General features: G+C 63.5%; 821 protein-coding genes, 13 tRNA genes, 1 other RNA gene, 2 pseudogenes and 1 riboswitch (2 of these 838 cut by a window edge). Of the genes and pseudogenes, 455 read left to right on the top strand and 382 right to left on the bottom strand.

The window, feature by feature from the left end; translation table 11 throughout:
• The 3 genes in view from KUV81_RS01585 to KUV81_RS01595 are tightly spaced (at most 9 nt apart) and all read left to right on the top strand, a layout consistent with a single transcriptional unit that may run on beyond the window.
• Positions 1–246, top strand: the end of a protein-coding gene (locus KUV81_RS01585) for an ROK family protein (protein ID WP_222542090.1). Its footprint begins 669 nt before the window's first position; 246 of the gene's 915 nt are visible here — the last part of the coding sequence; its start codon lies off the left edge, out of view; it ends in the stop codon at positions 244–246.
• Positions 246–977 (top strand): ElyC/SanA/YdcF family protein, encoded by a 732-nt coding sequence (locus KUV81_RS01590; RefSeq protein ID WP_222542091.1) that lies wholly within the window; start codon positions 246–248, stop codon positions 975–977. Before KUV81_RS01585 ends, KUV81_RS01590 begins: the two co-directional genes overlap by 1 nt.
• Positions 978–986: 9 nt before the next feature.
• Positions 987–1,850 (top strand): EamA family transporter, encoded by an 864-nt coding sequence (locus KUV81_RS01595; protein ID WP_222542092.1) that lies wholly within the window; start codon positions 987–989, stop codon positions 1,848–1,850.
• Here KUV81_RS01595 and KUV81_RS01600 read toward each other — a convergent pair.
• From KUV81_RS01600 to KUV81_RS01615, 4 genes are all read right to left on the bottom strand, one after another.
• The gene (locus tag KUV81_RS01600; RefSeq protein ID WP_222542093.1) at positions 1,777–2,454 is read right to left on the bottom strand and encodes a DUF2982 domain-containing protein; all 678 of its coding nucleotides are present in this window, start codon (positions 2,452–2,454) and stop codon (positions 1,777–1,779) included. The two genes, KUV81_RS01595 and KUV81_RS01600, sit on opposite strands and share 74 nt — an antisense overlap.
• Positions 2,455–2,471: 17 nt before the next feature.
• Positions 2,472–2,876 (bottom strand): polymer-forming cytoskeletal protein, encoded by a 405-nt coding sequence (locus KUV81_RS01605; RefSeq protein WP_222542094.1) that lies wholly within the window; start codon positions 2,874–2,876, stop codon positions 2,472–2,474.
• 245 nt (positions 2,877–3,121) lie between these two features.
• The gene (gene galU, locus KUV81_RS01610) at positions 3,122–4,018 is read right to left on the bottom strand and encodes a UTP--glucose-1-phosphate uridylyltransferase GalU (RefSeq protein WP_222542095.1); all 897 of its coding nucleotides are present in this window, start codon (positions 4,016–4,018) and stop codon (positions 3,122–3,124) included.
• A 111-nt stretch (positions 4,019–4,129) separates the two neighbouring features.
• Positions 4,130–4,414: a helix-hairpin-helix domain-containing protein gene (locus KUV81_RS01615; protein ID WP_222542096.1), complete on the bottom strand. Its 285-nt coding sequence runs from the start codon at positions 4,412–4,414 to the stop codon at positions 4,130–4,132.
• Positions 4,415–4,706: 292 nt separating this feature from the next.
• Between KUV81_RS01615 and KUV81_RS01620 the strand changes: the two genes are divergently transcribed.
• Positions 4,707–6,098 carry an SLC13 family permease gene (locus tag KUV81_RS01620; RefSeq protein WP_222542097.1) on the top strand — a complete coding sequence of 464 codons (1,392 nt, stop codon included), beginning with the start codon at positions 4,707–4,709 and terminating at the stop codon, positions 6,096–6,098.
• A gap of 119 nt (positions 6,099–6,217) precedes the next feature.
• An RNA gene (ffs, locus tag KUV81_RS01625) (signal recognition particle sRNA small type) lies at positions 6,218–6,314 on the top strand.
• Between the two features lie 79 nt (positions 6,315–6,393).
• Here the strand turns inward: ffs and KUV81_RS01630 are convergent.
• The 3 genes from KUV81_RS01630 to KUV81_RS01640 all read right to left on the bottom strand — a co-directional run bounded on the left by KUV81_RS01630 (position 6,394) and on the right by KUV81_RS01640 (position 7,746).
• Positions 6,394–6,972, bottom strand: a complete 579-nt coding sequence (locus tag KUV81_RS01630) for a DUF3365 domain-containing protein (RefSeq protein WP_222542098.1) — start codon at positions 6,970–6,972, stop codon at positions 6,394–6,396.
• A gap of 105 nt (positions 6,973–7,077) precedes the next feature.
• A complete protein-coding gene (locus KUV81_RS01635) occupies positions 7,078–7,419 on the bottom strand; it encodes a PilZ domain-containing protein (protein ID WP_222542099.1) in 342 nt (113 codons plus the stop codon).
• 3 nt (positions 7,420–7,422) lie between these two features.
• On the bottom strand, positions 7,423–7,746 hold the full coding sequence (locus tag KUV81_RS01640; protein ID WP_222542100.1) for a flagellar brake domain-containing protein: 324 nt from the start codon (positions 7,744–7,746) through the stop codon (positions 7,423–7,425).
• A gap of 349 nt (positions 7,747–8,095) precedes the next feature.
• On the opposite strand from KUV81_RS01640, the gene KUV81_RS01645 reads away from it, so the two are divergent.
• Positions 8,096–9,016: a LysR substrate-binding domain-containing protein gene (locus KUV81_RS01645; protein WP_222542101.1), complete on the top strand. Its 921-nt coding sequence runs from the start codon at positions 8,096–8,098 to the stop codon at positions 9,014–9,016.
• 52 nt (positions 9,017–9,068) lie between these two features.
• On the opposite strand, the gene KUV81_RS01650 is transcribed toward KUV81_RS01645, so the two are convergent.
• Together KUV81_RS01650 and KUV81_RS01655 are read right to left on the bottom strand one after the other, a co-directional pair.
• Complete coding sequence (locus KUV81_RS01650) at positions 9,069–10,346, bottom strand: NAD(P)/FAD-dependent oxidoreductase (RefSeq protein WP_222542102.1); 1,278 nt, start codon at positions 10,344–10,346, stop codon at positions 9,069–9,071.
• Between the two features lie 8 nt (positions 10,347–10,354).
• Positions 10,355–11,734 (bottom strand): glutamine synthetase family protein, encoded by a 1,380-nt coding sequence (locus KUV81_RS01655; RefSeq protein WP_222542103.1) that lies wholly within the window; start codon positions 11,732–11,734, stop codon positions 10,355–10,357.
• 277 nt (positions 11,735–12,011) lie between these two features.
• On the opposite strand from KUV81_RS01655, the gene KUV81_RS01660 reads away from it, so the two are divergent.
• The 6 genes from KUV81_RS01660 to KUV81_RS01685 all read left to right on the top strand — a co-directional run bounded on the left by KUV81_RS01660 (position 12,012) and on the right by KUV81_RS01685 (position 18,983).
• A complete protein-coding gene (locus KUV81_RS01660; protein ID WP_222542104.1) occupies positions 12,012–13,343 on the top strand; it encodes a glutamine synthetase family protein in 1,332 nt (443 codons plus the stop codon).
• A gap of 26 nt (positions 13,344–13,369) precedes the next feature.
• Entirely contained in the window at positions 13,370–14,743 is a 1,374-nt protein-coding gene (locus KUV81_RS01665; RefSeq protein WP_222542105.1) for an aspartate aminotransferase family protein, read from the top strand.
• Between the two features lie 38 nt (positions 14,744–14,781).
• On the top strand, positions 14,782–15,876 hold the full coding sequence (locus KUV81_RS01670; RefSeq protein WP_222542106.1) for a polyamine ABC transporter substrate-binding protein: 1,095 nt from the start codon (positions 14,782–14,784) through the stop codon (positions 15,874–15,876).
• A 214-nt stretch (positions 15,877–16,090) separates the two neighbouring features.
• Positions 16,091–17,224: a polyamine ABC transporter ATP-binding protein gene (potA, locus tag KUV81_RS01675; protein WP_222542107.1), complete on the top strand. Its 1,134-nt coding sequence runs from the start codon at positions 16,091–16,093 to the stop codon at positions 17,222–17,224.
• Positions 17,221–18,141 (top strand): putrescine ABC transporter permease PotH, encoded by a 921-nt coding sequence (potH, locus tag KUV81_RS01680; protein WP_222542108.1) that lies wholly within the window; start codon positions 17,221–17,223, stop codon positions 18,139–18,141. The genes potA (KUV81_RS01675) and potH overlap by 4 nt, the downstream gene beginning before the upstream one ends.
• Entirely contained in the window at positions 18,138–18,983 is an 846-nt protein-coding gene (locus KUV81_RS01685) for an ABC transporter permease subunit (RefSeq protein ID WP_222542109.1), read from the top strand. The genes potH and KUV81_RS01685 overlap by 4 nt, the downstream gene beginning before the upstream one ends.
• Here the strand turns inward: KUV81_RS01685 and KUV81_RS01690 are convergent.
• On the bottom strand, positions 18,980–19,843 hold the full coding sequence (locus tag KUV81_RS01690; protein ID WP_222542110.1) for a LysR family transcriptional regulator: 864 nt from the start codon (positions 19,841–19,843) through the stop codon (positions 18,980–18,982). The genes KUV81_RS01685 and KUV81_RS01690 overlap by 4 nt on opposite strands.
• 97 nt (positions 19,844–19,940) lie before the next feature.
• Between KUV81_RS01690 and KUV81_RS01695 the strand changes: the two genes are divergently transcribed.
• Together KUV81_RS01695 and KUV81_RS01700 are read left to right on the top strand one after the other, a co-directional pair.
• Complete coding sequence (locus tag KUV81_RS01695; protein WP_222542111.1) at positions 19,941–21,110, top strand: acyl-CoA dehydrogenase; 1,170 nt, start codon at positions 19,941–19,943, stop codon at positions 21,108–21,110.
• Positions 21,111–21,119: 9 nt separating this feature from the next.
• Positions 21,120–22,286, top strand: a complete 1,167-nt coding sequence (locus KUV81_RS01700; RefSeq protein ID WP_222542112.1) for a CaiB/BaiF CoA transferase family protein — start codon at positions 21,120–21,122, stop codon at positions 22,284–22,286.
• A 38-nt stretch (positions 22,287–22,324) separates the two neighbouring features.
• Here the strand turns inward: KUV81_RS01700 and KUV81_RS01705 are convergent, their stop codons facing one another.
• Positions 22,325–23,809 (bottom strand): aldehyde dehydrogenase, encoded by a 1,485-nt coding sequence (locus tag KUV81_RS01705; protein ID WP_222542113.1) that lies wholly within the window; start codon positions 23,807–23,809, stop codon positions 22,325–22,327.
• A gap of 93 nt (positions 23,810–23,902) precedes the next feature.
• Positions 23,903–24,445, bottom strand: coding sequence for a cupin domain-containing protein (locus tag KUV81_RS01710; protein ID WP_222542114.1), 543 nt, complete (start codon positions 24,443–24,445; stop codon positions 23,903–23,905).
• A 203-nt stretch (positions 24,446–24,648) separates the two neighbouring features.
• Between KUV81_RS01710 and KUV81_RS01715 the strand changes: the two genes are divergently transcribed.
• From KUV81_RS01715 to KUV81_RS01725, 3 genes are read left to right on the top strand one after another with little or no spacing between them, the layout of a single operon-like run.
• Positions 24,649–25,980, top strand: a complete 1,332-nt coding sequence (locus tag KUV81_RS01715) for an aspartate aminotransferase family protein (RefSeq protein ID WP_222542115.1) — start codon at positions 24,649–24,651, stop codon at positions 25,978–25,980.
• Between the two features lie 11 nt (positions 25,981–25,991).
• Positions 25,992–27,494, top strand: coding sequence for a CoA-acylating methylmalonate-semialdehyde dehydrogenase (locus KUV81_RS01720; protein WP_222542116.1), 1,503 nt, complete (start codon positions 25,992–25,994; stop codon positions 27,492–27,494).
• Between the two features lie 11 nt (positions 27,495–27,505).
• On the top strand, positions 27,506–28,210 hold the full coding sequence (locus tag KUV81_RS01725; protein WP_222542117.1) for a glutamine amidotransferase-related protein: 705 nt from the start codon (positions 27,506–27,508) through the stop codon (positions 28,208–28,210).
• Positions 28,211–28,271: 61 nt separating this feature from the next.
• Here KUV81_RS01725 and KUV81_RS01730 read toward each other — a convergent pair whose 3' ends face one another.
• From KUV81_RS01730 to dinG, 8 genes and pseudogenes are all read right to left on the bottom strand, one after another.
• Complete coding sequence (locus tag KUV81_RS01730; protein WP_222542118.1) at positions 28,272–28,742, bottom strand: DUF2919 domain-containing protein; 471 nt, start codon at positions 28,740–28,742, stop codon at positions 28,272–28,274.
• Positions 28,743–28,791: 49 nt separating this feature from the next.
• Positions 28,792–29,472, bottom strand: a complete 681-nt coding sequence (locus KUV81_RS01735) for a DUF3108 domain-containing protein (protein WP_222542119.1) — start codon at positions 29,470–29,472, stop codon at positions 28,792–28,794.
• A 49-nt stretch (positions 29,473–29,521) separates the two neighbouring features.
• Positions 29,522–29,785 carry a late competence development ComFB family protein gene (locus KUV81_RS01740; RefSeq protein ID WP_222542120.1) on the bottom strand — a complete coding sequence of 88 codons (264 nt, stop codon included), beginning with the start codon at positions 29,783–29,785 and terminating at the stop codon, positions 29,522–29,524.
• A 19-nt stretch (positions 29,786–29,804) separates the two neighbouring features.
• A pseudogene (locus tag KUV81_RS01745) lies at positions 29,805–30,603 on the bottom strand (histone deacetylase).
• A gap of 38 nt (positions 30,604–30,641) precedes the next feature.
• Positions 30,642–31,325: a DUF2057 domain-containing protein gene (locus KUV81_RS01750; protein WP_222542121.1), complete on the bottom strand. Its 684-nt coding sequence runs from the start codon at positions 31,323–31,325 to the stop codon at positions 30,642–30,644.
• 20 nt (positions 31,326–31,345) lie between these two features.
• A complete protein-coding gene (locus KUV81_RS01755; RefSeq protein ID WP_222542122.1) occupies positions 31,346–31,969 on the bottom strand; it encodes a primosomal replication protein in 624 nt (207 codons plus the stop codon).
• Positions 31,966–32,706, bottom strand: coding sequence for a TSUP family transporter (locus KUV81_RS01760; RefSeq protein WP_222543326.1), 741 nt, complete (start codon positions 32,704–32,706; stop codon positions 31,966–31,968). Before KUV81_RS01760 ends, KUV81_RS01755 begins: the two co-directional genes overlap by 4 nt.
• Positions 32,707–32,763: 57 nt before the next feature.
• The gene (gene dinG, locus KUV81_RS01765; protein WP_222542123.1) at positions 32,764–34,839 is read right to left on the bottom strand and encodes an ATP-dependent DNA helicase DinG; all 2,076 of its coding nucleotides are present in this window, start codon (positions 34,837–34,839) and stop codon (positions 32,764–32,766) included.
• Between the two features lie 151 nt (positions 34,840–34,990).
• On the opposite strand from dinG, the gene KUV81_RS01770 reads away from it, so the two are divergent.
• From KUV81_RS01770 to KUV81_RS01840, 15 genes are all read left to right on the top strand, one after another.
• The gene (locus KUV81_RS01770; protein ID WP_222542124.1) at positions 34,991–37,306 is read left to right on the top strand and encodes a DNA polymerase II; all 2,316 of its coding nucleotides are present in this window, start codon (positions 34,991–34,993) and stop codon (positions 37,304–37,306) included.
• 240 nt (positions 37,307–37,546) lie between these two features.
• Entirely contained in the window at positions 37,547–38,575 is a 1,029-nt protein-coding gene (locus tag KUV81_RS01775) for a porin (protein WP_222542125.1), read from the top strand.
• 129 nt (positions 38,576–38,704) lie between these two features.
• Entirely contained in the window at positions 38,705–39,859 is a 1,155-nt protein-coding gene (locus KUV81_RS01780) for a porin (RefSeq protein ID WP_222542126.1), read from the top strand.
• Positions 39,860–40,137: 278 nt separating this feature from the next.
• Positions 40,138–42,852, top strand: coding sequence for a TonB-dependent receptor (locus tag KUV81_RS01785; protein WP_222542127.1), 2,715 nt, complete (start codon positions 40,138–40,140; stop codon positions 42,850–42,852).
• A 92-nt stretch (positions 42,853–42,944) separates the two neighbouring features.
• Positions 42,945–44,732 carry a tetratricopeptide repeat protein gene (locus KUV81_RS01790; RefSeq protein ID WP_222542128.1) on the top strand — a complete coding sequence of 596 codons (1,788 nt, stop codon included), beginning with the start codon at positions 42,945–42,947 and terminating at the stop codon, positions 44,730–44,732.
• A gap of 548 nt (positions 44,733–45,280) precedes the next feature.
• Positions 45,281–46,015, top strand: a complete 735-nt coding sequence (locus KUV81_RS01795) for a DUF3450 domain-containing protein (protein WP_409995541.1) — start codon at positions 45,281–45,283, stop codon at positions 46,013–46,015.
• Positions 46,015–47,376 carry a MotA/TolQ/ExbB proton channel family protein gene (locus KUV81_RS01800; RefSeq protein ID WP_222542130.1) on the top strand — a complete coding sequence of 454 codons (1,362 nt, stop codon included), beginning with the start codon at positions 46,015–46,017 and terminating at the stop codon, positions 47,374–47,376. The genes KUV81_RS01795 and KUV81_RS01800 overlap by 1 nt, the downstream gene beginning before the upstream one ends.
• 2 nt (positions 47,377–47,378) lie before the next feature.
• The gene (locus KUV81_RS01805; RefSeq protein ID WP_222542131.1) at positions 47,379–47,903 is read left to right on the top strand and encodes a MotA/TolQ/ExbB proton channel family protein; all 525 of its coding nucleotides are present in this window, start codon (positions 47,379–47,381) and stop codon (positions 47,901–47,903) included.
• Positions 47,904–47,915: 12 nt separating this feature from the next.
• Entirely contained in the window at positions 47,916–48,320 is a 405-nt protein-coding gene (locus KUV81_RS01810) for an ExbD/TolR family protein (protein ID WP_222205769.1), read from the top strand.
• Position 48,321: 1 nt separating this feature from the next.
• The gene (locus KUV81_RS01815) at positions 48,322–48,939 is read left to right on the top strand and encodes an energy transducer TonB (protein ID WP_222542132.1); all 618 of its coding nucleotides are present in this window, start codon (positions 48,322–48,324) and stop codon (positions 48,937–48,939) included.
• A 14-nt stretch (positions 48,940–48,953) separates the two neighbouring features.
• Positions 48,954–50,210 carry a tetratricopeptide repeat protein gene (locus tag KUV81_RS01820; RefSeq protein ID WP_222542133.1) on the top strand — a complete coding sequence of 419 codons (1,257 nt, stop codon included), beginning with the start codon at positions 48,954–48,956 and terminating at the stop codon, positions 50,208–50,210.
• Between the two features lie 66 nt (positions 50,211–50,276).
• Positions 50,277–52,094, top strand: a complete 1,818-nt coding sequence (locus KUV81_RS01825) for a DUF885 domain-containing protein (RefSeq protein ID WP_222542134.1) — start codon at positions 50,277–50,279, stop codon at positions 52,092–52,094.
• Between the two features lie 382 nt (positions 52,095–52,476).
• The gene (locus KUV81_RS01830; RefSeq protein WP_222542135.1) at positions 52,477–55,098 is read left to right on the top strand and encodes a TonB-dependent receptor plug domain-containing protein; all 2,622 of its coding nucleotides are present in this window, start codon (positions 52,477–52,479) and stop codon (positions 55,096–55,098) included.
• Positions 55,099–55,549: 451 nt separating this feature from the next.
• Positions 55,550–58,189, top strand: coding sequence for a TonB-dependent receptor (locus KUV81_RS01835; protein WP_222542136.1), 2,640 nt, complete (start codon positions 55,550–55,552; stop codon positions 58,187–58,189).
• Between the two features lie 175 nt (positions 58,190–58,364).
• Positions 58,365–59,117 carry an META domain-containing protein gene (locus KUV81_RS01840; RefSeq protein ID WP_222542137.1) on the top strand — a complete coding sequence of 251 codons (753 nt, stop codon included), beginning with the start codon at positions 58,365–58,367 and terminating at the stop codon, positions 59,115–59,117.
• Between the two features lie 61 nt (positions 59,118–59,178).
• Here KUV81_RS01840 and dusC read toward each other — a convergent pair whose 3' ends face one another.
• Positions 59,179–60,111: a tRNA dihydrouridine(16) synthase DusC gene (gene dusC / locus KUV81_RS01845; protein ID WP_222542138.1), complete on the bottom strand. Its 933-nt coding sequence runs from the start codon at positions 60,109–60,111 to the stop codon at positions 59,179–59,181.
• A 221-nt stretch (positions 60,112–60,332) separates the two neighbouring features.
• Here dusC and KUV81_RS01850 point away from each other — a divergent pair, with 221 nt between their 5' ends.
• The 12 genes from KUV81_RS01850 to hemH all read left to right on the top strand — a co-directional run bounded on the left by KUV81_RS01850 (position 60,333) and on the right by hemH (position 72,744).
• Positions 60,333–60,707, top strand: a complete 375-nt coding sequence (locus KUV81_RS01850) for a hypothetical protein (protein ID WP_222542139.1) — start codon at positions 60,333–60,335, stop codon at positions 60,705–60,707.
• Between the two features lie 70 nt (positions 60,708–60,777).
• Positions 60,778–61,614, top strand: a complete 837-nt coding sequence (locus tag KUV81_RS01855; RefSeq protein ID WP_222542140.1) for a DUF692 domain-containing protein — start codon at positions 60,778–60,780, stop codon at positions 61,612–61,614.
• Positions 61,611–62,345 (top strand): DUF2063 domain-containing protein, encoded by a 735-nt coding sequence (locus KUV81_RS01860; RefSeq protein ID WP_222542141.1) that lies wholly within the window; start codon positions 61,611–61,613, stop codon positions 62,343–62,345. Before KUV81_RS01855 ends, KUV81_RS01860 begins: the two co-directional genes overlap by 4 nt.
• 463 nt (positions 62,346–62,808) lie before the next feature.
• Complete coding sequence (apt, locus tag KUV81_RS01865; protein WP_222542142.1) at positions 62,809–63,354, top strand: adenine phosphoribosyltransferase; 546 nt, start codon at positions 62,809–62,811, stop codon at positions 63,352–63,354.
• A 109-nt stretch (positions 63,355–63,463) separates the two neighbouring features.
• Positions 63,464–65,893: a DNA polymerase III subunit gamma/tau gene (gene dnaX / locus KUV81_RS01870; protein WP_222542143.1), complete on the top strand. Its 2,430-nt coding sequence runs from the start codon at positions 63,464–63,466 to the stop codon at positions 65,891–65,893.
• Between the two features lie 75 nt (positions 65,894–65,968).
• Positions 65,969–66,298, top strand: a complete 330-nt coding sequence (locus KUV81_RS01875; protein ID WP_222542144.1) for a YbaB/EbfC family nucleoid-associated protein — start codon at positions 65,969–65,971, stop codon at positions 66,296–66,298.
• Entirely contained in the window at positions 66,298–66,897 is a 600-nt protein-coding gene (recR, locus tag KUV81_RS01880; protein ID WP_222542145.1) for a recombination mediator RecR, read from the top strand. Before KUV81_RS01875 ends, recR begins: the two co-directional genes overlap by 1 nt.
• Before the next feature lie 188 nt (positions 66,898–67,085).
• Positions 67,086–67,937, top strand: coding sequence for a hypothetical protein (locus KUV81_RS01885; RefSeq protein ID WP_222542146.1), 852 nt, complete (start codon positions 67,086–67,088; stop codon positions 67,935–67,937).
• An 83-nt stretch (positions 67,938–68,020) separates the two neighbouring features.
• Complete coding sequence (htpG, locus tag KUV81_RS01890; RefSeq protein ID WP_222542147.1) at positions 68,021–69,928, top strand: molecular chaperone HtpG; 1,908 nt, start codon at positions 68,021–68,023, stop codon at positions 69,926–69,928.
• A gap of 56 nt (positions 69,929–69,984) precedes the next feature.
• Positions 69,985–70,833 (top strand): co-chaperone YbbN, encoded by an 849-nt coding sequence (locus KUV81_RS01895; protein WP_222542148.1) that lies wholly within the window; start codon positions 69,985–69,987, stop codon positions 70,831–70,833.
• Between the two features lie 121 nt (positions 70,834–70,954).
• Complete coding sequence (gene adk / locus KUV81_RS01900) at positions 70,955–71,599, top strand: adenylate kinase (protein ID WP_222542149.1); 645 nt, start codon at positions 70,955–70,957, stop codon at positions 71,597–71,599.
• Positions 71,600–71,751: 152 nt separating this feature from the next.
• Positions 71,752–72,744 carry a ferrochelatase gene (gene hemH, locus KUV81_RS01905; protein WP_222542150.1) on the top strand — a complete coding sequence of 331 codons (993 nt, stop codon included), beginning with the start codon at positions 71,752–71,754 and terminating at the stop codon, positions 72,742–72,744.
• A gap of 186 nt (positions 72,745–72,930) precedes the next feature.
• Here hemH and KUV81_RS01910 read toward each other — a convergent pair whose 3' ends face one another.
• The 14 genes from KUV81_RS01910 to pxpB all read right to left on the bottom strand — a co-directional run bounded on the left by KUV81_RS01910 (position 72,931) and on the right by pxpB (position 88,047).
• Positions 72,931–73,128, bottom strand: a complete 198-nt coding sequence (locus tag KUV81_RS01910) for a helix-turn-helix transcriptional regulator (protein ID WP_222542151.1) — start codon at positions 73,126–73,128, stop codon at positions 72,931–72,933.
• Complete coding sequence (locus tag KUV81_RS01915; protein WP_222542152.1) at positions 73,125–73,538, bottom strand: hypothetical protein; 414 nt, start codon at positions 73,536–73,538, stop codon at positions 73,125–73,127. Before KUV81_RS01915 ends, KUV81_RS01910 begins: the two co-directional genes overlap by 4 nt.
• A gap of 185 nt (positions 73,539–73,723) precedes the next feature.
• Positions 73,724–75,208: an efflux transporter outer membrane subunit gene (locus KUV81_RS01920; protein WP_222542153.1), complete on the bottom strand. Its 1,485-nt coding sequence runs from the start codon at positions 75,206–75,208 to the stop codon at positions 73,724–73,726.
• A complete protein-coding gene (locus KUV81_RS01925; RefSeq protein ID WP_222542154.1) occupies positions 75,201–78,254 on the bottom strand; it encodes an efflux RND transporter permease subunit in 3,054 nt (1,017 codons plus the stop codon). Before KUV81_RS01925 ends, KUV81_RS01920 begins: the two co-directional genes overlap by 8 nt.
• The gene (locus KUV81_RS01930; RefSeq protein WP_222542155.1) at positions 78,251–79,321 is read right to left on the bottom strand and encodes an efflux RND transporter periplasmic adaptor subunit; all 1,071 of its coding nucleotides are present in this window, start codon (positions 79,319–79,321) and stop codon (positions 78,251–78,253) included. The genes KUV81_RS01925 and KUV81_RS01930 overlap by 4 nt, the downstream gene beginning before the upstream one ends.
• Positions 79,322–79,573: 252 nt before the next feature.
• On the bottom strand, positions 79,574–80,464 hold the full coding sequence (locus KUV81_RS01935; RefSeq protein WP_222542156.1) for a LysR family transcriptional regulator: 891 nt from the start codon (positions 80,462–80,464) through the stop codon (positions 79,574–79,576).
• A 98-nt stretch (positions 80,465–80,562) separates the two neighbouring features.
• Entirely contained in the window at positions 80,563–81,600 is a 1,038-nt protein-coding gene (locus KUV81_RS01940) for an extracellular solute-binding protein (RefSeq protein ID WP_222542157.1), read from the bottom strand.
• Positions 81,587–82,366, bottom strand: coding sequence for a spermidine/putrescine ABC transporter permease PotC (potC, locus tag KUV81_RS01945; protein WP_222542158.1), 780 nt, complete (start codon positions 82,364–82,366; stop codon positions 81,587–81,589). The genes KUV81_RS01940 and potC overlap by 14 nt, the downstream gene beginning before the upstream one ends.
• Complete coding sequence (gene potB / locus KUV81_RS01950) at positions 82,350–83,219, bottom strand: spermidine/putrescine ABC transporter permease PotB (protein WP_222542159.1); 870 nt, start codon at positions 83,217–83,219, stop codon at positions 82,350–82,352. Before potB ends, potC begins: the two co-directional genes overlap by 17 nt.
• Positions 83,219–84,322, bottom strand: a complete 1,104-nt coding sequence (gene potA, locus KUV81_RS01955) for a spermidine/putrescine ABC transporter ATP-binding protein PotA (protein WP_222542160.1) — start codon at positions 84,320–84,322, stop codon at positions 83,219–83,221. The genes potB and potA (KUV81_RS01955) overlap by 1 nt, the downstream gene beginning before the upstream one ends.
• Before the next feature lie 129 nt (positions 84,323–84,451).
• Complete coding sequence (locus KUV81_RS01960) at positions 84,452–85,660, bottom strand: NRAMP family divalent metal transporter (protein WP_222542161.1); 1,209 nt, start codon at positions 85,658–85,660, stop codon at positions 84,452–84,454.
• A complete protein-coding gene (locus tag KUV81_RS01965) occupies positions 85,653–86,423 on the bottom strand; it encodes a 5-oxoprolinase subunit PxpA (RefSeq protein ID WP_222542162.1) in 771 nt (256 codons plus the stop codon). The genes KUV81_RS01960 and KUV81_RS01965 overlap by 8 nt, the downstream gene beginning before the upstream one ends.
• Positions 86,423–87,367, bottom strand: a complete 945-nt coding sequence (locus tag KUV81_RS01970; RefSeq protein ID WP_222542163.1) for a biotin-dependent carboxyltransferase family protein — start codon at positions 87,365–87,367, stop codon at positions 86,423–86,425. Before KUV81_RS01970 ends, KUV81_RS01965 begins: the two co-directional genes overlap by 1 nt.
• The gene (gene pxpB / locus KUV81_RS01975) at positions 87,352–88,047 is read right to left on the bottom strand and encodes a 5-oxoprolinase subunit PxpB (RefSeq protein ID WP_222542164.1); all 696 of its coding nucleotides are present in this window, start codon (positions 88,045–88,047) and stop codon (positions 87,352–87,354) included. The genes KUV81_RS01970 and pxpB overlap by 16 nt, the downstream gene beginning before the upstream one ends.
• Positions 88,048–88,355: 308 nt before the next feature.
• Here pxpB and KUV81_RS01980 point away from each other — a divergent pair, with 308 nt between their 5' ends.
• The 4 genes from KUV81_RS01980 to KUV81_RS01995 all read left to right on the top strand — a co-directional run bounded on the left by KUV81_RS01980 (position 88,356) and on the right by KUV81_RS01995 (position 93,826).
• Positions 88,356–89,657: an inosine/guanosine kinase gene (locus KUV81_RS01980; RefSeq protein ID WP_222542165.1), complete on the top strand. Its 1,302-nt coding sequence runs from the start codon at positions 88,356–88,358 to the stop codon at positions 89,655–89,657.
• A gap of 197 nt (positions 89,658–89,854) precedes the next feature.
• Entirely contained in the window at positions 89,855–91,153 is a 1,299-nt protein-coding gene (locus KUV81_RS01985; protein ID WP_222542166.1) for an inosine/guanosine kinase, read from the top strand.
• Between the two features lie 379 nt (positions 91,154–91,532).
• Positions 91,533–92,447: an FAD:protein FMN transferase gene (locus KUV81_RS01990; protein ID WP_222542167.1), complete on the top strand. Its 915-nt coding sequence runs from the start codon at positions 91,533–91,535 to the stop codon at positions 92,445–92,447.
• A gap of 110 nt (positions 92,448–92,557) precedes the next feature.
• Positions 92,558–93,826, top strand: coding sequence for a hypothetical protein (locus KUV81_RS01995; RefSeq protein WP_222542168.1), 1,269 nt, complete (start codon positions 92,558–92,560; stop codon positions 93,824–93,826).
• Between the two features lie 63 nt (positions 93,827–93,889).
• Here KUV81_RS01995 and KUV81_RS02000 read toward each other — a convergent pair whose 3' ends face one another.
• Both KUV81_RS02000 and KUV81_RS02005 read right to left on the bottom strand, forming a co-directional pair.
• Entirely contained in the window at positions 93,890–94,261 is a 372-nt protein-coding gene (locus KUV81_RS02000) for a DUF2750 domain-containing protein (protein WP_222542169.1), read from the bottom strand.
• 59 nt (positions 94,262–94,320) lie between these two features.
• Entirely contained in the window at positions 94,321–95,205 is an 885-nt protein-coding gene (locus tag KUV81_RS02005; RefSeq protein ID WP_222542170.1) for a LysR family transcriptional regulator, read from the bottom strand.
• Positions 95,206–95,303: 98 nt separating this feature from the next.
• Here KUV81_RS02005 and KUV81_RS02010 point away from each other — a divergent pair, with 98 nt between their 5' ends.
• The 13 genes from KUV81_RS02010 to KUV81_RS02070 all read left to right on the top strand — a co-directional run bounded on the left by KUV81_RS02010 (position 95,304) and on the right by KUV81_RS02070 (position 107,458).
• On the top strand, positions 95,304–96,764 hold the full coding sequence (locus KUV81_RS02010) for a 2-hydroxymuconic semialdehyde dehydrogenase (RefSeq protein WP_222542171.1): 1,461 nt from the start codon (positions 95,304–95,306) through the stop codon (positions 96,762–96,764).
• Positions 96,765–96,778: 14 nt separating this feature from the next.
• A complete protein-coding gene (locus tag KUV81_RS02015) occupies positions 96,779–97,216 on the top strand; it encodes a RidA family protein (protein WP_222542172.1) in 438 nt (145 codons plus the stop codon).
• Positions 97,213–97,776, top strand: a complete 564-nt coding sequence (locus KUV81_RS02020; RefSeq protein ID WP_222542173.1) for a 3-hydroxyanthranilate 3,4-dioxygenase — start codon at positions 97,213–97,215, stop codon at positions 97,774–97,776. The genes KUV81_RS02015 and KUV81_RS02020 overlap by 4 nt, the downstream gene beginning before the upstream one ends.
• On the top strand, positions 97,776–98,771 hold the full coding sequence (locus KUV81_RS02025) for an amidohydrolase family protein (protein WP_222542174.1): 996 nt from the start codon (positions 97,776–97,778) through the stop codon (positions 98,769–98,771). Before KUV81_RS02020 ends, KUV81_RS02025 begins: the two co-directional genes overlap by 1 nt.
• A 25-nt stretch (positions 98,772–98,796) precedes the next feature.
• On the top strand, positions 98,797–99,594 hold the full coding sequence (locus KUV81_RS02030) for a 2-keto-4-pentenoate hydratase (RefSeq protein ID WP_261389174.1): 798 nt from the start codon (positions 98,797–98,799) through the stop codon (positions 99,592–99,594).
• Positions 99,595–100,884 carry a kynureninase gene (gene kynU, locus KUV81_RS02035; protein WP_222542175.1) on the top strand — a complete coding sequence of 430 codons (1,290 nt, stop codon included), beginning with the start codon at positions 99,595–99,597 and terminating at the stop codon, positions 100,882–100,884.
• Positions 100,881–102,254, top strand: coding sequence for an FAD-dependent oxidoreductase (locus KUV81_RS02040; RefSeq protein ID WP_222542176.1), 1,374 nt, complete (start codon positions 100,881–100,883; stop codon positions 102,252–102,254). The genes kynU and KUV81_RS02040 overlap by 4 nt, the downstream gene beginning before the upstream one ends.
• A gap of 47 nt (positions 102,255–102,301) precedes the next feature.
• Positions 102,302–103,177 (top strand): alpha/beta hydrolase, encoded by an 876-nt coding sequence (locus KUV81_RS02045; RefSeq protein WP_222542177.1) that lies wholly within the window; start codon positions 102,302–102,304, stop codon positions 103,175–103,177.
• Positions 103,178–103,644: 467 nt separating this feature from the next.
• Positions 103,645–104,022: a hypothetical protein gene (locus KUV81_RS02050; protein WP_222542178.1), complete on the top strand. Its 378-nt coding sequence runs from the start codon at positions 103,645–103,647 to the stop codon at positions 104,020–104,022.
• A gap of 120 nt (positions 104,023–104,142) precedes the next feature.
• Positions 104,143–104,643 (top strand): hypothetical protein, encoded by a 501-nt coding sequence (locus KUV81_RS02055; protein WP_222542179.1) that lies wholly within the window; start codon positions 104,143–104,145, stop codon positions 104,641–104,643.
• A gap of 436 nt (positions 104,644–105,079) precedes the next feature.
• Complete coding sequence (locus KUV81_RS02060) at positions 105,080–105,736, top strand: hypothetical protein (protein WP_222542180.1); 657 nt, start codon at positions 105,080–105,082, stop codon at positions 105,734–105,736.
• Positions 105,737–105,839: 103 nt separating this feature from the next.
• Positions 105,840–106,325, top strand: a complete 486-nt coding sequence (locus tag KUV81_RS19890) for a zf-TFIIB domain-containing protein (RefSeq protein WP_409995554.1) — start codon at positions 105,840–105,842, stop codon at positions 106,323–106,325.
• Between the two features lie 185 nt (positions 106,326–106,510).
• Positions 106,511–107,458 carry a LysR family transcriptional regulator gene (locus KUV81_RS02070; RefSeq protein ID WP_222542182.1) on the top strand — a complete coding sequence of 316 codons (948 nt, stop codon included), beginning with the start codon at positions 106,511–106,513 and terminating at the stop codon, positions 107,456–107,458.
• A gap of 3 nt (positions 107,459–107,461) precedes the next feature.
• On the opposite strand, the gene KUV81_RS02075 is transcribed toward KUV81_RS02070, so the two are convergent.
• The 4 genes from KUV81_RS02075 to KUV81_RS02090 form a co-directional block, all read right to left on the bottom strand.
• On the bottom strand, positions 107,462–108,451 hold the full coding sequence (locus tag KUV81_RS02075; RefSeq protein ID WP_222542183.1) for a sterol desaturase family protein: 990 nt from the start codon (positions 108,449–108,451) through the stop codon (positions 107,462–107,464).
• Between the two features lie 63 nt (positions 108,452–108,514).
• On the bottom strand, positions 108,515–110,737 hold the full coding sequence (locus tag KUV81_RS02080) for a TonB-dependent receptor family protein (RefSeq protein WP_222542184.1): 2,223 nt from the start codon (positions 110,735–110,737) through the stop codon (positions 108,515–108,517).
• On the bottom strand, positions 110,737–111,972 hold the full coding sequence (locus tag KUV81_RS02085) for an imelysin family protein (RefSeq protein WP_222542185.1): 1,236 nt from the start codon (positions 111,970–111,972) through the stop codon (positions 110,737–110,739). The genes KUV81_RS02080 and KUV81_RS02085 overlap by 1 nt, the downstream gene beginning before the upstream one ends.
• 77 nt (positions 111,973–112,049) lie before the next feature.
• The gene (locus tag KUV81_RS02090) at positions 112,050–113,759 is read right to left on the bottom strand and encodes a DUF4856 domain-containing protein (protein WP_222542186.1); all 1,710 of its coding nucleotides are present in this window, start codon (positions 113,757–113,759) and stop codon (positions 112,050–112,052) included.
• Positions 113,760–113,920: 161 nt separating this feature from the next.
• Between KUV81_RS02090 and KUV81_RS02095 the strand changes: the two genes are divergently transcribed.
• Both KUV81_RS02095 and KUV81_RS02100 read left to right on the top strand, forming a co-directional pair.
• Positions 113,921–114,070: a hypothetical protein gene (locus KUV81_RS02095; protein WP_222542187.1), complete on the top strand. Its 150-nt coding sequence runs from the start codon at positions 113,921–113,923 to the stop codon at positions 114,068–114,070.
• Between the two features lie 32 nt (positions 114,071–114,102).
• Entirely contained in the window at positions 114,103–114,633 is a 531-nt protein-coding gene (locus KUV81_RS02100) for a cytochrome P460 family protein (RefSeq protein ID WP_261389175.1), read from the top strand.
• Here the strand turns inward: KUV81_RS02100 and KUV81_RS02105 are convergent.
• A complete protein-coding gene (locus KUV81_RS02105) occupies positions 114,630–115,679 on the bottom strand; it encodes an NADH:flavin oxidoreductase (RefSeq protein WP_222542188.1) in 1,050 nt (349 codons plus the stop codon). The two genes, KUV81_RS02100 and KUV81_RS02105, sit on opposite strands and share 4 nt — an antisense overlap.
• Positions 115,680–115,795: 116 nt before the next feature.
• Here KUV81_RS02105 and KUV81_RS02110 point away from each other — a divergent pair, with 116 nt between their 5' ends.
• Positions 115,796–116,653 carry a LysR family transcriptional regulator gene (locus tag KUV81_RS02110; protein ID WP_222542189.1) on the top strand — a complete coding sequence of 286 codons (858 nt, stop codon included), beginning with the start codon at positions 115,796–115,798 and terminating at the stop codon, positions 116,651–116,653.
• A 1-nt stretch (position 116,654) separates the two neighbouring features.
• Here the strand turns inward: KUV81_RS02110 and KUV81_RS02115 are convergent, their stop codons facing one another.
• The 3 genes from KUV81_RS02115 to KUV81_RS02125 all read right to left on the bottom strand — a co-directional run bounded on the left by KUV81_RS02115 (position 116,655) and on the right by KUV81_RS02125 (position 119,057).
• Positions 116,655–117,554, bottom strand: a complete 900-nt coding sequence (locus KUV81_RS02115; protein WP_222542190.1) for a hypothetical protein — start codon at positions 117,552–117,554, stop codon at positions 116,655–116,657.
• 216 nt (positions 117,555–117,770) lie between these two features.
• Positions 117,771–118,379 (bottom strand): LysE family translocator, encoded by a 609-nt coding sequence (locus KUV81_RS02120; RefSeq protein ID WP_222542191.1) that lies wholly within the window; start codon positions 118,377–118,379, stop codon positions 117,771–117,773.
• A 90-nt stretch (positions 118,380–118,469) separates the two neighbouring features.
• A complete protein-coding gene (locus KUV81_RS02125) occupies positions 118,470–119,057 on the bottom strand; it encodes a TetR/AcrR family transcriptional regulator (RefSeq protein ID WP_222542192.1) in 588 nt (195 codons plus the stop codon).
• 135 nt (positions 119,058–119,192) lie between these two features.
• Between KUV81_RS02125 and KUV81_RS02130 the strand changes: the two genes are divergently transcribed.
• Positions 119,193–120,236 carry an alkene reductase gene (locus KUV81_RS02130; RefSeq protein ID WP_222542193.1) on the top strand — a complete coding sequence of 348 codons (1,044 nt, stop codon included), beginning with the start codon at positions 119,193–119,195 and terminating at the stop codon, positions 120,234–120,236.
• A 75-nt stretch (positions 120,237–120,311) separates the two neighbouring features.
• Here the strand turns inward: KUV81_RS02130 and mog are convergent, their stop codons facing one another.
• A complete protein-coding gene (gene mog / locus KUV81_RS02135) occupies positions 120,312–120,845 on the bottom strand; it encodes a molybdopterin adenylyltransferase (RefSeq protein ID WP_222542194.1) in 534 nt (177 codons plus the stop codon).
• 229 nt (positions 120,846–121,074) lie between these two features.
• Between mog and KUV81_RS02140 the strand changes: the two genes are divergently transcribed.
• Positions 121,075–121,902: a hypothetical protein gene (locus KUV81_RS02140; RefSeq protein ID WP_222542195.1), complete on the top strand. Its 828-nt coding sequence runs from the start codon at positions 121,075–121,077 to the stop codon at positions 121,900–121,902.
• Positions 121,903–121,965: 63 nt separating this feature from the next.
• Here the strand turns inward: KUV81_RS02140 and KUV81_RS02145 are convergent, their stop codons facing one another.
• The 5 genes from KUV81_RS02145 to ltnD form a co-directional block, all read right to left on the bottom strand.
• Complete coding sequence (locus KUV81_RS02145) at positions 121,966–123,438, bottom strand: GntP family permease (protein ID WP_222542196.1); 1,473 nt, start codon at positions 123,436–123,438, stop codon at positions 121,966–121,968.
• 78 nt (positions 123,439–123,516) lie between these two features.
• Positions 123,517–124,296, bottom strand: a complete 780-nt coding sequence (gene otnI / locus KUV81_RS02150) for a 2-oxo-tetronate isomerase (RefSeq protein ID WP_222542197.1) — start codon at positions 124,294–124,296, stop codon at positions 123,517–123,519.
• Positions 124,289–124,942 carry an aldolase gene (locus KUV81_RS02155; protein ID WP_222542198.1) on the bottom strand — a complete coding sequence of 218 codons (654 nt, stop codon included), beginning with the start codon at positions 124,940–124,942 and terminating at the stop codon, positions 124,289–124,291. The genes otnI and KUV81_RS02155 overlap by 8 nt, the downstream gene beginning before the upstream one ends.
• Positions 124,939–126,207 carry a 3-oxo-tetronate kinase gene (gene otnK / locus KUV81_RS02160; protein ID WP_222542199.1) on the bottom strand — a complete coding sequence of 423 codons (1,269 nt, stop codon included), beginning with the start codon at positions 126,205–126,207 and terminating at the stop codon, positions 124,939–124,941. The genes KUV81_RS02155 and otnK overlap by 4 nt, the downstream gene beginning before the upstream one ends.
• Positions 126,204–127,118 carry an L-threonate dehydrogenase gene (ltnD, locus tag KUV81_RS02165; protein WP_222542200.1) on the bottom strand — a complete coding sequence of 305 codons (915 nt, stop codon included), beginning with the start codon at positions 127,116–127,118 and terminating at the stop codon, positions 126,204–126,206. Before ltnD ends, otnK begins: the two co-directional genes overlap by 4 nt.
• Positions 127,119–127,349: 231 nt before the next feature.
• Here ltnD and KUV81_RS02170 point away from each other — a divergent pair, with 231 nt between their 5' ends.
• A complete protein-coding gene (locus KUV81_RS02170) occupies positions 127,350–128,114 on the top strand; it encodes a DeoR/GlpR family DNA-binding transcription regulator (protein WP_222542201.1) in 765 nt (254 codons plus the stop codon).
• 62 nt (positions 128,115–128,176) lie between these two features.
• A complete protein-coding gene (gene ybaK, locus KUV81_RS02175; RefSeq protein ID WP_222542202.1) occupies positions 128,177–128,647 on the top strand; it encodes a Cys-tRNA(Pro) deacylase in 471 nt (156 codons plus the stop codon).
• Here ybaK and KUV81_RS19825 read toward each other — a convergent pair.
• The 3 genes from KUV81_RS19825 to KUV81_RS02190 all read right to left on the bottom strand — a co-directional run bounded on the left by KUV81_RS19825 (position 128,644) and on the right by KUV81_RS02190 (position 133,822).
• Entirely contained in the window at positions 128,644–130,131 is a 1,488-nt protein-coding gene (locus KUV81_RS19825) for an EAL domain-containing protein (RefSeq protein WP_222542203.1), read from the bottom strand. The genes ybaK and KUV81_RS19825 overlap by 4 nt on opposite strands.
• A 213-nt stretch (positions 130,132–130,344) precedes the next feature.
• Positions 130,345–132,009: an asparagine synthase B gene (gene asnB, locus KUV81_RS02185; RefSeq protein WP_222542204.1), complete on the bottom strand. Its 1,665-nt coding sequence runs from the start codon at positions 132,007–132,009 to the stop codon at positions 130,345–130,347.
• A 223-nt stretch (positions 132,010–132,232) separates the two neighbouring features.
• A complete protein-coding gene (locus KUV81_RS02190) occupies positions 132,233–133,822 on the bottom strand; it encodes a M28 family metallopeptidase (protein ID WP_222542205.1) in 1,590 nt (529 codons plus the stop codon).
• A 218-nt stretch (positions 133,823–134,040) separates the two neighbouring features.
• Here KUV81_RS02190 and KUV81_RS02195 point away from each other — a divergent pair, with 218 nt between their 5' ends.
• On the top strand, positions 134,041–134,694 hold the full coding sequence (locus KUV81_RS02195) for a cupin domain-containing protein (RefSeq protein WP_222542206.1): 654 nt from the start codon (positions 134,041–134,043) through the stop codon (positions 134,692–134,694).
• Between the two features lie 48 nt (positions 134,695–134,742).
• Here KUV81_RS02195 and KUV81_RS02200 read toward each other — a convergent pair whose 3' ends face one another.
• Positions 134,743–135,489 carry an HAD-IIA family hydrolase gene (locus tag KUV81_RS02200; protein ID WP_222542207.1) on the bottom strand — a complete coding sequence of 249 codons (747 nt, stop codon included), beginning with the start codon at positions 135,487–135,489 and terminating at the stop codon, positions 134,743–134,745.
• Positions 135,490–135,701: 212 nt separating this feature from the next.
• On the opposite strand from KUV81_RS02200, the gene KUV81_RS02205 reads away from it, so the two are divergent.
• Complete coding sequence (locus tag KUV81_RS02205; protein ID WP_222542208.1) at positions 135,702–136,658, top strand: questin oxidase family protein; 957 nt, start codon at positions 135,702–135,704, stop codon at positions 136,656–136,658.
• On the opposite strand, the gene KUV81_RS02210 is transcribed toward KUV81_RS02205, so the two are convergent.
• From KUV81_RS02210 to purM, 3 genes are all read right to left on the bottom strand, one after another.
• Positions 136,655–137,038 carry a PilZ domain-containing protein gene (locus KUV81_RS02210; protein ID WP_222542209.1) on the bottom strand — a complete coding sequence of 128 codons (384 nt, stop codon included), beginning with the start codon at positions 137,036–137,038 and terminating at the stop codon, positions 136,655–136,657. The genes KUV81_RS02205 and KUV81_RS02210 overlap by 4 nt on opposite strands.
• Before the next feature lie 202 nt (positions 137,039–137,240).
• Positions 137,241–137,888 carry a phosphoribosylglycinamide formyltransferase gene (gene purN, locus KUV81_RS02215; RefSeq protein ID WP_222542210.1) on the bottom strand — a complete coding sequence of 216 codons (648 nt, stop codon included), beginning with the start codon at positions 137,886–137,888 and terminating at the stop codon, positions 137,241–137,243.
• Between the two features lie 9 nt (positions 137,889–137,897).
• Positions 137,898–138,935 (bottom strand): phosphoribosylformylglycinamidine cyclo-ligase, encoded by a 1,038-nt coding sequence (gene purM, locus KUV81_RS02220; protein ID WP_222542211.1) that lies wholly within the window; start codon positions 138,933–138,935, stop codon positions 137,898–137,900.
• Between the two features lie 234 nt (positions 138,936–139,169).
• Between purM and upp the strand changes: the two genes are divergently transcribed.
• The 4 genes from upp to hda all read left to right on the top strand — a co-directional run bounded on the left by upp (position 139,170) and on the right by hda (position 143,073).
• Positions 139,170–139,796 (top strand): uracil phosphoribosyltransferase, encoded by a 627-nt coding sequence (gene upp, locus KUV81_RS02225; RefSeq protein WP_222542212.1) that lies wholly within the window; start codon positions 139,170–139,172, stop codon positions 139,794–139,796.
• 61 nt (positions 139,797–139,857) lie between these two features.
• Complete coding sequence (locus KUV81_RS02230) at positions 139,858–141,111, top strand: uracil-xanthine permease family protein (protein ID WP_222542213.1); 1,254 nt, start codon at positions 139,858–139,860, stop codon at positions 141,109–141,111.
• 128 nt (positions 141,112–141,239) lie between these two features.
• Complete coding sequence (locus KUV81_RS02235; RefSeq protein ID WP_222542214.1) at positions 141,240–142,307, top strand: DUF2066 domain-containing protein; 1,068 nt, start codon at positions 141,240–141,242, stop codon at positions 142,305–142,307.
• A gap of 58 nt (positions 142,308–142,365) precedes the next feature.
• On the top strand, positions 142,366–143,073 hold the full coding sequence (gene hda, locus KUV81_RS02240; protein ID WP_222542215.1) for a DnaA inactivator Hda: 708 nt from the start codon (positions 142,366–142,368) through the stop codon (positions 143,071–143,073).
• 4 nt (positions 143,074–143,077) lie between these two features.
• Here the strand turns inward: hda and KUV81_RS02245 are convergent, their stop codons facing one another.
• Positions 143,078–143,461 carry a protease inhibitor I42 family protein gene (locus tag KUV81_RS02245; protein WP_222542216.1) on the bottom strand — a complete coding sequence of 128 codons (384 nt, stop codon included), beginning with the start codon at positions 143,459–143,461 and terminating at the stop codon, positions 143,078–143,080.
• Between the two features lie 115 nt (positions 143,462–143,576).
• On the opposite strand from KUV81_RS02245, the gene KUV81_RS02250 reads away from it, so the two are divergent.
• Positions 143,577–145,103 (top strand): phospholipase D family protein, encoded by a 1,527-nt coding sequence (locus KUV81_RS02250; RefSeq protein ID WP_261389258.1) that lies wholly within the window; start codon positions 143,577–143,579, stop codon positions 145,101–145,103.
• Here KUV81_RS02250 and KUV81_RS02255 read toward each other — a convergent pair.
• The 6 genes from KUV81_RS02255 to KUV81_RS02280 all read right to left on the bottom strand — a co-directional run bounded on the left by KUV81_RS02255 (position 145,100) and on the right by KUV81_RS02280 (position 150,833).
• The gene (locus KUV81_RS02255; protein WP_222542218.1) at positions 145,100–145,666 is read right to left on the bottom strand and encodes a 2OG-Fe(II) oxygenase; all 567 of its coding nucleotides are present in this window, start codon (positions 145,664–145,666) and stop codon (positions 145,100–145,102) included. The two genes, KUV81_RS02250 and KUV81_RS02255, sit on opposite strands and share 4 nt — an antisense overlap.
• A gap of 55 nt (positions 145,667–145,721) precedes the next feature.
• Entirely contained in the window at positions 145,722–146,564 is an 843-nt protein-coding gene (locus tag KUV81_RS02260) for a DMT family transporter (protein WP_222542219.1), read from the bottom strand.
• Between the two features lie 73 nt (positions 146,565–146,637).
• A complete protein-coding gene (locus KUV81_RS02265; protein WP_222542220.1) occupies positions 146,638–148,572 on the bottom strand; it encodes a PKD domain-containing protein in 1,935 nt (644 codons plus the stop codon).
• A gap of 39 nt (positions 148,573–148,611) precedes the next feature.
• A complete protein-coding gene (locus KUV81_RS02270) occupies positions 148,612–148,995 on the bottom strand; it encodes a DUF2069 domain-containing protein (RefSeq protein ID WP_222543329.1) in 384 nt (127 codons plus the stop codon).
• 5 nt (positions 148,996–149,000) lie between these two features.
• Positions 149,001–149,354 (bottom strand): arsenate reductase (glutaredoxin), encoded by a 354-nt coding sequence (gene arsC, locus KUV81_RS02275; RefSeq protein WP_222542221.1) that lies wholly within the window; start codon positions 149,352–149,354, stop codon positions 149,001–149,003.
• A 24-nt stretch (positions 149,355–149,378) separates the two neighbouring features.
• The gene (locus KUV81_RS02280; RefSeq protein WP_222542222.1) at positions 149,379–150,833 is read right to left on the bottom strand and encodes a M48 family metalloprotease; all 1,455 of its coding nucleotides are present in this window, start codon (positions 150,831–150,833) and stop codon (positions 149,379–149,381) included.
• 118 nt (positions 150,834–150,951) lie between these two features.
• Between KUV81_RS02280 and KUV81_RS02285 the strand changes: the two genes are divergently transcribed.
• From KUV81_RS02285 to KUV81_RS02315, 7 genes are all read left to right on the top strand, one after another.
• A complete protein-coding gene (locus tag KUV81_RS02285) occupies positions 150,952–151,206 on the top strand; it encodes a sulfurtransferase TusA family protein (RefSeq protein ID WP_222542223.1) in 255 nt (84 codons plus the stop codon).
• 17 nt (positions 151,207–151,223) lie between these two features.
• Complete coding sequence (locus KUV81_RS02290; RefSeq protein ID WP_222542224.1) at positions 151,224–152,303, top strand: AI-2E family transporter; 1,080 nt, start codon at positions 151,224–151,226, stop codon at positions 152,301–152,303.
• Positions 152,304–152,308: 5 nt separating this feature from the next.
• Complete coding sequence (locus KUV81_RS02295) at positions 152,309–152,935, top strand: PolC-type DNA polymerase III (RefSeq protein ID WP_222543330.1); 627 nt, start codon at positions 152,309–152,311, stop codon at positions 152,933–152,935.
• A gap of 65 nt (positions 152,936–153,000) precedes the next feature.
• On the top strand, positions 153,001–153,816 hold the full coding sequence (locus tag KUV81_RS02300) for an ion transporter (protein ID WP_222542225.1): 816 nt from the start codon (positions 153,001–153,003) through the stop codon (positions 153,814–153,816).
• Between the two features lie 141 nt (positions 153,817–153,957).
• On the top strand, positions 153,958–154,827 hold the full coding sequence (locus tag KUV81_RS02305) for an alpha/beta hydrolase (RefSeq protein ID WP_222542226.1): 870 nt from the start codon (positions 153,958–153,960) through the stop codon (positions 154,825–154,827).
• Positions 154,824–155,426 (top strand): TetR/AcrR family transcriptional regulator, encoded by a 603-nt coding sequence (locus tag KUV81_RS02310; RefSeq protein ID WP_222542227.1) that lies wholly within the window; start codon positions 154,824–154,826, stop codon positions 155,424–155,426. The genes KUV81_RS02305 and KUV81_RS02310 overlap by 4 nt, the downstream gene beginning before the upstream one ends.
• A 63-nt stretch (positions 155,427–155,489) precedes the next feature.
• Entirely contained in the window at positions 155,490–156,254 is a 765-nt protein-coding gene (locus KUV81_RS02315; RefSeq protein WP_222542228.1) for a CPBP family intramembrane glutamic endopeptidase, read from the top strand.
• A 4-nt stretch (positions 156,255–156,258) separates the two neighbouring features.
• Here the strand turns inward: KUV81_RS02315 and KUV81_RS02320 are convergent, their stop codons facing one another.
• Complete coding sequence (locus tag KUV81_RS02320; RefSeq protein ID WP_222542229.1) at positions 156,259–157,176, bottom strand: M14 family metallocarboxypeptidase; 918 nt, start codon at positions 157,174–157,176, stop codon at positions 156,259–156,261.
• A 234-nt stretch (positions 157,177–157,410) separates the two neighbouring features.
• Between KUV81_RS02320 and KUV81_RS02325 the strand changes: the two genes are divergently transcribed.
• Positions 157,411–158,109 carry an NAD(P)H-dependent oxidoreductase gene (locus tag KUV81_RS02325; RefSeq protein WP_222542230.1) on the top strand — a complete coding sequence of 233 codons (699 nt, stop codon included), beginning with the start codon at positions 157,411–157,413 and terminating at the stop codon, positions 158,107–158,109.
• A gap of 60 nt (positions 158,110–158,169) precedes the next feature.
• Here the strand turns inward: KUV81_RS02325 and KUV81_RS02330 are convergent, their stop codons facing one another.
• Positions 158,170–158,568 carry a hypothetical protein gene (locus KUV81_RS02330; protein ID WP_222542231.1) on the bottom strand — a complete coding sequence of 133 codons (399 nt, stop codon included), beginning with the start codon at positions 158,566–158,568 and terminating at the stop codon, positions 158,170–158,172.
• A 624-nt stretch (positions 158,569–159,192) separates the two neighbouring features.
• Here KUV81_RS02330 and KUV81_RS02335 point away from each other — a divergent pair.
• Positions 159,193–160,893, top strand: coding sequence for an ammonia-forming cytochrome c nitrite reductase subunit c552 (locus tag KUV81_RS02335; RefSeq protein ID WP_222542232.1), 1,701 nt, complete (start codon positions 159,193–159,195; stop codon positions 160,891–160,893).
• 294 nt (positions 160,894–161,187) lie between these two features.
• A complete protein-coding gene (locus tag KUV81_RS02340; protein WP_222542233.1) occupies positions 161,188–161,751 on the top strand; it encodes a hypothetical protein in 564 nt (187 codons plus the stop codon).
• A gap of 127 nt (positions 161,752–161,878) precedes the next feature.
• Here the strand turns inward: KUV81_RS02340 and KUV81_RS02345 are convergent, their stop codons facing one another.
• From KUV81_RS02345 to KUV81_RS02375, 7 genes are read right to left on the bottom strand one after another with little or no spacing between them, the layout of a single operon-like run.
• Positions 161,879–162,391, bottom strand: coding sequence for a DUF3299 domain-containing protein (locus KUV81_RS02345; protein ID WP_222542234.1), 513 nt, complete (start codon positions 162,389–162,391; stop codon positions 161,879–161,881).
• A gap of 7 nt (positions 162,392–162,398) precedes the next feature.
• Positions 162,399–163,649: an ABC transporter permease gene (locus KUV81_RS02350; RefSeq protein WP_222542235.1), complete on the bottom strand. Its 1,251-nt coding sequence runs from the start codon at positions 163,647–163,649 to the stop codon at positions 162,399–162,401.
• The gene (locus tag KUV81_RS02355; protein ID WP_222542236.1) at positions 163,643–164,332 is read right to left on the bottom strand and encodes an ABC transporter ATP-binding protein; all 690 of its coding nucleotides are present in this window, start codon (positions 164,330–164,332) and stop codon (positions 163,643–163,645) included. Before KUV81_RS02355 ends, KUV81_RS02350 begins: the two co-directional genes overlap by 7 nt.
• Before the next feature lie 4 nt (positions 164,333–164,336).
• Entirely contained in the window at positions 164,337–165,068 is a 732-nt protein-coding gene (locus tag KUV81_RS02360) for a DUF2796 domain-containing protein (protein ID WP_222542237.1), read from the bottom strand.
• Between the two features lie 41 nt (positions 165,069–165,109).
• Complete coding sequence (locus KUV81_RS02365) at positions 165,110–165,406, bottom strand: hypothetical protein (protein ID WP_222542238.1); 297 nt, start codon at positions 165,404–165,406, stop codon at positions 165,110–165,112.
• Positions 165,399–165,860, bottom strand: coding sequence for a thioredoxin-dependent thiol peroxidase (gene bcp, locus KUV81_RS02370; protein ID WP_222542239.1), 462 nt, complete (start codon positions 165,858–165,860; stop codon positions 165,399–165,401). The genes KUV81_RS02365 and bcp overlap by 8 nt, the downstream gene beginning before the upstream one ends.
• A 17-nt stretch (positions 165,861–165,877) precedes the next feature.
• On the bottom strand, positions 165,878–166,417 hold the full coding sequence (locus KUV81_RS02375; RefSeq protein WP_222542240.1) for a glycine cleavage system protein R: 540 nt from the start codon (positions 166,415–166,417) through the stop codon (positions 165,878–165,880).
• A gap of 169 nt (positions 166,418–166,586) precedes the next feature.
• On the opposite strand from KUV81_RS02375, the gene dapA reads away from it, so the two are divergent.
• The 7 genes from dapA (at position 166,587) to KUV81_RS02410 (ending at position 176,180) form a co-directional block, all read left to right on the top strand.
• Positions 166,587–167,465 carry a 4-hydroxy-tetrahydrodipicolinate synthase gene (dapA, locus tag KUV81_RS02380; protein ID WP_222542241.1) on the top strand — a complete coding sequence of 293 codons (879 nt, stop codon included), beginning with the start codon at positions 166,587–166,589 and terminating at the stop codon, positions 167,463–167,465.
• 9 nt (positions 167,466–167,474) lie between these two features.
• Entirely contained in the window at positions 167,475–168,572 is a 1,098-nt protein-coding gene (bamC, locus tag KUV81_RS02385) for an outer membrane protein assembly factor BamC (RefSeq protein WP_222542242.1), read from the top strand.
• A 224-nt stretch (positions 168,573–168,796) separates the two neighbouring features.
• Positions 168,797–169,867, top strand: a complete 1,071-nt coding sequence (locus KUV81_RS02390; RefSeq protein WP_222542243.1) for an efflux RND transporter periplasmic adaptor subunit — start codon at positions 168,797–168,799, stop codon at positions 169,865–169,867.
• The gene (locus tag KUV81_RS02395) at positions 169,867–172,962 is read left to right on the top strand and encodes an efflux RND transporter permease subunit (protein ID WP_222542244.1); all 3,096 of its coding nucleotides are present in this window, start codon (positions 169,867–169,869) and stop codon (positions 172,960–172,962) included. Before KUV81_RS02390 ends, KUV81_RS02395 begins: the two co-directional genes overlap by 1 nt.
• Positions 172,963–173,117: 155 nt before the next feature.
• On the top strand, positions 173,118–174,305 hold the full coding sequence (locus KUV81_RS02400) for a sugar transporter (protein WP_222542245.1): 1,188 nt from the start codon (positions 173,118–173,120) through the stop codon (positions 174,303–174,305).
• A gap of 136 nt (positions 174,306–174,441) precedes the next feature.
• Entirely contained in the window at positions 174,442–175,329 is an 888-nt protein-coding gene (locus KUV81_RS02405) for a hypothetical protein (RefSeq protein ID WP_222542246.1), read from the top strand.
• A 17-nt stretch (positions 175,330–175,346) separates the two neighbouring features.
• On the top strand, positions 175,347–176,180 hold the full coding sequence (locus KUV81_RS02410; RefSeq protein ID WP_222542247.1) for a hypothetical protein: 834 nt from the start codon (positions 175,347–175,349) through the stop codon (positions 176,178–176,180).
• A gap of 4 nt (positions 176,181–176,184) precedes the next feature.
• Here the strand turns inward: KUV81_RS02410 and KUV81_RS02415 are convergent, their stop codons facing one another.
• Positions 176,185–178,398, bottom strand: coding sequence for a cation:dicarboxylate symporter family transporter (locus tag KUV81_RS02415; RefSeq protein WP_222542248.1), 2,214 nt, complete (start codon positions 178,396–178,398; stop codon positions 176,185–176,187).
• Positions 178,399–178,400: 2 nt separating this feature from the next.
• On the bottom strand, positions 178,401–179,546 hold the full coding sequence (gene bshA, locus KUV81_RS02420) for an N-acetyl-alpha-D-glucosaminyl L-malate synthase BshA (protein WP_222542249.1): 1,146 nt from the start codon (positions 179,544–179,546) through the stop codon (positions 178,401–178,403).
• Positions 179,547–179,882: 336 nt separating this feature from the next.
• On the opposite strand from bshA, the gene KUV81_RS02425 reads away from it, so the two are divergent.
• The 4 genes from KUV81_RS02425 (at position 179,883) to KUV81_RS02440 (ending at position 184,850) form a co-directional block, all read left to right on the top strand.
• On the top strand, positions 179,883–180,959 hold the full coding sequence (locus KUV81_RS02425; RefSeq protein WP_261389176.1) for an efflux RND transporter periplasmic adaptor subunit: 1,077 nt from the start codon (positions 179,883–179,885) through the stop codon (positions 180,957–180,959).
• Positions 180,959–184,090: an efflux RND transporter permease subunit gene (locus KUV81_RS02430; protein ID WP_222542251.1), complete on the top strand. Its 3,132-nt coding sequence runs from the start codon at positions 180,959–180,961 to the stop codon at positions 184,088–184,090. Before KUV81_RS02425 ends, KUV81_RS02430 begins: the two co-directional genes overlap by 1 nt.
• Before the next feature lie 125 nt (positions 184,091–184,215).
• The gene (locus KUV81_RS02435; RefSeq protein ID WP_222542252.1) at positions 184,216–184,536 is read left to right on the top strand and encodes a Bor family protein; all 321 of its coding nucleotides are present in this window, start codon (positions 184,216–184,218) and stop codon (positions 184,534–184,536) included.
• Complete coding sequence (locus tag KUV81_RS02440; RefSeq protein ID WP_222542253.1) at positions 184,533–184,850, top strand: Bor family protein; 318 nt, start codon at positions 184,533–184,535, stop codon at positions 184,848–184,850. The genes KUV81_RS02435 and KUV81_RS02440 overlap by 4 nt, the downstream gene beginning before the upstream one ends.
• A 55-nt stretch (positions 184,851–184,905) precedes the next feature.
• Here the strand turns inward: KUV81_RS02440 and KUV81_RS02445 are convergent, their stop codons facing one another.
• The 6 genes from KUV81_RS02445 to KUV81_RS02470 all read right to left on the bottom strand — a co-directional run bounded on the left by KUV81_RS02445 (position 184,906) and on the right by KUV81_RS02470 (position 188,314).
• Positions 184,906–185,106 carry a hypothetical protein gene (locus KUV81_RS02445; protein WP_222542254.1) on the bottom strand — a complete coding sequence of 67 codons (201 nt, stop codon included), beginning with the start codon at positions 185,104–185,106 and terminating at the stop codon, positions 184,906–184,908.
• A 224-nt stretch (positions 185,107–185,330) separates the two neighbouring features.
• Positions 185,331–185,870 carry an outer membrane beta-barrel protein gene (locus KUV81_RS02450; RefSeq protein WP_222542255.1) on the bottom strand — a complete coding sequence of 180 codons (540 nt, stop codon included), beginning with the start codon at positions 185,868–185,870 and terminating at the stop codon, positions 185,331–185,333.
• A gap of 315 nt (positions 185,871–186,185) precedes the next feature.
• The gene (locus tag KUV81_RS02455; RefSeq protein ID WP_222542256.1) at positions 186,186–186,680 is read right to left on the bottom strand and encodes a DUF2165 family protein; all 495 of its coding nucleotides are present in this window, start codon (positions 186,678–186,680) and stop codon (positions 186,186–186,188) included.
• 119 nt (positions 186,681–186,799) lie between these two features.
• Positions 186,800–187,195, bottom strand: a complete 396-nt coding sequence (locus KUV81_RS02460; protein ID WP_222542257.1) for a GFA family protein — start codon at positions 187,193–187,195, stop codon at positions 186,800–186,802.
• A gap of 310 nt (positions 187,196–187,505) precedes the next feature.
• The gene (locus KUV81_RS02465; RefSeq protein WP_222542258.1) at positions 187,506–187,733 is read right to left on the bottom strand and encodes a DUF2897 family protein; all 228 of its coding nucleotides are present in this window, start codon (positions 187,731–187,733) and stop codon (positions 187,506–187,508) included.
• A gap of 26 nt (positions 187,734–187,759) precedes the next feature.
• Positions 187,760–188,314 (bottom strand): cysteine hydrolase family protein, encoded by a 555-nt coding sequence (locus KUV81_RS02470; protein ID WP_222542259.1) that lies wholly within the window; start codon positions 188,312–188,314, stop codon positions 187,760–187,762.
• A 342-nt stretch (positions 188,315–188,656) separates the two neighbouring features.
• Here KUV81_RS02470 and recC point away from each other — a divergent pair, with 342 nt between their 5' ends.
• Genes recC through recD form a run of 3 tightly spaced genes read left to right on the top strand, consistent with a single transcriptional unit; the run spans position 188,657 to position 197,805 of the window.
• On the top strand, positions 188,657–192,142 hold the full coding sequence (gene recC, locus KUV81_RS02475; protein ID WP_222542260.1) for an exodeoxyribonuclease V subunit gamma: 3,486 nt from the start codon (positions 188,657–188,659) through the stop codon (positions 192,140–192,142).
• A complete protein-coding gene (gene recB / locus KUV81_RS02480) occupies positions 192,132–195,776 on the top strand; it encodes an exodeoxyribonuclease V subunit beta (RefSeq protein WP_222542261.1) in 3,645 nt (1,214 codons plus the stop codon). Before recC ends, recB begins: the two co-directional genes overlap by 11 nt.
• Positions 195,769–197,805, top strand: coding sequence for an exodeoxyribonuclease V subunit alpha (gene recD, locus KUV81_RS02485; protein WP_222542262.1), 2,037 nt, complete (start codon positions 195,769–195,771; stop codon positions 197,803–197,805). Before recB ends, recD begins: the two co-directional genes overlap by 8 nt.
• A 24-nt stretch (positions 197,806–197,829) precedes the next feature.
• Here the strand turns inward: recD and KUV81_RS02490 are convergent, their stop codons facing one another.
• The 7 genes from KUV81_RS02490 to KUV81_RS02520 all read right to left on the bottom strand — a co-directional run bounded on the left by KUV81_RS02490 (position 197,830) and on the right by KUV81_RS02520 (position 204,390).
• Positions 197,830–198,993: an iron-containing alcohol dehydrogenase gene (locus KUV81_RS02490; RefSeq protein ID WP_222542263.1), complete on the bottom strand. Its 1,164-nt coding sequence runs from the start codon at positions 198,991–198,993 to the stop codon at positions 197,830–197,832.
• A 5-nt stretch (positions 198,994–198,998) separates the two neighbouring features.
• Positions 198,999–200,393, bottom strand: a complete 1,395-nt coding sequence (locus KUV81_RS02495) for an aldehyde dehydrogenase family protein (RefSeq protein ID WP_222542264.1) — start codon at positions 200,391–200,393, stop codon at positions 198,999–199,001.
• A gap of 32 nt (positions 200,394–200,425) precedes the next feature.
• A complete protein-coding gene (locus KUV81_RS02500) occupies positions 200,426–201,805 on the bottom strand; it encodes a glutamine synthetase family protein (RefSeq protein ID WP_222542265.1) in 1,380 nt (459 codons plus the stop codon).
• 223 nt (positions 201,806–202,028) lie between these two features.
• A complete protein-coding gene (locus KUV81_RS02505) occupies positions 202,029–202,496 on the bottom strand; it encodes a hypothetical protein (protein WP_222542266.1) in 468 nt (155 codons plus the stop codon).
• A gap of 66 nt (positions 202,497–202,562) precedes the next feature.
• On the bottom strand, positions 202,563–202,946 hold the full coding sequence (locus KUV81_RS02510; protein WP_222542267.1) for a hypothetical protein: 384 nt from the start codon (positions 202,944–202,946) through the stop codon (positions 202,563–202,565).
• A gap of 38 nt (positions 202,947–202,984) precedes the next feature.
• Positions 202,985–203,623 carry a hypothetical protein gene (locus tag KUV81_RS02515; RefSeq protein WP_222542268.1) on the bottom strand — a complete coding sequence of 213 codons (639 nt, stop codon included), beginning with the start codon at positions 203,621–203,623 and terminating at the stop codon, positions 202,985–202,987.
• A complete protein-coding gene (locus KUV81_RS02520) occupies positions 203,620–204,390 on the bottom strand; it encodes an alpha/beta hydrolase (RefSeq protein WP_315900034.1) in 771 nt (256 codons plus the stop codon). The genes KUV81_RS02515 and KUV81_RS02520 overlap by 4 nt, the downstream gene beginning before the upstream one ends.
• 156 nt (positions 204,391–204,546) lie before the next feature.
• On the opposite strand from KUV81_RS02520, the gene KUV81_RS02525 reads away from it, so the two are divergent.
• Complete coding sequence (locus KUV81_RS02525) at positions 204,547–205,197, top strand: GOLPH3/VPS74 family protein (protein ID WP_222542269.1); 651 nt, start codon at positions 204,547–204,549, stop codon at positions 205,195–205,197.
• 10 nt (positions 205,198–205,207) lie between these two features.
• Here KUV81_RS02525 and yjjG read toward each other — a convergent pair whose 3' ends face one another.
• Together yjjG and KUV81_RS02535 are read right to left on the bottom strand one after the other, a co-directional pair.
• A complete protein-coding gene (gene yjjG, locus KUV81_RS02530; protein WP_222542270.1) occupies positions 205,208–205,879 on the bottom strand; it encodes a pyrimidine 5'-nucleotidase in 672 nt (223 codons plus the stop codon).
• A 72-nt stretch (positions 205,880–205,951) separates the two neighbouring features.
• Complete coding sequence (locus KUV81_RS02535; protein ID WP_222542271.1) at positions 205,952–206,305, bottom strand: VOC family protein; 354 nt, start codon at positions 206,303–206,305, stop codon at positions 205,952–205,954.
• A 254-nt stretch (positions 206,306–206,559) separates the two neighbouring features.
• On the opposite strand from KUV81_RS02535, the gene KUV81_RS02540 reads away from it, so the two are divergent.
• The 4 genes from KUV81_RS02540 to KUV81_RS02555 all read left to right on the top strand — a co-directional run bounded on the left by KUV81_RS02540 (position 206,560) and on the right by KUV81_RS02555 (position 210,412).
• A complete protein-coding gene (locus tag KUV81_RS02540) occupies positions 206,560–207,024 on the top strand; it encodes a hypothetical protein (protein WP_222542272.1) in 465 nt (154 codons plus the stop codon).
• Positions 207,025–207,123: 99 nt separating this feature from the next.
• Complete coding sequence (locus KUV81_RS02545) at positions 207,124–208,500, top strand: efflux RND transporter periplasmic adaptor subunit (protein ID WP_222542273.1); 1,377 nt, start codon at positions 207,124–207,126, stop codon at positions 208,498–208,500.
• Complete coding sequence (locus tag KUV81_RS02550) at positions 208,497–209,189, top strand: ABC transporter ATP-binding protein (protein WP_222542274.1); 693 nt, start codon at positions 208,497–208,499, stop codon at positions 209,187–209,189. The genes KUV81_RS02545 and KUV81_RS02550 overlap by 4 nt, the downstream gene beginning before the upstream one ends.
• Complete coding sequence (locus tag KUV81_RS02555; RefSeq protein ID WP_222542275.1) at positions 209,186–210,412, top strand: ABC transporter permease; 1,227 nt, start codon at positions 209,186–209,188, stop codon at positions 210,410–210,412. Before KUV81_RS02550 ends, KUV81_RS02555 begins: the two co-directional genes overlap by 4 nt.
• A gap of 304 nt (positions 210,413–210,716) precedes the next feature.
• Here the strand turns inward: KUV81_RS02555 and KUV81_RS02560 are convergent, their stop codons facing one another.
• Positions 210,717–210,956, bottom strand: coding sequence for a hypothetical protein (locus KUV81_RS02560; protein ID WP_222542276.1), 240 nt, complete (start codon positions 210,954–210,956; stop codon positions 210,717–210,719).
• Between the two features lie 94 nt (positions 210,957–211,050).
• Positions 211,051–211,428, bottom strand: a complete 378-nt coding sequence (locus tag KUV81_RS02565) for a hypothetical protein (RefSeq protein WP_222542277.1) — start codon at positions 211,426–211,428, stop codon at positions 211,051–211,053.
• 856 nt (positions 211,429–212,284) lie between these two features.
• On the opposite strand from KUV81_RS02565, the gene KUV81_RS02570 reads away from it, so the two are divergent.
• The 3 genes from KUV81_RS02570 (at position 212,285) to KUV81_RS02580 (ending at position 216,826) form a co-directional block, all read left to right on the top strand.
• Complete coding sequence (locus KUV81_RS02570) at positions 212,285–214,123, top strand: ATP-binding protein (protein WP_222542278.1); 1,839 nt, start codon at positions 212,285–212,287, stop codon at positions 214,121–214,123.
• Between the two features lie 97 nt (positions 214,124–214,220).
• Positions 214,221–216,248, top strand: coding sequence for a M3 family metallopeptidase (locus tag KUV81_RS02575; protein WP_222542279.1), 2,028 nt, complete (start codon positions 214,221–214,223; stop codon positions 216,246–216,248).
• 161 nt (positions 216,249–216,409) lie between these two features.
• Entirely contained in the window at positions 216,410–216,826 is a 417-nt protein-coding gene (locus tag KUV81_RS02580) for a hypothetical protein (protein WP_222542280.1), read from the top strand.
• Between the two features lie 37 nt (positions 216,827–216,863).
• Here the strand turns inward: KUV81_RS02580 and KUV81_RS02585 are convergent, their stop codons facing one another.
• Positions 216,864–217,223, bottom strand: a complete 360-nt coding sequence (locus KUV81_RS02585) for a DUF4870 family protein (RefSeq protein WP_222542281.1) — start codon at positions 217,221–217,223, stop codon at positions 216,864–216,866.
• 308 nt (positions 217,224–217,531) lie between these two features.
• On the opposite strand from KUV81_RS02585, the gene KUV81_RS02590 reads away from it, so the two are divergent.
• The 3 genes from KUV81_RS02590 to KUV81_RS02600 all read left to right on the top strand — a co-directional run bounded on the left by KUV81_RS02590 (position 217,532) and on the right by KUV81_RS02600 (position 220,576).
• A complete protein-coding gene (locus KUV81_RS02590) occupies positions 217,532–219,427 on the top strand; it encodes a BCCT family transporter (protein ID WP_222542282.1) in 1,896 nt (631 codons plus the stop codon).
• Between the two features lie 95 nt (positions 219,428–219,522).
• Positions 219,523–220,158 (top strand): DsbA family oxidoreductase, encoded by a 636-nt coding sequence (locus KUV81_RS02595; protein ID WP_222542283.1) that lies wholly within the window; start codon positions 219,523–219,525, stop codon positions 220,156–220,158.
• A gap of 43 nt (positions 220,159–220,201) precedes the next feature.
• Complete coding sequence (locus KUV81_RS02600) at positions 220,202–220,576, top strand: hypothetical protein (protein ID WP_222542284.1); 375 nt, start codon at positions 220,202–220,204, stop codon at positions 220,574–220,576.
• 6 nt (positions 220,577–220,582) lie between these two features.
• Here the strand turns inward: KUV81_RS02600 and KUV81_RS02605 are convergent, their stop codons facing one another.
• From KUV81_RS02605 to KUV81_RS02620, 4 genes are all read right to left on the bottom strand, one after another.
• Positions 220,583–220,972 (bottom strand): glycine zipper family protein, encoded by a 390-nt coding sequence (locus KUV81_RS02605; RefSeq protein ID WP_222542285.1) that lies wholly within the window; start codon positions 220,970–220,972, stop codon positions 220,583–220,585.
• 157 nt (positions 220,973–221,129) lie between these two features.
• Positions 221,130–222,185, bottom strand: a complete 1,056-nt coding sequence (locus KUV81_RS02610; protein ID WP_222542286.1) for a succinylglutamate desuccinylase/aspartoacylase family protein — start codon at positions 222,183–222,185, stop codon at positions 221,130–221,132.
• A gap of 19 nt (positions 222,186–222,204) precedes the next feature.
• On the bottom strand, positions 222,205–223,110 hold the full coding sequence (gene rimK / locus KUV81_RS02615; protein WP_222542287.1) for a 30S ribosomal protein S6--L-glutamate ligase: 906 nt from the start codon (positions 223,108–223,110) through the stop codon (positions 222,205–222,207).
• Complete coding sequence (locus KUV81_RS02620) at positions 223,082–223,567, bottom strand: ATP-dependent zinc protease (RefSeq protein WP_222542288.1); 486 nt, start codon at positions 223,565–223,567, stop codon at positions 223,082–223,084. Before KUV81_RS02620 ends, rimK begins: the two co-directional genes overlap by 29 nt.
• Before the next feature lie 94 nt (positions 223,568–223,661).
• Between KUV81_RS02620 and KUV81_RS02625 the strand changes: the two genes are divergently transcribed.
• The 6 genes from KUV81_RS02625 to KUV81_RS02650 all read left to right on the top strand — a co-directional run bounded on the left by KUV81_RS02625 (position 223,662) and on the right by KUV81_RS02650 (position 230,176).
• Entirely contained in the window at positions 223,662–225,044 is a 1,383-nt protein-coding gene (locus tag KUV81_RS02625) for a magnesium transporter (protein WP_222542289.1), read from the top strand.
• Between the two features lie 18 nt (positions 225,045–225,062).
• Positions 225,063–225,683: a glutathione S-transferase family protein gene (locus KUV81_RS02630; RefSeq protein ID WP_222542290.1), complete on the top strand. Its 621-nt coding sequence runs from the start codon at positions 225,063–225,065 to the stop codon at positions 225,681–225,683.
• An 84-nt stretch (positions 225,684–225,767) separates the two neighbouring features.
• Entirely contained in the window at positions 225,768–226,640 is an 873-nt protein-coding gene (locus KUV81_RS02635) for a DMT family transporter (protein WP_222542291.1), read from the top strand.
• Between the two features lie 77 nt (positions 226,641–226,717).
• Positions 226,718–227,377 (top strand): oxygen-insensitive NAD(P)H nitroreductase, encoded by a 660-nt coding sequence (gene nfsB, locus KUV81_RS02640; protein WP_222542292.1) that lies wholly within the window; start codon positions 226,718–226,720, stop codon positions 227,375–227,377.
• 230 nt (positions 227,378–227,607) lie between these two features.
• A complete protein-coding gene (gene rarD, locus KUV81_RS02645; RefSeq protein WP_222542293.1) occupies positions 227,608–228,501 on the top strand; it encodes an EamA family transporter RarD in 894 nt (297 codons plus the stop codon).
• 79 nt (positions 228,502–228,580) lie between these two features.
• Entirely contained in the window at positions 228,581–230,176 is a 1,596-nt protein-coding gene (locus tag KUV81_RS02650) for an ABC-F family ATPase (protein WP_222542294.1), read from the top strand.
• A 71-nt stretch (positions 230,177–230,247) separates the two neighbouring features.
• On the opposite strand, the gene KUV81_RS02655 is transcribed toward KUV81_RS02650, so the two are convergent.
• From KUV81_RS02655 to KUV81_RS02670, 4 genes are all read right to left on the bottom strand, one after another.
• A complete protein-coding gene (locus KUV81_RS02655) occupies positions 230,248–231,384 on the bottom strand; it encodes a YibE/F family protein (protein WP_222542295.1) in 1,137 nt (378 codons plus the stop codon).
• 73 nt (positions 231,385–231,457) lie between these two features.
• Complete coding sequence (locus KUV81_RS02660; RefSeq protein ID WP_222542296.1) at positions 231,458–233,698, bottom strand: bifunctional metallophosphatase/5'-nucleotidase; 2,241 nt, start codon at positions 233,696–233,698, stop codon at positions 231,458–231,460.
• A 420-nt stretch (positions 233,699–234,118) separates the two neighbouring features.
• Positions 234,119–234,787: a lysoplasmalogenase gene (locus KUV81_RS02665; RefSeq protein WP_222542297.1), complete on the bottom strand. Its 669-nt coding sequence runs from the start codon at positions 234,785–234,787 to the stop codon at positions 234,119–234,121.
• 1 nt (position 234,788) lies between these two features.
• Positions 234,789–236,366: an AMP-binding protein gene (locus KUV81_RS02670; protein WP_222542298.1), complete on the bottom strand. Its 1,578-nt coding sequence runs from the start codon at positions 236,364–236,366 to the stop codon at positions 234,789–234,791.
• A gap of 218 nt (positions 236,367–236,584) precedes the next feature.
• On the opposite strand from KUV81_RS02670, the gene KUV81_RS02675 reads away from it, so the two are divergent.
• Positions 236,585–238,327: a formate--tetrahydrofolate ligase gene (locus KUV81_RS02675; protein WP_222542299.1), complete on the top strand. Its 1,743-nt coding sequence runs from the start codon at positions 236,585–236,587 to the stop codon at positions 238,325–238,327.
• A 49-nt stretch (positions 238,328–238,376) separates the two neighbouring features.
• Here KUV81_RS02675 and KUV81_RS02680 read toward each other — a convergent pair whose 3' ends face one another.
• The 3 genes from KUV81_RS02680 to KUV81_RS02690 all read right to left on the bottom strand — a co-directional run bounded on the left by KUV81_RS02680 (position 238,377) and on the right by KUV81_RS02690 (position 242,052).
• Positions 238,377–240,596: a sialidase family protein gene (locus KUV81_RS02680; RefSeq protein ID WP_222542300.1), complete on the bottom strand. Its 2,220-nt coding sequence runs from the start codon at positions 240,594–240,596 to the stop codon at positions 238,377–238,379.
• Between the two features lie 182 nt (positions 240,597–240,778).
• Complete coding sequence (locus KUV81_RS02685) at positions 240,779–241,123, bottom strand: hypothetical protein (protein ID WP_222542301.1); 345 nt, start codon at positions 241,121–241,123, stop codon at positions 240,779–240,781.
• 101 nt (positions 241,124–241,224) lie between these two features.
• Positions 241,225–242,052, bottom strand: a complete 828-nt coding sequence (locus KUV81_RS02690) for a family 16 glycosylhydrolase (protein ID WP_222542302.1) — start codon at positions 242,050–242,052, stop codon at positions 241,225–241,227.
• Between the two features lie 258 nt (positions 242,053–242,310).
• Here KUV81_RS02690 and KUV81_RS02695 point away from each other — a divergent pair, with 258 nt between their 5' ends.
• From KUV81_RS02695 to KUV81_RS02730, 8 genes are all read left to right on the top strand, one after another.
• Complete coding sequence (locus tag KUV81_RS02695) at positions 242,311–243,972, top strand: NAD(P)H-dependent oxidoreductase subunit E (RefSeq protein ID WP_222542303.1); 1,662 nt, start codon at positions 242,311–242,313, stop codon at positions 243,970–243,972.
• Complete coding sequence (gene fdhF, locus KUV81_RS02700) at positions 243,972–246,701, top strand: formate dehydrogenase subunit alpha (protein ID WP_222542304.1); 2,730 nt, start codon at positions 243,972–243,974, stop codon at positions 246,699–246,701. The genes KUV81_RS02695 and fdhF (KUV81_RS02700) overlap by 1 nt, the downstream gene beginning before the upstream one ends.
• 74 nt (positions 246,702–246,775) lie before the next feature.
• A complete protein-coding gene (locus KUV81_RS02705) occupies positions 246,776–248,821 on the top strand; it encodes an alkyl/aryl-sulfatase (protein WP_222542305.1) in 2,046 nt (681 codons plus the stop codon).
• 9 nt (positions 248,822–248,830) lie between these two features.
• Positions 248,831–248,992 carry a hypothetical protein gene (locus KUV81_RS02710; RefSeq protein ID WP_222542306.1) on the top strand — a complete coding sequence of 54 codons (162 nt, stop codon included), beginning with the start codon at positions 248,831–248,833 and terminating at the stop codon, positions 248,990–248,992.
• The gene (locus KUV81_RS02715) at positions 248,992–249,462 is read left to right on the top strand and encodes a hypothetical protein (RefSeq protein ID WP_409995555.1); all 471 of its coding nucleotides are present in this window, start codon (positions 248,992–248,994) and stop codon (positions 249,460–249,462) included. Before KUV81_RS02710 ends, KUV81_RS02715 begins: the two co-directional genes overlap by 1 nt.
• Positions 249,463–249,548: 86 nt before the next feature.
• Positions 249,549–250,955 (top strand): MBL fold metallo-hydrolase RNA specificity domain-containing protein, encoded by a 1,407-nt coding sequence (locus KUV81_RS02720; protein ID WP_222542308.1) that lies wholly within the window; start codon positions 249,549–249,551, stop codon positions 250,953–250,955.
• A gap of 80 nt (positions 250,956–251,035) precedes the next feature.
• A complete protein-coding gene (locus tag KUV81_RS02725; protein ID WP_222542309.1) occupies positions 251,036–251,683 on the top strand; it encodes an MBL fold metallo-hydrolase in 648 nt (215 codons plus the stop codon).
• 8 nt (positions 251,684–251,691) lie between these two features.
• Positions 251,692–252,156: a hypothetical protein gene (locus tag KUV81_RS02730; protein ID WP_222542310.1), complete on the top strand. Its 465-nt coding sequence runs from the start codon at positions 251,692–251,694 to the stop codon at positions 252,154–252,156.
• A 65-nt stretch (positions 252,157–252,221) separates the two neighbouring features.
• Here KUV81_RS02730 and KUV81_RS02735 read toward each other — a convergent pair whose 3' ends face one another.
• From KUV81_RS02735 to KUV81_RS02785, 11 genes are all read right to left on the bottom strand, one after another.
• The gene (locus tag KUV81_RS02735) at positions 252,222–253,355 is read right to left on the bottom strand and encodes a glycerate kinase (RefSeq protein WP_222542311.1); all 1,134 of its coding nucleotides are present in this window, start codon (positions 253,353–253,355) and stop codon (positions 252,222–252,224) included.
• Between the two features lie 85 nt (positions 253,356–253,440).
• Positions 253,441–254,361: a LysR family transcriptional regulator gene (locus KUV81_RS02740; RefSeq protein ID WP_222542312.1), complete on the bottom strand. Its 921-nt coding sequence runs from the start codon at positions 254,359–254,361 to the stop codon at positions 253,441–253,443.
• A gap of 148 nt (positions 254,362–254,509) precedes the next feature.
• Entirely contained in the window at positions 254,510–256,498 is a 1,989-nt protein-coding gene (locus KUV81_RS02745; RefSeq protein ID WP_222542313.1) for an MtrB/PioB family decaheme-associated outer membrane protein, read from the bottom strand.
• A gap of 12 nt (positions 256,499–256,510) precedes the next feature.
• On the bottom strand, positions 256,511–257,461 hold the full coding sequence (locus tag KUV81_RS02750; protein ID WP_222542314.1) for a DmsE family decaheme c-type cytochrome: 951 nt from the start codon (positions 257,459–257,461) through the stop codon (positions 256,511–256,513).
• A 60-nt stretch (positions 257,462–257,521) separates the two neighbouring features.
• Positions 257,522–259,450 carry an OmcA/MtrC family decaheme c-type cytochrome gene (locus KUV81_RS02755; protein ID WP_222542315.1) on the bottom strand — a complete coding sequence of 643 codons (1,929 nt, stop codon included), beginning with the start codon at positions 259,448–259,450 and terminating at the stop codon, positions 257,522–257,524.
• Positions 259,451–259,738: 288 nt separating this feature from the next.
• Positions 259,739–261,949, bottom strand: coding sequence for a multiheme c-type cytochrome (locus tag KUV81_RS02760; RefSeq protein ID WP_222542316.1), 2,211 nt, complete (start codon positions 261,947–261,949; stop codon positions 259,739–259,741).
• 440 nt (positions 261,950–262,389) lie between these two features.
• Entirely contained in the window at positions 262,390–264,513 is a 2,124-nt protein-coding gene (locus KUV81_RS02765) for an OmcA/MtrC family decaheme c-type cytochrome (RefSeq protein ID WP_222542317.1), read from the bottom strand.
• A 317-nt stretch (positions 264,514–264,830) separates the two neighbouring features.
• Positions 264,831–267,284, bottom strand: coding sequence for an OmcA/MtrC family decaheme c-type cytochrome (locus tag KUV81_RS02770; protein WP_222542318.1), 2,454 nt, complete (start codon positions 267,282–267,284; stop codon positions 264,831–264,833).
• Between the two features lie 12 nt (positions 267,285–267,296).
• A complete protein-coding gene (locus KUV81_RS02775; protein ID WP_409995556.1) occupies positions 267,297–269,090 on the bottom strand; it encodes an OmcA/MtrC family decaheme c-type cytochrome in 1,794 nt (597 codons plus the stop codon).
• A gap of 205 nt (positions 269,091–269,295) precedes the next feature.
• Positions 269,296–271,368 (bottom strand): MtrB/PioB family decaheme-associated outer membrane protein, encoded by a 2,073-nt coding sequence (locus KUV81_RS02780; RefSeq protein ID WP_222542320.1) that lies wholly within the window; start codon positions 271,366–271,368, stop codon positions 269,296–269,298.
• Positions 271,369–271,380: 12 nt separating this feature from the next.
• Positions 271,381–272,346 (bottom strand): DmsE family decaheme c-type cytochrome, encoded by a 966-nt coding sequence (locus KUV81_RS02785; protein ID WP_222542321.1) that lies wholly within the window; start codon positions 272,344–272,346, stop codon positions 271,381–271,383.
• A 465-nt stretch (positions 272,347–272,811) separates the two neighbouring features.
• Between KUV81_RS02785 and KUV81_RS02790 the strand changes: the two genes are divergently transcribed.
• The 6 genes from KUV81_RS02790 to glnS all read left to right on the top strand — a co-directional run bounded on the left by KUV81_RS02790 (position 272,812) and on the right by glnS (position 279,133).
• Positions 272,812–273,375, top strand: a complete 564-nt coding sequence (locus KUV81_RS02790; protein ID WP_222542322.1) for a NapC/NirT family cytochrome c — start codon at positions 272,812–272,814, stop codon at positions 273,373–273,375.
• 273 nt (positions 273,376–273,648) lie between these two features.
• Complete coding sequence (locus KUV81_RS02795) at positions 273,649–273,885, top strand: ferrous iron transport protein A (protein WP_222542323.1); 237 nt, start codon at positions 273,649–273,651, stop codon at positions 273,883–273,885.
• Complete coding sequence (gene feoB, locus KUV81_RS02800; protein WP_222542324.1) at positions 273,882–276,056, top strand: ferrous iron transport protein B; 2,175 nt, start codon at positions 273,882–273,884, stop codon at positions 276,054–276,056. The genes KUV81_RS02795 and feoB overlap by 4 nt, the downstream gene beginning before the upstream one ends.
• 99 nt (positions 276,057–276,155) lie before the next feature.
• Positions 276,156–276,749: a NapC/NirT family cytochrome c gene (locus tag KUV81_RS02805; RefSeq protein WP_261389177.1), complete on the top strand. Its 594-nt coding sequence runs from the start codon at positions 276,156–276,158 to the stop codon at positions 276,747–276,749.
• Positions 276,750–276,752: 3 nt separating this feature from the next.
• Positions 276,753–277,337, top strand: a complete 585-nt coding sequence (locus KUV81_RS02810) for a NapC/NirT family cytochrome c (protein ID WP_222542325.1) — start codon at positions 276,753–276,755, stop codon at positions 277,335–277,337.
• Positions 277,338–277,459: 122 nt separating this feature from the next.
• Positions 277,460–279,133, top strand: coding sequence for a glutamine--tRNA ligase (glnS, locus tag KUV81_RS02815; RefSeq protein WP_222542326.1), 1,674 nt, complete (start codon positions 277,460–277,462; stop codon positions 279,131–279,133).
• An 80-nt stretch (positions 279,134–279,213) separates the two neighbouring features.
• Here glnS and fur read toward each other — a convergent pair whose 3' ends face one another.
• Positions 279,214–279,642: a ferric iron uptake transcriptional regulator gene (fur, locus tag KUV81_RS02820; protein ID WP_222542327.1), complete on the bottom strand. Its 429-nt coding sequence runs from the start codon at positions 279,640–279,642 to the stop codon at positions 279,214–279,216.
• Between the two features lie 168 nt (positions 279,643–279,810).
• On the opposite strand from fur, the gene cobB reads away from it, so the two are divergent.
• Positions 279,811–280,524: a Sir2 family NAD+-dependent deacetylase gene (gene cobB / locus KUV81_RS02825; RefSeq protein ID WP_222542328.1), complete on the top strand. Its 714-nt coding sequence runs from the start codon at positions 279,811–279,813 to the stop codon at positions 280,522–280,524.
• On the opposite strand, the gene bioA is transcribed toward cobB, so the two are convergent.
• The gene (gene bioA / locus KUV81_RS02830; protein ID WP_222542329.1) at positions 280,517–281,785 is read right to left on the bottom strand and encodes an adenosylmethionine--8-amino-7-oxononanoate transaminase; all 1,269 of its coding nucleotides are present in this window, start codon (positions 281,783–281,785) and stop codon (positions 280,517–280,519) included. The two genes, cobB and bioA, sit on opposite strands and share 8 nt — an antisense overlap.
• Before the next feature lie 108 nt (positions 281,786–281,893).
• Between bioA and bioB the strand changes: the two genes are divergently transcribed.
• The 4 genes from bioB to bioD are packed head-to-tail and all read left to right on the top strand — an operon-like array spanning position 281,894 to position 285,441.
• A complete protein-coding gene (gene bioB / locus KUV81_RS02835) occupies positions 281,894–282,919 on the top strand; it encodes a biotin synthase BioB (protein ID WP_222542330.1) in 1,026 nt (341 codons plus the stop codon).
• Positions 282,906–284,039: an aminotransferase class I/II-fold pyridoxal phosphate-dependent enzyme gene (locus KUV81_RS02840; RefSeq protein ID WP_222542331.1), complete on the top strand. Its 1,134-nt coding sequence runs from the start codon at positions 282,906–282,908 to the stop codon at positions 284,037–284,039. The genes bioB and KUV81_RS02840 overlap by 14 nt, the downstream gene beginning before the upstream one ends.
• The gene (locus KUV81_RS02845; RefSeq protein ID WP_222542332.1) at positions 284,036–284,764 is read left to right on the top strand and encodes a methyltransferase domain-containing protein; all 729 of its coding nucleotides are present in this window, start codon (positions 284,036–284,038) and stop codon (positions 284,762–284,764) included. Before KUV81_RS02840 ends, KUV81_RS02845 begins: the two co-directional genes overlap by 4 nt.
• Positions 284,764–285,441 (top strand): dethiobiotin synthase, encoded by a 678-nt coding sequence (bioD, locus tag KUV81_RS02850; protein WP_222543333.1) that lies wholly within the window; start codon positions 284,764–284,766, stop codon positions 285,439–285,441. Before KUV81_RS02845 ends, bioD begins: the two co-directional genes overlap by 1 nt.
• On the opposite strand, the gene pepE is transcribed toward bioD, so the two are convergent.
• Positions 285,425–286,132, bottom strand: coding sequence for a dipeptidase PepE (pepE, locus tag KUV81_RS02855; RefSeq protein ID WP_222542333.1), 708 nt, complete (start codon positions 286,130–286,132; stop codon positions 285,425–285,427). The genes bioD and pepE overlap by 17 nt on opposite strands.
• 397 nt (positions 286,133–286,529) lie before the next feature.
• Between pepE and htpX the strand changes: the two genes are divergently transcribed.
• From htpX to queE, 4 genes are all read left to right on the top strand, one after another.
• Positions 286,530–287,408, top strand: coding sequence for a protease HtpX (gene htpX / locus KUV81_RS02860; protein ID WP_222542334.1), 879 nt, complete (start codon positions 286,530–286,532; stop codon positions 287,406–287,408).
• Positions 287,409–287,659: 251 nt separating this feature from the next.
• Entirely contained in the window at positions 287,660–287,977 is a 318-nt protein-coding gene (locus KUV81_RS02865; RefSeq protein WP_222542335.1) for a cytochrome c3 family protein, read from the top strand.
• 236 nt (positions 287,978–288,213) lie between these two features.
• Positions 288,214–288,513: a cytochrome c3 family protein gene (locus tag KUV81_RS02870; RefSeq protein WP_222542336.1), complete on the top strand. Its 300-nt coding sequence runs from the start codon at positions 288,214–288,216 to the stop codon at positions 288,511–288,513.
• A 118-nt stretch (positions 288,514–288,631) separates the two neighbouring features.
• Positions 288,632–289,300, top strand: coding sequence for a 7-carboxy-7-deazaguanine synthase QueE (gene queE, locus KUV81_RS02875; RefSeq protein ID WP_222542337.1), 669 nt, complete (start codon positions 288,632–288,634; stop codon positions 289,298–289,300).
• Here the strand turns inward: queE and queD are convergent.
• Positions 289,297–289,668, bottom strand: a complete 372-nt coding sequence (queD, locus tag KUV81_RS02880) for a 6-carboxytetrahydropterin synthase QueD (protein WP_222542338.1) — start codon at positions 289,666–289,668, stop codon at positions 289,297–289,299. The two genes, queE and queD, sit on opposite strands and share 4 nt — an antisense overlap.
• Before the next feature lie 226 nt (positions 289,669–289,894).
• On the opposite strand from queD, the gene KUV81_RS02885 reads away from it, so the two are divergent.
• From KUV81_RS02885 to KUV81_RS02895, 3 genes are all read left to right on the top strand, one after another.
• Positions 289,895–290,104 (top strand): hypothetical protein, encoded by a 210-nt coding sequence (locus KUV81_RS02885; protein WP_222542339.1) that lies wholly within the window; start codon positions 289,895–289,897, stop codon positions 290,102–290,104.
• Between the two features lie 88 nt (positions 290,105–290,192).
• Positions 290,193–291,101, top strand: a complete 909-nt coding sequence (locus tag KUV81_RS02890; protein WP_222542340.1) for a bifunctional methionine sulfoxide reductase B/A protein — start codon at positions 290,193–290,195, stop codon at positions 291,099–291,101.
• Between the two features lie 74 nt (positions 291,102–291,175).
• Entirely contained in the window at positions 291,176–291,670 is a 495-nt protein-coding gene (locus KUV81_RS02895) for a low molecular weight protein-tyrosine-phosphatase (RefSeq protein ID WP_315900035.1), read from the top strand.
• Between the two features lie 42 nt (positions 291,671–291,712).
• Here the strand turns inward: KUV81_RS02895 and rne are convergent, their stop codons facing one another.
• On the bottom strand, positions 291,713–295,033 hold the full coding sequence (rne, locus tag KUV81_RS02900) for a ribonuclease E (protein ID WP_222542341.1): 3,321 nt from the start codon (positions 295,031–295,033) through the stop codon (positions 291,713–291,715).
• 556 nt (positions 295,034–295,589) lie between these two features.
• On the opposite strand from rne, the gene rluC reads away from it, so the two are divergent.
• On the top strand, positions 295,590–296,549 hold the full coding sequence (gene rluC / locus KUV81_RS02905; RefSeq protein WP_222542342.1) for a 23S rRNA pseudouridine(955/2504/2580) synthase RluC: 960 nt from the start codon (positions 295,590–295,592) through the stop codon (positions 296,547–296,549).
• Entirely contained in the window at positions 296,549–297,196 is a 648-nt protein-coding gene (locus KUV81_RS02910; RefSeq protein ID WP_222542343.1) for an HAD family hydrolase, read from the top strand. The genes rluC and KUV81_RS02910 overlap by 1 nt, the downstream gene beginning before the upstream one ends.
• Before the next feature lie 6 nt (positions 297,197–297,202).
• Here the strand turns inward: KUV81_RS02910 and KUV81_RS02915 are convergent, their stop codons facing one another.
• Both KUV81_RS02915 and KUV81_RS02920 read right to left on the bottom strand, forming a co-directional pair.
• On the bottom strand, positions 297,203–297,547 hold the full coding sequence (locus KUV81_RS02915; protein WP_222542344.1) for a DUF962 domain-containing protein: 345 nt from the start codon (positions 297,545–297,547) through the stop codon (positions 297,203–297,205).
• A 66-nt stretch (positions 297,548–297,613) separates the two neighbouring features.
• Positions 297,614–298,210 (bottom strand): Maf family protein, encoded by a 597-nt coding sequence (locus KUV81_RS02920; RefSeq protein WP_222543335.1) that lies wholly within the window; start codon positions 298,208–298,210, stop codon positions 297,614–297,616.
• Between the two features lie 196 nt (positions 298,211–298,406).
• Between KUV81_RS02920 and yceD the strand changes: the two genes are divergently transcribed.
• From yceD to KUV81_RS02965, 9 genes are all read left to right on the top strand, one after another.
• A complete protein-coding gene (gene yceD / locus KUV81_RS02925; RefSeq protein ID WP_222542345.1) occupies positions 298,407–298,940 on the top strand; it encodes a 23S rRNA accumulation protein YceD in 534 nt (177 codons plus the stop codon).
• 17 nt (positions 298,941–298,957) lie between these two features.
• Positions 298,958–299,128, top strand: a complete 171-nt coding sequence (gene rpmF, locus KUV81_RS02930; RefSeq protein WP_222542346.1) for a 50S ribosomal protein L32 — start codon at positions 298,958–298,960, stop codon at positions 299,126–299,128.
• 12 nt (positions 299,129–299,140) lie between these two features.
• Positions 299,141–300,166, top strand: coding sequence for a phosphate acyltransferase PlsX (gene plsX, locus KUV81_RS02935; RefSeq protein WP_222542347.1), 1,026 nt, complete (start codon positions 299,141–299,143; stop codon positions 300,164–300,166).
• Positions 300,167–300,174: 8 nt separating this feature from the next.
• Positions 300,175–301,143 carry a beta-ketoacyl-ACP synthase III gene (locus KUV81_RS02940; protein ID WP_222542348.1) on the top strand — a complete coding sequence of 323 codons (969 nt, stop codon included), beginning with the start codon at positions 300,175–300,177 and terminating at the stop codon, positions 301,141–301,143.
• A gap of 12 nt (positions 301,144–301,155) precedes the next feature.
• Positions 301,156–302,085 carry an ACP S-malonyltransferase gene (gene fabD / locus KUV81_RS02945; protein ID WP_222542349.1) on the top strand — a complete coding sequence of 310 codons (930 nt, stop codon included), beginning with the start codon at positions 301,156–301,158 and terminating at the stop codon, positions 302,083–302,085.
• Between the two features lie 17 nt (positions 302,086–302,102).
• Entirely contained in the window at positions 302,103–302,849 is a 747-nt protein-coding gene (fabG, locus tag KUV81_RS02950) for a 3-oxoacyl-ACP reductase FabG (RefSeq protein ID WP_222542350.1), read from the top strand.
• Between the two features lie 165 nt (positions 302,850–303,014).
• Positions 303,015–303,248: an acyl carrier protein gene (acpP, locus tag KUV81_RS02955; protein WP_067657665.1), complete on the top strand. Its 234-nt coding sequence runs from the start codon at positions 303,015–303,017 to the stop codon at positions 303,246–303,248.
• 65 nt (positions 303,249–303,313) lie between these two features.
• Entirely contained in the window at positions 303,314–304,552 is a 1,239-nt protein-coding gene (fabF, locus tag KUV81_RS02960; protein WP_222542351.1) for a beta-ketoacyl-ACP synthase II, read from the top strand.
• Positions 304,553–304,751: 199 nt separating this feature from the next.
• Positions 304,752–305,621: an NAD(P)-dependent oxidoreductase gene (locus tag KUV81_RS02965; RefSeq protein WP_222542352.1), complete on the top strand. Its 870-nt coding sequence runs from the start codon at positions 304,752–304,754 to the stop codon at positions 305,619–305,621.
• An 87-nt stretch (positions 305,622–305,708) separates the two neighbouring features.
• Here KUV81_RS02965 and cdd read toward each other — a convergent pair whose 3' ends face one another.
• The 3 genes from cdd to KUV81_RS02980 all read right to left on the bottom strand — a co-directional run bounded on the left by cdd (position 305,709) and on the right by KUV81_RS02980 (position 308,434).
• Positions 305,709–306,593, bottom strand: coding sequence for a cytidine deaminase (gene cdd / locus KUV81_RS02970; protein ID WP_222542353.1), 885 nt, complete (start codon positions 306,591–306,593; stop codon positions 305,709–305,711).
• A 103-nt stretch (positions 306,594–306,696) separates the two neighbouring features.
• Positions 306,697–308,109 carry an exodeoxyribonuclease I gene (gene sbcB, locus KUV81_RS02975; RefSeq protein ID WP_222542354.1) on the bottom strand — a complete coding sequence of 471 codons (1,413 nt, stop codon included), beginning with the start codon at positions 308,107–308,109 and terminating at the stop codon, positions 306,697–306,699.
• An 88-nt stretch (positions 308,110–308,197) separates the two neighbouring features.
• The gene (locus tag KUV81_RS02980) at positions 308,198–308,434 is read right to left on the bottom strand and encodes a YdcH family protein (protein ID WP_222542355.1); all 237 of its coding nucleotides are present in this window, start codon (positions 308,432–308,434) and stop codon (positions 308,198–308,200) included.
• Between the two features lie 199 nt (positions 308,435–308,633).
• Here KUV81_RS02980 and KUV81_RS02985 point away from each other — a divergent pair, with 199 nt between their 5' ends.
• On the top strand, positions 308,634–309,995 hold the full coding sequence (locus KUV81_RS02985; RefSeq protein WP_222542356.1) for a KamA family radical SAM protein: 1,362 nt from the start codon (positions 308,634–308,636) through the stop codon (positions 309,993–309,995).
• A gap of 45 nt (positions 309,996–310,040) precedes the next feature.
• On the opposite strand, the gene KUV81_RS02990 is transcribed toward KUV81_RS02985, so the two are convergent.
• Positions 310,041–310,949, bottom strand: coding sequence for a RimK family alpha-L-glutamate ligase (locus KUV81_RS02990; protein ID WP_222542357.1), 909 nt, complete (start codon positions 310,947–310,949; stop codon positions 310,041–310,043).
• A complete protein-coding gene (maoP, locus tag KUV81_RS02995) occupies positions 310,946–311,290 on the bottom strand; it encodes a DUF413 domain-containing protein (protein ID WP_222542358.1) in 345 nt (114 codons plus the stop codon). Before maoP ends, KUV81_RS02990 begins: the two co-directional genes overlap by 4 nt.
• Positions 311,291–311,463: 173 nt before the next feature.
• On the opposite strand from maoP, the gene KUV81_RS03000 reads away from it, so the two are divergent.
• Both KUV81_RS03000 and KUV81_RS03005 read left to right on the top strand, forming a co-directional pair.
• Positions 311,464–311,604, top strand: coding sequence for a hypothetical protein (locus KUV81_RS03000; RefSeq protein WP_222542359.1), 141 nt, complete (start codon positions 311,464–311,466; stop codon positions 311,602–311,604).
• Between the two features lie 330 nt (positions 311,605–311,934).
• Positions 311,935–313,017 (top strand): annotated as a pseudogene (locus KUV81_RS03005) (transglycosylase SLT domain-containing protein); the annotation flags it as partial.
• A gap of 158 nt (positions 313,018–313,175) precedes the next feature.
• Here KUV81_RS03005 and KUV81_RS03010 read toward each other — a convergent pair.
• The 8 genes from KUV81_RS03010 to KUV81_RS03045 form a co-directional block, all read right to left on the bottom strand.
• On the bottom strand, positions 313,176–315,185 hold the full coding sequence (locus KUV81_RS03010; protein WP_222542361.1) for a DUF3488 and DUF4129 domain-containing transglutaminase family protein: 2,010 nt from the start codon (positions 315,183–315,185) through the stop codon (positions 313,176–313,178).
• Positions 315,182–316,135 carry a DUF58 domain-containing protein gene (locus KUV81_RS03015; RefSeq protein ID WP_222542362.1) on the bottom strand — a complete coding sequence of 318 codons (954 nt, stop codon included), beginning with the start codon at positions 316,133–316,135 and terminating at the stop codon, positions 315,182–315,184. Before KUV81_RS03015 ends, KUV81_RS03010 begins: the two co-directional genes overlap by 4 nt.
• Positions 316,132–317,043 (bottom strand): AAA family ATPase, encoded by a 912-nt coding sequence (locus KUV81_RS03020; protein WP_222542363.1) that lies wholly within the window; start codon positions 317,041–317,043, stop codon positions 316,132–316,134. Before KUV81_RS03020 ends, KUV81_RS03015 begins: the two co-directional genes overlap by 4 nt.
• Before the next feature lie 39 nt (positions 317,044–317,082).
• On the bottom strand, positions 317,083–317,859 hold the full coding sequence (locus tag KUV81_RS03025; RefSeq protein ID WP_222542364.1) for a slipin family protein: 777 nt from the start codon (positions 317,857–317,859) through the stop codon (positions 317,083–317,085).
• Entirely contained in the window at positions 317,856–319,199 is a 1,344-nt protein-coding gene (locus KUV81_RS03030; RefSeq protein WP_222542365.1) for an NfeD family protein, read from the bottom strand. Before KUV81_RS03030 ends, KUV81_RS03025 begins: the two co-directional genes overlap by 4 nt.
• Positions 319,200–319,390: 191 nt before the next feature.
• On the bottom strand, positions 319,391–320,761 hold the full coding sequence (locus KUV81_RS03035; protein ID WP_222542366.1) for an FUSC family protein: 1,371 nt from the start codon (positions 320,759–320,761) through the stop codon (positions 319,391–319,393).
• Positions 320,762–320,778: 17 nt separating this feature from the next.
• Positions 320,779–321,642, bottom strand: coding sequence for an HlyD family secretion protein (locus tag KUV81_RS03040; protein ID WP_222542367.1), 864 nt, complete (start codon positions 321,640–321,642; stop codon positions 320,779–320,781).
• A gap of 8 nt (positions 321,643–321,650) precedes the next feature.
• Positions 321,651–321,854, bottom strand: coding sequence for a DUF1656 domain-containing protein (locus tag KUV81_RS03045; RefSeq protein ID WP_222542368.1), 204 nt, complete (start codon positions 321,852–321,854; stop codon positions 321,651–321,653).
• Positions 321,855–322,343: 489 nt separating this feature from the next.
• On the opposite strand from KUV81_RS03045, the gene KUV81_RS03050 reads away from it, so the two are divergent.
• Both KUV81_RS03050 and KUV81_RS03055 read left to right on the top strand, forming a co-directional pair.
• A complete protein-coding gene (locus KUV81_RS03050; protein WP_222542369.1) occupies positions 322,344–322,637 on the top strand; it encodes a hypothetical protein in 294 nt (97 codons plus the stop codon).
• Positions 322,638–322,907: 270 nt separating this feature from the next.
• Entirely contained in the window at positions 322,908–323,294 is a 387-nt protein-coding gene (locus KUV81_RS03055) for a hypothetical protein (protein WP_222542370.1), read from the top strand.
• A gap of 6 nt (positions 323,295–323,300) precedes the next feature.
• On the opposite strand, the gene KUV81_RS03060 is transcribed toward KUV81_RS03055, so the two are convergent.
• Together KUV81_RS03060 and rmuC are read right to left on the bottom strand one after the other, a co-directional pair.
• Complete coding sequence (locus KUV81_RS03060) at positions 323,301–325,220, bottom strand: transglycosylase SLT domain-containing protein (RefSeq protein ID WP_222542371.1); 1,920 nt, start codon at positions 325,218–325,220, stop codon at positions 323,301–323,303.
• A 65-nt stretch (positions 325,221–325,285) separates the two neighbouring features.
• A complete protein-coding gene (rmuC, locus tag KUV81_RS03065; RefSeq protein ID WP_261389180.1) occupies positions 325,286–326,584 on the bottom strand; it encodes a DNA recombination protein RmuC in 1,299 nt (432 codons plus the stop codon).
• Positions 326,585–326,833: 249 nt separating this feature from the next.
• Between rmuC and msrP the strand changes: the two genes are divergently transcribed.
• From msrP to KUV81_RS03090, 5 genes are read left to right on the top strand one after another with little or no spacing between them, the layout of a single operon-like run.
• A complete protein-coding gene (gene msrP, locus KUV81_RS03070; RefSeq protein ID WP_222542373.1) occupies positions 326,834–327,859 on the top strand; it encodes a protein-methionine-sulfoxide reductase catalytic subunit MsrP in 1,026 nt (341 codons plus the stop codon).
• Positions 327,859–328,482, top strand: a complete 624-nt coding sequence (msrQ, locus tag KUV81_RS03075) for a protein-methionine-sulfoxide reductase heme-binding subunit MsrQ (RefSeq protein WP_222542374.1) — start codon at positions 327,859–327,861, stop codon at positions 328,480–328,482. Before msrP ends, msrQ begins: the two co-directional genes overlap by 1 nt.
• Positions 328,483–328,531: 49 nt before the next feature.
• Positions 328,532–330,310 (top strand): DUF885 domain-containing protein, encoded by a 1,779-nt coding sequence (locus tag KUV81_RS03080; protein ID WP_222542375.1) that lies wholly within the window; start codon positions 328,532–328,534, stop codon positions 330,308–330,310.
• Between the two features lie 10 nt (positions 330,311–330,320).
• Positions 330,321–331,064 carry a type 1 glutamine amidotransferase gene (locus KUV81_RS03085; RefSeq protein ID WP_222542376.1) on the top strand — a complete coding sequence of 248 codons (744 nt, stop codon included), beginning with the start codon at positions 330,321–330,323 and terminating at the stop codon, positions 331,062–331,064.
• 53 nt (positions 331,065–331,117) lie between these two features.
• Positions 331,118–331,474 (top strand): hypothetical protein, encoded by a 357-nt coding sequence (locus tag KUV81_RS03090; protein ID WP_222542377.1) that lies wholly within the window; start codon positions 331,118–331,120, stop codon positions 331,472–331,474.
• Here KUV81_RS03090 and KUV81_RS03095 read toward each other — a convergent pair whose 3' ends face one another.
• Both KUV81_RS03095 and KUV81_RS03100 read right to left on the bottom strand, forming a co-directional pair.
• Positions 331,475–332,017, bottom strand: coding sequence for a porin family protein (locus KUV81_RS03095; RefSeq protein ID WP_222542378.1), 543 nt, complete (start codon positions 332,015–332,017; stop codon positions 331,475–331,477).
• Between the two features lie 85 nt (positions 332,018–332,102).
• Positions 332,103–332,384, bottom strand: a complete 282-nt coding sequence (locus KUV81_RS03100; protein WP_222542379.1) for an HU family DNA-binding protein — start codon at positions 332,382–332,384, stop codon at positions 332,103–332,105.
• A gap of 367 nt (positions 332,385–332,751) precedes the next feature.
• Between KUV81_RS03100 and KUV81_RS03105 the strand changes: the two genes are divergently transcribed.
• From KUV81_RS03105 to KUV81_RS03150, 10 genes are all read left to right on the top strand, one after another.
• On the top strand, positions 332,752–333,495 hold the full coding sequence (locus KUV81_RS03105) for a DUF3450 domain-containing protein (RefSeq protein ID WP_222542380.1): 744 nt from the start codon (positions 332,752–332,754) through the stop codon (positions 333,493–333,495).
• Positions 333,495–334,796, top strand: coding sequence for a MotA/TolQ/ExbB proton channel family protein (locus tag KUV81_RS03110; protein ID WP_222542381.1), 1,302 nt, complete (start codon positions 333,495–333,497; stop codon positions 334,794–334,796). The genes KUV81_RS03105 and KUV81_RS03110 overlap by 1 nt, the downstream gene beginning before the upstream one ends.
• Positions 334,793–335,311: a MotA/TolQ/ExbB proton channel family protein gene (locus tag KUV81_RS03115; protein WP_222542382.1), complete on the top strand. Its 519-nt coding sequence runs from the start codon at positions 334,793–334,795 to the stop codon at positions 335,309–335,311. The genes KUV81_RS03110 and KUV81_RS03115 overlap by 4 nt, the downstream gene beginning before the upstream one ends.
• Positions 335,312–335,313: 2 nt before the next feature.
• Entirely contained in the window at positions 335,314–335,721 is a 408-nt protein-coding gene (locus tag KUV81_RS03120) for an ExbD/TolR family protein (RefSeq protein WP_222542383.1), read from the top strand.
• Entirely contained in the window at positions 335,718–336,335 is a 618-nt protein-coding gene (locus KUV81_RS03125) for an energy transducer TonB (RefSeq protein ID WP_222542384.1), read from the top strand. The genes KUV81_RS03120 and KUV81_RS03125 overlap by 4 nt, the downstream gene beginning before the upstream one ends.
• Positions 336,332–337,489 carry a tetratricopeptide repeat protein gene (locus KUV81_RS03130; RefSeq protein ID WP_222542385.1) on the top strand — a complete coding sequence of 386 codons (1,158 nt, stop codon included), beginning with the start codon at positions 336,332–336,334 and terminating at the stop codon, positions 337,487–337,489. Before KUV81_RS03125 ends, KUV81_RS03130 begins: the two co-directional genes overlap by 4 nt.
• 269 nt (positions 337,490–337,758) lie before the next feature.
• Complete coding sequence (locus KUV81_RS03135) at positions 337,759–339,117, top strand: L,D-transpeptidase family protein (protein ID WP_222542386.1); 1,359 nt, start codon at positions 337,759–337,761, stop codon at positions 339,115–339,117.
• Between the two features lie 148 nt (positions 339,118–339,265).
• Positions 339,266–339,820, top strand: a complete 555-nt coding sequence (locus KUV81_RS03140) for a DUF882 domain-containing protein (RefSeq protein ID WP_222542387.1) — start codon at positions 339,266–339,268, stop codon at positions 339,818–339,820.
• Between the two features lie 124 nt (positions 339,821–339,944).
• Positions 339,945–340,232: a 50S ribosomal protein L25 gene (rplY, locus tag KUV81_RS03145; RefSeq protein WP_222542388.1), complete on the top strand. Its 288-nt coding sequence runs from the start codon at positions 339,945–339,947 to the stop codon at positions 340,230–340,232.
• A 95-nt stretch (positions 340,233–340,327) separates the two neighbouring features.
• Positions 340,328–340,777 (top strand): TerB family tellurite resistance protein, encoded by a 450-nt coding sequence (locus tag KUV81_RS03150; protein WP_222542389.1) that lies wholly within the window; start codon positions 340,328–340,330, stop codon positions 340,775–340,777.
• A gap of 52 nt (positions 340,778–340,829) precedes the next feature.
• Here the strand turns inward: KUV81_RS03150 and KUV81_RS03155 are convergent, their stop codons facing one another.
• The gene (locus KUV81_RS03155; protein WP_222542390.1) at positions 340,830–341,456 is read right to left on the bottom strand and encodes a UPF0149 family protein; all 627 of its coding nucleotides are present in this window, start codon (positions 341,454–341,456) and stop codon (positions 340,830–340,832) included.
• A gap of 182 nt (positions 341,457–341,638) precedes the next feature.
• On the opposite strand from KUV81_RS03155, the gene KUV81_RS03160 reads away from it, so the two are divergent.
• The 3 genes from KUV81_RS03160 (at position 341,639) to KUV81_RS03170 (ending at position 343,113) form a co-directional block, all read left to right on the top strand.
• The gene (locus KUV81_RS03160) at positions 341,639–342,199 is read left to right on the top strand and encodes a GNAT family N-acetyltransferase (protein ID WP_222542391.1); all 561 of its coding nucleotides are present in this window, start codon (positions 341,639–341,641) and stop codon (positions 342,197–342,199) included.
• Between the two features lie 69 nt (positions 342,200–342,268).
• Positions 342,269–342,649, top strand: a complete 381-nt coding sequence (locus KUV81_RS03165; RefSeq protein WP_222542392.1) for a hypothetical protein — start codon at positions 342,269–342,271, stop codon at positions 342,647–342,649.
• A gap of 71 nt (positions 342,650–342,720) precedes the next feature.
• Positions 342,721–343,113: an MAPEG family protein gene (locus KUV81_RS03170; protein WP_222542393.1), complete on the top strand. Its 393-nt coding sequence runs from the start codon at positions 342,721–342,723 to the stop codon at positions 343,111–343,113.
• Between the two features lie 12 nt (positions 343,114–343,125).
• On the opposite strand, the gene KUV81_RS19830 is transcribed toward KUV81_RS03170, so the two are convergent.
• On the bottom strand, positions 343,126–346,950 hold the full coding sequence (locus KUV81_RS19830; RefSeq protein ID WP_222542394.1) for a translocation/assembly module TamB domain-containing protein: 3,825 nt from the start codon (positions 346,948–346,950) through the stop codon (positions 343,126–343,128).
• Positions 346,947–349,043: an outer membrane protein assembly factor gene (locus KUV81_RS03180; RefSeq protein ID WP_222542395.1), complete on the bottom strand. Its 2,097-nt coding sequence runs from the start codon at positions 349,041–349,043 to the stop codon at positions 346,947–346,949. Before KUV81_RS03180 ends, KUV81_RS19830 begins: the two co-directional genes overlap by 4 nt.
• A 175-nt stretch (positions 349,044–349,218) precedes the next feature.
• Between KUV81_RS03180 and KUV81_RS03185 the strand changes: the two genes are divergently transcribed.
• From KUV81_RS03185 to KUV81_RS03225, 9 genes are all read left to right on the top strand, one after another.
• Positions 349,219–350,241 (top strand): isoaspartyl peptidase/L-asparaginase family protein, encoded by a 1,023-nt coding sequence (locus tag KUV81_RS03185; RefSeq protein ID WP_222542396.1) that lies wholly within the window; start codon positions 349,219–349,221, stop codon positions 350,239–350,241.
• A gap of 462 nt (positions 350,242–350,703) precedes the next feature.
• Positions 350,704–351,237, top strand: coding sequence for a TerB family tellurite resistance protein (locus KUV81_RS03190; RefSeq protein ID WP_222542397.1), 534 nt, complete (start codon positions 350,704–350,706; stop codon positions 351,235–351,237).
• Between the two features lie 86 nt (positions 351,238–351,323).
• Positions 351,324–351,719: a hypothetical protein gene (locus KUV81_RS03195; RefSeq protein ID WP_222542398.1), complete on the top strand. Its 396-nt coding sequence runs from the start codon at positions 351,324–351,326 to the stop codon at positions 351,717–351,719.
• A 122-nt stretch (positions 351,720–351,841) separates the two neighbouring features.
• Entirely contained in the window at positions 351,842–353,608 is a 1,767-nt protein-coding gene (locus KUV81_RS03200) for a choice-of-anchor I family protein (protein WP_222542399.1), read from the top strand.
• A gap of 177 nt (positions 353,609–353,785) precedes the next feature.
• Entirely contained in the window at positions 353,786–354,202 is a 417-nt protein-coding gene (locus tag KUV81_RS03205) for a CBS domain-containing protein (protein WP_222542400.1), read from the top strand.
• A 190-nt stretch (positions 354,203–354,392) separates the two neighbouring features.
• Positions 354,393–355,178: a serine O-acetyltransferase gene (gene cysE, locus KUV81_RS03210; protein WP_222542401.1), complete on the top strand. Its 786-nt coding sequence runs from the start codon at positions 354,393–354,395 to the stop codon at positions 355,176–355,178.
• A 146-nt stretch (positions 355,179–355,324) separates the two neighbouring features.
• Positions 355,325–356,803: a glutamate--cysteine ligase gene (locus KUV81_RS03215; protein ID WP_222542402.1), complete on the top strand. Its 1,479-nt coding sequence runs from the start codon at positions 355,325–355,327 to the stop codon at positions 356,801–356,803.
• On the top strand, positions 356,800–357,810 hold the full coding sequence (locus KUV81_RS03220; RefSeq protein ID WP_222542403.1) for a succinylglutamate desuccinylase/aspartoacylase family protein: 1,011 nt from the start codon (positions 356,800–356,802) through the stop codon (positions 357,808–357,810). The genes KUV81_RS03215 and KUV81_RS03220 overlap by 4 nt, the downstream gene beginning before the upstream one ends.
• A gap of 80 nt (positions 357,811–357,890) precedes the next feature.
• Positions 357,891–358,742: a virulence protein gene (locus tag KUV81_RS03225; protein ID WP_222542404.1), complete on the top strand. Its 852-nt coding sequence runs from the start codon at positions 357,891–357,893 to the stop codon at positions 358,740–358,742.
• Positions 358,743–358,802: 60 nt separating this feature from the next.
• On the opposite strand, the gene KUV81_RS03230 is transcribed toward KUV81_RS03225, so the two are convergent.
• A complete protein-coding gene (locus KUV81_RS03230) occupies positions 358,803–359,924 on the bottom strand; it encodes a succinylglutamate desuccinylase/aspartoacylase family protein (protein ID WP_409995557.1) in 1,122 nt (373 codons plus the stop codon).
• 327 nt (positions 359,925–360,251) lie between these two features.
• Between KUV81_RS03230 and KUV81_RS03235 the strand changes: the two genes are divergently transcribed.
• Together KUV81_RS03235 and KUV81_RS03240 are read left to right on the top strand one after the other, a co-directional pair.
• On the top strand, positions 360,252–360,713 hold the full coding sequence (locus KUV81_RS03235) for a hypothetical protein (protein ID WP_222542406.1): 462 nt from the start codon (positions 360,252–360,254) through the stop codon (positions 360,711–360,713).
• A gap of 92 nt (positions 360,714–360,805) precedes the next feature.
• Positions 360,806–361,294, top strand: a complete 489-nt coding sequence (locus KUV81_RS03240) for a hotdog fold domain-containing protein (protein ID WP_222542407.1) — start codon at positions 360,806–360,808, stop codon at positions 361,292–361,294.
• Here the strand turns inward: KUV81_RS03240 and KUV81_RS03245 are convergent.
• Entirely contained in the window at positions 361,291–362,193 is a 903-nt protein-coding gene (locus KUV81_RS03245; protein ID WP_222542408.1) for a LysR family transcriptional regulator, read from the bottom strand. The genes KUV81_RS03240 and KUV81_RS03245 overlap by 4 nt on opposite strands.
• A gap of 392 nt (positions 362,194–362,585) precedes the next feature.
• Between KUV81_RS03245 and KUV81_RS03250 the strand changes: the two genes are divergently transcribed.
• From KUV81_RS03250 to KUV81_RS03270, 5 genes are all read left to right on the top strand, one after another.
• The gene (locus KUV81_RS03250; protein ID WP_222542409.1) at positions 362,586–364,256 is read left to right on the top strand and encodes a hypothetical protein; all 1,671 of its coding nucleotides are present in this window, start codon (positions 362,586–362,588) and stop codon (positions 364,254–364,256) included.
• Positions 364,257–364,362: 106 nt separating this feature from the next.
• Positions 364,363–365,535, top strand: a complete 1,173-nt coding sequence (locus KUV81_RS03255; protein WP_222542410.1) for a BamA/TamA family outer membrane protein — start codon at positions 364,363–364,365, stop codon at positions 365,533–365,535.
• A gap of 175 nt (positions 365,536–365,710) precedes the next feature.
• Positions 365,711–367,339, top strand: a complete 1,629-nt coding sequence (locus KUV81_RS03260) for a PX domain-containing protein (RefSeq protein WP_222542411.1) — start codon at positions 365,711–365,713, stop codon at positions 367,337–367,339.
• 373 nt (positions 367,340–367,712) lie between these two features.
• Positions 367,713–368,855, top strand: a complete 1,143-nt coding sequence (locus KUV81_RS03265) for an Ig-like domain-containing protein (RefSeq protein ID WP_222542412.1) — start codon at positions 367,713–367,715, stop codon at positions 368,853–368,855.
• Between the two features lie 348 nt (positions 368,856–369,203).
• The gene (locus KUV81_RS03270; protein WP_222542413.1) at positions 369,204–370,541 is read left to right on the top strand and encodes a metal-dependent hydrolase family protein; all 1,338 of its coding nucleotides are present in this window, start codon (positions 369,204–369,206) and stop codon (positions 370,539–370,541) included.
• Between the two features lie 134 nt (positions 370,542–370,675).
• Here the strand turns inward: KUV81_RS03270 and KUV81_RS03275 are convergent, their stop codons facing one another.
• The 3 genes from KUV81_RS03275 to KUV81_RS03285 form a co-directional block, all read right to left on the bottom strand.
• Positions 370,676–371,458, bottom strand: a complete 783-nt coding sequence (locus KUV81_RS03275) for a hypothetical protein (RefSeq protein ID WP_222542414.1) — start codon at positions 371,456–371,458, stop codon at positions 370,676–370,678.
• A 300-nt stretch (positions 371,459–371,758) separates the two neighbouring features.
• Positions 371,759–373,384, bottom strand: coding sequence for a phosphoethanolamine transferase (locus KUV81_RS03280; RefSeq protein WP_261389181.1), 1,626 nt, complete (start codon positions 373,382–373,384; stop codon positions 371,759–371,761).
• Between the two features lie 235 nt (positions 373,385–373,619).
• Positions 373,620–375,071 (bottom strand): phospholipase D family protein, encoded by a 1,452-nt coding sequence (locus KUV81_RS03285; protein ID WP_222542416.1) that lies wholly within the window; start codon positions 375,069–375,071, stop codon positions 373,620–373,622.
• A gap of 682 nt (positions 375,072–375,753) precedes the next feature.
• Here KUV81_RS03285 and KUV81_RS03290 point away from each other — a divergent pair.
• The 5 genes from KUV81_RS03290 to KUV81_RS03310 all read left to right on the top strand — a co-directional run bounded on the left by KUV81_RS03290 (position 375,754) and on the right by KUV81_RS03310 (position 383,248).
• A complete protein-coding gene (locus KUV81_RS03290; RefSeq protein ID WP_222542417.1) occupies positions 375,754–376,851 on the top strand; it encodes an HlyD family secretion protein in 1,098 nt (365 codons plus the stop codon).
• On the top strand, positions 376,841–377,896 hold the full coding sequence (locus KUV81_RS03295; protein ID WP_222542418.1) for a DUF2955 domain-containing protein: 1,056 nt from the start codon (positions 376,841–376,843) through the stop codon (positions 377,894–377,896). The genes KUV81_RS03290 and KUV81_RS03295 overlap by 11 nt, the downstream gene beginning before the upstream one ends.
• A 987-nt stretch (positions 377,897–378,883) precedes the next feature.
• Positions 378,884–380,599, top strand: coding sequence for an aspartate-alanine antiporter (gene aspT, locus KUV81_RS03300; RefSeq protein WP_222542419.1), 1,716 nt, complete (start codon positions 378,884–378,886; stop codon positions 380,597–380,599).
• A gap of 113 nt (positions 380,600–380,712) precedes the next feature.
• Positions 380,713–382,305 carry a bifunctional aspartate transaminase/aspartate 4-decarboxylase gene (locus KUV81_RS03305; RefSeq protein WP_222542420.1) on the top strand — a complete coding sequence of 531 codons (1,593 nt, stop codon included), beginning with the start codon at positions 380,713–380,715 and terminating at the stop codon, positions 382,303–382,305.
• Positions 382,306–382,483: 178 nt separating this feature from the next.
• Positions 382,484–383,248 (top strand): formate/nitrite transporter family protein, encoded by a 765-nt coding sequence (locus KUV81_RS03310; protein ID WP_222542421.1) that lies wholly within the window; start codon positions 382,484–382,486, stop codon positions 383,246–383,248.
• On the opposite strand, the gene KUV81_RS03315 is transcribed toward KUV81_RS03310, so the two are convergent.
• On the bottom strand, positions 383,237–384,142 hold the full coding sequence (locus tag KUV81_RS03315; RefSeq protein ID WP_222542422.1) for a LysR substrate-binding domain-containing protein: 906 nt from the start codon (positions 384,140–384,142) through the stop codon (positions 383,237–383,239). The genes KUV81_RS03310 and KUV81_RS03315 overlap by 12 nt on opposite strands.
• Before the next feature lie 286 nt (positions 384,143–384,428).
• Between KUV81_RS03315 and focA the strand changes: the two genes are divergently transcribed.
• Positions 384,429–385,850 (top strand): formate transporter FocA, encoded by a 1,422-nt coding sequence (gene focA / locus KUV81_RS03320; protein WP_222542423.1) that lies wholly within the window; start codon positions 384,429–384,431, stop codon positions 385,848–385,850.
• Between the two features lie 110 nt (positions 385,851–385,960).
• Positions 385,961–386,413: a GNAT family N-acetyltransferase gene (locus tag KUV81_RS03325; protein WP_222542424.1), complete on the top strand. Its 453-nt coding sequence runs from the start codon at positions 385,961–385,963 to the stop codon at positions 386,411–386,413.
• A 35-nt stretch (positions 386,414–386,448) separates the two neighbouring features.
• Here the strand turns inward: KUV81_RS03325 and KUV81_RS03330 are convergent, their stop codons facing one another.
• Positions 386,449–387,768: an amidohydrolase gene (locus KUV81_RS03330; RefSeq protein ID WP_222542425.1), complete on the bottom strand. Its 1,320-nt coding sequence runs from the start codon at positions 387,766–387,768 to the stop codon at positions 386,449–386,451.
• 112 nt (positions 387,769–387,880) lie between these two features.
• Here KUV81_RS03330 and KUV81_RS03335 point away from each other — a divergent pair, with 112 nt between their 5' ends.
• Together KUV81_RS03335 and KUV81_RS03340 are read left to right on the top strand one after the other, a co-directional pair.
• Positions 387,881–388,780 carry a LysR family transcriptional regulator gene (locus KUV81_RS03335; protein ID WP_222542426.1) on the top strand — a complete coding sequence of 300 codons (900 nt, stop codon included), beginning with the start codon at positions 387,881–387,883 and terminating at the stop codon, positions 388,778–388,780.
• A 774-nt stretch (positions 388,781–389,554) separates the two neighbouring features.
• Positions 389,555–390,022 carry a hypothetical protein gene (locus KUV81_RS03340; RefSeq protein ID WP_222542427.1) on the top strand — a complete coding sequence of 156 codons (468 nt, stop codon included), beginning with the start codon at positions 389,555–389,557 and terminating at the stop codon, positions 390,020–390,022.
• A gap of 425 nt (positions 390,023–390,447) precedes the next feature.
• On the opposite strand, the gene KUV81_RS03345 is transcribed toward KUV81_RS03340, so the two are convergent.
• Both KUV81_RS03345 and KUV81_RS03350 read right to left on the bottom strand, forming a co-directional pair.
• Entirely contained in the window at positions 390,448–392,628 is a 2,181-nt protein-coding gene (locus KUV81_RS03345) for a TonB-dependent receptor family protein (protein WP_409995558.1), read from the bottom strand.
• Between the two features lie 425 nt (positions 392,629–393,053).
• The gene (locus KUV81_RS03350) at positions 393,054–394,214 is read right to left on the bottom strand and encodes an iron-containing alcohol dehydrogenase (protein WP_222542428.1); all 1,161 of its coding nucleotides are present in this window, start codon (positions 394,212–394,214) and stop codon (positions 393,054–393,056) included.
• Positions 394,215–394,382: 168 nt separating this feature from the next.
• On the opposite strand from KUV81_RS03350, the gene KUV81_RS03355 reads away from it, so the two are divergent.
• Positions 394,383–395,258 carry an AraC family transcriptional regulator gene (locus tag KUV81_RS03355; RefSeq protein WP_261389182.1) on the top strand — a complete coding sequence of 292 codons (876 nt, stop codon included), beginning with the start codon at positions 394,383–394,385 and terminating at the stop codon, positions 395,256–395,258.
• Positions 395,259–395,354: 96 nt separating this feature from the next.
• Positions 395,355–396,038, top strand: a complete 684-nt coding sequence (locus KUV81_RS03360; RefSeq protein ID WP_222542430.1) for a haloacid dehalogenase type II — start codon at positions 395,355–395,357, stop codon at positions 396,036–396,038.
• An 11-nt stretch (positions 396,039–396,049) separates the two neighbouring features.
• Here the strand turns inward: KUV81_RS03360 and KUV81_RS03365 are convergent, their stop codons facing one another.
• Positions 396,050–396,970, bottom strand: coding sequence for a LysR family transcriptional regulator (locus tag KUV81_RS03365; RefSeq protein ID WP_222542431.1), 921 nt, complete (start codon positions 396,968–396,970; stop codon positions 396,050–396,052).
• Positions 396,971–397,061: 91 nt separating this feature from the next.
• On the opposite strand from KUV81_RS03365, the gene KUV81_RS03370 reads away from it, so the two are divergent.
• The 3 genes from KUV81_RS03370 (at position 397,062) to KUV81_RS03380 (ending at position 399,021) form a co-directional block, all read left to right on the top strand.
• Positions 397,062–397,328: a DUF2798 domain-containing protein gene (locus KUV81_RS03370; RefSeq protein WP_222542432.1), complete on the top strand. Its 267-nt coding sequence runs from the start codon at positions 397,062–397,064 to the stop codon at positions 397,326–397,328.
• A 21-nt stretch (positions 397,329–397,349) separates the two neighbouring features.
• Positions 397,350–397,871, top strand: coding sequence for a hypothetical protein (locus KUV81_RS03375; protein ID WP_222542433.1), 522 nt, complete (start codon positions 397,350–397,352; stop codon positions 397,869–397,871).
• A gap of 130 nt (positions 397,872–398,001) precedes the next feature.
• Positions 398,002–399,021, top strand: coding sequence for a DUF2860 family protein (locus tag KUV81_RS03380; RefSeq protein ID WP_222542434.1), 1,020 nt, complete (start codon positions 398,002–398,004; stop codon positions 399,019–399,021).
• A gap of 59 nt (positions 399,022–399,080) precedes the next feature.
• On the opposite strand, the gene KUV81_RS03385 is transcribed toward KUV81_RS03380, so the two are convergent.
• Positions 399,081–399,836 carry a DsbA family protein gene (locus KUV81_RS03385; protein WP_222542435.1) on the bottom strand — a complete coding sequence of 252 codons (756 nt, stop codon included), beginning with the start codon at positions 399,834–399,836 and terminating at the stop codon, positions 399,081–399,083.
• A gap of 298 nt (positions 399,837–400,134) precedes the next feature.
• Here KUV81_RS03385 and KUV81_RS03390 point away from each other — a divergent pair, with 298 nt between their 5' ends.
• Positions 400,135–401,175, top strand: coding sequence for a helix-turn-helix transcriptional regulator (locus tag KUV81_RS03390; protein WP_222542436.1), 1,041 nt, complete (start codon positions 400,135–400,137; stop codon positions 401,173–401,175).
• Positions 401,176–401,402: 227 nt separating this feature from the next.
• Complete coding sequence (locus KUV81_RS03395) at positions 401,403–405,551, top strand: thrombospondin type 3 repeat-containing protein (RefSeq protein WP_222542437.1); 4,149 nt, start codon at positions 401,403–401,405, stop codon at positions 405,549–405,551.
• A 55-nt stretch (positions 405,552–405,606) separates the two neighbouring features.
• Here KUV81_RS03395 and yghU read toward each other — a convergent pair whose 3' ends face one another.
• The 5 genes from yghU to KUV81_RS03420 form a co-directional block, all read right to left on the bottom strand.
• Positions 405,607–406,464: a glutathione-dependent disulfide-bond oxidoreductase gene (yghU, locus tag KUV81_RS03400; protein ID WP_222542438.1), complete on the bottom strand. Its 858-nt coding sequence runs from the start codon at positions 406,462–406,464 to the stop codon at positions 405,607–405,609.
• Positions 406,465–406,644: 180 nt separating this feature from the next.
• Positions 406,645–407,196, bottom strand: coding sequence for a carboxymuconolactone decarboxylase family protein (locus KUV81_RS03405; protein WP_222542439.1), 552 nt, complete (start codon positions 407,194–407,196; stop codon positions 406,645–406,647).
• A 232-nt stretch (positions 407,197–407,428) separates the two neighbouring features.
• Positions 407,429–409,684, bottom strand: a complete 2,256-nt coding sequence (gene katG / locus KUV81_RS03410; protein ID WP_222542440.1) for a catalase/peroxidase HPI — start codon at positions 409,682–409,684, stop codon at positions 407,429–407,431.
• Between the two features lie 161 nt (positions 409,685–409,845).
• A complete protein-coding gene (locus tag KUV81_RS03415) occupies positions 409,846–410,988 on the bottom strand; it encodes an iron-containing alcohol dehydrogenase (RefSeq protein ID WP_222542441.1) in 1,143 nt (380 codons plus the stop codon).
• Positions 410,989–411,147: 159 nt separating this feature from the next.
• A complete protein-coding gene (locus KUV81_RS03420; protein WP_222542442.1) occupies positions 411,148–411,627 on the bottom strand; it encodes a DUF962 domain-containing protein in 480 nt (159 codons plus the stop codon).
• Positions 411,628–411,731: 104 nt separating this feature from the next.
• On the opposite strand from KUV81_RS03420, the gene KUV81_RS03425 reads away from it, so the two are divergent.
• On the top strand, positions 411,732–412,664 hold the full coding sequence (locus KUV81_RS03425; protein WP_222542443.1) for a LysR family transcriptional regulator: 933 nt from the start codon (positions 411,732–411,734) through the stop codon (positions 412,662–412,664).
• Positions 412,665–412,727: 63 nt separating this feature from the next.
• Here KUV81_RS03425 and KUV81_RS03430 read toward each other — a convergent pair whose 3' ends face one another.
• On the bottom strand, positions 412,728–413,912 hold the full coding sequence (locus tag KUV81_RS03430; protein WP_222542444.1) for an alginate export family protein: 1,185 nt from the start codon (positions 413,910–413,912) through the stop codon (positions 412,728–412,730).
• Positions 413,913–414,384: 472 nt separating this feature from the next.
• Here KUV81_RS03430 and adhE point away from each other — a divergent pair, with 472 nt between their 5' ends.
• From adhE to KUV81_RS03455, 5 genes are all read left to right on the top strand, one after another.
• A complete protein-coding gene (gene adhE, locus KUV81_RS03435; protein WP_409995543.1) occupies positions 414,385–416,994 on the top strand; it encodes a bifunctional acetaldehyde-CoA/alcohol dehydrogenase in 2,610 nt (869 codons plus the stop codon).
• Between the two features lie 141 nt (positions 416,995–417,135).
• Positions 417,136–417,483, top strand: coding sequence for a zinc ribbon domain-containing protein YjdM (locus KUV81_RS03440; protein WP_222542445.1), 348 nt, complete (start codon positions 417,136–417,138; stop codon positions 417,481–417,483).
• 201 nt (positions 417,484–417,684) lie between these two features.
• Complete coding sequence (locus KUV81_RS03445; RefSeq protein ID WP_222542446.1) at positions 417,685–418,533, top strand: hypothetical protein; 849 nt, start codon at positions 417,685–417,687, stop codon at positions 418,531–418,533.
• A 166-nt stretch (positions 418,534–418,699) separates the two neighbouring features.
• Entirely contained in the window at positions 418,700–419,311 is a 612-nt protein-coding gene (locus tag KUV81_RS03450; RefSeq protein ID WP_222542447.1) for an NUDIX hydrolase, read from the top strand.
• A 14-nt stretch (positions 419,312–419,325) separates the two neighbouring features.
• A complete protein-coding gene (locus KUV81_RS03455; RefSeq protein ID WP_222542448.1) occupies positions 419,326–419,613 on the top strand; it encodes a YciI family protein in 288 nt (95 codons plus the stop codon).
• 113 nt (positions 419,614–419,726) lie between these two features.
• Here KUV81_RS03455 and KUV81_RS03460 read toward each other — a convergent pair whose 3' ends face one another.
• Positions 419,727–420,161: a hypothetical protein gene (locus KUV81_RS03460; RefSeq protein WP_222542449.1), complete on the bottom strand. Its 435-nt coding sequence runs from the start codon at positions 420,159–420,161 to the stop codon at positions 419,727–419,729.
• Between the two features lie 258 nt (positions 420,162–420,419).
• Between KUV81_RS03460 and KUV81_RS03465 the strand changes: the two genes are divergently transcribed.
• Positions 420,420–420,878 (top strand): TetR family transcriptional regulator, encoded by a 459-nt coding sequence (locus KUV81_RS03465; protein ID WP_222542450.1) that lies wholly within the window; start codon positions 420,420–420,422, stop codon positions 420,876–420,878.
• Here the strand turns inward: KUV81_RS03465 and KUV81_RS03470 are convergent.
• The 3 genes from KUV81_RS03470 to KUV81_RS03480 form a co-directional block, all read right to left on the bottom strand.
• Positions 420,856–421,386 carry a GNAT family N-acetyltransferase gene (locus KUV81_RS03470; protein WP_222542451.1) on the bottom strand — a complete coding sequence of 177 codons (531 nt, stop codon included), beginning with the start codon at positions 421,384–421,386 and terminating at the stop codon, positions 420,856–420,858. The genes KUV81_RS03465 and KUV81_RS03470 overlap by 23 nt on opposite strands.
• Before the next feature lie 141 nt (positions 421,387–421,527).
• The gene (locus KUV81_RS03475) at positions 421,528–423,009 is read right to left on the bottom strand and encodes a Na+/H+ antiporter NhaC family protein (RefSeq protein WP_261389183.1); all 1,482 of its coding nucleotides are present in this window, start codon (positions 423,007–423,009) and stop codon (positions 421,528–421,530) included.
• A 23-nt stretch (positions 423,010–423,032) separates the two neighbouring features.
• Positions 423,033–424,328 (bottom strand): glutamine synthetase family protein, encoded by a 1,296-nt coding sequence (locus KUV81_RS03480; RefSeq protein WP_222542452.1) that lies wholly within the window; start codon positions 424,326–424,328, stop codon positions 423,033–423,035.
• A 349-nt stretch (positions 424,329–424,677) separates the two neighbouring features.
• On the opposite strand from KUV81_RS03480, the gene KUV81_RS03485 reads away from it, so the two are divergent.
• The 6 genes from KUV81_RS03485 to aguA are packed head-to-tail and all read left to right on the top strand — an operon-like array spanning position 424,678 to position 430,777.
• Positions 424,678–425,445 (top strand): gamma-glutamyl-gamma-aminobutyrate hydrolase family protein, encoded by a 768-nt coding sequence (locus KUV81_RS03485; RefSeq protein ID WP_222542453.1) that lies wholly within the window; start codon positions 424,678–424,680, stop codon positions 425,443–425,445.
• Positions 425,439–425,993 carry an HTH-type transcriptional regulator PuuR gene (puuR, locus tag KUV81_RS03490; protein ID WP_222542454.1) on the top strand — a complete coding sequence of 185 codons (555 nt, stop codon included), beginning with the start codon at positions 425,439–425,441 and terminating at the stop codon, positions 425,991–425,993. The genes KUV81_RS03485 and puuR overlap by 7 nt, the downstream gene beginning before the upstream one ends.
• A gap of 16 nt (positions 425,994–426,009) precedes the next feature.
• Positions 426,010–427,497: an aldehyde dehydrogenase gene (locus tag KUV81_RS03495; protein WP_222542455.1), complete on the top strand. Its 1,488-nt coding sequence runs from the start codon at positions 426,010–426,012 to the stop codon at positions 427,495–427,497.
• Positions 427,498–427,510: 13 nt separating this feature from the next.
• On the top strand, positions 427,511–428,791 hold the full coding sequence (locus KUV81_RS03500) for an NAD(P)/FAD-dependent oxidoreductase (protein ID WP_222542456.1): 1,281 nt from the start codon (positions 427,511–427,513) through the stop codon (positions 428,789–428,791).
• A 22-nt stretch (positions 428,792–428,813) separates the two neighbouring features.
• Positions 428,814–429,683: an N-carbamoylputrescine amidase gene (gene aguB / locus KUV81_RS03505; RefSeq protein ID WP_222542457.1), complete on the top strand. Its 870-nt coding sequence runs from the start codon at positions 428,814–428,816 to the stop codon at positions 429,681–429,683.
• 8 nt (positions 429,684–429,691) lie between these two features.
• Positions 429,692–430,777, top strand: coding sequence for an agmatine deiminase (gene aguA, locus KUV81_RS03510; protein ID WP_222542458.1), 1,086 nt, complete (start codon positions 429,692–429,694; stop codon positions 430,775–430,777).
• Here the strand turns inward: aguA and KUV81_RS03515 are convergent.
• Positions 430,774–431,334: a response regulator transcription factor gene (locus tag KUV81_RS03515; RefSeq protein ID WP_222542459.1), complete on the bottom strand. Its 561-nt coding sequence runs from the start codon at positions 431,332–431,334 to the stop codon at positions 430,774–430,776. The genes aguA and KUV81_RS03515 overlap by 4 nt on opposite strands.
• Positions 431,327–432,532 (bottom strand): ATP-binding protein, encoded by a 1,206-nt coding sequence (locus KUV81_RS03520; protein WP_222542460.1) that lies wholly within the window; start codon positions 432,530–432,532, stop codon positions 431,327–431,329. The genes KUV81_RS03515 and KUV81_RS03520 overlap by 8 nt, the downstream gene beginning before the upstream one ends.
• A gap of 204 nt (positions 432,533–432,736) precedes the next feature.
• Between KUV81_RS03520 and ggt the strand changes: the two genes are divergently transcribed.
• Both ggt and KUV81_RS03530 read left to right on the top strand, forming a co-directional pair.
• Positions 432,737–434,449: a gamma-glutamyltransferase gene (gene ggt / locus KUV81_RS03525; RefSeq protein ID WP_222542461.1), complete on the top strand. Its 1,713-nt coding sequence runs from the start codon at positions 432,737–432,739 to the stop codon at positions 434,447–434,449.
• A 36-nt stretch (positions 434,450–434,485) separates the two neighbouring features.
• Positions 434,486–434,656: a hypothetical protein gene (locus KUV81_RS03530; protein ID WP_222542462.1), complete on the top strand. Its 171-nt coding sequence runs from the start codon at positions 434,486–434,488 to the stop codon at positions 434,654–434,656.
• 4 nt (positions 434,657–434,660) lie between these two features.
• Here KUV81_RS03530 and KUV81_RS03535 read toward each other — a convergent pair whose 3' ends face one another.
• The 3 genes from KUV81_RS03535 to KUV81_RS03545 are packed head-to-tail and all read right to left on the bottom strand — an operon-like array spanning position 434,661 to position 435,991.
• A complete protein-coding gene (locus KUV81_RS03535; protein WP_222542463.1) occupies positions 434,661–434,885 on the bottom strand; it encodes a hypothetical protein in 225 nt (74 codons plus the stop codon).
• A gap of 16 nt (positions 434,886–434,901) precedes the next feature.
• Complete coding sequence (locus KUV81_RS03540) at positions 434,902–435,636, bottom strand: SDR family NAD(P)-dependent oxidoreductase (RefSeq protein ID WP_222542464.1); 735 nt, start codon at positions 435,634–435,636, stop codon at positions 434,902–434,904.
• The gene (locus KUV81_RS03545) at positions 435,599–435,991 is read right to left on the bottom strand and encodes a thiol-disulfide oxidoreductase DCC family protein (RefSeq protein ID WP_222542465.1); all 393 of its coding nucleotides are present in this window, start codon (positions 435,989–435,991) and stop codon (positions 435,599–435,601) included. The genes KUV81_RS03540 and KUV81_RS03545 overlap by 38 nt, the downstream gene beginning before the upstream one ends.
• A 131-nt stretch (positions 435,992–436,122) precedes the next feature.
• Between KUV81_RS03545 and folE the strand changes: the two genes are divergently transcribed.
• From folE to KUV81_RS03565, 4 genes are all read left to right on the top strand, one after another.
• Positions 436,123–436,761 carry a GTP cyclohydrolase I FolE gene (gene folE, locus KUV81_RS03550; protein WP_222542466.1) on the top strand — a complete coding sequence of 213 codons (639 nt, stop codon included), beginning with the start codon at positions 436,123–436,125 and terminating at the stop codon, positions 436,759–436,761.
• Positions 436,758–437,465, top strand: coding sequence for a dihydromonapterin reductase (gene folM / locus KUV81_RS03555; protein WP_222542467.1), 708 nt, complete (start codon positions 436,758–436,760; stop codon positions 437,463–437,465). Before folE ends, folM begins: the two co-directional genes overlap by 4 nt.
• 102 nt (positions 437,466–437,567) lie before the next feature.
• On the top strand, positions 437,568–438,548 hold the full coding sequence (locus KUV81_RS03560) for a zinc-binding dehydrogenase (RefSeq protein WP_222542468.1): 981 nt from the start codon (positions 437,568–437,570) through the stop codon (positions 438,546–438,548).
• A gap of 62 nt (positions 438,549–438,610) precedes the next feature.
• Positions 438,611–439,648, top strand: coding sequence for a DUF2157 domain-containing protein (locus KUV81_RS03565; protein ID WP_222542469.1), 1,038 nt, complete (start codon positions 438,611–438,613; stop codon positions 439,646–439,648).
• Here the strand turns inward: KUV81_RS03565 and KUV81_RS03570 are convergent.
• Positions 439,645–440,145: a GNAT family N-acetyltransferase gene (locus KUV81_RS03570; protein WP_222542470.1), complete on the bottom strand. Its 501-nt coding sequence runs from the start codon at positions 440,143–440,145 to the stop codon at positions 439,645–439,647. The genes KUV81_RS03565 and KUV81_RS03570 overlap by 4 nt on opposite strands.
• Positions 440,146–440,265: 120 nt before the next feature.
• On the opposite strand from KUV81_RS03570, the gene KUV81_RS03575 reads away from it, so the two are divergent.
• The 11 genes from KUV81_RS03575 (at position 440,266) to KUV81_RS03625 (ending at position 449,670) form a co-directional block, all read left to right on the top strand.
• Positions 440,266–440,646 carry a hypothetical protein gene (locus tag KUV81_RS03575; RefSeq protein WP_222542471.1) on the top strand — a complete coding sequence of 127 codons (381 nt, stop codon included), beginning with the start codon at positions 440,266–440,268 and terminating at the stop codon, positions 440,644–440,646.
• 86 nt (positions 440,647–440,732) lie between these two features.
• Positions 440,733–441,197 carry a Na+/H+ antiporter subunit E gene (locus tag KUV81_RS03580; protein WP_222542472.1) on the top strand — a complete coding sequence of 155 codons (465 nt, stop codon included), beginning with the start codon at positions 440,733–440,735 and terminating at the stop codon, positions 441,195–441,197.
• Positions 441,197–441,472, top strand: coding sequence for a monovalent cation/H+ antiporter complex subunit F (locus KUV81_RS03585; protein WP_222542473.1), 276 nt, complete (start codon positions 441,197–441,199; stop codon positions 441,470–441,472). Before KUV81_RS03580 ends, KUV81_RS03585 begins: the two co-directional genes overlap by 1 nt.
• Positions 441,469–441,777 (top strand): monovalent cation/H(+) antiporter subunit G, encoded by a 309-nt coding sequence (gene mnhG, locus KUV81_RS03590; RefSeq protein ID WP_222542474.1) that lies wholly within the window; start codon positions 441,469–441,471, stop codon positions 441,775–441,777. Before KUV81_RS03585 ends, mnhG begins: the two co-directional genes overlap by 4 nt.
• A 48-nt stretch (positions 441,778–441,825) precedes the next feature.
• Positions 441,826–442,776 (top strand): DUF4040 domain-containing protein, encoded by a 951-nt coding sequence (locus tag KUV81_RS03595; RefSeq protein WP_409995544.1) that lies wholly within the window; start codon positions 441,826–441,828, stop codon positions 442,774–442,776.
• Positions 442,776–443,141 carry a cation:proton antiporter subunit C gene (locus KUV81_RS03600; RefSeq protein ID WP_222542475.1) on the top strand — a complete coding sequence of 122 codons (366 nt, stop codon included), beginning with the start codon at positions 442,776–442,778 and terminating at the stop codon, positions 443,139–443,141. Before KUV81_RS03595 ends, KUV81_RS03600 begins: the two co-directional genes overlap by 1 nt.
• Positions 443,135–444,607 carry a monovalent cation/H+ antiporter subunit D family protein gene (locus tag KUV81_RS03605; RefSeq protein ID WP_222542476.1) on the top strand — a complete coding sequence of 491 codons (1,473 nt, stop codon included), beginning with the start codon at positions 443,135–443,137 and terminating at the stop codon, positions 444,605–444,607. The genes KUV81_RS03600 and KUV81_RS03605 overlap by 7 nt, the downstream gene beginning before the upstream one ends.
• A complete protein-coding gene (locus tag KUV81_RS03610) occupies positions 444,604–446,073 on the top strand; it encodes a proton-conducting transporter membrane subunit (RefSeq protein WP_222542477.1) in 1,470 nt (489 codons plus the stop codon). Before KUV81_RS03605 ends, KUV81_RS03610 begins: the two co-directional genes overlap by 4 nt.
• Positions 446,063–446,347, top strand: coding sequence for a hypothetical protein (locus KUV81_RS03615; RefSeq protein ID WP_222542478.1), 285 nt, complete (start codon positions 446,063–446,065; stop codon positions 446,345–446,347). The genes KUV81_RS03610 and KUV81_RS03615 overlap by 11 nt, the downstream gene beginning before the upstream one ends.
• A complete protein-coding gene (locus KUV81_RS03620) occupies positions 446,340–448,028 on the top strand; it encodes a Na(+)/H(+) antiporter subunit D (protein WP_222542479.1) in 1,689 nt (562 codons plus the stop codon). The genes KUV81_RS03615 and KUV81_RS03620 overlap by 8 nt, the downstream gene beginning before the upstream one ends.
• A 538-nt stretch (positions 448,029–448,566) precedes the next feature.
• A complete protein-coding gene (locus KUV81_RS03625; RefSeq protein WP_222542480.1) occupies positions 448,567–449,670 on the top strand; it encodes a hypothetical protein in 1,104 nt (367 codons plus the stop codon).
• Between the two features lie 452 nt (positions 449,671–450,122).
• On the opposite strand, the gene fusA is transcribed toward KUV81_RS03625, so the two are convergent.
• Positions 450,123–452,213, bottom strand: coding sequence for an elongation factor G (gene fusA, locus KUV81_RS03630; protein WP_222542481.1), 2,091 nt, complete (start codon positions 452,211–452,213; stop codon positions 450,123–450,125).
• A 528-nt stretch (positions 452,214–452,741) separates the two neighbouring features.
• On the opposite strand from fusA, the gene KUV81_RS03635 reads away from it, so the two are divergent.
• Positions 452,742–453,071 carry a DUF6665 family protein gene (locus tag KUV81_RS03635; protein WP_222542482.1) on the top strand — a complete coding sequence of 110 codons (330 nt, stop codon included), beginning with the start codon at positions 452,742–452,744 and terminating at the stop codon, positions 453,069–453,071.
• Positions 453,072–453,136: 65 nt separating this feature from the next.
• Here KUV81_RS03635 and KUV81_RS03640 read toward each other — a convergent pair whose 3' ends face one another.
• Positions 453,137–454,813, bottom strand: coding sequence for a cyanophycinase (locus tag KUV81_RS03640; protein WP_222542483.1), 1,677 nt, complete (start codon positions 454,811–454,813; stop codon positions 453,137–453,139).
• Positions 454,814–455,210: 397 nt separating this feature from the next.
• Between KUV81_RS03640 and KUV81_RS03645 the strand changes: the two genes are divergently transcribed.
• Genes KUV81_RS03645 through iadA form a run of 3 tightly spaced genes read left to right on the top strand, consistent with a single transcriptional unit; the run spans position 455,211 to position 460,711 of the window.
• Positions 455,211–458,033: a TonB-dependent receptor plug domain-containing protein gene (locus KUV81_RS03645; protein WP_222542484.1), complete on the top strand. Its 2,823-nt coding sequence runs from the start codon at positions 455,211–455,213 to the stop codon at positions 458,031–458,033.
• A 57-nt stretch (positions 458,034–458,090) separates the two neighbouring features.
• The gene (gene yfcC / locus KUV81_RS03650) at positions 458,091–459,545 is read left to right on the top strand and encodes a putative basic amino acid antiporter YfcC (protein ID WP_222542485.1); all 1,455 of its coding nucleotides are present in this window, start codon (positions 458,091–458,093) and stop codon (positions 459,543–459,545) included.
• Positions 459,545–460,711, top strand: a complete 1,167-nt coding sequence (iadA, locus tag KUV81_RS03655) for a beta-aspartyl-peptidase (RefSeq protein WP_222542486.1) — start codon at positions 459,545–459,547, stop codon at positions 460,709–460,711. The genes yfcC and iadA overlap by 1 nt, the downstream gene beginning before the upstream one ends.
• A gap of 4 nt (positions 460,712–460,715) precedes the next feature.
• On the opposite strand, the gene KUV81_RS03660 is transcribed toward iadA, so the two are convergent.
• Positions 460,716–461,804: an alcohol dehydrogenase family protein gene (locus tag KUV81_RS03660; RefSeq protein ID WP_222542487.1), complete on the bottom strand. Its 1,089-nt coding sequence runs from the start codon at positions 461,802–461,804 to the stop codon at positions 460,716–460,718.
• Positions 461,805–461,919: 115 nt separating this feature from the next.
• Between KUV81_RS03660 and KUV81_RS03665 the strand changes: the two genes are divergently transcribed.
• Positions 461,920–462,801: a LysR family transcriptional regulator gene (locus tag KUV81_RS03665; RefSeq protein WP_222542488.1), complete on the top strand. Its 882-nt coding sequence runs from the start codon at positions 461,920–461,922 to the stop codon at positions 462,799–462,801.
• A gap of 3 nt (positions 462,802–462,804) precedes the next feature.
• On the opposite strand, the gene KUV81_RS03670 is transcribed toward KUV81_RS03665, so the two are convergent.
• Together KUV81_RS03670 and KUV81_RS03675 are read right to left on the bottom strand one after the other, a co-directional pair.
• Positions 462,805–463,986 (bottom strand): carbohydrate porin, encoded by a 1,182-nt coding sequence (locus KUV81_RS03670; RefSeq protein ID WP_261389185.1) that lies wholly within the window; start codon positions 463,984–463,986, stop codon positions 462,805–462,807.
• Positions 463,983–465,755: a D-glutamate deacylase gene (locus KUV81_RS03675; RefSeq protein ID WP_222542489.1), complete on the bottom strand. Its 1,773-nt coding sequence runs from the start codon at positions 465,753–465,755 to the stop codon at positions 463,983–463,985. The genes KUV81_RS03670 and KUV81_RS03675 overlap by 4 nt, the downstream gene beginning before the upstream one ends.
• A gap of 133 nt (positions 465,756–465,888) precedes the next feature.
• On the opposite strand from KUV81_RS03675, the gene KUV81_RS03680 reads away from it, so the two are divergent.
• Positions 465,889–466,428 carry a carboxymuconolactone decarboxylase family protein gene (locus tag KUV81_RS03680; RefSeq protein WP_222542490.1) on the top strand — a complete coding sequence of 180 codons (540 nt, stop codon included), beginning with the start codon at positions 465,889–465,891 and terminating at the stop codon, positions 466,426–466,428.
• A 15-nt stretch (positions 466,429–466,443) separates the two neighbouring features.
• On the opposite strand, the gene KUV81_RS03685 is transcribed toward KUV81_RS03680, so the two are convergent.
• From KUV81_RS03685 to KUV81_RS03705, 5 genes are read right to left on the bottom strand one after another with little or no spacing between them, the layout of a single operon-like run.
• On the bottom strand, positions 466,444–467,613 hold the full coding sequence (locus KUV81_RS03685; RefSeq protein ID WP_222542491.1) for a hypothetical protein: 1,170 nt from the start codon (positions 467,611–467,613) through the stop codon (positions 466,444–466,446).
• Positions 467,610–468,293, bottom strand: a complete 684-nt coding sequence (locus KUV81_RS03690; RefSeq protein ID WP_222542492.1) for an ABC transporter ATP-binding protein — start codon at positions 468,291–468,293, stop codon at positions 467,610–467,612. Before KUV81_RS03690 ends, KUV81_RS03685 begins: the two co-directional genes overlap by 4 nt.
• Before the next feature lie 7 nt (positions 468,294–468,300).
• Positions 468,301–469,533, bottom strand: coding sequence for an ABC transporter permease (locus KUV81_RS03695; RefSeq protein ID WP_222542493.1), 1,233 nt, complete (start codon positions 469,531–469,533; stop codon positions 468,301–468,303).
• The gene (locus KUV81_RS03700; protein ID WP_222542494.1) at positions 469,523–470,749 is read right to left on the bottom strand and encodes an ABC transporter permease; all 1,227 of its coding nucleotides are present in this window, start codon (positions 470,747–470,749) and stop codon (positions 469,523–469,525) included. Before KUV81_RS03700 ends, KUV81_RS03695 begins: the two co-directional genes overlap by 11 nt.
• Positions 470,750–470,759: 10 nt before the next feature.
• The gene (locus tag KUV81_RS03705; protein ID WP_222542495.1) at positions 470,760–471,503 is read right to left on the bottom strand and encodes an outer membrane lipoprotein-sorting protein; all 744 of its coding nucleotides are present in this window, start codon (positions 471,501–471,503) and stop codon (positions 470,760–470,762) included.
• A gap of 249 nt (positions 471,504–471,752) precedes the next feature.
• Here KUV81_RS03705 and KUV81_RS03710 point away from each other — a divergent pair, with 249 nt between their 5' ends.
• The gene (locus tag KUV81_RS03710; RefSeq protein ID WP_222542496.1) at positions 471,753–472,250 is read left to right on the top strand and encodes an MgtC/SapB family protein; all 498 of its coding nucleotides are present in this window, start codon (positions 471,753–471,755) and stop codon (positions 472,248–472,250) included.
• A gap of 4 nt (positions 472,251–472,254) precedes the next feature.
• Here the strand turns inward: KUV81_RS03710 and KUV81_RS03715 are convergent, their stop codons facing one another.
• Positions 472,255–472,911, bottom strand: a complete 657-nt coding sequence (locus KUV81_RS03715; RefSeq protein ID WP_222542497.1) for a CAP domain-containing protein — start codon at positions 472,909–472,911, stop codon at positions 472,255–472,257.
• A gap of 68 nt (positions 472,912–472,979) precedes the next feature.
• Between KUV81_RS03715 and KUV81_RS03720 the strand changes: the two genes are divergently transcribed.
• From KUV81_RS03720 to KUV81_RS03735, 4 genes are all read left to right on the top strand, one after another.
• A complete protein-coding gene (locus KUV81_RS03720) occupies positions 472,980–473,771 on the top strand; it encodes a cyclase family protein (protein WP_261389186.1) in 792 nt (263 codons plus the stop codon).
• Positions 473,772–473,881: 110 nt separating this feature from the next.
• A complete protein-coding gene (gene hrpA / locus KUV81_RS03725) occupies positions 473,882–477,754 on the top strand; it encodes an ATP-dependent RNA helicase HrpA (RefSeq protein WP_222542498.1) in 3,873 nt (1,290 codons plus the stop codon).
• A 16-nt stretch (positions 477,755–477,770) separates the two neighbouring features.
• A complete protein-coding gene (locus KUV81_RS03730; RefSeq protein ID WP_222542499.1) occupies positions 477,771–478,466 on the top strand; it encodes an HAD family hydrolase in 696 nt (231 codons plus the stop codon).
• 77 nt (positions 478,467–478,543) lie between these two features.
• On the top strand, positions 478,544–480,010 hold the full coding sequence (locus KUV81_RS03735) for an FAD-dependent oxidoreductase (protein WP_222542500.1): 1,467 nt from the start codon (positions 478,544–478,546) through the stop codon (positions 480,008–480,010).
• Here KUV81_RS03735 and KUV81_RS03740 read toward each other — a convergent pair.
• The 7 genes from KUV81_RS03740 to KUV81_RS03770 all read right to left on the bottom strand — a co-directional run bounded on the left by KUV81_RS03740 (position 480,007) and on the right by KUV81_RS03770 (position 487,031).
• Positions 480,007–480,411, bottom strand: coding sequence for a hypothetical protein (locus KUV81_RS03740; RefSeq protein WP_222542501.1), 405 nt, complete (start codon positions 480,409–480,411; stop codon positions 480,007–480,009). The two genes, KUV81_RS03735 and KUV81_RS03740, sit on opposite strands and share 4 nt — an antisense overlap.
• A 124-nt stretch (positions 480,412–480,535) precedes the next feature.
• Positions 480,536–482,074, bottom strand: a complete 1,539-nt coding sequence (locus KUV81_RS03745) for an arylsulfatase (RefSeq protein WP_222542502.1) — start codon at positions 482,072–482,074, stop codon at positions 480,536–480,538.
• A gap of 114 nt (positions 482,075–482,188) precedes the next feature.
• Positions 482,189–483,649, bottom strand: coding sequence for a cardiolipin synthase (cls, locus tag KUV81_RS03750; protein ID WP_222542503.1), 1,461 nt, complete (start codon positions 483,647–483,649; stop codon positions 482,189–482,191).
• Positions 483,650–483,661: 12 nt separating this feature from the next.
• Positions 483,662–484,549 carry an endonuclease/exonuclease/phosphatase family protein gene (locus KUV81_RS03755; protein ID WP_222542504.1) on the bottom strand — a complete coding sequence of 296 codons (888 nt, stop codon included), beginning with the start codon at positions 484,547–484,549 and terminating at the stop codon, positions 483,662–483,664.
• Between the two features lie 43 nt (positions 484,550–484,592).
• Positions 484,593–485,576: a lyase gene (locus KUV81_RS03760; protein ID WP_222542505.1), complete on the bottom strand. Its 984-nt coding sequence runs from the start codon at positions 485,574–485,576 to the stop codon at positions 484,593–484,595.
• A gap of 134 nt (positions 485,577–485,710) precedes the next feature.
• Entirely contained in the window at positions 485,711–486,208 is a 498-nt protein-coding gene (locus KUV81_RS03765) for a hypothetical protein (RefSeq protein ID WP_222542506.1), read from the bottom strand.
• Between the two features lie 22 nt (positions 486,209–486,230).
• Positions 486,231–487,031, bottom strand: a complete 801-nt coding sequence (locus tag KUV81_RS03770) for a cytochrome C (RefSeq protein ID WP_409995545.1) — start codon at positions 487,029–487,031, stop codon at positions 486,231–486,233.
• Positions 487,032–487,470: 439 nt separating this feature from the next.
• On the opposite strand from KUV81_RS03770, the gene KUV81_RS03775 reads away from it, so the two are divergent.
• Both KUV81_RS03775 and KUV81_RS03780 read left to right on the top strand, forming a co-directional pair.
• Positions 487,471–488,220, top strand: coding sequence for a transcriptional regulator (locus tag KUV81_RS03775; RefSeq protein WP_222542508.1), 750 nt, complete (start codon positions 487,471–487,473; stop codon positions 488,218–488,220).
• Positions 488,213–488,764 carry a hypothetical protein gene (locus tag KUV81_RS03780; protein WP_222542509.1) on the top strand — a complete coding sequence of 184 codons (552 nt, stop codon included), beginning with the start codon at positions 488,213–488,215 and terminating at the stop codon, positions 488,762–488,764. The genes KUV81_RS03775 and KUV81_RS03780 overlap by 8 nt, the downstream gene beginning before the upstream one ends.
• Here KUV81_RS03780 and KUV81_RS03785 read toward each other — a convergent pair.
• The 4 genes from KUV81_RS03785 to KUV81_RS03800 form a co-directional block, all read right to left on the bottom strand.
• On the bottom strand, positions 488,761–489,387 hold the full coding sequence (locus KUV81_RS03785) for a hypothetical protein (RefSeq protein WP_222542510.1): 627 nt from the start codon (positions 489,385–489,387) through the stop codon (positions 488,761–488,763). The two genes, KUV81_RS03780 and KUV81_RS03785, sit on opposite strands and share 4 nt — an antisense overlap.
• Positions 489,388–489,449: 62 nt before the next feature.
• Entirely contained in the window at positions 489,450–490,727 is a 1,278-nt protein-coding gene (locus KUV81_RS03790) for a metal-dependent hydrolase family protein (protein WP_222542511.1), read from the bottom strand.
• Positions 490,728–490,785: 58 nt separating this feature from the next.
• Positions 490,786–492,846, bottom strand: coding sequence for a M13 family metallopeptidase (locus KUV81_RS03795; protein ID WP_222542512.1), 2,061 nt, complete (start codon positions 492,844–492,846; stop codon positions 490,786–490,788).
• 177 nt (positions 492,847–493,023) lie between these two features.
• Positions 493,024–493,398, bottom strand: a complete 375-nt coding sequence (locus tag KUV81_RS03800) for a hypothetical protein (RefSeq protein WP_222542513.1) — start codon at positions 493,396–493,398, stop codon at positions 493,024–493,026.
• Between the two features lie 111 nt (positions 493,399–493,509).
• Here KUV81_RS03800 and KUV81_RS03805 point away from each other — a divergent pair, with 111 nt between their 5' ends.
• Positions 493,510–493,893 (top strand): VOC family protein, encoded by a 384-nt coding sequence (locus tag KUV81_RS03805; RefSeq protein ID WP_222542514.1) that lies wholly within the window; start codon positions 493,510–493,512, stop codon positions 493,891–493,893.
• Here KUV81_RS03805 and KUV81_RS03810 read toward each other — a convergent pair.
• Entirely contained in the window at positions 493,881–494,711 is an 831-nt protein-coding gene (locus KUV81_RS03810) for a hypothetical protein (protein WP_222542515.1), read from the bottom strand. The genes KUV81_RS03805 and KUV81_RS03810 overlap by 13 nt on opposite strands.
• 34 nt (positions 494,712–494,745) lie before the next feature.
• Positions 494,746–495,645 (bottom strand): DMT family transporter, encoded by a 900-nt coding sequence (locus tag KUV81_RS03815; protein ID WP_315900037.1) that lies wholly within the window; start codon positions 495,643–495,645, stop codon positions 494,746–494,748.
• A 102-nt stretch (positions 495,646–495,747) separates the two neighbouring features.
• Between KUV81_RS03815 and KUV81_RS03820 the strand changes: the two genes are divergently transcribed.
• A complete protein-coding gene (locus tag KUV81_RS03820) occupies positions 495,748–496,551 on the top strand; it encodes an AraC family transcriptional regulator (protein WP_222542516.1) in 804 nt (267 codons plus the stop codon).
• A 33-nt stretch (positions 496,552–496,584) separates the two neighbouring features.
• Positions 496,585–497,223 carry a pyridoxamine 5'-phosphate oxidase gene (gene pdxH, locus KUV81_RS03825; protein ID WP_222542517.1) on the top strand — a complete coding sequence of 213 codons (639 nt, stop codon included), beginning with the start codon at positions 496,585–496,587 and terminating at the stop codon, positions 497,221–497,223.
• Here pdxH and KUV81_RS03830 read toward each other — a convergent pair.
• Positions 497,220–497,672: a GNAT family N-acetyltransferase gene (locus KUV81_RS03830; protein WP_222542518.1), complete on the bottom strand. Its 453-nt coding sequence runs from the start codon at positions 497,670–497,672 to the stop codon at positions 497,220–497,222. The two genes, pdxH and KUV81_RS03830, sit on opposite strands and share 4 nt — an antisense overlap.
• 160 nt (positions 497,673–497,832) lie before the next feature.
• Here KUV81_RS03830 and KUV81_RS03835 point away from each other — a divergent pair, with 160 nt between their 5' ends.
• The 3 genes from KUV81_RS03835 (at position 497,833) to KUV81_RS03845 (ending at position 501,318) form a co-directional block, all read left to right on the top strand.
• Complete coding sequence (locus KUV81_RS03835) at positions 497,833–500,031, top strand: diguanylate cyclase (RefSeq protein WP_222542519.1); 2,199 nt, start codon at positions 497,833–497,835, stop codon at positions 500,029–500,031.
• Between the two features lie 85 nt (positions 500,032–500,116).
• A complete protein-coding gene (gene can, locus KUV81_RS03840; RefSeq protein WP_222542520.1) occupies positions 500,117–500,770 on the top strand; it encodes a carbonate dehydratase in 654 nt (217 codons plus the stop codon).
• Between the two features lie 53 nt (positions 500,771–500,823).
• On the top strand, positions 500,824–501,318 hold the full coding sequence (locus KUV81_RS03845) for a hypothetical protein (RefSeq protein WP_222542521.1): 495 nt from the start codon (positions 500,824–500,826) through the stop codon (positions 501,316–501,318).
• Positions 501,319–501,367: 49 nt separating this feature from the next.
• Here the strand turns inward: KUV81_RS03845 and KUV81_RS03850 are convergent, their stop codons facing one another.
• Both KUV81_RS03850 and KUV81_RS03855 read right to left on the bottom strand, forming a co-directional pair.
• Entirely contained in the window at positions 501,368–501,553 is a 186-nt protein-coding gene (locus tag KUV81_RS03850) for a hypothetical protein (RefSeq protein ID WP_222542522.1), read from the bottom strand.
• Between the two features lie 67 nt (positions 501,554–501,620).
• Entirely contained in the window at positions 501,621–503,381 is a 1,761-nt protein-coding gene (locus tag KUV81_RS03855; RefSeq protein WP_222542523.1) for a M61 family metallopeptidase, read from the bottom strand.
• A 392-nt stretch (positions 503,382–503,773) separates the two neighbouring features.
• Between KUV81_RS03855 and hinT the strand changes: the two genes are divergently transcribed.
• The 13 genes from hinT (at position 503,774) to KUV81_RS03920 (ending at position 512,647) form a co-directional block, all read left to right on the top strand.
• Positions 503,774–504,124, top strand: coding sequence for a purine nucleoside phosphoramidase (gene hinT, locus KUV81_RS03860; protein WP_222542524.1), 351 nt, complete (start codon positions 503,774–503,776; stop codon positions 504,122–504,124).
• Complete coding sequence (locus KUV81_RS03865) at positions 504,121–504,618, top strand: PaaI family thioesterase (protein WP_222542525.1); 498 nt, start codon at positions 504,121–504,123, stop codon at positions 504,616–504,618. Before hinT ends, KUV81_RS03865 begins: the two co-directional genes overlap by 4 nt.
• Positions 504,618–505,049, top strand: coding sequence for a PaaI family thioesterase (locus tag KUV81_RS03870; protein WP_222542526.1), 432 nt, complete (start codon positions 504,618–504,620; stop codon positions 505,047–505,049). Before KUV81_RS03865 ends, KUV81_RS03870 begins: the two co-directional genes overlap by 1 nt.
• A gap of 9 nt (positions 505,050–505,058) precedes the next feature.
• Complete coding sequence (locus KUV81_RS03875; protein ID WP_222542527.1) at positions 505,059–505,445, top strand: YcfL family protein; 387 nt, start codon at positions 505,059–505,061, stop codon at positions 505,443–505,445.
• Between the two features lie 163 nt (positions 505,446–505,608).
• On the top strand, positions 505,609–505,767 hold the full coding sequence (locus tag KUV81_RS03880; protein WP_222542528.1) for a hypothetical protein: 159 nt from the start codon (positions 505,609–505,611) through the stop codon (positions 505,765–505,767).
• Between the two features lie 72 nt (positions 505,768–505,839).
• Positions 505,840–505,942: riboswitch (TPP riboswitch) on the top strand.
• Positions 505,943–505,993: 51 nt separating this feature from the next.
• The gene (locus KUV81_RS03885; protein ID WP_222542529.1) at positions 505,994–508,126 is read left to right on the top strand and encodes a TonB-dependent receptor; all 2,133 of its coding nucleotides are present in this window, start codon (positions 505,994–505,996) and stop codon (positions 508,124–508,126) included.
• Between the two features lie 10 nt (positions 508,127–508,136).
• A complete protein-coding gene (locus tag KUV81_RS03890) occupies positions 508,137–508,397 on the top strand; it encodes a hypothetical protein (protein ID WP_222542530.1) in 261 nt (86 codons plus the stop codon).
• Entirely contained in the window at positions 508,381–509,025 is a 645-nt protein-coding gene (gene pnuC, locus KUV81_RS03895) for a nicotinamide riboside transporter PnuC (RefSeq protein WP_261389187.1), read from the top strand. The genes KUV81_RS03890 and pnuC overlap by 17 nt, the downstream gene beginning before the upstream one ends.
• Entirely contained in the window at positions 508,994–509,845 is an 852-nt protein-coding gene (locus tag KUV81_RS03900) for a phosphotransferase family protein (RefSeq protein WP_222542531.1), read from the top strand. Before pnuC ends, KUV81_RS03900 begins: the two co-directional genes overlap by 32 nt.
• A gap of 38 nt (positions 509,846–509,883) precedes the next feature.
• Positions 509,884–510,783: a DUF6279 family lipoprotein gene (locus KUV81_RS03905; protein ID WP_222542532.1), complete on the top strand. Its 900-nt coding sequence runs from the start codon at positions 509,884–509,886 to the stop codon at positions 510,781–510,783.
• A 72-nt stretch (positions 510,784–510,855) separates the two neighbouring features.
• On the top strand, positions 510,856–511,449 hold the full coding sequence (locus KUV81_RS03910) for a DoxX family protein (RefSeq protein WP_222542533.1): 594 nt from the start codon (positions 510,856–510,858) through the stop codon (positions 511,447–511,449).
• A 115-nt stretch (positions 511,450–511,564) separates the two neighbouring features.
• Positions 511,565–512,038 carry a methylated-DNA--[protein]-cysteine S-methyltransferase gene (locus tag KUV81_RS03915; RefSeq protein ID WP_315900038.1) on the top strand — a complete coding sequence of 158 codons (474 nt, stop codon included), beginning with the start codon at positions 511,565–511,567 and terminating at the stop codon, positions 512,036–512,038.
• A gap of 60 nt (positions 512,039–512,098) precedes the next feature.
• The gene (locus KUV81_RS03920) at positions 512,099–512,647 is read left to right on the top strand and encodes an NAD(P)H nitroreductase (protein WP_222542535.1); all 549 of its coding nucleotides are present in this window, start codon (positions 512,099–512,101) and stop codon (positions 512,645–512,647) included.
• Between the two features lie 6 nt (positions 512,648–512,653).
• Here the strand turns inward: KUV81_RS03920 and KUV81_RS03925 are convergent, their stop codons facing one another.
• Positions 512,654–513,748: an SMP-30/gluconolactonase/LRE family protein gene (locus tag KUV81_RS03925; RefSeq protein ID WP_222542536.1), complete on the bottom strand. Its 1,095-nt coding sequence runs from the start codon at positions 513,746–513,748 to the stop codon at positions 512,654–512,656.
• A gap of 193 nt (positions 513,749–513,941) precedes the next feature.
• On the opposite strand from KUV81_RS03925, the gene KUV81_RS03930 reads away from it, so the two are divergent.
• On the top strand, positions 513,942–516,872 hold the full coding sequence (locus tag KUV81_RS03930) for a DUF748 domain-containing protein (RefSeq protein ID WP_222542537.1): 2,931 nt from the start codon (positions 513,942–513,944) through the stop codon (positions 516,870–516,872).
• A gap of 3 nt (positions 516,873–516,875) precedes the next feature.
• On the opposite strand, the gene KUV81_RS03935 is transcribed toward KUV81_RS03930, so the two are convergent.
• Positions 516,876–517,691 (bottom strand): universal stress protein, encoded by an 816-nt coding sequence (locus KUV81_RS03935; RefSeq protein WP_222542538.1) that lies wholly within the window; start codon positions 517,689–517,691, stop codon positions 516,876–516,878.
• A 142-nt stretch (positions 517,692–517,833) separates the two neighbouring features.
• Here KUV81_RS03935 and KUV81_RS03940 point away from each other — a divergent pair, with 142 nt between their 5' ends.
• Positions 517,834–520,476, top strand: a complete 2,643-nt coding sequence (locus KUV81_RS03940; protein ID WP_222542539.1) for a cation-translocating P-type ATPase — start codon at positions 517,834–517,836, stop codon at positions 520,474–520,476.
• Here KUV81_RS03940 and KUV81_RS03945 read toward each other — a convergent pair.
• The 5 genes from KUV81_RS03945 to KUV81_RS03965 all read right to left on the bottom strand — a co-directional run bounded on the left by KUV81_RS03945 (position 520,418) and on the right by KUV81_RS03965 (position 525,176).
• Positions 520,418–520,906, bottom strand: coding sequence for a DUF1097 domain-containing protein (locus KUV81_RS03945; protein ID WP_222542540.1), 489 nt, complete (start codon positions 520,904–520,906; stop codon positions 520,418–520,420). The genes KUV81_RS03940 and KUV81_RS03945 overlap by 59 nt on opposite strands.
• Before the next feature lie 236 nt (positions 520,907–521,142).
• Positions 521,143–521,445: a hypothetical protein gene (locus tag KUV81_RS03950; protein ID WP_222542541.1), complete on the bottom strand. Its 303-nt coding sequence runs from the start codon at positions 521,443–521,445 to the stop codon at positions 521,143–521,145.
• A gap of 863 nt (positions 521,446–522,308) precedes the next feature.
• Positions 522,309–522,385 (bottom strand) — tRNA-Pro (locus KUV81_RS03955).
• A gap of 103 nt (positions 522,386–522,488) precedes the next feature.
• Positions 522,489–522,815 carry a hypothetical protein gene (locus KUV81_RS03960; RefSeq protein WP_222542542.1) on the bottom strand — a complete coding sequence of 109 codons (327 nt, stop codon included), beginning with the start codon at positions 522,813–522,815 and terminating at the stop codon, positions 522,489–522,491.
• Positions 522,816–522,878: 63 nt separating this feature from the next.
• Positions 522,879–525,176 (bottom strand): penicillin acylase family protein, encoded by a 2,298-nt coding sequence (locus KUV81_RS03965; RefSeq protein WP_222542543.1) that lies wholly within the window; start codon positions 525,174–525,176, stop codon positions 522,879–522,881.
• A 329-nt stretch (positions 525,177–525,505) separates the two neighbouring features.
• On the opposite strand from KUV81_RS03965, the gene KUV81_RS03970 reads away from it, so the two are divergent.
• On the top strand, positions 525,506–528,007 hold the full coding sequence (locus KUV81_RS03970; RefSeq protein ID WP_222542544.1) for a M14 family zinc carboxypeptidase: 2,502 nt from the start codon (positions 525,506–525,508) through the stop codon (positions 528,005–528,007).
• A gap of 543 nt (positions 528,008–528,550) precedes the next feature.
• On the opposite strand, the gene KUV81_RS03975 is transcribed toward KUV81_RS03970, so the two are convergent.
• The 3 genes from KUV81_RS03975 to KUV81_RS03985 all read right to left on the bottom strand — a co-directional run bounded on the left by KUV81_RS03975 (position 528,551) and on the right by KUV81_RS03985 (position 530,809).
• Positions 528,551–528,627, bottom strand: a tRNA-Pro gene (locus KUV81_RS03975).
• An 83-nt stretch (positions 528,628–528,710) separates the two neighbouring features.
• Positions 528,711–530,504, bottom strand: a complete 1,794-nt coding sequence (locus KUV81_RS03980) for a DUF3413 domain-containing protein (protein WP_261389188.1) — start codon at positions 530,502–530,504, stop codon at positions 528,711–528,713.
• A gap of 77 nt (positions 530,505–530,581) precedes the next feature.
• Entirely contained in the window at positions 530,582–530,809 is a 228-nt protein-coding gene (locus KUV81_RS03985; protein ID WP_222542546.1) for a DUF1414 domain-containing protein, read from the bottom strand.
• A gap of 233 nt (positions 530,810–531,042) precedes the next feature.
• Between KUV81_RS03985 and yejK the strand changes: the two genes are divergently transcribed.
• The 5 genes from yejK to KUV81_RS04010 all read left to right on the top strand — a co-directional run bounded on the left by yejK (position 531,043) and on the right by KUV81_RS04010 (position 535,308).
• Positions 531,043–532,095: a nucleoid-associated protein YejK gene (gene yejK, locus KUV81_RS03990; protein ID WP_222542547.1), complete on the top strand. Its 1,053-nt coding sequence runs from the start codon at positions 531,043–531,045 to the stop codon at positions 532,093–532,095.
• Positions 532,096–532,366: 271 nt separating this feature from the next.
• Positions 532,367–533,683 (top strand): YjiH family protein, encoded by a 1,317-nt coding sequence (locus KUV81_RS03995; protein ID WP_222542548.1) that lies wholly within the window; start codon positions 532,367–532,369, stop codon positions 533,681–533,683.
• Positions 533,684–533,791: 108 nt separating this feature from the next.
• Positions 533,792–534,112: a YbjQ family protein gene (locus KUV81_RS04000; RefSeq protein ID WP_222542549.1), complete on the top strand. Its 321-nt coding sequence runs from the start codon at positions 533,792–533,794 to the stop codon at positions 534,110–534,112.
• A 4-nt stretch (positions 534,113–534,116) separates the two neighbouring features.
• The gene (locus KUV81_RS04005) at positions 534,117–534,575 is read left to right on the top strand and encodes a YbjQ family protein (RefSeq protein ID WP_222542550.1); all 459 of its coding nucleotides are present in this window, start codon (positions 534,117–534,119) and stop codon (positions 534,573–534,575) included.
• On the top strand, positions 534,562–535,308 hold the full coding sequence (locus KUV81_RS04010; RefSeq protein WP_222542551.1) for a M48 family metallopeptidase: 747 nt from the start codon (positions 534,562–534,564) through the stop codon (positions 535,306–535,308). The genes KUV81_RS04005 and KUV81_RS04010 overlap by 14 nt, the downstream gene beginning before the upstream one ends.
• Positions 535,309–535,430: 122 nt before the next feature.
• On the opposite strand, the gene KUV81_RS04015 is transcribed toward KUV81_RS04010, so the two are convergent.
• The gene (locus tag KUV81_RS04015) at positions 535,431–538,250 is read right to left on the bottom strand and encodes a TonB-dependent receptor domain-containing protein (RefSeq protein ID WP_222542552.1); all 2,820 of its coding nucleotides are present in this window, start codon (positions 538,248–538,250) and stop codon (positions 535,431–535,433) included.
• Between the two features lie 713 nt (positions 538,251–538,963).
• On the opposite strand from KUV81_RS04015, the gene KUV81_RS04020 reads away from it, so the two are divergent.
• On the top strand, positions 538,964–540,022 hold the full coding sequence (locus KUV81_RS04020; RefSeq protein WP_222542553.1) for a LytTR family DNA-binding domain-containing protein: 1,059 nt from the start codon (positions 538,964–538,966) through the stop codon (positions 540,020–540,022).
• Between the two features lie 30 nt (positions 540,023–540,052).
• Here the strand turns inward: KUV81_RS04020 and KUV81_RS04025 are convergent, their stop codons facing one another.
• Positions 540,053–541,399, bottom strand: coding sequence for a dihydroorotase (locus tag KUV81_RS04025; protein ID WP_222542554.1), 1,347 nt, complete (start codon positions 541,397–541,399; stop codon positions 540,053–540,055).
• Positions 541,400–541,483: 84 nt separating this feature from the next.
• Between KUV81_RS04025 and KUV81_RS04030 the strand changes: the two genes are divergently transcribed.
• The gene (locus KUV81_RS04030; RefSeq protein WP_222542555.1) at positions 541,484–542,317 is read left to right on the top strand and encodes a M23 family metallopeptidase; all 834 of its coding nucleotides are present in this window, start codon (positions 541,484–541,486) and stop codon (positions 542,315–542,317) included.
• On the opposite strand, the gene KUV81_RS04035 is transcribed toward KUV81_RS04030, so the two are convergent.
• A complete protein-coding gene (locus KUV81_RS04035) occupies positions 542,318–542,452 on the bottom strand; it encodes a DUF3149 domain-containing protein (protein WP_222542556.1) in 135 nt (44 codons plus the stop codon).
• 131 nt (positions 542,453–542,583) lie between these two features.
• Here KUV81_RS04035 and KUV81_RS04040 point away from each other — a divergent pair, with 131 nt between their 5' ends.
• Positions 542,584–543,717, top strand: coding sequence for a MalY/PatB family protein (locus KUV81_RS04040; protein WP_222542557.1), 1,134 nt, complete (start codon positions 542,584–542,586; stop codon positions 543,715–543,717).
• On the opposite strand, the gene KUV81_RS04045 is transcribed toward KUV81_RS04040, so the two are convergent.
• Both KUV81_RS04045 and yfcE read right to left on the bottom strand, forming a co-directional pair.
• A complete protein-coding gene (locus KUV81_RS04045; RefSeq protein ID WP_222542558.1) occupies positions 543,696–544,280 on the bottom strand; it encodes a VOC family protein in 585 nt (194 codons plus the stop codon). The two genes, KUV81_RS04040 and KUV81_RS04045, sit on opposite strands and share 22 nt — an antisense overlap.
• Positions 544,277–544,822 carry a phosphodiesterase gene (gene yfcE, locus KUV81_RS04050; protein ID WP_222542559.1) on the bottom strand — a complete coding sequence of 182 codons (546 nt, stop codon included), beginning with the start codon at positions 544,820–544,822 and terminating at the stop codon, positions 544,277–544,279. The genes KUV81_RS04045 and yfcE overlap by 4 nt, the downstream gene beginning before the upstream one ends.
• Positions 544,823–545,044: 222 nt before the next feature.
• Here yfcE and KUV81_RS04055 point away from each other — a divergent pair, with 222 nt between their 5' ends.
• Positions 545,045–545,386 carry a hypothetical protein gene (locus tag KUV81_RS04055; protein WP_222542560.1) on the top strand — a complete coding sequence of 114 codons (342 nt, stop codon included), beginning with the start codon at positions 545,045–545,047 and terminating at the stop codon, positions 545,384–545,386.
• 117 nt (positions 545,387–545,503) lie between these two features.
• Positions 545,504–545,995, top strand: coding sequence for a RimK/LysX family protein (locus tag KUV81_RS04060; RefSeq protein WP_222542561.1), 492 nt, complete (start codon positions 545,504–545,506; stop codon positions 545,993–545,995).
• A 70-nt stretch (positions 545,996–546,065) separates the two neighbouring features.
• Here the strand turns inward: KUV81_RS04060 and KUV81_RS04065 are convergent, their stop codons facing one another.
• Positions 546,066–546,275, bottom strand: coding sequence for a cold-shock protein (locus tag KUV81_RS04065; protein WP_222542562.1), 210 nt, complete (start codon positions 546,273–546,275; stop codon positions 546,066–546,068).
• Between the two features lie 256 nt (positions 546,276–546,531).
• Positions 546,532–547,722 (bottom strand): class I SAM-dependent methyltransferase, encoded by a 1,191-nt coding sequence (locus tag KUV81_RS04070; protein ID WP_222542563.1) that lies wholly within the window; start codon positions 547,720–547,722, stop codon positions 546,532–546,534.
• A gap of 162 nt (positions 547,723–547,884) precedes the next feature.
• On the opposite strand from KUV81_RS04070, the gene KUV81_RS04075 reads away from it, so the two are divergent.
• Together KUV81_RS04075 and KUV81_RS04080 are read left to right on the top strand one after the other, a co-directional pair.
• Positions 547,885–548,664 (top strand): methyltransferase domain-containing protein, encoded by a 780-nt coding sequence (locus KUV81_RS04075; protein WP_222542564.1) that lies wholly within the window; start codon positions 547,885–547,887, stop codon positions 548,662–548,664.
• A gap of 80 nt (positions 548,665–548,744) precedes the next feature.
• Positions 548,745–549,500: an MBL fold metallo-hydrolase gene (locus KUV81_RS04080; protein ID WP_222542565.1), complete on the top strand. Its 756-nt coding sequence runs from the start codon at positions 548,745–548,747 to the stop codon at positions 549,498–549,500.
• 13 nt (positions 549,501–549,513) lie between these two features.
• Here the strand turns inward: KUV81_RS04080 and KUV81_RS04085 are convergent, their stop codons facing one another.
• The 4 genes from KUV81_RS04085 to KUV81_RS04100 are packed head-to-tail and all read right to left on the bottom strand — an operon-like array spanning position 549,514 to position 555,928.
• A complete protein-coding gene (locus KUV81_RS04085) occupies positions 549,514–550,386 on the bottom strand; it encodes a hypothetical protein (RefSeq protein ID WP_222542566.1) in 873 nt (290 codons plus the stop codon).
• Between the two features lie 9 nt (positions 550,387–550,395).
• Positions 550,396–551,610: a phosphoenolpyruvate carboxylase gene (locus KUV81_RS04090; RefSeq protein WP_222542567.1), complete on the bottom strand. Its 1,215-nt coding sequence runs from the start codon at positions 551,608–551,610 to the stop codon at positions 550,396–550,398.
• Positions 551,607–552,239: a hypothetical protein gene (locus KUV81_RS04095; RefSeq protein WP_222542568.1), complete on the bottom strand. Its 633-nt coding sequence runs from the start codon at positions 552,237–552,239 to the stop codon at positions 551,607–551,609. Before KUV81_RS04095 ends, KUV81_RS04090 begins: the two co-directional genes overlap by 4 nt.
• Positions 552,236–555,928, bottom strand: a complete 3,693-nt coding sequence (locus KUV81_RS04100) for an ATP-binding protein (protein WP_222542569.1) — start codon at positions 555,926–555,928, stop codon at positions 552,236–552,238. Before KUV81_RS04100 ends, KUV81_RS04095 begins: the two co-directional genes overlap by 4 nt.
• 327 nt (positions 555,929–556,255) lie before the next feature.
• Between KUV81_RS04100 and KUV81_RS19835 the strand changes: the two genes are divergently transcribed.
• On the top strand, positions 556,256–558,079 hold the full coding sequence (locus tag KUV81_RS19835) for a peptidoglycan DD-metalloendopeptidase family protein (RefSeq protein ID WP_222542570.1): 1,824 nt from the start codon (positions 556,256–556,258) through the stop codon (positions 558,077–558,079).
• A gap of 86 nt (positions 558,080–558,165) precedes the next feature.
• On the top strand, positions 558,166–558,630 hold the full coding sequence (locus tag KUV81_RS04110; RefSeq protein WP_222542571.1) for a DUF2306 domain-containing protein: 465 nt from the start codon (positions 558,166–558,168) through the stop codon (positions 558,628–558,630).
• On the opposite strand, the gene KUV81_RS04115 is transcribed toward KUV81_RS04110, so the two are convergent.
• Both KUV81_RS04115 and acs read right to left on the bottom strand, forming a co-directional pair.
• A complete protein-coding gene (locus KUV81_RS04115) occupies positions 558,627–559,253 on the bottom strand; it encodes a GNAT family N-acetyltransferase (protein ID WP_222542572.1) in 627 nt (208 codons plus the stop codon). The two genes, KUV81_RS04110 and KUV81_RS04115, sit on opposite strands and share 4 nt — an antisense overlap.
• Positions 559,254–559,415: 162 nt before the next feature.
• Complete coding sequence (gene acs, locus KUV81_RS04120) at positions 559,416–561,374, bottom strand: acetate--CoA ligase (protein WP_222542573.1); 1,959 nt, start codon at positions 561,372–561,374, stop codon at positions 559,416–559,418.
• Between the two features lie 168 nt (positions 561,375–561,542).
• On the opposite strand from acs, the gene KUV81_RS04125 reads away from it, so the two are divergent.
• A complete protein-coding gene (locus tag KUV81_RS04125) occupies positions 561,543–564,944 on the top strand; it encodes a PAS domain-containing hybrid sensor histidine kinase/response regulator (protein WP_222542574.1) in 3,402 nt (1,133 codons plus the stop codon).
• Here the strand turns inward: KUV81_RS04125 and KUV81_RS04130 are convergent, their stop codons facing one another.
• On the bottom strand, positions 564,945–565,379 hold the full coding sequence (locus tag KUV81_RS04130; protein WP_222542575.1) for a hypothetical protein: 435 nt from the start codon (positions 565,377–565,379) through the stop codon (positions 564,945–564,947).
• A 204-nt stretch (positions 565,380–565,583) separates the two neighbouring features.
• Here KUV81_RS04130 and KUV81_RS04135 point away from each other — a divergent pair, with 204 nt between their 5' ends.
• The 4 genes from KUV81_RS04135 to KUV81_RS04150 all read left to right on the top strand — a co-directional run bounded on the left by KUV81_RS04135 (position 565,584) and on the right by KUV81_RS04150 (position 571,768).
• Entirely contained in the window at positions 565,584–565,919 is a 336-nt protein-coding gene (locus KUV81_RS04135) for a hypothetical protein (protein WP_222542576.1), read from the top strand.
• Positions 565,920–565,987: 68 nt separating this feature from the next.
• On the top strand, positions 565,988–567,328 hold the full coding sequence (locus KUV81_RS04140; protein ID WP_222542577.1) for a TolC family protein: 1,341 nt from the start codon (positions 565,988–565,990) through the stop codon (positions 567,326–567,328).
• Positions 567,328–568,587, top strand: a complete 1,260-nt coding sequence (locus tag KUV81_RS04145; protein WP_222542578.1) for an efflux RND transporter periplasmic adaptor subunit — start codon at positions 567,328–567,330, stop codon at positions 568,585–568,587. The genes KUV81_RS04140 and KUV81_RS04145 overlap by 1 nt, the downstream gene beginning before the upstream one ends.
• A 10-nt stretch (positions 568,588–568,597) precedes the next feature.
• On the top strand, positions 568,598–571,768 hold the full coding sequence (locus KUV81_RS04150) for an efflux RND transporter permease subunit (RefSeq protein ID WP_222542579.1): 3,171 nt from the start codon (positions 568,598–568,600) through the stop codon (positions 571,766–571,768).
• A 51-nt stretch (positions 571,769–571,819) separates the two neighbouring features.
• On the opposite strand, the gene KUV81_RS04155 is transcribed toward KUV81_RS04150, so the two are convergent.
• Positions 571,820–572,326, bottom strand: a complete 507-nt coding sequence (locus tag KUV81_RS04155) for a GNAT family N-acetyltransferase (protein WP_222542580.1) — start codon at positions 572,324–572,326, stop codon at positions 571,820–571,822.
• Positions 572,327–572,400: 74 nt separating this feature from the next.
• Positions 572,401–573,342 (bottom strand): NAD(P)H-dependent oxidoreductase, encoded by a 942-nt coding sequence (locus tag KUV81_RS04160; protein ID WP_222542581.1) that lies wholly within the window; start codon positions 573,340–573,342, stop codon positions 572,401–572,403.
• A gap of 140 nt (positions 573,343–573,482) precedes the next feature.
• Here KUV81_RS04160 and KUV81_RS04165 point away from each other — a divergent pair, with 140 nt between their 5' ends.
• Positions 573,483–574,385, top strand: coding sequence for a LysR family transcriptional regulator (locus KUV81_RS04165; RefSeq protein ID WP_222542582.1), 903 nt, complete (start codon positions 573,483–573,485; stop codon positions 574,383–574,385).
• A gap of 58 nt (positions 574,386–574,443) precedes the next feature.
• Here KUV81_RS04165 and KUV81_RS04170 read toward each other — a convergent pair whose 3' ends face one another.
• Positions 574,444–575,043, bottom strand: coding sequence for a short chain dehydrogenase (locus tag KUV81_RS04170; protein ID WP_222542583.1), 600 nt, complete (start codon positions 575,041–575,043; stop codon positions 574,444–574,446).
• A gap of 115 nt (positions 575,044–575,158) precedes the next feature.
• Here KUV81_RS04170 and KUV81_RS04175 point away from each other — a divergent pair, with 115 nt between their 5' ends.
• Positions 575,159–576,055 (top strand): LysR family transcriptional regulator, encoded by an 897-nt coding sequence (locus KUV81_RS04175; RefSeq protein ID WP_222542584.1) that lies wholly within the window; start codon positions 575,159–575,161, stop codon positions 576,053–576,055.
• Between the two features lie 135 nt (positions 576,056–576,190).
• Here KUV81_RS04175 and KUV81_RS04180 read toward each other — a convergent pair whose 3' ends face one another.
• Positions 576,191–576,511, bottom strand: coding sequence for a hypothetical protein (locus KUV81_RS04180; RefSeq protein WP_222542585.1), 321 nt, complete (start codon positions 576,509–576,511; stop codon positions 576,191–576,193).
• 481 nt (positions 576,512–576,992) lie between these two features.
• On the bottom strand, positions 576,993–577,820 hold the full coding sequence (locus KUV81_RS04185) for a MipA/OmpV family protein (protein ID WP_222542586.1): 828 nt from the start codon (positions 577,818–577,820) through the stop codon (positions 576,993–576,995).
• Positions 577,821–578,096: 276 nt separating this feature from the next.
• Here KUV81_RS04185 and KUV81_RS04190 point away from each other — a divergent pair, with 276 nt between their 5' ends.
• Positions 578,097–578,480: a hypothetical protein gene (locus tag KUV81_RS04190; RefSeq protein ID WP_222542587.1), complete on the top strand. Its 384-nt coding sequence runs from the start codon at positions 578,097–578,099 to the stop codon at positions 578,478–578,480.
• Positions 578,481–578,555: 75 nt separating this feature from the next.
• Here the strand turns inward: KUV81_RS04190 and KUV81_RS04195 are convergent, their stop codons facing one another.
• From KUV81_RS04195 to KUV81_RS04235, 9 genes are all read right to left on the bottom strand, one after another.
• Positions 578,556–579,518, bottom strand: coding sequence for a linear amide C-N hydrolase (locus KUV81_RS04195; protein ID WP_222542588.1), 963 nt, complete (start codon positions 579,516–579,518; stop codon positions 578,556–578,558).
• 175 nt (positions 579,519–579,693) lie between these two features.
• Positions 579,694–580,122 (bottom strand): CPCC family cysteine-rich protein, encoded by a 429-nt coding sequence (locus KUV81_RS04200; RefSeq protein WP_222542589.1) that lies wholly within the window; start codon positions 580,120–580,122, stop codon positions 579,694–579,696.
• Positions 580,119–581,066 (bottom strand): alpha/beta fold hydrolase, encoded by a 948-nt coding sequence (locus tag KUV81_RS04205; RefSeq protein WP_222542590.1) that lies wholly within the window; start codon positions 581,064–581,066, stop codon positions 580,119–580,121. Before KUV81_RS04205 ends, KUV81_RS04200 begins: the two co-directional genes overlap by 4 nt.
• Positions 581,066–581,404, bottom strand: a complete 339-nt coding sequence (locus KUV81_RS04210) for a hypothetical protein (RefSeq protein ID WP_222542591.1) — start codon at positions 581,402–581,404, stop codon at positions 581,066–581,068. The genes KUV81_RS04205 and KUV81_RS04210 overlap by 1 nt, the downstream gene beginning before the upstream one ends.
• Before the next feature lie 66 nt (positions 581,405–581,470).
• Positions 581,471–581,887, bottom strand: coding sequence for a hypothetical protein (locus KUV81_RS04215; RefSeq protein ID WP_222542592.1), 417 nt, complete (start codon positions 581,885–581,887; stop codon positions 581,471–581,473).
• 7 nt (positions 581,888–581,894) lie between these two features.
• Positions 581,895–582,098 (bottom strand): hypothetical protein, encoded by a 204-nt coding sequence (locus KUV81_RS04220; RefSeq protein ID WP_222542593.1) that lies wholly within the window; start codon positions 582,096–582,098, stop codon positions 581,895–581,897.
• A gap of 70 nt (positions 582,099–582,168) precedes the next feature.
• The gene (locus KUV81_RS04225) at positions 582,169–582,564 is read right to left on the bottom strand and encodes a GFA family protein (protein ID WP_222542594.1); all 396 of its coding nucleotides are present in this window, start codon (positions 582,562–582,564) and stop codon (positions 582,169–582,171) included.
• A gap of 11 nt (positions 582,565–582,575) precedes the next feature.
• On the bottom strand, positions 582,576–583,001 hold the full coding sequence (locus KUV81_RS04230) for a GFA family protein (RefSeq protein ID WP_222542595.1): 426 nt from the start codon (positions 582,999–583,001) through the stop codon (positions 582,576–582,578).
• 81 nt (positions 583,002–583,082) lie between these two features.
• Positions 583,083–583,442 (bottom strand): nuclear transport factor 2 family protein, encoded by a 360-nt coding sequence (locus KUV81_RS04235; RefSeq protein ID WP_222542596.1) that lies wholly within the window; start codon positions 583,440–583,442, stop codon positions 583,083–583,085.
• Between the two features lie 184 nt (positions 583,443–583,626).
• On the opposite strand from KUV81_RS04235, the gene KUV81_RS04240 reads away from it, so the two are divergent.
• Positions 583,627–584,451, top strand: coding sequence for a pirin family protein (locus KUV81_RS04240; RefSeq protein WP_222542597.1), 825 nt, complete (start codon positions 583,627–583,629; stop codon positions 584,449–584,451).
• Here KUV81_RS04240 and KUV81_RS04245 read toward each other — a convergent pair.
• Positions 584,440–585,324 (bottom strand): LysR family transcriptional regulator, encoded by an 885-nt coding sequence (locus KUV81_RS04245; protein ID WP_222542598.1) that lies wholly within the window; start codon positions 585,322–585,324, stop codon positions 584,440–584,442. The two genes, KUV81_RS04240 and KUV81_RS04245, sit on opposite strands and share 12 nt — an antisense overlap.
• 103 nt (positions 585,325–585,427) lie before the next feature.
• On the opposite strand from KUV81_RS04245, the gene KUV81_RS04250 reads away from it, so the two are divergent.
• Entirely contained in the window at positions 585,428–585,928 is a 501-nt protein-coding gene (locus KUV81_RS04250; RefSeq protein ID WP_222542599.1) for a lactoylglutathione lyase family protein, read from the top strand.
• Positions 585,929–585,973: 45 nt separating this feature from the next.
• Here the strand turns inward: KUV81_RS04250 and KUV81_RS04255 are convergent, their stop codons facing one another.
• Positions 585,974–586,234: a hypothetical protein gene (locus KUV81_RS04255; RefSeq protein ID WP_222542600.1), complete on the bottom strand. Its 261-nt coding sequence runs from the start codon at positions 586,232–586,234 to the stop codon at positions 585,974–585,976.
• Between the two features lie 273 nt (positions 586,235–586,507).
• Between KUV81_RS04255 and KUV81_RS04260 the strand changes: the two genes are divergently transcribed.
• The 3 genes from KUV81_RS04260 (at position 586,508) to KUV81_RS04270 (ending at position 590,574) form a co-directional block, all read left to right on the top strand.
• Positions 586,508–587,422: a ChaN family lipoprotein gene (locus KUV81_RS04260; RefSeq protein WP_222542601.1), complete on the top strand. Its 915-nt coding sequence runs from the start codon at positions 586,508–586,510 to the stop codon at positions 587,420–587,422.
• Positions 587,423–587,504: 82 nt separating this feature from the next.
• Complete coding sequence (locus KUV81_RS04265) at positions 587,505–589,463, top strand: DNA topoisomerase III (RefSeq protein ID WP_222542602.1); 1,959 nt, start codon at positions 587,505–587,507, stop codon at positions 589,461–589,463.
• Between the two features lie 562 nt (positions 589,464–590,025).
• The gene (locus KUV81_RS04270) at positions 590,026–590,574 is read left to right on the top strand and encodes a SixA phosphatase family protein (RefSeq protein WP_222542603.1); all 549 of its coding nucleotides are present in this window, start codon (positions 590,026–590,028) and stop codon (positions 590,572–590,574) included.
• Here KUV81_RS04270 and pdxY read toward each other — a convergent pair whose 3' ends face one another.
• On the bottom strand, positions 590,575–591,432 hold the full coding sequence (gene pdxY / locus KUV81_RS04275) for a pyridoxal kinase PdxY (protein WP_222542604.1): 858 nt from the start codon (positions 591,430–591,432) through the stop codon (positions 590,575–590,577).
• 167 nt (positions 591,433–591,599) lie between these two features.
• Between pdxY and KUV81_RS04280 the strand changes: the two genes are divergently transcribed.
• The 8 genes from KUV81_RS04280 (at position 591,600) to KUV81_RS04315 (ending at position 599,284) form a co-directional block, all read left to right on the top strand.
• Entirely contained in the window at positions 591,600–592,637 is a 1,038-nt protein-coding gene (locus KUV81_RS04280) for an endonuclease/exonuclease/phosphatase family protein (RefSeq protein ID WP_222542605.1), read from the top strand.
• A 166-nt stretch (positions 592,638–592,803) separates the two neighbouring features.
• Positions 592,804–594,057, top strand: a complete 1,254-nt coding sequence (locus KUV81_RS04285) for a transcriptional regulator (RefSeq protein WP_222542606.1) — start codon at positions 592,804–592,806, stop codon at positions 594,055–594,057.
• A gap of 224 nt (positions 594,058–594,281) precedes the next feature.
• A complete protein-coding gene (locus KUV81_RS04290) occupies positions 594,282–594,620 on the top strand; it encodes a YajD family HNH nuclease (protein ID WP_222542607.1) in 339 nt (112 codons plus the stop codon).
• A gap of 304 nt (positions 594,621–594,924) precedes the next feature.
• The gene (locus KUV81_RS04295) at positions 594,925–595,428 is read left to right on the top strand and encodes a hypothetical protein (protein WP_222542608.1); all 504 of its coding nucleotides are present in this window, start codon (positions 594,925–594,927) and stop codon (positions 595,426–595,428) included.
• Between the two features lie 65 nt (positions 595,429–595,493).
• Positions 595,494–596,429 carry a hypothetical protein gene (locus KUV81_RS04300; protein ID WP_222542609.1) on the top strand — a complete coding sequence of 312 codons (936 nt, stop codon included), beginning with the start codon at positions 595,494–595,496 and terminating at the stop codon, positions 596,427–596,429.
• A gap of 325 nt (positions 596,430–596,754) precedes the next feature.
• Entirely contained in the window at positions 596,755–596,934 is a 180-nt protein-coding gene (locus tag KUV81_RS19895; RefSeq protein ID WP_222542610.1) for an ankyrin repeat domain-containing protein, read from the top strand.
• 108 nt (positions 596,935–597,042) lie between these two features.
• Positions 597,043–597,543: a DUF3299 domain-containing protein gene (locus tag KUV81_RS04310; protein WP_222542611.1), complete on the top strand. Its 501-nt coding sequence runs from the start codon at positions 597,043–597,045 to the stop codon at positions 597,541–597,543.
• A 517-nt stretch (positions 597,544–598,060) separates the two neighbouring features.
• The gene (locus KUV81_RS04315; protein WP_222542612.1) at positions 598,061–599,284 is read left to right on the top strand and encodes a MalY/PatB family protein; all 1,224 of its coding nucleotides are present in this window, start codon (positions 598,061–598,063) and stop codon (positions 599,282–599,284) included.
• A gap of 67 nt (positions 599,285–599,351) precedes the next feature.
• On the opposite strand, the gene KUV81_RS04320 is transcribed toward KUV81_RS04315, so the two are convergent.
• Genes KUV81_RS04320 through KUV81_RS04330 form a run of 3 tightly spaced genes read right to left on the bottom strand, consistent with a single transcriptional unit; the run spans position 599,352 to position 602,197 of the window.
• Positions 599,352–599,945: a TlpA family protein disulfide reductase gene (locus tag KUV81_RS04320; RefSeq protein ID WP_222542613.1), complete on the bottom strand. Its 594-nt coding sequence runs from the start codon at positions 599,943–599,945 to the stop codon at positions 599,352–599,354.
• Positions 599,946–599,957: 12 nt separating this feature from the next.
• Positions 599,958–600,320 (bottom strand): cytochrome c-type biogenesis protein CcmH, encoded by a 363-nt coding sequence (locus tag KUV81_RS04325; protein ID WP_222542614.1) that lies wholly within the window; start codon positions 600,318–600,320, stop codon positions 599,958–599,960.
• Positions 600,320–602,197, bottom strand: a complete 1,878-nt coding sequence (locus tag KUV81_RS04330) for a heme lyase CcmF/NrfE family subunit (RefSeq protein WP_315900039.1) — start codon at positions 602,195–602,197, stop codon at positions 600,320–600,322. The genes KUV81_RS04325 and KUV81_RS04330 overlap by 1 nt, the downstream gene beginning before the upstream one ends.
• 507 nt (positions 602,198–602,704) lie before the next feature.
• Between KUV81_RS04330 and KUV81_RS04335 the strand changes: the two genes are divergently transcribed.
• The 22 genes from KUV81_RS04335 to KUV81_RS04440 all read left to right on the top strand — a co-directional run bounded on the left by KUV81_RS04335 (position 602,705) and on the right by KUV81_RS04440 (position 622,876).
• A complete protein-coding gene (locus tag KUV81_RS04335; protein WP_222542615.1) occupies positions 602,705–604,726 on the top strand; it encodes a cytochrome c3 family protein in 2,022 nt (673 codons plus the stop codon).
• Between the two features lie 48 nt (positions 604,727–604,774).
• Positions 604,775–605,197, top strand: a complete 423-nt coding sequence (locus KUV81_RS04340; protein WP_222542616.1) for a rhodanese-like domain-containing protein — start codon at positions 604,775–604,777, stop codon at positions 605,195–605,197.
• 28 nt (positions 605,198–605,225) lie between these two features.
• Positions 605,226–606,002: an FKBP-type peptidyl-prolyl cis-trans isomerase gene (locus KUV81_RS04345; protein ID WP_222542617.1), complete on the top strand. Its 777-nt coding sequence runs from the start codon at positions 605,226–605,228 to the stop codon at positions 606,000–606,002.
• 159 nt (positions 606,003–606,161) lie between these two features.
• Positions 606,162–606,704: a tetratricopeptide repeat protein gene (locus KUV81_RS04350; protein ID WP_261389189.1), complete on the top strand. Its 543-nt coding sequence runs from the start codon at positions 606,162–606,164 to the stop codon at positions 606,702–606,704.
• A 33-nt stretch (positions 606,705–606,737) separates the two neighbouring features.
• Positions 606,738–607,448: a 4Fe-4S dicluster domain-containing protein gene (locus KUV81_RS04355; RefSeq protein ID WP_222542619.1), complete on the top strand. Its 711-nt coding sequence runs from the start codon at positions 606,738–606,740 to the stop codon at positions 607,446–607,448.
• Between the two features lie 2 nt (positions 607,449–607,450).
• Positions 607,451–608,395 (top strand): NrfD/PsrC family molybdoenzyme membrane anchor subunit, encoded by a 945-nt coding sequence (gene nrfD / locus KUV81_RS04360; RefSeq protein WP_222542620.1) that lies wholly within the window; start codon positions 607,451–607,453, stop codon positions 608,393–608,395.
• 50 nt (positions 608,396–608,445) lie between these two features.
• Positions 608,446–608,958 (top strand): nitrous oxide reductase accessory protein NosL, encoded by a 513-nt coding sequence (locus KUV81_RS04365; RefSeq protein WP_222542621.1) that lies wholly within the window; start codon positions 608,446–608,448, stop codon positions 608,956–608,958.
• 2 nt (positions 608,959–608,960) lie between these two features.
• Complete coding sequence (nosD, locus tag KUV81_RS04370; protein WP_222542622.1) at positions 608,961–610,241, top strand: nitrous oxide reductase family maturation protein NosD; 1,281 nt, start codon at positions 608,961–608,963, stop codon at positions 610,239–610,241.
• Positions 610,238–611,137 (top strand): ABC transporter ATP-binding protein, encoded by a 900-nt coding sequence (locus KUV81_RS04375; RefSeq protein ID WP_222542623.1) that lies wholly within the window; start codon positions 610,238–610,240, stop codon positions 611,135–611,137. The genes nosD and KUV81_RS04375 overlap by 4 nt, the downstream gene beginning before the upstream one ends.
• Positions 611,134–611,952: an ABC transporter permease gene (locus tag KUV81_RS04380; RefSeq protein WP_222542624.1), complete on the top strand. Its 819-nt coding sequence runs from the start codon at positions 611,134–611,136 to the stop codon at positions 611,950–611,952. Before KUV81_RS04375 ends, KUV81_RS04380 begins: the two co-directional genes overlap by 4 nt.
• A gap of 129 nt (positions 611,953–612,081) precedes the next feature.
• Positions 612,082–612,612, top strand: coding sequence for a menaquinone-dependent protoporphyrinogen IX dehydrogenase (gene hemG, locus KUV81_RS04385; protein WP_222542625.1), 531 nt, complete (start codon positions 612,082–612,084; stop codon positions 612,610–612,612).
• Positions 612,609–613,115, top strand: a complete 507-nt coding sequence (locus KUV81_RS04390; RefSeq protein ID WP_222542626.1) for a cytochrome b/b6 domain-containing protein — start codon at positions 612,609–612,611, stop codon at positions 613,113–613,115. Before hemG ends, KUV81_RS04390 begins: the two co-directional genes overlap by 4 nt.
• 141 nt (positions 613,116–613,256) lie before the next feature.
• Positions 613,257–613,640 carry a cytochrome b562 gene (locus KUV81_RS04395; RefSeq protein ID WP_222542627.1) on the top strand — a complete coding sequence of 128 codons (384 nt, stop codon included), beginning with the start codon at positions 613,257–613,259 and terminating at the stop codon, positions 613,638–613,640.
• A 129-nt stretch (positions 613,641–613,769) separates the two neighbouring features.
• On the top strand, positions 613,770–614,222 hold the full coding sequence (locus KUV81_RS04400) for an FKBP-type peptidyl-prolyl cis-trans isomerase (RefSeq protein WP_409995559.1): 453 nt from the start codon (positions 613,770–613,772) through the stop codon (positions 614,220–614,222).
• A gap of 259 nt (positions 614,223–614,481) precedes the next feature.
• On the top strand, positions 614,482–615,435 hold the full coding sequence (locus KUV81_RS19840) for a helix-turn-helix domain-containing protein (protein ID WP_222542629.1): 954 nt from the start codon (positions 614,482–614,484) through the stop codon (positions 615,433–615,435).
• Positions 615,436–615,655: 220 nt separating this feature from the next.
• Complete coding sequence (locus tag KUV81_RS04410) at positions 615,656–617,281, top strand: amidohydrolase family protein (protein ID WP_222542630.1); 1,626 nt, start codon at positions 615,656–615,658, stop codon at positions 617,279–617,281.
• Positions 617,282–617,340: 59 nt separating this feature from the next.
• Positions 617,341–617,853, top strand: coding sequence for a DUF3299 domain-containing protein (locus KUV81_RS04415; RefSeq protein WP_222542631.1), 513 nt, complete (start codon positions 617,341–617,343; stop codon positions 617,851–617,853).
• Between the two features lie 138 nt (positions 617,854–617,991).
• Positions 617,992–619,533: an amidohydrolase family protein gene (locus KUV81_RS04420; RefSeq protein ID WP_261389190.1), complete on the top strand. Its 1,542-nt coding sequence runs from the start codon at positions 617,992–617,994 to the stop codon at positions 619,531–619,533.
• Positions 619,523–620,515, top strand: a complete 993-nt coding sequence (locus KUV81_RS04425; protein WP_222542633.1) for a CobW family GTP-binding protein — start codon at positions 619,523–619,525, stop codon at positions 620,513–620,515. Before KUV81_RS04420 ends, KUV81_RS04425 begins: the two co-directional genes overlap by 11 nt.
• A 94-nt stretch (positions 620,516–620,609) precedes the next feature.
• Complete coding sequence (locus KUV81_RS04430; RefSeq protein WP_222542634.1) at positions 620,610–621,902, top strand: threonine/serine exporter ThrE family protein; 1,293 nt, start codon at positions 620,610–620,612, stop codon at positions 621,900–621,902.
• A gap of 428 nt (positions 621,903–622,330) precedes the next feature.
• Positions 622,331–622,444, top strand: coding sequence for a biotin/lipoyl-binding protein (locus tag KUV81_RS19900; protein WP_409995560.1), 114 nt, complete (start codon positions 622,331–622,333; stop codon positions 622,442–622,444).
• Positions 622,445–622,642: 198 nt separating this feature from the next.
• On the top strand, positions 622,643–622,876 hold the full coding sequence (locus KUV81_RS04440) for a hypothetical protein (protein WP_222542635.1): 234 nt from the start codon (positions 622,643–622,645) through the stop codon (positions 622,874–622,876).
• Positions 622,877–622,904: 28 nt separating this feature from the next.
• Here KUV81_RS04440 and KUV81_RS04445 read toward each other — a convergent pair whose 3' ends face one another.
• Positions 622,905–623,807, bottom strand: a complete 903-nt coding sequence (locus tag KUV81_RS04445) for an AraC family transcriptional regulator (protein ID WP_222542636.1) — start codon at positions 623,805–623,807, stop codon at positions 622,905–622,907.
• 217 nt (positions 623,808–624,024) lie between these two features.
• Here KUV81_RS04445 and KUV81_RS04450 point away from each other — a divergent pair, with 217 nt between their 5' ends.
• Entirely contained in the window at positions 624,025–624,972 is a 948-nt protein-coding gene (locus KUV81_RS04450; protein ID WP_222542637.1) for an SDR family oxidoreductase, read from the top strand.
• Between the two features lie 125 nt (positions 624,973–625,097).
• Here the strand turns inward: KUV81_RS04450 and KUV81_RS04455 are convergent, their stop codons facing one another.
• On the bottom strand, positions 625,098–626,987 hold the full coding sequence (locus KUV81_RS04455; RefSeq protein ID WP_222542638.1) for a S8 family serine peptidase: 1,890 nt from the start codon (positions 626,985–626,987) through the stop codon (positions 625,098–625,100).
• Between the two features lie 35 nt (positions 626,988–627,022).
• Positions 627,023–628,993 carry an Ig-like domain-containing protein gene (locus tag KUV81_RS04460; protein ID WP_222542639.1) on the bottom strand — a complete coding sequence of 657 codons (1,971 nt, stop codon included), beginning with the start codon at positions 628,991–628,993 and terminating at the stop codon, positions 627,023–627,025.
• Positions 628,994–629,368: 375 nt separating this feature from the next.
• Here KUV81_RS04460 and KUV81_RS04465 point away from each other — a divergent pair, with 375 nt between their 5' ends.
• Both KUV81_RS04465 and KUV81_RS04470 read left to right on the top strand, forming a co-directional pair.
• On the top strand, positions 629,369–630,061 hold the full coding sequence (locus KUV81_RS04465; RefSeq protein WP_222542640.1) for an SDR family oxidoreductase: 693 nt from the start codon (positions 629,369–629,371) through the stop codon (positions 630,059–630,061).
• A gap of 61 nt (positions 630,062–630,122) precedes the next feature.
• Positions 630,123–631,208, top strand: a complete 1,086-nt coding sequence (locus KUV81_RS04470; protein WP_222542641.1) for an alkene reductase — start codon at positions 630,123–630,125, stop codon at positions 631,206–631,208.
• A 58-nt stretch (positions 631,209–631,266) separates the two neighbouring features.
• On the opposite strand, the gene KUV81_RS04475 is transcribed toward KUV81_RS04470, so the two are convergent.
• On the bottom strand, positions 631,267–633,840 hold the full coding sequence (locus KUV81_RS04475) for a beta-glucosidase H (RefSeq protein WP_222542642.1): 2,574 nt from the start codon (positions 633,838–633,840) through the stop codon (positions 631,267–631,269).
• Positions 633,841–634,105: 265 nt separating this feature from the next.
• Between KUV81_RS04475 and KUV81_RS04480 the strand changes: the two genes are divergently transcribed.
• Together KUV81_RS04480 and KUV81_RS04485 are read left to right on the top strand one after the other, a co-directional pair.
• Entirely contained in the window at positions 634,106–634,999 is an 894-nt protein-coding gene (locus KUV81_RS04480; protein WP_222542643.1) for a mechanosensitive ion channel family protein, read from the top strand.
• Between the two features lie 20 nt (positions 635,000–635,019).
• Entirely contained in the window at positions 635,020–636,003 is a 984-nt protein-coding gene (locus KUV81_RS04485; RefSeq protein WP_222542644.1) for a serine/threonine dehydratase, read from the top strand.
• Between the two features lie 36 nt (positions 636,004–636,039).
• Here the strand turns inward: KUV81_RS04485 and KUV81_RS04490 are convergent, their stop codons facing one another.
• The 3 genes from KUV81_RS04490 to KUV81_RS04500 form a co-directional block, all read right to left on the bottom strand.
• Positions 636,040–637,971, bottom strand: coding sequence for a monovalent cation:proton antiporter-2 (CPA2) family protein (locus KUV81_RS04490; protein WP_222542645.1), 1,932 nt, complete (start codon positions 637,969–637,971; stop codon positions 636,040–636,042).
• Positions 637,968–638,582 carry an NAD(P)H-dependent oxidoreductase gene (locus KUV81_RS04495; RefSeq protein ID WP_222542646.1) on the bottom strand — a complete coding sequence of 205 codons (615 nt, stop codon included), beginning with the start codon at positions 638,580–638,582 and terminating at the stop codon, positions 637,968–637,970. The genes KUV81_RS04490 and KUV81_RS04495 overlap by 4 nt, the downstream gene beginning before the upstream one ends.
• 123 nt (positions 638,583–638,705) lie before the next feature.
• Positions 638,706–639,149 carry a hypothetical protein gene (locus KUV81_RS04500; RefSeq protein WP_222542647.1) on the bottom strand — a complete coding sequence of 148 codons (444 nt, stop codon included), beginning with the start codon at positions 639,147–639,149 and terminating at the stop codon, positions 638,706–638,708.
• A gap of 131 nt (positions 639,150–639,280) precedes the next feature.
• Here KUV81_RS04500 and KUV81_RS04505 point away from each other — a divergent pair, with 131 nt between their 5' ends.
• The gene (locus KUV81_RS04505) at positions 639,281–641,047 is read left to right on the top strand and encodes a mechanosensitive ion channel family protein (RefSeq protein ID WP_261389191.1); all 1,767 of its coding nucleotides are present in this window, start codon (positions 639,281–639,283) and stop codon (positions 641,045–641,047) included.
• On the opposite strand, the gene KUV81_RS04510 is transcribed toward KUV81_RS04505, so the two are convergent.
• From KUV81_RS04510 to KUV81_RS04520, 3 genes are all read right to left on the bottom strand, one after another.
• A complete protein-coding gene (locus KUV81_RS04510) occupies positions 641,044–641,340 on the bottom strand; it encodes an antibiotic biosynthesis monooxygenase family protein (RefSeq protein WP_222542648.1) in 297 nt (98 codons plus the stop codon). The genes KUV81_RS04505 and KUV81_RS04510 overlap by 4 nt on opposite strands.
• Before the next feature lie 9 nt (positions 641,341–641,349).
• The gene (locus tag KUV81_RS04515; RefSeq protein WP_222542649.1) at positions 641,350–642,375 is read right to left on the bottom strand and encodes an acyltransferase; all 1,026 of its coding nucleotides are present in this window, start codon (positions 642,373–642,375) and stop codon (positions 641,350–641,352) included.
• A 541-nt stretch (positions 642,376–642,916) separates the two neighbouring features.
• The gene (locus KUV81_RS04520; protein WP_222542650.1) at positions 642,917–644,398 is read right to left on the bottom strand and encodes a methyl-accepting chemotaxis protein; all 1,482 of its coding nucleotides are present in this window, start codon (positions 644,396–644,398) and stop codon (positions 642,917–642,919) included.
• 137 nt (positions 644,399–644,535) lie between these two features.
• On the opposite strand from KUV81_RS04520, the gene KUV81_RS04525 reads away from it, so the two are divergent.
• The 4 genes from KUV81_RS04525 to KUV81_RS04540 all read left to right on the top strand — a co-directional run bounded on the left by KUV81_RS04525 (position 644,536) and on the right by KUV81_RS04540 (position 649,304).
• On the top strand, positions 644,536–645,480 hold the full coding sequence (locus KUV81_RS04525; RefSeq protein ID WP_222542651.1) for an NAD(P)H-quinone oxidoreductase: 945 nt from the start codon (positions 644,536–644,538) through the stop codon (positions 645,478–645,480).
• A gap of 131 nt (positions 645,481–645,611) precedes the next feature.
• Positions 645,612–646,595 (top strand): phenylalanine--tRNA ligase subunit alpha, encoded by a 984-nt coding sequence (gene pheS / locus KUV81_RS04530; RefSeq protein ID WP_222542652.1) that lies wholly within the window; start codon positions 645,612–645,614, stop codon positions 646,593–646,595.
• Between the two features lie 10 nt (positions 646,596–646,605).
• Positions 646,606–648,993: a phenylalanine--tRNA ligase subunit beta gene (gene pheT, locus KUV81_RS04535; protein WP_222542653.1), complete on the top strand. Its 2,388-nt coding sequence runs from the start codon at positions 646,606–646,608 to the stop codon at positions 648,991–648,993.
• 5 nt (positions 648,994–648,998) lie between these two features.
• The gene (locus KUV81_RS04540) at positions 648,999–649,304 is read left to right on the top strand and encodes an integration host factor subunit alpha (protein ID WP_222542654.1); all 306 of its coding nucleotides are present in this window, start codon (positions 648,999–649,001) and stop codon (positions 649,302–649,304) included.
• A 63-nt stretch (positions 649,305–649,367) separates the two neighbouring features.
• Here the strand turns inward: KUV81_RS04540 and KUV81_RS04545 are convergent, their stop codons facing one another.
• Positions 649,368–650,123: a hypothetical protein gene (locus KUV81_RS04545; RefSeq protein ID WP_222542655.1), complete on the bottom strand. Its 756-nt coding sequence runs from the start codon at positions 650,121–650,123 to the stop codon at positions 649,368–649,370.
• A 159-nt stretch (positions 650,124–650,282) separates the two neighbouring features.
• Between KUV81_RS04545 and KUV81_RS04550 the strand changes: the two genes are divergently transcribed.
• A complete protein-coding gene (locus KUV81_RS04550; protein WP_222542656.1) occupies positions 650,283–651,050 on the top strand; it encodes a hypothetical protein in 768 nt (255 codons plus the stop codon).
• A gap of 131 nt (positions 651,051–651,181) precedes the next feature.
• Positions 651,182–652,288 carry a M20/M25/M40 family metallo-hydrolase gene (locus tag KUV81_RS04555; RefSeq protein ID WP_222542657.1) on the top strand — a complete coding sequence of 369 codons (1,107 nt, stop codon included), beginning with the start codon at positions 651,182–651,184 and terminating at the stop codon, positions 652,286–652,288.
• 65 nt (positions 652,289–652,353) lie between these two features.
• On the opposite strand, the gene KUV81_RS04560 is transcribed toward KUV81_RS04555, so the two are convergent.
• Positions 652,354–652,659, bottom strand: a complete 306-nt coding sequence (locus KUV81_RS04560; RefSeq protein WP_222542658.1) for a DUF3861 domain-containing protein — start codon at positions 652,657–652,659, stop codon at positions 652,354–652,356.
• 39 nt (positions 652,660–652,698) lie between these two features.
• On the bottom strand, positions 652,699–653,190 hold the full coding sequence (locus KUV81_RS04565; protein WP_222542659.1) for a DUF2798 domain-containing protein: 492 nt from the start codon (positions 653,188–653,190) through the stop codon (positions 652,699–652,701).
• Between the two features lie 103 nt (positions 653,191–653,293).
• Here KUV81_RS04565 and KUV81_RS04570 point away from each other — a divergent pair, with 103 nt between their 5' ends.
• A complete protein-coding gene (locus KUV81_RS04570; RefSeq protein ID WP_222542660.1) occupies positions 653,294–653,728 on the top strand; it encodes a MarR family winged helix-turn-helix transcriptional regulator in 435 nt (144 codons plus the stop codon).
• Positions 653,729–653,756: 28 nt separating this feature from the next.
• Here the strand turns inward: KUV81_RS04570 and KUV81_RS04575 are convergent, their stop codons facing one another.
• The gene (locus KUV81_RS04575; RefSeq protein ID WP_222542661.1) at positions 653,757–654,371 is read right to left on the bottom strand and encodes a TetR/AcrR family transcriptional regulator; all 615 of its coding nucleotides are present in this window, start codon (positions 654,369–654,371) and stop codon (positions 653,757–653,759) included.
• Between the two features lie 87 nt (positions 654,372–654,458).
• Between KUV81_RS04575 and KUV81_RS04580 the strand changes: the two genes are divergently transcribed.
• Positions 654,459–655,868, top strand: coding sequence for an amidohydrolase family protein (locus KUV81_RS04580; protein ID WP_222542662.1), 1,410 nt, complete (start codon positions 654,459–654,461; stop codon positions 655,866–655,868).
• Between the two features lie 73 nt (positions 655,869–655,941).
• On the opposite strand, the gene hisIE is transcribed toward KUV81_RS04580, so the two are convergent.
• Genes hisIE through hisG form a run of 8 tightly spaced genes read right to left on the bottom strand, consistent with a single transcriptional unit; the run spans position 655,942 to position 663,026 of the window.
• A complete protein-coding gene (hisIE, locus tag KUV81_RS04585) occupies positions 655,942–656,547 on the bottom strand; it encodes a bifunctional phosphoribosyl-AMP cyclohydrolase/phosphoribosyl-ATP diphosphatase HisIE (RefSeq protein WP_222542663.1) in 606 nt (201 codons plus the stop codon).
• Positions 656,544–657,317 (bottom strand): imidazole glycerol phosphate synthase subunit HisF, encoded by a 774-nt coding sequence (gene hisF / locus KUV81_RS04590; protein ID WP_222542664.1) that lies wholly within the window; start codon positions 657,315–657,317, stop codon positions 656,544–656,546. Before hisF ends, hisIE begins: the two co-directional genes overlap by 4 nt.
• Entirely contained in the window at positions 657,299–658,036 is a 738-nt protein-coding gene (hisA, locus tag KUV81_RS04595; protein WP_222542665.1) for a 1-(5-phosphoribosyl)-5-[(5-phosphoribosylamino)methylideneamino]imidazole-4-carboxamide isomerase, read from the bottom strand. The genes hisF and hisA overlap by 19 nt, the downstream gene beginning before the upstream one ends.
• Positions 658,033–658,620, bottom strand: a complete 588-nt coding sequence (gene hisH, locus KUV81_RS04600; RefSeq protein ID WP_222542666.1) for an imidazole glycerol phosphate synthase subunit HisH — start codon at positions 658,618–658,620, stop codon at positions 658,033–658,035. Before hisH ends, hisA begins: the two co-directional genes overlap by 4 nt.
• Positions 658,621–658,633: 13 nt before the next feature.
• Positions 658,634–659,701, bottom strand: a complete 1,068-nt coding sequence (gene hisB / locus KUV81_RS04605) for a bifunctional histidinol-phosphatase/imidazoleglycerol-phosphate dehydratase HisB (RefSeq protein ID WP_222542667.1) — start codon at positions 659,699–659,701, stop codon at positions 658,634–658,636.
• Positions 659,698–660,831: a histidinol-phosphate transaminase gene (gene hisC / locus KUV81_RS04610; RefSeq protein ID WP_222542668.1), complete on the bottom strand. Its 1,134-nt coding sequence runs from the start codon at positions 660,829–660,831 to the stop codon at positions 659,698–659,700. Before hisC ends, hisB begins: the two co-directional genes overlap by 4 nt.
• An 8-nt stretch (positions 660,832–660,839) precedes the next feature.
• On the bottom strand, positions 660,840–662,120 hold the full coding sequence (gene hisD, locus KUV81_RS04615) for a histidinol dehydrogenase (protein ID WP_222542669.1): 1,281 nt from the start codon (positions 662,118–662,120) through the stop codon (positions 660,840–660,842).
• Positions 662,121–662,123: 3 nt separating this feature from the next.
• Entirely contained in the window at positions 662,124–663,026 is a 903-nt protein-coding gene (hisG, locus tag KUV81_RS04620) for an ATP phosphoribosyltransferase (RefSeq protein ID WP_222542670.1), read from the bottom strand.
• A 308-nt stretch (positions 663,027–663,334) separates the two neighbouring features.
• Here hisG and KUV81_RS04625 point away from each other — a divergent pair, with 308 nt between their 5' ends.
• The 9 genes from KUV81_RS04625 to fadD (KUV81_RS04665) all read left to right on the top strand — a co-directional run bounded on the left by KUV81_RS04625 (position 663,335) and on the right by fadD (KUV81_RS04665) (position 675,128).
• Positions 663,335–665,263, top strand: a complete 1,929-nt coding sequence (locus KUV81_RS04625; RefSeq protein WP_222542671.1) for an ATP-dependent DNA helicase — start codon at positions 663,335–663,337, stop codon at positions 665,261–665,263.
• A 108-nt stretch (positions 665,264–665,371) separates the two neighbouring features.
• Positions 665,372–666,061: a tRNA (adenosine(37)-N6)-threonylcarbamoyltransferase complex dimerization subunit type 1 TsaB gene (gene tsaB, locus KUV81_RS04630; RefSeq protein ID WP_222542672.1), complete on the top strand. Its 690-nt coding sequence runs from the start codon at positions 665,372–665,374 to the stop codon at positions 666,059–666,061.
• Positions 666,062–666,075: 14 nt separating this feature from the next.
• Positions 666,076–666,348: a hypothetical protein gene (locus KUV81_RS04635; protein WP_222542673.1), complete on the top strand. Its 273-nt coding sequence runs from the start codon at positions 666,076–666,078 to the stop codon at positions 666,346–666,348.
• Positions 666,349–666,405: 57 nt separating this feature from the next.
• On the top strand, positions 666,406–667,221 hold the full coding sequence (locus KUV81_RS04640; RefSeq protein WP_222542674.1) for a class I SAM-dependent methyltransferase: 816 nt from the start codon (positions 666,406–666,408) through the stop codon (positions 667,219–667,221).
• Between the two features lie 84 nt (positions 667,222–667,305).
• Positions 667,306–668,181, top strand: coding sequence for an alpha/beta hydrolase (locus tag KUV81_RS04645; protein ID WP_222542675.1), 876 nt, complete (start codon positions 667,306–667,308; stop codon positions 668,179–668,181).
• A 78-nt stretch (positions 668,182–668,259) separates the two neighbouring features.
• Positions 668,260–669,933, top strand: a complete 1,674-nt coding sequence (gene fadD, locus KUV81_RS04650) for a long-chain-fatty-acid--CoA ligase FadD (RefSeq protein ID WP_222542676.1) — start codon at positions 668,260–668,262, stop codon at positions 669,931–669,933.
• Entirely contained in the window at positions 669,933–671,057 is a 1,125-nt protein-coding gene (rnd, locus tag KUV81_RS04655; RefSeq protein WP_261389192.1) for a ribonuclease D, read from the top strand. The genes fadD (KUV81_RS04650) and rnd overlap by 1 nt, the downstream gene beginning before the upstream one ends.
• A gap of 147 nt (positions 671,058–671,204) precedes the next feature.
• Positions 671,205–673,238, top strand: a complete 2,034-nt coding sequence (locus KUV81_RS04660) for an acyltransferase family protein (RefSeq protein WP_222542677.1) — start codon at positions 671,205–671,207, stop codon at positions 673,236–673,238.
• A gap of 222 nt (positions 673,239–673,460) precedes the next feature.
• A complete protein-coding gene (gene fadD / locus KUV81_RS04665; protein ID WP_222542678.1) occupies positions 673,461–675,128 on the top strand; it encodes a long-chain-fatty-acid--CoA ligase FadD in 1,668 nt (555 codons plus the stop codon).
• Between the two features lie 45 nt (positions 675,129–675,173).
• On the opposite strand, the gene minE is transcribed toward fadD (KUV81_RS04665), so the two are convergent.
• Genes minE through minC form a run of 3 tightly spaced genes read right to left on the bottom strand, consistent with a single transcriptional unit; the run spans position 675,174 to position 676,943 of the window.
• Positions 675,174–675,422, bottom strand: a complete 249-nt coding sequence (gene minE / locus KUV81_RS04670) for a cell division topological specificity factor MinE (RefSeq protein ID WP_222542679.1) — start codon at positions 675,420–675,422, stop codon at positions 675,174–675,176.
• A 1-nt stretch (position 675,423) separates the two neighbouring features.
• Entirely contained in the window at positions 675,424–676,230 is an 807-nt protein-coding gene (gene minD, locus KUV81_RS04675) for a septum site-determining protein MinD (protein ID WP_222542680.1), read from the bottom strand.
• An 8-nt stretch (positions 676,231–676,238) separates the two neighbouring features.
• A complete protein-coding gene (minC, locus tag KUV81_RS04680; protein ID WP_222542681.1) occupies positions 676,239–676,943 on the bottom strand; it encodes a septum site-determining protein MinC in 705 nt (234 codons plus the stop codon).
• A gap of 78 nt (positions 676,944–677,021) precedes the next feature.
• Between minC and KUV81_RS04685 the strand changes: the two genes are divergently transcribed.
• The 4 genes from KUV81_RS04685 to KUV81_RS04700 all read left to right on the top strand — a co-directional run bounded on the left by KUV81_RS04685 (position 677,022) and on the right by KUV81_RS04700 (position 679,219).
• On the top strand, positions 677,022–677,306 hold the full coding sequence (locus tag KUV81_RS04685; RefSeq protein WP_222543348.1) for a YcgL domain-containing protein: 285 nt from the start codon (positions 677,022–677,024) through the stop codon (positions 677,304–677,306).
• A gap of 19 nt (positions 677,307–677,325) precedes the next feature.
• Positions 677,326–678,303 carry a lytic transglycosylase domain-containing protein gene (locus KUV81_RS04690; protein WP_222542682.1) on the top strand — a complete coding sequence of 326 codons (978 nt, stop codon included), beginning with the start codon at positions 677,326–677,328 and terminating at the stop codon, positions 678,301–678,303.
• Between the two features lie 59 nt (positions 678,304–678,362).
• Positions 678,363–678,824: a YcgN family cysteine cluster protein gene (locus KUV81_RS04695; protein ID WP_222542683.1), complete on the top strand. Its 462-nt coding sequence runs from the start codon at positions 678,363–678,365 to the stop codon at positions 678,822–678,824.
• 104 nt (positions 678,825–678,928) lie between these two features.
• Positions 678,929–679,219, top strand: a complete 291-nt coding sequence (locus KUV81_RS04700; RefSeq protein ID WP_222542684.1) for a hypothetical protein — start codon at positions 678,929–678,931, stop codon at positions 679,217–679,219.
• 9 nt (positions 679,220–679,228) lie between these two features.
• Here KUV81_RS04700 and dsbB read toward each other — a convergent pair whose 3' ends face one another.
• Together dsbB and nhaB are read right to left on the bottom strand one after the other, a co-directional pair.
• Positions 679,229–679,759 carry a disulfide bond formation protein DsbB gene (gene dsbB, locus KUV81_RS04705; RefSeq protein WP_222542685.1) on the bottom strand — a complete coding sequence of 177 codons (531 nt, stop codon included), beginning with the start codon at positions 679,757–679,759 and terminating at the stop codon, positions 679,229–679,231.
• 52 nt (positions 679,760–679,811) lie between these two features.
• Positions 679,812–681,389 (bottom strand): sodium/proton antiporter NhaB, encoded by a 1,578-nt coding sequence (nhaB, locus tag KUV81_RS04710; RefSeq protein ID WP_222542686.1) that lies wholly within the window; start codon positions 681,387–681,389, stop codon positions 679,812–679,814.
• Between the two features lie 274 nt (positions 681,390–681,663).
• Here nhaB and fadR point away from each other — a divergent pair, with 274 nt between their 5' ends.
• Complete coding sequence (fadR, locus tag KUV81_RS04715) at positions 681,664–682,383, top strand: fatty acid metabolism transcriptional regulator FadR (RefSeq protein ID WP_222542687.1); 720 nt, start codon at positions 681,664–681,666, stop codon at positions 682,381–682,383.
• Here the strand turns inward: fadR and KUV81_RS04720 are convergent, their stop codons facing one another.
• The 4 genes from KUV81_RS04720 to KUV81_RS04735 all read right to left on the bottom strand — a co-directional run bounded on the left by KUV81_RS04720 (position 682,384) and on the right by KUV81_RS04735 (position 688,042).
• Positions 682,384–683,892, bottom strand: coding sequence for a SpoVR family protein (locus KUV81_RS04720; RefSeq protein ID WP_222542688.1), 1,509 nt, complete (start codon positions 683,890–683,892; stop codon positions 682,384–682,386). It lies immediately after the preceding gene.
• An 18-nt stretch (positions 683,893–683,910) separates the two neighbouring features.
• Entirely contained in the window at positions 683,911–685,179 is a 1,269-nt protein-coding gene (locus tag KUV81_RS04725) for a YeaH/YhbH family protein (protein ID WP_222542689.1), read from the bottom strand.
• A 13-nt stretch (positions 685,180–685,192) separates the two neighbouring features.
• Positions 685,193–687,127 (bottom strand): PrkA family serine protein kinase, encoded by a 1,935-nt coding sequence (locus tag KUV81_RS04730; protein WP_222542690.1) that lies wholly within the window; start codon positions 687,125–687,127, stop codon positions 685,193–685,195.
• 333 nt (positions 687,128–687,460) lie between these two features.
• Positions 687,461–688,042, bottom strand: coding sequence for a Fe-Mn family superoxide dismutase (locus KUV81_RS04735; protein ID WP_222542691.1), 582 nt, complete (start codon positions 688,040–688,042; stop codon positions 687,461–687,463).
• Between the two features lie 203 nt (positions 688,043–688,245).
• Between KUV81_RS04735 and KUV81_RS04740 the strand changes: the two genes are divergently transcribed.
• Entirely contained in the window at positions 688,246–688,578 is a 333-nt protein-coding gene (locus KUV81_RS04740; RefSeq protein ID WP_222542692.1) for a Grx4 family monothiol glutaredoxin, read from the top strand.
• A gap of 60 nt (positions 688,579–688,638) precedes the next feature.
• Here the strand turns inward: KUV81_RS04740 and speB are convergent, their stop codons facing one another.
• The gene (gene speB, locus KUV81_RS04745; protein ID WP_222542693.1) at positions 688,639–689,568 is read right to left on the bottom strand and encodes an agmatinase; all 930 of its coding nucleotides are present in this window, start codon (positions 689,566–689,568) and stop codon (positions 688,639–688,641) included.
• Positions 689,569–689,750: 182 nt separating this feature from the next.
• Here speB and KUV81_RS04750 point away from each other — a divergent pair, with 182 nt between their 5' ends.
• A complete protein-coding gene (locus tag KUV81_RS04750) occupies positions 689,751–690,884 on the top strand; it encodes a hypothetical protein (protein ID WP_222542694.1) in 1,134 nt (377 codons plus the stop codon).
• A 58-nt stretch (positions 690,885–690,942) separates the two neighbouring features.
• Here the strand turns inward: KUV81_RS04750 and KUV81_RS04755 are convergent, their stop codons facing one another.
• On the bottom strand, positions 690,943–691,587 hold the full coding sequence (locus tag KUV81_RS04755) for a nitroreductase family protein (protein ID WP_222542695.1): 645 nt from the start codon (positions 691,585–691,587) through the stop codon (positions 690,943–690,945).
• A 156-nt stretch (positions 691,588–691,743) separates the two neighbouring features.
• Here KUV81_RS04755 and KUV81_RS04760 point away from each other — a divergent pair, with 156 nt between their 5' ends.
• Entirely contained in the window at positions 691,744–693,006 is a 1,263-nt protein-coding gene (locus KUV81_RS04760; RefSeq protein ID WP_222542696.1) for a hypothetical protein, read from the top strand.
• Positions 693,003–693,638: a COG3650 family protein gene (locus KUV81_RS04765; RefSeq protein WP_222542697.1), complete on the top strand. Its 636-nt coding sequence runs from the start codon at positions 693,003–693,005 to the stop codon at positions 693,636–693,638. The genes KUV81_RS04760 and KUV81_RS04765 overlap by 4 nt, the downstream gene beginning before the upstream one ends.
• 61 nt (positions 693,639–693,699) lie before the next feature.
• Here the strand turns inward: KUV81_RS04765 and asnS are convergent, their stop codons facing one another.
• The 3 genes from asnS to KUV81_RS04780 form a co-directional block, all read right to left on the bottom strand.
• A complete protein-coding gene (gene asnS / locus KUV81_RS04770) occupies positions 693,700–695,100 on the bottom strand; it encodes an asparagine--tRNA ligase (protein ID WP_222542698.1) in 1,401 nt (466 codons plus the stop codon).
• A 100-nt stretch (positions 695,101–695,200) separates the two neighbouring features.
• Positions 695,201–695,797, bottom strand: coding sequence for a CoA pyrophosphatase (locus tag KUV81_RS04775; RefSeq protein ID WP_222542699.1), 597 nt, complete (start codon positions 695,795–695,797; stop codon positions 695,201–695,203).
• A gap of 129 nt (positions 695,798–695,926) precedes the next feature.
• Positions 695,927–696,799, bottom strand: coding sequence for a radical SAM protein (locus tag KUV81_RS04780; RefSeq protein WP_222542700.1), 873 nt, complete (start codon positions 696,797–696,799; stop codon positions 695,927–695,929).
• Positions 696,800–697,054: 255 nt separating this feature from the next.
• On the opposite strand from KUV81_RS04780, the gene KUV81_RS04785 reads away from it, so the two are divergent.
• Positions 697,055–698,212, top strand: coding sequence for a glycosyltransferase (locus KUV81_RS04785; RefSeq protein WP_222542701.1), 1,158 nt, complete (start codon positions 697,055–697,057; stop codon positions 698,210–698,212).
• Positions 698,213–698,220: 8 nt separating this feature from the next.
• On the top strand, positions 698,221–698,850 hold the full coding sequence (locus tag KUV81_RS04790) for an START domain-containing protein (protein WP_222542702.1): 630 nt from the start codon (positions 698,221–698,223) through the stop codon (positions 698,848–698,850).
• A 5-nt stretch (positions 698,851–698,855) separates the two neighbouring features.
• Here the strand turns inward: KUV81_RS04790 and KUV81_RS04795 are convergent, their stop codons facing one another.
• Positions 698,856–699,215: a DUF5329 domain-containing protein gene (locus KUV81_RS04795; protein ID WP_222542703.1), complete on the bottom strand. Its 360-nt coding sequence runs from the start codon at positions 699,213–699,215 to the stop codon at positions 698,856–698,858.
• Positions 699,216–699,341: 126 nt separating this feature from the next.
• Between KUV81_RS04795 and KUV81_RS04800 the strand changes: the two genes are divergently transcribed.
• On the top strand, positions 699,342–699,623 hold the full coding sequence (locus KUV81_RS04800; protein WP_222542704.1) for a DUF406 family protein: 282 nt from the start codon (positions 699,342–699,344) through the stop codon (positions 699,621–699,623).
• On the opposite strand, the gene KUV81_RS04805 is transcribed toward KUV81_RS04800, so the two are convergent.
• The 22 genes from KUV81_RS04805 to KUV81_RS04910 all read right to left on the bottom strand — a co-directional run bounded on the left by KUV81_RS04805 (position 699,615) and on the right by KUV81_RS04910 (position 721,342).
• Positions 699,615–700,514 carry an FAD:protein FMN transferase gene (locus KUV81_RS04805; protein ID WP_261389193.1) on the bottom strand — a complete coding sequence of 300 codons (900 nt, stop codon included), beginning with the start codon at positions 700,512–700,514 and terminating at the stop codon, positions 699,615–699,617. The two genes, KUV81_RS04800 and KUV81_RS04805, sit on opposite strands and share 9 nt — an antisense overlap.
• Positions 700,514–701,800: a DUF3570 domain-containing protein gene (locus KUV81_RS04810; RefSeq protein WP_222542705.1), complete on the bottom strand. Its 1,287-nt coding sequence runs from the start codon at positions 701,798–701,800 to the stop codon at positions 700,514–700,516. Before KUV81_RS04810 ends, KUV81_RS04805 begins: the two co-directional genes overlap by 1 nt.
• A complete protein-coding gene (locus KUV81_RS04815; protein WP_222542706.1) occupies positions 701,791–702,009 on the bottom strand; it encodes a DUF4266 domain-containing protein in 219 nt (72 codons plus the stop codon). Before KUV81_RS04815 ends, KUV81_RS04810 begins: the two co-directional genes overlap by 10 nt.
• 15 nt (positions 702,010–702,024) lie before the next feature.
• Positions 702,025–702,507 carry a TlpA family protein disulfide reductase gene (locus KUV81_RS04820; protein WP_222542707.1) on the bottom strand — a complete coding sequence of 161 codons (483 nt, stop codon included), beginning with the start codon at positions 702,505–702,507 and terminating at the stop codon, positions 702,025–702,027.
• 88 nt (positions 702,508–702,595) lie between these two features.
• A complete protein-coding gene (gene pabB, locus KUV81_RS04825) occupies positions 702,596–703,996 on the bottom strand; it encodes an aminodeoxychorismate synthase component I (RefSeq protein WP_222542708.1) in 1,401 nt (466 codons plus the stop codon).
• A 101-nt stretch (positions 703,997–704,097) separates the two neighbouring features.
• Positions 704,098–705,234, bottom strand: a complete 1,137-nt coding sequence (locus KUV81_RS04830; protein ID WP_222542709.1) for an endonuclease/exonuclease/phosphatase family protein — start codon at positions 705,232–705,234, stop codon at positions 704,098–704,100.
• A 264-nt stretch (positions 705,235–705,498) separates the two neighbouring features.
• Entirely contained in the window at positions 705,499–707,187 is a 1,689-nt protein-coding gene (locus KUV81_RS04835; RefSeq protein WP_222542710.1) for an NAD-dependent malic enzyme, read from the bottom strand.
• A 239-nt stretch (positions 707,188–707,426) separates the two neighbouring features.
• Positions 707,427–708,800 carry a DEAD/DEAH box helicase gene (locus KUV81_RS04840; protein WP_222542711.1) on the bottom strand — a complete coding sequence of 458 codons (1,374 nt, stop codon included), beginning with the start codon at positions 708,798–708,800 and terminating at the stop codon, positions 707,427–707,429.
• Between the two features lie 83 nt (positions 708,801–708,883).
• Positions 708,884–709,402, bottom strand: a complete 519-nt coding sequence (locus KUV81_RS04845; protein WP_222542712.1) for a hypothetical protein — start codon at positions 709,400–709,402, stop codon at positions 708,884–708,886.
• Positions 709,403–709,405: 3 nt separating this feature from the next.
• On the bottom strand, positions 709,406–710,008 hold the full coding sequence (locus tag KUV81_RS04850) for a DUF3501 family protein (RefSeq protein ID WP_222542713.1): 603 nt from the start codon (positions 710,006–710,008) through the stop codon (positions 709,406–709,408).
• A gap of 10 nt (positions 710,009–710,018) precedes the next feature.
• Positions 710,019–711,359, bottom strand: a complete 1,341-nt coding sequence (locus tag KUV81_RS04855; protein WP_222542714.1) for a heterodisulfide reductase-related iron-sulfur binding cluster — start codon at positions 711,357–711,359, stop codon at positions 710,019–710,021.
• Between the two features lie 43 nt (positions 711,360–711,402).
• Positions 711,403–711,822: a rubrerythrin family protein gene (locus KUV81_RS04860; RefSeq protein WP_222542715.1), complete on the bottom strand. Its 420-nt coding sequence runs from the start codon at positions 711,820–711,822 to the stop codon at positions 711,403–711,405.
• Positions 711,823–712,052: 230 nt separating this feature from the next.
• Positions 712,053–712,373 carry a helix-turn-helix domain-containing protein gene (locus tag KUV81_RS04865; protein WP_222542716.1) on the bottom strand — a complete coding sequence of 107 codons (321 nt, stop codon included), beginning with the start codon at positions 712,371–712,373 and terminating at the stop codon, positions 712,053–712,055.
• Positions 712,374–712,502: 129 nt separating this feature from the next.
• Positions 712,503–712,811, bottom strand: coding sequence for a helix-turn-helix domain-containing protein (locus KUV81_RS04870; RefSeq protein ID WP_222542717.1), 309 nt, complete (start codon positions 712,809–712,811; stop codon positions 712,503–712,505).
• Between the two features lie 50 nt (positions 712,812–712,861).
• Entirely contained in the window at positions 712,862–715,900 is a 3,039-nt protein-coding gene (locus KUV81_RS04875) for an efflux RND transporter permease subunit (protein WP_222542718.1), read from the bottom strand.
• Between the two features lie 72 nt (positions 715,901–715,972).
• On the bottom strand, positions 715,973–717,019 hold the full coding sequence (locus tag KUV81_RS04880) for an efflux RND transporter periplasmic adaptor subunit (protein WP_222542719.1): 1,047 nt from the start codon (positions 717,017–717,019) through the stop codon (positions 715,973–715,975).
• A 253-nt stretch (positions 717,020–717,272) separates the two neighbouring features.
• Positions 717,273–718,493 (bottom strand): BamA/TamA family outer membrane protein, encoded by a 1,221-nt coding sequence (locus KUV81_RS04885; RefSeq protein WP_222542720.1) that lies wholly within the window; start codon positions 718,491–718,493, stop codon positions 717,273–717,275.
• Positions 718,494–718,870: 377 nt separating this feature from the next.
• Positions 718,871–719,818: a DUF2860 domain-containing protein gene (locus tag KUV81_RS04890; RefSeq protein ID WP_261389194.1), complete on the bottom strand. Its 948-nt coding sequence runs from the start codon at positions 719,816–719,818 to the stop codon at positions 718,871–718,873.
• Positions 719,819–720,521: 703 nt separating this feature from the next.
• Positions 720,522–720,740: a hypothetical protein gene (locus KUV81_RS04895; RefSeq protein WP_222542722.1), complete on the bottom strand. Its 219-nt coding sequence runs from the start codon at positions 720,738–720,740 to the stop codon at positions 720,522–720,524.
• Entirely contained in the window at positions 720,740–720,910 is a 171-nt protein-coding gene (locus KUV81_RS04900; protein WP_222542723.1) for a hypothetical protein, read from the bottom strand. Before KUV81_RS04900 ends, KUV81_RS04895 begins: the two co-directional genes overlap by 1 nt.
• Before the next feature lie 10 nt (positions 720,911–720,920).
• The gene (locus tag KUV81_RS04905) at positions 720,921–721,067 is read right to left on the bottom strand and encodes a hypothetical protein (RefSeq protein ID WP_222542724.1); all 147 of its coding nucleotides are present in this window, start codon (positions 721,065–721,067) and stop codon (positions 720,921–720,923) included.
• Positions 721,064–721,342 (bottom strand): hypothetical protein, encoded by a 279-nt coding sequence (locus tag KUV81_RS04910; protein ID WP_222542725.1) that lies wholly within the window; start codon positions 721,340–721,342, stop codon positions 721,064–721,066. The genes KUV81_RS04905 and KUV81_RS04910 overlap by 4 nt, the downstream gene beginning before the upstream one ends.
• Before the next feature lie 343 nt (positions 721,343–721,685).
• Here KUV81_RS04910 and KUV81_RS04915 point away from each other — a divergent pair, with 343 nt between their 5' ends.
• The 5 genes from KUV81_RS04915 to KUV81_RS04935 all read left to right on the top strand — a co-directional run bounded on the left by KUV81_RS04915 (position 721,686) and on the right by KUV81_RS04935 (position 729,036).
• Positions 721,686–723,014: an MFS transporter gene (locus KUV81_RS04915; protein ID WP_222542726.1), complete on the top strand. Its 1,329-nt coding sequence runs from the start codon at positions 721,686–721,688 to the stop codon at positions 723,012–723,014.
• A gap of 99 nt (positions 723,015–723,113) precedes the next feature.
• Positions 723,114–724,235 carry an efflux RND transporter periplasmic adaptor subunit gene (locus KUV81_RS04920; protein WP_261389195.1) on the top strand — a complete coding sequence of 374 codons (1,122 nt, stop codon included), beginning with the start codon at positions 723,114–723,116 and terminating at the stop codon, positions 724,233–724,235.
• 9 nt (positions 724,236–724,244) lie between these two features.
• Positions 724,245–727,373 carry an efflux RND transporter permease subunit gene (locus KUV81_RS04925; protein WP_222542728.1) on the top strand — a complete coding sequence of 1,043 codons (3,129 nt, stop codon included), beginning with the start codon at positions 724,245–724,247 and terminating at the stop codon, positions 727,371–727,373.
• Positions 727,370–728,782 (top strand): efflux transporter outer membrane subunit, encoded by a 1,413-nt coding sequence (locus KUV81_RS04930; protein WP_222542729.1) that lies wholly within the window; start codon positions 727,370–727,372, stop codon positions 728,780–728,782. Before KUV81_RS04925 ends, KUV81_RS04930 begins: the two co-directional genes overlap by 4 nt.
• 44 nt (positions 728,783–728,826) lie before the next feature.
• Positions 728,827–729,036 (top strand): acetyltransferase, encoded by a 210-nt coding sequence (locus KUV81_RS04935; protein WP_222542730.1) that lies wholly within the window; start codon positions 728,827–728,829, stop codon positions 729,034–729,036.
• A 61-nt stretch (positions 729,037–729,097) separates the two neighbouring features.
• Here KUV81_RS04935 and KUV81_RS04940 read toward each other — a convergent pair whose 3' ends face one another.
• The gene (locus KUV81_RS04940) at positions 729,098–729,517 is read right to left on the bottom strand and encodes a desulfoferrodoxin family protein (RefSeq protein WP_222542731.1); all 420 of its coding nucleotides are present in this window, start codon (positions 729,515–729,517) and stop codon (positions 729,098–729,100) included.
• 243 nt (positions 729,518–729,760) lie between these two features.
• Between KUV81_RS04940 and KUV81_RS04945 the strand changes: the two genes are divergently transcribed.
• From KUV81_RS04945 to KUV81_RS04955, 3 genes are all read left to right on the top strand, one after another.
• Positions 729,761–731,275, top strand: a complete 1,515-nt coding sequence (locus KUV81_RS04945) for a fumarate hydratase (protein ID WP_222542732.1) — start codon at positions 729,761–729,763, stop codon at positions 731,273–731,275.
• 95 nt (positions 731,276–731,370) lie between these two features.
• The gene (locus tag KUV81_RS04950; protein WP_222542733.1) at positions 731,371–732,588 is read left to right on the top strand and encodes a cation:proton antiporter; all 1,218 of its coding nucleotides are present in this window, start codon (positions 731,371–731,373) and stop codon (positions 732,586–732,588) included.
• Between the two features lie 133 nt (positions 732,589–732,721).
• On the top strand, positions 732,722–734,752 hold the full coding sequence (locus KUV81_RS04955; RefSeq protein WP_222542734.1) for an alpha/beta hydrolase family protein: 2,031 nt from the start codon (positions 732,722–732,724) through the stop codon (positions 734,750–734,752).
• A gap of 122 nt (positions 734,753–734,874) precedes the next feature.
• Here the strand turns inward: KUV81_RS04955 and KUV81_RS04960 are convergent, their stop codons facing one another.
• The 11 genes from KUV81_RS04960 to KUV81_RS05010 form a co-directional block, all read right to left on the bottom strand.
• Positions 734,875–736,347, bottom strand: a complete 1,473-nt coding sequence (locus tag KUV81_RS04960; protein WP_222542735.1) for a P-loop ATPase, Sll1717 family — start codon at positions 736,345–736,347, stop codon at positions 734,875–734,877.
• Positions 736,348–736,662: 315 nt separating this feature from the next.
• Positions 736,663–737,835, bottom strand: coding sequence for a MerR family transcriptional regulator (locus KUV81_RS04965; protein ID WP_222542736.1), 1,173 nt, complete (start codon positions 737,833–737,835; stop codon positions 736,663–736,665).
• Between the two features lie 141 nt (positions 737,836–737,976).
• Positions 737,977–738,831, bottom strand: coding sequence for a metal ABC transporter solute-binding protein, Zn/Mn family (locus tag KUV81_RS04970; protein ID WP_222542737.1), 855 nt, complete (start codon positions 738,829–738,831; stop codon positions 737,977–737,979).
• A gap of 5 nt (positions 738,832–738,836) precedes the next feature.
• Entirely contained in the window at positions 738,837–739,712 is an 876-nt protein-coding gene (locus tag KUV81_RS04975; protein WP_222542738.1) for a metal ABC transporter permease, read from the bottom strand.
• Positions 739,712–740,431, bottom strand: coding sequence for a metal ABC transporter ATP-binding protein (locus KUV81_RS04980; RefSeq protein WP_222542739.1), 720 nt, complete (start codon positions 740,429–740,431; stop codon positions 739,712–739,714). The genes KUV81_RS04975 and KUV81_RS04980 overlap by 1 nt, the downstream gene beginning before the upstream one ends.
• Positions 740,428–741,321, bottom strand: a complete 894-nt coding sequence (locus KUV81_RS04985; protein ID WP_222542740.1) for a metal ABC transporter solute-binding protein, Zn/Mn family — start codon at positions 741,319–741,321, stop codon at positions 740,428–740,430. The genes KUV81_RS04980 and KUV81_RS04985 overlap by 4 nt, the downstream gene beginning before the upstream one ends.
• Positions 741,321–741,848 carry a DUF6162 family protein gene (locus KUV81_RS04990; protein ID WP_222542741.1) on the bottom strand — a complete coding sequence of 176 codons (528 nt, stop codon included), beginning with the start codon at positions 741,846–741,848 and terminating at the stop codon, positions 741,321–741,323. Before KUV81_RS04990 ends, KUV81_RS04985 begins: the two co-directional genes overlap by 1 nt.
• A complete protein-coding gene (locus tag KUV81_RS04995; RefSeq protein ID WP_222542742.1) occupies positions 741,848–742,168 on the bottom strand; it encodes a hypothetical protein in 321 nt (106 codons plus the stop codon). Before KUV81_RS04995 ends, KUV81_RS04990 begins: the two co-directional genes overlap by 1 nt.
• A gap of 41 nt (positions 742,169–742,209) precedes the next feature.
• Positions 742,210–743,022, bottom strand: a complete 813-nt coding sequence (locus tag KUV81_RS05000) for a DUF4198 domain-containing protein (RefSeq protein ID WP_222542743.1) — start codon at positions 743,020–743,022, stop codon at positions 742,210–742,212.
• Positions 743,023–743,032: 10 nt separating this feature from the next.
• Complete coding sequence (locus tag KUV81_RS05005) at positions 743,033–743,536, bottom strand: DUF2271 domain-containing protein (RefSeq protein WP_222542744.1); 504 nt, start codon at positions 743,534–743,536, stop codon at positions 743,033–743,035.
• A gap of 10 nt (positions 743,537–743,546) precedes the next feature.
• Positions 743,547–744,167, bottom strand: a complete 621-nt coding sequence (locus KUV81_RS05010) for a PepSY-associated TM helix domain-containing protein (RefSeq protein WP_222542745.1) — start codon at positions 744,165–744,167, stop codon at positions 743,547–743,549.
• Positions 744,168–744,492: 325 nt separating this feature from the next.
• Here KUV81_RS05010 and KUV81_RS05015 point away from each other — a divergent pair, with 325 nt between their 5' ends.
• Positions 744,493–746,604, top strand: coding sequence for a TonB-dependent siderophore receptor (locus KUV81_RS05015; protein WP_222542746.1), 2,112 nt, complete (start codon positions 744,493–744,495; stop codon positions 746,602–746,604).
• A 61-nt stretch (positions 746,605–746,665) separates the two neighbouring features.
• Here KUV81_RS05015 and KUV81_RS05020 read toward each other — a convergent pair whose 3' ends face one another.
• The 5 genes from KUV81_RS05020 to lon form a co-directional block, all read right to left on the bottom strand.
• Positions 746,666–749,485 carry an FAD-binding and (Fe-S)-binding domain-containing protein gene (locus tag KUV81_RS05020; protein ID WP_222542747.1) on the bottom strand — a complete coding sequence of 940 codons (2,820 nt, stop codon included), beginning with the start codon at positions 749,483–749,485 and terminating at the stop codon, positions 746,666–746,668.
• A gap of 96 nt (positions 749,486–749,581) precedes the next feature.
• Positions 749,582–750,229 carry a transglycosylase SLT domain-containing protein gene (locus KUV81_RS05025; RefSeq protein WP_222542748.1) on the bottom strand — a complete coding sequence of 216 codons (648 nt, stop codon included), beginning with the start codon at positions 750,227–750,229 and terminating at the stop codon, positions 749,582–749,584.
• Positions 750,230–750,372: 143 nt separating this feature from the next.
• Positions 750,373–750,810, bottom strand: a complete 438-nt coding sequence (locus tag KUV81_RS05030; protein ID WP_222542749.1) for a hypothetical protein — start codon at positions 750,808–750,810, stop codon at positions 750,373–750,375.
• Positions 750,811–750,871: 61 nt separating this feature from the next.
• Positions 750,872–751,378 (bottom strand): YgjV family protein, encoded by a 507-nt coding sequence (locus KUV81_RS05035; protein ID WP_315900040.1) that lies wholly within the window; start codon positions 751,376–751,378, stop codon positions 750,872–750,874.
• 174 nt (positions 751,379–751,552) lie between these two features.
• Complete coding sequence (lon, locus tag KUV81_RS05040; protein WP_222542751.1) at positions 751,553–753,979, bottom strand: endopeptidase La; 2,427 nt, start codon at positions 753,977–753,979, stop codon at positions 751,553–751,555.
• Between the two features lie 283 nt (positions 753,980–754,262).
• Between lon and fdhF (KUV81_RS05045) the strand changes: the two genes are divergently transcribed.
• From fdhF (KUV81_RS05045) to KUV81_RS05055, 3 genes are all read left to right on the top strand, one after another.
• The gene (gene fdhF / locus KUV81_RS05045; protein ID WP_222542752.1) at positions 754,263–758,363 is read left to right on the top strand and encodes a formate dehydrogenase subunit alpha; all 4,101 of its coding nucleotides are present in this window, start codon (positions 754,263–754,265) and stop codon (positions 758,361–758,363) included.
• Between the two features lie 174 nt (positions 758,364–758,537).
• Entirely contained in the window at positions 758,538–759,746 is a 1,209-nt protein-coding gene (locus KUV81_RS05050; RefSeq protein WP_222542753.1) for a hypothetical protein, read from the top strand.
• A gap of 111 nt (positions 759,747–759,857) precedes the next feature.
• On the top strand, positions 759,858–760,304 hold the full coding sequence (locus tag KUV81_RS05055) for a hypothetical protein (RefSeq protein ID WP_222542754.1): 447 nt from the start codon (positions 759,858–759,860) through the stop codon (positions 760,302–760,304).
• Between the two features lie 60 nt (positions 760,305–760,364).
• On the opposite strand, the gene dkgB is transcribed toward KUV81_RS05055, so the two are convergent.
• Positions 760,365–761,168, bottom strand: a complete 804-nt coding sequence (gene dkgB, locus KUV81_RS05060) for a 2,5-didehydrogluconate reductase DkgB (RefSeq protein WP_222542755.1) — start codon at positions 761,166–761,168, stop codon at positions 760,365–760,367.
• 159 nt (positions 761,169–761,327) lie between these two features.
• On the opposite strand from dkgB, the gene KUV81_RS05065 reads away from it, so the two are divergent.
• The 3 genes from KUV81_RS05065 to KUV81_RS05075 all read left to right on the top strand — a co-directional run bounded on the left by KUV81_RS05065 (position 761,328) and on the right by KUV81_RS05075 (position 764,398).
• Positions 761,328–762,014, top strand: coding sequence for a rhomboid family intramembrane serine protease (locus tag KUV81_RS05065; protein ID WP_222542756.1), 687 nt, complete (start codon positions 761,328–761,330; stop codon positions 762,012–762,014).
• A gap of 191 nt (positions 762,015–762,205) precedes the next feature.
• Positions 762,206–762,499 carry a hypothetical protein gene (locus tag KUV81_RS05070; RefSeq protein ID WP_222542757.1) on the top strand — a complete coding sequence of 98 codons (294 nt, stop codon included), beginning with the start codon at positions 762,206–762,208 and terminating at the stop codon, positions 762,497–762,499.
• A 129-nt stretch (positions 762,500–762,628) separates the two neighbouring features.
• On the top strand, positions 762,629–764,398 hold the full coding sequence (locus KUV81_RS05075) for an alkaline phosphatase D family protein (protein WP_222542758.1): 1,770 nt from the start codon (positions 762,629–762,631) through the stop codon (positions 764,396–764,398).
• A 47-nt stretch (positions 764,399–764,445) separates the two neighbouring features.
• Here the strand turns inward: KUV81_RS05075 and KUV81_RS05080 are convergent, their stop codons facing one another.
• From KUV81_RS05080 to KUV81_RS05090, 3 genes are all read right to left on the bottom strand, one after another.
• On the bottom strand, positions 764,446–765,825 hold the full coding sequence (locus tag KUV81_RS05080) for a sigma-54-dependent transcriptional regulator (protein WP_222542759.1): 1,380 nt from the start codon (positions 765,823–765,825) through the stop codon (positions 764,446–764,448).
• Positions 765,822–767,798: an ATP-binding protein gene (locus KUV81_RS05085; RefSeq protein WP_222542760.1), complete on the bottom strand. Its 1,977-nt coding sequence runs from the start codon at positions 767,796–767,798 to the stop codon at positions 765,822–765,824. The genes KUV81_RS05080 and KUV81_RS05085 overlap by 4 nt, the downstream gene beginning before the upstream one ends.
• Before the next feature lie 101 nt (positions 767,799–767,899).
• Entirely contained in the window at positions 767,900–768,958 is a 1,059-nt protein-coding gene (locus KUV81_RS05090) for a porin (RefSeq protein ID WP_222542761.1), read from the bottom strand.
• 351 nt (positions 768,959–769,309) lie between these two features.
• Here KUV81_RS05090 and KUV81_RS05095 point away from each other — a divergent pair, with 351 nt between their 5' ends.
• A complete protein-coding gene (locus tag KUV81_RS05095) occupies positions 769,310–771,094 on the top strand; it encodes a flavocytochrome c (RefSeq protein ID WP_222542762.1) in 1,785 nt (594 codons plus the stop codon).
• 381 nt (positions 771,095–771,475) lie between these two features.
• On the opposite strand, the gene KUV81_RS05100 is transcribed toward KUV81_RS05095, so the two are convergent.
• Positions 771,476–772,240 carry an alpha/beta fold hydrolase gene (locus KUV81_RS05100; RefSeq protein ID WP_222542763.1) on the bottom strand — a complete coding sequence of 255 codons (765 nt, stop codon included), beginning with the start codon at positions 772,238–772,240 and terminating at the stop codon, positions 771,476–771,478.
• A gap of 75 nt (positions 772,241–772,315) precedes the next feature.
• The gene (locus KUV81_RS05105) at positions 772,316–772,894 is read right to left on the bottom strand and encodes a GNAT family N-acetyltransferase (protein WP_222542764.1); all 579 of its coding nucleotides are present in this window, start codon (positions 772,892–772,894) and stop codon (positions 772,316–772,318) included.
• 136 nt (positions 772,895–773,030) lie between these two features.
• On the opposite strand from KUV81_RS05105, the gene KUV81_RS05110 reads away from it, so the two are divergent.
• Positions 773,031–773,924 (top strand): L,D-transpeptidase family protein, encoded by an 894-nt coding sequence (locus tag KUV81_RS05110; RefSeq protein ID WP_315900041.1) that lies wholly within the window; start codon positions 773,031–773,033, stop codon positions 773,922–773,924.
• 61 nt (positions 773,925–773,985) lie between these two features.
• On the opposite strand, the gene KUV81_RS05115 is transcribed toward KUV81_RS05110, so the two are convergent.
• Complete coding sequence (locus KUV81_RS05115) at positions 773,986–774,246, bottom strand: Lpp/OprI family alanine-zipper lipoprotein (RefSeq protein WP_222542765.1); 261 nt, start codon at positions 774,244–774,246, stop codon at positions 773,986–773,988.
• Positions 774,247–774,469: 223 nt separating this feature from the next.
• Here KUV81_RS05115 and KUV81_RS05120 point away from each other — a divergent pair, with 223 nt between their 5' ends.
• A complete protein-coding gene (locus KUV81_RS05120) occupies positions 774,470–776,653 on the top strand; it encodes a DUF6351 family protein (RefSeq protein ID WP_261389196.1) in 2,184 nt (727 codons plus the stop codon).
• 6 nt (positions 776,654–776,659) lie between these two features.
• Here the strand turns inward: KUV81_RS05120 and trhA are convergent, their stop codons facing one another.
• From trhA to KUV81_RS05135, 3 genes are read right to left on the bottom strand one after another with little or no spacing between them, the layout of a single operon-like run.
• Positions 776,660–777,340: a PAQR family membrane homeostasis protein TrhA gene (gene trhA / locus KUV81_RS05125; protein WP_222542767.1), complete on the bottom strand. Its 681-nt coding sequence runs from the start codon at positions 777,338–777,340 to the stop codon at positions 776,660–776,662.
• A gap of 44 nt (positions 777,341–777,384) precedes the next feature.
• Positions 777,385–778,374, bottom strand: a complete 990-nt coding sequence (locus tag KUV81_RS05130; RefSeq protein ID WP_222542768.1) for an esterase-like activity of phytase family protein — start codon at positions 778,372–778,374, stop codon at positions 777,385–777,387.
• Positions 778,371–778,895 carry a GNAT family N-acetyltransferase gene (locus KUV81_RS05135; RefSeq protein ID WP_222542769.1) on the bottom strand — a complete coding sequence of 175 codons (525 nt, stop codon included), beginning with the start codon at positions 778,893–778,895 and terminating at the stop codon, positions 778,371–778,373. Before KUV81_RS05135 ends, KUV81_RS05130 begins: the two co-directional genes overlap by 4 nt.
• 91 nt (positions 778,896–778,986) lie before the next feature.
• Between KUV81_RS05135 and KUV81_RS05140 the strand changes: the two genes are divergently transcribed.
• Positions 778,987–779,385 (top strand): VanZ family protein, encoded by a 399-nt coding sequence (locus KUV81_RS05140; protein ID WP_222542770.1) that lies wholly within the window; start codon positions 778,987–778,989, stop codon positions 779,383–779,385.
• Here the strand turns inward: KUV81_RS05140 and KUV81_RS05145 are convergent.
• Together KUV81_RS05145 and KUV81_RS05150 are read right to left on the bottom strand one after the other, a co-directional pair.
• Positions 779,351–780,070, bottom strand: coding sequence for a metallophosphoesterase (locus KUV81_RS05145; protein ID WP_261389292.1), 720 nt, complete (start codon positions 780,068–780,070; stop codon positions 779,351–779,353). The two genes, KUV81_RS05140 and KUV81_RS05145, sit on opposite strands and share 35 nt — an antisense overlap.
• 88 nt (positions 780,071–780,158) lie before the next feature.
• Entirely contained in the window at positions 780,159–781,091 is a 933-nt protein-coding gene (locus tag KUV81_RS05150; RefSeq protein ID WP_222542772.1) for a lipid A deacylase LpxR family protein, read from the bottom strand.
• Positions 781,092–781,234: 143 nt separating this feature from the next.
• On the opposite strand from KUV81_RS05150, the gene KUV81_RS05155 reads away from it, so the two are divergent.
• Positions 781,235–782,554: an alkaline phosphatase gene (locus KUV81_RS05155; RefSeq protein WP_222542773.1), complete on the top strand. Its 1,320-nt coding sequence runs from the start codon at positions 781,235–781,237 to the stop codon at positions 782,552–782,554.
• Positions 782,555–782,599: 45 nt separating this feature from the next.
• Here the strand turns inward: KUV81_RS05155 and dmeF are convergent, their stop codons facing one another.
• Together dmeF and KUV81_RS05165 are read right to left on the bottom strand one after the other, a co-directional pair.
• Positions 782,600–783,625 (bottom strand): CDF family Co(II)/Ni(II) efflux transporter DmeF, encoded by a 1,026-nt coding sequence (gene dmeF / locus KUV81_RS05160; RefSeq protein ID WP_222542774.1) that lies wholly within the window; start codon positions 783,623–783,625, stop codon positions 782,600–782,602.
• Positions 783,626–783,675: 50 nt separating this feature from the next.
• Positions 783,676–784,512, bottom strand: coding sequence for a zinc-dependent peptidase (locus KUV81_RS05165; RefSeq protein ID WP_222542775.1), 837 nt, complete (start codon positions 784,510–784,512; stop codon positions 783,676–783,678).
• Between the two features lie 329 nt (positions 784,513–784,841).
• Between KUV81_RS05165 and nrdD the strand changes: the two genes are divergently transcribed.
• The 4 genes from nrdD to KUV81_RS05185 all read left to right on the top strand — a co-directional run bounded on the left by nrdD (position 784,842) and on the right by KUV81_RS05185 (position 790,362).
• Positions 784,842–786,962 carry an anaerobic ribonucleoside-triphosphate reductase gene (gene nrdD / locus KUV81_RS05170; protein WP_222542776.1) on the top strand — a complete coding sequence of 707 codons (2,121 nt, stop codon included), beginning with the start codon at positions 784,842–784,844 and terminating at the stop codon, positions 786,960–786,962.
• A gap of 47 nt (positions 786,963–787,009) precedes the next feature.
• Entirely contained in the window at positions 787,010–787,504 is a 495-nt protein-coding gene (gene nrdG / locus KUV81_RS05175) for an anaerobic ribonucleoside-triphosphate reductase-activating protein (protein ID WP_222542777.1), read from the top strand.
• Between the two features lie 94 nt (positions 787,505–787,598).
• On the top strand, positions 787,599–788,258 hold the full coding sequence (locus KUV81_RS05180; RefSeq protein ID WP_222542778.1) for an NAD-dependent epimerase/dehydratase family protein: 660 nt from the start codon (positions 787,599–787,601) through the stop codon (positions 788,256–788,258).
• Positions 788,259–788,352: 94 nt separating this feature from the next.
• Positions 788,353–790,362 carry an NERD domain-containing protein kinase family protein gene (locus KUV81_RS05185; RefSeq protein WP_222542779.1) on the top strand — a complete coding sequence of 670 codons (2,010 nt, stop codon included), beginning with the start codon at positions 788,353–788,355 and terminating at the stop codon, positions 790,360–790,362.
• A gap of 1 nt (position 790,363) precedes the next feature.
• On the opposite strand, the gene KUV81_RS05190 is transcribed toward KUV81_RS05185, so the two are convergent.
• The 5 genes from KUV81_RS05190 to KUV81_RS05210 are packed head-to-tail and all read right to left on the bottom strand — an operon-like array spanning position 790,364 to position 792,447.
• Entirely contained in the window at positions 790,364–790,690 is a 327-nt protein-coding gene (locus KUV81_RS05190; protein WP_222542780.1) for a TusE/DsrC/DsvC family sulfur relay protein, read from the bottom strand.
• A 2-nt stretch (positions 790,691–790,692) separates the two neighbouring features.
• Positions 790,693–790,980: a sulfurtransferase complex subunit TusB gene (gene tusB / locus KUV81_RS05195; RefSeq protein ID WP_222542781.1), complete on the bottom strand. Its 288-nt coding sequence runs from the start codon at positions 790,978–790,980 to the stop codon at positions 790,693–790,695.
• Positions 790,977–791,345, bottom strand: a complete 369-nt coding sequence (gene tusC, locus KUV81_RS05200; protein ID WP_222542782.1) for a sulfurtransferase complex subunit TusC — start codon at positions 791,343–791,345, stop codon at positions 790,977–790,979. The genes tusB and tusC overlap by 4 nt, the downstream gene beginning before the upstream one ends.
• 3 nt (positions 791,346–791,348) lie before the next feature.
• Positions 791,349–791,738, bottom strand: a complete 390-nt coding sequence (tusD, locus tag KUV81_RS05205) for a sulfurtransferase complex subunit TusD (RefSeq protein WP_222542783.1) — start codon at positions 791,736–791,738, stop codon at positions 791,349–791,351.
• Positions 791,739–791,790: 52 nt separating this feature from the next.
• Positions 791,791–792,447 (bottom strand): Bax inhibitor-1/YccA family protein, encoded by a 657-nt coding sequence (locus KUV81_RS05210; RefSeq protein ID WP_222542784.1) that lies wholly within the window; start codon positions 792,445–792,447, stop codon positions 791,791–791,793.
• A 356-nt stretch (positions 792,448–792,803) separates the two neighbouring features.
• On the opposite strand from KUV81_RS05210, the gene KUV81_RS05215 reads away from it, so the two are divergent.
• Positions 792,804–792,894, top strand: a tRNA-Ser gene (locus tag KUV81_RS05215).
• A 441-nt stretch (positions 792,895–793,335) separates the two neighbouring features.
• Here the strand turns inward: KUV81_RS05215 and KUV81_RS05220 are convergent.
• Positions 793,336–794,325 carry a hypothetical protein gene (locus tag KUV81_RS05220; RefSeq protein WP_222542785.1) on the bottom strand — a complete coding sequence of 330 codons (990 nt, stop codon included), beginning with the start codon at positions 794,323–794,325 and terminating at the stop codon, positions 793,336–793,338.
• 310 nt (positions 794,326–794,635) lie between these two features.
• Here KUV81_RS05220 and KUV81_RS05225 point away from each other — a divergent pair, with 310 nt between their 5' ends.
• From KUV81_RS05225 to KUV81_RS05250, 6 genes are all read left to right on the top strand, one after another.
• Complete coding sequence (locus KUV81_RS05225) at positions 794,636–796,429, top strand: ABCB family ABC transporter ATP-binding protein/permease (protein WP_222542786.1); 1,794 nt, start codon at positions 794,636–794,638, stop codon at positions 796,427–796,429.
• A 432-nt stretch (positions 796,430–796,861) separates the two neighbouring features.
• Positions 796,862–797,380, top strand: a complete 519-nt coding sequence (locus KUV81_RS05230; RefSeq protein WP_222542787.1) for an ECF-type sigma factor — start codon at positions 796,862–796,864, stop codon at positions 797,378–797,380.
• A gap of 27 nt (positions 797,381–797,407) precedes the next feature.
• A complete protein-coding gene (locus tag KUV81_RS05235; RefSeq protein ID WP_222542788.1) occupies positions 797,408–800,173 on the top strand; it encodes a serine/threonine-protein kinase in 2,766 nt (921 codons plus the stop codon).
• Between the two features lie 12 nt (positions 800,174–800,185).
• On the top strand, positions 800,186–800,689 hold the full coding sequence (locus KUV81_RS05240) for a hypothetical protein (protein WP_222542789.1): 504 nt from the start codon (positions 800,186–800,188) through the stop codon (positions 800,687–800,689).
• 141 nt (positions 800,690–800,830) lie between these two features.
• Positions 800,831–801,595 carry a LytTR family DNA-binding domain-containing protein gene (locus KUV81_RS05245; RefSeq protein WP_222542790.1) on the top strand — a complete coding sequence of 255 codons (765 nt, stop codon included), beginning with the start codon at positions 800,831–800,833 and terminating at the stop codon, positions 801,593–801,595.
• 89 nt (positions 801,596–801,684) lie between these two features.
• A tRNA-Ser gene (locus tag KUV81_RS05250) sits at positions 801,685–801,775 on the top strand.
• A gap of 392 nt (positions 801,776–802,167) precedes the next feature.
• On the opposite strand, the gene KUV81_RS05255 is transcribed toward KUV81_RS05250, so the two are convergent.
• The 3 genes from KUV81_RS05255 to KUV81_RS05265 form a co-directional block, all read right to left on the bottom strand.
• A complete protein-coding gene (locus KUV81_RS05255) occupies positions 802,168–802,758 on the bottom strand; it encodes a tetratricopeptide repeat protein (protein WP_222542791.1) in 591 nt (196 codons plus the stop codon).
• A 122-nt stretch (positions 802,759–802,880) separates the two neighbouring features.
• Positions 802,881–803,192 (bottom strand): hypothetical protein, encoded by a 312-nt coding sequence (locus tag KUV81_RS05260; protein WP_222542792.1) that lies wholly within the window; start codon positions 803,190–803,192, stop codon positions 802,881–802,883.
• 182 nt (positions 803,193–803,374) lie between these two features.
• The gene (locus KUV81_RS05265) at positions 803,375–803,731 is read right to left on the bottom strand and encodes a DUF2750 domain-containing protein (RefSeq protein WP_222542793.1); all 357 of its coding nucleotides are present in this window, start codon (positions 803,729–803,731) and stop codon (positions 803,375–803,377) included.
• 201 nt (positions 803,732–803,932) lie between these two features.
• On the opposite strand from KUV81_RS05265, the gene KUV81_RS05270 reads away from it, so the two are divergent.
• Complete coding sequence (locus tag KUV81_RS05270; protein WP_222542794.1) at positions 803,933–805,213, top strand: integrase arm-type DNA-binding domain-containing protein; 1,281 nt, start codon at positions 803,933–803,935, stop codon at positions 805,211–805,213.
• A gap of 339 nt (positions 805,214–805,552) precedes the next feature.
• Here the strand turns inward: KUV81_RS05270 and KUV81_RS05275 are convergent, their stop codons facing one another.
• Positions 805,553–805,948 carry a DUF3069 domain-containing protein gene (locus KUV81_RS05275; protein WP_222542795.1) on the bottom strand — a complete coding sequence of 132 codons (396 nt, stop codon included), beginning with the start codon at positions 805,946–805,948 and terminating at the stop codon, positions 805,553–805,555.
• 181 nt (positions 805,949–806,129) lie between these two features.
• On the opposite strand from KUV81_RS05275, the gene KUV81_RS05280 reads away from it, so the two are divergent.
• Positions 806,130–807,347: a hypothetical protein gene (locus KUV81_RS05280; RefSeq protein ID WP_222542796.1), complete on the top strand. Its 1,218-nt coding sequence runs from the start codon at positions 806,130–806,132 to the stop codon at positions 807,345–807,347.
• 39 nt (positions 807,348–807,386) lie between these two features.
• Here KUV81_RS05280 and KUV81_RS05285 read toward each other — a convergent pair.
• The 5 genes from KUV81_RS05285 to KUV81_RS05305 form a co-directional block, all read right to left on the bottom strand.
• Positions 807,387–807,463, bottom strand: a tRNA-Val gene (locus tag KUV81_RS05285).
• A 6-nt stretch (positions 807,464–807,469) separates the two neighbouring features.
• Positions 807,470–807,546: transfer RNA gene (locus KUV81_RS05290), tRNA-Val, on the bottom strand.
• Positions 807,547–807,553: 7 nt separating this feature from the next.
• Positions 807,554–807,630 (bottom strand) — tRNA-Val (locus KUV81_RS05295).
• Between the two features lie 113 nt (positions 807,631–807,743).
• The gene (locus tag KUV81_RS05300) at positions 807,744–808,739 is read right to left on the bottom strand and encodes a DUF3080 family protein (protein WP_222542797.1); all 996 of its coding nucleotides are present in this window, start codon (positions 808,737–808,739) and stop codon (positions 807,744–807,746) included.
• The gene (locus tag KUV81_RS05305) at positions 808,720–810,075 is read right to left on the bottom strand and encodes an MATE family efflux transporter (RefSeq protein WP_222542798.1); all 1,356 of its coding nucleotides are present in this window, start codon (positions 810,073–810,075) and stop codon (positions 808,720–808,722) included. The genes KUV81_RS05300 and KUV81_RS05305 overlap by 20 nt, the downstream gene beginning before the upstream one ends.
• A gap of 46 nt (positions 810,076–810,121) precedes the next feature.
• On the opposite strand from KUV81_RS05305, the gene KUV81_RS05310 reads away from it, so the two are divergent.
• Positions 810,122–810,742: a riboflavin synthase subunit alpha gene (locus KUV81_RS05310; RefSeq protein WP_222542799.1), complete on the top strand. Its 621-nt coding sequence runs from the start codon at positions 810,122–810,124 to the stop codon at positions 810,740–810,742.
• Here the strand turns inward: KUV81_RS05310 and KUV81_RS05315 are convergent.
• From KUV81_RS05315 to KUV81_RS05325, 3 genes are read right to left on the bottom strand one after another with little or no spacing between them, the layout of a single operon-like run.
• Positions 810,736–810,942 carry a CPXCG motif-containing cysteine-rich protein gene (locus KUV81_RS05315; RefSeq protein WP_222542800.1) on the bottom strand — a complete coding sequence of 69 codons (207 nt, stop codon included), beginning with the start codon at positions 810,940–810,942 and terminating at the stop codon, positions 810,736–810,738. The two genes, KUV81_RS05310 and KUV81_RS05315, sit on opposite strands and share 7 nt — an antisense overlap.
• 2 nt (positions 810,943–810,944) lie before the next feature.
• Positions 810,945–811,694, bottom strand: coding sequence for a pteridine reductase (locus KUV81_RS05320; RefSeq protein WP_222542801.1), 750 nt, complete (start codon positions 811,692–811,694; stop codon positions 810,945–810,947).
• Positions 811,687–812,550: a fructosamine kinase family protein gene (locus KUV81_RS05325; RefSeq protein ID WP_222542802.1), complete on the bottom strand. Its 864-nt coding sequence runs from the start codon at positions 812,548–812,550 to the stop codon at positions 811,687–811,689. Before KUV81_RS05325 ends, KUV81_RS05320 begins: the two co-directional genes overlap by 8 nt.
• 293 nt (positions 812,551–812,843) lie before the next feature.
• Between KUV81_RS05325 and thrS the strand changes: the two genes are divergently transcribed.
• The 4 genes from thrS to rplT all read left to right on the top strand — a co-directional run bounded on the left by thrS (position 812,844) and on the right by rplT (position 815,998).
• On the top strand, positions 812,844–814,778 hold the full coding sequence (gene thrS, locus KUV81_RS05330; protein WP_222542803.1) for a threonine--tRNA ligase: 1,935 nt from the start codon (positions 812,844–812,846) through the stop codon (positions 814,776–814,778).
• Between the two features lie 3 nt (positions 814,779–814,781).
• Entirely contained in the window at positions 814,782–815,327 is a 546-nt protein-coding gene (infC, locus tag KUV81_RS05335; RefSeq protein ID WP_222543351.1) for a translation initiation factor IF-3, read from the top strand.
• Between the two features lie 92 nt (positions 815,328–815,419).
• On the top strand, positions 815,420–815,617 hold the full coding sequence (rpmI, locus tag KUV81_RS05340; protein WP_013345357.1) for a 50S ribosomal protein L35: 198 nt from the start codon (positions 815,420–815,422) through the stop codon (positions 815,615–815,617).
• A gap of 21 nt (positions 815,618–815,638) precedes the next feature.
• Positions 815,639–815,998 (top strand): 50S ribosomal protein L20, encoded by a 360-nt coding sequence (rplT, locus tag KUV81_RS05345; protein WP_222542804.1) that lies wholly within the window; start codon positions 815,639–815,641, stop codon positions 815,996–815,998.
• 76 nt (positions 815,999–816,074) lie between these two features.
• On the opposite strand, the gene KUV81_RS05350 is transcribed toward rplT, so the two are convergent.
• On the bottom strand, positions 816,075–816,875 hold the full coding sequence (locus KUV81_RS05350; protein WP_222542805.1) for a DUF1853 family protein: 801 nt from the start codon (positions 816,873–816,875) through the stop codon (positions 816,075–816,077).
• A gap of 34 nt (positions 816,876–816,909) precedes the next feature.
• Positions 816,910–817,269 (bottom strand): hypothetical protein, encoded by a 360-nt coding sequence (locus KUV81_RS05355; RefSeq protein WP_222542806.1) that lies wholly within the window; start codon positions 817,267–817,269, stop codon positions 816,910–816,912.
• Between the two features lie 373 nt (positions 817,270–817,642).
• Here KUV81_RS05355 and KUV81_RS05360 point away from each other — a divergent pair, with 373 nt between their 5' ends.
• Positions 817,643–818,227 (top strand): hypothetical protein, encoded by a 585-nt coding sequence (locus KUV81_RS05360; protein WP_222542807.1) that lies wholly within the window; start codon positions 817,643–817,645, stop codon positions 818,225–818,227.
• Positions 818,228–818,246: 19 nt separating this feature from the next.
• On the opposite strand, the gene KUV81_RS05365 is transcribed toward KUV81_RS05360, so the two are convergent.
• Positions 818,247–819,002, bottom strand: coding sequence for a 7-cyano-7-deazaguanine synthase (locus tag KUV81_RS05365; protein ID WP_222542808.1), 756 nt, complete (start codon positions 819,000–819,002; stop codon positions 818,247–818,249).
• A gap of 292 nt (positions 819,003–819,294) precedes the next feature.
• On the opposite strand from KUV81_RS05365, the gene KUV81_RS05370 reads away from it, so the two are divergent.
• Both KUV81_RS05370 and KUV81_RS05375 read left to right on the top strand, forming a co-directional pair.
• On the top strand, positions 819,295–820,287 hold the full coding sequence (locus KUV81_RS05370; RefSeq protein ID WP_222542809.1) for a 2-hydroxyacid dehydrogenase: 993 nt from the start codon (positions 819,295–819,297) through the stop codon (positions 820,285–820,287).
• A gap of 18 nt (positions 820,288–820,305) precedes the next feature.
• Positions 820,306–821,061, top strand: coding sequence for a Nif3-like dinuclear metal center hexameric protein (locus tag KUV81_RS05375; RefSeq protein WP_222542810.1), 756 nt, complete (start codon positions 820,306–820,308; stop codon positions 821,059–821,061).
• Here KUV81_RS05375 and KUV81_RS05380 read toward each other — a convergent pair.
• The 3 genes from KUV81_RS05380 to metG form a co-directional block, all read right to left on the bottom strand.
• Positions 821,058–822,857, bottom strand: a complete 1,800-nt coding sequence (locus KUV81_RS05380; protein ID WP_222542811.1) for a cation:proton antiporter — start codon at positions 822,855–822,857, stop codon at positions 821,058–821,060. The genes KUV81_RS05375 and KUV81_RS05380 overlap by 4 nt on opposite strands.
• A 67-nt stretch (positions 822,858–822,924) precedes the next feature.
• Entirely contained in the window at positions 822,925–824,358 is a 1,434-nt protein-coding gene (locus KUV81_RS05385; protein WP_222542812.1) for a DUF4384 domain-containing protein, read from the bottom strand.
• A gap of 138 nt (positions 824,359–824,496) precedes the next feature.
• Positions 824,497–826,551 (bottom strand): methionine--tRNA ligase, encoded by a 2,055-nt coding sequence (gene metG, locus KUV81_RS05390; RefSeq protein ID WP_222542813.1) that lies wholly within the window; start codon positions 826,549–826,551, stop codon positions 824,497–824,499.
• Positions 826,552–826,709: 158 nt separating this feature from the next.
• Here metG and apbC point away from each other — a divergent pair, with 158 nt between their 5' ends.
• The 9 genes from apbC to KUV81_RS05435 are packed head-to-tail and all read left to right on the top strand — an operon-like array spanning position 826,710 to position 833,622.
• Positions 826,710–827,822: an iron-sulfur cluster carrier protein ApbC gene (gene apbC / locus KUV81_RS05395; RefSeq protein WP_222542814.1), complete on the top strand. Its 1,113-nt coding sequence runs from the start codon at positions 826,710–826,712 to the stop codon at positions 827,820–827,822.
• Positions 827,823–827,870: 48 nt separating this feature from the next.
• Entirely contained in the window at positions 827,871–828,515 is a 645-nt protein-coding gene (gene udk / locus KUV81_RS05400) for a uridine kinase (protein WP_222543352.1), read from the top strand.
• Between the two features lie 31 nt (positions 828,516–828,546).
• Entirely contained in the window at positions 828,547–829,131 is a 585-nt protein-coding gene (gene dcd, locus KUV81_RS05405) for a dCTP deaminase (protein WP_222542815.1), read from the top strand.
• Complete coding sequence (pabC, locus tag KUV81_RS05410) at positions 829,128–829,940, top strand: aminodeoxychorismate lyase (protein ID WP_222542816.1); 813 nt, start codon at positions 829,128–829,130, stop codon at positions 829,938–829,940. The genes dcd and pabC overlap by 4 nt, the downstream gene beginning before the upstream one ends.
• The gene (gene mltG, locus KUV81_RS05415) at positions 829,931–830,944 is read left to right on the top strand and encodes an endolytic transglycosylase MltG (protein WP_222542817.1); all 1,014 of its coding nucleotides are present in this window, start codon (positions 829,931–829,933) and stop codon (positions 830,942–830,944) included. The genes pabC and mltG overlap by 10 nt, the downstream gene beginning before the upstream one ends.
• A gap of 3 nt (positions 830,945–830,947) precedes the next feature.
• A complete protein-coding gene (gene tmk / locus KUV81_RS05420) occupies positions 830,948–831,571 on the top strand; it encodes a dTMP kinase (protein WP_222542818.1) in 624 nt (207 codons plus the stop codon).
• Positions 831,568–832,488 (top strand): DNA polymerase III subunit delta', encoded by a 921-nt coding sequence (gene holB, locus KUV81_RS05425; protein WP_222542819.1) that lies wholly within the window; start codon positions 831,568–831,570, stop codon positions 832,486–832,488. Before tmk ends, holB begins: the two co-directional genes overlap by 4 nt.
• Positions 832,481–832,807, top strand: coding sequence for a PilZ domain-containing protein (locus KUV81_RS05430; protein WP_222542820.1), 327 nt, complete (start codon positions 832,481–832,483; stop codon positions 832,805–832,807). Before holB ends, KUV81_RS05430 begins: the two co-directional genes overlap by 8 nt.
• A 41-nt stretch (positions 832,808–832,848) precedes the next feature.
• Positions 832,849–833,622, top strand: coding sequence for a TatD family hydrolase (locus KUV81_RS05435; protein WP_222542821.1), 774 nt, complete (start codon positions 832,849–832,851; stop codon positions 833,620–833,622).
• 196 nt (positions 833,623–833,818) lie between these two features.
• Here KUV81_RS05435 and rsmF read toward each other — a convergent pair whose 3' ends face one another.
• Entirely contained in the window at positions 833,819–835,231 is a 1,413-nt protein-coding gene (gene rsmF, locus KUV81_RS05440) for a 16S rRNA (cytosine(1407)-C(5))-methyltransferase RsmF (protein WP_222542822.1), read from the bottom strand.
• 64 nt (positions 835,232–835,295) lie between these two features.
• Here rsmF and KUV81_RS05445 point away from each other — a divergent pair, with 64 nt between their 5' ends.
• Entirely contained in the window at positions 835,296–836,522 is a 1,227-nt protein-coding gene (locus KUV81_RS05445; protein ID WP_222542823.1) for a nucleoside recognition domain-containing protein, read from the top strand.
• Here KUV81_RS05445 and KUV81_RS05450 read toward each other — a convergent pair.
• Genes KUV81_RS05450 through KUV81_RS05460 form a run of 3 tightly spaced genes read right to left on the bottom strand, consistent with a single transcriptional unit; the run spans position 836,519 to position 840,324 of the window.
• A complete protein-coding gene (locus tag KUV81_RS05450) occupies positions 836,519–839,116 on the bottom strand; it encodes an MlaD family protein (protein ID WP_222542824.1) in 2,598 nt (865 codons plus the stop codon). The genes KUV81_RS05445 and KUV81_RS05450 overlap by 4 nt on opposite strands.
• Positions 839,085–839,735: a paraquat-inducible protein A gene (locus tag KUV81_RS05455; RefSeq protein WP_222542825.1), complete on the bottom strand. Its 651-nt coding sequence runs from the start codon at positions 839,733–839,735 to the stop codon at positions 839,085–839,087. Before KUV81_RS05455 ends, KUV81_RS05450 begins: the two co-directional genes overlap by 32 nt.
• Positions 839,713–840,324 carry a paraquat-inducible protein A gene (locus tag KUV81_RS05460; RefSeq protein ID WP_222542826.1) on the bottom strand — a complete coding sequence of 204 codons (612 nt, stop codon included), beginning with the start codon at positions 840,322–840,324 and terminating at the stop codon, positions 839,713–839,715. Before KUV81_RS05460 ends, KUV81_RS05455 begins: the two co-directional genes overlap by 23 nt.
• A 177-nt stretch (positions 840,325–840,501) precedes the next feature.
• On the opposite strand from KUV81_RS05460, the gene KUV81_RS05465 reads away from it, so the two are divergent.
• The 12 genes from KUV81_RS05465 to KUV81_RS05520 all read left to right on the top strand — a co-directional run bounded on the left by KUV81_RS05465 (position 840,502) and on the right by KUV81_RS05520 (position 857,147).
• Complete coding sequence (locus KUV81_RS05465) at positions 840,502–840,981, top strand: GAF domain-containing protein (protein ID WP_222542827.1); 480 nt, start codon at positions 840,502–840,504, stop codon at positions 840,979–840,981.
• Entirely contained in the window at positions 840,978–841,277 is a 300-nt protein-coding gene (locus KUV81_RS05470) for a hypothetical protein (protein WP_222542828.1), read from the top strand. The genes KUV81_RS05465 and KUV81_RS05470 overlap by 4 nt, the downstream gene beginning before the upstream one ends.
• Positions 841,267–841,917 (top strand): RNA chaperone ProQ, encoded by a 651-nt coding sequence (gene proQ, locus KUV81_RS05475; protein ID WP_222542829.1) that lies wholly within the window; start codon positions 841,267–841,269, stop codon positions 841,915–841,917. Before KUV81_RS05470 ends, proQ begins: the two co-directional genes overlap by 11 nt.
• Before the next feature lie 29 nt (positions 841,918–841,946).
• The gene (gene prc, locus KUV81_RS05480; protein ID WP_222542830.1) at positions 841,947–843,992 is read left to right on the top strand and encodes a carboxy terminal-processing peptidase; all 2,046 of its coding nucleotides are present in this window, start codon (positions 841,947–841,949) and stop codon (positions 843,990–843,992) included.
• A gap of 133 nt (positions 843,993–844,125) precedes the next feature.
• On the top strand, positions 844,126–845,502 hold the full coding sequence (locus tag KUV81_RS05485; RefSeq protein ID WP_222542831.1) for a sodium-dependent transporter: 1,377 nt from the start codon (positions 844,126–844,128) through the stop codon (positions 845,500–845,502).
• Between the two features lie 68 nt (positions 845,503–845,570).
• Positions 845,571–847,028 carry a Na+/H+ antiporter NhaC gene (gene nhaC, locus KUV81_RS05490; RefSeq protein WP_222542832.1) on the top strand — a complete coding sequence of 486 codons (1,458 nt, stop codon included), beginning with the start codon at positions 845,571–845,573 and terminating at the stop codon, positions 847,026–847,028.
• A gap of 14 nt (positions 847,029–847,042) precedes the next feature.
• Entirely contained in the window at positions 847,043–849,655 is a 2,613-nt protein-coding gene (gene pepN / locus KUV81_RS05495) for an aminopeptidase N (RefSeq protein WP_222542833.1), read from the top strand.
• Positions 849,656–849,658: 3 nt separating this feature from the next.
• A complete protein-coding gene (locus KUV81_RS05500) occupies positions 849,659–849,880 on the top strand; it encodes a DUF2835 family protein (protein WP_222542834.1) in 222 nt (73 codons plus the stop codon).
• A 312-nt stretch (positions 849,881–850,192) separates the two neighbouring features.
• Positions 850,193–852,298 carry a DUF1302 domain-containing protein gene (locus tag KUV81_RS05505; RefSeq protein WP_222542835.1) on the top strand — a complete coding sequence of 702 codons (2,106 nt, stop codon included), beginning with the start codon at positions 850,193–850,195 and terminating at the stop codon, positions 852,296–852,298.
• 17 nt (positions 852,299–852,315) lie between these two features.
• Positions 852,316–853,680, top strand: a complete 1,365-nt coding sequence (locus KUV81_RS05510; protein ID WP_222542836.1) for a DUF1329 domain-containing protein — start codon at positions 852,316–852,318, stop codon at positions 853,678–853,680.
• A 50-nt stretch (positions 853,681–853,730) separates the two neighbouring features.
• Positions 853,731–854,744, top strand: coding sequence for a sialidase family protein (locus KUV81_RS05515; RefSeq protein WP_222542838.1), 1,014 nt, complete (start codon positions 853,731–853,733; stop codon positions 854,742–854,744).
• Between the two features lie 12 nt (positions 854,745–854,756).
• A complete protein-coding gene (locus KUV81_RS05520; RefSeq protein ID WP_222542839.1) occupies positions 854,757–857,147 on the top strand; it encodes an efflux RND transporter permease subunit in 2,391 nt (796 codons plus the stop codon).
• A gap of 45 nt (positions 857,148–857,192) precedes the next feature.
• Here the strand turns inward: KUV81_RS05520 and KUV81_RS05525 are convergent, their stop codons facing one another.
• Entirely contained in the window at positions 857,193–857,462 is a 270-nt protein-coding gene (locus KUV81_RS05525; RefSeq protein ID WP_222542840.1) for a hypothetical protein, read from the bottom strand.
• A 410-nt stretch (positions 857,463–857,872) separates the two neighbouring features.
• On the opposite strand from KUV81_RS05525, the gene KUV81_RS05530 reads away from it, so the two are divergent.
• The 3 genes from KUV81_RS05530 to KUV81_RS05540 all read left to right on the top strand — a co-directional run bounded on the left by KUV81_RS05530 (position 857,873) and on the right by KUV81_RS05540 (position 864,534).
• The gene (locus KUV81_RS05530) at positions 857,873–862,714 is read left to right on the top strand and encodes an NAD-glutamate dehydrogenase (RefSeq protein ID WP_222542841.1); all 4,842 of its coding nucleotides are present in this window, start codon (positions 857,873–857,875) and stop codon (positions 862,712–862,714) included.
• A 57-nt stretch (positions 862,715–862,771) separates the two neighbouring features.
• On the top strand, positions 862,772–863,797 hold the full coding sequence (pyrD, locus tag KUV81_RS05535) for a quinone-dependent dihydroorotate dehydrogenase (RefSeq protein ID WP_222542842.1): 1,026 nt from the start codon (positions 862,772–862,774) through the stop codon (positions 863,795–863,797).
• Between the two features lie 197 nt (positions 863,798–863,994).
• The gene (locus tag KUV81_RS05540) at positions 863,995–864,534 is read left to right on the top strand and encodes a cell division protein ZapC (RefSeq protein WP_261389198.1); all 540 of its coding nucleotides are present in this window, start codon (positions 863,995–863,997) and stop codon (positions 864,532–864,534) included.
• 712 nt (positions 864,535–865,246) lie between these two features.
• On the opposite strand, the gene KUV81_RS05545 is transcribed toward KUV81_RS05540, so the two are convergent.
• The 5 genes from KUV81_RS05545 to KUV81_RS05565 form a co-directional block, all read right to left on the bottom strand.
• A tRNA-Met gene (locus KUV81_RS05545) sits at positions 865,247–865,323 on the bottom strand.
• Positions 865,324–865,358: 35 nt separating this feature from the next.
• A tRNA-Met gene (locus KUV81_RS05550) sits at positions 865,359–865,435 on the bottom strand.
• A gap of 113 nt (positions 865,436–865,548) precedes the next feature.
• Positions 865,549–865,625: transfer RNA gene (locus tag KUV81_RS05555), tRNA-Met, on the bottom strand.
• A gap of 31 nt (positions 865,626–865,656) precedes the next feature.
• Positions 865,657–865,733: transfer RNA gene (locus KUV81_RS05560), tRNA-Met, on the bottom strand.
• Positions 865,734–865,760: 27 nt separating this feature from the next.
• A tRNA-Met gene (locus tag KUV81_RS05565) sits at positions 865,761–865,837 on the bottom strand.
• 176 nt (positions 865,838–866,013) lie between these two features.
• On the opposite strand from KUV81_RS05565, the gene rlmKL reads away from it, so the two are divergent.
• The 6 genes from rlmKL to KUV81_RS05595 all read left to right on the top strand — a co-directional run bounded on the left by rlmKL (position 866,014) and on the right by KUV81_RS05595 (position 873,268).
• Positions 866,014–868,119, top strand: a complete 2,106-nt coding sequence (gene rlmKL, locus KUV81_RS05570; protein ID WP_222542844.1) for a bifunctional 23S rRNA (guanine(2069)-N(7))-methyltransferase RlmK/23S rRNA (guanine(2445)-N(2))-methyltransferase RlmL — start codon at positions 866,014–866,016, stop codon at positions 868,117–868,119.
• Entirely contained in the window at positions 868,106–868,339 is a 234-nt protein-coding gene (locus tag KUV81_RS05575) for a glutaredoxin family protein (protein ID WP_222542845.1), read from the top strand. Before rlmKL ends, KUV81_RS05575 begins: the two co-directional genes overlap by 14 nt.
• Positions 868,339–870,261 (top strand): ABC transporter ATP-binding protein, encoded by a 1,923-nt coding sequence (locus KUV81_RS05580; protein WP_222542846.1) that lies wholly within the window; start codon positions 868,339–868,341, stop codon positions 870,259–870,261. The genes KUV81_RS05575 and KUV81_RS05580 overlap by 1 nt, the downstream gene beginning before the upstream one ends.
• A gap of 9 nt (positions 870,262–870,270) precedes the next feature.
• Positions 870,271–872,328, top strand: a complete 2,058-nt coding sequence (locus KUV81_RS05585; RefSeq protein WP_222542847.1) for a DUF3466 family protein — start codon at positions 870,271–870,273, stop codon at positions 872,326–872,328.
• Positions 872,329–872,528: 200 nt separating this feature from the next.
• Complete coding sequence (rmf, locus tag KUV81_RS05590; protein ID WP_222542848.1) at positions 872,529–872,705, top strand: ribosome modulation factor; 177 nt, start codon at positions 872,529–872,531, stop codon at positions 872,703–872,705.
• An 80-nt stretch (positions 872,706–872,785) separates the two neighbouring features.
• Entirely contained in the window at positions 872,786–873,268 is a 483-nt protein-coding gene (locus KUV81_RS05595; RefSeq protein WP_222542849.1) for a glutathione peroxidase, read from the top strand.
• Here the strand turns inward: KUV81_RS05595 and fabA are convergent.
• Both fabA and KUV81_RS05605 read right to left on the bottom strand, forming a co-directional pair.
• Entirely contained in the window at positions 873,265–873,804 is a 540-nt protein-coding gene (gene fabA, locus KUV81_RS05600; RefSeq protein WP_222542850.1) for a bifunctional 3-hydroxydecanoyl-ACP dehydratase/trans-2-decenoyl-ACP isomerase, read from the bottom strand. The genes KUV81_RS05595 and fabA overlap by 4 nt on opposite strands.
• 68 nt (positions 873,805–873,872) lie before the next feature.
• A complete protein-coding gene (locus KUV81_RS05605) occupies positions 873,873–875,633 on the bottom strand; it encodes a S16 family serine protease (protein WP_222542851.1) in 1,761 nt (586 codons plus the stop codon).
• A gap of 135 nt (positions 875,634–875,768) precedes the next feature.
• Here KUV81_RS05605 and KUV81_RS05610 point away from each other — a divergent pair, with 135 nt between their 5' ends.
• Complete coding sequence (locus tag KUV81_RS05610; RefSeq protein ID WP_409995561.1) at positions 875,769–877,070, top strand: tyrosine-type recombinase/integrase; 1,302 nt, start codon at positions 875,769–875,771, stop codon at positions 877,068–877,070.
• Here the strand turns inward: KUV81_RS05610 and KUV81_RS05615 are convergent.
• Both KUV81_RS05615 and KUV81_RS05620 read right to left on the bottom strand, forming a co-directional pair.
• Complete coding sequence (locus KUV81_RS05615; protein ID WP_222542853.1) at positions 877,064–878,107, bottom strand: tyrosine-type recombinase/integrase; 1,044 nt, start codon at positions 878,105–878,107, stop codon at positions 877,064–877,066. The genes KUV81_RS05610 and KUV81_RS05615 overlap by 7 nt on opposite strands.
• Before the next feature lie 134 nt (positions 878,108–878,241).
• The gene (locus tag KUV81_RS05620; RefSeq protein ID WP_222542854.1) at positions 878,242–878,649 is read right to left on the bottom strand and encodes a hypothetical protein; all 408 of its coding nucleotides are present in this window, start codon (positions 878,647–878,649) and stop codon (positions 878,242–878,244) included.
• Between the two features lie 140 nt (positions 878,650–878,789).
• Here KUV81_RS05620 and KUV81_RS05625 point away from each other — a divergent pair, with 140 nt between their 5' ends.
• The 5 genes from KUV81_RS05625 (at position 878,790) to KUV81_RS05645 (ending at position 883,357) form a co-directional block, all read left to right on the top strand.
• Complete coding sequence (locus tag KUV81_RS05625; protein ID WP_222542855.1) at positions 878,790–878,978, top strand: hypothetical protein; 189 nt, start codon at positions 878,790–878,792, stop codon at positions 878,976–878,978.
• A 304-nt stretch (positions 878,979–879,282) separates the two neighbouring features.
• Positions 879,283–880,515, top strand: a complete 1,233-nt coding sequence (locus KUV81_RS05630; protein ID WP_222542856.1) for a hypothetical protein — start codon at positions 879,283–879,285, stop codon at positions 880,513–880,515.
• 304 nt (positions 880,516–880,819) lie between these two features.
• Positions 880,820–881,665, top strand: coding sequence for an enoyl-CoA hydratase/isomerase family protein (locus KUV81_RS05635; RefSeq protein ID WP_222542857.1), 846 nt, complete (start codon positions 880,820–880,822; stop codon positions 881,663–881,665).
• A 78-nt stretch (positions 881,666–881,743) separates the two neighbouring features.
• Entirely contained in the window at positions 881,744–882,658 is a 915-nt protein-coding gene (locus KUV81_RS05640) for a LysR family transcriptional regulator (protein ID WP_222542858.1), read from the top strand.
• Between the two features lie 81 nt (positions 882,659–882,739).
• Positions 882,740–883,357 (top strand): hypothetical protein, encoded by a 618-nt coding sequence (locus KUV81_RS05645; protein WP_222542859.1) that lies wholly within the window; start codon positions 882,740–882,742, stop codon positions 883,355–883,357.
• A 150-nt stretch (positions 883,358–883,507) separates the two neighbouring features.
• Here KUV81_RS05645 and purU read toward each other — a convergent pair whose 3' ends face one another.
• The 3 genes from purU to KUV81_RS05660 all read right to left on the bottom strand — a co-directional run bounded on the left by purU (position 883,508) and on the right by KUV81_RS05660 (position 887,193).
• A complete protein-coding gene (purU, locus tag KUV81_RS05650; RefSeq protein WP_261389199.1) occupies positions 883,508–884,362 on the bottom strand; it encodes a formyltetrahydrofolate deformylase in 855 nt (284 codons plus the stop codon).
• A 90-nt stretch (positions 884,363–884,452) separates the two neighbouring features.
• Positions 884,453–886,648, bottom strand: a complete 2,196-nt coding sequence (locus tag KUV81_RS05655) for a multiheme c-type cytochrome (protein WP_222542860.1) — start codon at positions 886,646–886,648, stop codon at positions 884,453–884,455.
• A 116-nt stretch (positions 886,649–886,764) separates the two neighbouring features.
• A complete protein-coding gene (locus KUV81_RS05660; protein ID WP_222542861.1) occupies positions 886,765–887,193 on the bottom strand; it encodes a hypothetical protein in 429 nt (142 codons plus the stop codon).
• A gap of 463 nt (positions 887,194–887,656) precedes the next feature.
• Between KUV81_RS05660 and ccoN the strand changes: the two genes are divergently transcribed.
• The 11 genes from ccoN to ttcA all read left to right on the top strand — a co-directional run bounded on the left by ccoN (position 887,657) and on the right by ttcA (position 897,713).
• A complete protein-coding gene (gene ccoN, locus KUV81_RS05665; protein ID WP_222542862.1) occupies positions 887,657–889,087 on the top strand; it encodes a cytochrome-c oxidase, cbb3-type subunit I in 1,431 nt (476 codons plus the stop codon).
• Positions 889,088–889,099: 12 nt separating this feature from the next.
• Positions 889,100–889,711, top strand: coding sequence for a cytochrome-c oxidase, cbb3-type subunit II (gene ccoO, locus KUV81_RS05670; RefSeq protein ID WP_222542863.1), 612 nt, complete (start codon positions 889,100–889,102; stop codon positions 889,709–889,711).
• Between the two features lie 10 nt (positions 889,712–889,721).
• On the top strand, positions 889,722–889,886 hold the full coding sequence (locus tag KUV81_RS05675) for a cbb3-type cytochrome oxidase subunit 3 (protein ID WP_222542864.1): 165 nt from the start codon (positions 889,722–889,724) through the stop codon (positions 889,884–889,886).
• Positions 889,887–889,892: 6 nt separating this feature from the next.
• On the top strand, positions 889,893–890,855 hold the full coding sequence (gene ccoP, locus KUV81_RS05680) for a cytochrome-c oxidase, cbb3-type subunit III (protein WP_222542865.1): 963 nt from the start codon (positions 889,893–889,895) through the stop codon (positions 890,853–890,855).
• Positions 890,856–891,080: 225 nt separating this feature from the next.
• Positions 891,081–891,557 (top strand): FixH family protein, encoded by a 477-nt coding sequence (locus KUV81_RS05685; protein ID WP_261389200.1) that lies wholly within the window; start codon positions 891,081–891,083, stop codon positions 891,555–891,557.
• A 13-nt stretch (positions 891,558–891,570) separates the two neighbouring features.
• Complete coding sequence (locus KUV81_RS05690; RefSeq protein ID WP_222542867.1) at positions 891,571–893,946, top strand: heavy metal translocating P-type ATPase; 2,376 nt, start codon at positions 891,571–891,573, stop codon at positions 893,944–893,946.
• Complete coding sequence (ccoS, locus tag KUV81_RS05695; protein ID WP_222542868.1) at positions 893,943–894,101, top strand: cbb3-type cytochrome oxidase assembly protein CcoS; 159 nt, start codon at positions 893,943–893,945, stop codon at positions 894,099–894,101. Before KUV81_RS05690 ends, ccoS begins: the two co-directional genes overlap by 4 nt.
• Complete coding sequence (locus KUV81_RS05700; protein ID WP_222542869.1) at positions 894,098–894,784, top strand: sulfite exporter TauE/SafE family protein; 687 nt, start codon at positions 894,098–894,100, stop codon at positions 894,782–894,784. Before ccoS ends, KUV81_RS05700 begins: the two co-directional genes overlap by 4 nt.
• A 54-nt stretch (positions 894,785–894,838) precedes the next feature.
• Complete coding sequence (etrA, locus tag KUV81_RS05705; RefSeq protein ID WP_222542870.1) at positions 894,839–895,591, top strand: electron transport transcriptional regulator EtrA; 753 nt, start codon at positions 894,839–894,841, stop codon at positions 895,589–895,591.
• A 125-nt stretch (positions 895,592–895,716) separates the two neighbouring features.
• Complete coding sequence (gene uspE, locus KUV81_RS05710; RefSeq protein WP_222542871.1) at positions 895,717–896,649, top strand: universal stress protein UspE; 933 nt, start codon at positions 895,717–895,719, stop codon at positions 896,647–896,649.
• 125 nt (positions 896,650–896,774) lie between these two features.
• On the top strand, positions 896,775–897,713 hold the full coding sequence (gene ttcA / locus KUV81_RS05715) for a tRNA 2-thiocytidine(32) synthetase TtcA (RefSeq protein WP_222542872.1): 939 nt from the start codon (positions 896,775–896,777) through the stop codon (positions 897,711–897,713).
• 46 nt (positions 897,714–897,759) lie between these two features.
• On the opposite strand, the gene KUV81_RS05720 is transcribed toward ttcA, so the two are convergent.
• The 10 genes from KUV81_RS05720 to dmpG form a co-directional block, all read right to left on the bottom strand.
• Complete coding sequence (locus KUV81_RS05720) at positions 897,760–898,383, bottom strand: DUF2987 domain-containing protein (RefSeq protein WP_222542873.1); 624 nt, start codon at positions 898,381–898,383, stop codon at positions 897,760–897,762.
• Positions 898,380–899,174 (bottom strand): glucosaminidase domain-containing protein, encoded by a 795-nt coding sequence (locus KUV81_RS05725; RefSeq protein WP_222542874.1) that lies wholly within the window; start codon positions 899,172–899,174, stop codon positions 898,380–898,382. The genes KUV81_RS05720 and KUV81_RS05725 overlap by 4 nt, the downstream gene beginning before the upstream one ends.
• A gap of 3 nt (positions 899,175–899,177) precedes the next feature.
• Positions 899,178–899,891: a hypothetical protein gene (locus KUV81_RS05730; protein WP_222542875.1), complete on the bottom strand. Its 714-nt coding sequence runs from the start codon at positions 899,889–899,891 to the stop codon at positions 899,178–899,180.
• A 287-nt stretch (positions 899,892–900,178) separates the two neighbouring features.
• Positions 900,179–900,252: transfer RNA gene (locus KUV81_RS05735), tRNA-Cys, on the bottom strand.
• A 168-nt stretch (positions 900,253–900,420) separates the two neighbouring features.
• Positions 900,421–900,777 (bottom strand): Hpt domain-containing protein, encoded by a 357-nt coding sequence (locus KUV81_RS05740; protein ID WP_222542876.1) that lies wholly within the window; start codon positions 900,775–900,777, stop codon positions 900,421–900,423.
• A gap of 136 nt (positions 900,778–900,913) precedes the next feature.
• The gene (locus KUV81_RS05745) at positions 900,914–902,104 is read right to left on the bottom strand and encodes an aromatic amino acid transaminase (RefSeq protein ID WP_222542877.1); all 1,191 of its coding nucleotides are present in this window, start codon (positions 902,102–902,104) and stop codon (positions 900,914–900,916) included.
• Positions 902,105–902,176: 72 nt separating this feature from the next.
• Positions 902,177–903,241 (bottom strand): lipocalin-like domain-containing protein, encoded by a 1,065-nt coding sequence (locus tag KUV81_RS05750; RefSeq protein WP_222542878.1) that lies wholly within the window; start codon positions 903,239–903,241, stop codon positions 902,177–902,179.
• Complete coding sequence (locus KUV81_RS05755; protein ID WP_222542879.1) at positions 903,238–905,580, bottom strand: FtsX-like permease family protein; 2,343 nt, start codon at positions 905,578–905,580, stop codon at positions 903,238–903,240. Before KUV81_RS05755 ends, KUV81_RS05750 begins: the two co-directional genes overlap by 4 nt.
• Positions 905,577–906,245 (bottom strand): ABC transporter ATP-binding protein, encoded by a 669-nt coding sequence (locus KUV81_RS05760; RefSeq protein ID WP_222542880.1) that lies wholly within the window; start codon positions 906,243–906,245, stop codon positions 905,577–905,579. Before KUV81_RS05760 ends, KUV81_RS05755 begins: the two co-directional genes overlap by 4 nt.
• A gap of 56 nt (positions 906,246–906,301) precedes the next feature.
• Positions 906,302–906,681: the 3' end of a 4-hydroxy-2-oxovalerate aldolase gene (gene dmpG / locus KUV81_RS05765; RefSeq protein WP_261389201.1), read on the bottom strand. The gene runs 646 nt beyond the window's last position; the window shows 380 of its 1,026 coding nt (coding positions 647–1,026); the start codon falls outside the window, past its right edge — the gene reads right to left on this strand; its stop codon occupies positions 906,302–906,304.

Here is a 906,681-nt window from a genome sequence, read left to right on the forward strand (position 1 = left end):
GCCCAGGCGCTGTTTGAGCGTTACCTGGACCAGCTGGCCCGGGCCCTGGGGATGGTTGTCCAGTTGCTGGACCCGGACTGCATTGTGCTGGGCGGTGGCCTGTCCAACATCGACAGACTCTACCCGGCCCTGGCCGGGCGCCTGGGCGCGCACCTGGTGGGGGGCCGATGCGATACCCCGGTTTATCAAGCCCAGCACGGTGACGCCTCCGGCGTCCGCGGTGCCGCCTGGCTCTGGGGGCGTTGATGGGGTTTTGGCTGAAAAAGGGCATCACCGCGTTTCTGCTGCCGGTGCCGCTGGCCTGCCTGTGTGTCCTGCTGGGGCTATGGTGGTGGCGTCGCCGCCCACGCCTGGGGCAGGCTCTGGTGCTGGCTGGCCCCCTCTACCTGCTGCTGCTCTCCTTCTCCCCCATCAGCACTTACCTGGCCAACACCCTGGAAGCTCACCACGCCAGCTGGCAGGGGCAGGAGCGCGTGGAGTATGTCCTGGTGCTGGGCAACAGCCACACCAGCCGACCCGGCCGTCCGGCCCTGAGTGAACTGTCCGGCACCGCTTTGGCGCGCCTGATGGAGGGGGTGCGGGTCTGGCGCCAACATCCGGAGGCGACTCTGGTGGTCTCCGGCTACGAGGGGGCTGACCCCGTGCCCCACGCCCAGGTGCTGCGCCGGGCGGCGCTGGAGCTGGGGGTGCCCCAGGAACGCATCCACCTGTTTGACCAGGCTCGGGACACCGAGGAGGAGGCGCGGCTCAGCGCGCCTTTGGTGGGCAGCGCACCGGCGGTGCTGGTCACTTCCGCCTCCCATATGGACCGGGCCCTTCAGCTGTACCGCGGTCAGGGGATCCCGGTTACGCCGGCCCCCACCGACTTTATCGCCCAGCCCACCCGTCCCTGGTATTTCAGCGCCCGCAACCTCTGGACCAGTCAGCGGGTGATCCACGAATACCTGGGCCGGCTCTGGCTGGCCATCAAGGGGTAGGCGCTCGATATGCCGTTGTTGTGGTTGGTCACCGGGATTTGGGCCTTCTCCTTCTCCCTTATCGACGTCTACATTGCCGGTCAGGTGGACGCCTACTTTGCCGTCTGGTCGCGGATGCTGATGGCCACGGTGCTGTTTCTGCCATTGCTGTCCCGCCGGGTGCCCGGGGCACTGGCGCTGCGCCTGGTGGGGATCGGAGCGGTGCAGCTGGGGCTGATGTTCACCCTGCTGTACCACGCCTTTGCCTATCTGTCGGTGCCCGAGGTGCTGCTGTTCACCGTGATGACGCCGGTGTGGGTGATGGTGCTGGAGGACGCTCGACTGAAGCGCTTTCGACCCCGGGCATTGTGGCCGGCCCTGGCGGCGGTGGCCGGTGCAGCGCTGATCCGTTACCAGCCCCTGCAGAGCGATCTCTGGCTCGGCTTTGCCCTGGTTCAGGGGGCCAACTTCTGTTTTGCCTTTGGTCAGGTGGCCTACCGGGGGCTGGCTCACCAACTGCCCCGCCATCAGGCGTTTGGCTGGTTCTTTATCGGCGCACTGGCGTTGGCCTCGTTGAATGTGCTGCTGTTTGGCAACCTGGCGCGGCTGCCTCAGAGTACCCTGCAGTGGGGCGTCCTCTTGTGGCTGGGGTTTGTCTCCTCGGGGCTGGGGTATTTTCTCTGGAACCTGGGGGCCACCCGGGTTTCCGCCGCGCGCCTGGCGGTGATGAACAATGTCCTCATCCCCGCCGGGATCCTGGTTAACCTGCTGCTGTGGGCCGAACCGACAGATCTGTTGCGCCTGGCGTTGGGCGGTGGGGTTATTCTGCTGTCTCTGTGGTGGAGTCCGCCCCGGGACTCAGGCAGTCGGCCTGGTAGCGGCGCAGCAGGCTGACAAACTCTTGCGGTGAGCGGTCCAGGGCGCTGTGATGGAGAAAGAGATCGTAGCCCAGGGCGGCGCGCAGTCGGAGCTGATGTGCCGCATAGGCGGCCTGGACCCCCTCCAGGGGCTCTTGGGGCAAACCCTCGGCTTCGGGCAGCATCTCCTGGCACTGGCCGGTGGCACAGCGGGGATCGGCCAGTATGGAGAGGGGGCGCTGCTCGCGGATAAGAGCCAGGGCCAGGCGCGGGGCGATGCGGCGGTAAAACTGCGCCGGATCGCGAAGCCGGATCCCCACGTAGTCGAGACGCGTGCTCGAGTCCTCCGGCAGGCCCGGCTGATCGATGCGCAGCAGCTGCTGCCAGTCGAGCCGATAGCTGCCTCGCCGATGGCGGTAGTGCAATCCGTCGGGGTGGAGTTTGAGGGTGCAGTCCGGCTCCAGGCGTTTGCCGATGGCCAGCACCAGCACCACCAGGGTCACCAGGGAGAGGGGCAACAGCCAGAGCAGGGGCAGCCCATTGAACAGGGCCAGCAAAAAGGCGAGGCAGAGCAGCCCGGCCAGAACAGAGAAGGTCAGCCGGTTGCGCCGGGCAATCGGTTGAATCCTGATCACATCCATGTGATCAGCCTAGCAGATCAGGCGCTTTTGACGGCGCTCAGCTGAGCTTGCTCGTCGTCCTTGGGCTTTTCCAGGCGCAGCACGTCCTCTTTGAGACGGGTGCCGACAAACTGGCCGCCTTCGAAAATCTCGATCTTCTCGGAGAGCACTTCGCCGTCCACCATGCCGTTGGCGGTGATGGAGAGCTTGGTGCACTTGAGCTTGCCCTTAAAGTGACCGGAGACGCGCACCTCGGTGGCTTCCAGTTCCCCTTCGACACGACCCTGTTGCTCGATGATGACGCTGCCCTTGGCTTTCACAGTGCCTTCGATGGTGCCATCCACCATGCAGTCACTGTCCAGCACCAGGTCGCCCTTCAGTCGGCAATCGGTGGAGATGTAGGTCAGGTTGGAGCCGCTAGTTGTGGTTTTTTTTCCGAACATAGTGGTCTGTCTTTGTTTTCAATCGATGAAGTGGCAGTGGCCTGGTTTTGCCTCTAAGAAGCGGTTTTATCTGCTTCTTTTTGAGATCAATAAGTTAGGCAGAACCGCCGAGGGATACCCCAAAAAGGCGACCACTGGTTCACTCCACTTTACTGTATTTCAAGGACAGATCCGAACCCAGTTCGGAGGAAAAGGGCCTTTTTGAGAGGGGGCGCACCCCTCTCAGCCAGGCCTTTCGGATGGGATCACTTGTACCGCTGGGCCAGGTAGTCGCTCAGCGGCCCCTGCAATTGGGGATGGCGCAGGGCGTACTCCAGGTTGGCCACCATGTAGCCGAGCTTGCAGCCGCAGTCGTGGCTGTAGCCCTGCATGGCAAAGGCGTGCACCTCCTCCTCCTGCAGCAGCATCTCGATGGCGTCGGTAAGCTGGATCTCCGCGCCGGCCCCCGGCGGGGTTTGCGCCAGCTTGGGCCAGATCCCGCTACTGAGTACGTAACGGCCTACCACGGCCAGGTTGGAGGGGGCCTCATTGCGCGCCGGCTTCTCCACCAGGCGCTGGATGGGGGCGCCGTCACCGGGGCCGATGGCGTGACCGTTAATGTCCACCACCCCGTAGCTGGAGACCCGCTCCTCGGGCACCGGTTCGACCATGATCTGGCTGCGCTGGGTCCGGTCGTATTGGGCCACCATGGCCGCCAGGTTATCGCGGCTCAGATCGCTGGCCTGGTCGTCGATAAGCACATCCGGCAGCACCACGGCAAAAGGCGCGTCCCCCACCAGTGGACGGGCGCACAGGATGGCGTGGCCCAGACCCTTGGCCTCGTGCTGACGCACGCTCATGACGGTGACGTCGTCCGGGCAGATCGCCTGCACTTCGGCGAGCAACTGGCGCTTGACCCGCTTCTCCAGGGTGGCTTCGAGCTCGAAGGAGGTGTCGAAGTGGTTCTCGATGGAGTTCTTACTGGCGTGGGTGACCAGCACAATCTCCTTGATGCCGGCGGCAATGGTTTCGTTGACGACGTATTGGATCAGGGGCTTATCCACCACCGGCAGCATCTCTTTGGGTATGGCCTTGGTGGCGGGCAACATGCGGGTTCCCAGCCCTGCAACGGGGATCACCGCTTTTCGGACTCGCTGACTCATATCAACCCTCCTGCTCTGAGTCGGCACGACAATGGTTTGGACGCGTAATACGGGTGGCAGCTGGGGCACCTCCTGAAATAAAAAGGCGGGCCCTGGGGCCCGCCGGTGAGATCAGAGCTGGATCCGCTCGCGGTTTCTGGCTAGCAGTTCCTCGCCGATCCCGCGGACATGTAACAGCTCCTCAACGGCGTTAAACCGTCCATGTTGCTCCCGGTAGTCGACGATGGCTTCGGCCTTGCTGGGGCCAACACCGGTGAGGGCATCGGCCAGGGCCTGGGCATCCGCGGTGTTGATGTTCACCCGGGCCGATTGCTGCACCTCGTTGGTCTGAGGGTTGGCTAAGGCCCATACCGGGGTCAGTGCGATGGCGAAGGCCATCAGTGCCGCTTTCCACATAAACGCTCCTTGTTTTGTGGTGAATGAGTCATTAAGGGTAGAAGGAAATTTGGCACCTAGGATCAGCACCTTGGAAAGGGAGTGAACGGGTTTCACCGCAGGCGGTGTAAGGGTTTTGCCTATTTGACAATGAGATAGCTTGGGCTCTCACTCAACATGTCCATTAGCCCATTGTCTAATAAGGTTTTCTCTTTATAGCCATAAATTCTGTGTGGTTTAATTGCCTCCCCACCAGGCCCCCACGCTTGGTATGAAATGGAATAACAAAAGCATACATATAAGGAATTTGACTATGCAGACTCCGAGCGCCAGCGAAAATCCCGCGTCCTGGCTGAAGGCGTCCCCCTGGTCAGACAGCAAGGCGTTGATCCTCATCGCCGATATCCTGCTGTTCCTGGCGATGGTGAATTTTCTGCCCTTCGAGGACGCCGTTAACAAGGGCCTTGCGCTCTTAGTCTTCGTCGCCGTGCTCTGGCTGACCCAGGCGATTCACATCACCATCACCGCCATCCTGGTGCCGGTGATGGCGATCTTCCTGGGCCTGACGGACACCACCAAGGCCCTGGCCAACTTTTCCAACCCCATCATCTTCCTGTTCTTCGGCGGCTTTGCCCTGGCGGCTGCGCTGCACGTGCAGGGCATCGACAAGCGCATCGCCAGTCGGGTGATCAACCTCTCCGGCGGCAAGCTGGCCAACGCCTCGCTGATGCTCTTCGGGGTGACAGGCCTGTTGTCCATGTGGATAAGCAACACCGCCACTGCGGCGATGATGCTGCCGCTGGCCCTGGGGATGCTGGCCCAGCTGGACCCCACTGAGCATCGCCGCACTTATGTCTATGTGCTGCTGGGCTGTGCCTACAGCGCCAACATCGGTGGGATCGGCACCCTGGTGGGCAGCCCGCCGAACGCCATCGCTGCGGCCCAGGTGGGGCTGGATTTTGCCGGCTGGATGCAGTTTGGTCTGGTGGCCATGGCGGTGCTTTGGCCCCTGGTGATTCTGGCCATGTACCTGATGATCAAGCCCGACCTGTCCCAGCGCTTCGAGTTTCGCGCCGAGTCGGAGCCGATGAACGGCACCGCCAAGCTGACGTTGCTGGTGTTTGCCTTCACCGTGGCCTGCTGGATCTTCTCCAAGCCCCTGTCGGCGGCCCTGGGGGGGATCGCCAAGTTCGACACCTTCGTCGCCCTGGCGGCGGTGGTGGCCCTGGGGGCGCTGCGCCTGGTGAGCTGGCAGCAGGTGGAGCGTCAGACCGACTGGGGCGTGCTGCTGCTGTTCGGCGGTGGCCTGACCCTGTCCGGGGTGCTTAAGAGCACCGGCACCAGCGTCTTTCTCGCCAACCAGATCTTCGAGGTGTTTGGCAGCACCCACATGGCGCTGCTGACCCTGGTGATCATCCTGTTCGTGGTGATGTTGACCGAGTTTGCCAGCAACACCGCCAGCGCAGCCCTGCTGGTGCCGGTGTTTGCCTCCATCGCCGAGGTGCTCGGGGTGTCGCCGGTGATCCTGGCGGTGCTTATTGGGATCTCCGCCTCCTGCGCCTTTATGCTGCCGGTGGCCACGCCGCCCAACGCCATCATGTTCGGCTCCGGCCACATCAAGCAGACCGACATGATGCGGGCCGGGGTGGTGGTGAACGCGCTTTGTGTGGTCGTGCTCTTCCTGCTCAGTCAGATGCTGTGGTGATCGCACAGAAAGTGGTCGAACACCCGACACAGGCCGCCTTTCTGGCGGCCTTGTCTTGCAAGGCCCCCACTGGATGGGGATAATGCGACTGCGCTTTCGGGCGCACCTGTCTATGGTGCCCCCGGTCCTCTCGCAATGCTAAATCGTTGACCTGGTCAGGCCCGGAAGGGAGCAGCCAAGGCGGTGGACGCATGTGCCGGGATGCGGCTGGGGGCGCCACCCAATCTCCCCTCTGACTCTCTTTATCCGCTCCCTGGCCTTGTACCGGGCGTTTTACTGATCCTTATTCTTCGCCTCAAGGCTCCTTGGCTTGGGCTTTGTCACTCGATGCCGTTGTCGCCGGGTAGCGCACCCAGAACACCCCGCGCCACTGCCCCAGCTGATAACCGGTGGCCCTATCTTGTGGGTAGCGGTCCGCCAGGGCCTCTTGCACCGAGCTTTCGAGCGTTTCGCCGTGGCAGGTCAGGCAGGGGGGCGCGATATGGATGGGCTCGACGTAGCCCAGTTCGGTGGGGGAGAGGGCAACGGTGACCGGGGCGAGATCGCCGCGGGCGTATTGGGTCAGGATGGGCACCACCCAATCCGGTGGGCTGTTTTTCGGGTTGCGCAGCCGCTCACTGCTGCGGCCCATATGCACCCCGTCGACGGAGAGGCGCTCGGCGATGGCCGGTGCCTGGGCCTGGCACACCGCGATGGCCGCTTGGGGGCCGGCCGCAAGTCCCTCACTCAGGGCCGACTTCAGCGCCCCTTTGAAGGGCGCCAACAGGGCCGCCCCCCGCGCCTGGTCGGCCAAGACCGTCGCATCCACTTCCTGGGCAGCCAGCGGCATCACCACTGGGGCCATCAAAAGCATCACCAACGCCTGCCGTCGCATCCATCACCTCCTTGGCGGTTGTATCCAGCATAGGTACTCAGTCTATGTCTCCAGCATAGCGAGGATAACCAAAATATCAACATAAGCTAATTAAGCTGGCTCTTATTAATCGGTGGCTGAGGGGATGGGCTCCGGCATCAGCAGCTTCATCACCGCGTCCACCGAGCCGGTGAACTGCAGGCCGTAGCGGGTGCCGTCCGGTCCGGTGTGGCGGTTGCGCACCAGGGCGGGAATGCGCGTTGCGGCCTTTCCGGGCTCGGCCAGGGGCAGAACCAGGGTCAACGGACGGCCGTTCAGGGGCAGGGATTGGTCTGGGGCGGTGCGAAATTGGCAGCCGCTGGCGGAGATGTCGAGGATCAGCCCGTCGGTGCACTGCTCATCCGATTCCAGCTGGGCAAACAGCCGGGTGTCGAAGCGGGGATGCTGGCGCAGCCGGACGTTGGTCACCTGCTAGGGGTACTGGCAAAACACCAGTTTGTCCGGGCTGGTGGCGGTGGTGAGGATGCGACTCTTGCAGGCGTGGATCTGCCCGGCCACCAGGTAGCGCAGGATCACAAAGCTGCCGGGGTAGAGGCGGTGGAAAAGGGCATCCTGGGGGCGCAGCAGCAAGAAGCGCTCCGGGCGCCAACCCACCAGGGTAGCCCGTCCACGGTGCTGGTCCTTGAACTGGGACTCGATCTCCATGTCCACCGTCAGGCCCGGACTCAGTTCAGTGTCGCAAAACGGCTGCACCTGAGGGGTTTGGGCATCCTTGACCAGCGACGCGTCCAGCATCCTTGCTCTCCTTTGAGGGGGTATCTCTTTTTGAACTTCAGTCGCAAGTTAGAGTTTTTCATCGCTATTTTTAGGACAATGAGTGGGATGGGGTGTCATGGGGTGGCGTTATCGGCCGTACCGGAGGGCCGATAACGCCACCGGGTTATAAGCCCTGGCTGGGTTTGGTTGCCCAAAGATTATGCTTGTAGTGATGGTTGTGGTGGCTCGGTCACGGCGTTGTTGCCGGTCATGAGGGAAAATGCCACCCAATTGAGACGGCCAGGTGACTTGAATGCGCCGCATGGGCGCAACTTGGCCGGAGTCCCAGGGAGGGTTCACATCAACAACAAGACGCAAAAGGCACGCTATGAAAGGCAGTTGGCGGCGGGTGGACCTTAACCTGCTAACCGTTTTTAACATTCTGATGCAGGAGCAAAACCTGACTCACACCGCACGGGTGCTGTCGATGACTCAGCCGGCGGTGTCCCAGGCCCTGAACCGACTGCGCTCGCTGTACGACGACGCCTTGTTCGTCCGTTCCGGTCGGGGCATGGTGCCCACGGCCAAGGCCCACCAGATCTACCCCTTCGTGAAGCAGGCGCTGGCCCAAGTGGCGCTGACCCTGCCCAACGCCGGTGAGTTCGACGCTGAATCGGCGATGGAGATCTTCAACCTGAACGCCTTCAGCTACGTGGGCCAGGCCATGGTGCCGGAGCTGATGGCCCGGTTTCGGGAGCACGCGCCCCATTCTCAGTTGGCGCTCACCAACCGCTACGATCTCGATCCGGTGGAGCTGCTCTCCAGTCGCCAGGCGGACTTGCACCTGGACTACCTGCGCCTGGGGGACGCCAACCTGCACCAGGAGCGACTCTACTCCGAGCGACTGGTGATGGTGTGTCGTCAGGATCATCCGCGACTTCGTCAACCCGAGGACATCACTGAGGCAGCGTTCTTTGCCGAGCACCATGCAGTGATGCTGCCGCGGGACTCCAAGCGTTACCCCATGGAGGACGCATTGGCGATGCGGCTGAAGCACCGCAAGGTGGCCTTCTCCAGTGCGGACATCCTGAGCATCGTGATGGCCTGCGCGAACTCGGATCTGGTGGCGGGCGCGCCGGAGAGCCTGGCCCGGCGGGTGGCCGAGGTGCAGCCGTTGGCCTACTACCCCATGCCCTTCGAGCTCAGTCCGGTGGACGTCTATCTGTACTGGCACAACAGCACCGAGTCCTCCGCCGCCCACCGCTGGTTGCGCCAGTGGCTGATGGCCCAGTTCGACCGTTTCCGCTGAACCCAACAAAAAAGCAGCCGACAGGCTGCTTTTTTATTTCGGGCCTGCCGGTTCAGAGCAGATCGCGCATCCGATACCAGGCCATGGCCAGCACCAGGGCCGGGGTGCGGAACATGCGGCCGCCGGGAAAATCCATGTGGGGGATTTTGGCCACCAGGTCGAAGCGTTCGGCGGTGCCGGCCACCGCCTCTGCCATCAGGGTGCCCGCCATGCCGGTCAGGGCCACGCCGTGACCGGAGAAGCCCTGGGCGAAGAAGATGTTGTTGGCCAGGCGACCGAAGTGGGGGGCGCGGTTGACGGTGATCCCCACGTAGCCACCCCAGGTGTATTCCTGTTGGACGCCCTTAAGCTGGGGATACACCGCGTGCATGCGGGCGGCCATGGAGCCGGCCAGGTTGATGGGATCCAGTTTGGAGTAGCTGACCCGGCCGCCGAACAGCATGCGGTTATCTGCCGACAGGCGGAAGTAATCCAGCACGAAGTTGATGTCCGCCACCGCCATGTTGTTGCGAATGAGCTCCTGGGCCCGGGCTTCCCCCAGAGGCTCGGTGGCGGTGACGTAGGTGCCTACCGGCATGATCTTGGTTTCGATCTTGGGGGCCAGGCCTTCGAGGTAGGCGTTGCAGCACATCACCACGAACTTGGCCCGCACCTGGCCGTTGTCGGTGTGCAGGGTGACGGTGTCCCCCTGCTCGATGCGGGTGACCGGGCTCTGCTCGTAGATCTGGGCGCCGGCCTCGCTGGCGGCCCGGGCCAGTCCCAGGGTGTAGTTGAGCGGGTGCAGGTGGCCGGAGTTGGCGTCGTACAGCCCCCCCAGGTAGCGCTCGGTGGCCATCTGCTTTTCCAGCGTGCCCTTGTCCCACATCTCGACGCTGCGGTAGTCGTACTCCTCCACCAGTTCGTCGTACCAGCCCTTGAGCTCATCCATATGGCGGGGCTTGATGGCGGCGTGCAGGTGGCCCGGGGCCAGATCGCACTGGATGTTGTGCTCGTCGATGCGGCGCTTGGTCAGGGCCACGGCTTCATCGGCGATGGCCCACAGCTTATGGGCGTCCTGCTTGCCCACCAGCTTGGCCAGCTTGGCCTGCTCGGCGGCGTAGCCGAAGATCATCTGGCCGCCGTTGCGCCCGGAGGCGCCCCAGCCCACCTTGGCTCCCTCCAGCACCACCACCTTGTAGCCTTTCTTGGCCAGCTCCAGGGCGGCGGAGGTGCCGGTGATGCCGCTGCCCACGACGCAGACGTCCGCCTCCACCTGGCCGGCCAGGGCCGGGTAATCGGTGCGCTGGTTGGCGCTGGCGGCGTAATAGGAGTGTGTGTGCTGTCGGGTCATAACGGGTCCTAGATGGTGTCCTGGTACCACTGCATCTCCAGTGGCGTGATCTGTTGTTCGAAGCGCTGGATTTCCGACTCCTTCACGCTGGCGTAGATGTCGCAGAAGGTCTCCCCCAACTGCTGGCGCAGGGCCGAGGGCGCGCGGAAGCAATCCAGGGCGTCGTGCCAGCGGTGGGGCAGCAGCGGCAGTTCGAGGGCGTTGGCGTCCCCCTCCACCGGCGCCGGCGGCGTCAGTTTCTGCTCCATGCCGTGCAGGGCACCGGCCAGGATGGCGGCGGTGACCAGATAGGGGTTGGCGTCCGCCCCCGCCACACGGTGCTCGATGCGGGTGTCGCTGGCCGGGCCATTGGGAATGCGCAGGGCCACGGTGCGGTTGTCGTAACCCCAGGTGGGCGCCATGGGCACAAACATGTCCGGCTGCATCCGTCGGTAGCTGTTGGCGTGGGGGGCAAAGAGCAGCTGACTGGCGGGCATCACCTCCAGCAGGCCGGCGATGGCCTGCTTCAGCAGCGCCTCTTCCTGAGCAAAGCGGTTGTTGCCCTGCTTATCTTGCAGGCTGACGTGGATGTGCATGCCGGAGCCGCACTGGGTCTGGTGAGGCTTGGCCATAAAGGTGGCCTTGTGGCCGTGCTTCTGGGCCACCGCCCGGATCACCCGCTTGAGCTGCATCGCCTGATCGCAGGCGGTCACCGGATCCGGCAGGTGGTTAAGGTTGATCTCGAACTGGCCCGGGGCGTATTCGGCCACCGCGTTGCTGGCGGGGATGTGCTGCACCCGGCAGATGGCGTTCACCTCGTCGAGGAACTCGCTGTAGTGGTCGAGATCGTCCACCGAGTAGCACTGGGTGGCGGTGATGCGGTGCTGGCCGTCGGGCCCCATGGGGGGCTGGGCCATGCCGTCGATGTCGTGCTCCGGATCCACCAGGTAGAACTCCAGCTCCACCGCGACGCAGGGGGTCAGGCCCAACTCGGCAAACCGCGCCACCATGGCGGCCAGCACATTGCGCGGCTCAGCGGGGTAGGGCTGACCGTCGTTGTCCAGCATGGTGAGCAGGGCCTGGGCCATCGGCTTCTTATGCCAGGGCGCGGGACTCAAGGTGTGGTGGAGCAGGGCGCAGCGGCGATCGCCGTCGCCGGTGGAGAAGCCCAGGCCGGTTTTTTCCGAGGTTTCCCCGGTGATGTCCAGGCCAAACACCGAGGCCGGCAGGCAGACGCCATCTTTGAACACCTTTTCCAGCTGCTCCGGCTGAATGCGCTTGCCGCGAAACACCCCGTTGATGTCCGGCAGCAGCAGATCGATGGAGGCCAGATCCGGGTGCGCCTTGAGAAACTGCTTGGGGGACGGCCCGCTTCCTTGGGCAGCGACCAGGTTCAGATGTTTAACCATGCTGTACGCGTCCTTCCTGGATGAAATATTTGAGATCCTGTTCGAAAAGTAGACCATGCCGTTTAGTAATATGCAACACCTGGGTGTTCACCCTCACAGATACAGGGGGTTAGTCGAAATTTCTTTTACTTTAATAAACGGCCTGATGTTGACAAGCCATTGGGTGCGTGCCAAGAATGGCTATCGTTGCTCAGTCATTGACCGAGTCGGTATTTAATAAAATAAACGTTCAGCACAACAAGCAAGGAGCCCGGAGCGCACCGGGACTGAGGTGGATATGGAAAGGATCCGCGCCTGGATGGGCGATAACAGGATCACCGAGGTGGAGTGTCTTATCCCTGACTTTACCGGCAACGCCCGGGGGAAGATCCTCCCAGCTGACAAGTTCTTGAAAGACAGAGGCATGCGACTGCCCGAGACCATCTTTATCCAGACGGTCACCGGCGACTGGCCGGACGACGACGAGATGGTGGATCCCATCGAGCGGGACATGGTGCTGGTGCCCGACGGCAATACTCTGCGCTTCGTCCCCTGGGCCGCCGAGCCCACCGGCCAGGTGATCCACGACTGCTACAACACCGATGGCAGCCTGGTGGATATCGCCCCGCGCAGCGTCTTGCGCCGGGTGCTCAACCTCTATAAGGAGCAGGGCTGGACCCCTGTGGTGGCCCCGGAGCTGGAGTTTTTCCTGGTCAAGACCAACGAGGACTGGGACTACCCCCTGGAGCCGCCCATCGGCCGCAACGGCCGTCCCGAGACCGCCCGCCAATCCTTCTCCATCGATGCCGTCAACGAGTTCGACCCCATCTTCGAGGAGATGTACGACTTCTGTGAAGCCCAGGGGCTGGAGGTGGACACCCTGGTGCACGAGCAGGGCGCCGCCCAGATGGAGCTCAATTTCCTCCATGGCGACGCCATGGACCTGGCGGACCAGGTGTTCCTGTTCAAGCGCACCATGCGCGAGGCGGCCCTGCGCCACAAGATCTACGCCACCTTTATGGCCAAGCCCATGGAGGAGGAGCCCGGCAGCTCCATGCACATTCACCAGAGCGTGCTGGATGCCGACGGCAACAACATCTTCGCTGGCCAGAACGGTGGCTTCAGCGCCCAGTTCCACCGCTACATCGGCGGCATGCAGAAGCACGCCAAGGCGGCGCTGGCCTTCCAGGCCCCCAACGTCAACTCCTACCGCCGCCTGGCCTTCGGTGACAGTGCCCCCACCTCCATCCACTGGGGTGTGGACAACCGCACCGTGGGTTTGCGGGTGCCTCACAGCGACGGCGCCAACACCCGGGTGGAGAACCGCTTTGCCGGTGCCGACGCCAACCCCTATCTGGCCCTGGCGGTCACCCTGGCCTGCGGCTACCTGGGGATGATGAAAGGCTACGAGTGCACCGATGCCCTGACCACCTCCGCCTACGACCAGCCCTTTGGCCTGACCCGCACCCTGGAGGAGAGCCTGCAGGCGCTGGAGAAGGACGCGGATCTGGCCGAGGTGCTCGGCGAGCGCTTCGTCCGGGCCTACGTGGCGGTGAAGCGCAAGGAGTATGAGACCTACTCCAAGGTGATCAGCTCCTGGGAGCGGGAGTTTCTCCTGCTCAACGTGTAAGTGGCGAGATGAACAAGGAACATTCCATGACATTGAATCCCAAGCAGCAGACCCAGGCCTGGCAGAGCCTGGACGCCGCCCACCACCTGCACCCCTTTACCGACAACGGCGAGCTCAACCAGAAGGGCAGCCGGGTCATCAACCGGGCCGAGGGGGTCTACATCTACACCCCCGAGGGGCAGGAGATCCTCGACGGCATGGCGGGGCTGTGGTGCGTCAACATGGGCTATGGCCGCAAGGAGCTCATCGACGCGGCCACCGAGCAGCTCAACACGCTGCCCTACTACAATCTCTTCTTCCAGTGCACCCACCCGCCGGCCACCGAGCTGGCGGCCCGGCTCACCAGCTTGCTGCCTGAGCACCTGAACCGGGTGTTCTTCACCGGCTCCGGCTCCGAGTGCAACGACACCGTGGTGCGCATGGTGCGCCACTTCTGGGCCAGCCAGGGCCAGCCCCAGCGCAAGGCGATCATCAGTCGCCACAACGCCTACCACGGCTCCACCATGGCCGGCGCCAGCCTCGGCGGCATGAAGCCGATGCACGCCCAGGGCGGCCTGCCGCTGCCGGACATCCACCACATCGACCAGCCCTACCCCTTTGGTGAGGGCCAGGGGCAGGACCCGCAGGCGTTTGGCCTGGAGCGGGCCCGCCAGCTGGAAGCCAAAATTCTGGAGCTGGGGCCGGAGAACGTCGCTGCCTTTATCGGCGAGCCGGTGCAGGGCGCCGGCGGCGTCATCATCCCACCGGCCAGTTACTGGCCGGAGATCCAACGAATTTGCCGCCAGTACGACATCCTGCTGGTGAGCGACGAGGTGATCTGCGGCTTCGGTCGACTGGGCCACTGGCTCGGTTGCGAGCACTTCGGCGTCAAGCCGGACCTGGTCTGCATGGCCAAGGGGATCACCTCCGGTTACGTGCCCCTGGGCGCGGTGGCCGTGGGAGACCGGGTGGCAGAGGGGCTGCTCAAGGACGGCGGCGACTTTAACCACGGTTTCACCTACTCCGGTCACCCGGTGGCCTGCGCCGTGGCCAGCGCCAACCTGGCGCTGATGGAGCAGGAGGGGATCCTCGAGCGGATCCAGCAGCACACCAGTCCCTACTTGCAAAAGCGCTGGGCCGAGCTTGGGGATCACCCCCTGGTGGGCGAGGCCCGCGGCATCGGCATGGTGGGGGCATTGGAGCTGGTGGCGGACAAGGCCACCGGCGCACGTTTCGATGAGAAGGTCGGGGCGGGCACCCTGTGCCGGGACTTCTGCATCGAGTGCGGCCTGGTGATGCGGGCGGTGGGGGACACCATGATCATCTCCCCGCCGCTGGTCATTACCGAGTCGGAAATAGACGAGCTGGTGGCTCGCGCAAGGCGCAGTCTCGACCTGACGTGGCAGCACCTGAAGGGTTGAGCCTTGTGGATAATTACCCATCAACAAGGAGAGAGACGATGAACAACAAGCTACGCCTGATGGCGAGCGCGGGCCTGATGGCGACCATGAGCTTTTCCGTGGCCGCCGCCAACACCAAGCTGCACGTTTACAATTGGTCCGATTACATTGCCGAGGACACCATTGCCAACTTCGAGAAGGAGACCGGCATCGAGGTGGTGTACGACGTGTTCGATTCCAACGAGGTGCTGGAAGCCAAGCTGCTGACTGGCAACAGCGGTTTCGATCTGGTGGTGCCCTCCAGTGACTTCCTCGGTCGCCAGGCCCAGGCGGGCGCCTTCCAGGAGCTGGACCGCAGCAAGCTGAGCAACTACGGCAACCTGGATCCCAAACTGATGGCCATCCTGCAGGACAAGGATCCGGGCAACAAGTACGCCGTGCCCTACCTGTGGGGCACCACCGGCCTGGGTTACAACGCTGATGCGATCGCCAAGATCTTCGGTGAGGATTTCGAGGTCAACAGCTGGGATCTGGTGTTCAAGCCGGAGCTCATCTCCAAGCTGGACTGCGGCGTGGCCTTTTTGAACGCCCCTACCGAGATCATCCCCGCCGCCATGCACTACCTGGGGATGGACCCCAACTCCACCAACCCCAAGGACGTCAAGCCGGCGGAAGAGCTGTTGATGAAGGTGCGCCCCTACATCACCTACTTCCACTCCTCGCAGTTCATCAACGATCTGGCCAACGGCGACATCTGCGTTGCAGTGGGCTGGTCCGGGGACATCCTGCAGGCCGCCGACCGTGCTGACGAGGCGGACAACGGCATCACCGTGGAGTACGTGATCCCCGGCGAAGGCACCCTGGTGTGGTTTGACCTGATGGCGATCCCCCGGGACGCCCGCAACGTGGACGCCGCCCACCAGTTCATCGACTACCTGATGCGCCCCGACGTGATGGCGGAGATCTCCAACTACGTCTGGTACGCCAACGCCATCCCCTCCTCCAAAGAGGCGATCGACGAAGAGGTGACCACTCACCCGGGGATCTACCCGCCGGAAGAGGTTCAGGCCAAGCTGTGGGGCGCCAAGATCACCCCGCCGAAGATGAACCGGGCACTGACTTCGTCCTGGAACCGCATCAAGAAAGGTTTGTAATCCTTCACTAACTGGAACGTGATAGTGATGTAAGAGCAGTAGGGCGGCGGGCCGATTCGATGGACCTGGGGGGGTTACTGTGAACCAGCCCGCCGCCCGACCCACACCAATAAAACGGCGCCCTCTCGTCGTCTGAGAGGGCGGGCCGCCCGTCGGCCCAGTCAGGAGAGGCGACCGTTTTGATTGGCATAACAAGAACAGGGAGAGTACCCCAATGGCCGCTTTGGAACAGGCTGAACGCACGGCAACCGCATCGATCAAGACACCCAAACCCCTTCTGCAAATCAAAGGCATCAGCAAAGAGTTCGACGGCGTTACCGCCGTGGACGGCGTGGATCTGACCATCTACGAGGGGGAGATCTTCGCCCTGTTAGGGGCGTCCGGCTGCGGCAAGTCCACCCTGTTGCGGATGCTGGCGGGGTTCGAGTCCCCCAGTGCCGGCCAGATCCTGCTGGACGGTGAAGACATGGCCTCGGTGCTGCCCTACGAGCGCCCGGTCAACATGATGTTCCAATCCTATGCCCTGTTCCCGCACATGAGCGTGTGGGACAACATCGCCTTCGGCCTCAAGCAGGACAAGCTGCCCAAGGCGGAGATCAAGGAGCGGGTCAAAGAGATGCTCGAGATCGTCCATATGACCGAGTACGCCCGCCGCAAGCCCCACCAACTCTCCGGCGGCCAGCGCCAGCGCGTGGCCCTGGCCCGCAGCCTGGCCAAGCGGCCCAAGTTGCTGCTGCTGGACGAGCCCATGGGGGCCCTGGACAAGAAACTGCGCGAGCAGATGCAGCTGGAGGTGGTGGACATCCTCGAGCGGGTCGGCGTGACCTGCGTGATGGTGACCCACGACCAGGAGGAGGCGATGACCATGGCCTGGCGCATCGCCATCATGGATCGCGGTCGCCTGGTGCAGGTGGGCAAGCCCAAGGAGATCTACGAGTCCCCCAACTGCCGCATGAGCGCCGAGTTCATCGGCTCGGTCAACATCTTCGAGGGGGCCCTGATTGAGAAGGAGGGCAGCAGCATCCAGTGCGACCAGCTGCCCAGCCCCATCCAGGTGGAGCATCCGGTGTCCGCCAACGCCGGCATGGCGCTGATGGTGGCGGTGCGACCGGAGAAGATCACCCTGACCCGCCAGTGTCCGCCGGACGCCGACAACGCCTGCCAGGGCAAGGTGGAGGACATCGCCTACCTCGGTGGCCAGTCCATCTACCACGTTCGCCTGCCCTCGGGCATTAAGGTGATCGCCACCAAGCTCAACGAGGACCGACTGCGCAACGGCCAGCCGGTGTGGGAAGAAACCGTCTGGCTGAGCTGGCAGTCCGACGCCTGCGTGGTGCTGACCGTATGAAGCTGGCCGACAAACTGAAACGATCCTGGCGAAAACGCCGGTTCGGACGTTCGCTGGTGATCAGCGTTCCCTATGGCTGGTTGGCGCTGTTCTTCCTGGTGCCCTTCGCCATCGTCTTCAAGATCTCCCTGTCCGAGGCGCAGATCGCCATCCCGCCCTACAGCGACCTGGTGAGCTTCGTCGACGACAAGATCCAGATGGTGCTGAACATCAGCAACTACTACTACCTGGTGGAGGACGACCTCTATTTCGACAGCTACCTGCAGTCGCTGAAGATCGCCGCCCACTCCACTTTGTTCTGCATGCTGATGGGCCTGCCCATCGCCTGGGCCATCGTCCACTCCAGCCCCGCCAGCCGCAACCTGCTGCTGATGCTGATCATCCTGCCCAGCTGGACCTCTTTCCTGATCCGCATCTACGCCTGGATCGGGATCCTCAAGAACAACGGCCTGATGAACAACCTGCTGCTGTGGCTGGGGGTGATCGAGGAGCCGCTTAAGATCCTCCACACCCCCTGGGCGGTGTACATCGGCATCGTCTACGCCTACCTGCCCTTTATGATTCTGCCGCTCTACTCGGCGCTGATGCGGCTGGACTACTCCCTGGTGGAGGCCGCCCAGGACCTGGGCGCCCGTCAGTGGACCATCTTTGTCCAGGTGATCCTCCCCGCCATCAAGGGGGGTCTCATCGCCGGCTCCATGCTGGTGTTCATCCCCGCGGTGGGGGAGTTTGTGATCCCCGAACTGCTTGGCGGGCCCGACTCGCTGCTGATCGGCCGGGTGCTCTGGCAGGAGTTCTTCAATAACCGTGACTGGCCGGTGGCCTCCGCCGTGGCCATGGTGATGTTGCTGCTGCTGATGGTGCCCATCCTCTGGTTCCACCGTTACCAGACCAAAGAGTTGGAGGGCCGAGCATGACCCCGATCCCGGTAAGCCGTTCGCCGTTTCGCACATTGGTGCTGACCCTGGGGATGTTGTTCCTCTACGGCCCCATCCTGATTCTGGTGATCTACTCCTTTAACAGCTCCCGACTGGTGACCGTCTGGGCCGGCTTCTCCACCAAGTGGTACGGGGAGCTGTTCCAGGACAAGCTGATGATGAACGGGGTGATCCTAAGCCTCACCATCGCCTTTATGGCCGCCTGTGCCGCGGTGATCCTCGGCACCATTGCCGCCTTTGTGATGACCCGCATGGGGCGCTTTCGCGGCGAGACCCCCTTCGCCTTTATGATCACCGCACCGCTGGTGATGCCCGAGGTGATCACCGGGCTTTCCTTGCTGCTGCTGTTCGTGGCCATGGCCCAGGGGTTAGGCTGGCCCACCGAGCGGGGCTTTGTCACCATCTGGATCGCCCACACCACCTTCTGCTCCGCCTACGTGGCGGTGGTGGTGGCGGCCCGATTGCGGGAGCTGGATCTGTCGGTGGAGGAGGCGGCCCAGGATCTGGGGGCGCCGCCGCTTAAGGTGTTCTTCCTCATCACCTTGCCCTCCATCGCCCCGGCGCTGCTGGCCGGCTGGCTGCTGGCCTTCACCCTCTCCCTGGATGACCTGGTGATCGCCAGTTTCGTCTCCGGGCCCAGCGCCTCCACGCTGCCCATGGTGGTCTTCTCCTCGGTGCGTTTGGGGGTCAGCCCCAAGGTCAACGCCCTGGCGACCCTGATCATCGCCACGGTGGCCCTGGCGGCCTTTATCGGCTGGTTCCTGATGGCCCGCATGGAGAAGCGCCGCCAGGCGGAGGTGCGCCTGCAGGAGCAGGGTTAACTGCCCTTCAGGTGATTCACAAAGGCCTGGTTGGCCCGGCTTAAGGGCCGGTCCGCCCGCCAGGCCAGGGCCAGATCAAAGGGGTGCTCCTCCACCAGGGGCACCCCTTGAATGCCGGCCTCCCGCTCGGCCATCACCGACAGGCCCACCCCCAGTCCCACCCCTTCCCGGACCATCTGCACAATCAGCGGCAGGAAATTGGTCTCCAGCTTGATGTCCGGCACGACTCCTTGGGCCTGGCAGAGGCGATCCAGCCGTTGGCGCAGGTGATACTCCCGCTGGTACACCACCATGCTCTGTCCGGCCAGCGCTGTGGCCGATATCGCCTCTTCGCCTGCCCACCGGTGGCCATCCGGCACCAGCAGCACCATCCGGGCCCGGTGCAGCACCAGGCTGGCCAGCCCCTCGGGGGCCGGGCCGCTCACCACCCCCAGCTCGGTCTCCCCGGACAACACCGCCTCGGCGATGGCCTGGGTACCCGCCTGGTGCACCGAGGCGGTCAACCCCGGATGCTGGGCGAGAAAGGGCGCCAGCTGCCGGGGCAGCAGGGAGTTGGCCAGCATCGCGGGACAGCTCAGGGTCACGGTGCCGGTCAGCAGGCCCCGGGAGCGGCTCATCAGCTCAGTGAACTCGCTCATCTCCTTAAGTACCCGCTCGGCCTGGGCCAGGGCCAACCGACCCTCGGCGGTCAGCTGCACCCCTTTGCGGTCCCGGTGCAGCAGGGTGCAGTCCAGCTGGTGCTCCAGCTTCTGAATGGCGATGGTCACCGCCGGCTGGGCCATATGCAGGGCCCGAGCCGCGGCGCTCAGGCTGCCCAGGCGGGCGACGGTGGCGAAGATGGTCAGCTTGCGTATGTCCATATTAAAAAGATATCAAAAGCATAATTAACATATGTTTTATATATCTTTTGGGCCGCCCTATGCTAGGGGCATCACAATCAAACGCATGAGGCACCCCATGGCATGGAGCAAGATGGTGTGGCAGGACCCCTTCCTGCTGGAACAACAGTTGAACGAAGAGCAGCGACTGGTGCAGGACACTGCCCGGGCCTACGCCCAGGAGCGCCTGGCCCCCCGGGTGCGTCAGGCCTATCGGGAGGAGCACACCGACCCGGCCATCTTCCGCGAGATGGGGGAGCTGGGGCTGCTGGGCGCCACCCTGGCGGAGTACGGCGCCGGGGTGGATTACATCAGCTACGGCCTCATCGCCCGGGAGATCGAGCGGGTGGACTCCGGCTTTCGCTCCATGATGAGCGTGCAATCCTCGTTGGTGATGTACCCCATCCACGCCTTCGGCAGCGACGAGCAGAAGGCGCGCTACCTGCCCGGACTGGCCAGTGGCGAGCTGATTGGCGCCTTTGGCCTGACCGAGCCCAACCACGGCTCGGATCCCGGCGGCATGGCCACACGGGCCCGCAAGACCGACAACGGCTATCGGCTTAGCGGCAGCAAAACCTGGATCACCAACAGCCCCATCGCCGACGTGTTTGTGGTGTGGGCCAAGACCGACGATGACGCCATCCGCGGCTTTATTCTGGAGCGGGGCATGGCGGGCCTCTCCGCCCCCAAGATCGACGGCAAACTGGCCCTGCGCAGCTCGGTGACCGGCGAAATTGTAATGGATGAGGTGGCCGTGACCGAGGCGCAGATGCTGCCCAAGGTGGTCGGGCTCAAGGGGCCCTTCAGCTGCCTCAACAACGCCCGCTATGGCATCGCCTGGGGGGCCATGGGGGCGGCGGAGGCTTGCTGGCACACCGCCCGGGACTACGTCATGGAGCGCAGTCAGTTTGGGCGCCCCCTAGCCGCCACCCAATTGGTGCAAACCAAGCTGGCCAACATGCAGACCGAGATCGCCCTGGGGCTGCAGGGGGCGCTGCGGGCGGGCCAGATGTTCGATGGCGACGGCATCAGCCCGGATCTCATCTCCATGATGAAGCGCAACAACTGCGGCAAGGCGCTGGAGATCGCCCGAGTGGCCCGGGACATGCTCGGCGGCAACGGGATCTCCGACGAGTTTCCGGTGATGCGCCACCTGTGCAACCTGGAGGTGGTGAACACCTACGAGGGCACCTACGACATCCATGGGCTGATCCTGGGCCGGGCCCAGACCGGCCTGGCGGCGTTTTAAGGGGGCGCTATGGGGGCGTTAACCGGAATTCGGGTGCTGGATCTCTCCCGGGTGTTGGCGGGGCCCTGGGCCGGTCAACTGCTGGCGGATCTCGGCGCCGAGGTGATCAAGGTGGAGCGGCCGGGGCGGGGGGACGACACCCGCCAGTGGGGGCCCCCCTTTGTCACCGACCCGCAGGGGCAGCCCACCGACACCTCCGCCTACTTTGCCTGCGCCAACCGGGGCAAGCGTTCGGTGTGCCTGGATCTGAAGCGCGAGGCGGACCAGGCCCGCTGTCGTGAGCTGGCCCGGGAGTGCGACGTGGTGATCGAGAACTTCAAGGTGGGGGACGCGGCGCGACTGGGGCTGGATTACCCTCGGCTCAGTGCCGATAACCCTGGCCTTATCCACTGCGCCATCACCGGGTTCGGCCAGACCGGGCCCTATTGCCATCGCCCCGGTTACGACCTGTTGGTGCAGGCCATGGGGGGACTGATGAGCATCACCGGGGCGCCGGAGGGCGGCGCCCAGAAGGTGGGGGTGGCGCTGACCGACATCATGACCGGGCTCTATGCCACCGTGGGGATCCTGTCGGCGCTCCACGAGCGGGCCCACTCCGGTCTGGGGCAGAGCATCGATCTGGCACTGCTGGATGTGACCGTCGCGACCCTGGCCAACCAGGCCAGCAACGCCCTGGTGGGGGGGCTGAACCCGGGCCGCATGGGCAACGCCCACCCCAACATCGTCCCCTACCAGAGCTTTGTCTGTGCCGACGGCGAACTGGTGCTGGCGGTAGGCAACGACGCCCAGTTTGCCCGATTGTGCGAGGTGATGGGGCAGGGGGGCTGGGCGACGGACGGCCGCTTTGCCACCAACGCCGCCCGGGTGGCCCACCGGGACGAGCTGGTGCCGGCCCTGGCGCGATGCTTTCTCGACCACCCCCGGTCCCACTGGCTGGCCCGGCTGGCCGAGGTGGGGATCCCCGCCGGGCCCATCAACTCGGTGGCCGAGGCGCTGGCGGATCCCCAGGTCCTGGCCCGGGAGATGGTGGTGGCCCTGACCCAGGAGGGCGGGGCCCAGGTCAAGGTGGCGGGCAACCCCATCAAGCTCTCCCGCACCCCGGTCGAGTACCTGAGCGCGCCACCGGCCCTGGGGGCGGATCAGCAGCGGGTGCTGGGCACAAAAAAGCCCGCCTGAGGGCGGGCAAATACAACAAGGACACGTGACGAACCGGGTCAGAGCTCAATCCAGGTGCTTTTGAGCTCCGTGTACTTCTCCATGGCGTGCAGGGATTTGTCGCGGCCGTTACCGGATTGCTTGTAACCGCCGAAGGGCATGGTCATGTCGCCACCATCCCAGTTGTTGACGAACACGGTGCCGGCCCGCAGGGCCCGGCTGCCGCGGATGGCGTTGGCGATGTTGCCGGTCCACAGCCCGGCGGCCAGACCGTAATCGCTGTCGTTGGCGATGCGGATCGCCTCCTCCAGGCCGTCGAAGCCGATGACCGACAGCACCGGGCCGAAGATCTCCTCCCGGGCCAGGGTGTGCTCCGGGGTCATGTCCGACAGGATAGTGGGGGGGATAAAGAGGCCAGGGCCCTCACCCTTGGGCGGCCCGCCGGCCAGCAGGGTCGCCCCCTCGGACAGCCCCAGGTCGATGTATTGGCACACCCGGTCGTACTGCATCCGGTCCACCATGGCCCCCATGGGGGTGTCAGGGTGCAGCGGGTCGGAGGGCTGCCACTGGGCAAGCTGGGCCACCAGCTTATCGAGAAACGCCCCCTTGATGGCGTTGTCCACCAGCAGCCGGGAGCCGGCGGTGCACACCTCCCCCTGGTTGTAACAGATGGCGGCGGCGGCGGTGGCGGCGGCCTTGTCCAAGTCCTCGCAGTCGGCGCAGACGATGTGGGCGCTCTTGCCGCCGCACTCCATAAAGGCCCGCTTCATGTTGCTCTTGCCGGCGCACTCCAGCAGGTGTTTGCCCACCGCGGTGGAGCCGGTGAAGGTGATGCAGTCCACATCCATATGCATCGCCAGGGCCTCGCCGACGGTGTGGCCGAAGCCGGGCAGCACATTGAACACCCCGTCCGGCAGGCCAGCCTGTTTCGCCAGCTCCGCCAGCTTGAGGGCGGAGAGGGGGGATTTTTCCGAGGGTTTGAGGATGACGGAGTTGCCGGTGGCCAGGGCCGGGCCCAGTTTCCAGGCGGCCATCACCAGGGGGAAGTTCCAGGGCACGATGGCGGCCACCACCCCTAAAGGCTCCCGGGTGATCAGCGCCAGGGCGTCGTCGCCCACGGGGGCCACCTCGTCGTAGAGTTTGTCGACGGCCTCGGCGTGCCAGGCGATGGCCCGGGCGGTGGCCGGGGCGTCGTAGCTGAGCGCATCGCGAATGGGCTTGCCCATGTCCAGGCTCTCCAGCAGCGCCAGTTCGTCCCGGTGGGCCTCGATAAGCTCGGCAAATTTGAGCAGCACCGCCTTGCGCGCCGCCGGGGCCTGGCCGGCCCAGCGTCTGTCTTCGAAGGCGTTGCGGGCGGCGGCCACCGCCGCATCGGCATCGGCCACACCACAGCTGGCCACGGTGGTCAGCACATCGCCGGTGGCGGGGTTGATACTCTCAAAGGTTTCGCCGCTGGCGGCGTCGACAAAGCGGCCGTCGATAAAGGCCTGGCTCGGTAGGGTCAGGGACTGGGCACGCTGGTGCCAGAGGGTGGTGTCCGTCATGGGTTGGCTCCATGCCATTAGGGCTCAATGGTTTAAACATATTAAACATTGAGCCCCATATCAACGGAACTGGTCAATAAAATAAACGCCTGGTCAGAAGGTGGCGGGGGTGTTGGCCGACACCAGCACCAGGGGCTCGTCCCCCAGCACCCGGAAACGGTGGGGGCGCTGGCTGTCAAAGTAGTAACCGTCCCCGGGGCCCAGTTCGCTGACGTCGTTGCCCACGGTCAGCTCCAGTCGTCCGGAGATCACCACGCCGCACTCTTCGCCGTCGTGGGTCAGCATCTCGGCGCCGGTGTCGCTGCCTGGCTGCAGGGTTTCGTGCAGCATGCCGATGGCGCGATCGCGGATGCTGTGGCCCACCAGTTTGTAACGGATCCCCTCGGAGCCGATGTCCGGCATCTCGTCGGCGGTGAACACCACCTGGCGGGGCTGGCGCTCTTCGGTGTCGAAGAAGTTGGTCAGGGAGATGGGGATCCCTTCGAGGATCTTTTTCAGCGAGGCCACCGAGGGGCTGACGCTGTTTTTCTCCACTTGGGAGATAAAGCCGTTTGTCACTCCGGTGCGTTTGGCCAACTCACGCTGTGACAACCCGGCTTGGGTACGTAATTGGCGCAGTCGGCTTCCGATATCCATAGGTGGTGTGCTGCCTCTTGGTTTATTTCGCCCTTGGCAAGACGAAGTGTTTAGTATTATCCTGCGAATTGTTAAGTATCATATAACGGGTGGCGGTCGTTGAAAACCGTTACGCTCAAGACGCAGGAGGCGTCTTTTTTCACGCCAAGCCCGTTTAATATTTGCAACGCAGTGCGGTTAAGTTAAACGTCTCAGGAGGAGCCATGGCTCAGAACACCATTGCAAAGGGCCCCGGGGATCTCGCCCCGTTCTGGATGCCTTTCACCGCGAACAAGCAGTTCAAGGCCAACCCCCGGCTGCTGAAATCCGCCAAGGGGATGCATTACCAGAGCGTGGATGACCGCCCCATCCTGGACGGCACCGCCGGTCTGTGGTGCTGCAACGCCGGCCATGGAAGGACCAAGATCACCGAAGCGGTGCAGCGTCAGATCGAAGAGCTGGATTTTGCCCCAACTTTCCAGATGGGTCACCCCTTACCCTTTGAATTTGCCAAACGATTATCTGAAATGACCCCCCCGGGCCTCGACCGGGTGTTCTTCACCAACTCCGGCTCCGAGTCCGCCGACACCGCGCTGAAGATCGCCCTGCAGTACCACCGTCTGCGCGGCGAGGGGCAGCGCACCCGCTTTATCGGGCGCGAAAAGGGCTACCACGGGGTGGGTTTTGGCGGGATCTCCGTCGGTGGCCTGGGCAACAACCGCAAGGGCTTTGGCCCGCTGCTGCCGGGGGTGGATCATCTGCCGCACACCCTCAATATTGAGCGCAACGCCTTCACCCGGGGCCTGCCGGAGGCAGACATGAGCCTGGCTGACCGTCTGGAGGAGATCGTTGCCCTGCACGGGGCCGACACCATCGCCGCAGTGATCGTCGAGCCGATGGCGGGCAGCGCCGGGGTGATCCTGCCCCCCAAGGGCTATCTGCAGCGGCTGCGGGAGATCTGCACACGCCATGGGATCCTGCTGATCTTCGATGAGGTGATCACCGGCTTTGGCCGCCTGGGCAGCCCCTTCGCGTCCCAGGAGTTCGACGTCATTCCCGACATCCTCACCAGTGCCAAGGGCCTGACCAACGGCGCCATCCCCATGGGGGCGGTGTTTGTCCAGAACGCCATCTACGACCAGTTTATGGGGGCCGGTGGGCCGGCCATCGAGCTGTTCCACGGCTACACCTACTCCGGCCACCCGGTGGCCGCCGCCGCCGGCCTGGCCACCCTGGAGATCTACCAGTCCGAGGGGCTGCTGACCCGGGCCGCCGAGCTGGCCGGCCACTGGGAGGACGCCCTGCACAGCCTCAAGGAGCTCAACCACATCATCGACATCCGCAATTACGGCCTGGTGGGCGCCATCGAGCTGCAGTCGCGGCCGGGCGCGCCGGGAGCGCGGGCCTTCGACGTCTTCACCAAGGCGTTCGAGATGGGGGCCCTTATCCGGGTGACCGGCGACGTCATCGCCCTGTCACCGCCGCTCATCATCGAGCGGGATCAAATCGACCAACTGGTCCGCATCGTCGCGGACGCCATCAGCGCAACGGAATAGGGAGCAGCAGCGTGCAACGTATCGACAACTTCATCGCCGGTCAGAGTGTGGCCAGTCAAAGTGGACGCAGCAGCCGGGTGATGAACCCGGCCACCGGCGAGGCGATTGCCGAGGTGGGCCTCTCCACCGCCGCGGAGGTGAACGAGGCCGTGGCCATCGCCAAAAGCGCCCAGGAGGCCTGGGCGGCGGTGACGCCCCTGAATCGCGCCCGCATCCTGTTTCGCTTCAAGACGCTGGTGGAGGCTCATAAGGACGAGCTGGCGGCCCTCATCACCACCGAGCACGGCAAGGTCTACTCCGACGCCCACGGCGAGCTGGTGCGGGGGTTGGAAGTGGTGGAGTTTGCCTGCGGGATCCCCCACCTGCTTAAGGGGGAGCACAGCCAGAACGTCGGCACCTCGGTGGACAGCTTCTCGGTGATGCAGCCGGTGGGGGTGTGCACCGGGATCACCCCGTTCAACTTCCCCGCCATGGTGGCGATGTGGATGTTCCCGGTGGCCCTGGCCTGCGGCAACAGCTTTATCCTCAAGCCCTCGGAGAAGGATCCCAGCTTGTCCCTGCGCCTGGCGCAGCTACTTAAGGACGCGGGCCTGCCCGATGGGGTGTTCAACGTGGTGCAGGGGGACAAGACGTCGGTAGATGCACTCATCACCCACCCGGACGTGGCGGCGGTGAGCTTTGTCGGCTCCACCCCCATCGCTGAGTACATCTACAGCACCGCCAGTGCCAAGGGCAAACGGGTCCAGGCCCTGGGCGGGGCCAAGAACCACCTGCTGGTGATGCCCGATGCGGACCTGGATGGCGTCACCGGTGCCCTGATGGGCGCCGCCTACGGCGCCGCCGGGGAACGCTGTATGGCGATCTCCGTGGCGGTGGTGGTGGGCGATGACGCCGCCGATCGCCTGGTGGCGGAGCTGGCCCCCAAGGTGGCGGCCCTGCGGGTCGGCTCGGGCCTGGCGGCGCTGGATGGCGACGGACCGGAGAACGAGATGGGGCCGGTGATCAGCGAGGCGCACCGGGCCACCATCATCGACTATATCGACAGCGGCGTGGCCGCCGGTGCCGAGCTGGTGGTGGACGGCCGGGCGCTGGCCTCCCAGGGGCCGGGCTACTTCCTCGGCGGCAGCCTGTTTGACCGGGTGACCCCCCAGATGCGCATCTACCGGGAGGAGATCTTCGGTCCGGTGCTGGCGGTGGTGCGGGTGCCGGATTACGAGACCGGCTTGAAGCTCATCAACGAGCACGAGTATGGTAACGGGACGGCCATCTTTACCCAGAACGGGGAGGTGGCGCGGGACTTCGGTCACCGGGTGCAGGCCGGCATGGTGGGGGTCAATGTGCCCATTCCGGTACCCATGGCCTTCCACAGCTTCGGCGGCTGGAAACGCTCGGTGTTCGGCCCGCTGAACATGCACGGCCCGGACGGGGTGCGCTTCTACACCAAGATGAAGACCATCACCGCCCGCTGGCCGAAGAGTCACGGGGCCGAGTTTGTGATGCCCACCATGAAGTAAGGATGAGAGTGATGGTGATAGGGATCCTGGATTGCGACAAGGTCGATCCCGCGCTGGCGGTGGATTACGGCCAGTACGGCGAGATGTTTGAGGCGGGCTTTAACCGGGTGCGGCCCGGCACCACTTGCCGCCTCTATGACGCCCAGGGCGATGCCCTGCCTGAGGTGACCGAGTGCGACGCCTGGGTGATCTCCGGCAGCCGTCACAGCGCCTACGAGCCGCTCGAATGGATCCAGCGCCTGTCGGCCTGGGTGCCTCAGGCGATGGCGGCCGATCGGCCCATCGCCGGGATCTGCTTCGGTCACCAGTTGCTGGCCCAGGCCCTGGGGGGGCAGGTGGCCAAGGCGACCCAGGGGTGGGGCATGGGGCCCTACGAAACCCGGGTGGTGAGTCCGGCGCCCTGGTTCCCGGCGGGCATCGATCGCTGGTTCCTGCTCTCCTCCCACCAGGACCAGGTGCAGACCCTGCCGGCGGGGGCCACCCTGCTGGCGAGCAGCGACTTCTGTCCGAACTACAGCTTTGTCATTGAGGACAAGGTGTTCACCGTCCAGGGCCACCCGGAGTTCCCGGTGGGCTACAACCGGGCCCTGGCGGACAAGCGCCGGGCGCAGATCGGTGAGGCGGTGTACCGGCAGGCCCAGGCCGGTTTTGCCCGACCGGTGGACTCCGACCGCTTCCTGGCCAGCATCCTGGACTTTCTCCAGCGTCGCTACTGACCGAGCGTTGCCATAAAAAAGGCCCCAAGTGGGGCCTTTTTTGTTGGGTGTCTGGGGGCACTCAGGCGCCTGCCAGGGGCCCTGGCTCCGCGGTAAAGACGGTTTTGACGTGCCGACTGCGCAGCAGGTAGAGCCCCAGCCAGAAGCTGGCCAGCAGGGTGAGACCCGGGGCCCAGTGGAACTGACCCTGCACCCCGACCAGGGCTTTGAGTTGGAGTCCCAGTTGCAGTGCCCAACTGGCCAGAAGCAGGGGCCGTCCTCGATGCCACAGGGCCGGGCCCAGGCGGCCCTGGTGGCGGTGGCCGCTGGCCAGCAGCAGGGCCAGGGCCGGCAAGCCCAGCAGCAACCCCAGATAGAAATCCTGCCGGTCCGGGTAGAACAGGGCCAGCAGATCCGCGCCACTTTGCCGGCTGGCGGCACCCAAGGCAAACAGCAGCCAGGTCTTGGCGCACAGCAGCATGGTGAGCAGCAGCCAGGGGCCAGGCTTAAGCTGGCCGTGGCGATCGAAGTGATCGAAGGTGTACTGGGGCATGGTCGAGTCCATCCGGGGCGATGTTGTTCAGATGGGGACGCTAAGACCGCTATTCAACCTCGGCGGTGGGGCGGTAGTCGCGAATGCGCACCGTCAGCCAGGGGATCCCCAGACGGCTGGCCTCCAGGCGCACCAGCACGCCCCCCAGCTCCGGGGCAAACCAGAATTGGGCCACACGGGCTTCATTGGGGTGGTCCTGGATGAACTTGTGGGTGGTCAAGGTTCCCAGGGCTGTCTCCAGTGCCTCCTCACCCTGGTACTCGAACAGGTAATCCCGGGTCTCATCGCCCCAGGTGTAGGAGAGGCGCACATCCTCCCGGGCCTGGGCCAGGGTCATCAGCATCTGGGCCGGCTCCCACTGGGCGCGGGGAAAATCGTCGCTGTCCGGCAGGGTTTCGCCGTTCTGGATCACCACGTAGCGCTGGGCGGGACCGAGCTCGCCGGTCAGGTGGCGATCCTTGAACCAGCCGTCGAAGTGGGTCTGGTAGGGGCCGGGCTGCAGCTGGCCTTCCAGCCAGCTGAACTGGCTCTGGTGCTGGATGTTCTGGCCCAGCACGCAGATCTTGCCGCTGGCCCGATAGCGGTACTGGTCCGGTGCGCTCTGGCTGAGGCTCAGGCGGCCCGAGCCGCAGGGGATCCCACTGGTGTAGGCCTTGTAGCGGGCCTCGAAGGTCTCGGGGGCCGCCAGCAGGGGCGCGCTGAACAGCAGCGGGATCAGTAAGCGGTACATCGTCGGGCTCCAGGGAGTGGGGCGCTAAGCCTACCTCCTGGCCCGGGTCTCAGTCCACCCTGGGGTGCAGTTGCAGGTGGCTAAGAGCGGTATCGATGGCGCCCCGAACCTGCTGCTGCATCGCTTCGAGCTCGTCCGCCGAGGCGTAGCCGGTCATGTCCACCTGGAAGCGGATGTAGCGGGCGGGCAGCTGGTTGAGAGCCAGGCAGGCGAGATCCGTCAGCTGGTCTTCGTTCAGTTCGAAGTGCAGCTCGGCATCCAGGATGGCTTGGCGGACCAGGGTTTCGTAGTGGTTGCGAATGTCCAGTTCCATGGCAGTGTCCTTCCTCGGGTCAGTCGCTCTCTTCCAGGGCGTCGCGCGCCGCCAGAAACAGCTGCTGGTGGCGGGGCACCAAGTGCTGATGATCCTTAGCATAGCCGCCCCCGATCACCGCGGCTACCGGTATTTGCTGCGCACGGCAGTGAGCCATTACCGCTCTATCTCGCTGATAAATCCCCTGTTCTGATAGGTCCAGGTAGCCCAGGGCATCCGCCTGGTGGACATCCACTCCGGCATCATAGAGCACCAGATCCGGGCGGTAGAGGTTCAGCAGCCAGGGCAGCACGGAGTTGACCGTGGCCAGGTACTGGGCGTCGTCCAAGCGGTTCTCCAGGGGGATGTCCACGTCCGATTGGGCCTTGCGGGCGGGAAAGTTGCGCTCGCAATGCAGCGAGCAGCTGATCAGGGCATCGTCGTCCTGGCACAGGGTGGCGGTTCCGTCTCCCTGATGGACGTCGCAATCGAAGATCAGCACCCGGGAGACCGCGCCGCTGTCCAGCAGCGTCCGGCCGGCCAGCACCAGGTCATTGAACACGCAAAAACCGCTGCCAAAGTCGTAGTGAGCGTGGTGGTAGCCGCCGCTGGGCTTTGCCATCCAGGGTGCCTTCGGCGAAACGCGCCACGTAGTCGGGGCAGTGTACCCGGGCCACCTGGTCCAGGGTCAGTGCCTTGGGGGCATGGCAACGTTCGGGGGTGAGCAGGCCATCGGCCATCAGCCGCTGGTGCAGCAGACGGTACTTGTGGATGGGAAAGCGGTGGTTGGTCGGCAGGGGCAGGGCCGAGTAGATGGGGTGATAGACGCCGTGCAACATGATAAACGCCGGGCCGCCTGTCGGCGGCCCGGTCCGAGTTACAGCTGTTGGACCGCCCAGCTCATAAAGGCTTTGCGGGTCTGCTCGTCCGCCTGGTTCCACCAGTACTTGAGCATCTCCTCCGCCTGGCTGGCGCTTTGTCCCGCTGCCGGGGCGGCCTGGGGGGCAGCTTGGGCCGGCTCGGCGGCAGGGCTGGTCGGTGCGGCGGCCGCGGCCGCGGCGGTGCCGGTCGCGGTGGCCGCCAGGGCCGCCTCTTCGGCGCTGGGGGCGGTGGGGGCGTCACCCAGCAACTTGTCGACGATGGTGGACTCATCGGACTGGGTCAGCTGCACGCTGTAGCTGACCTGGCTACCGTCGCTGGCGCTGATCACCACCTTGGGGTCTTTGGCATAGGCCTCGGCGGTCTTGATGTCGAGAATGCGACGGTCAGGGTTCAGGCGGTAATCCACCCCGGGGGCCACCTGCAGGGTGACCACGAAGGGGGAGGAGGAGATGCGACGGTGGCCATCGCCCACGCTTTCCGGCACCAAATCTTTGTACTGCAGGGCGATCTTCCGCTGCCCCGGGGCCAGTTCCAGCTCAGACTTGTGGCTGAACAGGGAGCTGGACACCTTGGTGCCGTCCAGGGCGACAAACTCAAACTCCATGGGGATGGTCAGGTTTTCCGCCCAGGACAGGGGGCTGACCAATAGGGCGAGGCTCAGGGCCATGGCCTTTTTCATTGCGTTCTCCTCTAGCACAATCAGCGCCCCGGCTTCTCCAGCTGCGCGATGCGCTGCTCGATGTAGGACATTGCCTGGCGGCAACGACCTAACCGCTTGTGAGTTGCCAGGATCTCATTCTGCAGTGTGATTTTCTCGCTGCCGTGATGCAAGTCCAGGCGCTGTTCCAGTTCACGAATTTTCTGTTCCAGCCGCGACTCCCAGTTCTGATGCTTGCGCAGCTCTTCGTACAGCTGGTGGCTGGAGCGCATCACCGTCTGGGCGATCCAGTGGTACTCGCTCTTCCCCTGGGCCCGCTTGCGTCGGCGTACGCTGGCCTGCTGGCCCCGCTTGATGGTGGCGGTGTTGGTCAGCGCCTGGCTCAGGGCCGCAAAGCGGTTGGCAAAACGCTGACACACCAGCTCCAGGGCATCGGGGCGGGCCCCCAGCTGCTCCAGCTGGCCGATCTGGTTCAAGTCCTGGTGCAGCACCTTGAGGCAGCCGGCCAGGGTGGCACCTTGCTGTTCAAACAGCTGGTCGTGGAAATGGCTGGTGTTGGCCAGCCACTTCTTGTCGGAATCGCTCAGCCGGGCGTCGTGTTCGCGCACCAGGGCTTCGAGGCGGGCCAGCTGGCCCTGCAGGCGGGTCACCAGGGGAGAGCTCATAGCCAGGCCTTCCATGCCAGGTTGGCGGCGATGATCATCACCATGGTGATGAACACCGGCCGGATAAAGCGGCCGCCGAAGCGGATGGCGGAGTGGGCGCCGATCCAGGCGCCGGCCATCAGCGACAACCCCATGGCGATGCCGATGCCAAAATGCACGTGGCCCAGGCCGATAAAGAAGCCCAGGGAGGTGGCGTTGCTGACGAAGTTCATGCTGCGGGCGAGGCCGGAGGAGAGCAGGATGTTCATCCGGTAGAGCACCATGGAGGAGGCTGTCCAGAAGGCGCCGGTGCCCGGGCCGGCAAAGCCGTCGTAGAAACCGATGCTCAGCCCCTGGCTCCACTGGCGACGGTACAGGCTTTTGGAAACGGCCGGCAGCTGGTGCTGCTCCTCCTTGGGGGCATTACTCAGCAGCGAATGGACGGCGATGGCCAGGATCAGCAGAGGCAGGGCCCGCTCCAGCCAGGTGACGCTGATGGCGTCCACCGCCAGGGTGCCCACGGCGGCACCGATAAAGGTGCCCCAGAAACTGCGCTGCCAGAAGTTGGGATCAAACAGCTTCTTGCGATAGAAGGTCCAGCTGGCGGTGGCGGAGCCAAAGGTGGCCGCCAATTTGTTGGTGCCCAGGGTCAGGTGGGGCGGCAGGCCGGCGGTGAGCAGCGCCGGGATGGTCAACAGGCCCCCGCCGCCGGCAATGGCGTCCACAAAGCCGGCGACAAAGGCCACCGCGGCCAGCATCGCCAGCAGGTCGAGATCCAGCGCGAGCTCCAAGAGGGGTCTCCTTAGTGCGCCGCGTCAGTGTTCGATGTGGCGGCGATAGGGGGGCAGCGAGTTGAGCAGGGCGGTGCCGTACTGCTTGCTGACCAGGCGTCGGTCGAGGATGGTGATCCTGCCATAATCCTGTTCGTTGCGCAGCAGCCGGCCGCAGGCCTGGACCAGTTTTTTCGCCGCGTCCGGCACCGCCAGCTGCAGGAAGGGGTTGCCCCCCTTGGCCTTAATGTACTCGGCGTGGGCCTGGTCCACCGGCGAGGTGGGCACGGCGAAGGGCAGCCGGGTGATGATGAGGTTGGTCAGGTAGTCGCCGGGCAGGTCCAGTCCCTCGGAGAAGCTGCCGGTGCCGAACAGGATGGAGGGCTTGCCGGCGTCGACGCGGGCCTTGTGCTCGCGGATCAGCTCCTGGCGAGGGGCCTCCCCCTGCACCAGCACCGGCAGCCGCTTGAAGCGGCGTAGGGACTCGGCCACCGACTCCATCTGGCGATAGGAGGTGAACAGCACCAGGCTGGCCATCTCCTCCTCCAGCAGCTGGGGAATTTTCTGGTTGAGGGCGTCACCGAAGCCGTCGTGGGTCGGCTCCACCGGCATCTTGGGCAGGAACAGGGTGGCGTTGTCCTGGTAGTTGAAGGGGGAGGGCAGGTTGATAAAGCGGGTGCCGTCGTCGGCCCGCAGCCCCACCTGGTGACGGTAGTGGTCGAAGTTGCCCAGGGCCATCAGGGTGGCGGAGAGCAGGGCCACGCCGGCGGCCTTGGTCCACAGCATCTCCTCCAGCATAAAGCCGATCTCGATGGGGGAGGCGCTGAACAGGTAGTCCTCCCGCTTGCCCTCGAGCTTGTCCATCCAGCGGGCCTGGGGGGCGCCATTCTCCGGCACCGGCCGGGCCAGCATCTGCCACAGGGCGTTCTGGTTCTCCAGCCGCTGTAGGGCAAAACCCAGATCCGCCACCATGGGCTCCGCCTTGTGGCCCTTGAGATCCCCCTCCTTGATCGCCTCCATCAGCATCTGCTGCAGCTTGCTCAGGCGCTTGAGGGCGCCCTTGCTGGTGCCCCCCAGGTTCTCTGCCAGGGTGACCAGCACCGGGGGCAGCACGCCCCCCTCGAAGCGGTGGCGGCGGTCGGCGTTGTCGAACAAGAAGGCGTTGCTGTCGCAGAAGCTTTGCAGCTGACCGAGCTGTTCGCTCAGGGCGTCCACGTCCTCGGACAGCTCGGAGGCGGTGATGGCCGCCTTGTCGCTGGCCAGCTCCCGGGCCAGCTTGTGGGCCAGTTTCTCCAGCTTGCCCAAGGCCTCCACCGAGCCTTTGACGGTGGCGCTGGCGGCGGAGAAGTCCCGGGCCACCTGGGGCAGGTGGTGGGCCTCGTCCAGCACGTAGTACATGCTGTCCGGGTCCGGCAGGATCTTACCCCCGCCCAGCTCCAGATCCGCCAGCAGCAGGCTGTGGTTGACGATCAGCACATCCCAGCTGTCCATCTTCTCCCGGCTCTTATGGAAGGGGCAGTCACGATGGGCCGCCAGTTGGCGGTTGCAGCTGTGCTTGTCCGAGGCGATTTGGCTCCACAGGTGATCCGGCACCGGCTCCGGCACCGAGTCCACCTCGCCGTCCCACTGGCCCTCGTGGTAGGCCTGGTGCAGCCGCTTGAGCAGGGCCACATCCCCCTCGGCGGGCTTGCTCTCCCACAGCGCCTGCTGGTTGTCCGGCACCTCACCGGCCAGCAGCTCCAGCTTGGAGAGGCAGACGTAGCGTTGACGCCCCTTGGCCAGGCCGAAGCGAAACTCCAGCCCACTGTGGCGCTGCAGCAGGGGCAGATCCTTGTTCACCAGCTGCTCCTGAAGTGCCACGGTGGCGGTGGAGATGCACACCTTCTTGCCCTGGGCCAGGGCCAGGGGCAGGGCCCCCAGGGCGTAGGCCAGGGACTTGCCGGTGCCGGTACCGGCCTGCACCACCACGATGCGCCGCTGCTTGTTGTAGGTGCCCGCCAGGGTCTTGGCGATCTCCGCCACCAGGTAGTTCTGCTCTTTTCGACGTACGAAATTGGGGATCGCCTCGGCCAGGTTGTTGTAGGCCTTGCGGGTGGCGGTTTTGACTTTGTCGCTGAGCATAGAGGCGGGACGTTCCAAAGCTGGGCAGGAGAAATGGCTGTACAGAATACCAGTATCCACCGGGAAATGCGCCGACAATCCGACCGTTTTGCACCCCGCCGGAGCGGGGCCGTCTTGTGCTGACAGGGCGCCCTGCCCGACAATAAGGGCCATGGAAACTCCTCATATCTCCACCGGCTGGCTACTCAGCCGGGAGCAGCGTCCCAGCGAGGGCGGCGCCGAGCTGGTGTACTGGCTGTCCACCGACACCGGCCCCCAGTGCCTGGTGGTGCCGGCACAGCCCTACCAGGCGTTCATTCCCGACACCGAACAGGACCAGTGGCGACAGTGGCTGGGAAACCAGCGAGGCTGGCGTTTGGCGTCCGTTCCGGCCCGGGACTTTGCCCTGAGCCCGGTGCTGGCGCTCTATGTCACCGAGCACCGCCTGTGGCAGGCGGTAAAAAGCCAGGCGCAGCAGCCGGGCTGGACGCTGTTGGAGGGGGACATCCGTCCCTGCGACCGCTACCTGATGGAGCGCTTTGTCCGCGGGGCCCTGGCGGCCAAGGTCTCGGACCATCGCATCCTGGCGGCCAAGCCCGCCCAGCCATCTCATGCGCCCAGCCTGGTCTCCCTGGACATCGAGTGCAGCCGCCACGGCGTGCTCTATTCCATCGGACTTTACAGCGACCGGGACCGGCGGGTGTTTATGGTGGGGCCGCCCCAGGCGGGTCCGGATTACCTGACCTTTGTTGAGGATGAGACCGCCCTGTTGCGCGCCATGCTGGACTGGTTCGAACGGGTGGACCCGGATGTCATCATCGGCTGGTCGGTGATCCAGTTTGACCTGGCGCTGCTGCAGAAGCGGGCGCAGCACTGCGGCGTGCGCCTGGCCCTGGGGCGCGACGGCAGTGAGCCGCGTTGGCGGGAGCAGGCCGGTCCCGGGCGGGAGTGCGCCATCGCCGGTCGGGCGGTGCTGGATGGCATCGAGTGGCTGAGAGCGGCGTTTTACCACTTCGAGAGCTTTGCCCTGGATGCGGTGGCCCAGGCGCTTTTGGGGGAGGGCAAGGCCTGCGACGACGTCAAGGGGCGCCTGGCGGAGATTGAGCACAACTTCCAGCACGACAAGCCGGCGCTGGCCCACTACAACCTCAAGGATTGCGAACTGGTGTGGCGGATATTCGAGCACACCGAACTGTTGGAGTTTGCCCTGGCCCGCAGCCAGATGACCGGGTTGGAGCTGGACCGCACCGGCGGCTCGGTGGCGGCCTTCACCTTCCGCTATCTGCCACTTCTGCACCGCAACGGCTTTGTCGCGCCCAACCTGGACAGTCACGACATCCCCCCCAGCCCCGGTGGCTACGTGATGGACTCAGTGCCGGGGCTCTATCGCAATGTGCTGGTGCTCGATTTCAAAAGCCTCTACCCCTCCATCATCCGCTCCTACCTGATTGACCCCATGGGGATGGTGACCGGCATGGCGGAGGTCGACTCGGCATTGACGGTGGAGGGCTACCGCGGTGCCCGTTTCCATCGCCAGCATCATCGTCTGCCGGGGATCATCGCCGAGTTGGCGGCGCAGCGGGAGGAGGCCAAGCGGCAGAAGGACGCGCCCCTCTCCCAGGCGATAAAGATTCTGATGAACTCCTTTTACGGCGTGCTGGGGGCGGCGGGGTGTCGCTTCCACGACCCGCGTCTGGCCTCCTCCATTACCCTGCGGGGCCACGACATCATGAAGACCACCCGAAGCTGGATAGAGGACGCGGGCCACCGGGTGATCTACGGCGACACCGACTCCACCTTTGTTCACGTTGGGGATCACCTGAGTCATGCCCAGTGCGACGAGATTGGCCGTGCCCTGGTGACCATGGTGAATCGCCGCTGGCGGGACGCTTTGACGGCACTGGGGCTCGACAGTGCCCTGGAGCTGGAGTTTGAAACCCATTTTCACCACTTTTTTATGCCCACCATCCGTGGCTCCAGCGAAGGCTCCAAGAAACGCTACGTCGGGGCGGTGGAGGGGGAGGAGGGCCTGACGCTCACCTTTAAGGGGATGGAGACGGTGCGCAGTGACTGGACCCCTCTGGCCCGGGAGTTTCAACAGCGGCTCTACCAGGCCTGGTTCGAAGGGCGTCCGGTCAAGGGGCTGGTGCGGGACTGGATCACCCGCACCCGGTCCGGGGAGGTGGACGCACTGCTGGTGTACAGCAAGCGACTTCGTCGTGATCTGGACGATTATCACGCCAACGCCCCCCACGTTCAGGCCGCCCGGGAGGCGAATCGGTTACAAAGTGATACTCGTTACCGTAAAGGCAGCAGAATTCGCTACCTGATCGCAAAAAATGGGCCGGTTCCCGCTGGGATTGGCGACGTTTCCATCGACTATGAACATTATGTTGAGAAACAGCTAAGGCCCATCGCAGAGCCGGTTCTGGCCATGTTGAATCTGGAGTTCTCGGACCTGGACGGAACCCAAATGGGGCTCTTTTAAATGTTAAAAAATGGTGAAAAATATGCCAAAAAAGAGGATCTCAGGCGAATAAAGTGTGATTAAAGGTAAGTATTGGTCAGTAATGTTGCTCATTACCTGGAAAGTGTGATCTTGGTCTCTTTTGGCCTCTCGGGGCCTCTGCTACTGTCCTAGCCCGTCAGCGGACGAACTACAAAGTTCCCACGGAATGTATGGGGAACACCAAATGAATTTAAGACGCTTGATTGGTTAGGCAAATCCATGAAAAAGACTCTGCTTGCTGCTGCTATCCCGGCACTGATGTTCGCCAACAGTGCTTCCGCTGTTGAACTGTACAACGACGGCGTAAACTCCGTTTCCATGGGTGGTCACCTGACTGTCGAACTGACCGACAAGTCCGGTGAGACCCAGGTTGGTGCGAACTCCCCGCGCATCAACTTCTCCTTCAACCGCGACCTGGGCAACGGCTACAAGCTGGACAGCCGCATCGAGATGGGCATGAGCAACTTCGTCACCAGCGGCGAAAGCTTCTCCACTCGTCTGGGTTACATCGGTATCGGCCACGACGACTACGGTCGCATCTCTGCCGGTAAGCAGTGGTCCGTATACTTCGACGTGACTTCCGCCACCGACCAGCCGATCGCTTGGGGTTCCGACTCCCTGTTCACCTACGCCAACGGCACCGACGGTGGCAAGCTGGGCCTGGGCCGTGCTGACCAATCCGTTCAGTACCGCAACGGTTTCTCCCTGGGCAACGCTGGCGACCTGAACTTCGGCCTGCAGTGGCAGGGCACCACCGAGCAGTACGACGATCGCTACTCCGCGTCCGTAACTTACGGCATCGCTGGTGTTAAGCTGGGCTACGCCTACAGCGGCGGCGACGTAGACTACACCGCAACCGGTCAAGGCATCCTGGACGCCAACGTTCACGCCTTCTCCGCTTCCTACGGTAACTACGGCAAAGGCCTGTACCTGGCCGGTTCTTACGCCATGTCCGAGAACCTGCAGGAGTCCCAGAACGTTGGTGGCGCTGCTCTGATCGCTGAAGAAGCCAACGGTTACGAAGCCCTGGCCGCCTACGGCATGCAGAACGGTCTGAACCTGTACGTGCTGTACCAAGGTATCGAAGACGACACCAACAGCATCACCATCCAGGAGTACACCAACTTCGGTGCCGAGTACAACCTGACTCCGAACACCGTTGTATACGGCGCTTACAAGGTTGACCACGGTTCCGACATCCGTGACACCGACGACGCCTTCGCTGTAGGTGTTCGTATCTACCTGTAATCGATTCCTCGATTGCCCAAAAGCCACCGCATTGCGGTGGCTTTTTTGTTTTCCCTCCTGTCCGCGCGAGTTTCGATTCTTTGACTAGACTCAGGCCATATCCCACTGAGTTTTATGAAGGATCATCCTATGCGCCGCGCCCTTGCCCTGCCGATCATGTGCCTTGCACTGCCCGCCTCGGCCATCAGTCTGTACGACGACAACATCAACCGTTTCGACGTTGGGGGCCACCTGGGCGTCAACCTGGTGCAGATCGATGGCGACACCGAGCTGCTGGACAGCTCTTCACGAATTCGCTTTGCCTACCAGCGCGCCGTCACCCAGGAGTGGACTGCGGAAGCGCTGATGGAGTGGGGCTTTAACGCCATCGACTCCGGCAGCCAGCTGACCTTGAACGGCGACTCACTGCAATCGGCTCGCGAGGGCGACTTCCTGTTCAACCGCCTGGGCTTTTTGGCCTTTGGCCACGACACCTGGGGTCGGCTCTCCGCCGGTAAGCAGTGGTCGGTCTATTACGATGTGGCCGCCCCCACCGACAACTTCATCATGACCGGTGGCCTGGCGTCCGGAACCTACAATTTCGGCTCCGATGGCGGTCTTTCCGGCACCGGGCGGGCCGACAGCGCCCTGCAGTACCGCAACGAATGGGGTGGCTTCAAGCTGGGGCTGCAGTACCAGGCCCGCACCAAGGGACAGGTGGGGATCCTGGCACCGCCGGAGTGCGAGGAGGACGATCCGCCGCCGGAGTGCGTGATCTTCGAGGACGTGGACATCGAGTACGACGACAGTTTCGGCGGCTCATTGCGCTACCAGTGGCGTCAGCTGACCTTTGGCGCGGGCTACAACCGGGGGGACTTCGACTCGTCGTTCCGCCAACAGGAGCTGGTGAGCCAAAGGGACGAGGCGGTGATCCTGGGGATCACCTACGGCACCCTCTACCAGCCGGGCCTCTACCTGGCGGCCAACTACGCCCAGACCGAGAATCATGAGGTGGACAACCAGAACCGGGTGTTCGATGGCCAGGGTTATGAGGTCATGCTCAACTGGACCTTTGACAACGATTTGACCCTGGTGTCGGGACTCAACTGGCTCGAGTCCGATGACGCAAGTTACGAAAATGAAAACGGAATGTATCGAATGCGCCTCTATGTACTGGGTGCGCATTACGAGTGGGGCAATCTGCTTCGACTCTACTTCGAGGCCAAGTTGGATGACAGCAGCTTTGGCGCCTCTGGCGACAGTGGGGAGGATCTTTATGGTGTTGGTGCCCGATTCTTCTTCTGATCTCTGTTCAATGAAGATTTCCTGGCGATATGGACTGCCCGAACCGGGCTGAAAATGGCGGATCTGACCCCAGCGTTTCCCCTGAGTTTGGCGTGCGACTGTACAGAAAGTGTGCCGCCATAGTTATCAGTGTGTTAATTAAGGGTTGATTCGATGTTTTCGATCTGATTACATCAGTGCTGACAGATTGGGTTCCACCCAACAATAACCTTACTCCCGATGGATGTCGGGAGCAGGGAAAAACAATAAACACACTGATGTGTCCAGGGAGAAAACACATGCATAACAACAGCGTTGTGTCCAAAGCTGTTCGCTTTGCACTGATCGCCGGTGCTACCACTGCGGCCTACTCCGCGCCGGTAGCTTTTGCCGCCGAAGGTGACGAAGTCGAGCGTATTGAAGTAACCGGTTCTCGCATTAAGCGTACCGACCTTGAAACTGCCAGCCCCATCTCCGTCTTCTCCTCCGAAGACATCGCCAACTCTGGTGTGAGCACGCTGGAAGACTTCGTACAGACCATCCCGGCCATCAACGGTGGCGCGGAAGGTTCCTCTATCAACAACGGTAGCCGTGGTTACGCCACTGCTTCTCTGCGTGGTCTGGGTTCCGGTCGTACTCTGGTACTGATCAACGGCCGCCGCTTCGCTTCTGGCGACCTGAACTCCATCCCCACCGCTTACGTAGAGCGTGTGGAAGTGCTGCGTGACGGCGCCTCCACCATCTACGGCTCCGACGCCATCGCCGGGGTTATCAACTTCATCACCAAGAAAGACTTCGAAGGTGTGGAGTTCAACGCTCAGTACGACATCACCGGCGAAGGCGACGGCGACAAGACTCTGTTCTCTGTCACCACCGGTGCCTCCAACGACCGCGGTAACGTAGTACTGTCTCTGCAGTACACCGAGCGTAAAGCCATCTACCAGGGCGACCGTGAGTTCTCCGAGTGCCCCATCTTCGAGCGTGATGGCCAGAAGGTGTGTGGTGGTTCCGGTACCATCCCCTACGGTCAGTTCTTCGACCTGTCCGGCGGCCTGTCCGGCGGTCACGTTAAAGATCCCGAGACTGGCGAGATTCGTCCTTTCGACCAGGCCATCGACGGCTTTAACTACGCCACCACCTCCTACATGGTGACCCCGCAGGAAGTGTTCTCCATCAACGGTGCCGGTCGTTTCGACATCACCGACACCCTGAGCACCTTCATCGAAGGTGGTTTCACCAACCGTCAGTCCGACCAGCTGATGGCGCCGGAAGGCACCTTCTGGGGCCCGGTAATGCCCGCTTCCAACCCCTACAACGTAGTGGGTGAGGACCTGGTTGTTTACCGTCGTCTGCGTGAGACCGCCGGTCGTGCCTTTACCCAGGATTTCTCCGACTACCGTATGGTGTTCGGTTTTGACGGTGTGATTGCCGATCGCTGGGACTGGGACCTGTCCTACAACTTCGCTCGCTTCGTTGACAGCCGTCTGGACCTGGGCCGGGTTAACCCGACTCGCATCGAGACCCTGCTGGATCCCGATCTCTGTGCCGCCGATGGCGATTGCCCGGAAGTGTGGAACATCCTGGAAGCCGGTACTCTGACCGACGAGATGATCAACTACGCCTTCGTACCGAACTCCCCGGTAGTGCGCGGCGAAACCCGCCAGCTGATGGGTAACATCTCCGGTGACATGGGTCTGACCCTGCCTGGTGGTGACATCATGTGGGCCGCCGGCTTCGAGAAGCGCTGGGAAGAGTTCGAGAGCACTCCGGACGGCGCCGCCTCCATCGGCCAGATCTACTCCGTAGCGGGCGACCCGACTGCCGGTAAGTACTCCGTTGACGAAGTTTACGCCGAATTGGACTTCCCGATTCTGTCCGGCGTTTTCCTGGCTGAGTCCCTGCGCTTTACCGCTGCAGTACGTTACTCCGACTTCGACTTCCTGGACGACAGCTCCACCAACACCAAGTTTGGTCTGGAGTGGGCGCCCATCGACGGTCTGCTGCTGCGCTCCACCATTGCCGAAGGCTTCCGTGCCCCGGGCATTGGTGAGCTGTTCGCCCCGCAGGCGGAAACCAACCTGGCCTACAACGATCCCTGTGAAAACTGGGGCACCAACGCCAACGCTATCGTAGGCGCCAACTGTGCTTCCGAAGGGATCCCGGCTGACTTCGAACTGTCTTCTGACCAGTCCTCCACCATCATCGGTGGTAACCCGGACCTGGAGCCGGAAGAGTCCGACAGCTTCACCGTTGGTCTGGTGTACTCCACCGACTTCGGCTTCAGCATGAGCCTGGATTACTTCGACATTGAAATCGAGAACGGCATCGGTACTGCTGGTACCGACAACGTTGTGAACGGTTGTTACAACAGCGCCAACTTCTCCAGCGGTCTGTGTGACTTCATCCTGGGCCCCGACGCCCTGGGCGAAGCGGCCTGGCCGGAAGGTGACTTCCGTAACGCGCTGGGTAACGTTTCCGGTATCCTGCTGACCAACGCCAACCTGTCTACCTTCGAAACCTCTGGTCTCGACTTTGACTTCTCCTACACCTCCGAGCTGGGTGGTGGTGACTTCTCCGCAGTACTGAACGGTACTTACCTGGACAAGTACAACTACGTACCTTTCGAAGGCGCCGAGGAAGTTGAGCTGGCCGGTATGGTGGGTGCGGACCAGTGGGAAACCACTCTGGCCGTATTCGCCGAGTGGCGTGCCAACCTGACCCTGAACTACGCCATGGACAAGTGGGCCGTCTCCTGGCAGACCCGCTACCAGTCCGAGGGTGAGGATCTGTTCGCCTCTCCGGATAACCTGGACAACACCGCCGACTCCATCTTCTACCATGACGTGCAGGGCACCTACTTCGTGCTGGACAACACTGCTCTGACCGTTGGTGTGAAGAACCTGTTCGACGAAGAAGCGCCTTACATCTCCAACAACCAGGACATGAACACCATCCCGGCGTCTTACGACACCGCTGGTCAGTACTGGTACGCTCGTGTGAACGTGAAGTTCTAATCGAGAGAGATTGTCGAAAAAGGCCAGCCTAGTGCTGGCCTTTTTTTTGGCAGTCACAGTAGAGTAGAAAAAACGGATTTGGCGAGGGACGTATGCAAAGAGCACAAGCCAACCATCAGATGCAGCAAGGAATGCAGCTGTTTCAACGACGCCAGTTTGACCAGGCGGTCAATACCCTGACCCCCCTGCTGCGCCTGGCCCCCAACAACCCCAACCTGCTGTACGCCATCGCGGTTTCCCTGCGACACCTGGGCCGCCACGCCCAGAGCGAACGGCAGTTCGACACCCTCATCAAGGCGCAAAAACACCCGGCGTTTTACAACGCCTACGCGGGACTGCACGCCGATTTAAGACGCTATGACCAAGCCATCGCCCTGTTGCAACGGGCGCTGAAGTTGGACGCCGGATACTTCGATGCCCACTACAACCTGGGCCGCTACGCCCAGGCGGATGCACAGTATCAGCTGGGTCTGGACGGCTACGATGGCGCGCTGGCCCGTCAGCCAAACCACCCCGGGGCCCGCCTGGGTAAGGCCCAGTGTCTGCTGGCCCTCAAGCGCAATAACGAGGCCGAAGCCTTCCTTTTGGCATGCCTGGCCCAGCAGGGTGATGCGCTGAACCTGCGCTACCTGCTCGGCGAGCTTTACCGGCAAAGCGATCGTCTGGAGGCGGCCAAGACCGCGTTTGAGCGCTGCCTTGAGAAGGCGCCGAGTCACCGCCACAGCCTGTTGGGTCTGGCGGCGGTGGTGGGCCAGCAGGGGGAGCGGGCCCAGGCCCAAAAGCTCTACCGTCAGCTGATCTCAAAAGACGCTTTGGACATCGAAGCCCACGATGGCCTGTTTCAACTGGGCTGGCTCGGCGGGGAGGCGGATTATTTTACCGATTACGAGCGCGCCTGCAGCGCCCACCCCGACTCAATACTGGTGCTGCACTTTGCCAAGAAGCTCATTCGGGAGGGCCAACTGGCCGAGGCCCGGACGCGACTCAGCCGCTTCCTGCAAGCGCACCCGGATCATTCGGATGCCCGGGTGATGCTGGGCCACGCCGTGCGGGAGCTCGGGGAGTTTGACGCCGCGCTTGAAATTCTTGCCGGTGTCACCGACGCCCAGCATTGCGAGTATTTGTGGGAAAAGGCGGTGACCCTGCTCTGCCTGGAGCAGGCCAATCAAGCGCTCGAATGCGCCCAGACACTGGTGGATCGCTACCCGACCAAACAGGGGTACTGGGCGCTCTACGGCACCTGCCTCAAGCTGGCCGGCAAGGATGAGGCGTACCGCGCGCTGTACGATTTCGACGCCCTGGTGTGCTGCGTCCAGGTCAGCGACGATGCGGCGACGTTCAATGCTGGGCTGCTTGAGGAGCTGGACGCCATCCACCGCAGCGCCCGGGCCCCCATCGACCAGTCGCTGCGCACCGGCAGCCAGACCCAGGGCGAGCTGTTCGACACCCAGGGCCCTCAGGTTCAGGCGCTCAAAGCCCGAATTGACCCGCACATCCAGGGCTATTTCGATGCCCTGGCCCGTAAAGAGGGCCACCCCCTGATGGGGCAGACCCACCACCCCCACCAGTACACCGGCTCCTGGTCAGTCAAACTGGCCAGCGGCGGTCACCACGTCAATCACTTCCACAGCGAGGGCAGCATCAGTGCCTGTTACTACGTGGTGGTACCGGATGCGGCCAACCGTGAAGGGCAGGGGTGGTTCCAATTGGGGCAGCCCGAACTCAGTCGCTGGCTGAAACTGGAACCGGATTACTGCATCAAGCCCGCCCCGGGCACCATGGTGATCTTTCCCTCCTATATGTGGCATGGCACCCGGCCGGTTAAAGAAACGGCAGAACGCATTACCGTCGCCTTTGATGTGAGCTCCCGACTGCGCTAATCCAGTCGCAAGTGGAATAAGTTGGTCGCCCTCGGTGGTTATTAAATCGCCATCCGAGCGGCGGCCAAAATATATTCCTGTGGGGGGTTAATTGAACATATAAGCCCGTCTCATCCACCCCCGGAAAGAAAAATTTTATGCTGTTTAACGCCGCGAGCTCCGAAAGAAAAGCGCGGTGTTATGGGGATTTTGCGGGGTTGATTTTCTGTAAATCACGGATTGGGAAGGAGATGAGACTGAGGTCACCCTTCCGGAGGTGAATGTTCTTCGAACGTAGTGCAGCTGTGGCCTGTCGGTGCCGCCGGGAAAGGCCTTGGTAACAAGGTTGACACAACTTATCGCACTGTGGAAAGATGCCGGTGCATCCACCTATCGCGGTGATAGGTTGGAGTCTATGGATAACAACACTAATTAGACGGAACTGGCTTCGGCGCAACGCTGGGTGAACACAGTGGAAAGTGTTCGAAGCCGTAAACTCACAACAAGACTGGTTGGGAACTATGTCCGTGATGAAAAGAACCAAACTCGCCTCTGCGTTAGTCGGTGCGATGACACTGGCGGTTAGCGGTCTGGCCGTGGCGGCGGATCCGCTGGCTGCAATCCAGAATGCTGACAAGCAAATCCAAGATGATGCTGCTAAGTCTCAGCAAAAGATCAACAAGCTCTATGATCAGGCACAGGACATGCTCTTTGAGTACCGCCTGGTTGTGGACGAAACCGATACTCTGAAGTCCTACAACGACTACGTCGCCACCCTGGTGGCCGACCAGGAAGCCCGTATGGCGTCTCTGCAGCAGCAGATCAACGGCATCGAGCGCACCAAGCAGGGCGTTGTGCCCCTGATGACCCGCATGATCGACACCCTGGATCAGTTCGTTGCTCTGGATGTGCCTTTCCAGATCGAAGAGCGTCAGGGTCGTGTCAACCGCCTCAAAGAGGTGATGGGTGATTCCAACGTATCCACCGCGGAGAAATACCGCCTGGTACTGGACGCCTACCTGATCGAAAACGAATACGGCAACAAGATGAACGCTTACGAAGGTAAGCTGACCATCGATGGCAAAGAGCTGACCGTGGACTTCTTCCACCTGGGTCGTACTGTCTTCGTGGCCCAGTCTCTGGATCAGAAGAACGCCTGGGTATGGGACAACAATGCCCGTCAGTGGAACGCCCTGAGCGACGACATGCTGCGTCCGGTTTCCAACGCCATCAAGATGGCCCGTCGTCAAGCAGCGCCTGATCTGCTGAAATTGCCTGTTCAAGCCGCGGAGAGTGCAGAATAATGAAAAAGATTATCTCTACTGCCTTTGTTGCAGCCGCGCTGACTTTCTCAGCCGCCCCCATGGCCGCCGAGCAGACCCCGGCCCAGACCCTGGACCAACTGCTCAACCAGATCACACAGTCTCGCCAGTCCGAGGCTCGCATCAACAAACAGCGTGAAGCTGAGTTCGTGTCCGACCGTGCCGACAAGCAGCAGCTGCTGCGTGACGCCAAGGCCGCTCTGGCCGCGGAGAAGCAGCGCGGTGAAGACCTGTCCAACCGTTTCACCAGCAACGACCAGGAAATCGACCGCCTGAGCCGTGACCTGGCCACCGCCACCGGTGACCTGGGTGAGATGTTTGGTGTGGTTCGTCAGGTGTCCGGCGACATGTCCGGTCAGCTGAACGCCTCTTTGATCAGCGCCCAGTACCCGGGCCGTGACGAGTTCATGGCGGAACTGGCCTCTGCCAAAGAGCTGCCCACCATCAAGGAGCTGGAAGAGCTGTGGATCGCCCTGCAGACCGAGATGACTCAGTCTGGCAAGGTCGTCAGCTTCAACACTCCGGTGACCGATCCCAACGGTAACGTGGCCGATGCCACCGTAACCCGTGTGGGTAACTTCACCCTGCTCGACAACGACGAGTACCTGACCTACAACCCGGAAACCGGCACCATCCTGCGTCTGGCCAAGCAGCCGGAAGGGTTTAAGGTGCGCACCGTTTCCAGCTACGCCGGCACTGCCGCGGGTAGCACCGGTAACCTGTTCGTGGATCCCTCCCGCGGCGCCCTGCTGGCGGTATACACCCAGAAGGCCACCCTGGAAGAGCAGTTCCACCAGGGCGGTACCGTGGGTTACATCATTGCCGGCCTGCTGGGCCTGGGTGTCCTGATCTCCCTGTACAAGATCATCACCCTGACTCTGGAGTCCGCCAAGATCCGCGCCCAGGTTAAGAACGTCGACAACCCGGGCAACAACGCCCTGGGCCGCATCCTGAAGACTTACCAGGAGAACAAAGGCGTCGATGTTGAAACTCTGGAGCTGAAGATCGACGAAGCCATTCTCAAGGAAACTCCGCGCATTGAGTCCGGCGTTAACATGATCAAGGTGATGGCCGCCATCTCTCCGATGCTGGGTCTGCTGGGTACCGTGACCGGTATGATTGAGACCTTCCAGAACATCACCCTGTTCGGTACCGGTGACCCGAAAATCATGGCCGGCGGTATCTCCATGGCGCTGGTAACCACCGTACTGGGTCTGATTGCCGCTCTGCCGCTGTTGCTGATGCATGCTCTGGTAGCTGGCCGTGCCAAGTCTGTGGTTGAAGTAATCGAAGAACAAAGTGCGGGCATCATTGCGTCTCACGCTGAACAGCGAGGCAAGTAATTATGCTTTACCTGGTAGAACTCTGGGAATCTGTCAGGGACTTCATGGCCACCGGGGGCGACGTCCTCTGGCTGGTGGCAGGAGCATTGTTCCTGATGTGGGTATTGATGCTTGAGCGTTACTTCTTTGTCAGCTTCGTTTTCCCGAAGATGCGCAAAGAGATCATCGCCAAGTGGGATGCCCGTGCAGACACAACCTCCTGGTATGCCCATCGCATTCGTGAAGCGTGGATCTCCCAGGCCAAAGAACAATTAAATGCGCGTATGGGGTTGATCAATACCCTGGTCGCCATCTGCCCGATGCTGGGTCTGCTCGGTACCGTTACCGGCATGATCGCGGTGTTCGAAGTGATGGCGGTACAAGGTACCGGTAACCCCCGCTTGATGGCTGGCGGTATCTCCATGGCCACCATCCCGACCATGTCGGGCATGGTAGCGGCGCTCTCTGGCGTGTTCTTCAGCACCCGGCTCAATGCCAAGCTGAAGATGTCCCAGGAGCAACTGGTAGATAGTCTGCCTCATCACTAAAGAGAGTTTTCTATGGCACGTAAGAAGCATTACAGCGCCGCTGAAGAAGCCCAGGTCGATATGACCCCAATGCTGGACATCGTGTTCATCATGCTGATTTTCTTCATCGTAACGACCTCGTTCGTGAAGGAATCCGGCATCGAAGTGAACCGTCCTAAGGCTCAGCAGGCGAGCAAGAAACCGTCGGCGAACATCTTTATCGCCATTAACGAGGCAGGCATTGTCTACATGGAGAAGCGTGAAGTTGATATTCAACGTGTACGCGCTAACGTAGAACGTATGCTGGCCGAGTCTCCGGAAGCCCAGGTAATGATCCAGGCCGACCAGCAAGCCAAGCACGGCATCGTGGTCAAAGTGATGGATCAGGTGAAAGCTGCCGGTATCGACAAGATCTCGGTGTCTGCGGAGAACGATTAATATGTTGAGAGCACTGTTAGCCCTGTTAGTCGGTGCTGCGGTGACCTTCGCCTTGTTCTCTTTCATGGCATTTCTGGTTGGCGGTGGCGCGAAGCGCGCCGACAACCAGTTCAAGACGCCGCCGATTGAGATCGTCATGGAACGTCAGGATGCGAAAGCGCAAAACCGTGACCGACCTAAGCCGAAGCCGCCGAAGCCGCCCCAGCAGCCGCCGAAGCCGGTGGAGATGCAGCCGGACACCAACGACATGTCCGACAGCGTATCCATCAATGTGCCGAGCGTGGATCTGGGTGATATGAGCGCAGGTCTGGGTGACCCCAGTGGCGCAATGGCCCGTGACGGTGACGCGACCCCGATCGTTCGGATCGAGCCTCGTTACCCCATCAAGGCCGCACGTGACGGTAAAGAGGGATACGTTATCCTCAGCTTTACCATCAACGAACTGGGTGGTGTGGATGACGTGAAAGTCATCGAAGCGGAGCCTCGTCGTATCTTCGACCAGGAAGCCCGTCGCGCCCTGCGTAAGTGGAAGTACAAGCCGAAGATCGTTGACGGCAAGCCGGTGAAACAGCCCGGTCAAACCGTCCGTCTCGACTTTACTCTGGATAAAGCGAGCTAAGGCAGGAGGTCAAAATGCATAAAAATCGCAAATTGCTGCCTGCTTTGCTGCTGACCATCGCTGCTGGCGTGATTGCTGCGCCGGCACCGGTCTCTGCCGCTGAGAAGTGCGAGATCGACACCCGGAAGACCCGCGTGGTTTCCGAGCGGGTGGGTAAGCGCATCCAGAAAGCCTACGAGCTGTACAGCACCGATCAAACGGACCAGGCCCTCGAAGTCCTGCTGGAGATCAAGACCAGCAACGAGTTCGACAAAGCCTACGTGTCCCGCTTTATCGGTAACCTGTACGCGGGTAAAGACGGCCAAACGCCCACCGCAATGAAGTACCTGAAGGTTGCGATTGACATCAACCAACTGGGCGGTACCGATCACGCGGCAGCGATTCGTCTGATGGCGGACTTGAGCATCCAGGAGCGTAAGTTCGAACAGTCCCTGAAGTACTACCAGGACTGGATGGCGTTCACCTGTAAGGAAGACACCAACGTCTACCTGCGGATGGCCACCGCCAACTTCGAGCTGAAGCGTCACGACAAGGTGATCCCGCTGGCCGACCAGGCCATCGCCACCCAGAGCACCCCCAACAAAGGGCCCTACACCCTGAAGATGGGCTCCTACTACGAGACTAAGCAGTACAAGAAGGCTGCCCAAATCGTCGAGGAGATGGTGCGACTGTTCCCCGCCGACAAGCGTCTGTGGGTGCAGCTGGCCCAGATGTACATGCTGAGCGAAGACTACAAGCGCTCCCTGTACACCATGGACGTGGCGTACCGCAACGGCTACCTGGAGAAGGCCTCTGAGTACAAGATGCTGGCACAGCTCTACGCTCAGAACGAGATCCCGTTCCGTTCCGCCCAGATTCAGGAGAAATACCTGAAAGACGGGGTGGTCGAGAAGGACGAGAGCGCCCTCTCCATGCTGGCGAACACCTATCACCAGGCCAAGGAGATCAGCAAAGCCATCACTTACTACGGTGAAGTGGCCGAGCTGACCAACAAGGCGCGCTACTACATGCGCCAAGCCGGTCTGCTGATGGAGTCCGAGCGTTACCAGGAAGCCAAAGTGGCGGCCCGCAACGCGCTCAACGCTGACGGCCTGAAGAGCGCCGGTGAAGCACAGATGCTGCTGGCCCAAGCGCACTTCTACCTGGAAGAGTTCAAGCCCGCCTACCGTGCAGCGCAAGCGGCGGCCAAGGACCAGAAGACCGCCAACACCGCCAAGGGTTGGGTCTCCTACATCCAGGAAACCGCACAGCGTAAGAAAGTCGAACTGTAAGTCGACGGAAGAAAAGCCCTGTCTAGCCCCGCTGGTCGGGGCTTTTTTGTACCCAAAGGAACCCAGATGAAAACCACACTCTCCGCCCTGGCGGTGTTCGCAGCCCTAGGCCTGGCCGCCTGCTCTCCCCAGACACCGCCGGCCAAGCAAAGCGGTGAAACGGCCGTAGAGGCCCCCGCCAAAGCCAGCGCGTCCGAGCAATACCAGGCCCTGGCGGCGCAATACTTCGCGGATCTCATTGAGCTGAACCCGGTGATGGCCACCTTTGTCGGCGAGCGCCGCTACAACCACCGGCTGGCCAACAACCTGTCCGACGATTACCTTAAGGCCCGTCACCAGCTCAACAGCGGCTATTTGAAGCAGCTGCAGGGCATCGATATGGACCAGCTCAGCGACGCCGAACGGCTCAGTGCCCAGGTGCTGCGTTACGAGTTGGAGATGGCCCTGGTGGATGAGACCTATCCCAGCCGCTTCCTGCCGATGAACCAGTTCTACAGCCGGGTGATAAGCTTCGTGCAGCTGGGCAGTGGCGAGAGCGCCCAGCCCTTTGACACCGTCGAGGACTACGATAACTTTATCGGTCGCATCAACGATTTCGCCGTCTGGGTGGACAGCGCCATCGCGCGGATGGAGGAGGGCAGCGAGTCCACCGTGGTGCTGCCGCGGATCCTGGTGCAGCGCATTCTCCCCCAGTTGGAGACCCAGCTGAACACCCCGCTGGCGCAAAGCCCCTTCTACGGGCCCCTGAAGCAATTGCCCGAGGGGCTGAGCGAGACCGAGGCCGCGGCCCTGAGCAAGCGCTACCAGCAGGCCCTGAGCGACACCTTGCTTCCTGCGTTGGAACGCCTGCACAGCTACTTCCGCGACACCTACCTGCCCAAGAGCCGGGGCACCCATGGCTGGGCGGGTCTGCCCAATGGCAAAGCCTGGTACCAGCACCTGGCCAACAAGCACACCACCACCACCATGCCGGTGGCGGAGATCCACGAGCTGGGGCTTTCGGAAGTGGCCCGCATTCTCGAGGAGATGGACGGAGTGCGAGAGCGGGTCGGCTTCGATGGGGACCTGGCCGCCTTCTTTGAGCACCTGGGCAGCGACGACCAGTTCTTCTTTACCGACAAGCAGGGCCTCATTGACGGCTACATGGGGCTTAAGGACGACATCAACGCGGTGTTGCCCCAGTACTTCGATGTGATGCCCAAAGCAGACTATGTGGTCAAGGCGGTGGAACCCTTCCGCGAGCGCTCCGCAGCCGGGGCCAGCTACCAGTCCCCGGCGCCGGACGGCTCCCGCCCCGGGGTGTTCTACATCAACACCTACAACCTCAAAGCCCAGCCCAAGTGGGGGATGACCACCCTGTCCCTGCACGAGGCGGCCCCAGGTCATCACTTCCAGATCGCCATCAAGCAGGAGCTTGAGGGCGTGCCGGACTTCCAGCGCTTCGGCGGCTACACCGCCTTCGAGGAGGGCTGGGCGCTGTACGCCGAGTACCTGGGCATCGAGATGGGCCTGTTCGAAGATCCCTACCAGTACTTCGGCAAGCTCTCCGACGAGATGCTGCGGGCCATGCGCCTGGTGGTGGACACCGGACTGCACGCCAAGGGCTGGAGCCGGGAGCAGGCGATTCAGTACATGCTGGATAACAGCCCCATGGCCGAAACCGACGTCACCGCCGAAGTGGAGCGTTACATGGCGATCCCGGGCCAGGCCCTCTCCTACAAGGTGGGGCAGCTCACCATCCTGGCGCTGCGCGCCGAAGCGGAAGCGGCCCTGGGGGAGCGGTTTGACCTCAAGGCGTTCCACAACCAGGTGTTGACCTCCGGCTCACTGCCCATGGCGGTGTTGCAAGCCAAGATCCGCGGTTGGATAGCGGCACAGGGTTAACGAAAAGCGGGGAAAAAAGGGGCCAACCTGGCCCCTTTTCTTATGGAAAAACGTGATGCGCATCACACTTGAGAGGATTTTTGCTGTCCGGGTGTTAACGGAAAGGGCCAGAGAGAAATGCTGCTATTTCTGTCATTTGGCAGTGAGATCCCGCATTCAGTTTCGGTTTGGCTTGAGTTCAGATTGAGTCGTTTGGGGATTTAACTTCATCGCCAGATGGGGCTAACGAGTATGCAACATAGCTATAAATATATAGCCATTGACCATAAAAAGGCGATAACTCAGTATCCTAGCGGCATCACCCCGACAACACGGTGCCCGGATACGAGGCCCGGGGGGTGACCAGGAAGATTATAAAAACAAAGTTCTCGAGGGAGTTAGGATGAAGTACCCATCGACCGTCGCCAAAGCTGTCCGCGGCGCACTCGTCACCGGCACCTTGACCGGTGTCGCCTTTGCTACCCCTGCCATGGCCGAAGAGGTCACCGGTGCGCAGGATGTCGAACGCATCTCTGTCACTGGCTCCCGCATCAAGCGCGGTGATATGGAGACCGCCAGCCCGGTTAACGTGATTGGCGCCGATCAGATCGCCGCCGGCTCGTACACCTCCGTTGAGCAGATCCTGCAGGAAACCACCGCCTCCGCCGGTTCCGCCACCGGCGCCGCCACCAACAACGGTGGCCGCGGTGCCGCCCGTGTGGATCTGCGCGGCATGGGCCCGGAGCGTACCCTGGTTCTGGTGAACGGCCGCCGTATGGTGGTATCCGGTACCGGCGCCGACGCCTCTGTGGATCTCAACACCATCCCGGTGGCCATGATTGAGCGCATCGAAGTGCTCAAGGATGGCGCCTCCGCCGTGTACGGTTCCGACGCGGTAGCCGGGGTGATCAACATCATCACCAAGAAGGATTTCGAAGGCTTCCAGATCGACGGCCAGTACGGCATGTCCGATAAGGGCGACGGCGAAACCGGTGAGATCAACGTCCTGTGGGGCACCAACTTCGACCGCGGTAACCTGGTGCTGGGCGCCTCCTACGTCAACCGTGGCGACGTCTTCCAGGATGACCGCTTCTGGTCCAACTGTGGCCCGGTGGGCGACTGTGGCGGCTGGAGCTCCACCATCCCGGGTGGTTCCATCAACTGGGGCGACGGTTACTACACGCCGAACCCGGACGGCTCCTGGAGCGAGCAGGATGAGCTGTTCAACTACGTGCCCTACAGCTACCTGTCCACTCCGCAGGAGCGGGTGAGCCTCAGCGGTAACTTCAACTACGAAGTGCTGACCGACACCAACTTCTTCGTCGAGGGGATGTACACCCGCCGCGACTCCACCCAGCAGATGGCCCCGGCGCCGATCACCGGCCTCTACCTGGACACCGCGCAGCTGCCCTCCGGCCCCTGGGACGGCACCGACACCGTGGTGTACAAGCGCCGTATGAGCGAAGCCGGTCCCCGTGTGTTTGACCAGACCACCGACACCTACCGCATCGTGACCGGTTTCGAGGGTTACCTCGACATTGGCCGCGGTTTCGACTGGGACGTGTCCTACAACTTCGGTCGTAACGAAGCCACCAGCTACGCCCGCAACCTGGCGATCACCAGCCGCGTCGAGCAGTCCATCTACGACAACCCCGATGCCTGGCTGTCCGGTGAGCCCCTGAGCCAGGACATCCTGAACGACGTGATGTACGACGACCGCTCCGAGGGCGGTAACGAGATGCACGTCTTCGCCGCCAACCTGACCGGTGAGCTCATTGACGTTCCGGCCGGCAGCATCGCCTTCGCCGCGGGCGCCGAGTACCGCAAAGAGAAGGGCTGGTTCACCCCGGATGCGATCACCCAGGCGGGTGAGTCCTCCCAGTCCCAGCAGGATCCGACCGCCGGTGACTACGACACCACCCAGCTGTACGCGGAATTCTCCATCCCGCTGCTCTCCGGTCTGCGTTACGCCGATGAGCTGACCATGGAAGCCGCCATCCGCTGGTTCGACTACAGCACCTTTGGCTCCGACACCACCTGGAAGCTGGGCCTGACTTGGCGGGTGAACGACGAGTTGATGCTCCGTGGTGTGGCCTCTACCGCCTTCCGTGCCCCGAGCGTTTCCGAGCTGTACGGCGGTAACGTAGGCTCCTTCGACTACCTGAGCGATCCCTGCTCCGGCGTCAGCCACAGTGACAACACCACCCTGGCGCAACAGTGTCGCACCATCGGCTGGGCCGATCCGAACGACGCCAAGGAATACACCCAGGAGGACTCCCAGATCGAGGTGATCTGGACCACCGATGAGGACCTGCAGCCGGAGGAGGCCGACACCTTCACCGCGGGCTTCGTCTACAGCCCGTCCTACGCCGATGGCTTCTCCATGACCGTGGACTACTGGCGCTTCGAAGTGACCAACGCCATCACCCGTATCGACCGTCAGGCTTACCTGAACGCGTGTTACATGAACGGCGACATGGGCGCCTGTGACGCGCTGGACATCACCCGCAGCAGCGTGACCGGGGAGATCGAAACCTTCCACGCGCCGCTGGTGAACGCCGGCTTCCAGGAGACCGACGGTATTGACGCCAACTTCCAGTACAACTGGATGTACGGTGGCCACGACTGGAGCCTGAACTGGGATGTGACCCGCCTGCTGAACTTCAGCCAGGATGGCATCGACTACACCGGCACCATCTCCGGCATGAACGGGGGCTACGCCGAGTGGCGTCAGAACGTTCAGCTGATGGTGAACGCCGACAAGTGGACCTTCAACTACCAGCTGCGTCACATCGGTGAGATGACCGACCTGGAAGTGCCGGAGTTCGAAGTGGCCGCCGCCTGGTACCACAACGTCTCCTACATGTACCGCTTCGCTGACCGCTTCAACGTGACTCTGGGTGTCAACAACCTGTTTGACGAGACGCCCAAGTACCACCCGAGCTACAGCGACGTCTACACCACCCCCGAGGTGTACGACGTGATGGGACGCTACGTCTACACCAAGTTCAGCTATCAGTTCTGATAGACCCAACCAGAACGGAAAAAGGCAGCATTCGCTGCCTTTTTTTTTGTTTCCTGCTTTTTATTCTGTCTGCCTGTTCAATCCTGGTGAATTGCCGGTTATCCAGCCAATTTGTGAGCCAAACAACTTGTATTCGAAGGCGAAATTGAGCGGTAAAAAAAAGAATCAAAAATGTTGCACAAAAGTAAATCGATGATCGGATCGAAGATCCAGCCTGAACGGGGCCTTAACGCCGTTCATTAAAAAAGGAGTCAATAAAGACTCCTTTTTATTAACAAAAAAGAAACAAAATTAACATAGCAAAAACAATAACTTAGTTGACACAACTTTGGCGTAAAGGGAGTATCTGATTGTGAATGTCGCGTGGCATTCGGGGATAAAAAATAACGAAATGGTTACGGCCTGTTGATGCTTACCCCAGGTTAAGCAGGCTCCAAGGGAGAATAATATAATGGCTATGGAATCTTCTGTATCCAAAGCGGTTCGCAAAGGGTTGATCGCCACAACCCTCGGCTCCGTTGCCTTTGTCGGGTTTAATACCGCCATCGCTGAAGAAGCCAACGACGATGTGGAGCGCATTTCCGTTACCGGCTCTCGCATCAAGCAGGTAGATATCGAAACCTCCACCCCGGTTACCGTGATCACCGCCGCTGACATCCAGCTGTCCGGTGAAGCCACTGTGGCCGACGTACTGAACAACTCCTCCGTCAACAGCTTCGGCTCCTGGCGAGGCATCTCCGGTTACGGTTCCGGTGGTTCCGCCACCTCCACCGTGAACATGCGTGGTCTGGGCTCCGAGTACACCCTGGTGCTGCTGGACGGCCGTCGTCTGCCCGGTACCAGCTCCAGCGCCGGTGTGTCCGCCGATACCTCCAAGATCCCGATGGCCATCGTTGAGCGCATCGAGATCCTGCGTGACGGTGCTTCCGCGGTTTACGGCTCCGACGCCGTTGCCGGTGTGATCAACATCATCACCAAGAAAGACTACGAAGGTCTGAACTTCACCTACGACTACGAAGATCCGGATGTAGAGGGCGGTGCTCTGAACCGCTTCACCGTCACCACCGGTTACTCTTCCGACAAGGGCAACATCACCCTGGCGTACGAGTACTACACCACTGACGCCGTCTTCGACCGCGACATCTGGAAGCTGGACGATCCGACCTACGGTGCCTACTCCACCTACAGCTCCGTGCCTAACGCCATCGGCGCATCCGGCTGGGTTGATCAATCCGCGCTGTGTAGCGAGGCCGATAACGCCGTCCTGAATGGCGACGGTCGCTGCCTGTACAGCTACGGTGAGGTGACCAAGTTCTACGGTGACGTAACCCAGAACTCCATCCTGTCCAACTTCAACTATGAGTTGGCCGACAACCTGCAGTTCCGCGGTCGCGCCGCAGCGTCCATGTCCGAAACCGACAGCCGCTTCGCCGGTACCCCGGTTTCCACCAACCTGCCGAGCATGGCTGCCGACAACGCGCTGAACCCGGTGGGCGAGGACCTGACCCTGTACATGCGCTCCGCCAACCTGGGGCCCCGTGACACTCGCACCGAGATCAACACCATCGACTTCTTCGGTGGCCTGGTAGGCTACGTGGATGTGGGCAACGGCCTGGACTGGGAGCTGAACTACCAGCACAGCCGCTCCACCACCAACGCCTTCAACACCAATCTCATCAATGATGACATCATGCAGATTGAGATTGATAAGGGGATCTGGGACATCTTCAACACCACCGGCATGAGCTATGAAGCCTGGGACGCCCACATGGCCGACCTGTACTCCAAAGCGGCTCACACCGGTGTGTACCAGGCTCGTTACGTCAGCGACACCATCGACGGCAACCTGAGCACCACCCTGCTTGAGACCGGTGACTTCACCCTGGCCGGCCTGGTGGGCTTCGAATACGAAACCCTGAAGTTTGAGCAGTACAGCGATCCGCAGTCCGCCTCCGGCGTGGTCTCCGGTGGTTCCGGCGGCGACGACGTGAACGCCACCCGTGACCGCATGTCCGCCTTCGCGGAACTGCAAGCGGCCCTGCCGTACTCCATCGACATCAACGCCGCCGTGCGTTGGGACGACTACAGCCAGGACGGCGATGTGGGCGCCCAGGTGGTAGAAGGTTCCTTCGACAACGTCTCTCCCCAGGTGGGGATCTCCTGGCGTCCGGTGGACTCCCTGCTGCTGCGTGCCAACTGGGGTCAATCCTTCCGTGCACCGAGCATGAGCGAGATGTTCTCCAGCCAGGCCCTGAGCTTCGAGTCCGCCTACGACGCTTACTGGTGTGATGACCTGGGCAACGCTGACCAGGACGCCACCTACTGTAGCCCCAGCTGGCAGCACAAGACCTGGTTCGGTGGCAACCCGGACCTGAAGCCGGAAGAGGGTGAGTCCTACACCGCCGGTGCCGTCTGGAACGTCATGGACAACTGGTCCATGGAGCTGTCCTACTACGACGTGACTCTGGACAACAAGATTGCCGCCACCTCCGTTAACCGTCTGCTGGCTGTGGCCCGCGACAATCCGGGCGGTGTGTCTGACGCGGTAACTCGTAGTGCCGATGGCAAAATCGATGTGATGTACAGCTTCGACCAGAACCTGGCGAGCCTGGAAACCAGCGGTTTTGACTTCCAGACCAACTACAACATCGAGACCGGGTTTGGTGACTTCAACCTGCGCGCTGAAGCCTCCTACGTACTGGAGTACGTAGAGACTGAAGCCCCGGGTGAGCCGGGCGTCGACTACGCCGGTGCCCAGGACTACCCCGAGTGGCGTGCCAACGCGACCCTGAGCTACTTCTACAGCGACTGGACCGCGGCCTGGAGCACCTACTACGTAGGTAAGCAGGACAACGGCTTCGACATCTGGGGTGCCGACTACCTGGCCAACGTGCCGAGCTACACCAAGCACAACGTGCAGGTGTCCTACGCACACCCCTACAACGGTCGCATCACCCTGGGTCTGAACAACGTGTTCGATAAAGAAGCCCCGACCTGGTACGAAGGGTTCGTTGATTACCGTGACGCTTCCTGGTCACTGTACGACGTCACCGGTCGCACCATGTTCTTCCGCATCGAGCAGTCCTTCTAAGACCGCTTAACCCAATCAGTCAATGCAAAGCCCCGTCTCCCTGGCGGGGCTTTTTTATTGGCTTTTGTGATCCCCTTCACGGCGTCAGCCGAACTCCGACGAAACCATCGAGCCATTGCCAGGCTCTTACTGCTAGGCTAATTTCTTTAACCTTCTCAAAAGACAGGGAATCATCATGAAACCCATTGCTTTGGCCTCCCTGGCCCTGGTACTGACCGGCTGTGCGGCCACCGACACCGGCCCCTCACCCTACGAGGGACAATGGCGCATCGGTCAACTCAATGGCGAGGCCCTGATGCCCACTCCGGGCCCGGCCAAGCCCACCCTGACGGTGACCGGCGAACAGCTGAGCACCAGCTTTGGCTGCAACCAGGTCAACGGTGCCTGGCCCGCTCAGGGGCAGCCTTTTGGCCCCCAGATGAGCACCCGCATGGCCTGTCCGGCGCCGGTGGCGAAGATGGAGCAGGATTACGGGGCCCTGATGGCCAGTGCCGACGGCTACCGCATCGAGCACGGCCGCCTGCAGATCCTCTCCGGCGGCCAGGTGGTGCTTCAAGCCTACCGCGACGTGCCCGGCAGTCAGTTCGCCGCCTGGAGTGGTCAATGGTCCCTGGCCAAGATCGACGGCATCGACAGCATTCAGGGCCTCTACGACGGCCGTCCGCCCTACCTGGTGCTGGAGATGGAGGAGGGGCGCGCCAATGGCAACAGCGGCTGCAACCAGTTTTTCGCCTCCGTGGTGCCCGCCGGGGATGCCCTCTGGCTGCAACAGGCGGGGATGACCCTGGTGGCCTGTCCGGACAACCTGGCCCGTCAGGAGCAGGTGATGATGCAGCACTTTGCCGAGGCGGATCGCACCGTGGAGCAGGATGGCAAGCTGCAGTGGTGGAAAGGGGAGACCCTGCTGCTGGAGTTCGAACGCCAGTAAGCGCATCAAAAAGGCCCCGCACTTGCGGGGCCTTCCTTTTTAGAGCCGGGTGTTTCTTAGCTCAGGCCGCCTCCAGCAGGGCGATGATCTCCTCACTGCGCTTTAAGCGACGCAGCGGCCCGAACAGGGCGTCCGCCTCCGGATAGGCCTGGCGCAAAAAGCCAAACCACTGTTTGATGCGATTGGGAAAATAACGCTCCTTGTCGCCGCTGACCTCCAGCGCCACGTACTCCGTCAACACCCCTTGGATCGCACTCCAGCTCAGGGGAGCCACGTCGTTTTTCACCACCGCCGCCAGGTTGGGCACGCTCAAGGCACCCCGACCCAGCATGAGATCGGTGCAGCCGGAGGCCTGCTGGCAGCGCTGGCCCGCGGCGAAGTCGGTGATCTCACCGTTGGCGATCACCGGGATCGACAGTGCCTGGGCCACCGGGGCGATGGCGGCCCACTTGATCGCCTCGGCCCGGTAGCCGTCCGCCTTGGTGCGGGCGTGGATCGCCAGCTCGTTGGCACCGGCGGATTCGATGGCCTGGGCGATCTCCATGGTGCGGCTGTGGCAATCCCAGCCCAAGCGAATTTTGGCGCTGAGCACCTGATCCGAGGGCACCGCCTGGCGCATCGCCTGAACGATTCGGTAGATAAGCTCCGGTTCTTTGAGCAGCACGGCGCCGCCCTTGGAGCGGTTCACCGTCTTGGCCGGGCAGCCAAAGTTGATGTCCACCCCGGGGGAGCCCAGCTCGATGGCCCGGGCGGCATTGTGGGCCAGCCAGTCCGGATCCTGGCCCAGCAGCTGCACCCGCACCGGGGTGCCGTTGCGGGTCTTGCCGCCGCGTTTGAGCTCCGGGGCCAGGCGGTAGAACACCTTGTCGGAGACAGGCTGGCTCACCACCCGGACGAACTCGGTGACGCAGAGATCGTAGGGGTTGAGTTCGCTCAACAGCTGGCGCATCCGGTGGTCCAGTACGCCCTCCATCGGCGCCAAAATCACTCGCATAGTGGTGTGTCAGCTCCTGGCTGGGTCGGGGGGCGGCAAGTGTACCAGCTTCGTCGCCCTACACCATATCGGCGGTCAAAAAAAGAGCAAAAAGGTGGCGAGTAAAAAAAATGTTGTTATGGTGTGAAATGAAGACGCCGGGCGTGGGGTCTTCTTTGCTGAGCCAGGGTCAAACGGCCGCTGGAACGAACATTGGTTTCAACCGATTGAAGGAACACATGATGAAAACTGTTAAGAAAACCACTGTTGCCGCCGCGTTGGGTGCCCTGGTCGTTGGCGGAACCATGGCCGTGGGCAGCGCTCAAGCCAACCCCTTCTCCATCGACGATCTGCAGGCCGGTTACCAGATCACCGGCGACAAAGGCAGCGAAGGCAAGTGCGGTGAAGGCAAGTGCGGCGAAGGTAAAGGTAAGGAAGGCAAGTGCGGCGAAGGTAAGTGCGGCGAAGGCAAAGGCAAGGAAGGCAAGTGCGGCGAAGGCAAGTGCGGCGGCGAAGGTAAAGGCGGCGAAGGCAAGTGCGGCGAAGGGAAGTGCGGCGGCGAAGCCAAAGGTAAAGAAGGCAAGTGCGGCGAAGGGAAGTGTGGCGGCAGCGCCTAAACCCCGGTACGTTACTTGAAGTAAGGCTGGCTTCGGCCAGCCTTTTTGTTGCAACACGAAGGAGCAGTGTATGGCCGAGGTTCAGGGTGCCGGATTGGGATTGCGACGGGAGATGGTGGAGGGACTGGTCCGGGACGGGATCCCGGAGGCCATCGGCTTTATGGAGGTGGCCCCGGAGAACTGGATGCGGATCAATCCCCGCCTCAAGCGCCAGTTTCGCCAGCTGACCGAGCAGCGCCCCTTCGTCTGTCACGGCCTGTCACTCTCCATCGGTGCTCCGGCGCCGCTGGACACCGACTTCGTCAAGCAGGTCAAAACCTTCCTGGATGAGCACGACATCGCGCTCTACTCCGAGCACCTCTCCTACTGCTCCGGCAATGCCCACCTCTACGATTTGATGCCCATCCCCTTTACCGAGGCGGCGGTTCACCACGTGGCCCAGCGGGTGCGGGTGGTGCAGGAGATCCTGGAGCGGCCCCTGGTGCTGGAGAACGTCTCCTACTATGCCGCCCCGGGGGCGGAGCTGGACGAGCTGACCTTCCTCAAAGCGGTGCTGGAGGAGGCCGACTGCCAGCTGCTGCTCGACGTGAACAACATCTACGTCAACAGCGTCAACCACGGCTACGACGCCTCGGCTTTTCTGCGGGCCTTGCCCAGCGAACGGGTGCGCTACCTGCACGTGGCCGGCCACTACAACGAGGCGGAGGATCTTATCGTCGACACCCATGGGGCGGCGGTGATTGATCCGGTCTGGCAGTTGCTGGCCCAGGCCTACGAGGACCACGGGGTGCACCCCACCTTGCTGGAGCGGGATTTCAACCTGCCCCCGATGAGCGAGCTTCTGGAGGAGGTGGCCACCATCGCCGGTTACCAGAGGGCGGCCGAGCCGAGGAGGGCTTCGGCATGAGCGAGTTTACCCAGGTGCAGCAGGCCTTCATCGATTACATCCGTGCCCCCGAGGCGGGCACGCCCCCCAAGGGGACCGACGCTCGCCATATGGCGGTCTACCGGGAGCTGTTTTTCAACAACGTCTCCGGCTTCGTCAACAACGCCTTTCCGGTGCTCAAAAGTCTCCACGCCCCGGCCCGCTGGCAGCAGCGGTTGCGTCACTTCTTTGCCGAGCATGACTGCCACAGCCCGCTGTTTGTCGACATCGCCCGGGCCTTCCTGGAGTACCTGGAGGGGCTGGAGGAGGCGGACTGGCCCTTCGAGGCCGAGCTGGCCCAGTACGAGTACCTGGAGCTGTGGGTGGACACCCAGGAGGCGGTGACGGATCAGCCGACGCTGAGCGCCATAGCCGACGACACTCCCCTGTGCCTCTACCGCGCTTCGGCACTGGGCACCTACGACTACCCGGTGCAGTGCATCAGTCCAAGCCACCCCGAGCCCGAACCCGAGCCCACCTTCCTGCTGCTGTATCGCGATGAGGCAGAGGAGGTGCAGTTCAGTCAGCTTAATCCGCTCACCACCCAGCTGCTGATGCTGGTCTCCGAGCAGCCCGGGGTGACACCGGATCAACTGCGCCAGAGCATGGCGGCGATGCTGCCGCAGATGGACCCGGCGGCCCTGGCCGCGGGACTGTCCCAGATCCTTGAGCAGATGGCCCAACGGGGCATACTGCGCCTGGCGAAAAAATAAGCCCTACTCCCAGGGGGTGTTTGTGTGACCTGCGTCACGCTAGAATGCCCGCGCACATCAACCTGGGAGTATGACAGTCGTGGCTGATAACAATTTCAAAGAACCTTTCAACCTGTTCCATTTCCTGGGCCTGCTGGCGGTCCTGCTGATCCCGACCCTGCCGGCCACCCTGACCTGGCTGAAGATCCTCGGCTCCTAAGCCGCTTGGAAGCCGTCTTGAGGCGGCTTCCATCCCCCACCCTGTGATCCACCGCACCCCTTCGCCAGCAACGACTGAGTTACACTGACCCCTTGGTGGGCAGGTACACCGGAGAGAACGGCGCGGCCCGGACGCGGTTGCATCCCCCCGGCAAGCTGCTTAAGCTTAGCCCCCATATCGCTTCGGCGACGCAGTCCAGGAAGGCCGACGCCACTGGGCTTTTTTGTGTCGTGGCTGTGGCCACCCAAGAGACCCGATTACGCAATGAACCAAGCATCACTGGCGCTGATCAAAGACAGCATCAAAGCCATTCCCGATTACCCCAAGCCGGGGATCCTGTTCCGTGACGTCACCTCCCTGCTGGAGGACGCCGAGGCGTTTCGCCTGAGCATCGATCTGCTGGCGGAACACTACCGCGACCAGGGGTTCACCAAGGTGGTGGGCACCGAGGCCCGCGGCTTCCTGTTTGGCGCCCCCCTGGCCCACCAGCTGGGTCTGGGCTTCGTGCCGGTGCGCAAGCCCGGCAAGCTGCCCCGCGAGACCGTGGCGGAGTCCTACGAGCTGGAGTACGGCCAGGACACCCTGGAGATGCACATCGACGCCATCGAAGCCGGCGACAAGGTGCTGGTGGTGGATGACCTGCTGGCCACCGGCGGCACCATCGACGCCACCGTCAAGCTCATTCGCCGCCTGGGCGGCGAGGCCACCGACGCGGCCTTTATCATCAACCTGCCGGACCTGGGCGGCGAAACCCGCCTCAAGGCCCTGGGGCTGAACGTCGTCACCCTGTGTGAGTTCGAGGGCGAGTAAGTCCCTGCGCACAGGAAAAAGCCGGGCATCTGCCCGGCTTTTTCGTACTTGGCGGGCCCTGTGTTAGCATCCCAACATCAGCACCTTTGCCCTCACTTTGAGGAGAGACATGTCATATCAGGTACTGGCGCGCAAATGGCGCCCGGCCAGCTTTGATCAGGTGGTGGGCCAGGAGCACGTCCTCAAGGCCCTGACCCACGCCCTGGAGCAGAACCGCCTCCACCACGCCTACCTCTTTACCGGCACCCGCGGCGTGGGCAAAACCTCCATCGCCCGCCTGCTGGCCAAAGGCCTCAACTGCGAGACCGGCATCACCGCCACCCCCTGCGGCCAGTGCAGCCATTGCCAGGAGATCAGCGAGGGGCGGTTTGTCGATCTGCTGGAGATCGACGCGGCGTCGCGCACCAAGGTGGACGACACCCGGGAGATCCTGGACAACGTCCAGTACCAGCCGGTGCGGGGCCGCTTCAAGGTCTACCTGATCGACGAAGTGCACATGCTCTCCCGTCACAGCTTCAATGCCCTGCTCAAGACCCTGGAGGAGCCACCACCGCACGTGAAGTTCCTGCTGGCCACCACAGACCCGCAGAAACTGCCGGTCACCGTGCTCTCCCGCTGCCTGCAGTTCAACCTCAAAAGCGTCACTCCGGCGCGGATCAGCGCCCACCTGGCCAAGGTGTTGGCGGCAGACGGCATTGCCTGCGAGCCCGCGGCGCTGGATCTGCTGGCCCAGGCCGCCGATGGCAGTGTCCGGGACGGCATGAGCCTTACCGATCAGGCCATCGCCCACGGTGGTGGTGCGCTGAAGCTGGGGGCGGTTCAGGCGATGCTGGGCACCCTGGATACCGGTTACGCGTTGCGTCTGCTGAAGGCCCTGGCCCAGGGGCAGGCTGAAGCCCTGATGGCGGTGCTCGATGAGATCGACGCCTTCGCCCCGGATCACGATGATCTGCTTAAGCAGATGGCGGCCCTGCTGCACCAGGCGGCGCTGTGCCAGTTCAACCTGCGGGCGGCGGACCTGGGCGAGCAGGGGGCCGAGGTGCAGACCCTGGCCCAGGCACTGGACCGGGAGCAGGTGCAGCTGTGGTACCAGATGCTGACCCAGGGGCGTCAAGACCTGGCCCTGGCCCCGGACCCGCGCAGCGGTTTCGAGATGGTGCTGCTGCGGGCCCTGGCCTTTGCCCCTGTGGAGGCGGCGCCGCCCATGGCGGCGCGCCAGCCCCAACTGAACCACCCGGTATCCCCGGGCGCTGTGGCGCCCGTGGCCCAGCCGGTTGAGGCGAAGCCCGAAACCAAGCCCGAGCCCAAGCCCAAGCCGGAGCCCAAAGCCGAGCCGGCCCCAAGTGTGGCACCGAGCGAGGCTGCGGCGGCCGCCGCCGCGCAACAGCCTGAGAAGGTTGAACCCAAGGCCGAGGCGGTTCAGCCTCAGCAAGAGACGGCCCCTCAATCGGCTCCGGCCCAAGCGCCGGTGGTGCCGGACGAGGCCGCTGAGCTGGCCCAAGAGCAAAGCGCCATCCTATCCGCCGCCGAAGCGGGGCAGGGCAGGGTGGCCGACCCCATCCCGATGCCCCAGGAGGAGCTGGCGATGCTGGCGGAGCAGGAGATGATCCTGGCCCAGGCCGAAGCGGAACGCGGTGCCCCCATGGAGTCCCCCCTGCCGAATGAACCCCGCCCGGCCCCGGTGGCCGAGGCCGCCCCGTCTGCGGCGAGCGGTGCCGGGATCCAGGGGTTGCTCGAGCAGGCGCTGTCCAACCAGCGCAATATCCAGGCCCGGCTGAAAGCCGCGGAGCCCAACGACCCAAAGCCGGAGGCGGTGACGGTCGCGCCCAAACCGGTCACCGCGACCCCCAAGACCAAAACTGAGGCGCCGAGCCCGGCGGCCACGCCGGTCAATGACGAACTGGACCGGCCGCCCTGGGACACCGATGAACCGGTAACGAGCGCGGCTGCCGCGCCCAGTGAACCCGCGCCGAAGACGCCCGAGGCGCCGCAAGCGAAGACCGGCCAAGCACCTGCGCCGGCCGCTGAGGCCGCGCCGCAACAGCAAGCGCAGCCCAAAGCCGAGCCCGCCCCGGCCGCCTCGGTCCCGGCCACCCCGTCCGAGACCGCCGAGGAGCAGGCCCCCGGTGGGCGCCCGGTGGCGGCCAACGAAGCCGACGCCCTCTGGTACCAGACCATCAGCCAGCTGGGGATCGGGGCCCGCCCCCGGCAACTGGCGATCAACTCGCTGTTGGAGCGCGAGGGCGAGGCGGTGACCCTGCATCTGCGCAGCGAGCAGCGCCACCTCAACAGCGAGGCGGTGATCGGCCCGCTCAAGGAGGCGATGGAGCGGGTGTGGCAGCAAGGGATCACCCTGAAAATCGTGGACGCGACCCTTAAGGGGCGCGAGACGCCACTGGAGATCCGCCGGCGCCTGCACCAGGAGCGCCTGGCCCAGGCCAAGGCGGATCTGCTGCAGGATCCCGTGGTCCAGTGGCTACAATCGGAGTTTGACGCCCGGCTTATCGAAGAGTCGGTGAGTTATCAAAACCCCGGCTAGGGCCTTGTCCGGGCCGGCAGTTGCGGTAACATGTGCAGCCATTCTTGGCACTTATCCAGTTAGAGAGACCGATATATGTTTGGTAAAGGCGGTATGGGTAACCTGATGAAGCAGGCGCAGAAGATGCAAGAGCGCATGCAGCAGGTTCAAGAAGAGATTGCCACCATGGAAGTCACCGGCGAAGCCGGTGCCGGTATGGTCAAGGTCACCATGAACGGTGCCCACAACGTGCGTCGTGTTGAGATCGACGAGAGCCTGATGGAAGACGACAAAGAGATGCTCGAGGATCTCATTGCCGCCGCCATCAACGACGCGTCCCGTCGCATCGAAGAGGACCAGAAGACCAAAATGGCCGAGGTGACCGGCGGCATGAATCTGCCCCCGGGCATGAAGCTGCCCTTCTGATGAAATTCAGCCCCCTGGTCGATGACCTGATCAAGGCGCTGCAGTGTCTGCCCGGCGTGGGGCCCCGCTCCGCCCAGCGCATGACCTTCCAGCTGCTGGAGCGGGACCGGGTGGCCGGTGCCCGTCTGGGCGAGGCCCTGTCCGAGGCGATGCGGGACGTGGGCCACTGTCAGGACTGCCGCACCTTCACCGAGAAGCCCCGCTGCCCCATCTGCGACAACCCCCGTCGCGCCGAGAGCGGGCAGCTGTGCGTGGTGGAGTCCCCGGCGGACCTGCTGGCCATCGAATCCTCCGGCCAGTACGACGGGCGCTACTTCGTGCTGATGGGGCACCTCTCCCCCCTCGATGGCATCGGCCCCGATGACATCGGCCTGGATACCCTGGATCAGATGCTCCAGGGGGGCCAGTGGCAGGAGCTGATCCTGGCCACCAACCCCACGGTGGAGGGCGACGCCACCGCCCAGTACATCGCCGACATGGCCAAGGGGCTGGGGATCCGCGTCAGCCGCATCGCCCACGGCGTGCCGGTGGGCGGCGAGCTGGAGTACGTGGACGGCACCACGCTGGCGCTCTCATTTAGCGGTCGACGCGATCTCTAAATCATTGAAAAAAGGCACAGTTCTGTGCCTTTTTACTTTTCCATAACTTATCCACAGAAAATACCCAACCTTATCCGTTGCCCGCCCGGGACACTGGCGATAATTTGAGCCTTCTGCGTCGAAGCGGTGAAGTTTTTTCGACCGAGTTGCGAGTCAGCTGTTTCACTTTCCAGAACGAGGAGCGTGTGATGGGCGATGAGTGGTTAGGGCAGGTCATCGAAGGGGCGTACGACGCCGCGGTTGAAGGGGGATGGTACGACTGGCTGAACGGCCTGCGACGATCCCTGGGGGGCAGTGGGGCGGTTCTGGCCCTGCTGACCAAAGGTTCCGAAGCCTACCGGGCGCTGCCCATCGCCTGTGGCGATCCCAGCCTCTCCACCGGCCGGCTGCAACACTACTTGAGCCTCAGGCACAGCGATCCCTGGTACCAGCAGGCCCGTCGCCAGCGCAACCAGGTGGTGATCCTGGACGAAGCCCTGCGCCGCTGCCGCGCCGACACCGAGCTGTCCACGCTGTTCGGTGACATCGATTGCCACTACAGCGTCGGCTCCATCTTAAGCACCGATCACGGTCACCACCTGCTGGGCCTCTACCGCGGGGCGGAGCAGAGTGATTTCTGCCCCGGCCAGCTCAAGGCGATCGAACTGGTCAGCCGCCATCTACGCCAGGCCATGGCCCTCACCCCCTTTCTCCACGAACGCATCGCCTCACGCCTGGCGGACAGCCGGCTGAGCCACCCGGAGTGCCCCCAGGCGGTGGTGCGCGCCAATGGCACCCTGGCCTTTGCCAACGCCGCCATGGAGCACTACCTGTGCGACAGGCACACCCAGCTGAAGTTTCGTCGCGGCCGTCTCGGGGCCCGTCAGCCCCTGCTGCAGCGTTTGCTGGACCGGGCGCAGACCCAGGCCTGCCAAACCGAACTGACCCACTGCCAACAGGGACGACTGCCCCTGGGATCGGATACGGTGACCATCACCCCGGTGCCGCAAAGCGTGCTGCCCGGTGCGGCGCTGTGGCAAATTCAGCCGCCCGCCGGCTGATTTTGTGCTCCCCTCTTGAAAAGCGACAGGCCGGCCCCATCTTCAGGACAACGTGGTAATTTTCTGTTTTTCAGGAGACATGCATGTCCGCTCAACAAGAGACTCACGGCTTTCAAACCGAAGTATCCCAGCTACTGAAGCTGGTCACTCACTCCCTCTACTCCAACAAGGAGATCTTCCTGCGGGAGCTGGTGTCCAACGCCGCGGACGCCGCGGACAAGCTGAGGTACAAGGCGCTGGAGCAGGCCGATCTCTACGAGGGTGACGGCCAGCTGCGGGTGCGCCTGTCGGTGGACAAGGACGCCGGCACCCTGACCATCGCCGACAACGGCATCGGCATGACCCGGGACGAGGTGATCGAGCACCTGGGCACCATCGCCAAGTCCGGCACCGCCGATTTTTTCGCCCAGCTCTCCGGTGACGCCGCCAAGGATTCCCAGCTGATTGGCCAGTTCGGGGTGGGCTTCTACTCCGCCTTTATCGTTGCCGACAAGGTGACGGTGCGCAGCCGCGCCGCCGGCCATGACGCCGAGGCCGGCGTGGAGTGGACCTCCGCCGGTGAGGGGGACTTCACCGTGGCCAACATCCACCAGCCCCAGCGAGGCACCGAGATCGTCCTGCACCTGCGCGAGGAGGAGAAAGAGTTCCTCGACGACTGGCGCCTCAAGGAGATCATCACCAAGTATTCCGATCACATCGCCATCCCGGTGGAGATGTGGGAAGCGGGCACCCCGGAGCGCGAAGAGAACGGCGAGACGCTGCCCGCCACCGAGGGCCATTGGAGTGCCGTCAACAAGGCCACCGCCCTGTGGACCCTGTCCAAGTCCGAGATCAGCGATGAGGACTACCAGGCCTTCTATAAGCACGTGGCCCACGACTGGGACGATCCCCTGACCTGGGCCCACAACAAGGTGGAGGGCAAGCAGGAGTACACCAGCTTGCTCTACATCCCGGCCCGCGCCCCCTTCGACATGTGGAACCGGGACAACAAGCACGGCCTCAAGCTGTACGTCCAGCGGGTGTTCATCATGGACGAGGCGGAGCAGTTCCTGCCCCAGTACCTGCGCTTCGTGAAGGGCCTGGTGGACTCCAACGATCTGCCCCTGAACGTCTCCCGGGAGATCCTGCAGGACAACAAGGTGACCCAGTCCCTGCGCAGCGCTCTGACCAAGCGGGTGCTGGGGATGCTGGCCAAGCTGGCCAAGGACGAGGAGAAGTACCAGACCTTCTGGAGCCAGTTCGGCGCCGTGCTCAAAGAGGGCCCGGCGGAGGACATGGGCAACAAGGAGGCGATCGCCAAGCTGCTGCGCTTCGCCTCCACCCACAACGATGAGGCCACCGCCAACGTCAGCCTGGAGCAGTACCTCGAGCGGATGAAAGCCGGTCAGGACAAGATCTACTACATCGTTGCCGACAGCTTTAACGCCGCCAAGAACAGCCCCCACCTGGAGCTGCTGCGCAAGAAAGGCATTGAGGTGCTGCTGCTGTCCGAGCGCATCGACGAATGGCTGATGAGCCACCTGACCGAGTTCGACGGCAAGGCACTGGTGTCCGTGACCCGTGGCGACCTGGGCCTGGAGGACCTGTCCGACGAGGAGAAGGCGGAGCAGGAGAAGCAGGAAGAGGCTTCCAAGCCGCTGCTGGAGCGCTTTCAGGCCAGCCTTGGCGACCAGGTCAAGGAGGTGAAGGTCTCCCATCGTCTGACCGACACCCCGGCCTGCATCGTGGCGGACGAACACGACATGTCCAGCCAGATGATCAAGCTGATGCAGGCGGCCGGCCAGGCGGTACCCGAGGTCAAGCCGGTGTTCGAGCTGAACCTGGACCACCCCCTGGTGCAGAAGCTGGCGGACGAGTCCGACGAGGCGCGCTTCGGCACCTGGGCCCAGCTGCTGCTGTCCCAGGCCACCCTGGCGGAGCGGGGCAGCCTGGAGGATCCCTCCCAGTTCGTGGCCCAGCTCAACAGCCTGTGGCTCGAGCTGAGCCGCTAAACTAGATCAAGGACCCGCAGCCCCGCTTTGGCGGGGCTGCTGATAACGAGAGCCTCATGCAAGAATTCATTGTCGACGTCAACGCCCAGAACATCCAGCAGCTGGTGGAAGCCTCCATGCAGCGCCCGGTAGTGCTGAATTTTCACTCCACCCAGGTGCCGGAGTGCCAGGGGGTCAGCGATGCCCTGACCGCCCAGGCCCAGCAGCGCGTCGGCCAGTTCGTGCTGGCCAACGTCAATTGCGACACCGAGATGGAGCTGGCCCAGTACTTCCGCATCCAGGCGCTGCCCACGGTGCTGATCCTCTCCCAGGGTCAGCCGGTGGACGGCTTTGCCGGCCCCCAGCCGGCGGAGATGATCGCCCAGGTGCTGGAGAAGCACCTGCCGGCGGCCTGGCAGGTCAAGCTGCAGGAAGCCGCTCCGCTGCTGCAGAGCAAGGCCTTTGACCAGGCCCTGCCGCTGCTGCGCGAGGCGCTGGCGGAGGAGGCCAACGGCGAAACCCGCCTGGCCCTGGCCGAGGCCCTGCTGGGACTGAAAAAAGCCGAGGAAGCCGAAACCCTGCTGGCCCAGGTGGGCCTGGCGGACCAGGACAGCCGCTACCAGAGTCTGATGGCCCAGCTGGAGCTGCTCAAAGACTCCGCCGACACCCCGGAGATCCGCTCCCTGCAGGACCGTCTGGCGGCGGAGCCGGACAACCAGGCCCTGGTGGTGGAGCTGGCGGTGCAGCTGCACCAGGCCGGTCGCAACGAGGAAGCGCTGGAGGGGCTGCTGGCCCTGCTGCGTCAGCGGATGGACGCCGCCGACGGCGAGGCGCGCAAAACCTTCCTCGACATCGTCAAGGCCCTGGGCCCGACAGACCCGGTGGCGGCCCGCTTCCGGCGTCAATTCTATGGCTTGCTGTACTGATTTCGACGCAATCGACGGAAATTCCACCAAAGCCTAACGGGCGGGCCCTTCACATGGCCCGCCGGCTATGACAAGATCCCGGGAATTTCCTGATCAGACCGAATTCACAGAGGACAGTCGCATGCGCATTATCTTGTTGGGCGCCCCCGGGGCCGGCAAAGGCACCCAAGCCCAGTTCATCATGGAGAAATACGGGATCCCGCAGATCTCCACCGGTGACATGCTGCGCGCTGCCATCAAAGCGGGTACCCCCCTCGGACTGGAAGCCAAGAAAGTGATGGACGCCGGTCAGTTGGTGTCTGACGAGATCATCATTGGCCTGGTGAAAGAGCGCATCGCCCAGGACGACTGCAAGGGCGGCTTCCTGCTGGACGGCTTCCCCCGCACCATTCCCCAGGCCGACGCCATGACCGAGAACGGCATCGACGTGGACCACGTCATCGAGTTCGACGTGCCGGACGAGGAGATCGTCAAGCGCATGAGCGGCCGTCGGGTGCACCCGGGCTCCGGTCGTGTCTACCACGTGGTGTTCAATCCGCCGAAGGTGGAAGGCAAGGACGACGTTTCCGGTGAAGACCTGGTGATCCGCGCCGACGACGAAGAAGCCACCGTGCGCAAGCGCCTGGCGGTGTACCACGAGCAGACCAAGCCGCTGGTGGACTACTACACTGCGGCGGCCGATCGCGGCGCCAACCAGTACCACAAGCTGGACGGCACCCAGTCCGTTGAGGCCGTTTCCGGCCAGATCGGCGGCCTGCTGGGCTGAGCCGACACCTCGAAAAGGGCTTCCCGCGGGAAGCCTTTTTTGTGCCCGATTGACGGGATTGAGAAATCCGTGAGGCGCCGGGTTTTTTTGTTCCCTGATCCGGTGCTAGTCTTGCTGCGTAATCACCGACAAACAACAAGTTAGTAATCTACATGGACCAATCCCGATACGGCGTCCTGCTGGTCAACCTGGGCACGCCCTGCCAGCCCACGCCCAAGTGCGTGAAATGCTTTCTTTCTCAGTTCCTGTCGGACGAGCGGGTGGTGGACCTGCCCCGCTGGCAGTGGATGCCAATTCTGCACGGCATCATCCTCAACACCCGACCCAAGCGGGTGGCCAAGGCCTACCAGTCGATCTGGATGGAGGCCGGCTCGCCGCTGAAGTACTACAGCCTCAAGCAGCAGGAGGCCCTGGCCGAGCGCCTGCAACAGCGCCTGGGCGAGACGGTGCCGGTGGAGCTGGGGATGACCTACTGCAAGCCGGGCCTGAACGAGGGGCTGGAGAAGCTGGCTGACGCCGGGGTGGACAAGGTGGTGGTGCTGCCGCTGTTTCCCCAGTACTCCTGCTCCACCACCGGGGCGGTGGTGGACGCCCTGGCCGCGACCTTGAAGCAGAAGCGCGCGATGCCGGAGTACCGCCTGATCCGCGATTACCACCAGGATGCCGGCTACATCGCCGCCCTGGCCGCCACCGTGCGGGAGAGCTGGGCGGCCGAGGGCCGGGGCGACAAGCTGCTGATCTCCTTCCACGGCGTGCCCCAGCGCTACGTGGACGAGGGGGACCCCTACCGGGCCCACTGCGAGGCCACCGCCCATGCCCTGGCCGAGGCGCTGGAGTTGACCGAGTCGGAGTACCTGGTCTGCTTCCAGTCCCGCTTCGGCAAGGAGCCCTGGTTGGAGCCCTACTTCGATGAGACCCTGGAGGCGCTGCCCAAGCAGGGGGTCACCTCGGTGGATGTGATCTCCCCGGCCTTCTCGGTGGACTGCCTGGAGACCCTGGAGGAGCTGGCCATCGAGGGCAAGCAGGAGTTTCTGGAGGCCGGGGGCGAACGCTATCAGTTCATCCCCTGCCTGAACGACCGCGATGACCACATCGAGATGATGGCCAACCTGGTGATCCACAACGCCCAGGGCTGGGAGCGTTGAGCCAACTGAAATCGAAAAGGGCGCCGTAATTGGCGCCCTTTTTTATGGTTCTTCGTACTTTGGTCGCGTTCACGCTCACCAGCGCGACAACCCAAAACGGGAACGACAATACTCATTTAGATTACGGTGTTCACTCGGTACCAGAGCAAGCCTGGGCCCTTCCCCCCAAATCCGCGATGAACCTTTCTATTCCGGCTCGTCGGAGAAGATCGCCTCGATGGGCAGGGCAAACAGCCGGGCGGCCTTGAAGGCCAGAGTCAGGCTGGGATCGTATTTGCCCTTCTCGATGGCGTTGATGGTCTGGCGGGAGACCGACAGGCGCTGGGCCAGTTCCGCCTGGGTCCAGTCGCGCTCCGCCCGCAACACCTTCAGCCGGTTCTTCATGACAGTTTCCGCTGCCCCCAAAGGGTGGCGACCAAGTAGGTCAGGGCCATGATCACCACCAGGTGGCTGATCTGTGCCGGGCCGGTGATCAGGCCGCTGACTTCCAGGTTGCTGTAGGCCAGCCCCACCACCAGACCCACCCCCAGGGTGAGCGCCATTGCCTCCAGCTGCACTAGGCGCTGCATCTCATCCAGGCCCATCAGGTGGCGCTTGTTGGCCAGGATCATCCCCACCCCCACCAGCAGATTGAGGGCGATGGCCGCCCAGGTCCAAAGGCTGTGCGGGGCCCACCACAGCTGTGGGCCGAAGTTGGCCAGGGCCATGGTGAGCAGCCAAAGGCCGGTCCACAGGGCCAGGCGTTTGACGTTGTGCCTTTGGGTGGCGGCAAAATCGGAGGTGGATACGTTCATCACGCTTCCTCGCAATGGGTTGGTGATCAAAATATCGTCAAAGCTTGTCTTAATGTCAAGTATGCTTGTCATTATGATTTGTTGTTTTTACTTTTTGTCCGCAATTCTGAACACCGTGATGCCACAACGCCCCGGCCAATGGCCGGGGCGTTGTGGGGTGTTTCGCCGCTTGGCGCAGGGGCGCGTCAGGCCGGGTCCGGAACCACAGACCAGTCGCCGCCCAGGGCCTTGTGCAGGAACACCAGGTGGTTGGCGGTGTTGAGCCGGGCCACCAGGGCCGCGTCCTCCATCAGGTTGACCTGACGCTGGGCATCCAGCACCGCCAGGAAGTCCACCAGTCCGGCCCGGTAGAGGGAACGGGCCTTGTCGGCGGCCAGACGGGCCTGCTCGGCGGCGGTGTCAATCTGGCTCTGGTGGCCCTGCTGGTTGCCGTAGGCCATCAGCGCCGTCTCCACCTCGTTGAAGGCCTGGTTGACCTGATACTGGTAACTCAGCGCCGCCTGCTGGAAGCGGGCCTCCTGCATCTCCACCAGGGCCTGACCCCGACCGCCGTCGAACAGGGTCCACTGCACGCCCACGGAGGCCAGCCAGGCCTCGGAGCCGCTACTGAACAGGTCCTCAAAGTTCTCCGCCAGGCTGGCGGGGGAGCCGGTGAGGAACACCTTGGGGTAGCGGGCGGCGATGGCCACCCCCACCTCCTGGTTGACCGCCGCCATCTCCCGCTCCGCCAGGGCGATGTCGGGACGACGCTGCAGCAGCTCGGATTTGAGGCCCACCGGCACCCGCCCTTCGATGCGCGGCAGGGGGCGAGCGCTGAACCTTTGCTGGGTGTCGGATACCCCCTCGCCCAGCAGGGTGGCCAGGCGCCCCAGGTGGGCCTGTTCGGCGGTACGCAGCAGTGGCAGGCTGGCGCGGGTGGCGGCCAGCAGCGCTTCGGCCTGCACCCGGTCCAGCTCGGAGCCGTAACCGGCGGATTGCAGCCGCTCGACCAGGGCCACCATCACCTCCTGCTCCTCGACGTTGCGCTCGGCGATGGCCAGGCGGGCCTGTGCGCCGCGGTACTGCAGGTAGTTGTGCACCGCCTCGGTGGTCACCATGGTCAGGGTGCCCTGGCGCAGGATCTCGGCCTGCTCCAGGCGAATGCCGGCCAGCTGGTCCATGGCGTCCAGGCGGCCAAACAGATCCATCTCCCAGCTGACGTTGGCGCCCACCACAAAGGCGCCGTTGTCCCGATCCAGCAGGTTCAGATCCTGACCGGCAGGGGGCAGCACGGCACCCCCCTGGCCCAGATCCGGCATGGTGGCGGTGAGGGCGCCGCCGAGCAGGGGATCGTATTCGCTCAGTCGGGCGTGGTGGTAACCGGCGCCGACGCTGACGGTGGGGATCTTGGCGGTGGCCACGGCGCTGCGGTAAGCCCGGGCGCTCTGGATCCGCTGCTGGGCCAGCTGCAGCGAGATGTTCTGCTGCTGCACGCTGGCCACCAGGGCATCCAGCTCCGGGTCGTTAAAGCGGCGCCACCAGGCCTCATCCTCGATGGGCGCGCCGGCCACGCCGGCCACCGCCTGGTTGAGGTAGAGATCACCGGCCTCAGTGGTGGGGGCCTGGTACTCGGGGGTCACGGAACAGCCGGCCAGCGCCATGCTGATCAGGAGGACACTCAACTTACGCATGGGACAACTCCGGTTGGGTTTGGGGGGCGGGCTCGGCAAAGAGCAGCCGATAAAGGGCCGGCATGATCAGCAGCGACAGCAGGGAGGCCACGCAGAGGCCGCCGATGATGGCCGCCGCCATCTGGTCAAACAGCTGGTCGCTGAGCAGGGGGATCATCCCCAGGGCCGTGGTCAGTGCCGCCATGGAGATCGCCATGGTGCGGTTCAAGGTGGCGTCGACGATGGCCGGCTCCAGCGCTTTGCCGGCGCGGCGCTCCAGCTCAATCTGGTCCATCAGCACGATGCCGTTTTTGATGATCATGCCGGAGAGGGAGATCACCCCGACGATGGCCATAAAGCCGAAGGGCTTGCCGAACAGCAGCAATCCGCCGGCCACCCCCATCATCGCCAGGGGCACGGTGCCGAAGATGATGAGCGGTTGGCGGTAGGCGCTGAACATCCCCATCAGGATGATGAACATGATGAGCAGGGCCTTGGGGGTCTGGGCCAGGATGTCGTCCACCGCCCGCTTCTCATCGTAATACTCGCCGCCCCACTCGAAGCGGTAGCCCGGGGGCAGGGGGATCGCCTCGATCTGCTCCGCCACGGCGTTGCGCAGCTCCGCCGGGGTGGCGTCGGCGACGCCGGCCTGGGCGGTGATGGCCCGCACCCGGTCCCGGCGCCAGATGAGGCTCTGCTCGCCGCGCAGCTCAAACTCGTCCACCACCTGGCCCAGGGGCACACTGATGGGGCTCAAGGCGGAGCGCACCGGCAGATCGTGCAGCTGATCCAGGGAAGCGTTGGCGCTGCGCAGCTTGATGGGCAGCAGGTTGTCCCCCTGGCGCAGCTGGCCCAGCAGCTGACCGTCGGTGGCCCGTTGCAGGGCCTGGGCCACGTCGGTGCGGGTGATCCCCGCCAGGCGGGCCTGCTCCTGGTTGAGCACGGGCACCAGCACCGGGCTCTCCTGGCGCCAGTCGTTGCGCACGTAACGGGCGTTGGGGTGGGCGGCCAGGATCGCCTCGGCCTGGGCGGAGAGGGACTGGAGCACCTGCGGGTCCGGCCCCAGGAAGCGCGCCTCGACGCTGAACTTGTCCTTGGTGGCCAGTTTCAGGTCCCGAAAGCGCGGTTCGGCGTCGGGGAAGGTCTGGGCCAGCCAGGTGTCACCGGCGCGCACCAGGGGCGCGATGGCGTCGAAATCCCGGGTGTTGATCAGGATCTGCCCATAGGCGCCGTCCATCCCCTCCGGCTCCACGGTGACCGAGAAGCGCGGGGCCCCGGCACCGATAAAGCTGGCGAAGTTGGTCACCTCCGGCCGTTCGGCCAGCCAGGCTTCGATCTTGGCCATGTCGGCGGCGGTGTCCTCGATGCGCCCGCCGTTGGGGGCCCAGTAATCCAGGAACACCATGGCGCGGTCCGAGGTGGGGATGAAGTTCACCTGGATAAAGGGCAGCGCCGCCAGGGTCAGCAGCAGCATGGGCACCACGCTGGCCAGGGTTTTCTTCGGGTGGCGCACGCTTAAGCGCAGCAGGGTTTCGAAGCGCGCCGCCAGGGGGCCGGGCCGAGTGTCACCGGCCTTCGGCTCGGGCAGGAAGGCCCAGCACATCAGCGGGGTGATGGTCATGGCCACCAGCCAGGAGAGCAGCAAGGAGCTGGCGATCACCTGTACCACCGAGAGGGAGAACTCCGCCGCATCGGTCTGGGAGAACAGCACCGGCGCCGTGCCCATGATGGCGATGACGGTGGCCCCGAGCAGGGGCCAGGCCATCTCGCTGACCGACTCCTGGGCCGCCTGCAGCCGTTCCTGCCCGGCCTTCAGCTTGGCCTGGAAGAGATCCGTGATGACGATGGCGTTGTCCACCAGCATCCCCAGGGCCAGGATAAAGGCCCCCAGGGAGACCCGTTGCAGGTCCACCCCGGCCAGGTTCATGTAGATGAGGGTCAGCAGGATACTGAGCAGCAAACTGACGCCAACGATGCTGGCGCTGCGCCAGCCCATAAAGATCAGCAGCACCCCCACCACGATGGCCAGGCTCTGCAGCAGGTTGCTGACAAAGTCGTTGATGGACTTGTTCACCTCATCCGGCTGGAAGGCGATCACCTCCACCTGGGCCCCCAGGGGCAGGCCAGCGTCGAAGTCGGCCAGCACCCGGGTGAGCCCGTCCCCCAGGCTCACCACATTGACCCCTTCGGTGGGGCTGACCGCCAGGACGATGGCCTGCTCGCCGTTGTAGCGACTGCGGTTGAGCGCCGGGTTCTGTTCGGTCTGGCTGACGGTGGCGATGTCCCCCAGGCGGACTAGGCCGTGGCCCAGCTCCCCCAGGCTGCCCTTGAGCATCAGGTTTTCAATCTCGGCCACGCTGTCGAAGTGGCCCGCCTGGGCCACCCGCAGGCGGCGGTTGCCCAGATCGAAGGCACCGGCATCCACGGTCAGGTTGTGGCTGCCCAGCTGGGTCAGCACGTCGGCCAGGGTCAGGCCATTCTGGGCCAGGCGCTCCTGGGGGATCTCGATGCTGATCTCCTCCTCCACTACGCCGTGCAGCGCCACCTTCTTGATGCCGTCGATGGTGTTGAGCTGGCGCTGCAGATCCCGGGCGTGGTCCTTGAGCTCGGCCATGGAGAGATCCTCCCCCACCACGGCGAAGAGCATGCCGTAGACCTCGGAGAACTCGTCCATCACCACGGAAATTTGGGCCTGGGCCGGCAGCTCCAGTTTGACGTCGTTGACCTTGCGGCGCAGCAGGTCCCACTCCTGGGGCAGGGCCTCGGAGCTCACCGACTCTTTGAGATCCACCAGCACCGTGGAGATCCCCGGCTGGGAGAGGGAGCGCAGCTTCCACAGGTTGCCCATCTCCTGCAGCCGGGTCTCCACCTTGTCGGTCACCAGGCGCTCCACCTCCTGGGCGCTGGCCCCGGGGTAGAGGGTCACCACGGCGGCGCTTTTGACGGTGAAGGTGGGGTCTTCCAGCTTGCCCAGGTCGAAATAGGAGTAGAGCCCCACCAGGGTGCACAGTACGGTGAAGAACACCACGAAGGTGCGCTGGCGGATGGCGAAGGTGGCCAGGTTCATCGGCGCACCTCCCGCCAGGCGTCGATGGGATCGCCGGCCTTGAGGTAGTGGGCGCCTGCCACCACGATCCGGTCGCCGGCGTTAAGATCGCCCGTCACACAGACCCGCTCCGGCCCCTGCTCCAGCACCTCGACCGGCACCGGCTCGGCCTGGTGGTCGCTCAGACGCACCAGCTGACTTTGGCCTGCGCCGGTGGTCAGTGCCGAAGCGGGCACGCAGTGCTGGGCCGGGGCCTCGGTGTCCACCAGGCGCAGCTGCACCGCCTTGCCGGCAAACAGCGCCGCGGGGCGGTCATCCAGGGCGAAGGTCACGGCGTAGGTGCGCTTGATGGGGTGGGGCAGGCTGGCCACCTCGGTGGCCACGGCAGCAACCCGCTCGGGGCTGCCAAACCAGTGGATCTGGGCGGACTGGCCCTGGTGGAAGCGGGTCAGCTGGCTGTGGGGGACGTCGAGCACCACCTGAAGGGCATCCGGGGTGTGCAGTGACAGTATGGGCTGGCCGTCACTGACCAGCTCATGGGCCTCGACAAAGCGCTGGCCCACCTGGCCAGCAAAGGGCGCCCGCAGCTCGGTGTAGCGCACGCCATCCCGGGCTTTCTCCAGGTTGCGCTCCATCACCACCACCGCGGCCGCGGCCCGGGCTTCGCCGGTGCGGGCGCGGTCCAGATTGACGTCCGCCATGGCGTTGTCGGCGGTGGCCTGCTCCACCCGGGCCAGCTCATTGCGGGCCAAGCGCCAGGTGGCTTGGGCCTCGCTCAATCGCGCTTCCAACTCCTTGACCGTCAGGGTGTAGTCGTGGGACTCCAGGCGGGCCAGCAGCTGCCCCGCCTCGACCCGGTCACCGACCTGAACGACCATCGGCTCCAAACGGCCGGCCACTTTAAAGGCCAGGTCCGAGCGCTGTCGGGCCTCCAGCACGCCGCTGAACTGACGGTAAGCGGCTTCGCTGCCGTCCAGGGTGACCACGTTCACCAGGCGGCCGGGGGCGCCGGGGTTGGATTGAGGGGTGTCGTTGCTGCAGCCGGTCAGGCCCAGGGCCACCAACACGGCGAGGGTGCGCAGTTTCATCGAGAGGGATCTCCAGGTTCAGGATGGAGCGCATTCTATTGAACCTATAGGGCGAGAAAATCCCCCCGGGGCAAGACTTACTGTCTCAAAATATGAGACAAAAATGGCATCAGTCCGACGCAAGCAAACATAAGCCGTTAAGTGTCTGAACTGTAAAGGAAAGTGGCTTATTTGCATCAGGTTCATGCCAAGGGTTGAGCGAACCCCCTGGCAGAAAGGTATGAGAAACAGGGCATTATCAACAGGGCCGGTTCAGGCGGACTGGGTCAATTCGGGCACGTACTCCAGCAGCCACTCAAGCAACAGCCGGGCCCCCTGGGACAGGCTCAGGCGATCCCGGTAGACCAGCCACACCTCCTCCTGGGGGCTGACCAGCTCCGGCATCAGCAACTCAAGCTCACCGTTTTGCAGGTGCTGCATCGCCATCAGCTCCGGCAGGTGGCTGATCCCGGTGCCGTCCACCGTGGCCCGGCGCAGGTAGGTCATGCTGTTGCTGATGAGCGCCGCATTGACCGGCACCTGGGCCTGTTCAAACTGCCAATGGTGCTCCACCCGGCCATCGGGCCAGCGAAAGCCCAGCAGGCGATGGTGTGCCAGGGCCTCCAGGGTGGTGGGGCGGCCGTGGGTGGCCAGGTAGTCGGGGCTGGCGTAGAGACGCCGGCCAAAGCGGCCCAGGGGACGGGCGATGTGGCTGGAGTCCACCATGGGGCCGGCATGAAGGCAGAGATCCAGCCCCAGGTTCACGATGTCGTGGTAGCCGACGGTGCTGATCAGTACCTCCAGGCGCAGCTCGGGGTAGCGGCTCATAAACTGCTGCAGCAGTGGGTGGAGGATCACCTCCGCCTCCGGCAGCACCCCCAGGCGCACCTTGCCCACCGGCGACTGGCTCTGGTGGCGCACCGAGTCCAGGGCGGCGTCCAGCATGGGCATCAGCGACTCGAAGCGCTGGTAGAGCTCCTGGCCCACCGGGGTGAGGCTCAATTTCCGGGTGGTGCGGGTGAACAGGGTGCCCCCGAGCCGTTTTTCCAGCTCGCCGATGCGTCGGCTGACGTTGGCCCGGGGCAGGTCCCAGGCTTCGGCCACGGCGGAGAAGCTGCCCAGCTCCACCACCGCCATAAAGAGTTTGAGATCGTCTGTGCGCATCGAAAGGCCCCCAGGAGTTGCCTGGCATTATGGCGAAAAAAACAAAGCCCGTAACGCCTTGGGACGCTACGGGCTGGGATTGTGCGACTCGGCGCCCTTTATCGGCCGGTCTTAAGCTTCTCCCAGTACTGGATGTAGAGGGCCAGCGCCTCGTCCCCCACGTCCTCCTGGAACTCGCCCTGGGCGATCACCTCGTCCGGCGGGAAGATCACCGGGTTGGTGCGCAGTTCCTCATCCAGCATGCCGATGGCGGTCTCGTTGGGGGTGGTGTAACCCAGGTACTCGACCACCTGCACTGCCACGTCGGGGCGCAGCATGAAATCGATGAACTTGTGGGCGTTCTGCACGTTGGCCGCGCCGGCGGGGATGGCGAAGCTGTCCACCCACAGGGCCGCGCCCTCTTTGGGGTAGATGTACTGGATCGCCTCCTCCTCCTCCTGGGCCATCATCACCTCGCCGTTCCAGATCATGCCGAGGTTGACGTCCCCTGCCAGGTAGGGCTCGCGGGGGGCATCGGAGTTGAACACCAGCACGTTGGGCATCAGCTCTTTGAGCAGTTCGTAGGCCTGCTTGATCTCCTCTGGGTTGGTGCTGTTGGCGCTGTGACCGTTGATCCGCAGGGCCATGTGGAACACCTCGCGCACGTCGTTGGTCAGCAGCAGGCTGCGGCGCCACTTGGGATCCCAGAGATCCTTCCAGCTGGTGATCCCTTCCGCGTCCACCTCATCGACGTTGATGCCGATGCCGGTGCTGCCCCAGACGTAGGGCAGGCTGTACTGGTTCTTGGGATCGTAGGGCTGATCCAGGATGGCCGGGTCCAGGTGCTTGAGGTTGGACAGCTTGGTGTGGTCGATGGACTGCAGCAGACCCTCCTGAGCCATCTTGGAGACGAAGTAGGTGGAGGGGACGATGACGTCGTAGCCGGTGCCCTTTTGCAGCTTGAGCTTGGAGTACATCACCTCGTTGCTGTCGAAGGTGGCGTACTCCACCTGGATCCCGGTCTCCTTGGTGAACTGGGCCAGCAGGCCATCGGGCACGTACTCGGTCCAGTTGTAGACCACCACCTTTTCCTGGGCCTGGGCGGCGCCGGTCAGGGCCAGCAGGCCGGCGGCGCACAGCAGCTTAACGGCTTTCATTGTATTTTCTCCTGGTCAGCAGCGAGATAAGCAGAGTCATGATGAGCGAGATGCCCAGCAACAGCGTGGCGATGGCGTTGACCTCCGGGGAGACCCCCACCTTCACCATGGAAAACACCCGGATGGGCAGCACTTCGTAACTGGGGCCAGTGACGAAGGAGCTGATGATCACGTCATCCAGGGAGAGGGTAAAACTGAGCAGCCAGCTGGCGGCGATGGCGGAGCCGGCCATGGGCATGATGATGCGGGTGAACACCTGGCTTTCGCTGGCCCCCAGATCCCGGGCGGCGTCCACCAGGTTCTTGTCGAACCCCTTGAGGGCGGCGTACACGGTGATCACCACGAAGGGCAGGCAGAAGGTGATGTGGGAGAGCAGCAGACTCCAGAACCCCAGCTGCACCCCCATGGCCATAAAGATCACCAGGAAGGTGATGGCCAGGACGATGTCCGGCGACATCATCACCACGAACAGCATGCCGCTGGCGGCGGGCTTCAAACGGAAGCGGTAGCGGTGGATGGCGTGGGCCATCAGGGTGCCGATCACTGTCGCCGCGGTGGCGGCCAGCACTGCCACGGTCAGGGAGTGGGTGAAGGCCTGCATCAGGGCGTCGTTGTTGAACAGCCGCTCGTACCAGCGCCAGCTGAAGCCGTTCCACTTGTGGCCGTACTTGGACTTGTTGAAGGAGTTGACCACCAGTACCGCCATCGGCAGGTAGAGGTAGAAGAACACCAGGCCCACCAGCAGCCATTTAGAGATTCGAGTCATCGAGTCCCCCCTGGCGCTGCACCAGTCGATTGGCGTAGTAGTAGGCCGCCAGCATGATCCCCATCATGACGATGAGGGCGATGCTGATGGCGGCGCCGAAGGGCCAGTCCCTAAGCACCAGGAACTGGTTCTTGATGACGTTGCCCAGCAGCAGATTGGTGGCCCCGCCCAGCAGGTCGGCGACGTAGAACATCCCCATGGCCGGCAGGAACACCAGCAGGCAGCCGGCGACGATCCCCGGCATGGTCATCGGCAGTACGATGTGCCAGAAGCGGCGCACCGGGCCGGCCCCCAGGTCCTTGCCCGCCTCCAGCAGGCTCTGATCCAGGTTCTCGAAGCTGGAGATGAGCGGCAAAATCATGAAGGGCAGCAGGATGTAGACCAGGCCGAAGATCACCGCGAACTCGGTGTAGAGCAGGGGCAGGGGGCCGTCGATGAGGCCGATGGCCTCCAAAAAGCGGTTCACCAGCCCCTTGTTGCCCAGGATGATCTTGATGGCGTAGGTGCGAATGAGGCTGTTGGTCCAGAAGGGCACGATCATCAGAAACAGCACCAGCAGGCGCTGGGGCCGGGGCAGCTTGGCGACGATGTAGCCGAAGGGGTAGCCCACCAGAAGGCAGATCACCGTGGCGTAGAAGGAGAGCACCAGGCTGTCCCACAGTACCCCCAGGTAGAGGGGGTTCCACAGCTTGCGCAGGTTCTCCAGGGTGACAGGAAACACCGCCAGGTGCTCGCTGTCCGGGGTCAGGAAGCTGGTGATCAGCACCAGCAGGTGGGGAGCCAGCACGAAGACCCCGAGCCAGGTCAGGGTCAGAGTCACCACCAGGGGGCGGAAACGCAGATAGCGGGTCATCAGAGCTGGGACTCCGATTTGATGACGTGCTCCCAGCCGTGCACCCAGTCCACCCACACCTTCTGGCCCAGGCGGTAGTCGAAGTCCGGATCGTCCTCGTCGAAGAACTCGCTGGCGTGCACCCGCATGCCGTTGTTGAGCTCGATGATGGAGTCCAGGGTCTTGCCCTTGTAGTTGCGCTCCCGCACCTGGCCGATAAAGCCGGGCTTGTCCGGCGCGTCCTCGATGTACTCGATGCGCAGATCCTCCGGGCGCAGCAAAATCTTGATCTGATCGCCGACGTTGAACACCTGATCGGTGAGGATCTCCCGTTGGTGGTTGGCCATCTTGGCCACGTACTTGAGATCCTCCAGCTGCTCGATGATCTCGCCGTCAAAGACGTTGATCTCTCCGATGAAGGAGGCCACGAACAGGTTCTGGGGGGATTCGTAGATCTCTCGCGGGGTGCCCACCTGCTGGGCCACGCCACCGTCCATCACCAGGATGCGGTCGGACATGGACAGCGCCTCTTCCTGGTCGTGGGTGACGTAGATGAAGGTGATCCCCAGCTGGCGCTGCAGCATCTTCAGCTCCACCTGCATCTGCTGGCGCAGCTTGGCGTCCAGGGCGGAGAGGGACTCGTCCAGCAGCAGCACCTTGGGACGGTTGACCACCGCCCGGGCGATGGCCACCCGCTGCTTCTGGCCGCCGGAAAGCTGGTGGGGGCGCCGGTCGGCGTACTCCGCCAGGCGCACCATCGCCAGGGCGTCGTTCACCCGGGATGCGATCTCCGCCTTGTCCACCTTGGCCATATTGAGGCCGAAGGCCACGTTGTCGAACACCGACATGTGGGGAAACAGGGCGTAGCTTTGGAACACGGTGTTGACCGGACGGGCCTCTGGGGCCACCTGGGCGATGTCGGTGCCGTCCAGCTCGATGCGCCCCTCGTTGGGCAGCTCGAAGCCGGCACACAGACGCAGTACCGTGGTTTTACCGCAGCCGGAGGGCCCCAGGATCGTGAAGAACTCGCCGTTGGCGATCTCCAGGGAGAAATCGTTCAGCACCGTCTGATTGCCGTATCGTTTGACGATGCCGGACAGGGAGAGAATGGGTTGGTTTGACACGGGCGTATCTTTAAAGAGAAAGACCAACCCTAGATTTTAATGCCTTAGTGTTAATTCGCAATGATACCGGGATCCCGTTATCGCGCCTCAGGCGCAATTTTTAGACCGGATATCCATCACTTAGCGGGCTCAGCCCCCCAGCAGGCGCGTCGCTGCGTAGAGGCTCATCGCCCCCATGATGACCACCACCGCCCAGCCCAGCAGGCTCAGCACCCGCGGGTGGCGGTAGTCGCCGACGATGCTCTGGCGGTGGGCCGCCATCAGCATCAGCCCCAACCCCAGGGGCAGGATAAATCCGTTGAGGGTGCCCACCAGGATCAGCAGGGTCACCGGCTTGCCCACCAGGCAGAAGATCCCCGCGGAGCTGGCAATAAAGGCCACCACCAGGGCGTTGTGGTGGCGCTCCAGCGCCGGGTGCAGGGTGCGCAGGAAGGAGACCGAGGTGTAGGCGGCGCCGATCACCGAGGTGATGGCGGCGCTCCACATCACCAGGCCGAACACCCGGTAGCCCAGCTCCCCGCCGGCCAGGCGGAACACCGAGGCGGGGGGATTCTGACCGTCCACCGACAGCCCCATGCCCATCACCCCCAGCACCGCCAGAAACAGCATCACCCGGATGAGGGACGCCAGCACGATGGCGGAGGTGGCGCCGCGGTTAACCTGGGGCAGGGCCTCGACGCCGTGCACCCCGCCGTCGATAAGCCGGTGGGCCCCGGCGAAGGTGATGTAGCCCCCCACGGTGCCCCCCACCAAGGTAACGATGGCCACAGGATCGATGCGATCCGGCCACAGGGTCTGGCGGGCCGCCTCCGCCAGCGGCGGCTGACTGATGAGCAGCACATAACCCACCAGCACTAGCAGCACCGCCCCCATGGCCATGACGAAGCGGTCCATGCGGGCGCTGGCCCCCTTGAACAGGAACAACGCGATGGCCACCGCGGCGCTCACCGCCGCCCCCCACTCGGGGCTCACCCCCACCAGCACTTGGGCCCCCAGGCCGGTGCCCCCGAGGTTGCCGATGTTAAAGGCCAGCCCCCCGGCGGCCACCAGCGCGGCCAGCAGGTAGCCGGCCCCGGGCAGCACCGCGTTGGCCACCTCCTGGGCCCGGCGGCCGGAGACCACCAGCACCCGCCAGATGTTGAGCTGGGCGGCGATGTCCAGCAGCACCGACATCAGAATGACAAAGCCGAAGGCGGCCCCCAGCTCCAGGGTGAACACCGTGGTCTGGGTCAGAAAGCCCGGGCCTACGGCGGAGGTGGCCATCAGGGCGGCGGCCCCCAGCACCCGGCTGCGCAGCGCGGGCACCTTGGCGGTCAGGGAAAGGCTTTGGTCACTCATGGGGGTCCTTGTCGGTGTTCGGAGGCGTCAGGGGGATCCCCTGCTCGGTGAGAAACTGGTGGGCCTTCTGGGCAAAGGCCAGGGCGTGGGGGCCGTCTCCGTGCAGACAGAGGGTGTCGGCCCGCAGCAGCACCCGGTGGCCCTCCCGGGCGGTGACGCGGCCCTCCTGGGCCAGGGCCTGGATCTGCGCCAGGGCCTCGTCGTCCGTCTCAATCAGGGCGTCGGACTCGGTGCGGGGCACCAGGCGGCCGTTGGCCAGGTAGCGCCGGTCGGCAAACACCTCGTGGGCCACCGCCAGCCCCAGGTCGTGGCCGGCCTGGGGCAGGGCACTGCCGGAGAGGCCCACCAGCACCAGGCTGGGGTCAAAATCCCGCACCGCGGTGGCGATGGCCAGGGCCAGCTCGGCGTCGTCCGCCGCCTGGTTGTAGAGGGCGCCGTGGGGTTTGACGTGGTGCAGCCGCCCCCCCTGGACCCGGACGATCGCCTCCAGCGCCCCCAGCTGGTAGAGGATGAGCTCCCGCACCTGGGCGGCGCTCAGGGTCTGGGGCCGGCGCCCGAAATGGGCCCGGTCGTCGTAGCCGGGGTGAGCGCCGATGGCCACCCCGTGGGCCAGGGCCAACGCCACGGTGCGGGCCATCAGCTCGGGCCCGCCGGCGTGCAGGCCGCAGGCGATGTTGGCGGAGCTGATGAAGGGCATCAGCGCGGCGTCCTGGTTGGCCTCGCCGCTCAGCTCCCCCAAATCGCAGTTAAGATCCCAATGCATCACGGGTGCCTCCAGTGCCCGGCGGCCGAGAAGGCCAGCCGGTTGAGATGGTGTTGCCGGGTGCGCAGTGCCGACCGGGCGTCTTCGACACTCACCTGGACAAACGTCAGGGTGTCACCGGGCCGGGCCTGGGCCAGGCGGGGCAGGTCGACGCTGGCCACCACCGCCACCTTGGGGTAGCCGCCGGTGGGCTGGCCGTCGGCCATCAGGACGATGGGCTGGCCGTCCGGCGGCACCTGGATGGCGCCGGCCACGGTGCCTTCGGTCAGCCACTCCCGCTCATCCCGGCGGGTCAGTGGCGGGCCGCTCAGGCGACAACCCATGCGATCGCTTTGCTCGCTCAGCCGGTAGGGGTGGGCGCACAGGGCCGCCACGCCCCCCTCGAAGGCTTCGGCCTGGGGGCCGGGGATCACCCGGATGGGGGCGGGGTCCAGCAAGTGCAGTGTGGTGGAAATGCCGCCGGGCACCGGACCGTCGTAAGGGATCAGGGGCAGGGTGTCCCCGGTTTCCAGGGCGCGCCCCTCAACGCCCCCCAACCGGGCCCGTACCAGGGTGGCCCGGCTGCCCAAGGTGGCTGGCACTCCCAGCCCCCCCTTGAACGCCAGGTAGCCGCGACAGCCCCGTTTCAGGGGCCCGACGGTGAGCCTCTGGCCCGGCGACACCGCCACCGGGGCGGCGGTGGGCACCGGTTGGCCATCCAGTGTGGCACCCAGTTGCTGACCCACCAGGGCGATGACCGTCGGGGCATCGAAGCTCAGGGTGGGGCCGGAGAGGGTGAACTCCAGCAGCGCAGTGTCCCCGGCCTGATCCAGCAGGCGGTTGGCCACCTCGGCACCGAGCCGATCCATGGCCCCGGCGGTGGGCAGCCCCAGGTGGCGATAGCCGATGCGGCCGCCATCCTGCACCGTGGTGAAGGGGCCCGAGGCGATCACCCGGCAGGCCATGGGGCACGCTCCGTCATCTGCTCAAACTGCGCCAGGGAGATGGGTTCGAACTTGAGCCGGTCTCCCGGCTCCAGGGCCGTGGGGCGGGGCCGATCGAAATCCACCAGGGGGCAGGGGGTCTGGCCAATCAGCTGCCAGCCGCCGGGGCTGGCCAGGGGATAGACTCCGGTTTGCGCTCCGGCGATCCCCACGCTGCCGGCGGCCACCTGGGTGCGGGGGGTGGCCCGGCGGGGGGTGGCCAGGGCCGGATCCAGCCCCTCCAAAAAGGGAAAGCCGGGAGCAAAGCCGAGAAAGCGCACCCGATACTCCGGGGCGCTGTGGCGGGCCACCAGCGCCTCGACGCTGAGGCCACAGTGAGCGGCCACTTCGGCCAGGTCGGGGCCCAGGCTTGGGTGGTAGCACACCGGCAGGCGCACCAGACGACCCGGCGCCGGTGTGGGCGTCTTTTGCAGCGCCGCCAGGGCCCCGTCGATAAGCGGGGTGAAGTGGGCCTCGGGGTGGGGCAGGTCTAGAGGGTCGAAGTGCAGGGTCACCGTGGTGTAGGCGGGCACCGCATCCAGGCAGCCGGGCAGGGCGCACAGGGCCGCGGTGGCCGCCGCCAGTTCCGTTGCCGGTAGGGCCGCGTCGAGCTGCACCAACAGGGCGCTGTCCCCCAGGGGGCTGAGCCGATAATCGAGCACGGAAAGTCAGTCACTTCATTAACAAATCAGTCACCTCACTGTATCCCAAGGAGGGACCCGGGGGCCAGCGGCCGGGTTTCCACGGGCCACACAGTGGGTAAAGGGTCACTCACATGCGCCAGGGAGTGGAATTGGTCACTGGTGCCAGGTTGTGATTGTGTTAGAATCGCCCGCCTTACGGCGCGGTCGCACAGTCTTGAGCTTTGCCCCGGGCCATCGGACCACCGCAGGATGCGCGCCCGTTTTCCCGGGCAGGTGGCGGCTACAATGCAGGGATGTTGGTTTTGCAGCTGAAGTGATCCCCAGCGATGAAATTCCCCGGTCAACGCAAGTCCAAACACTATTTCCCCGTCGAGTCTCGGGACCCGCTCACCAACGAGCTCAACCCGGTGATCCAGCCTCGTCACACTCACATCACCGGCATCGACCAGACCCTGGTGGACATCGAGGCCCACGTGGACCAGGCCTTTATCGATCGTCATGGCCTGAAAAAGGGCAACTCCATGCTGATCGACGACGCCGCGGCCCACGCCCTGTACGACGAGCTCCAGCAGCGGGACCTCATCACCGAGGAGTTTGCCGGCGGCACCATCGGTAACACCCTGCACAACTACTCCACCCTGGCGGACGACCGCTCGGTGATGTTCGGCGTGATGAGCCGCAACATCCCCATCGGCAGCTACGCCTACCGCTACCTGTGCAACACCTCCTCCCGGGTGGATCTGAACCAGCTGCAGCCGGTGGAGGGCCCCATCGGCCGCTGCTTCACCCTGATCACCGACTGCGGTGAGCGCACCTTCGCCATCTCCAAGGGGGCGATGGACAAGCTGACCCCGGAGTACATCGACGAGCAGCTGGTGAAAACCGGCTCCGCGCTGGTGCTGACCGCCTACCTGATGCGTGCCGGCGGCGATCCCATCACTGACGCGGCCATGACCGCCATCCGCTATGCCCACCAGGCCGAGGTGCCCGTGGTGCTGACCCTGGGGACCCGCTTCCTTATCGATCAGGACCCGCAGTTTTGGCGCGACTTTATCGACGAGCACGTCACCGTGCTGGCGATGAACGAGGAGGAGGCGGAGGCCCTGACCGGTCACGCCGATCCCCTGCTGGCCTGCGATCAGGCCCTGGAGTGGTGCGATCTCATCCTCTGCACCGCCGGCCCCAGCGGCCTCTACATGGCCGGCTGGACCGACGAGGACACCAAGCGGGAAACCAGCCACATGCTGCTGCCCGGGGCGATCCCGGAGTTCAACGAGTTCGAGTTCTCCCGCCCCATGACCCGCAGCCAGTGTGACGCGCCGTTGAAGGTCTACTCCCACATCGCCCCCTTTATGGGCGGTCCGGAGAAGATCTCCAACACCAATGGCGCCGGCGATGGCGCCCTGTCGGCGCTGCTGCACGACATGGCCGCCAACGACTACCACAAGCTGAACCTGCCTCAGTCCAGCAAGCACCGGCTCGCCGGCCTGTGCTACTCCTCCTTCGCCCAGATCTGCAAATACGCCAACCGGGTGAGTTACGAGGTGCTGGCCCAGCACAGCCCCCGCCTCTCCCGCGGCCTGCCGGAGCGGGAGGACAGCCTGGAGGAGGCCTACTGGGAGCGCTGAGGCGCCCCGGTAAGACAGCGGGAAGGGGAGACCCTTCCCGTTTCTTGTGGGGCCAGGGCACGGGGCGGGCGGGCCTGGTGGCAAAGCTTCCGCCACGGTGGTAGACTCGCCCGCCTGTTTTTTGGCCCCTCCTGGGGCGGTGGGCCGTCGCGGCCGGGTTGCCCGGTGACGACGGCCGGCGATCAGCGGACTCTGAGATGAAATTTCCCGGTCAACGCAAACACAAGCATTACTTCCCGGTGGACAGCCAGGACCCCCGGCCCCTGGATCAACAGATCCAGCCCCAGCACACCCACATCTGCGGCATCGCCCAGACCCTGGTGGACATCGAGGCCCGGGTGGACGATGGGCTCATCCAGCGCCACGGCCTGGTGAAGGGCAACTCGGTGCTGATCGACGATGACGCCGCCCACGCCCTCTACCGGGAGCTCAAGACCCAGGGGTTGATCGTCGAAGAGCACGCCGGGGGCACCATCGGCAACACCCTGCACAACTTCGCCACCCTCTCCAACGAGCGGGCGGTGTTGTTCGCGGTGATGGAGCGGCAGATTGAGATCGGCTCCTACGCCTACAAGTACCTGAGCCACACCTCCTCCAAGGTGGACGTGGGCTACCTGCAGCCGGTGGAGGGCCCCATCGGCCGCTGCTTCACCCTGATCACCCCCTGCGGCGAGCGCAGCTTCGCCATCTCCAAGGGCGCCATGGACAAGCTGGAGCCCAGCGCCATCCGTCCGGAGCTGGTGCGCGAGGCCGGGGCGCTGGTGTTTGCCTCCTACCTGATGCGCTCCGCCGAGGGCGACAACATCGACCAGGCCGCCCTTAAGGCGATGGCCGAAGCCAAGGCCCACAAGGTGCCGGTGGTGCTGACTCTGGGCACCCGCTTCCTGATTGAGCAGGACCCCCAGTTCTGGCGCGACTTTATCGCCGAGCACGTCACCGTGCTGGCGATGAACGAGGAGGAGGCCGAAGCCCTGACCGGTTATCGTGACCCTCTTAAAGCCTGCGAGGCGGCCCTTCAGTGGTGCGATCTGGTGCTCTGCACCGCCGGGCCCGAGGGCCTCTACACCGCCGGCTACTGCGATAAGGCCCATCTGCGGGCCACGGAGCACCCGGTGCGCGACGGCGCCATTCCCGGGTTCAATCGGGACGAGTTTTCCCGGCCGATGCGCAAGGCGGACTGCGCCACCCCGGTTAAGGTCTACTCCCACATCGCCCCCTACCTGGGCGGGCCGATGCAGATCCTGAACACCAACGGCGCCGGGGATGGCGCCCTGGCGGCGTTGCTGCACGACATGGCGGCCAACCGCTATCACAAGCTCAATGTGCCCCAATCCGATAAGCATCAGTTTGAGGCGCTCAGCTACTCCTCCTTCGCCCAGATCTGCAAGTACGCCAACCGGGTGAGCTACGAGGTGCTGATTCAGCACAGCCCCCGCCTCTCCCGCGCCCTGCCGGAGCGGGAGGACAGCCTCGAAGAGAGCTACTGGGAACGATAATCAATAAAAAGCCCCGCCAATGAGCGGGGCTTTTTTATGGACTTCAAGTCGGATGAATTCGAAAAAAGTGCATTCGTGATCTGGTCCGACCTCAAATTTTAAATAAAAACATAAAGCTTCAGTTTAATTTCGAAGATTGAATGATGTTTCGAGATTCGTTAATGGGAATTAAGGAAATGTGAAAGGGATCCCGTTCTTTTTGACTTTGTTATTGATACATTCCCGATCAAATAACAACGCAACGAGCCCGGTTCGATTTATGGTGTTTAACCCATTACGGTCCCATATCTGCATTCTTCCCCTGTGCTCTGTTCTGCTGATCTTTCTTTCCGTTATCTCTCCGGTCCAGGCCAAACATCACCGTTTGACCGGCCACACCATGGGCAACGATTACCAACTTCAGTGGCAGGGCCCGGCCCTCAGCGCCGAGCAGATGTTTGCCCTGCACCGGGATATCGAAGCGCGCCTGGTGGAGCTCAACGCCGCCCTCTCTACCTGGCAGAGCGACTCCGAGCTCAGCCACTTCAATCGCGGCCCGGCACACCAGCCCAAGGCCCTCGATGGCCACCTGGGCACCGTGGTCACCGAAGCGCTGCGCCTGGGGCGTCTGAGCGATGGCGCCCTGGACGTCACCGTGGGCCCCCTGGTGGCCCTGTGGGGCTTTGGCGCCGAGGGTGAGGTCCGGCAGGTGCCCAGCGCCACCGAAGTGCGGGACACCCTGGCCTACACCGGGCTGGACCAGCTGGCGCTGACCGACGCCGGCCTGGTCAAGCGCGATGCCCGCACTCGGGTGGATCTCTCCGCCATCGCCAAGGGCTACGGGGTGGACCAGGTGGCGGCGGTGCTGGAGGCCCATGGGATCCGGGATTACCTGGTGGACATCGGCGGCGAGCTGCGGGTCCGGGGCGAGCGTCAGGCGGATCAGCCCTGGCGGGTAGGGGTGGACAAGCCCTACGCCTACAGCCAGGGGCAGGTGACCATAGTGCGCCCCGGGGACAACGCCCTGGCCACCTCCGGGGATTACCGCAACTACTTCGAACAGCTGGGCACCCGCTACTCCCACATCGTGGATCCGGCCACTGGCATGGCGGTGCAGCAGCGGGTGATCTCCGCCACCGTCATCGCCCCCAGTTGCATGACCGCCGATGGCCTGGCTACCGCCTTTATGGTGATGGGGGTGAAAGCCTCCCTCGCCCTGGCCGAAAAAGAAAAGATTCCTCTGATGTTATTAGAGGACAATTTTGGTCGAGTAAAAATACACTATAGCTCGGCCTTTCACCGGTATATTGAGTAACGCTTTTACTCATCCATACCATTTAATTGTTCAGGGACATTGAATGTCATCGGTAATGACCGAGGGATTCGCTCGCCTTGAATTTATTGACCTTGCAGGGAAATACCACAATGAAAAAAGTCTTCGTGATGAGTGTTGTGTGTGCTTCGGTATTGGCCGTCACCGGCTGTTCCGACGACACCGAATACGTCCAGGACCCGGCCCAACAGGAGCTGATCGACCAGCTGACGGCGCAAAACGCTCAGCTGGAGTCCGACAAGAGCGCTTTGGAGTCGGACAACGCCGCGCTGCAAACCAAGGCAGAGAGCTACATCAGCCGCTTCCCGGAGCAGTGCGCCGAGATTGGCGTGGCCTTTGATTACGTCGATCCCAACGCACCGGCGGAAGCCGCCAGCGTGGCCCTGGTGCGGGCCATGAGCAGCCAGATCCTGGATCCGACGCCGGGCAGCTGCGCCAGCTGTCACGGTTACGAGGGCGAAGATAACAGCGGCAAGGTGGGCGCTCCGGCCCCCCATGGCGCGTTCGGTAACGCCGAGACCAGCTGTGACACCTGCCACGCCACCGACGAACCGGACTCCCACTACGGCGATGCCTACCTGCTGGCTCACACCGATTACGATCCCGGCGGCCCGAGCGAGCCCATGGACCCCACGGATCCCACCTTCGACCAGCCCACCTTCGGCGGCAGCGTGGTGGACGGCAAGACCGGCGCCTCCGGCCCCTCCTACTACGGCAGCGGCTCCTACCTGAACGCCGACTACCTGGCCGAGCGGATCAACGGCAAGGTGTACAACGCCGAGTGGGCGCTGGCGGACAAGGAGGAGGGCGAAGAGGGGGTCACCACCCTGACGGCGGCCTGTCAGCTGGAAGGGCGGGAGAGCGTCCTGGCGATGTTCCCCGACGATGGTCAGGAGTACGTGCTGAACCAGTTTGGCAACCAGATCGGCACCAAGACCGTGGTCACCGTCAGCAAGTACACCGACGAGTTGACCGGCGAGGAGCACCAGGTGCCCAACGTGGCGGTGTTTGGCTATGGTCTGCGCAAGGAGGGGGACAGCTACTTCGCCTCCATGTCCATCAACCACAACAACACCTGCTACAACGCGGTGATGAACGGCGACGTGCGTCTGAACTACTACGAGTACGAGCCGATGAACTCCCTCAAGGTGGGGCCCAACGACGACGCCCGCAACCGCGGGGCGCGGATCCTCGGCACCGTGGATCTGGAGAAGACCCTGCTGGCCAACGCCTACTGGGACTTCGGTAACCCGGTGTACGGCGGCAGCGCCGGCGCCATCGATCCGAAAGCGGTGGACTGGACCACCGTGGGTTCCTGCTCGCTGGTGATCAAGGTCGACGGCATCATCCCTCTGGGCTGATCCCAGCCCGCAACGACAAACGGCCCCAATCGGGGCCGTTTTTTTGTGTCTGTGGCAGGGGGCTCAGGCCAGATCGGCGGCCAGCTCCTCGGCGCTGACCACGATGGCCTCGCCGGCCAGGCTCGGGGCCACGCCCACTTCGAAACCGTCCTTGGCCATGCCCGGGGCCCACTTCTCGACAAAGTCCGCCAGCGGAATGGCCATGGCGTGACAGTTGGCGTAGTCGTCCTTAAGCCAGTTCTCCACCAGGCTGGGGTGGTGCCACACCAGCAGGCACTGCTCCTTGCCGGTGTTGATCAGCACGCAGCCCTGTTCGTCGGCCAGGGTGTACAGTTCGCCGCTTGCCTTGGCGGCCTCCACCAGGTGGTCGTAACGGCCCTGGCTGTCCAGGCTGTAGAAGGCGTTGGTCTGATCTTGGGTAAGCGCGTCGGCCATGGGAGGTCCTCAATGTGAATGCCGGCGGGAGTATACCAGCCCCGGCGGCCCGGTGCCGCTTATTCCGACAGCCGTTCGGCCAGCAGGGCGGCGCAGGGGGCGATCCCGGGCTGGTCCTGGTGCCAGAGGTCCCAGTGCAGGGCCCGGGGCGCCGGACTTAAGGGCCGCACCGCCAGGCGCGGGTCCGGCCGGCTGGCCAGCAGCCAGTGGGAGAGGATGGAGACCCCCATCCCCTGGGCCACCATCTCCAGGATGACGTCCAGGTAGCCCACCTGGAGCACCCGTTTGGGGGCGCACTGGTTGGGCAGGAAATAGAGGGCGTGCTCCCGGTCCCGCTCCGGGATGGCGGCGTTGGTGATGTAGGGCAGGGCGGTGAAATCTTCCGGCACCAGGGCCGGCTTGTGGGCCAGGGGGTGGTCGGCGGGCACCACCGCCATCAGTTGGTCAGCAAACAGCCCCTGGTGACAGAGGCCGCCGTCGCTTTCCCGGGGCTGGGCACGCACCGTCAGGGCGATGTCCACCTCCCCCTGGCGCAGGGCCTGCAGCGGCTCCTGGCGCACCGGCACCACCTCCAGGGCCAGCTGCGGGCAGTCGGTGGCCATCCGCTGGTAGATGTCCGCCAGCCAGTGGCGCGGGGCCAGGTAGGGCAGCCCCAGGCGCACCACCTGCTGGCCCCCCTCGCTGAGCAGGCCGATGTCGTACTCCACCCGCTCCAGCTCCTTGAGCACCCGCTCGGCGCTGTGCAGCAGGCGCTTGCCGGCGCTGCTCATCACCAGCTTGCGCCCGTGGCGGACGAAGAGCGGGGTGCCCAGGCGTCGCTCCGCCTCCTTGATTCGGCTCGACAGCGCCGGCTGGCTGATGAACAGCTTGTCGGCGGCGGCCTTGACGGTGTCGCTGTGGGCCAGGGTGTGGATCATCTCCAGGTGCTTGAGATCGAGGTTCATTCAATCCATCCGATTTATCAAAACCGAAATTTCAATTGATTATTTTTATATCAAAGGAGGGCATACACTCAATAGATTCCGTGACATTGAGACAGAGTATGAACCGACGCTATCTGGCCTACATCGACGGCCAATTCAGGGAGAGCGACCAGTGGTTTGATGACCTCAGCCCGGTCAATGGCGAGTTGGTGGCCCGGGTGGCCCGCGCCAGCCAAGACCAGGTGGACGAGGCGGTGGGCGCCGCCCGGCGCGCCCTGTCCGGCCCCTGGGGCAGCCTGAGCCCCGCCCAGCGCGCGGCGCTGCTGCACAAGCTGGCGGATCGCATGGCCGAGCGGGAGGCGGAGTTTGTCGCCGCCGAGATCGCCGATACCGGCAAGTCCATGCCCCAGGTGCGCACCATCGACATCCCCCGGGGCACCGCCAATTTCCGCTTCTTCGCCGATCTCATCAAGAACGTGCCCAGCGAGGCCTGGCACACCACCACCCCCACTGGCCAGAAGGCGCTGCACTACACCGTCGACAAGCCCCTGGGCGTGGTGGCGGTGATCGCCCCCTGGAACCTGCCTCTGCTGCTGGCTACCTGGAAGATCGCCCCGGCCCTTATCTGCGGCAACACCGTGGTGGTCAAGCCCTCGGAGGAGACCCCGGGCTCCATGGCGCTGCTGGCCGAGTGCATCGACGAGGTGGGCTTCCCGCCGGGGGTGTTCAACCTGGTGCACGGCTTTGGCCCCGATTGCGTGGGCCAGTGGCTCACCGAGCATCCCGGCGTCGACGCCGTCACCTTTACCGGCGAGTCGAAAACCGGCGGCGCCATCATGAAGGCGGTGGCCGACGGGGTGAAGCCGGTCTCCTTCGAACTGGGGGGCAAAAACGCCGCCGTGGTGTTCGAAGACGCGGATCTGGACAAGGCGATCGCCGGGGTGGCCCGCGCCGCCTTCACCAACTGTGGCCAGGTGTGCCTGTGCACCGAGCGGGTCTACGTTCACCGCAGCCTGTACGAGCGCTTTGTCGCCGGCCTGGCCGAGGCGGCCAAGGGCTACGTGGTGGGCCGCCCGGAGGATACTGACACCGTGATGGGGCCGCTCATCTCCCGGCAACACCGGGACAAGGTGCTGGGTTACCTGGAGCGGGCCCGGGCCGATGGCGCCACCTTTGTCACCGGCGGCGAGGTGCCCCAGTTTGGCGACGACCGGGACCAGGGCGCCTTTGTCCTGCCGACGGTGATCACCGGCCTGGCGGACGACCACCCGGTCAACCGGGAGGAGATCTTCGGCCCGTTGTGCCACGTGGCGCCGTTCGACGACGAGGCGGAGGTGATCGCCCGGGCCAACGACTCCGACTACGGCCTGGCGGCGGCGATCTGGACCGAGAGCCTGACCCGGGCCCACCGGGTGGCGCCGCGCATCGAGGCGGGCCTGGTGTGGGTCAACACCTGGTACCTGCGGGATCTCAACACCCCCTTCGGCGGCGTCAAGCTCTCCGGCATCGGCCGCGAGGGGGGCCTGCACTCCCTGGGGTTCTACCGAGAGCCCAGCACCGTATGCATCGCACTGGATTAACAAGAGGGACCGACATGGAATCCAAGGTACTCGCGCACAAGGCCAAGCCCCGGGGGCGCTTCCCCCACGTGAAACGGGCAGGGGACTTCATCTACATCAGCGGCACCAGCTCCCGCCGGTCGGACAACAGCTTCGTCGGCGTCGAGGTGGACGAGATGGGCACCACGGCGCTGGACATCCGCGCCCAGACCCAGGCGGTGATCGACAACTTAAGCGACATCCTCGCCTCGGTGGACTGCCGGCTGTCGGATCTGGTGGAGATCACCAGCTTTTTGGTGAACATGAACGATTTTGGCGGCTACAACGCCGTTTATGCGGCGAACTTCGACGAAGAGGGCCCCACCCGAACCACGGTGGCGGTGCACCAGCTGCCCCATCCGCACCTGCTGATCGAGATGAAGGCGGTGGCCTACAAGCCCCTGCCCCGCGACGCCAAGGAGGCCCAGGGATGAGCCGACTCAAAGCCTTTAACTTCCAGGCCTGGATTGAGGCGCACCGACATCTGCTCAAGCCGCCGGTGGGCAACAAGCAGATCTGGGAAGACACCGACATGATGGTCACCGTCGTCGGCGGCCCCAACGAGCGCACCGACTTCCACGACGATCCGGTGGAGGAGTTCTTCTACCAACTGGAGGGGGACATGGTGCTCAAGGTGATCGAGGAGGGCCAGGTGCGGGACGTGCCCATCCGCGAGGGGGAGATCTTCTTCCTGCCCAAGCACGTGCGCCACTCGCCCCAGCGCCCCATGGCCGGCAGCGTCGGCCTGGTGATCGAGCCCAAGCGCCAGCTGGGGGAACTGGACGGGTTCGAATGGTACTGCTTCGACTGCGGCGCCCTGGTGCACCGGGTGGAGGTGCAGCTCAAGTCCATCGTCGATGACCTGCCGCCCCTCTACCAGGCCTTCTACCAGGATGAGGCCGCCCGAACCTGCCCGAACTGCGGGGTACTGCACCCGGGCAAGGCGCCGCCTAAGGGCTGGGTGACGCTGCCGGAGCCGGGGGAGGCCAACTGATGCAGGTGCTCGACATCCACAGCCACTTTTTCCCCAAGCAGTGGGAAGATCTCCAGGCCCGCTTCGGCGGCGACGACTGGCCCTGGCTCAAACACAACGGCGATGGCACCGCCATGGTGATGAAGGGCAACAGCCCCTTCCGCCCCATCTACCAGGCCTGCTGGGACCCGGACACCCGTCTGGCGGAGATGGACCGGGACGGCCTGTGCGGCCAGATCCTCTCCGCCACCCCGGTGCTGTTCGGCTACGACCGCCCGGCGGCGCAGGCCGAGTACCTGGCCAAGCTGTTCAACGACGCCGCCATGGAGATCTGCGCCCAGGGCAAGGGCCGCCTGTTCGCCATGGCCCAGGTGCCCCTGCAGGACATCGACGCCGCCTGCGCCGAGGCCAGCCGGGCCAAGGCCATTGGCCACGTGGGGGTGCAGATCGGCAGCCACGTCAACGGCCGCGGCATGGACGATACCGCCACATTGACCTTCCTGCAGCACTGCGCCGACGAGGAGATTCCGGTGTTTGTCCACCCCTGGGACATGATCGGCGCCGATCGCACCGCCAACTACATGATGGGCTGGACCGTGGGGATGCCCGCCGAGACCCAGCTCTCCATCGTCTCGCTGATCCTCGGTGGCGGCTTCGACCGCTTAAGCCCCAAACTCAAGATCGCCTTCGCCCACGGCGGCGGCAGTTTTGTCTTCCTGCTGGGCCGGCTGGACAACGCATGGCACCACAGGGACATCGCCCGGGGCCGCTCCGAGCACCCGCCGAGCCACTACCTGGACCGCTTCTACCTCGACTCCGCCGTGTTCGACGACGGCGCCCTGCGCCTGCTGGTGGACAAGATGGGGGACCAGCGGGTGATGTTCGGCACCGACTACCCCTTCCCCCTGGGGGAACAGACCATGGGAGCGCTCATTCGCAACACCGAAGGACTCGGTGAGCAGAGCAAGCGCCGATTGTTTGTCGACAACGCCCGGGAATTTTTCAACCTCCGCTAAGCCAAGCCGTAGAGCGAGACCGTCCATGAGCCACAACCACAACAAACACGAGAAGATGATGCTGGACCAATACGCCGCGGTGCTGGATGACGCCGCCAAGGACGCCCAGAGCGTCACCCAATTGACCGAGCAGGCGCCCATCAGCCTGGCCGACGCCTACGACATTCAGAAGCGCTCCATCGCCTGCCGTTACCACCGAGGCGAGCGGCGCACCGGCTTCAAGCTGGGGTTCACCAGCAAGGCCAAGCAGGAGCAGATGGGGGTCTCCGATCTCATCTGGGGCCGGCTGACCGACGCCATGATCATCGACGACGGCGGCGCCATCGACCTGGCCCACTATGTTCACCCCCGGGTGGAGCCGGAGATCGCCTTTGTCATCGGCAAGCCCTTGAGCGGCGAGATCACCGCCGAGCAGGCCCTGGACGCCATCGAGGCGGTGATGCCGGCACTGGAGGTGATCGACTCCCGCTACCGCAACTTCAAGTTCTCCCACATCGACGTGGTGGCGGACAACTGCTCCAGCACCGGCTACGTGCTGGGCCCGCGCCGGGAGAAAACCCGCGACCTGTCGGATCTTAAGATGGTGATGACGGTGGACGGGGTGCCGGTGGCCGAAGGCAGCAGCAGCGCCATCCTGGACCACCCCCTCAACTCCGTCATCGAGGCGGCCCGCTGCCTGGCCGAGTACGGCGAAACCCTGCAGCCGGGGGACATCCTGCTGGCCGGTGCCGCCACCGCGGCGGTGGCCCTGGCCCCGGGTCAGAGCGTGGCGGTGGAGGTGGCCGGCCTCGGCGGCTGCGGCTTTACGGTCAAGGAGGACTGAATGGACTACCAAAATACCCTGGCCTTCGCCCAGGCCCTGGACCGACAGGACCCGCTGGCCCGCTACCGCGAGCAATTCCATCACCCGGTCATCAATGGTCAGTCGGTGCTCTATTTCACCGGCAATTCGCTCGGTTTGCAGCCCAAAAGCGTTAAGGACCACGTCGGCCTCGAGCTGGAGGAGTGGGCCAACTGGGGGGTGGAAGGCCACTTCCACTCGAAAAACCCCTGGTACAGCTACCACGAGCTGCTGACCCCGGCCTCCGCCCGTCTGGTGGGGGCCGAGGAGCACGAAGTGGTGTGCATGAACAGCCTCACCACCAACCTCCACCTGCTGTTTGTCTCCTTCTACCAACCCAGTGCCCAGCGCTTCAAGATCCTCTGCGAGGGCAAGGCGTTCCCCTCCGACCGCTACCTGCTGGAAACCCAGGTGCAGTTCCACGGCTTCACGCCCGAGGAGGCGATCATCGAGGTGTTCCCCCGCGAGGGTGAGCACTGCCTGCGTGAGGAGGATATCGTGGCCGCCATCGCCGAGCACGGCGATGAGCTGGCGCTGGTGTTCTTCGGTGGCGTCAACTACTTCACCGGCCAGTTCTTTGACCTGGCGGGGCTGACCCGTGCGGCCCACGCCGTGGGGGCCCTGGCGGGGTTCGACCTGGCTCACGCCGTGGGCAACCTGCCCCTGGCCCTGCACGACTGGGAGGTCGATTTCGCCGCCTGGTGCACCTACAAGTACCTGAACGCCAGCGCGGGCAACGTCGGCGGCGTCTTTATCCACGAGCGCCACGGCCTTGACCCCGACACCTTCCGCTTCGGTGGCTGGTGGGGCCACGACAAGGCCAACCGCTTCAAGATGGAGTCCGGCTTTACGCCCATCCCGGGGGCCGAGGGCTGGCAGCTCTCCAACGCCCCGGTGCTGGGGATGGCGGCACTCAAGGCCTCGCTGGCGATCTTCGACGAGGTGGGGATCGCCCATCTGCGGGAGAAGAGCCTGCTGCTCACCGGCTTTTTGGAGCACGTGTTCAACGACGTGGTGGGCCGCTTCCCCGGCGTGAGTCTGGAGATCATCACTCCGCGGGACCCGGCCCGGCGCGGCTGTCAGCTGTCGGTCAAGCTTATTGGCACCGACAAGCGCTTCTTCGAGGCGCTGACCGAGGCCGGGGTGATCGCCGACTTCCGCGAGCCGGACGTGGTGCGCCTGGCGCCGGTACCGCTCTACAACGCCTTCGAAGACGTGTACCGCTTCGGTGAGGTGCTCCATCAACTGCTGGAAGGCTGGGAGGCGCGATGAACACCCCAGAACAGACCCACATCGCCATCGCCGGCGCCGGCCCCGTGGGGGCCCTGCTGGCGGTGGTGCTGGCCAAGCGCGGCTACCAGGTGAGCCTCTACGAGGGGCGCCCGGACTCGCGCACCACCAACCTCTACGAGGGGCGCTCCATCAACCTGGCGCTGTCCGAGCGCGGCTGGTTGGCGCTGGAGCGGGTGGGGCTGGCACAGGCCATCCGCGCCGAGGCGATCCCCATGCACCAGCGGGTGATGCACGCGGTGGACGGCAGCCTGACCCACCAGCCCTACGGCGCGCCGGGCCAGGCGATCTACTCCGTCTCCCGGGCCGGCATCAACCAGGCGCTGATCTCCCTGGCGGAGCGGGAGGACAACGTTCACCTCCACTTCCAGCACCGGCTGATCGACGTGGACTTCGACAGCGCCACCGCCCGCTTTGCCACCCCCAGCGGCCAGGCCACCGTCACCCCGGACTACCTGTTCGGCGCCGACGGGGCCAACTCCAAGGTGCGGCGCCTGATGCAGGAGCGGCCGCGGATGAGCTACGCCCTGGAAACCATGGACGTGGCCTACATCGAGCTGAACATCAGCGCCAACGCCGACGGCAGCCACAAGCTGGACACCGTGGAGGCGCTGCACATCTGGCCGCGGGACAACTTAATGCTGATTGCCCTGCCCAACACCGACGGCTCCTTCACCTGCACCCTGTTTATGGACCACGACGACTTCCTGGCCCTGGACAGTGAGGCCAAGGTGGGGGCCTTCTTTGCCGAGCAGTTCCCCGATGTGGTGGACGTGTTGGACACCCCGGTGGCCCACTTTATGGCGCGCAAGCCCAGCCCGCTGGCGCTGGTGGACGTCTGGCCCTGGAGCCAGAACGCCAAGGTGGGGCTGATTGGCGATGCCTGTCACGCCATCGTGCCCTTCTACGGCCAAGGGATGAACGCCGGGTTCGAGGACTGCCGGGTGCTGGATGAGCTGATTGGCCAGTACGACGGCGACTGGCAGGCCATCTTCCCCGCCTTCGAGCAGACCCGCAAAGCGGACGTGGCGGCCATCGCCACCCTGGCCAAGCGCAACTACCAGGAGATGAGCAGCCTCACCGGCAAGGCCGATTTCCTGCTGCGCAAGCGGATCGAGGCCAAGTTCAGCCAACGCCACCCGGAGCTGTGGGTGCCGCTCTACACCATGGTGACCTTCCGGCCCGACATCCCCTACTCGGTGGCACTGCGGGTGGGGGAGGAGCAGGCCGCACTGATGGACAGCGTGATGGCCATAGAGCAGATTGAAACCCGGTGGGACAGCGAAGCGGTGATGGACGTCATGCTGAGCCTGGCCCGGGCCCAATGGGGCGACAACCCCTTCAAGGACTGACCGGGCGGGGCTCGGGCGATGAACACACAACAGCAGGGAGGCTTAGGATGAGCCAAGGCTATCGGGGCTTTACCAAGGCGGAGCTGGAGCGGGAGTACTCCCCCAGCTCCTGCATCGAAGACATCGGCTATTACCTGGACCGCTACGCGACCCTCAGTGAGGGCGCGCGCAGTCAGGCCGAGGCGAACCCGGCGGTGCACTGCCACTGGGACTGCCCCTACGGCGAGAAGCCGGCCCAGAAGCTGGATCTTATGGTGCCCGAGGGCCCGGCCGAAGGCGCGCCGCTGCACCTCTACATCCACGGCGGTTACTGGCAGCAGCTGGACAAGCGCGACAGCGCCTTTGCCGCCCCCATGCTGAACGAGCACGGCATCGCCCTGGGGGTGCTGGGGTACACCCTGGCCCCCGAGGCGTCGCTGAGCGACATCGTCGAAGAGTGCCGCCAGGCCATCGCCTGGCTCTACCAACACGGCCCCGACTACGGCCTGGACCCCAGCCGCGTCACCCTCTCCGGCAGCTCCGCCGGCGGCCACCTGGTGGCCATGATGCTCTATACCGACTGGGCCCGATACCAGGTGCCGCAGAACGTCATCAAGGGGATCATCGCCGTCTCCGGCGTGTTTGAGCTGGCCCCGCTGCCGCTGACCTACATCGACGAGCCCCTGAAGCTGAGTGAGCGGGAGATCAGCCAACTGAGCCCCCTCAACGGCACCCAGCCCCATCCCTGCACCGTGGTGCTGGCCTATGGCGACAACGAAACCGCCGAGTTCAAACGTCAGAGCCTGGATTACCTGGTTTTGCTGGAGGAGCAGGGGGTGCCCGTCACCTGTGCCGAGGTGTCCGGACGCAACCATTTCGACGTGGTGTTGGATCTTAACGACGAGACCAGCTGGCTGGGACGACAACTGCTGCGCATGGCCTGAACCCCGGGCCGCTCCCGGCCCTTGTCACACATGAGCCAAAGGCGTAAGTTGCAGAAAAGTCGTGATTTATCAGCCATCAGCCGGGCAGGACGCCCGTGATGGTTTGAGGATGGCAGGGACGGATTCCTCCTCCTCCGGCGGGGCGCCAAGGGCGCACCGGCCCCCTCCTCATCTTATGGCCCAGGGACTCGGGCATCGGCACCACGCCACCGATCCCTGCGGTTTATTGCGCCTAATGGATGCGACCCAACCAACATCAAACCATTTTAATTCAATTGCTTAAAGGTAAGTGAGTGCTAGCAATGCTGGCTGGCTTTCGCCCCGCTGGCGCACTTTCGCGCATGACCTGGCAGGGGTTAACGGCGAGAAAGGCCTTTAAGTCAGGCCGTTGGGGGCGAGTTCAATAGGGTGTGGGCGGAAGGTTATTAAGAAATCCGATTAATATACTGTTATGTTGCTTGGTAGATATGAAATACGGTAACCGAAAAGAGCTCAGTTTTGAAATTGACCATCAGCCTTCAGAGTCACTATGTGAAGTGGATATCTGGATAGGAGGGATGCTGATTACGTACAGTGATAACGTCGCGTATCTACCAGGGTTTATTCACTCTCTCAAGCGAGAGGTAAAGAATTTGAAATCTGGTGTGATTGACGAAGAGTGCAGTTTTCTCAACCATGGGCCAACAACTGATGATGTATCTTGCAGGGCGGAGTTCATTGGGGAAAGCTTGATTCTAAAGGGGCAACTGGCTGAGGGGGAGGGGTTTGCAGTGAACTTGCCTCGGGAGTGGGTCATTTCGACTTATGAAGAGTGCATTGGTGCTCTAGATGTACTCGCCACATAACAAGGCGCTACAGGCGGATCGCAATCGTTCGGTTGGCTACTGCTCGTGCCTCGCAGAATTTAGCCAACCAAACTGCTTCCGCTGAGCGGGGCGTTAGCAGTACATGAAAAGGAGTTCAGTTTGAGTTCAATTTTAGAAATCATAAATGGGTATTCGTCATTTACTCAAAGTTTAATTGGCTCAGCCGTGTTTTTGTTTTCGTCTTGGCTATTTAGAGTCGTATTTAACAAAGCTAAAAGTAGTGGAAAAATATTGTTTGAGGAGCATTCAAAAATTGATGTTATCAAACGCACTCTGCATAAAGAATATATCAATACTTCCAATGTGCAGCTTTCAACTTTTGGTTCTGTAGTAGCCTTTCTTCATGCAAGTCGCTGGCTAGTTAGGGCTTTATTGATATTCATATTTTTTTCTGGTTTATCATCGATTCTTAAAGGTGATTGGTTATTTGTTGCTGCATATTGGTTTTGCTTTAATTGCGTTCTTGAAGCAAATGGGTGGGTAAAGGATACAAGTAGTGAAAAAAGCATTTCTCATGTTCCAGAAGACCTGAAGAAGGATATATACGAAAGGTTTAAGCCTCAACCAATTGAAGCTCCAGAAAATACTGATGACAAGTGATTAAAGCCGAGTTTAAATATCCTTGATTTTGTCACTTCTCTTAAGGGTTTAGCCAAGATGATTATTTGAACCTTAATTGGGTGTTATGCTCCAATCAAATTCAAGGCTATATGGAAAATTTTTCACTTGTGGATATGACAGATACAGAGTTGCGTATTGAATACTATGATCGTACGAAGCACTTCGAACTCCCTGAAAAGATCGAAGAAGCACTAGAAAATGACTATGTGATAAATAGAGATATATATACAGACGAAGTTATTAATTATATTCGATTTCTCCATTGTATAAATCCTAATTATAGCCCTATGGAAATGGTCCGTTTTGCGCATGAAATATACGAGCGAAACGCATAACAGGTGAAGTAAGTTGGACTGCTTAAATAGCAGTCCCTTCTTCAGGCGTTAGCTAATACGAGAAAACGAGAGAACAGTAAATGAAAGAAGTAATCTCTGAGCAATTAATAAACTTAGATTGGAAACTATTGGTTTCAATACTGGCATTGCTTTTGTCCTTAGGGACATTCTACACAAATATATATTTCCAAAAACTAAAAAAGGCATCTTTAAATGTGATAATAGGAGATCATAAATACGTAAATTATGGGCAAAAAGGGGAGCTGATAATGGGAGTTCCTTTAACAATGTACAATGAGGGTGCAAGATTGACCTCAGTGTTGAGCGTCAAGGGACAGATATACAATATAGAAAACTCAAATCAATCTTCCAAGCTAACTTGGAGACAGTTCTATGAATTTGAAAATATTGGGAGGTCTGGTGAGGTTTTTAAACCTCATCGGTCTTTCAAAAGCCATCCGACAACTATTATTTTAGAGGGCTATTCTGCTGCCGGTGAAAACATTAGCTTTAGAACTGAAAATGACTTCCACTTGACTCCTGGAACATATATGGTGGAGTTTGCATTCTATGATCATCATTTCAAGAAAATAGCTACGGCTTCTGAGAAACTTAATTTCACTAAAGAAAATGTAGAGTATCTAGATGAGTATTGCGTAATAAATGATAAGAGAGTATCCAGCGACTCGCTTCTATTTACTAAAAATATACAATATAGCTGGCGAACGAATCAATAGCCGCACACTTCGATCACTCTGTCACCAAAAGTTTCACTTTTGCTGCCTGTTATTGCGGCGTTATTGTAATGCCATTCGCCAGGGATTTGAGTCCGCTATGTCCATGAAATGCCCCCGTACAGGCCTGCCGTTAACGCCCCTCAAAGTGGGGGCTATCGCTGTTGAGGTGTCTCTAGACAGTGGCGGGGTGTTCTTGCCCGGGGGTCTAACAGGGTTTTTAGATCCCAATGGGATACGGGGCAGGGCATTGGCTGACTATTTGGCCCCGTTCTCAACATTGCTATTGGACGCTGACCATCGGCTGGCCTGTCCAAGATGCCCGGATATCGTGATGATTCGACGCCATTGTGAACCAACATCCGCGGTTGAGATCGACGAGTGCCCGAGGTGTGGCGGCATCTGGCTGGACAGCGGCGAGCTTGAACAGATCCATCGCAACCGGGAGTCAAAGAGCCCGATAGCTCACAGTGCGGCCAAGCCTCATGCGTACCGCCGCTTCGCCGAAGCTAAGCCTGAGCCCTCAAGTGCCCCCGTGGAGGTAGCCGACGAGATGATCGGCAGCCTCTTTGGCTGGCTTAGGTCACTGTAGCCATCCATCCCGATAGCCCGTAGTTGTCCCATTTGTCTCACTTCATCGGCACCTAGGCCGAAGCTTCCCTATCCCCTCGTTCATGTCCCAGCCGGCCCGTCGGTCTCCGGTGCGCCGCAGCGGGCCTTCCCCCATCCCTTCCCAGCCGTTACTGTTAGCTCATTCGCCCGCGATTTGAGTCCGTCATGTCCATCACCCATCAACTGAAGCTGTTCTACGACGTGGTGCAGCAGGGCTCCTTCACCAAGGCGGCCGCGCTGCATGAGATGGACAACTCGGCGTTGTCCAAGCAGGTCAAGAAGCTGGAGACGGCGCTGGGGGTGCAGCTGCTCAACCGCTCCACCCGCTCCTTCTCGCTCACCCCGGCGGGGGAGGAGATCCTCACCCAAACCGGCTTGCTGCTGCAGAACCTGGAGCAGATCCACAGCATCGCCGATGCCTACCAGTCAGAGCCCAAAGGCCGGCTTAGGATCACCGCACCGGTGTTCCTCGGCCAGCAGTACCTGCAGCCGGTGGTCACCGCCTTTATGCAGCGCTATCCCGAGGTGCAGATCACCCTCTCATTGGAAGACCGGCGCGCCGACATCATCGCCGACCGCTTCGATCTGGCCTTTCGGGTGGGCAAACTCAGCGAGTCCAGCCTGATCGCCCGCAAAATTGCCAAGACCAACTTTGCCTTGGTGGCCTCCGAGGGGTTTATCGCCCGGCACGGCATGCCGAGCACACCGGAGGCCTTGCTGGCGCTGCCGGCGGTGGTGTACGCCAATGGGGAGGTAACGCTGGATCACCTGGTGATCGGTGCCGAGCCCCACTCACAGACGATGCGCAGCCACCGGATGCGGGGTAACTTCAAGGTGAGTGATGTGCGGGCGATGATGGAAGCGGTGCAGGCGGGGCTGGGATACGCGCAGATCGACCTGTTCAACCTGGACAGGCCCATCAGCGAGTCCAAGCTGGTTCCGCTGCTGACCGACTACCGCCTCTCCACCCTGGAAACCGGCATTTACGCCCTCTATCCCCACCGCAAACAAACCCCGCTGGTGACGGAGTTCATCCGCTGCGTGCAAGCCCACCTGGGTGAGCCGCCCTTCTGGGAGCGGCACATCCCGGGTTACGAGGGGCTGTACCGCTGAGGGTTACTCCGCCTTGGCGCTGACGCGGCGGGGCTTGAGGCGGGCGAAGGCGTCCTTGAAGGGGGTGAGGTAGAGCCCGGCCAGGGTGTCGTGGCCCTCCACCTTGCCGCCGGCGCCGAACTTGAACTCGCCGGCCTCGGAAGCCTTGATGAGGGTGCCCCACAGGCGGTCCCAGATGGCCAGGGCAGAGCCCATGTTGGTGTCCCAGTGGCGGCGCTCCTCGCTGTGGTGCACCTGGTGCTGGGCCGGGCTGATGAACCAGTTCTCCAGTGTGTCCCCCCAACTGACCCAGATGTGGCTGTGGCGCAGGTTGGAGCCCATCAGGTTGAACAGAAAGACAAAGACGTTGGCGCCGAGGATGTCCTGCATGGTCAGGGTGGGGCCGAACAGGTAGTAGCCCAGGCCCACCACCAGGCCCTGGGTCAGGGCCATGCGGCAGGCGTAGAGGTAGCTCTCCACCGGGTGGCTGCGGTAGATGGTCATCGGCGTCAGCACCTCGGCGCTGTGGTGCACCTTGTGGAAGTCCCAGAGCAGGGGCACCCGGTGCAGCAGCCAGTGGAGGAAGAAGCGGGTGAAGTCGTCCGCGATGAACAACATCAGGGTAAAGAGGGCCGCCACCGTGGTGGCGGAGAGGGCGAGGTGCTGGAGGGGGCCGAAAGCCCACTCCAGCACCTCGGTGGTGCCCAGGGCGATGGGCACCATGGTGAGGATCACCGGGGCCAGCAGGCCCACCCGGATAAAGCGATTGACGATCCACAGCCCCAGGTCGTGGCGCACCGAGCGGTGGCGGTACACGGAGGCGGGAAACAGGAAGCCGGCCAGGCCCTTCAGGGTTTTCGGTGCCTGGCTGGCCCAGAATACCGGCAGGGCCAGTCCCAAAGCGCCAAGCAGGTAGACCCAGTAGATCCGCTTGTTGGCGTCCGTCAGGTAGCCGGCCAGTTGCCAGAGGTTCTGGCTAAGAACGTTGTCGGTGAGCGTTTCCCAAAACGACATAGGGGTCTCCGTCAATCGATGTTATAGCGGGGCACCGGGGTGCCCCTTATTGTGTGGCCGGGCTCAGAAGCCCAGCTTGTAACCCAGCACAAATTGCTGGGGCTTGTTGGGGCGGGCGCCGTAGGGACGGCGGCTGACGATCTCCGCCTCGTCCATCAGGTTGTCCACCTTGCCGTACACCTCGCCCCAGTCGCCGAAGTCGTAACTGGCGGCCAGATCCACGGTGGTGAAGGCGGCGGTTTCCACCCCGCTCAGGGTCACGCCCTCACCGGAGGCTTCCAGCATCTCGCTCTGGTAGCGCACCAGCAGGTTCACTTCCCACAGGTTGCCCGCCACGCCGAGGCCCAAGGTGGCCTGGTGCTCCGGCAGGTAGGGCAGGGAATCGCCCTTGCTGACGTTGCCCCACATGGTGAAGTCGGACTCGAAGTCGGTCTGGAACTCGCTGTCGGTGAAGGTGTACACCAGGGACAGGGGCCAATCGAGGCCACCGGCCCGCAGGGTGTGGCTGGCGCTGAATTCCAGGCCGTAGACGTCCACTTCGCCGGCGTTGTACTCCTGGTCAACGGTGTCGGAGCAGGACGCGGAAGCGGAGAAGGTGCAGCTCTCCTTCAGGTTGTCGAAGTCGTTGAAGAAGGCCACCGCCTCCACCTGGGTGTTGCCGTCGCCGTAACGCCCGCCCAGCTCGTAGTTGACGCTGCTTTCGTTGTCGATGGCCGGGTTCTGCTGCGGGCTGGTGGGGACGAAGCCCTCGTGCACGCCGAAGAACACGCCCAGGTCGTCGTTGACGTGGTAGAACACGCTGGCGCCGGGCAGCCAGACGTTGGTCTCCTTGCTCAGGTAATCCCCCTCGGCGCCGGGCTGGTCGTTCTGGTAGAACATGTCCAGAAACTCCCCCCGTACCCCCAAAGTCACCTGCAGCTTGTCCCACTCCAGAGTGTCCTGCACGTAGACGGACCAGGCCTCGGTCTGCTCGGTGTTCAGGGTGGCGGTGACGGTGGCGTCGCCGGTGGCCACCAGGCGGCCGGACTGCATCCGGTAGCTGTCTTCGGTGTGGTTACGCTGGATCTCATCCTCGTGGTAGCGCACCCCGGCGTGCAGGTTGTGCTTCAGGCTCAAGGCGTTGAAGGCGATGCGCAGGTCGGTCTGGATCCCCTGGGCGTAGTATTCGCGGTCGTTGTTGCCGAGGATCAGCGTCTCGAAGGCCTGCTCGCTGTCCTTGGCGCCGGTCAGCACGTCGTAGTAGATGGCGTTGATGCCGTCGTTCGGGTTTTGCAGGATGGTGGAGAGATCCCGGTCGGTGGCCGGGTTGTTCTGGGCGTCGAAGCCGTTGAGCTTCAGCCAGGCCCGCTCAAAGTCGTTGCGGTACACCCGGGTGGTGAGGTCGAAGTTGTCGCCGGCGATGAAGTGGTTGAACTGGAACTGGGTGTGCTCCCAGGTCATCTCATCTTCGGCACTGGCGGCGTAACGGCGGTTGGGGTTGGCGGCGAAGTCGTCGTCGGTAAGCCCCAGGTAGGTCTCGTTGGAGTCCTCGTCGGCGTACACCATCTTCAGCTCGAACACCTGGGAGAAGCGTTCGCTGTCCAGGTTGTAGCGCAGCTTGGCCATCACCTCGTTCTTGTCAAAGCCGGTGTCACCGCCGCCGTCCAGCTCCTTGAAGCCGTCGCTTTGGATGTGCACACCGTCCAGCAGGAAGCCGAAGTTGCCGATGGTGTCGCCGTAGTAGCCGTGGCCCTTGAAGTAGCCGTCGCTGCCGCCGGCCAGGTCAATCTGCCCCTCGCGAAACTCCGGTACTGCGCGGGTGGTCATGTTGAGTGCGCCGGCCACTGTGTAGGGGCCGTACTTGATGGCGGCGGGGCCCTTGAACACCTCCACCGCGGTCATCTTGCTCATTAGCGGGAAGTAGTAGGCGGCGGGGGCGGAGTAGGGGGCCGGGGCGATCAGCACACCATCCTCCATCAGGGTGATCTTCTTACTCCGCTCCGGAGTCACGCCCCGAAAGCCGATATTGGGGCGCAGGCCGTAGCCGTCCTCGGAGCGGATGTTCACCCCGGGCACCATGGCCAGGATCCGCTCGATGTCGTCGTACTTGAACTTCTCCAGCTCCATCTCGTCCAGCAGGGTGGCGGAGCCGGCTTCGGTGCGCAGGTTGTCCCGGCGGCCGATGATCTGCAGTGTCTCGTCGTAGCTGACTTTGGCCTCGTCGCCTTCGGCCTCCTCGGCCATGACCGGGGCGGCGAGGGCCAGGGCGATGCTGGCGGCCAGCAGGGTGGTTTGGGTGTGCAGCATCAGTCGTTGTCTCCTGCGGAGGTGGAGGGCAGCTCCAGCGCCAGGGCGCTGATGAAGTCCACCTTCATGGCGTCGGTGATCGCCTTGACCTCGGTGTGGGTCTGCTGAACCTGGTCCGGGTTGTCATTCAGGGTGGCCGCCAGGCTCTGCTCATAGCCGGCACTGGTGGTCAGGGCGGTGTCGATGTCGGCGGCCATCTGGTTGGCCAGCTCTTCGCTGCCCACCTCAATCAGGTAGTCGTCGAAGCCGGTACCGGGCTGCTCCCCCAGCTGGCCGGCGAACAGCGCCTTCAGGGCCCGCAGGTTGGCCTCGATGTTGTCGATGGAGTGACGGCTGTAGGGGGATTCCAGCAGGGCGTCGCAATCGGCGCCGTTGCAGGCCCCGGCGAACTGCTGCAGCGGTTTGTCCAGCTTGCCGTCCTTGGTCACCGAGTCGATGTAGAACATGGCATCGGACAGGTCGTTCACCGCGTCGTGGATGTCGGCGAAGGCGCTGCCGGGCTGGCCGGCGGCCTTGAGCAGCGGGCCGTAGCTGGCCCACTCGGTCACCAGGGTGTTGGCGTTGTTGTTCAGATCCCGGGCCACCTCGACGGCGAACTGGCAGCGGGCCAGGGCCCGCTCCGCCTCGGGGCGGTCGTTCCAGCCGGCGGGCGCGGTGGTGGCGCTGCAGCTGTGGTCCAGGTTGGGGTTGAACAGCAGGTAGTCCAGCGCATCCAGGCCCTTGCGGGTTTCGGTGCGCAGGGTGATGTCGTAAGGGGTGCCGTTGATGCTGCCGTTCTCGAAGTGCACCACGTCCTGATCCACGGCGCAGCGGTTGACCACCGGCCAGGAGTGGATGGCGTTACGCAGCTGGCTGGCGTTGGCCTTGAGCGGCCCAATCTGCATCACCTCGGCCTGCTGCCACACCGCCATGGTGTCACGCCAGGCACCCTGGGCACCGGCCAGCGACTCACTGACATCGCCAGCCTCGCCAACCACAGTGCAGTAGCCGGAGACGGCCTCGCTCAGGCTGACGGTGCGGGCGGCGAACTCGCCGAAGGTGGGAGTGATGACGTTGTCCACCAGGTTGGCCACCAGGGCGGCCTGGTCGAAGTTGTCCGGGGTCTGGCCGCCGCCATTGTCCGGGGTGCCGCCGTTGTAATCGGGGCCGGGGCTGGCGCTGCTGCTCTCGCCGCAGCCGGCCAGGGCCAGGCTGACGGCCAGGGCGGTGGTCAGGAGGGTCAGGTTCTTCTTCATGCTCACATTCCTTTTTGACGACAAAAGCCCGGGCCCTAAGGACCCAAGCTTTGTTCTCTCAACCGGGGCGATGGCCCTTACCAGTTGGCGGCGTTGTCGGCGTGGATGCCATAGGCCTCGGCCAGGAGGGCGCGGGCGGACAGCAGGTCGGCCTGGTAGCCGGCGATGTCACCGCTGGTGACCGGCATATCCCCCATCAGGGTGTGCAGTTGCTCAAACTGCGCGTCGGTCAGGGCGGCGTTGGGGTTGAACTGCAGGCCCAGGGCGAAGCCCTTCATCTCGGACCAGTGCTTGGCCAGGTCGGCGTAGCTGAACTCGGCGCTGGCCGCGGCCAGGTCCGCCAGGTCGGCGTGGGTGTCGTTGATGTAGTGCACCACGGTGGCGACGATGGCCATCTCCCAGGCTTCCACGGCGATGGCGGCCTGGTCTTTCAGGGCGGCCAGCTCGGCGTCGGTGAGGTTGCCCTCGGCGTCGGTGATGATCTGACGACCGGCCAGGAAGGCGTTGATGGCGCTGCTGCGGAAGTCGGTGGCCACGGTGGCGCCCAGGTCACGCTTGGCGGCGTTGATGGACTGGCCGAAGTTGTACTCGCTCATCAGGTCGATGGCGCCGTCACCGTTGGTGTCGTGCTGGCCCTGCCAGTCGTCACGACCGCCCTTGCCGGAGAGCTCTTCGAGGCTGTAGTCCAGGTAGTCCTGGGCGGCGCCGAAGTAACCGAAGCCCTCGTCGTAGGTGTGCTCCAGGGTGGTGTAGCCCTTGTCGTCCTTGTTGGTGACGTTGTCGGAGAGCAGGCCCTTGCCGTCCAGGTCGCTGTCCAGGTAGTCGTCGACGCCCTGGGAGTAGGCCACGGCCATCAGCAGGAACTTCTGCACTAACTGCTTGAGGTCACGGCCGTCCTCGGTGAGGTAGATGCTGGTGATGGGGTCGCCGTTGATGTCGGTGCGCACGCCGCCATCGATGTAGGCCTGGGCGTGATCCCCCAGCATGTCGAAGTAGGTGTAGACCAGCTGCTCCGGGGTGGTGCTGCCCTTGGCGCCCCAACCGGCGAACTCGCCGTCGTTCCACAGCTTGTGCTGACCGGTGGCGTCGTTACCGGCGATCTTGCCGGACAGATCCTTGTGGGAGGAGGAGATGGTGCGCAGCACGGTTTGCTCGGCGCCGTCGATGAAGGTCACCGGGAAGCTGTCGGCCACCAGATCGTACTCTTCGGCGGTCATGATGTAGAAGGACTTAAGCTTGGCGACCACGTCCGCCTTGCTGGTCAGCACGCCGGTCTCCACGTCGCTTTGCAGCTGGCCACCGATGTAGGCGTTGAGCTCGGCGATCAGCACGTGGCGAGCGGTCTGGCCGCTGTAGCTGACGCTGGAGCCGTCGTTGAAGCGGCTGTCGAACTGGTAGGTGTCCAGCAGGTCGTTGACGTTGATGGTCAGCAGCTTGGTGTAGCTGTTGCTGGCGCTGTCGGTCACGGTGACGGAGACCTGGGTGCTGCTGGTGGTTTCGTAGTTAAGGGCCAGACCCTCGGCCAGGGCCAGGCTGGTGCCGTCGATGACAAAGCGCTCGTCGCTGGTGGTGAAGGTGAAGCTTTCGCCGCTGTCGGCGTCGGTGGCGCTCAGTTGACCGATTGTGGCCCCGGCGCTGTTCTCATCCACGCTGGCGCTGCTCAGGGTGATGTCGGTGGGGGCGCTGTTGGTGGGGTTGGAGCCGGAGTCCGAGCCACTGCCGCCCCCACAAGCCGTCAGCATGGCGGAGAGGATTGCGGAGGCGATCAGCGTTTTTTTCAGTTCCATGGTCATTTATCCAAGCTATCCGAAACGATTACGTAACAAGTTGGGCACAAATGTTAGATGAATCCAAACAAGAATCAATATCATTTGCACTCACGTGATTAAATAATGTTCAGAAAATTTCTTGAATCCGGTTACTCCCATTGGGGTAGATGGATGTAAACGTGCTGTTAATTTCGCGATTTGTCGTCGATAAAGGCGCTTATGAATGGGTTTCAGGGGCGGAAGAAAAGTGGCAAAAACTTGATCTGCCTCAAGCTATTTCCGCCAGGGTGGCGAAAGTTTCACCAGGGCTTGGGGGCAACTACCCTTGAAGTCGGGCCGAGAATGACCGAGGGCAGTAGAGATGGCAGCATTGCAAGCCGGCGTGTGGGGAGTGGGGAGCCTGCTGTTGCTGAGCGCCGCGGCGATGGCCGCCGATGAGCCAGCGCAAGAGGCCTCAGAGTCGGCGCCGCCGAGCCTGCCTGAGCCGGCCAACGGCGTGGCCTACCCCCAGGGGTGGCAGGACTGGGCCCTGGTGTCGGTGTCCCACCGTACCGACAACGCCACCATGCGGGTGATCCTGGGCAACGACACCGCCATCGAGGCGATCCGGGCGGGGCAGACCAACCCCTGGCCGGAGGGCAGCGTGCTGGGCAAGGTGGTGTGGAAGGCGGTGAGCCTGGCGGACTGGTCCAGTGCCCAGGCCCCGGGCACCTTCGTCCACGCCGAGTTCATGTTCAAAGGCGAGGGGCAGGCGGACACCGGCTGGCGCTGGGCCCGCTGGGTGGGAGAGGCGCAGACCCCTTATCAGCTCAGTGAAACCGAGTGCGTGGCCTGCCACAGCCCGGTGAAGGGGCGGGACTGGGTGTTCACCACCCCGGCGCCCCTGCCTTAGAGGGCCAGCGCGGCCTCTGCCGGGGCGGCCGTTGTCGGGGCGGTATTGCCCGGCTGCATCTGGCCTTCACGAAAGGCGACGGGGTCTTTGAGGATGGCGCGGCCCACGGCGGCCAGGTCCAGCCAACGCTCCGCCAGGGCGGTTTCCATGTAGTCGGCGCTTTCGATGCCGCCCACCCCGATGACCGGCACCCCCAGCTGACCGCACAGGGCCCGGGACTCCGCCACCAGGTAGCCCTCCCCCCGGCGCGCTTTGGGGCGGTTCCAGCCGCCGATCCCCGAGGAGATGTCCAGCAGCAGGACGCCGGCCTCCACCAGCCACCCGGCTACGGTGCGCATGTCATCCTGGCTGAGCCCCTCAGGGTAACCGTCCTGACCCGGGATCCGTACTATGACCCCCAAGCGCGGCGCCGCCACCCGAATGCCTTCGATGATCTCCAGCAGCAGCCGGGCCCGGTTGCGCAGGCTGCCGCCGTAGCGGTCGGAACGCTGGTTGGTCAGCGGCGAGAGCCACTGGTTGATGCCGTAGCCGTGGGCGCAGTGGATCTCCACCAGATCGAAGCCGGCCTGATCGGCCCGTACGGCGGCGGCGACAAAATCCCGGTGCCAGGTGCGGATGTCGTCGCTGGTCATGGCTCGGGGGGCCTCCAGGGTGCGGTCGTAGGCGGGGACGGTGATGCCTGAAGGGCCCATCAGATCGCCGCAGACGTCCTGGCTGGCCTTGCCACCACAGTGGGTCAGCTGCAATCCGGTGACCACCCCGGCCCGGTGCAGCTCGCTGGCCAACAGAGTCAGGCCCGGCACGCAGGCCTCGTCGTGGGCACCGAGCTGGTTGGGCTCGCTGCGCCCGGTGAGGGCCACGTGGCTGTACTCCACCATCACCAACCCGGCACCGGAGCGGGCCAGCTGGCGGTAGTGGGCCAGGGTCTGCTCGGTGACCCGGCCGCTGCTGTCGGCAGTCTGGGAGGCCATGGGCGGCACCACCAGACGGTTATTGAGGATAAGGCCGTTGGCCAGGGCGAGGGGACGAAAGCGCAGCTTGGACATCTTGGTGTTCGGCGATGATAAGGATGGCGCCAGTGTACGGAATCGAGCCTTGAATTAAAGAAACGGTTTTTCTACATTCGTTTCCCTATCGGAAACTGATGGGAAGGGTGGGGATCGTGCGCCTGGAGGATTTGAAAGATTTCGTGGCGGTGGCCAGCCGTTCAGGGCTGCGTCAGGCGGCGCTGGAGCTGGGCCGGCAGCCGGGCACCCTGTCCAAGGCGCTGCGCCGGGTGGAGCAGCACTACCAGTGTGCCCTGTTTGACCGCCAGCCTGGGCAGTGGCAGCTCACCGACGCCGGTCGGCAGTTGTTGGCCCGCAGCGAAGAGCTGCTGGCGTTGCACCAGACCATCGAGCGGGAGCTGGGTCAGCCAAGGCGGCTTCATCTGAGACTCTCCGGCCCGGAAACCCTGCTGGGTCACCATCTGGCGGAGCTGCTGACCCCGCTGCAGGCGGCCTATGGCGAGATGAGCCTTCAGACCCACAACGACACCGGACTGACCAAGCTTTTGCGTCATCAGGTGGACCTGGCGCTGGTGTGCACCACCGGCGAGCCACCGCCGGTGGCGGGGCTTAAGGTGCGAAAACTGAGGGACAGCGAGTTTGTCATTGTGGCCGGACCCGGCCACCCGCTGCTATCTGAAGGCCGTCATCACCCCATCGAGCGGGTGCTGGACCACCCCTTTGTGGTGCCCAGCCAGCCGCTGTATGGCGATACCGGCAGCCGATTGTCCAGCGACGGCTGGCACGACGAGGCCTTTGCCCGGCGGATCGGCGCCCGGGTGGACAGCCTGCCGGCGCTGATGGCCCTGGTGCGCACCGGCAGCTGGCTGGCCTACCTGCCGGACTACCTGGCCAGTGCGCCGCAACTGACTCAACTGACCACCGAGGGCTGCCCCTACCACTGCCGCCAGAGCACCTGGCTGTGCACCCAGACGCCGCTGCGCAAGCATCATCTGGCGGCCTTGATGGAGTGAGTTACTGGCCCACCTTGCGGTTCATCTCGGAGATGGCGGTCAGGGATTCGATGGGCATGGGGCCGATCACCTGGGGTGGGGTGTAGAGGTTCACCTTATCCGCCACGGTATGGACGAAGGCGGTGGCGTCCCCCACGTCGTAGCCGTACTCCTCCAGCACAAACTTGTTGCGGTAACGCTTGGCGTTCTCGTACTCAATGGCCGAGACGGTCACCGCCAGGATGGACTGGTTCTCATCGCCGATGGCGGCGCGGAAGGCCGCCGAGGCCATGAATTCCGAGTTCAGGATGGCGCTGCCGTTGTCCAGGTAGGGGCCGCCGTACTCGGTCAGCTCCATCGGCAGGTAGAAGGACTGCATCAGCTTGGTGACCATGGGCTCGACCCCGGTGGGCAGATGACGCTGCACCGTGGCGTGGTAGGAGACCAGGTTGTCCGGCCAAAGGGTCTGCTCCGACTGCGGGGCAAAACCGGTGGGGATGAATTCGTCCAGTTGCAGCTCGCCGCTGTCCAGTCGGGTCAGGGCGACAAAGGTGACAAAACCGTGGCCCTGCAGATCGTCACCGGGCTGGGGCTCAATGGCGGAGAACAACACCAGATGGCGACGCTCCCCCACCTTCAGCGTGCCCTGCTGGTCTGACACATTGATGCAGCGCACGGCGCCGGTGCGGTCCAGGGAGTCCAGGCCCAGCTCGCCCAATACGGTGGGGCAGGGGGCGTCGGAGCCGTAGGCGTGGGCGAAGTGGTGGTAGTCGTAAAACTCTTTTCCGCCGTAGAAGAGGATGGTGATCCCCAGCAGGATGAACACCCATTGGGTGAGTTTGCCGATGACCTTAAATGGCCAGGTGATGATGGTGACGAAGTGCTGCTTCAGCCACGAAACCGCGGTGCTGAGTGCGTTCATATCCCAAACCTCAAACAGTCTCGAGTTGAGGGGGGGTCCACGCTCCCTGCCGGATCCAAGCCCCAGGATGTTGTTGTCCGCCAGACGGATACGGCTTGCCTCGGCAGGATCTCAAAAACTAGTTCAGATGCCCCGAATAGCAATGGCAAGACGCGGATTTATTGGGAAGTTCAAACAAAAACGGCGCCCGAAGGCGCCGTGGTGTGTGAACCGGGGTCAGATCACCACCCGGATCGCCAGAACCGTGAGCATCACGGCGGTGGCCCGGTCGAGCCAATGGGTGTTGCTCTTGAGCCAACCCATCAGGGGTGTGCGGGCCACGCCCAGGGCCACCAGGGCGTACCAGAGGGCGTCGATGCCGCCGGCGGTGGCCATCATGATGAGCTTGTCGCTCCAGGGGGCCCCCTCCTGAACAAACTGGCTGAACAGGGCCAGGAAGAAGATGGCGATCTTGGGGTTCAAAAAGGCCACCAGGAAGCCACCGACAAACCCCTGGTAGCGGCGGTAGGGATCGGCACCCGGCTCCCCCTCGGCTTCGGCGGGCTTGGGCTTGATGGCCCCCCAGGCCAGGTAGAGCAGAAACGCCGCGCCGGCGTAGCGGATCGCCTCGAACAGCGCCGGGGTCTGGGTGATCACCAGCCCCAGCCCCATGGCCACCAGCAGCGCGTAGAGGGCGATCCCCAGGCCGTGCCCCACGGCGGTGGCCACCCCGCGGCCCATGCCGCCCTGGACGGTATTTCGGATCACCAGCGCCAGTGAGGGGCCGGGGCTCATGGCCCCCAGGGTGCAGACGGCGGCCAGGGAGAGCCAGAGGGTGAAGGTCATGGGACGTCCTTGTTCGGGGTTGGGCCGGCTAGGATACCCCAGGCGCGAGCGGGAAAAAACGGGCGAAAACACCCGCCCGTGGATGGGGGCTCAGCCCCTTACGCTGTCGAACAGCTGACGGGCCAGTTCGGTCAGCAGTTGGGGGTCGGGCTCGCTCTGGGCGTAGGTGCGCAGCCCCAGCAGGCCCATGGCCAGGTACTGGCCGCGCTGCTCGGCGCTGCGTTCGGCGCTCACCTCCCCTTGCTCGATCGCCTGTTCAAACACGCGAACCAAAGCGGCTTTCCAGCGCTGGCTACTGGCTTTCAGCGCCGCTTCAATCTCCGGTTCGTTGTCCCCAAGCTCGCTCAGCGCCTTCTGGGACAGGCAGGCCTTGAGCCGGTGTTCGCCGCTGGAGGTGATGTCCTCGATGGTGCGGGCCAGGTAGTCCCAGAGCCCCTCCATTACCGTGTTGCTGTCGGCAAACAGGGCCTGAAACTCGGCACTCTTGTCCTTGTCGTACTGCTCAATGGCCGCCAGCATCAGCCCCTGCTTGTTGTCGAAGGCGCAGTAGAGGGAGCCCGGGTGCAGGCCGGTGGCGGCTTTGAGATCCTGCATGCTGGTCTTGGTGTAGCCCTTGCTGACAAAGGCGTGGATCGCGGCACGCAGCACCTGTTCTCGGTCAAATTCGGCGGTTCGCATGAGGCTCTCTTGGCGGATGGAATGATCGCAGTGTATCCATTTTTGAATGGTCACTCAAAAATTAGTTGAATGCCTGTTCAAGTAACGCTAGTGTTAATCCGTGATTTGAACAAGCATTCAAAAAAGTGAGGGGCCATGACCGCCACCCTGTTTCAACCCGTGAAGCTGAACGACACCCTGACCCTGGACAACCGCATTGTGATGGCGCCGCTGACCCGCTGCATGGCGGACAACGACCTGGTGCCCACCGACGAGATGGTGGCCTACTACGCCCGTCGGGCGGACAGTGGCCTCATCATCTCCGAAGCCACCATCATCCGCCCGGACGGCCAGGGCTACCCCAACACCCCGGGGATCTACAGCGAGGCGCAAATCGCCGGCTGGCGCCGGGTGACCGACGCGGTGCACGCCAAGGGGGGTAAGATCTTTGTTCAGCTGTGGCACACCGGCCGGGTGGCCCACCCCCACTTTTTCGGCGGCGGCGATGTGATGGCCCCCTCTGCCCAGCGCCTGGAGGGCACCGTGCCCCGCATGCGGGAGCTGGAGTACGTCACTCCCAAGGCGGCCAGTGCCGAGGAGATCCAGCAACTGGTGGCCGATTACGCCCAGGCAGCGGCCAACGCCATCGAGGCGGGCTTCGACGGGGTGGAGCTGCACGGGGCCAACGGCTACCTGATTGACCAGTTCCTGCACTTTGACACCAACCGACGCGACGACGAGTTCGGCGGCAATGCGCAGAACATGGCCCGCTTCCCCCTGGCGGTGGTAGACGCCGTGGTGGCGCGCATCGGCGCCGATCGCACCGCGCTTCGGCTCTCCCCGGGGGCCTACTTCAACATGGAGTCCGATCCGCGGGATCGCGAGGTGTTCGAGTACCTGCTGCCCAAGCTGGAGGCGTTCAACCTGGCCTACCTGCACCTGGGTCTGTTCGACGATGGGATGGAGTTTGCCCACCTGGACGGCTCCGCCACCGACTTTGTGCGCCAGCGCTACGGCAAGCTGCTGATGGGGGTGGGCGGCTTCACCCCGCAAAGCGGCAGCGCCGCCATCGAGCAGGGCCGATTCGACCTGCTGGCCATCGGCCGCCCCTTTATCGCTAACCCGGACTACGTGGCCAAGGTGCAGGCCGGCGATGCCCTCACCGAGTACCACGAGGGGATGCTGGCGGAGCTGGTGTGAGTTCTCGCCTCTCCTGACCCAAAAAGGGTGCCCAGTGGGCACCCTTTTTTGTGGTCGTCCGAAGGCGGTCAGCAGTCACTTCGCCTTGGGACGGAAGGGTTTGATCACCGCTTCGTCGCACTCCAGGAAGGGGCCTTCCATCAGATCGATGCAGTAGGGGATGGCGGGGAACACCGCATCCAGGCACTCGCGAATGGACTTGGGCTTACCCGGCAGGTTGACGATCAGGGTGTCGTCCCGCAGTCCCGCGGTCTGGCGGGAGAGGATGGCGGTGGGGACAAACTTCAGCGACTCGGCGCGCATCAGCTCGCCGAAGCCCGGCATCATTCGGTGGCACACCGCCTCGGTGGCCTCCGGGGTCACGTCCCGCTTGGCCGGGCCGGTGCCGCCGGTGGTGACCACCAAACAGCAGCCCTGCTCGTCGGCCATCTTTTTCAGGGTGGCTTCGATCACCGCCTGCTCGTCGGGGATCACCTCGTAGACGGGCTCCCATTCGGAGGTCAGGTACTGGTTCAGGGTCTCGATGATGGCTTTGCCCGAGATGTCTTCGTAGATGCCGGCGCTGGCGCGGTCACTGACGGTGACGATGCCGATTTTGGCGATGGTCATGAAGGGGTCCTTTTGAAGGGGTCGACAATGTCCCGCAGTGAAGCACATTGGCGAGCGGGAAAACAGGGGTTGGGTGGGATTATTGGGGTGGTGGCGCGCTGCAGATTGGCTGATGCCCAGTGGGCGATCTCCTACAGTCCTTGCCGACTGCGTCTGCTGGCCCTTTTTCCCAGGCCTGATAGCTTGACCCCATTAGGAGACCACCTCTTCACGGACGAGAGACCACACCATGGACCTGAAACGCCTCGGCGGGATCACCCTGCTTGGCAGCGCCCTGATGGGCTGCGGCTGGAGCCCCATCAGCTCGGACAGCGACATCATCCAACCGCCGGTTGAACTGCCGACCTTCACCCAGGTGAACGGGGGCCCTGCCAATTCTCCTTCGCCGGTGGTGGAGGAGGCTGAGCACGTCATCGACATTGATGGGCAATACAACCACTTTGTCTTCGACGCCGAGGCGGGGGACCGGGTGCTGATCACCGCGTTGCTGGCCAATGAGATAGACCCCCAGGGCTACCAGCGCTGTGGGCAAGGCGCGGACGATGCCTACCCGGGCATCGCCGTCGAGGGGCTGGGACGGGCCTGTGGCACGGTGCTGTTCAGAGAGGTGGCTCAGGCGGGCGCCTACCCCTTTCAGGTGGCCTACCCGGACGCCAACTATGGCGGGTTCAACATCCGGGTCTATCGGCAGGTTGAACCGGTGGCGTTCGACGGGCAGGGCGGGCCGCCGGATGCACCGCGTCACCTCGATCCTGAGGACGATGCCTGGCTCAGCGTGACCTTGATGCACAACTGGTTTGTGTACGACGGCCAAGCCGGCCAAACCCTGCACCTCCAGGCCTACTTGAACGCCTTGCCCGACGAGGCACTGCTGGCCCGCTGCGCAGAGGCCGACCGCGCCATCGAGGCCAAGGACAGCTTTGGCTTCCTTGTTGGCGATGGGCCCGTCAACTGCTCGGATCGCTTTGAGTACCACTTCGAGCGCGACCAGCGCCTCTACCTGGGCTTTAAACCTTTAAGGGCCCAGTCCGCGGTGCTCGATGCCTATGTGGAGTAGTCACGGACGCGGTACCACAAAAAAGCCCGGGCGATGCCCGGGCTTTTTCAATGCAGCGAAGACTTAGGCTTTGGCGGGGGCCACGTCGGCCTCCATGCCCTGCTTCTTGATGTAGACCAGCAGGCCGGCCAGAGTGGCGACCGGGATGATCACGTCGAACAGGGTGCCGGCGGAGCCGAACAGCAGGTTCAGTACGGTCACCATGGTGGCACCGATGGCCCAGGCGATCATGGCGGTCACACACCAGATCTCCATCTGAGCTTTGGTGTCGTCCACGCCCAGGGTGCGGGTCACAACGTGGAAGTAGGAGTCGTTGAAGTGGCTGAAGCCGATGGCGCCAACGGCACAGGCCAGGGCAACGAACACCGGCTCCAGACCCAGACCGGCCACCATGGGGGCGGTGATGGTGGCGGCGGTGATCATCGCCACGGTGGCAGAGCCCTGGGCCAGACGCAGCAGGGAGGCGATGGCCAGGGGCACCAGGATCGGCGGCAGGCCGGTGGCGGCGATGCCTTCGGCGATGACGTCACCGGCACCGGAGGCACGCAGTACGGCACCCATGGCACCACCGGCACCGGTCACCAGCAGGATGATACCGGTGGCGGATACGCCGGATTCCATGGACTGGATCACCTGCTCGCGGGGCATCTTGGCGGTCAGGCCGTACAGGGCGATCAGCAGGCCGATGCCCACGGCGATCACCGGGTGACCCACCAGGTCGATCACGTTGTGCATCAGGGTGGGGTCCTGGCCTTCCGCCGGGCCGCCCACCAGGGTGCGGATCAGGATCAGGGCGATGGGCAGCAGGATGGGGGCGAAGGAGAGGAAGTTGCTCGGCAGCTTGGCTTCCTCTTCGGCGCTCATCTCCTTGACGCCCTTGAACAGGGTCGGCTCGGTGATCCACTCGCCGTTCTCACCGGGGACGCGGTAGTACTTCTCACCCATGCGGCGGGTGTAGAAGATGGTGCCCAGCATCATGGGGATGGCCACCAGCAGGCCCCACACCATGTAGGAACCCAGGTCCACACCCAGCAGCGCGGCTACGCCCACCGGGCCCGGCGTCGGCGGCACCATGGCGTGGGTGATCAGCAGGCCGATGGCCAGGGTGGCACCCAGGCCCACCATGGACTTGCCGATGTTCTGGGAGATGGCGCGCACCAGGGACTGCAACAGCACGTAGGCGGAGTCACAGAACACCGGGATGGAAACCAGCACGCCGGTGAAGCCCAGGGCGATGTCCTCGCGGCCCTTACCGAAGATCTTGATGAAGGTGCGGGCCATGCGCTTGGCGGCGCCGGACACCTCGAAGCAGGCGCCCATCATCACACCGAAGCCGATGATAAGGCCGATGGAGGAGAGGGTGCCGCCGAAGCCGGACGTCAGTGCCGCGGTCAGGTCGTTCGGCTGCATGCCGGCGAACAGACCGATGATCAGCGCGGTGATGATCATGGCGGGGAAGATGTGGATGCGGGTTTTGAGCACCATGGCGAGCAGGGCGACAAGACCTGCGACGACGCCGATGATAGTGGTTTCCATGAAGGTACCTTTTTTCTCTTCGCTATTTAAGGTTGCGCCGGGCTGCAGTGCGCCCGGCGTCGTTTTTGCTTTTTTCGGTTATTTCGCCAGGTAGGGTTTGACCCAACCCAAGCCAAATGCGGTGGTGAAACGGGGCTTGTATTCGCAGCCGATGTAGCCGTCGTAGTGCTGGTCCAGCACCTCGAACAGGTGGGGGTAGTTGAGCTCCCCCTCGCTGGGCTCGTGGCGCTCGGGCACCGAGGCGATCTGCACGTGGCCAATGTGGCTGCCCATCTGGGCGATCAGCCGGGACAGGTCGCCGTCCATGATCTGAGCGTGGTAGAGGTCCAGCTGCACCTTGACGTTGGGGCGATCGATCGCCTCCACCAGCTCCACCGCTTCCATCTGGTGCGCCAGGAAGTAGCCGGGCACGTCGCGGTCGTTGAGCGGCTCGATCTGGATGCTGATGCCGTGCTCGGCGTAGCGGTCGGCGGCCCAGCGCAGGTTGGCGATGAAGGTGGCCCGGTGGGCGTCGTAGCTGTGGCGCTCGTCGATGAGGCCGGCCATGGCGTGCACCTTGGTGCAGCCCAGCGCCTGGGCGTAGCTCAGGGCGATCTCGGCGTTGGCACGAAACTCGGCTTCGCGGCCGGGGATGGCGGCCATGCCGCGCTCACCGGCGTCCCAGTTGCCCGGGGGCATGTTGAACAGGGCCTGCTCCAGGCGGTGGATCTTGAGCTGCTCGGCCAGCTCCTCCTGCTCGTAGTCGTAGGGGAAGAGGAACTCCACCGCTTCGAATCCGGCGTCGGCGGCGTGGGCGAAGCGCTCCATAAAGGGCACTTCGGTGAACAGCATGGTCAGGTTGGCGGCAAACTTAGCCATAACGGCGCTCCAGCTCGGCAATTTGGTCTTCGGTGAGGTAGCGGATGGGCTGGTTTTGCAGCATCAGCATCAGCTTGGCGGTCTCCTCCAGCTCCTCCATGTTGTCCACGGCGTTGACCAGGCTGGTGCCGGTCACCACCGGGCCGTGGTTGGCCAGCAGCATCGCCTTGTGGTCGGTGGAGAGGGCCGCCAGGTCGCGGGCGATCTCCGCCGCGCCCGGGGCGTAGTAGGGCACCAGGGGCAGCTTGCCCACCCGCATCACGTAGTAGGGGGTGAAGGGGCGGATCACGTTGGCCGGGTCCAGATCGGCGCGGCAGGAGAGGGCGGTCAGGTGGGTGCAGTGCAGGTGCACCACCGCCTCGAACTCGGCATTGGCGCGGTACATCGCCAGGTGGAACTGCACCTCCTTGGAGGGGCGGTCACCGGACAGGTGCTCCCCCTCGGCGGTCACCTTGGAGAGGCGGTCCGCTTCCAGGCGGCCCAGGGAGGCACCGGTGGGGGTGGCCAGGATGGTGCCGTCAGGCAGCTTTACCGACAGGTTGCCGGCGCCGCCGGTGGCGTAGCCGCGCTCGAACAGGGAGCGGCCCAGGGCCACCATCTGTTCCCGCAGGGTTTGTTCTTGCTGGTGCAGGGAAAAGGCGCTCATTGGGCCTCCGGGATCATCGCCTGGGCGTCGAAGAAGAAACGCTCGGCACCGAAGTTGCCGGACTTGAGGGTCAGGCTGATGGGCTGGGAGACGGCGCGCACCCAGGGCACCCCGGGGGCGATCTGGGGGCCGATGTGGAAGGCGTCCACGTCCAGGCACTGGGTGACGATGCCGGAGGTTTCACCGCCGGCCACGATGAAGTTGCTGACCCCCTGGGCCTTGAGGCGGGCGGCCAGGGCACCGAAGGTCTGCTCCACGGCGTGGGAGGCGCGCTCGGCACCGTATTGGGCCTGGATCGCCTTGAGTTTTTGCGGCTCGGCGGTGGCGAAGATCATCGGCGCCAGGGCGTTGTCCAGGCGCGGGGTCAGCCAGGCGAGCAGGGTCTCCACGTAGTCCTCATCGCTGAGGCAGGCTTCCACGTCCAGGGCCAGGGACTCGGCCTGGGCGCGGTAGGCGGCCACCTGGGCGTTGGTCATCACCGAGCAGGAGCCGGAGAGCACCACGGAACGACCCGTCTGGGGGCGGCCGGCGGCCTGGCTGTCGGCGGCGTTGACGCCGGGCTGGGCCAGGTTGCGGGCGATCCCCAGTGCCAGGCCGGAGCCGCCGGTGACCAGGGCCATCCCTTCGACGGACTGGCCGAGGGTTTCCAGGTGGCGCTCGGTCAGGGTGTCCACCACGGCATAGCGGTGGCCCTCGGCCTTGAGCTGGGCGTAGCGGGCCTTGACGGCGTCGGCACCGGCGTCGATGACGCTGGCGGGCACCAGGCCGGCGCTGCCCTGGGATTGGGCGTTCATCAGCCGCACCAGGGAGCTGTCGGTCATGGGGGTGACCGGGTGGTCCTTCATGCCGGAGTCGGACAGCAGCTGCTCACCCACGAACAGGTGGCCCATGTAGACGCTGCGGCCGTTGACCGGCAGGGCGGGGCAGAGGATGGTCAGCTCGGTGTCTAGGGCCGCCATCAGGGCGTCGGTCACTGGGCCGATGTTGCCCTCGGCGGTGCTGTCGAAGGTGGAGCAGTACTTGAAGTAGATCTGCTCGGCGCCCTGGGCCTTGAGCCACTTCAGGGCGGCCAGGGAGTCGGCCACGGCGTCGTCCACCGGGCAGGAGCGGGATTTGAGGCTGATGACCACCGCATCGGTGTCCAGGCTGACCTCGCCCTGGGGAATGCCGGAGAACTGAACGGCACGCAGGCCGTTGCTCACCAGGAAGCTGGCGATGTCGGTGGCGCCGGTAAAGTCGTCGGCGATGACGCCAATGCGAATCATGCGTTCACCTCCGGGGCCTGGTTGACCGGCAGCTCGATGCCCTGGAAGGTCTTGATCACCGCGGAGTCGTCCCACTGGCCGTAGCCGGCGTTGGAGGCGTTGGCGAACTGGTTGTAGGCGGTGGTGGCCAGGGGTAGCGGGAATTTCAGCGCCTTGGCGGTGTCCGCTACCAGGCCCAGATCCTTGACGAAGATGTCGACCATGGAGGTGGGGGTGTAGTCGCCGTCCACCACGTGCTTCATGCGGTTTTCAAACATCCAGCTGTTGCCGGCGGCGTTGGTCACCACCTCGTACATGGTGTCCAGAGGGATCCCGGCGCGGGCGGCCAGGGCCATGGCCTCGGCACCGGCGGCGATGTGCACCCCGGCCAGCAGCTGGTGGATGATCTTCACGGTGGCGCCCAGGCCAATCTCGGTGCCGATGTTGTAGACCTTGGCGGCGGTGGCATCCAGCACCGGCTGCAGCTTGGCGAAGGCCTCCTCGGCGCCGGAGGCCATGATGGTCATGGCGCCGGCGGCGGCCTTGGCGGCACCGCCGGAGACCGGGGCGTCCAGCATCAGCAGCTCTCGCTCGGCCAGTTTGGCGGCGATCGCCTTGGCGTCGTCGGCGGCGATGGTGGCGGAGACCATCACGGCGGTGCCCGGCTTGAGGGCATCGGCCAGGCCCAGGTCGAACAGGATGGTGTTCACCTGCTGGGCGTTGACCACCAGCATCAGCACGGCGTCCAGCTGGTCGGCAAAGGCCTTGGCGTCGGTGCCCACTTCGGCGGCGCCGTGTTGCTTCAGGGTCGCCAGGGCGGTGGGGTTCAGATCCACGCCATAGGTGGTTAGGCCGGCGTTGACGCAGGACTGGGCGGCGCCCATGCCCATGGAACCAAGACCGATAACAGCAACGGAGTAGGATGAGGTCATGCCTGTACCTGTGAAAAGTTGTGAAGGGCGGTGTCGAACCGGCTTCGTCGACAGCGCGCGGGAATTTGGGGCGGAATTATCACAGGGATTCACACGGCAATGCGGAAGAAAACACTGGCGACTGGGTTAATGTGATCTCGATCGCCCTTTTGTTCGGGGCCTGTGAAGGGGCTGGGCAGCACCCCAGCGTTAGAGTAAGATTTCACAACTTTTCACACACTCGGGCCCCCCATGATCCCCGCTGAGCGTCAACGCACCATCCTCGCCCTGCTGGATAAGCAGGAGATCCTCACTATTGCCGAGCTGACCGACCGTCTTGGGGTGTCCCACATGACGGTGCGTCGAGACATCGCCAAGCTGGAGGAGAAGGGCCAGGTGTTTTCCGTGGCCGGCGGGGTGCAGCGGATGCAGGCGGTGCGCGAGGAGGTGGGCCACCTGGTCAAGGCCAGCCAGAACCTGGCCATCAAACAGGCTCTGGGCCAGGCCTGCCGCGACCGGGTGCCGCCCCAGTCCACCGTCTACCTGGACGCCGGCACCACATTGCTGGAGGTGGCCAAGAGCCTGGCGGACCGGGACGATCTGATGATCATCACCAACGACTTCTTTATCGCCGGCTACCTGGCGGAGCACGGCCGTTGCGAGCTCTACCACACCGGCGGCCGGGTGGATCGGGACAACCACTCCTGCGTGGGCGAGCTCTCGGCCCGCTTCCTGCGGGATCTCAACATCGACATCGCCTTTATCTCCGCCTCCTGCTGGAACCCCCGGGGGATCTCCTCCCCCAGCCAGGATAAGGTGATGGTGAAGCGGGCCATCGCCCGAGTGGCGCGCCAGTCTCTGCTGGTGTGCGACAGCAGCAAGTTCGGTCGCACCGGCACCTTTATGGCGATGGAGACCGGCGAGTTCGACGCCATCATCAGCGATCCCGGCCTGCCTCTGGCCTACCAGGAGCGGCTGGCGGCGGAGGACGTCGAGTGGGTGGCTGTGGCCAGCTGAGCCTTGGGCTGCAGGCCGTGGCGGCGTATCATGCCGTCACACCCTCTGAGTAAGGCCCTGCCATGACCCCCGCTGTCAACGCCGCCAAGAAAGCCAAGATCCCCCACCGATTGCACCAGTACGACCACGATCCCGCGGCCGAGTCCTACGGCCTGGAAGCCGCCGAGGCACTGGGCCAGGATCCCGCCCGGGTGTTCAAGACCCTGCTGGCCGCCGATGAGGCGGGCAAATTGTACGTGGCGGTGGTGCCGGTGACCGGCCTGCTGGATCTCAAGGCCCTGGCCAAGGCGGTGAAGGCCAAGAAACTGGCGATGGCGAACCCGGCGGCGGCGGAGAAAGCCACCGGCTACGTGGTGGGGGGGATAAGCCCTTTGGGCCAGAAGCGGCGCCTGGCACTGGTGCTGGATAAAAGCGCCGAGCAGTTTGACACCATCTGCGTCTCCGGCGGCCGCCGGGGACTGGAGATTGAGCTGGCACCTGGGGATCTGCTGGCCCTGACCGGCGGGCAGCTGGCGGCGGTGGCGCGGGGTTAGGCCACCGGGTGGGGCTTGCCGTAGCGGTAGCCCTGCAGCAGATCCACCCCGCGACGGCACAGGTAGCGCTCCTGCTCCTCCGTCTCCACCCCTTCGATCACCAGCGGGATCCGCGCCTCCATCGCCATCTTGATGATCGCCTCCAGCATGGTGGCCTTGAGGCTGCCGGTGCCGATGGCGTGGGTGTAGCTCTTGTCCACCTTGATGAGATCCGGCTGGAAGCGGCCCAAAAAGCCCAGATCGTTATGGCCGGTGCCAAAGTCGTCCAGGGCCAGGCGGAAGCCGCGCTGCTGCAGACGGCGCAGCCGGTGCAAGGTGCGGTCGGCGTTGAGGGGCTCGCGCTCGGTGATCTCCAACACCACCTGGCTGGGGTTTAAGCCCTTGGCGCGCATCGCCGGCTCCAGCCAGCGTTCCAGATCGTCCCTGGCCAGCTGGTCCAGGGTCAGGTTGATGCTGACGTACTGGCCCGGCGCCAGGCTGGGCAGGGAGTGGTTGAGCAGGTGGGTGGTCAGCCCATCCAGGCGCTGATGACGCTCCAGCAAGGAAACGAAGAGATCCGGCGGCACCTTGCCCTGGGAGGGGTGGTCCCAGCGGGCCAGCTGCTCGTAGCCCACCACCGCCTTGCTGCGGGCGTCGACGATGGGCTGGTAGGCCGGGTAGATCTCGCCGCGCTTGTAACACAGCTCGATGTCATTGAGGTAGAGCCCCTTGAGGCTGCGCTTGCGCCGCCACAGCACGGGGATCGCCACGCAGAGCACAGCCCAGGGCAGGACCAACTTCTTCAGCCAACCGACAAAGCTGTCCCACAGCTCGTCGGCCGGCAGGATCATCTCCGCCTCCAGATCCCCCTTCTGCTGGCGGTAGCGGTGGTGGAACTGGCCCCCGGCGGGCGGGGCGTCCTGGCCAAAGGAGAGGATGGTGGCCTCGTGGTAGCGCAGCGCCCCCTGGCCGCCGAAGGGGCTGAGGTCCCAGGGCACCATGATGTCCAAGACGGTGCGCCGGTAGGTGTTGCCCACCAGGTAGTGGCCGGGTTTGAGTTCGATGGCGAACAGGAACAGCTCGCCGTGGAGGCTGGCCTTGCTCATCAGGTAGACGCCGTTGTACATCGGGTGGGTGAGCAGGGACTGGACGTCGAAGGGGGTGACGTCGTTGTTGTCCGCCACCCGGCAGAAGCCGGTGGCGTCGCTGACGTAGGCGTAGTCGTTGGCCAGGCTGGAGGTCTGGGCCCGTACCCTCAGTTTCTCCTTGAGCTCGGCATCGCAGCTGTCGAACCGCTCCGGCCACTGCTCAACGGTGCCCTCCAGACGGTTGATCAGGTACTGGGCCCGGTCCAGGGCGAAATCCAGGTACTGGCGGCTGCGGTAGCTGGTGTCCAGGGGGGCCAACATCGCCAGCAGCACCAGCCCCAGCAGCGCCAGCATCAGGCTGTCGCCGCTGCTGCGCCAGGCTTCGTGGTACAGGGATTGAAGGCGGTTGGGGTTCACGGGACGGGTCCGGCTCTCGGGAAGAGGGCGCAGGATAGAGTGCCGACTCACGTGGTGCAAGGACCTAGCGCTCACAATTTCGATTTGCGCAATAAACCGATGATTAAAGGGTATAAGTGGTTATTTTGTTTAAGTTTTATAGAGATATGGTCGGTGAGTGAGCGGTTGTAACTCGGGGGTGAAAGAGTGCGGCCCCGGAAGGGGCCGCAGGAGTCAGTAGCTGTCCTGGTGCACCGACTGCACCGAGCGGCCGGAGGGGTCGGTGATGGCGGCCAGGCTCTGATCCCAGGCCAGGGCCTCGGGGGTGGAGCAGGCCACCGACTTGCCCCCGGGGACGCACTCGGCGGCGCTGTCCAGCGGGAACTGCTCGGCAAACAGGCGCCGGTAGAGGTAGGCCTCCTTGGTGTCCGGGGTGTTGTGGCCGAAGCGGAAATGGGCGTTCTCCAACTCCTGATCGCTGACCTGCTCATTGGCGAAGGCCTTGAGCTGATCGATCCAGGAGTAGCCCACGCCGTCGCCGAACTGCTCCTTCTGACGCCAGGCCACGGACTCGGGCAGGTAGTGGGCGAAAGCCTCCCGCAGGATCTGCTTCTCGATGCGCCCCTCGGTGATGAGCTTGGCGTCCGGGTTCAGCCGCATCGCCACATCGATGAACTCCTTGTCGAGGAAGGGCACCCGCGCCTCCACCCCCCAGGCGGCCATCGCCTTGTTGGCCCGCAAGCAATCGAACAGGTGCAGTTTGTCCAGCTTGCGCACCGTCTCCTCGTGGAAGGCCTGGGCATTGGGGGCCTTGTGGAAGTAGAGGTAACCGCCGAACAGCTCGTCGGAGCCCTCGCCGGAGAGCACCATTTTGATCCCCATCGCCTTGATCATGCGCGCCATCAGGTACATGGGAGTGGCGGCGCGCACCGTGGTGACGTCGTAGGTCTCCAGGTGGTAGATGACGTCCCGCAGGGCGTCGATCCCCTCCTGGACGGTGAAGTGCAGCTCGTGGTGCACGGTGCCCAGGTGGGTGGCCACCTCGGCGGCGGCGGTGAGATCCGGTGCTCCTTCCAGGCCGATGGCGAAGCTGTGCAGCTGGGGCCACCAGGCGGGGCTGGTTTCATCCTCCTCGATGCGTCGGGCGGCGAACTTCTTGGCCAGGGCCGAGGTGATGGAGGAGTCCAGGCCGCCGGAGAGCAGCACCCCGTAGGGCACGTCGCACATCAGCTGGCGTTTCACCGCCGCCTCCAGGGCCTGGCGCAGTTCGTCGCGGCTGGCGGGGTTGGCGGCCACCTCCGGGTAGGTGCGCCACTCCCGCTGATAATACTGCACCGCTTCGCCCTGCTCGCTGTCGTAGTAGCGACCGGGCAGGAACTCCTCCACCTGGCTGCACACCGGCACCAGGGCCTTCATCTCAGAGGCGTAGTATCGGTTGCCGTGTTCGTCGAAGCCCAGGTAGAGGGGCACGATGCCGATGTGGTCGCGGCCCACCAGGTAGCGGCCCCGGGCCTTATCCCACAACACAAAGGCGAAGATCCCGTTGAGTTTGTCGAGAAAGTTGGTGCCGTATTTCTGGTACAGCGCCAGGATCACCTCGCAGTCGGAGCCGGTCTGGAAAGCGTACTCGACGCTCAGGGCTTCGCGCAGCTCCCGGTGGTTGTAGATCTCACCATTTACCGCCAGCACCAGGTTACCGTCCGGGCTGTAGAGCGGCTGGGCCCCGTTGTCGATGTCGACAATGGCCAGGCGTTCGTGGGCCAGGATGGCCTGTTCGTCGGCGTAGATCCCGGACCAGTCGGGGCCCCGGTGACGGAGGGTTTTGGCCAGGCGAAGGGCGTCCTGGCGCAGGGCTTGCGGATCGGTTTTCAGATCCAAAATGGCGAAGATCCCACACATACAGGTGACTCCTTGACCTTGTGGCGAAACGGCGGGGTGGCAAAAACAGCGCGAAATTTCACCATGCCACGGCCTTGGGGCCTTGCCAAGGGGCCACAACGAACCCTATTCCGAAAATTTATCGCCAGAAGTCATAAGGTTATCCCTCAAGTTTTTCCGGGACATAGCGAGGCGAAAAAACGCCGGCCCGATTGGGCCGGCGGGGTGGGGCGGGTTGCCGGGTTCAGATCACCGGGCGCAGGCGGTGGAACTCGCTGCCGGCCAGGAAGCCGGGCCAGTGGTCGTCCTCGGCCAGGGCGCGACCGGCCTGGTAGTACACCTCCAGATCCTGCATGGCGCCGCGCAGGTCCCATTGGGGGCGGTAGGTGTCGCAGTCGTTGTGGTAGCAGCCCTTCATCAGCGCCTTGATGGTCAGCCGGGAGGCCTCCACCTCGGGGCTGATTGCCTGGTTGCCGCCGCCGGCGAACAGGGCCGGCACCCCTTTCTGGGCGAAGCTGAAGTGATCGGAGCGGAAGTAACCGCCGGCACCGGGGTTGGATTCCCGGGACAGGTGGCGACCCTGGGCTTCCAGCGGCCCCTCCAGGTACTGCTCCAGGCTGGACTGGCCCAAGCCCACCACGGTGAAGTCCCGGGTCGGCCCGTAGATGTTGGTGCTGTCGGCGTTGAACACCCCGGCGGTCTGTTCCAGGGGGAACACCGGGTTGGCGGCGTAGTAGCGACTGCCCAGCAGCCCCTGCTCCTCACCGGTGACCGCCAGGAAGGTGACACTGCGCTTGGGCGCCGGGCCGGCGGCGAAGGCGCGGGCGATCTCCAGGATCCCCGCCAGGCCGGTGGCGTTGTCCATGGCGCCGTTGTAGATCTTGTCCCCCTGGGTGCCGATGTGGTCCCAGTGGGCGGTGTAGATCACCTGCTCTTCGGGCCGCTCGCTGCCCGGCAGGGTGGCCAGCACGTTGTAGCTGGTGGCGTGATCGATGCTTTGCTGGACACTGGCCTGGGCCTGCATCCCCAGTACCCGGTGCATGGGGCCCCGCTGGGCTTCGGCCGTCAGCGCAGCCAGGTTCAGCCCGGCGTCGGCCAGCAGGCGCTCGGCGGCGGCCTTCTTCAGCCAGCCCTCCATCACCGGATGGGGGTCTTCCACATCCGCCAGACCCAGTTGCGGGCCGGTCCAGCTGTTTTGCACCACCATCCAGGGGTAGGAGGCAGGCTTGGTGTCGTGGATGATGAGCGCGGCGGCGGCGCCCTGTCGGCCGGCCTCGGCGAACTTGTAGTCCCAGCGGCCGTAGTAGGTCATGGTGCTGCCCTTGAACAGGGCGGGATCGCCGGTGGCAAAACCGGGATCGTTGACCAGCATCACCACCGTCTTGCCGGCCACATCCAGGCCGGCGTAATCGTTCCAGTCGTACTCCGGGGCGTTGATGCCGTAGCCGACAAACACCACCTCGCTGTTCTGGATGTTGTGCTGCTCACCGGGTTTGAAGCTGTTGAGCACCATGTCGTAGAGGTAGCGGTAGCGCTCGCCCCCCAGGGTCAGGCGGGCGCTCTGGGTGGTGTGGCGCACCATGGGTACCGCCTGCAGGTAGCTGTCGCCGTTGCCGGGCTTGAGGCCCATGGCTCTGAACTGGCCCTCCAGGTAGGCCAGGGTCAGGGTTTCGCCCTCTGTGGTGGGCAGGCGGCCCTGGTAGCGATCCGAGGCCAGCTCCTGGATGTCCGCCCGGACCCGGGCTTCATCGAACTGGTGTGGGGTGGAGGAGGGGAACTGGCTGCAGGCCGTCAAGGCCAGCAAGGTGGCGCCCAGGGAAGCAAGTCGTATCATGATTACCGCTCGGTTATTGTTATCGACTGGTTGTCTTGTTGTTGTCGGCCCCTAGCATGCAGCAGCGAGCGAGTGCAGTCAAAACTGCACACTGAGGGGCCACGCCGAGGCTCGGCCATGCAACTGTTGCCCCCCTGTTGCGGTCTAAGGTCTTTGGTGCCCGCGCGTCGCCCGGCGTGCCGGGGCCGCCCATTAACCAAAACCAAAGGAAGATCAGGGTGAATACCACAGCGATGTCGGACGCCCCCCTGGTGATCGACGCCAACAAGATGGAGTGGCAATCCAGCCCCGCCGAGGGGGTGGTGCGCAAACGCCTGCGACACATCGGACCTGTCGAGTCCGGTCTGGTGACCTCGCTGGTGCGTTACCGGCCCGGTTCCCACTTTGCCCGCCACTACCACCCGGATGGCGAGGAGATCCTGGTGCTGGAGGGGGTGTTCTCCGACGAGTTCGGCGATTACCCGGCGGGCAGCTACCTGCTCAACCCCGACGGCAGCGGCCACCGACCCTTCTCCGAACCCGGCTGCCTGCTGCTGGTGAAACTCAAGCAGTACCCCGGCGAGGGGCGGGCACAGCTGGCCATCGACACCAGCACCGTGCCCTGGCAGGCCCAGGACCGCCCGGGGGTGTACCGCAAGGAGCTCTACCGCCAAAGTGGCTTCGAGGAGCGGATGAGCCTTATCCAGCTCAAGCCGGACACCCGGCTGTCGGATCTCTGCCACCCCCGCGGCGCAGAGATTTTCATTCTGGAGGGGGAGGTGGAGGATGAGCAGGGCCAGTACACCGAGGGCTGCTACCTGCGCCTGCCTCCGGGCCATCAGCACCGGCCCTACAGTCGAACCGGGTGCGTGCTCTACCTCAAGCAGGACTGACAAAAAAGCCGAAGCAACTGCTTCGGCTTTTTGATGGCAGGACTGGGCTCAGACCACGTCGATCTCCGCCACACAGGGGAAGATGTGGTTGGGACGGAAGGGGTACCTGTCCAGATCCTCCATGCGGGAGACGCCGGAGAGCACCATCACCGTCTCCAGGCCGGCCTGGAACCCCGCCAGGATGTCGGTGTTGAGGTTATCGCCGACGATGACGGTGTTGGTGGCGTGTGCCCCAAGGTGATTCAGGGCCGAGCGGATGATCCAGGCGCTGGGCTTGCCCACGTAGAAGGGTTTCTTGCCGGTGATCCGCTCAATGGGGGCACAGAGGGCACCGCAGGCGGGGCTGTGGTTGGGGCCGTGGGTGTCCGGGTTGGTGGCGATAAAGCGTGCGCCCTCGGCCACGAAACGGGCCGCCCGGTGCACCATGTCCCAGTTGTAGCTGCGGGTCTCCCCGACGATGACAAAATCCGGGTTGATGTCGGTGATGGTGAACCCCTGCTTGTAGAGCTCGTGGGTCAGGGCGCCCTCACCGATGACGTAGGCTTTCTTGCCCTGCTGGTGGCGCAGGAAATCCGCGGTGGCCATGGCGGAGGTGTAGACCTGATCTTCGGTCAGCTCGATGCCGGCGGCCCCCAAGCGGTTGACCAGATCCTTGGCGGTCTGGGCGGGGTAGTTGGTCAGCAGCACCAGGGGATTGCCCTGCTCCCGCAGACGCTGGATAAACTTGTCCGAGCCGGGGATCAGCTTGTTGTCGTGCAGCAGCACACCGTCGATATCGCAGATCACACTCTTCATTCGCGCTCCTTGTAACCACTTCAAAAGGCCTGGGATGGCTTTCACCATAACCTACTGACACCCACAGGCAACCGCTACAGTATGCACCCTCATTGCGCAATCCGTGTGACGCCGTATCCTCCCCCTTGAGTGACAAAATGTAAACTAAAGACTTTACAAACAGACTGGGACAGCCAAAGATAAGTCTATGAACGCCCAACAGGACCTCTGTGATGCTCAAGGACAACGCCGCCACGGCCACTCACTGGATAGAGGCCAGTCACCGCTTCGAGCCGGAGTACGGCCGGGGCCTGACCAATCACCTGCCCATGGTGTTGGGGGCCTTGAGTATGCTGGGGGCCCCTGAGTCCACTCTGAATGCCGCGTACCAACGGGGTTGCCGTCACCTGGTGGCGAAGGAGGAAGGCCGCGGAGCGGGGCACGACGAATACGGGGCCCAGGTGGCCCGCTTTACCCAGGTGATCGCCGAGCAGGGTACGGAGGCGGTGGTGCGCCGTCACTTGAACGATTGGCTGGCGGGGCTCTCCAGCGCCGCCTTCCACTGCCTGATTCGTCTGCACTTCGCCCTGTGTGCCAACAGCTCGGCGGAGGTGGCCCACGCCCTGGCCTACTGGGCGACCCGACATACTCCGCTACCGACGCCGCAGCCGTACCCGGAGGCCGATCTGGATGGGCAACTGCACTCGGCCCGGGTACTGGGCCAACGGTTGGGATTGCACGAAGCGGGTCTAATCTCGACGCGCATCGAGACCCTGGTGGCGCACCCACAGGGGGCGGCGCTGACCGGGGTGCCGGCCGAACTGACGCTGGAGACCATCCTGCCCCGGGTGCTCAGTTGGTTTGATGCCAGTGGCGATTTTACCCTGCTGCACGGGGTGACCGGGTTGCAGGCGCTGGTCGGCTTGATGCCGCTGATCGATGAGCCGGAGCGGGCCTTAGCCCACTATTGGCAGGCCTACGTGGCGGCGCTGGCGGTGGCGCCCGGTGCGGTGGTGCCAGAGGAGCCCCTGGCGGTGGTGGCGCCGGACTGGCGTCATTGGCAGGTTCAGACGCTTGGGCTGACCGACAGCCACGACATCAAGGTGATCTACAGCCTGATTCGGCTGTGGCAGGCGACGGCACACCCGGGGATCCCCGGGGTGATCGCCCGCCGATTGGCGGAGGGTTAGCCGCCTCGGGCCAGGCGGGTCACGGTGTCGCGGATCCGCCCGTCACTGTTGTCCAGGTAGCGCACCACATGGCAGCCCAGCAGGTAGCAGTTTTGCGCCTGGCGGCGGTAGTAGGCTACGGAGCAGTGCACCCGCACCGGGGCCTCGCCCTCGGCCAGCTGGAACTCCACGTCCAGACGCAGCTTGGCCCGGCGGTCGGGAAACTGGATGTCGGGGGCCAGGGATTCGTACAGGGATTGGGGGCAGGCCAGGCGCAGCCCGGACTGGGACAGGTTCACCAGGCTGGCGGGCACCGGCTCCCCCTGGTGTGTCACCTGGGCGGTGAAGTGGCAGTCGTAACGCGGCTCCTGGCGTTGCTCCTTGTGGGCAATCAAACTCACTCTCTTTCTCTCCAATGGCCGCGGCTGGGTGCAGCGTCAAGCCACCATCATAACCCGATGGTCCGCTATCGGGCACCCCGTACGTGGGCGCGCAGGCCCGTCGGCTAACACAAGCGACCAACTCATGGGCAATCTGAACACCATGGAGTGAGCAAACACAAAAAAGGGCGCCGCAAGGCGCCCTTTTTTAAGCGGGTGTGACTCAGTCGTCGGAGGCGTAGCCGGCCAGCGGCAGAGGCTCACCGTCCATCAGCGCCTTGCCGTCGGCCATGGCCAGGCGGCCCTGGGCAAACCACTTCACCACCAGGGGGTAGATGCGGTGCTCCTGAGTGTGCACCCGCTCGGCCAGCTCCTCGGCGTCGTCGTCCTCGAACACCGGCACCTTGGCCTGCAGCACAACGGGGCCGCCGTCCAGCTCCGGGGTGACGAAGTGCACCGAACAGCCGTGCTCCTCGTCGCCGGCGTCCAGCGCCCGCTGGTGGGTGTTCAGGCCGGTGTACTTGGGCAGCAGGGAGGGGTGGATGTTGAACATCTTGCCCGCGTAGCGGTTCACAAACCCCTCGGAGAGGATCCGCATAAAGCCAGCCAGCACCACCAGATCCGCGTCCAGCTTGGCCAGTTCGGCCTCCAGACGGGCGTCGTAGGCTTCCCGGGCTTCGCCCTTCTCGGCGGCCACCACCAGGCCGGGCACGCCGGCCTCGCTGGCGCGGGTCAGGCCGTAGACGTCGGCCTTGTTGGAGATCACCGCGACCACGTCGCCCTGGATCTCGTCACTCTGGCAGGCGTCGAGGATGGCCTGAAGGTTACTGCCGTTGCCGGAAATCAGCACGGCGATGCGGATCTTGTTCATCTCGGTTCCTTAGTTGATTTCCACCTGGCCTTCGTCGCCCTGGCGGTCGGCAATCTGGCCGATCACCCAGGCTTGCTCGCCTTCGGCGTTGAGCAGGGCCACGGCGGCGTCCGCCTGGTCGGCGGGCAGGGCGATCACCAGGCCCACGCCACAGTTGAAGGTGCGGTACATCTCGTGCTCGGCGATGTTGCCGGTCTCTTTGAGCCAGTGGAACACCGCCGGCCACTCCCAACTGTTGCCGTCCACCACTGCCTTGGCGTTGTCGGGCAGTACGCGGGGGATGTTCTCCCAGAAACCGCCACCGGTGATGTGGGAGATGGCGTGTACGTCGTGGGCCTTGAGCAGCTTGAGCACGGATTTGACGTAGATCTTGGTCGGCGCCATCAGGGCGTCCACCAGGGGCTGGTCGCCCAGGGTTACTTCGGCGGGGTTCTCAACCCGCTCCAGCACCTTGCGGATCAGGCTGTAGCCGTTGGAGTGGGGGCCGGAGGAGGCCAGGGCGATCAGGCTGTCGCCGGCGGCGACCTTGGTGCCGTCCAGCACCTCGTCCTCTTCCACCACGCCGACGCAGAAGCCGGCCATGTCGTAGTCGGCGCCTTCGTACATGCCGGGCATCTCGGCGGTCTCGCCGCCGATCAGGGCACAACCGGCCAGCTCACAGCCGTCGGCGATGCCGGTGACCACGGAGGTGGCCACGTCCACGTCCAGCTTGCCGGTGGCGTAGTAATCCAGGAAGAACAGCGGCTCGGCGCCCTGCACAATGAGGTCGTTGACGCACATGGCCACCAGATCGATGCCCACGGTGTCGTGGCGGTTGTGGTCGATGGCCAGGCGCAGCTTGGTGCCCACGCCGTCGGTGCCGGAGACCAGCAGCGGTTTCTTGTAGCCCTCGGGCAGACGGCACAGGGCGCCAAAGCCACCGAGGCCGCCCATCACTTCCGGACGACGGGTGCGCTTAACCGCGGATTTGATGTTGTCTACCAGGGCATTGCCGGCATCGATGTCGACGCCGGCGTCTTTGTAGCTCAGTTGATTTTCGGTAGTCACAGAGGTGGCCTCGTTGTGGATGTTCTTGGTTTTGGAGTAGGGGGTTCTTATTTTGGCGCGCATTCTACCAGTTGCGCGAGGGATCCCCAAGCCCGTAGGGCGGTTGCCCGGCGGGGCCCCGGGCACCTGCGCCAGATCACATTCCCGGCCCCGAACTCGACCGAGGATCTTCCGCAGGCGGAAGGAAACACGCTAAAATTCCGCTAATTTGTCTGGCGAAACCTGGAGATGACGATGAAGGTCACCGAAGTCAAGCACCCCCTCATTCAACACAAGCTCGGCCTGATGCGCGAAGCCGAGATCAGCACCAAGCGGTTCCGCGAGCTGGCCAAGGAAGTCGCCGCGCTGCTGACCTACGAGGCCACCGCCGACTTCGAAACCGAGAGCGTGACCATCGATGGCTGGAACGGCCCCATCCAGGTCAACAAGATCAAGGGCAAGAAGGTTACCGTGGTGCCGATCCTGCGGGCGGGCCTGGGCATGATGGACGGGGTGCTGGAGCACATCCCCTCCGCCAAGGTTTCCGTGGTGGGGATCTACCGAGACGAAGAGACCCTGGAGCCGGTGCCCTACTTTGAGAAGCTGGTGTCCAACATCGAGGAGCGCATCGCCCTGGTGGTGGATCCCATGCTGGCCACCGGGGGTTCCATGATCGCCACCCTGGACCTGCTGAAGAAGCGCGGCTGCACCCACATCAAGGTGCTGGTGCTGGTGGCGGCGCCGGAGGGGATCAAGGCCCTGGAAGCCGCCCACCCGGACATTGAACTGTTCGCCGCCTCGGTGGACGATCGCCTCAACGACAAGGGCTACATCCTGCCGGGCCTCGGCGATGCCGGAGACAAGATCTTCGGAACCAAGTAATTCCAGACAGCGGCGCCGGGAACGGCGCCCTTTTTTTGCCAATAACAACACGGAGAAACCCATGCAAGCGAACTCTTCTGCCTCCTCCGACGTGGGGGACAGCGTGCCGACCGCCACCTGGCGTCAGGCCCTGGCAGGCAGCCAGATGCTGTTTGTGGCGTTCGGGGCCCTGGTGCTGGTGCCCCTGCTGACCGGACTGAACGTCAGCGTCGCCCTCTTTACCGCCGGGATCGGCACCCTGATCTTCCAATTCGTCACCAAGGGCCAGGTGCCGGTGTTCCTGGCCTCCTCCTTCGCCTTTATCGCTCCCATCTCCTACGGCGTGGCCGAGTGGGGCATCGCCGACACCATGGGTGGCCTGATGGTGGCAGGCATGGTCTACATGCTGCTCTCTCAGGTGGCCCGGGTCGGGGGTGTCGAGGCGATCAACCGCGTGCTGCCGCCGGTGGTGGTGGGCCCGGTGATCATGGTGATTGGTCTCTCCCTGGCGCCGGTGGCGGTCTCCATGGCCCTGGGTTACCAGGGGGACACCCAGGTGGTGCCTACCGCCACCGCCCTGACCATCGCTCTGCCGACCCTGCTCACCGCGCTGCTGGTGGCGATCTGCGGTCGCGGCATGCTGCGCCTGCTGCCGATCCTCTGTGCCATCGTGGTGGGCTACAGCCTGTCGCTCGCGTTCGGCATCGTCGATTTCAACCCGGTGGTCAACGCCGCCTGGTTCGCCCTGCCGGACTTCACTGCCCCCAGCTTCAACTGGCAGGCGATCCTCTTCCTGCTGCCGGTGGCCATCGCTCCGGCGGTGGAGCACATCGGTGACATGGTGGCGATCTCCAACGTCACCGGCAAAAACTACGTCAAGAAGCCGGGCCTGCACCGCACCCTGATGGGCGACGGCCTGGCCACCAGTGCCGCCGCGGCCTTCGGTGGCCCGCCGAACACCACCTACTCCGAGGTGACCGGCGCGGTGATGCTGACCAAGAACTACGATCCCAAGGTGATGACCTGGGGCGCGCTGTTCGCCATCTCCCTGGCGATGATCGGCAAGTTCGGTGCCCTGCTGATGACGGTACCCACGGTGGTGATGGGCGGCATCATGATCCTGCTGTTCGGCTCCATCGCCGCGGTGGGGATGAACACCCTGGTCAAGCACCAGGTGGACATGACCGACTCCCGCAACCTGGTGATCGTGGCGGTCACCCTGGTGTTCGGCATCGGCGGCATGGCCTTCCCCTTCGGCGATTTTGTGCTCGAAGGGATCGCCCTGTGCGCCATCACCGCCATCCTGCTGAACCTGGTGCTGCCCAAGTCCCGCTAAGGGCATGACAGACCAGCACAAAGGGGAAGCCGACGGGGCTTCCCCTTTTTTGTGCCCGAGAGGGCAGCGCCGGGCGCCGGGGCAGCAAGTTAACCTTTGCCTATGATAGACTTGCCCGAGGATCCGATATGAGAAGACCAACCGTGCGAACGATTCTGATGCTGGCCCTCTGGCTGCCCCTGACGGCGATGGCCGCCCAGGTAGATAACCTCTATCGCGGTGAGGTGGAGGTGGCCTCCCGCAGCAACGGGGATCGCCAGAGTGCGACCCGGGATGCCCTGGCCCAGGTGCTGGTGCGGGTGACCGGTGATGCCGCCATCCTCGAGCGTCCTGAGGCCCAGTCCCTCACCCGTCAGGCCAACAACCTGCTGCTCAGCTACGGCTACCAGAGCGGGCCGCCGCTCAAGCTGGAGGTGCTGTTCGATCAAAACCGCATCGACGCCCAGTTGCAGCAGGCCCGCCTGCCCATCTGGGGGGCCCAGCGGCCCCAGACCCTGATCTGGCTGGCCACCGAGCAGGAGGGGGAGCGTCTGATGCTGAGCGATGGCACCGAGGCGGTCGAGCCGCTCACGGCGGACGCCCAGCGCCGCGGCCTGCCGCTGATGCTGCCCCTGATGGACCTGGAGGACACCATGGTGGTGAGCCTCAACGACGTCTGGGGCAACTTCGTCGGCCCCATCGCCCAGGCGTCCGAGCGCTACAGCCCCGATTTCTTTTTAAGCGGCCGGGTCAGCCCCGATGGCAACCAGTGGCGCTACCAGATGAGCCTGTTTAACCCCCAGGGGGAGTCCGAGTTCGGCATTCGCCGCGCCCTGGTGCGCCGGGACGGGGTGGCCGAGAGTCAGGACGCCGCGGTGTCGGCGATGCTGGCGGATCTGGCCCAGTACTACGCCCAGCGCTACGCTGCGGTGGCCGGGGATCAGGACAGCCAGAGTCAGCTGGTGTTTGAGCTGGCCGGGGGCATTGAGCAACTGGTGGCCCTGGAGCGCTACCTGCGCAGCCTGACTCCGGTGCGGGATCTGACCATTCACAGCGTGATGGGCCGGGAGATCACCTTCGATCTGGAGCTCATCGGTGGGATCCGCGAAGTGGAGCAGCTGCTGTCCCTGGAGCCCCGGGTGACCCTGGTGGAGGTGGAGCCGGGCTTTGCGCAAGATCTCGGCGATCAACCCCGCTACCTCTGGCAGGATCGCTGATCCCAGACCGGGTCGTGGTACACTGGCCCGGTTGATTTGACTGGAGTTCCTTCCACACGTGACATCCCGTGCCCCAATGCAGCTGTCCCTGGCCGTTCATCTGCCGGATGACGAAACCTTCCAGAGTTATTACCCGGCGGGCAACCAGCAGCTGATCGACTCACTGAGACAGGCCGCCTCCGGGGCCGGGGAAACCGTCACCTACCTGTGGGGCAGCGCCAAGTCTGGCCGTACCCACCTGCTGCACGCCGCCTGCGTCCACGCCGGCGAGCAGGAGCGCTCCGCCTTCTACCTGCCACTGGGGATCCACGCCTCCATGTCCCCCGCCATCCTCGATGGCCTGGAGGATCTCGCCCTGGTTTGCCTGGATGACATCGACGCGGTCAGCCGTCACCCCCTGTGGGAGGAGGCGCTGTTCAACTTCTACAACCGGGTGCTGGAGAAGGGCAGCTGCCGCCTGGTGGTCTCCGCCCGGGCCCCGGCCAACCAGGCCGGCTTCCTGCTGCCGGATCTGGTCTCCCGCCTCAACTGGGGGATCCACTACCAGCTGCACCCCCTCACCGACGACGCCAAGCTGGCGGCCCTGCAGCGCCGGGCCAAGATGCGTGGTTTGGAGCTGGAAGAGGAGGTGGGGCGCTTCCTGCTGACCCGCCTGGCGCGGGATCTGCGGACCCTGTTCGAAGTGCTCGACCGGCTCGACAAGGCCTCCATGGTGGCCCAGCGCCGCCTGACCATCCCCTTCGTCAAGGAAACTCTGCACCTCTGAGCCGCTACTCCACGGTCACCTGCAACGCGTAATGCTTGGCCGCCGGGAGGGTGGTCTCCCAGGGTCGGCCGTAGGTGAGCTTTAAGGTGACAGTCCCCGGCCGCCCGGCCACGAAGTGCAAGCGCTCCTCACCCGGCGCCCCAGCCAGTTCGGCGCCGCTGGCGGAGACAAATTCTGGCTCCCCCTCCATCGCCAGTACCGGCCCGATCTCCTCCGCCAGGTACCAGCCAAAACCGGTGCTGGGATTGGACTCCAGGGCCACCACCAGCGACTGCCCCGGGCTTAGGGTGATCACCCGGCCGTTATGGGCCTCATCGACCTCCACCACAGAGGCCTGGGTGCAGCCCGCCATCGCCAGTACCAGTACGCCAACCATTGCCCACTTCATTTCGGCCTCCGAGGTTTTTGACCGCCAGAGTATAGGCCAGGACTGTCGGGCAAAGCCTTGAGGGACTAATACTTACCTCTGCCAATCGCAAAAGGGGGAGGGGCCTGTGCGCGCGATGCTGCTGGGGATGGCCCTGCTGCTGGTCGGTTGTGCCGGGTTGCCGGACAACACCCAGCGCCAGGACAGCCGGATGATCCGGGATGTGGACGACACCCTGCTGGGGCGGTTGACGGCCTCCATGACCGAGTCCCGCCCCGGGCTGACCGGGATCTACGAGCTAGGGGAGCCGATCAACGCCTTTGTGGCACGCCTGGCGATGATCGAAACCGCCGAGAAGAGTCTCGACCTGCAGTACTACATCTGGCACGACGACATGACCGGCCGGCTGCTGCACAACCGCCTGCTGCAGGCGGCGGACCGGGGGGTGCGGGTACGCCTGCTGCTGGACGATCTGGACACCGCCGGTAAGGACACCATGCTGCACCTGCTGGACGCCCACCCCAACATTGAGATCCGCCTGTTCAACCCCTTCCCCCACCGCGGCAGTCGCCTGGTGGGCTTTGCCACCGACTTCGGCCGGCTCAACCGACGGATGCACAACAAGACCATCACCGCCGACAACAGCGTTACCGTACTCGGGGGGCGCAACATCGGTGACGAGTATTTCAATGCCGACGATGAGGTGGTGTTTGGCGATCTGGACGTGCTCTGTGTTGGGGTGGCGGTGGAGGAGGTCTCCATCCAGTTCGATCTCTATTGGAACAGCCCTTGGGCCTACCCAATGGCGCTGTTTCGAGAGGGGCCGCCCATCACCGAGGGTCAGCAGGCGGCCTTTCGGCGCCTCTCCGATGCGGAGCTTGAGGTGGCCCGGGAGAGCCGCTACGCCGACGCCTTGAAGCAGACGGAGATGGCCCGGGCCGATGCCCTGACGCAACTGGACCTGACCTGGGGCGTCGCCCGGGTGGTGTACGACGACCCCGGCAAGGTGGGGGGGCTCAGCTTGTCCACCGACACCCATCTGGCGCCGGAGCTGCTCAAGTCCATGGCCACCTCCGAGAACGACCTGCTGATCATCTCCCCCTACTTTGTCCCCGGGGATCGCATGGTGGCCTACTTCGATGACATGGTCCGTCGCGGGATCCGGGTGCGCATCGTCACCAACTCCCTGGCCGCCAACGACGTGCCCGTGGTGCACGCTGGCTACAGCCGCCGGCGCCAGGCCCTGGTGGCCAGCGGGGTGGAGCTGTATGAGTACAAGGTGGACCTGGACGCCGACGGCAATCGCCCCCGCAGCCGGGTGTGGCAGGGGGCTTCCCGGGGCAGCTTGCACGCCAAGACCCTCACCTTCGACCAGCGCTTTATGTTCGTCGGCTCCTTCAATCTGGACGCCCGCTCGGTGCTGCTCAACACCGAAATTGGCGTGTTGTTTGAGAGCCCCACCTACGCCCAGCGGCTGTCAGACAACGTCGAAGCCAATGGCCTCATCAAGGCTTACCGCCTGGAGCTGGAGGAGGATGAGCTGCGCTGGGTGACGCTGGAGGCGGACGAGCTGGTGCGCTACGACACCGAGCCGGACACCAGCTGGTGGGACCGCTTTTCCAACTCGGTGCTGCGCTGGTTTGTCCCGGAGAGCCAGCTCTAGCGCCAGCGGGGGCCGACGATCCAGGCCACCATGGAGTAGCGCACCCCGCGGGTGATGGGGGTGACTCGGTGCATCACGAAGCTGGGGAAGGCGACGATGGTGCCCCGCTCCCGAGGCGCCGGCTTGTTTTTGTTGGTGTAGAAAAACTCCAGCCCGCCCCCTTCGTACTGGGCCGGATCCGACAGCTGCACCGAGACGCTGATCTTGCGTCCCGAGGTCTTGGCGCCATTGTCCATGTGCCAGGTGTAGAACCCCTCATCGGACTCATGGTAGCGGGCCACCTGCAGCCGGCCCTCGAAGCGGTCGATGTCGAAATCGAAGTGCTGGCGGTTGAGCCGCTGCACCACCTGCCACAGCCGCTGATAGGCCCAGTCGAATGTCTGACGATCCAGCCAGTGCACCTTGGAGCGGCGGATGCTGTTGTCCCCCACTCGGCCGGCGATGGTGCCGTCCATCAGATCGGCGTTGGCGGCGGCGATGATGCGGTCCATCTCCTCGGCGCTGAAGCAGGGCTCCTGCACCACGTGACGATCGAAACCTTCGACGGGGGGCGTTTGCGTCATGGGCACACTCTTTGGGGAGGCATAACAAAAACCTAGACCAGCGATGGCGGGCTGACTAGGTGCGCCGGGCGTTGGCGCTGACCACCAGGGCGATCCCCCCCAGCACCAGCGCCGAGGCCAGTACCAGACGAGCGGTGACCAACTCCCCGGCCAGCAGCACCCCACCCAGGGCGGCCAACAACGGGGCGGCCAGTTGGACCACTGCGGCGGTGGTGGTGGAGAGCGCGGTCAGGGCCCGGTACCAGAGGGCGTAGCCCAGGGCCGAGGTAAGGGCGCCGGAGGCCACCGCCAGGGCCAGGCCGCGGCCACTGGGCCAGGACTCCGGCCAGGCCAGCAGGGCCAGGGGCAGCGCAAAGGGCAGGGTGCGCAGGAAGTGCCAGGCGGTCTGTTGCAGCGGCGCCGGGCTGCCCCGTCCGGCCAGGGTGTAGCCGGCCCAGGCGATGCCCGCCAGGGCCATCAGGGCCGCCGCACCCGGAGCCGGGGCGTGCAGGCCCGGGCTCAGCAGCACCACCAGACCCGCGAAGGCCAGCGCCAGGCCCAGCCACTGCCAGTGGCCCAGGGAACCCTGACGCAGGGCCGCCAGGATCATGGTGATCTGCACGGCACCGAACAGGATCAGCGCCCCGGTGCCGGTCTCCAGGGCCAGGTAGGCGTAGGAGAAGGCGATGGCGTAGACGAACAGGGTCAGGCCGCCCCACCAGGAGCCCCGGGCGTTGGCCACAGGCGCGCGTCCGACCAGCAGCAGCCAGAGGGTCAGCACCCCGCTGACCAGCCGCACCATGGTGAAGCTGGCCGCATCGATGCTGCCGTCCGCCAGGGCCAGGCGGCACAGTACCGAGTTGCCGGCAAAGGCGATCAGGGCCGCCAGGGTATAGAGGCTGGTGCTCAGGGGCGTCATGGCCGGTTCCGTTTAGGCAATCTACTGAGGTATAGGCGAAAAAAACCGGGGCGGGGCCCCGGTTTGGTTGTGCTCAGTGCAGCAGCGGCGGGCTGTAGCGATGTCGGCTGCCCTGGTGCCAACGCCCTTCCAGGGCCGGGCCCGGCAGGCTCAGGGCCTCGGGCTGGGCCAGGGCGGGGGCCGCCGCCGGGGCGGTCAGCTGCAGGTTGCCGCCCCAGGAATCGCCGGGGCGCATCGGCACCGGGGTGTCCAGGGTGGCAATCAGGTCGTTCACCTCCGGCAGGATGGCGTTCAGCACCAGCGACAGGCGGTTGGCCAGGTCACCCTCGCCGATGCGACCGCGCTGACCCCAGTCGACGATCAGGGTATCGGCGGTGAGCACCGGCGGCAGGTTGGTGACCGCCACATCCCGGTGGATCCCCAGGCGGTGCTGCATCATCGCCTCCTCGAACAGCATCGCCAAGTCTTCCCGCTCGGTGGAGTAGGCGTAAAAGTCGCTGGCGTAATCCGGCGCGAAGAAACCGGTCACATCCGAGGGCAGGTAGGCCTTCTCGGCGTCCGTGGCCGACTCCCCCTGGAAGTTGACCCCGGCCAGGCCGTACAGCTCCTGGCTGTTGAGCGGGTAGCTGTTGTTGAGCTGGTCGGAGACGATCCCCTCGTCCACCCGGGCCAGGTAGGCCTCCCACAGGGTGGGGGCGTTCAGGCTGCCGTGGGTGCTGCGGGGGAAGAAGTCGTTGGCGTGGGCCAGCTCATGGTAGAGCAGCGAAGCCAGATCCGGCTCCAGTTCCGACCAGGGACGCTCGAAGCGGGTCCATCGGGGGTAGTAGAGGCTGGCGTAGTCGTTGTTCCTGACGTAGCGCCAGGGCATCAAAAACTGCAGCTCGGAGCCGAAGCCGGAGCGGTAGTCCGGGGCCTCGTTGATGGTGTCCCGCTGCCAGGGCTGGGTCCAGAGATCTTCCGGGTCCAGGTAGATGGCGCCGGTGACCACCCAGTAGAAGGAGGGGCGCACGTCGTAGCTGATCACCACCGCAGAGACGGCGCTCAGCAGGCGACGGAAATCGCCGTTGTCGTCCCGCTCCCGCAGGAAGGTTTCGAACTGCTCGCCCATCCAGGGGTGGGAGACCAGCACCCGGTCCAGCACCTCGTCGATGGTGGGATCGCCACTGCCGTCACCAATCAACGGCAGGGCGCTCATAGCGCAGGGGTCGACGATCAGCGGGTTGTAGACGCAGCCCTCCAGACCGTCTCGCCAGGGGCTGTCCTGGCGATAGGCCTGCACCCGGGCAAAGCCGGGCTTCTGCAGCCCCTCGGCCACCAGGCCCATCAGGGAATCGCTGGGCGGGGTCACCTCGTTGGTCACCAGCACCCAGGCCAGATCTTCGCCGCTGCCAGTGGTGGTGGTGCCGGTGGCGCGGAACACCAACAGGGTGTCCTCCTGCACCATGGGGGTGGTGAAGGCCAGCAGCTCCGGCTCCTCGTTCACCCAGTTGCTCACCGCCGGGCCGCTCACCTGCTCCCATCGAATGTCCCCCGGCAAGAGGCCATTGGCGTTGAGCGGCTGCACCCGCAGGCTGACCCGGTTGCCCTCGGTGACCATGTGATCCCGCAGGATGTTGACCCCGTCGCTGCTGCCGGCGGCGGTGAAGCTCACCGTTTCGGCTTCGCTCTCACCGGCGGCATTGGTGGCGGTGACCTGGAACTGGTAGTTGCCGCTGGCGGGGATCTCGAAGGCCGCCAGGGGGCCGGTGGGGTTGGCGATGTTGACCGCCGGACCGGTCAGCTGCTCCCACTGGTAGCGAAAGAGTCGGCTGTCCGCGCCCTCGATCCGGGCCCGCAGGGCGATGGCCTGGCCCACGGCCTGACCATCATCGGAGCGGGTGAGGCTGAGGCTGCCTTCCGGGGAGGGGCCCGGGCCGGGTCCGGGATCCGGGTTCGAACTGTCCCCGCCACTGCCGCCACAGGCGGCCAGGCCAAGGGTCAAAAGGGTTACCAACGTCCATCTGGTCATACTTCGACTCCTGTCAGTGTTGACCTTGGCCGGGGTGGCTCAGGTCTTGGATGATTTCTTCTTCAGCCCCAACCCCAGCTCGCGACCACGGTGGCGGGCGTAGTAGGTACTGGCAAACAGCCACAGCAGCAAGCTGGCCAGCACCACCGAGGCGATAAGGCGCTCATCGGGGTTGACCCACCAGCTGGTGGCGGCCCACAGCAGGTACAAACTGGCGATAAAGCCCGACCAGGCGTGGGTGTAGGCTTTGCCCTTGATCAGCCCTACGGCGGGCAACAGCAGGGGGATCAGCAGCGCCACCTTGAAGCCCAGGCTGTAGCCGTTGTCGGCGCCCAGCACCAGGCTCCATAAAGGCAGCAGGATCAGACTGATAAGGTAGCCTACCCGGGCCAGGTTCAGCCAGCGGGCAGTGGTGGTGGCCATCTCGCTCACGGCAGGATCTCCAGCACCGCTTCCGGCGGCCGGCCCAGGGCAGCACGCTCACCGACGATCACTACCGGGCGCTCGATGAGCTTGGGGGTGGCGACCATGGCGGCCAGCAGGGCCGCATCGTCGGCCCCGGCCAGGTTCTGCTCCTTGTACTCCGCTTCCTTGGTGCGCATCAGCTGACGCGGTGCCAGGGCCAGCTTGGCCAGCACCGACTGGATCTCGGTGTCGCTGGGCGGGGTGTCCAGGTACTTCACCACCTCCGGCTCGATGCCGCGCGCTTCAATCAGGGCCAGGGTCTGTCGGCTCTTGGAGCAGCGGGGGTTGTGCCAGATCACGACGGTGGTGTCACTCATGTCAGTTCCTTCTTGGGTTGGGTCTTAGAGGTTGCGCATCTGCTGTTCCGCTTCGCGCAGCTGCTTGATGCGGGCGTCGATGCGGGCCAGCTGCAGGGGGTTCTCCCGGCTCTGCCGGTAGGCGTGCTGCAACTGGTCGATGGCGCGGGGATAGTCCGCCCGCAGGGCCAGGATCTCCGCCTGCACCATGTGGCGCTCGGCGTCCATCTCCAGGGCCTTGTAGGTCTGGGCCAGCAGGTCATACACCACCATGTTGTCCTTGGAGAGGATCAGGTGGCGCTCCAGCAGGGCACGGGCCTTCTGGGGCTCCTTGGCGGTGAGGTAGGCGTTGGCCAGGTTGAGGTCGATCACCGCGTTGTTGGGGCGGTTCTTGCGGGCCTGTTCCAGCATGGCGATCGCTTCCGGGGCGCGCTTGGTGGCCAGCAGGATGTCGGTCTGGGTGTCCAGGTAGAACAGGTTCTTGCGGTCGGATTGGCGCAGTTCGGCGATCAGCTTCTCCGCGTCCTCGTAGTTCTCCATGCGGAAGTGGGTCAGGGCCAGGCCGTACTGGGCCGCCTCCTTGAACGTGAAGGTGTTGCGGGAGAGCTGGCGCTGGTACTGATGCAGCAGGTGATCGGCGCTGTAGGCGGAGAAGCGCACCTCGGCCCGGGCCTTGGCCAGCTGGAACATCAGGTTGTCCGGGACGTTACGCTGGGGGTACTGGGAGGCCCGCGCCCGGGTGTCGGCGATCCGCGACTCCGGCAGGGGGTGGGTCATCAGCATCGCTGGCGGCTTGCTGGCGAAACGGTACTGGGCCGCCAGTTTGCCGAAGAAGCTGGGGGAGGCGTAGGGGTCGAAGCCCGCCGCCACCATGGTCTGCATGCCGATGCGGTCCGCTTCCAGTTCGTTGGAGCGGGTGTAGTTGATCTGGCCCTGGGCGTTGATGGCCAGAGTGGTCTGCAAGGCGGCGATCCCCGCCTCCGGGGCCGCCATCGCCAGCAGGATGGAGCCCAGCACCCCGGCCAGGGTGGCGGGACCGGTTTTCTGCTGGGCCTCGATGGAGCGGGCCAGGTGGCGCTGGGTGACGTGGGCGACTTCGTGCGCCAGTACCGAGGCCAGCTCACTCTCGCTGTCGGCGTAGTGGAACAGGGCGCTGTGCACGCCCACGTGGCCGCCGAAAAAGGCGAACGCGTTGATGTCTTTGTTGTTGATCAGGAAGAAGGTGAACGGCGTCTTGACGTTGCTGGCGTGGGCCACGATGCGGTGCCCCACGTCATTGAGGTACTCGGTCATCACCGGGTCGTACACCACCGGCAACTGGCCTCTGAGCACCCGCATGTAGGCGTCGCCGATGAGGTTTTCCTGGTCGATGGTGAGGGTGCCGGCGGCCACGGTGCCCAGCTCCGGCAGTTCGTTGGCGGCCCGGGCGACGGCGATGCTCACACCCATTGCCAGCACAAACAGCAAGGGGGCGATAAAACGGGGGGTAATCTTCTTCACTTCAATCTTTCTAAACCTGCCTTGTGACCTAGTTTACCGTTAAAAAATTCTGTAGAGCTAGGCGTTTGTGGTTTTGGCCCTGGCGGGCAATAATAGGCGCCAAATGACCCTATCCCCAATGCAAACGCAGTCCAGCAGGCCATTGCAAGTGTCTTTACAGATCCTTGATCTTCGCCAGGAGCGCTGTCCCATGGCGATGGTGAAAGTCAAACTGGCGTTGAAACAGCGTCAAAGCGGGGAGAGCCTGCAGTTCCTCCTGTCAGACCCCGGAAGTCGGCGAGATGTTCCCCGCTGGCTGGACAAGGTGGGGATCCCCTATGAGCGACAGGAGTGCGCGGCCTATCTGACTCTGCTTGTCGAGGCGCAATCTTAAAGGAAGCAACAACATCCATGTGGAACCTGGTACGCAACTGGTATCGAGACAAGTTTTCTGATCCCCACGCCGTGACCCTGGCGGTGATCCTGCTGGTGGGCTTCGCGGTGATCTACTTCTACGGCAAGCTGATCATGCCCCTGCTGGTGGCCGTGGTGCTGGCCTATCTGCTGGAATCCCCTGTTTCCTGGATGACCCGAAGAGGGTTGCCCCGGGGCGTTTCCGCCTCGCTGGTGCTGGTGCTGTTCGCCGGGGCCATGCTGGTGGCCACCTTTGTGATCCTCCCCGCCCTGTGGCGCCAGGGGGTGGCCCTGGCCACCGAACTGCCGGCCATGGTCAGCCAGTGGCAGAAGCTGTTGATGACCCTGCCGGAGCAGTACCCAACCCTGATCGACGAAGCCCAGCTGGCGGGCCTGGTGGCCAACTTCAACGCCTCGCTACTGAGCACCGGGCAGAGCCTGGTCTCCCACTCCCTGGCCTCCCTGGTCGATCTGGTGGCCCTGATGGTGTACGCCATCCTGGTGCCCCTGCTGATGTTCTTCTTCCTCAAGGACAAGGACGTGCTGGTGGGCAGCCTGGGCCGCTTTATCCCGGACAACCGGGACCTGGCGGAGCAGGTGTGGGGCGAGATGAACGTGCAGATCGGCAACTACATCCGCGGCAAGGTGATCGAGATCCTGATCATCGGTACCGTCAGTTACCTCACCTTCTTCTTTATGGACCTGCGCTACGCCGCCCTGCTGGGGGTGGTGGTGGGCCTGTCGGTGCTGATCCCCTTTATCGGTGCCACCGTGGTGACCATCCCCGTGGCCCTGGTGGGCTTCTTCCAGTGGGGGATCTCCCCGCAGTTTGGTTACCTTATCCTCGCCTACGGCATCATCCAGGCCATCGACGGCAACGTGCTGGTGCCCCTGCTGTTCTCCGAGGCGGTGAACCTGCACCCGGTGGCCATCATCGTCGCGGTGCTGATCTTCGGCGGCCTGTGGGGCTTCTGGGGCGTGTTCTTTGCCATCCCCCTGGCCACCCTGGTCAAGGCGGTGGTCAACGCCTGGCCCTCGGAGGAGCATCGCGCCCAGGCCCTGGAGAGCGGCGAGTGACGGTATTGGCGGAGCGTCCGGCACTGGATCTGGTGGTGCTGGATTTTGAAACCACCGGCCTGGCCCCGGACCGGGGCGACCGCGCCATCGAGGTGGGGGCCGTGCGGCTGCGCCAGGGCCAGGTGGTGGATCGCTTCCAGGGGCTGATGAATCCGGGCTTTGCCGTCAGCGGCTTTATCGAGTCCTTCACCGGGATCAGCAACGCCATGCTGGCGGACGCGCCTCCCTGCGGCCGGGTGATGAGCGACTTCGCCGACTTTCTCGGCGACGACAACCTGGTGGCCCACAACGCCGCCTTCGACCGTCGCTTCCTGGACGCCGAGCTGGCAGCATTGGGGCGGCCCTACGCCGGCGATTTCGTCTGCTCGCTGCTGGTGGCCCGCCGCTTCTACCAACAGGCCCCCAACCACAAGCTGGGCACCCTGGTGCACTACAAGGGGCTGGCCCACGATGGCGTGTTCCACCGGGCCCTGGCGGACGCCGAGATGACCGCCTCGCTGTGGCGCACCATGGTGGCGGAGATGCAGCAGCAAAGCGGCGTCCGCAGCCTGCGCTTTGCCGATCTCAAGCGCTTCTCCCAGACCCCCAAGGCCAAGGCCCAGGCGTTCCTCGGCGCCCTCGCCAACGCCTGACACTGGCCAGCGGCCGGTTTCCCGCTCACACTCTAGTCACCCCTGGCCACCTGCACGAGGCCGCCATGACGGATCGCAAAACCCGCTGGCGCCGGGTGATCTTCGCCACCGACACCCAGGCGGGTCACCGCTTTGACCTGGCGCTGATCCTGGTGATCCTCGCCAGCGTGCTGGCGGCGATGCTGGACAGCGTCGAGTCCCTGCACCAGCAGTACGGCCGGCTGTTCTACCTGCTGGAGTGGGGCTTCACCCTGCTGTTTACCCTGGAGTACGCCGTTCGGCTGTGGGTCAGCGAGCATCGCCGGGCCTACGCCTTCAGCTTCTACGGCCTGGTGGACCTGCTCTCCATCCTACCCACCTACCTGAGCCTGCTGTTCCCCGGCACCCACTACCTGCTCACCATCCGGGCCCTGCGTCTGCTCAGGATCTTCCGGGTGATGAAGCTGGCCAAGTTCATGGGGGAGGCGAGTCAACTGACCCAGGCCCTGGTGCGCACCCGGCGCAAGATCGCCGTGTTCATGTTCTCGGTGCTGGTGGTCATCATCATCTTCGGCAGCCTGATGTACGTGATTGAGGGGCCGCAAAACGGCTTTACCAGCATCCCCCGCAGCATCTACTGGGCCATCGTCACCATCACCACCGTGGGCTACGGCGACATCTCGCCGCAAACCCCCCTGGGCCAACTGATCGCCTCCCTGGCGATGATGACCGGCTACGGCATCATTGCCGTGCCCACCGGCATCGTCACCGCCGAGATCTCGGTGGCCCGCACCCGCTGGAACCGAGAGAAAAGCTGCAGCGCCTGCCACTGCGACGACCACGACGCCGACGCCCGCTACTGCAAGCGCTGTGGGGCCGAGTTGTTGACCCCCAGCGAGTAGTTTTCCAAAAAATTTTGCCCCGATTTTTGTCGGCCCTTTAGGGGGTTGGCAAAAACAGGCCGATCGCCGCTGGACAAAAAGTACACTTGTACTAATCTGGAATAGTACAGTTGTACTGAAGCCTGACGCAGGAGCACAGCGATGACCTTCAATTACTTCAACCAGGGCGGCCTGACCGCCGGATTCACTGCCATGGGGCGCGGCGCCACCGGTTGGTTCAGCCGCCATCTGCCCAACCTGAGTGCCCAAATCGGCACCCGATTCCTGCTCAGCCCCAACGGCAAGCGGGACACCCACTTCGACGGCATGGAACCGGACGCCATCCTGGCGCTGCACTGCCAGCTGGGTCGGGTTCGGGTGAACCTCTTTGGCCAGGGCCAGGGCCAGCGCTATGCGGTGATGAGCCACGGTTGGGCGGACAATGGCCAGAGCTTCCAGCACCTGGTGCCGGCCCTGGTGGCCCAGGGGTACCGGGTGGCGGTCATCGACCACATCGGTCACGGCCGCTCGGAAGGCAAGCGCGCCCATCTGCCGGCCTTTATCGAAACCATGAGCGCCCTCATTACCACCTTGGAGGCGGACGGCGGCAAAGTGGAGCTGCTGGTGGGGCACTCCATGGGGGGCGTGGCTACCCTCAACCTGCCCGCCGAGCTGCTGAGCGGCCGTCAGGTGATCCTTATCGCCGTCCCGGTGCAGTTCTTCGAGCTGATGTTCGATGCGGTGGAGCGGCTGGGGATCGCCCGGGGCTTCCTGATCCGGGTGCTGGAGCGAGTGACCGCCGGTTACGGCATCGATTGGCAGGAGCTGCGCGCCGAGCGTCACCTGACCAAGCTGCACGACAACGTGGTGTTCATCCACGACCGGGAGGACCGCTTTGCCCCCTTCGCCCACACCGAGCGCTTCGCTCGGCAGGCCAAAGCGCGGATGATCGTCACCCAGGGACTTGGCCATCGGCGGATCCTGGGTGACACTGGGGTCATCAACCACATTCGCGAACTGGTGGCGGCATGAACAAAGGCGAGCGCACCCGGCAGCAGATCCTCAACCAGGGGATGAAGTACAGCGGCCAGTACGGGTTGTCCGAGGTCACCATCGGCACCGTATCGGCCCTGTGCGGCCTCTCCCGCACCGGGGTGATTTCGCACTTCAAGAACAAGGAAGACATGCAGATCGCCATCCTCGAGTACAGCGAGGCGCAGTTTCTCGAGCATGTCCTGAAGCCCGCCCGGCGCCCCGATCCCCTCGAGCAGCTGACGGCCCTGTTTGACCTGTGGCAGAACTGGACCGAGCGGGTGTTTGAGCAGGGGCAGATCAGCTGCCCCCTGGTCAAGGCCCTGGTGGAGTACCAGCATCGCCCTGACTCGGCGGTGCGCCGCTTCGCCATCGGCCAGCAGCAGCGGCTGCTGGATTACCTGGTTCGTCTGATCCACAAGGGCGTCAGCCAGGGGGCCCTCAAAGCCGACACCCCCTGTGAAGCGCTGGCTTACGAGCTCTTTATCCTGAACCTGGGCCACACCGTTACCCAGAGCGCCGCCCCCTTCGAAGGGGCGCGGGCACACTTCGAAGCGGCGGTGCAGGCCCGCTTAAACCAGCATCGGGCGGTGCAGTAACCCCTTTAAAAGCGATTGAATTATCGCCAGCTTGGTCCTATTCCTTCCTCACTTGGCGCCCCCATGCCCCAGCGTGATTCACTCCGGCCCCTGGGCCGTTTCCTGTTGCTTACCTTTGGCCTGAGCTGGAGTGCCTGGTTTCTGGGGCAATCCCTGGGCCTGCCCCAGACCCTGCAAACCCTGGCCGTAACCCTGGGCCCGGCCCTGGCCGCCTGGTGGACACCGGTGAACGGGCGGCGGGTTACACCCGACTGGCGCTGGCGACCGGACGCCTCCCTCACCCTGGTGCTGGCCCTGCCCCTGACCACGGCGGCGACGGCGCTGGGCTTTGGTGGGGCTCTGCCCTGGTCTGCCTGGCCTTCGCTTTTGAGTCTCTACCTGATGCAACTGGCTACCGTGGCCCTGTGGGAGGAGCTGGGTTGGCGTCACTGGCTGCAGCGCTACCTGCAGGGGCGCTATCCCCTGGCGCTGGCCATCGGGGCAACGGCCCTGTGCTGGCTGTGCTGGCACGGGCCCAAGCTGTGGCTGCTGGGCCGCGATGGCGCGGTACTGGTGGTGTTGATCCTGGCCTCGGCGGTGCTGCTGGGGCTGCTTTGGCGGCGCTGCGACGGGGCACTCTGGCCGGTGGTGCTGCTTCACGGGGCCCTCAATGCGCCGCTCAACTGGGTGGAGCGATATGGGGGGCTCGCCTTGGAGGCGCTGGTGGCGGGATGGTGGCGTGTGGCGCTGGGGTACGCGGGGTTGGCGCTGCTGGCGGCCCTTATCTGGCGCCGCAGGCAGGGGGAGAGAAGGGCCGGAGGAGTAAGCAGGGGGCCGACGGCCCCCTGAGTGTTCAGCGGTTCAGCAGGTGGTCCAGGGCGCCGGTGATGGCGGCGATCTGGGCCCGGTTGCACTGCTCCGGCGTGGCCTTGGGGCTGTCCGGGTAGACCTCGGTGGTGGTGACGTAGGGGGCGTCGGTCATGCCGCCACAGAGGAACAGCGAGCGTTTGGGGTAGTGGATCACCCCCTCCTGCTGCACCGGGGCGCCGATGATCAGGCCCTGGTCGTCCGCCGGGGCGATGTGGGTCACCTGGCGCACCGCGTCGATGATCGCCTTTTGGAAGGCATCCTGGGCCCGTTCGCTGTCGTCCACCGTGTAGAAGCCGTCCGGGATCCCCTCCTTGGCGGCATCGAAGGCTTTGCCGTCACGGGCGGCCAGGGCCGGGCGGAACTCGCTCTTGTCGCTGTCGGTGGTCTCGTGCAGGTCCAGGTGGGCCAGGAAGGCCACGCCCTGGGCCTGGACGTAGGCCAACGCCGCTGCGGCCTCTTCGGAGGGGCTGTCGGGACGGAAGGAGCGGTTGGGATCCACGCAGAGGGGGTTCCAGCGGTTGATGGTCTCGTACCCCCAGGGGCTGATGCAGGGCAGCACCAGCAGGTCCACCTGGCCGGCGTACTGCTCAGCCACGGCATCGAGAAACGCCAGGGCCCCCTGGACGCCGCTGGTTTCGTAACCGTGCACCCCACCGGTGATCAGCACCTTGGGACGCTCCGCCTGCCAGTGGCGGCTTTTCACCGCAAACAGGGGGTAGCGGTCGGCATCGTAGGAGAGGGCGCCGTACTGCTCGATGTCGAAGCGCTCGGCCAGGGCCTGTACCTTGGCCACCACCTCGTCGGCGTAGTGGCGCTGGATGACGGTGGCGGTGCGCCACTGGGCCTTATGGCTGTCGTCCCAGGGCTGGCCCGGGGTGCCGATGGGGTAGAATCGGTTCATTGCTTAGCAGACTCCTTGGCTTGGGGGCCTTGAGAGTACCGCCCGAACCCCGGGGACACAATGCGCAAGGGGTCCGACCCCGCCAAGATTATGGAACAAAAGATCCATAGTGATTGGTGCCTGGCTCCCTGTTTTGCCCGGTGGCCCGCTTGTTAACATGCGCTCCGTTGTTGGGTCGTGACCGCCGGGGGCGGTGTCCGACCGGTTACCTTCCCCAAATCAGGAGTGCGCAGCATGACCACCGACACCCAAGCGATCCAGAGCCAGATCCTCGACGCCTTCGAGTTCCGTCACGCGACCAAGGTGTTCGACCCCGAGCGTAAGATCAGCGACGACCAGTTCCACACCATCTTGGAAGCGGCGCGCCTGTCCCCCAGCTCCTTCGGCTTCGAGCCCTGGCAGATCCTGGTGGTGCAGTCTCCGGAGAAGCGTGAGCTGTTCCGCGAGTTCGCCTGGGGGGCCAATGGCGCGTTCAACGGCACTGACGGTCAGTTGGGCACCGCCAGCCACTTTATGATTTTCCTGGCCCACACCGACGCCACCATGAAGCACAACTCCGAGTACCAGCAGCGCTTTATGAAAGAGGTCAAGCAGCTGCCGGAGGAGGTGATCGGCTTCATCAACCAGGCGTTCCAGAAGTTCCAGGAGCACGACTTTCACATCGAAGGCGAGCGCCAGATCACCGACTGGTCCGCCAAGCAGGCCTACATCGCCATGGGCAACGTGATGAGCGTTGCGGCTCTGATGGGCATCGATTCCTGCCCCATCGAAGGGTTCGAGATGGATAAGACCGTCGCCGTGCTGGAGGAGCACTTCGGGGTGGACGCCAAGCTCTATAAGCCCGCCGTGATGGTGGCCCTGGGCTACCGTGCCGACGAGCCGCAGTTCCCCAAGACCCGTCGCAGCCAGGAGCAGATGGTCCAGTACTTCTAAGCGGCCCTCATCCAAACCGAAAAACGCGCCCAAGGGCGCGTTTTTTGCGTTCTGCCCGGCTCAGTGTTGCAGCTCAGACTGGGACGGAAGCGTCTGCAGGTCGGTGTCCAGGCATTGGCCTTTGCGGATAAAGCGGGCGTTAGGGCAACTGCCGCTGCCGCCGAACTCCTTGCCGTCACAGCCGCAGTAGGTGGCAAAGTCCATGGTGCAGGGGCGGTTGGGGTTGACGCACTGTCCGTAGCTGCCGTCGCCCGGGCAGCCCTGGCCCTGACACACCAGCGCGCCCTGGCAGTCGCCGTTGGTGAAGCAGCGATCCCCTTCGCCGGGCAGAGTGCCGGGCTGGGGCACGGGTACGGCGTCGTCGACGCTGGGCTGGGCCGGTGGGGCGCTGGTCTGGGTGGAGTCGGCGGACTGGCAACCGACAAGGACAAACAAAAGCAGCAGGAGCGAGGCGCGCATGGGGCCTCCTGGGCAGGGGGATGGAATTCAACTGTAGTTGATTGATGGGCAATCGGTTTGTCCTTGGACTCAGAGGGGGAGGTGGGGGTTTTGGGCCCCAATTAGTGCCCTAACAGGCCAATGCCCTAAAAGACCATAGCCGATATGGAATTAACTAACTTGGCTTTCAATATTTGCTTTAAAAAAGTGGAATAACCTTTCTCACCTTGTCTTGTATTTTTTGATGTGAGCCATTTATGAACGGAGGATATATATTTATATCCGAAGTTCAACTTGGCAAAAACGGAATTAAAAGTAGAAAGGAATATTCATTTTATGGTGCTTGAATAAGAGCTTTTATCATTTGGGACTTGCTGAGACGCGCCACCAATCCACTCTCTCTCGCTAACAAAATCGCCATCGATTGTCTGAATTGCAGTCGATAAAGCTTTATCGAACGGCATTTGTTATCCGGATCACCGCCCAAATACCTCTTTGGGTATACCACCAAAGAGGTATTTGATATTACCCAGATCACACTTTGTTTTATTTGCAATTTTGCGGGTTGTGAAATGTGAAATTCCGGTGCTTAAATCAATCACGCAATGGGCCTGTTGCAACAAAAAAGAAATGCAGAGGGATATGATGAAACATAATAAATTGCTTATTGCTGTGGCCATCTCGGCCGCGCTTGCAGGTTGTAATGATGATGACACCGTTCAGGTAGAGTGCGGTGAAGGCTCGGTACTGAACCCGGACACCAACGTCTGTGAAGTGGCCCCGGTTCCGCCGCCGGTGGAGTGTGGGGAAGGCACCATCCTCAACCCGGACACCAACACCTGTGAACTGCCGCCCTCCGAAGGGCCCGTTGATTTCTACAACAGCGACAACTGGGCGGAGACCTTCCCGGAGCAGCACGCCTCCTGGGCCGAGACCGAAGAGAACACCCCCGAGGGTGGCCCGGAAGATCTGCTGGAAGCCAACCCCAACCTGGTGGTGGCCTGGGCCGGTTACGGCTTCGCCAAGGACTACAACCGCGCTCGTGGGCACCACTTCGCCATGACCGACGTGATCTCCTCCTTGCGCACCGGCAGCCCCATGACCATGAACGGCGTGGTGGTGGGCGAAGCGATGGCCGCCAGCTGCTGGGGCTGTAAGACCCCGGACATCGCCCGCATGTACGACGAGATTGGCGAAGCCAACTTCTCTGACAACTCCTGGTCCACCTGGGGCCACGAGATGGCCAACACCATCGGCTGTGCCGATTGTCACGAGCTGGGCGATGACCAACTGCGCCTGTCCCGCCCCTACACCGACCGTGCCATGACCACCATCGGCCGCACCTTCGAAGCCCAGGACATGGCTGAGAAGGGCAACCAGGTGTGTGCACAGTGCCACGTGGAGTACTACTTCGACGGCACCAACTCCAAGACCGTGAAGTACCCCTGGGACTTCTGGAAGCCGGGTGTGGAGACCGACTACGCATCCCACGTGGGTTACGAAGGCACCGACGGCCTGTACGAGGGCTTCGCCTCCGAGGCGCAGCTGGCCTACTTCGACTCCATTGGCTTTAAGGACTGGACCAACGCCATCTCCGGTGCGCCGAACCTGAAGACTCAGCACCCCGAGTACGAAAACCTGGTGGACCGTACCAGCCACACCATGAGCAGCCACATGGACTTCACCTGCGTGACCTGCCACATGCCCAAGGCGGAGAACGACAGCGGCCAAGCCTACTCCAGCCACAACGTGCGCTTCGACGCCAACAAGCTGCCCAGCAACTGTCAGGGCTGTCACGACGCCGACGCCTTCGACGGCTTCCTGTCCGCCCGTAAGGCCGAGATCAACGCCCTGCGCTTCGGCGACAACGGCACCGACGCTCGCCTGACCGAGCTGCACTTCAAGGCCCAGGCCATCTGGTCTGCCAACGGGGTGGAAGGTCTGAAAGAGGGCCGTACCATCGGCGAAGCCAAGGCCAACTACGAGGGCGCGCTGAAAGCGGGCACCGAACTGGCCGGTGAGATGGACAGCCTGCTGACCAAGATCCGTAACGCGCAGTGGTTCTGGGACAGCGCTACCGCCTCCCACGGCATCCACGCCCACAACAAGGCCGAAGCCATCCGCCTGCTCGAGAAAGCCAACGGCATCATCGACGCGGCCCTGGTGGAAGCGGACGCCCTGCTGCAGAAGTACGACCCGGACTACGTCTTCGACATCACCACCGTCGACACCAAAGCCAAGGCTCAGCCGCTGGCCGGTCTCGACCTGGAGAAGATGGAAGCCGACAAGGCCGAGTTCATCACCGAGCGGGTGGAGAAGGAGTGGCCCCACGAACTTAAGCAGTAAGGGCTGACCCTTGGCGATACACCCCAAAGCCGGAGCGATCCGCTCCGGCTTTCATCTCATCCCAATGGCATCGCCAAGTTCGCTGAGGGACCTCATCACCCCGACGCGATAAACCCGGACCCTGCTTAAGTCAGGCATCCCCAAGCTCATCACGATAATGGCGTGATTGGGCATCGGGGATGCCTTTTTTTGTGCCTGTGCCCAAGGCTTGTGATGGGCCCCAGCGCTGTGACACAGTGAGGGTGACCCAAGGACCGGGTCGGGAAGCCAACGAAAGGAGAGGGGGAGCACACCATGAAACGGGCAGCCGCAATCGCACTGCTGATCTTCAGCCCGGTTTTAGAGGCCGAACCCTCTATCTGTACCCCCGAGCAGCATCGGATCGCCACCTGGTTTCAGTCGCCTAACCACTGGCACCCAACGGCGATGGAGATCCATTTTTGGACCGATTTTGGGGTACTCATTCCTCGTCTTGGGGAACAGATTACCTCCATCTATTCACATCGGATCGGCAATACCATCATGTGGCGTAATGGGGCCTCTGCATCGACTTTGGAGGGCGAGGAGTGGCAAGACCTGCGAACGCTGATAGCCCCAGGAGAGACGCGGTGTTTTTCGCCGAGCGAAGCGCAGCGCGATTTGAAACAGGCAGCCGTCCTCTTGCGCGCTGATAGGCCTATCTTGATGTGGCGGGAGGGCAATCAGGTACACCTTTTGGGGACCTCAAAGCACTTAAAGGAATACTTGCTGACGACCGACTTTTTTGACGGTGATGAGATGCACAGCCGCCATTTGAACTTTGCCGCTGAAGACCTGTTGGGCAGGGCGCCCTCCAGCGAGAAGGTGGGCAACCCATAAGGGTACCGCCAAGGTGCCTTGGCCTGGTCCCGATGGTAAGAAGCTAAGCAGGGTAGGGCATTCCGAAAGACCTGCCTCCAGATACCACAAAGGCGCCTTGCGGCGCCTTTTTCTATGGCGATGGCCCTTAGCCCTCGTCGTAGGGGGTGGCCAGGGTGGCCTCCAGGGTGTAGCCGGCGGAGAACTCCTCGATGGAGAAGCTGGTGGTGCGCAGGGTGCCGGTCACCCAGATGGCGTCCCAGATGATGTCCAGGGGGATCCCCTCTTCGTACTTGACGTACACCAGCTGGTTGGTGGGCGGCGGCGGCACGTGGACGCAGGCGCCAAAGTAGGGCACCAGAAGAAACTCAGTCACCTTGGTTTCATCCCCCTCCAGCGGCACGATAAAGCCCGGCAGACGGATGGTCTTGCCATTGAGCTCCGGCACCACTGGGCCGGTGGACTGGATCCAGGGATCCCCACCCCCCATCAACTCCTCCTCCGGGCCAAAGGGCGAGCCGGCGTGGGGGTTGGCGGGCATCAGGGGTTGGTTGCGCTCGCTTTCCGGGCGCAGGTCATCCCATTCCAGGACCTGGACGTCGTCGGCCAGGGCCAGGTTGAAGATCATCAGGCCAAAGGCCAGGATCACAAGCTTCTTCATTCCATCCTCACAATCTTTGGGTCAGTCCATCGGCCAGCGTGTGTCGATAGGCGCGCCAGGCCGGGATCAGCCCCGCCAGGGAGCCGGCCACCTGTACCGCCGCCATCATCCACAAGATGGTGCCCGATGGCAAATCCAGGCTCAGCACCAGGCCGTACTGCTCCAGCGCAAAGGGCGCCAGCACCAGCACCACGCCCTGGGCCAGCAGGTAGCCCAGCACCGTGCCGATCAGGGCCAGCAGTGCCGCTTCGGCCCACAGCAGCAGGAAGATGTGCCGGGGACCGGCGCCCATGGCCCGCAGGATCGCCATCTCGCGGCGGCGCTCGTTGAGGCTGGCCAGCAGGGTGGTGAGCATGCCGGTCAGGCCCACCGCCACCACAAAGGCGGCGACGATGGCCAGGGCTTTCTCCGCCTGGCTGAGTAGGGTCCACAGCTCCGCCAACGCCATCCCCGGCAGCACCGCCGACAGCGGCTCCGCCCGGTAGGTGTTGATGGCCCGCTGCACCCCAAGCAGTTGGAACTTGCTCTCCAGCCCCACCAGGAAGGCGGTGATGGTCTTGGGGGTCAGGTCCATCTGCTTGACCTGGTCCACCTCCACGCCGTGGGTGCGCACGCCCCCCTGCCAGCCCACGTGGATCGCCTCGATGGCCTCCAGTGACACATGCAGGGTGCGATCCACCGGGGTGCCGGTGGGCGCCAGGATCCCCACCACGGTGAAGGGCATGTCGTCGTGCAGCGAGAAGCTGGTGGAACCGCCGGCCCCATGGGCTAGGGCCAGCTCGTCACCGAGCTTGTAACCGAGCTTGTTGGCCACCTCGGCACCCAGCACCACCTCGAACAAACGGTCGAAGCGCTCCCCCTGGGCCAGGCTCAGGGACTGCTTCCGACCGAACTGGTAGTGGTCGAAGTAGGCCTGGTTGGTGCCCAGCACCCGGTACCCCCGGTGCGAGTCCCCCAACGACAGCGGGATGGTCCAGGCTACGCCGCGGGTCTGGGACAGCCGCTCATAGGTTTCCCAGCCGATGTTGTTGGTGGCGTTGCCCAGGCGGAACACCGAGTAGAGCAGCAGGTTGATGTTGCCGCTTCGAGCGCCCACCACCAGATCCGTGCCGGAGATGGTGTTGGCGAAGCTCTGCTTGGCCTGGCTGCGCACCAGCTCCACGCCGATAAAAAGGGCCACCGCCACGGCGATCACCGTCAGGGTCAGCAGCACCGAGGTGAGGCGGTTGCGCAGACTTTGCAGCATCAGGGTCAGCATGGCCGCACCTCCGTGCCCTGGTCATGGACATGAAGCTGGTACTGGGTGTCCACGCACTCGGCCAGGGCCGGGTCGTGGCTGACCAGCAGGAGGCTGGAACCCGCCGCCTGGCACTGGGCGGTCAGCAGCGCCATAAAGCGGTCGCGGCTGTCCGGGTCCAGGGCCGAGGTGGGTTCGTCCGCCAAGATCAGCGCCGGGCTGCCCAGCAGGGCACGGGCCACGGCGACCCGCTGCTGCTGGCCTACCGACAACTCGGTGACCGGCCGGGCCAGCACCGATTCGGGCAGCTCCATGGCGGCCATCAGGCGGCGCACCTCGGCTTCAGGCTGGGTCACCCGCTTGCGTCGCTCGGGGGCGAACTTGAGCGGCAGCAGGATGTTGTCGTGCACGCTCAGGTAGGGCAGCAGGTTGAACTGCTGGAACACGATGCCCATCGCCTCGGCCCGAAGCCGGTCGCGCTGACCGGCGCTCAGGGTGCTGAGCTCGGTGCCGGTCAGGCGCAGGGTGCCGGTATCCGGTTTGAGTACCCCGGCGATGAGGTTCAGCAAAGTGGACTTGCCGCTGCCGGACACGCCGCGCAGCATGGCCCGCTCACCGGCGGCCAGAGCCAGCCGGGGCAGGCTCAGGCTGCGGCCGGAGCCGGGCCATTGATAGGAGAGGTGGTCAATCTCGAGTTGGTGCATCGGCTTACCATTGGGCCACGGGGGAGGAGGGGGTCAGCTCGGCACCACCGCTGCCGGTCTCGCTGAGGCGCTGCAGGGTCAGGCGGTGGATCTCCGGGTAGTGCTTGAACAGCGGCACCTTAAGATCGGTGACCGGGCCTTCACACTGCCAGAACCACTGGGCTTCCAGCTCCATATGACCGGACGCGCTGGGGTCTTCCAGGCCCGCCGGCGGGGTGATCTGCACCTCGGTGGCCTGGCAGTTGGCATCGCGGCTGAGCTCGAAGAAGCGGTGACCGGCGGTCAGTTGGCCCAGCACCCGGCGTACCAGGGCTTCCTCGTCGGCGTTTTGCGGCGCCCGCTCGAAGCCCCAGAGGCTGTCGGTGGGCAGGCTCAGCCCCACCATCACCTGCTCACCCTCCTGGATCAGGGTCAGCTGACCTTCGCCATGGACATGGGCGCCGTGGCCCTCACCATGGTCGTGGTCATGGTCGCCATGGTCGTGCCCGTCATGGGCTGCATGGTCGTGGTCGCCATGGTCGTGACCCTCATGGGCCGCATGGTCGTGAGCCTCATGATCATGGCCGTCGTGGGCCGCGTGGTCATGGCCATCGTGGCCGCCTTCCTGGACCGAAGCGGTGGCCGCATGGGCATGGTCATGATCGTGGTCATGATCATGGTCGTGATCGTGGGGGTGGCAGGCGCTCAGGGTCAGGGCGGCGGCGATGGCGGTGGCGGTCAAAGTCAGGGTTTTCACAAGGGGTTCTCCGGTTGAAAAAGGCGTAACGGTTCGACGTGTTATGACAACGGGAGGGCGGGGGGATCGCGGATCCCCACCTTTGTGACGGGGCGCAGCACCGGCTGGTGAGGCTCGGTCTGTCGCGGCGCCTGGGGGGCCGCCGTGGCCGGCAGTTCGACCGCGGTGCCCGGCAGGGCGTGGAGCCAGTGGTCGATGATCAGTGCCTGGGCACAGGGATCACTGCCATCGAGGTGGTGCAGGGTTTCCGCCAGCGCGTGGCTGGAGAGCAGGGACAGGCACAGGGCCCATCCCAGCAGGGCCGTGGCGGTCAGCCGCCGTAGGCTGGCATCAGCCAAGCAGGTCCAGCACCACCTGGTGGTGGTCCTTGGTTTTGAACTTGTTGATGAAGTGCTCAATGGTGCCGTCGGCGCCAATGAGGAAGCTGAGGCGGTGGATGCCGTCGTACTCGCGGCCCATGAACTTCTTGAGGCCCCAGACGCCAAAGGCGTCGGCCACGGCGTGGTCTTCGTCGGAGAGCAGGGTGAAGTTCAGCGCGTCCCGCTCGGCGAACTTGGCCAGCCGCTTGACCGGGTCCGGGCTGATCCCCAGTACCACCACCCCTTTCTCCGCCAGGGCCGCCTGGCTGTCCCGCAGGTTCTGGGCCTGCACCGTGCAGCCGGGGGTCATCGCCTTGGGGTAGAAGTAGACCAGCACCCGCTGGCCGGCAAAGTCACTCAGGGAGACGTCCTGGCCGTTTTGATCCTGGAGGGTGAATTGGGGGGCCTTGTCGCCGGCCTGCAGGGTGTTCATGGTTGTGCTCCTTGTGCTCAATCCTGTTGGGCGCCTTCCATACGGTGGAAACGGCATTGCAGGTTCAACTCCCGGGCCAGCTCTTCCAGGCTGGCCTCCAGGGCGTCCAGGTCCACCCGGGCGGTGACGTTGATGCGCAGCTCAACTTGTTGCAACTGGGCGCCGTCGTCCCCCTGGCGGGCGTTGGAGCTGAACCCGGCCAGGTCCAGCTCGCGATCCGCCAGGAACTGGGTGATCCGCTTCATGGTGCCCCGGCGGTCCAGACCCTCGAACTCCGCCACCAGTCGGGAGGTGAAGTCCATGGGGGTGTGCTCCGAGGTGCGCTTGCAGATGGTCAACAGCTCCCACTGGGCGGCGTGCACGGGCAGTTCGGCTTCCAGCCGGGCGATGGCGGCGTAACTGCCGCCCACCAGCATGATCAGGGAGAATTCGTTGCCGAAGATGGCCACGCGGCTGTCGATGATGTCGCAATCGCAGCTGGCGGTAAGCTTGGCCAGCTTGTTGACGATGCCGGGCCGGTCCGTGCCCATGGCGGTGACGGCCAGATACTGGGTCATGTGGGGTCCTATCTCGGTCGACGGGCGACCGTTTTGGCGGCGGAATTGAGCCGTGCGGGAAAAAAAGATGGCCGCCATGCTAGCACAAAGGCCCAGCGTGGTCGCGACCTTGTCTTCATCCAGGTGCAACAGTACCATAGCTGGCTCTATTACATGGGGAACGCACGGGATGTTTCGCGGAAGTATTGTCGCCCTGGTGACGCCAATGAACCAGGATGGCTCGGTGGATTTTGCCACCTTGAGCAACTTAGTAGAGTTTCACATCGACAACGGCACCGACGCCATCGTGGCCGTGGGCACCACCGGTGAATCCGCCACCCTGTCCGTGCCGGAGCACGTTGCCGTGGTCAAAGCGGTGGTGGACCAGGTGGCCGGGCGCATCCCGGTGATCGCCGGCGCCGGCGCCAACAGCACCGCCGAGGCCATCGCCCTGACTGAAGCCTGTGACCAGGCCGGGGCCGACGGCATGCTGTCGGTGACCCCCTACTACAACAAGCCGACCCAGGCCGGGCTGATCGCCCACTTCAGCGCCATCGCGGCGGCCACCGACAAGCCCCAGATCCTCTACAACGTGCCCGGTCGCACCTGCTGCGACCTGAAGCCAGAAACCGTGGCGGAACTTAGCCGGGTGAAAAACATCGTAGGCATTAAGGAAGCCACCGGGGATCTGTCCCGGGTGACCCCCCTGCGCCAGCTCTGCGGCGACGATTTTGTCCTGTTGACCGGTGACGACCCGACCGCCATGGCCTTTATGCTGGCCGGCGGCGACGGCGTCATCTCGGTCACCAACAACGTCCGCCCGAAAGAGTTCAAGGCGCTGTGCGACGCCGCTTTGGCCGGAGATCTGGCCAACGCCCGTCGCCTGGATGCCCAGCTCTACCCCCTGTACGGGGCGCTGTTCGTCGAGTCCAACCCCATCCCGGTGAAGTGGGCCATGGAAGCGATCGGCCAGACCGAGCAGACGGTGATGCGCCTGCCGCTGACCGAGCTGAGCGAACAAGGAAAAGTCAAAGTGCGCGAGGCGCTGAACGCCTCCGCCACTGTTTGAGGGAAGTGAATGAAACGGAATCTCCTCGCCATTGCGGTAATGGCGCCGGTTATGGTCCTGGTGGGGTGCAGCACCCCGCTGGAACGTCGTCAGGCCAGTGGTGGCTTCGAGTACCTGGAACAGCCCACCCCCACCGAGCTGGTGGTGCCCGCCGGGCTGGAAGCGCCCCGAGTCAGTCGGGAGTTTGATATCCCGCAGCTGGGTGGCGAAGTGGACCGCGACGTGATCGGGGCTCGCCTGGACGTGCGCCCGCCGCTGCAGGTATTGCCCCTGGCCCCCGGCACCCGTTTGCAGGACGGCGTCGACAGCATCACCGTACTGGTGGAAAGCAACGAAGATGACCTGGACCTAGCCCGCGAGATCAACGACACCCTGGTGAAGTTCCTCGACGCCCAGTCCATCACCGTGGCCAACAACGACGGCGCCGTCATTGTCACCGACTGGATCGAGGACAAAGAGGTGATCGGCAAGTCCTGGTTCCGCGACAAGGTCTACCAGATCCGTCAGCGCTACGAGTTCGACACTGCGGTGAAGGACCACGGCCGCAGCGGCGCCATCACCATCGAGCTGGTTGACCACGAAGAGGGTCTGGATGGCATCGATGAGAGCATCGTGCTGACCGACGCCGACCGTCGTCGCTACGCCATCGACATGCTCAACAACGCCATCGCCTTCATGAACCACGAGCGCATGCAGCGCCAGGCGGCCCAGGAGCTGGTGAGCGGCCGCGGCATCAAGACCGAGCTGGGTTTCGATGCCGACGAGAACACCGCCTTCGTGGCCGAAGCCGACTTTATCCAGGTGTGGCGTCGCATGGACAAGGTGCTGCCCCTGCTGGGCTTCGAGGTGCGTGACCTCGACCAGCAACTGGGCACCTACTTCGTCGATTACGATCCGGACTTGGGCTTCTGGGCCAAGCTGTGGGGTGACAACGACGTCTTGCCCTTGGAAGAGGGCCCCTATCAAGTCCGCGTCGAGGGGATGGGGGAGCGCACCGCCATCACCGTGATGGACAACGAGGCCAAACCCCTGCCCACCGAGACCGTCACCCAGATGTACAACCGCTTCGCCGAGCTGTTGCAAAAAGAGAGCCGGGAACTGCAGTAACAGTCCCGATGAAAAAAGGCAGCCTCAGGGCTGCCTTTTTTGTGCGCGCTGCCCGGCGCCGGCCTTTTGCGCTGCCCAAAAAGCGGGCAAAAGTTAGCGTGCTGTTGCGTGGCGGTGGTTGGGATGTACTTGGTTGTATTGAGTCATGACTGACTGGCACTTCTTTACGTTTATTGACGGGTCCATGGGGTACCATGCCGGCACTCAAATGGAGATCCGTCCCGATGTCGAAGAAGTTTGTTGTTCCCCTCGTGTTGTTCGCTGCGGCTGCGGCGGCCTACCTGACCCTGGCCCCCAGCGATGAGAAATCCGCTGCCAAGCCCGGCGCCCGCCCCGTGGAGGTGGAGACCGCCAACGTGGCCGCGCTGGAGCTGCCCCAGCAGCTGGCCCTGGTGGCCAACCTGGAAGCCTGGCAGGCGGTGACCATCGCCCCGGAGGTGTCCGGGCGCCTGGTGGGCCTGATGGTGGACAGCGGCGATCGGGTGCAGCGGGGCCAGGTGCTGGCCCGGCTGGACAACCTGCAGCAAACCGCCCAGCGGGATGAAGCCAAGGCCTACCTGGTGGAGGCTCAGCGCCAACTGGCGGAGCGCACCCGCCTGGCGGACAAGGGCGCCATCTCCGCCTCCGAACTGGCGGCCCAGGAAGCGGAAGTGGCCATGGCCCAGGCGCGCCTGGCCAGCGCCGAGGCGGAGCTGGACAAGCGCACCCTGCTGGCCCCCTTCGACGGGGTGGTGGGGCTGGTGAGCCACGCCCCGGGCGCCCAGGTGGTCAGCGGTGAAGCCCTGATGACCCTGGACGAGCTGGACCGGCTTCGGCTGGACCTGGCGGTGCCCCAGCGTTACCTGGCCACCCTGGCGGCGGGCCAGAGCGTACAGGCTCAGATCGACGCCTGGCCGGGACGGGCCTTTGCCGGTCAACTGGTGGCGGTGGACAGCCGGGTCAACGCCAACGACATGACGGTGGCGGCGCGCTTCCAGTTCGACAACCAGGATGAGCGCCTCAAGCCGGGCATGCTCACCCGCATCGACTTCGCCCTGCCCGCCGAGGTCAAACCGGTGATCCCGGTGCAGGCGATGGAGTACTCCGGCTCCGACCGTTTCGTCTACACCGTGGACGAGGACAACATCGCCCACCGCACCCTGATTGAGCCCGGGATCCGCCAGGGCAACACCATTGCCGTTAACGGCGGCCTGGACGTGGGCCAGCGCATCGTAGTCAAGGGCCTGGTCAGCATCAAGGACGGCAGCACCGTTCATGAAGCCGGAGTCGGCCAGATGGGCGAGGTTGCGCGCTGATGCTGCTGTCGGACGTTTCCATCAAGCGGCCGGTGATGGCCGTGGTGCTGTCACTGCTGCTGACCCTGTTCGGCCTGGTCTCCTTCACCAAGCTGTCGGTGCGCGAGCTGCCGGACGTGGACGTGCCCATCGTCTCCATCACCGTGACCTACGAGGGCGCCTCGGCGGCGGTGATGGAGAACCAGGTCACCAAGCCCATCGAGGACCAGCTGTCCGGGATCTCCGGCATCGACACCATCGAGTCCACCAGCCGCAACGGCTCCAGCCAGATCACCGTCAAGTTTGACCTGGAGTGGGACATCCTCGAAGGGCTGTCCGACGTGCGGGATGCCGTGGCTCGGGCCCAGCGCAGCCTGCCGGACGACGCCGACGACCCCATGGTGCTCAAGGCCAACGTCACCGGCGATGCGGTGATCCGCCTCTCCCTGCGCAGCTCGGAGATGGATCGCATCGACCTGACCGACTACGCCGACCGGGTGCTGGTGGACCGCCTCTCTCTGGTTACCGGCGTCAGCCAGGTGGATCTCTACGGCGATCTGGAGCGGGTGATCTACCTGCAGCTGGACCCCAGCGCCATGGCCGGACGGGGGATCTCCGTGGCCATGGTGGAGAACGCCCTGAACAACCAGAACCTGGAGCTGCCCGCCGGCCAGCTGCGCAACCGCGACCAGGTGATGTCGGTGCGCCTGGAGCGGGTGCTCAACTCGGCGGAGGATTTCGAGCGGGTGGTGGTGCGCTACGACGAGCAGGGCAGCCCCATCTACCTGTCGGACATCGCCACCATCTTCGACGGTGCCAAGACCGAGAACAGCACCTTTAAGAGCAATGGCCTCAACGCCCTGGGTTTTGCCATCGGCGCCCAGTCCGACGCCAACCCCATCAATGTCGCCAAGGGCGTGCGCGCCCTGGTGGACCAGATCCAGCCGCAACTGCCCGCCGGCATGGAGCTGGAGGTGGCCTACGACGCCACCATCTTCATCGAGCGCTCCATCAACGAGGTGTACCAGACCCTCTTTGTGACCGCGGGCCTGGTGGTGCTGGTGCTCTACCTCTTCCTGGGCCAGGCCCGGGCCACCCTGATCCCGGCGGTGACGGTGCCAGTGTCGTTGATCGCCGCCTTTATGGTGGCCCAGTTCGCCGGCTTCTCGCTGAACATCCTCACCCTGATGGCGCTGATCCTGGCCATCGGCCTGGTGGTGGACGACGCCATCGTGGTGGTGGAGAACATCTTCAAACACCTGGAGCGGGGCAGCTCGCCTCTGGTGGCCGCCTACGAGGGCACCCGGGAGGTGGGCTTTGCGGTGATCGCCACCACTGCGGTACTGGTGATGATCTTCCTGCCCATCGCCTTTGCCGGCGGCATGGTGGGCAAGTTCTTTACCGAGTTTGCCGTGACCCTGGCGGTGGCGGTGATCTTCTCCTCCCTCATCGCCCTGACCCTCACCCCGGTGATGGGCTCGGCGCTGCTCAAAGCCAACGTCAAACCCAACCGCTTCAACGCCTGGGTCAACCGCCAGTTCAGCGCCCTGGAGCAGGCCTACCAGCGCGCCCTGGAGCGGGTGATCCGCTACAAGTGGGCCGGCCCGGCGGCCATCGTGCTGACCCTGGTGGCCGCGGCGCTGATGTTCCCCCGCATCAACACCGAGTTCACCCCCTCGGAGGATCGCGGCGTGCTCTTCGTCTACGTCAAGGGCGCCGAGGGCACCGCCTACGACCGCATGGTCAAGAACATGGAAGCGGTGGAGGCCAAGCTGCTGCCGCTGATGTCCGAGGAGGGCCCGCTGCAGGCGATGAACTTCTCCACCCCGGCCTTTGGCAACCGGGGCGACCAGACCGGCTTCTTCGTGCTGCTGCTCAAAGACTGGGCCCAGCGGGACCAGCACAGCTCCGAGATCCTCGCCCAGCTGCGTCGGGATCTGGTGGGCATCCCCGATGTGCGGGTGTTCCCCATGGGCCCCGGCTTCGGCGGCGGCAGCTCCGAACCCATCCAGTTCGTGCTCGGCGGCGCCGACTACGACGAGCTGGATCACTGGGCCCACACCCTGATTGAAGCCACCGCCGAGCGCCCGGAAGTGCGCGACCTGGACAGCGACTACTCGGAAACCACCCCGGAGCTGCTGGCCCGGGTGGACCTGGACGCCGCCGCCCGGGTGGGGATCAGCCCCCGGGACATCGCCCGCACTTTGGAGGCGGTGCTCGGTGGGGTCAGCCGCACCACCTTCGTCGACCGCGGCGAGGAGTACGACGTCTACCTGCGGGGCGACATCGACCGCTTCACCGACGCCTCCCAGTTGTCGGGGATCTACATGACCACCCCCAGTGGCGAGCGGATCTCCATGGCCAGCCTGGTGGCCTTCGAGGAGATCGGCGCGGCCCATCGCCTCAAGCGCTACCAGCGCAGCAAGTCGGTCACCATCCAGGGCCACGTGGGCGAAGGCCACACCCTGGGCGAGGCCCTGGCGCTTTTGGAGCAGACCGCCCGGGACACCCTGCCGGCGGACATCACCGTCGACTATGCCGGGGAGTCCAAGGACTACAAGGAGAACCAGGCGGACACCTTCTTAGTGTTCGGCCTGGCCCTGCTGGTGGCCTACCTGGTGCTGGCGGCCCAGTTTGAGAGCTTCATCAACCCGCTGGTGATCATGCTGACGGTGCCCCTGGGGATCGCCGGCGCCCTGATGGGCCTGCTGCTGACCGGCGAGAGCCTCAACCTCTACAGCCAGGTGGGGATGATCATGCTTATCGGCATGGTGACCAAGAACGGCATCCTCATCGTCGAGTTCGCCAACCAGCTGCGGGACAAGGGCCTGGCGTTCGAGCAGGCGGTGGTGCAGGGGGCCAGCTCCCGTCTGCGTCCCATCCTGATGACCGCCTTCACCACGCTGTTTGGCGCGGTGCCCCTGCTGATGGCCACCGGCGCCGGCGCTGAGAGCCGCTACGCCATTGGGGTGGTGATCTTCTTCGGCATGGCGCTGGCCACGGTGATCACCCTGTTCATCGTGCCCATGATGTACCGCCTGATGGCCAAGGGCACCCACTCGCCGGATCACCGCACCAAGGAGCTGGCCCAGGCCCTCGAAGCCCACCGGGGCTGAAACTCGGCCCACCCCAAAACGCCCACCCTGACCGGTGGGCGTTTTTTGTGCGCCCGGCTTTGTGATCCCGTCGCGGTTTTGCGCTTCTGCCCCCTCGCCAAGGGGGCGGCCCGGGCGTAGACTTGCCGCCCTTTTTCCCTTGGATTGGCGCCACCATGCTGCAGTCGTTCAAGGCCTGGTTGCCGGTGTGGATGCTGGCCCTGGCCGCCTTTGTATTCAACACCACCGAGTTTGCCCCAGTGGGGCTGCTGGCGGACCTGGGTGAGAGCTTCGGCCGCTCGGCGGTGCAGATGGGCCCCATGCTGACCGTCTACGCCGCGGTGGTGGCCCTGGCTTCCCTGCCGGCGGTGTTGCTGCTGGCTCGCCAGGAGCGCCGCTCGCTGCTGCTGATGCTGCTGGCCCTCTTTATCGCCAGCCACGTGGTGACGGCGCTGGCCCAGCACTACCAGGTGCTGCTGGCCGGTCGAGTGGGGATCGCCCTGGCCCATGCGCTGTTCTGGGCCATCACCCCCGCCCTGGTGGTGCGTCTGGCCCCCGAAGGGCAGGGCGCCAAGGCATTGGGCCTGCTGGCCACCGGCACCGTGCTGGCGCTGGTGCTGGGCATTCCGGTGGGACGCATCGTCGGACAGTTGCTGGGCTGGCGCATCACCTTCGCCCTGGTGGGGCTGGCGGCGCTGCTGCTGATGCTGGGCCTGTGGCGTCGACTGCCCCGCCTTGAGGCGGAGCGCGGCGGCGACTGGCGCAGCCTGCCGGGCCTGCTGTCCCATCGGCCCCTGCTGCTGCTCTACCTGCTCACCACGTTGCTGGTGACGGCCCAGTTTGCTGTTTACACCTACCTGGAGCCGCTGTTGCAGCAGCACTTCCACTACCGCCCCGGGGTGACCACCACCATGCTGCTGCTGTTCGGCGGCGCCGGATTGCTGGGCAGCATGCTGTTTGGCCGCTACCAGGCCCGTCACGCCCACCGGCTGCTGACTTTGGCGGTGGTGGTGCTGGGGGCCTGTGTGGTGGCCCTGCCCCTGCTGGGCCACCACCCGCTGCTGCTGGGCGGCCTCTGCCTGGTGTGGGGGGCGGCGATGATGCTGATGGGACTGTCGCTGCAGGCCAAGGCCCTGGCCCTGGCGCCCCAGGCCACCGACGTGGCCATGGCGATCTACTCGGCGCTGTTCAACGTGGGGATCGGCAGTGGCGCCCTGCTGGGCAGCCAGGTGGCCAGCCGCATCGGTGTGGACAACAACGGCCTGGTGGCGGGGGCCCTGGTGGCGCTGGCACTGCTGCCCCTGTGGTTGCTGGGCCGCGGTGATCGCACGGAGGATGATGCCCTGGCTGCCGCCCGTGCCTGAGCGCCATGTAATCAGGATGTAGCGGTGACGATAGTCAAAGGTAAAAGTTGGCGAAAGCCCTTGTGTCGAAGCCGGTTCGCCGTGAGGTTGAGCCCTGGGCAGGAGCCCGGAATGATGCGCACAAGGAGGCGAGCCGATGCGATATTTGGGAGTACTGGGGGCCGCGGCGCTGATGCTGGCCGGCTGTGGCAGCGACAGCGACCGTTACAACGAACTGGACGACATCCGTTTTACGTCCGAACCCCTTCAGGCCTGCTTCGACGCCCAGCGCCGTGACGAGGGCTGGACCCGGGTCAGCCAGGTGGGGGTCCTCTACTGCTACGACAGCGAGGTGGATACCCTCGATGGCATCGAGGCGCTGACCGCGCTGCAATACCTGCTGATCATCTCCGAGTCGCTGACCGACGTCACCCTGCCCAGCACTTTGCTGTTTGCCGACATCAGCAGCCCGCTGTTGGCGGACATTGACCTCTCCCACGGCCAAAGGGTGCACACCCTGGGCCTGCGCACCCCGCTGATAGGCGACCTGGACCTCAATGCGCTGCCCATGCTTAATGTCCTGGCGCTGCAGGAGTTGCCGCTGACCACCTTCGATGCCCAGGCGGTGCCCAATCTGGCCCACCTGGTGCTGATCGACACCCCGCTTCAGCAGCTGGACCTGAGGCCCATCCACGCCCTGGTGCAGCTGGATCTCTACGACAACGCCAACCTGACTCAGCTGACGTTGGGCACACAGCCTCAGTTTCGGGCCGGCTTTATCCGCAACAACGCCCTGACCGCGCTGGATCTCTCCGGGGCGCCCCTGCTCGAGGCGCTGGATCTGAGCGCCAACCGACTGACCGGGCTGGATCTGACCGCCAACACCGAGCTGCGGCAATTCCGGGCCCAGAGCAACGCCATCACCGAGATGCGTTTCGACTACAACCGCAAGCTGGGGTACCTGGATCTTATCGACAATCCGCTGACCGGCGAGATGAAGCAGTACATCGACACCCTGGACTGGGTGGCCGAGCGCCATTATTGAACCGCCAAGGAGGCACCATGAAACGACAGGGATGGATCTTGGCCGCGGCGCTGGCGCTGGCCGGCTGTGGCAGTGACAGCAGTTCCCGCGACGAATTGGCGGGCATCACCTTCGAGTCGCCGGCGCTGCAGCAGTGTTTCGATGACATCCGTAACCAGTTTGAGCTGACTACGCTCACCGACTTCATCATGCTGCACTGCGACGGCTACCCCATCAGCAACCTGGCGGGGATCGAGGCGCTGCCCTACCTGCAGTCGGTGCTGTTCGAGGGGGACGCCTTGACCTCCCTGGCGCTGCACGACAACCCCGAGATCTGGCAGGTGCTGCTGACCACCCCCCAGCTGGCGAGCCTGGATCTTTCCGGCCTGCCGAAGCTGGAAAACCTCTGGGTGCGCGCCGGGCCGGAGCTGACCACGCTGGATCTCACCCACAACCCCCTCCTGTCCCGGGTGCACCTCTCCCAGACCGGGCTGAGCGCGGTGGCGCTGGATGCGCATCATGAGCTGACCGAGCTGAACGTAAGCGAGAATCCGAACCTGTCCACCCTGGCCCTGGGGGACAGCCCGGCGCTGTACGGCTTGTGGGGCTATGAGAACGCGTTGACGGAGTTGAACCTGACCGGCTTGCCGGCGCTTGAGGTGCTGAGCGTCCCCTGGAACGCGCTGAGCGGCCTTGACGTCGCCGCCAACACCCAACTGGAGGTGCTGCTGGCCAGCTTCAATCACATCGAGACCATCAACCTGGATCAGAACGCCCAGCTGCGCACCCTGCTGCTGCTGGAAAACCCCCTCAGCGACGAGACCCGGGCCTATCTGGATGGCCTGGACTGGGTGGCCGAGCGCTACTACTGAGCCGTCACTGGGGTTTGGCTGGCTGGGTCGGGGCCTCGACCCAGCCCAGCACGTCCTTGATCACCGACCAGCGGGGCTGCTTGGGCTTGGCGTTCTTGCCCAGGATCCAGTAGTTGTAGAGTCTATCCACGTAGCCGGAGGCGCGCTGCAGCTCCAGCCAGGAGTTGAGGAACAGGTGCAGCTCCACGTTGTCCTTGGCCACCACATAGGCCACCGGGAAGGATTTGACCTCCTTGCGGTTATACAGGGTGGTGTACTCCGGGTAGAGCATGGTCCAGGTTTTCCCCGCCTCCAGGCTGATCAGCAGCCCATCCCAGGTCTCCTGGTCGTCCTCGAAGAACAGCCGGTCTGACTCGATCCGCTCGAAGCTCAGGTTGGGGAATTTCTGCTTGAGCGCCGGGACGATGGCGTAATCCCCTACTGAGGCCACCTTGAGCGGGCCGGCGTCTCGCACCATCTGATCCGTGGCAAACTCATCCGCCCGGTAATCCTTGACCACGAAGGCGTAGTGCAGGGTCAGTACCGGGTTGGTGAAGCCCACGTACTGCAGCCGGTTGGTGGTCATCTGCAGTCCGGAGATCACCACATCGAAGCGACCGCGGTTGAGATCCTCCAACACGCCGCTGGAGGAGTAGGGGATAAAGGCGACCTCCAGCTCCATTTCGCTGGCCAGTTTGTTCATCATCTCCACGTCCAGCCCCACCAGCTGGTTGTTGGCGTTGAAGAAGGAGAAGGGCACCTGCAGTGGGTTGTAGCCCACCCGCAGAAGGCCGCTTTCGCGAATGGCGTCCAGGCTGCGGGGCGCCGAGGTGGGAGGCAGCTCCCGGGGCACAAAGTTGCTCACCCGATCCGGCAGGGTCTCGGCGGAGGTCATCTGGGCCACCACTTCGTCCATCTCGTACTCGGTGTCCACCACCTTGGAGAGCAGCACCGCCGTGCCCACCAGGATCCCCCCCATCACCACCGGCGTCAGACCGGCGTAGATCACCACCCGGCGCAGGTTGAGCTTGGCGCAGCCGGCCAGCATGGCGGTGCCTCCCACCGCCAGGACAAAGAGGTTCATTGCCGCCAGCAATGAGGTGAAGCGGCTGGTGAACAAGCTGGAGACCATGTAGAGCTGGAAGAGATCCGAGGGCAGCTCCAGGCTGTCCAGCAGCATGGGCACCGTCAGGTAGACGCTGCCAAACAGGCTGATGAGGCCGTTGATCGCCATCGGCAGGTAGGTGGCGAAGTCCAGCTCGGCACCGGCAAACCAGGCGGCGAACAGCACGAAAACGATGGTCAGCAGTTTGCCCAGGTTTGGGAAGGAGAACACCACTGGGATGATGACGTTGGCGTAGTCGTCGGTCTCCTCGCTGCCAATGTTGTACTTGTGGAACAGCTCCTTGGTGTGCTCAATCAGCAGCGGCAGGATGATGAAGATGTTGCCGGCGGCAAAGGCGGTGATCAGGGCGTCCTTGGCGATGCCCGTGAGATCCCGGTAGGAGAAGGGGGTGATCACCGCCACCAGGGCCGGCAGCAGCCAGTAACTGAGGATCACCGTCATCACCACGTGGGCGGCGAAGTAGACCTGCAGACGCTGAAACTCCTCGATGTCCATGGTGCCGGCGGTGGCGGCGGTCATGGCGAAGATCCCCAGCGGCATCAGCTTGACGATGTAACCGGTGACCCGGTTGAAAGCGTCCCCCAGCAGTTGCAGCGGCTTGAGCAGGGCGGACTTGTCCTCGATGCCAATCAGCGCCACCCCGGTGGCCACGCAGAACAGCACGATGGCGGGGATGTAACTGTTGGACATGGAGAAGAAGGGGTTGGCGGGGATGTAGAGATCCAGCAGGCTCACCGGGCGGGGATCCTCCAGCACCGACAGGCTGAAAAAGTCCCCCGCCTGCCAGCTGGGGAAGGTGAACTTCACCAGGTACATGATCACCAGACCGAAGGCCCAGATCACCAACATCAGCTTACCGACGTTCAGAGCCAGGCTGCGGGCCTGGTGGTAGGAGAGGTTCCCCAGGCTGGAGATGAGGGAGACCATGATGTAGGGGATGATGGTCATCTGCAGCAGTTTGACGAAGGCGTCGCCGATCACCGACATCCAGGCCAGGGTCTCACCGAAGAACAGGCCGGCCAGGATCCCGGCGATAAAGGAGAGCAGCACCAGGGTGGACATGCTCATCTTCTTTTTTTCAGGGGCGGGGGTCGCCGCAGTGGCGGTGGCCATGGTTACACCTCTCCTTGGTCCGGGGCCAGTTGGCCGATGGCCCGCCGGTAGCAGGCCAGGTATTGCTCAACCTTCTCCTCTGCCGCGAAGCAGCTGGCGGCCCGCCGTCGGCCCGCCTGGCCCATCCGTCGGGCCAGGGCATCGTCGCCCAGCAGGCGCATCAGATGGGCCGCCAGGGCCTCGACATCGTCCGGCGCGGCGGTAAAGCCGGTCTCGCCGTCGGCCACCACCTCAGGTATGCCATCCACGTTGCTGCTCACCGTGGGCACGGCGCAGGCCATCGCCTCCAGCAGCACCATGCAGAAGGACTCCCGGTAGCTCGGTTGCAGCAGGCAGTCGGCGGCGGGCAGGTAGCGCTCCACCTGCTGCACCTTGCCCACAAAGCGCACCCGGTCGGCGATCCCCAACTGGTGGCAGCGGGCCTGGCAGGCCTCCAGGTCTGGCCCGTCCCCCAGCAGCACCAGTTTGGCCGGCACCTGGGCACAGGCCAGGGCAAAGCTTTGCAGTACGGTGTCGGTATTCTTGACCGGGCGGAAGTTGGAGACGTGCATCACCACCTTCTCTTCCGGCGCCGCCAGGCTGGCCCGCAGTCCGGGGTCGGCCCCCTGTGGGTGGAACACCGACAGATCGATGAAGTTGTGGATCACCTCGATGGCCTTGGTCACCTGGAAGTGGCGCTGGATGTGTTGGCGCTGGAACGCCGAGACCGTGGTGACCACGGTGCTGTTGAGGATGCTGAAGCGGTTCAGGGGGTAGAGAGGGCGGTCCTGGCCCACCACGGTGACGTCGGTGCCGTGGATGGTGGTGACCACCGGGAAGGGACGCTCGGTGATCTGGGAGGCCAGGTAGGCGCACAGGGAGTGGGGGATGGAGTAGTGGGCGTGCATCACCTCCAGGCGGAACTGCTCCACCACTTCGACGATCTTGGCGGTCAGGGCGAAGGTGTATAGGGGATCCTGGAACAGCGGGTAGTGGATCGCTTCGACCAGGTGGAACTGGATCCCCGCCAGCTGGCGGCTCAGCTTGAAGGGGGGCTCGCTGGAGATGACGTGCACCTCGTGGCCCTGTTTCGCCAGTCCGTGGGCGAGCTCCGTGGCCACCAGGCCCGAGCCCCCCACGCTGGGGTGGCAGACTATGCCGATTCTCATCTGTTCTGTCCCCTAAAACCCGCTTATGGTTCGGGCCGGCCGCTGTGCGCTGCCGTGCCCGCCATTAAGGATAGGTGACATTTTCGGCACATGAGAAAATCGGCTGATTTTACAATGCTCTATAAACGCTTAGCTGAAGCTGGCGGGGACCGGAATCGAAGGCGAATGAAAGTGCGGCTTTGGGTTTTGAACCGGGCCCATCACCCTTGCGTATACTTCCCTTTGGGTGTCGGGCTAACGCGATGTGTCATTTGTGTAAGATCTTGTAAATCGTATTGTTCTGACATGTTGTCTCAGTAAACTGGAGCGCAATCTGTGATGCAGAGCAAAGGAATTATGAGAACAACAATCACTGCAGGGATGGTGCTGGTGGCGGTTCTGGTCGCCGGCGTTTGGTACAAAGAGCAGGCCAAGAGCGAGAAACTGGCCCAGGCTCGCCCCCAGGGTACCCCCACCGTCGTCGCCGCCACCGCCAACACCGAATCGGTTCGCTGGGAGGTGGAAGCCCTGGGCACCGTTCGGGCCCGGGAGTCGGTCATCCTCTCCGCCAAGGTCACCGAAAGCGTTCAGGCTGTGCACTTCCAGGACGGCCAGCGGGTGGCGCAGGGGGATCTGCTGGTTACCCTGCGTGACGCCGAGCAGCAGGCCAAGCTGCGCGCCGCCCGGGCCAACCTCACCGAGCACGAGCGGGAGTTCAACCGCATCGAAGGTCTGGTTAAGACCAAGACCATCCCCAGCAACGAGCTGGACAAGATCCTCACCGACATCGACATCGCCCGGGCCCAACTGGCCCAGTACCAGGCGGAGCTCGATGCCCGTTACATCTACGCCCCCTTCTCCGGGCTGCTGGGCTTTCGCCAGATCAGCCCCGGCGCCTTGGTGACCCCGGGCACCGCCATCGCCACCTTGGATGATCTGGCGGTGGTGAAGCTGGACTTCACCGTGCCGGAGCGTTTCCTCTCCCAGCTGACCCCCGGCAAATCGGTCGAGGGGTTGGTGGCCGCCTTCCCCGGTGAGCGCTTCAAGGGCACCGTAGTGAGCATCGACAGCCGCATCAACCCGGAAACCCGTGCCGTGGTAGTGCGGGCCGAGGTGGACAACCGGGAGTTCAAACTGCGCCCCGGCATGCTGCTGACCCTGCGCCTCATCGCCGAGGAGCGCCAGGGCCTGGTGGTGCCGGAGGAGGCGATCATCCCCCTGCAGCGGGACCAGTTCATCTACGTGGTCAACGCCGACAACGTGGTGGAGCAGCGCAAGGTGACCCTGGGGCTGCGCAGCCGCGGCCGGGTGGAGATCCTCGAAGGGGTGGCCGACGGTGAGCGGGTGATCACCCGCGGGATCCAGAAGGTGCGCCCGGGACAGACCGTCGAGGTTCGAGACAGTGAGCGCTTCACCCACCTGGAGGCCAGCTGATGCTACTGACGGACGTCTCGGTCAAACGACCGGTCCTGGCGTCGGTGATCAGCCTGCTGCTGATCGCCTTCGGCCTGGTGGCCTTCGACAAGCTGCCGCTGCGGGAATACCCCAACATCGATCCGCCGGTGGTGGACATCAGCACCAACTACCGCGGCGCCTCTGCAGCGGTGGTGGAGAGCAAGATCACCCGGCTGATTGAAGATCGCATCGCCGGGGTGGAGGGGATCCGCAACATCACCTCCTCCAGCCGGGATGGCCGCTCCTCGGTGACCCTGGAGTTCAACGTTGGCCGCGACATCGACGCCGCCGCCAACGACGTGCGCGATCGCATCTCCCGCATCCTCAACAACCTCCCCGAAGAGGCGGATCCGCCGGAGGTGCAGAAAGCCTCCGGCAGCTCCGAGGTGATCATGTGGCTGAACCTGGTGTCCGACCGCATGGACACCCTGCAGCTGACCGATTACGCCCAGCGCTACCTGGTGGACCGGTTCAGCGTCATCGATGGCGTGGCCAACGTGCGCATCGGGGGCGGCAAGGTCTACGCCGTGCGCGTCTGGGTCGACCGCCAGAAGCTGGCGGCCCGGGGGCTCACCGTCACCGACATCGAGGACGCCCTGCGAGCGGACAACGTCGAGCTGCCCGCCGGCGCCATCGAGTCCGAAAGCCGGCTCTTCTCCGTGCGGGTGCAGCGCAGCTTTATCCATCCGGATGACTTCGCCAAGCTGGTGGTGGGCGCCGGTCCCGACGGCCACCTGATCCGACTGGGCGAGGTGGCCGAGGTGCGCCTTGACACCGAAGAGGAGCGGATCGCCTTTCGCGGCAACCTGCAGGACATGATTGGCCTGGGGGTGACCCGTCAGTCCACCGCCAACACCCTGGATGTGGCCCGCCAGGTGCACACCCTGGTGGATGAGCTTAACCAGAGCCTGCCGGCGGGGATGGAGATCAAACGCTCCTACGACTCCTCGGTGTTTATCCAGGCCTCCATCGACGAGGTGTACCGTACCCTCTTTATCGCCATGGCCCTGGTGGTGGTGGTGATCTACCTGTTCCTTGGCAGCGTCCGGGCTATGCTCATTCCGGCGGTGACGGTACCGGTGTCGCTGATCGGCACCTTTATCGTGCTCTTCGCCCTGGGCTTCTCCATCAACCTGTTGACCCTTCTTGCGCTCATTCTGGCCATCGGCATGGTGGTGGACGACGCCATCGTGATGCTGGAGAACATCCACAGCCGCATCGAGCAGGGCGAACCGCCGCTCAAAGCCGCCTTTCTCGGTGCCCGTCAGGTGGGTTTCGCCATCGTCGCCACCACCGCGGTGCTGGTGGCGGTGTTCCTGCCCATCGGCTTCCTGGAAGGGGATTTGGGCAAGCTGTTCCGGGAGTTCTCCATCGCCATGAGCGCGGCGGTGATCCTCTCCTCCATCGTCGCCCTGACCCTGAGCCCCATGATGGGCTCCAAGCTGCTCAAGCCGGTGGAGAACGAGCCCTGGCTGGTGCGCAAAATCGACGCCGGGGTGGAGCGCATCAAGCGCTTCTACCGCGCCGCCCTGGCGGCCTGGATCCAACGGCCCTACCTGGTGGTGGTGGTACTGATCGGCGCGTTGGCCGGCAGCGGCTGGCTGTTCAGCAAGCTGCCTTCGGAGTTTGCTCCCAAAGAGGACCGTGGCTCCATGTTCCTTATGGTGAACGGGCCCCAGGGCGCCACCTACGAGTTCATCAAACCCTATATGGACGAGGTGGAGCATCGACTGATGCCTCTGGTGGAGTCCGGCGAGATCAAGCGACTGCTGATCCGCGCCCCCCGCGGCTTTGGCCGGGTGGAGGATTTCTCCGGCGGCATGGCGATCATCGTGCTGGAGGACTGGTCCGAGCGGCGCAGCGCCTTTGAGCTTATCAACGACATCCGTGGCCGATTGTCGGATTTGGCCGGGGTGCGGGCCTTCCCGGTGATGCGTCAGGCCTTCGGTCGCGGCGTCGGCAAGCCCGTGCAGTTCGTGATCGGCGGTGGCAGCTACGAAGAGCTGGCCCAGTGGCGGGATCTTATCCTGGCCGAGGCCGCCAACAACCCGGGCCTTATCGGGCTGGACCACGACTACAAGGAAACTAAGCCGCAGCTGCGGGTGGTGATTGACCGTGAGCGGGCCGGTGACCTTGGGGTCTCCATCCGCACCATCGGTCGCACCCTGGAGTCGATGCTCGGCTCCCGACTGGTCACCACCTTCGAGCAGCGCGGCGAAGAGTACGACGTCATCATCGAAGGGGAGCGAGATAGGCAGAACACCGCCGCGGACATGGCCAGCCTCTACGTACGCTCCGGTCGCACCGGCGAGCTCATCCCCCTGGCCAACCTGGTCAGCGTCGAGGAGTACGCCGATGCGCCGCGCCTGAACCGCTACAACCGGGTGCGGGCCATCACCCTGGAGGCCAACCTGGCGGACGGCTACACCCTGGGCCAGGCCCTGGGCTACCTCAACGGCCTGGTGGCGGATCTGCTGCCCGCCGATGCGGTGGTCAGCTACAAGGGCGCTTCCCAGGATCACCAGGAGTCCGGCGGCTCGGTGGCCTTCGTCTTTGCCCTAGCGCTGGTGGTGGTGTTCCTGGTGCTGGCGGCGCAGTTTGAGAGCTACATCCACCCGCTGGTGATCATGCTGACGGTGCCCCTGGCCACCGCCGGTGCGCTGCTGGGGCTCTATTTCACCGATCAGAGCCTCAACATCTACTCCCAGATCGGCATCATCATGCTGATCGGCCTGGCGGCCAAGAACGGCATCCTTATCGTGGAGTTCGCCAACCAGCTGCGTGACCGCGGCGTGGCCTTCGAGCAGGCGATCATCGACGCCGCCGCGGCCCGGTTGCGACCCATCCTGATGACCGGCATCACTACCGCCGCCGGCGCCGTGCCCCTGGTGCTGGCCTCCGGGGCCGGCGCGGAGACCCGGTTCGTCATCGGCGTGGTGGTGCTCAGCGGGATTTTGCTGGCCACCTTCTTCACCCTGCTGGTGATCCCCGTGGTCTACAACCTGCTGGCCCGTCACACCAACAGCCCGGAGTTCGTCTCCCGACAGCTGGAGCAACAGCTGGCGGACGACAACACCGTGTTGATGCCGCGCAAGAAAGCCGGTTCGTAAGCCGGTTCACCCTTTGAAAAAACGCCCCGCATTGCGGGGCGTTTTTTGTTTGAAAGCAGAATGGGTGCAGGGTAGTTTGAACGCTGACTTGTTGTTAAGTCGTTATGTTTAAAAGGAATTTAACTATGCGTCAGTCTATCTTAGCGGTGATTGTGTTGCTGGGCCTCAGCGCCTGCTCCACCGTCACCATCAAGCCGGATCCGACGGTCACCGTCAACCAGGTGCCCAGCTATCAGGACTCCCGCCACTTCTTCCTCTGGGGACTAGCCGGCGAAGAGCGGGTCAACGTCACCGAGGTGTGCGGCGAGCGTACCGTGGCCCAGATGCAGAGCCAGCAAACCTTCCTCGATGGTGTGCTTGGTGTCGTCACCCTGGGGATCTACGCCCCTCATTCGGTGAAAGTCTGGTGTGAGGACACCGTTTTGAACCAGGAGGAGGGGGTATGAAGCGCTTGATGATGACCCTGGCCGCCGCATCTTTGCTGGCCGGCTGCCACACCATCCATTTCGACCAGGAGCAGCCGGTGGCCTCCAACAAGGCCCAGAGCCACGCCCAGTGGCACCACAACATGGCGCTGTCTCTGGTGGAGGTGAGCAACCCGGTGGACCTGGACCGCAACTGCGGTGACAACGGCTGGGAGACGGTGAAAACCGAGACCACCTTCATCAATGGCCTGCCCGGTGCGGTGATCCCCTACCTGGGCCTGCTGTGGTCACCCAAGACCGCCACGGTGCAGTGTCAGGACCAGCAGGTTCAATAAGAGCCCGCAACGAAAACGCCCCGCATTGGCGGGGCGTTGTTTTGTCCGGGGGACGCTATTTGTGGGAGTGGATCAGACTCTGCTTGTCGTAGCGAACGTTCAGCAGCTTGCACAGGCGATGGGTGCGACCCTGTTCGTGCATGCAGTGGGTATCGTGCAGGGGATCCGCCTCGGGCGTACAGTTGGGTGAGAAGTTGGAGCGTGTGGATGCTTTGCTCACCTTGGTGATCATCTTAACGCGATGCAGTGTGGTCATAGCGGGCCTCCCGAAATTCAATCAATAAAGAGTCTCTCTTTTTGTGCTTTGCAATGACACTGTAACAAAGATCCGCTAGGGCCACCAAAGTCAGGCTTCACAATTCATTAAATTGTAATATTTCAGTGCTATGCGGTCTCTTTTTAACCAGTCGGCCAACGAGCGGCGGATCTGAAACGGTAAAAAAGGCGCCCGCTGGCGCCCTTTTTTCAGCCTTCAACCCCTTAGAAGCGGTAGTCGATGGCGAAAGTCACGTTCTGGCTGTCTTCGACGGTCAGGCCCTGTTTGTCGTAGTCCATGTCCAGATACTGGTAGCGCAGCTCGGCGCTCCAGTTGTTGGTCAGGCGGTACTGCATGCCAGCCTGGCCACCCCAGGTGAAGTCGTTGCTGTTCTTGCCCTGCAGTTTGTTGCCCACACCGCCCATGGAGAGGCCGGCAAAGGCCTGGAGGCGGCCGTCAGCCGTCAGCGGCATCAGGTAGTCGTAGGAGGCCAGGAACAGGTGCTGCTCGTGCTTGTAGCGGCTGTCGTCCCGGTCAAACTTGTCCTCTTTGTAGCTGTAGGTGCCCATCAGGCGGTGGTTGTCATTGAAGATGGCGCCCACCCGGGCCTCGTAGCTGAGATCGTCGCTGTCTTTGCGGACGTCACCTTTGATGGTGTCCTCCTGGTAACCCAGGCCGAAACCGACGAAGTAGTCGATGTTGTTGGCCATGGCAGGGGCGGCGAGCAGACTGGACAGCAGCAGGGCAGTAGTGGTCTTTTTCATTATCATCTCCTGGGTATCAATTGGTTACGGGTTCATCCTAGGAGTTGATGACTGAATCGTTTCTGTACCATTGCCTGTGGTTTCGCCGACGTTCCCAGCTCGTTCAGGGACGATTGGGATTGGGTTCTGGTTGAGTTCAATTTTCTGCTGGGCCCGATGAGACACCACGGTTTTGCTTTCGTCCGCAGCGGATTTGCATCGTTTTGATACGTCATTTGAATGGGCGCTGTGGGGCGGCCGGCCGAGCCACAAAGCCTTCGGCGCAGTGCAGGGGCAACGGCGCTAGAGGGCTCGCAGGCGAGCGGTGTTTCGACGTCAGTCGCCGTCCTTAAGGCTGACCAAACCGAACAGCAGCAGAGCGTACACCGTCAGTTGAAAGGCGCCGTTAAAGGAGCCGCCTCCGATTTGGGTCTGCCACATCTGAAACAGGGCGCCGCCCAGGGTGCCAAACAGCAGCATCCAAACCAGTACGGCGACGCCCAGTCCGTTGAGGGCCGCTGCACTGGCGGCGTGAAACTCGTCACTGGAATCCCGTCGGGCGCGCCACATGCGCCAGGCCCCCCAGCCGGTAAGCCCGGCGCAGACAAACTCCAACAGCAGCACCGTCAGCAGGACGGTCCATATTAGCCAAGGCGCGGTGATGGCCGGAAAGATGGAGTTGGGATAGGCAAGGTGATCCGCTTGTCCGAGCACGTAGACAAAGGAGGCGTACATGCCGCCATGGAGGTTGGCCACATTCTGAAGCGCGTAGATGAGCGCCATCGCGCTGAATATGGCCACGAACACCGTCTTCCAGGTTCGAATGCGCATGTCATCGCCCCAATTGTTCGCCGAGAGGATCTCTCAAGTATATGACTTGGGCTGAAAACAAGGGGTTAAGGCCGCAATTTCGATGCGGCCATGGGAAGTTCAGGCGCTCAGTGGGGGGCTCAACCGGACTCGGGCGTTTGCGTCGCCATCCTGTGCCAGTGCGCCGGAAACTCCACCCAGTGGTACTTGGAGCGATTCCAGACCGACAGGGTGGGCTCTGGGAAGTCCGGCTCGTTAAACCCGCCCACCGGGATGCCGAGCATGCCTTGGAACATCTGGGTTTCAACGAACAGGGTTGAGCCGCAGTTGGGGCAGAAGTGAGAGACGACGCTTTGGCCACTGTCGCCCTCTATCCGGTATTGCCTTGGCGTCCCTTTGCGCTCCACCACGTCATCCAGGCCAAAGTAGGCGCCAACCCCGAAGACTGAACCGGTTCGCCGCTGGCAGTTGCGGCAGTTGCAGGCCAGCACCAGCTTTGGCTCGCCCTGAACGGTGATACTCAGCGCACCACACAAACACCTCGCCTCTCTCGCCATTGCCTTGTCCTCAATGCAGGGAAGGAAATCACCCACTGATTGCCTGTGCCATGGAGCGACCTGGCGACGAGCAAAAGCTTCAGGCAATCACGATTAGGATAGTCGTTTGATAAGCCGAGAATTGGGAGGCGTGTTCTGAGGGCTGAGCTGGTCACCGGCATTGGTCATTGTCGTTGGCCAAAAAGGAGTGGGGGAGGGCGTCCAGTTGGTGTGCCGGAGGTGGAGCCGACAGGAGAGGGGTGGGCCAGGTTAGCGTCTGAGTGGACACGGACTCCCAGAGACGAAAGCCTTACCAGTCGTCCTTATCCCAGTCGTCTTTTTTCCAATCCTTTTTGCCCCAGTCGTCCTTGTCGTAGTCGGACTCTTTGTCCGATTCGCTGTCGGACTTCTTCAGCTTGCCCTTTTTGCCGATAAAGGGGGGCAGCTTCATATTGGCGGTTTGCTTGAGCACCAGCAGGTTACTCAGGATCACGCCAATCACCAGGGCGATCAGCAGCCACAGTTCCCACTTTTCCATGGTCTCTCCCGATTAGGGCCTTAGATTCAGTGTACCTGATCGCCGTTCAGCAGGTCCGCCAGGCTGAGCAGGCGAACGCCGAAATTGGCCATGTCGGTGAAGTTGGCTTCGGCCACCGCCGGAGTCTGGGCAGAGCACCCCTCCACCAGCAGGCTCATGTGCAAGTCCCGGTTGACGCCGTCATGGACGGTGCCCCGCAGGCAGTTGGGCAGCTGGGTGCCGCAGATCACCAGCTCCGGCCAGTTCAGGCTATTGAGCACCTCATCCAAGCGGGTCTGGTAGAAGGCGCTGAAGCGGGTCTTCACCACCTGGTGCTCGCCGGGCAGGGGCACCAGCTCCGGCACCACCTCGGCGCCCCAGCTGTCGGCCACGCACACCGGCTGTTCGCGGCGAAAGGGCTCGGAGTCGCTACCGTCGGCGGCGTGCTGACGGATAACGTGGATCACCGGCCAGTCCCGGGCCCGGGCGTGCTGCAGCGCCGCGGCGATGGCGGGCACGCTGGGCAGTGCCTGGGCAACGCAGGCGGCCCCATCCGGTGAAACAAAATCCTGTTGCATATCAATGATAACCAGCGCAGGCATCGCGAACTCCCTGTCCGTTTTCTGTAGGCCTACCTTGCCCAAAGCGCAGGCCAACTACAAGGGGCGGCGCAAAACTGCGCAGCCCGTTATTTTTCTGTCACACAAGAGCACTATCCTGCCTCGCGAATTCGGGCCCGGTGCCCATTCTCCCTGGTTCAATCTCGGTACGGGTCACCTCCTCGGACTCGCTGCTTTCAGCCCGCTCACCTTGAGCGGGCGTTTTTTTGTCTGTCGCTTGGCCGGTGTCGTTGTTTGTCGACTGGTCAGGTCGACCCAAGGCCGTGGTCATCGGCCCATCCCTCTGGGTATTATGGGGTTTTTGCGAATCGACCCGACGAGCCCATGCCCACCACCACGCCCGAGCAGCCCGCCACGCCCCTCACGCCGGGGCTGATGATGATCCACGGCAACCGAATGGAAACCCTGCGGGATCTGGTGGTCCAGTGGGTCAAATCCCACCCGCTGGCACCGCTGGAGAACGAGGTGTTCTTGGTGCAGTCCAACGGCATGGCCCAGTGGCTCAAGCTGGCCCTGGCCGCCGATGACGGCATCGGCATCGCCGCGGCGCTGCAGATGGCGTTGCCGTCGCGCTTCGTCTGGCAGCTCTACCGTACCGTGCTGGGTCCCGATGCGGTGCCCAAGGATTCCCCCTTCGATAAGCCGCTGCTGCGCTGGCGTTTGCTGCGCCTGCTGCCGAACCTGGTGCACCGCAGCGAGTTCGCCCCCCTTAAGCGCTTCCTGGAGACGGATCCGGACCCGCGCAAGCGCGACCAGCTGGCCGAACAGCTGGCGGATCTGTTCGATCAATACCAGGTCTACCGTGCCGACTGGCTGGCGGCCTGGGGCCAGGGCCGGGATGTGGTGATCAGCGGCGCCGGGCAGGAGAGCCCGCTGCCGGCGGACCAGCTTTGGCAGGGCGCCCTATGGCGCGCCATCCTGGCCGACATGAGCGAGGTAGAACGCCACACCAGCCGGGCCACCCTGCACGATCAGGTGGTGGCCAAACTGCGCCAGGGCCCGCTACCGACGGGCCTGCCCCGACGCATTGTAGTGTTCGGGATCTCCACCCTGCCGGCCCAGATGATCGAGGTGCTGGCGGCGCTGGGCGAGCACAGCCAAATCCTGCTGTGCGTGCAGAACCCCTGTCAGCACTTCTGGGGCGACATCATCGAGCAAAAGGATCTGCTGCGGGCCCAGATGGCCCGCGCCCGGCATCAGCGCAAACCGGGCCTGGCCTCGGAGCTGGACCCGGCAGCGCAGCACGCCGAGGTCAACCCGCTGCTGGCGGCTTGGGGCAAGCAGGGCCGGGACTACATCGGCCTGCTCTACGGCTACGACCAGCCTGAGGCGTACCAAGGGGCCTTCACCAGCATTGACTTGTTTGAAGATCCGCTGGAGGCCAGCGACGGCCGCTTGCTGCATCAACTGCAGGCCGGGGTGTTCCAGCTGGAGCCCGCGCCCAACCCGCCGTTGCCGGTGGCGCCGGAGGACGACTCGGTGCGCTTCATCCTGGCCCACAGCCGTCAGCGGGAGGTGGAGGTGCTGCAGGATCACCTGCTCAAGCGCTTCGCCGATGACCCGACCCTCACCCCCACGGACGTCATCGTGATGATGCCGGACGTCAGTCAGTACGCCCCCCACATCGAAGCGGTGTTCGGCCAGTTGGAGCGGGACGATGCCCGACACCTCCCCTTTACCATCGCCGACCGGCCCCAGCGGGGTCACCAGGTGCTGGTGCTGGCGCTGGAGCGGCTATTGGGACTGAGCGAAGCCCGCTTTACCGTCTCTGAACTGCTGGATCTTCTGGCCGTCCCCGCCTTGAGAGCCCGGTTCGGTATCGAGGAGCGCCATCTGCCGCTGCTGCAGCGCTGGGTGGAGGAGGCCGGCGTGCGCTGGGGTTTGGACGCCACCCAGCGGGCCAGCCTGGACTTGCCGGAAGGACTGGAGCAGAACACCTGGGCCTTTGGCCTGAAGCGGATGCTGCTGGGCTACGCCGTGGGGCAGGGGGAGGCCTGGGCCGGCATCGAGCCGTTCGAGGAGATCGGCGGCCTGGATGCGGCCCTGGTGGGGGGCCTGGCCCGGTTGCTGGAGCGCCTCGAAGGGTTCTGGCGGGTGCTCGCCGAGACGCACACGCCCCAGCAGTGGGCCAGTCATCTGCGCACCCTGACCGAGGCGCTGTTCCGCCCCCAGGACGAGGAGGAAACCGTCATCCTGGCTCGCCTGGAGGAGGCGCTGGCCCAGTGGCTGGACGCCTGCGAGCTGGGCGGCATCGTCGAGGCGCTGCCCATCACCGTGGTGCGGGAGATCTGCCTGGCGCCCTTTGGTGAGGAGGGGGTATCCCAGCGCTTCCTGGCGGGCAAAATCAACTTCTGTACCCTGATGCCGATGCGGGCCATCCCCTTTAAGCAGGTGTGCCTGCTGGGGCTCAACGACGAGGATTACCCCCGCAGTCGCCCCGCCATGGACTTTGACCTGCTGGCCGCCGGCGGCCTTATTGACGGGCAGGGCCAACGGATCCCCAACCAGTATCGTCCCGGGGATCGCTCCCGCCGGGAGGACGACCGCTACCTGTTCCTGGAGGCCCTGATGGCGGCCCGGGAGCAGATCTATTTCAGTTACGTCGGTCGCAACGCCCGGGACAACGCCGAGCGCACCCCCTCGGTGCTGCTGGGTCAGCTTCAGGATCATCTCAAGGCTGGCTACCAGCTGGCGGAGGAGGGGGATCTGCTGGCCCAACTCACCACCGTCCACCCGCTGCAGCCCTTCAGCCCGGCCTACTTTGCCGGTACCGCCGGGTCCGGCCTGCACACCTACGCCCGGGAGTGGTTTGATGCCCACCAGGGCGAAGCGGAGACTGAGACGCCGCCCCTGGCCCCCTGGCAGCCCCAGGCGCCCATCGCCCTGGCGGACCTCGCCGCGCTGCTGCGCGACCCAATCAAACTGCTGATGACCCGCCGGCTTGGCGTCTGGTTTGCGGAGGAGACCGAGGCGGCGGAGGATCTCGAACCCTTCGCCCTGGATGGTCTCACCAGTTACCAAATTCGGGACGAGCTGATGGCGGTGTTGCGCCAAAGCCGCGACGCCGAGCCGGCCCAGCGCGCCCAGGCCCTGACCGAACGCATCGGCCGCCTGGGCGGACGAGGGCTTCTGCCCCTGGGGGCCTTCGCCGAGATGGCCACGGATCACCTGGCCGAACCCACCCTGGCGGCCTTCGAGCGGGCCCAGACCCTGGCGGGCGCCTGGCAGGAGGCGGAGGACCAGGAGTGCTACCACAAGCACGGCGCGCTGGAGCTGGAGGATTGGCTTGGCGGCCTGTACGCCCACCAGGGGGCCCATTTTCGTTTGCGGGTGCTGCCCCAGGCCATCGGCCAGAGGGGCCAGCTGAAAAACCCCATGCACGCGCTGGATCTCTACCTGGGCCACCTGGCCGGCTGCGCCCAGGGGCTGACCCTGACCAGTTACCTGGTGGGCTCGGACACCGCCTTCTGCCTGGCGCCGCTGCCCGCTACCGACGCCAGCCGAACCCTCACTCAGTTGATGGAGCACCACCTGAACGCCATGACCTCACCGCAACCGGTGGCCCCCCGGGCGGCCCTGGCCTTCCTGGCCGAGAACGACAAAGCCGAGGACAACGAGGCGGTGGCGCTGGAGAAGGCCGCCGAGGCCTACGAGGGGGGCTTTGCTTTTAGCGGCGATCGCGACCGCAGTCCCTACCTGCGCCGTCAGTTTCCCGGGTTTGCCGAGCTGCCCGCCGAGCCCTTTATGGCCCTGGCCCAGTCGCTCTACCAGCCGCTGCGGGAGATGGAGGAGGTGACTCATGGCGCATAAGCTGACGCCCCTGTCCTTCCCGCTCCACGGCACGCGGCTGATTGAAGCCAGCGCCGGCACCGGCAAGACCTACACCATCGCCGCCCTCTACCTGCGCCTGGTACTGGGCCACGGCGGCGACAACGCCCACCGCGGACCACTGACGCCGGAGCAGATCCTGGTGGTGACCTTCACCAAGGCCGCCACCGAGGAGCTGAAGGACCGGATCCGCGCCCGACTGGTGGAAGGGGCGGCCTGCTTCCGCGGCCAGCTGGCGCCGGATCCCTACCTGAGCTCGTTGATGGCGGACTTTCCCGTGGAGCAACACGCCCACTGCGCCCTGATGCTGGATCAGGCCGCCCAGCTGATGGATCTGGCGGCGGTGCACACCATCCACGGCTGGTGCCAGCGGATGTTGCGGGAGCACGCTTTCGACTCCGGCAGCTTGTTCAGCCAGGAGATGGAGGCGGACACCAGCCCCTTGAAGGAGGAGGCGGTGCGCGACTATTGGCGCCGTTTCCTCTACCCCCAGCCCCGTCCGGTGCTGGCGGCGATCACTGGCCTCTACGCCAGCCCACAGGCGCTGGAACAGGCGGTGAGCCCCCTGCTGGGCCCCCTGGGCAGCGAGCCTGCCCCGACCGATCCCTTTACCCTACTCAATGAGCGGGCCCAGGCGGTGGCCGAGACCAAGTCCCGCTGTCGCATCGAGTGGCCCACCTTTGTCGAGCAGTTCAACGAGGCGGTCGCCAACAAGTGGGTGAAGGGCAACATGATCAAAGCCGGGCAGCTGGAGAACCTGACCGCCTGGCTGGAAAGCGACGCCGAGCTGCCCCTGGATAACGCCGGCAAGGTGATGGCCCGCTACACCACCGGCACCTTCGCCGACGCCCTCTCCACCGCGGGCAAGAAGCAGCCGAGCACCGTGGCCGACTCGCCGGTGCTGGCGGCGCTGGAGAACCTGGCCCGGCAATTGGCAGGCAACCTGGTCAAGGCGGCGCTGCTGCGCCACTGCGCTCACTGGGTGGCGGCCCGGGTGGCCGAGGAGAAGCGGCGTCGGGCCCAGCTGGATTTTGACGATCTCATCACCGACCTCGGTGCCGCGCTGGAGCGGGAGCATCAGGGGGGCAGCGATAAGCTGGCCGGGGCCATCCGCCACCAGTTCCCGGTGGCGCTGATTGACGAGTTCCAGGATACGGATCCGGTGCAGTACAAGCTGTTCCAGCGGCTCTACCTGGCCCAGCCGGACACCGCCCTGCTGATGATCGGTGACCCGAAACAGGCGATCTACGGCTTTCGCGGTGCCGACATCCACACCTACCTCAAAGCCCGCACCGACACCGAAGGGCGCCACTACACCCTGGACACCAACTACCGCTCCACCCAGGCGATGGTGGACGCGGCCAACGCCGTGTTCGCCCTGGGGGAGCAGCACGCTGATGGCCCCTTCCTGCACGGAGAGTCCATCCCCTTCCTGCCGGTGGCCGCCAACGGCCGTCGGGAGGTGCTGATGGACGGCGAGGCGCCGCTGCCGGCGATGACCCTCTGGTGGGACGACGAAGAGGGCGAGGAGGCGATCAGCAAGGGCACCTACCTGGCGCGTCAGGCCCAGGCCTGTGCCGAGGAGATCACCCGGCTGTTGAGCGGCGCCGCCACCGGGTCCGTCGGCTTCGAGCGGGATGGGCAGCGTGAGCCCCTGGCCGCGGCGGACATCGCCATCCTGGTGCGGGATTTTCGCGAGGCGGGGGCGGTGCGCGATGCGCTGGCCGCTCGGGGCGTGCGCTCGGTCTACCTCTCCGATAAGGATTCGGTGTTCGCCTCTGAGGAGGCCGAAGCGCTGCAGCGCATTTTGCAGGCGGTGGCCCAACCGTCGGAGCGCAGCATCAAGGCGGCGCTGGCCACCGCGGTGCTGGGCTTCAGCTGGCCCGCCCTGGATGCCTTCAACCACGACGAGCTGGCCTGGGAGCAGGAGCTGGCGCAGTTTCGTGAGCTCAAACTGGCCTGGCAGCGCCAGGGGGTGCTGCCGATGATCCGCCGCCTGCTGGCCCACTACGGGGTGGCCCGGCGGGCGCTGTCGGATCCCCGCTACGGCGAACGTCGGCTGACCAACCTGCTGCACCTGGCGGAGCTGCTGCAAAGCGCCTCGGCCCAGCTGGATGGCGAACTGGCCCTGATCCGCTTCCTGGCGGAGCAGCGCGAGCAGAGTCAGCTGGGGGACGAGCAGGTGTTGCGTTTGGAGTCCGATGCGGCGCTGGTGAAGGTGATCACCATCCACAAATCCAAAGGGCTGGAGTACCCGCTGGTGTTCCTGCCCTTTATCGCCGGTTACAAGGAGGCCTCGGATCGCGCCGGGGTGCTCTTCTACCGCGGGGCCGATGGTCAAAAAGCCCTGACCTTCGAGGCGGACGACGACGCCCGGGCCGCCGCCGATCGTGAGCGCCTGGAGGAGGACCTGCGTCTGCTCTACGTGGCCCTGACCCGTCCCCGCCACGGCTGCTACCTGGGCCTGGCCCCGGTCAAGTTGAGCCGGCGCGGCAAACGGGGCGTCAGCGACCTGCACCGCGGCGCCCTCGGATGTCTGCTCGGCGCCGGGGCACCGCTGGATGGCGCCAGCGCCAAGGCGGTCCTGGCGGCCCTGGCCCAGCAGCCGGGGATTACCCTGTCGCCCTTGCCGCCGGTCACCGACGCTCTGCTGGTGGCCTCGGCGCAGGAGGCCGCGCTGGTCGCCCCACCGCTCTATCGTCGCACCCCGCAGCCGCCCTGGTGGATCGCCTCCTACTCGGCGCTGCTCTCGGGCATGAGCGCCGACCACAGCCTGTCAGGATTGCCGGAGCGGCTGATGGAGGTGCAGGAGGAGACCGACGAGCCGGTGGATTTGACGCCCGCTGAGGGCAGCATCCACGTCTTCCCCAAGGGGGCCAACCCCGGCACCTTCCTCCACGACCTGTTCGAATGGGCGGCGGAGCAGGGCCGAGCGGCCCAGGGGCCGGGCTTTGCCGGCATCGACAGCCAACTTCTGGCCCAGGAGATCGACACCCGCTGCGCCCGCCACGGCTACCAGGAGCACACAGAGGTGCTGCTCAGCTGGTTCCAGGAGGCGCTGGCCCAACCCCTGGACCTGCCCACCGGGCGGGTCAGCCTGGAAGGGCTGGACCAGGTGCAGGCGGAGATGGAGTTTTGGATCGCCGCCAATCAACTGGAGGTGGGCGAACTGGACCGCCTGGTGCGGGAGGCGGTCTGGCCCGGTGAGCCGCGGCCCCAACTGAAACCGGCCCAGGTCAACGGCATGCTCAAGGGCTTTATCGATTTGACCTTCCGTCACAGCGGTCGCTTCTACGTGGCGGACTACAAGTCCAACTACCTGGGCGCCGACGAGCGGGCCTACACCCCGGCGGCGATGCGGGATGCCATGCTGGCACACCGCTATGACCTGCAGGCGGTGCTCTACACCCTGGCCCTGCACCGGCTGCTCAAGGCTCGCCTGCCGAACTACGACTTCGACCAGCACATCGGCGGCGGCCTCTACCTGTTTCTGCGCGGCATCAGTGCCGCCCATCCGGGCCATGGGGTGGTCACCGTCCCTGTGGGGCGACAACTGATTGAACAACTGGACGCCCGCTTCCGGGGCACCACCGTGGAGGCCCTGAGCCATGATTGACGCCCCAACCCCTCACGCCTCTTTATGGACGGCGCTGGAACCCTATGTGGAGCAGGGCTGGCTGCGGGCGCTGGACCTCACCCTGGCCCGCTGGCTGGCCCAGCAGGTGCCGGACACGGCCCCGGAGGTGTTGTTGGCGGCGGTGCTCACCAGCCACCAGCTGGGCCGGGGCCACATCTGCCTCGATCTCGAAGCGCTGCTGGCCGACCCGGAAACCCTGCTGGCGCTGCCCCCCGGCGGCCGCCGGGCCCAGGAGCGCCCCGGGGACTGGCTGGCCGGCCTGACGCTGCCGGCGTGGCGCGAGGCGCTGGCCGCTTCGGCAGTGGTGGATGTCAGTGAGGCGGGCACCGCCCCCCTGGTGCTGGAGGGCCACCGGCTCTACCTGCGCCGCTTCCACCGCTTCGAGTCCGAGGTGGCCCGGGCCTTGATGGCCCGCCAGGGCCTGAGCTTTCCGCTGCCGGACGACCTGGCGGCGCGTCTGGCGGTGCTCTTCGACCCGCTGAAAGATGAGGCGGAGCGCGGTGGCAGCGAGCCCCACTGGCAGAGCATCGCCGCGGCCCTGGCCGCCCGCAGTGGATTGGCGGTGATCTCCGGCGGCCCGGGCACCGGCAAAACCACCACGGTGGTGCGTCTGCTGGCCCTGCTGCAGGGGCTCAAACAGGATGAGCAGCGCGCCGCAGGGGAGGAGCCCGCCGGTCTGCGCATCCGCCTGGCGGCCCCGACGGGCAAGGCCGCGGCCCGGCTGTCCGAATCCCTGGCCGCCACCCTGGGGGCCATCGCCGCCGGTACCGTGGATGGGGTGGCCGCCGAGGTGGCCAAGGTGATCCCCACCGAGGTGACCACCCTGCACCGGTTGCTGGGGGCCCGACCGGACTCCCGCTTCTTCCGCCACAACGCCGACAACCCGCTGCACCTGGACATGCTGGTGGTGGACGAGGCCTCCATGGTGGACCTGGAGATGATGGCGGCCCTGCTGTCGGCGCTGCCCCCCAAGGCGCGCCTCATCCTGCTGGGGGACAAGGACCAGCTGGCCTCGGTGGAGGCCGGGGCGGTGCTGGGGGATCTGTGCCGCCATGCCGCTGAGCCTCGCTACCAGGCGGACACCCGGGGTTTCCTGTTCCGGGCCACAGGCTACGATCTCGAGGCCTACCAGGGCCCGGGCAGTGCCATCGAGCAGCAGATCGTGATGCTGCGTAAGAGCCACCGCTTCGGCGCGGACTCCGGCATCGGCACCCTGGCCCGGGCGGTCAACGGCGGCGCGGCCGGGAAGGCGAAGGGGATCTGGCCGCGCTTTGGTGACATCACCCAGCTCAACCCCGCCACGGTGCAGGACGCCACCCTCAAAGCCCTGGTGCTGGAGGGACAGGCGCCAGGCCTGGCGGGCGCCCCACGGGGCTACCGTCACTACCTGGAGGCCCTGAGCGCCGGGCTGGACACTCAAGGGGCCGGGCCGGAGGGGGAGGCCTGGGCCCGCTCGGTGCTGAACGCCTTTGGCGAGTTTCAACTACTGTGCGCGCTGCGCGAAGGGGAGTGGGGGGTCAGTGGACTGAACGAGCGGGTCAGCCAGATCTTGGCCGGGGCGGGTCTGATCGACGCCGGCCAGCCCTGGTACGCCGGACGGCCGGTGATGATGATGCGCAACGATTACAGCCTGGGGCTGATGAACGGCGACATCGGCATCACCCTGCCGTTCGCCTCGGAGGCGGGGGAGCTGGTGTTGCGGGTGGTGTTCCCCATGCCCGATGGCACCCTGAAACGGGTGTTGCCGTCGCGTCTGACCGAGGTGGACACCGTCTATGCCATGACGGTGCACAAGTCCCAGGGCAGTGAGTTTGCTCACACCGTGATGCTGCTGCCCGCCGAGCCCAACCCGGTGCTGACCCGGGAGCTGGTCTACACCGGCATCACCCGGGCCCGGCGCTGGTTTACCCTGGTGGCCCCCCGACCGGCGCTGCTGGATACGGCCATCGGTCAGCGTACCCTGCGGGCCAGCGGCTTGGGGGAGCGGCTGAAAGGGGCCCATGCCTGAGCCCACGCTTCACCAGGGGGGGCCTTACAGGGTGCCGCGCACCGCCTGAACGAAGAGCGCGCTGTACTGCTCGGCCCCCAGGGCAACGGGGTTGCCCTCGGCCGAGGGGTCTTGCGCGGCCATCTGGCCCACCAGCGCCGCCTTTTCCTCGTCGATGCCAATCTCCGTCAGACGGTGGGGGATCCCCAGCCGTGTCCTGAGGCTCAGTATCCAATCCATAAACCCCTCGAAGTTGGCCTTCGGCAGGCCCAGATAACGGGCCAGTTGCTCGATGCGAGGCTCAACCGCCGTTCGGTTGGCCTTGAGGATGTAGGGCATCAAGATGGCGTTGAGCAGGCCGTGATGGGCGCCATAGATCGCGCCTAAAGAGTGGGCCAGCGCGTGCATGCCCCCCAGCCCTTTTTGAAAGGCGGTGGCCCCCATGGTGGAGGCCACCTGCATCTGGGCGCGGGCTTCCAGATCCTGCCCGTTGGTGAAGGCCCGTTCGAGGTGGTCATGAACCAGGCGGATCCCTTCGAGGGCAATCCCGTCGGCCATCGGGTGGTAGCTCGGGGCGCAGAAGGCCTCCAGGCAGTGGGAGAGGGCGTCCATCCCGGTGGCGGCGGTGATGTGGGCGGGCAGGCTGACCGTCAACTCCGGATCCAGCAGCACGAAGCGAGGCAGCATCAAGGGGTGGAAGATGATCTTCTTCACCCGCTGTCCGGCGTGGGTGATCACCGAGGCGCGGCCCACCTCCGAGCCGGTGCCGGCGGTGGTGGGGATGGCGATCACCGGGGCGATGCCGGCGGTGTTCACCCGGGTCCAGTTGTCCCCCCGGTCTTCAAAATCCCACAGGGGGCGAGATTGCCCCACCATCAAGGCGATGGCTTTGCCGGCATCCAGCGCGGACCCTCCGCCAAGGGCGATCACGCCGTCATGGGCCCCATCCCGATAGGCGGCCACTCCCGCGTCGATGTTCTCGCCGGTGGGATTGGACTGCACCTGGCTGAACAGGCCGCAACTCAGGCCGTGATCCTCGCAGAGGGAGCGGGCGTCGGCCACCATGGGCTGTGTCACCAGGCCCGGATCGGTGACGAGCAAGGGGGCTTTGATCCCCGCCTCCTCACACAGCTGAGGCAGCTCCACCAAGCGACCCGCCCCGGTGCGAATGGCATTGGGGTAGTTCCAGTTGGCTTGCAAAGTCGCCATGTCGGTCACTCCAACTCCGTTTTGATGTGGAAAGACTTTGGACGCGTCAGGGCTTCGTACCCCAGTTGCGAGAGGCTGCAGCCGCGCCCGGAGTGTTTCACCCCGGTCCAGGCCAGGGCCGGATCCAGGTAGTCGCAGCGGTTGATAAAGAGGGTGCCGGTCTCCACCCGCTGGCCCAGCGCCTCTCCGGCGGCGATGTCCCGGGTGAAGATCGCCGCCGTGAGGCCAAACGCACTGTCGTTCATCAGCGCCAGGGCTTCATCGTCATCGGCGACCTTCTGGATCCCCACCACAGGCCCAAAGGACTCCTCGGTCATGACGCGCATGCTGTGATTGACGCCGGTCAGCACCTGGGGGGCCAGGTAGGGGGTGCCGGGCTGGTCCATGGGAAAATCCGCCGGGTCCAGGTGGGCCGTCGCGCCTTGGGACAGCGCCTCCGCCACCTGGCCCCGGACAAACTCCGCAGCGGCGGTTTTCACCACCGGCCCCAGGGTTGTGATGGGGTCGTCGGGACGCCCCAGGCGGTATTGTTTGACCAGCGCCACCGCCTGGTCGACAAAGGCGTCATAGAGGGAGGCGTGCACGTAGATGCGTTCGATGCCGCAGCAGGACTGACCGGAGTTGAAAAAGGCCCCGTCCATGGTGGTGGCGACGGCGTGCGCCAGGTTGGCGTCGGCGCGGACATAGGCCGGATCCTTGCCGCCCAGCTCCAGGCCCACGCCGATGAACCGACCGGCGGCGGCGCGCTCCACCATGGCGCCGCCGGGCACCGAGCCGGTAAAAGCAACGTGGTGAATGCCGGGCGTCGCGATCAGCGCTTCGGTGTCGGCGTGGCTCAGGTGCAGGTACTGGAACACCCCTTCGGGCAAGCCCGCGGCGCTAAAGGCCGCCACCATGCGCTCGGCGCACAGGGGGGTCTGGGCCGAGTGCTTCAAGATCACCGCATTGCCCGCCATGATGGCCGGCATCACGGCATTAATCGCGGTCAGGTAAGGGTAGTTCCATGGGGCGATCACCAGGACTACGCCCAAAGGCTCACGCTGGATGCGGCGGCGAAAATGGGGCTTGTCGGGCAGTGTCAGGGGGGCCAGGGCCTGAGGGGCCACCTCAATCATGTATCGCGCCCGCTCCGCGAAGCCGTCGACCTCGGAACCGGCGTACCGGATGGGCCGCCCCATCTGCCAGCACAGCTCCGAGGCGATGGCCTCCTTGTGGGCCACAAAGGCCTCTACCGCCTTGCGGCCAATGGCCTGGCGGTCGGCCAAAGGGGTGGCTTTCCAGGCTTGTTGGGCCTGCGCAGCGGCGGTGAGGGCCGCGCTTATCTGCGACGGGCCCGCCAACTCGCGCTCGACGTAGAGGCGGCCATCAATGGGGCTGTAGGTGCGTTGTATGCAGGTCATGACGTGGTCTTTTTCCCCTCGGGCTCCTTGCCCTAGATGATCTCGAAGTAGCGTCTCAGCTCCCAGTCGGTGACGTGCTTGCGAAACTCCCGCTCCTCCCAGTCCCGTGATTCCGCGTAGTGCGCCACGAAGTCGGCGCCAAACAGGTCTCGGGCCGCCTCGGACTGACGCAGTGCCGCCGCGGCCCGGGAGAGGCTGCGGGGCAAGCGCAAGTGGGGAGGGTGTGATTGGTCATAGGCGTTGCCAACCACCATCTCCTCCGGCTCGAGGGCGTGCTCGATGCCGTACAGACCGGCGCCCAGGGCGGCGGCGAGGGCGATGTAGGGATTGGCGTCCGCGGAGCCAAGGCGGAACTCAACCCGCTGGGATTTATCCACGCCGGGGATCACCCGCAATGCGGTGGTGCGGTTCTCGCAGCCCCAGGTGGCGTCGGTGGGGGCCCAGAAGCCCGGGACCATGCGGGCGTAGGAGTTGATGGTTTGCGCGTACAGGGCCAGAAACTCCGGCAGCAGGCGCTGTTGGCCGGCGATAAAGTGACGCTGGGTGGCGCTCATGTTCATCGTCTGGGTGGGGTCGTAAAACGCGGATTGACCGCTGGCCTTATCGCGCAAGGAGAGGTGGATGTGGCCGGATTGGCCCGGCAGTTTGTTGGACCATTTGGCCATAAAGGTGGCCATCAGGCCCTGACGCTCCGCCCACACCTTGGTGAAGGTTTTGAACAGCGCGGCCTTATCTGCCGCGGCGGCGGCGCCATCCACCGCCAGTGCCGCTTCCAGCACACCGGGGCCGGTTTCGGTGTGCAGCCCTTCGATGGGGAAGTCCATCTGCTCACCCAGGGCGATGAGGCTCTGGTGCAGCTCGCTGTGCACCGAGTTTCGGATCATCGAGTAACCGAACATGCCCGGGGTCAGGGGCTTGAGATCGCGATAGTGCTTTTCTCGCACCGAGTGGGGGGTTTCATCGAACAGGAAGAACTCGTACTCAAAAGCGGCCCGGGCATCAAAGCCCATGGCGTCCGCCTTGTCCAGCACCCGGCTGAGCAGTCTGCGGGGGCACAGGGCCGCGGCATCGCCATCGAACTCACAGATAAACAACAGCATTCCGGGCTCAAAGGGCACCTCCCGGCAACTCTGGGGTACGACACGGACGGGGGTATCCGGATAGCCGCTGTGCCAGCCGGTAAAGGCCACGCCGGGGTCTTGATAGAGCTCATCGCCGCAGTCCCAGCCCAGCACCACATCGCAAAAGGCGAAGCCGTGGTCCAGCGATGAGAAGAACTTATCGCGACTCATGTATTTGCCACGCATCACACCGTCGTTGTCGAAAAGCCCGACCTTAACGTGGGTCAGGTTGCGCTCGCTGACGATGCGCTTGGCATCCGCAACGGTTCTTACCTCTCTGGGATCTGCCATGTCTTTGCCTTCTGAATGCCCCGTCTGTGCCACCAGACAGGTTTTACTGAGGTTTTTCCATGGGTTAAGTATGGATCTCTTTGGCTCTTTTGCGTCGAATTACGCGAAGAACCTCTTTTGTATCAGGAAGGAGAGGCGCTCTGTCCGGGCACGCTGCTTAAACCCGTGCCGGTTTGCTAGGGCTATGAGGGACTGAATTCTGACCTGTCTGGAGGCTCAACAACTAAAAAGCGTACCCAAACTCGCCTTCGGAAAAGTAAATAACCGATTGAAACCGAAAGCCCAGGAGCCCACCATCAATTGAATAGTAGAAGTGATTGCCTTCATCATCAGAGATCACATATACCTCTTCGCTCACTCCTAACACCAACAATGGCTCTTTGGATAGGACTTTAAAACGGATGTCGTCTATCTGCCACTCTTGATTGATGGTTACATCGTCATTAGGAAAGGAGAAGACGAAATCATTATGTCGAAAACAGAGGTATTCTCTTGAGGAACAATCTAAAAGTTGATAGCCAACATCGCTCCCATAATACACTGAACCATTATCCTTGATGGAGATTGTTGGGCGATACTCGCCACCAGAAGGCAAAGGCAAGTAATGTACAGTGGCTGCTTCTGAATAACAGGATAGCGACAGAAATAATGGTAAGGCGAGCGTACTCAGAAGATTCATATTATTGAACATGAGTGTCAGTACCTTTCGATTTATAGGTGATGGCCAGGCCAACAGTCTGATGCGTCCGTAGAGTGGTTAATCGACAAATAGCCAATTTGTAATTACCAGATAGAAAACAATCATTGTGAGCCAAAAAGAGACTTCCGCTAAGATTCTATCCTTTTTAATTTCCTTTTCATCTCCAACGGCGACATCAGTGAGAACATTACTCTCGCCACCATAAGTCCTATAAATTAAGGAGGGGATAAAAATTCCCGAAAGAGCACAAATGGACGCAACTACCATTATCTCTCCAATTAGAATGTGCCCAATGTAAACAGCAACAGGAAATGAAAATAGTGAGAAAAGAAGACCAATCTGAAAATGAGTCATGTAAATGGCGCTACTGCCCCAATTTTTCTGATAAATGTAGTGAGTTCCCCTCATTATTCTAACAATAAAATTCAACATAAATTTCATTCCCTGAATCCAGATTCGTTCGACATAACCGCTTTCTATTACTGATTTGGTGACCATTTCCGGGTCAGCGCGCGCGCCTCGAGTTTGCTCAGGGCTTTGAGCACCTGCTCACGATGCTTCGCACTCTTTATCCAACTGGGCAGCCGGGTGAAGTAGGACCATTTCGTGCCACTGCCTTCCCGAAGTTGTGCTGCGGTATAGCGCTTCAACTGGTGAATGTGCTCGGCATTAAAGGCCCACAAGGTGCCCAGTCGGGTGTCTTGTTTCAGCGCCAGTTCCAGGCCGAAATAGGGGTCGTTGGCACTGTCCTCACGATTGTCGCGGGAAAAGCTCAAATCCACCGAATTGGGCTTCTGGCAGTTTGGGCAAGGTACCTGCGCCGTCTCGCTTTGGACCTGCCAAACGGTTTCGAAACGCTGTTCGGCGTGCACCCACTGGTGACCACAGAAACCGCAGGGGCGCCGCCCTGTGGCCAATACCGGCCCTTGCCAAGGGATTTTTCCGGTCTCCAACCGATGGCCACAGCCCTGGCACAGAAAGGTGGCGTGCCACTGACGCCAGCTGGGGTTGCCCCTCACCACGCCGGCCCGACCGCATCGTCGGCAGAGCACTTCGACCTCCACGGCCCAATGGAGCAACGAGTGGCCCTGGCTGACATACCGCTTTACTGCCGTCATGGCGCGCTGCCCTGCTGGTCGCGTTTGAACTGCCCATACGCCAGGAAATGCAGCACCTGGGCGATCACCTCGTTGTTTCGCATCATAAAGGGGTGGGTGACGGGCAGGATCAGGTGATCACGCATGCCCGCCAGTTCGGTGCTCTGCACGGACACCTTGCCGTCGTCCTGGCCCGGCAGCAGTGTCGAGAGGATCAGATTGACGCTGCGGCTGCCGGCGATGATCCCCACCTCGAAGTTGGCCGCCCCCAACTGGAGGGGCAGGCTTTGTGCGTCGGTGCCCAACTGTCCACCGGCTGTGCCACCCACCAGATCGAACCCGGGCAGGTTCCGGTAGGCATCCACCGCTTCGCTGCCCTGGTTGGGAGGGCCCAGCATCACCACCCGACCCAGCCCCGACAGGGGGCGCTCGCCCAGGTAGTGACGGACCAGGATCCCGCCCATGGAGTGGGTAACAAAGTGCACCGGCCGATGGTCGCCGCAGCGAGTCAGGGCCGGGTCGATCACCTGGGCGGAAAGCACCTCGATGGGGGCACTGCGCGACGCGTAATCCTGGTTTACCGGGTGATACCCCGCGTCCTCAAGGGCCTTGGCCAGCTTGGTCATGTCCCGGTCGCTCTTGGCCAATCCGTGCAGCAGCACCACGCAACCCTGAGCCTGGACGCTGGTGCTGAGCAGCAGGGCCGCCACGACCAGAAACAGCCGCCAGAATCGGCGGGGAAACGGCACAGCGCTGCGCTGGGGAGTCGGGAGAGATAACGGTGCCATCCTGGCCTCCGTTTGAGCAGGAGCCCGCCTGCAGCGGGCCGGAGATATGTGCCCAAGCTAGCAATGTTACAGTTCTATATCAATGGCTTAGCCAGATGGAGGCTGGTAGGGTAGGGAGAGCCACTCTTAGAAGGAGTTTAAGTTGTGGAAGCGGAAATGGAATTCACGCTGTACCAGTCGCTGACCCTGTTGGCGCTGGACGATGAGAAGGGCACCTCGCAGGGTCTGTTTGCCGAGCAGGCCCTGGCGGCGGCATTGATGGCGGAGCTGCTGCTCGATGGCCATCTGGTGCTGGCCGGTGGCCGGGCACGGGTGGCGCAAGGCAGTGGCCCCATGGAGCCGCTGCTGCGGGAAGCCTGGCTGCGCTGGCAGGAGCGGGGGCCCATGAGTTTGCAGCAGGGGGTCAGTCAACTGGCGGACCTGCCGCGTCTCTCCCACCGCGCCGCCCAGTCCCTGGTGGACCGGGGCGTGCTCAGCCGGGTGGATGAGACGGTGCTTTGGGTGTTCAACCGCCAGCGCTATCCGGAGCGGGACCCGGCTCCGGAGCGGGCGCTGCGCCAGGGGATCCTTGAGGCGGTCACCAATGCCGATGCCACCCCCTCCGAGCGCCTGCGGGTGTTGATTGCCCTGTGCGCCGCGGCCGATCTGCTGGTGCGAGTTCTGCCCGATGCCAAGGCGCATCAGGCCAGGGTGACCGCGCTGTTGGAGAGCAGCGACAGTGCCCAGGCGCTTAAGGACGCCATCGATGCGGTGATGCTGGTGACGGTGATCCTGCCGGTGACCACCACCACCTTGTTCCACAACTGATGCGCCGGGCTTAGCCCAGGCGCTGGCGCAGCTGATCGTGGTGTTGCACCTCCAGGTGGGGGCGGATCGCCGCCTCACCGGGCTGGCCCGAGGGGTTGTACCAGCAGGTGTCCAGCCCGGCATTGAGGCCACCGAGGATGTCGGTGTGCAGGTTGTCCCCCACCATCAACACCGAATCGGCGTCCGGCCGCCCCATCCGCGTCAATGCGTGGTCGAAGATGTCTCTGTGGGGCTTGGCGCTGCCCACCTCTTCGGATATCACCACCAGCTCGAACGCCTCGGCCAGTCCGGTGCGCTCCAGTCGCACCTGCTGAAGCTCGGTAAAGCCGTTGGTGATGATCCCCAGGCGGGCCTTGCCGTGGAGGGCGTCAATCAGCTCCCGAACCCCGGGCAGGGGCGCGCAGATCGCCGCCATCGCCTGCAAAAAGTCGGAGTTGAGCTGGGCGCCGGTGGTGCCGAGCCGCTCCGCCCAGCCTTCAAATCGACTCTGCTGCAATGTGGCGGCGTCAATCTCACCGGCGTTATAGGCTTGCCACAGGGGCAGGTTCAGGGCCTGGTAGGCGCGGTAGTGGTCGTCGTCGAAATCGACGCCGTGGCCGGCGAACATTCGCTTAAGCCCGGCCAGGGCATCGAAATGGAACAGGGTTTCGTCGGCGTCGAACAGGATCCACTGGTAAGGCATGGGATGACCGTTAAGGGTTGGGGTGGCCGCATTGTAATGGAACGCGCGCGCAGGCCAAGCCCCACGCGATGCTCAGTCCTTATCGCTCCACACCGCCCACTCGTTGCCCGCCGGGTCCAGAAAGTGGAAACGCCGGCCCCCGGGGAAGGCGAAGATCGCCTTGTGCAGGGTGCCGCCGGCCTCCTTCACCGCGCCCTCGGTGGCCTCCAGATCCCGGCTGTAGAGCACCGGCAGCGCCGCCCCCTGTTCGGAGCGCGAGGCCAGCGGGGCCCGGAAGAAGCCCCCCGCCAGACCCGAGTGGCTGAAGGCCACGTAGTCCGGGCCGTAGTCGGTAAACTGCCAGTCAAAGACGGCACTGAAGAAGGTTTTCACGGCGTCGATATCCTGGGCGGGCAGCTCCAGGTAATTGATGTGGTGGTGATTCATAGGCTCCTCCGGTCGGTGTTCCCAGTGTGTCCATCCGGGGCGGGCAGGGCAAGCCTTGGGTGAGTTCAATCCGCCTGGGCATCAAAACGGCCTGGCAATCTTGGCCCGGGCCTGGAGCAGGAAAAACCGACTGTTCAAAAACACAGCGTTATGAGATGGTTGGCTTAGCCTGACGACTTAGGGACAAGCGTCGTAAACCGCGGGATCTCCGCATACCCGGTGGCCGCCATGGTCGCCGCATTAGGAATACCATCATGGATTGGCGCGATGTCGTGCTGTTTCTGTCCCTGGGGTTGGCGCTGTACGCGACATGGAAGGTTCGACAGCTCAGTCAGGGCCCTGAGCATTCCCCCTCAGTCTCCGAGAACGGCGATCAGTCGTTTACCCCCTTTAGCTCGCCTTCGACACTGCACGCCTCCCACGAGGTGGTGGGCGCCCGCTACCTGGATGGCCCCTCCGGGCGGCGACTCAAGATCTGGAACCAGAGCCACGATCCCATCGAGCAGCTCACCCTGACCCTGCCGGCGGATCAGCGCTGGTTCGATCCTGGGGTGTTGGCGGACACCTTCCCCCTGGAGACGCTGGCCCAATTCGAGTCGGTGGAGCTGGCGGTGCGGGAGGATCACCCCGACGAGGCGCGCCCGCCCATCACCCTGAGCTGGGTGGGGGAAGGCGGCCCGCAGGAGGTGATCTTGCGCCCCTCGGTGCTGCGGGGCTAAAGGCGACGTCAAGCAGGGTAAAGCAGTGTAAAACACGTCGGAGGGGGCGCGGGGCGTTGTTAGCATGGTGTCATCGCCTTGGATACGCAGAGTCACACCATGAAGACACGCAAGCGCCTGTACGCGGCGGCCGCCCTGGCCCTGGGGGCCACCGCATTGCTGCTCACCAGCCGGATGACGGCGGGCAGCGAGGCGGGGGTGCACTACCGCACCGAGCCGGTTTCCGTTGGGGAGATCAACCACACCGTCAGCGCCACCGGCACCCTGGCGGCGGTGGACGACGTCATCGTCGGCGCCCAGCTGTCCGGCCAGATCACCGAGGTGTACGTCGACTTCAACGACAGCGTCAGCGCCGGCCAGTTGCTGGCGCAGATCGATCCCCGCACCTTCGCCGCCCAGGTGGACCAGGCCCGGGCCCAGGTCACCAAGACCGAGGGCGACATCGAGCTGCAGGCGATCGTGGTGCGCCGGGCCCAGGTCAACCTGGACAAGGCCCAGCGGGATCTCACCCGCGCCCACGCCCTGGCGGACGCCAACTACGTCTCCGAGGACGACATCGACGCCCTGGAGACCGCCCTGACCCAGGCGGAGCTGGATTGGCTGCAGAGCCAGGCGCAGCTCAAGGTCTTTAACGCCACCCTGGCGGCCAACCAGGCCAGCCTGGCCCAGGCGCAAATTGAGCTGGACCGCACCGAGATCCGCGCCCCCATCGACGGCTTCGTCATCGACCGCACCATCGAGCGGGGCCAGACCGTGGCCTCCAGCCTCAACACCCCGGAGCTGTTCACCCTGGCCAAGGATCTCTCCCAGATGGAGATCGAGGCCTACATCGACGAGTCCGACATCGGTCGCATCGCCGAGGGCCAGCGGGTCAGCTTCACCGTGGATGCCTTCCCGGATCAGCGTTTCAACGGCCAGGTGAGCCAGATCCGCCGGGCCCCCCAGGACAGTTCCGGGGTGATCAGCTACACGGTGATCGTCACCGCCGCCAACCGCCACGGCAATCTGCTGCCGGGCATGACCGCCAACCTGGAGATCGGCATCGAATCGGCCCGCTCGGTCACCCGGGTGAGCAACGCCAGCTTGCGGGTGGCCAGCCAGCTCGAGCGCCAAAACACCTCTCCCCAGGGTGGCATGCTGGCCCGTCTGGCGCCGCTGGGGCTCAGCGACGAGCAGAAGGCCACCCTGGAGGCGCGGATGCCCAAGCCCAGCGCCGCCGGCTCCCGCGGCGATCGCCAGATGCGACAGCGGATCACCAAGCTGCTGGACGAGGTGCTGACCGAGGAGCAAAATGCGCTGCGGGCCGACCTGCAAAGCGGCAAGGTGCGGATCGCCACCCTCTACCTGCTGAAGGACGGCCGTCCCGAGCCGGTGTCGGTGCAGCTGGGGATCAGCGACGGCCAGTACACCCAGCTGCTCAAGCCGGCGCTGACCGATGAAGCGGTGATCGTCCAGGTGAGGGCCAACCGCTCATGAGTGCCGCCATTCTCTGCCGCGGACTGGGCCACAGCTTCCCCATGGCCGGCGAGCGCTTCCAGGTGCTCGATGAGGTCGACCTGTGCATCGAGCGGGGGGAGATGGTGGCCATCATGGGGCCCTCGGGCTCCGGTAAGTCCACTCTGATGAACCTCATTGGCTGCCTGATGACCCCGGAGCGCGGCGAAGTGAAGCTGCTGGGCACCTCCACCGCCGGCCTCGACAAACCCGCCCTGGCCCGGTTGCGCCGGGACCACATTGGTTTCGTGTTCCAGCAGTTCAACCTCTTGTCGCGCACCTCGGCATTGGACAACGTCAAGATGCCACTGATGTACAACGACACCCCGGTGACCGACGGGGATGTCCGGGCCACCGAGGCGCTGACCGCCGTGGGCCTGGCGGATCGCCTGGGCCATCACCCCAGCCAGCTCTCCGGCGGCCAGCAGCAGCGGGTGGCCATCGCCCGGGCGCTGGTCAATCGGCCCAGCATCCTGCTGGCGGACGAGCCCACCGGTGCGCTGGACAGCGTCACCAGCGAGGAGATCATGGCGCTGTTTCGCCGCCTTAATCGCCAGGGTCAGACCGTGGTGATGGTGACCCACGAGCCGGAGGTGGCGGCCCAGACCGACCGCATCATCCAGGTGCGCGACGGCCGGGTGCAGAGCAACCCACCGGGGAGGGCGGCATGACCTTGGTATCCACCGCGCTGTTGTCCCTTCGGCGCAACCTGATGCGCTCCATCCTCACCACCTTGGGGATCGTCATCGGCATCAGCGCCGTCATCGTGATGTTCGCCCTGGGGGAGGGCGCCCAGCGGGAAGTGGAGGCCCAGATCGAGAGCCTGGGCACCAATCTTCTGATGGTGCGGGCCAACTCGGTCAGCAGCGGCGGCGCCCGCCAGGCGGCGGGCAACGTCAACCGACTGAACCTGGCCGACGTCGAGGCGATCAAGCGGGAGATCCCGGAGGTGGTGGCGGTGGGGGCGTCGGTCAACGGCCAGGCCCAGGTGGTCTCCGGCAACCAGAACTGGAACACCGGGATCCAGGGGGCCAACACCGATTACCTGGTGGCCAGCAACTGGGAGGTGGCCACTGGCCGGGCCTTCAGCGACAGCGAGGTGCGCAGCGGGGGTAAGGTGGCGCTGATGGGCCAGACCGTGGCCACCGAGCTGTTTGGCGATCCCGAGCTGGCGCTGGGGGAGGTGGTGCGGGTCAACCGGGTGCCGCTGACCGTGGTGGGGCTGCTCAAGTCCAAGGGCCAGGATATGCGGGGCATGGACCAGGACGACACCCTGATCCTGCCGCTGACCACCGCCAACCGACGGGTCGTGGGGGCCAGTGGCACCAACGTCAACCGCATCAGCCGGCTGACGGTGGCGGTGGATGAAGCGGACAACATGACCTACGTCAGTGAAGAGATGGAGCGGCTGCTGAGCCAGCGCCATCGGGTGGCCGCCGGCCAGGCCTCGCCGTTTCGCATCATGAACCTCTCCGCCATGCTCTCCACTCGGGCCGAGGCCAACAAGGTGTTCTCCCTGCTGCTGGCAGGGGTGGCCGGGGTGTCGCTGCTGGTGGGGGGGATTGGAGTGATGAACATCATGCTGGTGAGCGTCACCGAGCGGACCCGGGAGATCGGCCTGCGCATGGCGGTGGGGGCCCAGCCTCGTCACATCCTCACCCAGTTTCTGATTGAGAGCGTCACCCTCTGCCTTATCGGCGCCCTGATGGGGGTGACCCTGTCGCTGCTGGCGGTGGGGGTGCTGCAATACGGTGTGGGTTGGCAGATGGCGATCTCGCCGCTGATCATCCTGGTGAGCGTGCTGGGCACCGGCCTTATCGGCGTCGGCTTTGGCTTCTACCCCGCCTACAAGGCGGCCAGCCTGGACCCCATCGAAGCCTTGCGCTTCGAGTGAGCCCAAACCCCAAAAACAAAAAGCCGCCTTGGTGCAATACCAAGGCGGCCGAGTTCGGTTTCGCCGTTGTTCGTTTTTGTTCCGGCTCCTTCCCCTAAAGAACCGGGCGGGTGGCGAATGCAGGCAGTGTACGGAAAGTGGTCAGAGCTGTCCCCCCCTTTTTTCGGCGAATGTGATTTGTGGGATCTCTCTCACGGGCGACTCTTTGTGATGAGATCCGGATCTCGTTTTGTCGACGCTTTCTGCCTTCGTTACCGATGGCGCGCATCGAAAACGGGCGCCAATGGGGCGCCCCTCCCAGCTATTACTCCTCATCTGCGCAGCACCAACGGAAACCCTTGTGCCCGGTTGCTGGCTGCTCCCACCCTTGGCGGGTTTGCTCTTCTGCCTCTTGCCGGGCTTGGGCTTCTTTTACGCCTTCCCGTACCTCCTCGCGCACGCTCTCAACTTGATAAGTAAAGGACACAAACAGGCCAGCAAAAAAGCAGGAGATGCCGAAAAGTACAGCCAAAAGAATCAGGTGCTTTTGATCTTTGCTGCTCATCTTCACGCTCCTCGAAAATAGCTTACAACCACTACGCAAAGCCCAATCACGTACCCGGCTGCCATCAAGGCAAGGGCAATCCGCATGAGTTGGGTCATAGCGGTCTCCAATTTTCGATGGCTTTGTGGATACTGTGCCGGGCCTGCATCAGCCCGGAAACGCGCCCGTCGTAGTACATTCGAAGATCCACGGAGTTAGCTAAGCAGCCGGCCTCTCTCAAACATTCCTCTGCAGTACCATCCAGGTCGGCGAGCATGTCCGAAGGGTTAAGAAGCGCGGCCTCTTCGGATTTGTAGTGTTCAGCGTGCACCCGCAGGTGCTTGGCACCATAGCTCAGCCCCCAAGCGACGCCGATTTCCTTGATCAGAAACAACTCCGACACTTTGTCGTCTAAACGGGCCGCGTACACGGTGTCTTTCGCCTTGTTTTCAAGGTGTGTGGCCAGATTCTTAGCGGCGAAGTCGTTGATCATGGCTTCTCCCTCCAAGTGCCGGTCACCAATCGGACGTATTGGTCGTCAGTCAGAAGGCGCTGGATGCGAACCTTCTCTTGCGCTGTTAAAATAACGTTCGTCATTAGGTCGAACCTCATATTGATTTAATGGCCTCCCCCGGAGCGTTGCCGCGCTGCCGGGGCTTCTTTTATCTGCCTCCGATTCATATCCAGGTGGTTTGGTGTCGTTTCACACTCTGTTTATTGGACCAATGACACAAAATAGAGTTTTTACTCTAATTGTGTTGTGTGACCGAGTTCAAAAGACCATTTTGATGACTCATTAGTTATCAGGTGGTTGGTGTGCTCGGCATTCCTTGGCATCGAGCCTGAAGAACTCATCCCCTTTCAGAAGAAAGCGGGTGCCGGGCTTGATGAGCGATTGGGCAGAGGAAGTCGCAGTGCAGTCAGAGGCGGCGCGAATGTGGCTCCAAAGCTCTCTGATCTGATTGTTGGCTCTTCACAGGGTCAGTGCCAGAGGAGGCTCTCCACTTCGATTTGCATTCAGGTCGGCCCAGTAAGGGGCGAAAGCAAGGGAGTAGCGCTCATTGGTGCCGATGTGCTGATTGCGCTTTTGTGGGGCCGAACTTACAGCAGACCAGTTGCTTGTCTTCTTGCGTTACGGTTTGCCATGGCAGATGAAGCATGCGAATAACGAGACGGTGCGGGCGACTCTTTGTGATGAGATCCGGATCTCGTTTTGTCGACGCTTTCGGGTTATCTTGAGCCCAAGGCGGTTCAAAAAGCCATCAGGCGCGCAGTAACTGACTGTCTTTCAATCCTTCTTGAAGCAAGTGGCCCTCCAGGATGTCGGGCCCAGTCACAGGATACAGGGAATGCATCTGCGCCAACTGACGCTCAAACTCTTCGCCGCCATCTTCGTCATGGTCCTGCTCGCTTCCGTGCTGTTGGCCTACTGGGCCTGGCACCGGCACTTTCAGCAGTTGGAGAACCAGGTCACCCAACTCATCACCTACGCCCGGCCACAGCTGCTGCGCCAGGAGGGCACCCGCTGGGTCCTCAACACCGAGGCGGTGGACCGCCTCAGCAGCAGCCTGCCGGAGTTGAGCAGCGGGGTGATCACCTTAGGAGGCGTGGGGGAGGGTTACCGCTTCGGTCCGGCGGCGGCCGAGATGCTCTGCGCCGATGAGGCGACACTGCTCAGCGGCTGCCTGCGTCTGGAGGGGGAGTGGACCCTGCACGGCGGCCAGCGCTTCTACTACAGCGTGCAGCTCAACCAGCGCGCCGCCATGCTCTCCATGTTGACCGGCCTGGGCGCCATGCTGGGGATCTGGCTGCTGGCCGGGCTGGTGCTCTACCGTTACGCCGCCAGCTGGTTTCTCACCCCCCTGGACCGCATTCTCGACCAGCTGCCGAAGATCGGCACCGGCCGGGCCAAGTTCCACACCCTGGTCAGCGCTCGCAGTGGCCTGGCACCCCTGACCCAGGCCCTGTCGGAGCTGGACGCCATGCTGCAGGAGCGTCAGCTCAACGACGAGCGACTGCAGGTGCGACTGCGCAAGGCCCTGCTGGCCCGCAGCGAATTCATGGCCAACGCCAGTCACGAGATCCGCACCCCCATCAACAGCATCATCGGCTTCGTCGACTGCCTCAAGCTGGAGCGCGACGCCCTGCACGGCACCGCCCAGGAGCACCTGGACCACATCGCCAACGCCTCCGAGGCCTTAGTGCGCATCGTTGATGACGTGCTGGATTTCTCCAAGCTGGACGCCGGCAAGATGACCCTGGAGTCCATCACCTTCCCCCTGGCGGAGTTCATCGAGCGCACCGTCGACGGTTATTCCGGCAAGGCCAGCGGCAACGGCGTGCGGCTGATCACCCAGCTGGACCCGGCCCTGCCCAGCCACGTCATCGGTGACGAAAACCGGCTGGGGCAGATCCTTGGCAACCTCATCAGTAACGCGGTCAAGTTCAGCCCCGACGGCCAGGTCAGGGTCAGCGCCGGTGTGGAGCGTCGTCCCGGCCGCTCGGTGGAGCTCTCCTTGAGCGTGGTGGACACCGGCGTGGGGATTGAGGAGAAGGCCCTGGCCGCCATCTTCGACCCCTACGCCCAGGCGGACACCTCCACCACCCGCCGCTTCGGCGGCTCCGGCCTGGGGCTGGCCATCTGCAAGCAGTTGGCCGACCTGATGGACGCCCGACTGACGGTGCAGTCCAAGCCGGGGCGGGGCAGCACCTTCACTCTGCAGGTGCCGCTGATGGTGGCCAAGCCGCCGTCCGGTGAGGCGGTGGCCCCGAGCCTCGACGACGAGTCCGCCCTGGGCCACCTCAAGGTGATGGTGGTGGAGGACAACCACAGCAACCAGGCGTTGATGCGGGCCTACCTCAGCAAGCTGGGGGTGGAGGATCCCATCCTCTGCAACAACGGCCAGGAGGCAGTGGACGCCTCCGACGTCAGCCGCATGGACGTCATCCTGATGGACTGTCAGATGCCGGTCATGGACGGGTTTACCGCCAGTGGCCTCATTCGTCGCGGGATCAGCCGTGAGGCGCTGATCGTCGCCATCACCGCCAACGTCACCAGCCAGGACCGGGCCCTGTGCGAGCAAGCCGGGATGGACCTCTTCCTGACCAAGCCCCTGACCCTGGATGCCCTCAAGGCGGCCCTGGGCAAGGGGCTGGCCGCCCGGGGGCGGGCGATGGTGACCAGCTGAGGCTTGGCGGCGACTCGACGCGGGGGTAAGCTCAGGGGGCAAAAGAACCCGCGTGGCCATCGACGGCCCGCCGATAACAACACAATGGAGTTTGGATTTGAGTCGTACCAACCCCCTGCTGGGCGCCTTTGACGCCCCCTTTGGCCTGCCCCCGTTCGCCGAGTTGGCGGACGCTCACTTCGCCCCCGCCCTGGAAGCGGGCATGGCCGCTCAACTGGAGGAGGTGGCGGCCATCGTCGCCAACCCCGAGCCCGCCACCCTGGCCAACACCATCGATGCCCTGTCCCGTTCCGGCGTACTGCTGGGGCGCACCCAGATGCTGTTCGAAAACCTCTGCGGCACCGACAGTAACCCCGAGCGCCAGGCGTTGGATCAGACCTTCAGCCCTCGTCTGGCGGCGCACCAGGACGCCATCCTGCTGAACCCCGAGCTGTTCGAGCGCATTCGCGCCGTTTACCAGCAGCGCGAGGCCTTAAGCGGTGAAGGCCGGGTGCTGACCGAGCGCACCTACGAGCGCTTTGTTCGCGGCGGGGCGGAGCTGTCCGGCGAAGCCCGGGCGCGCTTTGCCGAGATCAACACCGAGCTGGCGACCCTTCAGGTGGCCTTTGCCCAGAACCTGCTGGCCCAGAACAACGCCTTTGTTCATCTTATCGAGTCCGAAGCGGAGCTGGCCGGCTTGCCGGCGGGGATGATCCAGGCCGCGGCCGACAAGGCCGAGGCGATGGGCCGGCCCGGTTGCTGGGCCTTTGGCTGCGATCGCACCGTGCTCTACCCCTTCCTGACCCACGCCCGCCATCGCGGCCACCGTCAGGCCCTCTACCAGGGTTACCTGATGCGGGCGGACAACAACGACGAGCACGACAACAAGGCCAACCTGCGTCGCCAGGCGGCGCTGCGTCTGGAGCGGGCCCGACTGCTGGGCTACCGCAACCACGCCGAGTACGAGCTGGCGGACCGCATGGTGGGCGGGCCCAAGCCGGCCCAGGCCCTGATGGAGCAGGTGTGGACCGCCACCCGCCGTCAGGCCGAAACCGAGGCCCAGACCCTGCAGGGGCTGATCGACGCCGAGGGCGGCGACTTCACCCTGGCCGGCTGGGACTGGTGGTACTACGCCGAGCAGCACCGTCAGCAGGCCTACGCGTTGGATGACGCCGAGGTGATGCCCTATTTCACCCTGGACAACGTCATCGAGGGGGCCTTCCACACCGCCCGGCGCCTGTTCGGCATCGACTTCAAGCCGCTGCCCGAGGCGCGTCTCTACCATGAGGAGGCCCGGGCCTGGGAGGTGGTGGACGCCGACGGCCAACACCTGGGGGTGTTCGTCGGCGACTACTTCACCCGCGACAGCAAGCGCGGGGGCGCCTGGATGACGGTGTTCCGCGAGCAGTCCCGCCTCGATGGCGTGGTGCGGCCCATAGTGCAGAACGTCTGCAACTTCCCCAAGCCACAGCCCGGTCAGCCGGCGCTGCTTAACTTCGAGCACGTGCGCACCCTGTTCCACGAGTTTGGCCACGCCCTCCATGGCCTGCTCACCGACTGCCACTACGCCCAGCTCTCCGGCACCAACGTGGCCCGGGACTTTGTCGAGTTCCCCTCCCAGGTGCTGGAGCACTGGGCCACCCAACCGGAGGTGCTGGCCCACTACGCCCGTCACGTGGAGACCGGCGCGGTGATCCCCGCGAGTCTGGTGGCCCGGATCCAGGCCCTGGGCCGCTTCAACCAGGGCTTCCAGACCGGCGAGTTCCTGGCCGCGGCCCTGCTGGACATGGCCTGGCACACTCTGGAGGATACCGTGCCCGAGGTGGCCGAGCTGGAAGCCCAGGTGGCCGAGCGCATCGGCCTGCCGGCGGCCATCGCCTACCGCTACCGCTCGCCGGCCTTTGCCCACATCTTTGCCGGGGGGTATTCGGCGGGGTACTACAGCTACCTCTACTCGGCGGTGCTCGATGGGGACGGCTTTGCCGCCTTTACCGAGGCTGGGGACCTCTTCGACCCGGCCCTTTCGGCCAAGCTGCGCACTTTGCTGGCCTCCGGCGGCACCGACAAGCCGGAGCGGCTCTACCGTGCGTTTAGAGGCCAGGATCCGAGCATTGATGCCCTGCTGGCCAACCGCGGCCTGAACTGACGCCTTGATGAGGCAGAGAAAAAGCCGGCAACCGCCGGCTTTTTTGTGTCCGCAGTCCGGACGACGCGGGTCGACAGCGGCCCAGGGGGGTGGCATCTTGTGTCCATGCGGTGGTGGATGTGAGACCCGGTTACCACCGCCTGATGAACAAGGAGTGGTGTATGAAACCCGTCGCGATGGCCCTCACCCTGGGCACCCTTTTGTTTAGCGCGTCCACCCTGGCGGCGCCCCCGGAACACGCCCGGGGGCAGCAGGTGAAGGCCGAACGTCACCAGGAGAACGCCGAGCGCAAGGCGGCCCAGGAGGCGGAGCAGGCCGAGCGCAAGGCCGCCAAAGCCGAAGAGAAGGCGGCCCGGGATCAGGCCAAAGACCGGCACCAGGATGCCGAGGATCGGGCGGAGCGGGCCAAAGAGGAGGTGGAGGCGATGGACCGCGAGGCGCGGGAAGAGGCCGAAGCGCACCATAAGGGGGCCAAGGGACGCCAGCAGCAGGCCCAGAGAGAGGCCGAGGAGCGTGCCCGGGAAGCTCAGAAGGAGGCGGAAGCGCACCGCCGTAACTCGGAGGTGGAGCCCCGCTAGGGGAGAAGACGGGGCCGAGCGCTCGGCCCCGAAGCCGTCAGCCGGCGTAGGCCTTGTTGGAGGTCAGCCGCGCCAGGCCCTTGACGATGCGGTAGATGGACCAGATCCACACCGCCACCAGCAGCGGGTAGCCGATCACCACGAAGGTCAGCAGGCCCCCGACGATGCTCAGCCCCAGACCCCACCAGAAGGTTTTGCTGATGTTGCTGTAGTGGTCCTCGAACAGGCTGCCGGCGGCATCGCCCTTCTTCACCATGGCCCAGATGGCGCCAATCAACCAGAACAGCCCGGTAAAGAGCCCCAGCACCATCAGGGCGTAGGCGATCAAGGCGTGGGTCTTGACGCTGTCGTCGTGGGCGCTCATGGGCACATCCAGCGCCTGTTGTTGTTCAGACATCCTGTCCTCCTGTATGACGTCTTTAGCACAGTTGCGGGTCCGTCCCGCGCAGTTAACCTATCACAAGTATCTGAAAAACAAAGGCCTAATCCGAGAGTCTGTGATGGCAGTGGGGGCGAACTTCCCCTGCCGCGCCGGGCGCCTTGCACAAGCGAAGACCGGGGGCGGGCAGAAAAATTTTCCGTTACGGGGCCCGGCCAGGCCGGTGGGATAATCCGCGCCGGCAAAACGTCTCGCACTCGGGTTTTGCTGCTGTTGGCCGTCCCGAATCCTTCGGGGCGGTATTTTTTTCCCTTCGGAGCGACGTGATGAACCGGGACGCGTTTTCGCTGATCGACAAACCCACCTTTTTCGGCGCCCTGGCCCTGTTGCTGGCGGTGGTGCTGCCGCTGGCCATCTGGCCGGAAGCCGGGGCCCTTTGGGTGGCCCGAGCCAAGACCCTGATGACCACCAACCTGGGGGCCATCTACCTGATGATGGGCCTGGGCTCGCTGTTTCTGATGATCTACATCGTGTTCAGCGGCATGGGCCAGATCAAGCTGGGTGAGGCGGACGAGGAGCCGGAGTTTGGCACCGCCTCCTGGGCCGCCATGCTGTTTTGCGGCGGCATCGGCGCCAGCATCCTCTACTGGGGCTGCATCGAGTGGGCCTACTACTACCAGAACCCCCCCTTCCAGCTGGAAGCGGGCAGTGAGGAGGCGATCCGCTGGGCCGCCACCTACGGGATCTTCCACTGGGGCTTTATCGCCTGGGCCATCTACCTGGTGCCGGCGCTGCCCATCGCCTACTTCTACTACGTGCGCAAGCAGCCGGTGCTCAAGGTCTCCGCAGCCCTGATGCCGGTGATCGGCGAGAAGCGCAGCCAGGGCCCCCTGGGCAAGGTGGTGGACATCCTCTTTATCTTCGGTCTGCTCGGTGGCGGTGCCACCACCCTGGGTCTGGCCTCGCCGATGATCAGCGAAGGCCTCAACCAGCTGTTTGGCCTGCCGCAGAACCTGACCACCCAAATCGGGGTGCTGCTGCTGTGCACCCTGATCTTCGGCTACAGCGCCTACGCGGGGCTGGAGAAGGGGATCAAGATCTTAAGCAACTTCAACTTCTGGGGCGCCATCGGCCTGCTGGCCTTCGTCTTTGTCGCCGGGCCCACGGTGTTCATGCTGGAAACCGGGCTGGACGCCTTCGGCCGGATGCTCAGCAACTTCTTCGTGATGGCCACCTGGGCTGAGCCCTTTGGCGGCACCGGCCCCTTCCGCGACACCCACTTCCCCCAGGAGTGGACGGTGTTCTACTGGGCCTGGTGGCTGGTGTTTGCCCCCAGCATGGGGCTGTTTGTGGCGCGGATCTCCCGCGGCCGCACCATTCGCCAGATGGTGGCCGGGGCGATGTTCTTTGGCTCCATGGGCTGCTTCCTGTTCTTTATGATCCTGGGCAACTACGGCCTGTCGCTGCAGCTGTCCGGTGAGCTGGACGTGGTGGCGCTGCTCAACGCCGAGGGGGCGACCCGGGCGATCTTCGCCATCCTTAACACCCTGCCGATGCCCACCTTGGTGGTGGCGGTGTTCACCCTGCTGGCGCTGGTCTTTACCGCCACCACCTTCGACTCCATCTCCTACATCCTGGCGTCGGTGGTGCAGAACAACGTCACCGAGGAACCGATGCGCTGGAACCGGCTGTTCTGGGCCTTCGCCCTGTCGTTTATGCCGACGGTGCTGATGGTGCTGGGGGGGCTGTCGACCCTGCAGACCGCCGCCATCGTCGCCGGTGCGCCACTGTTGGTGATCGCCCTGATGCTGGGACTGTCCGGACTGCGGGCGGCCCAGCACGACCTGCAGCACCAGGAGGATTACGAGGATCCGGTGATCACCATCGGCGACCTGCCGGAGGTGGATCCCTGGTCGGAAGAGGGCAAGGCCTTGGCCCGGTTCGAAGCGCTCAAGCAAAGCGCCATCGAGGCGGCGGCCAACGAGCGGGCGGCGCGGGAGGCGATCCTGGCGCTCAAAGCGGAGCTGCGATTGGCCAATGAGCGTGACCCCCGCCTGAAGCGGCCGCTCAAGCTGGAGCTGGCCAAGCTGCAATCCCGCTTGGCCCAGGCCACCGCCGAGAAGTTGGAGGCCACCGACGCCGCCCAGTCGGCCCGGGGCGAGTTCAACGCCCTGTTGAGCGCCCGCCGCCAACTGGACGCCCCCCTGGAGGCGTCAGTCTGACTCCGGGGCCGGCAGGGAGGCCGGCCCCGACGGCCCTTGCAATGAGGGTCGGCCATCCCCATGTTGAGGGTTCCCTAGACCCATTCGGACCCCCTATGCCTGCTTTGACCATCGACATCGTCTCCGACGTGGTGTGCCCCTGGTGCATCATCGGCTACCAATCCCTCCGCCAGGCCCTGGACAACCAGGGACTGGACGCCGAGATCCGCTGGCACCCCTTCGAACTCAACCCACAGATGCCCGCCGAGGGGCAGGATCTGGGCGCCCATCTGCGGGAAAAATACGGCATCACCCCCGAGCAGAGTGCCCAGAACCGCCAGATGATCGAGCAGCGGGCCCAGGCGCTGGGCTTCCCCCTGCGCTTTACCGACAACGCGCGAATCTACAACACCTTCGACGCCCACCGTTTGCTCAGCTGGGCCGCCGAGCAGGACAAGCAGACCGAGCTCAAGCTGGCGCTGTTCCGCCTCTACTTCGTTGAGGGAGGCAACCCCAGCGACCGAAGTGCGCTGGTGGCCTGCGCCCAGTCCGTGGGGCTTAAGGCCGAGATCGCCCGGGAGGTGCTGGAGCAGGGCAGGTACGCCGAGGCGGTGCGGTCCGAGCAGGGCCAGTGGCCGGGGATGGGGATCAGCGCCGTGCCGGCGTTCATCATCAATCGCCAGTACCTCATCAGCGGTGGCCAGAGTGTGGAGGCCTTCGAACAGGCGCTTGGCGAGATCCACGCCGGCTGAGGCGACTATCTTTGCCAAGGTGAGTGAACGCTTAGGAGGCGCGATGAAACCTTGGGTATTGCTGGTGGGGCTGTTGGTGGCCCCGGTGTGGGCGGATGTGGCGGGCAGTGCCGATGGCCATGTGCGCCTGGGGGCGGACGGAGCGCTAGAGGCCTGGGACGCCGAGCGGGGCCAATGGGGCGGCCTGGAGGCGTTCTGGCTGGCCTACGCCGAGCGTCGAGGCGGCCTGACCTGGGGGCGGGGCAGTGACTATCCCCCCTATGACCAGGTCAAGGAGGGGGACACCTTTATGGTGGAGCTCAGCCAGGGCCCCTGCCTGATGGAGTTTTTCCACCAGCGCTGGCGCCGGGCCAACGACGTCCGCCGCTGGGACGACGCCTTCAACGATTACGCCGGCTGCCCCAGGGTGTTCGACTGACCCGAGTCAGTTGAGCACCGTGTAGCCGCGGTTGGTCATGCAGTTGCGCACCACCTGATCTCGTTGCTGCTGATGATTCTGTTCCGCTTCGCGGGTGTTGCGGCCGCGGTTGAGCGCCCCGCCCACCACGCCGGCGGCGGCGCCGTACTTGGCGCCCTCGGAGCCGGAGTTGCCGGAGATCGCCCCGGCGGCGGCGCCCAGTGCGGCCCCCCGGGCGGCGCCGGAGACCGCGCCACCGGAGACCTGCTCCTTCTCCACCTGGGCCGCCAGCTCGTTGCACTGGTGCAGGTCGTAGACGTAATCCTTCTCCTCCACCCCGTGGGTGTCGATGATGACGTTGGCGCTGGCGAGGCTTGGGATCAGCACAAGGGAGAGGGCGAGCAGGGTCTTGTTCACGGCGGCTATCCTGACGTTGCGATTGGGTTATCGGGCCGTCATTTCAACTCGCCGGTGCAATCCGGGCCAGTTAATAGTGAATTAAGTGACTGTTCTTGTGCTGGTTAAGCCCGGGTTCACCCGGGCTTTGTTAGGTCGGGGCGGTGTCGCGAGGGGGTCAGAGAATGGGCACTTCGCCGGAGCCGTCCGGTCGGCCCGGTTCCGGCTCCAGGTTATCCTGGAACAGCTCCACCCGGTCCGCCACTAGATCCACCTTGCTGGCGTACTCCGCCAGATGGAACAGCGCCTCCCCCTCGTGGGTCAGGGGCAGGTTGGTGCGGCCGATGACGATGCCATCCCGAGGGGCCAGCACCGGCACCTCCTGCTCACCCAGGGGGTCGGCGATCACCCCCAGCACGCTGCCCTTGGCCGCCTTGGCCCCCATCGGCATCATGGCCCGGAAGATCCCCGACTCCGGCGCCCGTACCCAGAAGCTGGTGTCCGAGTACACCGGTTTGTGGGCCCGCTCCTTGGCCCGGCTGGGGGGCAGCATCTTGAGCGTGCGCATCACGTTTAAGATCCCGGTCACCCCGGCCCGGATGCACACCTCGTTGAAGCGCAGCGCCTCGCCGGCCTCATAGAGCAGGATCGGGATCCCGTTGTCACCGGCCACCTGGCGCAACGAACCGTCGCGGATCTCCGAATGCATCACCACCGGCACCCCGAAGGCGGTGGCCAGGGCCCGGGTCTCGTCCTGGTTCAGATCGGCGCGGATCTGCGGCAGGTTATCCCGGTGGCGGGCGGCGGTGTGCAGGTCGATGCCGTGGGTGCACTTGTTGACCACTTCGCTCAGGAAGGTGTGGGCGATGCGCCCGGCCAGGGTGCCCCGGGCGCTGCCGGGAAAGCTGCGGTTGAGATCCCGACCGTCCGGCAGGTAGCGGGACTGGGCCAGGAAGCCGTGCACGTTGACGATGGGGGCCAGCACCAGGGTGCCCTTGAGACGATTGAGCGCCTTGCGTTTGAGCAGGCGGCGGATGATCTCCACCCCGTTGATCTCGTCGCCGTGGATGGCGGCGCTGACAAAGAGGCAGGGGCCTGGGCTGCGGCCGTGCAGCACCCGCAGCGACAGGTGCAGGTCGCGTTGGGTGACCATGCTGGCCAGTGGAATTTCGATGGTGCGCTGTTGACCCGGGAGAACGGATTCTCCGCCAAATTCGATGGGCCGGTTTTTCATGGGTGTGTCTGCCTGCGCTTCAGCCCTTTCCGCGCGTACGTGTCTGGTTGGGCTTGGCGTTGTCCTCAATGTATTCGATGATCGCCCCCGCCACGTCTTTGCCGGTGGCGGCTTCGATCCCCTCGAGGCCCGGGGAGGAGTTCACCTCCATCACCAAGGGGCCCCGTTCAGAGCGCAGTATATCCACCCCCGAGACTTTTAGTCCCATGGTTTGTGCGGCCACCACGGCGGTTTTTCGTTCGGTTGGCGTCAGCCGGGTGAGGGCGGCGCTGCCCCCCCGGTGCAGGTTGGAGCGAAACTCCCCGGCCTGGGCGGTACGCTCCATGGCGGCCACCACCTTGGTGCCGATGACAAAGCAGCGCACGTCGCTGCCGCCGGCCTCCTTGATGAACTCCTGAACCAGGAAATCGGCCCGCAGTTCTCGGAAGGCGTCGATGACGCTCTCTGCCGCTTTCTGGGTCTCCGCCAGCACCACTCCGCGCCCCTGGGTGCCCTGCAGCAGTTTCACCACCAAAGGGGCGCCCCCCACCATCTTGATCAGATCCTTGGTGTTGTCCACGTGGTGGGCAAAGCCGGTGTTGGGCATGCCGATCGCCTTGCGGGAGAGCAGCTGCAGCGAGCGCAGCTTGTCCCGGGAGCGGCCCAGGGCCACCGACTCAGTCAGGCAGTAGACCCCCATCATCTCGAACTGGCGGATCACCGCGGTGCCGTAACTGGTGATGGAGCTGCCGATGCGGGGGATCACCGCATCAAACCCCTCCAGGCGCTCCCCCTTGTACCATATCGCCGGCTTGGCGGAGGTGATGTCCATGTAGCACTTGAGGGTGTCGATGACGTGCATCTCATGGCCCCGCTGCTCGCCCGCTTCCACCAGGCGCCCGGTGGAGTAGAGCCGGCTATTCCTCGACAGTATCGCAATCTTCATGCTCGCTCCTTTCGCTTTCGGGCATCGGTGGGGTCTCGAGGAGGAAGGCCGCATCGCAGTCCACCAGGAAGTGGCCCATCAGGGCGTTGCGGCCCAGCAGCATGCGAAACCGCATGGTCTCGCGGTTGGTGAGGGTGATCTCGGCGTCGATGGTGCGGTCCCCGGCCAGAATTTGGGTGGCGATGACGTAGCGGGTCTCCTGGTGGCCGCCGGAGTTGGTGACCGTCCGGTAATCCACCACCGGGGCCTCGCACTCCACCACGGTGTCGGTGTCGTCCTGGTAGGGGTGCAGGGCGAAGCGCACCCAGTGCTGCCCCTCCCGCTCGAAGGGGTCCACGCGAAAGGCGTGCAGGGCGCAGGTCTTGGCGCCGGTGTCGATCTTGGCCTTGATGTGGGGGATCCCAAGCTGGGGCAGGTGCACCCACTCCCGCCAGCCGATGGGGGTTTTGGCTTGCATGCCTTGGCCTCTTTTGCGAACAATGCAGAGTAAGACTAGACGGGAAGCCTCGTGATGACCTTCCTGTTTTTATTGAATGCGTTAAGGATACGCCATGGCCGCAGAGCCCCAGCATTGGCCCCAGGATGACGCCGCGCACCGGGCGCTGGCCAGCAACTGGATTGAGCCCCTCAACCTGGCGGAGGGGGAGCAGCAGCTGGTGGTGTTCCTCGAGGCGCTGGAGCAGCTCGAAGCCTCGGAGCTGGGCCTGCTGCTCGAGTCCCTGCCCCTGGCACAGCGGCGCGCCCTGTGGCCGGCCCTGCCCACCGAGGACCGGGTGGAAGCCCTGGTGGCGATGCGGGTGGAGGCCCGGGACAGCATCCTCTCCCAGCTGGACGAGTCGGAGATGGCGGCGCTTCTGGGGGAGCTGGACGCCGAAAGCCTGATTGAGCTGTCCGACAACCTCTCGGACAAGCTGGTGGACCAGGCCCTGGGGCGGATGGACACCCAACAGCAGGCCTGGTACCGCGCCTCCCAGGAGTACGATGAGGACCAGATTGGTCGTTACCTGGACCACGAGGTGGTGGTCCTGCCCCCCAACGTCAAAGTCGCCGCGGCTCTGCGGATGCTGCGCCGCTACCGCTCCGCCTTTACCGATCGCGCCTACGTGGTGGACCGTCACGGGGTGTGGCTGGGGGAGGTGACCCTGACCGATCTGCTGCAGGCGGACGCCAGCTTGTCGGTGCGCCACTGCATCGACAAAGCGGTGGCGCCCCTGTCGGCGGACACCCCTCTGCTGGAAGCGGCGGAGCGGATGGAGCACTCGGACCTGCCCATGCTGCCGGTGGTGGATGAGGCCGGTCGCCTGCTGGGAAGAATGACCCTGCGTCTGGCGATGGAGATCGTCCGTGAACATTACGAGGGCCAACTGATGGCCTCGGCGGGTTTGAACGAGGAGGCGGATCTCTTCCTGCCGGTGTGGCACAGTGCCAAGCGCCGTGCCCTGTGGCTCGGGATCAACCTGCTTACCGCACTGCTGGCGGCCTGGACCATCGGCCTGTTCGAGGCCACTCTGAGCCAGGTGGTGGCCCTGGCGGTGCTGATGCCCATCGTCGCCTCCATGGGGGGGATCGCCGGCAGTCAGACCCTGACCCTCATCATCCGCGGCCTGGCCCTGGGCCAGGTCACCGCGGGCAACGCCCTGGACCTGTGCCGCAAGGAGATAGGCGTGGCGGTGCTCAACGGTCTGGTGTGGGCGGCGGTGATCGGAGTGGTGGCCACCCTCTGGTTTGGCAGTGTTCCCCTGGGTGGCGTCATGGCCGCTGCCATCGTCATCAACATTCTGGCTGCGGCCCTGGCCGGGGTGGCGATCCCCCTGGTGCTGGACCGCCTGGCCATCGATCCCGCCCTGTCCGGCTCGGTGATCCTCACCACGGTGACCGACGTGGTGGGCTTTTTCACCTTCCTGGGCCTGGGCACCCTGTTTCTTCTTACCTGATCCCTCACTGGAGTTCCTATGAAGCTGTACGAAACCGCCGCCACCCCCAACGCCAAACGGGTCAACCTTTTCCTGGCGGAGCTGGGCATCGAGGTGCCGCGGGTGGCCATGGACGTGCGCGCCGGCGACAACCTGACGCCGGAATTTCGCGCCAAGAGCCTCAACGGCAAGATCCCCCTGCTGGAGCTGGACGACGGCACCACGGTGTGCGAGTCGGTGGCGATCTGCCGCTACTTCGATGGCCAGCGGGGTGACCACCCCAGCCTGTTTGGCACCACGGCCCTTGAGCAGGCTCAGGTGGAGATGTGGCAACGTCTGGTGGAGCTGGAGGGACTGATGGTGGCCTTCCAGGCGTTTCGAAACATAAGCGGTGTCTATGCCGACCGTGAGCGCTGCGTCGAGGCCTGGGGCCACGAGTCCCGTCGGCGTCTGGAGGAGTTTCTGCCCACCCTGGAGGCGCGACTGGGAGAGAGTCCCTACCTGGCCGGGCCGGAGTTCTCCATCGCCGACATCACCGCCTACGTGCTGCTGGGGATGGCCGCCCGGCTGGAGATCGCCGTCGACACCCCCCACCTCAATGCGTTCCGGGCCCGAGTCCAGGCCCGTCCGGCGGTGCAGCAGGTGGAAGGGGCGATCTGACCCCATTGATGTTATTGATGTGAATCGGGCAGGCCCCCCGCGGTAAGCTGGGGGCCCGCTTCTTCTCAACGCAGCCTTTTCGCCATGTGGATCGCCTTCACCCTGCTGGCCGCCCTGATGCAGGCCTGGCGCAACGCCTTTCAAAGCCAGCTCTCCGCCGAGGTGCGGGTGGCCGGGGTAACCCTGGCACGCTTCCTCTGGGCCGGCCCCCTGGCGGCACTCTACCTGCTCTCCCTCCACCTTTGGCAGCCCCAACCGCTGCCGGCGTTTACCGGCACCTTCGGCGGCTACGTGGTGGGGGCGGCCCTGATGCAGATCCTGGCCACCGCCTTGATGGTCAAACTCTTCCAGCTGAAGAACTTTGCCATGGGGGCGGGGCTGGCCAAGAGCGAAGCGCTGGTGGCGGCGGTGCTGGGCACCTGGTTTTTCGGCACCGAGTTGTCGGGGCTGGGCTGGGTGGGGGTGGGCATCGGCGCGCTGGCGGTGATGCTGCTGAGCAGCCAGGGCCACTGGCGTTCGCTGTCACCGGGCACCGCGCTGTTGGGGCTGGCCTGTGGCAGCGCCTTCGCCCTGACCTCGCTGTGGATCCGCGAAGCCAGCCTCCATCTGGAGCTGGCCTTTCCCCACCGCGCCGCCTGGGTGCTGCTGGGGGTGATCGCCCTGCAAACGGCGCTGTTGCTGGCCTACCTGGCCTGGCAGGACAGGTCCACCTTGCGGGCGCTCTGGGCCCGGCCCCGCCTGGTAGGGCTTATCAGCCTCACCAGTTGCCTGGGCTCCATCGGCTGGTTCAGCGCCATGTCGCTGCAGACGGTGCCCTACGTGAAAACCCTGGGCCAGGTGGAGGTGTTTTTCACCCTGCTGCTGTCGGCACTGTGGCTGAAACAGCCGGTGCGGGTGAACGAGTTTCTCGGCCTGTTTCTGATCGCCCTGGCGGCCATCATCGTGATCTGGTTCTGAGTCCGGCGGCTCTGGCAAAGGGCGCCGTGCTCGACTATACCCTGGCTTTCACGCCCATCGCCGTACCGGGAGCCCCCATGAACCTCATCGACGTTGTCCACTACCGCTACTCCACCAAGGAGTTCGATTCCCACCGCCGGATCCCCGACGACCAGTTCAGCCAGATCCGGGCCCTGCTGAGGTTCAGCCCCTCCAGCGTCAACTCTCAGCCCTGGCACTTCGTGATCGCCAGCAACGAGGCGGGGCGCAAGCGGTTAAGCCAGGGCACCCAGGGGCTCTACAGCTTCAACGAGGCCAAGGTGCTGCAGGCCTCCCACGTGATCCTGTTCTGCGCCAGGACCACCATCGACGAGGCCTACATGCTCCACCTGCTGGAGCAGGAGGACAAGGACGGCCGTTTCGCCGAGCCGGCGTTCAAGGAGATGGTGCACCAGGGGCGCTCCATGTTCGTCAACATGCACCGCTTCGATTTCAAGGACGCCCAGCACTGGATGGAGAAGCAGGTCTACCTCAACATGGGCACCATACTGCTGGGGGCCGGGGCATTGGGGATCGACGCCGTGCCCATCGAGGGGATGGATCCCAAGGCCCTGAACGAGGAGCTGGGACTGTTAGCGAAGGGCTACAGTGCCGTGGCCATGGTGGCCCTGGGCTACCGTAAGGACACCGACTTTAACGCCACCCTGCCCAAGTCCCGCCTGCCGGAATCGGAGATCTTCACCGACCTTGACGGTTAAGCCCAAGCCCCGCTCCGGGGCTTTTTTACGAGCGGGCGAAAGCGTGAGGTGTGTCGCATCGGCAGCGGAGCAAAACGGGCAGGGCGCCGAGTGGGGTAAATCACCCTTATGGATTTTCATCATTCCATTAATAAAGATCGCGGTATGTTGGTGAGGTGTATCACCCCGTTGCGCAGAGTTTTCTGGCAGAATCCCCGCCCTGTTCGATTTGACACAGTGAAGTGGTATTCATGTCAGACGGGTTTCGAGGCAACAGCCTGGCCGCGTTCTCTTTTGTGCTTTGGGGTTTGCTGCCCCTCTACTACCAGTATCTGCCCGGCGCCGACATCTTCGAGCTGCTGGCCTTTCGGGTGATCTGGTCGGTGCCCGTGATGGTGGTGGCGATGAAGGCCCTGGGCCGCCCCCTGCCGGAGTGGCAGGAGCTGTGGGCAGACAAGCGCTCATTGGGGCTGTGCCTGCTGGCGGGCCTGGTGATGTGCGTCTCCTGGGCCAGCTTCACCTGGGCGTTGACCCACGGCCAGGTGCTGGCGGCGAGCCTGGGCTTTTTCATCAATCCCCTGTGCGCCATCGCTCTGGGGGTGGCCTTTCTGGGTGAGCGCTTAAGCCGTGCCCAGGCCGCCGCCGTGTTACTGGCCGCCGTCGGCATCGGCTGGCAGGTGCTGCACTACGGCGAGCTGCCCTGGCTCTCCCTGGTGATGGGCGGCTTCTTTGCCCTCTATGGCCTGATCAAGAAGTTCATCCGTTTCGACAGCGCTACCACGGTCACCCTGGAGGCGGCGCTGCTGGCCCCGGTGGCCCTGGTCTACTTCGCCTACCTGGTGCTGACCCACCAGAGCGTGGCCGGCAGCGGGGGCTTCGCCGGGCTGCTGCTCTACGTGGGGGCCGCCCCGGTGACCCTGGCGCCCCTTATCCTGTTCAGCCTGGCGCTGCGCTACACCAGCCTCTCCATGGTGGGGCTGATGCAGTACATCGAGCCCACGCTGCAATTCCTGCTGGCGGTGCTGGTGTTCGGTGAGCACTTCGACGAGGTCAAGGCGGTCAGCTTCGCCCTGATCTGGACCGGCCTGTTCCTCTGCAGCCTCGAGGCTCTGCCGGCCATCCGACGCAGCCTGCGCCGGGCCTGAGCCCACACGCCTTGCACTGAACGCCGCGGGGGGGTACCCTGCGGCGTTTTTTTAATTCACCATCATCGGGGACCTGCTCTTGATCGCCACCGCCAACATCACCATGCAGTTCGGTGCCAAGCCGCTGTTTGAAAACATCTCCGTCAAGTTCGGCGGGGGCAACCGTTACGGCCTGATCGGCGCCAACGGCTGCGGCAAGTCCACCTTTATGAAGATCCTGGCCGGCGAGCTGGAGCCCTCCGGGGGCAACGTCTCCAAGGATCCCAACGAGCGGATGGCCAAGCTGGGCCAGGACCAGTGGGCCTTCGAGGAGTACAGCGTCATCGACACCGTGATCATGGGCCACCAGGAGCTGTGGGCGGTGAAGGCGGAGCGGGATCGCATCTACAGCCTGCCGGAGATGTCCGAGGAGGAGGGGATGCAGGTGGCCGATCTCGAGGTGCAGTTTGCCGAGATGGACGGCTACAGCGCCGAGGCCCGTGCCGGTGAACTGCTGCTGGGGCTGGGGATCCCCGAGGAGCTGCACTTTGGCCTGATGAGCGCCGTGGCGCCGGGTCTGAAGGTGCGGGTGCTGCTGGCCCAGGTGCTGTTCGCCGATCCGGAGATCCTGCTGCTGGACGAGCCCACCAACAACCTGGACATCCACACCATCCACTGGCTGGAGGAGGTGCTCAAGGCGCGCCAGAGCACCATGATCATCATCTCCCACGACCGTCACTTCCTGAACTCCGTGTGCACCCACATGGCGGACATCGACTACGGTGAGATGCGCCTCTACCACGGCAACTACGACGAGTACATGACCGCCGCCGAGGGCGCCCGGGAGCGCCTGCTGGCGGACAACGCCAAGAAGAAGGCCCAGATCGCCGAGTTGCAGAACTTCGTCAGCCGCTTCTCCGCCAACGCCTCCAAGGCCCGCCAGGCCACCAGCCGGCAGAAGCAGATCGACAAGATCCAGCTGGAGGAGGTCAAGGCCTCCAGCCGCCAGTCCCCCTTCATCCGCTTCGAGCAGGAGAAGAAGCTGTTCCGTCAGGCGCTGGAGGTCACCGACCTGGCCCAGGGCTACGACGGTGAGGCGCTGTTCCAGGGGCTGGATCTCAAGGTGGACGTGGGCGAGCGCATCGCCATCATCGGCGAGAACGGCGTGGGCAAGTCCACCCTGCTCAACACCCTGGTGGGGGCCATGGCGCCCCGCAGCGGCCAGATCAAGTGGTCTGAGAACGCCAACATCGGCTACTACGCCCAGGACCACGCCGACGAGTTTGCCAAGGAGATCAACCTGTTCGACTGGATGGCCCAGTGGGCCACCGACGGCGCCGACGAGACCGTGGTGCGCTCCTTCCTCGGCCGGATGCTGTTCTCCCAGAACGAGATCAAGAAATCCGCCACGGTGATCTCCGGCGGGGAGCAGGGCCGGATGCTGTTCGGCAAGCTGATGATGCAAAAGCCCAACATCCTGCTGATGGACGAGCCCACCAACCACATGGATATGGAGTCCATCGAAGCGCTGAACCTGGCCCTGGAGAACTACGCCGGCACCCTGCTGTTCGTCTCCCACGACCGCCAGTTCGTCTCCTCGGTGGCCACCCGCATCATCGAGCTCAAATCCGACGGCATCGTCGACTTCCACGGCACCTACGAGGCCTACCTGGCCAGCCAGGGCCTGGAGGGCTGAGTCACCCCTCACCGATGCAAAGAAAAAGCCCGCCAATTTGGCGGGCTTTTTTTTGTGGTCACAGCGGTGGTTCAGTCCGCGGCTGGGCTGGGGGCCTTGCGGTAAACCAGCAGGCAGGCCAGCAGGGTGAAGGGGATGGAGAGCACCAGGCCGATGCTGCCGGCCAGGGCGTGGATGATCGCCAAGGCGATTGCGGGGATGTTCATAAACTGCTCCACTGGCATCTGGAAGCCCCAGACCATCATCATCAGCGTCAGGCCGCTGCCGGCAAAAGCCAGCATCAGGGTGTTGGTCATGGTGCCCATCACGTCCCGGCCGATGTTGATGCAGGCCAGGATCCGCTGACGTTCGCTCTGGGCCGGGTTGGCCTCGCGCAGCTCGTGGTAGGAGGAGGCCATGGAGATAGCCACGTCCATGATCGCCCCCAGGGCGCTGATCATGATCGCCACGAACAGCAACCAGCGGATCTGCACCTGGCCGTCGCGCTTGAGGTTGATGATGTCCTCGCCCTTGTCCAGGTAGATCCCGCTCAGCTGGGCCCACTCTCCAAACAGCTGGGCCGCCAGCCCCGCCATCACCACCCCGGCCAGGGTGCCCAGCATGGAGGCGTAGGACTTGCGATTGACCCCGGCGATCAGGGCAAAGCCCACCAGGATCTTCACCGCCATCAGTGCCACCGTCAGCCACACCGGGTGCCAGCCGGCAAAGATCCCCGGGATCAGCACCGCCAGCACCAGCGCCGCGGTGAAGTAGAGGGAGACAATGGAGTTGAGCCCCTGCATCCCCCCCAGCACCAGCACCAGCAACAGGAACAGCCCCGCCATCAGGTAGACGGCGTGGGCGCGGTCGTAGTTGTAGGGCCAGTAGATGGTGCTGCGGGGGCCTTCACGAATGAGCAGGATGAAGTGGTCCCCCGCTTCGACGTAGACGTTGTGCAGCCGACTCAGGCTGTTGTCCACCACTCGCTCCTGACCCTGCTCCTCCCCCTCGAGGATGCGGATCTTGAGCTTCTGCACCCCGGTCAGGATGTCCGGGGCCAGGTAGTCCGGGTGCACCTGTTGCTCCAGCACCTCGATCACCTCCGCCTTGACGAACTGCTGGCCCGACAGGGGGGCAGGGCGGAAGGACTCGCTCCAACTGGGGGACCACCAGAACAGCGCGGTGGCCAGCAGGAAGATCAGGGATGGGAATAGCAGTCGCTTGGCCATGACGCCCTCGCTGTGGCAATAAAAACAAGGCGCCGAAGCGCCCTGTTTACTGTGACTCTTTGATTCTCAAAGATTACTCTTTGCAGCCTTCGATCAGCGCGGCCAGGTATTCCGGGTTGCTGATGTCCTGCTCGGGATCAAAGTTCGGGTTCTCGAAGTAGCTGTCGGCGTCGGCCGGGTTCAGGGCTTCACCGATGCTGTTGCCGCCCTTGCTGCCGTCACCGATGATGACGCAGATCTCACCGTTTTGCAGGCGGCTCCACAGGGCCTGACCCTCGGCGTCGTCGGCACGGGCTTGCAGGATGGCGCCGGGCTCGGCCACCTGGCCCTGCTCGTCGGCCTGACCGTACTGGACGAAGTGCCAGTTCTGGTTGATGAACTGATCGGCCTTCAGGGCGCCGTACTGGTCGCTGTACTCACCGACCATGGCGGTCAGCATGTCGCGGATGGCGAACACCTGCTCGTTGACGGAGTCGTACAGCACGTCGACGGGACGCACCCAGCCGCGGCGCACCAGGTCACCGAAGCGGTAGTTGTTCACCGCCAGGGTGTAGATCGCCTCCGGATCGAAGGGCGCGCCGCCGATCTCCAGGATCTCGATGCGCTCACCTTCCTGGATGCGGTTGGCGTCCTGGTCCTCTTCGCGGTTTTGCTTGCTCAGGTCCACGGTGTAGTAGAAGCCTTCGCCGTCGAACAGGTCGTAGTTGAAGGAGGGGATGTCGCCGTTGAAGGCCACGGTCAGGTCCCCTTCGCTGTAGCCCTTGAGGTAGTTGTACGACCACTCCATGTAGTCCTTCAGGTGCTCACCCAGGATGCGAACGGCCATCAGGTTGTTGTCGTAGCGGTACAGTTCGGCGCTGTGGCGCTTCTCGTACTTCTGGCCATCCACCAGGTTGGACTGGTCGGAGAACAGGGCGGCGGCGGACACCTCGACCCGGTAGGGGGAGTTGAGGGCTTCCAGACCGGCGTTGGCGTTTTTGATCTGCACGTACTGGATGAGATCCACCAGCGGCATGTCAGCGACCTTGGCGTGGTGGATGGTGCTGTACAGGCGACCGTTGGTCATCGCGGTGTTGGTGGCTTCGTCCGCCATTCCGGTTTCGGAGAAAGTGAAGTTGCCTTCCACGGTGCCGATGGGGGTGGTGGCGTCTTCGATGGCCAGCTGATGCACCTCGTCGAACATCGCCACCATGGTGTCGTCTTCACCCTCTTCGCGCACCCGCACGTTGGACAGGGTGGTGTCGACGATCTGCCACTGGCCCGCGTCATCGCGCTCCAGCTCGATCTCGGCCTTGGCCAGGGCCCAGCCGAAACGGCCCGGCTCGATGATCTTCACCTTGGTGTGGCGGTTGTCGGCGTTGTAGACGCCGGACAGGCCCTTGTCTTCGGTCAGGGCGCCGTCGGAGCTGATGCTCTGGCCCACTTCGGACTGGCCGTCCACGGTGGTCTGCTCGATGAACTGGGCGTGCTCGTGGCCCATGAACATGACGTCGAACTTGTCCACCAGCTCTTCAGACAGGCAGTGAACGCCGCAGTCGATGCCGCTCTCGTTGCGGCTCAGGTGGAAGGCGCCGATCACCACGTCGGGCTGGTGCGCTTCGATCACCTGATCAACGGTGGCGCTGATGGTGGCCAGCTCGTCACGGAACTCCAGGTTGCGGTAGTTGTCCGGCTGGGAGGCCTGCCACTGGGGCACCAGGGAGGGGGTCACGCCGATCACGGCGACGGTGGCGCCGTTGATCTGGAAGATCTGGTGGCCGCGCATGTAGGGGGCGCCGCCGTGCTCTTCGTTCCAGTAAACGTTGGCGGAGATGACGGCACCGTCGAAGTTGACCAGGTTGCGGTCGATGAAGCTGCGGTCGAAGTCAAACTCGTGGTTGCCCGGTACCCAGACGTCGTACTCCATGTGGATCATCGCTTCCACCACCGGGTGGGTGGGGTAGTCGTTGAACAGCTCGGCGGAGTTGCCCTGAACGGTGTCGCCCAGGTCGATCAGGATGATGTTCTCATCCTTGGCGCGCTCGGCGTTCATCACGGACTGGATCTTGGCGAAGCTGGTGTCGGCGGCTTCGGCGTGCTGGGCGTAGTCCCAGGCGCGGATGTAGCCGTGCATGTCGCCGGTGGCACCCAGGGTGATGGTCTGGCGCTGCAGATCCGGGTTGTCTTCCGCTTTGACGATCACCTCGGGGGTATTGATGATGGTCTCGCCCTCGCTCACCGGGGGCAGTACGGGTTTGTCTTTGGAGTCGCTGGAGCAACCGGCCAGCGCGACCAGGGAGGCGGCCAGCAGGGCTTTTTGGTGAGTCAGTTTCACAGTGATCAACCTGTCAGTCTGGGCTCTTGGGAGCCGGATGTTGTTATGGGTTGATGTCCATATCTGGGACGGGCTTCGTCGGGGGAAGCGGCGTCGGCGCGGATTCTAGAGAGGCGGTCGCGCCGGAACAAGGGACGGAGTCGCTGGTGAATGATTCGCCAGGTCTTTGGCATAAGGCATTAAACAAAAAGGAAAAAACTGGATTCGCCAGAGGGCGTTGGCGACGCTTTTCCTCCCTGACAGTGGGCCAATGTTCCGTTCTGTGAACTCGGTGGCGTTCAGCTTCTGTTAAGGGACTGGGCAGATGTAAACAGGGCTTGGCGGGCTTGGCCGCCGCCCTGTGCATCCGGTTACGAGGGTGAAACCGGTTGTGGAAGGTCGGTTACCGCCCCACAACCGGGCCGTGGGTTCGCCGAAGGGTCAGGACGGCTCGGGGGCGATCGGGTCGGCGGTGGGCCCCAGCAGCCACCAGAGGGCGGCAAAGTAGGTCAGAAAGATCGCCGGCAGGCCGGCGGCGCTGGGCCAGATAAAGGTGTCGATAGCGATAAGCGAATCGGAGATCAAAAACAGAAACGCCCCGGCGACGGGGCGCCAGTGGCGGGCCGACCAGCAGCACCCCATCACCATGGCCGTCAGCAGGCCGGAGTAGAGCCCCACCGCCCAGCGCAGATCCCCCTGGGGGGTGTCGGCCAAAAACGGCAAGACCAGGGTGAGAAACAGCGCCGTGCCCAGGGGCAGGCCCCACATCAAGTTGACCCAGGGCCCCTTGGGACGACGCCAGAGGGTGAGGCTCAGCAGGGTCTGGGTGACCGCAAAGGCCGCCAGACCCGGCAGCAGGTGGGAGTCGTGGCCGCGGTCCAGGATGATGTCCCCGAGGGCGGCAAAGAGCAGCGCGCCGGTGAGCAGGGCCCGCTCCGGGCCCAGCCGGTGGCGCCAGTGGTACCCGGCCAGGGCCAGGGCCGGCACCGCCTTGAGCAGGTCGCTGCCGGGGTAGGGCCTTAAGGACTCGGCCAGGGTGTAGGCCAGGGCACAGGCCCAGAACAGCCAGGGCAGGGCGGGCAGGGTCGACGTCCGTGTCGTGCTGGTCATCTCAGTCTTGCCGCTCTCGCAGTTCCCGGCGCAGCACCTTGCCGACGGTGGACTTGGGCAGCTCCGCCAGGCGCACGTACTTGCGCGGCTGCTTGTAGCCGGTGAGGTTGTCCCGGCAGTGGGCCTTGAGGCCGGGCAGGTCCAGCTCCGTCTCGCTGACCAGGTAGGCCACCACCTTCTCGCCACTGCGGGGGTCCGGCTCTCCCACCACCGCCGCTTCGAGGACCCCCGGCAGCTGGCTGAGCACCTCCTCCACTTCGTTGGGGTAGACGTTGAACCCGGACACCAGAATCATGTCCTTCTTGCGATCAACGATGCGCACGTAGCCGTCGGCCTGGATGCGGGCGATGTCGCCGGTTTTGAGCCAGCCCGCCGCATCCAGCACCAGGGCGGTCTCATCGGCCATCCGCCAGTAGCCCTGCATCACCTGGGGGCCGCGCACGCACAGCTCCCCCTCCTCGGTCGCCCGACCGTCGTCGTCCACCACCTTAAGCTCGGTATCGATAAGGGCCGGCCCTATGGTGCCCAGCTGCTCCTGACCGATGGGGTTGAGGCAGACCACGGGCGAGGTCTCTGACAGGCCATACCCCTCGCTGATGGCGCAGCCGGTGGTCTCCTGCCAGATCTGGGCTGCTGCCGAGGTCAGTGCGGTGCCGCCGGAGATGGTGAGCTTAAGGGAGGAGAAGTCCAACTCGCAGAACGCCTCCAGGCGGCACAGGCCGACAAAGAGGGTGTTGAGCCCCGCCATGCCGGTGACGCGGAAGGGGCGGATCTGCTCGACAAAGGCCGGCAGGTCCCGGGGGTTGGGGATCAGCACATTGAGGCTGCCCCGGGCAAAGAAGGTGATGAGGTTCACCGTGAAGGCGTAGATGTGGTAGAGCGGCAGCGGCACCACGAAGCACTCCTCCCCTTCCCGGCAGGCGTCCCCAAGCCGGACCAGCACCTGGCGAGCGTTGGCCAGCAGGTTGGCGTGGCTGAGCATCGCCCCCTTGGCCACCCCGGTGGTGCCGCCGGTGTACTGCAGTGCCGCCAGCTCGGTGGCGCCCCGGGTCACCGGCTTAAGCGGCAGATCGGCGCCGTCGGTGAGCAGGGTCATAAAGCTCAGGGCGTTGTCGAAGTCCCCCGCCGCCGGGGTGCTCTGGTGAAAATCCAGCGCCGTGGTGGTGATCACCGTGGTGATCTCGGTCTGGTCCAGGATGCTGGCAGCCCGGGGGGCCAGGTCCGCCAGCAGCACCAGGGCCTTGGCCCCGCTGTCGCGCCACTGGTGGGCCATCTCCCGCGGGGTGTAGAGGGGGTTGGTGTTGACCAGCACCAGCCCCGCCCGCAGGGCGCCAAAGGCGGCGATGGGGAACTGCAGCAGGTTGGGCAGACACAGGGCAATGCGGTCACCAGGCTGAAGATCGGTGTGGTGCTGCAGGTAGGCGGCGAAGGCCCGGCTGTGCTGCTCCACCTCGTTGAAATTCAAGGTGTAGCCCAGGGCGCTGAACGCCGGTTTGTCCGCGTAGCGGGCACAGGTGTCCGTGATCATGGACGCCAGGTCCTGGGCGTCGGTCAGGGAAACAGGGTGGTCGATGGCCATGGAAGTCCCGGTATGGTTACTGGTCGAACCACAAAACATAAACGGCTCGCCCTTGGCGCGCAAAACCCGTAAACAGAAAATTCCACTAAAGGGATGTGTGAGCCGGGTTACGAAAATGAAAAATATTCAGGAATTCTCGCAGGATTGGCTTTGACCCACCAGTTTTACGGTACAATCCGCGCGGATTTAGAACACTCTGACCCCGGAAACCGATAACAATGAAATCCGATCTGACCATTTCCCAAGAAGCCCAGCTGCAGCCCATCGAGGCAGTGGCCGATCAGGCCGGGATCCTCAAGGAGGAGCTGATCCCCCAGGGCGAGGCCAAGGCCAAGGTGACCTTCTCCTTGCTCAAGCGCCTGAACGACGCCCCCCGCGGTAAGCTGGTGGTGGTGACCGCCATCACCCCGACCCCCCTGGGCGAGGGCAAGACCGTGACCACCATTGGTCTGTCCCAGGGCCTCAAGGCCATCGGCCAGCAGGTGATGGCCTGCATCCGCCAGCCCTCCATGGGCCCGGTGTTCGGCGTCAAGGGTGGCGCCGCCGGTGGCGGTTACAGCCAGGTGGCGCCGATGGAGGAGCTCAACCTCCACCTGACCGGCGACATCCACGCGGTGTCCGCGGCCCACAACCTGGCCGCCGCCGCCATCGACGCCCGCCTGTTCCACGAGCAGCGCCACGGCGACCAGTTCGAGGCCAAGACCGGTCTGCCCAGGATGAACATCGATCCCGAGCGGGTGGTGTGGCGCCGAGTGGTGGACATGAACGACCGCACCCTGCGCCGGGTGACCATCGGCATCAACAACCCCGGCTCCACCGCCAACGGCATCGAGCGGGAGGGGGGCTTTGACATCACCGCCGCCTCCGAGCTGATGGCCATTCTGGCCCTGGCCACGGATCTTAAGGATCTGCGCCAGCGCATCGGCCAGGTGGTGTTGGCCTACAGCCAGGACGGCCAGCCGGTGACCGCCGAGGGGATCCAGGTGGCCGGTGCCATGGCCGCCATCCTGCGGGATGCCGCCCAGCCGACCCTGATGCAGAGCCTGGAAGGGGTGCCCACCCTGGTCCACGCCGGGCCTTTCGCCAACATCGCCCACGGCAACTCCTCCATCATCGCCGACCGCATGGCCCTGCGCCTGGCGGACGTGGTGGTGACCGAAGGGGGCTTCGGCTCCGACATGGGGTTCGAGAAGGCGTGCAACATCAAGGCCCGTGCCGCGGGCAAGGGACCGGATGCGGCGGTGGTGGTGGCCACCCTGCGCGGCCTCAAGGCCAACTCCGGCAAGTACGACCTGCGCCCGGGCCAGAAGCTGCCGGAGGCGATCTTCGCCCCGGACGCCGAGGCGCTGGCCGCCGGCTTTGCCAACCTCAAGTGGCACATCGAGAACGTCACGCGCTACGGCGTGCCGGCGGTGGTGGCCCTGAACCGCTTCCCCCAGGACACCGACGAGGAGCTGGCCTGGCTGAAAGCCGAGGTGGAGGCCCTGGGGGCCCGGGTGGCGATCTCCGAAGCCTTCGCCAAGGGCGGGGAAGGGGCCACCGAGCTGGCCCGCGAAGTGGTGGCCGCGCTGGCCACCGAGGCTGAGTTCCAGTACCTGTACGACGCCGAACAGCCCATCGAGGCCAAGCTGCTGACCATGGCGGAAGCCGGTTACGGTGGCCAGGGCATCGAGCTGTCCGAGCAGGCCAAGACGGACATCGCCCAACTGGAGGCCCTGGGCTTCGGCAACCTGCCGGTGTGCATGGCCAAAAGCCCGCTCTCCATCAGCCACGATCCGGCACTGAAGGGCGCACCCAGCGACTTCGTGGTACCGGTCCGCGGCCTGCGCCTGTGTGCCGGTGCCGGCTTCATCTACGTGCTGACCGGCAACGTGATGACCATGCCCGGCCTGCCGGAGCGCCCCGGCTACCTCAACATCGACATCGACGACGAGGGCAACATCACCGGCATCGACGAGTGATGTGACCCAGCAGAAAAAACGCGGCCCTCGGGCCGCGTTTTTTATTGCCCTATGAACGGCGCCGCCACAGCAGCGGCAGCCACAACAGCCACCAGAGGCCTGCGCCACTGTCGGAGGTGGTGCTTGTGACCTCGGCCTCATGGAAGGCCTGGAACTGGGCGTCGGTGCCGCCCTGGTCATCCCGCTGGTTCCACACCACAAAAACCTGGTCCAGCGCCGGAGTGGGGCGCAGTTGAGACTCAAAGTCTTCCGCGATGGGGCTGGTGAACACGAAGGCCGGCTCGAAGTGATCCCCGCCGTCCTGGGTGCGCATCAGGAACAGGTCCAGCTCCTGGCCGCCCCCAAGGTGTTCATAGGTGTTTTCCACCAAGCCCCCCGCCACCACGAAACCGCGCGGGTTGCTGCACTCGGAGGGATCCGTGGTGCTGGGATCTTCCGGATCCCCGCTGGGGCAGGTGGCCGGGCCGTTACCGGGGGTTTTGACCAGCCTGGGTTCCCGCACTGTCAATTCGCTTGGTTGCAGCATTTCCGGGTGGGCGTCGACGTAGGCGTCGATCAGCGCGGCGGTCAGGTTGCGGGCCGGATCCCAGCTTTGCCCTCCATCGAAAGAGCGACGGATCCAGAACTGGTAGTGATCGTCCCGGGTGTAACGGGCCAGCACCTGGTCCGGGGTGTAGCTGTAGCCCAGCACCAGGGTGTCCCCCCGCAGGTAACCGCGGTGGGCCAGGGCGTCCTCAATGGGGTTGGCGTCGGAATGGGCCGACAGGTCGCCCCCGTCCGGGGTGTTGTGGCTCAGGTTGAGCGCCGGAGCATTGGCAAAGGCCCCTTGCTCGGCCGGGAGCTCGGCATCATTGTCGCCGCGGATCCGGCAACCGGTGATCGCCCCCTCCCCGGGGACGTTGAGCGGAGGGTGGAACTGCGACAGATCCAAAAAATCCCGGCTGGTGCGCAGCATGACGTCCGCCGGACCCCCTGCATCGTACAGCCCTTGGCGCCAGAAGATCGCCAGCTTAACGCCACTGGGCCCCGGGGTGCTCTGGGGCAGCATCCGCACGCGGCGGGCGTTTTGTGCAGGATCACTGAGGATGCAGCCGAGGCGGGCTACCGCAGTGGGGTTGGGGGGCAGGTCCGGTGCACAGGCGATGGGCGAGCCACCGACGTCACTGAGGCAGGCGTCGGGAGCGGTCGCGGGGCCGGCGGCAAAGGGAAAGGCGTGGTAACGGATCACCTTGCCCTCGTCCAAGCCCTCGGTGCCCTTGGTTTCCTCGTAGGCAAGCACCACGGTTTTGCCCACCAGGGCGATGTTGGGCCGACTGGCCGCCGCCTGTCCGGATTCCAGCGGCCGGGTGTCGTTCCGAGTATCCCAGCGGGTGAAGTTGTTGCTCACCCGGGTGGGGGGCGCAAAGGCGGTCCCTTTGGCAAAGGGGCTGTCCTTGAGTGTGCCCCCTTCGGGGATGGCGGTGCTCAGGTGGCTGTACCAGATGTCGGTGCCCAGCGCCGTGCGCGCACCGGAAGCGCCGTCTCCCGGGCCGTCGGCCTCGCCGAGGGCCAGACCGGCGGGGTCCTCCTGCCAGGTCAGGACCCAGGCGGTGCTGTTACCCCGGTGGCTGTCCTGCTTGGCGTCCCGCTCGCCGTCGGTCAGCCGCTGGGCCGGCTGCCAGTGGGCACCGCCATCGCTGCTGCGGACGGTGTAGAGGCAGCTGTATGGGACGACGCGCTGATCACGCTCCAGGTAGGTGACACTGCCCTGGGCGCCGCCGGGGCAGTATTTGTCCACCCAGCTGATCACCACCAGGGTGCCGCTGTTGAATACGTTGGGCTTATCCGAGTCGCCGTAGAAGGGCAATGCGGGTCGATCCTCGCCCTGCCATTGCCCGGTGTGGGAGCTCATCGCGGCGGTGCGGGACAGGTTCTGAATCTCCGACCAGCTGCGCCCGTCATCGTCGGAGTAACGGACATAGATGTCCCGGGCCGGCCGCGCTTTGTCGCCCTTGACGTCGTAGACCTGGTGGCCGTCGGGGTGATCGGCATCGGACCAGGCGTCGGCAAAGACGCTGATGAGGCGCCCATGGGTGGGGCCCCCGTTGCTGAGTCGCACCAGCTTGGCCTTGGCCGCCTGGTGCTGGGCCGCGAACTGCGCGCCGGTGCCGTCGGAGAGGGTCAGGGGGCCGGCGGTGGGCACCAGGTAGGGATCCGCGATGGCGGTGGTGGACAGCAGGAGCAGTGGGGGGAGAGAGAGCAACAGTCCGGTGTGACGTACTGATTTCATGGCAATTTCCTCTCAGAAGTGCGTACGCCTTCCAAGTACAGATCGCCTGAGCATCGTCGGCTTGATCAACATCAAGCCGACGTGAGTAATAGAATTATTCTTGAATTATTAGTGAGATATGAAAAGTCGTCGGACGGTGCGGGCCGATCCGGCCCGGTGGAAGGCCGGCGAATGGACGCGGGCTAGCCCTCCTGGCAGTGGGTGGGGTGTTCGCTGGTGTCCACCAGATCCCCCTCCCGGTCCAGCAGGGCCACCTCCAGGGTCCAGTGCTCCGGCAGGAAGCGCATCAGCGCCAATGGGCTGCCATCCAGGCGCAGGATCTGCCACTGCATATAGCGGCTGTAGCGGATCTGCGGCATGGCGATGTTCTCCGGCCGCACCAGGGCGTAGCGGCTGACGTGCCGGTCACCGCGGTTGTCCACGGTCAAGTTGAAGTGATGGGGGCCGGCCTGGCAGATGTAGTGATCCCCCGGCGCAAAGGGGAGGCTGTCCATAGCAGGGATCAGCGCCAATACCATCCACACCATGGCGATTCCTGCAGCTGAGGGGCTCCTGCAAGCTTAGTCAGTGGACCGGGGATTTACCCGGCCCAGAGGGCCAATCGAAACGGCCCTAACCCGGCGGACGCTTAAGGACCACCGCTGATGGCCGGGTCCTGGTAGACCCGCACGTAATCCACCCGCATCTGAGCCGGGAAGGGGGTGTCCGGGGCCGGTGCACCGGGCCAGGTGCCCCCCACCGCCAGGTTCAGCAGCAGGTGGAAGGGCTGGTCGAAGGGGGCGGGGTAGGGGGCGGCAGTGCTGTGCCACTGGGTCTGGGTCTGATAGAGCACATCGTCCACGTACCAGCGGATCTCGCCCTGGGTCCAATCCACCCGGTAGACCCGAAACCCGGTCACCACCGACTCGGCGGGGGTGTGGGGCGCCCCGCTGTAGCGGTTGTCCGGCCAGGGACCGCCGTAGTGCAGGGTGCCGTGCACCTCGTTGCCGCCGCGGCCCCCCAGGTTGACCGCCTCCATGATGTCAATTTCGCCACTGGCGGCCCAGCCTCCGTAGACCTCCTCCGAGGGCAGCATCCAGAACGCCGGCCACAGGCCCTGTCCCGCGGGCAATTGGATCCGCGCCTCGATGCGCCCGTAGCGAAAATCCCCGTTGTGCAGGGAGCGGATCCGGCCGGAGCTGTACTCCGCCTCGCCCGGGCCCCCACGGTGGGCGGTGATTGTCAGCAGGCCATCGGCCACGGTCAGGTTCTCCGCCTGGTAGAACTGGCGCTCCTGGTTGCCCCAGCCACAGAGGTTGAGGTCACAGCCATCCCCCAGCTGGGGGGTCCATTTGCTGGTGTCCAGGGCCGTGCCATCGAATTCGTCGGACCAAACCAGCTGGTACTGCGCCTGGGCGGCGGGGCAGGCCAGCAGCATCAGGGCCGTCAGCACGGCGCCTTTGAGCGGGGTGTTCATCCTCTGTGACTCCAAATCATCGGGGCGTATCCGGTGCCCGGGTCATCGAGGCACCATCCCTAAAGCACTGAAAGCGCTTACATCAATACCTTGGCGCGTTTTCGACGGCGGTTCAACCCCGCACACACTGTGGATAGGGGGCCGGTTTGGGTCGAAATTCCTTATCCGCAGCTGGTCAGGGTTGTGATAAAGCTTGGGTTTGTGCGCTAATTGACCCAGGAAAGCCTAATAAAAACAAGAACCCAAAACGGGGGCACCATGGCAAGAGGCAGCAAGGCGGGCAAGGGGCGACAGCCGTCCCCCGAGGCCCAGGCACGAGTCGAACGGCTACTGGGCGGCGAGGCGCTTCGGCGCGACCGCCTGTTGGAGTACCTGCACGTCATCCAGGACAGCGAAGGCCACCTGAGCGCCGCCAACCTGGTGGCTTTGGCTCAGATGATGAAGCTGACGCCGGTGGAGGTGTACGAGGTGGCCAGCTTCTACCACCACTTTGATGTGGTGCGGGAGGGGGAGCGCCCACCGCCGCCCCTCACGGTGCGGGTCTGCCAGTCCCTAAGCTGTGCCATGGCGGACGCCAAGGGGCTGACCGCTGCCCTGACCGAGGCCCTGGGCCCCGATGTGCGGGTGCAGGAGGTGCCCTGCGTGGGCCGCTGCGCCAAGGCGCCGGTGGCGGTGGTGGGGCAAAAGCCGGTGGAGCGGGCCACCCCGGCGCTGGTCAGTGCCCTGGTGATGGCCGGCGACACCGAGGACCCCCGTCCCGACGCCACCCTCTCCCTGGAGGGCTACCTGGCCCAGGGGGGCTACCGTCTGCTGGAGGCCTGCTACCAGGGGGAGCGCACCCCGGAGTCGGTGATCCAGACCCTGGAGCACTCCGGGCTTCGGGGGCTGGGGGGCGCGGGTTTCCCGGTGGGTCGCAAATGGCGCACCGTGGCTGAGCAGCCCGGTCCTCGGCTGATGGCGGTCAACGTCGATGAGGGGGAGCCGGGCACCTTCAAGGACCGGCATTATCTCGAGCGGGACCCCCACCGCTTTGTCGAGGGGATGCTGGTGGCCGCCTGGGCGGTGGGCATTGAGAGCATCTATCTCTACGTGCGCGACGAGTACCCCGCCTGCCGCCGTTTGCTGGAGGAGGCGGTCTCCCAGGCCGCCATCCGCTACCCCCAGGCGCCGCCCATGGAGCTGCGCCGGGGCGCCGGGGCCTACGTCTGTGGCGAGGAGTCGGCGATGATCGAGTCCATCGAGGGCAAGCGGGGCCTGCCGCGCCTGCGGCCCCCCTTCGTCGCCGAGGTGGGGCTATTTGGTCGCCCTACCTTGGAGCACAACCTGGAGTCCCTCTACTGGGTGCGGGACATGCTGGAGCGGGGCCCGGAGTGGTTTCTCTCCCACGGGCGCCACGGTCGCAAGGGGCTGCGCTCCTTCTCCGTCAGCGGTCGGGTCAAGCGCCCGGGGGTCTACCTGGCCCCGGCGGGGATCACCCTAAACGAGTTGGTGAGCGAGTACTGCGGCGGCATGGCACAGGGTCACGAACTCTACGGCTACTTCCCCGGCGGCGCTTCCGGCGGCATTCTCAACGCCCATCAGGCGGACATCCCCCTGGATTTCGACACCCTGCAACCCCACGGCTGCTTTATCGGCTCCGCCGCCATCGTGGTGTTCTCCCAGCAGGACCGCGCCCGGGATCTGGCCCAGAACGCCATCGCCTTCTTTGCCGAGGAGTCCTGCGGCCAGTGCACCCCCTGTCGGCTGGGCTGCCATCGACTCGACCGGATGATGGCCGAGCCAGTCTGGGACGCCGAGCCCATGGCGCAGCTCGCCCAGGTGATGCGGGACGCCTCCATCTGTGGCCTGGGCCAGGCCGCACCCAACCCGGCCCGCTCGGTGCTGGCCAACTTTCCCGATGAAGTGGGAGGGCAACGCTGATGACCCTGACATTGACCTTTAACGGCAAAGCGGTTGAGGCACAGCCCGGCGAGAGCCTGCTCAGCCTGGCCCGCCGCCAGGGGGCCGAGGTGCCCACCCTGTGTTACCAGCCGGGCCAGCCGGCCCAGGGCAACTGCCGCGCCTGCATGGTGGAGGTGGAGGGGGAGCGCACCCTGGCCGCCGCCTGTTGTCGCCAGGTGCAGCCCGGCATGGTGGTGCACAGCGACAGTGAGCGAGCCATCGCCGCCCAGCAAGAGGTGCTGGCGCTGCTGGCCGAGCAGACCCCGGCGGCCCTGACCGATCCCGACTCCGAGCTGCGCCACTGGGTGGCGGCGATGGACGTCCGGGTGGGGACACCGCCTCGCCCCTCAGGCGGCGAGGCGGATCTCAGCCACAGTGCCATCAGCCTGGACTGGGACGCCTGCATCCACTGCAACCGCTGCGTCCAGGCGTGCCGCGATGTGCAGGTCAACGACGTGCTGGGGATGGCCCAGCGGGGCCACCACGCCAAGGTGGTGTTCGATCTGGACGACCCCATCGGTGACAGCAGCTGCGTGGCCTGCGGCGAGTGCATCCAGGCCTGCCCCACCGGTGCCCTCAAAGAGACCGCCCTGCGAACCGAGCCCGAGTCACAGAGCCCCGAGCGCCGGGTGGACTCCCTCTGCCCCTTCTGCGGGGTGGGCTGCGCCGTCACCTACCGGGTGCGCGACGAGCGGATCATCGCCGTCGAGGGGCGCGATGGGCCGGCCAACGCCGGCCGACTCTGCGTTAAGGGCCGCTTCGGCTTCGACTACGTCCACCACAAAGATCGGCTGACGGTGCCCCTGGTGCGCCGGGATGACGCCCCAAAAGACCCGACCCTCTTGGAGGGCGGCGACGTGCGGGCCCAGTTCCGCGAAGCCAGCTGGGAGGAGGCCCTGGAGCGGGCCATCTCTGGCCTGAACCGCATCAAGGCCCAGGCGGGCCCCGCTGCCCTGGCGGGACTGGGGTCGGCCAAGGGCAGCAACGAGGAGGCCTACCTGTTCCAGAAGCTGGTTCGCACCGGCTTTGGCAGCAACAACGTGGATCACTGCACCCGGCTGTGCCACGCCAGCTCGGTGGCGGCCCTGATGGAGGGGGTGGGCTCCGCGGCGGTCTCCAACCCGGTTAAGGAGGTGCTGGAGACCGAGGTGATCTTCATCATGGGCGCCAACCCCAGCGCCAACCACCCGGTGGCGGCCAGCTGGATGAAAAACGCCATCCAGGGGGGCGCCCGACTTATCCTGCTGGACCCCCGGGCCACCGAGCTGGCCCGGCTGGCGGAGCACCACCTGGCCTTCGCCCCCGGTGCCGACGTGGCCCTGCTCAGCGCCATGATCCACACGGTGCTGGAGGAGGAGCTGGTGGACCGCGCCTTTGTCGAAGCGCGGGTGGAGGAGGTGGAGGCGATCCGCGCCCAGGTGGCTCACTGCAGCCCCGAGGCGATGGCCGAGCGGTGCGCCGTGCCCGCCGAGTCGATCCGCGCCGCCGCCCGGGCCTACGCCCAGGCGGACCGGGCGATGATGTTCTGGGCCATGGGGGTGACTCAGCACGCCCACGGTACCGACAACGTCCGCTGCCTCATCACCCTGTGCATGCTCACCGGCCAGATTGGCCGCCCCGGCACCGGGCTGCACCCTCTGCGGGGTCAGAACAACGTCCAGGGCGCGTCGGATGCGGGCCTCATTCCCATGTGCCTGCCGGATTACCAGCGGGTGGACGATAAGGCCTGCCGGGCCCGCTTCGAGGCCGCCTGGGGCCAGGGGCTGGATCCGAACCCGGGGCTCACCGTGGTGGAGATGATGCACGCCGCCAAGGCGGGGGATCTCAAGGGGATGTACATCCTGGGGGAGAACCCGGCGATGTCCGATCCGGACCTCAACCACAGCCGGGCGGCGCTGGCGGCCCTGGAGCACCTGGTGGTGCAGGATCTCTTCCTCACCGAAACCGCCGCCCTGGCGGACGTGGTGTTGCCCGCCTCGGCCTTTGCCGAAAAGGCCGGCAGCTACACCAACACCGACCGCCGGGTGCAGCTGGGGCGACCGGTGCTGCCCCTGCCGGGTCAGGCCCGACAGGACTGGGCCCTGGTGCAGACCATCGCCCGGGGCATGGGGCTTGAGTGGGACTACGCCGACGTGGCGGCGGTGTACCGGGAGATGCAAAGCCTGATGCCCACCCTGGCGGGGATCCCCTACGAGCGCCTGGCGCACGAGGAGTCGGTGACCTACCCCTGCGCCGAGCCCGACGCACCGGGCCAGACGGTGCTCTTTACCGAGCGCTTCAACACCGCCAGCGGCCGGGCTCGCCTGGTGCCGGTGGCCCTGCCCGAGGCGGGGGAGGCGGTGGACGAGGACTACCCCTTTACCCTGATCACCGGCCGCCAGCTGGAGCATTGGCACACCGGCTCCATGACCCGCCGCAGTCGGGTGTTGGACGCGGTGGAGCCCGATGCCGTGGTGGCGCTGCACCCGGACGACATGGCGCGGCTTAACGTGGAAGCGGGTCAGACCCTGGCGCTGCGCTCCCGTCGTGGCCAGCTGGTGGCCTGGGTGCGGCCGGATCCGGGACTGCGGGTGGGGGACTGCTTTATGCCCTTCGCCTTTGCCGAGGCGGCGGCCAACCTGCTGACCCGGGATGCGCTGGACCCCATGGCTCGCATCGCGGCGCTCAAGATCTGCGCCGTGGCCCTGCAACCGGTAAGCGAGGCTTAATCCACACCTAAGCGTGGCTTAATGATTCCGTCGGTGAATTGACCGAGGTTTGGGTTGACGGCAACGGAGGCCCCATGACCCAAACCCAGTATCGCACCGCACTGATTCTTCTGGTTCTGCTCCTGCTCGGCTGGCTCTGGCTGGGCGGGGATGAGCCGGTTCCCGAGCCCCAGGGGGCCAGCGAGCACACCCGGGCCTTTCAGCAGCAGGTGCGGGCCACGCTGCCCATGGCCGATACCGGCGACTTTGACCGGGCCCAGCGGGGGCTCATTGCCCAGGCCGAGCAGCTGGCGATCCGCAACGACGCCGGCGAGCTGGTGTGGGAGCTGGGGGGCTACGACTTTCTCGCCGGGGCGGACCCGGACAGCGTTCACCCCAGTCTGCTGCGCCAGGCCCGGCTCAACCTGCACCACGGCCTCTACCAGGTCACCGAGGGGATCTACCAGGTGCGGGGTTACGACCTGGCCAACCTCACCTTCGTCCGCTCCGACAGCGGCTGGATCGTCTTTGATGCCCTGACGGTGCCGGAAACCGCCCGGGCCGCCTACGCCCTGGTGACCGAGCACCTGGGCCATCGGCCCATTAAGGCGGTGGTGATCAGCCACACCCATGCGGATCACTTCGGCGGCATCGAGGGGCTCATCAGCCAGGCCCAGCTGGACAGCGGCGAGGTGGAGCTTATCGTGCCCGCCGGCTTTATCGGCCACGCCGTGGCGGAGAACGTGCTGGCGGGCAACGTGATGGCCCGCCGGGCCAGCTTCCAGTACGGCAACATCCTGGCCAAGGGCCCCCGGGGCCAGGTGGACGCCGCCATCGGCAAGGGGCTGCCCCGGGGGCGGGTGGGGATCCTGCCCCCCACCCGGGAGATCACCCAGCCCATCGAAACCCTCACCATCGACGGCGTCACCCTGGTGATGCAGAACACCCCGGGCACAGAGGCCCCGGCGGAGATGAACACCTTCCTGCCCCAGTTCGACACCTTCTGGGCGGCGGAGAACACCATCGGCGCCCTGCACAACCTCTACACCCTGCGCGGGGCGCCGGTGCGCGATGCCCTGGGCTGGAGCCAGTACATCAACCAGGCCCTGCACCGGTTCGGCAAGCGTGCCGAGGTGCTGATGGCCAGCCACTCCTGGCCTCGCTGGGGCAACGCCGAGATCGTCGAGTTCCTGGAGAAGCAGCGGGACCTCTACGGCTACCTCCACGACGAGGCGCTGCGCCTGGCCAACCACGGGGTCACCATCAACGAGATCCAGGACGAGTTCACCGTCCCGCCGGTGCTGGCCCAGGCCTGGTACAACCGGGGCTACCACGGCAGCTACCACCGCAACGCCAAGGCGGTGCTAAACCGCTACCTGGGCTACTCCGACATGAACCCGGCCACCCTGCTGGCCCTGTCGCCCGGCGACTCTGCGCCGCGCTACGTGGCCGCCATGGGCGGGCTGGCGTCGGTGCTGGCGCTGGGCCGCACGGCGTTTGAGGCCGGGGAGTACCGCTGGTGTGCCGAGCTGGTGAACAAGGCGGTGTTTGCCCATCCGGACAGCAGCGAGGCCCGTCACCTGCAGGCGGATTGCCTGGAGCAGCTGGGCTACCAGAGCGAGTCGGCGGGGGAGCGCAACAGCTTCCTGGTGGCGGCCCAGGAGCTGCGCCAGGGGATGCAGCCCACCGAGGCGATGACCGCCCCCTCGGAGCGGATCGCCGCGGTGCTGCCGGTGCCCGACTTTCTCAACCTGCTGGGGGTGCACCTGAACGGCCCCGAGGTGGCCGAGGCGGGATTCGAGTTCACCATGAACCTGGTGCTGCCGGACGTGGACGAGCGCTACCTGGTGGCGCTCAATAACGCCCACCTCAGCCACATCGAGGGCTACCAGGACCCGGAGGCGGACCTGACCCTGACCCTCGACCGTGCCGATTTGTCCCGACTGCTGCAGGACCCCACCACCCTGGCGGGTCTGGCCTGGGACGGGGCCATCGAGTACCAGGGGGATTTGACGGTGCTGGCCCGCCTGGCCCTCTACCTGGACCGCTTCGACCCCTGGTTTGAGATCATTGCCCCCAACGACCACAGTGAGGTGAGTCAGGGGCGCGCCGCCACCGGCACCAGCCCCATCAACCGATAGGAGCAGGCGATGCAACTTTTTGGCGCCCAGGGGGCGGGCTCCGCCGCCATCGAAGTGGCCCTGAACCAGGCCGGCGTGGCCTACCGGCTCATCGAAGCCGCCACCTGGGAGCCGGACTCCGAGTTGGCCCGCCTGCGCCGGCAAAACCCCTGCAGCAGATCCCCACCCTGATCTGGCCCGACGGCACCGTGATGAGCGAAAGCTCCGCCATCTTGCTCACCCTGGCGGAGCGATACCCCGACGCTAGCCTGATCCCCCGGGCACCGGAGGCGCGGGCCATGACCCTGCAGGGGCTCATCTACCTGGTCAGCAACTGCTACAGCGCCATCGGCGTGGTGGATTACCCGGAGCGCTTCACCACCGCCACCGATCCGGCGGAGCGCGACCGGGTCAAGGCCGGGGCCACCGCCCGGCTGCACCACTGCTGGCGGGTGGCCGCCGAGCGCTTCGACCCGGCGCTCTTTTGGGTGGGGGAGAAGCCCAGCGCCTTCGGCCTGCTGGCCTCCGTGGTTTCCCGCTGGTCCGGTGGACGCGAGGCATTGGCAAGCCACGCCCCCCACTGGCTGGCGGCATTGGTGGCGCTGGACGCGCAAGAGCCGGCCCGTCGAGTCTTTGTCCGGCACTGGCCCGAAGCGGACTAGACGCTTTTCGCCCTTTTGCTGATCTGGCTCACTGGGGCAGGGCGCTGTCGGGCCTAGACTCAGACAGAGGGGCAAGGAGCGGCGCGATGATCACACTGACCTGCCACGGCGCGGCCACCGAGGTGACCGGCAGCCGACACCTGCTGACGGTAAACGACCAACGGGTGCTGCTCGATTGCGGCATGCACCAGGGGCGAGACCTGGCCAAGCGCTTAAAGCGGGACAGCTTGCCCTTCAAGGCCCGGCAACTGGACGCCGTGGTGCTCTCCCACGCCCACCTGGACCACTCCGGGGCCCTGCCCAGGCTGCTGCGCCGGGGCTACCGCGGCCCCATCTACTGCACCGGCGCCACCTTGAACCTGCTGGCGGTGCTGCTCAAAGACGCCTGCAACCTCTACCTCAAGGATCTGGAGCGGGACAACCTGGTGCGCAAACGCCGGGGCCAGAAAACCCAGAACCCGGTGTACGACATGGAGGACGTGCTGGCGGTGCTGGAGGCTTGCCAAGTGGTGCCCTACAACCTGGCCACCGCCATCGGCCCGGGGATCACCCTGACCCTGCTGGACGCCGGCCACATCCTGGGGGCGGCCATGGTGCACCTGGCCCTGGACGACGGCCAGGGCGCGCCGCTGCGACTGCTGTTCTCCGGTGACATCGGCAACGCCGACTCCCCCCTGATGCGCGATCCCGCCCCCCGGCCCGAGGTGGACTGGGTGATGATGGAGAGCACCTACGGCAACCGCAACCACCGCAGCTACCCGGCCACGTTGGCGGAGCTGGAGACGGTGCTGGAGGCGGCCCGGGGTGGGGTGGTGCTGGTGCCGGCCTTTGCCGTGGGCCGCACCCAGGAGGTGCTGTTCCAGCTCGGCTGCTTCTACCACCAGGGCAAGCTGACCGGCTGGCACGTGGTGCTGGACAGCCCCATGGCCATCGAGGTGACCCAGATCTACGACCAGTGGCTGGAGCTGATGGACCCGGAGGACTTGGCGATGCTCAGCCGCGAGGGCAGTGCCACCCTGGAGGCCTTCCTGCCCTGTTTGCACCTGACCCAGAACACCGACGAGTCCATGGGGCTCAACCGCATCAACCAGGGGCTCATCATCATCGCCGGCAGCGGCATGTGCAACGGCGGGCGGATCCTCCACCACCTCAAGCACCGGATCTGGGACGATCGCACCCACCTGCTGTTCACCGGTTTCCAGGCCCGGGGCACCCTGGGCCGGCAGCTGGTGGAGGGGGAGAAACGGGTGAAGCTGTTTGGCCAGCCCTATGCGGTGCGGGCCCAGGTGCACACCCTGGGGGGCTTCTCCGCGCACGCCGATCAGCGCCAGCTGTTGGCCTGGCTGGCGGACTTTCCTGGCCCGCGGCCCAAGGTGTTGCTGGTGCACGGGGAGGAGGGGGCCCAGTTGGCCCTCAAAGCCACCATCGAAGCGCAGTTGGGCCACCAGGTGGCCATCCCCGAACCCGGGCAGACTCGGGTGCTGCGTTCGTGATCCGACCGCGGCCAAAGGCCTAGGGCGGGCAGGGACTTTTTGGTATTCTCGGGGCACTGCCCCGCAACGCGAGTTTACCGATGAAATATCAGATCATTCCGGTCACCCCTTTTCAGCAAAACTGCTCCCTGGTGTGGTGTGAGAAAACCCTCAAGGGCGCGGTGATCGATCCCGGTGGCGATCTGGAACGGATCCAGGCGGTGATCCGCGAACGGGGCGTCACCGTGGAGAAAGTGCTGCTGACCCATGGCCACATCGATCACGCCGGTGGGGCGGACCTGCTGGCCCAGGCCCTGGAGGTCGGTATTGAAGGCCCCCACAAGGCCGACCAGTTCTGGCTCGATGGCCTGGCCAACCAGTCACAGATGTTCGGTTTTCCGGTCATTGCCACCTTCAGCCCCGGCCGCTACCTGGCCGACGGCGACCGCGTGGAATTCGGTGAACAGGCCCTGGAGGTGCTGCACACCCCGGGCCACACCCCGGGCCACGTGGTGTTCTTCCACCGCGAGGAGAAGCTGGCCTTCGTCGGCGATGTGCTGTTCCACGGCTCCATCGGTCGCACCGACTTCCCCCAATCCGATCACCAAACCCTGCTGCACTCCATCACCCAGAAGCTCTGGCCTCTGGGCGGTGAAGTCAGCTTCATCCCGGGCCACGGCCCCGGCGCCACCTTTGCCGATGAGCGCCGCAGCAACCCCTTTGTCGCAGACCAAGTACTTCAAGGATAATCACAAGAATGAAGCCGTATCTTGTTGCCGCCGCCCTGGCGGCCGCCACCGCGTTGCCCGCCGCCGCCCTGGAGATGGGCCAGCCGTTGCCCTACCTGACCCTGGAAGACCAGCACGGGGGCAGCCACGCCCTGACGGGGGAGCTGGACACCCTGATCTTCACCCGTGACAAGGCCGGCAGCGATGTGGCCACCGCCGCCCTGGACGGGGTGGAGCAGGCCCAGATGGAAGCCAGCCGCACCGTCTACGTGGCGGACATCAGCATCATGCCCTCCATCATCACCTCCATGTTTGCCCTGCCCAAGATGCGCAAGCAGCCCTGGCTGACCCTGATGGACAACAAGGGGGACGCCACCGCCACCTTCCCCCACCAGGCCAACGAGGTGACCCTGGTGCGCTTCGACGGCGGTCAGGTGAGCGAGATCCGCTTCTTCACCGACAGCGATGAGCTGAAGGACGCCCTGGCCCTGTAACCGACGGCCAGACGCAAAAAAGCCCGCTCACTGAGCGGGCTTTTTAGTGCCTAGATGGTGGGGCTTTAGGGGCGCAGGGTGTAGAGCGCGGCGATGTTGCGGGCCGCCTGACGCAGGAAGGGGCGGGCCTCCACCAGGGCTTCGGCCAGGGTCAGGGGGCGGGGCAGGATGGAGAACACCGCATCGATGCCGTGCTCATGCACCACCGCCACGTCGTCGCTGACGCTGCCGGCCAGGCCGACCACCGGGATCCCATGGGCCTTGGCCCGCTTGGCCACCCCCATGGGGGTCTTGCCGTGGATGGTCTGGCTGTCGATGCGCCCCTCGCCGGTGATCACCAGATCGGCGCCGGCCAGGTGCGCCTCCAGACCCACGGTGTCCAGCACGATGTCGATGCCCGGGCGCAGGGTGGCGCCGAGAAACGCCAGGGCCGCCGCCCCCATGCCACCGGCGGCGCCGGCACCGGCCTGGTGGGCCACCGACTGACCCAGCTGGGCCTCCAAACACTCGGCGTAATGGGCCAGGGCCGCGTCCAGCTCCGCCACCACCGCGTCACTGGCGCCCTTTTGCGGGCCAAACACCGCCGAGGCGCCCTTGGGGCCACACAGGGGGTTGTCCACGTCGCAGGCCACCTCGACCGTCAGCTGACCCAGGCGCGGATCCAGGTGGCGGGTGTCGATGCGGGCCAGCTGGGCCAGGGCGGCTCCGCCCCGGGCCAGGGGCTGACCCTCGGCGTCGAACAGCTCGGCCCCCAGGGCCTGGGCCATGCCGGCCCCGCCGTCGTTGGTGGCGCTGCCGCCGAGGCCCAGGATAAGGTGGGTGACCCCCAACTCCAGCGCCGCGCGGATAAGCTCACCGGTGCCATAGGTGGTGGTGATCCGCGGATCCCGATCCTCGGGGGCCACCAGGTGCAGCCCGGAGGCTTCCGCCATCTCCACCACGGCGGTTTGGCCATCCCCCAGCAGGGCAAAGCGCGCTTCCACCGGTTGGCCCAGGGGCCCGGTGACGGTGCGCTGTTCGTAGCGGCCGCCGGTGGCGTCCACCATCGCCTGCACCGTGCCTTCACCGCCGTCCGCCACCGGCACCTTCACCACCTGGGCCTGGGGCAGCGCCTGCTTGAGGCCCGCTTCGATTTCGGTGGCCACTTCCAGCGCGGAAAGGCTCTCTTTGTAGGAATCCGGTGCGACGACGATTTTCACGGTGCTCTCCTCGGGTTATCTGGCGGGCATTATGACCGAAACTGGGATCCGCCTCTCGGTTTGACCGCACAAAACTGAACTCGCCTCAGGATGGGTCCGGGCCGCCTACCAGGGCCTTCAACGTGGCCCGCAACCACTGGATCCCGGCGTCCTGCTCGGCACTGACGTGCCAGTTCAGATGGACCTGCAATGGCGCCATGGCGAAGGGCAGGGGATAGAGGCTCAGGGCCAGGCGTTCGGCCCACTGCTCGGCCAGGCGCTGGGGGCAGCTGCACAGCAGGTTGGTCTCGGAGGCGGCCACCAGCAGGTGCAGCATGGAGTCGCTCTCGTAGGCCAGCTGGCGCACCGGCAGGGCCTCCTGCACCAGGGAGCTCAAGAACAGGGTATTGAGCCGTCGGCTGCGCAGGGCGGTGTGCTTCTCGGCAAAGTACTGGTCGAAGTCGAGGCTGCCCTGGACTCGCGGATGATCCCGCCGGGCCGCCACCACCAACTGCTCGGCAAACACCAGCTCCTGGCGGATGGAGGGGTGGCCGCTTTGCACGGTGCCGATAAAGAGATCCACCTGGCGGTCGCACAGCTGCTGCTCCAGCAGGCTGGGGTCGTCATCGTGGGGCAGCAGACTCAGCTGCACCCCCCAGCCCTGCTCCTCGGCCATGCGCTGGAAGCGGGGAAAGACCACCAGGTCCAGCATGCTGGGGCCGGCCAGGGTAAAACGGCGCTGGCTTGAGTGGGGGGCGAAGGCCACCTGACTCTCCAGCCCCAGGCGCAGCTCCTTGAGGGCGTCGGCCACGTGGCGGTGCAGGTTGTGGGCTGCCTGGGTGGGCACGATGCCCCGTCCCTGGCGGACAAACAGCGGGTCCGACACCAGGGCCTTGAGCCGGGAGATCCCCTGGCTGACCGCGGCGGGGGTCATGTCCAGGCGCTCGGCGGCGCCGCTGACGGAGCCGGCCACCATCACGGCATCGAAGGTGACCAGCAGGTTGAGATCGAATTGGCGCAGATCCATGGCGCGGCCTTGGTTGGGGCGTGATGGACTCAGCTTACCCCGAGCATGGGGAGATTGCCCAGTCTGGCCAAGGGGTTAGCCTGGAGTGTGCCGACCGGGCATAAAAAAAGCCGCCCCGAAGGGCGGCTCACTCTGAGTACGGACTCCCTTACAGGGCGTACTTGAAGGAGAGCATCACCATGTGCGCGTTGTAGTTGTGGCCCTGGTACCCCAGAGAGGTCAGGCCGGACACGCTGTCGATGCCCACTTCGGCGTAGTCGGTGTCCTGGTAGCGCTCGTACAGGTAGTCGAGGCGCAGGCCCATCCGCTCGCTCAGCGCATAGTCACCATAGAAGTTGATGCTGTGGCTGGTGGCGAAGTAGTCGTCGTACGGGTTGCTCACACCGGAGGTGATCACGGTGTCGCTGACGGAGTCGGCGTACAGGTAGTCACCACCGATCACCAGCTTGTCGGCCAGCAGGCCGCCGTAGCTGAAGCCCACACCGGCGTGGACAAAGCTGTCCTCGATGTCGGCAAACCAGCTGGCGGAACCGGTGCCACCGTAGGCGCCGGCCTGGGCAGACTCGATCCACTGCTGGCCACCGAAGGCGTGCAGGTTCAGCTGCTCGGTGGCGGCCCAGTTGACCCCCAGGTCGTAGCCGTAGTCCTTGGACTCGGTCAGGCCGATTTCAGACTCGCTGTAATCGTCCTTGGCGTAGCGACCGGTGAAGTCGATGGACAGGCTGGCCAGCGGGGTGTGGGTGATCCGCAGCTCCGCTTCGGTGCGCTCGCGATCGGCCAGGTAGTAGCGACGCAGCAGCGCGTTGTCCTCGGAGGAGGTGGCGCGGCTGGCGTCGTACACGGAACCGTCACGGTTGCTGTAACCGGCCTTCAGACCGAAGTCCCAGTTCTGCAGGGCGGTCACCCGCAGGCGGGCCCATACGGCGTCTTCGTTGGTCTCTTCGCGGTCCTGCTCGGTGCGCTCCACGTCCTTACGCTCGTAGCCACCGTCGAGACGGTAGCCGGAGGCGATGCGGTAGCTGGCGCCCACTTTGTAGCTGGTGCGAGTGGTGTCGTACAGCTTCACCTCGTCCACGTCGCCGGACAGGCCATCAACGGTGATGGCGGTGCCCTGCAGCACGGTGGAGCGGTTGTCGCGGTCGCTGTGATCCACGCTGGCGGTGAGGCGCAGCTTGTTGGTCACGCTGGAGGCGACCCGGAAGTTGGCGTCCAGAGTCTGCACTTCCCCGTCGAAGCCGGCGATGCCGCCAACCTTCAGGGTGTCGTCGTTCTGGGTCATCTTGCCGGTGACCACCCGACCCGCGAAGTGGGTGCGGTTCAGGCTGTAGGCGCCGTTGACCACCACCTGGTAGGCCTCATTGCTGGGGTCCGTGGCCAGGGCGGCCGCGTTGTTGTCCAGGGTGAGGCTGGTGTCCAGGTTGTTCTCGTACTGGGAGTAGATGTAGGCCACGCCGGTGTGCCAGTTCTGGCCCGTCAGCTTGGCGCCGGCTTCCCAGCGATCGGTGGTGCTGTCCACCGGGGCGACAATGTTGGTGGCAGAGAGGCCCGCAACGGAGCTGCTCTTGGTGCCGGTCTTGTCTTCCCGCTGGAAGCTGGCGTAGGTGTTCCACAGCTCACCGCCCACATCGAAGGCGAAACCGTAGCGCTCGCGCTCCTGCTTGAGGTCCTGGCGAACCGGGCTTTCCACGTCCACCAGGGTGCTGCCGTTGGCCACGTAGCGGCTCATGGCGTCATCCTGGTTCCAGGTGGTCAGGGTGCGGTAGTTGAACTCGGCGTTCACCAGGCCGGCTTTGCCCACGGAGGCGTTGGCGCTGCCGTTACCGGTGCCCAGACGATCGGACTGGAAACGGGCGTTGTATCCGGACTCGGCGTTGTAACGCACGTCCGCGTCCAACTGGCCGACGCCGCCGTCCTCGTTGCCGCCAAAGGCGTTGGCCGCGTGGGCGTCGTCGGTGGTGACCACACCGCCGCCGACCGCCACGGAGCCCTGGTAGCCGTTGACCGGCTCACAGCGCTTACACTCCCACTTGGAGGTGTCGACCTTGTCCATGTTGGCGTTGGCCAGGCCGTAGTTGGCCATGGCCGCGCCGGAGAAGCTGGCCAGGGCCAGGGTGATCAGGTTCAAACGAAAGTTCATGATCTGTCTCCCTTAACGCTGCAGCTTAGAGCCGTTGGGATGGTTGGAACCATGCACCTGGCTGTGGCAGTTGAGGCAGCTTTTGCCCGCGGTCATGCGGTCCTGGCCAGAGTTGAACAGCGGGTTACCGCTGTGGGCACTGGCGTGACAGCTCTGACACAGTTGCGGCGCACGCTGGGTCAGCAGGGCGTCGTTGACGCTGCCGTGGGGGTTGTGACAGCTGCTGCAGTCTTCCGCCACCGGGGCGTGCTCATGCAGGAAAGGGCCGCGCTTCTCAGCGTGACACTCGTAGCAGGTGTCGTTCACCGTGGTGCTGGTCAGGGCCGCTTCGCTCATGGAACCGTGCGGGTTGTGGCAGTCGGAACAGGTCATGTCCGCCCACTTCATCGGGTGGGAGGAACGCTTGTTCATGTCCGCCTTCTGACGGGTGTGGCAGCTGGTGCAGGTTTCCACTTCGGTGTTGCGATCCAGGATCGGGTCCTGGGCCACGTGCACCTGGTGGCAAGAGGTACAGGCGACCTCTTCAAGGTTGTGCACTGAGCTGTGCCAGGCCATGCGCTCCTCGCCCTGGTGGCAGGAGAGACAGACGCTGTTCTGCTTCTCGGTGGACAGCGGGGCGTCCTGACCGAAGGTGATCATCGGCTCTTTACCGCCACGGTTGTGGGTGCCCATGGGGCCGTGACAGGCTTCACACTGGAGGCCGGCCATCGGGCTCTTGGACTGATCCGCACGGCCGTGAACGCCGTCGAAGATCTCCATCACCTTGTCGGAACGACGGTGACACATCAGGCAGTTGTCGGCGCCCTGCTTGGAGTAGTTGCCTTCGGCAAACTTCTTGTCCAGCACGGCCTCGTACTCGTCCTGAGGCATGTCGGCCCAGCTGTTCGCCGCGGCCGGGCCAGCAAGTCCCAGGGCCAGAACGGCGCTACCAAGCACGGAGGCGATCAGATGTTTTGCTTGCATAGAGATGCGTTTCCTTATCTGTGCGCGAAATCGGGAGGGCAGGGCCCTCCCGGGCTTGGATTAGAAGTCGATGACTTTGTGGTTGTGCAGCTCCGGCTTGTGGCAGGAGAAGCAGAATTCCACTTGGGCAGCGGCGTCGGCTTGGTCACGCGGGGCGTCAACCAGGCCACCACCAACGGTCTCGATGTGCTGCTTCAGGGTCTCGCCGCCGGCCAGGGTGTTGTCCGGGCTGTGGCAGGAGATACAGGTCGCGGCACGCGGAGTGCTGTAGGTGGCACCCAGGTCATCGGCACCGGTGTTGATGGAGCGCTTGTCGGCAAAGGCGTCCAGCTCGAAGCCGGTGTGGCACTGGGCACAGTCGGCAACGATCCACTGCTCACCGTGCACCTTGTGCAGCTTGAGCTCGATGGCACCCATGTTGGTCGGCGCGTAGGTGCCTTCCGGGGTGTGGCAGGAGGCACAGTCGCCCACTTTCACGTTGTCGTTCAGCACGAAACCGGTGTGGTGGCTGCCGTTGTGCAGCTGGAAGGTGTCACCGTGGCAACCCAGGCAGCTGGTGTTGTCCAGGCTGTTGTGACGCTCGGACAGAGTACCCTCTTTGGCCACGAAGGCGGTGAAGGCGTCCAGGGCGATCTTGTCAGCGCTGTCGGAACACTCAACCAGAGCACCGTTGGCGGCACAAACGCGCATGCCCACCAGGGACAGGGCGGTGTTGGCGTCGCCTGCACCGAAAGGCAGAACCTTGGTGGTGTAGGTCAGCTTGCCGGCCACGATGGCTTCGTTGATGCCGTCGGTGGTGATCTTGCCAGAGTCTTTGTCGCCGTAGCCCAGTACCGGGAACTTGGGACCGACGTTGGAGACAAATTCTGCCAGGTCGATGCTGCCAGCGATGGTGGCGGCGTCGATCTCGTTGCCGTTCTGGGTGAAGGTGACGGACACGGTGACGGTGTCGTCTTCGTTCACTACGGACTCGGCGATGTAGGCGTACTCGTCCACGATCTTGGCCTGGTCGTTGTGGCCCTTCATGTGGATGTCGTTCAGGTCACCCGGGTTGTGACAGCCGGCACAGGTGGAGTTGTCCTGGCTGGCCAGGTGGTTCAGGTGAACCACTTCTTTGCCGTCGTAACCGTTGTTGTGACAGCCGGAACAGGTTTCCTTGGTGGGAACGCGGGTCCAGTTGCCCCACTCGGCGAGTTGCTCGGACTCGACGTGACAGGCCTGACAGTTGTTCTGCAGCAGGTGCTCGGCCACTTCACCGGTGTACTCGCGATCGTTCTTGTCGGTGAAGGTCGCGGTGGTGTTGTGGATGGTGTGCACCAGGTGCTGGAAGCTGGCACGTTGACCGGTCATGCGGTCTTCGTTGTGACAGTTGATGCAGGTTTCCGCTTCGAAGTAGCTGCCGTGACGGGTGGTCAGCGGCTCGCCTTCAACGTGACAGGCGGTACAGGCGTCGTGAGAAATCACGTCCTTGGTGTACAGCGGGTTGTTGCCCTGGCCATCGAAATCCACGGAGATCTCGTTGCGTGGCACCGGGGTGCCGTCAGGCAGGGTGTTGTTGCCGGCCAGCACGTTGTAGCGCTGGGTCAGCTCGCGGTCCTGCTCGATGCCGTCGAAGGTGAAGGTGTAGTAGCCGTTGCCCAGGTCTTCGTAGACTTTGGTGCTGGCGGTGGAGGACCAGCGGGCGGAATCGCCAACCTGGTTGTAGCCTTGGGGAGTCAGCTCGTAGCCTTTGATCTCCATGCCCTGGAGGCCAACGACGGACTTGTCTTCCTCGTTGGTGGCCAGAACGGTGACGACCGGCTGACCGTCAACGTACTCAACCTTGGTCACGTCCAGGTGAAGTTGGGCGATGGACTCGGCGGGGTTGCCGCCGGGGCGGCCCTCGTCGCCGTCATTGCCATCATTGCCATCGTCGCCACAGCCCACCAGGGCGGTGGCCATGATGGCGGCACAGGCGGTGAGACGCCATTGGTGTTTATTGTTAATCATCATCTATTCCCTGCAAAAGAATATGGGGCACTCGATGTCGAGTTACCGGACCGGGGGTTCGGCCTTGGCGGCCTGTTGTTAACCCACAAAGTCACTGTGCTTTATAGCAACTTGGCTCGGCACAAACCGTGACGGAGATCAGCGATCTAGCGGCCTGTTTTCACGGCGGTTTGTAACTTTGCGCCAGACCCGAATCGAGACCGGGTTTCCCCCTCGCCGGACGCTTGTCAACGTGCAGGCGGCAAAAAAAAGCGGCCCCGAAGGGCCGCTCATTATTCACCAAATCAATCAGTTGAACTTGTGGTTCTTCTGAATGTTCTCGGCGTTGTGACAGGTAGCACAGGACTCACCGGACAGGGCAGCCTCATCGTAGCTGCCGGCCACTACGCCGCCCATGCTTTCGATGTGGGCCTTGGCGGAGTTGGCGCCGCCACCCAGGTCGTAGTAGTCGGAGACGTGACAGGAGGCACAGACACCGGCTTGCGGGCTGCTCCAGGAGTCATCGCGACGGTTCCAGCGCAGCGGAGTCTCACGAGCGTCGGTCAGGGTGTAGTTGTCGTTGTGACAGGCCTGACAGTTGGCGGAGCTCAGCAGCTGCTGTACGTCTTCACGACCGTGGGCCTTGCCGAAGGTGCCGTGGACACGAACGGCCATGCTGTTGTAGTCGCCCGCTTCGTGACACTGGGCACAGGTGGCCAGGTCGGCGTTGCGGTAGTGGTCGCTGGAGCGAACCACCATGTCGTCAGAGTGACAGGCTTGGCAGTTCTCCATGCTGGCGGCGCTGTGACGGGCGGTGCCCTCAGAGCCATCCAGGTTGAAGTACTCGGTCAGACCGGCGTTCTGGCTGACAACGCCACCACAGGCGCCTTCGCTGTCCAGCTCGCTCAGGGTGCTGCTCTTATTGCTGTAGCAGGCCTTGATGGAGGCGGTTACGGCGATGCTGGCACCGTTCTCGATGGCCGCGGCCAGGGCGGCATCGGTGACGGTGGCAGTGATGGTGCCATCGGCATTCCAGGTGCGGGTCACGGACGGACGGTACACCAGGAAGCCCTGCGGGTGGGCCGGATCGATGGCGTTGACGTACAGGTTGTTGCTGGTGACGTACTTGGCGTCAACCACAGTCTCACCCTGGGTCAGCGCCACGTTGAAGCTCAGCACGTCTTCGGCCAGGGCGAAGTTGCTGTAAGCCACGTCAATCAGCTTGGCGGCGTTGTAGGCACGCTCACGGCTCTCGGTGTCGTGGCCAGCGAAGTGACGCATGGCACCACCACGGGTGTTGCCGTTGTCGGTGCTGTGACAGCTGACACAACCGCCTTCGTTGGTGCCGTAGTGGTAGTCACCGTGGCAGTTCTGACAGCTGCGCTGATCCTGGTCGGCGAACCAATCCAGAGCGTGGATGGTCACGTTCTCCGGCAGGGTCTCCGCGTCGGTGGTGTAATCCACGTGACAGGCGTGACAGTTGGACGCCTCTTGCGGGTAGATGCCGTCCTCTTTGTTGAACTTGAGGAAGAACGCCGGGTTGGCACCGTCTTTGGCGATGGTGGACTCGAACTTGGCTACGCCGCGACGGTCCGCGTGGGTGGCGCCGGTGTGGATGGCGTGCACCAGACCTTTGATGGAGTGAGAGTACTCGATCACGTCGTCGCCGTCGGTGACGGTGCGCAGGCCGTAATCCACGTGGCAGAAGGAGCACACTTCGGTGCTGGTGCCGTAGTGGGCGTTGCTCATCCGGTAGGTGTAGTGCTCGTCACGAGCGCTCTCGTACTGGTTGGCCTTGCTGTCTTCGGCGGTGTGACAGCCGAAACAGGTCTGGTCAGCCACGACAGCCTTGGGACGCTCGGCTTCAACGTTGCCCGCTTCCCAGTAGTAGGTGGCGTAGTGGGTGCCGTCGTAGTCGGTCTTGCCGTTGGACAGGGTGCGCTGGACGCGCATCATCAGACCCTGTACCTGGCTCTCGTCGTAAGCGAAGAAGAACTCGGCGCCGCCTTCCTCTTTGGAGGTGGGCAGGGCGTGGTCCACAACGAAGCGGTACTTACCGGTTTCAATCTCCTCGACCGCACACTCGTTGTAGGGGGTGTAGGAGCTGCTGCACATGGAGGCAGAACCGCGGGTGTCGTTGCGGTGGTGGTAGCTGGCCCAGATCTCGCGGTTGAACATCGGCTCAGTCATCGGCTGAACGTCGTCACGAGCGGCTTCGCTTTCCAGGGCCATGCGACCCATCTTCAGGGTCAGGTTGTCCTGGGAGGCGCCGTAGATGGCGGCACCGTTGGTGTTCACCAGGTCAAACTCGACCACCAGCTGGTTGCTGTCGGCGTCGTACTCGGCGAACAGGTTCTGGGTGTTCAGGCTGTCGGCCTGATCGATGTGAACACCGATCGGGCCCGGCTTGCCGTCTTCGCCGTCGGAGCCGTCTTTGCCGTCGCTGCCACAACCGGCCAGCAACGCGGAAACCGCCAGCGCGGAGGCCAGCACTTTCCAGTTCTTGTTGTTTTCGATCATCTCTTTTCCCTGCAAATTGAAAAGATTTCTATTGATTGCCCACTCCAATCCCTGGGGGGAATGGGTCGATAGCAGAGTCTAGGGAAGGGGAACCAGGGGTAACGTGATCGGGATAACGGTCACCAAAGGCCTGATGTGTATTGAAAATGTTTCGATTGTCCGGTCGGACGTGAGTGCAGAATGAAAAAGCCGAGGTCAGGCGAAAGGATAGGCTGATCCCAAGCCGCTGGGTCACAGCTCGACGTTAATTCAATGGGTTAAAGGTGGTCAAAAGGTAAACGGAGGGGCGTTGAGGGATTTCTGAGAAGTGGCGCAAAGGTGAAGTGGGGCGGGTGTGAGGCCGGTCGCAAAAACGACAAGCTGAACCCTGGCAAGCCGATGATTTGTAATCCCTAAGGAGAAAAGCGGCCCGGACGGGCCGCTTTGCTTAGGGGCAGAGCTTAGTGGCTGCTGCTCCAGTTGGAGTGGGCTTTGAGGATCTGCTCACCGGTGTGACAGGTGGCACAGGTTTCCTGGCCCTGCATGTTGACGTAATCGTCGTACTGGCTGGCCGGAACGCCCAGGGTCATGATGTCACCGTCGTGGTCGATGACGCCGCCCATGCCCTTAATGTGGGCAACGGTGGAGTCACTCAGACCGTAAGGCGGTTGGTGACAGCTGATGCAAGCGGCGGTCTGCGGAGACACCAGCAGCTGCTCGTTGTCCGCACCCAGGCGCTCACCGTCGGTGGTACCGAAGGCCACCGGAGCGGCGTCAGCGGCGATGCCGTTCAGGGAGAAGCCACTGTCACCGTGACAGGTCTGGCAGTCGGTCTTCTTGAAGAAGCCACCCAGGTAGTGCTTGCTGTGAACGATGTACGCCAGGTTAGAGGAGCCTTGGCCCTTCTTGTCACGGGTACCGTTGTGGCAGCTGGCACAGCCGTCCAGATCGTTGGTGTAACGGTGGGTGATGGCGGTGGTGTGACAGGCCTGGCAGTCGCCCATCTCAGCGTGTTGGACACGCGGGGATTCAGCGACAGCGGTGCCGTCTTGAGCGAAGAAGAAGGTGTCGCTCACCAGGTAGGGCGCTTCTTGGCCCACCAGGTTGCCTTCGCCATCCACGTTACAGTCGGCGCGAACGCCGTAGCCGTCGAAGCAGACGTGGATCTGGCTGGACAGGGCGATGGTGGCGCCGGCGTCCACCAGCTCCTTCACCGCGTAGCTGTCGTCGCTGATCACGGACTTGATGCGGCCGTCACCGTTGTCGGTGAAGGTGTCGTAGCCCACTTTCTGGTAGTTCACCAGGAAGTCGTCGCCCAGGGTGCCGTTAAGCACGATGGCGCTGTTGTAGCCGCCGTACTTGTAAGGACGGGGGTCGATCTGGGCCAGGGGCACCAGCTCTTCGCCGTCCATCACCTTGAAGATGGTGGTGATGGAGAGGCCGTCCTCGGCCACGGTGATCTCGTCAAACACCACGTTCAGCTCAGTGGACTGGGCGTTGGCGTTTTGCAGGTAGTGCGCATCCTCGGCGCCACGGGCCATGCCGTCGGCGGAGTGGCAGGACTGACACTCGGTCTTGCCGCCGTGCATGTTGCCGTGACAGTTGATGCAGGTGGCGGAGTCCAGATCGGCCTTCCACAGGTCAGCCAGTTCCAGCGTTTCGCTGCTCTGGTGACAGGTCTGGCAGTTGGAGCTCATCTGCGGGTAGATCTCCGCACCCACACCATAGGTATTGTTGTGGATGTGGTGGGCCATGCCCTTGATGGAGCCGTCGTAGACGATGGTGTCGGTAACGTTACCGTCTTCGTCTTTCAGCTCTTTGCTGTAGCTGTTGTAGTCGGTGTGACAGAAGGTGCAGGACTCCAGGGTGACGTGCTTGCCACCGTGCATGGAGAGGGCGCCATCGTGACCGGGACGGTGACAGCTTTGGCAGGTTTGCTCGGCGATCAGCTCCTTGGGTCGGGCCTGCTCGGTCTCGGAGCTGGGCTGCCAGTAGTAGAAGCTGTTCTCTACCAGGGCCACGCCGTCTTTGCCGGCGGCCTTGATGCCCAGGTACAGACCGTTGGTGGCGTCCGCCTCGTAGCCGTACTCGTAGGCCAGGGTGTCGATCGCCTTGTCCAGGGTCAGGGTGTAGCTGCCGTCCTGGTTGTCCACCAGGCAGTCTTCGCAGTCACCGCCTTTGAAGTAGGAGGAGCCGGTGAAGTGGCCGTCGCCCTTGTCCTTGTTGAAGTAGCTCAGCCAGATGTCGCGGGGCTCGCCGGGGACGTCGGTGGTGCCCACCTCTTCCTCGTTGCCCAGACGGCCAAAGGAGACCGCGCCGATGTCGGCGTTGGCCAGGCCGTATACGGCGACGCCGTTGGCGTTGCTCAGGGTGAAGTTCAGCGTCAGAAAGCCCTCGGCGTCCACGGACGCGGAGCTGACTTTGGCCATCACCTGGGAGGTGTCGCTGATGTTGACGCCGACGGGACCGGGTTGGCCGTCTTCGCCGTCGCTGCCGTCTTTGCCGTCACTGCCGCAAGCGGACAGCGCGAGAGAAACCATGGCCGCGGAGGCGATGAGTTTCCAGTTTCGAGTTGTTGTTGTCATCTCTATTCCCTGCAAATGAGAAACGATGTCATATAAGTAATTGTCACGGCGGTGAATATGCCGCCGCACGCCAAGTCTACGAGGGGCCAGTCAAAATAAATGTGATGCTGTTAACAAAGGTGGTGAGATGGAAAGGGCTCAAAGCAGGGCGGTAAACCGAGGTGTGACTGAAGATCTTTTCGAAGTGTCGGGAAGGGTAAAAAGTTTGCGCAGCGGGGTGGAAAGTGACGGACTGTAACCTTTGCTAACAACTTGAGTGGCCAAGCAGACAAAGAAAAAGGGGCTCCATCGAGCCCCTTTTGCTGTGGGTTACCCCGTTACTCCAGCCCGTGCACCACGTCGTATCCGGCGCTGCGCCCGGCGCTGTGGCAGGTAGCGCAGGTTTCGGCGGACTCCGCGGGCACGTATTCGCCCAGGGTGCCGGCGTAGACGCCGCCGTTTTGTCGGAAGTGGGCCACCGCCGAGCCGTTGGCGGCCTCGGTCACCGCGTGGCAGCTGGCGCAGGCGGCGACCGCCGGGGAGTACTCGGTGGTGCCGGTGACCACCGCCGGCAGGGTCGCCATGGCCGCCAGGTCGATCTGGTCATCGGCGTGGCAGGCGGCACAGTTGGCGGCGCTGTCCGGGTAGGTGATGGCCAGATCCGTGGTACGCCGTTCCGAACGGGTGCCGGCGTGGATCTCGTGGATCATCACCTTGAAGTCAAAGCCCCGCTCGAACGGCTTATTGGAGTGGGCCGAGCCGTGAGGGTTGTGACAGGCCACGCAGCTGCCGTCGGTGAGGAACACCGCGGTATTGGGGGTCCCGGCGTGGCAGGAGCCACAGGCGCTGTCCGGCGGGTAGGTCTCGTCTCCGCGGGTGCCGACGTGGGCGCTGGAGAAGTCCGCCTGCTCGGCGTGGCAGTTGACGCAGCCCATCTCCATGGCCACCACCCGGCGCATGGCCACGTCGCTGCCGTCGGCGGAGAAGCTGGCCTTGTTGCCGGCGACGATGGCCTCGATCACCCGAGCCTCGGCGCTGTCACAGGCCACGGGCACCAGGGCGCTGGTGTCCAGGTTGGTGACCGCGGCGTTGGCGCAGACGAACAGTTTGCCGTCCAAGAAGCCCTGGCCGGTGGCGTTGAACAGATCGTGCACCAGGGGATCGATGCCACTGACGGTGTAGGTGATCCCGCCTTCGCCCACCACCGAGCTGATGACGCTGTCCACGGCATTGGCGGTGGTCAGGTCAAAGGCGATGCGCGATTTGTGGCGGCCGAAGGGGCTGCCCATATCGTCGGCGCGCACGCCGCCCAGGTCATACTCGGTGCCATCGAAGGCCGCGGCGGTCACCCAGAAGGCCTGAACATTGGGGTCCAGCTCCGGGGCCATCTCTCCGGGCCAGGTCAGGGTGAAGGTCAGGGTGTTCAGCGCGGGATCGTACTGCCCATTGCCAATCTCGTAGCCGTAGGCGGTGCGGCTGGCCTCTGTGGCGGTGGCTTTGGCCAGGTGATAGACCGAGGAGCCCAGGGGGTTGGTGTCATCGGCGTGGCAGCCGGCGCAGTTGCCCTCGGCAAAGGGGGTAAAACTGTTGTTGTGGAACAGGCCACGAGCGGTACCGTCCCAGTCCTCAGGGGCGAACTTCTCATGGCAGCTCAGGCAGGCTTCCTGGCGATGGAAGTACCAGTTGCTGGCCTGGGCCGGGGCGTCCTCGCTTTCCAGGTGACACACCTGACAGTCGTTGCCGTTGGCCGGGAAGGTCAGCTCACGGAAATCCTGGGGATTGCCACCAAAGCCGATCATAAAGTACTCGGCCTTGTGGATCTGGTGGACCATGGAGCCCAGGTCCACCGTGGCCCCGGTTTCCGGATCGCCGGAGTAGGGGGTGTGGCAGACGGTGCAGTTCTCCAGGGCGAAACGGGCGCCGCCGTGGAGGATCAGCGGATGAGCGGCGCTGTTGTCGTAGTCGTCACTGTGACAGCGCAAACAGGCCTGCTCCAGGGCCACCAGGTTGCGGGCCTCCTCCGGGGCCGCTTCGGCACCGGAGGCGGGGACGAAGTCGTACCCGGCGTTGACCAGGGCCTCTTTCACGTCACCCCGGAAGCGGCGCAGCTCCATGGTGACCCTGTGGGTAAGGTTGGCGTCGTAGGTGGTGTCCAGGCCGGTGATCTGGGGATAGTCCGCCAGGGCCATGGAGAAGGTGTAACGATAGCTGCCGTTGCCGGTGGTCTCGATGCACTCGATACCACAGCCGGTCTCGATGCCCGCCTGGATCTGAGGACCCTGGTTGGCGTCCCAGTCCGGCGGCGGCACCACGTCGCCCAGGTTCACGTCGCCGGGCTCCACCAGGTTGTTGATGTAGCTGGTCCACTGGGTGGACTTGGTGCCCTTGCCGCTGCCGTCTTCGGCGCTGCCGTCACTGGGCAGGGGGCGCAGACGTTTTTGCAGCGTGGTGAGCTTGGCGATCCCCATGCCGATGCGATCCAGCGCCTCGTAGCTCTCCAGACCGGCGATGGCCACGCCGTTGGCGTTGGTCAGATCAAAGTCCACCATCACCATGCCGGCCTCGTCGATGGAGACGCCGGTGATGCTGGCGTTGAGGCTCTTGGCCGCGCCGATGGCGATGCTGACCTCCCCTGGGGGGCCGTCGGGGCCGTCGGCGCCGTCGTCACCGTCGTCGGGGCACCCGGTCAGGGCCAGGGCGGCGACGCCGGTCAACAGCAGGGTCTGCCAGGGCTTGCGCGTATCGAATCCGTTCATGGGACTGTCCTGATGGCTGTGGGTCCAAAAAGTCATGTGGCAACTCCTTTACTGCGCCGGTGCCAGGCCGTGGGCCGGGGCGATGTCGTAGGTGCGGCCGGGGCCGTGGCAGGTGTCGCACCCTTTATTGCCACTGGCCATCTCCAAGGTGCCGTTGAACACGGTGCCGTTGCCGGTCATGTGGCCCTTGGCGCTGTCACTCTGGTGGCAGACGGTGCAGGTGGCGGCCGTGGTGCTGGTGAAGGTGCCGTCGCTCAGGGCCATGGGGGGCACCGATTCGGCGATGGGCAGGGCGAAGCTGTCGCCGCTGTCCGACTGCAGGTGGCATTGACGGCAGTCGCCCACCGGGGCGGGGTAGGCCAAATCTTCGTAGCCGGCCCGCTGAGCGGTGTGGATGGCGTGGATCATGTGCGAGTAGTTGGCGTTGCTGGCCGTGGGGTTGGGCGCGGTGGCGTCCGCCACCATCTGGGCGTTGTGGCACAGCTGACACTGTTGCTCCAGATCATTGCGGCTGCCGTGGAAGTTGAGCTGCTGGTCGCCGTGGCAGGTGCCACAGGTGGCGTTGGTGACCACGGTCCGGCGCTCGGCCCCGCTGCCCACCAGGAAGAAGCTGGTGGCACTGGCGATGGGCTGGCTGAGGGCCGCCGCGTCGTCACAGGGGCTCAGGGCATCGGCGACCCGGCAGATCCGCCCCTGCATGGCCACGGCACCGCCGTCATTCTGCTCCGGTGCGGTGGGGCTGCCTTCGGGCAGCGGCAGGGTGTAGCGGTATTGGCCCGGGGCCACGGTCTCCTCCGGCGTCAACTGCTCCAGGCGGATGCTGCTGGCCGAGCGGGTGACGTAGTCAAAGCTGGTGCCCCAGTTGGCGTAGAGGCGCAGATCATTGACGTAGGGGAGCTGGTCCGGGCTGGCCAGGGCTTCACCGCTGACCGGGTTGCTCAGGCCCACCACCACGCTGAGGGTGCCGGCGGCCAAGTCTGGGGTGATGCTCACCACCTCGGCAGCGAACTGCCCCAGGGCGGCCTCTTTGTCGGCCATCAGGTGCACATCGCGGGTCCAGTCCGGGTTGTGGCAGGCGATGCAGTTGCTGTTGTCCGGTTGGGCCGGGTGGCCAATGCCGGCGACGAAGTCGATGGCGCTGTGACAGCTGCCACAGGCCAGTTGGCTGGGGAACAGGGCCCAGTTGTCGGACTCCGGCAGCCCCTCTTCGCCGGTGTGGCAGGTTTCGCAGTTGACGAAGTTGGCCAGGCCACTTTCGCCGTGGGCGGAGTGGGCCAGACCGGAGAGCACATTGCCCGGGTTGGAGATGCGGTTCTCCGAGTGACAGGTGGTGCAGGTTTCCAGCTCGGTGTAGCGACCTCCGTGGCGGACCTGCCCCAGATCCGTATGGCAGCTTTCGCAGCTTTCGGTGGTGGCGATCAGCCGGGTGTAGAGGGGGTCGCCGTCCGGCGGGGTGAAATCCACAAAGGCGTTGACCACGGGAATGGGGGTGCCGTCGGCCAGGGCGTCACCGCCGACCTTGATCACCAGGCGCTGGGTGGCGCCGGGGTCGTAGCTGACCCCCTCGGCGTCATTGACGCTGAAGCCGGTCTGGTATTCGTAGAAGCCGTTTTTAAGATCGTTCCACTGACCGGGACAGTCGCCCCCCTGGGTGCAGGTTTCCGAACCCAGGAAGCGCCACTCGGAGGAGTTGCCGGCGCCGGTAAAGCCGGCGGGCAGCAACTGGGCGGCGAGCACTGTGGTGCTTTGCAGCCCCGCGACCCCTTCGTCGTTCTCGTTGGTGATCAGCATGCGGAAACTGAACTGGCCCTCATCGGTGACCTGCCACTGGTCCAGGGACACCTTGATGTCGTTGACCTCCTGGGCCGGGGGCGGGGTTTCCGGACCCGGACCACCGGGCTGACCGTCGTTGCCGTCTTTACAGCCGCTGAGGGCGAGCAGGGCGCTCAAGCCCAGTGCCAGCAGGGCGGGGGCGTTTCCAGTTCTCATGTCACGAACTCCTTGTGGGGCAGGCTCGGCCGGGGCGCGTTCGCTTCGGGGTGCGGGATTAGAAGTCATGGCGATAGCTCAAATTCAGCAGGTAGTCGCTGTAGTCGTGAGACAGATCCCCAAAGATCAGGGCGTTCCCTATGCTGTTGGGGGCGAGGCCTCGGTTGAGGTAGTTGCTGTCTTCGTACTTCTGATACAGCAGATCGAGTTGCACGCTGGATTGGTCACTGAGGTGGTAGCGGCCATAGAGGTCAACGGTGGTGCGGGTGGCGCTGTAATCGCCCCAATCGCCGTTGAGCCCCTGCTCCAACTGGGTCAGGGTGTCGCTGTCGGCCCAGACCAGATCGGCCCCCAAGTCCAGGGCATCGTCAAAGGCGCCCTGATACTCGACCCCGAGCCCGGCGGACTGGGCGTCGTCGTCCTGGCGGCCCTGCCAGCGCGCGGCGGTGTTGCTGCCGACCTGCTCGGTCTCAATGTTGTAGAAGTTGTAGAAGGCGTAGAGGTTGAGCTTCTCTTTATGCCAGTTGAGGCTCACGTCGTAGCCGGCCCGCTGCACCTCGTCCAGGCCCACGGCGTCGTCGTAATCCTCTTCGCTGCCCTCGAGGGTCAGCTGCAGCGACAGCGGCTCGTACACCTGGTAACTGGCGACAAACTTGCCGTAGGTGCGCTCCCGATCCGCCAGGTAGTAGGCCCGCAGGGCGTCGTCATTGACCCCTTCGGCGTTGGGGTAGCCCCGGTAATTGTCCAGCTCCCGATCTTCCCAGCCCAGTTCCAGCCGCAGCTGCAGGCGCTCCCAGTGGCTCAGTCGCAAGGTGGCCCACACCTGGTTGGTGTCCGCCTGGTCGGCGGCCTGGTTGTCCCACTCCTGCTGGCGCCAGCGGTAGCCCAGTTCGGTGCTGAAGCCGGTGTAGAAGCGATAGTTCATCGCCAGGCTGGCTTTCTGGTCGGTCTGATCCAGCGGCTGGGCGATGCGAGTGCCGGCGTCCAGGCTGTCGGTAATGATGTAGGGGTAGGCGACAAAGGGGTTGCGGAAATCCCGGTCGCGGTAGTCGTACTGGGCGGTGAGGGTCATCTTGCGCATCGGCCGGATGCGGTAGCGCAGGTTGAGATCCAGCTTGTCCAGCTGCAGGTCGGCGTTGGTGCCGGGCAGGGGCGGCGTCGGACCGTTGATGGTGGCCGGCAGCAGATCGTCGTCCTGATCGTGTCGGCCCCAGACCAGCTGACCGCTGACCGATTGGATCCCGGCGGCCCAGGTGCCCTGGATGTGGAACTGGTGCGCGTCGTTGTCCGGTGCCAGGGCCTGCTGGCCGAGGCGGGCGCCCCCGAAGGTCGGGGTATAAGGGTTGTCCCAGCGCTGGGCGTCCAGGTCATTGCGATAGAGGCTGCCGAGGTACCCAAAGGCCACCTGCCAGTTGCCCCCCACTGCGTTGAGGCCGACGGCCAGGGCGGTGGTGTCATCGTCCACCGGCTGGGCCAGGTTCACCGAATTGGTGAGCAGGGTGGCGCCGCTACGCCGATGGCCTTCGCGGGTCTGGTGGCTGACGTCCAGGTAGGTGCGGATGCGGTTGAAGTACTTCTCCAGGCCCAAGGTCAGCTTGTCCCGCTCCACTTTAAGGTCCTGACGGGGCAGTGGGCCGGTCAGGCCGGGCATCTGACCGGTGGTGGCACCGGTTTGCCAGTCGCTGGGCAGCTGATGATAGGCGCTGCTGGTGAACGGGGTTTGCACCGTGGCGTCGTACCAGGCCAGCTGTTGCCAGGCCAGCCGGGCGGCGAAGTCGTTACCACGCTGGGCCCCCAGGCTCAGCAGGCTGACGTCGCGGCCGAGGTTCTCGGCCAGCAGTTCGGTGCGGATGTCGTTGGCGTACCAGTGGGTCAGGTCTGCGCCGGCGCTCAGCACCAGGCCATCGTCGTCGCTGCCGGAGGCGTTGGCGAAATGGATGTCTTCGATGCTGTTCTCACCGACGCCGATGGAAAAATGGCCGGCGGTGCCTTCGCTGGGGGTGCAGCGCTCGCATTCCCAACCGTCCCATTTCACCGTTTCGGTGTTGGCCTTACTCAGGCTGAAGTCCGCCGCCAGGGCTTGGGGGCCGAGGGCCAGGCCAACCAGGGTGGCGAGTAGGGTCTTATCCATGTCCGTCGCTCCCTATCGTTGCAGCAGTTTGCCGGAGGGGTGGTTGGAGCCGTGCACCTGGTTGTGGCAGTTCAGGCAGCTTTGACCGGCGGTGAAGGCGCTGTCGCCACTGTTGAACAGCGGGGTGCCCGAGTGGGGGCTGGCATGACAGCTTTGGCACAGTTGCGGGGCACGCTGGGTCAGCATTGCCTCGTTTACGCTGCCATGGGGGTTGTGGCAGTTGGCGCAGTTGTCGACCACCGGGGCGTGCTCCCACAGCACGGGGCCGCGTTTCTCCGCATGGCAGACGTAGCAGTTGTCGTTCACTGAGATCTGGGTCAGCATCGCTTCGTTGAGCGAGCCATGGGGGTTGTGGCAGTCGACGCAGGTGATCTGTCCGGAGCGCATGGGGTGGGCGGAGCGCTGGTGCATCTGCGCCAGTTGCTGGCGGTGGCAGTCGGTGCAGTTTTCCATCGCCAGGCGCTTATCGCGGCTCGGGTCGTGCTCGGCATGCACATTGTGGCAGCTGGCGCAGGCCACCTCTTCGATGTCGTGAGTGCTGCCGTGCCAGGCCAAGCGGTCGTCGCCGCTGTGGCAGCTGAGGCAGACGCTGTTCTGGGCCGAGGCGCTGACGCGGGAGTCGGGGCCGAAGGTGATCATCGGTTCCTTGCCGCCGCGGTTGTGGTTACCCATGGGGCCGTGGCAGGCCTCGCACTGCAACTGGCCGGCGGCCATGGGGCTGGCGGGGTTGGCGGTTCGGCCGTGGACGCCGCTGAACAGCGCCATCACGGTGTCGCTGCGCCGGTGGCACATCAGGCAGTTATCGGCGCCCTTGGCGGAGTAGTTGCCCGCCTCGAACTTCTCCACCAGGATGCGCTCCAACTCCTCCTCGGACAGCTCCTCCCAGGCGGCGGAGACGGTAAAGGAGAGAAACGGCAGGCAGATCAGCACCATCGCCCAGGCTGCGCGGCGCCACGTCCGGCTCACTTTGTTCATCATTCCCCTGCTTCCTTTGCGGATTTTGAGTGTTATGTCTGTGTTATTAAAAGGTTAATACCAGTCGAGCATAGCACGGAATCTCGCTCGAACCAGATTTTCTTCCAGTGAAAGTAGGGCTATTGAAGGGGCAACCGGGGAGGCAAAAGCGGGCGTCCAGGGCGTTGAGAGGAGGGCGGTCGCGGGAGTGAAACTTTTTACCCTTGGAGGTTGGGCCGGTGTGATCGGCTTGGTGTTCGAGGCGAGGTTGGCGAAATCTTCACCGCGACTGTGGGTGACGCCTTAACCAAAGCGTTCCATCCGATTACGAGAAGTGTGATTGTAATCATCAATTTACTTCGAAGGGGTCATTACAATTGGCCGCGAATTAGAGAATTTCTTCTGAGCGTTGCTGTCACCTTGTGCCTGGCCGCTCAAAGGCTAAAGCCCAATTACAAATTAAAACGCTTCTGGATCTGGAGACGAGTGATGAACTTCCGTGGACTGCTTAAACCGAGCGCAAAGTACTCCATCTTGGCTCTGCTGAGCATCGGTATTGCTGTGGGTGTCGTGGGTTACTTTGTAACTCAGCAAACGCTGCACGCCACCAGCACCGACGATTTCTGTATGACCTGCCACAGCAACCACTCGCTGAAAGACGAAGTGCTGGCCTCTGCCCACGGTGGCGGTCGCTCCGGTGTGGTGGTTCAGTGTCAAGACTGTCACCTGCCGCACAACCCGGTTGAGTACCTGGTGAAGAAGATCATCGTGTCCAAGGACCTGATCGGCTACATGACCATCGACGGCTTCAACACCCAGGAGTGGCTGGACGCCAACCGTAAAGAGCAAGCTGACCTGGCCCTGGAGTACTTCCGTGCCAACGACTCCGCCAACTGTCAGCACTGCCACTCTCGCATCTACGAAGATCAGCCCGAGACCATGAAGAAGATGGCCCAGCGCATGCACGCTCGTAACTTCGAGAAGGCGCCGGAAGATCGCAAGACCTGTGTGGATTGCCACAAGGGCGTTGCCCACCCCTACCCGAAAGGCTAAGGGTTAGCGAATCGCCAAAAGGCCGGTGCACTGCACCGGCCTTTTTTGTGCCCGAAACCCCGCGCAAAGGGTCCTACCTTCCTCTGTGTCTGACCGACAAAAAGGCCGGTCAGAGTAAACTCTTTTCCCCCCTGGGCCCGGCTTTTCGACCCGGCAGCGACTTTTCTCCAAAGGTTGCCATTTAGTCGTCAGAACTTGGATCTAACGCAAATTTTTTGCGAGTGGGGGGAGTATACTCAAACTAAATGAGACTGATTAGCATTTGGATGAAGTATGACCTTAGCGGAAATGGTAAATGGGCAAAAAGCCCGGGTCGCCAAATTCCAGGCCGACGGGCTGGAGTCCTCCACACAGTTGAAGTTGGCCGCCATGGGGCTGGCCCCGGGCTGTGAAGTGCAGTTGATCCGCCGCGCGCCCCTGGGCCGCTCCATCCAGCTCAAGCTGGCCGGCGCCTCCATCTGCCTGAACCACCAACTGGCCACCCAAGTCAGCGTCGAGGTGAACCAATGAGCAAGACCATCCTGTCTGTCGGTCTGCCCAACTCCGGCAAATCCACCCTGTTCAATGCCCTGACCGGCGGCCAGGCCAAAGTCGGCAACTGGGCCGGGGTCACCGTTGCGCAGAGCCTGGGCCAGCTGGAGCTGTCCGGCGAAGGCGTGACCCTGATGGACCTGCCGGGGCTCTACGACATGACCCCCACCAACCAGGGCCCGGAAGATGAAGCCGTTTCCCAGCTGGCGCTGGCGAGCGGGGACTACCATGGCCTGCTGAACGTGGTGGACGCCACCCAGCTGGAACGCCACCTCTACCTGACGCTGCAGCTGCGTGAGCTGGGCGTTCCCATGGTGGTGGTGCTGAACAAGTGGGACGCCGCCTGCGCCAATGGCCAGCAGGTGGACGTGGCGCTGCTGGCCCAGCGTCTGGGCTGCCCGGTGCACGTGCTCTCCGCCCGCACCGAGGCGGGTGTGGGCACCGCCCGTGAGGCGCTGACCCAGCTGATGGCGGTGAGCAGTGCCTCTGCGCTGACCGTTGGCTACGGTGAGTCCGTTGAAGCCCGGCTGGACGGCCCCCGCCATCAGGCACTGGGTCAACTGCTGGCCGAGGGGCCCCATTGGGTGAACGACATCGCCGCCTGCCGCCACCAGTGGGTGGCCGACGTGCTGCGCGATGCGGCCCTGACCCGTCCGGCCAGTGCCAGCCTGAGCGAGCGTCTGGACAAACTGGTGCTGCACCCCATCGCCGGGATCCCGGTGTTCCTGTTCATGATGTACCTGACCTTCATGTTCGCCATCCACGTGGGCAGCGCCTTTATCGACTTCTTTGACATCATGGCCGGTGCCATCTTCGTCGACGGCGTCGCCCTGGCCCTGGAGTCGGTCAATGCACCGGGCTGGCTGGTGGGTCTGCTGGCCAACGGCGTCGGCGCCGGTATCCAGACCGTGGCCACCTTTATTCCGGTGGTGGCCTTCCTGTTCGTGGCCCTGGGGCTGCTGGAGACCTCCGGTTACATGGCCCGCGCCGCTTTCGTGGTGGAAGGGGCGATGCAGAAGCTGGGCCTGCCGGGCAAAGCCTTCGTACCGCTGATCGTGGGGTTCGGTTGTAACGTGCCCTCCATCACCGCCACCCGCACCCTGGAGCTGCGCCGTCAGCGCATCATGACCGGCATGATGGCCCCCTTTATGTCCTGTGGTGCCCGTCTGCCGGTGTACGCCCTGTTCGCCACCGCCTTCTTCCCGGACAACGGCCAGAACCTGGTGTTCCTGTTGTACCTCATCGGTATCGTAATGGCGGTGCTGACCGGTCTGCTGCTGCGCCACACCCTGCTGCCGGGCAACAGCGGCACCACAGTGATGGAGCTGCCGGATTACGAACTGCCCACCCTGCGCCAGGTCATGAGCCGCACCTGGCAGCGCACCCGCCAGTTCGTGCTGGGCGCCGGTAAAGTGATCGTGGTGGTGGTGACCCTGCTGAGCTTCCTCAACACCATGGGCACCGACGGCACCATCGGTCACGAAGACACCGACCAGTCCCTGCTGGCCGTGGCCTCCCAGAAACTGACCCCCGCCTTTGCCCCCATGGGCATCGAGCAGGAAAACTGGCCGGCCACCGTGGGCATCATCACCGGGATCTTCGCCAAAGAGGCCGTGGTCGGCACCCTGAGCAGCCTTTACAGCCAGGGCGGCGACGAGGAGGGCGGTGACTGGGATCTGCTGGCCAGCTTCAACGAGGCCCTGGCCACCGTACCCGAGGCGCTGCTGGGCATCGAGGTCACAGATCCCCTGGGACTGAACATCGGTGACGTCCACGACACCGACACCATGGCGGAGGAGTTCGGTTTCGAAACCGGCAGCCTGGCCAACCTGGAGAAGGGGTTTGGTAACCGCGCCGCAGCCTTTGCCTACCTGCTGTTCATCCTGCTCTACACCCCCTGTGTGGCGGTGATGGGCGCCATCGCCGGTGAGCTGGGCGGTCGCTGGGCGCTGTTTGCCGGCACCTGGACCTTCGCCCTGGCCTACACCACGTCCACCCTGTTCTACCAGTTCGCCATCCAGGGGCTGGGGGCGCTGGGGTACCTGGGGCTGTTCGCGGCACTGATGGCCAGCGTCTTTATGATGCTTCGCCGAGTGGGCCAGCGACAGCAGCGCGGCGTCGGGGACATTCCGGTAATGATGCGTGAGTGACTGGAAACCGCGACCGTAAGTGGTTAAGTTATAAAGAGGAAGGCAGCGATTACGCTGCCTTCCTTCTTTTTGACACCCAGAAAACTAGGGATGGGGACGATGATGGACAACCAAAGCGGCTGGCGTCGCCTCTGGCAGAAGCCCGGGGCCAAGTGGCGTCTGGGGATCCCCGTGGGGGCCCTCTTGTTATTCGTGGTCGGTGCCCTGGGCACCGTGGGTTTCAACGTGGTGATCCACGAAACCAGCAGCGACGAGTTCTGCGTCAGCTGCCACGGCCCCTCCAAGTTTGCGGCCGAAGAGTGGCCGGAGCACACCCATTACAACACCGCCTCCGGCGTTAAGGTGACCTGCGCGGACTGCCACGTGGCCAAGGAGTTCCTGCCCAAGATGTGGCGCAAGGTGCGGGCGATGAAAGAGGTCTACTACCAGACCCTGGGCACCTACAACACCCGGGAGAAGTTCGAGGCGCACCGCGAAGCGATGGCGGAGAGTGTCTGGGCCGAGATGAAGGAGACCGACTCTCGCGAATGTCGCAGCTGCCACAAGGTGGAGCTGATGGATTTTGCCCAGCAGAAGCGTGCCGCCGCCTCCATGCACCAGCGCATGGAGCAGATGGGCCGCACCTGCATCGATTGCCACAAGTACCTGGCCCACAACAAGCCGGGTCAGACCCCCGCGGAACAAGGAGAGTAAGCGATGAGAGACGACAACAAGGGGATCTGGCGGGTACCCACCGCCTGGTGGCGCTTCGGGGTCCCGTTTGGCGGCTTACTGGCCCTGGTGCTTGGGGTGATCGCCTGGGTGGGATTTGAGGCCTCACTGCACTGGAGCAGCACCGACGAGTTCTGCACCTCCTGTCACAACTCGCCCTCCGCCTGGGTGGCCGAGGAGTGGCACCAGACTGCCCACTACAAGACCCGCTCCGGGGTGGCCGTACACTGTCACGACTGCCACATTCCCAAGGAGTTCTTCCCCAAGCTGTGGGTCAAGGGCACCAGCGCCGTGCACCACATCTACACCCAGCTGACCGGCACCTACACCGACAAGGCCAGTTTCGAGGCCCGGCGGGAGATGCTGGCTCAGCGCGTGTGGGACAAGATGCGCGCCAACGACTCTCATGAGTGTCGCAGCTGCCACCTGGTGGAGCGGATGGACCCGGCGGCCCAGAGCGAAACCGCGGCCCAGTTCCACGAAGTGTTGGCGGACGCCGATGGCGAGGTGACCTGCATCGATTGCCACGCCGGCATCGCCCACCATCTGCCTGGCCCGCCCTCGCCATAGAACCCCCATGGGGGGCGGCTTCCCGCCCCCCATCCCGCTGGTGGCATCTGGTGGTTGCGGCGCTTGGGAAGTTGTTGCAACATACCGCTTTTGACCGAGTTCCCTAGCCCAAGAGGATGCGCATGAGCCAGCCGGACACCGAAGTACGTCCAAGCAACTTTATCCGCAACATTATCGATGAGGATCTGGCCTCCGGGAAGCACACCAGTGTGCACACCCGTTTTCCGCCGGAGCCCAACGGTTACCTGCACATTGGCCACGCCAAGTCCATCTGCCTGAACTTTGGCATCGCCCAGGATTACCAGGGCCAGTGCAACCTGCGCTTCGACGACACCAACCCGGTCAAAGAGGACATCGAGTACGTGGACTCCATCAAGCGGGATGTCCACTGGCTGGGGTTCGAGTGGGACGGCGAGATCCGTTACTCCTCCGACTACTTCGACACCCTCTACGGCTATGCCGTGGAGCTGATCGAGAAGGGCCTGGCCTACGTCGATGAGCTCAGCCCCGAGGAGATCCGCGAATACCGTGGCACCTTGAAGCAGCCGGGCAAGCACAGCCCCTACCGGGATCGCCCCATCGAGGAGAACCTGGCGCTGTTCGAAAAGATGAAGAACGGTGAGATTGAAGAGGGCAAGGCCTGCCTGCGCGCCAAGATCGACATGGCCTCCTCCTTTATGGTGATGCGCGATCCCGTGCTCTACCGCATCAAGTTCGCCAGCCATCACCAGACCGGCGACAAGTGGTGCATCTACCCGATGTACGACTTCACCCACTGCATCTCCGATGCCCTGGAGGGGATCACCCACTCCCTGTGCACCCTGGAGTTCCAGGACAACCGCCGCCTGTATGACTGGGTGCTGGACAACATCAGCATCGAGTGTCAGCCGCGCCAGTACGAGTTCAGCCGCCTGAACCTGGAATACACCATGATGTCCAAGCGCAAGCTGCAGCAGCTGGTGGTGGACGGTCATGTCTCCGGTTGGGACGATCCGCGGATGCCCACCATCTCCGGTCTGCGCCGTCGTGGCTACACCCCGGGCTCCATCGTCGAGTTCTGCAAGCGCATCGGTGTGACCAAGATGGACAACACCGTGGAGATGGGGATGCTGGAGGCCTGCATCCGGGACGACCTCAACCAGAACGCCCCCCGCGCCATGGCGGTGCTGGACCCGGTCAAGGTGGTGCTGGAGAACTACCCGGCGGGCCAGGAGGAGATCCTGACTCTCGCCAACCACCCCTCCGACGAGTCCATGGGCAGCCGCGAAGTGCCCTTCTCTGGTGAGCTGTACATCGAGGCCGAGGATTTCCGCGAGGAAGCCAACAAGAAGTTCAAGCGCCTGGTGCTGGGTAAGAAGGTGCGTCTGCGTGGCGCTTACGTCATCACCGCCGAGCGGGTGGAGAAGGACGAGACCGGCAAGGTGACCACCATCTTCTGCTCCGTAGATCTGGACACCCTGGGGGTCGATCCCGCCGATGGCGTCAAGCCCAAGGGTGTGATCCACTGGGTTTCCGCTGCCCACGCGGTGGACGCCGAAGTGCGCCTCTACGACCGCCTGTTCAACGTACCCAACCCCAACGTGGGCGACCTGGAAGAGACGCTGAACCCGGAGTCCCTGACCGTGCTGCCCCACGCCAAGGTGGAGCCGGCCCTGGCGGGCGCCGAGGCGGAGAAGGCTTACCAGTTCGAGCGCACCGGCTACTTCTGTGCCGACAGCAAAGCGTCCACCGCCGAGCGTCCGGTGTTCAACCGCACCGTGGGCCTGCGCGACTCCTGGGCCAAGATCGCCGGCTGATCCGGTTGGGGCGTTCGCGCCCCGTTAAACGCAAAAACGCCGACATCTGTCGGCGTTTTTTGTGTCTGGCGAACCGGACCTCAGTCGTTATGGTTGCACTGGTCGTTGGTGCAGTGGCCGTAGAGGTAGAGGCTGTGGTTGGTCAGGTTGATGTTGTGCTTCATGGCGATTTCGTGCTGACGGCGCTCGATCACCTCATCGGAGAACTCGATCACCTTGCCGCAATCCAGGCAGACCAGGTGGTCGTGGTGGTGCTGGCTGGCCAGCTCGAACACCGCCTTGCCGCTTTCGAAGTGGTGCCGGGAGACGATACCGGCGTCATCAAACTGGTTGAGCACCCGGTAAACGGTGGCGAGGCCAATCTCTTCCCCGTGGTCCAGCAGCAGCTTGTAGAGCTCTTCCGCACTGATGTGTTGATTGTCGGGATTCTGAAGCAGTTCCAGGATCTTCACCCGCGGCAGGGTGACTTTGAGTCCCGCTTTTTTCAGCGCCTGGTTTTCGTCGGTCATGTCTGTCTCGTCTGTCTGCTAGGCCGTACACCGCGGCGGATTCAATCCATTATATGGAGCCGGGCGAAAACATTAAACCACTCTCTGCAGATGGTTTTAACGCTACGGGCTTGAAATGGCAAAAAAATAGCCTCAGCATGGGGGAAAAATGGACGTCGAATAAAGCGGATGTATCAGCGAATTGTGGTGTTGACCGGGGCCGGGATCTCAGCGGAATCCGGCATGAAGACCTTCCGGGCGGAGGATGGCCTGTGGGAGTCCCATCGGGTAGAAGATGTGGCCACCCCGGAGGGTTACCTGCGAGACCCCGATCTGGTCAATCGGTTTTATAACCAACGCTGGGCGCAACTGAACGGCGGCATCGAACCCAACCCGGCCCACCAGGCCCTGGCGGAGCTGGAAGCGGCCCTGGGCAAGGGGATGCTGGTGGTGACCCAGAACATCGACGATCTCCACGAGCGCGCCGGCAGCCGCCGTCTGCTCCACATGCACGGGGAACTCAACAAGGGGCGCTGCCCCCGCAGCCAGCAGGTGTTTCCCTTGATGGAGCCCTTTGGTCCGGAAAACCTCTGTACCTGCTGCATGCCTGGCCAGGTGCTGCGTCCCCATGTGGTCTGGTTCGGCGAAATGCCCCTGGGGCTGGATCGCATCTACCAGGCCCTGGAGCAGTGCGAGCTGTTCATCAGCATCGGCACCTCCGGCACCGTCTACCCCGCCGCGGGCTTTGTCGAACTGGCCAACCAGGCCGGGGCCGACACCCTGGAGATCAACCTCGAGCCCTCAGAGGTGCACAGCCAGTTCGGTTACCACCAGACCGGTCGGGCTGGAGAGCTGGTGCCCCGGCTGGTGGCCTGGCTCAAGGCCGGCAACCGCTTCAGCTGAGCGCCCGGAAGATGGCGCCGGTCAGCTGCGACAGCTCGGCCGGCGTGATGATGTAGGGCGGCATGATGTACACCAGACGGCCAAAGGGCCGGATCCACACCCCATCCGATACGAACTGACGCTGGATCGCCGCCACGTCTACCGGGCTTTGGGTTTCCACCACCCCGATCGCCCCCAATACCCGCACGTCTGCCACACTGGCCAGGGCCCGACAGGGGGCCAGCTCCACCTTGAGCTGGGCCTCGATGGCCGCCACCTGGCCGGCCCATTCTCCGGTCTCCAACAGTCCCAGGCTGGCCTCGGCCACGGCGCAGGCCAGGGGGTTGCCCATAAAGGTGGGGCCGTGCATAAACACCCCGGCGTCGGACGCGCACACCCCCTCGGCGATGGCGTCGCTGCAGAGCGTTGCCGCCAGGGTCATGGTGCCACCGGTCAGCGCCTTGCCGAGGCAAAGAATGTCCGGCACCACCTTGGTGTGCTGGTAGGCAAACAGCTTGCCGGTGCGGCCAAACCCGGTGGCGATCTCATCGAAGATCAGCACGATGCCGTGGCGGTCACAGGCCTCACGCAGGGCCTCCAGGTAGGCCGCGCCGTAAAACCGCATCCCCCCGGCCCCCTGCACCATGGGCTCGACGATGAGCGCCGCCGTGGTCTCCCCGTGGCGGGCCATCAGGGCGTCGATCGCCTTGGCGTCCTCCGGAGCCAGGGGGCCATCCAGCGGGGTGACTGGTCGGGGCAGGAACTGGGCCTTGGGCAGGATGTCGCGGAACAGGCCGTGCATGCCGTTGACCGGATCGCACACGCTCATGGCGGCGAAGGTGTCGCCGTGGTAGCCCCCGCGGATGGTCATCAGGCCACTTTTGTGGCGGTGGCCAAGTCCCTGCTGGTATTGCAGCGCCATCTTCAGCGCGACTTCCACCGACACCGAGCCGGAGTCCGCCAGGAAGATCTTGTTGAGACTGGGGTGGGTCATCGCCAGCAGGCGTTTGCCCAGCGCGGTGGCGGGGCCGTGGGTCAGGCCACCGAACATCACGTGGCTCATGCGATCCAGCTGGGCCTTGGCGGCTTCGGTCAGTTTGGGGTGCTGGTAGCCGTGGATGGTGGACCACCAGCTGCTCATGCCGTCCACTAGGCGTTCGCCGGTTTCCAGTTCGATGTGCACCCCCTCGGCCCGGGCCACCGGGTAGCAGGGCAGGGGATGGGTGGTGGAGGTGTAGGGGTGCCAGAGGTGGTCGCGGTCAAACTGCAGATCGGCCTTCATGGTCAAAAAGTGTCCGTTAGTCAAGTTCTGGTTCTGGTCGGCGTTGACAGTGTACCGGCTCACCGTATCCTAGCCAACGTGAATCGACTTTTGACATGGAACCCCGATATGGCCGCGATCCGTCACGACTGGCAGCTGGAAGAAGTCCAGGCGCTGTTGAACAAACCCCTGAATGATCTGCTCTTCGAAGCCCAAAGCGTGCATCGACAGCATTTCGATCCCAATCAGGTGCAGATCTCCCGCCTGCTCTCCATCAAGACCGGCGCCTGCCCAGAGGATTGCAAGTACTGCCCTCAGAGCGCCCGCTACCACACCGGCCTTGAGACCGAACAGCTGGTGGAGGTGGAGAAGGTGCTGACCGAAGCCAAGGCCGCCAAGGCCGCCGGGGCCAGCCGTTTCTGCATGGGGGCCGCCTGGCGCAACCCCCGTGAGCGGGACATGCCCTACCTGCTTAAGATGGTGCGGGAGGTCAAGGGGATGGGGATGGAGACCTGCATGACCCTGGGGATGCTCAGTGCAGAGCAGGCCGAGGCCCTGGCGGAGGCGGGACTGGATTATTACAACCACAACCTCGACACCTCGCCGGAGTTTTACGGCGAGATCATCTCCACCCGCAGCTACGACGATCGCCTCAATACCCTGGATAACGTGCGCAAGGCGGGGATGAAGGTGTGCTCCGGGGGGATTCTGGGGATGGGCGAAGAGCTTAAGGACCGCGCCGGCCTGCTGATGCAGCTGGCCAACCTGGAGACCCACCCGGAGAGCGTGCCGATTAACATGCTGGTGAAGGTGCCCGGCACCCCCATGGCGGACCAGGCGGATCTCGATCCCATCGAGTTTGTCCGGGCCATTGCGGCGGCGCGCATTATGATGCCGGCCTCCCACGTGCGCCTCTCCGCCGGCCGGGAAAACATGACCGAAGAGCTGCAGGCGATGTGCTTCTTTGCCGGTGCCAACTCCATCTTCTACGGCTGCAAGCTGCTGACCACCGCCAACCCGGAGGAGAACAGCGACATGGCCCTGTTCGCCAAGCTGGGTCTGCGGCCCGAGGCCGGCGCCCCGGTGCACCTGGAGAAGATGGCGCCGGTGGCCAAACGCGACAAGGACGAGCTGTTCTACAATGCCGCCGGTTAACCCCTTCCTGCGCCGGGCCCAGCAGGATCGGGCCCAGCGCGAACGCCAGGGCCTGTGGCGTCAGCGCCGCTGCCTGGAGGCCATCGACGGCCGCACCCTGCGCCTGGAGGGGCGTGACTACCTGCAGTTTGCCAGCAACGACTACCTGGGGCTGGCCCAGGGGGGCGAGACCCCCCAAAGCCAGGGCGCCGGGGCTTCGCCTCTGGTGACCGGTTACCAGAGGGCCCACCGGGAACTGGAGCAGCGCCTGTGCGAGATGACCGGCTACGAGTCGGCGCTGCTGTTCAGCTCCGGCTTCGCCGCCAACGCCGCGCCCCTGTCCCTGGTGCACTCCGGTGATCGGGTGCTGGCGGATAAGCTGAGCCACGCCTCGCTTATTGATGCGGCCCTGGCCAGTCCCGCCACCCTGCGCCGCTTTCCCCACAACGACATGGGCACCCTGGCCCGTTGGCTGGGCAACGGCGACAGTCCGACCCTGGTGGTCTCCGAGTCGGTGTTTTCCATGGACGGCGATCGGGCGCCCATGGCGGAAATGGTAACCCTGTGTCGCCAGCACGGCGCCCTCAGTTGGTTCGACGACGCCCACGGCTTTGGTGTCATTGGCGCCAACGGTTGGGGTGCGGCAGAGTATGCCCGCCCGGATCTGCTGACCCTGACCTTCGGCAAGGCCGTCGGCGCCCAGGGGGCCGCCCTGCTGGGGCCCAAGGTGCTGATCGAGGCCCTGGTGCAGTCCGCAAGGCACTACGTTTATTCCACCGGCCTTAGCGTTGATCAGGCCCAGCGGGTGCTGGGTCAACTGTCCCGCCTGGCCGAGCCCGAACGACGGGCCCGGCTCTGGCACAACGTCGAGCGGTTTTGCCACCGTGCCGAAGCGGCAGGCTTGGTGCTGACCGATTCGCAGAGTCCCATAGTGCCGGTGATCACCGGCGATAACGCCGCCACCCTGGCGGCATTCGAGGCGCTCAAGGCTCAGGGGATCTGGGTGCCGGCGATCCGCCCACCGACGGTGCCCGCCGGCCAGGGGCGTCTGCGTGTGGTGATTAACGCCGAGCACAGAGACGCCGACATCGACCGCCTGGTGACCGTCCTGGCTGCGGTGGTCGGGGAGGGCGGCGTATGAGCTCCGTCGCCCACTGTTTTGGCCAGGCGGCCTCCGATTACGATCAACACGCTGCCCTTCAGCGGCTGGCCGGCCAGCGCCTGCTGGCGCAGGCCCGCCCCGCCGACACCTGGCTGGACCTGGGCACCGGCACCGGCCAGGTGGCCCGACAGTTGCCGGGACGCCGTGTCCTGGCCCTGGATCTGGCCCCGGCCATGCTGCGCCAAGCCGCCCAGCAGGGCACGGCGCACCTGATTTGTGGGGACATCACCCGCTTGCCCCTGCAGGCGAGCAGCGTCGACGGCATCGCCGCCAATCTGTCTCTGCAGTGGTGCGATCCGCTGGCGGACACCCTGACCGGACTGGCCAACGCTCTGCGCCCCGGGGGCCAGCTGCTGGCCACGGTGCCCCTGGCCCACACCTTTCCCGAGCTGCGCCCCTTGTGCAACCAGGGGCTGCTGGCCTGCAACCGCTTTGCAACGACCCAAGCCTTGGCGGCCACCCTGGCCGACGGCCCCTGGGCCCAGACGCGTTTGACCCCCTTTACCGAGGTGGTGCACTTCGATTCCCCTCGGGCGCTGCTTGGCCACTTCAAGGCCACCGGCGCCCACCACAGCCCCGAGCGCCATCCAGGCCTGCGCGGTCGCCAGTGGTGGCAACGACTCAATGCGGAGCTGGCCCGCCACCGGGACGCGCAGGGCTACCGACTGACTTGGCACCTGGCGATTTTGGAGGCGACACGATGATCTACTTTGTCACCGGCACCGACACCGAGGTGGGCAAAACCCGGGTGACCGCCGGACTGTTAAGCGCCGCACGCCGGGAGGGGATTCAGACCCTGGGCCTCAAACCCATCGCCGCTGGCTGTGACACCACCCCCGAGGGGCTGCGTAACGATGACGCCCTGGCCCTGATGGCGGCCAGCTCCGTTTCGCTGCCCTACGAGGCCATCAATCCCATCGCCCTGGCACCGCCCATCGCCCCCCACATCGCGGCGGCCCAGGCAGGCCAGACCATCACCGCTGCCCGGCTCAGCGAGGCCCTGCCCAGGGCCGCCATGGCATCGGCGGATCTCTGCCTGGTGGAGGGAGCCGGAGGCTGGCGGTTGCCCATCGGGCAGGGAGCGACCCTGCCGCAGTGGGTGCAGGCCGAAGGCTGGCCGGTGATCCTGGTGGTGGGGATGAAGCTGGGGTGTCTGAACCACGCGCTGTTGAGTGCCGAGGCGGTACGGGCCGACGGCCTCAAACTGGCCGGTTGGGTGGCCAACCGGGTGGACCCGGCCATGCGTCATTACGATGAGAACCTGGCCACCCTGGCCGAGATGCTGGCGGCACCGCTGCTGGCCGAAGTGCCCTACCTGGAAGGGGAGGCGGCCGCCGACCACCTGGGGCCGGCGGCGCGTCGGCTTACAGCAGCCGGCTGAGGTCGGCGCCGGGCTCCAGAGACTGCTTCTGGGTGCTGCCCTGGAACAGGTAGCCGGTCTTATCCCCCATCAGCACCAGAGCGTCACCCTGGCGTTTGAGCGCTGTCCCCTCCTGAATCCCCACCACCGGCATCAAAGGGTCCACGCAAGTGAACTCCAGCAGGCGCTGCTCCCGGGTCTCACCATGATGGCCCGGCGGCTGGTAGTCGAGGTAATGGGGATTGATCTGAAAAGGCACCAAACCCAGGGCGTCGAAACTGGGCGGCTGGATGATCGGCATGTCGTTGGTGGTGCGGATGCTGTGGCCGGCCACGTTGGAGCCGGCGCTCCAGCCGATGTACTTCATGCCGTTACCCACCCGCTCGCGCAGCGCCGCCACCAGGTTGTGGTGATAGAGCTCGTGCAGCAGATGGAAGGTGTTGCCGCCGCCCACGAGCACGCCGTCGTACTGGTCCAGCGCCGAGGCGGGGTCACTCAAGTGGTGGGCGCTGTCGAGCTCAACATCCAGGGACTCCAGCGCATCCGCCACCTTACGGTGATAATCGTCGTAGCTGATGCTGACCCCGGCGTAGGGGATAAACAGCCAGCGACTGCCGGGCAGGATCAGGGATTTCATCCAGGATAATGCGTGACTTAGGTAGGGCGTGTCGCCGGCTTTGGAGCTGCTGATCAGGAGCAGGGATTGGCTCATGGTGATCTCCGGGTCTGGAATATTGTTCTTAAAAAACAAAGGCTAACAGATAATTTGCCCGAGGGGGAATCGAGGGAAAAGATCGACAGGGATCGCTACGCCAGGGCCACATGCCAATGTGGCCACCCTCACAGACCGGTTGGAGATAATCATAGAACACTTTTCTATCAAAGTGCCATATATTGTGGTTGTTACAGGAAAAAACCCGCATATACTGATCCGTAACGTTGTTCGGTCTCCCAAACCGAGTCAATAAAAGCCGCCTCCCCAGGGCGGCTTTTTCTTACGCCTCTATACGTTTCTTTACGTTTGCTCCCTTGAAAAGGGCCGATCGGAACCCGATCATTGCCAGCATGAGGCCACTGCTTGGTGGCCCAACCTTCAACTAGGAGAAACAATGAAGCGCATCTTCCTTTTTTTGCTGACCAACCTGGCCGTTGTGGTGGTACTGGGGATCGTCCTTAGCATCATCACCTCCATGCTGGGGATCCAACTGCACAGCTACACCGGGATCCTGGTGCTGGCCGCCGTGTTTGGTTTCGGTGGTTCGCTGCTCTCTTTGCAGATGTCCAAATGGATGGCGAAAAAGTCGATGAGTCTGCAGGTGATCGAGCAGCCTCGGGACGAAACCGAAGCCTGGCTGCTGGACACCGTGGCGCGCCAGGCCCAGCAAGCCGGCATCAAGATGCCGGAAGTGGCCATCTACTCCGGCCCTGAAATGAACGCCTTCGCCACCGGCCCGAGCCGCAACAACTCTCTGGTGGCGGTGTCCACCGGCCTGATGTACGGCATGAACCGGGATGAAGTGGAAGCGGTTCTGGCCCACGAAGTCAGCCACGTGGCCAACGGCGACATGGTGACCATGGCGCTGATCCAGGGCGTGGTGAACACCTTCGTGATCTTTGCCGCTCGCCTCATTGCCGGCACCGTGAGCAACGTGCTCAGCAGCGACGAAGACAGCGGCCAGGAAGCCAGCTACATGACCTACATGGTGGTGTCCATCGTGCTGGAGATCGTGTTCGGTATCCTCGCCTCGGTCATCGTGATGTACTTCTCCCGTCAGCGGGAGTTCAAGGCCGACGCCGGCGGTGCTGCCCTGGCGGGTCGCGAGAAGATGGTGGCGGCCCTGGAGCGTCTGCGTCATGGGCACGAGAGCACCATGCCGGCCAACATGGCGGCCTTCGGCATCAACGGCAAGGGCGGCGGTCTGTCCGAGCTGTTCATGAGCCACCCGCCGCTGGAGCAGCGCATCGATACCCTGCGTCGCGGCGGTTAATTCCCCCTCACGCAGACAGCGGCGGCCCCCGGGCCGCCGCTTTTCTGTCCATAACCAAACCAGTCACTTGTGCTTGCGTTCTGTGCACTATCCTCATATATCTATGGGGTCACAGAAAAAACAACTATGTGACAATGACTTGCCGGTGCTGAATTCGACTCATTGCGGTTGTCTCGGTGCTCGGCTAGCTTTTAACAGACTGTGTGAGCGTATCCACGGCCGCATCGGGCTGAGGTTTGGAGGATAGGAACGTGTTGAAAAATCTGCTTTGTGCCTTATTTGGATTGGGCTTGGCCTTCGGTGTGGCGGCAGCCGATACCCTGGCGGACGTCCATGCTGAGATGAACGGTTGCGAAAGCTGCCACCAGGATGGCGAGCCGTCCAGCGATGGCGCCTTCGAAAACGAACAGTGCCAGTCCTGTCACGGCCCCATGGCCGAGCTGGAAGGCGATCACCATGCGGCCCACGCCGACATGCTGATGTGCGCGGACTGCCACAACCCCCACGAACTGGAAATCGGTCAGCAGCCCTCCTGTGACGACTGTCACGACGACGGTCGGACGCCCTGAGCCCAGGACAAGGGTTTTCACCCAAGCGCCGGTCTCGTACCGGCGTTTTTTTGTTGCCGTTTCGATGGCATTTCATTGAATTTTGTCAGTTTATTAACTTGGAATTCTGAAAATATGGGATCTGCTCAACGGTTTAGGCGGGCGTGAGTTGATAGAGTGTGGCTGTCTTCAAGGGACGTCGTGAGTGCCTGAATTGGCGGCGTCTCTTGGGCAATCACTGTGTGAGGATGAGAAAAATGTTCAAACAACTGCTGATCGCACTGTTCGGTGCAAGCATGGCTTTCGGTGTTGCTGCCGCTGAAGTGGTATCCGACATGCACACCGACATGTCCGGTTGTGAGACCTGCCACGCCGACGGCATGCCGTCTGATGATGGCGCTCACGAAGCCGCTTCCTGCCTGGACTGCCACGGTGGCCTGACCGATATGGGCACGCCGCACCCGGAGCACGACGGTATGCTGGAGTGCACCGACTGCCACAACGTCCATGAGGACGAAGTGGGTCAGGCTCCGGCCACCTGTGACAACTGTCACTAAGATAAAAAACGCCGCATCTCGCGGCGTTTTTTTCATCCCTCCTGTGCGCTGAATCCGGCGCTCGGTTTCAATCTCCCCCCACCCTGCCTACAATGTCGCCCTCAGCCAAGGAGCGACCATGCATTACCCCGTCAACGAACTGTTCGAAACCATTCAGGGCGAAGGCCACTTTACCGGGGTGCCGGCGGTGTTTCTCCGTCTGCAGGGCTGCCCGGTGGGCTGCCCCTGGTGCGATACCCGCCACACCTGGACCCAGGAGGCTCAGGATCGGGTGGCACCGGATGCGGTGATCGGGGCAGGGGATGGGCAGCCTCGCTGGGCCGAATGGCCGCTGGAGGCGCTGGTGGCCCATCTGACCGGGCCCAGCTACCGGGCACGGCACCTGGTGATCACCGGCGGCGAGCCCTGCCTGCAGGACTTGCGTCCCTTGACCGAGCGGATGGAGGCGGCCGGCTGGCGTTGCCAGATTGAGACCTCGGGCTGTTTCGAGGTGCGCACCAGTGCGGACACCTGGGTGACGGTGTCACCCAAGATTGGGATGAAAGGGGGTTACCAGGTGTTGCGCTCGGCCCTGGAGCGGGCCAATGAGATTAAGCACCCGGTGGCGATGCAAAAGCACATCGATGAACTGGATGCCCTGTTGGGGGATCTGCCGTTGGCGGGCAAGGTGGTGGCGCTTCAGCCCATCAGCCAGCAGCACCGGGCCAATGACCTCTGCGTTAAGGTCTGCATCGAGCGCAACTGGCGCCTGTCGGTGCAGACCCACAAGTATCTGAATATCGATTAAGCCGGCTGGGGCCCACGGTAGCGGCAACCGGAGGTGCAGGTTTCCATGATGGCCACCTCCGACAGCTGGGGCAGGGTGGGCTTGAGCTGCTGCCAGATCCACTGGGCCAGCACTTCGCTGGTGGGGTTTTCCAGGCCGGGAATGTCATTGAGGTAGTGGTGATCCAGCCGCTCCCAGATGGGCTTGAAGTGGGCTTTAAGCTCGGCAAAGTCCATCACCCAGCCGGTGTGGGGATCCACCTCGTCCTGCACGCTGATGCGCACCTTGAAGGAGTGGCCGTGGAGTCGTCCACACTTGTGGCCCGCCGGCACGTTCGGCAACAGGTGGGCGGCCTCAAAGGTGAACTCTTTATAGATCTCGACGGACATGGTGGACGTACCTCTGGCTTTTGGGGGCGCCAAGTGTGCCATGGGCCCAGGGGTCAGGCAACCGTCAACCCGCCTCGGTAAATGTTGAAAAACTATTGCTATTGGCAACTTTTCTATGAAAATTCCGAATTTTCGTTCCAAGTGTTCCGTATTCTCGATTAGCCTTTATCGCGGGAATAGGGTAAAAAATTGCACTGGTATTGAACCTCTTGGCAGGAGAATCAGAGTGAAAAAGTGCGTTGTCGGTATGGTGGCCTTGTTCCTGGTTGGGTGCGGGGGTCCGGAAGCGACCTGGGTCCACCCGAGCAAAGACAACACCGCCTTTATGCAGGATCGGGACAGCTGTAACCGTCGGCTGGATCCCGCCGCAGACCGGTTCAATGAGCGCTTCGAACAGTGCATGAACCAGCGAGGCTGGCAGCTGGAAAGCCACTGATTCGCACCGCGAGGGGATAGGGGAGGCCGAAAGGTCTCCCTTTTTTGTTATGGTTTAGGGAATCGTACCCTAGCCAATCGGAGTGGCCATGGCCCGTTACCCGCTCAGTCCCGACGAAGATCGGGTGCTGGAGGAGAAAGCCACCGAGTCCCCCTTCAGCGGACGCTTCCTCACCCTGGACGACCAGGGCACCTACCACTGTCGCCGCTGCGAGGCGCCCCTGTACCGCTCGGGCCACAAGTTCGATGCCGGCTGTGGCTGGCCCGCCTTCGATGACGAGATCCCCAACGCCGTGCGCCGGGAGGTGGACGCGGATGGACGACGTACCGAGATCCTGTGCGCCCAGTGCGGCGGACACCTGGGGCACGTGTTCGAAGGGGAACGGTTGACCCCGAAGAACCTGCGCCACTGCGTCAACGCCCTCTCCCTCTCCTTTACCCCGGAGCCCCAGAGTGCTTCGACCTCGGTGGCGGTGTTCGGCGGGGGCTGCTTCTGGTGCCTGGAGGCGCTGTTTCAGCGGGTAAAAGGGGTCAGCGAGGTGATCAGTGGCTACGCCGGCGGGGCAGCGGAGCGGGCCAACTACCGCGACGTTTGTGGCGGCAGCAGCGGCCACATCGAGGTGATCCGCCTGACCTTTGACCCGGCTCTCATCAGCTACGGTCAGTTGCTGGAGCTGTTTTTCGACTGCCATGATCCCACCAGTTGGGACAAACAGGGCGCCGATGCCGGCAGCCAGTACCGCAGCGTGATCTTCTGTGAGGATGAGGCCCAAAAAGCCCAGGCCGAAGCGCAGATCCAGGCCCTGGAGAGGATGGGGCGTGGCCCCATCGTCACCGAGCTGCGCCCGGCGGCCCCGTTCCACTCGGCGGAGGAGTACCACCAGGATTACTTCAATCAAAACACCGAGCAGCCTTACTGCCAGTGGAACATCCAGCCCAAGCTCACCCAACTGCGCTTAAAGTACGCCGACAGGATACGCCCCGACGAGCCGGAGTAGGGCGCCGTGGTGCTGCTCTGGTGCCAAGGGGCCATCTTCGTTAGGGTAGAGCCACACCCCGACAGGAGCCTACCGTGACACCCTCTCCACTGCTTCCCCAACTGACGACCCCGGTCAGCACCATCCTGGTGGTCTGCATGGGCAACATCTGCCGCTCACCCACCGCCGAGGCGGTGTTTCGCCAGCGGGCCCAGGCTCAGGGCCTGTCCCTGACCATCGATTCCGCTGGTACCATCGGCTACCACGCCGGCGAAGGGCCCGACCCCCGCTCCCGGGCGGCGGGGGAAGCCCGGGGCTACGATTTCAGCGGCATCACCGCCCGGCAGATCCAGCGCCAGGATCTGGACCGGTTCGATCTGGTGCTGGCGGCGGACAACCAGAACCTGGCGGACATCCAGCGTCTGGCGCGCACGCCGGTCCGGGCGCACATCGGCCTGATCCTCGATGGCCTGGGTCGGCCCGGCCAGGAGGTGCCGGACCCCTACTACGGCGGTGCCCAGGGGTTCGAGCGGGTCCTGGATCTGGTTGAGGCGGCCGCGGACGGCTGGTTCAGCCACCTGAAGGCATAAAAAAAGCCACCCGGCTGGGTGGCTTTTTTGTGCCCTTGGGCGTTACTCCGTAGGACGGGTCATGGTGGCGTTCACCATGCTCTGGTAACGGTTGGTGGCAAAGTCGTTGGCCTTGGCCTCGAACTCCGGCACCTTCACCTCCACCAGATTCATCTCCGGCGCGTCGACCGCGGGGGCGGCCATCTCGGCACTGGCACCCTGGTTGAGGTTCACCAGGCCAGAGCCGGCCTTGGCCGCCGGTTGCACCGGTACGCTCTGGGCTTCGGCCTCAGCGGCCTTCGGCTCGTCGGCCACCGGAGCCGCCACTTCAACCGGCTTAACCTCGGCGACGGGCTCGGCTTCAGCTTCGGTGCTCATCGGCGCTTCAGTAACGGCCGGCGCTTCCGCCGGGGCCGCCTCAACCTTGGGCGCTTCGACCGGTTCGGATACCGGCTCGGCAATTTCGGCTTTCGGCTCGACGGCGTCCTCGGCCGGGGCTTCGGCCACCTCGTCCGCTTGCGCGGCCTTGGGTTCAGCCTCAGCGGCCTCGGCGGTCACCGGGGCGTCCTCTTGTACCGGTTCAGCCTGGGGCTGGGCCACCTCGGCGGTCTCGCTTACGGCCTCGGCCTGGGCGTCGGTCACCGGGGCGTCGACTTTGGGCTCAACGGCTTCAGTCGGCTCCTCAGGGGCCTCCTGCTGGTCGGCGGACTCCAGCGGCATGTCCAGCTGCTCCTCCACCGGGCCGCCCATTTCGGTGGCTTCCGGGTAGCGAGCGGTCACCGGATCCTGCTGAGCCTTCTGCTCCAGATCCTGCTCATCGTCCCGCTGCTGGCGACGGCGGCGTTGGCCGGCGGCGCGCAGGTGACGCGGACTGCGGCGAGAGCGACGGTGGGCGTTGCGCTCATTCTCGGTCAGCGTCAGCTCGCTTTCCCCGTCCTCACCCTGGGCATCGCCTTGGCGTTCGGTCAGGGGTGCGGTTTCGGTTTCCGCCACCGGCGCTTCGGCCTTGGGCGGCTCGATGGGGGCCGGAGTGGTTTCAGCCGGGACTTCGGCGGTGACCGGAGCCTCGAGCGCGGCGTCCGCTTCGGCGGCCTGCTCGGCGGATTTCACTCGAACGGAGCGCTCCAGCTGACGGCGTTGGCGACGTTGACGGCGCTGTTCGACTTTCTCCTCGCGGGCTTCGACGGCGGCGGTGTCGGCTTCCCGATCCTGACGGCGCTCTTCGCTGCGGGGCTTGCGGCGCTCCTCGCGGCGCTCTTCACGACGGTCGTCGCGACGCTCCTCACGACGCTCGTCACGGCGATCATCACGACGCTCGTCGGAACGCTTCTCACGGGGCTCCTTGGCCGGCTTGGCAGCGCGGTCCTGGCGTTGGGCCTCGTCGGCGCGCTCGGCACGGTCGGCACGCTCACCACGATCGCGGCGGTCGCGACGACTGCGGCGGCGCTCCTTGTTGGCGTCCAGTTTCTCCTGCTCGCCCTGCTCGGAGCGCTTACGGCCACGGCGGTTGCGATCCTGGCGTTCGCCACGCTCGCCGCGTTCACCACGGTTACCGCGCTCGCCACGCTGACGGCGCTGACCGTCACGGCTCTCTTTCTTGGCCTTGGGTTGCGCTTCCTCTTCCGCCTCAGTGCCGAACAGGCCCTTGATGGCGGCGCCGATGCGGCTGAACAGGGATGGGGCCGGGGCGGGGGCCGCTTCCGGCTTGCGCTTCGGCTTGGACTTGGGCTTGGCGGCCTTGGGCTCGGCGGGCTTAGCGGCCGGCGCTTTGGGTTCGCTCTTGGCTTCGGCTTTCGGGGCGCTCAGGCCCTGCAGCACCGGCTTGTCGCCCTGTTGACGCTCCAGCTTACGCGGCTCGTACAGGGTCACCTCGGGACGCTCAACCTGGCTGTAGCTGGCCTCGGTGATGGTGTCGTCCTTGCGGTGGCGCACCACGGTGTAGTTGGGGGTGTCCATGTAGGGGTGGGGGATGACGTACACCTCCACCTTGTGACGCTGCTCGATAATGCGGATCGCCTTGCGCTTCTCGTTCAGCAGGAACGCCGCCACATCGGTGGGCACCTGGGCCTCGATCTGGGCGGTGTTCTCCTTGATCGCTTCCTCCTCCATCAGACGCAGGATGGAGAGCGCCAGGGATTCGGTGCCGCGGATGCTGCCCTGGCCGTTACAGCGGGGACAGAGGTGGGCGGCAGACTCACCCAGGGAGGGACGCAGACGCTGGCGGGACATCTCCAGCAGACCGAAGCGGGAGATGCGACCGATCTGAACCCGGGCGCGGTCCTGACGGACGGCGTCACGCAGACGGTTCTCCACTTCCCGCTGGTGGCGCACCGGCCCCATGTCGATAAAGTCGATAACCACCAGGCCACCCAGGTCACGCAGGCGCAGCTGGCGGGCGATCTCGTCCGCCGCTTCCAGGTTGGTCTGCAGAGCGGTTTCTTCGATGTCGCCGCCCTTGGTGGCGCGGGCGGAGTTGATGTCCACCGCGGTCAGGGCCTCGGTGGGATCGATCACGATGGAGCCACCGGAGGGCAGGCGCACTTCGCGTTGGAAGGCGGACTCGATCTGACTCTCGATCTGGTAGTGGGTGAACAGGGGCACTTCGCCCTGGTAGAGCTTCAGCTTGCTGACCGCATCCGGGCGCACCAGGTTGATGTGCTCTTTGGCCTGCTCGAACACCCGCTGGTGGTCAATCAGGATCTCGCCGATGTCGCTGCGCAGGTAATCGCGGATGGCGCGGACAATGACGTTGCTCTCCTGGTGGATCAGGATGGGGGCGGGACGGCTGTCTGCCGCCTGCTTGATGGAGTCCCAGTGGTGCAGCAGCACGTTGAGATCTTCCGCCAGCTCCTCGGCAGCCTTGCCCACGCCCGCGGTGCGAACGATCAGGCCCATGCCCTGGGGCACGGTCAGCTTGGAGAGGGCGTCCTTGAGTTCGGAGCGCTCGTCCCCTTCGATGCGACGGGAGATCCCACCGGCACGGGGGTTGTTGGGCATCAGAACCAGGTAGGAGCCGGCCAGGCTGATGAAGGTGGTCAGGGCCGCGCCCTTGGTACCACGCTCCTCTTTGTCCACCTGGACGATCACTTCCTGGCCCTCTTTGATCACCTCTTTGATGTTGGGGCGACCGGAGAGAGAGCTGCCTTCGGCAAAGTATTCGCGGGCGATCTCTTTGATGGGGAGGAAGCCGTGACGCTCAGCGCCGTAATCGACGAAAGCGGCTTCGAGGGAGGGTTCGACGCGGGTAATTTTACCCTTGTAGATGTTGGCCTTTTTCTGCTCGTGACCGGGGCTTTCGATGTCCAGATCATAGAGGCGTTGGCCATCTACCAAAGCGACGCGCAACTCTTCGGATTGAGTTGCGTTGATTAGCATTCTTTTCATTGTGGTGACAGATTCCAATTCTTGTCACCGTACAGGTCGAGTACCGGCTTTTCCCGGCACCCCAAGGGGTTAAGCAGCCTCACGGCTGGTCTGGGGGTGGAGGCTCGGTGGACAGGATCCACACACTAGAGCAGGCAGCCGCGGGCGCACCGCGGATGGTCTCTTTGCCTGGTAGGCCTCATTGTCGAAGCGCTTTCGCGCCGAATCAGCCGCCGGAGCGTCTGACGAAATCTTTTGCTGCCGGGCGATATCGCCGGTCAGACCTGTATCGGTAACAGTGCTTACTTTACTGTTCGGGGCTTTCGGGCGGTGGCTCATCAGCCGGGCCGACCGCGGCAGGGTCAAAAATTGGACACGCTGCTCGGGGAATCGTATGCGGGTAATCCATTTAAACGACAAGATTACTGGCCTCTTCCTGGCCCCGACCGGGATGGTTTTTCCATCATTTGGGCAGTTTGAGCCCACCGGTGCGACAAGAATAGCAATTTTGCAAAAGAGCGGCAATTGTCGCCACGCGGATTTCCGGCTATTTCCGCCACGGTGTACACTAGCGGCCATGAAAGACTCCGTATCCAAACCCAGCCCCCAGGTTCAATGGGTGGACATCACCGACGACCACGCCGGTCAACGCATCGATAACTTTCTGCGTACCTTTCTCAAGGGGGTGCCGAAAAGCCTGATCTACCGCCTGCTCAGAAAAGGGGAGGTGCGGGTCAATAAAAAGCGCATCAAGCCGGAGTACAAGTTGGCCGATGGCGACCAGATCCGCATCGCGCCCATCCGGGTGGCGGAGCGGGACGAGACCCGCGCGCCTTCGGCCAAGCTGGAGAAGGTGGCTCAGCTTGAAGAGCAGATCGTGTACGAAGACAAGGTGATGCTGGTGATCAACAAACCCTCCGGCATCGCCGTGCACGGGGGCAGCGGCATCAACTTTGGTGTCATCGAAGCGCTGCGGGCCCTGCGCCCCAACGAGCGCCAGCTGGAGCTGGTGCATCGCCTGGACCGCGCCACCTCAGGGCTGCTGATGGTGGCCAAGAAGCGCTCCGCCCTGAAACACCTTCAGGATCAGCTGCGGGAGAAGACCATGCGCAAGCAGTACCTGGCGCTGGTCAAGGGCAGCTGGAAACCGCGCACCCGGGCGGTGCAGGCCCCGCTGCTGAAAAACACCCTGAGCTCTGGCGAGCGTCTGGTGCGGGTGGACGTGACCGGCAAGCCCTCGGAGACCCGCTTTCGCATCGTCGAGGCATTCGAGGAGGCCACCTTAATGGAGGCCAGCCCCATCACCGGCCGCACCCACCAGATCCGGGTGCACACCCAGCACGCCGGTCACCCCATCGCCTGTGATGAGCGCTACGGTGACGACGCCTTCGACGCCCGGATGCGATCCCTGGGACTGGGACGCCTCTTCCTGCACGCCTATCGGCTGAGCTTCCTGCACCCGGTGGAGGGCACCACGGTGACCGTGGAGGCTCCGCTGGATGAGACTCTGGAAGGGGTACTGGGGAGGCTGCGCTGATGGGCCGCCGTTACGATCTCATCATCTTCGACTGGGACGGTACCCTGATGGACTCCGTGGGCCGTATTGTGCGCTGCTGGCAGCAGGCGGCCGAAGCCATGGGGCTGCCCGAGGTGGCCGAATCCGCGGTGCGGGGCATCATCGGCCTGTCGATGAGCGAAGCGATGACCCAGCTGGCACCGGGGCTTAATGAGGTGGAGCAAACCCGTTTTCGCGAGCAGTATCGCAACCTGTACGCGGATCCCACCCTGGCGCCCACCCCGGTGTTTGATGGCGTCGAATCGCTGCTCACCCAACTGAATGAACAGGGTCACAAGTTGGCGGTGGCCACCGGCAAGGCCCGTCATGGACTGGAGCGCGCCTTTGGTCACAGCGGCATCCAGCACCACTTTGTCGGTTCTCGGACCGCCTGCGAAACGGCCTCCAAGCCGGATCCCCAGATGGTGCTGGAGCTGTGTCAGGAGCAAGGGGTTACCCCGGCACGCACCCTGATGGTGGGGGACGCCTGGTTCGATCTGGAGATGGGCCGGCGGGCCGGCAGCGAGAGCATCGGCGTCAGTTACGGCGCCGGCGATACCCCCCACCTGATGACTGCGCAGCCCCGGGCGGTGATCCACCACCCGCTGGAACTGCTCCAATGGGTCTAACGCCCCTCACTCCTTAACCTCTTCGGCCAGGGCGCTGGCCAGCTTGGGCTCAAGCTGGCCGGTCAGCCAGTCCTTGAGCATCACCCAGTCGCCCAGAAAGCTGTAGAAGGGATAGCGGAAAGTGGCGGGGCGGTTGTGTTCGAAACCGAAATGGCCCAGCCAGGCAAAGCCGTAGCCAATCACCGGCAGGGCCCAGGCCCAGATCCAGTTGCCGCTCAACACCAGGTAGGCCAGCAGGGCCAACACCAGCATGGAGCCGATGTAGTGCAGGGCGCGGCAGGTGGGGTGGCGATGCTCGCGCAGGTAAAAGGGGTAGAACTGTGCAAAGGAGCGAAAGGTGCTGTCGGCCATGGGGACTCCCTGTCGTGATGCCGGTTCCCTCCTTTTTTACCAGACCGACAGGACCTGGCAAGGGCCTCAGGCCGATTGCAGTGTCAGGACGTCCACCCCTTCGTTGGCCAGCAGCTCCCCCAGGCTGATAAGCGGCAGGCCGATCAGGGCATTGGGATCCCGGCCGCTTAGGCGGTCGAACAGCATGATCCCCAGCCCCTCGCTTTTGAAGCTGCCGGCGCAGTTGTAGGGCTGCTCCGCCTTGAGGTAGCCCTCAATCTGCGCCTCGGTGAGGGATTTGAACGCCACCTCGAAGGGCTCCACCAGGGTCTGGGCACGGTTGGCGCCACTGTTATATAGGCAAAGCCCGGTGTAGAAGGTCACCACCTGACCGCTGGCGGCGGACAGCTGGGCCACCGCCTTGTCGTGGGTGTGGGGTTTGCCGAGGATGGTGCCGGACACCACGGCCACCTGGTCGGAGCCGATCACCAGCGCGTTGGGATGGCGCTCGGCCACCGCCCGGGCCTTGGCCTCGGCCAGGCGGGCCACCAGGGCCTCGGCGGACTCGCCGTCCTTCGCGGTTTCGTCCACTTGGGGCTTGTCGCACACAAAAGGCAGGCCCAGCTTCTCCAGCAGGGAACGGCGAAAGGGGGAGGTGGATCCCAGGACCAGAACCTTATCCATCATCGGGGGTCATCTCATTGAATGCAGGTGGGGCCGCAAAGCCTACCAAATCCCATTGACACCACCAAGGTAAAGCCTTAAAAAGCGGGGCTGGCCGAGCAATCGGTCGACACTGTATAAAGCCGCGCCAGGCGGGGCTTCCGGGTCTAAAATTTCCTTTGACTCGGTTCGGTTCAACCTATAATATGCGCGCCCTATGCAGAATGTACGAATTCCGGTAATGCTGAACCCGGCTCGTTGCGCTCAACGAGGCCTGAGCTACGAGGGTATCCTCCCCGCCAAGGTCTTGAAGCGTGTGAACGGGGCCAGCGCCGGCGACTGCACTGATGTGCAGGTGTTCGTTGAATGCGGCAAAGACGTTCAGGGGATAGTCTACCTCAAGGGGAAGGCTGTGACGGAGCTCACTCTGACCTGTCAGCGTTGCATGAACACCTATAGCCATCCGATCGCGGTTGAGTTCGCATACAGCCCTGTGACTGACGATTCACAGATAGATGAGCTCCCGGACGCCTATGAGCCAGTCGAATTAGACGAAAATGGCGAGGTGCAACTACAACACCTGATCGAAGACGAACTGCTGTTGGCCTTCCCCATCGTGCCCGCGCACGACTCCGAAGCCTGCAGCCTGGCGTCTCGTGATGTGACCGTAGGCAATCTTCCGCAGCCCGAGCCTGCTGATGAGCGTCCGAAGAACCCGTTCGCGGTGTTAGAAACTCTTAAGCGAAATTAATCGAGGAGATTGGGGCCATGGCCGTACAACAGAACAAAAAAACTCGTTCCAAGCGTGGTATGCGCCGTTCTCACGACGCGCTGACTACTGCTCAGCTGTCTGTGGACGCGACTTCTGGCGAGAAGCACCTTCGTCACCACATCACTGCCGACGGTTACTACCGTGGCAAAAAGGTCATCAACCTGTAAGTTGAGACGGCCTTGTCCGATCTAACCATAGCGTTAGATGCCATGGGGGGCGATCACGGCCCCTCTATTACAGTGCCTGCAGCTTTGCAGGCACTGGCGCTTTACCCCCAACTGAAGATCATCCTGGTGGGTGACCGCATCGCCATCGGCGAGCAACTGCGACGTCACCACAGCACCGAATCCCGCCGTCTTCAGCTTCTCCATGCCGAACAAGTGGTGTCCATGTCGGACAGGCCGCTGCACGCCCTGAGAAACCGCCGTAAAAGCTCCATGCGTCTGGCATTGGAACTGGTCCAGCGGGGTGAGGCCCAGGCCTGCGTCAGCGCCGGCAACACTGGGGCACTGATGGCGATGTCCAAGGTGGTGCTCAAAACCCTCCCGGGCATTGACCGTCCTGCGCTCACCTCGGCCCTGCCCACCACCACAGGCCACCCGGTCTACATGCTGGACTTGGGCGCCAACGTGGTGTGCGACTCGGAGACCCTGTTCCAGTTTGCGGTGATGGGCTCTGTGCTGGCCGAGTGCGTCGGCAATCGGCCTCGACCGCGGCTGGCGCTGCTCAATGTCGGTTCGGAGGAGATCAAGGGGAACGATCAGGTTCAACAGGCCGCGCAGATCCTGCAGGCCACCCCCCAGTTGAACTATCGAGGATTTATCGAAGGGGACAGCATCTTCACCGGTGCGGCCGACGTCATCGTCTGTGACGGCTTCGTTGGCAACGTCACCCTTAAGACCACGGAAGGGATCGCTCGACTCTTGGTGCAGCAGATGCGCCAAGCCATGGAGGGCAATCTGCTGGCCCGGGCCCTGGGCTGGCTGCTGAAGGGGCGACTCAAGCGCCTTTTCCAGCAAATGAACCCCGACCAGTATAACGGTGCGACTCTGTTAGGATTGCGCGGTATCGTGGTCAAGAGCCATGGCAATGCCGATCAAGCGGCCTTCCTGCGCGCCATCGAAGAGGCGGTGCTGGAGGTGCAGCGGCAGGTGCCGGGCCGAATCAAAAGCCGACTCGAGTCGGTATTGTTGGATAAATCCTAAGTCTACCTATGCATACAAAAATTCTTGGTACCGGCAGTTACCTGCCGCCCCAGGTGCGTACCAACGCGGATCTGGAGCGGATGGTGGAGACCAGCGACGAATGGATCCGGGAGCGCACCGGCATTCGTGAGCGTCGCATCGCCGGTGCAGACGAATCCGTGACCACCATGGGTCACCAGGCCGCACTCAAGGCCCTGGAGGCCGCCGGCCTCAATGCCGACGATCTGGACATGATCATCTGCGGCACCACCAGCGCCGACAACGCCTACCCCTCGTCCGCCTGTGAGATCCAGTCCCTGCTGGGCGCCCACGGATGCCCGGCGTTTGACGTGGCGGCGGCCTGCAGCGGCTTCCTGTTTGCGCTCTCCATTGCCGACCAGTTCATCAAGACCGGCCAGTGCAAGAACATCCTGGTGATCGGCGCCGACGCCCTGTCCCGCCATTGCGATCCGGACGATCGCACCACCCTGATCCTGTTCGGTGACGCCGCCGGTGCTGCCATCATCGGCGCCAGCGATGAGCCCGGGATCCTCTCCACCCACATCCACGCCGACGGTCGTTACGGCGATCTGCTCAAGACCCCGGTGCCCAAGCGCAACAAGGATGTGCAGATCGAAGCCGATGAGGGGGATTACCTCATCATGAAGGGCAACGAGGTGTTCAAGCAGGCGGTGACCCGCCTGGCTCAGGTGGTGGAGCAGGCCCTGGCCCACAACGGCATGGCCAAGAGCGACATCCACTGGCTGGTGCCCCACAACGCCAACTACCGCATTCTCAAAGCCACCGCCAAGAAACTGGACATGGCGATGGAGCAAGTGGTGATGACCCTGGAGGAGCACGGCAATACCTCCGCCGCCTCCGTGCCCGTGGCCCTGGACATCGCCATCCGCGACGGCCGCATCCAGCGGGGCCAGACCCTGCTGCTGGAAGCCTTCGGCGCCGGGTTCGCCTGGGGCGCCGCCGTCGTCAAGTACTAAGGAAATCCTTTCATGACTCAGAAAACCGCCTTTGTTTTCCCCGGCCAGGGCAGCCAGGCCGTGGGCATGCTGGCCGAGCTGGCCGCTGACTACCCCGTGATCCAGGCCACCTTCGCCGAAGCCAGTGAGGCTCTGGGCTTTGACCTGTGGCAGATGGTGCAGGAGGGGCCGGTCGAGGCGCTGAACAGCACCGAGAACACCCAGCCGGCACTGCTGACCGCCTCCGTGGCGATCTGGCGTGCCTACTGCGAAGCCGGGGGGGCCGCACCGGCCCTGATGGCGGGCCACAGCCTGGGCGAATACTCCGCGCTGGTGTGCGCCGGCGCACTGAAATTTGATGATGCGGTCAAGCTGGTCGCCTTGCGGGGTCGTGCCATGCAGGCCGCGGTGCCCGCCGGCACCGGTGCCATGGCCGCCATCATCGGCCTGGACGACGACGCCATCGCCAAGGCCTGTGCCGGCGCGGCCCAGGGCGAGGTGGTGTCTCCGGTTAACTTCAACAGTCCCGGTCAGGTGGTGATCGCCGGTCACAAAGACGCGGTGGCCCGCGCCGGTGAGGCCTGCAAGGCCGCCGGTGCCAAGCGAGCCCTGCCGCTGCCGGTGAGCGTGCCCTCCCACTGTGAGCTGATGAAGCCCGCCGCCGAGAAGCTGGCCGAGGCCCTGGCCCAGATTGAGGTTTCTGCCCCCAGCATCCCGGTGATCAACAACGTGGATGTAGTGGCCGCCGACAGTGCCGAGGCCATCAAGGACGCCCTGGTGCGTCAGCTCTACTGCCCGGTGCGTTGGACCGAAACCGTCAACGCCATGGCGGATCAGGGTATCGAACACCTGGTGGAGTGCGGCCCGGGCAAGGTCCTGACCGGCCTGACCAAGCGGATCAACAAGGCGCTGTCCGGTGCCGCGGTGAACACCCCCGCGGACCTGCAGGCGGCGCTGTCTTAACCTAAGGAGAGAATTGTATGAGCCTGGCTCTCGATTTGAGCGGCAAGATTGCCCTGGTTACCGGCGCCAGCCGCGGTATTGGCCGTGCCATCGCCGAGCAACTGGTGGCTGCCGGTGCCACCGTGGTGGGCACTGCCACCAGCGAGCGTGGCGCCGCCGCCATCAGCGACTACCTGGGCGACAACGGCCAGGGCCTGGTGCTGAACGTCACCGATCCCGCGTCCATCGAAGCGCTGTTTGAGGCCATCAAGGGCCAGTACGGCGATGTCGACATCCTGGTGAACAACGCCGGGATCACCCGCGACAACCTGATGATGCGGATGAAGGACGATGAGTGGACCGACATCATCGACACCAACCTGACCTCCATCTTCCGCACCTCCAAGGCGGTGCTGCGGGCAATGATGAAGAAGCGCCACGGCCGGATCATCAACATCGGCTCCGTGGTGGGCACCATGGGCAACCCGGGCCAGGCCAATTATGCAGCGGCCAAAGCCGGTTTGTTGGGCTTTACCAAGTCCCTGGCCAAAGAAGTCGCCAGCCGTGGGATCACGGTCAATGCGATCGCCCCCGGATTCATTCAAACTGACATGACCGACGAACTGACGGACGACCAGAAAGCCGCTATCATGGGCCAGGTTCCGGTAGCGCGTTTGGGTCAAGCCCAGGAGATCGCCGATACCGTGGTGTTCCTGGCCTCCGATCGTGCCGGTTACATCACCGGCGAAACCGTGCACGTCAATGGCGGCATGGTGATGTCCTAACGGAAACTGTGGTGCAAATGGACGTGATAGTGGTTCGAAAATTCACGAAAACTTATTAATTTTCGTGGTTTGACCACGATGCAAGGCTCTTGCATTGTCCGGGGAATCGAATACACTAAACCGCAATTCGACGCAGCAGCGTAATTGAACAGGAAAGTAATAATCATGAGCAACATTGAAGAACGCGTAAAGAAGATCATCGTAGAGCAGCTGGGCGTTAAGGAAGAAGACGTTAAAGCCGAAGCTTCCTTCGTTGACGACCTGGGTGCCGACTCTCTGGACACCGTTGAGCTGGTAATGGCTCTGGAAGAAGAGTTCGACACCGAGATCCCGGACGAAGAAGCTGAGAAGATCACTACCGTTCAGGCTGCGATCGACTACGTTCAGGCTAACCAGTAAGCCTAAACAGTTTTCGAAAACAGGCGGCTTTAGGCCGCCTGTTTTTTGTTTCAACGGAGGATCCCGTGTCCAAACGTCGTATTGTTGTCACTGGCCTGGGCGCCGTGACGCCCGTCGGCAACGATGTTGCCACCACCTGGGCCAACCTGCTGGCTGGCCAGAGCGGTGTCGCCCCCATCGAGCATTTCGATGCCAGCGAGTTTGCCGTTCGCTTTTCCGCCTCGGTCAAGAACTTCAACGTTGAAGAGTACCTGTCCAAGAAAGACGCCCGGAAGATGGACGTCTTTATCCAGTACGGCCTGGCCGCCTCTGTTCAGGCGATCCGCGACGCTGGCCTGGAAGTGACCGAGTCCAACGCCCACCGCATCGGGGCCGCCATCGGCGCCGGCATGGGCGGGCTGGAGCTGATCGAAGCCAACCACAGCCAGCTGACCAAATCCGGACCCCGTCGGATCTCCCCCTTCTTCGTGCCGTCCACCATCATCAACATGATCGCCGGTCACCTGAGCATCATGTACGGCTTCACCGGCCCGAACATCGCCATCACCACCGCCTGCACCACCGGGGTGCACAACATCGGCCATGCGGCGCGGATGATCGCCTACGGCGACGCCGACGTGATGATCGCCGGTGGCGCCGAGATGGCCACCACCCCGCTGGGCGTGGGCGGTTTCGCCTCCGCCAAGGCGCTGTCCACCCGCAACGAGGACCCCACCAAGGCGTCCCGTCCCTGGGATAAGGACCGTGATGGCTTCGTGATCGGCGACGGTGCCGGAGTGATCGTGCTGGAAGAGTACGAACACGCCGTGGCCCGGGGCGCCAAGATCTACGCCGAACTGGTCGGCTTCGGCATGAGTGGCGACGCTCACCACATGACCTCTCCGCCGGAGGACGGTCGTGGCGGCGCCGCAGCCATGCGCAACGCCCTGAACGACGGCCAGGTGGCGCCGGAGCAGGTGGGCTACATCAACGCCCACGGCACCTCCACCCCGGCCGGCGACATCGCCGAGGTGAATGGCGTGAAGTCCATCTTTGGTGAGCACGCCTACAAGCTGATCATGGGCTCCACCAAGTCGATGACCGGTCACCTGTTGGGGGCCGCCGGCTCCGCCGAGGCGATCTTCACCATCCTGGCCCTGCACGACCAGAAAGTCCCGCCCACCATCAATCTGGAGAACCCGGACGAGGGGTGTGATCTGGACTTCAACCCCGAAGGGGCCCGGGACGTGGCGCTGGAATACGCCCTGTGCAACTCCTTCGGCTTCGGTGGCACCAACGGTTCGCTGCTGTTCAAGCGGGCCTGAGCCGCGCTTCGATGACCAAACGGCCCTGCGGGGCCGTTTTTTGTTGCTCCGGCGGGGGCCTTTTTACAACGCCGCCACCAGGCCAGTGCCGGATGCCGCGAACCGCGATTCTTCGATGGCCGGGGGCTGTTTACCGGGCGGCCTTGCCAGTACACTGGCTGCACAAACGCAAACCGCAGATCCAAAAGGGGAAGAGGCAGTGACAAAGGTTGCATTCATTGGTTTGGGGGTCATGGGTTACCCCATGGCGGGCCACCTGGTTGCCAAGGGGCACCAGGTGAGTGTCTACAACCGCACCACCGCCAAGGCGCAGGCCTGGGCCGAAGCCCACGGCGGCCGTTGGGCCGCGACACCGGCCGAAGCGACTGAAGGGGCCGAACTGGTGATGGTGTGCGTGGGCAACGACGACGACCTGCGCTCAGTGGTGCTGGGGGAGCAGGGCGTTTTGGCGGGCATGAGCCCCGGTGCCCTGCTGGTGGACCATACCACCGCGTCGGCGGACGTGGCCCGGGAGCTGGCCGAGGTCGCCCAGGCCCAGGGCAAAGGCTTTATCGATGCGCCGGTCTCCGGCGGTCAGGCCGGCGCCGAGAACGGCGTGCTCACCGTCATGGTGGGCGGCGAGCCGGAGCAGTTTGAACAGGCCAAACCGGTGATCGACAGCTACGCCCGTTCGGCGGTGCGGCTGGGCCCGGTGGGCAGCGGTCAGCTGTGTAAGATGGTCAATCAGATCTGCATCGCCGGGGTGGTTCAGGGGCTGGCCGAGGGGCTGCACTTTGCCCAGCAGGCGGGCCTGGACGGTGAAGCCGTGGTGGAGGTGATCAGCAAGGGGGCGGCGCAATCCTGGCAGATGGAAAACCGCTCTCACACCATGCTCAAGGACGAATTCGATTTCGGTTTCGCGGTGGACTGGATGCGCAAAGATTTGGACATCGCGCTGACCGAAGCGCGGCGCAACGGCGCGCAGCTGCCGCTGACCGCCCTGGTGGACCAGTTCTACGCCGAGGTGCAAAAACTGGGGGGCAGCCGCTGGGACACCTCATCGCTGATGGCCCGGCTGACCAAAGACTAAGCCGCTTCGGTCTTGTCCGGCGCCTGCCAATCGCGCTGACGCTGGAAACGAACAAGCCGCCTGCGGGCGGCTTGTTGTTTGTGGGCCTTAGGCCGCACTGACCACCTCAAGCGCGGTGGTGCTGATGGCGGCCAGGGCCGCCTGGGCGGCGGAGGCCTGGCTGATCTGGGCCTGACTCGACTGCACCAGCACCGCTCGGCTTATCTGGTCGAAGCCGACACCGTGGCGGCTCATGGCGGCCAGGGCCATCTGCATGGGGGGCAGGCTGGGATTAAAGGCGGCGTTCTCCGCATAGCGACCGACAAACACCTGGCCATCGCGACAGGCCAGGGCCACCGCCGAAGGGCTGTGGGAGTAGGGGGCGTAGCTCTGACGGGCCTGCTCCAGGGCGGCCAGCACCAGGGGATCGGCGCTGTCGAGCTGAAGATCCTGGCCCGAGGCGGCCATCAGGCCCACCTCCACCCCCAGATCCTTGGGCCCGAAGGCGTAAGGCAGGTAGTGGTGCAGGGCGCCGTTGTCCTGACCCGGCAGCACGATCACCAGATCGTCCGCGCTTTGCAGCTCGTTCATGAACTGGCGGCAGTGGCCGCAGGGGGAGGCGTTGACCACGATCTCGGTCAAGCCGGTTTCGCCGGCCAGCCAGGCGTGGCTGATGGCGGATTGCTCGGCGTGCACTGAGTGAAACAGCGCTTCGCCGGCCAGCTCCAGGTTGGCGCCGAAGTAGAGATCGCCACTGCGACCGCGGGCGATGGCGCCCACCTCGAAATGGGACACCGGGGCCTGGGCAAAGCTGGCGGCCAGGGGCAACAGTGCCAGCAGCAGGTCGTGGCCTTGAAGGCCGCTGGCCTGCTCCAGCTCAGCGACGGCCTGGGCGCTCAGGTGGCCGTGAAAGGGGGCCGACAGGTGGGGCGTCAAGGCCCGGGCCAGCTCGCCGGGCATCTGCGCCAGCGGGGCATCAAAGTGGTTGGCCATACAACAGGCTCCCTCGTTGATCATGGGCACAGTGTAGGCAGTTGCGGAAGGAAAAAATGTGCGCGCCATCACGACGCGCATTCTGAAGGACGGGCCTGGTGGGCTACATACCGCGCAGGTAATGACCCAGGGCGGTGAGCAGGCGCAGCTTGTTCTCATCCTGAGCGTGCTGCTCGAACAAGCCATTGAGTCGGTGGAGATACTCGGGGTTGTCCAGCGCCTGTTTGCAGTGCTCGTGCCAGCGGGCTTGCTCGGACTCGCTGAGGGTCTGGGGGAAGTTACGGGCGCGGTAGCGGAAGAACAGCTTGGGCAGCCGGGGATCGACAAACTGGGGATCCAGTGCCGCCAGGTGCTGGGCCGGGGTGTCCCGCACCAGCTCCATCTGGGCCCGATCCGCGTCACTGAAAAAGCCGCCGTAAAGCTGCACATCCGGGTTGTCCGGCTCCTTGACCGGGGGCGCATCGTCGCCAAAGAGCGCGTGGAGCTTCTCCCGCACCTGGGCGTGATGGGTGCGCAGCAGCTTGTAGTGCTCACGACACTGCGCCTTGTCTATCCCCAGTCGCTCGGCGTTGGCGTCCTCCAGGCTGTTGGCCGGGGCCAGGAAGGGGGATTTGTTCATGTGCACCAGCTTGACCGGCACGCGGGGATCCCCCTCCTGCCGTTCGCTGGCCTTCTGGTACAGCTTGGCTTTGAGGGTGTCGGCGTCCCACTCCAGCAACGGAGTGGGGTCCTGGGCCAGATCCACGCAGGCCACGGCGTTTTTGTTCTGGGGGTGCCAGGCCATGGGCAGCACCAGGGAGGCGCACCCCTGGGTGGCGGGAAAGCGGCTGCTGACGTGCAGCAGGGGCTTGAGGGCCAGGATGTCGATCTGCTGGGCAGCGAACCGTTTGTTGCGCAGCCGGAAGGCCCAGTCGTAGAGCTTGGGGTGGGTGGTCTTGACCAGCTTGGCCAGGGCGATGGTGGCCTTTACGTCGGACACGGCGTCGTGGGCGCTGTCGTGGCCCAGTCCGTTGGCGGCGGTCAGGTGTTCCAGTTTGAAGCTGGGGGCGCCGTCCTCCCGCTCGGGCCATTCGATGCCGTCGGGGCGCAGGGCATAGCAGGCCCGCACCAGATCGATGATGTCCCAGCGGCTGTTGCCGTTTTGCCACTCCCGGGCGTAGGGGTCATAGAAGTTGCGGTACAGGGCGTAGCGGGTGATCTCATCGTCGAAGCGGATGGAGTTGTAGCCCACGGTGCAGGTGCCGGGCCGGGCCAGCTCGGCGTGCACCCGGGCCATGAACTGGGCCTCCACTTCGCCCAGGCGGTTGGCCTTTTGCGGCGTGATCCCGGTGACCAGGATCGCCTCCGGCTGGGGCAGGTAGTCGGCGGGCAGCTGGCAGTAGAACTCCACCGGCGCTTCGAGGATGTTGAGGTCGTAGTCGGTACGAATGCCGGCGAACTGAGCCGGGCGATCCCGGGCGACGTCGGCGCCCCAGGTTTCATAGTCATGCCACAACAGGGTAGGGTCTTGCCGCATTCAGGCGATCCTGGCGAAAAAGATAAAGGGCAAGTGTACCAAAAAGTTGGGGGCGATTTGGGGCGCCCGAACGGGCGCCACCTGGGGATCAGCGGGTGAGCAGGCCGAACAGGCGATCTTTTAGCCTCAGCCGGTTCAATTTCAAACTGGACAATGCCTGGTCACTGACGGGGGACCCGGCCAGCTCTAGGTGGCGGATCTCATCGTCGATCTGATGGTACTGCTCGGAGAGTTCAGCAAAAGCGGGATCGGATTCGGTGCGCTGGTCAATCACATGAGCCAGCATGGGAAACTCGTGGGGCAAGTCGTGCGGTTCACCCAACATAGCGCCTCCTGAAACGGTAGTGGGGACCCCTTAAGCATAGTCATCCGATACCGCCGCGTCAGGGCGCAAAAACGACCCTTTTGGCGCGGCGGTTTAATTGACGTCAAAAAAACACTAAAATTACCGGTTTTTCCGGTCCGGTAACGCCAAAGGATTTTGCGCCCGGGACGAGTAGAATTTTAATAAATAGGTGTTGTCTATGAATATTCCTGCTGAACTTGCGACGCTGCAAATCTTTCCGCAGCGCCGTTTCAAGGTGTATCAACAGCGCCAGCTGGACAAGATTGAACTGGTTAAGCGCCTGCCTGAGGCCCTGAAGTTCGAGATGAAGGTAGTCGCGAGCGTGCTGCCGTTTCGGGTGAACGAATACGTTGCCAACGATCTGATCAATTGGGACAACCTGCCCCAGGATCCCATCTTCCAGCTGTCCTTTCCCCAAAAAGGGATGCTGGCCCCGGAAGCCTACGACCGCATGGCAGCCCTGCTCAAGCAGGACCCCAGCCCCCAGGAGGTGTTCGACCTGGGCCAGGCGCTGCGCGCCGAGATGAACCCCCACCCGGCTGGTCAGATGAGCCTCAACGTGCCGGAGCTGGACGGTGAGAAGCTGCCGGGCATGCAGCACAAGTACCAGGAAACCGCGCTGTTCTTCCCCGCCCAGGGCCAGTACTGCCACAGCTACTGCACCTTCTGCTTCCGCTGGGCCCAGTTTGTGGGCAAGGCGATGCGGTTCAACTCCAACGACGCCGAGACGTTGCATCGCTACCTCGAGGCGCACCCGGAGATCAGCGACCTGCTGATCACTGGCGGCGATCCCATGGTGATGAAAACCAAGAAGATCGCCCAGTACGTGGAGCCGCTGATCGACAACCCGGCCACCGAGCACGTGCAGACCGTGCGCTTCGGCACCAAGGCACTGACCTTCTGGCCCTACCGCTTCGTCACCGACGAGGACGCCGATGAGTTGCTGGCCCTGTTCCGTCGCCTGGTGCAAAGCGGCAAGCACGTCTCCATCATGGCCCACCTCAACCACTGGCAGGAGATGGAAACCCCCATCTTCGAAGAGGCGGTGCGCCGCATCCGCGCCACCGGTGCCAACATCCGCGCTCAGGCGCCGTTGCTGAAGAACATCAACGACAACGCCGACGATTGGGCGAAGATGTGGCAGAAGCAGGTGAAGCTGGGGATCATCCCCTACTACATGTTTGTGGAGCGGGACACCGGTCCCAAGCGCTACTTCGAAGTGCCTCTGCATCAGGCCTACGAGATTTACCGCGATGCCATCACCAAGGTGTCCGGTCTGGCCCGCACCGCCCGCGGTCCGAGCATGAGCGCGGGGCCCGGCAAGGTGGAGATCCAGGGGGTGACCGAAGTGGCCGGCGAGAAAGTGTTCGTGCTGCGCTTTATCCAGGCGCGCAACCCGGACTGGGCCCAGCGCCCCTTCTTTGCCAAGTACGACGAGAACGCCCACTGGCTGGACGATCTCAAGCCCGCCTTCGGCGAGGCCAAGTTCTTCTGGCAGGAGGAGTACGAAGCGATGGGCGGCAAGCTCGGCGCCGAGTAACAAAAAACGCCCCGCACTGCGGGGCGTTTTTTTTGGCGCGAAGGCTCAGCGTTGGCAGGCGGCCAGGGCGAAGTCCATCAGCACCTCGGCCATGTTGAGCTCCGGATGGGCCGCTTCCATCCCCTTGAAGCCGGGGGAGGAGTTGGCTTCGCACAGCAGGAAGTGGCCAGCTTCATCGCAGAGAAAATCCAGCCCGGCGATGTCCAAGTCCAGCAAGGTGGCGACCCGCACCGACAGCTCGATAAGCTCCGGAGTCAGCTCCTGGGGCAGCGTGGTGCCCCCGGCGTGGACGTTGGCCTTAAACTCCCCCTCCGGCGCCTGACGCACCATGGCGGAGACCACCTTGCCACCCACCACGATCACCCGGATGTCCCGGCCATGGCTGGAGGCCACGTAACGCTGGAACATCATCGCCGCGTTGGGGTTCACGGTGCCCATCAACTGCATCATGTCCTTGAACTGGGACGCTGAGCGCATCAGCATCACGCCGTGGCCCTGGCTGCCGCTGCGGGTCTTGAGCACCAGCGGCATCCCCATCTTGCGGATCACCGCGTCGGTGTCCACCGGGAAGCGGGCCAGCATGGCCGCCGGCATCGGGATCCCCTGGTGGGCCAGCTGCAACGCCGACTGCATCTTGTCACCGCACAGGGCGATGGCGTCGGCGCTGTTGAGCACCTTGACCCCCTGCTGGGCCAAAAAGCGCAGCAGGCTTAAGGTGAAGTAGCTGGTGGTGGCACCCTGGCGGGGCAGCACGAAATCCGGCAGGTCCACCGGCTCCTGGTCCAGGTAGAGACTGGGCGCCAGATGCTCCCCCACCACCATCTCCAGACGGTCAGGGCGGATCACGTCGATCTCCATGCCCCGGGCCTCCGCGGCCGCCACGATGCGCCGGATCTCGTAGTTGTCCGGGGGCAGGGCGGCGCGGTCCTTACTGTAAAAAATCCAACCTTTCATGTATCCAGGTCTAGCTCCAATGCGCTGTCGTCGGCCTCTCCCCATTCGCTCTTGCAGGAGGCGTTCAGGCTGTATCGCCGACGGTTCAGGGTGGCCAAATACTTGATCCACACCTTTTCGTGGGGGGTGGTGGCTTCACGCTGCCCCAGGATGGCGGCAACAAAAGCCTGCTCTTCTTCCGTTCCCGGGGGGCGTTCGCCACTGCACAGGGCCTGGTAGGCCACGCCGTGGCGCTCAAGCCGCTCGGCTTCGCTCAGGGTAAAGTGGCCGCTGCGGGCCAGCCCTCGGGGGTGACGCTTGTCCACAAAACGGGACAAGGCGAGAAAACTGTCGGAACCCATATTCACTGTCGTGTCTCTCACTGTGCCGCTCGTTATCGAGGCGGCGCGACTATAGGGGAGCGGTGGCGGCGGGCAAAACGAAATAATTCTTGGCTGGGCACAAAAATTCCTCGCTTGGGTTCCGGTGGCCGCTGGATGAAGATGCGAAGCAGGCATCTACGATGGACGCAACCATGAATCGCATCCCCGACCACTGGCTCTTCGAGCCCACCCTGCAGAAGCGCCAGGGACGCAAGCGCTTCGACAAGGAGGAGTCACCGGCCCGTCGAGTGCGCCGTCAGCGCGGCGAGCGGCGGGAGTCGGACTGGCAATAGGGTCTACACTGACAACAGGATCGCGAGGCGATCCTGTTGTCTTTTATGGATCTTCATCACCGGGCCAGGGAGCGGCGAAAGAGGGAGGGGCGAATGCGGCGCACCCTGTGTCTGCTGGCGCTGATGCTGCTGGTCGGTTGCGAAAAGGCCCCACCGGAGTCGGAGCCGGCGCCGCCGCGGCAACCCAGCGAGGCCGAGCGGCTGCAGGAGGAGGCCCAGAGCACCCATCACCTGGCCAAGATCTGGCCCATACTGGCGGAGCCCTGGGGCGGCGATCTGGACGAGATGCTGCGTCGGGGCGAGATCCGCATCCTCACCTCCGTCACCCCCGGCTGGTACTACATCGACAAGGGCCAGCCCAAGGGCGCCACGGTGGAGACCCTGGCCCTGCTGCAACACTACCTGCGCCGCCAACTGGGGGCGGAGGCCCGCTACCTGAGACTCACCCCCATTCCGGTGCGCCGTGACCAGCTGATCCCCTATCTGGAGGCGGGCTACGGCGACCTTATCATCGCCAACCTCACCATCACCGAGCTGCGCCAGCAGTCCATCGCCTTCTCCCGCCCCTGGCGGCTGAACGTGCGCGAGCTGGTGGTCAGCGGCCCCCACTGGCCGAGCCTGACCGAGCTGCCCCAGCTCTCCGAACGGGCGCTGATGGTGCGCCAGGAGTCCAGCTACTTCGCCAGCATCGAAGCGGCCAACGAGCGGCTGAGCCTGCAAAGCCTGCCCCCCATCCAGCTGCTGACCGCGGATCCCCGTCTCGAGGACGAAGATCTCCTGCAGATGGTGGCGGAGGGCCACCTGGAGGCGACGGTAGTGGACGAGCACAAGCTCGCCCCCTGGCTGACCCGTTACCCCCAGCTCAAGCCCCACCCGGACCTGCCCCTGCGGGAAGGGGGGCGCATCGCCATGGGCCTGCGCAAGGAGAGCGTTCAGCTTAAGGCGATGGTGGACGGCTTCGTGGCGGCCCACCCCATCGGCACCAAGGCCGCCAACCTGGTGATCCAGAACTACCTGGCCTCGGAGCGCTGGATGTCGGCGATGGAGTCCGACGGCCCCTTTGCGCCGCTGCCGGAGCTGGTGGCGCTGTTTCGCCGTTACGGCGAGCAGTACAACATCGACTGGGTGTTGCTGGCGGCCTTCGCCTACCAGGAGTCGCGCTTTGATCCCGGTGCCCGCAGTCACGTGGGGGCCGTAGGGGTGATGCAGGTGATGCCCGCCACCGCTCGGGACAAACGCATCGCCATCGACAACATCCAGCAAACCGAGCCCAACGTTCACGCCGGCACCAAGTACCTGGCACTGCTGCGGGACAGCTACTTTGCCGAGCCGGAACTGACGGAGTTCAACCGGATGATCTTCACCATGGCGGCCTACAACGCTGGCCCCAATCGCATCAACCGGCTGCGCAAGGCCGCCGCCGAGCGGGGACTGGATCCCAACGAGTGGTTCAACAACGTGGAGGATCTGGTGGCGGCGGAGATCGGCTCGGAGACAGTGCGGTTCGTGTCCAACATCTACCGCTACTACATCGCCTACCGGCGGGTGCTGGATGAGGAAGCGGCCCGGGCTCAGGTGCGCGAAGCGCTGGAGCGTACCGGAGTGAACCCGGCCCCCTGAGGGCGCTCCAGGTGCTGCTGCAGATGGGACAGGGCCTCGGCCAGGGCCCGGGCATCGGTGTCCGGCTTCGGGGCGTAGCGCAGGGCGTGGAAGCGCTCGACGTAGGCCTGCAGCGCCGGGGCCAAGTCCGGCCGCTGCTGACCGATGCGCCGGGCAAAATGCAGCGGCGCCTCACCGGGGTGGGGGGCCAGGTGATGGCGGCGCATCAGCCGTACCATGCGATCGTAACTGCGCAGTGGCGCCGGGCGCGGTCGCGGCCAGCGCCATAAGCCGGTGAGCCAGGCCTGAACCAGGGCCACCAGGGCCACGGCCGCCGCCAGGGCAACCCCAAGGTGCCAGAGGGTGACCCGGCCGAACCACTGCTGCCACAGGTCCGCCTGGCGTCGCTGGTCAAACCCCAGCACCCACTGGCTCCAGCGGTAATCCAGCTGGGTCATCCAACTTTGCAGGGCGCGCAGGGCCGTCACCTCGCGCCAGCGCATCAGGGGCGAGCGGGCGTCCGCCAGGAAGGCCGGCTCCGCCCCCAGGGCGGCCTCCGGGCCCTGTTCCACCCGCTCCGGGGCCACCGCGGCGGTGGGATCCACCCGCACCCAACCCAGCCCCTCAATGTGCACCTCCACCCAGGCGTGGGCGTTGAACTGGTAGACGGTGAGCAGGGTGCCATCGGGGCTGGGATCCCCCCCCTGGTAGCCGGCGACCATCCTTGCCGGGATCCCGGCGGCCCGGGCCAGGAACACCAGGGCGGAGGCGTAGTGGCCGCAAAACCCGGCCCGGGTGTCGAACAGGAAACTGTCGATCTGGTCGTGACCCAACGCTGGCGGGGAGAGGGTGTAGCGATAGGGGGCCTGGCGAAACTCCTGCAGCACCGCCGCGATGCGTTGCTGGGGCGCGTCGTAGGCCCGGGTCAGAGACCAGGCCCAGTCCCGGGCCCGGGGGTTGCCCTCGCTGGGCAGGGCCAGCAGGCGCAGCCGCTCGGCGCCATCGAGCGGGCCGGGCTCCGCCAGGGGCGCCGACCAGGTGAGGGCCAACTGCTGACGCGCGGCCGGGGGCAGGGCCCAGATCAGGCGCTGATCGGTCAGGGCGCCCACCCGGGGATCGGCGCTGTAGGAGCGATTGAGGGTGGGCAGCCAGGGCTGGTGGCTTGGCTCCACCAGCAGTTGGTAGGGCTGGCCCCCCGGCGTCGGCGGCGCCATGGGGCCGGTCTGGGGATCGCTGGCCCGCCACACCTGGCCGTCGAACTCGTCCATCACCACCGCCCGCCAGTAGAGGGACTCCGGCTCCGGCAAGGGCCCGTCGAAGGAGGCGCGAAAGGCCAGGGCGCCGGAGCGGCCCAGCTGGGCGATCTGCCCCAGGGCCAAGGAGTCGGTCAGTCCGGTGCGCGCCACCTGGCTGCCGTGCATCTGCCACAGGGGGCCGATGCGCGGCACCAGCAGGAAAAGCAGCAACGCCAGGGGCAGGCTCATCAGCACCATCTTGATGGCCAGGCTGGGCACCGCCAGCAGGGGGCCGGGCCGGTAGACCGACAGCAGCACCTGGGTGTTGAGCACCACCATCACCACCAGGTGCACCGCGGTGCCCGGGCCGTAGCGGTCCAGCATGTGCAGGGCAATGAGGAAGAAGCCGGTCAGCACCACCACGGTGAGATCCCCGTGGTGGCGGATCTCGATGGTCTTGAGGCCGTAGGCCAGCACCAGCAGGTTGATGAGCGCCGCCAGCACCCCCACCTGGCTGACCACCAGCCCCAGGGTGACCAGGGCACCGAGCCCCAGCAGGTTGACCAGCCAGCGGGGCGGGCGGGCCACCCGGCCGAAGAAGATCCCCAGGCGCCAAAGCAGGCAGAGGCCCAGGATCGCCAGAGTCCAGGGGGTGCAGTGGTTGGATAGGGGCAGCACGATGGCCACCTGGGCCAGCAGCAGCCAGCCCTGGGTGCGCCGGGAGACCGGTCGCCGGCCGGCGCTCATGGGGCCTCCGGGTAGCAGGCCAGGGCGTCCAGGCAGCGCTCCAGGTGGCTCTGGGCGTGGTCCGGGCCGTACTGGGTCTGGCCCAGCACCAGGCGGTAGGGCTGCTGGCGGTGGAACAGGTGACGGGCCTGGAAGGTGAGCTGGGAGAGGGCGGTTTCCAGCGGCAGGCTGGGATCCAGGGTCAGCGCGGAGGGCAGCCCCTGGGGGGTGACGAAAGCCTTGGCTTGCCACTCGCCGCCCCGGGCCGCCTGCTTCCAGGCCACCCGGGCCAGACTCTGACCTGGCTGCCAGCGGCTGAGGCCATGGAAGTCGTCCACCCCGGGCCGGTGCTGGTCGCTCTTCATGGCGGGATCCGGCGCCAGGGCCTGGCGGGGCTGGGTGCCGGGGGCGGGGGCCGGCCACACCAGGGCTTTCTGATCCAGATCCAGATTGGACCAGACCCGGCACAGGCCCAGGGGAAAGGCGCTGGAGACCACCAGCCGGCCGGGGCGCAGCCAACCGCGCCGTTCACTGGGAAACTGGACTTGGACGGTGCGGGCCAGGGGCTGGACCTTGCGCACGTAGCGGGCCGGGCCGCCGGGGAAGCGCAGCTCCAGGTGGTAGAGCACCCGGTCGGCGGTCAGGGTGAGATCGAAGGGCACCGCTTCGCCGGCGTGGCGGGAGTGGCCGGGGCCGGCGGCCAGGGTCAGCCCCGCCAGGTTGCGAAAGGCCAGCAGCAAGGTGGTGTTGAACAGGCTCACCAGCAAAAAGCACAGCGCCAGGATCAGGTTGTTCTGGTAGTTGGTGCCAAAGATGAACAGCACGGCGCAGAGCATCAGGTAACCCAGCCCCAGGGCGGTGGGGCGAATAAAAACGCTGCGGTGGGACAGGGTCTGACGCCGATTGGGGGGCAGGCGCCGACTCAGCCAGGCGCTCCACAGGCGGCGAAAGGGGTTGCGGCCCGGGCTCATCGGATCGGGTTGACCTGCTCGAGGATCGCCTGGGAGCGCATCGACCCGTCGGTAAACTGGCCGGCCCGCAGCCGGTGTTCGGCCACCGAGGGGAACACCGCCTGGATGTCATCGGGCACCAGGTACTGACGGCCCGCCATCAGGGCCCAGGCCCGGGCGGCAGCCAGCAGGGCACGGCTGGCCCGGGGGGAGAGCGGTGCGCACTCCAGCTCGGGGCGGCGGGAGTGGGCCACCAGATCCAGCAGGTAATCCAGCACCGCGTCGGAGGCGGAGACCTGCTGCACCTGCTGCTGGAGCTGAGTGAGCTCCTCGGGGGTCAGGCTGGCGCTCAGGCTGTCCAGCTGGTCCGCCCGGTGGTCCCCCTTCAGCAGCCGCCGCTCCGCCGCCTGACCGGGGTAGCCCAGGCTCAGGCGCATCATAAAGCGGTCCAGTTGGGATTCGGGCAGGGGGAAGGTGCCGGATTGCTCCATGGGGTTCTGGGTGGCCACCACGAAAAACGGCGCCGGCAGCGGGTGGGTGGTGCCGTCCAGGCTGATCTGCTGTTCCGCCATCGCTTCGAGCAGGGCGGACTGGGTCTTGGGGCTGGCCCGGTTGATCTCATCGGCCAGCAGCAACTGGCAGAAGATGGGGCCGGGGTGGAACTGGAACTGCTGGCGCTGGGCATCGAAGATGTTCACCCCCAACAGGTCCGCCGGCAGCATGTCGGCGGTGAACTGCACCCGGCGAAAACTGAGTCCCAGGGTGCGGGCCAGGGCGGCGGAGAGGGTGGTTTTGCCCATGCCGGGCAGATCTTCGATCAGCAGATGGCCGCCGGCCAGCAGGCAGGCCAGGGCCAGTCGGATCGGCGTCGGTTTGTCCAGCAGCACCTGCTCCAACTGGTCCAGCGCGGTGGTGAGCCCTTTGCTCATTCGCAAAAATCCCTAAGTTTTACAATGCGGTTTGTTCAACTATTGGCCAGAACCGGGCTCCTTGCCAGCGCTTTTGTCGCGGAAGCGGTCGATGAGATCCATGGGCACGGGGAAGATCAGGGTGTTGGTGCGATCGCTGGCCACCTCGGTCAGGGTCTGCAGATAGCGCAGCTGCAAAGAGTTGGGCTGGTTGGCCAGCACCGAGGCGGCTTCCGCCAGCTTCTGGGAGGCTTCCAGTTCGCCGGTGGCGTGGATCACCTTGGCCCGACGCATCCGCTCCGCCTCGGCCTGGCGGGCCATCGCCCGCACCATGGACTCGGAGATGTCCACGTGCTTGATCTCCACGTTGGCGATCTTGATGCCCCAGTTGTCGGTGTGCTGGTCTAGGATGCTCTGCAGATCGCGGTTCAGGGTCTCCCGCTCCGACAACAGCTCGTCCAGTTCGTGCTGCCCCAGCACCGAACGCAGGGTGGTCTGGGCCAGCTGGCTGGTGGCTTCCAGGTAGTTCTCCACGTTGTTGATCGCCATCTCCGGGTCCAGCACCCGGAAGTAGACCACGGCATTGACCCGCACCGAGACGTTGTCCCGGGTGATGAGATCCTGGGTAGGCACGTCCAGTACGATGGTGCGCAGGTCCACCCGCACCATCTGCTGAACGATGGGGATGATGATGATAAGGCCGGGGCCCTTGACCCGCTGAAAGCGGCCGAGGAGGAACACCACCGCCCGCTCGTACTCCCGCAGGATCCGGAACATGCTGACCAGCAGGGCCACCACCAGGATAAGAATGCTCAGTAGGGTGTATTGGGTGATCATGGGGTTTCCTTACGCTGAGTGACGGCCAGGGTCATCCCCTGGCGGCCGGTGACGGTGACACTCTGTCCGGGGGCCAGAGGCCCTTCGCTGGTGGCGTGCCAGATCTCGCCACCAAGGCGAACCCGGCCGGGGCCGGGAAAGCCGTCGACCACCTCGGCTTCGGCACCGGTGAGCTGCACATCGCCGGTGGTGGCGGGACGGCGGCGGATCTTAAGCACCAGGCTGAGCACCAGGGTGAACAGCCCCAGGGAGGTGAGGGAGACGGCCAGGATAAGGGGCAGGGCGATCTGGTAGCCGGGCAGGTCCGAGTCCATCAGCATGGTGGAGCCCAGGGCGAAGGCGATCACTCCGCCGATGCCGAACAGGCCAAAGCTGGGACTGAGCGCCTCGGTGATCATCAGGATGATCCCCAGCAGCATCAGCCCCAAACCGACGTAGTTCAGAGGCATCATCTGCAGGGCGTACATCGCCAGCAGCAGGCAGATCCCCCCCAGGACGCCGGGCAGACCCACCCCAGGATTGTAGAACTCCAGGATTAGACCGTAGATCCCCACTAGCATCAGGATGTAGGCGACGTTGGGGTTGGTGATCACCGCCAGGAACCGATGGCGCCAGTTGGGCTCCTGCACCACCACCTCACCGCCGCTGTCCAGGGTGTGGGGCCGGCTCTGCAGTTGCACCTCGCGCCCGGCGATCTCGGCCAGCAGCTGGTCCAGGTTATCCGCCATCAGATCGATGACGCCAATGGCCAGTGCCTCGCTGGCGGGCAGACTGGCGGCCTCGCTGACCGCTTGCTCGGCCCAATCGGCGTTGCGCCCATGCAGCTCCGCCAAGCTGCGGATGTAGGCGATGGCGTCGTTCAGGGCTTTTTTCTCCAGCGTGGTGCGGGCCACCACCTTGTCTTTGTCCGCCGGGTCTTCAGCGGGCTCGGGCTCGGCCTCCTCGGTGCCGGGCTCGGGCTGGGAGGGCATGCCGATGGCCACCGGCGAGGCGGCCCCCAGGTTGGTGCCCGGGGCCATGGCGGCCACGTGGCTGGCCAGCAGCAGGTAGGTGCCAGCGCTGGCGGCTCGGGCGCCGGAGGGGGAGACGTAGGTGGCCACCGGGATGGGGCTCTGGGTCACCGCCTGGATCATCTGGCGCATGGCGGTGTCCAGACCACCGGGGGTGTCCAGTTGGATCACCACCAGGGTGACCGGGGTCTCGGACTGCGCCGCCGCTTCGAGTTTGCTGACCAAAAAGTCCGCGGTCGCCGGGCCGATCACCCCTTTTAAGGGCACCACCCAGACCTGGCCCAGGGCCAGGGGGCAGAACAGCAACAGGCAAAGCAGCAGCGCGCGCATGGCGTCCTCCGGGTGAAGGTGCCTGTCCTAAGTGTAGGCAGATCAGCCAATTCTGGGGCGCTGCTGCTACGCAAGCATTGAGCCCCCGGTGGCCGGCGACTCGGGGCTTCTCCCATCGCCTCTGTTTTGGCCTCCTAACCGATGAGTTTGCGGCATCTGGATAATGCCTGAGACAGCCCCATCCGCCCTTTTCAGCTTCCGGTCTGGGTCGCCTTGATTGAGAACACCTTGGCGTAGAACTCGATGATCAGCAGCGACAGGCACAGCACCACCAACAGGTTCAGTGGGCTGAGGATGTTGTAGTTCGGCACCCGCTCCACCGCGCTGGAGGGCACGTTCACCAGCACATTGCCCGCCAAGGCCTTAAGCGCCCCCACCTTAAGCAAATCGCACAGGCCAAACAGGAACACCGCGTTGACGAAGTAGAGTGCCAAGATCTGCCAGGCCTCAGACATCGCCGGCATGATAAAGACATACTGCAGTATCAGCAGTGCCGCGATGCCCACGTAGATCAGCATGATGTACTTCACCGCCTTACCGGGGATCGCCATCACGTTGGCCGCGAAGATCCCGGCAAAGGTCGGAAACAGCACCCCCATGGGCACCGGCATGTAAATCCACAACACAAAGGTGGTCAGCATCACGCAGGCGGCAATGTTGGCAAAGTAGAACCGCTTCTCCTTCGGCAACAGCATCGCCGGCAAGGTAGCTAGCTTGGCGTCTGTTGATCGAGTGATGTCCGATTCTCCCCGGCTTTGGACAAAGCGGGCCAACTCCTCCAACAGCTCATCCAGCACGCCCAGGTGAAAGGGGTTACCCCGAGTGCCATCTCGGCTGGCTTCCTGACTGGCAATCTTGATGGCGTCATCGATGAGCAGCGTCAATGAGTGCAGCTTTTTTTGGTGTTGGAACAGGTACTCATTGGGCTCGACCGGCAGTGACAGTAGCTCCTTGAGACTCTCCGCGCTCTTTTTCACGCGGCTCAGCAGCTTGGCTATCTCATCGCTGTCTTGTTCACCGTTTTTCAGCAAGGCCGACAAGGATTGCAGATCATTGAGCTCAGACTGAAGCCTGGAAAAATAGGCCTCGTCGGTCAGACTCGGCCACACCAGTCGATACACCACGGAAAACACCACCACACCCAGAATGGTTTCCTGCATCCTGGTGATGGCGGTGGAGATCACCGACACACTGTCTGCCGAGATGGCGCTGCCAATAATGACGCACACGGTAATGGCGAGATTAAAGGTGTACGCCCATCGGCGGTGGGACTGGTAATAGACACAGACCCACATAAAGGCCGTCATCGATGCGATAAACAGCGCCCTTTGCTGGACAAAGAGCCCAATCATCAAAAAGGCCACGGCGGTGCCAATCACGGTGCCAAGGAGACGGTCATGTCCCTTCTTTACCGAGTAGCCGTAGGTGTCCAACACGGCCAGGACGGTGACGGTCAGCATCGACCAGGAGGTCTTTGACCAGCCCAGCCACATGGAGAGCATCATGGTGATGACCAGGGCCAGGCCGTACTTCACCGCCCCCTTCATGGAGTGATTCAACATGATTCATTCCACCGTCATCAGTCCGCCAGGATCTGCACCGAGGCCGTGGTGCCGACGCGCAGCTGCAGGTTCTCGGGGGCGCTATCCAGTTTGATCTTCACCGGCAGACGCTGGGCCAGGCGGATCCACTGGAAGTTCGGGTTCACGTTGGGCAGCAGGGCATTGCCGGTGCTGCCGTCGGTTTTGGAGATACCAAAGCCAATACTCTCAATGGTGCCGTCGAAGGATTGAGTGCTGTTGGAAAGCAGGGTGACGCGCGCTCGCTGGCTGAGCTCCACGCCATCCAGATCGGTTTCTTTAAAGAAGCCTTCCACCCAGAAGCTGTGCTCGTCGATCAGGGCGACCACCGGTGAGTTGGCGACCACCTGCGACCCCACCCGATGGTTGAGGTTGGTGATAAAGCCATCCACCGGGGCCGTGACGTCGGTGTATTGCAGCAGCAGCTCGGCTTCATGGGTTTTGGCCCTGGCGGCCTCCAGGTTGGCCTTTGCGGTTTCCACCGCAATCGCGTAGTTATCCAACGTCAGCACCGGAACCGAACCCGGTACGCGCTTCTCCAACTGTACCGCTCGGCTTTGCTCGCTCCTGGCTTTTTTCACCAGGGCTTCAAATTGCAGCTGTGCCGCTTTGGCGCTGGCCAGCTCCGCCTTGTACTGGCTGTCATCCACCTTAAAGAGGATGTCGCCCGCTTCAACGTGCTGGTTGTCTCGAATGTTGAGCTGGACAATTTGCCCCGTTACGCGAGGGGTCACCTCAACGATATGAGCACGCACCTGGCCATCCCGTGTCCAGGGGTTGTTCACGCTGTGGCTGTAATAGGAATAGGACCCGCCTGCGGCTGCCAGCACCAGAACGGCGGAAGTCATGTATTTGCGAAACATAAAAGGCCTCATACAAAGGGAATAAATAAGCCAATGATCAAGGTGACGAGCACAAACAAGCTCATATCCGCAACCTCTGGATAAGCCACGTATTTGTAGCCATCGAGCTTCGCAATCAGTGCAGTCATTAGGTGAGTGGCGATGTACGCAAGCGCAATCACCAACAGGAAAGGCGGAATGTATATTTCCCCAATGGTTATTTCATACGGCATAGCGAATCCTCATCAAAGTTGCGGCCATTTAACCCGAGTTTGAAAAATGCACACACTCATGATGTGAGGACCCGGTCATTCAAACGCGGGTATACCTGTCTGGCACCCTGCTGGCCGATCCCGCCAAGCAGCGGTGTTCATCGAGGCAGGCATCAAGCCACAAAGAAGGGGCCCACCGGCCCCTTTTCGCATTGCGTCGAACATCTTTGATTGGGTTAACACGATGGGTCATCAGGCGAATGTCTTGGCCACTGGCGGCTGGGTGACCGGGTGGGTGACCACCCCCTTCCTGATGCGCTCAGCAGTGCGGGAACCCGGGGCACCAGTGCGGCGAAGATCGTTGAAACTGGTGTGCAGCGCTCGGCGTCAGTTTGCGATGCGAGGTGTTCAACCAACGTTAAGCTGCAATTACGCATCATTTTGTTCGTTTTGATGGCGGCCGGCACTGCACGGCAGCGACTCTGTCCAGACTGACTTAAGAGCCACACCATGAACACCACCCTGACCGTCCTGGCCCTTGCGAGTGCCGCCTTGCCGGCTTTGGCCGCGGATCTGAACTGCCCCAAGGTGGGGGATGCCGCCCGCAGCATCATGGAGCATCGACAGCAGGGCACCCCCCTGTCCGAGATGATGACCCGCGCCCGGGGGGACGAGCTGGTGGAGATCCTCACCCTGGGGGCGTATGAGTTGCCTCGCTCGACCATTCTCAGCGTGCAGGAGACCTACGTGGCGTATTTTCAGAACGAGATGTTGCTGGAGTGCTATCGGTTTATCCGCCAATAGTGCGCTTCGGCAATTGGGAGCGGGCCGAGCGGCCTCGGGGTATCCTCCCCGTTTCAACCAAACCGCTAGCGGTTCCACCCACCATGCTCCGGGTGGCCATTCCCGGCGAGTAAATGGCCAGGGCTTCAACGTACTACCTAGGGGAGAGCCAGCGCCCCACCCGAAACGCTGGCACCCTCACTGATTCGGACTCCCCATGCCCCCATATTGCCCCCTCTGTTCGATGCGCTGGCCAGGTCAGTGCCGCCCTTTCGCCGGGTTTGCGCCCTGATGCTGCTGGTCTGGATCCTTCTGCCGCTGATGGCGCTGCTGGGTGGGCTCTGGCTGCGGGGTTGGCGCCGGCGGCGCGGGCTTAAAGCGGGCCGCCTGGCCTACTGCCCCTTTTGCGGAGATTTGGTGAAGGTGACGGCGTCCTATTGTCCCTTTTGCGGCTGCCTGGTGCAGCGGGGAAAACCCGGCGCCCCCTTTCCCACCCCGTTGCCGTTGCAGGAGCACGAACTGCCGGGTGGTGTGCGCGCTCCCCTGTCCGACGAAGCTCGGCGTCTGGCGGAGGCCCGGCTGCGGGTCGAGGAGGAGCGCACCGCCTGGCGCTGGGGGGCGGGGGGCCTGTTGGGTGGGGCGATCTCCGCGCTGCTGTTATTAACCTCCGCCGGATAGGCGCCCTCAGTAGCTGTGGGCGCGCTCGGCGTCGGTCATCAGAGGCAGCTCGCGACCGGCGAGTTTGGCGTAGATCAGCTGGTAGCTCAGGATCGCCTCGATGTATTCCCGGGTCTCGCGGAACGGCACGGTGGCGACAAAGCGGGCGGCGTCCAGGGTGCCCTCGCTGCGACCCAGCCATTGGGTGACCCGGTGGGGCCCGGCGTTGTAAGCCGCGGAGGCCAGCAGCCGGTTGTTGTCGTAGCGCTCCATCAGACCCTGGTAGTAGGCGCTGCCCAGCTGGATGTTGCGCATCGGCTGGTAGAGATCCGAGGTGCCGTTGTAGGGGGCGCCGATGATCTTGGCGGTGCGCTTGGCGGTGCTGGGCAGCAACTGCATCAGGCCATAAGCGTCCGCGTGGCTGCGCGCCCGGGGGTAGAGGGCGCTCTCCCGCCGGGCCACCGCCTGCAATAGGGCCATGTCCAGTTCCCGCAGCTCGGCAAAGCGCTGGAACTCCTCGCCGTGGGCGGTGGGGAAACGCCAGGGCAGGGCGTTCCACATCTTGGCGATGATGGTGCCGTCCACCGTCAGGTAGTGCCACCCACGCTCAAACGCGATGGCGGTCAGCGCCGCCTGCTGGGGCGCGGACAGCCTCACCATCTGCCAGCGCCACTCCTCCCGGGCCTCCGAGTCCCGGCCCAGGGCCATCAGTTCCCGTATGCGGCCATAGCCCGGCAGAGCCTGCACCTCCGCCAGGCTCTGCAGGCTTACTGTAGGCAGCTTGCTGTTCATGGCGTAGGGCAGGGCCAGCTGCTGGGCCGCCTGGAAGCCGTAGAAGTTGCGCTGGTCCGCCAGGGCGTGCCACTGGGCAATGCCGGCGTCCCGCTCGCCAGTCTGTTTCAGGGCGTAGCCGCGCCAGTAGCGCCATTCACTGTTGTTGGCGGAGGGCTCGGACAGGCGGTCAAGCCAGGTCAGCAGATCCGGCCAATCCCCTTCGAAGATCGCCTTGCGGGCGCGGATGATGATGAGATTGTCCGAGGCGGTGTCCGCCAGCTCCGGGTCCAGCTCGGCCCGCCACTCCCCCTGTTGAATGAGCGCCCGATAGAGCAGGGCGTGGCGCACCTCGGTTTCGTGATCGCCCAGTTTGCCCTGCCAGGCCGGGTAACGGTTCCAGGCTTGACCGGCGTTCTTGCGAGCCAGGCGCTTGAGGGTGACGGCGGCGATGGCCTGGCCGGTGTCCGACATGCGGCTGAGCGGCGGCTTGTAGCGCAGTTCGTGGGGGTGGCGGTAGAGGCGCAACAGCAGGTCTCCCTGGGGGCGATAGGCCTTGGTCAGCTTGCTGTTGAGGTAGCGCAGCAGGGAGGACTGGCTCGCCTCGAAGGCCAGCAGCATCCGTTGCCACACCATGGGATCGCCCCGCTGGCCCGCCTTGGTCCAGGCGGCGAACAGAGGATCGCAGGCTTTGTGGCGGCTCTTGCCGTGCAGCCAAAGGGTCTTGGCCCCGGCCCAGGCGGTGGCTTTGTCCCCCTGGGCCAGCTTGGCCCGGTAGAAGTAGCAGCGCAGCGCTTCGTCCCGGGGGGACTCCGGGCTGATGGTCAAAAAGGCGTCCCAGTCGCCGCGGCTGCCCCGGGAGAGCAGGTAGCGGTGCTTGAAGGGGTGGTAGAGGGGGGTGGTGGCCAGGCTTTGCAGGATCTCCACCGTCTGCTGGGGGGAGAGTTCACCCAGTTGGCGCAGCCGGTAGTGGTAATCCAGGTAGGGCACCAGGGGGTAATCGTCCAGCTGGCGACGCAGGGGGTAGTAGGCGCTGGTGCGCCCCTGGGCCAAGGCTTCCCGGGCCTGCTTGTACAGGGCGCGCTGATCCTCCAGCGCCTGCGCCGGAGTGACCGCGAGCCAACACAACAAAAAGAGCCCCAACAGGCTCTTCCACTTCACACTTCCCCAAGCCATGACCGGACACTCCTTGCCTCGATAGGGCTAGCTTAGTTTCCGATACGGCGGATAGACAACTCGGATCAGGGGGCTTTTTCAGTCAGTTCCACCGATTCGCTCAGCGCCTGGTCCAGCAGGCCGGGATCGGCCTTTTTGCCGGTCTCCGCCCCCAGCTGTTTGAGCTGCTCCCCTTGGCGCAGCAGGTTGCCGCGGCCCTTGGAGAACTTGTTCAGGGCCTGCTGGTAGCTGCCCTGGGCGGTGTCCAGGGCCCGGCCCAGTTTCAGCAGGTCCTCGGAGAAGCCCACCAGCTTGTCGTACAGCTTGCCGGCGGACTGGGCGATGGCCTGGGCGTTCTGACTCTGATGCTCGTAGCGCCACAGGTTCTGGATGGTGCGCAGGGCCACCAGCAGGCTGTTGGGACTCACCAGCATGATGTTGCGCTCCAGCGCTTCGTTGATGAGACTGGGATCCCGCTCGATGGCGCTGACAAAGGCCGGCTCCACCGGGATGAACATCAGCACGTAGTCCAGGCTGCGCAGCCCCTTGAGCTTGTGGTAATCCTTCTGCCCCAGCCCCTTGATGTGGGCGCGGATGGAGGCCAGATGCTCCGCCAGGGCCTGCTCGCGCACCCCGTCGTCCTCACTGCTGTAGTAGCGCTCGTAGGCCAGCAGCGACATCTTGGCGTCGATGATCACATCCTTGCCGTCCGGCAGGTGCACCACCACGTCCGGCTGGTAGCGTTTGCCGTCCGCCTGCTGGTAACTGGCCTGGGTGTCGTACTCGTGCCCCTCCCGCAGCCCGCTCTGGGCCAGCAGCCGACTGAGCACCACCTCGCCCCAGGTGCCCTGGGCCTTGTTGTCCCCCTTGAGCGCCCGGGTCAGGTTGAGGGCGTCTTCGCTCATCCGCTGGTTGAGGGCCTTGAGATCCAGCAATTGGCGCTCCAGGGCGTGGCGCTGCTTGACCTCCTCGGTGTGGCTGCTCTGTACCTGCAGGCGAAACTGGTCCAGCTGCTGGCGGATGGGGGTCAGCACCGCGTCCAGGCTCTGCTGGCTCTGCTGGCGAAACTGCTGCTGTTTCTGCTCGAAGATGCGGTTGGCCAGGTTTTCAAACTGGGCGTTGAGCCGGGCCTCGCTCTCCTGCTGGCTGGCCAGCTGCTCCCGCAGGGCCTGCTCGGTACTGCGGCTCTGGCCGAAGGCGGCGTGCAGGCGATTGAGCTCCTGCTCCTTGGCGCTGAGGCGGCCCTGAAGCTCCTCCAGTTGGCGGTCGCGCTCCGCTTGCTGGGCGTGGGACAGGCTCAGGCGTTGGGACTGGCGCACCAGGAAGATGACGGCCAGCAGCAACGGCAGGCCGAGACCCAGGGCGATCCAAAGGGGCAATGTCATGGCAAAACTCATTAAATATGGGACGCTTACAGCTTGTCACCCGCGACCCCGGCGGGCAAGGGGGACGGGGGTAACTGACCAGAGGCTGTGCAGCCTTGTTGCTGGCAGCGGGCCTGCAAAAGCGGTCGCCGGGGCGATCGGCATGGCACGGGTTCACGTACTAGTTCGTATCGAACCTCGCACGTGGGTGAAATGCCGGCGCCCTTGTGCGGGTCTACCCCTCCAGCGCTCGAAGATGAAGGAAGCCCCATGAAAACGAACAAGGTAGCGCCGTCGTGGCAAGGTTTGACGGACAAGGACGTGACGCCGGAGCCGGTGTTCCAGGACCGTCGGCGGATCCTCAAGCAGCTGGGCTTTGTCGGAGCCGGCACCCTGCTCAGCTCCTCCGCCAACGCCGGGGCCCTGGATTTTCTGTTCGGCGACCGGGAGAAGGCGGTGTTCGAGCGTCATGCCCTGGCCCACGCCAAGAACCGCAGTTTTGACCATGTGCTGGACGGCCCCCTGACTCCGGAAGAGAAAATCTTAAGCCACAACAACTTCTACGAGTTCGGCACCGCCAAGACGGATCCGGCAGAGCGGGCCCAGGCGTTTAAGGTGCAGCCCTGGCAGCTGGTGATCGAGGGGGAGGTGGCCAAGCCGATGACCCTGGATTACGACGACCTGTTCGAGCTGGCTCCCCTGGAGGAGCGGATCTACCGCCTGCGCTGCGTCGAGGCCTGGTCCATGGTGATCCCCTGGTTGGGCTTCCCCCTGTCGGCGCTGCTCAAGCGGGCCGAGCCCACCAGCCGGGCCAAGTACGTGGCTTTCGAAACCCTTTACGACCCGGAGCAGATGCCGGGACAGAGCAACCGCTTTATGGGCGGCGGCATCGATTACCCCTACGTGGAGGGGCTGCGCATCGACGAGGCGATGAACGAGCTTACCCTGCTCAGCGTGGGCCTCTACGGCAAAACCCTGCCGCCGCAAAACGGGGCCCCCATCCGGTTGGTGGTGCCCTGGAAATACGGCTTTAAGAGCATCAAGTCCATTGTGAGAATACGCCTGACGGAACGCCAGCCCCCCACCACCTGGAACCTGCTGGCGGCCAACGAGTACGGCTTCTACGCCAACGTCAATCCGGCGGTGGACCACCCCCGCTGGTCCCAGGCCAGCGAGCGGCGCATCGGTGCCGGCGGTCTGCTCTCCGCCAAGCGGATCCCCACTGAGCCGTTCAATGGCTACGGCGAGTACGTGGCCAGCCTCTACCAGGGCATGAACCTGAGCAGGTACTACTGATGGGCAAACGTTCGCTGCTGGCGCTTAAGACCGCCCTGCACCTGGCCTGCGGCCTGCCGCTGGTGTACCTCTACCTGGCGGTCAACTCCGGGGCCGCCGGCGGCGATCCGGTGCAGTACCTGATCCACTTCCTCGGCATGGGGATCCTCCACACCCTGGCGGCCACATTGCTGGTCTCCCCCCTGGCCCGCTGGCGCCGCTGGCCGGCGCTGATGCGGGTGCGTCGGCTGCTGGGGCTCTGGTGCTTCACCTACGCGGCGCTGCACCTGGGGGCGTTCTTGGTGTTTGACCTGCTGATGGACTGGTCGCTGCTGGCCGGGGAGATCCTCAAACGCCCCTACATCACCGTGGGCATGGTGGCCTTTGTCATCCTGCTGGCCCTGGCCGTCACCTCGCCCAAGGCGATGCAGCGCAAGCTGGGTCGGCGCTGGCAGTCGCTGCACCGCTGGGTCTACCTGGTGGCCATCCTGGGCCCGGTGCACTTCTGGTGGTCGGTCAAGTCCGGCAACTGGGAGCCGGCGCTTTATCTGGCGGGCTTTTTGCTGCTGCTGGCGATGCGCCGTCCCAAGCTGTCCTGGCCCCGAATCGGGTTTCGCCGTCTCGGGGCTGACAGCAAGGGATAAAAAATGGTTAACTTTCCGTGACCTTTAACGTTGTCGGAAAGAAAAAACAATGAAAAGAATTGCCGTCGCCGGCCTGGTTGCCCTGGGTCTGTCCGCCTGCCAGTCCGCCCAACCCGTGGCCGTTGAGCCGCCCCCCTGCCTGGCCCAGTGCCAGGCGGAGCAGTTCCAACAGCTCTCCCAGCAGATGATCGACGATCTCTGGCGTCTCTCCCCCACCTGGGCCCTTTACAGTGGGGTCTACGATTATGCCGACCAGCTGGTGATCCCCGATGCCGAGGCCCGTCAGCGCCAGCTGGCCTTTGTCGCCAAGTGGCGACAGGCCCTCGCCGCCTACGACAGCAAGCCCCTGACCGGCAACGCCCGCACCGATAAGGCGCTGCTGGAGAACCTGCTGGACTCCATGGAGTGGGAGGTGACCCGCTTCAAGGCCTGGCAGTGGAACCCGGCCCAGTACAACGTCGCCGGCCCCTTCGCCCGGCTGATGAACGAGGAGTACGCCGAACTGGACACCCGCCTCAAGGCGGTGTTGGGGCGGATGGCCAACGTCGGCCGCTACTACGCGGCGGCCCGGGACAACATCGACAATCCCACCTTGGAGCACACCCAGCTGGCGATCCTGCAAAACCAGGGCGGCCTGTCGGTGTTTAACGAGACCATGCTGGAGAAGGCCCGTGCCTCCGGCCTCAGTGACGCAGAGAAGGCGCTGTTTGAGAAGCGCTACCTGGAGACCCGTCAGGCGATCTTGAGCTTCGTCGGCCACCTGGAGCAGCTGGAGCGTCAGCTCAAGGCCGAAGGGGCCCGCTCCTTCCGCATCGGTGAGACCCTGTACGAGGAGAAGTTTGCCCTGGACATCCAGTCCGGCATGACCGCCAAGCAGCTGTACGAGAAGGCGCTGGCGGACCGGGCCCAGGCGCAGAAGCAGATGCTCTCCATCACCGAACAGCTCTGGCCCAAGTACTTCGCCGGCCAGCCGATGCCCAGCGACAACCAGCAGGCGGTGCGCCAGCTGATCGACCACCTCTCCGCCCGCCACGTGAAGCGGGAGGACTTTGTCGCCGAGGTCAAAGCGCAGATCCCCGAGCTGGAGGCCTTTGTCCGTCAGCAGGATCTCATCACCCTGGATCCCAACAAGCCCCTGGTGGTGCGGGAAACGCCCCCCTACATGCGCGGCTTCGCCGGGGCCTCCATCTCCGCCCCGGGCCCCTTCGACAAGGAAGCCAACACCTACTACAACGTCACGCCCCTGGACGGCATGACCGATGAGCAGGCGGAAAGCTACCTGCGGGAGTACAACCACTGGATCCTGCAGATCCTCAACATCCATGAAGCGATCCCCGGTCACTACACCCAGTTGGTCTACTCCAACGAGTCCCCCTCCCTGGTCAAAGCCCTGTTTGGCAACGGCGCCATGGTTGAGGGTTGGGCGGTGTACGCCGAGCGGATGATGCTGGAGGAGGGCTACGGCGACTTCGAGATGGAGCTGTGGCTGATGTACTGGAAGTGGAACCTGCGGGTGATCACCAACACCATCATCGACTACGAGATCCAGGTGCTGGGGGCCGACGAGGCCACCGTGATGGATCACCTGGTCAATGGCGCCTTCCAGCAGCAGGAGGAGGCGGCCCAGAAGTGGCGTCGAGCCACCCTGAGCCAGGTCCAGCTGACCTCCTACTACGCCGGTTTTCGGGAGATCTACGACTTCCGCGAGGACTACAAGCAGGTCAAGGGGGGCGAGTTTGATCTCAAGGCTTTCCACGAGCGCTTCCTCTCCTACGGCAGCGCCCCGGTCAAGTACGTCCGGGCCCTGATGCTGGAAACCGCCCAGTAAGGAGCGCACCATGGCCAAGGCGACCCTGACCCTGCTGCTGATGCAGATCCGTGACAACCCCAAGACCCGGGACGAGGAGTGGCGCAGCTTCACTCAGTTCTGCGGCCTGGACCCGGCACAGATCCGCATCCTCAACCTGTTCGACACCCCCAGCTTCGGGCCAGAGGTGCTCGAGGGGGTGGACGGGTTGCTGGTGGGGGGCTCCTCCGAGGCCAGCGTGTTGGAGCCGGAGCGTTACCCCTTCGTCGAGCCGGCCATGGCGCTGCTGCGCCACTGCATCGCCATCAAACTGCCGGTGTTTTGCTCCTGCTTTGGCCATCAGCTGGCGGTGCGGGCCCTGGGGGGCGAGGTGATCCGGGACGAGCGGGACTTTGAGATGGGCACGGTGCCCATCTCCCTGGCCCCGGCTGCGGCCAGGGATCCCCTCTACCACGACATGCCCGACGGCTTTATGGCGGTGTCGGTGCACCGGGAGCGGGCGACCCAGGTCCCCAAGGGGTGTACCCTGCTGGCGTATACCGAGCCCTGCACCCACAGCTTCAAGGTGGACGACGCCCCGTTCTGGACCACCCAGTTTCACCCGGAGGTGAACCGGGCGGTGCTGATCGAGCGCCTGACCCAGTTTGCCCACCACTACACCGACGGTGAGGCGCACCTGCGCGAGGTGCTGGCCGCGGCCCAGGAGACGCCGCTCTCCAACGATCTGCTGCGCCGCTTTGTCGATCGTGTGCTGCTGGTGTCGGACTCAACTTGACCCGCCCCTTGGCCGCCTTGGGAAGGTAACCAACCCACAACAAGGCGACCGAGATGCGCGTAGCTGTGTTTGTCATCCTGTTGAGCCTGGGCACCGCCGATGCCGGCGAGCGCCCCGCGCCCCACAGAGCCACGGTACTGCCCATTCAGCTCATCATCGAGCCCGATGAGGGGCAGGGGGCCCGCCACTATGTGCAGATCCCCACCCCCCTGGATCCCCACCACTGCGGCGGCGATGCCACCCTACTGTGGGTGGACGACCGTCACGCCGATCCCGACCCGCTGTTCCAGGCTCTGGCCCTGGCCATCGTGTTCGGTCAGACCCTGGAGATCGACCTTTGGGGCTGCGACCCCAAGTACCACCATCCCGCCATCCGCGACGCCATCGCCCCGGCTTACCGGGCCCTTTGACTAGAAGCGATAGCCGAAGCGGAACATCACCGTCTCGCCACTGAAGGACTCGGCAAACTCGAAGTACTGGTACTCCAGCGCCAGTCCCACTTGCTGCTTGATGAGAAACTCCACGCCGCCCCCGGCGTAGGGGCGAAGTCCATAGTGCTCATCCACCCGCTCCTGCCCCGGGCGGGCTACCGTGTGGCGCACCCGGCCGTAGTGACCGCCCACCTCCGCATAGAGGCTGAACCAGTGGGTCAGGGGCAGGCGACCCTGCACCCCCAACTGGGCACCGGAGTAATCCAGTGACTCCTTGAGAAACCCCAAAGAGAGAAAGTCGCCGAAGCCGCCACTGTGGTAGGCGTAGCCGGCGCTCAGCGCCAGGTAGGGGTTGAAGTGGTGGCGGTAGCCCAGGGCGTAGGCCACGCCCAGGTCGAACGACTCACTGCCGTCGGCCATGGCACTGCCGAGCCCCAGGCTCACCTCGTGGGTGCGCGGTGAGTCGGCCTGGGCCGGCAGGGCCAGAAACAGGGTCAGGAACATCAGGGGGGCAGGGCGCATGGCAACTTCCTTTTTCTTGGTATGCGAGCTCAGTGGCCACCCTAATCCGATGGGGGCCGGCCTGCCGTGATGCTTCGGGTGAAGGTCAGTTCTGCTGTGCCACCGCCTGCTTGAGCGGGGCGGAGGGCTTAAAGGCGGGCACCGTCTTCAGGGGGATCTCGACGGGGGCGCCGGTGAGCGGGTTGCGGCCGGTGCGGGGCAGGTGGTGGCGCACCTCGAACACCCCCAGCGGCGGCAGGTAGACGCTTTCCCCTTCGTACAGGGCCCGGGCGATGGTCTGCTCCAACGCGGCCAGTGCACGCTTGCTCTGGGCCTGGGTCAGCCCGCTGTTTTGGGCCAGGTGTTTGATCAGATGTTGGCGATTCACAGTCGGCTCCGTGGCAAAAGGGCGCTGTTATACCGCAGTGAGCACGACAGGCAAGCCCCCACCGATGTGACCGACCAGGAAGTGGGCAAAAAAAAACGGCGCTCCAAAAAATTTGGGCGCCGACTAATCCAACAAGACAGTGTGGGAAGAGCATGAATCTGTGGGGAATTGTAGACAGCCCATTCACATTAAACCGTGATCCTGGTCATGCCTTTTTAACAGCGTGGTGCGACCAAGATCTGCGCCAGGTCACTTTTTCCAATTAAGTTTTCCAAGTGAGAATCATTCCTATTGAGGTGGGCGAATTTTCCTGCCACTATCCGGAACCGAATCCAATCGACCAATCCATTTTGGGGTAACGTCCATCATGAAATCACGCGCTTTGGCCCTGTCCTGCGTGCTGCTTTGCGGCGCGGCGACAGCCAGCGATCTGCCTACGGCGGAGCACAACCAGCAGGCGTTGCAGGACGCCGCCCGCGATACCCAGGGCCAGGTGAACCGACTGACCGAGCAGCAGCTCAGCCAGCAGGCGGAACTGGAGCGGGTCCGGGAGGAGATCGCCAACCTCAGCCTCTACCGGGATCACCTGGAGCGGCTGGTGGCGGATCAGCAGCGTGAGCTCACCAGCCTGGACACCCAACTGGCCGGCATCGAAGACACCCGCGCCGGCCTGGTGCCCCTGATGTACCGCATGCTGGCGGATCTGGACACCCTGGTGGAAAACGACGTGCCCCTGAAGGCGCGCCAGCGGGAAGCCCGCCTGGCGGATCTGAACCAGATGATGGGCCGGGCCGACGTGGCGGACGCGGAGAAGTTCCGCCGCCTGCTGGAGGCCTACCAGATCGAGATGGAGTACGGCCGGCGCCTGGGGCTCTACCGGGACACCCTCACTCTGGATGGCCAGAGCCGTGAGGCACAGTTGCTGCACCTGGGTCGCCTGACCCTGCTGGCCCGCAGCCTGGATGGTCGCAGCTACTGGCTGTGGCGCGATGGCCAGTGGCAGGGTGTGGAAGGCGTCAGCCCCCGTCTGCTCTCCCAGGCCTACGAGGTGGCTGCGGGCCACCAGGCCCCCGCTCTGCTGACCCTGCCCCTGACCCAGGAGATCCAATAATGCGCGTCTCCCTATCTGCCCTGTTTGCCGGTGTCCTGCTGCTGAGCGCCCAGGCCACCGCCGAGTCCGATCTGGTCAGCCGCAGCGCCGAGGTGCGAGCGAGCGAGGCCACCCACAACGCCCAGCGTGAGCAGCGCCACCAGGCCAGTGCCGCCGAGGTGGCCGCGGAGCTCAAAGCCCAGCAGGCCCAGCTGGCAGCCCTCAAGGCCGAGGTGGCCCGGCTCAGTGACCGCTTTGCCGACAACGAGAAGGCGCTGTCGGAGAAGGAAACCAACCTGACCCTGGCCACCGGTGCCCTGGGTGAGGTGTACGGCGTGGTGCGTCAGGTCGGTGGCGAACTGGCCGCCGAACTGGAGCGGGGCCCCCTGGCCCTGACCGCGCCCCAGCGCGTCGAACAGGCCCAGGCGATGGCCCGGGCTGACCGTTTGCCGGAGCTGGCCCAGCTGCAGGCCCTGCCGGCGCTGATGCTGGCGGACATCGAAGACAGCGCCACCGTGGCGCCGGTGACCCTGCCCCTGGCGCAAATCGACGGCCAGATGAGCGACGCTCCCCTGTGGCGGGTGGGCCCCTTCAACCTGGTGGGCGAGCAGGGCTTTGCCCAGGTGGACGCCGAGCGCGGCCTGGCCACTCTCTACCCCCGCCAGCCCAACTTCCGCCTGCCCGGCACCGGTGCGCTGCTGGTTGACCCGGCCATGGGCGAGCTGCTGGACCAGTACCAGCAAACCCCGACCCTGGCCCAGCGCATCGAGCACGGCGGCCTGGTGGGCAAGGTGATCCTGGCCCTGCTGGCCATCGGCCTGGTGATCGCCCTGGTGCGCGCCGCGGTGCTGCTGCGCAGCCAACTGGCCATCAACCGCCAGCTCAAGCAGGCCGAAGCGTCGGACAGCAACCCCTTGGGCCGGATCCTCGGGGTCTACCAGACCCAGAAGCACCACAACCTGGAGACCCTGGAACTCAAGCTGCTGGAGACGATCGTCAACGAGCAGCAGGGGCTGGAGAAGGGGCTGTCGATGCTCAAGCTGCTGGCGGCCATCGCCCCCATGCTGGGCCTGCTGGGCACCGTCACCGGGATGATCGAGACCTTCCAGGTGATCACCCAGTACGGCAACGGCGATCCCAAGGTGATGGCCGGCGGGATCTCCATGGCGCTCATCACCACGGTGCTGGGCCTGGTGGCGGCGATGCCGCTGCTGCTGGCCCATAACCTGCTCTCCACCCGGGTGACGGTGATCCGCAGCCTGCTGGAGAAAGAGAGCATCGCCCTGGTGGCGGCCCACGCCGACGGGGAGTCCAAGGCATGACCCTTTGGTGGGACTGGATCGCCCAGTTCATGGCCCGCGGCGGTCCGCTGCTGTGGGTCCTGGCGGGGGTGGTGCTGATCAGCTGGATGCTGATGATGGAGCGGGCCCTCTACCTGCTGCGTCGCTTCCCGGCCCAGGCCGCCCAGTGGCAGGCCCAGTGGCAGGCCCGCAGCGACCGCACCGGCTGGACCGCTGAGGCCTGCCGCGAGGGGATCCTCGGGCGGGCGGAGCGGGGCCTCAATGCCCACCTCAACTTTATCAAGGCCCTGGTGGCGATCTGCCCCATGCTGGGGCTGCTGGGCACGGTCACCGGCATGATCAGCGTCTTTGACGTGATGGCCGCCCAGGGCACCGGCAACCCCAAGCTGATGTCGGCGGGCATCGCCATGGCCACCCTGCCCACCATGGCAGGGATGGTGGCAGCCCTGGCGGGACTCTTCGTCCACGCCCGGCTGCAGAAACACAGCCAGCGGGCGCTGCACCGCCTGGCCAACGCTTTGCCGCGGGAGAATTAAGCATGCGGATCTTACGTCCCGTCCCCCAGCAGGAGGAGGCCCAGGTGGACCTCACCCCGATGCTGGACATCGTTTTCATCATGTTGATCTTCTTCATCGTGACCACCTCCTTCGTGCGGGAGTCCGGCATCGAGGTCAACCGCCCAGAAGCGGCCCAGGCCGCCTCCCAGGCCGGCGCCGGCCTGTTCGTGGCGATCAACAACCGCAACGAGATCTTTATCGATCAGCGCCGGGTGGACATCGAGCGGGTCCAGGCCAACCTGGAGCGGCTGCGGGCCGACCAGCCGGAGTCGCCGCTGGTGATCCAGGCCGATGAGCGCGCCTTCAACGGCGTAGTGGTCAAGGTGATGGACGCGGCCAAGGCGGCGGGGATCACCGATATCGCCCTGGCGGCGGAGCCGACTCCATGAGGGATTACCTGCTGGCGGCGCTGCTGGGTCTGGCGGTCACCGCCGGGCTGTTCAGCCTGATGGCCCTGATGGTCACCGGCGGCCCCGGTGGCGCCCCCAGTGAGCCCAGCGCCGCCCCGGTGTCGGTGCTGATGGCGGAACGGCCGGAGCAGCTCAACCGGCGCAGCCGGGCGCTGCCGGAGCCGCCGCCCCCGCTGCCGGAGTTGCCCCAGGCCCAGGTGGTGGAGAACGCCAGTGCCGCCCCGGTGGAGCTGGCGCTGGACTTGCCCAGTCTTAGCCTGGATGGCCCCGGTGACATCAGCGTGGCCATGCCGGCCAAGGGCGAGCTGGCCACCGCCGATCGCCAGGCGATGCCCCTGTACCGGGTGGAGCCGGCTTACCCCCAGCGGGCGCTGCGGATGCGGGCCGAGGGTTATGTGGTGATGGAGTTCACCATCGACGAGCAGGGCCGACCGAGGAAAATTTCCGTGTTGGAGTCCGAGCCGGTGCGCCTGTTTGACCAGGCGGCGATGCAGGCCCTGGCCCGCTGGAAGTACCAGCCCAAGATGGTGGACGGCCAGCCGGTCGCTCAGCCCGGCCAGACCGCCAAACTGGAGTTTAAGCTGAACCAATGAGAGCCCTGATCTTCTGCCTGGCCCTGCTGGCTGGCTCGGCCCAGGCCGCCATGACTCCGGCGATGGCCAACAAGGTCCAGGACGCCTGGGCCCTGTTTGAACAGGACAAGCTGGCCGAGGCGATCGCCCTGCTCGAGCCCCTCAAACCCCGGGATGCCGAGGGTCAGGCCTACGTGGCCCGACTGCTGGGCAGCCTCTACTGGGCGGCGGAGCAACCGGACAAGGCGCTGGCCCAGCTGGAGCAGGCCCTGGCCGCCGGGGTGCTCAACGAGATGAGCGCCGCCCAGACCCGTCGCATGGTGGCGGACATCCTGATGATGAACGAGCGTTTCGCCGAGGCGCTGGGGCACTACCAGGGGATCCGCGACAGCGGCCCCGAAGCGATGGTGACCGCCGAGCTGCACCTGCGCATTGCTCAGAGCCATTTCCAGCTTGAGCAGTGGGCTGAGGTGGTGCCCGCCGCCAAGGCCTCGGTGGCCCTGGAGCCGGCGGTGGCGCCCTACCAGATGATGCTCAGTGCCCACCAGCAGCTTGAGCAGTGGCCCCAGGCCCTTAGGGTGACCCAGGCGCTCATCGATTTGGCGCCGGACCAGCTGAGCTGGTGGCGTCAGCGGGCCAGCATCCAGTTGCGCCTGGCGGATCAGGAGGGGGCCCTGCGCACCCTGGCCCTGGCCCAGCAGCAGGGGCTGCTGGCCAGCGAGGGCGATTACCGCTCGCTGGTCCAGCTGTTTGCCAATCGACAGTTGCCGGAGCTGGCGGCCCGTCTGATGGCCGATCAACTGGGCCAGACCCTGCCGGATGACGAAGCCAACCGGGTCCAGCTGGCCCGCTATTGGCAGCAGGCCCGGGAGTGGGCCCAGGCCCAGGCGGCCTGGGGCGCGGCGGCCAAGCTCAACCCCAAATACCGGGTCAACCAGTTCGAGGTGCGGGTGATGCAATCGGACTACGAGCAGGCGGTGGCCCTGCTGCCCCAGCTGGACGAGCTGCGTCTTGAACGCGAGGACCGCGCCCGGGTAGAGATGATGGCGGTGCGCGCCTACTACCAGATGGGTCAGTACGCCGAGGCCCTGGCCCGGGCGGAGCAGGCCGCACGCTATGACCGCGACGCGGCCGAGCCCTGGTTCGCTTTCCTTCAGGAGAAGCTCAGCCTCTGAGCCCCCCTCAGACACAACGCCCGGCCCGGTCCGGGCGTTGTGCCGTTCTATCAACGGATCACCTTCATTCCCCGGGCAATTTGGTCGCCCTGTTGCGGTCTGTCCTGCCATACTCAAAGCAATAAGATGTTGGAGTCGTTGTCCGAATGCGCCTGTGTGCTTTGATCCTGCTTTTATGTTGTAGCGGGGCCTGGGCGGGAGCGGAGCGACTGCCACTGTGGTTTGCTGACCCACGCCAGGAACAGGCGGCAGAGGAATTAAGGGAACAGTTGGCGCTCCTGGCGGCAGCGGATCTGGATCCCCGTTTTGCCCAGCTCAGTGACCGGTTGGCCGATAAGGCCGATCCGCCCGCCGCTGCCAGTGCCCTTCATACCGAAGCCTACCTGCTGATCCAGGCGTTCTGGGACGAGCTGTACCTGCGTCCTCCCGGCCAGCCGGAGCTCAACACCCCCTTTCATCTGAACCCCGCCCCCGGCATCGCCCCGCGCCTGGCCCGGGATGCGGTAGAGGGGCGCCTGTACGAGCGGGTGCTGGCCCTGGAGCCGGCGATCGGCGACTACCTGGCCTACCGAAACCAGGTGAACCGACTGAGCTACCTGGCCCGCCGCAGCCAACCGGAGGTGGGGCTGTGGGGGCTGATCGAACCCGGTGAGCGCCACGCCGAGGTCCCTGCCATCCGCACCCTGCTGCATCAGCTGGAGGATTACCCGGGGCAGGGGGGCGATGACCGCTACGACGACGGTCTGGTGGCCGCGGTGCAGCAGTTTCAGCGCCGTCATGGGCTGGCAGCGGATGGGGTGATCGGCCCCAAAACCCGGCGCTGGCTGACCCTTTCCTACCCCGAGCGCAGCCGGCTGCTGGCCCGGGCCATGGTGCGTCAGGCCCACGACCGCCACTTCTTTGCCAGTAACTACCTGCTGGTCAATATCCCGGATTACCGGCTGCACTGGGTGGTGGAGGGGGAGGCCCGCTTCCGCGCCCGGGTGGTGGTGGGGATGCCCAGCCGGCGTACTCCGCGGATGCACAGCCAGCTGCGCAGCGTGGTGGTGAACCCCACCTGGAACGTGCCGCGCTCCATCCTGCACAAGGACCTGCTGCCCAAGATCCTGGTGGACGGCCGCTACGTGGCGCAAAACCGCTTCGAGGTGCTCGATTACGAAGACCGGGTGATGCTGCTCTCCGCCGATGAGCTCTCCCGCCTGGCCTACGAGGGCTTCCCCTACCGCCTGCGTCAAACCCCGGGGGACCATAACGCCCTGGGCCGCTACAAGTTCCACCTGGCCAACAGCCGGGCCATCTACCTCCACGACACGCCGAAAAAGCGGCTGTTTGACCGCGACTTCCGCGCGCTCTCCTCCGGTTGCGTGCGGGTGGAGGACGCAGATCTGCTGGCCAACCTGCTGCTGCAGGAGGACGTCAGTTACCGCCCCATCCAGCGTTACCTGGGCAGCGGTCAGCCGCGTTGGCTCAAGCTGGGCCGGCCGCTGGATGTCTATTTGGTGTACTGGAGCGCCTGGATGGAGTCGGGCCGTCCCCACTACCGGGATGACATCTACGATCTGGACCTGCCGCGCAACCCTCAGCTGGCCGGAGTGTCAGCCACTCAAACTGTTCCATCAAGAAATTGAGGGACTTACCAGAATAAGCTTCTGTCAGGGCCTGCTTTGGCAGAAAAAAAACCTTGAGCGCTCAAAAAAACATCGGTAGGGTGGCCTCCAAAGGACTGGGAGGGGACCCACCCTTCCGGCAAGAACGAATGAGCTTTCCGGGGTTATCATGTCTGAAATCTGTACGCTGCGGCGTCGTCTGCTCGGCGGAGCCGGCGCGACGTTGCTCCTGGCGGGGATCCCCTCCGTGGCCCACGCCAGCCGACAAAACCCGGCCGCACAGGCCAAGTCCCTCCGCTTCTACAACCGCCACACCGGCGAACGTACCGCCAGTGATTTCTGGGGTGACGGCGACTATCACCAGGATGGCCTGAGCCAGCTGGACACCATTTTGCGGGACCACCGCGCCGATGAAGTGGCGCCCATGGACCGCGGCCTCTATGAGCTGCTCTACCAGCTGTCCCAGAAGCTGGATTACAACAAGGAGATCCACATCATCTCCGGCTACCGCAGCATGAAAACCAACCAGATGCTGGCCGCCCGCTCCGGTGGGGTGGCGAAGAAGAGCTTCCACACCAAGGCGATGGCGGTGGACATTGCCATGCCGGGGCTGGAGCTGGCCAAGGTGCGCCAGGCGGCGCTGGAGCTGCAAACCGGCGGCGTGGGCTACTACCCGAGGTCCGGTTTCGTCCATGTCGACACCGGTCCAGTGCGTCGCTGGTAAAAACCCCGGTTTTACCTTGTTGGCGGCTTTGGCCCTGTGATAGAATCCGCCGGCTTTTACAGCAAAGTGCCGACGTTGGTCGCAAACGTCGGCATCTTTTATTTGTATTTTAGAGGTTTTACCTATGTCTATCGTAATTGAAGCCAAAGTCCGCACCGACGCGGGGAAAGGTGCGAGCCGCCGCCTGCGTCACGCTGGTCTGATCCCTGCCATCATCTATGGTGGCGACGCTGAGCCGGTCTCCATCGAGCTGGACCACGACAAGATCCTGCACGCCCAGGAAGAAGACGCTTTCTACACCGAAGAGCTGACCATCGTCATCGACGGTAAAGAGCAGAAAGTGAAGGCCCAGGCCATGCAGCGTCACCCCTTCAAGCCCAAAGTCACTCACATCGACTTTAAGCGCGTTTAATCGCCAGCTTGTAACAAAAAAGGCACCCTCTGGGTGCCTTTTTTGGTTTGGGTCGGGCTAACCTTATCTTCTGATTAGTGAAAATGGAGAGGGTGATGATCCTGACCCGATTGCGGCGCCTGCTCGGCTCCGAGCACAGCTCCCCCCTCAAACAGAGTGAAATGGACGCCCGGTTGGCCTGCGCAGCCCTGCTGCTGGAGGTTTCCCGCTCCGACGGGGCCCACAGCCCGGAGGAGAAGGCGGCCATCTGGCACCTGCTGCAGGAGGGGTTCCAGCTCTCCGAGCGGGAGTTGACGCTGTTGTTTGATCAGGCCCTGGAAGCCAGCGAGGAGGCCTCAGATCTCTTCGCCTTCACCTCGGTGGCCAAGAAAAACCTCAGCCACGAGCAGAAACTGGCCCTGATTCAGGGGCTGTGGCGGGTGGCTTTTGCCGACGGCACCCTGGATCCCGAGGAGGAGGGGATCATCCGCAAGGTCGCGGACCTGCTTTACGTCAGCCACAGCGAGTTCATTCAGGCCAAATTGACCGCCCAGGCCGAAGCCTGAGCACCAGCCATAAAAAACGGGGCCCCAGGGCCCCGTTACTTGCGCTATCGCCTCAGTGGGCGGACTGGACCGGGGCCAGCTCGCCCTCGTCGTCCAGTTGGATCTGCGACCAGCCGTGCATGTACGCCAGTGCCTCGTTCACCGCTTCAATCAACTGTTGCGGCTCGGGATCCGCCCCCTCGCGCCAGGCCAGGGCGTGCTCCTCTTCGCTGCCCAGGGTGGCCACGTAGCCCAGCAGGCTGGCGCAGGACTCCACCTCTTCGAACTGCTCGTCGCTGAGCAGCTCCTGCCAGGGCTCCTTGAGGAACACAAAACCGGTCATAAAGCCCGCCAGCCAGTGACGCAGGGGCTGGGGCACGGAACGCTCGTTCAGCGCCGTCAGGTGCTCGGCCATCTCCTTGGGCATCAGGCGCTGCTTCTGGTGCACCTCGTCGTGGAGCTGGTTGAACAGGGTGAACAGCTGCTCCATGACCTTGGCCTCGAAGGGCCAGTACTCCTTTTCCGGCTCAACGCCGGCGATGGCGCTGCTCCAGCCGGCGGGATCCAGGGTGCGGGGGTGGCAGTGCAGGTGGGCCAGGAAACCCTTGGCCTGGAGCAGGTCCATGCCTCCCTGTTGCGCGACCTCGGCCAGGGTCTGGCTCAGCCGCTTCTCGTCGTGTTTGGTCAGCTTTTCTTTCATGGTTGGCGTTTGTTGGCGTCGTTGCCACTAGGGTCGCACGTTTGGCCCAGGATGCCAGCGCTATCACAAAGTTTTTGTGCGCTGGATCCCCCTCGATGTGGGATCCCACCGGCCCGGTGGTGTTCCCGACGCCCCGGTGTTATAACCGAGCTAACTCGTTGTCGTTGTTCAAGGAAGAGCTCATGTTTACCCTCCCCATCGAGTCCGATCTCAAGCTGGCCCTGCTGGGCCCCGAGCACACCCCACACCTGTTCGAGCTGGTGCTGGCCAACCGTGACCATCTCAGCCGCTTCCTCTCCTGGCCCGGCGCGGTGCAGCAGCAGGAGGACAGCCGCCAGTACATCTGCCAGGCCCTCAAGGAGTACGGTGAGGGGCAGACCCTGACCTGCGGCCTGATCTACAAGGAGGATCTGGTGGGGATGATGGACTTGCGGGGGCTGGATCCGGCCCGCCGGGTGGGGGTGCTGGGTTACTGGGTGGCCCAGCCCCACCAGGGGCGGGGGCTGGTGACCCGCAGTGCCCGGGGGATCATCGATTACGGCTTCCAGGCCCTGGCGCTGGAGAAGGTGGAGCTGCGCTGCGCCGAGGGCAACCTGCGCAGCCGGGCGGTGGCCGAACGCCTGGGCTTCACCCTTGAGGGCACCCTGCGCCGGGCGGAGGTGGTCAACGGCCAATGCCTGGATCACCGGGTCTACGGCATGATGCGCCGGGAGTGGGCGGCGATCGCAACTGGCAACCCCTAGGCTTGCTCCCCATGGGCTAGGCTGGGTAAGGTACGGGCCAGCCTCCGTTTTAGCCAGATAGGACCGCCGATGAAACCCGGGATCCACTACCATTGCCCCGCCTGTGACCAGCGCGTCGAGATGAACGCCCAGAGCTTTGCCGAGTTGATGAAATCTCAGCAGTGGCCCTGTCAGGGCTGCGGCGCCAAGCTGGCGGTTGCCGAGGGGGAGCGGGGCGCCCTGACCCAGCGAATGGGGGAGTACCGTCAGCAGGCCACCAAGCATCTTCTGCCCATCGGTGCGCTGTTGAGCACCGTGCTGCTGCACCTCAACGGCTACATCGGCAACGCCCTGCTGGCGCTGGGTTTTGCCCTGAGCTTCGTGGGGCTGTTGTGGGTGCGCAAAATTCAGTTCGAGCCCCTGTCGCTGGCCCCGGAGGCGGTGGAGCCCAAGGCGCCCGAATCCCAGTAAGCGGGCCAATTGAGGCCCTTTCTTCCCTGTGTTAGCTTCGTGACAATCGCTTAAATTACAAAGGATTGTTCATGACGCTTGCCATTACCGGCCTGTACGCCGCCCTCACCGGAGTGTTGATCCTGACCCTGGCCGCCGTGGTGGTGATGACCCGCCGGCAGGAGCGGATCGGCATCGGTGACGGGGACCACCGGGCCCTGCGCCTGCGGATCCGGGTGCACGCCAACCTCATCGAATACGCCCCCATCGCCCTTATCCTGCTCGGCTGTGCCGAGGCCGGGGGGGCGCCCCACTGGGTGTTGCACCTGGGCGGCGCCCTGTTCCTGGTGGGGCGTCTGCTCCACCCCTGGGGGCTGACCGCCGGCCGCGGTGGTTACCACCTGGGCCGCTTCACCGGCACCAGCGCCACCTGGCTGGCGATCCTGCTGCTGGCGGGAGTCAATATCGGCCAGTTCCTGGCCTGAGGTGTCTCGGACTCAGTCGATGTCGAAGGAGTAGTAGATGTCCAGGGACTGCTCGGTGGTTTCCGCCATGGCCGACACCGCCTCCAGCCAAAGGGCCTGCAGCAGGTAGTAGCGCACCGTCAGTTCGTTGATGCTCTCGCCGAACACCCCCACCCCGTATTTGAGGAACAACCGCTCCCCCAGGTAGCCGCTGATGGTCACCTGGGTGTCCTCGCCGTCGCTCTCGGTGTCCAGGGTGACGTTCTTAAAGCCCAGCCCCTCACCGATGGTGGTGAACACCCCCTGGGTGGTGTTGACCCCCAGGCCCAGTGCCGCGGAGGCAAAGAGGGCGCTGCCGCCGTCGGAGCTGTTCAGCCCCTGGCCCCGGGTGATGTAGGAGAGGATCTCCTGCTGCTCCATGGCGGGGGTGGAGAACAGGGTCATCTGGGGTGAGGCAGGGGTGCCGGTCACCCGCACCCCGGCGGTGACGTCCTCGGACTCGATGATCCGCACCGCCTCCACCTCCAGGTTGGGCAGCGCCGGCGGGCCGTTGAAGTTGGCCTGGCCCCGGCTGATGGTCAGCCGCTGGCCGAAGGCGCGGAACACCCCGTCCTTGAGCGCCATGTCGCCGAACGCCTGCAGCGGCTGGCCGGGCTGCTGGCGCAGGGTCAGGTTGCCCCCCACCTTGCCGGTCAGCCCCAGGGCCTGGACGGTGAAGTTGTCCAGCACCGCCAGCTCCACGTTGAGATCCAGGTGGGTGCTCAGGGGGGACTCGGTTTCGGTCTGGCTGTCCACGTACACCACGTCGCCGGAGACCGCCACGGCCCCTTCGGGCAGGCTGGTGAGGGTAAAGCTGCCAGAGGGCACCTTGATGTCGCCGCGGATCTTGAGCAGCTCCGGGCTGAACACGAACTGCAGATCCGGCGAGGCTTCCAGCACCACCATGGGCGGGTAGAGGATGGAGAGGCGCTCGCCGTCCAGATCCAAAGTGCCGTTGAGGCCGCCGATCCAGCCCAGGGTGCCGTTGAGATCCGCCCGCCCCTGGCCCATCAGCACCTCGCCGTCCACCACCACCTGATCGCCCTCGAAGGTCATGATCAGCTCAAGATTTTCCAGCTCCGTGGGGTTGGCCACCGCTTTTATCTGCCCCTCTTTGAGGGCCAGTTCGCCGTTAAGCTGGGGGGCTTGCAGGGTGCCGCCCAGGGTGATGTCGCCGCTGAGCAAGCCCTGGGCGTCCGCCAGGGCGGGGATCCAGGCCAGGTAGGGGGAGAGATCCAGCTCGCTGCTGACCAGGCGCCCCTCCATGGCGTAGGGCGCCTCGGGGCCCAGCTTGAGATCCAGGCCGATCTGGCGGGCGTCATCAATCTGGGTCTGGAGGTCCAGCAACAGCCCCTCGGGCCCCAGGTTGACGTTGAGATCAATCGCTTGCCACTCGATGCGGCTGTTGGGCAAACCGCCGCCCCGGCGCAGCACCAGGCTGCCGTCCCGGTCCTGGAACTGGGCCTGCAGCAGCGGCAGTTGGCCGGGCATCCAGCTGACGTGGGCCTGGCCGGTGATCCGGCTGCGCGGCCGCAGGCGCTGGGGCAGGATGGGCTGAAGCGCCTCGCGCACCTTGGCGTCCAGGGTCAGGGCCAGGGCGCCCTTGGGGCCAATGAGCGCCGGGCCCTGCAGGCAGAGATCCACCCCGGCCCCCTGCCAGCAGTGGGCTCCCAGCACCAGGGCACTGTCGGGCTGGGAGAACTCCAGTAGGGCGGGGAGATCGGTTTCCCACTGGCCATAGGGGGTGGTGATGGCGCCGCTGAGCAGGGCACCGCGCCAGCGGCCCTTGTCCTGGTAGTAGTTGCCCCCCAGGGCCAGCCGGGCCCCCAATTCGCCGGTCAGCTCGATGTCCAGATCCTGGCGGCCCAGATCGCCCCGACCCTGGGCCTGGATGGGGCCCAGGGCGGTGCCGGCCAGGTCCAGGTTGCCGCTCTCCATCGCCAGCTCGAAGCGGTGGTTTTGCCGGGGGTAGTAGTCCAGGTCGAGATCCAAAGTGCTGGTGCGGTAATCGCCGTAGCCGGGCTGGCGGGCGTCCAGGGCCAGGGTGATCCTGGGCGCCCCCGGGGTGCCGCGCACCGTCAGATCGGCGCTGGCCCGGCCGGTCAGCTCCGGCAGCCAGCGGCTGAGCGCGGCGGCCTCCAATCGACCGTCCACCTGCCACTGTTCGTCGAGAATGCCGCCATCGAGGGTCAGTTCGGTCTGGTTGATGGCCAGCTGCAGGTTGTCCGCGGCGCCGCGCCACTGGCTGTTGAGATCCAGGTTGCCCAGCACCTTCAGGGGGTAGCCCCACAGCTCGCCATTAAGATCGGCATCGTCGATGTCGATGGCCCAGCTGTCGGCATCGTAGTGGCCGCCACTGACCGCCTGGCCATCCAACTGCAGGCTGAGCTCCGGGTGCAGGCTGGAGAGATCCAGTGCCTTGGCTTCCACCTTGGCCTGCCAGGCCAGACGCTCGCCGTACTCCAGCTCGCCGGTCACCGAGGCCCAGCCCATCTCGCCGTCCAGCTCCGCCTGGGTGACGCTCAGGTGGCCCGGTAGGTGGGTCAACGCCAGGTTGACCGCGCCCTTGGGGTAATCCAGTGCCCGGGCCTTACCGCTGAGGGTGGCCTCCTGGTGGTCCAGATCGCCCTGGGCGCGCAACACCACGTCCTGGGCCTGGTACTCGGGGGCGTCATTCAAGGGCCACTGCAGGGCGTCGGCGTCCAGGCTGAGCTCGAAGGGCAGGGTGGGCAGCCCAAGCTGGATGCGGCCGTCCAGTTCGCCGCTGAGCAGCCCCTGGCTGTGCAGGGTGAAGCGCAGGTCCGTCAGCCGGTTGTGGGCCGTCACCCGCACCCTGTGGCCATCCAGCTCCGGCAGCCAGTAGAGCTTTCGCACCTCCCCCTCCAGCTCGGTCTCCAGGCCGTAGCCGTCACGAAAATCCATCCAGACGCTGCCATCGAGGTTGGCCCAGTTGTGACGTACCGTCAGGCGGGGCAGGCTCAGCTCGGTGTGGCGCCAGCTGCCGAGGAAACTCAGGTGTTCCACCCGGTGATCCATCCAGCCCACCTGCACCCGGGCGTCGGTGGCCTGAGCCTGGCGGACGTCGATGGCGAAGGGCAGGTCCACCTCCGGCAGGTTGGCCATGGCCCAGTCCGCCAGGGGATCGTCACTGTCCGCACTCGGCGGGGCCGGGTCCGGGTCCGGGCCCGGCTCGCTGGGCGCGTCCGTGGTGGTGGGCTCGTCGGCCGCTTCGTCGTCGCCCAGGGGAATGTTGATGTCGGCGCCATCCAGCGCCAGTTGCTGGACGGCGATCAGGGTATTGCCCACCTCGGCGGAGGCCAGCAGGCGCTCGGCCTTATAGGTCATGTCGTTGACCCGCACGTCGATGTCCCGCAGGTCCAGGTGGCGGCCCAGGATGGTCAGGGGCAGGCCCATGCCGGTGTAGCCGTCGGCGTCGGGCTGGGGCGGTGGCGCTGGCTCTTCCGGCTCCGGTGACGGTTCGCTGTCGGCACCGATAAGGTCGGTGTCAATGGCCACCCGCACGCCCTGGGCGTCCAGCTCGTCGGCGCACACCTGGCGCTGGAGCAGGCAGCGCAGCCGCCAGGCGGTGCGGATCTCATCCACCTCCACCAGGATGCCGGACATCTCGAAGCGCACCTGGGAGAGGCTGAGGCCGGTGTTGACCTTGCCGCCCTCGTAGGTCAGCTCCAGGCCGGGCACGGCGGTGTCCGCCACCCAGGCCACCAGGCGGGCGCCCACCGGGGTGCCCATCAGCAGCGCCAGCACCAGCAAGAGCACCAGTGGGCTAAGGGCGAGAATGAGCAGCAGACGACGGATCACAGTTCGGCTCCGATACTGATGTGCAGCATGGGACTGGGGTCGGGCTCGGTAAAGCCGTACCCCAACTCAATTTTGATGGGCCCCACCGGGGAGATCCAGTGGACGCCGCTGCCGAAGGAAGCTTCGAAGTCGATGTTCTCCGAGTCGTTGGTGTCAAAGGCGTTACCGCCGTCGAAGAAGAACGCCAGGCGCCAGGTGGGGGTGAGGTAGTACTGGTACTCGATGGAGCCCACCAGCAGGTAGCGGCCCCCCACCAGCAGTTCCACCGGTTCGCCGTCCTCGCCGGGCACGGTGATCTTGGGGCCCAGGGACTGGTAGCTGAAGCCCCGGATCGACTGGTCACCACCGGCGAAGAAGCGCAGGGAGGGGGCCAGCTCCAGCAGGTCGCTGTCGTCCACCACGTTGATGCCGATGTCTGCCCGGGCGGTCAGTCGGTGGCGCTCCACCGGGGTGTACACCGCCCGAAGCTGACTGCGGAAGCGGGTGATCCGCTGCTCCGAGCCCCAGGTGGGATCGGCGTGTTCCAGCAGGTAGAACTGGCGCAGGCCTTCGGTGGGGTCCAGGGTGGGGCCCCGGCGGTAGGTTCGGCTGAAGCTGATCCCCGGCATCAGGTATTTGGCGCTGTGATCTTCCGGCCCCTGGGTCCAGTCCTCGTAGAGGAAGCGGGCGGAGTAGGTGCGGGTCCAGCGGTTGTTGAGCACGGTGCGCCGGCCGATGCTGGCCTGGTACTGGTCGGTGTCGATGTCGCCATACTCCTCGCGCCCAATGAGGGCGTTGAACACCAGCTTGTCGTTGATCGGGTGGCTCAGGGGGATGCGGTAGTCGAAGGTCAGCTTGGGGTTGACCTTGGAGACCTCCAGCTTGGACTCGTGACTGTGGCCGTAGCGGTTCACCACCGGCGTCCGCCAGGCCATGGTGACCCGGCCCTCGGTGTCGGTGGCGTAACCCACACCCAAATCGATGGAGTGGCGTGGCGGCGGCGACAGGCCCGCTTCGATGGGTACCACGCCGTCCTCGGCCTGCTCCGGGTGGGGCAACACCTTCACGTCACGGAAGTAGCCGGAGCCGAGCAAAGTGCTGGTGAGCCGGCCGATCTGATCGGCGTGGTAGGGGGTGCCCGGCTCGAAGGGCACCATGGAGTCCAGCAGCTCGGGGGTCAGCTCCGAGGCCCAGAAATCCACCTCCCCCAGGCGGTAGCGCCGACCGCTGCTGTACACCAGTACCAGATCCGCCTCGTTGGTGTCGCGGTTGATCTCCAGCCGGTTCTGGCTCATGGTGCCGTCGAAGTAGCCCCGCACCAGGCCCAGGGTGAGCAGGTCGGTTTTCAGCTTCTCGTACTTGCCGTGGTCCACCACGTCGCCGGGCTTGATGGCGATGCGATCCAGCCGTTCGGCGAAGGCGGGATCCTCCAGCGCCTCCCCCTCCAGCAGCACAATGACGTGCTGGTAGCGCATCGGCTCCCCCCGGTCGACCACCAGGGAGAGGGTCCAGTCCTTCTCGGTGCGGGTGATGTTGGACTCGAAACTGGCCTGGTAGTAGCCCAGGGCCTGCATCGCCTCCTGGGCTTTCTCCTCGGCGGTGAACAGGAAACTGGCCCGCTCCGCCGCGTTGGTGGGCAGGGGGGAGAGGTGGCCCCGAAGGTTGTCCGCCAAACGGCCGCGCACCCCTTCAATTTTGAGCTCCAGGCCGCCATCGGCCCGGTAGCGCTGACGCCCCTCCCGCAGGGGGCGCTGGCGGGTGGGCTTGGCCGGGTCTTCGGCGGCCCCGGCGGCGGCTGCGGAGAGGGTCAGCACCCAGCGCTCCCCTAAAGGCTCCAGGCTGGACTCCACCTCGGCATGCCCCATTCCCAGGGCCCAGAGGGCCTCCCGGGCCTTGTCTTCGATGTTGTCCAGGTAGTGGGCGCGCGCTTCGGCGTCCCGGGGCCACTGGGGCAGGCGTTGACGCAGTTTCTCCGCCAGACCGTCACTGAGCCCCTCCAGCGCCAACTCCAGCTCCTCGCTGTCCTCCGGCGCATCGGCGTCCTGGGCCCACACCCCCGGTGCGGACAGTGCCAGACACAGCAAGGCAACGAGGACGGGAAGGGCTCGAAACAAGCGGAATTCTCCGGTGAATTGGGCTGGGGGTGGGTTGGATAAGGTAATGATAATTCGAAAGGTAGTCAGCGGGGAGAGGGAATTGTCCTCTTTTTTTCTCCGCCGCTGAATTGGTGGTCATATCCGTGTCACACTGGGCGTCGTTTTTGCCCTCGATCACCACAAGGAGTCTGTCGTGACGCTCAAGCCTGTACTGGCCGCCCTGGCCCTGTGTTCCGCCTCTGTTCTGGCCGAGCCGGCCCCCATTGCCCTGGCGATCCACGGCGGGGCCGGCACCATTGATCCGGCCAAGATGTCCGCCGACACCCGGGCCGCGGTGCAGGCCAAGCTGGATGAGGCCCTGACCAGCGGCTACGCGGTGCTCAAGCGGGGGGACTCCGCCCTGGACGCGGTGGAGGCGGCAGTGCGGGTGCTGGAGGACTCCCCCCTGTTCAACGCCGGTGTGGGGGCGGTGTACACCTGGGACGAGGGGCATGAGCTGGACGCCTCCATCATGGATGGGGCCACCCTGGAAGCCGGCGCCGTGGCCGGGGTGCGGACGGTGAAAAACCCCATCACCCTGGCCCGCCACGTGATGACCGACTCCCCCCATGTGATGCTGGCCGGCGCGGGGGCCGAGGCCTTTGCCGCCGAGCAGGGGCTGCCCCAGGTGGCCAACAGCCATTTCGATACCGAGAGCCGACTGCGGAGTCTCAAAGACGCCAAAGCCAAGATTGAGGCCCAGGAGGCGGTGAATCACAAGGCGGCGGTCGAGCGCCTGGATACCCCCTTCAAGATGGGTACCGTAGGTGCCGTGGCGCTGGACCAGGGGGGCAACCTGGCGGCGGCCACCAGCACCGGTGGCATGACGGCCAAACGCTGGGGCCGCATCGGCGACAGTCCGGTGATCGGCGCCGGCACCTACGCCGATAACGAGTCCTGCGCCGTCTCTGCCACCGGCCACGGCGAGTACTTTATCCGCTACAACGTGGCGGCGGACATCTGCGCCCGGGTGAAATACCAGGGCGTCACCCTGGAGGCGGCGTCCAATACGGTGATCATGGAGCGCCTCAAAGGGGTCGGCGGCACCGGTGGGGTGATCACCGTTGACCCCCAGGGCCGGGTGGCCATGCCCTTTAACACCGGGGGGATGTACCGGGCCAGCATCGATGGCCAAGGCAACAAGGTGATCGCCATCTGGCAGGAGGCCTTGGAGTAAGGCGTTTAGACGTTTCTTGTTGGCTGCCGGGGTTGCCCGGCGGCCGTTAAGGGACCGCTTCCTCCGACGCCGCCATTAGTCTTTTGGGCTACGTCACCCCTTGGTTAACGGGGCGCATCGAATCACTCTGACAATATTGTGCTCTTTCTTTTCATCCCATCCCACGCAGAGCGCCCTCATCGAGTCCCATCCCGCTTTTTTAGCGTTCGTCGGTGAAGGCGCTGCGGGCAATCCGCTTCAGAAACGCCTGCCTCAATGTGGCCCCGACATCCCTGTCTACCAATCCCAGCTGTTTGAAATTTGTTCGCTTTGCATTAGGTTGAGGCCAAGACCGCTTAGGATGCGGTCGCCAGACCACCTTTGAGGTATGCAGGGAGGCAAGGAGAGAGGTTCCCTGTGGGTACTGGCTTAATTTGAACGCCCGTGAGGGGCGGTAATAAAACACAATGGAAAGGACTCTTCATGCATATCATTTTGGGAATATTGGGCACTGTGGTGACCATTCTTGTGCTGTTGAATCGGTTGCAAGAGAACGGGGTGGACATCGGTTGGCTTAATCCGTTCAGTTGGCATCGCCGACGCCGATACCGGGTGCACCATGACTTAAGTCCTGCCTTTAAGCTGGACTCCCCCATGGATGTCGCTGCGCTTTACATGGTGTGTGTTGCGAAGGTCGATGGCGACATGAGCAAAGAGCAAAAGTCGACCATTCTCTCTTTGTTTGAGAGTGAGTTTCATCTATCAGCTACCCAGGCGCGGGAGCTGCTGAGCGCCAGCGTTCATTTGCTGAACCAGACCCGCGACGTCTATCGCAGCCCTCAGAAAGTGATTGAGCGCTGTTATGACAAAGTCTCGCCGGCGCAATCTCAGTCCATAGGCAAACTGATAGACGAAGTGGCGCATGCCGAGGGCGAGCCATCGTCAGCGCAAGCCCAACTGGTGGCCAGCATCAAAAAGGCGTGTCCCAACCCCGATAGGAATAAGTGGAACCACTGAGGTCATCGCCGAAAGCGTCCACAGTTGGCATTGAGTCAATCCATCCGGGGAATCTGGTGTACCGACAACGGTCAAGGAAGACAGCGATGAAGCTCAATTTTCAGTACGCCCATCACGATCACTCTGAGTTCGAGGAGCGGCCATGCGAAGGCGCCGAAGATGCCTTGGCCGCATTCGACGCGTTTGACTGGCACGGGGAGGCGGTGAAAGCCAATGAACTTCAGAAGTGCGCGCCGACGCTGGCGGTTATCCGGTCAACGGACGAGGCGGTTATCTGGGTATCGGCGTACCAAACTGATAGTTCACTCCGTTTTGTCTCAGAGTGCCGTTACCCGGGCGAGGTGAGCGCTTGGTTTGGCCTGGTGAAAAAACCGGGGATCGTCAATCTTGGTCACCAAACCATGACGCCTGAGCAGGCTCGCCAGGCCCTCAGGGGATTCTTGGATAGGGACGAGGACGCGCTGCAGCGGCTGTACGGTTAGCGATCCCGTCGCCGAGGTTACCCAGGTTATTGGCATCAGAAGTGAAAACTTTCCTTCATTGATCAGTCACATCCAGTGAACAGAATGTCGGCGATAACAATCTGTTCACATAGGAAAGTGAGATGATCTTTAAAAGAAGTGGTACTTCAGCGGCGGTGCTGCTGAGCCTGGCCCTGGTGGGTTGTAACGCGGATGACGGGCGCGACGGCGTGGATGGCCAGGACGGGCTGAACGGCGTCGACGGCGCACCCGGTCAGGACGCCGTATCCGGCATCGCCCTGAGCCCCATTGGTCGAATCGTGCTGAACGCCGAGGGCGCGGCGGAGATTCTCCAGTACCACGCGGCCACCCAGACCATCTACGCCATCAACAGCTCCGACGACACCGTTGAGATGGTCGACGCCTCCGGTCTCAGCTCCGAGGCGCTCTCGGCCCCCATCAGCGACACCAACCTGACCGCCACCGCACTGACCCTGCCCACCGAGGCGGACGGCGTGGCCCTGGGCGGCGCCAACAGCATCGCCATCCACGGCGATCTGATGGCCGTGGCCATCGAGGCGGACCGCCAGGCGGACAACGGGTTCATCGTTTTCTACACCGGCCTGGACGCCGCCACTCCGACCTTCCTGAGCGCCGTGGAAGTGGGCAACCTGCCGGACATGGTGACCTTCACCCCCGATGGCAGCAAGGTGCTGGTGGCCAATGAGGGCGAGCCCAGCGGCGACTACGGCAACGACCCGGAAGGGGCCATCGCGGTGATCGCCGTCACCGACGGCGTACCGGCTGACAACGCCACCTTGATTGGCTTTGCCGCCTTCAATGGCAGGCAAGCCGAGCTGGAAGCCAAGGGGATGCACTTCCCCAACCCCGCCGGTCGCACCCTCAACGGCAAGCTCATCACCACCACGGTGGCCCAGGATCTGGAGCCGGAGTACATCACCGCCACCAACACCATGGCCTACGTGACGTTGCAGGAGAACAACGGCCTGGCGGTGGTGGACCTGAGTGACAACAGCGTTCAGCTGATGGGGCTGGGCTTTAAGGACTGGTCCGGTCTGCACTTCGATGGCAACGAGGATGGCCAGGTCAGCTTCGGCCAGTACGAGGGTCTCTACGGCGTGTACATGCCGGACACCATCGCCTCCTTCACCTGGAACGGCGCGCCTTTTTTGGTGACTGCCAACGAAGGGGACGCCCGGGAGTACTTTTTCGATGTGGCCGACGAAGCGGCCTGTGTCGCTGCCGGTGGCCAGGACTACGACGAGGACGACGGCTGCCTCTCCTACACCGACGAGGTGAAACTCAAGGACCTGCCCGCCGTGGCTGGCTCGCCCCTGGAGGCGTTGCAGCTGGGCGGGGAGATCGACGGCCTGCGTGTGACCGCCGCCCTGGGGGCCAACGTCGATGGCGAATACGCGCAGGCCTACGCCTACGGTGCCCGCTCCTTCACCATTTGGGATCAGAACGGCCTGGTGGTGTTCGACTCCGGTGACGAGATTGAGCGCATCACCGCCGCCCTCCACGGCGACGCGTTCAATAACGGTGACGACGAGAACGAGGGCGACTCCCGCTCCGAGAACAAGGGCGCCGAGCCCGAGGCGCTGACTGTGGGTCAGGTGGGGGAGAAGACCTACGCCTTTGTCGGCCTGGAGCGGATGGGCGGCATCATGGTGTACGACGTCACCAACCCCTACAACAGCGCCTTTGAAACCTACGTCATCAACCGTGACCTGACCGAAGGCCTCACCGCCGAGGACGGCATCGGGGATCTGGCCCCGGAGAGCCTGGTGTTCGTGGCCGACGCCGACAGCCCCACCGGTCAGCCGCTGCTGCTGGTGGGCAACGAGGTGAGCGGCTCGCTGACGGTGTGGGAGATCCGCGCGCAGTAAGGGCTAACCTTGCGCACCTTCCACCAAGGGCCGTCATCGACGGCCCTTTTCCGTTTCGGGCTCATCGCGAGGTTACCCTGTACAGCACCGGTCAGCGCAATCGGTTTTAAAGGGAGGACAGCGATGGGGCCTGGGGCTACCTTTAAGGGGACTGCCACGTTACTTAGGGGGTTATGGATGGAATCGGTCAAAGTCATTGATTACATGGAGCGACACCCGGTCAAGCTGACGCCTGCCACGCCACTGTCTTCAGCGGTGGAACTGCTGCTGGAGAAAGGGCAGCTGGGGGCGCCGGTGGTGGATGAGGAGAACCGCCTGTTGGGGTTCATCTCGGAGCAGGAGTGCCTGGCCAAGCTGCTGGAAAACTCCTATCACTGCGATCTCACCGCCAAGGTGTCCGACGTGATGCGCACCGACGTGCTGTCGGTGGGCCCGGAGGATTCGGTGTTGAGTCTGGCGGAGCTGATGCTGGGGCAAAAGCCCAAGGTCTACCCGGTGGTGGAAGCCGAGCGGGTGATTGGCATCATCGACCGCAGCCGAGTGCTCAAGGCGATCGGCACCCACCTCAAGGTGTGCTTCCGCCACGCGGTGTGATTTTCGGGCCCTCAGGCCCACTCAAGTGACCGACGGAGCGCGATTTTCGCGCTCCGTCGTGCGTTATGGACGGGGTCACGTTTCTGCAAAAAAAGCATAAGCCCCAACCATTTCTTGTTAATAAAAACTGCAATAGGAATGCTTGTTTCCCTTACTATAGGGAGTGATAAGCGAATTACGGAGAGTGCAAATGAAACATCGGGTTTGGGACCAACTGCGCAGTGAAGCGGAGGTGATCACCCGCACAGAGCCCCTGCTGACCAGTTACGTCCACACCTGCATCCTCAGCCATCGCAGCCTGGGAGGGGCCTTGAGCTTCATACTCTCCAACCGCATGGCGGACGAGGTGATGCCCTCCATGGTGCTGCGGGAGTTGCTCGAAGAGGCGTACACCACGGACCCCAGCATCATCGATTTTGCCTCTCACGACATCGAAGCGGTGTTCCAGCGTGACCCGGCGGTGAAAACCTTCCTGACGGTGCTGCTGAACCTTAAAGGGTTCCAGTCCATCCAGACCCATCGCCTGGCCCATCACCTCTGGCACAGCAGCCGCGAAGAGCTGGCGCTGTTCCTGCAAAGCCGCAACTCCCAGGTCTACGGCGTGGACATTCACCCGGCAGCCCAGATCGGCAAAGGGGTGATGTTCGACCACGCCACCGGCATCGTGGTGGGGGAGACGGCGGTCATTGAGGACAACGTCTCCATCCTCCAGTCCGTGACCCTGGGGGGCACCGGTAACGAGTCCGGCGACCGTCACCCCAAGGTGCGCAGCGGCGTGATGATCGGTGCCGGGGCCAAGGTGCTGGGCAACATCGAGGTGGGGGAGGGCGCCAAGATTGGCGCCGGCTCCGTGGTGGTCAACCCGGTGCCTCCCCACGTGACCGTAGTCGGGGTGCCCGCCAAGATCGTCGGCCGGCCGGAGTGCGACCATCCCTGCGACACCATGGACCAGAACTTCCTCCGCGAGGGGATCTGAGCCAAGTTATCACTAAGACGGCGACCCAAGGGTCGCCGTTTTTTTGACCTCGAACAAGGCGATACCCGGCCCACCTCCTAGACTGAAATCATCACGCCAAGGAGTGGCAGGCGCAGCACTGAGCTCACCGTCGAACAGGAGAGGCCATGGGACAGTCCATCAACCAGACCTCCTTCAACGCCCGGGATCATCGTCGTTTTGCCGAGCGTTTGCAGCAGGATCTCACCACCTTGGAGGGGCTGCTGGCCACCCCGGGATGGGGCCAGGGCCCCCGAACCCTGGGGGCGGAGCTGGAGCTGTACCTCACCGATCCCCAGCACCGCCCCGCCCGGCGCAATCTCGATGTGCTGGCCGCCGCCGATGACCCCCACCTCACCCCGGAACTCAACCGCTTCAACCTGGAATACAACTGCCCCTACACCCAGTTTGCCGGCCAACCCTTCTCCTGGCTGGCCCGCACCATCGACGCGCGCCTGGCCAGCCTGCGGCGTCTGGCACAGCCCATGGGGGTGGCGATCACCCCCATCGGGATCCTGCCCACCCTCACCGAAGACGACTTCGGCCTGGCCTCGATGACGGATCTGCCCCGCTACCACGCCCTGACCCGCATCCTCTCCGAGGCCCGCAGCGGGCCCTTCCAGATCTGCATCGCCGGGCCGGACCGACTGGTGATGAGCGCCGATGACATGACTCTGGAGGGGGCCAACACCTCCTTTCAGCTCCACATCCGGGTCAACCCCGAGGAGTTTGCCCCCTGGTACAACGCCATCCAAATAGGCGCCGCCTTTGTCCTGGCCCTGGGGGCCAACTCGCCGCTGTTTCTGGGGCGCCGACTCTGGCACGAGACCCGCATTCCCCTGTTCAAGCAGTCCATCGACTGCCGCAACCTGTGCCAGATGAACTGGCAGCCTCCGGCCCGGGTCTCCTTCGGCAAGGGGTACGTGCGCCACAGCGCCCTGGAGCTGTTTCGCCAGGGGGTGAGCCTGCAACCGGTGCTGCTGCCGGAGTGTCAGTCGGAGGGAGAAGACGATGGGGTCGGTCGTGGGCCGGCGCTGTCGGCGCTGCGTCTGCACCAGGGCACCATCTGGAGCTGGAATCGGGCTATTTACGACGATGCGGCTGGCGGTCATCTGCGCATCGAGCTGCGCAGCCTGCCGGCGGGCCCCACCACGGTGGACATGCTGGCCAACGCCGCCCTGGCCCTGGGGCTGGCCCAGGCGCTGATGCCCCAGCTGGAACAGCTGATGGACACCCTGCCGTTTGAGTTTGCCGAGTACAACTTTTACCGGGCGGCCCAGCACGGCCTCCATGCCGAGCTGCTCTGGCCCGATGCCCAGGGTCACCTGGTGGAAGCGCCGGTACGGACGCTGCTGCCGGAGCTGGTGGACCGGGCGGAGACGGCGCTGGTGGGCCTGGGGATCGACACGACCGAGGCGGCGCACCTGATGGGGGTGATCCGCGAGCGGGTGGCCCGGAATCAAAATGGCGCCCTGTGGCAGCTGGCCACCCTGCGGGCGTTGGAGCGACGCCACGCCCGTCCCCAAGCCCTGGCTACCCTGTTTGGCCTTTACCGGGAGCACAGTGACAGCGGGGTGCCGGTGGCCCAATGGGCGGTGCCCGCATGAGGCTGCACTCGGTGCCCCTGCCCAGCGTCGAGCAGCGCCAGCGCGGCCTGATGGACTGGCTGGGCCAGCTGCCCGGGCCCGCCTGGTTGACCCTCCCGGGCCGAGAGCCGGACCGTCACCGGGTGGTGGTCACCCTGCTGCACGGCAATGAACCCTCCGGCGTGCGGGCGCTGTGGCAGTTGTGGGCGGAGCCACCCCAATGCGCCGTCACCACCCACTTCTGCCTGGCCAACCTGGACGCGGCACTGTTCGAAGGGGGCTTTGTTCACCGCCACCGACCGGGCCAACCGGACATGAACCGCTGTTTTGGTCGTGCCGGTGCCGGGGAGGCCTACCAGCTGACCGCCGCCATCGCCGAGCGCATCGCCGAGCTGGCCCCCGAGGCGGTGGTGGATCTGCACAACACCTCCGGCAGTGGCCCCAGCTTCGCCGTTACCATCGCCGACACCGAGGCCCACCGCGCCCTCTCCGGGCTCTTTACCGAGCGGATGCTGCGCACCCGGGTGCGCCTGGGGGCCCTGATGGAGCTGACCACCCCCACCACCCCCATCGTCACCATTGAGTGCGGCGGGGCCCTGGATCCCGCCTCCGACGAGGTGGCCCGCGCGGGGCTCACCCGCTTTATGGCCCTGGACTCGGTGCTCACCGAGCAGCCGGCCACCTGGCAGCTGGACTGTTTGTACGATCCCATCCGGGTGCAGCTGATGCCGGCGGGCAAGATCCGTTACCGGGCCGAGCCGGTGTTTGGCGCGGATCTCACCCTGCCACCGGACATCGAGCGGCTGAACTTCGGCTGGCTACCGGCCCACAGTCCGCTGGGTTGGCTGGGGGAGCGGGGGCTGGCGGCCCTGGCGCTGTCCGACGGCCTGGGCCGACCGCCGGTGGAGAGCCTGTTCTACCAGGCCGGCAACGAACTGCGCCTGGCCAAGGACAGTAAGCTGTTTATGATCACCACCAACCCCACCATCGCCCTGTCCGACTGCCTCTTCTACATGGTGGTGGCCTGAATCCGCCTCACGCCGACTACGCAGGGGCCGAAATCTGCGTCTAAGATTATGACCTAAGAGCATAATTGCGGGAGTGGGCGATGAAACCTATGCATCGACAGGGTTTGGCGGCGATGTTGGCGGTGCTGCCGTGGGCGGCGTTAGGTCAAAGCACCTTTCCCATCTGGGGCGCCGAGGCGGAAGCGCGGGGATACGAGCTGCCCCGTCCTTTCGGGGTGACCTTGAGCGCCATGCACATCGACCAGCCGCTCATCATCGACGACATCAAGCTGACCGACCCCACCGGAGTGCTGCAACAACTGGTGGCGGTGCAGGGGGACATGGCCGAGCAGGACTCCCAGACCTACACCCTAAGGGCGGACATGTGGCTGTTCCCCTTTTTAAACCTCTACGCTCTGGTGGGCTACACCGAGGGGACCAGTGAAGCCCAGGTGGACGCCTTTGTCGCCGGCGCACCACTGCCGGTGAACCCCATCGACTTCCCGCTGGATTTTAACGGCACCACCTTCGGCGGCGGGGCCACCCTGGCCTACGGGATCGGCAACTGGTTTGCCGCCATCGACACCAACTACACCTTCACCGATCTCAACATCATCGATGGGGAGATCGAGGCCTTTGTGGCGGCGCCCCGGGTGGGCTATCGCTGGCCCGACGGTGTGCACGAGTACCGCCTTTGGGTGGGCGCCATGTACCAGGATGTCGACCAGCTGTTCCAGGGCAGTCTGTCCAACCTGGGCCTGGGCGGCCAACTGGGTGAGCTGCTGGAAACCGTGGCCCCCAACGGCCGTTTCGAGGTGCGCCAGCATCTGGTGGAACCCTGGAACGGGCTGATTGGCGCCATGTACGTCTACGACCGGCGCTGGGAGTTCATCCTGGAGGGGGGCCTGGGGGATCGGGAGTCGGTGTTCCTCTCCACCGGCTATCGTTTCTAGCACCAGAGCCCAGAACCGACAACGCCCGGCACAGTACCGGGCGTTTTCATTGGGGGCCGCTTACAGCGCGAAGGTGTGGGTCAGGAACTTGTAGAGCTCGGTGCCCTCCTGGACGTTGGCGGAGGCGAAGTGCAGTACCGGGATGGCGTCACAGGGCAGGCTGACCTCGGTGAACATCGGCTTGTCCTGGCCCAGGCGCTCGTAGTGCCAGATCCTTGCTACCGGCACCCCGGCCTTCACCGGCTGGCCCAGGGGGGCCAGGTACTCAATCTGGCCACCGCAGGGGCTGTAGAGCGCCTTGTAATCAGCAAGCTGGCAGGCGTGCTGGATCTCCTCTTCCACCTGGTGAGTGCCCTCGGGCCAGCAACCCATCACCTCCAGGTAGCGGCCGATGCCCAGGGCGTCGCGCCCGGCCTGGGCCGGGTCCAGGTGCTCCTGGGGGCCCAGCTCCAGGGTAAAGGCGTCCACCAGCACCTCCAGGGTGCGGCCGAGCTCGGCGAAGCGCTGACTCAGCTGCCACCAGGGGCTGAAATGGGCCTCATCCAGGGCGCCGCCGAAATCGCTGGGCATCAGGATATTGAGGGGGATATTGAAGTGGTGGGCCCGGGCGCGGGCGTACTCGGGGACGTAGAGGTGGCGGTCGCTGATGGGGCCGGTGTGCAGGTCCAGCACGATGTCCGCTTCCAGCGCCAGCTGCTGCAGGCGCAGGGCCATGGTCTGGCCGGTTTTCAGTCCCCAGGGCGAGGCCTGACGTTGGGCGATCTGCGCGCGCAGCCGCTCACGGAAGGCGGCGGCGATGGTGGTTTCGTCCGAGTTCAGATGTGCCTGACAGAAGGCGTCGAGATCGGCATTGCTGAAATGGTACTGGCGGTTCCAGTTCTCCCCGCTGATGGGGTCGAAGCGGCCCAGGGTGAATTCGCCGCTTTTCTGGTTGATGCCGATGGGGTTGGCCATGGGCACCAGGGTGAAGGTGCCCTTGGGGCGCTGGGCCCGGCACAGTTCCAAAAAAGCCGCCAGGACGGCATTGCCCTGGATCTCGGCGCCGTGCAGGTTGGCTTGCAGGTAGACGTTTGGCCCGCCGGGGGCCCCTTCGACGGTGATCACCGGCACCTGCGCCGGCTCTCCATTGGGTTGCTGGCCCACCTCCAACAGCGTTTGGCTAATCACGACCGTCCTCAAAATAGTTCTTAGCGAAAAGCGAATAATATCAGCCCGTCGCATCGTCGTCTTGGGGGACTCAAGGTCAGAGCTTCAGGCGCATTCTTACCGGGATTGGAAAGGTTAAGTGTCGATTAAGGTGACAGTGCTGGCCAGAGGGCTAGTATCTGCACGCTTGAAATCGGCAGCGGATCCATTGGGGGCCTTAAAGGGGCTTTCTGGGTCGACACTAAGACCCATTTGAGTTGCTCCAGTGTCAGATACCCTGAGCACTTTTACTCAAAGTCGTTTTTGACCTGAAGCTCCGGATCCGATCCCCGCGTTTAAAAAACACACCGCATTAAACCCAATATGAAACTGATCATTTTGATATTCGTGGCCGCAATAAGCGGGCCCATCCATGGTTGGCACTTTGAAGAGTCAACGGATCCTTTTACGGGAGAGTCCTATCGCCACAGTACCAAAGAGCAGGTGGATTACGGCCGCCATGGGGAAGGGGCGCGACTGTCACTGGCGAGCGATGGTCGAAGCCTTGTCTTGACGGTCTCCTTTGAGTTTTTTCTGGAGCCCAGCCAAGGGCCCTTGTTGGTCCGAGTGGATGACAATAGGCCGACGGAGGTGCCAAAGACATTGGCATTCAGTGAAAAGGCGGTTCGTGTGGATCTTAAGCGCGGCGACGCTGAACCACTTCTGGCGCAAATGCGCTCTGGTCAGCGATTCTATGTGCGGGTCGAGGATCGGCATGGCGTGCAACGGACTCGAGTCTTTAAGTTGAATGACTTTGCCGCGCATTACCAAAAGGTGGCCGGTTAAACGGGGCCTCACCGGAATCGCGCAGTGACATTGATCACGGTTTTGGGTAAGCTCCAAACAGGTATGACCAGTGAGTGCTGACAGGGAAGCCCATGACCGACCGCCGTTCCGAAAACTACGTTCTTCGCCTCTACGACAAGCTCGCCAGCAAGCCCTTTGGAAGCTGGCTGTTCAGCCGGGCCCTGGCCGCCAAGGCCCCCTATTTCAAAACCGTGGGGGCCACGATCACCCACCTTGAGCCCCACCGCTGCGAATGCGTCATCCCCAAGCGCCGGGCGGTGGAGAACCACATCGGCACCGTCCACGTTATCGCCATCTGCAACGGCCTGGAGCTGTCCATGGGGGTGATGGCCGAGGCCTCGATCCCCAAGCATCTGCGCTGGATCCCCAAGGGGATGACCCTGGATTACACCGCCAAAGCCGGCAGCGACATCCGCTGCGTGGCTAAGGTCAAGCCGGAGGACTGGCAACCGGGGGATCTGGACGTCGAGGTGGTGGCCTACGACAGCGAGGATGTGGAAGTGGTGCGCGGCCGCATTCGCCTCTGGATCAGCGAAAAACCGGCTAAACCCGCCAGTTAGCTGGCCCGCTCTGCCTTGAGGTAGGCCATTGCCACGTCGGTGATCTCCTGTTGGATGGTGGCCAGCTGCTTGGTGTAGGGGCTCCACACCGCCAGAGGAAAGCCGAGGTCGCCGGGCACTTCGGGCGGCTTGAGCTCCACCAGATGCTCTTTAATGTAGTCGGAGAGCGCCAAGCCCCGGGGCAGAATGGCCCAGCCCATGTCCATCTGCACCATCTTAATCACCAGCGACAGCTGGTCGATCACCTCGTAGTTGGCGGAGAGGATCACCTTGTTCTCCACCTCGTCGTCAATCATGGCCTTAAGCACCAACTGCCGCTCACTTTTCATGGCCGAATAGAGCCGGTCTTTGGGGATGGTTAACATCTTGCTGCCTTTAGCGGCGTAACCGGCCAGGTGCAGCTCCCCCAGGAACGCCGAGTTCATGCTGTGAATGACGCTGCGCTCCTCGATGTTGACGATGCCAACTTGGAGGCTGCCGTCGGTGATCCCCTGTTTGATCTCATTCTTGCTAAGGGCGGAGAAGTTCACCGTCATGGAGGGGTAGCGCTCCGCCAGATGTTGGCGGACATCGGTGAGCATGGAGTGGGGCAGGAAGCTGCAGTAGCCGATATTGAGCGTCTCCAACTGGCCCATGGAGAGGCTTAAGGCAAACTTGTCGAAGGCCCTGGCCTGCTCAATCACCTGCTTGCCGTAGCGGTAGAGCAGATGCCCCTCCTCGGTGGCTTCCACCGAACGGCCCACCCGTTCGAACAGTTCAACTCCCACCAGATCTTCCAGGTTGCCGATCACCTGGGCCACCGTCGTGCGGTGTTTATCCAGCTTGGCCGCGGCCTTGCTGAAGGAGCCGTACTCGTAAACGGTGACGAAAGCGAGCAGCTGTTCGAGGCTGAAAATCATGGCGACAGGACCCCCTGAAACGATGGACAAAACCGCTGTTGCGGTAGGCTTATCAGTGCAAGTTTATCGGAAGCGATTGAAAATTAAACGCCTTTTCGAAGGTAATCGGACTTCGATCACCCTCTGGAACCCGTTCTTCAATTGTAGGACGGGATCCGTCAATTGCGATTACTTGGATGCAAAACCCCTCGCTAGAATGCGCCCCCTGAGTCGGAGATGTTACATCTTGGGTGTCGTATTGGGACGGGTTTCCCTCTACCTCGTTGCGTAACGGAATCGGCTTTTTTGGTGGCCCCAGGGGGCCAGACGTCATCTGGACAGGGTCGTTCAGAAACACCGAAATTCCCGATCCCGCGCATAGTTTTGGTGGGTCGGTGCTGGACGATAAAACCATGCATCACGCAAACGCACTGTTCACTGCATCCCGTAAGCTGGCCCCGATTGTTATGGCCCTCTCTTTGCTGTCCGCCCCTCTGACGGTGCAGGCCGAAGAGGCCGAAGAGGCCAAAGAGGCCAAGCCCGCGGCCACCAACATCTTCGAACAGCACGGCCTGTCCGAGGACATCCCCAAGCTGGGCCTCAACTCCCTGAGCCAGAGTGAGCACCTGGTGGAGCAGGTCACCCGCCGTGTGGTGACGGAAAAGGGCACCGAGGAGTCCCAGGTGTTCCTGGTTCAGACCACTGACACCAAGGGCAACATCGACCTGCGCATCAAATACGATCCGGCGCTGCTGGATGAGCACGAGGACCTGGTGGATCGCATCGAGGCGATGACCCTGGCCCAGTACCGCCTCAAGCAGTTCGCCGAGAACTACGACAAGTCCTCCGCCCACGCCATCGAGCGGGCGGACGGCAGCCTGGAGATCGGTTTCAAATACTCCAAGTTCGGTCTGCCCCAGGACATCGCCTACTTCCGTCACATGCGGGTCAAAGTGATCGCCCGGGACGGGGCGGTGGAGTCGATGACCATCAGCAACAGCGAGCCGTTCGAGCTGGACGGCTATCAGGTGAGCAGCTACCGACAGACCCTGACCTTCAAGACCCTGGACAACGGCCGGGTGCTGTTTAAAAAGAAGGTGATCGACGCCGAGGCTACCCGTAAGGGCAAGCCTGTCACCCTCCACATGGAAGTCACCCCGGTGGCCGTGTACGACGATGAGCTGGGCACCGTGGTGATGGATGAGCACCTGCTGGAGCAGGTGTCCGATCCGCGCATCCGCGAAGAGCACGTGCAGCTGCACCGGGTGTTCCCCCTGATGGGCGATCTGGTGCGCCGCCAGGGCATCGACTTGCCGCTGCCCTTTGGTGTCTCCCTGGCCTACCGCAACCAGTCGATGGACGTGGGCTTTACCGACTTCGACATCATGGGCGTGAACCTGGACCGCATCATCGATCCGGAAACAACCTATGGTGACGTGACCGCCGAGACCCTGACCATCCGCGGCGACGTGAACATCCTGCCGTTCTGGAACGTGTTCGGTTACGTGGGTAAGCTGAAGGTGACGGCGGATGTCGACGCCCAGTACACCGGCGTGCTGGAGGACGTGTTCAAAGACCAGTTCGGCACCATTGGCGGTGGCATGGCCTGTAATGCGGTCCACGGTGCCCTGGGGGTGGACGTGTGTTCCCCGGCCCGATTCAACGTTCCGGTGAACCTGAACTACACCCTGGCGGGGATCGGGACCACGCTGTCCGTAGGCTACAAGCAGTTCTTCGCCTCTGTCACCGGTACCTACAGCAGCACCAAGATGGACGGCTCCGACAATTGGAGTGACGGGATCGTGACCGTACAGCCGATGCTGGGTTACCAGTTCGCCGACGCCCGGGCCCAGGTATTCGTGGGGGCCGAGTACCAGGACCTGGATCCGCGCATGACCGGTCAGATTGAGAACATTCAGATCCTCGGGGAGACCTTCACCTACGACGTGGGCGTGGATGTGGAGAAGTGGGCCGGCCTGATTGGCTTGAACAAGCAGTTTGGCAAGAACTACAACCTGACCGCCATGTACATCCTGGGTGAGACCCGTGAGTCCTTTACCCTGAACTTCGGCTACCGCTTCTAAGGCCGTATTTCCCCTCGGGTCGTGGACAACACGGCCCCCTATCTGATTGACTTAAAACGGCTCGCCCTGACTCAGGGCGGGCCTTAACCCCAACGACGTGGACACCATGACCAAACGCATTCTGGCCGGCGCCCTGTGCCTGCTGCCCGCCCTGGCCCAGGGCAAGGGCATCGACTTTTCCGACCCGGTGGACGGGCGCTTCGACATGGGCAACTACCTGGCGGAGAACGCCTACGGCTTTTTGCCGGTGCCCATTCTGATCACCGAACCGGCGGTGGGGTACGGCTTTGGCGTGGCGGGGCTGTTCCTCCACGAGTCCGAGGCGGACAAGGAGGCGCGCAAGGCCCAGGCCCTGAGCTCCTTCGATGGCGGCGCCCAACTGCTGCCGCCGGCGGCCACCGTGGTCGGCGCGCTGGGCACCGAGAACGGCACCTGGTTTGTGCTGGGCGGTCACCGGCGCACCTGGGGCGAGGACAAGGTGCGCTACCTGGTGGGGGGCGGCTATGGCCAGGTCAAACTGGACATCTACTCGGATCTGGGGGGCCTGCTGCCCGGCGATCAGACGGTGCGCTTTGACACCGAGACCGAGGCGGCGGTGCTGATGCAGGAGCTGCTGGTGCGCGTCAGCGACACGCCACTGCTGCTGGGGGTGAAACAGCTCTACGCCCAGACCAACCTGAGCTCCTCCAACACCCTGGTGGACGGCTTTTTCCGCCTCTCGGGCCTGGATGAGAGCACCATCTCCGGTTTGGGGGTGGTGGCGGATTACGACACCCGGGACAACATCTTTTTCCCCACCAAAGGCTACGAGGTGAAGGCCGATTACATGGTGTACGACGACGCCATCGGCTCCGATTACGATTACCGGATGCTGACGGTGACCGGTGAGGCCTATTTCCCCATCGCCCCCAAGTGGACGGTGGCGGTGGCGGGGCGGTACGAGTCGCTGGACAGCGACGATCTGCTGATGCCCACCACCAACCCATACATCCAGCTGCGGGGGATCTCCGCCTACCGCTACCAGGGCGATGACGTGGGCACGGTTCAGGGCCAGCTGATGTACAAGCTGGACAATCGCTGGACGCTGCTGGGCTTCTACGGGGTCGGGCGGACCGCCCAGGATGGCCTCGATGGCGAACGGATCACCGAAACCGCCGACGCCTACGGCGCCGGTTTCCGCTACAAGATCGCCCGCCGCTACGGCATCCACATGGGGGTGGATCTGGCCTTCAGTGATGAGGAAGAGGCCTTCTACATCACCCTGGGCTCCGGTTTCTAACCCCGGCTCTCCCCAAGGCCCGAGCTGAGTCGGGCTGTGATTCCCAATCAACCGACGCGTAAGCGGGTCCCGCCTTGATGGGCGGGATCCGTCAAACACGATTGGTTAAAGCGCTGCTCACTTTTTAGACTGCGCCTCTTTGTTGATTCCCCTTCCCCTAACAACGGTACTTGCTATGACACGACGTTATCTTCTGCCCGCGCTGGCCCTGGCCCTGACCGCCTGCAGCAGCGACGATGCCACCGACCCGGTGCGCTACCCGGACACCCAGATCCCGGATGCCGCCGATGTGGCACCGCTGCGTGCCGGTCTCTACATGACCGCCCAGGGTTTCAGCAACTGCGGCATCGAGGGCGTTCGCTACGCCTTCCAGGACGGCGAGGGGGCAACCCTCGGTGAGGTGATGACCTCCGACTCCCAGGGGTTTATCGACCTGTCTGCCGCCCCCGAGGGCAGCAAGTACGTCACCTACGTCTACACCCCAGAGCCGCAGTTCATTCGCTGGGACGCCACCACCTATGAGCTGGTGATGTTCGAAGGGGATGGGCAGTCCTACCGGGTGGAGCTTGCCAATGTGGAGCCCAAGCACGTCACTCCCTGCAGTGCCATTCAGGGCAAGACCAAGGTGCTCTACCTGAGCGACGAGAGCGATTTGGCCGGCGTTGAGATCCAGGCCGCCGGTGAAGGGGTGCTGGAGTACAACGGTGGCACCCTGGTGCTCGCCGGCGATACCGAGGTGCGCCTGATGGGCTTTATCGATGGCGAGCTGGTGGGCAGCGAGGTGATCCGAAGCGCCGATTACGACGATGGCGAGGAGCTGGGCATCGCCCTGGCGGACCAAAGTGAGTCTGTGGTGATCGAAGGGCTGAGCGACCAGGAGTGGAGCGATGGCCGCCTGGCCCTGCGCAGTGCCGAGGCGCCGTTCACCCTCGCCTTCCTGGCGGATCTGGACAAGGGCAGCGCCGCGTTGCTGGGCGCCAACGGTTCTGACCTCAGCCACAGCGCCAGTTTCGAGTACCAGCAGTCCGACGTACTCTCCCTGCAGCGGGTGGGCGCCGAAGACAACCGCCTGGCCGCCGAAGCCCTGGCGTTCTCCCTGGCCACCGATGTGCCCTTTGTCTCCAGCAGCATCGACTTTCCCTTTATGCTCAGCGACACCCTGTGCCAGTCCCTGGGGGGCTTGAGTTACAGCGATCTGGTGGCCTTCTTTGATGATCTGCGGGAAAAGTTCCCGGGTCTTGGGATCCCCCAGCTGCCGAGCCTGCCCATCGATCCGGAGTTTGTGCCCGAGTGCGACCTGAACCAGCTGGCCTACCGCCTGGGTTCGGAGAAAGACCTGGAGACCGGCCGCTTCGCCGCGCGTTACAGCGCCACCTACTTTACCGGTGCCGGCGGCGACGACGGCCTGTGCAGCACCACCGAGAGTGACTGTCGCCTGGTGAATCGCAACGTCTTTGCCATGGCGGACCATGAGCAGAAAGACAGCCAGTTGCTGCCGCCGGTGATCGGCTACAGCCGTGGCAACTTCTTTGTGCCGGACCTGCCGGTGGAGCTGACCTTCCAGACCATTGGCGGCATGATCGCCCGCCAGGCCTTCGTGGTCAGCGATCAGCAAGATCCGCAGTTCCTCCACGCCCTGGCGGACGGGGAAGCGGGCCAGCTTATCGACAACACCACCGACAATGAGACCCCCATCCGCAAGCCTCGCCTGAAGCGGATAAGCCAAGTGGCCTTGCCGCTGGACGCGTCGCAGTTTGATGGTCGCTACCAAAGTCACTACCAGGCCGTTGGCAAAGTGAACTGATCATCTCAAAAGAAAAAGCCCCGCCTTGCATGGCGGGGCTTTTTTTGTCTGGGGGTCGTATTCACAGCGACTGATTTTTAGCCGCTGTTATTCGCACTGAGTCAACATGGTTAAAATGGACTTCGCATTAAGCCAAGAAGAGAATTCAGGAACAAAAATCCGTTTTATTACGGTGTTCAATTCTATTTTCTTTGCTTGGTTAACCGACGTGTAAAGTTTAAATGTCGACCCCTGTTAGCGCCCGTGTCCAACTATAATTAGGGGTGGTATGGATTGCGTTCGGCGCGATGTCGACGCAATGCATCCTCCCGCCAAAGATCCCCCGAGCGTTACTCCTTGATTGCCGTTGTTACCGTTGTCGAGGGCATTCATTATGACAAAAGGATCACTCTTCGATAGGGCTCCATTCGGGTTAACACTGCTGCTGGTGCTGTGTCTGCTCCTGGCCGGGTGTGGCGGCGGTGACGACAACAATTCCAACCAGGGCGGTGGCACCATCCAGGGAATAGCCTGGCTCAGGGTCGATTCGGTGGTCATTACCGGTGACGAGGGCAATACACGCCAGGTGATAATCAAAGGAGAGGCCTTTAACTCTCCGGACTATGAAAAGCACCTTTGCGGCGGGATGTGCTGCCTTACCTGTTGGTACGACAACTCCTACCCCGGGGTTGATGTGCGCTGGGAGAACCTGACCACAGGGCACAATGATCTGGCCACCAGCCGCTACGGCACCTTGACGGAGTTTGCCCACCTCTGGTCTGCGGCCATTCCTGTGACCGCCGGTCTCAATCAAATCGAGATCGTTGCCTCTGATCCGGCGGGCAACTCGGCCAGCGAAACCCTGACCGTCGAGCCTGCCGTTGATCTGTTGCCCCCCACGGTTATCGAGACCCATCCAGCGGATGGGGAGACGGTGGACAGCAACCACTATCTCATCTCGGTGCAGTTCAGTGAGTCGGTCAATCCCGAAACGGTGCATGCCCAAAGCTTTAGCGTCAGCCGTGAAGACGGCGTTGTGCTTGAGGGTTTCATCGAAGTTTCATGGCCGAGTGTACACGCCACCTTTATCCCCAACGAGGCGTTGGCCCCGGGAACAGGCTATAGGGCGCGCTTGACCACCGAGATCCAGGACTATTCAGGCAAGCCGCTGAGTGAAGAGTACCGCTGGTCCTTTTCCACCCATGCAGCGGGACTCCAGCCCTTGGCGATCATCAGCACCGTACCCCAGGCCAATACCATCGAAGTGCCCTTGCCGCTGCCGGCCATTTCCGTTGAGTTCAGTGAAACCTTGGATCTGGCCACGGTTACCGAGACCTCGTTCCTGGTCTGGGACGAGTCCTATACGCCGGTTCCCGGCAGTCTGCTCTCAAGCGAAGGCAACTGGGCCCACTTCGAGCCAGCCGACGCCCTGCAGCCTGGCACCCTGTACTTTGTGGTGATCACCACAGACATCACCGACATTTACGGCAATCCCCTGGAGTTGGAATACCAGTGGGACTTTACTACTGCACGGTGAGTGGCTGAGGCAACGCATACGCAATCCGCCTCCCCATAATGATGGAGCAATCCAACCATCTACCCTAAGTTAGGGGGGATGAACGCAAATGGCCTGAATAGGGCATGGTGCCCGAGTTGATGCAGAGGGGTATCGGCCCAGCATTGGGTAGCACACCACGTCGTTACCCCCAAGCTTTGTCGTCATTCTGCGAAAATTGAATCTCCTTGTTTCAATTCATTGTGTCACCTCATATGTTGCCCATGGTCATCGCGGCACCACCCTGGTGAGTTATTCTTGATTGTGACTGGATATCGCAAAGATCCGATAAGGGTCCTATGTCGTGCCTTCAAACTAAGGAAGCACAAGATGAATAGACACAGAGCTCTCCCCTTGATTGCGTTGGTGCTGATTTGCACGAGTTTTGTCGCCCACGGTGAAGAGGACAAAGCGTTGACGTTGATCACCAACGCAAACGTCTTCGACGGAGTGAATGAAACCTTGGTGACCGACGTGGATATCTTGATTGAAGGGAGCCTAATCAAGCAGATCGCCACAGATGTCCCAGTGCCCGACAAGGCCCAAGTGATCGATGCAGCTGGCAAAACCGTCATTCCTGGGCTTATCGATGCGCACTGGCATGTTACCTATGCCTATACCCCGGCCAAGATCCTTCTGATGAACCAGGGTGACATGTCCGAGGTGGCCATCCGCAGTATGACTGGGGCAAAAGAAACTCTGTTAAGAGGGTTTACCACGGTTCGAGATCCCGGTGGTAATCCGCTGAGCATCAAGGCCATGATTGATTCTGGCGAATATCCGGGCCACCGCATATTGCCCTCGGGCCCCTTCATGAGCCCCACTTCGGGGCACGCGGATTTTTATGGACGCCTGGACAGTCCCAGGGACAAGTCCTACATGAGCTACTGGGAGCGCAACATGATGGCCATGACCTCAGATGGTGTGCCTGAGGTGCGGCTCAGAACGCGCGACATCCTTCGCTCGGGCGCAACTCAAATAAAGATCACCACTGGCGGCGGGGTGTCCTCGTTATACGATCCCTTGGATGTCAGCGAATATTCGGTTGATGAGATCAAGGCCGTTGTAGAGGAGGCCACCAATTACAATACCTATGTGTTGGCCCATGTGATGACGGATAGGGGGATCCGTACTTCCGTTGAAGCGGGCGTAATGAGCATCGAGCACGGTTTCTTTGCTTCTGAAGAAACACTGAAACTGATGAAGAAAAAGGGCGCATGGTTGAGCCCGCAACCCATGCTCGAAGAAGACATGGTCTGGGCCAATCCTGTCAGTGCGGCGAAATACAAACAAGTAACGGATGCCGTTTCCCAGCTCTACCCCATGGCCAAAAAGATAGGCGTGAATCTGGCGTTTGGGACCGATCAGTTGATGGATGCCTCTAAGGCCAGTCAGCAAAGTGGTTATCTGGTGCGTCTGGGGCGGTGGTTTACGCCCTATGAGGTACTGAAAATTGCCACATCCGAAAATGCCCGTTTGCTCAAGTTGAGTGGCCCGCGGCACCCCTATCAAGAGGGGCCGCTCGGGGTTATCAAAGAGGGGGCATACGCTGACCTTATTTTGGTCGATGGCAATCCTTTGGCTGACCTGTCTCTCGTGGGGAATCCGGGCAAGTACTTTGTCCTGATAATGAAGGACGGAACCATCTATAAAAACACCTTGCAATAGGTGGATAGGTGGCGGCGTGTACGCTGATTGCGCCGCTGCCGGCTCCTGAATAGTCAGCATCTCGAGGACTGAGTACATTCCCTCTGAAACGGTTAATGGTTGTGTTGGTCAGCCCCGTCCGGGTCGGTGCTCGACTAGAATCCGAACACGTATAGCGAGGAGCGACCGCTCAGATCGTTAAAGAACACGAGAAGGTGATGTGTGCCCGAGCCCAGATCAAGGGAGTTACTGTGCCAAAGGTGGCCGCTGGGATCGCTAAAGTTCGGTGTCGTGCCTGATTCCACGATGTCGACATCGGAGTTGATCACCGTCGCGGGGAGGCTCAGCGTTTGGCTCATCTCACTCCAGGCTATGTTGCTCACCTGCAGCTCCTGGTCAATGTAGACGTCGATGCGCCGGCTCGGGTTTCGTCCGTCTCCCTGATAGAAGCGTAGGGAGACTTGGTCGGAATCCAGTGCCGGGCGCACGACCTCAAACTGCTGGAGAATCGCATTGTTGTTAATGACGCCATTGGCAATCAGCCAGTACTCTTGGTCCGATTCGATCGACTGTTCCGTTTCTGCCAGGACACTCTGGTCATTGGTGTCCAGAACTTGGTAGCGAACGGGGACGGGCTCTGGCTCCGGAGTCGTGTTGCTGGTCACGATCTGGCTCCAGCTCAGCTGACCAGCGGTGCTGTCTTCGTAAAGAAGGTTGGTTCCTAGGAGTTGTTCGGCCGATTCGTTGTCCACAAAGGCTTTGAAGTCGATGTAGCTTACGGGGGATTGGGCATTGGGGCCTTCCAAAAAATTGAACGACCGTGTTTGGGCTTTACGATCAATGACATCCGGTTCAATCACGGTCACGCCACCGTTGTCGTCACTGTCGCACGCCGTGATGAATAATAGCAGTGCTAAAGTGCTGATTGTTCGAAACATAATTAATCCTTCAGGATATCGTCTTTTGCCATGGGGGAGTCGAACGCTGTGGACTCTGATGCTCTTACAGCTTAGTCGACGCACCTTCCCCCACAGCGGTGTTCCGTGATATTTCGCCGTTGTCCAGGGCACGGAAGCGCCTGCTAGTGGCGGCTCCGCGGCTACTGGAAGAGGCCATGCACAATGGTGGGACGGTGTCGAGTTTAGTGGTCTTGCCCGCTCTCGAACGGCGCCTACTTGGATGGTGGGCGACTCGCAAACCACGCTGTTTTTGAGGACCGTTCGGCGTATCGCATTGGGTCAAGGCCGGCAAAGTGAAAAGATGTCCTTTTCGGGGGTGTATTCCGTGGTCTCGACGTCCATCAACCCCAGCAGTGAGTCAAACAGGTTGTCGTGGGAGAAGGCGCCCTCTCGGCCCAGTTGCCTGAGGCAGTCAAGGTCAAGCTGTTTTTGCTGCGCAAAGCTGGTGGAGGCCCAGAACAGCATAGGGACTTGGGTTTGCTCCACGGGTGCCAGCGCAAAAGGCATACCGTGCAGGTACACCCCGTTCTCCCCCAGAGACTCACCGTGATCGGACAGATAGAGAAGCGCGACGTCATGGGAGTCCCGCAACCCCTCGAGAAGCTGGATCGCCTCAGCAATGAAAAAGTCCGTAAACAGGATGCTGTTGTCGTAACTGTTGACCAACTCCTCTGTGGTGCAGTTCTCGATGTCAGCGCGGGGACAGTCTGGCGCAAACGCTCGGTGACGCTTTGGGTAGCGCTTGTAATAGGTGGGGCCGTGGGAACCCGAGATGTGGTAGAAGAGGATGCTGTGTTGCGTTAGGTTTTGGGTGTCGCTGGCGAAATCTTCCAGCATGGCCGTGTCATAACACTCCTGTTGATTGCACAGGTGGTCCTCATCCGTCGGCACCAAGGTCATCTCTCGTATCTTGTGGGCCACCCCTTTATCGCCGCCATCGTGCTCCCGCCAAACGCTGTGGATGCCGGCACGAGCCAGGATATCCACCACATTATCCTGGTTGTACGCCTGGGCTTTGTCGTAATCGTTGCGGTCCATATTGGAGAACATGCAGGGAACGGAAACCGCCGTAGCGGTACCGCAGGATTGGACATTGGCGAAGAAGATTGGGTTGTAGGGGCGGGTATGCGCATTGGTATCGCGCTCGTAGCCATAGTAGGCATAGTTGAAAACCCGCGCGGTTTCTCCCAGTACAAACACCAGTAGAGTGGGTCTGGCGGCGCTTTCGGCCTCGGGCTTTAGCTTGGCATCCAACCCCAACTCCCGATAGACCACCGGTGTTTTCAGATAGGTGTTGTTAAGGTATTTCCCGGTGGAAATCAGGTACTCGGTGGGGATGATCATCTTTTTCAGATGAGATGAGTTGCGCCCCACCGAGGCGTAATCTTTGTAATACAGCGCTGCAATGGCGGCCACCACCAGCAATGATCCGAGCAGGCCGCTGAGCTTGAGCAACAGGAATCGCTTCCAATGGGGCCGGGGCAAAGGCGTCCAAATCAGCAGCAGCGAAGGGAGTACGCCCATCACAGCAAACCAGGCCACGGAGTGAGGGCTAATGTAGCTGGTGGCTTCCGCACTGTTGGTTTCGAACAGGTTTTCAATCATGCCGTAGTCGACAAAGACGCCATAGCTGAACATGGCGTAACTCACCAAACTGGAACTGAGCAACATGAAAACAAACAAAGGTTTGGCCAGGCCAGGCCAGTTAAGCAATTGAAAAATAAAATGGAAGGCAGCGAGGAAAAATATCGGGATGGAGATCGCGAAGCCGATTTTCACAGCATCCAGACTGGATAGGATGTGGTACAGCTCCCGGGCGATGGGAATGTTGATGACCAGAACGTAGTAAATTGCCAAAGCGATGGGCAGTTTGTTGATGGATAATGCGAGGTTAGATGGGGGCATTTGCATCTCCCTTCCCAGTCCGTCGATTTGCTAAGCATATACGCCTTGGGTCAGGTCTCTCGATTCGTGGGGCTGCCCCTAATGCTGAGTCGCGTCGACGTTTTAGCCCAGTGCGGGCGGTGAACTCTACCGATGACCGGTCCTCATTGGCGCCGTGCCGGCGTTGGGTGCCAATCGGCAAAGCGGGCGCATCATCCACCCGCTTTGCCGGATCCAAACCATCGGAAGGAACTAACTACAACTCGCTCTTAAAATTCAACACTCGGAAGAACCAGTCCGGCAGCGCGTGGAACGCGTTGGTGTTGGGGTTGTGTTTGACCCGCTCCTCCCCCTTTTGCCAGCGCACCTTGCCCTTGTGATTGAGGCTGGCCTGCCAATAGTTGTGGCGCTGGCCCTCCAGCAGATAGTGCTCCAGTGCCTGGGCAAACTCCGGGCTGTCGATCATCAGGCCCAGCTCCAGATTGAGGCGGTCGGAGCGCGGGTCGAAATTGGACGAGCCGACGTAGCTGAGCTGGCCATCCAGCACCATCGCTTTGTTGTGATAGAAGGTTCGGCTGCTGACGGCGTAATCGGGGTGCTCGGCCTTGCTGTCGTACTCGTGGATCTCCAGGCCCATCGCCAAAAGCGGCTTGCGGTACTTGTTGTAGTAGGCCCCCACGAAGGCGGAGTCGTTGGAGGCCAGGGAGTTGGTCAACAGGGTCACGCTGGCGCCGCGCTCGACAAAGCCGGCCATCGCCTCGAACTCTTTCCCGGCGGGCAGCACGTAGGGGGTCGACACCAGGGCGTGCTTTGCCGGCATCGCCTGCAGGGCCAAAAAGCGCTCCACCCGGTGACGGAAGTAGGGCATGGTGTCGTCCACTTTGCGCAGGTCATCAAAAATCGGGGTCAGTTTGGCCGGCACAAAGTTGGGCTTGGCCAACTGGGTCACGCTTGCCTCGATGGTGGCCGCCAACTCGGGGTGCTTGGCCTTGAGTGCCTCGAACTCTTGGCGAAACTGCCCTTCGGTCGGCTGTACGGTCATCACCTTGGCGACCGGACGGGCCAGGGGATGTTGCCAGACCTGCTCAAAGTTGGCGTCAAACTGGGCCTGGGCCGGGCCCTTGACCAGGGTATCCAGGTCAAAGAAGTTGGCGGCGTCGCTGTAACCGAAGTAATCGTCGCCGATGTTGCGCCCGCCAACCATAAAGCCACGCTGATCCACCCGGAAATACTTCTGATGCAGGCGGTGATTCAGGGTTTGTTTGTTGCGCTGAAAGTCGAAGGCGCGGGCCATCCATCCGCCCTTGCGGGCGTTAAAGGGGTTGAAGATGCGGATCTCGATGTTGGGGTGCTGATCCAGCTCCATCAGCCAGGGGTCTTCAAACTCCAGCAGATCATCCAGCATCAGACGCACCGTCACGCCGCGCTCTGCCGCCACCAGCAGCTCGTGGTACAGGTAGGCGCCGGTCAGGTCCTTGTTCCAGGTGAAATAGATAAGGTCCACCTCCTGCTGCGCATCGCGCACCGCCTGGAGTCGGTAGGCCAGGGCCTCGCCGGCGGTCGGCACCAGATACACCTCACCCTCCACCGTCTGTGGCTGCCACAGCGGGTCCAGATCGGCAACGGGTGCTGGCAGCATAGAGCCGCACCCAGAGAGTACCCCCAGCAGCAATACCACCAGGCCCAGTCGACGCGTTTTCCCGCTCATCTTTCCACTCCGGTTACAAAAAAAACGCGATTCTAGCAGCGGTGAAAGGCCAGTGCAGTGCGCATATGATGGACGCAATCCGTCAAAGGAATTGGCGAGATTTTGAACGCCCTGGGGTCGATGGGTTTAAGGACGGCCCCGGCTCAGGTGATGGGTCAGCCTCCACGGAGCGCTTGCGTCATTGGGCTGCGCCAAGGGAGGGCGCGGCTGTGGGCAAGAAGGAGAGAAGGGTCGAGCTTCTAAGAAGAGGGCGGCCCATTGTCAGAATATGACAGGCCAACTTCGGCGAAGATGCGATTCTTGGCCCGGGCGAGCGGGGTGGGGCTGTGAACCGGGAGTACCGTTCGGGCGGGGTACCGGTGGCTCTCGTTCCCGGTCTGTGGCCAAGAGTACGGCAGAGTGTAATGCACTGATGCATGACCTGGAGGGACGACGCCTGTAGGACGGCGCCTTAGCGCCTCGGCGGGGTGGGCGATTGCCCATCGAACCGGGGCGTGCGGATGCCGTTACCACAAGCGTCAACCTAACTGACTTTCAAAGGATGAAGGTATTGGGCCCTGGTTCGGGCCCTTTTTTTTGCCAGTCGCGCCCCATTTGATGGGCCCAATCCATCAAACGCGATTCGTTACGATATACCCCCCTCCTTAGACTGGACGCTCATCGTTAACCCTTGAGAGTCCCCATGAGCCAAGATGCCCAGAATCGACCGGACCCCCACCCCGAGCGCACCGTACGTCGTTTGACCTGGGCGCTGGCGGGCCTTTTCGTGCTGATGTTCAGCTGGTACCTGGTGGCGGACCGTCGCACCCCCACCACGGATAACGCCCGGGTGCGCAGCTTTGTCCAGCCGGTGGCCAGCGAGGTGTCCGGCCGATTGACCGAGCTGCTGGTGGCGGAGAACCAGGAGGTGGTGGCGGGACAGCTGCTGGCCCGCATCGAGTCGGAGCGTTACCACCTTCTGGTGGAGAAAGCCGAGGCGGCGGTGGCCCTGGCCGGGCAGGCCGTGGGGGCGGACACCGCCAATGTGGTGGTGGCCCAGGCGGAGCTGGTCGAGGCGCAGAGCGAGCAGGAGCGGGTGCTGTTGGAAACCGACCGTCTGGTGGAGCTGGGCCGCTTGGGCTACCTGGCCCAGTCGGATCTGGACAGCGCCATGACCAAGCGCGTGAACGCCAAAGCCAAGGTGCAGGCGGCCCGGGCCAACCTGGAAAGTGCCGAGCAAAACGCCGGCCTGGCGGGCGAAGCCAATCCTCGGATCCGCAAGGCCCTGGCGACCCTCGCCCTGGCCCAAAAAGACTTGAAAGACACCGAAATTCGCGCGCCCTACAAGGGGATTGTCACCAACATCCGCTTCGATGTGGGGGTGCTGGCCCAGGCGGGCCAACCCCTCTTTACCTTTCTCTCTACCCAGGAGGTGTGGCTCGAAGCCTACCTGCGCGAGAACAACCTGACCCATCTGCAAGCCGGGGATCCGGTGGAGTTGGTGTTGGACTCGGCGCCGGGGCAAATCTTTCCCGGTCGGGTGGTCACCGTCAGCCACGGCATCCAGTTTGGTGCCGATAACGTGGGGGCGCTGCCGTCGCCACCGGTCAACGACGGTTGGCTGCGGGAGCCCCAGCGCTTCCCGGTGATGATCCGCCTCAAAGACCCCGAGATGGAGATCTACCTGCGCGAAGGGGGCCAGGCGGACATCATTGTCTATACCGAGAGCGCCGGTTGGTTGTCCGAGGCCCTGGGCCGGCTCTGGATCCGGCTGATGGGCCTGGTCAGCTATGTCAATTGACCAAGGCTGTGCCCAGGCCATCACCCGTTTCGCCCTGGGTATTACGCTGGCGGTCTCCCTCAGTTGGTTGGGGGATTGGCCCCTGGCCTGGCTGACCCCGGTGGTGGCCGGGATGTTGCTGGCGCCCCCGGGACGCCCCTTTGCCCCGGCGGTGCACCGAGCGCTGCTGGGTCAGTGCCTGGGGGTGGTGCTGCTGAGCCTGGTGCTCACCGAGTGGCTGCTGCCGCGGCCGGGCCTCTATGCCTTGGCGATGGCCATGGGTTTGTTCGCGCTCTATCTTCAGGCCGAACAGGGCCAAAACCCCCTGATCACCGCCGCATCGCTGTTCGCCTGGCTGGTGATCCCCCTGATTGGCCTCGGCTCGACGGCCCACGGCTTCGAGGCCGCGCTGGGGCTCTACCTCTCTCTGGTGCTGGGGGTGGTGATTGCCGTGGTGCTCTACGCCTTTATGCCGGCCCCCGCGGGGTCGGCCATTCCCCTGACGCCCCGACCTTTAACGCCCGAGGGGCTGCGCCATGCGGGGCTCTACACCCTTCTTGTGCTGCCCCTGTCCCTGGTCTGCTTTCTGTTTGAGCTGCACAGCGCCATCTTCCTGCTGATGATCGTGGCGATGCTGGTCCACAATCCCGGCCTGCACGCCGGTTACCCGGCGGGGCGCAACACCCTGCTGGCCAACCTGTTGGGCGGGGTGGTGGCCTTGGTGCTGCACCCGCTTCTGATGGTGTTGCCAACACCCTTGATGCTGGTGCCGCTGATCGCCTGGCTCAGCCTAGTGTGGGGGAGGGCGGCGTTCACCAGCCGGCTCGCACCATTGCTGGTGACCGCCTTTATCACCCTGCTGATCCTGCTGGGCAGCACCAGCGGCAACGCCTTTATGTCCGATGATCCCGACGTCCAGGGCCGAATGGCACTGAGGGTGCTGCAAGCGACCCTGGCCACCGCCTATCTCATCGCCGGGGCCGGACTGTTCCGCGCCCTGGGCTGGCTGCCGCCCGTCTCGGTCCCGGGCACAGCCCCCAATCGGAACGCCGCACCCGCCAGCTGAGGCGAGCCTGGCCGGTGACTTGATGGATTTCGTCCGTCAAAAGGGATTCATGGAATGGGAAAGAGGGCGGTACAGTGTGTCCTATCGAAAGGCGGGGCGTCATGAGTTCTCTGGATGCGGACTTTGCCCTTGGCCCTTCGACGGTGAGCCGGCACGCCGGCCCCACCACTCATCAACCTGTGTGTATCGCGTGACGCCGCCTTTGGGGGCGCCACGCATCGAGAGGCATCTAAGGCCAGCTCACACCTTTGCTGACCGGATTTTGCCTAGCCGCCTTGGCGACTCAGGCCGAAAAGACAACGCACCCTTGGGAGAATGTTAGGCTCTCCTGTGCGTTTGCTGTTTCGGCCTGGGTTTCTTTTTTTCTCTCCTCTTTATCCTCTCTAAGCCGCCAGTGTGTGTGGCTGTAAATTGTGATTTCCCCTTCGCGATTCCCGTTTCGCTCCGCCCCTTTACCCAAGCCCTGTGACTTATCTGTCGTCTGCATTTTATGGCCACAAAGAGGGCCAGAGTACGCGGTGTTTTTTTCATTAGGCAGACAAGTAATTATCCGTTTGTTTGGGGCTAAACGCGGTGTTTTTACGCCATTACAAGGCCTTTTTTACGCGGCCTTGAGCTCACCACTCCTAATAAACGCATTAAAAACAATACATTGACTGGATATTTCCTTGTCACACTATACGAGGACTTGGTCCGTCAATTGAGATTACTGGCCATGAGAAATCGGGTTTAAAGTTCACGCCATCGAAGACAAGAGGTCGACAGGCGGTGCGTTGAGCGCGCCTCGTTTTGCCCCGACTCTGTCTTGATGTCGTTTTTAAGGGGATGGGATACCCATTGAGGCAAGGAACGGATTGGCCACAGAGGCCATGCCCGCCAAACCAATTTCGCAGTGAATGGATAAGGCCCTCGGTAATAACAACACACACCGAGCAAAGGGCGACATTCAATTGATTAACCAGACGTACTCAATGGCGTGTAGACATTATGAGTTTGCTTGAAAGTATTTTTACCTCGTCACCCTTCGTGGCGCTCTTTATTACCCTTGCCCTGGGTTACCTGGTGGGCAAGATCACCATCGGACGCTTTGTCCTGGGCGGCGTGGCCGGCACCTTGCTGGTCGGCGTGATGATCGGCCAGTTCGGCGTTGAGATCGACGCCGGTGTGAAGAGCATCTTCTTCGCCCTGTTCATCTACGCGGTCGGTTTTGCCGGTGGCCCGCAGTTCTTCTCCGCACTGAACCGCCGCACCGTCAACGTGCTGCTGTCCGCGGTGGCGGTCACCGTCTTCGGTCTGCTGACCGTACTGGCCTTTGCCTACTGGTTCGACTTGGACCGCGGCACCGCCGCTGGCCTGGCCGCTGGGGGCCTGACCCAGTCCGCCATCATCGGCACCGCCGGTGATGCCATCGGCAAACTGGCCGGGGTCTCCGAGGAAGCCAAGCACCTGATGCAGACCAACGTGGCCGTGGGCTACGCGGTGACCTACATCTTCGGCTCCCTGGGCCCCATCCTGATGGTCTCCATCATCCCCGCCATGATGGGCTGGGACCTGCGCAAAGAGGCCCTCAAGCTGGCCGAAGCCAACAGCGACGGCAAGCCAGAGCTGAACGAGGGGGAGTTCAATGCCCTGACTCAGCTGGCCGCCCGTGCCTACAAGGTCAACGGTGACAGCGCCGTGTTGGGCCACTCCCTGGCCGAGGTAAACCAGGCCCTGATCGATCTCTCCATCCAGCTGATTGAGCGCGATGGTCAGGCACTGGAGCGCGACGACGAAGCCAAGATCACCCTCCAGGCTGGCGACATCCTGGTGGTGACCGGTCGCCGCAAAGCGGTTCAGCGCTACCAGGTCTACCTGGGTGAGGAAGTGGAAGTGGACGATGACCTGGTGCTGGTGGAGGAGAGCCGCAAGGTGATCGCCAACCAACCGCACCTGATCGGCAAGTCCCTGGCGCAGATCTCAGCACAGACCAACCGCGACATGACCCGTGGCGTCTACCTGACCGACTTCATCCGCGGCGGTAAGTCCATCGAGATCACCCCGGATCTGGTGGTGCGCAAGAACGACGTGATGCAGTTCGCCGGCTCGCCCAAAGACATAAACCGCATCGAGAATAACGTCGGTCGACGCCTGGGCAGCAGCACCGCCACCGATTTCATCTTCTTCGGTGCCGGCATGGCCCTGGGCCTGGTGTTTGGCCTCATCAACTTCAAGATCGCCGGGATCCCGGTGACCATCGGCTCCGGCGCCGGCTGTCTGGCCTCCGGTCTGCTGATGGGCTGGCTGCGCAGCCGCAACCCCAACGTGGCCGCGTTCCCGGTGGGCGCCTCCAACTTCATCCGTGACCTGGGTCTGGCGGTGTTCGTTGGTGTGGTGGGCCTGCAGGCCGGCCCCGGTGCCCTGGCGGCCATTAAGGAGCATGGCATGAGCCTGCTGCTGATGGGGGTCGCGGTGACCATGATCCCGCAGTTCCTGGGCTTCTTCTTCTCCTACTACGTGCTGGGGATCAAGAACCCGGTGGAAGCCCTGGGCTGTCTGATCGGCGGACGCAGCGCCAACCCGGGCTTTGCCGCCCTGCTGGAGAAGACCGGGAACGCCACCCCGACCTTCACCTTTACCGTGACCTACGCGGTGGCCAATGTGCTGCTGACCCTCTGGGGTCCCATCATCGTCGGCCTGATCACCCTGAACGTGGCCCTGTAAGCCAACCGAATTTTTCCCCTAGGGCCGTGCCCCCGGGCCAGCGCAACGCGCGCCTGGCCGGGGTCGGTGCGGCCAAACACTGACTTTTTGATTCACTGAAACTGGTAACTGTTATGAAAAACATCGATTTTGCCCAACTGGCTGACCTGAGCCCCTTCGAACTGAAAGACACCCTGATTGAGCTGGCCCAGGCCCAGCCGGACCGTCCCCTGCTGGACGCCGGCCGCGGCAACCCCAACTTCCTGGCCGTGGCCCCCCGTCGCGCCTTCCTGCGCCTGGGCGATTTCGCCATGGAGGAAGCGGAGCGCGCCTACTCCTACCTGGACGCCGGCTTTGGCGGCATTCCGGACACCAACGGCATCGTGGGCCGCTTCGACACCTTCGTCACTGAGCAGGGCCAGCATGAGGGCGTGCGCTTCCTGCAGCGTGCGGTCAGCTACGCCAAGGACCGTCTGGGCATCGAAAAGGCCGAGTTTCTGAGTGAGCTGGTCAACGCCTTTTTGGGCTGCAACTACCCGGTACCGCCGCGCATGCTGACCCACCTGGAGACCGTGGTGAAGGCCTACCTGGCCGAAGAGATGTACGGTGATCTGCCCGTGGCCCACGACTTCGATGTGTTCGCCACCGAAGGCGGCACCGCGTCCATGACCTACACCTTCCAGACCATGTTCAAAAACGGTCTGCTGGAGAAGGGCGACAAGGTGGCGCTGATCACCCCGATCTTCACCCCCTACCTGGAGATCCCCGGTCTGGCCGAGTTCCAGCTGGAGGTGGTTGAGCTGCGTCTGGACGAAGAGACCTGGCAGCTGCCCCAGGAGGAGATCAACAAGCTGGCGGACACCGACATCAAACTGCTGTGCGTGGTGAACCCCGCCAACCCGGCTTCCGTCAAAATGTCCGACGCGTGCCTGGATGCCCTGGCCGAGATGGTGAACACCCAGCGCAAGGACCTGTTTATCGTCACCGACGACGTGTACGGCACCTTTGCGGACAACTTCGTGTCCCTGTTCGCCAAAGTGCCCTACAACACCCTGTGCGTGTACTCCTTCTCCAAGTACTTCGGTGCCACCGGCTGGCGTCTGGGCACCATCGCGGTGCAGGAGAACAACGTGTTTGACGACACCATCGCGCGCTTCCTGGAGTCCAAGCAGCAGCGCCTGGATGAGCGTTACAAGACCCTGACTGAGAACCCGCGTGAGATCCGCTTTATCGATCGCATCGTGGCCGAAAGCCGCAGCGTGGCCCTGAACCATACCGCCGGTCTGTCCCTGCCCCAGCAGCTGCAGATGGCCCTGTTCGCCCTGGCCTGCCTGATGGACAGCAAAGGCGAGTACAAGGCCGCCTGTAAGCGCATCATCCGTGAGCGTCACAACACCCTGTACAAGCACCTGGGTGTGGCCCTGAAGACCGACGCCAACCGCGTGGATTACTACACCCTGCTGGAGCTGGATGTGCTGGGTCGTGAGCTGTACGGTCAGGCCTTCGTCGACTGGTTCAAAGACGCCAACAAGGGCCAGGACTTCCTGTTCCGTCTGGCCGCCAACACCGGTGTGGTGCTGCTGCCGGGTAAAGGCTTCGACGTGGTTCACGGCTCCGTGCGCGTCTCCCTGGCCAACCTGACTCACCACGAGTACGAGCTGATTGGTCGTGAGACCCGCAAGGTGCTCGACGGCTACTTCGCCGAGTTCCAGGCCAGCGCTGAATAACCAAAACTGATGGTTTGAGCCCAAACCTTCAAGCCCCGACCTCGGTCGGGGCTTTTTTGTGCTCGGCGCTAAGTCCATAAAATCCTTTGATATGACCCTTCAGCAACCTTATTTATCCCCCGGGCCGCGGGCAGTTAGCATGGTCACACTTGACTGACGTTTGCCGAGCCGATCGCTCATGCCCCCGTTACCACCCATTGGACGTTCCCTGCTTCGTGCCACCCTGACCGGCCTCGCCGTGGGCCTGTGCGGCCTGCTGTTTGTCGCCTGCGGTGGTGAGGTGGAGCAGGGCAGCGGGGGCGAGCAACTGCTGGGGCTGGGCAACGTCCTGCTGCTCAGCCTGACCCTGTTGCTGGGGGGCGAGATCGTCACCAGTACGGTGGTGGGGTCGAGGCCCAGCGCCGGGCAACGGCTGGCCCTGGTGGCGGGAAACGCAGTGGGAGTGGGGGTTGTGGCCCTGTTGGCCTGGCTGTGGGAGGCCAGCCTTTGGCAGGACGGTGCCTGGGGCGTGTCGGCCCTGGAGCGGGTGCGGGATAAGATGAATTACGGTTTCTGGGAGGCGGTGGCTCTTGGGGCCATCGGCAACCTGGGGCTCTGTCTGGCAATCTGGCTCAGCCGGCTGGTGGAAGGCCCATCACTGAAATTGATGATCCTCTTTGCGCCCCTGTGGCTGTTTCTCAATACCGGCATCGAACACTGCCTGGGCAATCTGACGGTGGGGCTGCTGGCACTGAGTGTGTCTCTGGGGGCGCCGCCAGAGTTCTGGGCCCTATCGGGGATGAGCCCGGGCAGCCTGTCGCTGGCCGTCTTTGCCCAAAGCAACCTGCTGCCGGTGACCCTGGGCAACCTGGTGGGGGGCGTGGGGGTGGTGGGGCTGGCCCATTTGTGGCTGGGCCACCACCGGGAGGGGTGTTTGCGCGTGGAGGAGTGCTCAGGCCCGTAGCGCGCGGCGCTTCTGGATGTGCCGGGCCTCGGTCATCAGGCAGTCCCGCAGCGGGTGGTTGGCGCTGTCCGCCCGCCAGATAAAGGAGAGGCGACGCTCCATGTTGAGCTCCGGCACGTTGAGGCAGACCAGGTCCCCCTGGGCCACCGCCGCCTCCACCTCCAGCGAGGGCAGGCAGGAGAGGTAGTTGCCCTGGGCCACCAGGGCTTTGAGGATGCTCACCTGTTCGTACTCGTGGCGTACGTTGAGGCTGTCGATAAGCCCGTGCAGGGCGGCATCGAAGATCGCCCGGGTGCCGGCCCCTTGCTCCCGCAGCACCCACTTGGCCTGCTCCAGTTGGGTCAGGCTCACCCGGGGCAGCTGGGCGTAGGGGTGGTGCTTGCCGGCCACCACGGCCAGGTGGTCGTAACACCAGGTTTGCTGGGCGATGCGGGCGTCGTCGCAGCGTCCCTCGATCACCCCCAGTTGGAAGCGGTGCTTCAATACCCCCTCGATGACGTGCTCGGTGTTGGCCACGTCCACCTTCACCCGCACCTCCGGAAAGTCACTATCAATTCTACTGATAAGCTCTGGCACCAGGTGTTCTGCGCCGGTTTGACTGGCCCCCAGGCGGATCTCCCCGCTGATCAGGTGCTGGCCAGCAAATCCCAGCTCAATCTGGCGGGCCTCGCTGATGAGACCGCGGGCCTTGGGCCGCAACCAGTGGCCCCAGTGGGTCAGGATCATCCGTTTTCCCACCCGCTCAAACAGCGGCTGCCCCAGCATTTTTTCCAACTGAGACAAAGACATACTGGTAGCTGACTGGGTCAGCGCCAGCTGATCCGCCGCCTGGCTGACGCTGCCGAGGGTGGCGATGGCATCAAAGACCATTAACTGCTTGAGTGTGTACTTCATATCAGGGCAACCGAAGGGTTTTATCCGCTTGAGCGTGATTCATAAGGGTAAGTGCCAAAAGATCATGCCACAAGCCGACTAAATGGCCCATTTCCCCGCTCGAAAACTGTGCGCCACGTCATCAGGAGAACTGATAAGCGTCAGCAAAATTATCAAATTTTTTTTCTTTGCCGGCCCCCGTAACGTGAATGGGGCCCGGAGCGGTTCCGGGTCTCTGTGACACAAGGAGCATTGCAATGAAAAACTGGATCTGGCGCACAAAGGGCGCCCATCAGGGAGGCACCCCATGCTGACCCTGGTGGCGGACAAGCCCAAAGCCGATCCCCTGCTGGCCACCGCAGAGCGCAGCGCCCTGGCCAAGGTGGCCAAGTCTCCCCGCGCGGTGTTCGCCCTGGCGGTGCTGGCGGGGATCTACATCGGCATCGCCTTCACCTTCTACATCACCGTGGTGACCGGCGCCGAAGGGCTGCCCTGGGGCATCAGCCGGTTGCTGGGGGGCCTGGTGTTCAGCCTTGGGCTGATGCTGGTGGTGGTCGGTGGCGCCGAGCTGTTCACCAGCACCGTGCTCACCGTGGTGCCCTGGGCCAGCGGCAAGCTCTCCACCGGTCGGATGCTCACCCACTGGGGCCGGGTGTACGCCGGCAACATCGTCGGCGCCCTGGTGCTGGTGGCCCTGTTGCTGATGGCCGGTCAGGCCGAGCTGATGGGCGGACAGTGGGGCCTCAAGGTGATGTCGGTGGCCAGCCACAAGCTGGAGCACAGCTTCGGCCAGGCCCTGACCCTGGGGGTGCTCTGTAACCTGCTGGTCTGCCTCGGTGTCTGGATGACCTACGCCACCCCCAACCCGGCGGCCAAGGCGGCCCTGGTGGTGCTGCCGGTGGCGATGTTCGTCAGCGCCGGCTTCGAGCACTCCATCGCCAACCTCTTCCTGGTGCCCCTGGCCATCGCCATCCACCAGCTGGCGGATGGGGCCTTCTGGAGTGCGGTGGGGGCGGATCCGGCCCAGTACGCCCACCTCACCAGCGCCAACTTCCTGCTTCACAACCTGTTACCGGTCACCCTCGGCAATGTGCTCGGCGGTGCCCTCTTTGTCGGCTTGTTCCAGTGGTGGATCCACGGCCAGAAGCCGAGCTCACAACCCGTTTCTCATGCTCAAAAAGGAGCCATCCCCATGAACAAGCCTCTGTCTCAAATTACCGTAGCCGAACTGGCCGACAACCAACCCCTGCTGGTCACCCCGGAGACCAACGTGGTGGACGCCACCGCCCAGATGATGGCCCAGGGCCGGGGCGCCGCCCTGGTGGTCAAAGACGGCCGTCCCGTGGGGCTGGTGGATGAGCAGGACCTGCTCCAGGCCTGCTACCTGGCCAACTTCGAAGACGCCCAGTTCGTGCCGGTGGAGCAGGCGATGCAGCCTGTCGCCTTCACCGTGGACGCCAACGAGCCGGTGACCAAACTGGCCTGCCGCATGGCGGTGGAGGAGGAGAAGCTCTACCCGGTGAACGACGGCGGCTACCTGACCAGCTACAACGTGGGCACCATCGAGCAGCGCGCCAAGGACGCCATCCCGGCGGGCAACGCCATGGCGGTGGTGATGAACGACGGTCAGATCCTGGGTGTGGTGGAGAAACGCAAACTGCTGGCCCTGCTGACCGGCACCCTGCGCTCCGGCTCCCCCGTCGAAGACAAGCCGGCCCAGGCCGCCTAAGCGCATCGCACTTTATAACAAGGGGCCTTCGGGCCCCTTTTGGCCGTTCCGGGTTTGCCCCCCGGTTGCGTCGTGGGACAATGCAAAGAAGCGGACCCATTGGAGTTTCAATGCTGCACTTTCAACAAGCCGACCCTCACACCCTGCCCATGGCGCTGTTGCTGGAGGCGGATCCCGACCCTTTGCAGGTGGCTCACTACCTCGAGGGGAGCTGGGGCTTTGCCGCGGAAAATGAGGGAGACGTGGTGGGGGTGTGCGTGGTGACGCCGCTTGGGGAGGGCCGGGCGGAGCTGATGAACATCGCCGTGGCGCCCCAATGCCAGGGGCAGGGCGTGGGCAGTGAGCTGCTGGCCTACGTCATCGAGCAGGTCCGCGCGAGGGGCCTGGCGACCCTGGAGCTGGGCACCGGCACCTTTGGCCATCAACTGGCGTTTTACCAGCGGGCCGGTTTTCGGGTCACTGCCGTGGTGGCCAACCATTTTCTGGATCACTACCCCGAGCCCATTTTCGAGAACGGGATCCAGCACAAGGACATGTTGAGGCTGACCCTGGCCCTGAACTGAAAAAGCGCCCGATGCGGGCGCTTTTTTGTTGGGACTTACTTGGTGCCCAGGAAGGAGAGCACCACCGAGGTCAGGGCCACGGTGCCCGAGGGGATGGAGTCCGGCTCCACCACAAACTTGGGGTTGTGGTTCAGGTACTTGGGCAACTGACCGTGCTCGACAAAGTTCTCCCAGCCCTGCTCGGAACCGGCGCCCACCTCGATGAACACCACCGGCACCTCCGGATAGGGGAAGGTGAGCATGTGGAAGTCCTCCGAGCCCATCACCGGCGGGAAGCCCTGCAGGACGTTGTCCGTGCCCAAGGCCGCCATCATCGCCTGGCGGGCGTGCTCGGTCTCCTGCTCGGGGTTGATCACCGGAGTGGAGTAGCCCTTCATCTCATAGGTGGGCATGCGGTCTTCGGGGACGCCGTACATCCGGGCGATGTTGTCGGTGACCCGCTTGATGCCGTCGATCATCATGTCGCGCTCGGCCTGGCGATACCAGCGCAGGTTGAGCTTGAGGCTGGCCTCGTCCGGGATGATGTTGTTGCCGCTGCCGGCGTTGATGGCGCCCACGGTGAGCACCGCCGGTTGGGACTGGTCCAGCTCCCGGGAGACGATGGTCTGGTAACCCATGATCGCCATGGCGGACATCACCACAGGGTCGATGGCGGCGTGGGGGGTAGAGCCGTGGCCGCCCCGGCCCTTGATGGTCACGTCGATCTGGTCGGTGCCCGCCATGCGCCGGCCATCACTGATGGCCACTTTGCCCGCCGGCAGCACGGCGTGGGTGTGCCCGGCCACCAGCACATCGGGCTTGGGCACCACATCAAAGAGGCCGTTTTTGACCATGGCGGTGGCGCCCATGATCAGCTCCTCCGCCGGCTGGGCCACCAGCACCACCGTGCCTTGCCACTGGTCTTTGCGCTCGGCCAGCTGCTTGGCCATGCCGATAAGCCAGGTGGTGTGGGCGTCGTGGCCGCAGGCGTGCATGGCGTAGATCTCGTTGCCAAACAGGTCTTTAGTGGGCTCAGTCGCGGCGTAGGGCAAGTCGGTTTCCTCTTTCACCGGCAGCGCGTCCATGTCGGCACGGAACATCACCGTGGGGCCGTCGCCGTTGCGCATCACCGCGGCCACCCCGGTCCGGCCGATCCCCTCGTGGACCTCAAAGCCCTGGGCGCGCAGCTCCTTGGCCACCATGGCGGCGGTGTTCACTTCCGCAAAGCCGACTTCCGGATGAGCGTGAATGTGCTTGAAGATACCCACCAGCCGCTCGCGGTCGGCGTCAACGGACTCAACCAGCGGGGTGCTCAGGGCCGAGGTGGACAGACCCAGGGTCACGGCTAAGAGGGCATGGCGCAGAACTTTGGACATGACAATCGCTCCAGAGATGGGGTGAATTGGCCCCATGGTATCGGGCTTATTGCAACGATAAAAATCGGCTATAGTGGTAAAATCCCACGATGGTGTTCGAGAGGCCCCGCCCATGAAACTGAGTTTGAGCAAGATAGAAGCCTTCGTTGCGGTGGCCCAGACGGGCAACATCACCCTGGCAGCCAAGCGACTGGGTAAGGACCGCTCCACCTTGAGCCAGATGGTGGCGGCGCTGGAGGATGAACTGGGCATTGCACTGTTTGAGCGCAGCGGCAAAATGCCGGTGCTTACCGAGCCGGGCCAGAGTCTGCTGGGCCGGGCCCGGCGGCTGTGCGCCGAAGCCGACGCGTTCCAGGAGTACGCCCTGCAGATGAGTCGCGACGCTCACCCCACCTTGACCCTGGGGGTCAGCCCCCTGATCCCCGCCCGCCTGGTGACCCAGGCGGTGCGGCATTGGCGCCAAAGCCATCCCGGCACCCAGCTGGAGGTGCGCTCGCTGGACATCGACTCCATCCGGCAGCAACTGCTGACGCAGCAGCTGGATGTGGGCCTCACCCTGAACAGCAACCCCACCAGCACCTTCCCCATGGTGGCCAGTTACCTGGCCAATCTGCCCATGGCCTTTGTGGCCAGCGTGGATGCGTCACTGCCCATCCGGGTGGACGCGCGGCAGCTGGCCCAGGTGCGCCAGTTGTGCCACCAGGAGCTGGCGGACAGTGCCCAGGCGTCGTTGCTGTTGGTGGGACGCTCGGTCGAGGTCATCGGCTCGCTGGAGCTGTTGGTCGAGATGGTGGCGGCGGACTTGGGTTGGAGCGTGCTGCCGGAGGCGGTGGCCCAGCCCTACCTGGAGCGTGGCCAGCTCAGGCGGCTTGATGTGCAGGAGCTGGTGCGTCAGCCGGTGGTGCCGGTCAGCCTGTGGTTGGCCCCCTCAGTGGCGGAACTGCCGGTGATCGACGCCTTTAGCCAATCGGTGGTGCACTGCGCCGAACAGCTGGGGCTGGACGGCGGCTAGGTGCCCGCTTACAAACCAGTTTGATCAATGACAATAGTGTCTGCGCACTTACATTAAAGTTTGATCACTTCCTCGGGGTCTTGCAGAGCCCCTCGCCATCTTGTGTCGCCAATCATTGGTCCGCAACGAGTGGCCCAACGGCGCCAGGAGCAGCCATTCACGCAGATGGCGCACTTTCACCGAAGGGATTCTTTGTTTCACCCAAAGGGCAGCCGAAGACGATGCCTAAGAGATTGATTGAATGGGAATCGCTTGGTACGTTGGGCGAACTTTCGCCGAAGTTATTGCGCCTGAAAAGGTGTCTTTAGGCGCAATAAAAACACTGTTATACACACCACATGGAGAGAGGTAGATGAAGTCTGTAGCAATAGCCATCGCACTGGTTGCTTCTTTCTGTGTTGGTGCACTTTGGCAAAAGTGGAACCTACTTGAATCTGGGCCAGTGCAGTTATCGGAGACGCTGGTGCTCCAGGCACACCCAGACTCCCTTGGGCAACTGCCTGCTGGAACAATCTTGTACCCATACTCTAGTTCGGGAAGCGTCGAGACTTTTGTGGTGTTTGTGAACACCAAGAACCTCAACCTCCTTAAGCCACATCACTTCGATACTGCACTAACTGTGTCTCCAATCGATGCATATGTGGAGTAGGGTGTATAACAAGGCGCTACAGGCGGATCGCGATCGTTTGGTTGGCTGTCGCTCGTGCCTCGCTGATTCCAGCCAACCAAACAGCTTCCGCTGAGCGGGGCGTTATGTGTAATAGAGGAGGCAGCATGTGGGGTGAGCTTCATGAAGAAAAAACTGTATGCGTCATGCTGCCGAGTGTCTGGTGTGCCCAAGAAGGCCATCGTGTTTTTAGTGAGTTAGGCGCAACACTATTTGATGATGTTTATGGTTTTGCTCTTAATCCAGAAGAAGTGGAAGATTGGCAATCTGAAACATTGCTAGATATTGTGCTCATGTTTAAAGGGCGGGAGGTAACCCACTCTGATAAGTTTGATCAAGTTGTACTTTCATACCTGTTTGCATCTCGTCCTATCGCAGACCAATGTAGAGCTTTAGAGCTTATCGAAGCTTTAGTAAGCATGCTCGGCGGCATTGCTAATTATGGAAATGAAGCATTTAGTATGGAAGCTGTTCGTAGAGACTGGGATAGGTGCAATGAGTTTCTCTATGAACAATGGAGAGAAGAGCCAGGAAGCGAGCAGCTTGCAATCATGATTGAAGAAAATTACACATAACAAGGCGCTACAGGCGGATCGCGATCGTTTGGTTGGCTGTCGCTCGTGCCTCGCAGAATCTAGCCAACCAAACAGCTCCCGCTGAGCGGGGCGTTACCGCCGAGACGCTCAATGACCGCTGTGGGGTGTTTGACGTCCAACCGGGTGACAAGCTCTATATCCCCAAAGAGGATCGGGTTCGGATCTGGTAGTCGCGTGCAACGGGTTTGCACATAAGAGAAGGGGGCATTAAGCCCCCTTTTTTCGTCTATGCCTGAACTCATTCCGCCAAGCTCGGAAGAGGGGAGCTTTACGTAACGTGGGCCGGTGGCCCACGGTCCCCCGGCGAATTCAGGTGACCAGTAACTCTAAGATGGGTATTCAGTTAAGCCGCCGAGCATAAAAAAAGGCCCCGGAGCGTGGACTGCCGAGGCCTGTGTCGGAACTTAGAATCTAACCGTATAGCCCGCTGCGAAACTGCGCGGCTTGCCGGCAAAGATGGAACCGTGAACGCGTGTTGTCATATAGGCTTCATCCAGCAAGTTTTCCGCAAGGAAATAGATCTCTTGATTTTCACCGATGAAATAACGAGCAGAGAGGTCTACAACGGTCTTAGCCTCAATCAGTTCCTCTTGAGGAATAGAACCCGCACCAGCCTTTGTGCGAATATCATCCGTATAACGGGTTGCCAGGTTCAGCTGCCATGCTTCGGTTTGAGCACCTACTGACAAGTACAGCTGATTCTCAGGCAGATAAGGCAGTTCGTAACCTTTTTTCACATCGCCCCAAACCTCGAAGTCAGAACTAAACTCATTGGCAAATTTTGCATCTGTGTAGGTGTAACTCAGTTTAAGTGGGAACATGACTCCGCCGTCCGCGTTGAACGTGTAGGCTGTGCTCAACTCAAGGCCTTTAACGTCCACTTCGCCAGCGTTGTACTGGTTATCCAGGTCTTCCTCATCACAGCCTTGTGCAGCGGTACAGTTACCATGCATGTTGCGGTAATCACTGTAAAATGCTACCGCTTCAAGGCTCAGCTCACCCGCGTTGTAGCGACTGCCAAACTCATAGTTCCAGCTCTCTTCAATATCGCCACTGGCATTACCTGGAGCCGGCGGTGCGAAGCCCTTTTGCACGCCAGCCAAAATCAGGAGGTCATCGGTTATCTGCCAAGTGGCAGCCAACGCGGGCAACAGCGCATCAAAGCTGTTCTTGAGGTCCTTGTTTGGTGCCCCGATGCGAGCCGGGTTGCTTTTTCCCCAATCTAAACGGCGAGTTTCGATATCTTCATAACGAAGCCCGGCTAGGATATTAAAGTCCCCAACTGTGAATTGGTCCTGAACATATACGGCGACAGCATTCGCACTATCAATTCTGTTAGAGTCAGTCCCGGGCACACCCGCTTCAATCAGACTCCAGTCATAATTGCTGCTGAGTTGATACTTATCGACCCACTGGAAGCGGTCCATTTCATCTTCATGTAAGCGCAGGCCAAAGGCCAGTTCATGGTCGCCAAATACGGCATTCAGTTCAGTTTGAATACCCTGAGATAAATAGTCACGGTTATTGGCTTTGATGTCTACAGATAAGCTTTCACCATTCGGATTGGCATCAAACGCGGCTGCGGTTTCGATGCCTCCATCACCCAGGCTTTTCCCATCAATTTTTGAGGCTTTATACCAGTTTCGATGAAAGGCGTTGTAGTAAGCAACAGTGCCAAGACTGATCTCGGGCGTCAGTTCAATCCGATGGCTCAACTGCACCTGCTTATGATCGGTGTTCATCTGGTCTTTTTGGGAAGCACTGTAGCGGCTGTATGGGTTACTGGAGAAATCCTCCTCCGTTAATCCCATGTAGGTTTCATTGGAAGTTTCTTCAGAGTACTTCAGTTTCACCTCCAACTCCTGATGGAACTGAGCGCCTTGATCTGAAGTAAAGCGGACCTTTGCCAAAGCATCGGTTTTGTCAAAACCGGTGTTCCCACCGACGTGGTTGATGTCACGGAAGCCATCAGCCTGGTAGTGGAACACCTCTGCCACTGCGCCTACGCGATCGCCTTGACCACCACCATACGCGTGTACTTTACCAAAGCCATCCTGGCCGAGGCTCAGGTCAACCATTCCTGCCATATCGGCATCAGGAATTTGGCGAGACAGCAGGTTCACGACACCACCCGTGGTTCGCGGCCCATACTTGATGGTGGAAGAACCTTTAAGCACCTCAATGCTTTCCATACGCCCTGCAGTCGGAAAGTAATAGGCAGCTGGAGAGGCGTAAGGCGCTGGGGCAGCCAAAACGCCATCTTCCATAACGGTGACTTTTTCTGAGCGATTCTGACCAGTACCACGCATGCCAATATTGGGGCGTAGACCGTAGCCATCCTCTTCCTGCACATAAACACCAGGAACCGTCGATAACGTACGCATGATGTCGGTGAACTTGTAGGTGTCCAGGTCTTCCTGAGAAATCAGATGGGCACTCCCTGGAGTTAAGACCAGAGGGTTATGGCTCCCAAAAATTGTCATTGTTTCAGTGACCTTTGCTTCTTCCTCACTCGCGATTGCAGGATGAGAAAGCGCCCCAATTAGAGCGGAAGCGACAAGGCTGAGGGATAGGTTAGTTTTAATCGACACGGGATATCCTTAATCCAAACTGAATGGTAACTATTCTCATTATGCTTACCGATTGCAGTTTGGAAACAACTAGGACACATCTCTGAGTCATTGGGCGCAACACATCGCTTTTTTGTGAGCTGGCGCACCCCGTAGGGCGGCGAGGTAAAGACACGTGGTCTCAGTTGTTAATGCCTTGACTGAATCGACCCTGTCTCCATGACTGGCGAGGCACCCGCCTAACTCTAACGAGACATTCACCTAAAACCTTCTTAGTTGGACACCCACCTTAGGAGCTTACGGCTGCTTCGGGGCGTTTTGCGCCATTCGAACCAGCTGCACAGGGAGTGAGTGACCAAACTGCCTTGTCAGCGGACACTAAGACGCCAAATGCAAAAAGCGCCCATAACGGGCGCTTTTTTCTTGGGTGACGCGCCGGCTCACGCGTAGGCGTCTTCCAGAATTTTGCGGCTTTCCTCGAGGCCCAGATCGCCCTGCTCGGACAGCGCCACCATGCCGTGGGCCTGCAGCGCGTCGATCACCTTATCGATGCCTTCCCGCTCGACGCCGTAGTCGGACAGGCGGGTTTTCACCCCCAGGGACTCGAAGAAGGCACGGGTACGCTCGATGGCGGCGTCGATGCGCGCGTCCTCATCGCCCTCCGTGAGGTCCCACACCCGCTCGGCGTACTGCAGCAGCTTGGCGCGTTTTTGCGCCTTGCGGTGCTTCCACATCGACGGCTGGACGATGGCCAGGCTCTGGCCGTGGTCGATGCCGAACAGGGCGGTCAGCTCATGGCCAATCATGTGGGTGCTCCAGTCGTGGGGCACACCGACACCGATAAAGCCGTTCAGGGCGGAGGTGGCGCTCCACATCAGGTTGGCGCGGGCCTCGTAGTTCTCGGGCTCGGCCAGGGTCACCGGGCCAATTTCGATCAGTGCCTTGAGGATCCCCTCGGCGGTGCGGTCCTGCACCTGGGCGCCCACCGGGAAGGTGACGTACTGCTCCAGCACGTGAACAAAGGCGTCCACCACCCCGTTGGCCACCTGCACCGGCGGCAGCGAGAAGGTCAGGCTGGGGTCCAGCACGGAGAATTGCGGGTAGAGCAGGGGGCTCATCAGCGGGAACTTGCCCCCCTGGTAGGAGATCACCGCGCCCATGTTCATCTCGGAGCCGGTGGCCGGCAAGGTGGCCACGGTGGCCAGGGGCAGGGCGGTGTCAATCGGCGGCGGCGCGAAGCCGTGCTTGAGCAGATCGGCGGTGTCGCCCTCGTAGGGGGCCGCGGCCGCCACAAACTTGGTGCCGTCCATCACGGAGCCGCCGCCCACCGCCAGCAGGAAGTCCACCTGCTCGGCGCGCACCAGTTCCACCGCTTTCATCAGGGTGTCGAACTGGGGGTTGGGCTCGATGCCGGAAAACTCCAGCACGGTGCGATCCCCGAGGCCCGCCAGGACCTTGTCCAGGGTGCCGAAGCGTTTGACGCTGCCGCCCCCGTACAGCACCAGCACTTTGGCGCCCTTGGGCACCAGGGTGTCCAGCTCGCCCAGTCGGTCCTGGCCGAAGACGATGTGGGTGGGGTTACGGTAATCGAAGTTCTGCATGGGAGTGGTTCCTTGCTGTTGGATGGCTCCATATTAGCGAGCCGGCCACGGCTTTGAATGGGCGATACCGTCAAAAGCATGCCTAAAACGCTCACTGCGGCGTTTTTTGTGCAATCCGGTTCGGGCCTGGTTTATCCTGTGGCCACACCGATTCACCCGAGGTATTCCATGACACCACTGGCCCAACTGCTCGATGCCCTGGCCCCCGAGGAGGGCTACAACCCCACCGCTTTGCCCGGTGTCGGGGTCTACCGGGCCAGCACCTCTCGTCCGCGGGAGCCGCTGTGCTACCAGCAGGGGATCATCATCATGGCCCAGGGCTCCAAACGGGTGCACCTGGAGGATCAGCACCTGGATTACGATCCGGACCACTACCTGGTGCTCACCTTGCCCATTCCCGCCGAGTGCGAAACCCGGGTCAAACCGGGCGAGCCCTTGCTCTCCTTGTTGGTGGACATCGATTTGGCCCAGCTCAATGCCCTGGTGCGGTTGTTCGATGAGCATCAGCTGGGCCAGGCCGGCAACGACCGACTGGCCGAGGGGCGCAGCCTCTACGTCAGCCCCATGACCGAATCCTTCTCCGAGCTGGTACTCAAACTGGCCCGGGCGCTGCAATCGCCGCTGGAGCTGGCGGCCCTGGGAGAGGGGTTGGTGCGGGAGCTGCTGTTTCATCTTCTGCAGGGGGCCCATGCCGGCCCGCTGTTTGCCCTGGCTCGCCATAACACCCACCTGGCGAGGCTGGAGCGAGCCCTCAAGCACCTGCACGATCACTTCCATCGGCCGCTGGAGGTGGAGCAGCTGGCCTCCCTGGCCAACATGAGCCCCTCCACCTTCCACCGCAACTTTCGCCAGATGACCGCTTCCTCGCCCATCCAGTACCAGAAGAAGCTGCGCCTGACCCGGGCCAAGGAGCTGCTGCTGGATCAGGGGCTCAAGGTGAAACAGGCGGCGGCCATGGTGGGCTACGAAAGCCCCACTCAGTTCAGCCGGGAGTTCAAGCGCTACTTCGGCCAGACGCCCCAGCACTGTGCCCAGGGCGGGTGAGACCTTTCGACGATTGACGGTGTCGCTTCGGTCCACCATGTTGAGAGGGCGGTTAACCGCCACCGACACATCGACTGACGCACCAAGGGGCCGAACATGGCATCACGGGACACCCTGCTGTTCGACATCAATGAAACCACCCTGGACTTGGCGCCACTCAGGCCCAAGTTCGAGGCGGCCTTTGGCGATGCGGGGCACGCGAGGCTGTGGTTTGCCACCTTGCTGCACAGCTCCACGGTGTGCGCCCTGACCCAGGTGCGCACCGGCTTTGCCGAGCTGGCCGGCGCCATGCTCGACAGCCTGGCAGCCCGGTTGGGCGTGACCTTAAGCGAGACGGCCCGGGGCAATATCCTGGCCACCTTTGCCAGCTTGCCGGCCCATTCGGACATGGTGCCGGCGCTCAAAACGCTTCGGGCGGCGGGCTACCGCACCGTGGCCTTCTCCAACTCCTCGGAGCAACTGGTTCATCAGCAGATCGACAACGCGGGCCTGAGCCCCTACTTCGACTCGGTCATCTCGGTGCAGGGCGCTGGCAGCTTCAAACCGGACCCCAAGGCGTATCTTCACGCCGCCCGCACCCTAAACCGGCCCCCGGCGGCCCTTCGACTGATTGCCACCCACGACTGGGACACCCACGGGGCGATAAGCGCCGGGCTGAAGGCCGGCTACATCGACCGCAGCGGCACGCCCTACCATCCCCTCTATCACCGCCCGGATGCCGTCGCCGACACCATGACAGCGCTGGTGGCGCAGATCCGCGCCTTGGATGGCCGGGAGTAAGGCGCTCACCCTCAGGAGGAGGCCGTCGCCACCCGGGTGAGGAAGTCCGGGCCGTTCGCCAAACGTTCGAACAGCTGCTCACGAAAGGCGCGCACCCGGGCGGAGACCAGCTTGCGGTCCGCCCACACCAGGTAGACCTCTCCGGTGGGGCAGGTCACCTCCGGCAGCACCGGCACCAGTTGTCCCTGGGCCACCAAAGGCGCCAGGGTTTTACGGGGGATCAGGCAGATCCCAAGGCCTGCACAGGCAGCCTGAATCACCAGTCTCAGGCTGTCCACCGAGTAGCGAGGATTTACCGGCACTCGCACAGCACTTTCGCCCTGGTGAAACTCCCAGAAGGGCAGCTTGTTTCCCGCCAGCAGGTGGTGGGTGAGCAGGGCCTGGGGCTCGGTGGGGGTGCCGTGCTGTGCCAGGTAGTCCGGTGATGCGCCCAGGGCCAGCTCCAGGTTGAACAGTTTGCGCTGCACCAGGTTGAGGGCCTTGGGCGGGTTGGTGGCCACCGCCAGATCGATGCGGTCGTCGACAAAAGCGTCGGTGTCCGAGGCGAACTCTATGTGGATCACCACGCCCGGATGGGCCGTCATAAACTCGATGGCCAGCTGCTGCAGAAAGGCGTCCGCGAAGGGTTCCGGGCAGGAGACGCGGATCTCGCCGGTTAGCGCGGTTTGCTGGCTCGACATGCCGTCCCAGGCGTCGTCCAGCTGGCCGAACAACGGGGCAAACTTCCGGTAGTAGGCCTCGCCGGCCGCGGTCAGGCGAAACTGCTTGGCATTGCGGTGCACCAGCTTCTCCCCCAGTGCCTCCTCCAGGGCCGCGACGGCACGGGAGAGGGTGGGGGCCGACACCTTAGCCGCGATACTGGCGGCGGCGAATCCCTTGTGCTCCACCGACTGGCAGAACCAGTAGAGGTGAGTGATCTCTTTAGCCTTCATATATGCACGCTTACTTTTCAATGTTGTCCGTTTTTGAACGCATGGCCCAATGCTAGATTAGCGCCACGTTTTCAACAACCGGACCGACACCATGAAAAAGCTTCCCCGTCGATTTCAATATCCGCTGATGGTCTCCATGGTGCTGCCCACCATGCTGATGGGCATGCCGGCCATCCAGGCCTACAAAACTCTGCCCCAAGGCGAGCCCTTTCTGGACGCCTGGCTGGCAGCCCTGGGCCAAATGCTGCCCACCACCCTCCTGCTGCTGGCGGTAGTGGCGCCCACCGCTCGCCTGGTGGTAACCCGGCTGCTGCTGGAGCCGGAAGTGGCCCACAACGATGCCCCCGTGGCGCGATAACACGGCTGAGGAGGCCTGACCATGAATCAACATACGCTGGAGATCACCCTGATTGCCTCGGTGTTTGTGCTTACTGCCCTGGGTCTGCGTGCCCTGAAACGGGCCCAGTTGAGTCGCAGCGAGAAAACGCAGAAAGCCCTGACCGGCTTGCTGGGCGGCTTTATCCTGATGGCGGGTACGGTGAAGTTTTTCGACCCCTTCACCACCATGTACACCACCCAGATCGCCCTGAGCCAACTGCCGTTCCCCACTCTGACCCGCTGGCTGGGGCAGGCGGTGGAGGTTGGGGCCGGCCTGATGCTGCTGTTGACCCTGGTTCGTGGAGCCAGCCTGGCCAAACTCTGGAGCGATGGGCTGTTCGTATTGGGGAACCTGATGATCCTCGGCGCCATGTCCGTGGCCCTCTACGTCCACTGGCACCCGGATGTGCCCGCTACCGTGCTGCCGATGCAAAGCAAGCCGCCGGTGATGACTCTGGTGGTGATGGCCCTGGTGGCTTGGAACCTGTCGCTGCACAGGCGCAATCGCCTCCGCGCCCGTTGAAGCCTAAGCGCCCCTTATCGGGGCGCTTTTTGGATTTCGGGCGCCGATGGTTGCGGGCATTACCCTCTCTGGCGCGCCTCTTCCATACTCTGAGTGTCGCGCCCGGTCGGCGCCAAATAAGGAGAGGCGTATGAAACCGACAGCCTGGGTGCTGATGCTCATCGGTGGCGGCGCTGTGGCGGCGGAGATCAACCCCATGCCCCCCAAGCCCGGCCTCAGTGGCAACCTGGGGGCAGGCGTTACCTACTTCTCGGTGGAGTCCAACTTCATCCCGGGCAACCGCCTGGTGGATTTGGAGAACGAGAGCATCGGCGATCTCAATCGGGCACCGGGTTCGGAGAGCACCCTTTCGCCCAGCTTCCAGTTGGATCTGCGCTACACCCTGGCCAACGGTCGTAGCCAGTGGTTTTTCGGTAACGCCCTGCAAGATCTGGTGCGCTTGGATCTGACCCAGCAGATCGGCTTTCGCCACAAGGTCGAGGGCTGGGGGACACCGTCGGTGAGTTACGTCTTCTCCAGCGTGCCCACCGAGGTATACCAGGACCCTTTCGAACTGAACGTGGCGCGCAATAAGACCGACCGCGACTCCAGCGGGTTTCGCCTGGGCTGGGACAACATCGCCGGCTCCCCGGTGGGGGTGACCTACACCTGGCGGGAGGTGGAGGTGGAGCAGGAGCGCAGCGGCGCGCAGCTGCGTGCGCTGGGGGACCTGACCGCCGAAGAGCAGGCCAGGCTTCGGCGCGACGGCACCCAACAGCGCCTGGAGGTGCTGGCGCTGCTCGACCTGGCGCCGGGCCACCGACTGGCCCCCGAACTGTATTACGTCAACCGAGACATCGATGGCGAGGCCAACGCCGGGGACAGTTACGGCGTCCAGTTGACCTATTCGCGTCGCTTTCCCGCCTCCACTTTGGTGCTCAGTGGCGCCTACGGGGTGCGGGATTACGATGCGGCCAACCCCATCTACGAGCGCCGGGCGGACGCCGACGAGTACGGCCTGGCCGGCACCTACATCCTGCACAATGTGCTGAACTTCAAGCAGTGGGACCTGCTGCTGGGCACGGCCTGGTACGAGTCCGACTCCGACATCGATTTCTACGACACCGGGGTGTTCGCCGCCACGGCCACCGTGCTGTACCGTTTTCAGTAGCCCTCATATGGGCAATAAAAAAGCGCCCCTGGGGGCGCTTTTTTGTCGGTGCGTGGCTGTTACTCTTTGGCCATCAGGTACTCGACCATCGCCATACGCTGCTCGTTGGTTTCGATGTCGTCGGAGTAGAGCACCATGTACTTGCCGTTGACCACCAGGGTGGGCACGTACTTCACATCCAGGGCGGCCATCTCACGCTTGGTGGCCTCCACCAGGGCGTTCACCTCGGCCCCTTCGGCCCGCGTTTGCAGCTCGGCGTAGTCCAGGCCGCGCTCGGCAAAGAAGGCCTCGAAGTCGGCGTGCTCCGGCGGGGTCTTGGCGCGGCGCAGCTCGACGTAGCGGGTCATCAGCTCGGGCACCACAGCGGTGTTGCCGGTTTGCGCCAGGGCGTAGTAGAGGCGGGCGTCGCGCTCCCAGATCTCGTTCTTGGCGGAGTGGCGGGTGTAGAGGGTGACCTCCTCATTGTCCGCCAGGTAGCTGTCCACGTAGGGGGCGATGTCGATGCAGTAGGGGCAACCAATCCAGATGAACTTCACCAGGTAGGGCGCCTCGGCCTCGATCTCCATGCCGCTGATGGCCTTGTAGTGCACGCCCTCAACAAACTCGAACGCGCCTTCCACTTCCGGCAACTGGGCCGGGACGGCCTCCTGGGCCTGGCTTTCAGAGCAGGTGGCGAACAGTGCGGCCTTGCCGTTTTCCTCTGTCTCGGCTTCCCCGCCGCAGCCCTGGGCCAGGGCCGGGGCGCTTACCGAGGCCATGGCCAGGACCGCCACGGCCAGTGCACGTTTGGTGGTGTGCGCGAATGTGTTCAGCATTACCGAATCCTTACGTTGAAAATATCGAGGTTTCGAACAGTTTAACCTCTAAAAACCGAGCCATACTAGCAGTCCCCACTCCGTCCCAGATACGCCCAGGCCTGGCAAAATGCGTGATGTTTGAACTGGATCCAACTCCGGTTGCGCGAATGGCATTTCCGGAAACCCCAAAAGGGCGCCCCTGTCGTCCGGCGCGGTGCGCCCCTAGGCGGTCGAATAGGGGGCGCCTGCGCTATGCTTTGCCATCATTCCTGGTGTTTTTGGGCTCAGGCGGTGCCCGAAATCAAGGAGAGGTGGAATGAACGCCGAGCAGGTGTCGAACCTTATCGATACCCTCTATGACTGTGCCCTCAAGGGGCTGCTGCCCGATTTTCTCCACGCGTTGGCCCAGGCCACCCAGAGCACCAAGTGCTTTATGATCCTGAACGGCCAGATCGTGCTGGATCCCAAAGGCGAGCAGTGGCGCGAACCGATGTTGGCCTACTTCCAGGAGATGGCCTCCTGTCCCTATTTCCAGCAGATGAAGACTACCCCGCTGGGGCAGCCGCTGCTGCTGTCGGAGCGCGTACGGGCGAAAATTAAGGCCTCCAAGCTGGAGCCCTATTACCAGGACAGCGAAACCGAGCAGATCCTCGGGGTGTCCCAAACCCTGGATGGCCAATTGATAGGCCTGTCGGCCCACCGGGCGGACCGGCGGGTGGAGTACGACGACGCCCATGTCAGGCTGTTTAAGATGATCGCCCCACATCTGAAGCGGGCCGTGGCGCTGCAGGAGACCTTCCAGCCGGCCTACGCCCGGGAGCAGGCCCTTAAAGCCGCGGTGGAGCTGTGTCACCAGCCGGTGGCGGTGACCGATCGCGAAGGCCAGCTTCGGGCCTGCAACGCCCCCTTCGAGGCCTGGCTGGCGGGGCTCGGTAAGTCCCTGTTGGTTGTGCATCACCACCACCTGGAGGCCAAGCCCCAGGGCCTCAATATGGCGTTGACGCCGTTGCTGGCCCAGGGCTGTTGCGGCCGGGGTGGGGACATCCCGCTACCACGGGGCCGGGGGGTGCTGCGTCTGCTGCCGGTGCCGGCCTCGCTGGGCGATAGGTTGGTGATGTTGGTGGTGCTGCTGCCGCAAAACCCCGATCTCTCCTGGGCCATCGCCATGTACGACCTCAGCAACAAGGAGTACCAGGTGCTGTCGCAGCTGGCGGCGGGCCAGTCGCTCAAGGAGATCGCCGAGCACAACTTTGTCAGCTACAACACGGTGCGCACCCACATCCACCACCTGCTGGCCAAAACCCACACCCACTCCCAGCAAGAGCTGTTAAGCCGGGTGGCTCGTTACAGCCACTAGCCCTCAAGGGTTCAGAACTCTCCCTCTTCCACAGCCTCAAAATCATCCAATTGGATGACGCGTGCGTTTACTGCCTCTCACTACAGTCTCCAAAGTGCCCGGGGTAGGGGCACATCGCTCGCCGCTTTCCAAGCATTCATTCATCGTATGGATGGCCCCTGCCTCCTGGCGCGCAAAGCGTTGCTGGACGACGTCGTAATGGCGCCTTCGGCAAAAGGAGATTGACCATGTGTGAACAAACTCATCTGTGCAGAGGGTATGGGCATGCGCCTTGGCGTCTATCCCTGCTCTTTCTTGTTTGCGCCGCGGCAATGGCGCAACCCGTCACGCTTGAAAAGGTGGCGGACCGTTCCACGCCAGTCCCTGGTTACAGCGGCACCTTTGCCGCTTTTAGCGATCCCGCGGTGGGGGATCAGGCCGTAGGATTTAAAGCCGAGGGATTCAACGCATTTGACGGTGTCTACTGGTGGAAAAATGGCGTGGTGAGCCTGGTTGCGGACGAAAACCGTGCCATCCCCGATCAGAACGGCAACGACGCAGGCATAGGTAATTTTCTGTTGTTCGACCCACCCTCCATGAGTGGTGACAACCTGATCTTCACCGCCCTAGACGCCACACAACAAAACCGTGGGATCTACGGGCAATTCTCTGGCGGGCCGCTGCATCGCATCATCGACAGTACCGCAGAGATCCCGGATGAATCCGGAGTGCTTACGGGAAGTTACTTCACCTCGCTCTGTTGTGCTCAACTTGATGGCAGTGCAGTGGCATTTGAAGGTTTCGGTGGGCCCGGAGGCAATGGCGTCTACGTGGTCTCGCCCAGCGGCACCTATCGGGTGGCCGACACTAATACCGCTTTGCCAGCGCCTGCTACCGGGACCTTTGGCGGGTTTGACTTCCCCGATATCTCCCAGGGGAATGTGGCCTTTCGAGCAGTGAACAGCGGCCCTTCAGGTGTGGGGATCTACGCCTACCTGGGTGGCCAGGGCACCATCATCGCCGACAACCAAACCGCCATCCCATCGGGCAGCGGGAACTTCAATAACTTCTTTGATGCCAGTATCGATGGCACTCAGGTGGCGTTTCGGGGTCGAGGTGACAATGGCCAGGAGGGGATCTACCTCTCTGATAATGGCAGTTTGACCAGGGTGGCTGACAAGAACACATCAGCACCCGATGGGACGGGGCTGTTCAGCGCGTTCTATCCCCCGGTGCTGGCTGGCAGCAAGCTGGTTTTCAAAGCCAAAGACAGTAATGGCGATGTGGGGGTGTATCTCTACGACAATAACACGTTGTCCAAGGTAATCGCGTCCGGCGACTCTCTGGATGGTAAGACCGTTGCCAGTACCTTCACCACGCCGAGCGTGCAAAAGAGTGGATTCAATCAACAGCAGTTGGCGCTTCGTGTTCTTTTTACCGACGGCAGTCGGGCGCTTTATCGCGCGTCATTGCAGTCGGCTCCGGTCGCCGACGCAGGGCTGGATCTTGAGGCAGCTGTGGGCGATACGGCCCTTTTGAGTGGCTTGAACTCCAGTGACAATCAGGATCAGCCCTATCAGTTGGGTTACCAATGGCAACTGCTCAGCGCGCCCCAAGGCAGTGTTGCGACTCTCAGCTCACCTCAAAACTCACAAACACAGATTCAGCCGGACCTGCCTGGGACCTATCGCATTGAGCTGAAGGTCACCAATACGGCAGGCATTGAGTCGACACCGGACGAGATGGAAATCGTCGCGGGACTCTTCCCGCGATACCTCTATCAGAAGCTAGGGCAAGGGACACAAGGCCATAGCCGTGACGGGGAAAGTTACCAGTACACCATCAACTACCTCGAGGTTTGGGACGTCAACGACAACTCGGCTCTACTCTTGCATCGAGATTACGCCTATGACAGCGAAACCCGTGAGTACCACAATAGTGCCGATTTTTACCTAAACGATGGCGATACCACTTCTGCCGTATTGGCCTCCGGCGACTCATTGGGCACCAATGAAACGGTGCACTATGCCAGTTTGCGGCATCGCTACGACAACAGCGACCTCCTGTTCGAAACTTGGGTGAAGCAGGTCCAGGACAATGGCTCTACTCGCTACCTACGGCGCCTGCTACGTCAAGGTGCCGGCGGCATACTGAGTACCGAACTGATGTTCCCGCTGACCTTGAGCGATGGGGTGACGCAGTTAGGCTATGGCTATAACTTTGTGGCCAACGAAGCTCAGTTGGCGTTTGCCTCCAATGTGCCTGGCCAGCCCTCACGAGCAGTGGAGATGAACGGGAGGACCTATTACTACAGTCACCGAGGAATATACCTTCACCAAAATGGCCAGACTCATCGGCTTTGGGACACCACACAGTCGCTTCCGGGTCGGACGATTCAGCCCCTCTCCATATGGCCTTTGGCGGTTTCCGAGCAGGGAAAAGTGGCTATCGCAGTAAGCTCGCTTGGACGCTCATCGGATTGTCCGGACTGCAGTTACATTTCGCTGTTGATGCTGAGCCCGGATGGCAATGGTGGTTGGGCCGCAGAGGTGCTGGTCGATACCAGTGAAAATGGTAACTTCTATGGCTATTGGTACAACTCAATGGCATTCGATGGTGAGGCCTTCCTCCTAGGACTGTGGGGCTACCGGGACCATGCTAATCGAACCGGTTATGAAAGCTCGCTTTTCCGATTTGATAATGGTCAATTTGAGCGATTTCTCACCGGCCCATACCTGAGCTCCTCGACTGGCTGGAACTACCTCTCTCCCTATAATTTCTCAGTTAATAATGGTGATCTACTGCCTTACAGCTCGCCCAATGTTATTGGTATTTTCGATGGACGGGTTCGCACCATTGCCAAACGGGGCGACACCCTGGATGGCGTAACGCCGGGTTGGTTGTATCTCTGGAATTACAACGGACTATCGATGCTGTCGGATGCAACCGTTGGCTTTAATGGGGGGCAGCAAACCCTCAGCGAGTACAACGGTTCTGACGATTACCAGTACAGCTATGAGCGCTATGCGTTCTGGGCGTTACTGGACTCCGATCGAGACGAACTGGCCGACCGTGATGACAATTGCCCACTGAGGCCCAATCCGGCCCAGACCGATGCCGATGGTGATGGCATTGGTGATTTGTGTGAAGACACAGACCTGGATGGTGTGGTCGACCCCGATGACAACTGCCCACTGTTGGCCAATGCCGGTCAGGGCGATGGCGACAATGATGGCTTTGGTGATCTGTGCGACCTTTGTCCGCTGGTGGCCGATAACCAGGCCAATGGCGATGGCGATGCCTTCGGTGATGCCTGCGATCTGGATAACGACAACGACGGCATCGACGATGTGGTGGATAACTGCCCAGTGGTGCCCAATGTCGACCAACTGGACTTGGATGCCGATGCATTGGGCGATCTTTGCGACACCGACACCGACATCGATGGCGATGGCATTGCCAATGCCCTGGACGGCTACTTTGATGGCGCCAACTTTGTCGATGAAAGTGCGCAGGCATCGCTGAGTTTCACTGACCAACATATCGGTGGCAGCACCTTTGGCGAATTGCTGGCCAATAACACCAAGATCGGCTGGGACATTCAGGACGACACGAGCGGTGGTGTGATCATCCAAACCGTCTCCACCGGCAAACTCAAAGCCTGTGGCGATAGAAAGCCCGTAACCTGGCTCAGCGGAACCATTGGTCCATTGACCTGCAGTTCACTGGTGATCCGCCCCTGGAGTGGTCAGGTGGAGGTGGCGATGGATGACACCGAAGAGTTCACGGTGAGCGTCTCCGGTGGGGCCGAGCTGAAGATCGTGGACAACCTGGCCGGTGAAGTGGCACTGCTGGTGCCCCCGGACAGCGCGACACCCGTGTTGGCCTCCGTCGGTGAAGCGCTCAACCTGGAGCTCAGCAGTGATACTGCGGTGGTCGTAGAGGAGCAGGATGCGCAATTCGAGATCACCAATACGGCAAGCAGCACAGGTACAGTGACCGCGACCATCGGCGATGAAGTGGTCATCTACGCCCCTGGTGACGAAGGCTATCCGATAGTCATCGACATCAAGCCCGAGAGCGCGGATAACACCATCAACTTGGGCTCCAATGGCGTGGTGCCGGTTGGGATCTTCAGCAGCCCGGATTTCGATGCGACCGAGATTGACCCGCTCAGCGTCACTTTGGCCAACGCCGGCGTACGCCTTAAGGGGAAAGGGACACCACAATTCTCCCTGACCGATCTTAATGGCGATGGATTGCTGGATATCGAGGTTAAGGTGGAAACCAGTGCCCTTGAACTGACTGCGCAAAGCCAAATCGCTGCCTTGACGGCTAACACCTTTAGCGGATTGGCCTTGAGAGGGCAGGATGAGGTGCTGATCATCAAGGAGTGATGGCAATAGATAGCAAACAGCCTGACGGGAGTCAGGCTGTTTTTCTTGGGGCGGGTTACGGCTTTTGTGCCAGTGCCTGGTCGATGTCCTCGGCGCTGTGGCGTTCGGCCACCTGCTCGTAGGGTTCGCCCCAGGCGCGGTTGACGATGCGGCCGCGCTCGACGGCCGGGCGGGCGTCGATGGCCTTGGCCCAGCGCTGCAGGTTGGGGTAGCTGGTGACATCCAGAAACTCCGCCGCGTCGTACTGACGACCCAAAGCCAGGTTGCCGTACCAGGGCCAGATCGCCATGTCGGCGATGCTGTACTGGTCACCGGCGATGAACGGGTGTTTGGCCAGTTGCTTGTCCAGCACGTCCATTTGGCGTTTCACCTCCATAGTGAAGCGGTTGATGGGGTACTCGAACTTCTCCGGCGCGTAGGCGTAGAAATGGCCGAAGCCGCCGCCCAGGTAGGGGGCGGAGCCGTGCAGCCAGAACAGCCAGTTCATCACTGTCGCGCGCTCGGGCTGAGTCTCGGGCAGGAAGTGGCCGAACTTCTCCGCCAGGTACACTAGGATGGCGCCGGACTCGAACACCGACACCGGCTGCTCACCGGAGCGGTCCACCAGGGCGGGGATCTTGGAGTTGGGGTTCACCTCGACAAAGCCGGAGCCGAACTGGTCCCCCTCGCCGATGCGGATAAGGTGGGCGTCGTACTCCGCCTCGGCGACCCCCAAAACCAGCAGCTCTTCCAGCAGGATGGTCACCTTCTGGCCGTTGGGGGTGCCCATGGAGTAAAGCTGCAGCGGGTGCTGGCCTACCGGCAGGGCTTTATCGTGGGTGGCGCCGGACACCGGGCGGTTGATCTTGGCCCAGGTGCCGCCACTCTCGGCGTCGTGGGTCCATACCTTGGGCGGTTCGTAGGTGTTTTCCATTTTCCATCCTTTCTGGCCGCGCCCTCCCGGGTGGGAGCGGCGCAGCGAAGCAAAACTGAGGCGCAGGGCGCGGGCCCTATCATCCAATTTTCCCGACGCTTTGGCGAGTGCTGACTGATGACAGGCCAAAGGCCCACCATTGGGCGGGCCTCATTGATACTGCGGTTCGGGTCGGACGGATCAGGCGCCCTGCCAGGCGAAACGCTGGTAAACCTTGTCCACCGGGGTTTCGGCCAGATGATTGACGTAGTTGCTGATCACCTTCTGGGACAGGCCCAGAACAATCTCCAGCATCTGTCGCTGGGTGAAACCGGCATCAAAGAAGCGCTGCTGCTCGGCGCCGGTCAGCCGGCCACGGCTGCGCACCATTTGCAAGGTGGTCTCGTGCAGCACCTGCAGCTTATCGCTGGGCATGGGCTGGCCATTGCGCAGGGCCTCGGTCAGCGCCGGGTTCACTTTCATGCTGTGGGCTATGCCAGTGTGGGCGGGTACGCAGTAGGTGCACTCGTGCTCGACGTTGATGGTCTGCCACACCACGGTGAGCTCCTCGGCGTTGAAGGAGGACTGGCTGAACAACTGGTGCAGTTGCAGGTAGCCGTCCAGGATCCCGGGGGCCTCGGCCAGCACGCCCAGCAGGTTGGGCACCATGCCAAACTGCTTGTTGACCTGCTCCAGGGTGGCTCGGCTGCCGGCGGGCACGGTGTCCAGGTTATGGATGGTGAATTGGCTCATGATGTTGCTCCTCGATGGGGTGAAACGGGATGACCGGGGCAGGGCACCAGCGACTCTGCTACGGGCTGAGATACTGCCCCGACCAATCGATGAGCACAGAATACGGGCAGAGTTGGCATTCAAAAACAGCCAACATTGGAAGTTAAACGTGCATATTTGTATGGATGAGTTCGAAAAGAGCAACGCAAAAGCGCCCCGGTTAACCGGGGCGCTTTGAGGTCGGGATGACCGCCTATTGGGCCTTGACCGTCAGGTTGGTCTTAAAGGTGCTGGGGTCTTCGTCAGTGACGTCGAAGCGGTCGAGCATCATCACCTTGTTCCAGGCGGCGACGAAGTCGGCGATAAACTGGGCCTCGGCGTCGTCGGCGGCGTAGAACTCCGCCACCGCCCGCAGCTCGGAGTTGGAGCCGAAGATGAGATCCACCGGGGTGGCGGTCCATTTCACCTGACCACTGGCCCGGTCACGCCCTTCGTACAAGCCCTCGTCCGCCGGGGCCCACTGGGTGGACATCGACAGCAGGTTGACGAAGAAGTCGTTGCTCAGGGTGCCGGGCCGGTCGGTGAACACGCCGTGACGGCTGGCGGCCGCGTTGGAGTCCAGGGCCCGCATGCCGGCCACCAGTACGGCCATCTCGGGCACGGTCAGGGTCAGCTGGTTAGCCTTGTCCACCAGCATGGCGGCGGGGGAGAGGCGGCTGTTGGGGCCGTAGTAGTTGCGGAACCCGTCGGCGGCCGGCTCCAGCACCTCGAAGGAGAGCTCGTCGGTCTGCTCGGCCAGGGCGTCACCGCGGCCCGGGGTAAAGGGCACGGCAATCTCATACCCGCCGTCTTTGGCGGCCTTCTCGATGGCGGCCACGCCCCCCAGGACGATGACGTCCGCCAGGGAGACGGTCTTGCTGCTGCCCTCGTTAAAGTCGCTCTGCACCTTCTGCAGCACCGGCAACACCTGGGCCAGGGCCTCCGGATCGTTGGCTTGCCAGTCCTTCTGCGGGGCGAGGCGCAGTCGGGCGCCGTTGGCCCCCCCGCGCATGTCGGTACCCCGGTAGCTCGATGCCGAGGCCCAGGCGGTGCGCACCAGTTCGGAGACGGTCAGACCGGACTCCAGAAGGGCGGTTTTGAGCTTGGCGATGTCCGCCGCGTCGATGGCTTCCCCCTCGGGAGCCGGGATGGGGTCTTGCCAGATCAGCGCCTCGGCGGGCACTTCACTGCCCAGGTAGCGGGCACGGGGGCCCAAGTCTCTGTGGGTCAGCTTGAACCAGGCCTTGGCAAAGGCCAGCTCAAACTCGGCGGGGTTTTGCTGGAAGCGCTTGGCGATCTGCTGGTAGGCGGGATCGAAGCGCAGCGACAGGTCGGTGGTGAACATGATGGGGGCGTGACGCTTATTGGCGTCAAAGGCATCCGGCACCAGGTTGGCGGCGGCGGGATCGCTCGGGATCCACTGCACCGCGCCGGCTGGGCTCTTGGTTTGCACCCACTCGTAGGCAAACAGGTTATCGAGGTACTGGGTGGTCCACTGGGTGGGACTTACCGACCAGGCCCCCTCCAGACCGCTGGTGATGGCATCGGCGCCCTTGCCGCTGCCGCACTTGCTGGTCCAGCCAAAGCCTTGCTCCTCAATGCCGGCGGCGGCCGGTTCCGGGCCCACGCAGTCCCCGGGCGGTTTGGCACCGTGGGCTTTACCGAAGGTGTGGCCGCCGGCGATCAGCGCCACGGTCTCCTCGTCGTTCATTGCCATGCGGCCGAAGGTGTCGCGAATGTCACCCGCCGCGGCCAGGGGGTCATGGTTGCCGTTGGGCCCCTCGGGGTTGACGTAAATCAGCCCCATCTGCACCGCCGCCAGAGGGTTTTCCAGCTCGCGGTCGCCGCTGTAGCGCTCGTCCGCCAGCCACTTGGTCTCCGGGCCCCAGTAGACCACGTCCGCTTCCCAGTCGTCCTCGCGGCCGCCGGCGAACCCGAAGGTCTTAAAGCCCATGGACTCCAGCGCCACGTTGCCGGTCAGCACCATAAGATCGGCCCAGGAGAGGGCGCGACCGTACTTCTGTTTCACCGGCCACAGCAGGCGCCGGGCCTTGTCCAGGTTGGCGTTGTCCGGCCAGCTGTTGAGCGGCTCGAAGCGCTGCTGGCCGCCACCGGCGCCACCGCGACCGTCCGCCACCCGGTAGGTGCCGGCGCTGTGCCAGGCCATGCGGATAAAGAAGGGGCCGTAGTGGCCGTAGTCGGCGGGCCACCAGTCCACCGAGGTGGTCATCACCGCCTCGATGTCTTTTTTCACGGCGGCCAGGTCCAGGGCGCTGAAGGCCGCGGCGTAGTCGAACTCCCCTCCCAGCGGGTTTGAACGGACGTCGTGCTGGCGCAGGGGGCTGAGATCCAGCTGCTCAGGCCACCAGAACTGGTTGGATTTCGCCGTGGGGTCGGCGAGGCTGCTGCCGGACAGGGCCGACAGGGTGACCGCCACGGCGGTCAAGGTCGAAGCGGTAAAGCGGCGCATAGTGAAGCCCTCATGAACTGAGTTACCCGATAAGGTATAGGCGGGGGGAGGGCAGCTGGAAAGGCGGATAAAAGGGATTGCCCTGTTCGGAAATTCCAAAAGGGCTTAGGGGCGGGGAATGGATCGCCCGGCGCCGCCTGATCCGGCGCCGGGCAGCGCGATTATTCGGCGCGACGGATGATGGCGTCCACCACCTGGCTGTCTACGTTGCGCTGGTCCCCCAGGCGGTTGAGGCCGTGCTCTTCCATGGCGGTGACCAGGTGAAGCTGCACGTCGGTGCGGTCCAGCTGGTAGTCGTGCAAGCGGGTGCCGACGCCGACGCTGCGGTAGAGGTTTTCCATGATGTCGATGGTGCGGTGGGCGATGTTGTCCCCCTCCAGGCCAAAGACGTTGCGGCCCATCTGGGTCAGCTTGGGTTCCTTCTGGGCAAACTGCTCCCGCAGCAGGGCCGGCTGCACCAGTGCCAGGCTCTGGGCGTGGTCCAGGCCGTAGAGGGCGGTGAACTCGTGGCCGATGGCGTGGGTGGCCCAGTCGTGGGGCACCCCGAGGCCAATCAGGCCATTGAGTGCCTGGTTGGCGGCCCACATCAAATTCTCCTGCCACTCGGGGCTGCGACGCTGGTCGAACTGGCCCGCCAGGGTCACCAGGGTGCGCAGCAGGGATTCCGCGTACCCCTCCTGCACCATGGCGCCGGTGGGGATGGTCAGGTACTGCTCGCAAACGTGGACAAAGGCGTCCACCAGGCCGTTGCCCAGCTGGCGGTCCGGCAGGCTGGCCATGGCGTCCGGGTCCAGCACGGCGAAGCGGGGGTAGACCGCCGGGGAGAGGAAGGAGCGCTTCTCGGCGGTGGCGGTGCGGGTCACCACTGCGGCGGGGTTGGACTCGGAGCCGGTGGCCGGCAGGGTGAGGATCGCCCCCAGGGGCAGGGCCTGGGTGACCTTGTGCTTGCCCGCCAGGATGTCCCAGCCGTAGCCGTCGTAGAGGGCCGCCGAGGCCACGTACTTGGCGCCGTCGATGACCGAACCGCCGCCCACTCCCAGCAGGAAGTCAAAACCCTCGGCCTTCACCTTGGCCACGGCCCGGTCGAGGGTTTCCACCGCCGGGTTGGGCTCGATGCCGGAGAACTCGTCCCACTGGTGATCCTTCAGTGCCGCCACCACCTGGTCATACACCCCGTTGCCCTTGATGGAGCCGCCGCCGTACAGCACCAGCACCTTAGCGTCGCGGGGCACCAGCTGGGCGATGCTGGCGATCTGGCCTCGGCCGAACTGGACTTGGGTGGGGTTATGAAAAGAAAACTGCATGGGGCACTCCGGTTGCTGCGGGCACAGGCCCGACCACTGATTAGGAGTCGATTGTGCCTTGGCTTGAGGGCGCTTTCCAGCCCCGGGGTCACAGTGTGCCCAGGGCCACGCCCGCCGTCTTATTAGGGTAATCCGAGACGGCGGGGTGTGCCGGGAAGGTTAGGCCTGGGGGGCGGGGCGGTAGGGGATCCCCAGCTTGCGGTAGATGAAGCTGAGCAGCCACACCGGGCCGATCAGCAGAAACTGCACGTCCTCGAAGAAGCTGGGTTTCTTGCCCTCAATCTTGTGGCCGATGAACTGGAAGATCCAGGCCACCACGAACAGCGTCAGGGCGCTTTGCCACAGGGGCAGGGCCAGGTTGGCCTGGTGCCAGAGGATGATGGCCACCATCACCGCGGTGACGCCCACCATGCCGATGGCGAGGTTGCGTGAGAGGCGGAAGTAGAACAGCAGGCTGATCACGATGAGCACCGCCGCCAGGTTCAGGTAGGGTTGGCCGGGCAGGTGCACCTCCCACAACAGGGCCAGCACCGTCCACATGATCACCGGCACGCAGATCCAGTGAATGGTCTTGTTGATGGGGTTTTGATGGCTGACACCGTAGGCGTTGAGCCACTGCTGGATGTTCTTATCGAGCATGAGGTTCTCCGTTTCAGCGCGCGGTCCGCGGCAATGTGACTTGGATCACACCCTAATCCCCTTTAACCTAATAATCCAATGACTATCTTTCAGAGATTTTGATGATGAATATTCATCAAAGTGCGGCGCCGGCGGAGCGCATCGACCTCAACCTGTTCCGGGTGTTCGTGGCGGTGGCGGAAACCGGCTCCACCTCCGCCGCGGCTCGGCAGCTGCACCTGACTCAATCGGCGGTCTCCCACGCCCTGGGCCGGCTGCGCAGCCAGTTGGGGGACCCATTGTTCGTCAAGCAGGGGCGCAACCTGGTGTTGACCCCCCACGGGCGGGCCATGATGCCCCGGGTCCAGCAGGCGCTGTCGGTGTTGGGTCAGTGCCGGGTGCAGCCGGGGCCCTTTGACCCGACCACCGCCGGGCTGGAGTTTCACCTGGGGTTTCGCGACATCCTTGAGGCGATGCTGCTGCCGCCGCTGATGGCCCACCTGGACACCCTGGGGGCCGGGCTGCGCTTCACCAGTGCCCGGGTGCGAGGCAGCGAACTGGAGGAGCGGCTCAAATCCGGCGAACTGGATCTGGTGGTGGACATGGAGCTGCCGGTGGGGGAGGCGATCTCCAGCACCGCGTTTCGCGCCGAGCCCCTGGTGGTGCTGGTGGGGCCCGCCCACCCGGCCTTTGAGAACGGCACCCTGGATGAGGCGCAGTACGTGGCCTCCGAGCACGTGCTGGTGACCCTGGAGCCCCGGGAGCGGGCCTTTGTCGATCAGCGGATGCTGGGGGTGGGCCGTCGGCGGGAGGTGCGCCTGCATTGCCACACCTACTTTGCCGCCGCCTCCGTGGTGGCCGACACCCAACTGCTGCTCACCATGCCCGCCACCTACGCCGGGCGCCTGGCCGAGCTGCTGGGCCTGCATCTGCTGCCGCTGCCCTTTGAGTGCGAGCCGTTGCCGGTGCGCCTCTACTGGCGACGGGCGAATTCCGAGGAGCCCTCCATCCGCTGGCTGATCGACACCGTAAGCGGCTTGGGGCGGGCGCTGGGATAACAACGACGGGCATAAAAAAAGCCGGCCACGAGGGCCGGCTCAATCGGGATCCGAAAGGTCAGATCACAGGGAGGCGCTGAACCACACCCAGAACTTGTCGGTGTCGTCCTTGATGTCGCCGGCGCTGTAGGCGGCGTATTTCACCCCGGCGCTGTAGTGCTTGGCGAAGGCGTGGGTGTAGCTGAGGTTCCACTCGTCGCCCAGGTCATCCACGGTGGCGCTGGCCTGGTCCGCTTCATAGTCGTGGTACACCAGGGCCCACTTGCCGCCGAGCAGGCCGCCGCCGATGGAGGCGTAGAGATCCACCAGGCCCTCTTGCGGGGTGGAGAGGAACTGGTCGGCCCAACCGTTGAACTTGTGCAGGGTGGCCAGCGGGGTGCTGAAGCCGTACTGGCCGTCGTCGGAGCCCAGCACTTCGTAGCCCAGCTTGGCGGTAAAGCCGGAGACGCCCACGCCCCCCTCCACCAGGTAGTAGTCGGCATCGAAGCTCACCCCGGCAGTATCGGACTCCTGGGTGGCGTACTCGGCGGCGTAGAGCAGTTTGATGGCGTCCAGCTCGGTGCTGCCGGCAAAGCGCAGGCCGTAGGTGTCCAGGCCGTTGTCGATGTTGTTGTCCACCTCCAGCAGGTAGCCGTAGCCGGACAGGGCGCCGAAGCCGGTGTCGAAGCGGGCGTTGATCAGGTGGTCTTTGGAGTCCACGTCCCGCTCTTCGGCCAGGATGCGGTTGCGCTGATCGATGTAGCCGTAGAACAGCTTGAGGTTGTCCAGCGGCGCGTAGGCCAGGGTCACGCCGTCGAAGGTCTGGCGGTCCTGACGCCAGCCCACGTGGCCGACGAAACGGTGGTTATCCAGGGTGATCACCTGGCGGCCCAGCTTGCCGGTGAAGCCGCCGCGCTGGTATTGCAGCAGGAACTGGTCCAGCTCGGTGGTCTCGGGATCGGCGATGGTGGAGTACTCGGGCTTGGAGTTCAGACCGTTGTTGTAATCGTCGATGCCGGCGACCACGCGGGAGTCCTCGAACTCCACCAGGGCGGAGAGGCCGTGGTAATCGGCGGTGGCGTAGGTGAGGCGGGTGCGCAGGGTGAGGGCGTCGGCGTCTTTCAGGGCGTTGTCCTGGCTGACGTTCTCGTAGCGCAGGCGCATATCCAGTTTGGCGGTGCCGCCGGTCAGGGCGTCGGTCAGGGTGTCGGCACCCAGGGCGGGAAAGGCGGCCATCAGGGCCAGGGAAACCAGGCTGAGCTTCTTCATCATCGAATCCTTCGAGCGGAACAAAGAGAGTGTCTGCCATGGACGGTGCCCGGGTTTCACCGTCCTTGGCGGAGCCGCTCACTCCAACCTTTATCAAGGGCAGGTAATGAGCATGTGAGATGCATGTTACTGAGCCAAAAGTAAATGGACAGTTAAAAAAGTTGGATTCTTGATCCTGGTCAGTTTCGGACCGGTTACTGGGATCTCGCTCTCAAAACGGCGCCGCTTGGCTTGCCAGTGGAAGGCGCTCTGCCCAGGGAGGAGGGACCAAAGTAGCGGTTTTGTTGTGTCCGTGAGCGCGGTTTGTGATCGCCGTATCGGAGGTGGATGGGTTCCTTGGGGCATGATGAGGGGGCCCCGGCAGTCCATCGGGGCAAGTCCAAATGATGGCCCGGCCCCAAGATGCTGGGCAGCCCGGCGAAGCCGTCTACACTTCGCCGGTCGCAAACCAAGAGCGGAGTAACGCCTGACCATGAGTGTACAAACCGAACTGGACGCCCTTGTGGCGAGAGTGAAAGCGGCCCAGGAGGTCTTCGCCAGTTACAGCCAGGAGCAGGTGGACGCCATCTTCCGCGCCGCCTCCCTGGCCGCCGCCGACGCGCGGATCCCCCTGGCCATGATGGCCGCCGAGGAGACCGGCATGGGGGTGGCGGAGGACAAGGTGATCAAGAACCACTTTGCCTCCGAGTACATCTACAACAAGTACCGCGACGAGAAAACCTGCGGTGTGCTGGAGGTGGACGAAGCCTTCGGCACCATGACCATCGCCGAGCCGGTGGGGATCGTGTGTGGCATCGTGCCCACCACCAACCCCACCTCCACGGCCATCTTCAAGGCGCTCATCTGCCTGAAAACCCGCAACGGCATCATCTTCTCCCCCCACCCCCGGGCCAAACGCTCCACCTGCGAGGCAGCGCGCATCGTGTTGGAGGCGGCGGTCAAGGCCGGCGCCCCGGCGGACATCATCGGCTGGGTGGCCGAGCCCTCGGTAGAAGCCTCCAATCTGCTGATGCGCCACGACGACATCGCCCTGATCCTCGCCACCGGCGGGCCGGGCATGGTCAAGGCGGCGTACTCCTCCGGCAAGCCCGCCATCGGCGTCGGTGCCGGCAACACCCCGGTGGTGATCGATGAGACCGCCGACATCAAGCAGGCGGTGGCCTCGGTGCAACTGTCCAAGACCTTCGATAACGGGGTGATCTGCGCCTCGGAGCAGGCGGTGGTGGTGGTGGACAGCGTCTACGACCAGGTGCGCGAGCGCTTCGCCCAGACCGGCTCCCATGTGCTGAGCGCCGAGGAGTGCGAACGGCTCAAATCGGTGATCCTCATCGACGGCGGCCTGAACGCGAAGATCGTCGGTCAACCGGCGTACAAAATTGCCGAAATGGCGGACATCGTGGTGCCAAAGAGCACCAAGATCCTGATTGGCGAGGTCGCCAGCACCGGTGAGGAGGAGCCCTTCGCCCACGAGAAGCTCTCCCCCATCCTCGGCCTCTACCGGGCCAGCGACTTTAACGACGCCGTGACCCAGGCGGAAGCCCTGGTGGCCCTGGGCGGCATCGGCCACACCTCGGTGCTCTACTGCGATCAGGACCTGCAGAAGGAGCGGGTGCTCACCTTCGGGCAGCGGATGAAGACCGCCCGGATCCTGGTCAACACCCCGGCCTCCCAAGGGGGGATCGGCGATCTCTACAACTTCAAGCTGGCCCCCTCCCTGACCCTGGGCTGCGGCTCCTGGGGCGGCAACTCCATCTCCGAGAACGTCGGGCCCAAGCACCTTATCAACACCAAAACCGTCGCCAAGCGAGCCGAAAACATGTTGTGGCACCGACTGCCTGAAAAGATCTACTTCCGTCGCGGGGCCCTCTCCATCGCCCTGGAGGAGCTCAAGGGCAAGTCCCGTGCCCTTATCGTCACCGACCACTACCTGTTCAACAATGGCTACTGCGACCAGGTGATCGGCCTGCTCAAGGGGATGGGACTGGAGACCGAGGTGTTCTTCGAGGTGGAGGCGGATCCCACCCTCTCCATCGTTCGCAAGGGCGCGGCGCTGTGCCAGAGCTTTGGCCCGGATGTGCTGATCGCCCTGGGCGGCGGTTCCCCCATGGACGCGGCCAAGATCATGTGGGTGCTGTACGAGTACCCGGACACCCAGTTCCACGATCTGGCGCTGCGCTTTATGGACATCCGCAAGCGGATCTTCCAGTTCCCGAAGCTGGGCCAGAAGGCGGAGTTTGTCGCCATCCCCACCACCTCGGGCACCGGCTCGGAGGTGACGCCGTTCGCCGTAGTGACCGACGACGACACCGGCCAGAAATACCCGCTGGCGGACTACGAACTGACCCCCAACATGGCCATTGTCGACCCGGATCTGGTGATGAACATGCCCCCCTCGCTGACCGCCTTTGGCGGCATCGACGCGGTGACCCACGCCCTGGAGGCCTACGTCTCGGTGCTGGCCAACGAGTACAGCGACGGTCAGGCGCTGCAGGCGCTCAAACTGCTGTTCGCCTACCTGCCGGAGAGCTACGAGAAGGGGGCCGCGGCGCCCAAGGCCAAGGAGAAGGTGCACAACGCCGCCACCATCGCCGGCATCGCCTTCGCCAACGCCTTTTTGGGGATCTGCCACTCCATGGCCCACAAACTGGGCAGCGAGTTCCACTTGGCCCACGGCCTGGCCAACGCCCTGCTGATCAGCAACGTCATTCGCTACAACGCCACCGACGTGCCCACCAAGCAGGCGGCCTTCAGCCAGTACGACCGGCCCACCGCCCTGTGCCGCTATGCCGAGATTGCCGATCACCTGGGTCTGGGGGGCAGCGACAACGCCGCCAAGGTGGACAACCTGGTGACCGCCATCGACGCGCTCAAAGCCCGCCTTGGGATCCCCGCTTCGATTCAGGAGGCCGGGGTGGCGGAGGCGGACTTCCTGGCCAAACTGGATGAGCTGGCCATCGAGGCCTTCGACGATCAGTGCACCGGCGCCAACCCGCGCTTCCCGCTCATCAGTGAGCTCAAGCAGCTGCTGCTGGACAGCTACTACGGCCGGGCGTACCGGGAGGCGGAGGATGGGGCGGCCTGATCTTGCCTAAACTGTGGGGCGGGTAGCAGAGCCTGAAGGGGGCGGGTGGCCAACGTGGACAGTGCCGGCCCCCATCTGGCATTATCCCGCCCCTGTTTTGCCGGGTCTCACGCCGGGCGAGTAAACCAAAAGGTAATCAATATGAGTGGCTTACCCAATTGCCCCAAGTGCGATTCGGAATACACCTACGAAGACGGCACCATGTACGTCTGTCCCGAGTGCGCCCATGAGTGGTCCCAGGACGCCTCCGCCGACGCCGAAGATGAGGACGTTAAGGTGGTGCGCGATGCGGTGGGTAACCTGCTGCAGGACGGCGACAGCGTCACCGTGATCAAGGATCTCAAGGTCAAGGGCTCCTCCACCGTGGTTAAGGTGGGCACCAAGGTGAAGAACATCCGCCTGGTGGACGGCGACCACGACATCGACTGCAAGGTACCGGGCATCGGCCCCATGGGCCTCAAGTCCCAGTTCGTGAGAAAAGCCGACTGAGCTTGGCTCCATCGAAGAAGCCGCCGTAGGGCGGCTTTTTTGTGTCTGCTGGTTAAGGGTTTGGCCTACTCGTTTAAGCAAGGCTTAATTGACTGTTAATTGGCCAGCGCGCGGCCGCTTGGGCACACTGCGTCTCAATTGAACGCGGGGCCGGATGGAGTGGGCCTCGATACCCAGACATCCCCTTATCCGGAGTATCGAATGATGAAGACCCTGAACCTGACCCTGAGCGCCCTGGCCCTGCTGACCCTGGCGGGCTGTTCCAGCGACGACCACAGCGGTGACAGTGGGCTGGAGCCGGTTCACCCCATTATGCCGGCACCGGCTCTGCCCGTGGAGCCGGAGCGTGACTTGCCCATGGAGGTGCAGCCCGAGCGCCCCATCGAAGACATCGAAGGGGAGCAGATCGCCCCGGACCTGGCGATGCTGGGGGAGGCGCTGATGATCCCCTCCGAGGACGGCCAAACCTTCGTGCTGCGCTTTATCGAGGGCCAGCACGTCAAGGAGGAGCGCTTCGACAGTGCCGAGCTGCCCACCAACCTCAATCAGGCCGAACTGCTGGCCGAGGCGCGTTACCTGACCCAGGATATGGAGGCGCTGAACTGGAACCGCCAATTCCGCGCCCAGTGGGGCGAGGTGGCCGAGTACACGGTCAACAGCCGGTTCAGCGGCACCTGGTTGCGGGCCGCCCCGGAGTATGAGCTGGTGCTCAGTGGCGAGACCGTCAGCCAGGGCCAGTCGGTGACCTTTGAGCACCTGGGGGAGCAGGACTACCTGGTTAGCGGCAATCTCAAAGGCCTCGATGGGGCCGGGGACATCCCCTCCCAGAGCTGCCAGTTTCAGGGCCAGCTGCATCGTCAGGCCAACGAAGCCGGTTACATCGGTGAACTGGTGGCCACCAGCTGCACCAACCAGGCCGAAGCCAACACCCTGACCGGCTACATCACCGCGCGCAGCCAGGAAGACGGCGTGGCCATCCAGGTGCACGGCGTGCTGGAGCGCGACGGCCAGGCCCCGGTGTACTACGGCGCGGATCTGCTGAGCCGCTGATACCCCGCCGCCTTTAACGCCCCGCCACGACGCCGTTCGTGGCGGGGCGTTTGCGTTGATATCCCGGGTAAGGCGGGCTAACCGGCTGAGTTGTGGTGCGAAAAAGAGGCAAGTAAGTTGGCAGTCAGGGGCTTTTTGGCCTTTGTTTAAGCCAGGGGAGGGGAAAATGCACGAGTTGATCCGGGAAGTTCAGGCCCTGGCCCAGTCGGGGCTGCATAACAGTGATAACCCCTTTGACCGCCAGCGGTACCAGCGATTGCGGGCCATCAGTTTTGAGCTGATGGCGCTGCTCAGCGAAGCGGGCCCCGAGGCGGTGGCGCGCTTCTTTATCCCCGACCAGGGTTACGCCACCCCCAAGGTGGACCTGCGCGCCTGCGTGGTGCACCAGGGGCGGGTGCTGCTGGTCAAAGAGCGGATGGACGGTTGTTGGAGCCTGCCCGGCGGCTGGGCGGATCAAAACGAGACCCCCATCGAGGGGATCACTCGGGAGGTGCGGGAGGAGTCGGGGTTTGAGGTGCGAGTCACCCGGCTCTACGCGGTGAAAGACCGAGACCGCCACCCCTACCACCCCAAGTACCCCACCAGCATCTACAAGCTGTTCTTCCTGGCCGAGATCATCGGCGGTGAGGCCGGGCAGGGCAACGAGGAGATCGAAGAGGTGGGCTTTTTCGACCCACAGGCGCTGCCCCCGCTCTCCACCGGGCGGGTGCTGGCTGAGGACATTGAGCTGGGGCTGGAAGCGGCGCGCAGCGCTGAACCCGCCATCTGGTGCGACTGAACAAGGAGGCTGATATGTACATCGTATTGTTGGGGTTTGCCAAAAACCGGGACGCCCGGGATCGCCATATGGAGGCCCACCGGGAGTGGATCCGCCAAGGCTTTGATGACGGCGTTTTCCTGCTGGCCGGCCCCTGGCAGCCGCAAAAAGGCGGCACCCTGCTGGCCCACAACCTGGACCGGGAGCAGCTGGAGCGGCGACTGGCTGATGACCCCTTTGTGGCCAACCAGGTGGTGAGCGCCGAAATTCTGGAGATGAATCCCGCCCTGGCGGACGAACGGCTGCAGTTCCTGCTGGCTTAGGCGCTCATTGTGCCGATAAAAAAAGGCGCCCTAGGGCGCCTTTGTCATGCCGAGAGAGGGATCACTCGCTTGGGGCAATCAGCCCGAAGTTGTGGCGGGTAACGACGATAGGCTTACCAGTGCTTGCTGAGCTTGTGCAGCACGTAGAGGTAAGGGACGAGCACTACTGGATCCAGGTTGAAGGTTTCACCGCCAGCGGCGATGGTGGCTCCCACGGAGATTGCCAGGCCCACGTAGCCGAAGTACAGACAAGCTTTGAGCCCCCAATCTTTGGCGAACAGCAGGCCAAAGGCGCAGATCCCATTGACCAAAATCAGCGAGGCGATAAGCATCGGCATGAGCGCCAAGGGTGGCCCCTCGTAGCTCAGTCCAAACATGGTGAAGGCGGCCGGGTACTCCCAAAACAGGATCACTAAATAGGTCACCGGAATGACCGAAGCCATCACCATAAAGAGCCAGCCAAAACCCTTAATCCAAATTGGAATGAGTTTTTTTCTGGCCTCTTTGACGTCCATTTCATTTTCTTGGCTATTGACGGCCTGTTCCATTGTGACTCCCTGTCATTTCACACTTTCCTTTATCCCTAAAAGACAGTGTTTTTGTTGAAAATAATCAACGCCGAAGGTATCACTTCCATTCCGGGTCAGCAAAGCATCCAGGCAGCCAGTCCAGTGACGCCATTAGGGGCAGGGAATGTCTTAGCCAGAGGCGCGGCGGTCAGCATGCTGAGCCTACGAGCGCTGGGCATCGGAGGCTAAATCGTATATAAAACGCTTACTTAGTTGTGTCTCTATAAGGGTGTCTTGATGGCCCGCATCTCCGCTGCCCAACGGGAAGCCAATCTTGTCCGCTATCGCCAGGGGGTGATCGAGCTGTTCTGGCAGGTCGGCTGGGACGACCTCACTTATGGCCGTCTGGCGGAGCACCTGGGGGTGCGCAGCTCCACCTTGCAGGCCTATTTCCCCAACCGGGAGGCCTTTGGCGATTGCCTCAAGGGGCAGGTGTTCCCGGTGTTTGTCGGTTATCTGGATTTGAGCTCGCGGGAGGCGCTGGTGCGCTCTTGGAGCCAGGCGCTGTCGGAGCCCAAGTTTCGCATGGTGCTCACGCTGCTTCTGGGCAACCTGGTGGGCAAGTACCCCACGGAGCTGGGTCGGTTGGGGCTCAAACGGCTTGCGGTTTTGGTGACCGAGCGCCTCGGCCCACAGGCCCATCAGGATCTGGAGCTGCTGCTGGGGCGCACCGTCATGACACTGGCGGACTCGTAAAGCGGCGCTCGAAAAACTGCACTGTCTCCGGTGCCGTCTCCACCTCCACCGGTTCGAAGCCGGACTTCTCCAGCACCTTTACCGAAGCGGCGTGGTCCCGCACCACTCCACCGATCAGCGCCGAGACCCGGCCATCCATCTGACACCACTCCGCCAGGCCACTGACCAACTCGCTGGCCAGCCCCTGGCCCCACCAGCGCTCGGCCAGCACGTAACCCAGGTGCAGGGTCAGGCCGGTTTGTACCCGGGTGGTGTTGCTGAGCATCAATAGGCCCACCAGCTCGTCGGTGCCGCGCAACCGGACTGCCATCAGCTGCCCCTCGGCCTGGCGCTCGGACAGCCAGCTTCGGGAGGCGTCCTCGGTGTGGATCCCCTGCCAGCCACTGGGCAGATGGCGTGTGGCCCGGGGGCTGAGCAGCTCGGGGATCTGCATCAACAGGGTAGGGCCCGGATCGGGAGTCAGGGGGCCGACGTTCAGTCGGGGAGTGGAGAAGGGCAGGGTGTTCACCGGACAACGTTCCACAGCGAATAAAACGGCATAGGGTTATTGTGGCGGCCTTGGGGGCAAAGTGCCAAGAGAAAGGGCTCTGGCCGGCCTCAGGCACAAAAAAGCGCCAGGCCGAAACCTGGCGCAGGTTGGGAAAAACCCTCAGCCGATCACCACAAAGAAGGTGGCGGTCAGCACGATGCCAATCAGGGCGTAGGGGATCTGGGTCAGGGCGTGCTGCATGGCACTGCACCCACTGCCCTGAGCCGAGAGCACCGTGGAGTCACTGAAGAAGCAGGAGTGACTGCCAGCGGCGGAGGCGGAGATCAGTGCACCGATCACCAGCGGCAGGGGCGAGCCCACTTCGGCCGCAAGGGGGAAGACGATGGGCATGGCCACCGCAAACAGGCCCCAGGAGGAGGCGGTGGCGAACACCAGCACGGTCATCACCAGGAAGATGATGGCGGGGAAGAGGCTGGCGGAGAGGTAGGGCGCCACGGTGTCGATGACGTACTGGGTCAGGCCTAGGCGGTCATTGACGTTTTTCAGCATAAAGCCCCCCACTACGGTGGCGATGGGCAGCAGCATGATCTTGATGCCGTCGTACACCGCATCGAACATGGCGTGCAGGCTCAGCAGGTTCTGTACGCCGTACAGGGCGATGGTGAACACCAAGGCCACGAACACCCCGGCCAGCAGATCGATGTCGTAGAACCAGCTGGCGGCCACCAGCACCACCATGGGCAGCAGGAAGTTCAGCACCCCCAGGGCGCCGCTGTCCTTGGGCGTTTCGCCGGGGCCGAAGGTGATCTCCTCCACTCCTTCCGGGCGCGGTTGACCGGCTGCGGCGCGGGCCTCGGCTTTTTTCATCGCCCCCAGGTCCGGCAGTTTGCCCAGGGCCACCAGGAACACCACCGCCAATGCCACCCAGCCGTACACCATGTAGGGGATCGCCTCGATGTAGGCTTTGAGGCCGTTGCCGGTTTCGGTCACCTCGTTGGCCTCCAGCAGTGAGCCGAAGAACACCGCCCAGGTGGAGATGGGGATCAGGATGCAGATGGGGGCGGCGGTGGAGTCCACCAGGTAGGCCAGCTTCTCCCGGGAGACCTTGTAGGTGTCGGTGATCTTCTTCATCGAGGAGGAGATGGCGATGGCGTTCAGGTAGTCGTCGATGAACACCAGAAGGCCCAGCACCACGGTCAGCAGCATCGACTGTTTCTTGCTTTTGACCCGCTTGACCATGGCGTTGGAGAAGCTCAGCACGCTGCCGCCTTTCTCCAGCATGGTGACCAGGCCGCCCATCAGACCGCACACCAAAATGAGCCAGGCGATGGTCTCATCCATCATCACTGTCATGGAGAGATCCACCACTTCGCCGACGATCTCTCCGGGGGAGAGCATCAGCAGGCCGGCAACGGCGCCTGAGAACAGGGCCTCCACGGTGCGCTGGGTGATCAGGGCGAATACCAGCACCAGGGCGGTGGGCAGCAGGCTCATCCAGCCGAACGGCGTATCCGCCGGGTGCTGCTGGCCGATGGCAATAAAGCCCAGCACCGTACCCAGCACCAGGGCGATGGTCAGGTTGCGGGGCAACCGCAGGCCGGGACTGCCCGGCAGGGTAACGGTCGAGGTTTCCGTGGTCATGAAACAGTCCTTTTCTCGTTCGATTAGGCGGAGTGAAGCATCCAAGCAACTTCAAGCGCGGTGACGGTCTGTTCAAACTCCGCCAGCTCACTTTGTTTGCATGCCAGGTAGAGGGAGAGGAAATCTGCCCCCAGGGTGTCGCTAAAGGTCTCGCTGCGGGCCAGGGCGTCCAACGCCTCCGACATACGCGTGGGCAGGGCGGGGGCGTGCTCCGACAATGGAATGGGGCACTGCTCTGGGGTAAAGCGGTCCGCCACCAGCAGACCGGTCAGGAGCACCGAGGCCAGCAGGTAAGGATTCACGTCGGCGCCGGCGATGCGGTGCTCGATGCGGCGGTTGTGGCTGTCACTGACCGGCACCCGCAGGGCCACGCCCCGGTGGTTGTGGCCCCAGTCCGCTCGGGTGGGGGTCAACAGCTCGGCACTGAAGCGCCGGTAGGCGTTGATGTTGGGGCAGAGCAGGGCGATGGACTCGGGCATGGCGTTCAAGGTGGCGGCCACCACCTGGTGGAAGTAGTCACTCTCCTCGCCGCAGGCGGTGGAGAAGAGGTTATGGCCGTTGTCGTCCAGCACCGACAGGTGGATGTGCATGCCGCTGCCAGCCAGCTGACCGTAGGGCTTGGCCATAAAGGTGGCGTCGAAACCGTGGCGCTGGGCGATTTTGCGGATCAGCCGCTTGGCATAGATCACCTGGTCGCAGGCGGCCAGCACGTCCGCCTGGTGGTGGAAGTTGAGCTCGAACTGCCCCGGGGCCGCCTCGGCCACGGCGCCTGAGGTGTTGAGCCCCTGGGCCTGGGCCGCCTCGTTAAGGTCGGCGAGAAATTCGGTGTAGTCGTCCAGGTTGTCGATGCGGTGGACGTCGCAAAAGGCTTCCCGGGTGTCGTTGGTCGGGTTGATGGGCGGCTGCAGCTCCCCTTGAGCACCGCGGGCCTTGTCCACCAGGTAAAACTCCAGCTCCAGGGCCACCACCGGGCGGCGCCCCTGCTCGGCCAGTTGGGCCACCAGGTGGGCCAGCACGTTGCGCGACTGCAACTGACTGGGTTCGCTCTGCTGCTCATCCATCATGGTCAGCAGTACCTGGCCCACCTCGGGGTTGGCACTGGGGCTTAAGGAGCCGGCAATGGGAAAACAGATGTGGTCGGGCTCGCCCTGGGCCTGGCCCAGGCCCGCGGCCTCCACCACGGCCCCCTGCACGCTCAGGGAGTTGTTGGACACCGGCAGGTAGACCCCTTTGCTCAGCTTGTCGGCGGCCTCGATGGGGATCCGCTTGCCACGAGGGATGGCGTTGAGATCGGTGAAGATGAGATCCAGGTGCCGCATCTGTGGCCACTGCTGTCTAATATTTTTAACTTCCTGCTGGAACGCGTCCATCGATTGATCCCTGCTTGCTCGGCGAAACTGTTCTTTTTATTTCACAGTGCTGGTCAAAAAATCAAACGCGACTTTGGTTGAAGATTGCACAAGATTGACTGCCAAAGCCCCTTATGTGTGATTTGTGTCGCATTGCTGGCGACTTTTGAAACGGTGTTTGTCTGCGTATTGACCAACCCGGAGCATTTAACACTGAATTGCATGTTAAAAATAATGTCCGATTTGGCCCGGGTCATGTTGATTTTTTTGAAGGCGCTCGGCAGGATGGTGAAAACTATATTTAACGGAGTGGCCCAGGATGCCTCACAGCAAACCGGTGATCGGTCTGGTCAGCTGTCGCAAAGCCTTGGATGGCTACAGCTACCAGGCGGTGAACGAGTTCTACGCCGATGCGGTGCGCGCCTTTGGGGGCCTGCCGGTGCTTTTTGCGGCCGGCCAGGATGAGGCGGACACCGCCGCCCTGCTGGCCCGGGTGGATGGGGTGTTGCTGCCGGGCAGCCACTCCAACGTGGCGCCCCATCAATACGGTGCCGAGCATCACGAGCCGAGGCTGGACGAGGCGCGGGACGCGCTCTCCCTCACCCTGATTCGCCTGTGCGCCCAGCATCAGATCCCCATTCTGGGGATCTGCCGCGGTTTCCAGGAGATGAACGTGGCCATGGGGGGCAGCCTCAACCCGGCGGTGCATGAGGCCCCGGGGGCCCTGGACCACCGTGAACCCACCACCGAAGATTTTGCCGTCAAATACGCCCACGCCCATACGGTGACCGTTGCCGAGGGTGGCCGGATCCGTCGCTGGTGGCCGGAGGTGGCGCAATTTGAGGTCAACTCCCTGCACAACCAGGGGGTGGCCACCCTGGCCCCGCCGCTGCGGGCGGAGGCCACCGCCGAGGATGGCCTTATCGAGGCGTTCAGCCTGGACCACCACCCCTTCTTTTTCGGCGTCCAGTGGCACCCGGAGTGGCAGGCCACCGAGCTGCCCTTCTCCCGAGAGCTGTTTCGCCGTTTTATCGACGCTGCCGGGGCCAATCGGGCCTCACCCAACCAGGAGTCACGCCCATGCTAGAGGGACAACTAGGCAAAAAGATCGCCACCTTGCGCAAACAGCATCAGCTGTCCCAGCGCGAGCTGGCGGAGCGCGCCGACATCACCCACAGCGCCATCTCCGCCATGGAGAACAACAAGGTGAGCCCCTCGGTCAGCTCCCTGCACAAGATTGTTCAGGTGTTCGGCCTCTCCCTGGCGGAGTTTTTCACCTTTGACAAGCCCGAGCACATCGAGCGCACCGTGCTCAAACCGGAGCACCTGGTGGAGCTGGGCAACGAGGACGTGTCCATGAAGCTGGTGTGCGATGGCCGGCCGGACCGACAACTGGGCTTTCTACTGGAGGTGTACCAGCCCGGCTCCTGCACCGGTGAGAAGCGCATTCGCCACGAGGGTGAGGAAGCGGGCACCGTGCTGGAGGGGGAGATCGAGCTGACCCTGGGCAACGAGGTGCACACCGTCAAAGCCGGCGAAAGCTTCCTGTTCGATACCAGCATTCCGCACAAATTCACCAACATCAGCGACGGGGTGTGCCGCATCATCAGCGCCCACAGCCCCGCCAACTTCTAACAAGAAAGGACAAGCCATGAACAGCCAGGCCCAATGGATGGAGCTGAAGGCGAACCTGACCCTGGAGGGGCGGGCCTTCATCAACGGTCGTTACCAGGGAGCCGCAGACGGCGCCGTTTTCGAGACCATCAACCCCGCCACCGACGAGGTGCTCTGCACCGTGGCACGATGCCAGGCGGCGGACGCCGATGCCGCGGTGGAGCTGGCCCGAGCGGCCTTTGACAAGGGGCTGTGGCAGCACCAGTCCCCGGCCCAGCGCAAGGCGGTGATGCTGCGACTGGCGGATCTGATGGAGGAGCACACCGACACCCTGGCCCTGCTGGAGACCCTGGACACCGGCAAACCCATCAGCCACAGCGCCGGTACCGACATCCCCGGTGCCGCCGGCGCGATCCGCTGGTACGCCGAGGCGATCGACAAGGCCTATGGCCAGGTGGCCACCACAGAGACCAACGTCCACGCCTTTATCAAGCACGAGCCCATCGGCGTGGTGGCGGCGGTGGTGCCCTGGAACTTCCCCCTGTGGATCGCCTGCTGGAAGCTGGGCCCGGCGCTCGCCGCCGGCAACAGCGTCATCCTCAAACCCTCGGAAAAATCCCCCCTGACCGCCATCTACCTGGGCAAGCTGGCCCAGCAAGCGGGCGTGCCCGATGGCGTGTTGCAGATCCTGCCCGGCTTCGGCCACGAGGTGGGGGATGCCCTGGCCCGCCACCCGGATGTGGACTGCATCGCATTTACCGGCTCCACCGGTGTGGCCCGCCAGCTGATGATCAGCGCCGGCGAGTCCAACATGAAGCGGGTCTGGGCCGAGGCCGGGGGCAAGAACGCCAACATCGTCTTCGCCGACTACAAGAACCTGGACGGCGCGGCAGAGGAAGCCGCGGCGGGCTGCTTCTACAACCAGGGGGAGGTGTGCGTGGCTGCCACCCGGCTGCTGGTGCACGAAAGCATCCGCGAGGCCTTTATTCAGAAGGTGATCGCCGCCGCCGCCCGCTTTACCCCGCAAGACCCCTTAAACCCCGACAGCAGCATGGGCGCGCTTATCGATCAGGGCCACAAGGCCAAGGTGCTCGCCTACCTGCAAAAGGGACTGGAAGCCGGCGCCACGCTGCGCTGTGGCGGCGATGTGGAGGGCCCCGGAGCCTTTGTCCGGCCGATGATCCTCGATGATGTGGACAACACCATGGCGGTGGCCCGGGAGGAGATCTTCGGCCCTCTGCTGTGCGTCATCGGCTTCGAGACCGAGGCGGAGGCGATCGCCATCGCCAACGACTCCCCCTACGGCCTGGGGGCTGCGCTCTGGAGTTCGGATCTGGATCGCGCCCACCGGGTGGCCCGTCAGCTCAAGGCCGGCTCGGTGTGGATCAACAACTACAACGAGGGGGACATGACGGTGCCCTTCGGTGGTTACAAGCAAAGCGGTAACGGGCGGGACAAATCCCTGCACGCCCTGGAGAAATTTACCGAAGTGAAAACCACCTGGCTGCGGCTGGAATCCTACTGAGAGGACGGACCCCATGACTGAACACGTGAACTCCTACTACGCCGCCACCGCCAATCGCACCCTGGCCTACCCCATGCTGGAGGGGGAGGTGGAGGCGGACGTCTGCATCGTTGGCGCCGGATTCAGTGGCCTCTCCTCCGGTCTGCATCTGGCGGAGCGCGGCTTCAAGGTGGTGCTGCTGGAGAGCGCCCGGGTGGGCTTCGGCGCCACCGGTCGAAACGGCGGCCAGATCGTCAACAGCTACAGCCGCGACGTGGACGTCATCCGCAAGCGTTACCGCCCCGAGGTGGCCGAATCCCTCTGCAGCATGATTTTCGAGGGGGGCGACATCATCCGTGAGCGCATCGCCCAGTACAACATCGACTGCGCCCACCGCCCCGGCGGCGTGTTCGCGGCACTCAATCACAAGCAGATGGCGGAGCTGGAGGCCCAGAAGGGCCACTGGGAAGGCCTGGGCAATGACCAGCTGGAGCTGCTGGATCAGGACGGCATTCGCCAGGTGGTGGGCACTGAGGCCTACGTCGGTGGCCTGCTGGACAAGCGTGGCGGCCACATCCACCCGCTCAACCTGGCCCTGGGGGAGGCGGAGGCGATCACCCAGTTGGGCGGCCGAATCTTTGAACAATCCCCGGTCACCCGCATCGAGAAGGGCGCCAACCCGGTGGCCTACACCGAGCATGGCAGGGTCAAGGCCAAGTACCTGGTGCTGGCGGGCAATGCCTACCTGCCCGGCGGGCTGGAGCCGAGCCTGGGACGCAAGGCGATCCCCTGTGGCACCCAGGTGGTGACCACGGCGCCGCTCAGTGAAGACCAGGCCCGCGCCCTGTTGCCGCAAAACTACTGCGTCGAGGACTGCAACTACCTGCTGGATTACTACCGCCTGACCGAGGACAACCGGCTGCTGTTCGGCGGCGGGGTGGTGTACGGCGCCCGGGAGCCGGACTCCATCGAGCGGCTCATCCGTCCCAAGATGGAAGCGGTGTTTCCCCAACTCAAGGACGTGCAGATCGACTACAGCTGGACCGGCAACTTCCTGCTGACCTACTCGCGCATGCCGCAGTTTGGCCGCCTGGACGACCACACCTACTACCTCCAGGGCTACAGTGGCCACGGCGTCACCTGCACCCACCTGGCGGGGCGTTTGCTGGCCGAGGCCCTGTCCGGCCAGGCTGAGCGTTTCGACGCCTTCGCCACGCTGCCGCACATCCGCTTCCCCGGCGGACGCCACCTGCAGATCCCGTTGACCGCCCTGGGCGCGGCCTACTACAGCCTGCGCGACAAACTGGCCCTGTAACTCGACCACAAGGATAAAAACCATGTCCCGTAACGTGACCTTTGCCTCGGTCCAGCTGGCCATCGGCTGGGATCTGGACGCCAACCTGGAAAAAATCGCCCAATCGGTGGCCAAGGCCGCCAGCAACGGTGCCCAGGTGGTGGTGCTGCAGGAGCTCTTCGCCGCCCCCTATTTTTGCAAGAAGCAGGAGGCTAAGTACTTCGAGCTGGCCCAGGCGCTGGAGGACAGCCCCCTGATCGCCCGGATGAGCGAGCTGGCCCGACAGCACCAGGTGGTGATCCCGGTGAGCTACTTCGAGAAGGCGGGCAACTGCTTTTTCAACTCCCTGGTGATGATCGACGCCGACGGCACCGTGCTGGAGAACTACCGCAAGTCCCACATCCCCGATGGGCCGGGTTACAGCGAGAAGTTCTACTTCAGCCCCGGGGACACCGGTTTCAAGGTGTGGCAGACCCGCTACGGCACCTTCGGCGCCGGGATCTGCTGGGACCAGTGGTTCCCGGAGCTGGCCCGCAGCCTGGCGCTGGCGGGGGCGGAGGCGATCTTCTACCCCACCGCCATCGGCTCCGAGCCCCAGGATCCGACCCTGGACTCCCGGGACCACTGGCAGCGCACCATGCAGGGCCACGCCGCCGCCAACCTGACCCCGGTGATCGCCGCTAACCGCACCGGTGTGGAGCAGGACGACGGGATCACCACTACCTTCTACGGCAGCTCCTTTATCGCCGACCACACCGGCGCCAAGATGGCGGAGGCGGGCCGTGAGGAGGAGACCATCCTCTACGCCACCATCGACCTGGACGCCACCGCCCGGGCCCGCCACAGCTGGGGCCTGTTCCGCGATCGCCGCCCGGATCTCTACGGGCCCGTCACCTCCCTGACCGGCCAATAGGAGGCGCCATGGAGCTGCAATCGACCCCCAGGGCCGACGGCTTCTACTGGCCGGCGGAGTTTGCCCCCCAGCAACACGTCTGGCTGGCCTGGCCGGAGCGACCGGACAATTGGCGATTGGGGGGCAAACCGGCCCAGCAGGCCTTTGTGGCCGTGGCGGAGGTGATCGCCCGGGCCACCGAGGTGTCGGTGCTGGTCAGCCCCGAGCAGTACCAGTTTGCCCGCCACAGCCTGCCGGACGGCATTCGGGTGGTGGAGATGAGCTACAACGACGCCTGGATGCGGGACATCGGCCCCACTTCACTGGTCGATGACCAGGGCGGTCTGCGGATGGTGAGCTGGCAGTTCAACGCCTGGGGTGGGCTGGAGGATGGCCTCTATTTCCCCTGGGACAAGGACGACCAGGTGGCGATGAAGATCGCCGATCTGATGGGGTACGATCACTATCAGGCGCCCTTCGTGCTGGAAGGGGGCGCCATCCACTGCGACGGCGAGGGTACCCTCTACACCACCGAGGAGTGCTTGCTGCACCCCAGCCGTAACCCCCACCTGACCCGGGAGGAGATTGAGGCCCAGTTGCGGGAGTACCTGGGCATTGAGCAGGTGATCTGGCTGCCTCGCGGGCTGGTCAATGACGAGACCAACGGCCACGTGGACAATCTGCTGCACGTTATTGGCCCGGCCAAGGTGGTGCTGACCTGGTGCGATGATGCCGAAGATCCCCAGTACGCCATCTCACGGGCGGCGTTTGAGGTGCTGGCGTCGGCCCGGGATGCCAAGGGGCGGGCCATCGAGGTGGTGAAGCTGCCCATGCCCGGCCCCCTTCATCTGAGCGCCCAGGAGGCGGCGGGCATTGAGCCCAGTGGCGGCATGAAGCGCCAGGCCGGCGAGCGGTTGGGGGCCTCCTACGCCAATCTGCTCATCACCAACGAGCTGGTGGTGATGCCGCTGTTGGACGAGGCCACGGACACCGAGGCCCTGGCCCGGGTGCAGGCGGCTATGCCCCGGCATCAGGTGGTGGGGGTGCCCACCCGGGAGATCGTGCTCGGCGGTGGCAACATCCACTGCATCACTCAGCAGGTGCCCCGGGCCTAAGCCTCGCTGCCCACCGGGCCGTGCTCCCCCTGGGGTTTTTTCTGCAGTTTTCGCTGCAGGGTGCGACGGTGCATCCCCAGTGCCCGGGCGGTGGCGGAGACGTTGCCCTGGTGCTGGGCCAGGGCCTGCTGCAGGTGCTCCCACTCCAACCGCTTTGGGTTTAACGGCTGGTCCGGGGCCTGCTCGCTGAGCGCCACCGGCGTACCGGCCAGGGCGCTCAGCAGCGCCTGGGTGTCCGCCGGTTTGGCCAGGTAGTGGTTGGCCCCCAAACGCATGGCGTCCACCGCGGTGGAGACGCTGGCGTAACCGGTCAGCAGCACCATCTGCGCTCTGGGCAGGGTGGCCCGCAGAGCCGGGATCAGCGACAGGCCGTTATCCTCCCCCAGTTTCATGTCCAACAACAGGTGGCTGGGCCGCCACTGCCGGGCCCTTAAAAGGGCGTCGGTCTTGTTGTCCACCCACTGGCACTGGTAGCCGTGTCGGGTCAGCCGCCGGGCCAGCACCGGCCCCAGGGTGGGGTCGTCCTCGATGATGAGCAGGGTGGGGGCCTCAGTCATGGGCCACCTCCGGCAACCAGACCCGAGCCACGGCGCCGCCGTCGGGGTGGCTGGCCAGATGCAGCGATCCCCCCAGACGCTCCAGGGTGGCGTGGCTGAGCAGCAATCCCACCCCCAGCGAGTCGCTGTTCACCCCCTGCTTGCCCAATCCAGTTTGGGCGCTGTCCAGCCCCGGCCCCCAGTCCCTCAGAGTCAGTGTCACTCCGTTGTCCTCCGCCTGAGCGGTCAGACTCAGCCGCTCACTCTGTCCCCGCAGGCTGGCCTGGCCGCCGTTGTAAGCCAAAGAGAGTAGCGCCGGTTGCAGTGCCGGATCGCCACTGAGCCAGACCGCCTTGGAGGCCGGAGTCAGGGACAGCGCCACCTGGGGCAGCATCAGCTGCAACTGGGTTTTGAGCCCGCTCATCAGGGCTTCGAGGGATTGGGGCGGGTTCTGCTCCCCCCGCAGCCGCTCGCTGGTCTGGCGCAATCCGACCAGGCTCTGCTGACACAGGGCCAGGGGTCCCTGCATCTCGGGCAGCAGCGGGTGGTCCGGGGTCAGTTCCATCGCTTCTTCGTGCAGCAGGGTGAGGGTGGACAGGGGGGTGGCCAGCTGGTGCGCCAGTTGGGCCGACGCAGTGCCCAGGGCCAGCAACTGCTCCTGGCGCAGCTGGTTCTCCCGCAAGCGGGCCAGCTCCCGGTCCTGCTGGCGCAGGCGACGGGCCATCATCGCCACCACGGCCACCAGCACCAGGCAGCTGAGCAGGAAGTTCAGCCACATGCCGACAAAGTGGGCGGTCATCTGGTCGCCATGGTGGTGGCTGTCGTGGGGCAGGGACAGCATCATCACCGAGTAGGCTGCGCAGGCCAGGGCGGCAATGCCGAACAGCTGGCGCGGCGGCAGCAGCACCGAGGCGATGGCCACCGGCAGCAGCAACAAGGAGACGAAGGCGTTGGTGGCGCCGCCGGAAAAGTGCAGCCAGGCCGCCCACAGCAGGGTATCCAGGGCCAGTTGCAGCGCCAGGGGCAGGCCCCGGCCCACCCGGGCCCAGGTCAGCGCCAGGAACAGGGTTTCCAGGGTCATGATGACCAGCAGCGGCCCCAGGTTCAGGGTCAGACCCAGCAGCGGCCCGGTACCGGCCACCAGGCCTACCTTGAGCAAAAGGCCCAGGGCCCTTAACCACCACAGGGCGTCCTGGGGGCGGTAGGGAGCGGCGTTCATTGAATTGAAAAATCCTTGTAAACCCGATATCTGACCAGCGTACCACCGGCCAGGGGCAGAAAACGTCGGCCAGTCGACATCCTGGCACCAAGGGCAGCGGCTGGCGGTGGTGGCATCAGAGGATCCGCACAAATGACAACGTTGCACCCAGGTTAACGGCGGCGTAGTCTGCGGTTAACTCATCCGCATAAGGAAGCGCGCCCCATGTTCACTGGCGTTCGTCCCCTGGGCCTGGCACTGGGCCTGGCGCTGTCATCCCTGTTGGCCCCCTCCGCCGTGGCGTACGACCGCATTACCGGTGAACCCTTCGCCTCCCGCTCCCCGGTGTACGCCGAGCAGGGGATGGCGGCCACCAGTCAGCCGCTGGCCACCCAGGTGGCTCTGGACATCCTCAAATCCGGTGGCAACGCCATCGACGCCGCCATTGCCGCCAACGCCGTGTTGGGGCTGGTGGAGCCCACCGGCTGCGGCATCGGCGGGGATCTCTTCGCCATCGTCTGGGACGCTGAGAGCCAGCAACTGCATGGGCTCAACGCCTCCGGGCGCAGCCCCCAGAGCCTGACCCTGGAGGAGTTCCAGCGTCGCGGCCTGGATTACATCCCCCCCTACGGGCCCCTGCCGGTGTCGGTGCCCGGCGCGGTGGACGGCTGGTTTGAGCTCAGCGAGAAGTTCGGCAAGTTGCCGATGAGTCAGGTGCTGGCGCCGGCCATCGAGTACGCCGAGCGGGGTTTTCCGGTCTCCGATCTAATCGCCTACTACCTGGAGCGCAGTGCCCCGCGACTGGGGCAATACCCCGGCTTCAAGGAGACCTTTATGCCCGAGGGGCGGATGCCCAAGGCCGGCGAGCGCTTTGCCAACCCGGGCCTGGCCTACAGCTACAAGCTGCTGGCCAAGGAGGGGCGGGAAGCCTTCTACCAGGGGGAGATCGCCCGGCGCATCGACCAGTACATGAAGGAGAACGGCGGCTTCTTGAGCTACGAGGATCTGTCCAGCCACCGCAGCGAGTGGGTCGATCCGGTCAGCGTGGATTACCGCGGCGTGACCCTGTGGGAGTTGCCGCCCCCGGGCCAGGGGATCGCGGCGCTGCAGATTTTGAAGATCCTGGAGGGGTACGACATCGCCGCCATGGGTTTTGACAGCCCCGAGTACGTCCACACCTTCGTGGAGGCCAAGAAGCTGGCCTTTGCCGACCGGGCCAAGTACTACGCCGACCCCGAGTTTGCCCAAATTCCCGTCAAGGGGCTCATCTCCGCCGAGTACGCCCAGGCCCGACGGGCCGAGATTGGCGAGCGGGCGGCCAAGGCGGTGGAGCACGGCAACCCGGCGCTGCTGCACGGCGACACCATCTACCTGACCACCGCCGATCGCGACGGCAACATGGTCTCCCTGATCCAGAGCAACTACCGGGGCATGGGCTCGGGCATGACCCCGCCGGGGCTGGGCTTTGTGCTGCAGGACCGGGGCCAGCTGTTCACTCTTGAAGAGGGCGAAGCCAACAGTTACGCCCCGGGCAAACGCCCCTTCCACACCATCATTCCCGCCTTCGCCACCCGGGAGGGCAAGCCCTGGCTCTCCTTCGGGGTGATGGGGGGCGCGACCCAGCCCCAGGCCCACGCACAGATCATCATCAATCTGGTCGACTTTGGCATGAACCTGCAGGAAGCGGGGGATGCTCCGCGGATCCTCCACACCGGCTCCAGTCAGCCCACCGGCGAGGTGATGACCGACGGCGGCGTGGTCAGCCTGGAGTCCGGGTTCTCCTACCAGACCCGACGGGAACTGATGAAACGGGGTCACGTGATGCAGGAAAACCTCGGGGGCTACGGCGGTTACCAGGCGATCCTGTTCGACGAGGCCAACGGCAGCTACATCGGGGCCTCGGAAAGTCGTAAGGACGGACAGGCCGCGGGCTATTAAACTTAAAAAGCAGACACTCGAACTTAGGGGGAGTGGATGAATCTGAAAGACATTTTGGGAATTGTGGCGGCCCTGCTGGTGGGCCTGGGGATCTTCCTCGGATTCAAAGGGGACGAGGTGACGTTCTGGCCCTACGTGCTGGCGGGCATGACGGTCATCGCCCTGGTGCTGGTGGGCGCCCTGGGTAAGGACGGCCACCAGGATTGAGGACTCAGTCCTCGCCACACATCTCCGAGTAGGCAGAGGAGAGGCGCATCTCGATGCGTTCGATCCCCTGCTCCTCCAACCAATCCCGCGCCTGTTTCAGGCAGGGCAGCTGACGACGTGCTAGCGCCTGACCGCCCGGCCCTTTGCTGATGGCGATGTAGAGGTCGCCCTCCAGGGACCAGATCTCCCCGGTGCTGCCATCCGGCGCCGCTTTGCTCCAACCAAACATGGGTGCTCCTCCTCATCTACCAGAGCACACGGGCCCCATTCCAGTCGAAAAAATCCAGAGCGCCATCCCGGGGCGCTTCGGCCATCAGGGCCAGCAGCCGCTGGGCACTGAACTCGGGGGTGAGCCGCTGCCGCCCCGCGGCAAAGGGCTCGGAAAGCGGGCTGATCACCGTGCCCGGGTGGTAGGCGATAAGCTTTACTCCCGGGGCGCGTCGGGCCAGCTCAATGGCGGTGCACTGCAACAGCATGTTGAGCGCCGCCTTGGCCGCCCGGTAGCCGTACCAGCCGCCGAGCCGATTGTCCTCGATGCTGCCCACCCGGGCGCTCAGCACCGCCACCGTGGTGTGCCGCTGGCCAACAAATCTCGGCAGCAGCCCGGACAGCCACAACTGGGGCAGCACCGCGTTGGCCCGATACAGCGCCATCAGGCTGGGCTCTCGCACGCTTTCCAGCCGCCGCTCGGGACGGTGCTGCGCGTCATGCAGCATCCCTGTGGCGATCACCACCCGATTGAGACGCTCGGAGCGGGCGGACAGGGTCTCGCACAGTGAGGCCACCTCTATCTCAGCGTAGCTCGGGCAGGGCAGCCACTCGAACCGAGGATGGGAAAGGGGCGGCCTGTGTCGACTGATCCCAATCACCGACTCGCCCTCGGCGAGCAGTTGCCTGGCCACGGCACCGCCGATGGCGCCCCCACAGCCGATCACCAGGTTCTCAGCGTCCGCCACGGCAGCGCTCGCAGTCGATGTCACCCGGATCACCAAACCAGTGGCCGATGCGCCCCCGGTGGCGGGCAAACCACAAGTAGGCTCTGTCGGTCATCGGGCGCAGCGGCGCCCAGCGAAGGGGGGCGGTGAGCCAGCCCCGACCCACCAAAGACCACGCCTGATGCGTGGCATCCAGGCCATAAAACCACTGCCCATCGTCTCGCAGGCCGTGAAAAATCGCCTGCACACGCTCGACGTTCAGGTCGGGAAAGCGGGCCGAAAAATCAGGCTGATGGAGGTCCTCAAGCCGAATTCGGTCAAAGACATCCTTAGATTTCAACGCCTTCATTTCACGCACGCAGAGGGGGCAGCGGCTATCGTAGAAGAGGGTCAATCGCATCGGTGCTCCCCTGGGTGGGTGGTCGAGTGGCACTGGGTCGTTACGGCCACCGAAACGGGGAGGATCAACCAAAGCAAACCGATTGGCTCTCGGCGTCGTAAGGAGCCGGAGAGTTAAGGAGAGGAAGCGCCATGCTAAGCGAAGAAGCCAAACTGGTCCGGGACACCCTGATGGCCCGGGGCCTGGAAACGCCGCTGCTGGAAACCGACACCTCCAGTGAACAGAAGTACAGCCGCATCAAGGGGCTGATGACCGAAGTGATGGGCACCCTGGGGCTCGACTTGAGGGACGACAGCCTGCGGGAAACCCCCCACCGCATCGCCAAGATGTACGTCGATGAGATCTTCTCCGGCCTGGATTACCGCCACTTTCCCACCCTGTGTGTCATCGACAACTCCATGGGGGTGGACGAGATGGTCAAGGTGAAGCAGATCAGCCTGGTCAGCACCTGCGAGCACCACTTCGTCACCATCGACGGCACCGCCACCGTGGCCTACATCCCTGGCGAGAAGGTGATCGGCCTGTCCAAGATCAACCGCATCGTGCAGTTCTTTGCCCGTCGGCCCCAGGTACAGGAGCGGCTCACTCAGCAGATCTTGGTGGCGCTGCAAACCCTGCTGGGCACCAACAACGTGGCGGTGTCCATTCGCGCCACCCACTACTGCGTGAAGGCCCGCGGCGTTGCCGACGCCAGCTCCTACACCGAAACCACGGCCCTGGGCGGCGCCTTCAAGAGCAAGGGCGCCACCCGGGCGGAGTTTTTGCGATGAGCGCGCCGGTGCTCATCACCGGAGTGGGCAAGCGCATCGGCCTGCACCTGGCACTGCGCTTTTTGGAACAGGGGGTACCGGTGATCGGCACCTTCCGGCGGGAGCGTGAGGCCCTGTCGGGGCTGGCCGCGGAGGGGGCGAACCTCTACCCCTGCGATTTCGCCCAGCCGGAGCAGCTGAGCTCCCTGATCGCCACCCTGAGGGACGAGCACCCGGCGCTTCGGGCGGTGATCCACAACGCCTCCGATTGGTTGCCCGATGGCGCCGAGGCCGACGAGGCGGTGCTGGAGAGGATGATGGCGGTGCACGTCGCGGCCCCCTATCGGCTCAACCGGGCCCTGGAGGCGGCGCTCACCCGGGGCGCTGCGCCTAGCGCGGACATCATCCACCTGACCGATTACGTGGCGGAGTCCGGCAGCGCCAAGCACATCGCCTACGCCGCCTCCAAGGCGGCCCTGGCCAACATGACCCTCTCCTTCGCCCGCAAACTGGCCCCGGCCATCAAGGTCAATGCCATCGCCCCGGCGCTCATTCGCTTCAATCCCGAGGACAGCGCCGAGTACCGCGCCAAGGCCCTGGACAAGGCGCTGCTGGCCAAAGAGGGGGGCGAGGAGGAGGTGTGGCAGGCGGTGCAGTACCTGATGCAAAGCGGTTACGTCACCGGGCGCACCCTGCATCTGGATGGGGGCCGTCCGCTGCGATAACGCCACGAAATGATCATGATAGCCAGGGATGATTGTGCATAAGGCAACCGACGCCCTAGGGTAGGGCGGGCCAAATAATGACTGCTTTATCAGGAGCCTGCCATGCGCGCCCTCACTTACCAGCCTGACCAAGACCGCTTTACCCTGACCGAGCGCCCGGTCCCCACGCCGGGGCCGGGCGAGGTGCTGGTCCGGGTGCTGGCCTGTGGCCTCAACCCGGTGGACGCCAAGATCAATCTCTGGCACGCCCAGGCCCCCGGCATGGGCGCCCACTGGGTGCCCGGGCTGGATGTGGCCGGCGAGATCGTCGGCCTGGGGGAGGGGGTGGACGGTTGGCGCTTGGGCGACTCAGTGCTTTACCACGGCGACATGTTCAAGCCCAGCGGCGGCTACGCCGAGTTTGCCCTGCACAGTGCCGCGACCCTGATCCCCATGCCCAAGGTGACGCCAGAAGAGGCCGCCGCCACCCCCTGTGCCGGTTGGACCGCCTGGCGTGCCCTGGTGGACCGGCTGCAGCTGGCGGGCAAACCCTCGCTGCTTATCGCCGGCGGGGCCGGTGGGGTGGGCAGCTTTGCCGTGCAGATCGCCCGGGATCTCGGGGTGGGGCAGGTTGTCGCCACCTGCTCGGCGGCCAACGCCGACTACGTGCGCGACCTGGGGGCCAGCGAGGTGATCGACTACCGTCAGGAGGATGTCCAGGCCAGGGTGATGGCCCTGACCCAGGGGCATGGTGTGGCTGCGGCCCTGGACGCCGTGGGGGGCGATAACGACATCCTCTGCGCCTCGGTGTTGGCCTACGAGGGCCAGATGGTGGAGCTGGTACGTACCCTGCGCCCCGAGTCCTACCCCGACGCCTTTATGAAGGGGTTGGGGTTTCACCAGCTCTCGCTGGGCTCCGGTCACCGCCATGGCCTGGCCGGCCAGGTGGATCTGGTGGCCGCCGGTCTGGCGTTCAGCGAGCGACTGGAGGCGGGAGCAATCCGCGTGCCCCGGCTTACCCGAGTGGTGCTGGAGGAGGTGGGGGAGGCGCTGATGGCGATGCGCGAGCAGCGCACCGTGGGCAAGCTGGTGATGACGCACTGATTTTCTTGCCCCCGGCCGTTCCGGGCTGGCACTCTGGTGGCAGAATCCTGGACGGAGGGCTTATGGATAAGCCAATCCCGCCCCGCCGGCCTCTTCAGCAAGGGGTCCAGGCGGGGATCATCACCGAGCAGCAGGCCCAGGCGCTGGAAGCCCTGTGGCAACAAACCCCCGAGCCGGCTGCTTCCTCCCGCTTCGACCTGACCCACCTGCTCTACTACCTGGGCGCCCTGATGGCCATCGGCGCCATGACGGTGTTTATGGAGCTGGGCTGGGAGCGCTTTGGCGGCTTCGGTGTGTTGGGCCTGGCGCTGCTCTATGGCGTTATCGGCCTGGGGCTGCAGCGCCAATGGGAGGCCCGCGGCTTGCCGGTGCCGGCGGGCCTGGCGCTGGTGTTCGTGGTGTGCCTGACGCCCCTGGCGGTGTACGGCCTGCTCCAGGGGCTCGGCTGGTGGCCGGAGTCCCAACCCTTCCGCGGCCTGTTTCATCGCATCGCTCCCCACTGGCTGGCGCTGGAGCTGGCCACCCTGCTGGCCGCCGTACTGGCCCTGACCTGGCGCCGGGTGCCCTTTTTGACCTTCCCCCTGGCCCTGAGCCTCTGGTTTCTCTCCCTCGATGTGGCGGAGCTTATCTATGGCGCCCCCCTGGACTGGGCGGCCCGCGGCCGGATCACCATGGTGGTGGGCGCACTGATGATCCTGGCCGGGCTCTACGTTGAGCGACGCCAACGTCAACTGGCGCTGGAAGGGGACTTCGCCTTCTGGATCTTCCTGTTTGGGGTGGTGGCTTTCTGGGGCGGGCTGACCAGCCAGGAGAGTGACAGCGAGTGGGACAAGGCGCTCTACGGCGCCATCAACCTGGGGATGATGTTGCTGGGGGTGCTCTTGGGGCGGCGGGTGTTCACCCTGTTCGGTGCCCTGGGCTTTTTCGGCTACCTGGGCCACCTGGCCTGGGACCTGTTCCGCGACAGCTGGTGGTTCCCGGTGGTGCTGACGGCTTTGGGGGCCTTGGTGATTGGGCTGGGGGTGCTGTGGCAGCGCCACCAGGATAGATGGCAGGCGGCCCTGCGTCGGCGCTTGCCTTGGATGGACAGAACGCCTTAACCGGCCCGCCAGATAAAACGGCGCACCGGGGGCTGGTCTGGCTCCAGCAGGTGGGTACCGGACTCGATAAAGCCCAGACGGGTCAGAAGTCGGGCCGAGGCGTGGTTGTGGGACGCGGTGATGGCCCAAAGCTTGGTGAGCCCCAGGCGGGGGCACTCGGCAGTCAAAATCAGCCGGGCGGCCTCCTGGGCCAGGCCCTGCCCCTGGGCTTCTGGAAGCAGGGCAAAGCCCAGGTCCGGGCAGGGCAGGGTGTCGCGATTGAGCAGGCCACACAGGCCGATGGCCCGTCTCTGGTGCTCCACCACGTAGAGGCCGTAACCGTGCTGATCGTAGTGGGCCTGAAGCTGCTGGCGGATGTACTCAATAGCCTGGGCCTCGGTGCGGATCCCCCGGTCGCCGATGTACTCAATCCACCCCGCACTGTTGACCAGCGCCAGGATAAACGGCGCATCCGTTTCCCTGGCGTGGCGCAGTCGCAAACGTGGGGTGTGCAGCATGGGCGCTCCTTGGCAGGTTGAGGTGGCCTCATGGGTCAGTTTTGCTCGAGTCTGGTCGCCTGAGGACTAGCAAAGGGCCCGAGCCCTCAGACTAACGACTCCACGATACCAAGCCTAGCCATGACCATTCGACTTTTGCCCGTTTTGACTCTGCCCCTGCTCTCCGCCTGCATGATGCACGGCCCCAAGGTGAGCCAGGCGGACGCCCCGCACCACTGCCAGACCCCCTACGGCCAGTTCCACGGTCAGCCCGGGGACGCCACCTTGACTTTCCAGCCCAGCGCCTCGCAGGAGGCGATCAGCCTGCCGGATGCGGTGTACCTGTCTGTGTCCCGGACCGGCGCGCCCGCCCTGGGGGTGTGGTCCTGGCAGCAGGATGGGGCCCACTATGAGCTGCGGGTGGACGGCTACCGCTCGGCGCTGGCCCGCCACCAGTGGCACCAGGGTCAGCTGTTTACCGACCCCGAGCCCGGGAAGGCCCACTGCCTGCTGAGTCCGTGAATCTCCCGTTTTTAGCTATGGATTCCGAAAAGAACTTCAACTAGATTAGATGGATAGGTTGTTTTTTCATCTTTTGGGGAGAAACGATGTCGCGAGCCCTTGGGCTGGCGCTGGTTCTGGCGCTGCTGTGGATTTCCAACTCCGGTCACTTTTCGGCCCTGATGCTGAGTTTTGGCCTGGGCTCCTTGGTGCTGGTGATGTGGCTCAGCCGCCACATGGACTTTTTGCAGCGCCGCAGTCCCCTTAAGATCCACCGCCTGCCCGGTTACTTCCTCTGGCTGCTCGGCCAGGTGGTGATCGCCAATCTGCAGGTGGCCCGCCGCGTCATCGCCGGACCGAAAAGCCTCTCGCCGGCCCTGGGCAAGCTGCCCATGAGCCAGCAGGGGGAGCTCGGCCGGGTGATCTACGCCAACTCCATCACCCTGACCCCCGGCACCATCTCCGTGGCTCTGGTGGACGGCAGCGTGCGGGTGCACGCACTGCACCAGTCCGGCCTGGAGAGTCTGGCCGAGGGCGAAATGGACCGTCGCGTGACGGCGTTGGAGTCCTGATGGTCGCCGCGGCCGCAGCGGGGATCCTGGTGGCCATGCTGCTGGCCCTCGTGCGCGCCTTTGCCGGCCCCACCCTCTACGACCGCATCCTGGCGGTGAACCTGTTTGGCACCAAGACGGTGCTGCTCATCGCCGTGATGGGCTTTTTGATGGGCCGCCCCGACTTTCTCGATATCGCCCTGGTGTACGCGCTGATCAACTTTATCGGCGTCATCGGGGTGCTGCGCTTTTTCGAGCAGACCCGCCGCATGGGCCCGCCGGAGGACGAACAATGAGTGCCCTGGCGATGTGGCTCTCCTGGGCCCTGCTCGGTGCCGGCACGGTGTTCTGTGTGCTGGGGGCCATCGGGGTGGTGCGCTTCCCCGACGTCTACACCCGGATGCACGCCGCCAGTCTCACCGACACTTTGGGCGGCGGGCTGATTTTGCTGGGGTTGGGGCTGCAGGCCGGCTCCGAGGTATTGGTGATCGCCAAGCTGTTCTGGGTGTTTGTGTTCCTGGCCATCACCAGTCCCACCTCCAGCCACGCCGTGGTCAAGGCGGCGATGCGCGGTGGGGTCAAACCCAAGCTGGATCCTTAATGATGTAGAGGCAGGGAGGCCGCCATCGAACTGGTCATCGACATAGTTTTGCTGACGTTTCTGGTGCTTATCGCCATTGCTTTGGTGCGCACCCGGGATCTGTTCGCCTGCGTCATGCTCACCGGCATCTACAGCCTGGTTTCGGCCTCCTTCTTTGTCTTGATGGACGCGGTGGACGTGGCCTTCACCGAGGCTGCGGTGGGAGCGGGGATTGCCACCTTGTTGATGCTGGCCACCTTGACCCTCACCGGCCGCTTCGAGAAGCGCCAGATGCAACAGCCGCGCATGGCCCTGGCGGTGGTGACGGTGACCGGCACCTTGCTGCTCTTTGGCATCGTGGACATGCCGCCCTTTGGTGACCCCAACGCTCCGGCCCAGGAACACGTCGCCCCCCACTACCTGGAGGACTCTCTGGAAGAGGTGGGGGTGCCCAATGTGGTGACCTCGGTGCTGGCCAGTTATCGGGGTTACGACACCTTCGGGGAAACCCTGGTGATCTTCACCGCCGGGGTGGCGGTGCTGGCCCTTTTAGGCCTCAATCGGCGCCACTATCCCACCCGGGCGCTGTCGATGCGCCATTTTCCCATTCTCGGCGTGGTGGGCAAGCTGCTGATCCCACCCATCATGCTGTTCGCCCTCTACGTGCAGTTTCACGGGGACTTTGGCCCCGGCGGGGGCTTCCAGGCCGGGGTGATCTTCGCCGCGGCCGTCATCCTCTATGCCATGGTGTTCGGCCTGGACCAGGCCATGGCGCTCTTTCCCACCACGGCGTTTCGCATCCTGGCCGCCTGCGGGGTGCTGCTCTATGGCGGCGTGGGCCTGGTTTCCCTGGCCCAGGGGCGGGCCTTTCTCGATTACCGCGCCCTGGCGGAGGAGGCCCTGGTGGGCCAGCACATCGGCATCCTTCTGGTGGAGCTTGGGGTGGGGATCACCGTTGCCTCGGTGATGATCCTCATCTTCTTTACCTTCAGCGGCCGTATCGACAAGGAGACGGAGTGATGGCGTTGCTCTCTTTGTTGTCCCAGTACAACTACTGGATCGTGGTGGTGCTGATGATGATCGGCTTCTACATCGTGATTGCCCAGGGCAACCTGGTGAAGAAGCTGATGGGGCTCAGTCTGTTTCAGACCTCGGTGTTCATCCTCTACATCAGCATGGGCAACGTCGAGGGGGGCACCGCCCCCATCCTGGAGCCGGAGTACGGACTCTTCTCCAACCCGCTGCCCCATGTGCTGATCCTCACCGCCATCGTGGTGGGGGTGGCCACCACTGCCCTGGGCCTGGCCCTGGTGGTGCGCATCAAAGAAGCCTATGGCTCCATCGAAGAGGATGAAATTCAAAAGGAGGATGACCGGCAATGTTGAACCATCTGCCCATTCTCCAGGTGATCCTGCCGCTGATGGCGGCCCCCAGCGCGCTGTTCCTGGCCCGGCCGCGGCTTATCAGCACCTTCACCCTGACCGTCTGCACCCTGGCCTTCGGGATCAGCATGCTGCTATGGCACCGCATCTCGGTGCTGGGCCCCTGGAGCTACGCCCTGGGCGGCTGGCAGGCTCCTTGGGGGATTGAGTACCGCATCGATGCCCTGAACGCCTTTTTGATGGTGCTGGTCACCGCCATGGCTTTTGTGGTGATCCTAGCCTCCCGCGACAGCGTGGAGCGGGAAATTCCCCTGCATCGCCAGGGCCCTTTTTACATACTCTTCTTGCTGGCTCTGGCGGGGCTTCTGGGCATTCTGGCCACCGGCGATGCCTTTAACCTCTTTGTTTTCCTCGAGATCTCTTCCCTGGCCTCCTACGCGCTTATCGCCCTGGGCCAGGACCGCCGGGCCCTGTGGGCGGCCTACCAGTACCTCATCATGGGCACCATCGGCGCCACCTTTATCCTGATTGGGGTGGGGCTGCTCTACATGATGACCGGCACCCTCAATATGGCAGATCTCGCCGACCGCCTGCCCCAGGTGGCCTACACCAAGACCGTCTACACCGCCTTCGCCTTTGTGCTGGTGGGGGTGTGCCTCAAGTTGGCGCTCTTCCCGCTGCACCTGTGGCTGCCTAACGCCTACGCCTTCGCCCCCTCGATGGTGACCACCTTCCTGGCGGCCACGGCCACCAAGGTGGCGGTCTATGTGCTGCTGCGCTTTGTCTTCACCGTCTACGGTTTCACCTTCAGTTTCGACCACCTGCCGCTGCAGGAGATCCACCTGATCCTGGGCCTGGTGGGGGTGTTCGCCGCCTCGCTGGCGGCCATCTACCAGGACAACGTCAAGCGGCTGTTCGCCTACTCCTCGGTGGCGCAGATCGGCTACATGATCCTGGGCTTCAGCGTCGCCAGCCACATGGGGCTAGTGGCCACCCTGCTGCACCTGTTCAATCACGCCCTGATGAAGGGCGCCTTGTTCCTGGCCCTGGCGGCGGTGGTGTACCGCACCGGCAGCGCCGAAATGAGCCACTTTGCCGGCCTGGGCCGGCGCATGCCCTGGACTATGGGAGCCATCGTCGTGGGGGGCCTCAGCCTGGTGGGCGTGCCTCTGACCGTGGGCTTTGTCAGCAAGTGGTATCTGGTGCTGGCGATGCTGGAGCGGGGCTGGTGGCCGGTGGCGGTGGCGGTGCTCTTGGGCTCGCTGCTGGCGGTGATCTACCTGTGGAAGGTGGCGGAGGTGGCCTACTTCAAGGGTGACGAGCGCTGTGAGCGTGAAGAGGCGCCCTGGTCGATTCTGGGGCCCACCTGGCTTCTGGTGCTCGCCAACCTCTACTTCGGCATCGACACCGACTTTACCCTGGGGGCCGCCACCCTGGCGGCGGATCAACTGATGGGGGCCACGCCATGAGCCCGCTGTTGATCATTCTGCTGCTGCCCTGGCTCACCGCCCTGGGCATCGTGCTGACCGGCCGCTGGCCCAACCTGCGGGACGGCCTGGCGCTGATCGCCGGGGCGGTGCTCTTTGCGCTGGTGACGCTGCTCTATCCCCTTGGTGTTGGCGTGGAGGCCCTCTCCGGCCCCAGCGCCTTCCCCGGATTGCCCATCGCCTTCTCGGTGGAGCCGTTGGGGCTGCTGTTCGCCCTGGTGGCGGCGGGGCTGTGGCCGGTGACCACCCTCTACGCCATCGGTTACATGCGCAGCCACAACGAGCACAACCAGACCCGCTTCTACGCCTGCTTCGCCATCGCCATTGGCGGGGTGATGGGGGTGGCCTTTGCCGACAACCTGCTGACGCTCTTTATCTTCTATGAGGTGCTGACCCTCTCCACCTACCCCCTGGTGACTCACGCCGGCACCGACAAGGCCCGCAAAGGCGGGCGCACCTATCTGGGGCTTTTGCTGTTCACCTCCATCGCCTTCTTCCTGCTGGCCATGTTGGGCACTTACGCCCTGGTGGGCCACCTGGATTTCCGCGCCGGCGGCGTGTTTGACGATGGCGTGGGGCAGGGGGTGTTGGGGCTGTTGCTGCTGCTCTACCTGTTCGGCATCGGCAAGGCGGCACTGATGCCCTTTCATCGCTGGCTGCCGGCGGCCATGGTGGCACCGACGCCGGTCAGTGCGCTGCTGCACGCCGTGGCCGTGGTGAAAGCCGGGGTGTTCAGCGTGCTCAAAGTGGTGGTGTACCTCTTTGGCGTGGAGACGGTGGCTCAGCTGGCCGTCACGCCTTACCTCCTCTACCTGGCCGCCGCCTCGGTGCTGCTGGCCTCCTTGGTGGCGATGCGCCAAGACAACCTGAAAAAGCGGCTGGCCTACTCCACGGTCAGCCAGCTGGGTTACGTCACCATCGGCGCCTTGCTGGCCACTCAGGCCGGGGTGGTGGCCGGGGCGATGCAGATCGCCGCTCACGCCTTTGGCAAGATCACCCTGTTTTTCTGCGCCGGCGCCATCCTGGTGGCCAGCCACAAGACTGAGGTCAGTCAGCTGGGTGGCCTTGGGCGGCGCATGCCCCTGACCATGACGGCGTTTTTGATTGGCAGCCTCAGCATCATCGGCCTGCCCCCCACCGGCGGCACCTGGAGCAAGTGGCTGCTGGTCGCCGGCGCCCTGGATACGGCGCAGTGGGCCCTGGTGGCGGTGCTGATGCTGAGCACCTTGTTGAATATCGGCTATCTGCTGCCCATCCCGGTGCGCGCGTTCTGGGGTAAAAGTCCGGGTGAGGATACGCCCCGGGAGGGGGGGGAAGCCCCCTGGCCGGCGCTGCTGGCGCTGCTGTTGACCGCCGGCGCCACGCTGTGGCTGTTCTTCTTCCCCGATGTCCTGTTTGAACTGGCCCGGGCGGCAGCGCCGGGCGCCGGAGGTGATCATGGCCCCTGAACGCACCCCCTGGCTGGAGCGCCCCGGCAGCGTGCAGAAGATCTTGTACGGGCTTTACGCCTGCTGCGCCGTGCTGCTGGCCCTGGACTTTGTGATCCACCGTCACGTTGAGCACGCCTTCGAGCGTCTGTGGGGCTTCTACCCGCTCTACGGCTTTGTCGGCTGCGTGGTGCTGGTGCTCATCGCCAAGTGGATGCGCAGCTTCCTGATGCGCGACGAGGACTACTACGACCGTCTGGAGGGCGACAGCGCCAAGGAGGGCGAGGATGATTGAGTGGCCGCCCTTCCTGATCTTCTTCCTCGGGGCGGCCCTGGTGGCCGTCACTCGCGGGCCGGTGCGCACAGTGATCGCCCTGGCGGTGCCCATTTTCAGTGGTGTACTGATGTGGCAGGCGGGGGAGGGCAATCACTGGCCGGTCTCCCTGATGGGGTTGGAGTTGGAGCTCTATCGCAGCGACGCCTTGAGTCGCATCTTTGGCCTGGTGTTCCACATCGCCGCGGCCTTGGCGGTGCTCTTTGCCCTGCACGTGAAGGATACGCTTCAGCAGGTGGCGGGGCTGGCCTACAGCGGCGCCGCGCTGGGGGCGGTGTTTGCCGGCGATTTGCTGAGCCTCTTTCTGTTCTGGGAGGCGATGGCGCTCTCCTCCGTGGCCCTGGTGTGGGCCGGACGCAGCGAGCGGGCCTACCGGGCCGGCTTCCGCTATCTGGTGGTGCAGGTGGTTTCCGGTTTGTTCCTGCTGGCCGGCGCGCTGCTGCACTACCAAAGCACCGGGAGCTTGCAGTTTGACTACCTGGGCCTGAACAGCCTGGCCGGTGCTCTGCTGCTGCTGGCCTTTGGCATCAAATGCGCTTTCCCCATGCTGCACAGCTGGCTGATCGACGCCTACCCCGAGTCCACCCCCACCGGCACCGTGTTCCTAAGTGCCTTTACCACCAAGGTGGCCCTCTACGCCCTGGTGCGCGGCTACCCGGGCACCGAGATTCTGGTGTACGTCGGCGCCGCCATGACCTGCTTCCCCATCTTCTACGCGGTGATTGAGAACGATCTGCGCCGGGTGTTGGCCTACAGCCTGATTAACCAGGTGGGCTTTATGGTGGTGGGGGTGGGGATCGGCACCGAACTGGCGCTCAACGGTGCGGTGTCCCACGCCTTTAACGACATCATCTTTAAAGGGCTCTTGTTCATGTCCATGGGGGCGGTGCTGCAGATGACTGGCCGCATCGACGGCTCGCGCCTGGGGGGCCTCTACAAGACCATGCCCAAGACCACGGTGCTGTGCATCATCGGCGCGGCCTCCATCTCCGCCTTCCCCCTGTTCAGTGGCTTTGTCAGTAAATCCATGGTGATGAGTGCGGCGCTGATGGAGGGGTATCACGGGGTGTGGTTGATGCTGCTGTTCGCCTCCGCCGGCGTGTTCCACCACGCGGGCATCAAGATCCCTTATTTTGCCTTCTTTGCCCACGACAGCGGCCTGCGCGCCCAGGACCCGCCGGGCAATATGCTGATGGCCATGACCATCGCCGCGGCGCTCTGTCTGGCCATCGGCATCTATCCGGCCACCCTCTATGCCCTGTTGCCCTTTGATACCGGCTACTGGCCCTACGACGCCACCCACGTGCTGGCCCAGACCCAGTTGCTGTTCTTCTCCGCGTTGGCCTTCGTTTGGCTGAACCTCAAAAAGCTCTATCCCCCGGAGCTGCCCTCCGTCAACCTCGACGCCGACTGGCTCTACCGCGGCCTCGGCCGACGGGCGCTGACCGGCACCCTGGCCCAACTGTGGCGCTGGGATGCCGCGCTGCGCGCCAAGGCCATGGCCGGCTTCGCCTGGCTGCGCCACTACCTGGCCACCCACGTCCCCTCCGGCGCCCTGGCTGGCAACCGCCTCTCAGGCTCCATGGTGATCTGGGTCGCGGTGATCTTGGCGGGATATCTGGTGCTGAGTTTTCTGCCTTGAGTGGTTTGGGCGGCTAGAGGAAAGTGGGGAAGGGTTGTTGAGTCATTTGATATTGGATGGTGATTTATTCGTGAGGGTGATTAGCTATCCGATATGATTTCTTGTCGGCAGGTCGCTATGCGATATGCGCTGTGCTTGAGTCCGTTGCAGAGGTGCATGAATGAGCGACCATTGGTACGGCAAGAGCGAATGCCCGTAAATTCAATAATTTTGATCCCTAAACATCTATGAAAAGATTGCCGTGCTTCCTAGTCCGCCGGCATATTAAGCAGCTGTTTTAAATATGACTTTCTGATGATGTCAGAGTGGCCAGTAAGTGCTTAGATGTGCTAGTTCTAGCTATAAGGAAGTGAGAGAAGAATCCCCTTTTGATACGCCCACACTTCACTCAATATATTCAATTCAAGAGAAACATATAGCACGGTACAACTACAATAACTTAAATATATGCAATCCAGCTGATTATAGGCCTCTAGTGCTAGTTGTTTAATAAACTGGCTTCTAATGTCTAACTGTTATGAGCGGGAGTGATTTGTCCATGAGAAAGCTAAATCAAGTTATTTTCATCCTATCTTTGTTCTTTATTTCTACTGGAGTAAGTGCTTCGGTATGTGATCCTATTCTTAAGGCCGGTGTTCATGATAAATACTCGACATTTACTAACAGACAGAAATTCACTCAAACCTATAATTTGATCGCTAGTCAGGAGTTCGATAGTTGGGAAAAAGCGAAGTCTTCTGGAGCTGAGATAGGTGTGAATGTTATAGATATAATTGATGTTGCTTTAGGTGGTTCATCCACTCAGCAAAATTATGGAGACCGAAGGAATAAATATTTGTCGATATCCTTCGACAGCTTAGTCTCCAAATTTGGTTATTTGCAGCATCTTGAAGTCGCGAGTTCTACTATCGCTCAAGCTTTCGTAAGATGCATTGAACTAACTAGTCGGGATGTTGGATTTACCGCATGGATAGTACCAGGTAGAAACCTAGCAACATTCGCCATTAACGCTAGAAATGTTAAAACAGGTGGGGATGCAAACTTTACCGTTCAGAAGTTGGGGTTATTTCCCGAAAATAATGTGAGATGCAATAATGAACAAATACCATTCGAAACAGAATCGTCAGAAATTGTATTTAGCTGTATTAAGCCATCAGAAAGTACTATACAAGTAACAATGCAGACTTCCGAAGGGAATTTGACCGGAGTAGATGTTTTGGGATATGAGGATGCAATTAATGAAATAAGGTCACAAATAAATTCTCTGAGTAATAGTGGGTCTCTTGTTCCGAAAGGTGTGATAGCCTTCTTTTCTGGTGAACCTCCCTGTCCGGCTGGTTGGACAGAATACACCGAATTAAGAGGGCGATATGCTGTAGGATTAGTTGCCGGGGGCAATCTTGGTGCTGTTGTAGGAAGCGCTCTAAATGATAGAGAAAACCGTCCGACTGGAAATCATACCCACGATATTCTAAACGTATTTCAGAGGACTCCGGCTCAATATCATTCCGGAGGTGGTAGCGCTTTTGATGACTATCCAAAAACTCTAACAACCACTAATCCAAATAATCCAGCTTCTATGTCCTTTAAGGATGGAACCAACGCACCATACGTTCAATTAACTGCTTGCATCAAGAGATGAGCACAGCTAAAGGGGTCAGAGTGATTGAAACGACCTGCTGACTACTACTCGAAGGTGGCCCAAGTTTTAGCATGACCTAGTCTATGACTCGAATGTCTAGATCTAACTAGTAGAAGCGTCCAGCCTTTTCGTGCTGGCCGGTCGGCGGTGTTCAGTGCCGCTAGATCGCTGCTGAAACTATTCAATTCTATTGGTTTGGGCTGGGCGATAAGCAGATTTGGTGCGGCTAGGTAGTATGTCTTGACCAGCTTTTAGCTGAATTTAACCAAGGCGTATTTGAAGATTGGCGCTTCCACAGGGCTGCAATTTGCCCAAAATGTAGAGTTACCTCGGTAAAGACAGAGGCATGTTCACCGACCCATGCATGAAGCCTACCTATTCAAAGCATCAAAAAACCCCGATGACCAAGTCATCGGGGTTTTTACTGCTTACTGCCTGGAAGGGCTCAACAATTACTTGTTGGCTTTCTTCTCTTTGGCTTCAGCGATAACGGCTTCGGCAACGTTGGCCGGGCACTGGGCGTAGTGGCTGAACTCCATGGAGAACTGGCCACGGCCGGAGGTCATGGTACGCAGGTGACCGATGTAACCGAACATCTCGGCCAGGGGTACGTCGGCCTTGATGCGAACGCCGGTTACGCCAGCTTCCTGGTCCTTGATCATGCCGCGACGACGGTTCAGGTCACCGATAACGTCACCAACGTGATCTTCCGGAGTGAATACGTCTACCTTCATCACCGGCTCCAGCAGCTGCGGAGAGGCTTTCGGCATGGACTGACGGAAGGCGCCCTTAGCGGCGATTTCGAACGCTACAGCGGAGGAGTCAACGGCGTGGAATGCACCGTCGTACAGCTCAACTTCAACGTCCAGAACCGGGAAGCCAGCCAGCGGGCCAGTTTCCATCATGCCGGCGAAGCCTTTCTCAATGGCAGGCCAGAATTCCTTCGGTACGTTACCACCCACAACAGTGGAGGCGAACTTGAAGCCAGTGCCCTGCTCGCCAGGCTTGATGCGGTAGTCGATCTTACCGAACTGACCGGAACCACCAGACTGCTTCTTGTGGGTGTAGCTGTCTTCGATGGGGGCGGTGATGGTTTCGCGGTAGGCTACCTGCGGCTGACCCACTACCAGCTCAACGCCGTAGGTACGCTTCAGGATGTCTACTTTGATGTCCAGGTGCAGTTCGCCCATGCCCTTCAGGATGGTCTGGCCGGACTCTTCGTCGGTCTCAACCACGAAGGACGGATCTTCAGCAACCATCTTACCGATGGCGATGCCCATCTTCTCAACGGAACCCTTGTCCTTCGGCTCAACGGCGATGGAGATCACCGGCTCGGGGAAAATCATCGGCTCCAGGGTGCACTCGTGCTTCACGTCACACAGGGTGTGACCGGTCTGCACGTTCTTCATGCCAACAACGGCGATGATGTCACCGGCCTGGGCGCGGGTCAGTTCAGTACGGTCATCCGCGTGCATCTCAACCATACGGCCGATACGCTCGGTTTTGCCGGTGGCGGAGTTCAGGATGGTCATACCCTTCTCCATCACACCGGAGTAGATGCGGATGAAGGTCAGGGCGCCGAAACGGTCGTCCATGATCTTGAACGCCAGGGCACGCAGCGGCTCGTCGGCGGACACGGTGGCCACTTCGCCAGTCGGCTCACCGGTTTCTTTGTCGGTCAGCGGCTGAGGCGGCACGTCGGTCGGGGACGGCAGGTAGTCAACAACGGCGTCCAGAACCAGCTGGATACCCTTGTTCTTGAATGCAGAACCACAGTAAGTGGGGAAGAACATCAGGTCACGGGTACCTTGACGGATGCAACGCTTGATGTCCTCCAGGGAGGGCTCGGTGCCTTCTTCCAGGTACTCCATCAGCAGATCTTCGTCGGCTTCCAGAGCGGTTTCGATCAGCTCTTCGCGGTAAGCGGCAGCGTCGTCAACCATCTCGGCCGGGATGTCTACAACTTCGTAGTTCTCGGGCAGACCGGAGTCGTCCCAGATGTAGGCTTTCTGAGACAGTACGTCTACAACGCCTTTGAAGTCGTCTTCGATGCCGATGGGCAGAGCCATCACCAGGGGACGAGCGCCCAGGACGTTCTTCACCTGGTCTACAACGCGGTAGAAGTCGGCACCCATACGGTCCAGCTTGTTCACGAAGATCAGACGAGCAACTTCGGATTCGTTCGCGTAGCGCCAGTTGGTTTCGGACTGGGGCTCAACGCCGCCGGAACCACAGAATACGCCAACACCGCCGTCCAGTACTTTCAGAGAACGGTACACTTCCACGGTGAAATCAACGTGCCCGGGGGTGTCGATGATGTTCAGGCGGTGGTCGTTCCAGAAACAGGTGGTCGCAGCGGACTGAATGGTAATACCACGCTCAGCTTCCTGCTCCATAAAGTCAGTGGTGGCGGCACCATCATGAACTTCGCCGGTTTTGTGGATTTTACCGGTCAGCTTCAGGATCCGCTCGGTGGTGGTGGTCTTACCGGCATCTACGTGGGCGAAGATACCGATGTTACGGTACTTGGAAAGGTCTGCCATTTTTGTACTCTATTGGTCAGGGTCAAACAAAATTGCGCGGTAGTATACAGGAATCCCCGGGGTTTACGAAACCTTCGCGTTACCCCGTTGGAGCTCCTGTCACTTGTCACTACGAAGCCTGGCCCCCCGGCGCCTCTGCGCAGGCGTTAACGCGGTGCGATTGGGTGCTGGCGAGGGGTAAGTGTAGGCCGCGCTGCGTCTGATGCGAATGCGGTCAGAACGGAAATTCTTGCCTGTCAAAATGGGCCGTGCCCATTCGTTGAACGCCGTGGCATTGTAGCGGCTTTTAACTCCATGACAAGCCAAGGTTTAGGGGGAGCTGTCCCCCTGGGATCAAACCATCGCAACGCCTTGATGTTGTTCGCTTCTGCCCAGGGCCATTTTCCCCAGCGGATGGGGCCGGTCGAGAAGCGAAATCGGCGTCGATTGGGCGTCAAATCGCGGCAACTTTGCGCCGCATCAACCCCCGATTCCTGCACCTTGCTAAGGTTAAATTGTCGCCACATCAGGCCACGGCAAGGAGCGACCATGAGCGTACGGAAAATGCGCGAACAGCAGCAAGTGGGCATCGAACGGGAGCTGATGCGCGAGCAAAGCTCGGCGCTGGGCCGTTCTGGCAAGGCGCTGAGGGAAGCCATAGTCGAGTATCGGGCGCTGGCCCGCAACCATCCGCGGCGGGACGCGGCCCTGGCCAGGGTGACCGAGCGGCTGTGGCAACTGCAGATGCAGCGGGAATTTGTGGGCTTTGTGGACCACAATCTCGACGCCATCGTGCGCGAATTTGATGTCCCCGCCGAAGCCTTGACCCACCTGGGGGAGGGCAGCCGGCCCAAATCCGCCAAACCCACCCCCCACTGAGCGCCCCGACACTAAGCATCGGGGCCGCATAGTCATTCAGTGGGGCAGGGCGGTGGGGTACACCGTTACTCCCCCACGGCCCCCACCTTCAGCGACAGGTTCTTGTAGCTGCAGTGGCCCGATGGCCCGCGGCCAAATTCACTCTCCTCGTTTACCGTCAGCAGCGCACCGAAGCGTCGCTCGCCCAGGGTGATCTGCCCCAGGGTCTGCTGCTGGGTGCTTTGGCACAGGGCATCGGCCAGGCGGCGATAATCCGCGTTCTCAAGCGAAAGGGCGCGCACCAGGGGGGCATTCTCGTCGTGGTGGCCCTCCTTGATGGGGTTGGCCAGGGCGACGGAAAGCGTCCCATCCCGCCACTGGGCTTCGTCCCCCGGCTGCAGGTAGTGGGTGGTGCCCGGAGTCTGCCACACCCACACCCCCGCCTGACCCAGCACCTGCCAGCGTTCACTCTGGACAATCAGCGCGGTGTTCTCATCCACCCCCACCGCCAGGGCCTGTCCGCTGTGCGCGGCCAGGCGGGCCAGGCGCAGTTGACGGCCTCGCTCGGTAAAGTGGGTGTCGGTGATCCCAGACTCGAACAGCCCCAGGCCCCCCAGGGGCTCGTAGGTCAGGCTGTCGCCTTGAAGCCCCCGACAGGCGGCGCTGCCGTCGCAATCCCGGGCCGGTGGCGGCGCGGCGGTGGGGCCGGTGAGCAGGGCGCTGGCGTTGCTGCCGTTGGTGATCATCACCGGGCCCGCCTGCACCGCGGTGCCGGCACTGGTGCCCCCCACCACCAGGCGGCCTTCGGCCACCCGACGGGCAATCAGGGTCAGCTCGTCGCTGGGGGTGCCGTCCGGGGCGCGCAGGGCCTGCCAGGTCAGCCACTGGTCGCCGCCGTTGATGAACAGGCCATCGGCCCGGGCCAGCAGGTCCAGTCCGGACTGGGGCTGGATGCACAGCTGCTGTTGGGCCGCCGCCAGCTGGGGATAGACTCGGGCCCGGTCGGCGTTGCCCTGCACCTGCTGACGATGCCGCTCCAGGTTGCGGCACTCGTGGGCACGGCGGGCGGATTGCACGCTGGCGTCCAGGGGCAGCCAGTGCACCTCGGCACCGGTGCTGGCGAACAGGCCCTGGTAGAAGTCCCGGGCCTCGAAGGGGTCCCGGGCGCTGCTGGTCATCACCACCAGAACGGGGTGTTTGCCGGGCTGGGTCTTGCCGCCGGCCTGGGCGGCCAGCGCGGCAAAGCGGTTAACCAGCTCTGGCGTGTGGGGGTCTCGGTTGGCCTCCAGGAACACCCGCTCCTCCAGACGCTGGCCGTAGCGGTCGGTTTGAATCGCCTCGAGGCGGTCCACCAGGGTGTACCACTGGGCGTCGGACAGCCCCTGATACCACTGCTCACCGGCCTCGCTGTCCCGCAGGGCGTCGGTAAAATCGGCCTTGCTGATGGGATCGCTGCCTTGGGCTTCGGCCACTGTCGCCAGGTGACGGCGCGCCTGCCGTGCTGCCTCGGCACTGGGCCAGTGCTCGGTGCCGGTGGCGCGGTCGAGGGCCGCCGGGGTCAGGGCCACCTTGAGCTGGGTGCGGGACTGGCGCAGCGCCAGGGGATCCAGCGCGCCGCGCTCGCAGGCCTTGAGGTTTTGGCTGGCGCAGCTTTGCATGCCGCCGCCCACCAGAAACAGGGTGCGCGCCTGGGCGTGTTGTGGGGCGATCAGCAGGCCTAACCCCATCCCCAGGGCGGCCATCCATAATGAATACTTATTCACTTTGCGTTCCAATACTTAGCGTGAGTTATACCGTTATTACTAGGCGGTAACATGCTCTTGACATTCCGGTCAAGAAGCGGGTATTCGTTAAAAAAGCCGGGCCCGAGCGGCCCCATTCTGCCTTGTGACATGGAAGGAAGACAGGACGTAATGCTCAAGAATGCCGCGTCGCTGTCAAACTACTTCTTCGAGAGCTTCTACCTCAGCGAGTGGTTTGACGAATAGCCCCAGACCCATTGGCCTGATGCGCTGAACCCGTTGGTTCAGACCGCGTCGCCGTGCGTTTGGGCGTCACTCGCCCCTCCAGATCTCATCTCACTCCGTAGGAAGCGGATCCCGCTGCCCGTGCCGGGCCGGATCCTGTGGTCTCCAGGTTGGGAGCACAAGGAAGAACACCATGAACAACCCGTTGCTGATGCTGGCTGCCGCCGGCTTTGCCCTGTCCCCCGTGGCCCAAGTGGTGGCCGCTGACACCCCCGAAACCGCCGATGTCGAGCGCATCGAGATCACCGGCTCCCGCATCAAGGGGGTCGACATGGAGGGCGCCCAGCCCCTGGTGACCATCGACGCCGAGGACATCAAAGGCTCCTCCGCCAACTCCCTGTCCGAGCTGCTGCGGGAGGTGGGCCAGACCCGGGGGGGCACCGGCACCTTCTCCACCTCCGCCTCCGGGGCGCTGTCCGGCAGCTCCCCCGCCGGCCAGGCCGCCGGCTCCCTGCGGGGCCTGGGGGCCTCCTCCACCCTGACCCTGATCAACGGCCGCCGGGTGTCCGTCAGCTCCTTTGCTTTCGGCTCGGAGAACTTCGTCGACATCAACGCCATCCCACTGGCGGCCATCGAACGCATCGAGATCCTGCCCACGGGCGCCTCCGCCCTCTACGGGGCCGACGCGGTGGCCGGGGTGATCAACTACATCCTGAAGAAGGACTACGAGGGGCTGGAGCTGAACGTCAGCTACGGCGACTCCGAGGCCAGCACCGACGACAGCAAGAAAAACTTCAACCTGGTGTGGGGCAAGAGCTTCGAGAACAGCAACCTGACCCTGTTCGCCGATTACTACGACCGCAACGCCACCTACCTGCGGGACCGGGCGCAGACCGCCGAGAGCTTCTTCCCCAGCAAGCAGCACGCCTGGGCCAGCTACAACACCCTGTTTTTCGATCTGGCCAAGGACAAGGTGGACCCCAACTGCCCCGATGACATCCGCTTCGATGACCGCGACGACGCCCACCCGGCGGAGCGCTTCTTCGAGTACTGCGCCTACAACAGCAACCAGTACCGGCCCTACGAGCCGGCGTTCGAGCAGTGGGGCGCCGGTGCCACCTACCACTACGACTTTGCCGGCGGCAGCCAGTGGTTCACCGAGCTGATGTTCTCCCACACCGAGGGCTCTGGCGAGTCCAGCTCGGCACCACTCAACGGCTTCGAGGTGCCCTTTTTCGACCCGCGGGATCCGGACCAGCTGCACCCCTCGCTGACCAACGAGGACGGCAGCCTGAACCCCATCGGCCAGGCCTTCGTGGACTTCTACGAAGACGCCTTCGGCGGCATCATCGACGACAGTTACCAGATCTACGGCCGCCTGCCGGACACCCGCCTGGTGGAGAACGAAACCCAATCCTGGCGCCTGGTCACCGGACTGCGCGGCGACTGGGGCGACTGGGCCTGGGAGACGGCGCTCTCCGCCTCCCGCAGCGAGTCCGAGCAGCTGGGCAGCGCCGGGATCGCCAGTCGCAGCAAACTGGAAGCGGCCCTGAACGGTGCCCTGTGTGCCGACGGCAGCATCTGCGAGCCGGGGGAGGGCTTCCTGGTCAGCCCCTACGACGCCTGGGCGCCCCGGGCCGATGGGGTGAACGATCCCGACGCCTGGGATCTCATCTACGAGCAGGTGCCCCGCAACGGCGAGTCCAGCCTCTACACCTGGGACTTCAACCTCTCCGGGGATCTCTGGCAGTGGGACGCCGGGGCCGTGGCCGCCGCGTTCGGCGGCGAGGTGCGCCGTGAGGAGCTGGAGGACATCCCCTCCGAGCTGGCCGAGGGCACCTTTGAAAACGGCTTCCAGCCGGAGGTGATCCGCTTCGGCTCCACCCGGGTGGAGGCGGACCGCACCACCTGGGCGCTGTACGGCGAGTTCCACCTGCCCTTGACCGAGACCCTGGACATGCAGCTGGCCGGCCGTTACGACCACTACAGTGACTTTGGCGGCGACTTTAATCCCAAGGTGGGGCTGCGTTACCAGCCCTGGGACAGCCTGATCCTGCGCGCCTCCTGGGCCTCCGCCTTCCGCGCGCCCTCACTGGCCCAGGTGGGCGCCGGGGTGAAACTCTCCAGCGCCGTGGTGGAGTGCAAATCCGGCATCGCCGAGGGCTACGCCGACTGTGACGGGGCCAGCGACTTCTCCATCGACACCATCGAGTTTGGCAACAGCGACCTTCAGGCGGAGGAGGCGGACTCCTACAACCTGGGCCTGGCCTACAGCCCCACCGAGGAGATCACCCTGACCCTGGATTACTGGCGTTTCGAGCACGAGAAGCTGGTGGCAGTGGACCCGGAGTTTGCCCTGCTGCAGGCCCTGGCCAACCCGGCGCTGCTCTACTGCGACAGCGTCCCGGCGGAGAACGCCCAGGGGGTGCCGGTGCGCTGCGACGACAGTGGCCAGCCGCTGGAGCCGCTGGTGGTGGACGGCGACGTGCATCTGCAGCTGCAAAACCTCGGCACCCAGGAGACCGACGGGGTTGATCTCACCTACACCCACTACTTCACCGGCCTGGGCATCGACTGGACCTTCCTGGCGGACGTTACCCATGTGCTCTCCTTCAAGCGCCAGAAAAGCGCCAGCGTGGGCGAGGAGGAGTTGGCGGGCACTTACCAGTATCCGGAGACCCTGGCCACCACCACCTTGCGCTTCGACCGCAACGCCTGGTTCGGCTCCCTGACCGCCCTCTACACCAGCGGCTACGAGGACAACGATCTGGACGCCCTGAGCTACTTCGACCTGGAGCGTCTGGGGATCACCGCCGACCGCGAGGTGCCCTCCTGGACCAAGGTCAACGCCCAGGTGGGCTACGACATCGGTGATCACCACACCCTGCGCCTGGCGGTGGAGAACCTGTTCGACCGCGAAGCGCCGGTGGTGTACGGCAGCAGCCAGAACGTGGACGTGTTCAACCACGACATCCTGGGCCGCTACTACCGGGTGAGCTACACCTTCCGCTTCTAACGAATGGGCCGGCCCCGCCATGGTGGGGCCGGCGACCTTCCTGACAAGGACATCACCATGTCTCAAACTGCGCGACCGGCCATGCCGGACGCCCTGGTGCTGCTCGCCCTGGTGGCGCTGCTGGCCTGGGGCGTAACCCACTGGGTGCCCGCCGGTCAGTTTCTGCTGAGCGGTGAGGGGGGCGAGCGCCAGCTGGTGCCCGGCAGCTTCCGGGTGGTCGAGTCCCACTCGCCGGTGCCCCTGTTTGCCGAACAGGGCCAGATGGGGCTGGCCAATCTGCTGTTCGAAGGCCTGGTGGCCGGCTCCAAGTGGGGCAGTGCCGTCGGTGTCGCCGCCTTCCTGCTGGTGGTGGGCGGGGCCTTCGGCATCCTGTTGGGCTCCGGCAGCCTGGACCGGGCCATACTGGCCGCCATCGGACGGGCGACCCGAGGCCAGGATCTGGTGCTGCCGGGGCTGTTTTTTCTGTTCTCCCTGGCCGGGGCGGTGTTCGGCATGGGGGAGGAGGCGATCGCGTTTTGTCTTATCCTGGTGCCCACCCTGGTGCGCCTGGGCTACGACAGCCTAAGCGCCGTGGCCTGCTGCTACCTGGCCACCCAGCTGGGCTTTGCCGCCAGCTGGATGAACCCCTTCAGCGTGGCCCTGGCCCAGGGGATCGCCGCGGTACCGCTGCTCAGCGGCGCGCCCCTGCGCCTGGCGCTCTGGGCCGGACTCACCGCCCTGGGGATGGCCTTCGTCTGGCGTCATGGCCGCCGCGTCCGGGCCCACCCCGAGGCCTCTCCCACCTACCACAGCGACCGCCACTGGCGGGAGCGGGCCCAGGCCCAGTCGGTGGCGCCACTGAGCCACTGGGACCGGCTTATCCTGCTGCTGACCGCATTGGGGCTGGCCTGGGTGTGCTGGGGGGTGATGGCCCGGGGCTACTACCTGCCGCAAATTGCCGCCCAGTTCTTCGCCCTGGCCCTGGTGGTGGGGGTGGTGGCCCGGCTCGGCGGTCTTTTTCCAAGCCTCAACGATCTCTCCCGACACTTCAGTGAGGGGGCAGCGGCCCTGGTACCGGCGGTGCTGGTGGTGGCCCTGGCCAAGGGGGTGGTGCTGGTGCTCGGCGGCGACGACCCCGGGGCGCCGTCGGTGCTCAACACCCTGCTTAATGGCGCCGGCAACGCCTTTGGCGATTTGGGCCAGGCCAGCGCCGCGGCGCTGATGTTCTGGTTCCAGTCCGCCTTCAACCTGCTGGTCAGCTCCGGCTCCGGCCAGGCGGCGCTGACCATGCCGCTGATGGCCCCCCTGTCGGATCTCCTGGGCCTGACCCGCCAGGTGGCTGTGCTGGCCTTCCAACTGGGGGATGGGCTGACCAACGTGCTGATCCCCACCTCCGCCGCCCTGGTGGGTTGCCTGGGGGTGGCCAGGGTGAGCTGGGGCGTTTGGGTGCGCTTCGTCGGGGGCTTTATGCTGATGGTAATGCTGCTGGCCACCGCCGTGGTGATGGCCGCGGCCGTAATGGGATACCAATGATGATCACCTTGATTAAACAGGCACAAACCTACGCCCCGACACCTCAGGGGCGCTGCGACATCGCCCTGGCGGGGGAGCGGATCCTGGCGATGGGGCCGGAACTGACACTCGATACCAACCTGCCCCACGAGGTGGTGGACGGCCAGGATACCCTGGCCTGCCCGGGCTTTATCGACTCGCTGGTGCACATTACCGGTGGCGGCGGGGAGGGGGGCTTTCACACCCGCACCCCGGCCATGGGGATCACCGAGGCCACCCTGGCGGGGGTGAGCACCGTGGTGGGGGCCCTGGGCACCGACGCCACCAGCCGCACCCTGCCGGATCTGCTGGCCAAGTGTTATGCCCTGCGCAACCTGGGGCTGGGCTGTTACGTCTACACTGGCGGCTACCAGGTGCCGGTCAAAACCCTGCTGGGGGACATCACCGACGACATCCTGCTGCTGGGCCCCTGCATCGGGGTGGGGGAGGTGGCCATCGCCGATCACCGAAGCAGTCACCCCAGCGCCCATGAGCTGGTTCGCCTGGCCAGCCAGGCCCGCAATGGCGGCCTGTTGGCGGGCAAGGGAGGCGTGGTCTCCATCCACCTGGGGGACGACCCCACCGGCCTGGACTGGCTGCACCGGGTGGTGAGCGACAGCAACCTGCCTATAAGCCAGTTCTACCCCACCCACGTCAATCGCAGCGAAGCGGTGTTCAATGCTGCTTTGCGCTACGGCCAGGCCGGCGGCTGGGTGGACATCACCACCAGCACCACCGAGGAGCTGCTGGCCCAGGGGGAGGTGGCGGCGGCCAAAGCCCTGGCACGTTTGCTGGGGGCCGGAGTGGCGTCGGCGCAGATCACCTTCAGCTCCGACGGCAACGCCAGCCTGCCCCGATTCGATGAGGCGGGGCGGTTGCAGGGGCTGCAGGTGGGGCGGGTGGCCAGCCTGCACCAGGCGGTGCGCTCGGCGATATTGGAGGAGGGGGTCGCAACGGAACAGGCCCTGGCCTGTGTCACCGCCAACCCGGCGCAGATCCTGGGGCTGTCGGATCGGGGCACCCTGGCGTTGGGCCAGCGGGCGGATCTTCTGCTGTTGGATGCCCAGAGTCTGGCGGTAAGGGATCTGTGGTGTGGCGGCAAGCGGATGGTGTCAGAGGGCTCGGCCCGGGTGACCGAGCCCTTCTAAGGCGTCAGGGGATGAGCACAATCTTGCCCACGTGCCCCTTGGCCAGAAACACCTCCTGGGCCTGGCGAATCTCTGCCAGGGGGAAGCGCTCGGCCACCAGGGGGGCGATCTCGCCGTTTTCGATGTAGCGCACCAGGTTCTCAAAGACGCGGCGGGGCTGGTAGGTGCAGCCGAAGAAGGTGAGATCCTTAAGGTAGAGGGTGCGCACATCCAGCTCCACCAGGGGGCCGGCCACGGCGCCGGCCACCGCGTAGCGGCCGCGGGGGGCCAGCAGGTTCAGCCACTCACCCCAGCTGGGGCCCGCCACCAGATCGAGGATCACATCCACGCTGTCGGCGCCCAGCACCGCCATGGGGTCATCCTGGCGATCCAGCACCTTCTCGGCCCCCAGGGCCTTCAACGCCTCGGCCTTGCTGGCGCTGGAGAGGGCGTAGATCACCGCCCCGCGGCGCTTGGCCAGCTGAATGGCCGCCGAACCCACGCCACCGGAGGCGCCGGTGATCAGCACCCGGTCCCCGGGGCCCACGCCGGCCCGATCCACCATGTTCTCGGCGGTGGAGTAGGCGCAGGGGAAGCTCGCCAGCTCGGCGTCCGTGAGGCTGGATTGCACCGCAAAGGCCTCGCTGGAGGCCACCTTAGCGTACTGGGCGAAAGCGCCGTCGCACTCGGATCCGAAGGTGATAAAGCCGCTGGGGCCGGCCATTGGGGACTCGTGCATGGGGCGCACCAGCACCCGCTCGCCGATGCGCCCGGCATCGACGCCGTCACCCACCGCCACGATGTGACCACAGCAGTCCGCCCCCTGGATGCGGGGAAAGTGCAGCGGCTCGCCGGACCAACTGGCGTCTTCGTCGTCCAGCTGATCAAAGCCCTGCTGGCCGCCGTCGTTGGTCTGGCCGCTGATCGACTTGGAGTACCAGCCGATGCGGGTGTTGATGTCGGTGTTGTTGATGGCTGCGGCGGCCACCTGGATCAGCACCTCGCCGGCGCCCAGGGTGGGCAGCGCCAGGTCCTGGCGGTAGACCAGGGTGTCCAGGCCGCCGTGGCCGGTCAGCTGCACGCCCTGCATGGTGTGAGGCAGAGAGGAAACCATGATGTCGCTCCTGTGTGGAAGGGGAGGCCTAAATCGTGGACAGCACGCTACGGGATCCCTTAAGGTTCAGGCAAACGAAATTAATTTTTGTCTAAATCAAAAAAACTGAATCATCATGTCGGATATCCTGAATCCCGGCGGGGCGCCGCCGCTGGACCTGGAACTGCTGCGCACCTTTTTGGCGGTGATCCAGGCCGGCGAGCTCAAACAGGCCGCCCAGACGGTGAATCGCTCCCAGGCGGCGGTGAGCATGCAGTTGAAGCGGCTGGAGGCCCAGCTGGGGGTGCGCCTGATGGTGCGCTCCAACCAGGGCATTCGCCTGACCGAAGCCGGCAGCACCCTTCAAGGCTACGCCGAGCAGCTGTTTCGGCTCAATGCCGCCACCTGGTCCGCCATCACCCAGCCGGTGCAGGGGGGCACCCTGCGCTGCGGCATTCCCACCGACTACGCCCAGGCCTTTGTCCGCGATGTCATCCCCGAGCTGCAGGCCGACTGGCCCCAGCTGGAGTGTCGACTGGTGTGTGCCCCCAGTCGACGCTTGAAGGAGCAGCTGGCCCTGGGTCAACTGGACATCGCCATCGTTTCCGATGAGGCCGGTGTGGCCGGGGCCCTGTGGCAGGAGCGGCTGCTTTGGGTGGGGCCGAAAAGCGGCGCCCTGGCTGCGCGGCGGCCTCTGCCAGTGGCAGTGCTGGAGGCCGATTGTTTGGTGGCGGACTGGGCCCGGGAGGATCTCGACGCCCTGGACCTGCCCTGGCAGGCGGTGATCCGAAGCCCGGTGCTGGAGAACCTGGCGGCCATGGTCAGTGCCGGCCAGGCGTTGGCCCTGCTGCCCGAGTCTTTGGTGTGCCGGCGGCGCATGGCGCCTTTAGGGCCTCCCTTCCCACAAAAACGGGCGCTGGCGATGCGCCTGGTCCACAGTCCGGATCTGGCGCCGGAAACCGCCTTGCGGCTCAGTCGCAGCCTGAAGGCCGCGGCCCTGAACCTGCAGCTGGACTGACGCTCAGTAGAACACCCGCCCCCGCAGGCCGTACATCACCACCGAGCTCTCTCCCGGATTCAGGGCCGGGTTCTGGATGACCTGCAGATCCGGGGTCAGCTCCAGGTAGGGCAGGGGTTTGAACAGGAAGAACAGCTCCCAGGTCCACTGGTCGTCCGCGCCGGGCACCTCGGCCCAGTTGACCGCTGCCCCCAGGGTGCTGCCCTCCACCAGGCCGTAGTAGCCGGTGCCCAGGCTGACCGACTTCTCCGCCAGCGTGCCGGCGTCCTCGCTGAACCCGGCCCGGACAAAGGGCAGCCAGGACCCCAGCTGGGTGGAGGCGGAGAGGTTCAGCCCCCGGCCTTCGTTGGTGCCCTGCATCTCACTTTCATCCGCGTGCCAGAGGCTCAGGTGGACGTTGTTGACGTAGATCTGGCTCTGATCCGAGGTCCAGCCCAGCTCCACACTGGAGAAGTAGCGGTTGTCGGAGAAGAAGGTCTCGACCCCTTTCCAGGGCTCGGTGGGGTCGGACTCCATGTCGGTCAACCCGGCGATGAGAAACCAGTTCTCCCCCAGCATGGTGGCCCCGGCCACCCCCAGGGTGGCGTCCCCGGGCAGGGCCACCGTGGTGGTGCCGGTGCTGAAGGCGAAGTTCATAAAGCCGCTCCAGGGGCTGGCCAGGGCGTAGACGTCGAAGTAGTCGGTGGCGTCGAGAAAGCCCGCCACCAGGGTCGCGCGACCGCCAGAGAGGCGCTGCTTCCAATAGAGGTTGGTCAGCCGGCCCTTCTGATCGCTGAACGGCGGCGTCACCAGTCCCAGGCCCCCCACCCCGAACTCGAAGTCTTTCACCGCGGTGTCGGTGTAGGCGTGGCGGTGTTCCAGTTTCCACACCAGAGAGCCACTGTTGGCCTCCCCCCGGTTGACCAGCGCCCAGCTGCCGTAGAAACGTGCCATGGCACCGGCGGCGTTGTCGTCCGCCCCGGGCAGGCTGTCGCTGGCCCACAGGGCCACGGCGGAGTAATCGAACCCCAGGCTGAGGCCCCGCTGTGCCCAGCGCTCCTTATGGGGCACCGGGTGGCGCTTCTTATCCTCCTCCAGCTGGTTGTCCACCGCATCGGGTCCGCCGAAGCGGGCGTTGCTGTCAGCTTCGGCGGCCATCAAGGGCACGGCGGCCAGCTGCAGCGCCAGGGGCGCAAGACGAATCATGGGTGGGACTCCTCGTGGTCGTGGATGCACTGGAACAGGTGGGCCATCCGGGGATCCTCGTGGGCGAACAGGTGGTGGGGGTCGAAGGGGGTCGGTCGGCGGGCCTGTACATCCGGGTTCAGGGCACTGTCATCCAGATCCAGCGCCGGTGGGTTGGTCTTGATGGTGTAGGTCTCCAGCCAGGCTTCGGCGGAGATGGGCTCGAAGCGGCCGGTCTCCTGCGTGGGGAAGCGGATGGGCTGGCCGGGGTAGAGGTCCGCCTGCACCTGGCTGTCCTTCACCACCCAGACGCCGTTGACCAGCACGTGGGGGATCCCGGTGGAGGGCAGGCCGTTGCTGCCGGTCTTGTAGGTGGCGTGCTCGGTGACCGTGTCGGCATCGAAGATCACGATGTCCGCCACCATCCCCTCCTGCAAACGCCCCCGCTCCTGCATCGCTTTGAGGCCGGTGTCCCCCAGGTGCTTGGCGCTCCAGTAGCTGAGCTGGCTTAGGGTGTGCATCAGCGGCACGCCGTTCTCCCGGGCGATGCGCAGGGTGGCGGCGTGGGTGCCGGCGGCCCGGGGGTGTCCGGCGTAGGCCTCGTAGGGCGCCTCCCACTCCAGTCGGTTGCCCTCCACATCCAGCCCGGGCATGCCGTCCCCGGCCACCACGAAATGTTCCACCTTGGTCCACATCGGCAGCCACTGCTTGCGTGGCGGGCTGTAGGCAATCAGGGTGCGGCCGGGCTCTTCGGACTGGAACTTGAGAAACTCATCCTTGGTGACGAAGCGGTCCAGCTGGGGATCGTAGATGGTCTCCTCGTACTTGTAGCCCATCGCCTGCTCCCAGGTTTCCGGCGCGACGATGCTGGCGCCGTAGTTGCCGGAGCCGGCGATCCAAAGGTAGTAGGTGGCCCAGACGTTGTGCCCCTGGGCCCGGGCCAGGGCCAGCTTCTCCTGGTTCTCCCACCAGCCGTAGTCGTTGTCGTGGTGGATCTGCAGGGGTGCCTTCAGCACCATGGCGTTGATCAGCACCTCGTTGACTCCGGTGGGGGCCTCGGTGGGGGTGGCGGCGCTGGGGTGGAAGCGGTGGTGCACCGCGGTCAGCCGGCCGTAGCGGGCCGCCGCCCGCTGGGCCTCGAGCATCTCGTAGGTGGTGATCCCCTTCTGGGCATAACCGATGGTGGAGCCCACGCCGATGGCGCCCTGGCGCAGCCCCTCATCGAGGATGGCGGTGACCTGGTTGATCTGCTCGACGCTGGAGCGGCTGGTGGACCAGCCGTTCACCCCATCCTCGGCGGCCTGGGCCCGGTAGTCGAAAAAGTAGGGCATGGTGACGTTCGGGCCTTCCAGGGCCAGGCCGTCGTGCACCCGCATGCGGGCAAACTCCTGGCCCACCACGGTGCCGAAGTTGGCCTGGGTGTTGCCCGTGCGGTGGGCGTACCACTGGTCGATGTTGAGCGCCCCCACCTCGAAGTCCATCTGGGTGGTGACCCCGTCCCGCAGGTTGACCTTGATCCCCCAGGGGCCCAGGCCGTGCTGCTCGGTGTCGATAAAGCCCGGGGCCACCACCAGGCCGCTGGCATCGATGGTCTGCGCGCCCTCGATGGGCTGCTCGGTGATAAGGGCGATCCGCCCGTCGCGCACCCCCAGGTTCCGCACCCCATCGAACTGGGTTTCCGGGTCCATCACCCGGCCGTTCAAGATCACCAGGTCGAAGGGCTCGGCAGCGGGAAGGGAAGGGGCGAACAGGGCGCCCAGCAGCAGGGCCGGGCAGAGCAGGCGGGCCATGGGAGATCTCCAGCGAATGGGAAAGCCCTTAAAGAATAGAAGGCTAGAGGGGATTGTCCGGTCGATGAAAGGGGCGGGGCCAGAGTTCGGTCTAGGCTAGGAGTGACTTTCCCTTGGACCACAGGATGACCCCATGACCGACTTCACCCTCTACGATGCCGACACCGCTCCCGAGGCCAGCCGGCCCCTGCTGGCCGCCTCCCAAAAGGCCTTTGGCATGATCCCCAACCTCCACGCCGTGATGGCGGAGTCGCCCCAGCTGCTGGAGGCCTACCAGCGGGTGCACCAGCTGTTTACCGAGTCCGGGCTGGACGCGGCGGAGCTGACCGTGGTGTGGCAGACCATCAACGGCTTCCACCACTGCCACTACTGTCTGCCCGCCCACACCGCCATCGCCCATAGCATGAAGGTGGACAGCGCGGTGATCGAGTCTTTGAAGACGGGTACGGCGCTGCCGGATCCCAAGCTGCAGATCCTGCACGACACCACCCTGGCCCTGGTGCGGGACCGGGGGCAGTTGAGCGAGGCCCAGCAGGCGGCCTTCTTCGCGGCCGGTTATGGCAATCGCCATCTGCTGGCCATCGTGCTGGGGATAAGCCAGAAGGTGATGAGCAACTTCACCAACCACCTGGCCCAGACGCCGGTGGATAAGCCCTTTGAGAAGTTCATCTGAGGCCGAGCGCGGGGCTCAGAAGTTCCAGCGCAGCTGACCGAAAAGCAAGGTGGCGGGGGTGGCGCCGAACAGGCTGTCGCTCGTGCCGTCGAAGCGCTGCACCACCCCCAGCAGCTGCCAGTCGTTGGCCAGGGAGTAGTCGGCGCTCATGCCAACAAACAGCGAGCCGTCGTCGTAGCCGGTGGCGGAGAGGGTGAGCCGGCTCAAGGGGCTCAGCTCAAAGCTGAGATCCCCGTAGCCGGTCCAGCGGGTGAAGCTCAGGGTGCGGGCGGTCAGTGGCAGGTTGAGGTAGGCCAGGGCGCTGTCCGGGTCCTGAGGCGCGCTGATGTAGAGCAGGGCGCCGCGCACCATCCAGTTGCGTCGTCCGCCCAGGCTGTAGTCGCTTTCCAGGGTGGCCACGGTGGCGGAACTCAGCGCCTCCCCCTGCCAGTGGTCGCGGGTGGGGTCGAAATAGCTCAGCTCGCCGCGCACCCCGGCCCCGGCCAGATCTCCGGCAAACCCCAGGCCAACGACGTGGTCCAGCCCCGACTTGCCCAGCAGCAGCTGGCCGTCCCAGCCCCGGTGGTTGAACAGGTAGCGGCCGGCGTAGCTGGTCAGCTCGCTGTCTTTGGCGGGGTTGTAGACCAGGTCCAGCTGGCTGGCGAAGCCCAGGGTACGGCTTATCTGCACCGCGTCGCTGCCGGCGCGCTCCTCGTAGTCGAAGTCGTAGATGGAGTAGGCGTTGAACAGGTCGTTGGGGTTCCAGAGGCTGGCCATGGCCCAGTTGATGCGAAAGCGGCCGCCCTGCAATTGCCAGTCGTTGTCCTGCCAGTGGAGATAGAGGCGGTCGAAGCTGGTGGTGGCCACCAGGCCGTTCTTATCCACCCAGTTGTGGGTCAGGTCCCAGTAGCCGTCGTCTCCGCCCACCAGGGCGCCGTAACCGGGCAGCTCGGCGCTGTCACCGGCCAGCACCCGGTTGCGCATGCCGACGTTCAGCCGCAAGGTGGGGCTGAAGCGGTACTCGAAGTTGAACCGCTGGTGCAGTAGGTGATCCAGGGCGTTGTCGCCCTCATCGGCCAGGGTGCCGGTGGCCATGTACTTGACGTAGCCCCCCAGATCCCAGCTTTTCTGTGGCGCCAGCCCCGGCACCGCCGCCAGGGCGGGGCCGGCCAGGGCCGTCAGCAGTGCCAGCGGCCAACCTCTCACTGGGGACGGTCCTCGGTGATCTGACCATCCTCGATGACGATCACCCGCCGGGCGCGGGTGATCACCCGGGGATCGTGGGTGGAGAAGAGGAAGGTGATCCCCTCCTTCTCGTTGAGCTGCTGCATGATGTCCATCAGCTCGGCGGTGCTCCGGGCGTCCAGGTTGGCGGTGGGCTCATCCGCCATCACGAAGCGGGGACGGGGGGCCAGGGCCCGGGCCACCGCCACCCGCTGCTGCTGACCGCCGGAGAGCTTGGCCGGCACCTTGTTGAGCTGATCCCCAAGCCCCACCTGGGTCAGCAGTTCGGTGGCCCGGGCCCGACACGCTTTCTCGCTGTGGCCCTGCAGCTGCATCACAAACTCGACGTTCTCCAGTGCCGTCAGCACCGGCAGCAGGCTGTAGTCCTGGAAGATGAACCCCACGTTGTCCCGGCGAAAGGCGATCATCTGGTGGGGGGTGAGATCGCTCAACCGATCGCCGTCGATGGTGATCTGCCCCTCGCTGGGGGTGTCGATGCCGCCCAGCAGGTTCAGCAGGGTGGTTTTGCCGGAGCCGGAGGGACCCATGATGGCGACAAACTCCCCCTGCTCGATGGTCAGGCTCAACCGGCGCACCGCGTGAACCGGGAACTCGGAGTCGGGGTTGTAAATCTTGCTGAGGTTTTCAATCGCGATGGTCATGGGTTGCTCAGAGTTTGTGGGCCATGGCGTCCACCGGACGCTGCTTGAGGATTTGCCGGGCCGGGTAGAGGGCCGCCAGCACGCTGGCCGCCAGTACCGTCAGTAACATCATGGCGTAATCGGCGGTGCGGACGCTGGGGTAGAGCTGGGTGTCGGCGCCGAAGGCCCCCAGCCCCTCCGCCCAGCTGCCCAGGGGGATCCCGGTCACCGACAGGGCGGCCATCAGCCCCAGGCAGGCCAGCACGCCAATCAGGCCGCCACACAGCCCGAGCAGGCCGCTCTCCAGCAACAGCAGGGTGAAGATCCGCCCTTTGGTCATCCCCACCGCCATCAGCACGCCAAACTCCCGGGTGCGCTCGAACACCGACATCAGCATCACGTTGACGATGCCAAAGCTCATGGCCAGCACGTAGATCCCGAGGATAATGGCGTTGCTGGTGCCCATCTGGCCGAGGATGGCCGCCAGCATGGGCTGCACGGTGCGCCAGTCCCGGACGCGGTTGGCCGGGTCGCTGAGCCGGCTCAGGCGCGCCTTCAGGGCCTCGGTGGCGGCCTGGCTCTGGTAGTCGCCGTCGGTAGTGACCACGGCAATCTCATGGTAGCCCTCGATGCCCGCCAGGGCGGTGAGATCCGAGCGGCGAACAAAGAGGTGGCCGTCGTCGTAAGCGGAGGAGGGGCTTTGGAACAGGCCGCGCACCCGAAAGGCGGCGCCGGTGACCTCACCCTCGGCATCGGTGAAGGTCAGCACCACCTTGGAGCCCAGGCGCAGCTTGAGCCGCTGGGCGGTCTTGGTGGAGAGCACCACCGGGTTGCGGCCGTTCTCATCCAGCCACTGCCCCTCGGTGAGGCGCCGGGCCACCGGGGTGACTGCCGCCTCCGCGGCCGGGTCCACTCCGGTGATCCGCACCCCCCGGGTGCTGCGCGCCGAGGCCACCATGCCATCGGCGACAAAGCGGGCGGACCAGGCCAGCACCGCCTCGTCGTGGGAGAGGGCATCCAGCAGGGGGGCAGGGTCGACGATGATGTCCTTGATGTCCGGGTGGGTCAGGTAGGTACGGTTGTGGATCTGCAGGTGGCTGGTCTGCCAGGCGATGGCGTTCTGGATCATGTTGCCGTAGAGGCCGTTGACGAAGCCAATCAGGGTGACCACCCCCATCAGGCCAAACACCATGGCCCCCAGCATGATGGCGGTGCGCAGCCGGTTGCGCCACAGGTTGCGCCAGGCGAGTCTAACCAGCATGGGCGCCCCCCTTGAGTGCACTGACCAGCTCCAGCCGGGCCACCCGCCACAGGGGGTAGATAAGGCACAGGGCCAGCAGGCCCAGCACCACCAGAACTTGGTCGATAAAGAGCGCCGGTTCAATCAGCGCCGGGATCATCGGGTCCCAGCCCATCTGGCGGATCATCTCGCCGGTCTCCCCCCCCAGGGTGATGGGGTGGTGGTAGAGCCAGAGCAGGATGGGCAGGGCGATGGCCAGGCCCAGCAGGGTGCCCAGCACGGCGATAAAGGCCGACTCGATCACCAAAAGGGCCACCAGTTTGGTGCGCACCAGCCCGGTGGCCAGCATGACGCCAAACTCCCGTTGGCGCTCCAGGGTCATCATCAGCAAGGTGGCGAACAGGCCAAACCCCACCACGCCGTAGAGCAGGGCGATCATAAAGTAGCCCCCGGCGCGGTCCAGCTGGATCTGCTGGGCCATCTCCGGGGCCAGGCTGGTCCAGTCCCGCACCCGCTGCTTGGGGTAGTGGCCCGCCAGGGCGGCCTCCACCTCGGGCAGGGCGGAGAGCCGGTCGGTGTGCAGCACCCAGGCGCTCAGCTGCTCTCCGGTGCTGTAGAGAGCCTGGGCCTGGGCCAGGGGCAGGTAGACCAGCTGGTTGTCGATCCCCGGCATGGGGAAGCGCAGCAGGCCGCGGATGGGGAAGAGGCCGGCGGCGGTCTGGCCCCGGTAGCCCTGACCGTAAAGCACCAACTCATCCCCCACCGACAGCTGCAAAAAGCGGGCAAGCCCTTCACCGATAAGCACGCCGGTGTCGTCATCCTCCAGGTAGCGCCCCTCGACCACCTTGTCGGCCACCTTGGCATACTCGGCCTCCAGGCTTGGGATCGCCCCCATCACCATGGCCCCCTTGGAGCGCTCGGCCCCCGCCGCCAGGGCGAAGGACTCCAGGCGCGGCAGCACCCAGCTGACGTGGGGCTGGGCCCGGGCCGGGGCGATAAAGAGCGCATCGCCGGGCACCAGGTCGTCGATGCTGTGGCTGTCGCCAAACTCCGGGTGCTGAACCTGGATAAGGCCGGTGGCGAAGCGGGCGGCGTTGTCGATGTTGTTGGCGTAGCTGCCCTCCTGGATGCTGCGGGTCAGCAGGGAGAGCACCAGGGCCAAAGCCAGCGCCGAGGCGGTCAGCAGGGTGCGGCGTTTTTGTCGCCACAGGTTGCGCCAGGCCAGTTTCACCAGCATCGATTGGGCCTCAATCCCGCAGCGCTTTCATCTGCGACTGGGAGAAGAAGGCGTCGTCGATGGCGAAATCAAACTGGGCCGAGTGGGTGAGGATCTCCGTTTTCTGCCCCGGCTTGTCCGCCGGGATCATCTCCATGCGGGTGGCCACGGCGCGGCCGCCCAGTTCACGAACGTCGTAGGTTTTAAGGGTGTTCACCAGCTCGTCGAACTCGTCGTAGAAGGCCACCTGGCGCTGCAGGTAGCTCTCCTGGCTTATCCACAGCCGAACCTTGCTCCACACCACCGGGGCGTCCGGCTTGGCGAGGGCGTCGATCACCCAGGTGGCCTCGTTGTCGTAGGGCTCCTGGCCCACCAGCTGGTGGGTGTAGTCCACCACGATGGAGGACTGGTTGATGAGATCGTCGTTGGTGAAGTCCGAGCCCATCCAGGACTGGCCCAGCATGGAGGGGGCGATTTTGATCACCCGCTCGATGCCGGGGATCCAGTTCCACATCTCCCGCTGACGCTTGAGGGAGGCGCTGCCCTTGTCCCGGGCCGGGGCGGTCACCAGCACCAGCGAGAGCTCCTGCCCCTTGGTCCAGCTTTTCATGCTCATGCTGCGGGTCCACTCCGGCCGGACGATGTTCATGGTCATCTCGCTGTAGCTGGACTCGCCGCGCATCTGTTGGTCGGATAGGTGGACGATTTCGCTGGGATCCAGACTGGCGGCGTTGGCCAGGGGGGTGAGCAGCAGGGCGAGCAGGGCGGCGGTCATGGACGGTCCTTGGGTTGGCGGCGCTGTCCTCCCCAGCATACTGAGCCCCGGCGGTGCAGTTCAAGCCTGCAAGGGGCGAAATGCCTCCCGGTATCAGCAAGAAAAAAACACTGTATTCCAGCCAGTTAGCCCAACGGCTTTGGGCCTGACTCCAAGCGGCAAAATAGTGATTGGCAAGGGGGGCACTTGGGCTTAAAGTGGCGCGCCCCCGGCGCGGGCCGGGCCCTATTTTTCTTCGGAGGAAGCATTGTGAACGCGTGGTGGTCTATCGCGCCTTTTGACTGGGTCGACGTCGGTGCGGCCCTGTTGTGTGGGTTTTTGGTGGGGCTGGAGCGCCAGCTGCGGGGCAAGCCCGTGGGGATCCGCACCTCCACCCTGATTGTTCTGGGCACCCACCTGTTTATCGTCGCCGCCGGCACCCTCAACAGCGAGATGACCGACGGTTCGCGGATCATCGGTCAGGTGGTCACCGGGGTGGGCTTTCTCGGCGCCGGGGTGATGCTCGCCAAGGACGGCATCGTGGTGGGGGTGACCTCCGCCGCGGCGATCTGGGCCCTGGCGGGGATTGGCGTTTGCCTGTCCGTGGTGGGGCCGGGTGTGGCGGTAAAGTTGTCGCTGGTGGTGGTGGCCATCCTCTACGGCGTCGATGCCCTGGAGCACACCTCCACCCGGCTGACCCGGGGGGTGCACAACCGCTACTACGAGCTGAAACGGCGCATGCGCGGCGAGGCGCTGGGGGGAGAGTGAGCCCTTAAGGGGCGTCGTAGAACTCGGCGGCGAAGTTCTGTACGCAGAGGCCACCGTAGAGCGGGTGGGGGCCAAAGGCGATCCCCACCAGGGTATAGCCGGCTTCCATGATGGTGTGGCGGTGGCCCCGGTCCGCCACACCGTCGTCGATGATGAGCGCCATCACCACGAAGCGGCCCACTTGGACGTCGCCATCCCCGTAGAAGAGGTTTTCGCCGGCCACCCCTTCCCAGCGGCCGAAGCGCTCGATCCGGTCCGCCGGGGTGGAGCCGTCCTGGCCGATGTGGCCGATCCGCCCCTGTTTGGCCTGCTCCTTGCGGTAGGCCCGGGCGGCCAGGGTCAGGCCGTAGGAGGGGGTCAGGGCCGGCACCGGCTGGGCCGCTTTCATGGCGTCGATCGCCTCCTCCAGCGCTTGCACCCCCTCCTGGGTCTCCACCACCTGCACCACTCCGGGCTTTCGGGTGCGCCAGGGGGGCTCGACGATTTCGGTGCCCCGAAAATGGGCCCGCATCGGCTCCAGCACCTCGCGGGCGTAGCGCTGGGGCTCGGTGCGGGCGAAGTTCAGTTCCGACAGCACCTGGGCCTCGATGGGGCTCAGGCTCAGGGATTGGCCCAGCGCCGGTAGGGTCACCAGCAGGGCCAGCAGCAGGACGATTCTCATTCACCAAGCTTAGCGCCTGGGGGCGGGGCTACACTCTAAGCGCACTCCCCACCCAATCAGGAGGCCCCATGGTGCGCGCAACCTTGATGATCGGCTTGGCTTTTCTGCTGCTGGCCCCGGTACGGGCCGAGGACCCCTGGCGGGGCCGCTGGGTGGATCTCACCCACAACTTCTCCGCCCAGGCCATCTACTGGCCCACCGCCGACAGCTTCGAGAAGACCACGGTGTTCGACGGCGTCACCGACAAGGGGTTTTACTACTCCGCCTTTAACTTTCGCGCCGCGGAGCACGGTGGCACCCACATCGACGCGCCGGTGCACTTTGCCAAGGGGCGGCGGGGGGTGGCGGACATCCCCCTGGAGCAGCTGATCGGTCCCGGGGTGGTGATCCGCATCGCCAACCGGCTGGGTGAGAGCCGCAACTACCAGATCACCGTCGAGGACCTGACCCGCTGGGAGGCCCAGAACGGTCCGCTGCCCAAGGGGGCCATTGTGCTGTTCGACTCCGGCTCCTCGGCCCTGTGGCCGGACAAGCGGCGCTATATGGGCACCGCCGAGCGGGGTGAGGCGGCGGTGGCCAAGCTGGCCTTCCCCGGCATCCACCCCGAGCTGGCCCGTTACCTGATTGAGCAGCGGCAGATCCGGGCGGTGGGGATCGACACCCCCAGCATCGACTACGGCGCCTCCACCCTGTTTGAAACCCATCGCCTGCTGTTTGAGAAGAACGTGCCGGGCTTCGAGAACGTGGCCAACCTGGCAGAGCTGCCGGAGCGTGGCTTCCAGGTGATCGCCCTGCCGATGAAGATCGCCGGCGGCAGCGGGGCGCCGCTGAGGATCATCGCCTTTGTGCCAGGGGGTTAGCGGCAAGATAGCGGCCCGGCCATCGTCACCGGCCGGGGGAAAACCGGTAGCCCGGCGGGGCGGGGGTTTGGTAGGATCCCCCGCTTAGCAAAACCAGTCAGGATCCCCCGTTGAGTCACGCCAACCCCTTCGCCCCGGAACACCTCGCCCTTTGCATGCAGGCGGACGCCGCCGCCATCCGCCGACGCCTGTCGGGGATGAAACGAGTCCAGGACAAGGCCAAAAAAGCCCAGATCACCGAGCAGCTCACCGAACTGGTGGGCCGAAGCCAGGCCCGGGTGGCCCTGCGGGCGCAGAACGCCCCCAAGGTGCGCTATCCGGACCTGCCGGTCTCGGACAAGCGGGAGGCCATCGCCGAGGCGATCGCCAACCACCAGGTGGTGATCGTGGCGGGGGAGACCGGCTCGGGCAAAACCACTCAGCTGCCTAAGATCTGCCTGGAGCTGGGTCGCGGCCAGCGGGGCCTTATCGGCCACACCCAGCCCCGACGCCTGGCGGCCCGGGCGGTGGCCACCCGGGTGGCCCAGGAGCTGGAGTCGCCCTTGGGCCAGCACGTGGGGTTCAAGGTGCGCTTTGCCGATCAGAGCTCGCCGGACAGCTACGTCAAGCTGATGACCGACGGGATCCTGTTGGCGGAGATCCAGCACGACCGCTGGCTGGACCAATACGACACCCTGATCATCGATGAGGCCCACGAGCGCAGCCTCAACATCGACTTCATCCTCGGTTACCTGAAGCAGCTGCTGCCCAAGCGTCCGGATCTGAAGATCATCATCACCTCCGCCACCATCGACGTGGCGCGCTTCTCTCACCACTTCGATGCCGCCCCCATCATCGAGGTCTCCGGCCGCACCTTCCCGGTGGAGCAGCGCTACCTGCCCCTGGTGCAGGAGGAGGGGCCGGACCTGGATCCGATGGAGGGGATCTTCGCCGCAGTGGACGAACTGTGCGACGAGGGCCCAGGGGACATCCTCATCTTTATGAACGGCGAGCGGGAGATCCGCGACGCGGCGGACGCCCTCAATCGCCGTAACCTGCGGGACACCGAGATCCTGCCCCTCTATGCCCGGCTCTCCCACGCCGAGCAGGCGCGGATCTTCGCCCCCCATGGCGGGCGGCGCATCGTGCTGGCCACCAACGTGGCGGAGACCTCGTTGACGGTGCCGGGGATCAAGTACGTGATTGACCCGGGCACCGCCCGCATCAGCCGCTACAGCTACCGTACCAAGGTGCAGCGCCTGCCCATCGAGCCCATCTCCCAGGCCAGCGCCAACCAGCGTGCCGGCCGTTGTGGCCGGGTCAGCGAGGGGATCTGCATCCGCCTCTACAGCCAGGAGGACTTCGAGTCCCGGCCGGAGTTCACCGATCCGGAGATCCTGCGCACCAACCTGGGCTCGGTGATCTTGCAGATGCTGGCCCTGGGGCTGGGGGACATCGCCGCCTTCCCCTTTATCCAGCCGCCGGATCACCGCCACATCAAGGACGGCATGACCCTGCTCGAAGAGCTGGCGGCCATCACGGTGCACAAGGGCGTGCCCAAGATGAGCCCCCTGGGGCGCAAACTGGCCCGCTTGCCCATCGATCCGCGCCTGGCGCGCATGGTGATCGAGGCCCAGAAGCAGGGCTGCGTCCACGAGGTGATGGTGATCGCCGCGGCCCTCTCCATCCAGGACCCGCGGGAGCGGCCGGTGGATCGTCAGCAGGCGGCGGACGAGAAGCACAGCCGCTTTGTCGACAAAAGCTCCGATTTCCTCGCCTTTTTGAACCTCTGGGATCACCTCAAGGCCCAGCAGAAGGCCCTGTCCGGCAACCAGTTCCGCCGTTTGTGCAAAAGCGAGTTTCTCAACTACCTGCGGGTGCGGGAGTGGCAGGATCTCTACTCCCAGCTGCGCCAGAGCCTCAGCGATCTGGACATCCGGCTGACCCTGGGGGAGCGGGCCGGTGACGATCAGATCCACCGGGCGCTGCTGGCCGGGCTGCTCTCCCACATCGGCATGAAGGAGGCGGAGGGCCACTTCAAAGGCGCCCGCAACACCAAGTTCTACGTCTTCCCCGGCTCCAAGCTGGCCAAGAAACCGCCCAAATGGGTGATGGCGGCGGAGCTGACCGAAACCAGCCGCCTGTTCGCCCGCACCGTGGCCAAGTTCGACCCGGACTGGGTGGAGGCCCTGGCGGAACACCTGGTCAAGCGCAGCCACAGCGAGCCCCACTGGGAGAAGAAACCCGGCTCCGTGGTGGCCTACGAGCAGGTCAGCCTCTACGGCGTGGTGGTGGTGCCCAAGCGCAAGGTGCAGTACGGCCCGGTGAACGCCGTCGAGGCGCGGGAGATCTTCCTGCGCGAGGCCTTGGTGGCCGGCGAGCTGGGGCTCAATGAAAGCTTCCTCAAGAAGAACCTGGCGCTCATCGACGAGGTGCAGGATCTGGAGCACAAGTCCCGCCGCCGGGACATCCTGGTGGACGAGCAGACCCTCTACGCCTTTTATGATGAACGGGTGCCGGAAGGGATCTACACCCGCCAGCGCTTCCAGGGCTGGTGGAGCCAACAGCGGCGCCAGACCCTGGATCTGCTGGACCTGGCCAAGTCGGACCTGATGAAGCGCGACGCCGACCACGTCGGTGAGCAGGACTACCCGGATTTCTGGACCCAGGACGGCATCACCTTGCCCCTCTCCTACCAGTTTGAGCCCAGCGCCGAGGACGACGGCGTCTCGCTGCACCTGCCCATCGCGCTGCTCAACCAGGTGGAGCCCGAGGGCTTCGATTACCTGGTGCCGGGGCTGCGCCACGAGCTGCTGGTCGCCCTCATCAAGACCCTGCCCAAGCCCCTGCGCCGCAACTTTGTGCCGGCCCCCAACTACGCCGGTGCGGCGCTGGAGACCATCACCCCCTTCGAGATGCCGCTGCTCGAGGCCCTGTGCAAGCAGCTGTTGCGGATGACCGGCACCCGGGTGACCCCGGAGGACTTTGACCTGAGTGCCCTGGACCGCCACCTGACCTTCAACTTCAAGGTGGAGGACGACAAGGGCAAGCTCATCGCCCAGGGCCGGGACCTGCTGGCCCTCAAGGCCCAACTGAAAGGCCAGATGAAGCAGGTGATCGCCAAGGTCGCCGACAGCGGCATCGAACGCTCGGGGCTGACCGACTGGACCCTGGGGGACTTGCCCAAGAGCTACGAGCAGAAGCGGGGGGCCTACGCGGTCAAGGCCTACCCGGCACTGGTGGACGAGGGGGAAAGCGTGGCGGTCAAGCTGTTCGACGCCGAGGACAAGGCCGCGGCCGCCAACCGCGCCGGCCTGCGCAAGCTGCTGCTCATCAATGTCCCCAGTCCGGTGAAATACCTGCAGCAGAAACTGCCCAACAAGGCCAAGCTGGCGATGTACTTCAACCCCTTCGGCCGGGTGGACCTGCTGATCGGCGACTGCATCGACGCCGGCATCGATAAGATCCTCACCGAGCATGGGCTGTCGGTGTCCGACAAGGCGGGCTTCGAGGCCGCCCGGGAGGTGGTGCGGGCAGAGCTCAACGACACCGTGGTGGCCATCGCCGCCCAGGTGGAGCGGGTGCTGACCCTCTGGGGCACCATCCGCAAGAAGCTCAAGGGTAAGATCAGCCTGGAGATCGCCTTCGCCATGTCGGACATTCAGGCCCAATTGGACCGCCTGGTGTACAAGGGTTTCGTGGCGGACACCGGCTGGGATCGCCTGGAGGACCTGGGTCGCTACCTCAAGGGCGTCGAGCGGCGCCTGGAGAAGCTGCCGGTGGATCCCCACAGGGACAAGCTGCACCTGCTCAAGGTGCAGAAGGTGGAGCAGGCCTACCAGGCGGCGCTCAACAAGGTGCCCAAGGGTCAGTCGGTGCCAGAGCCGCTCAAAGCGGTGCGCTGGCTGCTGGAGGAGTACCGGATCTCCTGCTTTGCCCAGGCGCTTGGCACCAAGGTGCCCATCTCCGATAAACGCATTCTCAATGCCCTGAACGAACTGTGAGCCCAAAAGACGCACTATGAAAGAGACGGTCAAACTCATCGCCTTCGACGCCGACGACACCCTCTGGGTCAACGAACCCCACTACCGGGGGGCGGAGCAGGCTTACCTGGAGATCCTCGGCCGCTACGTGGACAGCGACGACCTGGCGGCGCGACTTTACCAGACCGAGGTGAAGAACCTGCGGATCTTCGGCTACGGCGCCAAGGGCTACATGCTGTCGATGATCGAAACCGCCCTGGAGCTGACCGATTACCGGGTCGAGGGGCGGGACATCGAGCGCATCATCCAGCTGGGCAAGGAGGTGCTCAGCTACCCCATCGAGATTTTGCCCGGGGTGGAGGAGACCCTCACCGCGCTGCAGGGCTGCTACCCGCTGATGGTGATCACCAAAGGCGATCTGCTGGACCAGGAGAGCAAGGTGGCCCGCAGCGGTCTGGCGGACTACTTCGGCCGCATCGAGGTGGTCTCCGAAAAGGACAGCGCCACCTACCAGCGGCTCTTTACCCAGATGGCCCACGCCCCCCAGGAAGTGCTGATGGTGGGCAACTCGTTGAAATCTGACATCCTGCCGGTACTGGAGCTGGGAGGGCACGCCTGCCACGTGGATCCGGGCTACGACAGCTGGGTCCATGAACAGGTCAGCGATGAGTGCCTGGCCGAGCACCGCTTCCACAGCTTTGACCACATCGCTAAGCTGTTGACCCTGGTCTAAATCCCCAAAGAAAAAGGGGATCCAATCGGCCCGCTTTGTCGTATCATCGGGCAGGTTTCCCAACACGCTGCCGTACCATGACGTTCGATTTTGACCTGCCCGACAACCTGGCCCAGTGCCAGCTGAGCCCCGCCCCCCAGACCCGGCCCCGTGTGGGGATCATCGGCGGTGGCGTGGCCGGCGCCACCGTGGCGCTGCGTCTGGCCCAGCAGGGGCACGTCGATGTGGTGCTGATGGAGAAGGGCCCCAGCCTGGTGAACGGGCCGCCCATGTGCCACCTGCACGCCGGTGGCAACCTCTACCGGGAGATCAGCGACGCCCAGTGCCTCAAGCTGCTTCAACAGTCCATCGATACCCTCAAGCTCTACCCCCACGTGGCCAATGTGCGTCCCACGGTGATCGCCGTGCCCACCCGGGACGGCGGGGATCCCCAGGCCCTGCTGCCCCGGCTCCAGCGGGTGCAGGCCGCCTACGCCGAGCTGGTGGCGGCGGACCCGGAGAACCGGGTGCTGGGGGACCCGGAGCACTACTACCGGCTGTTTGACCGCGACGCCATGATGGCGCTGCGCGATGCGCCGCTGCCGGAGCGCCCGGCAACGCCCGAACAGTGGATGATCCCCCTGGCCAAGACCCTGGATTTCGACCGGGTGCAGTGGCCCCTGGTGCTGGTGCAGGAGTACGGCCTCAGCCTGTTTCGCCTGGCCGCCAGCGCCGAGTTGGAGCTGGCCCGCCACCCCCAAGTGAGGGTGATGACCCACACCGCATTGACCGACGTGCGTCCCCAGGGCGCCGGCTGGGCGCTGCACTGCCGCCATCGGGGGGAGGAACAGGTGGTGGGGGTGGATTACCTGGTCAACGCCTGCGGCTACCGCACCGGCGAGCTGGACGACAAGTTGGGGGAGCCGCGCCAGCGCCTGGTGGAGTTCAAGGCCGCCTACCTCGCGTTCTGGCCCGAGGCCCAGGGCCATTGGCCGGAGGTGATCTTCCACGGCCAGCGGGGCACGCCCGAGGGGATGGCTCAGCTGACCCCCTACGGTCGGGGGCTGTTCCAACTGCACGGCATGACCGAGGGGATCACCCTGTTTCGCCAGGGGCTGGTGGCCAGCGGCGCGCGCAGTGCCCAACCAAAGCTCGACCCTCGCTTCGAGCGCAAGATCCAGTGGGGCTGGGAGCCGGAGGTGGTGCAGTCACGCAGTGAAAACGCCATCGCCCATCTGAGTCACTTCCTGCCCGGCTTCGCCTCCGCACGGCCCGGCGGGCCGCCGCTGTTTGGCGCCCAGCAGATCCCCGGTACGGATCCCAGCCTGCGAGCCGCCGACGTCTCCTTCGGCCGTCACCGCTACGCCCGCACCGAGATCGTCAAAGCCTCCTCGGCGCTGACCGCCGCCAACGCCATCGTTGACGCCCTGGCCCGGGAGGGGTGGGCCGCCGGGCCGGACGAGCGACCTCAGCCGCCCCTGAGCCGCCAGGCGGTGGTGCAGAAGGCGGTGGCCCTGGCCCAGGCCCGCAACTACCCCGACGCCCTGGCCATCCCCACCGGCTAAGACGCCGCTTTGTTCAGCCAGGTCAGCTCGGCGCACTGGTGCTGCCGGGCGCTTTGCGCGGTCTGTGGCAGGCTGTCCGCCACGCCCATCAGGTAGGCCTTGGCAAAGATCAGCGCAAAGAAGGGGCGCTGGCTGCCGTCGTCCATGGGGGTAAGGTGGCGATTCAGCCGCAGGTTGAGGGCCAGGTTGTCGATTCGCTCCCCACGATTCATCGCCAGTTTGGCGCAGATCACCATCTGCTGGACCGCCGGATCCTCGATCAGTCGGTCGGCCAGGGGCACGAACCCCATGGTGGCGCTGCCGCCTCGGGCGATGATGAGCTGTTGATTCAGGGCGACGCCGAGCACGGCGCCGATAAGCAGGCCAAGGAGCAGGCCCAGTGCCAGGGAGCGTTTTTGCATCACTATGGGTTCGAGTGGGTTTGCCCCTTGGAGTCGGGCCAAGGCAAAAGGTTCGCCGGCTTATGGCGAACCGTGAGCCTTGTCCCATGGGTTGGGGCCGGGCGCAACGCCCGGCCCATCAGGGTCAGTGGGCGCCGCCGGTTTGCATCATCTCCATCACCTTGTCCAGGGAGAAGCTGGCGGCCTTTTGCCTCGGCGGGTACTCCTTGAAGGTGCCGAGAAACTGCCCGACGTAGGTCTGGGCGGGCACCAGCAGGTAGGCCCGGTCGATCATCCAGTCGTAGTAGGTGTTGGAGGTGATCAGTGCCTGCTCGTAAGGGTCCCGACGCAGGTTCAGGATCAGCGGCACCCGCAGGGGCACAAAGGGCTCCATCCAGACCCGGAAGGTGCCCGGGCTCTTCTGCTCCATAAAGATGATCTTCCAGTCCTGGTAACGCAGGGCGGTGAGATCGCCGTCATCGGAGAAGTAGAACACCTCGTTGCGGGGGCTGGGGATGGTCTGGGGATCCTTGAGGTGCGCGCTCAAGTCGTAGCCATCCAGGTGGATCTTGTACTCCCGGTTCAGGGCACCGGAGCGGTAGCCGTCCAGCAGATCCTGTTTGATGTCCGATTTGCCCGCCGCGGCGGCGAAGGTGGGCAGCCAGTCCATGTGGTGCACCACGGCGTTGCTGATGCTGCCCTCGGGGATCACCCCGGGCCAGCGCACCACCGCGGGCACTCGCCAGCCGCCCTCCCAGTTGGTGTTCTTCTCCCCGCGGAAGGGGTTGGAGCCGGCGTCGGGCCAGGTGTTCTTGTGGGGGCCGTTGTCGGTGGAGTAGAAGACGATGGTGCTGTCGGCGATCTCCAACTCATCCAGCAGGTTAAGGAACATCCCCACCTGGCGATCGTGCTCCACCATGCCGTCGGAGTATTCGTCCTGGCCGGAGATCCCCCGGTGATCCGCCTTCACGTGGGTGCGAAAGTGCATCCGGGTGGCGTTCCACCAGACAAACCAGGGGGTGCCCGCGGCGGTCTGCTCACGGATAAAGGCCATGGCGGCGTCGGCGGTCTCCTGGTCCACGGTCTCCATCCGCTTGGCGGTCAGGGGCCCGGTGTCCTCGATGGTGCCACCGGCTTGGCTGCGCAGCACCCCACGGGGGCCGAACTTCTCGCGAAACGCCGGATCCTGGGGGTAGTCCTCGTTCTCCGGCTCCTCCTCGGCGTTGAGGTGATAGAGGTTGCCGAAGAAGACGTCGAAGCCGTGGTTGGTGGGCAGGTGCTCGTCCCGGTCACCCAGATGGTTCTTGCCGAACTGGCCGGTGGCGTAACCCTGATCCTTGAGCACCACGGCGATGGTGGGGTCTTCCACCATCATCCCCTCCTTGGCACCGGGCAGGCCCACCTTGGACAGGCCGGTGCGAAACACGCTCTGGCCGGTGATAAAGGAGGAGCGGCCGGCGGTGCAGCTTTGCTCGGCGTAGTAGTCGGTGAAGATGAGCCCCTCGTCGGCGATGCGATCGATGTTGGGGGTGTGGTAGCCCATCATGCCCATGCTGTAGGCGCTGACATTGGACTGGCCGATGTCATCGCCCCAGAGCACGAGGATGTTGGGTTTTTCGGCGGCGTGAAGGGGGAAGAGCAGGGCGCTGAGGCCCAGCAACAGGAACGGGCGCAACCGGTGCATGGGAGGGTCTCCTGGCAGCAACAACGGGTGGGCAAGGCGTTGGAACAACTTCGTCTTGCCACGACCCACAACGGGCTACCACCAGTGTAGACACTTCACCGGCGCGCGACGGGCTCAGAGGAGTGGGGCGAACATGTAGAAGAACTGCTCCACCAGCTTGTGCCGCACCGGGCGGTCCTGCCACTGCTCCAGTTTCAATGGGTAGGATTGCGCCAGGTAGTGGTCATTGAGCGCCTTGAGATCGGCACAGAGGGCCTCGTCGTCCAGCGCCAGGGTGATCTCGCCGTTGAGCTTCAGGCTGCGGATGTCCAGGTTTACCGTGCCCAGCAGGCAGTGATCGTCGTCGATCAGCAGCGACTTGGTGTGCAACAGGCCGCCCTGGAAGCGGTGGATCTCCACTCCGGCGCGCAGCAGCTCGGTAAAGAAGGAGCGGCTGGCCCACTCCACCATCACCGAATCGTTCTTGTCCGGCACGATAAGCTGCACCCGCACGCCACGGTGGGCGGCGGTCTTGAGCGCCTCCATCAGCTGTTCGCTGGGCACAAAGTAGGGGGAGCAGAGGGTCAGGCTGGTCTTGGCGTGGTAGATGGAGAGCAGCAACACCTGCTGGATGACGTTGTAGGGCAGCCCCGGGCCCGAGGGGATCACCTGCAGGGTGTCCTTGCCGTGGGGGTCGTGGGCCAGGGTGCAGAAGCGGGGCACCGGCGGCAGGTGGCGCTCGCCGGTCTCCACCTCCCAGTCCCAGGCCTGGATGGAGCGCATCAAAGAGACCGCCGGTCCGGTGATCCTCAGCATGATGTCCACCCACTCGCCCACACCGGCGTCCTTCTTGAACACCCGGCTGTCCGCCAGGTTCATGGAGCCGGTATAGCCGATGGCGTTGTCGATCACCACGATCTTGCGATGCTGACGCAGGTCCAGGCGGCGGAAGAACATCCGCAGTGGGCTGACCGCCAGAGCCTCCACCACCTCGACGCCGGCCTCCTCCAGTCGACGCCGCCAGCGGCTGTTGAAGAAGCTGCGGCTGCCGGCGGCGTCCAGCAGCAGCTGGACGTGCACATTGCGCTCCCGGGCGCGGATCAGGGCCTCGGCCACGTCGTCCGCCCGGCCGCCGGGGCTCCAGATGTAAAACTCCAGCGCCACCTGGGTTTTGGCCTGGTCGATGTCGCGGATAAGGTGCTCGAAGATGGCATCGCCGTTGTCCAGCAGCGTCAGGTCGTTGCCCACCAGGGAGGGGATCCCGGTGCGGTTGAGACTCAAGGCGTGGATGGGGCGGGCGTGCTGGCCCATCTGGGGGACGGATTCCCGGTGCTGACGGGCCACTTCGCCAAACCACTGGGCGTAAGACTCGAACATCGCCTCGGCGCGGCTGGAGCGCTTCTTACCCAGGTTGAGCTCGCCAAACAGCAGGTAACAGGCCACGCCGAACAGGGGAATGATGTAGATCAGCAGCAGCCAGGCGAGGGAGACGCCAAAGGGGCGGCGGCGCAGGGCGATGCGCAACGACACGGCCACCACCAGCAGCCAGTAGCCGATGAAGGCCAGCCAGGTGGCCGCCTGATAGAGGTTATCCATCTAAGAGCTTGGTCACTCAACGGTTTCTATGGAAGTGTCGCTAAGCTTACGCGCATTTTCCCCCACCGCATAGTCTCTGGTCCGATCAGGTGCGCGATATTCAAACGCCACCATCATCGGCTGATGATCCGAGCTTTGGGTGTCGTGAAACACCTGGGCGGAGTCGCGGATCACCCCAAGGTCGGCGCTGTGGAAGATGTGGTCCAGAGGGCTGCCCAGAAAGCGGGTGCGCAGGTCGTCATCGAAGGTCACCGGGACCAGGCCCAGTCGCCCGGTGGCTTTCCCCAGCATCGCCAGGCGGGCGTCGCTCCAGGTGTTGAAATCGCCGGAGAGGATCATCGGCCCCTGGTGGCGGGCCAGCTGCCGCTCCAGGGCACTCACCTGGCGGGCGAACTCCGAGGTGGTGACGAAGTTGATGGCGTGGATGTTGGCCACCAGCAGCTCGGCGCCGGAGGGGGCCAGGGTGTAGCGGGTGAGCAGCACCACCTTGGGGGTGTTGCTCACCGGCTCGGTGACCTCGGAGAGCAGGGCCACCTTGGCACTGGGCTCGGCGGTGGCGGCGGTCATCACCCCGGACCACTGGCCGTCGCTCATCACCAGGTTGGGGGCAAAGACATAGCCGTGCTCACTGGTGAGGTGGGGCAGGGTGACCGAGGGCAGGTTGGTCTCCTGCAGGGTGATGATGTGGGGCTGGTGCCGGTTGAGCAGGCCGCCGAACTCGTGCTGCCACTGGGCGGTGTCCAGCTGCTTGTAGATGTTCCAGTTGAGCAGCCGAATGGACTCCTCCGGCAGGGTCTGGACCTGCGGTGAGCTGCGGCTGAGGGTCAGGGCCTGCTCCGGTGCCATGGGGCACCCCACCAGGGTGCCCATCAGGGCGAGCAGGGCCAAGGTTCGGGACAACGACATCCGCCGATTGTACGCCGGACGAGAGCAAAAATCCCAACTAACGGGCGTCGGGGCGGCCGCGGGCCAGGTAGCCGGTGTCGACACCGAACCAGAAGCTGCCGGATTTTTCGTCGTACATCATGTGCCTGACGGTGCCACCACTGGGCACTGCCGTCTCACTGATGTAGGCCCGATTGCGGGTGTCGAAGCCGACGATGCGGTTGGGCCGCACCCCGGTCTGGGCGATCCAGATCACCCCGTCGTTATCCAGCGCGGTGCCGTAGGGCTGGCTCTGGGGGCCGGCGGGCAGGGGGTAGGCGTCGAAGGCCTGGGTCTTGGGCTGGTAGAGGCCCAGCTCGCCACCGACGTAATCCACGTACCAGATCCCGCCGTCTGCGGTGATCTCCAGTCGCCGGGGCCTGGCCTCGGGGCGGGGCAGGGTGACTTCACTGAGCGCCAGGGTCTCGGGATGGACCAGCGCCAGCTTGTTGCTGCCCAGCAGCACCGCTACTACTGTGCCGTCCGGGGCCACCTTGATGCCGTAGGGGCGGGCATCGTCGGTGGGGATGCTGGCCAGGGCAACCTCGCCGCTGGCCGGGTCCAGCCGGCCGATGGCGTTGCTCCACTGGGCGGTGAACCAGATGTGGCCGTCCGGGTGGAACACCAGAGTGTGGGGATCGCTGACCCCCTCGGGCATGGGAAAGCGGGTGACCTCGCCGCTCTGGCCGTCGATGCGGCCGATAAGGGCGTTTTTGTTGCCGGCATACCAGACGCTGCCGTCATCGTCGACGATGAGGTTGTGGGGGTGGGTGCCCTCGTCGATGGCCACCTGGGTGAACTGGCGGCTGGCGGGGTCAAAGCGGGCCAGGTAGTTGCCGGATTGGCCGCAGAACCACACCTGGCCATCCGGGGCCACGTAGGGATCGCGGGGGCGGCCGCCCCAGCTGACGGGCCATTCGGTAATGGTGAGCTTGCTGGCCAGTTGCGCCGCGTCCGCCACGGGGAGCATCAGGGCACAGGTGAGGAGAATCAGGGTGCGCATGGTCTGTCCTTTGCCGGGTGTGATCAGGTCCTAAGTGAAGACGATACAACGATTTTTACCAGGCATTGAACAAAAAAAGGCCAGAGCCCTTGGAGGAAAGGCTCCGGCAAAGCTTGCAGCGAATGGAGGGACGGTTACTCAATCAACTCCGGATCGTTGGCGGCGTTGGCGCCCATGACCATCAGGGCCGCCTTGTAGTCCTCCACCTCGGGACGCCAGCTGAGGCCATTGGCCAGCAGCTCGTATTGCCCGGTGTCCACTTCGGTCAGTACGGCATCGCAGTGACCGGCGGGGTCGGTGCAATCCAGATCCTGGGCTTCATGCCAGCTCAGACCGTACTTGGTGGAGGTTGGCCCCGGGGCGGGATACCCCATGAAGAGCACCTGGAACTGATTCGCTCCGGTGACCGGGAGCGCGTCATCCCCGGTCAGCGTAAAGCTGATCGCGCCACTGGGGCCATTAAAATCGGTGATCTCCAGAGACAGGGTGGTGGTCTCATCGATGCCGATGCTCTCCTCCACCGGTGGCTCAGGCGGCTCCGGAGTCACAGGGTCATTGTCGTTGTCGCTGCCACAGCCACTGAGCAGGAGCCCCATTGCGGCTAGCAGCATCATGCTTTTGATATTTCTCATGATCCGCTCCTTATTGGCTTGCTTAGTGACCGCCGTGGCAGGTGTCACACTCCATGTTGCTCATGACGCTCGGGCCAAAGCTGTCGGACTTGCTGTGGCAGGTCTTGCAGCTGCCGACGCTGTCGGTCATGTCACCGATGCCGGTCAGGTCTTCCCCGTCCATGGCCTTGTTCAGAATCACGACGATCTGGTAGGCGATGGAAGCGGACAGCTCGGAGCAGCGCTCGCCCTTGTCGGCGGCGGTTTTGCCGTTGAGGCGGGCCCAGTTGGTGATGGAGGAGTGGCACAGTACGCTGCCGGCGACGGAGGGTTGACCCACCTTGGCCTTGAGCTCGTCGGTGTTGGCGCCGATGGCGTCGAGGAAGGCGTCGTCACGCAGCGGCAGGGTTTCCTGCTCGTAGTAGCGCAGCACCCGGGTCAGGTAGCCGTTGGCGGGGTTGCCGTTGATGGAGAGCAGGTTAAACAGCATGCCGGTGGCGTTGACGTTACCGCACACGGAACCTTCACCGAGGATCCCGGCGTAACCATAATGGGCCATGGCGGTGGGGATCTGGGCGAACTTGGCGGCGTCCGGGGAGTCGGACTGGGCCAGGCTGGAGATCAGGCCGTGGAACACCTGGTACATGCAACCGTTACCCGCTTTGTAGGCGGCCAGTGCGACGGCGTAGGGGTCGAGTTTGGTGTAGGCCAGGCGGTCGCCAACGGCGAGGGTCCAACCCTCTTCGGTGGCGGTCGCGGCCAATACGGGGTTGGCCAGCAGCACGGAACCGGCGGCGGCGCCGGAGATGCCGATGATCTGGGTTAGGGCTTGTCTTCTGTCCATGGTCATAGTGGTCACCTTTTCAGTCGTTCTTGGTCAATCGCGGTGTCGTCCGCTTGGTTTCCAGTGTTGGCCAGGGCCCCCTTGGGGGAAGTGAGGGGGATCACAGTAATCGGGGGGTGGGGAAGGGGCGAAAAATCCCCCAGTTAAGATATGGCTAATGTAGTGTTCTCTGCAGTATTGCCGAGTCTTTGTATTGCTATTTGCGAAAATCTGGTGGATTCGGGGGAAATAATCGCAATTACTGGTGATTATTTGTCGCCATTACCAAAAAACGGGTTTGATCCAGGACAAGTTATAGGTCGTTAACCGCCCGGTGGCGCGGTTGTGGGTTTGGGTTTGCGGGAATGTGATGGGCGTTGGGGAAATTCTGTGGCAACTTTTTACACTGAAACTATCCCCAACAGACCGTCGACCAAGACGGCAACACAAGGCGCCAAGGATGCGTTTAGGACAGGTCATCTTCCATCGCCAGCACGCCGAGCTGGAACACAGCAACAGCGGGGAACGCTGGCATCTGCCCCGGGCCGAACTGCTGGTGCTGACCCAGCTGCTGGACCACCCGGGCATCGTGATGAGCAAACAGCGCCTGCGCTGTGGCGGCGAGACCGAGCCGGTGATGAGTGACTCGGCGGTGGTCAAAGCGGTGTTCACCCTGAGAAACTTTATGGGGGACAAAGACTCCCCCCTGATTCAGACGGTGCCCGGCAAGGGCTACCGTCTGGCCCTGCCCAGCGAACCGCCGCCGGATACCCCGACTGCGGACTTTGTCCGTCCCGCCCCCTGGTGGGCGGTGGCCCTGCTGCTGGTGATGGTCCTGGTGGCCGCCCTGGCCTGGTGGTGGCCGGTGCCCAAGGGGATCACCCCAATCCCGCCCCACCAGGATCCCATTCAGCTGGAGGACCGGGCGGGGCAGCCCATCCAGATCATCCGGGTCAGCGCCACCGACATGGACCTGGTGATGATCAACGCCATCCGTGACCGCCTGGCGCTCCAGCTGAGCCAGTGCAACCGCACCCCCTGGCAGCGCCTGTTCCTGGCCCGCTCCAACGACGGCCAGGTGCTGAACCTCACCTTCCAGGGGGAGCGCAACGGCCAGGCGATGCTGCGCAACATCAAGATCAGCGATTTTCGTTCCCGTCCTCAGTTTCTCTCTGAGGCCTGGCTGGAGGAGGTAAGCCTCTGTGACTGACCGACGCCTCAATCGCCCCTGGCCGGGGGTGCTGCTTCTGCTGCTGGGCCTGCTGCTGCCGCCTTTGGTGGGTGCCTGGAGCTGGCCCGATGACGAGCCCGGGCGCACCGGACTGGTGCTCTCCTGCCGCAACGAGCTGGTGGAGCACCAACTGGTGGGCCCCCAGCGGGATAACTTCTACATGATCGCGGACTTTCTGCTGCAGGGAGAGCGGGCCAGCATCAACTACCGCTACTTCCAGGCCGATGGCGTGCCCGTGGGCACCATCAGCATGCGCGGCTCGGTACTCAGTGCCGATCACCAGGAGAACGTCTACGCCCTGAGCCTGAGTGAGAGCCGGGTGGTGGTGGAGGATGAGCGCCGGGAGCTGCCCCAGCACATGGCGCACCTCAAATCCTTCAGCCAGCGTAACCTGGCGGAGAAGGGGGTGCACAACCTGACCCTGCGCCTGTTGCACCGGGACGCGGAGCACGACTATGCGATTGTCTTCTTCCTACCCAGCACCGCGGTGTGCGGCTGCAGCCTTATCGACAACGGCGCCTAGGCCCGCGTTGACCTCCCGCCTGACCGGGCCAGCAGCGCCTGGCGGGCGCACTGCAGCTGGTAGCCGAACCAGCTGCAGATCCCGATGAACTTGGCGCCGTCCTCCCACAGGTGGTGCCAGCTCAGCCAGGTCTTGGGCAGGCGGTCGACGCCGATGGAGAGGGCAAAGAGCGCCATGGCCGCCACCAGCAGGCCGTACTCGCTCTGGCGAATGCGCCCCCGGTTAAAGTAGAGATAGCCCAGCCCCAGCAAGCCGTAGACCACCAACATCCGCTTCTCCCCCATCCCCAATGCCGGGTAGAGCTTCTCGTGCAGCATAAAGAGATCGTCCAGCAGCAACAGCCCGGAGAGCAGGCCACCGGTAAGGAAGAAGCGGGCCTCACTCGCATCGCTTTCCCGCAGCACCGAATAGGCCAGCAGGGCCACGGCGGTGGCGAAGGCCCAGAGAATGGCACCGAGATTTGAGAGCAGGCCGTAGAGGTGGTAGCCGCGGGTGACCGCCAAGGGGTCGCGGCTGAAGTGGCTGAAGGGCTGGTCCAGGTAGAGGCTCAAGGCCACGGTGGCCATCAGCACCGCCAGGGCGGGCAGGTAGAGCCACAGCAGGTTGCGGGATAAGGTGGTCATAGTTGGCCCCAAGATCAAACCCTTAGGGCCAAAGTGTAGTGCACCGGCGGAGCCGGTGCCGGTCAGAGCGCCTTGACCACCTGGCCGTCCTTCATCACGAAGCGGACGTCGGTCATCAGGGCGATCTCCTCCAGCGGATTGCCCTCCACCGCCACCAGATCCGCCAGCTTGCCGGCCTCCACCGAGCCGAGCTCATCGTCGATGCGCAGCAGCTGTGCGGCGCTCAGCGTGGCGGACTGGATCGCCGCCATCGGCGGCATCCCCGCTTCCACCATGTAGACGAACTCCCGGCCGTTGAGGCCATGGGGAAACACCCCGGCGTCGGTGCCAAAGGCGATCTTGACTCCGGCGGCGTAGGCCGTGGCGAAGGTTTTCTGGATCTGGGGGCCCACCGCCATCGCCTTGGGGCGGACGATGGCCGGGTACTGATCCACGTGGTCCGCCACCCAGCGTCCGGCGCTGATGGTGGGCACGTACCAGGTGCCGTGGCGCTTCATCAGCTGGATCACCTCGTCGTCCATGTAGGTGCCGTGCTCCACCGAATGCACCCCGGCGGCCACCGCCCGCTTCATCCCCTCGGCGCCGTGGGCGTGCACCGCCACCACGTAGTTGTAGTCCTTGGCGGCGGCCATGATCGCCTCAAGCTCATCGGTCATGAACTGGGGGTTGTCGCCGCTTTTGGCCAGGCTGAGCACGCCCCCGGTGACGGTCAGCTTGATGACGTCGCTGCCCTCCTTGTAGCGCTGGCGGATGGCGTCCCGGGCCTGGTGAGGGCCACTGATCACCCCTTCACCCGGACCGGGTTTGCCTCGCAGCGCGGCGTAGGAGCGGTTGAGACCGTTGGTGGGATCGCCGTGGCCACCGGTGGTGGCGATGGACTTGCCGGCGGCGTAGATCCGCGGACCCTGGATGTGGCCGGCGTTGATGGCGTCCCGCAGGTGAATAGCCACATCGCCACCGAGGTTGCGCACCGTGGTGAAGCCGGCCATCAGGGTGGCGTTGGTGTACTGGGTGGCCTGCAGGGCGAAATCCGTGGGGTCTTTGAAAAAGCCCTCGGAGTAGCTTTTGCCGTCCACCACCTTGTCCACGTGGGTGTGCATGTCCATCAGGCCGGGCATCAGGGTGTGGTGGGTGAGATCCAGGTAGCTCTGGCCCTCAGCGGGGGCCTGGTAACCGGCGTTCACCGACAGGATGCGGTTGTCCTCCACCACCACGGTGACCCGCTCCCGGGCGGTGTCGCTGACGCCGTCGATAAGGCGGGCGGCGTGGATCACCGTCTGCTCGGCGCTGGCGGCGCCGCTGAGCAGCAGGCCCATAAGCAGCATTAGGGGTTTGTTCATTGCACTTTCCTCCATAAAAACGCCCCCACGAGGGGGGCGTTGTCCTTGATGGGGTTGATCACCAGATCTTGACCCGGTCCTCCGGCGCGATGTACATGGCGTCGGTGGGCTGCACGTTGTAGGTCTCGTAGAACTCCGGCATGTTGGCCAGCGGGCCGTTGGCGCGGAATTGAGACGGGGAGTGGGGATCGGTGGCCACCCGGTTGCGCAGGGCTTCCTCTTTGTACTTGGCGCGCCAAATTTGGGTGAAGCCGATAAAGAAGCGCTCGTCGCTGGACAGGCCGTCGATCACCGGGCCCGCTTTGCCGTCCAGGGCCATCTGGTAGGCGCGGTAGGCGATGGTGGCGCCGGACAGGTCACCGATGTTCTCACCCAGGGTCAGCTTGCCGTTGACGTTGAGATCGTCGAACACCTGGTAGGCGGCGTACTGTTTGACCAGCTTGCTGCCGCGCTCCTGGAACGCCTTGAGATCGGACTCGGTCCACCAGTTTGTCAGGTTGCCGTCGCCATCGTAGCGGGCGCCCTGGTCGTCGAAACCGTGGCCCATCTCGTGGCCGATCACCGCGCCGATGCCGCCGTAGTTGACCGCGTCTTCCGCTTCCATGTTAAAGAAGGGGGGCTGCAGGATGGCCGCCGGGAACACAATCTCGTTCATGGTGGGGTTGTAGTAGGCGTTCACCGTCTGCGGGGTCATGTGCCACTCCCACTTCTGGATGGGGCCGTTCAGCTTGGCCACGTCCTGCTGGTGCTTCCAGGTGGCGGCGCGCATGGAGTTGCCCACCAGATCATCGGCTTTGACCTGCAAAGTGGAGTAGTCCTGCCAGCGGTCCGGGTAGCCGATTTTCGGGGTGAAAGCGGCCAGCTTCTCCTTGGCCTTGACCTTGGTTTCCGGGCTCATCCACTCCAGATCGTCGATGCTCTCGCCGTAGGCGCGGCGCAGGTTCTCCACCAGCTCGCTCATGCGGGCCTTGGCTTCCGGGGTGAAGTGACGCTTGACGTACACCTTGCCCACCACTTCGCCCAGATCACCGTTGACCTTGTCCACACCGCGTTTCCAGCGGGCCTTCTGCTCCTCCTGGCCGTTCAGCTGACGGGCGAAGAAGTCGAAGTTCTCGGCGTCCAGATCGGCGCTGAGTTGACCGGCGTAGTGGGTCAGGATCTGCCAGGTCAGGTAGGTCTTCCAGTCTTCCAGGGAGGTGGCCTTGAACACCTCGTTGAAGCCTTCGACGTAGCTGGGCTGGTTGATGATGATGTCGCCCTGGTCCGCCACACCCAGGGTCTCCAGGTAGCGGGTCCAGTTGAAGCCGTCCGCCAGCTCGGAAAGGTCGGCCACGGCATACTTGTTGTAACGGGCTTCGCTGTCGCGGCTCTGGACGCGGGTCCAGTGGTGCTCGGCCATGGCGGTTTCGATGGCCATCACCGCCTTGGCGCTGGCCTCGGGGTTGTCCAGGCCGGCCAGCTCAAACATGGTCTGGATGTGGGCCACAAAGCCGTCGCGAATCTTGGCGAAACGCTCCGCTTCGTTGAAGTAGTAGTCGCGGTCCGGCAGGGAGAGGCCGTACTGCCAGATGTGGGTGGCGTAGCGGCTGGAGTCCTTGGCGTCGACGTTGACGTAGAAGGCGAAGGGGGTGCCGCCGCCGATCACCTGGCTGTGGGCGAAGTAGGCGGCCACGTCGTCCTTGCTGTCGATGGCGGCGATGGCATCGAACTCCGCCTTGAGGGGGGTGACGCCGCGCTGTTCGATGGTGTCGGTGTCCATCATGGAGCGGTAGAGATCCGCCACTTTCTGCTCGTCGCTGCCGGCCTCGAGGCCCTCGGTGGCGGCCAGCTCTTCGATGATCGCTTTCACATCGGACTGGGCCTTCTCACGCAGGTCGTAAAAGGCGCCGGTGGTGGTGCGGTCGGAGGGGATCTCGGCGCTCTTCAACCAGGTGCCGTTCACGTAACCGTAGAAGTCGTCCTGGGGACGGATGCTGCTATCGAAGTTCTGCAGCTCGATGCCGGAGCCCAGGGCTTGCTGGACCGCTTCGGCGGTGGGGGTCTGGGCGGTGTCGGTCTGGCTGCAGGCGGCCAGCACCAGTGCGGAGGCGCACAGACCGCCAAAAATCAACTTTTTCATCCACGTATCCTTATGGAGATGGGGCAATTGTGACTGTTGGATACTAACCAGCGGGCCGGGAAGGGTCAAAGGGGGAGGGCAAACAAGGTGTAAACGGATTTGTCACACTGTGATCACGGGCATTCTGGCCCCCATTTCGCCGGTAGGAGAAACGGAGGCCATTGACCAGACAGGGTTTTATTGAGGCTTGGGTTTTTTGTGGCCCTGATGGCACATCAGATCGCCGGCGGGGTTTTCCATGCACTGACCTGTCATCTCATTGCCCCCCTGACCGGAGATAAGGCACTGGTCGCCGGCTTTCTTCTCGGCGCAGGCGGCGGTCAGCTGTTTGGCGGCTTTCTCCCGTCCTTTGCCCTCGGGGTGGCAGAACAGGGTGTCATTGGCCTGCTGGCAGACCCCGGTGATCTCGTCACCGTTTTGCCGGGTGAACTGGCAGGCGTCCCCCGCGGCCTTGTCGTTGCAAGGCAGGATCATCTCCGGGGGCATCTTGTGGTGGGCGGCAAAAGCGGTGCTGGCCAGCAGCGGCAGCGTCAGTAAAAGCCAACGTTTCATGGGCATACTCCTTGGCAAGGGGGTGTCCCAAGCCTAGCTGAGTGGCGCGCGGTTCGCCCAAAGTGGCGACTACACTTGCCAGGGCATCGACCCGGACACAGGAGAACCGCAATGGAGAAACCGCAACTTGGCCAGGTGCTTTGGCAGGATCTGACGGTGCAGGACGCCGAGGGGATCGCCCGTTTCTACCAGCAGGTGGTGGGCTGGACCCCCAAGCCCGTGCCCATGGGCGAGTACGAGGATTTTGGCATGATGAGCGGTGAGACCATGACCGCCGGTGTCTGCCACGCCCGGGGGGCCAACGCGGCCTTGCCGCCCCAGTGGCTGCTCTACGTGGCGGTGGCGGACCTGGAGGCGAGCCTGGCGCATTGCGAGGCACTGGGGGGGGAACGGGTGGCCGGCCCCAATGCCATGGGGGCCGATCACTTCGCGGTGATCCGGGACCCGGCCGGGGCGGTGCTGGCCCTCTACCAGAGCGGCGCTCAGAACTCGTAGATCAGCATCGCCGCCGGGCCCTGGTAGTTGAAGTTGACGTCGATGTTGCTGAACCGGCGCTCCTCGTCCACCTGGATGTCGTAATCCTGCCAGGCCACCCCCAGTGCGAACTGCGGCGTGAAGTAGTAGCTGGCCTGCAGACGCAGGTCCATCAGGCGACCGTCGTAACTGTCGAAGGAGACGCTCAGGTACTGGACATTGGCGGCGATCAGCAGCCGATCCAGCGCCTGCCAGGCGAAGGTCAGGCCGAAGTTGGGCAGCGGGGCGGTGACCTTGCCGAAGGCCTCGGCGCTGGTGATCTCGCTGACCCCGTCCGGGGTAACCAGCTCCAACTCCCCCTCCAGGCGGGCGTCGATGTCCATCAGGTGCACCCCCAGGGTGCCCAGCAGGGCGTAGCGCTCGCTGCTGAGCAGGGTGTAGCCATAGAAAAACTGGTAGATGTCGATGTTGAGGGTGGAGCTGACAAAGGCACCGCTGTTGACCCGATAGGTCTCACCGTCCCAGGTGAAGTCGAAGCTTTTCTCGCTTTCGTGGGACCGGGCGTCCCGATGCAAGGTCAGGTAGTTGAGCCCCACCATGTGGCGTTCGTTGTTGAAGCGGTAGGTCAGCTCGAAAAAGGGGCTGAACTTGGAATCTTCCAGGGCGAGATCGCTTTCGAAATCGATGCGGGTGGGATCCCCAATCCCGGTGATCACGGCGCCGAAACTGGAGTCGACGTCGGCCCAGAAACCGCCGGCCTTCAGGCCCCAACCGGCGTCGTAGGGACGGGCGCTAAGGGTGGTACAGACACACCACAGCGCCAGCGCAATCCATCGCATAAACACACCATGTTAACCAGGCCATAACAATAGATTAGGCGGGTTCCGGGGTGCGCGTCCAGATCGGTTTCTTGAGCTTCTGGGCCAGCATCACGCCCCCTAGGGTCAGGCCGCCGCCCAGCAGGTGATAACCGTGTACCGCTTCCCCCAGCAAGGGGATGGCGGTGGCGGTGGTGAGCAGCGGCACCAGGTTCATAAAGTTGGCGTTGCGGCTGGCCCCCAGCTTGGCGATCCCCTGCATCCAGCAGTAGGGGGCCAGCAGCGAGGCGGCGATGCCGGCGTAGAGCACCAGGGGCAGGGCCTGACCGGAGATCGCCATGGAGGGGCTTAGCAGCACCGCCGGCAGCAGCCAGATCAGACCGATGAGGATCTGCACGTAGAGGGATTGCCAGATGGTCAACGGCAGCACCCACTTTTTGATCAGCACGCCGTACAGGGCGTAGGCGGTGGCCCCGGCCAGCAGCATGGCGTCCCCGATGTTGATGCCGGCGTGGAGGATCTGCATCGGTTGGCCCTGGCCCAGCAAAATGGCCAGACCCACAAAGGAGAGGCCGCCGCCCAGCAGGGCGCCCACTGTGGGGGTGTCTTTGAGGATCAGCAGACTCAGCAGCAGGGTGATGAGCGGCACCAGGGCGCCAATCAGCCCCATATTGGTGGCGGTGGTGGTGGCTGCCGCCACGTAGGCCAGGCTTTGGAAGGCCACGATCCCCAACGCCGCCAGCAGGGTCAAGCGCCCCAGGTTCTGGCCGATCACCCGACGGGCCCGCCAGATGGAGGGCAACAGGAAAGGGGTCAGCACCAGGGCGGCCAGGGCCCAGCGATAGAAGGCGATGGCCGCAGGGGCGATCACCTCCACCGACATTTTGCCCACCAGATTGTTGCCGGCCCAAAACAGGACAGCCGCCAGGGGGTAGAGAAAGGCTTTCCGATCCACGCAACCACTCCGCGATACCAGGGTAAGAACGCGCGCATTGTATAGTGACTTTTTTGCGTGATATAACGAGAATCGGACATCCTGCAACGGCCCCCGGACAACGTGACAAAACTGCATCATTACGACCTGCCGCTGGACCCCTCCGACGGGACGATTTACATCCACTCCGAGGAGATCGCACCGGAGACCACCTTCCTGCCCCACAGCCACCCCTGGGGCCAGCTCAATATGGTGGACGCCGGGGTGGTGGAGCTGTCGGTGGCCGGCGAGTTGTTCCTCTCGCCACCCCAGTACGCCATCTGGATCCCGCCGGATGTGGAGCACAGCAGCTACAGCCGTCAGCGGGTGGCCTACCGGGCGGTGTACATCAACCAGGAGTGGGCCCGGCAGCTGCCGGACGCCCCCTGCATGCTGATGGTCTCCCCGCTGATCCGCGCCATCATGGCGGACTTTGCCGGCCGTGGCCTGGTCCACCCCAAGGGTCCGGCGGACCGGCGCCTGGCCCGGGTGCTGGTGGACCAACTGGCCCTGGCCGAGCCGCTGGCCGCCTACCTGCCCACCAGCGACGATCCCATGCTGTTGCCCATACTGGAGGCGCTGCAGGCGGAGCCGGCCAACAACGACACCCTGGCCCAGTGGGCCAGGCGACGCCACACCACCGAGCGGACCCTGGCCCGGCGCTTCCAGCGGGAGCTGCGGATGAGCTTCAGCGACTGGCGCTCCCGACTGCGCTTTCTCGAGGCCTTGGGAATGATCAAAAAAGGGTTATCGGTCAAAGAGGTGGCCTTGGAGTTGGGGTACAGTTCCTCTTCGGCCTTCATTACGCTCTTTCGTCGCCATGCCGGCACCTCGCCGGATCAGTACCGCAAGGTCCGGGTGCTGAAAGAGGGACGGGGAGTGGAGTAGAATGGCTTTAGCCGTAACTGCAAGGAGAACCCGGTGAGCGACCTGAGCGACATCCGACGCGAATACCTCAAAGGCGGCCTGCGCCGTAAAGACCTGCCCAGTGATCCCCTGGAGCTGTTTGAACGCTGGCTGGAGCAGGCCAAGATCGCCCAGGTCCTGGATCCCACGGCCATGAGCCTGGCCACGGTGGACGAGCGCGGCCAACCCTTCCAGCGGGTGGTGCTGCTTAAGCAGTACGATCAGAAGGGTTTTGTGTTCTACACCAACCTGGGCAGCCGCAAGTCCCAGCACATCGCCCACAACCCCAAGGTCAGCCTGCTCTTCCCCTGGCAGAGCCTGGAGCGTCAGATCCACATCACCGGCACCGCCGAGAAGCTCAGCGCCACCGAGGCGCTCAAGTACTTCGTCAGCCGTCCCCGGGACAGCCAGCTGGGGGCCTGGGTTTCCCAGCAAAGCGCCCCCATCTCCGCCCGTGGCGTGCTCGAGTCGAAGTTTCTGGAGCTCAAGCAGAAGTTTGCCAAGGGTGAAGTGCCCCTGCCGGATTTCTGGGGGGGGTACCGGGTGAAAGCGGACAGCCTGGAGTTCTGGCAGGGCGGGGCCAAGCGGCTGCATGACCGCTTCCTCTACACCCTGGAGGAGGAGCGCTGGTCGGTGGAGCGTCTGGCCCCTTAAGGCGCCAGACGTCGACGCAGCAGGGTGGGGCGGTCGAGCACCAGCTCCACCAACTCCCCCTCGGGCGCTTGGCGGGGACGCCACCCCAGGTGCTGGTAGAACCCCAGGGCCGGGACGCCACTGGCGGTGGTCAGTCGAATCTGACGCGCGCCCTGGCTGAACAGGTGGTGACAGCCGATCTGCAGCAGTCGCCGCCCCAGTCCCTGGCCCTGCCAGGCGGGATTGACGTAGAGCGCCCACACCGCCTGGTCCACCAGGCTGACGATGACAAACCCCGCCTCCTGATGGCCGGCCATCGCCAGCCAGCCCCGTCCCCGACGCTCGAGATACTGGGCATAGAGGGTGTCCGGCAGATCCCGCGGACCCGGATCCTCGGCCTCCGGCACACTGTGCCGAATCGATTGCAGGGTTGCGATGTCACTGAGTCGGGCGCGACGAAACCGATGCATGGGCCACCTCCCTCGGGGTTTGACCAAGGTCTAGTCGCTGATGGCCCAATGCGCAAGCCGCATCCGGCGGCGAAATGAACGCCGTTCTTGTTGTTAATCATCCGTTTAGGGGTATAGTGTACCCAAACAGTAGGGTATAGATTTCGGACATGGAGCGCTGATGGGTAGTCTGGGATTGGGCTTCAGCCGGCTGACCGCCAAGCGGTTTCTCGCCGCCACCTTGCTGGGTGCCCTGGGCTTCGTCATCAACTGCTACCCCCTTCCGCTGTTCTCCAACGTCGAGCTGGTGCTCGGCAACGCCACCATATTGCTGTGCGCCAGTCGCCTGGGAACCCGCCACACCCTCTGGTGCGCCTTTCTGACCCTCTCCGGCCTGGCGCTGACCTGGGGCCAGACCTACGTCTACCTCACCTATGGCCTGGAGGCCCTGGTGGTCTGCCAGCTGCGTCGGCGCGGCTGGTACCTGCTTTATGCCGACTTCTTCTACTGGTGCCTGCTGGGAATGCCCCTGACGGCCCTGCTGATCCTGCAGTTTTTCGACCTGCCCCACGACTACCAGTTCTTCACCGTCATCAAGCAGGGCTTCAACGGCCTGCTCTACACCGCGGTGGCCTCGCTCATCAGCCTGCTGCTGCCCAACGGCTGGTTCCGCCCCATCCGCCAACAACCCAATGTGCTGCGCACCTTCCGGGAGAAGCTGGTGCACGGGGTGCTGGTGATGCTGAGTCTGGTGTTCATGCTGTCGATGCTGGTGGCCAGCCGCAACATGGTGGCCACCCAGCAGCAGCTGGTGGCCACCAACCTGGTGGAGCGCAGCGCACACCTGACCCACGAGCTGCGCCGCCACTTCGAGGTGCACCAGAGGGGCGTGGTGTTGGCCAGTCGCTGGTTCGCCCAGGGGGTGCCCAAGGATCACTGGCAGGCCAAGCTGGAGCAGCTGCACCAGCAGTACCCGGGTTTTCTCACCATGCTGGTGACCGACGCCTCCGGCACCATCACCCAGGCCAGTCCCGGTGATCTCATCCGTCGGGTGCCGCCCTTCAGTGTCGCCGAGCGGGCCTACTTCAAGGTGGCCATGACCGAGCGCCGACCCTATGTGTCGGAGCTGCTCCAGGGCAAGGGCTTTGGCAGCGATCCCATCGTCGCCTTGAGCGCCCCCATCCTCGGGGCCGATGGCGAGCCCCAGGGCATTGTCGAGGGTTCGCTGGATCTGACCCAGATCGGCGGCCACGAAGAGCAGACCCACTGGGGGGATGTGAATACCGTGCTGGTGGACGCCCGGGGGCGGGTGGTGTTTGCCAGTCGGGCCCTGGGTCTGACGCCCCTGACCCACTTCGATTATCAGTCGGTGCGGGAGGTCAAACCGAACCAGCTGGCCCTGCTGAACCTGCACAGCACCAACGTTTCGGTGGGAGAGTACTTCTACCATCGCAACGACTTGGACAACGGTTGGCGGCTCTACGTACTGCTGCCCTACCGGCCCCTGGCGGAGCGCCTGGAGGCCTACTACCTCATCGGCATCGGTCTGCTGGTGCTGGGGATGCTGGTGTCGATGATGCTGGCCCGCCACATCAGTCGCTACCTGACCGCACCACTGGAATCCCTGGTGCGTCACCTGGCGGTACGTCAGGAGTCGGAAGATCCCCTGGGGCGTCTGCCCCGGTTGCCCCGGGGCTCGGCGCGGGAGATCAAGACCCTGTACGAGGAGCTGGAAGCCAACCGCATTGCCCTTCGCGAGTACCAGGACTCCCTGGAGGCTTTGGTGGCCACCCGCACCGCCCAGCTGGAGGCCGCCAACCGCAAGCTGGCCCAGCTGGCCCATCGGGATGGCCTGACCGGTGCCTACAACCGCCGCTATTTCGATCAGCACTTCGAGGTGGCCCGTCAGCACTGCGTGCGCAGCGGCGGCCAGCTGGCCTTGGCGCTCATCGACATCGACCACTTCAAAGCGGTGAACGACACCCACGGCCACCTGGTGGGGGACGATTGCCTTAAATCTCTGGTGGACCTAATCCAGGGCCATTTCAGCCGCAAGCTGGACCTGCTGGCCCGCTACGGCGGGGAGGAGTTTGTCCTGCTGCTGCCCCAGTGTGCGCCGGACAAGGTGATCCGCCGCCTGGAATCCCTGCGCTCGCTGGTGGAGGCGACCCCCATGAGCGAAAGCGCCGACGGCGAGCCGCTGTACATCACCATCAGCATCGGGGTGATGGTCGATCACGCGGATTTCAGCCAGCATCAGCCGGACTGGGTGATGGCCGCCGATGCCGAGCTCTACCGGGCCAAGCAGGGCGGACGGAACCAGGTTCGGGTGGCGGGGGCGATCCCCCAGCAGCCCCTCGATGCCCCCCAAGCTGGCTAGCCTTTGACCGCTTGTCCGCTGTTTCGACCACTGTGCCGGTCGGATGGGTTTACACTAGGCCGGTTTGAATCAGTTTGAGAGACCGATGGCGAATTTACAGCACTTGTTTGACCGCAATCAGGCGTGGGCGAAGCAGATCGAAGCGGACCACCCGGAGTTTTTCACCCAGCTGGCGCATCAGCAGTCCCCGGAGTACCTCTGGATTGGCTGTTCCGACAGTCGGGTGCCCGCCAACCAGATCATCGATATGGCCCCGGGGGAGATCTTCGTGCACCGCAACATCGCCAATGTGGTGGTGCATTCGGATCTCAACGCCCTGTCGGTGATCCAGTTTGCCGTCGAGGTGCTCAAGGTGAAGCACATCATGGTGGTGGGCCACTACGGCTGTGGCGGCGTCAAGGCGGCGCTGGAGGATAGCCGGCTGGGGCTGGTGAGCAACTGGCTGCGCCACGTGCGGGACGTCTACGAGAGCCACCGGGACCAGGTGGACCCCCTGAGCCCCGAGCAGCAGCACAGCCGCCTGTGCGAACTGAACGTCATCGCCCAGGTGATCAACACCTGTCAGACCACCATCGTCAAGGACGCCTGGGCCCGTCAGCAGCCCTTGACGGTGCACGGCTGGATCTACGACGTGGCCGACGGCCTGCTCAATGATCTGGGGGTCTCGGTCTCCAACAGCGACGAGCTGGTGCCCAAGAGCCAGGCGGCAGTACTGGCCCTGGCCAAGCAGGCAGGCTAACCCCTTTCTCATCGCCGGAGCAGCGAGGTACCGGCCCAACGGAGGCACGCACTATGCGAAGCGTTCTGGTCACCTTGCTGTTCCTGCTGGCACTGCCTGCCAGCGCCGCGCTGGATCCCAATCTGGCGCCCTTCGAACCCTACCTCAACAAGACCTGGCGGGGGGAGTTTTCCGACTCCACGCCGGAGAAGCCCGTGGTGGACATCTCCACCTGGGAGCCCGCCCTGCAGGGCAAGGCGATCCGCATCCGTCACTCCCTGAACCAGGGCGCCTACGAGGGGGAGACCTTCGTGGTCTGGAACAAGGAGCGTGAGCAGCTGGAGTTTTTCTACTTCACCTCCGCCGGCTTCTACACCCGGGGCACCGCCACTTTCGAGGGGCGACGGTTCGTGGCTTACGAGACGGTCACCGGCTCCGACGAGGGGATCACCGAGGTGCGCTCCGAGGTGAGCCTCAACGAGGACGGCACCATGAGCCAGCAGGCCTATTACCTCAAGCAGGGGGAGTGGGTGCCCGGGCACAGCGCGCTGTATCGGGAAGTGAAGTAAACGCAAAAAGACCGGCTAAGGCCGGTCTTTTTCGTCAGTGGTGGTAAGACTACGAGGCGTGCTTTTCGGTGTTTTCCGTCTCGGCGTTGCCGATAAAGCGGGACAGCTCATTGGCAAACACGCTGTGGAGCTCCTCTTCGACGTCTCTTAGGCGCTCACGAAGCTCCGCGATGGACTCGGCACCCTCGAAACGCTCGTGAAGCAGACGTTCCAGCTTCGGTTCGGTTCCAGGCATCAAGGTACCTCCTTTACCCACTATAGGTCGTTGGTGGTGGGGCGGGGCCCCGTATGAGTCCGGTGCGTTAAAGCCAAAGGCCCACTTTTTCGCTGTTTACCGTGCTCAAGGTCACAGTATCCTTCGCCGTCGCCCGGAGTTCAAGGGTACCGGACATCATTTCGTCGCGGCGGAACCAGTGGAGATTCAGTTCGCTACCCTCCGGGTAACGGGCCAGCTGCTGGTCCAGGGAGCCGTCTACCGCCAGTCCGTCCAGGGCCACCAGACGGTCGCCTGCTGCCAGGCCGGCGTGGTGGGCGCTGCCCCCCTCGGCCACGGTTTCGATCCGCACCCCGAAATCCACTGCCTTGTAACGGGCTCCCAGGGCCACCGCCAGCGGCGGCTTGCCCTGACCGCCCTTGTCGGCGTTGCCGTTGGCACCGCGCAGGCGCAGCTCCACGCCCACCTGGGCCAGCAGGGCTTCCAGGGGCAGGTCTTCGGTGCTGTCCAGGTAGGCGAACAGATCGGAGACGTCGCGGCCGAGCAGCTCCGCCACCAGGGCCTGATGACTGTCCTCCTCGGTGCCGATCCCCACTTCGCCGAAGCGTTGCCACAGCATCTGCATCAGGTCATCGATGGAGCGCTTGCCGCCGCTTTCCAGGCGCAGGGTCAAGTCCAGCATCAGGGCAAACATCGCCCCCTTGGTGTAGTAGCTGACGATGGCGTTCTGGGCGTTCTCGTCCTGTTTGTAGAACTTGGTCCAGGCGTTGAAGCTGGAGTCCCGCAGGCTCTGCTTGAAGCGGCCACTGCCCCGGGTGACCCGGGTCATCCCTTCGGCCAGCATCTGCAGGTAGGTGTCGCGGTCGACGCAGCCGGACCGGTACACCAGCAGATCATCGTAGTAGGAGGTGATCCCCTCGTAGGCCCACAGCTGACGGGTGTAGCTCTCCTGGCTCAGATCGTAGGGCAGGAAACCGGCGGGCTTGATCCGTTTGACGTTCCAGTTGTGGAAGTACTCGTGGGAGCACAGGGAGAGGAAGGTGCGGTAGCCGTCGGACATCGCCGGTTCGGTGATGCTGGGCAGATCGCCGCGACCGCACACCAGGGCGGTGGAGGCCCGGTGCTCCAGGCCGCCAAAACCGCTGCCCACCACCTGGGTCATGAACAGGTAGCGGTCGTAGGGGGCTTTGCCGCCAAAGAGGTTGATCTGATACTCGCAGATCTTCTTGAGATCGGCGCAGATCCGGTCGGTGTCCGCCAAATGGCGGCCGGTGAGCACCAGATCATGGGGTACGCCGCCGGCCTCGAAACTGGCCAGGGTGAAGGTGCCCATCTCCACCGGGTGGTCAATCAGCTCGTCGTAGCTGTCCGCCCGGTAGGTGCCGAAGCCGTAGCGCTCGGCGCCGGCTTCAGACATCGCCGTGGCCACGCGCCACTGGGCATACTCTTCGCCCTCGGGGGCCAGCAGGGTCACGGTGACCGGCTTATCCTCCTGACCGACCACCGCCAGGAAGGTGCTGCTGCCGTTGAAAAAACCGTGGGTTTGATCCAGGTGGGCGCCGCGCACCGACAGGTCCCAGGCGTAGACCTGGTAGTGCAGCTCCACCTCGGCGGCGTCCTCCTCCAGCGCCCAGGTCTGCTTGTCCAGCTGCACCAGGGCCACCGGAGCGCCGCCGGGGCGCTGGGCACGCACGCCGATCAGGTGGCGGGCAAAGTCCCGCACCATGTAGCTGCCGGGCAGCCAGGCGGGCAGGGTGAATTGCTGGCCGGCCTGGGCGTTGTCCAGGGTCAGTGACACGGCAAAGAGGTGGGCGAGGGGATCGACGGGTTGGATCTGGTAGTGGATCATCAGGGACTGCTTCCTTCCTGGTGGGGTTCCTGTGGCCGATTGTAGCCAGCCCCCCGGGGCCTTGTCAGCCGATAAGTTGTCCGGTGTGTAACGGCATTTGTGATTGAGATCCATCCACTTTGTGCCCAGCCGGGGTAAGCTCGGCCCTCCAGTGCTGCCGGGATGCCGCCATGTTGACCCTGTTTCGTCCGTTTTTGCTGATGATCGCCCTCTATGGGCTGTTTTGCCTGTTCGGCCTGTGGCGAGGCTGGCGGGAGCAGCAGCGCGCCGCCAAGCTGTAAAGCTGGCCTGACCCTGATGACAAAAGGATGACGGCAAAGAGAATTTTCTCCCATGTGACAGACTCGTATAATAAGAGCTGATTTGTCATTGCCTGACCCAGGGAGCCCTTCATGGCCGAAGAAACCCTCTTTTCCAAGATCGTCCGTCGGGAGATCCCCGCGGAGATCCTCTACCAGGACGATCTGGTGACCGCCTTCAAGGACATCAGTCCCAAGGCCCCCCACCACATTCTCATCATCCCCAACCACCTGATCCCCACCGTCAACGACGTCACCGCTGAGGACGAAGCGGCCCTGGGTCGGATCTTCACCGTGGCCGCCAAACTGGCCCGGGAGCTGGGGATCGCCGAGGACGGCTACCGCCTGATGATGAACTGCAATCGTCACGGTGGGCAGGAGGTGTACCACGTGCACATGCACCTGTTGGGGGGCAAGCCCCTGGGGCCGATGCTCGCCGTATGAAGACACCCGATAACAGCGAATTTTTCCCCCTCACCGGGCTGGCCCGCCGCTTCGTCGACCAGCTCGCCCAGTGTCGCGCCCTGGGGGTCAAGACCCTGGAGGGCAGCGAGCACCATGTGTTGCTGGAGCTGCCCTACCACGAGCAGTTGGTGGGTTACCCGGACACCGGGGTGCTCCATGGCGGGGTGATCACCACCTTGATGGACACCGCTTCCGGGGCCTCGGTGGTTTGTGCCGTGACCCAGAAAACCGGTGAGATCGAGCTCTGTCCCACCCTGGATCTCCGAGTCGACTACATGAAGGCGGCACAGCCGGGCAAGCCGGTGTACGGCTTTGCCGAGTGCTTCAAGCTCACCAGCGCCGTGGCCTTCACCCGGGGGCTGGCCTACCAGGACTCCATGGACGATCCCATCGCCCAGGCGGTGGGGTCCTTCATGCGCATCGGACCGGAGCTGATGACCGACAGCTTCCGCCAGGCGCTGATGGGGGAATGATGGACATCAAACAGCTGCTGCGGGAAGCCACCGCGGAGAACGACTACAGCCGACTGCTGGATCTGGTGCCCTATGCCCGTTTTATTGGCATGGAGTGCGAGCGGTTTGGCGACGAGATGGTGTTCCGTCTGCCGCCCAAAGAGCAGAATCTGGGCAACCCCATGCTGCCGGCGCTGCACGGTGGGGTGATTGCCGGGTTTATGGAGATGTCCGCCATTCTCCAGCTGATGGTGCTGATGCAGACCACCCGGGTGCCGAAAATCGTTGATTTCTCGATCGACTATTTGCGTGCAGGCTACGCCCGAGAGACCTATTGTGAATGTAAGATCACTCGCCAGGGGCGGCGGGTGGCCAATGTCAGCGTCAACTGCTGGCAAACCAATCGCAAGCAACCCATCGCCACGGCGAGGGCGCACTTTTTGATCGACTAGGAGGCAGGGATGAGAGCGTGGATTCTGGTACTGACGATGTTACTGACCGGGTGCAGTTCCATAACGGCGGGGGTGGCGGCCCGCTCGGATCGGCCGGAGCTGCGCATTGACTCCAGCAGCGTGGCCCGGGAGGTCACCATTGAACGGGTGCAGAAACGCTACGTGGGGGATCGCCTCCAGGCCTCCGCGGTGCTGGCCTCCCGGGTCAGCACGGATCGCTATCTGCAGTACAAGTTCACCTTCTACGACATCGACGGGATCCCGCTGGAGCCGGAGACCATGAGCTGGCGTCCCATTAATCTGCACGGTGGGGAGCAACGCCCGGTCACCGCGGTGGCCCCGCTGCCCACCGCCACCGAATTCGAGATCTATGTACGCCGGGCAACGGACGAGTAACGCTCTGTAAAACCTCGTTACAAAGCACCAACAGCAATCGGTTCCGACTGTGATCGGGGCCGATTTTTTTTTCCCGCCACTGCGTACAATGTCGCACATCGAAGCCCTTCATGGATGAGTTCAAGGCGTAGGGCCGCCCCTGTACTTGTCTTTGGAGAACGCTATGACCGACATGATCCTCGAGATCTCCCCCGCCATGTTCAGCACCCCCCTGCTGTCCGGTGTGATTTCCACCTTCCTGACCCTGGGTCTGGGCTACTGGGCCTACCTGGCGTACGACTACAACCGCACTGAGACCGAGCCCAAGCTCTGGAACCAGTAAGCGAATCAGCCCGCCCCCCGGCGGGCTTTTTTGTGCCCTCTGTCCCAAATCCCCTCGCTTTTGCGTATACTCCGCCTCGCCACGGGGTGTGCACCGCACTGAGATCCTGCCCGCCAGGGAACCCGTCGAACCTGATCCGGCTGATACCGGCGTAGGAATGGCGTAGCCCCCTCCCGCCGCTCCGGATCCGCTCTGTTGCACCACCATCACGAGACACGATACGGACATGAGACGCTCACTGCTCTCCCTGGCCATGCTGGCCGCCCTCCCTGCCGCCGCCGAAGAGGCGATGGAAACCCTCACCGTGATCGCCGATTTTCGCGGTCAGTCCCTGGCCGAACTGCCGGCTTCCGCCACCGTCCTCGACGCTCAGCAGCTGCAGGACGAAGGGGGGGAACACTTCGAAGACGCCCTGCACCGCATCCCCAACCTGAACTGGTCCGGCGGCAGCTCCCGTCCCCGCTACTTCCAGATCCGCGGGGTGGGGGAGCAGGAGGAGTACCAGGGGGCGCCCAACAGCTCCGTGGGCTTTATTGTCGATGACATCGACCTGTCCGGCATCGGCATGGCCGCCAGCCTCTACGATCTGCAGCAGGTCGAGGTGCTGCGGGGCCCCCAGGGCACCCGCTACGGCGCCAACGCCCTGGCCGGCCTCATCTACGTCAAAAGCCAGGATCCCACCGAGGTGTTTGAGACCGGCACGGAGATCACCGTCGCCGAGGACAACCAGCTGACGGTGGGGGCCTACGCCTCCGGCGCGGCGGACCAAAGCGGGGAGCTGCTCTACCGGGTGGCGGTGCAGAACCACCAACAGGACGGCTTTCGCCACAACGCCTACCTGGGGGTGGACGATACCAACGCCCGGGATGAAACCACGGTGCGGGCCAAGCTGCGCTGGCTGCCCAGCGACACCTTTCAGGCGGATCTCACCTTCCTCCACGCCAACCTGGACAACGGCTACGACGCCTGGACCCTGGACAACAACGGCTTCACCACCTTGACCGACGAGCCTGGGGTGGACAGTCAGCGCACCAATGGCATGGCACTCAAGCTGGGCTGGGAGATCTCCGAGGCGGTCAACCTCACCGCCATCACCAGCTACGCCAACAGCCACACGCGCCACGCCTACGACGGCGACTGGGCCAATGGCGACTACTGGGCGGGGCTGGAGTGCTCGGTCTACGACGATAACTGGAACGTCATCGGCACCGAGCCCTGCGTCTACGACTACTTCTGGGACAAGCGGGCCAAGCGCGACACCCTGAGCCAGGAGTTTCGCTTCGCCTCCGGCGAGGCCGGGCGGATCTTCTCCGGCACCACCGACTGGCTGATCGGCGTCTACTACAGCAAGCTCAAGGAGCACAACGATCTGGAGAGCTACTACAACGGCTTCCCGGATCAGTTCCTGGTCAGCGACTACAAGGCCGCCAACACAGCGCTCTTCGGTCAGCTGGACAGCACCCTGGGGGCCTGGGAGCTCTCCGCCGGGCTGCGGGTGGAGTACCGTCAGAGCGATTACGCCGACGACACCGGCGAGGCCTTCGAGCCCAAGGAGACCATGTGGGGCGGTCACCTCTCCGCCAGCCGGGCGCTGGGGGGCGGACACCGCGGTTATCTGCGCATCGCCCGAGGCTACAAGGCCGGCGGCTTCAATATGGGGCTGCCGCCGGTACTGGGCGAGCAGACCGAGTTTGATGCCGAAACCCTCTACAACTACGAGCTGGGCCTTAAAAGCCGCCTGTTTGGCGGGGCCGTGAACTCCAACCTGGCGCTGTTCTACATGGACCGTCAGGACCAGCAGGTGGAAGCCTCCCTGCAGGACCCGGACAACCCCCAGCGCTTCTTCCTCTACACCAACAACGCCGGGGCGTCGGAGAACTACGGCCTGGAGTGGGACCTCAGCTGGCAGGCCAGCCGACAGCTGGAGATCTACGGCACCCTGGGGCTGCTCAAGGCCCGCTACAAGACCTACATGCTGCCCCAGGCGGACGGCTCCGAGCTGGACCTGTCCGGTCGGGAGCTGGCCCACGCCCCCAGTTACCAGTTTGCCCTGGGGGGCACCTACCGGGCCGACAATGGCTGGTTCAGCAACCTCAATTTCAACGGCTCCGACGCCTTCTACTACTCTGACAGCCACGATGCCCAGTCCGAGTCCTACGTGCTGGTCAACGCCAAGCTGGGCTACGAGGCCCAGAGCTGGGCGCTGTACCTGTGGGGGCGCAACCTCACCGACGAGCGCTACGGCGTGCGGGGCTTCTATTTTGGCAACGAGCCGAACGAGGATTGGGCGCCGAAGCTGTACGTGCGCTACGGCGATCCGCGTCAATTTGGCCTGACCTTCCGCTACGACTACTTCTAAGGAGCCGACCATGCAACTGGCTGTTGAGATCAGCTGTTATCCCCTCCAGGACGAGTACCTGGCCGCCATCAAGTGGTTTATCGAACGCCTGGACCAGTACCCCGAGGTGCGCCGTCTCACCAACGGCATGAGTACCCAGCTGATGGGCGATTACGACACCGTGATGGCGCTGCTGGCCACCGAGATGAAGGCCGCCCATCAGCAGTGGGGCAAAGGGGTCTTTGTCTGTAAGTTCATCCCCGGCGGGGTCAACCTTGATCACAGTGAGTGAGTGGTGGGCCCAGGCCAATGAGCAGGCCCACGCCCTGACCGGCTGGGAAGCGATGGCGGTGCTGCTGGCCATCGCCTACCTGTTGCTGGCGATGCGCCGCAGCCTCTGGTGCTGGCCGGCGGCGGCCGGCAGCACGGTGATCTACATGGCGCTGTTCTGGCACGTGGCGCTGCTGATGGAGTCGGTGCTCAACTTCTACTACCTGCTGATGGCCGGCTACGGCTTCTGGCAATGGCGCTTCGGCGGCGACCGGGGGGCGGGACTGGCCCTGACCCGCTGGTCCTGGACCACCCACCTGGTCATCATCGCGGGCACCACCGCGGTGGCCCTGGGGCTGGGGTACCTGATGGACACCCGAACTCATGCTGACCTGGCCTACCTGGATGCCCTGACCACCTGTTTTGCCGTGGTCACCACGGTGATGGTGGCCCGCAAGGTGGTGGAGAACTGGCTCTACTGGGTGGTGATCGACCTGGTCTCCATCTACCTCTACTTGGAAAAGGGGCTCTACCTCACCTCGGGGTTGTTCCTCTTCTACGTGGGGATGGCGGCCCTGGCCTACCTGCAGTGGCGCGACCAGCACCGCAAGGAGCAGAGTGACCCCAACTGGGGCCTCGGCTGTGCCTGAGGGCCTGAACGCCGCCTGTGAGCGTCTGGAGGCGCTGGGCTACCGCTGGCAGCGCCGTGAGGCGCTCGACGGTGGGCTGGGCAACCGGCTCTGGCGGCTCGATGGCGAAGGGCAGAGCCTGGTGCTCCGATTGCACAACCAGGCCCTGGCGTTCTGCGTCGACCGGGCGCAGGAGGCGCGGGCCTGGCGGGCGGTGCAGGCCCTGGGGCGGGCGCCGGCGCTGCTGCACTGGGAGACCGCCTTCAGCCTCTCCGCCTGGGGCGGCACGGCCCCGGAGGCGCTGGAGGCAACGCCCCTGCTGGATCTGATGGCGGTCCTGCACGCGTTGCCCGGCCACTGGACCCCGGTGCGCCCCGAGGTACGGATCCAGGCCTACCTGTCGGGTCTTTCACACTCGCAATGCACCCCCTGGCTTGAGCACCTGCCCCCTTGGCGTCAGGCCCTGTCCGGCTCCGCGTTGCCCGAGGGGTTTATCCACGGGGATCTGCATCGGGGCAACCTGCTGGTGGGGGAGGGCGGTCACTACCTGGCGCTGGATTTCGAGTACGCCGGGCAGGCCTCGCCGCTGATGGATCTCGCCCCCATCCTGACCGAGTCCGATCCCGAGTGGGGGCGGGCGCTGTGGCAGGGCTATCTGGCCCGGCGCGGTGTGTCGGCGGATGACGGGGAGTGGGCGGCGATGCGCGGGGCGGCCTGTCTCTACCTGCTAATGAGCGCCGCCTGGGCCGAGCGGATGGAACGGCTTCATGGTGACGTCATTTACTCTCAATGGCTTAAGCACTACCTTGACTCCATAGGGGAATGGAACCGGGACCGATAGGGTCCAACAGAATACCAACCAAAAGGAGGCCATCAGGGATGTCAGGGGTTTTGGGCGCCGAAGCGGCGCCGCCAAAGGGAACACCGCTGGGGCCAGGGGTTCGACGCTGGTCCCTGATGCTGCTGCTGTTGGCGATGCTCGGTGGCTGCTCGCCACGGTTTGTGTACGGTTGGTTGGACTGGATCATCCCCTGGCAGGTGGACGACTACGTCTCCCTCAACTCCGCCCAGGAGGGGGCGCTGGATAAGATGATCGAGCGTCAGCTTCGCTGGCACCGCCGCCATGAACTGCCCCTCTACCTGGACCACCTCAACTCCGTGCGCCGCGACATCGAAGGCCCCCTGACCGAACAGCAGGTGCTGGCCCAGATGAGCCGGGCCTCGGACCATTGGTATCGCCTGTTTGAACACCTGCTGCCGGATCTGGTGCCGCTGATCCAATCCCTCTCCGATGAGCAGGTGGAGGAGATGCTGCTGCAGATCGCCAAGGAGGACCGGGAGCTTCGGGAGAAGTACGCCGACATGACCCTGGAGCAGCGCATCAAGCGGGCCAACAAGTCGATGAACAAGTCGCTGAAGAAGTGGCTCGGCCCCTTGAGCCCCTCGCAAAAGGCGGTGATCGACAACTACAACCGCAACCGTCACAGCACCCTGGAGCTGTGGCTCGCCTATCGGGCCGACTGGTACACCCACTTCTCCGACGCCCTGCGCCACCGTGCCGACACCGAGAAACTGGAGCGGGAGCTGACGCTCTTGCTGGTGACCCCCAATGAACTGCGCGGCGAGCGTTACCTGGAGAAGATCCAGGCCAACCGTCAGCAACTGGCCCGGGGGCTTATCCAGATCCACGCCAGCCTCAGTGGCCGTCAACAGAGCAAGTTGGAGCGCAAGCTTGATGATTTGGCAGAAGATCTTGAGTACCTGATCGGGAAAGATTGAGCCACACTTCTGAAAGCGCGCGGGCCGTGCCCCGGTCCTGCCCCATAACACCGCGTTAGAAGGAAGGCCCCAATGCAAGCTCTCGTCCGTCTCTGGCAACAGTTTTTCTCCGCCACCACGGCCCTGGAAGGCTTGGCCCCCCTGGCCATGCGCCTCTACCTGGCGCCGGTGTTCATCCAGGCCGGCTGGAACAAACTGGGCCACTTCTCCGATACCGTCGCCTGGTTTGGCAACCCCGACTGGGGCCTGGGGCTGCCCCTGCCCGCCCTGATGGCCACCCTGGCCATCGGCGCCGAGCTGGTGGGGGGCGTACTCTTGATTTTGGGCCTGTTTACCCGGCTCATCTGCATCCCGTTGATGGTCACCATGCTGGTGGCGGCCTTTGCGGTGCACTGGGACAACGGCTGGCTGGCCATCGCCGATCCCTCCTCCTGGCTGGCCAACGAGCAGGTGATGGCCTCCGCCGAGAAGCTGGAGCGGGCCAAGGGGATATTGCAGGAGCACGGCAACTACGACTGGCTGACCAGCTCCGGTAACTTTGTCATCCTCAACAACGGCATCGAGTTTTCCATCACCTACTTCGTCATGCTGCTGGCGCTCTATTTCATGGGGGGCGGTCGCTTCACCAGCCTGGATCATTTCCTGGCCCCCAAGGCGACGCAATGATTTCACCGGGGCAGGGTCGAACTTGCCCCAACTCCTTCATTTGGTGCTAAGTTAGTCAGTCCGCACGGAAAAAATTCCACCTTGGACACACGCTGGCATGCATCGGGAGGGTTCAGTGAAATACGATCTGCTCGATACCCCAACAGGCACCATGATTGCGGTCATTGATGAGGTTGGCCTGCGTCACCTGAACTACCAGCAGGGCCCCAAGGCCCTGACCATTGACGCCGAGTGGGAGCACGATCCCGAGGCTCTGGCACCCTACCTGACGCAGTTGCGGGAGTATTTCTCCGGCGAGCGCAAGGCGTTCAGTTTTCCCCTCTCGGTCACCGGGACCGAGTTCCAACAGAAGGTGTGGCGCGCCCTGTGTGCCATCCCCTACGGCAAGATCGTCAGCTACCGGGACATTGCCCGACTGATCGGCCGGCCCAGTGCGGTGCGCGCCGTCGGCGCCGCCAATGGCCGTAACCCGCTGCACGTGGTGATCCCCTGTCACCGGGTGGTGGCCACCAGTGGAGCCCTGACCGGCTACGCCGGCGGTCTCAGCGCCAAGCAGAAGTTACTGTTGCTGGAGCAAAAGCGCCGTTGATTTTGCGCCCGTGATGGGACAGCATGGCGGGGTTTTTTGACGTCATTATGAGGCCCCGCCATGGACGCTGCTGAGCTGCTGCTGAACCGCCACTCCCAACCCCGACTGACCTACCCGGGGCCCGACTCGGCCCAACTGGAGGCGATCCTCCAGGCCGGCCTGCGTGCCCCTGACCACGCGGGTTTGACCCCCTGGGAGTTCGTGGTGGCCGAAGAGGCGGGGCTGGAGCGGCTCGGCGAGATCTACTTTCGCGCGGCCCAGGCCGATGGGGCGGAAGGTGAAGCGCTGGCCCGGGCCCGGTTGCTGCCCACCCGGGCGCCGATGGTGATCACCGTCATCGCCAAGGTCACCGAACACCCCAAGGTGCCCACCATCGAACAGCACCTGAGTGCCGGTTGCGCGCTGATGGCGATGCAGATGATGGCCCTCAACCTGGGCCTGGGCGGCGTCTGGCGCACCGGCACCTACGCCCGCCACCCCCTGGTTCGTGAGGCGCTGGGCGTGGCGGGGGAGGATGAGATTGTCGGTTTCCTCTACCTGGGCACGCCGCAAAAGCCCACTCAGGCGCGCACCGCGCCGGCCATGGACCCCTTTGTCCGTCGCCTGTAACCGCTCTTAGTGGGTGTCGCTGTCGCCATAGGGCCAGGGCAGGTAGGCCAGCGACGGCTCGTGCAGGCTGCTCAGATAGAGCCGCTCCCCCACCCGTTGTGCGCCGGTGATAAAGGCGTAGCCGCCGGCTGGGTCTTGCAGGTTGTACCGGATCTGGCCCTGGTCGTCGAACCCCACCAGGTGGCTGTAGCGGACCGCGTTGGGACGCAAAACCTCCGGCAGGCGCTGCACCACCCGGCGCAGGGCGGGGGCGCCGGCCAGGGCGTCCAGCACGGCGTTGCGCGGCGCCACCAGCCCCACCCAGTAGCTGCCGTGAGGCCCGCGACTCAGGTTGTCGGGAAAGCCCGGCAGGTTTTCCACCAGAAGCTCCGGTTGCCCCCGGCTCTCGCCTGTCAGGGGGTAGCGCCAGATGCGGTAGTGGCCGGTCTCCGCCACCAGCACCGATTGGCCGTCGTGACTCACCGCCACCCCGTTGGCGAAGCTCAACCCCGTCATCAACTCCGAAGCCTCTCCAGAGGCCGGGTCAAATCGGATCAGCCGGCCGCTGGGCCGGTGCTCCATCAGATCCAGTAAACTGGCCTCAAAGGTGCCGTACTCCTTCGCACTGAACCGGGTGGAGGCGTCGGAGAGGTAGACCACCCCATCTGGCGCGATGTCGAGGTCATCGGCGTAGCGCAGCGGGAGGCCCGCGACCCGGTCCAGCACCACGGTGGCTGTGCCACCCGGGGGCAGGGCCATCAAGCCTCGGTGGGCATCGGCGATGTAGAGAGTGCCATCGGGAGCAAACTCGATGCCCAGGGGGCGCCCCTGGGTGTTGGCTATCGTCTGCCAATGTCCCTGTTCATCCAGCCGAAGGATGCTGCCATCGAGCAGCGACAGGTAGAGTGCGCCATCGGGCCCCAGGGCCAGATCCTCCGGCCCTTCACTTTGGGGCAGGGGCAGAGCCACCGATTTGGCCAATGCCCGGTTGGGGGAGAAGGCGCCGATGTAGCCGTTGTCCTTGGGCGGCGACCAGGGCAGGGGCTCGATGGGCACCGGCCAGAGGGCCAGGTAAGCGACGACCAGCAGCAGGGCCAGCCACAGGGTGATCCGCACCGACATGCGATCTTCCTTTCTTAAAATTGTTAATATTTATCCGTAACATAGATTAAAATCCCTTGCATCATCAGGGCATGAGTTGGAACCAAACCGGCCGTGCCCATGGCCCCTGATGACGGGCGAAAATCGTCGGTGGGGGCGGAACGCTACAGGCTCAGCCTGGGCGCTACACTCATAAGGGAGCTTCGGAGGCGAGGTGGCTGTGGATTGGGCAAAGTGGTGGCAGCGACGCTGGGTGCGCTATGGCAGTTATGGCCTGTTGGCGTTTGCACTTTACCTGCTGGTGCTGGGGGTGGCGGTCCCTCGGCTGGTACAAAGCCAGGCCCCCAAGTGGGTGGCCGAGAACCTGGCGGGCACCCTGGAAATTGGCGAGGTCCGTCTTCATCCCCTGACTTGGGATCTGCAGATTGATGCGTTGAGCCTCAAGGGCGAGGACGGGGCTGAGCTGGCCGGATTTGACGCCCTGGACGCCAACCTGGAACCGATGCGCTCCCTGTTTGGCCGGCGCTGGCAGCTCAACTGGCTCTACCTGGAGCACCCCCGGGCTCACCTGGTGGAGTTGGCCACCGACGAGACCAACTGGTCCCGTCTGCTGGCGCCCTTGGCCCAGGACCCTGAGCCGGCCCCCGAGGAGGCCCCGGCCCGCCCGCTGCCCGCATTCGCGGTGGACGATCTGGCCCTCAGCGGCGGACGCATCCATTACCAGCGCGACGCCAGTCACGGCACCGAGCTGTCGGACATCAGCCTCAAGGCCCAGGACTTTCACCTCTCACGCGGGGAGAATCAGGTCCACTTGACGGTCACCGGTCCCGGTGGCGGCCGTGGCGAGCTGGATCTGGCGGCCAACTTCGCGCCCCTGGACCTGGCCCTGGAGCTGGAGGTCACCAACGCCGACCTGACCCGCTACTGGCCCTACTTTGCCAACGATTTTCACTTCACGCTGCCCCAGGCCCGACTGGATCTCTCGGTGGCGGGCCGCATCTCCCTGGACGAGGATCTGCAGATCACCGTCCACGATGGCGCCGCCACCATGAAGGAGCTGGCGCTGGCCCACGAGCAGGAAACCTTCCTGACCCTGGGTCAACTGGCCCTGACCGGGGTGGATCTGGACTTTGCCCAGCGCCAGGTCACCCTGGATGATCTGACCCTCTCCGCCCTGGAACTGGCGATGAACCGGGACGAGGCCGGGGTGGATCTGGCGCAGATCCTCGCCCCCAAGACCACCGCTGAGGGCCCCGCCCCGACGCAGGAGCCGGACTCGGCCCCCTGGTCGGTGCGACTGGCCAGCCTGTCACTGGAGGAGAGCCGGGTGAGCCTGGCGGATCAGACCCTGGCCGAGCCGGCCACCTGGTCCCTGGCGCTGGTGCCTCTGGTGGTGGGCCCCCTGGGCACCGATTTTGACGAGCCCATCGTCGTCGACCTGGATGGCATGCTGAACGACACCACCACGGTCAATGTCGACGGTCAGTGGCTGCTGGCCCAGCAGGAGGGCGCCTTTGAGCTGAATCTGGAGGCCTTTGATCTTCTGGCCACCAAGCCCTACTGGCAGCCCTATCTGGACCTTCTGATGCTGAGCGGTCGTCTCTCCACCAGCGGCGAGCTCAACCTGGCCCTGGGGGAGCCGATGCAGCTGACCTATGGCGGTCGACTCGGAGTGGCCGAGCTGGTCACCCAGGACACCGTGGCGCAGCGGGACTTCGTCAAGTGGGGCCAGCTGGACGTGAACCGGCTGGATTTTGACCTGGCGGGACGCCGCCTGGCCATCGACAACCTGGCCTTTCACGAGCCCTACGCACGGGTGATCATCGAAGAGGATGGCGGCACCAACTTCGCCCAACTGATCCCCAGCGCGCCCGAATCCCCCCAGGGCGTGCCCGCAGAGCCGACGCCCGAGTCGACACCCTCGGACAGCCCTGCTTCGGAGGTGGAGGTATCGGACAGCGAGGCCCCACCCTTTGAGGTGGAGATCAAGCGGGTGCTGTTCACCGAAGGCGCGGCGTTTTTCGCCGACAACACCCTGACGCCCCGGTTTGCCACCGGCATCGAGGCGATGACCGGGGAGATCAGCGGCCTGAGCTCCCAGACCGACAGCCGCGCCCGGGTGGACATCGCCGGCCAGGTGGACCGCTACGCGCCGGTCTCCCTGACCGGGGAGATACAGCCCCTCTCCGAAGAGCACTATCTTGATTTGGCCCTGACCTTCGATAACGTCGAACTGACGTCGCTGAACCCCTATTCGGGCACCTACGCGGGTTACTTCATCGACCAGGGGCAGTTGGATCTGGCGCTCAACTACGCCCTGGATGGCAACCAGCTGAAGGGCAGCAACCAGGTGGTGATAAGCCAGCTCAAACTGGGTCAGCGCAGCGACTCGAAAAAAGCCACCACCTTGCCGGTGGCCCTGGCGGTGGCCCTGCTGGAGGACAGCAACGGGGTGATCGATCTGGGTCTGGAGGTTTCAGGCAACCTGGATGACCCCGAATTTGCCATCGGCCCGCTCATCTTCAAGGCCTTGGGGAACGCCATCACCAAGATCGTCACCGCACCCTTTGCCCTGCTGGGCAACCTGCTTGGCGGTGAAGAGCCGCCGGACTCGGTGGCCTTTAAAGCCGGACAGAGCGAGGTGGATGGGGCCCACCGGCAACAGCTGGAGCGTCTGGTGGAGGGGCTGAATCAGCGACCGGCCCTGGTGATCTCGGTGCAGGGCGCGGTGGATCCGCAGGAGGATGGCCGGGCCTTGGCCAAGGAACGCCTCGACGCGCGCCTGCTGCCCCCGGGCAGTGGCCTGACCGAGCCGCCGCCGGAGGTGTTGGCCGCAGCCTACGATGCCCGTCAGGGCGCCGGGCAGGCCCAGCAGGAGCGCCAGGACCTGGCTGCTCGGCTACCGGACCTGGCCCCGGAGGAGTTGGAGCGCCGTTGGCAGAAGGGGCTGTATGAACAGCTGCTGGACGCCGAGCCGGTGGATGAGCTGGCGCTGAAAACCCTGGCGTTGGCGCGGGGTGAGGCGGTCAAGAGCACCCTGGTGGACGCCGGGTTGGACCCCAACCGGGTGTTCCTGAGGGAAAGCCGCATCAACCTCGACACCAGTGGTGCCAAGGTGGTGATGGAGCTCGATGCCTCCGGCTGAAGCTCAGTCCGCCGGCACCACCATCATGTGGCAGCGCAGATCCCCCAGCAGCTGCTCGGCGTTGCTGCGCCAAAGCTGGCTTATCATCCCGGTGCGCTTGAAGTAGCCCATCACCAGGGTGTCCACCTTGAGCTTGCAGGTTTTGTCCCGGATCACCTGACCGGTGAGCCCGGGCTTGATGTGGATATGCTCCGCCGGGATCCCCTCCGCTTCCAGCCAGGCCCGCGCTTCGGTGCAGTTGGCCATGGCCGTCTGGGCCACCTCGTGGGGGCTGATCATGTCCAGCTCATGGAGGAACCGGGAGAGGTGGGGGGCGTAGATCACGTGCAGCTCGGCGTTGCGGCTCTCGGCCAGGCCCTTGGCGTGAGCCAGCACCTTGGTATTGAGCTTTTGCACCCGGGCCGTCTTATGGTCCAGGTCCATCGCCACCAGAATGCGGGACTGGTGAGCCTGGGGCTCGGGATTGAGCAGCAGCACCGGGGAGTGGGCCACCCTTAAGACGTACCAGTCGGTGGTGTGGCTCTGTTTGCGATGGTGCATCAGTTTGATGATGAGGTCGAAGGGCGCCAGTTTCTGCATGGCGTCGATGACGTCGCTGAGTTTGTCCCAGTTGTCCCCCTGGACCTTGACGTTGGGGACCCCGGCGCCTTTGAGCTCGTCGGCCATCTGATTCAGCGCCCCAAGGTCGTGGCTGCGCTGGTTGTGGTAGAGCACCGTCAGGTTCGCTTGCCAGAGTTTTGCGAGGTTGGCTGCCGTGCCAATGGGATCCCCTGGGCTCTCTGGGGGCGGTGTGACCGCGAGGATCTCTTTAATCTCCATCAATTTCCCCTCAATTATCTGGGCCTCCAAGAAGCCGTTTTTGTTGTAGTTATCTAAATTTATAGCAGTATTTGTCCCTTTTCGGCACCGTTGGCTTCGCATTGAGGCCCGGTGTTCGGCCGTTTGCGTGGGGGTGACGCCGATGCGCGATGGATTGAGCACCCAGGAGGCTCGGGCTCGGTTGGCCCGTTTCGGCCCCAACCGCCTGCCCCAGGCCCGCCCACCCCCCTGGTGGCTGGTGCTGCTGCGCCAGTTCCATACGCCCTTCGTTTATGTGTTGCTGCTGGCGGCGCTGGTCTCTTTCCTGCTGGGCCAAACCATCAACGCCGTGTTCATCCTGGTGGTGCTGGGGATCAACGCCCTGATTGGCACTCTGCAGGAATACTCGGCCCAGCGGGCCGCCGGGGCCCTCAACCGCATGGTGCCCCGGCGTGCCCGGGTACGCCGGGATGGCCGGGTTCAACAGCTCGATGCCGAAGAGTTGGTGCCCGGCGACCTGGTGCTGTTGGCCAGCGGTGATCGCATCAGCGCCGACATCCGCCTGTTCCAGGCCACTGGCTTGCTGGTGGACGAGTCGGTGCTGACCGGCGAGTCCGCCCCGGTGGCCAAACGGCCCAGCGAGAATCCCATCGACGGTGCCCTCACCGAGCGTCACGACTGCCTGTTCGCTGGCACCCTGGTGCTGCACGGTCGGGCGGAAGGGGAGGTGGAGGCCACCGGCGTTCATAGCGAGATTGGCCGCATCGCCAGCGCCGTCAAGGCCCAGGAGGAGCCCAAGGCGCCGCTGCAGCGACGTATCGAGCGCTTTACCCTGGTGGTGGCGGTCAGCGTCCTATTGGTGATCGCCACCCTCTTTGTCATTGTCCTGGCTCGTGGCGCGGATCTGGCCACGGTGTTCCTGCTGGGGATCGCCCTGGCGGTCTCCGCCATCCCCGAGGGGCTGCCAGCGGCGATCACCGTGGCCCTGGCCATCGGCATGCGGCGCATGGCCAAGGTGAAGGTGATCGTCCGCCGCCTGGTGGCGGTGGAGGCGCTGGGGTCCTGCACCTTTATCTGTTCGGATAAGACCGGCACCCTGACGGTCAACGAGATGACGGTGCGTCGGCTCTGGTTGCCCGGGGATCAGCAGGTCGAGGTCAGCGGCGAGGGGATGGCCCAGGCCGGCGGGATCCACGCCGAAGCGGAGCAGGCGCCGGCGGTGGCTGCCCTGGTGCGGGCCGCTCGGGTGTGCAATGAAGCGACGGTGCACGGCGAGGCGGGGCACTGGGTGGGCCAGGGCGACGGGGTCGACCTGGCGCTGTTGGTGCTCGCGGCCAAGGGGGGCTTGGCACCGGATCGGCCCCTGGCCGAGCCGGAGCAGGCGCGCATCCCCTACGAGCCGGAGCTGGCCTACGCCGCGGTGGCGCTTAAGGAGGCCGAGGGGCCCCGGGTGTACATGAAGGGCGCGGCGGAGCGGGTATTGCCGCTGTGCGATCTCGCCGCGTCTGGGGACGCCAGTCTCGAACGCATCCAGGCCCAGCTGGCGGCACTGGCGGGCCAGGGGTACCGGGTGCTGGTGCTGGCGGACGGTCCCTTGAGCGAGCCGCTGGATCCCAAGCACCCCCCGCGGGGGCTACGTCTGCTCGGCGCCGTGGCCATGGTGGATCCGCTGCGACCCGATGCGGTGGAGGCGGTAGCCCGTTGCAAAGCCGCCCAGGTGGAAGTGGCGATGATCACCGGCGACCACCCGGATACGGCCCGGGCCCTCAGCCTGGAGCTGGGGCTCTGCCAGCCGAACGAACCTGTGGTGACCGGCGCCCAGTTAAAGGCGGCACAGCAGCAGGGGGGGCAGGCCCTGCGTCAGACCGTCCTCTCCAGCCGGGTGTTCGCCCGCATCGAGCCGATGCAGAAACTGGCGATCACCCAGGAGCTGATGGCATCCGGGCACAATGTGGCCATGACCGGCGATGGGGTCAACGACGCCCCGGCCCTGCACGCGGCCCACGTGGGCATTGCGATGGGCCGACGGGGCACCGACGTGGCCCGGGAGAACGCGGCGCTTATCCTTACCGACGACCACTTCGCCTCCATCGTCGATGGGGTGCGGGAGGGGCGGGTGGTGTACGGCAACATCCGCAAGGTGATCTTCCTGCTCATCTCCACCGGGGCGGCGGAGATCGTGCTCTTTATTCTCTCCGTGCTGCTGGGATTGCCCTTGCCCCTGCTGCCCCTGCAGATCCTCTGGCTCAACCTGGTCACCAATGGGGTGCAGGATGTGGCGCTGGCCTTTGAGCCACCGGAGGGGGACGAACTGCGTCGCCCGCCACGGCCGCCCTCCGAGCGGATCTTCGATCCCTTGATGCTCTCACGGGTGTTCAGCAGCGCCCTCTACATGGGGCTGGTGGCCTTTGGGGTGTTCTTTGTGGCGTGGCAATGGGGCGCGACGGAGGCGCAGGCGCGCAACCTGACGCTGCTGATGATGGTGCTGTTTGAAAACGTGCACGCACTGAACAGCCGTTCGGAGCGGCGGCCGCTGTGGCGCGTCCCCTTCTGGAGTAATCCGCTGCTGCTGTTGGGGATAGGGCTGGCTCAGGGGATCCACATTGGGGCCATGAGCTGGGCGCCCCTGGCGGGGCTGTTGGAGCTGGAGCCGGTGTCCTGGGATCAGTGGGGCCTGCTGCTGGCGCTGGCCCTGACGCTCTTTGCCGTGGACGAGGGGCACAAGGCCTGGAATCGAGGGCGGCGGGTTATCCGCCCTGGCGCGCCGGATCCGCAGCCGGAGCACGACCGTCGGCCCGAGCCTTGAGCCACAGGCCGGAACGTTTCATCAGATAGCCAAAGAGGCCCCCCAGCAGCAGCGAGGGCACCACCAGTTGCCAGTGGCCCTCGGCGGCGAAGGTGGCGCAGCAGCCGATAAAGGTGCCGGGGATAAAGGTCAGCCAACGCTGGCGGGACTGAACGCACATGATAAAGGCCACCACCCCGGTGAGCAGGTAGCCCAGCATCGGGTGCTCCAGCCACTGGCTGCCGTGGATGAGCGACAACCCCCAGAGCACACCGGAGAGGTTGCTGGCCAGACTGACGCCGAGCCCCTTGAGGCTGTCGTCGCTGGAGGCGAAATAGCTGGTGCAGCCGAGAAACCCCGCCCAGGTCAGCAGACCCAAAGCGATGGAGAGCCAGCCCCATAGGGCGGAGAGCAAACCGGTGGTGATGGCAATGGCGACCAGGGCAGACATCGCGCCTCCTGTGATGAACATCCTTCAGCGAGGTAAAAAGACTACAGGATTGGCCTTCGGCGTCGCGTGACCCTGATCACGCTGCTGGGGTCGCTGGCGTGATCTTCACCATTATCAAATACAACCCATTGAATTGACTGGCCGGGACAGGCACAAAAAATCCGGCCACCTGGGCCGGATTGTATCGCTTGGGTACCGTTTCCGGCCTTTACGATGTCATTTTCCAACGAAATGGGTCAGAGCCGGGAGTGATCCAGCCCCTGGCTCAGCCAGTAGGCGTGGCTGTAGCTGGCCTGGTTGGCCCGGTGTTGTTCGCCCACTTGCCGGCACTCGTCCTGGCTGAGGCTCATGCCGCCCTCGGCCTGTCGGCGAGCGATCTCATCGGCAGAGCGATCCTGCATGGGGCCGTGATCGGCAAAGTAGGCGTGAAACTGGCAAAGACGCAGATCGTTCCAGCTTTGCACCGAGTCGGTGTGCCAGATGGACGATGAGCAGGCACCCAGCAAAGGGGCGCAGATCAGCAGCAGGGCAAGTCTCATGGTTTCACCTCCACAAGGGATAGGCGACCGTTGGGTCTTCATACTGCAGTAATAGCGTTCAGCGTCGACCGAGACCGTGTCCTGGATCAGAAATTCGGCCGATATCGGCCGAAACATCGAAAAATGAGAGGGGCACAACGAAAACCGTCCCTGACGGAAAATCTGTCCATGGAGTCACCCGGGGGGCGCCGTCTATGCAAGCATAGAAGAGAATTGACGCCTTGCCGCTGGTCCGATCTGACAAAAAGCACCGAGGCGCAGTGCCTTAGGCGGGACGCTTGCCCCTGAGGTGCCAAAAGCCGCTGCCGGTGTGGGCCAATTGCAAAGAGAGCCGAAGAAGCCTACGGGGCGGGGGAGGCCCTTTGCCCTGACGCCCCACACTTGGCTCTGTTGGGCTTTCAAAGGGGGACGTGAGCGGTAATGGGCTGTGATTTAGCCCGGCTTGGTCCGCTTTGTCGGCGGGGTGATGGTTATGGGCGCTTATGCGGGTGAACCCCTTGTAGGAACGGCGAAACGCCCAAGCGGATTTAATCCGGCCGACGCTCGGTCCGACCGCAAGCCGAAAAGCTTGCTGGGTCGGAAATGAAAAAAGCTCCAACCTTGCGGTTAGCGCTTTTCTCTTAAAAGTGGTCTGCCGGAGCGGATTTGGCCCGGCCGATGCTCGGTACGACCGCAAGCTGAAACCTTGCTGGGCTTGGAAACGAAAAAAGCTCCAACCTTGCGGTTAGAGCTTTTCTCTTAAAAGTGGTCGGCCAGAGAGGATTTGGCCCGGCCGACGCTCGGTCCGACCGCAAGCAGAAAGGCTTGCTGGGTCGGAAACGAAAAAAGCTCCAACCTTTCGGTTAGAGCTTTTCTCTTAAAAGTGGTCGGCCAGAGAGGATTTGAACCTCCGACCCCCGACACCCCATGACGGTGCGCTACCAGGCTGCGCTACTGGCCGACAACGGGGGCCTAGTTTAGGGCGTTAGCGGATTGATGCAAGCCCTTTTTGTCCCCATTGCGCCGTTTGCTTACCCTTTGGGCAGATTGCCGGCTTCTTGGACTTAAGCCGTTCTTTTCATGCGCTTAACCGCGCATTTGCACAGACCGCCACTGCGGGCGGGGCAGCCTTTGCAGGGGCGGCGCTTGATGGGCTGGGCCGGATCGATGGGCTCGGGAAACAGGGTGATCACCGGCGCCTTGGCCTGGGCCAGCACCGCTTGGGCCCACTCGTCGGCCAGGGCCTGGCGCTGCTGCTTGTTCAGCTCAGGCAAGGCGGTATCCGCGTCCAGTTTTTGCTTCAGCGCCTGTTTAATGGACTTCACCAAGGCCTTGCTGGTTTTCTTGTTCTGCTTCTTTTGCCGCTTCAGGGCTTTGGACTTCTGACCCATGACACCACCGAGAATCGAAGAGAGTGCCCCATTCTAAATAAGAGGCATTCTCAATCAAGTCTTTTATTGGGGGATGAGCACCAGATCACTTTCCGGCCCCGGGGGTGACAGGGCGCTCACTCGGTAATCACCGGCGCCGTAGGCTTCCGCCTGGTCTGCGAAATGGGGTGAGAAGGGCACCCCGCTCTGGCCCAGTGGGGCGATGACGTGGCCCTGTTCGGGCTGGGCCAGGTCCACCAGGCGACGGGTGGAGGGGCCAAAGGTGGCCACCGGCTGGTCCGCCCCGTAGCGGTAGGCCATGTTGTTGATGGCCCGCTTGGAGCCGCTGATGGGCAAACCGGGCCCTTGCAGCAGTTGGGCCAGCAGGGGAGATTGGGCCATGGCATGACGGTGACGCATCAGACCCTGCTCTCGCCACAGGGGGATGGGGCGGGGCAGGGCTGCCAGGGCCTGAGTCCAGGCCGCCCGGGCGATCTCCTTGGGGCCCTGAACCGAGTCGCTGTGGCGGTGGTCCCACCAGGGGGAGTCGGGATGGGCCAGCACCTCCGCCATGATCTTATCCACCAATGACTGGCCCTGCAGGGCATCGAACAGCGCCTCGCCCAGCTCGTCCGCCAGGGTGGCTTCCAACAGCGCCTGGTAGAACGCCTCCATCAGGGTGGGGGCGGCGCTGTCCGGGCGGTAGCGCCCGTCCCAGCGGGCGATGATATCCCGCTCCGGCGAGGGCGGCACGCTGGCCAGCAGCAGGGGCTTCAGTGCCAGGTAACGACCGTTGCGGGAATCGTTCTGCACCCGCTTTAAGCCGGCGATGTCCCACTGGTTGCGTTCGGCCAGGGCCTGCTCCAGGGTTTCGGGGCGAAAACGCGGCGCGTAGTAACCGGCGCGTTCCAACTCGTCCCAGGGGGGGCCATAGGGGTGGTTGGCGGAGAACACCAGACCGGATTCGGGATTGACGAATCTGGGGTTCACCTCGAAGGGGTGGTAGCCCACCGGCAGTGTGGCGCTGAGGCTGCCATCGATGATCTGGGCGCCGCTGACCCCATCGGCCCGGTGCAGGTAGCGAGCCACCGCCCACTTGGCGATGTTGCCCTCGACGTCGCCGTAGAGCACGTTGACCCCCGGGGACCAGATGGGGTCCAGCGCCTGCTCAAACGCCCTGATCCCATCGGCGTGAAGCAGTTGGAACAACCCACTCAACGGCCGGTTGCGGGTGTCGGTGAAGGTCCAGAGCAGGGCGGTGGGCTCGGGCAGGGCCAACACCTGATCCACCCGCGGGCCCTGGACGCTCAGCAACACCTCCAGGTGTTCGTCCTCGGCGCCTTTGACCGGGATCCGCTCCTCCCGAACCTGATAGGCCAGGGTATCCCCATCGAGGCGGTAGCCGCCGTCGCTGGCGGTCAGCCGATAGAGATCGGCATCGTCGTTGAGCAGCATGGTCAGGCCCCAGGCCCGCTCTGGGGTGCGTCCCAACAACGGCAGAGGCAGGCCGGGCAGGTAGTAGCCGTACAGGGCGCGACTGGGGGTGTGGAGCTGGGCTTCGTACCACACCTGGGGCGTGGAGAAGCTGATGTGTGGATCGTTGGCAAACAGCGGCGCCTCGCCGGTGCTGCGCTCGGCGGAGAGCACCCAACCGTTGGAGCCCAGCATCCGGCCCATGGGCAGCAGCGCATCCAGATTATCGGCGGCGCGATGCCAGGCGTGCAGCTCAGACGGCGCCAGCTCCGGGGTGAAATGATCCGGCCAGCCGCTGACCAGCGCGTGGTGGTACTGGGGCGCCAATTCAGCCAGCAGGGCGGTCATCATGGGGTCCTGCTTGAAGGCACTGGTGAAGCTGTGGGCCATGTAGCTTAAGGTGGCAAAGGTGTCCACCGCCGAGAAGGGCTCGGGCTTCGTACCCAGCAGCTTGTACTCCAGCGGCGTGGGCAGGGTCGCGATGGCCTGGTTGACCCCCTGGTAGTAGGCCTCGAGCCAGCGAGCGAGCTGGGGCTCGGTGGCGGACATCAGGCTTACCTGCTGTTGGGCCCAGTGACGGGTGCCCAGGGTGCGGAACAGGCGGTCGGTGTCCAGCGCCGCCGGGCCGAACAGCGCAGAGAGCTCTCCTTTGCCCACCCGGCGCAGCAGGTCCATCTGGAACAGGCGCTCCTGGACGTGCAGCCAGCCCAGCGCCACCAGGGCGTCTTCATCGGAGCTGGCCTGAACGCTGGGCACGCCGTACTCGTCGAACCGGATCTGCACCGCCTCGTTCAGCCCCGCCAGGACCTGTGTGCCCTGGTACTGGGGCTGCTGGTGCCACAACAGGCCCATCAGTGCCGCCAGCGCCACCACCAGGATGGCCGCCAGGCCACCGAACCATCGAACCATGTTACCTCCTTGTTAGTGCTCCCATGGTACCCACAGGGGGCATCGGATGACAGCGACCCGGAGGACAAACACATTTAGACACGTTTCCAAGTGACTGCCTTCTTGACCCTTTTGGGCCACTGAACTAGGTTCGATGTACGGGTATGGTTCCCTATACCACCCGTTGGCAACCAGTGCCCCCGCCGTGCGGGGGTTTTTTTTGTCCGCCATCATGCGTCACTCGCATCTTAGGCATGATTCTCATGCATCCATAGCAAAGCTGCATTGGTCTTTTCCTTAGGCGTAAGGCACCTTACAGGCAAAGGAATGTCATTGGATCGCAAAGGAAAATGCAGATAAAAACCCCTCTTTGCGTCGCCTTGCTGGCGGCACTCAGCCACAGCCCTCTGGCCTGGGCACAGAACCACGAATCGGTGGTGTACCGCCTGTCGGCCCCCACTGCGGAGCTGGCGGATCGCGCCTTTATCTCCTTCCACCACGCCCTGCTCGAGGGGCAGGGCAAGGAGGGGATGGTGATGCAACTGAGCGCCGACGAGGTGGCCAAGCTCGAGGCCTTCGGCTTTGTTCTGACGCCCCAGCCGGGCTGGGCCGACAGCTTCCATGCCGCCCACCGCCATAGCCATATCCAGGCCGGGATCACCAGCGCGTCTGGGATCGAGGGCTTTGGCTGCTACGAGACCCTGGCGGAGACCCAGCAGGAGGTGACGCGTCTGCTGGCCCAGTACCCCGATTTGCTGCGCAGCACCAAGATTGGCGAGTCCTGGGAGAAGACCCAGGGGCTGGGGGGGCACGATCTCAACGTGCTGATCCTCTCCAAGCAAAACGGCCTGTCGGACAAGCCCAAGCTCTTTATTCATGCGGCGATGCACGCCCGGGAGTACGCCACTGCGCCCACGGTACTGGCCTTTGTAAAGCAGTTCCTGGCGGAGTACGGGGAGGATCCGGACAGCACCTGGGTGCTGGATCATCACGAGGTGCACGTGCTGCTTCACATGAACCCGGACGGTCGCGTGCAGGCGGAGAAGGGGCTTTTGTGGCGTAAGAACACCAACCAGGCCTACTGCGGCGCGGACAGCGAAGAGCGCGGGGTGGACCTGAACCGCAACTTCACCTACAGCTGGGCCAGCACTCGGGACGGCTCCTCCTCGAACCAATGCTCGGCGGTGTTCCGTGGGCCCACCGCCGCGTCTGAGCCGGAGACTCAGGCAGTGGAGGGGTATCTGCGCGGGTTGTTCTCCAGCCGTCGTGGTGAGCTGGACAGCGATGCCGCGCCCCTGGACACCCAGGGGATGCACCTGGATATCCACTCCTACGGTCGTCTGGTGCTCTATCCCTGGGGCCACACCGAGGAGCGCGCCGCCAATGCCGACCAACTGGAGCGGCTGGCTCGCAAGATGGCGCTGCTTAACGACTACACCCCCAAGCAGTCCATCGGCCTGTACGAGACCGACGGCACCAGTGAGAGCGTGAGCTACGGAGAGCTGGGGATCGCCCACTTCACCATCGAACTGGGCACCGACTTCTTTGAGCAGTGCGATTACTACGAAAACCACATCCGGGACCAGAACATCGAGGTGCTCAAATACGCGGCCAAAGTGGCCCGGGCACCCTACCAGTGGCCCATGGGCCCTGAGGTGACCGGATTGAGCCTGAACGGCGAGTCCAACCCGCAGCTGGGGCCGGATCAGACCGTTACCCTGGAGGTGTGGGCGGACGATGCCCGTTACCAGACCGATTTCGACGATCCGGCCATCGGCAACGGGCTGCAGGCGATGCGCTACAGCCTCAACACCCCGTTGTTTGATGAGGCGGCGGTCCCCGTGGCGCTGAGCCCGGTGGCCGGACCCTGGAGCGAGGATCACGGCCGCGGCTGGGCCAGCTTCAGCACCGAGGGTCTGGAGCCGGGCCGCCACACCCTCTACGTTCAGGCACAGAACGCCCTGGGGCATTGGGGGCCGATGCAGGCTGCCCACCTTCAGGTGGGGGATGCTGGCAGCCAGAACGGGGCGCCGGTGGCCCAGTTCGCCTACCAGTGCCGCGGGCTGCTGTGTGAGTTTGACGCCTCCGACAGCTTCGATGTGGATGGCGAGATTCTGGAGTACCAGTGGGCCTTCAGCAGCGGGGCCTTCCCCGGTACCGGCGCCAACAGCGAATACCAGTTCCGCAACGGGGGCCAGTTCCCGGTGCGTTTGACCGTGGTGGACGACCAGGGCGCCACGGGCACGGTGGAGTACCTGTTGTCGGTCAGCGAGGCGGAGCCGCCCAAGGCGGTGGCCGTGGTGCGCTGTGATTCGGGGGCCTGCGAGTTTGATGGCAGCGGCAGCAGCGCCGCCGTGGGTGAACTGGTGGCTTACCGCTGGCAACTGGAGGGCGAGCAGTACGAAGGGGCGCAGCTGACTCACCAGTTTGCCCTGGATGGCAGCTACGACTGGACCTTGACGGTGGAGGACACCCAGGGTAACAGCGCGCAGATCAGCGGCACTCAGGTGGTGGTGGCACCGCCGCTGGCCGAGGTGACGGTGGACTGTCAGCAGGCCCTGTGCAGCTTCGATGCCAGTGGCAGTCAAAACCGCATCAACGACTACCGCTGGACCCTGGGGGACGGCACCGTGCTCAGCGGCGCCAGCGTGCAGCACCAGTATGCGCCGGGCGAGTACCAGTGGCGCTTGGAGCTCAGTGGCCCTGGCGGCGTGGCCGAGCAAAGTGGCACCCTGAACTTTGCCGCGGTCACTGAGCCCGAGACGGACACCAGCAGTGGGTCCGGTGGCGGTGCCTTGGGCTGGCTGACCCTGATGGGCCTGCTGACCCTGGGCTGGCGTCGCCGGGGCTAACCCAAAGGCAAAGCCGTTTACCGTCAACGCCACGGCAATGGCAAAGAGAAGCGCTCACCAATCGGTGGGCGCTTTTGTGTTTAACAGCGCGGCTTCAGGCGCTGCTCGGTCCGACCGAAAGCTGAAAGCTTGCAGGGTCACAAACGAAAAAGCGCCAACCTTACGGTTAGAGCTTTTCTCTTAAGAGGATGTTGGCCAGAGAGGGTTTAACCCGGCCGACGCTCGGTCCGACTGCAAGCTGAAAGCTTGCTGGGGAGGAGGCACAAAAAAACCGGCTCACTTTCGTGAACCGGTTTTTTCTTAAAAGTGGTCGGCCAGAGAGGATTTAACCCGGCCGACGCTCGGTCCGACCGCAAGCCAATAGGCTTGCTGGGTCGGAAACGAAAAAAGCGCCAACCTTTCGGTTAGAGCTTTTCCCCTAAAAGTGGTCGGCCAGAGCGGATTTGACCCGGCCGACGCTCGGTCCGACCGCAAGCCAATAGGCTTGCTGGGTCGGAAATGAAAAAAGCTCCAACCTTTCGGTTAGAGCTTTTCTCTTAAAAGTGGTCGGCCAGAGAGGATTTGAACCTCCGACCCCCGACACCCCATGACGGTGCGCTACCAGGCTGCGCTACTGGCCGACAACGGGGGCCATAATACGTTTCCTGACGGCAATTGCAAGCGGGCGTCGGTTCAAGCGTCGCTTCTTTGGCCAATGGCCGCGTTAGCGGGCAAGAAATCGCCGTCCTTCCTCCATGACCCCCAGCAAGGTCTGCACATCCAGGCCCGCATCACGGCGACGCTGGTACTCGGCGTTGTAGACCCGGTAGTCGCCGTGCTTGTCGATCACCGTGACCGCCTTGGCGCTGCGAATGGCAAAGAAGCGGTCGTTGCCGATCACCAGGAAGGGGTGGGACGGCGGCTGGTAGAGGTTGTCCCCCAGGCTGTAGGACTGGATGGCGTTTTCGCACCCCAGGATCCGGCTCATCAGGGTACCCACCAGGCCGTAATGGCTGCTCTGGTGGGTGGCGCGCCACGGGGCGTTGCCCTGGGAGCGGATCAGCATGGGCACCTGGGTGGCACCGGCGGAGAAGTTGCGCGACGCGTTGCTGCTGGGGTTGGTGGTGAACAGCTGGCCATGGGTGCCGGTAATGATCACCAGGGTCTGGTCGTCCACCCCTTCGAGCAGCCGAGCCAGCTCCACGTCGACAAAGTGCAGCGACTGGCGGTACTGGTTGTAGAGCACCCGCTCGGCCACATTGAGGCGCAGGTCCGGCTGGACACTGGGGATCCCCACGGAGCCCACCGGGGTGCTGTAGTAGGCCGGCGCCCGGTAGGAGACCAGGGTGAACTGCGGGCCGTCAGCCTGGGCCAGGTGCGTCAGCACGGCGTCGGTGGTGTCGATGTCCATCTCCGCCATGTTGTCCTGGTGTTGCTGGGCCGGCACCTCGAAGTATTCCATGGTGGCCGCCAGGTTGCGCAGACTTGGCAGACTGTCATCGCCGAAGGCGCTCATCTGGTACCCGGCCTGGGCCAGCTGCTCAACCAGCACCGGCGCCTTCTTGTCGGCAGTGAGGGAGGACTCGTAGGCGGGCAACATGCCGTAGAAAAGGCTGTAGAGACCGTTGTGGTACTGGTTGGCGCCGCTGTAGTGGCGGGGGAACCAGTGGGCGGTGTCCGCCAGGGCCATCAAGTTGGGCATGGTGTCGCTGTCCACCATGTCCGCCCGCCAGGCCTCCACGGTCACCAGCAGGATGTTGGGGGTGGAGGGGGCGCGACACTGCAGCGGCGACAGCGGATAACGCAGCTGTTTGGTGGGGGGCGCCAGGCGCTCCGCCTCGAACAGGCTCTCCTCGTCCACCAGCCCCTGGCGGGTCATAAAGCTTTTCGCCGTGGCCGGGTAGTGGAGCGGGAACATGTCGTCCTGCTGGGTGATGGGCCGGTAGACGGTGGCGTCGGCCCAGATATGAATAAAGTGGGTGGCAAAGAAACAGACCGCCAGGGTGCCCACCACCTTGCCGCCCAGCTTGCGCCGGCGCACCCGATGCAGGCGTTTCCACAGGGCGTTGGCCAGGGTCAGCTCCAGCACCAGCAGCAGCACGGGCCCGGCCACCAGCAGCGGGGTATTGAGCAGGGCCAGCAGATCCGTGGCCGCCACGTCGAGCACGAAGGGGTTGAGGTGCAGGCGGTAATGATCGAACACCAGGGTGTCGAACAGCAGGGCACTGAGGGCCAAGGTGGCCACCACCGCCGCATAGCCGCGCAGTACGCGGGAGAAGGGCAGCAACAGGGTGACGGGGAACAGCGCCAGCAGGTAGACCGCGAAGCTGACAAAGGCAAAATGCCCCACCAGGTTGGCCATCAGGTAGGCCTGAGCCAGCAGGGTGTCGGGCCAGCCGTCGGTGATGACGTAGCGGGTGGCGATGAGCATCGCCAATATCATGTTGAAAAAGGTGAACCAGTGCCCCCACAGCACGAGCTGTGACACCTTGTCCCTTTGTTGATCCTGTGCGTGCATTCGCTGGCTCGGCGCCTGTTGGTACTGCTTATCCTAAGGGGAAAGAAACGACAGATCCAGAACGGAAATTCAGTCAGTTAGCCATCGCTGCGGGCATTTACCGACGCTTTGAGCGCCTGCGCAAACTGGTCGGCCAAAGGCCCACGGGCGTTGGGGGCCACCTTATCGTTGATCAGCACGGTGGCGGTGTTGCCCAGGGCCATCAGCGCCAGATCCGTCGGGGTGTTGTGCTTCTCCAGCACCAGCAGCAGCTCGTGCATCAGCTCTTCCACCTGTTGATTGCTGTATTTGGATACGATAGCCATGGGAAATCCTGTGTTCGGTGATGGATAGGGGGCCAGGGCAAGTATGACACTCCCCGGGGCAGGCGCGGGATTGTACCCAATCGACCCGGTGGCGGCCAGCGCCTTTGCCCGTACCCCGGGTGGGGATTTGACCGCGAGCACAGGGGCTTAGGCGGCGAGGGGTAAAAAAGCGGTGCCCTTCCCGGGTGGGCCCTTATAATGTCCCCCTTTGTGCCCACTATCGTGCTGGTGTTATGAGTCTGAAGATCGATCAAGCCATCCTCCATGCGGTGATCCGCGCCGACGACGGGCAGCTGCAATGCAAGCTGCGCCCCCAACCCCTGAGCCACTCCAACGCCCTGGATGATCTGGTGGGCGAGCTGCATCGGCTCTACACCGCCAAGGCTGGCAAGGGCTATGGCCACTTCGGTGTGCCCGCCGGCGAGGATGGCGAGCCCCAGGGCGAGGCCAACGAGGCGTTCAAGGCGGCGATGACCGCCTGGCGCGCCGGTGAAAGGGGGTTCGTCGAGTTCACCGCTGAGGCGGGTCAACTGCTGGGCCAGGAGCTGGGCAAGTACGACTTTGCCACCGGTGGCTACTTGCTGATGGCCGCCTACAACCACGTGGCCTCCGATTACCTGTTCGTGGCGTTGCTCTCCCCCAAGCCCTCGGTGTCGGTCTCCGACGAGATGGAGGTGCATGGCAGCGAGCATCTGGACTTGAGTAACCTGCAGCTGGCCGCCCGGGTGGATCTGACCGAATGGCAGGCGGATCCCACCTCCAAGAAGTACCTGACCTTTGTTAAGGGGCGGGCGGGGCGCAAGGTGGCGGATTTCTTCCTCGATTTTATGGGGTGTGTCGAAGGGGTCGATGCCAAGGCGCAGAATAAGCAGCTGATGAAAGCGGTGGAGGACTTCGTTTCCGACTCCGAGCTGGACAAGTCCGAGCGTCAGCAGGTGCGTGACTCGGTGTTTGACTACTGCAAGGGTCAGGTGGCGGTGGGGGAGCCCATCCAGATGAAGGACGTCTCCGATGAGATGGCGGACCAGGGGCTGGACGCCTTCTATCAGTTCACCTCCAGCGGCGATTATGAGCTGGAGGACGAGTTCCCGGCGGACCAGCCCACACTGCGCCAGCTGAAAAAGTTCAGCGGCACCGGCGGTGGGGTGTCAGTGAGTTTCGATGCACAACACCTGGGCGAGCGGGTGCAGTGGGATCCCCACCGCGACACCCTCACCATCCACGGTGTCCCGCCGAACCTGCTGGATCAGCTGAAGCGCCGGCTGGGCTCCGGCGAGGGGCAGTGATTCCCATTCATTCAACAGTCGGGTGAATCACTACCCACTTTGGGTGAATAAATATATGTGATCCAGGTCACGCTTGAGTCGTGCTTCGGGGCTTTTCAATCGAACGGGTTAGGGGTACTCTGTGCCCCGTCAACGCCCCACAGTGAATAAACATTCATGTGGTTTAGACAACACCCCGTCCGAGCCGAGCAGTACGAATAAGAGGGTTGAACCCGTGAATAACGAGCAGACGATTGAAATTCAGGACGTTAAGTCCACCCGGAACCTGTTGATGTTCCTCCTGCCATCCCTGGTGGGGGTCTTTTTGTTCATGACCCCGGTGTCGGTGAATGACACCCTGACCATCCCGGTGGCCGTACTGGCCAAGGGCCTTCTGGGTCAGATGGACAGCCTGGGCGTGGCCCTGGTAACCTTTGTGATCGTCGCCTCCGCGGTGATGACCCTGGTGACCAAGCTGGCCAAACCGGCGGTCATCCTCAACCACCCCTTCGCCAACAACCTGCTGAACGTCACCCCGCTGTGGGCGGCCACCCGGGTGATGGGCGCGGTGTTCGTGCTGCTGACCTTCTTCTCCGTGGGGCCCGAGGCGGTGCACTCCGGTGACACCGGTGGCCTGGTGCTGAACGACCTGGCACCGCTGCTGTTCTGCGTTTTCCTCTTTGCCGGTCTGTTCCTGCCGCTGCTGGTCAACTTCGGCCTGCTGGAGATGGTGGGCACCCTGATGACCAAGCTGATGCGGCCGGTATTCAACCTGCCCGGTCGTTCCGCGGTGGATTGCTTCGCCTCCTGGGTGGGTGACGGCTCCGTGGGTGTACTGATGACCTCCAAGCAGTACGAGCAGGGCCACTACACCGAGCGGGAAGCGGCGGTGATCGGCACCACTTTCTCCATCGTCTCCATCACCTTCTCCCTGGTGGTGATCGGCACCGTGGGTCTGGAAGCCTACTTCCTGCCCTTCCTGGCCACCGTCTGCCTCTCCGGCATCGTGTGCGCCATCGTGGTGCCGCGTCTGCCGCCGCTGTCCAACAAGAAGGACCAGTTCGTCAACGGCCAGAGCCGGACCGGCGATGAAGAGGTGATCCCCGCCGGTGAGAACAGCTTCAGCTACGGCTACAAGCTGGCCCTGGCCCGGGCGAGCAAGATCAAAAGCGCCGGTGACGTGGCCCGGGAAGGGGTGCACAACGCCATCGACATGATCTTCGGCGTGCTGCCTGTGGTGATGGCCATCGGTACCGCGGGCCTTATCGTGGCCGAGTACACTCCGCTGTTCAGCATCCTGGGCGCCCCCTTCGTACCCCTGCTGGAGCTGCTGCAGATCCCGGAAGCCTCCGCGGCCTCCCAGACCATGGTGGTGGGCTTCGCCGACATGTTCCTGCCGGCCATCCTGGCGGAGGGGATCAACAGCGACGTGACCCGTTTCGTCATCGCTGCGCTGTCCGTGACTCAGCTTATCTACATGTCCGAAATCGGCGCGCTGCTGCTGGGCTCCAAGGTGCCGGTGAAGCTGTGGGAGCTGTGTGTCATCTTCCTGCTGCGGACCCTGGTGGCGCTGCCGGTGATTGCCCTGATGGCGCACCTCATCTTCTAAGCCCGTTTGGGCGGACCAAGGCCGGGCATCAGCCCGGCCTTTTTTGTGTCTAGGCCTTAATACAAGGCTCTGTTATCTTGGAGTTTTCCCATAACAGGACGCGCAGACGTGGAATTAATCATCACCAACATCGAGACCATCCCCGGTAAAACCGTGGTGCAGCACCTGGGCCTGGTCCAGGGCAATACGGTGCGCGCCAAGCACGTGGGACGGGACTTTATGGCCGGCCTTAAGAACATCGTTGGCGGTGAGCTTAAGGGGTACACCGAGCTGTTGAACGAGGCCCGGGAGGAGGCCACCGGTCGTATGGTGGAGCAGGCCCAGGCCATCGGGGCCAACGCGGTGATCAACGTGCGCTTCTCCACCTCCTCGGTCACCTCCGGAGCGGCGGAGCTGTTCGCCTACGGCACCGCGGTGGTGGTGGAGTAGGGCGATGACAGCACTTCTCATTACCCTGGCGCTTATCGTCATCGGCTACCTCTTTGGTCGTCATGCCGAACGCAGCCACTTTCGCCGGCTTCGCGAAGGGGAGGCCGAACTGCAATCGCTGCTCACCTTCTCCGATAAGCGGATCCCCGAGCAGTTCCAGCCCTGCCGGGTGCAGCTGGTGGGGGGCAACACCGTGGTGGCGGTGGACTACTTTAAAACCATCGCCGCGGCCCTGCGCAACCTGTTCGGCGGGCGGGTGACCGCCTACGAGTCGCTGATTGAGCGAGCGCGTCGGGAATCTTTGCTGCGGATGAAGCGCGAAGCCCAGGCCCTGGGGGCCACAGCGGTGTTCAATGTCCGCCTGGAGACCTCCTCCATCACCAAGGGCGCGCGGGATCAGCAGGTCTCGGTGGAGGTGTACGCCTACGGGACGGCGGTGATCCCCCAGCATGAGCCGGTTTGAGAACCGGCCACCGCCGGAGAACAACGTCAGTGACCAGCACCCCCTGGCCGAGTTCGCCTGGCTGGGGGCGGCCGCGATTGGGCTGCTGGTGGCCCTCACCCTGGCGCTGATGCTGCTGGGCCACAGCCTGGCCCGCTTTGTGCCCTTTGCCTGGGAGCAAAACCTGGCTCCCGGCTGGCACCAATCCCATGATGATCTCTCGAAGCAGCGCGCGCTTCAGACGCTGTTGGCCGATCTGCTGGCGGCCGACCCCTTGCCCGAGGGGATGAGCGTCCACCTGACCCTGGCCGACGGGGAGGTGCTCAACGCCATGGCCGGGCTTGGGGGGGAGATCCTCATCTACGAGGGTCTGGTGGACGCGCTGGATAACGAGGTGGCGGTGGCTTTTGTTCTGGCCCACGAGGTGGCCCACATCCGAAGCCGAGACGTGATGGAGAACCTGCTGGGCCACAGCGCCGTGGCCCTGGTATGGGCGGCCCTGGCCGGCAGCGACACCCGACTGCTGGAGCTGACCGCGGCGGCGACCCAGCTGGGCATGGGGCGCCAGCAGGAGCTGGAGGCGGACGCCCGGGCCATCGAAACCCTGCTCAAGCACTACGGCCACCTGAACGGCGCCGAGCGGGTGTTCGAGGTGCTGCATCAGGACAGCGCGCTTGGGGACTGGCTGAGCAGCCACCCGGACAGTGAGACGCGCCTGGCGCAGATCCTCGCGGCCCAGGCCGAAAACCCTTAGCACTCCTGGCCTTGCCAGCCCCACGCTTTTTCCTCTCCCCGCACTGAGCTTGCCTCGACTTCATTGTCACCGACAAAAAAGGGCGCCCCGAAGGGCGCCCAAGGATGTGTCGCAGTCCCTGGTCAGAACTTGTAGTTGGCCCCCAGGAAGTAGGCGCGACCTTGGGTGTCGTAGTAACCCGCACCGTCGTAGGTGTAGGGGGTACGGGGCGGCACCTTGTCAAAGGCGTTCAACACACCGAAGCGGATGCGCAGGCTGTCGGTGATGTCGTAACGGCCGGTGAAGTCCCAGGTGGTGTGGGACGGGATGTCATTGTAGTTGTTGAACTCTGGCTCCCAGTCGTTATCGGCAACGGCGTGGTGGCGGTAGTTGGCGATGGTCTCCAGCAGCAGGGCATCGTAGTGCCAGCCGAAGGTGAACCGGCCCTTCCAGCGCGGATCGGTGTACTCGCCCACGTCGTTCATCTCGTCACCCTCGAACCCGGTGGGGTTAAACTTCCACTGGTCCAGGTAGGTGGCCAACAGGTGGACGTAGAAATCCCCCACGCTGGTTTCGATGTCGTACTGGGTCTCAATGTCCAGACCGGTCACCTTAAAGGTGGCGGCGTTTACCGGCTTCTGGGTGAAGTCGACGATGTCGCCGTTCTCCGCGCTGCGCTCAAACAGCTCACAGAAGGGGTTGTCCAGAGAGGAGGAGTCGTAACAGTAGCGCACTGCGGTGCCCACACCGATGTAGGTGATGGCGTCATCGATGTCGAAGTCCCAGTAATCCACGGTCAGGGACAGGCCTTCGGCAAAGGAGGGGGTGTAGACGAAACCGACGGTCACGTCGTTGGAGATCTCCGGGGAGAGATCCGGGTTACCCTCGATGGTGCCGGGGCGGCTGCTCTGGTACCACTCGTCGCTGGGGTTCCAGCCCGCCGGCAGGCCGGCGGCGCGACAGTTGGCCTTACGGTTCTCATCCGGGCCCAGCTCGATGTTGATGGCGTCACAGACGTCGGTGAAGCTGGCGAAGGTCTGACCGCCGGGATCGAACATCTCACCGATGTTGGCAGCGCGCACGGACTTGGAGCGGGTGGCACGGAAACGCAGGTCCTTGATGGGGGACCAGCTCAGGCCCAGCTTCCAGGCGTCCTCGTCACCCACGGTGCTGTAGTCCATCCAGCGGTAGGCCGCTTCGAAGGTCAGCTCGTGGGCCAGCAGGACGTCGGCCAGCAGGGGCACGGAAACCTCCGCCGCCAGCTCGGTCACGTCGTACTCACCGAACATCGGCAGGGACTGGTTACCGAAAATTTCATTGTTGACCAGGGCCTCATCCGGGTTGGAGGAGGCTTCCTCTTCACGGTACTCGGCGCTGAAGGCGGCACTGACGTAACCGGCGGGCAGCTCAAACAGGGAGCCGGCGACGAAGGCGCTGAGGCTCTGCTGCTTGGTCTCGGCGGTCCGGCCGGCGGTGGTGCCCACCCAGTCGATGGCGGCCTGGCTGGCCTGGCCCACGCCCAGGATGTTCAGGGGCACACAGCCGTTGGACTGGTCACGACAGACGATGTTGCCATCGGCGTCGAACACGGCATCGGTGGCCTGGTAGTAGCGGTCATTCCAGATCTGACCTTCCCAGACGGTGGTCTCGTCCAGTTTGCCGTTCTGGTAGTAAACGCCGTAGTCCCAGGTGTCGGTCAGGACCCCTTCCACACCCACCATGTAGCGGAAGGTTTCCCGGTTCTGGTTGTAGGTCCGGTTACCGAACTCGGTGTCGATGCGGTAGAGGTGGAAGCCGCCCATGCCGGCGTCTTCAAGCAGCTGACGGGTGTCGTCCGGCAGGAAGGCGTTGTCGGCGTAGATGGGGTTGAAGGTGTGGAACACCGGGGTGCTTTCGCCGTGGGAGTCGTAGTCGACGTAGGTCAGCTCGGTGACGATGGTGTGGTCGTCGTTGATGGCGATGTCGGTGTTCAGGGTGAACACCCAGCGCTCCAGTGGGGTCCGGATCACGTCGTAGTCGATGGGATCGTAACCGGCACAGCTGGGGCCACAGTAGTTGCCGTTGTTGCCCGGGCCTTCGATGCGCCCTTCACCGTAGTCGAAGGGGATCATGTTGCCGTTATCGTCGAAGGTGAACTGGCCCACGGGGCTGAAGAAGGTGCCCGCCTCGTTGATCCAGGAGAGCGGCTTGCGCCCCTCGTACTGGATGCGCACCGGGCCGTCCGGATCCGGGTTGTAGATGCTGCCCACCGGGTTATCGAGAAAATCTCGCTCGGAGGCGCGCAGCTGCTTCTGCTCGGCGTAGGTAGCGTTGAAGATGGTGTTGATGCGCCCGTCCAGGAACTCCCCACCGTAGGTGAAGGAGAACTGGCTCTCTTCGCCGCCACTTTGCTCCGGTTGTATGTATGAGGCGTCCAGTTCGAAGCCTTCAACATTCTTTCGGGTAATGATGTTGACCACCCCGGCGATGGCGTCGGAGCCGTACACCGCGGAGGCACCGCCGGTGATCACTTCGATGCGCTCCACCATGGCGGTGGGGATGGTGTTCAGATCCACCGCAGAGTCACCGTTGGAGCCGGCAACGAAACGGCGACCGTTCACCAGCACCAGGGTCCGATCGGAGCCCAGGCCCCGCAGGTTGGTCTTGTTCAGGCCGCTGGCGAAGATGAAGTTGTTGGAGGTTTCCGGTGACAGGCCCACGGTGGAGGAGGGCAGCTGGTTGAGGATGTCGGCAACGTTGGTGATCCCCGCATCCGCCATGTCGGCGCCGGTGATGACGGTGACCGGGGTCGGAGCCAGATCGCCGATGCGCTTGATTCGAGAGCCGGTGACGGCGATGCGTTCAACCTCATCGGCCTCCGCTTCGGTTTGCACCTCTTCGGCCCAAGCCGGCGCAGCCAGGCCGCTGGCACCCAGGATCATGGCGATTTGGATCGCTCTATTGAGTTTGTTTTCCTTGAACATTGGTTCTCCTGCATCCTTGCGGCACCCGAGCCACCAGGGGTGATGGACCGGCACATCTACCTAGGAATGGTTGTTGTCGTTGTCGCGTCGAAAAGAGCGCCAATCGATGTTATTTAAATGTTTCAAAAATTTAAAATGCATTGAACATTAGTACCTTATGGGTTTTGTGTATTATTCGAGGTCGGGGTGCGGTGATCAGGATCTTTGGCCAGAAAGTGGAGGTCAGGCAGAGTGGGCTGTGGTAGAGGGGTGAGAAAACAGAGCAGGACAGAATCGGCAGGAGAGAAATCCTGTTAACAAATCAAGGGGCTATTGCACCAAATTGAGTCAACCGGTCCCCCAGCTGACTCAGGGTGAGTCCAATGCCGGGGACGGGCGTCGACGGCCCACTGACGGCGTACGATCAGCGCTGAGCGCGCTTGCTATCAGGGCGGGCTGACCATGGGGCGGCAAGGGGTCAGCGGGACGGGGGATACCTCGGTGCCCCAGTTGGCTCATCCAGGCGATGCCGCTGTGGAAAGGTGGCGGGCTCTGGTCCACCCAGAATGGTAACAATATCTGATATCTTCATGAATATTGGCGATAAATGCTGCCGTGGCCTGGCGCCGCGTCCAGAAGCGGGCGAGATGGGGGTTCCATGGCGACCGCTCGAGGTAAGGGGAGAACGCTTCCGCTGACCGGTGGGGGTTGAGTCGCAAGGAAAGGAGTTGAGCATGACGGAGCATGCGAAGGAGACAGAAGGGATGCCCTTGGCCGGTGTGGGCTCGGCCCCCTGGTGCTGGCCGCCCCAAAGCCAGAGCGCCCCACCGTTCGATCTTGTGCTTATCGCGCTGCCCCAGTTGCGTGGCCCCCTGACCGGCTTCTGGCCCTGCCATCCCCTGGCCTTTCCAAAGCGCGATGATGACCATCCCTCGCGAGATCTCAGTCGCAGCCTTATCCTGGCTCCCGGATCCGCACGAGCGAAGTGGCAGTCGACCCTGGCGCGCTGGCAGGCCCAGGGCCGCTTTGCGCCTGAACAGCTGCTGTGGCTGCCCGAGGCGATGGAGAGCGAACCTGCCCCCAGGGTGTGGGCCTGGCTGGCTCAGCAGGTGGCGCGGCGATTCGAGCAACAGATGGCCGAGCTGACCGCCCAGCTTATCCGCACGGCCGAACCTCGGGATCAGGCCCGCCTGTGCTGCGACTTTGTCTCGCGCTGGCTGGACGTGGCTCGCATCGAGGTGTGCATCCAAGCGGCGGAGAGCCGAAAGGCCCCCAGTGCGACGCCCTCCGATGGGGCACTGGAGCTGTGCTGGCAGACGGTGCCCCAGTGTGTTTTGCGGGTCCACCTGGCTCAGAGTCTGCCCCAGCAGGGGTGGATCCAGGCGCGCTTCGAGTCGGTCAAATCGGTGCTGGTGGCCTGTCGCCAGTCCTACCCCAACCTCCAGCAGGCCAGCTACCTGGGCCGACTCCGGGAGCAACTGGACCAGATCCTCTACATCAATGGCGCCAACCAGTATTCCGAGGTGATATGGGGCCATCAGGAGAAGACAGAGCTGCTCTACATCCCCCTGAAGATGGTCCACCGCTATCTGCATCCGGACCTGGTCCAGGTGCATCGCTCCTACCTGGTGAACCCCAACCGGGTGCACGGCGTCAGGCGTAAACGCAATGGCCGGGTGGAGCTGCTGCTGCACCTGATCCGCATCCCGGTGGGGGACACCTACCGAGCGGAGCTGGAAGCCCAATTTCCCCACTGGTTCGCCCCACCCCAGGGCACAAAAAAGGCGCGGTAACCCGCGCCTTTTCTTTTGCCATATTGCCGCTTAGCGATTGAAAGCCAGACGCTGACCCAGCGCCTCGGTGGTGGCGTGTTGGCCGTCGAACACCTGCAGGCCATTGACCCAGGTACCGGCGATGGTGGAGCGCAGGGTGCTGCCCACGAAGGGGGACCAACCGCACTTATAGAGCAGGTTCTCTTTGGTCACCGGGTAGGGGCGATCCAGGTCCACCAGCACCAGATCCGCCATGTAGCCTTCACGCAGGTAGCCGCGATCTTTGAGGTTGAAGCGCTCCGCCACGGCGTGGCTGGTTTTCTGGACGATGGTGTCCAGGCTGAGATCGCCGTTGTGGTAGTGCTCGAACAGGGAGAGCAGGGCGTGCTGCACCAGCGGCACACCGGAGGGGGCCTTGAAGTAGGTGCCCTGTTTCTCATCCCAGGTGTGGGGGGCGTGGTCGGTGGCGATGATGTCGATGACGTCGCGACGCACGGCATCCAGGATGGCAGTGCGGTCCCGCTCGGTCTTGATGGAGGGGTTGCACTTGATTTGGGCGCCCAGGCGGTCGTAGTCGCCGTCGGAGAAGTACAGGTGGTGCACACAGGCTTCGGCGGTGATGTTCGCCTTGCTCAGGCAGTCAAGGCTCTTGCCCGCTTCAAACAGGGCCAGTTCATCGGCGGTGGAGATGTGCAGCACGTGCAGTCGGCTGCCGTGCTTTTTGGCCAGGCTGATGGCCAGTTTGGTGGACTTGATGCAGGCCTCGCGGGAGCGGATCTCACCGTGCAGTTTCATCGGCACGGCTTCGCCATACTTGGCCCGGGCGGCCTCTTCGAGGGCCGCGATCATCGGGGTGTCTTCGCAGTGGGTGGCGATGGGGGTCGGGGCATTGGCGAAGATCCCGTCCAGGATCTCCTCCTTGTCCACCAGCATGTTGCCGGTGGAGGCGCCCATAAACACCTTGACGCCACAGGCGGCGTTGGGGTCCAGCGCCTTGATGTCTTCCAGGTTGTCGTTGGTGGCGCCCAGGTAGAAGGCGTAGTTGGCCACGGACACTTCGGAAGCACGGTTGTACTTGGCTTCCAGCGCTTCGGCGTTGGTGGTCTGGGGATTGACGTTGGGCATCTCCATAAAGCTGGTGATGCCCCCGGCGACGGCGGCGCGGGACTCGGTGGCCATGCTGCCTTTTTGCGTCAGGCCGGGCTCACGGAAGTGCACCTGGTCGTCGATCATGCCGGGGATCAGCAGTTTGCCACTGGCATCCACCACCTTGGCATCCGCCGGGGCAGTGATTTGACCGGCGATCTGTTCGATGCGGCCATTGCGGATGAGCAGGTCGCCCTGCTGGCGGATCCCTTCATTGAGGATTTCGGCGTTGGTGATCAGGGTAGGGGTCATGAGTCAATCAGTCTTATTGTGGGGATGAGGACGGAGCCTATAATAGCGCTTTACGCGCGTATTGCCCATCTAAGGAGCGGTTTGATGGTTCGCCAACTCTGGCTAAGCTCACTGTTTATAATCAGTTTTTTCACCTACTCCCAGGAGGGGTTAGCGTCTCGGGTGGCCCTGGAGGGCGACCTGACCCAGGGCAGTCTGCTGCGGGGGCAGACCGACCCGGGTACCCAGGTTTGGCTCAATGGCCAGCCCCTGCCCAGCACGACCGATGGCCACTTTGTGATGGGCTTTGGCCGGGACGCGGCTTTGGAGCACACCCTGACGCTGCACTTCGCCGATGGCGAGAAGCTCGACTACCCGGTGGTGCTCGCTGAGCGTGAGTACAAGATTCAGCGCATCGAGGGGATCGCCCGGCGCATCATGGAACCCAACCCCGAAGATGTGGCCCGGGCCCAGGAGGACGCCCGTCAGACCCGGGCAGCGCGGGAGCGGTTCGAAACCCGTACCGATTGGCAGCAGGCGTTCATCTGGCCGCTGCACGGCCGCATCACCGGGGTGTACGGCAGCCAGCGGTTCTACAATGGGGAGCCTCGCAACCCCCACTTTGGGGTGGACGTGGCGGCGCCCACCGGTACGCCGGTGGTGGCGCCGGCGGATGGGGTGATCACCCTGGCCGTACCGGACATGTTCTACTCCGGCGGTACCCTGATCATCGACCACGGCTTCGGGGTGAGCTCCACCTTTATCCACCTGCACAAGCTGCTGGTGGAACCGGGAACCGAAGTGAAGCAGGGGGAGGTGGTCGCAGAAGTGGGGGCGACCGGCCGGGTAACCGGTCCCCATCTGGACTGGCGCCTGAACTGGCACCAGGAACGGTTGGACCCGGCCCTGTTGGTGGGGCCGATGCCCAAGGGCAACTAGTTACTGACCCGGCTGCGCGGATTTGGTCCAGAACAGCCAGCCGATGTAACCAACAACGCCGCAGGTGGCGAGGATGACCAGCAGGGACATCCAGCCAACCGGGCTTTCCATAATCAGGTTCATCCAATGGGCCATGGGAAACTCCTTAGTGCGATGGGGCTTGAGCACACCCTAACCCGTTGCCGCCCGGGGCCCCATGATCCCGATCAAAGCCTGTTGCGCAAAGGTTGTAAAAATGTGATTGGGAGCCGAAAAGGGAGAGAGAGATGGCGTGGAACTTTGACCAGGGGGTGGATCGCACCCAGAGCGACTCCATCAAGTGGGGCCGATACCGAGGGCGGGATGTGCTGCCCTTGTGGGTGGCGGACATGGACTTTGCCGTGGCGCCGCCCATTCAACAGGCGATCGAAGCGCGGGCCCGACACGGGGTGTTCGGCTACGCCGCCGTGCCCCCCAGTTTGCTGGAGGCGGCGTCTGAGTGGCTCAAGCGTCGCTGGGACTGGACGGTGCCCACAGCCCACCTGGTGCCCCTGCCGGCGGTGATCCCCGGGGCCAATCTGGCGGTGCGCGCCCTGGAGCTGGCCCCCCACCTGACCTGGCCCACGCCGGTGTATGACCCCCTGGCTCAGGTGGCGGAGAACCTGTCGCTGCCGGCCACCCCGTTCGACATCACCGAGGGGGGCACCTGGGATTTGGCCTCTTTGGATCGGGCCATCGCTGCCGGTGCCAACACCGTGCTGCTCAGTAACCCCCACAACCCTATTGGCAGCCGCTTCGACCTTGCCCAGTACCAGGGCCTGGCTAAGCGAGTGCAGGTGCACGGGCTGACGGTGATCTCAGACGACATTCACGGGGATCTGCTGTTATCCCCCGGCGCCCGCCACCGTCCCCTGGCCCAGCAGTGCCCGGAGATCGCCGAGCGGGTGATCACCCTCATCTCCCCGGGCAAAGCGTTCAACCTGGCCGGTTTGCCCTTCGCCCTGGCGGTGGTGCCCTGTCATCGATTGCGTCGCCAACTGAAAACCCGGCTGCGGGGACAAACGCCCGCCGGCAACGTGGTGGCCATGGCGGCGGCGGAGGCGGCCTACCGGGAGGGCGAGCCCTGGCTGGACAGCCTGCTTGGCTACCTGCACGGCAACGCCCAGTACCTGGCTGAGGGGATCGCCGCGATCCCTGGGGTGCGCATGGTGATGCCCGAAGCGACCTACCTGGCGTGGCTGGATTGTCGGGCGCTGGGGTGGGAGAAACCGGCCCAGGTGCTGGAGGCCCATGGCCTGGGGCTGTCGGATGGCAGCGAGTTTCGCGCCGAGCCGGGGTTCGCCCGGCTCAACTTTGGTTGCCCAAGGGCCACACTGGAGGCGGCCCTGGCGAGGTTGGCTCAGGCGGTGGCGTCGGCCTGAGGCGGGCGCAGACCGAGGATGTCGCGCATGTCGTGAGGGTGCACCTTGACGGTGATCCCCTCGTGGCGAAAGGCCACCGTGGGGTTGGACAGGGGCTCATCGTCCCCCTTGGGGCAGCTGGTCTTGATTTCGATCCCCAGGGTGCCGTCTTTGAGTACGGGCCACTTGGCGATCATCGCCGGGATCCCTTTGACCGCTTCGAGCATCTGATGCTTGTCGGTGGCATCGCAGGGCAACACCAGCTCCACATGCTCCCAGCCATCCCGGCGCTTCTTGCCATCGGGGAAGGGCAGCTCCACCAGCTCAATGGCCCAGGGGCCCACCTGGATGGGGGTGTGCAGCTGAATGAGCAGAATCGGGCGGCCGTTGATCGCCTTGTCGGAGAGCAGGGTGCCACGCTCCAGAAACGCCGTCTTCAAGGCTTCGGCGTCCGCACGCTCGGTGATCCTCAGGGCGATGTGATCCGCCACCAGGCCCGCCCGTAACAGCCCCAGGCGATCCGCCAGTTGACTGGCCTTCTCGGCAAAGTCCGGCAGCGAGGCCATCAGTGTGTCGTAATTCATTGTGCTTTCCATGTCGTGCTGGCCAGTTCCCGGCCAGAGAGATCCAGTACCCGGAAACGCTCTCCGTCGAAGTGGCCCAGGCTTTCGGTGTGACCCCCTTTGCCCAGGGCAATGGAGCCGGGGTTGAAGTGCATGATCCCATCAATCCAGTCCGCCACCGGCACGTGGGTGTGGCCGTAGCAGAATCCGTCGCCGGAGCGCAGCGGGGGCAGGGATTCGGGGCGGTAGCTGTGACCATGAGTGAGACAGAGTCGGCGACCCTCAATAATAAGCCAGTTGTATGGCGCCATTATTGGAAAATCACACAGCATCTGATCCACCTCGCTGTCGCAGTTGCCGCGCACCGCCACGATGCGATCGGCAAAGCCGTTCAGGCGCTCGGCCACCTTGGCGGGATCGTAGCCTGGCAGCACCGGGTTACGCGGTCCGTGGTTCAGCAGATCTCCGAGCAAGATCAGTTGGTTGTACTTGAGCTTCTCCCCCAGTTCGAGGGCGCGTTCCAGGGCCGGCAGGACACCGTGGATGTCGGAGATGAACAACATAAGGTTGGGAAATGGGTTGGGGTGGCGCTAAGTCTACTGGTTGTGAGGCCCCCCCGCCAGGGGTGAAATCCCCTGAAACCAACCGCTGGTGGAGGTAAATGACACTATCTTTGTCCCCAGTGCTGGTGTACCGTGAATGTGCACTACAAAAGATTAACAAAGCAACAATGCGAATGTGCGCCCGCGCAAGACGGGTTTTAGGGAGGGTCTATGAAGGAAGGTATGGATACAAAGTTGGCGGTGGGGCCATTGGAGAGTCACGCCGACGACGGGCAGGAGAATCTGCCGAGTCACCTGGTGGCCACCATGTGGTTGTGCATGCTCACCAGTTTGGACACCGACAGCCTGGAGGCCCTGGGGGATTGCAATATGGCGGTGGCCTTTGACCTGGGCATTGCCGTTCAGGTGGCCGACGAAGAGAAGCTGCCCCTGGCCGAGTTGATGGCCGAAGTGTTCGAGTTCTACAACGAGAAGATGGACCTGTCGCTGCCCAGTGCCAAACTGGCGGTGGCCATGGCCGGCAGCTATCAGCGTGCGCAGGAAGTCCAGCACCGAGTGCATTGATTTGACGCCCAGTCACCATCAGAGTGACTGGGCATTTGCTTTCGGTACAGTGTGTTACGCTACAATCTGCTGAACACTTGGTGAATCCAAGCTGACGTTTCGATTGTGGAGAAAGCAATGAGAGGATGGAAAGCGGCCCTGGCGGCGTGCTTGATGTTGGGCCTGAGCGGCAACGCCGTTAGCGCAGAGAAATCGGTGATTGGTCCGGTGGCCCGGCTTAATGTGACCGAAGCTCAGATGAGTTTCCTGGCGCGAATTGATACCGGCGCGTCCAAGACCTCCATCCACGCCGAGAACATGGCGGTGGTGGGGGGCAAGATCGAGGACTGGGACGACAACATCGGTAAGACCATCCGCTTCGACACCGGTAATGAGGCGGGCGAGACGGCCACCATCGAGGCGGAGATCGCCGAGGTGAGCCACATCCGCAACTCCCAGGGCAGTGAAGACCGCTACGTGGTCTGGCTAAACGTCGGGGAGCAGGGCAAGGAGCGTCGTGTTCTGGTGACCCTCAAAGAGCGGGGGCCCATGACCTACAAGCTGCTGATCGGCCGTAACTGGCTGGAGGGGCACTACACGGTGGACGTGGAACTGCCCGAGGACAAGTAACCGGTTCGCACCGGTTACAAAGCAACAAAAAAGGCGCCCATAGGCGCCTTTTTTAACTGCGGGCAACCAATCAGATCTTGGTTACGTTAGCAGCCTGAGGACCTTTCGGGCCCTGCTCGATGTCGAAGGCAACCTGCTGGCCTTCAGCCAGAGATTTGAAACCTTCGGTTTGGATAGCGCGGAAGTGTACGAATACGTCAGCGCCGCCGTTGTCTTGAGTGATGAAGCCGAACCCTTTGTCGTCGTTAAACCACTTAACGGTACCAGTTGCTTTGGACATGATGTCTCCTGAAAAAGAAAAATGAAACAAACACGCAATTTGTGCCTATTCTCTCTGAGCTTAGCAGGGAGTTTTGGCTGTGAAGCGCTTCAGGGCAACATGACTTACAAATAAAGCAATGGAGCGAAGTGTTCAGTATCAAATTGTTGCGTATGCTTAGCTCCGATCGCGCGGAGCCAGAGGCACTATAGCACGCAAGTCCGGGAGTGACACCCCGAATTACGTGGAAATTGGCAAAACCTGGCTCAAGCAGGGCTCACCAGACCCTCAAAGCCAGCCCTTTGAGGTAAAAACCCTCCGGATAGGCGGAGCCGATGGGGTGATCCGCCGCCTGAGTCAGCTTCTCCAGGATCTGCGCGTCGCGGCCGGCGTCCAGCGCCGCGTCCGCCACAATCTTCTGGAACAGCGGCGCGTCCATCAGACCGGAGCAGGAGTAGGTCAGCAGAATGCCGCCGGGCTTGAGGCACTGCATCGCCACCAGGTTGATGTCCTTGTAGCCGCGGCAGGCCCCGGGCAGTTGGGCCTTGTTGTCGGCAAATTTCGGCGGGTCCAGGATGATGACGTCGAACTGCTCGCCACTGTCCCGGTATTGGCGCAGCAGCTTGAACACGTCCGCCTCGACGTTGTTCAGCCGGGTCAGGTCCAGGTCGTTCAACTCGGCGCTTTGCTGCGCCAGGGCCAGGGCGGGCTTGGAGACGTCGGCGTTGATCACCTCCTTGGCCCCGGCTTTAAGCGCGTAAGTGCCAAAACCGCCGGAGTAGCTGAAGCAGTTCAGCACCCGCTGGCCCTTCACGTAGCGGGCAGCGGCCCAGCGGTTGTCCCGCTGATCCAGGTAGGCGCCGGTCTTGTGGCCGTGCTCCACGTCCACCAAAAGCTTGATGCCGTTCTCCTCGAACACCATGGGCTGGTCCGGCAGCTCGCCGTGCAGCAGCCCCTTCACCGGCTTCAACCCCTCCTTTTTGCGCACGTCCACATCGGAACGCTCGTAGAGGGCGCACTGGGGGAACTGGGCTTTGAGCACCTCTACCAGGGTTTCCCGCTGCACCTCGGCCCCGGCGCTCAGCAACTGGCACACCAGCACGTCGCCGAAGCGGTCAATGGTGATCCCCGGCAGCCCGTCGGACTCCCCGGCGATCAGCCGGTAGCCGGTCAGGCCATCGCGCTCAATCAAGAATTCTCGGCCCTGCTGGGCCCGGGCGATGCGGCGGGCAAAGAAGGCCTGGTCCACCGCTTCGTCACGGTCGAATGTCCAAATCCGGACCCGGATCTGGCTTTGCGGCGAGTAGGCGCCGCGGCCCAGCCAGCGACCGTCTTTGGCGAACACCTCGACGGTCTCCCCCAGGGCCGGCTCACCCTGCACCTTCTCGATGCCGTTGGAGAACACCCAGGGATGGCGGCGCAACAGGGATTTTTCACGGGATTTTTTCAGAATGATCTTGGCGGCCATGGCTCGGTCTTGCTGGCGGAGGAAAGAGGGCGGATTGTAGGACCGCAGCCGTGGTCAGGCAAGGGTATCCCATGGATTTCCTGCCGCGGCTCAAAAGCTTTCGGGCCCCTATGAGCGGCTGTGCCACAATAGCCCCAGACTCGAAATGCCCTTGGACCTTCAGTGAACGATACCAACTTCGACAGCCGGGCCCACAAGTTCGCCAGCAACATCTACGGCACCAGCAAAGGGCGGGTGCGCGAGGCGGTGCTGTGGCACCAGGTCAGCCAACGGCTGCTGACCCGACTTCCCGCGGCCGCCCCCATCCTGGACGCCGGCGGCGGTCAGGGGCAGTTGGCCCGGCGCATCGCCGCCGCCGGCCACCCGGTGGTGCTTAACGATCTCTCCGCCGAGATGCTGGCGATGGCCCGAAGTCGGGCCGAAGCCGAGGGCCTGGAGAAGCGCTTCGACTTTGAGCAGGGGCCGATCCAGTCCTTGCCCGATGCCTTGGGCTGGGCGTTCGAAGGGATCCTGTGCCACGCCGTACTGGAGTGGAGTGAAGACCCAAAGGGGATCCTGGCGGCCCTGGCCCAGCTTCTGGCCCCGGGGGGCCGTCTCTCCCTGGCGTTTTTTAACCACCAGGGGGCGGAGCTGCACAACCTGGTGGCGGGCAACTTTGACAACCTGGGGGAGGCGATGACCTCAAAACAGACCCGGCGGGTGAGGATGGTGCCCCACAATCCGTTGAAGAACGATGAGGTGATCGCCCAGCTGTCGGCCCTGGGGCTGGAGGTGGAACACCAGTGCGGGGTGCGGGTCATCCACGATTACCTGCGGGACAAGTCGCTGCAGCAAAGCCAGCTTGAGCGGCTTATCGAGCTGGAGTTGGAATATTGTGACCGGCCGCTCTACCGGGAGATGGGGCGCTATACCCATCTGCTGGTGCGCAAACCCGCCGCATAAGGCGCTAATCGTCCAAGGGTTGCGATGCGGAATGGGAACGCTTCATACTGGAGTTCTTATTCTAATTGGGTGGAGTAGGGATGCGGATTCACCAACTGGAAGGGTACATACAGTCCATCTACCTGGTGGAGTACGACCACGGCTTGCTGCTGCTGGACGGGTGCTGCCGGGCGGACGTGGGCGTGGTGCTGCGCTTTATCGGCCAGCAACTGGCCCGTCCGGTGACGGATCTCAAGCTGGTGGTGGTAACCCACATGCATCCGGATCACGCCGGCGGGGCCACCCGGCTGCGTGAGCTTACGGGGTGCCAGGTGGCCACCGGACAGGCGGCGGGGCACTGGTATGGCGGCCTCGAAGGGCGGCTGATGCACCTGACCGACGTGGTGCTGGCCCAGTACGTGGCCCGGCGGATGCGCAAGCGGGCCCGGCGGATCTGGTACCCGGCCACCCTGGCGGCGGACGTCTTACTGGCCGACCGACAACCTTTACCCCAGTTTCCCGATTGGTGCGCCCTGGCCACCCACGGCCACACCGACCGCGACATCTCCCTTTACCACGCCGAGGCGGGCCGGGTGTACGTGGCGGATTTGATGGTGAAGGTAAAGCGCCGTTATCTGCCGCCGTTTCCGGTGTTCCACCCCAACCGCTACCGCGCTTCAGTGGCCAAGGTTCGCGCCTTGAATACCCCCACGGTGATCCTGGCCCACGGCGGCGAAGTCACACTGAGCGACGAGGAGTATGAGCACCTGCTCCGCCGGGCGCCCAACGAGCCCAAAACCCACTGGCGGGCCTTTAAGGCCCGGCTGCAAAGGGCGTTATTGCCACTACGGGGCTAGTCGAGTCTTTCGGCTATCGATGCAGGCCGGTATCAAATCGGGTCAATGACGCATCCACGTGCAGCCACTGCTGCTGCATCACTGCGGCAGATTGGGCTTCAAGCTCCCGCCAGAGCCTATACAGTCCGCCTTGCGCCTTGGCCTCGAGGCGGCGTTGGTCTGCGATTTGCCGCCTCCAGGCATCGTGATCGACTCGCGCTTCTGCCCAACGGGAAACAGGCGGAGCCAGTAACGACTTCGCGTGGAAGTCCATTGCCAGGGCCAGCCCCTTGGGATCCAAATCGGCGAACAGCACCACTTGCGTATCAGGGTGTGCTTCCAGGTAGTGCTTGAGGTTTCGCGCCTGACGGTCATGACCCCGATAGAAAGCCGGCAAAGCGCGTGTCTCTTCGTCCAGTTGATAGCGGTCCAACTGGAGCAAGGTATCGTGGTTCTCCACCACCATCACTTCAGGCCAGTCCGGCAGTGCTTGCCAGTCGCACAGCAGACTGATGCCTGAGCTCCTAATGCGGTCCGTTTTTTGGGGAGATTGATACAGGTCGGGGCTTTGTAATCGGCCATCCCCCCAGTTGAGCTCGACCAGCCGCTCACTGGGCAACTGGGATGCGGCCTTCTCCTTGGCCGTATGAGCCGCCATCTGCCCCCGGTCCAAGTTCTGGCCGGTAATCTGAGCTACATAGCGCCTGATGTCCTCGATGCCAAACTCTCGGCACAACTCCTCGTGCAGCGCATCGAGGCCGTCGCGGGTGTAGGCCAGATATTTCCCGCGAATGGCGCCAAACTCGTACTCTTTATGAAGCAGCTTGAGGGTGACATTTAACGGAGCGCGGCCATTGGGGTCGCGCAACAGTTTGTCGGTGGCAAGCAGCTTTCGATCGATGGCCATAGTGGTGCCTTAGTTCAGCCAGATATGCACATCCTCGATGTACTTGTTGCCGGAGAAGATGGGGTCGTCGCGCAGCGCCGGGTCCAGGCCGAAGTGCTCCCGCTGCTCCAGCGGCAGGCTGTCGAAGTTGCCGATCACCTGGTAGAGCCAGGACTCGGGAGGCCAGGGCAGCTGTTTCTCCTGCAGGTACTCCAGAGCCGACAGGCTGGAAGCCTGGTCGATCACCGCAATAAAGAAGGCGTCCACGTCGTTCTTGAGCCCCTCGTCGGCAAGCTCGAACGCCTCGGTCTGACCCAGGGCAAAGGCGTCGGCTTCCGCTAGTTTGGCGGCGTCCGGGCGCTCCCGGCGGCGGATCAGCCCCACCAGTTCAATCAGGGTGCGCTCCTCACTGGCGTCGCCCACGTCCACCGCGGCGCTCTGAATGCAGGCATCGGAGGTGTTGAACAGGGCGGGGACATTGACCCTGTGGGTGTGCTCGCCGACCCGGTAATCCGGATGCTGCTGGGTGTGCAGCAAAAAGCCCTTGAGCAGACGGGTGCGACCCTGGATCTCCCGAAAGCGCCCCAGCAGCGCCAGCAGGCGGCTTTGCACCACTGCCAGTTCGCCGGTGCACTCCACCATGGTGTGCTGCAGGCTGACCACCAACAGTCGGCGCAGATCCCGCAGGTCCCCGGCCAGCTCCGTCAGCTCATCGAAGCGGAACAGCTCCAGGCTTGCCAGCAGCTCGGTGACCTGGGTTTGGGCCAGCTCGTTCTCGCGAATTTTGGCGTCCATGGTGCCGACGTAGCCAAACTCGTTGTTGATGCGGGACCAGAGACTGCGGGTGGCGTGTCTCAGGCTCTCCTTAAGGTTGAACACCAGCTCCGACAGCTCGCCCAGGTGGGCCTCGGCCCCCGGGTAGTCGTGCAGGTGCACCGCCTCTTTGTAGTGGCGGGCCAGGGTCTTGATGGTGGCCAGGGCGGAGCCGATGTTGGTGTCCACCTGGCGGCCCTTCTCATCCTGCAGGGCCTCCTCCAGCATCGATTTGATGTTGGGGGCCAGGCGCAGCGGCTCGTCCGACTCACCGCGGCGCAGCACGCCGGCGCTGGTGAGCTTGGCCACCGCCTTGGCGTTCTCCTCGGTCTCATTGACGGTGCCGGACAGGTAGGTGTCCATCAGCAGATCGGCGTTGCGCGCCAGCTGATTGAGAAACGCCTTGCCCGCCTTGTGCAGGTTGCTGCTCACAGCAGGTCCTCCTGCTGCATCGCCTCGGCCTTCTGCTCCAGGGCCAGGGCCTCGTTCTCGTCGATAAAGCGCAGTACCTCGTAGAGATACTCCACCTTGCCAGTGGCCTGGTAGATCTGCTTCTCCAGGTTGGGCCGCACCAGGTAGCCCAGCTCGCAAAGGCGCTTGAACACCTGCTTGAGCTGGCCGTCCACGCTGGTGGAGGTGGAGTTGAACAGGCGGAAGCGGGCAATCTTGCCCAGCTGCTCCGACAGGGCCGGCACATCCTCGATGGTGCTCTGCAGCTCGTTGAGGCGCACCCGCACCCCCTCCGCCAGGGGCTCGTCGCCGGCTCCGGCTTCCTGCACCAGCACCATAAAGTGCACCAGAGGCTGCAGGTTGGCGGTCATGTCGTTGAACTGACCGGTGATCGCCTTGCGCTCCTCCTCGCCCAGATCCACGTAGCTGCAGAAGTAGACGGTGTCGCCGGCGGCCGCAGACACCTTGCGGTTGAGGATGGCCAGATGATCGTTGATCTGTGCACGGCGGGACTCGTCGCCCAGCAGGGTCCAGGCGCTCTCATCGCTGATCCGGCAGATAAAGGCCCCGCCCAGCAGGGCTTCGATCACGCGTCCGGTTTCGGTCTTCATGCGGGGACCTCCTCTTGCTGCTGCTTGGCCTTGAGGCGCTCGGCGATCAGGTTGACCTTGGGCTGCACCACCTGCAGCTGACGGGTCTGTTTGTTGATGATGTAGCGGTTGGCGAACAGGCTCAGTACCTCGGACTCGGGGTTGGGGAAGGCCCCCAGGACGCTGATGCGGTTCTTCTCACAGGCGTCGAACACCTTCTTGACGTTGACGTGGTGCAGGGTGCCCAGCTCGTCAATCGGCCAGTGGATGGTGGCCTCGGAGTTGCCCCGCAGCAATCGGGTGAAGGCCAGCAGGAACTTACAGAGAATGAGGTAGGCCATGCCGTGGCTGGAGGACTCGTTGAGCTGACGGTCGGTGCGGATCACCAGATCGGAGTTGCCCTCACGCAGGCGCAGCTCAATCTCCAGCAGCTTGGCCACCGAGCCGGACAGGGCGGTGCGGCCGATCACCTCCAGGGCACGGCGCAGCAGGGCGGCGTACTCCTCGCCGGGCAGGCCTTCGAAGTTGCGCTCCTGCCACTGCTGGTAGACGGTGATAAAGGCGCTCAGCTCGTCCCAGAAGTCGAGATCGGAGATGCGGGATTTGATCTGCACCGCGGAGCCGGAGACGCCGTCGAGGAACAGCTCTTCGCCCACTTCGCGGGTGATGCGTTTGGACTGGGTGCCGATGCGCTTGTCGATGTCCGCCAGGATCTCGTAGTAGCTGGACATGTCCTTACCGAAGGTCTGGCCCATGCCACGCAGCACCTCCATGCGCTGGGGCACCAGGTGGTTCATCAGGTGGCGCAGCTCCACCATCATCATGATGTGGTCGATCTGCTCCACCCCGTCGCCATCCTTGGTCAGGCAGCGCTGACGGGATTGCTCCCAGGTGTCCTGCAGCTCGGCGCCGGCCTTCTGACCAATCTGGCTGTCGAAGTTGTCGATCTGGCCCTTGATGACGCGGCGGTGCTCGTCCCGCTGCTTGAGCTTCTCGCGGGCGTCCCGCAGGCGCTCGTCCAGCTCACCGCTGGGTTGGTGCTCGGTCTGCACCTGGCCTTTGAGCTTGAGTTTGTTGATCTCCCCCAAAAGCTCCTTGAGGTGATGGAACTGCTCGTTGCCCTGGGTGAGGGCCTGATCGGCGGCCACCCGGGCGTCTTTGAGCTCTTTGCTGATGGTTTTGAACTGACGCTCGGCGGCGGACAGCGCCTGGTCGAGCTCCAGCACCTCCTGACGCGCCTTGGCCAGCTTGGCCTGAAGCTCCGGCTTCTCGATGGAGAAGGGGCCTTTGAACCAGCTCTCGTAGTTCTTCACCTCGTCCCGCATGGCATCGACCCGGGCGATGGCGGTATCCTTGTCGCTGATCTGCTGTTTCAGGGCGGCGATCTGAGAATCGTCGACGCCCCGGGCCTTCAGCTCGTTCTGGTACCAGCGCTCGCACTCGGCCAGCTCGGCCTTCTTCTGCTCCCGGCGGGCGGCCAGGTCCTGACCCAGCTTCTGCAGACTCTCCTCGACGGTGCCCAGGCGGTCCTGCCAGAACACCTCTTTGTCCATCCGCGCTTCGGTGTGCTGCTCCTTGAGCTGCTCGATAAAGGCCTCGAACTCGCTCTGCAGGCGGGCAAGATCGGCCTCCACCGCTTTGAGCTGCTTCTGGCTGGCCAACTTGCGCTCGCTCACCGCCGCCCGGAACTGACCGGTCTGCTGTTTCTTCTCGTCGTTGAGACGAACGTGGGCGGAGCGGGCGTTCTGGTAACGGGTCTGGGCGCGGATCACCGCCTCCGACAGGCCCTGCAGTTCGCTCTGCTTGGCCGCCAACTCCTCCTCCAGCGCCGATTGCGCGCTGCGGGCCTGCTCCAGGGCCTGGCGGGCCTGCTCGGCCTGCTGCTCCAGCGCCTGCTCGTCCTGGGCGTAATCCGGGGCGTCGACGTTGCCCAGCTCCAGGGCGATGCCGTAGAAGGCGTCCGCCTCCCCTTTCAGCGACGGCTTGAGATCGTTGCGCTGCAGCAGCTCGGGGCGAATCACCTTACCCAGGCTCTGGTACCAGTCCGGCTGCTCCTGACGCAGAAACTTCAGCAGGGAGTGGTCTTTGGGGAAGCGCAGGGTGTCCACCTCGTCGAAGCGACTCTGGCACTGGGCGACGTTGCGGCGCAGTCCGGACAGTTGCTCCTGCAGTTCGCTGCGCTCTTTGAGCTTGGCCTGCTCGGCGTCCCGGGCTTGGTCCAGGGCCTGTTCGGCCTGCTGGGCCTGCAGGTAGGCCTCGTCGATCCGCGCCTCCAGCACATCCAGGGCGCGACGCTCCTCGCTGGTGAAGCCCGCCGCTTCAATCTGCAATTGCAGCTTCTGCTGGGACAGCTCCAGCTGCTTGAGCTCGTTGTGGTGACGCTGCTCGCCGGCGCTGCGCTGGTTGCGAAATCCGTCCTCCAGCTCGCGCATCTCGCTTTGCTGCTGGTTTTTCAGGTCGGCGTGCTGGCTGCGGGCCTGGTCCTGGCGTTCGCGCAGGGCTTCCAGGGCGGCGTTGTTGCTGATCTCAATCTGGCCGCGGCGCTCGTTGTAGGTGGCTTCGATGTCGGAGTGCTTCTCCGTCAGCAGCTTGGCCCGCTCCCGCAGGGACTGAAGATCGGCGCGCCACTGGGGCAGGGCGTCCAGGTCCCGCTTTATCTGCTCAATCTCCAGATCCAGCCAGCGCTGGTGCTCATCTTCGATGGTCTCCAGGCGGCTCTCGTAGCTGTTGGCGTCGGTTTCGGCGGCGGATTTGGCCTGGCGCTGCTCGAAGTGATCCTTCTCGTAGTTGCCCTGCAGATCACTGAGCTGCAGCTCGGCTTCGCGCTTCTCGCGGCCCCACTGCTCCAGTTTGCCCTCCAGGACAATCTTGTCGTTGCCAAAGCCGGTGCCCAGCGCCTTGAGCTCGAGTTCGCACACCTCGAGCTGGCTGAAGCGCTGCTCCAGCTTGGCGAACTGGGGACGGATGGTCTCGAAGTGCTCCACAAGGGCGCTTTCCCGGATCCACTCCTCGACCCGCTGGGGGTTGAGGCGGGTTTGCGGGGTTTCCACCCCGTCCTCCTCCAGGATGGCGGCCACCATCTGGCGGATGGTCTCCATCTTGCCCTCTTTGGAGTGCACCGCGCGCACCAGCTTCTCGATGTGGCGCAGCGTGGTGCCCCGCTCACACAGGGCAAACTCGTCCGCCAGGCGGCGCAGCTCGCTGGCGTTGCCGGCGGTGGCGATAAGGCCACGGTCGTTCTGGATCACCGCCCGGTAATCCTTGACGCTGCCCACGGCGTTGGAGACCGGCACGTTCTGGGCCTTGAACACTCGGCGCAGCTCGCCGCCGCTGAAGCACACCACCTTGTCGTCGGCGGTGCGGGTCTTGATGTAGTCCTCGATGTCGAAGCCCTTGCCGACAAAGCGGTACTGCACCCCTTTGCCGTCACCGGCGGAGCAGAGCACCGCCTGGGCCAGCGCGCCGCCGGGGCGCTGGTACTCGTAGATGATGTAGCTGGACTCGGTGGGCAGGTACCAGCGCTCGAAGCTGTCCCGGGTGGCGGGGACCACCTTGCTTGGGTATTCGCCGTAGAACACCGGCACCAGGCGTTGCAGGGTGGTTTTGCCCGACGCGTTGGTGCCGCAGATGTTGGTGTGACCGTCGAGTTTCAGTTCGACCTCACCGGGCAGGTGGGTCGCAATCAGGATGATGCGCTTAAGGGTCGACATAGTCTCTGTGAGTGCCTGATCCAATGGCGGGATCCGCGAGGCCGGACAACGGGCCGGGAAGCGGCCGGGGGCCTGATGCAGGGGAGGGCGGATCCCTCGAAGTTGAAAACCCCATCTTATCACCACAACCGGCTGGAAAATCAATTCCTCAGGCGGGGTGGGCAGCGGTTGACGGTTTGCTGAGCGGCCGCCTTCAACACAGAGCCGGATTCAGTGCAACCGTGGCGTTTCGTTATTGCCGCCAGGATCCAACTCCCCGGGCCGCGATTTGACTTTATTGAGATTCCATCGCATTTTGGACGCCATTTTTACGTTTGGGGACCCAGTGTGTTTCGATCTTGGGGGAAGGGGTCGGAAGCGGACAGCATCCGACGGCGCAATCGCCGACTGCAAAATCAGCTGAACAAGCGCCGGGGCATGCGTCCGGTGCGCAGTCAGGCACGTCCGCTGGGCCAGCCCAGTGGCGTGGCCCGGGCCCTGTCAGCGCTGCTGCCCCGAAGCCGCAACGCACTGCTCATTTGCGGCGGCGTGGCCACCGTCGCCACCCTGGCGCTGGTGCGCCCCCAATGGCCGGAACGCACTCAAACCGACGCTCCGACCCGGGTGGCCCTGGACTGGCAGGGGGAGGGCACCGAACAGAAGCCCATCGAAACCCCGACGCCGCTGCCCCGACCGGAACGCCCCACGGCCCTGGTCTCCGACGCCGCGACGGCGGACGAAGCCGACGATGAAGGCCTGGAGCTGGCTGACTCCGATCCCGCTTCTGAGTCGCTGGCCGACACCCTTTCTGACGATGCCTTCGCCGTCACCGAAGAGGCGCCCAGCGAGCTGGACCCCTTGATGGCGGAACCGCTGCACGATCTGGAGCTGAGCTACCTGCCGGAAGTGGAGGCCACCGAGGTGCGTCCCGGCTGGCTGGCCCGCCTGTTTGGTCGGGACAAAGAGGCCACCGTGGCCCTGAGCACCCCGGACCAGGCCCCGGAAGTGATCCACCCGCCAATAGACCCCGAAGCGGAACCCGCCGAGCCCCTGGGCCCGGTGGTAAACCACTACACCATCGAGTCCGGCGATACCCTGAGCGGACTGTTCAGCCGCTTTGGCATCAGTCAGGCGCAGATGTACCAGGTGCTGGAAGCGGACTACTCGGTGCTGGCCCTGGACACCCTGATGCCGGGCAACGACCTCATGCTGGAGCAGGATCGGGACGACAACGCCCTGAATCGCCTGGAGGTGGTGTTCAACGCCGCCCACCGGGTGGTGTACGAGCGGATGGAAGACAACACCTTCGAGGTGCAGGAGCTGCGCATCGACGGCGACTGGCTGGCCTCCGCGGTGGAGACCGAGATCCAGGGCAGCTTCTACCTGTCAGCGGAGCGCGCCGGCCTGACCCCGGCGGAGATCAGCCGCATCACCACCCTGTTCAACGACAAGCTGGATTTTCGTCGCCAGCTGCGGGCCGGCGACAGCGTGCGGGTATTGCGTGAGTCCCAGTACGTTGAAGGGGAGTCCACCGGTCAGGACCGTCTGCTGGCGGTGATCTTCGCCGGTCGCAACTGGGAGCAGAGCGCCTACCTGCACGACGACGGCAACTACTACGACAGCGAAGGGCACAGCCTGGCCCGGGCCTTTATGCGGGTGCCGGTTCAGGGCAAGTACCGAAACAGCTCCGGCTTCAACCCCCGTCGCCTGCACCCGGTTACCGGTCGCATCGCCCCCCACAACGGCACCGATTTCGCGGCCCCCACCGGCACCCCCATCCTGGCGGCCGGTGACGGCCGGGTGACCCGGGTGGAGAACCACCCCATCGCCGGGAAATACGTGGTGATTGAGCATGGCGGTCAGTACCGCACCCGCTACCTGCACATGTCCCGCATCGACGTCTCCCGTGGCCAGACAGTGACTCGGGGCCAGCGCATCGGTGCCGTGGGTGCCACCGGACGGGTGACCGGCGCGCACCTGCACTACGAGTTCCACATCAACGGCCGGCCGGTGAACCCCATGACTGCCAACATTCCCATGGCCACCTCGGTGGACAAGGCGGACCGCCAGGCCTTCCTGGCCAAGGTCTACCAGTACCAGGCCCAGATGGCCCAACTGGCCAAGGCCAATGGCCCAGCCAGCGAGCGCGGGCCCGCCGGCGCGGCGGAGTAAAGCAGAGGCGTCCCAATGGGGCGCCTTTTTTGTGCCCGGGCCCGTGGCGGCGCTATCTTGTTAGGGACCAACAAGGAGGCACCCCATTGGGTCAAATCCACTTCTACTGCGCGGTCAGCGCACTGCTGCTCGGCCCCTGGATCCTGTGGCGGCCCAAGGGCACCCAGAGCCATCGCTGGCTGGGTCGGCTCTGGGTCGGCCTGATGCTGGTGAGCAACCTCACGGCGCTGTCCCTGGTGACGGTGCATGGGCTGACCCTCTTTACCCTCCTGGCGCTCTACAGCCTGGTTTCGGTGCTGGCGGCCTTTGTGCTGGTGTGGCGCAAACCCATCCCCCATTGGCGGGTCTGGCACTACTACCTGATGAGTTACGGCTACCTGGGGGTGCTGGCGGCGGCGCTGGCGCGGCTGCCGGTAATGATGGGCAGCGCCTTCTGGCCCGGGGTGCTGGGCACCATGGTGGTGGTGTTCGGTGTTGGGGGCTGGTGGACGGAGCGGGTGGCCCGGGAACGGGTGATCCCCGCCCGGCGCTCGTCCGGCGAGAAAGCCTAGGTTTCGATCCCCTGGTGCATGGCGCCCACGGTGGCGTGGTGGCTGTCGTTGTCGTCGCTGGGAGGCTGATGGGTGTCCAGGGTGACGGTGAACTCCCCCTCGTCGTACACCAGCTCCGTGGGGTAGCCCTGGCTTTTGAGCAGCTTGAGCATGGCGTGGTTCTCGGCGTGCACCAGGGCGATCACCCGGTTGATGCCCCACTGGCGGCCCACGGCCAGCAGCTGGCGCACCAGCACCCGGCCAATGCCCCGGTACTGCATCTCATCGATCACCAGACAGGAGAGCTCGGCCACGTCGGAGTCGGCGGTGGCCCTAATCAAGCGCCCGGCGGCCACCATGCGCTGCTCCGGCCCCCAGAGCACCACCAGGGCCAAGTGGGTGCCGAAATCCACGTCGGTGTATCGGGCGATCGCCTCCAGGCTGGGGGCGCTGATCACCCGGAAAAAGCGCATGTAGAGGGTGCGCTCCGACAGCGTGGGGTAGAGATCCCGCATCTCGAACTTGTCGTCCGGGGCGATGGCGCGGATCACCACGGGATCCCCCTTGCGGGTCTGATCGCACAGGTAGAGCCGGGCCGCCTCTTCGGCAGACAGGGCAGGGGGGTGAGCGAGCGCAGATTCCATCGACCTCAACCGGCAAAGAGTTTCACTGAGGGGATTGTAGCAGTGCAGATTCTGACCGCACTGAGAAACGGATCCCAATTCCCACTTCCATCTGATTGATTCTCCAAGTCAAAAAAAGGCCCACCAAAGTGGGCCTAGGGGTCGGGAAGGGTCTCAGGGAACTCAGTCCGCCTGACGATTCAACCGAGTATCGATGAGGTGGTCCAGCACGGACGGGTCAGCCAGGGTGCTGTTGTCCCCCAGGGTGCCCACCTCGTCGGCGGCAATCTTGCGCAGGAAGCGGCGCATGATCTTGCCGGAGCGGGTCTTGGGCAGGCCCGGGGCCCACTGGATGAGATCCGGGGAGGCCAGGGCGCCAATCTCGCTGCGCACCCACTGACGCAGGGCCTGGCGCAGCTCTTCGCTCTCCTCCACCCCCTGGTTGAGGGTGACGTAGGCGTAGATCCCCTGACCCTTGATGTCGTGGGGGTAGCCCACCACCGCGGCCTCGGCCACGTCGTGGTGCGCCACCAGGGCGGATTCGATCTCGGCGGTGCCCAGACGGTGGCCCGAGACGTTGATGACGTCATCCACCCGGCCGGTGATCCAGAAGTAGCCGTCTTCGTCCCGCTTGGCACCGTCACCGGTGAAGTACATGCCGCGGAAGGTCTTGAAGTAGGTCAGCACAAAGCGCTCGTGGTCGCCGTAGACGCTGCGCATCTGTCCCGGCCAGGAGTCCAGCAGCACCAGGTTGCCCTCGCCGGGCCCTTCGATGAGGTTGCCCAGGTTGTCCACCAGCGCCGGCTGCACGCCGAAGAAGGGGCGGGTGGCACTGCCGGGCTTAAGGTCGGTGGCGCCGGGCAGGGGGGTGATCAAACAGCCGCCGGTCTCGGTTTGCCACCAGGTGTCGACGATGGGGGATTTGCCGCGGCCGATCACCTCGTGGTACCAGCGCCAGGCCTCCGGGTTGATGGGCTCACCCACGCTGCCCATGATGCGCAGGCTTGACCCGTCCATGGTGTCGAAGTGCTCGGTGCCCTGGGCCATCAGCGCGCGGATCAGGGTCGGGGCGGTGTAGAGGATGTTGACCTTGTGGCGGTCGATCATCTCACCGAGGCGACCGGCGGTGGGCCAGTTGGGCACCCCTTCGTGCATCAGGATGGTGGCGCCGTTGGCCAGGGGGCCGTACACCATGTAGGAGTGGCCGGTGATCCAGCCCACGTCCGCGGTACACCAGTAGATTTCGCCCTCACGGTAATCGAACACGTACTCGTGGGTCATGGAGGCGTACACCATGTAGCCACCGGTGGTGTGCAGCACACCCTTGGGTTTGCCGGTGGAACCGGAGGTGTAGAGGATGAACAGCGGATCCTCGGCGTTCATCTCCCGGGCGTCGCAGTGCTCGGAGGCGACGTTCATCAGATCGTGCCACCAGATGTCGCGACCCTCGACGAAGTTGACCGCATCGTTGCCGGTGCGCTTGAGAACGATCACCCGCTCGACGGTGGTGACGTCCGGGTGGTCCAGGGCGGCATCGACGTTGGCCTTGAGCGGCACGATGCGACCGGCGCGCACCCCCTCATCGGAGGTGATCACCACCTTGGACTGACCGTCGTTGATGCGGCTGGCGATGGAGTCGGGGGAGAAACCGCCGAAGATGACGGAGTGGATGGCGCCGATGCGGGCACAGGCCAGCATGGCCACCGCCGCTTCCGGCACCATGGGCATGTAGATGGTCACCACGTCGCCGCGACGCACACCCTGGCTGCGCAGCGCGTTGGAGAACTTGCACACCTCGGCGTGCAGCTCGGCGTAGGTCAGGGTGCGCTGCTCGTTGGCGTCGTCCCCTTCCCAGATGATGGCGGTCTGGTCGCCCCGGGTTTCCAGGTGGCGGTCCAGGCAGTTGTAGGACGCGTTGAGGGTGCCGTCGTAGAACCACTTGATGTAGAGGTTATGGTCGTCGAAGGAGACCTTGCGGATCTTGGTGAAGTCTTTGAACCAGCTGATCCTGTGGCCATGCTCGCGCCAGAAGCCCTCGGGGTTGACCACCGACTCCTGGTACATCTTGCGATACTGTTCGTCATTCAACTTACTGCTCTCGGCCAGCTCCGGGCTGACCGGGTAGAGAGACTGCGTACTCATGGGGTTTCCCTCTCCTCAAATGGGTGTGTCCAAAGTCTTCCAGCCGGCGCCAGACCCTGCCATTCGACCATGGTCTAGTCGAACTGTGGCCCGTCCTCTTCCCTAAGACTTTGTCGCCCAATGCTTTGCTGGCAAACTGGGCGAAAGGATCACCGCATCACGGACGCCATGCTCTCTTCGTTAACCGTCATCACCGTCTCTCTGGGTTACGTGACCCTGCTGTTTCTGATCGCCTGGCTGGGGGAGCGCTGGGTCGGCAAGCGCAAGGCCAAGCTGGGCCCCTGGGTGTACGGCCTCTCCCTGGCGGTGTACTGCTCCTCCTGGAGTTTCCTCGGAACCGTGGGCCAGGCCAGTACGGATCCCTGGGCCTTCCTGCCCATCTACATCGGCCCCATCCTGCTCTTTACCTTAGGCTTTGGCTTTATCCGCAAGCTGGTGATGGTGGCCAAGGCCCAGAGCATCACCTCGGTGGCGGATTTCATCGCCGCCCGCTACGGCAAGTCCCAGCTGCTGGCGGTGCTGGTGACCCTCATCGCCACGCTGGGGATCATGCCCTACGTGGCGCTGCAGCTGAAAGCCATGGTGTTCTCCCTGGGGCTGTTCGCCAGCGACGACTTTCTCGAAGCGGACACCCTGGCGCTGCTCATCGCCCTGACCCTGGCCCTGTTTGCCATCCTGTTCGGCACCCGCAAGCTGGACGCCACCGAGCACAATCCGGGGATGATCCTGGCGGTGGCCTTCGAGTCCTTTGTGAAGCTCTTCGCCTTTGTGCTCGTCGGGCTGGTGGTGATGTACGGCCTGTTCGACGGGCCCATGGACATCGTCGACCAGGCCCAGAGCCAGGGGGTGGCCCCGTCACTGGTGCTGGATCTGGCGGAGCTGGGGCCGGAGATCCTGATCTCCATGGCGGCCTTCGTCTGTCTGCCGCGGATCTTCCACGTCATGGTGGTGGAGGTGGAGCAGACCGACCACGTCGACCGCGCCCGCTGGGTGCTGCCCCTCTACCTGGTGCTGATCTCCGTGTTCGTGGTGCCCCTGGCCCTGGCCGGCCGGGTGCTGCTGGGGGACGCGGTGGCCCCGGACACCTACGTCATCAACCTGCCCCTGGCCATCGGCGCCGACGCCCTGGCGGTGATCGCTCTGCTGGGCACCATCTCCGCCGCCAGCTCCATGGTGATCGTCGCCGTGGTGACCATCGCCATCATGATCTCCAACGAGTGGCTGGTGCCCCTGCTGCTGCGCTCCGGCAAAATCCGCGGCAAGAGTTTCGATCAGTTCTCTATCGGCCTGCTTAACGCCCGCCGTCTGGTGATCCTTGTGCTGCTGCTGGCGGGTTTTCTCGCCTACCGGCTGCTGGACAACACCGACACCCTGGCGCGGATCGGCATGCTGGCCTTTGGCGCCTTCGCCCAGCTGGCCCCGGCCCTGGTGGGCGGACTCTACTGGAAGAAGGGCCACCGCAACGGCGTGCTGCTGGGGCTGGTGGTGGGCTTCGGCGGCTGGTGCTACGTCATGGCCCGGCCCATGCTGGGGCTGGAGTTTGGCCACCTGCAGCTGCTGGGCAACCTCAACGACGACATGAACCACATCCTGTTGGCCCTGGTGGCCAACGCCGTCTGTTACGTGGTGGGCTCCTGGCTCTCCCGTCCCTCGGTGACGGAGCGGATCCAGTCCGGTGCCTTTGTGCAGCTGCCGGGGATGCCCAAGACCAACCTGGGGCGGGTGGGCTCCATCAGTCAGCAGGATCTTTTGTTGCTGGCCAGCCGCTTTGTCGGCCCGGCCCGGGCCTACTCCTCCTTCTCCCGCTTCTTCCCCGACGCCATCGCCCGGGAGAGCTGGAACAAGCAGGCCAGCGAAGCGCTGATTGAGCACACCGAGCGGCTGATCGCATCGGTGCTGGGGGCCTCTTCCGCCTCGGTGGTGATGGACAGCGTGATGCGCGGCCGGGACTTGGCCCTGGATGAGGTGTTCTCCCTGGTGGATGAGGCCAGCGCCAAGATCCTGATGAGTCAGGATCAGCTGCGCGGCGCCATCGAGCACGCCTTCGAGGGGATGAGCGTGGTGGACGCGGATCTCAACCTGGTGGCCTGGAACCAGCGCTACGAGGAGCTGTTCGACTTCCCCGAGGGGTTCTTGAAGGCGGGGATGCCGGTGGCGGAGATCATCCGCTACAACGCCCAGTTGGGCCGCTGCGGTCCCGGTGAGGTGGAGTCCCATGTGGATAAGCGGGTGGCCTACATGCGGGCCGGCTCCGCCCACACCTCGGAGCGGCGCCGGGACGACGGCCGGGTGATCCGGATGCGGGGCAACCCCATGCCCGACGGCGGCTTCGTGATGACCTTCAGTGACATCACCGATTTTCGCGCCCAGGAAGCGGCGCTCAAAGAGGTTAACGAGAACCTCGAGGCCCGGGTGGCGGAGCGGACCGCTGAGCTTGCGGAGCTCAACGCCCGGCTGATGGAGACCAAGGCCGCCGAAGAGCAGGCTAACCAGTCCAAGTCCCGCTTCCTGGCGGCGGTGGGCCACGATTTGATGCAGCCGCTGAACGCCGCCCGGCTCTTTACCGCCTCGCTGATGCAGGAGACCCGGATGCACCCCAAGGACCATGAAACCGTGGTCCACATCGCCGGCTCGCTCAAAGGCGCCGGGGAGATGCTGTCGGATCTGTTGGACATCTCCAAGCTCGACGCTGGCACCATGATGGTGGAACGCCGGGCGGTGAACCTGGCCACGGTGCTGGAGCCGCTGACGGTGGAGTTTGGCGCCATGGCGGACAACAAGGGGCTGACCTTCCGCCACCGCCTGCGGGACCTGACCCTGGATACGGATCCCAACCTGCTGCGCCGCCTGGTGCAGAACTTCCTCACCAACGCCCTGCGCTACACCGACTCGGGCACCATCTTGATGGGCTGCCGGCGGCGGGGCCAGGCGGTGGAGATCCAGGTGTTCGACACCGGCTGCGGCATCGCCGAGGACCAGGTAGAGGAGATCTTCAAGGAGTTCCGTCAGCTGGAGGGGCAGGGGGACCGCGCCGGCCTGGGCCTGGGGCTGGCCATCGCCGATCGCATCGCCAAGGTGATGGAGACGCCGCTTACTGTGCGCTCCGCCTTGGGGGAAGGCTCCATGTTCTCGGTCACCGTGCCCCTGGCCCGCTACAAGGTGCAGGCGGCCACCGTCGGCGCGGTGCGCACCGCGCCGCTCAAAGGGGTCAAGGTGCTGTGCATCGACAACGAGGAGGCCATTCTGGCGGGGCTGGAAAGCCTGCTCAAACGCTGGCAGTGTCATGTGGTGACTGCCAAGGACCTGGCAGACGCCCGTATCCGACTGGGCCTGAAGGGGTTTGCTCCGGACATCGTGCTGGCGGATTACCACCTGGACGACGGCCAGAGTGGCCTGGAAGCGATGGACGGCATCCGCAAACTCTACGGCGCCGAGCTGCCGGGGATCCTCATCACCGCCGACACCCGCAAAGAGCTGGTGGAGGAGGTTGAGGGGCGGGGGTATCGCTACATGGCCAAGATGGTGCGCCCGGCGGCACTGAGGGCGATGATCTCCGCCTCCATCAAGTGATCAGCCCTCGCTGCGGCCAAAGAGGCCACCGGGCACCAACGCCAGGATAAGCCACACCAACAGTTGGAAGCCGTTGGCCGCCTGGGCCGTCCAGCCGTAGGAGATGGCGGCCACCAGCAGGGTCAGGGCGATGGCGGTGGGCCAGCCCGGCAGCCCCATGTGGCGCAGCCGCTTGGCCATCAGGTTGAGCCCGGCGAAACTGAGCAGCACAAACACCACCACCAGGACCAGCAGCGCCGGCAGCGACAGACTGTCCGCCAGCTGGGCCTGGGTGTCCGCCAGCTCCCCACCCATCATGGTCTCGGTGATGCCGATGGCCACCCCCACGGCGATGCCGATGCCGATCCCCAGCAGGCTGAGCAGCAGGGAGTACCCCAGGTAGGGCAGACGGGCCAACTGACCCTGCTGGATCTCACCCCAAAGTGCCTTGAACATGACGGCTTACCCCAACACAGTGCTTGTGCCTCAAGCCTAGAACAGCGACAGCGACGAGGAAACTGCACTGGCGGCCCGTTAAAGGTGTCCAGGTTGTTGAAAATGAGTAACAACGGTTGGTACAGTGTGGCCACCTGCGCGCCGGCGCGGGGCACGGATTGAGGAGGCGAGTTGAGCCACGCACGGAACGGACACCAACGCATCATGACACTGACCCTGTTGTCGGTGCTGTGCCTGTTGCAGGTGTTTGCCAGCTGCCTGACCCAACCGGTTCACCTGGATGACGTGCTCCATCCCATGGGGGAGCAGGTGGCCCACCAGCACAGCGCCGATCACCGTTTTGGCCCGGCGCCCATGGGGGCGGCCGACGCCACCGTCGGGGGTGAGCACGAACACTCCCTGCACGCCCATCTGCCCTGTCATCCCCCCGCCGAGCATCACTTCGACATGGGCAAGCCCGACACCGGGCTTATCCTGGCGCGCACCCCAAACCGACCGGACCGCCGCCTGGCGCCGCCGCTGCCGCCTCCTAACGCCTGATCCCACACGCATTCCCCTGATCTTTTTTCAACCGGTACGGCTTCGTCGTGCCGGCGTGTGGAGTATCTATGAACATTCGATTCATACCGGGTCCCGGCGCAGACGGGGCCTCAAAGGCGGGCGCACGACGGCGTCGTCGACCCCGCCACGGGCTGTGGGCGGCCGGCGTTCTGACGCTGTCGCTGCTGACCCAAACCAACGTTCAGAGCCAGGAACTCAACCTGGCCGAAGTGATGGAGCAAACCCTGCTCCATCACCCCCAGTTGCAGCTGTTCCCCTTTGAACAGCGCCGGGCGGAAGCCCTGGCCCTGCAGGCGGGGATCCGCCCCAACCCCAAGCTGGCCCTGTCCGCGGAGAACCTGCTGGGCAGCGGCAAGTACCAGGGCGTCGACGGCGCCGAGCTCACCCTGACCTTCAGCCAGCTGGTGGAGTTGGGCGAGAAGCGCCAGCGTCGGGTCGACCTGGCTCAGGCCCAGCAGCGTCAGCAGGTGCAGGCTTACGAGCAATTGCGCCTCGATGTGCTGGCCGAGGCGGCCAGCCGTTACTACGAGCTGCTGCGTCTTCAGGCATTAGTCGCCTGGAACCAACAGCGGATCCAGACCGAGCAAGAGGCGGTGGCGCAGATCACCGAGCGGGCCCGGGCCGGGGCGGTGTTGCAGGCCGACGTCACCCGCATGCGCCTGCGCCTGGCCCAGTCCCAGGCCGAACTGGGTCAGTTGAACAACGCCCAGGCCCAGGCCCAGCGTCGGCTGGCGGCCATGTGGTCCGCCGAACCCGACTTCGAACGGGTCCAGGGCAGGTTGTCCCGTCTGCAGGCGGCCCCCAGCGCGGCCGACGCTCTGAACGCGGCACAGAACGCCCCCCGCTATCTGACGCTGCTCAGTTCCGAGCGGGTGGCTGAGGCCAACCGACGACTGCAGGAGGCCAACCAGAAGTGGGATCTCAGCTACGGCGTCGGGGTGAAGCACACCCTGGAGAACGACGATACCGGCCTGGTGTTCAATCTGTCGGTGCCCCTGCACCTGTCTGACCCCAACCAGGGCAACCTGCTGGCGGCCCGGGCGGAGCAGGATCGTGTTATGCATCAGCAGAGCCTGGCCCGAACCGAGTTGCGACTGACGGTGCTCGATCTGCACCGGGCTTTGAGTGACCGACTCGCCCAGGTACAGCACCTGGAGCGCGAACTGCTGCCCCTGGCAGAGTCGTGGCTCAGCGAGATGGTGCGCGCCTACCAGGCCGGACGGGTCGATGTGCGCGCGCTGCTGGACGCCCAGTCCCAGCAGTTTGAGCTGCAGCGCCAGCGCATCGAGATGCAGGCGGAAGCCTGGCAACAGCGCCTGGCGCTGGAGCGCCTGCTCGGCCAGCCCCTGACCCCAACTACCCAGACCATGACGCCGGAGACCCCCTGATGACTTTTTCCAAGAACCGATTGGCGGCGTCGATGCTCCTGGCCGCCCTGACTTTGACCGCCCCCCAACTGCTGGCCGGTGGCGGTCACGGCCACCACGATGACGATCACGTCGAAGCGGAGGATCCCAAGGGGCCCAATGGTGGCACGTTGTTGAGCGAGGGCGCCGTGGACCTGGAGATCACCGTGTTCGAGCGGGGTGTCCCGCCGGAGATGCGGGTCTACGCCTACCGCGATGGCCAGCTTCTGGACCCGGCGCAGGTTGAGCTGTCGGTGGCCCTGGGCCGCCTTGGCGGCGTGACCGACACCCTGAGCTTTGTGGCGGAGGGCGACTACCTGGTCTCCGAACAGGTGGTGACCGAGCCTCACTCCTTCGACGTTCGCGTCAAGGCCCAACTCGAAGGCGAGCGCTACCAGTGGGACTACGCCTCCCACGAGGGGCGCACCACCTTGTCCGACCGCCTGCTGGCGCTCTCCGGGGTGGACACCGCCGTTGCCAAGGGCCAGACGCTGCGTTTCACCGAGACCCTGTTTGGCGTGGTGCAGCCGGCCCAGGAGCGGCTGTTCAGCGTCAGCGCGCCCTACAACGGCATGGTGGAGCGGCTCTACGTCAACATTGGCGACCGGGTCGAGCAGGGCCAGGCCATCGCCGAGGTGCGCAGTAATGACACCCTGCAGCGCTACACGGTCACCGCGCCGGCCGACGGTGAGGTGATTGCCCAGTGGCTCAGCGTGGGAGACCAGACCAACGGCCAGGCGTTGCTGCAGCTGGCGGACCTTTCCCAGGTGTGGATCGATCTCTCCGCCTTTCCCCAGGCGCTGGAGAAGATTGCCGTGGGCATGCCGCTGACCGTCCTGTCGATGCACGACGCCGAGCGGTGCGAAGGCGGGGCGCGCAGTCGCATCAGCTACATCGCCCCCACCATGACCGGCGGCCACATCGCCCGGGCCCGGGCGGTGATCGACAACGCCGACGGCCAATGGCGACCCGGCATGCACGTTCAGGCCCGGGTGCTGACTGAGCAGCGTGAGGTGCCGCTGGCGGTGCACGTCGATGCCCTGCAGCGCTTTCGCGACATGGACGTGGTGTTTGGCCGCTACGGCAACACCTTCGAGGTGCGGATGGTGACGCTGGGCGACAGCGATGGCGAGTACGTCGAAGTGCTGGAGGGCCTGGCCCCGGGCACCGAGTACGTCACCGTCAACAGCTACCTGATGATCGCCGACGTCAGCAAAGACGCCGCCAAGCACGACCACTAGGAGGCAAACCATGATAGATACCATCATTGCCTTTGCCCTGCGACGACGGGGTTTGGTGCTGGCGTTGACCCTGATGGTGGCGCTTTTGGGGCTCTACAACCTCACCAAGCTGCCCATCGATGCGGTGCCGGACATCACCAATGTTCAGGTGCAGATCAACACTCCGGCGCCGGGCTACTCACCGCTGGAGTCGGAGCAGCGGATCACCTACGTGGTGGAAAACGCCATGGCGGGGATCCCCAACCTGGATTACACCCGCTCCATCTCCCGTTACGGGCTTTCCCAGGTCACGGTGATCTTCGAGGAGGGCACCGACATCTACTGGGCCCGGCAGCAGATCAGCGAACGGCTGCAAAGCGTTCGCGCCGAACTGCCCGCCAACCTGGAGCCCATGCTCGGCCCCATCGCCAGCGGTCTGGGGGAGGTGTTCACCTACGCGGTCCGGGCCGAGGAGGGCGCCCGCCAAGCGGACGGCTCGCCCTACAGCGCCGAAGACCTGCGCACCATCCAGGACTGGATCATCCGCCCCCAGCTGGTGCAGGTGCCCGGGGTCACCGAGATCAACAGCATCGGCGGCTTCGAGCGTCAGTACCAGGTGGCCCCCAGTCCCGGCAAGATGCTGGCCTTTAAGGTCACCCTGCTGGACATCCTCACGGCGCTGGAGCGCAACAACCTGAACGCCGGTGCCGGCTACATCGAGCGCAATGGCGCCCAGTGGCTGGTGCGCTCCCCCGGTCAGCTGCAGGGCCTGGAGGAGATCCGCGATGTGGTGGTCGCCAAGCGGGACGATGCGCCTGTGCGGGTGGGGGACGTGGCCCGGGTCTTCTTCGGCAAGGAGCTGCGCACCGGCGCGGCCACCCAGTTCGGGGAGGAAACGGTGCTCGGCACCGCCTTTATGCTCATCGGCGAGAACAGCCGTGTGGTGGCCAAAGCGGTGGGGGAGAAGCTCACCGAGGTCAACGCAACCCTGCCCGAGGGGGTGGTGGCCGAGGCGGTTTATGACCGCACCACCCTGGTGGACCAGACCATCGCCACGGTGCAGACCAACCTGTTCGAAGGGGCGGTGCTGGTGATCGCCGTGCTGTTTCTGTTCCTCGGCAACATCCGCGCGGCGCTCATCACCGCGCTGGTGATCCCGTTGAGCATGCTGTTTGCCGTCACTGGTATGGCCGCCAACCGGGTTTCTGGCAACCTGATGAGCCTGGGGGCCATTGACTTCGGCCTCATCGTGGACGGTGCGGTGATCGTGGTGGAGAACTGCCTGCGTCGGCTGGGCCTGGCCCAGCACGACCGGGGCCGGCTGTTGACCCTTGAGGAGCGGCTCAAGGTGGTGTTTGAGGCCACCCAAGAGGTGTTCCGCCCGGCGGTGTTCGGGGTGCTGATCATCATGCTGGTGTACCTGCCGATCTTCGCCCTGTCCGGAGTGGAGGGCAAGATGTTCCACCCCATGGCCTTTACCGTAGTGGCGGCCCTGGCCGGGGCGCTGATCTTCGCCATCACTTTCGTACCCGCCGCCATCGCGCTCTTTGTGCGCGGCCGGGTACAGGAGAAGGAGAACGCCCTGATGGCGGGGGCCCGGCGACTCTACCAGCCGGTGCTGAGCCTGGCACTGCGCCACAGCTGGGCCCCCATCGCCCTGGCGCTGGTCATGGTCGCAATCTCGGTACAGCAGTTTCGCCAGATGGGCAGCGAGTTTCTGCCCCAGCTGGACGAGGGGGATGTGGCGCTGCACGCCCTGCGGGTCACCGGTACCGGGCTGGACCAGTCCATCGACATGCAGATCAAGCTGGAGCGGTTGATCGGTGAGTTCGGCGAAGTGGAGCGGGTGTTTTCCAAGATTGGCACCCCCGAAGTGGCCACGGATCCCATGCCCCCCAGCGTGGCGGACACCTTCCTGATCTTAAAACCAAAGGACCAGTGGCCGGACCCGACCAAGAGCAAGGCCGATTTCCTCTCCGAGCTGCGCCAGATGGTGGAGTCGGTGCCGGGCAACAAGTACGAGTTCACCCAGCCCATCGAGATGCGTTTCAACGAGCTGATCGCCGGGGTGCGCACTGACGTGGCCCTTCGGATCTACGGCGACGATCTGGACAGTCTGTTGGCGGCGGGCAACCGCGCCGAGGGGATCCTCCAGGGGGTTGCCGGCTCGGAAGATGTGCGGGTGGCGGCGCTGGACGGCCTGCCCATGCTGTCGGTGGAGCCGGATCGCGACCACCTGGCGCTGCTGGGGCTGACGGTGGCGGACGTCCAGGCCACGGTGCAGGCGGCCATCGCCGGCATCGACGCCGGGCTTATCTTCGAGGGTGACCGCCGCTTCCCGCTGGTGGTGCGCTTCGATGAACGCCTGGGGGCCGACTTCAAGGGGCTGACCAACCTGCCCATCGCCCTGCCGGCCGAGCTCAATCCGGATCTCAGCTACGTGCCCCTGGGGGAGGTGGCCCGGGTGGCCCGCATTCAGGGCCCCAACCAGATCAGTCGGCAAAACGGCAAGCGCCATGTGGTGGTCACCGCCAACGTGGTGGGCCGGGACCTGGGGGGGTACATCGCCGAGGTGAAAACCCGGATGGCGGCGGATCTCAACCTGGCACCGGGCTACTGGGTGGCCTACGGCGGCACCTTCGAACAGCTGGAGTCCGCCACTGCGCGGCTGGCCATCGTGGTGCCCCTGACGCTGCTGCTGATCTTCGGCCTGCTCTACAGCGCCTTCGGCTCCCTGCGGGATGCCTTGATCATCTTCACCGGGGTGCCTTTGGCGCTGACCGGTGGGGTGCTGGCCCTGGTGGCGCGGGAGATGCCGCTCTCCATCTCAGCGGCGGTGGGCTTTATCGCCCTGTCCGGCATCGCGGTGCTCAACGGGGTGGTGATGCTCACCTTTATCCGCGAGCTCAAGCAACAGGGACTGGCGCTGCTGGAGGCGGTACAGCAGGGGGCCAGTGCCCGACTGCGACCGGTGTTGATGACCGCCCTGGTGGCCAGCCTGGGCTTTGTGCCCATGGCGCTCAATACCGGCACCGGGGCCGAGGTGCAGCGGCCCCTGGCCACCGTGGTGATCGGCGGGATCCTCTCCTCGACGCTGCTGACCTTGATTGTGCTGCCCGTACTCTACCGGTTGGTACATCGCCTGAGTGAGGGGCGCAACCGATCCGCGCCGACACAAGGGGTAGAGGCCACGGCCGGATAAGCCCACTGGGAATTCCATTGAACGCCAAAACGGGCCCCTCGGGGCCCGTTTTTAATTGGGGTCATGTCGTCGGCTGGTCAGGCTCTGATGCATCACAAGGGCATCAATCCAGCCGAGCTTGGGGTGGGCAAAGGCGCCGGGCAAGCGGCCGACGGTGTCGAATCCCAGCTTGTGCCACAACCTTACCGCCCCGGAGTTGCTGGTGGCCACGAAGTTGAACTGCATCGCCCGGTAGCCCAGTTGCCGGGCCAGCGAGAGGGAGTGCTGGCACATCAGGGTGGCGAGTCCCCGCCCGCGGGCTTCGGGGGCCACCATATAGCCGCAGTTGCAGACGTGGCTGCCCGGGCCGGGCTGGTTGGTCTTGAGGTAGTAGGTGCCGAGCAGCTGACCCTCGTCCTCCACCAGGAAGGTTTTGAGCGGCTGGGTCAGCCACAGGCGTTGGCCGTCGGCCTTGCTGATGTTGGGGTCGATGGCGTAGGTGTCCCCGCGGTGGACGATGGCGTGGAACAGGGGCCAGAGGGCGTCCCAGTCGGCGTCGGTGGCTTCTCGCAGTTGCATGGGGCCTTCGCAAAGTGAACGCGTAGGCCCCAAAACTAGTCGATCAACAAGGGGATGAAAACCCGCCCTTAGTCTCAGTCCAGGGTGACGCGGTAATGGCGAATGCGCACCTGGCCCTCATCAAGCTCCAGCGTCCAGTGCTCCCGGGCCTCCACCTCCACCGGCTCGCCCGACAGGGTTTGAGCCGACAAGGCGACGGTGAACAGCAGCTCGGCGCGGTTGTCGCCGACCGGCTCGATCATCAACTTACCCAGGCGGTGCTGGCAGCCGGGCTGAAACTGCGCCCGCAGGTTTTGGTACCAGGTGGTAAATCCGGCGTGGCCCTCGAAACGCCCCTCGGGTACCTCGATCACCAGCTGCTCGCTGAGCATGGCCAGGAACTCGGCACCGGACTCGGGCAGGGCATCCATGCGGGCAAACCAGTCGGCGGCCAGGGCGCGGATGGGGGCGTGTTCGGCGGGGCTTAGGGCCTCCAACTGGGCCAGCAACGCATCGGCGTGGGCGTTGGCCCGCGATTCCACCAGCTCCTGGGTGTTGTAGACCCCGGGGATGTAGACCATGCCGTGGCTGACGGCAGGGGTCTGCCAGTCCATCTGGGCCAGGGTGGCGGTCTGGTGCAGAGGCATCAGCAGCTGGTCGATGGTGTACTGGTTGTATCCCTCGGGCCGGTAGGACTCCTCGGGGCCGCCGACGGTGGTGGAGACGATGAGCTTCTTGCCCTTGAGCTTGTCGCCGGTGGAGCCGTAGGCGAAACCGTAGGTCAGTACGCTGTCCATCCACTGCTTGAGGATCCCCGGCACCGAGTACCAGTAGAAGGGGAACTGCAGCACCACCACCTCGGTGGCCAGCAATGCCGCTTGCTCCGCCGCCACATCGATGCGGCTGTCGGGGTAGAGGGTGGCGAGATCCCGCACGCTGACATCGCTGCGGGCCTGGCCCAGGCGCGACAGGATGGTCTGATTGGTGTGGGATTGGCTCAGGTCGGGGTGGCCGGAGATCACCAGAATGTGGCTCATGGTCTTGTCCTCATGGTTAACGGGGCCCGGCCCGGGTGGGGCGCGGCGATGGGGGTAGATTACGGCAGGTCAGCTGTTAGGATAAGGCCATCTTTGTCTATTTGATTGTTAGTCAATAGCTAACAGAAGAGGCCCCAACCATGAGCCGATTGCCCTACAGCCAGCTGGAGATCTTCCTCAGCATCGCCCGCCAGGGCAGCATCCGGGGGGCGGCCCGGGCCCTGGCCATCAGCGCCCCCTCGGTCAGCCAGGCGCTGAAGCAACTGGAAGCGCGACTGGGGGTGCCGCTTTTTCTGCGCAGCACCCGCAAAATCGAACTGACCGAAGCGGGTCGGGCGCTGCAGACCCAGGCGGGACCGGCGTTCGAGGCGCTCTCCCTGGCGTTGGAGGCCGCCGGCGATCAGGGCCAGGTGCCCTCCGGTCGGGTCCGGCTGACCCTGCCGCGTTTCGTCTATCGCCTCTACTTCCGTCCACTGTTCGCCGAGTTTTGCCGGCGCTATCCGCAGATCGAGCTGGAGGTGTCGGTGGATGACCGGGCGCTGGATCTCATCGATGAGGGCTTTGATCTGGGGATCCGCATGGGGGATCGCATCGCCGAGGGCATGGTGGCCCGGCGCATCGGCCCGCCGATGCCCGATGCGCTGTTCGCCAGCCCGGACTACCTGGCCCGGGAGGGCCGCCCCGACACCATCGCCTCACTAAAGCGCCACCGGCTGATCCAGTACCGCTTTATCGCCGCCAACCAGCTGGCGCCGCTGGAGCTGCTGGACGCGGGGGAGGGGGTGCGGGTGGAGATGGCCAACGCCATGGTGGTGAACGACACCGACTTGATGCTGGACGCGGCCCGGGAGGGGCTGGGGATAGGCCGCTTCCTGGCGCCCCTGGTGCAGCGGGATTTTGATGACGGCCTGCTGGTGCCGGTGCTTAAACCCCACTGGCAAAGCTACCCGGGGCTGCACCTCTATTTTCCCCAAGGCGCGCAAAAGGCCCGGCGGGTGCGGGCGCTCATCGATTTTTTGGCCGAACGGCCGCTGGTGCTGTGAACGGCAAAAGGGTTGGCGGCCGCACCTCCTTGTGACGGCCGCCAGGGGTTGACTGGGCTTAGAGGTGATCCGGCACGTCCAGGGTCTGACCGTGCATGGCACCTTCCAGGGCAGCCACATAGGCCTTGGCGGTGTCGGCGGCACTGACGCCGGGGGTCGGGTCCATCCCCATCATCACCATGGTCTCCTTGACGAACACCGGTGCCACCACGTTCAGACGCAGGGTATCGAGCTCCAGTGCCGCGGCGCGGACAAAGCTCTCCAGGGCGCCGTTGGCCATGGCCACGCTGGTGCTGCCCGGGATGGGAGCCCGGGAGAGCACGCCGGAGGTGAGGGTGATGCTGCCGCCGGGGCTCAGGTATTCAGTGCCGTAGCGCACCAGGTTCACCTGGCCCATCAGCTTGTTGTTCAGCGCCAGTTGGAAGTCGTCGTCGCTGTGCTGGGCAAAGGGGGCGAACGCCGCCTGGCCGGCGGTGGAGATGATGGCGTCCACGGGGCCCACCGCCTCAAACAGGGCGCGAATGGACTCCGGGTTGGCAAGATCCACCTGATGGTCGCCGTCGCGATGACCGGCGGTGATAAGGGTGTGCTGGGCGGACAGGGCTTGGGCAACGGCTTGGCCAATGGTGCCGGTGGCACCGATCAAAAGAACGTTCATGGGTCACTCCTTCGGGGTCGTTGAGTCGGTTCGTTTCAGTTGGCTCAAGCTTAGTCCTGTGCTTAGAATGGAAAAATAACCTGAATTTGAAATCACCTTTCGAATTATGAGAAAGATGGATCTGCTCAAAGCGATGCGCACCTACTGCCATGTGGTGGCACACCTGAGCTTCAGCGCCGCGGCCCGGGAGCTGGGGCTGGTGACCTCGGCGGTCAGCCGTCAGGTGGCGGAGCTGGAGGCCCACTTCGGCTGCCAGCTGTTGCTGCGCACCACCCGGGCCATGCACCTGACGGAGGAGGGGCGTTACTTCCACCGGGAGTTTGAGCAGATCCTCGCCCGGGTGGATCAACTGGAGTCCGGCGCCAGTGACCGCCAGGGGCGGATCGCCGGGCACCTGCGGATCACCGCCCCGCAAAACAGTGCCCAGTTGGGGCTGCAGAAAAGCTTCAGCGGTTTTCTCAAGGCCCAGCCGGCGGTGAGCCTCTCCTGGATGATGGTCAATCGTTACGTCAATCTGGTGGAGGAGGGGGTGGACCTGGCCATCCGGGTGGGCACCTTGCCCGACTCCGGTCTGGTGGCCCGCCCCTTTGGCCAGCTTAAGGTGATGTTTGTCGCCAGCCCCGACTACCTGGCCCAGCACGGCACCCCGCAGCACCCCAAGGAGTTGGCCGAGCACCGCTGCCTGATGGACAGCTCCAACCGGCAGATGGGCCGCTGGCGCTACTTCGAGGACGGCGAGGAGCATCAGGTGCGGGTGGAGGGACCGCTGGAGGTGAACCAGGGGGAGCTGGTGGCGCAGTTTGCCGCCGATGGCTTAGGCATTGCCCACCTGCCCGAATTTATGGTCAAAACGCTGCTGGATGAGGGGCAGTTGGTGCCGCTGCTTACCCCCTACAGCTTACCTTCGCTGCCCATCTCCCTGGTCTACCCGGCCAACCGCACCACCAGCGCACCGCTTAAGGCCCTGCTGGAGCATCTGCTGGCCAACCGGCCTGCGGCTTTGGGGGGATGATGGTGGGGCGATTTACCCAACTGCAACTGGATGCGAACGTTGGATGGTCTGGAATAAGCATTGAAGTGGTTGAGCTGACGCTCAGTAAAACAAAAGCCGGCCTGTCGGGGCCGGCTTTAAACCAAGTGGAATAAGTCACTCGCCGAAGCTGATGCTCAGGCGCAGTTTGCTCTTGGGCTTGCACTTTTTGATGCATTTAGCGTAGCTGCCCGGATTTCTCACATCTTCCTTGAGGCACTTTTTGTAGCAGCTCTTGTCGCTGATCAGGCCCCCGTCCAGCTTTAAGGCCGTACCGTTAACTTCAACGTCCGGCAATCCAGCAAGATCACCGGACTCAAGCAGTTCGACAATGTATGAAGTTAAGGTGCCAGCCTCGGCCAGTTTCATGAAGTGGGCATCCAGTTCTGCATCTGAAATGGGGTCTTGTGCGGCGCTGTAATCGTTTGCGATGGTCATGGTGTTTTCCTCTTAAATGGTGGAAACAGCATCGTTCTACAGCTTCGAGCGACAGAGTCCTTCAGCCAAGGGACAAGCTTGTGGGTCCAGTGCCCTTGAGAGGGCTGCCCCAACCTAACCAGTAACAAAGGCGGGCATATCTGTACGCCTGCAGGGTTTAGAACAAAGACTTGAGCGGCTCAAATGGCGTTGAGCAGGCAGGGGTTCGCCGATATTTTTCAGCGCCATTATTTGTGCGCCGATTGGTTTATGGAAAGGGAGAAAAGGAAGGGCAACTTGAGCAATATCATCGCCAGCGTAGCCGTAAAAACTCTTCTGGACTAGGCGATTCAATGAAGGCTGGCTAGGGCCTCAAGGGAGGCCACTCTGGGGCATCATGTTCTTTCCCCGGATGGCCCCTCTTATTTTTTGGAGAGCGGTTACGCAACACACTTTCAGCATGATGCATTGCGCAACGGTCCGTCACTCAGTATTTGTGTATCTAGAATACGTAAATAAAGCCGATGCCGATTTCAGCTTCATAGTCGCTGCGTGCGATTGGGCTGTCCTGGATGTCACTGCTGTAATATTCATAGACGGCCTCGCCGATGATCTGCCAATTCTCGGCAATGTACTGACGATAATTGTAATTGAAGCCAACCGAGCGATAGCCGCCACTGAGATCGGTCTCCTCCAGCCCCGAACCCGCGGACTGTTCTGCGTCGATACCAAAATCCTTATTGGCATACTCGCTGTCGTGAAACACCACAGCGAACGCAATTTCATGGCCGGTTCCGTCTCTCTTCTGGCCAAAGCGACGACCCACGCCCAAAAGCCCCAGGGTTCCGTTTTCACTGACGATCACGCGGCCATCCAGCCAGTAGCGCCAATCGGAACCGAAAGCACGGCGGGCTTGCAGGACAAGCTCAAAACCCTCTTCGCCATCACCGAGACCATCGAGATGACCGTCATCGGAGTCGCCTTCTTCGCGGCCCTCGTCGAACCCCACGGCGACATCGAGTAGCCAGGTCTCAGAACGAAGCCCTCGCCACCCCAGCGTCTCACCCGCCCAGTAGAAAATGTTGTTGCCGCGGCGCCACTGCACGGCCCCGGCCGGGTCGACTTCGAAGTCGTATTCGTCTGACCCTTCGTACGCGGCCTCGTACTCCACGCTCAGCCCCAGTCCGAAGGCCCAGCCATCTTCCCCCCGGGTGAAGTCGTTTATCGAAGGCAGGGGCACCATCGCCGTTTTTTCGTCTTGCGCCATTGCCGCATTAAGGAAGGAACCCTGGACGAGCGTGACCAACAGTAAAGCGGTAAGGTCTTTCATCAGATTGCCGCGCCATAAAGGTTTTGGAGCAACACTGCCCCAAAGCGTGAGAGCCTGAGGTGAAGTGTAGGCGGTGAGTGGCAAGAGGCCCGGGTTGTCACTGTGAGTGATGAGGGGCGGTTATCACTGATTTTGGTGTCTAATCTTTGAATCTAGAATGTCACTTCGAAGTGATTTCGGTCTTTTTCTTCACCCGCAGAGCAGCGATGGCCGTCTGGCCTCAACTTGGCTGCATTGGGACGGATGAAATCGGCGTAATACGTTCCAGGAAAGGGCGTGGACACCATCAGGAAGCTTTACTTTTACTACCCGCGGTATCTGTTTCTGGCCTACCTGGGGTATCAGTTGATTTATGTTCATCGCTCGCCGGAGTATGAGCTCAGTCTGGGGCCGGCGCTTGTGGCTTTGGCGGCGCCGATGATACCGGTTTGGTACATGTTCAAGTATGCGAGGAAGATGTCCAATGACCTCTCCGGCTCGCGCTTAAATTTCATCAATTTCTTAGCGCCGCTTATTGTCGTCTCCGGTGAAATTTACGCGTTTCATCGTATCGATGATCCGGTTATCAGTTTCATTGGTGCCACGTTTACCGGTGGCCTACTGTTTCCAATGATGCTCTGTATCAACCTGACAATCGCGATGTTTTCAATCGACCCATAACGGGGCTCCGCACGGAAACAGAAAAAGCCCAAACCAGAGGTTTGGGCTTTATTCGTTGAGCTCAGTGATTCTGGCTTACATCCAGGCAATCATCTCGGCCGGCTGCAGCTTGTCGTTGATGTTGCCGAACAGGGCGACCGGGCCATTGACTTGCACGCTCAGCTCGGGGGCGCCGGCTTCGAGGTTCAGCCCATCGAAATCCACCCAGAACAAGGCCGGTTGCAGCGCGGATTCAAAGTAGTAGCGCTTGTTGCTGTGGTCGGTCAGGGTGCGCCACAGGGTGGCGGAGATGTTCGGGTGGTCCGGATCGGCCATGCCCAGGGGGACGCCGATGGAGCGCATGATGGACATGGCGGCCGCGACCGCTTCTTCGCCATCGGGGAATTTCGGGGTGCTCTCCAGGAAGTAGCTGGTGCGCACATAACGGTCTGCCGCGTTGATGGTGCCCGGCAGGGAACGGTTACCACCAATGAGCTTCCAGTAGGTGTTGATGGCAATCTGCTCTTCGTAGGTCGGAGAGTTGGTCATTACGGCAAACTCAGACCCATGATGGATCACCAGCTCGCCATCGATGTACTCCAAGATGGCGGAGTCACCAGACTCATCGGACAAAGAGAGGTGAGCGGACGCCGGACGGCCATTGGCCAGCAGCGGAGCAACAATGATGAACGGCAGTTCGCCTTTCATCGCCTCAACGGCTTCTTTTACCGTGGCGAAGCTGTCCAGGAAGTATTGGTTCCAGGCGCCAATGGAGAGCCGCGGCTTGTCAGACTGGCTGTAATCGCCGTAATCCGCCTCGGCGAAATAGAGGGCATTCACCGCCAGGCCTTTTTCATTTACGCCGTCGCAGGATGCACTTTCGTACATGCTGGTAAAAATGGAAGCGTATTTGGAGGTCCATTTAAGCGGGTTGTCCAAATGGGTGCCCACCTGCTCGCGGCCGCGAGGCAGCACAAACACATCAAAGCGTGACGTGGGATCATTCCAGTCCATACCGCGACCGGTAATGAATTTGCCGGACTCAGTTTCATAAACCATACGTGTACACATAAGCATTCTCTCACTAGGGGTTTCAAAATCTGAAGCCATGCTAATGAGAAATTTATCTCGCATACACTCAGGTATGATGGATCCCATACGTCAAGTAGTGATGGAAGTATCCACTCAAAGCCCCTTACGAACCTTCTGACTAAACGGCTGGCCTTTGGCCGTTTTACTCCCACCTCTGGGCATCGTAGTAGGCCCGCTCCTGTGCAAGCGCGGCACGCCAATGGGCGTCGTCGCCGCGCTCCATCGCCTGGGCGAAGGCGTTAAAGAGCGCCTTTTTCATCGGCATCGCCTTTTGCTCTCGCTCAAAGTGGTGGCCATCGCCGGGCCGGTACATGGTGTGGTGGCGGGCGAAGTTGGTGCGCGCTTCGCTTAGGGAGTAGTCGTGGTTGGGCCCGCCGCGCACCTCGTCGGCATCGTCGCTGTCCTGGCCATCGTCCTCCCAGAAACAGATGGGGCAGATCTCATACCGGGCCCGCTCGCTCAACGTGGGCATGGTGCAGCAGGGGCACAGAAAACGTTCGCGATATTGCGGCCAGTCCTTCTCCTGACTGGCCAGTTGGCAGTAGCGGTAAAACCAGGTGTCGAAGCTCACGGCATCCTCTGTGTTGTGGGTGCGGCCAGCTCGGCGTAAAAGCGCAGCAGCACTTGGTTGATGGACTCATCACGCTCGTAGTGCAGGGCGTGGCCGGCGTTCTCCACCAGCACAAAACGGTGGCTGGGCCCCAGGGCCTGGCGCACCGACTCGGCCTGGGTCAGGGGAAAGACGCTGTCCCTGTCGCCCCAAATCAACAAGCTCGGCAGTCCTTGCTGGCCCACTGCCTGAAAGTCGCCGATAGGGTCGCTTTGCAGGTAGCCCTGGGCGGTGGTGATCACCGCATCGGCAAAGCCCTCCAGCGCCATCTGCTCGCGGTAACGGGTGATCCAGGGGCCCTGCTCATCCGGGGCGATAAAGTCCCCCAGCTGTCGTTGGGGCATCTGGGGCAGGTAGAAAACGCGCGCCAGGTAGTCCCCCACCAGCGGCCAGGCCAGGGGGCCGACATCCACCGGGCGATTGAAGGGGGCCAGGAAAGTGGCGCTGGCCACCCGCTTCGGATGGTCGGCGGCAAAGGCCGCCACCACGGCCCCGCCCATGGAGAGGCCCACCAGGTGCACTGGCCTGTCTACTGCCAGGGCATCCAGCAGCTCGGACAGTTGACCGACGTAGGTGGCCCGGTCATAGGCCAGGGCGGGCCGGTCGGAGAAACCGCGGCCGTATAGGTCGAAGGTGAGCACCCGGTAGCCGGCGCTGCCCAGCTCGGCCGCGTTGCGCTTCCAGGTGAAGCTGGGCACGGAGAACCCATGCACCATCACCACAGGCTCGCCCGCCTCGGGGCCCCACCAGCGGTAGTGCACCTGACCATCAGAGAGGGCAACAAACTGCCCCGGCGCTTCGGCGCGGGCCGCATCATCCAGGGGGCGGGATTCGGTGCTCACCAGTCCGGGCAGGGCCAGCGCCAGGGCCAGCACCAGCATCACCAAGAGCAGAATCGGGCGCATCAGCGGTGATCCCCTTGGGGCAGGGCGGCCTGGATTCGGGACAGCCACAGTTCGGCGTTGGCCAGCACAAACTGCAGCTGGCGGCCGTCGGACAGGGTGATCTCCACCCCCTCGTCGGTCAGCGGCATCACCCCGGCGCCTTTGCCCCAGCAGCGGACCACCTTGGTGATCTTATCCAGGGTCAGGGCGTAGGGGCCTAGCCCCAGGTGGTCATTGAGGGGGGCGAAATGCAGCTCCGTGGGGGTGAGGCTCAGGTGGCCATCGGAGCGGGCCACCCCCAGTTGCAAGGTGGCGAAGGCCGTAAGACCGCCGGGGGTGGTGTCGGTGTCGATGGGCATGGGGGCTCCTCCCAGGGCATGGCTTTTTTGGGTATAGCAGCGCGCACCGCACCGCGACACCAGAGCCTAGCCGCCCCAGGTGGTGAGGATCACCAGAAGCCAGAAGATCACCATCAGCACCGGCAGGGTGCGCGGCGGCGTCAGCCAGTTCCAGCGGGAGGTTTCCCCCAGGGGGTTGGGCAGCTGGTCGCGGTTCGCCAGCTCCTGCTTCAGCCAGTAGCGCTTGAGCCGGGCCTTGGCCACCAGGGCCCGCTTGGCGGCGATAAAGACGATCACCGACAGCAGGATGGCCAGCGCCGCCGCCAGTTGGATGGCGGGCAGACGCAGCTCCGGGCTGGCCTCGAAGCCGCGGGTGAAACTGAGCGCCACGGCAGTAATGAGAAAGCCCTGGGTGGCCAGGTACCAGGTGATCCGCGAGTTGGTCAGCTGGTCTTCCCGATCCAGCAGCTTGATCACCGCATCGAACTTGTCCTTGTCCTCCATGGGTCCCTCAGTCGTTCAGGCCGGCCAGCTCCAGGGCCAGGGAATGGGTGCGCTTGGCGTGGGCCAGGGCTTTTTGAAAACGCTCCTGGGCCAGGGCCTCCTCGGTGGGATCGCCCTGGGCCTCCAAAAGCGACTGGGAGAGCACCTTGTAGCTGTTCAGACACTGGGCCTGATAGGCCTTGTTGAGGGCGTCGCGGGTCATCTCGTCCATGATGCGGTTTCCTTGTATGGGGCCAATGGGTCTAGGGTGCCCAAAGATTAACCGGTTGAAAAGGCCCGATTTACTCCATGTGTTCCAGCTCGGTATCGAAGGCCACCCAACCGTGCTGACGGGCCTCGTACACCGAGACGGTGGGGGCGGGCAGGGGCGTCTGGGTAAAGAGCCCCGCTGGTACCGCCACGAAGCCTTTGAGCGCCTCGGGGGCCAGCAGCACCGTGGTGCCGCAGTGGGGGCAGAAGCGCTGGCTGACCTGCCCGCCGCTGTCGCCGGTGCGGCTGTAGCTTTGGGTGGGGCCGGTGACTCTAACTGCGGACTCGGCAAAGCGGGCCTGGTAGCCGAAGGCGGAGCCGGTGCGTTTCTGGCATTCGTGGCAGTGGCACACCGACAGGCGAATCGGTTCGGCATCGATGTCGAGACGAACCTGGCCGCAGCTGCAGCTGACGTGGTAGAGGCTCATGGCGGACTTCCTTACTCTTGTGGGTCGCTGCGGTCGCTGCGGTCGCCCGGGTAGCGCGGGCAGGGGTCTGAAAGCTCAAGCCAGGGCAGCTGGCTGGCGGTGTGGATGTGGTAGTTGGGGGCCACCGCCTGGGGCGCATCCAGGGTGGGGATACTCAGGGTGAGGTATTGCGGGTAGTCGGTGTGACGGTAGCTCAGGCTGGTGCCGCACTGGGGGCAGAAACCGCGGCGGATGGCGTCCGAGGAGGCGAATTCCTTGGGCGTCTCGTTCAGCCACTGCACCTGCTCGGTTTTGAAGTCCATCCAGGTGCCCACCGGCGCCCCGGTGGCTTTCTGGCACTGACGGCAGTGACAGTAGTCGGCGTCGAAGGGCCGGGCTAAGAGGCGGTAGCGGATGGCGCCGCACAGGCAGCCGCCCTCCATGGCGTCGGTGGTCATGATGCAATCCTGGTTTGCGCTGGGGCACGCCGCCCCAGGGACTTAAGCTACCGCAACCGCGCGGCCACGGATAGGGCGGGCTTAGAAGGCCGCCCGCCACTGCTCGGTGTCGATAAACCAGCGCTCCTCAAACACCTTGTCGCCGCGAAATCGGAACAGCACCGCGAGCTGCGAGGCGGACACCTTGTCCGACTTCCACTCCATGATGGTGACCACCTCGTGGCCCGTTTCCACCTGACGCAAGCCGGTGATCTCAAACCCCGGCGGCACCAGGCTGCCCAGCTTATCCAGGGCATCGCGAAAGGCCGCAACACCCACCAGTCGGTCATCCTGGCCCGGCATGATGAACACCATGTCCTCGGTGTAATCGGTCACCAGGGCATCGAAATCCCCGGCGCCCACCGCATCCCAACCTCGCTGTACGATCGCGGCCAAGCTCATGGTGCACCCCCTTGGGCTAGAGACGTCCACGAAGTGTAGCCCTTGGTGGGTCTGGGCTTAGGCGAGGCGCGCATTGTCTGCACAGCAATAACGTCAACTTAATCGAACGGATGTGGCGATATTCTGCAATTTTCATTCGAACCTTTCGTTCGTATGCTGGGTCCATCAAGCAAAGGAGGCAATTATGACCACGCGCAAACTGATGGCCGTTCGGGCCTCCCAGCCCACCAGTGACGGCGACGGGGTGAAGATCCGCCGGGTGGCGGGGTTTCAGGACGCCAGGATGGACCCCTTCCTGATGCTGGATGAGCTCAAAGGCGACGACAGCAAGGACTACGTCGGCGGCTTCCCGCCCCATCCTCATCGGGGGATCGAAACCCTCACCATCATGCTCAAGGGCCACTTCCGTCACCAGGACCACCTGGGCAACGTGGGTGAGCTGCGGGACGGCGGCGCCCAGTGGATGAGCGCCGGGCGCGGGGTGATCCACTCCGAGATGCCGATGATGACCGACGGCCAGCTGCACGGCTTTCAGCTGTGGATCAACCTGCCTGCCGCCAAGAAGATGCAGCCGGCAGATTATCGCGACTTCCAGTCCGAAAGCATCCCCACGGTGGCGCTGGGAGACAACGCCCAGCTGCGGCTGATCAGTGGTGAGCTCAACGGCCAGTCGGGGCCGCTGACCAAGCCGGCGGTGCCCATGCTGGTTGGGGAGTTGACCCTGGATGGCCGGGTGGCGCTGCCGGTGCCCGGCGATTACCATCTGATGGCCTACCTCTACCAGGGGCGGGTGCGGGTGGATGATCAGGAGGTGGCCGCCGGGCAGATGCTGCACTTTGGCGACGGGGACACCCTGGCGCTGGAGGCGCTGGAGCCCTCGGGGTTGCTGCTGCTGGCCGGCCAGCCCATCCGTGAGCCGGTGGCCCACTGGGGGCCCTTCGTGATGAACACCATGGCGGAGATCGATCAGGCGATCGCCGATTACCAGGCCGGGCGTTTAACGGACTGAGTCACTAAGCAGCGCCGTCAGGGTGTCCGTCACCAGCTCAAAGCGCTTGGGCAGACGCTGGTAACGGCGCTGCACCAGGTAGACGGTTTCGCACACCGGCCGGGCCAGGGCGTGATAGCGGATCGCCTCTGGCCGGGCAAAGGCGGCCACCGCGTAGGCGGGCAGCACCGAGAACCCCAGCCCCCGGGCCACCGGCTCCAGAATCAACCCAATCTGGTTGGAGAAACCGCGCCGCGGCAGCTGGCTGACCTGCTCGAACTCCGGGTAGTTGGCCGCCAGCAGCAAGCCGGCGTGGTGGGCGCCGTCCGGGTGGTCGATGTAGCCCAGCTCCGTCAGGGTGGCCCAGTCCGGTTCGGTGACGCTGGCCGGGGTTACAAGAAAAAGCGGCTCTTCGGCAAACTCCCGGCTGGAGAGCTCCGGCAGTCGGGCCGGGCGGGTGATGAGGCCCAGGTCCAATTGGCGGGCCGCCAGTTGTTTCTCGATGCCGTCGTTGGGGGCGAAGCCGTACTCGATGGACAGCCCCGGGTGCTTCACCTGCAAGTCCAGCAGGCCCGGATAGAGCCGCAGCCCCAGGCTGCCGGGGCTGGCCAGACGGCAGCGGCCGGCGTTGGCGCTGTCCACCTTGAGGCTGCGCTCGAGAAAGTCCAATTGGGAAAGGGTGTGCTGGGCCTGCTGGTACACCCGCTCACCGGCCTCGGTGAGGCTGAAGCCCTTGCCTTCGCGCTGCAGCAGGGCCTGGCCGTAGTGGTGCTCCAGCTTGCGAATTTGCTGGCTGACCCCGGGTTGGGTCATTGCCAGCTTTTCGGCGGTGCGGGTGAAGTGGCCGGTCTCCACCAGGGTACAGAAGGTTTGCATCCAGCTCAGGTTAACCATAACAAAACGTCATCAAATGGATTAGATGGGATAATTTCACGTTAGGATTATCCGCCAGTACATTGGACTCCGCAACGATAACTCGCTTTGAGGAGCCCAAATCATGACTCAGCAGACTTACCCCCGCACCTTCTCCCACATCGGGATCTCCGTACCGGACCTGGACGCCGCCGTGAAGTTTTACACCGAGGTGATGGGTTGGTACCTCATTATGGAACCCACCACCATCCACCAGGACGACAGCGCCATCGGCGTGATGTGCGACGACGTGTTCGGCCCGGGCTGGGGCAGCTTCCGCATCGCCCACCTGGCCACCGGCGACAAGATCGGCATTGAGCTGTTCGAGTTCCCCAACGCCGAGAACCCCCAGAACAACTTCGAGTACTGGAAAACCGGGGTGTTCCACTTCTCCGTGCAGGATCCGGACCTGGAAGGCCTGGTGGCCAAGATCCTGGCCGCCGGCGGCAAGCAGCGGATGCCGGTGCGCGAGTACTACCCGGGTGAGAAGCCCTACCGCATGGTGTACATGGAAGACCCCTTCGGCAACATCATCGAGATCTACAGCCACAGCTACGAGCTGACCTACAGCGCCGGCGCTTACTAAATTAGTTGCCCCGCGTCCAAGCCCGGGCGCGGGGCCTGTTGAGGATTAGCCTTTGCCGGCAAACCAGTCGTTGGTGCGCTTGGGCATCGCCAGGTAACCTTCAACGCAGTGCTCCACACGCTCGGCGTGCTGGCCCGTCTGAGCCGCCAGGCGTTCCTGCCCCTTGGCCACGTCCTGGCACAGGGCCCAAACCTTATCGAACGCCTCCGGCGTGATCCCCGCCTTTACCGCATCGTCTTTTGTGGTCTCCCCCAATGCCGCCCCGGAGAAGGTCAGGGCAGCGCACAGCAAAATTGTAACGCGCATGTCTAATGCTCCTTATGTTTGCTCTACGTTTTTGCACAGAGCTGGGCGAATGTCTTGAACGGCCAAGCCGTTTGCGCGAAATTTCACCAGGGGCAGGTCGCCTTGTCTTAAGTGAGCGGTTCATTTTTCTGGCGTTTTCAATCTGGTCATACCAGATGGTCAAAAGCTGAGCGGTGGCCGGTTTCGCAGCTGCGGTTGTGAAAGGTGAACGTTTGATGCCCCCGCGCCGTTGGAAGCGGACCATGCTTAAGGCAGTGGATTGGGGGAGTGGATATGAAACCAAGCGGATGGATGCTGACGATGCTGCTGATGGCGGGCCCGGTCTGGGCGCTGGAGCCCTGGCAGTCCCCCTACGAGCAGGACCACCCCCTGGTGGGGGCGATCCTCGACACCCAAAGCGGCGAGCGCTTAAGCGCCGAGCAGCTCTACCAGCGCCTGTCCGGCCACCCCCTGGTGCTGGTGGGGGAGAAGCACGACAACCCGGATCACCACGCCCTGGAGCGGGCCCTCTACCAGGCCCTGAGCCCCCAGTCGGCGCCGCGCACTTTAGTGCTTGAGATGCTCAGCGGCGGGGCGCTGCTTAAGCCCAACCCCGGCCTTTCCGAGCTGGACGATACCGCCTTGCAGGTGGCTATCGAGTGGCCCCAGGGCAGCTGGCCCTGGCAGGACTACGCCGAGCTGGTGCGCCTGGCCCTGGCCAACGGCAGTGCCCTGGGGGCCGCCAACCTGACCCGGCCCACCATTCGCGCCGTCTACGAGCAGGGGGCCGACGCCCTGGACTCCGCGTCCCAGCGGGCCACCATGGCGGCCATCGAACCCCGTGTGCGGGAGCCCTGGGCCGAGGTGCTGTACGAGCAGCACTGCGGCGCCCTGCCCATGGCCCACATGACACCCATGGTCAAAGTGCAGGTGGCCCGGGACGCGGCCATGGCGGGGGTGCTGGCCCAAACCGAGGGGCCGGCGCTGCTGATCAGTGGCGGCTTCCACGCCGCCCAGCGCGACGCGGTGCCCGCGCATCTGCGCGAGCGGGGGCTGGACAGTGTCAGCGTCCTGCTGCTGGAGGTGGACTCGGAGCATCAGGACTGGCGGGAGTACCGCGAGGCCATCGAAGCGGACTTCCACTACCTCTGGTTCACCCCCAAATCCACCACCCGGGATTACTGCGACGACCTGGCCGGCACACACTAACTGTAATTTTATACAGGGGTTTGTTGCCGGTGCCGGGGGCTCTGGGCTAACCTAGGGCCACCCAAGTCATTGAATCCCCTGCATGCGCCTCTACATCGCCGAAAAACCCAGCCTGGGACGGGCCATCGCCGCCGTCCTGCCCAAACCCCATACTGCGGCGGAGGGCCACATCCGGGTGGGCAACGGCGACGTGGTGACCTGGTGCATCGGCCACCTGCTGGAGCAGGCCGAGCCCGACGCCTACGACCCCCGCTACAAACGCTGGAACCTGGCGGATCTGCCCATCCGGGTGGATCAGTGGCAGCTCAAACCTCGCAAGGGGGGCGCCAAGCAGCTGGCGGTGATCCGTAAGCTTCTTAAAGGCGCCAGCGAAATTGTCCACGCCGGGGATCCGGACCGCGAAGGGCAGCTGCTGGTGGACGAGGTGCTGGACCACCTCAAACTGAGCGCCACCTTGAAGGGCCAGGCCAAGCGGCTGCTGATCAGCGATCTCAACCCCCCAGCGGTGAAACGGGCACTGGCCAACCTCAAGGCCAATCGGGAGTTCGCGCCCCTGTCGGTGTCGGCCCTGGCCCGCTCCCGGGCAGACTGGCAATACGGCATGAACCTCTCCCGCGCCTACACCCTGCTGGGCCAGCAGGCCGGCTACCAGGGGGTGTTGTCGGTGGGACGGGTGCAAACCCCGGTGCTGGGGCTGGTGGTGCGCCGGGATGAGGCGATAGAGGCGTTCCAGCCCAAGCCCTACTATCAGCTCGATGCGCTGATCCCCCATGCCGAGGGGCTCATCCGGGCCCGATGGCAGCCCAGCGAAGCCTGCGCCCGCTGGCTGGATGAGGAGGGGCGGGTGCTCAGCCGCGGCCTGGCGGAGAATGTGGCCGGGCGGATCGCCGGCCAGGACGCCACCGTCACCGAGTCCGAGCACAAGGAAAAACCCCAGGGGGCGCCGTTGCCGTATTCGCTGTCGGCGCTGCAGATCGACGCCGCCAAGGCCTTTGGCCTGAGCGCCCAGGAGGTGCTGGCCTGCGCCCAGTCCCTCTACGAGAAGCACAAGGCGATCACCTACCCGCGCTCCGATTGTCGCTACCTGCCCAAGGAGCACTTCAGCGAGGCCGCCGACGTCTGCCGGGCCATCGAGCGAAGCGCGCCGGATCTCAAAGCCGGCGTCGAAGGGGCGGATCTCAGCCGCCGCTCCCGGGCCTGGAATGACGCCAAGGTCAGCGCCCACCACGCCATCATCCCCACCCCCAAGGGGGTCTCACCCCAAAGCCTCTCCGCCAAGGAGGCCAGGGTGTACGGCCTGATTGCCCGTCAGTACCTGATGCAGTTCTTCCCGCCGGCCCGCTTTGCCGAGTCCCGCCTGGCCTTCGAGATTGGCGGCGGCCAGTTCCTGGCCAAGGGCCGGACTTTGGTGTTCCCCGGCTGGCGGGCGCTGCTGGGCAAAGGGGTCAAAACAGAGGAGGCCGAGTCAAAAGGCGAAGCCAAGGGCGAGGCACCCCAGGCCCTGCCGCCGCTGACGGTGGGGGAGGTGCTGCGCTGCGAGCGGGGGGAGATCAAAGACTGCATGACGGAGCCGCCCAAGGCCTTTACCGAGGCGACGCTGCTGCAGGCGATGACGGGCATTGCCCGCTTCGTGCGCGATGAGAGCCTGAAGGGGATATTGCGGGAAACCGATGGTCTGGGCACCGAGGCCACCCGGGCGGGAATACTGGATCTGCTGTTCAAGCGGGGGCTGCTGAGCCGCCAGGGTAAGGCGATCCGCTCGACCGAATCCGGGCGGGGGCTCATACATGCTCTGCCGGAGGAGGCCAGCTACCCGGACATGACGGCCCACTGGGAGCGTCAGCTGCAGGACATCGCCGACAAGCAGTTTGGCTACGCGCCCTTTATGGCGGACTTGGAGGGGCGCATCGAGGCGCTCATCGCCGGGTTGAAGCAGGGTGGGGTGCCGCCGTCGCTGCGGGGCCTTAAGAGTGCGGCCCCAGCCAAGCGCCGGTTTCGCCGCAAGGGCGTGAAGCGGGCAAAAAAAACGCCATCTCAATGAGATGGCGAAAGAAGAACTCAATGTTTGCAGGGAGATGATGAATTCCTTATTGGGTCAGACTGGCCCTCGGCGAAGAAGTTCCCACTAAAACGATCTTTTTTCGTCATTGAGCCATTTTTTTGTGAAAGGGCGGCAATTCGGGCAAAAAAACGCCGCCTGGCAGGGCCGGGCGGCGGCGAGAATCTCAAAAAAGAAGGGAGAGGATGAATACTCTGTAAGCTCTGACTCTGGGTTTGCAGAAGAGTTCCTGCTCTAAACCGATTTTTTTCCGCCGTTTACGTGTTGGTCTTGTCGAGGGGTCCAAAGGCAGCGGGCGAGGGTGTCACCGAGGGCGGGAAGGGCAGTGCCGGTTGGGGCAGGGGATAAAAAAACGCCACCGAACTTCGGTGGCGAAAAATACAGCGTGTTTTGCAGGGAGGATGATGAATTCCTTGCTTGGTCAGACTGGCCTTGGCGCCGTTAGTTCCCCGGGGGGCCAAAAAAATCACATAAAAAAACGCCACCGAAACTCGGTGGCGTAAAGAAACTCAAAAATGCAGGGAGATGATGTGTTGCTTATCCTTTGAGACCGGGCCGCGCATCCAAGGTTCAAAAAATTCTGGGATTTTTTGTCCCTGGCGGCCCCTTTGTTAAAAAGGAGCAGACTATCAAGCGCTTACTGATTATCCGCCACGCCAAATCCAGCTGGCGTCTCGAGGGCGTGGCGGACGAGTTTCGTCCCCTGGCCGCCCGGGGCTATCGCCAGGCCCCTCTGATGGCCAAACAACTGCCCCTGTCGCCCCAGCTGTGGCTCTGTTCTCCCGCCATCCGCGCCTACAGCACCGCCTACCTGATGATGAGTGAACTCGAGCCGGCGCCGCTGAAGATTGAGCCGGCCCTCTACCCGGGGGACCCCCGCGCCGTGCTGGCGCTGCTCTCGGCCCTGCCGGCCCGGCTGGAGCGGGTGGCTCTGGTGGGGCACAACCCGGGGCTGGAATCCCTGGTGCAGCAGATCAGTGGCGAGCCGGTGCGACTGCGCACCGCCGAGGTGGTGTTATTGGAGAGCGCGGCCACCCACTGGGCCGACTTGATGGCCGGGGCAGTGCTGACGCAGCTGCCTCGGCCGGAGTGATCAGGCCACGGATTCGGCGCTGAAGCGCTGCTCGGGGGCCACCAGTTGATCCTGGGAGGCCACCAGCAAAAGCTCGCGGCTTTGCTGGCGGTGGGTGAGGGCGAACAGGGCGTACATCGCCCCGGCCACATGCTCCAGCGCCTCTTTGAGCTGACCGGTTTGCAGGAACTTGGCCAGGAACAGCGCCGTGGTGGCATCGCCGGAGCCGTTCATCGGCGTGGGGAAGGTCAGCAGCGGGGTGCGCACCAGCCAGGCTTCGTCGTTGCTCACGGCCAGCATCTCGATGCTCTCATCCGGCGCATCCTCGCGCATCAGACTGGTGATCAACACCACCTTGGGCCCCCGGGCCAGCAGGGCGCGGGCCGCCGCCAGGCAGTCGTCCAGGGTGGTGAGCTTCTGACCGGTGAGAAACTCGGTTTCGAAGTGGTTGGGGGTGATGATGTCGGCGTGGGGGATCACCGTATCGCGAAAATGCTCCGGCACCCCGGGGCGGACAAAGACCCCGCGGTCGGTATCGCCGATCACCGGGTCACAGCAGTAGAGCGCCTTGGGGTTGGCGGCGCGCACCTTGGCCACGGAGTCGAGGATCACCTCCGCCATCTTAGGGTCGCCCATGTAGCCGGACAGCACCGCCGCGCACTGGGGCAGCACGCCGCGATCTTCAATGCCCTGCACCACCTCCGCCACCGTCTCCGGCGAGAACACCGGCCCGCGCCAGTTGCCATGGCCGGTGTGGTTGGAGAACATCACGGTGTAGACCGGCCAGACATTGAGGCCCATCCGCTGCAGGGGGAACACGGCGGAGGCGTTGCCCGCGTGGCCATAGGCGACATGGGATTGAATGGAAAGGATATTCATACTGCTGGCAGACCCTATCTGAACCGTCAAAAGGCGCGTTTTACCACAGATTTCCCCGCGGGGTCACGGCCGCGTCCTCAAAGGGTGAAACGGACGACATGGGGCTTGTGCCGGGCCTGGGAGCGTGGCTCAATGAGTTCAGGATAGTCCAGAGCCGGGGTAGGCCGATGAGCCCCCAATTGCGGATCGCCACCTTAAACCTGTTCAACTTCGTTGAGCCCCCCTGGGCCTATTACGACGCCGAGAACATCTACAGCGACGCCCAGTGGCAGGAGAAGCTGGCCTGGACGGAGCGCGCCCTGGAGCGCCTGGTGCCCGACTGCATCGGCTTCCAGGAGGTGTTCAGCCCCCAGCCACTGCAAACACTCTGCGCCAGCCAGGGGCTGGAACACTTCGCCATGGTGCAGTGGCCCGACCCCGAACCCGAAGCCTTTATCCGCGACGACCCCCGCCTGGCCCTGGCCAGCCGTTACCCCTTTATAAGCGTGGAACCGGTGTCCGTCTGCCCGGTGCTCACTCAGGCCCTGGGCCTGCCCGAGGCGTTTGCCTTCAGTCGCGTCCCCATCCGCGCCGTGGTGCAGGTGCCGGGCTTTGGCCCGCTGCGCCTTTACGTGGTGCACCTGAAAAGTCCCCGCCCGGCCTGGGAGGCCGGGGCGCTGCTGGACACGCCGCCCACCGCCGAGGCGCTGCTGGTGGATGCCATGGCCGGGGTGTCGGTGCTGGGGCGCTGGGCCAGTGCGGTACAGCGCGGCCACGAGGCGGCGATGCTCTACCAGGACTGGCTGACTCAGCAGCAGGCCGAGCCCCTGCCCACGGTGCTGCTGGGGGATTTCAATGATGAGCTCTACGACAGCGTGCTGAGTTTCCTGCTGGGCCCGGCCCGGGCGCCGCTGTTGCCCCCGGGGCTCACCGCCCTGGCGCCCACCACCTTGGAGCGCACCGCCCAGGCCTACCGATTGCAGGACGCCCACGCCCTGGCCCTGGAAGCGGGGGAGCGGCCCCCCACCCACTACTGGGGCCCCCAGGGACGGGTGCTGGACCATCTGCTGCTCAGTGCCCAATTTGACCCCAGCTTCGACCACAGCCTGGCCCAGGTGGACTGGGTGGAGGTGCTGGACAGCCATCTGGTGAGAAACGACGCCAAACTGGACCGAATGTGCTCCGATCACGCCGCCGTGCTGGCCCAGTTGTCGGTGCGCCGCTAACCCCGAGTGAAGAAAATTACCCGCCTTGATCGCAAAGTGTTAACCCCCTATCACCGCGCCATTGCGGCACTGAGAATGGGGTCACAGGGTAGGGCCGCCCCCTCTGGTACCCTGTTGTTCACAGCCTAGTACGGCCATCGCTTTACAAATCAACAAGATACAAACCATGGTGACTCTCAGCCCGACACTGGATTTCGATCCTCAAGGTGCCAGTCTCATTGACAAACGCACCGGCGAGACCATCGCCCTGACCTTCTCCGAAGCGGCCGTGCTGGCCGCGTTGTGGGAGAAGCGTGACGACATCTGCACCAAAGAGGAGCTGCTGACCGCCGGCTGGCCCGATCGCGTCGTCGCGGCCTCCTCGCTGCTGCAGTGCATCAGTCTGCTGCGCAAGAAGCTGCAGCCCTTCCCGGAAGTGGAACTCAAAACCCTGGCCCGCCGCGGCTATCAGCTCTCCGTGCGCGAGCTGGCCCCGGCCGGTGACGCCATCGAGTCCGCCGCCCGGCCCTGGCGTGCCTATCTCTCTGTAGGCGCCGTGCTTGTGTGTTTGCTGGGCCTGGTGGCCTGGTACCACAGCGACTTCCACCAGGTGCTGAAACACAGCCAGGAACTGGACGGCTTTCGCACCAAGAGCCTCACCATCGGCACCGCCCGTGGCGCGTTTCAGATCTTGGAGCAGAAGGGGCAGGACCACCCCCGGGCCACCAGCTGGCAGCGCCACTTCACCGACACCGCCGTACCCCATTTCAACCAGTTCAAGGCCGTGGGGCTGACCAGCGATTACGGCCACTCCATGGCCCTGTGCCCGGATTTCCACCTGGGCCACTGCCCCGGTGAGGGCCTGTTGAACATCACCTTCCCCGCCAACGAGCGGGTGCAGTTGGACCTGCCGGCGTTTCTGGATTTGGCCGAGGCGATGGAGGAGCGGATCCGCTACAACCGCATCCAGCTGCCCAAGGCGCCGGACTTCCAGGGCAAGCTGGTGGAGCAAATCTACCAGGGCGACCTCTATTTCCCCGCCAACGACCGACTGCTGATCCGCACCGATCACGCCCTGTCGCTGGTGTACCGGGACAAGGACAGCGGCGTGCTCTCCGCCAGTTTCTGCGTGACGGACCAGGACTGCATCACCTCACCCATCAAGTACCGCATTGAGGGTAGCTTCAAGCGCTATGAGCGCACCCTGGACGACGGCGTGATGGAGGTGTTCCACGTCAGTGTGACCGACAAGCAGCTGTTCACCCCGGAGCGGGTGAGCCCCTCGGCGCTCATCTTCTACCGCGAACTGCGCCGCCACAGCCTGAGCGAGGACGAACTGGTGTTCTACCGCCTGCACCAGGACGCCGAATCGGCCCTGTGGATCCTCCCCTATATGGGCCAAACCCTGGCCTGGATGAAGCGCAGCGAACTGAAGATGTAGCGGGCCTGAGGGTAGGGAAGCGCTATTTCGCCACCCCTCAATACCCCCTGACGACTGACTCAAAAGACAAAGCCCCGCAATGCGGGGCTTGGTCATATTGAACGTCGCTATGTAACAGCGGCTTGGCGCCAAGTTGTACCGTTCGCTGTTTGGGAGGGCGGTGGCGATTCAAAGCCCGTGTTCTTGTTATAGTGGCGCTTTCAATTGGCATTCACGGAGGCCTGATGGCCATCATCCCCAAAAACTATGCGTCGCTGGAGCAGGGCTACCGCGACAAGGCATTGAAGCTGTTTCCCTGGGTGTGCGGCCGTTGTGCCCGCGAGTTTCAGTACTCCAACCTGCGGGAACTGACGGTGCACCACATCGACCACAACCATACGAACAACCCCTCTGATGGCTCCAACTGGGAACTGCTGTGCCTGTTCTGCCACGACAACGAGCACGAGAAGTACACTCATGCGGCGCAATATGGCAGTACCGTGCAGGCCGGTGAAGATCTGAAGCGGGAAACCGCCACCCACAACCCCTTTGCCGATCTCAAGGCGATGATGGCCAAGAAGTAGCCCCGAGAATCTTAATAGTGAGAAGGCCCCGATTCTGTCGGGGCCTTTTTATACCTTGCTTTGACTACAACTCTAGGCGTCAATCTTAGGGATGGGCGAGCCAGCGCCAGCCTAAGCCGTTCGCTGGGGTGGCTCATATTCACCAATTGGATTCTCTGTTTCACTCAGAAGACAGCGGGAACAGAACCTAAGTCATTGATTGAATTCCAATCACTTGCTAGCGTGGTCTCACTTTCGCCGGTGTTAATGCGACCCCAAATGTGCCGCCGGCGCAATAAACACACTGTTATACCCTAGGAGTAAAATGGACATTCAGAGTATCGCTTTAGGATTTTTAAGCGGAGTTCTTTTGGCTCTGATTGGTGGTTTGATAAACCATAAAATCAAGACCAAATCAGAAGAACAGAAAGCTATTGAAAAGGCAGAATATGAGCTTTTTCTGAAGTTGAATGACTTATACCAATGGTATTTCTGGCTAGCAACTAACGAGCTTCACAAGAAAGAAACCGATAACGAAATAATCACAACTATCCATAAGATAGCAGTAGATATTGGGCAAGAGCTTCATAAAAATGAAGACAGTGAATTCACTGAGCAATTACTTCGCATCCTCTACGATGAAAGTTATGAAACGTATAATCAACGCTGGAAAGCTATGAGTGCTTTATCAGAGTTGATGGGCAAAAAAGTTACACCAAAGCACTATAAATTTTTAAAACAGTTAAATGACTCAAATTTAACTTATATGGCAAAATCAGGCTTTATACCCAAAGCACCAGGAACGTCTCGCTTTCGGCTGCGGGTATAACAAGTAAATCCAGGTGACGCCTACGGCGCACCTGATTTAGGCGTTAGCTATACAAGGGTAGAATTGTGTTTATATATGCATCAGGATTGGATAGGTACATTGACCAAAGACGGCAAAAGGTAATTGACAGTAACCAAGACACTATCGATCAAATAAGAGCGCTTATTGGTGTATTTAACCATAAACCGTTGGTTGAAGAGCTAACTATAAAGATTTTGGAGTCAATCGAGCGCTGCTTTAAAGATATTGAAAGTCAACATGACTCAACGCTATTGCTTATCTCTAATCTAAGATTCTTGTTCGAGACATGCATAACAACAAGAATTCTAGTTAATGAAGAGTCGTTTAAATACAAGTTGAGATACTCTATATACAAGCACCAGCTTGAAAAGTCGAAGAGTCTTAAAGAGTACGCTTTAATAGATAGGAATAGACTTGACGCTTTGTCAATTGATGAGGCTGCGTTAGAGATACACGCACCGGATTTGGAACTAATCAAGGAACGTAGAAAAGCTGTTGATAAACTATATGATGATCTCGACAAGGAGATATCAATATTCCTTGATATGGCTGAATATAACGGGGCGGATTTTCATAAAACACATATAGATTCATTCTTATCTCAGCACGAAGAAAGAGAAAAGAGAATAGAAAACGAATGGGCAGAGGTAAGAAAAGAGCTGCTTAAAAACGAAGAGGCGAAAAGCCTTTTTGACTTTAAAGGACAGGCGAGTCGGGTTGAGAAAGAACTTAAGGACAGTCGAAGTTGGAAGAGCAAGGCGGAAAGTGTTGGGCTTCTGGAAATGTATAATTTTATATATGACTACACAAGCTCGTTGCTTCACAGCACTTCGTATTCTTTGTTGGTGCCAAATCAGCTTGAAGAACCGGAAAAGTTGATGATATTAGGTTTGGCGACCCGAATAACACGAGACGCTCTAACAAATCTATGCAAGTTTTCGAATGTTCCAAATATGAAAGTAATTAGTGTTGATAGCTAACAAGCCCAATCAGAAGTGTGCACTACGTGCGCGGGATCTCGCTACGCTCGTCCCCTGTTGGGAGCGTTATTGCAGACCTGTGGACGGTCGCTTTGCGATCAAATCAGACAATTTGAGCTTTTAAGCTTACGCAGTTAAAACGCGACAAACCAAAAGCGCAGACACCTTGGATTATGAAAATCTGCGCTTCTCCTTATTGGCAGCAACGCTCCCTTCAAATCTCTCCACTCACACCACCAGCTCCGGCAACTCCATAATCCCATGGCGGCGGTAGGGTTCGGCCAAGGCAAACCCAGATGCACTAGGTGGCTATGATAGCTCTACAGTGTTGTTTCAAGCTGCCAAGCACACAAGGACTGAAAAGGTTAAGTTACTAATAGAATACGGAGCGGATGTTAATTTCCAAGACATAATTGGCAAACAGCACTCCATTGTGAAGTTCTTCAGTCGCAAGTCTGAAGTTCTATCGCGCCATGCCATCGACTGGCTGGACCGCTGGAGCTGAGGATTTGCGCAATCCTGTATAGACCCTTTTCCTGTCGTGGCCGCGTCTTGAGGTAGCGGTAGGATGTGATTAAGCTGCGACGTCGCACTGTTTCGGGTTGGGATTGAGATGAGAGCTCTTCTGCTGTTTGTCAGCGCCATACTAATGCACGGTTCCTTGCTGGCAGAACCTTTAGAGCTGGAGTGGAAGGATCTGCGCCCCCTCATTGAGTACGAGCGCGAGCAGGAGTGGTTCGAGAACTTTCAGCACGGCCCCGATGACGATGATGAAAATGATGAGATCGACTGGGTTCAGCCGGAAGGGGAGATCCTGACCGAGTTTGATGGCAAAACCGTCAAGCTGCCGGGCTTTATCCTGCCGCTGGAAGGCGACGACACCAAAGTCACCGAGTTTATTCTGGTTCCCTATTTCGGCGCTTGCGTGCATGTGCCCCCGCCGCCGCCAAACCAACTGGTTTACGTGGTGTTTGAGCCCGGTGTGCCCATGGACATCATCTGGGATGCGTTCTGGATTGAAGGCGAGATGAGCGTCAGTACCTACGATATGGGTGACTTCCAAGCTGGCTACACCATCCACGCCACCAAGGCTTACTCCTACTCAGAGGAGTGACCTGTCCTGTCAGCTGAGCTCGTTGTCGCTCCGCTGGCTTCCCCCTTCAGAGGGTTCCCCCTGGTATCAGTCAGCCCGGTCCGGCTCGTGCCTCGCAATTCTAGTCGGCCAGCCTAGTCCCGCTAAGTGGAGTGTTATTGCGGGTCTAAGGACGGTCGCTTTACGACGAAGCCAGACATCTTGAGCTACAGAGCTTGCCCAGTTCAAACCCGACAAAGCAAAAGCGCAGACACCTTGGATTATGGACATCTGCGCTTATCGCTACTGGCAGCAACGCCGCCTTCAAATTTTTCCAATCACACCATCAATTACGACAACTCCACAATCCCGTTGCGGCGGCAGGGCTTGGCCAGCAGGGAGACGCTGCAGGTGGGACTCGTGAGGTTCAAGTCGTAGAGGGTGGGGAAAGGGCCAGAGAAACGCCTGCCCAGTTTTTTGCGTCCTTTGGGGTAGGGGCGCGTCTATGTGAGCAAGTTAAGTGAAACTGCGCTCGCAATGGCCGAGCCCTGGAGACCCAATGCGCCCCTTTGATACTCCCCTGTCCCGCGACAACAACCGTTTTATCAAGCACGACCCCAAGATGCTGACCCAGCTCTATGGCCGTGACGATGTCACCCCCTACTGGGTGGCGGACATGGATTTTGCCGTGGCCCCGGCCATCACCGACGAGCTCAAGCGCCTGGTGGAGCGCGGCGTCTACGCCTACGAGTTCGACAGCCAAGGCCTCTACCGGGCCATCAGCGATTGGTATCTGAAGCGTCATAACCTGGCCCTGGCGACCGACGGCTTTGCCCAGGTGCCCGGGGTGCTCTCCGGCCTGGCGATGCTGGTCAACCGCTTCTCCGAGCCGGGGGAGGGCGTGCTTATCCAAACCCCCGCCTATCACCAGTTCGCCAAGCTCATTCGCAGCAACGGCCGAGAGGTGGTGGAGAACCCGCTGCGTTTTGAAGGCGGGGCGTACCGGCTGGATCTGGCGGACTTCGAGGCCAAGCTGGCCAGTGGCACAGTCAAAATCGTCTTGCTGTGCAACCCCCATAACCCCACCGGCCGGGTGTGGCGTGAAGAGGAGCTCAAGGCCCTGATGGCCATTGCCGAGCGCTACAAGGTGCTGGTGGTCAGCGATGAGGTCCACGCCGACATCCTGCTCGATGGCCACCGCTTCACCAGTGCGGTGGGCCTGGGCTATGACAACGTCATCGCCCTTTTGGGCTCACCGGCCAAAACCTTCGGCATGCACAGCATCGCCACTGGCTTTATCTACAGCCCGAGGGCGGAACTGATTGAGGCGGTTAAAACTCAGGTGGACGCGCTTTATCTCGGCCATGGCAACGCCCTGACCACCTTTGCCACCCAGGCGGCCTACCAACACGGCCGCCCCTGGCTGGATGCGATGCTGGCCTACCTTCAGGAGACGGTGGATTGGGTGCAGGCCTTTTTGGATGAGGCCGTGCCCGAGGTGACGCTGGTGCGCCCCGAGGGCACCTACCAGGTGTGGCTGGAGATGTCGGCCCTGGGGCTGACGCCGGAGCAGCTCAAGGTACTGTACGCTGAAGCCGGCGTGGGGCTGACGCCGGGCAACTGGTTTGGCGGCGACTACGGCCAGTTTGTCCGGATGAACATCGCCTCGCCCCGGGCGCAAATTCAGGACTCCCTGCGGGCGCTCAAAGCAGCCATCGACAATCGAGACGCCATTACCAAAGGCTGCAGCGCGCCCCAGTCCGCCGGCAATGGCTGTTGCTAAGTCGATGAGTACGCCCTGACAGCTGCAAAGAACAACGCCGCCCATTGGGTGGCGTTTTTTGTGGGCATTAACCGGCGCTGGGTGGCTCGGCGTACTTGTCGATAAGCTGGTCGAGGTAGGCGGGGATCGCCTCATCCTCCCAGTCCAGGTAGCCGCGGACAAAGCCGATAAGGTTGCCTTCGCCATCGAACAGGTAGGTGGCGGGCACCACGTTGACCGGCACGGTGGCGCCGATGCGGTGCTCCGGGTCGTACCAGGTGGCCATCTCCGGCTCGCCAATCTGTTTGAGCAAAGCCCGCACGTCGTCCGGCAGGGTGGCCTCCTGATCGATGTTGAGCGGCACCACGGTGAGGCCACGGCCCTCGTAGGCCTTGCGGATCCGCTCCATCTCCGGCAACTCCTTGCGGCAGGGGCCGCACCAGGTGGCCCAGAGGTTCAACAGCACCACCTCGCCCCGGTGATCCGCCAGGCTGACGGCCTGGCCCGCGTCGTTGGTGAAGGTGGTCTCGGGGGCTTTGCGGGCCTGGGAGAACTCAATCAACCGGGAGAGCACCATGGGCTTGGGGATGGGCTCACCGGTGGCGTAGGCCTTCTCCAGATGGGAGGTGGCGTGGGCCGGCAGGCACAGGGCCAGGCCGAGAAACAGGGCAGACAGTCGCATGGCAGACTCCAATCAACGACGGCGGGCGGACCAAACCAGGCCCCCCACCAGCAAACACAACAGGCCCAGGGGCCCAAACCAGAGCAGGGCGGTATCGGCGGCCAGCTTGGGGCGGTAACGAATTTGCGGCCCGTAGCGGGCTTCGAGCTCGGCGATCACCGTCTTCGAGTCCGCCCCGGCCAGCACACGCTCGGCGATGCGGGCCTTGAGCTCGAAGGCGATGGGGGCCTGGGACTCCAGCACAGTCAGGTTTACCGAGGCGGGGCAGCGCAGCTGAGCGGCGATCGCCTCGTAGGCCTGGCGCTGGTCCCGGTCCAGCTCGGTGGCCTGGGCCAGGGAGCCTACGCACAGCAGCAACAGCATCAGGATGCGCATCAGTGGGCCTCCGTTTTGCGCGGGCGGCGCAGGCCGAGCAGGCCGCCGAGCATCATCAGTCCCGCCCCCAGCCAGAGCCCGTTGATGCCGGGCTTGTGGCTGATGCGGATAAGAAATTCACCGTCCTCCAGCTCCGGGCCCATGGAGAGGTAGAGATCCCCCATGGGGCGGCGCAGCAAGGCGGATTCGGTCAGCTCCGTCATGTCGTCCAGGTAGGTGCGCCGCTGGGGCAGCAGGTAGCCGCTGACGCTGTCCCCTTCCTCGACCCGGATCCGGGCCTGGGTGCCGATGAAGCCGCGCCCCTCGATGGACTCGGTGGCCTCGTACACCAGGGTGTAGTCGGCCAGCACCCGGCCCTTGCCCGGGCCCATGCGCACCATGGCGTTGTCCTCGAAGTGGGACACCGCGGTGGCCCCCAGGATGGCCACCGCCAGCCCCAAGTGGGCCAGGGTCATCCCCAGGGGGCGCGCCTCCAGCAGCCGGGCCGGGGCGTGCAGGGCCCCCAGCAGCAATGCCATCAACAGGGCGCTGGCGCTGGCGATGCCGGCAAAGAGGGCGGGGTCACGCAGCTCCGGGTAAAGCACCGCCACCGCAGTGACACTGACCAGGGCGCTCAGGGCCACCAGGGCCACCGCCATGGGTTTGCGCTCGCCCTTGGGCAACAGAGCCAGGGCGGCGAAGAGGGCGCACAGGCAGGTGATGGGCACAAAGAGGCTGTTGAAGTAGGGGGGGCCGACGGAGATCGCCCCCAGGTTCAGTACCCGGAACAAAATGGGGTAGCAGGTGCCCAGCAGTACGGCAAAGGCGGCCACCAGGGTCAGCATCGCGCCAAACAGAGTCAGCCCCTCGCGGCCCTTGAGCGGTGCCGGGTGGGATTTGGGCAGTCCGCGCCAGGCCATCACCGCCAGGGCCGGGCCCACGCTCATCACCAGCAACAACAGCAGCGCCATGCCCCGGTTGGGAGCGGCGGCGAAGGCGTGCACCGAGTCGATCACCCCGGAGCGCACCAGGAAGGTGCCCACCAGGCTCAGGGCGTAGCCGAGGATGCACAGCCCCAGGCTGGTGGCCTGCAGGCTCTGGCTGCGGCGGTTGAGGTAGAGCAGGTGGAGCAGGGCGGTGGCCACCAGCCAGGGGATAAAGGAGGCGTTCTCCACCGGATCCCAGAACCACCAGCCCCCCCAGCCCAGCTCGTGATAGGCCCACCAGGAACCAAAGGCGTTGCCGCCGGTAAGCACCACCCAGGTGGCCAGGGTCCAGTGGCGCAGCCAGTGGGTCAGGGCCGGGCCGCTGAAGCGCTGCCACAGGGCGGTGACCGCCCCGGCAAAGAGCACGGTAAAGCCGATGTAGCCGAGGAAGATGAGCGGCGGGTGCAGAATGAGGCCGATGTCCTGCAGCAGCGGGTTGAGATCGCGCCCCTCGACGGGGACGTCGGGCAGCAGCCGGGCAAAGGGGTTGGAGGTGAGCAGGATTACCAGGTTAAAGCCGGCCACCAGGCCGCCCATCACCGTTACCACCCCACGCTGGAACTGCTCGCACAGCTTGCGACTGAAGGTCAGCGCCGTGGCCGCCAGGGTCAGGCCGCCACTCCAGAACAAAAAGGAGCCCTCGTGGCCGCCCCAGAGCGCGGCGATCTTATAGGGCCAGGCCAGGGTGGAGTTGGCGTTGTTGGCCACGTAGGCGACGGAGAAGTCGTTGGTCAGGAAGCTGACGGCCAGGGTGAGCACCGACAGGCCGGTCAAGGCCGCCATCAGGGCCACCAATCCGCGCTGGGTTTTCCAGCGGTAGGTGCCGTGCTGTCGATACAGGGGCAGGGCGAACACCGCAGCCGCCATCAGGGTGCTGAGTATTAAAGCGAAGTGTCCAATTTCCGGGATCACGATGTACCTCGTTTCACCGCTGAGGCGTTATATAGGCCAAAAGTGAAATAACCCTTGGCCGAAAGGAATGAAAAAACTCTACCACTGTAAATCGTCGAGTTACTGCCCCTGATGAATAAACTGTGAGCCCAGTCCCTTAATTAGTCAGGGGCAAAAATGCATCAAGGAGATAAAGAGTTTTTCCCACTGGGTATAGGGTGAGAAATCAACCCAGCCTGTGGCGAAAACGGAGGAAATCAGGCTTTTTTAGGTCTCAAAATCGGCTGATTTAGGCCTGATTAACCCTAACGGCAATGTCTTTAAGTGCCTGTGTAAAAAGATAAATATGGCAAATGTTGGGGTGGGCTGGGCTGTTATGGCTCAATGGAAAATAAAATGTGAACTTCAACGGGGTTTTTCGTCTGCCTGGAGGCTTCAATGGCCAAACCTTCCCGATGTGAGCCATGGGAACTGTCATTATTTTTGGCGGGGTTTCATCGGGAGGGAAATATAAATTAGGAGATGTTGATGAAAACCTGGAAACTCCAGGCGACCGTTGCGGCCTTAATTTGCAGCACCGCTTCCGTGGCTTTTGCCGCAAGCGATGCCAGCACAGGACCGGCCCCCAAAATGTCGCCCCAAGCCCAAATGATTTTGAACAGCCCCGATGGTACGGAAGAGACCAAAGGGGTGAAAACCCTTCACGATTACATCGTGCAGGAGAAAGAGCTGTTCGACTTCCTGTTCGAAAACCACCCCATCTTCAGCACCTACGGCCCGGAAGGTCGGCTGGTGGGCACCCCCCACATCAGTGACCGGGGTGAAGAGTACCTGCACACCGGTAACTCCGAGGCCTACAGTGCCGAGAAGGGTCGCCCCACGGCCGTGCAGTACCGCCTGGGCGCCAAGTCCATCCTGGACTACCCCAACAAGTTCGTCGGTCCTGAGAAGTGCGGTGAGTGTCACGCGGTGCAGTACGAGAAGTGGAAACGCTCCCGTCACGCCAACACCATCCGCTTCCCCGAGCACATGGCCGAAGCGCCCAATGGCGACCTGAACGCCGGCCTGTACGGCACCGAGGCCTCCATCCTGCCGATGGGGATCACTGCCGACTCCATCTACGCGGTGGTGGGCACCCCCCGGACCAAGTACGGCTTCATCGACCCCTACCTGGTGCGCGGCACCTACCACGTGAAGGGCGGTCTGCTCAAAGACGGCACCGGCACCCTGATCGCCGGCGGCAACCAGTTCTCCCGTAACTGGGCCGAGTTCTTGACCCCCGAGATGGTGAAGAAGATCAACGCCGCGATCCCCGAGTTCCCGGTGGTGATGGACGATCACGGCAAGATGGGCTCCGAGGTGTGGGGGATGAACTCCTACGGCTCCAGCTACAAAGACAAGCTGTTGTTCCAGCCGGCGGCCTCCTACTGCGAGGTGTGCCACACCTTCAAGTTCGATTTCCAGGACAAGCAGGAGTTCTTCGACGCCCTGGGCGATCCGGAGAAACTGCGTGAGCACACCATCTCCCGTGGCGTGGCCTGTGAAGAGTGCCACGGCGCCGGTGCCCACCTCGACGGCGGTGTCGGCAACATGCAGTCCAACTGTGAGCGTTGCCACCAGCGCTTCGACTACAAGCCGCAGATCGCCACCGGTCCGGACTCCAAGCCCGAAGACGCCTTCGGTGTGAAGATGAAAGGGGCCTGCCCCTCCTGCGGTACCGAAGGGTCCCAGATGTTCGGCTCCAAGCACTACGACAAGGGGATGCGCTGCACCACCTGTCACGATCCGCACGAAGTGACCGACGGCAACTACCTCTCCGGCTTCACCAAGACCAAGCAGAAGACCGCCTGTGCCGACTGTCACGACGCGCAGCAGGAGATCCACGCTCAGTCCAAGGCCCACGGTGATAAGGAGTGTTCCTCCTGCCACATGCCCAACATGGGCAGCTGCGAGAAGTTCACCTCCATCCAGTTCTCCGATCACGCCGGCTTCGACAACGTGCGCGCTTCCCACGTCTGGAACATCGATGTGCACCCGAACCGCAAGACGCTGAACCCCGGTGAAGGTCAGCCCCGCGACGGCAAGGGCAAAGACTGGACCATGGCCAAGGACGAAGAGGGTTACACCTACCTGGATCTGATGTGGTCCTGTGCCCGGACCTCCGCCTCCGACCGCAACGTGGTCAACGGCAAGGGCTGTCACAGCCAGTTCCAATCTGAGCTGGACGCCGGTCTGCACTTCGAAGACCAGATGGAGATCTACGGCGAAGTGATGAAGTGGCAGGAGCCCATCAAGGAGACCCACGGCAAGGTGGTCAAGGCGCTGGAGCGCATCGACCAGCTGATGAACGTCACCCGCCTGTCCACCTCCGACAAGGCCCAGGTTCTGCTGCTGGTCGATAAGGCCCGCGACGGCGTGGCCAAGATCGAGAAAGACGGCTCCTGGGGTGTCCACGGCTTCGACTACTCCAAGCGCATCATCGATGACGCCTGGATCTACGTCCAACAAGCCCAAGCCATGCTCGACGGCGGCGACTACGTCGGCGAGTAAGGCCCAACCCGGCCCCGGCGTACGCCGGGGCCTTCAGGAGTCACAGACATGAGCCAACGCATTGCCACCATCGCCCTGCTGGCCAGCCTGTTCTGCCCCGCGGTACTGGCGGGGGCAGGGGGAGAGCTTCGGCCCGCCCCGGTGTACGAGACCGACATTAAGTACATCAGCATGCTCGAGGCGGAGCAGAAGGTGGGCCAGCCCGGCGTCATCTTCTACGACGTCAACGTGCTGGAGATCTGGGCCGATGGCTACATCCCCGGCGCACTGCACTTCTTTGTCGACAACTGGAAGGACCTGCTGCCCGAGGACAAGGACGCCGAACTGATTTTCTACTGCGCCAATCGCCTGTGTAACGCCAGCGAGATTGCTGCGCATTCGGTCAAGGCGCTGGGCTACACCAACGTCAGCCAGATGCCCGAAGGGATCTTCGGTTGGCGGATGTCCGGCCGAGTCACCGAAAAACCCTGAGCTAACGCCCAACCAAAGAGACAAGATTATGACCTCCTTTAGCAAACGTACCCTGGCCGCACTGGCCGTCAGCACCGCCCTGTTCACCCTGCCGGCCCTGGCGGCCGACCTGGAGAACGAGTCCTACAGCATCGGCGCGTCCTTCGGTAAGTACCTCTCCGGTCAGTTGGAAGGTCAGAAGGATCTGGGCCAGGACGTCGATCTCGATGCGCTGATGGACGGCGTGGAAGACGCGCTCAAAGGCGACACCCGCCTGGACGCCGAAGCGATGCTGGACCACCTCAACGCCCGCGCCGAACGCCTGAACACCGCCCTGCAGGACAAGCAGCAGGCGGAGATGGACGCGCTCAAAGCCGCCAACGAGGCCTACCTGACCGAGAACGCCGCAAAGGATGGCGTGGTGGTGACAAAGTCCGGCCTGCAATACCAGGTGCTGGCCGAAGGCGAAGGCGACAAGCCGTCCGCCGAAGATGTGGTGACCGTCCACTTCAAGGGCTGGACCATCGACGGCACCCAGTTTGAAAACACCTACACCAAGGGTGAGCCCTCCAAGATGAGCCTCATCCACACCATTCCCGGTTGGGAAGAGGGCGTCCAGATGATGTCCCCCGGGGCCAAGTACCGCTTCGTGGTGCCCGCCAGCCTGGCTTACGACATCCAGGACCCAAAGTCCGCTATGGCGCCGCACTCCGCTTTGATTTTTGAAATTGAGCTGATCGCCTTCACTGAGCCCAAGGCCGGCAACTTCGGTCACGGGGCCTCCATGGGCGGCGCCTCCATGGACGACGCGCTCCAGCTGCAATAAGCCCGTTTTTGCCAACCCGATCGGTCGATGATGTTAGAGGTTCCGATGACCCCATTAGCCTTGCCCTTAGTGGCGCTTCTGCTCTGCGTTTGCGGGATTCTGCTGCTGCAACACCAGCGGTGTGCGGTGCGGTGTCCCTCGCCCGGCAAGGTGTTCCCAATGGTCCTGATGTCCATTCTCATCCTCCCTGCAATGCTCCTCTACGGCCAGTTGGGCCGCCCGGGGGATTGGGACACCGGCACCGTCGATCATCGGGTTGGCTACCTGCTGCAAAAAACCATCAACGAAGACCGCCTCGCGCTGGACGCCAGCCCGTCGGATCCCGAGCGCCATCTCACTCTGGCGCGCAGCCTCGCGGCGGGCGGCCAATACGACGAGGCGGTCTCCGTGATGGAGCAACTGCTGGCCCAGCAGGCCCCCCAGGCTTCCTGGCTCGGGCTCAAGGCCAGCTACCTCTACTACCGGGACGGGCGCACCCTCAGTGATGACGCCCAGGCCCTGGTAGACCGGGCCCTGACCCTGGACAGCGCGGACGTGACCACGCGGATGCTGCTGGCCAACCGGGCCTACCTCGGTGGCCACTACCCAGAGGCCATCGGGCATTGGGAGGCCCTGTTGGCCAGCGACACCGCCCAGGTGAACCGAACTGCCATCGGTAACGCCATCGCCAAGGCGCAGGCGCGGCTGGACGCGGCCCAGTAGGCCCCCTGTTTCCATAACAACGAGGATGATGATGTGAACCAACTGAAGCTACACCGGCGCCAGTTCCTGCAAGGGCTCGGCGCGGGGACCGCGGCGGTGACCCTGGCATCGTGCACCAGCACGGAGGAGGGCGCCGAGGGCGAAACCCGGCCTCACTACGTGATGATGTTCGATCAGACCCAGTGCACCGGCTGTGGCCGCTGCAAGGACGCCTGCAACAAAGCCAACCACCTGCCCGAAGGGATGGCCCGTCTGGCGATGGAGCGACAGAGCGACCGGGTGGAGGGCGACGTCTGCCCCACCTGCGGCAAAACCCAGTGCAACTGCGATCGCAAGTACGTACGGGTCTCCTGCCAGCAGTGCCAGAAAGCCCCCTGCGTCATGGTGTGCCCCACCGGTGCCGCCTACCGCGACGAGGCCACCGGCATCGTTTCCATGGACGGCAGCAAGTGCGCCGGCTGCAAGTACTGCATCGGCGCCTGCCCTTACAACGCCCGTCAGATAAACCCCGACACCGACGTGGCGGACAACTGCGACTTCTGCCTGCACAGCAAACTGGCCAAGGGCGAACAGCCCGCCTGCGTCCAGGCCTGCCAGTACGGCGCCCTGGTATTCGGTGACGCCAACAACCCCAACAGCTACGTCAGTCGTCTGCTGGCGGTGAAAAACACCCAGCGGATCCGACCCCATCTGGGCACCGAGCCCAGCCTGCGTTACGTCGCCAAACTCAAGCCGGAGGTGTGAGCATGAACGGCATCGACTTTACCACGGGCCTGGGCGGCGCCATCGCCTGGCCCTGGCCCATCGCGGTCTACCTGTTCTTCGCCGGGATCTCCGGCGGGGCGCTGTCGGTGGCCATGCTGATGCGCTTCTACAAGGGTCAGACCGGCAACACGCCGCTGCTCAAGGCCGCCAGCGTGGTCTCCGTGGTCACCATCCTGCTGGGCATGCTCTGCCTGGTGTTGGATCTGACCAACCCGCTGTTTTTCTGGAAAATCCTGGTTTTCTACAACTTTAACTCCGTGATGTCCCTCGGGGTGGTGGTGCTCTGCCTCTACATCCCGCTGACCATGGTGATCGCCGCCTTCGCTCTGCGGGACGAGCTGGCCCGGGTGCCGCAAATTGCCTTCCTGCTGCCCTGGCTGGATCGCCTGGCGGGCCTGCGTCGCCCCTGCGAATGGGCGGGGCTCATCAGCGCCGTGGCGGTGTGCGCCTACACCGGTTTCCTAATCTCCGCCCTGGTGCGCTTCCCCATCATCAACTCCTCCATCCTGCCCGCGCTGTTTGTGGTTTCCGGCCTCTCCGCCGGCACCGCGGTGGCCAAGCTGGTGGCGGTGAAGCTGTTTGGCGAAGACCTGCACAGCAGCGAGATGCACCTGCTGCACGGCGCCGAGTGGCCCATCATGGCGGTGGAGGCGATGTTCCTGTTCATGCTGTTCAGTGGCCTCATCTTCGGTGACGCCGCCGGCAACGCCGCCATGGCCGCCTTCTCCGAAGGGGTGTGGGGCGCGCTGTTCTGGTTTGGCGTGGTGGGCCTGGGCTTTGCCCTGCCACTGGCCTTCAACTTCGCCTTCGGCACCCGTTTCGCCCACTCACACCGGGCCTTCTACCTCACCTGCGCCAGCGTGGTCAGCGGCATGATGTGTCTGCGTCTGTTCCTGCTGATGGGCGGTCAGGTGTACGGCCTGTAGTGGCGTTCGCCGGGGGCAACCCCGGCGCTTTTTCTCCCTGGAGTTTTGCTATGCGCACGTTTCTTTTCCTCGCCGCCGGCCTGATGCTGGCCGGCTGCTCCGAAGCCCCGGCCCACAATGTCTCCCCCATCGCCCAGATTGAGCAGCAGGACCGCTGCCACCTGTGCGGCATGGTGGTGATCCAGCAGCCCGGCCCCAAGGGCACCGCGGATCTGGCCACCGAGCAGCGGCTGAAGTTCTGCTCCACCCGGGATCTCTTTGAGTTCGCCCTGCAGCCGGACAATCGCCGCCAGGTGGTGCAGCTTCTGGTGCACGACATGGGCAGCAGCGACTGGTTCCGCCCCGACGACGAGCAGTTCGTCGACGCCGAGTCCGCCTGGTACGTCTACGGCTCCAACCGCAAGGCTGCCATGGGCCCGGCCCTGGCCACCTTTGCCCATCAGAAGGCCGCCCAGGCCTTTGCCGATCAGTACGGCGGCCGCCTGTTCCAGTTCGACGACATCTCCCTGGAGCTGCTGCGCAGCCACAAGGGCGGTCAGCACGCGGCCCACCAGGGCCACTGATCATGCGCCTGCGCGGTCTGTTCGCCCTGGCCCTGTTGCTGAGTGTCCCGGCCTTTGGCCGCACCCTGCTGGTGGCCACACCGGAGCAGCTCAGCCCCCAACTGGCCGCGGCCCAGGAGGGCGACACCCTGCTGCTGGCCCCCGGCCAGTACACCGGCCCCCTGACGCTCGATAAACCTCTGACGTTGGTGGGCCAGCCGGGCACCGAGCTTGTTGCCGTTGGCGGTGGGTCGGTGCTGGTGATCGACGCCTCCGACGTCACCGTGCGGGGGATGACCGTCAAAGGCGCCAGCCAGGCGCTGTTTGGCAAGACCGCCGGGATCCAGGTGCTGGCGGGGCACGAGCGGGTGCGCCTCGAGGCCAACCGCATTGAGGGGCAGGGCTTTGGCATTCGTGCCGACGGTGCCCGGCATCTGAAGATCCGCCGTAACCACATCGGTGGCGATCCGGCCCTGGCGCTGGTGCTGCGTGGGGATGGGATCCACCTCAACGGCGTCGAGGAGGCCTGGGTGGAGGAGAACCGCATCGAGCGGGTGCGCGATGGCGTCTATCTGGAGAGCAGCCGCGACATCAGCGTGCGCGGCAATCTGATGGCCGATCAGCAATACCCTTTGCACCTGATGTACGCCGAGGGGATCCAGGCCTGGGACAACCAGGCCGAGAACGTCGCCGGCGGCTGGGCGCTGATGGACTCCAAAGAGGTGGAGCTGCACCACAACAGCGTCACCGGCGCCCGGGAGTTTGGCATTTTGCTCAACATGACCGAGCAGGCCCGGGTGTGGGAGAACCGGGTAAAGGGGGTGCACAACCCCGACAGCCAGGATCTGTTCGACGGCCAGGGCAAGGGGCTGTTCATCTACGGCGCCTCCGGCAACACCGTGTTTCGCAACCGCTTCGAGGACAGCGAAATCGGCATCATGATGGCCCTGGGGGGCGAGGACAACCAACTCTACGCCAACGCCTTTGTCCATAACCGCACCCAGGTGAAGTACCTGGGGGAGCAAACCGTGGTGTGGAGCCACTGCGGCGTGGGCAACTACTGGAGCGGCTACGACGGCTACGACCTGGACGGCAACGGCGTGGGGGACACCCCCTTTCGGCCCAACGACGATCTCGACCGCCTGTTCTGGCTCTACCCCGAAGCCCGCTTTTTGCTCGACAGCCCGGTGGTGCGGGTGATCCGCTACCTGCTGCAGCGCCGTCCCGCCGCCACCGGCCCCGGGGTGGTGGACTTAACCCCCCTGATGACGGCCCCGCTTTCCACACTGGAGTCCCCCCAATGACCCAACCCGCCCTCTACGCCCGCGCCTTGCGTAAGGCTTACCAAGGCCACGAGGCCCTAAAAGGGGTCGACGTTACCCTGGCACCCGGACAGATGCTGGCCCTGCTGGGCCATAACGGCGCCGGCAAAACCACCCTGATGAAACTGATCCTGGGCCTTTTGACCCCTGACGGCGGCGAGCTGTCGGTGCTGGGGGCCCAGCCCTGGGACCGGAGCCAGCGCCATAAGCTGGCCATCGGTTACCTGCCGGAGCAGGTGAGCCTCTACCCGCAGATGACCGGCGAGGAGCTGCTGAGCTACTTCGCTGACCTGCGTGGCGTCTGTCGCCAACGGGTGGGGGAGCTGCTGGCGGAGCTGGATTTGGCCCACGTCGCCTGCCGCGCGGTGGGCCAGTACTCCAAGGGGATGCGCCAGCGTTTGGGGCTGGCCCAGGCCCTGTTGGGGGAGCCCAAGCTGTTGCTGTTGGATGAGCCCACCGTGGGGCTGGACCCGGACTCCTCCGCCTACCTATACCACTGCCTGGCCCAGCAGGTGGCCCGGGGCTGTGCGGTGATCGTCTGCACCCATGAGCTGACCCTTATCGAGCCCCATTTTGACCAGGCGCTGATCCTGGCTGGCGGTCAGGTGCGCGCTGCCGGCACCCTGGCCCAGCTGCGCCGCCAGGCGGGGCTCAAGCACCGCATCATACTGGACCGGCCCGCCGGCGCTCTGGCACAGGACGCCATGCTGGCTCCCCTGTACCGGCACCAGACCCAGAGTCTGCTGGTGGAAGCCGAGCAACGGGCGGAGGTGATCGCCCGCCTGGCCAAACATCAACGGATGGACTTTACCGTCACCGCCCCCAGCCTGGCGGAGATCTACCACCATCACCAAGGCACCCTGGAGGTGGCCCGATGAACCCCGTCCTGGTCATTGCCCGCAAGGCCTTCAAAGATGGCCTGCGCAGTCGCTGGCTGGTGAGCCTGACCGGCTGCTTCTTTGCCCTCTCCCTGGCGTTGGCGCTGTTTGGCTCCGCCGCCACCGGCACCCTGTCCCTGGCCCGCTGGCAGGACACCCTCTCCACCCTGGCCACCCTGGCGGCGGTGCTGATCCCGCTGATTGCCATCCAGCTGAGCTTTGACAGCTTTGTCGGCGAGCGGGAGGAGGGCACCCTGCTGTTGATGCTCTCCTACCCATTGCACCGGCGGCAGATCTTGCTGGGCAAGTTCGCCGGCCAGGGGGGGATCCTGGCGCTGACGGCGCTGATGGGTTTTGGCCTGACCGGGCTCATCCTCTTTGTGATGACGCCGGAGGCCCAGCGCCAGGGGCTGGGGGCGGCCTTTGCGCTCTTTATCCTCTCGGCGGTGCTGCTGGGCTGGGTGTTCATCGCCCTGGGTTACTGGGTGAGCCTGGGCGCCCAGAGCAAGGGCCAGGCGGCGGCCAAGCTGTTCGCCCTCTGGTTCGGCTTTGTGCTGCTCTATGATTTGCTGCTGCTGGGCTTGCTGGTGGGGCAGGGCAGCGGGGCCTGGGGGCGGGGATTGATTCTGTTAAACCCCGTGGACCTGTTCAGGCTGTTGAACCTGATGGCGATGGAGCACGAGTCGGTCACCGGCGTCCTGTCGCTGTTTCGCGATGCCGCCCTGGGACCGGGCTGGATGCTGCTGGCGATGCTTGCCTGGTTGGGGGCGCTCTTGTGGCAAGCCCAGCGACGCCTCAGCCGGTTAAGCCTCTGAGACCAGACCAGATACCGGGTTTGAGACCCCGGTTGGCCCGGATGTGCAAAGTGGTGAAGTTGGTCATATTCGGTGGTTAAACACTTGTCTAAGATAGGCATCAGAACGATTTGCCCAGTGAGGTGGCCCTTGAGCACAACCCTGCTTATCTACGCCAGTCAGTTTGGCCAGACCCATAAGATCAGCGAGCGGATCCGCACCCAGCTGGAAGAGAAAGGGGAAACCGTCGAAATGGTGCCCCTGGCCGAGGCCCCCAAGTCCCTGGAGGGCTACGACAAGGTGCTGCTGGCCTGCAGCATCTACCACGGCAAGCACCGGCCGGAGCTGTACCAGTATATCGCCGAACACCAGGCGGAACTGGACGCCCGTCACAACGCGTTTTTCTCGGTGAACCTGGTGGCCCGCAAGCCCCACAAATCGGACCCGGACACCAACCCCTACGTGCGCCAGTTTCTGACCAAGACCCCGTGGCAACCCAAGCTGCTGGGCGTCTTTGGCGGCGTCATCGATTACCAGCGCTACAACTGGTTTGATCGCAACATCATCCGCTTCATCATGTACCTGACCAAGGGGCCCACGGATCCCAACAGTCAGATCGAGTACACCCAGTGGGACCGGGTCGACCAGTTCGCCCTGGAGTTTGCCGGACTGGGCCGATGAGCCGCCTGGAGCCCTGGCTGCACCGGCTGCTGATCCTGGCAGTGATCTGGCTGTTCGCCACCGCCGATTGGGTGCGCATGGCCAATCGCATCCCCAGCAGCGCCTCCTTCTGGGACTGGGCCCACATCGTGGTGGGCCTGCTGGCCACGGTGCTGACGGTGGCCTTCACTCGCCACTGCTGCAAAGCCGGCCAGTGGCGCCAGTACTTCCCCTACCTGGTGGGGGACTTAAAACCGACTCTCAGCGATCTCACCGGCCTGTTCCGCGGGCGCCTGCCCCGGGCCGGCGGCAACGGCCTGCTCGCCTTTATCGAGGGGATCGGGCTGATTCTGATGCTGGCGGTGGCCGCCACTGGCATCGGCTGGCTCATCACCCAGGGCAGCACCGACGCCATGTTCTGGCGCAAGCAGCACATCTTCGCCGCCTCGGGCCTGCTGGGTTTCCTGGTGGTGCACGCCCTGGCGGGGCTCATCTCCGTGGTGGATCTCATCCGCGACGCCTAAAGGCTGAACTGTCTTGTTAACGCCGGGCTACTGCCCGGCGTTTCTGTTGTATCCATTTGTTAGGGAAAGGCAAAGTGCATTGAGCCCGGTCTCATTGCCGCCCTAGACTCGCTGTGATCAACCTCAAATGGAGAGTAAGAAATGCGAGTTTACGCCCTGGTTTTGGCATCGGCACTGGGTCTGGCGGGCTGCTTTGGCGGCACCCCGGCGGCGGACTCCGGTGTGGTGGACCTGCAGCGCACCATGAAAGCGATGGGACAGGAGTGGAAGGGGCTGAACCGCAGCGAGGAACCCGAGTCCCAGGCGGAGCACCTGGCCCAACTGCACACCCTGGCGGCGGACGCCGGCCAGGCGATGGTGCGCCGCGGCGAGCAAAACGCCTACGAGGCGGGGATGGGCGAGTTTCTTGAGGCCATCGAACAGGCCCAGGCTGCGCTGAGCGACGGCGACCAGGTTCGTTTCCTGGCCCTGCTGGAGGAGCTGGACGGCCTACGCAAGCAGCACCACTGCAGCTTCAAGCCCTAAGCGGCGGCATAATCCCCAGTCACCTTCCTCTGGGCCACCGCACACTCATCGGAATGCCGTCAATGTGTTAGAGTGGCCCCATCACTGAATAATCGGAACTGTCCCGTGTCGAAAATCGTTCTAGTCGTCATCATCCTGGCCCTGGTAGGCTTCTTCCTCCAGCGCTCCTACACCAACAAGAAAGAGGCTTCCGAGAACGTCGGCCAGGGCTCGGCCTTCTTGGCGGAGAACGGCCAGAAAGAGGGCGTTGAGACCACCGCTTCCGGCCTGCAATACGAAGTGCTGGAGAAGGGCGAGGGCACCGTTCACCCCGGCCCCACCGACAAGGTGAAAGTGCACTACCACGGCACCCTCATCAACGGTAACGTCTTTGACAGCTCCGTCGAGCGCGGCGAGCCCATCAGCTTTGGCCTGCACCAGGTGATCAAAGGCTGGACCGAAGGCCTGCAACTGATGGTGGTCGGCGACAAGTACCGCCTCTTTATCCCCGCCAACCTGGCCTACGGCAACCGCGGCGTCGGCAGCATCCCCGCCGGCTCCGTGCTGATCTTCGACGTCGAGCTGCTGGGCATCAACGAGTAACGCGACGATGTAATTGAAAAGGGAGGCTTCGGCCTCCCTTTTTTGGTTTTGGCTCAGCCGGTGGGGCCCTTTTGGGTGAATTCATCACGGCGAATTCCCGAATGGGTTGCCGGACGCAATTCGCTTTGGGACCAAAGACTATGGTGAATGAGCCAGCGGGACCGCTTATCAACTGCCTATACCCCTGGCAGCCCAATCGGATTACACTCGAATCGGTGTCCGGAAGGCATGTCGACTCTCGGAGCAGGAAAGTAACGCCGTGAACTCAAGTATCAGCATCAGTAGCACAACTAACTTGAGACTCTTTTTCGACTACTTTGACGAGAAAGGGATCGAGTGGCGAAGTGTCGCTAAGCGATTCCATTTCCCGGACGGCATCGAGGCGGGTGAGCATTGGTTGCCGACCCACCATTTGATGCACTTTCTCTCCACAGTGATGGGGGAGACACAGGGAAACGTCGGCTTCGAAGTCGGGCAAAGAGCCTCAATTGCGCTGTTTTCTCCCGAGTTCTCTGAAGCCCTCAACCACTGCGAAGACATGGCATCGGGCATTCGGCTGCTGATGGACGTAATACCGCGCATCAGCAACCATGTGGTGATTTGGCCCGATAAGATAGAGGGCCGATGGTATCTCTGCCACCGAGGCGCATATCCGCCCAACCTCAGAGGTTTTGCTCAAGCTGAATGGTTTCGCAGTTTCTTGTTGCTCAGCTTTTGCCGGGAATTCCTTGGGACAACTTGGCATCCCCCCTCCGTAAAAATGATGATGCACCAGCACCTGACTGCTGGCGTCCAATATCAGCAATTGTCCAATAACATCTCCTTCAACTGTGAGTTCGGCGCCCTGGAGATCCCCATGGCGGAGGATTATGTCGCAGTGACCTTGCCGGTGAACCGCACGAGTTGGATCGAAACATTGCATGCCCTGTTTGCCACCTACGCAGTGCTGCCACACTTCAACATCGACTGGTTAGCGCGACTGTGCAATACATCTCGGCGAACGTTGCAACGGCGGCTGAGAGAACACGGTGTGCAGTTTCGTACCCTAAGAGATCAGCACCGATGCGCCAGAGCTAAGCACCTGTTGGTTGATAGGGCAATCTCCCCCACCGAAACCGCGTGGCACTGTGGTTATTCCGACCTTTCCAACTTTAACCGAGCCTTTATTGGTTGGACCGGAATCACTCCTTCTCAATATCAAAAGTCCGGTTAATTCCAACTTCCCAGCCAGTTGTGGGCCACGAGATGGCGCAAAGTGACCTATTGGTTGTCACGCCTTGGTTGTAAATTGCCCACCTTCAGACCGGCTGCGGGCAAATAACACAGCTTTGCACGTCAAAAAGACCCGTTGGGTGACGTTATGGGGCTGCGGTATCTCCGTTGATTCGCCGTGTTGATAGCGACTTGTACTTTTTCGAGAAAATGGAGAACCCATGTTTAAGCCCAATCCGATCACGACAATCATCGCCCTGACGACAGTCCTGATGGTGCCCGCTAGTGCTTTTGCCCAAACTTATGATCTGGTGATCGAAAATGGTCGAGTGATGGATCCGGAAACCCGATATGACCAGGTGTCGAACGTCGGCATCATCGACGACACCATCGTGACGATCACCCGTGAACCACTCAAAGGCAAGAAAGTGATCGACGCGACTGGACAGGTTGTGGCCCCCGGATTTATCGATACCCACTGGCATTGGCCTCGTGAACTTGGCTACAAGATGGGTCTGCGCGATGGTATGACTACCGTCATGGACCTGGAGGTGGGCTGTGCGGGCTCTCGGATCGATGATTGGTATGCGGACCGACAAGGCAAAACACAGGCCAACTATGGTTGCGGAGTCAGTCACGAAATGGCCCGGGCCAAAGTGTTGGACAACCAGCCGGAAGACAAGCTCTATGACGTGATTTCCCTGTTCGAAACCCGCCGTGCAAGCAACTGGGCGCAGGGAGTGCCGAGCGAAGAGCAGTTGAGGCAGATTGCACAAGAGGTGGATGCGGGCATGAAAGCCGGGGGCATCAACCTGGCAAGCACCGTCGGTTACATGCGTGAGGGCGTTACCAGCAAAGAGATGTACGAGATGCAGCGTGTGGCCGCCGACTACGGGCGCCACTCAGGTGCACACACCCGCTTTACTCCGGACACTGCGACCAATGAGAACTTGGGGGCCATGGAGGTGGTGCTCAACGCTCTTTCTCTGGACGCGCCGGTCTCCCTTCTGCATTTCAACAATCCTGGCTGGCAGTTAGCGCAGGAGATGATGGTTAATTTGAGAGAGAAGGGCGTCAACATCTGGGGAGAGATCTATCCGTATGCCGCAGGTGCCACGGCGGTGAACGCGGTTTTCTTGACGCCGGAAAACTGGGTCGAGCGACTGGGGCACCGTTATGAGGATACGCTGTTTGATCCGGAAAGAAATGAGTTCTATACGCTTGAGCGCTATCAGGAGGACATGAAGAACAACCCAACCAAGGCGGTTTTGGTGTTTAAAGCTCCTGAAGAGGACGCGGTGCGATGGATATCGCTCAAAGGGGTCACCATGGCCAGTGATGGCATGCCGATGATGCCTGTGGACGGTGAGTGGGATACGCCCTGGGACGAGATTCAAAACGGCCATCCCCGGACCTCTGGTGCACGAGCCAGTACCTTGCGGCTGGCGCGCGAAAACGGCGTTCCTTTGATGGATACCCTGGCCATTCTCTCTTTCAATTCCGCTTATCACCTGGGCTTGGCAGGGCTAGAGGACATGCAGGTACGTGGCAGAATCCAGGAGGGGATGATTGCTGACATCGTGGTGTTTGATCCCAATACCGTAACGGACAACTCGACCTACACGAACGCGACTGTCCCTTCAACAGGCTTCCTTGCGGTGCTGGTGTCTGGCGTTGAAACCGTGCGCAATGACAAGGTCATCAAGGACGCCAGAGCCGGTCAATCGATTCGCTTTGCCCCGGTTGATGAGTCTCAATACCAGCCCCAATCCACCGGAGAGTGGAAAAAGAAATACACGGTTGCCCCGGACCAAGTTGATTTCTCAGACGTCAACGGCAATCAGTAAGCCAAAGGATGGGGCCTCGAACATGAGGCCCTGTCACTTTCAGAGGTAGAGAGACCGATATGATCAAGAGATTCATTCGTACCTGGCTTGCCGTTGTATTGGCGTGTGCCTCCGCATTCAGTTTCGCCGGTGAAGTGCAATCCCTGAAATGGGTCGACCTCATCCCCGAAGATGAGATTGAGCGTCACGAACTTATGATGGCGGCGCAAAACGCCTCGATGGCATTGTTGGACCACTCCTCCAATACGCCCAAGATGAACCAGATGACCTTTGGCTCCACCCGTCAGGAGCTGGACGGACAGACCGTGGCGATCTCAGGATTTATCATTCCACTGGAAGGGGACCACGAAACTCTCACCGAGTTTTTGCTGGTGCCCTTTGTTGGGGCCTGCATTCATGTGCCTCCACCGCCGCCCAATCAAATGATTTACGTTACGGCGGAAAATGGCGTTGCGATGCAAGAGCTGTGGGCTGGTGTCACGATTCAAGGCGTGATGTCTACCGAATCGGTTGGTAACGAACTGGCCGAAATAGGTTATCAAATGTCGTTGGAAAGCATTAAAAAGTACTGAGTATCTGTCAGGTCCTCAACAACTAGTAAACCCTGTTGACGATTGAAGGGTTTAATCCTCATGTTGAGATTGTTCTGGTTTAAAAAGTTTTATGTTATTTCCGCAGTTACCTAGATTGGCTAGAAGTTAAGGCGTTGATTGCCAAAAAGTCCAGCTATTAAATTAGAGATAAGATGTATGAAGAAATATGATGTAGTACTTAAAAACGGCCGGGTCATTGACCCGGAAACTTATTTGGATGGTATTTACAATGTGGGGATCTCGGGATCTCGTATTGAAGTTATTACTAATGATGATATTAGTGGTGAAATTGAAAAAGACGTAACAGGTAAGATCGTTTGCCCTGGTTTTATCGACCTGCACTCTCATGGAATGAACATCCCAAGCAACCGAATGCAAGCTTTTGATGGGTTGACCACAGCTCTTGAGCTAGAAGCAGGCTGCTATCCTATCTCTGCGTTCTATGACAAGTGTGAGAGTGAAGGTCGTCCCCTTAATTATGGCGCTTCAGTAGGGTGGGGTTGGACTCGACTCAATACCATGAACCCGGAGACGGGTGAACCAGTCCCTGACCTGGGTATGTTGTTCTCCTCATTTGGACTAAGTGAATGGACTAAGAATGCTGCTACTGACGAAGAACTTGAGAAAATTCTTGTTATGGTTGAACAAGGGCTAAAAGAAGGCGGTATAGGCATTGGTGTTATTCATGGCTATGTACCAGGCGCTGGACCAAAAGAGATGTATGGTCTCTGGAAACTGGCAGCTAAATATAATCAACCTACTTTTACTCACATCCAAAATCTATCTGTTCTAGAACCGAACAGCGGTTTTGGTAATGTGGTTGAATTAGTTGGACTCGCGGGTGCTACGGGTGCGAAAACTCACCTATGTCACTGGAACAGCACAAGTCTACGTTCAATTGAACCAATTCGAGATGTAGTGCAAGAAGCCCAAGGCCGAGGCTTGCCTATTACTACTGAAGCGTATGTTTGGGGAGCGGGTAACTCAGGCATAGGTGCGGAAGAGTTTGATCCAGAGGATATCCGTGAACGCTTACAGATTGACTGGAATGATTTAACTCTTGTGAAAACCAACAAAGACTTTGATACCAAAGAAGAGTTTGTAACTGCAAGAACTGAGCACCCAGAAGATTCAGTGATTGTGCATTTCTTGAATGAAGACAAAGACCCTCATGATGCATATCTACTTGATATTTCTGTGTTGTACCCAGGCACTGCAATTTGTACAGATGGTTTGCCGTGGGTTGCGCCTAATGGCACTTTTTATGAAGGTACAGAATGGCCATTGCCAAAAGATCTAAACAATCACCCACGTGCTGCAGCGAATTACACGAAATTCCTAAGAAAGTGGGTGAGAGAAAGAGGAATCATCAGCTGGATGGAAGCGATTCGTCGCTGTTCACTGAATTCAGCACTGATCTTAGAAGATGGTGTCCCTTCAATGAAGAAGAAAGCACGCCTTCAGCCTGGAATGGATGCTGATGTTATTGTATTCGACCCTGAAACCGTTGGTGAAAAGGGCACATTTGTTGAGCCACTACAAACCTCACAAGGTATGCAGCACGTACTCGTAAATGGCTCATTTGTTATAGAAGATGAAGAACTAAACGTCAACGCTTTACCAGGCAAGGCAGTTAGAGGTGCTCAATATGAAGGTTAATGATAAACAATCGCCAATTCCGGTGACCATTGTTTCTGGTTTTCTAGGTGCAGGAAAAACAACTCTTTTAAACCATATATTGACCTCTGAGCACGGAATTAAAATCGGCGTGTTAGTGAATGATTTTGGCTCAATTAATGTTGATGCGAACCTGATTTCTGAAGTGGATGATGGCGTCGTAAATTTGGCTAATGGCTGTGTCTGTTGTTCAATTCGAATGGATTTGGTTAAGTCAATCTTGAGCCTAGCGACAATGGAAGACAGACCTGACCATATCATCATCGAATCAAGTGGTGTGGCGGACCCGAAAGGTATTGTAGAAAGCTTTAATGCCCCAGAGATATGGGAACATATTCTTATTGATGGCGTTGTCACTGTAGTTGATGCAGATCAAGCCCTGGATGTTGAAGGTAAAGAGAAGGAGCTTGCTGAAGCACAAGTCAAAGGTGCGGATTTACTCCTTCTCAACAAAGTTGACCTAGCGTCCGACGAGAAGGTGGAAGAGACTGAAAACTGGATTAAATCATTAAGGCCAGGCGTACAAATCTTTCCAGCAGTGAATTGTAACGTGCCTTTTGAAGTATTAGTGGGGTCTGTAGCCAAAAGCAGTCCACCTAAAGGTGAACTAACGGGTGTTGATGTATCTGTCAACTACGTAAACAATAAGAAGCAACATCTTCACAAACATGATCTGATGTTTGATACGTGGACATATAGGTCAGACAATCCGTTTAAGCTGGATTACATTCAGCAATTACTGACTAATCTACCTGGCGAGTTGTTTAGAGCGAAGGGAGTGATGTATTGCAAAGAGAAGGGAGATAGTCCCTTGATTTTGCAACTGGTAGGCAAAAGGGCAACAATCAAGCCAATGAGCTCTAATAAAGAGTCTGAGCAGATGACGGAACTCGTATTTATTGGGCGCCACCAAGCGATCAATTTTAATGCACTGGAGTCCGCATTGCTTCAATGTCTCGCATGAAATTTATGCAATTAGTTAGCACATTTATATAAATCATCAAGCTTAATATCAGCGCCCCAGTTACTTTATAATTGGGGCGTGTTTGGAATCCATTATGAATCAACCCAAATCATCCCAAGTTATGGAGCGTGTTAGTCAGGAGAAAGTATTTTCAGGCATGACTAATTGTTTTTTAAGTTTTTGCCAGATATGGACGTTAATAACGAAAGTTGGTGCAGCCGCACACAAATATGGTGCAACAACGATAACAGTAGAGTCGTATGTTCGTTCGTGTTTTGATGCTTTTGGTCATGATGGAGATGTTAAATGTACGCCAAATACGCTGTGGGTATCATTGACTGATAGTGATTCCAAAAACACTAGAGAAGACCGTATTTCAATACAGAATGATGTTGACTTAAATAAACTTGCAAAGTTGGGCGATGTCGTTTCTAAAATTAAAACTGGTGAGATAGGCTTTGAGGAGGTTATAAAAGAGCTCGAACAAGTTGACGCAACTAAACCTGCATGGAGCCCATTTAGTATTTTACTGAGTTACATAGCTGTCGCTATTGGGTTGCCTGGGCTCATTGGCGGTAACTGGCTAGATACATTAATCGGCCCTTTTATCAGCATAATTGTTTACCTAATCGTCTTTTCCTGTACTCATTGGAAGCCACTATTCCAACCGCTACTTCCTTTGATTGCCAGCTTTGTGGCAGGTGGGCTTACGGCGGTGAGCTATTTTTGGGTACCTCAACTGAATGTGGTTTTGGTCATTCTTTCCGCAACGGCAATCATCCTTCCTGGATATTCAGTAAGCTTAGGCATTGGTGAACTGGTTGCAGGAAAGTGGCGGTCTGGTGTTATCAATTTATCTAACGGTTTGATTTGTATGGCTAAGATGGTTGTCGGATCAATGCTTGGGCTCAAATTGGTTTCTCTTTTCTTAGCTCTACCTACTGCTCCTGAGAGCTTAACCGCTATTGATAGCTCTTGGTTTTTTATATTGTTTCCAATTTTGATGCTTGGTTTGATTATCGTCTTTCAGACACCAAAGAAAGATATTTTTTGGGTGTTTTTAGCGTCAGCGGTTACCTTCTCAGCTTTCTTAGGGGTTGCTGAATTTGCCCCAAAATTTGTCGCCGCGTTTGCTAGTAGTGCTATAGCAGCAGTAATTGCTAGCGAATGGTCTATTCGTACAAAAAGATCAAGTTTGATTGTACTGATACCAATTATCGTCCTTCTGGTCAGTGGTACAATCGGATTTAGAGGATTAGTAAATATAGTTGGTGGGGATATTGCGCTAGGTTTCGAGCAATTTTCAGAAACTATTGTTGTTGCTATTTTCATTATGCTTGGGTTAATGGCTGGACATCTGATTAAGCAGAATCATAATTATATGTAAACCATTTGATATAGCATTTGATCTTAGTGCTGGAGAATCTCTCACTTTATTATTCCCTTAAATTTCAAATGAAAAGAGAGCATTTCTTATGAGCGATATGCTACGATAAATAGTATTTGGAGGAATATATCCCCCCCCACTTTTACTAGTTTTGTTAATAGCATATGCATTGTAGATGGCGTCAAGCTATTGCTTGGCTAGAGTTGGCGTTGCATTGCCTGCGGTAGTAGAAATTTGTTTAGTTATTCTATTCACTGGCTTATTAGATCAAGTTATACCAGTTTTTTTAGGTAAGTATTGTGTTAAAAAGAAACATAATAACATTATTGTTTGTGTGAGGTGCGGCGGCTGTATCGTATCAATATTATTGCACTTATACACAAAGCCCATGGACACGTGATGGTCAAGTTCAGTCTTACGTCATCTCTATTACTCCTAAAGTAACTGGTCAGGTTACATCGGTACATGTACATGACAATGCAGATGTTAAACAGGGCGATCTACTGTTTGAGATTGACAATAGTCTTTATAAAGTTGCATAAGACAAAGCGGTAGCTGAACAAAACGTGCTACCCAGTCTCGTGAGTACAGGAATCTCGAAGCGGAGTAACCCAACCATTCTGCAGGGACCCAACAGATAGTTTAGTGACCGCCTTGCATTATGGCCTTTGAACTCAACAAATGGTCGTCAGTCGTCCTGAGATTAAACCCTCCTACTTTACAAGAGGATGAATTCAACCTTGAGCCCCGACCCATTCCCGCAGGATCCCATCTACTCCGACACTGGCTACAGCGCCCAGCCCTCGCTGGCGTACGGGGCGGAGATCGATCTGCGTAAGCGCGGGCAGCTCCGCACGCGTACGCTGATTGGCCATGGCCACCACTGTGGCCAAAACGGGCAAATCTGCCCCGATATCAGCCGCCTCACTACGGCCCTGGAGTCCGTTGAGCGAATTTTGATGGAGGTGCTGTGAATGCCTTGCCCCTCAATGCGATGACCGCTTAAGCGGACGCCATCGCCGCCTTGGTGGGGTGCATGCCCTGGCTCCACTGCTTGGGGGATTGGCCATAGAGGCGCTTAAACTCCCGGCTGAACTGGGAGGAGCTGACGTAGCCCACCTCCATGGCCGCGACGTTGACGTTCATCCCTCCGGCGATCTTCATCGCGGCGCTGTTCAGCCGCATCGTTTTGACGAACTGGATGGGGGACAGGGTGGTGGCCTGTTTGAACTTGCGGTGAAACACCGCCCGGCTCATCCCCACCTGGGCCGCCATCTCATCGATGGTGACGGTTTGGTCCAGCCGGTTCGACAGGAAATCGATGGCGCGGGCAATCTCGTTGCCCACACCAAAGGCCCGTCGGGCTGCCTCGCCCGCCTCGCCCTTTAACACCGCGTAATAGAGCTCCCGCAGCCGACCTTCCCCCAGCACCGCCGTATCCGTGGGGTTGTCCCCCAACTGAAGCAATCGCAGCAGCGCGTCACTGAACGGCTCATCCCAGTGTGAAAGGGCCAGGCCCTGGGGCAGGGCACCCCCTCGGGGCTTTCGAATGGCCCCGGCGGCGCTCTCCAACTCGATGGCCAGCTCGGTCATCACCTTGGTATCCAGAGAGATGTACACACCCAGCAGAGGGTGCTCCGGCGAGGCGGTGGGTGTGCCCGCTTCCACCGGCATCGACATGGCGCAGCAGAGGTATTGGTCGGTGCCATAGACGTGGGATTGGCCGTCGAGGATCGCCTCTTTGGCGCCGCTGACAATGGCGACCACGCTGGGCTCGTACACGGCCGGGGCACAGCGGTGGGGCTCGGTCACCCGAAACAACTGCACCCCCTTTATCCCGGTCTCCACCAGGCCATCTTCTTGAACGCGGCTTTCAATAAGCTGCTTTAACGGCTGTCTGTTCATGCTGCCAATTTAACGCCAGAAAGGGTAAGGCTCAACGCGGCGATACAAATAGGCAAGAAATGGCGACCAATGCGCCTATTTGTCGAGTTTGCTGAGAGGTATCGTAGCTTCCGTCGGCAACTGATGTCGACACACCCTGCATTGACCACTGGAACACAAAAAGGAAAAGACACTTCCAGGCGCAGTCCCTATCAGCACCACAGAGAGGCGTTAAAACATGACCATTCAGAATCCCTTTGGCCCCAAGGGCTGGACTCCCGAGCAGCTTGGCTCCCTCAAGGGCAAAACCTATGTGATCACCGGCGCCAACGCCGGTGCGGGGTTTGAGGCCACGCGCACACTGCTGTCAAATGGCGCCCGGGTGGTGATGATGAACCGTAACGCCGACAAGTCCGCGGCCGCCATCGACACGCTCAAGCAGGAGTTTGGCCACCAGGCAGAGGTCTCCTTTGTGCCGATGGACCTGGCGGTGCTGGACTCCGTCCGGGAAGCGGCGGCAGCGCTGTTGACCCATGTCGACCAAATCGATGCGCTGATCTGCAACGCCGCTATTGCGCAGGTGGCCCGCCAGGAGATCACCGTGGACGGCTTTGAAAGCCAACTGGGCGTCAATCACTTTGGCCATTTCCTGTTGTGCGGCCTGCTCTTTGACCGCATCAACGCGTCTAGCGGGCGTATCGTGGTGGTGGGCAGCAACGCCTACAAGATGGGGCTCAAGAAGATCCAGTTCGACGATTTGAACTTCGACAACAAGTACACCGCCTGGAACGCCTACGCCCAGAGCAAGCTGGCCCAGATGATGTTTGCCTATGAGCTGCAGCGCCGGGTTCAGGCCGCCGGTCTGTCCGTCCAGGTGCAGGTGTGTCACCCGGGGGCATCGCGCACCAACCTGCTCAAAGACACCGCCAGCCCCTTTAACAAGGCGCTCTGGTCGGTACTCTCCCGCCTCATCGCCCAGCCGGCCGAGAAGGGCGCCTGGCCCGAGGTGATGTGTGCGACCCAGGAGGGGTTGTTGCCGCAGAAGAACTACGGCCCCACCCAACGGGCCCAGACGGTGGGCCCCGTTGGTGAGTGCCCCCTGGACGCGGTGGCGCTGGATAAGCCAATGGCGGCCAAGCTCTGGACCCTCTCCGAGCAGAAGACGGGGCTGAACTGGGCGCTGTGACGCCTGGGCGGGCAAGCCAGGTCGGCTCTGATCGCAACTTGGTAGCGCTTGGCAGCGCGTTAATTCGCTCGACTGTTGAGCAAACAAAAGGCCTCCCATGTGGGAGGCCTTTTTAGCGGGTGCATTCAGGACTCGGATCCGCAGGCCTCGGGCGCAGCGACGTCACTGAAATCAAGCTCGAGCACCTCGCCACAGACGTCGTTGCGGCAGGATTGCACCCCGACACGGGGGAAGGCACCGCGATCGACGGTCGCCAGGGGCACGGAGAGCGTAGTGGTGTGCTGTGACGTCTCGGGCCCGACGGCACCGTCCCCCGCCACCTGGTAGATGTGGTACCGGATCCCGGGGGCCGCCTGCTGCAGGCGGCCGAACTTCACGTCATACAGGCTGCAGGCGCTGGGGAAGAACTGCTCTAGCCCGCGCAGGAACTGCACCTGCTCGGTGCTGGCGTAGCCCAGGTAGCGGTGGCGAATCGATTGCTGAACCACCTGATGGGCGTCCTCGTACTGCAGCGCCGCCAAGGCATCAACCACACCGGCGCCCACCCCCGCCCTGGATGCTCGGGAGGGGGTGCCATCGGCCCTGGTGGTAAAGGGATTGGCGGTATTGAGCAGCATGGCTTCCAACTCGCTGCTGGCCTTGTCCGGGTGCACCATCTTCAGCAGCGCCAATACGGAGGCCACGTTCGGGGCGGCCATGGAGGTGCCGGAACGGGGGGCATAGCACCCGTTTCGTCCCTCACCGTGCCAGAGGCATTCGTCATCGGTGTAGATCCGGGTGGTGATGTAGCCGCTGTACACACGCTCGCCCAGCATGGACAGGTCCACTGCGTCGCCGAAGTTACTGAAGCTGGAGAGCTCGCCGAAGACGCTGTTGGAGGCCACGGTCAATGCGTCGCCGCAATTTGAAGGCGTGTAACCCTGGGCATCGATCTGGTCGTTACCAGCGGCAATCACCACGCTGATCCCCTTCTCCCGGGCCCTTTCGATGGCGCTGTTGAAGTAGGTGGAGGCTTCGCAGCTGTTGAAGGTGGGCCCACCCAGGCTCAGGTTGATGATGTCCACCGGCTCAGAGATGGGCTCGACGTACCCCATCTCCCCCGGCAGCATGTCGCCGTTGTCCCACTCACCGATGGCCCACCAGATCCCGTTGGCGATGTCGAAGTTGTACCCCCCGTTGTGAGCAAGGACGCGCACCGGCACGATCTCAACGTATTCGGAGGGCGCGGATCCCGCGATGCCGATGCCGTTATTGGCGGTGGCGGTGATCTGTGAGGCCACCGCCAACCCATGGCCATCAATCTTGATCTGGTAGGCACCAATGCCGGATTCATAGACCCAGCTCTTGTCGATTGCGTCATTGTGGTAGGAGCCGAATTCAACCTCCCGGCATTCGGCGTCCAGTGCCGAGTGGGTTTCGTCCGGGGTTAAGCAGCGATACCCATGGCTGACGAAATTGGCCTGGTCTTCACTCCAGGTCATGTCCTCGTGATCCCAACGGCCCGTATCCAGGACGGCGATCCGGACCTTGCGGTCGATGGCGACATTGTCCACGGCGTATTGGCGGGCGGCCTCCACGTTGCTCAGGCCCCAGTAAGGGGCCCCCTGCTCGTCCTGGCTCTGCTGAAGTCGATAGAAGGGGTCATTAAATCGTCCGTTGTCGAGCGACAGCGTGCCCATATCCGGCCCACCGCTGACCGAGGCCTCGGGCACCTCCGGCAACCAGGGGGTTTTGGGCAACTCAATAAAGTGCTCTGGCTCGACATGGCTGAAGTAGCCGGTGTCTTTGAGGGCATCGATGATCGCCTGGGGGTCCGAGCCCTGGGCATCAATCAGATCGAACCGGTTTTGCAGTGCCTTGACCAGGGTGAGGTCGATGCGGCTTTGACTGGCGATCTGCGCCAGGGTATCCGGGTTGTGGGCGTGCGCCGGGTTGTGCCACTGAACCACGAGTTCGGCGGCAGAGAGGGTAAAGCTGGTGCCCAGCAACGCGCTGGTGATCAGAAATCCTTTCATGGGTCTGGCCTCATTCAATCCATTCAGTGGGGGCATTACGGCGCCAGTAGGCTCACGTCGTTTTTCAGGTAGTGGAGCAATTGATACTCCTCCGCCCACTGCCACACGCCATCGACGTATTGGCCATAGCGGGTGTTACCCACAAATCGCGAGTATTTGCCGTCGGGAAACGCCACCATCTCGGACACCTCAATGGGGCCCAGGTTGAACGTGGGCACCGCCTCTTTCATCAGCTCGGCCAGGCGGGCGATTCTCATGGTCAGGCTCAGCCCATGTATGTAGGAGTCTTCCCACTCCACCGAGGGCAGATAGTTGGCCAGGTAATAGACCGCTTCGTTGTAGTTGTACTGGTCTTCGTAGTGGTTGGTGGTCAGTACAACGGTGTCGCTGTCGAAGGTCTGATTCTCCCAGGAGGTGCAGATGTGTTTGGGCCCCTTGGGAGTGAGCTTCTGGTGATAGGCCACAAATCCCGTCTGAATGGCCCCCAGCATGCATTCGAAGCGACTGGGGATCATCACGTTGGCCACCATCCGCGAGTCGGCAACCAGCTGACGCTCGTGAAGGGCGTCTTGGCGACTGCGCAGGTGATGGAACTCCAGCAGGTCAATGAGGTACTCCGCCACCCGCTGGATCTCAAAGGATTGCGCCAGGAAATCCTGTGCCAGGACGACGCGCTCCTCCAGGTCTGCCTCCAGTGCGCTTTGCGCGCCTTTGACGTAGAGGTGATAGGTACCCTGTGAGCTGTATTGTTCGTCTTCGGTTCGCAGCAGGATCTGGAAGGCGCTGTAGGCCGCACCCTCCTGGGGCGTCAATGAGAAGGTCCGGGCCTGGTTGTCGTACTGGAACGCCAGCAGGGCGGGATCGCCGATGACCACTTCAAACGGGGCCTCCTCGCTCAACACCACGCTATCCGGGAAGGCGGAACTGCTGGAGACGATGGGAAACTGACGAGTGACGCCCTCCTCGAGGAAGATCACTCGGTCCAAGTCCAAGGTTGGGGTCCCGACGGAGAGTGAGCTTGACGCCTTAAAGGCCAAGCTTTGGGTGATAAAGCCGTCATCAATCTCCAGCACACCGTCGAAGTCGCCCCGGGCGGGGCCGAGATCGCCAGAGGGATCGGATTCGATGATCAAGACCTTGTTGGCAATCGAGTGGGTCCAACCGCCGGTGCCTGAGCCTTCAACCGGCGTCAGTGTCACCGTGTAACGGTATTCGGAGGCGGGCACGGTGCCCTCTACAAATTCGAAGGGATACTCGCCAGCAGTCCCTTCGAAGATGATCCGATCCACGGCGTCGTCATTGCGCCAGTGGGCCTGGAAAGGCACATAGGGCTTGATGCTGAGGCTGACGGTTTCCGAGACCGAATCCTTGCCGTCGGACAGGGTCACCAGCACCGAGGCATCCAGGTCGTTTTGCACTTCCGGGGTGGTGATGGTAATGGCATCAAGGCTGGCCTCAATGGTCAGATCCGCCTCGCTGATGGCGGTAATGGAGAGCTCGTCGCCATCGGCATCGTCCGCTTGAACGGTGATGGTGATGCTCTGCCCGCCGATGAGCTCCGCCGATTGGGGGGTCAAAGTCAGGGTCGGGGCGTTGTTGTAGAGGATCTTGACGCTGATCTGCGCGGAGACCGAATCCGTGCCGTCCGAGAGGGTAACGGTGACGGTGGCGTTGGTTTCGGCTTCAACTGTGGGGGCCTTGACGGTGATGGTATCCAGGGTGGCGTTGACCGCCAGGCCGGCTTCGCCAGTGGCGGTGATGGAGAGGTCGTCTCCGTCCGCGTCATCCGCCTGAACCTGGATGGTGACGGTTTCCCCGCCGTGCATTTCGACGGATTGAGGTGTGAGGGTCAGCGTCGGGGCGCTGTTGGGTGGCGGATTGGTGCCGCCACCGCCGGTACTGCCACCGCCGCCGGTGCTGGTTGAACCGCTGTCGCCACCGCCTCCACAGGCCGTGAGAAAAGCGACGGCGAGCGCCGTCACAAGAGCGTGCCGAATCTTAAGCATATACAAGTCCATTTGCGTGTGTCGTCGAACCAAATTGCGCATCGCCGGGACGGATCCTTGCCCCGGCGAGCGCAGGGCTTCACCATTTTGACCGACTCGAAGCAATTTTCAACGTGCTGAAAACACGAAGGATTTCACTCTATGGTCTCCGGTGCCGGGCGGTGGAGACTTTGCGCAGTTGAACCAGGATCAGTAGAGGATGTGGCCAATCGGCGGAGGGAATTCGCGACAGGATCGCGGGCGGTTTTTGTGTCATTGAGTGAGTGGGTACGGCCTCAATCTTTGCAAAATCCACAAAAGTGTTTTGCGCTTCTTTGCCTGTTTGGCCGGGTAGGGCGGTGCTAAGGTCGGCGCATCGTCACCGAGGAGTGCACCATGAACACTGTGCTGATCACCGGGGCCAACCGTGGCCTGGGGCTGGAGTTTGTCCGTCAATACGCCAAGCGGGGCTGGCAGGTGCTGGCCTGTTGCCGCGCCCCCGAGCAGGCCGAGGCGCTTCAGGCGCTGGCCAATGACTTAGGCGGCATCGAGCCGATGGCGCTGGACGTCACCGACGAGTCCGCCATCAACTCCCTGGCCGCCTCACTTAAGGGCCGCGCCATCGACCATCTGATCCTCAACGCCGGGGTGCTGGGAGAACGCTGCGCCACCTTGGGGGAGATGACCCAGGCCGAATGGCTGTCGGTGCTCAACATCAACACCGTGGCGCCGGCGCTGCTGATCCAGGCGCTGTCGGACAACGTCGCCGCCAGTGAGCACAAGACCATCGTCGGGCTCTCCACCCGGGTGGCCAGCATTGCCGACAACGGCTCCGGTGGCATGTACGCCTACCGGGCCTCCAAGGCCGCGCTGAACCAAATCCTGGTCAGCGCCGCCCACAACCTCAAAGCGCAGGGCGTGAAAACGTTGGCGGTGCACCCGGGTTGGGTGCAAACCGACATGGGCGGCGATAAGGCCACCTTCACCCCCGAACAGAGCGTGGCGGGCATCATTGCCGTGGCCGATAGCCTGACTCCGGGAGACTCCGGCCAGTTCCGCGTCTTCGACGGCAGCACCATTCCCTGGTAAGCGCCCGGGGCCATCAAGCTGGCCCCTTTGCCCGTCCAGTACCCGATTTTTGGAGTCTCTTATGATCTTTACCCCTGTCCAACTGGGGGCCAGCCCCCTGGCCAACCGTTTTGCCATGGCGCCCATGACCCGCTCGCGCACCGATCAGCCCGGGGATCGCCCCAACGCCCTGATGGCGCAGTACTACGCCCAGCGGGCCAGCGCCGGCCTGATCATCACCGAGGGGGCGCCCATCTCGCCGGTGGGCCGCGGTTACTCGCTGACCCCGGGGATCTACACCCAGGCGCAGATCGACGGCTGGAAGCAGGTCACCGACGCGGTCCACGCCGAGGGCGGCAAGGTCTTCATCCAGCTGTGGCATGTGGGCCGTCGCTCCCACGACAGCATTGCTGGTGAGCAGCCGGTGTCGGCCTCGGCCATCAAGGAGCCGGACCAGGTGTTCGGGCCGCTGCCGGAGGGGGGCTTTGGCATGATTGAAACCGCCGTGCCCCGCGCCCTGAGCGAAGCGGACATTGCGCAGACCATCGCCGATTTCGTTCAGGCGGCGAAAAACGCCATGGCCGCGGGCTTTGACGGGGTGGAGCTGCACGGGGCCCACGGTTACCTGATTGACCAGTTCCTGCGCCTGGACAGCAACCAGCGCACCGACCGCTACGGCGGCAGCCAGGAGAACCGCATGCGCTTCTTGCGCGAGGTGACCGAAGCGGTGGCCGAGGCCATCGGTGCGGAACGCACCGCCATCCGCCTCTCCCCCTTCGTGACCGAGGGCTACGCCAAGGCGGATCCGGAGATTGAAGAGCTGACCCTCAAGGTGGTGGACGCCCTGGCGCCGCTGGGCCTGGCGTACCTGCACTTCTCCGAGAACATCTCCAACTACACCGAGATGCCGGAGGCTTACCGGGCCCAGGTGCGCGCGCGCTATCCGCACCCCATTATGGTGGCGGGCAAGTACACCCTGGAGAGCGGTCAGGCGATCCTCGCCAAGGGCTACGCCGACGTGGTGGCCTTCGGTCAGCCCTTTATCACCAACCCGGACTTTGTCCGCCGCAGCCGGGAGGGCCTGGCGCTGACCCCGGTGGATTATTCCGCCCACGCCACCTTCTACGGCGGCGGTGCCGAGGGGTACACCGACTACCCCAACGCTTAAGCGTCAAAAACCACAAAAGGCCGAGCAACTGCTCGGCCTTTTTGCGATGTGCCTGGACTCAGCGGTATTCAAACACCGCGCTTTGGCGAATGTCCGCCACCGAGGCGCCGACGTGCACCCGGAACTGACCCGGCTCCACCGTCCAGTCGTTCTTCTCCACATCCCAGAAGGCCAGATCGCGCCAGCGAAGGGGGAGGGTGACCTGAGCGCTTTCCCCCGGCTGCAGGGCAATCTTGCCGAAGCCTTTGAGCTCCTTGGCGGGGCGGGGCACGCTGGCGTCCATATCCTCCAGATAGAGCTGCACCACCTCGGCGCCGGCCACTTTACCGGTGTTGGTGACGGTGACGGTCACCTCAAGGCCCTGCTCGTCACTGAATTGCTCGCCGGAGAGGGTCAGCTGGCTGTGGTCGAACTGGGTGTAGGACAAGCCGTGGCCGAAGGGGAAAAGCGGGGCAATGCCTTGCTGCTCAAACCAGCGGTAACCGATGAACACCCCCTCCTTGTAGAGGGAGTCGGTGGCGTTGTAGTCGTCCAGGGCGATGGGGGCCGTGTCCTCCAGTCGACGGGGCAGGGTGATGGGCATCTTGCCGCTGGGGTTGACCTGGCCGAGCAGCACCTCGGCGTAGGCGTGGCCCCCCTCCATACCGCCGTACCCGCCCCAGAGCAGTGCCTTGGCCTGGTCGGCCCAGGGCATCTCCACCGCCGAACCGCCGCCGATGAACACCACGGTGTTGGGGTTGGCGCTCAGCAGGTTCTGGATGATCTCATCCTGGCCCCCGGGCAGTACCATGTCCGGCCGGTCGATGGACTCCCGATCGTCGGCGTGGCTGAGGCCGCCGTAGTAGATCACCGCATCCGCCTCGGCCGCGGCCGCCATGTAGGTCTCGGCGTCGGTAAAGAGGTTGCCAGGGGCCTGCCAGCCCAGGGTGAACTCGCTGTCCCCTTGGTAGTGCACCTCCACCTGGTACTCCTGGCCGGCGCTCAGGGTCACGGGCTGTTCCACCAGTTGGCCGTCGACGTTCTCCAGGGCCATCAGGGGTTCGCCGTCCAGGCTGAGACGGAACTGACCGTCGGCTTTGACCTGGAAGCGGTGCTCGCCGCTGTCCCGGGGCTTGAGGATGCCCCGCAGACGGATGCTCTCTGTCTGGCCGGGCTCGGCCACCGTGTAGGCGGAGTCCACCTGCCAGTCATCGAAGTAGGGCTCCGCCTCGCCGTCTTTGAACTTGGCCAGTTGCCAGGCCGGGGTGCCGGTCCAGTGGCGCGAGGCGACAAAATCTCCGGGAATGGGGCCGAGGCCCGCGCTGCTGAGCCCGCGCAGTACGGTGACAGCCACGTTCTCCCCCAGGGCGGCCTGCAGGCCCTCCAGGGGGGTGATCTCATACAGGGCCTTGACCTCGGAGGAGCCTCCGCCCAGAGCGTGGCGCTTGTCGGCATTGGGGCCCATCACCAGCACGTTTTTCAGGGCACCGGCATCCAGCGGCAGCACGGCTTCGTTTTTCAGCAGCACGATGCCTTCGCGAATGATGGCGCGGGCGGCGGTCTGGTGGGCCTCGGTGTTGCGTTCGCCGCTGCGGCGGTTGGGATCCATCATGCCGATGCTGTGCTGCACCCGAAGCACCCGGCGGACCTTGTCATCCAGCACCGAGATGGGCACCCGGCCCTCCTCGATCATCGCTTTGAGGGGCTGGGCCAGGAAGTAGTCGTCGTAGTGTTCGACGTCGGTGCCCATCTCGATGTCCAGGCCGTTCATGGCCGCGTCATAGGTGTTGATGTCCACGTTCCAGTCGGTGAGCAGCACCCCCTGGTAGCCCCACTCCCCCTTGAGGATGTCCATCACCAGGTGACGGCTCTGGTTGGCGTTGGTGCCGTGCACCTCGTTGTAGGCGCCCATGATGGTGTGGGTGCCGCCGGCTTTGACCGCCGCTTCGAAAGCGGGCAGGTACACCTCCCGCAGCGTGCGCTCGTCCGGTTTGGCGTTCACCCCGGTGCGGTTGAGCTCCTGGGTGTTGAGGGCGTAGTGCTTCACCGAGGCGGCCACGTCGTTGGCCTGGATCGCCTGCACCGCCGGCACCACCAGGGTGGCGGCGAGGTAGGGGTCCTCCCCCATGTACTCGAAGTTGCGACCATAAAGGGGCAGCCGGGCCAGGTTGACCCCGGGACCCAGGATCACGTCCTTGCCCCGCTCACGGGCCTCGCTGCCCAGCACGCTGCCGTGCAGGGCGGCCATCTCGGGGTTCCAGCTGGCGGCCACGGCGGTCAGCGGCGGCAGGTAGGTGGCCTGGTCGTTGTCCCAGTTGGCCGGCGCCCAGCTGTCGCGCTCAATCTGGTAGCGCACCCCGTGCGGGCCGTCGGACATCCACATCTCCGGGATCCCCAGCCGTTCGATGCCCGCCACGGTGAACTTGCTGTTGGCGTGGGTCAGGGCGATCTTCTCATCCAGGGTCATCTGGGCCAGCAGGGCCTCCACATCGGCCTCGACGCTGGCCAGGCGGGCAGCGCGGCTGTCGATGGCGGCAACCGCTTCGGCGGGGGGCCGGGCGTCGTGGCTGCAACCGGCCAGCAGGGCCAGGGCGAGGGCGGTGGGGGCCAGGCGAGCGGGCCGGGCGGCGTGTCGGGGGCGCGGTGCAATCATAGGACCATCCTGGGTCAAAGCCGCAAGGCGGCGGTTCTCCCTAACGGGGCTTGGGCTTTGTCCTCGGGACAAAGGCCATCAATGACAAACAGTTCATTAACTTAACCAGAAGTTTGGCGGGATACCAGAGAAAATGTAACCGCTTACATTTGTGCGTTTGAAACGCCCGCCTCGTCCAATACAGGGCTGGTCGGGCCGGGACCAATTGGTGGCATCCGTTCGGATGCAGTATGGTGGGCAATACGCGCGCCAAAACGGGTGATAAATGGAAAAAGCTCAAGAAATTCTGACGTTTCTGCTGGAAAACAAGTTGCTGTTCAGCCTCATCCTGATCTTCGTGGTGTTGCTGATCCGGCGGCTGATCCTGTCGCAAATTCGCGGCCGGGCGCTGTTTTTGAGCGAGGGTCAGCGCACCGGGATCTCCTTTACCAAGAACGCCTCCTTCACCTTGCTGGTGGTGGCGCTGTTCCTGTTGTGGAAATCGGAAATAAGCCAGTTTGCCCTGTCGGTGGCGGCGGTGGCGGTGGCCCTGGTGGTGGCCTCCAAGGAGATCATCCTCTGCTTTACCGGCTCCATCCAGCGGGCCAGCTCCCGCTCCTTTCGCATCGGCGACTGGATTGAGGTGGGCAAGAGCAGTGGCGAGGTGATCGAGCACACCCTGATGGCCACGGTGATCCAGGAGATTGACCTGCACCACGGCCAGTACCACTTCACCGGCAAGACCATCACCCTGCCCAACAGTTTGTTCTTCACCTACCCGGTGAAGAACCTGAACTTTATGAAGCGCTACGTTTACCACGAGTTCAAAATCGTGGTGCCGGCGTTTCGTAATCTCTACCCATTGCTGCCGAACCTCGAAGCGCGCATCGAGGAGCACTGCGAGGAGTTTATCGAGGTGGCCCGGCGCTACAATGGGGTGATCGAGAAGCACGCCGGGGTGGACCTGCCGGGGCCGGATCCGCACATCCACATCACCAGCGGAGACACCGGCGAGCAGCTGGTGCACGTGATGCTGTTCTGCCCCACTGAGGAGGCCACCCACCTGGAGCAGAAGGTGCGGGCCGACTTTATGGACGCTTACGAGCGCGCTTTCCCCGCCCTGAACGAGGACGGCATCGCCCCCTCCAGTCTGCTGAGTCCGGACGAAGAGCCGGCCTAATCCCAATTCAAGGAACTGCTGTGATCCCCTTTGAACGCATCAAGGCCGCCCACGCCCGGGTGGCCCCGCACCTTCACCACACCCCCATCCTGCGCTCCAGCCAACTGAACCGCTGGCTGGGCCACGAGATCCTGTTTAAGGCCGAATGCCTGCAGAAGGTGGGCGCCTTCAAGGCCCGGGGGGCGCTCAATACCTTAAGCCGCGCCATTGAGCAGGGCCGCCGGCCTCAGCGGGTGATCGCCAACAGCTCCGGCAATCACGCCCAGGCGGTGGCCTGGGCCGCAGCGCAGTTTGACCTGCCGGCCACCATCTACATGCCCGCCAACGTCTCCAAGGTCAAAGCCCAGGCCACCGCGGCCTACGGTGCCGAGGTGGTGCTGGGGGAGAGCCGGGCCTGGGTGGATGCTCAGGTGGCCGCCGAGGCGCAAACCCCGGGCACCCTCTGGATCCCTCCCTACAACCACGAGGATGTGATTGCGGGGCAGGGCACCGCGGTGTACGAGGCGCTGACGGACTGTGGCGAGGTGGATGCGGTGTTCGTACCCTGCGGCGGCGGGGGCTTAAGCTCTGGAGCGCTGGTGGCCACCCGGGGGCTGTGCCCCAATGCCCAGGTGATGGGGGTGGAGCCCCTCCAGGCCAATGACGCCGCCTGGTCGCTGCGCGAGGGGCGCATCGTCGGCTTCGAGCAGAGCCCCAATACCATCGCCGATGGCGCCCGCACCCTGTCGGTGGGCCCGCTCACCTTTGAGCACCTCCAGGCGCTGGACGGCTTCTACGAGGTGGACGAAGGGCCCATCCTCTACTGGACCCAGTGGCTGACCCACCTGTTGAAACTCAACGTGGAGCCCACCAGTGCCATGACCATGGCGGCGGTGTGCGAGTACCTCAAGACTCAGTCCCGTCCCCAGCGGGTGCTGGTGGTGCTCTCCGGCGGCAACATCGACCACGCCACCCGTCAGGCGATATGGGCCGAGGATTGCCTGGGACAGGTGCCCAGCCTGTAAAACCCAACCGGCCCGCAATTGCGGGCCGGTGGCTTTTTAGTGCTCCTCGGTGCGGGGAATGTCCGCATCGGAGGCGATGTCCTCCACGTAGCCCTTGGGCGGCGGCGACCAGGCGCGGCCAGAGCTGTCGTGGCCCTCGTGAATGTCCCGCACCACCTTGACGCTGGCCTCCTGCACCATGGCGATAAAGCTGGCGCGGTAGGCGGCGTTGGAGAAGAAGTCGTGGTCCTGCACCCAGTGGCCATAGAGGTCATCCAGGGTGGATTTCTCAAATTGGCGGAAGCGGCGGCTGCGCTGCTCCGCCTCGAAGGGGTGCTGCCCCAGGTGCACCAGGGCCTCCTTGGCCAGTTTCAGGGCGCCTTCGAAGTACTCCCGGGTGATGAGATCCGCCCCGGCGCTGCGCAGGCGGTAGTAGTGGCCGCGGTCGTAGGCCCGGGCCAGGATGTGGACATTGGGGAAGTAGCGTTTGACCTGGTGGGTCAGCTCGATGGCCTGCTCCGGGTTGTCGATGGCCACCACCAGCAGGCTAGCCTCGTTGATGCCGGCGCTGCGCAGCAGGTCCAGCCGGGTGGCGTCACCGTAGTAGGCGCGGATGTTGACGATGCGCATCGCTTCCACCTGGGTGGGGGAGAGATCCAGCACCACCGGGTGGATGTCGTTGGCCACCAGCATGCGGCTGACCACCTGGCCGAAGCGGCCCATGCCGGCGATGATCACCTTGCCGGTCTCGCCAATCTCATCGGCTTCCCTGGCGTCGTCGGACTCGCTGTATTTGGGCAGGATCACCTTCTCGAACAGGATGAACAGCAGCGGCGTCAGCAGCATCGACAGGGCCACCACCAGCGACAGGATGGGCACCAGATCCGGTGGCAGCACCGCGTTCTGGCTGCTGAAGGAGAGCAGCACAAAGCCGAACTCCCCCGCCTGGGCCAGGGAGAGGCTGAACAACCAGCGGTCCCCGAGGCGAATCTTAAACAGGAAGCTCAGGGCCAGCAGCACCAGGGCTTTCAGTAGCATCACCCCGAAGGTCAGCCCCATCACCAGGGCAAAGTCGCCGAACAGCACCTCGAAGTTGATGCCGGCGCCGACGGTGATGAAGAACAGCCCCAGCAGCAGCCCCTTGAAGGGTTCGATGTCGGACTCCAGCTCGTGGCGGAACTCGCTGGTGGCCAGCACCACCCCGGCCAGGAAGGTGCCCAGCGCCGGCGACAGCCCCACCAGGGACATCAGCACGGCGATGCCGATCACCAGCATCAGGGCGGCGGCGGTGAAGATCTCCCGCAACTGGGCCTCGGCGATGATGCGAAACAGCGGTCGGGTGAGGTAGTGGCCCCCGAGCACCACGGTGGCGATCGCCCCGGCCACCGCCAGGGCCTGACCCCAGCCGGGCAGCCCGGCCACCAGGCTGAGCTCCTCGTGGTGGTCGGCGCCGTGGGCGGCGGCCTGGCTGAACTCCGGCAGGGCCAGCAGGGGAATAACCGCCAGCATGGGGATCACCGCGATGTCCTGGAACAGCAGCACGGAGAAACTGGCGCGGCCCCCTTCGGTCTTGGTCAGCCCCTTCTCGTTAAGGGTCTGCAGCACGATGGCGGTGGAGGAGAGGGCGAAGATAAGGCCGATGGTCAGCGCCACCGACCAGTAGAGGCCGAAGGCCATGCCGGCGGCAAAGATGAGCCCGGCGGTGATGCCCACCTGCAGGCCGCCCAGGCCCAGCAGTTTGGCGCGCATCTCCCACAGCATCCGCGGTTCGAGCTCCAGGCCCACCAGGAACAGCATCATCACCACGCCAAACTCGGCAAAGTGCTGCAGGGTTTCGGTTTCTGAACCCACCAGGCCCAGCAGCGGGCCGATCACCACCCCAGCGATGAGGTAACCCAGCACCGAGCCCAGGCCAAAGCGGTTGGCCAGGGGCACGGCGATGACGGCGGCCACCAGGTACATAAAGGCGTAAAGCAGGATCTCGGTCATGAGGTGGCCTCCAGCATCTCGTTCAGACTGACCCGGTGGGGGGCGTCGCTCAGACTCAGGCTGTGATCACTCAGACGGTTCAGCAGGGTGACAAACTGCTCTCGGTGGCTGTCCAGCCGACCCTCTTCGCGGGCGGTGCGGGAGTTGAACAGCACGAAGGGGGGCAGGTAGGTCATGTGGCAGAGGTTGGCCGTCATCTCCAGCGGGCGCAGCAGCTCGCGCACCGTGTAGCGGTTGTAGCCTTCGGTCCGGTAGGCCCCCTCCTTGCCACCGGCACTGACGGCGCTGAAGAAGATCTTGTCCTTAAGGGCCAGCCCCTTGTGGCCGTAGGCAAAGTTGTACTCCAGCACCAGGTCCTGCCACTCCTTGAGGATGGCGGGGGTGGAGTACCAGTAGAAGGGGTGGAGAAACACCACCACATCGTGATCCAGTAACCGCTGCTGCTCAAGCTCGATGTCGATCTCCAGGGTGGGGTACTCGGCGTAGAGGTCCACCAGGGTGACCTGGGGCAGGTCCATCACCGAGCGGGCCAGCGCCAGGGTGATCTCGGAGCGGTGCTGGATGGGGTGGGCGAACAGGACAAGGATCTTTCTGGGCGTTGGTGAGGCCATAACAGACTCGTAAATAACTGATATCAGGAACTATTATTCAGAGCGACATTCAGTTCAAGTGCATTGGGATGACAAGGGCGCGGGATGAACCATAATACCGGGCCTTTGGGCCCGGAATCGGGGTCAGCCGGCCTGCTGCTGCCAGTAAGCCAGCCGGGCGTCCGGGGCGGTGAGCAGGGACTGGCAGGGGCCCTTGTACTGGCCCATCAACGGACCCAGGGATTGGGCGTTGGGCATGCTGGCGCGCATCTCAGAGAAGGCCGCTTTGACCCGCTGGTCGATCACCTCGGCCTCTGCCTTGCTCTGGGCCAGGGCCCGGGCCTGGGTGGCGGAGGTCTCCAACCGACCGGCCACCGCCGCCATCTGGGGGACGTTCATGCCGGAGAGGGTCTGGGCGCTCAGCTCGTAGTACGCGGTGCACTGGATTGCTTCCTCCAGCCAACGGGCTTCCGGGCCGGAGCCACCGGCGGCGCTTTGGCTGGCGCCACCGAAACTGCGCATCACGAAAAAGCTGGCGGCCAGCACGCCGAGGATAAAGACCAGGGTCAGAAGGGTGGTTTTGGACATGGGGTTTCCGAGTTGAAATGCTTTGCCCCAAACCTAATGCAGGATGTGACATTGATCAACGAATTGGGCGGGGCTGAGGGGCGCAACCTACACTGAAACCAGGATGAATCAGGCGATTTTTGGGGATGCGGATGCTGAGGCTTGCACTGTTACTGATGATGCTGGGGGGGCCGGCCTGGGCGGCACAGGAGGCCGAGCCGGCCCAGGCACCGACACCGGCAGTGGCCGATGAGCTGGCCCAGAGCTACCAGGCGATGCAGGATGAGATCGCCGCCACGGAACTGCGCATCAAGCGGCTGGAGGAGAACTGGCAACACACCGAATCGGAGATGTCTCGGGAGCTGATTCAGCAGCAGGTGGTGGCGGAGACCTCCTCGCTGATGCAGCAGCTCAACGCCTTCGTTAATGCCGCCAAGGCCAGCGGCCGCTCCAACCACACCGAGATGGCCGTCTCGGTGATCAACGCCGAGAACGACTACCTCACCCACCGACTGGAGAGGGCCTCGTTAGGCCTGCGACAGCTGTTTGAAACCTACGAGAAGTCCACCTCCGATAAGCAGATCCTGACGCTGCTGAACATCGACGACATGTTCCTCTACATCAACTGGCTGCTGGGACTGAGGCTGGAGAACCTGGCAACGCTGGAGGAGATGAACGTCAAGGCCAACCAACTGCGTCGCAAGCTCAACCGGGAGATCGTCCGCTACGCCGAGTTTATGGCGATCTACCTGCGCTCCAGCACCCGGCAGCAGGAGCTGCTGCAGGGGGAGATCAACACCCTGCCGGTGGACGCCCGCAGCGCGCTGGAGAGTAAGGTGGCCACCCAGCAGCGCCTGGTGCGCAGCGCCGTGGCCAACCTCAAAGAGGTGATCGGCCTGATGCAGAAGCAGGGGCTGGCGGTGGAGGAGTACAACGAACTCATCTTCAAGACCACCGGCAACATCGCCGAGGCGGTGGTCAGCTGGAGCGCCATGCGCACCGTATTACGGGGCCTGGGGGAGGACGCGGTGCTCTGGTTTAAGGACAACATCGGCGGGATCCTCTCCCGCATCGTGCTCTTTGCCGCGCTGATGATGGGGGCGGTGCTGCTGGGCCGGGCGGTGCGCCGGGGGATCGCCCAGGCGGTGACCCACAAGAAGGCCAAGTTCAGCACCCTGGTGCAGGACTTTTTCATCAACATGGGCGGCAACCTGGTGGTGATCTTCGGCTTGCTGTTTGCCCTGGCGCAGATCGGTTGGGATCTCACCCCGGTGCTCACCGGTTTGGGGGTTGCGGGCATCGTGATCGGCTTTGCCCTGCAGGACACCCTCTCCAACTTCGCCTCGGGGATGATGATCCTTATCTACCGGCCCTACGACGTGGGGGACTACATCGAGGCCGGCGGCGTGGCGGGCAAGGTGGGCAAGATGAGCCTGGTGAGCACCACCATCCGCACCTTTGATAACCAGGTGTTTGTGGTGCCCAACGCCAAGATCTGGGGGGACACCATCAAGAACATCACCTCGGAGCGCATTCGCCGGGTGGATATGGTGTTTGGCATCGCCTACGGCGACGACGTGGGGCAGGCCGAGGAGGTGTTGGAGGCGATCGTCACCGAGCACCCCAGCGTGCTCAAATCCCCGGAGCACGTCATCAAGCTGCACACCCTGGGGGAGTCCTCGGTGGACTTTATCGTGCGCCCCTGGGTCAAGACCGACGACTACTGGGACGTCTACTGGGACATCACCCGGGAGGTGAAGGTGCGCTTCGACCGAGAGGGGCTCACCATCCCCTTCCCGCAGCGAGACGTCTACTTGCAAAGCGGTGCGGTACCGCCGCCGTTGCCCGTGGTGGAGTCGGCGCCGCCCTCCGATACCGGCCACCGGGCGGCCGGCGAGGGGGAGGAGGGAACGGTCTAGGCCGGGCGGGTGCCGTAGGCCCGTTCTATCTGGGCGATCTCCACGGAGTAGTGCTGGTACCACTGGTCGCGGCCCAAGGACTGGGCCACCCGGTGTTCGCTGTCCGCCTTCCAGGCCAGGATGTCCGCCTGGCTGTCCCAGTAGGAGAGGGCGATCTCCTCCTGCCCTTCGGTGACCGCCACGAACTCCCGACAGCCAAACTCGTCAAGCGCCCGCTGACGCAGCTGACCGGCCAGGTCGCTGTAGCGGGCATCCAACTGGGCCACCCTGGCCCGAAATATCACCACGTACATGTCGGCTCCTTAGGGCACCAGGCGATTGATCAGCGGAATTTTGGCCAGCAGGGCGGTCAGGGCCCAGGCCACCAGCAGGGTGCCCAGGGTGATGGCGGGGATCGCCAGCAAGGTGTGACCGAACCACTGGTAGACGCCGTTATCCAGGTTGCGGATGGGGATGAGCAGCAGCGGGTGGACCAGGTAGATCCCGAGGCTGTAGGTGGAGATGGAGACAATCACCTTTCTTGCCGCGCCACTGATGCGATCGGCGTAGCACTGGGCCACCACGAAGAGCATGGCGCCGATCAGCACGGTATTGAGGCTCTTGTACCCCATAAACAGCGAGCTGTAGGCGCCCTTGGCCTCGGCGGCGTACCAGCTGCCGACGATGTTCATCAGCGCCGAACCCAGCCCCACCACCAGCCAGATCTTCAGCTGCGGACGGTTGTCCCGGTTGAACAGGAACCAGCCCAGCACCAGGTAGCCGGAGTAGAGCAGGATGTTCTGGCGCAGTGGCGTCTCCACCTTGAGCAGGTGCATCAGGGTAAGCACCATCCAGGCGGCGATCAGCAGTTTGACCCGCTCCGGCTCCATGCGATGCAGCAGCGGGGCCAGCAGGGGGATGACGAAATAGAGCGGAATGAAGTCGTAGAAGAACCAGAGGTGGTACCACACCGGCTCATTGGGTGAGGCCTGGAGGATCGCCAGGGTCTCGGCACCCTGCCACTGGCCGGCGCTGAACCCGCCCACGGCAGCGTAAAGCAGCGTCCAGCCGACAAAGGGCACCACCACCTTGCCCAGGCGGCGCTGAAGATAGTGACGGTTGTCGAAGGGGCGGGTGTCGGAGAGCAGCAGGGCGCCGCTGATCATCATAAAGACCGGTACCGCCCAGCGGGTGATGGCGTTGATGCTGACGGCGCCGAACCACTGATGATCGTCGATGACGCCGTAGAGCTCGCGAAGCGGGCCGAGGACATGGATGGCGATCACTGCGATGGCGGCGATAAAGCGGAGCAGGTGGATGTAGAAGATGTCGGGTCGACGCGCGCTCATTGAGGGGCCCTGGGGCGGAAACAGGCCTTTAATCCTAATGGCTTGGCAAAAAAAACGCGACCTTACGGCCGCGTTAAACTCTTGAATTGCAGGGAATGAGACGATGAAAAAATTCCGTCCATCGCTCAATGTTTCGACAGTGGAGCGGCGCCCGGGTTCCGGTGCCCGGGCATAAAAAAACGCCACCGAAGGGCGGTGGCGCAAATTCGAAGGGGAAGTCTCAAGATAAATCGGTTTGCAGGGAAGTGATTTACCTGACCATACAGACCGGCAAAGGGGAAAAAGAGTTCACAAAAATGGGGAAACTTTTTTCCTCTTGGTGCCGGGTGGACAAACTCTGAGCGAAAGCGGCCTAAAACAGGCACGGCAGGCGGCAGGCAAAAAAAGGGCCGCCCAGGGGGCGGCCAAAATAAGAACGATGATTGGTTACCACGCGCGATATCGCTAACTCGTGCCTGGACTGGTTCCGACCGACGGTTTCGAACTCGGTTCCCTCGGCATCGCGGGCGGGTTCAAATCTGTGATCGCGATCCCACCGGGCTCAGATCTTCAGCCCCATCAACTGGGTTTGCAGGCCATCGGCGGTGTCCCCCACGCTCTGGCTGGCGGTTACCGAGGCCAGGGCGGCCTGCTCCAGTTCGTGGGACTGGTTGCGCACCTCCATCAGGTTGCTGGCGATGTCGTTGGCCACGGTACTCTGCTGCTCGGCGGCGGTGGCGATCTGGCTGCTCATGGCGAACACCTTGTCGGAGTGCTGGGCGATCAACATCAGATCCTCCCCGGTGCGGCTGACCAGCTCCTGACCCTGCTCCGCCCGCTCCACGGTGCTGCGCATCAACCCCTCCAGGCTGACGGTGCCGCTTTGCAGCTCCTCAATCATCCGCTGGATCTCCACGGTGGCCGCCTGGGTGCGGCCGGCCAGAGAACGCACCTCGTCCGCCACCACGGCAAAGCCCCGCCCCTGGTGCCCGGCCCGGGCCGCTTCGATGGCCGCGTTCAGGGCCAGCAGGTTGGTCTGCTCGGAGATCCCGTTGATGGTGGTGACCACCGCATCGATGCGCGCGGCATTGGTGTTGACCTGTGAGACGGCACTGGAGGCGCTGTGCACCTCGTCCACCAGCTGGGTAATGGTGGTGATGGTGGTCTGGATCTGGCTGTGGCCCCGTTCGGCATCCTGGCTGGCCTGGCGGGTCTCCACCGAGGTGTGCTCGGCGTGGTTCGCCACCTCCCGCACCGTGGCGGTCATCTCCTCCATGGCAGAGGCCAGGCTGTCCAGGTGCTGACGCTGGCTGATGGCCAGGTCCTTGCTGCCGGTGGCCTGGGCCCCCAGCTCGCCGGAGGCGCCCAGCATCCGGGCGGAGACCTCGCGAAGCTCCCGCACCACCCGCTGGCGGGTGGCGATAAGTTCATCGATGTGGTGGGCCAGCGGGCGGAAATCGTCCCGTCCCGGGGCGAAGTCCAGTCGCACCGTCAGATCATTGGCCGCGGCCTGGCTCATCACCGACTGCATCTGGGCCAGGCCGCGGGTGATAAAGCGGCGCACCACGTAAGAGAGGTAGAGGGTCAGCCCGACCACCGCCGCCAGGGCCCAGAGCATGTCGGTGTGCTGGGCCAGTACCGAGGCGGTGGTGATCTCCTCGGCGCTCATCTGCAGGTAGTGGCTGTCGCCCACCGGGGCGCTGTAAAGATAAAAGCCCCCTTCAGTGATGAGCTGGTGGCGGGTCTGCATCTGGGGGCTGTCGGCGGCCAGTACGGTGCCGCTGCTCAGGGTGGCGTTGATGGCGGCGACGCCGGCGTGGTCCAGGGTCGGGGCCAAACCGGTCAGGGTGCGGGCCAGGCTGTCGGTGTGCTGCACCAACGCCGTCTGCTGCAGTTCAGTCTCCTCGGCCTTGTCCATCACGATAAAGGCCAGGGTAAACAGCAGCAGCGCCACTGTGGGGGTGACCGAGATCAGCAGCAGCTTCTCTTTGATGGTCAGGCGGATAAGATAAGGGTCCCAGAACCCGGACTTGGTGTCGTTCATGGCATCGCCGTCAGGAGAGTTTCGGTTCAGCGCACTAAGTCGGCGGGCGATGCAGGGACTTTAAACCCGTCGGCCCCCAACAAGGAGAAATTGCGGTGTCGGTCACGTCGAGCACAACAAATGCCCAGTCGGAAACCATGAGCGCCTGGGTGGGCGAGGGGGGCCAGGCCCGTTTGGTCCGATGCCCCAGACCCGAGGCCCGGCCCGGGGAGGTGGTGATCCGGGTTCTGGCTGCGGGCGTAAACCGGGCAGACCTGCTTCAGGTGGCCGGGCACTACCCGCCGCCAGCCGGGGCCAGCGAGGTGCTGGGACTGGAGGTGGCCGGCGAGGTGGTCCAGGGCGCCGGGTCCTTCAAGCCGGGGGATGCGGTGATGGCGCTGCTTGCCGGTGGCGGCTACGCCGAGTACGTGGCGGTGGATGCCGGTTCGGTGCTGCCCCTGCCGCAGGGCATCAGCGTCGAGCAGGGGGCAGCCATTCCCGAGGCCTTTGTCACCGCTTACCAGTGTTTGTGCCACCTGGGCCAGCTCGCCGCCGGACAGCGGGTGTTGCTGCACGCCGGCGCCTCTGGGGTGGGCACCGCCGCCATTCAGTTGGCCCGTCATCTCGGCGCCGAGGTGTGGGTGACTGTGGGCAGCGAGGCCAAGCTTGAGGCCTGTCGGGCCCTGGGGGCCACCGGCGGGGTGAACCACCGCCAGGGGGATTTTGCTCAGGCACTGCCGCCGGTGGACTTGATTGTCGACCCTGTGGGGGGCGATTACCTGGGGCGCAACCTCAAGCTGCTCAAACCCGACGGTCAGCTTATCCAACTGGCGATGATGGGGGGACGCCGGGCCGAGGTGGACCTGGCGCTGGTGCTGGCCAAGCGGCTGACGGTGCGCGGCTCCACGCTGCGCAGCCAGCCCAAGGCGGTGAAGGCGGCCCTGGTGCAGGGGTTGTGGCAGCGCTTTGGTGCGGCCTTCGAGGGCGGCGAGATCGCCCCTGTGGTGGATAGCGCCTACGCTTTTGAGTCGGTGGCTGAGGCCCACCGGCGGATGGCCGATAACGCCAACACCGGCAAGCTGGTGCTGAAACTGGCTCAATAGGGCGTTGTTTTATTGCCCGATTGCGTGATTCCCCGCCCAGACGGGTTTTTATAGTGAGCGCAATACAGTAAAATTTGGCCCCTTTATCAGTCGATTGATTTTCGAACGGATCGGACCCGAGAAGAGAAAAGATGCAGCAACTAGCAGAGATTGTCGCGCAGGCGTTGGCCGCCATTGAGGCGACCGACGATCTGAAAGCGCTCGACGACATCCGGGTGAACTACCTGGGTAAGAAGGGTGAGATCACCGCCCTGATGAAATCCCTGGGGCAACTGTCCGCCGAGGAACGCCCCGCCGCCGGCCAACAGATCAACGCCGGCAAGCAGCAGGTTCAGCAGGCCCTGAACGCCCGCATCGAAGCCCTGCAGACCGAGGCCCTCAACGCCAAGCTGGCGGAGGAGGCGGTGGACGTCACCCTGCCGGGCCGCAAGCTGGCCACCGGTGGCCTGCACCCGGTCAACCGCACCATCGAGCGCATCGAAGCTTTCTTTGCCGATCTGGGCTTCGACGTGGCTTCCGGGCCGGAAGTGGAAGACGGTTTCCACAACTTCGACGCCCTGAACATTCCGCCCCATCACCCGGCGCGGACCGATCACGACACCTTCTTCTTCAACCCCGACCTGATGCTGCGGACCCACACCAGTGGCGTGCAGATCCGCACCATGGAGGCCACCAAGCCGCCGATCCGCATCATCTGCCCGGGCCGGGTGTACCGTAACGACTACGATCAGACCCACACCCCGATGTTCCACCAGGTGGAAGGCCTGCTGGTGGCGGAGAAGGTCTCCTTTGCCGAGCTCAAGGGCGTGCTGTACGACTTCCTGCGCAACTTCTTCGAGGAAGATCTGGACGTGCGTTTCCGCCCCTCCTACTTCCCCTTCACCGAGCCCTCTGCCGAGGTGGATGTGCGTCGTAAAGACGGCAAGTGGCTGGAAGTGCTGGGCTGCGGCATGGTGCACCCCAAGGTGCTGGAGTCCGTGGGCATCGATCCCGAGAAGTACTCCGGTTTCGCCTTCGGCATGGGCGTCGAGCGTCTGACCATGCTGCGTTATGGCGTGAACGACCTGCGTTCCTTCTTCGAAAACGATCTGCGTTTCCTGAAACAGTTCCAGTAAGGGGTTACCGATGAAATTTAGTGAATCCTGGTTGCGGGAGTGGGTGAACCCTGCCATCTCCACCGAGGAACTGTCCGAACAGATCTCCATGGCTGGCCTGGAAGTGGACGGCGTGGAGCCGGTGGCCGCCGAGTTTAACGGCGTGCTGGTGGGCGAGGTGGTCGAGTGTGGCCAACACCCCGATGCCGACAAGCTGCGGGTGACCAAGGTGAACGTCGGTGGCGAAGAGTTGCTGGACATCGTCTGTGGTGCCGCCAACTGCCGCCAGGGCCTGAAAGTGGCCGTGGCCACCGTGGGCGCCGAGCTGCCCGGCGGTTTCAAGATCAAAAAAGCCAAGCTGCGCGGCCAGCCCTCCCACGGCATGCTCTGCTCCTTTACCGAGCTGGGCATCGATATCGAGTCCGACGGCATCATCGAACTGCCGGTGGACGCCCCGGTGGGCACCGACATCCGCGAGTACCTCGCCCTGGATGATCGCCAAATCGAAGTGGACCTGACCCCCAACCGGGCTGACTGCCTGGGTCTGGTGGGCCTGGCCCGCGAAGTGGGCGTACTGAACCGCGTGGCGGTGACTGAGCCGGAAGTGGCCGCCGTGGCCCCCGCCACCGATGCCGCCCACGGCATCCGTGTCGAGGCCCCCGAGCACTGCCCCCGTTACCTGGGTCGCGTGGTGAAGAACGTCAACGTTCAGGCACAAACCCCGCTGTGGATGCAGGAGAAGCTGCGTCGTGGCGGCATTCGCTCCATCGATGCCGTGGTGGACATCACCAACTTCCTGCTGCTGGAGTACGGCCAGCCGATGCACGCCTTCGACCTGGCCAAGCTCAACGGCGACATCCAGGTTCGGATGGCCCGTGCCGGTGACACCCTGACCTTGCTGGACGGCACCGAAGTGGAGCCGCGGGAAGACACCCTGCTGATCGCCGACGACAAGGGACCCCTGGCCCTGGCCGGGATCTTCGGTGGCGAACACAGCGGCGTAACCGGTGAGACCACCGAGGTGCTGCTGGAGTGCGCTTTCTTCAACCCGCTCTCCATCATCGGCAAGGCCCGCTCCTACGGCCTGCACACCGACTCCTCCCACCGCTTCGAGCGGGGCGTGGACCCACAGCTTCAGAGCAAAGTGATGGAGCGCGCCACCGCGCTGCTGACCGAGATCTGTGGCGGCGAAGCCGGCCCCGTGGTGGAGGTGAAGTCCGACGACCACCTGCCCAAGCCGGCCACCATCACCCTGCGTCGCGAGAAGCTGGATGCCCTGCTGGGCCACCACATCGGTGACGAGGACGTGGCCGAGATCCTGACCCGCCTGGGTTGCGAGGTCAGCACCCTTGAGGGCGGCTGGCAGGCCAAGGCGCCGAGCTGGCGTTTCGACATGGCCATCGAGCAGGATCTGATCGAGGAAGTGGCCCGCATCTACGGCTACAACAGCATCCCCAACCTGGCGCCCGTGGCCAAGCTGACCATGACCGATCACACCGAAGCCAAGCTGCCGCTCAAGCGGCTGCGCAGCCTGCTGGTGGATCGCGGCTTCCAGGAAGCGATCACCTACAGCTTTGTGGATCCCAAGCTGCAGGCCCGCCTGCACCCGGGCGTTGATCCCATGATGCTGCCCAACCCCATCTCCTCCGAGATGTCCGCCATGCGCCTGTCCCTGTGGACCGGTCTGCTGGGGGCCGTGGCCCACAACCAGGCCCGTCAGCAGGTCCGTGTGCGCCTGTTCGAAACCGGCCTGCGCTTTATCCCGGACGCCGACGTCGACATGGGTGTGCGCCAGGAGCCGATGCTGGCGGCGGTGATCGCCGGTACCCAGAGCGACGAGCACTGGGACATGGCCGCCAATACCGTGGACTTTTTCGACCTTAAGGGCGATCTGGAAGCGGTACTGGGCCTGACCAACGATCCGCACCAGTTTGGCTTCCGCGCGGCCCAGCACCCGGCGTTGCACCCGGGCCAGTGTGCCGAGATCCTCAAGGGCGATCAGGTGGTGGGCCTTATCGGTGCCATCCACCCCCAGCACGAGAAAAAGCTGGGCCTGAATGGCCGGACCATCGTGTTCGAGATCCAGCAGGATGCGGTGCTGACCCGTCAGCTGCCCGAGGCGCAACCGGTGTCCCGTTTCCCCGCCAACCGTCGTGACATTGCCATCGTTGTTGACGAGGCGATCCCGGCCGGTGACGTTGAAAAAATGATACGAAAAGTTGGCGGAAATCAGTTGGTTGCCGTAAACTTGTTTGACGTATACCGTGGGAAAGGTGTCAACGAAGGCCAGAAGAGCCTGGCCATCGCCTTGACCCTGCAGGATGTCGAGCGCACCCTGGAGGAGAAGGAGATCGCCGAGGCGGTTGAGAACATCGTTGCCACTTTGAAGTCAGAGTTCAACGCACAGTTGAGGGACTGAGAAACATGGCGCTGACCAAAGCCGATATGGCTGAACACCTGATCGAAAACTTGGGCCTGCATAAGCGGGACGCCAAGGAGATGGTGGAGGCCTTCTTTGAAGAGATCCGCCTGGCCCTGGAATGTGGGGAGCAGGTTAAGCTGTCGGGTTTTGGGAACTTCGAACTCAGGGATAAGAATGAACGTCCGGGACGGAACCCAAAGACGGGCGAAGACATTCCCATCACGGCCCGCCGGGTGGTGACCTTCCGACCGGGCCAGAAACTCAAGGCCCGGATCGAGGAATCTGAGCTGCTGGGTGACGAAGGTTAAGCGTCACGTACCATCCATAAAAACGCCGTCCCTGGGACGGCGTTTTTTTATGCCTGTGGGCCGCTACTCCTGGATAAGCGACAGGTCGGTTCTTAAGCGATACAGCTGGTACTCGGTGCCGTGGAAGTGGCTGCTCCAGCTTTCAAACAGCGCCTTGGCCTTGCTCTCATCCCCCAGGTGTTTACCCAGGGACTCAGCAAAGCTGGGGTCCGGCTCCGCCATGCCGGCGTAGTTCTGGTGGGGGATCACCAGGTGCAGGGTCGGTTCGCCGCCCACGCTCCAGCTCCACGCCCAGCTGTAGGGCCACTCCATCGCCTTAGCGTGATCACTGAGTGCCTTCTTGTCCGCCTCGGTGCCGGCACCGTGTCCCGCCTTGACCTTGTAGGAGGTCACGCCGAAATAGACGTAGCCCGGATCCTGCTCCGGCCAGTTGCTGTTGGCCATATCCACTTCGGAGAAGTTGTGGGCCACCGCTTCCACCAGCTGACCCACGTTGGTGCGCCAATGGTTGCCGGTTTGCTGGTCGTTCTGCCACTTCACGTAGGTGTCCACCTCGGCCCAGTTGGTGCAGCAGCTGCGGATCATGTAACGGTTTAACTTGTCGCCCAGGGTGGGCACGTAGACCATCCATTGCCGGGTATCGCCTTTCTCCTTGCGAAAGGCCACATGACGCTTGAGTGCTTCCTCAAATTTGGCCGCTTCACCGGCTTTGGGGGTGATGATCCACATCTCCGCCAAATTATCCGGTTTGTCCGCGGCAAACAGGGTCAGGGGAAGCAGGCATAAAAGCAGGCTGAAACGACGCAAGAGGTTGTTCATGGAGGGCTCCTTAGAAGAGGGAACGCGTCGATGGCTAACCATAGCAGAGGAATGGTCTTTGCGCGTTTTCCCCCCTGTTCGGCCTCGCTTCGCTCTCCTGCGTCCGCCTTGGCCGCCCTTTGCTAGAGTTAGTGGAGCCAAACTGCAGGAGATCCCCCAATGCGTCGGGTTTTTGTCGTGCTGTTGTTACTGGTCAGCGGGTTACCATCGGCCATTGCCGACGATGAGTTGCTGATGGACATTTACGTGGTGACGCCCCTGCCGGGCCAGCGATTGCCGTTGGAGCAGGCGGTCAACGACCACATGAACCACCGGCTGGCCAACGGGGAAAGCCGCGGCTGGGTGCTCTACGTCCCCATGCTGGGGCAAAACATCGGCCGTTTGATGCTCTATTACTGCTGCGACAACTGGAACGACATGGAGTCCTACTACCAGTGGGAAGAGCAGAGTGAAATGCGCCAGCATTGGATGGACTTTGTCGAGCCCTTCGTCCAGCAGGTGGATCACTACATCAGCGTGGTGGACGCGCCCAACAGCAGCTGGGATGACTACACCAAGGTGAGCCCCTACCTCAACGTCACCGAGTACCACCTAAACCCCGGCCACCGGGAGCCCACCAAGGAGAGCATCAAGATCCTGAGCGACTACGTCAAAGCCCTGGAGTGGCAGTCCAACTGGATCTGGAGCTGGCAGATGGGGGGCGATCCTGTGTTGAACCTGGTGATCCCGCAGGAATCGATCTTTGACCTCTCCTCCCAGCGCTTTGGTTTTGAGGGCGCCCTGGGGGAGTACCTGGGGGATGCCGAAAAAGCGAGGCAGTTGCTGGTGACTCTGAGAAGCCATTATTCCCACACCTACTTTCAGCTCTACCGTTTGCGCCGACAGCTGGATCCCAAGAACGAGGAGCCCCCGCTGGAGCCGGAGTAGCCGGCAAAGTTTGATCTCGCTCGGAATTAGGTGCCGGTGGGTTTGAACTGCCCTCGGCGCCTCGTCTAAGGTGGACCTCTTCCCAACGACCCTAAAGGTGTCGCCGGTGCCAAGCCGGTGTGAGAGTCCCTATGTCCAAGATCCAATCCGAGCGCCTGATCCAGCACTTTATCGAGCTGGTGAAGATCGACAGCGAATCCCGTAACGAAAAAGCCATCAGCGAAACCCTGGCCGAGCAGCTGGGCCAGTTGGGCTTCGAGGTTCACAAGCAGAGCGTGGATCCGGCCATCTCCAACGGCCACAACCTCTACGCCCGACTGGACGGTGAGCTGGCCGGCAGCGTGCTGCTCAGCTGCCATATGGACACCGTCACCCCGGGTAACGGCATCGAGCCGGTGATCGAGGACGGCATCATCCGCTCCAAGGGCGAAACCATCCTGGGTGGGGACGACAAATCCGGCATTGCGGCCATCATGGAGGCGGTGCGCAGCCTGCGTGAGCAGGGCCAGGCCCACCAGAGCATTGAGCTGGCGCTGACCGTCAACGAGGAGTGCGGCCTGCACGGCTCCAAGGCGTTCGACATGACCGCCGTCCAGTCCCAGCACGCCATTGTGCTGGACTCCGGTGGCCCCATTGGCACAGTGATCACCGTGGCCCCGGGGCAGGAGAGCCTGAGCGTGACCGTCACCGGTAAGCCCGCCCACGCCGGCCTGGCCCCGGAGACCGGGATCAACGCCCTGACCGTGGCGGCGGATGCCATCGGTAAGATGAAGCTCTCCCGCATCGACGAGGAGACCACCGCCAACATCGGTGTGGTTCAGGGGGGCAGCGCCACCAACATCGTGATGCCGAGCCTCACCCTGGAAGCGGAAGCCCGCTCACTGGACGACGATAAGCTGGATGCCCAAGTCAACCACATGGTGGCCACCTTTGAAGCGGCCGCCGAGTGTCACGGTGCCCAGGTGAGCATCGAGCGCTCCCGCTCCTACAACGCTTACCGCATCGACGAGGCCGATCCCCTGGTCACCGGCGTGGTTGCGGCCTTTGAGGCCAACGGCGTCCAGGCCCAAACCCAGTCCACCGGCGGTGGCTCCGACGCCAACATCTTTAACGCCAAGGGGCTCAAGACCGTCAACCTCTCCACCGGTATGGCCAAGGTGCACACCTGTGACGAGGAGATCGCGGTGGCGGATCTGGTGGCCATTACCGAGTTTCTGCACACCTACCTGAGCCGCTGAGCGCGGAGCAGGAAAGAAAAAGCGCCGCAGACTGCGGCGCTTTTTTTATGGCGATGGGGATGACATCAGGCCTGTGGGCTGGACTTTACCGCCGCTTTCAACGCGCTCATAAACTCGGTGAACTGGGGTTTGAAGCCCTTGAACAGGGGCAGGCGGCGGTACTTAAGCTGGGCTTCGCCAAAGAGCTTCACACCGATGGCAAAGGCGGTGGCATCGTCTTTTTCCATGGGCAGCTTGCCGCTGAGGGCATCGACAATCTTGTACAGGTCGTCGTGGTTTCGCACCTGGAAGCTCAGGGCCGGCCGGGACTGAGGGTTGCCCTTGGGATCTTCCAGGTGTTCGACGGTAATACGGTAGAGGTGGCCTTTCATCAGGGTCTCCAAAATGAGGGTAGGGGGGCTTGGCGCAGATCAGCTTTTCAAGAAGCGCTCGATGCGGGGTTTGACGGTCAGCGAGAAGGTCACCATCAGGGTGAGTCCCACCGGCAGGGCGGCGGCGAAGGCGCTCAGCCAGGCGGATTGGAAGGCGGCCAAATCGGCAATGCCCAGTTGCTGGGCGGTGGTGGTGAAGGCCATCAGGGACTCCATCACCACCGCCATCACCAGGCCCACTGCCAGGTTGCGCTGCCCCTCGCTGGCCGAGGGCAGCAGGACAGCGGCCAGGCGGGTGAGCAGGGCCATCATCAGTGCGCCGATGGGCATCATCACGGCGCTGGCCAACAGGAACGCCTGGCCCCAGGCGGTAAGAAAACCTTCGGCGATCCCCAGGTTCATGTAGGTCATCACCCCGGTGAGGGTGCCGCCTATGGCGGTCATCATGCCAGCCACCACCAGCACCTTGTGCCGCAACGGGGTGTTGCCGGGCTCGGTTTGGGTCGCATCGGAAAAGGTGTGGGTCACCATAGAGGCCTCCTGACTTGAACAACACAGCCAATTAAGTTGATAATGTCAACTATAGGGATAAAGGTTGACATTGTCAACCATGTTGATTGAAAGGTGCCCATCCATGTCTGAACTGACCCCCCTGGAGAGCCTGTTTCGCCTGGTTCATCTGCTCAAGCGCCAGCTGCACCAGCAGATAGAGGCGCTGGACTTGGCCATCACCCCCATGCACGTGCGGGTGATGAAGATTGTCCACCGGACACCGCAGTGCACGGCCAATGGGGTGGGGCAGTGGCTCAACCGGGACAAAGCCCAGGTGACCCGACTGATCAGCACCTTGATTGACCAGCAACTGCTGGTGAAGACCCCCAACCCCCAAGACAAGCGCAGCCAGTACCTGACGCTGACCGAGTCGGGCCGGGCGTTGATGGGCCGCATCGACGACATCGATGGGGTGCTGATTGAGAGGATGACGCGGGGGATGAGCCCGGCGGAGCAGGCCGAGTTTCAGCGCCTGGCCGGGCTGATGGCGGACAATTTAGGGGCGTCCGACGCCTGAGGGGGCGGCGCCCATCTGGGGACTGGGCTTACCGGCCCTCCAGGGCCGGCAGCAGCAGCGCCACCAGCCCATCGCTGAACTCGGCGCCGTTCAGTTCGCTGGCGATGGCCGGAGTGAGGCTGGGATAGAGCACCTTGTCCAGGGTGGCGCTCACCACGGTGTAGACCGCCATCTGCAGGGCACCCTGGCGTTCGCTGCGCTGGCTCGGGTCCAGGTGCTGACCCAGCCACCGCTCCAGCTGCTGGTACTCCTGCCGTCGGCCCTGCAACTCCGCCACGGTCAGGGCCTGATCACCCAGTCGGGCGTTGAGGTGCACGGTGCGCAGGATGTGGCGCTGGCGCTCGAAGAACGCGCGGGTCTGGTGGCAGAAGGCGTGCAGGGCGGCCTCCAGGTTGGCCTCCTGGTGGTTCACCAGGGTCAGGTGCCACTGACGAAGCTGGTCGCCAAAGCGCTGGTAGAGCAGGGGCAGCAGGGCTTCTTTGTCCTTGAAGCGGCGATAGAAGGTGCCCACGGACACCTGGGCCTCTGTGGTGATCTCCGCCACGCTGATCTGTTCGAAGTACTTGTGCTGGAGGCAGTGGTCCAGGGCGTCCAGCAGTTTCTGCTGGGTCTTCAGGCTGCGCTGCTGCTTGGGGGTGGTCATCGGGCGACTAAATGTGAATCGTGATTTACATTTGTCCAGTCTAGCATTAGTGTATGCGAATCCAAATTCACATATTGGCAGGACGCTATGACCCTACGCTCACTTGTGCTCACTGGCCTGGCCCTGATGGGGCTGAACCTCGCGCCCCTGGCCGGTGCCTCCCCCTACCAGCGCTTCGACGCGCCTAACCTGGCGCTGACCAACGCCACGGTGATCGACGGTCGGGACCAGGGGGTGATGAGGGAGACCACCATCCTGGTGGAGGAGGGGCGCATCGTCGCCATCCAGGGGGCCGAGGCGCCCATCGCCGAGGGTTACACCCGGGTGGACCTTGATGGCCACACGGTGATCCCGGGGCTGGTGATGATGCACGAGCACCTGTTCTACCCCACGGGCAACGGCCATTACGGTGACATGCTCTACAGCTTTCCCAAGCTCTACCTGGCCGGGGGTGCCACCACCATCCGCACCGCCGGCACCACGGCGCCCTATGGGGATCTGGGCGTGGCCCGGGGGGTGGCCCGCGGTCGAGAGATTGGCCCGGACATGAACGTCACCGCCCCCTATCTCAATGGCCCCGGCCTGCCGATCTTAAAGATCCACCCGCTGCGAGACGCGCAAAACGCCCACGACCTGGTGACCTACTGGCAGTCGGAGGGGGTGGAGTCGTTCAAGCTCTACATGCAGATCCGCCAGGACGAGATGGAAACGGCACTGAAGCTGGCCCACGAACGGGGCCAGACGGTTACCGGCCACCTCTGCTCCATCACCCTGGGGCAGGCGGCGGAGCTGGGGATCGACAACATCGAGCACGGCTTTATCACCGCCACCGATTTTGTCAGCGACAAGCAAGCGGACACCTGTCCCGACGGCCAAAGCGTCAAAGCCTCACTGCTGGCACTGCCGGTGGACAGCCCCAAGATGGCGGCGCTGATCGACAAGCTGGTGGCCAATAACGTGGCGATCACCTCCACACTGACCATCTACGAAACCTTCGCCAAGGGCCGGCCCATCGCCTACTCCGAAGCCCTGGCACAGATGACCCCCCACGTGCGGGAGCTCTACCTGTCCCGCTGGTCCGCCATCCAGCAAAGCGACAGCGAGCAGTGGCGCGAGCTGCTGGCCAAGGAGATGGCCTGGGAGAAGCGCTTTGTGGAGGCCGGCGGCACGCTTTTGGTGGGTACGGATCCCACCGGATACGGCGGGGTGGTGGCGGGTTGGTCCAATCTTAGGGCCCTGGAGCTGCTGCTGGAAACCGGCTTCACCCTGCCTGAAGCGGTGCGCATCGCCAGCTACAACGGCGCGCACTTTCTCGGTCGCGATCACGAGGTGGGCACCATCGAGGTGGGTAAGCGGGCGGACCTGGCGATATTTAGCAGCGATCTGACCGGCGATTCGGCCAACTTCAAGGGGATCCGCTACACCATGAAAGCGGGCAAGCTCTACGACAGCCAGGCGATCTTTGCCGATCTCAAGGGCATCGTCGGCCTGCACTGAACATCGGCTAACCCAATCGCCATAGCGAAACCAAGAAGCGCCAAAGTCCGGCAGGGCTTTGGCGCTTTTGGTGTTACTGGTGACGCTCGGCCAGGCGGGCCACCACGTCGGCCATGGGCACCTGCTGCTGCTCCAGCAGCACCGTCAGGTGGTAGAGCAGATCGGCGGTCTCGTCGATGAGGTTTTCCCGGTCATTGGTGGCGGCGGCCAGGGCCACCTCGACCCCCTCTTCGCCCACTTTCTGGGCCACCCGGCGGGGGTTGCCCTTGAGCAAGGACGCGGTGTAGCTGGCGTCCGCCGGGGCGTCGCGCCGTGCCGAGACCACCGCCGCCAGGGTGTTCAGAAACGGTTGATTGGCGTCATCATCGAAGCAGCTCTCCACCCCCAGGTGGCAGGTGGGCCCATTGGGCTTGGCTTGCACCAGCACCGCATCGTTGTCGCAGTCGCTGCCCAGGGTGACCAGCTCCAGCACATGGCCGGAGCTTTCGCCCTTGGTCCACAGGCGGTTCTTGGAACGGCTGTAGAAGGTGACTCGACCGGTTTCCACCGTTTTGGCCAGGGCTTCGGGGTTCATGTAACCGAGCATCAGCACCCGGCCGGTCAGGTGGTGCTGCACCACGGCGGGCACCAGGTTGTCCATCTTGTCCCAGTCGATTTGGGGAAGGGAGGTTTGAGTCATGGGCGTACCACCACCTGTTGTTCGAGCAGGTATTGCTTCAGTTGCGGGATGGGGATGATCCCCTTGTGAAAGACCGAGGCGGCCAGGGCGCCGTCGACGCGGGCCTGCTTGAACACTTCGGCAAAGTGTTCCTTGGCCCCGGCGCCGCCGGAGGCGATGAGGGGCACCGAGCAAACGTCCCGCACCGCGGCCAGCTGCTCAATGTCGTAACCTTGGCGGACGCCGTCCTGGTTCATCACGTTCAGTACGATTTCGCCGGCGCCCCGTCGGATCACCTCCTGGCACCACTGAAGGGTGTCCCAGGCCGTATCGCGGGTCGAGGCTTCCGAGCCGGTGAACTGCTTTACCCGGTAGCGGCCGCTGTCGGCGTCGAACCAGGAGTCGATCCCCACCACAACGCACTGGCGTCCGAAGCGGTCGTTGAGCCGGTTGATCAGGTCCGGATCGGACAGGGCAGGGCTGTTGACCGAGATCTTATCGGCGCCATCGGCCAGGATCTTCTGGGCATCCTCGATGGTTTTGATCCCCCCAGCCACGCAGAAGGGGATGTCCAGCTGCTCCGCCACCCGGGCCACCCAGCTCTTGTCCACGGTACGGCCGTCGGCGCTGGCGGTGATGTCGTAGAACACCAGCTCATCCGCCCCTTCGGCGGCGTAGCGGGCGGCCAGGTCGACAATTTCACCGACGATCTCGTGGTTGCGGAACTGGACGCCCTTGACCACCTGGCCGTTCTTCACGTCCAGGCAGGGGATTATCCGTTTTGCCAGCATGCCAGGGCCTCCTCGATGGTGAAGCGGCCGGCCAGCAGGGCCTTGCCGATGATGATGCCGCCGATGTTGATCGCCTTGAGGGCGCGCAAGTCGTCCAGCTCGGCGATGCCACCGGAAGCCTGCCAACGCACGCCGGGGTAGGTGGCGATAAGACGCTCGTAGAGGGTCACGTTGGGACCGGTCAGCATGCCGTCGCGATCCACGTCGGTGCAAAGCACGTCGGTCAGTCCCGCTTCCAGCAGCGGGGCGATCACCTCAGACAGCCGTTTGCCGGAGCCTTTCTGCCAGCCGTGGGTCAGCACTTCCGGCTCACCCTGCTCATCCAGACGCACATCCAGGGCGACGGTTATGCGTTCGGCGCCGTATTGCTGCATCCAGCGGGCCACCCGCTCGGGCTGGCTGACGGAGAGAGAGCCGATCACCACCTTGGCCACGCCAATGGCCAGCAGGGCTTTGACGTCTTCCTCGCTACGCACCCCGCCCCCCACCTGGATGGGCGCCTTAAGGTTCTGCACCAGGTGCTCGATGGTCTTCAGTTGACGGTTGGCGGGGTCCTTGGCGCCGTCGAGATCCACCAGGTGCAGCAGGGCACTGCCGGCGTCCTGGTAGGCCTTGAGTTGGGTCAGGGGATCGTAGGCGAACTCGGTGACGGCGTTGAAATCGCCCTTTTCCAGGCGGACAACTTTACCGCCGATGAGATCAATGGCCGGGATGATCATGCTTTGAGCTCCAGGAAATTCTTCAAGATACGGGCACCGACTGGGCCGGAGCGCTCGGGGTGGAACTGCACCCCCATGATGTTGCCCCGACCCACGGAGGCGGAGAAACGCTGGCCGTACTGGGTGCTGGCCAGGGTCAGGGGGCCCTCCGCCACGCCGTAGCTGTGGACAAAGTAGACGTAATCGCCCGGCTTCACCCCGGCAAACAGGGGGTGGTCGGTGGGCGTCAGGGTGTTCCAGCCCATGTGGGGCAGGGGTTGTTCCCCCGCCTTCAAGCGCTCTGTCTTGAAGGGCAGCAGGCCCGGCAGGACGGTGTTGCCCTCCTCCGAGGCCGCCCCCAGCAGCTGCATCCCCAGGCAGATCCCCAGTAGGGGCTGCTGGATCTGCGGCAGCACCGTCAGCAGGCCCCGCTCGCGCAGCTGCACCATGGCGGCCTGGGCGGAGCCGACGCCGGGGAGGATCACCCGGTCGGCGCTCAGGATGGTGCGGGCATCGGCGCTCACCTGGGGGGCATCCCCCAGGCGCTCCAGGGCAAAGCGAACCGAGGCGAGGTTGGCACAGCCGGTGTCGATGATTACGGTCATGGTTCGCTTCCTTTTACAGCACGCCTTTGGAGGAGGGCAGGGCGTTGCCCTCCTTGGTTATCGCCTGACGCAGGGTGCGGCCCAGGGCCTTGAACAGGGCCTCCACTTTGTGGTGCTCGTTGTCCCCCGCCACCTTGATGTTCAAGGTGCAGGCCAGGCCGTCGGCGAAGCTGCGGAAGAAGTGGGGCACCATCTCGGTGGCCATGCCGCCGACCGCATCGCGCTGGAACTGGGCGTCAAACACCAGGTAGGCCCGGCCGGAGAGATCCAGCAGGCAGTGGGCCTCGGTTTCGTCCATCGGCAGGGAGAAGCCAAAGCGGCCGATTCCCCGCTTGTCCCCCAGGGCCTCGCGCAGTGCACCACCCAGGGCCAGGGCCGCGTCCTCGACGCTGTGGTGGTCGTCGATGGCCAGATCGCCGGTCATGGTCAGCTCCAGGGCGAACCCGCCGTGGGTGGCGATCTGATCCAGCATGTGGTCGAAAAAGCCGATACCGGTGTCGATGCGGTTGGGGCCGGTGGCGTCGAGGTTCACCTTGACCTGGATGTCGGTCTCCGAGGTGGTGCGGCGCAGCTCGGCGGTGCGGTCCTGACCGGTCAGCTGTTTGGCGATGGCGGGCCAGTTGTTGGTGGCCGGATCGTACTGGATCCCCCGCACCCCCATGGCCTGGGCCAGCTGGATGTCGGTCTGACGGTCACCGATGACGTAGGAGCGTTCGAAGTCCACCTTGCCCGCCACCAGGTAGGGCTGCACCAGCCCCAGCTTGGGCTTGCGGCAGCTGCAGTTGTCGCTGTCGAAGTGGGGGCAGATCAGCACCTCGTCGAAGCGGATCCCCTGGCTTTCGAAAATCGCCATCATCATCTGGTGGGGGGCATCGAACTCCGCCTGGGGAAAGCTGTCGGTGCCCAGGCCATCCTGGTTGGAGACCATCACCAGGCGGTAACCGGCGTCCTGCAGTTCGCGCAGCACCGGGATCACCATGGGCTCCAGCTTGAGCTTGTCCAAGCGGTCCAGCTGTTTGTCGACGGGCGGCTCCTCCACCAGGGTGCCGTCGCGGTCAATAAAGAGGATGGGCTGTTTCATTGGCGGGTCTCCTTGGCGGCCGCGCGGATCCGGGCGTTGTCTTTGTCGGTGGCGGTGGGGGTTTGGGGATTCAGTTGTCGGCTCAGGCTGCGCAGGGCGCTCTCCACCTGGGCCAGCTCGCTGTCGCTGCCGATGCTGATGCGAAGCCAGTTGGCCAGGGCCGGGGTTCGGTAGGCGCGGATCAGCAGGCCCTTGGCCACCAGGGCCTCGTAACAGGCGCGGGCGGCGTCCATCTCGAACAGCACAAAGTTGGCTTGGGAGGGGATCACCCTTCGTACCGTGGGCAGCTCCGACAATCGCATCGTGAGCGCCGCTCGGCGGGCGTTGAGCTGGGCTACCTGGGTCTGCATCCGCTTGAGGCCCTCGGGGCTGAGCGCCTCCTCGGCCAGTTGGGCCACCGGCTGGGGCACCGGGTAGGGGGCGATCACCTTGAGCAGCACCTCGATCACCGCCGGGTTGGCCAGGGTGAAACCGCAGCGGGCCCCGGCCAGGGCGAACGCCTTGGAGAGGGTGCGAAGCACCACCAGGTTGGGGCACTGGGTCAGGGCGCCGGCCACGCTGAGCTCGGGGCAGAACTCGATGTAGGCTTCGTCCACGACCAGCAGGCTGTCGGGCAGGGCTGTGGCCAGGGCCACCAGCTGCTCCGGCGGGATCACGGTGCCGGAGGGGTTGTTGGGGTTACAGACGAACACCAGCTTGCAGTCGGCCACCTGCTGGGCAAAGTCTGTGGGCAGTTGGTAGCCCTCGGCCCAGTCCAGGGTGCGGCAGGCCACGGCGTTGGTGGCGGCGCTGATGGCGTACATGCCGTAGCTGGGGCCGCAGGTGGCGACCCGGTCGATGCCGGGGCGGCAGAAGGCGCGGATCAGCAGATCGATCCCCTCGTCGGCGCCGCGGGTGGCCAGCACCTGGTCGGTGGCCAGGTTGGCGTAGCTGGCGTAGGCGCTGAGCAGCGCCGGCGGCTGGCAATCCGGGTAGCGATTGACGCCCACCACTGTGCTGTTGTTCCAGGGGGACTCGTTGGCGTTGAGCCACACCTCGCCCCCCTGTACTTCGCGGCGGGCGGAGGCGTAGGGGGTCAGGGCGGCGATCTCCGGGCGCACCAGGCGGGCAATGCGTTGTTCGACGGACATAGGGGCACTCATGCGGGCTTCTCCATGCGCAGGGTGACGGCGTTGGCGTGGGCGTCCAGCCCCTCGGCCTGGGCCAGGGTGACCACGGTCTTATTCAGGGCAGCCAGGCCGTCCCGGGACAGCTCCTGCACCGTGAATCGGCGCTGGAAGTCCGCCAGGGAGAGGCTGGAGACGGTGCGGGCGGCGCCGTAGGTGGGCAGCACGTGGTTGGTGCCGCTGGCGTAATCGCCCACGGACTCCGGGGTCCAGGGGCCGAGAAAGACCGAGCCGGCGGCGCGCAGTTTGGGCAGCAGGTCCCGAGGGGTTCGGGTCTGGACAATCAGGTGCTCCGGGGCGTAGGCGTTGCTGATGGCACAGGCCTCGTCCAGGTCCTGGGCCAGGATCACCCGGCTCTGGGCCAGGGCGGCGCGGGCGATCTCGGCCCGGGGCAGCGCGGCCAGTTGTTGCTCCAGCTCGGCGACCACCCGGTCGGCCAGGCAACCGCTGTCGGTCACCAGGATCACCTGGGAGTCCTCACCGTGCTCGGCCTGGGAGAGCAGATCCGCGGCCACAAAAGCAGCGTCGGCCTGATCGTCGGCGAGCACCAGCACTTCGGAGGGACCGGCGGGCATGTCGATGGCGGTGCCCTGCTGGCTCACCTGACGTTTGGCCTCGGTAACGAAGCGGTTGCCGGGGCCGAAAATCTTGTCCACCCGGGGGACGGTTTCGGTGCCGTAGGCCAGGGCAGCAACGGCCTGGGCCCCGCCAATCAAGTAAAGGGCGTCCACGCCGCACTGCTGAGCGGCATAAAGAATGGCGTCGTTGATCGGCGGCGGGGTCACCATCACCTTGAGGGCGCAACCGGCGATGCGGGCCGGCAGGGCCAGCATCAGCACGGTGCTGATCAGAGGCGCGCTGCCGCCGGGGACGTAGAGGCCCACCCGCTCAATGGCCTCGGTGCGCAGCTCGCAGCGGATCCCCTCGGCCACGTCCATGGACAGCGCCTGGGGCTGCTGGGCCTGGTGGAAGCGACCGATGTGAACGATGGCCTGATCGATGGCGGCCTTAAGCTCCGGGGCCAGGCGCGCACCGGCCTCGGCCATGGCGTCGGGGCCCAGCTGCCAGCGTTCGGGCAGGGCGCCGTCGAACTTCTCGGTCAGGGCCTTGAGGCCGGCATCGCCCTGCTGGGCCACCTGGGCCAGGATCGCTGCCACCGCGCCCTCCAGGGCCGGGTCTGCCACCAGCTCGGAGCGGGCCAGGGCCCGGCGCTGTCCGGCCTCATCCAGTTGCTGCCAAATCACGCGTTCCATGGCTTACCCCAGCATCTTTTCAATGGGCAGGACGAGGATGGAGCTGGCCCCCAGGGTCTTGAGCTCCTCCATGGTGTCCCAGAACAGGGTTTCGCTGCTCACCGCGTGCAGCGCCACCCGGCTGTCGTCCTCCGCCAGGGGCAGCACCGTGGGGTTTTCGGCCCCCGGCAGCAGGGCGATCACTCGCTCCAGTTGCGCCTTGGGGGCGTGCAGCATGATGTACTTGCTCTCCTTGGCCTGGATCACGCCGTTGACCCGCACCAGCAGCTTGTCCACCAGGGCCTGGCGGGCGTCGTCCAACGGCTGGGGGGTCTGGATCAGGGTGGCCATGGAACGGAACATCACCTCCACCTCTTTGAGGCCGTTGGCCTCCAGGGTGGCCCCGGTGGAGACCAGATCACAGATGGCGTCCGCCAGGCCGGCCCGGGGGGCCACTTCCACGGAGCCTTTGAGCATGCAGCTTTTGAAGGGCACGCCCTTTTCATTGAGGTAGCGGCGCAGCAGGTTGGGGTAGGAGGTGGCGATGCGGCGCTCGCCCAGGGCGCCCACGCCGGTGTAGTCGAAGTCCTCCGGCACCGCCAGGGAGAGGCGGCAGCCGCCGAAGTCCAGGCGACGCAGGGTCTGGAAGTTGGCTTCCTGGCCCAGGGCCTCGCGCTCCAGACGCTCCTCCTCCAGCACGTTCTCGCCGATAAAGCCCAGATCCACCACGCCGTCCATCACCAGGCCGGGGATGTCGTCGTCCCGCACCCGCAGCAGGTCGATGGGGAGATTCTCCACGTGGCTCATCAGGCGCTGGTCGCGCAGGTTGAGCTTCAAGCCGCAGCGCTTGAGCAGGGTTTGGGTCTCCTCGGAGAGGCGACCGGATTTTTGGATGGCGATGCGAAGTCGTTTGGTTGTTTGTGTCATCTTGTCAGTCCTTAAAACGAGAAACCCCCGGCGCTTGGCCAGGGGTTTTGTCTCGTTCGGGACTCTATCCGCTGGTGGCGCCGCTACGGCAGCCCCAGCGATGTCGCCTTCGGCTACCGCTGAATGTGGTGATGATGATGGATAGCGCCTTGGCGAAAACGGGTCATGTTGGTCCAGATCGTAAAACTGTGTGCTTGCCTTTTACGCTAATCCAGGGGTTTTTCTTTTGCAAGGGCCATTTTTACTTTTTGCGGTTATCACTTATGTCGTAAGGTGGGCGGCGTTTTTTACCGGGCAGAGGAGGGCAGGTGGCCACCAGCCGTTTGCAAAAAGAGGTTGCCCTGGCGCTGTCGGCGTCGGGCCTTTTGGGGCAGGGGATCCCGGGCTTTCGGCCCCGTGGGATCCAGCAGAGCCTGGCCCAGGCCATCGTCGAGGCCGCCGAGGGGCACCAGACCCTGGTGGCGGAGGCGGGCACCGGCATCGGCAAAACCTTCGCCTACCTGGTCCCGGCCTTGCTCAGCGGCAAACGCACCCTGGTGAGCACCGGCAGTAAAAACCTCCAGGACCAGCTGTTCTTCAAAGACCTGCCGGCCCTGCTCAAACTGATGGAGCGGCCACCCAAGGTGGCGCTGCTCAAAGGACGCAGCAACTACCTGTGCCACTACCACCTAAACCGCCGACTGACGGACCTGCCGGATGACCCCACCCTGGTGGACCAGCTGATGCGGATTCGTCACTGGGCCAACGGCACCCCCAGCGGCGACTTTGCCGAGCTGACCTCGGTGCCCGAGGGCTCCCTGGCCCTCACCCTGGCCGGCTCCAGCAACGACAACTGCCTGGGCCGCAAGTGTCCGGAGTTTGAGCGTTGCTGCCTGAAAAAGGCCCGGGACAAGGCGATGGAGGCGGATCTGGTGGTGGTCAACCATCACCTATTCTTCGCCGATATGGCGCTTAAAGAGACGGGGTTTGGCGAGATTTTGCCGACATCGGAGCTATTTGTCTTCGACGAGGCGCACCAGCTTCCGGACATCGCCCTGACCCATTTCGCCACCAGCCTCTCCAGTCGCCAGCTGAACGACCTGGCCCGGGAGATGGAGCGGGCCTACGCCGGGCCGTTGCGGGACTGTCGCCAGTTGCACTCCGGGGCCCAGCGGCTCAAGGCCGCCACCGTGGATCTCTATGACGCCCTGGGCGGGGAAAGCACCGGGCGGGGTAACCTGGACTGGCGGGCGCTGCGCACTCAAAGCGCGGTGGAGCAGGCCCTGTCCAGCCTGACCGAGGGCCTGGATTTTGCCCGTCGGGTGCTGGAGGGGCAGTTGAGTCGGGACGAGGGGGCGGATCACGCCTTCGAGCGGGCGGCCCTGTTGCAGACCCGGCTGAGCACCTTCCTTATCCCGGCCGGCCACTCCCTGACGGTGGAGTGCCAGCGGGGCCACTTCGTACTGCGGGCCAGTCCTTTGTCGGTGGCCGAACAGTGCCAGGCCTATTACGCCCAGTTCCAGGCCGGCTGGGTATTCACCTCCGCCACCCTGACGGTGGCAGACCGCTTCGACCACTTTATCCGCGAGATGGGGCTGAGCAGCCCGAAGGAGCTCATCCTCGACAGCCCCTTCGATTACCCCAAACAGGCGCTGCTGTGCGTGCCTCGCTACCTGCCGGAGCCGGGCCAGGCCAACCTGTCCCAGGCGCTGGCGGAGGTGGCCGAGCAGCTGGTGAAGGCCGCCGATGGCCGCACCTTCTTGTTGTTCACCAGCTACCAGATGATGCACCAGGTGGGGGAGATCCTGGCCCGCCGTCTGTCTCAGCCCTTGTTGGTGCAGGGGATGGGCTCCAAGCGCACCCTGCTCAGCCGCTTTACCCAGCTGGGCAACGCGGTGCTGCTGGCCACCGCCAGTTTCTGGGAGGGGGTGGACGTGCGAGGCAAGGCCCTGTGCTGCGTGATGATCGACAAGCTGCCCTTTGCCTCCCCGGACGACCCCCTGGTCAAGGCCCGCTCCGATGCGGTGCTCCTGCGTGGCGGCGATCCCTTCAACGAGGTGCAACTGCCCCAGGCGGTGATTGCGCTGAAGCAGGGGGTGGGGCGGCTCATTCGTGGCGAGGGGGATCGCGGTATACTGGTGATCGCCGATCCCCGTTTGGTGGCCCGCCCCTACGGTGGCCTCTTTCTGGCCAGTCTGCCCCCCATGTCGCGTACCCGGGACCTGAATGCGGCGGTCGAACGGCTGCGCACCCTTTAGTGCCCAAATCACCGGCGTTGATGAGGGTTGCACCAGAGCGCCCCCGGCGCATCGACTCGGGCGGTTCAGTTGTCTAAAATGTGCGGCCAAACAGTGAAGAGAAGCCCCATGTCCGAGAAGATCCTCATCATCGACACCGCCACCGAGAACTGCTCCGCCGCCCTCTACCTGGATGGGCAGGTGTGGGATCGTGAGCAGGAGTCGCCGCGCGAGCACAGTCAGCGACTGCTGCCCATGGTGGATGAACTGCTGGCCGAGGCCGGCATCACTCTGGCACAGCTCGACGCCATCGCCTTCGGTCGCGGGCCCGGCAGCTTTACCGGCATCCGCATCGGCACCTCGTTGATGCAGGGGCTGGCCCTGGGGGCGGACAAGCCGGTGCTGCCGCTGTCCAACCTGGCGGCCATGGCCCAGGCGGCCATCAGCGAGGGGGCCAGCGAAGTGGTGGCCGCCATCGATGCGCGCATGGGGGAGGTCTACTTCGGCCAGTTTCGCGCCGAGCAGGGGCTGGCGGTGGCCGTGGGGGAGGAGCAGGTGATCGCCCCCGAGGCGCTGCTGGACCAGTGGCAGCTGGGCGAATCGGTGGTGGCGGTGGGCACTGGGTTTGAGACCTACCCGGAGCTGGCCGAGGATCCGCGCATCACCCTGGCGTCGCATCTGCGCCTGCCCAGTGCTAAGCTCATGATCCCCTTGGCGTTAGACCAGTACCGTCAGGGGCACGCCAAGCCGGTGGACGAAGTGGAGCCGGTGTACCTGCGCAATAATGTGGCCTGGAAGAAACTGCCGGGCCGCGACTGAACGAGGATCCGCGGATGCGACCGGTCGGCATCGGGCTACCCGCCCCCACAGACAACGTCAGAACGCCGGTTGCTCCGGGGCGCGAACCCAAACCCCTTGAGGCCACCGCCGAGGCGGTGCTGGTGCAACCTGGCGATGCCGCCGGTTGGGCCAGCTGGCAGTCCGGCCGGGCCCGATTGTACCAGGAGGGGGGCGATCATCCCGCCCTGGCGCTCTACAAGGATGTGGCCAACGACGATCTTCGTCAGAACCTGCAGCGACTGGTGGGGGTGGATCTCTACGTGTAGAGACCCTGCCGGGAACCTGCTAAGGTCTTTCCTGTTTTCTAAGGAAAGGAATTCATCATGTTTAAACCCCTGATCTCTTTTGCAGTTTTGGCGGCTTCCCTGGCCGGTACGGCCCAGGCGGAAACCAACCCCTCTCTGCAAGCCCTGACCCAAGGTGAGCATCGCAGCGAGGCCAACGTGGCCCGCAACCTCTATCGCCATCCGGTGGAAACCCTGGAGTTTTTCGGCCTGCACCCCCACATGCGGGTGATTGAGCTGTGGCCCGGCAGCGGTTGGTACACCGAGATCCTCGCCCCCTACCTCAAGCCCGAAGGGGAGTTTGTCGCCGCCGGCTTCGAGCTCAACCCGCCGGCGGAGGCCAACAGCCCGGCCTACCGAGTGCGCATCGGCAAGGGTTACGAAGAGAAACTGGCCGCCAGTCCCGAGCTGTACGATCAGGTGCAGGTGATCGCCTTCGATCCGCCGCGCAAGGCCAGCCTGGGGATCGAAGCGACCGCCGACATGGTGCTGACCTTCCGTAACCTGCACAACTGGGCCAAGGATGGGCAGCTGGAAACCGTGTTCCGCAGCGCCTGGGAGGTGCTGACACCCGGCGGCGTATTCGGCGTGGTGGAGCACCGCGGCTTCCCCGGCATCGACCTGGCCACCGGCTACATGGACGAAGCGGAGGTGATCGCCCTGGCCGAGAAGGTGGGTTTCCGCCTGGCGGCCAAGAGCGAGGTGAACGCCAACGCCAAGGACAGCAAGGACCACCCCAAGGGGGTCTGGACCCTGCCGCCGTCCCTGCGCCTGGGTGAACAGGATCGTGCCAAGTACCTGGCCATCGGCGAGTCCGACCGCATGACACTGAAGTTCTACAAGCCTGAAATCTAACCGCCTTTACAAAGCAGTAACTGATCCAACCACAGACCAGTTGAGACGGTTCTGTGAACTGGATCGGGACAGCGTAGGAGAGCTATGGCAACCTTGCCCGCCGCCGATGCGGTGACACTGGAACTGGAAGAGATCATCCTGGCCGCCCAGCGCTGGGGGGATCCAGACGCCCCCCTGATCCTGGCCCTGCACGGCTGGCTGGACAACAGCGAAAGCTTTGCCCTACTGGGGCCCGAGCTGGCCGAAGCCGGTTACCAGGTGCTGGCACTGGACTGGGCCGGACACGGCCACTCAGGCCACCGAGCGGAGGGTAACCACTATCTCTTCCTGGAGTACCTGTACGATCTGCACCGGGTGGTGCTGTCCCTGGGGCAGCCCATCCATTGCCTGCTGGGGCACTCCATGGGCGGCATACTGGCCCAGCTCTACGCCGGCCTCTACCCGGAGCATGTCCACCAACTGGTGGCCATCGAAGCGGTGGGGCCACTTATCAGTGAGCCGGGCAAGGACGCCGAGCGCTTAAGGCGCGGTTTTATGAGCCGCCTTAAACGCCAGGGTGTGCGCCAGGGCTACGACAAGCTGGCCCCCTTGGCGGCGGCCCGGGCCCGCAGCGGCGATTTCGATGAGCGTCTGGCGCGGATGCTGCTGTCCCGCAACCTGGAGTTTCGTGGTCGGCGCTGGTATTGGCGCTCGGACTCGCGGCTTCGCGAACGCTCAGCCTGGATGATCACCGAGGGCCAGGCCCGGGACTACCTGTCCGGCTACCGCCGCGATTCTCTGGTGGTGCTGGGCGAGCAGGGCTACCCCCAGCTCAAAACGGCCTGGGAGCAGCGCCAGGACTGGTTTTACGATGTGCGTCGGGTGGACATTCCCGGCGGGCATCACTGTCATATGGAGTCGGTGCCGGAGTTGGTCCAGACTCTAGTGACTTATCTGGGTGGGAAACCGACGGTTTCCTGACCCCTTTCAGACTTTTTAGGGGCAAAGGTGCCCCCGTGCAGTACCCCCAAGCAGTACTGTTCCACTAAGGAGAACAGCGTGGAAAAACCCTGGCTCAACAGCTACCCCGCCGGCGTACCGGCCGAGATCAACCCGGATCAGTACGCCAGCCTGCTCGATCTGTTCGAGGAGAGCTGCCACCGCTACCCGGATCAGGTGGCCTTCATCAACATGGGGGCGGTGCTGACCTACCGTCGCCTGGAGGAGCAGAGCCGCGCCTTTGCCGCCTATCTGCAGAACGAGTTGAAACTGGCCCAGGGTGAGCGGGTGGCGATCATGATGCCCAACCTGCTGCAATACCCCATCGCTTTGTTCGGCGTTTTGCGCGCCGGCCTGGTGGCGGTGAACGTCAACCCCCTCTACACCCCGCGGGAGCTCAAGCATCAGTTGACCGACTCCGGTGCCAAGGCGATCATCGCCGTCACCAACTTCGGCTCCAGTTTGCAGCAGGTGGTCAACCAGACCCCGGTGGAGCACGTGATCCTGACCAAGATCGGCGATCAGCTCTCCGCGCCCAAGCGCACCCTGGTCAACTTCGTGGTGAAGTACGTCAAGAAGATGGTGCCCAAGTACCACTTGCCGGGCGCGGTCTCCATGCGTCGGGTGCTGGCCAAAGGCCGCTTCCAGCAGTACGTCAAACCCAAGGTGGTGGGCGACGATGTGGCGTTTTTGCAGTACACCGGTGGCACTACCGGGGTGGCCAAGGGCGCGATGCTGACCCACCGCTCCGTGGTGGCCAACATGCTGCAGTGCGACGCCTACTACGGCCCGCTGCTGGACGACGGCAAGGAGATGGTGGTGACGCCGCTGCCGCTCTACCACGTGTTCGCCAACACGGTAAACCTGCTGCTGTTCATCAAAAAGGGCGGGCAGAACCTGTTGATCACCAACCCGCGGGACTTCGACGCTTTCCTGGGGGACCTGAAAAAGTACCCCTTTACCGCGCTGACCGGGGTCAACACCCTGTTCAACGCCATGGTCAATCACCCGGAGTTCGCCAACATCGACTTCAGCCAGTTCAAGCTGACCATCGGTGGCGGTATGGCGGTGCAGCGTGCGGTGGCCGAGCAGTGGAAAGCCGCCACCGGCGTGCCGCTGATTGAGGGCTACGGCCTGACCGAGTGCTCCCCGGTGGTGGCCGCCGGCTGCTACGACCAGACCGAGTACAGCGGGGCCATCGGCCTGCCGCTGCCCTCCACCGAGATCCGGGTGGTGGACGAAGCGGGCCAGGTGTTGCCCCAGGGCGAGGTGGGTGAGCTGCAGGTGCGCGGGCCCCAGGTGATGAAGGGCTACTGGCAGCGTCCCGAAGAGACCGCCAAGACCATGGACGGCGAGTGGCTGCTGACCGGCGACATCGGCCGCATGGACGAGCAGGGGAACTTCTTCATTGTCGACCGTAAGAAGGATATGATCCTGGTTTCCGGTTTCAACGTCTTCCCCAACGAGGTGGAGGATGTGGTGGCCCTGCACCCCAAGGTGCTGGAAGTGGCGGCCGTGGGTGTGCCCCACGAGGTGTCCGGTGAGCTGGTGAAGGTCTTTGTGGTGGCCAAGGAGAAGGGGCTGACCGAGCAGGATCTCATCGCCCACTGCCGCAAGCACCTGACCGGCTACAAGGTGCCCAAGTTGGTGGAGTTCCGTGAGGAGCTGCCCAAGACCAACGTGGGCAAGATTTTGCGTCGCGAACTGCGCGACGAGGTGAAGGAGTCCAGTTGATGCAACCCATGCCCCAGTGGCAGTGGATCGACAACGACGAAGACCTGGCGGCCCTGTGCCGCCAGTGTCGTCAGAAAGACGCGGTGGCCCTGGACACCGAGTTTGTCCGAACCCGCACCCTGAACGCCCAACTGGGCCTCATTCAGATCTACGACGGCGAGACCCTGGCCCTGGTGGATCCGCTGCCCATTCGCGATCTCGGCCCCCTGTGGCAGCTCATCGCCGATCCGGCGGTGGTCAAGGTGCTGCACAGCGCTAGCGAAGATCTGGAGATCTTCGCCCATCGCGGCGGGGTGATCCCCACCCCGCTGTTCGACACTCAGGTGGCTGGCGTGCTGCTGAACCTCGGCGGCGCCATGGGCTATGGCAAGCTTATCCAGCACTACCTGGAGATCGAGCTGGACAAGGGCGAGGCCCGCACCGACTGGCTTAAGCGTCCGTTGAGCGACAAGCAGCTCAGCTACGCCGCCGCCGACGTCTACTACCTGCTGAAGGTGTATCGTCTGATGCGCCCGGCCATCGAACAGATGGGCCGGCTGGATTGGCTGTGGCAGGAGGGGGAGCGCGCCTGTCGCGGCCGCCTGAAGCCGGACGATCCCGAAAAGGCCTACCTCAAGGTGAAAAACGCCTGGCAGCTCAAACCCCGTCAACTGGCGGTGCTCAAGTCCCTGGCCGCCTGGCGACTGGGGGTGGCGCAGCAGCGGGATCTGGCGTTGAGCTTCGTCCTCAAGGACGCGGCATTGCTGAACCTGGCCCGCCGGGCGCCGCGCTCCATGGCCTACCTGGTCAAGATGGAGGGGCTGCACGAGCGGGAGATCCAGCGCCACGGCAAGGCGATTTTGCGCGCCATCGCCCTGGCCGATGTGGACAACCCGCCGGAGGCGATCGATCCCCTGGGTCAGGACCCGGAGTTTCGCGAGTCCCTCGCCCTGGCCCGCAAGGTGGTGCAGGGGTTGGCGGAGCGTGAGCAAGTGGCCCTGGAACTGCTGGGCTCCAAGAAGCTGGTGCAGCAGTACGTCGAATGGGTCTGGCGCGAACGCTTCGGCCCGGAGCCGGATCTGGTGCAGGGCTGGCGAGGGGACCTCTGTGTCCAAACGCTTGCGGATGTAAAATTGCTGCCCTAGATGTGATCTAGGTGTAAATGATGTGTGGGTCAGGCGTTGCGCCTGGCCTTTGTTTTGCCCTCAAGGCTTTGAGCGCTCGACAACCCTTGGCATCATTCGCCCCCTTGGTGGGCCGGCGGGGCCTGACCCTTTGATGGTGGGGGCCCAATGCAATCCAATTTGAGTTACCGTACTGACATCGACGGCCTGCGCGGTTTGGCCGTGCTGCTGGTGCTGTTCTACCACGCCAACCTGGATGGGATCCCCTCCGGGGGCTTTATCGGCGTCGACGTGTTCTTCGTACTCTCCGGCTTTCTGATCACCTCCATCATCGCCACTCAGGTGCCGCGGGGCGATTTCGCCTTCTCCGACTTCTACGCCCGTCGTGCCAAACGCCTGTTCCCCGCCTTTTTGCTGGTGGCGGTGATCACCACGCTGCTCTCGGCGCTGGTCCTGCTGCCGGCGGACTTTACCGCCTACACCCGCAGCCTGCGCGAGGCGCTGCATTTCACCTCCAATTACCACTTTGCCGAGGTGGCCTCCGACTACTTTGCCGGCAACGCCATCGTCCGGCCCATGACCCACACCTGGTCCCTCTCCATCGAGTGGCAGTTCTACCTGCTGTTCCCAGCCCTGTTGTGGGTCCTGCTGCGCTGGGCGGGGCAGGGCGCGGCCCTGGCGGTGGTGTCCGGCCTGACCGTGCTCGGTTTTGGCCTGTCGCTCTACACCCTGAACACCCAGGCCGAAGAGGCCTACTTTTTAAGCCAGGCGCGCTTTTTCGAGCTGCTGATCGGCGCCACCCTGGCCCTGGCCTGGCCCCGCTTCCCCAAGGCGATTGAGCGCCTGTCGGTGCTGGCCCTGCCGGCGCTGGCTTTGGTGCTGGTCGCTGCCGTGGTCTACTCCAGCCAGACCGTCTTCCCCGGTTGGGCGGCCCTGTGGGTCTGTCTGGCCACCGCCGTGCTGCTGGTCAGCGGTGCCGCGGCCCCCAAAAGCCCGGTCACCCGGCTGTTGAGCCATCCGGCTCTGGTGTTTTTCGGCGCCATCTCCTACTCGCTCTACCTCTGGCACTGGCCGCTGTTTGCCCTGGCCCGCTACATCGAGGCCGATACTCCGCTGATGATGGCGGCCCTGACGCTGCTCTCCATCGCGCTGGCCTGGTTGACCTACCGCTTCGTGGAGCAGCCGGCCCGCCGCAAACCGATGCGCGGGGCTGTGGTGGCCACCGCGTTGTTCCTGGTGCCTTTGGTGCTGGCGCTGCTGCTTAACACCCAGGTGCGGCGCAGCGACGGTTACCCGGAGCGTTTGGGGCCGGAGGCCACCGCCGCCTACCACCAGTTGCAGGCCTACGACGATGCGCTGAACCTGCCGGATTGTGACGCCAACGAGTACCCGGTGGACAACAACCCCTGCCTGCTGGGGGACACCGACCAGCCGATGGCGGGTCTGGTGTTGGGAGACTCCCATGCCCGTCACTTCCGCGGCTTTTTCGACACCATCGGCAAGGCGCAGGGGGTGAGCTTCCTCTCCGGTCACCACGTGGGCTGCATGCAGCTTGAGGGGCTGGTGATGTGGAAAAACGGCCGCATCAAGCGCGACTGCCAGACCCTGTCCGCCGAGTACCTGGACGCCATCAAGGCGGGTCAGTTCGAGCGGGTCTACCTGGCCAATCTTTGGACCAACCTGCTGCGCACCGACCGGGTGATCTTCCCCGACGAGGATCGCATCGGCCACATCACCACGCTGTTGAACGACACCATCGAGACCATCCTGGCCGGCGGCGCCGAACCCATCATCCTGCGCACCGTGCCCAATGATGGTCGCAACGTCTCCACCTGCTTCTACCGTCACGGCGATCCTGAGCGTTGTACCGTGGAGCAAGCGGGCGGCAAGCACGCCGAGAACCAGTCGATCATCAACGCCCTGTTTGCGGATCTGAAGGCCCGTTACCCGCAGATCCGCTTCTACGATCCGGCCGAAGTGCTGTGTCACGACGGACGCTGTGACGGCATGGAGGAGGCGTTGCCCCTCTACGAGGACAGCAACCACCTGTCCACCTATGGGGCTCGGGTATTGGCCGAGCGCACGCTGGCGCAGGAGATCTCGCCATTCCGTGTGGCCGATGTGCGTACTCAGGACAACGCACCGGTGGCCGAGGCGCCGGCCGATAAGGACGCAGAGGCTGCGCGCGAATCGGCGGAGTAAGTCTGCATCCTTGTTTGAAAAAACCCGGCTTAGGCCGGGTTTTCTTATGCCCGCTTGCGGGGCAGGGCTGCACCAAAATGCCCCAAAGTGAAACTGCTTACTCTGGGGGTGCTGGAAACGGGATGTGAATCATGACATATTGTGGTGCAATTCAATTAAACGATTGTTTAAACGAGACCAATAAGAAACGCGGCGACCACGTCGCGGTGCAAGGAGGCTTAGATGGAAGAGTTATGGCTGGGCAGCTACCCCAAGGACGTGCCGGCGCAGATCAACCCCGAGCAATTTACCTCGCTGGTGTCGCTGCTCGAGGAGAGCGTGGCCAAGTTTGGTGACCGCGCCGCCTTCGTCAATATGGGCGCCTCCCTGACCTACCGTCGCCTCGATGAGCTCAGCCGTGCCTTCGCCGCCTACCTGCAACAGGACCTGGGTCTCAAGCAGGGGGATCGGGTGGCGCTGATGATGCCCAACCTGCTGCAGTACCCGGTGGCCCTGTTCGGGGCCCTGCGCGCCGGCATGGTGGTGGTGAACGTCAATCCCCTCTACACCGCCCGGGAGCTGAAGCACCAGCTCAATGACTCCGGCGCCCAGGCCATCGTCATCGTCTCCAATTTCGCCCACACCCTGGAGCAGGTAGTGGCGGACACCCCGGTCAAACACGTGATCCTGACCAGCCTGGGAGACCAGCTCTCCCTGCCCAAACGCACCCTGGTCAACTTCGTGGTCAAACACATCAAGAAGATGGTGCCCAAGTACCATCTGCCCCACGCTCGCTCCCTGCGCAGCGCCCTGGCCAAGGGGCGCCACCTGCAGTACGTGCGCCCCAATGTGAAGCCGGGCGATCTGGCGTTTCTCCAGTACACCGGCGGCACCACCGGCGTGGCCAAGGGCGCCATGCTGACCCACCGCAACCTGGTGGCCAACCTGGAGCAGGTGGGGGCCTTTATCGGGCCGCTGCTGAGCGAGGGGGAGGAGACGGTGGTTACTGCACTGCCGCTCTATCACATCTTCGCCCTGACGGCGAACTGTCTGCTGTTCATGAAACTGGGCGGCACCAACTTGCTGATCACCAACCCACGGGACATGCCGCTGTTTGTCAAAACCTTAAAGAGCATGCCCTTTACCGCCATCACCGGAGTGAACACCCTGTTCAACGGCCTGCTCAACACCGAGGGGTTCGACGAGATTGATTTCTCCGGCCTTAAGGTCAGCCTGGGGGGCGGCATGGCAGTACAGCGCGCTGTGGCGGAGCGTTGGCAGGCAGTGACCGGCACCCGGTTGCTGGAGGGCTACGGGCTGACCGAGTGCGCTCCGGTGGCCAGCGTGGCGCCCTATACCGCCAGCGGCTACGACGGCACCATCGGCCTGCCGGTGCCCTCCACGGCGATGCGCCTGGTGGACGAGGCCGGTGAGGTGGTGCCCCTGGGGGAGCGGGGCGAGCTGCAAGTGAAGGGCCCGCAGGTGATGAAGGGCTACTGGCAGCGTCCCGAAGCCAGTGCCGAGGTGCTCAAGGAGGGGTGGCTCTCCACCGGAGACATCGCGGTGTGCAACGAGCGGGGCTACTTCACCATCGTGGACCGCAAAAAGGACATGATCCTGGTATCCGGTTTCAACGTCTTCCCCAATGAGATCGAGGATGTGGTGGCGATGCACGATAAGGTGGAGGAGGTGGCCGCCGTGGGGGTGCCCAACGAGGTCTCCGGTGAGGTGGTGAAGATCTTCGTGGTGCGCAAGGACCCCCGGCTGTCCGAGAATGCCCTGATGGCCCACTGTCGTGAGCACCTGACCGGCTACAAGGTGCCCAAGCTTATCGAGTTCCGCGACGAGCTGCCCAAGACCAACGTCGGCAAGATCCTGCGTCGGGCCCTGCGCGAAGAGCAGGCCGCCTGAGCACAACACACCACAAAATAAAGCCCGCATCCGCGGGCTTTTTTCTTATCTGGGGGGGAGGGGCACGTTGAGTTCCAGCACCGCCAGCTCGTCGTCGTGGTCCAGGCGGATGGCGATCTCCTCGGTGGGCACGTACTTGGCCAGCACCGCCATCAGCTCCCGCTGCAGCTCCGGCAGGTATTCCGGACCGTTTCGCTGATGCCGCTGGTGGGCGACGATCACCTTAAGCCGCTCCCGGGCGGTGTCGGCGGAGTCCGGCTCCGCTCCTTTGCGAAAGTAATCCAGCAGTCCCATCTCAACCTCCAAAGAGTCGTTTGAGCCAGCCCTTGGGGGCCTGGGTAAAGCGCAGGGGGCGCGCCTCCCCCAACAGCCGGGCTACGGTGTCCTGGTACGCCTGGCCGGCGTCGGACTCGGTATCCAGGATCACCGGGGTGCCGGCGTTGGAAGCCTTGAGCACCGCGGGGGATTCCGGGATCACCCCGAGCAGGGGGATGGCCAGGATCTCCTCGACATCCTTCAGGCTCAGCATCTCCCCGCTGTCCACTCGGCCGGGGTTGTAGCGGCACAGCAGCAGATGCTCCTTGACCGGCTCCAGCGCCTGTTCGGCCCGCCGGGAGCGGCTTTGCAGCATCCCCAGGATCCGGTCGGAGTCGCGCACCGAGGAGATCTCCGGGTTGGTGGCGACGATCGCCTCATCGGCAAAATAGAGGGCCATCATGGCACCGTGCTCGATGCCGGCGGGGCTGTCGCAGAGGATGAAGTCGAAGCGGGTTTTGAGCTGGGCCAGCACTTCGGCCACCCCTTCCCGGCTCAGGGCGTCTTTGTCCCGGGTCTGGGAAGCGGGCAGCACATAGAGGTTGTCGCAGCGTTTGTCCTTGATCAGCGCCTGGTTGAGGTTGGCTTCGCCGTTGATGACGTTGACGAAGTCATACACCACCCGCCGTTCGCACCCCATCACCAGGTCCAGGTTGCGCAGGCCGATGTCGAAATCGATGATCACCGTGGGGTGGCCGGCCTGGGCCAGCCCCATGCCGATGGCGGCGGAGGAGGTGGTTTTGCCCACCCCCCCTTTGCCGGAGGTGACGACTATTACTCGGGACATGAGTGCTCCTATGAACGGGGCAGGGGAGTAAACGCCAATGCGTCCCCCTGCAACTGGACCAGCACCGCCTGGCCCCAGTGGCCATGGTCGGGGTCCAACATCTGGTAGTGGCCCGCCAGGGCCACCAGCTCCGGCTGGAACTGGTGGCAGATGAGGCAGGCACTGGTTTCACCACTGGCCCCGGCAAAGGCCCGGCCCCGCATGGCACCGAACAGCTGGATGTTGCCGTCGGCGGCCAGCTCGGCCCCTTCGCTGACCTGGCCCAGCACCAAAAGGTCCCGCTCCTTGGCGTACACCTGCTGACCGGAGCGCACCGGCCGGTCGATCACCAGGGGGGGCAAACGGCGATTGAGGGGGGCCCCTTTGTGCTCCAGGCAGGGCAGGGGCAGGCTTTCCAGGGCCGCCCTGTGGTGGGCCTGGGCGCGGGTGATGGCCATAGGCATCAGGTCGTGGCGACGCAACAGGTCCAGGACGTCACTGAGGGCCAGCTCGGGGCCTAGAGCCTCGGCATCCAGGATCACCGGCATGCGGCGAAACAGGGTGGGGGCGCGCTCGATGTGACAGGACAGCGACTGTTCCAGCTGGGCCAGGGAGTGGCCGCCAAGGCGCAGGGTGGACAGGGTGAAGCTGCCACCTTTGAATTCGACGAAGGGGGAGTGCATGCTCGCCTCAAACTGCTGGGCGGACTGGCGAAAGCTTGGCCAGCGGCGCATTCTTTTATCGGGGCCGCATGGTATAGTGACCAGCGCGGTTTTCGCAATAATGAACAGAGTTAATTGCTTAAAATTATGATGATTTGTGCCGTTTATAAGAGCAGTCGGAAGGCGGACACTTACCTGTTCCTGCCCAAGCGTGACGACTTCTCAAAAGTCCCCGCCCCCTTGATGGAGGTGTTTGGCACGCCGATTTTTGTCATGCTGTTGCCGATGACCAAGGTCAAACAGCTGGGCCAATCCGACCTGGAGAAAGTGAAAGCGGAGCTGACGGAGAAGGGGTTCTACCTGCAGTTGCCGCCGCCGACGGAGGATCTGCTGAAAACGCACCGTCGCGAACTGGGTCTGGATGACGAATCATAACAACGGAGGCGCTGTGAAGATGTGGAAACGGACATTGGCCGGTGCACTGATGAGCCTCAGTGCCGGCGCGGCGGCCGTGGATGCCGCCGGCTTTAAAGACTACGTGGAGACCCTGAAGGCGGAAGCCGCAGAACAGGGCATCAAGCAAAGCACTCTCGACAGTGCCTTTGCGGACATCAAGCTGTTCAAACGAGCCATCTCGGCTGACCGCAACCAGCCGGAATTCAAAAAGACCCTCGATACCTACCTGCCTCAGGCGGTTCCCGAGTGGAAGGTGGCCCAGGCCCGCAAGCTCTACAAGGAGCACCGCGAACTGCTGGAAGAGATCGGCGAGGCCTACGGCGTTCAGCCCCGCTTTATCGTCGCCCTGTGGGGGATTGAAACCAACTTCGGTGGCTACACCGGCAACTACCCGGTGGTGGGCACCACCGCGTCCTTGGCCTACGAGGGGCGCCGGGAGGCGTTCTTCAAAGAGCAGGTGTTTGCGGCGCTTAAGATCATCGACGACGGCCACATCACCGCCGACAAGATGCGCGGCTCCTGGGCCGGGGCCATGGGGCAGACCCAGTTTATGCCCACCTCCTTTTTGAGCTACGCCGTGGATTACGACGGCGATGGGCGCAAGGACATCTGGCACACCCTGCCGGATGTGTTCGCCTCGGCGGCCAACTACCTGAAAAACGTCGGCTGGCAGTACGATCAAACCTGGGCGCGTCAGGTGCGGGTGACCGAGCCGGTGGCCGAGGAGTTGCAGGGCCTTGAGGTGAAAAAGAGCCTGGCCGAGTGGCAGGCGCTGGGAGTGCGCAAGTACGACGGCGGCAACCTGCCCAACCGGGCGGATATCGAGGCCTCGTTGGTGTTCCCCGATGACGCCGATGGCCGGGTTTATCTGGCTTACGCCAACTACGATGCCCTGATGCGCTGGAACCGCAGCCACTACTTCGCGGTGGCGGTGGGCTACCTGTCGGATCGCATCAAGTTCCCTGCCATCGAGTAAGCTTTTTCGCTATAATGCGCGCCCCCGAACCTGGGGGCGCTGTTGTTTTCGGAGGAGCCATGACCGATCAGACGCCGTTTTGGCGCAAACCCCTAAGCGAGATGACCGACAAAGAGTGGGAATCCCTCTGCGACGGTTGCGGCAAGTGCTGTCTGAACAAGCTGATCGACGACGACACCGACGAGGTGTACTTCACCAACGTGGCCTGCCAGCTGCTCAACCACAAAAGCTGCCGCTGCAAGCAGTACGAGCGCCGTTTTGACTACGTCCCCGACTGCTACAAGATCACCCCGGAAAACGTCGGCGAGCTCAACTGGCTGCCGCCAAGCTGCGCCTATCGACGCCTGCACGAAGGGCGTGACCTGCCCAGCTGGCATCCCCTGCTGACCGGCAGCAGCTCGGCGATGCACGCCGCCAAAATGTCGGTGCGCAACAAGGTGCTGGATGAGCGGGATGTGGGCACCGAGAGCCACATCCTGGTGGGCTGCATCGTCCACTGGCCCGCGGACGACATCGACTGAAAAAGGCGCCCTCAGGGCGCCTTTTTTGATGGATATTGCGGCACTTGTCAGCGCCCATAACTCTGTGACATGGTCAGGGAGTCAGTCACATCGGAGGGAACTGCATGGCACGCACCCAGACCTACCATCACGACGAGGCGGGCAACTGCATCCTGACCGTCAGCGCCGCCAGTCAAAACGGCGGCATGGCCCAGGTGGTCGGTGGCCACCTGTTTCGCCGTTACCTGGAGGGGGATCGCCGCTTTATCATCCGCTTGCCGGGTAACATCGGCCTGACCACCATGGAGGTGATCAGCGGTGCCTTGTTGGGCCTCAATGCCCAGATCACCCTGGAGGGGGATGGCGCCGCCTTGGTGGAGGAGTTTCTGCGCGAACAGCACGACCACCGGTTGTAGCGACGGCGCTCAGCGCTTGGCGGTGCGCAGGGCCGCGGCCCCAACCAGCAATCCGACCACCAGGTAAAGAACAAAGGCCACCAGGGTCCACTGGGCCATGGTTACGCCGAGAAACTCCCAGGCCTTGTCGGTGCAATCGCCGGTGGGCTCAAACAGCGACGGCAGCCAGTGGTGCAGGGGCAGCCAGCTTGGAAAGTCGGGGATGAAGTCGCAGCTGGCGCCAAAGAGCCCAAAGCCTTCCGGCGGGGTGGATTGTTTCTGGACCAGTTGCCAGGCGATCTTCGCCCCCCAACCGGCACCGACCAACCAGCCCAGCCAGCCGATCCCCTGACACACCGGATTCTGCGGCGCCAGCAGGGCCACCAGGGCCCCCAAGGCGATGGCGCACACCGCCACACGAATGTAGATGCACATGACGCAGGGGCCCAGGTCCATGGCGTACTGGAACACCAGGGCGGCCACCATCAGGGCCACGGCGGAGAGAAACAGGAGGGCCCAGGGGGCGCGCTGGCGGGGCAGGGCCCCAAGAGTTGCAAACATATCCAATCCTTAGAAAAACGGCGCCTTTCGGCGCCGTTTCGTTGGGTGCGGCTCAGTGGCCGACGCTGACGCCATCGGTCACACCGTGGTGACTGATCCAGTGGAGGTTATACATCGCCTCAGTGGCCTCACTCAAGACACCGAACTGGATCATCGCCAGACCCACCAGGGTCAGGACGATGGTGTAGGGCAGGGCCAGGATCACCATGCGGCCGTAGGAGAGGCGGATCAGCGGGGCCAGGGCGGAGGTCAGCAGGAACAGGAAGGCCGCCTGACCATTGGGGGTGGCCACCGAGGGCAGGTTGGTGCCGGTGTTGATCGCCACCGCCAGCATGTCGAACTGGTCGCGGGTGATCTCACCTTTGAGCAGCGCGGCTTTCACCTCATTGATGTACACGGTGCCGACAAACACGTTGTCGGAGACCATGGAGAGGGCGCCGTTGGCCAGGTAGAACATCACCGACTGGGTGTTGCCCTCGAACTGCAGTACCCAGTGGATCACCGGGTAGAACAGCTTCTGATCGATGATCACACCGACGATGGAGAAGAACACCGCGAGCAGGGCGGTAAAGGGCAGGGCCTCTTCAAACGCCTTGCCCAGGCTGTGCTCGTCGATGACGCCGTTAAAGGCGGTACAGAGGATGATGACCGACAGGCCAATCAGGCCTACAGCCGCCAGGTGCAGCGCCAAACCGGCGATGAGCCACAGCCCCACCAGGGCCTGGACGATAAGCTGCATCTTCTCCTTATTGGTGCGGTTGGCGTCCTCGTGCTTGTCGAAGTCCACCAGAATCTGGCGTACCGGACCCGGCAGGGGGGCGCCGTAGCTGAACCAGCCCATCTTCTCCACCACCGCGCAGGTGAGCAGGCCCGCCACCAGCACCGGCAAACTCACCGGCGCCATGCGCAGGAAGAACTCCCCGAAGCCCCAACCGGCCTGGGCGGCGATGATGAGGTTCTGGGGCTCACCCACCATGGTGCACACGCCACCCAAGGCGGTACCCACACCGGCGTGCATCATCAGGTTGCGCAGGAAGGCACGGAACTGCTCCAGCTCATCCTTGGACAGGGTGATGCTCTCATCGTCGCTGTGGTCGTGGCTTTGCTGGAAATTCTTGCCCGAGGCCACCTTGTGGTAGATGGCGTAGAAGCCGGTGGCCACGCTGATCACCACGGCGATCACCGTCAGGGCGTCGAGGAAGGCGGAGAGGAAGGCGGAGGCCAGGCAGAAGGCCATCGACAACACCACCTTGGAGCGGATCCGGGTGATGAGTTTGGTGAAGATGAACAGCAGCAGCTGCTTCATAAAGTAGATCCCCGCCACCATGAAGATCAGCAGCAGGATCACCTCGAGGTTGGCTTCAATCTCATGCAGCACCTGACTTGGCGAGGTCATGCCCAGGGCCACCGCCTCGATGGCCAAAAGACCGCCGGGTTGCAGGGGGTAGCACTTGAGGGCCATGGCCAGGGTGAAGATGAACTCGATCACCAGCAGCCAGCCGGCAATGAAGGGATCGAGCATGAACACCAGGGGGTTAATCAATAAAAAGAAAAGAATGGACGCTTTGTACCATTTCGGGGCTGAACCCAAGAAATTCTGGAAAAACGCCTGTTGTAGTGAGACCGCCATGACTTCCCTCAGGGGCTGGTATTATCGTTCGAAACGTCGATGTTATGATTTCAGCGGGCAATTTTAATGCGAGTGCAGTCACAAAGTCACTTCTCCGGAACATCGATTACGGCTGTGCAACCCCGAATTTGAATCAAGTGATGATTTTTAAAGCACCCAGTTGTGTGCACTTTCGCTGCACTTGAGCCCCCTTTTGCTTCCTATTTCACCCCCCTCTGGTATGATCAGCTGACAACAAAAAAGCGATAACATGACTGAATAGGCTGCCGATCCAATGATTATCAAAGCTCAAAGCCCGGCAGGCTTTGCCGAAGAGTACATCGTCAAGTCCATCTGGAATAACAAGTTTCCACCTGGCTCGATCCTTCCTGCGGAGCGCGAGCTGTCTGAACTGATCGGGGTCACCCGAACCACCCTGCGTGAAGTGCTGCAGCGTTTGGCCCGTGATGGCTGGCTGAGCATTCAGCACGGTAAGCCCACCCGAGTGAACAACTTCTGGGAAACCTCCGGGCTCAACATCCTGGAAACCATCGCGCGTCTGGACCAGGACGGCGTCCCTGAGCTGATGGATCAGCTGTTGGCCGCTCGCACCAACATCAGCAGCATCTACCTGCGTTCTGCGGTGCGTCACTGCCCTGACAAGGTGCTGGAGCTGGTGGAAGAGGCCGCGGCACTGGTGGAAGATGGCGGGGCCTTTGCGGATTTCGATTACCGTTTCAACCACTCGGTGGCCTTCGCCTCCGGCAACCCCATCTACTCGCTGATCCTCAACGGCTTCAAGGGGCTGTACAGTCGAGTCGGGCGCTACTACTTCACCAGCCAGGAAGGCCGGGATCTGGCCCGTCAGTACTACGAGGAGCTGGGTAAGCTGGCCGCCTCGCGGGACCACGAGGCGGTGATGCCCCTGGTGCGCCGCTACGGGGTGGGTTCCGGTAAGATTTGGCAGAAGATCCGCGGCGACATGCCCAAGGACATCGCCGAAACCAAGATCTGATCAGTCTCGACTCTTCTCCGGGCAGCGTGCGATAAGCTCCACGCTGCCGTTTTCCTGCTCCTGCTCCAGCACCACGTCGAAGCCCCAGAGTCGATGCAGGTGCTTCATCACCTCTTCCCGGCTCTCCGCCAGAGGCACCCTGTCCTGCGGCGTGTAGCGCAGGGTCAATGAGCGATCCCCCCGCACTCGCACATCCCAGATCTGAATGTTGGGTTCCAGGTTACTGAGGTTGTACTGCCGGGCCAGGGCGGTGCGCAGATCCCGGTAGCCCACCTCGTCGTGGATGGCGGACACCTCCAGGTAGTTCTTGCGATCGTCATCGCGCACCCCGAACAGTTTAAACTGCCGCATCAGGCGAGGGGAGAGGTACTGGGCGATAAAGCTCTCATCCTTGAAGTTGGCCATGGCGAAATGCAGGGCGTCCAGCCAGTCGGTGCCGGCCAGATCCGGGAACCACTCGCGGTCTTCCGGCTCCGGGTTTTCACAGATGCGGCGGATGTCCTGGAACATGGCAAAGCCCAGGGCATAGGGGTTGATGCCGCTGTAGTAGGGGCTGTTGTAGGGGGGCTGGGCCACCACGTTGGTGTGGTTGTGGAGAAACTCCAGCATAAAGCGGTCGCTGAGCCGACCCTCGTCGTAAAGGTGATTGAGTATGGTGTAGTGCCAGAAGGTGGCCCAACCTTCGTTCATCACCTGGGTTTGTTTCTGGGGATAGAAGTACTGGGCAATCTTGCGCACGATGCGCACCAGCTCACGCTGCCAGGACTCCAGCAGCGGTGCGTTCTTCTCGATAAAGTAGAGCAGGTTCTCCTGGGGCTCTTGAGGGAAGCGGTGCTCCTTTTGTGCCTCGTCCGTCACTTCCCGGCGGGGCAGGGTGCGCCAGAGATCATTAACCTGACTCTGCAGGTACTCCTCCCGCTCCTTCTGACGCTGCTTCTCCTCTTTGAGGGAGATCTCCGAGGGGCGCTTATAGCGGTCCACCCCGTAGTTCATCAGCGCGTGACAGGAGTCGAGGATCTCCTCCACCGCGTCGATGCCGTGGGCCTGTTCGCACTCGGCGATGTACTTCTTGGCAAACAACAGGTAGTCGATGATGGAGTCGGCGTCGGTCCAGGTGCGGAACAGGTAGTTGCCCTTGAAGAAGCTGTTGTGGCCGAAACTGGCGTGGGCCATCACCAGCGCCTGCATGGTGATGGTGTTCTCCTCCATCAGGTAGGCGATGCAGGGGTTGGAGTTGATGACGATCTCGTAGGCCAGTCCCATCTGGCCCCGTTTGTAGTGCTGCTCGGTTTCGATGAATTTCTTGCCGAAGGACCAGTGGGCGTAGCCGATGGGCATCCCCACGCTGGCGTAGGCGTCCATCATCTGCTCGGCGGTGATCACTTCAATCTGGTTGGGGTAGGTGTCGAGCCGATAGTGCTCCGCCACCCGGGCGATCTCGCCCTGGTAGCGCTCCAGCAGTTCGAAAGTCCAATCCGGCCCGTCGGGCAATGTCGGTCGTTCCACCATACAGCCTCCCCTGAATGCTTATGCGGCCTGTTTCTTGAACAGCTCGCGGAATACCGGGTAGATGTCCTCCACCGACCGAATGTGCTGCAGGGCGAAGTGCGGGTTGGCCTTGGCCAGGGTCTCGTACTCGCGCCACAGGGTCTGGTGGGCCCGGTTTGTGATTTCGATGTAGGTGTAATACCGGCAGACCGGCAAGATCTTGTGCTCCATCAGCTCTTTGCAGTGGGGCGAGTCGTCGGCCCAGTTGTCGCCATCGGAGGCCTGGGCGGCGTAAATGTTCCACTCGTTGGAGGGGTAGCGCTCCGCCTGGATCTCGTGCATCAGCTTCAGGGCACTGGAGACGATGGTGCCGCCGGTCTCCTGGCTGTAGAAGAACTCGTGCTCGTCCACCTCTTTGGCCTGGGTGTGGTGGCGAATGAACACCACGTCCAGGGCCTTGTAGGTGCGAGTCAGGAACAGGTAGAGCAGGATGTAGAAACGCTTGGCCATGTCCTTGGTGGCCTGATCCATGGAGCCGGAGACGTCCATCAGGCAGAACATCACCGCCTTGGAGGTGGGCACCGGCCGCTGAACGAAGGCGTTGTAGCGCAGATCGAAGGTGTCGATAAAGGGCACCGCCTGAATGCGCTTGCGCAGGGCCTCGACCTCGGCCTCCAGGGCCTGGATCTGCTCGGTGCTGGAGCCGGGGGTGTCCAACAGGGCCTGCAGCTCAGCCTCCAGCTGGGCCAGCTTCTGCTTCTTGCCGGCGGTCAGCGCCGTACGGCGGGCCAGGGACTGGCGCAGGGAGCGGACGATGTGGATGTTGGCGGGCACCCCGTCGGTGGTGACGCCAGCGCGGAAGGTTTTGAACTCCACCAGCTTGTCGAGGCTGTTGCGCTGCAGGTTGGGCAGCGCCAGGTCGTCAAACAGCAGGTCCAGGTACTCGTCCTTGGAGATGGAGAAGACAAAATCGTCCTCCCCCTCACCGGAGTTGGAGGCCTGCCCCTTACCCGCGCCACCGGCGCCGCTCCCCGGCGGCCGGTCGATGCGATCGCCGCGGGTGAACTGGTCGTTGCCCGGGTGCACCCGTTCCCGGTTGCCCCCGGCCCCGTGGTGAAACACCGGCTCGGTGATGTTCTTGCTGGGAATGCTGATCTGTTCGCCGCTCTCGACGTCGGTCACGCTGCGATTGGTGACCGCATCGGAGACGGCTTTTTTGATCTGCTGCTTGTACCGCCTTAAAAAGCGTTGGCGGTTGACGGTGCTCTTTCCTTTGGCGTTGAGACGCCGGTCGATAAAGTGGGCCATTGGCGTCCCCCCATCAGCTCGACTTCCGAACGCGCAGGTACCACTCGGACAACAGGCGCACCTGCTTGCGGGTGTACCCCTTCTCCATCATGCGGTCGACGAAGTCATCGTGCTTCTTCTGCTCGTCCGCCGAGGTCTTGGTGTTGAAGGAGATCACCGGCAACAGATCCTCGGTGTTGGAGAACATCTTCTTCTCAATCACCGAGCGCAGCTTCTCGTAACTGGTCCAGTTGGGGTTCTTGCCGTTGTTGTTGGCCCGGGCCCGCAGCACGAAGTTGACGATCTCGTTGCGGAAGTCCTTGGGATTGCTGATCCCGGCGGGCTTCTCGATCTTCTCAAGCTCGGCATTGAGCGCGGCGCGGTCAAACAGCTGGCCGGTCTCCGGGTCCCGGTACTCCTGGTCCTGGATCCAGAAATCGGCGTAGGTGACGTAGCGGTCAAAGATGTTCTGGCCGTACTCGCTGTAGGACTCGAGATAGGCGGTCTGGATCTCCTTGCCGATGAACTCGACGTATTTGGGGATCAGGTAGCCTTTGAGGTGCTCCAGGTACTTGTCCTGCAGCTCCTGAGGGAACTGCTCCCGCTCGATCTGCTTCTCCAGCACGTAGAACAGGTGCACCGGGTTGGCCGCCACCTCGGAGTGGTCGAAGTTGAACACCCGGGAGAGGATCTTGAACGCAAAGCGGGTGGAGAGGCCGCTCATCCCCTCGTCGACCCCGGCAAAGTCGCGGTACTCCTGGTGGGACTTGGCCTTGGGATCCGTGTCCTTCAGGGTTTCGCCGTCGTACACCCGCATCTTGGAGTACACCGAGGAGTTCTCCGGGTCTTTGAGGCGGGAGAGGACGCTGAACTGGCTCAGGATCCCCAGGGTACCGGGGGCGCACTGGGCGTCCAGCAACTCGGAGTTGGCCAGCAGTTTTTCATAGATGCGCCGCTCCTCGGAGACCCGCAGGCAGTAGGGCACCTTGACGATGTAGACCCGGTCCAGGAAGGCCTCGTTGTTCTTGTTGTTGCGAAAGCTCTGCCATTCGGACTCGTTGGAGTGGGCCAAGATAATGCCGGAGAAGGGCAGGGCGGAGAGCCCTTCGGTGCCGTTGTAGTTGCCCTCCTGGGTGGCGGTCAGCAGCGGGTGGAGCACCTTGATGGGCGCTTTGAACATCTCCACAAACTCCATGATCCCCTGGTTGGCTTTACAGAGGGCACCGGAGTAGGCGTAGGCGTCGGCGTCGTCCTGGGCGAAGTGCTCCAGCTGACGGATGTCCACCTTGCCCACCAGGGAGGAGATGTCCTGGTTGTTCTCATCCCCGGGCTCGGTCTTGGCCACGGCGATCTGGTCGAGCACCGAGGGGTAGACCTTGGCCACGCGGAATTTGCTGATGTCGCCACCGAACTCGTGCAGGCGCTTGGCGGCCCAGGGGGAGGTGACGGAGCGCAGGTAGCGTTTGGGCACCCCGTACTCCTTCTCCAGGATCTCGCCGTCCTCGTCGGTATCGAACAGGCACAGGGGGTGGTCGTTCACCGGGCTGCGCACGCCGTTGGCGGTCAGCACGTAGATGGGCACCCGGGTCATCAGCTTCTTGAGCTTCTCCGCCAGGGAGGATTTCCCGCCCCCCACCGGCCCCAGCAGATAAAGGATCTGCTTGGACTCTTCGAGCCCCTGGGCGGCGTGCTTGAGGTAGGCGACGATCTGCTCGATGGCGTCTTCCATGCCGTAAAATTCGGCGAACGCCGGGTAGCGGGCCACCACGCGGTTGGAGAAGATGCGGGAGAGTCGCGGGTCCAGTGCGGTGTCCACCATTTCCGGTTCACCGATGGCCATCAGCAGTCGCTCTGCGGCGCTGGCGTAGGCGCTGCGGTCCGATTTACACAGTTCCAAAAACTCATGGAGACTGTACTCCTCGTCCCGCGTTTGTTCGTACCGATGCTGGTAATGCTCAAAGATGCTCATGTGTCACCCCCCAAAAGCGCTGAGACCACCTGCGGTGGCCGCCAAAAAACCGTCACCTCATCGTAAGCGTAGACTGATTATCCCTAACCTGTTCACGCCAAAAGCAAAAACGGATAATTCTTCTCCGGTTTTCCTTAATTTACCGACGCCGGACTTTGCCGTCGGATCCCCTTAGTAGACCCTCTTGTACGCCGACCTGTTGCAAACAGATTACTTCAGGGCCGGGGACACAAAGATGACAGGGGCGAGGGAAATGAGCGGCAAATTTTGGCAGGGCAGCAAAAAGGGAGGCCCGTTGGCCTCCCTTGTTTATCGCGTTATCGCCGATGCTTATCAGGCGAAGTTCTGGTTGACGAACTCCCAGTTCACCAGGTTCCAGAAGGCCGCCATGTAGTTCGGGCGGGCGTTGCGGTAGTCGATGTAGTAGGCGTGCTCCCACAGGTCGACGGTCAGCAGCGGAGTCACGCCTTCGTCGGTCAGCGGGGTGGCCGCGTTGCTGGTGTTGACGATGGCCAGGCTGCCATCGGCGTTCTTCACCAGCCAGGTCCAGGAGGAGCCGAAGTTGTTGATGGCGGACTCGGTGAACTTGGCCTTGAACTCGTCGAAGGAACCGAAGGCCGCGTCGATGGCCGCCGCAATGGCGCCAGAGGCCGCGCCACCGCCGTTGGGGGACAGGCAGTGCCAGTAGAAGGTGTGGTTCCAGATCTGGGCCGCGTTGTTGAACACGCCACCGGTGGAGGTCTTGACGATCTCCTCCAGGGACTGGTTGGCCATCTCGGTGCCCTCAACCAGGCCGTTCAGCTTGGTGACGTAAGTCGCGTGGTGCTTACCGTGGTGGAACTCCAGGGTCTCGGCAGAGATGTGGGGCTCCAGTGCGTCTTTTGCGTACGGCAGGGCAGGAAGTTCAAACGCCATTGCTCTTCTCCATTGATATTAGAGGGGTGTTATCCATGTGCTGGCGGTCATTCTAGCGAAGGAAATCGTGAGGCGCATCAACTTCCCACCGTGCCCCTGTGTGGGTGGCGAAAAATATAGCCTTATTAATAATGGTGTTTTGTCCATCCCCCCCTTGGCATAGAATGGGCCCCAGGTACCTAACCACAGAGACAGACGTATTCATGGATACCGTAGAGAAGATCAAAAGTCAGATCGCTGAAAATCCTATCATTTTGTATATGAAGGGCTCCCCCAAGCTGCCCAGCTGTGGATTTTCCGCCCAGGCTGCCCAGGCGCTGATGAACTGCGGCGAGCAGTTTGCCTACGTCGACATCCTGCAAAACCCGGACATCCGTGCCGAGCTGCCGGCCTACGCCAACTGGCCCACCTTCCCCCAGCTGTGGGTGGATGGCGAGCTGATCGGCGGCTGCGACATCATCATGGAGATGTTCCAAAAGGGTGAGCTGCAAAGCCTGATCAAGGAGACCGCCGCCAAGCAGGCGCCGGCCGAGTGATCGCCCCTTAAACGAAAAACGGAGCCAAGCGGCTCCGTTTTTTGTGTCTGGCGTCTGGGCTCAGGCTTCGGGCTTTAACCGCAGCGCCTGCAGATGCAGCATCTCGGTGGCCAGGCTGGCGCCGGCCAGGGCGGTGATGTCGGCGTGGTCATAGGCGGGGGAGACCTCCACCAGGTCCATGCCAACGATGTTGAGGCCCTTGAGTCCGCGGAGGATCTTCAGCGCCTTGTCGGTGGTGATGCCGCCGCACACCGGGGTGCCGGTGCCCGGGGCAAAAGCCGGGTCCAGGCAGTCGATGTCAAAGCTCAGGTAGACCGGCAAGTCGCCCACCCGCTCGCGGATGGTTTCGACGATGTCCTGGGCCGGCATGTCGTTGGCCTCATCCGCCTCGATCACCTGGTAGCCGTGGCCCTCTCGGGTGTACTCGGTGCGGATCCCCACCTGGATGGAGTGCGCCGGATCCACCAGCCCCTCCTTGGGAGCGTGGTAGAACATAGTGCCGTGGTCGTAACGGCCCCCGGCGTGGTAGGTATCGGTGTGGGCGTCGAAGTGGATCAGCGCCAACTTGCCAAAGCGTGCGGCGTGGGCCCGCAGCAGCGGCAGGGTAATAAAGTGATCGCCACCGAAGGTCAGCAGGGTCTTACCCGCATCCAGCAAGGTCTCGGCGTGGGCGGTCAGACGCTGCATCATCTGTTCGCTGTCGCCGCAGTCAAACACCAGATCGCCGCAGTCGACCATCTTGAGTCGGTCGTTCAGGGCAAAGTCCCAGGGCCAGCGGCACCCCTCCCAGGCCAGGTTGACCGAGGCCTTGCGCATCGCTTCCGGGCCCTGGCGGGCGCCGCCGCGGCCGGTGGTGGCAAGGTCGAAGGGGACGCCGGTGATCACCAGATCCGCATCGGACTCGGCGGGGCGAAAGTCCAGGGGCTGGCGGAGAAATCCAAAGGCGTTGGAGTAAAGGGAATGATCGGGTTGGGTGGCGATGGTTGCCATAACGCTCCAAGGCTAGCGAATGCTAAGCGACAAAGGGGATACACCGACATATTGTCCTGCAGGATCCCGTTCTTGTCACTCTCCTTTGCGTCGGGCAAGCCATTTCCCTTTGCCATTGGCGAATTGGACAGCGACGCGATCGCCGCATAACTTCATAGAAAGTCCAAATGGGGTGATTGCCTATGCGCTGGCTTCCTGGGGTGTTCTTGTTGGTGGGCTGCAGCAGCAGTGTCGAGGCGCCGGTGGCGCCGAGCAAATCCTCCTGGAATCAGCCCAATATCGAGTACCGGTTTAACCAGCCCGATGACGCCATCCTGAGGCTCTCCGCCACCCTTAACGCCTCCGACGCCCAAGGCCTCAAGACCCAGCTTCAGCCCCCCCATCCCCTGGCTCAGTGGGAGCCGCAGCTGCAGGACGACCCCGCCTGGCGAGAACTGGTGGAGCAATGGGTGGATGAGTTGATGTTGCACGCCGGGGCGGGGCAGTGGCAGCTGCGCAGTGTGGATCCCAGGGCCTCCGGCTGGCGCGCCGAGTACCGCCTGGTGCATGAAAACTTCGCCGTGGAGTTTTTCTATTTCGACATCGGGGAAGGGCCGGCCGGGCCGCGCATCGAGGACATGGGCAACCACCTGTTCCAGATGAGCCAGGTGGAGCTGATGGACCACCTCTACCACCAGTTGATGGCGGAGTACGGTGAGGAGGATCAGCCGTTCAAGACCTTCTTTGCCCAGCTGCAGCCCTACGGCGAGGGCCGACTGGCCAAGTCGGTGTTCGTCAAACACTACCGGGCGCTGCCCCAGGAGCTGCAGAACAAGTCCCTGACCCGGGAGTTGATGCTGCGGGCCCTCAGTGGCAACGAGGATGAGTGGTTTTTACAACTGCCGGATGGGGTGGTGCACCGGTTGTACGGTGACGATTACCGCCTGATGCAGACCAACTACTGCCTGGCGGACATCGGGGCCGATTGCCGCTCGGTGTTCCAACGCTTGCCCAGCACCTTGCGCAGTGACGCGGCGCTGCAGACAGAGATGGGGATCCGCGCCCTGCAGCGGGGCGATCTGGGCCAGGCCCGCGTCTACGCCGATCGGGCCATGGCGGACAGCCAGGACTACCTGCCCACCTTCTGGCTGAGTCTGCAGGTGGCCCTGGGCCAGGAGGATCATTCGGGGGCGGTGGCCAGCCTGGACACCCTGACCCGCAACTTCGACTTGCCGCTGGAGAAGGACGTCCTGTTTGAGATCTACCCCGAAGAGGGGGAACGTTTTCTCACGTCACCGGCTTTCTACCAGTGGGCCCAGAGCCGACAGGGGGAGTAGGGCTCAACGCCCAAACAAGAACGGCGCCCTTGGGCGCCGTTTTTTGTGTCTGTGCGACTCAGCGGATCTCAGTAACCATCTGCGGGCGGGCGAAACGCACCTTGGCGGCCTTGTCCAGGGTGTTGAAGTCGGTCTCGCTGCGCTGACCCACGACGCCGGCCACCACGGAGGTCAGCCCCTTGGCTTGAAGGTCCAGCAGAGGATCCATCTGCTCGGGCAGGAACCCCTCTACCGGGCAGCTGTCCAGGTCCAGCAGGGCACAGGAGAGCAGAAACTGGCCAAACACCAGGTAGACCTGGCGCTTCATCCACTCCTGGCGCTCGGCCGGGCTCATGGCGTTGACGTAGTTGGTCATCATGGCGACGCGGGCTTCGTCCACCTCGCCACCGCGCACCTGGGCCACCATCTGCTCGATGGCGCGCACCTCGGCTTCGCCGAACTCGGTCTTGGCGCAGAACAGGAACAGGTGGGAACCGTCGGCAAACTTGGGTTTGTTGTTGTCCCAGGCAGCCTCGGCCAGGCGGGCTTTCTCCTCGTCATTGCTGATGACATACAGGTGCCAGGGCTGGCTGTTGATGGAGGTGGGGGCCAGACACAGGGTGTCGATCAGGGCGTCGATCTTGTCGGGGTCCACCTGGGCGCCCGCTTCAAACACCTTGGTGCTGTATCGGCTCGCCTGAGCCTGCTGCAATGTCGTGATCATAAAGCCTTCTTTTAGGGTTGTTTCCGGCATTGGCAGGCTACTATTGAGGACAATGGCGAGGGATTCAAGCCAGAGGCCACCGGGGAGCGTGAAGCCCATCACAGATGTGACACGCCGGGCGCCGTTGTTGTCCTACCCAGTCTGTAAGGGGGCACCGTGATCCTTCGTTTCCTGATTTGCGTCAGCCTCTTAGGTTTGAGCGTCGCCGCCCCGGCGGCCCAAGATCCCACCACCTTCGCCCGCCAGTTGCAGCAGTGGCTCAACGGCGCCACAGGCCCTGCCGCCTGGCAGGACTTTGACCGCTACCACTGGACCCTGGTCAACGGCAGCACCCGTTGGTCGCCCCGGGCCGGGCTCCAGGTGCTGGCCCAGGGAGAGCGCCTGGTGCTGATGGGGGGGCGCACTCCCAATCCGCCGCAGTTTCCCCCCATCCCCGGCGACAGCGTGATCCACGGCGATGTCTGGGTGAGCGAGGACAGGGGCAGCAGCTGGCATCAGGTGCTGGCCACCGGTACACCGGATCAGTGGCCGGCCCGGGCCTACTTCCAGGCGTTAAAGCGCGGGCGCTACCTCTACTTGATGGGGGGGCAGAACTTCAACCTGGTGCCCAACGCCTGCCCACCCGGGGTACCGAATTGCCCGCCGTTCGTCTCCCAGTCGGATTTCTTTAACGACGTCTGGCGCAGCCGGGACGGCGTGCACTGGCAACAGCTGACGGCGGCCGCCGGTTGGGAGGGCCGGGCGGGGCTGTCGGCGACGGTGCACCGGGGGGCGTTTTACGTCGCTGGCGGTTCTCGTAACGACGATGACGCCATCATTGGCGGACCGCCTCAGCGGATCTACTACAACGACGTGTGGAAGTCCTACAACGGCCGGGACTGGCAGCGGGTGACCGAGCAGGCCCCCTGGGCGGCCCGCGCCGGGGGCGTGCTGCTGAGCAAGGACGGCTACCTCTACCTGCTGGGGGGCGAAGTGGGCTTTGTCTGTGCACCGCTGCCCACCTGCACGCCGCCCTATTTCAACGACGTCTGGCGCTCCAAAGACGGCGCCCACTGGGAGCAGGTCACCGCATCCGCCGGCTGGTCACCCAGGCCTGGCCACCAGTGCGTGGTGGCGGCGGATCACCTGGTGTGCTTCGGCGGCTTTGGCCTGCTGGCCAACCCCATGGACGTCTGGGTCAGCCGTGAGGGGAGGGAGTGGACCCAGGTCAGCGACAGCCCCTGGAACGCGGTGGCGCCCTCGGAGATCAAGTACGACTTCGATGCCCTGGTGATCACCGAGGGGCAGCGCCGCCCGGTGATCTTCACCTTCGGTGGCGACCGGGAGACCTTCGACTTTGACGATCCACTCAATTACCTTAATGTGGACAACGACGTATGGCGCTTTGAATCGCCGGTTGAAGCCAAGGAATCCCCATGAAGTCTCTGCCCCTCTCCCTCTCTGTGTTGCTATTAAGTGGCTGTGCCGGACCGGCCAGCTCGGAACCGGACACGCCGGTCCCCGAGGTCAAACCGGTGACCCTGGTCATGGCCTGCGAAACCCTCACCTTTACCGCCCGAGTGGAGGGGGAGCGGGCCTGGCTGTTCCTGCCCGGTGAGACCCTTATGGCCGAGCGGGTGCCCACCGCCTCCGGGGCCCGCTACCAGGCGGGCGATACCGGGTTGTGGCTTAAGGGGGAGGAGGGCACCTTGCTCCAGCCCGGTCAGGCTGATGAGCGGTGTCGCAATGATCGCCGGGCGGCCATCTGGGAGGGGGCCAAGCTCGATGGCATGGATTTTCGGGGCATCGGCAACGAGCCGCCCTGGATTTTGGAGCTGTGGCCTGAGAAGGTGGTGCTTAAAACCGGCTATGAGATGTCCCAGCGAACCTGGCCCCGGCCCGAGCCGGTGACCGGTGAGCGCTCAAGCCGCTTCGAGTTGGCGGCGGGGGTGAGCGTGACCCTGGAGGGCAAGGCCTGCAGCGACAGCATGAGCGGCGAGGCCTTTGAAACCACGGTCACCGTGACCGACGGCGAGCGCACCTACCGAGGCTGCGGACGGGCGCTGCATTGAGATTCTGAAGACACAAAAAAGCGCGCCGAAGGGCGCGCTTTTTTCGACCCTCGGGCCGCGCTTAGAAGTTGGCGCTGCGCGGGCTGCGGGGGAAGGGGATCACATCGCGGATGTTGGCCACGCCGGTGACATAGCTGACCAGGCGCTCAAAGCCCAGGCCGAAACCGGAGTGGGGGATGGTGCCGTAGCGACGCAGATCGCGGTACCAGAACATCTCCTCTTTGGGGATCCCCATCTCTTCCATGCGCTGATCCAGCACCTCGAGGCGCTCTTCACGCTGGGAGCCACCGATGATCTCACCGATGCCCGGGGCCAGAACGTCCATGGCGGCCACGGTCTTGCCGTCGTCGTTCAGGCGCATGTAGAAGGCTTTGATGTCTTTGGGGTAGTTCTTCACCACCACCGGCGCCTTGAAGTGCTCCTCGGCGAGGAAGCGCTCGTGCTCGGAGGCCAGATCGATGCCCCATTCCACCGGGAACTCGAAGGTCTTGCCGCAGTCTTTGAGGATCTCGATGGCGTCGCTGTAGTCCACCTGGGCAAAGTCGGCTTTCACGAAGTCCTGCAGACGGGTGATCACCTCTTTGTTCACGCGCTGCTCGAAGAACTTCAGATCGTCCATCCGCTCCTCCAGTACGGCATTGAAGCAGTACTTGAGCATGGCTTCGGCCAGGGCGGCGTTGTCGTCCAGATCGGCGAAGGCCACTTCTGGCTCCACCATCCAAAACTCCGCCAGGTGGCGAGAGGTGTTGGAGTTCTCGGCGCGGAAGGTCGGGCCGAAGGTGTACACCTTGCTCATGGCGCAGGCGTAGGTTTCGGCGTTGAGCTGACCGGAGACGGTCAGGAAGGTCTCCTTACCGAAAAAGTCCTGGTCGTAATCCACCTCGCCGTTGTCCAGGCGGGGCAGGTTGTTCATGTCCAGGGTGGAGACCCGGAACAGCTCACCGGCGCCCTCGGCGTCGGAGGCGGTCAGGATCGGGGTGGAGACCCAGATGAAGCCCTGCTCGTGGTAGAAGCGGTGGATCGCCTGGGAGAGGCAGTTTCGCACGCGCATCACCGCACCGGTGATGTTGGTGCGCGGACGCAGGTGGGCCACTTCACGCAGGTACTCGATGGAGTGACGCTTGGCCGCCATTGGGTAGGTGTCCGGGTCTTCCACCCAGCCGATCACCTCAACGGCGCTCACCTTCAGTTCGAAGGCCTGGCCCTTGCCGGGGGATTCCACCACCTCGCCGGTCATGGCCACGGAGCAGCCGGCGGTCAGGCGCAGCACTTCGTCGTTGTAATTGGGCAGCTCATTGGGGACCACGCCCTGGATCGGGTCAAAACAGGAGCCGTCATACACGGCCAAAAAAGAGATGCCAGCTTTGGAATCGCGACGGGTGCGGATCCAGCCGCGCACGGTCACTTCGCTGCCGACAGCGTGATCGCCTTTCAGGACGTCAGCAATGGTTGCCAGGGTCATACTCGGAAAGTTCTCCAACGAGTCGAATAATAAACAGTTTTCGGCGTTTGCCGGAACCGGACATCTTACCTAGATACAGCAGTTTCTCAAGGCCGATCTGTCAGGGCCCCGGGGGGGCCTGGCCAAAGCCGAGCTGGCGGGCCAGTTGTTCTATCATAGCCGCTGTCGCGCCCCAGACCTGGTGGGGCATAAAGTAGACGCTGTGGTCGGTACCGGCGCGCCCCACGGAGAGGTGCCAGCGCCGCTCGGGCTGAAGAAAATCCTCCAGCGGCGCGTAGAACATGCGGGCCACTTCCCGCTCGGACAGCACCGGGGTAAAGGGGCGGGTGATCAGCGCCACCTGGGGGAACACCCGGAAGTGACTCAGGGTGTGAAACTCCGGCAGGGCACCGATGCGGGTCACGTGGCTGGCGGGCAGGCCGATCTCCTCCCAGGACTCCCGCACTGCCGTATCCCAGGGGGTGGCGTCCTCCTCGTCCACCTTGCCGCCGGGAAAGGCGATTTGTCCGGCGTGGGTGGGCATCTCCGCGGTGCGTTCGGTGAGCAGCAGGTTCAGCCGCCCCTCCATCTGCTGCAGACCAATCAGCACCGCTGCGTCGCGCAATTTGGGGTGGCCGGTCAGGGCCGGACGCAGGGGATCCTCCCCGTCGGGGCCGGGGCTCAAATGAAAGCGGGTCAGAAACTCCGTTTTGTCCATCGGTTCGCTTTTGGGATGGGTACTCCTGTTCAGCTTGCCAGAACTACCGGGGCAAAGGCCAGTGCGGGTGGGGTTGTAAGCGGGTGACCCAATGTGGGCACCCGCTTCAAGTTGCGGTTGAGTCCGGGCCTACCAGGGCTGGGTCAGCAACCGGTTCTGCTGGGCGATGGGGTGGTGGGCCATGGCGTGCTCCACCCGGGCCAGGAAGGTCGGTTGCTGTTCCGGCAGCCAGCCTTTCATCGACAGCACATTGTTGCCGTGGTCGCCCCAGTAGAAGGTGTCGAACTTAAGATTGGCCAGCAGGTGGCGCTCCTCCTCCAGCAGCTGCAACGGCGTGGGCAGCAGAAACTCGCCCCGCGCCACCTCCTGGGCCAGCTCACTGCCCGGCTGCACCGCCAGCGCCATGGGGGCGATCTGCTCGGGTTTCAGTTCATTGAGCAGGGCGGTGGTGGCCTGGATGTGCGCCTCGGAGCGGTCTTTGCCCCCCAGGCCGAAGATGAAAGAGAGCAGCACCTCGATGCCGGCTTTCTTGGCCTTGGCCATCCCGTCCCGGGCCTGCTCCGCGGTCATCCCCTTTTTGATCTTCTCCAACACCAGCGGGTCACCGGACTCCAGGCCGGCGTAGATCATCGATACCCCAGCCGCCTTGAGCGCCGCCAGATCCTCATCGGATTTGCGCCGCAGATCGTTAAGGCAGCTGTAGAGCGCGATGCGTTCGCACTCCGGGAAGGTGGTGGTGATCTTGTTGAGGATGGCCAGCAGCAGCTCGGTGCGCATCGCCATCACGTTGCCGTCGATAAAAAAGATGGAGCGGACCTCGGAGTAACGGGCCCGGGCGCTCTCGATGTCGGCAAAGATGTCGTCCATCTCGCGGATCTTGAACCGCTTGTCGTCAAACATGGTGCAGAAGGTGCACTGGTTGTTGCTGCAGCCCAGGGTCGCCTGGATCAGCAGACTGTTGGCCTCGGGCCAGGGGCGGTACACCTTACCTTGGTAGCGCATGAAAACCTCACTGCGTCATGGGAAAACGAGATTGGCGAGATTACGCCCAAACGAGTGAATGAAAAATGCCGCCAAGCCGAAAACAGTTTATGGCGGACGTTGAAACTGTCGGTTTACGCCGCTGTGCCAATAGGGGGCTGAACCTGGGGGGCGGCTCACCTTTTTTGATGTCCGGCGCCGGAGCCGGGGGCCAATTCAGCCTGGGTACACCTGGCGTGCCCGATCATGGCCGTTTGACAGTTTTTGGGGCGCGTTATGTTGTTCGCTGCTTTGGTCGCCGCGGCGGCCATAGGTTTGTTTCTCTTCCGGCTGTTCCTGCTCGAGCGGGACCGGGTCCACATTGGCGTCGATCGCGGTGAACACAGTGACTGGCCCTTTGTCAGCGTGATCATCCCGGCCCGTAACGAGGAGGCCAATATCCCCACGGCGCTGGGCTCCCTGGTCGCCCAGGACTACCCCCAGGACCGCTACGAAGTGGTGGTGGTGGACGATTTCTCCGAGGACAACACCCGGGCCCTGGTGGAGCGGATCGCCGCCCAGAGCGCGGTGCCGGTGCGCTGCGTCTCCGGCCGCCCCCTGCCTAAGGGCTGGTTTGGCAAGAGCAACGCCTGCATGGTGGGCGCCCAGCACGCCCGAGGGGATTACCTCTTTTTTGTCGATGCCGATACCCAATCCGAGCCCGAGATGCTGCGCTCGGTGACCCGCTTTGCCCTGGCCCGCGAGATTGACCTGCTCTCCTTCAATCCCCGTCAACGGATGGAGTCTTTCGCCGAGCGCACCTGGCTGCCGGGCCTGTTCCTGGGGATCGCTTCCTTTATGCGCTTCGGCCAGTCCAACGATCCCGACAGCGAGGAGGCGATCGCCAACGGTCAGGCGATGATGTTCCGCCGCGACGCCTACTGGGCGGTGGACGGACACCAGGTAGTGGCCGGGGAGATCTCCGAGGATCTGGCGTTCGCCCGCGCCATGAAGCAGCGGGGGTTTCGTCTGTTCTGGGCCTTTGCCGATGACCTGATGAGCACCCGCATGTACACCAACCGCGAGGAGATCTGGCTGGGCTTTTCCAAGAACATGAACCGCATCATCCAGTGCCGCTCCCGCACCCACGCCGCGGTGCTGCTGGCCCGGGCCCTGATGTTGGCCTGGACGCCCCCGGCGCTGTGGCTGGCGGCCCTGGGCCTGCACCTGGGCGGTGCTGCCTCCGCAATGGCGGTCACGACGGTGGCCGCCGGGGTCACTCTGGCGGTGGTGATCACCGCAGTGAAGATGCTCAGCGCCCTGCAGGTGCCCCTGCGCTACTTCTGGGCCCTGCCACTGGGGCTCAGCATGCAGGGGATGCTGGTGGTCAACGCCTATCGCCTGGCGGACAAGGCGGCGATCACCTGGAAAGGGCGCAAGGTGGTGGTGTCATGAAAATGGTGATGACGAGCCTTCTGGTCTTGGGGTTGGCGTGGCCGACCCTGGCGGATGAGAAGCCACTGGAGCAGGAAGCGGGCTGGCAGAAAGCCCGGGAGCGCAGCGGGATCCAGGTGTACCGCCGGGACGCGCCGGACACCCCCTTCAAGGAGTTTATGGCGGTGGCGGAGATCTCCGCTTCGGTGGAGGCCGTGCTGGCGGTGCTTCAGGATGTGGAGATCGGCGTGGAGTGGGTGGAGAACGTCGAGCAGATGCGTCTTTTGGAGCAGATCGACGCCGATCGCAGCCTGACTTACACCTACAGCGAAGCCCCCTGGCCGGTGGCGGACCGCGATGCCGTGGTGCTGAACCACTACATCCACGACACCGAGACCGGCCAGGTGCGCCTGGAGCAAAAAGGGTTGCCGGAGGCGATCGAACCGGTCAAGGGGGCGGTGCGGGTACCGCGTCTGGAGAGCCTCTGGGTGCTGACGCCGGTGAGCCCCACCGTCACCCGGGTGCATTACCGGGTGCTGACCGATCCCGGTGGTCGGCTGCCGGCCTGGCTCATCAACCAGGTGACGGTGTCCCAGCCTTACCACACCCTTCGTGGGCTGCGTGAGCAGGTTACCCGCACGGCGGCCAACTCGCGCTGATGGCCTTACTGGGCCTGGCGATACGCCGCCAGGGCCCGCAGTAACCAGTCGGCGCTGGGTTCGGCGGGACTGTCGGGGCACTGGATCTGATAGTTGCGGCCGGACCAGCTGCTCTGGGTGCCCGCGTGTTCGATGAACTGCTCGGCGGTCAGCTCATGGCCTTTGCCCAGGATGTAGTTGTACTTGCGCTCCAGGTGGGAGCGAGCGTCCTCGCCATCGTAGGATTTGCCGTTGCGGATAAAGGTGCAGGGAGAGTCGGCCACCGCGTTTAACAGGTGCTGGATCTCCTGCTCGGCGGTCACGCTGGCGTTAGCACTGACGGGCCAGGCGAAAATGGCGGCAAGGAGCAGCAGGGTGCGGGTCATCATGGCCTCCCGGGGCAGGTGAGCGGAGCATGGAGGCCATCATCCCCCGTCTGGCGCCCGGATACCAGAGCGGATTGGCGCAACTATACTCCTGCGGTGGGCTTTGCCGGGTAGGAGGGCAGCAGCATGGAAAACGTCACCAAGAACGCCATCGTCGACAGTGACGATGGCCACGTGGAAGTGGAGTCGGTGATCGGCGAGGAGGAGCGGGCGATGGCGCTGATCATCGAGGCCAGTGACGAAACCGCGGCCCGAACCCAGTTCCATCAGCTGGTGGCCGAGGCGCAGACCCAATCCGCCGGCACCACCGGTGAGGCCCAGTGGGAGGCGGGCACGGGCCAGCTAAAGGTCACCCTGTTGTTCCCCAGCGCCGCCGAGCGCCTGACCTTTGAGATGAGCTTAAGCTGAGTCGGTCGTCGGACTCAGCCAATAGGGCACGGCCTGGGCCTGGATAAAGGCCTCCGCCTCGCGGCCGTGCAGCAGGGCCAGGGTGCTGAGCAGCCCCGCCTGCAGGCAGCTTTTCCCCGCCACGGTGATCTGACCGGGGCCGCCCCGGGTGGCCCAGCCGGTTTTGGGGTGGATAAGGTGGCTGTAGCGCACGCCCTCTTTAAGCAGGAAGCGCTCGGTGTCGCCACTGGTGGCCAGCGCCCCCCCGGCCAGGGTCAAGGTGGGGCCCAGGCTGCCCCCCTGGCGGATCCCCACCTGCCAGGGCTGCCCGCCGACCCGGGGACCGGTGACGGCGATGTCGCCCCCGAGGTTCACCAGCACCGCGCCGTCCCCGGCGTGTGTCGCCATCCACTGGATGACCCGGTCCACCGCGTACTCCTTGCCAATGCCGCCAAAATCCAGCTCCATCCCCCGGGGCAGGCATACCGTTTTCTCGTCAAAGCGCACCTTATCCCAGCCCACAAAGGGCAGCAGGGCGTTGATGGTGGCGGCCTCGGGCAGCCGGTCCGAACCATCAAAGTGCCAGGCGCGGCGCAGCACTCCGGACGTGAGATCAAACAATCCGTCGCTTAAGCGATAACAGGCATCGGCAAAGCGCAGCAGACGTACGGTCTCCTCGTCCAGGGCCACTGGCTGGCCCTGGCTTTGGTTGATGCGGTGGCACAGGTTGCCTTGGCGGTAGCGGCTGTACTTGTGTTCGATGGCCTGGACCTGGGCGACCGCCTGGTCAAACAGCATCTGGGCTGCCTTGGGCGCAATGCCATCAAACAGCAGCTCGCAGGGGCAGGCCATGGCGGTAAAACGGCCTAAGAGCAGGCCGTCGCTGCGACGCTCCAGAGCGATCGGGGTCATTAGAAGCGGTAGCCCAGTTGCAGGATCAGCGCCCGGACCTCGGGGTAGAGTTCCAGCCTCGACAGCTGCCCCGGGCCCGCCGGCCCCTCGGGCCGCTGCCAGTAGTAGGACAGACGCAGGTGGGCTTCGTTGCCCTGAACCGGCAGGGCGTACTTGAGCCCCAGGGTGTAGGTGTCCATCTTGGCCAGACGGTAATCGGCGCTGGCGTGCTGGGGCAGGGGCGTGTCCGCCTCAAGGAAGGGGCGATAAAAATCCGCCGCGCTCTGGCGGTAGAAGCGAAACTGGGGCTCCAGGCTGTGCCCCGGGGCCAACCGGGTGTTGAGACGCAAGTCCAGGGTGTGGGAGTCGATGCCCCAGTCGTCGTGCAGGTATCGGTAACTGGCGTCCAGCACCGGGGCGCCGAAGTGGGCCTTGGCCTGCCAGAACAGGGTGTGTTTGGTGCGGCGCCGGGGGCGGGACTCGTAGAGTTGGCGAAGGGCCGTGCCGCTGTCGTCCACCACGCTGAGCAGTTTGAAGGCGTCGCTCTGATAGCCGCTGATCTCGGCCAGACCGTAGTTGACCTGCATCACCAGGGTGCGGGTCAGGGTTTGGGTCAGCCCCAGGGTGAGCTCGGCGGTGCGCTTGTGGTCGGTACGATTGCCCCGGGTGGCGGCAAAGGCGTTGGCAAAGGCCTCCTCGGAGTCGTAATCCGCCCGCAACGGCATGGTGGCCAGGGGCAGGGGCACCCGCCCCTCCGGCTCGATGGTATCGAAAAACGCCGAGCCGCCCAGGCGCAGTTGGGTGTTGTTGCGATTGAGGCTGCGGGTCAGACCGGCGCTGAGGCCCAGGGAGAGGTAGTCGTACTCCTTGGACAGGTGGGCGGCCAGGTCCGTCTCCCAGTTGCGAGCCAGGGGCGTCGCCCAGCCGGCGTTCAGCTGCAGCCGGGTGTCCTTGAAGGTGTCGTCCAGGGGCGTTTGGCCTGGCGCGACGACGTACTCGCCCCGCCCGGAGGGGCGGGTGAAGGTTTGCGGCGCGGTCTGGGGGACGGCGCCGGTGGGTGTGGCGCCGGTGAGGCTGTCGAGGGTGAGGGCCAGTTGCAGGCGACGACCGTCGGCGTCGGTGGCGCTGGCCTGCAGGCGGCCCTCGATGGCGCTGACCCTGTCGTCCTCTTCGCCGTAGTAGAGCAGGGCCGCTTCATAGCGCCAGTCGGCCTCCTCCCCCAGTACCGTGGCCTGGGCCGGGTTCACCAGCGCCTGGCTGGCGGCCGCCAGTGCACCGGAGATCCGTGCGTGGCGCCCTAGTTGCATCCGCAGCCGCCCCCGGAGGTGCCCCGGCCACCACTGCTGGCCTCCTTGGAGAAGTGGATGTGGTCATCAAATCCCTTGTCCAGCGCATCGGCCTCCAGGGCCATGCGCGGCTCAGCCAGGACGCCCCGCTCCCAGGGCGCCACCCCCAGGCTGGCGCAGCCGCTGGTCAGGGTGAGGGTGAGGATGGCGATGAGCGCGGGTCGACGCATGGGGCCTCCAAACCCTTAAGGGTTGGGCAGGTGCTCGACGATCTCGGCGGTTAACACCTGCGCCTGACTCTGGCGAAAGCCCACGTGGCTGGCCAGGATCTGGCCGTCGCGGATGAGGTAGCTGGTGGGCATGCCGGGCACCTGGTAGGCCTCGGCGATGGCGCCTTCCGGGTCGTAGTGAATGGCAAAGTCCGCCGGGTACTTGGCGAGGAAGGGCTTGGCGTCCTCGGGATCCACATCGACGTTAACGGCGATCACCGTCAGGCCCCGTGGGCCGAGCTCGGCTTCCAACTGGTTCATAAAGGGAAAGCTGTACCGGCAGGGGCCGCACCAGCTGGCCCAGAAGTCCAGGTAGACCAGGCGCTCTTGAGAGAGGGCGACCACAGTGGTGGCTTGCCCATCCAGGGTGAGTTCAAAGTCCGGTGCGGGCTGGGCCGAGGCCGGGTGGGCCAGCAGCGCTGAGGTGAGAAACAGCAGGGTGTTGAGCAGCTTGGACACAGGTTCGCCTCCTTGAAGCCCGGTCGCCAATGGGCCTGTCATTGGCTTTGAACTTACTCCTTTTGGGCGAACACTGTCAGCCGAAAGTTCAAACTTTTTGCGTTTTCAACTCGTTGAGCAGGGGCAGGATGCGGCTGACCTTGTCGAAGCTCTCCTGGTATTCCGCTTCGCACTGGGAGTCGGCAACGATGCCGCCTCCGGCCCAGCAGTGCAGTTGCCCCTCGCGGGCCACCAGGGTGCGGATGGTAATGCTGGTGTCCATCCGCCCGTGCTGGCTGAGGTAGCCGATGCTGCCGCAGTAGAGGCTGCGCCGGTTTGGCTCCAGCTCCTCGATGATCTCCATGGCGCGGATCTTGGGGGCCCCGGTGATGGAGCCGCCGGGGAAGGCGCTGCGCAGCAGATCCAGGGGGCCGGCCTCATCCGCCAGGGTGGCGGTGACGGTGCTGACCAGGTGGTGCACCGCCGGAAAGCTTTCAATGGCGAACAACGCCGGCACCCGCACCGAGCCCGGGGCGGCGATGCGGCCCAGGTCATTGCGCAGCAGGTCCACGATCATCAGGTTCTCCGCCCGATCTTTGGGGGATTGCTGCAGCGCCAGGGCGCTTTGCGCGTCCTGGGCCGGATCCTCGAAGCGGGGACGGGTGCCCTTGATGGGCTTGGTCTGCACCTGTGTGCCCTCCACCAGCAAGAAGCGCTCCGGCGAGAGGGAGAGCAGCACCGCATCCGGCAGTCGAATGTAGGCGGAGAAGGGGGCCAGGTTGTGCTGACGCAGGGCCTTGTAGGCGTCCCACTCGTTGCCACCGTAGGGGGCGCTGAAACGCTGGGTCAGGTTAATTTGGTAGCAATCGCCGCTGGCCAGGTAGGCCTGCACCTTCTCGAAGCGCTCCCGGTACTGGGCCTCGGTCAGCTGGTGCTGCCAGGGGCCTTTGAGGGCAAAACCGAAGGGGCCGGGCTCCTGGGAGAGCTGAGCCACCAGCCAGTGGTAGCGCTCCTGCCACTGGGCCTCGTCTCCCAGCACCACCAGTTCCACCTGGTAGTGGCGCTGATCGATGACCAGGGCCCAGTCGTAGATCCCCACCGCCATCTCCGCCAGACCGATGTCGTCCTCGGCCAGGGCCGGCAGGCGCTCGAAACGGCGGCCCAGATCGTAGCTGAAGTGGCCCAGGGCGCCGCCGATAAAGGGCAGGTCTTTGGGGCCCTCCAGCTGGGGGCCGAGCACCGCGTTCTGGGTCATCGCCAGCACCTGCAGCGGGTCCCCCTGATGGGCGCTGCTGTTGCTGCCTTGCTGAACCCAGGTGGTGTCCCCCCGGGTGATCACGGTGGCGCGGGGATCCGCCACCAGGATGTCAAAGCAGGCGTCCGGGTGGGCGTCGTCCAGATCCGCCACCGCCGAGTCCAGCAGCATCGCCCAGCTTTGGTGGGCCAGGTGCTCAAACAGCGCAATGGGGTTGGCGGGCAGGGAGAGGGGACGGCGGACGTAATGGCTCATGACGTAACTACTGGACATGGGGCATGGGTAACTGGGCCGGAGACTACCACAAAGCCGCGCCGTCGCCCAATGAGTTTGCCCCAGGGATATATAAAAAAATCTTAGTTTCCAGTTAGTTCCAGTTCTAACCACACCAGTCTATGGTCCGACGAGGCCCCCCGTTCGGCCACCAGTCGGGACAGCTCCAGCCCGTCCACCGGCCAGAACACCCCGCCCCGAAGCGGGGTAAACCCGAAGCGGGAGGGCAGCACATAGTCCACCTGGGCCCGCCAGGCGGCGGTGTGGAAACGGCCATGGGGGTTGTCCGGGCTGTGCAGCTCGGCGCCGGTGCTGAAGGGGATAAGCTCGGCGTTGACCCTGGGGTGCTCCAGCAGCTGGGCGATGGCCCCGGGGCGGCTCTGCCCCTCCACCGGGGAGGCGTTGTAATCGCCGAGAATCACAAAGCGGGTGTCGGCGGGCAGGCCCCCGGACCGGCCGGCGTCATCCACCAGGTAATCGGCGCTGCTAAGGTGATCCGCCCAGAGGCGGATCTCATCGAAGTTGCGGGCCCCGTTGCGATCCTCCGGGCCGTCGAACACCGGCGGGGTGGGGTGGGCGGCCAGGATGTGCACCCGGCGGTTGCCCACCTGGACCGGCAGATCCCAGTGGGCTTTGGAGGAGAGGCGCAGCCCCTGCCAGGTGTCGGCATCGTAGAAGGGGGTGCCATCGGGCTTGAGGATCGGCTGGGCGTCCGGCATCCGGTGCCAGGGGAAGCGGCGGAAACTGCGCACCCGCTGGGTGTCGATGGGGTAGCGCGAGAGCACCACCATGCCGTACTGGCCCGGGTAGTGACCAAAGCCCCAGGCGTCGCCCCCGGTGCCCGAGGCCACGCCATCACCGTCGATATCAAAGGGGCTGGGCACCCCGGTGTTGACCGGGGCGGTGTAGTAGTAGGGGTAATCCAGAGGCGCCTGGTCCACCTGGGGCACCGCCAGGTAATTGCGCAGAAAGGCCTCGACGCCGAGCGCGGGATCTTCGATGTAGTCGAACTCGTTCAGCAGTACGATGTCCGGCCGCACCCGCTGGAGAATTTCGGCGATGTTGCGGATCTGCGGATGGGTGCCACTGGCCAGATGCTGGCTCAGGCTGTCGGGATCAAGCGCCTCGCCACCCTGGCGGTAGTTGCTCGCCTCCATGCTGACGTTAAAGGTGGCGACCTTAAGGCGCTCGACGCTGGGTTTGGCGGGCGGGGTGGGCATGGGCTGTTGGCATCCTGTCAGGGCGGCAAGGGCAAAAAAGACCGGCCACCAGTGGCTTAAGCGAGTCACAGGGTTCTCCTTGGTTGCCGTTAGGGTAGCCGAACCCGGGATGGAACGCTCCTTCGTTCTCTCTGTGTTGTTCCAGCTCAATATCCACCTGGGTGTGTTCGAGTCCCTTTCTCCTCGGGGACTGGCTTACGCCACAGTACTGACCCAAGAAAAACGGCAGCCCAAGGGCTGCCGTTTTTGTCGAACCCCTGAGGGTTAGAACGAGGTGCGTCGGTAGTGACGGTATTCGGCGTTCCAGAAGGCAGCGTCGATGGCGGCCCGCAAGTCGTCGTTCTTCACCTTTACGGCCACGCCGTCGGCCATGGCCACCTTGGCCACAGCAAAGGCGATCTGCTTGCTGACCTCCTGGATCTCCTCCAGCGGCGGCAGCAGGCCCCCTTCGTTCTTCTGCGCCAGGGGGGAGCACTCCGCCAGGGCGCGGCTGGAGGCCATCAGCATGTTGTCGGTCACCCGGCTGGCGCCACAGGCGATCACCCCCAGGCCGATGCCGGGGAAGATGTAGCTGTTGTTGCACTGGGCGATGGGGTAGGTCTCCTCCCCCAGCACCACGTCCTGGAAGGGGCTGCCGGTGGCCACCAGGGCACGACCGTCGGTCCAGCGCAGGATGTCTTCCGGCACCGCCTCGATGCGGCTGGTGGGGTTGGAGAGCGGGAAGACGATGGGGCGCTCATGGTGCTCGGCCATGGCGGTGATCACCTCCTTGGTGAACAGCCCCGGCGCGCCGGACACGCCCACCAGCACGCTGGGTTTGGCGTTGTTCATCACATCCAGCAGGGAGACGTTGTCGTGCTCCAGCGTCCAGTCGGCCACCACCTTGGGGTCCTGCACCAGCTTCTGTTGGAAATCCAGCAGGTTGACCATGCCATCTTGCAGCAGGCCCCAGCGGTCCACCATAAAGATCTGGCTGCGGGCCTTCTTCTCGGACAGCCCCTGGGCCACCATCTCGGCGATGATCGCCTCGGCGATGCCGCAGCCGGCGGAGCCGGCGCCGAGGAAGGCCACCCGCTGCTCCTTGAGATCCTTGCCCTGGGCCTTACAGGCGGCCAGCAGGGAGCCCACGGTGACTGCGGCGGTGCCCTGGATGTCGTCGTTGAAGCAGCAGATCTCGTCCTTGTAGCGCTCCAGCAGCGGCATGGCGTTCTTCTGGGCGAAATCCTCGAACTGCAGCAGGGCGTCGGGCCAGCGCACCTTGATCGCCTGGATCACGTCGTCGACGAACTGGCTGTACTCCTCGCCGCCGATGCGGGGGTTACGCCAGCCCATGTACATGGGGTCGTTGAGGCGCTGCTTGTTGTCGGTGCCCACGTCCAGCACGATGGGCAGGCAGTAGGCGGGGCTGATCCCACCACAGGCGGTGTAGAGAGAGAGCTTACCGATGGGGATCCCCATGCCGCCGATCCCCTGATCCCCCAGGCCCAGGATCCGCTCGCCGTCGGTGATCACAATCACCTTTACGTTGTGGCGGGTGGCGTTGTTGAGCACATCGTCAATCTTGTCCCGGTTGGGGTAGGAGATGAACAGCCCCCGGGAGCGGCGGTAGATGTTGGAAAACTCCTCACAGGCCGCACCCACGGTGGGGGTGTAGATGATGGGCATCATCTCGGTGATGTGGTCCTGCACCAGGCGGTAGAACAGCGTCTCGTTGGTGTCCTGGATGTTTCGCAGGTAGACGTGCTTGTCCATGTCGTTGGTGAACGACTGGAACTGCAGGTAGGCGCGCTCAGCCTGCTCTTCGATGGTCTCGACGGCGTCGGGCACCAGGCCGGTGAGGTTAAACTCGCTGCGCTCCGCTTCGGAGAAGGCGGAACCTTTGTTCAGCAGGGGGGTTTCCAGCAGGACCGGGCCTGCGTAGTGGATATAGAGGGGGCGTTTCTTGTCGTCCATTAAAATGGGCCTTCTGGGGCAACGGCTTGGATCTTGATATTCGGGCGTGAAGTGTATCACGTTTGTGCCCACTGTGGACCAGGGTTCGGGGTCGGACCATAGCCGGTCAGCATGCTGCGATAAGCTCATGAGGGGGCGCGCCTCCGTGCGGTGAAATTGCTTCACAGACTAGGCGGCGGCCGGATGGCGTGGGTTAACTTTTGATTAACCTTTTCCGTGAGTTAGATGTCAGTTTCCCCTTACAGCAGCAGCCTGCAGCGCACCGGCTTGCCCTTGATCTGGGCGCCGTTCAGCGCCGCCAGGGCGGCCCCCACGGCGTGCCGGTCCACGGCGGCGTAGCTGTGCTGCTCCCGAAGGTCGATTTTTCCCACCTGCTGGGCGGTCAGTCCGGCGGTTTTCACCAGCGCCCCCAGCAGATCCCCGCGGCCCAGCCGGGCCCGTTTGCCGGCGTCCACCACCAGGGTGACCCAGGGGCTGGGCGCCGGACGCGCGGCCGCTTCGGGCAGGGTCAGCCTCTGGAGCGCCTGCCCGGTGTGGGCCTCGATGGTGGCCAGGGCGGGGTGCTCGTCGGCGCGGTGCAGGGTGATGGCCTGGCCGGCGGCGCCGGCCCGAGCGGTGCGGCCGATGCGGTGGGTGTAGGTGTCGGGCTCGCCCGGCACGTCGAAGTTGATCACCTGAGCGACGCCGTCGATGTCGATGCCGCGGGCGGCCAGGTCGGTGCACAGCAGCACCGGGGTGGAGCCGTTGGCGAAGCGCACCAGCGCCTGCTCCCGGGCCAGGGCGTTGAGATCCCCGTGCAGGCTGACCAGGGCCACCCCAAGACGCTTAAGCCGAGGGCCCAGCTGCTGGCAGCGGACCTTGGTGTTGACGAAGACCACCGCCGGGCCGGGAGTTGCAAAGAGCAGGCGCACCGTGGTCGTCAGCGCGGCATCGTCATCGGCCTGGGGGCTGTGCCACTGGGTGAGGCTGGGTTCTGTCGCTTCGCTGGCGACACGGCACAGCGGGGCATTGCCCATCAGGGTTTCGCCCAAGGCGTTCAGGCGCTCGGGGTAGGTGGCGGAGAGCATCAGGGTCTGGCGATGGGGCGGCAACCGCCCGGCCAGGGCCCGCAGATCCGGCTCGAAGCCGGCGATCAGCATGCGATCCGCCTCGTCCAGCACCAGGGTGTTGAGCCCATCCAGGCTTACGGCCCCCTCCTGTACCAGCGCGTGGAGGCGGCCGGGGGTGGCCACCAGGATGTCGACCCCGGCGGCCAGGGCCGCGCGCTGACGGTCGATATCGGCGCCGCCCATCACCAGCTGCACCTTGAGGTTGTCCACCGCCCGCCCCAGTTGACGCAACACCTGGGCGCTTTGCTGGGCCAGCTCCCGGGTGGGGCTGAGCACCAGGGCCTGGGGGCCGGGGGCGTTGGGACTCAACCGCTGCAGCAGGGCCAGGGCAAAAACCAGGGTTTTGCCGCTGCCGGTGGGGGCCTCAAGGCGCAGGCTCTCGCCTTTGAGGATGCGAGGCAAGGCCACCTGCTGGATGGGGGTGGGCCGGGTGTAGCCGCAACGTGCCAGCTCAAGTTGCAGCGGGGCACTTAGGGGCAGCTCGGTAAAGGCGCTCAGGCTCAAGGGGCGATACCGTTGGGAAACTCAGTGGGGTGGGAGAATACCAGAAAAGTGCCGAGCTTCGTGCTCGGGCGGTGTGGTGTGACCTAGGGCGGTGCAGGGGCCAGACGCTGTCGCTGGCGCAGTACCCAGTTCTCGCCCTTGTCGTCCTGGTGGTCAATCTCCTCCACCCGCTCGAAGCCACCGTGGGTGCGGGTCCAGGTCTGGCGAATGCGCACCGGCCGCTCCAACTGCAGCGTGGAGTACTCGAACACCAGCACCCAGCTGTGCTCGCTCAGGTACTGCATTGCCACCAGCAACCGCTCCCGGTGGAAGTTGCGATCGGAGGTTTGCTGGGCAAAGCGGAAGGGGATGTCCAGCTCGATCTGCTGATTGAACTGGGCCGCCGGGGTGGTGAGGCGCTCCACCAGCCAGTTGCCGTCGCTGGAGAGGGTGCTGGAGATCACCAGGGGCACCACCAGGGGCCGGTCACTGCCGGGGGTGGGCAGCTCCCACTCCCCCAGCCAGTGGCCCTGCAGGCTGAGCAGAGCGATGCGCTCCGGCTCCAGCATCTGGGCGAGGGCCGGGGGACAGAGGAGGCTCAGCAGCAACAGCCAGCGGGTCATGGGTCAGTGGGGCCTGGGTTGGTCCAGGCAGGCCAGCAGGGCGGCGCGCTGCCCGGAGGTTAATGGCGGACTTTCGATGGGCAGGGCCGGGTGGTCACAGCCAAACCGGATGGTGACGTCGGGGACGCGGCTGGCGGCCAGCATGGCGTCGCTCAGCTCCCAGCGCAAAAAGTGCACGCTGCTGGTTTTCTCCTCGTCGGAGCGCTCCAGGTCCTCATCGGCCACGGCGTAGACCTTGGGCAGATCGCCGATGGCCAGCCAGATCCGATGCTCCATCCCCACCAGGCTGGCGAGCGCGTCCCGGCGCTCCTCCACGTTGGGGTACTCCAGCAGCAAGGTGGCCTTCCAGTTGCGTCCATCGGGGATGAGGGGGTTGTAGGCGTCCAGCTCCTCCTGGATGGCGTCGGGCTCAAACACCCGCTCGATGCGCAGCATCTCCTGGATCTGGTACTGAATGGTGAGCCGGTCCTCGAACAGCAGGCGCAGATGCTCCCCCAGGGTCAGTTGCAGGTCTTTCTTGTGCTCCAACACCTGGCGGCGAAAGCCGTCGCGTTGCTGGGCGTACTCTTCCAGTGACCAAAGGTCCTGTCGGGTCAGCTTATCCATGGCGAAAATCCTAGAGGCCGTAGGCCTGTCTGAGCAGGGTGATGGGGTGGGGCGCGTGGCTGGCCTTCTCCCCCAGTTCTTGGCGTTGACTGCCGATGTGGCTGGCGGCCATGGGGCAGTCACTGACGTGGTGGTCCGGTTTCTGACGCTCCACGTGGCGCACTACCGGCCGGGCGATCTTAAGCGCGTGATCCCGGGTCTCCACCTTCACCGCGTAGGTGCCGTCGTGGCCGGAGCAGCGCTCGATGGTGTGCACCTGGGTGTCCGGCACCAGGGCCAGCAGATCCCGGGTGCGGGGGCCGAAGTTCTGCACCCGCTGGTGGCAGGCGGGCTGGTAGGTGACGTCTCCCAGGGGGGCCTGGAACTCGGTGTTCAGCGCCCCGCCTTTGTGGCGCAGCCAGAGGTACTCGAAGGGATCGAAAAAGGCGCGCTGCACCAGGGCCACCTCCTCATCCTCGGGGAACATCAGCGGCAACTCCTGCTTGAACATCAGCACGCAGGAGGGGATGGGCGCAATCAGGTCAAACCCCTGTCGGGCCAACTCCGCCAGCCGGGGGATGTTGTGCGCCTTCATCTTCGCCACCTGGTCCAGGTCCCCCAGCTCCAGCTTGGGCATGCCACAGCACTGTACGCCGGTGACCGGCTCGATGTGGATGCCGTTGTGCTGGAACACCTTGAAAAAGTCCTCCGCCAGCTCGGCCTGGGTGTAGTTGGCAAAGCAGGTGGCGAACAGGGCCACCTTGCCGCTGGTCTCGCCCACCGGTTGGGGCGACAGAGCCTGCACCAGATTGGCGGCGCGCTCCTCCAGGGTGGGGCGCTGGTAGTGGGGCAGGGGCGCGTCCCGGTGCACGCCGAAGGTTTTCTCCAGCGCCACCCGGAAGATCTCGGTGTTGCCCACCCCGGCCATGGTCTGGCGCACTCCGGGGCTGGAGGCGAACTTGCCCATGGCGTCGGTGTTGGTGAGCACCTTGTCCCGCAGCCGCGCGCCTTTGGCTTTGAAGTGCTGGGCCTTGGCCTGCAGCATCAGGTGGGGAAAATCGATGGCCCATTCGTGGGGGGGCACGTAGGGGCACTTGGTCATAAAGCAGAGGTCGCACAGGTAGCAGTGCTCCACCACCTTGTAGTAATCCGCCTTGTCGACCCCATCCACCTCCATGGTTTCGGACTCGTCCACCAGGTCAAAGAGGGTGGGGAAGGACTGGCACAGGCTGACGCACCGACGGCACCCGTGGCAGACGTCGTAGACCCGCTCCAGCTCCGCCATCAGTTTGTCCTGGTCGTAGTAGTCCGGCCCCTGCCAATCGATGGGATGGCGGGTGGGGGCCTCCAGGCTGCCTTCTTTTCGGCTCATGGGGCGACCTTAGGCGGCACGGCGCACCGTGCCGCTCGTCTGCTTAGCTGTCGAGGTTGTCGAGGGCTTTCTGGAAGCGGTTGGCGTGGGAACGCTCCGCCTTGGCCAGGGTTTCAAACCAGTCGGCAATTTCGTCGAAGCCCTCGTCCCGGGCGGTCTTGGCCATCCCCGGGTACATGTCGGTGTACTCGTGGGTCTCCCCGGCGATGGAGGCTTTGAGGTTGGCCTCGGTGCCGCCGATGGGCAGGCCGGTGGCGGGATCCCCCACCTCCTCGAGGTACTCCAGGTGGCCGTGGGCGTGGCCGGTTTCCCCTTCGGCGGTGGAGCGGAATACCGCGGCGACGTCGTTATAGCCTTCGACGTCTGCTTTGGCGGCAAAGTAGAGGTAACGGCGGTTGGCCTGGGATTCGCCGGAAAAGGCGTCTTTCAGATTCTGTTCGGTTTTGGAACCTTTCAATGACATGAGGGTCTCCTGTGGCGTTCAAAGCCGGTTGTTGCTCACACAGGATCAAGCGTAGTCAGCGATTTGCGCTTTATAGACAGGATTTTCTCAGTGACCCAATCGCCCGCGCCGATTGAACCGGGGCAGACTGACACCATTTTGCGGGGGGGATGCAGCGAAGCTGAGCCTAATGGCCTCAGTCCGAAGGAAAAAAGCCCCGTACTCAGACGGGGCCTTGGTGCTGCGGGGAATCAGACGTCGTCGAGTGTTTCGCCAAACCCAACCAGGTTTTCCAGTGCTTGCGGTGTGTCGACCGCTTTCGGGTTTTCCAGGTTGAACTTGCCGATTTTGATGGCGTTACGCACCGACCATCGGGTGTTCATGCCCATGATCCGCAAAAAACCTAATGCCGGGCCCCGGGCCCGCATGGTGCCGCGTTGCCAGCGGCGAATGGTTTCCGGTGTGGTGCAGAAAAACGCCGCCAGTTGAGCGGTGTCCATGCCGGTGTTGTTCCGGATGTGTTGGAGGATCTGGGCTTCCTCGGTGTCGGCGAAAGCGGGGTTTCTTGCCATTTTGTTACTCTCTTGGATCGTTTAGGTGCGATTGTACAACGTTACGCCGCTCAAAATGAAGTCCAGCCCCAGTGGGGTAAACCCCGGAAACGGAATTTGTGACCCAGTGGGCATCCTTTGCCGGGAGATTTAAGCCGTGGTCACCTGGGACAGGGCGCGGATGATCTCCGGCTGGTCCACCGCTTTGGGGTGCGCCCGGTTGTAGTTGCCAATCTGGATGGCCGCCCGCACCGACCAGCTTTGCGACATGCCCAACACCCGCAGCAGACCGAGCGCCGGGCCTCGGGCCCGCATGGTGCCCCGTTGCCAGCGCCGGACGGTTTCCGGCGTGGTGCAGAGCAGGGCGGCCAGTTGGCCAGTGTCGAGGCCGGATTGCTCCCGGATGTGTTTGAGGAGCTGGGCCTCTTCGGTGCTCGCGTAAAAGGAGTGTCGAGACATGGACTTTCTCTCGTCGGGCTTGGGGCGTGGCCGGGCCACGCCCCTGTGGATTAAGCCGGGTTCTTCACCCGGAAGATCAGGCTGTAGTAGAGGGGGATCACCACCAGGGTCAGCACTGTGGCCACCAACAGCCCCACCATGATCACCGCGGACATCGACTTGAAGAAGGCGTCGGCGACCAGCGGAGCCACCCCCAAGATGGTGGTGGTGGCGCCCAGCACCACCGGGCGGGCCCGGCTCAGGGCGGCGCCGATGATGGCGTCGTAGGGGGTCACCCCGGCTTTGACGTCCTGGTCCGCCTGGTCCACCAGCACGATGGCGTTTTTCACCATCATCCCCACCAGGGAGAGGGTGCCCAGGGTGGCCATAAATTCGAACGGCGTCTGGAACAGCACCAGGCCGGCGGACACGCCCACCAGGGCCAGGGGCACGGTCAGCCAGATCACCAGGGCCTGACGCACGCCGTTGAACATGAACACCACCGCCAGCACCATGGCCGCGAAGCCGTAGGGTGCACTGATGGCCAGACCTTCGTTGCCCTCTTTGGCGTCCTTGTACTCACCGTGCCACTGCAGGCTGTAGCCCTGGGGCAGGGTCAGCTCGCTTTCCAGCTGGACGCGAATGGACTCGAACGCCTCGAAGGAGAGCACCCCGGCGGCCGGATCGGCCTGGGCCTTGATGGTGGGCACCCGGTCGATGCGCTTGATCAGGCCATCCTCGAAGGTGACGTTCACCGAGTTCACCAGCTGGGATACCTGGACGTTGGCCCCCAGGGCCGGGCTGAACACCTCGGTGTTCTCCACGGCACGGTGGTGCTGACGCTCCGCTTCCGGCGCCCGGGCCAGGATGGGGATCAGGTCATTGCCTTCGCGGTACACGCCCACTTCACGACCGTTGAGAGTCTGGGCGATGGCGCCGTTGATCTCCTGGGTGGTCAGCCCCAGGCGCTGGGCGGATTGGGCGTCGTACACCGGGCGCAGGGTGGGCACCTGGTCACGCCAGTCATCCTGAATCGCCATCAGCATGGGGTTGCTGGCCATGATGCCTTTGGCCTGCTCGGACAGCTGGCGCAATACCTGGGCGTCCGGGCCGGAGAAGGCCGCTTCAATCTTCTTGCCGCCACCGGGGCCGAGCATGAATTTCCAGGCCATGATGGCCGCGTCCGGGTAGTTGGCGGACAGCTCGGCATTCAGGGTTTCAATCAACGGGCTAATCACCTCGAACTGGTCCACGTCCACCAGCAGCTGGGCGTAGGCGGTGTTGGCCGGCTCCGGGCTGTAGATCAGCATAAAGCGCAGGCCACCGGCACCGATAAAGCTGGTGACGCCGGTCACCCCCTCTTTGGCCATCACGTCCTGTTCGATCTGCGCCACCAGCTCAGCGGTGCGCTGGAAGTCGGCGCCCTGGGGCAGGTTGATGTCCACCACAAACTGGGGACGCTCGGACTCAGGCATAAAGCCCGGGGGCACGAACTGCAGGGAGAGCACACCCAGCACCATCACCGTCAGGATGGTGGCCAGGGACTTCTTGCGGTTGTGCAGTACCCACACCAGGAAGGCCTTGTAGGCGCCGAGGATGCGGCTGGGCTTCTGGGCCTGGTCAGCCTTGACCGCCAGGAAGTCGTGGCACAGCAGGGGCACCACGGTGATGGCGAACAGCCAGGAGAGCATCATGGAGTAGAGGATCACCCAGAACAGGCTGCCGGCGTACTCGCCCATGTTGGAGGGGGAGAGGCCGATGGCGCTGAAGGCCAGGATCCCGACGATGGTGCCGCCCAGCAGGGGCCACTGGGTGGATTTGACCACCTCGCCAATCACCTGCTTGCGATCCGCCTGCGGGTCTTTCTGCAAGCGGGAGAGCACGCCGTCGGTGACCACGATGGCGTTGTCCACCAGCATGCCCAGGGCGATGATCAGCGCCCCCAGGGAGATCCGCTGCATGGCGATGTCGTCAAACAGCATCACGATCAGGGTACCGGCCACGGTCAGCACCAGTACGCCGCCGATGATGATGCTGGAGCGCAGGCCCAGGAAGAAGAACAGCACGGTAAAGACGATCACCACCGCGGCGATGAGGTTCAGGATAAAGGCGTCCACCGCTTCGGCCACGCTCACCGACTGCAGGGAGATGGGGTTAAGCTCCATCCCCAGGGGCCGGCGATCGTCCAGTTCGGCCAGGCGCGCCTGAACCGCATCCCCCATCACCACCACGTTGCCGCCGGAGACGTTGGAGATCCCAAGGCCGATGGCCGGCTGGCCGTTGTAGCGCACCAGCTCGGTCATGTCGGCGTAGCCGCGGGTGATGGTGGCGATGTCCCCCAGGCGAACGACGGAGTCATTCAGGGCGATCTTCAGCTGCTTGATGTCCTCGAAGCTGGCGATGCTGGCCACCGGGATCACGTTGACGTTCATGTCGCCGGTTTGCAGGGTGCCGGCCATGCTGACGGTATTCTGCTTGGCCAGCACGTCGTACACCTGATCCATGGAGACGTTCAGGGCGCGGGCACGGGCGCTGTCCACCTCGACAAAGATGCGCTCCTCCTGCTCGGCCTGGATGGCCACGTTGGCGACGCCGGGCACCAGAGAGAGCTCCCGGGCCAGCATGTCCACGTAGTCCTGGATCTGCTTGAAGCTGTAGCCTTCGCCGGTAACGGCGTAGTACATGGCGTAGACGTCACCGAAATCGTCATTGACGTAGGGCTGACCGGCCCCGGGCGGCAGCGCCAGGGCGGCGTCCGCCACCTTGCGGCGCAGCTTGTCCCACACCTGCTGGATCTCGGCCTCACCGGCGGTGAAGGCGCGGTCCATCTCCACGATCACCTCGGAGACGCCCGGCTTGGAGGTGGAGGTGATTTCGTACACCTCCTGCATCCCCATCAGGGCACCCACGATGACATCGGTGATCTCGTTGTCCACCTCCTGAGCGGTGGCCCCCGGGTACTGGGTGGCCACCACGGCCTGGCGGATGACGAACTCCGGATCTTCAAAGCGACCCAGCTTTTCGTAGCTCATCCAACCGCCCAGCAGGACGAGAAGAATGAGTACCCAGCTGGTGGTGCGTTTTGCGATGGCGGATTGTGCGATGTTCATGGGATTGCCTCAGTGGAATCAGTCATTTGGCGTCAATAACAACGCCAAGTCGGTGGACGCGTGGCTTGCGCGTCAAATCTGCTCGGTGGGCTGGATAACCAGGCCTTCTACCAGGGTGGAGACCCCGGCGATCACCACCCGCTCGCCGTCCTCAAGGGGGCTGACGGCCACGCGGTTGTGGCTGATCTCGCCGACGCTGACGGTACGCTGGTGAACGCTGTTGTCCTCGCCCACCACCCAGACAAACTTGTTGCCCAGATTGTCCGGTACCAGGGCGGTCAGGGGCACGGTGACCGCTTTCTGGGTGCCGTCGGCAAAGGGGATCACCTTGGCCGCCATGCCCGGCAGCACCACGGCGTCGCCCAGTTCGGCGAAGCTGAAGGTCACCTGGTAGCTCTGGGAGGCCTCGTTGGCGGTGGTGGTGTAGCTCTTCATCTCAACGTCGAACTGCCGACCGGGCAGGGCGGCGATCTCCGCCACACCGTTCACCTGGTAGCCACCGGCGGCCACGATCCGATCCGGCACGTTGATGGCCACTTCCAGCAGCTCCAGATCGTGGATAACGAAGGCGGCCTGGTTGGCGGCCACCTGGATGTGGTTGTCCACCAGGCGGTCGCCGATGATGCCGTCAAAGGGGGCGGTGAGGGTGGTGTCGTTGACCGCGCGCTGGGCTTCCATCACTCGCAGACCCGCCAGTTCCACCTTGGTGCTGATCTCCTCCAGATCCGCCACCGAAATCGCCTGGCTCTTCTCGAAGATGGCCAGGGCGCGCTGGTAATCGGAGCGCACCCGGTTGAGTTCGGCCTGGGCGGAAGCCAGAGTCAGCTCGGCGTCCTTGGGATCCAGCTTGGCCAGCACCTGGCCCGCTACCACCCGGTCACCCTCCTCAACGTGCATCTCGATAAGCCGACCACCGACCTGGAACGACAGCTCCGCACGGTTGGAAGCGCGTACTGCCCCATAGAAGTGGTGACTGGCACTGACCTGGGCGTTGACGGTTTCCACCAGCGCCGGACGCAACGAGGGGGCCGCGGCTTCAGCCGGGGACTCTTTGGCGCAACCCACCAGCAGGGCGGGGAACACCAGGGCCAGGGCAGCGTTGAGGGAGGTCTTGTTCATGTCGGTGTCTCTCATTTCAATCGTTGTGAAGTCCGTTGTGCGCATCAGCGGTCAATCGGGCCAGGTCAGTAAAAGTCTCCAATGAGACGATGTGGTGGATTATGCGGACGAATAGGCGCATAAGCAATGCGAAAGAGCACATATTGGCAACGAGTTGTGATTGATGTGATCGGGATCACGCTCCCGGGCGTGACAGGGGGCCCCTGGGGCGCGGCCGCCTTGGGGCCAGCCGCGCCAGAGACGGAGACGAAGCTTAGAACGCCTGGTTGACGGTAAAGTGGAAGAGGCTCTCTTCGCCACTGAAGCCAAAGTCGGCCCGGGCCACCATGCGCTCGATAAAAAAGCGCAGCCCAAACCCGGCGCTCCACTCCATCTCGCTGTGCAGATCGCCCAAGTCAAAGCGGCTCTCCACCTTGCCCAGTTCGGCAAAGAGGGCGAACTGCCACCAGGGAAAGTCGTAGCGATTGAAAAAGGGGATGCGGCTTTGGGGCTGCCACTGGGGAATGGTGCGGTACTCCACCCCATAAAAGAGGGCACTGCGATCGTTGAAGCGATCGTTGCCAAAGCCCCGCAAACGCTCGGACCCGCCCAGTACCGATTGAGCAAACCAGTCCGGCTGACGCCAGGGGCTGGCCTTATCCCAGGTGGGGATGTCGGACAGGTAGCCGGTCAGGGCCAGGGTCTGTTGGCGGGCCCAGGCGGTTTGGCCCAGGTCCAGATAGTGGGTGTACTGCGCTTCCCAACGGGTGTAGGCGGCGCGTTCGCTGCCGCCCCAGTCGCGCAGCACCTTGGCGTAGCTGTGGTAACCCCGGCTGGGAGAGGGCCAGAAATCCCGGGTATCCCGGTCTAAGGTGGCGCTCAGGCCATAGGTTTTGCCCTCAATATTGTCGCTTTGGGCGGTGCGCAGGTCCCGGGTTTGGTAGAAAGGCTCAAACTCCACTACCGTGCGGGCGATGCGCTCCGGGGCGACAGGCAAGCCCGAGGAGAGTTGCAGCCGGCTGGCCGCTTCCTCATCCTGGCCCAGCAGGTAGCGAAACGTCAGATAGAGATCCCGCTGAAGGTAAGACGCGTCCAGGGCGGTATCCATTTGACCGCCCACCGGATTGGCAAACATTTGGTCCAGATAGAAGGTGCTGTCGGTGAACTCCGCCTGCAGGGCAGAGGCGTCCAGGGTCCAGCGCTCGGACAGCGCGTAGTTGTAGTAGCCCAGGAAGGTGATGTAGCTGTCATTGACCGAATAGGCACCAAAGCCCACCAACTGGGCGTGGGGCTGGCCTACACCGGTCACCGAGGCCACGGCACCGGCTATCATGCCGGTGCTGTCCATGGCGCCGACAATGGGGATCACCACAGAGTCTTTGCTGTCCACCGGGGGCGTGGGCTCGAAGATCTCGACGCCCGCATCGTCCGCACTCAGCGGGGCCGATAGGGCCAGCAGCAGGGCCAAAAACAGAATGTGAGGGACGCGGTTCATGGTCTCTCCTGGGCCTTTTACGGCCGAGCACGCCAAACGAGGGCGTGACCTTTGCCCTGGTCGGTTCATTGAATGGGTGTGGGGCTCTTGGGGCCGACCGAGCGAATCGCTTTGCCGGCCCCAAGAGGGTGATTTGGACGATGATCAAAACCCTTTGCGCTGAATATGAAACACCCGTCGGCCCTCCCTGTTTTTTCAGAGAGTCATGAAATATCCATATGCCTTATTGAGTTGGGTTGCCGGTGGATATCCGTCGGCTTAATTCATTTCGTCAGTGACGTGGGCTGTTGTCCAATATCCTGTGTCATTGAATCAATAGGTCGTAGAGCACCAAATAACCTATGGATTTACCAATTTATAATTATCTCTATCGATAATTAGAACTTGTAGCTCAGGCCAATGGAGGTCAGGTATTCATCGCTCTCATAAAACTTGATGTTCGAGGTGTTGAACTTGACGCCATTAAAGGAGACCAGGCTCCAGTTTTGCCAGCCCATAAAGTTGGCGCGTTCGTAGGCCAGGAACAACTCGTAACGATCGTCGGTGTGCTCCTTGTTGAAGATGGGGTTCATGGCGTCGTACTCGCGATAGGCGTAGCTGCCGGTCAGCGCCAGGGAGTGCCCATTGCTGTGGCGGAAGTAGGTCATCTCCGCCTTGTACTGGTCGAAGGTGGCCGCGTCGCCTTCGGCGTCGTGATGGAGATAGGCGAAGGAGGTGACAAGGCCGGATGACGCGCTGAACATGGCGCGATAGCTGCCCTTGAAGTAGTAGGTGTCCGCGTCCCGGTGCAGGCTTTCGTGCTCGATGCCCTCGTTGTCCACCTCCTGGGTGGCAAAGCCCATGTCCATTGAGAAACCGGAGTTCATCAGGTTGTTGATCTTAAGTCGGTAGGCCATGCCCTCAACATCCTCTTTGGTGCGGTTGCCGGTGGTGTCGTAGGGGTTGGCCCACACCTCGCCGCGCACCACGGTGGGCAGGATGGCGAAATCCACCTGGGTGCCGTTGGCAAAGTCGTACTGGTAGCCAATCTCAAAGGCCAGATCGCCCACCGCCAGGTCATCCCGGGAGGTGCCTAGGTAGACACGCTGGTTACGGCTGTCACCCAGTTCGTAAGCGATGTTGCCCAGCGGCATGACGATAAATTCGTTGGTGTGGGAGCCTTTGCTATTGAGATCCGTCAGACGGCGGTCACCCTCGGTGCTCAAGTTGGAGTTGGTGGACAGGTAACCGGTGGCAATGATCAATTCACCACTGATGCGGGATTCTTGTTCGGCCAATACGGGGACGGACAAGGTGGAAGCCAAAGCCAGTGTAATAGCGCTCATCTTTTTCATCGTCATATCTCTATATAAGTTGGAAAGATTGATGGATTCAATATTTCGTTTGGCGCAGTGGTATGCGCATAAAAGTGGCGAAGCACTACACGGCTAAACTCGGTAATTTATCGAGCTTTGACTCGCTTCTCCGCGAAAATTCCGCCCCATTAATTAGGTGGCGCATTTATTTGGCCGAAAGGCCATGATTTGATTCTTTCAATCCCCCAAGGACACACCGGAGGGGATTCTTAATTCGCCCTAAACTCGATTTATCGGGCAAAGGCCGCGACCAGGTCGTGCCCCATCAGCAGGAAGATAACCAGCAGGTGGAAGAGCGGATGCTGGGCCAACTGCAGTACCTTGTCATTCATCTCGGCCTCCCCCTTTGGGGGAGGTGGCCAGCCAGGCCACAAGGCAGGCAAGGCCGACGACCACAATCAGTTGACTCATAACGCTCTCCGGTGAACACCAATCTGTTGAGGTGCATAATACGGACGAATAGGCGCAATTAAAAGTACCAAGGTCTCTTTAATGTGTCTTTGTGTCCGTTGTGTGATCGTGATCACGGTGGTTCTTTGGGCAAAAAAAAACGCCCCTTAAGGGCGCACTGATGGTGCGGGGGCGAGAAGCGGCACGATGGGCCGAACCCCGTGATGGCGCCCTCCATGGCCAAACCGAAACACGAGTGGGGGATGAACAAAGCGAAGTGGGTTTAGGGCTGGCTGTACGGCAGCGGGGCCTCGCCCTGAATGGTGTGGGTCGCGTTGGCCAACAGCTCGTTGACCGCCACCAGTGCCTTGGCGGTTTGCCGGGCCACCTCATCCAACTCGTCCCGGTATTGTGCCGGGTGCGCCTTGCAGCGCACCACGCCGGCCAAAGCGAGGGTCAGGTGGGTTTCCAGGCGGCGAAAGTCTTCGGGTGCCAGCACCATCAGACCACCTCACAGGGCCAGGTGGACCAGGCGAACAGGGAGAACACCGCGGCCGAGCCCCAGGAGAGGGCGTCCGGTTGCATCACCACCAGCAGCAACCCCAGGGACGCCATAAAGGTGGCGGCAAACATCCGGCCGACGGATCGCAGTTTTTGGACAAACGCGTTCATAAGCGACTCCTCAGTACATCATCAGTTGGTGGAAGCTGGGCTTGGCCGGCGCGGACTCGTTCTGGGCCTGTTGGCCGACATGGCCCGGCTCGGGATTGGCCTGGACGGCGCAGCCGGACAGCCCCCAAAGGGCCGCCACAATCAGCAGGACTTTCATGCGGCCTCCTTCAGGCACCGGCAGCGCGGCCCGGTGCGACCGGTGCCCTTAAGCAGGTGTTTGATCAAAACCTGGCCCTCACCGCCGCAGCGCTGACAGCGCAGCAGCAGGGACTTGTCACCGGTATTGAACAGCGTCTGTGCGGTGGTGCCCAGATTGGGATGCCGGCCGATGGCCTCCGCCAGTTGGGTGAGCCGTCGAAACTGGCGCACCTTGGAAGCACTGGGCAGGTAGGGGATCCGAACGCCCTCTTTGGGACAGGTAAAAATCAACATTGGGGCCTCCGGGGGTCGTTGACGGCGTGCCGTCCGCACAATGAACGTGGCTTCCTAACGTCTGGCCCACCCAACCAAAGGGTGCCCCTAAGCCACCAATGGGCTCATTAAAGCACCTAAACGTAGTCTAAAAAAGCCATAAGGTAGGTCTTGGGTGGGCTTTGTGCGCTGGATCACGCTTTGCCCTGGCGCGCCGGACGTCGGCTCTGACCGAGACTTAGCCTGGCCAGGCGAAGCCGATTGGGGGCGGCGTGAACCCCGATGTCGGCGGCGACTGCGTCACAAATGTGCCGGTCAGATGGTGTAACCTTATTGTTTTACTGATTCTTTTTGGACATTCCCTATGCAGCAGGGCGCCTCGGAGCCGGTCACCAAACGCGAGATCTTTGGCTGGGCCATGTTTGATGTGGCCAACAGTGCCTACACGACGGTGGTGATCACCATCGTCTACAGCGCGTTTTTCGTGAACCACCTGGTGCCTGAGGGCTCACAGTGGGGCAACAGCCACTGGGGCCTGGCCATGGTGATCTCCAACATCACCGCCATGGTGCTGGCGCCGCTGCTCGGCACCCTGTGTGACCTGACCGGACGCAAGAAGGGGTTTTTGCTGGGCAACATGCTGATCTGCTCTTTGGCCACGGCGTCGCTTTACTTTGTCGGGCCCGGGGCCATCGGCTGGGCGATTCTGCTTATCACCATCAGTAACACCGCCTGGATGCTCTCCGAGGTGTTCTGCGCCAGCTTCCTGACCGATCTCTCCACCCCCGAGAACATGGGTCTCATCTCCGGCATCGGCTGGGGGGTGGGTTACCTGGGGGGGCTGTTGAGCCTGGTGATCGTGCTCTTTGGCGTGGTGACCGTCAGCGCCGAGACAGACCTGGCGCGCTACATCGAACAGAACCAGACCGCCATGCTGGTGGTGGCCCTCTACTTTATTCTGGTGGCCCTGCCCACAGTGCTCTGGCTCAAGGACCGCGGCCAGCGCACCGAGCGGGTAGGGTGGGGCGAGGTGTGGCGCCACACCTGGCAGCGCCTCAGCCACTGCTGGCAGCTGACCAAAACCCTGCCGGCCCTGTTCCAGTTCTTTTTGGTGTTCACCCTCTACTCCGCCGGCATGGCCATTGTCATCAAGTTCTTCGGCATCTACGTCGACTCCGAACTGACCCTGACCGGCCCCGAGAAAACCGGGATCTTCCTCGCCCTGCAGGTCTCCGCCTTCCTGGGCGCCCTGGGCTTTGGCTTTTTGGAGACCCGCATCGGCCCCAAGGCCACCATCTTCCTGACCCTCATCTGGTGGGTGCTAGGGGTGCTCTCCATCTACTTCCTGTCGGAGCTGGCGGCGCTGTTTGGCGTCTCGGAAAACGGCCTCTTTATGGTGTGTGCCTTGCTGGCCGGCTCTGGCCTGGGCTCTACCCAGAGCGCCAGCCGCACCATCGTTGGCCTGCTGACCCCCAAGGCCTACAGCGCCATGATGTTCGGCTACTGGGGGCTGTTTGGCCGGGTGGCGACCATCCTTGGCAGCGTCTCCTTTGCCCTGGTGGCGGACTTGTTTAGCATTCAGCAGGCGCTGTTGGTGATCCTCGGCTTCTTTGCGGTCGGCGCGCTGCTGGTGCTGCTGGTGCCCATCGCCAAGGGCTTGGAACAGGCCCGAAATTATCGGGTGACCGACTGACGCCCAACCGCGCCTTTCGTCCCCAACTGCCCAATCTTTGCTAGCTTTTGTTCACGGGATCGACCGGATCGTAGCAACTTGGGAGCGGGCAAGATGGTGATGCGAAACGCAGTTGGGGCCAGCCTGTTAGCCGTGATGGTGTCCGCCTGTGGCGGGGATGCCCCTCAGCAGGGGCCGCCACAGGCCGCCGAGGTGGGGGTGGTAACCCTGGCCGCCCAGCAGGTCACGGTGTCCGTGCAACTGGCTGGGCGCACCAAGGCCTCCCTGGAAGCGGAGGTGCGGCCGCAGATCACCGGCATCGTGCAGCAGCAGCTGTTCACCGAAGGGGCACTGGTGCAGGAGGGCGAGCAGCTCTACCAGATCGATCCCGCGCCCTATGAGGCGGATCTCAGACGCGCCCAGGCGGATCTCTCCAAGGCCCGGGCCAACCTCAAAACCGCGAAAAACCGTGCCGACCGTTACGAAACCCTGGTGGAGGCCCGGGCGGTCTCCCGTCAGGACTACGATGACGCCCTGGCCAACTTCCAGCAGGCGGAGGCCGAAGTGGCCACCGCGCAATCGGCGGTCACCACCGCCCAGATCAATCTCGATTACACCCGGGTCTACGCGCCCATCACCGGCCTGGCGGGGCGCTCCACCGTCACCGTCGGCGCCCTGGTGACCGGCAACCAGGGCGAGGCTTTGGTGACGGTGCAGCAGTTCGACCCCATGTTCGTCGACGTCACCGAGTCGAGCCGGGCGCTGAATCAACTGCGCCGCGACTGGGCCTCCGGCGAACTGGTGCGCCAGGATGCCGCCAAGGTGAAACTCTACTTCGACGACGGCTCCCGTTATGGCTACGAGGGGCAGTTCAAGTTTGCCGACATCAACGTGGATACCGGCACCGGAACCTTCACCATCCGCACCACCTTCCCCAACCCCGATAACCTGCTGTTGCCGGGCATGTTCGTCCGTGCCGAGCTGGTCAAGGGGGTGGTGCCCCAGGGCCTGCTGGTGCCGGCCCGCGGGGTGACCCGCAACGCCAAGGGTGAAGCCACGGTGATGCTGGTCAAAGACGACAAGGTGGAGCAGCGGGTGGTGGAAGCCGACGAGATGGTGGGCCAGGACTGGCTGATCAGCGACGGTCTGGCCCCCGGTGACAAGGTGATTTTGGAGGGACTCCAGTTCGTTCGCCCCGGGGTGCCCGTGGGCACCGTACGGGAACTGGACAACCAAGGGTAGGGGGACACCATGGCCAACTTCTTCATCGACCGGCCGGTGTTCGCCTGGGTGTTGGCGATCCTGGCCATGCTGGCTGGGGTGCTCTCCCTGGTGCAGCTGCCCATCGCTCAGTATCCCAACATCGCCCCGCCGGCGATCCAGGTCTCCGCCTTCTACCCCGGCGCCTCCGCCAAGACCGCCGAGGAGACGGTCACCCAGGTGATTGAGCAGGAGCTCACCGGCCTGGACGGCCTGCGCTACCTCTCCGCCGAGTCCGACTCCTTCGGTAACAGCATCATCACCCTGACCTTCGAAGCGGGCACGGATCCGGACATCGCCCAGGTGCAGGTGCAGAACAAGGTCTCCGGGGCCACCGCCAAGCTGCCGGAAGTGGTCCAGCGTCAGGGGGTGGTGGTGGAAAAATCCAGCGACACCTTCCTGATGGTGATCGCCTTTTACTCCGCTGACGGCACCATGACCGACACCGACCTGTCGGATTTTGTCGCCAGTAACCTGCAGGATCCCATCAGCCGGGTCGCCGGGGTGGGCTCGGTGCAGCTGTTTGGCGCCGAGTACGCCATGCGGATCTGGCTGGATCCCAACCGGCTGGAAAGCTACGGCCTGAACCCCAGTGACGTTACCGCCGCCATCGCCGAGCAGAACACCCAGGTCTCCGCCGGCCAGCTGGGGGCCAGCCCCATGGTGGATGGCCAGCAGCTCAACGCCACCATCACCGCCCGCTCGCTGCTGCGCACCCCCGAAGAGTTCGAGCAAATTCTGCTCAAGGTGAACCCGGACGGCTCACAGGTGCGCATTCGGGACGTGGCCCGGGTGGAGCTGGGGGCGGCGGATTACAGCACCGTGGCTCGCTACAATGCCCAGCCGGCCAGCGGCATGGGGATCTCCCTGGCCACCGGGGCCAACGCCCTGGACACCATGAACGCCGTCAACGATCGCATCGACGAGCTGCGCTCGCTCTTTCCCCCCGGGGTGGAGATGCGGGTGCCCTATGACACCACCCCCTTCGTGCGCCTCTCCATCGAGAACGTGATCCACACCTTAATCGAAGCCGTGGTGCTGGTGTTCCTGGTGATGTTCCTCTTCCTGCAAAGCTTCCGCGCCACCCTGATCCCCACCATCGCCATCCCCGTGGTGGTTCTGGGGACCATGGCGGTGCTGCTGGCCCTGGGCTACAGCATCAACACCCTGACCATGTTTGCCATGGTGCTCGCCATCGGATTGCTGGTGGACGACGCCATCGTGGTGGTGGAGGGCGTAGAGAGGGTGATGGAGGAGGAGGGCCTGCCCCCCCTCGAAGCCACCCGAAAATCGATGAAGCAGCTCTCCGGTGCCCTGGTGGGGATCGGCATGGTGCTCTCAGCGGTGTTCGTGCCCATGGCGTTTTTCGGCGGCACCACCGGCATCATCTACCGCCAGTTCTCCATCACCATCGTCACCGCGGTGGCGCTGTCGGTGCTGGTGGCCCTCATTCTGACGCCCACCCTCTGTGTGGCCCTGATGAAGCCCGGCCACGGCGGTGGCAGCGACAAAGGCTTCTTCGGCTGGTTCAACCGCACCTTCGACAAGGCCACCAACGGCTACGTCGGCCACGTGGGCACCCTGATTCGCCGCATGGGCCGCTTTATGCTGATCTTCATCGCCCTGGGGGCGGTGGCCGGCTACATGATGACCCGTCTGCCCACCAGCTTCCTGCCGGACGAGGATCAGGGGGTGATGATCGGCATGGTGATGCTGCCCACCGGCTCCACCCAGTCACAGACGGTGGAGGTGCTGAAAAAGGCCGAAAGCTACTTCCTGGAGAATGAAACTGACTCCGTAGCCTCGGTGTTCGCGGTGGCGGGCTTCAGCTTCGCCGGCCGGGGCTCCAACGCCGGCATCATGTTTATGAACATGCTGCCCTTTGAGGAGCGGGGCACGGAGGAGACCTCGGTGTGGGCGGCGATGCAGCGGGCCCAGAGGGCGTTTTTCCAGATCAAGGAGGCGATGGTGTTCGTCTTCGCGCCCCCGGCGATCATCGAGCTGGGGACCGCCACCGGTTTTGATATGTTCCTGCAGGACCGAACCGGGGCGGGGCACGACGCCTTGATGCAGGGGCGCAACCAGCTGCTGGGGATGGCAATGCAGAACCCAACACTGACCAACGTGCGGCCCAACGGCCTGGATGACACGCCCCAGTTCGTGATTGAGATTGACCAGCTCAAGGCGGAGGCGTTGGGGGTCAACATCAACACCATCAACGACACCCTCTCCACCGCCTTCGGCAGTACCTACGTCAACGACTTTATCGACCGGGGCCGGGTCAAGCAGGTGTACGTGCAGTCCGACGCCAGCTACCGCATGGTGCCCGCCGACATCGATTTCTGGTACGTGCGCAATAACCAGGGGGAGATGGTGCCGCTCAAGGCGATCACCACCACCCGGTGGGAGTACGGCTCGCCGCGTCTGGAGCGCTACAACGGGGTCTCCGCCATGCAGATCCAGGGCGAACCCCGTCCGGGGATCAGCACCGGGGTAGCGATGACCACCATGGAGCAGCTGGTGTCGCAGTTGCCCAATGACCTCAGCGTGGCCTGGACCGGCCTCTCCTACGAGGAGCGCGAGGCCGGCGGCCAGGCCGGGGCCCTCTATGTGCTCTCGATCCTCATCGTTTTCCTCTGTCTGGCGGCGCTGTACGAGAGCTGGAGCGTGCCCTTTGCGGTGATCCTGGTGGTGCCCCTTGGGGTGCTTGGGGCGGTGATCGCCACCGGACTTCGGGGCCTGGACAACGACGTCTACTTCCAGGTGGGGCTGCTCACCACCGTTGGCCTGTCCGCCAAGAACGCCATCATGATCGTCGAGTTCGCCAAGCAGTATTACGAGGAGGGCGCCGACATGGTGGACGCGGCCCTGCACGCTGCCCGGGTGCGTCTGCGTCCCATCCTGATGACCTCCCTGGCGTTCGGCTTCGGCGTGCTGCCCCTGGCAATTTCCAGCGGCGCCGGCTCCGGCGCCCAGAACGCCGTAGGCACCGGGGTGATTGGCGGGGTGATCACCGCCACCTTCCTCGGGGTGTTCTTCGTACCCATGTTCTTTGTCTTTGTCAGTCGACTGGCCCACCGTAAGGCGCCGGAACCGGCGGCGGTGAAGGAGGGCGCATGAATCGATCCCTAGTCGCCCTGATGCTGTCGGCGCTGCTGGCCACCGGCTGCAGCATGGCCCCGGAGTACGAAACCCCGCCCTCGCCGGTGGACGAGTTCTGGCCTGAAAGCGCCGGCGATGCCGACGAGGGCAACAGCGCCATCGAGGATTGGCGGATGTTCGTGCTGGATCCCCGCCTGCAGGTGATGATCGAGCGGGCGCTGGAGCACAACCGCGACATGCGCATTGCGATACAGACCCTGCGCCGGGCCGAGGCCCTATACGGGGTGCAGCGCTCGGAGAAATTCCCCAACATCGACATCGGTGCCAGCGGCGTGAACCAGCGCCTGGGTGAGGCAGTAACCGGAGCGGACAGCACCATCAATCGCCAGTACAACATCGACATCGGCCTGTTTGGCTACGAAATCGACTTCTGGGGCCGCCTGGCCAGCCTGGAAGAGACGGCCCTGCAGGCCTACCTGGCCACCGACGAGGCCCGGCGCAACACCCACATCGCCATCGTCAGCCAGGTAATCACCGCCTACCTGACCCTGGCGGCGGACCGGGCCCTGCTGAATCTGGCCAGGGAGACCCTGGAAACCCAGAAAGCTTCTTTGGCCCTGACCCAGCAAAGCTTCGACAACGGCGTGGCCACCGGGCTGGACGTGGCCCAGGCCCAGGTCACCGTGGCCATCGCCCAGGTGGACATGGCGAACTTTAACAACCGGGTGGCGGCGGACATCAACGCCCTGGCGGTGCTGGTGGGCACCGGCTACGACCCCATACTGTTGCCGGACGGCAGCCGGGAGATCGCCCTGGGGCCGGTGGAAGTGGGGATGCCTTCGGCCATGCTGGTGCAGCGCCCGGACATCCGCTCCGCCGAGCACAGCCTGCGCGGCGCCAACGCCAACATCGGCGCGGCCCGGGCGGCGTTCTTCCCCAACATCTCGCTGACCGCCACCGCAGGACTTTTGAGCGCCGAGCTGGACGACCTGTTCAGTGGCGATGCCCGCAGCTGGAACTTCACCCCCTCCATCACCGCGCCCATCTTCCACTGGGGTGAGCTGCGCGGGAACCTGGAAGTGGCCAAGGCGGATCGGGAGATCGCCCTGAACCAGTACGAGCAAACCATCCAACTGGCGTTCCAGGAGGTGGCGGACGCGCTGGCGGCCCGGGAGAACCTGGAGGACCAGTACCAGGCTCAGCAGCAACTGGTAATGGCCTACAAGGACAGCTATGAGCTGTCGGATCTGCGCTTCCGTCAAGGGGTGGACGACTTTTTCTCGGTACTGGACTCCCAGCGCAACTACTACCAGGCGGAGCAGGATCTCATCAGCCTGCGTTTGTCCCAGCAGGCCAACCTGGTGGCGCTGTTCCGCGCCATGGGCGGCGGCTGGGTGGGCAGTGAGCCGCCCCCGGAGGCGCAGTAGGCTCATCTACACTTAACAGATTGAGGGTGGTAAGGAGTAAAGCGATGTTATTAAGAGAGACTGAGTCCGGCGATCTGGTGGAGGTGGCGGACACCTCGGCGCTGATCAACCCCTTCGTGGACAGCGTCATGGTGCAGTACCAGTGCGGGGAGGATCTGGCCGACCCGGAGCTGTGCACCAAGGATCACCTGAGCTTCCCCTCCGGCGAAGCCCTGCCCATCTGCTGGAAAGACGGCTTCTACCGGCAAAAGTGACGCCGGCATCGGACGTCAAAACGGGGCCTGATGGCCCCGTTTGTCGTGGAGGGTTGGCGGTTCACACCTCGGCCATCTCCAGCCATACATCGTGCAGGTTGCACATGCTCAGGGCGTAGAGGGGACCGCTGTAGCCGGCCAGCTCGAACTCGGAGATGGGGGCGGCGTCCTTCATCGGGTCAAACACCCGCTCGTTGATGAACTGGAAGTTGGCGTCCAGCAGGGTGTGCTTGACGATGTAGTGCTCGTACCCTTTCATCTCGTGCCCGGTGATCACCTTGACCTTCCCGGCGCCCTTATCCACTTCGATCACCGGCAGGTGGCCGGCCACCTTCTTGCTCCAGCGCCCTGGGGCGTCCTTGGTGTAGTACACGCCGCCGGCCATGGGGGTGCCTTGAACCCCGGCCAGCACCTGTCTGGGGGCCACCAGGGTGGCTGCGGCGCCCACCAGTCCCAATCGAATCAATTCACGTCGTTGCATAATCACTCTCCCATGGCTCACAAGTTTGGGCATCACAGCCCTCAGATTGGCTTCCATAGTGGTGGCACAGGGTGGCCCAATTGTCCATTTTCTGAGCGCTTCAAAGGGGATAGGGCCACCGGTGTGACGAGGATCAAACTCTGGCGCCCATGGCCCCGGCGGGGGTATCATAGGGGGATAACGAAAAGCGCCTGAAAACACAGGCATAGTAAACAAAGGGCCGGATGCCCTGTGGAGTAGAAAATGGCCGTGATCCAGAAAGAGCACTTCATCAGCTCAGTGGCTGATGCCTTGCAGTACATCTCTTACTATCACCCCAAAGATTTCATCGACGCGATGACCGAGGCCCACGCCAAGGAGATCAACCCGGCGGCCAAGGACGCCATCGCCCAGATCCTGATCAACAGCCGCATGAGCGCCCAGGGCCACCGCCCGCTGTGCCAGGACACCGGCATCGTCACCTGCTTCGTCAAAATCGGCATGCAGGTGCAGTGGGACAGCGATCTCACCGTTCAGCAGATGGTGGATGAAGGGGTGCGTCGCGCCTACTCCAACCCGGACAACCCGCTGCGCGCCTCCATCGTGGCCGACCCGGCCGGCGCGCGGAAAAACACCAAGGACAACGCCCCGGCCGTGGTGCACATCGACATGGTGCCCGGTGACACCATCGAGGTGATGATCGCCGCTAAAGGCGGTGGCTCCGAGAACAAATCCAAGATGGTGATGCTGAACCCCTCCGACGACATCGCCGAGTGGGTAGAGAAGACCCTGCCCACCATGGGCGCCGGCTGGTGTCCCCCGGGCATGCTGGGGATCGGCATCGGCGGTACCGCCGAGAAGGCGGCGGTGATGGCCAAAGAGGCCCTGATGGAGTCCATCGACATCCACGAACTGCAAGAGCGCGGCGCCGAAACCGCCGAGGAGAAGCTGCGCCTGGAGATCTTCGAGCGCGCCAACAAGCTGGGGATCGGCGCCCAGGGCCTGGGCGGCCTGACCACGGTGCTGGACGTGAAGATCAAATCCGCGCCCACCCACGCTGCCTCCAAGCCGGTGGTGATGATCCCCAACTGCGCCGCCACCCGCCACGTCCACTTCCACCTAGACGGCACCGGCGCGGCCCAGTTGCCGGTACCCAAGATGGAGGACTGGCCGGAGGTGGCCCAGGAGGCCGGCGACAACGTCAAGCGGGTGTTCCTGGACAACATCACCCCCGAGGAGCAGCGCAGCTGGAAAGCCGGCGACGTGCTGCTGCTCAACGGCAAGATCCTCACCGGCCGTGACGCCGCCCACAAGCGCATCAAGGACCTGCTGGACTCCGGCGAAGGCCTGCCCGAGGGCGTGGACTTTAAAGGCCGCTTTATCTACTACGTGGGCCCGGTGGACGCCGTGGGCGACGAAGTGGTGGGTCCGGCTGGCCCCACCACCGCCACCCGGATGGACAAGTTCACCGAGCAGATGCTCTCCGAAACCGGCCTGATGGGGATGATCGGCAAGGCCGAGCGCGGTCCGGCCACGGTGCAGAGCATCGCCAACCACCAGTCCGTCTACCTGATGGCCGTCGGCGGCGCCGCCTACCTGGTGGCCAAGGCGATCAAGCAATCCCGCGTGGTGGCCTTCGAGGAGCTGGGCATGGAAGCCATCTACGAGTTTGAGGTGGAAGACATGCCGGTGACCGTGGCGGTGGACTCCACCGGCAACAACGTCCACGAGTCTGGCCCCGCCTACTGGCGCGGCCAGATCGCCGAACTGGCGGAGTAAGCCGACCGGACCTGCAAAAAGCCCCGCACCCGCGGGGCTTTTTTGTGCGTAAATCCGGTCTGAACAATACTTGGGCAAAACCGAGGGGCGCGCGGATGGAAACCTTAACCTTGCTGGGCCAGGTGCTGGCCTTCGTGGCCATGGTGATGGCCGGGGCGCTGCTTAACCGCATTACCGGCCTTGAGATCACCCTGTCCTGCCTGGCCAGCGGGGTGGGGGCCGGACTGCTCATCACCACCTTCGGCTGGGACATCGGCCTGCGCGCCGAGTTCGTGCAGGACCAGGTGTTCTACCTCTTCCTGCCCATCCTCATCTTCCAGGCCGCCTGGTGCCTCTCCCCCTCGATGCTCAAGCTCTGGGCCGGCCGGGCGCTGTTTCTGGCCACCGTGGGGGTGATCCTCACCGGCGCCGTCTGCGCCCTGGTGATCTGGTGGGCCGTGGGCCACCCCACCGGTTTTCCGCTGATGATGGCGGCCCTGACCGGCGCCATCCTCTCCGCCACAGACCCTGTCGCCGTGGTGGCCACCCTGAGCCGGCTGCACGCCCCCAAGGATCTGGCCACGCTGTTCGAAGCGGAGAGCCTGCTCAACGATGCCACCGCCGTGGTGCTCTTTACCCTGGTAATGGGCCTGGCCCAGAACCCGATGGCGGACCCCAGCATCCTGGCCATCGCCGGGCGCTTCGCCCTGGTGTTTGTCGGCGGGGTGCTGGTGGGCGTCGTACTGGGGCTGGTGGGGCAGGGGATCATCCGCTACCTGGCCCGGGAGGACTTGGGGATGATCGCCTTGCTGCTGCTGGCCTTTGGCAGCTTCTTTATCGCCGAGCACCTGTTTCACGTCTCCGGGATCATGGCCTCCGCCGCCGCGGCCCTGGTGTGCCGGGCGGGGCTCGCCCGGGCCGAGTCCGCCGCCATCCCCAAGCTCAGCGACGGCCTGGAGTGGTTCGGCCTGCTGTTCAACCTGCTCATCTTCTGCCTGATGGGGCTGGTGATCACCTTTGATATGTTCCTGGAGCGCTACTGGGCCATGGCCATCGCCATCGTCGCCGCCATCGTCGGCCGCTTTGCCGGCGTCTACTTCTGTCAGGGGGCGCTGCGACTGGCCGGACGCCCCTTGCCCCGGGGCTGGCCGTTGCTGCTGGGGTGGGGCGGGCTGCGCGGCGCCATCGCCGTGGCCCTGGTGCTGTCGTTGCCGGTGGCGCTGCCGGGCTGGTGGACGGTGCAGTCCATGGTGTTCGCCGTGGTGCTCTTTTCGCTGTTGGTGCAGGGCACCACCTTCGCGCCCCTGCTGCGTCGTCACCTGGATTCCATCTGAATCCCCCTCGAGGTTGCATCAAGGTTGCGCCCGGGTTGCAACCGTGGAACAGTATGGGGGCCTTGGCCTCCGGGCGGACTCCGACCTTTGGGGCCACCCCCGCGTGTCGACACTATTTCGGGAAACAATAACAATGAATCAATGGATTGCCGCGCTGGCTGTTGCGCTCCCCCTGGGCAGCGCCGTGGCCGCCGAACCCTTCAACGTTCACCATCTCAACAGCTTCAACAAGGTGCACTCCGCCGCGCTCTCACCGGACGGCAGCACCGTGGTTTACGGCCTCAAGACCGTGGACGGCGACCACAGCCAGTCCGATCTCTACCGCCAGGTGGTGGGGGGCGAGGCCGAGCGCCTGACCCACCACAAGGGCACCGAGCACTCCGTGGCCTTCAGCGCCGACGGCAAGGGGATCTACTTCCTCTCCGCCCGCTCCGGCTCCACCCAGCTGTGGTATCTGCCCCTGGGCGGCGGCGAAGCCCGCCAGATCTCCGACTTGCCCCTGTCCCTGGACGGCTTCAAGTTCGATAACGCCGGCAAGCAGGTGGTGCTGCAGGTGCGCATCGATCCGGCCTGCGACACCCTGGCCTGCAGCGCCGAGAAAGCCGACGCCCGCGCCGAGCTCAAAACCACAGGCCAACACTACACCGGCCTGATGTACCGCCACTGGGACATCTGGACCGACGGCCTGCGCAACCACCTGTTTGTCGCCACCCTGGACGGGGACAGCCTGAGCGAGCCGCTGGATGTGACCGTAGGGCTGGACACCGAAGTGCCGCCGCTGCCGTTCTCCGGATTGGAGGAGGTGAGCTTCACCCCTGACGGCAAGCACCTGGTGTACGCCGCCAAGGCCCCGGGCAACGACCAGTCCTGGCACACCAACTACGACCTCTACCAGGTGCCGGTGACCGGCGGTGACGCGGTGAATCTCACCGCCGACAACCCCGCCTGGGACAGCCACCCCACCTTCTCCAAAGACGGCAACTTCATGGCCTGGATGGCGATGAGCATCCCCGGCTACGAGGCGGACCGCTTCCGCGTGATGCTGAAAGACCTGCGCTCCGGCGAGGTGAAGGAGTTGGCCCCGGGCTGGGATCGCAGCGCCGGTTCCATCGCCTTTGGCGACGACAGCAACACCCTGTACGTCACCGCCCAGGACTTGGGCCAGGTGTCCATCTTCGCCATCGACACCCGCTTCGGCGACCGCGTCACCCTGGTGAACCAGGGCAGCAACAGCCTGCAGGCCGCCGCCGGGGGCAAACTGCTGTACACCCGCAACACCCTGCACGAGCCGACGGATCTCTACCTGATGGACAACGGTGGCCGTAACCAGACCCGCCTGACTGACATCAACGCCGACAAGCTCAAGGACGTGGCCTTCGGCGACTACGAGCAGTTCACCTTCAAGGGCTGGAACAACGAAACCGTGCACGGCTACTGGATCAAGCCCGCCGACTACAAAGAGGGCGAGCAGTACCCGGTTGCTTTCCTGGTGCACGGTGGCCCCCAGGGCAGCTTCGGAAACCGTTGGCACGGCCGCTGGAACGCCCAGCTGTGGGCCGGCGCCGGTTTCGGCGTGGTGATGATCGACTTCCACGGCTCCACCGGCTACGGCACCGAGTTCACCCACTCCATCTCCAAGGACTGGGGCGGCAAGCCGCTGGAAGACTTGCAGAAGGGCCTGGCGGCCGTGGGCAAACAGCAGCCCTGGCTTGACGTGGACAACGCCTGTGCCGCGGGCGGCTCCTACGGCGGCTACATGATGAACTGGATTGCGGGCAACTGGAGCGACGGCTTTAACTGCCTTGTGAACCACGCCGGCCTGTTCGACATGCGCAGCTTCTATATGGTGACCGAGGAGCTGTGGTTCCCCGAGTACGAGTTTGGCGGCACCTACTGGGACAACAGCGAACTGTACGAGCAGTTCAACCCGGTAAACCACATCGACAAGTGGCAGACCCCCATGCTGGTGATCCACGGCGCCAAGGACTACCGCGTGCCCCTGGAGCAGGGCCTGGCGGCCTTCACCGTGCTGCAGCGCAAGGGCATCGACTCCGAACTGCTCATGTTCCCGGACGAAAACCACTGGATTTTGAACCCGGACAACCTGGTGCAGTGGTATGAGCACACCCTGGGCTGGATGAAGCGCTACACCGAAGAGAAGTAAGAGTTCGGTTTGGTAAAGCAAAAGCCCCCAAATTGGGGGCTTTTTGGTGTTGGGTTAGTGGCGCTCAATGCTGCCGGCAGGAGTCACGAAAAGCGTGAACTCATGCCTGTACTTGATTCCAGCTATACAGCTAACCCTCTGCGTTTCCTTTGAGAACGATTAATTTTCTTTATATTGAGCGCTTGACGATAGCAAGGGTGAATCTCCCAACTTACTCCATAATCATTAGTCGTCCGAGAGGATAGTAAGTCTGGCATGTCTGAATAATTATAATGATGATAGCCGGCCTCATCCTCTGAACGAGCCATAAGAAATCCGATTCTATACAAGAATCTTCCGACTTCTCTTGGGGATGTGACTTTCTTTTCATCAATATACACTCCCATGTGGCTTAAAATTTTATTATTTATGCATTTAAATAAATCATCCCTGTTCAAGAGACGGTCTTCCCCCCTGAAACCGTTAACCACCTCTTCCACATTCTTGCACTGATGCTTATGTTCGGCCACTAAATCTGCAATACGCTTTGCACCATATTCACCCCAAACATCATCGATATCTTCTTTAGATATCACACTTCTATTTCTTGTAGTTGCATTGGCTTGAGCAAGCTTACTTAGTTGGATAGCCCACCGTGGTCTATAATATGACAAAGTATATATTACTTTGTATGAATAAACGTCTTTATCACCCCACCTTACCTTCGGAACGAAGACAAGAGCAATCGCTTTTTCTTCGTAATGCTCATTCGTGAAATATGGCTCTCGTTTGGGAAGTTCGAAAGGTAATTCTACAGATTGGCTTTCGATTCTTCTGAATAATAGCTTTCTAAAATCTTTTTCTGACCAGGTTATTTCGTCTACGTATTGTTCTAGTTTGTCTAATGACTCATCAAATCTTCTAATGGTTGGCCAAACATCACTTCTCATTGTAACTCGTATATTGACGCCTTTTATATCTTGTAAAACATACCGACAAGCTGAGAAAAATGTGCTTAATGCCAAACACTCTTTATTCGTGTTCTGAAATGTTGCATCTAAATCATCAATTAGAATCCAGACTTGAGGGTTATCGATCCTTTTAAGTAATTCCAGATGCTCTTTAACACTTGACTTTAGTGGTTGACCCTTACCCATCAATTTATCGAATCGAGAAACTAAACACCCCACTAGGTTTTTAGATTTATATCCTTCCAGCTCCGCTGACTCAACTAGCGTTATTTTGTCATCAGTAAGGGCAAAGCCAATATTCTTTGCAATTTCTCGATTAACCAATGCACAAAGGCGTATCATCCAGTCTCGTATATAGTCATTGGGATTATGCAACTCAGCGGTAAGGTTGAAGGCGTCCCTAGTAACCTCTGAACCTCTCACCTTGATAATCAAATCCTGTGGATACCTTTCAGGAAGCGACACCTTAAGCCACTGCAAAAGTGCTGATTTACCAACCCCTTTTTTCGCTGTCGCAACACATAATCTTTTACTTTTGTTAGTAAATTTCTTGAACATACTTTGCTCAACAAAATATGTAGATAGTTCTTCTGGTGGTACATCATCACCAGCTTCATTACCAAAGTCGAAGTCTTCCAGAATCAAAATATCCTCCTTGTTCGTCGGTTACTCTTCGTTTTAGCAGTGTTAATCGAGAGCGTACGAGTCCCAATAAGCACTGACTAAGCGCAATAACATTGCTGAAATTTTGCCCACGCTAACAACTAAACCAAGTTCAATCAATACGTTAGGAGCTAAACGGGGGGGTTTGTTGGGGGAGGTCAAGAAAGCGCTGGGGCATGCTCGCCTGTGGCCCACTCAAGCCTTTCATGGCGCTAACTTTGGTGAGCTTGTTGTACAGCGCATAAAAATCCGGCCGCAATCTGCGGCCGGTTCTGCATGGTGATGTAACGCCGGTCTTTAACCGCGCTTTCTCAGCACAAACATCTGGTAGCCAAACTCCCCCAGGTGCTGTTCGTAGATGGCGATCTCCCGGGCGATGTCGGCCAGGGCGGCGGAGTCGGGCATCTGGGGCTGAAGTTCTGCGATGCGGGCTTTGAGCGGATGGTAGTAGTTGGCCCAGGCTTCCTCGCTTAGGGTGAAGCTCTCCACCAATTCGTATCCGGCGTCGGCCATCTGCGCCTGGCGGGTCGCCACGGTTTGCATGTCCGGGTACTCCTTGTTGAAAAACCCAAGGGCGCTGTCGCTGGGGTTGTCCGTCAGCCACACCATGTCGCTCAGCATCAGGATGCCGTCGTTCTCCAGGAAGGGCCGCCACTGACTGAGGGCGTTGGTGACGCCCATGATGTAGGCGCTGCCCTCGGCCCAGATAAGGTCGAAGCTTTGCGGCTCGAAGGGCAGCTCCGTCATGCTGGCGCACACCGGCGTCACCTGCTTACCAAGGCCCGCGCTTTGCAGCACCTCGGATAAGCGGGACAGGGCGGCGGGCTCGTTGTCCACCGCGGTGATGGCCGCGTCGGTGTCACTGGCCAGTACGCGGGTGGCCAGGCCCTTGCCGCAGCCGACTTCCAGGATGTGCTTGGGCGCGCGGGGCAGCAGGCCCAGGGCGCGGCGAGATTCGGTTTCGCTGCCGGGGCCCCAGCGGTCGAGGGTTTCGAAGGCCGTCATAAAGTCGGCCATATAGTTGTCGTGTTCGTTCATGTCTTTGGATAACCATTTCAGTCGCAGGGCGTCCTTTTCGCTGAACCCCTGCTTCATTAACCAGTCCAGGTGCGCATCCGGTGCCACCTCGTCGAGACTTTGATGCCAGTCGCTAAGATCCCCCTGGCCCAACAGGGCCGCCAGGAGATCCCGCGATTGCTGTTTCTGCGCCAACTCCGCGTCCAGCTGCGCCAGGCGCTCAGTCAGCAGGGCGCGGTCGATGCGCGCGTCCAGACAGGCCCGGCACTCCTTCAGGGTGAGCCCGCCTGCCTGCAGTTTTTGAATCAGCCGAACCCGCTGCACGTCGTCATCGCTGTACACCCGGTAGCCGTTGTCCAGCCGTCGCCCGCGAATGAGCTTCTGCTTCTCGTAGTAGAGCAGGGCGGTGCGGGAGAGGCCGACCAAATCGGCCAGCTCGGAGATGCGGTACATGGCAAGGCGGTCCTCTTGCGGCCAGATACTGAGGCTGACTTTAAACTATGAAGCTGTAGACAGGTCAAGCCTGGATGCACCCATTTTCGTTGGCAAAAAGAAACGGCGCCGAGGGGCGCCGCTTTAGGAGGTGGGGGTGAGTCAGAGGTTCAGCTGCCAGCGCTTAAGGGGCGCCTTGGCATCGATGCCGCTGGCCCAGCGGTCCAGGCTGTCGAGGGTGAGTACGGTGACGTTTTCCAGGCCTTGGGTTACAGAGGCAGGCACCTTGCCCGCGCTTAACAGCACCAGGGCCCCTTCCTCTTCGGCCAGGGCCTTAAGCTCGGCCTTGTCTTCGTCGGTCCAGGTCAGGGCGGGCTTGGTGTTGCGGGCCAGCACAAAGAGGCTGTTGCCGCTGACAAAATCCTCGAGCCGATCATCCAGCAGCACCACGGCGTCAATGCCGGAGGCCATCAGCGCCTGTTGCTGGTCCCGCTGCAACTGGGTGATCGCCTGCTTAAGCGCGGTTTCGTTCTGGGCGATGCGCTCGGCGTGGGCCGGGTAGAGCGCCTTGAGATCCGCGGCCAGGATGTCCGCCATGCGCGCCAGGTTGGCGGGGCTTAACCAGACGTAGGGGGAGGTGGCCCCATCCGCCATCTGGCGGGTCACCACCGAGCTGCCTTTTGGGGTCAGGGCGCGGCTGGCGTCCAGCTCCACCACCCGGATGTTGTGGGCCCGGGCGTGGGGGTAGAGCGGGTCCGCCGGCCAGATGGATCCTAGGGTGATCACCGCATCGGCGCTTTGGGCGGCCTTGGCCACGGTGGCCTCGCCCTGGCCGTCGAACCAGGCGGGCAGCCGGGTCAGGCCGTAGCGACGCGGAGGCAGGTAGGTGACGGTAAGCTCGGTGCCCTGGGTCAGCTCAGTGGCCAGCATGTGGGTGGCGGGCAGGTGGGTGAGCAGGGCGGCCTTGGCGGGCAGGGCCAGCAGCAGGGTGGCCAGGGCCAGTAGAGGTCGAATCATGGCAGTTATCCTTTGACAACGATGCGGTAGCCGGTGGCCGCCAGAAAGGCGGTGGCACTGAGCAGGATGATGGCGGCGCCGGAGGGGATGGGCAGGCCCATCTCCATCGGCAGCAGGGTGCCGAGCACACAGGCCAGGGTGGCCAGCAAGGCGGAGAGGCGGACAAAGGCGCCCATGTCCCGGGTTAGCAGTCGGGCGGTGGCGCCGGGGATGAGCAGCAGCGCGCCGACGAGAACGGCGCCGATGATCTTCACCGCGGCGATGGTGATCAGGGTGATCATCACCACGAACAGGTAGTCGTACACCGTGGTGTGCCAGCCGCGCACCCGGGCCAGGTCCGGGCTGATGCAGGTGAGCAGCATGCGGTTGAAGGTGGGCACAAAGGCGATGGCGATCAGCAGTGCGCTGACGGCCAGCACCAGGATGTCGGTGTCGGTGACGGTCAGGATGGAGCCGAACAGCACGTTCTCCAGCAGGTGGATGTTGATCTTGCGGGCGACAAACATCAGCAGCGCCGCGCCGCCGGCCAGGGCCACGGCGAGGAAGACCCCCACCAGGGTGTCGTAGGGCACGTTGGTGCGGTTGCGGATGTAGTGCAGCAGCAGGGCGAAGACCATGCAGAAGCTGAACAGGCCAATAAAGGGGTTGTCGGTGGGTTCTCCCAAAAGGATGCCGATGGCCACCCCAGTCAGAGCGCCGTGGCCCACCGCCTCGGAGAAAAACGCCAGGCGCTTGGCGATCACCAAGGTGCCCAGGGCGCCCAGCAGGGGGCCGATAAAGAGCGCCGCCACCAGGGCGTTGACCAAGAAGCCGTAGGCGAAGCTTTCCGGCAGCACGCCGGATTCGGCACCGCTGGCCGCCAGTTGTCTGAGCCACTCCATCAGGCCACCTTCTTTCTTGAGTGATGCTGGAACAGCTGCGCCAGCTTGTGGGGGGCCAGCACCGTATCGGCCGGGCCGGTATCGACGATCTCCCGGTTGACCACGTGCACCAGCGGATCCGGCAGGCGCCGCACGGCGCCCACGTCGTGGTGGACGCACAGCAGGGTGCAGCCGCGGCGGTTCAGATCGGCAATCAGCTCATCCAGGTAGCGCACGCCGGTCTCGTCCATGCCGGTGGTGGGCTCATCGAGAATGAGAAGCCCCGGGTCGTCCAGCAGCGCCTGGGCAAAGAGCACCCGCTGCTGTTCGCCGCCGGAAAGCTGACCCATGCGGCGGTCGGCCCGTTCGGCCATCCCCACCCGGGCCAGTTGCTCCAGCACCCGGCGCCGCTCGGCGCTGGCCCGGCGCCAGAACAGCGGTCGGCGGCTGAGGTTTAACAGCACAAAATCGGTGACGGTCAGTGGCAGGCTGGACTCGAAGGCTGCGGACTGGGGCACGTAGCCGATGTTGCCGGGCCGCTCGGGCCACTGCAGCGCGATTTTGCCGCTAAAGGGGGTGAGGCCCAGGATGGAGCGCAGCAGCGAAGTTTTGCCGCCGCCGTTGGGGCCCATCAGCACGTGGCAGCGGCCGCCCTCGAAGCGGTGGTGGATCCCGCTCAATACCGACTCCGGGCCGTAATCGAGGCTGAGATCGCTCAGCACAATGTCGGGTCCGTTCATAACGCCTCGGCCTGTGCGGCGAAGCGAATGGCTTCGACCAGGGTGTTGAGGTTGGCCTGCATCTCCCGCTCCACTTTGTCCGCTTCGAAGGGGCCGTGTGTGAGGTGGGAGAACTGGTACAGCTGCACGCCGGTGGCCTGTTCGATGGTGTCGAGAAAGCGGTTGGGCATGTCCAGCTCGTAGAACAGCACGTTGATGCCGGAGGCCTTGATGCGATCGATGGTGTCCTGAAGCTGACTGGCGGAGGGCTCCACCCCGTGGGCCGGCTCGATCACCGCGTCGACGCCGATGCCGAACTCCTGCAGCAGGTAGCCGTAGGCGTTGTGGGTGGTGGCCACCTTGATGCCGCTGGTGTCCAGCTCGGCAATTTGCGCCAGGGCCTCCTGCTTCATGGCGCGGAAGGTGGCGGCGTAGGCCCGGGCGTTCTTGCGATAGGCGCGGGCATTGGCCGGGTCCAGCTCCCCCAGGGCACGGGAGATGGTGTAGACCTTCTGGATGGTGGTGTTGATGCCGACAAAGGTGTGGGCGTTGACGGCGCTGTCGCCCACCGCGGCACCCATGGCCGGCAGCACGGCCACCTCTTCGTTGGCGTAGATGACGGTGAGATCGTCCCGGTTGGCGGCGCGGATCACCTGCATGGCGAAGTCGTCATGGCCGACGCCGTTGACCACAAAGGCGTCCATCTTGGCCAGACGGCGCAGGTCCTGGGGCTGGGCCTGGTAGGCGTGGGGGTTGAACCCTTCGTCCACCAGGGGCAGCACCTCGACGTGCTCGCCGGCCACCTTGGTGACGTAGCTGTAGTAGGGGTGCAGGGCGATGCCGACGGTGAGTGTGGCCTGGGCGGGCAGGGCACAGGCCAGGCTGGCCAGCAAGAGCAGAAGCGCGCGCATCAGTGATCCTTGTGGGTTTGGGGGCCCGGCGTCACCACCTGGTGACAGGGCGCGGTAATAAGATCGGTGTCGGCAAGGCCGGCAGGCGGAGCGTCGCACAGCCAGATCTCGGCCGGCGCGGCGCGGCTGTCGATCACCAGGGTGTGGCCTGCAATGGGGCCCAGGTAGCGGCCGGGGGCCGGGCTGTGCCACTGCCCGCCGTCAAAGGGGGGCAAAAACGCCTCGGCCAGCTCCGCTGGCGGGGGCCAGGCCTCGGCATCGACCCGCCCCTCGTCCAGATTGTCCTGGTGCCAGTCGCGGATCTCCTCATGGGTGAGTCGCAGATCGGTCACGGCCACCTGCACCTGGCTGTCCAGGCTGTCCAGGGCCACCTGGTGGGATGCCAGGGCCGGGCCTTTGTGGTGGGCCTGGTGAAAGGGCAGCAGCAGGGCGCTGAGGGCCAGGATCCCGCCAATGGCCAGGCCCACGTAGCGGCCCTCGGCCACGCCGTTATCCGGCACCACGATTTGGGTATGACCGCGACGCATCAGCGGTCCTTCATCTCAACCACGTCCACCTCCACCGGGGACTCGTGGCCGGGGTCGAACACCAGGTAGAACTCGCCATCGGGGGCGGGGAACTGCACCCGGGACTGGTCGTCGGTGCGTTCGATGGCCAGCAGGTTGTCGTCGTAGTCGTAGAGGTGGATGTCGTAGTTGCTGGCGGCGCCGCCGTCGGTCCAGCCGGTCTGGCAGTGGATCTGGCTGCGATCCTGCTCGAACCAGCACTCCATCAGGCCGAAATGGGCGGAGGCGGGGCTGGCCAGCAGCAGGGGGGCCAGAGCAATCAGGGGAGTCAGTTGACGCATGGGTACTCACTTATGGGGGCCCGGAGGCCCCCCAACAACACTCAGTCCAGTTGGACTTCGAAGGTCACGTTCAGCATGGTGCCGTGCACGTCCGCCAGGGGGTGGTTCTCCAGGGCCTGGCGGTGGAAAGTGGCGGCGATGTAGCGGCCGGCCTGCTCCGGGGTGAAGGTGATCTCCCCCTCGGCGTTGGTTTCCAGGGCGATCGCTTCCTGGGCGGCGCGGTACTGGGTGCCTTCGCGGGTCACCTCCACCTTGACGCCTTCGACCGCTTTGCCGTCGTAGAGGTAGCGGAAGGTCACCGGCTCGTTCTCAATGATGTCCGCCGGGTGGGTCACCGGCACCATCTCGAAGCCTTTGTTGGCAGGCTCTAGGGCGGTGCGGTTGGGGGCCATCACGGTGACGTAACTCTCGCCGCGGGGCTCCACCATGGTGGTCTGTACGTTGCGGGCCTCCTGCGGCACCTGGGCCAGGGCTTCAGCCTTGGTGGCGCGGATGCGGCGCTCGGCGTCGCGACGGCCCAGCTGATAGGTGGTCATGTAGAAGGGGGCGCGGCTGTTGACGATCTTGTGGGTGCCCGGCTCGACGAAGAAGAAGTCGAACACGCTGCGACGCTTGCCCTTGAACAGCGCATCGGGACGCTCCTGGCGGCCATCGGGCATTACCACGAAAGCGGGATCGGCGCTGGTGGGCTTGTCGAAACCGAAGGTGGTGTGGGAGGCGGTGGCGTCCACGGTCACCCATTCCCCCTCCGCCTTGGAGACGGTGAAGTGGGAGGGCAGGATCCACAGGGGGTGGGCCTGAGCGGTGGCCACCAGGCCGGCCAGCAGGCCAGCGGCCAGAAGGGATTTTTTCATTGTGATGTCCTTAAGGGGTGTAAGTCAGTTCCACCGCGCCCACTTCCGCCATGGGTTCGGTGCTCAGGGTGAAGGCGGAGTCGCCCAGGGTGATGCGCTGGCGCACCAGATCGCGGCCGCCGTGTTCGCGGACCACTTCGACGTAGAGGGTGTATTCCCCCTGGGCCAGACGTTTACCGTCGGTGCCGGTGCCGTCCCACTGAAGCTGGTGGACGCCGGCGGTGCGGGTGGCGGAGGAGTAGCCGTCGACGCCGTCCGCCTGGTAGCGGCCAAACTGGCGCCACCAGCGACGGATGTCTTTGAGCCAGTCGGTCTGGTTGCCGGTCCACAGGGCTAGGTTGGCCACCGCTTGGCGGTCGCCGTCCTCCAGCCAGATGGCCACGTAGGGGCGGGCGTAGTTGGCCACGTCCATCGCTGGCAGTTCCAGACGCAGGTCCAGGTGGGCCGAGTCCGACAGGGGTTGGGCCCAGGCGGGGCTTAGGGCCAGTGCCAGGGCGAGAGCTGCAACGCGCATAGGGGTTCCTTTACAAGCTCAACAGATAGAGGGAGGCGGTGGCGGCGCTGCCCACCAGGGTCCAGCCCATGGCGGTGCGCAACGTGCGGCGCTTGGGCACCAGCAACACCACGCCGGTCAGCACAAAGAGCACCATCAGCAGGGCACTGAGGTCGATAAACCAGTGCCAGGCGGCGCCGGTGTTGCGCCCCTTGTGCAGGTCGTTCAGCCAGGCGACGGTGCCGTAATCGGTGACCGACAGCTCCGCTTGGTCGCTGAGCAGGTCGATGTACACCGAGGCGTCGTAGCCCGGGCCTTTGAAATCCAGGGTGACTTCTCCCTCCACCAGTTCGCCGTCTTCCACCTCGGTGTAGATCTGAAGCGGTGAGGCCTGGCCCTTGAGGCCGCCCTGATAGCGCAGTTCGTCCAGCAGGGCCTGTTCGCCCATGGGGCTTTTCAGGGTCTGGGGCGCGAGCAGGGCAGGGGGCAGGGTCAGTACCGAATCGGCCCGCTGCGGCTCACCGACAAACCAGTGGGGCCGGTTCAGGGTGATGCCGGTCAGGGCAAAGAACAGCACCACCAGCAGCAGGCTCATGGAGACGTAGATGTGCAGGGCTCGGGACCACTGTTGCACGGGTTTGGAGCGAAGCATCCTGGACCACTTTCAAAGGGAGAGTGGGGCGCACCTTATCAGCGCTTTTTGCAAATGGGAACCGTTATCATCCGCATTTAAACAAATTTACATTCAACAGTGACCGCGGTCTCAAATCCCCCTCGCACTTTGATTTCCGCTTTAGTTTCAGTGCTTTGGTTAAATTTTGTTCCGGGCGTGACCGGGATCACGAGGCGAGTAGAAATCGGCCAAATGGATTCCTTTACTGAAAATAAACGTTGTAATGAGAAACATTCCCATTTAGATTTGGCGCCAACTTAACCCCGGAACATGGACCCAACCGGTGTCCGAGATGGAGTAACCGATGATGAAACTATCCCCCCTGTTCAGCGCCATTCTGATGGCCGGCCTGACCGCCCCCGCGTTCGCCACCGAGAGCGGTGAAGCCGGGATCCAGGCCGATGAAACCTTGATCGTGCGGGGCAGCAGCTTCGACGACTACAAGGTGGACAACGCCAGTGGCGCGATGCGGGGCGACATTCCGCTGCTCAACACCCCCCAGTCGGTGACGGTGATCCCCGAGATCGTCATCGACGAGCAGCTGGCCACCAGTTTGAGCCGGGTGCTGGTCAACGACGCCTCCGTTACCGGGGGCTCCCAGAAGTGGAACCGGGAAGTGTTCTCCCTGCGGGGCTTCGAGCTGGACTCCGGCAACGGCTACCTGCGCGACGGCATGCAGCACTGGTCCCACTACGTGCAGCCGATTGAGATTCTGGAGCGGGTCGAGGTGCTCAAGGGCCCCTCCAGCATGCTCTACGGCCAGTCCAACCCCGGCGGCCTCATCAACATGGTGACCAAGAAGCCCACGGTGGAGCGGATCCTGGACTTCGGTTTCGACATCGACGAGCACGGCTCCACCCGTTACCAGGTGGACGCCGGGGGCAAGCTGGTGGAGTCCGGTGCCCTGCGTTACCGCGCGGTGGGCGTCAAACAGGACACCACGGAGTGGCGTGAATACACCAACGGCGAGGAGCGCGAGCGGGATCGCTGGCTGGGCTCGCTGATGGTGGAAGGGGACATCGGCAGCTGGGGTACCCTGTCCGTGCACTACGACAAGACCAGCGACAAGGCGGGCATCGATCGCGGCGCCATTCTGGATGCCAATGGCGATGTGGTGGGGGATCGTGACCAGATCTGGGACATGCCCTGGGCCTTTATCGACAACAACATCGAGAACTACGGCGCCAACCTGAACATCTACCTCTCCAGCAACTGGGAGGCCAAGCTGGGCTTTAACCAGCAGAACTACGACCGTCAGCGCCTGGACTCCCTGCCGGGGGATCACAACGTGGAGGAGGGCACCTACGTGGTGCAGGAGTACGACCGCCTCGACGACTGGCAGTTCACCACCGCCTACATCGACTTCAGCGGCCTGGTGCAGGCGCTGGGCGTCGACCACCAGATCCTGGTGGGGGCCAACTACCTGGATTACCGCTACCAGCGCACTCTGGCGCGGGGGGATCTGATCACCGTCTCCAACGACGGCAGCAACCTGCCCAGCGCACCGGTGTTCGGGGCCGACGACTACAAGGTGTACGACCCCTCCACCTACGACTACTACGGGATCTACCTGCAGGATCTCATCACCTTCAACGAGAACTGGCAGCTACTGCTGGGGGCCCGCTACGACAAGCTGAATGATCCGGCCAACGGCGACTCCGACTCCCTGCTGCCCAAGGTGGGGGTGATCTACCACCCGGTGCCGAACGCCTCTATCTACCTGAACTACTCCGAGAGCTTTGTGCCCCAGGGTACGGTGATCAACGAGGGCCCCAACGGCGACGAGGAGCTCAACCTGGATCCGGAGATGGGCACCCAGTGGGAGTTGGGCGCCAAGTGGGAGCTGTTTGACCAGCGCCTGATGCTGACCGGTGCGGTGTTCGACATCCTCAAGGACAACATCACCATCACCGAAAACCAGGGCGGCTACGATATCACCACCCAGGGCGGCGAGCAGCGCCACCGCGGGGTGGAGCTGGCGGCCCAGGGCCAGGTGAGCGACGACTGGTTCGTGATGGGCTCCATGATGTACCTGGACGCCAACTACGATCGCCACGACACCTACCAGGACAAGACCCCGGTGGACGCCCCGGAGTGGACCGCCAGCCTCTGGTCCCGCTACATGATGACCGAGTCCCTGGCCCTGAACGCCGGCCTGTTCTACGAAGGGGATCGCTTCGCCGATGCGGAAAACACCATCGTCAAGGACGCCTACGTGCGGGTGGACGCCGGCCTCTCCTACGGCCTGAAGCTGGCCAACACCGACGTGGACCTGCGCCTGAACGTGGAGAACCTGTTCGACACCGAGTACCTCGGTGGCGGCTCCAGCAGCATCGATGAGGACGGCCTCTACAACGGCGACGTGGCCATCGGTACCGGCCGCACCTTCCGCGCCTCCGTGCAGTTCGCCTTCTAAGGGTAAGACAGATGAAAAAAGCGGGCCTTCGGGCCCGCTTTTTGTTTTGCCGGTGTCACACTCAGCCGTCGGGGCGGGTGCACTCCTCCACCAGATAGGCCAGGTGGCGGTAGCTGATCCCGCTGTGACGGGTCAGGCCGATTTCGCACATCCGGTTGGCGTAGTAGCCCTCGCTGAGGGTTTCCGGCAGCCGGGCCTTCAGATGGCGCAGGGCATCGGCGTTGATCTCCGGTTTGAACAGCCCCTTCTCGCCGGCAAAGCCGCAGCAGTGGATCCCCTCGGGGCGCACCACCTCGTCGGCGAACATCCGGGCGATCGCCTCCATCTTGCCGCCGGCGTTCATGTGCGCCGCGGTGCAGCCCACGTGCAGCGCCACCTGGGGCTTGCGCTTGACCACCGTCAGCTTGGGCATCAGGTGGGCGTAGATGAAATCCACCGCGTCCAGCAGGGTGTAATCGATGTCGGCGTCCTGCAGGGTGCGCTTGGTGCAGGAGAGCGCGTCCACCAGCACCGGGTGTTTGCCCCCCTCGGTGAGCGCCGCCAGGGCCTCGATCATCTCCCGGCGCTTGCCGTCGGCGTTCTTGTAATCCCCCTTGGACTCCCACATCTGGCCGCAGCACAGGGCCCGGGTGTTGTCCGGTACCCGCACCTCGTAGCCGGCCCGCTCCAGGAGGGTGGTCATCACCTCGGGCAGGGTGGTGTTGTCCGGATCCTTGGGGGTGGGGCCAAAGGTGCGCCCGCCGCAGGCGGCGAAGTAGACCACCACGGGGCGGCCGTTGCCGGTGTGGCTCGGCGTTGGCAGCTTGCCCCCCTTGGGAAAGTCCGGATCCCAGTAGGGCACTTCGGAGGAGATCTTGCGGCCCAGGGCCATGATCTTGCCGGTGACGGTGTCGCCGGCGAACTTGTGGATCCCGTGCAGCAGATCGAAGCCGCCACTGAGCACCCGGTTGACCTTGCCGTAGTGGTCGGCCTGGAAGTCCAGCACCTTCTGGGCGGTGCTGCCCAGTTGGGCGCCGCGCAGCTCACGCACCAGCATCCCCATGTTGTTGTCCACCGGGCAGGCGATGGTGCACAGCTGACAGGCGGTGCAGGTGTCGATGACGTCGTACTGGGCCGCCTCGCGCATCGACTGGGCTTCGGCCGCCTGGCCCTCCTGCTCCAGCCGGGCGATCTCCCGCAAGGTGGTGATGCGGTGGCGCGGCGACATGTTGAGTGACGAGGTGGGGCAGGTTTTCTCACAGAAACCGCACTCGATGCAGCGATCCACCCAGTCGTCCACCACCGCCGATTGCTTGATCTGCTTGATGTGCACTTCGGCGTCGTCGTTGAGGATCACCCCGGGGTTGAGCAGCCCCTCGGGATCGAACAGCTGCTTGATCGCCTTCATCAGGCCATAGGCCTGCTCCCCCCACTCCATCTCCACAAAGGGGGCCACCGCACGGCCGGTGCCGTGCTCCGCCTTCATGGAGCCGTCGTACTTGTGGATCACCAGCTCCGCCACCGCCTGCATAAAGCGGTCGAACTGCTCGATGTCCGCCTTGCGGCGAAACTGCGGGGTGATGATGAAGTGGAAGTTGCCGTCCAGGGCGTGGCCGTAGATCACCCCCTCGGGGTAGGCGTGCTCTAGGAAGAGAGCGGAGAGATCCGCCGCGGCATTGGCCAGATCCTCCACCCGGAAGGCCACGTCCTCGATGATCACCGAGGTGCCCTTTGGCCGCTCGCCGCCGATGATGGGAAACAGTCCAGAGCGCATCGCCCAGTACTGGCCGTACACCGCCGGGTCTGTGCTGAACTCGATGGGCCGCAGGGTAGGAATGTGGCTTATCGCCTCGGTGGCCATGCGGGTGTAGCCGGTGAGGGTGTCCGCCTCGTTGGCCCGGCACTCGATCAGCAAAATGGCCGCCCCCTCCGGCAACTCCGAGAGCCACTCCGGCATCCCTTTTTTGCCGGTGACGGCCTTGATGGAGGCCCAGTCCAGCAGCTCGCCGGCGGCCACCGCCTGGGCTTTGAGCGGGGGAATGGCAGAGGCGGCGTCCACCATGTTGTTGAACACCGCCAGGGCGGAGGCCTTGAAACGGGCCTCCTCCACCGTCCGGTAGGTGACCTCCTCGACGAAGGCCAGGGTGCCCTCGGAGCCCACCACCAGGTGGTTGATGAGATCGAACGGGTCCTGGTAGTCCACCAGGGCGTTGAGGCTGTAGCCGGTGGTGTTCTTGATAGCGAACTTGTGTCGAATGCGCTCGGCCAGGGCACTGTCCGCCTGGGTCTCCCGGGCCATCGCCTCGAGATCGGTGATCAGTGCCGGATGGGCTTCGGCAAAGGCGGCCCGGGAGTCCGCAGAGCCGGTGTCCAGGTAGCTGCCGTCGGCGAACAGCAGCTTGGCGCTTTGGATGGTCTGGTAGCTGTTCTCGGCGGTGCCGCAGCACATGCCGGAGGCGTTGTTGTTGACGATGCCCCCCACCATGCAGGAGGCGAGGGTGGCGGGATCCGGCCCGATCTTCCTGTCCAGGGGCTTGAGCTTGGCATTGGCGTCGGCGCCGATCACCGCTGCTCCCAGGGCCACGCTGTGGTGATCCTCGCTTATCTCGATTTGGCGAAAACCGTCGTAACCGAGCATCACCAGGATCCCTTCCCCCACCGCCTGGCCGGAGAGGCTGGTGCCGGCGGCGCGGAAGGTGATTGGGGCGCCGTACTGACGGGCCACCGCCAGGGTCTTGGCCACCGAGTCGGCGTCGTTCACCCGCACCACCAGCTGGGGCACGATGCGAAAGTAGCTGCCGTCGGTGGACCAGGCAAAGCGGCGGACCGGATCGTCGGTGACCGCCTTGGGACCCAGTAGTTCGGTCAGGTCCGCCTGGACCCGCTGGTAGTTGATGCTCATCCGTCCTGCTCCTGGAACACTGGCTTATGCCGGAAAAACCCGGTTGGGTCCGTCCAGTATGGCACCGGATAGGGGCAAGTCGTGTGACAGCGGGGATCAGGGGCGGGGGGGCTGTTCCACCGGTTCGGTGGGAAAGTGCTGGGCCAGGATGTACTCGTCGTAGGCGGCCAGGGCCCGGGTCATCTTGGTCAGGTAGCGGTTGGCGGCGGCCTGGCTGCGCACCGGCTGGCGCACCAGGTTGCCGGGGCCAACGTTGTAGTGGGAGAGGGCGCAGGCGTAGGGGGCGGCCTGGTCATCACAGAAGCGCACCTTGTAGTGCTGCAGCACCACCCCGGCGCACAACACGTTGGTGCGCGGCTCCAGCACGTCGCCGCAGGCGTCTTCCCACAGCTTGGGCATGATCTGGGCCGGGCCCACGGCGCCCACCACGGAGACCGCCTGATCGCGGAAGTGGCTTTCGGTGTGAATAAGCGCGGCCAGCAGCTCCTTAGGCACGCCGGAGTAGGCGGCGGACTCCAGGATGTAGCCGGCGTAGCGGCGGGCCTTGTCCGGGCTGAGATCGTAAGCCTCCACCAGGCGACGACCGTAGGCGGCCACCTCCTGCTCCAGGGGGATGTCGTCGGCGTTGAACGTCGGCAACGCCAACGCCTGACGGCCGGGGGCCTCGGTGGCACTGTGTCCGGTGACGGCACCGCCGAGCAGCAGAGCGCCGCCGGCGGCCAGGGCCACGCGTTTGAGTGTCAAGATTCTGTTCATGGCGCGCATTATGCCAGGATTTTGACGCCGTTGTTCTAACGCATTGTAAAATATGGGTAAAACAACATTACTGAACAGCTTCTGTTCAATCGGGAGCGGATTGTCTGGTGATCGGGGTCACAAAAGAGGGTTCAGTTTTGACGGGTCTCATCCGCCAGCTCATTGGCGGCTTGACACATCTCAAGCCAACCGGGGGTGCGCTGATGGTGCTGGCGGACCTGGTGCGCCGCCTTGGTGCCGTGATGGCGCACCCAGTCGCACAGGCCGGCAAAGGCGGGGCTTTGCCAGAAGCGGCTGGGCTCCGCCGTTTCGGTGGGGGCGGTGCGCATAGGCAGGCCGAACTGCTCCGCCAGGGTCAGCACCTCGGACTCGGACAGGTCCTCCAGGGTGAGGCTGTGGTGCTGGTCCACCAGGCGCCAGCCGGGAAACAGGGGATCCCCCAGGTGCAGCTGGGCTTCGCCCACTGCCACGCTGGCGCCGCCCAGGCGTTTGATGTGCGGGCCATCGGCGGACACCATCCCTTCGAACTGCGCCGGGCCGATGGTCACGAGATAAAAACGGTTCGACATGGCCACCTCCGGGTTTCCCTTCCCCTGAGTTCAAGTGTACCAGTTGCGGCGCGGGTGGGGATCAGCCCCGCTCGGGCTGTTCGGTGCGCTCGGGGCCCAGCAGGGTGTGCAGCAGCAAAGCCATGGTGACCACCTGGTAGAGGCAGCCGGACCAGGAGAGCAGGGTGACCGACAAAGTGAGGTTCAGGGCGTTGCACAAGAGCAAGCCCCAGCGCAGGGCGCGGCCACGGCAGTGGAACAGCAAATAGCTGGAGATCACCGAGGCGGCCACCACGCACCACTCGCTCCAGTGGCTGGCCAGCCACCAGCCCTGGGCCAGGGCCAGGGCCGCGAACAGTGGCGCCAGCACCCTGCCACCGCCTCGTCCGGCCAGGGCGAAACGGGCGGCATTGACCATCTGGTTGCTCATGCCCAGGGGGGAGCCCAGCAGGCCCAAATGGGCCGCCGTCAAGCCGGCCGCCACCAGGTTGCCCCGCAGCAGACGATGATCCGACGATTGGCTGTTGGCCCACCAGCCGATCCCCATGGAGAGGAAGCCTAAGGCCTGGGCAAGAAGATAGAGCGACACGAAATGACCGGGTATCGAAAACACAAAGCCGGCCATTGTGGCGATTTTTTGAACCTTGTCTGTGATCCCGGTGGCGACTTGGCCTCACCCGTGACAGCGGGGTGCGGTTTCTGTGATCGACACAAGTCAAAACGGGGCGCCGCAGCGCCCCGTCAGTAGATCACACCGGCGTGTTCAGCCAAACATCCAGTGGGCCACCTGCTCGAAGCGCTCGGCGAAGTGGACGGTGATCCCCTCCTTGACGTAATCGGGCAGGTCGTCGAAGTCACTGCGGTTGGCTTCCGGCAGGATCACCGTTTTGATCTTCTGCCGCTTGGCGGAGATCACCTTCTCACGAATGCCCCCCACCGCCATCACCTGGCCGCTGAGACTGAGCTCACCGGTCATGGCCACACCGGGCAACGGCGCCCGGCCCAGTGACAGGGAGAGCAGGGCGGTGGCCATGGTGACCCCGGCACTGGGGCCATCCTTGGGGGTGGCGCCGTCCGGCACGTGCAGGTGGACGTGAGCGTTATCGAAGTAGTGGGGCGGTGCCCCGTACTGGCTCAGGCTGCCCCCCTCGCCAATGCCGGCGCTGACGTAGCTGTGGGCGATGGTGGCGGACTCCTTCATCACGTCGCCAAGCTGACCGGACAGGTGCAGGCCGCGACGCTGCTCGTGGATGCGGCGGGCCTCCACCGGCAAGGTGGCGCCCCCCAGGGAGGTCCAGGCCAGGCCGGTGACGATGCCGATTCCGCTGAGCACCTCCTCCGGCTTAAAGCGGGGCAGCCCCAGCAAGGGCTCGATCTCCTTGATGCCGATGCTGGCCTTGTCGGCCCCGCTCTCCATCAGTTTGACCACGGATTTGCGCACCAGCTTGGCCAGGCGTTTCTCCAGGGCCCGCACCCCCGCTTCCCGGGCGTAGCCGTCGATCACCTTGCGCAGGGCCGCGTCGGAGATCCGAAGCTGGCTGCGCTTGAGGCCGGCCTTGGCCAGCTGGCGGGGCCATAGGTGGTGCTTGGCGATGGCCAGTTTCTCCTCGGCCAGGTAACCGGAGAGGCGGATGACGTCCATCCGGTCCAAAAGCGGGCCGGGGATGCTGTCCAGGGTGTTGGCGGTGCAGACAAAGAGCGCCTTGGAGAGGTCCAGTCGCTGGTCCAGGTAGTGATCGAGGAAGGCGACGTTCTGCTCCGGATCCAGGGTTTCCAGCAGCGCCGAGGCGGGATCGCCCTGGTAGCTTTTGCCCATCTTGTCGATCTCATCGAGCATGATCACCGGATTCATCACCTCGGCTTCCTTGAGCGCCTGCACCAGTTTGCCCGGCATGGCGCCGATGTAGGTGCGTCGGTGGCCCTTGATCTCCGCCTCGTCGCGCATGCCGCCGACACTGAAACGGTAGAAGGGGCGGCCCAGACATTGGGCGATGGACTTGCCGATGGAGGTTTTTCCCACCCCGGGCGGGCCCACCAGCAGGATGATGGAGCCGGCGATCTCGCCTTTGTAGGCGCCCACGGCGAGAAACTCCAGGATGCGATCTTTCACGTCCGCCAGGCCGTCGTGGTGCTTGTCCAGCACCTTGCGGGCCTTGACCAGATCGATGCTGTCCTTGGAGAACACCCCCCAGGGCACCTGGGTGAGCCAGTCCAGGTAGTTTCGGGTGACGGCGTACTCCGGTGAGCCGGTCTCCAGCACCGAGAGTTTTTGCAGCTCCTCGTTGAGGCGCTTCTCCACCGCCTCGGGCAGGGTCTTGCCCTTGAGGCGGGCGCGAAACTCCTCGGCGTCGGCGGTCTTGTCGTCCTTGGACACCCCCAGCTCTTTTTGGATCACCTTAAGCTGCTCGCGCAGGAAGAACTCCCGCTCGCGTTTTTCCAGCTTCTGGTTCACCTCTTCGGCAATTTCGCTGTGCAGCTTGGCGGCGTCCAGCTCCTTTTTCAGCAGCGCCAGGGTTTTCTCCATCCGCGGCAGCAGGCTGACGGTGTCCAGCACCGACTGCAGATCCTCTGGCTTGGCGGTGGTGATGGCGGCGCCGAAATCGGTCAGCGGCGAGGGCTCGTTGGGGCCGAAGCGCTCCAGGTACTGCTTGAGCTCCTCGGAGTAGAGGGGATTTAAGGGGATGAGCTCCTTGATCACCGAGATGATGGCGATGGCGTAGGCCTTGATCTCCTTGCTGTCCGGGTGCTCGTCGATGGGGTAGGAGAGGGCGGCCTTGTAGGGCTGCTCCTTGCTGACCCAGCTGAGCACCTGGGCCCGCTCCATCCCCTCGGCGATGAACTGGTAGTGGCCATCGTCACTCTGGCGCACCTCGTGCACCCGAACCACGCAGCCGGTGTCGGCCAGCTGGTCCAGATCCAGCACCCCTTCGGCGGCGTCCCCCTGGTCGGTGTAGAACAGCGCCATCAGCTTGTGCTCGCTCTTCTCCACCTCCTCGAGGGTCTCGGCCCAGCGTCCACCCTTGACCGCCACCGGCATCACCTGGGCGGGGAAGAAGGGGCGGTTTTGCACCGGCATCACCGGCAGGGTGTCCGGGCGCTTGGGCTCGGCAGGGATAATCTCAGTGCCCTGCTCGGGTTCGTCCATGTCCAGGTGCCAGTCGGCACTGAATTCGTCGATGGTGTGGGTCATGTGGTGACGATATTGGCGTGTGATGCGTCCTATATGGGGATGGGGTGGGGCAAATGCAAGGGCCCTAATGGCCGGGCGGCGAGGGATTGAGCAGTGTGTCGGGCCAATCCCAAGTTTTTGGTCATACCAGCGTACCAAAGCGCGAGCTGAGTCACGGTTAGGGCCATTGCCCCTTTGTGTACGGGAACCGATTGATAGCCTTAGCCTCAGAAAAATCCGGGCCCAGCCCCATAAAACCACCCTACAGGCAAGCCGGCGTACCCCGCGGGCATGATGGACAACGATGATCGACATTACCCTGGACAACCAGACTCTGCAGGCCCCCGAAGGGGCGCGACTGCTCGATTTTGCCAAGGAACAGGGGGCTTCCATCCCCGCCCTCTGTGGCCGTAACCCCAACGGCCCCAAGACCCCCTGCGACCTCTGCGTGGTCGAGGTGGATGGCGCGCTGACGCGCAGCTGTGAACTCACCCTGACCCAGCCCATTACCGTGGTGACCCACTCCGAGGCGATCACCCGGCATCGTCAGGCCGCCCTGGCGCGGATCCTGGCGGATCACCACGCCGATTGCGAAGCCCCCTGTAAGGTGGCCTGCCCGGCGGCGGTAGACGTGCAAAGCTACCTCTACCACATCGCCCAGGGAGACGCGGTCAAGGCCAACGCCATCGTTAAGGAGAGCCTGCCGATGCCGCTCTCCATCGGCCGGGTCTGCCCCGCGTTCTGTGAGTCCGAGTGTCGCCGCACCCTGGTGGACGAGCCTCTGGCGATCCGTCAGCTCAAGCGCCACGCCGCCGACATCGATCTGGCCGGCGAACCACACCTGGCCCCGGTTAAGGATCCCATCGGCAAAAAGGTGGCCATTATCGGCGCCGGCCCTGCGGGCCTGGCCGCCGGCTACTTCCTGAGCCACGAAGGGGTGGAGGTGGACGTGTTCGAGGCGATGCCCGAAGCCGGCGGTTGGCTGCGCTACGGCATTCCCGAGTACCGGCTGCCCAAGGCCACCCTGGCCCGGGAGGTGGAGCTGATGTGCCGGGCGGGGATGCGCATTCACACCAACACCGCCCTGGGGCGGGAGATCAAACTCGACACCCTGAAACAGGATTACGACGCCGTCTGCCTGGCCATCGGGGCTCAGAAGGCGGTGCGCATGGATTACCCCGGCTCCGAGCTTGACGGGGTGATCCTGGGGGTGGATTACCTCAAGGCGTTCTCCTCCGGCTTGCCGGTGGCCACCGGACAGAAGGTGGCCGTGGTGGGCGGCGGCAATACCGCCATCGATTGTGCCCGCACCGCCCTGCGCCAGGGCGCCGAGGTGACCCTCATCTACCGCCGCACCAAGGCGGACATGCCCGCCGAGGATTACGAAATCCATGAGGCGGAGGTCGAGGGGGTGGAGTTCCGCTTCCTCTCCGTGCCGGTGGAGAACCGCGCCGACGAGTATGGCCGGGTGTGTGCCGTTAAGGTGGAGCGCCTGGAGATGGGCGAGCCGGACAGCTCCGGTCGCCGTCGTCCCGAGCCCACCGGTGAGTTCGAGTGGCTGGACTTTGACACCGTGATCCCCGCGGTCAGCCAGAAGCCGGACACCAGCTTTATACCCAAAGGGGCGATCCCCCTGACCCGCTGGAACACCGCGGACGCCTGCCCGGACAGCCTGCACACCGGCATCGACAACGTCTTTGCCATCGGCGACTTCCGTCTGGGGCCAGCCACCGCGGTGGAGGCGATCGGCGAGGGCCGACGCAGCGCCGAGGCGATGCTGCGCTACTTCGAAGAGGGCCACTTCAGCCCGGATCCGGAGCAGTACAACGCCCGCAAGGCCGAGAGCCTCAAGGAGGTGGAGGCGCGCTACTACGACGAAGTGCCCTTTAAGCAGCGCCTGAAGATGCCGGAGCTGACCGGCGAGCGACGCACCGGCTCCTTCGATGAGGTGGAGCTGGGCTTCGAGGTGGACGAGGCGATCGCCGAAGCCGCCCGCTGCCTGGCCTGCGGTTGTCAGAAGAGCCAGAGCTGTGATCTGCGGGACTACGCCACCGAGTACAAGATTCGCGACGAGGACCTGGCCAAGCCGGCGCCCCAGAAGTTCGCCATCGACGAAAGCTCGCCCTTTATCCGCTTCGACCGCAACCGCTGCATCAGCTGCGGCCAGTGCGTCGAGGCCTGCCGCGAGCAGGGGGTGCACAACGTGCTGAACTTCCCCACCGGCGAGGCGATGTGCCGGGTGCAGATCGGCGACGGTGAGCTGATGGCCTCCTCCGACTGCGCCCAGTGCGGCATGTGCATTCAGGCCTGCCCTGTGGGCGCCATCACCGCCAAGACCCAGCATCAGCACGGCCTGGCGGAGCAGTACAAGAAGGTCAACACAGTCTGCACCTACTGCGGGGTGGGCTGTGGCATCACGTTGCACGTGGACGAAGCCAAAAACGCCGTGGTGAAGGTCACCGGGGTGGAGGGCTCGCCGGTCAACGACGGCATGCTCTGCGTCAAAGGCCGCTTCGGCTTCGACTTTATCGGCTCCGATGAGCGCCTGACCCAGCCGCTCGTTCGCCGGGACGGTCAGCTGCAGCCGGCCAGCTGGGAGGAGGCGATCGCCCTGGTGGCCGAGCGTCTGGGGGCCATCAAGGCGACCCACGGCGCCGACGCCCTGGGGGGCTTCTCCTCCGCCAAGACCACCAACGAGGACAACTACCTGTTCCAGAAGTTTGTCCGTGTGGTGCTGGGCACCAACAACGTCGACCACTGTGCCCGTCTGTGCCACGCCACCACGGTGACCGGCCTTGAGCCGGCGGTGGGCAGCGGGGCGATGACCAACGACATCCCCAGCATCGCCCAGTCCGATCTCATCCTGGTGATCGGCTCGGACACCAGCAACGCCCACCCCATCATCGCCTCCCACCTGAAGCAGGCGGTGAAGCAGGGCGCCCGCCTGGTGGTGATTGACCCGCGCAAGATTGACCTGGCCTTCCACGCCAACCTCTACCTCAGTCAGCGTCCCGGCACCGACGTGATGTTGCTCAATGCCGTGATGCAGCAGATCCTGGCCAACGGCTGGCAGGACAGCGATTACATCGCCGCGCGGACAGAGGAGTTCGAGGCGCTGGAAGCCGAGGTGATGCGTTCGGAGTACGGCCTGGAGAACGCTGCGGCGGTCACCGGCATCGCGCCGGAACAGATCGCCGAGCTGGCGCGCCTTATCGGCACCGCCGAGCGCACCTCGGTGTACTACGCCATGGGGATCACCCAGCACACCACCGGCACCGACAACGTCCGCTCCCTGGCCAACCTGCAGCTGCTGTGCGGCAACATCGGCATGGCCGGTGGCGGGATCAACCCCCTGCGGGGCCAGAGTAACGTGCAGGGTGCCTGTGACATGGGGGCGCTGCCCAACTACCTGCCGGGTTACCAGAAGCTGCCGGACGATGGCCTGATCGAACGCTTCCAGGGCCACTGGAACGCGCTGCTGCCGCGCACCCCGGGGCTCAAGCTGACCGAGATGGTGGACGCCATGGCCGAGGGCCAGCTTAAGGGCCTCTACGTCATGGGCGAGAACCCGGTGCTGTCGGATCCGGACCAGCACCACGTGCTCGAAGCGCTGGATGCCCTGGATTTCCTGGTGGTGCAGGACATCTTCCTCACCGAAACCGCCCAGCTGGCGGACGTGGTGCTGCCGGCCTTCGCCTTTGCCGAAAAGCAGGGTCACTTCACCAACACCGAGCGCCGGGTGCAGCGGCTGAACGCCGCGGTCAGCGCCCCGGGGGCGGCCCGGGCGGACTGGGCCATCCTGCAGTCGGTGGCCAACGCCATGGGCCACGATTGGGATTACGCCGACGAGCGGACGATCGCCGATGAAATTTGCGCCGTGACGCCGAGCTACCGGGGGATCACCTGGGATCGCACCGAGCGCGAGTCCCTGCAATGGCCCTGCCCGGAGGTGACTCACCCGGGCACCCCCATCATGCACACCGAGCGTTTCCTGCTCACCGAGAAGGCGCAGTTTGCCGCAGTGCCCTTCCGGGTGGCGGCGGAACTGCCCTGCGAGGAGTACCCCCTGGTACTGACCACCGGGCGCCAGCTGGCCCAGTTCCACACCGGCACCATGACCCGCAAGACCGCGGGGCTGGACGCCATGGCCGGCCCGATGGCGGTGATCTCGGTTCCGGACGCCGAGCGTCTGGGGCTGGTGAACGGTCAGCCGATCAAGGTGGCCACCCGTCGCGGCGAGCTGACCCTGCCGGCGTTCATCACCAAGCGGATGCAGCCGGGGGTGGTGTTTGTGCCCTTCCACTTTGCCGAGGCGGCGGCCAACGTGCTGACCAACCCGGCGCTGGATCCCGTGGCCAAAATTCCGGAGTTCAAGGTGTGCGCCGTGAAGGTGCAGGCCGCCTGAGAAAACGCCGGATAAGAAAAGCCCACCCACTGCGGTGGGCTTTTTTGTGCCCGGGTTGGGGCTGTTACGCATAGGGGCATAAACACAAAGCCATTGTATTGAATGGGGTTTTGCCGCATGTTGCGACTTCAATATGGACGTTGAGGGCGTGGATGCCCGTACAAGGAGAGGTTGATGAAGCAATTGAAAAGGCCGCTGGCCGGGGCACTGCTGTGCCTGTGGGCGACCGGCGCCTGGGCCGAGGCGCTGTGGAAGGTGGAGGTGACCGACACCAACAACTTCCAGACCCTGTCGGTGGAGTCCGCCGAGGAGTTGAGCCTGGGTCAAGACCCGGCGCTGATGGCCTACGTGATGGAGCGGGTGCGCTTTGCCGGCCACTCGGATCCGGATCTCTTTATCGAGGTGATGGATTGGGTGGCCAGCCAGTGGCAGCACGATGGCATGAACCAACCGCCGGCGGGGATGAGCTCACTGGAGATCCTCAAAAGCGTGCACGAGCAGGGGGAGCGCTACCGCTGCGTGGAGTACGGCCAGGTGATGGCGGACATCCTCTCGGCCATGGGCCACCACAGTCGTCAAATCGGCCTGCAATCCACCGACGTGGCCTACGGGGGCTTCGCCATGGGCCACGTGGCCACCGAGGTGTGGTCCAATGCGCTGAACAAGTGGGTGTTCTTCGACCCCCAGTTCAGCATCTACGCCCAGCACCAGGGGCAGTACCTCAATGTCTACGACATCTTCGCCCTGAAGCAGGCGGGCCAGTTTGAGGCCATCGACTTTGTCATCACCCCGGCCTTTGCCGCCGCCAACGCCCTGGAGCCGCAGAGCGTGGCAAAGGAGTACGCCGGTTTCTTGGGCAACTACCTGGGCTTTCACACCTCCTCGCGTCACCTCTATGGCAAGCGCCAGCGGGTCTACCTGATGATGGAGGCGCAGCAGCCGGCGCTGACCTTCCAGGGGATGGGCTCCGAGTCGTTGCGGGTGTTCACCCGCATGCCCGAGGTCGCCTACCCGCAGCTCAATCAAACCCTGGTCTCCCTGACGGCCCTGCCCAGTGACAACGACGACGGCAACTTCCAAAAAGTCATGGAGACGTTCGATATCCAGACCAACGAGGACTACCTGGCCCACATGTGGCGGGTTGCCGCGCGGGGGGAGCTGTCGATGCAGCTGCACAGCGCCATGAACGGCTTTGATCGTTTCCAGGTACGCCACAACGGCGGCCCCTGGCAGGACCTGGAGGGCGACCGCCACAGCTTGACCCTATCCCAGGGCGCCAACCGGTTCGAGGCCCGCAGCGTCTCGGCCCTGGGGGTGCTGGGGCCGGTGACCTTTATCGAGGTGCACTACGGGCCCGACGAGTCTGAGGACCCCAAAGCCTAAGCGCCAAGCCCGTCCCGGTGACGGGCTTTTTTCTGTCTGTAAAACAGTGGTATAACGACTCAAACGTCCGGCCAGTCGGGCCGCAGAACAACCCAAAAGGATGGCAATACCATGAAAGGACTTCGTACCCTGGCGCTCGGCCTCACCCTGGCGCTGTCGATGCCGCTGCAGGCGGGGGTCTACTCCCAGGATCTCTCCCGCTGCCTGGTAGAGGGCTCCACCACCGAGGACAAGTTCCTGCTGGTGAAGTGGATGTTCAGTGCCGCGGCGCAGCACCCGGCGGTGGGGGACATCGCCGATTTGAGCGAGGCCCAGGCGGATCTGATCAATCGCGATGCCGCCAACCTCTTTGTCACCCTCATCACCGAGGTGTGCAAGGAGACCGCGGTCAAGGCGGTGAAGTTCGAGGGGCCCAAGGCGCTGGAGGGGGCGTTCGAGGTGCTGGGCCAGGTGGCGGCCACCGAGCTGTTCGCCAGCCCCGAGGTGGCCAAGAGCCTGGCTGGGCTGGAATCCCACGTGGACAACGCCAAGCTGGAGGCGACCTTCTCCGGCCAGTAAGGCGGCCCTGACAACACACACCCCGCTTCGGCGGGGTGTGTTGTTTTAAGCGGTGGAGACTCAGTCCCAGTCCGGGGCGAAGTCCGGGTTGGCCAGGCGTTCGCCCCGATCCAACCGCTCGATTTGCGCCATGTCCGTTTCGTCCAGGGTGACGTTTGACGAGGCCAGGTTGGCTTCCAGGTTGGCGGCCTTGGTGGAGGAGGGGATGGTGGCCATCTCCAGTTGCCGCACCCAGGCCAGAGTAACCTGGGCCGGGGTGACGCCGTGCTTGTCGGCGATCCCCAGGATCACCGGGTCGCTGAGCACCTTGCCCACCGCCAGGGGCATGTAGGCGGTCACCTCGATGCCGTTGGCTTCGCAATGATCCACCACCAGGGCGTTTTGCAGGTAGGGGTGCACCTCCACCTGGTTGGTCAGCAGGGCACCGCTGCCGAGGATCTCAATCGCCTCATCCATCTGGGCCCGGGTGAAGTTGGAGACGCCGATGTGGCGGGTCAGTCCCTGGGTCCGGCAGGCCTGCAGACACCCCAGGTAATCCTCCATCGACGGCCCGGCTTTGGGGGGCCAGTGGATCAGCAGCAGATCCACATAGTCGGTCTTCAACTTGGCCAGACTCTCTTTGACGCTGTCGATAAAGCGCGCCGGGTCCAGGTTATCCAGCCACACCTTGGTGGTGAGGAAAAGCTCGCCCCGGTCCAGGCCGCTGTCGGCGATGGCCTGGCCCACTTCGGCTTCGTTGCCGTAGATCTGGGCGGTGTCGATGTGGCGGTAGCCCAGCTGCAGCGCGGTCTTGACCGACTGGTAGGCGACGTCCTCTTTCAGGCGAAAGGTGCCAGCGCCCATGGCGGGCAGGGGGGAGGTCATGGGTGTCTCCTTAGGGTTGTCAGGCTGTCCTTGGGTTGAGTCATCGAAGAATATGGTGCGCGCCATTGATTTGCGAACTTTTCTCCCCCATGTGATGTGAGAGAGGCCGCCGTGGCCGGGTCCTCTTGTTAGCCCCGAATCAACCACCAAGGAGCATCGATGACCCCAGCCCGCCCGGACCGAACCCTCTCCCAGAGCGTCCTTTTGATGAGCTGGGTGCTGCTGGTGCTGTGGATCATCAAGGCCGCCGAATGGCTTTTGGGGATGGATCTTTCGGTGCTGGGGGTGGCCCCGCGCACGCTGCCGGGGCTGGTGGGGATCCCCCTGGCGCCGCTGATTCACGGCTCCGCCGCTCACCTGGCGGCCAACAGCGTGGGGCTGCTGGTGCTGGGGGCCGCGCTCATCTACGGCTACCCCAAGACCCGTTGGAAGGTGGTGGCCCTGGTGTGGCTGGTCAGTGGTGTGGGCGTTTGGCTGTTTGCCCGCCCAAGCGTGCACTTTGGGGCCAGCGGCCTAACCCATGGGATCTTCTTCTATCTGCTGCTCTCCAGCTTGCTGCGCCGGGACAAGCGCTCCCTGGCGCTGATGATGATCGCCTTTTTCATGTTCGGCGGCATGATCTACAGCATCTTTCCCCGGGAGATGGGGATCTCCTACGAGTCCCATCTGGCCGGCGCCATCGCCGGGGTGGTGGGGGCCCTGCTGTGGTGGCGCCAGGATCCCAAGCCGGAGGTGAAACGCTACGACTGGGAGGGGCAGGGGGCCACCGATGAGGAGGACCCTGAGGATCCCATCGGCGATCTCTGGCGTCGCAATCCGGACGACGAGCCCCCCTCCAAGCCCTGAATCCGCCCTTGGGTGCCCAATCTCCGGCAACCCCCTCGGCGCCTTTACCCCAGACGTTAAGCTCAGGTTAGGGCTCACCCCCTAGTCTCTTGCCCGCGCCCTGCGAGCCTAAACGCATGGTGGCGATGAGGAAAAACCATCGGGGGATCCCGATTGCCGAGATGAGGGGCACTGGCGTGGTAGGCGGGAGTATGACGGGAAAGGGGCTGATAAGCCTGTTGCTGCTGTGCAGTCCGGCGCTGGCGGCGGAACACCCTTGCGAGCCGGTGGGCGAGATGGCCGAAGCGGTGATGCTGTCGCGCCAACTGGGCACCCCTATGGCGGAGGTGATGTTCGACGCCGAGGTGGCGCTGCTTCGGGAGATGGTGATCGCCGCCTACATCCACCCCCGCTGGCCGGAGCAAGCGCGACAAACCCGTGCCGTGGCCCAGTTTCGTGACCGCTTCGAGCGCCGCTGCAATCAGGCACAGGGCCCACGTCCCTAAGCTGTCCGAGCGCGCGTTTCCCCCGGGGTGGCCTTTTCGGACAGGGGATCCTGTCTTCAATGGTCACTTGACCGACATAAAGCGTTGCCAATATGTTGCCGGACTATACGAAGACCAAGGAAACAGGCAATGCATCAGGGACTTTCACGCCGTCACTTTCTCAAAATTTCCGCCCTCGGCGCCGGCAGCGCCGTGCTCTCCATGGGGCTGACCGCCTGCAGTGACAACGACCAGGACAGCGATCCCAACCCGGTGGCCGCCCGCTTTGATCATGGGGTGGCCAGTGGCGATCCCAGCCACAAGGGGCTCATCCTCTGGACCCGGGTGACCCCGGAATCGGAGCAGAGCGTGACCGTGAGCTGGGAGGTGGCCAGCGACGCTGAGTTCACCCAGCTGGTCACCAACGGCAGCACCACCACAGGGCCGGAGCGGGACTACACCGTCAAGGTGGACGCCCAGGGGCTGGAGTCGGGTCAGCGCTACTACTACCGGTTCCGCTGCGGCGAAACGGACTCCCCGGTGGGCCAGGGCAAGACCCTGCCCGAAGGGGCGGTGGAGCGGGTCACCCTGGCGGTGGTCAGCTGCGCCAACTACCCCGCCGGTCACTTCCACGTCTATGCCGAGGTGGCTAAGCTCAGTGAGCTGGATGCGGTGGTGCACCTGGGGGATTACCTCTACGAGTACGAGCAGGGGGGCTACGCGTCCGAGGATGCCGAGGCCCTGGGGCGCCAGGTGGTGCCGGCGCACGAAATGGTGAGCCTGGCGGATTACCGGGCCCGCTACGCCCAGTACCGCACCGATCCCAAGCTGCAGGCGGCCCACGCGGCCCACAGCTTCATCTCCGTCTGGGACGATCATGAGATCGCCAACGACGCCTGGCGTGATGGCGCCGAGAACCACAACGAGGGGGAGGGCGAGTACGAGGCGCGCAAGCTGGCGGCGCTGCAGGCCTACTTCGAGTGGTTGCCGATCCGGCCTCCCAGCCAGGCGGACTTCAGCGATCTTATCTACCGCAGCTTCGCCTTTGGTCAGCTGGCGGCCCTGCACATGATGGACACCCGGGTGATCGGCCGCGATCAGCAGCTCGATTACGCCAACTACCAGGACCCGTCCACCGGCGCCTTCGACGGCGCCCGTTTTGCCGCCGAGATCAGCGACCCCAACCGCACGCTTTTGGGGGCGGAGCAGCTGACCTGGCTGCAGGGGGAGCTGCTCACCAACGACGCCACCTGGCAGGTGCTGGGCCAGCAGGTGCTGATGGGCACCATGGTGCTGCCGGCGGCCATCGCCACTCAGCAGATGTCCCTGTCGGAGTTTGCCGACCTGGCCTACATCGCCCAGCTGGCCCAGCGGGCCCAGGCCGGAGACACCTTGACCCAGGAGGAGCAGGCCTATCTGCTGGTCAACGGCCCCCGGCTGACCCCGGAGGTGATCGCCGCCCTGCAGCAGCCGTCCATCCCCTACAACCTGGATGCCTGGGACGGCTATGCCTACGAGCGGGAGGTGGTGCTGGGCACGGCGCTGGCGGCGGACGCCAACCTGGTGGTGCTGGCCGGTGACACTCACAACGCCTGGGCCAACAACCTCTTAAACGCGGCCGGGCAGGCGGTGGGGGTGGAGCTTGCCACCGCCTCGGTCACCTCGCCGGGCCTGGAGTCCTACCTAGGGATCGCCCCGGAGGGGGTGGTCGAGGCCGAAGCGGGGATCCAGTCTCTGGTGGCGGGGCTGGAGTACGTCAACGTGGCGGACCGGGGCTTTATGACGGTGACCTTCACCCCCACCGAGGCCCAGGCCCACTGGCAGTTTGTCAGCACCATCAAGTCCGAGGACTACGCATTGATGCCCGACAGAGCTAAGCGGATGAGCGTCGCGGCGGGCAGCAAACGCCTGAAGGCGTAACCGCTCAAAGAAAAAGGGCCCGACTCCAATGTCGGGCCCTTTTCGGTTCAGGCCTTGTGCTTGGCCAGGCGGCGGCTCAGGGCCGATTGGCTGAGGCCCAAAAGCGCCGCCGCGGCGCTTTGGTTGCCGGCGGTGCGACTCATCGCCTCGTCAATGAGCAGCTCATCCATCTGGGCCAGGGTGGGGAGCTGGGCGGGGAAGACCAGGTGGTCTGCCGGGGTGGCGTCCTCACTGGCCGGCACCGCCTGGCGAAAGGGGTCCAGGCATAGCCGGCCCTCCTGGCTGCGACTGACCGCATCGTAGGCCAGGGCTTCGAGTTCGCGCACGTTGCCCGGGAAGGGGTGACGTTTAAGCAGGGGGAACACCGCCTCATCGATGGGCAGGGGCGCCTTGCCCATCTCCTCGCAGGCGCGGTGCACAAAGTGGCTGAGCAACAGCGGCAAGTCCGCCGGCCGCTCCCGCAGGGGGGGCAGGCGAATTTGGTGGGCCTGCAGGCGGTAGTAGAGCTCGTCTTTGAGCCTCCCCTGGCGCATCAGCGCATCCAGCGGCTCGGTGGCGGCGCAGAGGATCCGACACTGGCTCTGCTGGGGACGATCGGCCCCCAGGGGGAAGTATTCGCCGCTTTGCACCAGGGTCAGTAGCTTGGCCTGGGTGTCCGGGCCCAACTGGTCGATGCCATCGAGAAAAAGCACCCCGGCCCCGGCGCTGCGCACCAGCCCGGCTCTGTGAGTGTCGGCCCCGGCGAAGGCCCCTTTGACGTGACCAAACAGGGTGTCGTCGATGGCATCGGCGTCCAGGGCCGCCAGGTTGACGGAAACAAAGGGGTGCTGGGCCGCGCTGGTCTGGTGGATCGCCCGGGCGATAAGGCGCTTGCCGGTGCCGCTTTCGCCGCTGATGGCCATGGGCTGGCGGCTGACGCTGAGCGCCTCGATGTAGCGGAAGATGTCCAGCATCGACTCGCTGCAGGTGAGGATCTCGGCAAAGGCCTGGGGGGTCTTAAGCAGCTTGTCGAGGAAGCGGCTGCTGAGGTTCAGGTAGGCCTGCTCCAGGTTGGCGATCTCCAGCGCCCGCTTGACGCTGGCGGCCATGGCGGCCACCTCGCCGGTCTTGACGAAAAAGTCGTAGGCGCCCTGGCGCATGCAGCGTACTGCGGTGTCCACCTCGTTGACCCCGGTGACGATGATCACCCGGATCTGTGGGTGGCGCTGACGAATTTGGGCCAGCAGCATCTCGCCGCTGACGTAGGGCATGGTCAGGTCCAGTAGCACCAGGGAAAAGGGGCTTTGACCCAGGCGGTCCATCACCTTGCGGCTGTCCAGGCAGGTCTCCAGCAGGGCGTCGGGCACCAGGCGGTTGAGGGTCATGGTCATGCTGCGCAGCCAGCTGGCTTCGTCGTCGACAATCAAAATGGACTTGCTGTGGCTCATGCCAGCGCCTCCTGGGCAAAATGAATGCGGATGCGCGTCCCCTGGCCGGGGGCGGAATCGATGGTCATCTGGGCGTGGTGTTCGGCGAGGATCCGGGCGCACACCGCCATCCCCAGCCCGGTGCCCCCCTCGGCACGACGGGTGGTGAAGAAGGGCTCGGTGATCCGCTCCCGCACCGCATCGCTCATGCCGTGGCCGTTGTCCGCCACCTCCAGGTAGGGGCGTCCGTTGGTGACGCCGGTGGTCAGCTTAAGCCGACCCTCCTGTTGGGGCAGCGCCAGGCAGGCGTTTTGGATCAGGTTGATCAGCACCTGCTCCATCGCCTGCTGCTGGGCCTGGATGGCGGGCAGGGCGGGGCACAGCTCGGTGGTAACCTCGAACGCCTTATGCTGGTTGGTGGTCAGGCGCAGGGAGGTGGCCACCACGGCGTTGAGATCCACCTCCTGGGTGGGCTGGTCCTGATCCGGTTGGGCGTAGCGCTTAAGATCGCTGACGATGGTGCTGATCCGCCGGGCGCTGTCGCCGATGCTCTCCTGGCTGTGGGCCAGCTCCATCATCGCCCGGGCCGGGGGCAGGCCGGCGATCTGCCAGAAAGGGTCCTCCTGCTCGTAGGCCTGCCAGGCCGGGGCCAGATCCTCCAGGGCATCGGACAGCAGGGCCACGGACTGCAATATCAGCCCGGTGGGGTTGTTGATCTCGTGGGCCACGCCGGCGGAAAGCTCCCCCAGGGAGGCCAGTCGGCTGGCCTTCTCGTTCTCCTGGCGCAACAGCACCTGCTCGGTGATCTCCACCCCCATCACCACCACCTGCTTGCGCAGCAGAGGGTGACACTGGATCTCCCAATGGCGGTTGGCCTGGTCCCGGTAGTGGCCCATCCAGGGGCGATGGTGCTTGATCACCTGGCCCATGCGCCGGTCCAGATCCAGCGGCCCCTGATCGTTGGTCAGCTGCTGTTTGATGGACAAAAAGGCGTTGGCCTTGTCGTTGCCCCACAACCGGGTGCGATCGGCCTCGTAGAGCACGATGCCGTGGGGCAGGCCGTCCAGCACCGACTGGAATTGACGGGACAGCATGGCGTAACCGCTCTCGGCCTTACGCCTCTGTCGCAGCTCGGAGCGCAGCTCCTTGTCCCGGGCCTTGAGCCCCCGGCTCATGCGCCAGGTCACCAGCATCCCAATCATCGACAGGATGGCCACGGCAAAGGCCGCCTGGGTGTAGCGGTTCTGGGTGGCCTCGAGGTCCACCTTCTCCCGACCCACCCCCAGCCACTGGTTGAGCAGGCGGTCGTACTCGCCGCTGATCTTCATCTGCCGCAGTTGCTGGTTGATGGCGGTGATCAGCGCTTGGTTGCCCCGGTAGCTGACGTAGGTGAAGGAGCCGTAGATCAGCGGATCCGAGGCGGAGTGCACCTTGTCGTAGCGCGGCTGCAGACGGCGGGCCACGTACTGCTCGGCGATCACCAGATCCACCTGGCCCCCTTGCAGCATCTGGAAGCCGGTCTCGTAGAGATCCACCGGCACGATGTCGAACGCCCACTCCTGCCCGGCCAGGAACACATCAACAAAGGAGCCGGTTTTGACCGCGATGCGCATCCCCGCCAGTTGCGCCCAGTCGGTGATGTAGGGCTGGGAGGGCAGGGAGTAGGCCTTGGCGAAGGTGGTGAAGATGGGGTCGGACTGGGGGTGGGCCCGGGGCCGATCCACCGGGCTGACCGCCACCAGCAGATCGATCTCCTGGGCATCGAGCTGATTCAGAAGGGTTTGCAGGTTGTGGCGTCGCACCTGAACCTCGCGGCCCATGCGTTTGCCCAACCGCTGCATCAGCTCCACGTGCAGTCCGGTGTCCAGGCCGTTTTGGCGCCACTCGAACGGCGGCGTGTGGGAGTGCACCCCCAGCACGATGGGCTCGGCCGGCGTCTGGGCATGGGCCGGCAGGGTCAACATGAGCGCCAGCAGGCAAAAGAGTCGTTTCATACCGGGATCTTAAAGGGGCCTTGGGCGGATTGGCGTTGCCCAGATCGCAAAAAACGCCCGACTCGGAGGACCGAGCCGGGCGCGCGCTAGTGACACGAAGGTCAGAACTTGAAGTGCATGCCGACGGTGACCAGGTTGTCGGTGTCGTCGTACAGCTTGGCGGAGGCGGTCTCCACCTCGGCGTCGAACACACTGTAGTGGGCAAACAGCTTGGTTTGCTTGGACAGGGCGTAGTCGGCACCGATGGCGTAGTTGGTCACCTTGGTGCTGTCCACGTCCGCCTTGTTCAGGTCGCTCAGGCTGCCTATCACCTTACCGATGTAGCCGCCGTTGCCGGAGTCGTCCTGGCCGTAACGGGCCTTAAGGCTCAGCTTGTCGGTCAGGCCGTAGGCCAGGTCGATGATGAAGCCGTCGCCATCCAGGTTGTCGTGTTCGATGTCCTGGGTGTTCTGGTAGATGGCGCCGATTTTGAATTTGCCTAGTTTGTATTGGCCGGTGGCGCGCACCGCTTCATCGCCGCCGATACCGGCGTTGTAGGCCACGGCAAAGAAGTAGGGCTGGCTCTTCATCATCTTGTCGCCGTAACCCAGGGTGACGGAGTAGGGATCCGCATCCTCAGGCGCCTGATCTTTGCCGTAGTAGTCGTCCTCCAGCAGGTAGGAGGCGATCACCTGGAAGCCGGCCATCTTGGGGCTGAAGTACATTACCTGGTCGCCGTGGCGGTTGTTGCCCGCCAGCAGGCGGTTCATGTCGGTGTTGGTCAGGTTGAACTGGTCCACCTTGCCCTCGGCCAGCATAAAGGCCTGGTCGTGGCGACCGAAGATCAGTCGGCCCAGTTGGCTGGATTCCATCCCCAGGTAGGTGTTGCGGGAGGAGAAGGGATCGGAGCCGTTGCCCTGGTCCATGGCGTTGACCTGGACCTCGGCCTGGTACACCACCTTAAGCGTTTCGCTCACGGCGTGGCTGCCGCGCACCCCGATCATGGAGAAGTCGTTCTCCAGCTGGGTGCCTTCGCCGCCGCCGGGGTTGCTGGCAAAACCGGTGTCGGCGTGGGTCACACTGGCACGGAAGGCGCCGTAGAATTGCGGCTCTTCGGCCTGGGCCACCAGGCTGGTGGCGGACAGGGCAACGGCCAGGGTGGACAGCGCAAATTTATTCATCATTTCCCTCAATCATTGGCTGTTTCAGACAGCGCCAGATTAGGGGGAGGGCAGACGCTGAAACGTGATGTGACGCCCACTTTGTCCTGCGGTGAAAAGCCGCGGTCGGAAGTGTTAACTCCTTGGCAACGCGAGAGGAAAAAAACAAAACCCTTCCACCGGGTTATGCGTTTTTGCATAGCCTGCCCGGTGGGGCTATGCGCCCTTGCATACGCCCATTTTCGAACTGTGACGGCCCGTGAGAAATTCACCCATCGCGGTGTTTTCACCGGGGGCATTTGCCAATAGTGGAGGGGAATTGACTGACCCCGCTGGACCCTTCCCCCAGTCGGGACACACTGGAGAGAGAGAATGAAAACCCCGTTTACCCTGTCCCTGGCCGCTGGCCTGGTCGCCGGTGTTCTGGCGGCCCCCACCCTGGCCGCCGATAACCTGGCCGGTTTCCACAACGACATGGGCGGCTGCCAAAACTGCCACAGTGACGCCAACCACCCCACCGACGACAACCTGACCTTCGAGAACGAGCAGTGTCAGAGCTGTCACGGTGACCTGGCCGAGGTGGCCGAAAGCGAACAGAACGTGGAGCACAGCCCCCACCTCTCTCACCTGCCGGGCGAGCCCGCCTGCACCAGTTGCCACAGCGGCCACGAGAAGTCCGTGGTCTACTGCGACTCCTGCCACAGCTTCGAATACGACATGCCTTTCGGTGGCAAGTGGGAGCGTCAGGAGCCGAGCATCGATGCCCTGGTCAAAGCCAACTCCGATCGGGAGAAAGCGCTGAAGGCTGCCCCTCGCGCCACCACCGACATCGTTGTGATCGGCTCCGGCGGTGCCGGCCTGTCGGCCGCCGTGGCCGCCCACGACAAGGGTGCCAAGGTGATCGTACTGGAGAAGGAGCCCCTGGTGGGCGGCAACACTAAGCTGGCCGCCGGTGGCATGAACGCCGCCATGACCCAGCAGCAAAAAGCCAAGGGGATCGAGGACAGCCTCGCCCTGATGACCGAAGACACCATGAAGGGCGGTCGCAACATCAACGATCCGGCGCTGGTTGAGGTGCTGGTGGGCCACTCGGCGGCCTCCGTGGACTGGCTGACCGGCCTGGGCGCCGATTTGAACGACGTGGGCCGCATGGGCGGCGCGTCGGTTAACCGTACCCACCGTCCCACCGGCGGTGCCGGCGTCGGGGCCCACGTGGTTCAGGTGCTGTACGACAACGCCAACCAGCGTGACATCGACATCCGCTTCAACAGCCGCGCGGTGGAGATCATCAAGGACGAGGCCGGCCAGGTGAAAGGGGTGCTGGTGAACGGCGCGCACACCGGTTACTACTGGATCAAGGCGGAAGCCGTGGTGGTGGCCACCGGCGGCTTCGGGCGCAACAACGATCGCGTCTCCGAGCTGGATCCCAAGCTGAAGGGCTTTGCGGCCACCAACCACCCGGGTGCCACTGGCGACGGTCTGGACGTGGCCAAGAACGCCGGCGCGGCGATGCAGGATCTGGAGTACATCCAGGCCCACCCGACCCTCTCCGTGGCCGGTGGTGTCATGGTGACCGAAGCGGTGCGCGGCAACGGCGCCATCCTGGTCAACCGTGACGGCAAGCGCTTCGTCAACGAGATCACCACCCGGGACAAGGCCTCCGCGGCCATCCTCGAACAAGAGGGCAAAACCGCCTTCCTCATCTTCGATGACTCCGTACGTCACTCCCTGAAGAAGATTGAGCGCTACATCGAGCTGGGTGTGGTGCCCACCAACGCCAGCCTCAAAGCGCTGGGCGAGGCCCAGGGGATCGACGGCGCCGAACTGGAGAAAACCGTGGCCCGCTACAACGAGTTCGTGGCCAGCGGTCAGGACGCCGATTTCGCCCGTCCGAACCTGCCCCGCAGCCTGAATCAGGGCAGCTTCTACGCCATCGAGGTGACGCCGGCGGTGCACCACACCATGGGTGGGGTGAAGATCGACAACCAGTCCGAAGTGCTCGGTGACGATGGCAAGGTGATCAAAGGCATGTTTGCCGCCGGGGAAGTCAGCGGCGGGGTGCACGGTGCCAACCGTCTGGGCGGTAACGCCATCTCCGACATCGTGACCTTCGGTCGCCTGGCCGGCGAGAACGCGGCCAAGTTCGTTAAGCAGTAAGCCAAGCCCTCACACGGCGTTTTGGCGGCCCCTCGGGGCCGCCTTTTTTGTGCCCGAATGCCACAGCTGCTTACAAACTGCCCTGCAAGGGAGGCGGGGATGGGGCGGTCCTGTGATTGTCTGGGGCGAGGCTTGGCCGTGAGCACGGCGATCGGATGAGCGGCCCGGGACGTATTGAGATTGCAGGCCCGGCCAGGGCCATTCGGACTCGGGGCCTACTGCAACGGGGATCGCCTTCCTCTCCTGATCCCCAATGGGGTGCCCCGGGTCCACCTGGTTTGGGTCCGGGTGGCGGGAAACCCGCCGTCGCGACGGCGGTATCGAGGCCCTTGGCGGCATCGATGAGCGGGTCTGCTCGGCAACCCCGTCATCCGGACCTTTCTAATCGGCGTCCTGTTGGTGGTTGAAGCGGCCCTGCTGAAGAAAGTGCAGGGTTTGCTCGATGACCAGGGGGTCGTCCCTCAGCCGATTGTGGTGGCGTGCCACCTCCAGGTAATCCGCCATGTTCGTCAATTGCGTGGACTCGGTGGCCACCAGACCGTCGTTGTCGGGCCCCAGCACAGGATCGCTCAGCCACCCCAGCAGGGCCGGTCGGTCGGTGCCGGCGATGATCCCGGCGGCAAAGGGCGGCTCGGGCAACTCGGTGACCATGCCGTCGCTGCCCAGCGCCAGGGCGGTGTCCCCCAGGCTCTGCACCCACCAACGCTCACCGTAATGATCCACCAGCGCACTGCCGTGGTTCGGCGTGCCGATCATCACCACCTGGCCCAGGCGTTCAGCAATGTCGGCACTGTCCGGCTGGGTGAAATACCAGCGGGTCAACAGGCCCCCCAGGGAGTGACCGACAAAGTGCACCCGGGCAGCGTCATCGCAGCAGCCGTTCAGCTGGGTGCGCACCTGCTGGTGCACCTGTTCCGGGGTTTTGCCCAGGGAGTTGTAGTCCAGCACCCGCACCTGGTACCCCGCCTGCTCTAGTCCGTCGGCCAGGGTTCGCATGGCCGAGGCGCTGCGGGCCAGACCGTGGATCACCACCACGGTCTCATCGGCGTAGGGGGAGGGGGCATCAGGCAGCTCGCGACTGCTGCAGCCGGCGAGGGCCAATGCAGCCACCAGCATCAGGGCGCGGCCAAGGGGTTTTAGGGTCATCGGGGCAGTGTCATTCAATGGGGTGTTCACAGCCTACCCCAAGTGCCATGGACCCAAGCTGAATTGCGGCGCGACTCAGCTCAGCGGTTTGACCATCAGCAGCCAGTCCCCGCCATGGGGGGCGCCAGGGTAGGGCACCAGGGGTTTTTGCGCCCGGGCCTCGAAGCCCAGGTGATCATAGAGCCGTTTGGCGGCGCGGTTTTCTGAGGCAACGATGAGGCTGACCGAAGGGCAGCCCATCTGAAGGGCACGCCGCTCGCTGTCTTTGAGCAGCACGCTGGCCAGCCCCTGACCCCGGTACGCTGCCCGTGTGGCCACGGCGTTGATGTACCAGCTGCCGGGGGCCTGGGACTCCAGCATCACCAGGGGGCGCACCACGTCTGGACAGTCGGACAGATCCTCCTCCGGGTAGGGATCCGGCAGGGCGTAGGCCAGGCACATGGCCACCACCTGTCCGCCCCCGAGGATCACCTGGGCGTGGCGGTAGCTGAAACCGCCTTCCTCCCGGGCAGCGCGACGACGACCCACTTCCTGAGCCGTTTCACCGGGTTCGGCCATCTTTTGCCAGAGATATTCGGGGATCCCCTCTCCGGCCAGGTTGATGAGATAGGCCAGTTGGTCGGCGTGTTGGGACAGTGCGGGCTGGATCTTCATGGCGCCTCCGGGCTGAGGGCAAGTGTAGCCGATGGCTCTGGCTCCCGACTCGAAGGAGTGGATCCCATTCAGGGCGCTTTTTATCCAGCGACGAGCTAGGTACACTGTCGCCTCCTAGCTGATTGGAGTGCCCGTTGTGCGTGCGTTGATTTCCCTGTTGCTGCTGTTGTGTTTGCCCGTCCAGGCCGCGATCTATTCCGCGCCGCCCAAGGGCAGCCGTTTGCTGGGCTTCCCCATGGAGCACCGGGTCACGCAAGGGCAATCCCTGGACCACATCGCCCAGGAGTACAACATGGGGCTGCTGGCCCTGATGGCCGCCAACCCGGGGGTGGATCCCTTCCTGCCGGCCCAGGGCAGCGCCGTGATGCTGCCCTCCCAGATGCTGCTGCCGGACGTGGCCCGCCGCGGGGTGGTGATCAATCTGGCGGAGCTGCGGCTCTACTTTTTCGACAACGCTCGGGGCCGGGTGCACGTCTTCCCCATCGGCATTGGCCGGGTGGGGCGGGAGACTCCGTTGGTGGAGACCCGGATCAGCCAGAAGATCAAAGATCCCACCTGGACGCCTACTGCTAACACCCGCAAGGAGTACCTGGAGGAGCGGGGCATCGAGCTGCCGCGAGTGGTGCCGGCCGGACCGGACAACCCCATGGGTCACCGGGCGCTGCGCCTCTCCTACGGCAACGGCGAATACCTGATCCACGGCACCAATCAGGAGTTTGGTATCGGCATGCGGGTCAGCGCCGGCTGCATCCGCCTGCGTCCGGACGACATCGAGCAGCTGTTTGAGCTGGTGCGGGTGGGGGAGCCGGTGCGCATCATCAACGAGCCGGTGAAGATCGCCCAGGAAGCCAGTGGCCTCTACGTCGAGGTGCACGAGCCTTTGAGCCATGACGAGGAGCTGGACAAGGCGGCTAAGAGCCTGGAGCTCAACGCCAAGCAGCGCAAGCTGCTCTCCAGCCCCGACATCAGTGAAACCCGGGTACAGACCCTGCTGCGGGAGCAGCGCGGCATGCCGATGGCGGTCAACTGAGCCGGTAATCGGGCAAACAAAAAGGGCGCCATTGGCGCCCTTTTTCGTGGATGGCCTGGCCTTATTTGCGGTAGCCAGTTGCCATGTTGTCAATGCGTGCGTTGGCGCGGGCAGCTTCAGCTTGCGCGTCTTCAGCAGCGGCGCGGGCGGCCTTGATGTCGCTGTTCATCTGGCTGTGGTCTGCGCGCAGGGCACCGACCTGATCAGACAGTGAGTCCACCTTGTTGGACAGTGACTGTACCTGAGCTTCCAGTTCCGAAGTGTTCGCACAGCCAAAGAGCAGGGCGCTCAACGCGAGACCGATAAACAGTTTTGCTTTCATATCCTCTCCTTAAACCTGACAACAACGACGCGAACGAGACGACCTGCGTTCACCTACACAACGTTGCGCCGTAGAGTATGGCATATTTATTCGCCACCACAAGGTTGTCACATCTCATAAGTCTTTGCCAATAAAAACTTTTGGCAGTAAAACGAGGTGAATCAAGGTTACGCAGGATCATTTCATTTACATCCTCCCCCTATACTCAACCAGGGAGGTGACTATGAAACGGGTCCTTTTGTCGTTCGCCGGTTTGCTTCTTGTCGCATTGCTGGCATTGGTGGCCTGGGGTCAGTACGAACTGCACAGCCATCCCTACGCCAAGCACCAGGTTCGAACCCTGCCCAATGGCCACGGCGATCCCCCGCCGATGGCCATTCCCCACCACCTGATGAACACCGAAAGGCCCAAGGAACGATTCCCCTTTCCCATCGCCCTGGGGGAGGTGGGGCCGGCCCAGCCGCTCTACGCCGGGGCCCGGCAATACCCCTTCTTCTGCATGACCATGGACTCTGGCCTGGGCCAACCGCTGGTGGACAACTTGGCTGGGGAGGGGGTGCCCATCTACGCCGAAGTGGACGGTGAGCTGACCGAGGAGATCATCGGTTACTCCCGGGATTGCCAGCTGGAGACGGCGCTGAGCTACTGGTACGTGGATGAGGACGGGCGAACCCACCCCTACGACCCCGAAGCCCCGGCCACGGACGTGGCGACGGTGACCGTGGACGGTGAGGCGGTGGCAGAGATCTACCGTCTGGAGACCGGCACCATCAACCGCTACCCCTACTACATCATGATGCTGGCGGATCCCAAGGCCCCGCGGGAGGACGCCCGCTTCTGGAGCAAGCAGCTTATCTACCAGTTCCACGGCGGCAGCGGCATCGGCTTTCGCCAGGGGCGACTGCGGCCGAGCAAGCTCATCAGCCTGCAGCGGCCCCAGCTGCAGCGCGGCTACGCGGTGATCAGCTCTACCGGCAACAAGACCTCCTACACCTACAACATGCTGTTGGCGGAGGACACCGCCCGCCGGGTCAAGCGTCAGTTCGTCAGCCTCTATGGCGAGCCGCGCTACACCATCGGCGTGGGGGGCTCCGGCGGCGGCCTGGCCCAGTACCTGCTGATGCAAAACGGCTCCGGGCTGTTGGACGGGGGACTGGCCCTCTACGCCTACCCGGACATGCTGAGCCAAACCCTCTATGGCCTGGACTGCGATCTGCTCAACACCTACTACGCCTTCCGCGCCGAAGATCCCGAGCGCTGGCAGGACTTCGATGCCCGCCCCTCGGTGGAGGGGCTCAACGCGGTGGCGGGCTTTGACCAGCGCGCCCCCTTCCTGGAGCCCCTCAACCAGCTGATCCGAGGCCACTGGCCCCGCTGGCCGGACGGCTCCAGCGAGTGCATCAATGGCTGGTTTGGCTTGTCCTCCCTGATTCACAACCCCCACCAGGGTTACCTGCGCCCCATGTTCAGTGACGACGTGGTGCGCCAGACCCACTGGAGCTACTGGGAGGACATGCATCAATTGCTTGGCCGCAACGAGCAGGGTTTCGGTCGCAGCACCTGGGACAACCGTGGGGTGCAGTACGGCCTCAAGGCCCTGCGGGAAGGGCAATTGTCCGCCGAGGAGTTCATTCATCTGAACCGCCGTATCGGTGGCTGGCGCCAAAGTCATGAGATGGAGCCGGAGACCCTGTGGGCGCCCTTTGGCAAGGTGTTGCCGTTGTGGCTGACGGTGTGGGGCAACCACAACGTCAGCGACGGGGCAGTGGCGGCGCGCACCCAAGGGGATGCGCTGGCCATCGAGCGGGCGTACCGAAGCGGCCAGGTGTTCCTGGGCTACAACCCGCTGCCGGTGATCGACCTGCGCCACTACCTGGAGGCGGAGCTGGACATGCACCACCTCTCGGCGTCGTTCGAGGCCAGGGCGCGGATTCTCGACTGGCATGGTCACACCGACAATCAGTTGATCTGGGTCTCCCACCAGGATCACACCCCGTTGGATGTGGCGTACGACGCCATGGAACGCTGGCTTGAGGCGGACCTCTCAGGGCAGCCTCGCCCTTCGGACCTGACCGATCAGTGCTTCGATGCCGATGGCCAGATCCTGGCCCAGGGCGCGACCGTATGGCACGGGGCCTGGAATGGCCGGGAGGCCGGGCCCTGCACCGAGCGCTTCCCGCCGTTCACCAACGCCCGGATCCAGGCCGGTGGGCCCTGGCAAGGGGCGGTGTTCCAGTGCCAGCGGATCAGCGTGGATGAGGCGTTGGCTTTGGGGATGTACGAACCCATCGCCATGGCAGAGCACCGCCAACAGCTCAACCGGGCCTTCCCCGAGGGGGTGTGTGATTATCGGTTTGGTGACATCGCCCGACCACCGGATCTGCACCCGGCGGCCCTGGGACGCTGAGCGGGATCAGGGGATGACGTAGAGGGCGATGGTCAGGCAGTGACACACCGCGCCGCCGAGCACAAACAGGTGCCAGATGGCGTGGGTGTAAGGCAGGCGCTTGGCGGCGTAGAAAAGGGTGCCCAGGCTGTAGCTGAGGCCACCGGCCAGCAGCAGGACAAAGCCGGCGGTGGGCAGCACGGCGTAGAGTTCCACGATCACCGCCAGGCTGGCCCAGCCCATGCCCAGGTAGGTGATAAGGGCGAGGCGCTTAAAGCGGTTGACGAAGAAGGCCTTGAACAGCACCCCAATAGCGGCGAGGGCCCAGATCACCCCCAGCAGCAGGTGGGCACCGTCGTTGTCCAGACTTATCAACATCAGCGGGGTGTAGCTGCCGGCGATCAGCAGGTAGATGGCGCAGTGATCCAGCCGCTTGAGCACCGCCTTGCTCGGACCGTGCTGGACGCTGTGATAGAGGGTGGAGCAGAGGAACATCAAAATCAGCGACGCCCCGTACACACTTATGGCGGCAATGCCACTGGCGGTGAGCACCGGGATCCCCTTGGTTAACATCAGGGTGAGGCCAACGATGGCGGCGGCCACGCCGAGCCCGTGGGTCGTGGCATTGGCGATCTCTTCGCCGACGGAATACGCCTTGATCTGCATAGAGGCGGTCTGTCCTTGCTTGGATTCTGTGAGGTCTGTCATCCTACCAGCTCCCTAACTCGGCGCACAACTGTTCGCTGAAAGTTTTACTTGGTCCACTCCAATAGCATTAGCAGGGTACGTTGCATTCCCGGGATCTGCCAATCGAAATTGTTATCAGCGATAAGCAAAAGGTAGGTGCGATCCTCATGGGTAAAGGCGGCGATCCCCTCGAAATTATCCAGCGCCCCCGGCGTGAGCCAGTCGCTGCGCAGGGTCAGCAGGGCCTCCCCCAACGGGGGGCGTTTGGGGTTGGACCAAGCCTCGGGACCGCCGGGGTAGCGGCTTAAGCCGATGGTGGTGGTGCCCTGGTGAAAGTGGCGGTGCAACAGGATAACGGAGTCGTCCGGCAGCCGGGTGGCGTCCACCGGGGGATAGGGCTGGGGCAGGGGCAGCGCCAGGGGCACCGGCTCGCGGTCCGGATGCCACAGCCAGGCCTGACGGTGGTCCTTGCCGAGGCCCTGGGGGCGGGTCTTTTCGGAGACCGCCAATAGGGGGCCAAAACCGTGAACAAACACCAAAGCCTCCACCCCGTCGTTGGCCTTGGGGCGGTAACCCGGCAGTTCAAGCCGCGGCACGGCCACCTGGCGGCGTCGGTCCAGCTGATAGAGCCAGGGCTCCCCGTCCCGACCGGCCAGCAGCAGCTCTCCGATTTGGGCGATGGACTCGACGTCCTCCACCGGCTCGCCCTCGGAGCCCAGCAGTTGGCCGTGGGCGTGGTAATCCACGGCGCTCAGCTCGGCCCCGCCCTGTGCCCCCGCGGCATCGGTCAGGCGCAGGTCAAAGCTCAGCCAGTGGCCGTGGCGGTCGGAGAAGCTCTGGAAACGCAGTCCACCCAGGTGTTGCAGGGTCGACCAGCCGCCCTGGTGGGTGTTCAGGCCGGTGGGCGGCTTGACCCACAGGGTGCCGGCGTAGCGCAGGCTCTCGGGCCAGCCATCCAGGGCGCGGGCCTGCTCGGCAGCCGGCCAGGGCTCGAAGGGCAGGGTGGGGGCCGGTGCCGCGGTCAAAGTGGCGGCAAGCAACAGGACCAGGCTCATGGGGTCTGCGCCTCGTACTCTTCCCGGGTCAGCCCGTAGATCTGCACATCGAAGCCGCGCACCACGTCATCACGCCAGTAGCGCTCCCCCAGCCCCAGGGCCAGGCGCTTGGAGGCCAGATTTTCTGGGTGGATGATGCTGATCACCTCCCGGCGATGGGGATCGGCAAAGGCGGCGGCCAGGGCAGCGCGGGCGCCTTCGGTGGCGAGACCCTGACCCTGGTAGGCCCGGGCCAGGGTCCAGCCAATCTCAAATCCCGGCCATCCCTCGGGCTGCAGGAAACCCAGTCGGCCGATGGTCTCGCCGCTGGCCTTGTGCTCCACCGCCCAGTGGCCAAAGCCCTTGAGCTGCCAATGGCCGGCCATCACTGCCATGTGCCGCCAGGCTTCCTCCCGGCTCAATGTGGTGCCGCCGAGGTAGCGCATCACCTCCTCGTCGGCGCACAGGGCGGCGTAGGCATCCAGGTCTTTGTCCTGCCATTGGCGCAGCCTGAGCCGTTCGGTTTCCAACTCCCGCATCATGCTGTTCGACTCCTCGCACTGTTAGGACACCTAGAGTAACCTGTTGTCTTTTCTTAACAAAGACGTCAGCAACAGGGTTAATGGAACGGACATGTTGAAGTGGTTGAGCGCAGGCGGTTTTCTGGCCTTTCTGCTGTGGGTGATCCTGATGGCAAACCGGGGTGAAGCCAGTGTCTGGTTTGAACTGGTGGGGGCAGTTCCCTACGGCGACAAGCTGGGCCATTTGGTGCTCTATGGCACCCTGGCGCTGCTGATGAACTGGGCCCTGGGGTGGCGGGCGTTGAGTCGCAGCGAGTGGCTGCAGTGGGGCAGCCTGTCGGTGGCGCTCTTTGCGCTGGCCGAAGAGCTGACCCAGGGCTTTTTACCCCGACGCACCCTGGATGGGTGGGATCTGATGGCGGATGGGGTGGGGCTGGTGCTGGCGACGGCCGTGTCGGTGTGGCTGAAACGGCGCCTCAGCGCACCAGCTCCAGGATCTGTTCCGCGCTGAGCAGGGAGAGACGTCCGGCGGGGTAGCCGGCACCGGTGTCCAGCCACACCCGGTTGCCGTAGCTGCGGAACATCTGCTGGGGTGTGTGGCCCAGCACCAGGGCATCGATGTTGGCTACCGGGGTGGGGTATTCCCCTTTGCCCATCCGGCTCAGGGTGTCCCGGGCCCAGAGGCAGTGAAACTCCTGGCGGCTGTCCAGGCCCCGTTGGCAGGCCTGGCGAAAGGACAGCCAGTCGTCGTGGGGGCACTCGGCGTGCACCACCCCGATGCGGGCATCCAGCGCCGGCAGCTGGATCTCCAGCCCCAGAGGCACCTCCGGCAGCAGACGCTGGGCCTTGGCCACCACGGCGTCGCGCTCGCCGTCCTCCAGCGCTTCGAACCACTGACCGCCGCAGCGCAGCCAGCTGTTCAGGCAGTCGGTGTCGCCACTTAGGGCGTCCATCAACATCGCTTCGTGGTTGCCCAGCACCGAGTGAAACCAGGGCAGCTCCAACAGGTCCAGGCAGGCGACGCTGTCGGGGCCGCGATCGATGAGATCGCCGACGCAGATCAGGCGATCGCCCTTTTCCGGGCTGAAACCCACGTTACCCAGCAGTTGACTCAGCTGGCGACGCTCGCCGTGCAGATCACCGATAAAGAAGGCGCGTCCTTCGATGCAAAGGGTGGCCATCTGGCCCGAATCCATGGTCAAACGAATCACAACTCCTTGAAAGCCAATACCCCAAGTGTAGCGATGGCGGGGCGGATTGGGGAGGGGCCGGAGAGAACCGGGGTCAGAATCGCCAGTAGAGACTCAGCCGGCCGTAGCGGGTCCAGGACTCGGTGGCCTCCCGGTAGGCCTGGCTGTCGCTGACCAGGGAGAAGGCGCCGCCAAACTGGCGGTAGTGGCCCCGCACACCCAAGGCGACGCTGCCCTGCCAGTGGGCCAGATCCACATCGGGGGCGGCCTCCGGTCGCGGGCCCTGCAGGGTGATGTCGTTGAGACGGTAGCGCAGCTCGCTGCCCACAAACAGCGCCCAGCCGGACCGGCTTTGGGGTGTTACCGGCGCCTGGTTCCAGTGGCGGCCGCGCAGATCATCCAGGTCGGTACCAAAACTCAATGTGGTGCCCAGGGCCACTTCGCTCGCCAGGTTACCGCCGAGCACCCGGGGGTGCAGGGCCCAGTCCCATTGGCGAGGGCCGTCGCTGCGCCACAGCCTCTGGTTGCGCTCCCAGCCCAGCTGAATGAGGGGGGTGTTCTCAATCTGGTCGTCCCAGCCATCGGGGGCGGTGCTGCCAAACCATTTGTGGGTGACCCGCTGCACCGCTTCGGCGCCGGAGGCCGGGCCCACCACGCCGAGCAGCAAACGGTACTGGTCGTCCCGGTCGGCCTGAAGCTTTCCCAGGGCGAGGCTCAAGGTCAGGGTACCGGCGTAGGGGCGTTCGGTAGCGTCCTGCTCCTCCTCGTCAAGATCCGACGGGGTCCACATCTTCTGGGCCAAGTCCAGCTGCCAGTAGTTGATGCCGCCGGTCAGGCCGTCGGCAAAGGGGGACATCCAGCGAGGAAGCGGGGCATCCGGTTTGCTGTAATAGCCCAGGAACAGCCCATTGGTGTAGTCGCCGTCGGTTTGCAGCACGACGTCGTTGTCCATCATCCAGTACCAACTGCCCGCGGTCGCTAAGGGGCTGACGGCGCACAGCAGGGCGCCACACAGGATCTTGCTCATCACCACTCCTTCGTGCAAGAAACCGTTAAGGCCACTGTAATGCGCCGAGGGGACAGGCGCAAAAGCCCTCCCGGCGGCGACTTTAACTTGCCTGGCTTGTCCGGTAGGCTGGCGGGCAACCGGTTGAACCACAAGGAAGAGTCATGCATCCCTCCCTACGTATTGGCGCCATTGCCGGCGTCCTGGTCTTTGGCAGTGCCCAGGCTGTCGAGACCCCCGCACCCTCATCGGCCCCCAAGAACATCATCTACATGATCGGCGACGGTATGGGGCCGGCCTACACCACCGCCTACCGGTACTACCAGGCCGGCCAGGCCGGCTCGCCGGTGACACCGACCGTCTTCGATCAGCTGCTGGTGGGGCTGGCCAGCACCTACCCGGATGACGACACCTACGTCACCGACTCCGCCGCCTCCGCCACCGCTCTGGCCAGCGGAGTGAAAAGCTACAACGGCGCCATCGGCGTGGACCGTCGGGAAACCCCCGTGGAGGGGGTGCTGGCCAAGGCGCGCCGGGCCGGCTGGGCCACCGGTGTGGTGGCCACCTCACAAATCAACCACGCCACCCCGGCGGGCTTTGTCGCCCATGTGGCCTCCCGGCGGATGTACGACGCCATCGCCCAGCAATACGTCAACGCCCGGATCGCGGACAACAGCATGCTGGATCTGATGCTCGGCGGTGGGCAGAAGTATTTCTCCCGGGACCCCGGTGGCCTGGCCGAGCAGTTGGCGGAGCAGGGCTACCAGCAGATCTGGGCCCTGGAGGAGATGGACAAGCTGACCCGGCTGCCCGCCATGGGCCTGGTGGCCGAGGTGGGGATGCCCTACGCCCTGGACAGCGACGCGCCCCATCGACTGGCGCAGATGACCGACAAGGCGCTTTCATTGTTGTCCGAGCCGGAGGGGGGCTTTTTCCTGATGGTGGAGGGCAGCCAGATCGACTGGTGTGGTCACGGCAACGACATTGCCTGTGCCATGGCTGAGATGCACGACTTTGCCCTGGCCATTGAGCGAGCCAAGGCCTTTGTGGATGCCCACCCGGAAACCCTTTTGGTGATCACCGCCGACCACTCCACCGGCGGTCTGACCCTGGGGGCCGAGGGCACCTACGCCTGGAAACCGGAGGTGGTGGCCCAGGTGCACCGCAGCGCCAATGCCCTGACCGACGCGCTGATGGCCGGCGGCGCCGAGGCCCTGGCGCAAAGCTGGCAGGCCCACGTGGACTTTGCCCTCAGCGAAGAGGAGCTGGCTGGGCTGAAACAGGCCCTGGGGCGGGGCGAGAAGGCACTTCAAAGCGCGGTGCTCAATGTCATCAACCGGCGCAGCGTCACCGGCTGGACCACCGGCGGCCACACCGCGGTGGATGTGCCAGTGATGGCTTACGGGACCGGGGCCGAGGCCTTTGTCGGCTACCAGGACAACACGGAGATCCCCAAACGGATGATGGCCCTGATGGGCTGGTAACGAAAAAGGGGCAGCGCAAGCTGCCCCTTTTGATTGGCTGTCCCCTTAAGCCTGCAGGCAGGGGGCCTCCTGGCAGTGGTGCACCTCGACGGTGACGTGGGCCAGCTTGGGCAGGTCTGAGAGCAGCGCCTTGTAGTGCTCCGGGGCCTTGGGGTGGTGGGTCACCAGGCTGATGATCACCCCGTAGTGGTGACCGGAGAGGGGCCACAGGTGCAGATCCGACACCCGGTTGTCGCTGTCCGCCTCGATGCGGGTCTGGATGGTCTGGGTCAGGTCAGCGTCCGGGGTGCGATCCAGCAGCGCCGGTCCGGTATCGCGGATGAGCGACCAGCCCCAGCGGGTGATGATTACCGCACCGACGATCCCCATGATGGGGTCCAGGCCCGGCAGGTCGAAGTAGCGGGCGCCGAGCAAGGCGAAGATGGCGGTCAGGGAGGTGAGGGCGTCTGCCAGCACGTGCAGGTAGGCCGCATAGAGATTGTGATCGTGCTGGTGGCCATGCTCATGCCCATGCTCGTGGCTGTGATCATGGCCGTGATGGTGGTGGTGATGCCCGTGGCTATGGCCATGTCCGTGACCATGATGATGGTGGTCGTCATCCTGGTGCAGCAAGTAGGCGCAGACCAGGTTGACCACCAGGCCGATCACCGCCACCAGCATGGCGTTGTCGTAATCGATGGCGACGGGATTGATGAGCCGGCCCACCGATTCGATGGCCATCAGCACCGCCACCAGAACCAGGGCCACGGCGCTGGTGTAGCCGGCCAGCAGGTTGACCTTGCCGGCGCCGAAGCTGTAGCGCTGATCGTTGCTGGCCTGGCGGGCGAAGCGGTAGGCGAAGAGGGTGAGGCCGAAGGCCGCCACATGGGTGGCCATGTGCCAGCCGTCCGCCAGCAGGGCCATGGAGCCGGTGACGTAGCCGGCGACGATCTCGATGACCATCATGGCGCAGGTGATGAGGACGGCGTACCAGGTGCGTTTCTCGTTTTTCTTTTGTTGCTGGGCAAAGCGGTGGTGGTGCTGCCAGCGTTCCAGAGTGTGACTGTGCATAAAAGTGGGAATCAGTTGCATTTGACCCCTTAAGTTTACGCCCCCTTAACGCTTTAAAAACTTGCGCTGGCTCAAGTTGTCGGGATTTCCGATGGCTGAATTCGGGGATAGGGACACCACTGGGGGGCCCGGGGCAGGGGGTCTTGCCCGAAGTACGCTTTAAGCAGCGCATACAGCTCACCAAAGGCGGTGTTCAGGGCGATGGGATCGGTGAAGAACGCCTCGACGCAGACGGCAAAAAACTCCGCCTCGTTCTCGCAGCCGTAGGGGTCGAGCCACACCCCGTCCCAGCGGTCGGTGCGCTCCGCCTCATTCACCCGTTCGCACTGTTCCGCGTAGGCCAGGGGAAAGGCGGCCAGCCAGGGCTGACGCAGCGCCGGGGGCAGGTCCGGGTGGCCATTGGCCAGGCCACCGTTGGCGATGTCCAGTTTGTGGGCCAGCTCGTGGATCACCAGGTTAAAGCCATCCCAGCTGCCACTGTAGGCCAGCTCCGACATCGACAGCAGCACCGGTCCCTGCTCCCAGGCCTCACCGGTGAGCTCCTCCACCCCCTGGTGCTCCACCCCGTTGTCGTCCACATAGTGGCGGGGGCTTAAGAACTCCTCCGGATAGATCAGCAGCTCATGGAAGTGGCCGTAGTGCTCCAACGACAGGTTGAGCACCGGCAGGGCGGCCTGCAGGGCGATGTCGATGCAGTCTTCGGCGGTCAATGGGGCCTCGTCCACCGGCGTAAAACGCTTGTCGTGCAGGAAACACCAGCCCAGGGTCACCAGGCGGTCGCGCTCCGGCGCGGTCAGGGGGGCCAGGATCGGCAGGGCATCGATGCGGGCCTGCCAGCGACGCTGTGCCGCCGGATCAAGCCCTTTGAGGCGCCGTGCCTGGCGCCAGCGAGAGAGGATTTCAAACATGGCGCCAGCCTAGCCCGAGGGCCAAAAAAAGGGAACGAAAAACGCAGATCAAGCTTGATTTTCTCAAGGGGTGATCGCCGGCATGGATCCCATTTCTCGAGGTGCGCAGGGGGGGCTTTTTGGGTACAGTGCGCCGCCCTCACAGGTGCGGTTCCGGCAAAGGAATTCTCTCATTGAACAACAAGTAAGCCATCGTGCTCGGAATTGATCTCGATCACGGTTCGCGGTGGCGGCTTGCCGGAAAATGCACTAGATATTGTGGTGGCGAATGCAATTCGCACTAAATGTGGACATTTTGGGCATTGGATACCTTGAAAGGAGCAAACGTAATGGGACCAGTTGTGATTAAGCGGGACGGATGCCGCGTACCCTTTAAACCCGAACTCATCCAGCAAGCGGTACTGCGTGCAGCGTCGGCCGTGAACTGTGATGATCTGGTTTACGCTGCGGGCGTTGCCCAAGCAGTGGCGGGGCAACTGGAGGGCGAGGCAGAGGTGGCGATCCATCGCATTCAGGACGCCGTTGAAAACCAGCTGATGGAAGGCCCTTATAAGGACCTGGCGCGCTCCTACATCGAGTACCGTCATGACCGGGATCTGGCCCGGGAGAAAGCCAGCCGGCTGAACCAGGAGATCCAGGGCCTGGTGGAGCAGAGCAACACCGCACTGCTCAACGAGAACGCCAACAAGGACTCCAAGGTGATCCCTACCCAGCGGGATCTGCTGGCCGGCATTGTGGCCAAGCATTACGCCTGCCGACACATCCTGCCTCGGGACGTGGTGGAGGCCCATGAGAAGGGCGAGATCCACTACCACGACCTGGACTACGCTCCCTTCTTCCCGATGTTCAACTGCATGCTGATCGATCTCAATGGCATGCTGACCGGCGGCTTCAAGATGGGCAACGCCGAGATCGACACCCCCAAGTCGATCTCCACCGCCACCGCCGTGACCGCCCAGATCATCGCCCAGGTGGCCAGCCACATCTACGGCGGCACCACCATCAACCGCATCGATGAGGTGCTGGCCCCCTACGTGAAGGCCAGCTACGACAAGCACCTGGCCATCGGTTGTGACTGGCAGGTGGCGGATCCGGAGGCCTACGCCAGCGCCCGCACCGAGAAGGAGTGCTACGACGCCTTCCAGTCGCTGGAGTACGAGGTCAACACCCTGCACACCGCCAACGGCCAGACCCCCTTCGTCACCTTCGGTTTCGGCCTGGGGGACAGCTGGGAGGCGCGCCTGATCCAGACCTCCATCCTCAAAAACCGCATCGCCGGCCTGGGCAAGAACAAGAAGACCGCGGTCTTTCCCAAACTGGTGTTCGCCATCAAAGCGGGGCACAACCAGAAAGCCGGGGAGCCGAACTACGACATCAAGCAGCTGGCCCTGGAGTGCGCCAGCAAGCGGATGTACCCGGACATCCTGAACTACGACAAGGTGGTTGAGGTGACCGGTTCGTTCAAAAATCCCATGGGCTGTCGCTCCTTCCTCGGCGCTTACGAGAAAGAGGGCCAGCTGGAGCACGAGGGGCGCAACAACCTGGGGGTGGTCTCCCTCAACCTGCCGCGCATCGCCATCGAGTCTGAGGGCGACGAGCAGCGCTTCTACCAGTTGCTGGATCAGCGCCTGGCGGTGGCCCACAAGGCCCTGATGACCCGCATCGAGCGTCTTCGCGACGTCAAAGCGCGGGTCGCGCCCATCCTCTACATGGAGGGGGCCTGTGGTGTGCGCCTCAAGGCCAACGACAGCATCGCCGACATCTTCAAAAACGGCCGTGCCTCCATCTCCCTGGGCTACATCGGCCTGCACGAGACCATCAACGCCCTCTACGGCAGCGACGGCCACGTGTACGACAACGAGGCCCTGCGCGAAAAAGCCCTGGATGTGGTGCGCTACCTGCGCGATGCGGTGAACCGCTGGAAGGCGGAGTCCGGCTACGGTTTCAGCCTTTACAGCACCCCGAGCGAGAACCTCTGCACCCGCTTCTGCCGCATCGACACCCAGACCTTTGGTCTGCAAAAAGGGGTGACCGAGAAGGGGTACTACACCAACAGCTTCCATCTGGACGTAGAGAAGAAGGTGAACCCCTACGACAAGATCGATTTCGAGATGCCGTACCCGGCCATCACCTCCGGGGGCTTTATCAGCTACGGCGAGTACCCCAACATGCAGCGCAACATCGAAGCGCTGGAGAACGTCTGGGACTACAGTTACGACCGCGTACCCTACTACGGCACCAACACCCCCATCGACGAGTGCTACGAGTGCGAGTTTACCGGCGAGTTTGAGTGCACCAGCAAGGGCTTCGTCTGCCCCAACTGTGGCAACAGCGATCCGGCCAAGGTGTCCGTGACCCGTCGGGTGTGCGGCTACCTGGGCAGCCCCGATGCGCGCCCCTTCAATGCGGGCAAGCAGGAAGAGGTTAAGCGCCGGGTCAAGCACCTGTAATCCACTCTCCGGCCCCGGTTTGTCCGGGGCCGCAGCCTGAGGCAAAGATGAACTATCACGCCTATTACCCCGTGGATGTGGTCAACGGGCCCGGCACCCGGGTGACGCTGTTTGTGGCCGGCTGCGAGCACCAGTGCCGCGGCTGCTACAACCAGAGCACCTGGCGACTGGACTCCGGCCACCCCTTTGACGCGGCCATGGCCGACCGGGTGATCGCCGATCTCACCGATACCCGCATCCCCCGTCGCGGCCTGTCCCTCTCCGGGGGCGACCCGCTGCACCCGGCCAACGTGGCCGAGGTGCTGGCGCTGGTCAAACGGGTGCGCGCCGAGGCCCCCGATAAGGACATCTGGGCCTGGACCGGCTACACACTGGAAACCCTCACCCCGCCCCAAAAAGCGCTGGTGGAGGAGCTGGATGTGCTGATCGACGGCCAGTACGTCGAAGCGCAGCGCGATGCCAACCTGGTGTGGCGGGGCAGTGCCAATCAACGGATCCACCGTTTCGAGCGCGGGTCACAATCCCCTTCGACTGGCGTTTAATTCGGCAGTCGGTTCGGTCGCTTATTGATGGCGGATCCCCCAGCGTCTAAGCTGGATGACGCTGTTTCCCCTATCGATTTTGAGTTCCCTAGCGATGAAAACCGCCCTCGTGGCCGGCGCCACCGGCGCCACCGGCAGTGCCCTGGTCAACGCTTTGCTGACCAGCGGAGAATACCAAGCCATCCACCTGCTCAGCCGCCGCACCACCCACTGGCGCGATCGCGAGTCGATCCGCGAGCACATCCTGCCACTGAGCCGCATTGCCGATCTGACCGTCCCTTACGTGGTGGACGAGGTCTACTGCTGTCTGGGCACCACCATGAAGGTGGCCGGGTCCAAAGAGGCGTTTCACGCGGTGGATTACGAGGCCGTGGTGGCCCTGGGACGCTGGGCCAAGGCCCAGGGGGCAGGGCAGATGCACGTGGTCAGCTCCAAGGGGGCCAAAGCCGGCTCCCGCAGTTTCTACCTGCGCACCAAGGGGGAGATGGAGCAGGCGCTGTTGGCGCTGGATCTGCCGGCCCTCTACCTCTATCAGCCCTCGCTGCTCAGCGGAGAGCGCCGGGAGCACCGCCGAGGCGAACGCTTCGGTGAGCTGGTCCTGGGGGCCTTGAGCTGGCTGCCCGGTGCGGACAACTGGCGCCCGGTGCCCATCGAGCGCCTGGCCCTGTCCATGATGGAGCACGCCCAGTCCCACCAGGGCAAGGGGCGTCGCTGGGTGGACTCGGCGCGGATCCTGCGCGGCACCACCGAGTAAATTCTGCACAACCGTCCCCGGAGCGCTTTTGCTCACCCTTTCCCTGGCATAGACTGGCTGGCAGCAATGGATTGGCCACAACAGGGAGTGACAGATGGCAAAGCAGATCCGGTTTGGTGAGGCGGTAAACGAGTCCGAGCGCTGGGCGTTCAAACTTCTGGCCCAGGAGCTGCCGGACGACTACCTGCTGCTGACCAACATCGAGATCCCCACCCAGTCCGGCCAGGCGCTGGAGGTGGACGCCCTGGTGATCGGCCAGTGGGGGATCTACGTGGTGGACGTCAAAGGCTACATCGGCCAACTGGAAGCGGGGCAGCACGCCTGGCGCCTGGACGGTCGCGATGTGGACAACAGCCTCTCCAAGGCCAACTACGTTGCCCGGGTGCTGGCCGGTCGCTTCAAGCACAAGTTTCCCATCGGCGTGTACGCCCCCTGGTGCCAGGGCATGGTGTTCGTCACCGGCCGGCGCGGCAGCGAGATCAGCCTGCGCAAGCGGGAGGGCGAGCTCTCCATCTACACCCCCACCCAGATTGTCGAGGCCCTCACTGAAGACTGGGCCCTGACCTCCCGTTACGCCCACCAGGTCAGCGAGCAGCAAAGGCGCCTGGTGCTGGACGCCATTGGCCAGGTGGCCATGGTGGAGCAGCGCAACAACCGCATCCAGGACTTCGAGAAACAGAAGTGCCTCTACATCAAGCACGGCCTGGAGATCTGGCAGGCGGATTACAACCCCGGCGAGTGGCAGGCCCCTTGGCTTTTGAAAATCTTGGTGCCTTCCGAGTGTGAAGACGCCGAACAGGCGGCACAGCTGGAGCGTCAGATGCGCGACGAGCTGTTCCGCTTGCAGCAGCTGGCCGGCTGCTCCGGTGTGCCCTTCAGTGCGCCGCTTATCCAGGATGGCGAGCAGTTGGTGCTGCCCATCCGCATGCCCCGGGGCACCCCCATGCACCAGTTCGATTACGCCCAGTGCGACCGGCCACTGGCGCTCTCCCTGCTGGTGCGGGCGGCGGTGGCACTGCAGCAGATCCACCGTCGGGGTGTCACCGTCTCCGGCTGGGGGGAGAACGGGATCTTCCTGAGCCAAGATGGCGAGGTGGAGTACATCGACATCCGCGACACCCTGAGTGAGGCGGAGGATCTGCAGCACTTCGCCACCGCCTTCTCGGAGCTGGCCCAGCGTACCCACGAGCCGCGGATCACCAGCTGGTTTGCCGAGGCGGCCCGGGGCCGTGAGGTAAGCCTGGATGAGCTTCGGGTGGACCTGGCGCTGGTGGTGCAGCGCCCGGAGGCAACCCGACTGGAGGCGCTGCCGGAGCAACTGACCGCCGGCATGGCCATCGACGGCCGCTACTGCCTGGAGACCCTGGCGGTGGAGGGGCGCAGCAGTCAGCTGTGGCAGGCCCGGCACCTGCAGGGGCAGTACCCCTGCGCGCTCTCGGTGTACCGGGAGGTGTCGGATCACTGGCCCCACCTGGCCAGCACCTACAAGGCGCTGAAGGGGATCTACCACCCCAATGTCGAGCAGGTGCTGGATTTTGGTGAGATGGGCCGCAAGGAGGCGCTCTACATCACCCGGGCCTGGGTGGCGGGCACCTCACTGCGGGAGCGCCAGGGCCAGATCCGCGTAGGTCAGCCAGCACTGTGGTTCCCCCAGCTGCTTACCGCGCTCTATTACCTGCACAGTATGTCCATCTATCACGGTGCGATCTGTCCAGCCAATATCATCTGCAACGACGAGCGAGCGGTGCTGGTGAACTTTGGCGTGGGGCTGGATGTGGCGGCCAGTGGCTTTGCCCGAGACTACGCCGATCCTGAACTTTGGGCCTGTGAAGGCCAGGCGGAGCAGGATCTGTTTGGTCTGGTGGCCAGCTTCGTGGATGTCCTGGCACCGGCTGGGGAGACCCGGGATCGGGCTGGGTTGCTGGCGGCGCTGGAGGCGTTCTCACCGGAGCTGATGCCGCCATCACTGCGGGAGCTGTGTCGCCAGGTGTTGAATTTTGAGCTGATGCTGGAGCCGGGGGTGGATTACCTGACCCAGTTTGGCTGGGACAGCCTGCCGCAGCGCCCGGCGGGGGTGGTGCCGCCGGAGCTGCAGGAAGCCTGAGTCAGATGCAGCGCGCCGGCTTGGGCAGGCCGGCGATTTTGGTGGCCTGCTTGGCCGGGCCTTTGGGGAACAGCTTGTAGAGGTACTTGCTGTTGCCCTTGTCCGCACCCAGCTTTTGGCCGATGGCCTTGACCAGCACCCGGATCGCCGGGCTGGTGTTGAACTCCTCGTAAAAGCCACGAACGAAGTGCACCACCTCCCAGTGGGCCTCGGTCAGGGCGATCCCCTCCTGTTCGGCCAACAGCGGCGCCATCTCCGGCTCCCACTCCTGACTGTTCAGCAGGTAGCCCTGCTTGTCGGTGGCGATCTCGTTGCCTTTGTAAATCATGCTTACCACGCCTGCACGTTGTCGTGTTGAAGGGTCAGGGTCACAAAGCCGGGGTAGTCCACGGCGGTGACCGAAAAATCGGCGGCGACCGTCAGGCCCCGCGCGGCCAGGTCATCGCTCAGCAGGTAGAGCCGGTAGGGGGCCAAGGTTTGGGCGAAGCGCGGTTGGGCAGCCATGGCCACCGCGTCCTGCATCAGCAGAACACTGCTGCCCGCGGCCAAGTAGGCGAGGGTGTCGGAAAGCGCCGCCGGGGAGCTGGGCAACCGGCTTAAGGTATGGAGTGCACTCAAAACGTCAGTACCTGTTGGCTGGCCCCCAGCAGGGCCTGGATTTGCTCGGGCTTAGTGGGCTCTACCTCGATCAGCAGATCATCGCGAGTCAGGCCCCGGTCCGCCAGGGATTGGGCGCACACCCGAACCTGCTCCACATCGTACAGGGGCAGGGCCTTGAAGGTGGCGATGTAGTCTTTCGCTTCGATGCGGGCCACCTGCTGGTCTTTGACCAGCTGATACACGCCGTCACCGACAAAAAGTGCCGCGCAAGTTAGCTCGTAGCTGGCGGCGAGCAGCAACAGATCCAGGGCTTCGCGGCCGCTGGCCTGTCCGTGGGGGGCTTGGCGGAACACCACCGCCAGTTCGATTGAGGCGTCGTTCATGGCTTACCCAAACTGTACGGTACGGTCGGCGTCGCTGCTGGCGGTGACGTACTCGCCAAGGCCGCCCAGGACAAAGGCCGGCGCCAGGTTGGCGCTGTCCAAATCGCTGTCCTCGGCGGCTTCGACATCGACGATGCCCCGGCGCAGCCCGGCGGAGACGCAGCTGACCAGCTCGACACCCTGGTCGTGCAGGGCCTGCCAGCGTGGGGCAATTGCCAGCTCATCACTGGCCGGACAGAGCAGACGGGAGGCGTTGTGCACCCCCTCCTGGTAGAAGAACACCTGGCGCACCTGGTGGCCGCCGGCAAGCACCGCCTCGGCAAAACGCAGCGCCGAATGGGCGTGCTGGCTACCGTAGGCGGGGCCGTTGACGAAAATAACGAATTGGCTCATAGACAGAAAAAAGGCCCCTGGATGGGGCCTTAGTGTATCCGATCCCGGTCGCTTAGTCGTCGCTCATGCCGAGCAGGCTCAGCAGGCTGACGAAGATGTTGTACAGGGAGACAAACAGGGTCACGGTGGCGTTGATGTAGTTGCGCTCACCGCCATTCACGATGGCGCTGGTCTGCATCAGGATGGCACCGGAAGAGAACAGGATGAACAGGGCGCTCAGGGCCATCTGCAGCGCCGGCACCGCCAGGAACAGGTTGGCGATGAACATGGCCACAATCACCCAGAAGCCGGCCTGCATCATGCCGCCCAGGAAGGACATGTCCTTGCCGGTCACCAGGACGTAAGCGGACAGGCCAAAGAACACCAGGGCGGTGCCGCCCAGGGCCATCATCACCACGTCGCCCATGCCGGCGCCGAGGTACATGTTCAGGATGGGGCCCAGGGTGTAGCCCATAAAGCCGGTGAGGGCGAAGACGGACGGGATGCCAGCGGCGCTGTTGGCGGTTTTGGCCACCAGGAACAGCAGACCATAGAAGCCCACCAGAGTGATGATGATACCGGGGTGGGGCAGGTTCAGGGCCATGGCGACACCGGCCACAGCGGCCGAGAACGCCAGGGTCATGGCCAGCAGCATGTAGGTGTTGCGCAGGACCTTGTTGACCGCAATACCGGATTCAACTTGGGCCGTATCAAAACGACGGGTTTCCATAAAGGCTCCTCTAAATGGGCTTCACTTGGGTACTAGCCAGTTAGCATACCCAAAAGCGCGGTGGTTTCACCATTGAAACTGTGAGTAAGTATATGGGGATCACTCTTTCACAAATCAAGGCCTTGGGTTCCATTCGGCGGTGAAAGTGAAAAACCTTCGCTCGGGGAGGGAGTTGGTGGCCCTTGGGGCGTGCCTGGGCTGGGGGGCGGTGCGACCTGACCCGCACTTTCACGGTGACGGGAGGGGCGTACCAATGCCAGGGTCGGCTAGAGTGTTGAAAACAAAGCCAGTTGAGCGACTTAGGGACAGATGCCGCTTTACAGCGATAACGGAAAGCCCTAGTATCCTCCTGCGTCGGAGGGATGGCAGAGCGGTTGAATGCACCGGTCTTGAAAACCGGCATACGTTAATAGCGTATCCAGGGTTCGAATCCCTGTCCCTCCGCCATATTCTACAAAGCCTCCGAAATCGGGGGCTTTCTCGTATCTGAATCGAAGAATCGGGGACAGGGTGAGTAGCCTGGCCGGGTTCGAAACGAGCGCAGCGAGTAACGCCGAAGGCGGTCATCCCGCTTTGGCTCTCCGCCATATTTGAGAAGGCCTCCTAGCATGGAGGCCTTTCTCGTATCTGAATCAATGTGCCGGGGGCAGGGTGAGAAGCCTGACCGGGTTCGAAACGAGCGTAGCGAGTAACGCCGAAGGCGGTCATCCCGCTTTGGCTCTCCGCCAGATTTGAGAAGGCCCGCAGTGATGCGGGCCTTTGTCGTTTACGTTGGTTGAAGCCTTCCCTGGCGCATCCCTCGGCTCGGCGTCCCTGCCTCGTGTTCGCCATATAAAAGGAAGGCCCACTGTAAAGCGGGCCTTTTGTTGTACGGGGCGGAGTGAAACCTCAGAAACGATCCACGGTGTCGTCTTTGCTGGCTTTGAGCTCCGCCAGGGCCGCATCGACGGACTGAACCAGCTTGCCCTCGTCTCCCAACTGGTTGAAGCCCCAGGCCTCGGCGCCCCGTTCGAACACGCAAAGCGAATGCAGGCCATCGCCGTCGATCTGCAGGTCGCAACGATACAGAATGCGATCGTTCAGCTTGATGCGGGCGTAGGAGCCGGGTTGGCGTTCACCGTGCAGGCGCCAGGTGGTTTCCGCCTGCACCGCCTGGGTGTCGTTATTGGTTCGTTCAATTCGGGCTGCGCGGCGTTGATGGGCCATGTCAGCATTTTGGTCGTTCACCGGTTGGCCCAAACGGCCGTGCAGCTCGTTGCGGGTGATCAGCACCTCGCTGTCCAGCAGCAGGGTCAGGCGTTGGCGGTGGATGCGGTAGGCCGGATCCAGGGCAGCGAGCAGATCCCGCACGGTTTCGTTGCCCTGACTCTCACCCTGACCCACCAGGCCAGAGATCATCACGTCACAGGCGATGGCCGGGCCACCGCGCTGCTCAATATAGCGACGGTTCTGCTTGGCCAGCATCTCGGCCAGGGGTTCGGTGCCGGAGATCAGCAGGTGGCCCACGGAAAGATCGAGCAACTGCGCCGCATGGAGCTTCACGCTCATGGTGATCCCCATATTGGGGTTCAATTCGTCGTGCCAGGCCCCGGGCAGATACCAGGCTTGCTCCAGCGGCTGATGGGGCTGTCCTTCGGGGCCGTAGGGGAAATTCCCCTCGTGCAGCTGATACAGCTGCGCTCCGGCCTCGCGACAACGCTCGATAAAGGGCACCAGGGCCTTTTGCAGGGCCTCGCTCTGGTGGCTTAAGCGGCCAATCGGGGTGGAGGTTTCGCGGCTGTGCACGGACAGGTCGGGAGTATTGGCGCCCGCCAAGGGGCTGAGCAGGATGCTGGTGCCGAGCAGCAGGGCCCGGAGAACTGGATTAAGTTGAACCATGGCGAAGGGCGTCGTCGTCCTTGTATCGTTGAGCTGCTGACTTCCATACAGCAGTGCGTAATCACCCGTTTAATATGGCGTTTTTTTTGCTCAACTCCAAATGCTTTTCGCGTATGCCGAAAAGGTCCAACCATAGGCAAGATGCCGACACGGTGCCTTTACACTGCGTTGCTGGCAGAGGAGAAGTGTATCGCTAACCCCTTGAAGCGCTTTATCAAAATGATCCACCGCTGTTACACTTGGCGGCAATTCCTGTCGATGTCTGCGTGACCCCTTTTTCGGCCACGGGACGCCAACCGAGCAAGTTGTCATGCGCGTTCGCACTCAAACCCACGTCCGCTTCAGCGAAGTGAACTGGGGCACCCTTAAAAGCCTGCTGCCCTACCTGTTGGAGTTTCGCACCCGGGTTGGCCTGGCGCTGTTGTGCCTGGTGGCCGCCAAGCTGGCCAGTGTGGGGCTTCCTTTTATCCTCAAGCACATTGTGGATGGCCTCAGTGGCGAAGGCGGCGTGGATCCTATGGTGACCCTGCCGCTGGGGCTGTTGATGGCCTACGGTCTGGTGCGCTTCTCCAACGTTCTCTTCGGTGAGCTGCGGGATACCCTGTTTGGCCGGGTAACCGAGCGGGCCATGCGCCGCATCGGCCTTAAGGTGTTTGAACACCTGCACAGCCTGGACATGGATTACCACCTGGGTCGGCAAACCGGCGGCGTCTCCCGCGACATCGAGCGGGGCACCGCGGGGATCAGCTTCCTGATGCGCTTTATGGTGTTCAACATCGGCCCCACCTTGTTGGAGATCACCATGGTGATGGGGCTGCTGTGGTGGAACTACCACCTGGGCTTTGCCCTGATTGTGCTGGTGGCGGTGGTGCTCTACATCGGCTTCTCGGTGATGGCCACCGAGTGGCGCACCAACTTTGTTCGCGAGATGAACCAGGCGGAGTCCCAGTCCAGCAGCCGCGCCGTGGACAGCCTGCTCAACTTCGAGACGGTGAAGTATTTCACCAACGAGGCCGAAGAGGCGCGCCTGTACGACCAGGGACTGGCCCAGTGGGAGCAGGCCCGACGCAAGAATCGTCTGTCGCTGTTTGCCCTGAACGGCGGGCAGGCCCTCATCATCGCCCTGGCGATGACCGCGGCCATGGTACTGGCGGCTTCCGATGTACTGGCCGGCGAGATGACCATCGGTGATTTTGTGCTGATCAACGCCTTTATGATGCAGGTGTTTATGCCGCTCAATTTCCTGGGGTTCGTCTACCGGGAGATGAAAGGCTCCATGGCCAACATCGAGAAGCTCTTTGCCTTGCTGGGCGTGGCCCCGAAAATTACCGATAAGCCCGAGGCACCGGAGCTGGCCCCGGGAGCCGGGCGCATCGAGTTCTCGGATGTGCTGTTTCACTACCACAGCGAACGCCCCATCCTCAAAGGAGTGAGCTTCACCGTTGAGCCCAAGCAGAAGCTGGCCATCGTCGGCTCCAGCGGGGCGGGCAAGTCCACCCTGTTCAAGTTGCTGTTCCGCTTTTACGACGTGACCGGCGGCGGCATTCGCATCGACGGCCAGGACCTTCGTGACGTCAGCCAGCACTCGTTGCGGCGGGCCATCGGCGTGGTGCCCCAGGATACGGTGCTGTTTAACACCTCCATCCTGGAGAACGTGCGTTACGGCCGGGTGGAGGCCAGCGACGATCAGGTGTGGGAGGCAATCCGTCTGGCTCACCTCGACGGCTTTATTCGTCGCCTGCCGGAGGGGATCCACACCCTGGTGGGCGAGCGGGGGCTTAAGCTCTCCGGCGGTGAGAAGCAGCGGGTGGCGATCGCCCGGGCGCTGCTCAAACAGCCGCCCATTATGGTGTTTGACGAGGCCACCAGCTCCCTGGACAGCGCCTCGGAGCGCAGCATTCTGGAGGCGCTGTCCGAGGTGGCCAGGGAGCAAACCACTTTGGTGATCGCCCATCGGCTTTCCACCGTGGTGGACGCCGACCGCATCCTGGTGTTGGATGAGGGACAGGTGGTGGAGCAGGGCACTCACCAGCAGCTGCTGGCCCAGAACGGCCATTACGCCAAGCTCTGGGCGCTGCAGCAAAAAAGTCAGGACCCGAGCTGACGCCCCTCCTGACTCAGGCCACTGTCACTTGCGAGGGGTTGGCGTAGCCTGTGGACATGCCCCGGTTATTGCCTCTCACCCTATCGGCCCGGCAGTGGCTTCCCTTGGCGAAGGCCACTGAACGCCGTCTCCTTACATCTGCCGGCCTGCGCCATCGGCGCCGGCCTGACACCTCATACCTAAAAGACATTGGCGCGATAGCCCTATTCATACCAAAGTTAGGCGGGGCGCAAGGCCGCCCAAAGGACTGGCAGTGGGGGGGCAAAACAGCACAATACTCGGGTTCAAGAGGTGCTGTCACCGCCATCCACTTAGCGCAGATTGAATGCAATCCGATAGTAATAACAATGGGTTGCAACCATTATTCCAACTCCTTAATCTTGATAGCTGACACAGGGTGTGGGCCTGAGAAAGGGGTAGACAGGCGTGGTGATGGACACCGAACGCAGAGAATTGTCCGAGATGGAACTGGGCGAATTGGTGCAGTTGCTCTATCAGCAGCTGCGTCAGCGTGCCCGCTCGGTGAAAAACCGCATGCCCCACTGCGCCACCATGGACTCCCGTGCTCTTATCCACGAAGCTTACGCGCGCCTGGCCATGGGCCAGCAGCAATACGCCGGCGAATCCCACTTTCTGGCCTGTGCCAGCACGGCCATGCGCCATGTGCTGATCGATTACCTGCGCCAGAAGAAGGCCGGCAAGCGCGACGGCGAGGGGATCGATCTCAGCTTCCTGCTGCCGGAGGAGCGACTGGATCAGATCGCCGAGATCGACAGCGCACTGACCCTGTTCGAAAAACACTATCCCCGCGAGCACGATGTGGCGCTCTACCGCATCTTCGGCGGGCTGACGCTGGAGGAGACCGCCCGGGTGGTTGGGGTGTCTTTGGCGACAGTAAAACGCGATTGGGCTTTCGCCCAGGCCTGGCTACACAAAACCATCGCCAACTGATGGCCAGAGCCCATAAGGACATGAGCCATGGCAAACCCCGATGACCTTCGTATCCTCTTCGAGCGGGCGCAAAACCTGCCGGAAGCGGCGCGCGATCGCTGGATAGCCACCCTGGCCCCCGAGCAGCAACAGGAGCTCAGCGAACTGTTGGGCCATGCCGGGCCTGGCCGCCACTATTTCAAAGATCTCACTGGTTTCTTGTTCGGCGACGAACCCGCCGCCGACGGCAGCGATGACCCGTTGGATCTCATCGGCAAACCCATTGGCGGCTACACCGTCACCGAGCTGTTGGGCCAGGGCGGCATGGGGGTGGTGTACAAGGCTTATGACCCCACACTGAATCGCCCGGTGGCTATTAAACTGCTGGCCCCGGGTCAGCACCTGGCCGACGACGCCCGCAACCGCTTCCTGGCCGAGGCCCAAATGGTCAGCCGGCTCGACCATACCGCCATCGGTACGCTGTATGGCCACTCGGTCACTGACGATGGGCTGGACGCTCTGGTGATGGCCTTTTACGACGGCCAGACCCTGCAGGAGCTGATGGAGCACCAGCAGTTGGACGGCCAGGCCCTGGTGGGCTGGATGGTCACCGTCCTGGAGGGGCTGCGCTACGCCCACCAGGAGGGGGTGGTGCACAAGGACATTAAGCCCGCCAACCTGATGGTGCTGGGGCCGGATCAGATCAAAATCCTCGATTTCGGCGCCGCCGCCTACCTGGAGCAGGAGGTGGAGAACACCGCCATCCCCATCGGCACCACCGCCTACATGAGCCCGGAGCAGATCCGCGGCGAAGCCCTTACCGGCGCCACCGACTTTTGGTCGCTGGGTGTGGTGCTGTTTGAAGCCTCGGTGCGCCTGGGGTGGCTGGATGATGTCAACGCCTTTACCTGGGCACAAAACCCCGCTGCCAGCACCAAACGTGCCCCGGCCGCCGTCGAGCGGTTGCTAAAGGCGCTGTTGGTGGTGGACCCGGAACGTCGCCTGGCCGCCGTTGCCGCGCTGGATCTTAGTGAGTTGGACAGCGCCGCCCACCAAATCAAAGCCACGCTGACCGGCAAAACCGCCAAAACCGTCGCCCTGACGTCCGCTATGCTGGCCGCCGCGGCCATCGCCTGGCAGGCGTTGAAGCCTGCGGCTCTGCCTTTACCGGAGCATCGCAAGCTGGCGCTGGTCTACAACCTCAGCGACGGCCTGGACACCGCGCTGGCCGGTGAATTGACCGAACGGCTCAAATCCTTGGCCTACGAGCAGGGCAACATCAGTTTTGTGGGCGAGTACGGCTTCCTTGAGGAGGGCGGACAGGGCGGCGCCGATGGTATTGACCCGGCCGGTGCCAACCTGACCTGGAACCTGGTGGTCACCGATGAGAGCGACGACCCGGCACTGGGGGACAATGTTCAGGTGTCGCTGACGCTTGCGGATGCCTTAAGCGGTGAGCCGTTAAGCCAGTGGCAGCAACGCTATCCCAAGGGGCGGATGGACCTGGTGCCGGCGGATCTCTACCAGCACATCCTAAGTGCCCTCAAGGTGCAGCCCTCCGGCCTGGCCAGTCTGCAAAACCAGGAATCCATTACCGATCCGAAATCCTACGGCCTCTATCTTGAGGCCAAGGCCAAGATGGCCCGTTACCAGCAATCCGGTGACACCGATGATGCGCCCCTTTTGGAGGAAGCCAAGCAGAGCCTGCTGGAGGCCAACCGATTAAGCCCCCAGGCCAGTTATCAATTGGCCCTGGCCCAGGTGTTCACCAAGCAGTATGAGATGCTTGAGCGCCCCGAGCAGATGAGTGATGCCATCTACTGGGCCAATAAGGCGCTGGAAACCAACCCGCAGCTTATCCCCGCCTACCTGGCCCTGGCGGAGCTCTACGGCCTGAAAGCGGAGTACGGTACTGCCATCGCCTCCTACCGCTTGGCATTGCAGCAGCAGCCCAGCAATATCGATGCGTTGCAAGGCCTGGCCGTCGCTTATCGAAGTGCAGGGCGTTTTGATGAAGCGGACGATACCTTGAATCAGGCGATGCAACTGGCTCCGGAGAATTGGCGCAGCCATAGCTTGTTGGGTACCGTGGACCACTTCCAGGGCAAGTTGGATGCGGCGGTCGCCCACTATAACGAGGCGCTTTCCTACTCACCAAACAATCGCTTGGTGCTGTCCAATATGGCGGTGGCCAACATTAACTTGGAAGCTTATGACCAGGTTATCGCCAGCTATGCGGGCACGGATGAGAACGAGCTGGATGGTTATGAAAAACTGAACTTGGCTTTGGCCTATTTCTACTCCCAGGATTTTTCTCAGGCAGAGCGTGTCTATCAACTCGTTGTGAAGGACTTTCCAGAGCGTCATGGGATTTGGGCTCAACTTGGATTGACTCAGAGGCTTAACAATGGCGCTGAGCACACATCAAGCCAAGCAAGCTTTGAGACAGCGCGCCATCTCGCTCTTGAAAAGCTAAGAGACAGCGGCAATGAAGTTTCGTTGCTTTGTAATATCGCCTCATACAATTCATGGCTAAATAGACACGATGAAGCATTGGAGATGCTTGATAAGACGTTTGAGCTTTGGAACGAGGATTACACCGTTGCTAGCGAGATAAGTCTTGATCAGCTCTTCTCTACAGCTGTGACGGTCTACGAAAATGCCGGTCACAGAGATAAAGCCCTTCAAGCGCTGCAGTCTGGCATCGACGCGGGCTATACGGCTCACAGCCTGATGAAAATGCCGGTGTTGCTGGATTTAAAAAGAGACAACCGGTTTCAACAGATCCTGGGGCAATTGGCCCAGGGCAACTAAAGGAGACGCGTTATGACATTGGATGGTTACTACCTAGTGCCGCTGCACCTGACCCTGGATGAAAGTGGCAACCCCGTTGTGGAGTACGACCCGCTGGGCAACGGCACTCAGCCTCAGTTGAAGGTGGATCTCGAGGACAACCCGGAGAATACCTACGATCAGATTCAGTACCGAATCACCCTGGATCCGAAAGCCAACTTTAAGACGGTGAACTGGTCTTTCACCCTGGATGAGCAGGGCCAGGACGTGGCCAACTACGTCGAGCTGTGCCAAATCATCGACGGCGAGCGCCACTGGGTGGATGGCGTTATCATCGAGAACCAGAGCTTCGACGCCACCGGGCTGACCGAGGTGGTACTGAACTTTGGTCTGGCCAGCAAGTCCGATAAAACCAAGGTGCTGAAGCTGACCGATAAGTTTCTCTCTCTGACTCCGGTGATGGAAGGTACCCCGGGGATCAGCAATTACAAGTCCGGAAATAATGGTTATCCGCCCGGCGGCATTATTCGCAACTGATGATGCGTTAACCAAATAGACGCCGCCCAAAGCTCTGCTGGGGCGGCGTTTTTTCGTTAATAGGAAAAAAATTCAGAAAAATTGAGCCAATCGGGGCAGGGCTTGCGTGTTATCAGGTACACCCATCGTCAAGGATTGGCCATGTCACGCACCCAGATCACCGATTTACGCCCCTTAAGTGGGGGCAAACCCTTCGCCCAAACCTCCCGCCCGGCGGATGAGCCCTGGCAGGCGCTGATCCAGGCCCTGCCGCCTTTGATGCAGGTGCGCGAACTGGACAAGCAACTGGTGTCCCTCTCCGAGCTGTTCAGCGAATGCTGGCCGGAGTACTACCTGGTCTGGCACTGGCGCGGCCGCAAGTTCCCGCCCCTGCACCGGGTGTGTCCCGAGCAGCTGCGCCACAGCTGCAACAACCTGTTGAGCGCTCGCATCTACGGTGATGAACCCCTGGACAAGGTGACTCAGCAAGAGATGAAAGCCTGGATCCAGGCCACCGGAGATCTGCTGGCCAGCCTCAGCCGCAGCCAGATGGGGCGCAGCGACTTCAACACCCTAGCGGACATTCGTGATCTTCTCGACCAATGCATCTACATCCGTGCTGCCAACCAGTACGTGGAGTTGTTCGTCAATGAAGGGATGGGATTTCTGTTTCGAGTCAACCTGCACCAGGTGGAGGCGATGTTCGGCGAGCACTTCTGCCGGGTACACCGCAGCTACCTCATCAACCCCAAGGCCGTTTCCAACGTGGAGCGCAAGCGCAATGGTCGCTATGTGCTGAAAATCCGCGATGAGATGATCCCGGTGGGAGACGGTTTCCTGGCCCAGGTGAAAGAGCAGCAGCCCCATTGGTTTGCCAGCCGCCCCCGTAATCGTGCCCTGGATACCTGGCTCTACCGCCGCGACTGACCCGGGCAGGCAAAATCGGTGCAAAGCTGAGCGGTTAGGCCTTGCCACTCTTTACAGATGACGCGGCGCTACCTATCATGCACCGCGTCGGAGGGATGGCAGAGCGGTTGAATGCACCGGTCTTGAAAACCGGCATACGTTAATAGCGTATCCAGGGTTCGAATCCCTGTCCCTCCGCCATATTTGATGAAGCCTCCGAAATCGGAGGCTTTTTCGTATCCAAATCAAAGTGCCGGGGACAGGGTGAGAAGCCTGGCCGGGTTTGAAACGAGCGTAGCGAGTAACGCCGAAGGCGGTCATCCCGTTTTGGCCCTCCGCCATTTTAAAGAAGGCCCGCAGTGATGCGGGCCTTTGTCGTTTACGGTGGTTGAAGCCGTCACTGGCGCACCCCTCGGCTCGGCGCCCCTGCCTCGCGCTCGCGGCACTGCGATACGTTGCTTCGGTTGCGGCTCACCCCTCCGCCATATTTGATAAGGCCCGCAGTGATGCGGGCCTTTGTTGTTTACGGTGGTTAAAGCCGTCCCAGGCGCAGGCCTTTAATGGGCCATACCGACCCCAGCCTGTTTGGCAGGCTAACTGCCGGTGCGACGCCGCGCCTGAAGCAACAGGTTCTCCGCCTCCTGAGTACGGCCCAGTTGATAGAGTTTCTTGGCCAGAAAGGCCAGGTGCTGCCAATCCAGTTCAGGGTGGCGCTCAATGCGGAACTTGTATTTCTGGTAGGCCTGCTCATTGCCTTGATGCAGCGCCAGTTGCGCCAGGCCCGTCAGCGCCTCGAGCTGCTGGGTATCCATACCCAGTGCGCGATCGAACGCCTGCTTCGCCTGCTCGTCGTGGTGGAGCTCCAGCTGCAGTTGCCCCAGCACGGCCAGGTGTTGGGCGTCGACGGATTTGCTGTTTTCGCGGGACTCCAGAGCCTTAACCCATCCATGCAGCTCATCGGGGCGACAGCAGGGGCGGGAGAGGGAGCCAAAGGGCGGCAGGCTGGGGCTGGGGTAGGGAGTGAGGGTATCGATGGCCATTAACGCGGTGGCATCCGGGATCCCGAGGGCAAAACGGTACAGCTCCTGGTGGCCTGGGGTCCAATGGCCGAAAGGATCGCAAAGCGCTGGGCCGCCAAGCAGGCAGGCAAGCAGTGGCAGCAGGGCAATCCGGGTGGGTCGCATCTTAGGATCCGCGATCAGCAATGGGATCTCAGATCACCAGCCCAGTGGACCACAAGCAACCCATTGGGAGTCAATGGAGGGGGCAAGCCGTTGAGGCATATGGATTTAAGCAGGTGATGCGGTTAACGCAGTTGCGCCCGCAGGCGGGTGGTGCCCGAAGCAGTCTGCCTGGCTTCCTGCGTCTCCCCGGCTTCCTGGCGAAGTGCCATCAACTCCGTTTCGACTTGCTCCAGTTGTTGGCGTAATGACGCGTTGCTTTGGTCCAGGTGGGTGATGGTGCAGTGGGCGCCGTCCAATTGCCGCTTCAAATCCGTCCCACCTACGTAGTGGCCGGCGAGGGCGCAGGCTACAGAAAGGCCGGCGGTGTAGGCCCAGGGCTCGTTAAGCAGAAGGAGGGTGCCAATCGCGGCGGCCATGGCCAACAGGTGTCGCATGCAAAGAGTCCATTTTGGGGTGGTTTCACTGTGCCGATAAGAGGCACAGACGTCCTTGCGTGGGATGGTGGCGGATGGAGCGGGGCGGGAAAAGGTCATTTGCCGACATGGCAAAGGTTTTGTCTTTTAAAAACAACGAGGCCGCCAGCAATACTCTGGCGGCCCGTTCGAGGAGCGCGGTGTCAGACTTCGCTGTCGGCCATCAGCTTGGCCAGATCGAAAGGATCGATCTCCGCGCCTTCCAGCGCTTCGTTCCAGTCGATGCCCACCATGACCTCGTCTTCACTCAGGCTCTCCAGCCAGGTGTCGAAGAAATCGCTGACCCGGATGGCGGCAGGACGGTATTCGGCCCATTCGCCCTGACACAGGGCCTGGGCGGCCGCTTCAGTGGACCACAGGGGCAGGGCATCGGTGTCGGCGAATTCGGCGGAATCCACCACCACCCAGTCGTCGCCGGCGCTCAGGGCCCAGATCTGGCCACTTTCCGTGACGGCATCGATAAACGCCTGGATCTGGGGATTGACGGGTTTGTCGCTCATGGGGAGTCTCCTAAGGGGGTAAGCTCTCATCCTCGCCCAGGGGCGAGGGAAGTGCAATGCGGCGGGGCCAGTTCCCCCGCCTGGGGCGCCCATTTTCCATATATTGAGTTCAATGTCATTGTCCTGGTTGGGATTTTGGCTGGGAAATTGGCCGCGGATCTGGAAGGATCGGATTGAAGCGTTTCAGGACAGGACAGTCCCATGGTCAAACTGACCCCCAAGCAGCAGGTGTTGCTGCTGCTCGATGAGGCCCTGGCAACCGGCGTGCGTGGTCGGGTGGCCAGCATTTTGAAGCAGGCCAAGTCGGAGATAGAAGGTAAACCCGCCGCAGACGACGGCTTCTACCACCAGGCCGCCAGTGACATCAGCGATCCGGACCGGCCCGGCCTGGTGTTCAAAGTGGGCAAGCACAGTCGCCGTTGGATCTACCGCTACACCCCCAAGGGCGCCAAATCCACCAAGCAATTGACCCTGGGCCACTTCCCCGAGATGGGCGTCGAGCAAGCCCGCCAGGCCTGGGCCGAAGCCAAAGCAGAGCGGGCCGGTCAGGCGCCGGTTCAGCCTAAAGCTCCGGAGGGCCCCAGTGTGGCGGACCTGGTGGGTCAGTACCTGGATTACGCCAAAGACCACCGTTCTCAGTGGCGACAGGAGCGCAAAATTTTGGAGGGGGCCCTGTGGGAGCAGTATGGCGAGTGGCCAGCAGAACAACTGGCGGGCGACCACATCCGATTATTGCTGTCCCAGGTACAGGAACAGGCCCAGAGCCGTGGCGGCCATGGCAAGCGCGCGGCAGAGCATGCGCTGACCACCTATCGACACCTCTTTAATGTCGCCCGTGGCCTGACGGAACCGAGGGCCAACGGCGTACCCTGGATCTGTGCGCGGGTGGCCAACCCTTGTGAGGGTTTGGTGGTGCCTCGGGCGGTGTCCGTGGAGCGGGCCATTACCCAGTCCGAAGTAGGGCAGTATCTCAAGGCCCTTATCCGTCTTCCCATCAATGAAGAGCTCAAACAGGTGCTGATGTTGCAGTTGGCGTTGTTGGTGCCCCTGTCGGCTCTGTGCCGTTTGCGATGGCAGGGGGTGGATTGGCGGCTGGGCAGGGTGGTGGTGGAAGACCGCCAAGGCCAGGTGCGCACCTTTCCCTTAACGGCCCAGGCGGTGGAGCTACTGCAAAATCGCAAGCGTAAAGCGGATGCCAGCGACTGGGTGTTTCCGGCATTGAAGCACAAGGAGAGGGCGCTGCCGGTGAGCTACCCCACCCAGATGCTGGCCGCCATTCGCCAGCACATCTCTTTGCCAGACCAATTTACCTCTGAGGCGATCTGTCGATTGGGCAGGGAGTGGGTTCGCCAGGACTCCCCCTTGCCGGTGATGCGCTTGCCCATCCGGGAAGAGCAGGGGAGTGAGCTTCAGTTGGTGGCCATCAAGGAGCAGTTGGAGCAGTGGAACCGTTACCTGGCCAGCTTAAGACAGAGCGTCTAGGTGATTTTCATGCTGTAATCATAACTGTAACTGGTGCGTGTTTGCGTGGCCTTTGGGCCTTATTCGTGGGTTGACTGACGAGTAAGTGGGGGTGTTTTTCGGCAAGAGCCATCGTTGAAACAGAATCCAGCCGTTCGCTCAGGTTCGGCGCGCCGCTTGAAAAATTGGCCTGTGTGGAGCGGTGATTGGTGTCTGTATCAGCCGACAGAACGGTACCGTTGTTGCTGGCCTTAGGATTAAAGCGACCGCAATCTCGACTGACTTAAATGGTCAGACAAATTGGCCGAATGTAGAGGTGGCCCGGCCGAGGATGACCGGGCATCATAAAGCTGAGTCGACTTAGGCTTTGAAGGGCGCCTGGAACTCGAGCTTCAAGGAGGGGGTGCGGCGGGCGGCTTTGAGGTCTTTGATCATCATCTTGATGCCCTGGCTCAGCAGCTGCTCGAGCATCGCCTCGGCCTGAGCTTCGTTACGCTCTTCACCCTCGCTGTTCTTATCCACCATGGCCATGAGTTCGGCGGTGGGGCCCACCAGGGTGTACGCCACAACAGCCTGAAACTGCTCGAAGTTGTCGAGGATGTTTTTGGCACTTTGAGGCTGGCTATCCCAAGCAGCGCGCAGCGGCGCTTCGACGGCGTTGTAGACGCTCAGCACCGCTTCATGTTGCTCTGCCGGGGTTTCCATGTGGTCGAGCACCTGTTGGAGCTCGGTGGGGATGGCGACGGATTCGCTCATGGTCATCTCACTTTGGAGGTTGGAAAAACCGGTATCTTAGCGGATCGGGCCGAAATGTCAGTGCCCAAGCGCCGTTTCCGGTGGCTAATGGCCACGTCATCGCCATACACAAGGGATGTGGCAAGGAGCAGATCACTGAACTAGCGTTAGTTTATGGTGTGTACGGTCTCAGGGAGGAGCCATGAAGCCATGCCAGGACTTACTCAGTGAACTCACTACGGACGCCTCGCCCGGGGCGTGGCAAACACGGCGTTTTCAGGCCAATCTGCTGGATGCGGCCGATGCCCTTTTAGATCTGGGCCCCGATCTCTACACCCTGCGTCAATTGGAGATGGCCTTTGACCGTCGGCGCGCCATCCCGGCGCAGGTGGTCATCAAGCTGGCGTTGTCCAAACGCATCCTCTGCGATCTGCGCGATCCCTACCGTTTTACCGTGGTGGTGCCGCTGCTGGCGGACCACCGCCGCCTGCTGACGCCTCAGGAGCACCCTCAGGGGGAGGCCTGCCTGCAACGCAAGCTGGAGCAGTTGCAGTGGCTCTTTGGCAGTGCGCTGTGGCACGACTGGCGGATGATCCTGGTGGATGACGGTTGTCCGGATCACAGTGGGCGCATCGCCCGGCGCCAGTTGCTAAGACTGGGCCGTTCCCGCCGAGCCCAGGTGCACTTTGTCGAGCGTGCTGGAGAGAACCGGAGTCATAAAGGGGCCGCCATTACCCTGGGTTTGCACCAGGCCCTGGCGCACTGGGGCACGGAGCACCACCTGGTGATGGTGTCGAACGCGGCCATCGACGTAAACCTGGGTCAACTGGGGTTGCTGGCCCAGCCCATGTTGGCGGGCCGGTTATGGCAGGTGGTGGGCAGCCGTCGTTTGCCTTACGCCGTTGCACGGCAAAACGCGCCCAACCCGGAGGCGCTGCTGGTGGAATACCTGTGGCGACGGATGATGCCGCAACTTAACGGGCTGGGGGATCCCTTTAGCGGATTCTGCGGCTTTCGCGCCCAGATATTGGCGTCTCTGCTGGAGGGGGTGACCGAGTTGGGTCCGGCCCAGGCGCTGGAGTGGCCGCTAAAGGCCCAGCTCAGTGAACCGGACAGCATCAAGGAGGTGGCGGTGGCGCACCTTGGACAAGCGGAGCAGGGCACCGTTCCCGCGTTGGGTCCACTGCCAATGTTGCAGGCGGCATCGCGGCTTTACCGGCGTTACCTGCCCCAACTGCCGGTCAGTGAGCAGTTTTCGACCCTTGTGGAGGGTTTGGATGCGCCGCGCTGGGAGGCGCTGGTTGGTGCCATGGCTGGGCCATTGCTGGCCGCAGCGCCAGAAGACCTGGCCCGTCGCTGCCTGTTTTCGCCCCAGCACCTGGCGGCCCGGGCCCGGGTGAAACTCAGCCGGGAGAGATAGCAAAAAGCCCGCTCAGATGAGCGGGCTTTTTGGTGTATATGGTGCGTCTAAGTAGACTCGAACTACCGACCCCCACCATGTCAAGGTGGTGCTCTAACCAACTGAGCTATAGACGCGAAATGTGGTGCGTCCGAGTAGACTCGAACTACCGACCCCCACCATGTCAAGGTGGTGCTCTAACCAACTGAGCTACGGACGCAAAAAGATGGTGCGTCCGAGTAGATTCGAACTACCGACCCCCACCATGTCAAGGTGGTGCTCTAACCAACTGAGCTACGGACGCACTGTGCTGTCGTCGACAGCGAGGCGTATAGTAATCACGCCCTGAGGATCTCGCAAGGGGATTTTCCCAAAGGGGTGATCAAATGGCGATGCTTTATCCAAAGCGGCGAGGGATCAGCCCGTCGGGGCGCCCGGTTGCTGGCCACAGCGTTCAAGCAGGGTCTGCCAGGTTTGGGTATGCAATTGAATCGCTGAGTAAAAGCGCCCTCTTAGGCTGTCGGCGTCCTGCCCCAGGTAGAAGGCAAAGTAGGGATCCTCCGGCAGGGGCGAGAGCAGAGCGGTCAGCGGTGGGGTCAGTCGACGATCGGCGTTTTGGATCTGCGACAGCAGTGGCTGAACCCGTTCGCCGTAGATGGCCGTCAGCACATTGGGCAGCACCGTCATGGTCTCGTGCTGGCAGGCCAGGGTGGGCAGGGTCTCAAGCATGGCGCTGGCCTGCTCCAGGGTGACGGTGGCGCTTATCATGGCGCGATGGAGCGAGCGAGGCAGTTCGGCCCGGTAGAGCACCGCGAGGTGGCTTTCGAGGGTTTGTTGCGGGTCCAGGGGTTCATCCAGCACGCTGAGCCGGGGCGTCATCCGTTTGAGGGCATTCAGGCTCTGCTCGGCTTCGGCCAGGGGCCCAAAGCGCCAACCTTTGCCCTCGGCCCCCAGGTTAAACCAGATCTCATCACTGAGCAGAAACAGCCTGGGGCCCAACCGGGGCAGCTGCTGCGCCTTGTGGGTCAGCAACGCCTGGTGCAGCTCACGGCCCTCCTCGTCCAGGCTGTCGGGATCGCAACGGGTTAATCGATGGGCCAGCTCATGGTGGTAGAGCAGTTGCTGCGAGGGGGGAGAGACTCGACCCAACTGAGCGTTGTGCTGGGCAATCAGTGGCAGCACACCGCAGGGCTTGAGTTTCAGTGGGGTCAGCAAAGAGACGGTGAGATCCGTTTGTGACGGTTGCCAGAGGTGTTTGGCTGGGCGCGGCGGCGGCGTCAGCTCTATTGCTGGCCGCTCGGTATTCAGCACCCGCTCCAGACGAGTCAGGTAGTCGTCCAGGGTGCCGTCGGGGCCCGGTTGGCACCCCGACAGCAACAGCAGCGGCAGAAGCTTAAGCAGCCACCGTAGCATGGCGCTTCTGGATCTGTTTTAGGCGAATTTGCAGCAACAGGGCGGCGAAGGAGAGGCCGGAGAGGAAACCAATCCAGAAGCCGTGGGCCCCCATCGGTGCCACAAGCCAGTCGGTCAGACCCACCACGTAACCCACGGTCATCCCCACACCCCAGTAGGAGATAAAGGCGATCCACAGGATGGAGACGGTGTCCTTGTAGCCCCGCAAGGCCGCGGCACTGACCACCTGGATGGAGTCGGAGATCTGGTAGAAGGCGCAGAGGAACATCAGCTGCACCGCCAGGGCGATCACCGGCGCGTCGTTGCTGTAGAGGTTGGCGATCCAGTCGCGGGCCAGCACGGTCAGCAGGGCTGTGGCCAGGGCGACGCCCACCCCCAGCCAGAGTCCCACCTTGGCCACCATGGCGGCGATCTCCGGTTGCTTGCGGCCCAGGTAGTAGCCCACCCGGATGGTCACGGCGATGCCGATGGAGAGTGGCAACATAAAGATGATGCTGGAGAAGTTGGCCGCCACCTGGTGGCCAGCCACCACCACGGAGCCCAGCGGGGCGATCATCACCGCCACGAAGGCGAACAGCGTCACCTCGAAAAACACCGCCAGCGCCACCGGCAGGCCCAGCTTGACGACGGTTTTTTGTGCACTCCAGTCGATGCCTTTAAACCCTTTGAACAGTTCAAAGTCTTTGAAACGCCCACTGAAGGCCAGGTAGATCACCATGGCCAGGGCCATGCCCCAGAACACGATGGCGGTGGCCACACCACAGCCGGCACCACCCATGGCGGGCATCCCCAGGTGACCATTGATGAAGATGTAGTTGGCGGGCACGTTGATGGCCAGGCCGATAAAGCCAATGATCATCGACGGCAGGGTCCAGCTCAGCCCCTCGGTGAAGCTGCGCAGCACCTGGAACAGCAAAAACGCCGGCGCGCCCCAGAGAATGGCGTCCAGGTAACCGACGGTCAGGGCTTCCAGTTGGGGCTCCAGTTCCATACGGGTCAGCACCCAGTGGGCATTGGCCAGCAGAATCATGGTCAGCACGCTGCAGGCCAGTGCCAGGTAGAGAGCCTGGTGAACCAGGGGACGGATCTGGCCCTCTTCGCCGGCGCCGTGGAGATGGGAGATGAGCGGTGGCAGGGCCATGATGATGCCGGCAAACAGCAAGATGGTGGGGAGCCACAAGCTGGTGCCAACGGCCACGGCGGCCATGTCCACCGGGCTGACCTGGCCGGCCATGACGGTGTCGATAAACCCCATCATGGTCTGGGCCACCTGGGCAGCGAGAACGGGCAGCGCCAGCTGCACCAGTTTTTTGACTTGGTAGCCAGTGTTATGCATTGTGTACGGCCAAAAGCAGTTCTGTTGAGTGTAAGCGAGTAGTTAAATGTTCACCGGCATCGTGGCGACAACCGCACCCATTGTGGCGATCGAGGAAAAGGATCGTCTGCGCACCCTGGTGGTGGCGCTGGAGGATCGTGAAAGAGAGAACCTGGAGATCGGGGCCAGTGTGGCCAACAACGGCGTTTGTCTGACGGTGACTAAGCTGCAAGATAATAAGGTCTTTTTCGACGTCATGGAAGAGACTTTACGGCTGACCAACCTGGAGTTTGTGAAGGTCGGAAGCCAGCTCAACATTGAACGTTCTTTGGTGTTTGGCAAAGAGGTTGGTGGCCACATCGTCTCCGGCCATGTGCACACCCGCGCCACCCTCACCGAGCTTGAGAAAACCGACACCAACTGCCGCATTCGCCTGACCGTGGCCCCCCAATGGATGAAGTACATTCTGCACAAAGGCTTCGTGGCGGTAGACGGTTGCAGTCTGACCGTGGGGGAGGTGTTCGAGGATGGGTTTAACCTTCATCTGATCCCAGAAACCCTGGCCATCACCAACCTGGGTGAGCGACAGGTGGGGGACAGGCTCAATATTGAGATCGACAGTCAGACGCAGACCATCGTGGATACGGTGGAGCGGGTGCTGGCGGCCCGGGAGGCCCGGGCTCAGTAGTTCTGCTCGTCGTCGGCGTCGACAAAGAGCTGAACCTTTTGCTCCAGCTCGTCGATGTGCAGCCGCAGGTGTATGGCGTTGCAGCAGGCGCTGCAATCCTCGAAAAACTCCTGGTCTCCGCCGCTGCTGTCGATGGCCACCCGGGTGTGGTAGCCGCAATGGGGGCAGGTGATGATCTGTTCACTGGCGCCGAGTTTCATACTCAGGCTCCTTTCAGGGGGGCCAGGCTGCGACCGCCGTCCACCGCGATCACCTGACCGGTTACGTAACTGCCGCCCCGGGCCAGAAACAGCGCCGTGGCGGCGATCTCCTCCAGTGTCCCAAGCCGTCCCAGGGGCACCTGTTCCAGCACTGCATCCTGCTGATCAGGCTCGCCCCCCTGCTCGGGCCAGAGAATGGCGCCGGGGGCGATGGCGTTGACCCGGCAGTGGGGGGCCAACTCCAGGGCCAGGGACTGGGTCATCATCACCAGGGCCGCCTTGGCCATGCAGTACAGTGTATGCCCTTTTAACGGGCTGCGAGCGTGCACATCCACCAGGTTGATGATGCTGCCCTGAGCCTCTATCAGCGCGGGCGCCAGAGCCTGGCTGAGGATGAGCGGCGCCTGCATATTGCTGCCCACCAGATCCTGCCAGGCGGTGTCGTCCATCTGGCCCACCGGCGTGGGGTAGAAGCGCGATGCGTTGTTGATCAGCAGATCCAGCCGTTGCCACTGGGCCAGCGCGTGGTTGGCTAAATCACGCACGGCCCCAGGGTGGCACAGGTCCGCCTGCAACACCCGAGCGCTGTCTGGACGGACGCGGTTAAACTGCTCGGCCAGGGCGTCTGCTTCAGCTCGGGAGGCCAGGCAGTGGATCAGCACCCGGTAACCCTCGCCATGAAAGGCTTTGGCCAGAGCCGCACCCACTCGTTTCCCTGCGCCGGTGATCAGCGCTACCGGTGCCTCAGCCACAGAACAGCTCCCGCAGTTGATGCTGGCACTGCTGCAGGTAGCTGCCGCCAAACAGGTTCAGGTGATTGAGCAGGTGGTAGAGCTGGTAGATGGGGCGGCGCTGGGCGTAACCGGCGTCCAGGGGCCACTCGGCGTCGTAGCCTTTATAGAAGTCCCCGGGGAAGCGGGAGAAGAGTTCTGACATGGCCAGGTCAGTTTCGCGATCGCCGTAGTAGCTGGCGGGATCGAACAGCACGCCTTCGCCATCGCAAAAACCCAGGTTGCCGCGCCAGAGATCGCCGTGCAGCAGCGAGGCGGGGGGCTGGTGGCCCAGCAGGCGGCCGGCACAGGCTTCCACCCAGCGATCCACCGGGCCCAGCTGAAACCCCTTGTCTTCGGCCAGCTTCAGCTGCCAACCGATGCGCTGCTCGGCGAAAAACTGCCCCCAGTTGCGCTGCCAGCGATTGGGCTGCTCCGTGGTGCCGATGAAATTGTCCTCATCGAAACCGTACTCGGCCTGGGTCTGGGCACGGTGCAGTCGCGCCAGCTGCTGGCCAAACATGAACCATTGGGCCGCGTTGGCGCTGCCGAGCTCCAGGTACTCCAGCACCAAAAACGCGTGGTCGCCGGTGGAGCCGTAGTGCACCACCTCCGGCACTCGCAGCTCCTTGCTTTGCGCCAGGCGGGAGAGGGCCAGGGCCTCCTGCTCAAACAGGGCCACCAGGGGGCGGTCGTTCACCTTCACAAACAAGCGGGTGTGGTCATCCTCAATGGCGTAAGCCTGATGGATGTCACCGCCGCTGATGCGCTGGCGTTGATTGATGCGAAAATCGCGACCCAGAGCGTCGCTGATTTGTTCGCTGATCCCGTTCCACATCGAAATATCCCTTCTCCCGACGCAGCGTCGCCGCTGCCGCACTCTATTATTGCTCGTTAAAGATAGGGATAGCACTGATCTGGGTAAAGTATTCGCGCAATTGCTGACCAGGCTGAAGAAATGGATGAGGTTCATCGACAGACCCGTCTTGAGCCCTACCGCGATAGTCGATAGACTCCTCCCTTCACCGTCGGAGAACTGGCACTCGTAACGTCATGGCCCGGCGCTGAATCCACACATCTCAGTACACTCATGTGGTCCTTGGTATGGATCACCACTGACTGGAGCACAACATGCCCGTAATTACCCTTCCTGACGGCAGTCAACGCCAATTCGACAACCCGGTTTCCGTGATGGACGTGGCCCTGGACATCGGTCCCGGGCTGGCCAAGGCCTGTTTGGCCGGTCGCGTCAACGGCGAACTGGTGGACGCCTGTGAAATCATTGAGCAGGATGCCGAGCTGGCGATCATCACCACCCGTGATGAAGAAGGCCTGGAATTCATCCGCCACTCCTGCGCCCACCTTTTGGGTCACGCCATCAAGCAGCTGTGGCCGGAAACCAAGATGGCCATCGGTCCGGTGATCGACAACGGCTTCTATTACGATGTCGATCTCGAGCACAAGCTGACTCAGGAAGATCTCGACGCGCTGGAAAAGCGGATGCTGGAGCTGGCGAAGAAGAACTACGACGTCATCAAAAAGACCGTCAGCTGGCAGGAAGCCCGCGATACCTTCGAGGCCCGCGGCGAGACCTACAAGGTCGAGATCCTGGACGAGAACATCAGCAAGGATGATCGTCCCGGCCTGTACCACCATGAAGAATACATCGACATGTGCCGTGGCCCGCACGTGCCGAACATGCGCCACTGCCATCACTTCAAGCTGATGAGCGTGGCCGGCGCCTACTGGCGTGGTAACTCCGACAACAAGATGCTGCAACGGGTCTACGGCACCGCCTGGGCCGACAAGAAGCAGCTGAAAGCGCACCTGAAGCGCCTCGAGGAAGCGGCCAAGCGGGATCACCGTAAGATCGGTAAAGCCCTGGACCTGTTCCACTGGCAGGAAGAAGCGCCGGGCATGGTGTTCTGGCACAACGACGGCTGGACCATCTACCAGGAGCTGGAGAACTACATGCGCACTCAGCTGCGCAAGTACCAGTATGAAGAGGTGCGCACCCCGCTGGTGATGGACCGCGTCATGTGGGAGCGCTCCGGTCACTGGGACAAGTACTCCGAGATGATCTTCGCCACCGAGTCCGAGAAGCGGACCTACGCGGTGAAGCCGATGAACTGTCCCGGCCACCTGCAGATCTTTAAACAGGGTCTGAAGTCCTACCGCGACCTACCGTACCGTATGGCGGAGTTCGGTCTGGTGCACCGCAACGAGCCCTCCGGCTCCCTGCACGGCCTGATGCGGGTGCGCTCCTTTACCCAGGATGACGCCCACATCTTCTGTACCGATGAGCAGATCCTCGACGAGGTGACCAGCTGCATCAAGATGGTGTACGACACCTACAAGACCTTCGGCTTCGAAGAGATTGAGGTGAAGCTGTCCACCCGTCCGGAGCAGCGCATCGGTGCCGATGAACTGTGGGACAAAGCGGAGCACTCTCTGGCCGAGGCCCTGGACGCCAACGGCCTGAGCTACGAGCTGCAGCCGGGCGAGGGCGCCTTCTACGGTCCGAAGATCGAGTTCACCCTGCACGACTGCCTGGATCGCGCCTGGCAGTGTGGCACCATCCAGCTGGACTTCTCCATGCCTCAGCCCGAGCGCCTGGACGTCAGCTACGTGGGTGAAGACAACAGCCGCAAGGTGCCGGTGATGATCCACCGCGCCATTCTCGGTTCCCTGGAGCGCTTTATCGGCATCCTTATCGAGGAGTACGCCGGTAAGCTGCCCACCTGGTTGGCGCCGACCCAGGTTCAGGTCATGAACATTACCGACAATCAGGCCGATTATGTGCGCCAGGTCGTCGATACGTTGAATGACCGGGGACTTCGCGCCAAGGCGGACTTGAGAAACGAGAAGATTGGCTTTAAAATCCGCGAACACACTTTGAAGCGGGTTCCCTACTTGCTGGTCTGTGGTGACCAGGAGATGGAAAATGGGGAAGTCGCGATTCGTACACGAAATGGCGTTGACCTGGGCAAAATGAAGCTGGAACAGTTTGTTGCAGCGGTGTCCGGCGAAGTGGCCAGCCGTAGTCTTAAAATGCTGGAGGAATAAGCGATTAAAGGCGGAAAACAGAGAGGTCCGGTTAATAAGGACCGCAACCGTATCAATGGCGAAGTGCGTTCACCCCAGGTGCGACTGATCGACGCCGACGGTGAACAGGCGGGTATCGTTTCCAGCCGCGAGGCCCTGGAGATTGCCGGCGCAGCGGGCCTGGATCTGGTTGAGATCAGCCCCAATGCAGAGCCCCCGGTCTGCCGCATCATGGACTACGGTAAGTTCCTGTACGAGAAGAGTAAGGCTGCTAACGAGCAGCGAAAGAAAACCAAGCAGATCCAGGTTAAGGAAGTCAAATTCCGTCCTGGGACTGATGTGGGCGACTATCAGGTAAAACTACGCAACCTGACTCGCTTCTTGGAGAACGGTGACAAAGTGAAAGTTACACTGCGTTTCCGTGGTCGCGAAATGGCGCACCAACAGCTGGGCTTTGATCTGCTGAATCGTATTAAAGACGACGTGGTAGAGCTGGGCCAGGTGGAATCCTTCCCGAAAATGGAAGGGCGTCAAGCCATTATGGTTCTCGCACCGAAAAAGAAACAGTAAGGCCCACAAGTAACTGAACAGCCGGGCTCCGTGCTCGGCTGCTTTTGTTCGCCTTGCAGTTCATTTAATTTAACAATGCGGAGTTTCTTCCAATGCCGAAGATGAAATCTCACCGGGGCGCCGCCAAGCGCTTCAAGAAGACCGCCTCTGGCGGCTTCAAGCGCAAGCAGTCTCACCTGCGCCACATCCTGACCAAGAAATCTACCAAGCGTAAGCGTCACCTGCGTGCCGCTGCAATGGTAGCCAAAGTAGACGTAGCATCCGTTCAGCGCATGCTGCCGTACGCTTAATAGACTGGTAGGAGATAAAACATGGCTCGTGTAAAACGTGGTGTGACCGCTCGTGCCCGTCACAAGAAAGTTCTCAAGCAAGCTAAGGGTTACTACGGTGCCCGTAGCCGTATCTATCGTGTAGCATTCCAAGCCGTTACCAAGGCTGGTCAATACGCTTACCGTGACCGTCGCCAGAAAAAGCGCGTGTTCCGTCAGCTGTGGATCGCCCGTATCAACGCTGCTGCCCGTCAGAACGGCATGTCTTACAGCCGTTTCATCAACGGTCTGAAGAAGGCTTCTGTTGAGATCGATCGTAAGATCCTGGCCGATATCGCCGTATTCGACAAAGTGGTTTTCGCCGCTCTGGTCGAGAAAGCGAAGGAAGCTCTGGCCAAGTGATGCGTCGCCTTCGGGCAACGACACACTGACCAGTGAAGAGGGGGTGCCGAATGGCGCCCCCTTTTTTTGTGCCCGATCACCAGTTATCCGGCACCACGAAGGCCCAGGCCTCACGCTCGACGTCGTACAGGTGCTTGGGCCAGTCCAGTTCGGTGGGTGGCCGGTAGCGGGGCAGCAAGCGCCAGTCGCGGCCGGCCAGCCAGTCGGTACGCGCCAGCCGCCGCCAGTGGCGCTGTGGCAGGGCGCTGTGGCGGTACCAGTACCCCAAGGGGACCCGGCGGTCGATGCGTGGGGGCAGGGCGCCGCTGTGAGGCTCCAGATAGAGGCGCCCCTGCAACACGATGCGCTGCTGGCCAATCTCCCAGCCTCGGGCATGACAGAGGGCACGACCGGGTTGGGTGCGCAGCAGAGGCAGTTGGTGACTCTCCAGGCGCGCGAGCTTCTCCTCCAGGCAATCCTGCTTGCCCGGCCCGATCCATTGACCCAAGGCGTCGCTGGGGGGCAAACCCAGATAGAATTTTACCGCCACCTCCCAGTGCTCAAGCCGCTCCGTCACCGCGTTGTGCAACACAAAATCGGCGCTGCCGATCACCCTTTTTTGCTGGGACACCACCAGGTTGTGGGCCAACAGCTGATAATCCGGGTGCAAGTCGAAGGCGAGGCACCAAAGCTGCTCGTAGTAGTGGCCCAGGCGGCCGCCACGTCGGATCTTGAGCAGGGGCGAGCCCTGTCGCGTTTCCAGGGTGGGCAACTGGGCCAGTACAGGCTGGGCAAAGGTGTGGAGAAAGTCGGCGTTGATGTAGGGGCCGCCGGTCACCATCGGCGGGCTGGACAGCAGCCAGGTGAGATCGCGAATGACGGGGTGAGAGAGGGGCATAAAAAAAGCCGACCCGAGGGTCGGCTCTTTAAGCTTAGTAGCCGCGAGGCAGTTTGGAGCCTTGGGACAGCTTCTGGGCCCAGGCGTCTTTGGGGCTCAGGCCGCCTTTGCCACCGGTGGCTTTCGGCGCGGACTTGGCTTTTTTCGGTGCTGCCGGCTTGGCTGCGGCCTTTTTAGGTGCCGGCTTCTTGGCTTCCGCCTTGGGGGCGGCTTCGGCGGGAGCAGCGCCGGCCAGTTCGGCGGCCATGTCGGCCAGTTCACCCAGACGAACGGACTTGCCGTCATCCACTTTGAACCAGCTGCCTTTTTGCTCGATTTGAGGCTCTTTGCCGTGTTTGGCGATGTACGCCGCGGTGAACTGGGCGATCACCTCTTCCTTGGTCATTTTTGACATAGTTACAGTGTCGTTGTTGAAAATGTCAGCGGCCGATGATACCGCCATGGGGGGTGGGGTTCAACCGTAACTGGCGACAATATAACCAGCAACAGTAAGAACTTAGGGTTGATCATGGATCCCGTTACCCCGGTTGCGATGGGCCTGGCTTTGTGCTGCTGGCCGGGGCTGTGCCCAGTCGCTTAAGAATGGATTAACTGGCTACACAACCCACTTTTGGGGGATCCTGCCGCGCTGACGTGACTCCGATAGCGGGTTGCGCCATCGACATTGTCGAGACGGAAAATGACAGGCTCAGCTGTTGTAATGTGCGCCGCGCAATCCCACCGCCCCTGTGTCGCGAACCCGCTGCCCCCAAAGTGAGAACCCAAAGATGATCGATTTACATAACGAGGAGCACCTGGGCGCCATCGTGTTTGCCCTGTTGGGCCTGGCCGCCCTGTATTACCTGGCCAAGCCGGAGTCTGAGCAGGAGCGACAAGCGCGAGAGGAAGAGCAGGCGCGGGCGAACCGGCAGCGTCAACAGCGCGAGGAGGCGCAGGCGCGCGCTGAAGCGAAGCGGCGGGCTCAGGAGCAGGCGGCTCGTGAACAGGCCGAGCAGGAAGCGGCGGCGCGCAAACAGGCAAAAGCGGAGCAGTGGGAAGCGCGGGTGCGCGGCGTCAAGTCGGTGTTTCAAAGCAACCCGGTGCAAGGGCTGGAGCTGGATAAGATCCTGGCGCGTTACGAGGTGGCGCTGGCACAAAATCTGGCACTTGAAGAGGACAACGCCCGTTTGGCTCAGCTGGCTGAGGTGGCGGTGGGGCGAGTTCGAATGTTGGAGGAGCAGCTTCAAGCGGGGGAGGGGCAGCCCCTGTCTCGACGCCAGATGCGGCGCATCCGTGCGCTGCTGCATCCTGATCGCGGGGGGTGTCCGGAAACCTACAAACGGGTGGACGCCATTTTAAGTGGCCCGGCCTGAGCCAGACCAGAGCGCGACGTTATCGCAGCACCCGGCGGCCAAACAGCTTCTCACGCAGTTTGCGGCCGTTACGGCGCGGGTCCAGATGGTAAATCAATCGCGCCCGCAGGGGCAGACGATGGCTCATGCCGCGCTCCATCGCCTGGCAGCAGGGGCTGCAGCGGCCACAGGGCTGGTCGCTCTTGGCCTTGTGACAAAACCAGGTGTCCTCGAGCAGTGCTAAGAAGCCCATCTTCTCGGCCCCTTCGGCCATGTCGGACTTGGTCAGATGGGCCACGGGGAAGGCGAAGTCGCGCAGCACCGGGTAGGCCTCGGCCGGTGTGGTGTCCGGCGAAACCCGAGTCGCCAGGGTCCCGTCGGGGCTGGTCAGGATTTTGATCATCCCGCTGGGGGCGTTCTCCACCGACAGCTCAACGTTCTCCAGGCCGAACTGACGACACATCCTGGCCAGCACGTCGTACTGGGTGCCCAGGCGGTACTCCTGGCGCAGTTGGGCGAAGGGCGTCGATATCGCCGGGTTGGGCTCGATGGCGTCCTCTTCAATGGTGCGCAGTGGCAGCAGGCGAGGGGCGGCCTCGGCATCGAAGTTCGACAGTTGCGCGCGGATCTTCTCCATGCGAGACAGCTCCACCCGGTAGGACGGTCGGGACCGGCTCAGCAGGTAGACCGGCTGCACCACGGCACCTTCCTGCAAAAGTGCCTGCATAACGCGGAAGGTGGAGTCCCAGCCTCCGGTCCACAGGATGGTGATGGGGGCGCCCGATTGCTCTGCCATGGTTTGCCTCGCGTGATCTGGTCAAAAAACGGCGGGATGATAGCAATGGGCCCGGCCATAACGAAACCCTTCCCCCTGAAAGAGCGCCCAGACCGGAAGCCCGTCACAAAATCGCGGGGACCTGCCGTCCCAGGCGCGCTTAAACGCCATTGCAGCACGCTCACTCTCCGATATCCGTACCGTCGCCAAAGCCGTCAAGTTGACGTAATCTGCCTCTTGGGTAGGCAGAGGCGGCAAAGCGCGCTACACCTTTGCTGTACAGCCACCATCGCCACGCTTAGGAAGGGGCACTATGGACGCCAAACGCATCGCGGTATTCTCCTCAAAACCCTACGACAAACACTTTCTCGACGAGGCCAACCAAGGGACTGGTCTCACCCTGGATTACTTTGAGAACCGCTTGAAATGGGAAACGGCCAAGCTGACCGAGGGCTATGACGCGGTGTCCTGCTTTGTGAACGACATCGTCGACCGACCTGTGCTGGAGACCTTGGTGGACAACGGGATCCGGATGATCGCCTTGCGTTGCGCCGGCTTTAACAACGTCGATCTGGTGGCCGCCAAGGAGCTGGGGGTGCAGGTGGCGCGGGTGCCCGGTTACTCGCCGGAGTCTGTGGCGGAGCACACGGTGGCGATGATCCTGGCGCTGAATCGCAAGATCACCAAAGCCTATAACCGGGTAAAGGAACACAATTTCGATCTCGATGGCCTGCTGGGGTTCAACCTGCAAAAGAGCACCGTCGGCATCATCGGCACGGGGAAAATTGGCCTGGCCACCATGAGAGCCCTGAGCGGCTTTGGCTGTCGTTTGCTCTGTTACGATCCCTACCCCTCAGAGGAGGCCGCCAAATACGGAGAGTATTGCGACCTGGACCGGCTCTACCGGGAGTCCGATGTGATCTCCCTGCACTGTCCGCTGACGGAGGAGAGCTACCACCTCATCAACGCCCAGACCATCGCCCAGATGAAGGCCGGGGTGATGCTGATCAACACCTCCCGGGGAGCGCTGGTCAATGCCCAGGATGCCCTCGACGGCATGAAACAGGGTAAGATTGGGTACCTTGGGCTGGATGTGTATGAACTGGAAGGGGATCTCTTCTTCCGTGACCTCTCCGGCAAGGTGCTGCACGACGACGTGTTCGCCCTGCTGCTCAGCTACCCCAATGTGCTGGTGACCGGCCACCAGGGCTACTTCACCAAGGAAGCTTTGAGTGAGATCGGCCAGACCACCATCGACAACCTGCAGGCCCACTTCGAGGGGCGGCAGACCGGAAACGAACTCTAAGGACCTCGCACCAACGTGATGCAACGAGACGAACTACTCCAGTACCTGGACACCTTGCTCAAACCCTGGCAGCTGAAGGATTACGCGCCCAACGGACTTCAGGTGGAGGGCAAAGAGGGGATCCAGACTCTGGTCACCGCGGTGACCGCCGATCAGTTTGCGGTGGACGCGGCGGTAGAGGCCGGCGCGGATGCGCTGTTGGTGCACCACGGCTACTTCTGGAAAAACGAAGCGGCGCCCATTGTCGGCATGAAAAAGCGCCGCATCGAGCAGCTGATCAAGCACGACATCAACCTTATCGCCTATCACCTTCCGCTGGATGTTCACCCGGAACTGGGCAACAACGCCCAACTGGCCAAGGCGCTGGGGATCGTCAACGTTGAACCGCTCGAAGCGGGCAACGAGACCTGTTTGGTGCTCAAGGGCGAACTGGCGCCGCCCCTAAGCGCGCACGCCCTGGCCGAGCGGTTGGCGTCCGCCCTGGCGCGCGCCCCTTTGCACATCGCCGGGCACGACCGTCCCATTCGCCGTCTGGCCTGGTGCACCGGCGGGGCACAGGATTACATCGACCAGGTGGCTGCCGAGGGCCTGGATGCTTTCCTCTCCGGGGAGGTGTCCGAGCGGACCTACCACAGTGCGGTGGAGCAGGGCATCGACTACTTTGCCTGCGGCCACCACGCGACCGAGAAGGGGGGGGTGCGCGCCCTGGGTGAGCATCTGGCCCAGATCTTCAACCTCGACGTTCGCTTTGTGGACACCCCCAACCCAGTTTAATCCGCCTTTGGCTCCTCGGGTTCCACGAGGGCCAAGACCTCCCACCCCGGCCCCGGCTCAAAGGGCGTCGGGGTGGTGAACACCCGAAGTTTTCGCTGCTCGTCAAAGGCAAACAGGGGCAGCGCCCGTTTGCCATTCTTCTCCAGGTACGCCGCCCATCCAAAGCTGTCGCTGAGCTTGGTGGCCTTTACCTGGGCCCCCTTGGCCACCAGACTGCTCAGGCGGGCAAAGCTGGCCTCCTCGTCAAACAGGCACTGGTGCCGCTCCTGGCGGCGCTGTCGGGGACTGCGCTCCCGGCTGGGCTCCGGCAGGCGGTACACCCGGTGCTGTCCGAGGAGGTCCTGGTAGTGAAACGCCACCTCGGTGTTGAGTCGCTGGTAGGGGGAGAGGATCAAAAGCCGGTGGATCAGCGACAGATCCAGCTGGCTGTCGGCGTGCTCCGAGGTGGGGTTGCCGTAGTACACCGGCAGGTTTTTCATTCGGGCCTGGCTCAGGCTGTCCCAGTTGGTATCGCTGAGCAGCACCGGCAGGTCGTAGCGGGCCAGGGCCTCGGCCAGGGTACGGGCCATGGGGTTGGCGCCAAAGATCAGGATGCCGTTGCGTTCCGGGGCCTTGAGCCCCAGCAGGCGTGCCATGGGCGAGGTGAGCAGGCTTTGCAGCACCACGGTACTGATGATCACCAAAAACACCAGGGGCACCAGCTTCTCGGTCTGGGGAAACTGGTGCTGGGCCAGCTTGAGGGCGAACAGGGAGGAGACCGCTGCCGCCACGATCCCCCGCGGCGCGATCCAGCCGATCATCCAGCGCTCCTTGAACTTAAGATCCGAGCCCAGGGCGCACAGCATCACCGCCACCGGCCGGGCCACCAGCAGCAGCACCGCCAGCCAGAGGAAGGCGTTGGTGTCGATAAGCGCCAGGTCTGCCGGGGTCAGCCGGGCGGCCAGCAGGATAAAGAGCGCGGAGATGAGCAAGATGGAGAGGGTCTCCTTGAACTCGATGATCGCCTCCAGATCCACCCCCTTGCTGTTGGCCAGCCAGATCCCCATGACGGTGACGGTCAGCAGGCCGGACTCGTGCATCAGTTCGTTGCTGATGGCAAAGGCCGCCAGCATCAGGGTCAGAGTGGCCACGGTTTGCAGGTAGTGGGGAAAGAGTCTTCGGCGCAGGGCCTGGGCCATCAGGGCCCCGGCCACGGCCCCGGCAATGGCCCCGGTCACCACGGTCAAGCCAAAGGCCACCAGGGCGTGCTCCATCGCCACACTGTGGCTCACGCTGATGTACTCATAGACCAGCACCACCAGCAGGGCACCGATGGGGTCAATGAGGATCCCCTCCCAATGGAGCAGGGTGGCCAGCTTGGGCTTTAAGCGGACACTGCGCAGCAGCGGGGCGATCACCGTCGGTCCGGTGACCACCACCAGGGCGCCGAGCAGGGCGGCCAGCCCCGGTGGCAATTCGAGGATCCAGTAAGCGCTGTAGCCGGCGATGGCGAAGGTCACCAACATGCCGACGCTGACCAGCAGGGTGACCAGCCGGTCCTGCCCTTCGAGATCCGAAAACTTCAGTGTCAGACTGCCCTCAAACAGGATCACCGCCACCGCCAAGGAGACCAGGGGGAACAGCAGATCCCCCAGCAGCGGATCCGGGTTCAGCCAGCCCAGGCCGGGGCCGATGGCCAGCCCCACCAGCAGCAACGGCAGAATGGCCGGGACACGCAACCGAAAGGCGCTCCACTGACAGAGGATGGAAAGCAGGCCGATGCCGGCCAGGGCGAGGGTCGCTGAGATGTCGGGCATGGTTTTTCCTTGGCAGCCAAGTTCTTGAGCATAGCCAAAGTCCACCGTCCGGCGAGGCCGGACGGGATCACAGCCTGGGTGTGGAGGTAAAGGAGAGCACGGCTTCGGCGGACAGCACCTGGGGCTGGCTGGCGGTCTTACGCTTCAGGCCCCGGGTCAGGCTGACCGCCTCCTCTCGTGATTCTCCCACCAAGTGATAGCCGCTGACCCGGTCGTAGCGGGCGCTGGGCAGCGCATTGTCCAGCGGGCGGTTACTGGCCACCACCTGCAGCATCTCGTAGCCAAAGGGCGGCTCCACCACGAACTCCCCCAGCAGCACCCATTTATTGGCCTGCTCCGGACCGATGTAGTGCTGGAAGCGGTGGGGGCCGGTTTCGTCATTCAGCTCCAACAGATAGCTGAGTTTGGCCGGCTCGCCGGTGTGGCCAAGCACATAGAAATAGCCCGAGCGGTTCAGCTTGACCATCAGTTGCACGGTTTCGCCTTCGGCAAACGCCAGGGCCCGGCTGCCCTTGTTGGTTTGCAAGTCCACGGTCAGGGCCGATGGCTCGATGTAACCGGCGTAGAGCAGGCGCTCAAAATCGGGGCTGGCCGGTTCAATGGCCAGGCCCTGGTAGGCGTCGCTGGAGAGGGTCACCAGCTGGGAGTGGACCACCTCGGCGCTGTCGGCGGAGATCAGGGTGTAGAGCAGATCCAGCCCCTGGCCGTTGGCCTGGTAGCTGCCCTGGTAGTGATAGCGTGCCTGGCTGGTGTCGCTCACCCGTTGCGGCCCCAGGGCCTGACTCAGTTGGCTCGCCATTCGCTGGCCAAACTCCGTCACCTGTTGGGAGTGGGGGTAGAGCGGCGGACTGACCCAGATCCCCTGGTAGGCCTTAAGCTGGCCCGTCAGGGTTTCGGCGGCCACGACAAGGGAGGGCAGGGTACGTTGAAACGCCCGCCGCTTCTGGTCCAGTGTGGCGCGATGCGCGGCCAGGTTGGGCAACACCGCCGGTTCGGCGGAAAAGAAGTCGTGTACCACCCGGTACTGCTCCAGCTGTTGCTGTACGGTGAGCAGCTCCAGCAGGGTCTGGTATTGCCCCTCGGACAGTGAGCCCTGCATCCGCTGCACCCCCGCCTCCAGGGTGTCATTGAGCTGGGCGATACGTCCGACATAAGCGGGAAGAACCTCATCGGGGTTCAAACTGCCGGTGCAACTGATCATCTGCTCACCCTGGTGGTAATCACACTGCTGACTCACGCCCATCAGGGGCAGGTTGGAGTGGGTCCGGGACTGCAGGGTAAACAGCGAGACGCCATCGGAGTTTTGAAAGCTGTCCCCTTTGGACTCCACCTGAACGAAGATCTGTTTGCTGAGGGAGGCCAGCACCGCCTGCTCGGCGGCCGCTTTGCAGGCCTGCCGGCTGTCGTGGTGGCGGCATTCGGTTTGGCTTTCGGCCCAGAGCGTCGCCCCTTGAGCGGGCGCCATCAGGGCCAGAAGCAACGCAGCAACGGGGGATTTCATGCCGTCTCCTTGGCAATCAATAGGGGGGAGTCAGCTTCTGAGAGTAGGGAATATTCTTTTTCTGCTCAAGGACTAACCAGCTAGGATAAAAAAACGGAGCCCGAGGGCTCCGTTTCTGCTGTCCGTTGTGGCCAGGCGTTACATGATCCGCTGACCGGGCTTGGCGCCGCTGTCGGGGCTCAGGATGTGGATCTCCTCGCCACCGGGGCCAGCGGCCAGCACCATCCCTTCGGAGAGGCCGAACTTCATCTTGCGAGGGGCCAGGTTCGCCACCATGACAGTGAGGCGCCCCTCCAGATCTTCCGGCTGGTAGGCGGATTTGATGCCCGCGAAGACGTTGCGGGTCTCACCGCCCAAATCCAGGGTCAGCTGCAGCAGCTTATTGGCCCCTTTGACGTGCTCGGCCTTGGCGATGCGGGCCACCCGCAGGTCCACCTTGGCAAACTCGTCGAAGCTGATGGTCTCGGCCACCGGCTCCTTCTCCAGCTCGTCGTTGTGCTCCAGCTCCAGGGCCGGGGCACTGACGGCCTGGTCGGCGGCAAGCTCGGCCTTGGTCTGCTCAATGATGGCGTCGATCTTGGCCGGCTCGATCCGCTGGATCAGGGCCTTGAACTTGTTGATGCCATGGCCGGTCAGCACGGTGTCCAGGCTGTCCCAGGTCAGTTCGGTGTTGAGGAAGGCCTCCACATCGGCCGCCATCTGGGGCAGCACCGGCTTGAGGTAGGTCATCAGCACCTTGAACAGGTGGATCCCCATGGAGCACACCTCGTGGGTTTTTTGCTCCATCCCCTCCTGCTTGGCCAACTGCCAGGGGGCCGCGTCGGCGATGTAGGCGTTGGCCTTGTCCGCCAGGGCCATGATCTCGCGGATCGCCTTGCCGAATTCGCGGCCCTCGTACTGGGCGGCGATGCTCTCTTTGGCGGCCTGGAACTCCGCCAGCAACTCGGGCTGGTCGATGCCCTCGGCCAGCTTGCCGTCAAAGCGCTTGGCGATGAAGCCGGCGGTGCGGCTGGCGATGTTCACCAGTTTGCCCACCATGTCGGAGTTCACCCGCTGGGCGAAGTCCTCAAGGTTCAGGTCCAGATCGTCGATGCGATCGTTGAGCTTGGCCGCGTAGTAGTAGCGCAGGTATTCCGGGTGCAGATTGTCCAGGTAGGTGCGCGCCTTGATAAAGGTGCCGCGGGACTTGGACATCTTCTCGCCATTAACGGTGACGTAGCCGTGGGCGAAGACGTTGGTGGGCTTACGCAGATTGGCACCGTGCAGCATCGCCGGCCAGAACAGGCTGTGGAAGTAGATGATGTCCTTGCCGATAAAGTGGTAGAGCTCGGCGTTGGAGTCGGCCTGCCAGTACTCGTCGAAGTTGAGGTCGTCGCGGCGATCACACAGGTTCTTGAAACTGCCCATGTACCCGATGGGGGCGTCCAGCCAGACGTAGAAGAACTTCTCGCCGTTGGTGCCGGGGATCTCGAAGCCGAAGTAGGGCTTGTCGCGGGAGATGTCCCACTGCTGAAGCCCCTGCTCGAACCATTCCGCCAGCTTGTTGGCCATCTCGGACTGCAGGGCACCGGAGCGGGTCCACTCCTCCAGCACACCCTTGAACTGGGGCAGATCGAAGAAGTAGTGCTCGGACTCTTTAAGAACCGGGGTGGCACCGGTGATCACCGACTTGGGCTCAATCAGCTCTGCCGGGCTGTAGGTGCTGCCGCAGCTTTCGCAGTTGTCGCCGTACTGGTCTTCGGTCTTGCACTTGGGGCAGGTGCCCTTAACGAAGCGGTCGGGCAGAAACATGCCTTTTTCCGGATCGTACAGCTGCTCGATGGTGCGAGTCTGGATGTAGCCGTTGTCTTTCAGGCGGGTGTAGATCTCGGACGCCAGCTCCCGGTTCTCGTCGGAATGGGTCGAGTGGTAGTTATCGAAATCGATGAGGAAATCGGCAAAGTCCGCTTTGTGCTCCTCGGCCACCTTGGCGATCATCGCCTCGGGGGTCATGCCCAGCTTCTGGGCGGTAAGCATGATCGGGGTGCCGTGGGTGTCGTCGGCACACACAAAGGTGCAATGGTGACCGCGTAATTTCTGGAAGCGTACCCAGATGTCCGCCTGGATGTGTTCCAGCATGTGACCCAGGTGAATCGACCCGTTTGCGTAGGGCAGGGCACAGGTCACCAACATTTTTCTGCTTTCGGTTGCCATCGTCTCTCGATATCTGTTCGGACTGCTACAAAGGAGCCAAGTCTAACCGAAGGGAGGGGGTTTTTCACCCACAGGGCAAGCCTTTGACTGCTTTGTGGTCATACCTTCACAGGCGGTTCTGGTACACTGTGGGCAATTGCCAGAACAGGAGCCCGCCAGTGAGCGATCAAGCCATCCGCAACGCCCTTCCCGAACCCCTCTCCACCGAGGTGTTGGCCCGCCTGGAGCAGCACCAGGATCCCCTGTTGGAGCAGGGTCTGGTCAGTGCCGGCATCGTCCGCCACCTGGCGATGGAGGGTCGCTGCCTTCAGCTCGGCCTGGCGTTTCCCTACCCCTGTAAGAGCCAGTACCGTGACCTGGTGATGACCCTCACCCAGAAGCTGTCGGATCTGGAAGCGGTGGACGAGGTGGAGTGCGAGATCGGACTGGCGGTTCCGGCCATCAGTGCCAGCTCCGTGCCCGCCATTCCCAACGTACGCAACGTCATCGCCGTGGCCTCCGGCAAGGGTGGGGTGGGCAAGTCCACCACCGCCATCAACCTGGCCCTGGCGCTGTCCGACGAAGGGGCCCGAGTGGGGGTGTTGGATGCGGACATCTACGGCCCCTCGGTGCCCATCATGCTGGGGGTGACCGATTTCCGTCCGGTGAGCTACGACGGTAATACGATGGCGCCCGCCTTTGCCCACGGGGTAGCGGCCATGTCCATTGGCTTTATGGTGACCGAAGACAACGCCGCGGCTTGGCGTGGCCCCATGGCCGCCGGTGCCCTGGTGCAGCTGATCAACGAAACCCAGTGGCCGGAGCTCGACTACCTGGTGATCGACATGCCGCCGGGCACCGGTGACATCCAGCTGACCCTGTCCCAGAAGGTGCCGGTTTCCGGTGCGGTGATCGTCACCACGCCCCAGGAGATCGCCACCAGTGACGCCCGCAAGGGGATCACCCTGTTCAACAAGGTCAACATCCCGGTACTGGGCATCGTGGAGAACATGAGTTACCACATCTGCGGTCAGTGCGGCAGCAAGGAGCACCCCTTCGGTACCGGCGGTGGTGCCGAGACCGCTGAGCGCTACAAGGTGCCGCTGCTGGGGGACTTGCCGCTGAACCTCTCCATCCGGGAGCACGTGGACTCCGGCTCCCCCAGTGTGGTGGCGGAACCGGACGGGGCCATCGCCGACGCCTACCGGGGCATCGCCCGGCGAGCCGCCGCGGCCCTGGTCAGCCGGTCCGAGCCGGAGCCCTCCCTGGCCATTGAGATCACCAGCGACTGATGCGGTCGACGTCCATAATGAGTTATTCCAGTGTCGAGAACTGAATCCATGTCCAGCCAAGCCCAGTGTGTCATCATCGGAATCGCCGGCGCCTCCGCCTCAGGCAAGAGCCTGATCGCCCGCACCATCTACGAAGAGTTGCGGCGCGACCTGGGGACCGATCAAATCGAGGTGATCAACGAGGACGCCTACTACAAGGACCAGTCCCAACTGACCATGGAGGAGCGGGTCAAGACCAACTACGACCACCCCCAGGCGCTGGATCACGCCCTGCTGCTGGAGCACCTGATCCAGCTCAAGGCAGGCCAGAGCGTTGAGGTCCCCACCTACAGCTATTCCGAACACACCCGGATGGCCGATACCCTCTGTGTCACCCCTAAGAAGGTGATCATCCTGGAGGGGATCCTGCTGCTGACCGACGCCAAACTGCGGGAGCAGATGCACGCCTCCATCTTTATGGACACGCCCCTGGACATCTGCCTGATGCGCCGCTTGGTGCGGGATGTGGAGGAGCGGGGCCGTACCATGGAGTCGGTACTCAAGCAGTACACCCACACGGTGCGCCCCATGTTCATGCAGTTTATCGACCCTTCCAAGCAGCACGCGGACATCATTGTTCCCCGGGGTGGTAAGAACCGCATCGCCATTGATATCCTCAAGGCCAAGATCCGCCAGCTGCTGCATGGCGAATAAAATAACGATAACAACCGATTGGGACTGAAGGATGCGCCTTAACGACATCGAAATCGAACAGTACCTGGACGAGGAGCGGATCGTCATCGAACCGCGCCCCGCCACCGACAAGATCAGCGGCGTCAGCGTCGACGTCTGCCTGGGCAACCGTTTCCGGGTGTTCCAGGACCACACCGCTCCCTACATCGATCTTTCCGGCCCCCGGGAAGAGGTGCAGCGGGCGCTGGAAACCGTGATGAGCGACGAGCTGGTGATCGCCGATGGCGAGGCCTTCTTCCTCCATCCCGGCGAACTGGCCCTGGCGGTGACCCATGAGTCGGTGACCCTGCCGGCGGATGTGGTGGGCTGGCTGGACGGCCGCTCCTCCCTGGCCCGGCTGGGGCTGATGGTCCACGTGACCGCCCACCGAATCGATCCCGGCTGGTCCGGGCAGATCGTGCTGGAGTTTTTCAACAGCGGTAAACTGCCTCTGGCTCTGCGCCCGGGTATGCCCATCGGTGCACTGAACTTTGAGCGCCTCTCCGGCCCATGCGCGCGGCCCTACAACCAGCGCCAGGACGCCAAGTACAAGGATCAGACCGGCGCGGTCGCCAGCCGGATCAGCCAGGACGGATGAAGTTTTGGCTCGACGGTGAACCCACCGAGGCCCTGCCTGCCGACGACCGGGGATTGGCCCTCGGTGATGGCCATTTCACCACCATGCTGGTCAAGCAGGGTCGGGTCGTCCTCTGGTCCCTTCACCAGGCGCGTCTGGCCAAGGCCAACGCTCGTATGGGGCTTACGGACCCGGACTGGGCGCTGCTGGCCCAGGAGATCGAGGCGGTCGCTTCGGACCAAGAGCTGGCGGTGCTGCGTCTGACCCTGACTCGGGGCAGCAGCGGCCGAGGTTACCAGGGCCAGTGGGGCGCGCAGCCCCGTCGCCTGATGACCCTCTCCGAATTTCCCCACCACTACCGACAATGGCAAACCCAGGGCATTGCTGCCGCCGTGGCGCACACCCGATTGGCCACCGGCGGACCCTTGGCGGGTCTGAAAACCCTGGGCCGTCTCGAGCAGGTGCTGCTCAAACGTGAAGCCGAGCAACGGGGCCTGGATGAGCTGCTGGTGTGTGATGCGCAGGGCAATCTGGTGGAGGCCACAGCCGGCAACCTGTTCCTGGTGACGGAGCAGGGGGTCTGGACCCCCGCGCTCAACCGATGCGGAGTGGCGGGCGTGATGCGAGAGCGGGTGATGGCAACCCTGACCGAGATGGGGCACCCTGTCCGGGAGACCGATATCCCCCGGAGCACCCTGAAACAGGTACGCGAAGCCTTTGTGACCAATGCGCTGATGGGGGTGGTCCCCTTGAGCCGTATCGACGATATTGAATTACCCCGCCGCAGCGTGGCGGATGCACTACTGGAGACACTGGATCTATGGCGTTAAAGCGCTGGATGAAGGGCCTGTTGCTGGCGGGCAGCCTTATGATCACCGCGGCACTGGCAGCGGTCCTCTTTGCCTGGCACCAGGCTAACGCGGTGTTGGATGCGCCCCTGGCGCTCGACGAACCGGTGGAGATCACCGTGGACAGCGGACAAAGCGCCCGGGCCTTGTTGCGACAGTGGCAGGCACAGGGCTGGGTGGGCGACGAGTTGTGGCTGAAGCTGGGCCTGAAGCTTCGGCCGGAGCTGGCCGCCATCAAGACCGGCACCTACGACCTGGGCCCGGAGCTGACCGTCGCCGAGGCCCTGGCGCGCCTGGTGGAGGGCGCCGAGAAGCAGTTTCAGATCACCCTGGTGGAGGGCGGCACGGCGGCTCAGTGGCTGGCCCAGGTGCAGGCTCACCCCCGGGTTGAGGTCACGCTGGAGGACGTGGTGGCCCTGGATCTGGCTCTGGGGCTGGAGGATCAGCCCTCCGAAGGCTGGCTCTACCCGGACACCTACGCCTTTGTCGACGGCACCACCGATCTGGCGTTGTTGAGCCGGGCCTACCAGCGCATGGTGACGGCGGTCGAACAGGTATGGGACGAGCGTCAGTCTGAGCTGCCCATCAGCACCCCCTACGAGATGCTGATCCTGGCCTCCATCATCGAAAAGGAGACCGGTCAGCCCCAGGAGCGCGGCCTGGTCAGTTCGGTGTTCGTCAATCGCCTGAACAAGGGGATGCGCCTGCAGACGGATCCTACGGTGATCTACGGGGTGGGGGAGGACTACCAGGGGCGGATCACCCGCAAGCACCTCAACACCTGGACCCCTTACAACACCTATCGGATCCACGGTCTGCCGCCGACCCCCATCGCCAACCCTTCGTTGGCGTCGCTGCAAGCGGCGGTCAATCCCGATGAGTCCGACTACCTCTACTTTGTCTCCAAGGGCAACGGCACACACCAGTTCTCCCGGACCCTGCGGGAGCACAACAACGCCGTTAACCGCTACATTCGAAACCAGTAATCCATGGCAGAACAAGGCAAATTCATTGTAATCGAGGGCCTGGAAGGGGCCGGCAAAAGCACCGCCATCGAGGTGGTCGACCGCTACCTGGCCGAGCGTTTCCCCTCCACGGAGATCGTCCACACTCGGGAGCCCGGTGGCACGCCGCTGGCGGAGGAGATCCGCGACATCTGGAAGCGTCCCCGAGAGGAGGCGATGGCGCCGATGACGGAGCTGTTGATGGTGTACGCCTGCCGAGCCCAGTTGGTGGAGACGGTGATCAAGCCGGCCTTGGCCCGCGGCGCCATCGTAGTGGGCGATCGTCACGATCTGTCCAGCCAGGCCTACCAGGGCGGTGGCCGGTCGCTGGCGGAGCCGGTGGCCAAACTCTCGGCCCTGACCTTGGACGGCTTTTCCCCGGATCTCACCCTCTACCTGGACATTGACCCGGAGCTGGGCCTCAGCCGGGCCCGTGCCCGGGGCGCGCTGGATCGCATCGAGCTAGAGCAGCTGTCGTTTTTCGAGCGCGCCCGTGAAGCCTATCTGTCGGCCGCCCATCAGGACGCCAGCATCGTCACCATCGATGCCGGCCAGCCCATGGCGCAGGTCCACGCGGATCTGCGCCGCGCCCTGGACAGTGCCCTATGACGGCACTACTGCCCTGGCTTCAACCGGTTGCCGAGCGCTGGCTGGCCCAGCGCCAGCAACAGCGGCTGGGGCACGCCCTGTTACTGCAGGGGCCGCCCGGCGTGGGCAAAGGGGAGATGGCTCGCTGGATCGCCGAACAACTGCTCTGTGACCTGTGCAAGGGCTGTGGGCAGTGCAAAAGCTGCCTGCTGCTGGCGGCGGGGCATCACCCGGATCTGTACCAGCTGGCCCCGGAGGGGCAGCAGATCAAAGTGGAGTCGGTGCGCCAGCTGATTGGCCAACTGACCGGCACGGCGCACCAGGGGGGCGCACGGGTGGCGATCCTCCAGCAGGCGGAGCGGATGAACACCGCCTCCGCCAACGCGCTGCTTAAAACCCTGGAGGAGCCGGCCCCCGGGGTGTACCTCATCCTGGTGTCCGATGGGGCGCAGCCTCTGTTGCCCACCATCGTCAGTCGGTGTCAGCGCCTGGTGGTGAGCATGCCCAGTCCCGATGTTCTGGCGGCGTATCTCGGATCCCTTGGCGATAAACTGGGGGATTGGCCCTACTGGCCGCGGATCCTGGGAGGGCCCCTGGCGTTGAAGGCGGCGTTGGAGAGTGACGGCCTCAGTGAGGCCCGGGCGCTGCGTGAGGCCTGGCAGGAAAGCCTGTCGGCAGGGCTTGTGAGTCCGCGGCTGACTCAAGTGGCGCAAGAACAGGCTGCACTGGCACTCAAGGTGTTGTATTTTGAGTTATTATCTCAGTGTGGGTCGCAACCGGAGCGCACCGCCTGGCTCTATTCCATGCTGACCCAGGTTGCCCAACAGCAGCGCTGGCTGGACCGTCAAAGCGGCATCAACTTGACCGCGACCTTCCAGCAACTGATAGTGGACTATCAACATCGAGCCCAGGAGGGGGCAGCGCCACACCATGGTTAATCTCGAAGCCCAGTTCGATACCCTGGCCCAGCTCTACCGAGCTTACATGCCGTTTGTTCGCCACGGTGGGCTGTTTTTCGTCTCCAGTCGCGAATATCAGATGGGGGACACCATTGAAGCTCGCTATCGGTTGCCCGAGAGCGAGCAGTGGTACGAGTTCAGTGGCCAGGTGGTCTGGATCAACCCGCTGGGTTCCCAGGGGGGCCGGCCGCCGGGTGTAGGGCTGGCATTTGGTGAAGAGCAAAACCCCCACAAGCCCCGCATCGAGCAGCTGCTGGCCGATCAGCTCGGCTCCAATCAATTGACCTCGACCATGTAGGCCGTTACCCTTTCGGCCCGTTTCGAAAGTGGACCCCTGCTGTGCTGATTGACTCCCATTGCCACCTTGACCGCCTGGTCGAAGGTGACGCTCCCGCCGATTTGACCCCCATTCTCGACGCCGCCAGGGCCCGCGGGGTCGAAAAGCTGCTCTGTGTCTCCGTTTCCCAGCAGGGGTATGACCGCATGAAGGCGCTGGTCGCGCCTCACCCTGAGGTGTCCCTCTCCTGCGGTGTGCACCCGCTGGATATCAAGGACGGGTTTGATCCGGCCTGGTTGGCCCGGGAAGCGGCGGATCCGCAAGTGGTGGCCATCGGCGAAACCGGATTGGATTACTACTACAGCAAGGACAACATCGAAGCCCAGCAGCAGGCGTTTGCCCACCACATTCAGCTCGCCAACAGGTTGGAGAAACCGGTGATCATCCACACCCGGGATGCCCGGGAGGACACCTTGCGCATCTGGCGTGAGAATGGTGGGCGCAACGGGGTGTTGCACTGCTTTACCGAGTCCTGGGAGATGGCCCGGGATGCGCTGGAGTTGGGTCTCTACATCTCCATCAGCGGGATCGTGACCTTCCGTAATGCCGAGGCGCTGAGAGAGGTGGTGCGACGGGTGCCCATGGACCGGCTGCTGGTGGAGACGGACGCCCCCTACCTGGCCCCGGTGCCGCACCGCGGCAAAACCAATCAGCCGGCCTACGTGCGCGAGGTGGCGCAGTTTGTGGCGGATCTGAAGCAGGTGTCTTACGAGACGCTGTTGGAGCAGACCGCCAGTAACTTCTTTACCCTGTTTCCTGGGGCGCGAAGCGTCTGAGGGGAGGAGGTTGATGAGGGCGCAAAAAAAAAGCCCGCGACGACTCCGATGTCACGAGCTTAGGGGAAGGGTTCAACAGAACCTTGCGCTAGCGAAGACCTGACGACTTCGTAGGCAAAAAGCTTAGACCAGTTTGTCGGCTTTGCTCGCCAAATCCCCACTTTTTGGTAACAAAAGTTAAATCGGTTCGCCTGGCTTAGGCCAGGCTGATCTTATCCCGCACCAGTTCACGGGGCAGGGCGTTCTTCAGACGACTGCCCACCCACTTGGCCAGCCCCAGTGGGTGGCCCCGGTAACGCACAATCACTTCCCCCTTGCCGCCGGCGGCGTCCATCGGCAGATCCCGGCCCATCAAGTACTGCTCCGCCTGGCCCTCATCCAGCTCGACCCCTTTGCTGTCGTCCGACGGCAGGGACATCACCGCTTCGTGAAAGGTTTTAAACCCCTTCTTGTGGCGTTCGGCCAGTTTTAGCCCCATGCGGTCCATGCGGATCCGGCCAATCAGACCCGACAAGGGGGTAGGGAACCACCACAGCTCCTTGTCCCGCACCATCAGTTGCCCTGGGTTGGGCAGGGTCAGGCCAAACTGGTCGCTGAAGTAGGCGGACAGCTCCTGCGCCTCCTTGGCCTTGGCGGGGCTGAAGGGGAAGCGGCCCAGCTTCGGCGGGCGGACCTCGCTGTCGATGGTGGCGGTTTTGCGCAGGGCCGCCACAAAGAAGCCTTCGGAGTCGAAGATCTGCGGCCAGATGTGCAGGTAGCCCTCCTCGGTCAGGGCCTTGTCGGCGCCGGGGAAGAGATCCCCCAAGGGCGCCACCTCAACCGCGTCCGGGTACTGGGCCAGCAGATGGGCACAGACGTCCTGGTTCTCACGCCGGTTGAGGGTGCAGGTGGAGTAGATCAGCACGCCACCGGGCTTCAGGGCGGCAAAGGCGGACTCGATAAGATCCCGCTGGATCCCGGCAATGGTCTCAATGGACTCGAGGCTCCAGTTGTCCATCGATTCAGGGTCCTTGCGCACCGTGCCTTCGCCAGAACAGGGCGCATCCAAAAGGATGGCGTCGAACTGCTCCGGCAGGGTTGGGCCAAACACCCGCCCGTCGAAATGGGTCATCACCACGTTGCGGATCCCAAGTCGCTGCAGGTTGGAGTAGAGGCCCTTGAGACGGCTGGAGGAGAACTCGTTGGCCATCAGCAGGCCGCGGTTTTCCATGGCGGCGGCGATCTGAGTGGTCTTGGAGCCCGGGGCAGAGGCCACGTCGAGCACCTGCTCCGGCGCGTCACTGTGAGCGAACAGCGCGGTGGGCGGCATCATCGAGGAGGCTTCCTGGATGTAGAACAGGCCACACAGGTGTTCGATGGTGTTGCCCAAAGGCTGGCTGTCGTCTTCGCGGGTCAACCAGAAGCCGGTGTCACACCAGGGCACCGGTTCCAGCGTCCACCCCTTGGCGGCCATCCGCTCGGTGAAAGCTTCGACACTGATCTTCAGTGTGTTGACGCGAATGGAGCGACGCAGGGGTTGCGTGCTGTACGCCACGAAATCTTCAAGGGTAAGATGGGCGGGTAGGATCGCCTCGATGCTATCGAGAAACTCCTGGGAAAACGACGGCATAGTCCGGTTCCTGAGGGCAAAAACGGCGGCAACTATAACACAGTGGAAGTGAGGGTAGCACAGGGTGTTAAACAGAGTATGGGGTGGCTTTTTCTTTATCGCGACCCTGGCCGCGTTGTGGCAATGGGCCGGCGGTAACGAGGCGATATTCGCCGCGGTGCTGGAGCAGGTGATGAGCATGGCCAAGCTGGCGGTGGAGATCGCCATCGGCCTGGCAGGCATCATGGCATTGTGGATGGGTTTGATGCGCATCGGCGAGCGGGCGGGGCTCATTGATTGGCTGGCCCGGGTTTTGTCGCCCCTGCTTCACCGCCTGATGCCGGAGGTGCCCAAGGGGCACCCGGCCTTTGGCGCCATCACCATGAATCTTTCCGCCAACGTACTGGGCATGGACAACGCCGCCACCCCCATGGGCATTCAGGCGATGAAACAGCTGCAGGCGTTAAACCCCAAACCGGACACCGCCACCAACGCCCAGATCCTGTTCCTGGTGCTGAACACCTCCTCGGTCACCCTGTTCCCCATCGCCGTGCTGGTCTACCGGGCTCAGCAGGGGGCGGCGCATCCCGCAGATGTGTTTGTGCCCATACTGCTGGCCACATTGGCCTCCACCCTGGCGGGCCTGTTGGCGGTCAGCCTGGTGCAGCGCATCAATCTGCTCGACAGGGTGGTGCTGTTCTGGGGATTGGGGATCGGGGCCGGCCTTACCGCACTGCTGGCGACCCTGGCGGGGTTCACCGCCACCCAACTGCAGAGCTTCTCCCTGTTCTGGGGCAACGCCATCCTCTGTGCCTTTATCGTGCTGGTGATCGCAGCGGGACAGTGGCGCCGTCAGCCGGTGTTCGATCAGTTTGTGGAGGGGGCCAAAGAGGGGCTGACCACCACCTTGACCCTGGTGCCCTACCTGCTTGCCATGCTGGTGGCCATCGGGGCGCTGCGCGGCTCAGGGGCGCTGGAACTGGCCCTGGAGGGGATCCGGTCGGTGGTGATGGGCCTGGGCTGGGACACCCGCTTTGTCGAGGCGCTGCCCACGGCGCTGATGAAGCCGTTCAGCGGCTCCGGCGCGCGGGCGATGATGCTGGAGACGATGAACAGCGCCGGGGTCGATTCCTTTGCCGGGCGCCTGGCGGCGCTGTTCCAGGGCTCTACCGAGACCACCTTCTACGTCCTGGCGGTCTATTTCGGTGCCGTTGGGGTGCGACACACCCGCCATGCCATCGGCTGCGGCCTGTTGGCCGATCTGGCGGGGATCCTTGCGGCCATCGGCGTGGCCTACTGGTTCTTCGCCTAGAAGCGCGGCTGCCACTGCAGCCAGCGGGCGTCGGCGGTGTCTGCCAGCGGGAAGCGTTCACCGGCGGCGACCGCGTTGGCCTCGTCGCCGGCCTGTTCGGTGGCGAAGGCGATCCCTCCAATCAGCAAGGATTCCACTGACTCGGTGGCGATCTGGGCCCCGGAGAACAGGCCAAAGTCCAGGTAGAGACCGGAAGCGTTCCAGAACCGGCTGCTTCGGTTCACCAGGTGCTGATGCCGGGGGTCGAGCTGGATCTCGATGTCCACCGACGCGGCGTCCTCCGCCAGACGCGTGTGCACCACTTCTCCCACTTTCATCTGACGATAGAGCACCGGGCTGCCGATCTGCAGCGAGCCCAGGCGGGGCTGGTTGAGCACCAGGCGCAGGCCGCCGTCGTAGGGCAGGAGCACCGGCACCTCCTCGAGCAGGGTAAAGGCATCATCCTGCTGGGTGGACTCGCCGGGCAGGACAGCGACGTAGTTGCCGGTCAGCAGGGTATCGAGGTTTTTGGCCCCAGCCAGGTTAAGTTCAGCGCTGACCAGGTAGAAACGGCTGTCCTGGTTTAGGAAGGGCTCGGCAAAGCGCGCGTCGATGCTGGCGGTCAGAGTCTGGAATTTGAGGTCATCGGAGAGGGCCACCGAGTCGATGCGGCCCACTTCGTGACCCAGGTAGCGGATCCCCGCCTTTACCGGCACCCGAGCCTGGGGCTTGGCGTAGAGCGTAAAGCTCACCCGGGGGGAGAGCGCCGCGTCGCGGTCCGGGTAGATGGTGCGATCCTCAGGCGCGCCGGCCTGGAGCGTGCCCCGATGGTCAAAGGCGAGGCCGCCACGCAGCAGCTGGGGCAGGGGGCCGGCTTCGATGGCCACCCCCGCGAGTGAGCCCTCTACCTTGACCTGGCTGCGGTGCCAGAAGCGGCTGCCGGTGCCAATCTGGGCCCGGTAGGGGGCGTCGATGGCCAGCGCCACTCGAAAGCCGTCATCCACCAGATCGATGGCCGCCACCTTGCCCACCTCCAACTCGCGGAAGTACACCGGTGCGCCCAGGCTCAGGCCCAGCAGGGCATCGGTGTGCAGTACCAGGCGGGCAGGGGGGCCCTGACGGGCGGCCTTTTCGCTTTCATGGATGGCGAAGACCGCATCCTCGGCAGCAGCGTCGCCGGAGCCGGTGGAGAAGCTCAGCCCGCCACGAATGAGGTTGGCCAGCGGTGCGGACTGCACCTTGAGGCCGGAAAGATCCGCATCGATGGTGACGCCGCCATGGCGCCAGAACAGCGAGTTGGCCTTAATGAGCTCGTGGTAGGGGGCGGTGATCCAGGCGGTCACCTCGACGTGGTCACCGGCCAGGGCCAGATGGGTGACCTCGCCCACCGGGAAGGAGCGGAACAGAATGGGGGCGCCGACCGAGAGCCCTTCGGCGCTTTGTTGGGTCAGCGTGACCAGGCGGCCAGGCAGCTGCCCCTTGGGCCGACCGTCGTGGAGGGTGAAGCGGGTGCCGGGTTCGCCGTCGCCCGGCAGCAGAGCGATGAAATCGCCAAACAGCAGGGTATCGAGGTGTTTGACGCCGTCCAGGCCGAACTCGGCTCCGGCACGCCAAAACTGGCTGTTGCGATTGAACAGGTGGCGATACTCGCCGCTGACTCGGGCACTGAGCTGTACGCCGTCGTCGTTGAGGTGGATGCTGTACACCTCGCCGAGCTTGAGGCCCCGGTGCTGGATGGGGGTGCCGACGCGCAGCCCTTCGGCGTGGTCGGCTTTGAACAGCACATCGAAGGTGGGTTCCGCTGCGGCGACGCTGTCGTGTAGGGCAAACACCGAGCCGTGGTGCGCCGGCTCGCCATCGGCGGGGGAGGAGAAGCTGACGCCACCGGCCAGCAGGGTGGCCAGGCTGTCCAGCTCCACGTCCACACCATCGAGACCGGCACGTACCCGGGCGCCGGAGGCGTTCCAGAACAGGCTGTTGTCCCGCACCAGTGAGCGGTACTCCGGCTCGATCACCGCCGTCAGGTGCACTTGTCGGGTGTCCGGATCCAACTCGTACTTGAGGATTTGACCCACCTCCACCTGCTGGAAGTAGACCCCACTGCCCACATCCAGTGAACCGCGGCGTTCGGCCAGCAGTTCGACGGTCAGTCCACCGTCCTGGGTGGCACGCACCGGGGCCTCAAAGGTGCCCACGTACTGGTAGCGCTTGGGCCCTTCGCCGGGTGACATGGTGATGTAGTTGCCGCTGAACAGGGCGTCGAGGCCCTCGATGCCAGTCAGGGAGGCCTTGGGGGAGACCAGCCAGAACTGAGTATCGCGACGCAGCAGGTCTTCCACCATGTGGCTCATCTTAACGGTGACCATCACCCCCTGGTCCTCATCGTCCAGGGCCACGTGGGTGACCTGACCCACCACCAGGCCCTGGTAGCGCACCAGGGTTTTGTTGGCTTCGATGCCGTTGGCGGTGGGGAAGTGGATCTCGATGACGGTGCCCCGCTCCTGGATGTAGGAGGCCAGCAGCCAGGCCCCCAACAGGAAGGCGGTGATGGGCAATATCCAGATGGGGGAGATCAGCTTCTTCTTACTGACTTTCGGCTTGTGGGTTTCGGTCATGACTCTGTTCACATTCGAGATCCCACAGCAAACGGGGATCCAGGGTTTTGGCAGCGAGCTGGGTGAAGATGATCACCAGGGCAAAAAAGGTGGCCGCGGGGGCCGGCTTGGCATAGAGCAGCTGCCCCATGTTGACCAGGCTGACCATGATGGAGATGACGAACAGATCCAGCATCGACCAGCGGCCGATGAACTCGATGACGTGGAAGCTCCAGGTCAACTGGCGTCGGGACAGCTTAAGGCGGAACTGGATGGTCAGCAGGATGAGGCTCAGGCCGATGATCTTGGCCATGGGCACCAATATGGAGGCGGTGAACACGATCACGGCGATGGCTGCCATGTCGTTCTCCACCAGCGACAGGATGCCGGAGTAGATGGTGTCGTAGGTGGTGCGGCCCTGGTTGGTCAACTGGGTGATGTGCAGGGCGTTGGCCGGGAACAGCAGAAAGATGGCTGTGATCAACAGCGCCCAGGAGTACTCCAGGCTGTGGGGCTTACGATCGTGCAGTTCGGTGTGGCAACGGGGGCAGCTGGGGGCACTGGCCACCGCCAGCCCACAGCCGGCGCACAACCGCAGGTCGCGGTCGAGCCCACGCTCAGGAACCGTAGATCTCTTCATACTGATGCCACATCAACTCGCGGTTGTACTCGTATTGCACGTAAAAGGTTAGTACGAACAACAAGATATAACACAAAGTGCCCCAGCCGTAGGTCAGATCTGCGATGTCCACCAGCTTAAAGACAGAGACGAAGAAGCTGATCATGTAGATCTCAATCATGCTCAGCTGGTCCAGGGTGGGTTGATGCAGCAGCAACCAGCGCACTATGGGACGGCCGGTGCCCATGCGCATCAGGGTCAGTTGGGTCAGGATGGAGAGCAGCAACAGCAGGGGGGCGATCACGCCCGCCACCAGCACCGCCAGGCCCACCAGCACGAACCCCTGTTCCATCACCACCAGGGCCCCGTACAGCACCGTGGTCTGGCGCAGGTTCCCCACCAGATCGATCTCCAGTATGGGCAGCAGGTTGGCGGGGAAATAGAGCACCAGGGCGGCCAGGGTGAGGGCCATCAATCCGCCGGTGTCGCAGTAGGGGTTGTCGTAGATGCGGCTGTGGCAGCGCGGGCAGAAAGCGCGCATGCCCCGAGGCAAGGCCCGGCGACGGACATAGGTGTCACAGGTGGGACAGAGCACGGGGCGGCTGGACAAGGAGCTTCCTGCTTCTATTGGCTTCGGGCGATACCGCGAGTGTACTCAAAAATGGGAGTCTTTTCAGCGCTATTGCACTCTTACTGCACGTTTGAACACCTTAGGGCCGGCAAATCCTTGACTGCTTCCACGTAAACTGGGTTAATGGCAGGCTGTTGAGAACTCTTCATCCACGCTATGTCTGTAGAAACGTCCGTCGATTACGCCTCTTTGCTGCGGCAAGCCGAAGCCCTGACCCAGGGCGAACCCAACCTGATCGCCAATCTCGCCAACCTGTCTGCACTGGTCTACCACGGCCTGGGCCGGGTCAATTGGGCCGGTTTTTACCTCAAAGAGGGCGACACCCTGGTGTTGGGCCCCTTCCAGGGTAACGTGGCCTGTGTTCGCATCCCCTGGGGGCGTGGCGTGTGCGGCACCGCCGCGGCAGAGCAAACCGTTCAGCGGATTGAAGACGTACACGCTTTTGAGGGCCACATCGCTTGTGATGCGGCCAGTAACTCGGAAATTGTGCTACCGATCATGGTGGGCGAAGAGGTGGTGGCCGTTCTGGACATCGACAGCCCGGAATTTGGTCGCTTTAGTGCAGAGGACGAAGCGGGCCTGGTGAAACTGGCCGAGCTGTGCTCGGCACTGTTTACCGCCCACACTCAACAATGAAAGAGTTTGTATCCATCTATACCTACCTGGTGGAGCCCTCCGAGGTAGGGGAGTGGGAGGGGGAGGAAGCCCTGGCGGCAGAGAACCTCAACCGACTCTATCATGCAGTTTATGATGCGGCCGATAACGACATCGAACCGGCGTTGCTGGAAGAGATGCTGTCGGCCGTGTGGCCACATTGGCAATTTAATCCCCAGTTATTGGAACTGGACGATGATTTGATCGACGTCTTTGTCGAAACGCTGTTTTCCCACTTTGACCCGAATGCGGGCCAGGAAGAGTTTGATGACCACTGAACAACCCAGCACCCAGGAATCCGTCGAGAAGCTGACTGACGTCAAAGCCGTCATTGCCTATCTCGCCGAGCAGTTTCCTGCGTGTTTCTCCCTCGAAGGCGACGCCAAGCCCCTGAAGATTGGCCTGTTCCAAGACCTCGCTGAGCGTCTTGACCAGGACGAGCGGGTCAGCAAAACCCAGCTGCGTCAGGCGCTGCGCCGTTACACCAACTCCTGGCGTTACCTGCGCTGCCAGAAGGCCGGCGCCCAGCGGGTCGACCTGGATGGCAACGAAGTGGGTGAACTGGAAGCGGAGCACGTAGAGCACGCCCAGAAGACCCTGAAGGAGAGCCAGGACAAGGCCAAGGCCGCCCGGGCGGAGAAGCAGGGCCGCGAAAACAAACGTCCTGAGGGCCGCAAACCGGCTCGCTCCGAGCGGGCGAAAAACGCTAAGCTCAAGAGTAAACCGGAAACCAAGCGGAACCCGGCTCCCCTTAAGGCGGTCTCATCTGACAAGCTGAAAGTGGATCAGGCCGTCATGGTGCAGTTGGGTCGCACCCCCGCCAAAGGGGTGATCGTCGACATCAACCGCGATGACGTGATGGTTCGCCTGGAAACCGGCCTGACCGTTAAGGTGAAAGCCGAACACCTGCGCATCTAACGCCAGCAGCGAAAAGGAGTTGCGAGTCGATGATGAAACATACCCTGTCAGCCTTGGTGGCCGGCGCACTGCTTACCACCCAGGCCTGGGCACTCGCCCCTGACATCAAGTCGTCTGAACTGCCCCAGCTGAGCCAGGAGGCGCAGCACCGGGTGGCCAGTAAGCGGGTCGCGGATCTGTTCACCCGCTCCCACTATCGCCAGTTCGAAATGGACCAGGCGTTTTCAGACCAGGTCTTCGACCGCTATCTCCAACAGCTCGATTTCAATCGTTCGCTGCTGCTGGCCGGTGACGTGGCCCAGTTCGAATCCCAGCGCAACCGCTTTGCCGAGCGGATCGCCAAGGGCGATCTCAAGGTGGCCTACGATCTCTACCGGATCTCCATGCAGCGCCGCTACGAGCGTCTCTCTTACGCGCTGGAGCTGCTGGACACCCCCATCTCCTTCGAGGAGCCCGGGGACAAGTACTACTTCGACCGCGAAGAAGCCCCCTGGGCCAAGACCGAAGCAGAGCTGGATGAGATCTGGCGCCAGCGGGTCAAGTACGACGCCCTGAACCTGGCCATGACCGGCAAGGATTGGGAGGAGATCAAGGACATTCTTGGCAAGCGTTACAACAACGCCATCAAGCGTCTGTCCCAGACCAACAGCGAAGACGTGTTCCAGTCGGCAATGAACGCCTTTGCCTACACCATCGAACCGCACACCAGCTACCTGTCGCCGCGTAATGCTGATCGCTTCCAGACCGAGATGAATCTGTCTTTGGAGGGGATCGGCGCGGTCCTGCGGATGACCGACGACTACACCGTGGTGCAATCCCTGGTGACCGGCGGCCCGGCAGACAAGCAGGGCGAGCTCTCCCCGGATGACAAGATCATCGGCGTTGGCCAGGACGGGGAGGAGATGGTCGACGTGATTGGCTGGCGACTGGACGATGTGGTGGATCTCATCAAGGGGCCCAAGGACTCCAAGGTGACCCTGCAGGTGCTGCCGGCCAAAGGCGGCAGCAACGCCCGCGCCAAGGAGATCGTCATCGTCCGTGACAAGGTCCGACTGGAGGACCGGGCGGTCAAATCCCAAGTGCTGGAGGTGGAGCAGGGCAGTGAGCAGGCTCGCCGCATTGGGGTGATTGAGATCCCCAGCTTCTACATGAACATCAGCCAGGATGTGGCCAAAGAGCTGGCCAAGCTCGACGAGGAGAACGTCGAGGGGATCATCATCGACCTGCGGGGCAACGGCGGTGGCGCCTTGAGCGAAGCCAGCCTGTTGACCGGCCTGTTCATCCGTCAGGGTCCGGTGGTGCAGATCCGCGACCAGCGCGGTCGCATCAGCGTCAACGGCGACAACGACGGTCAGCTGGCCTACGACGGCCCGATGACGGTGATGGTGGATCGCTACAGCGCCTCCGCTTCGGAGATCTTCGCCGCCGCCATGCAGGACTACGGTCGTGCCCTGATCGTCGGTGAACAGACCTTCGGCAAGGGCACCGTACAGCAGCACCGCGGTTTGGGCCGCATCTACGATCTGTACGAAAACCCCATGGGCAACGTCACCTACACCATCGCCAAGTTCTACCGCATCAACGGCGGCAGCACCCAGCTCGAAGGGGTGATCCCGGACCTGCGCTTCCCCAGCTTTGTCGAGCACGGCGAGTACGGCGAATCCCAGGAAAAGAACCCGCTGCCTTGGGATTCCGTACCCGGCGCCCGTTACCAGCAGGTGGACGACATCTCCCAGGAGCTGGTTGTCCAGCTGAAAAAACGCCACAACGACCGCATCGCCGGTGAGCTGGAGTTTGAGCTGCTCAATGAGGACATCGCCCGCTACCGGGAGGAGAAGGACAAGGGGTGGATCTCCCTGGTCAAGTCCGAGCGTGAAGCGGAGTCCGATGCGGAAGATGCCCGTGAACTGTCGCGTCTCAACGCCCGCCGGGACCTGATGGGCCAGGAGCCCATCGAAGATCTGGCGGCGGCCGAGGAGATGGAAGTGGACGACTACCTGCTGGATGAAGCCGGCGCCATTACCCTCGACATGGTCGACTGGGATCGGGTGGCGAGCAGTAAAAAGGCTCAATAAATCCAAGGGTTAAAATGACATAAAGCGCTGCACAGGATGCAGCGCTTTTGTTTTGGCTCGCCTTGTCCTGACGGGCACCTTCGTGTTACACAAACTAAGGAGTTACAAAACAATAACAAACTTGGGAAGAGTTATGACGCAACAGGCAGTAACCCACGGTAGGTGGTCGAGTCGGTTCACCTACATTTTGGCCGCCACCGGGGCCGCCGTGGGACTGGGGAACATCTGGAAGTTTCCCTACATCATGGGGGAGAACGGCGGCGGCGCCTTCGTCCTGGTTTATCTCCTCTGCATCCTCTTTATCGGCATCCCCATCATGATGTCGGAAGTGATCATCGGCAAATTCGGCCGCCAGACCCCGGCCCGCTCCGTCGCCCTGATGGCCGACGCCTCCGGCGGGGGCAAGGGTTGGTCCATCGTCGGATGGTCCGGTGTGCTGGCCGGCTACCTTATCCTCTCCTTCTACGTGGTGATCGCCGGCTGGGCGCTGGCCTACACCTGGTACGGCTTTACCGGTCTGTTCGATGGTCGCGACGCCCAGGAGATCGGCACCCTGTTCTCCGGGCTTAACGCCTCGCCGGGCCCCCTGATGCTGTGGAGCCTCGCCATTGTCCTGGGCACCGTGCTGGTGGTGGGCAAGGGGGTCCGTGAAGGGCTGGAGCGGGCGGTCAACTGGATGATGCCGGCGCTGCTGGTGCTTCTGGTGGTGATGGTGATCTACGCCGCACGCCGGGGCGATTTTGCCGCGGCCGTGACCTTCATGTTCAACCCCGACTTCAGCGCCCTGAGCTGGAACGGGGTGCTCATTGCCCTGGGCCACAGTTTCTTCACCCTGTCCCTGGCTTCCGGGATCATGACCATGTACGGCGCCTACCTGCCGGAGCAGACCTCGGTGGTCAAAACCTCCATCTGGATCGCCCTGATGGACACCCTGGTAGCGATGCTGGCCGGTCTGGCCATCTACCCCATCGTCTTTGCCAACGGCCTGGAGCCTGGCGCCGGCCCCGGCCTCATCTTCCAAACCCTGCCCATCGCCTTTGGCTCCATGCCTCTGGGCCAGCTGTTTGGGGGCCTGTTCTTCCTGATGCTGGTGGTGGCGGCGTTCACCTCCGCCATTGCTCTGATTGAGTCCTCCGTGGCCTGGCTGGTGGAGAAGCGCGGCTTTAAGCGGATGCAGGCTGCGGTGGTGGCCGGGCTTGGGATCTGGCTGCTCAGCCTGCTGACGGTGTTCTCGGTGACCGGTGCCCCCTGGGCCGTAGTGTCGCTTTGGAGCGACATCCAGATCAGCTTCTTCGATCTGCTGGACTACATCACCGCCAACATCATGCTGCCCCTGGGTGGCCTGCTGATCGCGCTCTTTACCGGCTATCGTGTAAGGAAGGAGATCACCTGCCGCGAAATTGGCAGCGTGAAGAGTGTCTACGGGATCTGGCGCTTCTCGGTGCGCTACGTGGCACCGGTGGCCATCACCCTGGTCTTCCTGCAGCTGATCGGTGTGCTGGGTCTCTAAGAGCCCGGCTGACAGGATGAGATTGGACGCCGTCCCCGGACGGCGTCTGACGTTTTATGGAACGACGAATGAGCGATAAACAACCTTCTTTATGGGACGCCCTGATCCCCGTCGCCGTGCTGGTGGTGGGGCTGGTGCTCTCGGTCAACCTCTTCTCCGACGACGCCTCCTATGGGCCCAACCAGATTGTGCTCTTCCTGGCCGCTGGCGTGGCCATGGTGATTGGCTGGAAAAACGGCCTGCGCTGGGAAACCATCGAGCAGGGCCTGCAAAAGGGGATCGCCATCTCCATCGGGGCGATCATCATCCTGCTGGCCGTGGGCAGCCTGATTGGCACCTTCCTGCTGGCCGGCACCGTACCGACCCTGATCTACTACGGCCTGAACCTGTTGAACCCCGGGATCTTCTACGCCGCCAGCTGCGCCATCTGCGCCATCGTCGCGCTGTCCATCGGCAGCTCCTGGACGGTGGCGGCGACCGTGGGGGTGGCCCTGATGGGGGTCAGCCAGGGACTGGGGATGGACCCGGCGGTCACCGCCGGTGCGGTGATCTCCGGCGCCTATTTCGGCGACAAGATGTCCCCGTTGTCAGAAACCACCAACCTGGCGCCGGCGGTGGCCGGCTCCGAGCTGTTCGGTCACATCCGCCACATGTCCCGGACCTCGGTGCCCGCTTTTGTCCTGGCGTTGCTGATCTTCGTGGTGATGGGCTGGGATGGCGGCGAGGGGTACGACCCGGCCCGCCTGCAGGCCATCGAAGCCGGCCTTAAGTCGCAGTTCAACCTCGGTTGGCACCTGTTGCTGCCCCTAGTGCTGGTGCTGGTGCTGGCGATGCTCAAGGTGCCTGCCTTCCCGGCGATTGCCATCGGTGCCTTGACCGGCGGCCTGTGGGCGGCGCTGTTCCAGCCGGAGATGATCCGGACCCTGGCGGGGGAGGGGGGCGGCTACGGCTTTGCCGCTCTGACCCAGGTGTGGACCGCCCTGTTCGAGGGGATCAGCGTGGAAACCGGGTCGGATGATCTGGACTCGCTGCTCTCCGGCGGTGGCATGGGCTCGATGATGAACACCGTCTGGCTGGTGCTCTCGGCCATGACCTTTGGCGCCGTGATGGAGACCGCCGGTCTGCTGCGTAAGGTGGTGGAGGCGATCCTCTCCGGGGTGAAAACCAGCGGCTCCTTGATTGCCACCACCATCACCAGCTGCTTCGGCGTCAACCTGCTGACCGCCGATCAGTACATCGCCATCGTGGTGCCGGGCCGGATGTTCAAGTCCGCCTACGAGGAGCGGGGTCTGGCGCCGGTCAACCTTTCCCGTGCCCTGGAGGACGGCGGCACCATCACCTCCCCCCTGGTGCCCTGGAACAGTTGTGGCGCGTATATGCAGGGGGTGTTAATGGTGAATCCGTTTGATTACGCTTTGTACGCCTTTTTTAACTGGTTGAGTCCGGTGGTTGGTATACTGCTGGCCCACCTGGGGATCGGCATCAAGATGGCGATCACCCCCGACACTCGCCTAGAGAAGCAGTAAGGAGAGCGCGACCGATGCAGGCCATGCAAGCCAAATATCGTAAGGACTACCGGGCCCCGGACTTCACCATCACAGACCTGTCCCTGGTGTTTCAATTGGATCCCCACCACACCCGGGTGACGGCCACCAGCCAGGTGGTGCGTCAGAACAGTGAGGCCAGCGAGCTGGTGCTGGACGGCGAAGCCCTGACCCTGGTGTCCGTCAGCCTGGATGGCCAGACACTGGCACCCGGCGACTACCGCGAGGCGGAGGGTCAGCTGGTGGTCACCCTGACCCGCGACAGCGCAGAGCTGGTGATCGAAACCGAGATCGATCCGGCCAACAACACCACCTTGGAGGGGCTCTACCAGTCCGGTGGCGCATTCTGCACCCAGTGTGAAGCGGAAGGCTTTCGCCGCATCACCTACTACCTGGATCGCCCTGACGTGCTGGCCCGTTACCGCACCCGGGTGGAAGCGGATCAGGCGCAGTACCCCTACCTGCTGTCCAACGGCAACAAGGTGGATGCCGGCACCCTTGAGGGCGGTCGACACTTCGCCACCTGGGAAGACCCGTACCCCAAGCCGAGCTACCTCTTTGCCCTGGTGGCCGGCGATTTTGACCTGCTGGAGGACTGCTTTACTACTGCCTCCGGCCGTGATGTCGCCCTGCAGCTGTTTGTGGACCGGGGCAACCTGCACCGGGGCCACCACGCCATGGCCTCTCTCAAGCACGCCATGACCTGGGACGAGCAGCGCTTCGGCCTGGAGTACGATCTGGACATCTACATGGTGGTCGCCGTGGACTTCTTCAACATGGGGGCCATGGAGAACAAGGGGCTGAACATCTTCAACTCCAAGGCGGTGCTGGCCGATCCCCAGACCGCCACCGACGCCGAGTACCACCGCATTGAGTCCATCATCGGCCACGAGTACTTCCACAACTGGACCGGCAACCGGGTCACCTGCCGTGACTGGTTCCAGCTGAGCCTCAAAGAGGGGCTGACGGTGTTCCGTGACCAGGAGTTCTCCTCCGAGATGGGCTCCCGGGCGGTCAACCGCATCCAGGCGGTCAAGGTGGTGCGCAATCAGCAGTTCGCCGAAGACGCCGGCCCCATGGCGCATCCGATCCGCCCCGATAAGGTGATCGAGATGAACAACTTCTACACGGTCACCGTGTACGACAAGGGCGCCGAAGTGATCCGTATGATGCACACCCTGCTGGGGGAAGCCGGTTTCCGAAAGGGGATGGATCTCTACTTCGAACGCCACGACGGCCAGGCGGTGACCTGCGATGACTTCGTCCAGGCGATGGAGGACGCCAGTGGCAACGATCTGTCCCTGTTCCGTCGCTGGTACAGCCAAAGCGGCACCCCGGTCCTGGTGGCGGAGGATCACTACGACGCCGAGCGCCGTCAGTATCACCTGACCTTGAGCCAGCGCACGCCGGCCACCGCCGACCAGGCCGACAAAGCACCCCTGCACATCCCGGTGGCCATCGAACTTCTGAACGCCGAGGGCCAGCCGGTGCCTCTGTTGGTGGAGGGCGCGGCCCACAGCCCGCTGCTGGAGCTCAAATCCGAAAGCCAGAGCTGGGTGTTTGACGAGGTCGATGGCCCCGTGGTGCCGTCGCTGCTGCAGGAGTTCTCCGCCCCGGTCCGTCTGGAGTACCACTACGATGCCGCGTCACTGGCGCGGATCTTGGCCCACGCCGGTAACGACTTTGCCCGCTGGGATGCCGCCCAATCCCTGCTGACCCAGGAAATCTTCGCCCTGGTCAATGGGGATCAATATCGGGTGAGCGACACCGCGATGGACGCGTTGCGTGCCGTGCTGTTGGCGCAAGGGCAGGACCCGGCGCTGGTCGCAGAGCTGCTGACCCTGCCGTCGGAGTCCACCCTGGCCCAGTCCCGGCCCGGACACGATGTGGAAGCCATTCACCAGTGCCGCCGTCAGGCCGCCACCGAACTGGGCCTGGCCCTGGAAGACGAGCTGATGGCGGTGTGCCTGGCCAACACCGATCCCCGATACGCCAACGATGGCGCGGCAGTGGGCCGGCGCAGCCTGAAGAACGCCTGCTTGAGCCTGCTGGCGATGGCCGGTCGGGTTCAGGCTCAGGAGTGGGTGGCCAAGCAGTTCGATAACGCCGACAACATGACCGACACCCTGGCGGCCCTGAACGCCGCCAACCAGGGGCAACTGCCCATCGCGTCCTCGCTGATGGCGCGCTTTGAAACCCAGTGGCGTGACCAGCCGCTGGTGATGGACAAGTGGTTCAGCCAGGTGGGGATGACCCCGAGCGGTGATGTCCTGACCCAGGTGGAAGCGGCCATGGCGCATCCGGCCTTCGACATCGCCAACCCCAACCGGGTGCGGGCGCTGGTCAGTGCCTTTGCCGAGGGCAACCCCAACGGGTTCCATGCGGCCGATGGCAGTGGCTACCGCTTCCTTACGGACCTGCTGATCAAGCTCAATGGCATCAACCCCCAGTGTGCGGCCCGCATCATGACTCCCTTGATGCAGTGGCAGACCCAGGATGAAGACCGTCAAACAATGATGCTGGCCGAGCTCAAGCGGTTGGCGGCCCTGGACGGGCTCAGTCGCGACCTCTATGAGAAGGTAAGCAAGAGTCTGGCGCTGGCCGATTAACCCATGCCGAGCTACGTCTTTGACTTGCGGATCTCCAGCCAGTCGATCCGGCGCTACTACCAGGGACAAGCGGACCTGGTGGTGGTGCGGGACAGGGCAGGGCGGGTCATCCATCTTCACCCCAGGTATCTGCGTCCCCACCTGCGCCCCGAAGGGGTGGTGGGCGCCTTCTGCCTGACCCTCGGTGAGCGCGGAGAGTTCCTGGGTTTGGAACGGCTAAGTTAGAGTAAAAGCTTCAAACGATAAGAGGCCGGGTTGCACCCGGCCTCTTTGTTTTTCATCTATCAAAAAGTGCTTTAAAAACATAAGGGTATCCTATACTGGCCGGTCCAGTTGAAGCGCCGGGATAGGTCATTTAAATGAGGTGATTTAAATGGTCGTTTGAAAGTCACTAAGTTTGTGAATTTGAAGTGCTTTCTATGTCACAAAGTGGTTGCTCGCACCATTTCCTTGTTGTAACAATGGGGTTAATTTTGGGCTCGTTCGAGATCCGAAATCTCAAAAAACGATAACATCAGGGAAGGGAGAACAGCGACAATGACAGCAAGCGCATCCCGCTTTCGCCGCTCGGTATTGGCAGCCAGCATCGGATTGGTACTGGCCGCGCCGTCACAGGCGGTGACGTTTGAATGGGGAGATATCCAGGGGAGCTTCGACTCTACGTGGACCCTGGGCGCAGCCTGGCGCGTTGAAGAGCGCGATCTGGATAAGATCGCCAAGAGCAACCGCTTCCAGTGGGCTGATGGCTACGGCTTCGACTTTGCCAACGGCAGGTTCAACGACGGCGGCCTGGAATCCAGTCAAATCTTTGGTCTGCCGGGGTCCTACTCGGCCAACGGCGACCTGGCCAACATGCTCTACGACAAGGGCGACACCTTCAGCGAGATCTTCAAAGGCCTGCACGAGCTTGAGCTGGTGTACGAAAACGTGGGGATCTTCGTTCGGGGCTTCTATTTCTACGACAACAAGCTGGAAAACGGCAGCTTCGATTACCGCAACCCCATGACTGGGGAGGAGTTCGATGTCTGTGCGGACGACAAGGCGGCCGAATACGCCTGCTCCGACATCCGCTTGCTGGACGCCTACTTCTTCGCTGACTTCGACCTGGGCAACATGCCGTTCTCCTTCCGTATTGGTGAGCAGGTGGTCAGCTGGGGTGAAAGCACCCTGATCCCCCACGGCATCAACTCCATCAACCCGGTGGACTTGGCCCGTCTTCAGGCCCCAGGCTCCGAGCTCAAAGAGGCCTTTATCCCGGTGGGGACCGTTTGGGCCAGCCTGGGTCTGACCGAAAACTTCAACATCGAAGCCTACTACCAGTACCGCTGGGAGGAGACCCGTCTGCCGGTAACCGGCACCTACTTCTCCAGCAACGATTTTGCCGGTGCCGGCGGCTACGTAAACAACGCCCAGTTGGGCTTTACCTCCAACCCGGACATCACCCTCAACCACCTGCTTGAGGAGTACCAGTCCCTGGCTCAGGTCAGTGCCGGCGCCCTGGCGCAATCCGGTGCCACCACGCCGGAGGAGATCCAGGCGGTATTGGCGCAGTTCGCGCCCTTTGCCGTGCCCTACGGCACCAAGACCACGCTGATTGGGCCGGAGCGCACCCCGGATGATCAGGGCCAGTACGGCATCAAGCTCGGCTACTTCGCCCCGGACCTGGCGGATACCGAGTTTGGCCTCTATTTCATCAACTACCACAGCAAGCGTCCGCTGATCTCCGGCCAAGCGGCCGACTTCAGCGGTGCTGCACTGGTGGAAGACATCGCCACCCTGAGCGCCATCGGCGCCGCCGGCGGCCAGGTAAGCCGTGGCGATCTGCTGGGGCTCAACGCCTTCTCCAAGGCGGTGATCGAGTACCCCGAAGACATCAAGCTGTACGGCTTCTCCTTTAACACCACGCTCGGGGACACCTCCGTGGCCGGTGAAGTGGCCTACCGCCAGGATGAGCCGCTGCAAATCGACGACGTGGAGCTGCTGTTCGCGGCCATGCCGGAGCAGCTGTACAACGCCGACAACGAAGCCTACGACGTGTTTGAGAACCTCTCCCAGTACGTCAAGCCCAACGGCGAGCGCCTGATGCCCGGTGAATTTGGTCAGGGCTATGTGCTGACCGACTCCACCCAGGCCCAGATGACCTTTACCCACATCTTCGGCCCAACCCTTGGCGCCTCCAACTTCCTGATGTTGGCGGAAGTGGGCGGTGTCTGGCTGCACGACATGCCGGATCCGAACGTACTGCGCCTGAACGGCCCGGGTACCGAGCGTGCCGGGATCGGCGGTCGTGAGTCCAGTGCCGGTGTGCTGGATCTGCTGCACAACGGCCCGGAAGAGGATGCCTTCCCGACGGACAACGCCTGGGGCTACCGCATCGTCGCCAAGGCCGACTACACCAACGCCCTGTTCGGTTGGAACCTGTCACCGCGGGTGGTGTTCTCCCACGACGTGTCCGGTACCACTCCCGACCCGCTGTTCCTCTTTGTCGAGGATCGCAAGTCCGCCTCCCTGACTCTGTCCGGGGATTACCAGAACCGCTGGTCTGCGGATCTGAGCTACAACGCGTTCTGGGGCGGCAAGGGCAGCACCAACTCTTTGGAAGACAAGGACTTCGTGTCCTTTAACGTGAAGTTCTCCATCTAAGAAGAGGCAGTATCCAAATGAAAAAGATTACAGTTCTGGCGTCCGCGATGGCGCTGATGTTCGGCTCCGGCATGGCCATGGCAAAGGTAAGCCCGGAGGAAGCGGCCAAGCTCGGTAACGAGTTGACCCCCATGGGGGCCGAAATGGCCGGCAACGCCGACGGCTCCATCCCCGCCTGGACCGGCGGGATCACCTCGGCACCGGCGGGCTATCAGCCCGGTCAGTTCCACCCGGACCCCTATGGTGATGACGCCATCATCGCCACGGTGACCAGGGCCAACATGGCCGAGTACGACGCCTTTTTGAGCGCCGGCGTAAAGAAGATGTTCGAGATGTACCCGGACACCTTCAAGATGAACCTCTATCCGACCCACCGCAGTGGCTCCTACCCGCAGTTCATCTATGACGCCACCGCCAAGAACGCCACCAGCGCAGAGCTGGTGGCCGGCGGCAACGGCATCACTGGCGCGGCCACCGGGGTGCCTTTCCCCATCCCGCAAAACGGCCTTGAGGTGATCTGGAACCACATCCTGCGTTACCGGGGTGAGACCGCCGAGATCCAGCGTAACCAGGCGGCACCCACCGCCGGGGGCTCCTACACCCTGGTGGAGACCAACGAGCAGATCCAGTTCCTCTACACCGTCCCCGGTGCCGATGCCGCCGAGCTGGCCAAGGACAACCTGCTGTTCTACTTCAAGCAGGTGGTGACCGCCCCGGCTCGCCTGGCCGGTACCGCACTGCTGGTGCATGAAACCATGGATCAGAGCAAGCAGCCCCGTCAGGCCTGGACCTACAACACCGGTCAACGCCGGGTACGTCGTGCGCCCAACGTCGCTTTCGACACCCCGGGGACCGCCTCCGACGGCCTGCGAACCACCGACGATTTCGACCTCTACAACGGCTCTCCGGAGCGTTACGAGTGGGAACTGGTCGGCAAGCAGGAGATGTACATCCCGTACAACGACTACAAGCTGCACAGTGGCGACATCAGGTACGATCAGATCATCCAGCCGGGCCACATCAACATGGACCTGGTGCGCTGGGAAAAGCACCGCGTCTGGGTGGTGGAAGCTAAGCTGAAGGAGGGGGTACGCCACCTCTACAAGACCCGCCGCTTCTACATCGATGAGGACAGCTGGCAGATCGCCCTGGTGGACCTGTACGACAACCGCGACGAGATGTACCGGGTCGGGATGGCGCACACCGTCAACTACTACGAGCAGCCGCTGGTCTGGACCACCCTCGAGGTGTTCTACGATCTGAACTCCCGCCGCTACATGGCGATGGGTCTGGACAACGAAGGCAAGGTGGCGAACTTCGACGCCAAGCTGAAATCCAGCGACTTTACGCCTCAGGCACTGCGCCGTCAGGGCCGCCGTTAATCCCATCTGATAAAGGCGCCCCACACGGGGCGCCTTATTCGAGAGTCTCTATGCTGTATCGATTCCTTCTTTCTAGCGCACTGCTCAGTGTCTTTGCCTTGGCCCACGCCAGTGACGACACGGAAACCGCCTTTATGGCGCCCAAAGCCGCTACTGCCCCCCTGCTGGATGTGGAAACCGCCACCAACGGTTGGCTGCTGGTGGGCGATCGGGGCACGGTGTTGCTTGGTGACGGCCGTAACTGGACCCAGTCGGCAGTGCCGCTGAACACCATGCTCACCTCCGCCACCCTGGCCGACGACCAGAACGGTTGGGCGGTGGGGCACGACGTGGTGATCCTGGCCACCCACAACGGGGGCCAAAACTGGCAGGTCAAACAGAACCTGCCCCAGAAAGACAAACCGCTGCTGGACGTCCTGGCCCTGGGACCCCAGGAAGTGGTGGCCGTTGGGGCCTACGGGCTGTTTTATCGCTCCACCGACGGCGGACAAAGTTGGGTGGAGGAGTTTCACGACGAGCTGTTGTACGAAGAGGACCGCCTCTATCTTGAGGAGCTCAAAGCCGAAGACGAAGCCCTCTACCTGGATGAGCGCAGTGCCATCCTGCCCCACTTCAATCGCATCAAACGCCTGGCCAACGGCGATCTCTTCCTGATGGGTGAGATGGGCTTTATGGCCCGCTCCACCGATGGCGGCCACCAGTGGCAGCGCCTGGAGGAGATCTACTTCGGCTCCTTTATGGACCTGGTGGAGGGGGAGGGCGGAGTCCTGCTGGCGGTAGGCTTGCGGGGCAACGTCTTTCGCAGCGCCGATGGCGGCGTTCAGTGGGCACCGGTTGAGCTGGAGCTGACCTCCACCATCAACAGCGGTCTGCGCCTGTCCGATGGCCGACTGGTGCTGGTGGCCAACGGCGGGGTGCTGCTGGTCAGCGAGGATAACGGTTTGAGTTTCCGCTCTCGGGTGGTGGCCAAAGGGGACGACCTGGTCGCCGTGGCCCAGTTTGACGACCGGCAACTGCTGGTGGTGGGCAGCCATGGCGCCCATCTTTACCCCATAGCGGAATAAAGGAGTCGTACCGTGTTGGATAAATGGATTTCCACCATCGAGCTGCTGGTGTTCCGTCACCGGGCGGTGGTGCTGGCGCTGTTTGCGCTGATGACGGTGTTTCTGGGGTACAGCGCCTCCGAACTGAAGATGGACGCGGCGTTCACCAAGAACATTCCGCTCAACCACCCCTACATGCAGACCTACATGAAGCACCGTGAGCAGTTTGGCGGCGCCAACAGCATCATGGTCGCGGTCTCCGATCAAAGCGGCGACATCTACAACCCGAAGTTTTTCGATGTGCTGCGTCAAATTCACGACCAGCTGTTCTTCATCCCCGGGGTGGATCGCACCCAGGTGAAATCGCTCTACTCCCCCTCCACCCGTTTTACCGAGGTGGTGGAAGACGGCTTTCGCGGCGGCCCGGTGATCCCGGCGGATTTCAGCGCCGACGATTACGGCCTGGCCCAGGTTCGGGACAACGTAGAGAAGGCGGGCATCGTCGGTCGTCTGGTTTCCGACGACTTCAGCGCCGCCATGGTCACCGCCCAGCTGCTGGACTGGATGCCCATTCCCGAGGAGGAGCGGGTGGCCGGCGGGCCCATTACCCGACCGATGGACGTGCTGGCCTTCGCCGAGCGCCTGGAGCAGGAGATCCGCACCCAGTACGAGGATGACCAGATCCGGGTGCACATCATCGGCTTTGCCAAGATGTCCGGTGACGTGGCCGATGGGGCCAAAGACGTTCTGCTGTTCTTCCTGATCGCCATCGCCATTACCGCGGCCATGGTGTACGCCTTCAGCCGCAGCCTGATGCTGACCCTGTTGCCCCTGGGCTGTTCACTGATTGCTGTGGTCTGGCAGATGGGCGGGCTGACGGTGCTGGGCTTTGGCCTGGATCCCATGTCGATCCTGGTGCCGTTCCTGGTGTTCGCCATCGGGGTGAGCCACGGGGTGCAGATGATCAACGCCGTAGGGCACCGGGTGGCCGAAGGGCAGAGTGCCAAGGTGGCGGCGCAGTCCGCGTTCCGCTCGCTGCTGGTGCCTGGTGGTGTGGCCCTGCTGTCCGATACCGTGGGTTTCCTGACGCTGCTGGCCATCGACATCGGCATCATTCGCGAACTGGCGATCACCGCCTCCCTCGGCGTGGGGCTCATCATCCTCACCAACCTGCTGCTGCTGCCAGTGCTGCTCTCCTACGTGAAGTTCTCCAAAAGCTACCTGGCGAAGATTGAGAAGAGCCACGGTCAGGTGGCGCCCCTGTGGCATTGGGTCGCCAACTTTGCCGATGACAAACGGGCCAAGTGGGTGGTATTGGGGGCCCTGGTGCTCTTTGGCCTGGGCTTTATGCAGGCCCAAACCATGAAGATCGGTGACCTGCATGCCGGGGCGCCGGCGCTTAAGGAGGAGTCCCGTTACAACCAGGACACCTTCTACATCACCGACAACTTCTCCATTACCACCGACGTTCTGACGGTGATCGTTGAGGCCTATCCGGAGGCCTGTACCTACCACGAGGTGATGGAGCGCATCGACCGCTTCCAGTGGCGGGTGGAGAACGTCCCCGGGGTGCAGTCCAGTGCCAGCCTGGCCTCGGTGGCCAAGATCGTTAACGGCGGGTACAACGAAGGCAACGCCAAGTGGCGGGTGCTGCCGCGCACCACCGCGACCCTGGTGCAGGCCACCTCCCGGGTGCCCACCTCCTCGGGTCTGCTGAACGGCAACTGCAGCGTCATGCCGGTCTACCTGTTCCTGGAAGATCACAAAGCGGAAACCCTGGACCGGGTGGTCGCCGCAGTGAAAGCCGAAGCGGCGCGCTTTAACACCGACGAGGTGCAGTTCAAACTGGCCTCCGGTCCGGCCGGGGTGATGGCCGCCACCAACGAAGCGGTGGCCGAGGCCCAGACGCCGATGATGCTCTACGTCTACGGCGCGGTGTTCATCCTCTGCCTGCTGAGCTTCAAGTCGCTGCGCGCCACCCTGTCGGTGATCCTGCCGCTCTACCTGGTGTCCACTCTGGCCCAGGCGCTGATGACCTTCCTGCAGATCGGACTGACGGTGAGCACCTTGCCGGTGATCGCCCTGGGGGTTGGCATCGGCGTGGATTACGGGATCTACATCCTCTCCACCATGACGCCCTATCTGCGTGCCGGTATGCAAGTCAAGGACGCCTACCTGCGGGCCCTGTGTGAACGGGGCAATGCGGTGGTCTTCACCGGCATCACCCTGGCGGTGGGGGTCAGCACCTGGGTGTTCTCCAGCCTTAAGTTCCAGATGGACATGGGGATCCTGCTGACCTTCATGTTCCTGGTCAACATGGTGGCGGCGGTGGTGGTGCTGCCGGCGCTGGTTCGGCTGCTGTGGGGTAAAGGCCATCCGGCCGAAGCGTCGTGCACACCGCCCTCCGAGCGCCAGGCCGCCTAGGTCTGCGAGTCATAAAAAAAGGCCCCTCATTGAGGGGCCTTTTGTTTAGTTGGGACAGGGGTAATAGTGCAGTTGCCCGTTTTTGTCGGTCAGCGGCAGCACCCAGACCTCCCCGTCGGGGGAGGGCTGGAGGAAGGGAACTCGCTCGGGTTTCAATTGCCGTTCGGGGGCCAATGCATCGACACTGGCCAGGCAGCGGGCGAGGGGGGCCGGCTCCTGGGCCTGGGAGCGGTTGGCGTTCACCGCCGACAGGGCGATCAACCCCAGGGCTATCCCCATCAGCCAATAGGGCCGGCTTGTCGAACTGTGCGTCATAACAACATCCCCCAAGTGGCGGCCAGCGGGCCGGAAAGTGAGCGGCTGGCGCTCATCATATCGCCACTATCTCAGATCACGACTTAATCCAAAGTTAACGGTGAGTGACCGGATGCGGTGCGTCTTCGATGGCGGCAATCGGACTGGTCCAACCAAAATTCGCTCGGTGCATAAAGGGGCCGAAAACCTGGGTCGTTTTGCACATTTGTGGGGGCTTTTTGACTGAGTTGTCATGGGGTTGCTCGCTAAGCCAGCAGACTCATCTTGCAAAGTGAGAAACGGCTCACGATCGTGCTAAAAGGGTGATAAACTTCGCCTCGCAAGTGCCCCCAAAGCGCTTTAGATCAAAGGCAAGCCCAAAGAACTACAAAAATTAGCGATTTAGCGCCATCGCAGAAAGGACAAGCAACATGGCCAAGCAACTATCTACGCCTCTCGTCTTGCTCGAAAACGTCGTGGAACTCATCCATAAAAAACTCCCCGAGCAGGATGCCCACCTTGTCGAGTCATTCGCCCGGATCATCTTCGGCACCCTGGCCAAGGACGAGCTCAGCCAGCGCAGTGACAGCGACCTCTACGGCGCCACACTGAGCCTCTGGAACACCCTCAATCAAGCCGCTTCCGGCGAATTCAAAAACCGGGTCTACAACCCGGTGCAAAGCACCCACGGCTGGCAATCGGCCCACTCGGTCATCGAGATGGTGCAGCCGGACATGCCGTTTCTCGTTGATTCGGTGTCCATGGCGCTGAACCGGTTCGGTGTCTCCTCCCACCTGATGATCCACTCCCCGATTGCCGTGGCACGGGATGAGCAGGGGCGGATCACCGCCGTGCGCCATGTGCTCGATGGCGAGCCCGATGACGAACGGGTGGCGGTCTTCCTGGTTGAGGTGGAGAACCTGGCCGAGGATGAGCGGATGCAGGCGCTGGGCGATGAGCTCAAGTCGGTGATCCAGGATGTCACTGCCTCGGTCACCGACTGGCAGCCGATGCAGGCGAAGCTGGCTGAGGTGATCGATGGCCTCAAGGCCGGCCCGGCAGTGGGCCACGAGAGCGAGCGCGATGAGGCGGTGGCCTTCCTGGAGTTTCTCTCCAACCACCACTTTACCTTCCTCGGTTACCGTCACTACGACCTGAAGAAGGTCGAAGGGGACATGAGTCTGGCCGGGGACAACAGCACCAGCCTCGGCATCATGAAGGATCAGCCCAGCCAGGGCCTGTTGCTCTCCTCCTTGCCAGAGCAGGCACGCAAAGAGGCCCTGGGCCAAAGTCGCCTGATCCTCACCAAGACCAACACCAAAAGCCGGGTGCACCGTCCTGCCTACATCGACTACGTCGGGGTGAAGCGCTTCGACGAGCAGGGCAATGTGATTGGCGAGGACCGCTTTATCGGTCTCTACGCCTCCTCCATGTACAACCGCAGCCCTCGTGAGATCCCGCTGATCAATCGCAAGCTGGAGCGGGTGATCGCCCGGTCCGGTCTGGCGCCGCGCAGCCACGACTACAAGGCGTTGATGAACATCCTAGAAACCTACCCCCGGGATGAACTGATCCAGGCCAATGAGAAGCAACTCTACGAAGGGGCGCTGGGGATCCTGCACATGCAGGACCGCGATAAGGTGCGGCTGTTTGTTCGCCGCGATCCCTTTGGTCGCTTCTTTTCGGCGCTGGTGTTCACCACCAAGGAGCGCTACAACACCCAGCTGCGGATCAAGACCCAGAAGCTGTTGGCCGAGTGTTTCCAGAGCGAGGACGAGGTGGAGTTCACCACCTATTTCTCCGAGTCCACCCTGGCGCGAACCCATTACCTGGTGAAGGTTGAAGACAATAATATGGACATTGATGTAAACGAGCTGGAAAACAACCTGGTGGAGCTGGCCCGTTCCTGGGAGGACAAGCTGGACGCCGCCCTGGTGGAGAGCCGCGGTGAGGCCCAGGGCAAGATGCTGTCCCGCCGCTTTATCAACGCCTTCCCCCGCAGCTACAAAGAGGATGTCCTGCCCAGTGCCGCGCTGGTGGACATCGAGAACCTGGAGAAGCTGGAGACCGCCGACGAGCTTGGCATGCTGTTCTACCAGCCCCAGGAGAAGGCGTTGGGCGGCAAGCAGGTCTGCCTCAAGCTGTTCCACAAACACGAGCCGATCCACCTCTCCGACGTGCTGCCGATGCTGGAGAACTTTGGTCTGCGGGTGATCGGTGAGCGGCCCTACCAGGTGGTGACCGCCGAGGGGAAAGAGTACTGGATCCTCGATTTCTCCATGACCTTTAAAGGGGAGGTTAAAGAGGAGATCAGCGCCTACCAGAATCGCTTCCAGGATGCCCTGGGCAAGGTGTGGGCGGGCGATTACGAGGACGATGGCTTTAACCACCTAGTGCTCTCCGCCGGCCTGACCGGCCGTGAGGTCACGCTGCTGCGAGCCTACGCCAAGTACATGCGCCAGATCGGGGTGACCTTCTCCCAGGAGTACATCGCCGAGACCCTCGACCACTACCCGCACATTGCCCGCCTGCTGGTGGAGATGTTCAACCGCCGCTTCAACCCCAGCAGCCGCGCCAACCGCGAGCTGGAGAAGCAGCTGACCCAGGTGGAAGCCTACCTGGATGACGTGGCCAACCTGGATGATGACCGCATCATCCGCCGCTACGTGGAGCTGATTGAAGCGACCCTGCGCACCAACTTCTACCAGGCCGCCGAGTCCGGCGACGACAAGAGCTACGTCTCCTTCAAGGTGCTGCCGGAGCGCATTCCGGAGATGCCGCTGCCGCTGCCCAAGTTCGAGATCTTCGTCTACTCCCCCCGCATGGAGGGGGTACACCTGCGCGGTGGCAAGGTGGCCCGCGGGGGCCTGCGTTGGTCCGACCGTCGGGAAGATTTCCGCACCGAGGTGCTGGGGCTGGTCAAAGCCCAGCAGGTGAAAAACACCGTGATTGTCCCCTCCGGTGCCAAGGGCGGCTTCGTCTGTAAGCAGCTGCCGAGCGAGCGCGAAGCGATGCAGGCGGAAGGCCAGGCCTGTTACCGGATGTTCATCCGTGGCCTGCTGGATGTGACCGACAACATCGAGCAGGGCGAACTGGTGCCGCCGACCAGCGTGGTGCGTCACGACGAGGACGACCCCTACCTGGTAGTGGCCGCCGACAAGGGCACCGCCACCTTCTCCGACATCGCCAACAGCATCTCGGAAGAGTACGACTTCTGGCTGGGCGACGCCTTCGCCTCCGGGGGCCAGTACGGTTACGACCATAAGAAGATGGGGATCACCGCCCGCGGTGGCTGGGAGTCGGTCAAGCGCCACTTCCGTGAGATTGGCGTGGACTGCCAGAGCACCGACTTCACCTGCCTGGCGGTGGGGGACATGGCCGGCGACGTGTTTGGCAACGGCATGCTGCTCTCCCGTCACACCCGTCTGGTGGCGGCGTTCAACCACCTGCACATCTTTATCGATCCCAACCCGGATGCGGCCAAGAGCTACGTCGAGCGGGAGCGGCTGTTCGCACTGCCGCGGTCCAGCTGGGAAGACTACGACGCCAGCCTCATCAGTGAGGGGGGTGGGGTATTCAATCGCAGTGCCAAGGCGATCAAACTGAGCGCCCAGATGAAGGCGATGCTGGGCTCCAAGAAAACCCAGATGACCCCCAACGAGCTGATCCAGCACCTGCTGCAGATGGAGGTGGATCTGCTGTGGAACGGCGGCATCGGCACCTACGTCAAGGGCAGCCAGGAGACCCACATCGAGGTGGGCGACCGGGCCAACGACGCGGTGCGGATCAACGGCAGCCAATTGAAAGCCAAGATCGTGGGCGAGGGCGGTAACCTGGGTCTGACCCAGCTGGGCCGTATCGAGTACGCCCACGCCGGGGGCCGCATCAACACCGATTTCGTCGACAACGTGGGCGGCGTGGATTGCTCCGATAACGAGGTCAACATCAAGATCCTCCTCAACCGACTGGTGGTGGAGGGTGAGCTCACCGTTAAGCAGCGCAACAAGCTGCTGATGGACATGACCGATGAAGTGGCGGAGATCGTACTTGAAGATTGCCGCAACCAGACCCTCTCCATCTCCATCACCGAAGCGCGCAACGGCGAGCAGCTCAAGGAGCAGATCCGCTTTATCCACTACTTGGAAAAAGAGGGCAAGCTGGACCGTGCGCTGGAGTTCCTGCCTACCGATGAGGAGCTCTCCGAGCGTCTGGCCGCCGGTCATGGCCTGACCCGTCCGGAGCTTTCCGTTCTGGTGGCCTACGCCAAGATGGTGCTCAAGGAGCAACTGGTGGATCCCCAAGTCACCGACGAGCCCACCGTGGCTCAGCGCCTGATCGGCTACTTCCCGGTGCGCCTGCAGGAGCGTTACAGCGACTGGATGAAGGAGCACCCCCTGCGGGCGGAGATCATCGCCACCAGCCTGGCCAACGACATCATCAACAACATGGGGCTCAACTTCATCCAGCGTATGCAGGATGAGACAGGTGCCTCAGTCTCGGAAGTGGCACTGAGCTATACTATCGCCGCCCAAGTATTTGGCTTTGATAGCATTAAGGCGCAGATCATTGAGCTGAATGCGGTTGTTGATGCCGAACAGCAACACGAGATGCTCTACCAGCTGCAGCGTACGGTTCGCCGTGCCACCCGCTGGTTCCTGCGCCGCCGTACCGGAAACCTCGAGGTGCAGGCCAGCGTTGAATTCTTCGCGCCGGTGGTCGAGGAGCTCAGCGGCAACTTCGACTCCTTGCTTCAGGAGGAGGAGGCAGAGGGGCTCAAGAGCCGTGCCCAGGCCCTGGTGGACGGAGGCGTCACCGCCGAGTTGGCGAACACCGTCAGCCGACTGAGCACCCTGTTCTCCGCCCTGGACGTGGCCGAAATTGCCCAGCAGGACGACAAGCCGGTGCCCCTGGTGGCGGAAACCTACTTCCGTCTGGGCGCAGGCATCGAACTGCACTGGTTCCTGGAGCAGATCAACGAGCAACCGGTGTCCAACCATTGGCAGGCGCTGGCCCGGGCCGGCTTCCGCGAGGAGCTGGACTGGTTGCAGCGGCGACTGACTCTGGTGGTGCTGCGCAACTGCGGTGCCCAGTGCGAGGCGGATGCTATCATCGAGCAGTGGGTCAATGACAACAACGCAACCCTGGATCGCTGGTTGCACATGATGGCGGAGTTCCGCACCTCGAAGAGCCACGAGTTCTCCAAGTTCTCGGTGGCCCTACGGGAGCTCAACTTGCTCATCATGCGCTGCGACTCTGCCACAGAGTCCCGCTGATCATTGACAGGGAAAAGCCTCGGCGTCGCCGGGGCTTTTTTTAGATCTGGAGAAAGAATGTTTTACCGCATCGCACAGAAGTTTCTGTTCCAAACCAACCCAGAGTGGGCCCACGACTTTACCATGGGCAGCCTGCGTCGTACTGCTCACACTCCGCTCTCCTGTTTCTACTCCCAGAATGTCCCCTTCGCACCGGTGGAGTTTATGGGCGTGCAGTTCCCCAACCCGGTGGGTCTGGCCGCGGGCATGGACAAGGATGGCGAGGCGATCGACGCCTTTGCCGCCATGGGCTTTGGCCACGTCGAAGTGGGCACCGTCACCCCGCGCCCCCAGCCGGGTAACGAGATCCCCCGGCTGTTTCGCCTGAAACCGGCCCGTGCCATCATCAACCGCATGGGCTTCAACAACAAGGGCGTGGACAACCTGGTGGCCAACATCAAGGCTGCCAACCCGGGTAACTGCGTCATTGGTGTGAACATCGGCAAGAACAAGGACACGCCGCTGGAAGAGGGTAAGAACGACTACCTAATCTGCATGGAGAAGGTGTATGCGGTGGCCGGCTACATCGCAGTGAACATCTCCTCGCCCAACACCCCGGGCCTGCGCAGCCTGCAGTACGGCGAGATGCTGGATGACCTGCTGGCGTCGCTGAAAACCAAGCAGCGAGAGTTGGCCGAGCAGCACGGCAAGTATGTGCCGGTGGCCCTGAAGATTGCCCCGGATCTGAGCGACGAGGAGATCGAGCAAGTGGCAGCGTCATTGATCCGTCACGAGATCGACGGGGTGATCGCCACCAACACCACCTTGAGCCGGGAAGGGGTAGAGCACCTGCCGGAGCACGGCGAAACCGGTGGCCTGTCCGGTGCGCCGCTGACCGCGCGCGCCACCGTGGTGATCGGCAAGTTGGCCAAGGCCCTGGATGGCAAATTGCCCATCATGGGGGTAGGGGGCATCGATTCAGCCCAGCACGCCATGGAGAAGATGGACGTGGGGGCCCAGATGGTGCAGATCTACACCGGATTTATTTATAACGGCCCGGAGTTGATTAAGTCGATCACCGAAGCCTTTATCAAACGGAAATAATCCATTCCCGAAATGAAAAAAGGGCCTTCGGGCCCTTTTTTGGATCTGAGATCAAAAGGGCGATCGGCGATCAAAAGGGCGATCCTTTTATGATCTTGTAAGATCCTGATGTCAAAAGAATTAATTGCGTCAAACTATTGTCAGGCGATTAAATATTGGTCTAATATAGCCTTGAGCTAGGGAATGGAATAACCGTCATGTACATCTCACCGGACCCCTCATGGTCATGGATGTATCATCATGAGGAAGACAAACTTGCATTGGAACTTGGGGAAGACTGGCTTTTCCTCACCCCGTTCAGTGCCCGTCACCTTATTCCCGACAGCCTGCACGGCGTGCAGTTCTGCGCCCAGCAAGCCCAGTACTACCAGCAAGTGCTGCAGCGGCTCAGTGGCCAACTGGCGCTCAAGACCCCGGCACTGGTGCAGATTGCCCTGAACCTGACCGCCGCCCGCTTTTTCAGCCTGCCGGTCATGCCCAAAAGCTGGCATTTCCAGACCAGCGCCCGCATCGCCTATCCCGTCGAGGGCAAACTGGTAGCGCTGTCCACCGGCAGCGAACGCGCCCGTTTTGTGGTGGTGGAAGCGGGTGAGACAGCCTCCCTGGTGATGCTGCTTGATGACGCCCTGTCGTTGGCAAACAACAAGTCCATGCGCCAGTTTGACCTTATCAAGGTAATGAACGATCGCATGACGCCCTGTCAGGCTCAAAGGGCCAGCGGCATCGTCGCCGCCTAACCCTCTCCGGCCCCGCTGTTCAGCGGGGCCGATTGTATTGCTTCGCTTAGATTCATCCTTGCCCTTCACACCTTAGGCTTTTGCCCTTGGATTTTTAACGCAATGCATTCCATTGGCGCGCAAATAACGATCACTTTGGTAAATGCATTCGTGTTGGCAGATCGGATAAAGGCTTAGCTTAATAAATGTAACTGCTGCACCCATTGCTGAAAAGAGGCGGGGCCACGCCACCGGCGTGGTGAATATTTGATCAGGTTGTCGACTGGTTTGATGTTAATGGCCGGGCGATAGGAAACATGGCTGTGTGACACCAGCATATATTTGAGGCATTGCATACCGAATATTGCCGCATCGCACTTTAATGTTTCAGCGGATTAGGACACAAAGCGCCTGAACTTCTTGGCGGTGTCGGCAGATAAGCGTTGTTTGGAGGGCAATCCTAACTTCGTGGCCGAACCTGGCGAGAGGGTAACCAGATGGTGAGGCGCAGGCGTCCAGCAAACGATGACTTGTGGAGTTTGTTCGCTCAGCTGAGGGCAACAGATAAAGAGGGCGTAAGGACGGATTGAAGGGCGTCCCACAACGATGGCCTGAGGGTTATGACAACTGAGCTCAGAACATCAGAAGAAGTGGTTGCGGGGGCCGGATTGAAGGGCGTCCCACGGCGATGGCCTGAGGGTTATGACAACCGGGCTCAGAACATCAGAAGAAGTGGTTGCGGGGGCCGGATTTGAACCGACGACCTTCGGGTTATGAGCCCGACGAGCTACCAGGCTGCTCCACCCCGCGTCCGATTGTTCTCTGTTTTGCTTCTGAGAAAGAAGTGGTTGCGGGGGCCGGATTTGAACCGACGACCTTCGGGTTATGAGCCCGACGAGCTACCAGGCTGCTCCACCCCGCGTCCGAAGTGTCGTTTTACTTCTGACAGGAAGTGGTTGCGGGAGCCGGATTGAACGGGCGTCCCACGGCGATGGCCTGAGGGTTATGCAACCGGGCTCAGAACATCAGAAGAAGTGGTTGCGGGGGCCGGATTTGAACCGACGACCTTCGGGTTATGAGCCCGACGAGCTACCAGGCTGCTCCACCCCGCGTCCGAGTTGCCGTTTTACTTCTGACAGGAAGTGGTTGCGGGAGCCGGATTTGAACCGACGACCTTCGGGTTATGAGCCCGACGAGCTACCAGGCTGCTCCATCCCGCGTCCGAATTGCCGCTTTTGACTGGTAGTTGGTTGCGGGGGCCGGATTTGAACCGACGACCTTCGGGTTATGAGCCCGACGAGCTACCAGGCTGCTCCACCCCGCGTCCTCAAAAGCGGGGCGTATGTTATTGAGTCCCGGTGGCCCTTGCAAGGGGCAACTGGCAATTGGTGTGCTGACTGCCTAGTTTTTGCCCCAGTGGCCTAAAGGGGGAACAAAGCCCCTCGTCAGTGCCAAAAGCCGGTATAATGGGCCTTTTGCCATCGGGAAATATCCACGTAGATGAAGCGTTTTTATGCGGCGACCCCCAAGGGGTTGGAGTACTTGCTGGTTGATGAGCTGGTCGCACTGGGGGCCAGCGAGGTTCGTGAAGGCCAGGCGGTGGTGCACTTCGAGGCCGAACTGGATACCGCGTATCGTATCTGTCTGTGGAGTCGACTGGCCAGCCGCGTGGTGCTGGTGCTGGATCAGGTGGTCGCGAAAACCGCCGATCAGCTCTACGACGGGGTAAAGAAGATCTACTGGCCCGGGGTGTTCACCCCCCACAGTGACTTTATGGTGGACTTTCACGGTGGCAACCGAGAGATCCGCAACAGCCAGTTTGGCGCTCTCAAGGTCAAGGACGCCATTGTCGACGCCTTTGTGGAGCACGCCGGTACCCGTCCCACGGTCTCCAAAGAACGCCCCGCCATCCGCATCGACTGCGCGCTGCGGGCCGATAAATTGCTGGTGGGCCTCAACCTCAGCGGTTCGGCGCTGCACCAGCGTGGCTACCGCCTGGACCGGGGCAGGGCGCCTTTGAGGGAGAACCTGGCCGCCGCAGTGCTGATGCGCAGCGGTTGGACCCAGGCCCAGGACAAGCCCCTGATTGATCCCTTTTGTGGTTCCGGTACGGTGCTGATCGAGGCCGCCCTGATGGCCACCGACACCGCCCCCCAGCTTCATCGCCGGGTTTGGGGCTTTGACCACTGGGTTGGCCACCAGCCTCAGCGCTGGAACGCCATCCGGGAGGAAGCGCTGGAGCGTGCCCAAGCAGGCGAGGCGCGCTGCCAAACCCGCTTTATTGGTCGCGACATCAACCGCCGGGTACTGGCCATCGCCAAGGACAACGCCGAGCGTGCGGGCATGGCCGACTTTATTCAGTTTGAGGGCGGCGACGTCAATGAGATGCCACCGCCGCCGGCCAACCCGGGCTTTGTGGTCTCCAACCCCCCTTACGGTGAGCGCCTGGGCCAGATGCCGGAACTGCTCCATCTCTACGCTTCTTTGGGTCGCCAACTCAAGGAGCAGTGGCAGGGCTGGCAGGTCAGCCTGCTGTGCAGCGACCCGATGCTGCTGAGCGCCCTTCGCCTGAAAGCCGACAAACAGTACAAGCTGTATAACGGTGCCCTTGAGGTGCTGCTGGGCAACTACGCGGTAGGCGAGGGCGGTGCCGGCCGTCAGTACGGTGAAGACTTTGCCAACCGACTGCGCAAAAACCTTAAGCAGCTCAAGAAGTGGGTTAAGCAGGAGGGGATCGACAGCTACCGGGTGTACGACGCCGACCTGCCCGAGTACAACGTCGCCATCGACCGCTACCAGGATTGGGTGGTGGTGCAGGAGTACGCGCCGCCCAAATCGGTGCCGGAACACAAAGCCCGCCAGCGGCTGATCGATGTGCTGCTGAACCTGCCCGAGGTGCTGGAGGTGGATCCCAGCCAGATCGTGGTCAAGGAGCGCAAGCAGCAAAAGGGCAAGGAGCAGTACGAGAAACTCGATCAGAGCCACAACGAGCTCAAGGTCGAGGAGTACGGCGCCCGTTTTCTGGTCAACCTCACCGACTACCTGGACACCGGCTTGTTCCTGGATCACCGCCTGGCACGCCGCTACATCCAGGAGCACAGCCAGGGCAAACGCTTCTTGAACCTGTTCGCCTACACCGGCAGTGCCTCGGTGCACGCCGCGCTGGGTGGGGCCCGGGCCACCACCACGGTGGACATGTCCAAAACCTACCTGCGCTGGGCCCAGGACAACTTTGCCCTTAACCGACTCAAGGGGCGCGAGCACCGTTTTGTCCACGCCGACTGCCTGGCCTGGCTGTCCGAGTGTCAGGAGCAGTTTGATTTCATCTTTATCGATCCGCCCACCTTCTCCAACTCCAAGCGGATGGAGCAGAGCTTCGACGTTCAGCGGGACCACCTGTGGCTGCTGACCCAGCTCAAACGGATGCTGGCCCCCGGCGGTGAGATCCTCTTCTCCAACAACAAGCGGCACTTCAAGATGGACGAAGCGGGCGTCGAGGCCCTGGGGCTGAACGCGCGCAACGTGACCAAGCAGACTCAGTCTCCGGATTTCGCCCGCAATAAACAGATCCACAACGCCTGGGTGCTGCACCATGCCGACGCCTGAGCTGGTTCTGTTCCACACCGACGGCTGCCACCTGTGCGAGCAAGCCGAAGCGCTGCTGCGCCAGGCGGACCTGGCGTTCACCCCACAGGACATCGTGGATTGCCCCGAGTGGGTCGACGCCTACGGTGTACGCATCCCCGTGGTACGCAAAAGCGATGGCAAGGAGCTGGGCTGGCCGTTTGACCTGGTCGAACTGACCCGCTTTGTAGAGGAAGCCTGATGAGTTTGATCCGATTAAGCCAGGGGCAGTTGGCCTTTGGCCACATTCCGCTGCTCGATAAGGCGGATTTTATCCTGGAGCCCAATGAGCGGGTCTGCCTTGTCGGCCGTAACGGCGCCGGCAAGTCCAGTCTGCTCAAGGTGCTTGCCGGTTTGCAGGAGATGGACGACGGCCAGCTGGGGATCAACCCGGAGGTGACCATCGCCTACCTGCCCCAGGACCCGCCCCGAGCGCAAAGCGGTACCGTATTCCATTACGTGGCCGAGGGGTTGGCGCAATTGGGCCAGGTGATCGAGGAGTACGAGACCGCCAGCCGACTGGTCACCGAGGATCCCAACGACAAGCATCTGGCCCGCCTGGCCCGCAGCCAGGAAGCGATGGACCACCACAACGGCTGGCAGTTTGAAACCCGAATCCACCAGACCCTAAGCCACTTGGAGCTGGATGGGCAGCAGGCGATGAGCGCCCTCAGTGGGGGCTGGCAGCGCCGGGCGGCATTAGCCCGGGCCCTGGTACAGCAGCCGGACGTGTTGCTGCTGGATGAGCCGACCAACCACCTGGACATCGACGCCATCGAGTGGCTGGAAACTCTGCTGCTGGGCTTCGAGGGCTCCATCGTCTTTATCAGTCACGACCGGGGCTTTATCCGGCGCATGGCGACCCGGATCATCGATCTGGACCGGGGCCAGATCCTGAGTTTTCCCGGCAACTACGCCAGCTACCTGGCCGGCAAAGAGGAAGCCTTGCGGGTCGAGGAGGAGCAGGCGGCACTGTTCGATAAGAAGCTGGCCAAGGAGGAGGCGTGGATCCGCCAGGGTATCAAGGCCCGGCGAACCCGCAACGAGGGCCGGGTTCGTGCCCTGCAGGCGATGCGTCGGGAGCGCGCCGAGCGGATCACCCGTCAGGGCAAGGCGTCCATGACCATGGCCCAGGGCGAGCGCTCCGGCAAACTGGTGTTTGACATCAAGGACCTGGGGTACGCCTGGGAAGCGGACCACATCGTTCGCGGACTGACCACCTCGGTGATGCGCGGCGACCGCATCGCCCTGATTGGCCCCAACGGCTGTGGCAAGTCCACCCTGATCAAATTGCTGCTGGAGCAGCTGCCGGCCCAGGAGGGCAGTGTCCGACAAGGCACCAATTTGAAGGTGGCCTATTTCGACCAGCACCGGCTGGAGCTGGATCCGGACAAAACCGTCCAGGAGAACGTCGGTGAGGGCAAGGATACGGTCACCGTCGGCGGACGCGACCGTCACGTACTGGGCTACCTGCAGGACTTTCTGTTTGCTCCGGCTCGGGCCCGCAGCCCGGTCAGTTCGCTTTCCGGTGGCGAGAAGAACCGCTTGCTGCTGGCCAAGCTGTTCCTCAAGCCCGCGAATTTGCTGGTGATGGATGAACCTACCAATGATCTGGATGTCGAAACCCTCGAACTGCTCGAGGCCAAGCTGGCCGAGTTCGAAGGCACCCTGCTGTTGGTCTCCCACGATCGGGAATTCATCGACAACACCGTGACCACCACCTGGTGGTTTGGCGGCAAGGGGCGCTGGGTCGAGTACGTTGGCGGCTATCAGGATGCGGTGCATCTGGGGGCACAGTTCTACCGGGCCGAGGAGGCGCAATCCACCGGCGATGCGCCAAGTGCGGTGAAAACTGAGCCAGAGCCCAAAACCGCGCCTTCAAGTGCGCCGCCGAAGAAGCTAACATACAAGCTCCAAAGGGAGCTTGACGCGTTACCCGCCAAGTTGGAAACGCTGGAAACAGAGATCGAATCTTTGCAGGCTCAAATCGCAGAACCCGGTTTTTTCGATGGCGACAGCCAAGAGGTAAACGCCGTACTAAACCGATTAGCCGAAAAAGAACAAGAATTGGAACAAGACTTTGCACGCTGGGAAGAGCTCGAAGCGATGCAGGGTCAGGCTTAAGGGGAGACTATGAGCCCGAAGTTGTTTGCCACCCGGAAGGTGGCCCTTGCTGTCAGTGCAGCAATGAGCCTGGGCGTTGCCAGCGCTCAAGCCCAAACCGTTTGGCCCGCTTACGAGATCGTCAACATTAACGAGGTGTTCTCGGTGCGCGGCACCCTGGAGAACACCCGAAACGGCTACGGCGCCTCAGTGGTTGGCGAAAGCACCCTGGGGATCGCCAAGGGCGTGAACGACGCCACCGTGGATGACGAGGGCAACGTAATTGATGACGTCATCGACGCCATCCTGCCGGAAGAGTCCGTGACCTCCAACAGCGTGTTCCGACCCTTTGTCGGCAACAACTTCCTGTTTGAACAGAACGCGGGCAATGGTTGGGAACCGGTTTACGTGCCTCTGCTGGAGGACACGCCGCCCAAGCTGAACCCCGATGACGAGGACCCGGACGAGTTTGATACCAACCCGCGGACCAACGCGTTCTACTTCGGCGCCGACGGCACCAGTTTGCGAGTGGGCAGCACCTCCGCGCTGATGGAAGATCCGGTCACCAACGAGAACTGTGACCCGGAGGGCGAGACCGACTGCTCCGAATTCTTCTACCACCGTCTGTTTGAGAACCGCGGTTTTGTTCAGAACGAAGTCGGCTTCAACCTGCTGCTACCCCCGGCGAACACCCTGACCTACGTCACCGAGGACGAAGAGCTGGATCCCACCCCGGTGGTGACCGGCGGCAACAGCGTGGCCGCGGCGGTCAACATCAACGGCCTGGTGGCCGGTTACGCCTCCACCGACTTTACCGAGATCTCTACCGAAAACCTGGATGCCTGCATCGCGGCGGCAGAGCCGGATGAGGACAGCGACGTTGTCCCCACCCCGGTGGAGATCTGCATCCAGAACCAGCAGAACACCGGCGGGATCTCCTACCAGACCCGGGCCTACCTGTGGCAGGTGGACCCGGTGACCCTGGAAGCCAGTGACCAGCGGGAGCTGGACCTGGGGTTCGTGCCTGAAGAGCTGCCCAACGAGAGCGACCGGGACAACATCTACCTGGCCCAGGCCCTGGGGGTGAGCACCGCGGTGGACAACTACGTGGTGGGTCGAGGCAACCAGCTGAGCAACTCCGATCGCCCCTTGAGCGCGCTCTACGCCCAGAGCTGGCTGCAGCAGGGCGGCGATTACGAGCTGTTTCCCATTGGCCCCACCCGGGAAGACAGTGAGCGTGTGGTGCAGTCCATCGCTTACGACGTGAACGACAACGGACTGGCCATCGGCGTGGTGCGCCGCTGGATCGACGGCTACGAGCGCAACAAGTTCGGTATCGTGGATCTGAGCCAGGAGCCGGAGGATTTCCGCGACGGTAAGCGCTTCATGTTTACCGAGCCCAACGACTTCTTCGACAGCCGTTCCGACCTGGCCTCCATCGCCCGCTCCGTGAACAACAACGGCATCGTGGTAGGCAACATCGAAGTAGACCGGGTTAAGAACCTGCCGCGCCGGGTACGCGCCTTTGCCTACGACAGTACCCAGGATGACTTCATCAACCTCAACGAGCTGCTGACCTGCGGGTCCCGTGGCTATGTGCCGGCCCAGGAGGGCGACAGCGGTGTCGAGGAGGATGAAGAGGGCCGTCTGTGGAAGCGTTACACCGTGGTCGACAGCGAGAACTTCTCCACCACCATCGAGTACGAGGTGGAGATCATCGCCGTGGACGCCAACGAGATCGCCGATGACGGCACCATCACCGCCACCGCGCTGGTGAGCCTGCCGCGGGTGAAGACCGAGCTGAAGGAGTTTGAGAACGAAGACGGTACCATCACCTACCGTACCGTGGTCGTCATCGACGAAGACACCGGCAAGCCGGTGATCGAGAACGACGCCAATGGCAACCCCACCACCAACCAGGTGCCGCGGGCCATTGTGCTCAAGCCGGTCAGCACCGATCAGATGTGCAGCCTGACCATCGAGGACGGCCTGAATCCGCCGCCCAACGAGCGTCAAGGCGCCAGCCTGGGAATGGGCTGGTTGATGGCCCTTACGTCGCTGCTGTTCTGGCGTCGCCGTCGCGGTTGAGTCTTTCGCGAATCTGAGTGAAAAGGGGGGCTTAGCCCCCTTTCTTATTTTTTTAATTCAATTGACTCAAAAGCTTAATTAACGAAGCGCAATGTCAAGGGTTTTGCGCTATTGATCTCGCCGAAAAAAACATCAACTATTGTCTTGAGGCGCAACGCCTCACCCCATTGCACATCACTGTATCGAGGGATGGAATGCCAATGAAAAGACAGAAACGGGATAAGATGGAGCGGGCGTTTTCCCGCGGATTTCAGGCGGGATTGACCGGCCGGTCCAAGGAGAACTGCCCCTATCAAGCAGCGGACGCGAAGATGCACTGGCTAGGAGGATGGCGGGAAGCCATAGATGGCCGAGAAACCGGATTGTTCACTAAGTAACCCTCTTCAGTCGCCCTCCCTTTGGAGGGCTTTTTAGTGCCCGCGCCATGGCGTATGCTGACGGAAAAAGGAGGCATCACATGTCAGGGACCATCTACCAGTTCGACGCCCAACTCAACAACGGCGACACTCAGTCTTTTCAGGATTTCCAGGGCAAGGTGCTCTTGGTGGTGAACACCGCCAGTGCCTGTGGCTTTACGCCCCAGTACGAGGGCCTGGAGGCGCTGCAGAAGCGCTTCGGTGCCGACCGCTTCGCGGTACTGGCGTTTCCCTGCAACCAGTTTGGTCAGCAGGAGAAGGGGGACGATGAGGCGATCAAAAACTTCTGTGACCTTAAGTTCAACATCAGCTTCCCCCTGTTTGCCAAGGTGGAGGTCAATGGCGGCGAGGCGCACCCCTTGTACCAGTGGCTGAAAACGCAGAAGGGCGGCTGGCTGGGCAGCAACATCAAGTGGAACTTCACCAAGTTCCTGGTGGACAGCGAGGGGAGGGTGGTGGAGCGGTACGCGCCGACGACCAAACCTGAGTCGATCGCCGGCGATATCGAGAAACTGCTGGCTTAGAAGCTGGAGGTGTCCTGGAACACGCCCACTTTCAGATCCGTGGCGGCGTAGATCTCACGACCGTCCACGGAGAGGGTGGCATCGGCCAGGCCCATGATCAGCTTGCGGTGAATGGTGCGCTTGAGGTGAATGTGGTAAGTCACCTTCTTCGCTTCAGGCAGCACCTGACCGGTGAATTTCACTTCCCCAACGCCCAGGGCGCGGCCCTTGCCCTTGGCACCCTGCCAAGCCAGGAAGAAACCCACCAGCTGCCACATGGCGTCCAGGCCCAGACAACCCGGCATCACAGGATCGGACTCGAAGTGGCAGTCAAAGAACCAGAGGCTGGGATCGATGTCCAGCTCGGCGATGATCTCCCCTTTACCGTATCGTCCGCCGTCGTCATTGATGGTGACGATGCGGTCCAGCATCAGCATGTTGTCCTTGGGCAGGCGAGGGGCGTCCTCACCAAACAGACGGCCTTTGCCGCTTTCGACCAGCGCGTCCTTGTCGTAACTGGAGTCATGGATCGGTTGTAGTTGTTCTGCCACTTGCATCGTTATCGTCTAGCTTCAACAAAAAGTGCTGACAGATTAGCGAACAGCTGTACGCCAAACAACTCCGATCAGCTGCGATCGAACAGTGCGTCCAGGGCGCGACGCCACCAACTGGGGGGCAGCGGCTCGTCATTGCCGGCCATGCGGTCCAGACGCTGCTGTACCAGGCCGTAAAGGCTTTTCTCATCGAAGCGGTTATCCTCATCGGCTTGGCCCACTTCACGCCCGGTGAGGAGCATCAGAGCCTCCTCCACCGCATCCACCTGGTAGAGGTGAAACTGACCCGCCGCCACCGCTTCGATCACCTCGTCGCTCAGATTCAGCTGACGAGTGTTTGCTCTAGGCAGGATCACCCCCTGCTCTCCGGTCAGCCCCCGGTAGCGACATAGGTGGAAAAAGCCCTCAATTTTCTCGTTTATGCCGCCAATGGCCTGAACATTGCCGAACTGGTCGATGGCGCCGGTAAGGGCCAAACCCTGTTTGACCGGCACATTGGCGATGGTGGAGATAAGGCAGCAGTACTCCGCCAGGGACGCGCTGTCGCCGTCGATGGTCTGGTAGGACTGCTCGAATACGATGTTGGCGGAGAGATGCAGGGGCTCATCCTGGCCGAAGATGCGGTAGAGGCAGGCGGAGAGGATCATCATCCCCTTGGCGTGAATGTTGCCCCCCAGCTCGGATTTGCGCTCGATGTCGGCAACCTCGCCGTCACCGTAGTGCACCGAGACGGTGATCCGCGCCGGTTCGCCGTAGCTGTGGCCACAGTAATCCACCACGGTCAGGCCGTTGATCTGGCCCGTGCGCTCCCCCTCGGTATCCACCCGTACCAGGGCCTCCTCGACATTGCGCTGGGCGTAGATCTCCACGCTGTTATGGCGGGCTTCCTGGGCGAGGATCGCCTGTTGAAGCTGGGCCAGGGAGACGGCACCACTGCCTTCGCATTGGCCCAACAGCAGGCCCAGCTCGTGCCAGGCCAGGCTCAAACGGCCCTGGTGCTCACAAAGACGACTGGCGTAGCGGGCCAGTCGGGTCAGGGCCTCATCACTCAAGGGCCGACCACAGTACTGTTTGGCGATGGATTGCGCTCCCAACGCCCAGCGCTGAGCGTCCTCCTCCTTGTCGACAAACCACTCGGACTGGCTTTCCCCCACCAGGCTGAACAGCCCGGCAAAGCTGGGATCGACGGCGTGCAGGGTGTCGTGGTCCATTACATCCCCCAGGATCACCACCTTGCAGCATACCGGTATGCGAATGGGGGAGCCGCTGAAGGCGATGTACCCGCGTTTGAGGGCCTCCTTGACCATAAACCACCGGCTGGGCTTCTCTAGCAGGCCTTCGGCGGGGATCACCAGGACCTCGCAGCTGGACAGCAGCCCGGCATGGTAGGCGCCATTTTTATCGACGTTGCCCAACAGCGTGCGACGGGAGAGCGGCTGATCGACAAACCGCAGGGGCATCAGCTCCACCAGGGCGGTCAGTTTGTCGTTCTCGCCAAGGGGGCTGTCGTCATTATTGAGGCGTTTTTGCCACTGCTCGGCGGTGAGCTTGACCAGGGCCTGGCGGTCCTCCTGTTCGATGGAGGCGAGGACCCCGGGGGCGTTGACCAGCGGCAGGCGGTCATAGAGCGATTGCACCAGCGCTTCGCCGTCGAAACCGGGAAACTGGGTCAGAAACAGATGCTGACCGTCGCAGCGTTCAAACAGCGCCCAGGCATCCAGGCTGCGGTCCTGCCCCAGGGTCCAGGGGCACAGGGGGCCGCCGGTGGTGTTGGTGATGAGCGACGGGTAAACGGGGGACAGGGCCGAGGGGGCCAATTTCTGGCTGTGCAAGAGGCAGCTCTCCGGATTCGGGCAAAGGGGCCACTATACCATAGGGGCTTGGGGGCGCGGGGCGTACAAAGGCCGTGAAATCAGGCCCTCACCATGCGATACTGTATAAAAACACAGTTGTGGTAAAACATGGCACTGGATCGGCCTCCGGCACACCCGCTTTTCGACACCTTAGCGCATTTTGAAACCTCCAACGGCTTTATCAATCAGTACCTCGCTGGCATTGTCTGTGGCGGTATCGAGGATGCGGCGCTGCTGTACGAGCACGCGCTGGATTGGTTGGTGGAGCAGCGTCACAACGAAAACAACTACAAATCCCATCGCAGTGAGCTGACCACCTTTTTGCATTGGTGCTGGCAGGTGGAGGAGGTGAGCGTGGCTCAGGTCGACCGCCGTCTGCTGGTGCGTTACCTGGCCTATTGCCAACAGCCCCCGGCGGCCCTTATCGGGTATCGCAACGTGGCACAGTTTCGTGGCGGTGGCAGCGAGCGAAGGCCCAACCCCTTGTGGCGTCCCTTCCTGGGCAAGACTGAGTTGGGCAGACGGCTGCCATACCGGCTCAGCCCCTCGGCGCTTAAAACCAAGCTGGCGCTGCTGTCGGCGTTCTTTACCTACCTGAACGACATGGATTACAGCGATCGCAATCCCGCGGCGCTGCTGCTCAAGCGGGGGCGTTACCTGGGCCCGCTGTCGGAGCCGGCTACGGAAGAGCAACCGCTCAAGGCCTTTACCGAGCTGCAGTGGTCCTACGTGATGGCCAAGGCACAGCGACTGGCCAACGAGTCACCCCAGCAGCACGAACGCACGCTGTTTTTGATGGCCTTACTTTACAGCTGCTACCTGCGGGTGTCGGAAGTCTCGGCCCGGCCGGGGTTCAGTCCGGTCATGGGACAGTTTCGCCGGGACAGCAAAACCGGCGTCTGGGGCTTTTTTGTGCCGGTGAGCAAAGGGGGAAAGAGTCGTACCGTGGCCGTCTCCGATGCCTTGCTGTCCGCCCTTAAGCGCTACCGCTGTTATCTGGGTCTTGCGCCTCTGCCTTCCCCCAAAGAACTGACGCCGCTGTTTTGCCGTCACCGGGCGGCGGGACGGGGGCGAGACCAGGGCGAGCGCAACGCCAACCTGGGGCAGCGTCAGATCCGGGAGTTGGTGGATGGCGTGATCGCCGCGGCCGCAGAGGAGGCGCGGCGTGATGGCTTAGTTGAAGATGCCGCGGAGATGGCCGTGATGACGGCCCACAGCCTGCGCCATACCGGGATCTCCCACGACATCAATCTCAATGCCCGGCCGCTGGCGCACGTGCGGGCCGATGCCGGGCACGACTCCATCGATACCACCAGCCAATACCTGCACACCAGCCGGGTCGAACGGCATCAGAGTGCCAAGGCCAAACCCTTGGACAGGCTCGACCATGCCATCAACAGCAAGGAGGGTCAGTAGAGCCCTTGCCCCGGGTGTTGGTCGAAGTGGCCCAGATCGTCCAGATAGAGCATCAGGGTTTTCGGGTCCCGGTGGCCGGAGATCTTCATCACCTCACTGATGGGCGCACCTCGCATCAGCGCTGAATCGATAAAGCCGCGCCGCAAACTGTGGCCGGAGATCCCACCGTGACTGGCCTTAAGGCCCACCCCGGTGGCCCGTTTCATGATGATGCGAGCAACGGAGCTGGGGTGCAGCGCCTTCTCGATGGGCGCCCGATTGCGGTTGGCGCGACGAAACAGCGGCCCCTGGCTGTCCCCCAGCAACGCCAGGTAACGGCGCAACAAAGCAACGGGGCAACGGGCAGGGTCCGCGCCTGCGACAATGGGCACCTGGCTGAATTCACTGCGGCGTTTTCGGGTTTCAAAACCCAGGTTGGCCCCGTTGGGGTACAGGCGCACATCCTCTATCTGCAAAGCCGCCAGGTCGCTGACCCGCAAGGCGCCGGCAAAGCCTACGGCCAGCAGCGTCTTGTCCCGGATCTCGATAAACTCGCCCTCAGGCAGGGTGGCCATCAACTGCGCCAGGGGATCGGCGCCCAACCCCTGGGCGCGTTTCGGCCGGCCCGGCAGCAAGCGGACGATGCCGGCAAGGTGATCCTGCACCAGTGCACCGGCGGCGGGGTTGGGGGTTCGACCCTGCTGGCCCATCCACCACTTGAGGGTGGAGAGGCGGCGACGAATGGAGCGAATGGAGAGGGCAGGGCCCGCCACCAGTTGGGACTGGCGACTGTGCGGGCTGTAGACCAAGCGATTGGGACGCCCTTCACAGGCCATATGCGTCAACCACAAGCACAGGTCCGCCTCGCTGGCCTGGTTGGGCACCAGGTTGTGGGCCTGACACCAGAAACCGAACTGGCGCAGATCCGAACGCCGTGCCTGCCAGGTTTTCTCCGACAGGCGGGCCCGCTGGATCTGGTCCAACAGCGCCTGGTCTATCTCATCGACCATCACACTGAAGCCCTGTGGTGGGGTGATGGTCTCCGGCAGTGTGGGCATCGAAATCTCAAAGGAAAGAAGCGGCTGTCTGGGATCCTAGCCAACCCATCTAATTAGATCAACTAACGGCAATTATCTGATCTAATAGGGTGCCACTAAGAGAGCAAAGTGGGGCATAAGCCCCAGCAAATTCGTCAATCAGTCGCGACGCGCTCAACCTCGTTGGTGAGCCAAAGGATGGTTTCGGAGTAGGAGTCCAGACGATATTGAGCTCGTATCCGTTCCAGCGCGGCCAGGGCATCGGCATCGAGATCCACCGAGCGTTTGTCCCGGCCGGCTCGATGGCGATGGCTGCTGTACCGGCGACGGAGCATCGGCAAGCGTCCGGCGCCGAAGGTGAGGGTGATAAACTCAATCAGCTCCGGCTCTAAAGTGGCGTCCCCCTGGGCTTCTCGGGCGAGCCAATTGGGCAGTTGCTCTTCCCGTACGCGCTGACGCCAGGCGTGCGGCTGAACCAAACTGGCGTAGCGCACCAGGAAGGGATCCGAGCGGGTCAGCAAAAACTGGATAACGTCACAGGTGATGGGCAGGGGTTTTGGCATTGGGGCTACACTTTTGGCAACGGGCAAGCAAAGGTTACCACATGTGGTAACTGTCTTTTTCTTTAAATTTGAGTGTCATGGCTCACCAGAACATGGATTTTACCCATTACCACATGTGGTAATGGGAGGGAGGAAACCTCATGGGACTGCGATTTAACCTGTTGGCCGAGCAAGCGGCCAACCGTGGCTACGGCATCAAGCTGAACGCCAACCATCCGGAGCATTACGATCTCTACGCCCTGGTGCCGCATCGGGTGGACCACAGTATGATCGACATGGACTACCAGGAGCTATTGGAAGAGCTGGATATGGTCAATCGGGACGAATGAGTTCGACACTGCGTTGTCCCAAATAGAGTTTAGCAATATAGAGAGACGCAAATGTTATATAGACGCGATTTATCTACGCGGTTGAAAAATATGATTTTTAAAAACCATATTTTTCAGAATCATAAAAAATCCAGTAAAAAAGACTCCGTTTAATCAATGCGCTGTGGATGAATATCTCCGTAACGCTTTGATGAAGATTCAGTTCGACCCCAAATAAAACCGTAAAGCATTGACTAAACTTGCGCCTCGGACTGGCCACCCCGGCCAACTCTCTCTTAGCCCAACAAAACTAAGGGGCGCTGTTATGAGACGATTCCGTTCTATCTGTGCGGTTCCAACCCTGTGCGCAATCGGCGTAAGTTTCGCCTTTGGCGTCTCCGCCGCCGAGCTCCATTTTGATCAACTCCCCACCGGCAAAATTGTCGGCGAACTGTCCAACGGTAAAGGCGCTTCGGGCCTGAAGGGCGGCACGGTCTACATCCATGGTTTTAACCCGGATCTCTCCATGGACGACAATGCCGCGGTGATCTTTGACTCCAGCAATCCCACCGGCGGTGACGATGACCTGGGCACCCCCAATGAAGATTTCGGCGGCCCCGGGGTGGACGACCGCGCGGACCCCAACAGTGGCGGTAAAGCGGGCTCTCCCTATGAGAACGACATGCCGTTAGGCAATGTGTTGATCATCAACGAGCCGGAAGGCCTGGTGGATACCAACGGCAACGGCGATATTGATCCCGATGACGCCAACGTAGTGGACCCGGATGACGACGATCAGAAAGGTCAGTTCTTCGAACTGGACTTCAGCGGCATCAAGGGCGGCAAGACCGTCACCATCAACACCATCAGCTATATGGATGTGGAACAGGTTGAAGGGGAGGACGGCACCAGTGTCTACCTGATGGGGCCGGATTTCCCGGCACCGAAGATGCTAACCCTGCACCCGACCGGCGACAATGGTGTCTACACCCAGGACATTGGCATTGAAGGGGTGGAGATCATGCGCATCGTGATGGGCGGCTCCGGCGCCATCACCGGTGTCACCCTGGAAGAAGATCCCGAGCGGCCCTGCTGGGTCACCACCGGCGGCTTCTTTAACGCCGGCGTGGTCTCCGGGCCCAAGCAGTGCACCTTCGGTGGTAACGTAGGTCCGCCGCCCTCCGGTGCCTTCGAGGTGAACTTCCACACTGACGGGCCGGACACCGGCGCGGAAGAGGGAGACAAGTTCCACACCAACGACATCGAAGCGGTGCGTTGTGAAGATGAAGTGGAAGGCGGCCCACAGCAGCCTGGTGCCAACAAGGGCCTGGTGGTGGACACCCTGTACTTCGAGTGTACTGGACGCTTTAACAACGATGACGGCTACACCTGTGACGGGTATCTGCAGGATGCGGGTGAGCCGGCCGGTAAGCGGGGTAATGGCTACGACCGCATCTCCATGGTGATCTACGACGGCCAAGGCAGCGAAGTGGCCCGTTGTGAAGGGGACCTGGACGGCGGTAACGTGCAGATCCATCCTCCGGTACCCAATAACTGATATGGTATTAATACCGCGGGGGCCTCGGCCCCCGTTTCTTTTGTTCATGCCATCCAGAAAATGGGTGTTAGCCCCCTATGTAAAACACGATAATCTATAACAATTGTCGCTTTATTTGTGGTTCATGCTCACACGCCAAATTACGTAAGAAATCCCATTATCAGTACTGCAGATTTATTATATTCAATAGCCAAATTCTGTTTTTCCTTTCCCTAATTTACGTCCGTTATATGAGCCTCTAGTTTTATTTCTCACAGGGTCACCCTATCAGTGGCCGCACTCAACCCTTAAGAGGAATGGAGCCATGGCTTACGAGAATTTCACCACCTTCAAGGTCGATGTCGCCGATGCCATCGCCTGGGTCACCTTCGATTTTCCCCCAGTGAATGTGCAGGGCCAGGAGATGCTGGCCGATCTCAACACGCTGGCGCTTCGCCTGGAGCGGGACCGCAGCATTAAGGTCGTGGTGTTCCAATCCGCCAACCCCGAGATCTGGGTCTGCCACTACGACACCAACCTGCTTAAAGAGATGTCTACCGAGGCGGTGTCGAGGGAGGAGGCCCAGCTGCTCGACCTGCAAGCGGTGCTGGAACGCGTCAGCAAACTGCCCCAGGCCACCATCGCCAAGCTGGAGGGCTTTGCCCGGGGCGGCGGGCATGAGTTCGCCCTGGCCTGTGACATGCGCTTTGCCGCCCGGGGCAAGTTCAAGTTCATGCAGATGGAGGTGGGCATGGGGATCCTGCCTTGTGGGGGCGGGGCATCTCGCATGGCCCGTCAGGTGGGGCTGGGACGGGCGCTTGAGATCATCCTAAGCGCGCGGGATTTTACCGCCGACGAGGCCGAGGACTACGGCACCATCAACAAGGCGTTGGAGCCCGATGAGATTGGCCCCTACGTGGAGAAGCTGGCCCGACGCATCGCCCAGTTTCCCGCCGAGTCCATCAACGCCTGCAAGCGGACGGTGTACGAGTCCATCGACAAGCCCATTGAGGAGGCGCTCAAAGCCGAAGCCTACTGGCTCTACCAGGCCACCAGCAAGACCCCGGCCATCAAGCGCTTTGCCTGGGCGGACGAGCAGGGCGCCCAGTTCGATCTGGACAACCAGCGCAATTGGGAGGCCCTGGTGCTGAGTGTCCAGGAGGTGAAGTAGGGGGGCAGGCAACCGGTTCGGTCAACCCAGGGGGGCAGGGCATATACTTAAGCCCACTTATGACGGACTTGCCCCCTTATGGATACCGAGGCACTCAAGCTTTTTGTCACCGCCGCCGAGCGGCTTAACATCAGCGCTGCCGGACGCCAGCTGGGCCTGGCTCCGGCGGTGGCCAGTGCCCGACTGTCCAAGCTGGAGCAGGGCCTCGGTGTGGAGCTTCTTCACCGCTCCACCCGCAAGGTGGCCCTGTCGCCAGAGGGGGCCAAGTTTCTGCCTTTTGCCCGGGCCATGCTAGCCCAGGAGGATGCGGCCCTGGCGGCGCTGGGCCACGGCTGTGACGAGATCACTGGCACCTTGCGCTTTGCCGCCTCCAGCACCTTTGCCCAGCTGTTCGTGGCCCCCATATTGCCGGAGTTTCTCGCTCAGCACCCCAGTCTCAACGTAGAGCTTCACCTGTCCGATAACCCAGTCAACCTGGTGGAGGGCGGGTATGATCTCGCCCTTCGTAACTACGCCATCCCGGAAAGCGGTTTGCGGGCCCGAAAGCTCGCCGAGGACACCCGAATACTCTGCGCGTCGCCGGATTATCTGGCCAAACAGGGGACACCCAAAACACCCCAGGACTTAGCTGACCATCAGCTGTTGGTGTTTATGGACGGCCACGGCAGAAAGCTGGCAAACCGCAATGGCGAGCCGGTCGGGACCTTCCCCCCGAATGGCGCCGTTAAGCGGGTGATCTGCGACGATGGCACCAGCATGCGGATCGCCACGGAGGCGGGGATTGGCATCTCCATGAACGCCCATTGGAGCGTCTACCGCGCCCTGGCCGAGGGCCGCCTGGTGCGGGTGTTGCCGGATCACGAAGTGATGGACAACACCGCCATCTGGCTGGTGTATCCCAAGTCCCAGGTCGTGCACGCCAAGGTGCGCGCCTTTATCGATTTTCTGCTGGACAAGGTGGGCGATCCCCCACTGTGGACCCGTTTTGACTGATCAGATCCTCGCTTTTGACGTTGCTGAGAGGGCTGGTGTCGCTATCATCACGGCCCTCAAACATCACCACCGGGTCGGGACATGGGTACGGCAACCAACAAAACAGTCATCAATGGCGTGTACGAGACAAACAAAATGCGGGTTCGGTTGAGCGAGGACCGCGTCACCAAGCACTTTAAGCCGACCACCAATGCCACACTGCGTTACCGTCGCGACCGCGAGGGTCTGCGCCTTCTCAGCAACGAGGACCGGTTTCCAACGCTGCTGAGTCACGATGATAAGAGCCAGACCCTGACCATGACGCGACTGCCTGGGCAGGCTGTAAACCAGCTATTCGCCCGGGAGCTGCCGCAGTTGCGCGCTCTGGTGGACACCATTCTCGACTCGGGTGTGGCCAGGCACGCCATGCCGCTGAGGGACATACTGCGCGACGAGAATGGCACTTTGCGCATGGTGGATTTCGAACGAACCACCTTGCGCCAGGATGTGTGGGCACCGGCGTGGTGGATTGCCAAGCGGGTGACGCAGTATCACCTGTACCGAACCATCAACCAGGTGGACGGCACGCAGCTAAGCGAAAAGGAGCAGCGGTTTTTACGCCGCGCCTCGATGCTGCGCCGGGGGCTGCAACCCTTAAGGCCCATCAAGGAGAGCCTGAAGCAGCGCCGACTGTCCAGAGCACTGGCGCGGGCCGCCTAAGAATAATGCCGATAAATAGGATTACCGGCACTAAAGCGCGCCACACACATAAATGCGCACAATGTATATTATGTTAAATGCCGCATTTGTAAGGATAAGCGGATGCCCGGCCCCGGTTTGGCAGCCCACCGCATCACCCACGGCTTAGCCCTATTCCAACACCACTGTGCGTTGACCGTTCAGCAGCACCCGCTGCTGCGCCACCAAGCGAACGGCATCTGCCAGGGTCACCGCTTCGATGTCGTGTCCAATGTGGATCATCCGCTCCACCGACGCCCGGTGATCCACCGCTTTCACCTCCTGACAGATGATGGGGCCTTCATCGAGATCCGGTGTGACGAAATGCGCGGTGGCGCCAATCACTTTTACCCCCCGTTCGTGGGCTTGGTGATATGGCCGTGCGCCCTTGAAGCTCGGTAGGAAACTGTGGTGGATGTTGATGGCCCGCCCGGCCAGCTGCTCGCATAAGCCGTCGGACAGGATTTGCATGTAGCGCGCCAGCACCAGGTAATCCGCACCGAGCTCCCGAAACAGCCCAAGCAGTTCCGCCTCCTGCTGCCCTTTGGTCTCTTTACAGATGGGCAGATAAAAATACGGCAAGCCATGCCAGCGCGTCACGCTTTCACAGTCCCGGTGGTTGGACACTACACCGACGATCTCCACCGGTAATACTCCGGCCCGCCACTTGGTCAAAAGATGGCTAAGGCAATGATCCTCTTTGGATACGGCGATCAAAAGCTTGGGTTTGGCCTCCAGAGGCCGTAACTGGTATTCGATGGACAAACTCTGCGCCAACGCCTGCCAATCCCTTTCCAGTTGTTCATACCCACAGGAGAGAAATCGGTCATCAAAAACGGTGCGGGAGAAGAAGGTCTCAGTTTTCGGGTCGCTGTAGTGGGACACCTCGGTGATAAAGGCGCCATGCTGGTGCAGGCACCCGGCGGTTCTGGCCATTACCCCCAGTTGATCCGGGCATTTGAGGGTCAGCAGATAACGGGTGGGCATGGCAGGCTCCTTTGCAATATGGCCCTCCATTTGTACGAATATTCGCCCTTTCGTCAAACTCTTGTGGCAATAAGTTATCCCCGCCCTGCCCTACGGATAGCGCTGTTTCAACGCATCTGCCCAGTTGGGCCCCACTTCGTCGGCCAAGCGTTTCAGGCAGGCTCCGCTGCTGGGCAGTGCGTTCCGAAGGCCCAGCTCACAGGCCGCATAGAGATGGCGGGGGAAGCGACTTCGCTCATAAACCGCCATCATCTGCTCTACCGCCTGGTCTGGCGCCACTGCCTCAAGCGATAAGGCGTACACGTAACGATAATCGGGGTTTTCCGGTGCCAGAGAGACCGCCTGGGCCAACTGTTGCCGAGCACTTTTGGGCTCATCACTGCGCACCTGGCTAAGGCCCAGTGCAAAGGCGATGGCGGCGGATTCCGGCAGCCTTTCCCGGGCACTTAAGAGCGTGGCACGCTCGGCCTCATTCTGGCCCATAGCCCGTTGTGCCTCGGCCAGGCGCACATGGCCCAGGGCAAACCGGGGCTCTATCGCCACCGCATCGCGATAGTGGGCCTGCGCCTCTGGCCATTGTCCGAGATGGCGGGCCAGATCCCCCATGGCCACACGGCCAAAGCCCCTGTCGGCGTTAAATGCCAGGCGTTGACGATGGGTTTGAAGTGCCGGCGCCAGCGCAGCTTGCTGTGACGGCGTCAGTTCCGAGTAGACACGCACCAGGCGCGCCGCCGCATCGGCGCGAAACGCCGGATTGGGATGATCAAGCAGGGGGTTCAGCAGGTCCCAGCGATCCGGCGCTGCCAGGCCCCCTGCCCCCTTGATGACACCAAGGGTAATCAGGGGGGAGGACTCGCGACTGGCCCGCGCCAACGCCAGTGCCGCATTAGGGCCGGCGTAAGCCAATAGCCGAGACAGCGCGGCCGCCCGCACCATGTCCGGCTCGGTGTGGTCCTGGGCCACATGGGCTAGGGCGCGCTCGCCCTCGGCGCGCTGTTGAGCGCCCTCTGCAAACGCTTGGGCGAAATGGCGCTGTTGTTGATAGGGGGAGTCGGGATACCAGCGCCTCAGGGTATCGGAGGCCCATTGGGCGTCCTTTTGATGGCACTCACTGCAGACGTTGGGGACGCCGAGGGAGACACTCAAATCAGGCCGGGGCACCCGGAAGCTGTGGTCGTGTCGCGGGTCCACCTGCATAAAGGTGGAAACGGGCATGTGACAATCGCTGCAGTGGAGCTTGGCGCCATTGGGGTGACGGTGGTGGGCCCGCTCGGCGTAGTTTGAGGTGTGGCACTGAAGGCAAAGGCGGGGTTCGGGCGCAACCAGTTCGCTGCTGTGGGGGTTATGGCAGTGGCTGCACACCACTCCGGCCGCCGCCATCTTAGATTGCATAAAACTGCCCAGCACAAAGTTCTCGTCGTCGATCTGGCCATCGGGGTGATAGCGGGCAGCCGAGAGCAAATTGAGCCGGTACTTTCGATGAAAATCCAGCACAGCGGCATCGTCATCCAGCTGCAGACGCCGACTGTGGCACTGGGCGCAGGCCATAGACTGTTGGCGGTAGGTCAAATCAGCCGCAAAACCATCCAGAACACCGGCGATGGGCAGGGCTTTGAGCTGGCGCTCCAGGCCCGGATCCGGCCCGGCTCTGTCCCCCCAGGCCCAGCGCTGGTGCGCCTCACCGGACCCGTGGCAGGCCTGGCAACCGACACCGGCCTCCTGGTAGCGGCTCTGGTAGGTGTTGGTGGCGGTGTCGTAGCCCTTTTCATATCCGGTTACGTGGCAGTCGGCACACTGACTGTTCCAGTTCTGCCCGGTGTTGGTCCAGTAAAAGCGGTCATTGGGTCCTGCGCGGGGATAGAGGTGGAACCAGCGCTGTCCCCCCTGCTCGGCGGCCCGGCTGTCCCAGGCCAGGGGCAGCAACTGCAACCGTCCACCGGGGAGCGTCACCAGGTACTGCTGCAGCGGGTAGTGGCCGAAAGTGTGCTGCACTTGCAGCGTCTGGGCCTGGCCAGCGCCGTCATTGAGGGTGGCCCAGTACTGGCCATCTTGGCGATAGAGATGAAAGGGTTGGCCGGCCAGCTGAAGTCGCTGGTCATCAAAGTTCCCAAGCACATGCCGTTCGGTGGCCACGGCCATGGCCAGTTGGTGATCGGAGCCCTGCCACTGCTGGTACTGTGACGTGTGGCACTGACCGCAGGCTTCACTGCCGGTTAGCGGCGGGTTTGCATCTAAGCCGATGGGCCAGAGCAGCAAAAATGGGGCAAGGGTGAGCAGCGTGAACAAGCTCGTCTCCGGGTGCGGCCGCTTGAAAGAGGACTGCCCAAAGCTTAGCCGAAGCAACTGAATCCCAGCGCGATTCAAGCTAAGGAGGTGAAGTACTGCTCGGTGTAAGCACCTTTTTAGCCGGTAGGGGCGTCGGCCAGCCAGTCAAACCAGCGACTGTAGCGTTCACCCTCGGCATTCTCCAGGGTGACCGTCAGGCGCCACACCATGTAATCGGAAGCGCAGCTGCCGTAGATGGCCTGAGCCTGGCCTCGGTCGTCGAACCGCACCGGGATCACCCCCATAAACATGTCCCTGCCCTCGATCCGAGCCTCTACTGCCCGCTCCCCGGGTTTAAGCGCCAAAGACAGCGCCAGGGGCTTTTCGCTGGGGGCATGGTGGGGGCTCAGTGACAGGGCTAACCCTCCGGAAACGCAGGGGCCGGCGGCAAACTGGCACAAACTGGGGTCGGCCACAGAAGCCTGAGGTTCACCCTGTTCTGGGTCTTGCGGGGAACACCCGCTGAGTGCCAGCAGGCCCACTGCCACACCGATGGCCTTTCGCATTCGAGTCTCTCCGTTTACTGCACGGGGCCATGCTACGCGATTACCCGGTGAAACTCAGCCCCAGGGGAAGGTGTCCCTGACGCTTCTGCCGGCTTCTATCGACACCAAAGGGCGCGAACCATCTGGGGGCGATCACCCTGGCCCAAGCGCTCGCGCGGCGCGTCAGGGTAGGTACAAAGCGCCCCTGAATCGCGTTCGGTCAAAAACTAACCCTTTGGCAATTGGCGACTTTTACATCACCAGTTCAATTTTTTACCTATCTGATAACAGATGTTTGCTACTTTGATCCAGATCAGGGTTTTCGCGAGCCCGTTGTCTGGGTTTTTTGACCTGCCTCAAGTATCATGGGCACGCCTTGATGAACATCACGTTGCGGCGTTCCTTGGGACACGAGCCGGTCTCAGAACTGTCGTCCCGCCGCCAGGCACTCAATTAATGCAGAAATTGCAGTGGAAGCATCGATATGAACCTGACCCATCCGCAAACCGACTACAACTACAAGGTTGTACGCCAGTTTGCCATTATGACCGTAATATGGGGCATCGTCGGTATGGCTGTGGGGGTGCTGATCGCCGCCCAGTTGATCTGGCCCGCCCTGAACTTTGATACCCCCTGGCTGACCTACAGCCGTCTTCGTCCCCTCCACACCAACGCGGTGATCTTTGCCTTCGGCACCAGTGCCCTGTTCGCCACCTCCTACTACGTGGTCCAGCGCACCTGTCAGACCCGGCTGTTCTCCGACAAGTTGGCGGCGTTCACCTTCTGGGGTTGGCAGGCGATCATCGTCGCCGCGGCCATCACCCTGCCGCTGGGCATCAGCACCAGCAAGGAGTACGCAGAGCTGGAGTGGCCGATCAAGATCGCCATCGCCGTGGTCTGGATCAGTTACGCACTGGTGTTCTTCGGCACCATGATCAAGCGTAAGACCAGCCACATCTACGTGGCCAACTGGTTCTTCGGTGCCTTCATCATTACCGTTGCGGTTCTGCACATCGTCAACTCCATGTCGATTCCGCTGCACATGTGGAAGTCCTACTCCATCTACGCCGGGGCAGTGGATGCCATGGTGCAGTGGTGGTACGGCCATAACGCGGTGGGCTTCCTGCTAACGGCCGGCTTCCTGGGGATGATGTACTACTTCGTGCCCAAGCAGGCGGAGCGTCCGGTTTACTCCTACCGTCTCTCCATCGTGCACTTCTGGGCGCTGATCTCCCTCTACATCTGGGCCGGTCCGCACCACCTGCACTACACCGCCCTGCCCGACTGGACCCAGTCCCTCGGCATGGTGATGTCCCTGGTGCTGTTCGCACCCTCCTGGGGGGGCATGATCAACGGCATCATGACCCTGTCCGGCGCCTGGCATAAGCTGCGAACCGACCCCATCCTGCGCTTCCTGATCGTCTCTCTGTCCTTCTACGGCATGTCCACCTTCGAAGGCCCGATGATGTCCATCAAGACCGTAAACGCCCTGTCCCACTACACCGACTGGACCGTGGGTCACGTGCACTCCGGTGCCCTGGGCTGGGTGGCCATGGTTTCCATCGGCTCCCTCTACCACCTGATCCCCATCCTGTTCGGCCAGGCTCGCATGTACAGCGTCAAGCTCATCAACGTGCACTTCTGGCTGGCCACCATCGGCACCGTGCTCTACATCGTTGCCATGTGGATCTCCGGTGTGATGCAGGGCCTGATGTGGCGCGCGGTTAACGCCGACGGCACCCTGACCTACAGCTTCGTTGAAGCCCTGTCGGCCTCCTACCCGTTCTACTTCGTGCGTTTCGTCGGTGGCGTGTTCTTCCTGGCCGGTATGCTGCTGATGGCATACAACGTCTATCGCACCGTGACTGCCCCCAAGGGCAGCATCGCTGAGCAACCCGCAGCGGCCGCGGCTTAAGGAGTACCGACCATGAAATTCAAGCACGAACTTGTTGAAAAGAACGTCGGTCTGCTGGCCATCTTCACCGTGATCGCCATCAGCTTCGGTGGCATCGCCGAGATCGTTCCGCTCATCTTCCAGCAGGAAACCACCCAGCCGGTGGACGGCCTCAAGCCCTACACCGCGCTGCAGATGGAAGGCCGGGACATCTACATCCGTGAAGGCTGCGCCAACTGCCACAGCCAGATGATCCGCCCCTTCCGTGCCGAGACCGAGCGTTACGGTCACTACTCGGTGGCCGGTGAGCACGTCTGGGAGCACCCCTTCCTGTGGGGCTCCAAGCGGACCGGTCCGGACCTGGCCCGGGTGGGCGGTCGTTACTCCGATGACTGGCACCGGGTGCACCTGATTGACCCCCGCGCCGTGGTGCCGGAGTCCAACATGCCCGGTTTCCCCTGGCTGGAAGAGACCGTGTTGGACGGCAAGCACACTGCCGACAAGCTGAAACTGTTCCGTGACCACTTCGGCGTGCCCTACGGCAGCGACGAGGAGATCGAGAAGGACGCGGATTCCGTTAAAGGTAAGACCGAGATGGACGCCATCATCGCCTATCTGCAGGTCTTGGGCACCGCCCTCAAATAAGGATTGAACAATGGATTACGGTACCTTTCACGGCATCTACACCTTGGTCCTGCTGTTTTGCATGATCGGAATCATTGCCTGGGCTTACTCCAAGCGACGGAAGCCGTCTTTCGATGAGGCCGCCAATCTGGTGTTTGCCGACGAAGACAAAGCGAAGGGATCCATTAAGGAGTAATCGCAGATGAGTAACCTGTTAAGTATCATCGTCATCTTCTGTGTCCTGGCGGTGCTGATCGGCAGCCTTCTGCTGCTGATCTGGTGTCAGAAGGACAAGATGGGGAAAGAGGAAGGTGAGTCCATGGGCCACACCTTCGACGGCATTGAGGAGATCAACAACCCCTTGCCGAAGTGGTGGAGCTACATGTTTGTGCTGACCATCCTGTTCAGCGCCATCTACCTGGCCCTCTACCCGGGCATGGGCAACTTCTCCGGCCTGCTGAACTGGACCTCCGCCAACAAGCAGGTGCTGAACCTGGAGCAGTCTCGCGAGCAGGCCTCCGCGGCCCGGGCCGACGACTCCGCCTCCCTGGTCCAGTACGACCGCGAAGTGGCCTATGCCGATGAGCGCTTTGGCCCCATCTTCCAGGCCTTTGCCGCCCGCTCCATCGAGGATCTGGCCCAGGACGAAGAAGCCCGTAAGATCGGTCAGCGTCTGTTCCTGCAAAACTGTGCCCAGTGCCACGGTTCCGACGCCAAGGGCAGCCGCGGCTTCCCCAACCTGGCCGACGGTGCCTGGCTGTACGGTGGCGATCCCGAGACCATCAAGGCGACCATCATGAACGGCCGCCGTGGCATGATGCCGCCCAAAGGTGGTCTGCCCATCGAGGACGAAGAGGTGCCTGGCCTGGCCGAGTACGTGCTGAGCCTCTCCGGTCGCGACCACGACGCCGAGCTGGCGCAAGCGGGCCAGGCCTCCTTTATGAAGGGCTGTTTCGCCTGTCACGGCATGGGCGGTGAAGGCAACCCGCTGCTGGGTGCCCCCAACCTGACCGACGATGCCTGGGTGTACGGCGGTTCCCGTGGCTACATCCAGGAGTCCATCATCAACGGCCGTGCCGGTGTGATGCCCGCCTGGAAAGACCTGCTGGGTGAGGACAAGGTTCACCTCATCACCGCGTACGTCTACAGCCTCAACGTCGAGTAAGGCCAAAGCCCCGCCCAGTGCGGGGCTTTCTTCTTTCGCGGCAACTGCAATGCAGCAAGTGATTAACTTGCCGAGCTTTTTCTCTTCAAAACCCCAACAAAAACCGCAAGATGAAATCGGGTTTTGAACAGAGAAAGTTCACCCAAGAGTGAACGGGATTTTGTTCGTGCGATCACCGAATCGCGTCAGTAGTATGGGAGCCCGCTCCCAATGATAGGAATCAACATGAAGCAGACCCCCTGGTACAAGCAGTTCTGGCCCTGGTTTTTGATCATCCTGCCGGCCTGCGCTGTCGTCGCCTCCGTCTACACCTTCTACATCGCCGCCAACTCGCAGTTTTCCATGGTGTCGGAGGACTATTACAAGGAAGGCAAAGGCATCAACCAGGACCTGTCTCGCATCCGCGCCGCCAAGAACCTCGGCCTGGCCTTCACCCTGGAGGTGGCCGACGATGAGATCCGCATCATTCAGCACGGCGGAGAGACCATCGATACCGCCATCGAGCTGGAGTTCCACCACGCCACCCTGGAGCAGCACGATTTCATCGAGAAGCTGTTCCGTGACGGCACCGGCACCTACCGTCTGAGACTGGACGCCCCCCTGTCCGGCACCTGGCTGGTGCAGATCGACGCCTACGATCAGAGCTGGCGACTGCAGACCCGGGCCACCCTGCCCCACGATGGCGTGATCTGGCTGAACTGACATGGACGCCGTCATGACACAGCTGCGCTGTTTTCACTGTGACGAGCCGGTGCCCGCCAACGCGGACTTCTCCGCCCAGATTAACGGGGAAGACAAGGCCATGTGCTGCCCGGGCTGTGCCGCGGTGGCCGACGCCATCGTTGCCGCTGGCCTGTCCGACTACTACCGCTACCGCACCGAAAAGGGCCAGCAACAGGACGTGCCGGAGGCCCTGGCGGCCCTGGTGGCTTACGACCTGGACGAGGTACAGCAGGAGTTTGTGGCCGCCCGGGGGGGTCTCAAGGAGGTGCTGCTGTCGGTGGAGGGGATCAGCTGCGCGGCTTGCGCCTGGCTGATTGAGAAACACCTCGCCGCCCTGCCCGGCGTGGCTCACGTCAGCGTCAATACCACCACCCAGCGCGCGGTGCTGCGCTGGGACGCCACTCAGCAGAAGCTCTCTGATCTGCTGCTCTCCATGAGCCAGATTGGTTACCAGGCGGCCCCCTTCCAACAGGACGCCCAGGAAGCCAAGGACGCCCGGGAGAGCCAGAACTTCCTGCTGCGCATCGGCCTGGCGGGCCTGGCCACCATGCAGGTGATGATGCTGGCCGTGGCCCTCTACACTGGCTACTTCTACGATCTGGAGCCGGAGTACCGCGACTACTTCCGCTGGGTGAGCATGATTTTTGCTACCCCCGTGGTGCTCTACTCGGCCCAGCCCTTCTATTTCAGTGCCCTGCGCTCGCTGATGAGCCTGCGGGTCAATATGGATGTGCCGGTCTCCATCGCCATCCTGCTGGCCTACGGCGCCAGTTGCGTCGCCACCGCTCGCGGTACCGGCGAGGTGTTCTTCGAGTCCATCTCGATGTTCACCTTCTTCCTGCTGCTGGGCCGCTTCTTCGAGCAGCGGGCCCGCCGCAAGGCCAGCGAGAACGCCAGCAACCTGCAAAAACTCATCCCGGCCACCGCCCTCCTTCTGGAGAATGGCGAGGAGCGTCAGGTGGCGGCCAAGAGTCTGAAGCCCGGCCAACGTTACCGGGTGCTGCCGGGCCAGCGCATCGCCGTGGACGGCGTGCTGCTCAGCGGAGAAACCGGCGTCAACGAGTCCATGCTCACCGGAGAACAGGAACCTGTGGCAAAAAGCCCGGGGGCGCCACTCTACGCCGGTACCGTCAACCTGGACCAGCCCATCGAAGTGGAGGTCACCAAGGTGGGGGCCGAGCAGCGCATCAACACCCTGGTGCGTCTGCAGGAGCAGGCGGCGGCCCAAAAACCGCAGATCGCCGAGTTTGCCGACCGGGTGGCCCAGTACTTCGTGCCGGTGATCCTGCTTCTGGCCCTGGCCACCTACCTGTTCTGGCACCAACACGCCCCCGAGGACGCCTTCTGGATCATGCTCTCGGTGCTGGTAGCCACCTGCCCCTGCGCCCTGGCCCTAGCGACCCCAGCGGCCCTGACCTGTGGCACCAACCGCATGATGCAGCAGGGGCTGTTGGTGAAAAGCGGCCGGGTGCTGGAGGCCCTGCCCAAGGTCACCCATCTGCTGTTCGATAAGACCGGCACCCTGACCGAGGGTCGGCTCAGCCTGCGCCAGACCCACCAGTTAAACCGCCTCGATGAAACCGAGGCCCTGGCCATCGCCGCGGCGTTGGAGGCCCACTCCTCCCACCCGGTGGCCCGGGCCTTTGTCCCCTACCGGGACCTGGCCTACCAGGCCCAGTCGGTGGTGTACCGCACCGGCGAGGGGCTGGAGGGCAACGTCAACGGTCGCCACTACCGCATCGGACAGCAGCGCTTTGCCGGGGCCGACAACGGCGAACCCGGCTGGGTCTACCTGGCGGATGAGGCGGGTGTGGTCGCGGCCTTTGAGCTATCGGACCAACCCCGGGTGGACGCCAGCGAGACCATCGCCCGTTTCCAACAACAGGGGCTGGCCTGCGAGATGCTCTCCGGCGATCCCAACCCCAAGGCCCGGGAGTTCGCCCAGTCCCTGGGGCTGAACCCCGCCCATTACGGCTGCAGCCCGGAGCAGAAACTGGCCCGGCTGGCCGAGCTTCAACAGCAGGGCCATAAGGTGGCGATGTTTGGCGATGGCATCAATGATGCGCCGGTCCTGGCCGGGGCCAACGTCTCCGTGGCCATGGGCAGCGGTACCGATCTGGCCAAGTGCCATGGGGATCTGGTGCTGCTGGGTGATAAACTGGGGCCGCTGGTCCGGGGCATCGACACGGCGCGTCTGACCAACCGGGTGATCCGGCAAAACCTGGCGATCTCCCTGTGCTACAACCTGCTGATCCTGCCCCTGGCGGTCAGCGGCAATGTGCCTCCCTACCTGGCGGCCGCGGGCATGTCCCTCAGCTCCCTGGTGGTGGTGGCCAACAGCCTCCGTTTGCTTAAGAAGGTGTCATGAGCATCATCTACGTTTTGATCCCCATCGCCATCCTGTTCGTCTGCGTTGCAGTCGCCGCCTTCTTCTGGGCGGTGCGCTCCAAGCAGTACGAAGATCTGGATCGCGAAGGCTACTCCATCCTCTTCGACGATAAGAAACCCTCGGACAAATCGTGACCGGCGAGTACCAGTTCTTCGCCGCCGTCCTGGTGGGCCTGATGGGGGCCGCCCACTGCTTCGGCATGTGCGGCGGCATCGTCGGCGCCTTTAGCCAGGCGATGCCGGCTCACCAGCCCCTTCAGTCCCGCCTGGCCCTGCTCTTCGCCTACAACGCCGGTCGCATCGGCAGCTATGCGCTGGCCGGGGCCTTGGTGGGCGGACTGGCGGGCGCACTGGGCGCCCTGTTTGTGGTGGACAGCTACCTGGCGGCACTGCAACTGGCTGCCGCCGGGATGCTGGTATTGATGGGGCTCTACATCGCCCAGTGGCTGCCGCTGCTGGCCCACCTGGAGCGGGCTGGCGCGCCGCTCTGGCGTGCCATGGCGCCCCTGCGCCAGCGCCTGCTGCCGATCCACACCCCACCCCGGGCCCTGCTCGCCGGCACCCTTTGGGGCTGGCTGCCCTGCGGCCTGGTTTACTCCACCCTCACCTGGGCCCTGGCCTCCGCCTCGGCGCTGGAAGGGGCCCTGATCATGCTGGGATTCGGCCTCGGCACCCTGCCGGCCCTGGTGGCCATGGGCGCTGCAGCGGACAAGTTGGCGCAGATCATCCGTAAAAAACAGATTAAGTTGTTGAGCGGTTTGGTCTTAATTGCCTACGGCGGCCAGATGGCCTATATTGCGCTAAATCAAATTAGGTAGCCTGGAAGGCCCTGCTCAGTTAACATTGGGCAGAGACCAGAACACGGGATCAGGATGAAATTGGATAGCCTACACGCGAAACGGCCTGCGGGCAGTGGTTGCGCCATTCACTGCCACGACTGCAGCATGTCAGAGTTGTGCATTCCCTTTACGCTCAGCACAAATGAGCTGGACAAACTCGACTCCATCATCGAGCGCAAGCGCCCCATTCAAAAAGGGGACCTGCTGTTTCAATCCGGCCAGCCCCTCAAATCCCTGTTCGCCATCCGCTCCGGCTCCATCAAGTCCTACACCATCACCGAGTCCGGTGAAGAGCAGATCACCGCCTTCCATCTGGCCGGTGACGTGGTGGGCTTCGATGGGATCCACGCCGACGCCCACCAAAGCTTCGCCCAGGCCCTGGAAACCGCCATGGTCTGTGAAATCCCCTTCGACACCCTGGACCAGCTCTCCGGCTCCATGCCGCGGCTGCGTCAGCAGATCATGCGCCTGATGAGCAACGAGATCATGGGCGACCAGGAGATGATCCTGCTGCTGTCCAAGAAGAACGCCGAGCAGCGCCTGGCGGCCTTCATCAGCAACCTGGCCACCCGCTTCGGTAACCGCGGCTTCTCCTCCAAGGAGTTCCGCCTCTCCATGACCCGAGGCGATATCGGCAACTACCTGGGACTGACGGTGGAAACCATCAGCCGCCTGTTGGGCCGCTTCCAGAAAAGCGGCCTGATTGAGGTCAAGGGCAAGTACATCACCATCACCGATGTGGACGCCCTACAGGAGTTGGCCGGCCACGCCCGCATCGGCCGCTGAATCCCCGAAACGCCCGGCCCTGAAGCCGGGCGTTGTCTTTCTGGTGAACTCTGATCTGGAACAAGGAAATTAGCCCCATCTTTGCCAATCTATAGGTAAAGGCTACAAGGCTTAAGGAGACAAGCATGGGCACCTATCAACGCATCCTCGTTGCCGTCGATCCTACCCACGAAGCGCAGCCCGCGCTGGATCGCGCCGCCCACCTAGCCAAGTGCTGTGGGGGTGAGATGACGCTGTTCGTCTGCATCTTCGACTTCTCCTACGAGATGACCTCGATGCTCTCCGCCGATGAGCGCGAAGCGATGCGCAACAGTATCGTCACCCAGCGCCAGGCGTGGCTGGAGCAGCAGGCCCAGTCTCTGCGTGACCAAGGGGTGAAGGTCAACACCCAGGTGGCCTGGCACAATCGCCCCTTCGAGGCGATCATCCAGCAGGCCATCGCCGGCGACCACGACGTCATCGTCAAATCCACCCACCACCACGACAAGCTCAAGTCGGTGATCTTCACCCCCACCGACTGGCACCTGTTGCGTAAGTCGCCGGTACCGGTGCTGCTGGTCAAGGAGCACGAGTGGCCGGTGCGGGGCAAAGTCCTGGTGGCGGTCAATGTGGCGGCAGAGGACGACGCCCATCAGACGCTGAATGATCAGATCCTGGTGCACGCCAAGACCCTCTGCCGGGCCATCAACGGCGAACTGCACCTGGTGAACGGCTATCCCGGCACGCCGGTGAACATCGCCATCGAACTGCCGGATTTCGACGCCCACGCCTACAACGAGTCCCTCAAGTCCCACCATCAGATGAAGGTGAGCGAACTGGCCCAGCAGCACGACATCGACACCGCCCATTGCCACGTACTGGAGGGCTTGCCGGAGGATGTCATCCCTGAGCTGGCCGAAGAGTTGGACGCGGAGCTGGTGGTGCTGGGCACCGTGGGCCGCACCGGCTTCTCCGCCGCCCTGATTGGCAACACCGCCGAACACGTCATCGACAGCCTGGACTGCGATCTGCTGGCCATCAAGCCGGAAGGCTTTGTCTCGCCGGTCAAAGCGGAGTAACTGAGTCCGCCTCAATGACAACGGCGACCCTCGGGTCGCCGTTTTTGTCTCCCCTGCCCCTTTACCCCGCCGGGTCAGACTGGAATAATGCCGCTCCTGTTATCCAGGCCTTTGAGGATCCCTCTGTGCAAGAGCTGAGTCAGAAGCAGCAAACCCGGCTGAACAAACTGCAAAAGCGGCTGCGCCGCGAAGTGGGCAGCGCCATCGACGATTACAAGATGATCGAAGAGGGCGATGTGGTGATGGTCTGCCTGTCCGGCGGAAAAGACAGCTACACCCTGCTGGACATTTTGCTGAACCTCAAACACCGTGCCCCGGTGGACTTCCAGCTGGTGGCGGTCAACCTGGATCAGAAGCAGCCCGGGTTCCCCGAGGATATCCTCCCCGCTTACCTCAAGAGCCTCGGGGTGCCCTACCACATCTTGGAAAAGGACACCTACTCCATCGTTAAGGAGAAGATCCCCGAGGGCAAGACCACCTGCTCCCTCTGCTCCCGGCTGCGTCGCGGCACCCTGTACGGTTTTGCCCAGAAGATCGGCGCCACCAAGATCGCTCTGGGCCACCACAGGGACGACATCATCGAGACCCTGTTCCTCAACATGTTCTACGGCGGCAAGCTCAAGGCGATGCCGCCCAAGCTGCTCTCCGATGATGGCGCCAACATGGTGATCCGCCCCATGGCCTACTGCCGGGAGAAGGACATCAGCGAGTACGCTGAGCTGAAAGCCTTCCCCATCATCCCCTGCAACCTGTGCGGCTCTCAGGAGAACCTCAAGCGCAAGATGATCAAACAGATGCTGACCGACTGGGACCGTCAGTTCCCCGGCCGCATCGAAACCATCTTTACCGCACTGCAGAACACCGCACCCTCCCAGCTGGTGGACCGCGAGCAGTTTGACTTCGTCTCCCTGGAGCGGGACCCCAACGCCGAGTTCAGCGGCAGTGTAGCCGAGGCGGATCTGCCCGCCTTTGACTTCCTCGACGTGGAAAACTCCGGCCACATCCAGCTGGATAAGCAGGACGACTCCCAGCGCATCGAGGTGGTGGGCGTCTACCAGCCCTAAGGCACAGAGGCACAAAAAAGGGTCGCTTAGGCGACCCTTTTTGCGTTCAGCGTTCGATGTAGGGGCTGATCCACAGTGGCGGCTGGCTAAATTGCAGCCTGTCCTCCAGCGCCTGCCCGGTCAGGGTCAGGGTGCCATCGCCGGACAGCGGCTGACCCTGGGGGCGCACCACGGTACCGTCGGCCAGCTTGATCACCACGCCGGAGACGTCCGGCTGCAACCAGCGAAACGGGAAACCGGCGAACCGTTTCAGCACGGCGTCGAACTGGCCGATCATCGCCTGCCAGTCGGCCGCTGTAAACTCGGTCTGGGCGCTGTCGCTGTAGCGCAGCTGCATGGCGAAGTCGCACTGGGTCTCCTCGGCCACCTCCAGGCTTACTACCGCCTTGTTGTCCTTAAGCTCGGGGTCAAAGGGCACCAGCAGCTCCTGGCGAGGCCCCACCGTCAGCGGCAGAATTTGCCCCTTGTTGTGGATCTGGCCCCCTTGAATGACACAGGGCTCGCGACGCTCGCGGTGATTCAAGTAGAAGGCCATCGACACCAGGGGGTACTCGGGCTTGTTCACCACCTTGAGACGGTCATAGAAGCCGCCGTACTCCAGGTTCAGGGCCTGGGCCGGGACGCTTAACAGGGCCGTCAGGGCGACGGCCAGGGTAGAGATGGGTTTCACAGGTATTGCTCGTTCTGACTTAACATCTGCATCAGTTCAGCCACGTAGGCGTCCTTGCGCTCGGAGTAGCGGATAAGCCCGGGGATCAGGTCCTCCGCGTGCACCGGCAAGCCCTCAACCCGCAGCTGATGGCGCAAGCCGCGAAGCTCCCGATAGGCGGGGTTGGTGTTCAGGTTCTTAAGGTAGGAAGCCACCGAGGCCTGAACGCTGTCGAACCGCGCCACCTCGTGGTTCATGCCACCTTGGCGCTGGTTGGGCACCAGGCCACAGCCTTTGCGAAAACACCACTGGCCAAAGTAGTTCAGGCCCTCACGGGCAAAGCGGGAGCTGCCCCAGCCGGTCTCATTGGCGGCCTGGATCATCACCATGGCCGCCGGGATCTCATCCACCCGCTCCAGCAGGTCGTCCAGCGCCTCCGGGGTCAGGGCGCGGATCTCATAGCCGTATTCGTCCGCCAGGCTGGACAGATGTGCCGCTTCCGCCTCGCTCAAACCGGCCCCGTTGGCCACCCGGGTGCGGGCGGCCAGAACAAACTGACGCTGCTCGGCGATCTTGGCGTTCTCCGCTTCAATCAGGGGACGCAGGAAGTTGAAAAACGCGCTCTTCTTCTCCTGCACATCGGTATAGGCGTCGAAGTCCGGTTGCAGGCTGCGCGGCGGGTTTTTGATCACCGTCAGGCCGGCCACCTGACCCTGGGGTTTCTCGGTCTGGGTTTCCACCAGCACCAGGGCCGTGGCCACAGTAGCCAGGCCCAGCAGTATGCTGGCGACACGTCCGGTTTTTACTGCCATGGATTACGCCTCGAAATGCCCGTTACTGCTCGGCCGTTCGTCCGGCGTCTCGGCTTCTTGGGCGGCGGGCGACAACTCGGGGAACAGCTCCCGGAACAGCACCCCTTTCATGTGGAAGAACAGCGGGATGGTAATGATGAGGCCCAGCCCCATGGGGATGAGGGAGATCATCAGCACGGCGATCATCGCCGAGTAGAGGGTGATAACCGCAAACAGTTGGCCATGCACCACCTTGGCGGATTCGATCATCGCCTTAACCGGCGAGCCGCGATGGAACAGGTAGTAGAGGTTGGCCTGGCTGAGTACCGCCATCAGGTAGACCCCTGGGATGATCAGCAGCACCAGGCCAATCTGCACCAGTACCGCCGTCAGCAGAGCGATGAGCGACAGCGGCAAGGCCATGGCCCAGCCCCGAAACAGCATGGAGAGTTGGGTCGGTTGTGCGGTGGCACGGCGCCAACCCATGTAGGCCAGGGCCGCCTCGAAGGGTGCCAGGATCAGCACCAGCAGAAGCTGGGTGGGTTGCATCGCCTGTTGCAGTTGGGCCTCGTCCGCGAGATCCAGTCCCTGCCAACCGGCCACCAGTTGGATGAGGAAGATGGCGCAGGCCATGACGATGGCAAAGGTCAGGAGGGAGGCCCCAAGCATGGGTTGCAGCCCCTGACGGGTCAGGGACCAGGCTTCCTTAAGTACGGCGATAACGTCCAGCTTTTGCATTCAATTCCGATTCGAGTTTCAAGCGGTTAAAGCCGGGATTATACCCTGCCCGCCCCATTCGAAAAACGTCTTGACCGGACTTTACCTTGTTATTGGCCGGTTGCGGGTCACACCTTGACCGGCAGGAGCAGCACAAAAAGCATCAGCGTCAGGGTGCTGAACAGGTACAACCGTAAGATCCATCCTGGTTTCATGGGTCGTCTCCGCCACGCAAAAGGCCTTTGAGTATAGGACAAGCCGCAGAAGATAAAAGAAAACCCCCACCCGAATGGGTGGGGGTTCAAAGATGGAGGCGCGTCCCGGAGTCGAACCGAGGTCCACGGATTTGCAATCCGCTGCATAGCCACTCTGCCAACGCGCCAGTGCTTGAAAGCGGGAGCAATTAAAGCAGAAAGGCTCTGGGGGCACAAGCCCGTTCCCGCCCGTAGGTAGGGATTTATTTGAACCGGCTCTAATTTTTGGACCCCTGTTCCTTCTGGCCCGTCCAGCAGCCCCTAAAGCGGTGAACTTTTGCGCTCTATATCAACGGTTAAGCTTGCGATGCCAAGGCGTTTAGGTGGCTCTGGTAGTGCTTCAGGGTCTGTTCGGCCAATCGGCAACAGGCGTGGCGCTGAGCACTCAGATCGCCCTGGGGGCCCGCCCGTGCACTGAGCTCCAGGGCCTTGGCACTTTGGGCCAGGGCGTCAGCACCGAAACTGGCGGCGCTGCCCTTGATGCGATGGGCCAAAGTGGCCAGCTCCGCAGTCGGCATGGCATCCGACGCCGAAGCCAGTGTTTGGCTGAGTTGGGTAAGATCCGCCACAAAGGCGCTTAAAAGATCCGGCAGTAACGCCTCCCCCACTTCCTCCGCCAGGCGATCCAAGGTCAATTGCGATAAAAGCTCCATCTTTCATCCCTGTGTTGTTGAAGCCCTTGTCAGTCCAGACTACCCCTTACCCGCGTTGTTGCAAGTCCCTCTTACGACCGGGCGTCGGGCACAAAAAAGGGCGCCGCTGGGCGCCCTTTTCATTGTCGTTTCCGATTCAGGAGACCGCGGCGATCGCCTGCACCAGCGTAGGGAGGTTGGCCTCGGTCATGCCAGCGACGTTGATCCGTCCGGATCCGACGATGTAGATGCCGTGGTCTTTTTTCAGGGCCTCCACTTGCGTCTTGTTGAGGCCGGAGAAGCTGAACATGCCGTTTTGCGCTTCGATAAAACCGAAATCCCCTTCTACGCCGGCCTCCGCCAGGCCCTGAACAAAGGCGCCACGCATGCGATGGATGCGCTGAGACATCTGCGCCAGCTCCTCGAGCCACAGGGCCTTGAGCTCCGCGTCGGCCAGGATGGTAGCCACCACCTGCGCCCCATGGGATGGCGGGTTGGAGTAGTTGGTGCGGATCACCCGTTTGATTTGTGAGGCCCCGCGATCGGCGGCTTCCCCGTCTGCGGCCACCAGGGTCAGTGCCCCGATCCGCTCGTTATAGAGGCCAAAGTTCTTGGAGAAGGAGTTGGCCACCAGCATCTCGTCCAGCTGACCGGCGAAATGGCGCAGGCCAGCCGCATCGGACTCCACGTCCTTGGCGAAGCCCTGGTAGGCAAAGTCGAACAGGGGCAGCCAGCCGTTGGCCTTGGCACTTTGTGCCATCGCCTGCCACTGAGTCAGGCTGGGATCGACACCGGTGGGGTTGTGGCAGCATCCGTGCAGGATCACCACATCCTCGCTGCCAAGGCCGTTGAGATCCGCCATCATGCCGTCGAAGTCCAGGGCCTTGTTGGCGCTGTCGTAGTAGCGGTACTCCCGCACCTCCAGACCGGCACTTTCAAAGATCCCACGGTGGTTGGCCCAGGAGGGGTTGGAGATCCACACCCGCTTGCCACCCAGGGTGGAGGCCAGGAAGTCGGCAGCGATGCGCAGCGCGCCGGTACCCCCGGGGGCCTGGGCAGTGCGAGCCCGAGCCTGTTGAAGCACCGGGTGCCCTTCACCGAACAGCAGCGCCTGAACCTGCTGGCGATAGGCCGGATGGCCGTCGATGCCCAGGTAGCCTTTGCTGGTCTCGGTTTCCAGGATCCGTGCTTCGGCCTGTTTTACGCAGGAGAGGATCGGTGTCTGGCCCGCTTCGTCCTTGTAGACGCCCACGCCCAGGTTGATCTTGTGATCGCGGGGGTCCGCCTTGAAGGCTTCATTGAGTCCGAGGATGGGATCGGCAGGAGCAAGTTCTATCTTTTCAAACATGGGCTTAGGACTGACTTCATCTGGAGGATAGGCAGGGTCAAGCTGCCGTTATACCATGGCGTCCAGTCGCTGTCAGTGACCTTGGCTGCCTCGGGCCGTCATCTCGACAAATCCGCGTCCGCTGACGCTGCCACTGACCTCCACCGGTCCCTCCCAGTACTGCACACCCAGGCGGTTGAGCTGATCACGAGAACGTGTCGCCACCTGCAGCGAAATGTCATGACTCGGTAGGGTTATTTGCCATTTCACCGGGTAGCGAGCTCCTTCGAGATCAACGTGAGCTAAGGCGTCCCACTGGATCCGCTCATTGACCAGGGTGATGACTTCGCCGGTTTCGGCTATGAGACTGCCGTCACAATGGCGCTCGCCGCTGCTGCGCGGAAGCAGGCAGAACAGCATCAGGTTGCGCCCGTCGTCCAGTTGCAGCCCCATCCAGTCCCAGCCGCCAAAACGATCGTCCAACAGGGCAGAAGACCACTCCCGGTCCAGCCAGGCCTCCCCCTCCACCGCACGCCACTGGCCCTGGGTTTTGAGGTGGCCCTGAACCTGCAGCCTAGGCAGGCTGTAGTAGTAGGAGGCCAGTTTCCCGTCCCCGCTCTTGTCGCTGAAGCCGGCTTGCCCGTGGCGCACCAGGGGGCTGCCCGCCATCTCCAGAGCCAGGGCGAAATCCTCTTCGCTGGCCACCAGGTGCAGCGGTTGGTAGTCCGACGTGACGCTGCGCATCCACCAGTGATCCAGCCCGGCGATAAAGGGCTGGGCCTGGATCTTCGCCTGAGTCCCGCGACCGCTGCGCTCCCAGGCGCGGTGCTGGTTACCCTGCTCGTGCATCAGGTGAGCCAAGTACCCCTGCCCCTGCCACCAGGCGTTTTCAGACCCCTCAGGGCCACGAAAGCGAAACAGCGTCCACTGCACCCCGTGCCATTGGCCCTGGTCATCTTTGAGATTGGCGGTGACGTACCACCACTCCAAGCCAAATTCGGGGTGAGGGCCGTGATCCTCGGGAAAGCGCATGGCCACACCCGGGACCACCGCCTGGCCGGTTTCAGCCTGGACAAAGCCGTCGCTGATGGGTTCCGGTGCACATCCAATCAGGCCCAAGCCGAACAACAACGCACAAAGTTGACGCTCTGCTCTCATACCGCCTCCTGGGCAAGGAGGCCTGCCGGTTGTTTTCTAAGCTCCACCAGCGCCGGCACCAGGGCCAAAGCCATCCCCACCAGGAGTACCACCAGCAGGTAGGGCCACCACTGCCCGCTTAAGGGCGCCACCGCCATGGTCCAGCCAAAGCTTAAGGGGTTGACCAGGGTCAGTAGCTGGTACCCCAGTACCTGGCCTCCCAGAATCCCCACCAACAGGATCGCCAGCAGAAGCGTCGCCATCTGCCACAGCCGGGCCATCAGCAGTTGCCTGGGTGTCGCGCCCAGGGCCAGCAGCACCCCGTGATCATGGCGCCATAGTCGCGCGGCGGACGCCACGCTGGCCAGCCAACTGACAAAGGCCACTAGCAGGGTCAGACTGGCCAAAGCATCGGTGATCACAAAGGTGCGGGCGAACAGGGTCAGCGCCAGACGACGCAGATCCCCCTGGGGCCGGATCGCGCCGTCGGGCACCCCAAGGTCGGCAAGGAAGGTGCGCACCCAGGGCGGATTCTCCGGCGTGGTCAACGCCAGCCCCTCCAGCGGCAAGTGGCCCAGTTGCCGTTCCAATACCGGGCGCTGAAGCACCAGTTGTCCTGCAGGGTTGCCGTAATCGTATTGGATCGCCTGTACCTGGCAGCTCAGTTGCCCCTGGCCGCTGTTGATGGTCAGAGACTGCCCCAGTCGCAGCCCCTTTTTGAGCGCCAGGGGTTCATTGACGATGCAGCCACCCTCCCCCATGCCGGCCCACCACTCCGGGGCTTTCGATTTGAGGTGCAAAAACACCCAGGGCTCCGGCGTGACCTCATGCACCACCAGGGTGACCGGCGTCTCATCCAACTGGCCCTTGCGCCGGCTCATGGTTTCCACGTACACCTCGGGGGGCAGTTCGGCAAACGCCGCTCGCCAGCGTTTCAGCTCCGGCTCCGAGCCGGCCAGGTAGTAGTCGGCGAACAGGCGCTGGTCGAGGTGATCCACCAGCGCCTGCTCAAAGGAGCCCACCAGCACCCGGGTAGCCACCGCCATGGCCAGGGCCAGAGTGATGGCGGTAGCCGCCAGGGACAGGTGGCGTCGCTGGGCTTCCTGATCCGTCGCCGCCCAGGCCAGCGCTGGATCGAGGCTTAGCCGGCTGATCAGGGCGCCGGCGGCGCGTTGCAACCCTCGGGTCAGCACCGGTGCCAGCCACATCAGAGCCAACACCGTCAGGGCACATACCGCCAGGGCCTGCCAGGCGCTGCTGGCCTGCCACCAGAGCCAGCCCACCAGAACCAGCAGTAACACCCCCCAGGCCCCGCCACGGCCACGCCCCGGTAATCGCAGCAGAAACGCCCCCATGGCGAGCATGGACAACCACAGGAGCAATGCCGCCTCCAGACCCTGACTCCAATGCCAGCGCACCACAAGGCCCTGGCGCACGCCGTAGAGGCTGACCAGGGTTTCCCCCAGATCCGGGGCCAGGCGAGCGGCCAACACCACCCCCAAGGCGCTGCCGGCAAAACCGCACAGCAGCGCCAGCACCGACCATTCGCACAGCAGCACGCCCTGGTAGCGATTGCGGGTGACTCCCAGTTGATGCAGGGTTTGGTGGGCGCGGCGCCGCTTGTGGAGCAGACGCTCGAAGGCGTGGAAAGCCAGAAGCAGCGCCACCAGAAACGCCAGGGCGGAAAGCGCCGTGAGGTTGAGGTTCAGTGCCGCCAGCAGGCTGCCCTGCTCCGGGTCCTGGCTCGGCACCAGGGTGAGGTGACTCGGTAACGCCGCCCGAACCCAGGCAGCGCGTTCCATGCCCAGGGCCGGCAGGCTCAGGTAAGTCAGGTTATCGGCGCTGCCCAGGGCGTCAGACAGGGGCGCCATGTCCATCACCAGCCAGGGGCCGAGGTCCTCAACCAGCCGGAGGGGCGGCAGGGCCTGGCTCTCGGGCAGGGGCAACACCTCGCCACTTTGCCATCCGCGCCGCTGGGCCAACTCCCGGTCCACCAGGGTGACCCAGGCGCCCTCCTCCGCCAGCAGTGTCAGGCCGGCACTGCGCACCCGAACCCACTGGCCATCCCCCAGCATCACCCGTCCCTCCAGCACTGGCTCGACGTCGATGCCGGCACGGCGCATCGATAACCACAGCGATTGCGGGATCTGGTGGCCGGACAGGGTGGATTGGACCCGCCAGGGGCGCGGGTCCTGTTGATCCTGCTCGGCGCCGGCAAAACTGGTCCGGGCCGCCCGGTTGAGCACCTCCACGGCGCTGAGCAGGGCAGCGGCGTTCATCAAACCCAGAATCAGCCACAGCATCAGGGCGCGGTTTTGTCGCCACTGCCCCAGGACCCAGCGCAGCCAGATCCCGGTCATGGCGCCGAAACCTCGTGAAGCTGCCCATCGTGCAAGCGCAGTTGACGGTCAAACTGGCGGGCCAGGGCCTGGCTGTGGGTGACCATCAACAGCGTGGTGTCCTGCTCCCGGGCCAGGGTCTGCAGGGCGCTCACCACCCGCTGGCTGTTGCCCTCATCCAGGTTACCGGTGGGCTCGTCCGCCAGGATCACCCTGGGCCGGTGAACCAGGGCGCGGCAGACCGCCACCCGCTGCTGTTCCCCGCCGCTGAGCTGCATTGGGTACCGGTCCAGCAGAGGCGTCAGGCCCAGGGCGTCACACAAGGAGGCGAGCCGGTCCGGCTGGCCCCGCCCTCCGTTCAGGCGAAACGGCAAAAGGATGTTGTCCCGGATGGAGAGGCTCTCAAGCAGTTGAAAGCTTTGAAAGACGATGCCGATCTGGCGCCGAAAGTGCGCCAGGGCGGTGGCGTTTTGACCGGACAGACTCTGACCGCCCACGGTCACCTCACCGCTTTGCAGAGGCTCAAGGCCCGCCAGTAGATTGAGCAGCGTGGTCTTACCGGTGCCGCTGTCCCCCACCAGGCTGCACTGCTCGCCGGGGGCCAGGGTCAGTTGAAGATCAGACAAAATCGGACGGGGCTTGGCCCCGTCCAGTCGGCTGAAATGTAACGCGTTGACCTGAATCATAAACTAACCATACGTCAGGAACGCCGTTCAGGCTCAGTGCCCGGGTCAATTCTTCTTCAGCGTGCGTCACCGGCCCGTTGGGCCAGGGTCAGGGCCAGATCCTCGATGCGATCCTCCTGCCCCCCCACCGTGCCTCGTCGACCCAGTTCCACCAGGATCTCCCGGGCCGAGATGCCGTACTTGGCTTCGGCGCGCTTGGCGAACAGCAAGAAGGAGGAGTAGACCCCGGCGTACCCCAGCGTCAGCGCATCCCGGTCCACCCGGATGGGCTGGTCCATGATGGGTATGACCCTGTCCTCCGCCACGTCCATGATGCTGAACAGATCGACACCGGAGGCGATCCCCCGCCGGTTCAGCACCGCCACCAGCACCTCGAGGGGTGTATTGCCCGCCCCGGCGCCCAGGCCCGCGGCCGACGCGTCGATGCGCCCGGCCC

This window comes from Ferrimonas balearica (genome assembly GCF_019802085.1).
Lineage (GTDB): Bacteria > Pseudomonadota > Gammaproteobacteria > Enterobacterales > Shewanellaceae > Ferrimonas > Ferrimonas balearica_B.

Coding starts and splice junctions, on each gene's coding strand:
- KUV81_RS01590 (WP_222542091.1), top strand. CDS start 246: ATGGGGTTTTGGCTGAAAAAGGGCATCACCGCGTTTCTGCTGCCGGTG.
- KUV81_RS01595 (WP_222542092.1), top strand. CDS start 987: ATGCCGTTGTTGTGGTTGGTCACCGGGATTTGGGCCTTCTCCTTCTCC.
- KUV81_RS01600 (WP_222542093.1), bottom strand. CDS start 2,454: ATGGATGTGATCAGGATTCAACCGATTGCCCGGCGCAACCGGCTGACC.
- KUV81_RS01605 (WP_222542094.1), bottom strand. CDS start 2,876: ATGTTCGGAAAAAAAACCACAACTAGCGGCTCCAACCTGACCTACATC.
- galU (WP_222542095.1), bottom strand. CDS start 4,018: ATGAGTCAGCGAGTCCGAAAAGCGGTGATCCCCGTTGCAGGGCTGGGA.
- KUV81_RS01615 (WP_222542096.1), bottom strand. CDS start 4,414: ATGTGGAAAGCGGCACTGATGGCCTTCGCCATCGCACTGACCCCGGTA.
- KUV81_RS01620 (WP_222542097.1), top strand. CDS start 4,707: ATGCAGACTCCGAGCGCCAGCGAAAATCCCGCGTCCTGGCTGAAGGCG.
- KUV81_RS01630 (WP_222542098.1), bottom strand. CDS start 6,972: ATGCGACGGCAGGCGTTGGTGATGCTTTTGATGGCCCCAGTGGTGATG.
- KUV81_RS01640 (WP_222542100.1), bottom strand. CDS start 7,746: ATGCTGGACGCGTCGCTGGTCAAGGATGCCCAAACCCCTCAGGTGCAG.
- KUV81_RS01645 (WP_222542101.1), top strand. CDS start 8,096: ATGAAAGGCAGTTGGCGGCGGGTGGACCTTAACCTGCTAACCGTTTTT.
- KUV81_RS01650 (WP_222542102.1), bottom strand. CDS start 10,346: ATGACCCGACAGCACACACACTCCTATTACGCCGCCAGCGCCAACCAG.
- KUV81_RS01655 (WP_222542103.1), bottom strand. CDS start 11,734: ATGGTTAAACATCTGAACCTGGTCGCTGCCCAAGGAAGCGGGCCGTCC.
- KUV81_RS01660 (WP_222542104.1), top strand. CDS start 12,012: ATGGAAAGGATCCGCGCCTGGATGGGCGATAACAGGATCACCGAGGTG.
- KUV81_RS01665 (WP_222542105.1), top strand. CDS start 13,370: ATGACATTGAATCCCAAGCAGCAGACCCAGGCCTGGCAGAGCCTGGAC.
- KUV81_RS01670 (WP_222542106.1), top strand. CDS start 14,782: ATGAACAACAAGCTACGCCTGATGGCGAGCGCGGGCCTGATGGCGACC.
- potA (WP_222542107.1), top strand. CDS start 16,091: ATGGCCGCTTTGGAACAGGCTGAACGCACGGCAACCGCATCGATCAAG.
- potH (WP_222542108.1), top strand. CDS start 17,221: ATGAAGCTGGCCGACAAACTGAAACGATCCTGGCGAAAACGCCGGTTC.
- KUV81_RS01685 (WP_222542109.1), top strand. CDS start 18,138: ATGACCCCGATCCCGGTAAGCCGTTCGCCGTTTCGCACATTGGTGCTG.
- KUV81_RS01690 (WP_222542110.1), bottom strand. CDS start 19,843: ATGGACATACGCAAGCTGACCATCTTCGCCACCGTCGCCCGCCTGGGC.
- KUV81_RS01695 (WP_222542111.1), top strand. CDS start 19,941: ATGGCATGGAGCAAGATGGTGTGGCAGGACCCCTTCCTGCTGGAACAA.
- KUV81_RS01700 (WP_222542112.1), top strand. CDS start 21,120: ATGGGGGCGTTAACCGGAATTCGGGTGCTGGATCTCTCCCGGGTGTTG.
- KUV81_RS01705 (WP_222542113.1), bottom strand. CDS start 23,809: ATGACGGACACCACCCTCTGGCACCAGCGTGCCCAGTCCCTGACCCTA.
- KUV81_RS01710 (WP_222542114.1), bottom strand. CDS start 24,445: ATGGATATCGGAAGCCGACTGCGCCAATTACGTACCCAAGCCGGGTTG.
- KUV81_RS01715 (WP_222542115.1), top strand. CDS start 24,649: ATGGCTCAGAACACCATTGCAAAGGGCCCCGGGGATCTCGCCCCGTTC.
- KUV81_RS01725 (WP_222542117.1), top strand. CDS start 27,506: ATGGTGATAGGGATCCTGGATTGCGACAAGGTCGATCCCGCGCTGGCG.
- KUV81_RS01730 (WP_222542118.1), bottom strand. CDS start 28,742: ATGCCCCAGTACACCTTCGATCACTTCGATCGCCACGGCCAGCTTAAG.
- KUV81_RS01735 (WP_222542119.1), bottom strand. CDS start 29,472: ATGTACCGCTTACTGATCCCGCTGCTGTTCAGCGCGCCCCTGCTGGCG.
- KUV81_RS01740 (WP_222542120.1), bottom strand. CDS start 29,785: ATGGAACTGGACATTCGCAACCACTACGAAACCCTGGTCCGCCAAGCC.
- KUV81_RS01750 (WP_222542121.1), bottom strand. CDS start 31,325: ATGAAAAAGGCCATGGCCCTGAGCCTCGCCCTATTGGTCAGCCCCCTG.
- KUV81_RS01755 (WP_222542122.1), bottom strand. CDS start 31,969: ATGAGCTCTCCCCTGGTGACCCGCCTGCAGGGCCAGCTGGCCCGCCTC.
- KUV81_RS01760 (WP_222543326.1), bottom strand. CDS start 32,706: ATGCTGGCCGCGGTGGCCTTTGTCGCCGGCTTTGTGGACGCCATTGCC.
- dinG (WP_222542123.1), bottom strand. CDS start 34,839: ATGCTCAGCGACAAAGTCAAAACCGCCACCCGCAAGGCCTACAACAAC.
- KUV81_RS01770 (WP_222542124.1), top strand. CDS start 34,991: ATGGAAACTCCTCATATCTCCACCGGCTGGCTACTCAGCCGGGAGCAG.
- KUV81_RS01775 (WP_222542125.1), top strand. CDS start 37,547: ATGAAAAAGACTCTGCTTGCTGCTGCTATCCCGGCACTGATGTTCGCC.
- KUV81_RS01780 (WP_222542126.1), top strand. CDS start 38,705: ATGCGCCGCGCCCTTGCCCTGCCGATCATGTGCCTTGCACTGCCCGCC.
- KUV81_RS01785 (WP_222542127.1), top strand. CDS start 40,138: ATGCATAACAACAGCGTTGTGTCCAAAGCTGTTCGCTTTGCACTGATC.
- KUV81_RS01790 (WP_222542128.1), top strand. CDS start 42,945: ATGCAAAGAGCACAAGCCAACCATCAGATGCAGCAAGGAATGCAGCTG.
- KUV81_RS01795 (WP_409995541.1), top strand. CDS start 45,281: ATGACACTGGCGGTTAGCGGTCTGGCCGTGGCGGCGGATCCGCTGGCT.
- KUV81_RS01800 (WP_222542130.1), top strand. CDS start 46,015: ATGAAAAAGATTATCTCTACTGCCTTTGTTGCAGCCGCGCTGACTTTC.
- KUV81_RS01805 (WP_222542131.1), top strand. CDS start 47,379: ATGCTTTACCTGGTAGAACTCTGGGAATCTGTCAGGGACTTCATGGCC.
- KUV81_RS01810 (WP_222205769.1), top strand. CDS start 47,916: ATGGCACGTAAGAAGCATTACAGCGCCGCTGAAGAAGCCCAGGTCGAT.
- KUV81_RS01815 (WP_222542132.1), top strand. CDS start 48,322: ATGTTGAGAGCACTGTTAGCCCTGTTAGTCGGTGCTGCGGTGACCTTC.
- KUV81_RS01820 (WP_222542133.1), top strand. CDS start 48,954: ATGCATAAAAATCGCAAATTGCTGCCTGCTTTGCTGCTGACCATCGCT.
- KUV81_RS01825 (WP_222542134.1), top strand. CDS start 50,277: ATGAAAACCACACTCTCCGCCCTGGCGGTGTTCGCAGCCCTAGGCCTG.
- KUV81_RS01830 (WP_222542135.1), top strand. CDS start 52,477: ATGAAGTACCCATCGACCGTCGCCAAAGCTGTCCGCGGCGCACTCGTC.
- KUV81_RS01835 (WP_222542136.1), top strand. CDS start 55,550: ATGGCTATGGAATCTTCTGTATCCAAAGCGGTTCGCAAAGGGTTGATC.
- KUV81_RS01840 (WP_222542137.1), top strand. CDS start 58,365: ATGAAACCCATTGCTTTGGCCTCCCTGGCCCTGGTACTGACCGGCTGT.
- dusC (WP_222542138.1), bottom strand. CDS start 60,111: ATGCGAGTGATTTTGGCGCCGATGGAGGGCGTACTGGACCACCGGATG.
- KUV81_RS01850 (WP_222542139.1), top strand. CDS start 60,333: ATGAAAACTGTTAAGAAAACCACTGTTGCCGCCGCGTTGGGTGCCCTG.
- KUV81_RS01855 (WP_222542140.1), top strand. CDS start 60,778: ATGGCCGAGGTTCAGGGTGCCGGATTGGGATTGCGACGGGAGATGGTG.
- KUV81_RS01860 (WP_222542141.1), top strand. CDS start 61,611: ATGAGCGAGTTTACCCAGGTGCAGCAGGCCTTCATCGATTACATCCGT.
- apt (WP_222542142.1), top strand. CDS start 62,809: ATGAACCAAGCATCACTGGCGCTGATCAAAGACAGCATCAAAGCCATT.
- dnaX (WP_222542143.1), top strand. CDS start 63,464: ATGTCATATCAGGTACTGGCGCGCAAATGGCGCCCGGCCAGCTTTGAT.
- KUV81_RS01875 (WP_222542144.1), top strand. CDS start 65,969: ATGTTTGGTAAAGGCGGTATGGGTAACCTGATGAAGCAGGCGCAGAAG.
- recR (WP_222542145.1), top strand. CDS start 66,298: ATGAAATTCAGCCCCCTGGTCGATGACCTGATCAAGGCGCTGCAGTGT.
- KUV81_RS01885 (WP_222542146.1), top strand. CDS start 67,086: ATGGGCGATGAGTGGTTAGGGCAGGTCATCGAAGGGGCGTACGACGCC.
- htpG (WP_222542147.1), top strand. CDS start 68,021: ATGTCCGCTCAACAAGAGACTCACGGCTTTCAAACCGAAGTATCCCAG.
- KUV81_RS01895 (WP_222542148.1), top strand. CDS start 69,985: ATGCAAGAATTCATTGTCGACGTCAACGCCCAGAACATCCAGCAGCTG.
- adk (WP_222542149.1), top strand. CDS start 70,955: ATGCGCATTATCTTGTTGGGCGCCCCCGGGGCCGGCAAAGGCACCCAA.
- hemH (WP_222542150.1), top strand. CDS start 71,752: ATGGACCAATCCCGATACGGCGTCCTGCTGGTCAACCTGGGCACGCCC.
- KUV81_RS01910 (WP_222542151.1), bottom strand. CDS start 73,128: ATGAAGAACCGGCTGAAGGTGTTGCGGGCGGAGCGCGACTGGACCCAG.
- KUV81_RS01915 (WP_222542152.1), bottom strand. CDS start 73,538: ATGAACGTATCCACCTCCGATTTTGCCGCCACCCAAAGGCACAACGTC.
- KUV81_RS01920 (WP_222542153.1), bottom strand. CDS start 75,208: ATGCGTAAGTTGAGTGTCCTCCTGATCAGCATGGCGCTGGCCGGCTGT.
- KUV81_RS01925 (WP_222542154.1), bottom strand. CDS start 78,254: ATGAACCTGGCCACCTTCGCCATCCGCCAGCGCACCTTCGTGGTGTTC.
- KUV81_RS01930 (WP_222542155.1), bottom strand. CDS start 79,321: ATGAAACTGCGCACCCTCGCCGTGTTGGTGGCCCTGGGCCTGACCGGC.
- KUV81_RS01935 (WP_222542156.1), bottom strand. CDS start 80,464: ATGCGCACAGACGATCTCAAACTCTTTATGGCGGTGGTGGAGCTGGGC.
- KUV81_RS01940 (WP_222542157.1), bottom strand. CDS start 81,600: ATGAAAGCCGTTAAGCTGCTGTGCGCCGCCGGCCTGCTGGCCCTGACC.
- potC (WP_222542158.1), bottom strand. CDS start 82,366: ATGACTCGAATCTCTAAATGGCTGCTGGTGGGCCTGGTGTTCTTCTAC.
- potB (WP_222542159.1), bottom strand. CDS start 83,219: ATGACCCGCTATCTGCGTTTCCGCCCCCTGGTGGTGACTCTGACCCTG.
- KUV81_RS01960 (WP_222542161.1), bottom strand. CDS start 85,660: ATGAGTGACCAAAGCCTTTCCCTGACCGCCAAGGTGCCCGCGCTGCGC.
- KUV81_RS01965 (WP_222542162.1), bottom strand. CDS start 86,423: ATGCATTGGGATCTTAACTGCGATTTGGGGGAGCTGAGCGGCGAGGCC.
- KUV81_RS01970 (WP_222542163.1), bottom strand. CDS start 87,367: ATGGCCTGCCGGGTGATCGCCTCGGGCCCCTTCACCACGGTGCAGGAT.
- KUV81_RS01980 (WP_222542165.1), top strand. CDS start 88,356: ATGAAATTCCCCGGTCAACGCAAGTCCAAACACTATTTCCCCGTCGAG.
- KUV81_RS01985 (WP_222542166.1), top strand. CDS start 89,855: ATGAAATTTCCCGGTCAACGCAAACACAAGCATTACTTCCCGGTGGAC.
- KUV81_RS01990 (WP_222542167.1), top strand. CDS start 91,533: ATGGGCAACGATTACCAACTTCAGTGGCAGGGCCCGGCCCTCAGCGCC.
- KUV81_RS01995 (WP_222542168.1), top strand. CDS start 92,558: ATGAAAAAAGTCTTCGTGATGAGTGTTGTGTGTGCTTCGGTATTGGCC.
- KUV81_RS02000 (WP_222542169.1), bottom strand. CDS start 94,261: ATGGCCGACGCGCTTACCCAAGATCAGACCAACGCCTTCTACAGCCTG.
- KUV81_RS02005 (WP_222542170.1), bottom strand. CDS start 95,205: ATGAACCTCGATCTCAAGCACCTGGAGATGATCCACACCCTGGCCCAC.
- KUV81_RS02010 (WP_222542171.1), top strand. CDS start 95,304: ATGAACCGACGCTATCTGGCCTACATCGACGGCCAATTCAGGGAGAGC.
- KUV81_RS02015 (WP_222542172.1), top strand. CDS start 96,779: ATGGAATCCAAGGTACTCGCGCACAAGGCCAAGCCCCGGGGGCGCTTC.
- KUV81_RS02020 (WP_222542173.1), top strand. CDS start 97,213: ATGAGCCGACTCAAAGCCTTTAACTTCCAGGCCTGGATTGAGGCGCAC.
- KUV81_RS02025 (WP_222542174.1), top strand. CDS start 97,776: ATGCAGGTGCTCGACATCCACAGCCACTTTTTCCCCAAGCAGTGGGAA.
- KUV81_RS02030 (WP_261389174.1), top strand. CDS start 98,797: ATGAGCCACAACCACAACAAACACGAGAAGATGATGCTGGACCAATAC.
- kynU (WP_222542175.1), top strand. CDS start 99,595: ATGGACTACCAAAATACCCTGGCCTTCGCCCAGGCCCTGGACCGACAG.
- KUV81_RS02040 (WP_222542176.1), top strand. CDS start 100,881: ATGAACACCCCAGAACAGACCCACATCGCCATCGCCGGCGCCGGCCCC.
- KUV81_RS02045 (WP_222542177.1), top strand. CDS start 102,302: ATGAGCCAAGGCTATCGGGGCTTTACCAAGGCGGAGCTGGAGCGGGAG.
- KUV81_RS02050 (WP_222542178.1), top strand. CDS start 103,645: ATGAAATACGGTAACCGAAAAGAGCTCAGTTTTGAAATTGACCATCAG.
- KUV81_RS02060 (WP_222542180.1), top strand. CDS start 105,080: ATGAAAGAAGTAATCTCTGAGCAATTAATAAACTTAGATTGGAAACTA.
- KUV81_RS19890 (WP_409995554.1), top strand. CDS start 105,840: ATGAAATGCCCCCGTACAGGCCTGCCGTTAACGCCCCTCAAAGTGGGG.
- KUV81_RS02070 (WP_222542182.1), top strand. CDS start 106,511: ATGTCCATCACCCATCAACTGAAGCTGTTCTACGACGTGGTGCAGCAG.
- KUV81_RS02075 (WP_222542183.1), bottom strand. CDS start 108,451: ATGTCGTTTTGGGAAACGCTCACCGACAACGTTCTTAGCCAGAACCTC.
- KUV81_RS02080 (WP_222542184.1), bottom strand. CDS start 110,737: ATGCTGCACACCCAAACCACCCTGCTGGCCGCCAGCATCGCCCTGGCC.
- KUV81_RS02085 (WP_222542185.1), bottom strand. CDS start 111,972: ATGAAGAAGAACCTGACCCTCCTGACCACCGCCCTGGCCGTCAGCCTG.
- KUV81_RS02090 (WP_222542186.1), bottom strand. CDS start 113,759: ATGGAACTGAAAAAAACGCTGATCGCCTCCGCAATCCTCTCCGCCATG.
- KUV81_RS02100 (WP_261389175.1), top strand. CDS start 114,103: ATGGCAGCATTGCAAGCCGGCGTGTGGGGAGTGGGGAGCCTGCTGTTG.
- KUV81_RS02105 (WP_222542188.1), bottom strand. CDS start 115,679: ATGTCCAAGCTGCGCTTTCGTCCCCTCGCCCTGGCCAACGGCCTTATC.
- KUV81_RS02115 (WP_222542190.1), bottom strand. CDS start 117,554: ATGAACGCACTCAGCACCGCGGTTTCGTGGCTGAAGCAGCACTTCGTC.
- KUV81_RS02120 (WP_222542191.1), bottom strand. CDS start 118,379: ATGACCTTCACCCTCTGGCTCTCCCTGGCCGCCGTCTGCACCCTGGGG.
- KUV81_RS02125 (WP_222542192.1), bottom strand. CDS start 119,057: ATGCGAACCGCCGAATTTGACCGAGAACAGGTGCTGCGTGCCGCGATC.
- KUV81_RS02130 (WP_222542193.1), top strand. CDS start 119,193: ATGACCGCCACCCTGTTTCAACCCGTGAAGCTGAACGACACCCTGACC.
- mog (WP_222542194.1), bottom strand. CDS start 120,845: ATGACCATCGCCAAAATCGGCATCGTCACCGTCAGTGACCGCGCCAGC.
- KUV81_RS02140 (WP_222542195.1), top strand. CDS start 121,075: ATGGACCTGAAACGCCTCGGCGGGATCACCCTGCTTGGCAGCGCCCTG.
- KUV81_RS02145 (WP_222542196.1), bottom strand. CDS start 123,438: ATGGAAACCACTATCATCGGCGTCGTCGCAGGTCTTGTCGCCCTGCTC.
- otnI (WP_222542197.1), bottom strand. CDS start 124,296: ATGGCTAAGTTTGCCGCCAACCTGACCATGCTGTTCACCGAAGTGCCC.
- KUV81_RS02155 (WP_222542198.1), bottom strand. CDS start 124,942: ATGAGCGCCTTTTCCCTGCACCAGCAAGAACAAACCCTGCGGGAACAG.
- otnK (WP_222542199.1), bottom strand. CDS start 126,207: ATGATTCGCATTGGCGTCATCGCCGACGACTTTACCGGCGCCACCGAC.
- ltnD (WP_222542200.1), bottom strand. CDS start 127,118: ATGACCTCATCCTACTCCGTTGCTGTTATCGGTCTTGGTTCCATGGGC.
- KUV81_RS02170 (WP_222542201.1), top strand. CDS start 127,350: ATGATCCCCGCTGAGCGTCAACGCACCATCCTCGCCCTGCTGGATAAG.
- ybaK (WP_222542202.1), top strand. CDS start 128,177: ATGACCCCCGCTGTCAACGCCGCCAAGAAAGCCAAGATCCCCCACCGA.
- asnB (WP_222542204.1), bottom strand. CDS start 132,009: ATGTGTGGGATCTTCGCCATTTTGGATCTGAAAACCGATCCGCAAGCC.
- KUV81_RS02190 (WP_222542205.1), bottom strand. CDS start 133,822: ATGATACGACTTGCTTCCCTGGGCGCCACCTTGCTGGCCTTGACGGCC.
- KUV81_RS02200 (WP_222542207.1), bottom strand. CDS start 135,489: ATGAAGAGTGTGATCTGCGATATCGACGGTGTGCTGCTGCACGACAAC.
- KUV81_RS02205 (WP_222542208.1), top strand. CDS start 135,702: ATGCTCAAGGACAACGCCGCCACGGCCACTCACTGGATAGAGGCCAGT.
- purN (WP_222542210.1), bottom strand. CDS start 137,888: ATGAACAAGATCCGCATCGCCGTGCTGATTTCCGGCAACGGCAGTAAC.
- upp (WP_222542212.1), top strand. CDS start 139,170: ATGAAGGTCACCGAAGTCAAGCACCCCCTCATTCAACACAAGCTCGGC.
- KUV81_RS02230 (WP_222542213.1), top strand. CDS start 139,858: ATGCAAGCGAACTCTTCTGCCTCCTCCGACGTGGGGGACAGCGTGCCG.
- KUV81_RS02235 (WP_222542214.1), top strand. CDS start 141,240: ATGAGAAGACCAACCGTGCGAACGATTCTGATGCTGGCCCTCTGGCTG.
- KUV81_RS02245 (WP_222542216.1), bottom strand. CDS start 143,461: ATGAAGTGGGCAATGGTTGGCGTACTGGTACTGGCGATGGCGGGCTGC.
- KUV81_RS02250 (WP_261389258.1), top strand. CDS start 143,577: ATGCTGCTGGGGATGGCCCTGCTGCTGGTCGGTTGTGCCGGGTTGCCG.
- KUV81_RS02255 (WP_222542218.1), bottom strand. CDS start 145,666: ATGACGCAAACGCCCCCCGTCGAAGGTTTCGATCGTCACGTGGTGCAG.
- KUV81_RS02260 (WP_222542219.1), bottom strand. CDS start 146,564: ATGACGCCCCTGAGCACCAGCCTCTATACCCTGGCGGCCCTGATCGCC.
- KUV81_RS02265 (WP_222542220.1), bottom strand. CDS start 148,572: ATGACCAGATGGACGTTGGTAACCCTTTTGACCCTTGGCCTGGCCGCC.
- KUV81_RS02270 (WP_222543329.1), bottom strand. CDS start 148,995: ATGGCCACCACCACTGCCCGCTGGCTGAACCTGGCCCGGGTAGGCTAC.
- arsC (WP_222542221.1), bottom strand. CDS start 149,354: ATGAGTGACACCACCGTCGTGATCTGGCACAACCCCCGCTGCTCCAAG.
- KUV81_RS02285 (WP_222542223.1), top strand. CDS start 150,952: ATGCAAACGCAGTCCAGCAGGCCATTGCAAGTGTCTTTACAGATCCTT.
- KUV81_RS02290 (WP_222542224.1), top strand. CDS start 151,224: ATGTGGAACCTGGTACGCAACTGGTATCGAGACAAGTTTTCTGATCCC.
- KUV81_RS02300 (WP_222542225.1), top strand. CDS start 153,001: ATGACGGATCGCAAAACCCGCTGGCGCCGGGTGATCTTCGCCACCGAC.
- KUV81_RS02305 (WP_222542226.1), top strand. CDS start 153,958: ATGACCTTCAATTACTTCAACCAGGGCGGCCTGACCGCCGGATTCACT.
- KUV81_RS02310 (WP_222542227.1), top strand. CDS start 154,824: ATGAACAAAGGCGAGCGCACCCGGCAGCAGATCCTCAACCAGGGGATG.
- KUV81_RS02315 (WP_222542228.1), top strand. CDS start 155,490: ATGCCCCAGCGTGATTCACTCCGGCCCCTGGGCCGTTTCCTGTTGCTT.
- KUV81_RS02320 (WP_222542229.1), bottom strand. CDS start 157,176: ATGAACCGATTCTACCCCATCGGCACCCCGGGCCAGCCCTGGGACGAC.
- KUV81_RS02325 (WP_222542230.1), top strand. CDS start 157,411: ATGACCACCGACACCCAAGCGATCCAGAGCCAGATCCTCGACGCCTTC.
- KUV81_RS02330 (WP_222542231.1), bottom strand. CDS start 158,568: ATGCGCGCCTCGCTCCTGCTGCTTTTGTTTGTCCTTGTCGGTTGCCAG.
- KUV81_RS02335 (WP_222542232.1), top strand. CDS start 159,193: ATGAAACATAATAAATTGCTTATTGCTGTGGCCATCTCGGCCGCGCTT.
- KUV81_RS02340 (WP_222542233.1), top strand. CDS start 161,188: ATGAAACGGGCAGCCGCAATCGCACTGCTGATCTTCAGCCCGGTTTTA.
- KUV81_RS02345 (WP_222542234.1), bottom strand. CDS start 162,391: ATGAAGAAGCTTGTGATCCTGGCCTTTGGCCTGATGATCTTCAACCTG.
- KUV81_RS02350 (WP_222542235.1), bottom strand. CDS start 163,649: ATGCTGACCCTGATGCTGCAAAGTCTGCGCAACCGCCTCACCTCGGTG.
- KUV81_RS02355 (WP_222542236.1), bottom strand. CDS start 164,332: ATGCACCAACTCGAGATTGACCACCTCTCCTATCAATGGCCCGGCTCC.
- bcp (WP_222542239.1), bottom strand. CDS start 165,860: ATGAACACCCTGCAGGCCGGCGACAAGGCCCCCCAATTCACCCTCCAG.
- KUV81_RS02375 (WP_222542240.1), bottom strand. CDS start 166,417: ATGACCCAGTATCTGGCCGTCACCGCCATGGGCACGGACCGGCCCGGC.
- dapA (WP_222542241.1), top strand. CDS start 166,587: ATGTTTCGCGGAAGTATTGTCGCCCTGGTGACGCCAATGAACCAGGAT.
- bamC (WP_222542242.1), top strand. CDS start 167,475: ATGAAACGGAATCTCCTCGCCATTGCGGTAATGGCGCCGGTTATGGTC.
- KUV81_RS02390 (WP_222542243.1), top strand. CDS start 168,797: ATGTCGAAGAAGTTTGTTGTTCCCCTCGTGTTGTTCGCTGCGGCTGCG.
- KUV81_RS02395 (WP_222542244.1), top strand. CDS start 169,867: ATGCTGCTGTCGGACGTTTCCATCAAGCGGCCGGTGATGGCCGTGGTG.
- KUV81_RS02400 (WP_222542245.1), top strand. CDS start 173,118: ATGCTGCAGTCGTTCAAGGCCTGGTTGCCGGTGTGGATGCTGGCCCTG.
- KUV81_RS02405 (WP_222542246.1), top strand. CDS start 174,442: ATGCGATATTTGGGAGTACTGGGGGCCGCGGCGCTGATGCTGGCCGGC.
- KUV81_RS02410 (WP_222542247.1), top strand. CDS start 175,347: ATGAAACGACAGGGATGGATCTTGGCCGCGGCGCTGGCGCTGGCCGGC.
- KUV81_RS02415 (WP_222542248.1), bottom strand. CDS start 178,398: ATGGCCACCGCCACTGCGGCGACCCCCGCCCCTGAAAAAAAGAAGATG.
- bshA (WP_222542249.1), bottom strand. CDS start 179,546: ATGAGAATCGGCATAGTCTGCCACCCCAGCGTGGGGGGCTCGGGCCTG.
- KUV81_RS02425 (WP_261389176.1), top strand. CDS start 179,883: ATGAGAACAACAATCACTGCAGGGATGGTGCTGGTGGCGGTTCTGGTC.
- KUV81_RS02430 (WP_222542251.1), top strand. CDS start 180,959: ATGCTACTGACGGACGTCTCGGTCAAACGACCGGTCCTGGCGTCGGTG.
- KUV81_RS02435 (WP_222542252.1), top strand. CDS start 184,216: ATGCGTCAGTCTATCTTAGCGGTGATTGTGTTGCTGGGCCTCAGCGCC.
- KUV81_RS02440 (WP_222542253.1), top strand. CDS start 184,533: ATGAAGCGCTTGATGATGACCCTGGCCGCCGCATCTTTGCTGGCCGGC.
- KUV81_RS02445 (WP_222542254.1), bottom strand. CDS start 185,106: ATGACCACACTGCATCGCGTTAAGATGATCACCAAGGTGAGCAAAGCA.
- KUV81_RS02450 (WP_222542255.1), bottom strand. CDS start 185,870: ATGAAAAAGACCACTACTGCCCTGCTGCTGTCCAGTCTGCTCGCCGCC.
- KUV81_RS02455 (WP_222542256.1), bottom strand. CDS start 186,680: ATGCGCATTCGAACCTGGAAGACGGTGTTCGTGGCCATATTCAGCGCG.
- KUV81_RS02465 (WP_222542258.1), bottom strand. CDS start 187,733: ATGGAAAAGTGGGAACTGTGGCTGCTGATCGCCCTGGTGATTGGCGTG.
- KUV81_RS02470 (WP_222542259.1), bottom strand. CDS start 188,314: ATGCCTGCGCTGGTTATCATTGATATGCAACAGGATTTTGTTTCACCG.
- recC (WP_222542260.1), top strand. CDS start 188,657: ATGCCCACCACCACGCCCGAGCAGCCCGCCACGCCCCTCACGCCGGGG.
- recB (WP_222542261.1), top strand. CDS start 192,132: ATGGCGCATAAGCTGACGCCCCTGTCCTTCCCGCTCCACGGCACGCGG.
- recD (WP_222542262.1), top strand. CDS start 195,769: ATGATTGACGCCCCAACCCCTCACGCCTCTTTATGGACGGCGCTGGAA.
- KUV81_RS02490 (WP_222542263.1), bottom strand. CDS start 198,993: ATGGCGACTTTGCAAGCCAACTGGAACTACCCCAATGCCATTCGCACC.
- KUV81_RS02495 (WP_222542264.1), bottom strand. CDS start 200,393: ATGACCTGCATACAACGCACCTACAGCCCCATTGATGGCCGCCTCTAC.
- KUV81_RS02500 (WP_222542265.1), bottom strand. CDS start 201,805: ATGGCAGATCCCAGAGAGGTAAGAACCGTTGCGGATGCCAAGCGCATC.
- KUV81_RS02505 (WP_222542266.1), bottom strand. CDS start 202,496: ATGTTCAATAATATGAATCTTCTGAGTACGCTCGCCTTACCATTATTT.
- KUV81_RS02510 (WP_222542267.1), bottom strand. CDS start 202,946: ATGAAATTTATGTTGAATTTTATTGTTAGAATAATGAGGGGAACTCAC.
- KUV81_RS02515 (WP_222542268.1), bottom strand. CDS start 203,623: ATGACGGCAGTAAAGCGGTATGTCAGCCAGGGCCACTCGTTGCTCCAT.
- KUV81_RS02520 (WP_315900034.1), bottom strand. CDS start 204,390: ATGGCACCGTTATCTCTCCCGACTCCCCAGCGCAGCGCTGTGCCGTTT.
- KUV81_RS02525 (WP_222542269.1), top strand. CDS start 204,547: ATGGAATTCACGCTGTACCAGTCGCTGACCCTGTTGGCGCTGGACGAT.
- yjjG (WP_222542270.1), bottom strand. CDS start 205,879: ATGCCTTACCAGTGGATCCTGTTCGACGCCGACGAAACCCTGTTCCAT.
- KUV81_RS02535 (WP_222542271.1), bottom strand. CDS start 206,305: ATGAATCACCACCACATCAATTACCTGGAGCTGCCCGCCCAGGATATC.
- KUV81_RS02540 (WP_222542272.1), top strand. CDS start 206,560: ATGGATTGGCGCGATGTCGTGCTGTTTCTGTCCCTGGGGTTGGCGCTG.
- KUV81_RS02545 (WP_222542273.1), top strand. CDS start 207,124: ATGAAGACACGCAAGCGCCTGTACGCGGCGGCCGCCCTGGCCCTGGGG.
- KUV81_RS02550 (WP_222542274.1), top strand. CDS start 208,497: ATGAGTGCCGCCATTCTCTGCCGCGGACTGGGCCACAGCTTCCCCATG.
- KUV81_RS02555 (WP_222542275.1), top strand. CDS start 209,186: ATGACCTTGGTATCCACCGCGCTGTTGTCCCTTCGGCGCAACCTGATG.
- KUV81_RS02560 (WP_222542276.1), bottom strand. CDS start 210,956: ATGAGCAGCAAAGATCAAAAGCACCTGATTCTTTTGGCTGTACTTTTC.
- KUV81_RS02565 (WP_222542277.1), bottom strand. CDS start 211,428: ATGATCAACGACTTCGCCGCTAAGAATCTGGCCACACACCTTGAAAAC.
- KUV81_RS02570 (WP_222542278.1), top strand. CDS start 212,285: ATGCATCTGCGCCAACTGACGCTCAAACTCTTCGCCGCCATCTTCGTC.
- KUV81_RS02580 (WP_222542280.1), top strand. CDS start 216,410: ATGAAACCCGTCGCGATGGCCCTCACCCTGGGCACCCTTTTGTTTAGC.
- KUV81_RS02585 (WP_222542281.1), bottom strand. CDS start 217,223: ATGTCTGAACAACAACAGGCGCTGGATGTGCCCATGAGCGCCCACGAC.
- KUV81_RS02590 (WP_222542282.1), top strand. CDS start 217,532: ATGAACCGGGACGCGTTTTCGCTGATCGACAAACCCACCTTTTTCGGC.
- KUV81_RS02595 (WP_222542283.1), top strand. CDS start 219,523: ATGCCTGCTTTGACCATCGACATCGTCTCCGACGTGGTGTGCCCCTGG.
- KUV81_RS02600 (WP_222542284.1), top strand. CDS start 220,202: ATGAAACCTTGGGTATTGCTGGTGGGGCTGTTGGTGGCCCCGGTGTGG.
- KUV81_RS02610 (WP_222542286.1), bottom strand. CDS start 222,185: ATGAAAAACCGGCCCATCGAATTTGGCGGAGAATCCGTTCTCCCGGGT.
- rimK (WP_222542287.1), bottom strand. CDS start 223,110: ATGAAGATTGCGATACTGTCGAGGAATAGCCGGCTCTACTCCACCGGG.
- KUV81_RS02620 (WP_222542288.1), bottom strand. CDS start 223,567: ATGCAAGCCAAAACCCCCATCGGCTGGCGGGAGTGGGTGCACCTGCCC.
- KUV81_RS02625 (WP_222542289.1), top strand. CDS start 223,662: ATGGCCGCAGAGCCCCAGCATTGGCCCCAGGATGACGCCGCGCACCGG.
- KUV81_RS02630 (WP_222542290.1), top strand. CDS start 225,063: ATGAAGCTGTACGAAACCGCCGCCACCCCCAACGCCAAACGGGTCAAC.
- KUV81_RS02635 (WP_222542291.1), top strand. CDS start 225,768: ATGTGGATCGCCTTCACCCTGCTGGCCGCCCTGATGCAGGCCTGGCGC.
- nfsB (WP_222542292.1), top strand. CDS start 226,718: ATGAACCTCATCGACGTTGTCCACTACCGCTACTCCACCAAGGAGTTC.
- rarD (WP_222542293.1), top strand. CDS start 227,608: ATGTCAGACGGGTTTCGAGGCAACAGCCTGGCCGCGTTCTCTTTTGTG.
- KUV81_RS02655 (WP_222542295.1), bottom strand. CDS start 231,384: ATGGCCAAGCGACTGCTATTCCCATCCCTGATCTTCCTGCTGGCCACC.
- KUV81_RS02665 (WP_222542297.1), bottom strand. CDS start 234,787: ATGACCAGCACGACACGGACGTCGACCCTGCCCGCCCTGCCCTGGCTG.
- KUV81_RS02670 (WP_222542298.1), bottom strand. CDS start 236,366: ATGGCCATCGACCACCCTGTTTCCCTGACCGACGCCCAGGACCTGGCG.
- KUV81_RS02675 (WP_222542299.1), top strand. CDS start 236,585: ATGAAATCCGATCTGACCATTTCCCAAGAAGCCCAGCTGCAGCCCATC.
- KUV81_RS02680 (WP_222542300.1), bottom strand. CDS start 240,596: ATGAAATCAGTACGTCACACCGGACTGTTGCTCTCTCTCCCCCCACTG.
- KUV81_RS02685 (WP_222542301.1), bottom strand. CDS start 241,123: ATGGTGTGGATGGTATTGGCGCTGATCCCTGCTATGGACAGCCTCCCC.
- KUV81_RS02690 (WP_222542302.1), bottom strand. CDS start 242,052: ATGAACACCCCGCTCAAAGGCGCCGTGCTGACGGCCCTGATGCTGCTG.
- KUV81_RS02695 (WP_222542303.1), top strand. CDS start 242,311: ATGGCAAGAGGCAGCAAGGCGGGCAAGGGGCGACAGCCGTCCCCCGAG.
- fdhF (WP_222542304.1), top strand. CDS start 243,972: ATGACCCTGACATTGACCTTTAACGGCAAAGCGGTTGAGGCACAGCCC.
- KUV81_RS02705 (WP_222542305.1), top strand. CDS start 246,776: ATGACCCAAACCCAGTATCGCACCGCACTGATTCTTCTGGTTCTGCTC.
- KUV81_RS02710 (WP_222542306.1), top strand. CDS start 248,831: ATGCAACTTTTTGGCGCCCAGGGGGCGGGCTCCGCCGCCATCGAAGTG.
- KUV81_RS02720 (WP_222542308.1), top strand. CDS start 249,549: ATGATCACACTGACCTGCCACGGCGCGGCCACCGAGGTGACCGGCAGC.
- KUV81_RS02725 (WP_222542309.1), top strand. CDS start 251,036: ATGAAATATCAGATCATTCCGGTCACCCCTTTTCAGCAAAACTGCTCC.
- KUV81_RS02730 (WP_222542310.1), top strand. CDS start 251,692: ATGAAGCCGTATCTTGTTGCCGCCGCCCTGGCGGCCGCCACCGCGTTG.
- KUV81_RS02740 (WP_222542312.1), bottom strand. CDS start 254,361: ATGGATCTGCGCCAATTCGATCTCAACCTGCTGGTCACCTTCGATGCC.
- KUV81_RS02745 (WP_222542313.1), bottom strand. CDS start 256,498: ATGAACTTTCGTTTGAACCTGATCACCCTGGCCCTGGCCAGCTTCTCC.
- KUV81_RS02750 (WP_222542314.1), bottom strand. CDS start 257,461: ATGCAAGCAAAACATCTGATCGCCTCCGTGCTTGGTAGCGCCGTTCTG.
- KUV81_RS02755 (WP_222542315.1), bottom strand. CDS start 259,450: ATGATTAACAATAAACACCAATGGCGTCTCACCGCCTGTGCCGCCATC.
- KUV81_RS02760 (WP_222542316.1), bottom strand. CDS start 261,949: ATGATCGAAAACAACAAGAACTGGAAAGTGCTGGCCTCCGCGCTGGCG.
- KUV81_RS02765 (WP_222542317.1), bottom strand. CDS start 264,513: ATGACAACAACAACTCGAAACTGGAAACTCATCGCCTCCGCGGCCATG.
- KUV81_RS02770 (WP_222542318.1), bottom strand. CDS start 267,284: ATGACTTTTTGGACCCACAGCCATCAGGACAGTCCCATGAACGGATTC.
- KUV81_RS02780 (WP_222542320.1), bottom strand. CDS start 271,368: ATGGATAAGACCCTACTCGCCACCCTGGTTGGCCTGGCCCTCGGCCCC.
- KUV81_RS02785 (WP_222542321.1), bottom strand. CDS start 272,346: ATGATGAACAAAGTGAGCCGGACGTGGCGCCGCGCAGCCTGGGCGATG.
- KUV81_RS02790 (WP_222542322.1), top strand. CDS start 272,812: ATGAACTTCCGTGGACTGCTTAAACCGAGCGCAAAGTACTCCATCTTG.
- KUV81_RS02795 (WP_222542323.1), top strand. CDS start 273,649: ATGACCTTAGCGGAAATGGTAAATGGGCAAAAAGCCCGGGTCGCCAAA.
- feoB (WP_222542324.1), top strand. CDS start 273,882: ATGAGCAAGACCATCCTGTCTGTCGGTCTGCCCAACTCCGGCAAATCC.
- KUV81_RS02805 (WP_261389177.1), top strand. CDS start 276,156: ATGATGGACAACCAAAGCGGCTGGCGTCGCCTCTGGCAGAAGCCCGGG.
- KUV81_RS02810 (WP_222542325.1), top strand. CDS start 276,753: ATGAGAGACGACAACAAGGGGATCTGGCGGGTACCCACCGCCTGGTGG.
- glnS (WP_222542326.1), top strand. CDS start 277,460: ATGAGCCAGCCGGACACCGAAGTACGTCCAAGCAACTTTATCCGCAAC.
- fur (WP_222542327.1), bottom strand. CDS start 279,642: ATGACCGACGAAAACCAGGCGCTGAAAAAAGCGGGACTCAAAGTCACC.
- cobB (WP_222542328.1), top strand. CDS start 279,811: ATGTATCAGCGAATTGTGGTGTTGACCGGGGCCGGGATCTCAGCGGAA.
- bioA (WP_222542329.1), bottom strand. CDS start 281,785: ATGAAGGCCGATCTGCAGTTTGACCGCGACCACCTCTGGCACCCCTAC.
- bioB (WP_222542330.1), top strand. CDS start 281,894: ATGGCCGCGATCCGTCACGACTGGCAGCTGGAAGAAGTCCAGGCGCTG.
- KUV81_RS02840 (WP_222542331.1), top strand. CDS start 282,906: ATGCCGCCGGTTAACCCCTTCCTGCGCCGGGCCCAGCAGGATCGGGCC.
- KUV81_RS02845 (WP_222542332.1), top strand. CDS start 284,036: ATGAGCTCCGTCGCCCACTGTTTTGGCCAGGCGGCCTCCGATTACGAT.
- pepE (WP_222542333.1), bottom strand. CDS start 286,132: ATGAGCCAATCCCTGCTCCTGATCAGCAGCTCCAAAGCCGGCGACACG.
- htpX (WP_222542334.1), top strand. CDS start 286,530: ATGAAGCGCATCTTCCTTTTTTTGCTGACCAACCTGGCCGTTGTGGTG.
- KUV81_RS02870 (WP_222542336.1), top strand. CDS start 288,214: ATGTTCAAACAACTGCTGATCGCACTGTTCGGTGCAAGCATGGCTTTC.
- queE (WP_222542337.1), top strand. CDS start 288,632: ATGCATTACCCCGTCAACGAACTGTTCGAAACCATTCAGGGCGAAGGC.
- queD (WP_222542338.1), bottom strand. CDS start 289,668: ATGTCCGTCGAGATCTATAAAGAGTTCACCTTTGAGGCCGCCCACCTG.
- KUV81_RS02890 (WP_222542340.1), top strand. CDS start 290,193: ATGGCCCGTTACCCGCTCAGTCCCGACGAAGATCGGGTGCTGGAGGAG.
- rne (WP_222542341.1), bottom strand. CDS start 295,033: ATGAAAAGAATGCTAATCAACGCAACTCAATCCGAAGAGTTGCGCGTC.
- rluC (WP_222542342.1), top strand. CDS start 295,590: ATGAAAGACTCCGTATCCAAACCCAGCCCCCAGGTTCAATGGGTGGAC.
- KUV81_RS02910 (WP_222542343.1), top strand. CDS start 296,549: ATGGGCCGCCGTTACGATCTCATCATCTTCGACTGGGACGGTACCCTG.
- KUV81_RS02915 (WP_222542344.1), bottom strand. CDS start 297,547: ATGGCCGACAGCACCTTTCGCTCCTTTGCACAGTTCTACCCCTTTTAC.
- KUV81_RS02920 (WP_222543335.1), bottom strand. CDS start 298,210: ATGGATAAGGTTCTGGTCCTGGGATCCACCTCCCCCTTTCGCCGTTCC.
- yceD (WP_222542345.1), top strand. CDS start 298,407: ATGCAGAATGTACGAATTCCGGTAATGCTGAACCCGGCTCGTTGCGCT.
- rpmF (WP_222542346.1), top strand. CDS start 298,958: ATGGCCGTACAACAGAACAAAAAAACTCGTTCCAAGCGTGGTATGCGC.
- KUV81_RS02940 (WP_222542348.1), top strand. CDS start 300,175: ATGCATACAAAAATTCTTGGTACCGGCAGTTACCTGCCGCCCCAGGTG.
- fabD (WP_222542349.1), top strand. CDS start 301,156: ATGACTCAGAAAACCGCCTTTGTTTTCCCCGGCCAGGGCAGCCAGGCC.
- fabG (WP_222542350.1), top strand. CDS start 302,103: ATGAGCCTGGCTCTCGATTTGAGCGGCAAGATTGCCCTGGTTACCGGC.
- acpP (WP_067657665.1), top strand. CDS start 303,015: ATGAGCAACATTGAAGAACGCGTAAAGAAGATCATCGTAGAGCAGCTG.
- cdd (WP_222542353.1), bottom strand. CDS start 306,593: ATGGCCAACCACTTTGATGCCCCGCTGGCGCAGATGCCCGGCGAGCTG.
- sbcB (WP_222542354.1), bottom strand. CDS start 308,109: ATGCGGCAAGACCCTACCCTGTTGTGGCATGACTATGAAACCTGGGGC.
- KUV81_RS02980 (WP_222542355.1), bottom strand. CDS start 308,434: ATGTTGGGTGAACCGCACGACTTGCCCCACGAGTTTCCCATGCTGGCT.
- KUV81_RS02985 (WP_222542356.1), top strand. CDS start 308,634: ATGAATATTCCTGCTGAACTTGCGACGCTGCAAATCTTTCCGCAGCGC.
- KUV81_RS02990 (WP_222542357.1), bottom strand. CDS start 310,949: ATGAAAGGTTGGATTTTTTACAGTAAGGACCGCGCCGCCCTGCCCCCG.
- maoP (WP_222542358.1), bottom strand. CDS start 311,290: ATGGGTTCCGACAGTTTTCTCGCCTTGTCCCGTTTTGTGGACAAGCGT.
- KUV81_RS03000 (WP_222542359.1), top strand. CDS start 311,464: ATGAATCGCATCCCCGACCACTGGCTCTTCGAGCCCACCCTGCAGAAG.
- KUV81_RS03010 (WP_222542361.1), bottom strand. CDS start 315,185: ATGAGCGCCGGCCGGCGACCGGTCTCCCGGCGCACCCAGGGCTGGCTG.
- KUV81_RS03015 (WP_222542362.1), bottom strand. CDS start 316,135: ATGAGCCCGGGCCGCAACCCCTTTCGCCGCCTGTGGAGCGCCTGGCTG.
- KUV81_RS03020 (WP_222542363.1), bottom strand. CDS start 317,043: ATGAGCAAAGGGCTCACCACCGCGCTGGACCAGTTGGAGCAGGTGCTG.
- KUV81_RS03025 (WP_222542364.1), bottom strand. CDS start 317,859: ATGATCACCCAATACACCCTACTGAGCATTCTTATCCTGGTGGTGGCC.
- KUV81_RS03030 (WP_222542365.1), bottom strand. CDS start 319,199: ATGCGCGCGCTGCTGCTTTGCCTGTTGCTGTTCTGCCCCCTGGCCCTG.
- KUV81_RS03035 (WP_222542366.1), bottom strand. CDS start 320,761: ATGTTGAATCACTCCATGAAGGGGGCGGTGAAGTACGGCCTGGCCCTG.
- KUV81_RS03040 (WP_222542367.1), bottom strand. CDS start 321,642: ATGTTTCGCAAATACATGACTTCCGCCGTTCTGGTGCTGGCAGCCGCA.
- KUV81_RS03045 (WP_222542368.1), bottom strand. CDS start 321,854: ATGCCGTATGAAATAACCATTGGGGAAATATACATTCCGCCTTTCCTG.
- KUV81_RS03050 (WP_222542369.1), top strand. CDS start 322,344: ATGAACACCACCCTGACCGTCCTGGCCCTTGCGAGTGCCGCCTTGCCG.
- KUV81_RS03055 (WP_222542370.1), top strand. CDS start 322,908: ATGCTGCTGGTCTGGATCCTTCTGCCGCTGATGGCGCTGCTGGGTGGG.
- KUV81_RS03060 (WP_222542371.1), bottom strand. CDS start 325,220: ATGGCTTGGGGAAGTGTGAAGTGGAAGAGCCTGTTGGGGCTCTTTTTG.
- rmuC (WP_261389180.1), bottom strand. CDS start 326,584: ATGACATTGCCCCTTTGGATCGCCCTGGGTCTCGGCCTGCCGTTGCTG.
- msrP (WP_222542373.1), top strand. CDS start 326,834: ATGAAAACGAACAAGGTAGCGCCGTCGTGGCAAGGTTTGACGGACAAG.
- msrQ (WP_222542374.1), top strand. CDS start 327,859: ATGGGCAAACGTTCGCTGCTGGCGCTTAAGACCGCCCTGCACCTGGCC.
- KUV81_RS03080 (WP_222542375.1), top strand. CDS start 328,532: ATGAAAAGAATTGCCGTCGCCGGCCTGGTTGCCCTGGGTCTGTCCGCC.
- KUV81_RS03085 (WP_222542376.1), top strand. CDS start 330,321: ATGGCCAAGGCGACCCTGACCCTGCTGCTGATGCAGATCCGTGACAAC.
- KUV81_RS03090 (WP_222542377.1), top strand. CDS start 331,118: ATGCGCGTAGCTGTGTTTGTCATCCTGTTGAGCCTGGGCACCGCCGAT.
- KUV81_RS03095 (WP_222542378.1), bottom strand. CDS start 332,017: ATGCGCCCTGCCCCCCTGATGTTCCTGACCCTGTTTCTGGCCCTGCCG.
- KUV81_RS03105 (WP_222542380.1), top strand. CDS start 332,752: ATGAAATCACGCGCTTTGGCCCTGTCCTGCGTGCTGCTTTGCGGCGCG.
- KUV81_RS03110 (WP_222542381.1), top strand. CDS start 333,495: ATGCGCGTCTCCCTATCTGCCCTGTTTGCCGGTGTCCTGCTGCTGAGC.
- KUV81_RS03115 (WP_222542382.1), top strand. CDS start 334,793: ATGACCCTTTGGTGGGACTGGATCGCCCAGTTCATGGCCCGCGGCGGT.
- KUV81_RS03120 (WP_222542383.1), top strand. CDS start 335,314: ATGCGGATCTTACGTCCCGTCCCCCAGCAGGAGGAGGCCCAGGTGGAC.
- KUV81_RS03125 (WP_222542384.1), top strand. CDS start 335,718: ATGAGGGATTACCTGCTGGCGGCGCTGCTGGGTCTGGCGGTCACCGCC.
- KUV81_RS03130 (WP_222542385.1), top strand. CDS start 336,332: ATGAGAGCCCTGATCTTCTGCCTGGCCCTGCTGGCTGGCTCGGCCCAG.
- KUV81_RS03140 (WP_222542387.1), top strand. CDS start 339,266: ATGTCTGAAATCTGTACGCTGCGGCGTCGTCTGCTCGGCGGAGCCGGC.
- rplY (WP_222542388.1), top strand. CDS start 339,945: ATGTCTATCGTAATTGAAGCCAAAGTCCGCACCGACGCGGGGAAAGGT.
- KUV81_RS03150 (WP_222542389.1), top strand. CDS start 340,328: ATGATCCTGACCCGATTGCGGCGCCTGCTCGGCTCCGAGCACAGCTCC.
- KUV81_RS03155 (WP_222542390.1), bottom strand. CDS start 341,456: ATGAAAGAAAAGCTGACCAAACACGACGAGAAGCGGCTGAGCCAGACC.
- KUV81_RS03160 (WP_222542391.1), top strand. CDS start 341,639: ATGTTTACCCTCCCCATCGAGTCCGATCTCAAGCTGGCCCTGCTGGGC.
- KUV81_RS03165 (WP_222542392.1), top strand. CDS start 342,269: ATGAAACCCGGGATCCACTACCATTGCCCCGCCTGTGACCAGCGCGTC.
- KUV81_RS03170 (WP_222542393.1), top strand. CDS start 342,721: ATGACGCTTGCCATTACCGGCCTGTACGCCGCCCTCACCGGAGTGTTG.
- KUV81_RS03190 (WP_222542397.1), top strand. CDS start 350,704: ATGCATATCATTTTGGGAATATTGGGCACTGTGGTGACCATTCTTGTG.
- KUV81_RS03195 (WP_222542398.1), top strand. CDS start 351,324: ATGAAGCTCAATTTTCAGTACGCCCATCACGATCACTCTGAGTTCGAG.
- KUV81_RS03200 (WP_222542399.1), top strand. CDS start 351,842: ATGATCTTTAAAAGAAGTGGTACTTCAGCGGCGGTGCTGCTGAGCCTG.
- KUV81_RS03205 (WP_222542400.1), top strand. CDS start 353,786: ATGGAATCGGTCAAAGTCATTGATTACATGGAGCGACACCCGGTCAAG.
- cysE (WP_222542401.1), top strand. CDS start 354,393: ATGAAACATCGGGTTTGGGACCAACTGCGCAGTGAAGCGGAGGTGATC.
- KUV81_RS03215 (WP_222542402.1), top strand. CDS start 355,325: ATGGGACAGTCCATCAACCAGACCTCCTTCAACGCCCGGGATCATCGT.
- KUV81_RS03220 (WP_222542403.1), top strand. CDS start 356,800: ATGAGGCTGCACTCGGTGCCCCTGCCCAGCGTCGAGCAGCGCCAGCGC.
- KUV81_RS03225 (WP_222542404.1), top strand. CDS start 357,891: ATGAAACCTATGCATCGACAGGGTTTGGCGGCGATGTTGGCGGTGCTG.
- KUV81_RS03235 (WP_222542406.1), top strand. CDS start 360,252: ATGAAACTGATCATTTTGATATTCGTGGCCGCAATAAGCGGGCCCATC.
- KUV81_RS03240 (WP_222542407.1), top strand. CDS start 360,806: ATGACCGACCGCCGTTCCGAAAACTACGTTCTTCGCCTCTACGACAAG.
- KUV81_RS03245 (WP_222542408.1), bottom strand. CDS start 362,193: ATGATTTTCAGCCTCGAACAGCTGCTCGCTTTCGTCACCGTTTACGAG.
- KUV81_RS03250 (WP_222542409.1), top strand. CDS start 362,586: ATGCATCACGCAAACGCACTGTTCACTGCATCCCGTAAGCTGGCCCCG.
- KUV81_RS03255 (WP_222542410.1), top strand. CDS start 364,363: ATGACCAAACGCATTCTGGCCGGCGCCCTGTGCCTGCTGCCCGCCCTG.
- KUV81_RS03260 (WP_222542411.1), top strand. CDS start 365,711: ATGACACGACGTTATCTTCTGCCCGCGCTGGCCCTGGCCCTGACCGCC.
- KUV81_RS03265 (WP_222542412.1), top strand. CDS start 367,713: ATGACAAAAGGATCACTCTTCGATAGGGCTCCATTCGGGTTAACACTG.
- KUV81_RS03270 (WP_222542413.1), top strand. CDS start 369,204: ATGAATAGACACAGAGCTCTCCCCTTGATTGCGTTGGTGCTGATTTGC.
- KUV81_RS03275 (WP_222542414.1), bottom strand. CDS start 371,458: ATGTTTCGAACAATCAGCACTTTAGCACTGCTATTATTCATCACGGCG.
- KUV81_RS03280 (WP_261389181.1), bottom strand. CDS start 373,384: ATGCCCCCATCTAACCTCGCATTATCCATCAACAAACTGCCCATCGCT.
- KUV81_RS03285 (WP_222542416.1), bottom strand. CDS start 375,071: ATGAGCGGGAAAACGCGTCGACTGGGCCTGGTGGTATTGCTGCTGGGG.
- KUV81_RS03290 (WP_222542417.1), top strand. CDS start 375,754: ATGAGCCAAGATGCCCAGAATCGACCGGACCCCCACCCCGAGCGCACC.
- KUV81_RS03295 (WP_222542418.1), top strand. CDS start 376,841: ATGTCAATTGACCAAGGCTGTGCCCAGGCCATCACCCGTTTCGCCCTG.
- aspT (WP_222542419.1), top strand. CDS start 378,884: ATGAGTTTGCTTGAAAGTATTTTTACCTCGTCACCCTTCGTGGCGCTC.
- KUV81_RS03305 (WP_222542420.1), top strand. CDS start 380,713: ATGAAAAACATCGATTTTGCCCAACTGGCTGACCTGAGCCCCTTCGAA.
- KUV81_RS03310 (WP_222542421.1), top strand. CDS start 382,484: ATGCCCCCGTTACCACCCATTGGACGTTCCCTGCTTCGTGCCACCCTG.
- KUV81_RS03315 (WP_222542422.1), bottom strand. CDS start 384,142: ATGAAGTACACACTCAAGCAGTTAATGGTCTTTGATGCCATCGCCACC.
- focA (WP_222542423.1), top strand. CDS start 384,429: ATGCTGACCCTGGTGGCGGACAAGCCCAAAGCCGATCCCCTGCTGGCC.
- KUV81_RS03325 (WP_222542424.1), top strand. CDS start 385,961: ATGCTGCACTTTCAACAAGCCGACCCTCACACCCTGCCCATGGCGCTG.
- KUV81_RS03330 (WP_222542425.1), bottom strand. CDS start 387,768: ATGTCCAAAGTTCTGCGCCATGCCCTCTTAGCCGTGACCCTGGGTCTG.
- KUV81_RS03335 (WP_222542426.1), top strand. CDS start 387,881: ATGAAACTGAGTTTGAGCAAGATAGAAGCCTTCGTTGCGGTGGCCCAG.
- KUV81_RS03340 (WP_222542427.1), top strand. CDS start 389,555: ATGTGGGGTGAGCTTCATGAAGAAAAAACTGTATGCGTCATGCTGCCG.
- KUV81_RS03350 (WP_222542428.1), bottom strand. CDS start 394,214: ATGCAGAACTTCGATTACCGTAACCCCACCCACATCGTCTTCGGCCAG.
- KUV81_RS03355 (WP_261389182.1), top strand. CDS start 394,383: ATGACACCACTGGCCCAACTGCTCGATGCCCTGGCCCCCGAGGAGGGC.
- KUV81_RS03360 (WP_222542430.1), top strand. CDS start 395,355: ATGGCATCACGGGACACCCTGCTGTTCGACATCAATGAAACCACCCTG.
- KUV81_RS03365 (WP_222542431.1), bottom strand. CDS start 396,970: ATGAAGGCTAAAGAGATCACTCACCTCTACTGGTTCTGCCAGTCGGTG.
- KUV81_RS03370 (WP_222542432.1), top strand. CDS start 397,062: ATGAAAAAGCTTCCCCGTCGATTTCAATATCCGCTGATGGTCTCCATG.
- KUV81_RS03375 (WP_222542433.1), top strand. CDS start 397,350: ATGAATCAACATACGCTGGAGATCACCCTGATTGCCTCGGTGTTTGTG.
- KUV81_RS03380 (WP_222542434.1), top strand. CDS start 398,002: ATGAAACCGACAGCCTGGGTGCTGATGCTCATCGGTGGCGGCGCTGTG.
- KUV81_RS03385 (WP_222542435.1), bottom strand. CDS start 399,836: ATGCTGAACACATTCGCGCACACCACCAAACGTGCACTGGCCGTGGCG.
- KUV81_RS03390 (WP_222542436.1), top strand. CDS start 400,135: ATGAACGCCGAGCAGGTGTCGAACCTTATCGATACCCTCTATGACTGT.
- KUV81_RS03395 (WP_222542437.1), top strand. CDS start 401,403: ATGTGTGAACAAACTCATCTGTGCAGAGGGTATGGGCATGCGCCTTGG.
- yghU (WP_222542438.1), bottom strand. CDS start 406,464: ATGGAAAACACCTACGAACCGCCCAAGGTATGGACCCACGACGCCGAG.
- KUV81_RS03405 (WP_222542439.1), bottom strand. CDS start 407,196: ATGAGCCAATTCACCATCCATAACCTGGACACCGTGCCCGCCGGCAGC.
- katG (WP_222542440.1), bottom strand. CDS start 409,684: ATGCGCCGCTTTACCGCTTCGACCTTGACCGCCGTGGCGGTCACCCTG.
- KUV81_RS03415 (WP_222542441.1), bottom strand. CDS start 410,988: ATGCAGTTTTCTTTTCATAACCCCACCCAAGTCCAGTTCGGCCGAGGC.
- KUV81_RS03420 (WP_222542442.1), bottom strand. CDS start 411,627: ATGCTCGATAAGAACATCCAGCAGTGGCTCAACGCCTACGGTGTCAGC.
- KUV81_RS03425 (WP_222542443.1), top strand. CDS start 411,732: ATGAATATTCATCAAAGTGCGGCGCCGGCGGAGCGCATCGACCTCAAC.
- KUV81_RS03430 (WP_222542444.1), bottom strand. CDS start 413,912: ATGAAGAAGCTCAGCCTGGTTTCCCTGGCCCTGATGGCCGCCTTTCCC.
- adhE (WP_409995543.1), top strand. CDS start 414,385: ATGAGTGTACAAACCGAACTGGACGCCCTTGTGGCGAGAGTGAAAGCG.
- KUV81_RS03440 (WP_222542445.1), top strand. CDS start 417,136: ATGAGTGGCTTACCCAATTGCCCCAAGTGCGATTCGGAATACACCTAC.
- KUV81_RS03445 (WP_222542446.1), top strand. CDS start 417,685: ATGATGAAGACCCTGAACCTGACCCTGAGCGCCCTGGCCCTGCTGACC.
- KUV81_RS03450 (WP_222542447.1), top strand. CDS start 418,700: ATGCACGAGTTGATCCGGGAAGTTCAGGCCCTGGCCCAGTCGGGGCTG.
- KUV81_RS03455 (WP_222542448.1), top strand. CDS start 419,326: ATGTACATCGTATTGTTGGGGTTTGCCAAAAACCGGGACGCCCGGGAT.
- KUV81_RS03460 (WP_222542449.1), bottom strand. CDS start 420,161: ATGGAACAGGCCGTCAATAGCCAAGAAAATGAAATGGACGTCAAAGAG.
- KUV81_RS03465 (WP_222542450.1), top strand. CDS start 420,420: ATGGCCCGCATCTCCGCTGCCCAACGGGAAGCCAATCTTGTCCGCTAT.
- KUV81_RS03475 (WP_261389183.1), bottom strand. CDS start 423,009: ATGACCACGGAAACCTCGACCGTTACCCTGCCGGGCAGTCCCGGCCTG.
- KUV81_RS03480 (WP_222542452.1), bottom strand. CDS start 424,328: ATGCGGCACCTGGATCTCATCTTCACCGATCTCAACGCCATCCCTCGT.
- KUV81_RS03485 (WP_222542453.1), top strand. CDS start 424,678: ATGCCTCACAGCAAACCGGTGATCGGTCTGGTCAGCTGTCGCAAAGCC.
- puuR (WP_222542454.1), top strand. CDS start 425,439: ATGCTAGAGGGACAACTAGGCAAAAAGATCGCCACCTTGCGCAAACAG.
- KUV81_RS03495 (WP_222542455.1), top strand. CDS start 426,010: ATGAACAGCCAGGCCCAATGGATGGAGCTGAAGGCGAACCTGACCCTG.
- KUV81_RS03500 (WP_222542456.1), top strand. CDS start 427,511: ATGACTGAACACGTGAACTCCTACTACGCCGCCACCGCCAATCGCACC.
- aguB (WP_222542457.1), top strand. CDS start 428,814: ATGTCCCGTAACGTGACCTTTGCCTCGGTCCAGCTGGCCATCGGCTGG.
- aguA (WP_222542458.1), top strand. CDS start 429,692: ATGGAGCTGCAATCGACCCCCAGGGCCGACGGCTTCTACTGGCCGGCG.
- KUV81_RS03515 (WP_222542459.1), bottom strand. CDS start 431,334: ATGACTGAGGCCCCCACCCTGCTCATCATCGAGGACGACCCCACCCTG.
- KUV81_RS03520 (WP_222542460.1), bottom strand. CDS start 432,532: ATGAACGCCGCTCCCTACCGCCCCCAGGACGCCCTGTGGTGGTTAAGG.
- ggt (WP_222542461.1), top strand. CDS start 432,737: ATGTTCACTGGCGTTCGTCCCCTGGGCCTGGCACTGGGCCTGGCGCTG.
- KUV81_RS03530 (WP_222542462.1), top strand. CDS start 434,486: ATGAATCTGAAAGACATTTTGGGAATTGTGGCGGCCCTGCTGGTGGGC.
- KUV81_RS03535 (WP_222542463.1), bottom strand. CDS start 434,885: ATGTTTGGTTGGAGCAAAGCGGCGCCGGATGGCAGCACCGGGGAGATC.
- KUV81_RS03545 (WP_222542465.1), bottom strand. CDS start 435,991: ATGCGATTGACCCTCTTCTACGATAGCCGCTGCCCCCTCTGCGTGCGT.
- folE (WP_222542466.1), top strand. CDS start 436,123: ATGCTAAGCGAAGAAGCCAAACTGGTCCGGGACACCCTGATGGCCCGG.
- folM (WP_222542467.1), top strand. CDS start 436,758: ATGAGCGCGCCGGTGCTCATCACCGGAGTGGGCAAGCGCATCGGCCTG.
- KUV81_RS03560 (WP_222542468.1), top strand. CDS start 437,568: ATGCGCGCCCTCACTTACCAGCCTGACCAAGACCGCTTTACCCTGACC.
- KUV81_RS03565 (WP_222542469.1), top strand. CDS start 438,611: ATGGATAAGCCAATCCCGCCCCGCCGGCCTCTTCAGCAAGGGGTCCAG.
- KUV81_RS03570 (WP_222542470.1), bottom strand. CDS start 440,145: ATGCTGCACACCCCACGTTTGCGACTGCGCCACGCCAGGGAAACGGAT.
- KUV81_RS03575 (WP_222542471.1), top strand. CDS start 440,266: ATGACCATTCGACTTTTGCCCGTTTTGACTCTGCCCCTGCTCTCCGCC.
- KUV81_RS03580 (WP_222542472.1), top strand. CDS start 440,733: ATGTCGCGAGCCCTTGGGCTGGCGCTGGTTCTGGCGCTGCTGTGGATT.
- KUV81_RS03585 (WP_222542473.1), top strand. CDS start 441,197: ATGGTCGCCGCGGCCGCAGCGGGGATCCTGGTGGCCATGCTGCTGGCC.
- mnhG (WP_222542474.1), top strand. CDS start 441,469: ATGAGTGCCCTGGCGATGTGGCTCTCCTGGGCCCTGCTCGGTGCCGGC.
- KUV81_RS03600 (WP_222542475.1), top strand. CDS start 442,776: ATGGCGTTGCTCTCTTTGTTGTCCCAGTACAACTACTGGATCGTGGTG.
- KUV81_RS03605 (WP_222542476.1), top strand. CDS start 443,135: ATGTTGAACCATCTGCCCATTCTCCAGGTGATCCTGCCGCTGATGGCG.
- KUV81_RS03610 (WP_222542477.1), top strand. CDS start 444,604: ATGAGCCCGCTGTTGATCATTCTGCTGCTGCCCTGGCTCACCGCCCTG.
- KUV81_RS03615 (WP_222542478.1), top strand. CDS start 446,063: ATGGCCCCTGAACGCACCCCCTGGCTGGAGCGCCCCGGCAGCGTGCAG.
- KUV81_RS03620 (WP_222542479.1), top strand. CDS start 446,340: ATGATTGAGTGGCCGCCCTTCCTGATCTTCTTCCTCGGGGCGGCCCTG.
- KUV81_RS03625 (WP_222542480.1), top strand. CDS start 448,567: ATGAGAAAGCTAAATCAAGTTATTTTCATCCTATCTTTGTTCTTTATT.
- fusA (WP_222542481.1), bottom strand. CDS start 452,213: ATGGCAGACCTTTCCAAGTACCGTAACATCGGTATCTTCGCCCACGTA.
- KUV81_RS03635 (WP_222542482.1), top strand. CDS start 452,742: ATGAGCGTACGGAAAATGCGCGAACAGCAGCAAGTGGGCATCGAACGG.
- KUV81_RS03645 (WP_222542484.1), top strand. CDS start 455,211: ATGAACAACCCGTTGCTGATGCTGGCTGCCGCCGGCTTTGCCCTGTCC.
- yfcC (WP_222542485.1), top strand. CDS start 458,091: ATGTCTCAAACTGCGCGACCGGCCATGCCGGACGCCCTGGTGCTGCTC.
- iadA (WP_222542486.1), top strand. CDS start 459,545: ATGATCACCTTGATTAAACAGGCACAAACCTACGCCCCGACACCTCAG.
- KUV81_RS03660 (WP_222542487.1), bottom strand. CDS start 461,804: ATGGTTTCCTCTCTGCCTCACACCATGCAGGGCGTGCAGCTGACCGGC.
- KUV81_RS03665 (WP_222542488.1), top strand. CDS start 461,920: ATGTCGGATATCCTGAATCCCGGCGGGGCGCCGCCGCTGGACCTGGAA.
- KUV81_RS03670 (WP_261389185.1), bottom strand. CDS start 463,986: ATGATTCGTCTTGCGCCCCTGGCGCTGCAGCTGGCCGCCGTGCCCTTG.
- KUV81_RS03675 (WP_222542489.1), bottom strand. CDS start 465,755: ATGGCCCGCCTGCTCTGCCCGGCCCTGCTGCTGGGCGCCCTGTTCGCC.
- KUV81_RS03680 (WP_222542490.1), top strand. CDS start 465,889: ATGACCGACTTCACCCTCTACGATGCCGACACCGCTCCCGAGGCCAGC.
- KUV81_RS03690 (WP_222542492.1), bottom strand. CDS start 468,293: ATGACCATCGCGATTGAAAACCTCAGCAAGATTTACAACCCCGACTCC.
- KUV81_RS03695 (WP_222542493.1), bottom strand. CDS start 469,533: ATGCTGGTTAGACTCGCCTGGCGCAACCTGTGGCGCAACCGGCTGCGC.
- KUV81_RS03700 (WP_222542494.1), bottom strand. CDS start 470,749: ATGCTGGTGAAACTGGCCTGGCGCAACCTGTGGCGACAAAAACGCCGC.
- KUV81_RS03705 (WP_222542495.1), bottom strand. CDS start 471,503: ATGACCGCCGCCCTGCTCGCCCTGCTGCTCACCCCCCTGGCCAACGCC.
- KUV81_RS03715 (WP_222542497.1), bottom strand. CDS start 472,911: ATGAGAATCGTCCTGCTGCTGGCCCTGCTGGTGACCCTACCGGCGCTG.
- KUV81_RS03720 (WP_261389186.1), top strand. CDS start 472,980: ATGGTGCGCGCAACCTTGATGATCGGCTTGGCTTTTCTGCTGCTGGCC.
- KUV81_RS03730 (WP_222542499.1), top strand. CDS start 477,771: ATGAAAGAGACGGTCAAACTCATCGCCTTCGACGCCGACGACACCCTC.
- KUV81_RS03735 (WP_222542500.1), top strand. CDS start 478,544: ATGACGTTCGATTTTGACCTGCCCGACAACCTGGCCCAGTGCCAGCTG.
- KUV81_RS03740 (WP_222542501.1), bottom strand. CDS start 480,411: ATGCAAAAACGCTCCCTGGCACTGGGCCTGCTCCTTGGCCTGCTTATC.
- KUV81_RS03745 (WP_222542502.1), bottom strand. CDS start 482,074: ATGCACCGGTTGCGCCCGTTCCTGTTGCTGGGCCTCAGCGCCCTGCTC.
- cls (WP_222542503.1), bottom strand. CDS start 483,649: ATGGATAACCTCTATCAGGCGGCCACCTGGCTGGCCTTCATCGGCTAC.
- KUV81_RS03760 (WP_222542505.1), bottom strand. CDS start 485,576: ATGCGCACCCTGATTCTCCTCACCTGTGCCCTGATGCTCCCCGTGGCG.
- KUV81_RS03765 (WP_222542506.1), bottom strand. CDS start 486,208: ATGAGAAATATCAAAAGCATGATGCTGCTAGCCGCAATGGGGCTCCTG.
- KUV81_RS03770 (WP_409995545.1), bottom strand. CDS start 487,031: ATGGACAGAAGACAAGCCCTAACCCAGATCATCGGCATCTCCGGCGCC.
- KUV81_RS03775 (WP_222542508.1), top strand. CDS start 487,471: ATGCGTTTAGGACAGGTCATCTTCCATCGCCAGCACGCCGAGCTGGAA.
- KUV81_RS03785 (WP_222542510.1), bottom strand. CDS start 489,387: ATGACCACCTTATCCCGCAACCTGCTGTGGCTCTACCTGCCCGCCCTG.
- KUV81_RS03790 (WP_222542511.1), bottom strand. CDS start 490,727: ATGAACAAACCCCTAATGCTGCTTATGGGCCTGCTGCTCAGCGGCGCC.
- KUV81_RS03795 (WP_222542512.1), bottom strand. CDS start 492,846: ATGAAAAAGTTGATTTTTGGCGGTCTGTGCGCCTCCGCACTGGTGCTG.
- KUV81_RS03800 (WP_222542513.1), bottom strand. CDS start 493,398: ATGAAACGTTGGCTTTTACTGACGCTGCCGCTGCTGGCCAGCACCGCT.
- KUV81_RS03805 (WP_222542514.1), top strand. CDS start 493,510: ATGGAGAAACCGCAACTTGGCCAGGTGCTTTGGCAGGATCTGACGGTG.
- KUV81_RS03810 (WP_222542515.1), bottom strand. CDS start 494,711: ATGCGATGGATTGCGCTGGCGCTGTGGTGTGTCTGTACCACCCTTAGC.
- KUV81_RS03830 (WP_222542518.1), bottom strand. CDS start 497,672: ATGCATCGGTTTCGTCGCGCCCGACTCAGTGACATCGCAACCCTGCAA.
- KUV81_RS03835 (WP_222542519.1), top strand. CDS start 497,833: ATGGGTAGTCTGGGATTGGGCTTCAGCCGGCTGACCGCCAAGCGGTTT.
- can (WP_222542520.1), top strand. CDS start 500,117: ATGGCGAATTTACAGCACTTGTTTGACCGCAATCAGGCGTGGGCGAAG.
- KUV81_RS03845 (WP_222542521.1), top strand. CDS start 500,824: ATGCGAAGCGTTCTGGTCACCTTGCTGTTCCTGCTGGCACTGCCTGCC.
- KUV81_RS03850 (WP_222542522.1), bottom strand. CDS start 501,553: ATGCCTGGAACCGAACCGAAGCTGGAACGTCTGCTTCACGAGCGTTTC.
- KUV81_RS03855 (WP_222542523.1), bottom strand. CDS start 503,381: ATGATCCACTACCAGATCCAACCCGTCGATCCCCTCGCCCACCTCTTT.
- hinT (WP_222542524.1), top strand. CDS start 503,774: ATGGCCGAAGAAACCCTCTTTTCCAAGATCGTCCGTCGGGAGATCCCC.
- KUV81_RS03865 (WP_222542525.1), top strand. CDS start 504,121: ATGAAGACACCCGATAACAGCGAATTTTTCCCCCTCACCGGGCTGGCC.
- KUV81_RS03870 (WP_222542526.1), top strand. CDS start 504,618: ATGGACATCAAACAGCTGCTGCGGGAAGCCACCGCGGAGAACGACTAC.
- KUV81_RS03875 (WP_222542527.1), top strand. CDS start 505,059: ATGAGAGCGTGGATTCTGGTACTGACGATGTTACTGACCGGGTGCAGT.
- KUV81_RS03880 (WP_222542528.1), top strand. CDS start 505,609: ATGACCGACATGATCCTCGAGATCTCCCCCGCCATGTTCAGCACCCCC.
- KUV81_RS03885 (WP_222542529.1), top strand. CDS start 505,994: ATGAGACGCTCACTGCTCTCCCTGGCCATGCTGGCCGCCCTCCCTGCC.
- KUV81_RS03890 (WP_222542530.1), top strand. CDS start 508,137: ATGCAACTGGCTGTTGAGATCAGCTGTTATCCCCTCCAGGACGAGTAC.
- KUV81_RS03905 (WP_222542532.1), top strand. CDS start 509,884: ATGTCAGGGGTTTTGGGCGCCGAAGCGGCGCCGCCAAAGGGAACACCG.
- KUV81_RS03910 (WP_222542533.1), top strand. CDS start 510,856: ATGCAAGCTCTCGTCCGTCTCTGGCAACAGTTTTTCTCCGCCACCACG.
- KUV81_RS03920 (WP_222542535.1), top strand. CDS start 512,099: ATGGACGCTGCTGAGCTGCTGCTGAACCGCCACTCCCAACCCCGACTG.
- KUV81_RS03925 (WP_222542536.1), bottom strand. CDS start 513,748: ATGTCGGTGCGGATCACCCTGTGGCTGGCCCTGCTGCTGGTCGTCGCT.
- KUV81_RS03935 (WP_222542538.1), bottom strand. CDS start 517,691: ATGGAGATTAAAGAGATCCTCGCGGTCACACCGCCCCCAGAGAGCCCA.
- KUV81_RS03940 (WP_222542539.1), top strand. CDS start 517,834: ATGCGCGATGGATTGAGCACCCAGGAGGCTCGGGCTCGGTTGGCCCGT.
- KUV81_RS03945 (WP_222542540.1), bottom strand. CDS start 520,906: ATGTCTGCCCTGGTCGCCATTGCCATCACCACCGGTTTGCTCTCCGCC.
- KUV81_RS03950 (WP_222542541.1), bottom strand. CDS start 521,445: ATGAGACTTGCCCTGCTGCTGATCTGCGCCCCTTTGCTGGGTGCCTGC.
- KUV81_RS03960 (WP_222542542.1), bottom strand. CDS start 522,815: ATGGGTCAGAAGTCCAAAGCCCTGAAGCGGCAAAAGAAGCAGAACAAG.
- KUV81_RS03965 (WP_222542543.1), bottom strand. CDS start 525,176: ATGGTTCGATGGTTCGGTGGCCTGGCGGCCATCCTGGTGGTGGCGCTG.
- KUV81_RS03970 (WP_222542544.1), top strand. CDS start 525,506: ATGCAGATAAAAACCCCTCTTTGCGTCGCCTTGCTGGCGGCACTCAGC.
- KUV81_RS03980 (WP_261389188.1), bottom strand. CDS start 530,504: ATGCACGCACAGGATCAACAAAGGGACAAGGTGTCACAGCTCGTGCTG.
- KUV81_RS03985 (WP_222542546.1), bottom strand. CDS start 530,809: ATGGCTATCGTATCCAAATACAGCAATCAACAGGTGGAAGAGCTGATG.
- yejK (WP_222542547.1), top strand. CDS start 531,043: ATGAGTCTGAAGATCGATCAAGCCATCCTCCATGCGGTGATCCGCGCC.
- KUV81_RS03995 (WP_222542548.1), top strand. CDS start 532,367: ATGTTCCTCCTGCCATCCCTGGTGGGGGTCTTTTTGTTCATGACCCCG.
- KUV81_RS04005 (WP_222542550.1), top strand. CDS start 534,117: ATGACAGCACTTCTCATTACCCTGGCGCTTATCGTCATCGGCTACCTC.
- KUV81_RS04010 (WP_222542551.1), top strand. CDS start 534,562: ATGAGCCGGTTTGAGAACCGGCCACCGCCGGAGAACAACGTCAGTGAC.
- KUV81_RS04015 (WP_222542552.1), bottom strand. CDS start 538,250: ATGTTCAAGGAAAACAAACTCAATAGAGCGATCCAAATCGCCATGATC.
- KUV81_RS04020 (WP_222542553.1), top strand. CDS start 538,964: ATGACGGAGCATGCGAAGGAGACAGAAGGGATGCCCTTGGCCGGTGTG.
- KUV81_RS04025 (WP_222542554.1), bottom strand. CDS start 541,399: ATGACCCCTACCCTGATCACCAACGCCGAAATCCTCAATGAAGGGATC.
- KUV81_RS04030 (WP_222542555.1), top strand. CDS start 541,484: ATGGTTCGCCAACTCTGGCTAAGCTCACTGTTTATAATCAGTTTTTTC.
- KUV81_RS04035 (WP_222542556.1), bottom strand. CDS start 542,452: ATGGCCCATTGGATGAACCTGATTATGGAAAGCCCGGTTGGCTGGATG.
- KUV81_RS04040 (WP_222542557.1), top strand. CDS start 542,584: ATGGCGTGGAACTTTGACCAGGGGGTGGATCGCACCCAGAGCGACTCC.
- KUV81_RS04045 (WP_222542558.1), bottom strand. CDS start 544,280: ATGAATTACGACACACTGATGGCCTCGCTGCCGGACTTTGCCGAGAAG.
- yfcE (WP_222542559.1), bottom strand. CDS start 544,822: ATGTTGTTCATCTCCGACATCCACGGTGTCCTGCCGGCCCTGGAACGC.
- KUV81_RS04055 (WP_222542560.1), top strand. CDS start 545,045: ATGGATACAAAGTTGGCGGTGGGGCCATTGGAGAGTCACGCCGACGAC.
- KUV81_RS04060 (WP_222542561.1), top strand. CDS start 545,504: ATGAGAGGATGGAAAGCGGCCCTGGCGGCGTGCTTGATGTTGGGCCTG.
- KUV81_RS04065 (WP_222542562.1), bottom strand. CDS start 546,275: ATGTCCAAAGCAACTGGTACCGTTAAGTGGTTTAACGACGACAAAGGG.
- KUV81_RS04070 (WP_222542563.1), bottom strand. CDS start 547,722: ATGGCCGCCAAGATCATTCTGAAAAAATCCCGTGAAAAATCCCTGTTG.
- KUV81_RS04080 (WP_222542565.1), top strand. CDS start 548,745: ATGCGGATTCACCAACTGGAAGGGTACATACAGTCCATCTACCTGGTG.
- KUV81_RS04085 (WP_222542566.1), bottom strand. CDS start 550,386: ATGGCCATCGATCGAAAGCTGCTTGCCACCGACAAACTGTTGCGCGAC.
- KUV81_RS04095 (WP_222542568.1), bottom strand. CDS start 552,239: ATGAAGACCGAAACCGGACGCGTGATCGAAGCCCTGCTGGGCGGGGCC.
- KUV81_RS04100 (WP_222542569.1), bottom strand. CDS start 555,928: ATGTCGACCCTTAAGCGCATCATCCTGATTGCGACCCACCTGCCCGGT.
- KUV81_RS04115 (WP_222542572.1), bottom strand. CDS start 559,253: ATGGAATCTGCGCTCGCTCACCCCCCTGCCCTGTCTGCCGAAGAGGCG.
- acs (WP_222542573.1), bottom strand. CDS start 561,374: ATGAGTACGCAGTCTCTCTACCCGGTCAGCCCGGAGCTGGCCGAGAGC.
- KUV81_RS04125 (WP_222542574.1), top strand. CDS start 561,543: ATGCTCTCTTCGTTAACCGTCATCACCGTCTCTCTGGGTTACGTGACC.
- KUV81_RS04130 (WP_222542575.1), bottom strand. CDS start 565,379: ATGTTCAAGGCACTTTGGGGTGAGATCCAGCAGGGTCAGTTGGCCCGT.
- KUV81_RS04135 (WP_222542576.1), top strand. CDS start 565,584: ATGACACTGACCCTGTTGTCGGTGCTGTGCCTGTTGCAGGTGTTTGCC.
- KUV81_RS04140 (WP_222542577.1), top strand. CDS start 565,988: ATGAACATTCGATTCATACCGGGTCCCGGCGCAGACGGGGCCTCAAAG.
- KUV81_RS04145 (WP_222542578.1), top strand. CDS start 567,328: ATGACTTTTTCCAAGAACCGATTGGCGGCGTCGATGCTCCTGGCCGCC.
- KUV81_RS04150 (WP_222542579.1), top strand. CDS start 568,598: ATGATAGATACCATCATTGCCTTTGCCCTGCGACGACGGGGTTTGGTG.
- KUV81_RS04155 (WP_222542580.1), bottom strand. CDS start 572,326: ATGCAACTGCGAGAAGCCACCGACGCCGACTGGGACGCCCTCTGGCCC.
- KUV81_RS04160 (WP_222542581.1), bottom strand. CDS start 573,342: ATGAGCCACATTCTGGTGATCTCCGGCCACCCCGACCTGAGCCAATCC.
- KUV81_RS04165 (WP_222542582.1), top strand. CDS start 573,483: ATGAGCCGATTGCCCTACAGCCAGCTGGAGATCTTCCTCAGCATCGCC.
- KUV81_RS04170 (WP_222542583.1), bottom strand. CDS start 575,043: ATGAACGTTCTTTTGATCGGTGCCACCGGCACCATTGGCCAAGCCGTT.
- KUV81_RS04175 (WP_222542584.1), top strand. CDS start 575,159: ATGGATCTGCTCAAAGCGATGCGCACCTACTGCCATGTGGTGGCACAC.
- KUV81_RS04180 (WP_222542585.1), bottom strand. CDS start 576,511: ATGACCATCGCAAACGATTACAGCGCCGCACAAGACCCCATTTCAGAT.
- KUV81_RS04185 (WP_222542586.1), bottom strand. CDS start 577,820: ATGAAAGACCTTACCGCTTTACTGTTGGTCACGCTCGTCCAGGGTTCC.
- KUV81_RS04195 (WP_222542588.1), bottom strand. CDS start 579,518: ATGGTTTATGAAACTGAGTCCGGCAAATTCATTACCGGTCGCGGTATG.
- KUV81_RS04205 (WP_222542590.1), bottom strand. CDS start 581,066: ATGCGCCCGATTCTGCTCTTGGTGATGCTGGTGCTGGCCCTGGCGCTG.
- KUV81_RS04210 (WP_222542591.1), bottom strand. CDS start 581,404: ATGCCCATCGACACCGACACCACCCCCGGCGGTCTTACGGCCTTCGCC.
- KUV81_RS04215 (WP_222542592.1), bottom strand. CDS start 581,887: ATGGAGGACAAGGACAAGTTCGATGCGGTGATCAAGCTGCTGGATCGG.
- KUV81_RS04220 (WP_222542593.1), bottom strand. CDS start 582,098: ATGGACGAGATGACCCGCGACGCCCTCAACAAGGCCTATCAGGCCCAG.
- KUV81_RS04225 (WP_222542594.1), bottom strand. CDS start 582,564: ATGAGCCTCTACCACGTCAGCTGCAGCTGCGGCCAGGTTCGTCTCGAC.
- KUV81_RS04230 (WP_222542595.1), bottom strand. CDS start 583,001: ATGACCACCGACGCCATGGAGGGCGGCTGCCTGTGCGGCGCCATCCGC.
- KUV81_RS04235 (WP_222542596.1), bottom strand. CDS start 583,442: ATGAGCTTGGCCGCGATCGTACAGCGAGGTTGGGATGCGGTGGGCGCC.
- KUV81_RS04240 (WP_222542597.1), top strand. CDS start 583,627: ATGACCACGCGCAAACTGATGGCCGTTCGGGCCTCCCAGCCCACCAGT.
- KUV81_RS04245 (WP_222542598.1), bottom strand. CDS start 585,324: ATGGTTAACCTGAGCTGGATGCAAACCTTCTGTACCCTGGTGGAGACC.
- KUV81_RS04250 (WP_222542599.1), top strand. CDS start 585,428: ATGACTCAGCAGACTTACCCCCGCACCTTCTCCCACATCGGGATCTCC.
- KUV81_RS04255 (WP_222542600.1), bottom strand. CDS start 586,234: ATGCGCGTTACAATTTTGCTGTGCGCTGCCCTGACCTTCTCCGGGGCG.
- KUV81_RS04260 (WP_222542601.1), top strand. CDS start 586,508: ATGAAACCAAGCGGATGGATGCTGACGATGCTGCTGATGGCGGGCCCG.
- KUV81_RS04265 (WP_222542602.1), top strand. CDS start 587,505: ATGCGCCTCTACATCGCCGAAAAACCCAGCCTGGGACGGGCCATCGCC.
- pdxY (WP_222542604.1), bottom strand. CDS start 591,432: ATGAATATCCTTTCCATTCAATCCCATGTCGCCTATGGCCACGCGGGC.
- KUV81_RS04280 (WP_222542605.1), top strand. CDS start 591,600: ATGAGCCCCCAATTGCGGATCGCCACCTTAAACCTGTTCAACTTCGTT.
- KUV81_RS04285 (WP_222542606.1), top strand. CDS start 592,804: ATGGTGACTCTCAGCCCGACACTGGATTTCGATCCTCAAGGTGCCAGT.
- KUV81_RS04290 (WP_222542607.1), top strand. CDS start 594,282: ATGGCCATCATCCCCAAAAACTATGCGTCGCTGGAGCAGGGCTACCGC.
- KUV81_RS04295 (WP_222542608.1), top strand. CDS start 594,925: ATGGACATTCAGAGTATCGCTTTAGGATTTTTAAGCGGAGTTCTTTTG.
- KUV81_RS04310 (WP_222542611.1), top strand. CDS start 597,043: ATGAGAGCTCTTCTGCTGTTTGTCAGCGCCATACTAATGCACGGTTCC.
- KUV81_RS04315 (WP_222542612.1), top strand. CDS start 598,061: ATGCGCCCCTTTGATACTCCCCTGTCCCGCGACAACAACCGTTTTATC.
- KUV81_RS04320 (WP_222542613.1), bottom strand. CDS start 599,945: ATGCGACTGTCTGCCCTGTTTCTCGGCCTGGCCCTGTGCCTGCCGGCC.
- KUV81_RS04325 (WP_222542614.1), bottom strand. CDS start 600,320: ATGCGCATCCTGATGCTGTTGCTGCTGTGCGTAGGCTCCCTGGCCCAG.
- KUV81_RS04335 (WP_222542615.1), top strand. CDS start 602,705: ATGAAAACCTGGAAACTCCAGGCGACCGTTGCGGCCTTAATTTGCAGC.
- KUV81_RS04340 (WP_222542616.1), top strand. CDS start 604,775: ATGAGCCAACGCATTGCCACCATCGCCCTGCTGGCCAGCCTGTTCTGC.
- KUV81_RS04345 (WP_222542617.1), top strand. CDS start 605,226: ATGACCTCCTTTAGCAAACGTACCCTGGCCGCACTGGCCGTCAGCACC.
- KUV81_RS04350 (WP_261389189.1), top strand. CDS start 606,162: ATGGTCCTGATGTCCATTCTCATCCTCCCTGCAATGCTCCTCTACGGC.
- nrfD (WP_222542620.1), top strand. CDS start 607,451: ATGAACGGCATCGACTTTACCACGGGCCTGGGCGGCGCCATCGCCTGG.
- KUV81_RS04365 (WP_222542621.1), top strand. CDS start 608,446: ATGCGCACGTTTCTTTTCCTCGCCGCCGGCCTGATGCTGGCCGGCTGC.
- nosD (WP_222542622.1), top strand. CDS start 608,961: ATGCGCCTGCGCGGTCTGTTCGCCCTGGCCCTGTTGCTGAGTGTCCCG.
- KUV81_RS04375 (WP_222542623.1), top strand. CDS start 610,238: ATGACCCAACCCGCCCTCTACGCCCGCGCCTTGCGTAAGGCTTACCAA.
- KUV81_RS04380 (WP_222542624.1), top strand. CDS start 611,134: ATGAACCCCGTCCTGGTCATTGCCCGCAAGGCCTTCAAAGATGGCCTG.
- KUV81_RS04390 (WP_222542626.1), top strand. CDS start 612,609: ATGAGCCGCCTGGAGCCCTGGCTGCACCGGCTGCTGATCCTGGCAGTG.
- KUV81_RS04395 (WP_222542627.1), top strand. CDS start 613,257: ATGCGAGTTTACGCCCTGGTTTTGGCATCGGCACTGGGTCTGGCGGGC.
- KUV81_RS04410 (WP_222542630.1), top strand. CDS start 615,656: ATGTTTAAGCCCAATCCGATCACGACAATCATCGCCCTGACGACAGTC.
- KUV81_RS04415 (WP_222542631.1), top strand. CDS start 617,341: ATGATCAAGAGATTCATTCGTACCTGGCTTGCCGTTGTATTGGCGTGT.
- KUV81_RS04425 (WP_222542633.1), top strand. CDS start 619,523: ATGAAGGTTAATGATAAACAATCGCCAATTCCGGTGACCATTGTTTCT.
- KUV81_RS04430 (WP_222542634.1), top strand. CDS start 620,610: ATGAATCAACCCAAATCATCCCAAGTTATGGAGCGTGTTAGTCAGGAG.
- KUV81_RS04445 (WP_222542636.1), bottom strand. CDS start 623,807: ATGAACAGACAGCCGTTAAAGCAGCTTATTGAAAGCCGCGTTCAAGAA.
- KUV81_RS04450 (WP_222542637.1), top strand. CDS start 624,025: ATGACCATTCAGAATCCCTTTGGCCCCAAGGGCTGGACTCCCGAGCAG.
- KUV81_RS04455 (WP_222542638.1), bottom strand. CDS start 626,987: ATGAAAGGATTTCTGATCACCAGCGCGTTGCTGGGCACCAGCTTTACC.
- KUV81_RS04460 (WP_222542639.1), bottom strand. CDS start 628,993: ATGCTTAAGATTCGGCACGCTCTTGTGACGGCGCTCGCCGTCGCTTTT.
- KUV81_RS04465 (WP_222542640.1), top strand. CDS start 629,369: ATGAACACTGTGCTGATCACCGGGGCCAACCGTGGCCTGGGGCTGGAG.
- KUV81_RS04470 (WP_222542641.1), top strand. CDS start 630,123: ATGATCTTTACCCCTGTCCAACTGGGGGCCAGCCCCCTGGCCAACCGT.
- KUV81_RS04475 (WP_222542642.1), bottom strand. CDS start 633,840: ATGATTGCACCGCGCCCCCGACACGCCGCCCGGCCCGCTCGCCTGGCC.
- KUV81_RS04480 (WP_222542643.1), top strand. CDS start 634,106: ATGGAAAAAGCTCAAGAAATTCTGACGTTTCTGCTGGAAAACAAGTTG.
- KUV81_RS04490 (WP_222542645.1), bottom strand. CDS start 637,971: ATGACCGAGATCCTGCTTTACGCCTTTATGTACCTGGTGGCCGCCGTC.
- KUV81_RS04495 (WP_222542646.1), bottom strand. CDS start 638,582: ATGGCCTCACCAACGCCCAGAAAGATCCTTGTCCTGTTCGCCCACCCC.
- KUV81_RS04500 (WP_222542647.1), bottom strand. CDS start 639,149: ATGTCCAAAACCACCCTTCTGACCCTGGTCTTTATCCTCGGCGTGCTG.
- KUV81_RS04505 (WP_261389191.1), top strand. CDS start 639,281: ATGCTGAGGCTTGCACTGTTACTGATGATGCTGGGGGGGCCGGCCTGG.
- KUV81_RS04510 (WP_222542648.1), bottom strand. CDS start 641,340: ATGTACGTGGTGATATTTCGGGCCAGGGTGGCCCAGTTGGATGCCCGC.
- KUV81_RS04515 (WP_222542649.1), bottom strand. CDS start 642,375: ATGAGCGCGCGTCGACCCGACATCTTCTACATCCACCTGCTCCGCTTT.
- KUV81_RS04520 (WP_222542650.1), bottom strand. CDS start 644,398: ATGAACGACACCAAGTCCGGGTTCTGGGACCCTTATCTTATCCGCCTG.
- KUV81_RS04525 (WP_222542651.1), top strand. CDS start 644,536: ATGAGCGCCTGGGTGGGCGAGGGGGGCCAGGCCCGTTTGGTCCGATGC.
- pheS (WP_222542652.1), top strand. CDS start 645,612: ATGCAGCAACTAGCAGAGATTGTCGCGCAGGCGTTGGCCGCCATTGAG.
- pheT (WP_222542653.1), top strand. CDS start 646,606: ATGAAATTTAGTGAATCCTGGTTGCGGGAGTGGGTGAACCCTGCCATC.
- KUV81_RS04540 (WP_222542654.1), top strand. CDS start 648,999: ATGGCGCTGACCAAAGCCGATATGGCTGAACACCTGATCGAAAACTTG.
- KUV81_RS04545 (WP_222542655.1), bottom strand. CDS start 650,123: ATGAACAACCTCTTGCGTCGTTTCAGCCTGCTTTTATGCCTGCTTCCC.
- KUV81_RS04550 (WP_222542656.1), top strand. CDS start 650,283: ATGCGTCGGGTTTTTGTCGTGCTGTTGTTACTGGTCAGCGGGTTACCA.
- KUV81_RS04555 (WP_222542657.1), top strand. CDS start 651,182: ATGTCCAAGATCCAATCCGAGCGCCTGATCCAGCACTTTATCGAGCTG.
- KUV81_RS04560 (WP_222542658.1), bottom strand. CDS start 652,659: ATGAAAGGCCACCTCTACCGTATTACCGTCGAACACCTGGAAGATCCC.
- KUV81_RS04565 (WP_222542659.1), bottom strand. CDS start 653,190: ATGGTGACCCACACCTTTTCCGATGCGACCCAAACCGAGCCCGGCAAC.
- KUV81_RS04570 (WP_222542660.1), top strand. CDS start 653,294: ATGTCTGAACTGACCCCCCTGGAGAGCCTGTTTCGCCTGGTTCATCTG.
- KUV81_RS04575 (WP_222542661.1), bottom strand. CDS start 654,371: ATGACCACCCCCAAGCAGCAGCGCAGCCTGAAGACCCAGCAGAAACTG.
- KUV81_RS04580 (WP_222542662.1), top strand. CDS start 654,459: ATGACCCTACGCTCACTTGTGCTCACTGGCCTGGCCCTGATGGGGCTG.
- hisIE (WP_222542663.1), bottom strand. CDS start 656,547: ATGACTCAAACCTCCCTTCCCCAAATCGACTGGGACAAGATGGACAAC.
- hisF (WP_222542664.1), bottom strand. CDS start 657,317: ATGCTGGCAAAACGGATAATCCCCTGCCTGGACGTGAAGAACGGCCAG.
- hisA (WP_222542665.1), bottom strand. CDS start 658,036: ATGATCATCCCGGCCATTGATCTCATCGGCGGTAAAGTTGTCCGCCTG.
- hisH (WP_222542666.1), bottom strand. CDS start 658,620: ATGACCGTAATCATCGACACCGGCTGTGCCAACCTCGCCTCGGTTCGC.
- hisB (WP_222542667.1), bottom strand. CDS start 659,701: ATGAAACAGCCCATCCTCTTTATTGACCGCGACGGCACCCTGGTGGAG.
- hisC (WP_222542668.1), bottom strand. CDS start 660,831: ATGTCCGTCGAACAACGCATTGCCCGCCTGGTGCGCCCGGAGATCGCC.
- hisD (WP_222542669.1), bottom strand. CDS start 662,120: ATGGAACGCGTGATTTGGCAGCAACTGGATGAGGCCGGACAGCGCCGG.
- hisG (WP_222542670.1), bottom strand. CDS start 663,026: ATGACACAAACAACCAAACGACTTCGCATCGCCATCCAAAAATCCGGT.
- tsaB (WP_222542672.1), top strand. CDS start 665,372: ATGTCCGAGAAGATCCTCATCATCGACACCGCCACCGAGAACTGCTCC.
- KUV81_RS04635 (WP_222542673.1), top strand. CDS start 666,076: ATGCGACCGGTCGGCATCGGGCTACCCGCCCCCACAGACAACGTCAGA.
- KUV81_RS04640 (WP_222542674.1), top strand. CDS start 666,406: ATGTTTAAACCCCTGATCTCTTTTGCAGTTTTGGCGGCTTCCCTGGCC.
- KUV81_RS04645 (WP_222542675.1), top strand. CDS start 667,306: ATGGCAACCTTGCCCGCCGCCGATGCGGTGACACTGGAACTGGAAGAG.
- rnd (WP_261389192.1), top strand. CDS start 669,933: ATGCAACCCATGCCCCAGTGGCAGTGGATCGACAACGACGAAGACCTG.
- KUV81_RS04660 (WP_222542677.1), top strand. CDS start 671,205: ATGCAATCCAATTTGAGTTACCGTACTGACATCGACGGCCTGCGCGGT.
- fadD (WP_222542678.1), top strand. CDS start 673,461: ATGGAAGAGTTATGGCTGGGCAGCTACCCCAAGGACGTGCCGGCGCAG.
- minE (WP_222542679.1), bottom strand. CDS start 675,422: ATGGGACTGCTGGATTACTTTCGCAAAGGAGCGGAGCCGGACTCCGCC.
- minD (WP_222542680.1), bottom strand. CDS start 676,230: ATGTCCCGAGTAATAGTCGTCACCTCCGGCAAAGGGGGGGTGGGCAAA.
- minC (WP_222542681.1), bottom strand. CDS start 676,943: ATGCGCCGCTGGCCAAGCTTTCGCCAGTCCGCCCAGCAGTTTGAGGCG.
- KUV81_RS04685 (WP_222543348.1), top strand. CDS start 677,022: ATGATTTGTGCCGTTTATAAGAGCAGTCGGAAGGCGGACACTTACCTG.
- KUV81_RS04690 (WP_222542682.1), top strand. CDS start 677,326: ATGTGGAAACGGACATTGGCCGGTGCACTGATGAGCCTCAGTGCCGGC.
- KUV81_RS04695 (WP_222542683.1), top strand. CDS start 678,363: ATGACCGATCAGACGCCGTTTTGGCGCAAACCCCTAAGCGAGATGACC.
- KUV81_RS04700 (WP_222542684.1), top strand. CDS start 678,929: ATGGCACGCACCCAGACCTACCATCACGACGAGGCGGGCAACTGCATC.
- dsbB (WP_222542685.1), bottom strand. CDS start 679,759: ATGTTTGCAACTCTTGGGGCCCTGCCCCGCCAGCGCGCCCCCTGGGCC.
- nhaB (WP_222542686.1), bottom strand. CDS start 681,389: ATGGCGGTCTCACTACAACAGGCGTTTTTCCAGAATTTCTTGGGTTCA.
- fadR (WP_222542687.1), top strand. CDS start 681,664: ATGATTATCAAAGCTCAAAGCCCGGCAGGCTTTGCCGAAGAGTACATC.
- KUV81_RS04720 (WP_222542688.1), bottom strand. CDS start 683,892: ATGGTGGAACGACCGACATTGCCCGACGGGCCGGATTGGACTTTCGAA.
- KUV81_RS04725 (WP_222542689.1), bottom strand. CDS start 685,179: ATGGCCCACTTTATCGACCGGCGTCTCAACGCCAAAGGAAAGAGCACC.
- KUV81_RS04730 (WP_222542690.1), bottom strand. CDS start 687,127: ATGAGCATCTTTGAGCATTACCAGCATCGGTACGAACAAACGCGGGAC.
- KUV81_RS04735 (WP_222542691.1), bottom strand. CDS start 688,042: ATGGCGTTTGAACTTCCTGCCCTGCCGTACGCAAAAGACGCACTGGAG.
- KUV81_RS04740 (WP_222542692.1), top strand. CDS start 688,246: ATGGATACCGTAGAGAAGATCAAAAGTCAGATCGCTGAAAATCCTATC.
- speB (WP_222542693.1), bottom strand. CDS start 689,568: ATGGCAACCATCGCCACCCAACCCGATCATTCCCTTTACTCCAACGCC.
- KUV81_RS04750 (WP_222542694.1), top strand. CDS start 689,751: ATGCGCTGGCTTCCTGGGGTGTTCTTGTTGGTGGGCTGCAGCAGCAGT.
- KUV81_RS04755 (WP_222542695.1), bottom strand. CDS start 691,587: ATGATCACGACATTGCAGCAGGCTCAGGCGAGCCGATACAGCACCAAG.
- KUV81_RS04765 (WP_222542697.1), top strand. CDS start 693,003: ATGAAGTCTCTGCCCCTCTCCCTCTCTGTGTTGCTATTAAGTGGCTGT.
- asnS (WP_222542698.1), bottom strand. CDS start 695,100: ATGACCCTGGCAACCATTGCTGACGTCCTGAAAGGCGATCACGCTGTC.
- KUV81_RS04775 (WP_222542699.1), bottom strand. CDS start 695,797: ATGGACAAAACGGAGTTTCTGACCCGCTTTCATTTGAGCCCCGGCCCC.
- KUV81_RS04780 (WP_222542700.1), bottom strand. CDS start 696,799: ATGCGCTACCAAGGTAAGGTGTACCGCCCCTGGCCCGAGGCCAACAGT.
- KUV81_RS04785 (WP_222542701.1), top strand. CDS start 697,055: ATGTTGTTCGCTGCTTTGGTCGCCGCGGCGGCCATAGGTTTGTTTCTC.
- KUV81_RS04790 (WP_222542702.1), top strand. CDS start 698,221: ATGACGAGCCTTCTGGTCTTGGGGTTGGCGTGGCCGACCCTGGCGGAT.
- KUV81_RS04795 (WP_222542703.1), bottom strand. CDS start 699,215: ATGACCCGCACCCTGCTGCTCCTTGCCGCCATTTTCGCCTGGCCCGTC.
- KUV81_RS04800 (WP_222542704.1), top strand. CDS start 699,342: ATGGAAAACGTCACCAAGAACGCCATCGTCGACAGTGACGATGGCCAC.
- KUV81_RS04805 (WP_261389193.1), bottom strand. CDS start 700,514: ATGACCCCGATCGCTCTGGAGCGTCGCAGCGACGGCCTGCTCTTAGGC.
- KUV81_RS04810 (WP_222542705.1), bottom strand. CDS start 701,800: ATGCAACTAGGGCGCCACGCACGGATCTCCGGTGCACTGGCGGCCGCC.
- KUV81_RS04815 (WP_222542706.1), bottom strand. CDS start 702,009: ATGCGTCGACCCGCGCTCATCGCCATCCTCACCCTCACCCTGACCAGC.
- pabB (WP_222542708.1), bottom strand. CDS start 703,996: ATGAGCCATTACGTCCGCCGTCCCCTCTCCCTGCCCGCCAACCCCATT.
- KUV81_RS04830 (WP_222542709.1), bottom strand. CDS start 705,234: ATGCCCACCCCGCCCGCCAAACCCAGCGTCGAGCGCCTTAAGGTCGCC.
- KUV81_RS04835 (WP_222542710.1), bottom strand. CDS start 707,187: ATGGACGACAAGAAACGCCCCCTCTATATCCACTACGCAGGCCCGGTC.
- KUV81_RS04845 (WP_222542712.1), bottom strand. CDS start 709,402: ATGACCCGCTGGCTGTTGCTGCTGAGCCTCCTCTGTCCCCCGGCCCTC.
- KUV81_RS04850 (WP_222542713.1), bottom strand. CDS start 710,008: ATGGATAAGCTGACCCGACAGGACCTTTGGTCACTGGAAGAGTACGCC.
- KUV81_RS04855 (WP_222542714.1), bottom strand. CDS start 711,359: ATGAGCCGAAAAGAAGGCAGCCTGGAGGCCCCCACCCGCCATCCCATC.
- KUV81_RS04860 (WP_222542715.1), bottom strand. CDS start 711,822: ATGTCATTGAAAGGTTCCAAAACCGAACAGAATCTGAAAGACGCCTTT.
- KUV81_RS04865 (WP_222542716.1), bottom strand. CDS start 712,373: ATGGCAAGAAACCCCGCTTTCGCCGACACCGAGGAAGCCCAGATCCTC.
- KUV81_RS04870 (WP_222542717.1), bottom strand. CDS start 712,811: ATGTCTCGACACTCCTTTTACGCGAGCACCGAAGAGGCCCAGCTCCTC.
- KUV81_RS04875 (WP_222542718.1), bottom strand. CDS start 715,900: ATGAACATCGCACAATCCGCCATCGCAAAACGCACCACCAGCTGGGTA.
- KUV81_RS04880 (WP_222542719.1), bottom strand. CDS start 717,019: ATGAACAAGACCTCCCTCAACGCTGCCCTGGCCCTGGTGTTCCCCGCC.
- KUV81_RS04885 (WP_222542720.1), bottom strand. CDS start 718,493: ATGAACCGCGTCCCTCACATTCTGTTTTTGGCCCTGCTGCTGGCCCTA.
- KUV81_RS04890 (WP_261389194.1), bottom strand. CDS start 719,818: ATGAGCGCTATTACACTGGCTTTGGCTTCCACCTTGTCCGTCCCCGTA.
- KUV81_RS04895 (WP_222542722.1), bottom strand. CDS start 720,740: ATGGTGCTGGCACCCGAAGACTTTCGCCGCCTGGAAACCCACCTGACC.
- KUV81_RS04900 (WP_222542723.1), bottom strand. CDS start 720,910: ATGAACGCGTTTGTCCAAAAACTGCGATCCGTCGGCCGGATGTTTGCC.
- KUV81_RS04905 (WP_222542724.1), bottom strand. CDS start 721,067: ATGAAAGTCCTGCTGATTGTGGCGGCCCTTTGGGGGCTGTCCGGCTGC.
- KUV81_RS04910 (WP_222542725.1), bottom strand. CDS start 721,342: ATGTTGATTTTTACCTGTCCCAAAGAGGGCGTTCGGATCCCCTACCTG.
- KUV81_RS04915 (WP_222542726.1), top strand. CDS start 721,686: ATGCAGCAGGGCGCCTCGGAGCCGGTCACCAAACGCGAGATCTTTGGC.
- KUV81_RS04920 (WP_261389195.1), top strand. CDS start 723,114: ATGCGAAACGCAGTTGGGGCCAGCCTGTTAGCCGTGATGGTGTCCGCC.
- KUV81_RS04925 (WP_222542728.1), top strand. CDS start 724,245: ATGGCCAACTTCTTCATCGACCGGCCGGTGTTCGCCTGGGTGTTGGCG.
- KUV81_RS04930 (WP_222542729.1), top strand. CDS start 727,370: ATGAATCGATCCCTAGTCGCCCTGATGCTGTCGGCGCTGCTGGCCACC.
- KUV81_RS04935 (WP_222542730.1), top strand. CDS start 728,827: ATGTTATTAAGAGAGACTGAGTCCGGCGATCTGGTGGAGGTGGCGGAC.
- KUV81_RS04940 (WP_222542731.1), bottom strand. CDS start 729,517: ATGCAACGACGTGAATTGATTCGATTGGGACTGGTGGGCGCCGCAGCC.
- KUV81_RS04945 (WP_222542732.1), top strand. CDS start 729,761: ATGGCCGTGATCCAGAAAGAGCACTTCATCAGCTCAGTGGCTGATGCC.
- KUV81_RS04950 (WP_222542733.1), top strand. CDS start 731,371: ATGGAAACCTTAACCTTGCTGGGCCAGGTGCTGGCCTTCGTGGCCATG.
- KUV81_RS04955 (WP_222542734.1), top strand. CDS start 732,722: ATGAATCAATGGATTGCCGCGCTGGCTGTTGCGCTCCCCCTGGGCAGC.
- KUV81_RS04965 (WP_222542736.1), bottom strand. CDS start 737,835: ATGTACCGCATCTCCGAGCTGGCCGATTTGGTCGGCCTCTCCCGCACC.
- KUV81_RS04970 (WP_222542737.1), bottom strand. CDS start 738,831: ATGATTCGACCTCTACTGGCCCTGGCCACCCTGCTGCTGGCCCTGCCC.
- KUV81_RS04975 (WP_222542738.1), bottom strand. CDS start 739,712: ATGGAGTGGCTCAGACAACTGGCGGCCAGCGGTGCCGAATCCGGCGTG.
- KUV81_RS04980 (WP_222542739.1), bottom strand. CDS start 740,431: ATGAACGGACCCGACATTGTGCTGAGCGATCTCAGCCTCGATTACGGC.
- KUV81_RS04985 (WP_222542740.1), bottom strand. CDS start 741,321: ATGCGCGCGCTTCTGCTCTTGCTGGCCAGCCTGGCCTGTGCCCTGCCC.
- KUV81_RS04990 (WP_222542741.1), bottom strand. CDS start 741,848: ATGCGTCGCGGTCATACCCAAATCGTGGTGCCGGATAACGGCGTGGCC.
- KUV81_RS04995 (WP_222542742.1), bottom strand. CDS start 742,168: ATGCGTCAACTGACTCCCCTGATTGCTCTGGCCCCCCTGCTGCTGGCC.
- KUV81_RS05000 (WP_222542743.1), bottom strand. CDS start 743,022: ATGAAAAAATCCCTTCTGGCCGCTGGCCTGCTGGCCGGCCTGGTGGCC.
- KUV81_RS05005 (WP_222542744.1), bottom strand. CDS start 743,536: ATGCGCGTTGCAGCTCTCGCCCTGGCACTGGCCCTAAGCCCCGCCTGG.
- KUV81_RS05010 (WP_222542745.1), bottom strand. CDS start 744,167: ATGCTTCGCTCCAAACCCGTGCAACAGTGGTCCCGAGCCCTGCACATC.
- KUV81_RS05015 (WP_222542746.1), top strand. CDS start 744,493: ATGATGAAACTATCCCCCCTGTTCAGCGCCATTCTGATGGCCGGCCTG.
- KUV81_RS05020 (WP_222542747.1), bottom strand. CDS start 749,485: ATGAGCATCAACTACCAGCGGGTCCAGGCGGACCTGACCGAACTACTG.
- KUV81_RS05030 (WP_222542749.1), bottom strand. CDS start 750,810: ATGTCGAACCGTTTTTATCTCGTGACCATCGGCCCGGCGCAGTTCGAA.
- lon (WP_222542751.1), bottom strand. CDS start 753,979: ATGACCCACACCATCGACGAATTCAGTGCCGACTGGCACCTGGACATG.
- fdhF (WP_222542752.1), top strand. CDS start 754,263: ATGATCGACATTACCCTGGACAACCAGACTCTGCAGGCCCCCGAAGGG.
- KUV81_RS05050 (WP_222542753.1), top strand. CDS start 758,538: ATGAAGCAATTGAAAAGGCCGCTGGCCGGGGCACTGCTGTGCCTGTGG.
- KUV81_RS05055 (WP_222542754.1), top strand. CDS start 759,858: ATGAAAGGACTTCGTACCCTGGCGCTCGGCCTCACCCTGGCGCTGTCG.
- dkgB (WP_222542755.1), bottom strand. CDS start 761,168: ATGACCTCCCCCCTGCCCGCCATGGGCGCTGGCACCTTTCGCCTGAAA.
- KUV81_RS05065 (WP_222542756.1), top strand. CDS start 761,328: ATGACCCCAGCCCGCCCGGACCGAACCCTCTCCCAGAGCGTCCTTTTG.
- KUV81_RS05070 (WP_222542757.1), top strand. CDS start 762,206: ATGACGGGAAAGGGGCTGATAAGCCTGTTGCTGCTGTGCAGTCCGGCG.
- KUV81_RS05075 (WP_222542758.1), top strand. CDS start 762,629: ATGCATCAGGGACTTTCACGCCGTCACTTTCTCAAAATTTCCGCCCTC.
- KUV81_RS05080 (WP_222542759.1), bottom strand. CDS start 765,825: ATGAGCCACAGCAAGTCCATTTTGATTGTCGACGACGAAGCCAGCTGG.
- KUV81_RS05085 (WP_222542760.1), bottom strand. CDS start 767,798: ATGAAACGACTCTTTTGCCTGCTGGCGCTCATGTTGACCCTGCCGGCC.
- KUV81_RS05090 (WP_222542761.1), bottom strand. CDS start 768,958: ATGAATAAATTTGCGCTGTCCACCCTGGCCGTTGCCCTGTCCGCCACC.
- KUV81_RS05095 (WP_222542762.1), top strand. CDS start 769,310: ATGAAAACCCCGTTTACCCTGTCCCTGGCCGCTGGCCTGGTCGCCGGT.
- KUV81_RS05100 (WP_222542763.1), bottom strand. CDS start 772,240: ATGACCCTAAAACCCCTTGGCCGCGCCCTGATGCTGGTGGCTGCATTG.
- KUV81_RS05105 (WP_222542764.1), bottom strand. CDS start 772,894: ATGAAGATCCAGCCCGCACTGTCCCAACACGCCGACCAACTGGCCTAT.
- KUV81_RS05115 (WP_222542765.1), bottom strand. CDS start 774,246: ATGAAAGCAAAACTGTTTATCGGTCTCGCGTTGAGCGCCCTGCTCTTT.
- KUV81_RS05120 (WP_261389196.1), top strand. CDS start 774,470: ATGAAACGGGTCCTTTTGTCGTTCGCCGGTTTGCTTCTTGTCGCATTG.
- trhA (WP_222542767.1), bottom strand. CDS start 777,340: ATGACAGACCTCACAGAATCCAAGCAAGGACAGACCGCCTCTATGCAG.
- KUV81_RS05130 (WP_222542768.1), bottom strand. CDS start 778,374: ATGAGCCTGGTCCTGTTGCTTGCCGCCACTTTGACCGCGGCACCGGCC.
- KUV81_RS05135 (WP_222542769.1), bottom strand. CDS start 778,895: ATGATGCGGGAGTTGGAAACCGAACGGCTCAGGCTGCGCCAATGGCAG.
- KUV81_RS05140 (WP_222542770.1), top strand. CDS start 778,987: ATGTTGAAGTGGTTGAGCGCAGGCGGTTTTCTGGCCTTTCTGCTGTGG.
- KUV81_RS05145 (WP_261389292.1), bottom strand. CDS start 780,070: ATGGATTCGGGCCAGATGGCCACCCTTTGCATCGAAGGACGCGCCTTC.
- KUV81_RS05150 (WP_222542772.1), bottom strand. CDS start 781,091: ATGAGCAAGATCCTGTGTGGCGCCCTGCTGTGCGCCGTCAGCCCCTTA.
- KUV81_RS05155 (WP_222542773.1), top strand. CDS start 781,235: ATGCATCCCTCCCTACGTATTGGCGCCATTGCCGGCGTCCTGGTCTTT.
- dmeF (WP_222542774.1), bottom strand. CDS start 783,625: ATGCAACTGATTCCCACTTTTATGCACAGTCACACTCTGGAACGCTGG.
- KUV81_RS05165 (WP_222542775.1), bottom strand. CDS start 784,512: ATGTTTGAAATCCTCTCTCGCTGGCGCCAGGCACGGCGCCTCAAAGGG.
- nrdD (WP_222542776.1), top strand. CDS start 784,842: ATGGGACCAGTTGTGATTAAGCGGGACGGATGCCGCGTACCCTTTAAA.
- nrdG (WP_222542777.1), top strand. CDS start 787,010: ATGAACTATCACGCCTATTACCCCGTGGATGTGGTCAACGGGCCCGGC.
- KUV81_RS05180 (WP_222542778.1), top strand. CDS start 787,599: ATGAAAACCGCCCTCGTGGCCGGCGCCACCGGCGCCACCGGCAGTGCC.
- KUV81_RS05185 (WP_222542779.1), top strand. CDS start 788,353: ATGGCAAAGCAGATCCGGTTTGGTGAGGCGGTAAACGAGTCCGAGCGC.
- KUV81_RS05190 (WP_222542780.1), bottom strand. CDS start 790,690: ATGATTTACAAAGGCAACGAGATCGCCACCGACAAGCAGGGCTACCTG.
- tusC (WP_222542782.1), bottom strand. CDS start 791,345: ATGAACGACGCCTCAATCGAACTGGCGGTGGTGTTCCGCCAAGCCCCC.
- tusD (WP_222542783.1), bottom strand. CDS start 791,738: ATGAGCCAATTCGTTATTTTCGTCAACGGCCCCGCCTACGGTAGCCAG.
- KUV81_RS05210 (WP_222542784.1), bottom strand. CDS start 792,447: ATGGAAACCCGTCGTTTTGATACGGCCCAAGTTGAATCCGGTATTGCG.
- KUV81_RS05220 (WP_222542785.1), bottom strand. CDS start 794,325: ATGGTTCAACTTAATCCAGTTCTCCGGGCCCTGCTGCTCGGCACCAGC.
- KUV81_RS05225 (WP_222542786.1), top strand. CDS start 794,636: ATGCGCGTTCGCACTCAAACCCACGTCCGCTTCAGCGAAGTGAACTGG.
- KUV81_RS05230 (WP_222542787.1), top strand. CDS start 796,862: ATGGACACCGAACGCAGAGAATTGTCCGAGATGGAACTGGGCGAATTG.
- KUV81_RS05235 (WP_222542788.1), top strand. CDS start 797,408: ATGGCAAACCCCGATGACCTTCGTATCCTCTTCGAGCGGGCGCAAAAC.
- KUV81_RS05240 (WP_222542789.1), top strand. CDS start 800,186: ATGACATTGGATGGTTACTACCTAGTGCCGCTGCACCTGACCCTGGAT.
- KUV81_RS05245 (WP_222542790.1), top strand. CDS start 800,831: ATGTCACGCACCCAGATCACCGATTTACGCCCCTTAAGTGGGGGCAAA.
- KUV81_RS05255 (WP_222542791.1), bottom strand. CDS start 802,758: ATGCGACCCACCCGGATTGCCCTGCTGCCACTGCTTGCCTGCCTGCTT.
- KUV81_RS05260 (WP_222542792.1), bottom strand. CDS start 803,192: ATGCGACACCTGTTGGCCATGGCCGCCGCGATTGGCACCCTCCTTCTG.
- KUV81_RS05265 (WP_222542793.1), bottom strand. CDS start 803,731: ATGAGCGACAAACCCGTCAATCCCCAGATCCAGGCGTTTATCGATGCC.
- KUV81_RS05270 (WP_222542794.1), top strand. CDS start 803,933: ATGGTCAAACTGACCCCCAAGCAGCAGGTGTTGCTGCTGCTCGATGAG.
- KUV81_RS05275 (WP_222542795.1), bottom strand. CDS start 805,948: ATGAGCGAATCCGTCGCCATCCCCACCGAGCTCCAACAGGTGCTCGAC.
- KUV81_RS05280 (WP_222542796.1), top strand. CDS start 806,130: ATGAAGCCATGCCAGGACTTACTCAGTGAACTCACTACGGACGCCTCG.
- KUV81_RS05300 (WP_222542797.1), bottom strand. CDS start 808,739: ATGCTACGGTGGCTGCTTAAGCTTCTGCCGCTGCTGTTGCTGTCGGGG.
- KUV81_RS05305 (WP_222542798.1), bottom strand. CDS start 810,075: ATGCATAACACTGGCTACCAAGTCAAAAAACTGGTGCAGCTGGCGCTG.
- KUV81_RS05310 (WP_222542799.1), top strand. CDS start 810,122: ATGTTCACCGGCATCGTGGCGACAACCGCACCCATTGTGGCGATCGAG.
- KUV81_RS05315 (WP_222542800.1), bottom strand. CDS start 810,942: ATGAAACTCGGCGCCAGTGAACAGATCATCACCTGCCCCCATTGCGGC.
- KUV81_RS05325 (WP_222542802.1), bottom strand. CDS start 812,550: ATGTGGAACGGGATCAGCGAACAAATCAGCGACGCTCTGGGTCGCGAT.
- thrS (WP_222542803.1), top strand. CDS start 812,844: ATGCCCGTAATTACCCTTCCTGACGGCAGTCAACGCCAATTCGACAAC.
- rpmI (WP_013345357.1), top strand. CDS start 815,420: ATGCCGAAGATGAAATCTCACCGGGGCGCCGCCAAGCGCTTCAAGAAG.
- rplT (WP_222542804.1), top strand. CDS start 815,639: ATGGCTCGTGTAAAACGTGGTGTGACCGCTCGTGCCCGTCACAAGAAA.
- KUV81_RS05350 (WP_222542805.1), bottom strand. CDS start 816,875: ATGCCCCTCTCTCACCCCGTCATTCGCGATCTCACCTGGCTGCTGTCC.
- KUV81_RS05355 (WP_222542806.1), bottom strand. CDS start 817,269: ATGTCAAAAATGACCAAGGAAGAGGTGATCGCCCAGTTCACCGCGGCG.
- KUV81_RS05360 (WP_222542807.1), top strand. CDS start 817,643: ATGATCGATTTACATAACGAGGAGCACCTGGGCGCCATCGTGTTTGCC.
- KUV81_RS05365 (WP_222542808.1), bottom strand. CDS start 819,002: ATGGCAGAGCAATCGGGCGCCCCCATCACCATCCTGTGGACCGGAGGC.
- KUV81_RS05370 (WP_222542809.1), top strand. CDS start 819,295: ATGGACGCCAAACGCATCGCGGTATTCTCCTCAAAACCCTACGACAAA.
- KUV81_RS05375 (WP_222542810.1), top strand. CDS start 820,306: ATGCAACGAGACGAACTACTCCAGTACCTGGACACCTTGCTCAAACCC.
- KUV81_RS05380 (WP_222542811.1), bottom strand. CDS start 822,857: ATGCCCGACATCTCAGCGACCCTCGCCCTGGCCGGCATCGGCCTGCTT.
- KUV81_RS05385 (WP_222542812.1), bottom strand. CDS start 824,358: ATGAAATCCCCCGTTGCTGCGTTGCTTCTGGCCCTGATGGCGCCCGCT.
- metG (WP_222542813.1), bottom strand. CDS start 826,551: ATGGCAACCGAAAGCAGAAAAATGTTGGTGACCTGTGCCCTGCCCTAC.
- udk (WP_222543352.1), top strand. CDS start 827,871: ATGTCCAGCCAAGCCCAGTGTGTCATCATCGGAATCGCCGGCGCCTCC.
- dcd (WP_222542815.1), top strand. CDS start 828,547: ATGCGCCTTAACGACATCGAAATCGAACAGTACCTGGACGAGGAGCGG.
- pabC (WP_222542816.1), top strand. CDS start 829,128: ATGAAGTTTTGGCTCGACGGTGAACCCACCGAGGCCCTGCCTGCCGAC.
- mltG (WP_222542817.1), top strand. CDS start 829,931: ATGGCGTTAAAGCGCTGGATGAAGGGCCTGTTGCTGGCGGGCAGCCTT.
- tmk (WP_222542818.1), top strand. CDS start 830,948: ATGGCAGAACAAGGCAAATTCATTGTAATCGAGGGCCTGGAAGGGGCC.
- holB (WP_222542819.1), top strand. CDS start 831,568: ATGACGGCACTACTGCCCTGGCTTCAACCGGTTGCCGAGCGCTGGCTG.
- KUV81_RS05430 (WP_222542820.1), top strand. CDS start 832,481: ATGGTTAATCTCGAAGCCCAGTTCGATACCCTGGCCCAGCTCTACCGA.
- rsmF (WP_222542822.1), bottom strand. CDS start 835,231: ATGCCGTCGTTTTCCCAGGAGTTTCTCGATAGCATCGAGGCGATCCTA.
- KUV81_RS05450 (WP_222542824.1), bottom strand. CDS start 839,116: ATGACCGAAACCCACAAGCCGAAAGTCAGTAAGAAGAAGCTGATCTCC.
- KUV81_RS05455 (WP_222542825.1), bottom strand. CDS start 839,735: ATGAAGAGATCTACGGTTCCTGAGCGTGGGCTCGACCGCGACCTGCGG.
- KUV81_RS05465 (WP_222542827.1), top strand. CDS start 840,502: ATGTCTGTAGAAACGTCCGTCGATTACGCCTCTTTGCTGCGGCAAGCC.
- KUV81_RS05470 (WP_222542828.1), top strand. CDS start 840,978: ATGAAAGAGTTTGTATCCATCTATACCTACCTGGTGGAGCCCTCCGAG.
- proQ (WP_222542829.1), top strand. CDS start 841,267: ATGACCACTGAACAACCCAGCACCCAGGAATCCGTCGAGAAGCTGACT.
- prc (WP_222542830.1), top strand. CDS start 841,947: ATGATGAAACATACCCTGTCAGCCTTGGTGGCCGGCGCACTGCTTACC.
- KUV81_RS05485 (WP_222542831.1), top strand. CDS start 844,126: ATGACGCAACAGGCAGTAACCCACGGTAGGTGGTCGAGTCGGTTCACC.
- nhaC (WP_222542832.1), top strand. CDS start 845,571: ATGAGCGATAAACAACCTTCTTTATGGGACGCCCTGATCCCCGTCGCC.
- pepN (WP_222542833.1), top strand. CDS start 847,043: ATGCAGGCCATGCAAGCCAAATATCGTAAGGACTACCGGGCCCCGGAC.
- KUV81_RS05500 (WP_222542834.1), top strand. CDS start 849,659: ATGCCGAGCTACGTCTTTGACTTGCGGATCTCCAGCCAGTCGATCCGG.
- KUV81_RS05505 (WP_222542835.1), top strand. CDS start 850,193: ATGACAGCAAGCGCATCCCGCTTTCGCCGCTCGGTATTGGCAGCCAGC.
- KUV81_RS05510 (WP_222542836.1), top strand. CDS start 852,316: ATGAAAAAGATTACAGTTCTGGCGTCCGCGATGGCGCTGATGTTCGGC.
- KUV81_RS05515 (WP_222542838.1), top strand. CDS start 853,731: ATGCTGTATCGATTCCTTCTTTCTAGCGCACTGCTCAGTGTCTTTGCC.
- KUV81_RS05525 (WP_222542840.1), bottom strand. CDS start 857,462: ATGACGCACAGTTCGACAAGCCGGCCCTATTGGCTGATGGGGATAGCC.
- KUV81_RS05530 (WP_222542841.1), top strand. CDS start 857,873: ATGGCCAAGCAACTATCTACGCCTCTCGTCTTGCTCGAAAACGTCGTG.
- pyrD (WP_222542842.1), top strand. CDS start 862,772: ATGTTTTACCGCATCGCACAGAAGTTTCTGTTCCAAACCAACCCAGAG.
- KUV81_RS05540 (WP_261389198.1), top strand. CDS start 863,995: ATGTACATCTCACCGGACCCCTCATGGTCATGGATGTATCATCATGAG.
- rlmKL (WP_222542844.1), top strand. CDS start 866,014: ATGAAGCGTTTTTATGCGGCGACCCCCAAGGGGTTGGAGTACTTGCTG.
- KUV81_RS05575 (WP_222542845.1), top strand. CDS start 868,106: ATGCCGACGCCTGAGCTGGTTCTGTTCCACACCGACGGCTGCCACCTG.
- KUV81_RS05580 (WP_222542846.1), top strand. CDS start 868,339: ATGAGTTTGATCCGATTAAGCCAGGGGCAGTTGGCCTTTGGCCACATT.
- KUV81_RS05585 (WP_222542847.1), top strand. CDS start 870,271: ATGAGCCCGAAGTTGTTTGCCACCCGGAAGGTGGCCCTTGCTGTCAGT.
- rmf (WP_222542848.1), top strand. CDS start 872,529: ATGAAAAGACAGAAACGGGATAAGATGGAGCGGGCGTTTTCCCGCGGA.
- KUV81_RS05595 (WP_222542849.1), top strand. CDS start 872,786: ATGTCAGGGACCATCTACCAGTTCGACGCCCAACTCAACAACGGCGAC.
- fabA (WP_222542850.1), bottom strand. CDS start 873,804: ATGCAAGTGGCAGAACAACTACAACCGATCCATGACTCCAGTTACGAC.
- KUV81_RS05615 (WP_222542853.1), bottom strand. CDS start 878,107: ATGCCCACACTGCCGGAGACCATCACCCCACCACAGGGCTTCAGTGTG.
- KUV81_RS05620 (WP_222542854.1), bottom strand. CDS start 878,649: ATGCCAAAACCCCTGCCCATCACCTGTGACGTTATCCAGTTTTTGCTG.
- KUV81_RS05625 (WP_222542855.1), top strand. CDS start 878,790: ATGGGACTGCGATTTAACCTGTTGGCCGAGCAAGCGGCCAACCGTGGC.
- KUV81_RS05630 (WP_222542856.1), top strand. CDS start 879,283: ATGAGACGATTCCGTTCTATCTGTGCGGTTCCAACCCTGTGCGCAATC.
- KUV81_RS05635 (WP_222542857.1), top strand. CDS start 880,820: ATGGCTTACGAGAATTTCACCACCTTCAAGGTCGATGTCGCCGATGCC.
- KUV81_RS05640 (WP_222542858.1), top strand. CDS start 881,744: ATGGATACCGAGGCACTCAAGCTTTTTGTCACCGCCGCCGAGCGGCTT.
- KUV81_RS05645 (WP_222542859.1), top strand. CDS start 882,740: ATGGGTACGGCAACCAACAAAACAGTCATCAATGGCGTGTACGAGACA.
- purU (WP_261389199.1), bottom strand. CDS start 884,362: ATGCCCACCCGTTATCTGCTGACCCTCAAATGCCCGGATCAACTGGGG.
- KUV81_RS05660 (WP_222542861.1), bottom strand. CDS start 887,193: ATGCGAAAGGCCATCGGTGTGGCAGTGGGCCTGCTGGCACTCAGCGGG.
- ccoN (WP_222542862.1), top strand. CDS start 887,657: ATGAACCTGACCCATCCGCAAACCGACTACAACTACAAGGTTGTACGC.
- ccoO (WP_222542863.1), top strand. CDS start 889,100: ATGAAATTCAAGCACGAACTTGTTGAAAAGAACGTCGGTCTGCTGGCC.
- KUV81_RS05675 (WP_222542864.1), top strand. CDS start 889,722: ATGGATTACGGTACCTTTCACGGCATCTACACCTTGGTCCTGCTGTTT.
- ccoP (WP_222542865.1), top strand. CDS start 889,893: ATGAGTAACCTGTTAAGTATCATCGTCATCTTCTGTGTCCTGGCGGTG.
- KUV81_RS05685 (WP_261389200.1), top strand. CDS start 891,081: ATGAAGCAGACCCCCTGGTACAAGCAGTTCTGGCCCTGGTTTTTGATC.
- KUV81_RS05690 (WP_222542867.1), top strand. CDS start 891,571: ATGACACAGCTGCGCTGTTTTCACTGTGACGAGCCGGTGCCCGCCAAC.
- ccoS (WP_222542868.1), top strand. CDS start 893,943: ATGAGCATCATCTACGTTTTGATCCCCATCGCCATCCTGTTCGTCTGC.
- etrA (WP_222542870.1), top strand. CDS start 894,839: ATGAAATTGGATAGCCTACACGCGAAACGGCCTGCGGGCAGTGGTTGC.
- uspE (WP_222542871.1), top strand. CDS start 895,717: ATGGGCACCTATCAACGCATCCTCGTTGCCGTCGATCCTACCCACGAA.
- KUV81_RS05725 (WP_222542874.1), bottom strand. CDS start 899,174: ATGGCAGTAAAAACCGGACGTGTCGCCAGCATACTGCTGGGCCTGGCT.
- KUV81_RS05730 (WP_222542875.1), bottom strand. CDS start 899,891: ATGCAAAAGCTGGACGTTATCGCCGTACTTAAGGAAGCCTGGTCCCTG.
- KUV81_RS05740 (WP_222542876.1), bottom strand. CDS start 900,777: ATGGAGCTTTTATCGCAATTGACCTTGGATCGCCTGGCGGAGGAAGTG.
- KUV81_RS05745 (WP_222542877.1), bottom strand. CDS start 902,104: ATGTTTGAAAAGATAGAACTTGCTCCTGCCGATCCCATCCTCGGACTC.
- KUV81_RS05750 (WP_222542878.1), bottom strand. CDS start 903,241: ATGAGAGCAGAGCGTCAACTTTGTGCGTTGTTGTTCGGCTTGGGCCTG.
- KUV81_RS05755 (WP_222542879.1), bottom strand. CDS start 905,580: ATGACCGGGATCTGGCTGCGCTGGGTCCTGGGGCAGTGGCGACAAAAC.
- KUV81_RS05760 (WP_222542880.1), bottom strand. CDS start 906,245: ATGATTCAGGTCAACGCGTTACATTTCAGCCGACTGGACGGGGCCAAG.